Annotated in this window: 724 protein-coding genes, 6 tRNA genes, 1 pseudogene and 1 riboswitch; of the genes and pseudogenes, 300 read left to right on the top strand and 431 right to left on the bottom strand. The window is 69.6% G+C overall.

What is annotated here, in order from left to right; genetic code table 11:
* The 3 genes from H284_RS21215 to pdhA form a co-directional block, all read right to left on the bottom strand.
* Positions 1-552, bottom strand: a 552-nt coding sequence (locus H284_RS21215; protein WP_020077071.1) for a biotin/lipoyl-containing protein, incomplete at its 3' end; no start/stop codon positions are given.
* Positions 549-1,601 carry an alpha-ketoacid dehydrogenase subunit beta gene (locus tag H284_RS0116290; RefSeq protein WP_020077070.1) on the bottom strand — a complete coding sequence of 351 codons (1,053 nt, stop codon included), beginning with the start codon at positions 1,599-1,601 and terminating at the stop codon, positions 549-551. The genes H284_RS21215 and H284_RS0116290, both read right to left, overlap by 4 nt.
* Complete coding sequence (gene pdhA, locus H284_RS0116285) at positions 1,598-2,752, bottom strand: pyruvate dehydrogenase (acetyl-transferring) E1 component subunit alpha (RefSeq protein ID WP_020077069.1); 1,155 nt, start codon at positions 2,750-2,752, stop codon at positions 1,598-1,600. The genes H284_RS0116290 and pdhA overlap by 4 nt, the downstream gene beginning before the upstream one ends.
* 127 nt (positions 2,753-2,879) lie before the next feature.
* On the opposite strand from pdhA, the gene H284_RS0116280 reads away from it, so the two are divergent.
* The 4 genes from H284_RS0116280 to H284_RS0116265 all read left to right on the top strand — a co-directional run bounded on the left by H284_RS0116280 (position 2,880) and on the right by H284_RS0116265 (position 6,285).
* Positions 2,880-3,308 (top strand): Lrp/AsnC family transcriptional regulator, encoded by a 429-nt coding sequence (locus H284_RS0116280; protein WP_018191768.1) that lies wholly within the window; start codon positions 2,880-2,882, stop codon positions 3,306-3,308.
* Positions 3,309-3,473: 165 nt separating this feature from the next.
* The gene (locus tag H284_RS0116275; RefSeq protein WP_020077068.1) at positions 3,474-4,658 is read left to right on the top strand and encodes a thiolase family protein; all 1,185 of its coding nucleotides are present in this window, start codon (positions 3,474-3,476) and stop codon (positions 4,656-4,658) included.
* Positions 4,655-5,401, top strand: coding sequence for an enoyl-CoA hydratase/isomerase family protein (locus tag H284_RS0116270; RefSeq protein WP_018191770.1), 747 nt, complete (start codon positions 4,655-4,657; stop codon positions 5,399-5,401). The genes H284_RS0116275 and H284_RS0116270 overlap by 4 nt, the downstream gene beginning before the upstream one ends.
* Positions 5,398-6,285, top strand: coding sequence for a 3-hydroxyacyl-CoA dehydrogenase family protein (locus tag H284_RS0116265; RefSeq protein WP_020077067.1), 888 nt, complete (start codon positions 5,398-5,400; stop codon positions 6,283-6,285). The genes H284_RS0116270 and H284_RS0116265 overlap by 4 nt, the downstream gene beginning before the upstream one ends.
* Here H284_RS0116265 and H284_RS0116260 read toward each other — a convergent pair.
* A complete protein-coding gene (locus H284_RS0116260; protein WP_018191772.1) occupies positions 6,260-6,661 on the bottom strand; it encodes a PaaI family thioesterase in 402 nt (133 codons plus the stop codon). The genes H284_RS0116265 and H284_RS0116260 overlap by 26 nt on opposite strands.
* 36 nt (positions 6,662-6,697) lie before the next feature.
* Between H284_RS0116260 and paaZ the strand changes: the two genes are divergently transcribed.
* Positions 6,698-8,785, top strand: a complete 2,088-nt coding sequence (gene paaZ, locus H284_RS0116255; protein WP_020077066.1) for a phenylacetic acid degradation bifunctional protein PaaZ — start codon at positions 6,698-6,700, stop codon at positions 8,783-8,785.
* A gap of 89 nt (positions 8,786-8,874) precedes the next feature.
* Here paaZ and H284_RS0116250 read toward each other — a convergent pair whose 3' ends face one another.
* Positions 8,875-9,468, bottom strand: coding sequence for a TetR/AcrR family transcriptional regulator (locus H284_RS0116250; RefSeq protein WP_018191774.1), 594 nt, complete (start codon positions 9,466-9,468; stop codon positions 8,875-8,877).
* An 85-nt stretch (positions 9,469-9,553) separates the two neighbouring features.
* On the opposite strand from H284_RS0116250, the gene paaA reads away from it, so the two are divergent.
* Genes paaA through H284_RS0116220 form a run of 6 tightly spaced genes read left to right on the top strand, consistent with a single transcriptional unit; the run spans position 9,554 to position 14,041 of the window.
* Entirely contained in the window at positions 9,554-10,528 is a 975-nt protein-coding gene (gene paaA / locus H284_RS0116245) for a 1,2-phenylacetyl-CoA epoxidase subunit PaaA (protein ID WP_020077065.1), read from the top strand.
* The gene (gene paaB / locus H284_RS0116240) at positions 10,525-10,812 is read left to right on the top strand and encodes a 1,2-phenylacetyl-CoA epoxidase subunit PaaB (RefSeq protein ID WP_018191776.1); all 288 of its coding nucleotides are present in this window, start codon (positions 10,525-10,527) and stop codon (positions 10,810-10,812) included. The genes paaA and paaB overlap by 4 nt, the downstream gene beginning before the upstream one ends.
* Positions 10,809-11,663: a 1,2-phenylacetyl-CoA epoxidase subunit PaaC gene (gene paaC, locus H284_RS0116235; RefSeq protein ID WP_020077064.1), complete on the top strand. Its 855-nt coding sequence runs from the start codon at positions 10,809-10,811 to the stop codon at positions 11,661-11,663. The genes paaB and paaC overlap by 4 nt, the downstream gene beginning before the upstream one ends.
* Positions 11,657-12,139: a 1,2-phenylacetyl-CoA epoxidase subunit PaaD gene (paaD, locus tag H284_RS0116230; RefSeq protein ID WP_018191778.1), complete on the top strand. Its 483-nt coding sequence runs from the start codon at positions 11,657-11,659 to the stop codon at positions 12,137-12,139. Before paaC ends, paaD begins: the two co-directional genes overlap by 7 nt.
* A gap of 10 nt (positions 12,140-12,149) precedes the next feature.
* On the top strand, positions 12,150-13,256 hold the full coding sequence (gene paaE, locus H284_RS0116225; protein WP_018191779.1) for a 1,2-phenylacetyl-CoA epoxidase subunit PaaE: 1,107 nt from the start codon (positions 12,150-12,152) through the stop codon (positions 13,254-13,256).
* A 14-nt stretch (positions 13,257-13,270) separates the two neighbouring features.
* Positions 13,271-14,041, top strand: a complete 771-nt coding sequence (locus tag H284_RS0116220) for an enoyl-CoA hydratase/isomerase family protein (RefSeq protein WP_020077063.1) — start codon at positions 13,271-13,273, stop codon at positions 14,039-14,041.
* Between the two features lie 43 nt (positions 14,042-14,084).
* On the opposite strand, the gene H284_RS0116215 is transcribed toward H284_RS0116220, so the two are convergent.
* On the bottom strand, positions 14,085-14,453 hold the full coding sequence (locus tag H284_RS0116215) for a VOC family protein (RefSeq protein WP_020077062.1): 369 nt from the start codon (positions 14,451-14,453) through the stop codon (positions 14,085-14,087).
* 61 nt (positions 14,454-14,514) lie between these two features.
* On the opposite strand from H284_RS0116215, the gene H284_RS0116210 reads away from it, so the two are divergent.
* Complete coding sequence (locus tag H284_RS0116210) at positions 14,515-15,000, top strand: MarR family winged helix-turn-helix transcriptional regulator (protein ID WP_020077061.1); 486 nt, start codon at positions 14,515-14,517, stop codon at positions 14,998-15,000.
* On the opposite strand, the gene H284_RS0116205 is transcribed toward H284_RS0116210, so the two are convergent.
* Entirely contained in the window at positions 14,993-16,330 is a 1,338-nt protein-coding gene (locus tag H284_RS0116205) for a maltokinase N-terminal cap-like domain-containing protein (RefSeq protein ID WP_020077060.1), read from the bottom strand. The two genes, H284_RS0116210 and H284_RS0116205, sit on opposite strands and share 8 nt — an antisense overlap.
* 57 nt (positions 16,331-16,387) lie before the next feature.
* A complete protein-coding gene (locus tag H284_RS0116200) occupies positions 16,388-17,809 on the bottom strand; it encodes a M23 family metallopeptidase (protein WP_231371263.1) in 1,422 nt (473 codons plus the stop codon).
* A 130-nt stretch (positions 17,810-17,939) separates the two neighbouring features.
* On the opposite strand from H284_RS0116200, the gene lepB reads away from it, so the two are divergent.
* Positions 17,940-18,674, top strand: coding sequence for a signal peptidase I (gene lepB / locus H284_RS0116190; RefSeq protein WP_026307261.1), 735 nt, complete (start codon positions 17,940-17,942; stop codon positions 18,672-18,674).
* A 120-nt stretch (positions 18,675-18,794) separates the two neighbouring features.
* Here lepB and H284_RS0116185 read toward each other — a convergent pair whose 3' ends face one another.
* Positions 18,795-19,742 carry a siderophore-interacting protein gene (locus H284_RS0116185; RefSeq protein WP_020077056.1) on the bottom strand — a complete coding sequence of 316 codons (948 nt, stop codon included), beginning with the start codon at positions 19,740-19,742 and terminating at the stop codon, positions 18,795-18,797.
* 203 nt (positions 19,743-19,945) lie between these two features.
* On the opposite strand from H284_RS0116185, the gene H284_RS0116180 reads away from it, so the two are divergent.
* The 4 genes from H284_RS0116180 (at position 19,946) to H284_RS0116165 (ending at position 22,808) form a co-directional block, all read left to right on the top strand.
* Positions 19,946-20,290: a YciI family protein gene (locus H284_RS0116180; RefSeq protein ID WP_020077055.1), complete on the top strand. Its 345-nt coding sequence runs from the start codon at positions 19,946-19,948 to the stop codon at positions 20,288-20,290.
* Complete coding sequence (locus H284_RS0116175; RefSeq protein ID WP_051092482.1) at positions 20,266-21,822, top strand: carboxylesterase/lipase family protein; 1,557 nt, start codon at positions 20,266-20,268, stop codon at positions 21,820-21,822. Before H284_RS0116180 ends, H284_RS0116175 begins: the two co-directional genes overlap by 25 nt.
* Before the next feature lie 23 nt (positions 21,823-21,845).
* On the top strand, positions 21,846-22,229 hold the full coding sequence (locus tag H284_RS0116170) for a PLD nuclease N-terminal domain-containing protein (RefSeq protein ID WP_020077053.1): 384 nt from the start codon (positions 21,846-21,848) through the stop codon (positions 22,227-22,229).
* Between the two features lie 135 nt (positions 22,230-22,364).
* On the top strand, positions 22,365-22,808 hold the full coding sequence (locus tag H284_RS0116165) for a hypothetical protein (RefSeq protein ID WP_020077052.1): 444 nt from the start codon (positions 22,365-22,367) through the stop codon (positions 22,806-22,808).
* 48 nt (positions 22,809-22,856) lie between these two features.
* Here H284_RS0116165 and H284_RS0116160 read toward each other — a convergent pair whose 3' ends face one another.
* From H284_RS0116160 to H284_RS0116150, 3 genes are all read right to left on the bottom strand, one after another.
* On the bottom strand, positions 22,857-23,156 hold the full coding sequence (locus tag H284_RS0116160; RefSeq protein ID WP_020077051.1) for a hypothetical protein: 300 nt from the start codon (positions 23,154-23,156) through the stop codon (positions 22,857-22,859).
* Positions 23,157-23,199: 43 nt separating this feature from the next.
* Positions 23,200-23,272: transfer RNA gene (locus H284_RS0116155), tRNA-Thr, on the bottom strand.
* 52 nt (positions 23,273-23,324) lie between these two features.
* On the bottom strand, positions 23,325-24,221 hold the full coding sequence (locus H284_RS0116150) for a DsbA family protein (RefSeq protein WP_020077050.1): 897 nt from the start codon (positions 24,219-24,221) through the stop codon (positions 23,325-23,327).
* Positions 24,222-24,559: 338 nt separating this feature from the next.
* On the opposite strand from H284_RS0116150, the gene H284_RS0116145 reads away from it, so the two are divergent.
* Positions 24,560-25,654 carry an ABC transporter ATP-binding protein gene (locus tag H284_RS0116145; protein ID WP_020077049.1) on the top strand — a complete coding sequence of 365 codons (1,095 nt, stop codon included), beginning with the start codon at positions 24,560-24,562 and terminating at the stop codon, positions 25,652-25,654.
* Positions 25,655-25,755: 101 nt separating this feature from the next.
* Positions 25,756-27,063, top strand: coding sequence for a DUF4032 domain-containing protein (locus tag H284_RS0116140; protein ID WP_018191795.1), 1,308 nt, complete (start codon positions 25,756-25,758; stop codon positions 27,061-27,063).
* 42 nt (positions 27,064-27,105) lie between these two features.
* On the opposite strand, the gene rlmB is transcribed toward H284_RS0116140, so the two are convergent.
* The 4 genes from rlmB to H284_RS0116120 all read right to left on the bottom strand — a co-directional run bounded on the left by rlmB (position 27,106) and on the right by H284_RS0116120 (position 31,368).
* Positions 27,106-28,122 (bottom strand): 23S rRNA (guanosine(2251)-2'-O)-methyltransferase RlmB, encoded by a 1,017-nt coding sequence (gene rlmB, locus H284_RS0116135; RefSeq protein WP_020077048.1) that lies wholly within the window; start codon positions 28,120-28,122, stop codon positions 27,106-27,108.
* Positions 28,119-29,552, bottom strand: a complete 1,434-nt coding sequence (gene cysS, locus H284_RS0116130) for a cysteine--tRNA ligase (protein WP_020077047.1) — start codon at positions 29,550-29,552, stop codon at positions 28,119-28,121. The genes rlmB and cysS overlap by 4 nt, the downstream gene beginning before the upstream one ends.
* 88 nt (positions 29,553-29,640) lie before the next feature.
* A complete protein-coding gene (locus H284_RS0116125; protein ID WP_020077046.1) occupies positions 29,641-30,798 on the bottom strand; it encodes a bifunctional 2-C-methyl-D-erythritol 4-phosphate cytidylyltransferase/2-C-methyl-D-erythritol 2,4-cyclodiphosphate synthase in 1,158 nt (385 codons plus the stop codon).
* 87 nt (positions 30,799-30,885) lie between these two features.
* Entirely contained in the window at positions 30,886-31,368 is a 483-nt protein-coding gene (locus tag H284_RS0116120; protein WP_018191799.1) for a CarD family transcriptional regulator, read from the bottom strand.
* Between the two features lie 139 nt (positions 31,369-31,507).
* On the opposite strand from H284_RS0116120, the gene H284_RS0116115 reads away from it, so the two are divergent.
* Positions 31,508-32,014 carry a hypothetical protein gene (locus H284_RS0116115; protein WP_018191800.1) on the top strand — a complete coding sequence of 169 codons (507 nt, stop codon included), beginning with the start codon at positions 31,508-31,510 and terminating at the stop codon, positions 32,012-32,014.
* A 90-nt stretch (positions 32,015-32,104) separates the two neighbouring features.
* Here the strand turns inward: H284_RS0116115 and H284_RS0116110 are convergent, their stop codons facing one another.
* Positions 32,105-32,788, bottom strand: coding sequence for a response regulator (locus H284_RS0116110; RefSeq protein WP_018191801.1), 684 nt, complete (start codon positions 32,786-32,788; stop codon positions 32,105-32,107).
* Positions 32,785-33,936, bottom strand: a complete 1,152-nt coding sequence (locus H284_RS0116105; protein WP_020077045.1) for a sensor histidine kinase — start codon at positions 33,934-33,936, stop codon at positions 32,785-32,787. Before H284_RS0116105 ends, H284_RS0116110 begins: the two co-directional genes overlap by 4 nt.
* A 193-nt stretch (positions 33,937-34,129) precedes the next feature.
* On the opposite strand from H284_RS0116105, the gene phoU reads away from it, so the two are divergent.
* A complete protein-coding gene (gene phoU / locus H284_RS0116100) occupies positions 34,130-34,786 on the top strand; it encodes a phosphate signaling complex protein PhoU (RefSeq protein ID WP_020077044.1) in 657 nt (218 codons plus the stop codon).
* Positions 34,787-34,878: 92 nt separating this feature from the next.
* Here phoU and H284_RS0116095 read toward each other — a convergent pair whose 3' ends face one another.
* Both H284_RS0116095 and H284_RS0116090 read right to left on the bottom strand, forming a co-directional pair.
* Positions 34,879-35,319 (bottom strand): 2'-5' RNA ligase family protein, encoded by a 441-nt coding sequence (locus H284_RS0116095; protein ID WP_020077043.1) that lies wholly within the window; start codon positions 35,317-35,319, stop codon positions 34,879-34,881.
* A gap of 53 nt (positions 35,320-35,372) precedes the next feature.
* Positions 35,373-36,122, bottom strand: coding sequence for a phosphoglyceromutase (locus H284_RS0116090; protein ID WP_018191805.1), 750 nt, complete (start codon positions 36,120-36,122; stop codon positions 35,373-35,375).
* Positions 36,123-36,191: 69 nt separating this feature from the next.
* Between H284_RS0116090 and H284_RS0116085 the strand changes: the two genes are divergently transcribed.
* Positions 36,192-37,013, top strand: a complete 822-nt coding sequence (locus tag H284_RS0116085) for a class I SAM-dependent methyltransferase (RefSeq protein ID WP_020077042.1) — start codon at positions 36,192-36,194, stop codon at positions 37,011-37,013.
* A 27-nt stretch (positions 37,014-37,040) separates the two neighbouring features.
* Here H284_RS0116085 and H284_RS0116080 read toward each other — a convergent pair whose 3' ends face one another.
* From H284_RS0116080 to H284_RS0116050, 6 genes are all read right to left on the bottom strand, one after another.
* Positions 37,041-39,116, bottom strand: coding sequence for an iron ABC transporter permease (locus tag H284_RS0116080; protein WP_020077041.1), 2,076 nt, complete (start codon positions 39,114-39,116; stop codon positions 37,041-37,043).
* The gene (locus tag H284_RS0116075) at positions 39,113-40,090 is read right to left on the bottom strand and encodes an ABC transporter substrate-binding protein (protein ID WP_020077040.1); all 978 of its coding nucleotides are present in this window, start codon (positions 40,088-40,090) and stop codon (positions 39,113-39,115) included. The genes H284_RS0116080 and H284_RS0116075 overlap by 4 nt, the downstream gene beginning before the upstream one ends.
* Entirely contained in the window at positions 40,087-40,929 is an 843-nt protein-coding gene (locus H284_RS0116070) for an ABC transporter ATP-binding protein (protein ID WP_020077039.1), read from the bottom strand. The genes H284_RS0116075 and H284_RS0116070 overlap by 4 nt, the downstream gene beginning before the upstream one ends.
* 79 nt (positions 40,930-41,008) lie before the next feature.
* Positions 41,009-42,142 carry a CAF17-like 4Fe-4S cluster assembly/insertion protein YgfZ gene (gene ygfZ / locus H284_RS0116065; RefSeq protein WP_020077038.1) on the bottom strand — a complete coding sequence of 378 codons (1,134 nt, stop codon included), beginning with the start codon at positions 42,140-42,142 and terminating at the stop codon, positions 41,009-41,011.
* A 12-nt stretch (positions 42,143-42,154) separates the two neighbouring features.
* Entirely contained in the window at positions 42,155-42,751 is a 597-nt protein-coding gene (locus H284_RS0116060) for a heme-binding beta-barrel domain-containing protein (protein ID WP_018191811.1), read from the bottom strand.
* 137 nt (positions 42,752-42,888) lie between these two features.
* Entirely contained in the window at positions 42,889-43,242 is a 354-nt protein-coding gene (locus H284_RS0116050; protein ID WP_020077037.1) for a hypothetical protein, read from the bottom strand.
* A gap of 105 nt (positions 43,243-43,347) precedes the next feature.
* Between H284_RS0116050 and H284_RS0116045 the strand changes: the two genes are divergently transcribed.
* From H284_RS0116045 to pstB, 10 genes are all read left to right on the top strand, one after another.
* Positions 43,348-44,100: a response regulator transcription factor gene (locus tag H284_RS0116045; RefSeq protein WP_018191814.1), complete on the top strand. Its 753-nt coding sequence runs from the start codon at positions 43,348-43,350 to the stop codon at positions 44,098-44,100.
* Positions 44,069-44,968 (top strand): mycothiol synthase, encoded by a 900-nt coding sequence (mshD, locus tag H284_RS0116040; RefSeq protein WP_020077036.1) that lies wholly within the window; start codon positions 44,069-44,071, stop codon positions 44,966-44,968. Before H284_RS0116045 ends, mshD begins: the two co-directional genes overlap by 32 nt.
* A gap of 92 nt (positions 44,969-45,060) precedes the next feature.
* Positions 45,061-47,271 (top strand): RNA degradosome polyphosphate kinase, encoded by a 2,211-nt coding sequence (locus tag H284_RS0116035; protein WP_018191816.1) that lies wholly within the window; start codon positions 45,061-45,063, stop codon positions 47,269-47,271.
* Complete coding sequence (locus H284_RS0116030) at positions 47,268-48,206, top strand: NUDIX hydrolase (protein ID WP_020077035.1); 939 nt, start codon at positions 47,268-47,270, stop codon at positions 48,204-48,206. Before H284_RS0116035 ends, H284_RS0116030 begins: the two co-directional genes overlap by 4 nt.
* Before the next feature lie 99 nt (positions 48,207-48,305).
* Positions 48,306-49,094 (top strand): hypothetical protein, encoded by a 789-nt coding sequence (locus tag H284_RS0116025; protein WP_020077034.1) that lies wholly within the window; start codon positions 48,306-48,308, stop codon positions 49,092-49,094.
* 125 nt (positions 49,095-49,219) lie between these two features.
* Positions 49,220-50,086, top strand: a complete 867-nt coding sequence (locus H284_RS0116020; RefSeq protein WP_020077033.1) for a L,D-transpeptidase — start codon at positions 49,220-49,222, stop codon at positions 50,084-50,086.
* A 153-nt stretch (positions 50,087-50,239) separates the two neighbouring features.
* Positions 50,240-51,334: a phosphate ABC transporter substrate-binding protein PstS gene (gene pstS / locus H284_RS0116015; RefSeq protein ID WP_018191820.1), complete on the top strand. Its 1,095-nt coding sequence runs from the start codon at positions 50,240-50,242 to the stop codon at positions 51,332-51,334.
* Between the two features lie 99 nt (positions 51,335-51,433).
* Complete coding sequence (gene pstC, locus H284_RS0116010; RefSeq protein WP_018191821.1) at positions 51,434-52,381, top strand: phosphate ABC transporter permease subunit PstC; 948 nt, start codon at positions 51,434-51,436, stop codon at positions 52,379-52,381.
* The gene (gene pstA, locus H284_RS0116005; protein ID WP_020077032.1) at positions 52,381-53,472 is read left to right on the top strand and encodes a phosphate ABC transporter permease PstA; all 1,092 of its coding nucleotides are present in this window, start codon (positions 52,381-52,383) and stop codon (positions 53,470-53,472) included. Before pstC ends, pstA begins: the two co-directional genes overlap by 1 nt.
* Before the next feature lie 35 nt (positions 53,473-53,507).
* Complete coding sequence (gene pstB, locus H284_RS0116000; protein WP_018191823.1) at positions 53,508-54,287, top strand: phosphate ABC transporter ATP-binding protein PstB; 780 nt, start codon at positions 53,508-53,510, stop codon at positions 54,285-54,287.
* A 105-nt stretch (positions 54,288-54,392) separates the two neighbouring features.
* Here the strand turns inward: pstB and H284_RS0115995 are convergent, their stop codons facing one another.
* From H284_RS0115995 to H284_RS0115985, 3 genes are all read right to left on the bottom strand, one after another.
* A complete protein-coding gene (locus H284_RS0115995; RefSeq protein WP_020077031.1) occupies positions 54,393-55,169 on the bottom strand; it encodes an anti-sigma factor in 777 nt (258 codons plus the stop codon).
* The gene (gene sigK, locus H284_RS0115990; RefSeq protein ID WP_020077030.1) at positions 55,166-55,726 is read right to left on the bottom strand and encodes an ECF RNA polymerase sigma factor SigK; all 561 of its coding nucleotides are present in this window, start codon (positions 55,724-55,726) and stop codon (positions 55,166-55,168) included. The genes H284_RS0115995 and sigK overlap by 4 nt, the downstream gene beginning before the upstream one ends.
* 244 nt (positions 55,727-55,970) lie before the next feature.
* Complete coding sequence (locus H284_RS0115985) at positions 55,971-56,600, bottom strand: hypothetical protein (RefSeq protein WP_018191826.1); 630 nt, start codon at positions 56,598-56,600, stop codon at positions 55,971-55,973.
* 56 nt (positions 56,601-56,656) lie between these two features.
* Here H284_RS0115985 and H284_RS0115980 point away from each other — a divergent pair.
* The 5 genes from H284_RS0115980 (at position 56,657) to H284_RS0115960 (ending at position 60,438) form a co-directional block, all read left to right on the top strand.
* Positions 56,657-56,729, top strand: a tRNA-Lys gene (locus H284_RS0115980).
* Positions 56,730-56,781: 52 nt separating this feature from the next.
* Positions 56,782-56,928, top strand: coding sequence for a type II toxin-antitoxin system Phd/YefM family antitoxin (locus H284_RS21100; RefSeq protein ID WP_018191827.1), 147 nt, complete (start codon positions 56,782-56,784; stop codon positions 56,926-56,928).
* Between the two features lie 204 nt (positions 56,929-57,132).
* Positions 57,133-59,373 (top strand): CBM35 domain-containing protein, encoded by a 2,241-nt coding sequence (locus H284_RS0115970; RefSeq protein WP_231371262.1) that lies wholly within the window; start codon positions 57,133-57,135, stop codon positions 59,371-59,373.
* 130 nt (positions 59,374-59,503) lie between these two features.
* On the top strand, positions 59,504-60,040 hold the full coding sequence (locus H284_RS0115965) for a barstar family protein (protein WP_231371261.1): 537 nt from the start codon (positions 59,504-59,506) through the stop codon (positions 60,038-60,040).
* The gene (locus H284_RS0115960) at positions 60,037-60,438 is read left to right on the top strand and encodes a hypothetical protein (RefSeq protein ID WP_020077027.1); all 402 of its coding nucleotides are present in this window, start codon (positions 60,037-60,039) and stop codon (positions 60,436-60,438) included. The genes H284_RS0115965 and H284_RS0115960 overlap by 4 nt, the downstream gene beginning before the upstream one ends.
* 12 nt (positions 60,439-60,450) lie before the next feature.
* On the opposite strand, the gene H284_RS0115955 is transcribed toward H284_RS0115960, so the two are convergent.
* The 4 genes from H284_RS0115955 to H284_RS0115940 all read right to left on the bottom strand — a co-directional run bounded on the left by H284_RS0115955 (position 60,451) and on the right by H284_RS0115940 (position 63,466).
* Entirely contained in the window at positions 60,451-60,870 is a 420-nt protein-coding gene (locus H284_RS0115955) for a hypothetical protein (protein ID WP_020077026.1), read from the bottom strand.
* A gap of 47 nt (positions 60,871-60,917) precedes the next feature.
* Positions 60,918-61,217, bottom strand: coding sequence for a hypothetical protein (locus H284_RS0115950; RefSeq protein ID WP_231371260.1), 300 nt, complete (start codon positions 61,215-61,217; stop codon positions 60,918-60,920).
* Positions 61,218-61,311: 94 nt separating this feature from the next.
* On the bottom strand, positions 61,312-62,514 hold the full coding sequence (locus H284_RS0115945; protein ID WP_020077024.1) for an AAA family ATPase: 1,203 nt from the start codon (positions 62,512-62,514) through the stop codon (positions 61,312-61,314).
* 52 nt (positions 62,515-62,566) lie between these two features.
* Positions 62,567-63,466, bottom strand: coding sequence for a DUF6578 domain-containing protein (locus tag H284_RS0115940; RefSeq protein WP_020077023.1), 900 nt, complete (start codon positions 63,464-63,466; stop codon positions 62,567-62,569).
* 69 nt (positions 63,467-63,535) lie between these two features.
* Between H284_RS0115940 and H284_RS0115935 the strand changes: the two genes are divergently transcribed.
* Entirely contained in the window at positions 63,536-64,090 is a 555-nt protein-coding gene (locus H284_RS0115935) for a hypothetical protein (RefSeq protein ID WP_020077022.1), read from the top strand.
* Positions 64,091-64,103: 13 nt separating this feature from the next.
* On the opposite strand, the gene H284_RS0115930 is transcribed toward H284_RS0115935, so the two are convergent.
* The gene (locus tag H284_RS0115930; protein WP_020077021.1) at positions 64,104-64,709 is read right to left on the bottom strand and encodes a DUF4232 domain-containing protein; all 606 of its coding nucleotides are present in this window, start codon (positions 64,707-64,709) and stop codon (positions 64,104-64,106) included.
* A gap of 105 nt (positions 64,710-64,814) precedes the next feature.
* Between H284_RS0115930 and H284_RS0115925 the strand changes: the two genes are divergently transcribed.
* A complete protein-coding gene (locus H284_RS0115925) occupies positions 64,815-65,909 on the top strand; it encodes a calcium:cation antiporter (protein ID WP_020077020.1) in 1,095 nt (364 codons plus the stop codon).
* Between the two features lie 70 nt (positions 65,910-65,979).
* On the opposite strand, the gene H284_RS0115920 is transcribed toward H284_RS0115925, so the two are convergent.
* Entirely contained in the window at positions 65,980-66,552 is a 573-nt protein-coding gene (locus tag H284_RS0115920) for a TetR/AcrR family transcriptional regulator (protein ID WP_020077019.1), read from the bottom strand.
* Positions 66,553-66,643: 91 nt separating this feature from the next.
* On the opposite strand from H284_RS0115920, the gene H284_RS0115915 reads away from it, so the two are divergent.
* Positions 66,644-67,348 carry an SDR family oxidoreductase gene (locus H284_RS0115915; RefSeq protein WP_020077018.1) on the top strand — a complete coding sequence of 235 codons (705 nt, stop codon included), beginning with the start codon at positions 66,644-66,646 and terminating at the stop codon, positions 67,346-67,348.
* Here the strand turns inward: H284_RS0115915 and H284_RS0115910 are convergent.
* On the bottom strand, positions 67,327-68,262 hold the full coding sequence (locus H284_RS0115910) for an aldose 1-epimerase family protein (protein WP_020077017.1): 936 nt from the start codon (positions 68,260-68,262) through the stop codon (positions 67,327-67,329). The genes H284_RS0115915 and H284_RS0115910 overlap by 22 nt on opposite strands.
* A gap of 16 nt (positions 68,263-68,278) precedes the next feature.
* Positions 68,279-69,064: a DeoR/GlpR family DNA-binding transcription regulator gene (locus H284_RS0115905; protein WP_020077016.1), complete on the bottom strand. Its 786-nt coding sequence runs from the start codon at positions 69,062-69,064 to the stop codon at positions 68,279-68,281.
* Between the two features lie 82 nt (positions 69,065-69,146).
* Here H284_RS0115905 and galT point away from each other — a divergent pair, with 82 nt between their 5' ends.
* From galT to H284_RS0115890, 3 genes are all read left to right on the top strand, one after another.
* Complete coding sequence (gene galT, locus H284_RS0115900) at positions 69,147-70,361, top strand: galactose-1-phosphate uridylyltransferase (RefSeq protein WP_020077015.1); 1,215 nt, start codon at positions 69,147-69,149, stop codon at positions 70,359-70,361.
* On the top strand, positions 70,358-71,518 hold the full coding sequence (gene galK, locus H284_RS0115895) for a galactokinase (protein ID WP_020077014.1): 1,161 nt from the start codon (positions 70,358-70,360) through the stop codon (positions 71,516-71,518). The genes galT and galK overlap by 4 nt, the downstream gene beginning before the upstream one ends.
* Positions 71,519-71,587: 69 nt before the next feature.
* The gene (locus tag H284_RS0115890) at positions 71,588-72,394 is read left to right on the top strand and encodes an MBL fold metallo-hydrolase (protein WP_231371259.1); all 807 of its coding nucleotides are present in this window, start codon (positions 71,588-71,590) and stop codon (positions 72,392-72,394) included.
* Between the two features lie 104 nt (positions 72,395-72,498).
* On the opposite strand, the gene H284_RS0115885 is transcribed toward H284_RS0115890, so the two are convergent.
* The 4 genes from H284_RS0115885 to glyA form a co-directional block, all read right to left on the bottom strand.
* Positions 72,499-72,849 carry a hypothetical protein gene (locus tag H284_RS0115885; protein ID WP_155885507.1) on the bottom strand — a complete coding sequence of 117 codons (351 nt, stop codon included), beginning with the start codon at positions 72,847-72,849 and terminating at the stop codon, positions 72,499-72,501.
* Between the two features lie 58 nt (positions 72,850-72,907).
* A complete protein-coding gene (locus H284_RS0115880) occupies positions 72,908-73,426 on the bottom strand; it encodes a YbaK/EbsC family protein (RefSeq protein ID WP_020077011.1) in 519 nt (172 codons plus the stop codon).
* Positions 73,423-74,304 carry a bifunctional methylenetetrahydrofolate dehydrogenase/methenyltetrahydrofolate cyclohydrolase gene (locus H284_RS0115875; protein WP_020077010.1) on the bottom strand — a complete coding sequence of 294 codons (882 nt, stop codon included), beginning with the start codon at positions 74,302-74,304 and terminating at the stop codon, positions 73,423-73,425. The genes H284_RS0115880 and H284_RS0115875 overlap by 4 nt, the downstream gene beginning before the upstream one ends.
* A gap of 94 nt (positions 74,305-74,398) precedes the next feature.
* On the bottom strand, positions 74,399-75,724 hold the full coding sequence (glyA, locus tag H284_RS20345) for a serine hydroxymethyltransferase (RefSeq protein WP_020077009.1): 1,326 nt from the start codon (positions 75,722-75,724) through the stop codon (positions 74,399-74,401).
* Positions 75,725-75,756: 32 nt separating this feature from the next.
* Positions 75,757-75,854: riboswitch (ZMP/ZTP riboswitch) on the bottom strand.
* A 134-nt stretch (positions 75,855-75,988) separates the two neighbouring features.
* Here glyA and H284_RS0115865 point away from each other — a divergent pair.
* Entirely contained in the window at positions 75,989-77,512 is a 1,524-nt protein-coding gene (locus tag H284_RS0115865) for a beta-N-acetylhexosaminidase (RefSeq protein WP_020077008.1), read from the top strand.
* On the opposite strand, the gene H284_RS0115860 is transcribed toward H284_RS0115865, so the two are convergent.
* The 4 genes from H284_RS0115860 to H284_RS0115845 form a co-directional block, all read right to left on the bottom strand.
* Positions 77,496-78,758: a glycosyltransferase family protein gene (locus tag H284_RS0115860; RefSeq protein ID WP_231371258.1), complete on the bottom strand. Its 1,263-nt coding sequence runs from the start codon at positions 78,756-78,758 to the stop codon at positions 77,496-77,498. The genes H284_RS0115865 and H284_RS0115860 overlap by 17 nt on opposite strands.
* Positions 78,759-78,911: 153 nt before the next feature.
* Entirely contained in the window at positions 78,912-79,808 is an 897-nt protein-coding gene (locus H284_RS0115855) for a carbohydrate ABC transporter permease (protein WP_018191852.1), read from the bottom strand.
* Entirely contained in the window at positions 79,805-80,761 is a 957-nt protein-coding gene (locus H284_RS0115850; protein WP_018191853.1) for a carbohydrate ABC transporter permease, read from the bottom strand. Before H284_RS0115850 ends, H284_RS0115855 begins: the two co-directional genes overlap by 4 nt.
* 5 nt (positions 80,762-80,766) lie before the next feature.
* A complete protein-coding gene (locus H284_RS0115845) occupies positions 80,767-82,008 on the bottom strand; it encodes an extracellular solute-binding protein (protein ID WP_018191854.1) in 1,242 nt (413 codons plus the stop codon).
* Positions 82,009-82,370: 362 nt separating this feature from the next.
* On the opposite strand from H284_RS0115845, the gene H284_RS0115840 reads away from it, so the two are divergent.
* From H284_RS0115840 to nagA (H284_RS0115815), 6 genes are all read left to right on the top strand, one after another.
* The gene (locus H284_RS0115840; protein ID WP_039731513.1) at positions 82,371-83,249 is read left to right on the top strand and encodes an SIS domain-containing protein; all 879 of its coding nucleotides are present in this window, start codon (positions 82,371-82,373) and stop codon (positions 83,247-83,249) included.
* On the top strand, positions 83,246-84,256 hold the full coding sequence (locus H284_RS0115835; protein WP_020077005.1) for an ROK family protein: 1,011 nt from the start codon (positions 83,246-83,248) through the stop codon (positions 84,254-84,256). The genes H284_RS0115840 and H284_RS0115835 overlap by 4 nt, the downstream gene beginning before the upstream one ends.
* Positions 84,253-85,164: a 1-phosphofructokinase family hexose kinase gene (locus tag H284_RS0115830; RefSeq protein WP_020077004.1), complete on the top strand. Its 912-nt coding sequence runs from the start codon at positions 84,253-84,255 to the stop codon at positions 85,162-85,164. The genes H284_RS0115835 and H284_RS0115830 overlap by 4 nt, the downstream gene beginning before the upstream one ends.
* Before the next feature lie 63 nt (positions 85,165-85,227).
* Positions 85,228-86,088, top strand: a complete 861-nt coding sequence (locus H284_RS0115825) for a class II fructose-bisphosphate aldolase (protein WP_020077003.1) — start codon at positions 85,228-85,230, stop codon at positions 86,086-86,088.
* Positions 86,085-86,870, top strand: a complete 786-nt coding sequence (locus H284_RS0115820; protein WP_018191859.1) for a DeoR/GlpR family DNA-binding transcription regulator — start codon at positions 86,085-86,087, stop codon at positions 86,868-86,870. Before H284_RS0115825 ends, H284_RS0115820 begins: the two co-directional genes overlap by 4 nt.
* Positions 86,867-88,042 (top strand): N-acetylglucosamine-6-phosphate deacetylase, encoded by a 1,176-nt coding sequence (gene nagA, locus H284_RS0115815; protein WP_020077002.1) that lies wholly within the window; start codon positions 86,867-86,869, stop codon positions 88,040-88,042. Before H284_RS0115820 ends, nagA (H284_RS0115815) begins: the two co-directional genes overlap by 4 nt.
* 64 nt (positions 88,043-88,106) lie before the next feature.
* Here the strand turns inward: nagA (H284_RS0115815) and H284_RS0115810 are convergent, their stop codons facing one another.
* The 5 genes from H284_RS0115810 to H284_RS0115790 all read right to left on the bottom strand — a co-directional run bounded on the left by H284_RS0115810 (position 88,107) and on the right by H284_RS0115790 (position 92,177).
* Positions 88,107-89,330: an MFS transporter gene (locus tag H284_RS0115810; protein WP_020077001.1), complete on the bottom strand. Its 1,224-nt coding sequence runs from the start codon at positions 89,328-89,330 to the stop codon at positions 88,107-88,109.
* Positions 89,331-89,495: 165 nt separating this feature from the next.
* Entirely contained in the window at positions 89,496-90,041 is a 546-nt protein-coding gene (locus H284_RS0115805) for a cysteine hydrolase family protein (RefSeq protein ID WP_020077000.1), read from the bottom strand.
* Positions 90,038-91,504 (bottom strand): purine-cytosine permease family protein, encoded by a 1,467-nt coding sequence (locus H284_RS0115800; RefSeq protein ID WP_020076999.1) that lies wholly within the window; start codon positions 91,502-91,504, stop codon positions 90,038-90,040. Before H284_RS0115800 ends, H284_RS0115805 begins: the two co-directional genes overlap by 4 nt.
* A 47-nt stretch (positions 91,505-91,551) precedes the next feature.
* On the bottom strand, positions 91,552-91,968 hold the full coding sequence (locus tag H284_RS0115795; RefSeq protein ID WP_020076998.1) for a PIN domain-containing protein: 417 nt from the start codon (positions 91,966-91,968) through the stop codon (positions 91,552-91,554).
* Positions 91,965-92,177, bottom strand: a complete 213-nt coding sequence (locus tag H284_RS0115790) for a hypothetical protein (protein WP_020076997.1) — start codon at positions 92,175-92,177, stop codon at positions 91,965-91,967. Before H284_RS0115790 ends, H284_RS0115795 begins: the two co-directional genes overlap by 4 nt.
* Before the next feature lie 73 nt (positions 92,178-92,250).
* Here H284_RS0115790 and purU point away from each other — a divergent pair, with 73 nt between their 5' ends.
* From purU to nagA (H284_RS0115775), 3 genes are read left to right on the top strand one after another with little or no spacing between them, the layout of a single operon-like run.
* Positions 92,251-93,114 (top strand): formyltetrahydrofolate deformylase, encoded by an 864-nt coding sequence (gene purU / locus H284_RS0115785; protein WP_020076996.1) that lies wholly within the window; start codon positions 92,251-92,253, stop codon positions 93,112-93,114.
* Between the two features lie 43 nt (positions 93,115-93,157).
* A complete protein-coding gene (locus H284_RS0115780; RefSeq protein ID WP_231371257.1) occupies positions 93,158-93,520 on the top strand; it encodes a YrdB family protein in 363 nt (120 codons plus the stop codon).
* Complete coding sequence (gene nagA, locus H284_RS0115775; protein WP_020076994.1) at positions 93,517-94,695, top strand: N-acetylglucosamine-6-phosphate deacetylase; 1,179 nt, start codon at positions 93,517-93,519, stop codon at positions 94,693-94,695. The genes H284_RS0115780 and nagA (H284_RS0115775) overlap by 4 nt, the downstream gene beginning before the upstream one ends.
* 127 nt (positions 94,696-94,822) lie before the next feature.
* On the opposite strand, the gene nagB is transcribed toward nagA (H284_RS0115775), so the two are convergent.
* From nagB to H284_RS20940, 8 genes are all read right to left on the bottom strand, one after another.
* Positions 94,823-95,608: a glucosamine-6-phosphate deaminase gene (nagB, locus tag H284_RS0115770; RefSeq protein WP_018191869.1), complete on the bottom strand. Its 786-nt coding sequence runs from the start codon at positions 95,606-95,608 to the stop codon at positions 94,823-94,825.
* A 10-nt stretch (positions 95,609-95,618) separates the two neighbouring features.
* Positions 95,619-96,503: an ROK family protein gene (locus tag H284_RS20340; RefSeq protein ID WP_353597590.1), complete on the bottom strand. Its 885-nt coding sequence runs from the start codon at positions 96,501-96,503 to the stop codon at positions 95,619-95,621.
* Positions 96,500-98,083, bottom strand: coding sequence for a glycoside hydrolase family 3 protein (locus tag H284_RS0115760; protein ID WP_020076993.1), 1,584 nt, complete (start codon positions 98,081-98,083; stop codon positions 96,500-96,502). The genes H284_RS20340 and H284_RS0115760 overlap by 4 nt, the downstream gene beginning before the upstream one ends.
* A complete protein-coding gene (locus H284_RS0115755) occupies positions 98,080-98,973 on the bottom strand; it encodes a carbohydrate ABC transporter permease (protein ID WP_018191872.1) in 894 nt (297 codons plus the stop codon). The genes H284_RS0115760 and H284_RS0115755 overlap by 4 nt, the downstream gene beginning before the upstream one ends.
* The gene (locus H284_RS0115750) at positions 98,970-99,926 is read right to left on the bottom strand and encodes a carbohydrate ABC transporter permease (protein ID WP_020076992.1); all 957 of its coding nucleotides are present in this window, start codon (positions 99,924-99,926) and stop codon (positions 98,970-98,972) included. Before H284_RS0115750 ends, H284_RS0115755 begins: the two co-directional genes overlap by 4 nt.
* A gap of 92 nt (positions 99,927-100,018) precedes the next feature.
* Positions 100,019-101,368 carry an extracellular solute-binding protein gene (locus tag H284_RS0115745; RefSeq protein WP_020076991.1) on the bottom strand — a complete coding sequence of 450 codons (1,350 nt, stop codon included), beginning with the start codon at positions 101,366-101,368 and terminating at the stop codon, positions 100,019-100,021.
* A gap of 81 nt (positions 101,369-101,449) precedes the next feature.
* The gene (locus tag H284_RS0115740; protein ID WP_020076990.1) at positions 101,450-102,634 is read right to left on the bottom strand and encodes an ROK family transcriptional regulator; all 1,185 of its coding nucleotides are present in this window, start codon (positions 102,632-102,634) and stop codon (positions 101,450-101,452) included.
* Positions 102,635-102,970: 336 nt separating this feature from the next.
* Entirely contained in the window at positions 102,971-103,774 is an 804-nt protein-coding gene (locus H284_RS20940; RefSeq protein WP_155885506.1) for a hypothetical protein, read from the bottom strand.
* 190 nt (positions 103,775-103,964) lie between these two features.
* Between H284_RS20940 and H284_RS0115735 the strand changes: the two genes are divergently transcribed.
* Complete coding sequence (locus tag H284_RS0115735; RefSeq protein WP_020076988.1) at positions 103,965-104,756, top strand: SDR family NAD(P)-dependent oxidoreductase; 792 nt, start codon at positions 103,965-103,967, stop codon at positions 104,754-104,756.
* 85 nt (positions 104,757-104,841) lie between these two features.
* Here H284_RS0115735 and H284_RS0115730 read toward each other — a convergent pair whose 3' ends face one another.
* On the bottom strand, positions 104,842-106,056 hold the full coding sequence (locus H284_RS0115730) for an NADP-dependent isocitrate dehydrogenase (protein WP_020076987.1): 1,215 nt from the start codon (positions 106,054-106,056) through the stop codon (positions 104,842-104,844).
* Positions 106,057-106,202: 146 nt separating this feature from the next.
* Between H284_RS0115730 and H284_RS0115725 the strand changes: the two genes are divergently transcribed.
* The 3 genes from H284_RS0115725 (at position 106,203) to H284_RS0115715 (ending at position 107,494) form a co-directional block, all read left to right on the top strand.
* Positions 106,203-106,655 (top strand): GNAT family N-acetyltransferase, encoded by a 453-nt coding sequence (locus H284_RS0115725; protein ID WP_026307266.1) that lies wholly within the window; start codon positions 106,203-106,205, stop codon positions 106,653-106,655.
* A complete protein-coding gene (locus tag H284_RS0115720) occupies positions 106,639-107,007 on the top strand; it encodes an MGMT family protein (protein WP_018191881.1) in 369 nt (122 codons plus the stop codon). Before H284_RS0115725 ends, H284_RS0115720 begins: the two co-directional genes overlap by 17 nt.
* A gap of 61 nt (positions 107,008-107,068) precedes the next feature.
* A complete protein-coding gene (locus tag H284_RS0115715; protein WP_020076986.1) occupies positions 107,069-107,494 on the top strand; it encodes a hypothetical protein in 426 nt (141 codons plus the stop codon).
* 21 nt (positions 107,495-107,515) lie between these two features.
* Here H284_RS0115715 and H284_RS0115710 read toward each other — a convergent pair whose 3' ends face one another.
* The 6 genes from H284_RS0115710 to H284_RS0115685 form a co-directional block, all read right to left on the bottom strand.
* On the bottom strand, positions 107,516-107,815 hold the full coding sequence (locus tag H284_RS0115710; RefSeq protein WP_020076985.1) for a hypothetical protein: 300 nt from the start codon (positions 107,813-107,815) through the stop codon (positions 107,516-107,518).
* 2 nt (positions 107,816-107,817) lie between these two features.
* Positions 107,818-108,993: an inorganic phosphate transporter gene (locus H284_RS0115705; RefSeq protein ID WP_020076984.1), complete on the bottom strand. Its 1,176-nt coding sequence runs from the start codon at positions 108,991-108,993 to the stop codon at positions 107,818-107,820.
* Between the two features lie 96 nt (positions 108,994-109,089).
* On the bottom strand, positions 109,090-109,719 hold the full coding sequence (locus H284_RS0115700; RefSeq protein WP_029042977.1) for a class I SAM-dependent methyltransferase: 630 nt from the start codon (positions 109,717-109,719) through the stop codon (positions 109,090-109,092).
* 42 nt (positions 109,720-109,761) lie between these two features.
* Positions 109,762-111,600: a sensor histidine kinase gene (locus H284_RS0115695; protein ID WP_020076982.1), complete on the bottom strand. Its 1,839-nt coding sequence runs from the start codon at positions 111,598-111,600 to the stop codon at positions 109,762-109,764.
* 4 nt (positions 111,601-111,604) lie between these two features.
* A complete protein-coding gene (locus H284_RS0115690) occupies positions 111,605-112,249 on the bottom strand; it encodes a LuxR C-terminal-related transcriptional regulator (protein WP_018191888.1) in 645 nt (214 codons plus the stop codon).
* Between the two features lie 43 nt (positions 112,250-112,292).
* On the bottom strand, positions 112,293-112,640 hold the full coding sequence (locus H284_RS0115685; protein WP_018191889.1) for a response regulator: 348 nt from the start codon (positions 112,638-112,640) through the stop codon (positions 112,293-112,295).
* A 178-nt stretch (positions 112,641-112,818) separates the two neighbouring features.
* Here H284_RS0115685 and H284_RS0115680 point away from each other — a divergent pair, with 178 nt between their 5' ends.
* A complete protein-coding gene (locus tag H284_RS0115680) occupies positions 112,819-113,874 on the top strand; it encodes a type III PLP-dependent enzyme domain-containing protein (RefSeq protein ID WP_029042976.1) in 1,056 nt (351 codons plus the stop codon).
* A gap of 264 nt (positions 113,875-114,138) precedes the next feature.
* Here H284_RS0115680 and H284_RS0115675 read toward each other — a convergent pair whose 3' ends face one another.
* Positions 114,139-115,953, bottom strand: a complete 1,815-nt coding sequence (locus tag H284_RS0115675; protein WP_020076980.1) for an ABC transporter ATP-binding protein — start codon at positions 115,951-115,953, stop codon at positions 114,139-114,141.
* Positions 115,950-117,794 (bottom strand): ABC transporter ATP-binding protein, encoded by a 1,845-nt coding sequence (locus H284_RS0115670; RefSeq protein ID WP_020076979.1) that lies wholly within the window; start codon positions 117,792-117,794, stop codon positions 115,950-115,952. The genes H284_RS0115675 and H284_RS0115670 overlap by 4 nt, the downstream gene beginning before the upstream one ends.
* A 401-nt stretch (positions 117,795-118,195) precedes the next feature.
* Between H284_RS0115670 and H284_RS0115660 the strand changes: the two genes are divergently transcribed.
* Positions 118,196-119,572, top strand: coding sequence for an MFS transporter (locus H284_RS0115660; RefSeq protein WP_020076978.1), 1,377 nt, complete (start codon positions 118,196-118,198; stop codon positions 119,570-119,572).
* Here H284_RS0115660 and ddaH read toward each other — a convergent pair.
* The 8 genes from ddaH to sucC all read right to left on the bottom strand — a co-directional run bounded on the left by ddaH (position 119,544) and on the right by sucC (position 129,114).
* Positions 119,544-120,767 carry a dimethylargininase gene (gene ddaH, locus H284_RS0115655; protein WP_020076977.1) on the bottom strand — a complete coding sequence of 408 codons (1,224 nt, stop codon included), beginning with the start codon at positions 120,765-120,767 and terminating at the stop codon, positions 119,544-119,546. The genes H284_RS0115660 and ddaH overlap by 29 nt on opposite strands.
* Before the next feature lie 24 nt (positions 120,768-120,791).
* Complete coding sequence (locus H284_RS0115650) at positions 120,792-121,847, bottom strand: Glu/Leu/Phe/Val dehydrogenase family protein (protein WP_020076976.1); 1,056 nt, start codon at positions 121,845-121,847, stop codon at positions 120,792-120,794.
* Between the two features lie 104 nt (positions 121,848-121,951).
* The gene (gene purH, locus H284_RS0115645; protein ID WP_020076975.1) at positions 121,952-123,532 is read right to left on the bottom strand and encodes a bifunctional phosphoribosylaminoimidazolecarboxamide formyltransferase/IMP cyclohydrolase; all 1,581 of its coding nucleotides are present in this window, start codon (positions 123,530-123,532) and stop codon (positions 121,952-121,954) included.
* A complete protein-coding gene (gene purN, locus H284_RS0115640; RefSeq protein WP_018191897.1) occupies positions 123,529-124,122 on the bottom strand; it encodes a phosphoribosylglycinamide formyltransferase in 594 nt (197 codons plus the stop codon). Before purN ends, purH begins: the two co-directional genes overlap by 4 nt.
* Positions 124,123-124,157: 35 nt before the next feature.
* Positions 124,158-125,462, bottom strand: a complete 1,305-nt coding sequence (locus H284_RS0115635) for a cell division protein PerM (RefSeq protein WP_020076974.1) — start codon at positions 125,460-125,462, stop codon at positions 124,158-124,160.
* Positions 125,463-125,517: 55 nt separating this feature from the next.
* Positions 125,518-126,900 carry a hypothetical protein gene (locus H284_RS0115630; protein WP_020076973.1) on the bottom strand — a complete coding sequence of 461 codons (1,383 nt, stop codon included), beginning with the start codon at positions 126,898-126,900 and terminating at the stop codon, positions 125,518-125,520.
* Positions 126,901-127,045: 145 nt separating this feature from the next.
* Positions 127,046-127,933, bottom strand: coding sequence for a succinate--CoA ligase subunit alpha (gene sucD, locus H284_RS0115625; RefSeq protein WP_018191900.1), 888 nt, complete (start codon positions 127,931-127,933; stop codon positions 127,046-127,048).
* Between the two features lie 17 nt (positions 127,934-127,950).
* Positions 127,951-129,114: an ADP-forming succinate--CoA ligase subunit beta gene (sucC, locus tag H284_RS0115620; RefSeq protein WP_020076972.1), complete on the bottom strand. Its 1,164-nt coding sequence runs from the start codon at positions 129,112-129,114 to the stop codon at positions 127,951-127,953.
* 234 nt (positions 129,115-129,348) lie between these two features.
* Here sucC and H284_RS0115615 point away from each other — a divergent pair, with 234 nt between their 5' ends.
* Together H284_RS0115615 and H284_RS0115610 are read left to right on the top strand one after the other, a co-directional pair.
* Positions 129,349-130,953 (top strand): hypothetical protein, encoded by a 1,605-nt coding sequence (locus H284_RS0115615; protein WP_020076971.1) that lies wholly within the window; start codon positions 129,349-129,351, stop codon positions 130,951-130,953.
* Between the two features lie 57 nt (positions 130,954-131,010).
* Positions 131,011-131,868 carry an oxygenase MpaB family protein gene (locus H284_RS0115610; RefSeq protein ID WP_020076970.1) on the top strand — a complete coding sequence of 286 codons (858 nt, stop codon included), beginning with the start codon at positions 131,011-131,013 and terminating at the stop codon, positions 131,866-131,868.
* On the opposite strand, the gene H284_RS0115605 is transcribed toward H284_RS0115610, so the two are convergent.
* From H284_RS0115605 to H284_RS0115595, 3 genes are read right to left on the bottom strand one after another with little or no spacing between them, the layout of a single operon-like run.
* Positions 131,865-132,929 carry an FUSC family protein gene (locus H284_RS0115605; RefSeq protein ID WP_020076969.1) on the bottom strand — a complete coding sequence of 355 codons (1,065 nt, stop codon included), beginning with the start codon at positions 132,927-132,929 and terminating at the stop codon, positions 131,865-131,867. The genes H284_RS0115610 and H284_RS0115605 overlap by 4 nt on opposite strands.
* Positions 132,926-135,481 (bottom strand): ATP-dependent helicase, encoded by a 2,556-nt coding sequence (locus H284_RS0115600; RefSeq protein ID WP_020076968.1) that lies wholly within the window; start codon positions 135,479-135,481, stop codon positions 132,926-132,928. Before H284_RS0115600 ends, H284_RS0115605 begins: the two co-directional genes overlap by 4 nt.
* A 50-nt stretch (positions 135,482-135,531) precedes the next feature.
* Positions 135,532-136,599 (bottom strand): glycerophosphodiester phosphodiesterase family protein, encoded by a 1,068-nt coding sequence (locus tag H284_RS0115595; RefSeq protein ID WP_020076967.1) that lies wholly within the window; start codon positions 136,597-136,599, stop codon positions 135,532-135,534.
* Positions 136,600-136,685: 86 nt separating this feature from the next.
* Between H284_RS0115595 and H284_RS0115590 the strand changes: the two genes are divergently transcribed.
* Both H284_RS0115590 and H284_RS0115585 read left to right on the top strand, forming a co-directional pair.
* The gene (locus tag H284_RS0115590; protein ID WP_020076966.1) at positions 136,686-137,282 is read left to right on the top strand and encodes a hypothetical protein; all 597 of its coding nucleotides are present in this window, start codon (positions 136,686-136,688) and stop codon (positions 137,280-137,282) included.
* 40 nt (positions 137,283-137,322) lie between these two features.
* The gene (locus H284_RS0115585) at positions 137,323-138,114 is read left to right on the top strand and encodes a Bax inhibitor-1/YccA family protein (protein WP_018191909.1); all 792 of its coding nucleotides are present in this window, start codon (positions 137,323-137,325) and stop codon (positions 138,112-138,114) included.
* 69 nt (positions 138,115-138,183) lie between these two features.
* On the opposite strand, the gene guaA is transcribed toward H284_RS0115585, so the two are convergent.
* The 7 genes from guaA to H284_RS0115550 all read right to left on the bottom strand — a co-directional run bounded on the left by guaA (position 138,184) and on the right by H284_RS0115550 (position 146,248).
* Positions 138,184-139,797 (bottom strand): glutamine-hydrolyzing GMP synthase, encoded by a 1,614-nt coding sequence (gene guaA, locus H284_RS0115580; RefSeq protein WP_018191910.1) that lies wholly within the window; start codon positions 139,795-139,797, stop codon positions 138,184-138,186.
* 25 nt (positions 139,798-139,822) lie between these two features.
* Positions 139,823-140,272, bottom strand: coding sequence for a DUF3817 domain-containing protein (locus H284_RS0115575; protein WP_018191911.1), 450 nt, complete (start codon positions 140,270-140,272; stop codon positions 139,823-139,825).
* A gap of 4 nt (positions 140,273-140,276) precedes the next feature.
* Positions 140,277-141,104 (bottom strand): SURF1 family protein, encoded by an 828-nt coding sequence (locus H284_RS0115570; protein WP_020076965.1) that lies wholly within the window; start codon positions 141,102-141,104, stop codon positions 140,277-140,279.
* 56 nt (positions 141,105-141,160) lie between these two features.
* On the bottom strand, positions 141,161-142,531 hold the full coding sequence (locus H284_RS0115565) for a cation:proton antiporter (RefSeq protein WP_020076964.1): 1,371 nt from the start codon (positions 142,529-142,531) through the stop codon (positions 141,161-141,163).
* Positions 142,532-142,537: 6 nt separating this feature from the next.
* A complete protein-coding gene (locus H284_RS0115560) occupies positions 142,538-143,068 on the bottom strand; it encodes a cation:proton antiporter regulatory subunit (protein WP_026307269.1) in 531 nt (176 codons plus the stop codon).
* Positions 143,069-143,203: 135 nt separating this feature from the next.
* Complete coding sequence (locus H284_RS0115555; RefSeq protein WP_442911227.1) at positions 143,204-145,090, bottom strand: glycerol-3-phosphate dehydrogenase/oxidase; 1,887 nt, start codon at positions 145,088-145,090, stop codon at positions 143,204-143,206.
* Positions 145,091-145,129: 39 nt separating this feature from the next.
* On the bottom strand, positions 145,130-146,248 hold the full coding sequence (locus H284_RS0115550) for a GuaB3 family IMP dehydrogenase-related protein (protein WP_018191916.1): 1,119 nt from the start codon (positions 146,246-146,248) through the stop codon (positions 145,130-145,132).
* Positions 146,249-146,313: 65 nt separating this feature from the next.
* Between H284_RS0115550 and H284_RS0115545 the strand changes: the two genes are divergently transcribed.
* Positions 146,314-147,474 (top strand): MalY/PatB family protein, encoded by a 1,161-nt coding sequence (locus H284_RS0115545; RefSeq protein WP_020076963.1) that lies wholly within the window; start codon positions 146,314-146,316, stop codon positions 147,472-147,474.
* Here the strand turns inward: H284_RS0115545 and H284_RS0115540 are convergent.
* From H284_RS0115540 to groES, 4 genes are all read right to left on the bottom strand, one after another.
* Positions 147,458-149,146 (bottom strand): ABC-F family ATP-binding cassette domain-containing protein, encoded by a 1,689-nt coding sequence (locus tag H284_RS0115540; protein WP_020076962.1) that lies wholly within the window; start codon positions 149,144-149,146, stop codon positions 147,458-147,460. The genes H284_RS0115545 and H284_RS0115540 overlap by 17 nt on opposite strands.
* A 99-nt stretch (positions 149,147-149,245) precedes the next feature.
* Positions 149,246-150,748, bottom strand: a complete 1,503-nt coding sequence (gene guaB, locus H284_RS0115535) for an IMP dehydrogenase (protein ID WP_018191919.1) — start codon at positions 150,746-150,748, stop codon at positions 149,246-149,248.
* A 97-nt stretch (positions 150,749-150,845) separates the two neighbouring features.
* Positions 150,846-151,787 carry an EamA family transporter RarD gene (gene rarD, locus H284_RS0115530; RefSeq protein ID WP_020076961.1) on the bottom strand — a complete coding sequence of 314 codons (942 nt, stop codon included), beginning with the start codon at positions 151,785-151,787 and terminating at the stop codon, positions 150,846-150,848.
* An 82-nt stretch (positions 151,788-151,869) separates the two neighbouring features.
* Complete coding sequence (gene groES, locus H284_RS0115525; RefSeq protein ID WP_018191921.1) at positions 151,870-152,166, bottom strand: co-chaperone GroES; 297 nt, start codon at positions 152,164-152,166, stop codon at positions 151,870-151,872.
* Between the two features lie 155 nt (positions 152,167-152,321).
* Between groES and H284_RS0115520 the strand changes: the two genes are divergently transcribed.
* Positions 152,322-153,509 (top strand): class I SAM-dependent methyltransferase, encoded by a 1,188-nt coding sequence (locus tag H284_RS0115520; protein WP_020076960.1) that lies wholly within the window; start codon positions 152,322-152,324, stop codon positions 153,507-153,509.
* A 32-nt stretch (positions 153,510-153,541) separates the two neighbouring features.
* Here H284_RS0115520 and H284_RS0115515 read toward each other — a convergent pair whose 3' ends face one another.
* The 8 genes from H284_RS0115515 to glmS form a co-directional block, all read right to left on the bottom strand.
* A complete protein-coding gene (locus H284_RS0115515; RefSeq protein WP_020076959.1) occupies positions 153,542-154,156 on the bottom strand; it encodes a DUF4190 domain-containing protein in 615 nt (204 codons plus the stop codon).
* A gap of 122 nt (positions 154,157-154,278) precedes the next feature.
* Positions 154,279-155,382 carry a tRNA (adenosine(37)-N6)-threonylcarbamoyltransferase complex transferase subunit TsaD gene (tsaD, locus tag H284_RS0115510; RefSeq protein WP_020076958.1) on the bottom strand — a complete coding sequence of 368 codons (1,104 nt, stop codon included), beginning with the start codon at positions 155,380-155,382 and terminating at the stop codon, positions 154,279-154,281.
* Positions 155,379-155,879 (bottom strand): ribosomal protein S18-alanine N-acetyltransferase, encoded by a 501-nt coding sequence (rimI, locus tag H284_RS0115505; protein ID WP_020076957.1) that lies wholly within the window; start codon positions 155,877-155,879, stop codon positions 155,379-155,381. Before rimI ends, tsaD begins: the two co-directional genes overlap by 4 nt.
* Positions 155,876-156,496, bottom strand: a complete 621-nt coding sequence (gene tsaB / locus H284_RS0115500) for a tRNA (adenosine(37)-N6)-threonylcarbamoyltransferase complex dimerization subunit type 1 TsaB (RefSeq protein WP_020076956.1) — start codon at positions 156,494-156,496, stop codon at positions 155,876-155,878. The genes rimI and tsaB overlap by 4 nt, the downstream gene beginning before the upstream one ends.
* A 9-nt stretch (positions 156,497-156,505) precedes the next feature.
* Positions 156,506-157,039, bottom strand: a complete 534-nt coding sequence (gene tsaE, locus H284_RS0115495; protein WP_018191927.1) for a tRNA (adenosine(37)-N6)-threonylcarbamoyltransferase complex ATPase subunit type 1 TsaE — start codon at positions 157,037-157,039, stop codon at positions 156,506-156,508.
* Positions 157,036-158,166 carry an alanine racemase gene (alr, locus tag H284_RS0115490; protein WP_020076955.1) on the bottom strand — a complete coding sequence of 377 codons (1,131 nt, stop codon included), beginning with the start codon at positions 158,164-158,166 and terminating at the stop codon, positions 157,036-157,038. The genes tsaE and alr overlap by 4 nt, the downstream gene beginning before the upstream one ends.
* Entirely contained in the window at positions 158,154-158,510 is a 357-nt protein-coding gene (locus H284_RS0115485; protein WP_018191929.1) for a holo-ACP synthase, read from the bottom strand. Before H284_RS0115485 ends, alr begins: the two co-directional genes overlap by 13 nt.
* Positions 158,511-158,514: 4 nt before the next feature.
* On the bottom strand, positions 158,515-160,365 hold the full coding sequence (gene glmS / locus H284_RS0115480; RefSeq protein WP_029042974.1) for a glutamine--fructose-6-phosphate transaminase (isomerizing): 1,851 nt from the start codon (positions 160,363-160,365) through the stop codon (positions 158,515-158,517).
* A 65-nt stretch (positions 160,366-160,430) separates the two neighbouring features.
* On the opposite strand from glmS, the gene coaA reads away from it, so the two are divergent.
* Positions 160,431-161,369, top strand: coding sequence for a type I pantothenate kinase (coaA, locus tag H284_RS0115475; RefSeq protein ID WP_020076953.1), 939 nt, complete (start codon positions 160,431-160,433; stop codon positions 161,367-161,369).
* Positions 161,370-161,450: 81 nt separating this feature from the next.
* Positions 161,451-161,759, top strand: a complete 309-nt coding sequence (locus H284_RS0115470) for a helix-turn-helix domain-containing protein (protein WP_029042973.1) — start codon at positions 161,451-161,453, stop codon at positions 161,757-161,759.
* Positions 161,760-161,795: 36 nt separating this feature from the next.
* On the opposite strand, the gene glmM is transcribed toward H284_RS0115470, so the two are convergent.
* From glmM to H284_RS0115450, 4 genes are all read right to left on the bottom strand, one after another.
* On the bottom strand, positions 161,796-163,157 hold the full coding sequence (gene glmM, locus H284_RS0115465) for a phosphoglucosamine mutase (RefSeq protein WP_018191933.1): 1,362 nt from the start codon (positions 163,155-163,157) through the stop codon (positions 161,796-161,798).
* A 27-nt stretch (positions 163,158-163,184) separates the two neighbouring features.
* Entirely contained in the window at positions 163,185-163,682 is a 498-nt protein-coding gene (rpsI, locus tag H284_RS0115460) for a 30S ribosomal protein S9 (protein WP_018191934.1), read from the bottom strand.
* Between the two features lie 52 nt (positions 163,683-163,734).
* Positions 163,735-164,181: a 50S ribosomal protein L13 gene (gene rplM, locus H284_RS0115455; RefSeq protein WP_018191935.1), complete on the bottom strand. Its 447-nt coding sequence runs from the start codon at positions 164,179-164,181 to the stop codon at positions 163,735-163,737.
* 167 nt (positions 164,182-164,348) lie between these two features.
* Entirely contained in the window at positions 164,349-165,287 is a 939-nt protein-coding gene (locus tag H284_RS0115450) for an SDR family oxidoreductase (RefSeq protein WP_020076951.1), read from the bottom strand.
* A gap of 105 nt (positions 165,288-165,392) precedes the next feature.
* Here H284_RS0115450 and H284_RS0115445 point away from each other — a divergent pair, with 105 nt between their 5' ends.
* The 3 genes from H284_RS0115445 to H284_RS0115435 are packed head-to-tail and all read left to right on the top strand — an operon-like array spanning position 165,393 to position 168,158.
* The gene (locus tag H284_RS0115445) at positions 165,393-166,262 is read left to right on the top strand and encodes a helix-turn-helix transcriptional regulator (RefSeq protein ID WP_020076950.1); all 870 of its coding nucleotides are present in this window, start codon (positions 165,393-165,395) and stop codon (positions 166,260-166,262) included.
* A gap of 52 nt (positions 166,263-166,314) precedes the next feature.
* Complete coding sequence (locus tag H284_RS0115440) at positions 166,315-167,526, top strand: sensor histidine kinase (RefSeq protein ID WP_020076949.1); 1,212 nt, start codon at positions 166,315-166,317, stop codon at positions 167,524-167,526.
* Positions 167,523-168,158, top strand: coding sequence for a response regulator transcription factor (locus tag H284_RS0115435; RefSeq protein WP_020076948.1), 636 nt, complete (start codon positions 167,523-167,525; stop codon positions 168,156-168,158). Before H284_RS0115440 ends, H284_RS0115435 begins: the two co-directional genes overlap by 4 nt.
* A 7-nt stretch (positions 168,159-168,165) precedes the next feature.
* Here H284_RS0115435 and truA read toward each other — a convergent pair whose 3' ends face one another.
* The 31 genes from truA to rpsJ all read right to left on the bottom strand — a co-directional run bounded on the left by truA (position 168,166) and on the right by rpsJ (position 186,012).
* Positions 168,166-169,035 carry a tRNA pseudouridine(38-40) synthase TruA gene (gene truA, locus H284_RS0115430; RefSeq protein ID WP_020076947.1) on the bottom strand — a complete coding sequence of 290 codons (870 nt, stop codon included), beginning with the start codon at positions 169,033-169,035 and terminating at the stop codon, positions 168,166-168,168.
* 4 nt (positions 169,036-169,039) lie between these two features.
* Positions 169,040-170,065, bottom strand: a complete 1,026-nt coding sequence (locus H284_RS0115425; RefSeq protein WP_020076946.1) for a GNAT family N-acetyltransferase — start codon at positions 170,063-170,065, stop codon at positions 169,040-169,042.
* A 163-nt stretch (positions 170,066-170,228) separates the two neighbouring features.
* Complete coding sequence (gene rplQ, locus H284_RS0115420) at positions 170,229-170,801, bottom strand: 50S ribosomal protein L17 (protein ID WP_029042972.1); 573 nt, start codon at positions 170,799-170,801, stop codon at positions 170,229-170,231.
* Between the two features lie 54 nt (positions 170,802-170,855).
* Positions 170,856-171,854, bottom strand: a complete 999-nt coding sequence (locus H284_RS0115415; protein WP_018191943.1) for a DNA-directed RNA polymerase subunit alpha — start codon at positions 171,852-171,854, stop codon at positions 170,856-170,858.
* A 120-nt stretch (positions 171,855-171,974) separates the two neighbouring features.
* Positions 171,975-172,373, bottom strand: coding sequence for a 30S ribosomal protein S11 (gene rpsK / locus H284_RS0115410; protein ID WP_018191944.1), 399 nt, complete (start codon positions 172,371-172,373; stop codon positions 171,975-171,977).
* Between the two features lie 38 nt (positions 172,374-172,411).
* Entirely contained in the window at positions 172,412-172,786 is a 375-nt protein-coding gene (rpsM, locus tag H284_RS0115405; RefSeq protein WP_018191945.1) for a 30S ribosomal protein S13, read from the bottom strand.
* A gap of 135 nt (positions 172,787-172,921) precedes the next feature.
* Positions 172,922-173,035: a 50S ribosomal protein L36 gene (rpmJ, locus tag H284_RS0115400; protein ID WP_018191946.1), complete on the bottom strand. Its 114-nt coding sequence runs from the start codon at positions 173,033-173,035 to the stop codon at positions 172,922-172,924.
* Positions 173,036-173,117: 82 nt separating this feature from the next.
* Positions 173,118-173,339 (bottom strand): translation initiation factor IF-1, encoded by a 222-nt coding sequence (infA, locus tag H284_RS0115395; RefSeq protein ID WP_011186713.1) that lies wholly within the window; start codon positions 173,337-173,339, stop codon positions 173,118-173,120.
* Between the two features lie 173 nt (positions 173,340-173,512).
* Positions 173,513-174,343: a type I methionyl aminopeptidase gene (gene map / locus H284_RS0115390; RefSeq protein ID WP_029042971.1), complete on the bottom strand. Its 831-nt coding sequence runs from the start codon at positions 174,341-174,343 to the stop codon at positions 173,513-173,515.
* Between the two features lie 2 nt (positions 174,344-174,345).
* The gene (locus H284_RS0115385; protein WP_029042970.1) at positions 174,346-174,966 is read right to left on the bottom strand and encodes an adenylate kinase; all 621 of its coding nucleotides are present in this window, start codon (positions 174,964-174,966) and stop codon (positions 174,346-174,348) included.
* Positions 174,963-176,285, bottom strand: coding sequence for a preprotein translocase subunit SecY (gene secY / locus H284_RS0115380; protein ID WP_018191949.1), 1,323 nt, complete (start codon positions 176,283-176,285; stop codon positions 174,963-174,965). Before secY ends, H284_RS0115385 begins: the two co-directional genes overlap by 4 nt.
* 76 nt (positions 176,286-176,361) lie before the next feature.
* A complete protein-coding gene (gene rplO, locus H284_RS21210) occupies positions 176,362-177,054 on the bottom strand; it encodes a 50S ribosomal protein L15 (RefSeq protein ID WP_020076942.1) in 693 nt (230 codons plus the stop codon).
* Positions 177,054-177,239 carry a 50S ribosomal protein L30 gene (rpmD, locus tag H284_RS0115370; RefSeq protein WP_018191951.1) on the bottom strand — a complete coding sequence of 62 codons (186 nt, stop codon included), beginning with the start codon at positions 177,237-177,239 and terminating at the stop codon, positions 177,054-177,056. The genes rplO and rpmD overlap by 1 nt, the downstream gene beginning before the upstream one ends.
* Entirely contained in the window at positions 177,239-177,952 is a 714-nt protein-coding gene (gene rpsE, locus H284_RS0115365) for a 30S ribosomal protein S5 (protein ID WP_018191952.1), read from the bottom strand. The genes rpmD and rpsE overlap by 1 nt, the downstream gene beginning before the upstream one ends.
* The gene (gene rplR / locus H284_RS0115360) at positions 177,949-178,320 is read right to left on the bottom strand and encodes a 50S ribosomal protein L18 (protein WP_018191953.1); all 372 of its coding nucleotides are present in this window, start codon (positions 178,318-178,320) and stop codon (positions 177,949-177,951) included. Before rplR ends, rpsE begins: the two co-directional genes overlap by 4 nt.
* A 2-nt stretch (positions 178,321-178,322) precedes the next feature.
* Positions 178,323-178,859, bottom strand: coding sequence for a 50S ribosomal protein L6 (gene rplF / locus H284_RS0115355; RefSeq protein ID WP_018191954.1), 537 nt, complete (start codon positions 178,857-178,859; stop codon positions 178,323-178,325).
* A 6-nt stretch (positions 178,860-178,865) separates the two neighbouring features.
* Positions 178,866-179,264 (bottom strand): 30S ribosomal protein S8, encoded by a 399-nt coding sequence (gene rpsH, locus H284_RS0115350; RefSeq protein ID WP_018191955.1) that lies wholly within the window; start codon positions 179,262-179,264, stop codon positions 178,866-178,868.
* A 99-nt stretch (positions 179,265-179,363) separates the two neighbouring features.
* The gene (rplE, locus tag H284_RS0115345; protein ID WP_020076941.1) at positions 179,364-179,951 is read right to left on the bottom strand and encodes a 50S ribosomal protein L5; all 588 of its coding nucleotides are present in this window, start codon (positions 179,949-179,951) and stop codon (positions 179,364-179,366) included.
* Positions 179,951-180,310 carry a 50S ribosomal protein L24 gene (rplX, locus tag H284_RS0115340; RefSeq protein WP_018191957.1) on the bottom strand — a complete coding sequence of 120 codons (360 nt, stop codon included), beginning with the start codon at positions 180,308-180,310 and terminating at the stop codon, positions 179,951-179,953. The genes rplE and rplX overlap by 1 nt, the downstream gene beginning before the upstream one ends.
* Positions 180,311-180,313: 3 nt before the next feature.
* The gene (gene rplN, locus H284_RS0115335) at positions 180,314-180,682 is read right to left on the bottom strand and encodes a 50S ribosomal protein L14 (RefSeq protein ID WP_018191958.1); all 369 of its coding nucleotides are present in this window, start codon (positions 180,680-180,682) and stop codon (positions 180,314-180,316) included.
* Positions 180,679-180,984: a 30S ribosomal protein S17 gene (gene rpsQ, locus H284_RS0115330; RefSeq protein ID WP_018191959.1), complete on the bottom strand. Its 306-nt coding sequence runs from the start codon at positions 180,982-180,984 to the stop codon at positions 180,679-180,681. Before rpsQ ends, rplN begins: the two co-directional genes overlap by 4 nt.
* Complete coding sequence (gene rpmC, locus H284_RS0115325) at positions 180,984-181,313, bottom strand: 50S ribosomal protein L29 (RefSeq protein ID WP_018191960.1); 330 nt, start codon at positions 181,311-181,313, stop codon at positions 180,984-180,986. Before rpmC ends, rpsQ begins: the two co-directional genes overlap by 1 nt.
* Positions 181,313-181,732: a 50S ribosomal protein L16 gene (rplP, locus tag H284_RS0115320; protein ID WP_018191961.1), complete on the bottom strand. Its 420-nt coding sequence runs from the start codon at positions 181,730-181,732 to the stop codon at positions 181,313-181,315. The genes rpmC and rplP overlap by 1 nt, the downstream gene beginning before the upstream one ends.
* Positions 181,733-181,734: 2 nt before the next feature.
* On the bottom strand, positions 181,735-182,502 hold the full coding sequence (rpsC, locus tag H284_RS0115315; RefSeq protein WP_020076940.1) for a 30S ribosomal protein S3: 768 nt from the start codon (positions 182,500-182,502) through the stop codon (positions 181,735-181,737).
* Positions 182,502-182,894: a 50S ribosomal protein L22 gene (rplV, locus tag H284_RS0115310; protein WP_018191963.1), complete on the bottom strand. Its 393-nt coding sequence runs from the start codon at positions 182,892-182,894 to the stop codon at positions 182,502-182,504. The genes rpsC and rplV overlap by 1 nt, the downstream gene beginning before the upstream one ends.
* Before the next feature lie 25 nt (positions 182,895-182,919).
* Positions 182,920-183,201 (bottom strand): 30S ribosomal protein S19, encoded by a 282-nt coding sequence (rpsS, locus tag H284_RS0115305; protein ID WP_018191964.1) that lies wholly within the window; start codon positions 183,199-183,201, stop codon positions 182,920-182,922.
* Positions 183,202-183,213: 12 nt separating this feature from the next.
* Entirely contained in the window at positions 183,214-184,053 is an 840-nt protein-coding gene (gene rplB / locus H284_RS0115300) for a 50S ribosomal protein L2 (RefSeq protein WP_018191965.1), read from the bottom strand.
* A 24-nt stretch (positions 184,054-184,077) separates the two neighbouring features.
* The gene (gene rplW / locus H284_RS0115295) at positions 184,078-184,374 is read right to left on the bottom strand and encodes a 50S ribosomal protein L23 (protein WP_018191966.1); all 297 of its coding nucleotides are present in this window, start codon (positions 184,372-184,374) and stop codon (positions 184,078-184,080) included.
* Positions 184,374-185,024 (bottom strand): 50S ribosomal protein L4, encoded by a 651-nt coding sequence (gene rplD, locus H284_RS0115290; protein WP_018191967.1) that lies wholly within the window; start codon positions 185,022-185,024, stop codon positions 184,374-184,376. The genes rplW and rplD overlap by 1 nt, the downstream gene beginning before the upstream one ends.
* Before the next feature lie 5 nt (positions 185,025-185,029).
* The gene (gene rplC / locus H284_RS0115285; RefSeq protein WP_020076939.1) at positions 185,030-185,689 is read right to left on the bottom strand and encodes a 50S ribosomal protein L3; all 660 of its coding nucleotides are present in this window, start codon (positions 185,687-185,689) and stop codon (positions 185,030-185,032) included.
* Between the two features lie 14 nt (positions 185,690-185,703).
* Positions 185,704-186,012 carry a 30S ribosomal protein S10 gene (gene rpsJ / locus H284_RS0115280; RefSeq protein ID WP_018191969.1) on the bottom strand — a complete coding sequence of 103 codons (309 nt, stop codon included), beginning with the start codon at positions 186,010-186,012 and terminating at the stop codon, positions 185,704-185,706.
* A 453-nt stretch (positions 186,013-186,465) separates the two neighbouring features.
* On the opposite strand from rpsJ, the gene H284_RS21090 reads away from it, so the two are divergent.
* Complete coding sequence (locus H284_RS21090) at positions 186,466-186,618, top strand: hypothetical protein (protein ID WP_020076938.1); 153 nt, start codon at positions 186,466-186,468, stop codon at positions 186,616-186,618.
* Positions 186,619-186,955: 337 nt separating this feature from the next.
* On the opposite strand, the gene tuf is transcribed toward H284_RS21090, so the two are convergent.
* From tuf to H284_RS0115240, 7 genes are all read right to left on the bottom strand, one after another.
* Positions 186,956-188,149, bottom strand: coding sequence for an elongation factor Tu (gene tuf / locus H284_RS0115270; protein WP_018191971.1), 1,194 nt, complete (start codon positions 188,147-188,149; stop codon positions 186,956-186,958).
* A gap of 116 nt (positions 188,150-188,265) precedes the next feature.
* Entirely contained in the window at positions 188,266-190,380 is a 2,115-nt protein-coding gene (fusA, locus tag H284_RS0115265; protein WP_018191972.1) for an elongation factor G, read from the bottom strand.
* Positions 190,381-190,479: 99 nt separating this feature from the next.
* Positions 190,480-190,950 carry a 30S ribosomal protein S7 gene (gene rpsG, locus H284_RS0115260; RefSeq protein ID WP_018191973.1) on the bottom strand — a complete coding sequence of 157 codons (471 nt, stop codon included), beginning with the start codon at positions 190,948-190,950 and terminating at the stop codon, positions 190,480-190,482.
* Positions 190,950-191,324, bottom strand: coding sequence for a 30S ribosomal protein S12 (gene rpsL, locus H284_RS0115255; RefSeq protein ID WP_011186743.1), 375 nt, complete (start codon positions 191,322-191,324; stop codon positions 190,950-190,952). Before rpsL ends, rpsG begins: the two co-directional genes overlap by 1 nt.
* A gap of 359 nt (positions 191,325-191,683) precedes the next feature.
* The gene (locus tag H284_RS0115250; RefSeq protein ID WP_020076937.1) at positions 191,684-192,706 is read right to left on the bottom strand and encodes a hypothetical protein; all 1,023 of its coding nucleotides are present in this window, start codon (positions 192,704-192,706) and stop codon (positions 191,684-191,686) included.
* A 2-nt stretch (positions 192,707-192,708) separates the two neighbouring features.
* Positions 192,709-193,755, bottom strand: a complete 1,047-nt coding sequence (locus H284_RS0115245; RefSeq protein WP_020076936.1) for a hypothetical protein — start codon at positions 193,753-193,755, stop codon at positions 192,709-192,711.
* A gap of 118 nt (positions 193,756-193,873) precedes the next feature.
* Positions 193,874-194,170 (bottom strand): WXG100 family type VII secretion target, encoded by a 297-nt coding sequence (locus H284_RS0115240; RefSeq protein WP_018191976.1) that lies wholly within the window; start codon positions 194,168-194,170, stop codon positions 193,874-193,876.
* 153 nt (positions 194,171-194,323) lie between these two features.
* On the opposite strand from H284_RS0115240, the gene H284_RS0115235 reads away from it, so the two are divergent.
* Positions 194,324-195,112, top strand: coding sequence for a hypothetical protein (locus tag H284_RS0115235; protein WP_020076935.1), 789 nt, complete (start codon positions 194,324-194,326; stop codon positions 195,110-195,112).
* Here H284_RS0115235 and H284_RS0115230 read toward each other — a convergent pair.
* Genes H284_RS0115230 through H284_RS0115215 form a run of 4 tightly spaced genes read right to left on the bottom strand, consistent with a single transcriptional unit; the run spans position 195,069 to position 197,973 of the window.
* Positions 195,069-195,680 carry a hypothetical protein gene (locus tag H284_RS0115230; protein WP_020076934.1) on the bottom strand — a complete coding sequence of 204 codons (612 nt, stop codon included), beginning with the start codon at positions 195,678-195,680 and terminating at the stop codon, positions 195,069-195,071. The genes H284_RS0115235 and H284_RS0115230 overlap by 44 nt on opposite strands.
* Positions 195,677-196,300 carry a hypothetical protein gene (locus H284_RS0115225; RefSeq protein WP_020076933.1) on the bottom strand — a complete coding sequence of 208 codons (624 nt, stop codon included), beginning with the start codon at positions 196,298-196,300 and terminating at the stop codon, positions 195,677-195,679. Before H284_RS0115225 ends, H284_RS0115230 begins: the two co-directional genes overlap by 4 nt.
* A gap of 15 nt (positions 196,301-196,315) precedes the next feature.
* Entirely contained in the window at positions 196,316-197,674 is a 1,359-nt protein-coding gene (locus tag H284_RS0115220; RefSeq protein ID WP_020076932.1) for a putative T7SS-secreted protein, read from the bottom strand.
* Entirely contained in the window at positions 197,671-197,973 is a 303-nt protein-coding gene (locus H284_RS0115215) for a hypothetical protein (RefSeq protein ID WP_018191980.1), read from the bottom strand. Before H284_RS0115215 ends, H284_RS0115220 begins: the two co-directional genes overlap by 4 nt.
* 137 nt (positions 197,974-198,110) lie before the next feature.
* Here H284_RS0115215 and H284_RS0115210 point away from each other — a divergent pair, with 137 nt between their 5' ends.
* On the top strand, positions 198,111-202,625 hold the full coding sequence (locus H284_RS0115210; RefSeq protein WP_020076931.1) for a type VII secretion EssC family protein: 4,515 nt from the start codon (positions 198,111-198,113) through the stop codon (positions 202,623-202,625).
* 15 nt (positions 202,626-202,640) lie between these two features.
* On the opposite strand, the gene H284_RS0115205 is transcribed toward H284_RS0115210, so the two are convergent.
* The 20 genes from H284_RS0115205 to H284_RS0115110 form a co-directional block, all read right to left on the bottom strand.
* Positions 202,641-203,135 (bottom strand): DUF6121 family protein, encoded by a 495-nt coding sequence (locus tag H284_RS0115205; RefSeq protein ID WP_020076930.1) that lies wholly within the window; start codon positions 203,133-203,135, stop codon positions 202,641-202,643.
* Positions 203,136-203,157: 22 nt separating this feature from the next.
* Complete coding sequence (locus H284_RS20570; protein ID WP_051092481.1) at positions 203,158-204,273, bottom strand: hypothetical protein; 1,116 nt, start codon at positions 204,271-204,273, stop codon at positions 203,158-203,160.
* Positions 204,274-204,353: 80 nt separating this feature from the next.
* On the bottom strand, positions 204,354-205,064 hold the full coding sequence (locus tag H284_RS0115195; RefSeq protein ID WP_018191983.1) for a hypothetical protein: 711 nt from the start codon (positions 205,062-205,064) through the stop codon (positions 204,354-204,356).
* Between the two features lies 1 nt (position 205,065).
* Entirely contained in the window at positions 205,066-205,599 is a 534-nt protein-coding gene (locus tag H284_RS0115190; protein WP_231371256.1) for a hypothetical protein, read from the bottom strand.
* A 137-nt stretch (positions 205,600-205,736) separates the two neighbouring features.
* Entirely contained in the window at positions 205,737-206,786 is a 1,050-nt protein-coding gene (gene pilM / locus H284_RS0115185) for a type IV pilus assembly protein PilM (protein WP_020076928.1), read from the bottom strand.
* 11 nt (positions 206,787-206,797) lie between these two features.
* Positions 206,798-207,649, bottom strand: a complete 852-nt coding sequence (locus H284_RS0115180; protein ID WP_020076927.1) for a prepilin peptidase — start codon at positions 207,647-207,649, stop codon at positions 206,798-206,800.
* Positions 207,646-209,475 carry a hypothetical protein gene (locus H284_RS0115175; RefSeq protein ID WP_020076926.1) on the bottom strand — a complete coding sequence of 610 codons (1,830 nt, stop codon included), beginning with the start codon at positions 209,473-209,475 and terminating at the stop codon, positions 207,646-207,648. The genes H284_RS0115180 and H284_RS0115175 overlap by 4 nt, the downstream gene beginning before the upstream one ends.
* Positions 209,472-210,179 carry a type IV pilus modification PilV family protein gene (locus H284_RS0115170; RefSeq protein ID WP_018191988.1) on the bottom strand — a complete coding sequence of 236 codons (708 nt, stop codon included), beginning with the start codon at positions 210,177-210,179 and terminating at the stop codon, positions 209,472-209,474. The genes H284_RS0115175 and H284_RS0115170 overlap by 4 nt, the downstream gene beginning before the upstream one ends.
* 2 nt (positions 210,180-210,181) lie before the next feature.
* Positions 210,182-211,507 (bottom strand): type IV pilus modification PilV family protein, encoded by a 1,326-nt coding sequence (locus tag H284_RS0115165; protein WP_018191989.1) that lies wholly within the window; start codon positions 211,505-211,507, stop codon positions 210,182-210,184.
* A 102-nt stretch (positions 211,508-211,609) separates the two neighbouring features.
* Positions 211,610-212,059 (bottom strand): type II secretion system protein, encoded by a 450-nt coding sequence (locus H284_RS0115160; RefSeq protein WP_018191990.1) that lies wholly within the window; start codon positions 212,057-212,059, stop codon positions 211,610-211,612.
* A gap of 175 nt (positions 212,060-212,234) precedes the next feature.
* Positions 212,235-213,461, bottom strand: coding sequence for a type II secretion system F family protein (locus H284_RS0115155; protein ID WP_026307275.1), 1,227 nt, complete (start codon positions 213,459-213,461; stop codon positions 212,235-212,237).
* Entirely contained in the window at positions 213,461-215,005 is a 1,545-nt protein-coding gene (locus H284_RS0115150; protein WP_286132286.1) for a type IV pilus twitching motility protein PilT, read from the bottom strand. Before H284_RS0115150 ends, H284_RS0115155 begins: the two co-directional genes overlap by 1 nt.
* Before the next feature lie 8 nt (positions 215,006-215,013).
* Positions 215,014-216,678, bottom strand: a complete 1,665-nt coding sequence (locus tag H284_RS0115145) for a GspE/PulE family protein (protein WP_020076924.1) — start codon at positions 216,676-216,678, stop codon at positions 215,014-215,016.
* A 250-nt stretch (positions 216,679-216,928) separates the two neighbouring features.
* Complete coding sequence (locus tag H284_RS0115140; protein WP_020076923.1) at positions 216,929-217,153, bottom strand: hypothetical protein; 225 nt, start codon at positions 217,151-217,153, stop codon at positions 216,929-216,931.
* Between the two features lie 167 nt (positions 217,154-217,320).
* Entirely contained in the window at positions 217,321-221,196 is a 3,876-nt protein-coding gene (rpoC, locus tag H284_RS0115135; RefSeq protein WP_018191995.1) for a DNA-directed RNA polymerase subunit beta', read from the bottom strand.
* A 47-nt stretch (positions 221,197-221,243) separates the two neighbouring features.
* Complete coding sequence (gene rpoB / locus H284_RS0115130) at positions 221,244-224,741, bottom strand: DNA-directed RNA polymerase subunit beta (RefSeq protein ID WP_018191996.1); 3,498 nt, start codon at positions 224,739-224,741, stop codon at positions 221,244-221,246.
* A 301-nt stretch (positions 224,742-225,042) separates the two neighbouring features.
* On the bottom strand, positions 225,043-226,122 hold the full coding sequence (locus H284_RS0115125; protein ID WP_020076922.1) for an SDR family oxidoreductase: 1,080 nt from the start codon (positions 226,120-226,122) through the stop codon (positions 225,043-225,045).
* Positions 226,123-226,174: 52 nt separating this feature from the next.
* Positions 226,175-226,843 (bottom strand): response regulator, encoded by a 669-nt coding sequence (locus H284_RS0115120; protein ID WP_020076921.1) that lies wholly within the window; start codon positions 226,841-226,843, stop codon positions 226,175-226,177.
* Positions 226,840-228,006: a sensor histidine kinase gene (locus H284_RS0115115; RefSeq protein ID WP_020076920.1), complete on the bottom strand. Its 1,167-nt coding sequence runs from the start codon at positions 228,004-228,006 to the stop codon at positions 226,840-226,842. Before H284_RS0115115 ends, H284_RS0115120 begins: the two co-directional genes overlap by 4 nt.
* 40 nt (positions 228,007-228,046) lie before the next feature.
* Positions 228,047-228,562 carry a hypothetical protein gene (locus H284_RS0115110; RefSeq protein WP_018192000.1) on the bottom strand — a complete coding sequence of 172 codons (516 nt, stop codon included), beginning with the start codon at positions 228,560-228,562 and terminating at the stop codon, positions 228,047-228,049.
* A 186-nt stretch (positions 228,563-228,748) separates the two neighbouring features.
* On the opposite strand from H284_RS0115110, the gene H284_RS0115105 reads away from it, so the two are divergent.
* Positions 228,749-229,630, top strand: coding sequence for a spermidine synthase (locus tag H284_RS0115105; RefSeq protein WP_020076918.1), 882 nt, complete (start codon positions 228,749-228,751; stop codon positions 229,628-229,630).
* Between the two features lie 20 nt (positions 229,631-229,650).
* Here the strand turns inward: H284_RS0115105 and H284_RS0115100 are convergent, their stop codons facing one another.
* The 4 genes from H284_RS0115100 to H284_RS0115085 are packed head-to-tail and all read right to left on the bottom strand — an operon-like array spanning position 229,651 to position 232,593.
* The gene (locus H284_RS0115100) at positions 229,651-230,556 is read right to left on the bottom strand and encodes a 5-oxoprolinase subunit C family protein (RefSeq protein ID WP_020076917.1); all 906 of its coding nucleotides are present in this window, start codon (positions 230,554-230,556) and stop codon (positions 229,651-229,653) included.
* The gene (locus tag H284_RS0115095; protein WP_020076916.1) at positions 230,553-231,182 is read right to left on the bottom strand and encodes a 5-oxoprolinase subunit B family protein; all 630 of its coding nucleotides are present in this window, start codon (positions 231,180-231,182) and stop codon (positions 230,553-230,555) included. The genes H284_RS0115100 and H284_RS0115095 overlap by 4 nt, the downstream gene beginning before the upstream one ends.
* Positions 231,179-231,940: a LamB/YcsF family protein gene (locus H284_RS0115090; protein ID WP_020076915.1), complete on the bottom strand. Its 762-nt coding sequence runs from the start codon at positions 231,938-231,940 to the stop codon at positions 231,179-231,181. Before H284_RS0115090 ends, H284_RS0115095 begins: the two co-directional genes overlap by 4 nt.
* A complete protein-coding gene (locus H284_RS0115085; protein ID WP_029042968.1) occupies positions 231,937-232,593 on the bottom strand; it encodes a CGNR zinc finger domain-containing protein in 657 nt (218 codons plus the stop codon). Before H284_RS0115085 ends, H284_RS0115090 begins: the two co-directional genes overlap by 4 nt.
* Positions 232,594-232,782: 189 nt before the next feature.
* Here H284_RS0115085 and H284_RS0115080 point away from each other — a divergent pair, with 189 nt between their 5' ends.
* The gene (locus H284_RS0115080) at positions 232,783-233,391 is read left to right on the top strand and encodes a GNAT family N-acetyltransferase (protein WP_018192006.1); all 609 of its coding nucleotides are present in this window, start codon (positions 232,783-232,785) and stop codon (positions 233,389-233,391) included.
* A gap of 30 nt (positions 233,392-233,421) precedes the next feature.
* On the opposite strand, the gene H284_RS0115075 is transcribed toward H284_RS0115080, so the two are convergent.
* The 6 genes from H284_RS0115075 to H284_RS0115050 form a co-directional block, all read right to left on the bottom strand.
* Positions 233,422-233,919, bottom strand: coding sequence for a SprT-like domain-containing protein (locus H284_RS0115075; protein ID WP_018192007.1), 498 nt, complete (start codon positions 233,917-233,919; stop codon positions 233,422-233,424).
* Between the two features lie 48 nt (positions 233,920-233,967).
* Positions 233,968-234,441, bottom strand: coding sequence for a hypothetical protein (locus tag H284_RS0115070; protein WP_018192008.1), 474 nt, complete (start codon positions 234,439-234,441; stop codon positions 233,968-233,970).
* A 156-nt stretch (positions 234,442-234,597) separates the two neighbouring features.
* Positions 234,598-235,764: a PQQ-dependent sugar dehydrogenase gene (locus tag H284_RS0115065; protein WP_020076913.1), complete on the bottom strand. Its 1,167-nt coding sequence runs from the start codon at positions 235,762-235,764 to the stop codon at positions 234,598-234,600.
* A gap of 15 nt (positions 235,765-235,779) precedes the next feature.
* Positions 235,780-236,082: a DUF427 domain-containing protein gene (locus tag H284_RS0115060; protein ID WP_018192010.1), complete on the bottom strand. Its 303-nt coding sequence runs from the start codon at positions 236,080-236,082 to the stop codon at positions 235,780-235,782.
* Between the two features lie 43 nt (positions 236,083-236,125).
* Positions 236,126-236,731, bottom strand: coding sequence for a 2-phosphosulfolactate phosphatase (locus H284_RS0115055; protein WP_020076912.1), 606 nt, complete (start codon positions 236,729-236,731; stop codon positions 236,126-236,128).
* Positions 236,728-237,225, bottom strand: a complete 498-nt coding sequence (locus tag H284_RS0115050) for an EVE domain-containing protein (RefSeq protein ID WP_231371255.1) — start codon at positions 237,223-237,225, stop codon at positions 236,728-236,730. The genes H284_RS0115055 and H284_RS0115050 overlap by 4 nt, the downstream gene beginning before the upstream one ends.
* 100 nt (positions 237,226-237,325) lie before the next feature.
* On the opposite strand from H284_RS0115050, the gene H284_RS0115045 reads away from it, so the two are divergent.
* The 4 genes from H284_RS0115045 (at position 237,326) to H284_RS0115030 (ending at position 240,278) form a co-directional block, all read left to right on the top strand.
* Positions 237,326-237,664, top strand: a complete 339-nt coding sequence (locus H284_RS0115045; RefSeq protein ID WP_020076910.1) for a YciI family protein — start codon at positions 237,326-237,328, stop codon at positions 237,662-237,664.
* Entirely contained in the window at positions 237,661-238,944 is a 1,284-nt protein-coding gene (locus H284_RS0115040; RefSeq protein WP_020076909.1) for an RNA polymerase sigma factor, read from the top strand. Before H284_RS0115045 ends, H284_RS0115040 begins: the two co-directional genes overlap by 4 nt.
* 69 nt (positions 238,945-239,013) lie before the next feature.
* Positions 239,014-239,580, top strand: coding sequence for a hypothetical protein (locus H284_RS0115035; RefSeq protein WP_020076908.1), 567 nt, complete (start codon positions 239,014-239,016; stop codon positions 239,578-239,580).
* Entirely contained in the window at positions 239,577-240,278 is a 702-nt protein-coding gene (locus tag H284_RS0115030) for a DUF1684 domain-containing protein (RefSeq protein WP_020076907.1), read from the top strand. Before H284_RS0115035 ends, H284_RS0115030 begins: the two co-directional genes overlap by 4 nt.
* Before the next feature lie 96 nt (positions 240,279-240,374).
* On the opposite strand, the gene H284_RS0115025 is transcribed toward H284_RS0115030, so the two are convergent.
* Positions 240,375-242,618 (bottom strand): HelD family protein, encoded by a 2,244-nt coding sequence (locus H284_RS0115025; protein WP_020076906.1) that lies wholly within the window; start codon positions 242,616-242,618, stop codon positions 240,375-240,377.
* 258 nt (positions 242,619-242,876) lie between these two features.
* On the opposite strand from H284_RS0115025, the gene H284_RS0115020 reads away from it, so the two are divergent.
* The gene (locus tag H284_RS0115020; protein ID WP_020076905.1) at positions 242,877-244,496 is read left to right on the top strand and encodes a DEAD/DEAH box helicase; all 1,620 of its coding nucleotides are present in this window, start codon (positions 242,877-242,879) and stop codon (positions 244,494-244,496) included.
* 81 nt (positions 244,497-244,577) lie between these two features.
* Here H284_RS0115020 and H284_RS0115015 read toward each other — a convergent pair whose 3' ends face one another.
* From H284_RS0115015 to H284_RS0115005, 3 genes are all read right to left on the bottom strand, one after another.
* Complete coding sequence (locus tag H284_RS0115015; RefSeq protein WP_018192019.1) at positions 244,578-245,072, bottom strand: TetR-like C-terminal domain-containing protein; 495 nt, start codon at positions 245,070-245,072, stop codon at positions 244,578-244,580.
* A gap of 79 nt (positions 245,073-245,151) precedes the next feature.
* Positions 245,152-246,012 (bottom strand): alpha/beta fold hydrolase, encoded by an 861-nt coding sequence (locus H284_RS0115010; protein WP_029042964.1) that lies wholly within the window; start codon positions 246,010-246,012, stop codon positions 245,152-245,154.
* Between the two features lie 66 nt (positions 246,013-246,078).
* The gene (locus tag H284_RS0115005) at positions 246,079-246,660 is read right to left on the bottom strand and encodes an NUDIX hydrolase family protein (RefSeq protein ID WP_018192021.1); all 582 of its coding nucleotides are present in this window, start codon (positions 246,658-246,660) and stop codon (positions 246,079-246,081) included.
* Between the two features lie 114 nt (positions 246,661-246,774).
* On the opposite strand from H284_RS0115005, the gene H284_RS0115000 reads away from it, so the two are divergent.
* The 3 genes from H284_RS0115000 to H284_RS0114990 all read left to right on the top strand — a co-directional run bounded on the left by H284_RS0115000 (position 246,775) and on the right by H284_RS0114990 (position 253,068).
* Positions 246,775-247,425, top strand: a complete 651-nt coding sequence (locus H284_RS0115000) for an alpha/beta hydrolase (RefSeq protein WP_020076903.1) — start codon at positions 246,775-246,777, stop codon at positions 247,423-247,425.
* A gap of 63 nt (positions 247,426-247,488) precedes the next feature.
* A complete protein-coding gene (locus H284_RS0114995; RefSeq protein ID WP_020076902.1) occupies positions 247,489-252,255 on the top strand; it encodes an Lhr family ATP-dependent helicase in 4,767 nt (1,588 codons plus the stop codon).
* 36 nt (positions 252,256-252,291) lie between these two features.
* The gene (locus H284_RS0114990) at positions 252,292-253,068 is read left to right on the top strand and encodes a DNA-formamidopyrimidine glycosylase family protein (protein WP_020076901.1); all 777 of its coding nucleotides are present in this window, start codon (positions 252,292-252,294) and stop codon (positions 253,066-253,068) included.
* Positions 253,069-253,123: 55 nt separating this feature from the next.
* Here the strand turns inward: H284_RS0114990 and H284_RS0114985 are convergent, their stop codons facing one another.
* Positions 253,124-253,717 (bottom strand): NADPH-dependent FMN reductase, encoded by a 594-nt coding sequence (locus tag H284_RS0114985; RefSeq protein WP_020076900.1) that lies wholly within the window; start codon positions 253,715-253,717, stop codon positions 253,124-253,126.
* 80 nt (positions 253,718-253,797) lie between these two features.
* Between H284_RS0114985 and H284_RS0114980 the strand changes: the two genes are divergently transcribed.
* The 4 genes from H284_RS0114980 to H284_RS0114965 all read left to right on the top strand — a co-directional run bounded on the left by H284_RS0114980 (position 253,798) and on the right by H284_RS0114965 (position 263,096).
* Complete coding sequence (locus tag H284_RS0114980) at positions 253,798-254,343, top strand: hypothetical protein (protein WP_020076899.1); 546 nt, start codon at positions 253,798-253,800, stop codon at positions 254,341-254,343.
* Positions 254,344-254,368: 25 nt separating this feature from the next.
* Positions 254,369-254,875, top strand: a complete 507-nt coding sequence (locus tag H284_RS0114975; protein ID WP_018192027.1) for a MarR family winged helix-turn-helix transcriptional regulator — start codon at positions 254,369-254,371, stop codon at positions 254,873-254,875.
* A gap of 130 nt (positions 254,876-255,005) precedes the next feature.
* Positions 255,006-256,799 (top strand): LCP family protein, encoded by a 1,794-nt coding sequence (locus tag H284_RS0114970; protein ID WP_020076898.1) that lies wholly within the window; start codon positions 255,006-255,008, stop codon positions 256,797-256,799.
* Between the two features lie 105 nt (positions 256,800-256,904).
* On the top strand, positions 256,905-263,096 hold the full coding sequence (locus H284_RS0114965) for a CLIPPER-2 domain-containing protein (protein ID WP_020076897.1): 6,192 nt from the start codon (positions 256,905-256,907) through the stop codon (positions 263,094-263,096).
* 26 nt (positions 263,097-263,122) lie between these two features.
* On the opposite strand, the gene poxB is transcribed toward H284_RS0114965, so the two are convergent.
* On the bottom strand, positions 263,123-264,856 hold the full coding sequence (poxB, locus tag H284_RS0114960; RefSeq protein ID WP_029042963.1) for a ubiquinone-dependent pyruvate dehydrogenase: 1,734 nt from the start codon (positions 264,854-264,856) through the stop codon (positions 263,123-263,125).
* Between the two features lie 130 nt (positions 264,857-264,986).
* Here poxB and H284_RS0114955 point away from each other — a divergent pair, with 130 nt between their 5' ends.
* Together H284_RS0114955 and H284_RS0114950 are read left to right on the top strand one after the other, a co-directional pair.
* Positions 264,987-265,616, top strand: a complete 630-nt coding sequence (locus tag H284_RS0114955) for a ScbR family autoregulator-binding transcription factor (RefSeq protein WP_020076895.1) — start codon at positions 264,987-264,989, stop codon at positions 265,614-265,616.
* A 276-nt stretch (positions 265,617-265,892) separates the two neighbouring features.
* Positions 265,893-266,273, top strand: coding sequence for a DUF3566 domain-containing protein (locus H284_RS0114950; RefSeq protein ID WP_018192033.1), 381 nt, complete (start codon positions 265,893-265,895; stop codon positions 266,271-266,273).
* On the opposite strand, the gene H284_RS0114945 is transcribed toward H284_RS0114950, so the two are convergent.
* Positions 266,254-266,817 carry a TetR/AcrR family transcriptional regulator C-terminal domain-containing protein gene (locus tag H284_RS0114945; protein WP_020076894.1) on the bottom strand — a complete coding sequence of 188 codons (564 nt, stop codon included), beginning with the start codon at positions 266,815-266,817 and terminating at the stop codon, positions 266,254-266,256. The two genes, H284_RS0114950 and H284_RS0114945, sit on opposite strands and share 20 nt — an antisense overlap.
* Positions 266,818-266,918: 101 nt before the next feature.
* Here H284_RS0114945 and H284_RS0114940 point away from each other — a divergent pair, with 101 nt between their 5' ends.
* From H284_RS0114940 to H284_RS0114925, 4 genes are read left to right on the top strand one after another with little or no spacing between them, the layout of a single operon-like run.
* Positions 266,919-267,563, top strand: coding sequence for a biotin transporter BioY (locus H284_RS0114940; RefSeq protein WP_020076893.1), 645 nt, complete (start codon positions 266,919-266,921; stop codon positions 267,561-267,563).
* Complete coding sequence (locus H284_RS0114935) at positions 267,560-268,282, top strand: energy-coupling factor ABC transporter ATP-binding protein (protein ID WP_020076892.1); 723 nt, start codon at positions 267,560-267,562, stop codon at positions 268,280-268,282. Before H284_RS0114940 ends, H284_RS0114935 begins: the two co-directional genes overlap by 4 nt.
* The gene (locus H284_RS0114930; RefSeq protein WP_020076891.1) at positions 268,276-268,887 is read left to right on the top strand and encodes an energy-coupling factor transporter transmembrane component T; all 612 of its coding nucleotides are present in this window, start codon (positions 268,276-268,278) and stop codon (positions 268,885-268,887) included. Before H284_RS0114935 ends, H284_RS0114930 begins: the two co-directional genes overlap by 7 nt.
* Entirely contained in the window at positions 268,884-269,207 is a 324-nt protein-coding gene (locus H284_RS0114925) for a CHY zinc finger protein (RefSeq protein ID WP_020076890.1), read from the top strand. The genes H284_RS0114930 and H284_RS0114925 overlap by 4 nt, the downstream gene beginning before the upstream one ends.
* Before the next feature lie 63 nt (positions 269,208-269,270).
* Here H284_RS0114925 and H284_RS0114920 read toward each other — a convergent pair whose 3' ends face one another.
* Positions 269,271-274,034, bottom strand: coding sequence for an ExeM/NucH family extracellular endonuclease (locus H284_RS0114920; protein ID WP_020076889.1), 4,764 nt, complete (start codon positions 274,032-274,034; stop codon positions 269,271-269,273).
* Positions 274,035-274,199: 165 nt separating this feature from the next.
* Here H284_RS0114920 and H284_RS0114915 point away from each other — a divergent pair, with 165 nt between their 5' ends.
* Positions 274,200-275,075 carry a LysR family transcriptional regulator gene (locus H284_RS0114915; RefSeq protein ID WP_020076888.1) on the top strand — a complete coding sequence of 292 codons (876 nt, stop codon included), beginning with the start codon at positions 274,200-274,202 and terminating at the stop codon, positions 275,073-275,075.
* A gap of 18 nt (positions 275,076-275,093) precedes the next feature.
* Here H284_RS0114915 and H284_RS0114910 read toward each other — a convergent pair whose 3' ends face one another.
* The 5 genes from H284_RS0114910 to H284_RS20330 all read right to left on the bottom strand — a co-directional run bounded on the left by H284_RS0114910 (position 275,094) and on the right by H284_RS20330 (position 277,809).
* Positions 275,094-275,438 (bottom strand): hypothetical protein, encoded by a 345-nt coding sequence (locus H284_RS0114910; RefSeq protein WP_020076887.1) that lies wholly within the window; start codon positions 275,436-275,438, stop codon positions 275,094-275,096.
* Positions 275,435-275,776: a hypothetical protein gene (locus H284_RS0114905; RefSeq protein WP_020076886.1), complete on the bottom strand. Its 342-nt coding sequence runs from the start codon at positions 275,774-275,776 to the stop codon at positions 275,435-275,437. The genes H284_RS0114910 and H284_RS0114905 overlap by 4 nt, the downstream gene beginning before the upstream one ends.
* Positions 275,777-275,810: 34 nt before the next feature.
* Positions 275,811-277,001 carry a Tle-like phospholipase domain-containing protein gene (locus H284_RS0114900; RefSeq protein WP_231371254.1) on the bottom strand — a complete coding sequence of 397 codons (1,191 nt, stop codon included), beginning with the start codon at positions 276,999-277,001 and terminating at the stop codon, positions 275,811-275,813.
* Positions 276,998-277,291, bottom strand: coding sequence for a hypothetical protein (locus tag H284_RS0114895; RefSeq protein WP_020076884.1), 294 nt, complete (start codon positions 277,289-277,291; stop codon positions 276,998-277,000). Before H284_RS0114895 ends, H284_RS0114900 begins: the two co-directional genes overlap by 4 nt.
* Positions 277,292-277,425: 134 nt before the next feature.
* The gene (locus H284_RS20330) at positions 277,426-277,809 is read right to left on the bottom strand and encodes a hypothetical protein (protein ID WP_029042961.1); all 384 of its coding nucleotides are present in this window, start codon (positions 277,807-277,809) and stop codon (positions 277,426-277,428) included.
* Between the two features lie 223 nt (positions 277,810-278,032).
* On the opposite strand from H284_RS20330, the gene H284_RS0114885 reads away from it, so the two are divergent.
* On the top strand, positions 278,033-278,515 hold the full coding sequence (locus H284_RS0114885) for a DUF805 domain-containing protein (RefSeq protein ID WP_020076882.1): 483 nt from the start codon (positions 278,033-278,035) through the stop codon (positions 278,513-278,515).
* A gap of 46 nt (positions 278,516-278,561) precedes the next feature.
* Here the strand turns inward: H284_RS0114885 and H284_RS0114880 are convergent, their stop codons facing one another.
* Positions 278,562-279,044 carry a nucleoside/nucleotide kinase family protein gene (locus tag H284_RS0114880; RefSeq protein ID WP_020076881.1) on the bottom strand — a complete coding sequence of 161 codons (483 nt, stop codon included), beginning with the start codon at positions 279,042-279,044 and terminating at the stop codon, positions 278,562-278,564.
* 88 nt (positions 279,045-279,132) lie between these two features.
* On the bottom strand, positions 279,133-279,495 hold the full coding sequence (locus H284_RS0114875; protein WP_020076880.1) for an META domain-containing protein: 363 nt from the start codon (positions 279,493-279,495) through the stop codon (positions 279,133-279,135).
* 273 nt (positions 279,496-279,768) lie between these two features.
* On the opposite strand from H284_RS0114875, the gene H284_RS0114870 reads away from it, so the two are divergent.
* The 3 genes from H284_RS0114870 to H284_RS20935 all read left to right on the top strand — a co-directional run bounded on the left by H284_RS0114870 (position 279,769) and on the right by H284_RS20935 (position 281,621).
* Entirely contained in the window at positions 279,769-280,938 is a 1,170-nt protein-coding gene (locus H284_RS0114870; protein ID WP_020076879.1) for a toxic anion resistance protein, read from the top strand.
* 49 nt (positions 280,939-280,987) lie between these two features.
* Positions 280,988-281,356 carry a DUF2200 domain-containing protein gene (locus H284_RS0114865; protein WP_018192050.1) on the top strand — a complete coding sequence of 123 codons (369 nt, stop codon included), beginning with the start codon at positions 280,988-280,990 and terminating at the stop codon, positions 281,354-281,356.
* Positions 281,357-281,447: 91 nt separating this feature from the next.
* The gene (locus tag H284_RS20935) at positions 281,448-281,621 is read left to right on the top strand and encodes a hypothetical protein (RefSeq protein WP_020076878.1); all 174 of its coding nucleotides are present in this window, start codon (positions 281,448-281,450) and stop codon (positions 281,619-281,621) included.
* A 6-nt stretch (positions 281,622-281,627) separates the two neighbouring features.
* Here H284_RS20935 and H284_RS0114855 read toward each other — a convergent pair whose 3' ends face one another.
* The 4 genes from H284_RS0114855 to H284_RS0114840 form a co-directional block, all read right to left on the bottom strand.
* Positions 281,628-282,296, bottom strand: coding sequence for a class I SAM-dependent methyltransferase (locus tag H284_RS0114855; RefSeq protein ID WP_018192052.1), 669 nt, complete (start codon positions 282,294-282,296; stop codon positions 281,628-281,630).
* A gap of 87 nt (positions 282,297-282,383) precedes the next feature.
* The gene (locus H284_RS0114850) at positions 282,384-283,421 is read right to left on the bottom strand and encodes an alpha/beta fold hydrolase (RefSeq protein ID WP_020076877.1); all 1,038 of its coding nucleotides are present in this window, start codon (positions 283,419-283,421) and stop codon (positions 282,384-282,386) included.
* Between the two features lie 10 nt (positions 283,422-283,431).
* Positions 283,432-283,857: a hypothetical protein gene (locus H284_RS0114845; RefSeq protein ID WP_231371253.1), complete on the bottom strand. Its 426-nt coding sequence runs from the start codon at positions 283,855-283,857 to the stop codon at positions 283,432-283,434.
* Positions 283,854-284,924, bottom strand: a complete 1,071-nt coding sequence (locus H284_RS0114840) for an NAD(P)H-dependent flavin oxidoreductase (RefSeq protein WP_020076875.1) — start codon at positions 284,922-284,924, stop codon at positions 283,854-283,856. The genes H284_RS0114845 and H284_RS0114840 overlap by 4 nt, the downstream gene beginning before the upstream one ends.
* Positions 284,925-285,084: 160 nt before the next feature.
* On the opposite strand from H284_RS0114840, the gene H284_RS0114835 reads away from it, so the two are divergent.
* Together H284_RS0114835 and H284_RS0114830 are read left to right on the top strand one after the other, a co-directional pair.
* On the top strand, positions 285,085-285,783 hold the full coding sequence (locus H284_RS0114835) for a GAF and ANTAR domain-containing protein (protein ID WP_020076874.1): 699 nt from the start codon (positions 285,085-285,087) through the stop codon (positions 285,781-285,783).
* Positions 285,780-286,490, top strand: coding sequence for a GAF and ANTAR domain-containing protein (locus H284_RS0114830; RefSeq protein WP_020076873.1), 711 nt, complete (start codon positions 285,780-285,782; stop codon positions 286,488-286,490). The genes H284_RS0114835 and H284_RS0114830 overlap by 4 nt, the downstream gene beginning before the upstream one ends.
* A gap of 10 nt (positions 286,491-286,500) precedes the next feature.
* On the opposite strand, the gene H284_RS0114825 is transcribed toward H284_RS0114830, so the two are convergent.
* From H284_RS0114825 to H284_RS0114760, 14 genes are all read right to left on the bottom strand, one after another.
* On the bottom strand, positions 286,501-286,851 hold the full coding sequence (locus tag H284_RS0114825; RefSeq protein WP_020076872.1) for an ArsR/SmtB family transcription factor: 351 nt from the start codon (positions 286,849-286,851) through the stop codon (positions 286,501-286,503).
* A 259-nt stretch (positions 286,852-287,110) separates the two neighbouring features.
* Complete coding sequence (locus H284_RS0114820; protein WP_020076871.1) at positions 287,111-287,497, bottom strand: SHOCT domain-containing protein; 387 nt, start codon at positions 287,495-287,497, stop codon at positions 287,111-287,113.
* A 98-nt stretch (positions 287,498-287,595) separates the two neighbouring features.
* Positions 287,596-288,108: a GNAT family N-acetyltransferase gene (locus tag H284_RS0114815; RefSeq protein ID WP_020076870.1), complete on the bottom strand. Its 513-nt coding sequence runs from the start codon at positions 288,106-288,108 to the stop codon at positions 287,596-287,598.
* A 64-nt stretch (positions 288,109-288,172) separates the two neighbouring features.
* Positions 288,173-289,507, bottom strand: a complete 1,335-nt coding sequence (locus tag H284_RS0114810; RefSeq protein WP_020076869.1) for a NosD domain-containing protein — start codon at positions 289,505-289,507, stop codon at positions 288,173-288,175.
* Positions 289,508-289,548: 41 nt separating this feature from the next.
* Positions 289,549-290,751, bottom strand: coding sequence for a NosD domain-containing protein (locus H284_RS0114805; RefSeq protein ID WP_020076868.1), 1,203 nt, complete (start codon positions 290,749-290,751; stop codon positions 289,549-289,551).
* A gap of 55 nt (positions 290,752-290,806) precedes the next feature.
* Positions 290,807-291,004 carry a hypothetical protein gene (locus H284_RS0114800; RefSeq protein WP_020076867.1) on the bottom strand — a complete coding sequence of 66 codons (198 nt, stop codon included), beginning with the start codon at positions 291,002-291,004 and terminating at the stop codon, positions 290,807-290,809.
* Positions 291,005-291,046: 42 nt separating this feature from the next.
* Positions 291,047-291,982: a carbohydrate kinase family protein gene (locus H284_RS0114795; protein WP_020076866.1), complete on the bottom strand. Its 936-nt coding sequence runs from the start codon at positions 291,980-291,982 to the stop codon at positions 291,047-291,049.
* Positions 291,979-292,953, bottom strand: a complete 975-nt coding sequence (locus H284_RS0114790) for a glycoside hydrolase family protein (RefSeq protein WP_020076865.1) — start codon at positions 292,951-292,953, stop codon at positions 291,979-291,981. The genes H284_RS0114795 and H284_RS0114790 overlap by 4 nt, the downstream gene beginning before the upstream one ends.
* An 11-nt stretch (positions 292,954-292,964) precedes the next feature.
* Positions 292,965-294,005, bottom strand: a complete 1,041-nt coding sequence (locus H284_RS0114785; protein WP_020076864.1) for a LacI family DNA-binding transcriptional regulator — start codon at positions 294,003-294,005, stop codon at positions 292,965-292,967.
* Between the two features lie 62 nt (positions 294,006-294,067).
* Positions 294,068-294,907 (bottom strand): carbohydrate ABC transporter permease, encoded by an 840-nt coding sequence (locus tag H284_RS0114780; RefSeq protein WP_020076863.1) that lies wholly within the window; start codon positions 294,905-294,907, stop codon positions 294,068-294,070.
* The gene (locus tag H284_RS0114775; protein ID WP_029042959.1) at positions 294,904-295,797 is read right to left on the bottom strand and encodes a carbohydrate ABC transporter permease; all 894 of its coding nucleotides are present in this window, start codon (positions 295,795-295,797) and stop codon (positions 294,904-294,906) included. The genes H284_RS0114780 and H284_RS0114775 overlap by 4 nt, the downstream gene beginning before the upstream one ends.
* 62 nt (positions 295,798-295,859) lie before the next feature.
* On the bottom strand, positions 295,860-297,137 hold the full coding sequence (locus H284_RS0114770; RefSeq protein ID WP_020076861.1) for an extracellular solute-binding protein: 1,278 nt from the start codon (positions 297,135-297,137) through the stop codon (positions 295,860-295,862).
* 192 nt (positions 297,138-297,329) lie between these two features.
* Positions 297,330-297,620: a hypothetical protein gene (locus H284_RS0114765; protein ID WP_020076860.1), complete on the bottom strand. Its 291-nt coding sequence runs from the start codon at positions 297,618-297,620 to the stop codon at positions 297,330-297,332.
* A gap of 311 nt (positions 297,621-297,931) precedes the next feature.
* Complete coding sequence (locus tag H284_RS0114760; RefSeq protein WP_231371252.1) at positions 297,932-298,525, bottom strand: GNAT family protein; 594 nt, start codon at positions 298,523-298,525, stop codon at positions 297,932-297,934.
* Between the two features lie 145 nt (positions 298,526-298,670).
* Here H284_RS0114760 and H284_RS0114755 point away from each other — a divergent pair, with 145 nt between their 5' ends.
* A complete protein-coding gene (locus tag H284_RS0114755) occupies positions 298,671-299,342 on the top strand; it encodes a Type 1 glutamine amidotransferase-like domain-containing protein (protein WP_020076858.1) in 672 nt (223 codons plus the stop codon).
* Positions 299,343-299,357: 15 nt separating this feature from the next.
* On the opposite strand, the gene H284_RS0114750 is transcribed toward H284_RS0114755, so the two are convergent.
* The 13 genes from H284_RS0114750 to H284_RS0114690 form a co-directional block, all read right to left on the bottom strand.
* Positions 299,358-301,076 (bottom strand): SulP family inorganic anion transporter, encoded by a 1,719-nt coding sequence (locus tag H284_RS0114750; protein WP_020076857.1) that lies wholly within the window; start codon positions 301,074-301,076, stop codon positions 299,358-299,360.
* 102 nt (positions 301,077-301,178) lie between these two features.
* Positions 301,179-301,772 (bottom strand): TetR/AcrR family transcriptional regulator, encoded by a 594-nt coding sequence (locus tag H284_RS0114745; protein ID WP_020076856.1) that lies wholly within the window; start codon positions 301,770-301,772, stop codon positions 301,179-301,181.
* 62 nt (positions 301,773-301,834) lie between these two features.
* Positions 301,835-302,845 (bottom strand): NADP-dependent oxidoreductase, encoded by a 1,011-nt coding sequence (locus tag H284_RS0114740; RefSeq protein ID WP_018192075.1) that lies wholly within the window; start codon positions 302,843-302,845, stop codon positions 301,835-301,837.
* A gap of 415 nt (positions 302,846-303,260) precedes the next feature.
* Positions 303,261-304,244 (bottom strand): LacI family DNA-binding transcriptional regulator, encoded by a 984-nt coding sequence (locus H284_RS0114735; RefSeq protein ID WP_018192076.1) that lies wholly within the window; start codon positions 304,242-304,244, stop codon positions 303,261-303,263.
* Positions 304,245-304,352: 108 nt separating this feature from the next.
* On the bottom strand, positions 304,353-305,069 hold the full coding sequence (locus tag H284_RS0114730) for a gluconate 2-dehydrogenase subunit 3 family protein (RefSeq protein ID WP_018192077.1): 717 nt from the start codon (positions 305,067-305,069) through the stop codon (positions 304,353-304,355).
* 29 nt (positions 305,070-305,098) lie between these two features.
* The gene (locus H284_RS0114725; RefSeq protein ID WP_020076855.1) at positions 305,099-306,748 is read right to left on the bottom strand and encodes a GMC family oxidoreductase; all 1,650 of its coding nucleotides are present in this window, start codon (positions 306,746-306,748) and stop codon (positions 305,099-305,101) included.
* 43 nt (positions 306,749-306,791) lie between these two features.
* Positions 306,792-307,733 (bottom strand): aldo/keto reductase, encoded by a 942-nt coding sequence (locus tag H284_RS0114720; protein ID WP_020076854.1) that lies wholly within the window; start codon positions 307,731-307,733, stop codon positions 306,792-306,794.
* A 45-nt stretch (positions 307,734-307,778) separates the two neighbouring features.
* Entirely contained in the window at positions 307,779-308,759 is a 981-nt protein-coding gene (locus H284_RS0114715; protein WP_020076853.1) for a LacI family DNA-binding transcriptional regulator, read from the bottom strand.
* A gap of 55 nt (positions 308,760-308,814) precedes the next feature.
* Positions 308,815-309,897 (bottom strand): ABC transporter permease, encoded by a 1,083-nt coding sequence (locus H284_RS0114710; protein ID WP_231371250.1) that lies wholly within the window; start codon positions 309,895-309,897, stop codon positions 308,815-308,817.
* Between the two features lie 41 nt (positions 309,898-309,938).
* On the bottom strand, positions 309,939-311,447 hold the full coding sequence (locus tag H284_RS0114705) for a sugar ABC transporter ATP-binding protein (RefSeq protein ID WP_020076852.1): 1,509 nt from the start codon (positions 311,445-311,447) through the stop codon (positions 309,939-309,941).
* A 104-nt stretch (positions 311,448-311,551) separates the two neighbouring features.
* Positions 311,552-312,628 (bottom strand): sugar ABC transporter substrate-binding protein, encoded by a 1,077-nt coding sequence (locus H284_RS0114700; RefSeq protein ID WP_020076851.1) that lies wholly within the window; start codon positions 312,626-312,628, stop codon positions 311,552-311,554.
* Between the two features lie 173 nt (positions 312,629-312,801).
* Positions 312,802-313,887, bottom strand: coding sequence for a nitrilase-related carbon-nitrogen hydrolase (locus H284_RS0114695; RefSeq protein ID WP_018192084.1), 1,086 nt, complete (start codon positions 313,885-313,887; stop codon positions 312,802-312,804).
* A gap of 251 nt (positions 313,888-314,138) precedes the next feature.
* Positions 314,139-314,456, bottom strand: coding sequence for a hypothetical protein (locus H284_RS0114690; protein WP_020076850.1), 318 nt, complete (start codon positions 314,454-314,456; stop codon positions 314,139-314,141).
* 278 nt (positions 314,457-314,734) lie between these two features.
* Here H284_RS0114690 and H284_RS0114685 point away from each other — a divergent pair, with 278 nt between their 5' ends.
* The 3 genes and pseudogenes from H284_RS0114685 to H284_RS0114675 all read left to right on the top strand — a co-directional run.
* Positions 314,735-315,739, top strand: a complete 1,005-nt coding sequence (locus H284_RS0114685) for an AraC family transcriptional regulator (protein WP_020076849.1) — start codon at positions 314,735-314,737, stop codon at positions 315,737-315,739.
* Between the two features lie 44 nt (positions 315,740-315,783).
* Complete coding sequence (locus H284_RS0114680) at positions 315,784-316,386, top strand: TetR/AcrR family transcriptional regulator (protein WP_020076848.1); 603 nt, start codon at positions 315,784-315,786, stop codon at positions 316,384-316,386.
* A gap of 13 nt (positions 316,387-316,399) precedes the next feature.
* A pseudogene (locus H284_RS0114675) lies at positions 316,400-318,049 on the top strand (MDR family MFS transporter); the annotation flags it as partial.
* A gap of 25 nt (positions 318,050-318,074) precedes the next feature.
* Here the strand turns inward: H284_RS0114675 and H284_RS0114670 are convergent.
* Complete coding sequence (locus H284_RS0114670) at positions 318,075-318,380, bottom strand: EthD family reductase (RefSeq protein WP_018192089.1); 306 nt, start codon at positions 318,378-318,380, stop codon at positions 318,075-318,077.
* 15 nt (positions 318,381-318,395) lie between these two features.
* The gene (locus tag H284_RS0114665; RefSeq protein WP_020076847.1) at positions 318,396-318,992 is read right to left on the bottom strand and encodes a hypothetical protein; all 597 of its coding nucleotides are present in this window, start codon (positions 318,990-318,992) and stop codon (positions 318,396-318,398) included.
* Positions 318,993-319,099: 107 nt separating this feature from the next.
* Here H284_RS0114665 and H284_RS0114660 point away from each other — a divergent pair, with 107 nt between their 5' ends.
* Positions 319,100-319,669 carry a TetR/AcrR family transcriptional regulator gene (locus H284_RS0114660; protein ID WP_020076846.1) on the top strand — a complete coding sequence of 190 codons (570 nt, stop codon included), beginning with the start codon at positions 319,100-319,102 and terminating at the stop codon, positions 319,667-319,669.
* A gap of 43 nt (positions 319,670-319,712) precedes the next feature.
* Here H284_RS0114660 and H284_RS0114655 read toward each other — a convergent pair whose 3' ends face one another.
* Genes H284_RS0114655 through dnaK (H284_RS0114620) form a run of 8 tightly spaced genes read right to left on the bottom strand, consistent with a single transcriptional unit; the run spans position 319,713 to position 328,455 of the window.
* Positions 319,713-321,380 (bottom strand): FAD-dependent oxidoreductase, encoded by a 1,668-nt coding sequence (locus H284_RS0114655; protein WP_020076845.1) that lies wholly within the window; start codon positions 321,378-321,380, stop codon positions 319,713-319,715.
* Positions 321,374-321,640, bottom strand: a complete 267-nt coding sequence (locus H284_RS0114650; protein WP_018192093.1) for a UBP-type zinc finger domain-containing protein — start codon at positions 321,638-321,640, stop codon at positions 321,374-321,376. Before H284_RS0114650 ends, H284_RS0114655 begins: the two co-directional genes overlap by 7 nt.
* Positions 321,637-322,128: a thioredoxin gene (trxA, locus tag H284_RS0114645; protein ID WP_020076844.1), complete on the bottom strand. Its 492-nt coding sequence runs from the start codon at positions 322,126-322,128 to the stop codon at positions 321,637-321,639. The genes H284_RS0114650 and trxA overlap by 4 nt, the downstream gene beginning before the upstream one ends.
* Entirely contained in the window at positions 322,125-324,776 is a 2,652-nt protein-coding gene (gene clpB / locus H284_RS0114640) for an ATP-dependent chaperone ClpB (RefSeq protein ID WP_020076843.1), read from the bottom strand. Before clpB ends, trxA begins: the two co-directional genes overlap by 4 nt.
* Positions 324,767-325,084, bottom strand: coding sequence for a chaperone modulator CbpM (locus H284_RS0114635; protein ID WP_020076842.1), 318 nt, complete (start codon positions 325,082-325,084; stop codon positions 324,767-324,769). Before H284_RS0114635 ends, clpB begins: the two co-directional genes overlap by 10 nt.
* Positions 325,081-326,019: a DnaJ C-terminal domain-containing protein gene (locus tag H284_RS0114630; RefSeq protein ID WP_020076841.1), complete on the bottom strand. Its 939-nt coding sequence runs from the start codon at positions 326,017-326,019 to the stop codon at positions 325,081-325,083. The genes H284_RS0114635 and H284_RS0114630 overlap by 4 nt, the downstream gene beginning before the upstream one ends.
* A 4-nt stretch (positions 326,020-326,023) precedes the next feature.
* Entirely contained in the window at positions 326,024-326,560 is a 537-nt protein-coding gene (locus H284_RS0114625; protein ID WP_020076840.1) for a nucleotide exchange factor GrpE, read from the bottom strand.
* Between the two features lie 14 nt (positions 326,561-326,574).
* A complete protein-coding gene (gene dnaK, locus H284_RS0114620; RefSeq protein ID WP_020076839.1) occupies positions 326,575-328,455 on the bottom strand; it encodes a molecular chaperone DnaK in 1,881 nt (626 codons plus the stop codon).
* A gap of 177 nt (positions 328,456-328,632) precedes the next feature.
* Here dnaK (H284_RS0114620) and H284_RS0114615 point away from each other — a divergent pair, with 177 nt between their 5' ends.
* A complete protein-coding gene (locus H284_RS0114615; RefSeq protein WP_020076838.1) occupies positions 328,633-330,312 on the top strand; it encodes a PucR family transcriptional regulator in 1,680 nt (559 codons plus the stop codon).
* A 1-nt stretch (position 330,313) separates the two neighbouring features.
* Here H284_RS0114615 and H284_RS0114610 read toward each other — a convergent pair whose 3' ends face one another.
* The gene (locus H284_RS0114610; RefSeq protein ID WP_020076837.1) at positions 330,314-332,977 is read right to left on the bottom strand and encodes a hypothetical protein; all 2,664 of its coding nucleotides are present in this window, start codon (positions 332,975-332,977) and stop codon (positions 330,314-330,316) included.
* Between the two features lie 81 nt (positions 332,978-333,058).
* On the opposite strand from H284_RS0114610, the gene H284_RS0114605 reads away from it, so the two are divergent.
* Entirely contained in the window at positions 333,059-333,280 is a 222-nt protein-coding gene (locus H284_RS0114605; protein ID WP_020076836.1) for a CsbD family protein, read from the top strand.
* A gap of 24 nt (positions 333,281-333,304) precedes the next feature.
* Here the strand turns inward: H284_RS0114605 and H284_RS0114600 are convergent, their stop codons facing one another.
* Both H284_RS0114600 and H284_RS0114595 read right to left on the bottom strand, forming a co-directional pair.
* Positions 333,305-333,646, bottom strand: a complete 342-nt coding sequence (locus H284_RS0114600) for a hypothetical protein (RefSeq protein WP_018192103.1) — start codon at positions 333,644-333,646, stop codon at positions 333,305-333,307.
* 72 nt (positions 333,647-333,718) lie between these two features.
* The gene (locus H284_RS0114595; RefSeq protein WP_020076835.1) at positions 333,719-334,117 is read right to left on the bottom strand and encodes a hypothetical protein; all 399 of its coding nucleotides are present in this window, start codon (positions 334,115-334,117) and stop codon (positions 333,719-333,721) included.
* Positions 334,118-334,427: 310 nt separating this feature from the next.
* Between H284_RS0114595 and H284_RS20780 the strand changes: the two genes are divergently transcribed.
* Positions 334,428-334,898 carry a hemerythrin domain-containing protein gene (locus H284_RS20780; protein WP_029042956.1) on the top strand — a complete coding sequence of 157 codons (471 nt, stop codon included), beginning with the start codon at positions 334,428-334,430 and terminating at the stop codon, positions 334,896-334,898.
* Between the two features lie 57 nt (positions 334,899-334,955).
* Here the strand turns inward: H284_RS20780 and H284_RS0114585 are convergent.
* Positions 334,956-335,045, bottom strand: a tRNA-Ser gene (locus H284_RS0114585).
* 88 nt (positions 335,046-335,133) lie between these two features.
* On the opposite strand from H284_RS0114585, the gene H284_RS0114580 reads away from it, so the two are divergent.
* A complete protein-coding gene (locus tag H284_RS0114580; RefSeq protein WP_020076832.1) occupies positions 335,134-335,925 on the top strand; it encodes an SGNH/GDSL hydrolase family protein in 792 nt (263 codons plus the stop codon).
* A gap of 36 nt (positions 335,926-335,961) precedes the next feature.
* On the opposite strand, the gene H284_RS0114575 is transcribed toward H284_RS0114580, so the two are convergent.
* Positions 335,962-336,888, bottom strand: a complete 927-nt coding sequence (locus tag H284_RS0114575) for an alpha/beta hydrolase (RefSeq protein ID WP_020076831.1) — start codon at positions 336,886-336,888, stop codon at positions 335,962-335,964.
* 171 nt (positions 336,889-337,059) lie between these two features.
* Here H284_RS0114575 and radA point away from each other — a divergent pair, with 171 nt between their 5' ends.
* Positions 337,060-338,424 (top strand): DNA repair protein RadA, encoded by a 1,365-nt coding sequence (radA, locus tag H284_RS0114570; RefSeq protein ID WP_020076830.1) that lies wholly within the window; start codon positions 337,060-337,062, stop codon positions 338,422-338,424.
* Between the two features lie 70 nt (positions 338,425-338,494).
* A complete protein-coding gene (locus H284_RS0114565) occupies positions 338,495-338,845 on the top strand; it encodes a YciI family protein (protein WP_020076829.1) in 351 nt (116 codons plus the stop codon).
* A gap of 10 nt (positions 338,846-338,855) precedes the next feature.
* Here H284_RS0114565 and H284_RS0114560 read toward each other — a convergent pair whose 3' ends face one another.
* The 4 genes from H284_RS0114560 to H284_RS0114545 all read right to left on the bottom strand — a co-directional run bounded on the left by H284_RS0114560 (position 338,856) and on the right by H284_RS0114545 (position 343,289).
* On the bottom strand, positions 338,856-339,491 hold the full coding sequence (locus H284_RS0114560) for a hypothetical protein (protein ID WP_020076828.1): 636 nt from the start codon (positions 339,489-339,491) through the stop codon (positions 338,856-338,858).
* 96 nt (positions 339,492-339,587) lie between these two features.
* On the bottom strand, positions 339,588-340,106 hold the full coding sequence (locus H284_RS0114555) for an amino-acid N-acetyltransferase (RefSeq protein WP_020076827.1): 519 nt from the start codon (positions 340,104-340,106) through the stop codon (positions 339,588-339,590).
* A 106-nt stretch (positions 340,107-340,212) separates the two neighbouring features.
* Complete coding sequence (locus H284_RS0114550; protein ID WP_018192113.1) at positions 340,213-342,735, bottom strand: ATP-dependent Clp protease ATP-binding subunit; 2,523 nt, start codon at positions 342,733-342,735, stop codon at positions 340,213-340,215.
* 131 nt (positions 342,736-342,866) lie between these two features.
* The gene (locus H284_RS0114545) at positions 342,867-343,289 is read right to left on the bottom strand and encodes a hypothetical protein (RefSeq protein ID WP_020076826.1); all 423 of its coding nucleotides are present in this window, start codon (positions 343,287-343,289) and stop codon (positions 342,867-342,869) included.
* 57 nt (positions 343,290-343,346) lie between these two features.
* Between H284_RS0114545 and H284_RS0114540 the strand changes: the two genes are divergently transcribed.
* From H284_RS0114540 to H284_RS0114530, 3 genes are all read left to right on the top strand, one after another.
* Complete coding sequence (locus H284_RS0114540) at positions 343,347-344,321, top strand: pirin family protein (protein WP_020076825.1); 975 nt, start codon at positions 343,347-343,349, stop codon at positions 344,319-344,321.
* Between the two features lie 144 nt (positions 344,322-344,465).
* The gene (locus H284_RS0114535; protein WP_018192116.1) at positions 344,466-344,744 is read left to right on the top strand and encodes a FitA-like ribbon-helix-helix domain-containing protein; all 279 of its coding nucleotides are present in this window, start codon (positions 344,466-344,468) and stop codon (positions 344,742-344,744) included.
* 11 nt (positions 344,745-344,755) lie between these two features.
* A complete protein-coding gene (locus H284_RS0114530) occupies positions 344,756-345,154 on the top strand; it encodes a type II toxin-antitoxin system VapC family toxin (protein WP_231371299.1) in 399 nt (132 codons plus the stop codon).
* Between the two features lie 33 nt (positions 345,155-345,187).
* On the opposite strand, the gene cls is transcribed toward H284_RS0114530, so the two are convergent.
* The 15 genes from cls to tilS form a co-directional block, all read right to left on the bottom strand.
* Positions 345,188-346,651: a cardiolipin synthase gene (cls, locus tag H284_RS0114525; protein ID WP_020076823.1), complete on the bottom strand. Its 1,464-nt coding sequence runs from the start codon at positions 346,649-346,651 to the stop codon at positions 345,188-345,190.
* Positions 346,652-346,792: 141 nt separating this feature from the next.
* Complete coding sequence (locus tag H284_RS21085; RefSeq protein ID WP_018192119.1) at positions 346,793-346,966, bottom strand: hypothetical protein; 174 nt, start codon at positions 346,964-346,966, stop codon at positions 346,793-346,795.
* A gap of 33 nt (positions 346,967-346,999) precedes the next feature.
* Positions 347,000-348,529, bottom strand: a complete 1,530-nt coding sequence (gene lysS / locus H284_RS0114515; RefSeq protein ID WP_020076822.1) for a lysine--tRNA ligase — start codon at positions 348,527-348,529, stop codon at positions 347,000-347,002.
* Positions 348,530-348,570: 41 nt separating this feature from the next.
* Positions 348,571-349,449 carry a pantoate--beta-alanine ligase gene (gene panC, locus H284_RS0114510; RefSeq protein WP_020076821.1) on the bottom strand — a complete coding sequence of 293 codons (879 nt, stop codon included), beginning with the start codon at positions 349,447-349,449 and terminating at the stop codon, positions 348,571-348,573.
* Positions 349,450-349,483: 34 nt separating this feature from the next.
* Positions 349,484-350,317, bottom strand: a complete 834-nt coding sequence (locus H284_RS0114505; protein WP_020076820.1) for a Rossmann-like and DUF2520 domain-containing protein — start codon at positions 350,315-350,317, stop codon at positions 349,484-349,486.
* Entirely contained in the window at positions 350,317-351,996 is a 1,680-nt protein-coding gene (locus tag H284_RS0114500) for a PH domain-containing protein (RefSeq protein WP_020076819.1), read from the bottom strand. Before H284_RS0114500 ends, H284_RS0114505 begins: the two co-directional genes overlap by 1 nt.
* Positions 351,993-352,478, bottom strand: a complete 486-nt coding sequence (locus H284_RS0114495; protein ID WP_018192124.1) for a PH domain-containing protein — start codon at positions 352,476-352,478, stop codon at positions 351,993-351,995. The genes H284_RS0114500 and H284_RS0114495 overlap by 4 nt, the downstream gene beginning before the upstream one ends.
* Positions 352,462-352,941, bottom strand: coding sequence for a DUF3180 domain-containing protein (locus tag H284_RS0114490; protein WP_020076818.1), 480 nt, complete (start codon positions 352,939-352,941; stop codon positions 352,462-352,464). Before H284_RS0114490 ends, H284_RS0114495 begins: the two co-directional genes overlap by 17 nt.
* On the bottom strand, positions 352,938-353,447 hold the full coding sequence (gene folK, locus H284_RS0114485) for a 2-amino-4-hydroxy-6-hydroxymethyldihydropteridine diphosphokinase (protein ID WP_231371249.1): 510 nt from the start codon (positions 353,445-353,447) through the stop codon (positions 352,938-352,940). The genes H284_RS0114490 and folK overlap by 4 nt, the downstream gene beginning before the upstream one ends.
* Positions 353,448-353,476: 29 nt before the next feature.
* Complete coding sequence (gene folB, locus H284_RS0114480) at positions 353,477-353,860, bottom strand: dihydroneopterin aldolase (RefSeq protein ID WP_020076816.1); 384 nt, start codon at positions 353,858-353,860, stop codon at positions 353,477-353,479.
* Complete coding sequence (gene folP / locus H284_RS0114475; RefSeq protein WP_020076815.1) at positions 353,853-354,656, bottom strand: dihydropteroate synthase; 804 nt, start codon at positions 354,654-354,656, stop codon at positions 353,853-353,855. The genes folB and folP overlap by 8 nt, the downstream gene beginning before the upstream one ends.
* On the bottom strand, positions 354,653-355,231 hold the full coding sequence (gene folE / locus H284_RS0114470) for a GTP cyclohydrolase I (protein ID WP_020076814.1): 579 nt from the start codon (positions 355,229-355,231) through the stop codon (positions 354,653-354,655). The genes folP and folE overlap by 4 nt, the downstream gene beginning before the upstream one ends.
* A 13-nt stretch (positions 355,232-355,244) precedes the next feature.
* Positions 355,245-357,248 carry an ATP-dependent zinc metalloprotease FtsH gene (gene ftsH, locus H284_RS0114465; protein ID WP_020076813.1) on the bottom strand — a complete coding sequence of 668 codons (2,004 nt, stop codon included), beginning with the start codon at positions 357,246-357,248 and terminating at the stop codon, positions 355,245-355,247.
* 79 nt (positions 357,249-357,327) lie between these two features.
* A complete protein-coding gene (gene hpt / locus H284_RS0114460) occupies positions 357,328-357,879 on the bottom strand; it encodes a hypoxanthine phosphoribosyltransferase (protein WP_020076812.1) in 552 nt (183 codons plus the stop codon).
* A 16-nt stretch (positions 357,880-357,895) separates the two neighbouring features.
* Complete coding sequence (gene tilS / locus H284_RS0114455; RefSeq protein WP_020076811.1) at positions 357,896-358,987, bottom strand: tRNA lysidine(34) synthetase TilS; 1,092 nt, start codon at positions 358,985-358,987, stop codon at positions 357,896-357,898.
* A 45-nt stretch (positions 358,988-359,032) separates the two neighbouring features.
* Here tilS and H284_RS0114450 point away from each other — a divergent pair, with 45 nt between their 5' ends.
* The gene (locus H284_RS0114450) at positions 359,033-359,524 is read left to right on the top strand and encodes an inorganic diphosphatase (RefSeq protein WP_020076810.1); all 492 of its coding nucleotides are present in this window, start codon (positions 359,033-359,035) and stop codon (positions 359,522-359,524) included.
* 90 nt (positions 359,525-359,614) lie between these two features.
* Here H284_RS0114450 and H284_RS0114445 read toward each other — a convergent pair whose 3' ends face one another.
* Complete coding sequence (locus tag H284_RS0114445; protein ID WP_020076809.1) at positions 359,615-360,901, bottom strand: C40 family peptidase; 1,287 nt, start codon at positions 360,899-360,901, stop codon at positions 359,615-359,617.
* Positions 360,894-362,180: a peptidoglycan DD-metalloendopeptidase family protein gene (locus H284_RS0114440; protein WP_018192135.1), complete on the bottom strand. Its 1,287-nt coding sequence runs from the start codon at positions 362,178-362,180 to the stop codon at positions 360,894-360,896. Before H284_RS0114440 ends, H284_RS0114445 begins: the two co-directional genes overlap by 8 nt.
* A 351-nt stretch (positions 362,181-362,531) precedes the next feature.
* On the opposite strand from H284_RS0114440, the gene H284_RS0114435 reads away from it, so the two are divergent.
* The 3 genes from H284_RS0114435 to H284_RS0114425 all read left to right on the top strand — a co-directional run bounded on the left by H284_RS0114435 (position 362,532) and on the right by H284_RS0114425 (position 362,877).
* Positions 362,532-362,604 (top strand) — tRNA-Glu (locus tag H284_RS0114435).
* Between the two features lie 60 nt (positions 362,605-362,664).
* Positions 362,665-362,741, top strand: a tRNA-Asp gene (locus tag H284_RS0114430).
* A gap of 60 nt (positions 362,742-362,801) precedes the next feature.
* A tRNA-Phe gene (locus H284_RS0114425) sits at positions 362,802-362,877 on the top strand.
* Positions 362,878-362,969: 92 nt separating this feature from the next.
* On the opposite strand, the gene H284_RS0114420 is transcribed toward H284_RS0114425, so the two are convergent.
* Positions 362,970-363,818: a ribokinase gene (locus H284_RS0114420; protein WP_020076808.1), complete on the bottom strand. Its 849-nt coding sequence runs from the start codon at positions 363,816-363,818 to the stop codon at positions 362,970-362,972.
* A 185-nt stretch (positions 363,819-364,003) separates the two neighbouring features.
* On the opposite strand from H284_RS0114420, the gene H284_RS0114415 reads away from it, so the two are divergent.
* The gene (locus tag H284_RS0114415) at positions 364,004-365,314 is read left to right on the top strand and encodes an MFS transporter (RefSeq protein ID WP_018192137.1); all 1,311 of its coding nucleotides are present in this window, start codon (positions 364,004-364,006) and stop codon (positions 365,312-365,314) included.
* On the opposite strand, the gene H284_RS0114410 is transcribed toward H284_RS0114415, so the two are convergent.
* Both H284_RS0114410 and H284_RS0114405 read right to left on the bottom strand, forming a co-directional pair.
* The gene (locus H284_RS0114410; protein ID WP_231371248.1) at positions 365,239-366,081 is read right to left on the bottom strand and encodes a CPBP family intramembrane glutamic endopeptidase; all 843 of its coding nucleotides are present in this window, start codon (positions 366,079-366,081) and stop codon (positions 365,239-365,241) included. The genes H284_RS0114415 and H284_RS0114410 overlap by 76 nt on opposite strands.
* Before the next feature lie 175 nt (positions 366,082-366,256).
* Positions 366,257-367,402, bottom strand: a complete 1,146-nt coding sequence (locus H284_RS0114405; RefSeq protein ID WP_020076806.1) for a peptidoglycan-binding domain-containing protein — start codon at positions 367,400-367,402, stop codon at positions 366,257-366,259.
* Between the two features lie 173 nt (positions 367,403-367,575).
* Here H284_RS0114405 and H284_RS0114400 point away from each other — a divergent pair, with 173 nt between their 5' ends.
* The 4 genes from H284_RS0114400 (at position 367,576) to H284_RS0114385 (ending at position 370,789) form a co-directional block, all read left to right on the top strand.
* Positions 367,576-367,923: an antibiotic biosynthesis monooxygenase family protein gene (locus H284_RS0114400; RefSeq protein WP_020076805.1), complete on the top strand. Its 348-nt coding sequence runs from the start codon at positions 367,576-367,578 to the stop codon at positions 367,921-367,923.
* The gene (locus tag H284_RS0114395; protein WP_020076804.1) at positions 367,920-369,074 is read left to right on the top strand and encodes a cation:proton antiporter; all 1,155 of its coding nucleotides are present in this window, start codon (positions 367,920-367,922) and stop codon (positions 369,072-369,074) included. Before H284_RS0114400 ends, H284_RS0114395 begins: the two co-directional genes overlap by 4 nt.
* 83 nt (positions 369,075-369,157) lie before the next feature.
* Positions 369,158-369,952 (top strand): oxidoreductase, encoded by a 795-nt coding sequence (locus H284_RS0114390; protein ID WP_020076803.1) that lies wholly within the window; start codon positions 369,158-369,160, stop codon positions 369,950-369,952.
* A gap of 42 nt (positions 369,953-369,994) precedes the next feature.
* Positions 369,995-370,789, top strand: a complete 795-nt coding sequence (locus H284_RS0114385) for an alpha/beta hydrolase (protein WP_029042954.1) — start codon at positions 369,995-369,997, stop codon at positions 370,787-370,789.
* On the opposite strand, the gene H284_RS20315 is transcribed toward H284_RS0114385, so the two are convergent.
* Genes H284_RS20315 through H284_RS0114370 form a run of 3 tightly spaced genes read right to left on the bottom strand, consistent with a single transcriptional unit; the run spans position 370,786 to position 374,605 of the window.
* Positions 370,786-371,613, bottom strand: a complete 828-nt coding sequence (locus H284_RS20315) for a helix-turn-helix transcriptional regulator (protein ID WP_020076801.1) — start codon at positions 371,611-371,613, stop codon at positions 370,786-370,788. The two genes, H284_RS0114385 and H284_RS20315, sit on opposite strands and share 4 nt — an antisense overlap.
* A gap of 29 nt (positions 371,614-371,642) precedes the next feature.
* Positions 371,643-373,538: a heavy metal translocating P-type ATPase gene (locus H284_RS0114375; protein WP_020076800.1), complete on the bottom strand. Its 1,896-nt coding sequence runs from the start codon at positions 373,536-373,538 to the stop codon at positions 371,643-371,645.
* Positions 373,535-374,605 carry an alcohol dehydrogenase catalytic domain-containing protein gene (locus tag H284_RS0114370; protein ID WP_020076799.1) on the bottom strand — a complete coding sequence of 357 codons (1,071 nt, stop codon included), beginning with the start codon at positions 374,603-374,605 and terminating at the stop codon, positions 373,535-373,537. Before H284_RS0114370 ends, H284_RS0114375 begins: the two co-directional genes overlap by 4 nt.
* Before the next feature lie 147 nt (positions 374,606-374,752).
* On the opposite strand from H284_RS0114370, the gene H284_RS0114365 reads away from it, so the two are divergent.
* Together H284_RS0114365 and H284_RS0114360 are read left to right on the top strand one after the other, a co-directional pair.
* Complete coding sequence (locus H284_RS0114365; protein ID WP_020076798.1) at positions 374,753-375,178, top strand: hypothetical protein; 426 nt, start codon at positions 374,753-374,755, stop codon at positions 375,176-375,178.
* Entirely contained in the window at positions 375,175-376,551 is a 1,377-nt protein-coding gene (locus tag H284_RS0114360; RefSeq protein WP_020076797.1) for an MBL fold metallo-hydrolase RNA specificity domain-containing protein, read from the top strand. The genes H284_RS0114365 and H284_RS0114360 overlap by 4 nt, the downstream gene beginning before the upstream one ends.
* Here H284_RS0114360 and mgtA read toward each other — a convergent pair.
* Both mgtA and H284_RS0114350 read right to left on the bottom strand, forming a co-directional pair.
* Positions 376,523-379,174 (bottom strand): magnesium-translocating P-type ATPase, encoded by a 2,652-nt coding sequence (gene mgtA / locus H284_RS0114355; protein ID WP_020076796.1) that lies wholly within the window; start codon positions 379,172-379,174, stop codon positions 376,523-376,525. The genes H284_RS0114360 and mgtA overlap by 29 nt on opposite strands.
* Positions 379,171-380,100, bottom strand: coding sequence for a universal stress protein (locus H284_RS0114350; protein WP_020076795.1), 930 nt, complete (start codon positions 380,098-380,100; stop codon positions 379,171-379,173). The genes mgtA and H284_RS0114350 overlap by 4 nt, the downstream gene beginning before the upstream one ends.
* Before the next feature lie 154 nt (positions 380,101-380,254).
* Between H284_RS0114350 and H284_RS0114345 the strand changes: the two genes are divergently transcribed.
* Positions 380,255-380,809 (top strand): flavodoxin family protein, encoded by a 555-nt coding sequence (locus tag H284_RS0114345; protein ID WP_020076794.1) that lies wholly within the window; start codon positions 380,255-380,257, stop codon positions 380,807-380,809.
* A 97-nt stretch (positions 380,810-380,906) separates the two neighbouring features.
* Here H284_RS0114345 and H284_RS0114340 read toward each other — a convergent pair whose 3' ends face one another.
* The 3 genes from H284_RS0114340 to H284_RS0114330 are packed head-to-tail and all read right to left on the bottom strand — an operon-like array spanning position 380,907 to position 382,721.
* Positions 380,907-381,392: a universal stress protein gene (locus H284_RS0114340; RefSeq protein WP_231371247.1), complete on the bottom strand. Its 486-nt coding sequence runs from the start codon at positions 381,390-381,392 to the stop codon at positions 380,907-380,909.
* A 23-nt stretch (positions 381,393-381,415) separates the two neighbouring features.
* On the bottom strand, positions 381,416-381,835 hold the full coding sequence (locus tag H284_RS0114335) for a pyridoxamine 5'-phosphate oxidase family protein (protein WP_018192147.1): 420 nt from the start codon (positions 381,833-381,835) through the stop codon (positions 381,416-381,418).
* Positions 381,822-382,721 (bottom strand): universal stress protein, encoded by a 900-nt coding sequence (locus H284_RS0114330; protein ID WP_020076792.1) that lies wholly within the window; start codon positions 382,719-382,721, stop codon positions 381,822-381,824. The genes H284_RS0114335 and H284_RS0114330 overlap by 14 nt, the downstream gene beginning before the upstream one ends.
* Before the next feature lie 124 nt (positions 382,722-382,845).
* Between H284_RS0114330 and H284_RS0114325 the strand changes: the two genes are divergently transcribed.
* The 5 genes from H284_RS0114325 to H284_RS20310 all read left to right on the top strand — a co-directional run bounded on the left by H284_RS0114325 (position 382,846) and on the right by H284_RS20310 (position 387,990).
* Entirely contained in the window at positions 382,846-383,862 is a 1,017-nt protein-coding gene (locus H284_RS0114325) for a zinc-dependent alcohol dehydrogenase family protein (RefSeq protein ID WP_231371246.1), read from the top strand.
* A gap of 25 nt (positions 383,863-383,887) precedes the next feature.
* A complete protein-coding gene (locus H284_RS0114320; RefSeq protein ID WP_020076790.1) occupies positions 383,888-384,757 on the top strand; it encodes a universal stress protein in 870 nt (289 codons plus the stop codon).
* A gap of 119 nt (positions 384,758-384,876) precedes the next feature.
* Complete coding sequence (locus H284_RS0114315) at positions 384,877-386,556, top strand: GAF domain-containing sensor histidine kinase (RefSeq protein ID WP_020076789.1); 1,680 nt, start codon at positions 384,877-384,879, stop codon at positions 386,554-386,556.
* Positions 386,553-387,200 (top strand): response regulator, encoded by a 648-nt coding sequence (locus H284_RS0114310; RefSeq protein WP_020076788.1) that lies wholly within the window; start codon positions 386,553-386,555, stop codon positions 387,198-387,200. The genes H284_RS0114315 and H284_RS0114310 overlap by 4 nt, the downstream gene beginning before the upstream one ends.
* Positions 387,201-387,270: 70 nt before the next feature.
* Positions 387,271-387,990: a BON domain-containing protein gene (locus tag H284_RS20310; protein ID WP_020076787.1), complete on the top strand. Its 720-nt coding sequence runs from the start codon at positions 387,271-387,273 to the stop codon at positions 387,988-387,990.
* A gap of 35 nt (positions 387,991-388,025) precedes the next feature.
* Here H284_RS20310 and H284_RS0114300 read toward each other — a convergent pair whose 3' ends face one another.
* Complete coding sequence (locus H284_RS0114300) at positions 388,026-388,883, bottom strand: universal stress protein (protein WP_020076786.1); 858 nt, start codon at positions 388,881-388,883, stop codon at positions 388,026-388,028.
* 200 nt (positions 388,884-389,083) lie between these two features.
* Between H284_RS0114300 and H284_RS20305 the strand changes: the two genes are divergently transcribed.
* Positions 389,084-389,488 (top strand): universal stress protein, encoded by a 405-nt coding sequence (locus H284_RS20305; protein WP_020076785.1) that lies wholly within the window; start codon positions 389,084-389,086, stop codon positions 389,486-389,488.
* Positions 389,485-390,471 (top strand): glycosyltransferase family 2 protein, encoded by a 987-nt coding sequence (locus H284_RS0114290; protein WP_020076784.1) that lies wholly within the window; start codon positions 389,485-389,487, stop codon positions 390,469-390,471. The genes H284_RS20305 and H284_RS0114290 overlap by 4 nt, the downstream gene beginning before the upstream one ends.
* Before the next feature lie 25 nt (positions 390,472-390,496).
* Here H284_RS0114290 and H284_RS0114285 read toward each other — a convergent pair whose 3' ends face one another.
* Genes H284_RS0114285 through H284_RS0114275 form a run of 3 tightly spaced genes read right to left on the bottom strand, consistent with a single transcriptional unit; the run spans position 390,497 to position 392,369 of the window.
* On the bottom strand, positions 390,497-390,958 hold the full coding sequence (locus tag H284_RS0114285) for a universal stress protein (RefSeq protein ID WP_020076783.1): 462 nt from the start codon (positions 390,956-390,958) through the stop codon (positions 390,497-390,499).
* A gap of 23 nt (positions 390,959-390,981) precedes the next feature.
* On the bottom strand, positions 390,982-391,881 hold the full coding sequence (locus H284_RS0114280) for a universal stress protein (RefSeq protein ID WP_020076782.1): 900 nt from the start codon (positions 391,879-391,881) through the stop codon (positions 390,982-390,984).
* Entirely contained in the window at positions 391,878-392,369 is a 492-nt protein-coding gene (locus H284_RS0114275) for a pyridoxamine 5'-phosphate oxidase family protein (protein ID WP_020076781.1), read from the bottom strand. The genes H284_RS0114280 and H284_RS0114275 overlap by 4 nt, the downstream gene beginning before the upstream one ends.
* Before the next feature lie 106 nt (positions 392,370-392,475).
* Between H284_RS0114275 and H284_RS0114270 the strand changes: the two genes are divergently transcribed.
* From H284_RS0114270 to H284_RS0114255, 4 genes are read left to right on the top strand one after another with little or no spacing between them, the layout of a single operon-like run.
* The gene (locus H284_RS0114270; RefSeq protein ID WP_018192154.1) at positions 392,476-392,781 is read left to right on the top strand and encodes a DUF5652 family protein; all 306 of its coding nucleotides are present in this window, start codon (positions 392,476-392,478) and stop codon (positions 392,779-392,781) included.
* 19 nt (positions 392,782-392,800) lie between these two features.
* Positions 392,801-393,964, top strand: a complete 1,164-nt coding sequence (locus H284_RS0114265; RefSeq protein ID WP_020076780.1) for a DUF8173 domain-containing protein — start codon at positions 392,801-392,803, stop codon at positions 393,962-393,964.
* A complete protein-coding gene (locus H284_RS0114260) occupies positions 393,961-394,638 on the top strand; it encodes a hypothetical protein (protein WP_020076779.1) in 678 nt (225 codons plus the stop codon). Before H284_RS0114265 ends, H284_RS0114260 begins: the two co-directional genes overlap by 4 nt.
* A gap of 15 nt (positions 394,639-394,653) precedes the next feature.
* Positions 394,654-395,031 (top strand): DUF805 domain-containing protein, encoded by a 378-nt coding sequence (locus H284_RS0114255; RefSeq protein ID WP_018192157.1) that lies wholly within the window; start codon positions 394,654-394,656, stop codon positions 395,029-395,031.
* 37 nt (positions 395,032-395,068) lie between these two features.
* Here H284_RS0114255 and H284_RS0114250 read toward each other — a convergent pair whose 3' ends face one another.
* Positions 395,069-395,269, bottom strand: coding sequence for a hypothetical protein (locus H284_RS0114250; RefSeq protein ID WP_020076778.1), 201 nt, complete (start codon positions 395,267-395,269; stop codon positions 395,069-395,071).
* 175 nt (positions 395,270-395,444) lie between these two features.
* On the opposite strand from H284_RS0114250, the gene H284_RS0114245 reads away from it, so the two are divergent.
* On the top strand, positions 395,445-397,073 hold the full coding sequence (locus tag H284_RS0114245; protein ID WP_020076777.1) for an MFS transporter: 1,629 nt from the start codon (positions 395,445-395,447) through the stop codon (positions 397,071-397,073).
* Between the two features lie 14 nt (positions 397,074-397,087).
* On the opposite strand, the gene H284_RS0114240 is transcribed toward H284_RS0114245, so the two are convergent.
* Together H284_RS0114240 and H284_RS0114235 are read right to left on the bottom strand one after the other, a co-directional pair.
* Positions 397,088-398,959 (bottom strand): alkyl/aryl-sulfatase, encoded by a 1,872-nt coding sequence (locus tag H284_RS0114240; protein ID WP_020076776.1) that lies wholly within the window; start codon positions 398,957-398,959, stop codon positions 397,088-397,090.
* Positions 398,960-399,019: 60 nt separating this feature from the next.
* Complete coding sequence (locus H284_RS0114235) at positions 399,020-401,323, bottom strand: FUSC family protein (protein ID WP_020076775.1); 2,304 nt, start codon at positions 401,321-401,323, stop codon at positions 399,020-399,022.
* Between the two features lie 189 nt (positions 401,324-401,512).
* Between H284_RS0114235 and H284_RS0114230 the strand changes: the two genes are divergently transcribed.
* Positions 401,513-401,971, top strand: a complete 459-nt coding sequence (locus tag H284_RS0114230; protein WP_020076774.1) for an SRPBCC domain-containing protein — start codon at positions 401,513-401,515, stop codon at positions 401,969-401,971.
* The gene (locus tag H284_RS0114225) at positions 401,968-402,291 is read left to right on the top strand and encodes an ArsR/SmtB family transcription factor (protein ID WP_020076773.1); all 324 of its coding nucleotides are present in this window, start codon (positions 401,968-401,970) and stop codon (positions 402,289-402,291) included. The genes H284_RS0114230 and H284_RS0114225 overlap by 4 nt, the downstream gene beginning before the upstream one ends.
* 10 nt (positions 402,292-402,301) lie before the next feature.
* Here H284_RS0114225 and H284_RS0114220 read toward each other — a convergent pair whose 3' ends face one another.
* The 3 genes from H284_RS0114220 to H284_RS0114210 form a co-directional block, all read right to left on the bottom strand.
* Positions 402,302-402,706, bottom strand: a complete 405-nt coding sequence (locus tag H284_RS0114220) for an META domain-containing protein (protein WP_020076772.1) — start codon at positions 402,704-402,706, stop codon at positions 402,302-402,304.
* Positions 402,707-402,760: 54 nt separating this feature from the next.
* Complete coding sequence (locus tag H284_RS0114215; RefSeq protein ID WP_231371245.1) at positions 402,761-403,183, bottom strand: hypothetical protein; 423 nt, start codon at positions 403,181-403,183, stop codon at positions 402,761-402,763.
* A 125-nt stretch (positions 403,184-403,308) separates the two neighbouring features.
* A complete protein-coding gene (locus tag H284_RS0114210) occupies positions 403,309-404,799 on the bottom strand; it encodes an MFS transporter (RefSeq protein WP_231371244.1) in 1,491 nt (496 codons plus the stop codon).
* Between the two features lie 61 nt (positions 404,800-404,860).
* On the opposite strand from H284_RS0114210, the gene H284_RS0114205 reads away from it, so the two are divergent.
* The 9 genes from H284_RS0114205 to H284_RS21080 all read left to right on the top strand — a co-directional run bounded on the left by H284_RS0114205 (position 404,861) and on the right by H284_RS21080 (position 412,996).
* Positions 404,861-405,475 (top strand): TetR/AcrR family transcriptional regulator, encoded by a 615-nt coding sequence (locus tag H284_RS0114205; RefSeq protein ID WP_020076770.1) that lies wholly within the window; start codon positions 404,861-404,863, stop codon positions 405,473-405,475.
* A gap of 109 nt (positions 405,476-405,584) precedes the next feature.
* Positions 405,585-406,052, top strand: coding sequence for a hypothetical protein (locus H284_RS0114200; protein WP_020076769.1), 468 nt, complete (start codon positions 405,585-405,587; stop codon positions 406,050-406,052).
* A 120-nt stretch (positions 406,053-406,172) separates the two neighbouring features.
* On the top strand, positions 406,173-407,408 hold the full coding sequence (locus tag H284_RS0114195) for an ROK family transcriptional regulator (RefSeq protein ID WP_020076768.1): 1,236 nt from the start codon (positions 406,173-406,175) through the stop codon (positions 407,406-407,408).
* A 208-nt stretch (positions 407,409-407,616) separates the two neighbouring features.
* Positions 407,617-408,555, top strand: a complete 939-nt coding sequence (locus tag H284_RS0114190; protein ID WP_020076767.1) for an N-acetylglucosamine kinase — start codon at positions 407,617-407,619, stop codon at positions 408,553-408,555.
* Complete coding sequence (locus H284_RS0114185) at positions 408,552-409,853, top strand: extracellular solute-binding protein (protein WP_020076766.1); 1,302 nt, start codon at positions 408,552-408,554, stop codon at positions 409,851-409,853. Before H284_RS0114190 ends, H284_RS0114185 begins: the two co-directional genes overlap by 4 nt.
* On the top strand, positions 409,850-410,809 hold the full coding sequence (locus H284_RS0114180) for a carbohydrate ABC transporter permease (protein WP_018192172.1): 960 nt from the start codon (positions 409,850-409,852) through the stop codon (positions 410,807-410,809). The genes H284_RS0114185 and H284_RS0114180 overlap by 4 nt, the downstream gene beginning before the upstream one ends.
* Positions 410,806-411,654, top strand: coding sequence for a carbohydrate ABC transporter permease (locus H284_RS0114175; protein ID WP_018192173.1), 849 nt, complete (start codon positions 410,806-410,808; stop codon positions 411,652-411,654). Before H284_RS0114180 ends, H284_RS0114175 begins: the two co-directional genes overlap by 4 nt.
* Before the next feature lie 55 nt (positions 411,655-411,709).
* Entirely contained in the window at positions 411,710-412,741 is a 1,032-nt protein-coding gene (locus tag H284_RS0114170; protein WP_020076765.1) for an SIS domain-containing protein, read from the top strand.
* 96 nt (positions 412,742-412,837) lie between these two features.
* Complete coding sequence (locus H284_RS21080) at positions 412,838-412,996, top strand: hypothetical protein (RefSeq protein WP_020076764.1); 159 nt, start codon at positions 412,838-412,840, stop codon at positions 412,994-412,996.
* A 78-nt stretch (positions 412,997-413,074) separates the two neighbouring features.
* Here H284_RS21080 and H284_RS0114160 read toward each other — a convergent pair whose 3' ends face one another.
* Complete coding sequence (locus H284_RS0114160; RefSeq protein ID WP_231371243.1) at positions 413,075-413,302, bottom strand: hypothetical protein; 228 nt, start codon at positions 413,300-413,302, stop codon at positions 413,075-413,077.
* Positions 413,303-413,433: 131 nt separating this feature from the next.
* On the opposite strand from H284_RS0114160, the gene mgrA reads away from it, so the two are divergent.
* The 9 genes from mgrA to H284_RS0114115 all read left to right on the top strand — a co-directional run bounded on the left by mgrA (position 413,434) and on the right by H284_RS0114115 (position 420,330).
* Positions 413,434-414,471, top strand: coding sequence for an L-glyceraldehyde 3-phosphate reductase (gene mgrA, locus H284_RS0114155; protein WP_020076762.1), 1,038 nt, complete (start codon positions 413,434-413,436; stop codon positions 414,469-414,471).
* Between the two features lie 72 nt (positions 414,472-414,543).
* Positions 414,544-415,029, top strand: coding sequence for a hypothetical protein (locus tag H284_RS21205; RefSeq protein WP_231371242.1), 486 nt, complete (start codon positions 414,544-414,546; stop codon positions 415,027-415,029).
* The gene (locus tag H284_RS0114145; RefSeq protein WP_133638918.1) at positions 415,026-415,472 is read left to right on the top strand and encodes a hypothetical protein; all 447 of its coding nucleotides are present in this window, start codon (positions 415,026-415,028) and stop codon (positions 415,470-415,472) included. The genes H284_RS21205 and H284_RS0114145 overlap by 4 nt, the downstream gene beginning before the upstream one ends.
* Before the next feature lie 228 nt (positions 415,473-415,700).
* Positions 415,701-415,994: a hypothetical protein gene (locus H284_RS0114140; protein WP_018192180.1), complete on the top strand. Its 294-nt coding sequence runs from the start codon at positions 415,701-415,703 to the stop codon at positions 415,992-415,994.
* 188 nt (positions 415,995-416,182) lie between these two features.
* Positions 416,183-416,476, top strand: coding sequence for a hypothetical protein (locus tag H284_RS0114135; protein ID WP_018192181.1), 294 nt, complete (start codon positions 416,183-416,185; stop codon positions 416,474-416,476).
* Positions 416,473-417,714 (top strand): hypothetical protein, encoded by a 1,242-nt coding sequence (locus H284_RS0114130; RefSeq protein ID WP_231371241.1) that lies wholly within the window; start codon positions 416,473-416,475, stop codon positions 417,712-417,714. The genes H284_RS0114135 and H284_RS0114130 overlap by 4 nt, the downstream gene beginning before the upstream one ends.
* A gap of 21 nt (positions 417,715-417,735) precedes the next feature.
* Complete coding sequence (locus H284_RS0114125; protein ID WP_020076759.1) at positions 417,736-418,107, top strand: hypothetical protein; 372 nt, start codon at positions 417,736-417,738, stop codon at positions 418,105-418,107.
* Positions 418,104-418,457 (top strand): hypothetical protein, encoded by a 354-nt coding sequence (locus tag H284_RS0114120; protein ID WP_020076758.1) that lies wholly within the window; start codon positions 418,104-418,106, stop codon positions 418,455-418,457. The genes H284_RS0114125 and H284_RS0114120 overlap by 4 nt, the downstream gene beginning before the upstream one ends.
* Before the next feature lie 301 nt (positions 418,458-418,758).
* Positions 418,759-420,330 (top strand): glycosyltransferase family protein, encoded by a 1,572-nt coding sequence (locus H284_RS0114115; RefSeq protein ID WP_020076757.1) that lies wholly within the window; start codon positions 418,759-418,761, stop codon positions 420,328-420,330.
* On the opposite strand, the gene H284_RS0114110 is transcribed toward H284_RS0114115, so the two are convergent.
* Both H284_RS0114110 and H284_RS0114105 read right to left on the bottom strand, forming a co-directional pair.
* Positions 420,311-420,871, bottom strand: a complete 561-nt coding sequence (locus H284_RS0114110; RefSeq protein ID WP_020076756.1) for a hypothetical protein — start codon at positions 420,869-420,871, stop codon at positions 420,311-420,313. The genes H284_RS0114115 and H284_RS0114110 overlap by 20 nt on opposite strands.
* Positions 420,872-420,882: 11 nt before the next feature.
* A complete protein-coding gene (locus tag H284_RS0114105; RefSeq protein ID WP_081630419.1) occupies positions 420,883-421,602 on the bottom strand; it encodes an SOS response-associated peptidase in 720 nt (239 codons plus the stop codon).
* A gap of 405 nt (positions 421,603-422,007) precedes the next feature.
* Between H284_RS0114105 and H284_RS0114100 the strand changes: the two genes are divergently transcribed.
* From H284_RS0114100 to H284_RS0114090, 3 genes are read left to right on the top strand one after another with little or no spacing between them, the layout of a single operon-like run.
* Positions 422,008-423,525 carry a sugar transferase gene (locus tag H284_RS0114100; protein WP_020076754.1) on the top strand — a complete coding sequence of 506 codons (1,518 nt, stop codon included), beginning with the start codon at positions 422,008-422,010 and terminating at the stop codon, positions 423,523-423,525.
* A 59-nt stretch (positions 423,526-423,584) separates the two neighbouring features.
* A complete protein-coding gene (locus H284_RS0114095; protein ID WP_020076753.1) occupies positions 423,585-428,306 on the top strand; it encodes a PKD domain-containing protein in 4,722 nt (1,573 codons plus the stop codon).
* On the top strand, positions 428,303-429,460 hold the full coding sequence (locus tag H284_RS0114090; RefSeq protein WP_020076752.1) for a glycosyltransferase: 1,158 nt from the start codon (positions 428,303-428,305) through the stop codon (positions 429,458-429,460). Before H284_RS0114095 ends, H284_RS0114090 begins: the two co-directional genes overlap by 4 nt.
* A 32-nt stretch (positions 429,461-429,492) precedes the next feature.
* Here H284_RS0114090 and H284_RS0114085 read toward each other — a convergent pair whose 3' ends face one another.
* From H284_RS0114085 to H284_RS0114060, 6 genes are all read right to left on the bottom strand, one after another.
* Complete coding sequence (locus H284_RS0114085; protein ID WP_020076751.1) at positions 429,493-430,815, bottom strand: hypothetical protein; 1,323 nt, start codon at positions 430,813-430,815, stop codon at positions 429,493-429,495.
* Between the two features lie 3 nt (positions 430,816-430,818).
* Positions 430,819-432,342 (bottom strand): tyrosine-protein kinase domain-containing protein, encoded by a 1,524-nt coding sequence (locus H284_RS0114080; protein WP_020076750.1) that lies wholly within the window; start codon positions 432,340-432,342, stop codon positions 430,819-430,821.
* A gap of 37 nt (positions 432,343-432,379) precedes the next feature.
* Complete coding sequence (locus tag H284_RS0114075; RefSeq protein WP_020076749.1) at positions 432,380-433,126, bottom strand: hypothetical protein; 747 nt, start codon at positions 433,124-433,126, stop codon at positions 432,380-432,382.
* A complete protein-coding gene (locus H284_RS0114070) occupies positions 433,123-433,887 on the bottom strand; it encodes a CDP-alcohol phosphatidyltransferase family protein (protein ID WP_020076748.1) in 765 nt (254 codons plus the stop codon). The genes H284_RS0114075 and H284_RS0114070 overlap by 4 nt, the downstream gene beginning before the upstream one ends.
* Positions 433,884-435,083, bottom strand: coding sequence for a DUF1972 domain-containing protein (locus H284_RS0114065; protein ID WP_020076747.1), 1,200 nt, complete (start codon positions 435,081-435,083; stop codon positions 433,884-433,886). Before H284_RS0114065 ends, H284_RS0114070 begins: the two co-directional genes overlap by 4 nt.
* A gap of 179 nt (positions 435,084-435,262) precedes the next feature.
* The gene (locus H284_RS0114060; RefSeq protein ID WP_020076746.1) at positions 435,263-436,180 is read right to left on the bottom strand and encodes a glycosyltransferase family protein; all 918 of its coding nucleotides are present in this window, start codon (positions 436,178-436,180) and stop codon (positions 435,263-435,265) included.
* Between the two features lie 102 nt (positions 436,181-436,282).
* Here H284_RS0114060 and H284_RS0114055 point away from each other — a divergent pair, with 102 nt between their 5' ends.
* Both H284_RS0114055 and H284_RS0114050 read left to right on the top strand, forming a co-directional pair.
* Positions 436,283-437,233 carry a glycosyltransferase family 2 protein gene (locus tag H284_RS0114055; RefSeq protein ID WP_020076745.1) on the top strand — a complete coding sequence of 317 codons (951 nt, stop codon included), beginning with the start codon at positions 436,283-436,285 and terminating at the stop codon, positions 437,231-437,233.
* Complete coding sequence (locus tag H284_RS0114050; protein WP_020076744.1) at positions 437,230-437,943, top strand: polysaccharide deacetylase family protein; 714 nt, start codon at positions 437,230-437,232, stop codon at positions 437,941-437,943. The genes H284_RS0114055 and H284_RS0114050 overlap by 4 nt, the downstream gene beginning before the upstream one ends.
* Here H284_RS0114050 and H284_RS0114045 read toward each other — a convergent pair.
* Positions 437,933-438,982: a glycosyltransferase gene (locus H284_RS0114045; RefSeq protein ID WP_020076743.1), complete on the bottom strand. Its 1,050-nt coding sequence runs from the start codon at positions 438,980-438,982 to the stop codon at positions 437,933-437,935. The two genes, H284_RS0114050 and H284_RS0114045, sit on opposite strands and share 11 nt — an antisense overlap.
* A 166-nt stretch (positions 438,983-439,148) precedes the next feature.
* On the opposite strand from H284_RS0114045, the gene H284_RS0114035 reads away from it, so the two are divergent.
* On the top strand, positions 439,149-440,255 hold the full coding sequence (locus tag H284_RS0114035; protein ID WP_231371240.1) for a glycosyltransferase family 4 protein: 1,107 nt from the start codon (positions 439,149-439,151) through the stop codon (positions 440,253-440,255).
* A complete protein-coding gene (locus H284_RS0114030; protein ID WP_018192202.1) occupies positions 440,252-441,607 on the top strand; it encodes a lipopolysaccharide biosynthesis protein in 1,356 nt (451 codons plus the stop codon). The genes H284_RS0114035 and H284_RS0114030 overlap by 4 nt, the downstream gene beginning before the upstream one ends.
* Before the next feature lie 28 nt (positions 441,608-441,635).
* Here H284_RS0114030 and H284_RS0114025 read toward each other — a convergent pair whose 3' ends face one another.
* Positions 441,636-444,287, bottom strand: a complete 2,652-nt coding sequence (locus H284_RS0114025; RefSeq protein WP_020076740.1) for a right-handed parallel beta-helix repeat-containing protein — start codon at positions 444,285-444,287, stop codon at positions 441,636-441,638.
* A gap of 238 nt (positions 444,288-444,525) precedes the next feature.
* Between H284_RS0114025 and H284_RS0114020 the strand changes: the two genes are divergently transcribed.
* Both H284_RS0114020 and H284_RS0114015 read left to right on the top strand, forming a co-directional pair.
* Positions 444,526-445,113 (top strand): arsenate reductase/protein-tyrosine-phosphatase family protein, encoded by a 588-nt coding sequence (locus H284_RS0114020; protein WP_020076739.1) that lies wholly within the window; start codon positions 444,526-444,528, stop codon positions 445,111-445,113.
* Between the two features lie 104 nt (positions 445,114-445,217).
* The gene (locus H284_RS0114015) at positions 445,218-445,640 is read left to right on the top strand and encodes an FAD synthase family protein (protein ID WP_018192205.1); all 423 of its coding nucleotides are present in this window, start codon (positions 445,218-445,220) and stop codon (positions 445,638-445,640) included.
* Here the strand turns inward: H284_RS0114015 and pip are convergent.
* Positions 445,629-446,606, bottom strand: coding sequence for a prolyl aminopeptidase (gene pip, locus H284_RS0114010; RefSeq protein WP_020076738.1), 978 nt, complete (start codon positions 446,604-446,606; stop codon positions 445,629-445,631). The genes H284_RS0114015 and pip overlap by 12 nt on opposite strands.
* Before the next feature lie 17 nt (positions 446,607-446,623).
* Positions 446,624-447,511, bottom strand: coding sequence for a KPN_02809 family neutral zinc metallopeptidase (ypfJ, locus tag H284_RS0114005; protein ID WP_020076737.1), 888 nt, complete (start codon positions 447,509-447,511; stop codon positions 446,624-446,626).
* A gap of 65 nt (positions 447,512-447,576) precedes the next feature.
* On the opposite strand from ypfJ, the gene H284_RS0114000 reads away from it, so the two are divergent.
* Positions 447,577-448,566, top strand: coding sequence for a malate dehydrogenase (locus H284_RS0114000; protein ID WP_196802443.1), 990 nt, complete (start codon positions 447,577-447,579; stop codon positions 448,564-448,566).
* 91 nt (positions 448,567-448,657) lie between these two features.
* On the opposite strand, the gene H284_RS0113995 is transcribed toward H284_RS0114000, so the two are convergent.
* The 3 genes from H284_RS0113995 to recQ all read right to left on the bottom strand — a co-directional run bounded on the left by H284_RS0113995 (position 448,658) and on the right by recQ (position 453,607).
* Positions 448,658-450,763 (bottom strand): acyl-CoA dehydrogenase family protein, encoded by a 2,106-nt coding sequence (locus H284_RS0113995; RefSeq protein WP_020076736.1) that lies wholly within the window; start codon positions 450,761-450,763, stop codon positions 448,658-448,660.
* Positions 450,764-450,987: 224 nt separating this feature from the next.
* Complete coding sequence (locus H284_RS0113990; protein WP_231371239.1) at positions 450,988-451,479, bottom strand: DapH/DapD/GlmU-related protein; 492 nt, start codon at positions 451,477-451,479, stop codon at positions 450,988-450,990.
* A 133-nt stretch (positions 451,480-451,612) separates the two neighbouring features.
* The gene (recQ, locus tag H284_RS0113985) at positions 451,613-453,607 is read right to left on the bottom strand and encodes a DNA helicase RecQ (RefSeq protein ID WP_020076734.1); all 1,995 of its coding nucleotides are present in this window, start codon (positions 453,605-453,607) and stop codon (positions 451,613-451,615) included.
* 98 nt (positions 453,608-453,705) lie between these two features.
* Between recQ and H284_RS0113980 the strand changes: the two genes are divergently transcribed.
* Together H284_RS0113980 and H284_RS0113975 are read left to right on the top strand one after the other, a co-directional pair.
* Entirely contained in the window at positions 453,706-454,269 is a 564-nt protein-coding gene (locus tag H284_RS0113980) for a dihydrofolate reductase family protein (protein ID WP_029042950.1), read from the top strand.
* Positions 454,269-455,132 (top strand): EamA family transporter, encoded by an 864-nt coding sequence (locus tag H284_RS0113975; RefSeq protein ID WP_020076732.1) that lies wholly within the window; start codon positions 454,269-454,271, stop codon positions 455,130-455,132. The genes H284_RS0113980 and H284_RS0113975 overlap by 1 nt, the downstream gene beginning before the upstream one ends.
* 85 nt (positions 455,133-455,217) lie before the next feature.
* Here H284_RS0113975 and H284_RS0113970 read toward each other — a convergent pair whose 3' ends face one another.
* From H284_RS0113970 to H284_RS0113960, 3 genes are all read right to left on the bottom strand, one after another.
* Positions 455,218-455,703, bottom strand: coding sequence for a MarR family winged helix-turn-helix transcriptional regulator (locus H284_RS0113970; RefSeq protein ID WP_020076731.1), 486 nt, complete (start codon positions 455,701-455,703; stop codon positions 455,218-455,220).
* Positions 455,687-457,429: an MFS transporter gene (locus H284_RS0113965; RefSeq protein ID WP_018192215.1), complete on the bottom strand. Its 1,743-nt coding sequence runs from the start codon at positions 457,427-457,429 to the stop codon at positions 455,687-455,689. The genes H284_RS0113970 and H284_RS0113965 overlap by 17 nt, the downstream gene beginning before the upstream one ends.
* A 409-nt stretch (positions 457,430-457,838) precedes the next feature.
* Positions 457,839-458,342, bottom strand: a complete 504-nt coding sequence (locus H284_RS0113960; protein ID WP_051092479.1) for an NUDIX hydrolase — start codon at positions 458,340-458,342, stop codon at positions 457,839-457,841.
* 605 nt (positions 458,343-458,947) lie between these two features.
* On the opposite strand from H284_RS0113960, the gene H284_RS0113955 reads away from it, so the two are divergent.
* Complete coding sequence (locus H284_RS0113955; protein WP_081630418.1) at positions 458,948-459,316, top strand: DUF2510 domain-containing protein; 369 nt, start codon at positions 458,948-458,950, stop codon at positions 459,314-459,316.
* A gap of 190 nt (positions 459,317-459,506) precedes the next feature.
* Here H284_RS0113955 and H284_RS0113950 read toward each other — a convergent pair whose 3' ends face one another.
* Together H284_RS0113950 and H284_RS0113945 are read right to left on the bottom strand one after the other, a co-directional pair.
* Positions 459,507-459,908 carry a hypothetical protein gene (locus tag H284_RS0113950; protein WP_231371238.1) on the bottom strand — a complete coding sequence of 134 codons (402 nt, stop codon included), beginning with the start codon at positions 459,906-459,908 and terminating at the stop codon, positions 459,507-459,509.
* Positions 459,909-460,202: 294 nt separating this feature from the next.
* Complete coding sequence (locus H284_RS0113945; protein ID WP_231371237.1) at positions 460,203-462,398, bottom strand: M57 family metalloprotease; 2,196 nt, start codon at positions 462,396-462,398, stop codon at positions 460,203-460,205.
* Positions 462,399-463,016: 618 nt separating this feature from the next.
* Here H284_RS0113945 and H284_RS0113940 point away from each other — a divergent pair.
* Entirely contained in the window at positions 463,017-463,589 is a 573-nt protein-coding gene (locus H284_RS0113940; RefSeq protein WP_020076727.1) for a hypothetical protein, read from the top strand.
* Positions 463,590-463,622: 33 nt separating this feature from the next.
* Here H284_RS0113940 and H284_RS0113935 read toward each other — a convergent pair whose 3' ends face one another.
* From H284_RS0113935 to H284_RS0113920, 4 genes are all read right to left on the bottom strand, one after another.
* On the bottom strand, positions 463,623-464,045 hold the full coding sequence (locus H284_RS0113935) for a hypothetical protein (protein ID WP_155885503.1): 423 nt from the start codon (positions 464,043-464,045) through the stop codon (positions 463,623-463,625).
* A 120-nt stretch (positions 464,046-464,165) separates the two neighbouring features.
* Positions 464,166-465,092, bottom strand: a complete 927-nt coding sequence (locus H284_RS0113930; RefSeq protein WP_155885502.1) for a hypothetical protein — start codon at positions 465,090-465,092, stop codon at positions 464,166-464,168.
* The gene (locus H284_RS20300; protein WP_020076724.1) at positions 465,082-465,399 is read right to left on the bottom strand and encodes a hypothetical protein; all 318 of its coding nucleotides are present in this window, start codon (positions 465,397-465,399) and stop codon (positions 465,082-465,084) included. The genes H284_RS0113930 and H284_RS20300 overlap by 11 nt, the downstream gene beginning before the upstream one ends.
* A 331-nt stretch (positions 465,400-465,730) precedes the next feature.
* Positions 465,731-466,327, bottom strand: coding sequence for a TMEM175 family protein (locus H284_RS0113920; RefSeq protein WP_231371236.1), 597 nt, complete (start codon positions 466,325-466,327; stop codon positions 465,731-465,733).
* Positions 466,328-466,485: 158 nt separating this feature from the next.
* On the opposite strand from H284_RS0113920, the gene H284_RS20565 reads away from it, so the two are divergent.
* The 4 genes from H284_RS20565 (at position 466,486) to phoA (ending at position 473,081) form a co-directional block, all read left to right on the top strand.
* A complete protein-coding gene (locus H284_RS20565) occupies positions 466,486-469,122 on the top strand; it encodes a lamin tail domain-containing protein (protein WP_020076722.1) in 2,637 nt (878 codons plus the stop codon).
* Between the two features lie 204 nt (positions 469,123-469,326).
* On the top strand, positions 469,327-470,445 hold the full coding sequence (locus tag H284_RS0113910; protein ID WP_020076721.1) for an N-acetyltransferase DgcN family protein: 1,119 nt from the start codon (positions 469,327-469,329) through the stop codon (positions 470,443-470,445).
* A gap of 44 nt (positions 470,446-470,489) precedes the next feature.
* Positions 470,490-471,059, top strand: a complete 570-nt coding sequence (locus tag H284_RS0113905; protein WP_020076720.1) for a GNAT family N-acetyltransferase — start codon at positions 470,490-470,492, stop codon at positions 471,057-471,059.
* Between the two features lie 117 nt (positions 471,060-471,176).
* Positions 471,177-473,081 carry an alkaline phosphatase gene (gene phoA / locus H284_RS0113900; RefSeq protein WP_020076719.1) on the top strand — a complete coding sequence of 635 codons (1,905 nt, stop codon included), beginning with the start codon at positions 471,177-471,179 and terminating at the stop codon, positions 473,079-473,081.
* Positions 473,082-473,765: 684 nt separating this feature from the next.
* Here the strand turns inward: phoA and H284_RS0113890 are convergent.
* Both H284_RS0113890 and H284_RS0113885 read right to left on the bottom strand, forming a co-directional pair.
* Positions 473,766-474,395: a LysE family translocator gene (locus H284_RS0113890; RefSeq protein WP_020076717.1), complete on the bottom strand. Its 630-nt coding sequence runs from the start codon at positions 474,393-474,395 to the stop codon at positions 473,766-473,768.
* 20 nt (positions 474,396-474,415) lie between these two features.
* Complete coding sequence (locus H284_RS0113885; RefSeq protein ID WP_020076716.1) at positions 474,416-475,063, bottom strand: C40 family peptidase; 648 nt, start codon at positions 475,061-475,063, stop codon at positions 474,416-474,418.
* A 371-nt stretch (positions 475,064-475,434) separates the two neighbouring features.
* Between H284_RS0113885 and H284_RS0113880 the strand changes: the two genes are divergently transcribed.
* The 4 genes from H284_RS0113880 (at position 475,435) to H284_RS0113865 (ending at position 478,723) form a co-directional block, all read left to right on the top strand.
* On the top strand, positions 475,435-476,232 hold the full coding sequence (locus H284_RS0113880) for a cytochrome c oxidase assembly protein (RefSeq protein ID WP_020076715.1): 798 nt from the start codon (positions 475,435-475,437) through the stop codon (positions 476,230-476,232).
* A 66-nt stretch (positions 476,233-476,298) separates the two neighbouring features.
* Positions 476,299-477,681, top strand: coding sequence for an LLM class flavin-dependent oxidoreductase (locus H284_RS0113875; RefSeq protein WP_020076714.1), 1,383 nt, complete (start codon positions 476,299-476,301; stop codon positions 477,679-477,681).
* A 96-nt stretch (positions 477,682-477,777) separates the two neighbouring features.
* Positions 477,778-478,296: a hypothetical protein gene (locus H284_RS0113870; protein ID WP_018192236.1), complete on the top strand. Its 519-nt coding sequence runs from the start codon at positions 477,778-477,780 to the stop codon at positions 478,294-478,296.
* A 25-nt stretch (positions 478,297-478,321) separates the two neighbouring features.
* Complete coding sequence (locus H284_RS0113865) at positions 478,322-478,723, top strand: VOC family protein (RefSeq protein WP_018192237.1); 402 nt, start codon at positions 478,322-478,324, stop codon at positions 478,721-478,723.
* Between the two features lie 7 nt (positions 478,724-478,730).
* Here H284_RS0113865 and H284_RS0113860 read toward each other — a convergent pair whose 3' ends face one another.
* A complete protein-coding gene (locus H284_RS0113860) occupies positions 478,731-480,506 on the bottom strand; it encodes a DHA2 family efflux MFS transporter permease subunit (RefSeq protein ID WP_018192238.1) in 1,776 nt (591 codons plus the stop codon).
* Positions 480,507-480,564: 58 nt separating this feature from the next.
* Here H284_RS0113860 and H284_RS0113855 point away from each other — a divergent pair, with 58 nt between their 5' ends.
* On the top strand, positions 480,565-481,311 hold the full coding sequence (locus tag H284_RS0113855) for an alpha/beta hydrolase (protein ID WP_018192239.1): 747 nt from the start codon (positions 480,565-480,567) through the stop codon (positions 481,309-481,311).
* Between the two features lie 86 nt (positions 481,312-481,397).
* Here H284_RS0113855 and H284_RS0113850 read toward each other — a convergent pair whose 3' ends face one another.
* Positions 481,398-482,054 (bottom strand): fasciclin domain-containing protein, encoded by a 657-nt coding sequence (locus tag H284_RS0113850; RefSeq protein ID WP_018192240.1) that lies wholly within the window; start codon positions 482,052-482,054, stop codon positions 481,398-481,400.
* A 127-nt stretch (positions 482,055-482,181) separates the two neighbouring features.
* Between H284_RS0113850 and H284_RS0113845 the strand changes: the two genes are divergently transcribed.
* Complete coding sequence (locus H284_RS0113845) at positions 482,182-483,729, top strand: molybdopterin-dependent oxidoreductase (protein ID WP_020076713.1); 1,548 nt, start codon at positions 482,182-482,184, stop codon at positions 483,727-483,729.
* Positions 483,730-483,884: 155 nt separating this feature from the next.
* Here the strand turns inward: H284_RS0113845 and H284_RS0113840 are convergent, their stop codons facing one another.
* On the bottom strand, positions 483,885-488,966 hold the full coding sequence (locus H284_RS0113840) for a beta strand repeat-containing protein (protein WP_020076712.1): 5,082 nt from the start codon (positions 488,964-488,966) through the stop codon (positions 483,885-483,887).
* A gap of 266 nt (positions 488,967-489,232) precedes the next feature.
* Between H284_RS0113840 and H284_RS0113835 the strand changes: the two genes are divergently transcribed.
* The gene (locus tag H284_RS0113835) at positions 489,233-490,804 is read left to right on the top strand and encodes a helix-turn-helix transcriptional regulator (protein WP_018192243.1); all 1,572 of its coding nucleotides are present in this window, start codon (positions 489,233-489,235) and stop codon (positions 490,802-490,804) included.
* 4 nt (positions 490,805-490,808) lie between these two features.
* Here H284_RS0113835 and H284_RS0113830 read toward each other — a convergent pair whose 3' ends face one another.
* Positions 490,809-491,363 carry a GNAT family N-acetyltransferase gene (locus H284_RS0113830; RefSeq protein ID WP_018192244.1) on the bottom strand — a complete coding sequence of 185 codons (555 nt, stop codon included), beginning with the start codon at positions 491,361-491,363 and terminating at the stop codon, positions 490,809-490,811.
* Positions 491,364-491,425: 62 nt separating this feature from the next.
* Here H284_RS0113830 and H284_RS0113825 point away from each other — a divergent pair, with 62 nt between their 5' ends.
* The 5 genes from H284_RS0113825 (at position 491,426) to H284_RS0113805 (ending at position 494,689) form a co-directional block, all read left to right on the top strand.
* Positions 491,426-491,806: an ArsR/SmtB family transcription factor gene (locus H284_RS0113825; RefSeq protein WP_026307298.1), complete on the top strand. Its 381-nt coding sequence runs from the start codon at positions 491,426-491,428 to the stop codon at positions 491,804-491,806.
* Complete coding sequence (locus tag H284_RS0113820; RefSeq protein ID WP_018192246.1) at positions 491,803-492,882, top strand: cation diffusion facilitator family transporter; 1,080 nt, start codon at positions 491,803-491,805, stop codon at positions 492,880-492,882. The genes H284_RS0113825 and H284_RS0113820 overlap by 4 nt, the downstream gene beginning before the upstream one ends.
* Entirely contained in the window at positions 492,879-493,475 is a 597-nt protein-coding gene (locus H284_RS0113815) for a cation efflux transmembrane domain-containing protein (RefSeq protein WP_020076711.1), read from the top strand. The genes H284_RS0113820 and H284_RS0113815 overlap by 4 nt, the downstream gene beginning before the upstream one ends.
* A 2-nt stretch (positions 493,476-493,477) precedes the next feature.
* Positions 493,478-493,918, top strand: a complete 441-nt coding sequence (locus tag H284_RS0113810; RefSeq protein ID WP_026307299.1) for a YkvA family protein — start codon at positions 493,478-493,480, stop codon at positions 493,916-493,918.
* 69 nt (positions 493,919-493,987) lie between these two features.
* Positions 493,988-494,689, top strand: a complete 702-nt coding sequence (locus H284_RS0113805) for a DedA family protein (protein WP_018192249.1) — start codon at positions 493,988-493,990, stop codon at positions 494,687-494,689.
* 143 nt (positions 494,690-494,832) lie between these two features.
* Here H284_RS0113805 and H284_RS0113800 read toward each other — a convergent pair whose 3' ends face one another.
* The 5 genes from H284_RS0113800 to H284_RS0113780 form a co-directional block, all read right to left on the bottom strand.
* The gene (locus H284_RS0113800; RefSeq protein WP_018192250.1) at positions 494,833-495,411 is read right to left on the bottom strand and encodes a TetR family transcriptional regulator; all 579 of its coding nucleotides are present in this window, start codon (positions 495,409-495,411) and stop codon (positions 494,833-494,835) included.
* Positions 495,412-495,536: 125 nt separating this feature from the next.
* On the bottom strand, positions 495,537-496,394 hold the full coding sequence (locus H284_RS0113795; RefSeq protein WP_020076710.1) for a transglutaminase family protein: 858 nt from the start codon (positions 496,392-496,394) through the stop codon (positions 495,537-495,539).
* The gene (locus tag H284_RS0113790; RefSeq protein ID WP_018192252.1) at positions 496,391-497,317 is read right to left on the bottom strand and encodes an alpha-E domain-containing protein; all 927 of its coding nucleotides are present in this window, start codon (positions 497,315-497,317) and stop codon (positions 496,391-496,393) included. Before H284_RS0113790 ends, H284_RS0113795 begins: the two co-directional genes overlap by 4 nt.
* A complete protein-coding gene (locus H284_RS0113785) occupies positions 497,311-499,002 on the bottom strand; it encodes a circularly permuted type 2 ATP-grasp protein (protein WP_018192253.1) in 1,692 nt (563 codons plus the stop codon). The genes H284_RS0113790 and H284_RS0113785 overlap by 7 nt, the downstream gene beginning before the upstream one ends.
* A gap of 76 nt (positions 499,003-499,078) precedes the next feature.
* Entirely contained in the window at positions 499,079-499,450 is a 372-nt protein-coding gene (locus tag H284_RS0113780) for a cupin domain-containing protein (protein ID WP_018192254.1), read from the bottom strand.
* A 60-nt stretch (positions 499,451-499,510) separates the two neighbouring features.
* On the opposite strand from H284_RS0113780, the gene H284_RS0113775 reads away from it, so the two are divergent.
* On the top strand, positions 499,511-501,034 hold the full coding sequence (locus tag H284_RS0113775; RefSeq protein ID WP_018192255.1) for an ATP-dependent DNA ligase: 1,524 nt from the start codon (positions 499,511-499,513) through the stop codon (positions 501,032-501,034).
* A 290-nt stretch (positions 501,035-501,324) separates the two neighbouring features.
* Here H284_RS0113775 and H284_RS0113770 read toward each other — a convergent pair whose 3' ends face one another.
* The 7 genes from H284_RS0113770 to H284_RS0113740 are packed head-to-tail and all read right to left on the bottom strand — an operon-like array spanning position 501,325 to position 509,217.
* On the bottom strand, positions 501,325-502,437 hold the full coding sequence (locus H284_RS0113770; RefSeq protein WP_231371233.1) for an Lrp/AsnC family transcriptional regulator: 1,113 nt from the start codon (positions 502,435-502,437) through the stop codon (positions 501,325-501,327).
* Complete coding sequence (locus H284_RS0113765) at positions 502,368-503,276, bottom strand: alpha/beta fold hydrolase (protein ID WP_018192257.1); 909 nt, start codon at positions 503,274-503,276, stop codon at positions 502,368-502,370. The genes H284_RS0113770 and H284_RS0113765 overlap by 70 nt, the downstream gene beginning before the upstream one ends.
* A gap of 52 nt (positions 503,277-503,328) precedes the next feature.
* Entirely contained in the window at positions 503,329-504,501 is a 1,173-nt protein-coding gene (locus H284_RS0113760; protein WP_018192258.1) for a M24 family metallopeptidase, read from the bottom strand.
* 14 nt (positions 504,502-504,515) lie between these two features.
* Positions 504,516-505,412 carry an ABC transporter permease gene (locus tag H284_RS0113755; RefSeq protein ID WP_018192259.1) on the bottom strand — a complete coding sequence of 299 codons (897 nt, stop codon included), beginning with the start codon at positions 505,410-505,412 and terminating at the stop codon, positions 504,516-504,518.
* Positions 505,409-506,371 carry an ABC transporter permease gene (locus H284_RS0113750; protein WP_018192260.1) on the bottom strand — a complete coding sequence of 321 codons (963 nt, stop codon included), beginning with the start codon at positions 506,369-506,371 and terminating at the stop codon, positions 505,409-505,411. The genes H284_RS0113755 and H284_RS0113750 overlap by 4 nt, the downstream gene beginning before the upstream one ends.
* A gap of 21 nt (positions 506,372-506,392) precedes the next feature.
* Entirely contained in the window at positions 506,393-508,009 is a 1,617-nt protein-coding gene (locus tag H284_RS0113745) for an ABC transporter substrate-binding protein (protein ID WP_018192261.1), read from the bottom strand.
* On the bottom strand, positions 508,009-509,217 hold the full coding sequence (locus H284_RS0113740) for a dipeptidase (protein WP_018192262.1): 1,209 nt from the start codon (positions 509,215-509,217) through the stop codon (positions 508,009-508,011). The genes H284_RS0113745 and H284_RS0113740 overlap by 1 nt, the downstream gene beginning before the upstream one ends.
* Positions 509,218-509,382: 165 nt before the next feature.
* On the opposite strand from H284_RS0113740, the gene H284_RS0113735 reads away from it, so the two are divergent.
* From H284_RS0113735 to H284_RS0113705, 6 genes are all read left to right on the top strand, one after another.
* On the top strand, positions 509,383-510,390 hold the full coding sequence (locus H284_RS0113735; RefSeq protein ID WP_020076709.1) for an ABC transporter ATP-binding protein: 1,008 nt from the start codon (positions 509,383-509,385) through the stop codon (positions 510,388-510,390).
* Positions 510,374-511,441, top strand: coding sequence for an ABC transporter ATP-binding protein (locus H284_RS0113730; protein WP_020076708.1), 1,068 nt, complete (start codon positions 510,374-510,376; stop codon positions 511,439-511,441). Before H284_RS0113735 ends, H284_RS0113730 begins: the two co-directional genes overlap by 17 nt.
* A 300-nt stretch (positions 511,442-511,741) precedes the next feature.
* On the top strand, positions 511,742-512,722 hold the full coding sequence (locus tag H284_RS0113720; protein WP_018192265.1) for a Gfo/Idh/MocA family protein: 981 nt from the start codon (positions 511,742-511,744) through the stop codon (positions 512,720-512,722).
* A gap of 120 nt (positions 512,723-512,842) precedes the next feature.
* Entirely contained in the window at positions 512,843-513,601 is a 759-nt protein-coding gene (locus H284_RS0113715) for a 3-hydroxybutyrate dehydrogenase (RefSeq protein ID WP_020076707.1), read from the top strand.
* Positions 513,601-514,485: an alpha/beta hydrolase gene (locus H284_RS0113710; RefSeq protein WP_231371297.1), complete on the top strand. Its 885-nt coding sequence runs from the start codon at positions 513,601-513,603 to the stop codon at positions 514,483-514,485. Before H284_RS0113715 ends, H284_RS0113710 begins: the two co-directional genes overlap by 1 nt.
* On the top strand, positions 514,482-515,534 hold the full coding sequence (locus H284_RS0113705) for an alpha/beta hydrolase (protein WP_020076705.1): 1,053 nt from the start codon (positions 514,482-514,484) through the stop codon (positions 515,532-515,534). The genes H284_RS0113710 and H284_RS0113705 overlap by 4 nt, the downstream gene beginning before the upstream one ends.
* A gap of 4 nt (positions 515,535-515,538) precedes the next feature.
* Here H284_RS0113705 and H284_RS20290 read toward each other — a convergent pair whose 3' ends face one another.
* On the bottom strand, positions 515,539-516,177 hold the full coding sequence (locus tag H284_RS20290) for a TetR/AcrR family transcriptional regulator (protein WP_020076704.1): 639 nt from the start codon (positions 516,175-516,177) through the stop codon (positions 515,539-515,541).
* A 78-nt stretch (positions 516,178-516,255) separates the two neighbouring features.
* Between H284_RS20290 and H284_RS0113695 the strand changes: the two genes are divergently transcribed.
* The 3 genes from H284_RS0113695 to H284_RS0113685 all read left to right on the top strand — a co-directional run bounded on the left by H284_RS0113695 (position 516,256) and on the right by H284_RS0113685 (position 519,714).
* Positions 516,256-517,308 carry an agmatine deiminase family protein gene (locus H284_RS0113695; RefSeq protein ID WP_020076703.1) on the top strand — a complete coding sequence of 351 codons (1,053 nt, stop codon included), beginning with the start codon at positions 516,256-516,258 and terminating at the stop codon, positions 517,306-517,308.
* Positions 517,305-519,020 carry an amidase gene (locus tag H284_RS0113690; RefSeq protein ID WP_020076702.1) on the top strand — a complete coding sequence of 572 codons (1,716 nt, stop codon included), beginning with the start codon at positions 517,305-517,307 and terminating at the stop codon, positions 519,018-519,020. The genes H284_RS0113695 and H284_RS0113690 overlap by 4 nt, the downstream gene beginning before the upstream one ends.
* Before the next feature lie 94 nt (positions 519,021-519,114).
* Entirely contained in the window at positions 519,115-519,714 is a 600-nt protein-coding gene (locus H284_RS0113685; protein WP_020076701.1) for a M15 family metallopeptidase, read from the top strand.
* A gap of 29 nt (positions 519,715-519,743) precedes the next feature.
* On the opposite strand, the gene H284_RS0113680 is transcribed toward H284_RS0113685, so the two are convergent.
* Positions 519,744-520,361: an NAD(P)-dependent oxidoreductase gene (locus H284_RS0113680; protein ID WP_020076700.1), complete on the bottom strand. Its 618-nt coding sequence runs from the start codon at positions 520,359-520,361 to the stop codon at positions 519,744-519,746.
* A gap of 59 nt (positions 520,362-520,420) precedes the next feature.
* Between H284_RS0113680 and H284_RS0113675 the strand changes: the two genes are divergently transcribed.
* From H284_RS0113675 to gap, 5 genes are all read left to right on the top strand, one after another.
* The gene (locus H284_RS0113675; RefSeq protein WP_020076699.1) at positions 520,421-520,915 is read left to right on the top strand and encodes a MarR family winged helix-turn-helix transcriptional regulator; all 495 of its coding nucleotides are present in this window, start codon (positions 520,421-520,423) and stop codon (positions 520,913-520,915) included.
* A gap of 111 nt (positions 520,916-521,026) precedes the next feature.
* A complete protein-coding gene (argG, locus tag H284_RS0113670; RefSeq protein ID WP_018192275.1) occupies positions 521,027-522,460 on the top strand; it encodes an argininosuccinate synthase in 1,434 nt (477 codons plus the stop codon).
* Positions 522,461-522,531: 71 nt separating this feature from the next.
* Complete coding sequence (locus H284_RS0113665; RefSeq protein WP_018192276.1) at positions 522,532-522,963, top strand: MarR family winged helix-turn-helix transcriptional regulator; 432 nt, start codon at positions 522,532-522,534, stop codon at positions 522,961-522,963.
* Positions 522,960-523,904 carry a GlxA family transcriptional regulator gene (locus tag H284_RS0113660; protein ID WP_020076698.1) on the top strand — a complete coding sequence of 315 codons (945 nt, stop codon included), beginning with the start codon at positions 522,960-522,962 and terminating at the stop codon, positions 523,902-523,904. Before H284_RS0113665 ends, H284_RS0113660 begins: the two co-directional genes overlap by 4 nt.
* Positions 523,905-524,050: 146 nt before the next feature.
* Entirely contained in the window at positions 524,051-525,046 is a 996-nt protein-coding gene (gap, locus tag H284_RS0113655) for a type I glyceraldehyde-3-phosphate dehydrogenase (protein WP_018192278.1), read from the top strand.
* A 59-nt stretch (positions 525,047-525,105) separates the two neighbouring features.
* On the opposite strand, the gene H284_RS0113650 is transcribed toward gap, so the two are convergent.
* Positions 525,106-526,095 (bottom strand): diacylglycerol kinase family protein, encoded by a 990-nt coding sequence (locus H284_RS0113650; RefSeq protein WP_029042948.1) that lies wholly within the window; start codon positions 526,093-526,095, stop codon positions 525,106-525,108.
* A 48-nt stretch (positions 526,096-526,143) separates the two neighbouring features.
* On the bottom strand, positions 526,144-527,481 hold the full coding sequence (locus tag H284_RS0113645) for a serine/threonine-protein kinase (protein ID WP_020076696.1): 1,338 nt from the start codon (positions 527,479-527,481) through the stop codon (positions 526,144-526,146).
* 97 nt (positions 527,482-527,578) lie between these two features.
* On the opposite strand from H284_RS0113645, the gene H284_RS0113640 reads away from it, so the two are divergent.
* The 3 genes from H284_RS0113640 to H284_RS0113630 all read left to right on the top strand — a co-directional run bounded on the left by H284_RS0113640 (position 527,579) and on the right by H284_RS0113630 (position 528,578).
* The gene (locus H284_RS0113640; protein WP_018192281.1) at positions 527,579-528,073 is read left to right on the top strand and encodes a MarR family winged helix-turn-helix transcriptional regulator; all 495 of its coding nucleotides are present in this window, start codon (positions 527,579-527,581) and stop codon (positions 528,071-528,073) included.
* A 69-nt stretch (positions 528,074-528,142) separates the two neighbouring features.
* The gene (locus tag H284_RS21075; RefSeq protein WP_018192282.1) at positions 528,143-528,307 is read left to right on the top strand and encodes a hypothetical protein; all 165 of its coding nucleotides are present in this window, start codon (positions 528,143-528,145) and stop codon (positions 528,305-528,307) included.
* Positions 528,308-528,323: 16 nt separating this feature from the next.
* On the top strand, positions 528,324-528,578 hold the full coding sequence (locus H284_RS0113630; protein WP_018192283.1) for a DUF6458 family protein: 255 nt from the start codon (positions 528,324-528,326) through the stop codon (positions 528,576-528,578).
* A 244-nt stretch (positions 528,579-528,822) separates the two neighbouring features.
* On the opposite strand, the gene H284_RS21300 is transcribed toward H284_RS0113630, so the two are convergent.
* The 6 genes from H284_RS21300 to H284_RS0113595 form a co-directional block, all read right to left on the bottom strand.
* Positions 528,823-530,049: an MFS transporter gene (locus tag H284_RS21300; protein WP_081630417.1), complete on the bottom strand. Its 1,227-nt coding sequence runs from the start codon at positions 530,047-530,049 to the stop codon at positions 528,823-528,825.
* A gap of 407 nt (positions 530,050-530,456) precedes the next feature.
* Positions 530,457-531,632: a cytochrome P450 gene (locus tag H284_RS20560; protein WP_081630416.1), complete on the bottom strand. Its 1,176-nt coding sequence runs from the start codon at positions 531,630-531,632 to the stop codon at positions 530,457-530,459.
* Between the two features lie 109 nt (positions 531,633-531,741).
* The gene (locus H284_RS20925; RefSeq protein ID WP_155885501.1) at positions 531,742-532,953 is read right to left on the bottom strand and encodes an ATP-grasp domain-containing protein; all 1,212 of its coding nucleotides are present in this window, start codon (positions 532,951-532,953) and stop codon (positions 531,742-531,744) included.
* Complete coding sequence (locus tag H284_RS20920; protein ID WP_196802843.1) at positions 532,950-534,239, bottom strand: preATP grasp domain-containing protein; 1,290 nt, start codon at positions 534,237-534,239, stop codon at positions 532,950-532,952. The genes H284_RS20925 and H284_RS20920 overlap by 4 nt, the downstream gene beginning before the upstream one ends.
* 4 nt (positions 534,240-534,243) lie before the next feature.
* Positions 534,244-535,677, bottom strand: a complete 1,434-nt coding sequence (locus H284_RS20770) for an NAD(P)/FAD-dependent oxidoreductase (RefSeq protein WP_081630415.1) — start codon at positions 535,675-535,677, stop codon at positions 534,244-534,246.
* Between the two features lie 550 nt (positions 535,678-536,227).
* Positions 536,228-537,625: a pyridoxal-dependent decarboxylase gene (locus H284_RS0113595; protein ID WP_020076689.1), complete on the bottom strand. Its 1,398-nt coding sequence runs from the start codon at positions 537,623-537,625 to the stop codon at positions 536,228-536,230.
* 123 nt (positions 537,626-537,748) lie between these two features.
* Here H284_RS0113595 and H284_RS0113590 point away from each other — a divergent pair, with 123 nt between their 5' ends.
* Entirely contained in the window at positions 537,749-538,624 is an 876-nt protein-coding gene (locus tag H284_RS0113590; RefSeq protein ID WP_020076688.1) for an aminoglycoside phosphotransferase family protein, read from the top strand.
* Positions 538,625-538,652: 28 nt separating this feature from the next.
* Here the strand turns inward: H284_RS0113590 and H284_RS0113585 are convergent, their stop codons facing one another.
* The 4 genes from H284_RS0113585 to H284_RS0113570 all read right to left on the bottom strand — a co-directional run bounded on the left by H284_RS0113585 (position 538,653) and on the right by H284_RS0113570 (position 541,408).
* On the bottom strand, positions 538,653-539,432 hold the full coding sequence (locus H284_RS0113585) for a TRIC cation channel family protein (protein ID WP_020076687.1): 780 nt from the start codon (positions 539,430-539,432) through the stop codon (positions 538,653-538,655).
* A gap of 99 nt (positions 539,433-539,531) precedes the next feature.
* Positions 539,532-539,864, bottom strand: a complete 333-nt coding sequence (locus tag H284_RS0113580; protein WP_018192287.1) for a DUF7882 family protein — start codon at positions 539,862-539,864, stop codon at positions 539,532-539,534.
* 81 nt (positions 539,865-539,945) lie between these two features.
* Positions 539,946-541,037, bottom strand: coding sequence for a fatty acid desaturase family protein (locus H284_RS0113575; RefSeq protein ID WP_018192288.1), 1,092 nt, complete (start codon positions 541,035-541,037; stop codon positions 539,946-539,948).
* 164 nt (positions 541,038-541,201) lie between these two features.
* Entirely contained in the window at positions 541,202-541,408 is a 207-nt protein-coding gene (locus H284_RS0113570) for a cold-shock protein (protein ID WP_018192289.1), read from the bottom strand.
* Positions 541,409-541,846: 438 nt separating this feature from the next.
* On the opposite strand from H284_RS0113570, the gene H284_RS0113565 reads away from it, so the two are divergent.
* Entirely contained in the window at positions 541,847-543,076 is a 1,230-nt protein-coding gene (locus H284_RS0113565; RefSeq protein WP_020076686.1) for a nuclear transport factor 2 family protein, read from the top strand.
* Positions 543,077-543,132: 56 nt separating this feature from the next.
* Here H284_RS0113565 and H284_RS0113560 read toward each other — a convergent pair whose 3' ends face one another.
* Positions 543,133-544,506, bottom strand: coding sequence for an NAD-dependent succinate-semialdehyde dehydrogenase (locus H284_RS0113560; RefSeq protein ID WP_018192291.1), 1,374 nt, complete (start codon positions 544,504-544,506; stop codon positions 543,133-543,135).
* A gap of 237 nt (positions 544,507-544,743) precedes the next feature.
* Here H284_RS0113560 and H284_RS0113555 point away from each other — a divergent pair, with 237 nt between their 5' ends.
* From H284_RS0113555 to H284_RS0113545, 3 genes are all read left to right on the top strand, one after another.
* The gene (locus H284_RS0113555) at positions 544,744-545,511 is read left to right on the top strand and encodes a glucose 1-dehydrogenase (RefSeq protein ID WP_029042943.1); all 768 of its coding nucleotides are present in this window, start codon (positions 544,744-544,746) and stop codon (positions 545,509-545,511) included.
* Positions 545,512-545,555: 44 nt separating this feature from the next.
* The gene (locus tag H284_RS0113550; RefSeq protein ID WP_020076684.1) at positions 545,556-546,887 is read left to right on the top strand and encodes an NAD(P)/FAD-dependent oxidoreductase; all 1,332 of its coding nucleotides are present in this window, start codon (positions 545,556-545,558) and stop codon (positions 546,885-546,887) included.
* Positions 546,888-546,980: 93 nt separating this feature from the next.
* On the top strand, positions 546,981-548,810 hold the full coding sequence (locus H284_RS0113545) for a thiamine pyrophosphate-requiring protein (protein ID WP_020076683.1): 1,830 nt from the start codon (positions 546,981-546,983) through the stop codon (positions 548,808-548,810).
* A gap of 84 nt (positions 548,811-548,894) precedes the next feature.
* Here the strand turns inward: H284_RS0113545 and H284_RS0113540 are convergent, their stop codons facing one another.
* From H284_RS0113540 to essB, 10 genes are all read right to left on the bottom strand, one after another.
* Positions 548,895-549,368, bottom strand: coding sequence for a DUF5085 family protein (locus H284_RS0113540; RefSeq protein ID WP_029042942.1), 474 nt, complete (start codon positions 549,366-549,368; stop codon positions 548,895-548,897).
* On the bottom strand, positions 549,368-549,784 hold the full coding sequence (locus H284_RS0113535; protein ID WP_020076681.1) for a hypothetical protein: 417 nt from the start codon (positions 549,782-549,784) through the stop codon (positions 549,368-549,370). Before H284_RS0113535 ends, H284_RS0113540 begins: the two co-directional genes overlap by 1 nt.
* A gap of 114 nt (positions 549,785-549,898) precedes the next feature.
* Entirely contained in the window at positions 549,899-550,744 is an 846-nt protein-coding gene (locus H284_RS0113530) for a hypothetical protein (RefSeq protein ID WP_039731402.1), read from the bottom strand.
* 62 nt (positions 550,745-550,806) lie between these two features.
* Positions 550,807-551,649, bottom strand: a complete 843-nt coding sequence (locus H284_RS0113525; protein WP_020076679.1) for a hypothetical protein — start codon at positions 551,647-551,649, stop codon at positions 550,807-550,809.
* A gap of 4 nt (positions 551,650-551,653) precedes the next feature.
* Positions 551,654-552,892, bottom strand: coding sequence for a hypothetical protein (locus tag H284_RS0113520; RefSeq protein ID WP_020076678.1), 1,239 nt, complete (start codon positions 552,890-552,892; stop codon positions 551,654-551,656).
* Positions 552,892-553,236, bottom strand: coding sequence for a hypothetical protein (locus H284_RS0113515; protein WP_020076677.1), 345 nt, complete (start codon positions 553,234-553,236; stop codon positions 552,892-552,894). The genes H284_RS0113520 and H284_RS0113515 overlap by 1 nt, the downstream gene beginning before the upstream one ends.
* The gene (locus H284_RS0113510; protein ID WP_020076676.1) at positions 553,233-553,502 is read right to left on the bottom strand and encodes a hypothetical protein; all 270 of its coding nucleotides are present in this window, start codon (positions 553,500-553,502) and stop codon (positions 553,233-553,235) included. Before H284_RS0113510 ends, H284_RS0113515 begins: the two co-directional genes overlap by 4 nt.
* Positions 553,499-553,954, bottom strand: a complete 456-nt coding sequence (locus tag H284_RS0113505; RefSeq protein WP_231371231.1) for a DUF4176 domain-containing protein — start codon at positions 553,952-553,954, stop codon at positions 553,499-553,501. Before H284_RS0113505 ends, H284_RS0113510 begins: the two co-directional genes overlap by 4 nt.
* Before the next feature lie 2 nt (positions 553,955-553,956).
* Complete coding sequence (gene essC / locus H284_RS0113500) at positions 553,957-558,432, bottom strand: type VII secretion protein EssC (protein ID WP_020076674.1); 4,476 nt, start codon at positions 558,430-558,432, stop codon at positions 553,957-553,959.
* Complete coding sequence (gene essB, locus H284_RS0113495; RefSeq protein ID WP_020076673.1) at positions 558,429-559,562, bottom strand: type VII secretion protein EssB; 1,134 nt, start codon at positions 559,560-559,562, stop codon at positions 558,429-558,431. The genes essC and essB overlap by 4 nt, the downstream gene beginning before the upstream one ends.
* 137 nt (positions 559,563-559,699) lie before the next feature.
* Here essB and esaA point away from each other — a divergent pair, with 137 nt between their 5' ends.
* Both esaA and H284_RS0113485 read left to right on the top strand, forming a co-directional pair.
* Entirely contained in the window at positions 559,700-562,507 is a 2,808-nt protein-coding gene (gene esaA / locus H284_RS0113490; protein WP_020076672.1) for a type VII secretion protein EsaA, read from the top strand.
* A gap of 79 nt (positions 562,508-562,586) precedes the next feature.
* Entirely contained in the window at positions 562,587-563,228 is a 642-nt protein-coding gene (locus tag H284_RS0113485) for a hypothetical protein (protein WP_231371229.1), read from the top strand.
* A 46-nt stretch (positions 563,229-563,274) separates the two neighbouring features.
* Here the strand turns inward: H284_RS0113485 and H284_RS0113480 are convergent, their stop codons facing one another.
* The 4 genes from H284_RS0113480 to H284_RS0113465 form a co-directional block, all read right to left on the bottom strand.
* Positions 563,275-563,547: an EsaB/YukD family protein gene (locus H284_RS0113480; protein WP_020076670.1), complete on the bottom strand. Its 273-nt coding sequence runs from the start codon at positions 563,545-563,547 to the stop codon at positions 563,275-563,277.
* On the bottom strand, positions 563,528-564,088 hold the full coding sequence (locus H284_RS0113475) for a hypothetical protein (RefSeq protein ID WP_231371228.1): 561 nt from the start codon (positions 564,086-564,088) through the stop codon (positions 563,528-563,530). Before H284_RS0113475 ends, H284_RS0113480 begins: the two co-directional genes overlap by 20 nt.
* On the bottom strand, positions 564,066-564,356 hold the full coding sequence (locus tag H284_RS0113470; RefSeq protein WP_026307305.1) for a WXG100 family type VII secretion target: 291 nt from the start codon (positions 564,354-564,356) through the stop codon (positions 564,066-564,068). The genes H284_RS0113475 and H284_RS0113470 overlap by 23 nt, the downstream gene beginning before the upstream one ends.
* A gap of 180 nt (positions 564,357-564,536) precedes the next feature.
* Complete coding sequence (locus H284_RS0113465; RefSeq protein ID WP_020076669.1) at positions 564,537-566,540, bottom strand: DEAD/DEAH box helicase; 2,004 nt, start codon at positions 566,538-566,540, stop codon at positions 564,537-564,539.
* 266 nt (positions 566,541-566,806) lie between these two features.
* On the opposite strand from H284_RS0113465, the gene H284_RS0113460 reads away from it, so the two are divergent.
* Both H284_RS0113460 and H284_RS0113455 read left to right on the top strand, forming a co-directional pair.
* Positions 566,807-568,375: a phytoene desaturase family protein gene (locus tag H284_RS0113460; RefSeq protein WP_020076668.1), complete on the top strand. Its 1,569-nt coding sequence runs from the start codon at positions 566,807-566,809 to the stop codon at positions 568,373-568,375.
* Complete coding sequence (locus H284_RS0113455) at positions 568,372-568,818, top strand: SRPBCC family protein (RefSeq protein ID WP_020076667.1); 447 nt, start codon at positions 568,372-568,374, stop codon at positions 568,816-568,818. Before H284_RS0113460 ends, H284_RS0113455 begins: the two co-directional genes overlap by 4 nt.
* 37 nt (positions 568,819-568,855) lie before the next feature.
* On the opposite strand, the gene H284_RS0113450 is transcribed toward H284_RS0113455, so the two are convergent.
* A complete protein-coding gene (locus tag H284_RS0113450) occupies positions 568,856-569,287 on the bottom strand; it encodes an Hsp20/alpha crystallin family protein (protein ID WP_018192313.1) in 432 nt (143 codons plus the stop codon).
* Positions 569,288-569,468: 181 nt separating this feature from the next.
* On the opposite strand from H284_RS0113450, the gene H284_RS0113445 reads away from it, so the two are divergent.
* Complete coding sequence (locus H284_RS0113445) at positions 569,469-570,056, top strand: Dps family protein (protein WP_018192314.1); 588 nt, start codon at positions 569,469-569,471, stop codon at positions 570,054-570,056.
* Between the two features lie 117 nt (positions 570,057-570,173).
* Positions 570,174-570,677 carry a GNAT family N-acetyltransferase gene (locus H284_RS0113440; RefSeq protein WP_018192315.1) on the top strand — a complete coding sequence of 168 codons (504 nt, stop codon included), beginning with the start codon at positions 570,174-570,176 and terminating at the stop codon, positions 570,675-570,677.
* Between the two features lie 18 nt (positions 570,678-570,695).
* Here the strand turns inward: H284_RS0113440 and H284_RS0113435 are convergent, their stop codons facing one another.
* Positions 570,696-571,454, bottom strand: a complete 759-nt coding sequence (locus H284_RS0113435; protein ID WP_018192316.1) for an IclR family transcriptional regulator — start codon at positions 571,452-571,454, stop codon at positions 570,696-570,698.
* Positions 571,455-571,558: 104 nt separating this feature from the next.
* Here H284_RS0113435 and hutH point away from each other — a divergent pair, with 104 nt between their 5' ends.
* The 3 genes from hutH to hutI all read left to right on the top strand — a co-directional run bounded on the left by hutH (position 571,559) and on the right by hutI (position 575,997).
* A complete protein-coding gene (gene hutH / locus H284_RS0113430; protein ID WP_020076666.1) occupies positions 571,559-573,091 on the top strand; it encodes a histidine ammonia-lyase in 1,533 nt (510 codons plus the stop codon).
* Positions 573,092-573,184: 93 nt separating this feature from the next.
* Positions 573,185-574,843: a urocanate hydratase gene (hutU, locus tag H284_RS0113425; RefSeq protein WP_020076665.1), complete on the top strand. Its 1,659-nt coding sequence runs from the start codon at positions 573,185-573,187 to the stop codon at positions 574,841-574,843.
* Positions 574,840-575,997 carry an imidazolonepropionase gene (gene hutI, locus H284_RS0113420; RefSeq protein ID WP_020076664.1) on the top strand — a complete coding sequence of 386 codons (1,158 nt, stop codon included), beginning with the start codon at positions 574,840-574,842 and terminating at the stop codon, positions 575,995-575,997. Before hutU ends, hutI begins: the two co-directional genes overlap by 4 nt.
* A gap of 107 nt (positions 575,998-576,104) precedes the next feature.
* On the opposite strand, the gene H284_RS0113415 is transcribed toward hutI, so the two are convergent.
* The 3 genes from H284_RS0113415 to yczR all read right to left on the bottom strand — a co-directional run bounded on the left by H284_RS0113415 (position 576,105) and on the right by yczR (position 582,117).
* Positions 576,105-577,001 carry an arginase family protein gene (locus H284_RS0113415; RefSeq protein WP_020076663.1) on the bottom strand — a complete coding sequence of 299 codons (897 nt, stop codon included), beginning with the start codon at positions 576,999-577,001 and terminating at the stop codon, positions 576,105-576,107.
* Positions 577,002-577,084: 83 nt separating this feature from the next.
* Positions 577,085-580,483, bottom strand: a complete 3,399-nt coding sequence (locus H284_RS0113410) for an efflux RND transporter permease subunit (RefSeq protein WP_020076662.1) — start codon at positions 580,481-580,483, stop codon at positions 577,085-577,087.
* Positions 580,484-580,638: 155 nt separating this feature from the next.
* On the bottom strand, positions 580,639-582,117 hold the full coding sequence (gene yczR / locus H284_RS0113405) for a MocR-like transcription factor YczR (RefSeq protein ID WP_020076661.1): 1,479 nt from the start codon (positions 582,115-582,117) through the stop codon (positions 580,639-580,641).
* Between the two features lie 64 nt (positions 582,118-582,181).
* Here yczR and yczE point away from each other — a divergent pair, with 64 nt between their 5' ends.
* Positions 582,182-583,075, top strand: a complete 894-nt coding sequence (gene yczE, locus H284_RS0113400; protein ID WP_020076660.1) for a membrane protein YczE — start codon at positions 582,182-582,184, stop codon at positions 583,073-583,075.
* Between the two features lie 116 nt (positions 583,076-583,191).
* Here the strand turns inward: yczE and H284_RS0113395 are convergent, their stop codons facing one another.
* Positions 583,192-583,950, bottom strand: coding sequence for a MerR family transcriptional regulator (locus tag H284_RS0113395; RefSeq protein ID WP_020076659.1), 759 nt, complete (start codon positions 583,948-583,950; stop codon positions 583,192-583,194).
* An 83-nt stretch (positions 583,951-584,033) separates the two neighbouring features.
* Here H284_RS0113395 and H284_RS0113390 point away from each other — a divergent pair, with 83 nt between their 5' ends.
* The gene (locus H284_RS0113390; RefSeq protein ID WP_020076658.1) at positions 584,034-584,768 is read left to right on the top strand and encodes an MBL fold metallo-hydrolase; all 735 of its coding nucleotides are present in this window, start codon (positions 584,034-584,036) and stop codon (positions 584,766-584,768) included.
* Positions 584,769-584,780: 12 nt separating this feature from the next.
* Here the strand turns inward: H284_RS0113390 and H284_RS0113385 are convergent, their stop codons facing one another.
* From H284_RS0113385 to H284_RS0113365, 5 genes are all read right to left on the bottom strand, one after another.
* Positions 584,781-586,952 carry an APC family permease gene (locus H284_RS0113385; RefSeq protein ID WP_020076657.1) on the bottom strand — a complete coding sequence of 724 codons (2,172 nt, stop codon included), beginning with the start codon at positions 586,950-586,952 and terminating at the stop codon, positions 584,781-584,783.
* Positions 586,953-587,185: 233 nt separating this feature from the next.
* On the bottom strand, positions 587,186-587,815 hold the full coding sequence (locus tag H284_RS0113380; protein WP_018192327.1) for a PadR family transcriptional regulator: 630 nt from the start codon (positions 587,813-587,815) through the stop codon (positions 587,186-587,188).
* The gene (locus H284_RS0113375) at positions 587,812-588,645 is read right to left on the bottom strand and encodes a DUF4097 family beta strand repeat-containing protein (RefSeq protein ID WP_020076656.1); all 834 of its coding nucleotides are present in this window, start codon (positions 588,643-588,645) and stop codon (positions 587,812-587,814) included. Before H284_RS0113375 ends, H284_RS0113380 begins: the two co-directional genes overlap by 4 nt.
* A 190-nt stretch (positions 588,646-588,835) precedes the next feature.
* A complete protein-coding gene (locus H284_RS0113370; protein ID WP_018192329.1) occupies positions 588,836-589,417 on the bottom strand; it encodes an antibiotic biosynthesis monooxygenase in 582 nt (193 codons plus the stop codon).
* A gap of 57 nt (positions 589,418-589,474) precedes the next feature.
* The gene (locus H284_RS0113365; RefSeq protein ID WP_020076655.1) at positions 589,475-590,521 is read right to left on the bottom strand and encodes a LacI family DNA-binding transcriptional regulator; all 1,047 of its coding nucleotides are present in this window, start codon (positions 590,519-590,521) and stop codon (positions 589,475-589,477) included.
* 327 nt (positions 590,522-590,848) lie between these two features.
* Here H284_RS0113365 and H284_RS0113360 point away from each other — a divergent pair, with 327 nt between their 5' ends.
* Genes H284_RS0113360 through H284_RS0113340 form a run of 5 tightly spaced genes read left to right on the top strand, consistent with a single transcriptional unit; the run spans position 590,849 to position 597,075 of the window.
* Positions 590,849-592,102 (top strand): sugar ABC transporter substrate-binding protein, encoded by a 1,254-nt coding sequence (locus H284_RS0113360; RefSeq protein WP_018192331.1) that lies wholly within the window; start codon positions 590,849-590,851, stop codon positions 592,100-592,102.
* A 14-nt stretch (positions 592,103-592,116) separates the two neighbouring features.
* Complete coding sequence (locus H284_RS0113355; protein WP_020076654.1) at positions 592,117-593,280, top strand: carbohydrate ABC transporter permease; 1,164 nt, start codon at positions 592,117-592,119, stop codon at positions 593,278-593,280.
* A complete protein-coding gene (locus H284_RS0113350; RefSeq protein WP_020076653.1) occupies positions 593,277-594,185 on the top strand; it encodes a carbohydrate ABC transporter permease in 909 nt (302 codons plus the stop codon). The genes H284_RS0113355 and H284_RS0113350 overlap by 4 nt, the downstream gene beginning before the upstream one ends.
* Positions 594,182-594,925 (top strand): Type 1 glutamine amidotransferase-like domain-containing protein, encoded by a 744-nt coding sequence (locus tag H284_RS0113345; protein WP_020076652.1) that lies wholly within the window; start codon positions 594,182-594,184, stop codon positions 594,923-594,925. Before H284_RS0113350 ends, H284_RS0113345 begins: the two co-directional genes overlap by 4 nt.
* Entirely contained in the window at positions 594,922-597,075 is a 2,154-nt protein-coding gene (locus H284_RS0113340; RefSeq protein WP_020076651.1) for a glycogen debranching N-terminal domain-containing protein, read from the top strand. Before H284_RS0113345 ends, H284_RS0113340 begins: the two co-directional genes overlap by 4 nt.
* Positions 597,076-597,123: 48 nt before the next feature.
* Here H284_RS0113340 and H284_RS0113335 read toward each other — a convergent pair whose 3' ends face one another.
* A complete protein-coding gene (locus H284_RS0113335; RefSeq protein WP_020076650.1) occupies positions 597,124-598,197 on the bottom strand; it encodes an NAD(P)-binding domain-containing protein in 1,074 nt (357 codons plus the stop codon).
* Positions 598,198-598,340: 143 nt separating this feature from the next.
* Here H284_RS0113335 and H284_RS0113330 point away from each other — a divergent pair, with 143 nt between their 5' ends.
* Positions 598,341-598,574 (top strand): DUF3073 domain-containing protein, encoded by a 234-nt coding sequence (locus H284_RS0113330; RefSeq protein ID WP_018192337.1) that lies wholly within the window; start codon positions 598,341-598,343, stop codon positions 598,572-598,574.
* A gap of 37 nt (positions 598,575-598,611) precedes the next feature.
* On the opposite strand, the gene H284_RS0113325 is transcribed toward H284_RS0113330, so the two are convergent.
* The 8 genes from H284_RS0113325 to H284_RS20555 form a co-directional block, all read right to left on the bottom strand.
* Positions 598,612-599,226 carry a response regulator transcription factor gene (locus H284_RS0113325; RefSeq protein WP_020076649.1) on the bottom strand — a complete coding sequence of 205 codons (615 nt, stop codon included), beginning with the start codon at positions 599,224-599,226 and terminating at the stop codon, positions 598,612-598,614.
* Positions 599,223-600,389, bottom strand: coding sequence for a sensor histidine kinase (locus H284_RS0113320; protein WP_020076648.1), 1,167 nt, complete (start codon positions 600,387-600,389; stop codon positions 599,223-599,225). The genes H284_RS0113325 and H284_RS0113320 overlap by 4 nt, the downstream gene beginning before the upstream one ends.
* A 31-nt stretch (positions 600,390-600,420) precedes the next feature.
* A complete protein-coding gene (locus H284_RS0113315) occupies positions 600,421-601,164 on the bottom strand; it encodes an ABC transporter permease (RefSeq protein ID WP_020076647.1) in 744 nt (247 codons plus the stop codon).
* Positions 601,164-602,084 carry an ABC transporter ATP-binding protein gene (locus H284_RS0113310; protein WP_020076646.1) on the bottom strand — a complete coding sequence of 307 codons (921 nt, stop codon included), beginning with the start codon at positions 602,082-602,084 and terminating at the stop codon, positions 601,164-601,166. The genes H284_RS0113315 and H284_RS0113310 overlap by 1 nt, the downstream gene beginning before the upstream one ends.
* A 68-nt stretch (positions 602,085-602,152) precedes the next feature.
* Positions 602,153-603,424 (bottom strand): Calx-beta domain-containing protein, encoded by a 1,272-nt coding sequence (locus H284_RS0113305; protein WP_020665333.1) that lies wholly within the window; start codon positions 603,422-603,424, stop codon positions 602,153-602,155.
* A 60-nt stretch (positions 603,425-603,484) separates the two neighbouring features.
* The gene (purM, locus tag H284_RS0113300; RefSeq protein WP_020076645.1) at positions 603,485-604,606 is read right to left on the bottom strand and encodes a phosphoribosylformylglycinamidine cyclo-ligase; all 1,122 of its coding nucleotides are present in this window, start codon (positions 604,604-604,606) and stop codon (positions 603,485-603,487) included.
* A gap of 43 nt (positions 604,607-604,649) precedes the next feature.
* Complete coding sequence (gene purF / locus H284_RS0113295; protein WP_018192343.1) at positions 604,650-606,221, bottom strand: amidophosphoribosyltransferase; 1,572 nt, start codon at positions 606,219-606,221, stop codon at positions 604,650-604,652.
* Positions 606,222-606,250: 29 nt separating this feature from the next.
* Complete coding sequence (locus tag H284_RS20555) at positions 606,251-606,679, bottom strand: hypothetical protein (RefSeq protein ID WP_018192344.1); 429 nt, start codon at positions 606,677-606,679, stop codon at positions 606,251-606,253.
* Between the two features lie 74 nt (positions 606,680-606,753).
* Between H284_RS20555 and H284_RS21260 the strand changes: the two genes are divergently transcribed.
* Positions 606,754-606,882 carry a hypothetical protein gene (locus tag H284_RS21260; protein WP_020076643.1) on the top strand — a complete coding sequence of 43 codons (129 nt, stop codon included), beginning with the start codon at positions 606,754-606,756 and terminating at the stop codon, positions 606,880-606,882.
* A gap of 24 nt (positions 606,883-606,906) precedes the next feature.
* Here the strand turns inward: H284_RS21260 and H284_RS0113280 are convergent, their stop codons facing one another.
* A complete protein-coding gene (locus H284_RS0113280; protein ID WP_018192345.1) occupies positions 606,907-607,263 on the bottom strand; it encodes a sterol carrier family protein in 357 nt (118 codons plus the stop codon).
* Positions 607,264-607,331: 68 nt separating this feature from the next.
* On the opposite strand from H284_RS0113280, the gene purD reads away from it, so the two are divergent.
* Positions 607,332-608,588, top strand: coding sequence for a phosphoribosylamine--glycine ligase (gene purD, locus H284_RS0113275; protein ID WP_020076642.1), 1,257 nt, complete (start codon positions 607,332-607,334; stop codon positions 608,586-608,588).
* Between the two features lie 114 nt (positions 608,589-608,702).
* On the opposite strand, the gene H284_RS0113270 is transcribed toward purD, so the two are convergent.
* On the bottom strand, positions 608,703-609,947 hold the full coding sequence (locus H284_RS0113270) for an FAD-binding protein (RefSeq protein WP_020076641.1): 1,245 nt from the start codon (positions 609,945-609,947) through the stop codon (positions 608,703-608,705).
* A 180-nt stretch (positions 609,948-610,127) separates the two neighbouring features.
* Here H284_RS0113270 and H284_RS0113265 point away from each other — a divergent pair, with 180 nt between their 5' ends.
* From H284_RS0113265 to H284_RS0113245, 5 genes are all read left to right on the top strand, one after another.
* Positions 610,128-610,574, top strand: coding sequence for a DUF6325 family protein (locus H284_RS0113265; RefSeq protein ID WP_018192348.1), 447 nt, complete (start codon positions 610,128-610,130; stop codon positions 610,572-610,574).
* A 25-nt stretch (positions 610,575-610,599) separates the two neighbouring features.
* The gene (locus H284_RS0113260) at positions 610,600-610,959 is read left to right on the top strand and encodes an SHOCT domain-containing protein (protein WP_020076640.1); all 360 of its coding nucleotides are present in this window, start codon (positions 610,600-610,602) and stop codon (positions 610,957-610,959) included.
* 51 nt (positions 610,960-611,010) lie between these two features.
* Positions 611,011-611,913, top strand: coding sequence for a phosphoribosylaminoimidazolesuccinocarboxamide synthase (locus tag H284_RS0113255; RefSeq protein ID WP_020076639.1), 903 nt, complete (start codon positions 611,011-611,013; stop codon positions 611,911-611,913).
* 73 nt (positions 611,914-611,986) lie between these two features.
* A complete protein-coding gene (locus H284_RS0113250) occupies positions 611,987-612,685 on the top strand; it encodes an RraA family protein (RefSeq protein ID WP_020076638.1) in 699 nt (232 codons plus the stop codon).
* A gap of 63 nt (positions 612,686-612,748) precedes the next feature.
* Positions 612,749-613,654 carry a VOC family protein gene (locus H284_RS0113245; RefSeq protein WP_196802852.1) on the top strand — a complete coding sequence of 302 codons (906 nt, stop codon included), beginning with the start codon at positions 612,749-612,751 and terminating at the stop codon, positions 613,652-613,654.
* An 86-nt stretch (positions 613,655-613,740) separates the two neighbouring features.
* Here the strand turns inward: H284_RS0113245 and H284_RS0113240 are convergent, their stop codons facing one another.
* Positions 613,741-615,462 carry a DHA2 family efflux MFS transporter permease subunit gene (locus H284_RS0113240; protein WP_020076636.1) on the bottom strand — a complete coding sequence of 574 codons (1,722 nt, stop codon included), beginning with the start codon at positions 615,460-615,462 and terminating at the stop codon, positions 613,741-613,743.
* Positions 615,463-615,472: 10 nt separating this feature from the next.
* Positions 615,473-616,051: a PadR family transcriptional regulator gene (locus H284_RS0113235; protein ID WP_018192354.1), complete on the bottom strand. Its 579-nt coding sequence runs from the start codon at positions 616,049-616,051 to the stop codon at positions 615,473-615,475.
* Between the two features lie 97 nt (positions 616,052-616,148).
* Between H284_RS0113235 and H284_RS0113230 the strand changes: the two genes are divergently transcribed.
* On the top strand, positions 616,149-616,670 hold the full coding sequence (locus tag H284_RS0113230) for a gamma carbonic anhydrase family protein (RefSeq protein WP_020076635.1): 522 nt from the start codon (positions 616,149-616,151) through the stop codon (positions 616,668-616,670).
* Between the two features lie 23 nt (positions 616,671-616,693).
* Here the strand turns inward: H284_RS0113230 and H284_RS0113225 are convergent, their stop codons facing one another.
* Genes H284_RS0113225 through H284_RS0113210 form a run of 4 tightly spaced genes read right to left on the bottom strand, consistent with a single transcriptional unit; the run spans position 616,694 to position 620,543 of the window.
* A complete protein-coding gene (locus H284_RS0113225) occupies positions 616,694-617,299 on the bottom strand; it encodes a uracil-DNA glycosylase (RefSeq protein ID WP_231371224.1) in 606 nt (201 codons plus the stop codon).
* A 9-nt stretch (positions 617,300-617,308) separates the two neighbouring features.
* Entirely contained in the window at positions 617,309-618,472 is a 1,164-nt protein-coding gene (locus tag H284_RS0113220) for an alcohol dehydrogenase catalytic domain-containing protein (protein WP_020076633.1), read from the bottom strand.
* On the bottom strand, positions 618,469-619,356 hold the full coding sequence (locus tag H284_RS0113215; RefSeq protein WP_020076632.1) for a phosphonatase-like hydrolase: 888 nt from the start codon (positions 619,354-619,356) through the stop codon (positions 618,469-618,471). Before H284_RS0113215 ends, H284_RS0113220 begins: the two co-directional genes overlap by 4 nt.
* Positions 619,357-619,385: 29 nt before the next feature.
* Positions 619,386-620,543 carry a TIGR03364 family FAD-dependent oxidoreductase gene (locus H284_RS0113210; RefSeq protein WP_020076631.1) on the bottom strand — a complete coding sequence of 386 codons (1,158 nt, stop codon included), beginning with the start codon at positions 620,541-620,543 and terminating at the stop codon, positions 619,386-619,388.
* 191 nt (positions 620,544-620,734) lie between these two features.
* Between H284_RS0113210 and kynA the strand changes: the two genes are divergently transcribed.
* The 6 genes from kynA to purQ are packed head-to-tail and all read left to right on the top strand — an operon-like array spanning position 620,735 to position 625,903.
* Entirely contained in the window at positions 620,735-621,595 is an 861-nt protein-coding gene (gene kynA, locus H284_RS0113205) for a tryptophan 2,3-dioxygenase (protein WP_018192360.1), read from the top strand.
* Entirely contained in the window at positions 621,592-622,761 is a 1,170-nt protein-coding gene (locus H284_RS20275; RefSeq protein ID WP_020076630.1) for an amidohydrolase family protein, read from the top strand. The genes kynA and H284_RS20275 overlap by 4 nt, the downstream gene beginning before the upstream one ends.
* Positions 622,758-624,032, top strand: coding sequence for a kynureninase (locus tag H284_RS0113195; protein WP_020076629.1), 1,275 nt, complete (start codon positions 622,758-622,760; stop codon positions 624,030-624,032). Before H284_RS20275 ends, H284_RS0113195 begins: the two co-directional genes overlap by 4 nt.
* Entirely contained in the window at positions 624,025-624,894 is an 870-nt protein-coding gene (locus H284_RS0113190) for a PaaX family transcriptional regulator (RefSeq protein ID WP_020076628.1), read from the top strand. The genes H284_RS0113195 and H284_RS0113190 overlap by 8 nt, the downstream gene beginning before the upstream one ends.
* A 50-nt stretch (positions 624,895-624,944) precedes the next feature.
* The gene (gene purS, locus H284_RS0113185) at positions 624,945-625,205 is read left to right on the top strand and encodes a phosphoribosylformylglycinamidine synthase subunit PurS (protein ID WP_029042938.1); all 261 of its coding nucleotides are present in this window, start codon (positions 624,945-624,947) and stop codon (positions 625,203-625,205) included.
* Positions 625,205-625,903 carry a phosphoribosylformylglycinamidine synthase subunit PurQ gene (gene purQ / locus H284_RS0113180; protein ID WP_020076626.1) on the top strand — a complete coding sequence of 233 codons (699 nt, stop codon included), beginning with the start codon at positions 625,205-625,207 and terminating at the stop codon, positions 625,901-625,903. Before purS ends, purQ begins: the two co-directional genes overlap by 1 nt.
* 4 nt (positions 625,904-625,907) lie before the next feature.
* On the opposite strand, the gene H284_RS0113175 is transcribed toward purQ, so the two are convergent.
* The 8 genes from H284_RS0113175 to H284_RS0113140 all read right to left on the bottom strand — a co-directional run bounded on the left by H284_RS0113175 (position 625,908) and on the right by H284_RS0113140 (position 632,267).
* On the bottom strand, positions 625,908-626,273 hold the full coding sequence (locus H284_RS0113175) for a TfoX/Sxy family protein (RefSeq protein WP_020076625.1): 366 nt from the start codon (positions 626,271-626,273) through the stop codon (positions 625,908-625,910).
* 93 nt (positions 626,274-626,366) lie between these two features.
* Positions 626,367-626,684: a hypothetical protein gene (locus H284_RS0113170; RefSeq protein WP_020076624.1), complete on the bottom strand. Its 318-nt coding sequence runs from the start codon at positions 626,682-626,684 to the stop codon at positions 626,367-626,369.
* A 36-nt stretch (positions 626,685-626,720) separates the two neighbouring features.
* Positions 626,721-627,086: a hypothetical protein gene (locus H284_RS0113165; protein ID WP_020076623.1), complete on the bottom strand. Its 366-nt coding sequence runs from the start codon at positions 627,084-627,086 to the stop codon at positions 626,721-626,723.
* Complete coding sequence (locus H284_RS0113160) at positions 627,087-627,332, bottom strand: hypothetical protein (RefSeq protein WP_020076622.1); 246 nt, start codon at positions 627,330-627,332, stop codon at positions 627,087-627,089. It abuts the gene before it with no gap.
* 49 nt (positions 627,333-627,381) lie between these two features.
* Positions 627,382-627,771 (bottom strand): hypothetical protein, encoded by a 390-nt coding sequence (locus tag H284_RS0113155; protein WP_020076621.1) that lies wholly within the window; start codon positions 627,769-627,771, stop codon positions 627,382-627,384.
* The gene (locus H284_RS0113150; RefSeq protein WP_020076620.1) at positions 627,768-628,070 is read right to left on the bottom strand and encodes a hypothetical protein; all 303 of its coding nucleotides are present in this window, start codon (positions 628,068-628,070) and stop codon (positions 627,768-627,770) included. The genes H284_RS0113155 and H284_RS0113150 overlap by 4 nt, the downstream gene beginning before the upstream one ends.
* A 109-nt stretch (positions 628,071-628,179) precedes the next feature.
* Positions 628,180-630,033 carry a glycoside hydrolase family 3 protein gene (locus H284_RS0113145; RefSeq protein ID WP_020076619.1) on the bottom strand — a complete coding sequence of 618 codons (1,854 nt, stop codon included), beginning with the start codon at positions 630,031-630,033 and terminating at the stop codon, positions 628,180-628,182.
* Complete coding sequence (locus H284_RS0113140; protein WP_020076618.1) at positions 630,030-632,267, bottom strand: beta-galactosidase; 2,238 nt, start codon at positions 632,265-632,267, stop codon at positions 630,030-630,032. Before H284_RS0113140 ends, H284_RS0113145 begins: the two co-directional genes overlap by 4 nt.
* A gap of 163 nt (positions 632,268-632,430) precedes the next feature.
* Between H284_RS0113140 and H284_RS0113135 the strand changes: the two genes are divergently transcribed.
* From H284_RS0113135 to H284_RS0113090, 11 genes are all read left to right on the top strand, one after another.
* Positions 632,431-633,456: a LacI family DNA-binding transcriptional regulator gene (locus H284_RS0113135; RefSeq protein WP_231371223.1), complete on the top strand. Its 1,026-nt coding sequence runs from the start codon at positions 632,431-632,433 to the stop codon at positions 633,454-633,456.
* Between the two features lie 75 nt (positions 633,457-633,531).
* On the top strand, positions 633,532-635,208 hold the full coding sequence (locus tag H284_RS0113130) for an ABC transporter substrate-binding protein (protein WP_020076616.1): 1,677 nt from the start codon (positions 633,532-633,534) through the stop codon (positions 635,206-635,208).
* A gap of 10 nt (positions 635,209-635,218) precedes the next feature.
* Positions 635,219-636,211: an ABC transporter permease gene (locus H284_RS0113125; RefSeq protein ID WP_020076615.1), complete on the top strand. Its 993-nt coding sequence runs from the start codon at positions 635,219-635,221 to the stop codon at positions 636,209-636,211.
* Positions 636,208-637,116, top strand: a complete 909-nt coding sequence (locus tag H284_RS0113120; protein WP_020076614.1) for an ABC transporter permease — start codon at positions 636,208-636,210, stop codon at positions 637,114-637,116. The genes H284_RS0113125 and H284_RS0113120 overlap by 4 nt, the downstream gene beginning before the upstream one ends.
* Positions 637,117-637,118: 2 nt before the next feature.
* On the top strand, positions 637,119-638,735 hold the full coding sequence (locus H284_RS0113115; RefSeq protein WP_231371221.1) for an ABC transporter ATP-binding protein: 1,617 nt from the start codon (positions 637,119-637,121) through the stop codon (positions 638,733-638,735).
* Between the two features lie 92 nt (positions 638,736-638,827).
* Positions 638,828-639,664 carry an ATP-binding protein gene (locus H284_RS20270; protein ID WP_020076612.1) on the top strand — a complete coding sequence of 279 codons (837 nt, stop codon included), beginning with the start codon at positions 638,828-638,830 and terminating at the stop codon, positions 639,662-639,664.
* The gene (locus H284_RS21315; protein WP_502685489.1) at positions 639,661-639,771 is read left to right on the top strand and encodes a DUF8462 domain-containing protein; all 111 of its coding nucleotides are present in this window, start codon (positions 639,661-639,663) and stop codon (positions 639,769-639,771) included. Before H284_RS20270 ends, H284_RS21315 begins: the two co-directional genes overlap by 4 nt.
* 117 nt (positions 639,772-639,888) lie before the next feature.
* The gene (locus H284_RS0113105) at positions 639,889-640,422 is read left to right on the top strand and encodes an RNA polymerase sigma factor (protein WP_020076611.1); all 534 of its coding nucleotides are present in this window, start codon (positions 639,889-639,891) and stop codon (positions 640,420-640,422) included.
* Positions 640,419-641,189, top strand: a complete 771-nt coding sequence (locus H284_RS21070; RefSeq protein ID WP_029042937.1) for a hypothetical protein — start codon at positions 640,419-640,421, stop codon at positions 641,187-641,189. Before H284_RS0113105 ends, H284_RS21070 begins: the two co-directional genes overlap by 4 nt.
* 56 nt (positions 641,190-641,245) lie before the next feature.
* On the top strand, positions 641,246-643,564 hold the full coding sequence (purL, locus tag H284_RS0113095) for a phosphoribosylformylglycinamidine synthase subunit PurL (protein WP_018192376.1): 2,319 nt from the start codon (positions 641,246-641,248) through the stop codon (positions 643,562-643,564).
* 117 nt (positions 643,565-643,681) lie between these two features.
* The gene (locus H284_RS0113090) at positions 643,682-644,728 is read left to right on the top strand and encodes an alpha/beta hydrolase (RefSeq protein WP_020076610.1); all 1,047 of its coding nucleotides are present in this window, start codon (positions 643,682-643,684) and stop codon (positions 644,726-644,728) included.
* 12 nt (positions 644,729-644,740) lie between these two features.
* Here H284_RS0113090 and H284_RS20265 read toward each other — a convergent pair whose 3' ends face one another.
* The 3 genes from H284_RS20265 to H284_RS0113075 form a co-directional block, all read right to left on the bottom strand.
* Positions 644,741-646,504 (bottom strand): DUF4434 domain-containing protein, encoded by a 1,764-nt coding sequence (locus H284_RS20265; RefSeq protein WP_020076609.1) that lies wholly within the window; start codon positions 646,502-646,504, stop codon positions 644,741-644,743.
* Between the two features lie 127 nt (positions 646,505-646,631).
* Positions 646,632-648,134 (bottom strand): DUF4127 family protein, encoded by a 1,503-nt coding sequence (locus H284_RS20260; RefSeq protein ID WP_020076608.1) that lies wholly within the window; start codon positions 648,132-648,134, stop codon positions 646,632-646,634.
* 13 nt (positions 648,135-648,147) lie between these two features.
* Positions 648,148-648,861 (bottom strand): GntR family transcriptional regulator, encoded by a 714-nt coding sequence (locus tag H284_RS0113075; protein WP_020076607.1) that lies wholly within the window; start codon positions 648,859-648,861, stop codon positions 648,148-648,150.
* Between the two features lie 181 nt (positions 648,862-649,042).
* On the opposite strand from H284_RS0113075, the gene H284_RS0113070 reads away from it, so the two are divergent.
* From H284_RS0113070 to H284_RS0113050, 5 genes are read left to right on the top strand one after another with little or no spacing between them, the layout of a single operon-like run.
* Complete coding sequence (locus H284_RS0113070; RefSeq protein WP_020076606.1) at positions 649,043-650,329, top strand: ABC transporter substrate-binding protein; 1,287 nt, start codon at positions 649,043-649,045, stop codon at positions 650,327-650,329.
* Between the two features lie 8 nt (positions 650,330-650,337).
* A complete protein-coding gene (locus H284_RS0113065; protein ID WP_231371219.1) occupies positions 650,338-651,252 on the top strand; it encodes a carbohydrate ABC transporter permease in 915 nt (304 codons plus the stop codon).
* Positions 651,233-652,135, top strand: coding sequence for a carbohydrate ABC transporter permease (locus H284_RS0113060; protein WP_020076604.1), 903 nt, complete (start codon positions 651,233-651,235; stop codon positions 652,133-652,135). Before H284_RS0113065 ends, H284_RS0113060 begins: the two co-directional genes overlap by 20 nt.
* A complete protein-coding gene (locus H284_RS0113055) occupies positions 652,116-652,841 on the top strand; it encodes an N-acetylmannosamine-6-phosphate 2-epimerase (protein WP_020076603.1) in 726 nt (241 codons plus the stop codon). The genes H284_RS0113060 and H284_RS0113055 overlap by 20 nt, the downstream gene beginning before the upstream one ends.
* Positions 652,841-653,758 carry an ROK family protein gene (locus H284_RS0113050; RefSeq protein WP_020076602.1) on the top strand — a complete coding sequence of 306 codons (918 nt, stop codon included), beginning with the start codon at positions 652,841-652,843 and terminating at the stop codon, positions 653,756-653,758. The genes H284_RS0113055 and H284_RS0113050 overlap by 1 nt, the downstream gene beginning before the upstream one ends.
* A 20-nt stretch (positions 653,759-653,778) precedes the next feature.
* Here the strand turns inward: H284_RS0113050 and H284_RS0113045 are convergent, their stop codons facing one another.
* A complete protein-coding gene (locus tag H284_RS0113045) occupies positions 653,779-654,702 on the bottom strand; it encodes a DMT family transporter (protein ID WP_020076601.1) in 924 nt (307 codons plus the stop codon).
* Between the two features lie 106 nt (positions 654,703-654,808).
* Between H284_RS0113045 and H284_RS0113040 the strand changes: the two genes are divergently transcribed.
* The 3 genes from H284_RS0113040 (at position 654,809) to H284_RS0113030 (ending at position 657,738) form a co-directional block, all read left to right on the top strand.
* Positions 654,809-655,690 (top strand): LysM peptidoglycan-binding domain-containing protein, encoded by an 882-nt coding sequence (locus H284_RS0113040; RefSeq protein WP_231371218.1) that lies wholly within the window; start codon positions 654,809-654,811, stop codon positions 655,688-655,690.
* A gap of 125 nt (positions 655,691-655,815) precedes the next feature.
* The gene (locus H284_RS0113035) at positions 655,816-657,003 is read left to right on the top strand and encodes an LLM class flavin-dependent oxidoreductase (protein ID WP_018192380.1); all 1,188 of its coding nucleotides are present in this window, start codon (positions 655,816-655,818) and stop codon (positions 657,001-657,003) included.
* 45 nt (positions 657,004-657,048) lie between these two features.
* The gene (locus tag H284_RS0113030; protein WP_020076599.1) at positions 657,049-657,738 is read left to right on the top strand and encodes a CE1759 family FMN reductase; all 690 of its coding nucleotides are present in this window, start codon (positions 657,049-657,051) and stop codon (positions 657,736-657,738) included.
* A gap of 636 nt (positions 657,739-658,374) precedes the next feature.
* On the opposite strand, the gene H284_RS0113025 is transcribed toward H284_RS0113030, so the two are convergent.
* Entirely contained in the window at positions 658,375-659,358 is a 984-nt protein-coding gene (locus H284_RS0113025; protein WP_231371217.1) for a hypothetical protein, read from the bottom strand.
* A gap of 136 nt (positions 659,359-659,494) precedes the next feature.
* Here H284_RS0113025 and H284_RS20255 point away from each other — a divergent pair, with 136 nt between their 5' ends.
* Positions 659,495-659,809 carry a hypothetical protein gene (locus H284_RS20255; RefSeq protein WP_020076598.1) on the top strand — a complete coding sequence of 105 codons (315 nt, stop codon included), beginning with the start codon at positions 659,495-659,497 and terminating at the stop codon, positions 659,807-659,809.
* 66 nt (positions 659,810-659,875) lie between these two features.
* On the opposite strand, the gene H284_RS0113015 is transcribed toward H284_RS20255, so the two are convergent.
* Positions 659,876-660,592 carry a hypothetical protein gene (locus tag H284_RS0113015; RefSeq protein ID WP_020076597.1) on the bottom strand — a complete coding sequence of 239 codons (717 nt, stop codon included), beginning with the start codon at positions 660,590-660,592 and terminating at the stop codon, positions 659,876-659,878.
* Positions 660,593-660,818: 226 nt separating this feature from the next.
* On the opposite strand from H284_RS0113015, the gene H284_RS0113010 reads away from it, so the two are divergent.
* From H284_RS0113010 to H284_RS0112990, 5 genes are all read left to right on the top strand, one after another.
* A complete protein-coding gene (locus H284_RS0113010; protein ID WP_020076596.1) occupies positions 660,819-662,297 on the top strand; it encodes a glycosyltransferase in 1,479 nt (492 codons plus the stop codon).
* A gap of 98 nt (positions 662,298-662,395) precedes the next feature.
* The gene (locus H284_RS0113005; RefSeq protein WP_020076595.1) at positions 662,396-663,106 is read left to right on the top strand and encodes an ABC transporter ATP-binding protein; all 711 of its coding nucleotides are present in this window, start codon (positions 662,396-662,398) and stop codon (positions 663,104-663,106) included.
* Positions 663,103-664,434, top strand: coding sequence for an FtsX-like permease family protein (locus H284_RS0113000; protein WP_020076594.1), 1,332 nt, complete (start codon positions 663,103-663,105; stop codon positions 664,432-664,434). Before H284_RS0113005 ends, H284_RS0113000 begins: the two co-directional genes overlap by 4 nt.
* Before the next feature lie 17 nt (positions 664,435-664,451).
* On the top strand, positions 664,452-664,766 hold the full coding sequence (locus H284_RS0112995) for a chorismate mutase (protein WP_018192386.1): 315 nt from the start codon (positions 664,452-664,454) through the stop codon (positions 664,764-664,766).
* 3 nt (positions 664,767-664,769) lie between these two features.
* Positions 664,770-665,690 carry an SDR family NAD(P)-dependent oxidoreductase gene (locus H284_RS0112990; RefSeq protein WP_020076593.1) on the top strand — a complete coding sequence of 307 codons (921 nt, stop codon included), beginning with the start codon at positions 664,770-664,772 and terminating at the stop codon, positions 665,688-665,690.
* Between the two features lie 92 nt (positions 665,691-665,782).
* On the opposite strand, the gene H284_RS0112985 is transcribed toward H284_RS0112990, so the two are convergent.
* The gene (locus H284_RS0112985; protein ID WP_018192388.1) at positions 665,783-666,076 is read right to left on the bottom strand and encodes a hypothetical protein; all 294 of its coding nucleotides are present in this window, start codon (positions 666,074-666,076) and stop codon (positions 665,783-665,785) included.
* 61 nt (positions 666,077-666,137) lie between these two features.
* Here H284_RS0112985 and H284_RS0112980 point away from each other — a divergent pair, with 61 nt between their 5' ends.
* Entirely contained in the window at positions 666,138-667,418 is a 1,281-nt protein-coding gene (locus H284_RS0112980; RefSeq protein ID WP_020076592.1) for a GNAT family N-acetyltransferase, read from the top strand.
* Positions 667,419-667,442: 24 nt separating this feature from the next.
* Here the strand turns inward: H284_RS0112980 and H284_RS0112975 are convergent, their stop codons facing one another.
* Positions 667,443-668,729: an adenylosuccinate synthase gene (locus tag H284_RS0112975; protein WP_018192391.1), complete on the bottom strand. Its 1,287-nt coding sequence runs from the start codon at positions 668,727-668,729 to the stop codon at positions 667,443-667,445.
* 119 nt (positions 668,730-668,848) lie between these two features.
* Here H284_RS0112975 and H284_RS0112970 point away from each other — a divergent pair, with 119 nt between their 5' ends.
* From H284_RS0112970 to H284_RS0112945, 6 genes are all read left to right on the top strand, one after another.
* Positions 668,849-669,508, top strand: a complete 660-nt coding sequence (locus tag H284_RS0112970; RefSeq protein WP_020076591.1) for a TetR/AcrR family transcriptional regulator — start codon at positions 668,849-668,851, stop codon at positions 669,506-669,508.
* Positions 669,505-670,203, top strand: coding sequence for a hypothetical protein (locus H284_RS0112965; protein ID WP_020076590.1), 699 nt, complete (start codon positions 669,505-669,507; stop codon positions 670,201-670,203). Before H284_RS0112970 ends, H284_RS0112965 begins: the two co-directional genes overlap by 4 nt.
* Positions 670,200-672,053 carry a YhgE/Pip domain-containing protein gene (locus tag H284_RS0112960; RefSeq protein ID WP_020076589.1) on the top strand — a complete coding sequence of 618 codons (1,854 nt, stop codon included), beginning with the start codon at positions 670,200-670,202 and terminating at the stop codon, positions 672,051-672,053. The genes H284_RS0112965 and H284_RS0112960 overlap by 4 nt, the downstream gene beginning before the upstream one ends.
* Positions 672,054-672,145: 92 nt before the next feature.
* Positions 672,146-672,310: a hypothetical protein gene (locus H284_RS21065; RefSeq protein WP_018192395.1), complete on the top strand. Its 165-nt coding sequence runs from the start codon at positions 672,146-672,148 to the stop codon at positions 672,308-672,310.
* A gap of 69 nt (positions 672,311-672,379) precedes the next feature.
* On the top strand, positions 672,380-673,219 hold the full coding sequence (locus H284_RS0112950) for a metallophosphoesterase family protein (protein ID WP_020076588.1): 840 nt from the start codon (positions 672,380-672,382) through the stop codon (positions 673,217-673,219).
* Positions 673,207-673,617 carry a DUF3052 family protein gene (locus tag H284_RS0112945; protein ID WP_020076587.1) on the top strand — a complete coding sequence of 137 codons (411 nt, stop codon included), beginning with the start codon at positions 673,207-673,209 and terminating at the stop codon, positions 673,615-673,617. The genes H284_RS0112950 and H284_RS0112945 overlap by 13 nt, the downstream gene beginning before the upstream one ends.
* Here the strand turns inward: H284_RS0112945 and H284_RS0112940 are convergent.
* A complete protein-coding gene (locus H284_RS0112940) occupies positions 673,614-674,249 on the bottom strand; it encodes a TrmH family RNA methyltransferase (protein WP_020076586.1) in 636 nt (211 codons plus the stop codon). The genes H284_RS0112945 and H284_RS0112940 overlap by 4 nt on opposite strands.
* A 95-nt stretch (positions 674,250-674,344) precedes the next feature.
* Between H284_RS0112940 and H284_RS0112935 the strand changes: the two genes are divergently transcribed.
* The gene (locus H284_RS0112935) at positions 674,345-675,142 is read left to right on the top strand and encodes an HAD-IIA family hydrolase (protein ID WP_018192399.1); all 798 of its coding nucleotides are present in this window, start codon (positions 674,345-674,347) and stop codon (positions 675,140-675,142) included.
* Positions 675,143-675,171: 29 nt separating this feature from the next.
* The gene (locus H284_RS0112930; protein ID WP_020076585.1) at positions 675,172-675,726 is read left to right on the top strand and encodes a DUF4303 domain-containing protein; all 555 of its coding nucleotides are present in this window, start codon (positions 675,172-675,174) and stop codon (positions 675,724-675,726) included.
* Between the two features lie 10 nt (positions 675,727-675,736).
* On the opposite strand, the gene H284_RS20550 is transcribed toward H284_RS0112930, so the two are convergent.
* Together H284_RS20550 and pyrE are read right to left on the bottom strand one after the other, a co-directional pair.
* Complete coding sequence (locus H284_RS20550; RefSeq protein WP_029042933.1) at positions 675,737-678,433, bottom strand: hypothetical protein; 2,697 nt, start codon at positions 678,431-678,433, stop codon at positions 675,737-675,739.
* Positions 678,433-678,987: an orotate phosphoribosyltransferase gene (gene pyrE / locus H284_RS0112920; RefSeq protein WP_018192401.1), complete on the bottom strand. Its 555-nt coding sequence runs from the start codon at positions 678,985-678,987 to the stop codon at positions 678,433-678,435. The genes H284_RS20550 and pyrE overlap by 1 nt, the downstream gene beginning before the upstream one ends.
* 109 nt (positions 678,988-679,096) lie before the next feature.
* Between pyrE and H284_RS0112915 the strand changes: the two genes are divergently transcribed.
* The 6 genes from H284_RS0112915 (at position 679,097) to H284_RS0112890 (ending at position 683,990) form a co-directional block, all read left to right on the top strand.
* Positions 679,097-679,945 (top strand): exodeoxyribonuclease III, encoded by an 849-nt coding sequence (locus tag H284_RS0112915; protein WP_020076584.1) that lies wholly within the window; start codon positions 679,097-679,099, stop codon positions 679,943-679,945.
* 10 nt (positions 679,946-679,955) lie between these two features.
* Positions 679,956-680,372, top strand: coding sequence for a hypothetical protein (locus H284_RS0112910; protein ID WP_231371214.1), 417 nt, complete (start codon positions 679,956-679,958; stop codon positions 680,370-680,372).
* Between the two features lie 237 nt (positions 680,373-680,609).
* Positions 680,610-681,491 carry an ABC transporter ATP-binding protein gene (locus tag H284_RS0112905; RefSeq protein WP_020076582.1) on the top strand — a complete coding sequence of 294 codons (882 nt, stop codon included), beginning with the start codon at positions 680,610-680,612 and terminating at the stop codon, positions 681,489-681,491.
* A 71-nt stretch (positions 681,492-681,562) separates the two neighbouring features.
* Positions 681,563-682,600 (top strand): aliphatic sulfonate ABC transporter substrate-binding protein, encoded by a 1,038-nt coding sequence (locus H284_RS0112900; RefSeq protein WP_020076581.1) that lies wholly within the window; start codon positions 681,563-681,565, stop codon positions 682,598-682,600.
* An 8-nt stretch (positions 682,601-682,608) separates the two neighbouring features.
* Complete coding sequence (locus tag H284_RS0112895; RefSeq protein ID WP_020076580.1) at positions 682,609-683,421, top strand: ABC transporter permease; 813 nt, start codon at positions 682,609-682,611, stop codon at positions 683,419-683,421.
* A gap of 101 nt (positions 683,422-683,522) precedes the next feature.
* Positions 683,523-683,990, top strand: coding sequence for an SRPBCC family protein (locus H284_RS0112890; protein ID WP_020076579.1), 468 nt, complete (start codon positions 683,523-683,525; stop codon positions 683,988-683,990).
* Positions 683,991-684,067: 77 nt separating this feature from the next.
* Here H284_RS0112890 and H284_RS0112885 read toward each other — a convergent pair whose 3' ends face one another.
* Positions 684,068-684,907 carry an SDR family oxidoreductase gene (locus H284_RS0112885; protein ID WP_029042932.1) on the bottom strand — a complete coding sequence of 280 codons (840 nt, stop codon included), beginning with the start codon at positions 684,905-684,907 and terminating at the stop codon, positions 684,068-684,070.
* A 95-nt stretch (positions 684,908-685,002) separates the two neighbouring features.
* On the opposite strand from H284_RS0112885, the gene H284_RS0112880 reads away from it, so the two are divergent.
* The gene (locus H284_RS0112880; RefSeq protein WP_020076577.1) at positions 685,003-685,254 is read left to right on the top strand and encodes a hypothetical protein; all 252 of its coding nucleotides are present in this window, start codon (positions 685,003-685,005) and stop codon (positions 685,252-685,254) included.
* Between the two features lie 30 nt (positions 685,255-685,284).
* Here H284_RS0112880 and H284_RS0112875 read toward each other — a convergent pair whose 3' ends face one another.
* The 4 genes from H284_RS0112875 to H284_RS0112860 all read right to left on the bottom strand — a co-directional run bounded on the left by H284_RS0112875 (position 685,285) and on the right by H284_RS0112860 (position 689,856).
* Positions 685,285-686,712 (bottom strand): APC family permease, encoded by a 1,428-nt coding sequence (locus H284_RS0112875; RefSeq protein WP_020076576.1) that lies wholly within the window; start codon positions 686,710-686,712, stop codon positions 685,285-685,287.
* 130 nt (positions 686,713-686,842) lie between these two features.
* A complete protein-coding gene (locus tag H284_RS0112870; protein WP_020076575.1) occupies positions 686,843-688,120 on the bottom strand; it encodes an MFS transporter in 1,278 nt (425 codons plus the stop codon).
* A 223-nt stretch (positions 688,121-688,343) separates the two neighbouring features.
* Positions 688,344-689,240 (bottom strand): SDR family NAD(P)-dependent oxidoreductase, encoded by an 897-nt coding sequence (locus tag H284_RS0112865; protein WP_018192410.1) that lies wholly within the window; start codon positions 689,238-689,240, stop codon positions 688,344-688,346.
* Between the two features lie 154 nt (positions 689,241-689,394).
* On the bottom strand, positions 689,395-689,856 hold the full coding sequence (locus H284_RS0112860) for a GNAT family N-acetyltransferase (RefSeq protein WP_051092478.1): 462 nt from the start codon (positions 689,854-689,856) through the stop codon (positions 689,395-689,397).
* A 164-nt stretch (positions 689,857-690,020) separates the two neighbouring features.
* Here H284_RS0112860 and H284_RS0112855 point away from each other — a divergent pair, with 164 nt between their 5' ends.
* Genes H284_RS0112855 through H284_RS0112845 form a run of 3 tightly spaced genes read left to right on the top strand, consistent with a single transcriptional unit; the run spans position 690,021 to position 693,261 of the window.
* A complete protein-coding gene (locus tag H284_RS0112855; RefSeq protein WP_020076573.1) occupies positions 690,021-691,466 on the top strand; it encodes a DUF6421 family protein in 1,446 nt (481 codons plus the stop codon).
* Positions 691,463-692,194, top strand: coding sequence for an SDR family oxidoreductase (locus H284_RS0112850; protein WP_020076572.1), 732 nt, complete (start codon positions 691,463-691,465; stop codon positions 692,192-692,194). Before H284_RS0112855 ends, H284_RS0112850 begins: the two co-directional genes overlap by 4 nt.
* Positions 692,191-693,261, top strand: coding sequence for a threonine aldolase family protein (locus H284_RS0112845; RefSeq protein WP_018192413.1), 1,071 nt, complete (start codon positions 692,191-692,193; stop codon positions 693,259-693,261). Before H284_RS0112850 ends, H284_RS0112845 begins: the two co-directional genes overlap by 4 nt.
* Before the next feature lie 162 nt (positions 693,262-693,423).
* On the opposite strand, the gene H284_RS0112840 is transcribed toward H284_RS0112845, so the two are convergent.
* Genes H284_RS0112840 through H284_RS0112820 form a run of 5 tightly spaced genes read right to left on the bottom strand, consistent with a single transcriptional unit; the run spans position 693,424 to position 698,521 of the window.
* Complete coding sequence (locus tag H284_RS0112840; RefSeq protein WP_020076571.1) at positions 693,424-694,377, bottom strand: glycoside hydrolase family 43 protein; 954 nt, start codon at positions 694,375-694,377, stop codon at positions 693,424-693,426.
* Positions 694,374-695,342 carry a glycoside hydrolase family 43 protein gene (locus tag H284_RS0112835; protein ID WP_020076570.1) on the bottom strand — a complete coding sequence of 323 codons (969 nt, stop codon included), beginning with the start codon at positions 695,340-695,342 and terminating at the stop codon, positions 694,374-694,376. Before H284_RS0112835 ends, H284_RS0112840 begins: the two co-directional genes overlap by 4 nt.
* A gap of 2 nt (positions 695,343-695,344) precedes the next feature.
* Positions 695,345-696,235, bottom strand: a complete 891-nt coding sequence (locus H284_RS0112830; protein ID WP_018192416.1) for a carbohydrate ABC transporter permease — start codon at positions 696,233-696,235, stop codon at positions 695,345-695,347.
* Positions 696,232-697,215, bottom strand: coding sequence for a carbohydrate ABC transporter permease (locus H284_RS0112825; RefSeq protein ID WP_020076569.1), 984 nt, complete (start codon positions 697,213-697,215; stop codon positions 696,232-696,234). Before H284_RS0112825 ends, H284_RS0112830 begins: the two co-directional genes overlap by 4 nt.
* On the bottom strand, positions 697,208-698,521 hold the full coding sequence (locus H284_RS0112820) for an ABC transporter substrate-binding protein (RefSeq protein ID WP_018192418.1): 1,314 nt from the start codon (positions 698,519-698,521) through the stop codon (positions 697,208-697,210). The genes H284_RS0112825 and H284_RS0112820 overlap by 8 nt, the downstream gene beginning before the upstream one ends.
* 205 nt (positions 698,522-698,726) lie before the next feature.
* On the opposite strand from H284_RS0112820, the gene H284_RS0112815 reads away from it, so the two are divergent.
* The 3 genes from H284_RS0112815 to H284_RS0112805 all read left to right on the top strand — a co-directional run bounded on the left by H284_RS0112815 (position 698,727) and on the right by H284_RS0112805 (position 702,079).
* Positions 698,727-699,737, top strand: a complete 1,011-nt coding sequence (locus H284_RS0112815) for a LacI family DNA-binding transcriptional regulator (protein WP_020076568.1) — start codon at positions 698,727-698,729, stop codon at positions 699,735-699,737.
* Between the two features lie 52 nt (positions 699,738-699,789).
* On the top strand, positions 699,790-701,577 hold the full coding sequence (locus H284_RS0112810; RefSeq protein ID WP_020076567.1) for a glycoside hydrolase family 2 protein: 1,788 nt from the start codon (positions 699,790-699,792) through the stop codon (positions 701,575-701,577).
* A gap of 76 nt (positions 701,578-701,653) precedes the next feature.
* Entirely contained in the window at positions 701,654-702,079 is a 426-nt protein-coding gene (locus H284_RS0112805) for a hypothetical protein (RefSeq protein WP_018192421.1), read from the top strand.
* 79 nt (positions 702,080-702,158) lie between these two features.
* Here the strand turns inward: H284_RS0112805 and H284_RS0112800 are convergent, their stop codons facing one another.
* On the bottom strand, positions 702,159-702,893 hold the full coding sequence (locus H284_RS0112800; protein ID WP_020076566.1) for a GNAT family N-acetyltransferase: 735 nt from the start codon (positions 702,891-702,893) through the stop codon (positions 702,159-702,161).
* 37 nt (positions 702,894-702,930) lie between these two features.
* Here H284_RS0112800 and H284_RS0112795 point away from each other — a divergent pair, with 37 nt between their 5' ends.
* Entirely contained in the window at positions 702,931-703,263 is a 333-nt protein-coding gene (locus tag H284_RS0112795; RefSeq protein WP_020076565.1) for a hypothetical protein, read from the top strand.
* A gap of 84 nt (positions 703,264-703,347) precedes the next feature.
* Here the strand turns inward: H284_RS0112795 and galU are convergent, their stop codons facing one another.
* The 5 genes from galU to H284_RS0112770 form a co-directional block, all read right to left on the bottom strand.
* Entirely contained in the window at positions 703,348-704,397 is a 1,050-nt protein-coding gene (gene galU, locus H284_RS0112790; protein WP_029042931.1) for a UTP--glucose-1-phosphate uridylyltransferase GalU, read from the bottom strand.
* A gap of 107 nt (positions 704,398-704,504) precedes the next feature.
* Positions 704,505-705,905: a UDP-glucose dehydrogenase family protein gene (locus H284_RS0112785; protein WP_020076563.1), complete on the bottom strand. Its 1,401-nt coding sequence runs from the start codon at positions 705,903-705,905 to the stop codon at positions 704,505-704,507.
* 21 nt (positions 705,906-705,926) lie between these two features.
* Positions 705,927-707,414: a glycoside hydrolase family 26 protein gene (locus H284_RS0112780; RefSeq protein ID WP_020076562.1), complete on the bottom strand. Its 1,488-nt coding sequence runs from the start codon at positions 707,412-707,414 to the stop codon at positions 705,927-705,929.
* Positions 707,407-708,939 carry a glycosyltransferase family 2 protein gene (locus tag H284_RS0112775; RefSeq protein WP_020076561.1) on the bottom strand — a complete coding sequence of 511 codons (1,533 nt, stop codon included), beginning with the start codon at positions 708,937-708,939 and terminating at the stop codon, positions 707,407-707,409. Before H284_RS0112775 ends, H284_RS0112780 begins: the two co-directional genes overlap by 8 nt.
* A gap of 441 nt (positions 708,940-709,380) precedes the next feature.
* Complete coding sequence (locus H284_RS0112770) at positions 709,381-709,782, bottom strand: DUF7144 family membrane protein (protein WP_018192428.1); 402 nt, start codon at positions 709,780-709,782, stop codon at positions 709,381-709,383.
* Positions 709,783-709,951: 169 nt separating this feature from the next.
* Between H284_RS0112770 and H284_RS0112765 the strand changes: the two genes are divergently transcribed.
* Positions 709,952-710,542: a nitroreductase family protein gene (locus tag H284_RS0112765; protein ID WP_020076560.1), complete on the top strand. Its 591-nt coding sequence runs from the start codon at positions 709,952-709,954 to the stop codon at positions 710,540-710,542.
* Positions 710,543-710,623: 81 nt separating this feature from the next.
* Here the strand turns inward: H284_RS0112765 and H284_RS0112760 are convergent, their stop codons facing one another.
* From H284_RS0112760 to H284_RS0112750, 3 genes are all read right to left on the bottom strand, one after another.
* The gene (locus tag H284_RS0112760; protein ID WP_020076559.1) at positions 710,624-711,688 is read right to left on the bottom strand and encodes a zinc-dependent alcohol dehydrogenase family protein; all 1,065 of its coding nucleotides are present in this window, start codon (positions 711,686-711,688) and stop codon (positions 710,624-710,626) included.
* A 67-nt stretch (positions 711,689-711,755) separates the two neighbouring features.
* Positions 711,756-713,909: an ATP-dependent Clp protease ATP-binding subunit gene (locus tag H284_RS20245; protein ID WP_020076558.1), complete on the bottom strand. Its 2,154-nt coding sequence runs from the start codon at positions 713,907-713,909 to the stop codon at positions 711,756-711,758.
* A gap of 78 nt (positions 713,910-713,987) precedes the next feature.
* Positions 713,988-714,401, bottom strand: a complete 414-nt coding sequence (locus H284_RS0112750; protein ID WP_020076557.1) for an ester cyclase — start codon at positions 714,399-714,401, stop codon at positions 713,988-713,990.
* An 88-nt stretch (positions 714,402-714,489) separates the two neighbouring features.
* On the opposite strand from H284_RS0112750, the gene H284_RS0112745 reads away from it, so the two are divergent.
* Together H284_RS0112745 and H284_RS0112740 are read left to right on the top strand one after the other, a co-directional pair.
* Positions 714,490-715,263 carry an HNH endonuclease family protein gene (locus H284_RS0112745; RefSeq protein ID WP_231371213.1) on the top strand — a complete coding sequence of 258 codons (774 nt, stop codon included), beginning with the start codon at positions 714,490-714,492 and terminating at the stop codon, positions 715,261-715,263.
* A 9-nt stretch (positions 715,264-715,272) separates the two neighbouring features.
* Positions 715,273-715,617: a hypothetical protein gene (locus tag H284_RS0112740; protein WP_020076555.1), complete on the top strand. Its 345-nt coding sequence runs from the start codon at positions 715,273-715,275 to the stop codon at positions 715,615-715,617.
* 30 nt (positions 715,618-715,647) lie between these two features.
* Here H284_RS0112740 and H284_RS0112735 read toward each other — a convergent pair whose 3' ends face one another.
* The gene (locus H284_RS0112735) at positions 715,648-716,229 is read right to left on the bottom strand and encodes a dihydrofolate reductase family protein (protein ID WP_020076554.1); all 582 of its coding nucleotides are present in this window, start codon (positions 716,227-716,229) and stop codon (positions 715,648-715,650) included.
* 89 nt (positions 716,230-716,318) lie between these two features.
* Between H284_RS0112735 and H284_RS0112730 the strand changes: the two genes are divergently transcribed.
* Positions 716,319-716,948: a MerR family transcriptional regulator gene (locus H284_RS0112730; protein ID WP_020076553.1), complete on the top strand. Its 630-nt coding sequence runs from the start codon at positions 716,319-716,321 to the stop codon at positions 716,946-716,948.
* Positions 716,945-717,886 (top strand): hypothetical protein, encoded by a 942-nt coding sequence (locus H284_RS0112725; RefSeq protein WP_020076552.1) that lies wholly within the window; start codon positions 716,945-716,947, stop codon positions 717,884-717,886. Before H284_RS0112730 ends, H284_RS0112725 begins: the two co-directional genes overlap by 4 nt.
* A gap of 86 nt (positions 717,887-717,972) precedes the next feature.
* Here H284_RS0112725 and H284_RS0112720 read toward each other — a convergent pair whose 3' ends face one another.
* Complete coding sequence (locus H284_RS0112720; protein WP_020076551.1) at positions 717,973-719,496, bottom strand: APC family permease; 1,524 nt, start codon at positions 719,494-719,496, stop codon at positions 717,973-717,975.
* Positions 719,497-719,754: 258 nt separating this feature from the next.
* Between H284_RS0112720 and H284_RS0112715 the strand changes: the two genes are divergently transcribed.
* Complete coding sequence (locus H284_RS0112715; RefSeq protein ID WP_020076550.1) at positions 719,755-720,654, top strand: glycerophosphodiester phosphodiesterase; 900 nt, start codon at positions 719,755-719,757, stop codon at positions 720,652-720,654.
* 9 nt (positions 720,655-720,663) lie between these two features.
* Here the strand turns inward: H284_RS0112715 and H284_RS0112710 are convergent, their stop codons facing one another.
* The 3 genes from H284_RS0112710 to H284_RS0112700 form a co-directional block, all read right to left on the bottom strand.
* Positions 720,664-721,800, bottom strand: coding sequence for a class I SAM-dependent methyltransferase (locus H284_RS0112710; RefSeq protein ID WP_020076549.1), 1,137 nt, complete (start codon positions 721,798-721,800; stop codon positions 720,664-720,666).
* Between the two features lie 62 nt (positions 721,801-721,862).
* Complete coding sequence (locus H284_RS0112705; RefSeq protein WP_020076548.1) at positions 721,863-723,254, bottom strand: APC family permease; 1,392 nt, start codon at positions 723,252-723,254, stop codon at positions 721,863-721,865.
* Between the two features lie 46 nt (positions 723,255-723,300).
* Positions 723,301-724,923 (bottom strand): amidohydrolase, encoded by a 1,623-nt coding sequence (locus H284_RS0112700; RefSeq protein WP_020076547.1) that lies wholly within the window; start codon positions 724,921-724,923, stop codon positions 723,301-723,303.
* An 83-nt stretch (positions 724,924-725,006) separates the two neighbouring features.
* Between H284_RS0112700 and H284_RS0112695 the strand changes: the two genes are divergently transcribed.
* A complete protein-coding gene (locus H284_RS0112695; RefSeq protein ID WP_020076546.1) occupies positions 725,007-725,687 on the top strand; it encodes a TetR/AcrR family transcriptional regulator C-terminal domain-containing protein in 681 nt (226 codons plus the stop codon).
* Between the two features lie 7 nt (positions 725,688-725,694).
* Here the strand turns inward: H284_RS0112695 and corA are convergent, their stop codons facing one another.
* A complete protein-coding gene (gene corA, locus H284_RS0112690; protein ID WP_020076545.1) occupies positions 725,695-726,663 on the bottom strand; it encodes a magnesium/cobalt transporter CorA in 969 nt (322 codons plus the stop codon).
* 81 nt (positions 726,664-726,744) lie between these two features.
* Here corA and H284_RS0112685 point away from each other — a divergent pair, with 81 nt between their 5' ends.
* Positions 726,745-728,127 (top strand): alpha/beta hydrolase, encoded by a 1,383-nt coding sequence (locus H284_RS0112685; protein WP_020076544.1) that lies wholly within the window; start codon positions 726,745-726,747, stop codon positions 728,125-728,127.
* A gap of 530 nt (positions 728,128-728,657) precedes the next feature.
* Here the strand turns inward: H284_RS0112685 and H284_RS0112680 are convergent.
* The 3 genes from H284_RS0112680 to H284_RS0112670 form a co-directional block, all read right to left on the bottom strand.
* Entirely contained in the window at positions 728,658-729,845 is a 1,188-nt protein-coding gene (locus H284_RS0112680) for a glycine C-acetyltransferase (protein WP_020076543.1), read from the bottom strand.
* A gap of 2 nt (positions 729,846-729,847) precedes the next feature.
* A complete protein-coding gene (gene tdh, locus H284_RS0112675) occupies positions 729,848-730,891 on the bottom strand; it encodes an L-threonine 3-dehydrogenase (protein ID WP_029042930.1) in 1,044 nt (347 codons plus the stop codon).
* A 143-nt stretch (positions 730,892-731,034) separates the two neighbouring features.
* Positions 731,035-731,931, bottom strand: a complete 897-nt coding sequence (locus H284_RS0112670; protein WP_020076541.1) for a fascin domain-containing protein — start codon at positions 731,929-731,931, stop codon at positions 731,035-731,037.
* A gap of 117 nt (positions 731,932-732,048) precedes the next feature.
* On the opposite strand from H284_RS0112670, the gene H284_RS0112665 reads away from it, so the two are divergent.
* A complete protein-coding gene (locus H284_RS0112665; protein ID WP_020076540.1) occupies positions 732,049-732,786 on the top strand; it encodes a cysteine hydrolase family protein in 738 nt (245 codons plus the stop codon).
* Between the two features lie 104 nt (positions 732,787-732,890).
* On the opposite strand, the gene H284_RS0112660 is transcribed toward H284_RS0112665, so the two are convergent.
* The 7 genes from H284_RS0112660 to H284_RS0112630 form a co-directional block, all read right to left on the bottom strand.
* On the bottom strand, positions 732,891-733,304 hold the full coding sequence (locus tag H284_RS0112660) for a heat shock protein transcriptional repressor HspR (protein ID WP_020076539.1): 414 nt from the start codon (positions 733,302-733,304) through the stop codon (positions 732,891-732,893).
* 2 nt (positions 733,305-733,306) lie between these two features.
* The gene (locus H284_RS0112655; RefSeq protein ID WP_020076538.1) at positions 733,307-734,317 is read right to left on the bottom strand and encodes a DnaJ C-terminal domain-containing protein; all 1,011 of its coding nucleotides are present in this window, start codon (positions 734,315-734,317) and stop codon (positions 733,307-733,309) included.
* Between the two features lie 132 nt (positions 734,318-734,449).
* The gene (locus tag H284_RS0112650) at positions 734,450-735,115 is read right to left on the bottom strand and encodes a nucleotide exchange factor GrpE (RefSeq protein WP_020076537.1); all 666 of its coding nucleotides are present in this window, start codon (positions 735,113-735,115) and stop codon (positions 734,450-734,452) included.
* Between the two features lie 2 nt (positions 735,116-735,117).
* Positions 735,118-736,980, bottom strand: coding sequence for a molecular chaperone DnaK (gene dnaK / locus H284_RS0112645; protein WP_020076536.1), 1,863 nt, complete (start codon positions 736,978-736,980; stop codon positions 735,118-735,120).
* A gap of 165 nt (positions 736,981-737,145) precedes the next feature.
* Positions 737,146-737,991, bottom strand: a complete 846-nt coding sequence (locus H284_RS0112640; protein WP_029042929.1) for a siderophore-interacting protein — start codon at positions 737,989-737,991, stop codon at positions 737,146-737,148.
* A gap of 51 nt (positions 737,992-738,042) precedes the next feature.
* Positions 738,043-738,615, bottom strand: a complete 573-nt coding sequence (locus H284_RS0112635; RefSeq protein WP_020076534.1) for a P-loop nucleotide/nucleoside kinase family protein — start codon at positions 738,613-738,615, stop codon at positions 738,043-738,045.
* Positions 738,616-738,632: 17 nt separating this feature from the next.
* On the bottom strand, positions 738,633-739,262 hold the full coding sequence (locus H284_RS0112630; protein ID WP_020076533.1) for a pyridoxal 5'-phosphate synthase: 630 nt from the start codon (positions 739,260-739,262) through the stop codon (positions 738,633-738,635).
* Positions 739,263-739,342: 80 nt separating this feature from the next.
* Between H284_RS0112630 and H284_RS0112625 the strand changes: the two genes are divergently transcribed.
* Positions 739,343-740,074: a GTP pyrophosphokinase gene (locus H284_RS0112625; protein WP_018192455.1), complete on the top strand. Its 732-nt coding sequence runs from the start codon at positions 739,343-739,345 to the stop codon at positions 740,072-740,074.
* A 4-nt stretch (positions 740,075-740,078) separates the two neighbouring features.
* Here H284_RS0112625 and H284_RS0112620 read toward each other — a convergent pair whose 3' ends face one another.
* Positions 740,079-741,044, bottom strand: coding sequence for a hypothetical protein (locus tag H284_RS0112620; RefSeq protein ID WP_029042927.1), 966 nt, complete (start codon positions 741,042-741,044; stop codon positions 740,079-740,081).
* Positions 741,045-741,050: the final 6 nt, after the last annotated feature.

Raw genomic sequence — 741,050 nt, 5'->3', positions numbered from 1 at the left:
CGCGGTGGATGCGCCCGCCGGCACCTGCGCGCGCGCCGACAGGGCCGCCTCCACGTCGTGCCGCGTGACGACGCCGTCCGGGCGGCCCGGGCGGAGGGTCGAGAGGTCGATGCCGTGGCTGCGGGCGAGCGCGCGGACGACCGGCGAGACGACGGGCACGACGTGCGGGCGGGGCGGTGTGACGGCGGTTGCACGGGGCGGCTCGAGCGTCGTCGCATGGGAGGCGCGGGGCCGGCGACCGGCGTGCGCCGTCGTGCCGTACCCCACCAGTACCGCGCCCGAACCGCTGGAGGTCGCCGGCGCTTCCGCCGTCTCCTCCTCGACCTCGATCAGCGGGGCGCCGACCAGGATGTTCTCGCCCTCCGCGCCATGAAGAGCGGCGATCCGCCCGGCGTACGGCGACGGCACCTCGACGACGGACTTCGCCGTCTCGACCTCGGCGATCGGCTGGTCGGTGACGACGGTGTCGCCGACCGCGACCAGCCAGCGCACCAGCTCCGCGTCGGTCAAGCCCTCGCCGAGATCCGGGAGGGTGAACACCCGCGCGGTCATGCGTCCTCCCACTGCAGCGCATCCACCGCATCCAGCACACGGTCGATGTCGGGCAGGTAGAACCGCTCCAGCTTGGGCGGGGCGAAGGGGGTGTCGAACCCGGTCACGCGGTGCACCGGCGCGAGCAGGTGGTGGAAGCAGCGCTCCGACACCCGCGCCACGATCTCGGCCGCCATGCTGGCGAAACCGGGCGCCTCCGCCACGACGACCGCGCGGCCGGTGCGGCGGACCGCCGCGCACACCGTCTCGTCGTCGAACGGGACCAGCGACCGCAGGTCGATGACCCCGACGCTGCGGCCGTCCTCCGCCGCGGCCTCGGCAGCGGCGAGCGCGACCGGCACGGACGGGCCGTACGCGATCAGCGTCACGTCGTCGCCCTCGCGGGCGACTCGCGCGCGGCCGATCTCGGGAAGGGGCGCCTCCACATCCACCTCGCCGGTCGACCAGTACAGCTTCTTCGGCTCGAGGAAGATGACCGGGTCGGGATGCGCGATGGCGGCGCGCAGCAGCCCGTACGCGTCCTGCGGGGTCGCGGGCGACACCACGGTCAACCCGGGCGTGTGCACGTAGTACGCCTCCGACGAGTCGGAGTGGTGCTCCACCCCGCCGATGCCGCCGGCGTACGGGATGCGCACCACCATCGGAAGGCGCACGCGGCCCTGCGTCCGGTTGCCCATCTTGGCGACGTGGTCGACGATCTGCTCGAAAGCCGGATACGCAAAGGCGTCGAACTGCATCTCGACGACCGGGCGCATCCCGTTCATGGCCATGCCGACCGCCGTGCCGACGATGCCGGACTCGGCGAGCGGAGTGTCGAAGCAGCGGCTCTCGCCGAAGCGGGCGGTCAGCCCGTCGGTGATGCGGAAGACGCCGCCGAGGGCGCCGACGTCCTCGCCGAACACGACGACGGAGGGGTCGGCGGCGAGCGCGTCGGCGAGGGCCCGGTTGAGTGCCTGCGCCATCGTCATCGTGGCGGGTGCGGTGGATGCTGCCTGCTCCGGTTCCGCGCCGGCCGGGCGTTCGGCGGGAGCGTCGTGCATGAGCGTCATCGTGCGGCCTCCTGGCTGGTCGGCTGGCCCGCGTGGCCCGCGTCGGCGGCGCGGAGCTCTGCGGCGAGCTGCTCGGCCTGCTCGCGCAGCTGCGGGGTCGGGGTGGCGTAGACGTGGGCGAACAGGTCTTCGGGATGCGGTTCGGCGTCGGCCATGATCGCCGCGCGGAGGTCTGCGGCGACCCGCTCGGCGTGCGCGTGCGCCTCGGCGTCGTCGCCCTCGGTGAGGGCATCCTGAGCGGTCAGCCAAGCGCGCAGGCGGAGCAGCGGGTCGCGCGCGAGCCACGGCTCCACCTCGTCGGAGGTGCGGTAGCGGGTGGCGTCGTCGGCGTTCGTGTGCGACTTGACCCGGTAGGTGACCGCCTCGACGAGCGTCGGGCCTCCGCCCTCGCGCGCCTCCTCGACGGCCTCCCCGAGCACCGCGAGCAGAGCGGCGAGGTCGTTGCCGTCGACGAGGCGCCCGCGCATCCCGTAGCCGACGCCCTTGTGCGCCAGACTCGGCGCGGCGGTCTGCCGGCTGAGCGGCACCGAGATCGCGTAGCCGTTGTTCTGCACCAGGAAGACCACGGGCAGGTGGAAGACGGCGGCGAAGTTGAGCGCCTCGTGGAAGTCGCCCTCGCTGGTCGCGCCGTCGCCGCACATCGCGAGCACCACCGTGTCCTCGCCGCGCAGGCGGGCCGCGTGGGCGAAGCCGACCGCGTGGAGCAGTTGGGTCGCCAGCGGCGTCGCCTGCGGTGCGACACGGTGCCGGTTGGGGTCGTAGCCGGAGTGCCAATCGCCGCGGAGGAGCACGAACGCCTCGAACGGGTCGACGCCACGCGCGATCACGGCGACGGTGTCACGGTAGGTCGGGAACAGCCAGTCCTGCTCGCCGAGCACCATCGCCGCGGCGATCTCGCAGGCCTCCTGACCGTGTGACGACGGGTACACCGCGAGGCGGCCCTGACGGACAAGGGCGTCGGCCTGGTCGTTGAGGCGGCGGGCGAGGACGAGGCGGCGGTAACCGTCCCGCAGGGTGTCCTGGCCGGGGACGCGGTGGGGCGCGAGGGCCGCGTGGCCGCTCGGGTCCGCGGACCCGTCCTGGTCGATGAGCCGCAGCGGGGTGTCGCCCGGCAGCAGGTCGTCCGCGCGCAGCGGTGCGTCGGCGTGCATCCGTTCTCCTTTGAAAGACGTCGCTCATCATCAGGATGACTTCGCTGGACCCCGGACGCTACGGGTGCGCCGGAGTCGAGACGAATGGATGCGCTGGGCGCGTTCGAGTGCCAGACTGTCCAGCACCATGGACGACATCGACGTACGCATCCTGGACGCTCTGCGCGCCGACGGCCGCGCCTCCATCACGGCGGTCGCGGAGGCGGCGCACGTGTCGCGCGCCAACGCGTATGCGCGGCTCTCCCGGCTCGTGTCGGACGGCGTCATCACCGGCTTCACCGCGAAGGTCGACCCGCGGCTGTCCGGACGCCGGTCATCGGCGTACGTGACCATGCGCGTGGAGCAGGCGGCCTGGCACGACCTGCGCGACCGGCTGCGGCAGATCCCCGAGGTGGAGCATTTCGCCCTCGTCGGCGGCGACTTCGACGTCATCCTGCTGGTCCGGGCTCGCGACAACGAAGACCTGCGGCGGGTGGTGCTGGAGGAGCTGACGAGCATCCCGTCGGTGCGGGACACCAAGACGTCGCTGGTGTTCGAGGACCACGACCAGCGCTGAGGGCCACTCCTGTGGGTCGCAACACGCCGTTATGCGCGCCGGATAACGGCGTGTTGCGACCCCTCGCCGGCGGGACCCGACGGACGGGTTGCCCAGGGGCGGCGATTCTGCGACGATGCAATTGCTGAACGCTCGTTCGGTAATTCGGGTTCGAGGGAGAGCGCGATGGCGGAGGCCTACCTCGTGGGCGGAGTACGCACGCCCGTCGGTCGCTATGGCGGCGCGCTGGCCGGCGTCCGGCCCGACGACCTCGCCGCGCTCGTCGTCGCCGAGGCGGTGCGCCGAGCGGCCGCTCCCCCGGACGCCCTCGACGAGGTGATCCTGGGCGCCGCGAACCAGGCCGGCGAAGACAACCGCAACGTCGCCCGGATGGCCGTCCTGCTCGCCGGGCTGCCCGACGCGGTGCCGGCCATGACCGTCAACCGGCTGTGCGCATCCGGCTTGACCGCCGTGATCCAAGCCGCGCAGGCGATCCGCGCCGGGGATGCGGACCTGGTGATCGCGGGCGGCGTCGAGTCGATGACGCGTGCGCCCTGGGTGCAGGCGAAGCCGGAACGCCCCTGGGCGAAGCCGGGGCCGCAGTACGACACGTCGATCGGCTGGCGGTTCACCAACCCGCGCCTGCTCGAACGCGACAAGGCGACCTACACGATGCCCGAGACGGCCGAAGAGGTCGCCCGGATCGACGGCATCGCGCGCGAAGAGGCCGACGCCTTCGCCCTGGAGAGCCACCGGCGAGCGGCGGCCGCGGCCGACGGCGGACGATTCGACGCCGAACTGCTGCCGGTCGAGACACCGGGCGGCACGGTCACCGCCGACGAGGGCATCCGCCGCGACACCGGGATGGATGCGCTGGCGCGTCTGAGGCCGGTCGTCGCGGGCGGCAGTGTCGTCACCGCAGGCAACGCGTCGCCGCTGAACGACGGAGCATCGGCGATCGTGGTGGCGAGCGCGGCGGCCGTCGAGCGATACGGACTGCAACCCCGCGCGCGGATCGTCGCTGCGGCGAGCGCCGGGGTCGCCCCGGAGGTCATGGGGCTCGGTCCGGTGCCCGCGACACAGAAGGCCCTCGCCCGGGCCGGGCTCGACGTCTCCGACCTCGGCGCCGTCGAACTCAACGAGGCGTTCGCCAGCCAGGCCATCGCGTGCATCCGCCGTCTCGGGCTCGACCCCGCGGTCGTCAATGCGGACGGCGGCGCCATCGCCCTCGGCCACGCGCTCGGCTCGAGCGGGTCGCGCATCCTCGTCACCCTGCTGGGCCGGATGGAGCGGGAGGGGGCACGACGCGGGCTCGCGACCATGTGCGTGGGCGTCGGCCAGGGCACCTCGCTGATCGTGGAGGCGGCATGACCGGGTACAGCACCCTCGCGGTCGAGGAGCGCGGCGACCGGGTCGTGGTCACGCTCGACCGGCCGGAGCGCCGCAACGCGATCGACCAGCAGATGGTGGACGAGCTGCACCGCGTCTGCGCGACGCTGGAGGTGCAGCCGCGCATCCTCATCCTCACCGGGTCGGGCGGAATCTTCGCCTCCGGTGCCGACATCGCCGAGCTGCGCGAGCGGACCGCCGCCGACGCCGCGAGCGGCATCAACGACACGATCTTCACCCGCATCGCGATGCTCCCGATGCCCGTGATCGCCGCCCTCGACGGGTACGCGCTGGGCGGCGGAGCGGAGCTCGCCTACGCGGCCGACCTGCGGATCGGCACCCCGCGTCTGCGCATCGGCAACCCGGAGACCGGCCTCGGGATCATCGCCGCCGCCGGCGCGCTGTGGAGGCTGCCGGAGCTCGTCGGCCTGCCGCTCGCGACCGAGCTGGTGCTGACGGGGCGCATCCTGACGGGCGAGGAGGCGCTGGCCGCAGGACTCGTCGGCGACCTGTTCGAGCCGGGTGAGCTGCTTGCAGGGGCCCACGCCCTGGCCGACCGCATCGCCGCGAACGACCCGCAGGCGACCCGGCTCACCAAACGCGTGCTGCGCGAGCCCGCCGAGCGGCATCCCGCCGCCGAGCGTGAGGCGCAGGCGGTGCTCTTCGAGTCGCCGGAGAAGCGGCGGAGGATGACCGAGTTCCTGGAGCGGAGGAGCAGGAGATGAGCACGACGGGGCTGCCCGAGCGGGTCGCCGTGATCGGCGGTGGACGGATGGGCGCGGGCATCGCGCACGCGTTCCTCATGGCGGGTGCGGAGGTGGCCGTGGTCGAGCAGAACGCGACCGCCGCGTCGGAGGCGCGGGACCGCATCCTCACCGCCGTCGAGGGCAGCGTCCGCCGCGGCTCCCCCGCCCCCGACCCCGCGCGCCTGCTCGTCACCGTGACCTGGGAGGCGCTGAACGGCGCGGGCCTCGCGATCGAAGCGGTGCCCGAGCTGCTCGACCTGAAGCGCGAGTCGCTCGCCCGCGCCGAGGAGCTGCTGCCGGTGGATGCGGTGCTCGCGACGAACACATCGTCTCTGTCGATCGACACCCTGGCGGAGGGGCTGACCCGGCCGGGCGCGTTCTTGGGGCTGCATTTCTTCAACCCGGTCCCCGCATCCACTCTCGTGGAGGTCGTGCTGGGTACCGCCACCGCCGCCACCGCCGGAGAGGCCGCCGAACGGTGGGTGCGCGCGCTCGGCAAGACGGCGATCACCGTGCGCGACTCCCCCGGCTTCGCCTCCTCCCGCCTCGGGGTGCTGCTCGGGCTGGAGGCGATCCGGATGGTCGAGGAGGGCGTCGCCACCCCCGACGACATCGACACCGCCATGGAACTCGGCTACAAGCATCCCGTCGGTCCGCTGCGGCTCACCGACATGGTTGGGCTGGATGTCCGGCTCGACATCGCCGAATACCTCGCCCGCGAGCTGGGGCCGCGTTTCGAGCCGCCGGAGCTGCTCCGGCGCATGGTCGCCGAGGGGATGCTGGGCCGGAAGACCGGCCAAGGGTTCTTCGCCTGGGGTGAGGACGGGTCGCCGATCGCTACCGCTGGGGAGCGTCCACGATGAGGTTCGTGATGCGCGCCGTGCAGAGCCGGTTGCCGTCCTCGTCGGTGATGACGATCTCGTGCGACGCGATGGTGCGGCCCAGCCGGATCGCGGTCGCGACCCCGGTCACGAGGCCCGACCGCGCCGCCCGGTGGTGGGTCGCGTTGATGTCGACGCCGACCGCGCTGCGTCCAGGACCGGCGTGGATGACCGCCGCCCACGACCCGAGGGCCTCCGCGAACGCGACCGACGCGCCGCCGTGCAGCAGCCCGAACGACTGGCGGTTGCCCTCGACCGGCATCGTCGCCACGACGCGCTCCGCGGACTGCTCCAGGATGCGCACCCCCATCTTCACGTCGAGCTCACCCAGTTCGATCGTCCAGTCGCCGTCGGCCATGCCGCCAGCATACGCATCCACTCGAGGAGGCCTTCGATGATCCTGCCCAGCTACATCCGCGATGAATGGTGGACGCCCGAATCCGCGGTCGGTGCTGCCGGCGGCGGCACGGAGGACGGTACCGAGGGCGGCGCCGCCGAGGTGCTCGACGCCTCCACCGGCGCCGTCATCGCGCGGGTCAGCACCGCCGGCCTCGACCTCGCGGGCGCGCTCGACCACGCCCGGACCGTCGGACAGCGCTCCCTCGGCGGGTTGACGTTCCACCAGCGCGCCCTGCTGCTCAAGCAGCTCGCGCAGGCGCTCACCGAGCGCAAGGACGAGCTGTACGAGCTGTCCGCCCAGGCCGGCGCGACCCGGGCCGACGCCTGGATCGACGTCGACGGCGGCATCGGCGCGATGTTCACGTACGGCTCGAAGGGACGGCGCGAGCTGCCCAACGCGCAGGTCGTGCTCGACGGCCCCGCCGAGCAGCTGTCGAAGGACGGCAGCTTCCTCGGCCGCCACGTCTACACCCGGCTGCCGGGCGTCGCCGTGCAGATCAACGCGTTCAACTTCCCGGTCTGGGGGATGCTCGAGAAGCTCGCTCCCTCCTTCCTCGCCGGGATGCCGACGCTCGTCAAGCCGGCCACCCCGACCGCGTTCGTGGCCGAGGCCGCCGTGCGGATCATGGTCGAGTCCGGGCTCCTGCCCGCGGGCTCCCTGCAGCTGGTGAGCGGATCGGTCCCCAACCTGTTCGACCACCTGCGGCTCGGTGACCTGGTCGCGTTCACGGGGTCCGCATCCACAGCCGAACGTTTGAAGGCGCACGACTCGGTGCAGACCGGCGGGGTGCGGTTCACCAGCGAGACCGACTCGATCAACGCGTCGGTGCTCGGGCCGGATGCCGTCACCGGGACGCCGGAGTTCGACGCGTACGTGAAGGGACTGGTCGTCGAGATGACGGCCAAGTCCGGGCAGAAGTGCACGGCCATCCGCCGGGCGATCGTCCCGGCGCCGCTCGCGGACTCCGTGATCGCGGCGGTGCGCGACCGGATCGCTGCGCGCGTCGTGATCGGCGATCCGCGCGCCGAGGGCGTGACGATGGGGCCGCTCGCCTCGCGCACGCAGCGCGAGGAGGTGCTGCGCCAGGTGGGGCGGCTCGTCGCGGCGGGCGGAGAGCTGGTGCTCGGCGGACTCGACCAGCCGACCGTTGTGCGGGCCGACGGCACGACCGGCGCGGCCCCGGAGGGCGCCTTCGTCGCCCCGGTGCTGCTGCGGTTCGCCGACGCGTGGACGCCCGAGGCGCACACCGTCGAGGCATTCGGGCCGGTCGCGAGCGTCCTCTCGTACGACACGGCGGAAGAGGCAGTCGCGCTGGTCGCGCGCGGCGGCGGGTCGCTCGTGACCAGCGTGGCGACGCACGACCCGGAGTTCGCGCGCATGTTCGTGCTGGGCTCTGCGGCCTACAACGGGCGCATCCTGGTGCTCGACCGCGACGACGCCCGCACCTCCACCGGCCACGGCTCGCCCATGCCGCACCTGGTGCACGGTGGGCCGGGGCGAGCCGGAGGCGGTGAGGAGCTGGGCGGGATCCGCGCGGTGCTGCACCACATGCAGCGGACGGCGCTGCAGGGGTCTCCCGATCTGCTCACCGCGATCACCGGGGTGTGGCATCCCGGTGCCGCTGCGTCGGCCGAGCCGCCGCATCCCTTCCGCAAGTCGCTGGCGACACTGCGGATCGGCGACCAGGTGCAGTCCGGCTCGCGGCGGATCACGCTCGACGACATCGAGACGTTCGCGACGTTCACGGGCGACACGTTCTACGCGCACATGGATGAGGAGGCCGCGGCCGCGAACCCGTTCTTCCCCGGGCGGGTGGCGCACGGGTACCTGCTGGTGTCGTGGGCGGCCGGACTGTTCGTCGACCCGGCGCCGGGGCCGGTGCTCGCCAACTACGGGCTGGAGGACCTGCGGTTCCTGACGCCCGTCGTGCCCGGCGACAGCATCCGCGTCGCCCTGACGGCGAAGCAGATCACGCCGCGGGAGACCGACGACTACGGCGAGGTGCGCTGGGACGCCCGCATCCTGAACCAGCACGACGAGCTCGTGGCCACCTACGACGTCCTGACTCTCGTAGCCAAATAGCCCCACCGTCGAGTCCGCAAACTTTGCACGCCGCGCGCCCCAAAAAGGTACAAAGTTTGCGGACTCGACGGGGGGCGGAATCGCGGGCGTCAGCGGAGGGCGAGGGCGAGGATGGTGTCGGCGAGGTCGTCGGGGGTCAGGGGGCCCGCCGGGGTGTACCACTCGGTGAGGGAGTTGATCATGCCGAAGAGGAGACGCGCGACGACCGCGGGATCCGCGTCGGTGCGCAAGGAGCCCTCGGCCCGCGCCTCGGCCACCAGTTCGGCGACCGCGTGGTCGAACGCGCGGCGACGGGCGAGCGCCGCCCGCTCCACGTCGGTGTTGCCGCGGACGCGCAGCAGCAGCGTCACGTACGGCAGCCGGTCGGCGAGCACCCGCACAGCGCCCCGCAGCACGTAGGCGAGCCGGTCGGCTGCCGGCCCGGTCGTCGCCTCGGGCGCCCGCAGCACGCCCTCCAGCCCGTCGAGGGCTTCGTCGAGCGCGAGGGCGAGCAGCTCGTCCTTGGATGAGACGTGATGGTAGATCGCCGACTTCGACAGTCCGAGGCGGTCGGCGAGCATCCCGATGGACGTCGCGTCGTAGCCGTGCTCGTTGAACGCGGCGACCGCGACCTCGAGGATGCCCCGCTGGTCGTAGCCGGGCCGCCCTCGGCGCAGGGCGTCGGAGCGGAGCGTCTCGGTCACGCGCCCAGTCTGGCACGCGCGCCCGTCCCGTGGATATACTGAACGAACGATCAGTAAGTAGTGATCTGCGAGGAGAGGGTCGACGATGACCACCACCACAGAGGCGCCGACCGACACCGACGGCCGGGCACGCTTCGACGAGCTGATCGCCTCCGACTCCCGCGTGGAGCCGCGCGACTGGATGCCCGACGACTACCGCCGCACGCTCATCCGGCAGATGTCGCAGCACGCCCACTCCGAGATCATCGGGATGCAGCCGGAGGCCAACTGGATCACGCGCGCTCCGAGCCTGAAGCGCAAAGCGATCCTCATGGCCAAGGTGCAGGACGAAGCGGGCCACGGGCTCTACCTCTACTCGGCGACCGAGACCCTCGGCATCACGCGCGACGAACTCACCGAGCAGCTGCTCTCCGGCCGCGCCAAGTACTCCTCGATCTTCAACTACCCGACGCTCAGCTGGGCCGACATCGGTGCGATCGGCTGGCTGGTCGACGGCGCCGCGATCTGCAACCAGGTGCCGCTCTGCCGCTGCTCCTACGCGCCGTACGGCCGAGCGATGGTCCGCATCTGCAAAGAGGAGTCCTTCCACCAGCGGCAGGGCTTCGAGATCCTGCTGACGCTCATGCGCGGCACCCCCGAACAGCAGCGGATGGCTCAGGATGCGGTGAACCGCTGGTACTGGCCGTCGCTGATGATGTTCGGGCCGCCCGACGGCGATTCCCCCAACTCGGCCCGCTCGATGGCGTGGAAGATCAAGCGCTTCTCGAATGACGACCTGCGTCAGCGCTTCGTCGCGATGCTCGTCCCGCAGGCGGAGGCGCTCGGCGTCACGCTGCCCGACCCGGAGCTGCGCTGGAACGAGGAGCGCCAGGCGTATGACCTCGGCCCCATCGACTGGAGCGAGCTCCAAGAGGTCATCGCGGGCCGCGGCGTCTGCAACGCGCAGCGCCTGCAGCGTCGGCGCGAGGCGCACGAGGACGGCCGCTGGGTGCGGGAGGCGGCGGCCGCGTACGCCGAGAAGCAGCGTTCGGCCCGCGAGACCGCGGAGGCCGTCGCGTGACCGCCGAGGCGTGGCCGCTGTGGGAGGTGTTCGTCCGGGCCTCGCGCGGCCTCAGCCACGTGCACGTCGGCTCACTGCACGCCCCCGACGAGGAGCTCGCGGTGCGGAACGCCCGCGACCTGTACACCCGGCGGGGTGAAGGCGTCTCGATCTGGGTGGTGCGCTCCGACCTGATCACCGCGAGCGACCCGGATGCGAAGGACGCCTTCTTCACCGCGCCGGAGGGCAAGAACTTCCGCCACGCCACCTACTACACCGCCGCCGAGGGGGTGAAGCACCTGTGACCGACACCGACCACGGCCTCGCCGACACCGACCACGGCCACGTCGAGCTCAGCGCCGTCGTCCTCTCCGAGGAGTTCGTCTCCACCGACGCCCCGGCCTCGCCCGAGGTCGCCGAGTACGCGATGTGGCTGGGCGACGACGCGCTCATCCTGGCGCAGCGCCTGGGCGGCTGGATCACCCGCGCGCCGGAGCTGGAAGAGGATGTCGCCCTCGCGAACATCGCTCTCGACCTGCTCGGCCACGCCCGCTCCTTGCTGCGCTACGCCGGCTCGGCGACGGGACGAACCGAGGACGACCTGGCCTACTGGCGCGACGAGACCGGGTTCCGCTCCGCGCACCTGTTCGAGCAGCCGAACGGCGACTTCGCGCACACGATCGTCCGCCAGTTCGCCGCCGCGCACTATCTGCACCCGCTGTACGAGCGGCTGCGCGCATCCACCGATCCGGTGCTCGCCGGCGTCGCCGCCAAGGCGGTGAAGGAGGTCGACTACCACCGCGACCACGCGGACCAGTGGATGCTGCGCCTCGCGCTGGGGACGGACGAGTCGCGCCGCCGCACCCTGCGCGCGATGGAGGACGTCTGGCCGTACGTCGACGAGCTGTTCTCGGACGACGCGGCCGGAGACGACGACCTGTTCGCCGCGCTCGACGGCGTCGCCGTGCGGCCGTCGTCGCTGCGGGAGCCGTTCGAGGCGGAGGTCGCCCCGGTCCTCGCGGAGGCGCAGCTGGAGCCGCCGACCGCCTTCCATGCGGCCGGCGGTGGCCGCCTGGGCCGCCACTCCGAGTATCTCGCGCCGCTGCTCGCCGAACTGCAAGTGCTCGCCCGCCAGCATCCGGGGGCGTCGTGGTGACGCATCACGCGGACGCCGCGCGGGCGTGGTCGGCGGTCGCAGCCGTGGTGGACCCCGAGGTGCCGGTGCTCAGCATCGACGACCTGGGCGTGCTGCGCGAGGTGACCGTCTCGGACACCGGCGTGGAGGTCGTCATCACGCCGACGTACTCGGGATGTCCGGCGATGGATGCGATCCGCGAGGATGTCGTGCGCGCCCTGGCCGCGGAGGGGTTCGGCGACGTGCGGGTCCGGCTCGTGCTGTCGCCCGCGTGGACCACCGACTGGATCAGCGCGAAAGGCCGCAGCGCGCTCAAGGAGTACGGCATCGCTCCCCCGTCGGCCGCGGGCCCGGTCCGTCTGAGCATGTCGGTCAAGTGCCCGCACTGCGACTCGCTCGATACGCGCGAGGTGGCGCACTTCGGGTCGACCTCCTGCAAGGCACTGTTCGTCTGCCGGTCGTGCGGCGAGCCGTTCGACCACTTCAAGGCCCTGTGAGGGCGGCCTGATGGCGCGGGCACGGTTCCACACGCTCGCGGTCGCCGAGGTGCGGCCGCTGACGGCGGCGAGCGTCGAGGTCACCTTCGCGGTGCCCGAGGAGCTCCGGGGCGAGTACGACTACCTGCCCGGGCAGCACGTCGCACTCCGCGCCCACGTCGACGGCCGGGAGCTGCGGCGCAGCTACTCGCTCTGCCGGCCGCCGCTGCCGCCGACCGCCGAACACGCCGGCCGCATCAGCGTGGCGATCAAGCGTGACCTGGGCGGCGCGTTCTCGACCTGGGCCACGAGCGAACTGCGACCGGGCGACCGGATCGACGTCATGAGCCCGCAGGGCACGTTCACCGTCGACCCGTCCCGCGTCGACGGCCGGCACGTCGTCGGCATCGCGGCGGGATCCGGCATCACCCCGTTGATGGCGCTCGCGAGCAGCATCCTCGCGGGCTCCCCCACCGCGCAGTTCACGCTCGTGTACACGAACCGCACGGCCATCGACGTCATGTTCCTGGAGGAGCTCGCCGATCTGAAGGACCGCTACCCGTCGCGGCTCGCGTTGCACCACGTCCTCTCCCGCGAGCAGCGGTCGGCTCCCCTTCTCTCGGGCCGCATCGACGAGGACCGGCTGCGCAGGATGCTCGACACGCTCATCCCGCCGGCGACCGTCGACGAGTGGTTCCTCTGCGGACCGTTCGAGCTCGTCCAGTTGTGCCGCGATGTGCTCGAGACGTACGGGGTGGAGCGGGAGCGCATCCACTTCGAGCTGTTCACGACCGGCGACCCGGTCGAGCCGCGCGGCGACGCCGGCCGTCCGGTGGTCGTGCACGACGGCGAGCGCACGGCCGAGATCGAGTTCACGCTCGACGGGCTCAGCTCGACGGTCACGACACCGGTGGATGCGAACGAGTCGGTGCTGAACGCCGCCCTGCGGGTGCGCCCCGACGTGCCCTTCGCGTGCACCGGCGGTGTCTGCGGGACCTGCCGTGCGCGCCTGGTCAGCGGCGACGTCCGGATGACGGAGAACTACGCGCTGGAGCCCGAGGAGCTCGAGCGCGGCTACGTGCTGACCTGCCAGTCCCATCCCCTCACCGACCGCGTCGTTGTCGACTACGACGTCTGAACAGCGGAGGCCCCGTGATCGACCTGGACATCACCGACGGGATCGCCCGCATCACGCTGGACGCGCCCGAGCGGCTCAACGCGCTCGGCCCGGACGACCTCCGGGCGCTGAATGCGGCCTACGCCGACGCGGAAGCCGCCGGCGTGCGCGCCCTGGTGCTGCGCGGGGAAGGCCGCGCGTTCTGCGCCGGACGCGACATCGCGGGCGTCGACCCCGCGACTGACGACGTGAGCGGCTATCTGGACGGACTGGTGACGCCGCTGCTTCGGCGCATCGCGGACTTCCCCGCGCCGACCTTCGCCGCCGCCCAGGGCGCCTGCCTGGGTGTCGGCCTCGGACTCCTGATCGCCACGGATGTCGTCTACGTCGCAGACGACGCGAAGGTCGGCTCCCCGTTCGCCGCCCTGGGGGCCGCCCTCGACTCCGGCGGCCACTGGCTGCTGGTGTCGCGGCTCGGTCCGCATCGCGCGCTCGACCTCATCTACTCCGGACGGCTGATCTCGGGCGCCGAAGCCGTCGCGGGCGGCCTGTTCTCACGGGCGCTTCCCGCCGACGCCCTGCGCGAGGAGGTGGATGCGGCGGCCGCGGCGGCCGCATCCGGCGCCACCCAGGCCTTCCTCGCGAGCAAGCGGATCGTTTCGGGTCTGCGCGACGGCTCTCTGGACCTCTGGGGTTCTGTCGCTGCCGAGAACGCCGCTCAGGCGGCCCTGCGCGACACCGACGACTACCGCGAGGGCTTCCGCGCCTTCCAGGAGAAGCGGAAGCCGGGCTTCACCGGCCACTGAGGCGCTCCCGGTTTCGGCGCGCGCGGTCGCTGCCGACCGGCCGTCAGACGCGGTCGTGCAGCGTGATGTGGTAGCCGTCGAGGTCGGCGAACGTGAACGTGCGGCCGAACGGGCCGTCGATGGGCGCGGCGACGATCGTGCGGCCGTCGGCGACGAGCGCGTCGTGGATGTCCTCGACGTCGGTCGCGTGGAGCCAGATCGCTGCGCCGATCCCGGGCTGCGCTGCTGCGTCGAGGTCGGTGCCGGGCACCAGGTCGCGGAGCGCGAACGCGATCGGCTTCGTGTCGAAGACCACGGCGTGCGGGGGGCCTGCCGGCGAGCGGACGAGCCCGAGGTAGCGCTCGTAGAAGGCCTGGGATGCGTCGAGGTCACGCACCTGCAGGGAGAGGAAGTCGGGTCCGGTGGCGGGCATGGGTGCTCCTTCTTTTCGTGTCAGTTATCTGACACGGCTCAATCTATGTCAGAATACTGACATGAGTCAAGACGGAGTCGGCGTGGACCTCGAGACGTCGCTGGGCTACCTGCTCAAAGAGGCGTCGAGCACGCTGCGCGCGGCCATGGAGGATGTCCTCCGCCCCCTCGGAATGACCATCACGCACTACTCGTGTCTGGAGCTGCTGTCGCAGCGGCCCGGCCTCTCGAACTCCGAACTCGCCCGCGGAACCTTCGTCACCCGCCAATCGATGAACGTGCTCCTTCAGGCCCTGGAGCGGGAGGGGGACGTGACGCGCCCGTCGGAGGCACCCGTCGGGAAGGTCCTGCCCACCCGGCTCACCGCGCGCGGCCGTCGACGCCTCGAGCAGGCGAGCGCGGCCGTGCGATCCGTGGAGGTCCGGATGCTCTCAGGACTCACGGAGACGGAGCAGGCGGCCGCCCGCCGCATCCTGCGGAGCATGATCGCGTCGCTCCGCGGCGAGCCCAGCCGCGACGGCCGCGGCGACGCCAGCGGCGTCAGCTGACGCGGGTCGCCAGCAGCCGCTGCACCGCCGACAGCGGGATCGGGATCCACGCCGGCCGGTGCCGCGCCTCGTACGCGATCTCGTACACCGCTTTGTCGAGCTCGAACGCGTCGAGGAGCAGGCGGAAGTCCTCGACCTCGGAGCCGGCGACCGACGCGTACCCGTCGAGGTACGCCTGGCGGCCGTTCGCGGCCCAGGCCGCCGCATCCACCGGCGTCTCCCTCCGCGCGAGCGAGCCGGCGACGTAGTCGAACGAGCGCAGCATCCCGGCGACATCCCGCATGGTCGCATCGGGCAGGGCGCGCTCGGCGAGCGGGCGCAGCGGCTCCCCCTCGAAGTCGATGAACTGCCAGCCGCGGTCGGGCGCGTACAGCACCTGGCCCAGGTGGAGGTCGCCGTGGATGCGCTGCAGCAGCGGGAGCGGCGCGGCGGCCGCGTCCTCGTAGACGGCCGCGATCCCGGCCCGGAGGTCCTCGACCTCCGGCACCTCGGTCGTCGTGACCGTGAGGCGCCGGAACATGCCGTCGAGGGCGAGTGCGACATCCTCCTTCGTCGCCGGCTTCGTCGGCAGCGACCGCGCCATGAGGCGGTGCAGCTCCGCGGTGCCCGCTCCCAGCTGGTACGCGCGGTCGGTGAAGTCCTCGCCGCGCTCGGCGGCGCTGACCGCCAGCTCCCAGCCGTCCTCCGCGCCTGGCACGAAGTCCTGCATGAGGGCGAGCTCGCCGGATGCGGTCCCGCCCGACGGCGTGGGCCAGCTGCCGGTGAGCCAGCCGAGCAAGGAGGGTGTCCGTCTGGATCCGCCGGCGGTGAGCGCGGCGAGCGTCGACACGTCGGGGTTCTCGCCGTCCTGCACCACGCGGAACACCTTGATGAGGGCGAGACGGCCGTCCTCGAGCTCGCCGACAATGGAGGTGTTCGACTGCTCCCCGGTCAGCCGCCGCGACGAGCGCACCGCGATCCGCTCGCCGAGCGTGTGCCCCTGCGCGTGCGCATCCCGACCCTCGGCGTGCTCCTGGCCGGTCATCAGCTGGACGAGGGACGCGACATACGCCTCCTCCGTCGGACCGTCGTAGAGGTACCGTCCTCCGGCCTCGCCGATCAGCGCGGCCTCATCGCCGTCGCGGCTCGCGCGCGCCACGACGGGCACCTGATAGACGCGCGGTGTACGGGGTGCCTCATCGCAGAAGAAGTGGGTGACGACGCGGACATCGGCGTCCACGGGTTCGGCGTCGAATGACGCGAGAAGCCGCAGGCGCGGCTCGACGTTCTTCGTCGAGTACCAGCGCTGACGTCGCATCCACGTCCCGACCAGCTCGGTGAGTTCGGTCATGCCTGAACCGTACGCCCGCTCCGCCGTTTGCGCGCCGCGTCCAGCGAATCCTGAGGATCAGTGCCGGCCGAGCACGACACCGCGGGCGGCCAGGAAGGGCTGCGGGTCGATCTGCAGGCCGTTGACGCGCACTTCGAAGTGCAGGTGGCAGCCGGTCGACAGCCCCGTCGACCCGACCTGGGCGATCGGCTGGCCCGCCGCGACCTGCTGTCCGGCGGTCACCCCGATTCCCCCGTCGCGGATGTGGCCGTAGGCGGTCTGCACGCCCCCGCCGTGGTCGATGAGGATGAAGTTGCCGTATCCGCTGTACGGCCCTGCGCGCACGACCGTACCGGCTGCCGCCGCGTAGATGGTGGTTCCGCAAGCGGCGCCGAGGTCGTCACCGGGATGGAACGGGTCGGTGCCGAGGGGACGCGACGGCCGCGGGCCGAACACGTCGGTGAGCGACCCCTGCACGGGAAGCGCCCACCCGCTCGCGACGAGTGTCGGGTCGGAGGTGAGCACCTGCCAGCCCGAGCCGGCCTCGATCACCGTCGGCGCGGCGGCGAGAGCGGCGGAGGCCGCGTTGACCTGGGCCTGCGCGTCGGCCACGGCCTGCTGGCTGCTGTCGACATCCACCGCTGCGACCGCGTCCGCCGCGCTCTGCGCCTTCTCGGCCCAGCTCTTCGCGAGCTTCTTCTCGGCGGAGGCCTCTCGGATGGCGGCGTCGCGATCCTTCGAGAGGGCGGCGAGCCGGTCGGCGGCGCCCAGCTTGGTCAGCAGATCGCCGGAGCCCTGCAGGGCGGCGCTGAGCGGATCCTGAGTCAGGAAGTGGGTGCCGGACGAACGGATCAGCGCGGTCGCGAACGCGGCGCTCTTGCGCGCCTGCTCGGCTGCGGCGTCGGCCTGCTTCTGCACTGCATCCGCCGCGGCCTGAGCCTGGTCGTGCTCGCGCTGGGCGGCCTCCGACTCGTTCATCGCGTCGGCCAGCTGCGCCTGCGCCGAGGCGAGGTCGCTGGCCAGCTGCACGGCCCGCTCGAGGTCGGCCGGGTCGACCGTGGGGAACTGCGGGAGGTCGGGAACGCTGAGAGTGATCTCATCCGACGGCGCCGGATCCGGGGCTGCGGGCGGGTTCGGGGCGGAAGGTACAGGGGAAGCCGGAGGAGTCGACGGGCTGGGCGTGGGAGTGGGGGTCGGTGTCGGCGTCGGGTCCGGGGTCGGGGTCGGATCGGGCGTGGGTGTCGGATCCGGTGTCGGGTCGGGATCGCCCGACGGCGTCGGATCCGGCGTCGCGGGCGTGTCGCCGGTCGAATCCGCCCCAGGTACGCCCGATCCGTCCGTCGCCGCGGGCGCGCACTCGGTGGTGCACTCGTCGGCCACGGCGGGCGAGGAGACGCCCAGCAGGCTGCCGGCGACCAGAACCAGCGCCGCCCACGCGGGAGTCAGGCGCGGCCCCCCGGGTCGCGTCGCTCTCCTGTGTCGTCCGAGCGATGCGTGCATGATCAGAACGGGCCGGCGGCATACGCCGTTCGGCCTGTAGTGAGATGCTCTCACCGCTCGGGGTGGGGAACAAGACACCCGTTCGAGGTCGGATGCGGCTCACAGCATCCGCACGTTACGGTGAGAGATTGTGACCGACAGTACTGCCACCGCGCGCCCGCGACGATCCGCCCGGCGCACGTCCAGCTGGAAGACGTTGCTGCGCGATGTGGTGATCATCTTCGTGGTGGCGGTGCTGGTGTCGTTCCTGATCAAGACGTTCGTCGCCCGCTCGTTCTACATCCCGTCCGGGTCGATGGAGAACACCCTCCAGATCAACGACCGCATCATCGTCAACGAGCTCCAGCCGAAGGTGTTCGGCCTGCAGCGCGGCGATGTCGTCGTGTTCAAGGATCCGGGTGGATGGCTCCCGCCGGCCCCGCCGGAGACCGGCAACGCTTTCCAGCAGGGCGTCGGCGCGGTGCTCGACTTCGTGGGTCTGGGCGCTTCGGACTCCGACCAGCACCTGGTCAAGCGCCTCATCGGCCTTCCGGGCGACCACATCAGCTGCTGCAACGCGCTCGGCCAGATGAGCGTGAACGGCGTCCCGCTCAAGGAGCCCTACGTGCTGCTGCCCGCCGGAGTTCAGGCGGTGTCCGAGAAGTCGTTCGACGTGACGGTGCCGGAAGGCTCGGTCTGGGTGATGGGCGACAACCGCTACAACTCGGCCGACTCGCGCTACCACATGGACGACCCGGGCAAGGGCTTCGTGCCGCTCTCCGACGTGGTCGGCAAGGCGTTCGTGATCAGCTGGCCGGCCAGCCACTGGTCGTGGCTCGACGACTACCCCGACGTCTTCCGCGGCGTCGAGCGCGAGGACAAGTAGCCCTCGCCGCTTCCGCCCTCTCCGATTCCCCCACCGTCGAGTCCGCAAACTTTGCACGCGGCGGAGGTGCGCGGCGTGCAGTTTGTGCGGAGTCGACGGGGGGCGGAAAGGGCGCGAGGGTCAGTTCTCGGAGCGGCCGAGGCGCCAGTAGCCCATGAAGGCGACGCGGGAGCGGTCGATGCCGTTGTCCCGGACGAGCAGGCGGCGCAGCGTCTTGACGGCCGCCGACTCCCCCGCGATCCAGGCGTAGAAGCCAGGATGCGTGTCCTCCGGGGTCTCCCAGAGGATGTCGCGGTCCACATCCACCTCGTCGAGGTTCTGCGACGCGGTCGCCGACGCCGCCGCGACGACGTGCGGGTTCTCGGCGATCCAGCCCTGGACGGCCGGCACGAGTTCGGTTCCCGTCACCGCGTCGCCGCGCGGCAGCCAGGCGACGGAGGCGTGAGCCGGCAACCGGAGCTCGAGAGCGTCCTCCGCCGACGGCACCTCGATGAACGCCCGCGCGCGGCACCCGCCGGGCAGCGCTTCGAGGATGGATGCGATGGCCGGCGCAGCGGTCTCGTCACCGACGAGCAGCAGCTCGCGCGCCTCGCCCGGGCGCCAGTCGATGCCGACGCCGCGGTGCTCGCTGCGCGCATCCGGTCCGATCACGACGATCTCGTCGCCGGGGGCCGCGCCGAGCAGCCAGCGGGACGCGGGGCCGCCGTCCGCGTGGACGACGAAGTCGACGTCGAGCCGGCAGCCATCGGTGTCGATCGCCCGCACGGTGTAGGTGCGGAACGGGTTGCGGAGGTGGTCCGGGAGCGCGCGCCAGCGCTCGTACCAGTCGCCCGCGAAGTGGGCCTCCTCGTCGTCGATGCCGAGGTCGGAGTACGAGCCGTCCGCGAGCGGGAAGAGGAGCTTGATCCGCTGGTCGAGGCACTCGGTCCCGAAGTGCGTGAAGTCGTCGCACCGGAAGGTGACGCGCGTGAAGTGCGGGCTGAGCCGCTGGATCCGCTCGACGGCCGCGCGGTAGGGCCGGTACGCGGGGCGGGGGCGCTCGGTGCGGGTGGGGGCGAGGATGGTCACGGCGGCCTTCCGAAGCAGGGGGCGGGACTAAGGTAAGGCTACACTAACTTCCTCTCGTGCCTCCTGGCGATCCGCTGAGACCGCCGCGCCCGATCCCCCGCCCCGATTCCTTCGCGATCGGGAAGTCCCGGGCCAGAATGTCGAGCAGGGGCCGTCTCGTTCGACGTCCGGTATGAAAGCGTTCGCGATCGAGAGGAAGAACGATGAAGTACGTGATGTTCGTGGTCACCGACTCCCAGCGGGACACCGTGTCGGACGAGTCCGATGTCGACATCTGGGTGAACGAACTGGATGCCAGCGGCAAGCGCGTCATCGGCGAGGTGCTGCAGGCTCCGACCGAATCGCGGGTCGTCCGCGTCCGCGACGGGAAGCGCTACGTCACCGACGGCCCCTTCGCCGAGACCAAGGAGTGGATCTGCGGATTCGACATCCTCGAGGTCGAGGACCTGGACGAGGCCATCGAGATCGCCTCGCGGCATCCGATGGCACGCAACGGCCAGCTCGAGCTGCGCCCGTTCATGCAATGGGACGAGACCGCCCCGGCGTGAACGGTCGGCCGGTCGTCGTCACGTCCGTGGGCGCGGTCCGCGGACGCGACGACGGCCGTGTGTCCACGTGGCGCGGCATCCGCTACGGCGAGCCGCCGACCGGCCGGCTCCGCTGGCGCGCGCCCGCGCCCGCTGCCCCATGGAGCGGCGTCGTGGATGCTGTCGCCTTCGGGCCGGCGGCGCCGCAGCGCCCCAACCCGGCGGTGCCCCTCGGGCCGCCCGGCGAAACGTGGATGGATGAGGACTGCCTGTTCCTCAACGTCATCCGGCCGTCCCACGAGCCGCTGTCCGGCGGTCTCCGCCCGGTGATGGTCTGGCTGCAGGGCGGGGCGTACGCGCTGGGCGCATCCAGTCAGCGCATCTACCGCGGCGACCGGTTCGTGCCGGACGGCGATGTCGTGCTCGTCACCCTGAACCACCGCCTCGGCGCGCTCGGCTTCCTCGACGTCCGCAGCGTCGGGGTGGACGACGCGGAGACGAATGTCGCGTTGCGGGATGTGCTGCTCGCGCTCCGCTGGGTGCGCGACAACATCCATGCGTTCGGCGGCGACCCGGACTCGGTGACCGTGTTCGGCCAGAGCGCGGGCGCCGGCCTTGTCACCGCATTGCTCGCTTCTCCGGCGGCGGCCGGCCTGTTCCACCGGGCCATCGCGCAGAGCCCGCCCGCCGGGTCGATGTACGGGCCGGAGCGCGCTGCGACTGTGGCCAGGGCGTTCGTCGAACGGCTCGGCCCCGGCGCGCGGACGCCCGGCGCCCTCCGCGGGGTCCCGGTCGAGGCGATCGTGGATGCGGGCGCAGCGGTGTACACGGAGATTCCGCGCGAACATCCCGGGATGCTCGCCTTCGCCCCGGTCGTCGGCGACGATCTGCTGCCCGAGGCGCCGATCCGTGTGCTCAGCGATGGACGCGGAATGCCCGTCCCGCTCCTCATCGGAAGTACCCACGACGAGGCGACACTGTTCCGCCTGATGCGGTCACCGCTGCTCCCGATCCGTCGGACCGCGCTGCGCCGGATGTTCGACGCCATGCGCTCCGAGCAGCAGCGCGGCGGCGCATCCCTCCCCGAGCGCGAGCGGGTGCTCTCGGTCTACGGCCGCCGGCGTCCCGCACGCGGCGTCCGCGTCGCCACCGACATCGCGTTCCGGATGCCCGCCCTCTGGGTCGCCGCAGGGCACAGCGCCGTCGCCCCCACCCACCTCTACCGGTTCGACTTCGCGCCTCCCCTGCTCCGGATCACCGGCGTCGGGGCGTCACATGCGACGGACCTGCCGTACGTCTGGGGCGAGTTCGACGCGCTTCCCCGCGACCCGTCCTTCCTGCTCGGTGGCCGACGGACCGCCGAAGCGGTCTCCGAGCGGATGCGCCGGCGCTGGGCGGACTTCGCCCGTACGGGGCTGCCGGGCCCAGACTGGCCTGCGTACGAGCCGCACTACCGTGCGACGCTCGTCATCGGCGCGACCGACCGGGTGGTGCCCGACCTCGACGCCCGCCTGCGTGCCGGCTGGGGCGAGCAGGTCCTGACTTTCGGCTGAGCGTTCCCTCTAGACTCGGCGGCATGCTCGTCATCCCGCTGCTCGTCATGACGCTGTTCGTGTTCGCCCTGGTGGATATCATCCTGCGACCGAGCGACCAGGTGCGGCACCTGCCGAAGCTGGCGTGGGTGTTCATCGTGATCCTGCTGCCCCTGGTCGGCAGCATCCTGTGGTTCGCGGTCGGCCGCGAGTACGCGGCGTCCTCCCGTCCCCGGCGGACGCTCCGGATGCCGGCGGTCCACGTCGAGCCGACAGGATCGGCCCCGGGGCGAGACCTCGCACCGAGCAGCACGGAGGCGCAGCTCGCCGCACTCGAGCGCGAGATCGCGGAGGCCGAACGCGACCAGCGCATCCGGCGGCTCGAGGAAGAGCTGCGGCGGCGGACGGACGCGGGCGAGACGGCCTGACGCACGTCTGCAGAGCCCCGGCTGCGCGACCGGACCTGAACGGGTCCTGTGCGCCGCGTCATGCGGACGCGGCACACCTCGTCCCTTATGGGTAGGACGGCATCGTCGATACGCCCAAGGATCGGGGGAAACAGAATGGCCGACATCACAACGACGGAGCGCACCTCCGGCAGCGTCGAGCAGCGGAGGGCCGCGTGGATGCAGCTCCGCGGCGCCATCGCGCAGGAGTACGCGGCGAAGCTCCCCGACCTGCTGACGGTCGACGAGTTCGCCCGGTTCGCGGGGATGACCATCGCCCAGGTGCGGCACGCGACGACCATCGGCGACCTCGTCATGTCGATCCGCGACGGCCAGCGCGGCATCGCGCCCGCCGACAACATCGCGTTCCTGCTCCGGGAGCGGCTGCTGCGCCTCCCGGTTCGTGAGCCGTCGTGGGAGCGCAGCGACCCGCGGTCGCTCGCCGTCAGCGAGGCCGCCTACGAGCGGGTGTGGGATGTGGCGATCCGCTACGCCACGACGCCGACGGACGCCCTCGACCGGCTGCTGCTCGCTGCGACGGGCACCGCGCGCGCCGACTGAACCCGCCGGCTGGGCGCGCGGCGGCTCGTCTTGCTACCCGCGGACGACTCACACGCCGTGGCCGCGCCGATCGGTGAACCAGGCCCAGACGCCGCCCGCGAGGAGGGTCGTCGCGACCGCGCCGGCCGCCACGGACGACAGAACGACAGCGCCCGCCCCGAGCGGGGCGACGAACAGCGCGATCACACCGACGGCGGACGCCAGCACGCACACAACGCCGACCACGGCTGCCGCGATTGCGGCCACGGTGTCGGCCTCCAGGCGCTGCGCGCGCTCGGGCACGCCCAGAACGTAGTGCTCACGGGAGGAGAGGGCGGTCGGGAGCTCGGTGCGGATGTCATCGGTCACACCTGCAAGAGACGTCCGATGGCCCCGGAATATGACGCGACGGAGCCGGCTGCGGGACTCGAACCCGCGACCGCTCGCTTACAAGGCGAGTGCTCTACCAACTGAGCTAAGCCGGCGGTGGCGGTCTCCCGCCGACCCCATCCTAGGGCAGCGGGCGGACGCGCCGGATCAGGGAGACGGGGTGGGCGTCGGCGTCGCCGTCGACGAGTACTCGTCGCCCTGCGCCTGCAGCACGAAGGCCTTGAAGTCGTCCGCGCTCGTCAGCGACCCGGTGTACGGCTTGCCGTTCACCAGCACCAGCAGGGCGTTCGTCATCTTCTTGACGTCCGAGTTCGGGATGGGGCCACTGAGCGCCCGATCACTCGCCGTGGTCACCCACGTCTTGAAGCGTCCTTCGTCGATGCAGGAGTCGATCTCGCTCGTGCGGGTCGCGCCCGCCGCATCCACGCGCTTCTTCAGGGTGTCGTCGCTGAGGCCGGGGCCGCCCTCCGCCGGCTGCTTCTCGAACAGCGATGCGTTGAACTTCCAGAAGGCGTTGGGGTCGTAATTGGCCACGCAGGCGGCGGCGTTGGCCGCGCGCAGCGAGTACTTCGTGCCCGCGGAGTGGCTGGTGTAGATCGCGACCGGGTGCATCTCGACGGTCACCGCGCCGTTCTTCACCAGCGGCTCGAGCTGCTCGAGGTTCGTGCGCTGGAAGTCGCCGCACAGCTTGCAGAGGTAGTCGGCGTAGATGCGGATGTCGACCGTGCTGCCCGCCGGGTCCGGCGTGCTCGCGACCGGCTTCGCGTCGGCGGCGAGAGCGGTCGTCGTCTTGACCTTGAGTCCGGAGCCGACGACGACGCCGTCGCTGGCCATGTTCTTGGGACCGGGGACGGTCGGACGGATGGCGCCGACGATCACGACGGCGACGATGGCCACGACCGCGAGGACTCCGAGGACGATGCCGCCGGACAGCAGCAGCCGGTTCCGGCGGTCCCTGCGCTGCTGCGTGGTGCGGAGCTGTCGTGCTTTCTCCCGCGCAGCCGCGCGGACGTCGCTGTTGCGACTGTCGTCGGGATCGGTCATAGGGCTCATATCTTCCGAATACTGCTCTCGGGTCGAACGGGCCGCGCGGGGGACGCGGCGGGTGGCGCACCTCCGGCGCACACAACCGGGAAAGCGTAAACCGGCTGTCTGGGAATCGACCAGACGGTGGCTGGACGCGCGGGTACAGCGGAAACGCGCGGGTTACTGCGCTTGCGGCGAGCATCCGCACGTCCGGGTGGGGCTCCGGTCATGAGCATGTCCGCCGATGCCATATTATGGCCACGTGGCATCGGCGCCCATCGGACGTAGACGCCACGTTCATCCATTCACAACGGATCGTCCGGCACGTACCTGCCGGTGAAGGAGAAAAGAAGAAAATGGCGACAGTCACCTACGACAAGGCGACCCGGCTCTACCCGGGATCGACCCGCCCCGCCGTGGACGCACTGGACCTGGAGATCGCAGACGGGGAGTTCCTCGTGCTCGTCGGTCCCTCCGGTTGCGGCAAGTCCACGTCCCTCCGCATGCTCGCGGGCCTCGAAGAGGTCAACGACGGCAACATCTTCATCGGCGAGCGCAACGTCACCGACGTCCCGCCGAAGGACCGCGACATCGCGATGGTGTTCCAGAACTACGCGCTGTACCCGCACATGACCGTCGCCGAGAACATGGGCTTCGCGCTCAAGATCGCCGGTGTCGGCAAGGAGGAGCGCGCCCAGCGCGTCCTCGAGGCCGCCAAGCTGCTCGACCTGGAGCCGTACCTCGGCCGCAAGCCGAAGGCGCTCTCCGGTGGTCAGCGTCAGCGCGTCGCCATGGGCCGCGCGATCGTGCGTTCGCCCCAGGTGTTCCTCATGGACGAGCCGCTGTCGAACCTCGACGCCAAGCTCCGCGTCCAGACCCGCACGCAGATCGCGTCGCTGACCCGCCGTCTCGGCGTCACCACCGTCTACGTCACGCACGACCAGACCGAGGCGCTGACTATGGGCGACCGCATCGCGGTGCTCAAGGACGGCGTCCTGCAGCAGGTCGGCACCCCGCGCGACCTGTACGCGCAGCCGAACAACGTGTTCGTCGCCGGCTTCATCGGCAGCCCGGCCATGAACCTGTTCACGGCCGATGTCACCGACGGCGGCGTCAGGTTCGGCTCGGCCGTCGTGCCGGTCGAGCGCGACACCATCGCCAACGCCGGTTCGGCTGTCACCATCGGTGTCCGCCCGGAGGACGTCGTCGTGTCGAACACCGAGGGCACCGGCCTCAAGGTCACGGTCGACCTCGTCGAGGAGCTCGGCGCGGACGGCTACCTGTACGGTCACTCCGAGGTCGACGGCAAGCGCACCGACATCGTCGGCCGCGTCGACGGCCGTATCCACCCCAACGCGGGCGACACGGTCTACATCACCCCGAAGCCGGGCCACGTCCACGTCTTCCACGCGGAGTCGGGCGAGCGCCTCGGCGGAGCTGTCGTCGACTAAGGTCCAAGAAGCGATTCCTCACTCTGCCGCAGTCCGGATCGGGCTGCGGCAGAGTGCTTTGCGCCAGCCAGCACCGCCCCACCACCGACCGGAGGACCATCGTGGCCGGATCCGTCAACATCACCGCAGCGACCGTCGACCCGGCGCTTCTCGACCTCCCCTGGAACATTCCGCTGGAGGAGTGGTCGAACGAGCACATCGCCCTCCTGCCGAAGGGCATCAGCCGCCACCTGGTGCGGTTCGCCAACCTGTCCGGCTACGTCATCGCCATCAAGGAGACGACGGCGGAGATGGCGCAGCGCGAGTACGACATGCTGCGGACGCTGCAGCGCCTCGACGTGCCGTGCGTCGATCCCGTCGCCGTGATCAAGAACCGGACCGATGACAACGGCACCCCGCTGAACGCGGCCCTCGTCACCCGGCACCTCAAGTTCTCGCTCCCCTACCGCGCCCTGTTCTCGCAGACCCTCCGGCCGGACACCGCCACCCGCCTGGTCGACGCCCTCGCGGTGCTGCTGGTGCGTCTGCACATCGTCGGCTTCTTCTGGGGAGACGTGTCGCTCTCCAACACCCTGTTCCGTCGTGACGCCGGCGCGTTCGCCGCCTACCTGGTGGATGCGGAGACCGGCCAGCTGTACGAGGGCGGCCTCTCCAACGGGCAGCGCGAGAACGACCTCGAGATCGCGCGGGTCAACATCGCCGGCGAGCTGATGGACCTGGAGGCCGGCGGCCGAGTGGATGAGGAGCTCGACCCGATCAGCCTCTCCGACGGGATCGTGGCAGCGTACCGGAAGCTCTGGAAGGAGCTGACCGGCAGCGAGTCGTTCTCGTCGTCGGAGCGTTGGCGCATCAGCGAGCGCGTGGAGCGGCTGAACGAGCTGGGCTTCGACATCGAGGAGCTGGCGATCAAGACGTCGGACGAGGGCACGAAGGTGCGCATCCAGCCGAAGGTCGTGGATGCCGGCCACCACCAGCGCCGCCTGCTTCGCCTGACGGGCCTCGACACGGGCGAGAACCAGGCCCGGCGCCTGCTCAACGACCTGGACTCGTACGCGGCCACCCTGGGCAAGGAGGGGCTCGACGAGGAGGCCATGGCGCACGAGTGGCTCATGCGCGTGTTCGAGCCGGTCGTGCGCTCGATCCCCGCGGACCTCAAGGGCAAGCTCGAGCCGGCGGAGGTGTTCCATCAGCTGCTGGAGCACCGCTGGTTCATGTCGCAGAAGGAGGGACGCGATGTCCCTCTGGCGGAGGCCCTGACCTCGTACATCAACGACATCCTGCGCCACCGGCGCGACGAGGCGACCGTCATCGCCCCGCCGACCGAGACCATCAGCCTCCCGGTCCTGAGCAGCGGGGCCGCGGCGGACGACGAGGACGAGGACGACGACGACTGGCGGTCGAAGGTCTGACGCCGTCGAAGGTCTGACGCCGTCAAGGTCTGACGCCGCGCGTTACTTCGCGGCGCGGGCCTCGGCGCGCAGCTTCGCGATCTCGTAGAGCGTGACGCTCGCCGCGATGCCGGCGTTCAGCGACTCGGTCGCTGCGGAGATCGGGATCGACACGACGGCGTCGCACGTCTCGGTCACCAAGCGGGACAGGCCCTTGCCTTCACTGCCGACGACGATCACCACGGGCCGGTCGGCGAACGAGAGGCCCGGGAGGCTGACGTCGCCGCCGCCATCGAGGCCGAGCACGAACACTCCGGCCTTCTTGAACTCCTTGAGCGTCTGCGTCAGGTTCGGAGCCATCGCGACGGGTGTGCCTGCTGCCGCCCCGGCCGACGTCTTCCAGGCCGCGGCGGTCATGCCGACCGACCGGCGCTGCGGCACAATCACGCCCTGGCCGCCGAAGGCCGCCGTCGAGCGGATGATCGCCCCGAGGTTGCGCGGGTCGGTGATGCCGTCGAGCGCGACGAACAGCGGGGTCTCCGACGAACGGAGGGTGCGGTCGAGCAGCTCACCGGGGTGCGCGTACTCGTACGGCGGCACCTTCAGGGCGACGCCCTGGTGCACCGCGTCGCGGCCCGCGAGGCGGTCGAGCTCGGGCCGCATGACCTCGAGGATGGGGATGGCCCGGCCCGTCGCGATGGAGAGGATCTCCTTCATGCGGTCGTCGAACTCCACGCGCGCGGCGACATAGAGGGTCGACGCCGGGATGTCGGCCCGCAGGGCCTCGAGCACCGAGTTGCGGCCGGTGACGATCTCGCTCTCGTCTCCGCTCTTCGCCCGACGCGAGGCTCCCGAGGCGCCACGGGGGGCGGTGTCGCGCCCGCTCCGTGCGGCCTTCGCCGCCGCGCGCTCTCGCAGCGCCTTGGCCTTGCCCGCGGGGTGGTAGTCGCGGTCCTCCGCCTTCGGCGTCGGGCCGCGGCCCTCCAGCGCCTTGCGGCCGTGGCCGCCGGTGCCGACCTGGGCGCCCTTCTTGCTCTTGCGCACCGCTCCGGCGCGGGGCTTTCCACCCGAGTTCTTCATGATCCGATGCTCCAATGCGACCCCGTCGGGGTGTCTTCGATGGTGATTCCTGCCGCCGCCAGCTCGTCGCGGATGCGATCGGCTGCGGCGAAGTCGCGTGCGGCCCTGGCCGCCTGCCTGTCGGCGAGAAGCCGACCGATGAGCTCGCCGAGCGCGGAGTCCGCGGCGGTCGAGCCCCCGCTCCGCCACTGGGGCGAGAGCGGGTTGATGCCGAGCACCTCCGTCATCGCGAGAACATGCCCGCGCGCGGTGGCCGCTGCCTCCAAGTCTTCCGCATCCAGCGCCGCGTTGCCTGAACGCACGGTGTCATGGAGCACGGCGAGCGCCTGCGGCACCGCGAGGTCGTCGTCCATCGCCTCGGCGAAGGCGTCGGGGACGACCTCGACGCCGTGCCCGGCGAACCTGGTTCCGGACAGCCGCCGCTCCACGCGCTCGAAGAACCCGGCGATGCGGTCGAGCGCGGCCTCGGCCTCGCTCAGCGAGCCGTCGTGGTAGTCGATGGTCGACCGGTAGTGCGCCGATCCGAGGTAGTAACGCACGACCAGCGGACGCGCGGCACCAAGCAGATCGGCCGCGTAGACCGAGTTGCCGAGCGACTTGCTCATCTTCTGACCGTTCACGTTGACGAGGCCGTTGTGCACCCAGTAGTTCGCGAAGGCATCCCCCGCCGCCGTCGACTGCGCCAGCTCATTCTCATGGTGCGGGAAGCGGAGATCGAGCCCGCCGCCGTGGATGTCGAACTGCGGGCCGAGGTAGCGGCGCGACATGGCCGAGCACTCGATGTGCCAGCCGGGGCGCCCGTCGCCCCAGGGCGAGGGGAACGCCGCCGAGGCGGGCTCGTCGTCCTTCCGGCCTTTCCACAGAGCGAAATCGCGGGGGTCGCGCTTGTCGCGCGGATCTGCGTCGGCCGCGGCCTCCATGTTGTCGATGCTCTGCCGGGTGAGTTCGCCGTAGGACGGCCAGCTCTTCACATCGAAGTAGACGTCTCCTGAGCCGTCCGCCGCGGCATACGCGTGACCGGCGTCGATGAGGCGTTGGATGATCTCCTGCATCTGAGGGATGCTGGCCGTCGCCCGGGGCTCGTAGGTGGGCGGCTGGACACCGATCGCGCGGTACGAGTCGCTGAACTCCAGTTCGAAGCGGTAGGCGAGCGCCCACCACTCCTCGCTGCCCCCTGCAGCCTGCGCGGCCGCCGCGTTGACCAGGATCTTGTCGTCGATGTCCGTGACGTTGCGCACCAGCGTGACGTCGAGCCCGCGATAGCTGAGCCACCGCCGCAGCTGGTCGTAGACGAGGGCCGAGCGCAGGTGCCCGATATGCGGCGACGACTGCACGGTGGGCCCGCACACGTACATTCCGACCTCGCCGTCGCGCAACGGGACGAAGTCGCGCAAAGCGCCCGCCTTGGTGTCGTAGAGCCGAAGAGTCACGGCATAAGCCTACGGGCCACGCCCCGGCCGTCGCTCCGTCAGGACCGAGTTGGGGAAAACCTCGCGCTGTGGCGGCTTGTGGACGGATTCAGCCCAGGAGCAGCGCCGTCGCCTGCGCGGTGATCCCCTCGCCGCGTCCGGTGAAGCCGAGCCCGTCCGTCGTGGTCGCCCCGACCGACACCGGAGCCCCGAGGATCGCCGAGAGGCGCTCCTGCGCCTCCTGCCTGCGTGGCGCGAACTTCGGCCGGTTGCCGACCACCTGGACCGCGACGTTCCCGATCCGGAATCCCGCCTCCTCCACGAGGCGCCGGGCCTCGGCCAGGAACACATCCCCGTGGGCGCCCGAGAACCGCGGATCGCCCGTCCCGAACACCCCGCCGATGTCGCCCAGCCCGGCCGCGGACAGCAGCGCGTCGACGATCGCGTGCGCCACGGCGTCGCCGTCGCTGTGCCCGGCGAGCCCCGGCTCCCCCGGCCAGTACAGCCCGGCGAGCCACAGTTCCGCACCTTCGTCGAAGGCGTGCGTGTCGCTCCCGCTGCCGATCCTCGGCGTCGTGGATCCCGCGAGCAGCTCCTCGGCCCGCCGCAGATCCCACGGCGTGGTCACCTTGAAAGCGTGCGCGTCGCCGGGCACCACGTCCACCCGGAAGCCTGCGGCGGCGACGAGCCCGGCGTCGTCCGTCTCGTCGCTCTCGGCCAGCGCGTACGCCGTCAGCAGCTGCTCTCGCGGGAACCCCTGCGGCGTCTGCACGGCCGATAGCGCGGACCGGTCGACGGTCTCGTGCACCTGGCCGTCGTCACCGACGCGCTTTACCGTGTCGCTGACCGGCAGGCCGGGGATCACGCCGTATCCGCGCTCGACCACCGCATCCACCACCGCATCGAACAGTTCGGTCGGCGCGAGCGCCCGGGCGGCGTCGTGAACGAGGACGATGTCGGCGCGCGCATCCACCACGGCGAGCCCCTCGGCGACGGACGACTGCCGGGTCGCACCGCCGGCCACGACGGTCACCGGGCCACCGATCGCGCGCCGCGCCAGGGCTTCGGCCTCGTCGAGACGGTCGGACGGCGCGACGACGATCGGGTCGACCGCGTGCTGCATGCCGCGGACGGCATGGAGCGACCGCTCGAGCAACGTCAGGCCGTGCAATGGCACGAAAGCCTTCGGGAGCTCGGCGCCCAGGCGCGTGCCCGATCCTGCTGCCACGACGACGACCGCGACGCGCGGTCCGGGGATGCTGTCCACGCGTCGAGCGTACCCGGCGGCCCGCTCCGCGCACGACGAAGGCCCCGCCGCACGGAGCGACGGGGCCTTCGAATTCGTCGGGAGCGCCTAGGAGGCCAGCACCTCGTCGAGCAGGCTGGAGGCCTTCTCGTCGTCGGTCTTCTCTGCGAGCGCGAGCTCGGAGATCAGGATCTGGCGGGCCTTGGCGAGCATGCGCTTCTCACCGGCGGAGAGACCGCGGTCCTGGTCGCGACGCCACAGGTCGCGGACGACCTCGGAGACCTTGATGACATCGCCGGAAGCGAGCTTCTCCAGGTTGGCCTTGTAGCGGCGGGACCAGTTGGTCGGCTCCTCGGTGAACGGAGCGCGCAGCACCTCGAAGACGCGGTCGAGACCCTCGCGGCCGATGACATCGCGCACACCGACCAGATCGACGTTCTCGGCGGGGACCTCGATGGTCAGGTCGCCCTGCGTCACGTTGAGCTTGAGGTACAGCTTCTCTTCACCCTTGATGATTCTCTTCTTGACTTCGGTGATCGTTGCGGCACCGTGGTGCGGATAGACGACGGTCTCGCCAACCTCGAAAAGCATAGATTTGTTGTCCCTTCAGCAATGAATAGGATACCACATGAGGCACGTGCTAAGGTTCGCCCTGACGCCTCCCGACGCCCCGGACGACCCCTCCGGATGGGATAGAGTTGCAGGGGAAAATCACCGGGAGGGTCATTCAGTGAAAGCTCGAGTCGCGGCGTCCGTCGCCCTCGCCCTGGCCGTCGCGTTCGGCACCGCGGGATGCGGTTTCATCGCCCCACAGGCCACCACGAAGCACTACGACGCGAGCGACGGCGTGAGCGGGAATGTCGGCTCGATCGACGTCCGCAACGCGATCATCGTCACCGACGCGAAAGACGGAACGGTCGGCAACCTCGTCGTGACCCTCGTGAACACCGACACCAAGAGCCACCGCGTCGCCATCAGCGCCGGCGACCAGAGCTCCAGTGCTGCGTACGTCACCGTCCAGCCCGGTCAGGTCAAGCAGCTCGGCCAGGACCCGGAGAACGGCGGCACCGGCAACGTCCTCATCCCGGAGTTCACCACCAAGCCCGGCGCCCTGTTCCCCGTCTACTTCCAGTACGGCGACCAGACCGGCGTCAACCTCAAGGTCCCCGTGCTCGACGGCCAGCTGCCCGAGTACGCGAGCCTCGTGCCGCCGACCATCCTCCCTGCCGCGGGCTGATCACCGGCCGGCACCCAGACAGCAGAAGCCGCCCCGCGCATCGCGTGGGGCGGCTTCTTCGTGTTCGGGACGAGCAGGCCGGGAGACGCCTCAGGCGTTGAAGCGGTAGCCCAGCCCGCGCACGGTCACCAGCATCCGCGGCTCCGAGGGGCTCTCCTCGATGCGCGAGCGGATGCGCTTGATGTGCACGTCGAGTGTCTTGGTGTCGCCGAAGTAGTCGCTCCCCCACACCCGGTCGATCAGCTGGCCCCGGGTCAGCACGCGTCCGGCGTTCCGCAGCAGCAGCTCGAGCAGTTCGAATTCCTTCAGCGGCATGGAGATCTCCGCGCCGTTCACGGCGACCGTGTGGCGGTCCACATCCATCCGCACCGTTCCGGCCTCGAGCACGCCGTCATCCTGCTGCTCCTCCTCGTCGACGCGGCGGCGGAGCACGGCACGGATGCGCGCCAGCAGCTCTCGCGACGAGTACGGCTTCGTGACGTAGTCGTCGGCGCCGAGCTCCAGCCCGACCACGATGTCCACCTCGGAGTCCTTGGCGGTCAGCATGATGATCGGCACGTTCGAGCGGGTGCGGATCTCGCGGCACACCTCGGTGCCGGGGATGCCCGGGAGCATGAGGTCGAGCAGGATGAGGTCGGCGCCGTCGCGGTCGAACGCGGCCAGCGCGGACGGGCCGTCCTCCGCGACCTCCACCTCGTAGCCCTCCCGCTTGAGCAGGTACGCGAGCGGCTCGCTGAGCGAGGCCTCGTCCTCGACGAGCAGGATGGATGTCACTGGTTGTCTCCTAACGGGGGTCGGACACTGGATGCCTCGGGCAACCGGATCGTGAACGTGGAACCGCGGCCGGGCTGCGACCAGACGCGCACCTCGCCGCCGTGGTTCTGCACGGCGTGCTTGACGATGGAGAGGCCGAGACCGGTACCGCCGGTGTTGCGCGAGCGGGCCTGGTCGACGCGGAAGAAGCGCTCGAACACCCGGTCGAGGTCCTCCTCGGGGATGCCCTCGCCCTGGTCGGTCACCGCGATCTCCACCACGCCCCCGGTGCTGCGCACGCCGATCCCGATGCGGGAGTCGTCCGGCGAGTACTGGATGGCGTTCGAGATCAGGTTGTGGACGGCCGTGACCAGCAGGTTCTCGTTGCCGATGACCTGGGCGTCCTTGTCGCCGCGCATCGCGATCTCGATGTTGCGGGTCTCCGCGGCCACACGGTTCTGGTCGATGGCGGCCTTGACGACCTTGCTGGCGGACAGCTCGGTCGCGTTGCCCAGCGCATCCGTCGCCTGGAGCCGGCTCAGCTCGATGATGTCCTGCGTGATGCGGGCGAGGCGCTGCGCCTCCTCCGACAGCCGCAGGGCGAAGCGGCGCACCTGCTCCGGGTCGTCGGAGGCGCCGTCGAGCGCCTCGGCGAGCAGGCTGACGGCTCCGATCGGCGTCTTGAGCTCGTGGCTGATGTTCGCGACGAAATCGCGGCGCACCGCATCCAGCCGGAACGACTCGGTGCGGTCTTCCGCGAGAAGCAGGATGTAGCGCGAGCCGAGCCGCGCGACGCGCACGCTCAGGTGGATGCCGGCGTCGCCGAACGGTCCGCGCGACAGCTCGCACTCCTCGGTGAGCGACTCTCCGCTCCGTCGCACCCGGTTCACCAGCTCGACGAGGTGCGGGTGCACGAGGGCGCCGTTCCAGACCAGGCCGATGGCGTGGGCACCGGGCGACGCCTTGATGACGTTGTTGGACGGGTCGAGCACGACGCCGGCGGACTCGAGCGCGTCCAGCACCTGGTCGACGCCGTCCGGCACCGCCGGGTTGACCACCTCGGCGGCGTGATGGCCGCGTCGCGCGGCGATGTGCAGGATCCACACGAAACCGGCGCCGACGGCGAGCCCCAGGCCCAGCGACAGCAGCACCAACCAGGTGGAGTCCATGGCCCCAAGCGTAGGTGATCACGATGCACGCGCATGGACGCATCCCGCCACCGGCCGCGTGTTTTCGCGGGTACGTTAGACAGTGTTCAGCCAGGGGGCACCGTTTGTTAACCTGCCACGGCGAACATGCAATACGGGGTCAGAAGGCCCCGACATCCCGCGTGCGCGCGCACGCCAGGAAGGACCACACCCCATGCGCGAAGTCTTCCAGCAGGAGCTGGCGGAAGTTCAGGACCGCCTCGTCGAGATCGCCGAGCTGGTCGTCCGCTCCATCCAGAACGCCACGCAGGCGTTCAACGACTCGGATGTGACGCTCGCCGAGGACGTCATCGCGAATGACCACCGCATCGACGAGCTGACGGTGCTGCTCGACGAGCTGTCCATCCAGATCCTCGCCCGGCAGCAGCCGGTCGCCCGCGACCTGCGCATCGTCGTGAGCGCGCTCCGCATCAGCGCGTCGCTCGAGCGGATGGGCGACATGGCCGAGCACATCGCGCAGCTGGCCCGGTACCGGTTCCCGGACAAGGTCGTGCCGAAGAGCCTCCGGTCGACGTTCGCCGAAATGGGTCGTCTCGACGTGCAGATCGCGCAGAAGCTGGCCGAGCTTCTCCGCTCGCAGGACATCCGTCTCGCGGACGAGATCCGCAACGACGACGACGACATCGACGAGCTGCACATCAGCGTCTTCGACAAGGTGCTCGGCGAGACGTGGAAGGGTCAGGCCGTCGACACGGTCGACGCGACCCTCGCCTCCCGTTACCACGAGCGCTTCGCCGACCACGCGGTCTCGATCGCCAAGAAGGTGCAGTACCTCGCCACCGGCGACTGGGCACCCGAGCTCGCCTCCTAACCGCTTCCGTACCCCCGTCGAGTACGCAAAAACTGCACGCGACGCGCCGCGTCGACGTGCAGTTTTTGCGTACTCGACGGGGGGCTTTTGAGTCAGGGGCGGAGGGGCGCGAGGGGGATGCGCGCGGCGACGGTTCGGGTGGAGTGCGGAGCGCGGGCCACGACGGAGAGCTCCGCGAGGAGGGCGTGCTCGCCGGGGTGCAGACGGCCGGCTGACTGGTCGGTGACGTGCGGACGGTAGCCGTCTCGCAGGTGGCGCTGGTCGCGGATGACGGCGCCGGCGGTCTCCAGCGCATCCACCACCGCGAGGTGCAGCGCATGCAGCGGCTCGGAGGCGTGCAGCACCGTCACCGGAACCGTCCGGTGGGCGCCGAACCGCTCGCGGGCTGCCGCGACGACCGGGATGGGCGGAACACGCGGGATGAGCGCGGCGACCGCATCCGCTTCGAGTTCGGTGTCGAACGGCGGCACGATGGTGACATGCAGCGGCCAGTCGCCGGCCGGAAACGTGGCCGGAAACGAGCCCGGAAACACGTCGTCGCCGCGTCCCCGGAGGAACGCGACGACGACGAAGGTGCTGGTCGTGGCTACTTCTTGCCCTGCGCGGCGACCGCGGCGGCACCGGCGGCCGCTGCCTCCGGGTCGAGGTAGTACGACGGCTCGAGCGGCGTGAAGTCCTCGCCGAGCTTGTAGACGAGCGGGATGCCGGTCGGGATGTTAAGGCCGGCGATGTCCTCGTCGGAGATGCCGTCGAGGTGCTTCACCAGGGCGCGAAGCGAGTTGCCGTGCGCGGTGACGAGCACCGTCTTGCCCTCGGCGAGGTCGCGCGTGATGTCCGACTCCCAGTAGGGCAGCATCCGGGCGATGACGTCCTTCAGGCACTCGGTGCGCGGAAGGTCGTCGCCCAGGCCCGCGTAGCGCGGGTCGCCGACCTGCGAGAATTCGCTGTCGTCGGCGAGGGGCGGCGGCGGCACGTCGAACGAGCGGCGCCACAGCTGGAACTGCTCCGGACCGTACTTCTCGAGCGTCTCGGCCTTGTCGAGGCCCTGCAGCGCGCCGTAGTGACGCTCGTTGAGCCGCCAGGAGCGCTCGACGGGGATCCACAGACGGTCGGCGACGTCGAGCGCGTAGTTCGCGGTCTGGATCGCGCGCGTCAGGACGGACGTGTGCAGCACATCGGGCTCGAGCCCGGAGTCGCGGAGCAGTTCGCCCGCCCGCTTCGCCTCGGCGACGCCGGTCTCGCTGAGTCGCACGTCGACCCAGCCGGTGAACAGGTTCTTCTCGTTCCACTCGCTGCTGCCGTGGCGCAGGAGGATCAGGGTGTAGGGAGCGGCCATGCCCCCAATCTATCGCGTCGCCGGTGCCGGCGAGCGCGGCCGAGACCGGCCCGCTGCCAGGATGGAGGCATGGCTTCCGGTGCGGTCGGCACGGTCACCCGTGGCACGACGAACACGAACCGGCTGCGCCGTGTCGACCGCTGGATCGCCGCGCAGCCGGTGCTCCGCCGCACCTCCGACCCCGTCGTCGTCGACCTCGGCTACGGCGCCAGCGGGGTCACCGCGCTGGAGCTGCACCAGCGTCTTGCCCGGGTGCGGCCGGATGTGGAGGTCGTCGGCCTCGAGATCGAACCGGGACGGGTGCGCACGGCGAACGAGCAGCTGGCCGCGGTGCGCGAGGGCCGGACGGGCTTCGCAGCGGACGCGCGCATCCGGTTCGCGCTGGGCGGCTTCGAGGTGCCGCTTCCCGACGGCCGGCGTGCCGCGGTGATCCGCGCGTTCAACGTGCTGCGGCAGTACCGGGAGGCGGATGTCGCCGAGGCCTGGGAGCGGATGCGCGCGCGACTGCAGCCGGGCGGCATCCTGGTCGAGGGCACCTGCGACGAGATCGGGCGCATCTCCAGCTGGGTGGAACTCGACACCGCCGGCCCGCGCACGCTGACCGTCTCGCTGCGGCTCCGTGGTCTGGACGCCCCGTCGATCGTCGCCGAGCGGCTCCCGAAGGCACTCATCCACCGGAACGTTCCGGGCGAGCGCGTGCACGACTTCCTGGCCGAGCTCGACCGGCTGTGGCGCATCCACTCGCCCCTCGCCGCCTACGGCCCGAGCCAGCGGTGGATCGCCGTGGCACAGGGGATGCGGGACGCGGGCTGGCCGGTCGCCGGCGGCCGGACGCGCTGGCGGCTGGGCGAGCTGACCGTGGCGTGGGATGCGGTAGCGCCGAACCCCTGAAGCATGCGGCTGTTCGCGCAGCGGCGCTCACGCCTCCGCCCGCGACCTCCACAGAAGCCACAGGAAGTACGGCGCCCCGATCACGGCGGTGACCAGACCGACCGGGATCTGCGCGGGCGCGATCAGCGTCCGGCCCACCGTGTCGGCGACGCTGACGAGGATCGCTCCGAGCAGCGCGGCGACCGGCAGCACGCGCGCGTGCCGCTGTCCGACCAGCGATCGGGCGGCGTGCGGAGCGACCAGCCCGACGAAAGCGATCACGCCGACCGCCGCCACGGCCGCGGCGGTGAGGGCGACCGCGATCGCCAGCAGGCCAAGCCGGGCGCGGCCGAGCCGGACGCCGAGCACCCGCGGGGTGTCCGGGTCGAGTCCGACGATGTCGAGCTCCCGCGTGGCCGCGGCCAGCAGCGGCACCGCGACCAGCAGCACCACCAGCACCGGCAGCACCTGCGGGAACGTGCGGCCGTACGTCGAGCCGGACAGCCACACCAGGGCTTTCGCTCCGTTGAACGGGTCGGTCAGCACGATCAACAGGCTGGTCAGGGCGGTCGCGCCGGAGGAGACGCCGATACCGATCAGGATGAGACGGTTCTGCTCCAGCCCACGCCGTGCGGCGAGGCCGAAGACCAGCAGGGCGGCGGCCGCCGCACCGGCGAGCGCTGCTCCTCCGACCAGCCAGAAGCTCGCCAGCGGGACGGCCGTGATGACGGCGATCGCTCCAACGCCCGCTCCCCCGACGACGCCGAGGATGGCGGGTTCGGCGAGCGGGTTGCGCGACACCGCCTGCACGATCGTGCCCGCCAGGGCGAGTGCCGCACCCGCGAGGAGTGCCGCGGCGACCCGCGGGAGGCGCGTGTCGAGCACGAAGGACACCACGCGTCCGGCGCGGCCGGTGATGCCGTTCCAGACGTCGCCGAGAAGCAGGCGCGCATCCCCCAGGAGGACGGCAGCGACCAGCGCGGCGACGAGAGCGACGCAGCAGACCACCAGCGTGATCACGAAGGCGCGCCTGCTGCGCAGTTTCACCGCCGCGTTCGTCGCGGTGTTCGACGACGTGTCGCGCGACCGGTAGGCCAGGTACACGAGCACGCCGGCGCCGAAGACCGTTGTCACGATCCCGGTCGGCACCGCGACGCCCGCCTGCCCGCCGAACACCGCGCGGAGCAGCACGTCGGCGATCAGGACGACGAGCATCCCGGCCACCGCGGAGGCCGGCAGGAACGCCCGATGGCGCGCCAGCCCGGGCACCCGCGACGCCAGCAGCCGCACGATCGCGGGCGCGCACAGCCCGACGAACGCGATCGGCCCCGCGATGGTCACCGCCACCGCCGAGAGGAGCACCGCGAGAACCACGACCACCGCGCGGGTGGTGCGCGGGTTCACCCCGACCGAGACGGCGCCGTCATCACCCAGGGCGAGGATGTCGAGCCGCCGGCAGAGCACCAGCAGACCCGCGAATGCGACGACGGCGAGCGGCAGGAGCTGCAGCACCCCGTCCATCCCGGTCTGCACGAGCGACCCGTTGCCCCACGCGAACAGGCCGGTCGTCTCCTGCGAGTAGAAGAGCAGCAGCATCCCGCTGACCCCACTGAGCGCGAGCGTCAGCGCGGAACCCGCCAGAACCAGCCGGACCGGGCCGGCTCCCCCACGCGACAGCCCGAGCACGACGACGGCCGCGATCAGGCCGCCGCAGAAGGCGATCGCTCCGGCCGGGAGCACCGGAAGGGAGATGCCGAAGGCGGCGACGGCGACGACCGCCAGATAGGCACCGGCGTTCACCGCGAGCGTGTCGGGAGCGGCCAGGGGATTCCGGGAGACGGACTGCAGGGCCGCCCCCGCCGCACCCAGGGTCGCGCCGACCACGAGCCCGGCCGCGAGTCGGGGCAGCCGGGAGGCGGCGAGCACGGCATCCGCCTGCGCTGCACCCGACTCCCCCGCCCCCGCTCCCCCGGTCAGAGCACGCCAGAGGGCGTCCGGCCCGAGCACGGCGGTCCCCTGCGAGAGGTGGATGAGGGAGAGCGCCACCACCGCGACCGCGGCCGCGCAGGCCAGAACGGCGAGCCGTCCGCCGGCTCCCCGGCGGACGGCGACGGCCTGTGTCACTTCGTGAGGGCGTCGACCAACGCCGCGACGTACTGCTTCATCGACGCGGGGCCTCCGAACATCCAGATGCCGTCGGGCAGGCGGTGCACGTCGCCGGCCGTGACGAACGGGAGGGAGGCCCACACGGCGTTGTCCTTCAGGGCACCCTGGAACGGGTCGCTGCCGTCGACGTCGTTCGCGATGTAGGCGAACTGCACGTCTCCGAGGGAGGTCAGACCTTCCACATCGGTCGCGGCGAGGCCGTACGCCTCGTCGCCCTTCAGCGTCCACGGGTTGGCGAGCCCGAGCTTCTCGTTCACGTCCGAGATCAGCGACCCGGCCGCGTACGGACGCACGGAGACGCTGTTGCCCTGCACCCATCCGTCGGCGAACGCGACCTTCGCACCGGACAGGCCCGCATCGGCGAGCTTCTTCTTGCCGTCGGCGACCGCCGTCTCGAACGACGCCAGCTCGGTCTTCGCGCGGTCCTCCGTCCCGGTCGCCTTCGCGATCAGGTTCACGTTGTCGGTCATCTGCTCCAGCTGGCGGGAGGCGTCGGCCGACCGGACCACCAGCACCGGCGCCACGCGCTCCAGCTGGTCGATGGCGGAGTCCGAGAGGTCGGTCGTCGCGACCACCAGGTCCGGCTTGAGCGCGGCGACGGTGTCGACGCTCGGCTCCCCGCGCGTCCCGATGTCCTTCACGCCCTTCGGCAGCTTCTCCGCGGTGTCCCAGGCGCTGTAGCCCTTCACATCCGCGGCGCCCACCGGTTCGACGCCGAGGGTCAGCAGCATCTCGACCACGTTCCACTCGGTGCCGACGACCTTCTTCGCCGGACCGTCGAGGCGGACCTTCTCGCCACGGGCGTCGGTGACCGTCAGGGCGGCCCCGCCGTTCGTCTCGCCGCTGGCGGGTTCGGTCGTGCCGCAGCCGCTCAGCGCGATCGCGGCGGCGACCGCCAGGGCTGCCACGGGCAGGTGTCGTCGGATGTTCATCGGGTCCTTTCGGTTCGGAGGTGGTGGGCGCCGACGGCCCGCGTGCGCGGGACGCCGGAGATCGGATCGGTCTCGACGTCGATGCGGATGCCGTAGACGTCGGTCAGGAGCTCGGGGTCGTACACCTCGGCGGCGGAACCGGCGGCGACGACGCGGCCGGAGCGCAGGAGCACGACGCGGTCGGAGACGGCGGCGGCCTGGTCGAGGTCGTGGAGTACGAGGCCGACGGTGACGCCGTGCAGGTCCGCCAGCTCGCGGACGAGGTCGAGGATCTCCACCTGGTAGCGCAGGTCGAGGTACGTCGTCGGCTCGTCCAGCAGCAGTACATCCGTCTCCTGTGCGAGGCAGCACGCGAGCCACACGCGCTGCAACTGGCCGCCGGAGAGCGACTCGACACCGCGGTCGGCGAACGCCGCGACACCGGTCAGCTCGAGCGCGCGGTCGATGGCGGCGCGGCCCTCCGGGTCGGTCGAGCGGAAGCGACGGCGGTACGGGTGACGGCCGAAACCGACGACCTCGCGGACGCTCAAGCCCGCGGGCGTCGGACGGCTCTGGGCGAGCAGAGTGACGCGGCGGGCGAACTCCGGGCGGGAGAGGGCGAGGGCGTCGACCATCTCCGTCGCGTCAGTGTCTGCCGCGCCGGGCAGCAGCACCGAGCCGCCGCGCGCATCCTTCAGCCGCGCGATCGCGCGGAGGAGTGTCGACTTGCCGCTGCCGTTCGGGCCGATGAGGGCGGTCACGCGCCCGCGCGGGAGGAGGAGTTCGGCGCCGTGGACGACGTCGACGCCGTCGTAGGCGATGGTCACGTCGGAGGCGAGAAGGCCGGCGGTCGCAGTCACGAAAGTTAGGTTAGCTTAACCTAACTCGGTCGCCAAGCGGCAGCCGAACACAGCGGCCCAGCGGCGTCGCGTCAGCCGTTCAGGAACGCGGAGTGCGGGTGACGGCGCCCAGACGCGGGATCCGCGGAACCTGCGCAGCCGAGCCGGCCTCCGGCGGCACCACGATCTCCTGCCCGGCGGCGACCTGCACGCCGTCCGCCTCGACGGTGAGCGTGGCGTCGGGATCGGTCGACCGCTTCACCACGGCGAGCGCGATCGGACCCAGCTCGTAATGCACCGCCGACGAGGTCACGGCACCCACCTCGCGGTCGGCGGCGGAGACGACGGCTCCGGATGCGGGGAGCACACCCTCCGACCCGTCCAGGTGAAGCATGACCAGGCGCCGCGGCGGGTGGCCGAGGTTGTGCACCTTGGCGACGGTCTCCTGCCCGCGGTAGCAGCCCTTGCTCAGGTGCACCGCCGTGCGCAGCCAGTCGAGCTCGTGCGGGATGGTCCGCTCGTCGACCTCCGTCGAGAAACGCGGTCGCCAGGCCGCGATGCGCAGGGCGTCGGCGGCCAGCGTTCCGGCGACCGACAGCTCGCCCGAGCGGACGCGGGCGACGATCGAGGGGAGCGCGTCGCGCGGGACGAGGCGCTCGCTCCATGACCATCCCGCTCCGGGACGCTCGCCGTGCGCGTACTGGTGGCCGCCCGGCGTCACGGCGCGCCAGGGATCGTGCCAGACCAGGGGGACGGCGTTGGGCGCCGCCAGCGGCAGCGGCGGGTCGCCCAGCGTGCCGATCGTGGCGAGGTCGGCCGTGCGGTCGGCGAGCTCGACGCGCAGCATGAAACGCATGGAGTCGAGCCAGCCGAGCAGACCCTCCGCCTCCGGTCGGTCCACCAGCAGCCACAGGGTCTCGCCGTCGTCGACCAGCCGGACGGCGTGCTCGACACGACCCGTCACATCCAGCAGCAGGGTCTCCGACGACTCCCCCGGCCGCAGCCCGGTGAGCGCCTGGCTCGTGAGCGAGTTCAGCCAGCTGAGACGATCCGGACCCTGGATGGTCAGAACGGCCCGGTCGGACAGGTCGACGATCGCGCCGCGCTCCGCGAGGGCGCGCTGCTCGGCGAGGGGGCTGCCGTAGTGCGTGGGAACGCCCGTGCCGTCGGTGTCGACGGCGCCCGGCAGATCGAGGAACGGGGAGCGCTGATCGGGCTCCAGCTGGTCGGACATCGGCGGCGCCTCTCAGTCGACCTTGGCGAGCCGGGCGGAGGCGTGCGTGCGCAGCTCCTGGCCCAGGGCGGCGATGTCCCACGCCCACAGCAGGTGGCCGTCCACCAGACCGTAGAGGCGGGTCGCCGCGGTGTACTCCTTCGCCCCGGCCGTCCGCAGCACCGCGTCGGTCGCCAGGTCGATGCGCGGACCGGCCACCTGGCCGACGTAGATCTCGCTCACGCCGTCGGGATGGATGATCGAGACGTCGATGTCGAAGGCGCCGTGCGAATTGCGCAGGGTCTCGACGGACTGCGCCGTGTTGAACGGGCGGGAGCCGACACCGGGGAGCATCGCCGGACCGGCGTCGCCCTCGACCAGCTTGCGGCGCAGCCGCCAGTAGCCGGTCTCGGCGGCGAGCGGCGTGTTCTGCTCGTCGAGCACCCACGAGGTCGCCGAGTAGTTGAGGTAACCGAGCCCGTCGTGGCTGAAGCTGACACGCTGGCCGAACTCCAGCTGGGTGTGCTCCTCGTCGACCGTGTAGTCGAGCACACCTGTGCCCTCCCAGACGCCGATCAGCCAGGAGAGAGGGACGAGCTCGGCGGGGAGATCGGTGGGGATCTCGATCATGGCTTCGGCCTCAGGGCTCAGCGCTGACCGCGGAAGAGGTTGTACACGACCACGCCCGAGACGCCGAGGATGGCGAGAGTGGCCAGGCCCAGAAGGCCGATGAAGAAGAGTTCGAGAGCGACCAGCATGCTGCCAGTCTACCCAGCAGCCGCCGACACCAGGGCAAGAACGCCCCCGAACAGGCCCAGGATGATGAAGCTGCCGACGAAGGTCACCGCGAGCCGGTCGATGAAGCCGTCCTTCTGCTGCGTCGCCAGCTGCGCGACGAATCCCAGGAGCACCGAGACGCCCAGCGCGAGGGACAGCCAGGAAGCGTACTCGGCCGATCGCGCCACCGTGGCGATGAGGATGCCGAGCAGCAACGAGACCGCCCATACGGCGCCGATGCTGGTGAGCGTGGCCCATCGCGGCAGCGGCGGCTGCACGGGGCCGGCCGCGGCAGCCGGACCCATCACGTGCATCGGCGGGGTGTCCGGGGTGTCGTCGCTCACCCTCCCATTGTGCCCCGGCGCGGGCCCGCGGCGGCTGCCGGACAGGGCAGGCGGCTGTTTCCGGTAGCATTACGGCACGGTTTCCCGGCGGGTGAGGAGGAATGTGTGGCGCAGCTTCTGATCCTGACCTCTGCGCCGAACCCCACCGCGCCCCGCACTCCAGGGGCGACCTCCTCGGTCTCCGACGCCGCCGGTCCGGGCGCGGAGGTGCTGCCGTCCCTCGCGCTGCTGAGCCACCGGGTGCGCCAGATCCCGGCCGAACCGGCCTCCTTGGTCAACGCCCCGAGCTGCGACCTGATCTTCGTGGATGCGCGGCGCGACCTGGCGAGTGCGAAGTCGCTCTGCAAGATCCTCACGACGACCGGCGTCACGGTCCCGCTCGTCCTGGTGCTCACCGAGGGCGGTCTCACCGCGGTCAGCGCGGACTGGGGCGTCAGCGACGTCGTGCTCGACTCCGCGGGCCCCGCCGAGCTGGATGCGCGCATCCGTCTCGCCATCGGGCGCCAGACGCAGGAGCATTCTCAGTCGAAGATCCAGGCCTCCGGCATCACGATCGACGAGGCCAGCTACTCCGCCAAGGCCCACGGCCGCCAGCTCGACCTCACGTTCAAGGAGTTCGAGCTGCTCCGCTTCTTCGCGACGCATCCTTCGCGCGTCTTCACCCGCGAGCAGCTGCTCAGCGAGGTGTGGGGGTACGACTACTTCGGCGGCACCCGGACGGTCGACGTCCACGTGCGACGCCTGCGGGCCAAGCTCGGCGACCTGGAGTCGCTGATCGGCACCGTGCGCAACGTCGGATACCGGTTCAACGTGTACGAGGAGGAGAATGACCGCCTCCCTACGTCTCTCCGTCCCTGACCTCGGCGATCCCGCACAACGGCAGGCGTTCTTCGAGGTCGCCGCGGCCGCCGCGGAAGAGGACGGCGCCGACGCCTTCAACGAGCAGGCTCGCCTCGATCTCGACGCCGGCCGGCGCTCTCCCGTCGTCGCCACCGCGACCGGCGACGCGGCGGACGGACGGGTGGTCGCGGCCGGGGCGGTCGGACGCGGCGAACTCGACCTGGTCGTCGACCCGCTGTTCCGCGGCCTCGGCTTCGGAGAGGCCGTGCTCGAGGGGATGCTCGCGAGCGCGGCCGGGTCGCTGACCGCGTGGTCGCACGGGGCGCATCCCGCGGCCGCACGGCTGGCCGAGCGCTTCGGATTCGTGCCGGTGCGGCGGCTCCTCCACCTGACCGCCCCCGTGCCTCCGGCGTCGTCAGCGCCGGGCCCTTGGCCTATTTCCGCGCCGTATTCGATCGAGGCGTTCCGCCCGGGCGCCGACGACGAGGAGTGGGTGGCGCTCAACGCGCGCATCTTCTCGTCGCATCCCGAGCAGGGCTCGCTCACCGTCGACGATCTCCGCGACCGGATCGACGAGCCGTGGTTCGACGCGGACGACCTGCTCGTGCTGCGCGACGGCGACGGCCGGATGGTCGGCTACGACTGGCTGAAGGTGGAGGACGACGCCGGCGAGATCTACGTGCTGGGCGTCGACCCGGAGCTCGCCGGGCAGGGGCTCGGCCGGAGCCTCCTGCGCGCCGGGTTCGCGCGGCTGGCCGACCGCGGTGTCAGCACGGCCGACCTCTACGTGGAGGGCGACAACGAGTCGGCGCTCGCGCTCTACCGCTCTGCGGGGTTCGTCGACCACACGGTCGACATCCAGTACCGCAGGGACCGCACGGCGTAGCTCATCTACGCGGATTCCCTCCACAGGCAGCGTTTATCCACCGTTTACGCAGCGCCGTCACCACGGCCCGCTCCCGGTGCCATGATGGGGGGATGGACGAGCGCACGACTCTGGAGAACGGCCTTCTCGACACGGGGCTGGGCGGCAGCCTGGGCAGCGACTTCGACGACGACTTCGCTCCCTTCATCTACGAGCCCGACCCGACCCTGCCGGACGACCGCTACCTCGACCGCGAGCTGAGCTGGCTCGCGTTCAACCAGCGCGTGCTGGAGCTGGCGGAGGACCCGCTGCTCCCCGTGCTCGAGCGCGCGAACTTCCTCGCCATCTTCGCGAGCAACCTGGACGAGTTCTTCATGGTCCGCGTCGCCGGCCTGAAGCGCCGCATCGCCACAGGACTCGCAGTGCCCACGAACGTCGGGCGCGCCCCGCAGGACGTGCTCGCCGACATCTCCGAGAAGGCGCACGAGCTGCAGCTGCGCCACGCACGGGCGTACCACGACCTGGTCCTCCCCGCCCTGCGCGATGCGGGCATCACGGTCGTGACATACGACCAGCTCGACGACGCCGACAAGGTGCAGCTGCGCGAGATCTTCTCGCAGCAGATCTTCCCGGTGCTGATGCCGCTCGCCGTCGACCCGGCGCACCCGTTCCCCTACATCTCGGGGCTCTCGCTCAACCTCGCCGTGCGCGTCCGCAACTCGCGCACGGGCAAGGAGCAGTTCGCCCGCCTCAAGGTGCCGCAGATGCTGCCGCGGTTCGTCCGCATCGACCAGCGCGAGACCGTCGGCCAGGTGCGCTTCATCACCCTCGAGGAGCTCATCGCCAACCACCTCGGCGACCTCTTCCCCGGCATGGAGATCCTCGACCACCACGTCTTCCGCGTCACCCGCAACGAAGACGTCGAGATCGACGAGGACGAGACCGAGAACCTCATCCAGGCGCTCGAGCGCGAGCTGCTGCGGCGACGCTTCGGTCCGCCGATCCGCCTGGAGGTCACCGACGACGTCGACCCGGTCACCCTCGGGCTTCTCGTGCGCGAGCTCGATGTGACCGACCAGGAGGTGTACCGCCTCCCGGCTCCGCTCGACCTCGGCGGCCTCTTCGACCTCGCCAAGATCGACCGCCCCGACCTCCACTACCCGAACCACGTGCCGACAACGCCGGCGCAGCTGATGCCGAGCGAGCCGAACGCCAAGCCCGACATCTTCGCGGCGATCGCCCGGCAGGATGTGCTCGTCCACCACCCGTACGAGTCGTTCGCGACCAGCGTCCAGGCCTTCCTGGAGCAGGCGGCGGCCGACCCGCACGTGCTCGCCATCAAGCAGACGCTGTACCGCACCTCGGGCGACAGCCCGATCGTCGAGGCGCTGATCGACGCGGCAGAGGCCGGCAAGCAGGTGCTCGCCCTGGTCGAGATCAAGGCCCGCTTCGACGAGCAGAACAACATCTCCTGGGCGCGGAAGCTCGAGAAGGCCGGCGTCCACGTCGTCTACGGCCTGGTGGGTCTCAAGACGCACTGCAAGCTCGCCCTCGTCATCCGCGAGGAGAAGGGCGTGCTCAAGAGCTACAGCCACATCGGCACGGGCAACTACAACCCCAAGACCTCCCGCATCTACGAAGACCTCGGGCTCTTCACCGACGACGACCAGGTCGGAAAAGACCTGACCCGCCTGTTCAACGAGCTCTCCGGCTACGCGATCGAGAAGAAGTTCAAGCGGCTGCTCGTCGCCCCGCTGCACCTGCGGAAGGGGCTCCTCAAGCGGATCGACACCGAGCGGGCCAACGCCGAAGCCGGCCGGCCGTCCGGCATCCGGATCAAGCTCAACTCGATCGTCGACGAGGCCATCATCGATGCGCTCTACCGGGCGAGCCAGGCCGGCGTTCCGGTCGACCTGTGGGTGCGCGGCATCTGCGGAGTCGTGCCGGGCCGCGAAGGCCTGTCGGAGAACATCCGCGTCCGCTCCGTCCTCGGCCGGTACCTCGAGCACTCCCGCGTCTTCTCGTTCGTCAACGGCGGCGACCCCCAGGTGTACATCGGCAGCGCCGACATGATGCACCGCAACCTCGACCGCCGTGTCGAGGCGCTCGTCCGCCTCACCGAGCCAGAGCACCTGCGCGAGCTGAGCGACCTCTTCGACCTCGCGTTCGATGAGCGCACCGCCACGTGGAAGCTCGACCAGGACGGCGTGTGGACGCGGCACCACCTCGACGAGAACGGCAAGCCGCTGGTCGACCTGCAGAACAAGCTCATCCAGCAGTACAGTCACCGCCCACGCAGCACCCGTACGGGAACGAGGCGGTGAGCCCGGCCATCTACGCCGCGGGCGCCCTCTGCTGGCGCGTCGTGGACGATCGGATCGTCGTGCTCGTCGTGCACCGCACCAAGTACGGCGACGTGACGATCCCCAAGGGCAAAGTCGACCCCGGCGAGACGCTGCCGCAGACGGCCGTGCGCGAGATCGAGGAGGAGACCGGGCTGAAGATCGGCCTCGGAGTCCCGCTCGGCGTCTCGACCTATCCCCTCAGCAGCGGCCGCGAGAAGATCGTGCACTACTGGGCGGCGGAGGTCGGCGAGAAGGCCATCCTGCGCTCCACCTTCGTGCCGAACAGCGAGATCGCCGCGATCGAGTGGGTCACGATCAAGAAGGCGCGCGGCTACCTCACCTACGAGCGGGACGTCGAGATCCTCGACGCGTTCGACGCGCTCGTCCACCAGGGCATCACCTCAACCTTCGCGCTGATCGCGCTGCGCCACGGCAAGGCGGCGCCCCGCGACCGCTGGGACGGCTCCGACGCCTCCCGGCCCCTCACGGAGCGCGGCGTCAAGCAGGCCGCGGCCGACGTGGCGACCCTCGAGACGTGGCGTCCGAAGCGGATCGTCACGAGCGACGCGGTGCGCTGCGTCACCACGGTGGCTCCCCTCGCGGCGGCGACCGGCATCAAGCCCCACCGCGATCACGACATCAGCCAGGACGCATACGAGGAGGGCCGCGGGGATGTGCGGGGTGTCGTCGGCAAACGCGTCCGCTCCCGCAAGACGGCCGTGCTGTGCAGCCACGGCCCCGTGCTGCCCGAGATCATGCGCGAGATCGCCCTGGCGACCGGCACGATGCCGGGCGCCTACCTCGACGACGCGGCCGATCTCGACACCGGCGGCTTCTCGGTCGTGCATCTCTCGGCGACGAACCCGGCGTCCGGGATCGTCTCCATCGAGACCTACGCGCCCGTGGAGGGTTAGCACACCGCACATCCATCTCCCATAGTTGCAGCTGAGATATCACCCTGTTAGTGTCGGTGAGTGCCATTCGGCACGTCTCCGTTCCACCAGAGGAAATGAATGACCAGCTCAACGCGCATCCGCTTCGGCGCGCTCACGGCAGCCGCTGCCGTGGTCGCCGGCGGATTCTTCGCCGCCGCTCCGGCCACTGCCGCGACCGGCACCCTGACGCTCGCCAACACCACGTTCACCGCGGGCGACTGGGGTGCGGGCCTCAACGTCGCGGGCTCCGGTTTCACCGCCGACGCGGTCGTGACCATCACCGTGGAGACCTCCGACCACACCGCCATCGACCTGCACGATGTGACGGCCGACGCATCCGGCTCCTTCCAGGAGACCTACACCCCGTTCGTCACGCTGCCCCTCCCGGCCGCGGGCGACACCCTCTCGGTGACCGCGACGAGCAACCTCGGTGACACCTCCAACACGGTGCCGCTCACGGTGAACCCCGCGACGCTGCCGAAGAGCATCGTCTCGAGCGTCTCCACCATCACGACGGCGCAGCTGGCCGACAAGAACAGCGGCATCTCCATCCTCGCCTCGGGCTACACCCCCGGCGAGCAGGTGAAGGTGACGGTCGACTACGCGGGTGACGCCCTCGACCTCGGCCCGTACACGGTCGAGGCGGACGGCTCCGTCGTCTTCGGCTTCTACCTCGCCGGCGGCGTCGCGACCGCCGGCCCGCTCACCGTGACGGTGGCCGGTCAGCAGTCCGGCGTCAGCCAGAGCGTGACCATCCAGGTCACCGGTGAGGACGTCGCCGTCGGCGGCGGCACCGCGCCGTCGCTCGGTGGCGCTGCGACCGCGGCGGCCTCCGGCCCGTCGCGCCTCCCCGTCGTCAGCGGCTGATCGGCGCCTGACGATTCGTGGCGGCGCGGACCCGATCGGTCCGCGCCGCCACTCGCGGTTCACGGCGCCCTCCATCACACACACCCTCCGACCCCGCCCAGACCTGACCCGACGACAGAGACACCATGACGAACCGCCGCATCCTCCCCGCCCTGCTCTGCACCGCCGCCCTGCTCGCGTCCCTCTCCGCCTGTGCCCCCGGCGACGCGAAGCCCACCAACAGCGCCTCACCGCGGCCCACGGCAACCGCCGAAGCCGGCCCCGCGCTGCCGCCCGGCCTCTCCCCGTCCGAGCTGAAGGCGCTCCCCACCGCCTCCTTCGACGCGGTCATCCCCGGCCTCATCGCGGCACCCGAGAAGGCCGAGATCCGCACCGCGTTCCGTCTGGCCTTCGACACCGCCGCGTACGCCGGCGACTTCCGGACGCCGGTCGCGCTCATCCCCGCCAACAACTTCCTCGGCGAGCCGACCGTGGTGGTCCGTGTGAAGACGCGCGGCGACTGGTCACTCATCCTCACGCCGGCACGGAAGCAGCTCCCCTCGAAGGCGACCGCGGACGACCCCGCACCCGCCCAGAGCGCAGCCTGGGTGCCGACGAGGCTGCTGCGCGTCTCGGCGACCCTCACCAAGCGGGTCATGATCTCGACGGAGGAGCAGAAGCTCAGCATCCTGGATGGCGCGGGCCGCACCCTGCAGGAGTTCGCGGTCGGCGTCGGCACCGACACGACGCCCACTCCGACCGGCACCGGCTACCTGCAGGCCCGCTACCTGGACCCCGCGCAGGGCCAGGAGGAGCACCGCATCCAACTCACTTCGCTGCATGCGACCGCGGCCGACGAGCCCTACGACGGTTCCGACGGCGGCCTCATCGGCATCCACTACCAGTCGACGGCGTCCGGCGCCGTCTCGCACGGCTGCGTGCGGCTGTCGGCCGAGGCGATCGCCGCCGTCGACGCCCTCCCCCTCGGGACACCGGTGCAGATCACCGGCTGACCCGCGGATTCACAGGAGCACGAGGACAAGAGGACGCCCGGCGTTAACCTCCCGTTTACCACCGCGGGGGACTCTGGACAGACACCGGGAATAGCGTCTCACGCGGGTCGCACCGACCCCGTCCTGTTGTTACTGATCCCCGAAGGGACAACTGTGAAACTCAAGCGCATCGGCGCTCCCGTGGCACTCCTCGCCGCAGCCGCCATCTCTCTCACCGCCTGTGCGGCGAACGAGGGCAGCACGCCGTCGACCACGACGGCCAAGGCCTCGAACCTGTCCGGCACGCTGAACGGCATCGGCTCGTCCGCCCAGGGCGCGGCGCAGACGGTGTGGGCCGCCGGCTTCCAGGAGGCCAACCCGAAGGCCACCATCAACTACGACCCGCAGGGCTCCGGCGCCGGCCGCAAGAGCTTCATCTCGGGTGCTGCCGACTTCGCCGGCTCCGACGCCGCGCTGAAGACCGAGGAGCTCGGCTCCACGTTCGCCGGCTGCGCCGCGGACAGCAAGGGCATCGACCTCCCCGTCTACATCTCCCCGATCGCGATCGCGTACAACGTCGACGGCGTGAAGGACCTCAAGCTCGACGCCGCGACCATCGCCGGCATCTTCTCGGGCAAGATCACCACGTGGGACGACGCCAAGATCAAGGACCAGAACTCGGGCGCCTCGCTCCCGTCGGCCCCGATCACGGTCGTTCACCGCTCCGACGACTCGGGCACCACCCAGAACTTCACCGAGTACCTCGCCGCGAACGCCCCCGACGTCTGGACGGCCCCGGCCTCCCAGACCTTCCCGTTCCAGGTCGGTGACGCAGCCAAGGGCACCTCGGGTGTCGCGGACGCCACCAAGAACGCGAAGAACTCGATCACGTACATCGACGAGTCGGGCTCGGCGGGCCTCAGCATCGCCCAGCTCAAGGTCGGCGACAACTACGAGAAGATCAGCGCCGACGGTGCTGCCGCCGTGGTCGCCGCCTCCCCCATCGCCGACGGCCGCGAGGCCAACGACCTGGCCATCCAGATCGACCGCAAGGACACCAAGAAGGGCGCCTGGCCGCTCGTCCTGGTCTCCTACATCATCGCGTGCCAGGAGTACAAGGACGCCGCCAAGGCGGACCTGGTGAAGGGCTACGTCGACTACATCATCTCGAGCGACGCCCAGAAGGCCGCTGCGGAGCAGGCCGGCTCGGCCCCGCTCGCGAGCGACCTGGCCGACAAGGTCTCCAAGGCCGTCGCCAGCATCAAGTAACACCACGCCGCTCGGCCTGGGCTGCCCCGCAGCCCGGGCCGAGCGGTGCTCCCGTCCTCAGCCGTCCCCCACGGCGCACCCGATGAGAGAAAGCAACGAATGACCGCCGGAACAGTAGGAGCCATCAGGCCGAAGGCGAAGGTCCGCCTCGGCGACCGGGTCTTCTCGACCAGCACCATCGTGGCCGGATCCCTGATCCTCGCCACCCTCGCCGCCGTTGCGATCTTCCTGGTCGTGCAGAGCATCCCGGCTCTGTTCGCCCACGCAGGCGAGCTGCCCAACAACGCGACGAACTTCTGGTCGTGGGTCTGGCCGCTCGTCTTCGGCACCATCTGGGCGGCGCTGATCGCGCTGCTGATCGCGACCCCGCTGTCCATCGGCATCGCGCTGTTCATCTCGCACTACGCACCGCGCCGCGTCGCCTCGGTGCTCGGCTACATCATCGACCTCCTCGCCGCGGTCCCCTCCGTCGTCTTCGGCCTCTGGGGCATCGCGACGCTCTCCTCGTTCGTCCAGCCCTTCTACGTCTGGCTCGGCGACAACCTCGGCTGGATCCCGTTCTTCGCGCCGCCGGTCTCCGGCACCGGCCGCACCATCCTCACCGCCGGCCTGGTGCTCGCCGTCATGGTCATCCCGATCATGACCGCCATCTGCCGCGAGATCTTCCTGCAGACCCCGCGCCTCCACGAGGAGGCCGCCCTCGCCCTCGGCGCGACGCGCTGGGAGATGGTCAAGATGGCCGTCCTCCCCTTCGCCCGCAGCGGCATCATCTCCGCCATCATGCTCGGCCTCGGCCGCGCCCTCGGCGAGACCCTGGCCATCGCGATGGTGCTCTCGCCCGCCCTGATCGTGAAGTTCGCGGTGCTGCAGGCACAGAGCCCGAACACGATCGCGGCGAATATCGCCCTGCAGTTCCCCGAGGCGACCGGCCTCGGCGTGAACGCGCTCATCGCCTCCGGTCTCGTGCTGTTCGTGGTGACCCTGCTCATCAACATGCTCGCCCGCTACATCGTCAGCCGCCGCAAGGCCTTCTCTGGAGCGAACTGATGGCCACGACCACCGCTACCGCCCCGCGCCCCCTCGCCAACTCCTACACCGCCGGCAAGCTGCCCCGCTGGGCGCCGTGGACGATGCTCGTCGTCTCGTGGGTCGTCTTCGCCGCGATCTTCGCGATGCTTGCCGCGAGCGGCGCGACGAAGGACTTCAACATCGTCGGCGCGATCTTCTTCGGCACCGTGCTGTTCGACATCGCGATCTACACCACATCCCTGCTGGTCGAGGGCTCCCGCAAGGCCGTGGACCGGCTGGTCACCTCGCTCGTCGCGACCGCGTTCATCATCGCCCTCCTCCCGCTGATCTCCCTCGGCTGGACGGTCGTCTCGCAGGGCCTCGCCCGCTTCGACATCGCCTTCTTCTCGGAGTCGATGCGCAACGTCATCGGCGACGGCGGCGGCGCGCTCCACGCGATCGTCGGAACGCTCGAGATCACCCTCATGGCGGCGGTCATCTCCGTGCCCATCGGCCTCCTGACCTCCATCTACCTGGTGGAGTACGGGCGCGGTATGCTCTCGCGCGGCATCACCTTCTTCGTCGACGTGATGACCGGCATCCCCTCGATCGTCGCCGGCCTGTTCGCGTACGCCCTGTTCGCGCTGTTCTTCGGTCCCGGCATCCGCAACGGCTTCATGGGGGCCGTCGCCCTGTCGGTGCTGATGATCCCCGTCGTCGTGCGGTCCAGCGAGGAGATCCTGCGGATCGTCCCCAACGAGCTGCGTGAGGCATCCCTCGCCCTCGGCGTCCCCAAGTGGCTGACCGTGCTCAAGGTGGTGCTGCCGACCTCGCTCGCCGGCCTCGTGACCGGCGTCATGCTCGCCATCGCCCGAGTCATCGGCGAGACCGCGCCGCTGCTCATCGTCGCGGGCTTCACGACGAGCATGAACTACGACCTCTTCAACGACCGGATGATGACCCTGCCGGTGTTCGTGTACACCCAGTACACGCAGGCCGCCGGGCTCCACGCGCAGGCCCAGATCGACCGCGCCTGGACGGGCGCCCTCGCGCTGATCATCATCGTGATGCTGCTCAACCTGGCCGGCCGCATCATCGCCAAGGCCTTCGCTCCCAAGTACGGCCGCTGAACCCGCACCCCAACACCCGACAGCCAAGGAATCAAGTGTCCAAGCGCATCGAAGTCAACGACCTCAACGTCTACTACGGCAAGTTCCGTGCCGTCGAGGGCGTTTCGCTCACCATCGAGCCCCGCTCCGTGACGGCCTTCATCGGCCCGTCGGGATGCGGCAAGTCGACGTTCCTCCGCACCCTCAACCGCATGCATGAGGTCATCCCCGGCGCGTACGTCGAGGGCGAGGTGCTCATCGACGGCAACAACCTGTACGGCCCGGGCGTCGACCCCGTCCTCGTGCGCCGCCAGGTGGGCATGGTGTTCCAGCGCCCGAACCCGTTCCCGACCATGAGCATCCGCGACAACGTGCTCGCCGGCGTGAAGCTCAACAACCGCCGGATGTCGAAGAGCGAGGCCGACGACCTGGTCGAGAGCTCGCTGCAGGGCGCCAACCTGTGGAACGAGGTCAAGGACCGCCTCAACCTCCCCGGCTCCGGCCTCTCCGGCGGCCAGCAGCAGCGTCTGTGCATCGCCCGCGCGATCGCCGTCTCCCCCGACGTCCTGCTGATGGACGAGCCGTGCTCGGCCCTCGACCCGATCTCCACGCTCGCGATCGAGGACCTCATCGAGGAGCTGAAGAACGACTACACGATCGTGATCGTGACCCACAACATGCAGCAGGCGTCGCGCGTCTCGGACCGCACCGCGTTCTTCAACATCGCGGGCACCGGCAAGCCGGGCAAGCTCATCGAGTACAACGACACCAACCAGATCTTCTCCAACCCGACCGTGCAGGCCACCGAGGACTACGTCTCCGGCCGCTTCGGTTGATCCGGGCGCGACCCCGCGGTCGCAGCAAACACGAGAACGCCGCCGATCAGTGCGATCGGCGGCGTTCTGCGTACGCGCTCGTCGTGTCCTGCCGGACGATCCCGGTCAGGACGCGATGGCGACGATGGGCGGGCTCGTCGGCTTGTCGGACCCACCGCTCGGCTCCACCGTGACGCCGACCGTGTCCCCCGCCGCCATGTCGCCGGTGAGCACGCGCCAGGTCGATCCCGAGTTCGCCGGGTTCATCGTCCCGGCGGGGATCGCCTGCCCGTCGCGCAGGTACCAGAGCTCGTAGGTCTTGTCGCCGGGAAGCGCCGGGAGGTCGTTGGCGACGAGCGCGGAACGTCCCAGTTCGCCCGACCACACGAGGGTCGCCGTTCCGCCGCCCTCGACCTGCGCGGTCGCCCGCTGCACGTCAGGAGCGGCGTTGATCTCTGCCAGGGCGGACGCCTGCTGCGATTGGTACGAGTTGCCGCCGGAGAGTGTCGAGCCGACGAACGCTCCGCCGACGAACAGCACGATCGCGGCTGCGGCGGCGCCCAGGAGAAGGGCAGGGCGCTGGAACCAGCGGCGCTGTGCGGCGCGCTCGGCGCGGCCCGGGGTGGCCTCGGGCGTCGCTACAGGGGTCGGAGAGGCGTCGGCTGCTTCGGCCGGGGCCGCGACGGGCCCTGCCGTCGGCTGGGCGACATCCTGAGCCGGCAGCTGCGGGGTGTTCTGCAGCTGCGCGAACAGCGCCGCCTTGAGTTCCGGGCGGGGCTGGACGGGCTCGGCGGAGAGCGCCAGTTCGGCGGCGACGTCCTCGAAGGCACGGGCCTCCTGCTCGTCGTCCGCCCCCAGGTGGTAGCCGAGGCGCCCGGCGTCTCGGTCGTCTTCGCGGGTCATGTCGTCACCCCCAGTTCCTCGCGCAGCCGTATCATCGCATCGCGCAGCCGAGTCTTCGCTGTGCCGAGCGGGATTCCGAGCTCGGCTGCGACCTCGGACTGGCTGAGTCCCCCGTAGTAGGCGAGGGTGACGGCCTGCCGCTGCGGCTCGCTCAGTTTCGCCATGGCCACCTCCACCCTCTCGTGCTCGACCCGGACCTCCACCGTCTCGGCCACCTGGTCGTAGGCGGTCGGGAGGTCGCGGATGCCCACCACCGTGTCCCGGTCGCGCGACGCCTGCGATGCGCGGATCCGGTCGACAGCGCGCCGGTGGGCCATGGTCATGATCCACGTCTGCGCTCGACCTTTATTCGGATCGAACCGCGGAGCGGATTGCCACGCCTCGAGGAAGACCTCCTGGGCGACCTCCTCCGACTGCGCGCCGTCGATGAGGAGGCGGCGGATGAGTCCGAGGACGCGCGCCGCAGTCAGGTCGTAGAAGCGCGAGAACGCTTCCTGATCGCCGGCGGCGGTGCGGACGAGGAGGGCGTCGAGGTCGACCGCAGGGGCGTCGTCCACGTCGTCTCCGCTCTCATCCGGCCTGCCGGGAGTCGTCCCGCCGATGCTCGAACGGGCTTCTCCTGAACAGAAGAGTGCCGGGCCGCAGAACGCCTCTCGGCGCGAGGCCGCTCGAAGCGGCTAGTTTTGGAGCCCGGGGTTACTGCGGCCCGGCGACACCCAGTGTACAGGAGCGGTTCGCGGCGCCTATCGGCGTGGCGTTCGCAGCGGGAGAACGCGGATGCCGCCGCGGGGGTTGACCTGCTCAGTCGAGCGATCCCGACCGCCACAGCCGTGCGCACGCCGTCAGTTCTTCTGCGGTGCGGGTGAAGCGCAGAGCCCGCGTGGTCAGCTCACTCGCCCGCTCCGGGTCGAGCACGTCGCGGTCGTCGGCGACGGAGGCGGCCCCGGCTGCTGCGACCCGGCAGAACGCGGCCGCCCGGTCGAGCGCGACCGCGAAGTCGCCCTCGAACAGGCCGCGGAGGATGCGGTCGGCGAGCTCGGTGATCTCCGCCGGTCCCGCCGGGTTCGGGGCGCCCGCCACGACCGCGTCGATGGACCCGAGCACCTCGGTGCCGCGTTGGAACAGGTACGCGGTGCCCTCCGCATCCTGGCGAATGAGAAGCCGGATGAGGTAGATGCGCCACAGCGCGCCGGGCAGGCTCTTTGCGTTGGACCGAGACCACAGTTCGGCGAGCGCATCGATGCCGTGCTGGTCGGTGAACGCGACCAGCCGGTCCACGACCTCCGCGTCCGGGTTCTCGCGCACCCGCGCGAGCAGGGCACGGGCGGTCTCGTGCGCGACCCGGCTGATCTGCGCGGGATCCTCCCCGCCCATGAAAGCCTCGAACATCCCACTCGTGAACAGCGCGGGCTTGTGGAACCGGTCAGACATCCCCCTATTCTGCCCCCGCCACGGGACAGGGTGAATCCACGCTAGATTGGAGGTGAGGGCCTGTAGCTCAGTTGGCAGAGCATCGGACTTTTAATCCGCGGGTCGTGGGTTCGAGCCCCACCGGGCCCACCCTTATCAGCACACTGCAGTGGTTCGGGATCGTGAACTACCCGGAGGAACCATGGCCATCACCGCGCCGGAACACGAGCGCGACTGCTGCCAAACCGCCTACCTGCTGCGCTCACCAAGGAACGCACGGCGCCTGATGGATGCGATCGAGAGCGCGCATAGAGGCGACGCCATCGAGCGCCCCCTAGTCGAGGAGTGATCGGAAGCACCTGGCTCGAACCGGTTCGACGCTGGGTGACATAACGGTGCGTTCAAGCTCGGAATGGGGCGGACGGCACCCAAATGTTGCGCGAAACAACATCTATTGGCGGCGCAAAGCCTTTGCGCTAGGGTGTGTGTCGAACCGGTTCGACAATGCGGTGCCGAAGTCCGTCACCGTTTTGATGCGAAGGAGCATCCGACCATGTCACTCACCCACTCGACCGTCGCGAGCAGGCGATCTCGCCGCCGGTCCCCCCTGTTGCGCATCTCTGTCGCGGGCGCTGCAGCCGCTTCTCTGGTCGCTGCCGGAGCAGCGCTTCCTGCCGTCGCGGCAATCGGAGGAAACACCCTCTCCATCGACGCGGCGTCGGTCGTGCGTCCCGTCACGCATGTCGCCGCCGGCGGCCTGTACGGTCTCGCGACCGCGAGCACGCCCGATCCCGCCTCATTGCTGCCGCTGCACGTCAATCAGTTCACCCAGCCGGCACCAGGCGTCCAGCAGTTGGGGAACGGCGCGACCACTCCATCCGGCGACGCGCTCAAGGTCGCGCCGTCGCTGATCTCGGCGGGCGGCCAGGAGACCGTCCGCATGCCGGATATCTACCCGGACTGGCCGTACAAGTGGGTCAGTTGGAGCGACTACCTGTCGAAGGTCGACACGATGGTCCAGGCGCGCGTCTCGGCCACCTCCACAACCAACATCAACGGGTGGGAGCTGTGGAACGAGCCGGACGGCACCTGGAACACCTCGGCGGCCGGTCCGTTCAACGACGGCTGGTCGCGCATCTACAACGAGGTCAAGAAGTACGACACCGTCACCCCGATCGTGGGCCCGAGCATCTCCAGCTACAACCACGACTGGATGACCAGCTTCCTCACCGCCGCGAAGAACGCCGGCACCGTGCCGGATGTCATCAGCTGGCACCTGTGGAGCTCCGACGCCCTGCCCGGCGAACTGGCCGACCTGCGCGGGATCGAGAGCTCACTCGGCATCTCGCCGCGCCCGGTGTCGATCAACGAGTACGCCTGGCCCGACCAGGTGGATGTCCCCGCATCATCACTGCGCTACCTCGCGACCTTCGAGCGCGCCACCGATGTCCGTGACGCCGAACGCGCCTACTGGTACGAGTCCGGCACGATGAACGGCCTGTTCGTCAACGGGCAGCCGACCGGCACTTACTGGCTCTACAAGTGGTACGGCGACATGACCGGCAACATGGTGTCCGTGGCCCAGAACGGCCTGCAGGACGGCATCGCATCACTCGACACGACCCGCAAGATCCTCACGGCCGTCGTGGGGGGCGCAACCGGCGACAACACCGTGTCGGTGAAGAACCTCAGCGGCTTCGGCTCGTCGGTAGCCGTCACCGTGCTCTCCACGCCGGACTCCGGCCGTCTGCACGCCGTGTCCGCTCCGACGACCATCTGGTCGGGATCCCTCACGGTCACCAACGGAGCCATCAGCATCCCGCTCACCGGGCAGGACCCGGGCGCCGCGTACGAGATCGTCGTCACGCCGACCAGCGGACCGGTCACCTCGTACCAGCAGACGTACGAGGCAGAGAACGCCTCCGTGGTCAACGGCATCCGCTACTCCTCCTCCGCCGCGTCCAACGGCGGATACGTCGGCGGCCTGGACAACAGCGGCGACATGCGGAACGACAGCTTCGTCGACTTCCTGGTCAACGTCCCGGTCGCGGCCGACTACAGTCTGTCGATCCGCTACGCCAACGGCACGGGTGCCACCTCCACCCAGGGCATCGCCTACGACGGCGGCGCCTGGAGCACGGTCAGCTATCCCGCGACCGGCGGATGGGGCGCCCAAGGGAAGTTCGCGACGGTCTCCGGACCGACCCTCCACCTCACCGCCGGATACAACATGATCCGGCTCGCGAAGGGGTCGCCGTACTTCGCCGGCGGCACCGGTTACGCCGAGCTCGACTCCATCTCCCTGTCCACGACCGCTGCCGTTCCCGGTTGGTCGCAGCCGTCGAATCCGCCCGCGGCGACCTTCGTGCAGCGGCTGGAGGCGGAGTCCGGAACCGTCTCCGGCGGCAACGTCACCGCCTCGTCGAACGCGTCCGGCGGAAGCTTCGTCGGCGGACTCGACTCCTCCACCAGCTCGGTCACCTTCCATCCCAACGTCCCCACCGCCGGCACCTATCGGCTCCAGCTGGGCTACGCCAACGACGGGGGTTACACGCAGAACGGGACGCTGGATGCGGTGGTCGGGCTCACCGTCAACGGCGGGGCCGCGACGAACGTGACCCTTCCCGTCACGGGGCCGTGGGGTGCGAACGGCGGATCCTTCCCGGTGGCGACCACGACGGTGCAGCTCAACGCAGGCACGAACTCGGTCACGATCGCCCACCAGGCGAACCAGAACTACGCGGAGCTCGACTACGCGCAGTTCTCCTCCCCGGCGGGTGCGGTCGTCCGGTAAGGGACACCGCTTCTCGAGTGGCGCCTGTCGCCCCCAGCATGACAGGCGCCGCCCGGAAGGGCCGGACCCGGGAGATCGGGTCCGGCCCTTCGCTTGCTTCTCGACGCCTCATGCGAGATAGGTTTCTCTCGTGGCTGTGTGGGAAGCGGACGACCAGGATCCCGGATTCCAACTGGCCAGGAACGGATTCGTGACGAAGTTCCACTCGGCAGCCGTCGTCGATGAGTCGCTCGCCTCCTTCCGGTCGACCGGCTACCGCGTCGTCCGGCTGGATACCGCATCCTGGACCAACGAAGCCGACCTTCACGACGCGCTGAGTACCGCCCTCGACTTCCCCGCCTACTACGGCCGCAACTTCGCCGCGCTGTCCGACTGCCTCCAGGACGTCGCCGAGCAGGCGTACGGATGGACGGAAGCTGACACGGGACTCATCATCGAACTCGACCACCTCGATCGGTTCCGCGCGACGATGCCGGCCGCCTGCGGCATGCTGCTCGACATCCTCATCGACACGGCTCGTCTCGGAGCACTCCTCGGCAACCGGATTCTGTGCGTGATCCGGTCGGACGACCCGCTGCTGGATGTCGGACCGGTCGGTGGCGCGGAGCCCCCGTGGAACCCACGCGAGTGGCTCCTCTCCGACCGTGTGGATGGGGTCGCGCCGTGAGCGTGACCCCCGCGCACAGCGCAGCGATCGACGAGCTGCGGGCTCTCCCCGAGCTGTCGTGGGGTCAGACCGCTCTGCTGAGCTGTCTCGAGCGTCTCCGTTCGGGCGGCCCGACTTCCGCGAAAGAGGTCACCGTCGTCGACGCGTGGGCGTTCGACGACGGCTTCTGCGCCATCTTCGGATCACCCTGGGGTCCCACCGTGGGGCTGCGTGTCACGGCAACCGGCGAGCAATACTCCGGTGCGTACACCGATCACCCGACGGCGGAGGAGTTCGGGACGGACATCGCCGACTTCAGTATCGCCGAGCCGCTAGGGCGCGTCGCCGATGAACTCGTCTTCGATGCCGTCGGTATCGGCTGGTGGGGTGATCCCCCGTTTTCCAGACGGGTCAGTTGACCGCCATGCCACTCAGTACCACGTGCCGCCCCCGTCTTCGGCGGGTTCAGCTCGGTAGTCGAAGAGTGTCCGCATCTCGTCGTTGAACCTGCGCCCAGCGCGTAGCGGCAGGTGCGTGGTCCACCAGCTCTTGCCGGGCGCAACCGGTGTCGGAGTGAGCAGCCGCCGGAATTGCTCATCCAAGTCATCGACCTGGCGAGCGAACTCTTCGAACTCCGGGAACCGTTGAGCGGTGGGATCGCGGAGGACCTGTTCGATGAAGTCTCGGGGCGCGAGATCGTTGAAGTACTCGGCAACGTAGTCGTTATAGCCCCCTGCGACGTTGGTGATGATCGCGTAATAGCCGTGGAGCAAGCTAGCGGGGTCGCGCTTCTTGCCCGTCCCCGGATACGGCCGCACGATGTTCTGCACGTGGGTCGCGAATTCAGACACGCGTGAAGGATACCGGCGGCGGCCGTAGCCTGCGGCGTGAGCGGCGTTCACCCTCGGCGCGTCGCTCGCGGAGCCCGCACTAGCACCACAGTGAGGACGACGGTCACCAGGACGCTGTAGAGCCAGCTACCGACGACCGCGAGCAGCACGAGCCAGTGTTGGGACGACGGCGTCGCCGCGACGGACCAGATGGCGGCGGCGAGGAAGGCGGACATGACCACCGTGGCCGTCCACCGCGCGGTCAGCCGCCAGGCCATCCCCCACGTGCTCACCGGCCGCGGGGGCGTCGTGACACCCGCCAGCCATCCGCCGGGCTGCGCGAGTCCCGGCGCTCGGCTCTCTTTCATGGGCGTCAGCGGGCGCGAGACCGCGCGGTCCCATCGGTGCCGCCGGCCGGGGTCACTCACACGCCAGAATCTACACCGGAGCGGGGACGAGCATTCAGCGGGTGGGCCAGTGCCAGGTGGGGCGGTCGAGGAGACCCTCCTGGCCGCGCACGTGGGTCTCCCCCAGCTGCTTCTCCAGGTGGATGCGGCTCACGTCGTCGACGAGGTCGCGGTCGGCCGCGGAACGCTGGATCGCGTCCTGCAGCTCGTGGGAGTGCGTGACGACCACGAGCTGCGCGTTGGCCGACGCGGCGACGATGAGGGAGCCGAGGGCGGGCAGCAGATCGGGGTGGAGGCTGGTCTCCGGCTCGTTGACGACCAGCAGCTGCGGCGGCCGCGGTGACAGCAGCGCGGCCGCCCAGAGCAGAAAGCGCAGGGTGCCGTCCGACAGCTCCGCGCCCGCGAGCGGACGGAGCAGCCCGGCCTGCCGGACGGCCACCGAGAACTGCGCGCCGTCGACCACGATCTCGACCCGGCTGCCGGGGAACGCCGCATCAACGGCCGCGTCGAAGGGGTCGCCGCCGCCCGACTCGCGGATGGTCTGGATGGCCGCCGCGACATCCGTCCCGTCGGCGGCGAGCACCGGCGTGCGCGTTCCGAGCTGCGGAAGCCGCGCCGGGGCCGCCGTGTCGGTGCGGAAGTGGTCGTAGAAGCGCCACGCGCGCAGGTTCTCGCGCACCCGCAGCACCTCCGGGGCACGGACAGGATCGACGACCTCTGTGAGGATGCTCTCGAACGTGCGCAGGGTCTTGCCGAGCTCCGTCCAGCCGCCGTCGTCGCCGCGCACGCGGACGTGGCCGCCGCGCCGCTCGGCCGCCAGGCTCGACGGTCGAGGGGCCGGCCCCGTCCACACGGTCTCCAGCTTCAGCTCAGGATCGCGGCCGAACGCGGTGTCCTTGCTCGGCTGCGGCAGTCCGAGGTCGAGGGCGTAGCCGAGGCCAACGGCGTCGTCGTCGAGTTGCACGCCAAGCCGGAGTGCGACCGGATCACGACGGACGGTGCCCTGGACGGGCGCGTCGCCCTGGAGCATCGCCCGGCCGAGCCGCTCCGGACCGGCCCACAGGGTGGAATCGAGTCCGCCCTCGCGCGCGATCGCGACGACCACCTCATCCCGCCCGCACCCGGCCAGCAGCCGCAGCGCCCGGTAGAGCGACGACTTGCCCGCCCCGTTCGCACCGGTCACCACGGTCAGCCGCCCCAGCGGGATGACGAGGTCGCGCAGCGAGCGATAGCCGGAGACGGCGACGGTGGAGATCACTCCGGGATCGTATCGGGGGCCGCCGACGCGAGTGGATGCGCGCGACCTGCCATCAGACTTCGTCGCTCCACGGAAGGAAAGGATTTCCGGACCGCGCGCGCTCGATCCGCTCGTGGTCGGAACCTCCCAGCATCACGACGTCGCCGCCGAGGGGAAACCGCGAGACGGTCGTCGTCGCCTCGTACGCGCGCCCATCTGCCGTCGTCGCGATGGAGACGATCGTCCAGTCATCCACCGTCTCGGAGAAGCGCCCCGCCGCGGCTGCGGCGACGAGGTCGCGGAGGACGGCGACGCCAGCTTCGTCGTCGGTCAGCGTCCACTCCGCATGCTCGATCTCCGCCGTGAGCTGATCGAGGTAGGCGTTCCACCGCACAGCGGCCGCCCCTTCCCGACGCGGCTGCAGCGTGACGGAGGCGTCCTCGCGGCCGCGGAGCACATCCACCGCGTCTCCGAACTCTGAGGCGACTTCCGCGACCAGCGTCGTCAGCAGAGGCAGTATCCGCGGCGGCAGAGGGACGTCGAAGTCGGGGGCAGGCGACAGCTCGACCTCGGGAGCGGGATCGGGCAGGCGCGTTCCCGACGGGATGCGGAGGCGCACCCGGTAGTCCGGGCCGCCATAACCCGCCGGGTGGCCCTCGGTCGGCACCCGGTCGACATCGCGTTCGATCCGATCCTCCGGGTCGTTGGTGCGGTAGTGAGCACCGGGGACCGGAACCAACCGCTCGTACGACGCGACGATCCGCTCGACGCGCCCGGTGACATCGGCGACAGGCACACGGTCGTCATACGGATGGAGTTCGTGGAGATACGTGGGAACGCCATCCTGGGCCGACGAGTCCTGGGTGGGAGCGCGGAGCGTCAACGTCACATCCTCGCCGGCCGCGAAAGGCGTGCCGCAGCAGGCGAACTCCGCGGAGAACACGAATACATCGATGGCGGAGGCGGCGTCCATGTCGCAACGCTACCGGGCACCGGAAATCATGCAACGAACTGTTCACCGAGCGGCCCTAGCGTTGCGACCGTGACCATCTCGCGCCCGAGCGTGCCGGATGTCGATGCAGGCACTCCGCGCTCGACGCCGGCCGTGGATGCGGCGACCCGCACCGCGTCCGGGATGCTGGCGCGTGCGGTCCGGCTCTGGCCGGGAGCTGCGGCGCTGATGCTGGGCTGCGTTGCGGCCGTCGCGATGCTCGGCGTCGCGGCCGCCTCGGAATTCCCGCTGTTCTCCGAGGCGTCGGCCGAGCGCGGGCGGGACTGCACGACGATCCGGAGCGCGCGCCACGCCCTCGACGCCGCGCTGGATGCGCACCTCGCGGCGCTCGGGGCGCATCCCGTCGAGGCGGGGTCGGCGATCCAAGAGGCCGTTACGACGTTCCGCGCGGACACGAGCGACATCGCGACGGACGCCGTGGAGCGCGCCCTCGACCCCGTCGACCGGACGCTGGACGACCTGCAGGGCGCCGTCGACGGGCAGGGCTTCGCTCGCGACCCCGCCGCGGCACTCGCCGATGCGAACAGGGCCGCGGCAGATCTGCGGGAGTCGTGGGACGGACCGCTCGCCCGCGTCTGCCAATGACTCGGACGCCGGATCAGCTGCCGGCGACCAGCGCGCCGACGGTGAGCAGCGATACTGAATCCTTCGTGCACGCCGTCACGCCCGCATTCTTCACGAACAGCGACTCGGTCGACCCGGGCGGGTAGACCCGGAAGCCGTCGGCCTGCTTCGGAGCGCAGTCCGCCTCGGGGTAGTTCAGTGCCTGGGTGATGCGCAGCGGCGCCTGGGCGGTCCCGCCTGCCTTGAGCATGACGGTCGGATGCGGTGTACTGCGGTCGAACTCGGCCGCGGCACCCAGCTGCGTGCCGTTTCCATCGCCGACGAACGACACCCCCGGCCAGCCCTGCAGAGAGCATTCGCTGGAACCATTGTTCGTGAGCACGAGGGTCACCTCCACGCTGCCGGCCGCGCCGCCGCCACCCTGTGCGATGGTCCCGGAGAGGTCTCCCGTGTCGCACTGGCCGTCGATCGGCGTCGAGGTCGCCGTGGAAGTGGGGGTCGGCCTCGGCGTGGACGTCGTCGATGCGGAGGGCGATCCGGTCGGCGACGGACTCGGCGAGACGCATCCCGCCAGGAGGACGGCGAACGTGAAGGCGACGGCGCTCGCGGAGAGCGCGCGGAGGGTCGGAGTCCCGGTCATGGGCCCATCCAACCGGTCCTCGGCGGCCGAACCCGCGGGACCCGCCGGACGACGGCGACGGAACCTGCCCGAAGCCCTCGGAGGGCGGCCTGGCAGGATGGATGCATGAAAGCGCTCGGCACCTGGCTCGCACGATGGTGGACGATCGGGGTGCCGGTGATCGGCGTCGTGGTCCTGGTGGCGTTCTGGGCGGTGGAGCTGAACACGATCGCCGTCATCGTGATCGCCGTCGTCCTGGCCGGGACGGTGCTGGCGGCCGTCCAGCACGCGGAGGTGGTGGCCCACCGGGTCGGGGAGCCGTTCGGTTCGCTCGTCCTCGCCGTCGCGGTCACCATCATCGAGGTGGCCTTGATCGTGACGCTCATGACCACGGGCAAGGACTCCCCCGAGCTCGCGCGCGACACCGTCTTCTCGGCCGTGATGATCACGATGAACGGCATCGTCGGCCTCTCGCTGCTGCTCAGCGCATCCCGCCGCGAGTCCACCGCCTTCAACGCGCAGGGCAGTGGAGCGGCACTCGCGACGGTCACCGCGCTCGCCACCCTGACGATGGTGCTGCCGAGCTTCACGTCGGCGCCCGGCCCGGTGTTCTCCGGACCGCAGCTGGTGTTCGCGGCGATCGCCTCCCTCGCCCTGTACGGGATGTTCGTCTTCACCCAGACGGTGGCGCATCGCGACTTCTTCCTCCCGGTGGGCAGAAAGGGCAAGCCCCTGACCGAGGACGACCACGCCGAAGCGCCGACCAAGCGCGCGGCCCTGACCAGCCTCGGGCTTCTGCTCGTGTCCCTGGTCGCGGTCGTCGGATTGGCCAAGCTGGAGTCGACACCGATCGAGCGGGCGGTGACCGGGATCGGGCTGCCGCAGTCGTTCGTGGGCGTCGTCATCGCGCTGCTCGTGCTGCTGCCGGAGGGAATCGCAGCAGCCAAGGCGGCATCGCGCAACCGCACGCAGACGAGCCTCAATCTGGCGCTCGGCTCGGCGATGGCGAGCATCGGGCTCACCATCCCGGCGATCGCGGTCGCGTCGATCTGGCTGCCGGGCGCACTGCACCTCGGACTCGGGTCGAGTCAGATCGTGCTGCTGGTGCTGACGGTGCTCGTCAGCATCCTCACCATCGTGCAGGGACGCGCGGTGCGGCTGCAGGGCGGCATCCACCTGGTGCTGTTCGCGGCGTTCATCTTCCTGTCGATCGCGCCCTAGCTCGCGACATTCGTGCCGAATGTGCGTTTTGGCGGCGCCAGAACGCACATTCGGCACGAATGTGCGCAGGTCAGGCAGTCGCGGCGTCGAAGAGCTGGGCGGCGGCGAGGCGGGCCGCGTCGGGCGTGCCGCCGCGCATGGCGGCACTCGCCGAAGCTCCGTCGAACAGCAGGGTCAGCTGGATGGCGAGGGTGCGGGGGTCAGCTGCTCCGGCGGCCGCGGCCTGGCGCTCGAAGTAGGCGGTCAGCTCGTCCTTGAACCCGCGGGCGACCACGGCGGCGGGATGCTCGCGGTCGCGCAGCTCGGTCGCAACGTTGACGAAGGGGCAGCCGTAGAAGTCGCTGGCCTCTGCGGCGGCGTGCAGGGCGTCGAAGACGTGGAGCACGCGGTCCCGTGGGGCGGCACCCTCGTCGGCGTCGAAGTATCCCGTGACGACACGCGGCCCGTACTCCTGGAGCATGGTCGCGACGATCGCATCCTTGCCGTCGAAGTGCTGGTAGATCGAGCGCTTCGAGACCTCGGCCTCCTGGGCGAGCCGGTCGACGCCGACCGCGTTGACACCCTCGCGCACGAACAGACGTGCGGCGGCCGCGAGCACGCGATCCCGCGGCTTCGGCCGGGCGGGGGCGGTGGCTGTGGACATGCCTCGATCCTAGTCAGGCGCTTGCAAAAAGTAAACCGATCTGTGTACATTGCGAGTACACAGATCGGTTTACCTTCGGAAGGACCCCCTCATGACCGACATCACCGGCCGCGTCGCCCTCGTCACCGGCGCCAATCGCGGCCTCGGTGCCGCCTTCGTCGCAGCGCTCCTCGAGCGCGGCGCGACGAAGGTCTACGCCGCCGCCCGCCGCCCCGAGACCGTCACGAGCGACGACCCGCGCGTCGTCCCCCTCGCCCTCGATGTGACCGATGCGGACAGCATCCGCCGGGCGGCCGAGGTCGCGAGCGACGTCACGATCCTCGTCAACAACGCGGGCATCGCCGTCAACGAGTCGCTCGTCACCGGCGACCTCGACGAAATCCACCGCGAGTTCGACACCAACTTCTGGGGACCGGTGCTCGTCACGCGCGCCTTCGCCCCCGTCCTCGAGGCCAACGGCGGCGGCGCCATCGTGAACATGCACTCCGCCCTCAGCTGGCTCGCCTTCGGCTCCTACAGCGCGACGAAGGCCGCCCTGTGGTCGGCAAGCAACTCGAGCCGCGTGGAGCTCGCGCCGGCGGGCATCCAGGTCGTCGGCGTCCACGTCGGTTACGTCGACACCGAGATGGCGGCGGACGCGACCGGCGTGAAGGTCCCGCCGCGTCAGGTCGCCGACGAGGCCCTCGACACCGTGCAGGAGGGTGGAGCGGAGGCGATCGTCGGAGAGGTCGCGCAGCAGGTCAAGTCGCACCTCCACGAGGACGTGCGCGTGCTCTACCCCCAGCTGGCCAGGTAGGCCTCGCCGCCGAATCCTTCCGGGCGGACGCCCCAGCTCACCGACCAGGTCTCGCCCGGCTCCAGCCAGCGCAGACCGCGGCCCGAGTTGAGGGCGTTCGCCGGGGCGGTCATCGGCTCGATCGCGAGCGCCACTCCCCCGGGCTTCGTCGCGAACGACCGGTGCGTGAACACCTGCACGTAACGGAACGCCTCATCGGCCCAGAGCACGACTTGACGGCCGTCATCGGCGGCGAGGATGTGCTCCACCGGCCCGTCGGGCAGGTCGGCGAAGCCGGTGTCGAGCTGCAGCTCGCTGACCCGGCGACCCGCCGAGAGGTCGAACGACGTTCCCGCGACCGGCGACTCGCCGGTGACGTTGCTTCGGTCGTCCGTCTCGAACCGGGTGCGCGCCGCCACGGTGACGGTCAACTGCTCCGGCGGAACGTCCGCGATGCGGAGGTAGGGGTGCGCGCCGACGGCCACCGGCGCCGCCGTCTCGCCGGCATTGCTGATGGTGTGGGTGACCTGCAACCCCTCGGTGTGCAGTTCGTGGGTCACCGTGGTGTCGAGAAGGAACGGGTACCCGGGCTCGGGATAGACGGTCGCGGCCTGCGTGACCATCGAGTCGGACTGCTCGACCAGCTCGTACGGGCGGCGCCGCAGCAGGCCGTGGATGGCGTTCCGCTTCGCCGGTTCGGTCAGGTCGAGCTGCCGCGGCTCCCCGTCGAACTCCCACCGGCCGTCCGCGACCCGGTTGGGCCAGGGGACGAGCACGATCCCGCACGCCGAGGGCGGCTGCTCCCCCGAAGGGTAAGGCTCGGTCAGGTCGGATTCGGCGAAGCGCAGCGAGCGGATGCCGGCTCCCACCTGCACGATGGTGGCGCTCAGGTCGCCGAAATCGAGTTCGTACTGTTCACCGGTGGCGGGTCGCATGGCAACAGATTAGGCCTCAGGCGACGACCACCGGCAGCCCCGCGTCCCGCAGGGCCGCCACCGCCTCCGGTGCAGCCGACTCGCCGGTGACCAGCTCAGCCACCTCATCCACCGCGGCGATCCGGCCGAGATGCGTGCGGCCGAGCTTGCTGCCGTCGGCCACCACGATCGCACGCTCGGCGGAACCGACCATGACGCGCTTGAGGTCGGCCTCGGGCAGGTTCACGTTGGTGATGCCGCCGGTGGGATGCACGCCCGTGCAGCCGATGAAGGCGATGTCGGCGTGCACACGGCCCAGGAGCACGGCGGCGAGCGGTTCGACGAGGGAGTGCTGCAGCGGCCGCAGGGTGCCGCCGGTGACGACGACCTCGAACCGCGGGATGGCGCGTTCCAGCTCGAGCGCGATGGTCAGGCCGTTCGTGATGACCGTCACGTTCTCCAGGTCGTCCCGCTCGACGAGGGCGCGGGCGATGGCGGCGGGGGTCGTTCCGACGTCGAGCAGCACGCTGCTGCCGGAGGAGACCATCGCCGCCGCAGCCAGCCCGATCCGGCGCTTCTCCTCTGCCGACGACTCCAGGGCCTCCTCGAAGCTCGGCTCCCGCATCCCTGCTGTTCGGAGCACAGCCCCGCCGTGGACGCGCCGGATGCTCTGCTCGCGGTCGAGCGCATCCAGGTCGCTGCGGACGGTGACGTCGGAGACCTGGAACGCCTCGCTCAGGTCGGACACCCGGGCGAAGCCGGCGCGCCCGATCAGCTCGAGCATCCGTTCGCGCCGCAGCGCCGCGGGGAGGGCTTCGCTCATACGCCCATGCTGGAGCGCTTGCGATTGCTTGTCAATACGAAAGCAGAAGCGGTATCCTCGCTTTCGCAATCGAAAGGATGGCATGGCCTCGATCACGAAGCGTCCCACCCGTCTCTCCGACGGACGTGACCTCATCTATTACGACGACGCCGACACGACGCTCGGCCCGGAGCGCAAGCCCGATCTGCGGGAGCCGGCACCCCGACCGGCCACCGCGACGATGCGGCAGGACCCGCTCACCGGGGAATGGGTCTCCATCGCCGCAGCGCGCCAGAACCGGGTGATGCTCCCACCCGCCGAGCTCGATCCGCTCGCTCCCGCGACACCGACGAACCCGTCCGAGATCCCCGACCTCTACGACGTCGCCGTGTTCGAGAACAAGTCGCCCTCCTTCGGGCCGCTGCTCGTCGACGACAACGCCCCCGAGGGGATCGACGACCTGGCCCAGGTCGGTCTGGGGCGCACCCGAACGTCCGTCGGCCGGTGCGAGGTCGTCTGCTTCAGCCCGGCCACCACCGGATCCTTCGGAAGCCTCAGCCCGTCGCGCGCACGCACCGTCATCGAGGCGTGGGCGGACCGCACCACCGAACTCTCCGCCCTGCCCGGCGTCCGTCAGGTGTTCCCGTTCGAGAACCGCGGCGAGGCGATCGGCGTCACGCTGCACCACCCGCACGGACAAATCTACGCCTACCCGTACATCACGCCGCGCACCTCCGCGCTCATCCGCTCGCTCGACGCGTACGGACCGACGCTGTTCGCCGACATCCTGGAGCGGGAGCGCACCAGCGAGCGCGTCGTCCTCGCCGGAGAGCACTGGACGGCATACGTGCCGTTCGCCGCGCGCTGGCCGATCGAGATCCACGTCCTCCCGCACCGCCACGTCGCCGACATCTCCGAGACCAACGCCGCCGAGCGGGACGAGCTGGCCACGCTCTACCTTCGAGTGCTGCGCGGGGTGGATGCGCTCTACGACTCCCCCACGCCGTACATCGCCGCGTGGCACCAGGCTCCCGTCGGCGTTCGCCGGGACGAGATCCGCCTCATGCTGCAGCTGACCTCGCCCCGCCGCGGCGCGGATAAGCTGAAGTTCCTGGCCGGCTCGGAGTCGGCCATGGGCGCCTGGGTGGGCGACATCCCGCCCGAGCAGGCGGCCGCTGCGCTCCGCGAGGCCGTCGCCCGCGCCGACCGCGACAACCCGGTCGGCGAACTGCCGGTCTCCGTGACCGGGCTCGTCACCGAGCCCGTCGCGGCTCCGGCGGGCACCGCATCCACTTCCGACCGAGAGGCTGACCGATGACCGACCTGCGCACGGGCGTCCGCGACGACTTCGCCGAGGTGTTCGGCCGCGAACCCGACGGCGTCTGGTCGGCGCCCGGCCGGGTCAACCTGATCGGCGAGCACACCGACTACAACCTGGGATTCGTCCTGCCGTTCGCGATCAACCGGCGCACCGTCGCCGCGGTCGGGGCGCGTGACGACCGCGTCATCCGCGTCGGGAGCACCTTCGCGGACGAGGTGGTCGAGATCTCGCTCGACGAGCTGGCGCCCGAGGTGCTCTCCGGCTGGTCGGCGTACCCGCTGGGCGTCGCCTGGGCGCTCGGCCAGTTCGGCGCCGACCTCGCCGCCGTGCCGGGCGTCGACATCCTGCTCGACTCGAATGTGCCCGTCGGCGCCGGCCTGTCGTCCTCCGCGGCGATCGAGGGCGCCGTTGCCGTGGCGCTCAACGACCTGTGGCGTCTCGGATTCGACCGCCGCACCCTCGCCCGGGTCGGCCAGCGCGCCGAGAACGTCGCGGTCGGCGCGCCGACGGGCATCATGGACCAGTCCGCGTCCCTCCTCGGCGAGCGCGACGCGGCCGTCTTCCTCGACTGCCGGTCGCTCGACTCCGAGGTCGTGCCGCTGGGGCTCGAGGCTGCCGGGCTCGAGATCCTCATCATCGACACGGGTGTGACGCACTCCCACGCCACCGGCGGGTACGCCGAGCGCCGCGCCTCGTGCGAAGAGGGCGCGCGCATCCTGGGCGTCGAAGCGCTGCGGGATGTGTCGGTCGGCGACCTCGACCGCGCGCGCGAGCTCATGGACGACGTGACTTTCCGCCGCGTCCGTCACGTCGTCACGGAGGACCAGCGGGTCCTCGACACCGTGCGCACCCTCCGCGAGCAGGGGCCGGCCGCGATCGGCGAGCTGCTCGACGCGTCCCACGTATCGATGCGCGACGACTTCGAGATCTCGGTGCCCGAGCTCGACCTCGCCGTGGAGACGGCGCAGGCGAACGGCGCGATCGGCGCGCGGATGACCGGCGGCGGCTTCGGCGGCTCGGCCATCGCCCTCGTGCCGACGGACGCGCTCAGCCGCGTGCTCGTCGCGCTGGACGGCGCGTTCGCCGAGCACGGGTTCGGCCAGCCGGACCTCTTCACGGTGCAGGCGTCGGAGGGTGCTCGGCGCGAGAGCTGAGCGGGCGGCCTGTTCGGCCGGTTCGAGCGGTTCACCTCCCGGTCACCCTGCGGTGTCACACTGTGACGCGTGAGTGGACAGGGAGTGAACGATCCGGTCGTCGTGTGGCTCGACGCGGACACCGTCCAGGTGCGGCAGCCCAAGACGTCGCACTGGGAGGCGCCGTTCCTCTACCTGCTGTTCGGGCGTGAGCGGGCCCTCCTGATCGACACCGGCGCGACCTCCGATGAGGCGGTGTTCCCACTGCGAGCGACGGTCGAAGGCCTGATCGCCGACTGGCTGCGGCGCAACCCGGTCGTGTTCGTGCGGCCCTATCCCCTCGTCGTCGCGCACTCGCACGCGCACGGCGACCACATCGCGGGTGACGCGCTGCTGCGGGATCGGCCGGGCACGACGGTCGTCGGCACCAGCCCGGCCGAGGTGATCGGCTTCTTCGGTTTCCCGACCTGGCCGGACGCGGCCGTCACGTACGATCTGGGCCGCCGGGTGATCGACGTCATCGGCGGGCCGGGGCACGAACCCTCCGCCGTGGTGTTCTTCGACCGACAGACGGGCATCCTGTTCACCGGCGACACCGTCCTCCCCGCCCGGCTGTATGTGCGCGACCTCGGCCAGTACCGGGCGACAATCGAGCGGCTGATCCGCTTCCGCGACGACCCGCCCGCGCCCGTGCGCGAGCTGCGCGGCGCGCACATCGAGATGTCCACGGAGCCGGGCGTGGACTATCCGGCGGGGACGGTGGACCAGCCGAACGAGGCACCGCTGCCGCTGCGCCCGCGCATCCTCGACCGCGTGCTCGCGGCCCTCGGCGAACTCCGTGGCACGCCCGGCGAGCGCGTCGTCACGAAGCGCTTCATCGTCGTCGTCGACTGCTGACCCGCTCCCCCGCCTCCTCCGCCCACCGTCGAGTCCGCAATCTTTGCACGCTCCGGCGGCGCGTCGTGTGCAAAGTTTGTGGACTCGACGGTGGGGCCGGGGGTTTAGGAGGGGCGGCGTGCGGCGGTGGCGAGGAGGGCGACGCCGGTGGCGGCGAGGGCGTAGGTAAGCGCGGACAGGGGGATGCTGCCGTTGTCGCTGCGGATCGTGCCGCGGCCGTCGGCCCGTTGCCAGTCGCAGACGCTGCCGATCGGCCAGAACGAGCGATGCTCGGTGACGACGTCGCTCCGCTCGGAGATCAGCGCGCCTTCCGGAGCGGGTCCATAGCGGGAGCACGGATTCTTCCAAGCCCCACCGACCGCCATCACGGCGAGATAAGCCGCGAGCAGGAGGGCGAGCACTCCACCCGCGACAAGCAGGCGCGTGATCCGTCGGTGACGCCGAGGATGAGGCATGCGGCCGACGCTATCCCCGCAACGCCCGCCCACGCGTCTGCCGTCGGACGGACGCGGGTCAGTCTGCGGACGGAGTCGGCTCGACGCTGGTCGGCTCGACGGGGTGCGGCTCGCCGCCCGTGAGGCGCACCAGCTCGTCAAACGTGGTGGGGAACACGGTGTGGGCGTGACCTGCGGCCGCCCAGACCTCCGGGTAGCCGGCGAGCGCCACATCCACCACGGTTCGCAGGCGCTGCGGGTGACCGACGGGTGCGACGCCGCCGATCGTCTGCCCGGTCGCCGCCTTGACGGTGTCGGCGTCGGCGCGGCGGATGCGGCCGCCGAGCCGCTCGCCGAGGAACGCGGTGTCGACGCGGTGGGCGCCGGAGGTCATCACGAGAAGGGGCTCGCCGTCGATGGTGAAGACGAGCGAGTTCGCGATCGCCCCCACCTCGACCCCGAGCTCGGCGGCGGCAGACGCCGCGGTCGGCGTCGCCGACTCGAACCAGCGGACCCGCGGCTCGACCCCCGCCGCGAGCAGCGCCGCCTCGACGCGCTCGACAGCAGGATGCGTCCGCTCGCGCGACGCGTCGGTCACAGCAGCTCCCGCTCCGCCGACTCGACGACGTTCTGCAGCAGCAGCGCGCGCGTCATCGGGCCGACTCCGCCCGGGTTCGGGGAGACCCAGGAGGCGACCTCGGCCACATCCGGAGCCACATCGCCCGCGACGACGCTCTTGCCGGTCACCGGGTCCTCCACGCGGCTCACGCCCACGTCGAGCACGATCGCGCCGGGCTTGACGTTCGCGGCGGTGACCAGCCCGGCGACACCGGCGGCGGCCACGATGATGTCGGCGCGTCGGAGGTGAGCGTCGAGATCGTGGGTGCCGGTGTGGGTGAGCGTGACGGTCGCGTTGTACTCGCGGCGGGTCAGCAGGGCGCCGATCGAGCGCCCGACCGTGACTCCGCGACCGACGACCACGACATCCTTGCCGCGGATGTCGATGCCGTGCCGCAGCATCAGCTCGATCACGCCCCGCGGCGTGCACGGCAGAGGCGACGTGATCGGCCGGTTGACGTTGAGGACCAGGCGGCCGAGGTTCGTCGGGTGCAGGCCGTCCGCATCCTTCGCCGGGTCGACGAGCTCGAGGATGGCGTCGGTGTCGAGGTGGCCCGGCAGCGGCAGCTGCACGATGAAGCCGGTGCAGTCGGGGTCGCCGTTGAGCTCCTCGACCACGGCCTCGAGCTCGGCCTGCGAGATGTCGGCGGGCAGGTCGCGGCGGATGGAGGCGATGCCGACCTCGGCGCAGTCGCGGTGCTTGCCCGCGACGTACCACTGCGACCCCGGGTCGTCACCGACGAGGATGGTGCCGAGCCCCGGGACGATGCCCTCCTCACGCAGCGCGCTGACGCGCTCCTTCAGCTCCGCCTTGATCGCGGCGGCGGTCGCCTTCCCGTCCAGAATCTGTGCGGTCACGTTGTCTCCTTGCGTTTCCACCGTCGAGTACACGAAAACTGCACGGCGAACGCCTCGCGAACGTGCAAAGTTCGTGTACTCGACGGGGGGTGGGTCAGATGGAGGAGGGGAGCTCGACCTGAACGGCCTCGGCGCCGGACGGCGTCAGGCCCGGGTAGAGCGGGAAGGCCGCGGTCAGCGCGTCGACGCGGGCACGCAGCGCGCGGGTGTCCGCACCCGGACGCAGGGCGAGCGCGATGATGTCGGCCACCTCGGTGAACTCGGTGTCGCCGAAGCCGCGGGTCGCGAGCGCCGGGGTGCCGATCCGGAGACCGGAGGTCACCATCGGCGGGCGCGGGTCGAACGGCACGGCGTTGCGGTTCACGGTGATGCCGACCTCGTGCAGCACGTCCTCTGCCTGCTGGCCGTCGAGCTCCGACGTGCGCAAGTCGGCGAGCACGAGGTGCACGTCGGTTCCGCCCGTGAGCACGTCCACACCGGCAGCGCGGGAGTCGTCGGCGGTCAGGCGCTCGGCGAGCAGCTTCGCGCCGCGGATGGTCCGCTCCTGGCGGTCCGTGAACTCCTCCGTCGCCGCGAGCTTGAACGCGGTCGCCTTGGCGGCGATCACGTGCATGAGCGGTCCGCCTTGCTGGCCCGGGAACACGTTGGAGTTGAGCTTCTTGGCGAGCTCGGTGTCACGGCTCACGATGAAGCCGGAGCGGGGGCCGCCGATGGTCTTGTGGACGGTCGAGCTGACCACGTCGGCGAAGGGCACGGGCGAGGGATGCAGCCCAGCGGCCACGAGACCGGCGAAGTGCGCCATGTCCACCCACAGCTTCGCTCCGACCTCGTCGGCGATCTCACGGAACGCCGCGAAGTCGAGCTGACGCGGGTAGGCCGACCAGCCGGCGATGATGACCTGCGGCTTGTGCTCGAGCGCCTTGTCGCGCACGACGTTCATGTCGACGAGGAACGTCTCGGGGTCGACGCCGTACGACACGGCGTTGTAGAGCTTGCCCGAGAAGTTGAGCTTCATCCCGTGGGTCAGGTGACCGCCGTGGGCGAGCTCCAGGCCCAGGATGGTGTCGCCGGGCGTCGCGATGGCGGAGAGTACGGCCGCGTTGGCCGACGCGCCGGAGTGCGGCTGGACGTTGGCGTACTCGGCGCCGAACAGGGCCTTCGCCCGGTCGATCGCGAGCTGCTCGGCGATGTCGACGTACTCGCAGCCGCCGTAGTAGCGGCGACCCGGGTAGCCCTCCGCGTACTTGTTCGTGAGGACGGAGCCGACCGCTTCGAGCACCGCGCGCGGCACGAAGTTCTCGGAGGCGATCATCTCGAGGTAGTCGCGCTGGCGGCCGAGCTCCAGCTGCAGCACCTCCGCGATCTCGGGGTCGACCTCCGCCAGAGGGGCGGTGAACGTCGAGGGGAGGGTATCGGTCATTGCCGGCTCCTTCGTACAGGGATGGACCATTGCGTAGCGACCCAGGCGCGCGGCCGCATCCATCCGTGTTCTCGAGGTTCCGTGTCGCTCCCCGATGGTGACCATCTGAGCGCCAGTCGCGACGGGCCAAGCATAGCAAAGCGGGGGCCGGGCGGAACCCTTGCCCATCGCCGAAGGCCCTGCGATACTCGCTGATGGCCGACGCATGCGGGGCGGGCGGAGTCGGTCCCATCCGCTCTGCCCCGACCCGCAAGGGAGCTCACCGTGGTCGTGCCCCGCCCTGTCTCCGCCGAGCCGTCGGAGGGTTCGCCCTTCGTGCTCGCGCCGACCGCCCGCATCAGCGTCGCCGGGCCCGGAGCGGACGCCGTCGCACGGCTCCTCCGCGACGCCCTGGCCGCCGACTGCGCCCGCGATCTCGCGATCGTGGACGAGCCGCCCGCGTTCGGCGACATCGCCGTGGTGATCGCGCCGGGCGAGGGTCCGCACGAGGACGGTTCGGACAGCGCGGAGGGCTACACACTGGAGGTCGCCGCGGAGGGCGTGCGCATCGGCGCCGCCACCCCGGCCGGTGCGTTCTGGGGCGTGCAGACGCTGCGCCAGCTGGTTCCGGCGGTCTGCGACGGCGACCCGCTGACGATCGAGCCCGTGCGCGTCCACGACCATCCCCGGTACGCGTACCGCGGAGCGATGCTGGATGTGGCGCGCCACTTCTTCACGCCGGCCGAGGTGAAGCGGTTCATCGACGCGATCGTCCTGCTCAAGGTCAACCACCTGCACCTGCACCTGACCGACGACCAGGGCTGGCGCATCCACATCGAGTCGTGGCCGGAGCTGACCCGCGTCGGCGGCTCGACCGGCAGCGACGGCAGCCGCGGCGGGTTCTACACGCAGGAGGAGTTCCGCGATCTCGTCGCCTATGCAGCCGAGCGGCACATCACCGTGGTCCCGGAGCTGGACATGCCGGGCCACACGAACGCGGCGCTCGCGTCGTATCCCGAACTGAATCCGGACGGGGTCGCGCGTCCGCTCTACACCGGGTCCGACGTGGGCTTCAGCACGCTTCAGACGGGGGATGCGGTGACCCGCCGCTTCGTGCGCGACGTCGTCCGCGAGGTGGCCGCGCTCACGCCGGGACCTCTGCTGCACCTCGGCGGCGACGAGTGCCTGAGCACGTCGCCGGCCGACTTCGTCGCGTTCGTGGAGGAGGCCGCCCGGGTGGTCGCCGAGAACGGAAAGACGGCCGTCGGCTGGCACGAGATGGGCAAGGCGGGCGACCTGCCGGCCGGGACCGTCGGGCAGTACTGGGACTTCACCACGCCGCGCGAGCGCTCGGCCGAGTACGCGGTCACCTTCGTCCGCGGCGGCGGGTCCCTCATCCTCTCGCCGTCGGACGCCGCCTACCTCGACATCGTCTACGCGGAGGGCGACCCGATCGGCCAGGACTGGACCGGCAAGCCGACCACTCTGCGCGACGCGTTCGTGTGGGACCCGGCTCGCGTCATCCCGGGCGTCGGGGATGCGCACATCCTGGGCGTCGAGGCCGCCCTGTGGACCGAGACGGTCACCTCCATCGAGGAGGTGGAGGAGATGGTCCTCCCCCGACTCGCGGCAGTCGCCGAGGTGGGCTGGTCACGCGCGCCCGCCGACACCGAGCCCGTCGAGGCGACACGCGACCTCGACGACTTCACCGGGCGCGTGGCCGAGCTCGCCGAGCACTGGGATGCCGCGGGCACCCGCTACCGGCGTGTGCCCGAGGTGCCGTGGCGAGAGGTCACGGGTATCCGATGAACCACAGCAGCACGATCGCCACCGGCTGCAGGGCGATGCCCGCGATGAGTACCGCCTTCCGCGCCTTCCGATGACGCGTGAGGCCGCGCGCTCCCGCGAGGGGTGCGAGCGGCAGCAGCAACCGGAACGTGCTCTGCTGCGGCAGGAACACCGCGAACAGGTACAGCCCGTAACTGACCGCGTACGCGACGGTCTCCGTCCCGAGCGCCCGGACCGACGGCCGCGTCACCACCCACGCGAACCCGGCGACGATCGCGAGCACGATCAGCGCGCCTAGGATGCTGAGGTACTTCCAGCTGAGCAGGAACCACGGGGTCAGCGGGATGAACGCCACCTTGCCGATGAAGCCGGTCCACCACGAGAGCTCGGTGCTGACGTACGCGTCGCCCGTCCCCGTCACGGCGGCCGCGATGATCGGCCACGCGAGACCGGCCAGCGCCATCAGCCCGCCGGTCAGCAGCATCGTGAAGCGCTCCCGCGGCAGGAACGCGTCCGTGCCGCGCCGGGCCCGCACCATCCGGACGACGAGCACGATCGCGAGGGCGAGCGGCAGGGCGAGCGCCCCCGGGCGGGTGAACGCCGCGGCGACCGCGAACGGCAGCATCAGCCAGTACCGCCGCTGGATCATGGTCAGCAGCGCCGCGAACATCAGGAAGAAGAACATGCTCTCGGCGTACGCGATCTGCAGAACGAAGGAGAGCGGGCCGAAGCAGAAGAACGCGGTCGCCCAGAACGCGCTCGAGACTCCTGCCCGCGCCGCGACCAGCCGGAACAGCACGACGCTGGCGGCGGCCCCGAAAACGATCGCGACGGCGAACCCGGCGGGATAGAAGCTCAGCCCGGTGAGGAGCATCACGACGCGCACGACCATCGGGAACAGGGGCAGGAACGCCCACGGGTTCTGCTGCACGGAGCCGTCGCTGTCGAGCGGAAGGCGTGTGGGGTATCCCTGCTCCACGATCTGGCTGTAGTACGAGCCGTCCCACGAGCCCGAGAACGTGAAGAAGGTCGGGTTCATCCGCGGGCTGGCGTAGTCCCAGTGCGCGACGTTGGCGGTGACGAACAGCGCCAGCATGAGCGTAGTCGTGAGCAGCCGCGAGACGGCGTAGAGCACCAGCACCGCCGCCCACCAGGGCACCTCGCGGCCGGCGAAGCGCAGCCGCCGCGGTACCGCCATCGGGCGGCCGGGCAGCTCCGGTCGCCTGGTGCTCGTGGTGCCCGCTGTCATCGTCCCGTCCGTCGCCATCCGATCCCCGTCGGGGAATCGCCCTTTGGGATGGTACCCGCCGGAAACGGTCCTCCGGCAGCCGGTTGAGGCGGCCTGAGAGAGTCCTCATACGACGGGAGGCCACCGCATCGCGCCACGCGCGCGGCGCCTCCCGCCGGGTCGGGGTGAGCCCTACTTCACGCTGCCCGCGGTGAGTCCGCCGACGAGGCGCTTCTCGATGAGCATGAACAGGATGACCACCGGGATCACGGCCACCACCGACACCGCGAACACGTACTGCCACGCGGCGTCGTACTGGCCGACGAACTTGGTGAGCGCGACCGAGAGCGGCTGGTTCGCATCCGTCGACAGGATGACGAGGCTCGCCGCGAACTCGTTCCACGACGCGACGAAGGTGTAGATGATCGCCGTGACGATACCGGGCCAGACGAGCGGAAGCTGGACGCGGAACAGCACGGTCCACTTTCCCGCACCGTCCAGCTGGGCGGCCTCGTCGACCTCCTTCGGCACTCCCGCGAAGAAGCTGTGCATGATCCAGATCGCGAACGCGAGGTTGAACGCCGCGTTGACGAGGATCATCGCCAGCCAGGTGTCGTTGATCCCGAGCGCCACCATCTCTTTGAAGAGACCCGTCGCCAGCACCGTCGGCTGGAGCATCTGCGTCACGATGACGAGGAACAGGAAGATCCCGCGCCCCGGGAACCGGAACCGCGCCGTGTAATAGGCGGCGGGGACGCACACCACCAGCACCAGCACCGTCGCGAACACGGAGATCACGATCGTGGAGATGAGGTTGTACGGCAGCGGCGTCTCCGGCGTCGACCACATCGTGAGGTAGTTCTCGGGATGCCACTGCTCGGGCAGATAGGTCGGAGGGACGGCGAGGATGTTGTTCCGGCTCTTGAACGAGCCGATCAGCATGATCAGGTACGGGGCGATGAAGACCAGGGCGATCACGATGCCGGCGACGGTCTTCCCGGCGACGCGCCAGGAGGATCCGGCGGACCGGGAGCGACGGCGGCGCGGCGTTGGCGCTCCGGCGAGCGCGACGGGGGCTGGCGCGGTCACGAGACCTCCTTCATCGGCTTGACGACCCAGAGGTAGATACCGACGACGACGAGCACGATCAGGAAGTTGATCACGCTGAGAGCGCTGGACAGGTCGATGCGCTGCTCGTTCTGGAGCAGCTTGAACACGTAGGTGGTCGTCGTGTCCGCCTTGTAACCGGGGATGGACCCGGTCATCAGCTTCAGGATGGGCAGCGAGTTGAACACGTTGATGATGTTGATCAGCGCGGCCAGTGCGATGGCGTTCCGCAGGTTCGGGAGGGTCACGCTGAAGTACGAGCGGAACGCTCCGGCGCCGTCCATCTTCGCCGCCTCGAGCATGTCGCCCGGGATGCCGGCGAGCCCGGCGAGGATCGTGTAGGTCGTGAACGGCAGCGAGACGAACACCGCGATGCCGATCGACGAGATGAATGCGGGGATCGGCTCCTTGGTGAAGCCGAACGGCTCGGCGAGCACATGGATGTCGACCAGGAACTTGTTGATGATCCCGTAGAAGGGGTCGAGGCCGTAGACGAACACGGTCGTGGTCATCACGACGCTGGCCGCCCAGGGGACGATGATCGCCATCCGCACCCAGCGCCGGCCGGGGAAGTTCTTGTCGAGGAACTGGGCGAGGGCGAGCGAGATCACCACGGTGATGACGACGACCGAGACCACCCAGACCAGGGTATTGAGCAGGATGCCGGGGAGCTCCGGCCGCGACAGCACCGTGACGTAGTTCTTCAGGCCGACCGATCCGTGGTCCACGCCGGCGATGGAGATCTTCCGGGTGGAGTTGTAGATCATGTAGCCGGCCGGGAACAGCACGACGCCGAAGATCAGGATGAGGGCGGGCAGCGTCCACGGCACGGCGTGCCACAGGTCGGACGCCCCGCCGGTGGGCTTGGGGGACGCCCCGCGGCGGGGACGGCCGGTGGCCGCCCCCGCGCGGGTCGCTTCAGCGGTGCTGGTCATCCGGGTTACTGGCCGTCGGCCTTCGCCTGGATGGACTTCAGCAGGTCTTCGGGCTTGGCGCCCTGACCGAGCTGACCGATCTGGCTCTGGATCGCGCCCTGCGCGGCCGACCAGTTCGGGTTGGTGGACGGGTAGAACTTCGCGTTCGGCAGCAGGTCGAGGAACGGCTTGATGGTCTCGTCGGAGCCCATCGCGTCGGCGCCGGACTTGGTCGTCGGCAGGAAGCCTTCGGCCGAGACCCACTTCGTGTAGACGTCCTTCGAGTAGAAGTAGTCGAGGAACTTCTTGATCGACGCCGTCTTGTCCGTCTTGTTCTTGAACGCCATCAGGTGGTCCGCGACGCCCAGGGTGAACGGCGAGCCGTCCTTGGTCGGGATCGGCGCGATGCCGTACTGCAGCGACGGGTTCTTGTCCTTGATCTGCCCGACTGTCGGCGGCAGGCCGACCTGCATGCCGAGCTGGCCCTGGATGAAGACGTTCAGGAGCGGGGTGCGGTTGGTCGAACCGGGGTTCGCCTCCGTGTAGCCCTGCGTGATGATCTTCTGCATCTCGGTGGCGCCTTCGACGTTCTCCGAGCTGTCGATGGTCAGCTTCTTGGCGTCGCCGTATCCGCCGCCGGCTCCGTAGAACCAGATGGCGGTCTCCGCCTGCGCCTCCTCGCTGCCGAGCGGCATGCCGTACGGGGTGATCCCGGCGGCCTTCAGCTTGGCGGCGGCGTCCTCGAACTCGGCCCAGGTCTTCGGCGGGGCCGAGATGCCGGCCTTGGAGAAGTCGTCCTTGTTGTAGAACAGCGCGCGGGCGGATGCGATGAACGGGAGACCGTACTGCGTGCCGTCGATGCTCGCGTTCTTCTTGAAGGCGTCCTGGAAGTCGTCGAGCGTGGCGGAGGAGACGATGTCCTTCGCCGGGTAGAGCAGGTCGTCGGCCGCGAAGCCGGCGAACGCGTCGATGTTCAGGATGTCGGGCTGCTTCTGCGCCTGGATCCGCGTCTTGATGACGTTGTTGATGTCGGTCCAGGATTCGACGTCGAGGTTGACCTTGATGTCGCTGTTCTTCGCCTCGAAGTCCTTGATGATCTGCTGCCACTCGGTCTTGGTGTTGTCCGAGTAGCTGGCGACCATCAGGTCGAGCGTCTGCGCGCCGCCGGACGAGCCTCCGGACCCGCCGCTGAAGCCGCAGGAGGCGAGCGTCATGGTGGCGACCGCCGCTGTTGCGACCGCCGCTCCCCACCGCAGTGACTTCTTCATTGACTTCCTCACTTCTTGAAGGGAAAACGCGAACCGTCACTGCCGATGGAACCTGCGCGACGATGCGTAGCTGTTGATGCTTAGTGATTTGTTTCTGCTTGAAACAAGCACTTGCACTCAATGGATGATCGAAATCATGGCGCGTTCGGTTCTCCGCGTCAAGGACAATGCGCAAGATCGTTACACGGCGTTTACAGGACGACTCGACACGACCAAGGGATCCGGGAGAAACGATTGAACATGATCACTAGACATAGTGTTCGATCATCAGTGATCATTGTGACGAGACATCCACGCACTCAGCCGCGAGAAGCGCAGAACAGGAGCGATCAGTGACGCACGCACCCACCGCCGGAGCCCACATGGAGGCCGAGCTGCGGTCGCAGCCGGAGACCTGGGCGACCGCGGCCGGTCTGCGCGAGGAGCAGTCGCTGCTCCCCGCCGCCGGTGAGCGCATCGCCGTCGTCGGCTGCGGGACCTCCTGGTTCATGGCGCAGTCGTACGCGGTGCTGCGCGAGAGCGCCGGGCACGGTGTCACCGACGCGTTCGCCGCCTCCGAGGCGTTCGTCGACCGCGACTACGACGCGGTCGTCGCCATCACGCGCTCCGGGACGACGACCGAGGTGCTCGAGTTGCTCGACGGCCTCCGATCTTCGGGCAACCGCGCGCGCACCGTGGGGATCGTCGGCGACCCGGACACCCCGCTCGTGAGCCTCGTGGACGTCGCCATCCGGCTCCCGTTCGCCGACGAGCAGTCCGTCGTGCAGACGCGGTTCGCGACCACTGCGCTCGCCCTCGTCCGTGCCTCCCTCGGCCACGACCTCTCCCCCGCGATCGACCAGGCCGCCGCAGCCATCGAGGAGGAGCTGGACGACGAGCTCATCACCGCCGACCAGTACTCGTTCCTCGGCGCCGGGTGGACGGTCGGGCTCGCGCACGAGGCCGCGCTCAAGATGCGCGAGGCGTCGCAGTCGTGGACGGAGTCGTATCCCGCCAAGGAGTACCGCCACGGTCCGATCGCGATCGCCGCTCCCGGCCGGGTCACCTGGATGCTGGGCGAGGTGCCCGCAGGGCTCTCCGGCGACCTCGCCGTCACCGGGGCGCGCTTCGAAGACCGCCCGATCGACGGGATGGCCGACCTGGTGCGCGCACAGCGGGTCGCTCTCGCGCGCGCCCGCCGCGCCGGCCTCGACCCCGACAGCCCCCGCAACCTCAGCCGATCGGTCATCCTCCCCTCGTGACCGGAGACCCCCTGACCCCGCCACCGGCCGCCGCTCCGCTGGGAGACGGCGCACCGGTGCTGGCGTTCGACGTCGGAGGGACCGACACCAAGGCCGCGCTCGTGGACGACCGCGGCCGGCTGGTGCAGGTGGTGCGCATCCCGACCCCGCATGCGGGCGACGCGACCGGCGACGCCGTGGTGACCGCGATCGCCGGTCTCGCCGAGCGGTTCCGGGAGGAGCACCCCGGCATCGCGCCGCGCGCGGCCGGGCTGCTGGTGCCCGGGCACGTGGACGACGACGCCGGGATCGGTGTCTTCGCCGAGAACCTGGGCTGGCGCGACTTCCCCTTCCGCGACCGGGCGGAGGCCGCACTCGGCGTCCCGGTGGCGTTCAGTCACGACGTGCGCGGGGCGGGAGAGGCCGAGCACCGCCTCGGTGCCGCCGCACCCTACCGCGACGTCGTCGTCATGGCGATCGGCACGGGGATCGCCGGGGCGATCTTCCTCGACGGCCGCCTGCACACGGGTGGCGGCATGGCCGGCGAGATGGGGCACTCCCGGGTCGCCGACGGGCCCCTGTGCGCCTGCGGCGGCATCGGCTGCCTGGAGGCGGTCGCCTCGGCCGCAGCCATCGCGCGCCGGTACAACGCGCTCACCGGGGCGGGCGTCCCGGGAGCGCGGGAGGTGCTCGCGCTGGCGCAGGCGGGAGACGAGACCGCTCGGGGCGTGTGGGATTCGGCGGTGGATGCGCTCGCGCTCGACCTCTCACACACCGTCGCGCTGCTGGCGCCCGAGGCCGTGGTGATCGGCGGCGGACTGGCGCAGGCCGGCCCCGCGCTGTTCGAGCCGCTCGCGGAGAAGCTGGACGCCATCCTCACCTTCCACCGGCGTCCGGTACTGCTGCCGGCGAGCATCGGCGAGAACGCGGGGTTGATCGGGGCGGCCCTGCGGGCACGCGACCGGCTGGCCGGGTCCGCCTCGACGTCGGTGGCGTCGGCCGCGTCCACCGCCGAGGTGGCGTCGTGATCCTCACCGTCACGCCGAACCCGGCCCTGGATCTCACCTACCGCGTGCCCCGGCTGCAACCGGGCGAGACGCATCGCGCGGCAGCCCCCGCCGTGCGGGCGGGCGGCAAGGGTCTCAACGTCGCTCGGGTGCTCGCCCAGACCGGGACCGCGGCCTTCATCCTCACCACCGCCGGCGGTCCGCCCGGGCTGCGGCTCGCGGACGACCTCGAGGCCTCCCACCTGCCCTCGGAGCTGGTGCCGGTCGAGGCGCCGACCCGCAGCAGCGTCGCCGTCGTCGACGAGTCCACCGGCGAGACGACGGTCATCAACGAGACGGGCAGCACCCTCAGCGCGGCCGAGTGGACGGCCCTGCACGACGCCGTCGACCGGCTCGTCGTGCCAGCGACCTGCGTCGTCGGCTCGGGCAGCCTGCCGCCCGACGCTCCGGACGACGTCTACGCGCGCGTCGTCGCTGCGGCCGCTTCCCGCGGTCTGCCGAGTGTGATCGACGCCGTCGGTACGCCGCTGGTGCTCGCGGCCGAAGCCGGGGTCTCCGTCGTGAAGCCCAACCGCCGTGAGCTGACGGAGACGACCGGCCACGACGACCCCGTGGCCGGCGCTCGCGTGCTCCTCGACGCCGGCGCAGGCCTGGTGGTGGTGTCGCTCGGCGCCGAGGGGATGCTCGCGGTGCCGCGCGACGGCGCACCCGTCCACGCGCGGCTCGGCTCGCCGCTGACCGGCAACGCCACCGGTGCGGGGGATGCGGCCGTCGCCGCGATCGCGAGCCTGCTCGCCGTCGGCGTCACCGACCCGTCGACGCTCGTCCGGCGCGCCACCGCCTGGTCGGCCGCCGCAGTGCTCGCGCCCCTCGCCGGCGAGCTCGCCCCCGGCTTCCGGGAGTTCGAGGAGCGGATCGAGACCGGCTGAGCCGGCCGATCCATCCCATCCCATCCGCCCTTCGCCCATCCACCCTCGCCCGGAGCCGCCGCCATGCCCCTCGTCCCCACCGCCGACCTGCTGCACGCGGCCGTCGGCCGCCGCACGGGCCTGGCCGCGTTCAACGTCATCCAGCTGGAGACCGCTGAGGCCCTCGTCGACGCGGCCGAGCAGACCGGGCTCCCCGTCATCCTGCAGATCTCGCAGAACTGTGTCGCGTACCACGGCTCGCTCGACCCCATCGCGTCGGCGACCCTCGCACTGGCCCGGGAGTCGACGGCGCACGTCGCCGTGCACCTCGACCACGCCGAGGACGAGCAGCTCGCGCGGCAGGCGGTCGAACTGGGCTTCGGCTCGGTCATGTACGACGGCGCCGCGCTCGACTACGACCGCAACGTCGCTGCCACCGTGCGCGTCGTCGAGCACGCCCACGCCAACGACGTGCTGGTGGAGGCGGAGCTGGGCGAGATCGGCGGGAAGGACGGCGCGCATGCACCCGGCGTCCGGACCGACCCGGACGAGGCCCGCCGTTTCGTCGAGGAGACCGGCGTCGACGCCCTCGCCGTCGCGGTCGGCAGCTCGCACGCCATGACCGAGCGGACCGCCTCCCTCGACCTCGACCTGATCGCCCGGCTGCGACACGCCGTGCCGGTTCCGTTGGTCCTGCACGGCTCCAGCGGCGTCGCGGATGAGACGATCGAGACGGCGATCCGCGCAGGGATCACCAAGGTCAACGTCTCCACCCACCTCAACCGGTTCTTCACGGACGCGATCCGGGCGTACCTCAGCGCGCATCCCGATGTGGTGGACCCGAGGAAGTACGTGCGGGAGGGACGCGCCGCGGTGACCAGGGAGGCGGCACGGCTGATGACCCTGTTCGATGTGGCAGGCGGAACGGAGAGCGCACAGCGATGAACAGAGCCGAACGGCTGAACGCCGTGCTGGACCTGCTGGCCGAGGCCGGCCAGATCGAGGTCGACGACATCGTGGCCAAGCTGGATGTGTCGGCGGCCACCGCACGCCGCGACCTCGACGCCCTGGCGTCGCAGCAGCTGCTCACCCGCACCCGCGGCGGAGCGATCGGCCAGTCGGTCGCCTACGACCTGCCCATCCGGTACAAGCGCGAGCAGCACGCGCCTGAGAAGCTGCGGATCGCGCAGGCGGCGAGCGCCCTCGTGCCTCGCGGCGCCGTGGTCGGCCTGTGCGGCGGAACGACCAGCACCGCCGTCGCGACCGTGCTCGGGTCGCGCCCGGACCTCATGGAACCCTCGCCGCATCCCAGCCTCACCGTTGTGACCAACGCCATCAACATCGCCGCACAGCTGGTGATGCGACCCCAGATCAAGACCGTGATGACCGGCGGCGTCGTGCACGCGCGCTCGTACGAGCTCGTCGGGCCGTACAGCGATGTCGTGCTGGAGAAGATCACGATGGACATCGCGTTCATCGGCGTCAACGGCATCGACCCGGTGGTCGGCGCCACCGTGCACGACGAAGGCGAGGCGAGCGTCAACTCACTGATGGCGCGCCGGGCGACCCGCGCCGTCGTGGTGGCCGACTCGTCCAAGATCGGCCGCAAGGCGTTCGCGACCCTCGGCGGTCCGAAGGTGTTGACGACCCTCATCACCGACGAGGGCATCACCGCCGAGCAGCGTGCCGCGTTCGTCGAGCAGGGCATCGAGGTGATCGTCGCGTGAGCGACGGCCATCTCATCCACTCGGCGCGGCTGGTGGACGGCGGCACGGTCGTCGAGGACGGCTGGGTACGGTTCGACGGCGACATGATCGCCGCGGTCGGCAGCGGCGCGACATGGCGCGATGAGCCGGGCGTAGTGGATGTGGCCGGCACCGATCGCGTGACTGTGACGGATGCGGGCGGGGCGTGGCTCACGGCCGGCTTCGTCGACATCCACGTCCACGGCGGCGGGGGCGCGAGCTTCGACGACGGGCCCGACGCGATCGACCGGGCCCTGGAGCTGCACCGGCGGCACGGCACCACCCGCTCGGTGCTGTCGCTCGTCACGGCGCCGGTACCGGAGCTGGCCCGGCGGGTGCGGGAGGTGGCCGCGCTCACTGCGGCCGACCCGCGCATCCTCGGGTCGCACCTGGAGGGGCCGTTCCTCGACGTCGGGCACAAGGGCGCCCACGACCCGGCACTGCTGCGCTCGGCGACCCCGGCCGACATCGAGCTGCTGGTGGATGCCGCCGCCGGCACCCTGCGACAGGTCACCATCGCGCCCGAACGTCCCGGCGGGATGGACGCGGTGCGCGCCTTCTCCGCCGCCGGCGCGGCCGTCGCCGTCGGTCACACCGCCGCCGACTACGACCAGGCGCTGGCCGCCTTCGACGCGGGCGCGAGCATCCTCACGCACGCGTTCAACGCCATGCCGGGACTTCACCACCGCGCGCCCGGACCGGTCGCCGCGGCCGCCCGCACCCCGGGGGTGACGCTCGAGATCGTCAACGACGGCGTGCACGTCCATCCCGAGATGGTCCGGATCGCCTTCGCCGCCGCCCCCGGCCGGATGGCCCTGGTGACCGACGCGATGGCCGCCGCCGGTTCCGCCGACGGCGACTACGTGCTCGGGTCGCTGGACGTCGAGGTGCGCGACGGTGTCGCCCGGCTCGCCGGCGGAGGGTCGATCGCCGGGTCGACGCTCACCCTCGACGACGCTCTGCGGCGCGCGGTGCTCGAGGTCGGCATCCCGGTCGCCGAGGCGGTGCGCGCGCTCACCGAGACGCCGGCCGCAGCCGTCGGGCGCACTCACGACCTCGGCCGTCTGGCCCCGGGCTACGCGGCCGACGCCGTGTTGCTGGACGCGGACTTCCGTGTCCGCCAGGTGTGGGCGGCGGGCGCTCCCGTCGCCTGATCCATGGGTCGCAACCCGCCGTTATGGGCGGCCCAGAACGGCGCGTTGCGTCCCACAGCCGCGGTTAGTGCGTCGCGACGACCGTCCGCGACATCCGGCCGACCACCAGCACGAGCGCCACCGACACCACCAGCAGACCCACGTACGCCCACGGCAGCACCATCAGGCCGCCCGCGTCGTAGATGACCGCCCCGACGAGCGCTCCCCCGCCGATCCCGACGTTGAAGGACGTCGTGTACAGCGCGCTCGCGGTGTCGCGGAACGCCGGGGACGACGTGTGCAGCATCCGCGTCTGGAGCAGCGGCGGGAGCGCGCCGAAGGCGAGCCCCCACAGGATGAACGCGATCAATGCCAGCACGATCTGGCCGGCGAGCACGGCGAGCGCCGCCACGGCGATCCCGGTCACGACGAGCGCGAGGATGAGCCCCAGCTGCGGCCGCGGACCGAACACCGAACCGGCGAGGATCAGGCCGCCCGCACCGGCGATCCCATAGAGGAACAGCAGCGCACCGACGTCGCCCGACGGAACGCCCATCGGCCCGGTCAGGAACGGCACCACGAACGTGTAGAACGCGTAGTGCCCGACCATCGTGACGGCCGCGATCACGCAGACCATGATGACCAGCGGGATGGTGCGGTCGCGCGGTCGGGGAACCGTGCGATCGCGCTCGCGCCGCCGCTTGCCGTCCGCCTCCCGCTCGACCGCCGGCAGGAACTTCCAGATGACCAGGGCGCCGACCATCATGAGGGCGGCGAGCAGCCCGAACGACAGCCGCCAGCCGAAGACGTGCCCGGCGAACGTGCCGAGCGGCACACCGAGCACGAACGCCAGCGTCCCGCCACCGAGGGTGATGGAGACGGCCCGGCCGATCTGCTCCTTGGGCACCAGGTGGCCGGCGTATGCGCCGACGATCGACCAGAACATCCCGTGCGCCACACCGCCGAGCACGCGCGAGCCGACCACGAACGCGTAGTCGGGCGCGATGGCGGTGAGCGCGTTCGAGATGCCGAGCACGACCAGGATGCCGATCAGCAGGCCGTGCCGCGGCCAGCGCCGGGTCAGCGCCGTCAACGGGGCGCTGGTGACCACCACGGTGAACGCGAACACCGTCACGAGCAACCCGATCTGGGCCTCGCTCACTCCGAGGGAGGCGCTCATGTCCGGCAGCAGGCCGGTCGGGATCATCTCGCTGGTCACCGAGAGGAAGGTGGCGGTGGCCAGGGCGATCAGCCCGGTCCACGGGAATTTCGGCGCAATGCGCGCCGGAGTCGTCGAAGTGGCAGTCATACGGATCTGTCCAACGGACGGCGTTCCCCGGCCATTCCGCCGCTACTGCGGGCCTCGGCGCCGGTGCCAGTGGCTGGCTGCGGCTTTCCGGGAGGGGATGGCGGGTCGACTACGCGCCCATGTGCGCGCCCAGGGCCGTGCGGGAACCGCCGACCACGGACGATTCTACCGGAGGCCGTCGAGAATGGCAGCGCTGTCCGAGATCTCGATCAGCGGCGCGTACAGCGCCATCGCATCCAGGGCGCGCTGGTGGTCGGCGTCGCTCAGGCCGGCACACGCGTCGGCCGCGACCCGGATGCGCACGCCCGCGTCCGCGGCTCCCAGTGCCGTGCTCAACACACAGCAGTCGGTGGAGACTCCGGCGAGCACCACATCCTGCGACCCGTCGAGCGCATCCCGCAGAGCAGGACCCCACTTGCCGAACGTCGTCTCGGTGACCACCGGATGCCCGGTGTCGCGAAAGGCGAGCACCAGGTCGTAGATCGGGTCGTCGGCGGGGACGAGCGCGAACGGCCACTGCTCGTAATACGGCACCCAGGCGCCCTCCGGCCGCTCCGGTGCGATGAAGCGCGTGAACACGACGCGCTCGAAGGCGGGCACCATCCCCGCGATCACGGCCTCCGCGTCCGCGAAGCGCGGCGTGAACCACGGGCTCGCCGGGTCGCCGAACACCTGCTGCATGTCGACGACGACGAGGGTCGGGCCGGTCATCGCTCCTCCTGCCGGCGCACCGCACCGCGGGAGAACAGCAGCGTGCCCAGGTATCCGATCACCAGTGCGACGAGGACGCCGAGGTTCGCGAACGCCCAGTCGCCCTGCTTGCCGCCGATCGGGCCCAGCAGGTAGCCCTGCCAGGCCAGCCACGAGGCCGAACCGTTGGTGACGAGGCCCCAGCCGATCGCGGTTCCGATCACGATCAGGGCGATCGGCAGCCAGCGGATGGCGCCGTAGCGACCGCGCCGGTCGTACAGCTCGGCCTCCGCATAGTCGCGCCGACGCAGCTGGATGTCGGCGACGAAGATGCCGCACCAGGCGGCGATCGGCACGCCCAACGTGATGAGGAAGCCCTGGAACGGGCCGAGGAAGTCGGTGGCGAAGAACACGACGTAGATCGCGCCGGCGGTCATGATGACGCCGTCGATGCCCGCCGCGACGTACCGCGGGACGCGGACGCCGACGCTGAGCAGCGCCAGCCCGGACGAGTAGATATCGAGCACCGCACCGCCGACCAGCCCGAGCACGGCGACGATGACGAACGGCACCAGGAACCAGGTGGGCAGCAGCGACGCGAGCGCGCCGATCGGGTCGGCGGCGATGGCCTCGCTCAGCTTCGACGAGGACCCCGCCAGCAGGATGCCGAAGATCAGCAGAATGACCGGGGCCAGCGATGAGCCGAAGGTCGTCCATCCCACCACTCCCCCGCTGCGAGCGCTGCGCGGCAGGTAGCGGGAGTAGTCGGCGGCGGCGTTCACCCAGCCGAGCCCGAAGCCGGTGAGCATGAACACGAACCCGCCGATCACATGCGGCGCGTCTCCCGCCGGGAGTGCAGCGACGGCGCCGAGGTCGATGTGGTTCAGGACCAGCAGGATGTAGACCACGGTCAGCACGCCGGTCACGATCGTGATGACCATCTGCATGCGCATGATCAGGTTGAAGCCGATCACGCCGCCGACGATGACGAGCGCGACGACGACGATGAGGGCCACCAGCTTGGTGACGACCCCGCCCTCCCAGCCGAGCTGCTGGAACACCGTCGCGGTGGCGAGCGCGGCGAGCGAGACCAGCACGGTCTCCCATCCGACCGTGAGGAGCCACGACAGCGCCGAGGGCACGCGGTTGCCCTCCACCCCGAACACGGCGCGGCTGAGCACCATCGTCGGCGCGGACCCGCGCTTGCCGGCGAGCGCGATCACGCCGCACAGCAGGAACGAGGCGACGATCCCGATGACGCCGACGATGGTCGCCTGCCAGAACGAGATGCCGAACCCGAGCAGGAACGAGCCGTAGCTGAGACCGAACACGGAGACGTTGGCGCCGAACCACGGCCAGAACAGGTCGCGCGGCCGCCCCTTCCGCTCACTCTCGTGAATGGTGTTGAGCCCGTTCAGCTCCACGTCGAAAGCGGACGCCGCGCCCGAACGGGTATCGGGCGCATCCTCACCGGTGCTGGTCATGCACCGATCGTGGTGCACCCCGCCCCGGCGCGTCAACCGGAGCGGGCTCAGGCGGCCCAAGGATCGATGACGGGGACGCCGACGTCGGCGAAATCCTTGTCGCGAGTCGCCACAGCGTCGGCTTCGGCGGCGACCGCGGTGGCAGCGATCATCGCATCCGCCAGCGCGATCGGGCGGCCTGCCGCGAAACGGAGAGACGTGATGTTCGCGCATTCGGTCGCCGCGAGCACACCGAACGGGAGAGTGCGCGGACGGAAGTGGTCGAGCACGCCGAGAATGAGGTTGGCTCTGTCTTCTGCCCGGAAGCCGTCACCCATTCGGTTCGCACCGGTGAGCATCTCTGCCACGGTCACCGTGGTGATGAACAATTCGCTGTCGAGACGTGAGTCGATCCACGAGATCACCCGCGGGTTCGGCCACGGTTGGATCAACTCGGAGACCACGTTCGTGTCGAGCACGATCATTGGTCGAGCGCTTCGACTCGGTTCCGGATGTACCGCACCATTCCGAGCTTCCGAACGCCCGGTCGGGGGTCGACGGGCTGGCCGACAGCCGCCTGGGCGATGATGTACGCGAGCTCGTCGATCACCGTGCGACGGGAGTGGTCGGCCAGACGCTCGATCACCTGGTACATGTCTTCATCGATGCCGACAGTGACGCTTACCTGTTTCATCGCGGTTGCCTCCTAATGCAGACATATTTTGGATATCAACCAAGGCTATCACCCCGACCGCTACCCTGATCTGGTGACCGACTCCTCCGCCTCCAACCACTGGGTGCTCACCTTCAGCTGCTCCGACCGCCCCGGGATCGTGCACGCGGTCAGCGGCGCGATCGTCGCCGCGCGCGGCAACATCACCGAGAGCCAGCAGTTCGCGAGCACCGACACCGGCCGCTTCTTCATGCGGCTGCAGGTGGAGTCGGCGGCGGGACGCGACGAGTTCGAGCGTGCGCTCGCCCCGGTCGTCGAGGAGTTCGGGATGACGCACCGGGTCGACAACGTCGGCCGTCCGCTCCGGACGCTGGTACTCGTGTCCAAGGCCGCGCACTGCCTCAACGACCTGCTCTTCCGCCAGCGCGCCGGCCAGCTGCCGGTGGAGATCCCGCTCGTGCTCTCCAACCACGACACCCTGAGCGACCTGGCCGGGTTCTACGGCGTCCCCTTCGAGTCGCGGGTCGTCACCGACCCGGATTCTAAGGCGGCGTTCGAGCAGCGCATCGTCGACGCGGTCGACGAGCACGACATCGAGCTGGTGGTGCTCGCCCGGTACATGCAGATCCTCTCGCCGGAGCTGTGCGAGCGCCTCGCCGGGCGCGCGATCAACATCCACCACTCGTTCCTCCCCGGCTTCAAAGGCGCCAACCCGTACCGCCAGGCGCACGCGCGCGGCGTGAAGCTGATCGGAGCGACCGCCCACTTCGTCACCAGCGACCTCGACGAAGGGCCGATCATCGAGCAGAACGTCGTCCGGGTCGACCACAGCAACACCGTGCAGGAGCTGGTGGCGATCGGACAGGACGAGGAGAGCCGGACGCTGACGCAAGCCGTGAAGTGGTTCGCCGAAGACCGCGTGCTGCTCGACGGCGCGCGCACCATCATCTTCCGTTGAGCCGCGCTGTCTCAGCCCCACGGCGCGTCGGTAGACTGCCGTGGTGACCTCAGCACCCGACCAGCACGCCCGGCTCACGGTGGGGCCGAACGACATCCTGCGCTTCGTCCTGGAGCTGTTCGCCATCGTCTCGCTCGGCATCTGGGGGTTCCTGGCCTGGCCGCTGCCGTGGAACATCCTCGTCGGTATCGGCGCTCCGGTCGTGGCCATCCTGCTGTGGGCGCTGTTCCGCTCGCCGCGCGCGGTGCTGCGCGTCGACCCGTTCGTGAAGGCGATCGTCGAGATCGTCGTGATGGGCTCCGCGGCGTTCGCCTGGTGGGATCTCGGCCAGCCGGTCGTCGCCATCGTCTTCGCGGTGATCGCGACCATCAGCGGCGTGATCAACGGACGGCGCGAGTTCTCATGAGCGGCCTCGTCATCCACAGCGCCCGCAAGGTGGATGCGGATGGGCTGGTCGACGACTTCTGGCTCGCCATCGATGGAGCGCACATCACCGCGACCGGCACCGGATCGGGTTGGCGCGAGGCGCTGCGCGGCACGGACGACGACGCCTCATCGACCGCCGAGCCGCACGTCATCGACGCGCACGGTCACTGGCTGACCCCGGGCTTCATCGACCTGCACTGCCACGGCGGTGGAGGCCACCCCTACGACGACGGCATCGACCAGATGCGTGCCGCCCTCGCGACGCACCGCGCGCACGGCACGACCCGCTCCCTGATCTCGCACGTCGCGAACCCACTGGCCTCGCTGCGCGAGAGCCTCGCCGTCGTCGCCGAGCTGACGGCAAGCGACCCGCTCGTGCTCGGGTCGCACCTGGAGGGCCCGTTCCTCGCGCCGGAGCGACGCGGAGCGCACGACGCCCGTTTCCTCCGCGACCCCGAGCCGGAGGCCGTCGAGGAGCTCATCGCCGCCGCCCACGGAACCCTCCGGACCGCGACCATCGCGCCGGAACTGCCCAACGCCCTGGAGGCGATCGGCGTGCTGATCGAGGCCGGTGCGGTCGTCGGCGTCGGCCACACGACCGCCGGGTACGCCGAAGCGGCCCGCGCCTTCGAGGTCGGCGCGCGGTTGCTGACGCACGCGTTCAACGCGATGCCGGGCATCCACCACCGGGCGCCCGGTCCCGTCCTGGCCGCGATCGACAACCCCGAGGTCACGCTCGAGCTCATCCTCGACGGGCTGCACGTCGACCCGACCGTCGGGGCGATGCTGTTCCGCGAGGCGCCGGGGCGCGTCGCGCTCGTGACCGACGCGATGGCTGCGGCCGGCGCCACTGACGGTGACTACCGACTCGGCGGCCTCAACGTGACCGTCCACAACGGATTGGCCGTGCTCTCCGGCACCGACACGATCGCCGGCTCGACACTGACGCAGGATGTCGCGCTGCGGAACGCCGTCACGCTCGCCGGGCTCGATCCGGTCACCGCGGTCGCCGCCCTGACGCGGACCCCCGCGCACGTGCTCGGCGAGGGTCACCGCCTCGGACGGCTGCACGCCGGTTACGTGGCCGACGCAGTCCTCCTCGACCACGACTGGCGTGTCACGGCCGTCGTTGCCGACGGCGCCCCGCTCGCCTGACCGCGCCCGATCCCCCAACGTCCGCGCGCGCCCAACTCCCCCGCCGTCGAGTACGCGAACTTTGCACGCCCCGGCGGCGTTTCGCGTACAGTTTGTGCGGACTCGACGGTGGGGCGGGCCGGGAGGGTCAGAGGGTCTGCCAGGAGGGCTTGTTCGCGTAGGCGTAGCGGTAGTAGTCGAGGTTGCGCAGGCGGGAGGCCGCCGGCTCGTCCACGAGGACCGTCACGTGCGGGTGCAGCTGGATGGCGGAGCCTGGGTTCGAGGCCGATACCGGACCCTCCACCGCACCCGCCAGGGCCTCCGCCTTGCCCTCGCCGAACGCCAGCAGCATCAGATGCCGCGCGCGCAGGATGGTCGACAGCCCCTGCGTGATGCAGTGCATCGGCACGTCGTCCTCCGACGCGAAGAAGCGGGCGTTGTCCTTGCGGGTCTGCTCGGTCAGCGTCTTCACGCGAGTCACCGACGCGAACGACGAGCCGGGCTCGTTGAACCCGATGTGGCCGTCGGTCCCGATGCCGAGGAGCTGCACATCCACTCCCCCTGACTCGGCGATCGCTTTCTCGTAATCGGCTCCGGCGTGCTCGATGCCGTCGAGCGACCCGTTGGGCACGTGGATGAGCGACGGCGTCAGCCCGAGCGGCTCGACGACCTCGCGCGTGATCACCGCACGGTACGACTCGGGATGCCCGGCCGGCAGGCCCACGTACTCGTCGAGCGCGTAGCCGCGCACGTGGGACACATCCACACCGCGCTCGTGGATGCCGCGCTCGAGCGCCCGGTAGACCGCCAGCGGGGTGGACCCGGTCGCGAGGCCCAGCACCGCGTCGGGCTTGGCGGCGATCAGATCGAGGATGCTGCGCGCGGCGAGCTCGCCCGCAGCGTCCTGGTCGCGGACGACGACGATTTCGGCCATCAGTTCTCTCCTACGAGTGCCGCGCCCAGCGCGGCGACGGGGGTGCCTTCGGGAACGAGGCGCACCCTCCGGGCAGGTCGAGCGACGCCAGGAACGGCGACGTGCGCTCCCAGTCGTGCAGCACCTCGTGGACGTCGTCGAGCAGGCGCGTCCCCAGGTGGCTCAGACCGCCGCCGATGACGACGGTGCCGACATCGACGGTGAGCACGAGGACGCGCACCGCTGAGGCGATGCCCGCAGCCAGCCTAGCCGTGATCGCGCGGGCGACGGGGTCGCCGTCGTCCGCCGCGGCGAACACCGCGCGCACCGGCAGCGGGTCGTCGGTCGGCCACTGGCGGGCGACGCCCGATCCGCTCGCGACGGTCTCCAGACAGCCGCGCTGGCCGCAGGCGCAGAGGGCTCCCTGCGGGTCGACGGGCAGGTGGCCGATCTCGCCGGCGATACCGGTGCTCCCGCGCCAGAGCCGTCCGTCGACGACGATGCCGGCGGCCATCCCGGTCCCGAGGTTGAGGAACGCCATGGTGCCGGTCAGGCCGAGCAGGTGGTACGCACCCAGAGCGGCGGCCTTCACGTCGTTCTCGACACGGACGCCGACGCCGAGGCGGCCGGCGAGCATCCCGCCGAGTTCCAGCTGCTCGAGCCCCAGGTTGACCGCGTGCGCGACCTGTCCGGAGACGGTGTCGACCATCCCGGGCACGCCGATCCCGATCGACTGGAAGCCGCCCGGTGCGAGGCCGGTCAGCTCGCCGATGCGCGACACAGCGGCCACGGCAGTCTCGACGACGGCGTCATGCCCGAATCCGGTCGCCAGACGCACCCGCTGGGTGAGCGCGCCGAGCTCATCGACGGCGACCGCGTCGGTCTTGGTGCCGCCGATGTCGATCCCGAGCCTCACGTCCGGCGTCCGAGCAGTTCGAGGAGGGCGCGACCGACCAGGCGGGAGGCGCCGAAGGTGGCGATGTCGGCATACGCGCGGTCGTCACTGGGCCAGCCCATATCGACGACCAGCACGCGCTCACGTTCGGCGCGCAGCCGGTCGATGGCGGCTCGGGCGAACGCGTGCCGGTGGTTGTCCTTGCCGATGACGAGCACCGGGGACTGCGCGGCGAGCACCAGGTCGGGGTGGTCGTTCTCGGTGAACACGACCGCCGGGTTGGCGGTGAATGCTGCGGCCCACGCGGTTCGGGGGTCAGCCTCGACCTCGGAGAACGGCCCCCAGGGCGCCGTCCCGACCGCGATGTTGGCGACTGTGTCGATACGGACGACCGAGTACCGTCCGCCGCCGTTCTCCCGCAGCCACTCGCGCGCGTGCTCGCTCACGTCGAACGCGCGCTCCGCCGCCGCGACATCCGCCTCCCGCACCTGGCTCTGTCCCACCGTCGAGTCCGCAAACTTTGCACGCTCATCCGGCGCGTCGTGTGCAGAATTCGCGGACTCGACGGTGGGCGGAGCGGGCAGGAGGGAACGGGCGAGGGTGCGGACGCGGGCGGCCGCAGCGGAGATGCGGGCTGCGGGAAGGCGGCCCGCCGCAACGGCGTCGGCGATCGCCTGCTCGATCGTGGCGAGTTCCTCGTCGGTGTTCTCGGTGCCGATGCACAGCAGGTCGCAGCCGGCGGCGAGCGCCAGCACCGCCGCCTCCGGGATGCCGCGCTCACCGCTGGCGCCCTGCATGTCGAGCGCGTCGCTGACGACGACGCCGTCGAAGCCGAGCTCGCCGCGCAGCATCCCCTCGATGATCGCGGGGCTGAGCGTGGCCGGGTGCACCGCATCCAGCTGCGGGAGCAGGATGTGCGACGTCATGACCGCCCGGGCGCCCGCGTCGATCACGGCGCGGAACGGGACGAGCTCCCGCTCGCGCAGCTGCCGCGGCGACAGGTCGACGACGGGCAGCTCGAGGTGGGAATCGGTTCCGGTGTCACCGTGCCCGGGGAAGTGCTTGGCGGCGACCGCGACGCCGGCGGACTGCAGCCCACGGGTCCACGCGGCGCCGTGCTCGGCGACCACCTCGGGCGTCGAGCCGAAGCTCCGCACGCCGATCACCGGGTTGTCCGGGTTGGAGTTGATGTCGATGTCCGGGGCGAAGTCGAGGTTCACGCCCGCACGCCGCAGCTCCTGGCCGACCCGGTGCGCCACGCGCTCGGTGTAGCCGGCATCGCCGAGGCGGCCCAGGATGGCGTTGCCCGGGTAGGGCGAACCGCTCCCGTAGTACAGCCGGGTGACGTCGCCTCCCTCTTCGTCGATCGCGACCACCGCATCCGGGTTGGCCGCGTAGATCGCGTCGGTCAGCGCGCGCAGCTGCTCCGCGGTGGCGATGTTCTGCCCGAACAGGCACACGCCGCCGAGGCCGCCGCGCAGGCGCTCCTCGAGCCATGCGGGCAGCGTCGTCCCGACGAACCCGGGCAGCAGCGTCGCCGCGATGCTGCGGCGGAGGTCCGGATCGGCGACGGCGGTGTGGGCGACGGACGCGCCGCTCACCCCTTCACCGCCCCGCTGACCAGGCCGCTGGTCATCCGGCCCTGCACGATGAGGAAGAAGATGATGACCGGCACCGCCACGAGCGTGGAGGCGGCCATGACCTGTCCCCAGTCGGTCGCCCGCGACGCGGACTGCTGCACGAACCCGCGCAGCCACAGCGGGAGGGTCGCGCTGCTCGACTGCGGGAGGATGACGAGCGCCACCGTGAACTCGTTCCAGGCCTGCAGGAAGGCGTAGACGCCGGAGGCGACCAGCCCCGGGGCGAGCAATGGGAAGGTGATCCGGAGGAACGCCTGCGTCCGGCTGAGGCCGTCCACCATGGCGGCCTCTTCGAGGTCGGCGGGGATGCCGGCGACGAAGCCGCGCAGCATCCAGATCGTGAAGGGCACGACGGCGGCGATGTAGAGGATGCTGACCCCGACGACCGTGTTGAGCAGGCCCAGGGTGCCCATCAGCTTGTACTGGGCGATGAACAGTCCCTCGGCCGGGAGCATCTGGATCAGCAGCACGGCGAGCACGAACGAGCGACGCCCGCGGAACTTGAACCGGCTGATCGCGAGCGCGGCCAGGAACGCGAACGCCAGGCAGCACACCACGGTGATGAGGGCGACGGCGACGCTCATCCCGAGGGCCGGGAAGAACGTCCCGCCCTCGACGACCGCGGAGAAGTTGTCGAAGGATCCGCCGAACGGCAGCCACGTCGGCGTGGTGTTCTGCAGGATGACGTTCGGCAGCAGCGACGAGTTCACCATCCAGTACACCGGGAACACCCACACCAGGGCGAGCACGATGCCGAGCGCGCCGAGCAGCACGCGGGAGGCGCGGATGCGCCGGCGGGTCCGGGGCCGCGCCGTGACGGCGGCGGGCCGGGTCGAGGTCGCGGTGGTCACGATTCGTCCTCCTTGAGCAGGGAGCGCACGTAGAACCAGCTGAGCGCGACGGTGAGCACGAGCACGAAGACGCTGACGGCGCTCGCCATCGCGAAGTCGCTCGATCCGACGCCGAGCTGGTAGATGTAGGTGCCGAGCAGGTTGGTCTCGCTGGCGATGGAGCCCTTGTCCTGCAGCAGCTTGATCTGCGCGAAGACGCGCAGGTCCCAGATGATCTGCAGCAGCAGGACGATGCCGAGCACGGGCCGGATGATCGGCAGGATGATGTAGCGCAGCCGCTGCCATCCCCGCGCGCCGTCCATCTGCGCGGCCTCGACGACCTCCGTGGAGACCTGGGTCAGTCCGGCGTAGACGGAGAACGCGACGAAGGGCACGCTCATCCACGTCACGATCACCATCGCGACGAAGAAGAAGGAGAGCGGGTTCTGCAGCCAGTTGTGGTCCTGGAAGTCGAGCCCCCACGAGGTGAGCACGTAGTTGACGACGCCACGGCGCCAGTCGAACAGCCAGTTCCAGACGGTCATGGCCGCGACGACCGGCATCGCCCAGGCGAGCAGCAGGGAGACCTGCAGGATGATGCGCACGACCTTGTTGACCGCGTTCATCAGCAGCGCCATCCCGACGCCGATGACGACCGTGACGAAGGCGGTGACCAGGCAGAAGGCGATCGAACGGCCGACGACGACCCAGGTGTAACCGTCGGAGAAGAGCGTGATGTAGTTCTCGAACCAGACGAACTCGGCCGGTTTGCCGAACTGCTGGGCGAGTCCGAAGTGCTGCATCGACGTGATCAGCTGCCACACGATCGGGTAGCCGAGCGCGACGAGCAGGATGAGGATGGCCGGGAGCAGCAGGGAGTACGGCGTGAGCTTCCCTCGGCGGCGGCGCGGTGCGTCCCGCGCCGGTGCCGGTGGTGTCGCGAGGGCGAGGCGGGTGTCCTCGGTGGCGGTCACGGGCGTCCTCCTTTCTGTGTTGCGGAGTCAGTCTGAGGGCAGCGACGAGGGCGCGGAAGGGGTGCCTCCGCGCCCTCGCCGATCGCTGAGCGCTAGCTCTTGACGTTGAGCAGCGCGTCGATCTTCTTGTCGTACTCCTGCGCGAGCGCCTTCAGGTCGGACGCGTCACGGATCTTGGAGAAGAACTCCTCCATCACGTTGCCCGCCTCGACCGAGGCCCAGCCGGGTGCGGCCGGAGTCAGCTTCGAGTTGGATGCCGACTCGATGAGCGCCTTCGCGAACTGGTCGTCGCCGAGCGAGGAGGTGTACTTCTCGTTCGCCGGGCCCAGGCCGTTCTTGCCGAGCATCTCCTGGTACTCCTTGGAGAAGATGATCTTCAGGAGGGTCTTCGACAGCCCCGGCTCCTTGGTCTTCGCCGAGATGCCGATGTTGGAGCCGCCCGCGAACACGGGGGCCGGCTTGCCGTCGTTGCCCGGGAGCACGAAGGTGCCGAATGTGGCGTCGTTCCAGGTGCGCGTCGGCTTGCCGTCGTCGCCCTTCCCGAGGTCGCCGATCGACCAGTGCGCCCATCCCGGAGCCATGATGGTGGCCGCCGCGAGGGAGGTGTCACCGGTCTTGTTGCCGTCGGCGTCGAGCGTCTGGTCGGTGTCGTTGAGGTAGATGTACTGGTTCGAGTCCTTGGCGTCGTTGGGCGCCTTGGATGCGTTCTTGTACAGGTCCTGGAGCTGCTGGAGGCCCTTCAGCGACTCCTCCGACTCGAGGGTGGCCTTCCACTTGTCGCCGTCCTTCTTGGCGATGTCCCCGCCGTTGGCGAAGACCCAGGAGATGCCGTCGCGCCAGTCCTGGCCGCCGAGGAAGAAGCCGGAGAAGTTGTTGATCCCCTTCGGGTTCTTCGCCGTGATGTCGGCCACGTTCGTGTTGAACTGGTCCAGCGTCGTGGGGACGCTGACCCCGGCGGCCTGGTAGATGTCCTTGCGGTAGAACATGTAGCGCGACCCGAAGTAGTAGGGCAGCGTGTAGTTCTTGCCGTCGACCTTTCCGGCCTCGACGAAGGACTGCAGCAGGTCGCTCCCGCCGAGGTCCTTGTACATGTCGGAGATGTCGAGGAAGGCGCCTACGTTGGTGAAGGTGGGCGACTGGGTGTTGCCCATCTCGGTCACATCGGGCGTGTTGTTGGCGTCCGGGAGGGCCGTGGTGAGCTTGGTGACGATGTCTCCCCAGTCCTGCTGCTCGATCTTGAGGGTCGCTCCGGTCTCCTTGTTGAACTCCGTCTTGAGGTAGTCGCGGAGCTTGTCCGGGGTGTCGGAGCCGACGAGCCACAGAGTGACCGTCTTGCCCTTGCCGTCGGTGCTCGCGGCGGTCGAGCCTCCCGAGGCGCATCCGGCGAGCACGAGAGCGGAAGCTGTTGCCACAGCGGCGAGGCCGACGAGCTTTCTCTTCATTGCTGGTTCCTTTCGTAGTGGTCAGTGGCTGCAGGTGCAGCACACCGTCGGTGCAGGGGTCGTGGTTCGGGTGGTGCTGTGTTAAGAGACCCCGAGTTGTCCGGAGAGGACGAGTACGGCCGCGCCGCGGAGGACGATGTCCTGCCCCTGCGTGGTCATCCGGAGGGACAGGTCGGCATGGTTCTGGGCCATGGTCCGGTTCCGGAGCGTGTGGACGGTCGCCTCGGCGAGGGGGCCGTCGAGCAGTTCGGTCGGGCCGCTGAGCACGATCTCCGACAGGTTGAGCGCGCCGACGACGGGCGCGAGGGCGATGCCGAGCCGCTGCCCCGCCTCGCGGAGGATCGGCGTCGCGTCGACGCCGGCGGCCTCTGCCTCGCGGATGCCGCGCTGCAGTTGCGGGACGCTGAGCCAGTGCTCGAGCACCTGGTCGCGGTTGTACGTGGTCTCGAGGCCCAGGTCGGTCCCGACCATGACCTGCCCGATCTCGCCCGCCGCGAAGTGGCTGCCGTAGACGAGCGCGCCGGCGACGAGGAGGCCCGCGCCGATACCGTGGCCGACGCGGATGAGCATCATGTCGCCCGGGGCTCCGCCGTACGTGTGCTCGGCGAGCGCTGCGGCGTTGGCGTCGTTGGCGACGACGACGGGCAGACCGGTGCGTGCCGCGAGGCGTTGCTGCAGCGGGAGGTCGTCCCAGCCGAGGTTCGGCGCCGTCAGGATGGTGCCGGTCAGGTCGACGACACCGGGTGAGCCCACGCCCATCCCGAGGACGGGTGCGGTGGTGGCGGCGACCAGCCGGTCGACCAGCGCGTCGACCTTGGCGGCTGCGGACTCGCCGGTGGCGGATTCGCCGCCCTCGCCGTCCGCGAGCATGACCTCTGCCCTGGCCAGGATGCGCCCGTCCAGGTCCATGACCGCGCCGCGGAAACGGTCGTGGTCGCTGAGGTCCACTCCGATGATCTGGTGCGCGGCGCGGTCGATGTCGAGGAGGACGGCAGGCTTGCCGGGTCGCGCCGACTCCCGCTGGCCCAGCTCGATGACGAGCCCTTCGGCGAGCAGCTCGGCGACCAGGTCGGAGACCGTCACCCGGGTGAGCCCCGTCTCCCGGGCGAGGTCTGCGCGACTGCGCTGGCCATCCCGATACAGGGTCTGGAGCACGAGCGACCGGTTGTGGCTGCGAGCGTGCTCGGGGAGCACCTTGGCGCGCGGCCGGAGTGCCCGCCCCGGGGCCAGTCCCCCGGCGCTTCCCTGCACCTCGGTCGTCGTCATGTTTGTTAGTAAAGCTTACGAACAAATGAATTGCAAGAGACGAAACGAAGTTGTTACACCGGCGATGCGAGGCGGCGAACAGCGCGTCCATCCCTCCAGCGTCGGACCTTTCGAGCAGCCAGAGGCCTCTGTTGCACCGACGCGTCTGAGCGACCGCCCACACAGCAACGCTCGCCGCGACCTGGACCTTGCACGCGTGAATCCCAATGGCTAACGGCCGCAGCCCGTCTCATCAGCCTTCCCGACGAGCCACGGATGTCCTTTGAAGACTGGGGCACGACGCCTCGCCGTTTGAGCATGCGCGCTGTGGGCGGGCGGAAAGGCGATTGTGCTAACTCAGGATGCGAACTCCGTCGGCACGACGCTTCCACCGCCTTCATGTGTGCGATGTACAACGACTCGCTCATACTCAACGTGACCGAGCTCGATTCGAGCACGCCTGATGCGACTCACCACGTCGGCGTACTCCTCATTCATTTCAATGACGGCCTTCGTTAGGGCCTCAGTCTGACGCCTTCTCCAAAATTGAATGCGTAGGAACGAAAAGCGAAACTGGTCTCGCCGCGCGCGCCAGAGCGACGGCATCTCCGGCGGCGAAAGCCAATCTGCCAGCGGCACATCCCACCAAGTAGGGTCGCCTACGAACGCCGGGGCACCTATCCGGTCTCGCTCCACAAGGATGTGGGTGATCAGCTCTGCTCCGGTGTCATTCGCCCAACGCCCGTGGTGATATATCGCTAACAGAGACGATAAACAGTCGAGGGTCACCGTCAACTGCTCGACTCGGCGCCACTCTTGTTCCTCAGTGGTCGGATGATCTTGGCCGATGGAGATCATTCGCTCAACGAACCAGGTCGACACTAATATCAGGTCGCCAGCGTGAAGGCTCGGAGTCAGGTTCAAGGAAAACGTAGCTTTCGCCGTAGTGAGGCGCGCGCGTTCGTCCAGGAGGCTGGAACTGGGATCCGTCACCCCTGCCTCCACGTACGCGACACTTGCGCGAAGTAGAGACTCAAACTCGATCCGACGCAGTTCTCTTCGACGGGATCGCCAGTTGAAAATGCGCTCCGCAATAAACACCCCAATTGCTACCGTCGCCGCGATGAGCGCGGTGGTCAAAGCAGCCGCCGAAGAATCCATCTCAAGACCGTATCAGCGCGCCCAATACTGTCTGCTGGGCCACCGGATCCGTGCCCGTCCTCTTGGCAGCGCTATACGGAGCCACCGGACGGCGTCCGAGCGCCTTGTAATTCCGGACAACCCGAAATGTCGAGAGGTGTCCTGCGCTGCTTGCGTTCCCAATTCGGCGTCACCTGGTGAGAATTACAGGATGACGCACACTCCTCCCACCGCATCCACCCGCGCCCCGTTCGCGCTTACCGGTTCACGCGCCCTCGTCACCGCCGCCAGCCGCGGCCTCGGCCGTGAGATCGCGCTCGAACTGGCCGGCCAGGGCGCCGACGTCGTGCTCGGCGTCCGCGACCCCGGCGGCTCGGCCGGGCTGGTCGACGAGCTGCGCGCTTTCGGCGTCGACGCGGTGGCGATCCGGATGGATGTGCTCGATCTGGACGCCTGCCGCGCGGCCATCGACGCGGTGACGGAGGAGGGCGGTCCGATCGGCATCCTCGTCAACAACGCCGGTGGCGGGATCGACTCCCCCGCCTTCGAGGTCACCGAGGACGACTTCGACCACGTCTGGCGGCTCAACACGCGCTCGACGTTCTTCCTGTCGCAGCACGTCGCGAAGAGCATGCGGGAGAACGGAGGCGGCGCGATCGTGAACGTCGCGTCGCAGGCCGGGCTCGTGGCGCTGCCCGGCGAGGCGTCCTATTGCGCGGCGAAGGCCGCCGTCGTCCACCTGACGCGCTGCCTGGCCGTCGAGTGGGGACAGTACGGCATCCGCGTCAACGCCGTCGCGCCGACCTTCATCGAGACCGACGGCACCGCCTCCGCACTCTCGGACGACGCCTTCCGTGCCGACACCGTCGAGCGCATCGCCGCGCTCCACCGCATCGGCGAGCCGCGCGAGGTCTCCGGCGCGGTCGCGTTCCTGGCGTCCCCGTCCGCCTCCCTCATCACCGGCCAGACCCTCGCGATCGACGGCGGCTGGACCGCCCGCTGACCCGTGACCGCCTTAACGATTCGTGCCGAATGTGCGTTCTCGCGTCGCGATAGCGCACATTCGGCACGAATGTGTCCGAGAGGGATCAGCCCAGGCGCGCCTTCAGGTTCTCGCTGATGGCGTCCAGGAACTCCTCCGTGGTGAGGAACTTCTGCTCCGGGCCGACGAGGAGCGCGAGGTCCTTCGTCATCTTGCCCTCCTCGACCGTCTTCACGACGACGCCCTCGAGGGTGTGCGTGAAGTCGATGAGGTCCTGGTTGCCGTCGAGCTTGCCGCGGTGCGCGAGGCCGCGCGTCCAGGCGAAGATCGAGGCGATCGGGTTCGTCGAGGTCGGCTTGCCCTGCTGGTACTGGCGGTAGTGGCGCGTCACCGTGCCGTGTGCGGCCTCCGCCTCGACGACCGAGCCATCCGGCGTGGTCAGCACCGAGGTCATCAGGCCGAGCGACCCGAAGCCCTGCGCGACGGTGTCGGACTGCACGTCGCCGTCGTAGTTCTTGCAGGCCCAGACGTAGCCGCCCTCCCACTTGAGGCTGGAGGCGACCATGTCGTCGATGAGGCGGTGCTCGTAGGTGAGGCCGGCCGCGTCGAACTTCTCCTTGTACTCGGTGTCGAAGACCTCCTGGAACAGGTCCTTGAAGCGGCCGTCGTAGGCCTTCAGGATCGTGTTCTTGGTCGACAGGTACACCGGGTACTGACGGTCGAGGCCGTAGTTGAACGACGCGCGCGCGAAGTCGCGGATGGACGCGTCCTGGTTGTACATGCCCATCGCGACACCGGCGCCGGGCGCCTGGTAGATCTCGAAGGACTGTGCCTCGCCGCCGTCGGCCGGCTGGAAGCTCATCGTGAGGGTGCCCGGGCCGTCGAACGTGAAGTCGGTGGCGCGGTACTGGTCGCCGAAGGCGTGACGGCCGATGACGATCGGCTTGTTCCAGCCGGGGACGAGCCGCGGGATGTTGGAGATGATGATCGGCTCACGGAAGACGACGCCGCCGAGGATGTTGCGGATCGTGCCGTTCGGGCTCTTCCACATCTTCTTCAGGCCGAACTCCTCGACGCGCGCCTCGTCGGGCGTGATGGTCGCGCACTTCACGCCGACGCCGTGCTTCTGGATGGCGTGGGCCGCGTCGATCGTGATCTGGTCGTCGGTCTCGTCGCGCTTCTGGATGCCGAGGTCGTAGTACTCGAGGTTCACATCGAGGTACGGGTGGATGAGAGAGTCTTTGATGGCCTTCCAGATGATGCGTGTCATCTCGTCGCCGTCGAGTTCGACGACCGTTCCGTCAACCTTGATCTTGTCCATGGTTCTCCTGGGGTGTCTGCCGTTTTACGCCGACGACAGCTTACCCGAGCGCGACAACTATCTTGACATCGAGACATTTTCTCTCGGCGGATCGTCGGGTGCCGCGCGACTATGCCCCGGTCACCCGCGCACGTTACCCTTTCGTCATGGCTGAGTTGAGACTGGAAGAGTTGAGCGCGCGGACCGTTGTGGCGGCGAACGCGCTCACGCTGAAGCCGGGCCAGGAGCAGTTCATCGCTCCGGTCTCCTACTCGGCCGCGGCCGCGGTCGCCGACCCGAACACCTCGTGGCAGCGCGTCGTGCTCGACGGCGACGAGGTGGTCGGCTTCATCATGGGCAACTTCGACCCGAACGCCGAGCACGAGGAGTTCAAGGCGATCCTCTGGCGCATCAACGTCGACGCCGACGACCAGGGACGCGGCATCGGGACGTTCGCCGTGCGGGCCCTCGCCGACGAGGCGCGCGCTCGTGGACACCAGCGCCTCTACGTGATCTGGGAGTCGGGCGAGCTCGGACCGGAGCAGTTCTTCCTGCGCAGCGGCTTCCAGCCGGTCGGCGAGACCCAGTACGGCGAGACGATCGGTGCCCTCGATCTCTGACCGGGAACCCGACCAGGAGGACGCGGCGAGCGCATCCTTCGTCGAGCGGGTGCTCGAGGTCGTGGATGCGATCCCACCCGGGCTCGTCATGACCTACGGGGATGTGGCGGCGACACTGGGGTCGCGTGCGGCCCGGATGGTCGGCCAGGTCATGGCGTACTACGGCTCGGACGTGCCGTGGTGGCGGGTCGTGCGGGCCAGCGGGCACCCCGCCGCGGGCCACGAGCACATCGCGCTGCAGCACTACCGCGCGGAGGGCACTCCCCTGCTGGGCGGCGGAAAGACGCCGTACCGGGTAGATTTACGGGCGGCCCGCCTCGACGACGCGCGGAATCATCCCTCCGACCGATGAACCACTCAGTTCCGTAGTGTTCACTCGTAGGAGATCCTTGTCCCTTTCCCCTGGAGCTGCCGTGCCCCGCACCCGAACCGCCGGAGTCATCGCGACGACGTCCGCCCTCGCCCTGGCTCTGTCCGGATGCTCGGTGCTGACCGCGTTCGAGCCTCACGTCGACTCGGCGATCTGGGATACGGCGAAGGAGATGAAGGCCTCGAACACGGCCCTCATCGGTTCGCCGACCTTCGTGCCGGACGACGCCACGGTCATCCGCGTCGACTACGACACCCAGAACGGGTCGGCGATCATGACCTACACGTCGAAGACCCTCCTCGCGCCGAACGTGTGCTCCGGCTCCGTCGCGACGCCGAAGCCCCCTATCGAGGACAGCTGGTGGCCTGTTCAGGGCATCCCGCCCGAGTCCTCCAAGTGCCCGAACGGATGGGCCGCCTTCGGGATCGGTCAGCAGGTGTGGGCGGTCAAATCACCGACCAAGAAGTAGCGCCGGGCCGCCCGTGCATCGTCAGTGGAACTGCGGGATGATCAGCCAGATCCCGTAGACCACAGCGGCGACGCCGATGGCGAAGCACACGACCGCTCCGACCGTCGCGGCGAGCGGACGTCGCCCTGTCCGGACGCTCGCCGCTCCCCCGTCGGCGTCGAGCGGAGCCCCGACGGCCAGCAGACGCAGGGCCGTCGCGTAGCTGATGACGACGACCGTCGTCGCCGCGAAGGCGACCAGCAGCACCACGACGAACGACCCCCAGTCCACACCGAGGAACGATCCATCGGGTGCCGCCGTGTGCGCGATGAGCTGTCGCATCCTCATCCCTCCTGTCCGGCGCCGACGGACGCCGTCGCGCGCGAGCCGGACGCGTCGTCCTCGGCCTCGTCGCCCTCGTTGACGTTGTGCCAGGTGACCGGATTGCGGCGCGAGAGCGCCCACAGTCCGAGACCGGCGAGGAGGCCGACCACCGCGACGCCGATGAGCCCTACCAGGCTGGCCGAGGCGATCCAGGCCGCCAGCCCTCCGACGAAGGCCGCGGCGGGCAGCGTCACCACCCAGGCCGTCGCGATCCGTCCGACGACGCCCCAGCGCACCGATGCGAGCTTCTTGCCCAGGCCGCTGCCGACCACGGCGCCCGAGGTGACCTGCGTGGTGGAGAGGGCGAAGCCGAGGTGCGACGAGACCAGGATGGTGGCCGCGGACGACGTCTCGGCCGCGAAGCCTTGCGGCGCTTTGACGTCGGTGATCCGCTTGCCGACCGTGCGCATGATGCGCCAGCCGCCGAGGTAGGTGCCGAGCGCGATCGCCAGGCCGCACGAGACGATCACCCAGAACGGCGGCGCACTCCCGGAGCTCAGGTAGCCGGCGGCGATCAGCGTGAGGGTGATGACGCCCATGGTCTTCTGGGCGTCGTTCGTGCCGTGCGCGAGCGAGACCAGCGAGGCGGACACCGTCTGGCCGTGCCGGAACCCGGCCTCCGCGCCGTGGACCTGCGCGTTCCGGGTGATGCGGTAGGCCGCGAAGGTGGCCACCAGGGCGACGCCTCCCGCGACCAGGGGCGACAGCAGGGCGGGGACGATGACCTTGCTCAGCAGCACGCCCCAGTCGACGGCTCCGAAGCCCGCTCCGATCACCGCGGCGCCGATCAGGCCGCCGAACAGCGCATGGGTCGAGCTCGACGGCAGACCGAAGTACCAGGTGACCAGGTTCCACAGCACCGCGCCGACCAGCCCGGCGAAGATCATCGTCGGGGTGATGTCGACACCCGACGACCCTTCCTTGATGACGCCGCCGGAGATCGTCTGGGCGACCGCGGTCGAGAGAAACGCCCCGACCAGGTTGAGGACGGCCGAGATGAGGACGGCCGTCCGGGGCTTGAGTGCGCCGGTGGCGACGGAGGTCGCCATCGCGTTGGCGGTGTCGTGGAAGCCGTTCGTGAAGTCGAAGACGAGGGCGACGACGATCACGGCGACGACCGTGACGAGGATGTCCATCGGCGGTCCTTCCGGAAAGGGGACGGACGCTCGCTGCGCCCACCCCCTGAGTACGCCGATCCCCGCCCGCCTTCGTGAACGGCGGATGAATTCTGGTCAGGGACCCTGCACCGGTTCGCCGGGTGGGCGCCGGGCGACGATCGCCCCCTGCGGGCGAGCACCCGTCTGCACGCGCTCATACGTTTCGACGATCTCGAATCCGGCAGCCTCCACCTCGGAGGCGAGCCGGGACACCGGCCAACGGTATGCATCGATCACGGCATGGGGAAACGGCTCCAGGGCGGCCCAACTGAAGAACCCGACCACGAGGCCACCCCCAGGGCGCAAGACACGGGCGAACTCCCGCAGCGGCGTCTGAATGTCGTTCGGTTCCCAATGGATCAGCGAGTACCAGGAGAGCACCCCGGCTGCTGAAGCCGACCCGGCGTCCAGCTGGTGGAGGTGCCCGACATCGAATCGGATTCCGGGATACTCTTCACGCGCCCGCGCGATGAACGCGGGAACCAGGTCCACACCGCGTGCATCATTTCCGCGTGAGGCAAGGTAGTTCGTCCACTGTCCCGGCCCACAGCCCGCGTCGATCACGGGACCGGAGAGCCCGTCGGCCCAGGCCGACACGAGATGGAGGTCTGCGTGGTGCACCGGCGTCATCGAGCCGAACAGGTCGATGTACTCCGCCGACCGACGCGAGTATGCATCCGCCACTCCACTGGACATGTCGGTCATCGTATGGACTCGCGGAAAGGGACGGACGAAGGCACGCGGCTGTCAGGTCCCCTGCACCGGGATGGTGAGCTCGATGATCGTGCCGAGGCCCTCGACCGAGCGCACCTCCGCCCGGCCGGACACCGCCTCCACCCGGTCGCGAAGGCCCTCGAGGCCACCGCCCGGCTCGATCCGCGCGCCGCCCTGGCCGTCATCCTTCACGACGACCGTGACCGTCGCGTCCGCTCGCGAGACCATGACGGTGCACGTGCGTGCCCGCGCGTGTTTGGCGGCGTTGGCGAGGGCTTCCGAGACGCAGTAGTAGATGGTCTCCTCGATGACCTCGGGCAGCCGTTCGGCGATGTCGACGCGGACCTCGACGGGCACGTGGCTCCGCAGTCCCAGCTCCTCGATCGCCGAACGGAGGTCGCCGTCCGTCAGCACGGTGGGGTGGATGCCGCGGGCGAGCTCCCGGAGCTCGCGGAGGGCGTCCGCGAGCTGCTCGGAGGCGCGCTGCAGGTCGCCCGCGAGCTCCTCGTCACCGTGCGCCTCGGCCTTGGACGTCGCGATGCGGAGGCTGATGGCCAACGACACGAGTTGCTGCTGGCTGCCGTCGTGCAGGTCGCGTTCCAGCTTCCGGCGGGCGAGGTAGCCCTCCTCGACGATGCGCAGCCGCGACTCCCGCAGCTCCTGGATGGTGCGCTCCAGCCTCCCGCGCAGCCGGTCGTTGTCGACCGAGAGCAGGAGGGCCGAGGAGACGGCGTCGAGCAGGCGGTCATCCTGGCTGAGCGCCACATCGTGCTCGATCAGGGCGATCGGTCCCTGGTCGGAGTCGATCGCGAGCACCGAGCGTCCCGGCCGGTCGGTCAGGCCGGCGTCCGGCACCGGCTTGCCGTCGCTGGTCTGGTAGCTCTGCAGCGGCTCATCCCACCAGAACACGCGCAGGGATCCGTCGTGCAGCATCCGCGCGAGGCTCGACTCCCAGAGACCGCGGTCGACCTTGTCGCGCGCGACGATGACGAGGTCGGCCATCCGCGAGCGCAGTCCCCGCGCGTAGAGCACGCCGCCGACGAACGCCGGAGGGATGAGCGCGATCGCGACCGGCGGGATGAACTGCAACCAGCCGCTGTCCCAGCCGAACGCGAAGCTCAGCGAGTCCTGCACCGTGCCGTAGCACCAGAGCAGGATGGCGAGCGGCATCACGAAGGCCACCCGGCGGGCCGGGAGGGAGCTGGTGAACCAGCGGGCGATCAGGCGGGCCGCCACGGTCAGCATGAGGGCGAGGCCGACGAACCGCCACGCCAGCCCCAGCCAGTAGTCGGCCGTGTCGCTGGGGAGCACGGCGTACGGGTTCATCACGCAGCCGCACTCGGACGGCTCCGGCGACGAGAACAGCAGGGTGCCGCCGAGACGCACCGCGAAGGCGATGGAGATGGCCAGCAGGATGGCGCGGTCGAAACGCGCGACCAGCCTCCCCGTGGGGTAGCAGAGCACGAGGAGCCCGACCAGCACCGCCCACAAGTCCGTCACGCCCTGCACCCATGGCCACACCCAGCCCCACTGACGGACCAACGGGTACCAGGCGCCCGCCGACCAGAAGAAGGCGGCTCCGACCATGAGCCAGCCGGGGATGGGGCTCCGCACGATCCGCCAGGCGATCACCGCGCAGACGACGTAGACGACCGCGACGGAGATGAAGACGATGGCCCAGCCGACGCCGGAGGGACGCGGCCCGTAGTCGCCGGTGATCGCGCTGAGCACCTGGGCCGTGACGTTCGACGCGATGGTGACGGTCACGGCGAGCGCGCGGAGGATCAGCCGGCCCGGGCCCGGTCGTGCCGGGGCGACGCCCACATCGCCGGTGCGCGCGACCTCCGGATGCGCCGGGAGCGCGGCATCCATGGGGTCAGGCGTCCCGGCCGAGGAAGCGCAGCACCGCGAGCACCCGCCGGTGCCCCTCGGCGGAGTCCTCCACGCCCAGCTTCGCCATGATGTGCCCGATGTGGGATTCGACGGTGCGGAGGCTCAGGTGCAGCTCAGTGGCGATGCCCACGTTCGACTTGCCCTCCGCCATCAGCCGCAGAACGTCGCGCTCCCGCGACGAGAGCGACTCGACCGTCGCCTCCGACGACCGTGCGGTGACGAGCAACTGTACGACTTCGGGGTCGACCACCGAGCCGCCGCGTGCCACGGTGCGGACGGCGGTGACCAGGGTGTCGGCGTCGGCGACGCGGTCCTTGAGCAGGTATCCGGTGCCGCTGCCGGCGCTCATCGCCCGGATCGCGTACGACGCGGTGGTGTACATGGAGAGAAGCAGTATGCCGGCGCGCGAACCGCTCGCACGAAGACGCTCCAGAGCGCGCAGCCCCTCGTCGGTGTGGGTGGGCGGCATCTTGATGTCGAGCACGATCGCGTCCACATCCCCGTCGGCCGCGACGGCGCGCAGAAGTTCCTCGGCGGTGTCCACCGAGGCGACGACCTCCATACCGCCCGCGCGCAGGATCTGTCCGATCCCCTCGCGCAGCAGCACTGCATCGTCGGCGACGGCCACTCTGAGCGCGCGAGACTCTACAGTCTGTCCCCCGCTCACGCGCTTACCTTAGCAGGGTGCGGATCGCCTCACCGGTCAGCTCGTCTTTGTTGATGAAACCCTCCGCGCCGCTGTCGGCGACGCGTCTTCCATAGTCGGTCGCCGACCGGCTCGACGTGAGCACGACGGCGGCGCCCGTCGCCCGCATCGCGGGCACGATGTCGAAGCCGCTGGCGTCGGGAAGACCGACGTCGAGCAGCACGACGTCGGGGGCCAGGCGGCGGCTCAACTCGATGCCGCCGGCGGCGGTCGCACTGTCGCCGACCACCATGAAGCTCTCCAGGCGGAGCAGCTCCGCCGCCTGTTCGCGGAACCGCTCGTGGTCGTCGACGATCACAACGCGGAGGTACATGGCACCATCATCTCCGCACGCACCCCGAGGGTCATCCGTGCCTCCACGCAAACGGAATGAGGTGACCCCCCGGATGTGGGCCATCTGGGCCGGGGCCAGGATGTGAGACAACCTCAACGACCCGAACGTCGAGGTTCCCGCCGCTGGGCGGGACGAAGGTCCACCCGAGGAGATGGCGATGTCCACCGCGACCCGAACCGCCGACCCGACCGGCGCCGCAGCCGTCCGAACGGACGCGGCGACCGGGGCGGGCGCGGTGGACGGCCGTCACTCCGGGCGGGGCCGACGCGGTGAAGACGAGCTGCCCGTCGTCGTGATGGACCTTTCCCGCGCCGCTCGCCGCTTCCGCGACCTGCGCGCCGCCTTTCCCTGGGTGGACGTGCACTTCGACGTGAGCGCTCTCGCGCATCCGGCTCTGCTCGCCACCATCTCCGCCGAGGGCGCCGGCTTCACCGTGACCCACGACGCCGTACTTCCGGCCCTCCGCCGAGTGGATGCGGACCTCGGCCGGGTGCTGCACGCCGCGCCCGGTGCGCGCTGGCTGCAGCGGCGTTCCGCCTGGGAGGCGGGCGTGCGCCGGTTCGTCGTCGACGACCCGGACGATCTCGACACCTTCGTCTCCGCACCGGCCGGTACGGCCGTGCTGCTCCGGGTCGACCCGGCCATCGCCGTTGCGGTCGCCCGGTACGCAGCGGCTCTCGGCGTCCGTGTCGCCGGCCTCTCCCTCCCCGTCGCACCGGACACGGCCGCCTCCGACCTGGTCACGTTGCTGCAGCGCGCCGTGCACGCGAGCACGGAGGTGTCCGCAGCGACCGGCCGCCGTCTCGAGCTGATCGACCTGGGCGATACGTTCTCCGACGGCACGGCGATCCGTCCGGCGGAGTGGCCGGCGCTCGCCCGCACCATCCGCTCGCTCGTCGCCCCGGCGACCTCCCGCACCACCGTGCTGGCGACGGCCGGCCGCGCGCTCGTCGCCGATTGCATCACCGTCTCCGCCGGCGCGGCAGCACGCTTCGCCGACGGCCCGACGGCGAGCGCCTACATCGACGCGGGCTGCGAGGTGGTCGTGCTCCGCGACGGGATGCGCGACAGCCTGCTGTCTCGCCTGCCCCTCTTCCGCACGGCGCTGGCGCGCGAGGCACCCTCCGTGCGCCGCACCCCGCACGCTCGCGCGGGCGGACACCGCACGCTGCGCCCGTCTCGCGCGCGCTCGACCTGGTCCCCGGCCGGCTGACTCAACCCCTGACCGCCCGGCGACCGGCGGTGGGGATCACGGGAGGTTTCCTGTGGTCCCCGCCGGAATCGCGGTTGAAAGACGGGGTTCCCCGGCTCGACCCTCTCGACGCCGACATCATGAGGAACGTTAGCGGCGACCGGACCCGGCGCGCTGATAGCGGTCAATCGCCGTATCCCCGGGGCACCGAGACGGCGGCGGGGACCACGGGAGGTCTCCCCGTGGTCCCCGCCGGACGAGCGGCCGCACGCGCGGCCGCGACCGCTACACCAGCGAGTCGCGCCAGGCCGCGTGCAGCTGGGCGAACCGGCCGGTGCCCGCGATGAGGTCGTCGGGCGTGCCGTCCTCGACCACGCGGCCGTGCTCCATGACGAGCACCCGGTCAGCGATCGCGACGGTGGACAGGCGGTGCGCGATGATCACAGCCGTGCGATCGGCGAGCAGCGTCTGCAGCGCCTCCTGCACCAGGCGCTCGCTCGGGATGTCGAGCGAGCTCGTCGCCTCGTCCAGGATGAGCACGGCCGGGTCCGCGAGGAACGCCCGCGCGAACGAGATCAGCTGCCGCTGTCCCGCGGAGACGCGGCCGCCGCGCTTGTTCACGTCGGTGTCGTAGCCGTTCGGCAGACCCTCGATGAACTCGTGCGCGCCGACGGCCTCTGCCGCCCGCACGATCTCGTCGCGCGTCGCATCCGGCTTGCCCAGGGCGATGTTGTCGGCGACCGAGCCGCTGAACAGGTAGGCCTCCTGGGTGACCATCACGATCGCCCGGCGCAGATCCTTCGGGTGCAGGTCCCGCAGGTCGACGCCGTCCAGCTTCACCGAACCCGCGGTGGGGTCGTAGAAGCGCGAGATCAGCTTCGCCAGCGTCGACTTGCCCGCACCGGTCGAACCGACCAGCGCGACCGTCTGCCCGGCCGGGATGTCGAGCGTGAACTCCGGCAGGATGACGCGGTCCTTCTTGTAGGCGAACGAGACCTCGTCGAAGCTCACATGCCCCTGCGCCGACCACAGGTCGACCGGCCGCACCGGATCCGGAACGCTGGGCTCCTCCTCCAGGACGCCGGAGATCTTCTCCAGCGCCGCGGCGGCCGACTGGTAGGAGTTGTAGAACATCGCCATCTCCTCCATCGGGTCGAAGAAGCGACGCGTGTACAGCAGCACCGCGAGCAGCACGCCGATCGCCAGCTGCCCGTCGGCGACGCGGAAGCCGCCGACCAGCAGCACAACGCCGACGGTGACGTTGCCGATCATCACGAGGCCCGGGTCGAAGATCCCGAACAGCTGGATGACGCGGGCGTTCACATCCCGGTACTCCTCCACCAGGCCGCCGAAGTCCTTCTCGTTGCGCTTCTCCTTGCGGAAAGCCTTGACCGCGCGGATGCCGGTCATGGTCTCCACGAAGTGCACGATCAGCTTCGCCGACGCGACCCGCGAGATGCGGAACAGCACCTGCGAGCGCTTCTGGAACCACCGCGTCAGCAGGTACAGCGGCACGAGCGACACCAGCAGCACGACACCGCTGATCCAGTCGATCGAGAACAGCGCGATCGCGATGAACAGCATGTACAGGAAGCCCTGGACCAGCTGGTTGATGCCCGAGTCGAGCAGCTCCCGGATGGAGTCCAGGTCGCTCGTCTGACGCGAGATGATCCGGCCGGACGTGTACGACTCGTGGAACTCGAGCGACAGCTTCTGCGTGTGAAGGAACACCCGCTTGCGGAGGTCGAGCAGGATGGCCTGGCTGATCCGCGCGCTCAGCACCGTGTACCAGGCGATGAGCACCGCGCCGATCACACCGGTGATCAGGTAGGCGAGACCGGCGGCCGCCAGCGGGAACCAGTCCTGCTTCAGCAGGGCCGGCAGGCCGTTGTCGATGCCGAACGCGATGATCGCTGGGCCCGCCACCTGGGCGGCCGTGCTCACGACGACCACGACGGCCGTCAGCGCCAGCCGCATCCGCAGCGGGTGCAGCAGCGAACCCAGCAGGTGCAGCGAACGGCGCCGCACCTGCCGGCTCTCCTCCTTGCTGAGGTCGTTGCGCTCTTCGCCTTCGACGCCCAGGACGGTCGTGGTGCTCACAGGTTCACCTCCTCGAGGATCTCTTCGTTCTGTTCGTCCTCCAGGCTGGAGATGACGAAGCGGTAGTGCTCGCTGCTGGCGAGCAGGTCGTGGTGGGTACCCACCGCGGTGACGCGGCCGTCCTCCAGCAGGGCCACCCGGTCGGCGAGCATCACGGTGGACGGGCGGTGCGCGACGATCAGGGCCGTGGTCGAGGCGAGCACCCGGCGCAGCGCGGCCTCGACGAGCGCCTCGGTGTCGACGTCGAGCGCCGACAGCGGATCGTCGAGCACCAGGATGCTGGGGTTCGCGGCGACGGCGCGCGCGAGCGCGAGCCGCTGTCGCTGACCGCCGGACAGGCTGAGCCCCTCCTCGCCGACCTTCGTCTCGACGCCCTCGGGGAGGTCGTAGACGAAGCCCGCCTGCGCCACCTCGAGAGCCTCGGTGAGCACGCGCTCGGCCTCCGGCGAGGCTGGGTCGAGGTCGTCACGGCCGAGCAGGACGTTGTCGCGCACGGACGCCGAGAACAGGGTCGCATCCTCGAACGCCATGGCGATCGCCTTGCGCAGGTCGTAGCGGGTGAGGTCGCGCACATCCACGCTGTCCACCTTCACCGCGCCGCCCGTCACGTCGTACAGCCGTGTCGTCAGGGCGGTCAGGGTCGACTTGCCGGAGCCGGTCAGGCCGACCAGGGCCATCGTCTCCCCCGGGCGGACCGTCAGGCGGATGCCGTCGAGCAGGTCCGGGAAGCGTTCCGGCGAGTCCTGGTACCGGAAGTGCACGTCGTCGAAGACGAGCTCTCCCCGCGGCTCGGCGATGCGCTTGGGCTGGGCGGGGTCGGTGATCGTGTTGACCTCGTCCATCACCTCGAAGTAGCGGTCCGCCGCTGTGCGGGTGTCGAAGGTCATCGACAGCAGGAAGCCGATCGACTCCACGGGGAACCGCAGGACGGTCGCCGTGGCGAAGAACGCGACGAGCTCGCCGACCGACAGCTGGCCCTGCGCCGACAGCCAGACGCCGACGACGAGGCAGATGCCGAACGCGACGTCCGGGACCAGCAGCAGCCAGAGCCAGATGCCGGCGATGGCCTTCGCCTTCTCGATCTCGGTGCCGCGCAGCTCCTCCGCGCGCGACTCGAAGGTCTTCAGCGCGTGCTTTCCGCGCCCGAACGCCTTCAGCACACGGATGCCGTGCACCGACTCCTCGACCGCCGTAGCCAGGTCGCCCGCCTGGTCCTGGCTGCGCCGCGCGATGACCGAGTACTTGTTCTCGAACACGAACCCGTAGATCCACAGCGGGATGGAGCACACCAGGAAGATGAGCCCCAGGATCCAGTTCCACCCGATCAGGATCGCGAACCCGACCACGATCGTGACGACGTTGACCACCAGCAGCACGATGCCGAACGACAGCCACCGACGGATCATGCTGAGGTCGCTGACCGCGCGCGACAGCAACTGACCGCTCGGCCAGCGGTCGTGGAACGCGACCGGGAGATCCTGCAGCTGCGCGTACAGCGCGTTGCGCATCTTCGCCTCGACGTGAGTTCCAGGGGTCAGCACGAACCAGCGCCGCAGCGAGATGAACACCGCTTCGGCAGCGCCCAGCCCGACCACGAGCAGCGCGGCGGGCCACACGGCCGACGGGTCACCCGTCGACAGCGGGCCGTCGACCAGCCAGCGCAGCACCTGCGGGATGCTCAGCGCGACGAGGCTGGCCAGCAGCGCCGCCACCATGCCGAGGATGATGCGGGGCGCGGCGGACTTGGCGAACGGGAGGATGCGCAGCAGGATGCGCGCGGTGCTCTTCCGCTTCGCGGTGGTCTTCGGAGTCTGAGTGTTCGGAGTCTGGGCGACAGACATGGATGATCCGTTTTCTGTGAGTGTCCGACGTCATGGAGCCGGCGGCGAGCACGCGGAGGAGTCGCCGAAGACACGCCGACGATGGCGGGTCTTGTGGTGGGGATGCGAGGAGCGTCCGCGGACGCTCCCGGTGTCGTGCGCGGCGGCGCGCGGCGAGGGGCGGGGAGCTACCGCCCGGACGGTCGGGCGTCGGCCGCGAGGGCGGCGACGAACCCGGGCACGGTGGTCTTTCGTGCGGTCTCGATCGTCGTCATGGCGTCCTCCCAGCCTCGATGTACACGTCCGTTTTGCCGCGACAAGGCAGCCCTACAGCATATTGCCAGGTTCTCGACGAACGCAAGAGTTTTTCTCACATCCCAGTGGAGGGTCGGCCTGTCGGAGGCGCCGGGTACGGTGGCCGCATGCGCAGAGGGGCCGTTTTCGTGCTGTGCCTGGTGCAGTTCGTCGACGTCCTCGGCGTGACCAGTGCGACCACGGCGATTCCTGCCATCCTGAGCGGTCTGGGCGCGCCGGAATCCGCGGCCGGACCCCTGGCGACGGTCTACGCCATGTTCTTCGGCGGGCTCCTCATCCTGGGCGCGCGGCTGGGCGATCGTTTCGGACATCGACGCATTCTGCTTGTGGGCATCGGCATGTTCGGCGTTGTCTCCGTGTTGGGCGGTACAGCTGCGGTCTGGCATCAGGGAGCCCTGGCCGTCGTCCTCGTCGCCCGGGCGCTGCAGGGTGCCGCGGCCGCGCTGTCCGTCCCTTCGGCGCTGCGGCTGCTGCTCTCGGCGACGCCAGAGACGCCGCGGCGCAGGGGCGCCCTCGCGGCGTGGAGCGCAACAGGAGCGGCGGCGGGCGCATCCGGCTTCCTGGTCGGCGGCCTGCTGGTGCAAGCGTTCGGGTGGCCGGCCGTCTTCTGGGTCAACCTTCCGCTCGCCGTCGCCCTGACGATCGGCACCCTCGCCACGGTGACGGGAGTGCGCGAGCCCACCGAGGAGGAGCCGGTCGATGCCCTGGGCGCCGCCCTGCTCATCCTCACGGTCATGGCCGTCATCGCCGGCGCGGCCTGGATCGAGCAACCCGCGACCCGGATGATCGGCGTCGCGGCGGTCGGCGCCGGCGTCGTCCTCGCCGTGCTCCTCGGCATCCGGCTGCGCACCGCCCGCGCACCCCTCATCCCCGCAGCCGCCTTCCGGTCGCGCCCGCTGCGGCAGGGCACCCTGCTGTCGTTCGTCAACACCGCGACCACCAGCTCGACGGCCGTTCTGGCCACGTTGTTCTTGCAGGAACGGCTCGGAATCGACCCGATCGCCGCCGGACTGACACTGATGGCGCTGAGTGTCGCCGTCATCCTCACATCGACGAGCACGCGCTCGTTGCTGAAACGGCTGAGTGCTTACGCCGTATGCGGGATGGGCATCGCGGCGATCGCCCTCGGCTGCCTGCTGATGGCGCTGACCGTCGGCACGTGGTGGGGCGTCTTCGTCGGCGTGGCGCTGGCAGGCGCAGGGCTGGGCCTGTCGTCGGTCGCCGCGACGACGATCGGCACCACGGTGCCCGACGATCTCGCCGGCAGCGCAAGCGGCATCCTCAACACCGGAGCCCAACTCGGAACCGCACTCGGCACCTCCGCGCTGGTGCTCGTGGCCTCGGTTGCGGGCGTCGGTGCGGGATGGGCGGCCGCGGCCCTCCTCGCTGCGGCGACCGCGGCGTGGTGCGCCCTGCCGGCTCCACTCGGAGCGCGCCGGGAGTCGCTGGAGGGAGTCAGCGGATCCGGATCGACAGGCAGGTGACGCATCCCTCGAGCTTCTCGAACTCGGAGATGTCGACCTGGATGACGGTGTAGCCGAGGTCCTCGACGAGCGCCACCGACTGCGGGGCGGACGACGACATCAGCACGGTGTCGTCCGAGAGCACGACGACCGCCGTGCCGTGGGCCTCGGGAACCGGGAGGAAACGCTCGAAGACGCGCGGTTCGTCCACGATCGGCTCGTAGCCGATGACCGTGCCGTCGGGCAGGGCGGTCACGGCCGTCTTCAGGTGCAGTGCCTTGGTGATCGGGACGGCGACGACGGTGTATCCGAGCGGCGCCACGAGAGCGCGGAGCTGACGGATGCCCTCGGCGTTGGTCCGCCCTCCGCGGCCGACGTAGACCGTCGAGCCGACCTTGAGGACGTCGCCGCCGTCGAGCGTCCCCGGCGCCTCGATGCGCTCGAGGCGCAGCCCCTGCGCACGGAGCGCGGCCTCGGTGCCGACGACCTCCGCGCGGCGCGACTCGGCGCCGGGCAGCGTGATCACGGCGGTGTCGCCGAAGACGACGGCGGTGTCCTCCACGAAGACCGAGTCGGCCAGGGTGTCAGCACTCGTGACCTCGACGGTCTGCCACCCGGCCTCGGAGAGAGCTGCGACGTAGGCGTCCCACTGAGCGTCCGCGAGCTCCGCATCCACCGGCTCACGGTCGATGTGGGTCACCAGGCCCTCGGCCAGGTTCCCTGCGGGGATGCGGACCAGCGCCACCTTGCGGTCCGTCTCGAACCGGCTGCGGGTGCCCTCGACGACGCGGAACAGCCAGCGGCCGAACGTCGGGGTGAGCGCGGTGACGGCGACGGCGTAGAGCAGGTTGATCCCCAGCAGGGTGCCGAGCACGGCGGCGATCAGGTCGCCGCTGAACGGCGAGCCGCCCGAAGTCGCGGTCAGGATGGTGCCGACCGCGGGCGCCAGCACAGCGGCCAGCACGCCCGCGATCAGCGCCGTCCACCACCGGTCGAACGCGCCGACGAAGCCGGCGACCCAGAGCAGGACGAAGGCGATGACGCTGGTCAGCGAGAAGTAGTTGCTGACGGCGACGATCAACGCCCCCGACGGGGCCGACGACCCGGCGAGGCTCCCCACGTAGAACGCGGCGATCATCGCCGCGTGAACGACGAGGACCACCACGAGGGCAGCGACAAGGGATGCGATGAGCCGGCGGCCCCAGGAAGACGTCATGGGTTCCAACCTAGCGGAGCGCTGCTATGCGTTCGCTGGCTCCCGGAGACGGTCGAGCGCGAGCTCCTCCGCGGCCTGCAGCGTGGTGACACCGCGCTGGTCGGCGGCCCGGAAGATCTCCGCTACCGTATCGCCGATCCGCTCGACCCGCTCCTGCGTGGCCTCGGCGGTCACACCGGGCTCGCCCGCCATCGACAGGAAGATCACCCCGCCCGCGTTGACGACGAAGTCCGGCGCCCAGAGGATGCCGCGTGCGGCCAGACGCTCGGCTCCGGAGCGGTGCGCGAGCTGGTTGTTCGCGGGGCCGACGACCGCGGCGACCCGGAGCTCGTCGATCACCCGGTCGGTCAGCACTCCGCCGACGCCGGCGGGGACGAAGACATCGCCCTCGACGCGGTGGGCGTCATCCGGCTCCACCCAGGTGGCGCCGAGCGCGTCGGCGAGGGCGCGCTTCGCGGGGTTCACGTCCGTGACGGTCAGCACGGCGCCCTCGCTGGCGAGGCGCATCGCGATGAGCGATCCCACGTGGCCGAGGCCGAGCACGATCACGTGGCGGCCGCTGACATCCCGGCTGCCGAACGCCCGCTCCATGGTGGCCTGCAGACCGGCGTACACACCGGCGGCGGTCGCGTCGCTGGGCTCGCCGACGCCGCCCTCCGACGGCGGGAGGCCGCAGACGTGGGCGGTGCGCGACGCGACGACGGACATGTCCTCGGCGCTCGTGCCGACATCCTCCGCGGTCATGTAGCTGCCGCCGAGCGTCTCGACGGCGTCGCCGAGATCGAGCATGGCCTCGTAGCGCTCAGTCGGTGTGAGCACCGTCCCGCGCGGCACGTAGACGACGGCCTTGCCACCGCCGCGGTGAAGACCTGCCGCGGCGTTCTTGAGGGTCATCCCCTCGGCCAGCCGCAGCGAGTCGGCGACCGCCTCCTGCCAGGAGTCGTACGTCCAGACCCGGCATCCGCCGAGGGCCGGCCCGAGAACGGTGGAGTGGACCGCGATGCTGATGGTGAGGCCGCTCCGCCTCCCCCTCACCACGTGCAGTGTTTCGTGCGGCAGGTCTGCGGGCAGGACGGACATCGGTGTCTCCTCGTGGGATCGCGGTGAAAATGTGTGACGGTCTTGTGGACCGCCGTCCATTCTCCCGCGACCGGGCCCCGGAGGCAACGTCGCCGCGCGTTCTCCTAGTGGAAGAAGTGCCGCTCGCCGGTGAAGTACATGGTGACTCCTGCTGCCTTCGCCGCCGCGATCACATCCTCGTCGCGGATGCTGCCGCCCGGCTGCACGATCGCACGGACGCCCGCGTCGATGAGGATCTGCGGGCCGTCGGCGAACGGGAAGAACGCGTCCGATGCGGCCACGGATCCGGCCGCCCGCTCCCCCGCACGGCTGACCGCCAGGGTGCACGAGTCGACGCGGTTGACCTGACCCATCCCGACCCCGACGGATGCGCCGTCGTGGGCAAGCAGGATGGCGTTCGACTTCACGGCGCGGCACGCCTTCCAGGCGAACTCGAGGTCCGCGCGGGTCGCCGCGTCGGCCTCCTCGCCGGCGACCAGGGTCCATCCGTCGGAAGAGAACTCATCGAAGCGGTCGGAGTCCTGCACGAGCACGCCACCCGAGATCTGGCGGAACTCGGTCAGTGCGCGGGCGTACCCCTCGGGCAGCTGCAGGATGCGGAGGTTCTTCTTCGTCTGCAGGAGTTCCAGAGCCTCCGGCTCGTAGTCCGGGGCGATCAGCACCTCGGTGAAGATGCCCTTCACCGTCTCCGCCATGGCGAGGGTGACCGTGCGGTTGGCCGCGATCACCCCGCCGTACGCCGACACCGGGTCGCACTCGTGCGCCTTGCGGTGCGCCTCGGCGATGTCGTCCGCGACGGCGATTCCGCAGGGGTTCGCGTGCTTGATGATGGCGACGGCCGGCTCGCGGAAGTCGTAGGCGCTGCGCAGGGCGGCATCCGCATCCACGTAGTTGTTGTACGACATCTCCTTGCCGCCGAGCTGGGTCGCCTGGGCGATGCCGGTGCCCTTCGGGTCGGCGTAGAGGGCGGCTGACTGGTGCGAGTTCTCGCCGTAGCGGAGGGTCTGCTTGAGCTCAGCCCGCGCCTCCCAGCGCTCGGGGAAGTCGTCGGTCGACGGCGCCTCCCCCGCGAACCAGGCGGCGACGGCGCCGTCGTAGGCGGCCGTGTGCGCGAACGCCTTCGATGCGAGCTCCCGTCGCTGGTCGAAGGTCGTACCACCGGCGGCGACGGCCTCCACGATGCCGTCATAGTCGGAGGGCGACACCACGATCGCCACGTTCGCGTGGTTCTTCGCGGCGGCGCGCACCATGGCCGGGCCGCCGATGTCGATCTGCTCGACGACGTCGTTGCCGACCGCGCCGGAGGCCACCGTCTCGACGAACGGGTAGAGGTTGACGACGACGAGCTCGAACGGCTCGATGCCGAGGTCCTTGAGCTGCTCCTCGTGCGACGCCAGCCGGAGGTCGGCGAGGAGTCCCGAGTGGATGGCCGGGTGCAGCGTCTTCACACGCCCGTCGAGCGACTCCGGGAACCCGGTGACGCTGGCGACATCGGTCACTGCGTGACCGGCGTCGCGGATCGTCTGCGCCGTCGAGCCGGTCGAGACGATCTCCACATCGGCCGCGGCGAGCGCGGACGCGAGGTCGAGCAGTCCGGTCTTGTCGCTGACCGAGATCAGGGCGCGGCGGATCGGGACGAGATCCCGCTCGCGGTACAGGCTGGCGTCGTGACGGGGTCCGCTCATGCTCGGGCAAGCTCCTCGAGGTCGATGTGTCCGTTGGCGATGTCGAGCACGGCGTCGATGAGCAGCCGTCGCTCCACAGGTTTGATGCGCTCGTGGAGGGCGGCCTCGGTGTCGCCCGGCTCCACCTCCACGCGCTCCTGGCTGATGATGGGGCCGGCGTCCACACCGTTGTCGACGACGATCAGGCTCGCCCCGGTCTGCGTCACGCCGGCGGCGAGAGCGTCGCGGACCGCATGCGCGCCGGGGAACTCGGGCAGGTACGCGGGGTGCGTGTTGATGAGCCGCGGCGACAGCGCCTCGACCACCCGTGGCGGCACCAGGCGCATGAAGCCGGACAGGATGGTCAGGTCGGGCTCCCACTGCCGGATCTGCTCGAGCAGCGCGTCGCCCCACTCCTCCCGGCTCGGATACGACGTGAAGGGCACCGTGAAGGTCGGGATGCCGAAGCGCTCCGCGTGCTCGAAGCCGTCCGCATCGCGGTCGGCGCCGACGGCGACCACACGCGCCGGGAACTCGGCGTCCTCCGAGGCCTCCAGCAGGGCACGCAGGTTGGAGCCGCCACCGGAGATCAGCACCACGATCGAGAGCACGCCACCAGCCTAGCGGCGTGAGACGACCGGCTCCGTCACCGGCGGCCGCGCCCGGCTGCGGCCAGCCCGATCCCCGCGGCGACGGCGACCTCCGCGGCCGCCAGCGCGCCCACCAGCCACGGGTTCGGCCCCACATCGTGCAAGCGTCCGGGTCCGAGGGCGCCGGACGACCACCACGCGAGGAGCCCGAGCTCGATCCCGGCGACCGCACCGATCCCGAGCGCGGTCAGCAGCAGTGCCTGCAGGCCGTCGAGCCCGCGAACCGCCGTCCGCGAGCGGACGAGGACACCGGAGACGAAACCCGCGAGGATCGGGACGACGACGCCGACCAGCCCGAAGCTCCAGCCGCCGGCCGGGATGATGCCGAAGAGCGGCAACCCCGGCAACGGCCCCAGCGCGGTACTGATCGGGCTCACCGACGACCCCTTGCCGAGGGCAAAGCCTGGGCCTACCAGCCACGACGCCATCCACACCACGACGTTCGGGATGACGGCGAGCTGCCCGATGGTCAGGGCCGCTCCCCCGGCGACACCCGTCTGCAGCTGCTCGTAGAGACTGATGATCGTCCCGTAATTGCCGAAGATCAGCAGCGCCACCACCAGAGCGGCCACGCCGATCACGATCGCGGTCGCCGCCGTTCCGGCGCGCAATGCGGCGCCCGCGCCGGTGCGCAGGGCGCCGGGGATCGGCACGGTCGCGGTCCGAAGAACGGAGAGGACGGCCGGCGCGGCTGCCCGTCCCGTCGAGGTGCCGCCGATGTCGCCGTCGAGCGCGCCCGTCGCATCCCGATCCGGCGACGCGGTCGCGGCAGCCGTCTCGGCGGGCGCCCCGCCGCGCAGCGCGGCGAAGCCGAATCCGGCGGCGATCCCCACCCCGTAGACGAAGGGCGGCAGGATGACCCCCTGCCAGATGGACGGCTGCGCGACCGGCGAACCAGCGGTCAGGACCACCAGTGTCGAGATGACCGCGAAGGTCGCCAAGGCGGTCAGCGCGCCGACGAGACGCTGATCCGTCTCCGCTGCGCGCATCCCGGTCCGAACGCCCAGTCCAGCGGTCAGAGCGGCGAACCCGAGCAGCGCGATCGTCACCTGGAACGGCACGGCCGCACCCGGCAAGCCGAGCTGCGCGACCGTCTGCGGGTCGAGCGCGATGGTCAGGTTGACGCCGTGGCCGACCAGCCAGATGTCGGCGGCGGACCGCCACACCACCGTGAAGTCGGCGCCGAGCTGGTACTGCGCCGCCCAGAGGATCGTGATCGGGACGAGGCAGATCCCGATGCCGATGGCGGCGACGATGAGCGCCTCCAGCGCGGCGAGCAGGGCGACGGTTGTGCGACTCATGACCGAACGGAGCCTACCGGCGCGCACGCGGCGCGGAGGGCCGACACTTCGGCGCTCAGGAGACCGTGACCACCGGCGTCTCGTCGTCGGCCTGCTCCGGCACGGTGATGACCGGCCGCTGCACCAGTTCGAGGATCGCGACGACCAGCGCCGCGAGCACCAGCGTCCAGATGATCAGAGCCGGTGTGAGCGGGCGGACGAACAGCACGACGGCGGCGGCGATCACCGCCACGGCCGCGCGGAGCAGCGTGCGCTGGGCGTACATCCACTCGCCCGCCCGGCCGGTCGTGATGCCGTGACGCTCCGCCGACTGGCGCACCCAGGCGACACCGTCGCCGAAGAAACCGCGCAGCCTCCGGGGAACGGCGAACGGGCCGGAGAACCACCCGACCACGGCGACGGCGATCGCGAGGACGAGGACGGCGACCGCAGTCGCGATCATCGCGTCCGTCACCGTCGAGAACAGCGTCTGCGCCAATCCCGAGGGCACCAACGACGGAGAGACCGAGGAGACGAAGACGAGCCGGCCGATGCCGATCGCGGCCAGCGTGATGCCCATGGCGAGACCCAGCGCGACCGCAGCCCAGATCAGAGCGAGGGCACGACGGCGGGCGACGACGACACCGAGCGCCAGCAGTCCGATCGCGACCCACGGCAGCCACGCCCCGGCAGCCACCGCCAGGCCGTAGAAGAGCTGCAGCGTCGGGATGGAGGAGTTCTGAGCGACGGTGATGGTGCGATCCACCGAGGGGATCTGCCCCGCGAACGTGACCCCCTGATCCAGCAGGAGCTGTTTCACCCGGTCGATGATCGGGGCGAGCTGGATGCCGACGGAGCCGTCGGACCCCACGGTGACGGCCGCCTTCGGGTCGTTCTGCATCGTCGCGATCAACTGGTCGTGACTCGTCCGGAGCGCCTGCTGCCAAACCTGCGCGAACGCGTCGGAGGCGACGAAGCGCTGGACGGTCGAGCGCAGCAGCGACTCGACGCCTTGCGCGAGCGGACCTTTCAGCGACTCCAGTGCCTTGGTGGCGACCGGACCGGTGCCCAGGTCGGTGATGCCGTCGATCACCTGAGACGTGAGCTGATCGATGTCCACGTTGTCCTGCACGGCCGTCACGGCCTCGTCGGTCACGAACGCCTGGACGCCCGGGTCGTGCGCGAGTGGCGCATACGTCGCGACGAACGAGTCGGTGTCGGTCAGCTGGACCTTCGCCCAGGACGCGACCACCGCGACGGGCGCGAGGATGGCACCGAGGACGATCAGCACGGTCGCCAGCAGGGTCCAGGCCCAGCTGCGCGGGCGCTTCGTCGGCGGCAACGGTGCGATCGGCACCGTGTCGATCGAGGGGTCGCCGCTCTGCATCCGGAGCGCGGCGTTCTCCTCCTCCAGAGCTGCGATGCGCTGCAGCAGCTCGGTGTTCGTCGGACGAGCCATCAGCGTCTCCTTCCGGCACGGTGCGCTCACTGTAGCGCCGCGGTCACCGTGTGCGGCAGGGAGTACCTGAACGGGATGACGCAGGCCGGAAACAGCGAAGGCCGGGACCTCCCGGTCCCGGCCTTCGCGGTGGTGCGTCTCGCGATTACAGCGCGGCGTAGACCTCGCGCAGCAGCTCCGCCGTCTCGGACGGCGTCTTGCCGACCTTGACGCCCGCAGCCTCCAGCGCCTCCTTCTTGGCCTGGGCGGTGCCCGCCGAGCCCGACACGATGGCGCCGGCGTGGCCCATGGTCTTGCCCTCGGGAGCCGTGAAGCCCGCGACGTAGCCGACGACCGGCTTGGTCACGTTCGCCTTGATGAAGTCCGCGGCGCGCTCCTCGGCGTCGCCGCCGATCTCGCCGATCATCACGATGGCCTTCGTCTCAGGGTCGGCCTCGAACGCGGCGAGCGCGTCGATGTGCGTGGTGCCGATGACGGGGTCTCCGCCGATGCCGATGGCGGTCGAGAAGCCGAGGTCGCGCAGCTCGTACATCATCTGGTAGGTCAGCGTGCCCGACTTCGAGACGAGGCCGATCGGGCCCTTGCCGGTGATGGTCGCCGGGGTGATCCCCACCAGCGACTCGCCGGGGGTGATGATTCCGGGGCAGTTCGGGCCGATGATCCGGGTCTTGTTGCCCTTCTCCTTGGCGTAGGCCCACGCCTCTGCGGAGTCCTGCACAGGGATGCCCTCGGTGATCACGACGAGCAGCGGGATCTCGGCGTCGATGGCCTCCACCATCGCGTCCTTCGCGAACGCCGGCGGTACGAAGATGATCGACACATCAGCGCCGGTCTTCTCGATGGCCTCGACGACCGTGCCGAACACGGGGAGCTCGACATCGCCGTGGGTGACGGTCGTGCCGGCCTTACGGGCGTTGACACCGCCGACCACCTGGGTGCCGGCCTTCAGCATGAGGGCGGTGTGCTTGGTGCCCTCACCGCCGGTGATGCCCTGGACGATGACCTTGGAGTCCTTGTTGAGGAAGATAGACATTCTCGTTCGTCCTTCGCTTACTTCGCGGCCAGCTCGGCGGCCTTGTCGGCGCCCTCGTCCATGGTGAGTGCGAGGGTGACCAGCGGGTGGTTCGCCTCGGTCAGGATGCGGCGCCCCTCGTCGACGTTGTTGCCGTCGAGGCGCACGACCAGCGGCTTGTTCGCCTCGTCGCCGAGGATCTCCAGCGCCTTCACGATGCCGTTGGCGACCGCGTCGCACGCGGTGATCCCGCCGAAGACGTTCACGAACACGCTCTTCACCTGCGGGTCGTTGAGGATGACGTCGAGACCCGCCGCCATGACCTCGGCGGATGCGCCGCCGCCGATGTCGAGGAAGTTGGCCGGCTTGACGCCCTGGTGCTTCTCGCCGGCGTAGGCGACGACGTCCAGGGTCGACATGACGAGTCCAGCGCCGTTGCCGATGATGCCCACCTGGCCGTCGAGCTTGACGTAGTTGAGGTTCGCCGCCTTGGCCTTGGCCTCCAGCGGGTCGGCCGCGTCCTTGTCCTCGAGGGCCTCGTGGTCGGGGTGACGGAAGTCGGCGTTCTCATCGAGGGAGACTTTGCCGTCGAGCGCGATGATGTCGCCCTCCTCGGTGAGGACGAGCGGGTTCACCTCGACGAGGGTCGCGTCCTCGCCGGTGTAGACCTCGTAGAGCTTCACGAAGACATCGGCGACCTTCTCGACGAGGTCCTCCGGGAATCCGGCGGCCTGTGCGATCTCGACGGCCTTCGCGTGGTCGATGCCGCCGCGCGGGTCGACCTCGACGCGGGCGAGCGCCTCCGGCTTCTCCACGGCGAGCTGCTCGATCTCCATACCGCCCTCGACGCTGGTCAGCGAGAGGTAGGAGCGGTTGGCGCGGTCGAGGAGCACCGAGAAGTAGAACTCGCGGGCGATGCGGGCACCGCCGGCGACCATGACACGACGGACGACGTGGCCCTTGATGTCGAGTCCGAGGATGGCCCGGGCCGCTGCCTCCGCCTCATCGGCGTTCTTCGCGACCTTGACACCGCCGGCCTTTCCGCGACCACCGGTCTTGACCTGCGCCTTGACGACGGTCACGCCGCCCAGCTTCTCGGCAGCCGCACGCACCTCCTCGGGGGTGTCGGCGACGATGCCCGGAAGCACCGGGACCCCGTACTTCTCAAACAGGTCTCTGGCCTGGTACTCGTATAGATCCACGGTTATCCAATCCGCTGGTGTTCCGGTGCGCTCGTGGCTGCCGGCTGATTTCTCCTGACGGTCCGGCGCGAGAATAGCTCGACGCCGAGATAAATTCGCCAGGAAGAACTTTAGACCCTTCCCCTGAACGGGCCGAAACCGGCCGAGGTGTTCACAGGTCCTCGGCGAACGCCGTTGTCCACCGATCCGCCGACGGCGGCCCCGCGGAGCCGACGTCGCCGCGACGGTGGAGGCATGACTCATCGACCTTTCACCCTGATCTCCGCTGTATGCCTCGCGGGGCTGGCCGTCTTCCTCGGCGTCCTCCATGGAGCGCTCACCTCCGCTGCCGGGCCGGCCCGCGCCCTCGTGGGCGACGGCCACGGTCCCGGCTACCAGTCCCCCGACGGCTGGTGGCTGGGCGCCTACCATTTCGACGACGGCGCACTCGGCTTCTGCCTGAATCCCGGCAAGGTGGCACCGGTCGGCCTCCAGTACAGCTACGCGGACCCCGCCGGAATGGGCTGGTGGACGCCGGAGCAGTCGGCGATGTTCGCCTACTTCGCCCGCACCTGGGCGGGAAGCAGCGACCGCCTCACCGCTGCCTCAGGGCAGCTGGCGACATGGATGTACGCCGGGATGTCCGAACCAGAGGCCCGAGAGCACGCGGCACGGGCGGGCGCCGACAGCGACCGCGTCTACGCGCGGGCGGTCGAGATGCTGGCCGAGGCCCGAAGCCGCGCCTCGACCGGAGTGCGCGCCGCCGTGGTCGTCGAACTCGCCGAGTCGGGAGCCGGCCGCGTACGCGTCGAACTGACCGTGGACCGCATCGCCGGCCCGGAGCTGCTCCCCAGCGGCGCTCATCCCGTCTCAGTGGCCCTCACGGGTGCCACCTTCGACGACGGCGGGAGCACCGGCACCATTCGGTCGGGGACCGATGTCGCCATCCGGCCGACCGGATCGGAGGCCAGCGTCGCCGTGAGCGCCACGGCGAAGACGGGCGAACTCCCTTACGGCAACCGGATCACCGTCGCTCTGCCGACGACGGACGCACAGGCCGTGCTGATCGCGGAACCGTCCACGGCGAATGCGCAGGCCGAGGCGCACGCGACGGGCCCCTCGCCGCTGCCGTTCCAGCCGCAGGTGGGTACACGCACGTCCCTGGCCGAGGCGCATCCGGGTGCCGCGATCGCCGACCACCTCACCGTGAGCGTCGCCGAGGGCGATGGCCTGCTTCCGACCTGGGGCGTTCGCGCCAGCGATGACGGCTTCACCGCCATCACAGCGGTCGTCGAGAGCACGCTGCACGGGCCGTTCGCCGAACCGATCTCCCACGCTCCCGCGCCGCCGCCGGACTCGCCCACGGTCTGCACGGTCGAGACGGTGATCGACGGCGTCGGCGAGTACACCACGCCGAGCTGCACGCTCCCGGCCGACGGCTACTACGTCTGGACCGAACGTATCGACCCGGCGCGCACCGATCCCGATGCGGGCGGAGCACGGGTGCACCCGTGGACGTCCGAGTTCGGCATCGCCACCGAGATCACCCGGGCGCAGACTCCCGTCGTCCCCGTGCCGGACATCGAGCCCGCCCTGACTCAGACGAGATTGGCCGACACGGGCACGGACACGCTGGTGCCGGCACTCTGGGGCTCTGGGACCGGCATCGCAGGTGTGCTTCTGCTGATCGCCGGGCGACTGCGTACCCGCGGAGTTCGCCGGCCACGAGGGAGACTCGCGGCTCTCGAGGGAGCGGTCCTCGACCCCGAGTCGGTCGCCCGCCCCGGTCGGCCGCCGCGCGTCACCGGCCGACGGAACCTGCGCCCGCGGCGTGCCCGCTCCACCTGGGTGGCACCGTGAGCAGCACGCAACTCTCACTCTCCGGTCACTCGCAGGAGCCGACGACAGGATGTCCGGGTGCGCAGAAATCCCCGCGATCGGCCCGTCGAGGTCGAGGACATCGTCTCCGAGGCGCTGACCTTGGCGGGCGGGGGCCGCGCTCTTCTGTTGCAGATCGCGCATCCCTCGGTCGGCCGCGGCGTCGTCGAGCACAGCGACTTCGCCGAGCGGCTCATGGACCGGTTCGACGGCACGATGCTCTATCTCACGGCGACGATGTTCGGCTCGGAGGCGGAGCTCGCGGCCATGCGGAGGATCGTGAACCGAGCGCATGCGGCCGTCCGCGGGGAGAACTCGGCAGATGGATCGGCCTACAACGCCTTCGATCCGGAGCTCCAGCTCTGGGTGGCCGCCACGCTCTACCAGACGGTGATGGACCTGCACCGGCGGGTCTTCGGCCCGCTCACTCCGGCGCAGGCGGACCGAGCGTACGACGAGCTCTCGCGAGCACTGTCCAATCTGCAGCTCACCCACGACCGGTGGCCGGCCCGGCGCGCAGACTTCGACGCCTACTGGGACGGGATGATCCTGGCGCTCCGGGTGGACGACGACGTACGAGCGGTCTCACGGCAGATCCTGTACCCGCGTCGGATGCCGTGGTGGCTCCGCCCGATACTGCCTCTGGTGCGGCTCGTCACGGCCGGCCTTCTGCCCGACGCGGTGCGACGTCAGTTCGATCTCGCCTGGAACGAGCAGCGCCAGCGCCGGTTCGACCGCGCGATCCGGTGGACGGCGGCGGTCTACCCCCGCCTGCCGCTCCCCCTGCGCCATCTCCCGCGCGAGCGCTACCGGGCGAAGCTCCGACGTGCGGTGCGCAGAGCGCGTCCAGCCGCCGCCGGCGACCGTGCCGCGATGAAGCCGACCGCGCCGCGCTAGGCGGCGAGACCGCGCCGACGCTCGACGACGCGGGCGAGAAGCACCAATGCGATACCGACGCCCGCACCGAGAACCGTCTCCAGGACGCGGTCGACGACCAGGACGTTCAACGGTGTCGGACTCGCCAGGTGCGAGACCGACAGAGCCAGCGGAGTGATGAACACCAGAGCCGCGCCGTAGTGCCTCGCGACGAGGATCTCTGCGAAGAACTGGCACACCACGATCACGCAAATCACCACGATCGCGGGAGGCGACCAGACCAGGAGCACGGCCGTGACGGCGACGCCGACGATCGTGCCCACGATCCGGTGCAGGGAACGCGAGATGGAGTGGGCCGCCCGCGCAGGAGGGATCACGGCCACGACGCTCACCACGGCCCAATAGGCGTGACCCAGTCCGAACGCGAGGGCGACGCCGCCGGCGATCAGCACACCGGCGACGTTCTGCGCGACGGTGAGCCAGACCCGCGGATCCCGCACGGCCGCGAGGTCGATGCCGGGCCGCCGACGCAGGTCGGGCACGAACCCGGAGCGCCCCAACGCACTGCGCGAGACGCCCGGGATGCGACGCACGGCCCAGCCGGACATGGTCAGCAGCCATGCGAACGCCGCCGCCGCCGCGGCGAGGCCGATGCGCGGGAGCGCGTCCGCCGCCGGAGTCGGCACGGCGGCACAGACCAGCAGAGCGAAGACGAAGAACAGCGCCTGCGGCGGCATCATCTGGAAGACCGTGACGAACACGGTTCCACCGCCGACGACCAGCACCAGTGCGACGGCCACGAGCGCGAGCGGTTCACCGAGCACGGCGAGACCCACGCCGGCGGAGATGCTGAGAAGCAGCGCAAGGGCGGCGACGGTGAGGGTCCGCACCCGCACCCGATACGGCTCGTTCCTTCCATAGAGCGCCGTGAAGGCGCCGAAGGTGGCGTACGCCGTCAGATCGAGACGGTCGACCGCGAAGAGGATGAACAACGGCACCGCGACAGCGACGGCCGCCCGCAGACCCACCTCGAGGTTGCGCGGCGCTCCGCCCTTCCGCTCTGCCGGGGCAGCCGCCGTCACAGCTTGTCGATCGGGGCGATCTTGATGAGGAGCTTCTTCGCGCCCACCTTGTCGAACTGGACATGCGCGACGCGCTTGGCGCCCTGCCCGGTCACCTGGGTGACCCGGCCCTCGCCGAAGTCGGCGTGGCGGATGCGGTCGCCGGGCGCCAACTCCAGGTCGCCGTTGTCGCGGACCTTGCCCGTGACGCGGTTCGGCCACTCCGCCTTCGGGCGCTCCTGGCGGAACGTCGACGACGAGAGCGGGTCGTTCCACCCGGTCCCGCCGGAACCGGCTCCCAGACCCGGACGCCTGGCGTTGAGCGCGCGGGACTGCGTGCCGCCGCGGCCGTTCGCCGAACCCGGCGACTGGCGCCAATCGATCAGATCGGCGGGGATCTCTTGCAGATAGCGACTCGGCATCGCGACCGCGGTCTCGCCGAACTGCGCCCGCGTCATCGCCAGCGACAGGAACAGGCGCTTCTTCGCTCGCGTGATGCCCACGTAGAACAGGCGACGCTCCTCCGCCGGGCCGCCGGGCTCGTTCGCCGACATCCGGTGCGGGAGGAGGTCCTCCTCGATGCCGGTCAGGAACACGGCGTCGTACTCCAAGCCCTTCGCCGTGTGCAGCGTCATCAGCGACACCGAGCCGCTCGAGTCGTCGATCTCATCCGCGGCAGCGACCAGCGATACCTCGGTGAGGAAGTCGACCAGCGTCCCGTCCGGGTTGTTGCGCGCGAACTCGCGGGTCACAGCCACGAGCTCGTCCACGTTCTCGGCGCGCGCCTCATCCTGCGGGTCGCGGCTGTTGCGCAGCACGTCCAGGTAGCCGCTGCCGTCCAGCAGGAAGGTCAGGATGTCTGCGACCGGCGAGACCCCGGCCGGATTCGACGGGTCGATCTTGGCGGCCGCCTCGTCCAGAAGATTCGACAGCTGCAGGATCGCGTTCGTCACCTTCGGGCCGAGACCCAAGGAGCCGGCGTCGCGCATGGCCGCACGGAACGTGAGTCCGTTGTCCTCCGCGTAGCTCGCCAGCTGCGTCTCCGTCGCCGGTCCGATGCCGCGCTTCGGCGTGTTCAGGATGCGGCGGAGCGCCAGCATGTCGCTCGGGTTCGCGACCGTGATCAGATACGCCATGGCGTCCTTGATCTCGGCCCGCTCGTAGAACTTCGTGCCGCCCATCACCTTGTACGGCAACGCCGAACGGATGAAGATCTCCTCCAGCGCACGCGTCTGGGCGTTGGTGCGGTAGAAGACGGCGATGTCCTTGTAGTCCATCCCCGCGCTGTGCAGCTTCTCGATCTCGTCGGCCACGAACTGGGCCTCGTCGTGGCCCGAGTACCCGGTGTACCCGACGATCTTCTCGCCGTCTCCGACGGCGGTCCACAGCTTCTTGTCCTTGCGGTCGAAGTTGTTGGAGATGACCGCGTTGGCAGCGCTGAGGATGTTCTGCGTCGAGCGGTAGTTCTGCTCCAGCAGCACCACCTTCGCGCCGGGGAAGTCGCGCTCGAACTCGACGATGTTGCGGATGTCTGCACCACGGAACGCGTAGATCGACTGGTCCGAGTCGCCGACCACCGTGAGAGAGGCGCTCGGGATGACGCCCGCAGCATCGCGCAGCGGGCCGACATTGCGGCCGTGGGCCTCCAGGTCGTCGGCGATGTCCGGAGCTACCGGCATGGTGAGCTCGCGGATCAGCGAGTACTGCGCGTGGTTGGTGTCCTGGTACTCGTCGACCAGGATGTGCCGGAACCGGCTCTGGTACAACGCCGCCACCCGCGGGAAGGCGCGGAAGAGGAACACCGTCTCGGCGATCAGGTCGTCGAAGTCGAAAGCGTTCGCGCGTCGGAGCTCCCGCGTGTACTGGCGGAAGATCTCGAGGAACATGACCTCCTGCGGGTCACTGAGGTTGGCCGAGCGTGCGTGGGTCTCCAGATCGGTCAGCTCGTTCTTGAGCTTCGAGATGCGGTTCGCCGCGCTGCCGACGGTGAATCCGAGAGTGTCGGCGTCGAGCTCCTTGATGATGCGCTTCAGCAGGGCACGAGAGTCGCCCGAGTCGTAGATGGTGAAGCTCGGAGTCTTGCCGATCGTCTCGGCCTCGCGCCGGAGGATGCGCACGCAGGCCGAGTGGAACGTCGAGATCCACATTCCCTGCGCCTTGCCGCCGAGCAGCTGCTCGACGCGCTCGCGCATCTCGTTGGCCGCCTTGTTGGTGAAGGTGATGGCCAGGATCTCGCTCGGCCAGGCCTCCCGGCTCTCGATCAGCCCGGCGATGCGCCGGGTCAGGACGCTGGTCTTGCCGGAGCCGGCGCCCGCCACAATCAGCAGCGCCTGGCCGCGATACTCGGCCGCTTCACGCTGCTGCGGGTTGAGGCCCTCGAACAGGCGCTCGCTCGGCCCGCGCCAGTGGCCGGAACCGCCGGGCCCTCCCGTTCCGCGCGAGCCCCGCCCGCCGCCCGTTCCCGGGCCGGAGCCCGGGGTCGCGTCGACGTCGGTGCCGTCGCCCTGCCACCCGTCCAGGATGATCGGGACGGAGGAAGGGGTGGTCTGCGGGGCGTCGGGAAGGCTCGTCATGTCTGCAGTCGATTTTAGTCGCTGCCACCGTCATTCGGCCGCGAGCGTGGTCAGCGACCGTCGCGCACGGCCACCGCCAGGTCAGGATGGTCGGCGAACACGCCGTCCACTCCCGAGTGCAGCAGGATCGAGAAGTGGCGTCGCCAATCCCCCCAGGCCGCCTCCGCGCCCTCGGTCCGGAACTCGGCGGGGAGCATCCCGTTCTCCGGACGCAGCGTCCAGCAGAACACGGCGAGGCCCGCGGAATGCGCGAGATCGACCAGATCGGACGTGACCGCGCCGACGTCCGCCCCGTCGTCCTCCCCGAACAGCGCCATCGACACCGAGCCGGAGGACAGCACCAGCGACGTCTCGACGCTGATTCCGTCAACCCGATCGGCTGCCGAGCGGGCCGCCGAGCCCAGCGCGTACAGACCGCGCAGGCTGAGATCGGCGTCGTACCCGGGTGCCGACGATCCGAGAGCGGCGACACGGTCCGCCGGAGCGCCCGCATCCTCCAGCAGATACACGCGACGACCTCGGAAGCCGCGCTCGTGCAGCTTCACCAGGACGGTGCGCTCGAAGCTCTCGACCACCACACCGGCTCGGTCCGTCCAGCCCGCGTCCGCGAGATCCCGCAACAGCAGTTCGTCCAGCGGGTACCCCGCCGCCTCGAAGTACGTCGCGTGCTTCAGCTCGGCCACGAGACCCGGCGGCCGCCCAGAGCCCTCGCCCGTGCGATCGATCAGCTCGAGCAGGTCACGCAGGCGGAGGATCGGGTAGTGCCCGTCGAAGGTCGAACTGTGCTGCCGCAGAGCCGGGATGCGCTCCCGCGCCCGCAGCGTCGACAGTTCGTCCCAGGTGAAGTCCTCGGTGAACCAGCCGGTCAGCGCGACCCCGTCGACCTCCTTGGTCGTCCGGCGATCGGCGAACTCCGTGTGGTCCGCGACATCCGTCGTTCCCGAGATCTCGTTCTCATGCCGGAGGACGAGCACTCCGTCCTTCGTCGCCACGATGTCGGGCTCGACGGCGTCGGCACCGAGCTGGAACGCCAGCTCGTACGAGCCCTGCGTGTGCTCCGGCCGATACCCCGGAGCCCCGCGGTGGCCGATGACCACCGGAGCCGTTCGCGCGCGCATGGCCCGATCCTAGCTCGGAGCACGCACGCCGCCCCCGGCACCGACATGCCGGGTCGTGGACGCGCGAGGAGTGCCAGAATCGACGGGTGTCCGCCGACCCCAACACGGCCCCCGCGCCCCGCGACCCCGCCCGGCCGGACACCGGCACGCCTGCACACGGCGGCTGGAGGGAGCCCGCGTCCCTGCTCCCGCTCCGCTGGGGCGTCTACCGCCCCCGACTGATCGTCGGACTCGCGATGCTCGTCGTCGGAACCGCGTGCGTGCTCGGGACCACGACGTACAGCCTCACGCTCCTCCTCATCGGATCGCTCATGCAGCCGGCCGGCTGGGCTGTGCTCCCGTCGACGATCGGCCGGCGCGTCGCCGTCCCCCTTCCCGTCCTGGGTTTCACCTGGCTCATGCTGGGCGGCTCCGGCTTCGCCTGGTGCTACGCGGTCGTCCTCGCGGCCTGGCTGCTCGTCCGGCTCCGCCCGCTCCCCTCGTTCGCCGTGCTCGTCCTCCCGGTCGCGTGGAGCGTCCTCCTCCCGCTGTTCGTGCACGACTACGAGCACGGCTGGATCACCATCGCCACGAGCACGGCGGTCATCGTCGGGGGCGCGTGGCTCGCGAAATGGATCGCCATCCGATTCGATTCATGGCAATCTGTCAGAACTCTCAGAAAAGAACCCCGTAGATTTGACTGAAGACGACCGTCAACCGGTCCACCCATAGAACGAGGAGCTCATGGCACTCAACAACCCGGCCTTCTCTACGAACCCGGCGTTCTCCACCAACGGTCAGGCGGCGACCGTCTCCGCCGAGAAACTGGAGCAGATGTACCAGTCGCCGTCGGCGACCGCCGTGGACACCGACCGGATGACGGTCGAAGACACCATCACCAAGACGGCGATCTGCTTCGTTCTCCTGCTCGCGGGCGCCGGCGTCGGCTGGTTCGTCCCTGTTCTCGCCATCCCCGCCGCGATCGTCGGCTTCGTGCTGGCGCTCGTCAACATCTTCAAGCGCAAGCCGTCCCCCGGCCTGATCCTCGGATACTCGGCCGCGCAGGGCATCTTCCTCGGCGCGATCTCGATGTTCTTCGAGTCGCAGTGGTCAGGCATCGTCATCCAGGCGGTCATCGCGACGTTCGCCGTCGTGGGCGTGACTCTGGCGCTCTTCGCCTCAGGCAAGATCCGCGCCTCGGCGAAGGCGACGAAGATCTTCCTCATCGCGATGTTCGGCTACCTCGCCTACTCGCTGGTCAACCTGGTCCTGATGTGGACGGGCGTGACCGGCGGCAGCTTCGGCCTGAACAGCGTCGAGCTCGGCAACACCGGCATCAAGCTGGGCCTGATCATCGGCCTCCTGGTCGTCCTGCTCGGCGCCTACTCGCTGGTGCTCGACTTCGACGCGATCAAGCAGGGTGTCGCGAACCGCGCCCCGCGCATCTACGGCTGGTCGGGTGCCTTCGGCATCATGGTCACGGTCATCTGGCTGTACCTCGAGATCCTCCGCATGCTGGCGATCTCGCGCGACTGACACCCACGTTTCACGACGAAGGCCCGGGATGCTGGTTCAGCATCCCGGGCCTTTGTCGTCAGTGCGGGATCACTCCCACTCGATGGTCCCCGGCGGCTTCGACGTCACGTCGAGCACGACACGGTTCACGCCATCCACCTCGTTGGTGATGCGGTTCGAGATCTTCGCCAGCAGGTCGTACGGCAGGCGGGTCCAGTCGGCCGTCATGGCGTCCTCGCTGGAGACCGGGCGCAGCACGATGGGATGCCCGTAGGTCCGGCCGTCGCCCTGCACGCCGACCGAGCGCACGTCCGCGAGCAGCACAACGGGGCACTGCCAGATCTCTGCGTCGAGGCCCGCGGCCGTGAGCTCCGCGCGCACGATGGCGTCGGCGTCGCGCAGCAGATCGAGACGCTCCTGGGTGACCTCTCCGACGATGCGGATGCCGAGGCCCGGTCCGGGGAACGGCTGGCGGGAGACGATCTCCTCCGGCAGTCCGAGCTCGCGTCCGATGGCGCGCACCTCGTCCTTGAACAGCGTGCGGAGGGGCTCGACCAGCTCGAACTGGAGGTCCTCCGGCAGGCCGCCGACGTTGTGGTGGCTCTTGATGTTGGCCGTGCCCGTTCCGCCGCCCGACTCGACGACGTCCGGGTACAGAGTGCCCTGGACGAGGAAGCGGATGGGGTCGCCCTCGCTGGCCGCCTCGGCGATCAGGTCGGCCTGAGCCTTCTCGAAGACGCGGATGAACTCGCGGCCGATGATCTTGCGCTTCGTCTCCGGGTCGCTGACGCCGGAGAGCGCGTCGAGGAACTGCTTCTGCGCATCGACGGTCACGAGCCGGACGCCCGTCGCCTTGACGTAGTCCTCTTCGACCTGGCGCGCCTCATCCTTGCGGAGAAGGCCGTGGTCGACGAACACGCAGACCAGCTGGTCGCCGACGGCCTCGTGGACCAGCGCGGCGGCGACGGCGGAGTCGACCCCGCCGGAGAGCGCGCAGATCACGCGGCCCGAACCGACCTGGGCGCGGATGGCCGCCACCTGGTCGGCGATCACGTTGCCGCTGTTCCAGTCGGCCGGGATGCCGGCCGCCCGGTGGAGGAAGTTCTCGAGAACGGCCTGGCCGTAGGTGGAGTGCTTGACCTCGGGATGCCACTGGACGCCGTACAGCTTGCGCTCGTCGTTCGCGAAGGCGGCGACGGGCGTTCCGTCGGTCGACGCGAGGACGTCGAACCCTTCTGGCGCGCGGGCGACCGAGTCGCCGTGGCTCATCCAGGCCGTCTGCTCCTCCGGCTGGCCGTCGAGCAGGATGCCGGAGTCGCTGATCCGCACGGCGGTCGAGCCGTACTCGCGCTGGCCGGTCTTCGCGACCTCGCCGCCGAGCGCGGTCGCCATGACCTGGAAGCCGTAGCAGATGCCGAGCACGGGGACGCCGAGGTCGAGGATGGCCTCGTCGAGCCGCGGTGCGCCCTCCTCGTACACCGAGGACGGTCCGCCGGAGAGGACGATCCCGGAGGGGCGCTTGGCGGCCACCTCGGACGCGGTCACCGTGTGCGGCACGATCTCCGAGTAGACATTCGCCTCGCGCACGCGCCGGGCGATCAGCTGCGCGTACTGCGCGCCGAAGTCGACGACCAGGACGGGCCCGGACGGGTTGGCGGAGTCGGCTCCGCCCAGAAGATCGGTGAACGCCGCATCCGTGCTCATCGGGTCAGGGCTCCTTGTCTCGCCGCTAATGTGTCGCCTCCACGAGGTCGGCTGCCTCGGCCTCGCGGCCGGCCAGGTAGGACTTCACCTGCTTGGTGATGCGCGCCTCCACGAAGAACGAGAGGAACGGGACGACGCCGCCGAGGGCGATCATCACGAACTTCGTGAACGGCCAGCGCATCAGGCTCCACAGGCGGAAGTCGGAGATCAGGTACACGACGTACAGCCAGCCGTGTGCGATGAGGATGCCCGTGCTCAGGTCCACCCCGGTCGGAGCGACGGCGGTCTCGACCGGGACGAAGGTCAGCGCGCCATAGTTGCTGAATGCGAAAAGCTCGTAGCCGAGCCCGTACTTGACGACCATCTCGGCGCACAGGAGCAGCAGCATGATGCCCGTGACGTACGCGAACACCTGGTAGAACCGGAGCGCCCCGCGGATCTTCGGGAAGTCTTCGAGCTTGGGAGCGAGGGGCATGGGCCTATTCTAAAGGCTCGGACTGCGGGTTCTTCCCGGCCATCGCATCCTGCTTCTCACGCTTCTCACGTTCGAGCAGCTGCTCCTCGCGCAGCTCGTCCTCCCGCTGCTTCGCGTCCTTCACCAGGCGGTACCAGAGGAACACCGCGAACCCGGCGAAGATGATCCACTCGGCCGCGTAGAAGATGTTGAGCCAGTTCAGCTCGGTCTGAGCGATCGGCGGGGGCGAGTAGATCTGGACCAACCCCGCCGGCGCTCCGCGCTCGACGACGTAGGCCGCGTAGACCGGCATGCCGTCGACCCCGGTCCAGAGGTTGTAGAGGGCGCCGACGCCGAGCGTGCGCATCGCGGTCGGATCCTTCTTGTCGGTCGGCGCCTCGGGCTGCTCGTCGGGCAGGATGCGACCGACGATGCGCTGCGGATCCGTGTCCGCCTGCCGCGACAGCCGCTCGACCGCCGCCTGCGCGGCCGCCTTGTCGGGAGCCCACCCACGCGCAACGGCGAGCGCGACCGGTCGGCCGTCGCGCTCGAGGTTCACGTGACCGACGACCCACCAGCCGCTGCGTCCCTTATTGAGCCGGTCGTGAAGCAGCTGGTAGTCCTCCGGCACGAACGTCCCGGTGAACTCGACCAGCTGCCCGACGGCCACATCGCGGAGGGGCGACGACGGACCGGCGACGTCCGCGAGCGGGAGCACGGTCTCGCTGGGAGCCTCGACCGCCTTGCCCGATTCGACGGCCCGCTCGAGCTGCCACTGACCGAGCCAGGCGAACCCGGCGGCGAGGAGCAGCGCGAACACCAGCGCGCCGATCCACCGCGGGCGCCGCATCATCTGGAAGAGGGTGGTTTCGCCGGCGATCGGCTCGGCACCCGTGGTCGTCTCGATGGTCAGTCCCGTTCCCGTTCGCCGCTCGTGTCATCCTGCATGGCCCGCTCGACCATCCTGTCGACGGCCCGCTGTGTCTCATCGACGCTCTCCGTCGCGCGCCGGGCGTCGGACTCGAGGTCGGCGGTCGCGGCCTCGACCAGGGCGATCTCCTCGTCCAGCATCGGCTCGCGCTTCTTCGTCTTCTTCCGCTCCCGTCGGCGTGACGGGCCGGACCGTAGGATCATCGCACCGATCTTCTCGGAGTTCGCTGCGAGGATCGGGCCGATGATCGCCATGATGAGCACATAGAGACCGGCGAACGGCTGGATGCGCTCATCCAGTCCGGCGGCGAGCGACAGCGTGGCGAGGATGAGGGCGAACTCTCCACGGTTCTGCAGGATCACGGTGGTGTTGATGCCGGCCTGCACGCCCATCCCGTTGATCCAGGCCACGAACTGGCCGGCGCCGATGTTGAGCACGATCGTCATGACGACGGCGATCCCGACGGGCAGGAGCACGGACGGGAACTTCGCCGGGTCGAGCGCGAGGCCGAAGTTGAGGAAGAAGAAGGCGGCGAACACATCCCGGAGCGGGATGGCGATCTGCTCGATCTTGCGGCGGTACTTCGTCGCCCCGAGGACGAGGCCGATGAGGAAGGCCCCGATCGCGTCGGTGACGCCGAGCAGCTCTCCGATGCCGGCGAACAGCACCGCGAAACCGAAGAAGAGGATGGTGAAGAGCTCGTCGTCCTTCGTGCGGAACAGCCGCGAGACGAACCGGCCGCCCCAGCGCGCGATCGTGAACATCACGACGAGGAAGGCGAACGCGATGGCGAGCTTGCCGACCACGGGCCAGAAGTCGGTCTCGCCGCTGAGCACCACGGAGACGATCGCCAGGTAGATGGCGATGAAGATGTCCTCGACGACGGTGACACCGAGGATCATCGGCGTCTCGGTGTTCGCCAGCCGCCGCAGTTCGATGAGCAGTTTGGTGACGATCGCCGACGATGAGGTGGCCGTCATGCCGGCGATGATGAGCGCCTCGCGGGTGCCCCACCCGACCATGAACCCGAAGATCAGGCCGACGCCCATGTTGATGACGATGTATGAGCCGCCGGAGACGATCAGCTTGCCGAAGTTGCCGAAGAACTCGTCCTGGTCGAACTCCAGACCCAGGTTGAACAACAGCAGGATGAGCCCGAAGATCGCGATGAGCTCGATGTAGTCGCTCTCGAAGTTGAGCGGGAACCAGCCGGTGTGCGGGCTGGCCAGCAACCCGACCAGCATGTAGATGGGGATCGCGGGGAGACTCACCAACCTGCCGAGGCGCCCGAGCACGTACGCGACGAGCAGGAGGATGCCGAGAACGATGAGGTCTTCGCCGAGATGCATCGTCGATCAGCCTCCGGGCGGAGCGTCGGCGGTGACACGGTGGGCGACCTCGCCGGTGCGGAAGAACGAGAACGCCTTCGCGACCTTCTCCGGCGTGCCGGCCACCACGAGCGTGTCCCCGGGGAACACCTTGAAGTCGGGAGCGGGCGCCGGGTTGGCGGAGTCCCCGCGCACGACCGCGACGACCGTGAGGCCGACGAAGCCGCGGTCGCCGGGCGCGCCGAGCTGCTGACCGGCGATGTAGTCGTCGTAGTCGACGGTGAACCAGTCGATGCTGAGACCGGGGATCTGGTCGAGCGCGGTCAGAGCCTCGGTGATCTGCGTGCCGCCGAGCAGCTCCGCGAGCGTGTGGGCCTCATCCTCGTTGAGCCGGAGCGACACCTTGGTGACGTCGCTGCCGTCTTCGTGGTCCGAGAACGTGATCAGGTCGCTGTGGCCGGACCGGTGCGCGATGACGCCGACTTTGCCGCCATCGTCGGTCACGAAGGTGTGAAGCACCCCGACCCCGGGCAGCTTCACCCGTCGAACGTCTACCATCATCCGTCTCCATCCGCCGGGCCGGCCGGCATAAGGGGGGTATGCATCCAGCCTACCGGAGGCGTGCGAAGGCCCTCCCGGAGAGCGAGCTCCGGGAGGGCCTTCTGCGGTGCTTCTCAGCCTGCGCTGTCGCGCCTACCCGTCGGTCCCGGGCGCGTCCTCCGCACCGGCGCCCTCGACGTGCTTCGGCGCCTGGTCGGCGCTCGTCGGGGTGCCGGCCTTCGATGCGGCCGCCTTCGCGGCTTCGGCGTCGGCCTCCACGATGTCGGGCGCTTCGAGCCGGATGCGGTCTGCGGACTCGTCGTCGGGCTGCAACTGACTGGCGCGCTCCGCCTCGACCCGGCGCAGGTAGGTCCGCACCTCGCGCTCCTCCCGCTCCGAATCCCAGCCGAGCACCCGCGCCATCAGCGACGCGGCGACCGGGGCGGCGGAGGCGCCGCGGTCCCACGCCTCGATCGAGATGCGGGTGCGGCGGGCGAGCACGTCCTCCAGGTGGAGGGCGCCCTCGTGCGTCGCCGCATAGACGACCTCGGCGCCGACGTAGTCGTCCGCTCCGGGCAGCGGGTCGGCCAGCGACGGGTCCTCGCGGATGAGCGCGAGGATGTCCTCCGCGAACGTGCCGTAGCGGTTCAGCAGGTGCTCGATGCGGGCGACGTGGAGGCCGGACTCCTGGGCGATCCGGTGGCGGCGGTTCCACGCGGCCTGGTATCCCTCGGCTCCGACCAGGGCGATGTCCATCGTCGTGGAGGGAGGAGTCCTGCCGTCGATCGCGCTGACGGCGGCATCCACCGCATCCTTCGCCATGACCCGGTACGTCGTCCACTTGCCGCCCGCGATCACGACGAGGCCCGGCACCGAGTGGGCGACCAGATGCTCGCGCGACAGCTTCGACGTCTGCTCGGACTCACCGGCGAGGAGCGGCCGGAGGCCCGCGTAGACGCCCTCGACGTCCTCCCGGGTCAACGGGATGTTGAGGATCTCGTTGACGTGCGCGAGCAGGTAGTCGATGTCGGCGGCGGTCGCCGCGGGGTGCGCCTTGTCGAGGTGCCAGTCGGTGTCCGTGGTGCCGATCAGCCAGTGCCGGCCCCACGGGATGACGAAGAGCACGCTCTTCTCGGTGCGCAGCAGCAGGCCCATCTTCGACTGGAAGCGGTCCCGCGGCACCACGAGGTGGATGCCCTTGGATGCGCGCACCTTGAACTGGCCGCGCTCCCCCACCATCGACTGCGTGTCGTCCGTCCACACGCCGGTCGCGTTCACGACCTGCTTGGCGCGGATGTCGAACCGCTCGTCGGTCTCGAGGTCGTGGGCGCGCACGCCGACCACCCGCTCGCCGACCTTGATGAAGCCCTCCACCCTGACGCGGGAGGCGACGTGGGCGCCGTAGTGCGCGGCCGTGCGCACCAGGTTGGCGACGTAGCGGGCGTCGTCGACCTGCGCGTCGTAGTACGTGATGCCGCCGATCAGGGCGTCCTTGTTCATCGACGGGATGGCGTTCAGCACCTGCCGCTTGCTGAGGTGCCGGTGGTGCGGAACACCGGGAGGCCGTCCGCCGGTGTACGAGAAGATGTCGTACAGCATCATGCCGGCGCCGATGTAGAAGCGCTCCCACACCCGCTTGTGCAGCGGGTACAGGAAGCGCACGGGCTTCACGAGGTGCGGGGCGATGCGCTGCAGCAGCAGCCCGCGCTCGATGAGCGCCTCGCGGACCAGGCGGAAGTCGAGCTGCTCGAGGTACCGGATGCCGCCGTGGACCAACTTGGAGGAGCGGCTGGAGGTACCGGAGGCGAAGTCGCGTGCCTCCACGAGTCCGGTGGTCAGACCGCGGGTCGCCGCATCCACCGCGGATCCGGCTCCGACGATGCCGCCGCCGACCACGAGGATGTCGAGCTCCGTGTCTTTGAGCGCCGCGATCGCCGCGGCGCGCTCCGCCGGACCGAGCCGTGACGGGTAGGTCACGGCCGGGTTCGACGCGGGCGTCGCGTGCCTGTCGCCGCCTGGGGCAGATTGGGACTTCACCATCGTTCTCTCCCTCTCCGGCCGCCATCGGCCGGCGCTGCTCTACTGCGTACGATACGGCGCGACGACGACCTCGACGCGCTGGAACTCCTTCAAGTCCGAGTATCCCGTCGTGGCCATGCTCCGGCGCAAGGCTCCCACGAGATTCGCAGAGCCCTCGGCCACCGGAGCCGGCCCGTAGAGGACCTCCTCGAGCGGCGCGACCTGACCGACGGCGACGCGATTGCCGCGCGGCAGCTGCGAGTGGTGCGCCTCGGCGCCCCAGTGCCATCCGCCGCCGGGCGCATCGGTGGCGCGGGCGAGCGTGGTGCCGAGCATGACGGCGTCGGCGCCGCAGGCGATGGCCTTGACGATGTCACCCGAGCTGCCGAGGCCGCCGTCGGCGATGACGTGCACGTACCGGCCGCCCGACTCGTCCATGTAGTCGCGGCGCGCACCGGCGACGTCGGCCACGGCGGTCGCCATGGGCGCGTGGATGCCGAGGGTGGATCGCGTGGTCGACGCGGCCCCGCCGCCGAAGCCGACGAGCACTCCGGCCGCGCCGGTGCGCATCAGGTGCAGCGCCGCGGTGTAGGTGGCGGCGCCGCCCACGATGACCGGCACATCCAGCTCGTAGATGAACTTCTTGAGGTTGAGCGGCTCGACGTTCTTCGACACGTGCTCGGCCGAGACCGTGGTCCCGCGGATCACGAAAAGGTCGACGCCCGCGTCGACGACCGTCTCGTAGAGCTCCTGCGTGCGCTGCGGCGAGAGTGCGCCCGCGACCGTGACGCCTCCCTCGCGGATCTCGGCGAGGCGACGGGTGACGAGCTCCGGCTTGATCGGCTCGGAGTAGATCTCCTGCATCCGGCTCGTCGCGCGCTCAGCCGGGAGCTCGCGGATCTCGGCGAGCAGGGGCTCCGGGTCTTCGTAGCGGGTCCACAGACCCTCGAGGTCGAGAACGCCGAGGCCGCCGAGCTGGCCCATCATGATGGCCGTGGTCGGCGAGACCACCGAGTCCATCGGGGCCGCGATGAACGGGATGGAGAACTGGTAGGCGTCGATCGTCCACGAGACCGAGACGTCCTCCGGGTCGCGGGTGCGCCGGCTGGGAACCACGGCGACGTCGTCGAAGGCGTACACACGGCGGGCGCGCTTGGCGCGGCCGATCTCGATCTCCATACTCACGCGCTTCAGTCTAGGCCGCGCGCCTGTTCGGCGTCGGGGGCCTGTGGAAAGGTGGTCTCGTGACCGTCGAAGCCGAACCCCTCAGCCGTCTCCGCCAGCGCACCAGTGAGAAATGGCGCGCGTACCCCGACGACGTCCTCCCGCTGTTCGTCGCCGAGATGGACTACCCGCTCGCCCCGCCGATCGCCGCGGCCCTGCACGCGGCCGTCGACCGCAGCGACACCGGCTATATCGGGCCGGACGACCGCACGCAGCGGGCGTTCGTCGACTTCGCGCGCGACCGGTGGGGCTGGGAGGTCGACCCCGCGCAGACGCGGACCACCACCGACGTGAGCGTGGTGATCGTCGAGGCCCTGCAGATGCTGATCGAGCCGGGCGACCGCGTGGTCATCACCCCGCCGGTCTATCCGCCGTTCTTCGAGCTGATCCCCGAGGCCGGGGGTGTGGTCGAGGAGGTGCCGCTCCTCGAAGGCGGGACCGACGGCCGCGGGTGGGCGCTCGATCTCGCCGGTCTGGAGCGGGCGTTCGCGGGTGGGGCGAAGGCGTTCCTGCTCTGCAACCCGCACAATCCGCTCGGTCTGGTCCACCCGCGCGCCGAGCTGGAGGCGGTCGCCGCGCTGGCGGCCCACCACGGTGTGTTCGTCGTGAGCGACGAGGTGCACGCACCGCTCACGCACACCGACGCGACGTTCACGCCGTTCCTCTCCGTGTCGGAGGAGGCGCGGCGGATCGGCGTGGCCGCTCACTCCGCCAGCAAGGCCTGGAACCTGGCCGGCCTGAAGTGCGCACTGTTCGTGACGGCGTCGCCGGAGCAGGCCGAGCGCATCCACGCCCTGCCCATCGAGGTGGAGGTGCGCACCAGCCACTTCGGCCGGATCGCCACCGAAGCGGCCTTCCGGGATGGGCGACCCTGGCTCGACGACGTGCTGCGGGCAATCGAGACCAACCGCGAACTGCTGTCCGTCCTGCTGACCGACCGTCTGCCGCGCGCCCGCTACCGGGAGCCGCTCGCCAGTTACCTGGCCTGGATCGATCTGCGCGCCCTCGGCTGGGGCGACGACCCTGCCACGCGCATCCTCGAGGAGGCCCGCGTCGCCGTCAATCCCGGCATCGAGTTCGGTGCGCCCGGCGCCGGTTTCATCCGCCTCAACCTGGCGTGCTCTCCGGAGGTCCTCACCGAGGCGATCGACCGGATCGCCGAGCTCAGCGCGCGCGGCTGACCCGCCGCTCGTCCCACACCGGCTCGTCGGTCTCGTAGACCGCCCCGTCGGAACCGAACACCAGGAAGCGGTCGAACCCGCGAGCGAACCAGCGGTCGTGCGTGACCGCGATCACCGTGCCCTCGAAGCCGGCGAGGCCCTCCTCGAGCGCCTCGGCCGAGACCAGGTCGAGGTTGTCGGTCGGCTCGTCGAGCAGCAGCAGCGTCGCACCGGAGAGTTCGAGCAGCAGGATCTGCAGCCGCGCCTGCTGGCCGCCCGACAGCGAGTCGAACGTCTGCTCGGCGGCACCGGCGAGACCATACCGATCGAGGACCCGGCTCGCGGCCTCCCGGGGCATCCCATCGCGGCGTTCGTCTCCGCGATGCAGGATCTCCAGCAGCGTCCGTCCGACCAGTTCGGGATGCTCGTGAGCCTGCGCGAACAGACCGGGAGCGACGCGGGCGCCGAGTTTGGCGTTGCCCGTATGCGGGACGGGAGCGCCTGCGTTCTCCGCCGCGGCGAGATGCCCGGCCGACGGGTCCGGATCCGTGCCGCCGGCCGCGAGCAGCCGGAGGAAGTGCGACTTCCCAGACCCGTTCGAGCCGAGCACCGCGACGCGCTCACCGAACCAGACCTCGGCGTCGAACGGCCGCATGAGCCCGGTCAGTTCGAGATCTGTGCATTCGAGCACGCGACGGCCGGTGCGTGCGCCGGTCAAGCGCATCCGGACGTTCTGTTCGCGCGGCACCGCCTGCGGCGGACCGGCCGTCTCGAAGCGGGCGAGCCGGGTCTGTGCGGCCTGGTAGGCGTTCGCGAGGTCGCTGTTGTACTTGGCTTTCTCCTTGAAGCGCAGCACGAGCGCCTTCAGCTTCGCGTGCTCCTCATCCCACCGGCGGCGAAGCTCCTCGAGCCGCTCCATGCGCTCGCGCCGGGCGTCGTGGTAGCCGGCGAAACCTCCCCCGTGCGTCCACGTCGTGTTGCCGGCGGCCCCCAGCTCCAGCGTGATGATGCGGTCGGCCGCATTGGCGAGCAGCTCGCGGTCGTGCGAGACGACCAGCACCGTCTTGTGCGTCGCCCGGAGCTGCTCCTCCAGCCAGCGCTTGGCCGGCACGTCGAGGTAGTTGTCCGGCTCGTCGAGCAGCAGCACCTGTTCCGGACCGCGCAGCAGCGCCTCCAGCACCAACCTCTTCTGCTCTCCGCCCGACAGGGTCCGGACCGCGCGGTATCGGGCACGCTCGAACGGGACCCCGAGCGCGGCGACCGTGCACTGGTCCCAGACGACCTCCTGCTCGTATCCGCCCGCGTCGGCGTACTCGGCAAGCGCGTTCGCATATCGCAGCTGTGTGTCGGTCTCGTCGCGCTCGATGATGGCGTTCTCGGCCGCCTCCAGCGCTTCGGCCGCGGCCTTCACCGCCTTCGGAGCCACTCCCACCAGCAGGTCGTTCACCGTCCGGTCGTCGCGGACGTGTCCGACGAACTGGTCCATCACCGCGAGGCCGCCGTCGATGACGACGCCGCCCGCGTCGGGCCGGAGTTCACCCCGGATGATGCGCAGCAGGGTCGACTTGCCCGCGCCGTTCGCGCCGATCAGAGCGCCGACGCGCCCATCCCCGACCCGGAACGAGACGTCGTCGAGCAGCGGCCGGCCGTCGGCGAGCGTGTAGGAGACGCCGGAGACGTCGATGTGGCTCATGGAGTGATCCTGATCTGGGAGGCGGGCAAAGCCTTCCAGACTAAACGAAACCGCCGCCCGAGGGAACGGGCGGCGGTTTCTCAGACCGGGATCTGCGCGTCAGCGACGGTAGTTCGGAGCCTCCACGACCATCTGCACGTCGTGCGGGTGCGACTCCTTGAGCCCCGCCGCGGTGATGCGCACGAACTTGCCGTTCTGCTTGAGCTCCGGGATGGTGCGGGCGCCGACGTAGAACATCGACTGCCGCAGTCCGCCGACGAGCTGGTAGGCGACGGCGGAGAGCGGGCCGCGGAACGGCACCTGACCCTCGATGCCCTCGGCGATCAGCTGCTCGTCGCTCGGCACATCCGCCTGGAAGTAGCGGTCACGCGAGTAGGAGGTCTTCTTGCCGCGCGTCTGCAGAGCGCCGAGCGACCCCATCCCGCGGTAGTTCTTGAACTGCTTGCCGTTGACGAACACGAGCTCGCCCGGCGACTCGGAGGTGCCGGCCAGCAGCGATCCGAGCATGACGCTGTCCGCACCGGCGACGAGCGCCTTCGCGATGTCGCCCGAATACTGGAGGCCGCCGTCGGCGATGAGCGGGACGTTGGCCTCGCGCGCCGCGAGCGACGCCTCGTAGACCGCGGTCACCTGGGGCACACCCACACCGGCGACGACGCGCGTGGTGCAGATGGAGCCAGGGCCGACACCGACCTTGATGGCGTCGGCGCCCGCGTCGATGAGCGCCTGCGCGCCCGAACGGGTGGCGACGTTGCCGCCGATGACGTCGACGTGCGACGCGCGGGGCTCGGCCTTGAGGCGGCGGATGATGTCGAGAACGCCGGCGCTGTCGCCGTTGGCGGTGTCGACGACGATCACGTCGACGCCCGCGTCGACCAGGGTCATCGCGCGCTGCCAGGCGTCGCCGAAGAAGCCGATCGCGGCGCCGACACGGAGCCGGCCCTCGTCGTCCTTCGTGGCGTCGGGGTACTTCTCGCTCTTGTCGAAGTCCTTCACCGTGATGAGGCCGCCGAGCTTGCCGTCGGCGTCCACCAGGGGGAGCTTCTCGATCTTGTGCTCGGCGAAGATGGCGACGGCCGCGTCCGGGTCGATGCCGATCGGAGCCGTGATCAGTGGCTGACGGGTCATGACGTCGCGGACCTTGGTGGTCGACCGCTCGAACGGCGACACGAAACGCATGTCGCGGTTGGTGATGATGCCGACGAGGGTGCCGTCCGGCTCGACGACGGGGAGACCGCTGACGCGGAACTGGCCGCACAGTGCGTCGACCTCTTCGACGGTCGCGTCCGGGGTCGTGGTCACCGGGTTGGTGATCATGCCCGACTCGGACCGCTTGACCTTGTCGACGTGCGCCGCCTGGTCCTCGATCGAGAGGTTGCGGTGGATGATGCCGATGCCGCCCTGGCGCGCCATGGCGACGGCCATGCGCGACTCGGTGACGGTGTCCATGGCGCTCGAGAGCAGCGGAGTCGCCATCGAGATGCGCTTGGTCAAGCGGGTGGACGTGTCCGCCTCACTCGGGATGACGTCGGTATGCCCGGGGAGGAGCATGACGTCGTCGTAGGTCAAACCGATGAAACCGAACGGATCCGCCTGATCCATCTCACCCCTTCAAAGATGCATCCCGTGTGAGGACGCGCGACTGTGGATGCTCAATGGTAACGGCAGAATCTGGACGGATATTCCGGCCGCTTCGCGGTCAGTCCACCGGGGCCAGGTCGAGCTCCGCCGCCCGCTTGCCCTGTCGCGCGGCGACGATCATGTCGATGCTCAGGATGAGCAGCGCGAGCCAGACGATCGCGAAGCCGACCCAGCGCTCCGGCGGCATCGCCTCGTGCAGCACGGCGACGCCGACGATGAACTGGATGAACGGAGCGAAGTACTGGATGAAGCCCATGTAGACGAGCGGGAGGCGACGGGATGCCGCGGCGAAGAACAGCAGCGGGACGGCCGTGATGACGCCGGCGCCGACGAGCAGAACGGTGTGCCACACGCCCGCGGTGCCGATGGTGAGCCCGGCGGTGACGCCGACGACGACGAGCTGGATGATGGCCACCGGGGTCAGCCACATCGTCTCGAGGGTGAGACCGGAGAGCGCATCCACCCGGTTGCCCACGCGCTTCTTGATCAGCCCGTACAGGCCGAACGAGAAGGCGAGGATGAGGGCGATCCACGGCATCGAGCCGTAGCCGACGGCGAGGACGATGACGGCGACGACGCTCACGCCGACGGCGACCCACTGGGCGACGCGCAGCTTCTCGCGCTGGACGACGACGCCGAGGAACACCGTGACGATCGGGTTGATGAAGTAACCGAGGGCCGCCTCGACGACGTGGCCGTTCACCGTCGCCAGCACATACGTCTGCCAGTTGACGTAGATGAGAGCGCCGGCGAGGCCCATCGTGAACAGGACGCGCTTGTCGGTGAGCAGCGCCGTGAACGCGCGCCAGGAGCGGGTCACCGTGAGGGCGATCGCGCAGAACCCGAGAGAGAAGATCACGCGCCAGCCGACGATCTCCCAGGCCGAGGCGGGCGCGAGCGCCAGGAAGTAGATCGGGAGGATGCCCCACAGGACGTACGCGGAGACCGCGTAGACGAGTCCGGATGTGCGGTGGGAGCTGAGGTCGTCGGAGGATGCCACTCGTCCGACTCTACCTGCGACCGCAGACACCACGACGGCCCGGATGCTCAGAGCATCCGGGCCGTCGAGAAGAGGGGGTGCGTCAGCGGACGACGACCGCGAGCACGTCGCGGGCCGACAGGACGAGGTAGTCCTCGCCGCCGAACTTCACCTCGGTGCCGCCGTACTTCGAGTAGATGACCTTGTCGCCGACGGCGACATCGAGCGGGATGCGGTTGCCGTTGTCGTCGATGCGACCAGGGCCCACCGCGACGACCTCGCCCTCCTGCGGCTTCTCCTTGGCGGTGTCGGGGATGACCAGACCGGAAGCAGTGGTCTGCTCAGCCTCGACCTGCTTGATGACGATGCGATCCTCGAGCGGCTTGATGGAGACCGACACGTTGACCCCTTTCCTGTGAAGAACAGTGTCTCTACTAAGACTGATTAGCAAACTCGCACTGAGAGTGCTAACACGAGTCTAGGGGGTGCGTTAGCAGTCACGCAACGTGAGTGCCAGACCGGGCGGGGCGGCACGTCCAGGGTAGCGTTGAGCGCATGGAACGCTCCGAGCTGGTCGCCCTCCTGAGCCCGGAGGGACTGCGGCTGCTCGACTCCCTTCCGCCCTACGACAGCGAGCGGGACGTGCTCGCGATCGTCAGCGACCTCCGCAAGCAGGGCCACTCCCCCGCGCTGGTCGCGGCCGTTCTCACGCAGTCGAAACTGCGCCGTAAGGCCGTGGCCAAGTTCGGCGACTTCGCGTCGCAGATGCTCTTCACCGAGGCCGGCCTGGAGCAGGCCACCCGGCTGCCGGTCGCCGCGCGGCATGCCGGACGGTTCCGCGCGGCGGGGATCCGCCGTGTCGCCGACCTCGGCTGCGGGATCGGCGGCGACGCTCTCGCCCTCGCCGCCCTCGAGCTGGACGTCCTGGCGATCGAGGCCGACGAGGTCACCGCGGCCATCGCCTCCTTCAACCTGGCCCCGTTCCCCAGCGCTCGGGTCGAGCAGCGGCGGGCGGAAGACGTCGACCTGCGCGAGATCGACGGCGTCTTCCTCGACCCGGCACGACGGACCGCCGGGCACACGCAGACGGAGCGCCTCACCGACCCCGACGACTACACGCCGTCGCTCGGCTTCGCGTACGAGCTCGCCACCGGCCGATCGGTCGGCCTGAAGCTCGGTCCGGGATTCGACCGCGACCTCATCCCCTCGACGGCGGAGGCGCAGTGGGTCTCCGCCGACGGACAGGTCGTCGAGCTGGGCCTCTGGTTCGGAGCGCTGGCCCGGCCCGGCATCCACCGCGCCGCACTCGTGCTCCGCGGCGATCGGGCGGACGAACTGACCGCCGATGCCGACAGTCCCGACGAGGAGGCCGGTCCGCTCGGGGAGTACCTCTACGAGCCGGATGGCGCGGTCATCCGAGCGCGCCTCATCGGCGATCTCACACGCAGGCTGGGCGGCAGGATGCTCTCGGAGCAGATCGCCTACATCACGACCGACCGGCCCGCCGAGACCCCGTTCGCGGCCGGCTTCCGCGTTCTCGAAACGCTCCCGTACGCCGAGAAGGACCTGAAGAAGGCTCTCCGTCAGCGCGGCATCGGCACCCTCGAGATCAAGAAGCGGGGGGTGGATGTGGACCCCGCCGCACTGCGCCGCCGGCTGAGCCTCAACGGCGACCGCCCGGCGACCCTGATCCTCACCAGGGTCGCCGGGCGGCACACGGCGCTGCTCGCCGAACGGCTCTGAGGCCGTCGGCGAACCGCTTCACAGGGCTTTGCTCAGTACGTGCCCTGGTAGTTCGCGATGCTCGCGAAGATGATCGCGAGGAAGATCCAGTAGATGATCGCGATCGCGATGCTCACGAAGCCGAGGATGATGCCGGTGAGCCAGAAGCCCTTGGCCTGCGGCTCCTTGTTGCGGCCGATGAAGCCGAGCACGACCGCCGCGATACCGAACAGGAAGCCGATGCCCCAGGCGATGTTGAGCACGATGCCGAGGATGCCGCCGACGAGCGACAGGATGCTCAGGATCGGCGACTTGGCGGCGGGCTGCCCGTAGGGCTGGGTGTAGCCGGGGGCGGGCTGCCCGTATGCCGGCTGGCCGTACGGCTGCTGGGGCTGGCCCGGCTGCTGGCCGTAGGGCTGCTGGTACTGCTGGCCGTATCCCGGGGCCGGTGGCTGCTGGCCGTATCCCGGCGCGGGCGGCTGCTGACCGTATCCGGGAGCGGGCGGCTGCTGACCGTAGTCCGGAGCCGGCGGCTGCTGACCGTAACCCGGCGCGGGCGGCGGCACGGCCCCCGTGTCGGACGCGGGCGGGGCGGGCGGCGGCGGCGGGACCGATCCGTTCTGCGAGTTCGGGTCCGTCGGTTCGACGGGGGCGTTCGGGTCGGTCATGAGACCCATCTCCTTCGGTGCGGGAAGCTGGTGGTCGGCGCCTCAGCGGAAACGGATTTCCTGAGAGAACGCTGTATCACACCCATCGTGGCAGGGGGTCCGGGAGGGTGTCAACGCACCACTCAGGCGGTGACCTGAATCTCCGTCACCGGGAGCGTGGAGTCCGCCGAGAAGGTGAGCTCGCTCGGGCCGTGACCCGCCATGATCAGCTGCGCCCCCAGCGCCGCGATCATCGCGCCGTTGTCCGTGCACAGCGAAAGAGCCGGGATGCGCAGCGCGACACCGGCTTCGGCCGCCCGCGCGATGGCGAGCTGGCGCACCCGGGCGTTCGCCACGACACCGCCGCCGAGCAGCAGCCGGGGCACGTCGTGATCGCGGCATGCGGCGAGCGCCTTCGTGATCAGCACGTCCGCCACCGCCTCCCGGAACGACGCAGCGACATCGGCGACCGGCACCTCTTCCCCGGCATCCTGACGCTGTTCGACCCAGCGCGCGACCGCGGTCTTGAGTCCGGAGAAGGAGAAGTCGTACCGGTGCTTCTCCAGGTCCTTCGGCCGGGTCAGCCCCCGCGGGAAGCGGATCGCCTTCTGGTCGCCATCCGTGGCGACGCGGTCGATCTGCGGGCCGCCGGGATACGGCAGGCCGAGCACGCGGGCGACCTTGTCGAACGCCTCACCGGCTGCGTCGTCGATGGTCTCGCCGAGCAGCTCGACGTCCGAGACGAGGTCGCGGACGAGCAGCAGGGAGGTGTGGCCGCCCGAGACGAGCAGGGCGATCGTCGGCAGCTCGACGGGATGACCCGGGCCCCCCTGTGCGTCGAGCAGATCGGCGCCGACGTGGCCGACGAGGTGGTTGACGGCATACAGCGGCTTGCCGAGGGAGACGGCGAGCGCCTTCGCCGCGCCGACGCCGACCATGAGCGCACCCGAGAGTCCGGGGCCGCTGGTCACAGCGATGGCGTCGACGTCGGCCAGCTCGATCCCCGCGTCCGCTACGGCGGTGCGCAGCGTCGGTTCCAGGGCCTCCAGATGTGCGCGGGCGGCGACCTCCGGGACGACGCCGCCGTAGCGGGCGTGCTCCTCCATCGACGACGCGATCGTGTTGGCGAGCAGCGTCGTGCCGCGGACGATCCCCACACCGGTCTCGTCGCATGACGTCTCGATGCCGAGCACGAGCGGCTCCTTCACGGACGCCGGATCGAGGCGAGTGGATGCTGCACTGGTCATGCGAGGGTGGTCTCCGGACTGGGGACGGCGAGACGCATCACGATCGCATCCACACCGTCCGGCTGGTAGTACTTCGGGCGCACGCCGATCTCCTCGAAACCGAGGTCGCGGTAGAGGGTCTGGGCGCCCGGGTTGTCGGCGCGCACTTCGAGGAACACCTCGCGGGCGCCGCGTTTCCGCGCCTCGGCGATCAGGGCGAGCATGAGCTGACGTCCCAGCCCGCGGCGGCGAGCGTGCGGGGCGACCGCGATGGTCTGGATGTCGCCCTCCCCTCCCCCGCGCGGGGCGAGGAGTCCGGCATATCCGGCGAGGCGGTCGGGCGACTCCGGTGCGAACGCGACGAGGTAGTAGCCGTGCTCGCCGGCGACTTCCGAGCGCATGGAGCGCTCCGACCACGCGTCGTTCTCGAAGACGCTGCGCTCCAGCTCCATGATCGCCGGCACGTCGGCGGGCTCGGCGCGGCGCAGCTGGTGCACGGTGCGGGCGGGATCGGTCACGCCGTCACCCGCTTCGGCCCGGCGGACGGCGTCACATCCGGCGAGCGCAGGTAGAGCGCGACGTCGGGATCCATGGGCAGCCGGTTCGCGTAGCGCAGCTCGGCGATCAGGCCGAGCCGGCCGGCGGGGACGACGTCGGCGTCGACTCGAGCGACGTCGGGATGCGGCAGCTCGTCCGGCCGGGCGAGGCCCGGCCCGCCGAGGCGGATCGGGAGACCGAAACCGTCGACGCCCGAGTAGGCGGTCCAATACCGTTCCCGGCGCCGGGCATCGGTGACGATCAGCAGCGGACCCTCGTGTCCGGACGCGTACCGGTCGTAGGCGACGGCGTCATGGCTGACGACGGGGACGAGCGGCTTCCCCGCGCCGATCGCGAACGCCTTCGCCGCGGCGATGCCGACCCGGAGTCCCGTGAACGGGCCCGGCCCCATCCCGGCGACGACGCCCGACAGAGCGCGCACCTCGATGCCCGCAACCGTCAGCGCCTCGTCGATCAGGGTGCCGATCACCTCGGCATGGCGCATGGTGTCGGTCTCGATGATCTCCGAGAGCACCCCGCCCTCCCGGTCGACCACGGCGACGCTGGTCCCGGCGGACGTGTCGATGGCGAGCAGCATGCATCCAGCCTAAGCGGGATCGGCGGACGAGGAGCCCGCGGGCGGCGCCCAGCGCGGACCGAACCCGGTCAGCGTGACGGTACGCGGTTCGTCCGTCTCGTCGACCGCATCGGCGTCTACGGCCGCGCCCTCCGCCGCTCCGGTCGGCCGCTCGATCGCGACCTCGAGCCACGACTCGGCGACGCCGTCGAGCATCCCGGCGCCCCACTCCACCACCACGACCGAGCGCGCGAAGTCGATGTCGAGGTCGTCGAGCTCCAGCGCGCTCGACAGGCGGTACGCGTCGACGTGGACGAGCGGCGCGCCGCCGGAGAGACTGGGATGCGTCCGGGCGAGCACGAACGTGGGGCTGGTCACCGGGCCGCGCACGTCCAGCGCTTCGCCGATCCCGCGCGTCAGCGTCGTCTTGCCCGCCCCGAGCGGACCGGACAGGATGACGAGGTCGCCCGCTCGGAGGACGCCAGCGAGATCCCGGCCGAGTTCGTGCATCTCGTCCGCCGTTGCGACCCGCCGGACGGCGGGCACCTGCAGCGCGTCCGTCATCGGCCGCCTCCGGTGTAGCTCCGTCTCAGCCGCCCGCCGAGACGCGTGACGATCTCGTAGTTGATGGTGTCGGCGGCCTCGGCCCAGTCGTCCGCCCCCGGCACGCCGATTGCGGGGTCGCCGAACAGGACGACCTCGTCGCCGACCGCCACGTCCAGGTCGCCGACGTCGACCACGAACTGGTCCATGGCGACGCGCCCGCTGATCCGGAACGTGCGGCCGCCGATCGCGACCGGACCGCGGTTGGACGCGTGACGCGGGATGCCCTCCGCATAGCCGAGGGGGACGAGGACGAGCGTCGTCTCCTTCTCGGTGCGGTACGTGTAGTCGTAGGAGACGCCTGTGCCCGCGGGCACGCGCCGGACGGCGGCCACCCGCCCGCGCAGCGTCATCGCGGGACGCAGCCCGAGCTCGACGGCCGACTCCCGGCCGAAGGGCGACAGCCCGTACACGGCGATGCCGAGGCGGACGAGGTCGAACCGGGACTCCGGCAGCGAGAGGGCGGCCGCACTGGCCGCGATGTGCCGCAGCTCGGGATCGAGTCCGGCGGCGGATGCGCGATCGAGCGCACGTTCGAACGCGGCGATCGCGGCGCGGTCGTCCTCCGGCGACGCGTTGGAGAGGTGCGAGAAGATGCCGCGGACGCGGACGAGACCGGCGACCTCGAGCTCGCGTGCGCGCGTGACCACCGCATCCCACTCGGATTCCGGGACGCCGTTGCGGCTCAGACCGGTCTCGATCTTGAGCTGGACGAAGGCCGGCCGGTCACCGGTGGCTGCGGCCGCTGCGGCCTCCAGCTGGACGCGGGACGAGATACCGAGGTCGAGGTCGGCGCGGACGGCGTCGGCGAAGTCGTCGTCGGGGTCGTGCAGCCACGCCAGCACGGGCGCGGTAATGCCGGCCTCCCGCAGCGCGAGGCCCTCGGAGATCTCGGCGACGCCGAGCCAGTCCGCCCCGCCGACGAGCGCTGCACGGGCGCACTCCACGGCTCCATGTCCGTACGCGTCCGCCTTGACGACCGCCATGACGTGCGGCGTGCCGACGAGCTCGCGCAGGCGTGCGACGTTCGCCGTCACTGCATCCAGGTCGACGACCCGCTCCCGGAACACCGCGCTCACGGCGCGCACTCCGTCACGACGAACGCCGTCGCGACGCCGGCGTCATGCGTCATCGACACGTGGATGCGCACGATGCCACGCTCGCGGACCTGCGCCTCGACGACGTTGTGCAGCACGAAACCGGGGTTCCTCTCCTCGTCGGGGACGATCTCCATGTCGTGCCAGCGCACGCCCTCGGAGCCGCCGAGCGCCTTGATCAGCGCCTCTTTCGCGGCGAACCGAGCTGCGAGCGAGTGCACGGGAAGCAGGCGCTCCGCCTCAGTGAACAGCCGGTCGCGCAGCTTCGGCGTGCGGGCGATCGACCGCTCGAAGCGAGCCAGATCGACCACGTCGACCCCGATGCCGGCGATCACGGCGTCACTCGACGGTGACGGACTTGGCCAGGTTGCGCGGCTGGTCGACGTCGAGGCCCTTCGCCGCCGAGAGCTCCATGGCGAAGATCTGCAGCGGGACGACCGCGAGAAGCGGCTCGAAGAGCGGCGCGGCCAGCGGGATGCGGATGACCTCGTCGGCGAACGGCAGCACGGCAGCATCTCCGGCCTCGGCGATCGCGATGACGCGGGCGCCGCGGGCGCGGATCTCCTGGATGTTCGAGACGACCTTCTTGTGCAGCTCGTCCGACCAACGCGGGCTGGGCACGACGACGAACACCGGCTGACCCGGCTCGATCAGGGCGATCGGTCCGTGCTTCAGCTCGCCGGCCGCGAAGCCCTCGGCGTGGATGTACGCGAGCTCCTTGAGCTTCAGCGCGCCTTCCAGCGCGATCGGGTACCCGACGTGACGACCGAGGAACAGCACCGCGCGGGTGTCCGACATCCACTTGGCCAGCTGCGCGATCTCGGCGTGCGACTCGAGCACCGTGGCGATCTTGGCGGGCACCTCCTGCAGCTCCTCGATCGCGTCGCGCTGTTGGGCGGCGCTCAGGGTGCCGCGGACGCGCGCCAGGTGAAGGCCGAACAGGTACAGAGCGGTGATCTGGGCGACGAAGGCCTTCGTCGACGCGACGGCGACCTCCGGGCCGGCGTGCGTGTACAGCGCGGCGTCGGACTCGCGCGGGATGGTCGCGCCCTGCGTGTTGCAGACCGAGATGGCCTTGGCGCCGCCCTCGCGGGCGTACTTGACGGCCATCAGCGTGTCCATCGTCTCGCCCGACTGGCTGATCGAGATCACCAGGGTGCCATCGGTCAGCACGGGCTCGCGGTAGCGGAACTCGTGGCTCAGCTCGACCGTGACGGGCACGCGGGCCCACTTCTCGATCGCGTAACTGCCCACCAGGCCCGCGTACGCGGCAGTGCCGCACGCGATGATCGTGATGCGGTCGATGCCGGCGAAGTACTCGTCGCCGAGCGCGTCGAGCTCGGGGATGTGGACGGCGCCCTCGACGAGGCGGCCGCGGAGGGTGTTGGCCACCGCATCCGGCTCTTCGGCGATCTCCTTCGCCATGAACGACGACCAGCCGCCCTTCTCGGCGGCGGAGGCGTCCCACGCGACCTCGAACGGCTCGACCTCGACGGGCGCGCCGGCGAAGTCGGTGACCGTGACGCTGTCCGGCGTGATGGTGACGATCTGGTCCTGACCGATCGCCATCGCCTTGCGGGTGTGCTCGACGAACGCGGCGACGTCCGAGCCGAGGAAGTTCTCGCCCTCGCCGAGCCCGATGACGAGCGGCGAGTTGCGGCGCGCGCCGACGACGACGTGCGGCTGGTCCTGGTGCATCGCGAGAAGGGTGAATGCGCCCTCCAGCCGGGAGACGACGCTCTGGAACGCCTCGGGCAGGTCGCCCGTCCGGCGGTACTCGCGGCCCAGCAGCACGGCCGCGACCTCGGTGTCGGTCTCGGACTCGAAGGCGAAGCCGTCGGCGAGCAACTCGTCCTTCAGCGTCGCGAAGTTCTCGATGATGCCGTTGTGGATGACGGCCAGGCGACCGTCGTCGCCCAGGTGCGGGTGCGCATTCACGTCGGTCGGGCCGCCGTGCGTCGCCCAGCGGGTGTGACCGATGCCGGTCTGCCCGTTCGGGATGGGGTGCTCTTGCAGGTCTTCAGTCAGCACCGAGAGCTTCCCGGCCTTCTTAGCGGTGCCGAGGGCGCCGTCCGGGCCGATCACGGCGATGCCCGCGGAGTCGTATCCGCGGTACTCCAGGCGCTTCAGGCCGCCGAGAAGCACCTCGAGGCTCTTGTCGGTACCGACGTACCCCACGATTCCACACATGCACCCGAGTCTATCGTGGGCGTAAGTGGGAGCCGGCTCGGAGCGCCCCCTAGAATTGGTGCCCTATGCTTCCGAACGGCGACTCCTCCACCCCCTTCGTCGAGCTGAGCAGGGCCGACTGGGCGGAGCTGGCGGAGAACACCAGACTGCCGCTGCAGGAGACGGAGATCGTCCAGCTCCGCGGCCTCGGCGATCCGCTCGACATGCGCGAGGTGTCGGAGGTCTACCTCCCGCTCAGCCGTCTCCTCAATCTGTACGTGGGCGGCGCGAAGCAGCTCCATCGGGTGACGAGCGACTTCCTCGGCGAGCGGGCGGCCAGCACGCCGTTCGTCATCGGCGTCGCGGGCTCTGTCGCCGTCGGCAAGTCGACCATCGCGCGCCTGCTGCGCGAGCTGCTGTCGCGCTGGGACGACACCCCGCGCGTCGAACTGGTGACCACGGACGGCTTCCTGCTGCCCAACGCCGAACTCGAGCGTCGCGGCCTGATGGAGCGCAAGGGCTTCCCGGAGTCGTACGACCGGCGGGCGCTGTTGCGTTTCGTCACGGCTATCAAGAGCGGCGCCCCGGAGGTCCGGGCTCCCTTCTACTCGCACCTCAGCTACGACATCGTCCCGGATGCGGAGATCGTCGTCCGGCGTCCGGACGTCCTCATCGTCGAGGGCCTCAACGTGCTGCAGCCGGCGGGCGGCGGCAACCGGCTCGCCGTGAGCGACCTGTTCGACTTCAGCGTCTACGTGGATGCGCGCACCCGCGACATCGCGCACTGGTACGAGGAGCGCTTCCTGAAGCTGCAGCGCGGTGCGTTCGCCAATCCGAAGTCGTACTTCCACCGTTATGCGCAGCTGACGGAGGATGAGGCGCGAGCGCGGGCCGCATCCATCTGGACGGCGATCAACGAGCCGAACCTGCTCCAGAACATCCGGCCGACACGCTCGCGCGCCAAGCTGGTGCTGCGGAAGGATGCCGATCACGCGGTGAGCTCCGTCCTGCTGCGCAAGCTCTGATCTGGCTTCTAAACCTCAGGCATGCATAAATGAGGTCGTGGTGCTCTGGCCATGCATGCATACGACCCGTAAGCATGAGGCATGCCAGCACCACGTTCTCGCGCCGCCGAGCTCTTCGGGCAGCGGGTTCGTGAGGCACGCATCGCGCTCGGGATGAGCCAGGAGGACATCGCCAACCTGGCCGACATGCACGTGACGAACTACGGGCGGGTGGAGCGCGGCGAGGCGAACTCCGAGCTGCACACCATCGTCCGCATCGCCACAGCGCTCGACGTCGACCCGGGCACCCTGATGGCGGGACTGTACGGCACCGAGATGCTGCCCGACCGTTCGCGCGCCTACTCCGTGGCGGACTTCCTCGCGGCGCGCCGCGCTCACGAGACGCGCTGACGCGCGAAAGAGCTGACGCGCGAGAGCGCTGACCGGCTAGAGAGCCAGCCGCTCCCGCACGACATCCGCGAGCTCGTTCGCCAGACGCTCTGCCGTGACCTGATCCGCGGCCTCGACCATGACGCGGACGAGCGGCTCGGTGCCGGACGGGCGCAGCAGCACGCGGCCGGTGTCGCCGAGTGCGCTCTCCGCCGTCTGAACGGCCGTGCGGAGTCCCTCGTCGGTGTGGACGGCGTGGTGGTCGACGTTCTTCACGTTCACCATCACCTGCGGGTACACGGTCATCACGCGGGCGAGCTCCGCCAGCGTCTTGCCCTGGCGTGCCATCTCGCTGAGGAGGTGGAGCCCGGTCAGGATGCCGTCACCCGTCGTCGCGAACTCGCGCATGATGACGTGGCCGGACTGCTCTCCGCCGAGGGAGTAGTCGTGCTCGTTCATCTCCTCGAGCACATACCGGTCGCCGACCGCAGTCTCGACCATCCGGATGCCGTGGTCGCGCATGGCGAGCTTCAGTCCCAGGTTGCTCATCACCGTGGCGACGAGGGTGTCGTCGCGCAGCTTGCCGCGCTCCTTCATGCCGACCGCGAGGATCGCCATGATCTGGTCGCCGTCGACGACGTTGCCGTCGGCGTCGATCGCGAGGCAGCGGTCCGCGTCGCCGTCGTGGGCGATGCCGACGTCGGCGCCGGCCGCGAGCACGGCCTTCGCGAGGTTGTCGAGGTGCGTGGAGCCGACACCGTCGTTGATGTTCATGCCGTCCGGCGCGTCGCCGATGACGGTCACTCGCGCCCCCGCGTCGGTGAACACCTCGGGCGAGATCCCCGCCGCCGCGCCGTGGGCGCAGTCGAGGACGACGTGGATGCCGTCGAGGCGGTGCGGGAGGCTGCCGAGGAGGTGGAGGACGTAGCGGTCCTCCGCGTCGGCGAAGCGTCGGATGCGGCCGACGTCGGCGCCGGTCGGGGTCAGCTTCTCGAGGTCGAGGTGCTGCTCGATGCGGTCCTCGACGACGTCGGGGAGCTTGGTGCCCCCGCGGGCGAAGATCTTGATCCCATTGTCCGGGGCCGGGTTGTGCGAGGCCGAGACCATCACACCGAAGTCTGCATCGAAGTCGGCGATGAGGAAGGCCGCTGCCGGCGTGGGGATGACTCCCGCGTCGTACACGTCGATGCCCGAGCTGGCGAGCCCGGCCGCGACGGCGGCGGAGAGGAACTCACCCGAGACACGGGGGTCGCGGGCGACGATGGCCGTTGGGCGCTTGCCGGCGGCGCGGCGCGCCTCGGCGCTTCGGCCTTGCGTCAGTACAGCAGCAGCTGACTGCGCAAGGCCGAGCGCCAGGTCGGCGGTGAGACTGCCGTTCGCGAGACCGCGAACGCCGTCGGTTCCGAAGAGGCGTGGCATGGACCGAAGCCTAAACGCTGGCGAGCGTTAGCGCTTGGAGAACTGCGACGCCTTGCGGGCCTTCTTGAGACCGGCCTTCTTGCGCTCGGTGACGCGGGCGTCACGGGTGAGGAAGCCGGCCTTCTTCAGGGTCGGGCGGTTGTTGTCGCGGTCGATCTCGTTGAGAGCGCGCGCGATGGCGAGGCGCAGGGCGCCAGCCTGACCCGAGGGGCCACCGCCGGTGATGCGGGCGACGACGTCGTAGGAGCCGATGAGGTCGAGCACCTTGAACGGGTCGTTGATGAGCTGCTGGTGCAGCTTGTTCGGGAAGTAGTCGGCGAACTCACGGCCGTTGACCGTGATGGTGCCGGAACCCGGGACCAGGCGCACGCGCGCGATGGCCTCCTTGCGGCGGCCGACGGCCGCGCCGGGAACGGAGAGGACGGCGCGCGGGGCGGCCGGGGCCTCGGAGGCCGGGGTCTCGGTCGAGTAGGACTCGACGTTCTCGGCCTGGGCCGAGTCGATGCTGTCTGCGATCTTCGCCACGGTGGTGATAATCCTTTGTCTCTTTAAGTCGTGAAGGTCTGCGTCGTCGCGCTTACTGGGCGACCTGGCCGAGCGTGTACGGCTTCGGCTGCTGGGCGGCGTGCGGGTGCTCGCTTCCGGTGTAGACCTTCAGCTTGCGGAGCTGGGCGCGGCCGATGGAGTTCTTCGGCAGCATTCCGCGGACGGCCTTCTCGACGGCGCGCACCGGGTTCTTCTCGAGGAGCTCCGAGTACGTGGTCGCCTTCAGTCCGCCCGGGTAGCCCGAGTGGCGGTAGGCCTTCTTCTGCAGAGCCTTCTGACCGGTCAGCGCGACCTTGTCGGCGTTGACGATGATGACGAAGTCACCACTGTCCATGTGCGGGGCGAAGGTCGGCTTGTGCTTGCCGCGGAGGAGGGCGGCGGTGTGGCTGGCGAGACGGCCGAGCACGACATCGGTCGCGTCGATGACGACCCAGTCGCGCTGGATCTCGTCTGCCTTCGGGGAATAGGTGCGCGTCACAGTAGTGGCTGCTTTCTGTCTCGAACGGAGGTGTTCGTGAATCCCACTCCGTTGGTGGTTCGCTCGCGATGGCGTCGAACCGGACCGGTGGAGGGCTCACGTTCGTGTGTCCGGCCGCAGGGGCCCGGACACCAAAGGTCAATACTACGGGAGCCGGACACGCCCGGTCAAACCGGGAGGGAGATGCCCGCCTGCTGCTCGGAGACCTCCCACACCCGGGCGGCCTCCGCGGCATCGCGGAGCGGCGGATACGGTGTCTGCTCCGCCGGAGCACCCCCGAGGTGCCCGGGTCCGCTCGGGCCGTACATCCTGCCTCCTTCCGCATGTGGCCCCGTCGCCGCGAGCAGCGCGGGAAGCGCGGCCGTCTCCGGGGTGCCGACCAAGAGGCCGCGGGCGGACAGCCAGCGGATCATGCGGACCGCCCCGGTGTCCGCCGCGCGCCCGTACCCCGGCTGCGCTGCGAGCAGGTTGGTGGGAGCGACGCCTGGATGCGCGAGGTTGCTGCTGACGCCCCATCCGGCCGCCGCGCTCCGCCGATCGAGCTCCAGCCCGAACAGGCCGAGCGCGATCTTCGAGGAACGGTATGCCGCTTGGGCGCGATACGGCCGCTCGGCGCCGAGGTCGTCCCAGTCGATCGCGCCGCTCCTCGCCACGACGCTCACCTGCGATGTGACCCGCGCCCGCCCCTCCTGGAGCAGCGGGAAGAGGGCTCCCACGAGCGCGACGTGGCCGAGGTGGTTGGTGCCCCACTGCAGCTCGAAGCCGTCGACGGTGGTGCGGCGCTCCGGAGGCGTCATCAGCCCGGCGTTGTTGATGAGGATGTGGACCGGCTGCCCGTCCGCTCGCATCCCCTCGCCGAACGCGGCGACCGAGTCGAGCGAGGCCAGGTCGAGGTCACGAAGCACCAGCCGCGCATCCGGGACGGTGGAGCGGATCCGATCCGTAACCGCAGCTCCCTTGGCTCGGTCGCGCACCGGCATGACGACCTCCGCACCCGCCTGCGCAAGCCGTGCCGCGATGACCGTCCCCATGCCGTCGCTGGCCCCGGTGACGACGGCCCGTCTGCCGGTGAGCGGGGGGATGTCGATGTCGATCGTGCGTGCCACGGTGTTCTCCTTCGTTCGGTGACTCCACCCTGAACGCTCGGGCCATCCGTAGCCACGGCCCGGCGATCCGTGGTTACGGAGAGCGCCACACGGTAGACATGAGGGGTGATCGACCGTATCGGACTCGCCGAATTCCTCCGGACCCGGCGCGACCTGCTCCAGCCGGAGGACGTGGGCCTCCCGCGCGGCAGCCGCCGCCGCACGTCCGGGCTGCGGCGCGAGGAGGTGGCCGCCCTGGCGCACATGTCGGTCGACTACTACGCCCGGCTGGAGCGGGAGCGAGGTCCCCAGCCGTCCGAGCAGATGCTCGCCTCGATCGCTCAGGGGCTGCATCTCTCCCACGCGGAGCGCGATCACCTGTTCCGTCTCGCCGGCCACACCCCGCCCGCGCAGGGCTCGGAGAGCGAGCACGTGAGCCCCGGCCTGCTGCGCGTGCTCGATCGGCTCGACGACACCCCGGCCGAGATCGTGACCGAAGTAGGAGAGACGCTGCGGCAGAGCAGGATGGGCGTGGCCTTGACCGGCGATACGGCGTCGCTCCGCGGGCCGGAGCGCAGCCTCGGGGTGCGATGGTTCACCGACCCGGGTTCGCGCAGCCTGTACGCCCCTCGCGACCACGACTTCCTGAGCCGGATGTTCGCCTCCGGCCTGCGCGAGATCGTGACAGCGCGCGGTCCCGGGTCGCGGGCGGCCGCTCTGGCGGACTACGTCCTCGACCGCAGTGCCGAGTTCCGGACGCTCTGGGCGGCGCACGAGGTCGGGCTCCGGCCGAAGGAGGTCAAGCATTTCACTCACCCGGAGGTCGGGGAACTCGAACTGCACTGCCAGCAGCTCGTCGACCCGGGTCACGCGCACTCGCTGCTCGTCTACACCGCGATACCGGGCAGCGAGTCCGCGGAGAAGCTGCGCCTGCTGTCGGTGATCGGAGCCCAGACCCTCCAGGGCGGGCTGACCCGCACTCAGCCCCAGGGCTGAAACCTCGCCCGATCACGCGCACAATCGGCGGCCTCACCCTAGCGTTGCCCGTATGAGTCCGATCCTGACGCGCAGCCGGTGGCTGTTGGAGCCCGCCCTCGCCGTGACGTTCTTCGTGTTCTGGGCGCTGACGGAAGCGGGCCGCAACCAGCTCCTGCCGTCCGCCCTCCGCGCCACCGTTCCGTTCTGGGCCGCACTGCTGGTGCTTGCGTGCGCCATCGGGCTCTCGCGGCTCAGTCCTGTCGTGGCCATGGCGGCCGGGACCGCGGTGCTCATCGGGCAACTCCTCTTCCCGTCGGGGATCTTCCAGAACGCGGCCATCTACCTCGGTTATGCAGTCATCATCGTCGTCGTGGCCGCCACAGTGCACGGTCGCATACGGGTCGTCGCCCTCGCCTTCGCCGTCGGGGCGGGAGTGTCCGTTGCGGGACTCCTGTCCTGGGCCCAGGGGATCGGGCACACCGATGCTGCGATCCGAGTGACATTCTTCGTCGTCTGCGCCGGAGCGGCGGCCTTCGCCTGGGTCATCGGCACCCTCGTCGGCGTGTGGATGCGCACGCGGCGAAGCGAGGAGGAGCTCGCGCGCACGACGGCCGAACTCCGCAGCGCGGAGGTCGAGACGATGGTCGCCGGCGAGAGGGAGCGCATCGCCCAGGACGTGCACGACATCATGGCGCACTCCCTGTCGGTCATCCTCGCCCAGGCGGACGGCGCTCGCCTACTCGTGGACGAGCGCCCTGCATCCGTCGCACCCTCGCTCGCGACCATTGCAGACACCGCGCGGGCGTCCTTGACCGAGGTCCGAGTGCTGATCGAGACGCTCGTCGGCAGCCCCGACGGGCCCGTGCATCCCGGCGTGGCCGATCTCGACGACCTGGTGGAGCGGATGTCCGACGCCGGCCTCGTGATCTCCGTCGAGCGGTTCGGCGGCGCCGTGGAGCTCAGCGCGGCACAGGAACTCGCCGTCTACCGGATCGTCCAGGAGGGCCTCACCAACGCGCTCAAGCACGCTGGCGCCGGTGCACGCGCGCGGCTGGCGTTGGACGAGCGAGAAGACGGCATCGCCCTGTCCCTGGCATCCCAGCCCTCGGCTCCACGGGATGCGCCTCCGCCCAATCCGGCGGGCCGCGGCCTCATCGGGATGCGCGAGCGCGCCCGATTCGCCGGAGGCTGGCTCGACGCCGGCGAGGACGAGGACCAGCCGGGCGGGTATCTCGTGACCGCCTACATCCCGGCGACCGGCCGGAATGCGGTGACCGCGTGATCCGGGTCGCGATCGCCGACGACCAGCCGCTGTTCTGCACGGGGCTGCAGATGATGATCGAGTCGCAACCCGATCTCGAGTTCGCCGGCAGCGCCCCGGACGGCCTGCAGGCGATGCAACTGGCCCGCTCGGCACGACCGGATGTGCTGCTCATGGACATCCGGATGCCGGTGCTGGATGGCATCGCCGCGACAGAGGGCATCCGGCGGGAAAACGCGGAACCACTCCCCCGCATCGTCGTCCTCACGACCTTCGAACGCGACGAGGCGGTCGCCGCGGCGCTTCGAGCGGGAGCGGACGGCTTCGTGCTGAAAGATGCGACGCCGGAGTTCATCCTGGCGGCGATCCGCACCGTGCACGATGGTCATTCGGTCATCGCACCGAAGGCGACCACGGACCTGTTCCGTACGCTGGCCCGCCGTCGCCCGGAGGCGATCGACGCCCTGTCGGTCCGCGAGAAGGAGGTGTTCCTCCTTGCCGCCCGAGGCCTCAGCAACGGCGAGATCGGCCGGACGGCGTTCATCTCCGAGGCGACCGTCAAGTCGCACGTCCGCAGCATCCTCGCCAAGCTCGGGCTCGCGTCGCGCGTGCAACTGGTGGCGTTCGCCTACGAGAACGGGCTCGTGCGGTGAGCGAATCTCACAGCTCGCGCATCGCGCGCGTTCGCTCCGCACGGAGGGCGAGTTCCGCGCCCTCGGGGTAGCCGACCTCCATCAGCGTGAGGCCGCGGGCGGGCATCACCTTGAAGGCGCTGGTGCGCTGCTTCTCGTCGCGCAGCACCACGAGGTCGCCTGCGCCGAGCTTGCCCTCACCGACCTCCACGCATGCGCCGACCAGCGCGCGCACCATGCTGTGGCAGAAGGCGTCGGCCGTGAGCTCGGCGACGAGCACGCCATCCTCGTCGCGACGCCAGCTGAACGCCTGGAGAGTGCGGATGGTCGTGGCGCCCTCGCGAGCCTTGCAGTAGCTGGCGAAGTCGTGGAGCCCGAGGAGTCCGTGAGCAGCCATGTCCATCGCATCCACGTCGAGGTCGGCTGACACCCAGGCGGTCCGGTGGCGCTGCAGCGGGTCACGGAGGGCCGCGCGGTCGGCGACGCGGTACTCGTAGCGTCGCCAGAGGGCCGAGAAACGCGCGTCGAACCCGTCGGGCGCGACGGTCGCGAACAGCACGACGACGTCGGACACCGGGCCCAGGATGCCGTTCAGCCGCCGGCCGAGCGCCTCTTCGGCGGATAGCGGCGGACGTTTCCCGTGTGGCTTCCGGAGGACCGCCTCCTGTGCCGGGGACAGATCGACGTGGGCGACCTGCCCGACGGCGTGCACCCCGGCATCCGTTCGACCCGCGACGGTCAGGAGCGGCGGCTCCCCCGCCCGCCGGAAGATCGTCGCGAGGGCGTCCTCCAGCGTCCCCTGCACCGTCCGCAGCCCGGGCTGACGTCCCCAGCCGTTGAAGTCCGTGCCCTGGTAGGCGATGTCGAGGCGGTACCGCCGCGCGTGGTCGGCGGCCACAGGATCAGTAGGCACGCACGAGCCCCGTCTCGGCCTGCGTCGTCACGAACCCCATCCCCGTGTAGAGCCCCAGCGCACCGGTGGGATTCTCGGCGTCGACGTCGAGGACCACCTTGTCCCAGCCGCGCTGAGCGCACGCCTCGAGCACCGCTCGCAGCAGCGACGGCGCGATGCGTCTCCCCCGGTACGGCCGCGGCACGGCGACGGTGGACACGTACGCGCCCGTGAAGCCCTGCCCGGGCCAGTCGTCCTCGTTCACATCCGTGAGCAGGACGCCGGCGACCTCGTCGCCCGCGAGCGCGACGAACGAGAGCTCGGCGACGAACACTCCCGACACCAGACCGTCGAACTGCTCGTCACTCAGCGGCTGGCTGCCCCAGTGGTCCCGGAACGCGTCATCGCGCGCCGCATGGACGGCGTCGGCCAGCTCGCTCGTGTACGGGACGATCCGCACATCGATCGTCGGCGCCACCTCGGGGATGGGGTCGCGCAGGTCGCGTTCCATCGTCCGGAAGTACCGGGCCACCTCGAACCCGCCGGCGAGGAGCAGCCGCTCGCGATCCGGCGCGCGCCGGTCGGCGTAACCCACCAGCCAGCCCGGCAGCGTCTTGTCCGACGCGGCGAGCTTCTGCTCGCCCCGGGCACGCTGCCACGCCAGCAGCTCACGTCCGATCCCCTGGCCGCGGAACTCGGGATGCACGCCGCCGTTCATGAACTCGCGCACCAGCGTCTCCTGCCGCGGCGGTTCCATCACGATGCCGACGGCGACGACCCGTCCGTCGGCGGTGACGGCCAACAGCGAGTCGGCATCCAGGTCGATGAAGCTGTAGCCCAGCTCCTCCTCGACCTCTTCGCGTGTCGTGACGTAATTGGGGTGGTCCTGGACGGCGATCGCGCGGTACACCTCGTGCACCGCATCCACATCGGCCGCCGTCGCGGGGCGCCACTCGGCGATGAGGGGATGCTGCGGGCGGTAGGTCGGCGGCGCGGCGACCCGCTCGCGGAGCGGGCTCAGAGTGTCGTCGGTCATCCCTTCACCCTAGAGCCTCGCCTCGCGCCCCCGCCCGGCATCCGTGGGTCGCAACACGCCGTTTCGCGGTCGCCATAACGGCGTGTTGCGACCCACAGACGGCGGGAACGACGAAGGCCCCGCATCCACGGATGCAGGGCCTTCGTGTGGAAAGGGGAGGGCGTTACGCCTTCTCCGCCTCGCTCTCGGCGTCGGTCTCACCGGCGGCGTCGGCGTCGGCGGTCGCGTCCTCGACGACCTCCGCCTCGGCGGCGGCGGTCTCGGTGCTGGTCTCCTCGGCCGGGGTCTCCTCGGTCGCGGTCTCCTCGGCGGGGGTCTCCTCGACCGGCGCAGCCTTGGGGGCGGCGGCGGTCTTGGACGACTTCACCTTCGGGGTGACGGGCTCGAGCACGAGCTCGATCTGCGCCATCGGCGCGTTGTCACCCTTGCGGAAGCCGAGCTTCGTGATGCGGGTGTAGCCGCCCTCACGCTCGGCGACCAGCGGCGCGATCTCGGTGAAGAGCTCGTGCACGACGGACTTGTCGCTGATCACGGCGAGCACGCGACGGCGGGCGTGCAGGTCGCCGCGCTTCGCGAACGTGATCAGGCGCTCGGCCACGGGACGAAGGCGCTTGGCCTTCGTCTCGGTGGTCTTGATGCTCTTGTGCGTGAAGAGCGCAGCGGCCAGGTTGGCGAGCATGAGGCGCTCGTGCGCCGGGCCGCCCCCGAGGCGGGGGCCCTTGGTGGGCTTAGGCATGATCGGTTATCTCCAGTGTTGAAAAGGTCTGATGGCTGAGTCGGGCGACGAGCCTCAGATGGTGGTGGACTCGTCCTCGTCGTAGCCGCTGTAGAAGTGGGCGCCGTCGAACCCGGGGACCGAGTCCTTCAGCGACAGACCCATCTCCGTCAGCTTGTCCTTGACCTCATCCACCGACTTCTGACCGAAGTTGCGGATGTTCATGAGCTGCGTCTCCGACAGCGAGACGAGCTCGCTCACGGTGTTGATGCCCTCGCGCTTGAGGCAGTTGTACGAGCGGACCGAGAGGTCGAGGTCCTCGATCGGCATCGACAGCTCGGAGCTGAGGACGGCGTCGACCGGGGCCGGGCCGATCTCGATGCCCTCTGCGGCGCTGTTGAGCTCGCGAGCGAGACCGAACAGCTCGACCAGCGTGCGGCCGGCCGAGGCGATGGCGTCGCGCGGGCTGATCGCGGGCTTGGTCTCGACGTCGACCACGAGGCGGTCGAAGTCGGTGCGCTCACCGGCACGGGTGGCCTCGACGCGGTAGGTGACCTTCAGGACGGGCGAGTAGATCGAGTCGATCGGGATCTGGCCCGCCTCGCTGTACTCGTTGCGGTTCTGCTGGGCCGACACGTAGCCGCGGCCGCGCTCGATGGTCAGCTCGACCTCGAACTTCGCCTTGTCGTTGAGGGTCGCGATGACCAGCTCGGGGTTGTGGATCTCCACACCGGCCGGAGCCGAGATGTCGGCGGCGGTGACCTGACCGGCGCCGGTCTTGCGGAGGTACGCGGTGATGGGCTCGTCGTGCTCGCTGGAGACCACCAGACCCTTGATGTTCAGGATGATCTCGGTCACGTCCTCCTTGACGCCCGGAACGGTGCTGAACTCGTGCAGCACGCCGTCGATGCGGATGCTGGTGACAGCCGCGCCGGGGATGGAGGAGAGGAGGGTGCGGCGCAGGGAGTTGCCGAGGGTGTATCCGAAGCCGGGCTCCAGGGGCTCGATGACGAACCGCGAGCGGAACTCGGAGATGTTCTCTTCGGTGAGCGTAGGACGCTGTGCAATGAGCACTATTGATTCCTTTCGGCTGAATGTCCGCTATATGACATTCGCTTCTACTGGGGTGGGTTTCGTCACGCCGTCAGGCGGCGGCCCGAATGGACCGCCGCCTGCGGCGGACGAGAAGAGAACTCAGACGCGACGGCGCTTGGGCGGGCGGCAACCGTTGTGCGCCTGCGGGGTGACGTCGTTGATCGAGCCGACCTCGAGGCCGGCGGCCTGGAGGGAGCGGATCGCCGTCTCGCGACCCGAACCCGGGCCCTTGACGAAGACGTCGACCTTCTTCATGCCGTGCTCCTGCGCCTGACGCGCGGCCGACTCGGCGGCGAGCTGCGCCGCGAACGGGGTCGACTTGCGGGAGCCCTTGAATCCGACGCCGCCGGACGAGGCCCAGCTGATCACGGCACCGGTGGTGTCGGTGATCGAGACGATCGTGTTGTTGAACGTGCTCTTGATGTGGGCCTGGCCCACAGCAATGTTCTTCTTTTCCTTCTTGCGCGGCTTGCGAGCGGCCGACTTGGGTGCTGCCATTTCTTCTCCTGAATCCTAAGAGCGTGGGGCCGCGGGCCTTAGCGCGCCTTCTTCTTGCCGGCCACGGTGCGCTTCGGACCCTTGCGGGTACGAGCGTTGGTCTTGGTGCGCTGGCCTCGGACCGGGAGGCCCTTACGGTGGCGGATACCCTCGTAGCTGCCGATCTCGACCTTGCGGCGGATGTCGGCGGCGACCTCGCGGCGCAGGTCACCCTCCACCTTGAAGTTGCCCTCGATGTAGTCGCGGAGAGCGACGAGCTGCTCGTCGGTCAGGTCCTTGACGCGGATGTCGCCCGAGATCTCGGTCTCGCGCAGAGTCTGGAGGGCGCGGGTGCGGCCGACTCCATAGATGTAGGTGAGTGCGACCTCGACGCGCTTCTCGCGCGGGATGTCGACGCCTGCTAGACGTGCCATGTGTTGGCTTCTCCTATGATGAGTGGAGGTCTGCAGCGATCCCGGTGCCCCGGCCTCCTCCGAGGGTGTCCCCCGTGTCCGTCTCCGGACGCGGGTTCTGGCATCGCCTGTTCTTCTATTCGGTTATGACTGCGTTCAGCCCTGGCGCTGCTTGTGGCGCGGGTTCTCGCAGATGACCATGACCCGGCCGTTGCGGCGGATGACCTTGCACTTGTCGCAGATCCTCTTGACCGAGGGGTTGACCTTCATGAGTGTTTCTTACCTTTGTTCGCTGTCCTCGTACCTCACCCGGGGCTACCCGTTGGGTGGGGCCGTTACTTACAGCAGACCTTTACTTGTAGCGGTAGACGATCCGGCCGCGGGTCAGATCGTAAGGGCTCAGCTCCACGATCACGCGGTCCTCGGGGAGGATGCGGATGTAGTGCTGGCGCATCTTGCCGGAGATGTGGGCAAGAACCTTGTGACCGTTCGTCAACTCCACGCGGAACATCGCGTTGGGAAGAGCCTCGATCACGGATCCTTCGATCTCGATGACACCGTCTTTTTTGGCCATAGCCTCACTGTCGCTAAAAGTCGTGGTTTGCTGGTCGTGCGTTGATCGGCGGAAGGCACGTGAGAACGCGCCTAAGACACCAAGGATCTATCTTATGGGAAAGGGCGCGAATCCGCCAATCCGAGTGTATGATCCTCCGCCGCCCTGGGCGAACACCGTGATCCGGGCGCCCATCAGGCGATCGGAACCGGCGTCACACCGAACGGGGCGAGGCCGGCGGCGCCTCCGTCGCTCGCGGTGAGCACCCAGATTCCGTCCGCGTGCACGGCGACGCTGTGCTCCCAGTGGGCGGCCGCCGAGCCGTCCTCCGTCGCGACGGTCCAGCCGTCGTCCTTGACGTAGGTCTCCTGCGATCCGAGGACCACCATCGGCTCGATCGCGACGACGAGCCCAGGGCGCACCTCCGGCCCCTTGGCGCGAACGCGGTAGTTGAACACCGGCGGCTCCTCGTGCATGCGGCGCCCGATGCCGTGGCCGATGTAGTCGGTCAGGATGCCGTAGTCGCCCTGCGCCGAGATGTAGTCCTCGATCGCCTCACCCACGTCGTTGAGGTAGCGGGCGGACGCCAGGGTCGCGATACCGCGCCACAGCGACTGCTCCGTCACCTCTGAGAGGCGGGTGCGCTCGGCCACGAGTTCGGGATGCGCGGGATCGGGCAGCACGAAGGTGCGCGCCGCATCCCCGTTCCAGCCCCCCAGGATCGCGCCGCTGTCGACCGACAGGATGTCGCCGGGCTCGAGAATGCGCTGACCGGGGATCCCGTGCACCACTTCGTCGTTGACCGACGCGCAGATCGTGTGATGGTAGCCGGGCTCCAACTGGAAGTTCGACGCACCGCCCGCATCCATGATGGCGCGGTCGGCGATCGCGTCGAGCTCGAGAGTCGACACGCCGGGAGCAACCGCTGCTGCCACCGCTTCGAGGGATGCGGCCGTCGCGCGCCCGGGCGCGACCATGTCGCGGAGTTGAGCGGGCGTCTTGTAGATCGACCTCTTGAAGACCACTTCTAGGCCACGGACTCGCCGGTGGACGCGCCTGCGCCCGCGACCGGGACGATGCCGCGCTCGGCGAGGGCGGAGGTGATCCGCTCCGCGACCTCGTCCATCGCACCCAAGCCGTCGACCGGCACGAGGAGACCGCGCTCGCGGTACACGTCTATCAGCGGCGAGGTCTCGCGCACGTACACCTGCTGGCGGTGGCGGATGGCCTCTTCCGAGTCGTCCGCTCGACCCTGTTCGTGAGCCCGCTTGGTCAGGCGCTGCACGATCTCGTCCTGGTCGGCCGTCAACTGGATGACCGCATCCAGCTTCTGCCCCTTGCCGGCGAGGAGCTCGTCGAGGTAGTCGACCTGCGCGAGCGTCCGCGGGTACCCGTCGAGCAGGAAGCCGTTCTTGGCGTCCTCCTCGTCGAGCCGGTCCGCGACCAGCTGGTTGGTGAGCGTGTCCGGGACATAGTCGCCCGCGTCGACGATGGCCTTGACCTGCTTGCCGAGCGGCGTCTCGTTCTTGATGTTGGCCCGGAAGATGTCGCCCGTGGAGATGTCGGGGATCCCGTAGGCGGTGGTGATGCGGGAGGCCTGAGTGCCCTTGCCCGCTCCGGGGGGTCCGACGATCAGCATTCGGGTCAACGCAGAAGCCCTTCGTAATGCCGCTGCTGGAGCTGTGAGTCGATCTGCTTGACCGTCTCCAGCCCGACACCGACGATGATCAGGATGGACGTGCCGCCGAACATGAAGTTCTGGCTTGCGCCGATCAACGCGAAGGCGACCAATGGGATCAGCGCGATGATGCCCAGATAGAAGGATCCGGGCAGGGTCACCCGCGTGAGCACGTAATCGAGGTACTCGGCCGTCGGACGGCCCGCGCGGATGCCGGGGATGAAGCCGCCGTACTTCTTCATGTTGTCCGCGACCTCCTCCGGGTTGAAGGTGATCGCCACGTAGAAGTAGGTGAACCCGACGATCAGGAGGAAGTACAGCAGCATGTACAGCGGGTGGTCGCCCTTGGTCAGGTAGTTCGTGATCCACGTGACCCAGGGCGCAGGTGCCTTGCCTGCGGCCGGCTGGTTGAACTGGGCGATGAGCGCCGGCAGATACAGCAGCGACGACGCGAAGATGACGGGCACGACGCCGGCCATGTTGACCTTGATCGGGATGTACGTGTTGTTGCCGCCGTAGGTCCGTCGCCCGACCATGCGTTTCGCGTACTGCACGGGGATGCGCCGCTGCGACTGCTCGACGAAGACGACGCCCATGACGATGAGCAACCCGATCGCGATCACGACCAGCAGGATCTCGATGCCCTGCGACTGACCGACCGCCCACAGGGAGGACGGGAACTGCGCGGCGATCGAGGTGAAGATGAGGAGCGACATGCCGTTGCCGATGCCGCGCTCGGTGACGAGCTCGCCCATCCACATGATGAGGCCCGTGCCGGCGGTCATGGTGACGACCATGAGCATGATCGCGTACCAGGAGTCGTCCGTGATCAGCTGCGTGCACTGGGAGACGGCGGTGGTGCCGAACAGCGCGCCGCTGCGGGCGACCGTGATGAGGGTCGTCGACTGGAGGACGCCCAGCGCGATGGTGAGGTAGCGCGTGTACTGCGTGAGCTTGGCCTGGCCGGCCTGGCCCTCCTTGTAGAGGGTCTCGAAGCGCGGGATGACCACGCGCAGCAGCTGCACGATGATCGACGCGGTGATGTACGGCATGATGCCGAGCGCGAAGATCGAGAGTTTGAGGAGGGCACCGCCGGAGAACAGATTCACCAGCGAATACAGGCCGGAAGTGTCCTGATTAGCGTTCAGACAGGTCTGGACGTTGCCGAAATCGACGAATGGCGCAGGGATGAAGGATCCCAGCCGGAACAGGGCGATGATGCCCAGCGTGAAGAAGATCTTCCGGCGAAGATCCGGGGTGCGGAAGATCCGCCCAACGGCGCTAAACAATCCTGCGTCCTGCTTTCCTAAGAGTCAGTCGGGTGGCCGGTTCCCCGGCCACCCGACTCAGCTGCTCTGCGGATGACTACTTGACGGAGCCACCTGCGGCGACGATCTTCTGCTCAGCAGAGCCGGAGACCTTGTCGACCGCAACGTTCAGCTTAACCGCAATGTCCCCGTTGCCGAGAACCTTGACCTTCTCGTTCTTGCGAACGGCACCCTTGGCGACCAGGTCGGCGACGGTGACGTCACCGCCCGACGGGTACAGCTCGGCGAGCTTCTCCAGGTTCACGACCTGGTACTCGACGCGGAACGGGTTCTTGAAGCCGCGCAGCTTCGGCGCACGCATGTGCAGCGGAAGCTGGCCGCCCTGGAAGCCCGGACGCACCTGGTAGCGCGCCTTGGTTCCCTTGGTACCGCGACCGGCCGTCTTACCCTTGGAGCCCTCACCGCGTCCGACGCGGGTCTTCTCCTTCTTGGCGCCGGCGGCGGGGCGGAGGTGGTGCACCTTCAGGACCTGCTCGCGCGGGGCGGCGACGTCCTTCTTGGCGGAGGACTTCGCGGCCGGCTTTGCGGCCACGGTGTCGTCCGTGCTGGAGGCGGCGGCCTTGTCGGCAGCGGTCGAAGCCGACGCCTTCTTGGACGGAGCCTTCTTCGCGGTGCTGGTCTTCTCGGCGGCCGGCTTGTCGGCGGCAGCCTTCGTGCTCGCGGCCTTGGTCGCGGGCTTCTTGGCGGCCGGCTTCTCAGCGGCCTCTGTGGTGGCCTTCTCTTCAGCCATTAGTCAATCTCCTCGACCTTCACCAGGTGAGCGACGGTGTTGACGTACCCACGGTTCTGCGGGTTGTCCTCGCGGACGACGACGTCACCGATGCGCTTCAGTCCCAGACTGCGCAGCGTGTCGCGCTGGTACTGCTTCTCGCTCACTTTCGACTTGATCTGCGTGATCTTCAGACGCGCAGCCATCAGGCACCTGCCTTCGCGGTCGCGGCGGCCTCGGCCAGCGCTGCCTCGGTGCGAAGCAGGCGCGCCGGGGCGACCTGGTCGTAGTCGAGACCACGGCGAGCTGCGACGGCGCGGGGCTCCTCGAGCTGCTTCAGCGCCTCGACGGTCGCGTGCACGATGTTGATCGTGTTGGACGAACCGAGCGACTTGCTCAGCACGTCGTGGATGCCGGCGCACTCCAGGACGGCGCGCACCGGGCCACCGGCGATAACACCGGTACCGGCGGCGGCCGGACGCAGGAGGACGACACCGGCGGCGGCCTCACCCTGCACCGGGTGCGGGATGGTGTTGCCGACGCGCGGGACGCGGAAGAAGTTCTTCTTCGCCTCCTCGACGCCCTTCGAGATCGCCAGCGGCACCTCACGGGCCTTGCCGTAGCCGACGCCCACCAGGCCGTTGCCGTCGCCGACGACCACGAGAGCGGTGAAGCTGAAGCGACGACCACCCTTCACGACCTTCGAGACGCGGTTGATGGTGACGACGCGCTCCAGGAACTGGCTCTTGTCGGCGTCACGGCTGCCACGGTCGCGGTTGGGGTTGCGCTCGCGGCCACCACGGCGCGGCTCGCGCTCGCTCCGGGTGTTGTTGTCGGTGCCCGCAGCGGTCTCCACCGGCTGCGCGCTGTCCGTTACCTGATCGGCCACGGTCTGCTCCTTGTTGTTCTCGTCGCTCACAGGTTCAGTCCACCCTCTCGAGCTCCCTCGGCGACAGCGGCGACGCGGCCCGCGTACTTGCTGCCTCCACGGTCGAACACGACGGCGTCGACACCGGCGCTCTTCGCGCGCTCGGCGACGAGCTCTCCGACCTTGCGGGCCTTGGCGGTCTTGTCACCGTCGAAGGTGCGCAGGTCCGCTTCCATGGTCGACGCGGACGCCAGCGTGTGGCCCTGCGCGTCGTCGACGACCTGCACGAAGACGTGGCGGGCCGAACGGGTCACGACCAGGCGCGGACGGACCGCGGTGCCCTCGATCTTCTTGCGAAGGCGGGTGTGACGGCGGTCGCGAGCGGCCGCCTTGCTCTTTCCTCTGGTACCCAGAGCCATGATTACTTACCAGCCTTTCCGGCCTTGCGACGAACGACCTCGCCGGCGTAGCGCACGCCCTTGCCCTTGTACGGCTCGGGCTTGCGGATCTTGCGGATGTTCGCGGCGACCTCACCGACGGCCTGCTTGTCGATCCCGGCCACGGTCAGGCGGTTGTTGCCCTCGACCGTGAACGTGATGCCAGCCGGCGGCTCGACGGTCACCGGGTGCGAGAAGCCGAGCGCGAACTCGACAGCCGAGCCCTTCTGGACGACGCGGTAACCGGTGCCGACGATCTCCAGGCCCTTGGAGTAGCCCTGGGTGACGCCGATGATCTGGTTGTTGATGAGGGTGCGGGTCAGGCCGTGCAGCGAACGCGAAGCGCGCTCGTCGTCCGGACGGGTAACCAGGACCTGGTTCTCCTCCAGCTTGACCTCGATGGGCTCGGCGACGGTGAGGCTGAGCTCACCCTTCGGGCCCTTGACGGTGACGGCCTGGCCGTCGATCTTCACATCGACCCCGGTCGGGATGTCGATGGGCAGTCTTCCAATACGCGACATGGCGGATTACCACACGTAGGCGAGGACTTCCCCACCCACGCCCTTCTTCTCAGCCTGGCGGTCCGTGAGCAGACCGGAGGAGGTGGACAGGATGGCGACGCCGAGCCCGCCGAGCACCTTGGGGAGCTCCGTGGACTTCGCGTAGACGCGAAGGCCGGGCTTCGACACGCGCTTGATACCGGCGATGGAACGCTCGCGGTTCGGTCCGAACTTGAGCTGCAGGGTCAGCGTCTTGCCGACGCGGGCGTCGGTGACGTCCCAGCCGGAGATGTAGCCCTCCTTGGTGAGGATCTCGGCGATGTGGGCCTTGAGCTTCGAGTGCGGCATCGACACGGTGTCGTGGTGAGCCGAGTTCGCGTTGCGCAGTCTGGTCAGCATGTCTGCGACCGGATCTGTCATGGTCATTTCGGTTTTCCTTACGGTCACCAGGTTTCGTTCAGCCGGTACACGACTGACGACCTGTGGTGGAAGCGGGCCGGCCGGACGGCCGGCCCGCAGGTGGGCCTAGTTGGCCGCGTCGTTGGAACGGAACGGGAAGCCGAGCTGCTTGAGCAGCGCGCGGCCCTCGTCGTCGTTCTTGGCGGTGGTCACCACAGTGATGTCCATGCCGCGGACGCGGTCGATGCGGTCCTGGTTGATCTCGTGGAACATCGACTGCTCCGTGAGACCGAACGTGTAGTTGCCGTTCCCGTCGAACTGCTTGTCGCTGAGGCCGCGGAAGTCGCGGATTCGCGGAAGCGCGAGCGTGAGGAGACGGTCGAGGAACTCCCACATGCGGTCGCCGCGCAGCGTGACGTGCGCGCCGATCGGCTGACCCTCGCGCAGCTTGAACTGCGCGATGGACTTGCGGGCCTTCGTGACCTGGGGCTTCTGACCGGTGATCAGGGTGAGGTCGTTGACCGCACCGTCGATCACCTTGCCGTCACGAGCCGCCTCGCCGACACCCATGTTGACGACGATCTTCACCAGACCGGGCACCTGGTGCACGTTGGTGAAGCCGAAGTCGCCCTGGAGCTGCCGGGAGATCTCGTTCTTGTACTTCTGCTTCAGGCGCGGCTGGATTTTGCCAGCAGCGGTTGCAGTGTCGGTCATTACAGGTCCTTACCAGACTTCTTGGCGTAACGAACGCGGACCGTCTTGGTGACGCCGTCCTTCGTGACACTCTCTTCGCGGAAGCCGACACGGGTCGGCTTCTTGGTCTCGGGGTCGACCAGCGCCACGTTCGAGACGTGGATCGGGGCCTCGTGGGTCTCGATTCCGCCGGTCTTCGTGCCACGCTGCGTCTGGCCGACGCGCACGTGCTTCGTCACGAAGTTGACGCCCTCGACGATGACACGGTTCTGCTCGACGAGAACCTCGATGACGCGACCCTGCTTGCCACGGTCACCACCGCGGGCCTGCGAACGGCCCGAGATGACCTGGACCAGGTCGCCCTTCTTGATGTTCGCCATGGGTTACAGCACCTCCGGTGCGAGCGAGATGATCTTCATGAACTTCTTGTCGCGGAGCTCGCGGCCGACCGGTCCGAAGATGCGCGTGCCGCGGGGGTCACCGTCGTTCTTCAGGATGACAGCGGCGTTCTCGTCGAACTTGATGTAGGAGCCGTCCGGGCGGCGGGTGTTCTTGCGAACACGCACGACGACCGCCTTGACGACGTCGCCCTTCTTGACGTTCCCACCCGGGATCGCGTCCTTGACCGTGGCGACGATGACGTCGCCGAGGCCGGCGTACCGCCGGCTGGAGCCGCCGAGCACGCGGATCGCGAGGAGCTCCTTGGCGCCGGTGTTGTCGGCGACCTTGAGTCGGGATTCCTGCTGGATCACTTGGCCTTCTCCAGAATCTCAACCAGGCGCCAGCGCTTGCTGGCGCTCAGGGGACGGGTCTCGTTGATGAGAACGAGGTCGCCGATGCCGGCGGTGTTGTTCTCGTCGTGCGCCTTCACCTTGGAGGTGCGGCGGATGACCTTGCCGTACAGGGGGTGCTTCACGCGGTCCTCGACCTCGACGACGATGGTCTTGTCCATCTTGTCGCTGACGACGTAACCGCGACGGGCCTTGCGGTACCCGCGGACGAGGGCCTCGTCGGCCGCCGACTCCGCGGCCGCGGCCTTGGTGGTCTCAGCCATTACTTGGCCTCCTCATTCGTGGTGTCGACCTCGGCCTCGGCGGCCGGGGCCGCCTTCTTGGCGCGGGTCTTCTTCTTCTCGGCCGGCGCTGCCTCGGTCGGGGCCGGGGTAGCCCGGATCCCGAGCTCGCGCTCGCGGATCACGGTGTAGATACGAGCGATGTCACGCTTCACGGCGCGCAGGCGGCCGTGGCTCTCGAGCTGGCCGGTGGCCGACTGGAAGCGGAGGTTGAACAGCTCTTCCTTGGCCTTCTTCAGCTCGTCGACGAGACGCTCGTCTTCGAAAGTGTCGAGCTCGCTCGAGGCAAGCTCCTTGGATCCGATCGCCATTACGCGTCGCCCTCCTCGCGCTTGATGATGCGTGCCTTGAGGGGCAGCTTGTGGATTGCACGGGTCATGGCCTCGCGAGCGAGCTGCTCGGAGACTCCGGAGACCTCGAAGAGGACGCGACCCGGCTTGACGTTGGCGACCCACCACTCCGGCGAACCCTTACCGGAACCCATTCGGGTCTCGGCCGGCTTCTTCGTGAGCGGACGGTCGGGGTAGATGTTGATCCACACCTTGCCGCCACGCTTGATGTGACGCGTCATGGCGATACGAGCGGACTCGATCTGACGGTTGGTCACGTAAGCGGGCGTCAGGGCCTGGATGCCGAACTCGCCGAAGGAGACCTTCGTGCCACCGGTCGCCTGGCCGCTACGGCCGGGGTGGTGCTGCTTGCGGTGCTTGACTCTGCGTGGGATCAACATGGTTATGCCTCAACTCCTGCTGCGGCCGGCGCGCCAGCGGTCTCGGGGGCGTTGCCCCGGCCACCGCGACGCGGACGGTCGTTGCGCTCGCGCGACGGCTTCTGGTTGGCCTGCTCGCGAGCCAGTTCCTTGTTCGTGATGTCGCCCTTGTAGATCCACACCTTCACACCGATGCGACCGAAGGTGGTCTTGGCCTCGTAGAAGCCGTAATCGATGTTGGCGCGGAGCGTGTGCAGCGGCACACGACCCTCGCGGTAGAACTCGGAGCGGCTCATCTCGGCGCCGCCGAGACGGCCGGACACCTGGATGCGGACACCCTTGGCGCCGGCGCGCTGCGCGCCCTGCAGACCCTTGCGCATCGCGCGGCGGAAGGCCACGCGGGCGGAGAGCTGCTCGGCGATGCCCTGCGCGACGAGCTGGGCGTCGGCCTCGGGGTTCTTCACCTCGAGGATGTTCAGCTGGATCTGCTTGCCCGTGAGCTTCTCGAGGTCGGCGCGGATGCGCTCGGCCTCGGCGCCACGACGACCGATCACGATGCCCGGGCGGGCGGTGTGGATGTCGACGCGGACGCGGTCACGGGTGCGCTCGATCTCGATACGGGACACGCCCGCGCGGTCGAGCGACGTCTGAAGCAGACGGCGGATCTTGACGTCCTCGGCGAGGTAGTCGCTGTAACGCTGACCCGGCTTGGTGCTGTCGGAGAACCACCGCGACACGTGGTCGGTGGTGATCCCCAGACGGAAGCCGTACGGATTGACTTTCTGACCCATTACTTGCTCGCCTTCTTGCTGACGGGGGCGGCCTCGGCCTCGTCCGGCGTCGCGAGGACGACCGTGATGTGGCTGGTGCGCTTGTTGATGCGGAAGGCCCGGCCCTGTGCACGCGGCTGGAACCGCTTGAGGGTGGTCCCCTCGTCCACGAAGGCGCGGCTCACGTACAGGTCCTGCTCGTCCAGGTAGGTGTTGCTCTGGTCGGCCTTGACACGCGCGTTGGCGATGGCCGAGGCGACGAGCTTGTAAACAGGCTCGCTCGCGCTCTGGGGGGCGAACTTCAGGATGGCCAGGGCCTCCTGAGCCTGCTTGCCGCGGATCATGTTGACGACGCGGCGGGCCTTCATGGGGGTAACGCGGATGTGTCGCACGCGGGCGATCGACTCCACCATTTCTCTCCTCCTTACGCCACCGCGGTCAGCGGCGGCGACCCTTCTTGTCGTCCTTCACGTGTCCACGGAAGGTGCGGGTCGGCGCGAACTCGCCGAGCTTGTGACCGACCATGGTCTCGGTGACGAACACCGGGATGTGCTTGCGACCGTCGTGCACCGCGATGGTGTGACCCAGCATGGCCGGGACGATCATCGAGCGGCGCGACCAGGTCTTGATCACGTTCTTGCTGTTGGCCTCGTTCGCGGCGACCACCTTGCGAAACAGGTGCTCGTCGACGAAGGGGCCCTTCTTGAGACTGCGTGGCATCTTCTCGAACTCCTACTTGCGCTTCTTGCCGGCGTTGCGACGGCGGACGATGAGCTTGTCGCTTTCCTTGTTGGGGTGGCGCGTACGGCCTTCCTTCTGACCCCACGGGCTGACCGGGTGGCGACCACCGGAGGTCTTGCCCTCACCACCACCGTGCGGGTGGTCGATCGGGTTCATCGCGACACCACGCACGGTCGGGCGGACGCCCTTCCAGCGCATGCGGCCGGCCTTGCCCCAGTTGATGTTCGACTGCTCGGCGTTGCCGACCTCGCCGACGGTGGCGCGGCAGCGCGCGTCGACGTTGCGGACCTCACCCGAGGGGAGGCGCAGCTGGGCGTAGGGGCCGTCCTTCGCGACGAGGCGGACCGAGGCACCGGCCGAACGGGCGAGCTTGGCGCCACCGCCCGGCTTCAGCTCGATCGCGTGCACGACGGTACCGGTCGGGATGTTGCGCAGCGGCAGGTTGTTGCCCGGCTTGATGTCCGCGCCGGCACCCGACTCGACGACGTCGCCCTGCTTCAGGCCGGCGGGCGCCAGGATGTAGCGCTTGGTGCCGTCCACGAAGTGCAGCAGCGCGATGCGCGCCGTGCGGTTGGGGTCGTACTCGATGTGGGCGACCTTGGCGTTGACGCCGTCCTTGTCGTTGCGACGGAAGTCGATCACGCGGTACTGGCGCTTGTGGCCACCACCGATGTGACGGGTCGTGATGCGGCCCTGGTTGTTGCGGCCACCGGTCTTCGACAGCGGACGGAGAAGGGACTTCTCCGGCGTCGAGCGGGTGATCTCGGCGAAGTCGGCGACCGAGGAGCCGCGACGACCGGGGGTCGTGGGCTTGTAGTTACGAATTGCCATGTCTGTTTTCCTCTAGTCCTTCGCTCAGCCGACGGCCGTGAAGATGTCGATGGAACCGGACTTCAGCGTGACGATGGCGCGCTTGGTGTCCTTGCGCTTGCCGGTGCCGAAGCGGGTGCGGCGGGTCTTGCCCTGACGGTTCAGGGTGTTCACCGACGCGACCTCGACCTTGAAGATCGACTCGATGGCGAGCTTGATCTCGGTCTTGTTCGAACGCGTGTCGACGAGGAAGGTGTACTTGCCCTCGTCGATCAGGCCGTAGCTCTTCTCAGAGACGACCGGGGCGATGATGACGTCGCGCGGGTCCTTGTTGACGGCCATTACGCGTTCACCTCTTCCTTGTTGCTCTTGGCGGCGATGAAGCCCTCGAGCGCCGCCTGCGAGAAGACGATGTCGTCGCTCACCAGGACGTCGTAGGCGTTCAGCTGGTCGTACGTCAGCACGTGCACGGTCGGCACGTTGCGGACGCTCTTGAAGGCGAGCTCGTCGTCACGCTCGAGCACGACGAGGACGTGCTTCGAGGTCGCGATGCCGCTCAGCAGGTCGACGACGGCCTTGGTGGACGGGGCGTCACCGGTGGTGAAGGCCTGGACGGCGTGGAGGCGGCTGCCGCGGGCGCGGTCCGAGAGAGCACCGAGCAGAGCAGCGGCGATCATCTTCTTCGGGGTGCGCTGAGCGTAGCTACGCGGCGTCGGTCCGTGGACGATGCCACCACCGGTCATCTGCGGGGCGCGGATGGAACCCTGGCGGGCGCGACCGGTGCCCTTCTGCTTGAACGGCTTGCGGCCGGCGCCGGAGACCTCGCCACGACCCTTGGTCTTGTGCGTGCCCTGGCGCGCCGCGGCGAGCTGGGCGGTGACGACCTGGTGGATCAGCGGGATGTTGGTCTGAACGTCGAACAGGGCGTCGGGAAGCTCGATGGAGCCGGCCTTCTTGCCCTTGAGGTCGACGACGTCAATCGAGGTAGCCATGTACCTTAGGCCCCCTTCACTGCGTTGCGGACGAAAACGATGCGGCCACGAGCGCCGGGAACGGCGCCCTTGACCAGCAGCAGGCCCTTCTCGGCGTCGATGCCCTGCACCTTGAGGTTCAGGACGGTGACGCGCTCGCCACCCATGCGACCGGCCATGCGCATGCCCTTGAAGACACGGCTCGGGGTCGAGGAGGCGCCGATGGAGCCCGGCTTGCGGTGGTTGCGGTGCGCACCGTGCGAAGCGGAGACGCCCTGGAAGTTGTGGCGCTTCATCACACCGGCGAAGCCCTTACCCTTCGAGGTCCCGACGACGTCGACCAGCTGGCCGACCTCGAAGGTCCCGTCGACGGTGAGCTCCTGGCCGGCCGCGTACTCGGCGGCGTCGGCGGTGCGGACCTCGGTGAGGTGACGACGCGGGGTGACGCCCGCCTTGTCGAAGTGGCCGGCGGACGGCTTGTTGACCTTGCGCGGGTCGATCTGGCCGTACGCGATCTGGACGGCGTTGTAGCCGTCGGCCTCGGGGGTGCGGACCTGGGTCACGACGTTCGGCGTGATCTCGATGACGGTCACGGGGATGAGCTTGTTGTTCTCGTCCCAGACCTGGGTCATTCCGAGCTTCTTGCCGAGGAGGCCCTTGGAAGTCTTCGTGTCAGCGTTGGACATGGTGGCACTCCCCCTTAGAGCTTGATCTCGATGTTGACGTCGGCGGGCAGGTCGAGACGCATGAGCGAGTCGACGGCCTTCGGCGTCGGGTCGATGATGTCGATCAGCCGCTTGTGCGTGCGCATCTCGAAGTGCTCGCGGCTGTCCTTGTACTTGTGGGGCGAACGGATGACGACCACCACGTTCTTCTCGGTGGGAAGCGGCACCGGGCCGACGACGGTCGCGCCGGCACGGGTCACCGTGTCGACGATCTTGCGCGCCGAGGTGTCGATGACCTCGTGGTCATACGACTTAAGCCGAATGCGGATCTTCTGTCCCGCCATGTCTGACTCTCTCTCTTGTTATGGCGTCGTACGAGACGGCTCTCTCGAGCCGTTCTTCGCATTGGACGCGGGCGACGTACGCGGTGGAACGCCACTATTCTTCTGTCAACTCGTGATCGAACCGGTCACAGGCACAGAGTTAGCCCCTGGTCTCGTGGGTGTTCGAATTGAGCGTGTCCTGCTGCCTGCGGCCTAACCTCACGTCGCCAAAACCGCGAATGAACACGGTGCAACGGGCTATGCACTGCCTGGCAGTGATCCGGTCGAAGCGCGCGTAGACGCACTCGTTCCGGAATGTTGAACTAGACAAGTTTGCCAGATCGCGGCCCAACCTGCAACCCGGGCGTGTCGCGGCGTCGGGAAACCATCCGTAGCCAGAGCGGGCCGCTGTGATGCACCATGTGCTTGCACGCTCGTCACCAGCCGCGAATGCGCAGCGGAAGGAGCAGGGGGATGCGAGATGACGATGAGGAAGGCCGATCGGCTCACGCTCAGTCGCGGCCCGATCGCGGCGAGCAGGTGGACTCATGCACGCTCATCGTGCGGCTGAATTCCGGGATCGAGCTGGAGTACGACCTGGATCCCCGCCGGTTCACGCTGCCGTGACGGCATTGCGCTAGCGGCCGCCCCACACAGCGGAGCGGGGCCGACCCTAGCCGACCCCGCTCGAGTAGCGCCTCGCGCCGCTACTCAGGTGATTGTCCACGACCGCTATGCGGCCCCCGAACTTCCGTTACGAGAACCTGTCAGCGATGTGGGCTGGTTTGCGAGGCTGTGGGAATCCATAGGCGCTCCTCTCGTCGAACGGAACCGTCCGGTTGAAACGGTGCGTCCATTCTGCGACTCCATCGCCCTCAGGTAAAGCGGTCGGAGCGGATAGCCAGGAACGCGAAAGAGGGCCGGGCCCGAAGGCCCGACCCTCTCACGAGTGAAGTCGAAGGACTTACTTGATGATCTTCGTCACCGTACCGGCGCCCACGGTGCGGCCACCCTCACGGATGGCGAAGCCGAGGCCCTCCTCCATGGCGATCGGCTGGATCAGCTCGACCGACATGTCGGTGGTGTCGCCGGGCATGACCATCTCGGTGCCCTCGGGCAGCGAGATGACGCCGGTGACGTCGGTGGTACGGAAGTAGAACTGCGGACGGTAGTTCGTGTAGAAGGGGTTGTGACGGCCACCCTCGTCCTTCGAGAGGATGTAGGCAGTGCCCTCGAAGTTGGTGTGCGGGGTCACAGAACCCGGCTTCGCCACGACCTGGCCGCGCTCCACGTCCTCGCGCTTGGTACCGCGGAGGAGCAGACCACAGTTCTCGCCGGCCCAGGCCTCGTCGAGCTGCTTGTGGAACATCTCGATACCCGTGACCGTGGTCTTCTGCGTCGGGCGGATGCCGACGATCTCGACCTCGGAGTTGATGGCCAGGGTGCCACGCTCGGCGCGGCCCGTGACGACCGTGCCACGACCGGTGATGGTGAAGACGTCCTCGATCGGCATGAGGAACGGCTTGTCCTTGTCACGCACCGGGTCGGGGATGGAGTTGTCGACGGCGTCCATGAGGTCGAGGACCGACTGGACCCACTTCTCGTCGCCCTCGAGAGCCTTGAGGCCCGAGACGCGCACGACGGGGGCGTTGTCGCCATCGAAGTCCTGGCTGGAGAGCAGCTCGCGAACCTCGAGCTCGACGAGCTCCAGGATCTCCTCGTCGTCCACCATGTCGGACTTGTTCAGCGCGACGAGCAGGTAGGGGACGCCGACCTGCTTGGCGAGCAGAACGTGCTCACGGGTCTGAGCCATCGGGCCGTCGGTGGCGGCGACCACGAGGATCGCGCCGTCCATCTGAGCAGCACCGGTGATCATGTTCTTGATGTAGTCGGCGTGACCCGGGGCGTCAACGTGCGCGTAGTGGCGCTTCGGCGTCTCGTACTCGACGTGCGAGATGTTGATCGTGATACCACGCTGACGCTCTTCCGGAGCCGAGTCGATCGACGCGAAGTCGCGCTGAACGTTGGTCGCCGACGGGTACTTGTCAGCAAGCACCTTGGAGATCGCCGCGGTGAGCGTCGTCTTGCCGTGGTCGACGTGACCGATGGTTCCGATGTTGACGTGCGGCTTAGTCCGCTCGAACTTGGCCTTAGCCACTGTGGGTCCTCCTCAGGACTCTCGTGTAGAGGCGCCGGTCGATGGATTTCGACCGGAAGCTCTACGGGATTGGTTTCTTATGTTACGGGATGTTGCCGAAGGCTTGAGACCCGAGGTCACTCGCCCTTGCTCTTCTGGACGATCTCGTCGGCCACAGCCTTCGGGACCTCCGCGTAGCTGTCGAACTGCATCGAGTACACCGCGCGGCCCGAGGTCTTCGACCGCAGGTCACCGATGTAACCGAACATCTCCGACAGCGGGACGTTGGCACGCACCACCTTGACACCGCTGGCGTCCTCCATGGACTGGATCTGCCCGCGACGGGAGTTCAGGTCGCCGATGACGTCGCCCATGTACTCCTCCGGCGTACGCACCTCGACCGCCATGAGCGGCTCGAGGAGCACCGGGTTCGCCTTCCGAGCGGCCTCCTTGTAGGCCATCGAGCCGGCGATCTTAAACGCCATCTCCGAGGAGTCGACGTCGTGCGCTGCACCGTCGAGGAGCGTCGCCTTGACGCCCACCGTCGGGAAGCCGGCGAGAACGCCGACCTGCATCGCGTCCTGGATTCCCGCGTCCACCGAGGGGATGTACTCGCGCGGGACGCGACCGCCGGTGACGGCGTTCACGAACTCGTACGAGGTCTCCGGGGTGACCTCCATGGGCTCCAGGCTGATCTGCACCTTAGCGAACTGACCGGAACCACCGGTCTGCTTCTTGTGGGTGTAGTCGTACTTCTCCACCGTGCGGCGGATGGTCTCGCGGTAGGCCACCTGGGGCTTGCCGACGTTCGCCTCGACGTTGAACTCGCGCTTCATGCGGTCGACGAGGATGTCGAGGTGGAGCTCGCCCATGCCCTTGATGACGGTCTGGCCGGTCTCCTGGTTCTGCTCGGTGCGGAACGTCGGGTCCTCTTCGGCCAGCTTCTGGATCGCGGTGCCCAGCTTCTCCTGGTCGGCCTTGGTCTTCGGCTCGATGGCGACCTCGATCACCGGCTCCGGGAAGGTCATCGACTCGAGCACGACCTGGTTGTCCGGGTCGCTCAGGGTGTCACCGGTGGTGGTGTCCTTGAGGCCGATCACCGCGTAGATGTTGCCGGCGGTGACGAAGTCGACCGGGTTCTCCTTGTTGGCGTGCATCTGGAAGATCTTGCCGATGCGCTCCTTCTTGCCCTTGGTCGAGTTGATGACCTGGGCGCCGGAGTCGATGCGGCCCGAGTAGACGCGCACGTAGGTGAGGCGACCGAAGAACGGGTGCACCGCGACCTTGAAGGCCAGGGCGGAGAACGGCTCGGTGGCGTCGGCGTGGCGCAGGATGACCTGCTCCTCGTCGCGCGGGTTGTGCGCCTCGATGGCGGGCACGTCGAGCGGCGACGGGAGGTAGTCGATCACGGCGTCGAGCATCGGCTGCACACCGCGGTTCTTGAACGCCGAACCGCAGAGGACCGGGTAGATCTCGTTGTTCACGGTGAGCTTGCGGATGGCCGCCTTGATCTCCGGAACGGTGATCTCCTCGCCGCCGAAGAACTTCTCGAGCAGCACGTCGTCGCTCTCGGCGACGGTCTCGATGAGCTTCGCGCGGTACTCCTCGGCCTTGGCCTGGAGGTCGGCGGGGATCTCCTGGACCTCGTACTTGGCGCCCATGGTGACATCACCCTTGGCGTCGCCGGGCCAGACCAGCGCGCGCATCTCGATGAGGTCGACGACGCCGACGAAGTCGGACTCGGAACCGATCGGGAGCTGCATCACCAGCGGCTTGGCGCCGAGGCGCGAGATGATGGTGTCGACGGTGAAGTAGAAGTCAGCGCCGAGCTTGTCCATCTTGTTGACGAAGCAGATGCGCGGGACGACGTACTTGTCGGCCTGACGCCACACGGTCTCCGACTGGGGCTCGACGCCCTCCTTCGCGTCGAACACGGCGACGGCGCCGTCGAGGACGCGGAGCGAGCGCTCCACCTCGACGGTGAAGTCAACGTGACCGGGCGTGTCGATGATGTTGATCTGGTTCTTGTTCCAGAAACAGGTCACGGCCGCGGACGTGATGGTGATGCCGCGCTCCTTCTCCTGCTCCATCCAGTCGGTGGTCGAGGCGCCATCGTGCGTCTCGCCGATCTTGTGGTTGACGCCCGTGTAGAACAGGATGCGCTCGGTCGTAGTGGTCTTGCCGGCATCGATGTGGGCCATGATGCCGATGTTGCGGACCTTGTTCAGGTCGGTGAGCACGTCCTGTGCCACAGGGTTCCTCCGAATTGTTGAAAGTGAGGGGTGCCGTCCGGGCGCGGCACTATGAGGTATAACGCCCGGACGGCCAGATTTATTACCGCGGTGCGGTGCTTACCAGCGGTAGTGGGCGAAGGCCTTGTTCGACTCGGCCATCTTGTGCGTGTCCTCGCGACGCTTGACAGCGGCGCCGAGACCGTTGGACGCGTCCAGGATCTCGTTCTGGAGACGCTCGGTCATCGTCTTCTCGCGACGACCCTTGGCGTAGCTGGTGAGCCAGCGGAGCGCGAGGGTGTTCGCGCGGTGCGGCTTGACCTCGACCGGCACCTGGTAGGTCGAGCCACCGACACGGCGGGAGCGGACCTCAAGGGTCGGACGGATGTTGTCGAGAGCCTTCTTCAGCGTGGTGACCGCGTCCTGGCCGGACTTGGTGGCGACACCCTCGAGCGCGTCGTAGACGATGCGCTCGGCGAGGCCCTTCTTGCCGTCGAGGAGGATCTTGTTGACGAGCTGGCTGACGACCGGCGCGCCGTACACGGGGTCGGCGACGACGGGGCGCTTCGGAGCGGGACCCTTGCGAGGCATTACTTCTTCTCCATCTTCGCGCCGTAACGGCTGCGAGCCTGCTTGCGGTTCTTCACGGCCTGGGTGTCCAGGGCGCCACGAACGATCTTGTAGCGGACACCCGGGAGGTCCTTCACACGACCGCCGCGGACGAGCACCATCGAGTGCTCCTGCAGGTTGTGGCCCTCACCGGGGATGTAAGCGGTGACCTCGGTCCCGTTCGACAGCTTCACACGGGCGACCTTGCGGAGCGCCGAGTTCGGCTTCTTGGGGGTGGTGGTGTACACACGCGTGCACACGCCGCGCTGCTGCGGGTTGGCCTTCAGGGCGGGAGCCTTGGTCTTGGTGACCTTCGGCGTCCGGCCCTTACGGACCAACTGCTGAATGGTTGGCACTGAACTTCTCCTTTTATGGACTGCACGGTGACAGTTGTTGCTTCTTCCCCATGAGCCACCCACCGGCTTCGCGCCCGTCATCGGAACGATGGAGGCTGTCGTCGGGTGGAACGGCACTTGGGGGAATCGGACGGCAGAACCGGCCGATATGCCGTGGGGGCGGGGGTCCCGTGCGGTCTCCCTGCCCATCGGATGAGTACGTGCCAACCCGCTCGCTCCTGGCCCGGAAACCGGGCACGAAGCAAGCGCGCGACAGAGCGCACACCCGATAAATACTATCCGCCGGGGGCCGGTCGGTCAAATGAGCACGGGTGCGGGCGGCCGGTGTCCGCGCAGGGCGAAACCCACTGCGGCGCGTGTCAGCCCCGAGTCGTCCCGTCCTCGTACTGGGGCGTGAACACGGGGGCGCCGTCCGGGCCGAACGTCACGGATCCGAAGTACTGGAACGAGAACGGATCCGTCGACGCCGGGCCGGTCGAGCCGTCCGTGGGGCTCGTCACCGTTCCGGATGCCTCGACGGTCCCCTCGTCGCTCGACACCATCCATCCGCCGTGCGTCCACGAGGAGTCGACCGCGACGAGGGGGCGTTGATCCAGCTTCCACTGGACGCCGCTCACCGTGTAGCCGTCGTCGGTCGTGTCGTCCACGACGAACGGGCATCCTGCGGGATCGGGAACGGTCGTCGCGAGGCACGCGTCCAGCCACGCGTCGACCGCGGCGCGCGCGGCCGTATCGCCATCGGACGACAGCTGGGCCGGGAAGCGGGTGGTCTTCGCCCGGTCGGACGGGCTGGATGCCACGTCCGCATCCCAGATCCGGTAGGCGGCGTTGGGCGACGTGAAGCTCATGGGGTAGCTGCCCGGGAGAGCGCGGAATGTGACGATCGTGCGCAGCGCCTGCTTCACGGGCCTGATGCCGGCGATGGAGTAGGCCATCCCGTCCGGCGCCTGCACCTCGAACGAGACCGTGTCCGGTGCGACCTTCGCCATGCGCCAGAGCGGGACGCCGGGGAGCCCGCCGGTCCGCTCGAACGCGAACGTACGGCGCTGCTCCTGGTCGCCCTGCGTGAGGACGGCCTCAACGGTCGTGCGGCCCGACCGGGTCACCGGGTGGCCGACGGTGAACGACGTGATGCGATGCGTGGCCTTGGCATACGCCGTGTCGGTCAGCAGGATGTCCCCGGCCGACCGGTGGATCCCGGCGATGCGCATCGCCTGCTCCGCCTTGCCGTGCTCGAGCGCGGTCAGGTACCGCGCGACCAGCGTGCGCGGCAGCTCCTGCGCCATGCCGATCGTCGCGACCGACATCACGGCGCCCGCCAGCGTGGCGAGTACCACCGCCGTGGCGCCCAGCCACAGCGCCGTCCGTGTCGACTTCTCCACGGTCAGCCCTGGGACCCGTCGGCGCGCGCCGGCGTGAAGACCGCACCGTCGCCGGTGAAGGTGACCGTGCCCGAGTACGCGAACGGGATGTCGCCGGTCGAGACCTGCCCGGTGGCGCCGTCGGCGAGCCTGGTCACCTTCGCCGTCGCCGTGACCGAGCCGCCGGAGCCGCGGACGTCCCATCCTCCGTCGTGCCAGTCTCCGTACATGTCGACCTCGGGGCGCGTCACCAGCGCCCACCGCAGGTCGCTCAGCCGGACGCCGTTCGCCGTCTCGTCCTTTACCAGGAACGGGCAGTTCGCCGGAGCGGCGTCCTGCGTGGCGAGGCAGGCGTCCAGCCAGTCCTCGACGGCCTTCTTCGCATCCGCGTATCCCGTTTCGGAGAGCTCGGCGGCGAACAGCGTCGGAGTGACGACGCTGCCGACCGGGTGCGAGATGGCGACACCGCTCTTCGCGGAGTAGTCGGCGCTCGACGAACTGACCTTCACCGGGTAGCTGCCGGGGAGGGCACGCAGCTTCGCAAAACCGTCATCGCTCGACGGCTTGTTGCCGGCGATGGTGAAGCTCAGGCCGCTGGGACCGGGGGTCTCGACCTCGACGGTGTCCGGCGTCACGGGCGCCAGCTTCCACAGCGGAAGGAACGGCAGGCCACCCGCGCGCACGACGCGGAAGGAGCGGTGGTAGGGGCGATCGCCCTGCTCGACCGTCGCATCCACTGTCGTCACGCCTTTGCGGGTGACCGGGGCGCCGAGCGTGAACGAGGTGATGCGGTCGGTCGCGGTCGCGTAGGCCTTCTGGGTCAACAGGATGTCGCCGGATCGCGGAGTGATCCCGCCCAGCGTCATCGCCTCCCGGGCATGGCCGTGGACGAGGGCGTCGAGATAACGCGCGACCACGGTGCGCGGCATGCTCTGCGCTGCCGCGATGGTGGTGACGGAGAAGAAGGCGCCGACGGCCGTGCACAGCACAGCGGCGGCGGCGAGGACCCACCAGAACCAGCGGACGCGGACGGTGCGCTTCGCGGGCGCGGCTTCGGACTCGGTGCTCACGTGGACTCCCCCATACCGGCCGGATACCGATCGGCCGACAGTCAGCTTAGGGGCGGGACGCAGAAGAGCGCGGGCACCCTTTCGGGGTACCCGCGCTCCGCTGTCGTGTGGGTTCGGCTCAGCCGCCGATGCCCTTGGCGAGCTCGCTGTCGACGTTCTGCAGGGCGTCGGCCGCCTTGGTGAGGAACTGCGACATCCCGTCGAGTCCGTTCACCGCCTCGGTGGTGCCCTTGGTGAACTGCTCGTACGAGGTGTGGAAGGCGCCGGACGCCTGGTCGGTGACGAAGCCCCCGTTCACGAGCCCGTTCACCAGGTTCTGCAGCTCGTGGAGCTTCGCGGTGATGTCGTCCTTGCCCGCGATGAGGCGGTTGGCGGCATCGGTCATCTCGCCGTACGTGACGTTCATGTTGGCCATGACGGTCCTTATCCCTTCGGTTCGAAAGAGGCCGTACCCCCGGGGCCGACCAGCTACGTCCACCTAACCAGGCCTGCGGAGAGGACGGAATGGGGAGCACTCCCCATCCGTCGGAGTTCACGCTCGCCGGGCCAGCGGGATAGCGTGGCTGCCATGCCGTCGTACAGCCCGATGAAGCCGAACCCGAACTCCGCCGCTGCACGCGGAACCAGCTCGCGTTCGGACCGCTCCTCGACACCGCCGTCGCAGGCCGAGCGCGCGCTGCGCCCTCTCGGATACCTGCTGGTGGCCCTGGTGTGGACGGTGCTCGGGGCGGTCACGGTGGCTCTCCCCGCCGCCCTGCCCTTCGGTCTCTGGAGCACGAACCCCGACTTCAGCTCCCGCGAGTTCGTGACGGGCGGTGACACCGTGATCATCGTGCTGTTCCTCGTGTTCGCCCTCGTCGTGCTCGTCCCGCTTCTCGGGTACGCGTTCGTCGCGCTCGCGCTCGGATCGGTCTCGCTCGCCGTGCTCTCGTGGACGTACGTGGTCCGCAGCCTTCGGCCGTCGTATGCGGGCGAGCGGCTGTCGAGCACGGGATGGTCGCGCAACGTCATCGGGCCGGTCACGGTCGGTAAGACGGCACTGTCGCTGCTCCCCGTCCGGATGACGCGCTGGACGGCGTTCTGGACCGAGATCATGTTCCTCGGCTGGCGACCAGGACGCGCCGTGCTGGTCGCCGGCATCCCCTACGGTCTCGCGTCGTTCCTCGTCGCCGGCTGGCTGTTCTGGCCGGTCGGCCCGATCGGCGCGGTCGTCTGGACCGTTGTGACGGCGGCGCTCGTGGTGACAACCGTCGTGCTGATCGTCCGCGAGTACCGCCGCCGGGTCAGCGGGCGGAAGGTGAGCGGACGGAAGGTCAGCGGGCGGAGGCCGGCTGCGCGAGAGGCGCGCGGAAGCTGATCGAGTCGATCATCGCGTCGAACAACTCCAGGTAGAGCTCCGGAGCCGTCGCCATCGGCGCGTTGATGCGCGCGTGGATGAGACGCGAGCCGTCCGGAACCGCGAACCGGTAGTCGGCCACCAGTTCGGGAGCGGACTGCTCGTCGTAGGTCGTCTGCCGGACCTGCGATCGACGTCGCACCGGCCCGATGGAGAACTCGAGCGCGTCGTCGTCCGGGAAGCAGCGCTGCAGGTGCGTGGCGGTGTCGTCGTCCGGTCCGGGTGTCGTCGGCCACTCCTCGCGCGACAGCACGATGGAGGCGGGGAACGGCACCCCCGGGAGGATCTCCATCGAGAGCGCGAGGGCGAAAGCCGAGGTCGCGTCCGCCAGGGCGACCAGGTGCTCCAGCTCGGTCTTCGCCGTGCGCCGGACGCGCGCCAGCCGGTCGGCGCGACCGACCCGCTCGGTCACGAGGCGCGCGATGCGCCGGGAGGCCGCCTCCTCGTCGTGCAGCGGGATCATCACCCACGTGCCGGGGAAGACGATGGTGAGCTCATCGTCGAGTGAGGTCAGACGTGCGTCGGTCATGCGAACTCCCCCAGAGTGACGCGCAGCGAGTCGGCGATGGCCTGCGTGTCAGTGACCATGTCGTCGAAGCCGCCGATGAATCCCGATCGGAACTCGGTGTGGAACGCCTGCGCGGAGCCGACCGGGAAGATCGCGAAGACCACCCGCTGCTCCAGGAGGGCGTCGCCCGCGTCGTCGTCGGCGAGGGCCGTCAGGTGCGTGAAGCCGACGAGCTCGCCGACCGCGTGGGCCGTGCGCCAGGAGCGGTAGCCGAGGGTCTCGTAGCCGGGGCGGCGTTCGGCCGCATCCGCGTCGGTCGCCGCCAGGTAGCTCTCCGGGCTGTCGTCGACCTCGAGCTGCAGCAGCTCGAACGTCTGGTAGGCGTTGAGGACGCCCGCGGACGGGATCGGGATGTACACCCGCGCGCGGGTGGCGCCGGTCGGGTCCTCGGCGTGCAGCACCTGCTGCAGGGCGCGGAGCTGGGCCGTCAGGCCGGCCGCCTGCTCACCCGCGTCCAGGGTGGTGGCCGCGAATCGCTCCGGCCAGTCCCCTCGAGGGTCCTCGCTCAGGAGTTCGACGTCGTACCAGCCCTCCGGGGCCTCGAACGTGAAGTCGACGATGTCGCGCGGGCGCAGCGTCATACCGGGTCAGCCTCCTCAGCCGTTGTTGCTCTTGTAGGTCGGAACATACTTGTCCGCCTGGCCGAGCGCGAACTTCTGCAGGTCGATGCTGGGGATCTTGGGCAGATCGGTGTGGTTGCCGCCGTCGAACTTGTTGGCGATCTCGTCCACCTTGCCCGGAGCGTTGACCAGCTCGATGCCCTTGTTGATCAGCGCCGACCCCTGGTGGTACGCGGCGACGACGGTGAGCGGGTTCACCTCGCGGGCGCCGACGTCATGCGAGACGGCCCGCACGACGTTCTGGTCGATGCCGAGCAGCGTCCGCATCGCCTTCGCCTTGTCGGCGCCATCCGTCACCAGGGCCTTGTACGCGGCGCGCTGGCCGGCGGCCGACTCGCCGGCGGCCTGCCAGATCTTGACCGGGTTGACGTCGTTGAGCGGCTTCTCGAAGAGCTTCTTCGTCGCCGACTTCATCAAGCGCTTGCCGATCTGCATCTTGAGCATGGCGTTCGGGCTGGTGCGCACGCCGCCGACCAGTCGCGGAGCACGGGCCAGCGCCTTGATGCGCGCGGCCTTTCCGAGGAACGCGAAGATGCGTCCGCCGAAGAGGCTCAGCGCGACGCCGACGGCGGCTCCGATGATGTCGAGGAACGTGCCCTCGCCGTTCGCGAACTTCACGACGGCATCGACCAGCTTGATGATGGATGCGACCAGCGCGATCACGACCAGCACCTGGCCGAGGATCGGAACCCAGGAGAGGAAGATCGCCAGGACCCCGGCGATGTCCCCGATGGTCTCGATGACATCCATCACCTTGTCCCAGAAGCCCGGGTTCTTGAGGCCGTTGTTGTGGTGGTCGACGACGTCGACGATCGCGTCGACAGCCTTCTCGGCCGCGCGGTTCTTCTTGTCGCGGGCGTCGTACCAGGCCTGGTGCGCCGCCTGCAGGGCTGCGTTCGCGTCGCGGGCGGCATCGTCGGCTTTGTCGGCCGACTTGCCTGCGGTCGCGGCGTCCTCCGGCTTCGCCTTCTGCGCGTCTGTGTGGGCGGTCGTCGCCGCCTTGTGCGCCGCATCCGCCGCGCTCTGCTTCTGCTCGATCAGCGCGATGGCCTTGTCGGCGTCGTCCTGCGCCTCGCGCAGCTGGGCGGCGTACGTGATCAGCGCGTTCGCCGTCTTCGAGTAGCGGTCCTTGGCCTTGTTGATGTCTTCCGCGGTGTCCTTCGACATCTCCTGCAGCTTCGACACGGCCTGGGACTTGTAGCCGTCGAGGTCGTGGATCTTGTTGAGCTCCTTCACGGAGCGCTGGATCGCCTCGCCGATCGACTCGTAGTGGCGGGCCTTCGCCTCCAGGACGTCGGGGTCGCCGGTCAGCGGCTGGAACTCCTTGTCGCTCACTTGTGGTCCGCACCCTTCTTCTCGTCCAGCGCCTTGGCGAGGTCGCCGTCCACCTTCACGAAGTTGTCCGCCACCGCGGCGATGACCTGCTGCACGTTCTTCACGTTCTCGGTCATCTCCTTGCGCTTCTCGTTCCACTTGTGGGCGAAGTCGCGGACGTGGCTGTGCAGGTCGTCGTGCCCGGTCGCCTCGGCGACGGAGTCGCTGAAGTCGTCGGCGTTCTGGAACTCGCGCACGACGGCGTCGAGGTCATCGCGCAGCTGCACCAGCTCGTCCAGCTTGAGTACGAGATCGGACACTGTTCCTCCCCTTCCGGTGGCGACCGCCGGAGTCCTCCGGTCATCCTGCCTTCAGCAACGTACCGGTGGACCAGCGGGGAAGCGATGGGGAGCGGTCCCCATCCACGTGCGGGCGAGGAGATGGGTATGGTGCTGAAGTGCGACTGAAACTGACTCTCGCCCGCCCGTCCGGCAGCAGCGATGACATCGTCGTCACCGCCGACGCCGCCGCCAGCATCGCCGAGGTTGCCTCGACCGTGGCGCGGATCGATCCGCGGCGCACCGGACCGGTCGCCGCGCCAGGCGCGCTGACGCTCCGCGCCCAGCTTCCCGGACAGGCCGATCCGCTCGTCCTGCCGCCGGACGCCCCGGTCGGGGAGGCGTGGATCGGCAGTGGTGCGACGGTCGCGCTGGCCGACGCCGGCCTCCACTACGTCTCCCCCGAACTCGGCGACGTGCCGATCGTCGCGACGCTGCGGGTGCTCAGCGGTCCGCAGGAGGGCACGGAGTTCCCTCTGCGTGCCGGGACCACTGTGCTCGGTCGCGACGAGTCGTGCGACATCGTGCTGCAGGATCCCCTCGTCTCGAAGCGCCACGTGCGGTTCGAGGCGGGCGACGGCGTCGAGGTCGTCGACCTGGGCTCGGCGAACGGTGTCGTCGTCGACGGCGGGCTGGTGACCCGGTTCACCGTGCGGCGGTCGGAGACGCTGCTGCTCGGCGACACCGAGGTGGAGCTCGAGGTGAAGTCGGGCTCCGAGCTGCCGGCGGCTCCGCCCACCGCGGGCCCGGTGTTCTTCAACCGGTCGCCACGCGTTGAGCGGCGGTACTCCGGGCAGGTGTTCCAGGCGCCCGAGGTGCCCGGCGAGAAGGACGACCCGCCCTTCCCCCTGCTCGCCATGATCACGCCGCTGCTGCTCGGCGGAGCGATGTTCTTCCTGACGCACAACCCGACCAGCCTGCTCTTCGTGCTGCTGTCGCCGGTGATGCTCGTCGGCAACTACATCAGCGGCCGCACCCGCGGCAAGCGGAAGCTCAAGAAGCAGATCGCGCTGTTCGAGCAGCGGCTCGAGGCGCTCTCCAGCAAGCTGGAGCAGGAGCGCACCACGGAGGTCGAGCTGCGCCAGGCGGAGACGCCGACCACCGCGGACGCCCTCGCCGAGGCGGTCCGTCGCGGCCCACTGCTCTGGACGCGGCGCCCGGAGCACTGGTCGTTCCTCAACCTGCAGCTGGGCCGCGGCACCATGCGCTCGCGGAACACCGTGCAGGCCGTCGACCGGGGCGAGCTGATCGTCGAGTTCCAGGAGCGCCTCGACGCGGTCATCGCCGACAACGCCCTGGTCGAGGACGTCCCGGTGCTCGACAACCTGTACGAGTCCGGGGCGCTCGGCATCGCCGGACCGGCGGACCTCGTCGCAGGATCGGTGAACTCGGTGCTCGTCCAGCTCACCGCCCTGCACTCCCCCTCCGAGCTGGCGGTCGCCGCCCTCGTCTCACCGCGGTGGTCGCGCGAGCTCGGCTGGCTGAAGTGGATGCCGCACACCTCGTCCCCGCACAGCCCGCTGGCCGGCGCTCACCTCGCCGACAGCGCATCCTCGGCCGCCGGCGTGCTGAGCTCGCTCGAGGGCCTCGTCGAGGAACGTCTCGCGGCGGCGAAGGCCGGCCCGCAGCGGCGCGGTGCCATGGAGCAGGAGAGTGCCGCCCTCGAGCGCGGCGCGGAGGTCGGCCGCTCGCAGACCAGCAACGGGACGCCGTCGCCGGTCCCCGCCGTGATCGTCGTCATCTCCGACGACGTCGCCGTCGACCGCGCCCGCCTCGTGCAGCTCGCGGAGGCGGCGGCCGACGCCGGCGTCTTCCCGGTGTGGATCTCGGACGACGTCGACCGGCTCCCGGCCGTCTGCCGCACGTTCCTTCAGCACACCGACCAGCCGCACCGCGCGCGGGCCGGTTTCGTCCGCATCGGCGAGACGGTGGAGGACGTCGTCACCGAGCCGGTCAGCGCCGCGACCGCGCTCGACTACGCCAAGCGGATGGCCCCCGTCATCGACGCCGGAGCCCTCGTCGCCGACGCCAGCGACCTGCCGCGCTCCGTGTCGCTGGTGACGCTGCTCGGACACGAGCTGGCCGAGTCGTCGAGTGCGGTGGTCGACCGCTGGCGGCAGAACGCCTCCATCCACGACCGCACCGCCGGCGCGAAGCCCACACGACGCCGCCCCGGCACGCTGCGCGCGACCATCGGGTCGGCCGGCGTCGATGCCATGCACCTCGACCTTCGCACGCAGGGACCGCACGCCCTCGTCGGAGGCACCACCGGCGCCGGCAAGAGCGAGTTCCTGCAGGCGTGGGTGCTCGGGATGGCCGCCGAGTACAGCCCCGACCGGGTCACCTTCCTGTTCGTGGACTACAAGGGCGGGTCCGCGTTCGCCGACTGCGTCAGCCTCCCGCACTGCGTGGGCCTCGTCACCGACCTGAGCCCGCACCTGGTGCGCCGTGCGCTCACCAGCCTCCGCGCCGAGCTGCACTACCGCGAGCACCTGCTCAACCGGAAGAAGGCGAAGGACCTGCTGGAGCTGGAGAAGCGCGGCGATCCGGATAGCCCGCCCGCGCTCGTGCTCGTCATCGACGAGTTCGCCGCACTGGTCGGCGAGGTGCCGGAGTTCGTCGACGGCGTCGTCGACATCGCCCAGCGCGGACGCTCACTCGGCATCCACCTCATCATGGCGACGCAGCGGCCGGCGGGTGTCATCAAGGACAACCTGCGCGCCAACACCAACCTCCGCATCGCGCTGCGCATGGCCGACGAGTCGGACAGCCAGGACGTCGTGGGCGTCGCCGACGCCGCACATTTCGACCCGAGCATCCCCGGCCGCGGAATGGCGAAGACCGGGCCGGGCCGTCTCGTGCGGTTCCAGTCGGCCTACGCCGGCGGCTGGACCACCCGCGAGCCGGAGCGGGCGGGCGTCGAGGTCGCCGAGCTCCGCTTCGGCGGCGAGGTGCGCTGGGAGGAAGAGCGGCCCGCCGAGGAGCCGGAGCGCGACCTCGGCCCCACCGACCAGCAGCGGATGGTTGCCGCGATCGTGCGCGCGCAGTCCGCGGCGCACATCCCGGCTCCCCGCCGTCCGTGGCTCGACGAGCTCGCCGCCGCTTACGACCTCGGGCTGCTGCGGCAGCGCACCGACGCGGAACTGCTGCTCGGTGTCGCCGACATCCCGGACCGCCAGGAGCAACGCCCGGTCTACTTCCAGCCCGACGTCGACGGCAACCTCGCCGTCTACGGCACCGGCGGGTCCGGCAAGTCCACGGTGCTCCGCACCCTCGCCTCCGCCGCCGCGATCACTCCGCGCGGCGGCCCCGTGCACGTCTACGGCCTGGATTTCGGCGCGGGAAGCCTGCGGATGCTGGAGAAGCTCCCGCATGTCGGCTCGATCATCCCCGGCGACGACCCGGAGCGCATCATCCGGCTGTTCCGGATGCTGAAGGAGACGCTCGAGAACCGCGGCCCGCGCTTCGCCGAAGCGAACGCGTCCAACATCACCGAGTACCGGTCGCTGACCGGCCGCCAGGAGGAGCCGCGCATCCTGCTTCTCGTCGACGGCTTCCCCAGCTTCCGCGAGGACTTCGAGATCCCGGCCGGGCGGTCGCAATGGTACGACGTGTTCCGCGACCTGCTGGCCGACGGCCGGCGGCTCGGGATGCACGTGGCGCTGACCGGCGACCGTGCCGGCGCCGTCCCCACCGCGATCGGCTCGCTCGTACAGCGCCGCGTGGTGCTGCGGCTGGCGGACGACGGGTACGGGATGCTCGACGTGCCCAGCGACATCCTCTCGGCCGCCTCCCCTCCCGGCCGCGCGATCGTCGACGGGTACGAGACGCAGATCGCCGTGCTCGGCGGTTCGCGTGCCGTCGCGGACCAGTCGGAGGCCGTCCGCCGTCTCGCGGAGGCGATGGAGCGCGCCGGCATCCCCGAGGCGCCCGTGGTCGGCTCGATGCCGAAGGAGCTGGCCCCCGCATCCCTTCCGGACAGCGTCGGCGGACAGCCCGTGCTCGGCATCGGCGATATCGACCTCGGCCCGCTCGGCTTCGAGCCATCGGGGACGCTGCTCGTCGCCGGTCCCCCGGCCAGCGGTCGCACGACCGCCCTCGCGGCGGTGGCGGATGCGGTGGCGCGCTTCGACGCCGAGACGCGGCTGTACTACGTGGGAAGCGCCCGGTCTCCGCTCTCCGGGTCGAGCCTATGGACGGACCGTGCCCTCACGCCGGCGGACGCCGCCGAGCTCGCGAAGGACCTCGCCGTCGCCATCGCCGACCCGGACACCGAGGGGCGGATCGCGGTGTTCGTCGAGAGCATCGGCGACTTCCTCCAGACGCCCGCCGACTCCCCCATCGTGGAGCTGATCCGCGCCATCCGACGCAGCGATCACCTGCTCGTCGCGGAGGCGGAGTCGAGCGCGTGGGGCACGTCGTGGCCGCTGCTCGGCGAGGTGAAGAACGGCCGGCGCGGGCTGCTGCTGCAGCCGGACTCGGTCGAGGGCGACATCCTGCTGAAGACGCCGCTGCCGCGCCTGAACCGGTCCGAGTTCCCTCCGGGACGCGGTGTGTTCATCCAGAAGGGCGGCTTCACGCGGGTGCAGGTGCCGCTGGTGGATGCGTCCCTCCCCGCGCGCGTCCGTGTCTGACTCGGTCGGGCGGGCCTACTCCTCGTCGTCGCCCTCCCAGGGCCAGCGCGGTCGCCCGCGCTGCCGGAAGCGTCCGACGAGCACCAGCTGGTAGAGCAGCGTCACCGCGAACGCCAGGACCGCGATCGTGAGGGAGGGCCAGCGCAGGAGCTGGGCGAACGCGAACAGGAAGTAATGGAACGGGTCGTTCGGGTCGCCTGCCGCACCGGCGATACCGCCTGCGGCGATGAACACGGCATAGCAGGCGACCCCGACGCCGAACGCGACACCGGGCGAGACCCGCTGGCGTTCGGCCGGGACGCGCGTCCCGAGCACGATGAGGAACACCAGCAGCATGACCGCCGACGCCACCACCATGACGGGGCCGACCAGCGGCCCGACGTCCGGGTCGGCGACGACATCGCTGTCGGTCGCGAGGGAGACCAGGCCGAACGTGGCGACGACCAGAGCAAGGTACAGCCCCGTCGCGAAGAAGGCGACGACGGTTGCGTAGACGCGCTCGTCACGCATGGTCGGCTGCGAGCCCTCCCGGTCAGTACCCCTGCTGCGCGTAGGCGGCGACGGCCTGGTTCTGGGCGTCGGCGACCTGCTGGTCGTAGTCGGCCTGCGCCTCGGCGTTGCGCGCCTTCAGCTTGCGACCGCGGGCGGCGAGCCACGCGCCCGTCCAGATCGACACCTCGCGGGCGATCACGCCGGCGAGCACAGCGAGGGGGCTCACCCAGGCGCTGCGCATGAGGATCGCGAACTCGTCGGAGTTACGGAGCCAGTACTGGGCATCGATCAGGCCGGCGCCGATGTAGACGAAGTACACGAACACCGCGACGAACAGGCCGCCGAGGATGTAGGCCCACCAGCGCGCGCGGTTCAGGATCTGGATGAGCACGACCATCCCGATGAAGAACGCCACGACGGGCGCCCAACCGCGGATGCCGAACGCGCGACCACCGGTGAAGAACTCGAGCAGCGCCGGGCCGAACTCGTTGCTCGGCGTCAGCAGCGACCCGACGATGAGCACGGCGCCGGCCCACAGGATGGCGAATGCGACGGTGCCGACGAGGGCGATGAGGATGCCGACGCCGCGGTTGCTCTTCTTCTTCGGCGGCTCGGGGCGCGTGAGGTAGATCGGGGCGACCGGCTGCGGGCCGGGGGCGGTGGTTGCGGCCGCGGCCGGTGCGCCCGGCGGGACGCTGCCATACGCGGTCGTTGCGGTGCCGCCCTGGCTCAGAGTGGCGGCTTCGGCTGCGACGATCACCGGAGTGGCCGACTCGACAGGTGAGGCGGTGTCGACCGTCGCGTCGCCCGCGGCGGTCGCTCCCGGCTGCGGGCTGTTATGGGCGATGGCGGCCGCGACATCGTCATCGCTCGCGACGACAGGCTCCGGCTCGGCGATCGCGGCGGGACGCTGCGGCTCGGCCGGCGCGGCGGCCACGGGGGCTGCCTCCTGCTCGGCGTCGTCTGCGGGACGGTTGAGGTGACCACGGGCCGAAACGGGATTCGACGGCGGCTCGACGACCTGTGCACCCGTGTCCGTGGCGGGCTCTGCGGCGGCGGACGCGGCGGGTGCGGTCGCGGGCGCGCCGGCCTGCTCGTCGGCCGGCGCGGGCTCGTAGCTCGCGCGCTTGGGCGCAGACTCCGGCGTGTCGGTCATCGTGGCTCCTCTATCGGCCCGGCGGGCCCGTCGTCGCCCACTGTAGCAACGGCGCGGCGCGAATCCAGGGAGGCGTACCGCTACCCGGCGCCCTGCACAGCGTGATCGGGCCGAACGACATAGATGAACCCGGAGACCTGTGCCTGAACTTCTGGCATGGTCGCTCCCGGCGGCGCGACCGAAGTGGTGAGCCCGTTGATCAGAAACAGACGCTTACCCTTCTGTATCCCGTCCACGACCTGGAGGATGCCACTGGTGTCACCGGTAAGCGTGAAGCTGACCGGGACCGCGTAGAAGTTCTTCGAAGTGATAAGCGGATTCGTGACGACCGGCGCGCCGGTCGGAGCCGACGATGACGGTGAGGGGCTCGCAGTGGGGGCAGGAGTCGCGGTTGGGGACGCAGTCCCGGAAGAACCGGGCGACTTCCCGGCAGCCGGGATGACCGGCTCGTAAGCGACGTTCGAGGACGTCGTTGCGTTCGAGACGACGACGTTGTTGCTGGTGGCGATCTGGTTGACCTCGTCCAGGAAAGCAGGGAACTGCGGGAGAGCGGGCACCGAGGCGGACAACTGCGCGAACTCGTCGAGCAACTCGCCCTTCTTGGCATCTTCGGCCTGCAATGCCCGAAGTGTTGCCTCGTTCACCGTGTTGAGCCGCTGAATGTTTGCGCGTTGCGTTTGGGCGGCGGTCGCAGCGTCGAGCTGAGGTTGAACCCCGAGGAACCACCCCCCGACGACGATCGCGACCATTGCCACGACGGCACCGATGTACCAGATCCGATTAGAGTCCATGTCACTTGTCCTTCGAGGAGAATCGACCGTCGTAAACGTCACCATTCACGTGCATGGTGATCGAAACCGTGTAGGACCCCGTGCCTTCGTCTCGGGTGAGGTTGTTCGGGGTGGCGTCCACATAACCGGGGAGTCCCTCGAGCGCCTTCAGCCATTCCGGGGTCGAAGGGAACGAATCCGTCCTTGCGGAAAAGGTGATGGTGGCGACCCGCGGTCCCTCGAACGGTGTGCTTCCTTGCTGGAACGCGGCCAGCGGTGATGCGGATTCCACCTCCACGGTCTGGACCGACACGCCGGCCGGAAGTGTCGCCTGGACCTTCTCCAGGTATGCCTTCCATTGGATCTCCGTAGAAGCGCCCACCTCCTGTGCAGCGTGGAGGAGCTTGATGTCGTCCTGCATGCTGCGTATGTCTGCATACTTCGACTGCTGTCCCAACAGGCTTGTCGTCCGCGTCTGCTCCATTGCAAGGGCCACGTTCGCCTGGATGTTGTAGGCGAACGAGCCGGCAGTGGCCAGCGCAACGGCGGCTGCCACCCCGACGACAGCAAGAACGAGAGAGCGTCGGAGCGCTCGCGCCCTCCGCCGGGCACGCACCTCGGGCGGGAGGAGATCGACGCGCGGCACCCCACCAATGACGGGGCCGTCTTCGCTCCGCGACCGCCCGCGCGCACTCATGCCACCCTCCCGAGAGCCAGCCCCAGGGACACAGTGAGTGCCGCGCGGCGATACCGGAGGTCGGACGCATCGAGGCGTCGCGACAAACCGATCGCAGTGAACGGGTCGGCCTCCTCCACGGGAACCCGGGTCATCTCGGACAGCGCGTCGCCGAGGCCGACGAGCTGACTCCCGCCACCAGTGATGACGATCCGATCGACCGAGGAGCCTGGACGGGTGTTCACGAAATAGTTGATGGTGTTCCGGATGCTGCCCAGCAGCTCGCCTGCGACCTGGTAGATGATCTCGACAGCCTTCTGCTCCTGCTGGGACGACACGGCCGGAGCCAAGCCCAGCGTCCTCTTCAGCATTTCAGCCTGCTGGGGCTCGATATCCAGACCATCCACCAGCGCAGCGGTCAGATCGCCACCGCCGGACGGGATGATCCGGACAAAATGCGGGATATTCTCCGCAGCGATCACGACGCTCGTGGTTGCCGCGCCGATCTCGACGAGAGCTACCGTCCCGGTGGTCCGGCCCCGGTTCACTATCGCGCGGCACAGCGCGAACGGGATGAGATCCACGTCGACCGGGTTGAGGCCGGCCAGATGGACCGCGTTGACATTGCCGAGAACCGCCTCCTTGACGGCAGCGACCAGCAAGCCGTTGATGACCGGCCCGGCTTCGCTCTCTCCTTCGGACACCGGATAGAAATCGAGGAGGGCGTCCGCCACGGGCACGGGCAGCATCTCTTGGACCTGGAACGGCAGCGACTCTCTGATACGGGTCAAAGACATGCGCGGGACTGTGAGGTCCCGGGCCAGCACGCGCTGATTGCCCATGCCGAGTACGGCATCCTTCGTACCGAATCCGCCACGAGACCAGAGTTGCTTGAGCAGTGCAGCCACCGTGTTCGGCTCCAGCACCTCGCCTCGGCTGGCCGCCCCCTCCGGCAGCGGGAGCTCGTGATAGCGCAGGAGGATGGGCTGTGATCTGCGCAATCCACCCACCTCGACGGCGCGAATGGATGTGCTGCCGATGTCGACACCGACGATGCTGTCTTTCATGTGGCCCTCCTTCAGCCCCGGCCGAGAATCGCTAGGTAAGCGGAGACGATCGAGGGACCGGCGACAGCGCCGATCCACGCACCGCCGAGCATCCACGGGCCGAACGGGATGCCCGTGCGGCGCCCTGCCCGGCGCACTGTCATCAGGATGATGCCGAAAACACCACCGAGCACGAACGCCGCGAAGACACCCACCAACAGTTGCGGCCAGCCGAGGAAGCCGAGGAACATCCCCAGCACGCCGGCCAGCTTCACATCGCCGAAGCCCATCCCGCCAGGGACGGCCAGCGCAAGAACGAGGTACAGGAGGAAAGCGCCCGCGCCTCCGATGACGGCCGATACCAGCGCCTCCGGCCTCCCGATGAACGCTGCTCCCGCGCAGAGCAGTAGACCACCGACGATATAGGCGGGGAGAACGATGACATTCGGGAGGGTGCGAGTCTCCAGATCGATGAGCGCGAGGGCTGCGGTGATCGCACTGAGGTAGAGGAAAGCGGCGAGCACGAGCGCCTGTCCGATGAGCGGCGCCAAGCCTGCCTGTGCCGCATCGGCGAGAGCCGGCCACCGCCACCATGCGACCAGGCCGAACCCCACACCCACCGCCCCTTCGACCAGGGGGTACCTCGCAGCGATGGGCTGTCGACAGTCTCGACAACGCCCGCCGAGCACGAGCCATGACAGGACGGGAATGTTGTCGAACGGACGGACAGCGCTGCCGCATTTCGGGCAGGCGCTTCCGGGCCGCACCACGGAGATTCCAGCGGGTACGCGGTAGACCACGACGTTGACGAAGGAGCCGATGAGCAGTCCGATGACGGCGGCGAAGGCAGTCCAGGCGAACACGTAGCTGGTTGTCTGGCTCATCGCGCCGTTCCATCCGAGGTGAACGCCGGTGAGACATCCGAGTACTGCGTCACTCCATAGGTCGTCGAGGTCGGGGCGAGGAACTTGGGTGGAGCGGCCGACCGGAGCCGCTGGTCGTACCAATAGCTCTTCACATACCCGGAGGACGTTCCTCCGGAGCCGTCACCTTGCGCCACCGGTCCGCGGAAGTACTGGGCGATCGCACCGAACACCGTTAGAGTGCCGCGTTTCCCGGCCGCTTCGTAGTTCTGGACCATGAACGTGTGCTGGACGCACAGGATCGCTGCATCGATCTCGACGTCCGCATTCGCGACCAGCGGCGTGCAGGCGGAACGGGTCGAGGTCGTGCACGCCATCTGATTGAGCAGCCAGACCGCATTCTGCCCCACGAGGCCGAGCATGTCGGCCGCGCGGTCCGTGTATGTGATGCTGCCGGTGACGTAGATGTAGTTCTGGCTCGCGATCGTGAGAGCGCCTTTCATGACGCCTTTCACGTAGGCGTCGCCGTTCCGACATCCGTACGCGGGCGCCGACGCCTTGGCCGTCGGAGGGATCGTCTCCGTGGCCGCAGGATATTGGGTCCCGCCGAAACTCCACCCTTCGTTCTTCGCTCCGACATTGGTGCAGGTCACTCCGCTCGGCGGGGTCGCGCTGTAGTTGGGATCGGCGGCGGCTCCGCCTGCTGGAGCCCCCGGGACGTTCTGCACGTAGATGAGATTGCTGTCGAGCACCGGGATGACCGCACCGTTGGTGTCACCGAGGTTGCCCGTTCCTGCCCCGGGGGTGCCGCACATCGTCGGATTGTTGGAAGCGATTCCTGACGTGAAGGACGGCTGAGTCACCTTCGTCCACGGAGACACCACCCGCATCTTGCCGTCGCTCGTGAAGGTTATGGTCGTCGGACCGGTGTACAGGCAACCGGGCCTCGGAACATCGCTGAGGTCCACACGAGCCTCGTTCGCCATCGCCAGATTGGTCGGTGGGATGTCGAGCGCATCCTTGTGCGAGGGCCCTGTGGCGCCGTTGTACCACTTCGGAAGCGCCCCCGTCGGGCAGGTGTTCACCCAGCTCGGCGTGAGGGAGCTGCTCGTCGAGACATCGCCCAGGAAGGTGGTGCCGCAGATCCGGAGTTCGTCGTTCGAGTGGAGAGGACCGTTGATCACGTCTTTGGAGGCGAACTCGATCTCCTGACAGTTCGTCTTGTGAGTGATGGTGCCGCCAGACTTGAACGCGTAGCTCGGCACGCAAGCCGTGGCTCCCGATCCGAGATTCTGGATCGCCGGGTCGATGATCTCGTAATTGGTGAAGTACAGGAACTGCAAGAAACCCTGCTGCTTCAGGTTGGCGATGACCGAGCGCGTCTGCGAGCCGACTTTCCCCGTCGAACGTACGCGGATGACGCCATTGCGGGTGTACTGCGAATTGTCGACCTCATAGCGGAACGCGGCCGCGCCGCTCGTTCCAGGGACGCTCGCCCAACCGGCCCCAGCCCCCACTGCGAAAGCCGGATTCGGAGACGCCGTCGGGAGGGTCACGGTGTCCTTGCTGCCGGTCCGGATCGTGAAGGTGGACGCGGGGTTGCCGTACTTGGTGTATGTGCTGTCGTTGGCCAGCCGGCTGGCGTACTCGTCGACTCCTGCATACGCAGCCGCGAGCGCGGCGTTCCAGTCCGCATCGTTCGTGGCGCGCTTCATCCCGCCGACGGACACCGTCAACGCAGTGGCGATGACGATCAACATGACGGACGCGAGACCGACGACGGCCAGCACGGCGACACCGCTCTGGTCCCGGCGCAGCCGCAGCCGGGAGGCGCGCAGGCCGTTCATGATGTCACCTTCGTCACGGAAACGTTCGGAAGCAGGATGGTGTTCACGACGGTGACCGCCTTCCCGGCACGGGAATTCGTCGCCTTGATCCGCAAGGTCACCTTGACCGACGTGACCTGCGCCAGCTGAGTCGCGCTCAACCCGCCCGTCGCCGGTACCGACAGCACCGTGTTTGTCTGGTCGTAATAGGTGAAGAAGACGTCTTGACCAGCGGGAGCAGCGAGCACGGTCCCACCGAGCGATCGGCTGCTGTCCGGAGTGCCCATCGCGGCCGGGAACACCCAGTAGATGCCCGACGACGTTGGGCTCTGCCGGTCTTCCCACAGCTGCCGCACGCCGTCGAGTCGGAACCGCACCATCGTCGGCTTGGGGGGAAGGGTCGTGACGGAGGCGTAAGGGTCCACGTCGATGTTCGAGAACACCACCAGCTGCTCACGGTCGGCGTAGACGAAGGCTGCTCGCGGAGTCGCGGACCCCGTGACAGCGACGGTCGTACCGACGCGAAGCACCCGACCGATCTCATCCATCGCATTGGTCGCGACCCGGGTGTTGGCGTCCATCCCCTGCGCGAGTCCGGTGGAGGTCGTCGTGCTGACGAACAGCGCTGTCGCCATCGTCAGAATGAGGGCGAGAAGACCCATGGCGGTGACCAGCTCGACGAGTGAATAGCCCTCGTCGTTCTTCAGTGCCCGGTGGATTCTCATGGTCAGGCCCTCGGATCCAGAGTCAGCTGACCGGAAGAGGAGACGTAGCTGCCGTTGCTGGTGATCGTCACGCGCCCGCCGGTGAGAGCCGTCTGAGTCCCGGTCGCCGTGGATGCGGAGAACAGCTGCCAGGTGCCGAACGGGAGGGCGATCTTCACGCCGCTCCCACCAGAGGACGGAATCACGCTGCCGAAGGTGTATTTCATCGCTCCGTCCGCGCACGGAGGCTCTCCGGGCACCGGCGCGGCGCTCTGCGAGACCGCGAACAGGAATGGGCCCGACCCTGAGCTGATCGTCGCTGTTCCCATGGGTACTGTGATGGACGTGGCCGCACCCGCGGCTGCGGTCTGAGGTGCAGGGAGCGCGCCGACCTTATTCGGCGTCGTGCGCGTGTCAGGCGACCATTCGGTGGGATTCGGAGCCGGGCAGGTGTTGTCATCGTACGCGCCGGCGACCGCCTGGTAGCCGTCCTTGTACGGGTGCAGGCTGGCCTGCTTCGTCGTAGTGGACACCTTCATCGGAGGGAAGGCTCCGCCGTAGGTCGCGTTGATGAACGTCGTGTCGAGATTGTTCGGGAGGGTAGGAGAGCCCGTCCCGTACGCGAGGGTGAACGTGGCCGCTTTGTCATACTGGAACGAGTAGACCGTGGAGCTGCCGGCTGCGACGTCGGCGGTTTTCGACGGCGACGTCTTCTGCTGATAGTCGATGTAGCCGGACTGGTTCATCGTGACCGTATAGCTGCCTGGTGGCACCTTCAGCACGTAACCGCACCCATCGGAATCGGTGGGGCTCGTGGCAAGCGTGCCTGCGGTGAAGCCGACTCCGCCGGCGCCGCGGCCGAGTGCGTTCTTCACCACCACGAGGATGGTGCCCATCGTCGGGTCGTTGATCCGACCACTGGGTGCGATCAGCGTGTTGGAAACGACGTCCGAACGAGCGCCGTTCCACGAGACCGTCACTTTCACCAGCTTGAACTGCAGAGGGCCGCCGCTGGTCCCGCAGGTGGAGTCGGACCCGCTCGGCGTCTTCCAGGTCGCGTCTGTCGTGACGGTGAAGGCGTTGTCGGGGCCAGTGGCGACTCCCGGGTCGACACTGCTCACCTTGAAGGGGTCGCCGATCGCTCGAACCCGATCGATCTCGGCCGCCGCGAGGCTAGCAGCGGTGATGCGCTTCTGATTATCCAGAGCCGCCGTCATGCTCGAAGTGAGCCCGAGTGCGATGCCCGTGGCGACGAAGCCGAAGATCGTCATGGCGACGAGCACTTCGATCAGAGTCAGCCCGGCATCGGGCGCGGTGTCCCGTCGCAGTCGACGACGAAGAGCGATCACGTCTTCACCTCCCTCGGTATCGGGTGGGAGTCGGGCGGGGGACGAACGGCGCTCGGCGGGGCATCCGTCGGGATGCCCCGCCGAGCGTGGTGCTAGAGGGACCTAGCAGCCGGCGGGCTTGGAGTCGGTGACGTTGCCCGAGTCGGTGACCCAGTAGGACTTCGTGGCGTCGCTGACCTTCTTGACCGTCAGGCAGAACTTGTCGCCCGCCTTCGTAGGGGAAGTCCCCGAGAAGGCCACGAGGTCCACATCCTTGCTCTGGTTGTACCCGAGGGAGGACAGGTCGTTCTGCGACGCCGAGATGGTCGGCGTGCCTGTGGTGTTCTGCGTGTAGTAGGCGACCACCGCGGTCTTGGCGTTGTTGAGGTCGGACTGGGCGGCCGAGTCCTTCGCGTTGTTCTGGAGCCCGATATAGACCGGGATGGCGATCGCGGCGAGGATGCCGATGATGATGACCACCACGAGGAGCTCGATCAGGGTGAAGCCCTTCTCGCCCTCTTCGAGCAAGCCCTTGCGGCGAGCGTTCAGCTTGCCCATGAGTCGGAAGTACATTGCAGTGTCCAATCGGTCGGGAGATTGCGGGGCGCCGTTCGAGCGAGTCCCGTCCGGCTCGTTGATGGTATTTCCGAGCAAATTCACGGCAGAATCCCACAAACGGGGGCAATTACATTGATATGCCACCCCAGTACAGGGGCTCCCCGTTCGAGTGACGCCAAGCTCCGGCAGGTCATTTGACGAGGCTGGAGATCTGGAAGATCGGCAGGTAGAGCGCCACCACCATGCCGCCGATGATCACGCCAAGGAAGGCGATCATCAGCGGTTCGATCATGGCCGTGAGCTGCTCGGTTGCAGCCGCCACCTCCTGGTCGTAGAAGTCGGCGATCTTGTTCAGCATCGTCTCCAGCGACCCCGAGTCCTCGCCGACGGCGATCATCTGGGTCACCATGGCGGGAAAGACCGGTTGATCCGCCAGCGGCCCGGCGATCGATTCACCCTGCCTGACCGAATCGGCGACCTTGACCAACGCATTCTCGATCACCCAGTTGCCCGAGGTCTCCCCCACGATCTTCAGCGCCTGCAGGATGGGCACGCCCGCCGAAACCATGTTGGCGAAGTTCCGGCTGAACCGGGCTACGGCGATCTTCCGGAGCAGGGACCCGAAGATCGGGATTCGGAGCTTGATGGGGTCGACACGCATCCTCACCCGCTCGGCGTTCTTGTTGCGCGACCACCAGATCGACCCGACAACGATCGCCACGACCAGGACAGGCGCGATGTAGACCATCGCGTGCGACAGCTGCACCAGAATCATCGTCGGCAGGGGAAGCTGGCCCCCGAGCCCCTCGAACATGTGCTCGAACACCGGAACGATGAAGAGGAGCATGGCCACGACAGAGACGATCGACATACAGAGCACGATGACCGGATAGGTCAGCGCCGATTTGATCGTTCCGCGGAGTTTCACCTCTTTCTCGAAGTTCTCAGCGATGGCTTCTAGGGACGAGTCGAGGAATCCGCCCATCTCGCCGGCGCGCACCATGTTGATCATCAGAGGGGGGAAGACCGTCCCATGCTTCCGCATGGCGTCCGATATCGCGATCCCGGACTCCACTTCATCACAGACCTGTCGCATGATCGCAGCGAGCTTCTTGTTCTCCGTCTGCTCGGCGATGATGTTCAGGGTTCGAAGAATCGATAGCCCTGAACCGATCATCGTGGCCATCTGCCGGCTCATGATCGCGAGGTCCTTGAGCTTGACCCCGCTTCCGAAGCCGATGTTGATCTCGCGATTGAGGCCCGTGCTCTCAGGAGCCGCTTCGATGGAGATCGGAGACAGCCCCATGCCTCGGAGCCGTGCTGCGACGGCGGATTCCCCTGGCGCGTCAAGACGTCCCTTGACTACCTTCCCCTCAGCGTTCCTCCCGCGATATGCGAACGTCGCCGAGCCGGCCATCAGCGCACCTGTCCGGAGAAGTTGTCGCCGAAGTTCGGCTCGCTGGCCGCGAAGGCCTTGGCTGACGCGTCGGTCGACGAGTCGGCGCGCTGGATGAGCCGGCCGATGCTCTCGAGGTCGTGCGCCTTCTCGAGGGCGGCGGTGCGCGTGATGAGGCCACTGTCCACGAGGTCCGCCAGGTGCTGATCCATCGTGTGCATCCCGTCGCCTCTGCCTGCCTGCATCGCTGAAGCGATCTGATAGGTCTTGCCTTCCCGGATGAGGTTCGCGATTGCCGGGGTCATCATCAGTACCTCCGTCGCCACGACGCGGCCGCGGCCGGAGGCGCGCTTCACGAGCGTCTGGCAGACGACCCCCTGGAGGGTGCCGGCGAGCTGGGCGCGCACCTGTCCCTGCTGATGAGGAGGGAAGACGTCGATGACACGGTCGATGGTCTGCGGGGCGTCCTGCGTGTGAAGGGTAGCGAAGACGAGGTGGCCGGTCTCCGCGGCGGTCAGAGCGACCGAAATGGTCTCGAGGTCACGGAGCTCGCCGATGAGGATCACGTCGGGGTCCTGCCGCAGCACATGCTTGAGGGCGTTGTTGAAGCTGTGGGTGTCGTGGCCGACCTCACGCTGATTGACGATCGACTTCTTATGGGTGTGCATGAACTCGATCGGGTCCTCGACCGTCACGATGTGGTCGGCGCGTGTGGAGTTGACGAGGTCGATGAGGGCGGCGAGCGTTGTGGACTTTCCCGAACCCGTCGGCCCGGTCACCAGGACCAGGCCACGCGGCAGAGATGCGAAGCGGCCGATCTGCTCGGGGACGCCGAGCTCGCGCAGCTGCTTGATCTCCGTCGGGATGAGGCGGAAGGCGGCTCCTATCGACCCGCGCTGCTGATAGAGGTTCACGCGGAAACGCGAATTGGCCGAGATGGTGAAGGCGAAGTCGAGTTCGAGTTCACGCTTGAACATCTCTTTCTGCCGCTCTGTCAGCAGGCTCATCAACGCGCTCATCGTGCGCTCGGTGCCCCATGGCGCAGCCGGCCCGGCAGGGGTCAAGGCGCCGTCGATCCGGACCATCGGTGGCGCTCCGACAGTGACGTGAAGGTCGGAAGCGCGTTGAAGCACTACCTCGCGAAGCGCGGCGACAAGCTCCGGGTCGGCTTTCTCCAGAGCCTCGCGCTCGGCCGGTGTGAGGGTGGAGGTGTCCTCGTCGAAGGTCCGAGTCTCGCGGCGGTCCGCCTCGCTGCTCGTTGCTTCAGCCTGCTGTGCGGCGCGTCGCCCTCCCGGGACGAGACGCGTCACCGGGGTGTGATCGGCAAGATCCCATACCGGGGCGGCCGGGCCGGCCGGTGCAGACGGCGCGGCTGGGGCCGGTGGCGCGGCGGGTGACGCCGGCTCCGTAGCTGCCGCCGGCGTCCAGGTCGGTGGCGGACTCAGCGGCGAACCGGGACCCGGTGTCCACCCTGCGGCGGTCGCGCCGGGCGGGGTCACCGGGATCTCGTAGACCGGCTTGGCCGTCGGCGGCGGGAAGCCGCCCCAGCTGTCGTCGTTCGTCATGTGCCCTCCTAGGCGACCACTCGCAGGATCTCTTCGATGGATGTGAGGCCGAGCTTGACCTTCTCCCAGCCGTCCTCACGCAGGGTGAGCATCCCCTGCTCGCGCGCGGCACGGCCGATCTCGGCGCTCGACGCTCGCTCGACGGCGAGGCGTTCGATGTCCTCGGTCACCGCCATGACCTCGTGCACCGCGATGCGCCCGCGGTAGCCCGTGTTCGAGCACGCAGGACACCCGACAGGGACGAACATGGTCGGCGGTGCGCCGTCCGACTCGAGCGGGAACCGCATCCGCCGCAGGTCATCCGGTACGTACGACCCCGGCTGCTTGCACCGGTCGCAGAGGCGGCGCGCGAGGCGCTGGGCGACGACGCAGTCCAGCGCGGAGCCGACGAGGAACGGCTCGATGTCCATCTCGGTGAGTCGCGTGACCGCGCTCGGCGCGTCGTTCGTGTGCAGGGTCGACAGGACCAGGTGGCCGGTGAGGGACGCCTCAATCGCGATCTGCGCCGTCTCGTGGTCGCGGATCTCGCCCAGAAGCACCACATCCGGGTCCGAACGCAGGATGCTGCGCAGGGCACTGGCGAAGGTGAGCCCCGCCTTCGGATTCACCTGCACCTGGTTGATTCCCGGCATCCGGTACTCGACCGGGTCCTCGACGGTGATCACGTTGATCTCCGGCCGAGCAACGGCGTTGAGCGTCGTATAGAGAGTTGTCGACTTTCCGGAGCCGGTCGGGCCGGTGACCAGGATCATCCCGTACGGCTTCGAATACGAGGCGCGGTAGGTCTCGAAGTTGCGTTCCAGCAGGTTGAGGTCGGTCAGCGTCATGCCGGTGTTCGTGTTGTCCAGGATCCGCATGACGACCTTCTCGCCCCAGACCGTCGGCAAGGTGGCGACCCGGAGGTCGATCTGGCGGCCGCCGTGCACCACCGACATGCGACCGTCCTGCGGCTTGCGGCGCTCGGCGATGTCGATGTCCGACATGATCTTCAACCGCGAGATCACCCCGTTCTGGATGCTCTTGGGCGCCGACTGCATGGCATGGAGCACACCGTCGATGCGGTAGCGGACCCGGACATCGTGCTCGGCCGGCTCGATGTGGATGTCGGAAGCGTGGTCCTGGATCGCCTGGCTCACCAGCAGATTCACGAACCGCACGATCGGGGCGTCGTCGTCCGACGACTCGGAGACGGCGGTGTCCTCCGACGGCGCGGTCTCCTCCTCCAGGGTGGAGGTCAGGTCGCTCAGTTCGTCGTCCGCCCGGATGTACCGGTCGATCGCCGCGCGGAGGTCGGCCTCCTCGGCGACGGCGGCCGCGACGTTCAGCCGTGACGCGGCGCGCACGTCGTCGATGGCGAAGACGTTGCCCGGGTCAGCCATGGCGACCACGATCATCCCGTCGGCCGTCCCGATGGGGAGGACCGTATGGCGGCGGCAGATCGCGCCCTGGATGAGAGCGACGGCCGCGCGATCGACGGGATAGTCCGCGAGTTCGACGAACGGAAGACCGGCCTGGGCGGCGCGGGCCCGCGCCAGCTGGGAGGAGGAGATGGCGCCGCGCGCCATGAGCTCGCGCACGACGGCCTCATCCGCCGTCGGCTCGGTCGCCACGCGGTCGAGGTATTCGATCGGCAGGTGGCCGTGGAGGATGAGGATCTCGGTCATGGACGCCACACGGACCTCCTTCGGGCGCTGCCGACGCGGGTCGGGGGAACGGCAGACCCCACCGCTCAGGGGCGAGAACTCCCTGGTCGGATGGGCGTAGTCACCCTATTCAGCAGGGAGAACAGGACAACAGACCCGCGTGAGGGTGCCACACCGGTGGGGGGCACCCGCTCGCGGGGCGTGCATCCATCGTCACCGGACGCTCTCACCGCACGCCAGAGTGCCGACACCCGATAATGCGGGTGAAGCCGGCGCCCTCTCAGCCCAGCTTTCCGCGGCGGCTCGCCAGGTAGACGAGGATGCCGGCGACGACCGCGCAGCCCATCGTCGTCAGCCAGTACGGGAGGGTCGCGGCGGCGTGGCCGGAGACGGCCTGCACGATGCCCACGACGAAGCTCACCACGGCGACCACCAGGAGCACGGCTCCGAAGCCGAGCATGGCCCGCCCCGCGGTGTCCGTGTACTGCAAGAGCTGGCGCCACATGCTCCCATTCTCCCAGGTCGACCCCGCGAGATTTGCGCCAAATCGTCGTTATGGCGGCCGCATAACAGAGATTTGGCGCAGATCTCGCGGCGGCGGGGGCGAACGGGCCGGGAACGACGAAGGCCCCCGGCGCAGTGCGCCGGGGGCCTCGTCGTACGGGTACCTGCTTAGTTGTAGGTGCCCGGGGTGTAGTCGTCAGAGCTGAAGCTGTCGAAGTCGACGAAGCTCAGGTCGCTCTCGCTGAACGCGGAGTCGTCGGCGAAGATGCGGTTGGGGTACCGCTCCGCCTTGGCCTCCTCGGTCGCCTCCACAGAGACGTTCCGGTAGCGCGACAGACCCGTTCCGGCCGGGATGAGCTTACCGATGATGACGTTCTCCTTGAGACCGATCAGCGGGTCGGACTTGCCCTCCATGGCCGCCTGCGTCAGGACGCGGGTGGTCTCCTGGAAGGACGCGGCCGACAGCCACGACTCGGTCGCCAGCGAGGCCTTGGTGATACCCATGACCTCCTGACGGGCGGACGCCGTCTTCTTGCCCTCCTGCAGCGCAGCACGGTTGATCTCGTTGTACCGCGAACGGTCGACGAGCTCACCCGGCAGCAGGTCGGTGTCGCCGTGGTCGACGACGGTGACCTTGCGGAGCATCTGGCGGACGATGACCTCGATGTGCTTGTCGTGGATCGGCACACCCTGCGAGCGGTAGACGCCCTGCACGCCGCCCACCAGGTGCTTCTGCACCTCGCGGACGCCCTTGACCCGGAGGACCTCCTTCGGGTCGACGGTGCCGACGATCAGCTGCTGGCCGAGCTCGACGTGCTGTCCGTCCTCCACCAGGAGGGTCGAGCGCTTCAGCACCGGGTAGACGTGCGGCTCGTCGCCGTTGTCCGGGGTCAGGATGACCTTACGGGACTTGTCCGTCTCCTCGATGACGATGCGGCCGGCGGCCTCGGCGATCGGGGACGCACCCTTCGGGGTACGAGCCTCGAACAGCTCCTGGACGCGCGGCAGACCCTGGGTGATGTCGTCCGCGGAGGCCGAACCACCCGTGTGGAACGTACGCATGGTGAGCTGCGTTCCGGGCTCGCCGATCGACTGGGCGGCGATGATGCCGACCGCCTCGCCGATGTCCACCAGCTTGCCGGTCGCGAGCGAACGGCCGTAGCAGGCGGCGCAGACGCCGACCGCCGACTCACAGGTCAGCACGGAGCGGACCTTGATGTCGGTGACGCCGGCGGCGACCAGCTTGTCGATGAGCACGTCGCCCACGTCGTCGCCCGCCTTCGCGACCACGGTGCCGTCCGTGCCGACCGCGTCAGCGGCCAGCGTGCGGGCGAACACCGAGTTCTCGACGTTCGGGTCACGGGTGAGGGCGCCGTCCGCACCGACCGTTGCGATCGGCAGGTCGAGACCCTTGGTCGTGCCGCAGTCGTCCTCACGGATGATGACATCCTGCGAGACGTCCACCAGACGACGGGTCAGGTAGCCCGAGTCCGCCGTACGGAGAGCCGTGTCGGCCAGACCCTTACGGGCACCGTGCGTCGCGATGAAGTACTCCGCCACCGACAGCCCCTCGCGGTACGAGGAGATGATCGGACGAGGGATGATCTCACCCTTCGGGTTGTTCACCAGACCACGCATACCGGCGATGTTGCGGACCTGCAGCCAGTTACCACGGGCACCGGACGTCACCATGCGGTTGATGGTGTTGTCCGCCGGGAAGTTGGCGCGCATGGCCTCGGCCACCTCGTTGGTCGCCTCGGTCCAGATCTTCACCAGCTCCTGGCGACGCTCGAGGTCGGTCGTCAGACCCTTCTCGAACTCGGAGGTGATCTTGGCGGCCTTCTTCTCGTAGCCGGCCACGATCTGCGCCTTGTTCGGCGGGGTCAGGATGTCGCTCAGCGACACCGTGACGCCCGAGCGGGTGCCCCAGTAGAAGCCGGCGTCCTTGATCCGGTCGAGCGCCGCGGCGACCTCCACCTTCGGGTACCGCTCCGCGAGGGCGTTCACGATCGACGAGATCGTGCCCTTGTCGGCGACCTCCTCCACGTAGGGGTAGTCCGCCGGGAGCGTCTCGTTGAAGAGAGCGCGGCCCAGGGTCGTCTCCACGATGGCGGTGATCGGGGTGGCACCGGTGTCGGCCGCGTCGGACGGAACGTAGTTGTCCAGACGGATCTTCACCTTGGCGTTGAGGTGCAGCGTGCCCTGGTCCTTCGCGAGGATCGCCTCGGAGACCGAGGAGAACGCGCGACCCTCGCCCACAGCGCCCTCGCGGACGGTGGTGAGGTGGTGCAGACCGATGATCATGTCCTGCGAGGGCAGGGTGACCGGGCGGCCGTCCGACGGCTTCAGGATGTTGTTCGAGGCGAGCATCAGGATGCGGGCCTCGGCCTGAGCCTCCACCGACAGCGGCAGGTGCACCGCCATCTGGTCGCCGTCGAAGTCCGCGTTGAACGCGGCGCAGACGAGCGGGTGGAGCTGGATGGCCTTGCCCTCGACGAGCTGCGGCTCGAACGCCTGGATGCCCAGACGGTGCAAGGTGGGTGCACGGTTCAGCAGCACGGGGCGCTCGCGGATGATCTCCTCGAGCACGTCCCACACCTGCGGGCGCGAACGCTCCACCATCCGCTTCGCGGCCTTGATGTTCTGAGCGTGGCTCAGGTCGATCAGGCGCTTGATGACGAACGGCTTGAACAGCTCCAGAGCCATCTGCTTGGGCAGACCGCACTGGTGCAGCTTGAGCTGCGGACCCACGATGATGACCGAACGGCCCGAGTAGTCCACGCGCTTACCGAGCAGGTTCTGGCGGAAGCGACCCTGCTTGCCCTTCAGCATGTCGCTGAGGGACTTGAGGGCGCGGTTGCCGGTACCGGTGACGGGACGACCACGGCGGCCGTTGTCGAACAGGGCGTCGACGGCCTCCTGCAGCATGCGCTTCTCGTTGTTCACGATGATCTCGGGAGCACCGAGGTCGAGCAGACGACGCAGCCGGTTGTTGCGGTTGATCACGCGGCGGTACAGGTCGTTCAGGTCGCTGGTGGCGAAACGGCCACCGTCGAGCTGGACCATCGGGCGCAGCTCCGGCGGGATCACCGGGACGACGTCGAGGACCATCGCAGCCGGCGAGTTGCCGGTCGCCAGGAACGACGAGACAACGCGCAGTCGCTTGATCGCGCGGATCTTCTTCTGGCCCTTGCCGTTGGCGATCTGCTCGCGGAGCAGCTCGGCCTCGGCGGTCAGGTCGAACGCCTGCAGGCGACGCTTGATCGCCTCGGCGCCCATGTAGGCCTCGAAGTACAGGCCGTAGCGGTCGACGAGCTCGTTGAAGTCCGCGTCCTCGGGCTTGAGGTCGCCGACCTTGAGGGTGCGGAACGACTCCCACACGCGCTCCAGGCGGGCGATGTCCTCGTCGAAGGACTTGCGGATCTGGCCCATCTCCTTCTCCGCGGTGTCCTTGACACGACGCTTCTGGTCGGCCTTCGCGCCTTCCTCCTCGAGCGCGGCGAGGTCGGTCTCGAGGCGCTGCAGACGCTCGGCGACGCGGGCGTCGCGCTGGTCGGACAGCGTCTTGATCTCGAGGCGCAGCTCGTTCTCGAGGCCGGGGAGGTCGGCGTGACGGCCGTCCTCATCCACCTCGATGACCATGTACGCGGCGAAGTAGATGACCTTCTCGAGGTCCTTCGGCGCCATGTCGAGCAGGTAGCCGAGACGGCTGGGCACACCCTTGAAGTACCAGATGTGCGTCACCGGGGCGGCGAGCTCGATGTGGCCCATGCGCTCACGACGGACGGAGGACTTGGTGACCTCCACGCCGCAGCGCTCACAGACGATGCCCTTGAACCGGACGCGCTTGTACTTGCCGCACGAGCACTCCCAGTCGCGGGACGGTCCGAAGATCTGCTCGCCGAAGAGTCCGTCCTTCTCCGGCTTCAGGGTCCGGTAGTTGATGGTCTCCGGCTTCTTGACCTCGCCATAGCTCCAACGACGGATGTCGTCAGCGGTGGCCAGGCCGATACGCAGCTCGTCAAAAGTTGTTGCGTCGAGCAATGTTCCTTCTCTCCTATGGAAGATTCGTCAGTAGGTCTGGCTGCCGCTTAGATCTCGTCGATCGACGACGACTCGAAGCGGGAGGAGATGTTGATGCCGAGCTCCTCCGCGGCGCGGAAGGCCTCGTCGTCCGAGTCGCGCAGGCTGACCGCCTGGCCGTCGGCCGACAGGACCTCCACGTTCAGGCAGAGGGACTGCATCTCCTTGATGAGCACCTTGAAGGACTCCGGGATGCCCGGCTCCTGGATGTTCTCACCCTTGACGATGGCCTCGTAGACCTTGACGCGGCCGAGGATGTCATCCGACTTGATGGTCAGGAGCTCCTGCAGCGCGTACGCGGCACCGTAGGCCTCGAGGGCCCACACCTCCATCTCACCGAAGCGCTGACCACCGAACTGCGCCTTACCACCGAGCGGCTGCTGGGTGATCATCGAGTACGGACCGGTCGAACGGGCGTGGATCTTGTCGTCGACCAGGTGGTGCAGCTTCAGGATGTACATGTAGCCGACCGACACAGGGTCCGGGTACGGCTCGCCGGAGCGGCCGTCGAACAGCTGCGTCTTACCGGAGGAACCGATCAGGCGGTCGCCGTCGCGGGTCGGGAGGGTCGAGTCGAGCAGACCTGCGATCTCCTCCTCCTTCGCGCCGTCGAACACCGGGGTCGCGACCTTGGTGTTCGGCTCGGCCGAGAAGGCGGCCTCGGGGAGCTCAGCGGCCCACTTCGGCTTGCCCTTGATCTCCCAGCCGTTCTTGGCGATCCACCCGAGGTGGATCTCCAGGACCTGACCGAAGTTCATTCGACCGGGGACACCCAGCGGGTTGAGGATGACGTCGACCGGGGTCCCGTCGGCGAGGAACGGCATGTCCTCGACCGGAAGGATCTTGGAGATGACGCCCTTGTTGCCGTGACGGCCGGCGAGCTTGTCGCCCGCGGTGATCTTGCGCTTCTGAGCGATGTAGACCACCACGCGCTGGTTCACGCCGGAGCCGAGCTCGTCGTCGCCGTCCTGCGAGTCGAAGACCTTGACACCGATGACGGTGCCCTCCTCGCCGTGCGGGACCTTGAGGGAGGTGTCGCGCACCTCGCGGCTCTTCTCGTTGAAGATCGCGCGGAGCAGGCGCTCCTCGGCCGACAGCTCGGTCTCGCCCTTCGGCGTGACCTTGCCGACGAGGATGTCGCCGGGGCGCACCTCGGCGCCGATGCGGATGATGCCGCGCTCGTCGAGGTCGGCCAGGAGGTCCGGGCTGACGTTCGGGAGGTCGCGGGTGATCTCCTCCTTGCCGAGCTTGGTGTCGCGGGCGTCGACCTCGTACTCCTCGATGTGGATCGAGGAGAGGGTGTCGTCCTTCACCAGGTTCTGGCTGAGGATGATCGCATCCTCGAAGTTGTGACCCTCCCACGGCATGAACGCGACGAGCAGGTTCTTGCCGAGCGCGAGCTCGCCGTTCTCGGTCGCGGGACCGTCGGCGACGACCTCGCCCTGCTCGATGCGGTCGCCCTCGTCCACGATCACGCGGTGGTTGTAGGACGTGCCCTGGTTCGAGCGGTCGAACTTGCGCAGGTAGTAGGTCTGGTACGTGCCGTCGTCCGCCTGGACGGTGACCGCGTCGGCCGAGACCTCGGTGACGACACCGGACTTCTCGGCGGTGATCACGTCACCGGCGTCGATGGCCGCGTAGCCCTCCATACCGGTTCCGACGACCGGGCTCTCCGAGCGGAGCAGCGGCACCGCCTGGCGCTGCATGTTCGCACCCATGAGGGCTCGGTTGGCGTCGTCGTGCTCGAGGAAGGGGATCAGCGACGTACCGACCGACACCATCTGGCGCGGCGAGACGTCCATGTAGCCGATCTCCTCGGCGGGGATCAGGTCGACCTCGCCGCCCTTCTGACGGGCGAGGACGCGCTCCTCCACGAAGTGGCCGTTCGCGTCGAGCGGGGCGTTCGCCTGCGCGACGACGAAGTCGTCCTCTTCGGAGGCCGTGAGGTAGTCGATCTGGTCGGTGACCCGGCCGTCGACGACCTTGCGGTACGGCGTCTCGATGAAGCCGAAGGAGTTGATCCGCGCGAACGACGCGAGCGAGCCGATCAGACCGATGTTCGGGCCTTCCGGCGTCTCGATCGGGCACATGCGGCCGTAGTGCGACGGGTGGACGTCACGGACCTCGACGCCGGCACGCTCACGGCTCAGACCACCGGGGCCGAGCGCGGAGAGGCGACGCTTGTGGGTCAGACCCGCGAGCGGGTTGTTCTGGTCCATGAACTGCGACAGCTGCGACGTTCCGAAGAACTCCTTGATCGCCGCGACGACGGGTCGCACGTTGATCAGGGTCTGCGGCGTGATCGCCTCGATGTCCTGCGTGGTCATGCGCTCGCGGACGACGCGCTCCATGCGGGAGAGACCGGTGCGGACCTGGTTCTGGATGAGCTCGCCGACGGCGCGGATACGACGGTTGCCGAAGTGGTCGATGTCGTCGATGTCGAGGCGGATGTCCGTCTCGACGCCGTTGCGGAGACCCTTGATCGTGGTCTGGCCGTCGTGCAGGGCGACCAGGTACTTGATCGTGGCGATGATGTCCTGGACGGTCAGCACCGACTCCGACAGCGGGGCCTCGAGGCCGAGCTTGCGGTTGATCTTGTAACGGCCGACCTTGGCGAGGTCGTAGCGCTTCGGGTTGAAGTAGAAGTTGTCGAGCAGCGCACGCGCGGCCTCGGCGGCGACCTGCTCGCCCGGACGCAGCTTGCGGTAGATGTCCTTGAGCGCCTCCTCCTTGGTGAGGATGGCGTCCTTCTCGAGGGTCAGCTCGATGGACTGGTACCCGGCGAACTCGGAGAGGATCTCCTCGCTGGTGAGGCCGAGGGCCTTCAGGAACACCGTGACCGACTGCTTGCGCTTGCGGTCGATGCGGACACCGACCTGGTCGCGCTTGTCGATCTCGAACTCGAGCCACGCACCGCGGCTCGGGATCACGCGTGCCGAGAAGATGTCCTTGTCGGACGTCTTGTCGGGAGTGGCCTCGAAGTACACGCCCGGGGAGCGGACGAGCTGCGAGACGACGACACGCTCGGTGCCGTTGATGATGAAGGTGCCCTTCTCGGTCATGAGCGGGAAGTCGCCCATGAAGACCGTCTGGGTCTTGATCTCACCGGTGAGGTGGTTCATGAACTCGGCCTCGACGTAGAGCGGGGCAGCGTAGGTCTTGCCCTTCTCCTTGCACTCGTCGATCGAGTACTTCTTCTCCTCGAGGAACGGGTTCGTGAACGAGAGCTGCATGGTCTCGCCGAGGTCCTCGATGGGAGAGATCTCCTCGAAGATCTCCTCGAGGCCCGTGTTGGCGGGAAGATCCTGACGGCCCTGGGCCTCGGCTTCTGCGACGCGAGCCTTCCACGCGTCGTTGCCGACCAGCCAGTCGAAGCTCTCGGTCTGCAGTGCGAGCAGATCGGGAACGGTCAGGGTGTCCGTGATCTTGGCGAAGGAGAGTCGGGATGCGGCTCGTCCGTTCTTGGGTGTCTTGTCGGTGTTGGTTGCGTTGCGCGCAGCAGCCAAGGAAATAACCTCCGGGGCCCCGTCGGGCCAGTTACTGTCGGTCGTGTATCTATCAGGACGAGAACTCCCAGTCACGTCGCGCTGCCGTATCTGACCCGAAAGAACGGGCCCAGGCACACGCGGAGAAAGTCAGAGCCGACCGCAATATGAAGGCAGAAGTTTGACTGGGAGCGCAAAGAACAACTATATGTCAATCGGACGCGCCGTGTCCAGTCTTTTCTTGACCGGAGACACGTCCTGATGTATAACGCGACGTCCGCGGTGCTATTCCCGGGGCTCCCGGCCGGAGATCCGGCCGTATTCAGCGCCGGCGCGGGTGGTACGTCGGGAGGGTGTCGACGGTCGCGATTACAGCTTCTTCGCGGGATCGCGGTGCCCAGCCGAGCACGGTGATCGCCTTCTGCGCAGTGCCGCGCCGCGCCGTCCCGATGTCGGGGAGGGAGTCGCGGACGCGGCGGCTGAACGGGGCGACCGCTCGCAGCATCCATTCGGGCATGAGCTTGGTGCTGACCCGTCGGCCTGCCGCCTCGCCGAGATGACCGCGGATGAGCAGCGCGACCTCCTGCGCCGACATGACCTCGCCGGCGATGGCGAGGAAACGCTGCCCGGCGGCCTCCGGCCGCGTCATAGCGAGGAGGTGGAGTGCGGCGACGTCGCGCACGTCGACGATGCCGAAGTGCACGTCGGGGAGGCGCGGGAGGCGTCCCTCCTTCACCAGGCGCACCAGTTCGACAGAGGTGGAGATGTCCGGGCCGAGCACCGGGCCGAGGATCCCGACCGGGTTCACGGTGGCGAGCTCGAGGCCTCCGCCCTCCGCCGCGACGAAGGCCCACGCCGCGCGCTCGGCGATGGTCTTCGACTGCACGTACGGGCTCAGCCGGCGGTCGCTGTCGAGGTCGGTCCAGTCCTCTTCGGTGAAGGGCCGGTCGGTCGGCGGATGCCCGTAGCCGATCGCCGCGAAGGATGAGGTGAGCACGACGCGCTCGACGCCGCCGTCCCGGGCGGCACGTAGCACGCGCAGGGCGCCGTCGCGCGCGGGGACGATCAGGTCGTCCGCGTCCTTCGGCTGGGAGGAGGGGAACGGCGAGGCGACGTGCAGGACGAACCGGCAGCCTGCGACGGCGTCGGCCCATCCGTCGTCGGAGGTCAGGTCGGCGATGGCGAACTCGAGCCGGTCGCCCGGGTCGTCGACACCGCCCGCCGCGAGCTGCTGCCGGACGTCCGCGGCCCGCGCGGGAGTGCGGATCGTGGTGCGCACCCGGTAGCCGGCGTCGAGCAGCGCGAGGATGCAGTGCGCGCCGAGGAATCCGGAGCCGCCGGTCACGAGCACCAGGTCGGCCGGCGGGGTGGAGGGCGGCGTTGCCGCGTTCGGGTCGCTCACTCCCCCATCCTTCCCCGCGGGCGTGCCCTTGGGAAGCAGCGCGGACGACCCGTCAGGAGCGGACGAGCGCGATCGCCTGCGCGCGGTCGCGCACGGCGAGCTTGGCGAAGATCGCGTTGATGTGCGTCTTGACCGTCGCGACGCTGACGAAGAGGGAGCGCGCGATCTCGGCGTTGCTCAGTCCGTCGCCGATCAAGGCGAGCACCTCGGCCTCGCGCCGCGTCAGGGAGGGGAAGCGGGCGAGCAGGGCGCCCGCCGCATCCACCTCGGCGACGGGAGCGGGCGCAGCGCCGGTGAGCGCGCCGATGACGCGGGCGCCGACCTCCGGAGCAAGCGTCGTCTGCCCGCTGGCGACGGCACGCACGGCCGCGGCAAGCTCGGCTCGGCCGGCGTCCTTCGTCAGATAGCCGCGCGCCCCCGCCCGCAGCGCACCGACGATCGACTCGTCGTCGGCGTACGTGGTGAGGATGAGCACCGCGGTCTCCGGTGCGACCTCGCGCACGCGGGCGGTCGCCCCCGCGCCGTCGAGCACCGGCATCCGGAGGTCCATGAGCAGGACATCGGGATGCGCGGCCACGGCGAGCGCGACCGCCTCCTCGCCGTCGGCGGCTTCGCCGACCACCTCGATGTCGGGCAGCAGGCCGAGCACGGTGACCAGGCCGTCGCGGATGATCGCCTGGTCGTCGGCGACCGCGACCCGGATGCGCGCCTCGCCAGTCACCGCAGCATCGCCTCCGCCGTCAGGACGAACCGGCCGCCGACCGCTGCGGCCTGAACCGAGCCACCGGACGGCAGCGCAGCGAAGCGCTCGCCCATCCCCTCGAGCCCGTAGTGGCCGCCGGATGCGGCGAGCGCCGACACCGGGGATCCGACCGCGCCGGCGGGGGTCGCCGGGAGCGGATTGGAGACGATGACGCGCACGCGGTCATCCTGCCAGACCAGCTCGGCCGCGACGGGTTGGCCGGGCGCATGCTTTCGGGCGTTGCTCAAGGCCTCCTGAAGGGCGCGCTGCAACGCCTCGGCCTGCTGCGCGGTGAGGTCCGTGCCGTCGCCCGTCACCCGGAGCTCCGCCCGCCCGCCGAGCGAGCGGTGCGCCGCGATCAGGTCGTCCAGGGCCGCCCGGAGCGCGGCGGCCGGCACCGGTTCCGCGCCGGCGGGCTCCGGGTCGCGCAGGGCGGCGACGGCGCGACGGGCCTCACCGAGCCCGTCGGCGGCCAGGCCGCGGGCGGCGACCACCCGCGAGCGGGCGCCGTCGGCGTCGCCGGACTCGAGGAGCGCATCCACCGCATCCAGCTGGATGACGAGCCCGCCGAGGCTGTGCGCCAGGACGTCGTGGAGGTCGCGTGCGATGGCGATGCGCGATGCCTCCTCCTTCATCGCGACCGCGCGCTCGCGGAGGAGAACCGCCTGCTCCTCCGCCACCCGGAACTGCCGCCGGCTGAGACCGGCGAAGACGCCGAGCAGCATCCCGCCCATCATGCCGAGGAGGTTCGGGATGTCGGTCCCGCTGGGGACGGCGCCGACCGCGACCAGGGCGATGCCGACGCCGCCGACGAGCAGTCCGAGCCACAGCGGATCCCGTGGGTCGCCCAGTACGACGAGCACGCCGATCGCGGCGGGGACGACCGTGAGACCGTCCGTGGGCGCCGCGACCAGCGCGCCGACGACAACGACGACCACCGCGCAGGCGAAAGCGGTGCGGCGGAGTCCGGCCTTCGCCAGCGCGCTGCGCACCACCCACAGCACGACGGAGATCAGCCCGAGGACGAGCACCCACACCGGGCGATGCTCGGTGTGGGTGCGGATCAGCGCGTAGCCGATGGCCCCGGCGCCCACGGCGGTCAGGGCCAGGGCGAGCCAGCTGGGGCGGACGGAGACGTTCACTCGACCATCATGCTGCCCGAGGCCTCCGTGCGCCGCCGGTTCACGCGGCGAGGGCGGCGTGACGGTCGAGGCGCGCGGCGAACACCGCGGTGCGGGCGAGCCGGTTCGCCGCGAAGACCAGCAGGATGATGCCGGTCGCGGCCACCAGGTGCGACCCGGCCTGGGCTGCGAGCACGTCCACCCCGACGCGGACCGCGATGACGGCCACCCACAGCACCAGACCGAACACGCCGGTGCGCGACTCGTAGACGGCCACCTCGGACGGGTTCTTGCCGACGACCGGCTCGGGCAGGCGGCGGAAGTGGGCGATCCCGCCGATCCACGCACCGATGGCGAGGGAGAGCACGACCTCACCGGCGACCACCGCGATGTCGAGCGGGGTGATGGTCGTCGGCTTCACCTGCTGCACGAGCTGCACCGCGCCGACGACGGCGAGGATGACGGGCATCCGCCACATCTTCGCGACCACCACGGGCCGCCAGGTCAGCTGCCGATAGCCGACCCATCCGATGAGCAGCAGGATGAGGAGAGCGTTGCCGAGGGTCTGGACGGTCATGATCGCCTTTCGGAAGAGCGGATGCTGGGCGGAGCCCGCCGGAATCTCCGGCACCACTTCAGCGTCGCGTCCCGCCGTTCCGGGCGGCACCGCCTGCGGGTGGAGGCCGGGTGGAGATCGCGGGTGGAGGTCACGCGTGGAGATCGCGGCGCTTCCGCGCGCATCCACCGCGACTAGGCTGCCGGTGTGTCTCCGAACCCGACCCCCCAGAACCCCTCGGTCGTCCTCTCGGAGAGCGGCTACCTGGCGACCGTTGAGCCCGACCGGTTCGTGCCCGGCGCCTACCAGCTCGTCGTCGACGGCACCCCGCAGTCGCACGTCAACCTCGACGACCCGTCCCAGCTCTTCTTCGAGTACATCCAGCGGATGGGCAACGTCATCGACCTGATCGGCGAGCCCGGCCAACCCATCACGGCCGTGCACCTCGGGGCGGGTGCGCTGACACTCCCCCGGTACATCGCCTACACGCGCCCCGGTTCACGGCAGCAGGTCGTGGAGCTGGAGAGCCGCCTGGTGGACCTGGTGCGCGAGCAGCTCCCGCTCCCCCGCTACGCGCAGATCCGCATCCGCCACGGCGACGCGCGCGAGGTCGTCGGCAAGCTGCCGAACGGCTTGCGCGGCGAGGTCGATCTGCTGGTGGTGGACATCTTCAGCGGGTCGCGCACGCCCGCCCACGTCACGAGCGCCGAGTTCTACCGCTCGGCGGTCTCGCTGCTCAAGCCGGACGGCATCGTGCTCGTGAACGTGGCGGACGGTCCGCCGCTCAGCTTCGCCCGCAGCCAGGTGTCGACGCTCGGCTCCGTCGTCGAGAACGTCGCGGCGCTCGCCGAGACGCAGGTGCTGAAGGGCCGTCGCTTCGGGAACGTCGTGCTCGTCGGATCGAACTCGCCGCTCCCCCTGGAGTGGCTGCCGCGCCTGCTGGCGAGCGGGCCCCATCCCGCAAAGGCCGTGGCGGGCGAGGAGCTGCGGACGTTCGCCGCGGGCGCGCCGATCGTGACCGACGCGACCAGCGTGCCGTCGCCGCCTCCCGCGCGCAGCATCTTCCAGACGGGCACGCGCCGGGACTAACGCCGCGACGAGCGCCGTGGTCAGGCGTGCCGGAAGGACACCGGCTGACCGGGACGCAGCTGTGCGAACGCATCGAGCGAGCCGTCGGCCACCACGGCGATCACCGGGTAGCCGCCGGTGACCGGATGGTCGGCGAGCAGCACGGTCGGGCGGCCATCGGGCGAGACCTGCACGGCGCCGGCGACCATCGGCTCGCTCGGGAGCTCGCGACGGATCGCCCGCTCCAGCAGCGGATCGGGATGCGGCGTGACGCCCGCCGCGTGCGCGGGCGCCCGCACGGGGTCGAGCCGCGCGCCGATGCGGTCGCTCTCCGCCGCGACGCGCCACTCGACGGAGAAGAAGGACTCCAGTGCCCGGCGGGTGAACCAGTCGGCCCGCGGGCCCGGGTGAGCGCGCACCTCGACGGCCTCGGGCGTCGGGTCGGCGACCGGGACGAAGTCAAGCAGCGGAAGATCGGAGCCGGGATGCTCACCGATCGGCACCAGCTCGCCCGTCTGCAGGGGTGCGGGCCCGAGACCGGCGAGCGTGTCGCGGGAGCGTGACCCGAGCACCGGCATCACAGCCACCCCGCCGCGCACGGCCAGGTACCAGCGCAGTCCCGCCGTCGCGGGTCCGATCCGCAGGAGCTGTCCAGGCCGCGCCCGCACAGCCTGGTGCGCATCCACCGGGCGATCGTCGAGGAGCAGCGGGCCGGTCGCTCCGGTCACGGCGAACCAGGTGTCGCGCTCGAAGCGCGCCTCGAACCCGCCGAGGAGCACCTCGAGCCCGGCGTCGCCCTCGTCGTTACCCAGCAGCCGGTTGCCCAGCCGCAGCGCGGCGCGGTCGAGGGCACCCGACCGGCCGACGCCGAGGGCGGCGAAGCCGGGGCGCCCGAGATCCTGGACGAGCGTGAGGGCACCAGGGCTCAGGATGCGCAGGTCGCTCATCGCACCTCCCGGAAGCGCACGACCGTCCCCGGCCGGAGCAGCGCGGGAGGATCGGCCGTCTCATCCCAGAGCGTCGCGTCGGTGCGGCCGATGAGTTGCCAGCCGCCCGGGCTCGACCGTGGATAGACACCGCTGAACGTCCCTGCGAGGCCGACCGACCCCGGCGGCACCGCCGTGCGCGGCGTCGCCCGGCGCGGGACCTCCAGCGCGTCCGCGGCCGCCGAGCCGTCGCTCACGAGGTAGGCGAAGCCGGGCGCGAAGCCGCCGAATGCGACGCGCCACGGGGTGCCGGTGTGGAACGCGACGACCTCCGCCTCGGTCCGCCCGGTGAGCCGGGCGACCTCCGCGAGGTCGTCGCCGTCGTAGCGGACGTCGAGCTCGACGACCCGCTCCTCGACCGCCCCGGCGGGAAGCGGCGCGGTGCGCTCGACCCAGCCGCGGGCGGCGCTGAGCGAGAGGATGCGCGGCTCGACCACGACCGCGATCGTGCGGGCGGCGGGCACCAACTCCACGACGCCGTCCGGCCGGGATGCCTCGAGCCCGCGGAACAGCGCGAGCACGGCATCCAGCCCGTCCAGCTCCACGAGCAGGGCGTGGTCGCCGTAGGGCAGGATGCGCGCGGTCACGCGAACGGCTCCACACTCACGCCCGCTTCGGCGAGCGCGTCGCGCACGGCCAGCGCCATCGCGACCGCGCCCGGGGTGTCGCCGTGGACGCACAGCGAGTCGACTCGGACGGGGATGTCGGTGCCATCGGCGGCGACGACGCGGCCCTCGGTGACCATGCGCACGGCCCGCGCGGCGATCTCCTCGTCGTCGGAGAGCAGCGCGCCCGGTTCGGTGCGCGGCACCAGCGTGCCGTCGGGTCGGTAGCCCCGGTCGACGAACGCTTCGCGGACGAACCGGACCCCCGCCTCCCCGGCCGCCTGCTCGACGGCGGAGCCGGCCAGTCCGAGCAGGGCGAGTGGCGGGTCGAAGGCGACCACCGCATCCACCACGGCCCGCGCCTGACCCGCGTCGTGCACGATGCGGTTGTAGAGGGCGCCGTGGGGCTTGACGTAGCGAATGGCTGTTCCCGCGACCCGGGCGAGGCCCGCGAGCGCGGCGAGCTGGTACAGCACCTCGTCGCGGAGCTCGCCGGCGGGCACGTCCATCGCGCGCCGCCCGAATCCCGCGAGGTCACGATAGGAGACATGGGCGCCGACGGTCACGCCGTTCGCGGCGGCCTCGCGGCAGGTCGCGAGCATCGTCGACGGGTCGCCGGCGTGGAACCCGCAGGCCACGTTGGCACTGGAGACCACCCGCAGCAGTGCGGCGTCGTCGCCCATCGACCAGGCGCCGAACGACTCCCCGAGGTCGCTGTTGAGGTCGACGGAACGGCTCATGCCCCTATTGTGGCGTGCACCCCGGGCCCGCGGGCCGCACGAGCACGGTGCGCACGTACCTTCGCGCGGTTGCCGCAGCGCTGCATCGAACACCAGCGCCGGGTGCCGCTGCGCGAGGTGTCGAGGTAGACGAGCTCGCAGTCGTCGGCCGAGCATTCGCGGATGCGTCCGTCGACGTCCGGGCCGAAGAGGCGCACCGCATCCCGTGCGATGGTGCCGAGAGCCTGGTGCGGACGCGCGTTCGTGCGCCCCGCCTGGCGGCCGCCACCGGCGAGGACCGGCGGGATGTCGGGAGTCGCCGCGAAGAGGTTGACGACGTCGATGTCGTCGGGCGACAACTCGTCGCCGCGGCTGGCCTGCCGGGCGAGGCGACCGATCGCGGTCCGGAGGGTGCGGGCGTCGCGGAACTCGCGCTCCCCTGCCGTCGGCGCGACCTCGGGGAACCGCTCGACCAGCCACGCGTTGAGGCCGTGGGCGTCGCGGACGGCGTGCCGGTCGGCGTCGGCATCGCCGTCGGTGTCGGCCGCGTGCGCGAACTCGCCGGTGTAGGCGAAGTCGAGCGCGAGCGACCCGGAGTCGAACCACCAGCGCTGACCGTCGCTCGGTTCCATCCACTGACCGGTGCCTCGGGTGAGAATCGCTTCCGTCGCCATGTAACCAACATAGTCGGTTACCGCGGGCCTCCCGGCGCGGGCGTTACCTCCACCAGCCTAGCCGCCGGCAGGCCACCGTCCGTGGGTCGCAACACGCCGTTATGCGCGCGCCATAACGCCGTGTTGCGACCCACGGATGGCTGGGCAACGGACCGGAAGCGGCCAGCGGCGCCCTGGCATACTGGGCGGATGACCGCCACCCGCCCGGACCCGACCGCTCCGCTCGAGGGCGTGACCGTCCGCCTGCGCGCCCTCACCCTCGACGACCTGCCGGACCTGTTCGACGCGATCGGGCATCCCGAGGTGTTCGCCGGAGGCTGGGGAGGCGGTCCAGCGGCCTATCGCGACACCTACGAGGAGTGGCGGGAATTCATCCTCCGCTACCTCGCCTGGGACACCGCGAACGTGACCGCCGTCGTGCTCCGCGACGGCGACCGGTTGGTCGGCACGACCACGCTGGGCGACTTCGACCTGGCCAACCGCTCCGCCCACATCGGCTGGACGGCGTACGCGCCCGAGACCTGGGGCACGCTGGTGAACGCCGAGACCAAGCGACTGCTGCTCGGGACGGCGTTCCATCACGGCTTCGAGCGCGTCAAGCTGCAGGCGGATGTGCTCAACGCGCGGTCGCGCGCCGCCATCCTCCGCCTCGGCGCGCAGTTCGAGGGCGTCCTGCGGCACACCCAGCTGCGCGCGGACGGGACCTGGCGCGACACGGCCGTGTACTCCATCCTCAGCGAGGAATGGCCGAGCGTGCGGGACGGCCTGGACGCTCGCCTCGGCGTCGCGCACGCCTGACGGCATCGCCGCGTACGGCCGACAGGGCCGTTACTCGGTCGCTGCCGCCGCGGCCGTACGCCGCTGTGCCGGCGACACCTCGCGGTGCTGCCACGAGATGAGGTTCGCGGCATCGAAACGGCGGCTGCACGCACCGCAGGCGAGCGCGCGCGCCGGCTTCCGGTAGCGATAGTGCGTGTGCCCGTTCGGGCAGGTGCCCACCCAAGGCGCCAGGTCGTCGGCGATCGCCCCGCCGTGCAGGCGCTTGCCCTCGTATCCGAGGTCGAGCGCGATGGCGCGCCAGCGCGGCCCGTGCCCGGCGCGGGAACCGGCGAGCGCGTGGGCCACCTCGTGGAGGAGGATCTGGTGGATCTCGTCGTCCTCGTACCGCGCCGCCAGGTACCGCGAGACCGTGATCCGCTTCGACGTGTAGTTGCAGAGGCCGGCGCGCGTCTTGGCGTTGTCGAAACCGAAGCTCCACACGGCCGGGTCGAGGTGCAGGGCGATCAGCGCCTCCGCCCACCGGCGCACACGGTCGAGTTCGGCCATCAGCGACGGGTCCCGTCCGGAGCGCTCCCTACCTCCATGACGTGCATCCTACGCGTGATCGGGGTCGCCCTCGCCGCGCTCCCCACGTGCGGCTCCGCGCTGCGCGTCGAGCGCCGACTGCACGACGGCGACCGCGGTCAGCGCCGCCTGGATCTCGGCCGGCGACGCGCCCAGCTTCTCGCGCAGGAACACGGCCGCGGTCATGTCGGCGAGCGCGTTCTCGTAGTCGCCGGTGTCGAAGTACACCTTGCCCCGGCTCTGGATGGCGAATGCCTCCAGCGCCGTCCACTCGCGACCGCGCGCCTCGTCGACGCATCCGGTCAGCTCCACGACGGCCTCATCGGACTTGCCCTGGTACTGCAGCACCTGGGCACGGCGGATGCGCGCTCCGAGCAGCTGCTCGCGGTCGCCGGTGAAGCGCGCCTGACGGACCGCTTCGTTGCCGATCTCGATCGCCTCGTCGAGCCGGCCGAGCAGCCGCAGCAGAACGGTCTTCTCGTTGAGCGCGCTGAGACTGCGCAAGCTGCCCAGCTCCTCCAGACGCTCGCCGGCAGCGCGCAGATCGACGCGTTCGCGCAGGGTGGTCGGATCGTATCCGAGGATGATGCTCAGGGTTCTGCTCCCGATCGGTGGTTCCCCCCAAGACTACCCGCAGGAGCGGCCGCACCCGGGTGAAGGTCAGCCGGGGCGTTTGACCGCCTGCGCGGGAACGAGCGGCGCCTCGACGAGCCGGTCGTCGCCGGAACGGGGCGAACCGCGCCCGTCGGTGTTGTTCGTGAGCAGCCACAAGCGGTCACCGACGGCGACCACGTCGCGCAGCCGGCCGAGCTCGCCCTCGAAGAACGGTGCCGCTGTCACCGGGGCGGCGCCATCGGTCGGCCAGGCGGTCCACAGCCGCTCGCCGCGCAGAGCGGCCAGGAAGATCGTGTCGCCGACGACCGCGAGGCCGCTGGGGCTCGCCGCGTCCGTCGGCCACTGGTACACCGGGTCCGTGTAGTTCGGGTCGCCCCCGACACCCTCGACGGTGGGCCATCCGTAGTTCGAGCCCGGACGGATGATGTTGAGCTCGTCCCAGGTGTTCTGGCCGAACTCGCTCGCCCACATCGTGCCGCGCGAATCCCAGCCGATCCCCTGCGGGTTGCGGTGCCCGTACGACCAGACCGGCGAGCCGGGGAACGGGTTGTCGCCCGGCACCTGACCCTCCGGCGTGATCCGCAGGATCTTGCCGCCGAGTGACGCGACGTCCTGAGCGTTGCCCGGGTTCGAGGCGTCCCCTGCGGTCACGTAGAGCATCCCGTCGGGGCCGAATGCGAGCCGACCGCCGTCGTGGTTCGACGCCTTCGGGATGCCGGTGAGCACGGGCTCCGGCGCCCCGATCGCGTAGCTGCCCGGCACCCCGGACAGGGACAGCCGCACGACCCGGTTGTCGTCGGCGGTGGTGAGGTACGCGTAGAGGTACTTCGGTGCGGACTCGGCCTGCACCGCGAGCCCGAGCAGGCCGCTCTCGCCGGTGTGGACGACGCCGGGGACGCTGCCGACCGTGCGGAGTCCGCCCTGCGGCAGCCGCTCCCGGATGGTGCCCGAGTCGCGTTCGCTGATCAGCGCCGACCCGCTCGGCAGCGGGACGACCGACCAGGGCGACTCCAGCCCTGTCTCGAGCACGGTCGTCTGCCCGCTCGGCCGCCAGGGGATCGCGGCGACCGCAGCCGAGGTGCCGGTCGGCCGCGGCGTCGCTGTGGGCGTGCGCGTGACCGTCGGCGTCGGAGTCGGGGTCGAGCATCCCGCCAGAACGAGCACGGCCGCCGTCAGAGCCAGGAGGCTCAGGCGGCGGCCGTGACGGAACATCGCGACTCCCGGTCGTCAGTCGACGACGCGGACGTCCTTCCAGAACGCGACGTAATTGCTGTAGTCCTTGCCCACCCGGTCGAAGGAGCTCGGGTACGGAGTGGGATAGCTCCACGCGCGATCCTGCAGCAGACCGTCATCCGACTTCACGGAGAAGTACTGGCACTCGCCCTTCCACGGACACGTGTAAGGGGTGGCGCTCTCTACGAGGTACTCGGAATTGACGCTCGCCGGAGGGAAGTACCAGTTGCCCTCGATGCGGATGAGGTCCTCCTGCGGGGCCTCGGCGATCACGGTGTCGTTCAGCACGGCTTTCATCGATTAAAACCTCCTTTGCACGGCAACGTACGCCGACGGGCGATCATTCCGCCGGGAGCGCACCGTTCTGCCGGGGAGCTCGGAGCACCGTCACAGCGTCGGACGAGTCGAGCCGTCCGGCGGGGGCGATGTCGGCCGGGCCGGCGCCCGCGGCCACCCGCTCCTGGCCTGACACGGACGCCGTCAGCAGGTGCGCGACCGCGCCCCGCAAGCCGGTGAACGCCGCGCAGGCCGCCGCAGCCTCCGGCGAGGAGTAGTCGATGCCGACGGAGGCGAGCGCATCCACCAGGGCACCCGCGGCCAGCAGGTCCTCCACGGCGAAGCGGGTCGAGCCGGACGGGGTCGCACCTCCCGCGGCCACGAGGGCGATCATCGCGCGCCGGCCGAGACGGACCTGCTCGGCGAGGATCCAGCGGGCGACGGCGGTGGCGTCGGTCAGTCCGGCGGCCAGCACCGCGCCGTCGCCGGGAAGTTCGGGCGCAGGAGTGTCGGCCAGCGCATCCACCCACACCACCACGTCGGCGTCGGCCGCGACGGCGGCGGCACCGTCGGCCGCCCAGTCGAACCGCACCTGGTACTTGGCCTGGCGGTGCGCGGCCGGGATCTCGGCGGAGATCGTGTCGGAGTCGAGAGAGGTCGGCTGAGTCACCGGGCCATCGTAATGCGGTGGTCGCCGCGCCGCGGCCGTGTTTCGCCCGGTGACGGACGCATCTGCCGGCGGATCAGCTCGAAGTCGTGCCGGGACAGCTCGATGAGCCCGCGGCGCAGCTGGTAGCCCCAGTCCGGCTTGTCGCGCGTGAAGTCGAGAGCGCCGAGCAGCGGGCGGATGGGCGTCGCCACGGCGTCGTGATCCCACTCGACCCGTCGCCGCCACGGCTTGAAGTCCGACGCCGGACCCTGCATCGCCGGCCCCTGCGTCACCTGGAACACCTCGTCGTCGGCCAGACGGCCCACCGCCGTGAACTGCTTGAGCGGCTCGCCATCCGGATACGTCGCCCGCGGCGAGTAATACACGAAACCGTCGGCCGGACCCATCCGCTCCAGGGGAGCCCGGGCGCCGTGGTTGACCTGGGCGAAGCCGCCGGCGACGCCACGCAGCACGTGATCGAGCTGCACAACGCCCAGCCAGTAACGGATCGCCATGCTCCCGTTGTAGCGCACACCACCGTCACTCGTGTCGAAAGCGCCGCATCCCATTCGACGCACGGATGACTCCAGACGTGTTCGACGAGAGGATGGGACCATGCGTTTCGTGCTGATGGCACAGGCCGAGGAGGGCGACGGCGTCGAGCCGGCCGCCCAGGACCGTGCCGCCCTCGACCGCTACGAGCAGGATCTGGTGCGCGCCGGAGTGCTGCTCGCGGCCGAGGCCCTCGAGCCGACGGGTGGCTGCGCGCGCATCCACTTCGACGGCGAGGACCGCACCCTCGACCGCTCGCCGGGCCCGTCGGCCGCCCGGGTGACCGGACTGTGGATGCTGCAGACCGCCGGCGAGCAGGAGGCGCTCGAGTGGGCCCGACGGCTGCCGCTGACGCACGGGAGCGTCGAGGTGCGCCGGGTGGCGGGCGACGTGGGCCGATGACCGACGAGGGCGAACGACTGGACGAGACCCGCCGCACGGTCGAATCGGTCTGGCGCATCGAGTCCGGACGCCTGATCGCCGGGCTCGCGCGGACCACCGGCGATGTCGGGCTGGCCGAGGAGCTTGCTCAGGATGCGCTCGTCGCCGCCCTCGAGCAGTGGCCGGAGACGGGCATCCCGCGCAATCCCGGGGCGTGGCTGACGACGGTCGCGAAGCGCCGCGCGGTCGACGGCTGGCGGCGGCGCGAACGCCTCGACGACCGGTACGCCGCCATCGCGCACGACCTCGAACAGGAGCTCGGCTCGGACGATCCGGCACGCGTCGCGCAGGAGCCGATCGGCGACGACCTGCTCCGGCTCGTCTTCGTCGCCTGCCACCCGGTCCTCCCCCAGGCGTCGCGGGTCGCGCTGACCCTGAAGCTGCTCGGCGGCCTCTCGACCGAGGAGATCGCCCGGGCCTTCCTCGTCCCGCCGGCGACCATGGCCCAGAGGATCGTCCGCGCCAAGCGCACCCTGAGCGCTGCGGGGGTGCCGTTCGAGGTGCCCGAGCGGGCGGAGTTCCCCGAGCGGCTGGCCTCCGTTCTCGAGGTCGTCTATCTGATCTTCAACGAGGGCTACTCGGCCACGGCCGGCGACGACTGGATGCGGCCGGACCTGTGCCGGGAGGCACTGCGGCTCGGCCGTGTGCTCGCCGAACTGACACCCCGCGAGCCCGAGGTGCACGGGCTGGTCGCACTGATGGAGTTCCAGGCGTCGCGGCTCGGAGCCCGCACGGCCGAGGACGGCAGCCCCATCCTGCTGCAGGACCAGGACCGCGCCCGCTGGGACCGCCTCCTCATCGGCCGCGGCGTCGCGGCCCTGGAGCGCTCCGACGCCCTGCGCCTCAGCAGGCGGCCGCCCGCCAGCCGCGGGCCGTACGCGCTGCAGGCGGCCATCGCGGCCTGCCACGCCACCGCACCGACCCCGGAGGCGACCGACTGGGAGGAGATCGTCGCGCTGTACGGCGCGCTCGGTGAACTGCACCCGTCCGCCGTGGTCGAGCTCAACCGCGCGGTCGCCCTCTCGATGGCGTACGGACCGGAGGCCGGGCTCGAAGTCGTCGACCGGCTGACGATCGAAGGCGCCCTGGAGTCGTACCATCTGCTCCCGTCGGTGCGCGCCGACCTGCTGCTCCGCCTCGGGCGACGCGACGAGGCGAGGCAGGAGTTCCAGCGCGCCGCCGCGATGACCGGCAACGCCCGCGAACGGGAGCTGCTGCTGGCGCGCGCCGAGGAAGCCTGAGCCCGAAGAACACTGAGGAACCGCCCATCCCCTGGCCTCCTCACCGCTTCCCGGGGTGAGACTGAGTTCATGCGCGTGCTCCTCAAGCTGACCCTCGACTGCGATCCGGATGCCGCCTGGCGTGCCCTCCAGAGTCCGACGGCGTTCCGCGAGGTCGCCCTGCCGTGGCTCGACTTCCGGTCGGAGGAGCCCGGCGGCTTCCCGACGCGCTGGGGTTCGGAGCACCGCGTCCGCGTGAAAGCGCTCGGAGCGTTCACCGTCGGGACGCAGGCGATCCGGCTCGACACCCTGCGGTCGACCGATCCGCGCGAACGGGCGACGCGCATCCTGCACGACAGCGGCGGGGGAACCGGCGGGATGCTGTCCGCGATCCCGCGGCTCGACCACCGGATGGCGATCGCCCCCGACCCGGCCGGTCCGGACGAGAACGGGCGGCTGCGGACCCTCTACCGCGACCAGCTGATCGTGCGCGCCGGGGCGCTCACGCCGGTCGCCTGGTACGCCCTCTGGCTGTTCTGGCAGTGGCGCGGCGTGCGCCTCCGGCAGCTGGCGCCCACCTGGGCCTACGATCCCGAAGTGCGGACCCCGGCAGACGGAGAGGCCGCAAGCGACACCACGACACCGGAGGACAGATGACGAACGCCGAACCCGCGACAGGCACCGGCGGAACGGAAGACGGGAGCGCGGCAGAGCGGCCGGCCCGTGCGGTCACCGCCGTGCAGACCGCGGACTGGAGACGGCGCGTGTTCGCGTTGTACGCCTCCGTCCGCCGGCTCGCCGCCCACGACCCCGCGGAAGCCCACGCGCACTGGACGTCGTGCCGCAACGACCTGTTCTCTTCGCATCCCGCGTCGCCGCTGCTGCCGGAGGACCTGGAGGGCTTCACCGGACTCCCCGTGACCCGCTACGACCCCGACTGGCGGTTCGAGCTGCCCATCCACCCGGCCGCCGAGGCGGTGCGGATGGATGTGGAGACCGGCACCGACGGCGTCGTGCCCTTCGAGCTGCTCGGAACGGTCCGGGTCCCCCTGGCGGGAACGCTCGACGTCTGGCGGCTCTCGTCGTACGGCGGCGGGCTGTTCGTGCCGGTGAAGGATGCGCTGGCCGGGCGGCCCGGCGGAACCTACGGCGGTGGACGCTACCTGATCGACACTATCAAGGGCGCCGACCTCGGGCTCGACACGGACGACGGAGAGGCCTCGCTCGTGCTCGACTTCAACTTCGCCTACAACCCGTCGTGCGCGTACGACCCCGCGTGGGCGTGCCCGCTCGCGCAGGCCGGCAACACCCTCCCCGTCGAGATCCCCGTCGGCGAGCGCTACGCCGGCGCCTGACCCGCACCCGCTCCCCACCGCCCGCCGTCGAGTCCGCACATTTTGCACGTTTTCGCGTGGCTGCGCGTGCAGTTTTTGCGGACTCGACGGTGGGGGTCAGCGGGAGACGAGGGTGAGGCGCTGGGTCGGGCGGGTCATCGCGACGTAGAGGGATGCGGCGCCGCGCGGCGATTCGGCGGCCAGCGCGTCCGGGTCGGCCAGCACCACGGCGTCGAACTCGAGGCCCTTCGCTTCGTAGCCCGTCAGCACGGCGATCGGGCGTCCGAGGCCGGTCGCGCCCCGGCCCGCGGCGTCGCCGAAGCGCTCCTCCACCGTGGCGGCGACCGCCGGGAGGGCCGACTCGGTCGTGATCACCGCGAGCGTGCCGCCCGCGTCGATGCCACGATCATGCGCTACGGCGTCGGCGACGGCTGCGGCGAGCGCTGCATCCCGGTCAGCCGCATCCCCGCCGTCCGCCCGAACCCGCCGGATGGGCCAGTCGCCCTCGCGGACGGCGCGGGTCGGCGTAATCGGCAGGCCTGCGGAGGAGGCGATGCGCTCGGCCTCCCGCGTGATCTGCGCGGGCGTCCGGTAGTTGACCGTCAGCTCCTCCAGCCGCCACGCGTCCTTGAAGATCGGGTCCAGCGCATCCGGCCAGCTCGTCGCGCCGGAGGCGGACGCCACCTGGGCGATGTCGCCGACGATGGTGAACGACTTCATCGGGCAGCGGCGCACGAGCACCCGCCACTGCATCGGCGACAGCTCCTGCGCCTCGTCCACCACGACGTGGCCGTAGGTCCAGCTGCGGTCGGCGGCGGCGCGCTCCGCCGTCGTGCCGCGATCGGCCTGCTCGGCGAAGCCGTCGGCAAGCTGCTCAGCGCTGACCAGCCCCTGGACGCCCATGTTGCGGATGGCCGCGCGCGCGTTCTCCAGGTCGCGCTTGCGCTGACGGTCGCGCTCGCGGTCGGCGGGGTCCGGCCGGCCCGGGAAGTCGCCGAGCAGCTCGGCCGCTTCGTCCAGCAAGGGGACGTCCGAGACGGTGAACGGCTCGGTGCGGTCCCGGCGCAGCGCATCCCGTTGCTGCTGCGACCAGCGCGGCGTCAGCTCCGCCAGCCACGCTGGGCGCGCGTAGAGGTCCTGCAGCAGCTTCTGCGGGGTCAGCGGCAGCCACGCTGTGTTGAGGAGGACGCGCACGTCGTACGAGGTGCGCAGGTCTTCGCGGAGCACCTTCAGGTCGGCGTCGTCGATGGTCGACCCCGAAGCGCGCAGTTGCGTCGCCAACTGATCGGTGAGCTCCGAGAGGGCGTTCTTGACGAACGTCACGCGCGCGACGTTGTGCGGCTTGCCGGTGCGCTGGGCCTTGGCGATGGCGCGCTGGATGAGGTCCGGCGCGACCACCAGGCGCTCGTTGTCGACGACGATCGTCTGCTCCTCGACGGGCGCCTTCTGCCGCGACTTGACAGCCCGTGAGAGCAGGCGGGCCATCTGGGCGGAGCCCTTCAGGATGGCGGCCTCCGGCACATCCTCGGCGGTCGCTTCGACGCCCGGGAACAGCTCGCCGAGCGTCGACATCACCACGCCCGTCTCGCCGAGCGACGGCAGCACCGCCTCGATGTAGCGCAGGAACGCCGTCGACGGGCCGACGACCAGGACGCCGGACGTGCTCAGCCGCTGCCGGTTCGCGTACAGCAGATAGGCGGCGCGGTGCAGGGCCACCGCCGTCTTGCCCGTGCCCGGGCCGCCCTGCACGACCAGCGCGCCACGGAGGTCGGAGCGGATGATGCGGTCCTGCTCGGCCTGGATGGTCGCGACGATGTCGTGCATCCGGCCGGTGCGCTGCGCCGTCAGCGCGGCGAGCAGGGCGCCCTCGCCCTGCACCTGCTCCCCGGCGCGGTCGCCGTCGAGCAGCGCCTCGTCGAACACTTCGTCGTCGATGCGGGTGACCTGGCGGCCAGACATGTTCAGGTGACGCCGGGCGCGGACGCCCATCGGCTCGCTCGCCGTCGCCTGGTAGAAGGCGCCGGCCTGCTGGGCACGCCAGTCGACGAGGAGGGAGCGCTGGTCATCGTCGCGCAGGCCGACGCGCCCGATGTAGCGGTGGTCGGAGCCGTCGACCGGCTCCTCCAGCAGCAGGCGGCCGAACACGAGACGCGCATCCACATCCCGCAGCTGGGTCAGTTGGTCCTCGTAGAGACGCGCGAAGGCGTCGCGCTCGCTGCGCGCCTGATGGTTGCTCCCGACGCTGTCGCGGCGCACGCGTGCCAGCCGTTCCTCCGTCTCGGCACGCAGCTCGTCGAGCCGCTGATACAGCCCAGCGACCACGGCGCGCTCGCGTTCGAGCTCCGATTCCAGCACGCCCATGGCCACCTCTCGTTTCCGGGCCGACAGTCTACGACCTCCGGATGCGAGTGCGCTCTCAGCACTCGTACGGCCGGATGCTCTAGGGTGGAGCAAGCGGGCGACGATTCTGCCCGCGGCGTCGTAGAACGCTTCGCGTCGCGCCGGGCCATGTCCCCGCCACGCTTCTCTTCATACGGCGAACGATCGCGCCGCTCGGTGCGCTCGCCATTCACCCCGGTCCGCCACTGCCGACCGGGTCGATGCCTGAAAGGCACATCCTTGACTCTCTCCTTCGCCGAACTCGGCGTACCCGCTCCGCTCGTCGCCGTCCTGACGGCCGACGGCAAGACCACCCCGTTCCCGATCCAGGCCGACACGCTGCCCGACGCCCTCGCGGGCAAGGACGTGCTGGGCCGCGGCAAGACCGGCTCGGGCAAGACCATCGCGTTCGCCCTGCCGCTCGTCGCGCGCCTCGGCACCGTCCTCGCCGGCGGCCGCCGTCGCCCCGGACGTCCGCTGGCCCTCGTGCTCGCACCGACCCGCGAGCTGGCGACCCAGATCGCGACCACCTTCCGTCCGCTCGCCGACGCCTACGGGCTGCGCGTCTCCACCGTCTTCGGCGGCGTCTCGCAGAACAAGCAGGTCGCCGAACTCAAGGCCGGCGTCGACATCCTCGTCGCCTGCCCCGGACGCCTCGAAGACCTCATGAAGCAGGGATTCGTGAACCTCGACGCCGTCGAGATCACCGTGCTCGACGAGGCCGACCACATGGCCGACCTCGGCTTCCTGCCGGTGGTCACGCGCATCCTCACGGCCACGCCCACCGACGGCCAGCGACTGCTGTTCTCGGCCACGCTGGACAACGGTGTGGACAAGCTCGTCAAGCGCTTCCTGCACTCCCCCGTCCTGCACTCCGTCGACGACGCGAACAGCCCCGTCGAGGCGATGACCCACCACGTGCTCCAGGTCGAGACGCCCGACGAGAAGAAGGACCTGGTGGAGGCGCTCGCCTCGGGCACCGGTCGCCGCATCCTCTTCACCCGCACCAAGCACCAGGCGAAGAAGCTCGCCAAGCAGCTCACCGCGTCCGGAATCCCCGCCGTCGACCTGCACGGCAACCTCGCCCAGGGCGCCCGCGACCGCAACCTTGCCGCCTTCGGCGAGGGCGACGTGAAGGTGCTCGTCGCCACCGACGTCGCCGCCCGCGGCGTGCACGTCGACAACGTCGAGCTGGTCGTCCACGTCGACCCGCCGGCGGAGCACAAGGCGTACCTCCACCGCTCCGGCCGCACGGCCCGCGCGGGCAGCGCCGGTGACGTCGTCACCGTCATGCTCTCGAACCAGGCCGCTGACGTGAAGACGCTGCTCCGCAAGGCGGCCATCGCTGCGACCCCGCAGCGCGTCACCGCGACCTCGCAGGCCGTCATCACGCTCGTCGGCGATGTCGCGCCCCGCGTCGCCCCGTCGCTCCGCGAGGAGCGCACCGGCGGCGGTGTCTCTCAGGGTGCCAACGCCCAGCGCAAGCGCGCCCGGCGCGCCGGCGGCCAGGGCGGCGGCTCGGCCTCCGGTTCCGGTCGTGGCGGGCAGGCTGCCGGCAACGGCTCCGGTCGTGGCGGCCAGGGCGCAGGCAACGGCTCGGGTCGCAGCGCAGGCTCCGGCCGTGGCGGCCAGGGTGCCGGCAACGGCTCGGGTCGCGGCGCAGGCAACGGCTCCGGCTCGCACGGCGCCACCGCGGGCGGCGGGACCGCCGGCGGCTCGCGCCGTCGCGGCGGCTCGCAGCGTCCCGCGGGCGCTCAGTCGGCCGGCACCTCGCGCTCCGGCGGAGCACCGCGGGCGACCGCGGGCCACGGCGACACCTCGGTGCGTCGCGGCAACGGCTCCCGCCGCGCGCAGGGCTGACGCCCCGCTCCACACTCGCTCAGACGCGGGCGTTTCCGACGGAACGCCCGCGTTTGTCGTCTCCACCTCCCCAGGTGCCGGCTAGGCCGCCAGGCGCTCCACTCCCGCGATCACGCCGTCGATCAGCACGGCGTAGCTGCGGTCGAGGTCGTCAGGCAGGCCGAAACCTCCGCCCAGTTCCAGGGTGATGAACCCGTGAACCGCACTGCGCAGCATCCGGATCGCGTCCACCAGTTCGTCGTCGGGCAACCCGAAACCGCGCATCACCCCGGCGAGGACCGTCAGCGTCTCGTCGGCACGAGCGACGAGCTGCGCGTCGGCGGGGTCGGAGCTCGGCGCGACCTGCGTCGCCGCATACCGTCCCGGGTGGCGGTGGGCGAATGCGCGGATGGCGTCCGCTGCGGCACGCACCGCATCCGGTCCGGCCCGGCCGATCGTGGCGGCGGCGAGCACCCGGGTCAGCTCCGCCACCGAGGCCGTCGCGACCAGGCGGCGGAGGTCGTCCAGCGACGACACGTGCTTGTACAGGCTCGGGACGGCGACGCCCGCCCGGCCGGCGACGGCGGCCAGCGTCAAGCGGTCGAATCCGGCGGTCCCACCATCGTCAACGAGGTCGATGGCGACAGACGTAACCGCTTCGCGCGTCAGTCCGGCCCTAGGCACGCGCGGCCCACGCGGTGTCCGCCGCGCGGCGTGCCGCGAGGAAGTCGAGCGTGCCGGGAACCGTGACGTCCGGACGCTGGGCGTGCGGGTAGTGTCCCGCCTCGGGAACGCGGACCACCACGGCGCCGATCGACTCCATCCAGGAGCACTCGGCGGCGACATCGCGGAAGTCGGGATCGAGATCGCCGACGAACGCCAGCATCGGCGCACGGACGTCACCCAGCCGCGGCTCCACCACCGAGTGGGTGAGCTGCAGGGTGAGACGGCGGAAGCTGCGCAGCCGGCCGGGTTCGGAGAGGGAGGCACGGATCGCCGCGACGTGCTCGCCCAGCCACGGCGCGGTGCGGCCGCGGTTCAGCGTCCGGCGGTAGTACCCGGCCCACAGGGCGGCTCCCCATGGCTTCGCGAACATCCCGCGGTACAGCAGGTGCAGCAGGCCCGTGGCGAACCGGCCCATCGCCGGATCGCGGAGGAGCGGACCGTACAGGACGAGACCGGAGACCAGGTCCGGACGCTCTGCCGCAGCCCACGCGGCGGCTGCCGCACCCATCGAGTTGCCGAGGACGACGGCGGGACCGCCCAGTTCCTCGATCAGGGCGATGAGGTCTCGGGCAGTGGCGACGTCGCCGAACTCGGTGAAGGTGGTGTCCGAGTCGCCGTGCGCCCGGAGATCGGTCACAGCCACGCGGTACCCGGCGGCGACCAGCGGCGCGACCAGCTCGCGGTAGCTGGAGCGGAGGTCGCCCATGCCCGGCACGGCGACCACGAGAGGGCCAGCACCCTCGACGGTGAAGCTGACGCGCCCCTGCGGACGCTCGAGGTAGCGCACCTGCGCCTCGATGGAAGTATTCATAGCCATAAAGCTAATGCCATTAGCTAAATGACGCAAGAGGCAATTCGAACCGGCGGCCGCCGCCGATCAGGCGATGCGGCCGAGCGACGCCATGGCCGCCTTCACGAGCGCACCGCGGCCGCCTTCGAGCTCCTCGGACACCGTCAGCGAGACGGCCTCCTCCGGTGTCATCCACGTCAGCTCAAGGGCATCCTGTCGCGGATCGCACGTGCCGGTGACCGGCACGACGTAGGCGAGCGACACGGCGTGCTGTCGCTCGTCCGTGTACGGCGACACCCCCGGCATCGGGAAGTACTCGGCCACCTGGAACGGCACCGGGCTCGCCGGCAGCTGCGGGAAGGCCATCGGCCCGAGATCCTTCTCGAGGTGACGGAACAGCGCCTCACGCAGCGTCTCGCCGTACATGACGCGGCCGGAGACGAGCGTGCGGGTGATCTGCCCGACGGCGTTGGCACGCAGCAGGATGCCGACTTCCGTCACCTGCCCGAGGCCGTCGACCCGCACGGGCACGGCCTCCACATACAGCAGCGGGAGCCTGCGCCGGATCTGCTCCAGCTCGATGTCCGACAGCCAGGCCGGACCCGGCTGCGGGCCGTCGCCGGGCAGGGGGTCGGGCGTGGGGTCCGGATCCGGGGTGCGAACGCTCATGCATGAATCCTACGGACGAGATCGGCGACCACCTACGGCAACCAGGACGATCTGTGGATGACGGCACTCCGACGGGGGCTGTGGACGACTCCGCTTCCCAGCGCACAATGGAGGGTGCCGTTTCCCGCTCCCGACCTGCGCATCGACCGTGACGCCGTCCTGTGGTCCGCCTCGGAACGCGATCGCGCCGGGCGACCGCTGCTCATCCTCCTGCACGGGTACGCCTCCGACGAGGCCGACCTGTTCGGCATCGCGGCCTACCTGCCGCTGGAGCCGGTGATCGCGTCGCTGCGCGCACCGATCCCCGAGGGCGCCGGCTTCGCCTGGTTCTCGCGCTTCACGAACGTCCCGGGCGATCCGCTCGCGGGCAACGCGGACGCCGCCGCGCGCGCCGTGCTCGACTGGCTGGACGAGCAGCCGCGCGTGCCCACCGGCCTCCTCGGCTTCTCGCAGGGTGGCGCGATGGCCCTCCAGCTGCTGCGCCTCGCTCCCGAACGTTTCGACTACGCGGTCCAGCTCTCCGGGTTCGTCGTGAAGGGCGACCAGCCGCGGGACGCGGAGCTCGCCGAAGCGCAGGTGCCCGTCTTCTGGGGCCGCGGCACGCTGGACGACGCGATCCCGACGGCGTCGCTCGACCGGACGTCGGACTGGCTTCCGGAGCACTCCGCACTCGATGCCCGCATCTACGAGGGGATGGGGCACGCCATCTCGCCGCTCGAACTCGGCGACATCTCGTCGTTCATCCGCACGAATCTGCCTCGCTGAGCGTTATCCACAGGTCTTGCCGGAGCCCCTGACAGTGTCGGTGGCCGGGTGCAGGATGGAGGGATGGCCGATGTGCTGGATCGATTCTCCCCCGCGACCCGGGAGTGGTTCCGGGGGGCCTTCGCCGCGCCCACGGCCGCGCAGGAGGGTGCCTGGGAGGCCATCTCGCACGGCAAGCACGCGCTGGTCATCGCGCCGACCGGTTCGGGCAAGACGCTCGCCTCCTTCCTCTGGGCGATCGACCGCCTCGCGAACCACCCGCGTCCCGCCGACGCGAAGCCCGGTACGCGCGTCCTCTACATCTCTCCGCTGAAGGCTTTGGGCGTGGATGTGGAGCGCAACCTGCGCGCTCCGCTCGTCGGCGTGACGCAGACGGCCAAGCGATTGGGGGCCGAGCCACCGCACGTCAGCGTCGGGGTGCGTTCGGGCGACACACCGGCCTCGGATCGGCGGGCTCTGCTGAGCAATCCGCCCGACATCCTCATCACGACTCCCGAGTCGCTGTTCCTGATGCTCACCTCGCAGGCGCGTGAGACGCTGACCTCGGTCGAGACGGTCATCGTCGACGAGGTGCACGCGGTGGCGTCGACCAAGCGCGGAGCGCACCTGGCCCTGTCGCTCGAGCGGCTCGACCAGCTGCTGGAGCGTCCGGCGCAGCGCATCGGGCTGTCGGCGACCGTCCGACCGCCGGAAGAAGTCGCGCGGTTCCTGGCAGGGAGCGCACCCGTGGAGGTCGTCGCGCCGCCGGCCGGTAAACGCTTCGATCTGCGCGTGGTGGTCCCGGTCGAGGACATGAGCGAGCTCGGCACCTCCACGTACGCCAGCGAGAACCCGGGTGACGGCTCTCCGCCTCAGGCCGGTTCGATCTGGCCGCACGTCGAAGAAGCGATCGTCGACCGCGTGCTCGAGAACCGCTCCACGATCGTCTTCACCAACTCGCGCCGGCTCGCCGAACGCCTGACCGCCCGGCTGAACGAGATCTACGAGGAGAGGATCCTCGGCGGCACGACCGGCGAGGCGCCCAGCCGCGCGCCTGCGGAACTGATGGGAGGCTCGGGTCAGACCCGCGGGTCGCAGGCCGTCGCCGATGCGGAGGCGCTCGTGCTGGCACGCGCCCACCACGGCTCGGTCAGCAAGGAGCAGCGGGCGCTCATCGAAGACGACCTGAAGTCCGGTCGCCTCCGCTGCGTCGTCGCCACGTCGAGCCTCGAACTCGGCATCGACATGGGAGCCGTCGACCTGGTCGTCCAGGTGGAGGCTCCCCCGTCGGTCGCCAGCGGGCTGCAGCGCGTCGGCCGAGCCGGACACCAGGTCGGCGAGATCTCGCGCGGCGTCGTCTTCCCGAAGCATCGCGCCGACCTCATCCACTCGGCAGTCGCCACGGAGCGGATGACCGCCGGGCTGATCGAGTCCCTGTCCGTGCCGGCGAACCCGCTCGACATCCTCGCCCAGCAGACGGTCGCCGCAGCGGCCCTCGAATCGATCGATGCCGACGACTGGTTCGACACCGTCCGGAGGAGCGCTCCGTTCTCGACGCTGCCCCGCAGCGCCTACGACGCGACCCTCGACCTGCTCGCCGGCCGGTATCCGTCGGACGAGTTCGCCGAGCTCCGGCCCCGCATCGTCTGGGACCGCGACACCGGCGCCATCACCGGGCGCCCGGGCGCCCAGCGTCTGGCGGTGACGAGCGGTGGGACCATCCCCGACCGCGGCATGTTCGGCGTCTACATGGTGGGCGAGAAGGCCAGCCGGGTCGGCGAGCTCGACGAGGAGATGGTCTACGAGTCACGGGTGGGCGACGTGTTCGCGCTCGGCTCGACGAGCTGGCGCATCCAGGAGATCACGCACGACCGCGTCCTCGTCACCCCCGCATTCGGCGAACCCGGCCGTCTGCCGTTCTGGAAGGGCGACGGGATCGGCCGTCCCGCCGAGCTGGGCCGCGCGGTCGGCGCCTTCATGCGCGAGGTGAGCACGGCGTCGCCGGCGGATGCGGAACTGCGCTGCGTCGAAGCCGGCCTCGACGCCTGGGCGACGAACAACCTGCTGTCGTTCCTGCGCGAGCAGAAGGAGGCGACCGGCCACGTCCCGACCGACAAGACACTCGTCGTCGAGCGCTTCCGCGATGAGCTCGGCGACTGGCGGGTGGTGCTGCATTCCCCATTCGGCATGCAAGTGCATTCGCCGTGGGCACTGGCGGTGCAGGCCCGGGTGCGTGAACGGTACGGGGTCGACGCGGGGGCGATGGCGGCCGACGACGGCATCGTCGTTCGCATCCCGGATACCGAGGCGCAGCCGCCCGGAGGCGAACTCTTCGTGTTCGAGCCGCAGGAGCTGGACGAACTGGTGACAGCGGAGGTCGGCGGCTCGGCGCTGTTCGCCTCGCGGTTCCGCGAGTCCGCTGCCCGCGCACTGCTGCTGCCCAAGTACAACCCGGGCAAACGTTCGCCGCTCTGGCAGCAACGGCAGAAGGCGGCGCAGCTGCTGGACGTGGCGCGCAAGTACCCCCGCTTCCCGATCATCCTCGAGACCATCCGCGAGGTGCTGCAGGACGTCTACGATCTCGCCGCGTTGACGGATGTCGCGAAGCAGATCGAGCAGCGCAGCATCCGGCTGGTCGAGGCGTCGACCGAGACCGCCTCTCCCTTCGCGCGGTCGCTGCTCTTCGGATATGTCGCTGCGTTCATGTACGAGGGCGACAGCCCGCTGGCGGAGCGCCGGGCTGCGGCGCTCTCTCTCGACGCCGGGCTGCTCGCCGAGCTGCTCGGCCGGGCTGAGCTCCGCGAACTGCTCGATCCGACGGTCATCGAGCGCGTCGAGCTCCAACTGCAGCGGCTTGCACCCGAACGCCGAGTACGCGGGGTCGAGGGCGTCGCCGACCTGCTGCGGCTGCTGGGTCCCCTGTCGGTGGAGGAAGTGGCCGAGCGTCTCGAAGCCGAAGGCGAGAGGGCTGCCTCCGCCCGTTCGGCGGAGTCCGACGAGGCCGGCCGGCCCGGCGAGGGCGGCGAGCCCGGCGAGGGCGAGCTCACGGCACCGCACGCAGACCGGGAGACCGCGGCCGGACACCTTGCGACCCTGGTCGACACGCACCGGGCGCTCGCGGTCACCATCGCGGGAGTGGAGCGCTTCGCCGCGATCGAAGACGCGAGTCGCCTCCGCGACGCGCTGGGAGTCCCGCTCCCGATCGGTGTCCCGGTGGCCTTCATCGAACCCGTCGACGACCCGCTCGGCGACCTGGTGAGCCGCTTCGCGCGCACTCACGGGCCGTTCGAGACGGTCGACATGGCGAGCCGGCTCGGTCTCGGCCCGGCGATCGTTCACGACGCCCTCCGACGGCTCGCCCGCGACGGGCGCGTGGTCGAGGGCGAGTTCCGTCCGCACGCGCACGGCACCGAGTGGAGCGACGCCGAAGTCCTCCGGAGGCTGCGTCGCATGTCGCTCGCGGCGCTGCGGCACGAGGTCGAGCCGGTCGACACGGCCACGTTCGGCCGGTTCCTTCCCGAGTGGCAGCACGTCGGCTCCACGCTGCGTGGGGTGGATGCGGTCGCGTCGGTCATCGAGCAGTTGTCCGGTGCGCGCATCCCGGCATCGGCGTGGGAGTCGCTCGTCCTTCCGAGCCGGGTGGCCGACTACAGCCCGGCGATGCTGGACGAGCTGACAGCCACGGGCGAGGTGATCTGGTCGGGCGACGGCAGCCTTCCCGGCGACGACGGCTGGATCAGCCTCCACCTGGCCGATTCCGCTCCGCTCACGCTCGCGCCGCCCTCGGATCACGAGCCGGATGAGCTGCAGCGCGGCATCCTGGATGCGCTCGGCCGCGGAGGCGGGTACTTCTTCCGCCAGCTGTCCGACACGCTCGGGGTCGAGCGCGGCTCGGCGATCGACGACTCCGAACTCGTGACGGCGCTGTGGGATCTGGTGTGGGCCGGGCGCATCACCAACGACACCCTGGCGCCATTGCGGACGCTTACCGCGGGCGGGTCCGGGGCGCACAAGCGGCCGCGCCAGCCGACGCGAGCGCGCATGTACCGCGGCCGCGTTCCAACGCGGAGCGCGATGGTCACGCGGATGGGGCCGCCGACCGCGGCGGGGCGATGGTCGCTGCTCCCCGAGCGCGACCTCGACTCGACCGTGCGCGCACACGGCCAGGCCGAGACGCTGCTCGACCGCTACGGGGTCGTCACCCGCGGATCCGTCATGAACGAGGGGACGCCCGGCGGATTCGCGCTCGCGTACAAGGTGCTCAGCGGATTCGAGGAGACCGGGCGGGCGCGCCGCGGCTACTTCATCGAGACGCTGGGCGGCGCTCAGTTCGCCAACGGTGCGACGGTCGACCGGTTGCGGTCCTACGCGCGCGACCACACGCAGCAGCGCCCGTACGAAGCCATCGCGTTGGCGGCGACCGACCCCGCGAACCCGTACGGCGCGGCGCTGCCGTGGCCGGCGGTGCCGAGCGAGAGCGGCACGGGCCACCGCCCGGGCCGGAAGGCCGGAGCGCTGGTCGTGCTCGTCGACGGCGAGCTGACGCTCTACGTCGAGCGCGGCGGGAAGAGCCTGCTCTGCTTCGTGGCCGGAGCGGCGGGCACGGCCGCAGCGGCCCCCGCAGCCGCCGGAGGCTCGGGCACCGCCGTGCCCGAGCAACCGACGGAGGAGTCCGGACTCGTGCTGGCCGCGGCGGCCCGCGCCCTCGCGGCGCTCGTTACCTCGCGCCGCGTGGACAAGCTCGCGGTGGAGACCGTCAACGGCGGGTTCATCCTCGGCTCGCCCGTCGGCGATGCGTTGTCCGAGGCGGGCTTCCTCGCCACTCCGCGCGGATTACGGCTGCGCGCATGACGGCCGACACGGTCGACACCGGCCTGGAAGCCGAGCATGCCTGAGGGCGACACCGTCTACCAGTCGGCTCAGCGCCTCCACCGTGCCCTCGCGGGTCAGATCCTCACGGAGTCCGACTTCCGCGTCCCCGCCTACGCGACCGTCGACCTCTCCGGCGAGCGCATGGACGAGGTCGTCAGCCGCGGCAAGCATCTGCTGATGCACGTGGGTGACCACACCATCCACAGCCACCTCAAGATGGAGGGGTCATGGGAGGTGTACCCGCCCGACGGCCGCTGGCGGCATCCCGGCTACCAGGCACGGGCGGTGCTCCGCACCGCCGACGCGCAGGCCGTGGGGTTCCAGCTCGGCGTGCTGGAGGTCCTCCCCCGCGACCGGGAGGACGAGGTGGTCGGGCACCTCGGCCCGGACCTCCTCGGCTCTGACTGGGACGCCGACGAGGCCGTCCGTCGGATCACGGAGAATCCGGACGTGCCGGTGGCGGTCGCGCTCCTCGACCAGCGCAACCTCGCCGGCCTCGGCAACGTGTACGCCAACGAGCTGTGCTTCCTGCGGGGGATGCTTCCCACCCGGCCGGTTCGGGATGCCGACATCCCCGCGGCCGTCGACCTCGGTCTCCGGCTCATCACGGCGAACCGCGACCGGCCGCTCCGGGTCACCACCGGCGACACCCGCCGCGGACGCAACACGTGGGTCTACGGCCGCCGCGGCCAGCCCTGCCGTCGCTGCGGCACCCGCATCCAGTCGTCGTCGCTGGGCCGGACGGACCTCGAAGAGCGGGTCACATACTTCTGCCCGGTCTGCCAGACGTAGCAGACCGGGCAGAAGCCGGACCGGGCAGAAGCCGGAGAAGGAACGGAGACGAGCGTCAGGCCGCGGCCTCGTCCTCATCCTGCTCGGCGGCGGCACCCGTGCGCACGGTCTCGAGCGCGGCGGACCAGGCCTCGAGCTGGTCGAACAGCGGGGTCAGAGCGGCGGTCTGCTGGTCGGTCGGCTTCAGCTGCCAGTTCTCGAAGTCGTGAGCGAGGCTGAGGCCCACGTGCGCGCTGACCGTGGCGACCTGGAGCTGCGACAGCACCAGACGCAGGTGCTCGACGGCGCGAGCGCCACCGAAGACGCCGTAGCTGACGAACCCGGCGGCCTTGTTGTACCACTCGGCCCCGACGTAGTCGATCGCGTTCTTGAGGGCGCCGGAGGTGCTGTGGTTGTACTCGGGGGTGACGAACACGAAGCCGTCGAACTCGGCGATCTTCGCCGCCCACGCCTTGGTGTGCTCACCGGCGTACTGCCCCATGGCGGCGGGCATGGCCTCGTCGAGGTGCGGGAGGTCCCAGTCCTTCAGGTCGACGAGCTCGTACTCGACGCCGGAGCGCTTCGCGGCGTTCTCGTAGACCCAGCGGGCGACGGCCTCGCCGTTGCGCCCTGGACGCGTGCTTCCGATGATGATGGCGATCTTCGTCATGTCAGCCTTTCGTTTTTGATGACGTGTCATCCAACGCGAACCAGCCGCGTTCGCGATTCATTCCCGGCTAGGCTCGCCGCATGTCCGACCAGCGCGAACACCGCAACGACGACATCCATCTGCCCGAGGATGCGTCCGAGAACGAACGACGCCAGGCGGGCGACCGGCTGCGCGAGCGGATCTACGTCACCTTCACGGCCCTCGCGATCCTCATGGCGATGAACTCGCACGGAGAGGCGCTCGACTCGCCCACCGTGCTCTGGACGCTGGTCATCTCCGTCATCGGAGTGCTGCTGGCCGGCCTCGTCTCGGACCTCGTGTCGCACATGATCGTGCACAACACCCTCCCGTCGGTGGCAGAATTCCGGCACATGCTGGCGGTGTCGTCGCGCGCGCTCGGCGTGCTGGTGGTACCGCTCATCGCCGTGGGACTGGCGGTGTTCGACGTCATCGAGGACCGTACCGGCCTCACCGTCGCGATCGTCGCGCTCATCGCCTCGCTCGCCGTCATCACCCGGATCGCCGTGTCGCGCACCGGACTCTCCGGCTGGCGGCAGCTCGCGGTGCTGGTCGTCGTGGTCGCGCTCGGCGTGCTCGTCGTCTTCCTGGAGGCGCTCGCCCACTGACCCTCGGCGCGTGTCAGGATGGCGTATGGCCACCGTGCGCACCCGTCCCGACCCGAGGAAGCTGTCGGACGACGAGCTGGAGCTGTTCCGCGCCTTCCACCTGATGCGGCGCGGCTTCGACCGGACGCTGGATGCGCAGCTGCAGCAGGACGACGGCATCTCGATCTCCGAGCTCGAGGTGCTGATGGCTCTCGTCCGCTCGCCCGGGCGGCGGCTGCGGGTCCGGGATCTGGTGGATGCGACGGGCTGGGAGAAGAGCCGCGTCTCGCACCAGGTGACCCGCATGGTCGCCCGCGGGTTCGTCGAACGCCAGGAGTGCGAGGAGGACCGCCGCGCGATGTGGATCCACCTCACCGGCGAGGGCCGGCGCGTGGTGGTGCGCGCGCTGCCGAAGCACTCGGCGACCATCCGCCGCATCCTGTTCGACGCCCTGACGCCCGAGCAGCAGGATGCCCTGCTCGGCATCGCACGCACGATGAACGCGGCGATCGACGACGAGGAGTGCGAGCCGCCCGCCGACTGCGACGACTGAGCGTTCTCGCAGGCGACCCGCCGTCCCATCCGGGTCTGGGCTGGGAGGCTGGGGCGGAAAAGCTGGTGATTCCTCGGGAACACCGCGCGAAACCAGGCGGTTCCAAGGCGCCGCCCCCTAGCGTTTCGGTGTGCGACGCCCGAACTTCCCCGCCTCAGATCCCGGTGCGGACGGCAGCGACCAGCAGCTGCCGCCCACCCAGGTGTTCGGACGCGCGCCGTCCGCCGACCCGCGCCGCCCCGTGCGCGCGACGCGTCCGGCCTCCGGCGTGCCCACCGGGAGCGGCGGCGCTGCGAGCGGTGGCACAGCGGGTGGCGCCCCGTTCGACCCGTTCGGGATGGGCGGCGACGCCCCGGGCCTCGGCGGTGACGGCGCCGGGCGCCGCGGTGGCAACGGCCGCGGCAACGGAGGCGGCGGCCGCAACGGAGGCGGCGGCCGCAACGGAGGCGGCGGCCGCAACGGAGGCGGCGACAACGGCGACGGACCCGGCGGCGACGACGGCGGCACCCCCACTCCGCCCCCGGGCGGCCGCCGGGACAAGGCTCCGCGCAAGCGCCGCCGCACCAAGCGCATCATCGGCTGGACCGCCGCGGCCCTCGCGGTGATCCTCGTCGTGGTGGGCGGGTACGCCGCCTACAGCTACTTCCGGTTCGTCGGCGGCGTCAAGCATGTGGATGTGATCTCCAAGCCCGCGAACGATGTCGACGGCCAGGACCAGAACATCCTGCTGGTCGGCGACGATCATCGACCCGACGGAGCCTCGCAGGCGGAGCTCGACCAGCTGAGCACCACGGACGACGGCGGCGGGACCAACACGGACACGATGATGATCCTGCACATCCCCGCGAACGGGAAGTCGGCGACGTTGATCTCGCTCCCGCGCGACTCCTGGGTGGAGGTGCCCGGCCACGGCATGAACAAGCTCAACGCGGCCTTCTCCCTGGGCGGCGGCGCGACCGATGCGGCGAGCGGTGCGAAGCTGCTCATCCAGACCGTGCAGAACCTCACGGGCCTCAGCATCGACCACTACGTGCGCGTCTCGCTGCTCGGCTTCTACACGATCGCGCAGGCGCTGGGCCCGGTGCAGGTGTGCCTGAACAACGCGGTCGACGACCCGTACTCCGGCGCCAACTTCCCGGCGGGCGTCTCGACGCTGGACGCGAAGCAGGCGCTGTCCTTCGTGCGTCAGCGCCACGGACTCCCCCGCGGCGACCTCGACCGCGTCGTGCGGCAGCAGTACTTCCTGTCGGTGGAGGCCCACAAGTTCCTGTCGGCCGGCACGCTGCTGAACCCGGGCAAGCTGACCAAGGTGCTGGATGCGGTGAGCGGCTCCCTCGAGACCGATCCCGGCCTGAACTTCCTGCAGCTCGCCGCCCAGCTGCAGGGGCTGACCGGCGGGAAGATCCAGTCGGCGACGATCCCGATCTCGGGGACCCCGACGATCACGGTCGACGGCGACGACATCTCGATCGTCGAGGTCGACACGGCCGCGATGCCGGCGTTCATCCAGAGCCTGATGGGCACCCCGAGCGCCTACGAGAAGGCGACCGCGGCGAAGCCGGCGGACACCTCGGTGACCGTGCTCAACGGCGGCAGCCAGAACGGCGCTGCGACGACCGCCAGCCAGACCCTCGCGGGTGCCGGTTTCAAGACCGGCACTCCGGGCGACGCCGATACCCGCGCGACGACGGTGATCCAGTACCCCTCCGGACAGGAGGCGCAGGCCAAGGCCGTCGCCGCCTACCTGCCGGGCGCGAGCGTGCAGGAGACCTCGTCCGTGAGCACCGTCACGGTCGTCCTCGGCGACGACGGCATCATGCCGACGGCGCCCGCTGCGGGTGGTGGCACCGCTCCTGTCCCGGCCCCGACTCCCGCTCCGACCGGGCCCGCCACGAACTACAGCGACACCGTCTGCATCAACTGATCGCGGACGCCTCCCGACGCAGCCTTCTTTCGGACCGGTCCGGGCCGGAGTTACGGTGACCCCCACGAGCCCAGCCTGACCAGCGCTCGTCCGGGGGGATGCACCATGTTCACGCTTCCGTTCGCTTCCTCGAACAGCGAATCGAATCCAGGAGGGGCGCGGCGGAAGCCTCGCGCGACGACCGTCTGGGCCACCGTGGTGGCGCTGATCGCGGGGATCGCCATCCCCGTCACGGGCGGGTCCACCGCGACGGCGGCGCCCGGGAGCCTCGTCTCCGGCGTCGTCTGGGCGGACGTCAACCGGGATGGCGTGCACCAGAGCACCGAGCCCGTGAAAGCCGGGATCCCCATCCAGCTGTTGACCTCTCCGGGCGGTGTGGTCGTCGCGACGACCACGACCAGCGCGGCCGGGGTGTACCGGTTCCCGGACGTGGCGGACGGCACCTTCGTCGTCCGCGCGGACGCGAGCGCCGCGTTCCATTTCCCCGCGACCGCCTCCGGCGAGAACGACTTCGTCACCACCGGGCCGCCTCCGGTCGGCCAGCCGGAGCGCGGCGTGACGGCGCCGCTGACCATCGCCGGGACGACGCAGGCGGTGGGGATCGACGCGGGGATGCAGCCGATCGCCGACCTCAGCGTCGCCCGGCTGCCGGTCGCGGAGGGATGCGACGGGTTCGCCGTCACGGGAACGCCGCCGTTCGACGCGACCGACGCCCCGGGGAAGGACTCGGGCCCGGGCAACTGCATCGTGCGCGTCATGGACACCGTGTCGCAGAACTACTCCGTCGCCCTGACCGGACTCCCGACCGGGGCCTCGGTGCCGAACGTGGTCGCCCAGTTCACCGTCTCCTCGCCCGACGGCGCGAAGCTCGAACTCGTCGGGCCGGGCACGAACGGGCTCCCGGCAGGATGCCTGGGGGCGGCGAACGGCGCCAATCCGCCGTCGTCACGCACCGTCAATGCCGACGGTTCGATCACCGTCATCTGCAACATCGGAAGCCTGTCGTCGAATGTCGCCGCGCTGCAGCTCGCCTACCGCTTCGCGTCGAACACGCCCATCCCGTCACACGCCGGGATCACGATGTCGGCATTCGCGCCCGCGGGCGATGCCGGGACGTCGGCCACCGTCGACGGCCCGCAGGTCGAGGTCACCGGCACGGCGCAGTGGGACCTGGAGAAGATCCCGTACCCGCCGTCCGGCGTCGGCAATGCGGGGCCGGACTTCACCATCCGCACGTACAACGGCGTCGCCGTCTCGGGGTACCTCGTCCGCTACAAGTTCAATGTCGTCGACACGCTCCACGGAGCCGGTGCCAGCGATCTGGTCTGGCCGGCCACCTTCACCGACGTGATGCCCGAGTTCCCGAACGCGCGGATCACCCAGTGCCGCTCGGCCGAACCCGCGGACAACTCGCTGTCGTCGCCGTGGACGCTGACCTGCCCGCTGGAGGAGGTCCAGGGAACCGACGGCTGGCAGCTGAGCATCCGGCCCAACAGCGGCCGCGGGAGCGACACCGGCGAGGGCCACATGATCATGACGATCTTCGTCCCGCTCGACGACATGAACAGAGCCATCGACCCCTCCTGGCAGCCGGGTCAGCCCAACCCGACCGGCACGTTCGACTTCCAGAACCGCGCTCAGGACACCGACCGCTGGGTGATCAACGGCGGCGCGCCGAACTACGGCCCGGATCACGAACCCGGCTCGAACGGCACCGGCAACAACCTCGTGACGATCGTCAGAAACGCGGCCGCACCCACGTGGGACCTGCAGAAGAGCTTCTTCGGAGGACCGTTCTTCACCACGCAGACGGTCAACGGCGTCCCGGTCAACGGCTACCGGGTCGACTACCTCCTCAACATCGTCGATCTGGCCGGCCCCGACAATGTCGGACCGTGGCTGGACCTGCCCGTCACGTTCAAGGACAGGCTGGTCAGCCATCCCGGCGCACTTCTGACGAGCTGCGATGCTCTGCAGCCCGACCCCAACGCGGCGACCGTCACGTGCGACATGGGTGCCCAGCCGGCGGCCGGGTGGACGATCAGACCGACGCCGAACCAGCGCGGGTTCAACGATCGCCGCATGAACATCGTCGTCCGCTTCTTCATCCCGATGAGCACGCTGCCGGCCGACCCCTGCCAGTCGAACGTCACCCTCGACCTCCGCAACGAGGCGATCGACTCCGACCCGTGGACGGCGGGCGGGGACCTCAACAACGGCACGGGCTTCGAGCCGGGATGGAACGGCACGACCGCGACCGGCAACAACCTCGACGTGCGCAGCGTGCGCCCCTCCGCCGGGGAGTGCGGCTCCCTCACCGGCAACAAGCAGTACATCCGCAACGGCGCCACCTACAACGGTCCGACCTTCGGCGGCGACGTCGTGCAATCGTTCGTCAGCCTCTCGGCGAACAACAACCGGGTGTCCGTGCCCGACCTCAAGCTGTGCGACGTGTTCGACGTCTCCGTGCTGAAACTCGTCGCGGGCACGCCACGAATGGGGACCTTCCCGTCCGGCACCAACGTGAACCCGGCGAACTACGTCATCGAGTATGCGGTCGGGCCCAATCAGGTGAACACCCAGAACGGGCCGCCGACCGGTGGCCTCTACCCCATCGACGCGTCGTCGATCACGGGCGCGGCGACGGACTGCCGCAACGCGCCGGGTCCGTGGACGACCGACCCGGAGGCGGCCTTCGGCGCGAACTGGCAGGACGCGGTCAACATGGTGCGCATCCGCCCGGTCGACCCGACCCGGGTCGAGACAGGGCCGTTCGCCGCGCACCTGATCTTCGAGCTCGAGACCCGGACCTTCTACAACGGCGGCCCCAACGCCTCGGAGGCGATCCCGTCCGGCGTGCGGGTGACCAATGTCGGCGGGTGGCCGACCGGCGCCACCGGCAACGGGTGGGGCACCGTGTCGCGCCAGATCCCGTTCTCGGGGATGCTGCTCGGCGTCGCCAAGGCGATCGTCCCTACCCAGTACTTCCCAGGCGACACCGCAATCTGGGATCTGACGGCATCGATCAGCCGCACCACGGTCGGGGCGACGCTGCAGAACCTGCGGCTCGTGGATACGATCCCCGCCGATCTGCACTTCGACTCCGTCTGCACGCAGAACCTGCTGCCGCCCGGAGTGACCGTGAGCTACGACCAGCAGACGCGACGCGTCACCTTCGTCGCCGGAGACATCCCGATCGTGACCGCGCCGAGCCAGACCGTCTTCAGCCCCACCCCCGGAGCGACCCGCGGACGCCTGCGGATCTGCACGACGGTCGACAGCCTCGCGCAACCCGGAGACACGCACGTCAACACCGTGCAGGCGCTGGCGGACAACGCGGAGAACGCGCCGACGGCGCAGGCGACGATCCAGATCGTCGGATCGGGCCAGCTCGGCATCACGAAGAGCGTCGACAAGCCGTTCGTGGCGAGCGGCGAGACGTACACCTGGTCGTTGGAGTGGGGGAACACCTCCACGCAGATCGCCTTCCAGCCGCCGGACGTGATCGACGTGCTGCCGTGGAACGGCGACGGCGACCCCGCGTCCGGTTCGGCACGATCGCAGTACGCTTCCGACTACACCGGAACCGCGCGGCTGTCGGGGCCGCTCGCGGCGCCGACCTACCTCCGCGGCGCCACCGGGGCCGTGCCGGGCACCTGGTACTACTCGAGCGCACCTCCCGCCACGCTGATCCACGATCCGCGCGACCCGTCCAATGCGAACCCCGCGGCACCAGGAGGGCTCTGGCAGACAGCGGGCGAGGTCACCGACTTCGGCGCGGTGACCGCCGTCCGCTTCGTCTCCAGCGGGTTCCTCGGTGTGCAGACCCGGGTGCGCGCATCCATCCCCGCGGTGTCGACCAGCAACGACCTCGACAACGTGTACGTGAACCGGGCCATGATCTTCTCGGCCACGTTCGCGAACCAGCCGCTGCTGTCGAACGAGCCCTACGTGCTGATGCCGGGCTTCTCCCTGGGCGACCTGGTCTGGCTCGACAGCAACGGGGACGGGAAGTTCGACGGCGGGGAGCACGGCATCCCCGGCGTCGCCGTGCAGGTGCGGACCGAGAACGGGGATGTCATCGGCACCGCGACGACGGATGCGAACGGGCGCTGGTCGGTGACGTCGCTTCCGGCCGGCCGGTACGTCGTGCACCTTCCCGCCGCGATGTTCGCGCCGGGCGGCCCGCTGGCCGGGACGGTGGTCCGCACCACCGCATCCAGCCCGGCGCTGACGCCGAACGAGGATGCCGACAACAACAACACCGCCTCCCCCGACCCCGCCGCGACAGGGCTGACGAGCACTCCGGTCACGCTGGCGAACCAGTATGCGGCCGGCGCCCTCGTCGGCGGCAACGGCCCCTCCGGTGACGACGTCGCCGGACTCGCCGGGGAGCTCATCCCCGACTCGTTCACCGCCTTCACCGTCGACCTCGCCGTGCTGCCGGCGCCCGGCATCCACATCGAGAAGGCCACCAACACGGAGGACGCCGACGACGCACCCGGACCGCTCGTCCCGGTCGGCGGCGCCGTGCAGTGGACGTACGTGGTCACGAACTCGGGCGCTGTCGACCTGACCGACGTCACGGTCACGGACGACCAGGTCGCGGCCGCCGACATCGACTGCGACGCCACAGGAGGCAACGTCATCGCGGGGCCGCTCGCACCTGGCGCGTCCTTCACCTGCGTCGCGACCGGGACGGCCACCGCCGGGCAGTACGCCAACACAGGCACCGTCACGGGTCTCGACCCGGCGGCAGTGCGGGTCGACGACGACGATCCGTCGCACTACTTCGGGATCGTCTCCGGTATCGAGGTGGTCAAATCGTCGACCACCACCGACGTGGTGCAGGTCGGGCAGCAGATCCCGTACACCTTCCTGGTCACGAACACCGGCAACAGCCCGCTCACCGGCATCACCGTCGAGGATGTGGTCGCCGCGCCGTCGGATCCGGCCGGCCTCTCGGCGGTGGACTGTCCCGCGAGCGCCCTCGCCGGCGGGGCCAGCATGACCTGCACGGCGACCTACACCACCACGCAGGCCGACCTCGACAACGGCTCCGTCACGGACACCGCGACCGCCACGGGCACGCCACCCGCCACGCCGGATGAGCCCAACCCGCCGCGGGTCGCCTCGCCGCCGGTCACCGTAACGCTCCCCGTCACCCACACGAGCTCGATCACCGTGCTGAAGTCCATGGCGCAGCCGAGCACAGTCCCGTTCACGGCGGGCCTGCGCATCCCCTACGACTTCCTGGTGACGAACACCGGAAACACCGTGCTCACGAACATCGTCGTGACCGATGTCCAGGTGGCCCCGGCCGTCCAAGCCGCCCTCTCGCCGGTGGACTGCCCGGCGACCACGCTCGCGCCGCAGCAGGACATGATCTGCACCGCCACGTACGAGGTCAGCCAGGCGGACGTCGACAACGGGTCGCTCACCGACACGGCCGTGGCCACCGCCGTCCCGGCGCCGAGACCCGATGCTCCGAACCCGCCGGCGATCGCCTCCCCGCCGTCCAGTGTGACCATCACGGCAGACGACCTCCCGGGGATCCGCGTCGAGAAGTCCTCCACGACGACGAGCGTGGTCCGAGCGGGACAACAGATCCCGTACACGTTCCTGGTCACCAACACCGGCAACGTCCCGCTGACCGGGATCGCCGTGGACGACCAGGTGGCCGCGCCGTCGTCACCGGGCGGCCTGTCCCCGATCGACTGCCCCGCCGATCCCCTGCCCGTCGGAGGGCAGCTCACGTGCACCGCGACGTACACCACCACCCAGGCCGACGTGGACAACGGCTCCGTCACCGACACCGCCACCGCCTCCGGCACCCCGCCGACCCCGCCGGGCGGTTCGACGCCGGACCCGATCCGTTCCGCCGCGTCGACCGTCACCATCGCGGCGGCCGACGATCCAGGGCTCAGCGTGGTCAAAACCTCGGACACCGCGGCCGTGACGATGGTGGGTCAGCAGGTCCGCTTCGCGTTCCTGGTCACGAACACCGGGAACGTCACGCTCGCCGACGTCACGGTCTCCGACACCGTCGCTGCGCCGTCCGACCAGGCGAGTCTGTCCGCCGTCGACTGCCCGGCGAGCATCCTGGCGCCCGGCGAGCGGATGACGTGCTCCGCCACCTACACGACCACCGCCTCCGATCTCCTGCTCGCCGCGGCGATCTCCGACCGCGCCACCGCGGCAGGGACCGCCCCCGACGGCACGCGCATCGGTTCGCCCGAGGCGGTGCTCACGCTGCCCGTGCGTGCGATCCAGAACCTGCCGGTCGTCAGCGGCTGAGGGCGTCGCGGCCGCTGCGACGCGCGTCAGTCGAACAGGCGACGGAACACGTTCGTGTCCGCCAGGTCGATCAGCTCGTCGCCGCGGCCGTTCATGATCGTCCGCAGCGCGTACAGCGTGAAGCCGCCGACCTGCTTCGCGGTGATCGCCGGCGGGATGCTGAGCTCCTGCCGGGCGGTCACCACATCCACCAGGGCCGGGCCGTCGTGGGCGAACGCCGTCCGCAGGGCGCTCTCCAGCTCATCCGGCTTCTCCACGCGCTGACCGTGGAGGCCCGCGGCCTGGGCGATCTGCGCGAAGTCGGGGTTCTCGAGGCTGGTGCCGAAGTTGACGAACCCGGCGGCCTTCATCTCGACTTCGACGAAGTTGAGCGAGGAGTTGTTGAAGACCACGATCTTCACCGGCAGCTTGTTCTGCCGCAGCGTGAGCAGTTCGCCGAGCAGCATCGCGAGGCCGCCGTCCCCGGCGAGCGCGACCACCTGCCGCCCCGGGAACGCCGTCTGGGCGCCGATCGCCTGCGGCAGCGCGTTCGCCATGCTGCCGTGGGTGAACGAGCCGATCAGCCTCCGGCGCCCGTTCATCCGCAGGTAGCGCGCGGCCCAGACCACCGGCGAGCCGACATCCGGCAGGAACACGGCGTCGTCCGCGGCGAGCTCGCTGATCAGCCGCGCGACGTACTGCGGATGGATGGGCGTGCGGTTGCGGTCGTTCACCGCCAAGTCGTCGAGGCTCTTGCGCGTCTTGGCGTAATGGCTGAGCGAGGAGTCGAGGTGCTTGCGGTCCTTGCGGTCCTTCAGCAGCGGGAGCAGCGCATCCACCGTGTCCTTCACGCTTCCGACGAGGCCCAGGTCGAGCGGGACGCGCCTGCCGAGGTTCTCGCCGCGGATGTCGACCTGCACGATCTTCGCCTTCGACGGGAAGAACTGCTGGTACGGGAAGTCGGTGCCGAGCATCAGGAGCGCGTCGCACGACTCCATCGCGCGGTAGCCGGAGGAGAACCCGAGGAGGCCGGTCATGCCGACGTCGTAAGGGTTGTCGTACTCGACGAACTCCTTGCCGCGCATGGCGTGGACGATCGGCGCCTGCAGCTTCTGGGCGATCGCGAGCAGCTGGTCGTGCCCGCCCTCCGCCCCTGCGCCGGCGAGGATGGTGACCCGCTTGGCGTCGTTGAGGATCTCGGCGGCAGCCTGCAGCTCGGGATCGGTGGGGCGGGTCACGCGCGGCGAGAAGGTGATCGGCGCGGACTTGCGGCGGCCCGCGCTGTCGGCGAGGAAGATCTCGCCGGGCACGACGATCACCGCGACGCCGCGGCGCTCAACGGCGGTGCGCATGGCGATCTCGAGGATGCGCGGCATCTGGTCCGCCTGGCTGACGAGCTCGGTGTAGACGCTCGCCTCGCGGAACAGCTCCTGCGGGTGCGTCTCCTGGAAGTACCCGCTGCCGATCTCGGCGCCCGGGATCTGCGCGGCGATCGCGAGCACGGGGACACGGCTGCGGTTGGCGTCGTACAGGCCGTTGATGAGGTGCGTGTTGCCCGGACCGCAGCTTCCGGCGCAGACGGCCAGCTCGCCGGTCAGCGCTGCCTCGGCGGAGGCTGCGAACGCCGCAGCCTCCTCGTGCCGCACGTGCTCCCACGTCACACCGTCGTTCCGGCGGATGGCGTCGGTGAAGCCGTTGAGCGAGTCCCCGGGGATGCCGTAGACGCGCGTCACCCCCGCATCCCTCAGAATCTCGACGGCGGTATCGGCGACAGTGGGCACGGCGGTCTCCCCTCGACTCGGATGCGGTGCTTCCGGCCCGCGGCGGGCGGCCCGGCACAGCCAACGCTACGCCGCGCACGTGAATCGCCGCATCCTCCTCAAAGCAACTGTGCGTTAACGTGAGCCCATCATGGTGAAGCAGGAGCGGGCGCAGGTGACGCGCGGGACGATCGTCTCCGGAGCCGCCGCGGTGTTCGGCCGCCGAGGATACGGCCTCGCCTCCATCGCCGACATCGCCGAAGAGTCGGGCGTCACCAAGGGCGCGCTGTACTTCCACTTCCCGTCGAAGGACGAGCTGGCCCGCGCGGTCATCACCGAGCAGCACCGACGCACGATGGCCGCCGCAGCCGAGGTCGTCGAGCAGGGACTTCCGGGGCTGGAGACGATGGTCCGGCTGAGCGCGGTGCTCGCGCACCAGCTGCTGACCGATCCCGTCGTGCAGGCCGGCATCCGGCTCACGACCGACGTGTCGATGTTCGATCCGCCGGTGACCGAACCGTACGAGGACTGGCTGCGCACGACGGAAGCGCTGTTCCGCCAGGCCGTCGACGAGGGCGACCTGCGCCCGGACCTCGACCCGGGGATGCTGGCGAGCGTTGTCGTCCCGGCGTACACAGGCGTTCAACTGGTGTCGGAGACGGTCGCGCGACGGAAGGACCTGCTCGAGCGGGTCCGCGACCTGTGGACGGTTCTGCTGCCGGGCATCGTGCCCGCCGCCGAACTCGAGCGGCTCCGCCGCCTGCCGGACCTCATCCGCTAGCCCCGGTTCGCTGACTCATCGGGTTGACGCAACACGCCGTCCGGCCGCGGCCGTCGACGGCGTGTTGCGTCAACTCCGCGCTGAAGCCGTACCGACCCGGCCGCAGCGCCCCCAATCCGCTACGGCCGCGCCGGAATACATGCTTATTCTACGGCAGAACCGGACGATCGGTATGGACTCTCGGATGACGCCCCGCGCGGGGCGCGAGAGCGCGTCCCCTAGACTTGGCCGACGGGGAACGCCGGAGACGGCGGAAGCATCATGGGGAGGGGCCGCATGCCGTCTCGGGGCAGCAAACAGAAGAAGCGCGCGACGATGCGGCTCGTCTACATCGACTTCTGGTCGGCACTGAAGATGTCCTTCCTGGTCAGCATCATCGTCGCGGCCATCACCGTCGTCATCGGCCTGCTCATCTGGAGCGCGCTCGAACGGTTCGGTCTGGTCGCCGCTGCCAGCAACTTCCTCGAGGACATCGCGGGGGCGCAGGGCGCCAACCTCGTCGCCGGACTGACCTTCCCCAACGTGATGACGTTCACGCTCGTCGTCGCGCTGCTCGAGGTGATCGTGGTGTCCGCGCTCGGAGCGATCTTCGCCGCCCTGTTCAACCTCGCCGTCCACGTCGTGGGCGGCTGGAAGGTCACCTTCGGGAGCGACTGAGCTCCAGGCCGCCGACCAGCAGGTCGACGCCGAAGGCGAAGGCCGCCGCGGGGTCGTCCTCGTCGAGCGGTGAGCTGTCGCCGGCGGCCAGAACGCCGAGCGAGTCGTACTGCAGGCGCTGCTGCTCGTGCGAGACGTGGCCGAGCACGAAGTGCAGCAGCGCGGTCGCGGCACGCCGGGAGGTCTCGGCGTCGAAGCCGCCGCGGGCGACCGCACGGCCCAGGCGGTCGACGGTCTCGGGTGAGCCCAGGCCGAGCGCGAGGGTGCTGGAGACGACCTCGGCGCCGTCGCGGTACGCGAGGAGCGCATCGCGCAGGGCGGCCGCCTCCGCGCGCACCGAATCGGCCCAGTCGGCATCGTCTGCGGTCGCGTCGACGGAGGGCCGCGTCGCGACGATGCGGTCGGCGAGTTCGGCCAGCAGCGTCTGCTTGTTCGGGAAGTGCCAGTACAGCGCGCTGGGCTGCACGTCGAGGGATGCCGCCAGCCGTCGCATGGTCAGGTCCGGCAGCCCGAGGTCGTCGAGGATGCGCAGCGCCGCCTCCACCACATCGTCGCGCGAGTGTCGTCGTCCGGTTTCGTTCCCTGCCACGTTCTCACTATAGTGAACACCGTTCAGGTGAACAGTGTTCAGGTTAGGAATCCCGCATGACCCTCACGACCCCCGTCGCCCCCCGCCGCCGCCTCGACGCGACCGATCTCGCCCGCGTCGCCGTCTTCGCCGCGCTCGTCGCCGTGCTCGGTCTGCCGTCCGGCGTCACCGTCTTCGGCTCCGTGCCGATCACGGCTCAGACCCTCGGCGTCATGCTGGCGGGCGCCATCCTCGGCCCGTGGCTCGGCGCGCTGAGCATGACCGTCCTGCTCGCCCTCGTCGCGGTCGGACTCCCCCTCCTCGCGGGCGGACACGGCGGCATCGGAGCCTTCGTCGGGCCGTCGGCGGGCTACCTCTTCGGCTGGATCGCCGGCGCGTTCGTCATCGGCCTGATCGTGCACGCCGGTCGCCGGGCTCCCGTCTGGTGGCGCACGCTGCTCGGGATGATCGTGGGCGGCATCCTCGTCGTCTACCTGTTCGGTGTGCCGGTACAGAGTCTTGTGACCCGTCTGCCCCTCGATGCCACGGCCCTCATGAGCCTCGTCTTCGTCCCCGGCGATCTGGTCAAGGCGGTCATCGCGACGGCTGTGGTGACGACGCTCGTGCGTGCCTACCCCCGCGCGTTCCGCCGCACCAGGGTCAGCGACCAGCGCGCCGTCGCCGCAGATCCGGCCGCGCCCGCGGAGTCGCGCGTCCCGTGACCGGCGCCACCCCCGCTCCCCTGCCCGCCGCCGTCCCCGCCCTGCGGCTGGACGGCGTGGGCGTGCGCCTCGGACAGGTGGATGCGCTCCGCGACGTCAGCCTGGCGCTCGACGCCCGTACCATCGCGGTGGTCGGCGAGAACGGCTCCGGCAAGTCGACCTTCGCCCGGCTGCTCGCCGGACTCGTCGCTCCCGCGACGGGCGTCACGCGCATCCTGGGCCTCGACCCCGTGCGCCAGGCGACCGAGCTCCGGCGCCGCGTCGCCGTCGTGTTCAGCAACCCCGACGCACAGATCGTGATGCCGACCGTCGCCGAGGACGTCGCGTTCTCCCTCCGGCCTGAGCGCCTCAGCCGCGAGGAGCTGCGACGTCGAGTGGATGCGGCAATCGAGCGGTTCGGGCTCTCCGACCTGCGCGAGCGCTCCTCGCACGACCTGTCGGGCGGCCAGAAGCAGTTGCTCGCCCTCGCCGGCGCGTTCGTCCGCGAGCCCGAGCTCGTGGTGGCCGACGAGCCGACGACGTACCTCGACGCCCGCAACGCCCGGCGGGTGTCCGACCACCTGCTCGCCGACGCCGGGCACCGCCTGGTGCTCGTCACCCACGATCTCGCCCTCGCCGAACGCTGCGAGACCGCCGTGCTCTTCGCGGGTGGTCGGGTCGAGGCGGTCGGTCGTCCGGCGGAGGTCATCGCCGAGTACGAGGCGGCGCTGGCGTGCTGAGCCTCTACCGTCCGGGTGACGGCCTCCTGCACCGCCTTCCCGCCGGGCCGAAGCTGCTCCTGCTTCTCGCGGTCGTGCTCGCCGTTTCACTGCTCCCCTCCACGTGGTGGGCGGCCGCGATCGCCGCCGGCGCCGCGATCGTCGCGTACGCGGTAGCAGGGCTAAGCGACGGGATGCTCGGGATGCGCGAGCTGGGCCGCCAGGTCGTGGCGCTCCGCTGGCTCATCGTCGTGACCATCGCCGCGCAGCTGATCTTCCTCGGACCGGAGCAGGCGGTGTCGAACACCGCACGCGTGACCGCCGCCGTCGTGCTGGCCGGCCTGCTGGTGCTCACCACGCGCGTCAGCGACCTGCTCGACGCCGTCGAGCGCGGGCTGCGGCCGCTCGACCGCCTGCGGTTCGACTCCGAGCGCGCCGCGGTGCTGCTGACCGTCGCCCTGACGACGGTGCCGGTGCTCGGACGTCTCGCGGGCGAGGTCCATGAGGCGCAACGCGCCCGAGGCGCGCGGCCGGGCCTCCGCTTCTTCGCGGTGCCGTTCCTCATCCTGTCGCTCAAGCACGCCGACCAGCTCGGCGAGGCGCTGTCCGCGAGGGGCGTGCGATGAACGGCCGCCCCCGGGTGCTGGGACCCGTCGTCGACGACGAGACCCGCTGCATCCACTACCACTCGCCGCTCGATGTGATCGCGATCCGGTTCGCGTGCTGCGGCGAGTACTACCCGTGCCACCTGTGCCACGCAGAGACGGCCGACCATCCCGCCCGGCAGTGGCCGGCCGACCGCCGCGACGAGCGCGCGGTGCTGTGCGGGGTCTGCGGCCACGAGCTGACCATCGCCGACTACCTCGCCACCGACGACTGCCCGGAGTGCGGCGCCGCCTTCAACCCGGGCTGCCGGCTGCACACGCACCTCTACTTCGAGAGCTGAAGCCGCCCGGAACGCGCGGACGCCGGACACGCTCTCGCGTGCCCGGCGTCCGTCAGGGTAGTGCTAGAACCAGCCGAACAGGCGGTCCAGCAGGTCGAGCAGCCAGTCGAGGACCGGGATGCCCGTGTGCGGCTTGTCGGCCTTCACCTTGAGGGTGGTCCAGCCGATCACACTGTTGGACGCGTCCTGCACGGACAGCTTGTGCTGGCCGTTGTCCGCGTCCTTCGGCAGGGTGAGCGTCAGCACGCCGTCCGCCGGGACCTGCACCCATCCACCGCTCAGGTTCTGCGGCTTCGAGTACAGCCAGACCGACACCCACTCGCCGGCATGCTGCGTGCCGACGGTCACGCGCACGGTGTCACCCGCGCGGTAGGTGTCCTTGTCGACGGTGACCTTGTCCTCGAGCGCCTTCTTGAGCGCCGACTCCTTGGCCGCCTTCGGGTCGGTACCCGGCTTCGGGTTCGTCGGGGCGTCCGCGACGGTGAGCGGGACGCGGACCGTCGTGCCCGAGTCGGGGGCCGTCAGCACCAGCGCGCTGGCGCCGGCCGCATCCGCGGGGACGGTGAAGGTGACGGTCGCGTTGCCCGCTGCATCCACCGGCACGGAGCCGATCGCGGTCGAGCCGTTCCAGGAGAGGTCGAGCTTCGTGTTCGCCGGGCTGCCGAGCGAGGTGAGGTTCAGCTTGGACACCTGGAGGGTGACCTGCTGACCGCGCTGCAGCGTCCCGGTCGGCACGCCGCTGACGCCGACGCCGCGCTTGGCGAAGCTGGGCGACAGCGGGCTGTTCTTCTGGATGTAGCTGATCCACGCGTCGCGGTCGATCAGTCCGGAGTCCTTCGTGTTCGACCCGGCAGCGAAGGCGCGGAAGTTGTCGCCGCCCTGCAGGAGGAACGAGAAGGACCCGATGCGGTACGACTTGGCGGGGTCGATGGGCTGCCCGTTCACGATGATGCTCGTGATGCGGTCGCCCTCCGGCCGGGTGGCGTCGTACGTGTAGCTGACGTTCTTCGACAGTCCCAGGTTGAGGAACGGACGGCTCGGAACGGTGCCGTCGGCGTTGCGCTGCCACTGCTGCTCGAGCGCCTGCTTGAACTGCGCCCCGGTGAGGGACGTGGTCCACAGGTTGTTCACGAACGGCAGCACCGCGTTGGCCTGGGCGTAGGTGACCGTCCCGTCGGCGCCATAGAGGAGCTCCGCCCGCAGACCGCCCGGGTTGACCACGCCGATCTCGGCGCCGCCGAGCTCCTGCGAGGAGAGGCTGGACAGCAGCGAGTCGGCGACCAGGTTGCCGAGCGTGGACTCGCTCATGCGGTCGTCACGAGCTCCGTTGAGGTAGGCGGTGGTGATGTCCTTCGTCACCGAGCCGACCTTCTGGTTGCCGATCACGGCCGCGTCGGCGAGCGCCTTGTCGACGATCGTCTTGACGGCGGCGACCCGCGGGTAGGCGGCGACGAGCGCGTCATCCGCGTCCGTGGTGCGGGCGACGTTGCGGGCGGTGTACGAGGTGACCATCTCGGTCTCCGGGTCCACCGTCAGCTTCACCTGGCCGATGTTCTCACCGTAGCTGCCGGTCTGGAGGATCGGGCGGGTCTTGCCGTCCACTCCCGGAACCGGAGCATCCCACGCGTACTGCTTGTGGGTGTGGCCGGTGAAGATCGCCGCGACCTTCGCGCTCGTCTTGGTGACGATGTCGGCGAACGCTCCGCCTGCCGCGACTTCCTGTTCGAGCGTCGCACCCTCCGGCGTGCCGAAGCCGGCGCCCTCGTGGTACTCCGCGACCAGCACGTCGGCCTCGCCGTTGGCGGGGTCGCCGTCGGTCAGCTCACCGGCGACGCGGTTGACCGCCTCCACCGGGTCGCCGAAGTCGAGCGACGAGACGCCGGCCGGGGAGACCAGGGTCGGGGTCTCCTGCGTGACGGCTCCGATGACGCCGACGGTCAGACCGTCGACGGCGAAGGTGGCGTACTCGGGGAGGGCCGGAGTCTTCGTGCCCTTCTCGTACACGTTGGCGCCGAGGTAGGAGAAGTCGGCCGCATCCTTCACGCGTCCGGTCAGGTCGGCGTAGCCCTTGTCGAACTCGTGATTGCCCACGGCGCTCGCCTTCAGCTGCAGCGTGTTGAGCACGTCGATCGTCGGGATGTCGCCAGCGGTCGCCGAGGCGAAGAGCGAGGCGCCGATGTTGTCGCCGCTGGAGAGGAAGAGCGAGTTCGCGTCGCCCGCCTCCGCCTTGAGCTTCTCGATCGTTCCCGCGAACTTCACGGTGTTGGCGTCGATCCTGCCGTGGAAGTCGTTGATGTTCAGCAGGTTCAGCGTGACCGGCTTCGGCGTGAGGCCGAGGCCCACGACGATCGGGTCGTGGTCGCTCGACCGGTACGGGTCGGCCGCGTAGAAGTTCGTGACGTTGTAGTTGTAGCGGCTGTACTCCAGCGCCACGGACTCGCCCGAGTTGATGTTCCACACATCCGCGCCGGTGATGGCCGTGTTCGCCGCGGGCGACGCGAGGACGTGGTCGAGCGAACCGACCGTTCCGCCGAAGGAGTAGGTCGCCTTCGTCGTGCGGGTGCTGACCTGGTCGACGTAGCCGGCGTCGGTGAGGACCTTGATCGGGTCCTCCTTCAGGTACGCGTTGAAGTCGCCGATGAGGAGCACCTTGTCGGTCTTCAGTGCGGTCTTGCGCTCGTTCGCGAACGCGACGAGGGCGTTGGCCTGCTTGACGCGGGAGGCGTTGGATGCGCCCTGGCCGTCTCCCTGGTCGGCGTCCTCACCGGTGCCGGACCCCTTCGACTTGAAGTGGTTCACGATGGCGAGGAACGCGGAGGAGTCCTTCGCTCCGACCTTCTTGAAGGCCTGGGCCAGCGGCTGCCGCGCGTTCGAGAACGCCGGGTCGTCGAGGATCTTCGAGTCGCCGACCGGGGCCGCGTTCGCCTTCTTGTAGATGAACGCGGTGCGGATGACGTCCTCCGTCGCCGGCAGGGTCGCCGGCGACTTCACGTACGCCCAGACCTCGGAGCCGGCCGCCGCGTTCAGGGCGGTGACCAGGCTGGCGAGGGCGGAGTCGCGGTTCTCGCCGAAGCGGGCCGAGTTCTCGATCTCCTCGAGCGACACGACGTCGGCGCTCAGGCCGTTGATCGCCGCGACGATCTTGTCCTGCTGGCGCTTCAGGTTGGTCGCGTCGGCGGCGCCGCGGGCGTCGCATCCACTGTTGACCGTGATGGGGTTGCCGTCGCGGTCGGTGTAGAACGTGCAGCCGCTGAGCTGGTCGCCCGTCGTGGTGAAGTAGTTCAGCACGTTGAACGTCGCGAGCCGCAGGTCGCCACCGACGTTCTCGGGGGCGGCGGTGCGGGTGTTCGCGAACGTGACCGGCTGCACGGCGTCGGCGTTCGCCGGCGTGAGTTCGCTGGTCGGCTGGAACTTCCAGGCGTTGTTGCGGTAGTCGAGCACGACCGGCTTCGTGAACGCGACCGGCTCGCCGACGCGGACCGGGTTGCTCAGCGAGAGGTACGGCAGGGGCTTCGACTTGTTCGCCGCGCTCAGGAAGTTGGTGGATGCGCCGTCGTCGAGCGTGACCGCGCGGGCCGCGTTGTCGGCGACGACCGCGGCGTACTCGGGCGAACCCGGACGCGCAGCCTCGGTCGGCTGCACCAGCGGCTTGTCACCGGCGGCGAGGCCGATCTCGCCGTACTGGTTGGCGGCGTACACGTCGGTGACTGTGAACGCGCCCTGCGGCGCGAGCAGCATCCCCTCGAGGCTCTCACGCTGGGCTGCCGTGCCGGGCAGGCCGACCGTCGCCGGCACCGGTGCGGTGACCGTCGACGCGTCGAGCTTCGTCACGCCGGTCGCGGTGATCTCCGTGAGGCCGTTGAACTCGCTGACGGCGCCCGTGACCTTCACGTAGTCGCCCGCGGCGACCGTTCCGGCGAAGGACGAGCCGTAGACGAAGACGGCGTCGGAGGCCGTGTGCGTGGCGAGGTCGACCGCGCCGCCCGTCCCGGGGGTCTGGATGTAGAACCCGTTGAATCCGCCGGTCGCGTACTGGGCCGTGACGACGCCCACGGTGGTGACCGTCGTGCCCGCCTTCGGGCTGGTGTCGCCGGTGCCCTGGATCTCCGCGATCGGGACGGTGGTGCCGTCACCGGGCGTGCCCGGGTCGCCGGGGTCGCCCGGGTCGCCGGGCGCGCTCGCGGCGTTCTGCGGCGTGATCGTGGCGCTGAGGGTGAAGTCCGCGCTGTTGTCGTCGGTGTCGGCGAAGTTTGTGCGGACCAGCGACTTGACGTCGGTGTTGCCCGACGGCGCCGTGGCCTTCGCCTTCTCGAACGTGTTCGAGGTGCCGTAGCCGAGGAGGTCGGCGACGTCCGCGTTGCCGGTCACCGAGCCGGTCGGAAGGCTCAGCGCCGAGGCCGTCTTGGCGAGGACCAGGGTGCCGGTGGTGCCGCTCGGGTTGAGGGCGCCGCTCGCGACATCCGGCGTCGGCAAGGCCTGGCCGTTGGTGCCGTTCGACCCGCCGGCGACGAGGTAGTACCCCTTGGCGCCGATGGAGCCGGTCAGCGGCACGACGCCGGTGGATGCGCTGGTGCCGGTGGCCGGGCGGTACTGGATGCTCCATCCCGCCAGGCTGACGGCGCTGTCCCCTGGGTTGTAGAGCTCGACGAACTTGTTCGTGAAGGCGGCGCCGGCGCTCCCGCCGGACAGATACGCCTCGTTGATGACGACACCGGTGCCTTCGGTGCTGGCGAACGCCGGGCTCGCGACGAGCGAACCGGCGGCGAGGCCGGCCCCCGCGAGCGCGGCGGCGGCGACACGCGCCAGCCTGCCGAATCTGGTTGACATTGTTCTCCTCGGTCGGTGAGGTGTGGGATGAGTCCGCGCCCACCGTAGGGACGGCGTGAAACGGGACTGTTTCTCGTGTGTGAACGTACAGAAAACTCGTTCAGGGGTAGACCGCTCATTTGAGCACCGCACGGGGGAACGCGCCGATACGCCATGATGAGAGGCATGCGGATCGACGAGATCGCCCACTTCCGGGCGCTGGCCGCGGAGGGCCATCCGGCTCTCGCCGCCGAGACCCTCGGGGTGTCCCAGTCGACCCTCACGCGCTCGCTCGCACGGCTCGAGCAGGAGATGGGCGTCGAGCTGTTCGACCGCCGCCGCGGCCACCTTGAGCTCAACCAGTACGGCGAGATCCTGCTCGCGCACGCGGTGCGGGCCGAATCGGAGCTCGAGAACGCGCGAGCGCGCATCGAGGCGCTCCGCGACCCGTCCGGCGGCACCGTCTCGGTCGCGTACGTCTCGTCATTCGGCGGATGGCTCATCCCGAAGGTCATCAGCGAGTACCGCGGGCTGTTCCCCGACATCCGCTTCGTGCTGAGCGGCGGCACCGCCGACACGGTGCTGGATGCCCTGCGCGACGGCGCGGCCGACGTCGCGTTCCTCAGCCCCGACCCGCGCGACCCGGAGATCGAATGGGAGCCGTTGACCGCCGAACGGCTGGTGCTCGGCGTGCCGGAGGGGCATCCCCTCTCCGGGGCGACGGCCGTCAGCGTTCCGGACCTCGAGCCCTACGACCTGGTGGCCCTGCGCACCGGCTCCGGTCTCCGCCACATCGCGGACGCGTACTTCGCCGCGCACGGGGTCGTGATGAACCCCGTCATCGAGGTCACGGAGCTCTCGACCCTGCGCGGACTGGTGCGCGACGGCGTCGGTGCCGCCCTCATCCCGGACACTCCGGCCGAGCCGGGGATCGTGGCGGTGCCGCTGCGGGACGAAGCGACGCGCATCATCGGCCTGGCGCGCAACCGCACCCGATCGCAGTCGGCGGCCGCGGCGCAGTTCGCGCGCTTCGTCCGTGAGGAGCTCGACTCGCTCGGGTGAGTCCTCTTTCGCCTGGGCTCAGCGAGCGGTGGGGTCCTGGCGCCGGGCGAAGAATTCCTCACGCTCATCGAGGTGCCGGGCACTCATCCGGTGGAAGTCCTCCTCCAGTTCGGAGACGACCTGCAGGCCAGCGCGAAAACTCTCGTCAGTGTCTTGGACCACGCCGTGGAATCGGGACCGGAAGTCTGGGTGGTCGGTGACGCCCTGGCGCTCCGCGACGGCGTAGAACGCTTCCAGCAACGTCGTGATCTGCGAGGGATAGAAGCCGAGGTGCTCGTCCGCCTCGTCGATCCGGCGCCGCGCGGCGAACGCCGTTCTGTCCTGGTCGGCTTCGAGGTCGGCGAGCGAGGTATAACCCGTCATGCGATGCTCTCGATTCCCCGCGCATAGTCTTTCTGCCCAGCGATCTCGGCGATGCCATCCTTCACCTTCTGAGCGACGGCCCCCGAGAGGAGGTCACCGTCGACGCCCTCGGCCAGCGCCGAGGAGATGTGCCTGGCAGCCTCAGCCACAGGCGCGAGTTGCTCGGCTCTGATTCTCGCGTAGCGCCGGACGACGTCCGGCGGGAACACGGAATCGAGAAGGTCGACCCGAGCGCGGCGGATCTCAGCGTCCAGCGCGCTGCGCGTGGCATCCGGCCCCGCGTTCTGGGACAGGATGTCGGCGATCGGATTACGATCGCCGGGGCGATGGTCAGTCACGCTGCCGTCCTTCCTGAGGTAGTAGCGACATCGGCTATGGGGATGTGAACGCCGCCGCAGCGTGGACGTCCTGTGCCAGCGTGTTGACGATTGCATTGTGGATACCGTCCTCCAGCGCCGTGACCATCCTGATCTGACGATTCACGAGCGAATCCACGGCTCCGATCGCGTCTCGGTCGAGATTGTCGTGGACAGCCAGCCGATTGACGGCCACGCTGTTTTCGATGTCCGTGATGGTCATCGTCGGATGAAGCGATACGTAGAGGTTCTTGGCGTCGCGCAGGGCATCCTCCATGTCGGACTCGACGCTGCCGTTGGCGTTCTTGATCGCCTTCAGATGCTCCGTGAGCCCGCCGATCTTCTTCGCAAGCGCCAGCGCCGGCTCCATCGCCACGAGCACCTTGGGATACGGGGAGTCCTTCTGCATCTTCCACACGGCCTGGGCCGCAGCGGTCTGATCCAGGTTGTAGAGGATCACGCCGAGGTCGACCGCCGTGCATCCCGCGCCGATGATCTCGCCCGTGGGTCCGAAGCGAAAGGCCTGCGGCTCACCTTTGTCGTCCTTCCCGATGTTGTGATAGCCGAGAAGGGAGCCGTCGGGTTCGTCGTAGACGAAGATGCCGGCACCGGTCAGGTTCCCGAGCGCGTTCCCGACCGTATCGAAACGGTTGACGTAATTCTTCAACGGGTTCGTTCCCGCTGCGTTCTGCGACGTCAGCCAGTCCTTCGTCTTCGGCGTCAAGACCCGCCACGGATCCGGGCCGTTGAACGACGTCGCGGGCCAGCGATTCTCGGCAGCGACCAGCAGGGCGAGAAAGCCGCCCAGGGAATGTCCGACGGTCGCGAACGTCGCCTCCGGATGGTCCGTCTGCACGAGCTCTTTCACCTTTGCGGCGAACGCCTTCGCATCGTCCGCCTGAGCGGTCTGAGTCGCCAGCATCACACCGGCGTCCGCGGCGATGTCATGCGGATCGTCGAAGTTCGTCCCCGCGAAAGCGATGGAGACCTGCGAATAGTCCTCGACACCATTCACGATCGGGACGACGGCCATGCCCTGGAACCCGTCGTTCACATTGTCCGAGACGACGATGACCTTCCACTTCTGCTTTGCCACATCGTTGTCGGTGTAGAACGTACTTCCGGCTCTAAGGGGAGGCTTTTGCGCCAGAGAATCAACCTTGTACGCGCGCTTCGCAATCGATTCGTCATCTTCTGCGGTGTTCACTCCAGAACCTCCGACGTACCGTCGCTGTACTTCACGGTCACGGGCTGCGGTGACAACCGCTCAGGCGGTTTTGGCAGGTCATCCCCCGCCGTTTCCCACGGACCGATGATCTCTTCGTATTTTCTTCCTTCGATGGTGACAATGGCATTGGTCGACCACTCGCCCGACCCGTCTACGCTGCCCTCGCGCGTGAACTCGATGGCCTCCACGTTCGGCCAATTGCTGATGAACCTTTGAGCCGAGACCCTCTGGTTCTCTAGGTTCTCTCGCAAGGTCGTCTTCTGCTTCACGGCGTCTCCTATCGATGAACATCCCGTAAGCCCAACGAGGAGTACGGCAAAGATGGCGACGGTCAACGCAAGACCTCCGCCGGTCGTGCGTCTGCGAGGAAAAGCACACCGGCCTGCCACTGCTTCGCTTGGCGTCACTCGAACACCTCCGATGTCCCGTCGCTGTAGTGCACGGTCAGCGGGCCGCCTACGAACCCCGGGGAAGGAACCGGTATGTCGTCACCGATCCCGGAGTATGGGCCGATGATTCGGTCGTAGTCCTTACCGTCGATGGTCACGATCGCATTGGCTGCCCAGCTGCCGGAACCGTCGATACTGCCTTCCTGCGTGAAGGTGATCTCGTCCATATTCGGCCACCGGCTGTGTTGGTTCTGCGCTGTGATGAGCTGATACTCCCGGTTCTCGGCCGGTGTCGCCTTCTGTTTCAGCGCGTCTCCTATCAACGAACACCCGCTGAGGGCGGCGATGAGTGCGGCGATGACGGCCACACGGGCCACAACCCCACGCCCACGCTTCATGGAACCATCCTCATATGCAAGCATTCCGCGTACCAATACCACGGCTTTCGGCGATGCTAGCTCATCCGCACTCCGCGACGCCGATTGCGGCCATAGTGGTCGGCGTCGACGGACTCCCACCCCCAGCGGACACGCCGCGTCACACGAGAAGCACAGCGCGCTCCCATGCGCTTGACTATGCCCGCTCCACCTCACACAACACGTGTCTTGGAAAGGACTCCTCGTGACGTCTCCGCAGTACCCGACCACCTCCGCCGCTCCGACCGGCGAGACCCCGCTCTGGGCGCCGCTCTACGGGGCGACGATCGGACAGGCCATCAAGCGCTTCTTCACGAAGTACGCGGACTTCACCGGACGCGCCAGCCGCAGCGAGTACTGGTGGTGGATCCTCTTCTCGGTCATCGTCGCCATCGTGCTCGAAGTGCTGGCCCTCGGCCTCGGCTTCGCGGGCGCGACCGTGAACGACGACGGCACCTCGACGCCCGGCCCGCTGTTCTGGATCCCCGGGCTCCTGATCGCGGTGTGGTCGCTCGGGACGATCGTCCCCCACCTGGCCCTCATCTGGCGTCGGCTGCACGACGCCGACCTGGCCGGTCCGTTCTTCTTCCTCGGTTTCGTCCCGATCGTCGGCGGCATCACCGTGCTCGTCCTGACGATCCTGCCCTCGAAGCCTGAGGGCGCGCGCTTCGACCGCCCCCGCGCCTAGCGGAGGTAGGGCCGGCTCAGCTGCAGCGCTCGTCCAGCAGGAGTGCTCAGCAGGAGTCGGCCCACAGCCGGCGCGGCCGCTCGGGGTCGGTGTCGTCCAGCAGGACGGATGCCACCTCGCGCGGCGCGCCGAGCGGATCCTTCTGCCCGGTGGTCACGAACGACCAGTCCGGGCTCCGCTCCGGGTCGTGCTCGACCCACAGCGAGAAGTTCCAGAATCCGCGGAAATCCGGGTTCAGCAGACCGCGACCGTCGACGACCAGCACCCCGTCGCGCGCGCGGAACGGGGCCACGACGCCCTCGCGGAACGCATCCGCTCCGCTCTCCGCGTCGGCGCCGGCGCGCTCGACCTCCTGGCCCGCATCACGCAGCGCCGCCGCGAACGCGTCCGCCACGCGGGCCTCATCCGCGGCAGGGCCCCCGGTCACCGCGACGAATCGCGGCCCCCGGGCGTAGTGCTGCAGGAACTCGGCGGCCACACCCGCGTAGAACTCCGCAGCCTCCGTCGCCGTCTTCTCCGTGTCGGTCATCGTCCGCTCCTTCCGACGCATCCACTCGGTCGAACGCTACGCGGGAAGCGGTCATTCCGGGAGCACCGGGAGCTCGCCGGGACGGCGATCAGTCGTCGCGGTCGATCGTGCCGATGCGCGCGCCGGACGAGTCGTAGACCGTCATGACGTTGCCGTCGACCTTCCCGCTCGCGGCCGTCGACATCCACGTGTCCACTCCGTTGCAGACCTTCTGCGTCGCGGCGACGGTGCCGAGATCGATCGTGTTGCCCGAGATCGTGCCGGTCCCCTTCATGGTGTTGCAGCCGTCGGACCCCGAGTACGAGCCGTTCGCGTTGATGATGAGGTTCGGTTCCCCGGGGTCGGTGCTCCCCCACTTCCCCGGGACGCCGCCTCCCTGCGGGGTGCACGCCGTGAGGGCGAGACCGAGGGCGAGGATGGCCGTGAGCGCGGCCGAGCGTGTCCTGTTCATGGCCCCGGAGGATACGCGCGGTGCCGACGGGCCGAATAGACAGTGGAGCGCGGCCGCGCGGGGCAGGGAGGACTTCGTCGGGCCGCGGGCTCGCCCCGTCCTCCGTTTCCTGCTCCGGGCGGCGCGCCACGAGCCGCTCACCTTCGTTTCTGGTCCCGCGGTCGAGGACTCGAGCGCACGCCGAAGCGCACCTGGGGGTTCGCTGCAACCCCTCCACGCGGCGCGCCGGGCGATCTATCCTCGTCGCAACGACAGCGGCGGAGGGAGCGGCTCATGGACGAGGCACCCGAGGACACACTGCGCCCACCGGACGCCGTACCGGAACTACAGGAGGAGCAGGCCGTGGAGATGGTGGCCGTCTCGGCCGAACGCGAGGCGGAGCTCGAGCAGCGGGCCCGCGACTTCATCCGGGAACTGGCCGCTGCCGAACCGGGTTCGGAGGCGTTCACGCGCAAGATCATCGGGTTCTCGCACCTGGGCGAGGCCGAGATGCGCGCATCCAGCGACGCCTCCCGCCAGTTGCTCAGCCGCCCGGCCAGTTCGCTCGCCGCAGCCCGCGGCAAGGCGGTGCGCACCGACCCGCAGTACGGGGTCATCCGGACGCTGCAGGACCTCCGCGCGACCGTCAGCGACTTCGACCCCCAGCACCTGACCGGCCGCAACCGGATGCTCTCCCGGGTGCCGGGCGGACGGAGACTGCGCCAGTACGTCCAGCGTTTCGAGTCGGCGCAGAAGCAGCTCGACGGCATCGTCGCCGCGCTCGATCACGGGCAGGAGTGGCTCGCCCGCGACAACGCCGAGATCGAGAAGGAACGGGCGTCCCTCTGGAAGACGACCGAGCGGCTCAACGAGTACGTGGTGCTGACCGCGGCCCTCGACAAGGCGACGGTGGATGCGGCGGCCGACCTGCGCATGACCGATCCGGCGCGCGCGACGCTGCTGGAGAAGGAGGCGCTGTTCCCCATCCGCCAGCGCCGGCAGGATCTCACGACCCAGATCGCGGTCTCGGTGCAGGCGTACCTGGCACTCGACGTCATCAAGAAGAACAACGTCGAGTTGATCAAGGGCGTCGAGCGCGCGAAGACGACGACGGTCTCGGCCCTCCGCACCGCCGTCGTCGTCGCCCAGGCGCTGGAGAACCAGAAGCTGGTCATCGACCAGCTGGGCGCCCTGCACGACAGCACCAACGCGCTCATCGGCCGGACGGGCGAGGTGCTCCGCACGCAGACCGAACAGGTGCAGAAGGAGCAGACCTCGTCGGCGGTCGATGTGGAGGTGCTGCAGCGCGCCTTCGACAACGTGTTCGCGACGATGGACAGCATCGACACCTACCGCACGGAGGCGGTGGCGCGGATGGCGACAACGGTCGACGCTCTCGACCAGCAGGTCGCCCGCTCGCGCGAGTATCTCAAGCGATCGCGGCCGATGGAGCAGCCGCGCTAGCCCGGATCGACCGGTCACACTTCCCCTCCCGCGCGCTACCGTTGACGCCATGAGCCACCGCATCTTCGCCATGCCGTTCGCCGACATCTACCCGCTCTATGTGACCAAGGTGGAGCGCAAGGGGCACACCAAGGACGAGGTGGATGAGGTCACGCGCTGGCTCACCGGCTACGACGACGCGGGCATCGAGGCGGCCATCGCCGACCGGGTCGACCTGGAGACGTTCCTCACCACCGCTCCGCACTGGAACCCGAACGCGTCGCTCATCACCGGCGTCATCTGCGGCGTCCGCGTCGAGGAGATTGACGACCCGGTGATGCAGAAGGTGCGGTATCTCGACAAGCTCGTCGATGAGGTGGCGCGCGGCAAGAAGATGTCGTCGATCCTGCGCGGCGAGACGGCGGCATCCCGCAGCTGAGCAGCACGGCGCGCATGGCCATCGGAACACGGCGGTACTAGCCTCATCGAAGGCGGTCCCATCCGGGCCCGTGCAAGGGTGGGAGGACATCATGGACGACCTTCACGGCTCAGCGTCCGAGCGGCTGCGGCAGCTCGACGACATCGTCTCCGGCGGCGAGCCGTCGAACGAGTGGCTGACCCGGCACCTGCGCCAGACGCTGAGCGAGCTGGCCGAGGCCGAGCCGGTCGTCGACGCCGAACAGGATCGCCGCGAGGACTACTGAGCGAGGTCAGGCGCGAGCCACACCCGCGATCTGCGGATTGAACGGCAGGAACGGCGTGTGGAGACGGTAGTGCTCCACCTCGACCTCGGCGAAACCGGCCGATCGGAGCGAGCGCTCGAGATCGCGCTCGCACGAGCATCCTTCGAACGTCCACGCCCACGGCCGGCGGAACAGCCGCTGTGAGGCGCGGGTCGGCGTCCCGCTCGGGGCGACCACGTGCTCGACGAACCGGAACGAACCACCGGGGCGCAGGATGCGGCGGATCTCGGCGAGCACCGCATCCGGATCCTTCACGGAGCAGAGCACGAGCGACGAGATGACGGTGTCGACGCTGGCGTCGGGCAGGCCGGTCTGCTCGGCGGTCCGCTCCCGCAGGTCGAGCGCGACGCCCGAACGGAGGGCCGCCGTGCGGAGACCGTCGTGCATGTACCGGTTGGGCTCGATGGCGATGAGTGACGCCCCGGCGGGCAGGTAGGGGAGGTTGGCGCCGACCCCCGGTCCGATCTCGGCGACGTCTCCGGCCACCCCGGCGAAGACGCGTCGCTTGCGCGGACGCAGCGACCGCTCCAGGTACGGGCCCATCAGCCGGAAGAAGGCGGCGTTGAAGCGTCCGCGTCCGGGATGCTGGGCGAACCCCGTCGCCTGTCGGTCACCTGTCGTGGTCGTCCTGCTCATGCCTGCTCCTCGGTCGTGGATGCCGTCGGGACGACTCTGCCGCGCATCCACTCGCCGATCAGGCGGGGAACTACCCCACTTCGCCGGTCACGGTCGCGATGACTCCGGCGCTCGCTCCCCCTGCGCGGTCCACCACGCCGCGATCTGCGCGCGCGACCGGAGGCCGAGCCGCAGCCGGATGCGTTCGACATGCCCCTCCGCCGACCGCTCCTCGATTCCGAGCCGCTCGCCGATCTCGCGGTTGGTCCTCCCCTCGCTGACCAGGGCCGCGACCTCCCGCTGCCGCGGCGTCAATGTCCCCGCGGGGGTCCGGATCGCGCGCAGGCCGAGGAACCGCCGGATCGTCGCGGCGAGCGCCTCTGCATCGCCGGCCCAGGGAAGGTGCGACCTCCCGGGGAGGAGGACGAACTCGGCGCTCGGGATGCCGTGCGCCAGGGCCTCCGCCTGCGCAAGCGGAGCCGCCCGGTCGCGTTCCCGGTGAATGACGAGCGTGGGAGTGCGCACCTGCGGCAGCAGCCCGCGCACGTCGAGCGTGTAGCTCAGCGCGAGGAGCGACTGCGCCGTGGCGGCATCCGATGCGGCTCGCTGATACCGGCCGAACTCCGTCCGCGCCGCGGCGGACGCATCCGGGGCGAACAGGTCGGTGAGCACGTCCGAGCCGAGGCCCCAGTGCGATCCGACCAGGGCCAGCACGTGCTCGCGCGCGCTCGGCGGTGAGACCTCTGCGCCTGACGCCCAGCCCCCGTAGAGCACGAGCCGCCGGACGGTCTCGGGATGCGCGGCCGCCCAGGCGACGGCGACCAGCGCCCCGAGTGAGACGCCGATGAGGTCGAACGGTTCCGGGCCGAGCGGCGCGACCACCGCCGCGAGCTGCTCGAGCTCTGACGACAGCGACGGAGGCTGCCGGGCCGGCCCCGACATCCCGCATCCGGCCCGGTCGTAGCGGACCAGCCGGCACCCGTGCGCGAGATCCTCGTAGAACGCGCGCTCCTCGGCGAGCTGCCATCCCCGTTCGAGGTGGCTCAGCCAGCCGGAGACGTACACGACCGGCCGGCCCGTGCCGATCGAGCCGACGGCGATGTCCGTGCCGTCGGCGGTGGTGACCCGGGTGAGGTGCTGCTGCACGGGATGCGCGCTATCGCGTCCGGCGAGACCACAGCCTCAGGGCCGAGACGGTGATCATCACGGCTCCGAGCATCGTCGGGTAGGCGCTCCGGGCACCGTAGGCGACAGCATTGAACGGATTCGCCCAGTCCGAGGGCGACCATCCCAGCCCGGTCAGCGCGAAGGCCACGAGCACGAGGACGACGATGCCCGCCGTCAGTCCGACCACCGGCCAGCGCCATCCGACGGCGACCGCGAGGCCGGCGACCGCCGCCGTCAGCAGCAACGACACCGGATGGATGACGAAAGCTCCCGGGAGGATCGGTGCCGTCACGGCCACGACGACGAGGTAGGAGGCCAGCATTCCCACCACGGCACCGAGCACCAGCGATCCCACGACCCGAAACGCGTGGGGCCGCGTCGGGCTCACCTGATCTCGAGCGTCTGTTGCGATCATGAGTCCCCCTCGGTCCGCCCCGGCACCCCGGCGGCCAGCTCGGCGAAGACGTCCGCCGCGTCGTCGTGACGCGACAAGCCGGCGCTCTGTCCCATCCACAGGCTGAGCAGTTCGGCATCGCCGGTTTCGGCCGCCCGCCGGCGGAAGACGCCCGTGACGATGTTCTGGAGCGGGAACGGGGCGATCGCGCCGCTCTGCTCGATGGTCCGCACCGCGCGGTTCGGCAGCCCGCGCGCCGGCCGGCCGCTCATCGCCCGGGTCAGCACGGTCTCGTGGGCGAGTGCGCTCCGGATGCGGTCACGGTGGACCGGCGGCGCCGCCGACTGCCGCGTCGCCAGGAACGCCGAACCGACCTGCACACCCGACGCTCCGAGGGCGAACGCGGCCGCGACGCCACGGCGGTCGGCGATGCCGCCCGCGGCGATCACGGGGATGCCCACCGCGTCGACGACCTGCGGGATCAGGGCGAGACCGCCCACCAGGCTGTCCTCCGGGTCTGCGAGGAAGGAGGGCCGGTGCCCGGCCGCCTCGGAACCGGACGCGACCACCGCATCCACCCCGCCGCCCTCGAGTGCCCGCGCCTCGGGGACCGTCGTCGCCGTGCCGATGATACGGATCCCGCGCCGATGCGCCTCCTCGACGACCTCGGTCGGTGGAACCCCGAAGACGAAGCTCAGCGCCGCCGGCCGGGCGTCGAGCGCGGCCGCGAATTGTGCATCGAAGTCGGGCAACGGCGCGACCGGCCACTCCGGAACAGACGCCCCCGCCTCGTCGAACAACGGCCGCAGGGCCGCGATCGCGCGCTCGACATCGTCGCGACCGAAGCCGTCGCCGGCATCCGGCTCGCCGGGAGCCCGGAACGGAAGCCACAGGTTGAGGGCGAACGGACGGGAAGTCCGCAACCGCAGCTCGTCGCCGACGGCCCGGATGCGCTCGGCGCTCAGCCCGTAGAGGCCGAAAGACCCGAGACCGCCTGCCTCGCTCACCGCCGCCGTCAGCTCAACGGACGACATGCCCCCGAACGGCCCCAGCACGACAGGGGCCTCGATGCCCAACAGCTCACGCACTCCCACGGGTCTTGTCTACACCCGGAGAGCCGGTCGAGTGGCGGCGTTCGACCGGCCTCCCGCCCCGAGCCCGACCTGGACTTCCCCGCGCGATGAGAGCACGCTTGAACAGACCGATGGTACCGACCGGTAGCGTGGGTGGAATGGACGGCGGCCGCGGATGAACGAGAGCACCACCGATGCGCCTCCGGGCGACGCACCGCAGGCGGAGTACTGGCGCCCCTTCATGGAGGCGCTCCCGGTCGAGGGGACGGCCGTCTCGACCATCGGCGACCTGCTGGGGACGGAGACGGTCTCGGCCAGCGACACCATCGCCGCCCGTCTCGACGAGCTGCAGTTCGACCTCGGCGAGGGTCCCTGCTGGGACGCCCTGCGATTGCGCCGCCCCGTGCTCGAACCCGATCTGCGCCGACGGCCGCAACAGCAGTGGACCTCGTTCACGCCGGCCGCGATCGAGGCGGGGGTCGGCGCCCTGTTCGCCTTTCCGATGCTCGTCGGGCCGCTGCGGATCGGCGCGGTCGACATGTACGCACGCGAACCCGTCGCACTGGACGAAGCGCACACACAGGCGGCCACCAAGCTCGCCGAGGCCGCCGGACGCACGCTGCTGAAGCGCGCTCTCGACACCATGGGCCGCGAGGAACCGGCCGAGGATGCGAACCCGTTCTCCCGCCGCGTCGTGCATCAGGCCACCGGGATGGTGCTCGCACAGCTGGATGTCAGCGCTGACGACGCCCGCATGGTCATCCAAGCGCACGCCTACGCGACGGATCGCTCGATGATGGAGGTCTCGCGGGACGTCCTCGACGGTCGCCTCGACTTCTCGGCGCTCGACGGAGGGGACGGTCGATCGCGATGACCCTCACTCGCGAACAAGGAATCCTGCGGGCGTTCGCTCAGCTGGCCGACACGCTCGTGGCCGACTACGACGTCGTCGACCTCCTGCAGAACCTGGTGGACCTCTCCAGCCGTTTCCTCGGCGCCACGGCTTCCGGCGTAATGCTGGCCGACGAGCACGGAGAACTGGATGTGATCGCCTCCACGAGCGAGGCCAGCCGCCTGGTCGAGGTGATGCAGCTGAGCGCATACGCCGGTCCGTGCATCGAGAGCTTCGAGACCGGCGCGGTCGTCTCGGTCGCCGACATCGAGCAGGTGCCCGACCGCTGGCAGGCCTTCCGCGACCGAGCCCTGGAGCAGGGCTTCGCCGCCATCGACGCCATCCCGCTCCGCCTCCGCGCGCAGACGATCGGCACGTTGAACCTGTTCCGCGCCGCCGCGGGCGACCTGCCGGAGGACGACCTGGTGGCCGCCCAGGCGTTCGCGGATGTGGCGACCATCGGCATCCTGCACCAGCGGAGCTTGGCCGAGAGCGACGCGATCCGCCAGCAACTGCAGTTCGCGTTGAACAGCAGGATCATCATCGAGCAGGCCAAGGGCGTGGTCGCGCAGACCCGCGCGGTGCCGATCGACCAGGCGTTCGCGCTCATCCGCGACTACGCGCGGCGCAATCAGAAGGGCATCTCGCAGGTCGCCTCCGACATCGTGGAGCGCCGGCTGAGGCTGTGACCCGCCGGCGTCAGACCGACGCGAGGAACGAGGAGACCGTGTCGAGGGATCCGGGAACCAGGCGGTAGTACGCCCATGTCCCCCGCTTCGACCGGCTGAGGAAGCCTGCGTCGACCAGGATCTTCAGGTGGTGGGACACCGTGGGCTGCGAGAGTCCGAGCGGTTCCGTCAGGTCGCACACGCAGGCCTCGCCGCCGTCGTGCGCCGCGACCATCGAGATCAACCGGAGTCGAGCGGGATCGGCGAGGGCCTTCATCGCTCGCGCGACCGAGTGCGCGTTCTCCTCGCTCATCACTTCTGTCGTGAGCGGCGCGCAGCAGGCCTGCAGGTCGCGCAGCGGGAGGAGCTCGGTGATCGCCATACATCGATTCTCGTCGATACATTGACAAACGTCAATGTATGCGTCCATCGTGGTTCATCGACAACCATCGATGAAGAAGGGAGGGCCACCATGGGATGCTGCGACACCGACGAGTGCCAAACGCTACCTGACGGCTCCTGCGCGCCGGATTGCTGCTGACAAGCAGGATGCTGCTGACAAGCAGGATGCTGCTGACAAGCCGAGGCCGTCGTCGTCGCGGGTGCGACGGCGACGGCCCCGGGTCAGCGTTCGCGCGCGCTCACGCCACCCCCGCGAGCGCCTTCCCCTTGAGCGTCTCGAACTCGGCCGGAGTGATCGCGCCGCTGTCGAGCAGGCGCTTGGCCGACTCGATCTCGGCGGACGGCGAGCTGGTGCCCGCCACCGTACGGATGTGCTCCGTCGCCGCCGCCTGCGCCTCCATCGCCCCGGCCGCGCTGCGCTGGGCCATACGGCCGCCGCGTGCGATCAGGTAGATGAAGGCCGCGAGGAACGGCACGATGACGAGGAACAGCACCCACAGCGCCTTCGCCCATCCGTTGAGCTCGGGGTCGCGGAAGACGTCGATGATCACGCGGATGAAGATCGAAATGCAGACGACGACCAGATAGAACCAGAACGTCCAGACGATGAAATCCCAGAAAGTCATAGCAACTCCTTCTCGTTGGGCGGAGCGGCCAGCACTTCGCGTGGCCTGAAGCTACGACGCCGGGATCATCCTCGGCTAGTAGGCATAATCGCCGTGTTTCAGGCGGCGACCTCGCGCACGAACGTCAGCAGCTGGAACGTCCGGCCGTCCGGGAGTTCGACGATGCCCTCGCGCTCGGCCTCGCGGCGGAACCCGAGCTTGCGGTAGAGCGCGTGCGCGCCGAGCATGTCCGGGCCGCTGTTCATCACGACCACGCGCTGACCGCGCTGCGCGGCCTGATCGAGCGCGAACTCCGTGAGCGCGATCCCGATCCCCCGCCCGCGGGCCGCCGGGTGTGTGGCGAGCAGCCGGAAGTACAGCTCGTCCGGCGCGATCCGGCCCTCCTGGTCGTGGCCGGGCCGCAGCAGCGCGATGGTGCCGAGCAGCTGTCCGGTCTCCGGGTCCTCGGCGACGAAGAACTCGAAGTCGTCGAGCAGAGCTTCGGGATGCTTCAGCTCGTCGCGGTAGTGCGCAGGAAGGTCGGTGTAGTCGTTGGTGTACGCCGCGTGGGTCAGCTCGCCGATCGCCGCGTACTCGTCGGGCCGGGCCGGCCGGATGGGGATGCTCGTCACTCCCCCAGTATCTCCCGGAGCCGTTGCGCGAAGTCCCGGGTTCGCCCAGGCCGAACGGCAACGGTCAGCCTCCGATGGCCGGAGTCGCCCGGAACGCGTTGACCGCACGGTCGAGGACGACCTGATCGTCGGTCCCGGAGTCGAGCACGGTGTTCCGCGCGGACTCCGCATCGACCTGGACGGCCGTCACGGCGAGCGCCTCCGCCGAGCGGGTCGCGAGGAGCGCATCCACCTGGCCTTCGAAGGCGGAGTCGTTCGACACGGCATGGGCGTCGATCGCGACCACGTGGTTCGTCGCGACGTAGTTGCCCGTCCCGGAGACGACGCGGATGATCACCGGCCGAGCGCCTTCGGGCCGGACGGTCGACGCGTCGATCACCTCTGAGAAGTGGTTGCCGATCACCGAGTTGTCGTTGCCGCTGACGCGCAGCAGCCCGAACAGATCGTCGAGCCCGTTGTCGACGCCGTGGAACGGCGTCCACGGCTCGTGATCGCGGAGGAAGTGGTTGGTCGCGACCAGGTTCTCTGAACTGTTCTCCTCCAGCAGCACCATGCCGGGGTAGAAGGCGTGCAGGCGGTTGCCGGTCACGCTCGACCGCGTCACCCCGCGCAGCCGGATGCTGCTGGCTCCGCGCGGGAACACGTTGTTCGCCGTGATGAGCAGACCGCCGTGGTTCTCCGCATAAATCGAGTGCCCGCGGAATCCGGCTCCGATCAGGTTGTCGGTGATCTTCGACGCCTGCCCCCAACCACGGAGCTCGATGCAGTTGCCGCATTCGGCGATGAAGTTGTCGTGGATGGACAGCGCATCCGCATTGTGGATGGTCACGGCATGCTCGAGGTAGACGAATCCCATTCCGTTGATCCGGAAGGAGTCGTTGGCGCTCGCGACGAGGATGCCCGTCTTCCCGTTGACGTAGGTGTTCTCGGGGTGCAGCTCCGAGCCGTCTGCGGAGAAGTGCATCCCGTCGATGCAGAAGTTCGAGAACTCCACCGAGCTGATCCGGGGGCTCCCGGCGCGCTCGACGACGAACGCGGCGCGGTCCCCGTCGTCGTCGCCGGCCGGAAGATCGACGAGGATCCTGCTGCCTCCCGGCCACAGTTCGTGCAGACCGGGCCACTCGTCCTCCGGGACGTTGAACCGGATGCTGGAGGAGGTGAAGCCGTGACCGGACCCCTCGATCCGGAGGAAGCTGACGTCGATCCGCACCGGTGTCCGCAGCCGGTAGTCACCGGGCGGGAGGACGATGACCGCGCCAGGCCTCCCGCCGTCGTTCTCGTCAGTGATGTTCTGCCGGCTCTTGATGTCGGCGACGATGCTGTTGATCACCTCGCCGATGTCTTCGGCCGGATCGCCCACCGGCCAGGCGGTCACGTCGTAGCGGTTCGAGGAAGGCATGGGTACTCCGGTCGTGGTCGTCGCGGTGCGATATCGGTCGTTCAGGGGGTCGGACGGAAGCCGTAGCTGGCGGATTGGGCCAGCAGCTGGGCCTCGGTCCCGCTGTCGTAGACGTGGGAGTTGGTGGTCCCGGCGTCGAGGACGACCGTGTGAACGGTCAGGTTGGTGATCGTGTGGTTGCCGCCGACGACGTTCTGATCTCCGGACCGGATGCGGAACACCGCGGGCGTGGCGCCCACCGGGGTGACCTGGTCGGGGGCGATGACATAGGTGACATGGTTGGCGGTGATGGTGTTGCCGTCGCCGTTGATCTGCACGACACCGAAATCGTCGCCGAGGCCGTTCGAGACGCCGAGGAACGGCCCGTAACTCTCGGCAACCCGCTCGAACATGTTCGAGCTGATCAGGTTCTCCTTGCAGTTGCCTTCGAGGGTGATGCTGCCGGGGTAGAAGGACTGCAGCCGGTTGGCGGAGACGTTGGACCGGAAGCAGTTCTTCAGATGCACCGAGTCGATCCCGCGCGGGAACACGTTGTTCCCGGTGATCAGGAGGCCGTTGCTGTTCTCTGCGAAGATCGAGAAGCCGACCGGTCCGGCGCCCAGGTGATTATCCGCGACCCGTGACGCCTGACTGCCGCCCACGATCATCACGCACGTGCCGCACTCGGCGATGAAGTTGCCGGACACATCCAAGGCGTCCGGCCCCTGGATCACGAGCGCCTGCTCCAGGTAGACCATGCCCATGCCCCGCACGCGGACGGAGTCGTTGTCGCTGCCGAACCGGATGCCCACCTTGCCGTTGCGGTAGGAGTTCTGGTTCGCGCCGAAGGAGACCCCGTCGAGGGCGAAGTTCTCGAAGGCGATGGCGCTCAGCCGAGGGCTGCCATCGCGGGCGACCAGGAACGCCTCCGCATGCCCGTCGGTGTTCTCCACGCGGATGTGGCTCCCACCCGGATTCAGTTCGTGCCACCCGGTGGTGTCGGAGTTGTAGCGGATGGAGAGGGAGGTGAAGCCGTGTCCCGATCCGCGGATGGTGAGGAAACTGATGTCGACGACCACCCGGGTCTTGAGCGAGTAGGTGCCCGGCGGGATGTAGATGACCGCGCCCGGCTTGTCGGCCGGATCGGTCTGGCGGCGTTTGATGTCGGCGATGATGCTGTTGATCACGGCGCCGATGTCGTTGCGGGGGTCGATCGGCCTGCCGGGGACCTTCCAGTCCGTCACGTCGTAGACGTTCGTTTCCATGCGTGGGTTCTCCGTCGTCGTGGTGGGTGTCGTCGCGGTGGATGTCATGGCGGATTCAGAGCAGTCCGACCGGCACCCGTCGGGGCGGTGCCGCTGACGGCTTCTGTTGTTCGGGGGCCGGCGCCGCCGTGGCGGGCTGGGCGCCCAGGTACGCGAACGCGGCAAGCGTCGTCGCGGAGGCGAGCCCCTGGACGACGGCGCGGCGGGTGGGCTGAAACGTCTGTGCGGACCTCTCCGCCGGCTTCTCTGCCATGGGGCTCCTTGTCGACTGCTGTGGGTTCAGGACTGGTGGGGTTCAGGGCTGCGGCAGCGAGGCCAGCACCTCGTCGCGCGTCGGGAGGTCAGCGCCCGCCCGGGACACGGTGATCGCGGCGGCGCGTGCGGCTGCCCGACCGGCGGCGGCCAGCCGGTCCCCGGTGACGGTCTCGGCGAACTGAGTGCCGTCCGGCGGCGCGATGCCCTCGAAGCACAGCGCCCAGATCAGCGCCGCCATGAAGGTGTCACCCGCACCGACCGTGTCCGCCACGCGGGTCGGAACGGGGTCGACGGCGATCCGGTGCCGTCCGCTCGCCAGCAGCGCGCCGTCGGCTCCCCGGGTGACGGCCGCGACGCGGACGCCGGAACTCACGAGCTCGTCGAGCACGGCCGCGAGCGGCGTACCGGGGAAGAGGAATTCGGCATCCTCGTCGCTGAGTTTGACGATGTCGGACTGCGCGGCCAGGGCGGCGAAGATCCGGCGCGACTCGGGCGCGTCCGGAAGCAGAGCCGGCCGGATGTTCGGGTCGAAGGTCGTGACGGCTCCGACCTCCCGTGCCCGCGTCAGGGCCGCAGGCACGACCTCGGCTCCGGGGCTCAGGAAGGCGGCGATGGATCCCGTGTGGACCAGCTCCGCCGGCCCCGTCGATGGCGGCTCGCTCGGTGCCCACGACACACGGAAGACGTACTCCGCCGAGCCGTCCGCACCGATGCGCGCCGTCGCCACGGAGGTGGGGTCGTCCGTCCACGAGCCGGGAGTCAGGCGGACGCCGGCAGCCGCCAGGTGCTCGGCGACCACTGCACCGTCGGAGTCGCGCCCGAGGGCCGTGTGGAAGTCGGTCGGGACACCAAGCCGGGCCAGGCCGACCGCGACGTTGGCGGGCGAGCCGCCGGGGTGACGCTCCACGCCGTCGGCCGCCACGACCTCGTCGATCAGCGCCTCGCCGATCACCAGCGCGCGGGTGGGCCGGCTCATTCGCGACTCCACGCTGCGGAGAACTCCGCGGTCGTGGCGGAGGCGACGACCAGGCGATCGTCCTCGAAGTGCACGGGCACGGGGTCGGCGATCTCGCCCTGCCATCCGGTCTCGGGGTCGACGTTGCGGAAGGCGAGGAACTGCGCCTGCCCGGCCCGATCGTGGACGATCCGCCCGACATAGAATCGCTCGTCCGTCAGCCGGTACGCGCTCGCGGTGTCGAACGGGCCGGTCGCGGACGAGATCGGGAACGCCCACACTCCCCCGTCGCCCGGCCGTCCCGGCTCGGCGAGCTCGGTGCCGAGGCACGAGAACAGACCGACCGCGCGCCCGTCGACGACGGCCGTCTGGATGACCTCGAGGTGACCGAACCCCGCACCCGGCGACGAGAGCGGCGGCTGCACCGTCCACGCGCGCAGATCGGGCGACGTGGCGTGACCGATCACACCGCGATCGTCGGGGGAGCCCTGGATGCTGCGAGCCGTGATCAGCATGTGCCACATCCCGCCGTCATGGAACACCCAGGGGTCGCGCCACGCCTGGTCCGGCCACTGCCGGGTCGCCGCCGTCTCGTACCAGCGCGGGTCCGGCTCCAGCACCTGCCGGCCGGGCTCGCGCCTCCAGGTGAAGAGGTCGTCGGACACCACGGAACTGATCCGCTGCGCGACGCCGCCGTCCTCCCGGCTCACCGCCGTGTAGAACATCCGCCAGAGGCCGTCGTCCTGCCGGACGACCGAGCCGGTCCACGTCGCGAGGTCGTCGAAGGCGGGTGCGTCGTCGGGGAGGAGGGCGTCGGCGTGCTCGGTCCAGTTCTTCAGATCCGTGGAGGTGGCGTGGCCGACGGTGGCCCTCCAGTGCCGGCGATCGGGGTCGAGCAGGGCACGGGACGCCTTGAGGAAGAACAGGTGGAAGCGGTCGCCGTCGTCGGCGATCCAGAAGTCCCACACCCAGGAGGCGGCGAGGCGGAGCATGTGCGTACCTTTCAGTCGGCTCGGGGTCCGGCGACGGATTCGCGGACAACGAGCGGGCAGTCGAGCAGGGTCGGACGGTCGGCGAGGAGGCGGTGCTCCGCCTCTCCGTGGAGCAGGTGCACGAGGGTCTCGACCGCCCACGCACCCATCTCGTAGTGCGGGAGGGCGACGGTCGTGAGCCCGGGGAAGAGGTTGGCCGCGATGAGTTCCTGGTTGTCGAAACCGACGATGGAGAGGTCCCGTGGAATCTCGAGGCCCAGCTCGCTGGCGGCGCGGTAGGCGCCCATCGCCATCCGGTCGTTGTAACAGAACAGAGCCGTCGGCCGGTCGCTCCTGGCAAGGATCTCCTTCGCCAGACCGTATCCGGGCAGCGTCTCGGACGGCGCCGAGGCCACCAGGGTCTCGTCGAACGGGATGCCGTTCTCCTCCAGCACCTGCCGGTAGCCCGCGAAGCGGAGGTGGGTCGCCGGGACGTCGTCGTTGTTGTTCAGGAATCCGATGCGACGGTGGCCGGCCTCGACCAGGTGACGGACGGCGGCGACCGCTCCCCCGACCTCGTCCGGGACGACCGCCGGGACGATGCCCGCGCGGTCGGTCGAGTCGATCAGCACGGCGGGCATCCGCTGCAGGTTCGGGGGAAGCGAGACCGTGCGGTGGTACATCGTCGCGTACAGCACGGCGTCGACCTGCCGGTCGATCAGGGCCTGGACGTCCTCGCGATGGGACGTGCCGTCGGCTTCGCGCTCCGTGTTGATGATGACGAGCGTGAGGTCGTGCTCGCGCGCGGCGTTCTGGGCGCCGAGGATGATCCGTCCGGCGTGCGGCGTGGTCGCGATCTCCTCGCTCAGGAGTCCGATCAGGCCGGACCGGTTGGTCCGCAGCGCCTGCGCCATCCGGTTGGGCCCGTAGCCCAACGTCTTGGCCGCCTCCCTGACCCGCGCACGCGTCTCCTTCGACACCCGCGTGTGCGGAGTGTCATTGAGAACGTGCGAGACCGTCGTCACCGAGACGCCGGCCAGCTCGGCGACATCCCGGATCCCTGTGCTCTTCACTGCCACGAACTTCTCCCCTCCATCGGGCTCCCCCGCCGCCGTCCGCTGCTCCGCATGGCCCGTCACCCCTTGACCGCGCCGAGCGTGAGGCCGGCGACGATGTGCCGCTGGAGCAGCAGGGTGAGCAGGATCACCGGGATCGAGTAGAGCACGGCGAGGGCGGTCATCGATCCCCAGTCCAGCCCGAACTGCGTCTGGAAGTTGGCGATGACGATCGGCGTGGTCTGCGACCGGACGGCGGTGAGCAGCAGGGCGAACAGGAACTCGTTCCAGCTGGCGAGGAAGGCGAAGATCGCGGTGACGGCGACGCCTCCCGCCGTCACGGGGATGACGACCCGCCACAGGGCGCCGAGTCGGCTGTTCCCGTCGATCTTCGCCGCCTCCTCGAGCTCCGTCGGCACCGCCTCGAAGAAGCTCGACATCAGCCAGATCGAGAGCGGCAGCGAGATCGTCGTGTGGGCGATGGCCAGCGCGAGCGAGGTGTCCGAGATGCCGAGGTTGCGGAAGATCGTGATCATCGGCACGCCGATCACGATCGGCGGCACCATGCGGGCGACCAGGGCGAGGACGATGAAGATCCGCCCGGTCCTGGTGCGGAAACGGGTGACCGCGTAGGCCGCCGGGATCGCCAGCACCAGCGAGATGAGTGTGCTGAGGACCGCCGTGATGATGCTGTTGATGAACGACGCGAGCACGCCGTCGCGCGTTAACGCCGAGACGTAGTTATCGACCGTCCACGCCGTGGGCAGCAGCTTCGGCGGCACCGAGATCGTCTCGAGCGGCGTCTTGAACGAGGTCAGCAGCATGTAGACGAACGGGAATCCGTACAGCACGACCACGGCGACGAGGATGAACCACAGCAGTGCGCGCGAGCTGAGGCGCCGTGTCTCGAGTCCGTTCATCGCTCCGTCTCGCTTCCGGGTCGCCAGATGGTGAGGATCGCGACGAGGGCGACGGCGAGCATCGCGATCAGGTAGACCGTCCCCATGGCACTGGCGAGACCGGGGTCCCCGAAGCGGACCATCGTCCGGTAGATCAGCAGCGACAGCGTCTCGGTGCTCTGCTGAGGTCCGCCGTTGGTCTGGATGACGATGACGTCGAAGGCCCGCGCCGCGTCGATCCCGCGGACGATCAGGGCGACGGCGATGACCGGCCGGAGCAGAGGGAGCACGATGCGGAACAGGATGGTCGGGTAGCGCGCGCCGTCGAGCCGTGCCGCCTCGATCACGTCGCCGGGGACGTTCTGGAGGCCGGCGAAGAGCACCAGCGTGATGAACGACGTCGTCAACCAGATGTCCGGGATGGCCACGGAGAACAGGGCGATATTCGGGTCGCTGAGCCACTGGATCTGGTCGTTCGAGTGGATGAGGCCCACCGACTTCAGGATCTCGTTGACGATTCCGAAGTTGTCGATGAGGAGGAACCGCCAGAGCAGACCGGCGACGATCGGCGCGATCATCAGCGGGTAGAGGAAGATCGTGCGGAACACCCGCGACGAGTTGCCGAGGGAGGTGAAGAGCAGCGCGACGAGCAACCCGAGGACGAATTCGAACGCGACGACGATCACCGTGTAGACGAGGGTGCGCCAGGCGGCGTTCCCGAAGTCGGAGCTGGTGAACGCCGTCACGTAGTTCGCGAACCCGACGAACTCGCGCGGCCCGCCGGCGATGGGGCTGATCTTGAAGAAGCTGTCGCCGACGAACTGGAGCAGTGGCCAGCCGATGAACACGGCCAGGAACAGGGCGGCCGGGAGCATCAGGAGGGCCGCGAAGCGCCGGTCGGCGCTGCGGATGGAACGCTTGCGGGGAGCCTGGGGCGGGCGACCGGCGATCCGGTCGCCCGCCCGCTGCTCCACTACTTGACTAGTGATTGCACCTGCTCCTTCGCGGCGTTCAGCAGGGCCTGGTTGTCAGCTCCCGGCTGCAGGGACTTCTGGATCATCGGGACGAGCACGGTGTCGACGATCTGCTGCCACTTCGGCGTCGCGGGCCGCGGGATGGTGGCCTGGGCATCCAATGTCTCCACCAGTGGCTTGTAGTTCTCGTATCCGGGCTGGTCCTGGTACTTCTCGAACGCGGACTTGCGGGCGACGAGGCCGAGCGAGGTCTTGGCGCTCAGGTCGTTGTGCTCGTAGGCGAACTTGACGAAGTCCAGTCCCTGCTGCTGCTTCTTGCTGGCCTTCGCGACCGACAGGTACCAGGCGCCGGGGACTCCGGCCACTCCGCCGGGGCCGGCGATCATCGGCGCGACGCCGACCTTGCCGTACACCGACGCGTCCTTCGGGATCTGCCGGTACGCGTGCGCCCAGAACCGCATCATCGCCGTCTTGCCCTGGTTGAACAGGTTCTGGGCTCCGGCCCAGTCGAGCTGCGCACCGCCGGCGGGGGCGTACTTCTGCAGGCTCGTGTAGAAGTCGAGGGCCTTCAGGCTGTCGGCGTCTCCGAGCGATACGTCTCCGTTCGACGGATCGACGACCATCGTCTTCTCCCCGGTCTGCGAGAGCGTGGCGAGGTACTCGGTCTCGACCGCGCCCTTGACGTCGGTGCCGTAGAGGCCCTTGTCGGGCTGCGTGAAGAACGCAGCGGCGTCGGTGTACTGCTGCCAGGTCGTCGGGGGCACGAGGTCGTAGCCGTACTTGGCCTTGAAGGCGGTCTTGTTTGCGGGATCCTCGAACAGATCCTTGCGGTAGTACAGGATCTCGGAGTTCGTCCAGACCGGCATGCCGACGTACGTGCCGTCGACGTTGGCCTCCTTCACCAGCGCGGGGAACAGGTCGTCCTTCACGCTGGAGGTGAACTGGCTGTTCAGCGGCGTGACCGCATCCTTGAACGCCGGCAGCCAGATGGCGTCGAGCGCGGCGACGTCGAAGGAGACGGTGCCGGAGGTGAACTCGCTGTTGAGACGGTTGTAGAGCCCGTCGTAGGGCAGTTCGACGAAGGTCACCGAGGTGCCGGTGTCCTTCTTGTAGAGGTCGGCGATGGGCTGCAGCTCGGCATGACCGCCGGCCTCGACGAGCACGGTGATGGATGAGGCGGACGAGGACGAGTCTCCTCCGCCGACGCCGCAGCCGGCGAGGGCCAGTGCGACAGCGGCGCCGACTGCTGTGGCCGCCGCGATTTTCTTGCGAAGCATCGTTACTCCGGATCTTGTGAGCAGCTCGGGCTGCCATGGGGGACATTCTAGGGCCAAGACGTTTTGGCAAAACGTCTTGGCACGACGATAAGTCGGCCCCGGAGCGGTTCGCAAGCGCCAAAACGCGCCAAAATGCCAAAACTTGCCAAACAGCGGGAGTCCGCACGTGTCAGGTGAAGACTCGCACGTCCCCTACATGACGCCCGCTATCAGAAGGGCCGTGTAGAGAATCCAGCATCCCGCGGCGATGTAGCCCCCCACGCTTTGTGTGGGTTTGCCCTTCCTTCCGGAATACACACCGAAGACCAGGAAGAACCCCGACAGCATGGCGAAGGTGAAGGGGTTCACCACACGCGCCAGCTCTGCGTGGCCGGTGAGCCCGAGAACGATCTGGACCACGATGCTCGCAATGACAACGACGATGAGAACTGTCATTGCGATGTAGAGGGCGGACCGCTTGCGAGCTGGCGTTGCTGTAGTCATGGCTTTCCTAGGCGATGCACGATTTCAGGCCGTAGATGGAGGCGGCGGTTGCCCAGACACCATCACCTGGCCAGCCAGAACGGTCGTTGTCCCCTACTCGCTAGAGCAAAGCGCCCCTCTACCCACTCAGACACAGCGGCCACGGGATCATGACGCGGCACCGTGAACCTCGTGTTCGAGCGGTCGGTCCATTCAAGGCAGGGGAAGCCGACCATCCAGAAGCGAACTCTGCCAGATGCCCGTGTTCGCGGTCCGATTGCTGGCGGCCGGCGCACGTCCGCGTCCCGGGCCGGAGTCCTCTCGTCCGCCCCTTACCCGAACGCCAGGTACGCTGCGGGCTTGCCGGGTTCGACCAGTTCGAACCGCGGCTCCAGCCCCGCCGTGCGGAACAGGTCCACCTGCTGCGTAAACGGTTCGCTGGTGACGAAGACGACCCGGCCGACGGCCCATTCGTGTGCGAACCAGGTTCGGAGGGAGGAGAGCAGGCGCGCATCCATGCCGCTCTCCATCTGGGCGCGGCGGGTCCAGAAGTAGGCGACGATGTCGAGATCCTCCCAGCGGTCCGCGCCGAGCGCGGTCACCGCCGCCCGCGCGAGGAACGTCGCTCCCGGAGGAAAGAGGTACACGCACCCCAGGCACTGTTCCCCGTCCGTGCTGAGCACCGTGAACGTGAACGCCCTCCCGCCGGCATGTCGGGCCGCGAGACCGGTCAGGTCGTCCCGGTCAGCGTCGACCGTGAAGTCATCCTCGGGCCAGGCCGACTGCTCCCACAGCCGCAGGTAGGCGCGCGACTCCATGACGGCGGCGTGGTCCTTCTCAGCGTCGGCGGCGGCGATGGGACGAAGCACGAACTCCGCGTTCTCCAGCCCGGCCGGAACAGGGTCTTTCGTGTACACGTCAGCCATGCGAGCCTCCTTCGGCATCCGTCACGCCATCCAACCACCGCAGCCCTGCAGGGCTCCATCCCGCGCTCGACTCCCGTCGATGCTTGCCGCCGCGCGCCGATCGCGTCTACGGTGGGCGGCGGCCCAGCGCGTTCGGGAGGAATCGATGAAGCTGCTTCTCACGTCCGGCGGTGTCACCAACGCCAGCATCCGCGAGGCGCTGGTCGGGATGCTCGGCAAACCGATCGCCGAGAGCAGGGCACTCTTCATCCCGACCGCGCAGTGGGGGCAGCCCGCGTGCAGCCCGGAGAGCGTGTGGCGGTCGACCGCGGACGCCTGGGATGGCGGCCCGGGTCTCGTCGGCCTCGGCTGGAAATCTGTCGGCGTACTCGAGTTGACGGCGCTGCCAAGCCTCGCGGAAGACCGATGGACGCCGTGGGTGCGCGAGACGGACGTCCTGCTGGTGGACGGCGGCGAGGCCAGGTACCTCTTCGAGTGGATGCAGCGGTCGGGCCTGGCCGCGCTGCTGCCCGAGCTCAGCGACACCGTCTGGGTGGGCGTGAGTGCCGGAAGCATGGTGATGACGCCGCGCGTTGGACGGGAGTTCCTCGACTGGCAGCCGGACGGCCCGGACGACACCCTCGGCGTCGTCGACTTCTCGATCTTCCCCCACCTCGACTACCCCGGCTGGACGGAGAACACGACGGAATCCGCCCGGCGCTGGGCCGAGCGCATCCCGGGCCGCTCCTACGCGATCGACGACCAGACGGCGATCTCCGTCGTCGACGGACATGTCGAGGTGATCAGCGAGGGGCACTGGGAGCGGTTCGATCGCTGAGGCCTTGACTGCGGACTAGCCCGCGTCGTCCCGGCCGCGCTCGGCCGCATCCCGTTCCGCCTGCACGGCGCGGTGGATGTTGCCGTGGATGTGGTCGGCGCCGACCAACGCGATCACACCATCCCGTTCCAGAACGGCCCGTGGGCCCGGCTTCAGACGGGTGATGCGGAGGTTGAGGTCGGCGTCGCGAGCGAGCGTGACGAGGTCGGCCATCGTGGCCGCGCCCTGCGAGTCGATGAAGTTGATTCCCTCGCAGTCGATCACGACCCCGGTGAGTGCGGGCTCGCTCTGAATGACATCGCGGAGCCTGTCCTCGAGCGCGTCAGCAGTGGCGAAGAAGAGGCCGCCGTCGAACCGGAGCACCGCCACGCTGGGCAGCACTTCGTCCTCGGGGTGCTCATCCACTTCGCGGAACACCTGCGTTCCGCGCTCCCGGCCGAGGAGCGGCATCTCCGGATGGGTCGCCACGGCGATCAGCCACACCAGCGAGAGTCCGATGCCGATAACGACGCCCGCGAGCACGCCGAAGACCAGCGTTCCGAGGAGGGCGACGACGGCGATCCAGAAGTCGACCTTCTTCACCCGGAAGAGCCGGCGCATCTCCGGCAGATCCATCATCCCCATGACCACCGCCTCGATGATCAGCGCACCGAGTACCGCCTTGGGCAGGTTCGAGAACAGCGGCGCCAGGAACAGCAGCGTCAGCAGGACGGTGACCCCGGAGGTGAGGGAGGCCACCCCCGTCTTCGCCCCGGAGCGGTCGTTCAGCGAGCTCGCCGACAGGCTCGTCGAGACCGGCATTCCCCGGAACAGCCCCGCCGTGATGTTCGCCAACGACTGGGCGACAGACTCCTGGTTGATGTCGATCTGGTAGCGGTGCTTGGCGGCGAAGGTGCGCGCGTCCCCCGCCGTCTGCGAGAACCCGATCAGCACGAGAGCGACCGCGGCGACCGCGACGGTGCCGGCGTGCTCCCAGAGCTGCGGCAGGTCCGGAACCTCGGGCGCGGGCAGTCCTCGCGGAACGTCCCCGACCAGCGCGACGCCCTTGGCGCCGAGATCGAGGACAGCCGCAGCCACCAACCCGCCCACCACGAGGACCAGTGCCCCGGGCACGCGCGGCGCGATCGCCCGCAGCCCGAAGACGACGACCAGCGAGATCACTCCGACGAGGACCGTCGTCCGGTGCGCGTCGCCGAGCGACCCGATCCACGACCACAGCTCCTGGATGGGATTGGACCCCGTGACCTCGGTTCCGGTCAGCTTCGGCAGCTCCCCGATGACGACGTCGATCGCCGCGCCGAACAGGAACCCGGTGACTACGGCACGCGAGAGGAACTGGGCGATCCAGCCCATCTTGAGCACGGCGAGGAGCAGGAACAGGATGCCCGACGCGAGGGTGATGCCGGCGACGAAGGATGCGACATCCTGCTCTCCCGTGATGCCCGCGGCGAGCACGGCGCTGGCGGCGACGGCAGCCAGCCCGGAACTCGGACCCATCGAGATCTGCCGACTGGTGCCGAAGATCGCGTACACGATCGCTCCGGCGGCGGCGGCGTAGAGCCCGTTCTGCAGCGGGATGCCCGCAATGCCCGCATACCCCAGGTTCTTGGGGACGATGAGCGCGGCGACGGTCACGCCGGCGATCAGATCGCCGCGCAGCCACGAACGCTTGTAGGTGCGAAGCTGGCCGGCGATCGGAACGACGTTCGAGCCCCGGCCTCGGGTCCTGGGCATACGCACGTCATACCGCAGGCCGCGTGCGCGCGGGCAGGGGCCACCTGCCGGGGAAGCGGGCCCTCATCGCGGTTGTATGGACCGACCCCTGAAACCCGACCGCTACCCGAGCAGCGCCCCGAGCTGGCGCCGCACATCCTCCCGGATCGCCTCCATGCTGGTGCCGGCGGGACTGGCGGACATCGCGATGAAGAGGATGGCGGAGACGATGTGCGCCAGGACGGCCGGGTCGCCGGCACTGCCGGCCGTCCGCGCGATCGTCTCGGCCATCGCCTGCTCGGTCTGCGCCACGATCTCGAGCGCCTTCGCGTGGTGCGGTTCCGCCGGGTCGCCGAAGACCATCTCGCGGAGGTAGGTGCGCCCGTTGTCGACCTGCGCGCGGTTGCAGTGGATGATCGGGTCGGCGATGGCGAGCACCGCATCCACCGGATCATCGAGCGCCTGGGCGGCTTCGCGCCCCGCGTCGAGCGCGTCGGCGTAGAGGGCGTTCTGCACCATCAGCAGGAGCTCGCCCTTGGTGCGCGCGTAGAAGAACAGGGTGCCCGCGCCGATGTCCGCGGCCGCGGCCACCTCCTGGGTGGTGACCTCGTCGACGCCGCGCTCGGCGAAGAGGGCGCCGGCCGCCGCGATGATCCGGTCGAGTTTCTCCTGCTTGTTGCGTTCTCGCCGGCCGGGGGCTGCGGGGGTGGCGGTCATCTCATCCCTTCACGGTTCGGCTGGTGATCACCCTAACGCGCCCCAGGGCGCCCCCCGGTCGGTCAGTCCCCTCCAGCGCCCGCGATCGCGGCGACGGTCTTTCCGCGGCCGCCGCCCTTCCCCAGGCGTGCGACCGCCTCCGGGATCTCCTCGAACGGGATGACCCGGTCGACGATCGGACGGAGCGCGCCGGACTCGACCAGCGCGGAGATCTGGCGCAGCTGCTCGCCGCTGGCCGACATCCACAGGAAGGAGTACTCCACGCCGAGCCGTCGGGCGGTGCGGCGCACACTGCTGCTGAGCGCGGCTATGCCCGCGCGCAGGACGGGATTGAGTCCGAGCCGACGTGCGAAAGCCGGATCCGGCGGCCCGGCGATCCCGACGGCGACGCCACCCGGGCGCAGGATGCGCAGCGACTTCATGAGGTTCTCGCCGCCCACGCTGTCGAGCACCACATCGTAGCCGCTGAGCTGCTGCTCGAAATCGTCCGCTCGATAGTCGATCACGGTGTCGGCGCCGAGCGAGCTCACGAACTCGGCGTTCGCCGCACTCGCCGTCGTGGCGACCGTGGCCCCGAGGTGCGTGGCCAGCTGGATCGCGATCGAGCCGACTCCCCCGGCGCCGGCGTGGATGAGGACCTTCTGTCCCGGCTGCACCCGGGCCCGCCCCACGAGCGCCTGCCACGCGGTCAGCGCAACCAGGGGAAGGGATGCGGCTTCGTGCATCGTGAGGCCGGCCGGAACGGGGGCCAGGTCGTTCTCGTCGGCGGCGATGCGCTGAGCGAAGGTGCCGATCCGCCCGTCCCGCACCCTCCCGTACACCCGGTCGCCCGGCGCGAACGCCCGCACCTCCGACCCGACCGCGGCGACGGTGCCGGCGACATCGTGCCCCAGGATCGTGGGGAGCTCGAGCGGGACGATCTGCTTGAAGTCGCCCGCGCGGAGCTTCTCGTCGAGCTGATTCAGACCGGCGGCGTGCACGTCGATCAGCACGTCGCGAGGTCCGGGCACCGGCTCCGGCACATCCTCCACGAGGAGGGAGGACGCGTACGAGGGGAGAACGACGGCTTTCATCTCTGCACCTTTCTTGAGTGGACTCAATTTTGAGTGTACTCAAGAATACATCGTGTCGTGCACCCCTTGCACAGACGAGGACTCGGGGGGAGCATCCAGCGTGTTGATGCACTCACGTGTGCGATGGGAAATGGGATGAGTCCCGCTGTGCAGAGCGATCGGGGACACCCGAGCCCGACGTCGGCGATCACCATGATCGGGGCTGCCTCTGATGATTCCGGACGGCCCTCGACCGCTCCCTCAGAGCCGTAGCCGCTGAGGCCTGCGCCACCCCGTCCTGGATCGTCAGCCACGAGCTGTCCCTCGACGAGGCGCCCGACGCCTACGAGCACTTCGACAACCGCGACGACGGCTGGACCAAGGTCGTGCTGCACCCGGACGGTGCACTGGTGGGGTGAGCGCGAAAGCAGAGGAGTCAGCGCACCGGCCCCGTGCTGTCCCGTACCTTGAGTTCGGGCTGGATCAGCGGGATGGTGGCGGGCGTCTCGCCTCGAAGCGCACCCAGGACGCTTTCGACGGCGCGACGTCCGACCTCGGTGAAATCCAGCCGGACGGTCGTCAGCGCGGGCTGGAAGTACGCGGACTCGTCCCGGTCGTCGAAACCGACGACGCTCACGTCGCCGGGAACGCTGACTCCCTGGTCGGCGAGCGCCTTGATGACGCCGAGCGCCATCACGTCGTTGATCGCCAGCACCGCGGTGATGGATCTGTCGGCGGCGATCCTCAGCCCGGCCCGGTACCCGGATTCGGCGGACCAATCGTCCGACTCGAACACCTCGGGGACCGTTCGGCCCGCGAGGGCGAGCTCCGTCCGCCACCCGTGCCGACGCGCCTCGGATGCCATCCACCCTGCGGGGCCGCCCACGAAGTGGACGGTCCGGTGTCCGAGATCGAGAAGATGGCGGGTCGCCAGCTGGGCGCCCAGCGTCTCGTCGATGGAGATCGTGGCAGGTCCCGCGGGCGACCCCTGCTCGAAGCGCACGACGGGCACGTCGGAGTCGAGTCGCTGCAGGACCTCCGCCGCCGCGGTCATCGGCGCGAGCACGACGATCGCGTCCACGCCGCTGTCGACGAGCGAGTCGAGGCCAGCCCGGATGCTGGCCTGGTCGATCTCCGCGATGCTGACGAGGCTCGTCGAGTAGCCGTTGCGCCGCGCCTCCTCCGCGATACCGAACAGCGCCAGCGCCGGGCCGTGGACGGAGAGCGCATAGCTGAGCACCCCGAGGTTCATCGACCGGCTGGTCGCCAGCGCCCGCGCGGCGGAATTCCGGCGGTAGCGCAGCTGCACCATCGCGGCCTCCACCCGGTCCCGGATGTCGGGAGAGACGTTGCTGTGGCCGTTGACCACCCGCGAGACCGTCTGCTGCGACACTCCGGCGAGGCGGGCCACATCGACCATGCGCGCCGCACGCGGCACGCCGGTTCTCGTCTCCGTCATCCCCCAATTATGGCCGTCACCGGCCGGGCGCCTGCGAGCGCCCGGCCGGTGACGGGTGGAGCCGACGGCTCAGCGGTTGCCGTAACGCAGCACCGCTGGGTGCTGCTCGTACGGCCACTCCGCTTCGGGGATCATGTACTCCAGCGTGGTGTAGCTGCCGTCCATGGTCGACGCCAGCGACGGCGGCCCCGGGAACCCGATGACCCTCCACCCGACGCGGTTGTCGTTCCCGCCGTAGACCGGATCGCCGTAGAAGCCCTGCCGGGTGTTCAGTACGAGGAGCGGGAAGAACTCGAGGAAGTCCTCGTTGACCGGCTGGTTGCCGGCCGGCGCTCCCCCGCTGCCCTGACCGTCGGATTCGGTGAAGACGAACCTCGCCGGCTTCTCCTTCTTCGAGATGGTCTCGAGCACGGCATCCTGCTGTTCATCGTCGAGCGCGATGAACTCGGAGCCGAACTTCTCGGCCGAGATCGCGTCCAGCTCGACGATGCCCTCGCGGTAGAACCGCTGGCGGCTCTCGATGCGCTCCTGCCAGGCCTTCTCCTCGAGCCCCTCCATGCGGAGGAACCCCTTGCCGTCAGCGGCGGGGAAGACGAACTGCGTCCCCGCCAGCATCCGGTCGATGAAGCGGACCACGCCCGCCTCCTTCGCCCCCGGGTGGTGGTCCGTCGGAATGATGCGCGCAGTGGCGGCCTCGACAGTCGCCCATTCGTGCTCCGTGAAGAAGAGCGGACCATCCGTGTCTCGCGTGGAGATCGGTACGGTCACCCATTCTGCCTGTCCCATGTTTCGTCGTCTCCTCTGAAGTCGCGGTGTCAGTCGGTCCAGCCGTGGCGGTCCACAGCGATGATGCGGTCGGCGCAGCGCCAGGCGTTGGCCATGATCGTCAGCGCGGGGTTGATGCCGGTGGCCGTGGGGAAGAAGCTCGCGTCGAACACGTAGAGGTTGGGCACCTCATGCGACCGGCACCACTTGTCGACGACCGAGGTCGCCGGGTCGTTGCCCATGCGGGCGGTGCCGAGCTCGTGCGAGGTGTTGCCCGTGATCCGCTCCATGTTGACCGGCACGACCTTGGATGCTCCCGCGGCCTCGAGGATCTCGCCGTTCTTCTTCACCTGCCACTTCTCCTGCGCGAAGTCGTTCGCGTGCGGCGTGTGGGTGATGCGGGCGACCGGGAGGCCCCACGCGTCCTTCACCGTCGGATCCAGGTCGACGCGGTTCGACTCGACCGGCAGATCGTGGAGCAGGATGCCGATCTTCATGCTGTAGTTGAACAGGTCGCGGTCGGCGTCCTTCGCGGCCTGGCCCCACGTGGGCCGGCCCGGGAAGCTCCAGTTGACGGGGTGCCCGAGCATCGACGGGAAGATCAGCGAGCCGAGGATGTGCCCGCGCGACTCGTCGGTCTCGTAGAAGTCGAACGAGCACAGGTTCATGTAGTGGCCGGACCATCCGTAGAGCGGATCGTGCAGCTCCTTGTCGAACAGGCCGACGGAGAACGAGTACTGGTGGAACGTCGCGTTCTTGCCGACCTGGCCGCTCCCGTTGCCGAGGCCGTCGGGGAAGAGCGCCGACTTCGACATGAGGAGCAGGCGCGGCGTCTCGATGCCGCCGCCGCAGACGATGACGGCCTTGGCGTTCTGGACGAACTCGTTGCCGTTCTCGTCCTGGTAGCGCACCCCGGTCGCCTTGCCCGTCTTGTCCACGAGGATCTCGCTGACGTAGCAGTCGGAGCGCAGGTCGTACAGGCCGGTGTTGATGGCATCCGGGATGAAGCTGATCAGCGTCGACGACTTGCCGTTGCCCGGGTCGGGGTACTGCTGCCAGAACCCGTTCTCGCTGAACGGCTTGCGGCCCCGGTACGGCTCGGTCACCATGCCCTGCGGCATCGGGAAGGTGCTGTGCCCCATCTTGTTCATCGCCGTGGCGAACTTGCGGCCGATCTGGCTGAGCGGCGCCGGCTTTGTGGGGTAGTCGCGGCTGCGGCGTCCCTCCCACCGGTTGGCCCCGCCGAGGCCCGAGGTGCCGAACTCCCACTCCACGCGGGTGTAGTACGGCTCGAGGTCGTCGTAGGTGATGGGCCAGTCGACGAGGCTCGCGCCCTCGACGACGCCGTGGATCGAGCGGAGGCGGAAGTCGTTCTCCGTCATCCGCGGGACCATGCCGCCCCAGTGGGTGGTGCCGCCGCCGACGACCTGGGGGGTCGCCGAGAAGTTGGTGATGACGGCTTCCTCGCTGTCGTTCTGGCGATAGGTGCGGGGCTTGAGCTTCGGGTCCTGCCAGATGAAGTTGCGGTTGAGGAACTTCAGCTCGTCGCCGGATGCGTGCTCGGGCTTCAGCCACGGGCCCCGCTCGAGACCGACGACGCGGAGGCCGGCCTCGGTCAGCACCTTGGCGGCGGTCGCACCGCCGGCGCCGGCGCCGACGATCACGACGTCGACGGGCTCGGGGTTCTTGAGGGTGGTCATTGTCTGTCCTTCCGTGTGAACGTTCTGGTCCGGGATGCTTCGCTCAGGCGAGCACGCCGGCGCGACCCAGTCGCGCGATCGGCAGCAGCGCATCCCAGAGGGCGTCGGGGATCTCGAACTCGGCGAGCTCGACCGTCTGGGCGACCCGCTTGGGCTCGGACATCCCGACGATGGTGGAGGTGACCCGCGGGTCACGCAGCGAGAACTGCAGGGCGGCGGCGGCGAGCGGGACTCCGTGCTCGGCGCAGAGGGCCTCCATCCGGCGCACGCGCTCCAGCACCTCGTCGGCGACGGGGGCGTAGCAGTAGGTGGGGACGGCGTCAGGGCCCTTCACGAGCATCCCGCCGCCGAACGGTGCCGCGTTCACGAAGGCCACCCCGCGCGCCTGGGCGTCGTCGAGCAGCGGCTCGGCCGACTGGTCGACGAGCGTGAACCGGTTATGGCTGATGACCGCGTCGAAGGCCTCGGTCGCGAGGTACTGCAGTTCGAGGTCGATCGGTCCGCCGGCGACACCGAGGTAGTCGATGACCCCCTGGTCGCGCAGGGCGATCAGGGCGTCGAGCGGGCCGCCGGGAGCGACGCCCTCCTCGAAGCTGATCTTCTCGGGGTCGTGCAGGTAGACCAGCGGGAGGGTGTCGAGGCCGAGCCGTTCGAGGCTCTCCTCGACCGATCGACGGACGCGGTCGCCGGAGAAGTCGGTGGTCCCCGGAATCGGGTCGACCTTGGTGGCGACGACGACGCCTTCCGGGACTCCCCCGTTCTCACGGATGGCCTGCCCGATGCGCTTTTCGCTCTCGCCGCCGCCATACTCGTTGGACGTGTCGATGAAGGTGAACGGTCCCTCGAAGACGCGCCGGATCGTCGCGACCGCCGTCTCGGTGTCCACTTCGTATCCGTACTGGGCGGGGAAGCTGCCGAGGGCGCTGGTTCCGACGCAGACGTCGGAGACGGTGAGGCTGGTGCGCCCGAATTGTTTGGTGGTCATGAGCTTCGCTTTCTCTCTCAAGGGGTGTGGGTGGTTCGTGTTCGTTCAGGAGGGCGGCGCGGTGCTCTGTCGGACGACGAGCGTCGGGTCGACCCGGGGAAGCGGGCCGGCCTGGCCACCCCGCATCAGGTGCAGGATGCGGTCGACCGCCAGGCGCCCGACCTCCTCGAAGTCCAGGCGAACGGTGGTGAGCGCCGGCTGGTAGTACTGCGACTCGGGGACATCGTCGAAGCCGACGACGCTGACGTCCTCCGGCACGCGGAGGCCCGCGTCGGCGAGAGCCTTGACGACGCCGAGCGCCATCTGGTCGTTGGCGACGAAGACCGCCGTGATCTTCGGGTTGCGCGCGATCTCGCACCCCGCGTCATACCCGGAGCGGGTCGACCAGTCGCCGAAGATGACCCGGTTGGTGACGCGCCCCGCCGAGGCGAGGGTGCGCGCCCAGCCCCGGATCCGCGCCTCGCTGCCCAGCCATCCGGCCGGACCCGCCACCTGCCAGACCGTCTCGTGGCCGAGGTCGAGGAGGTACTGCGTCGCGAGTTCCGCTCCGGCGACCTCGTCCGTCGCGACGCTCCGCGTCCCCTCCGGGGCACCGGGCTCGAAGACCACGAGCGGCACTCCCGCATCCAGCCCGGAGATCGCCTCGAGTGCCGCCTGCACGGGTGCCAGGACGACGATCCCGTCGACGGAGTCCTCCACCAGGTGGTCGAGGGCGGCTTTCATGGCGGCCCGGTCCACGTCGCCGAGGGTGACGAGGTTGGTCGCGTAGCCGGCCTTCCTGGCCTCGTCGGCGATGCCGCTCAGGGCGACGGACGGGCCGTACTGGGCCAGGCCGAAGCTGACGATCCCGATGTTCATCGTCCGGCCGTTCGCCAGGGCGCGTGCCGCGGGGTTGCGGCGGTAGCGGAGCTGGCGGATGGCCACCTCCACGCGATCCCGGATCTCCGGGGCCACGTTGGGGCTTCCGTTGACCACTCGCGAGACGGTCTGCTGGGAGACCCCGGCGAGACGCGCGACATCGATCATCCTGGCACCGCGAGTCGTCGACGGGTTCTCGTTGCTCGATGGTGCCGACACGTCATCAGCTCGCAGCCCGGACGGTGCGGCGGCCGAAGTGCTTGCGGAAGAATCCGGAGATCCTCTGAACGCCTCCCGCGCTGGACAGGAAGACCGCGACCACGATCACCGCGCCCTTGATGACGAGCTGGGGCTCCGAGGAGATGCCCACCAGGTTCATCACGTTGATGATCGTCGCGAGGACGAACACACCGATGACCGCGCTGATCGGGTCGCCCTTGCCGCCCATCAGGGAGGCGCCGCCGACCACGACGGCCGCGATCGCATCCAGCTCGTACCCGACACCGATGAGGGAGCTCCCCTGACGCAGCTGGGCAGCGGCGATGAGGCCGGCCAGGCCGGCCAGCAGTCCGGACATCGTGTACGTGATGATCAGGTTGCGCGCCACCGGGAGACCCGACAGGCGTGCGGCCTCCGGGTTGCCGCCGATCGCGTAGAGCGAGCGGCCGAAGGTGGTGAACTTCGCCACGAGTGCGGCGACGATCATCACGACCAGGAAGATCATGACGGGGTTCTGCAGGCCGAGGCTCGTGCCGCGGGCGAACAGGTCGATGAAGGTCTGATCCGTGATCTGGATGAGGCTGGTCGACTGGATGATGTAACTGAAGCCTTTGACGGCGCTCATCATGGCGAGCGTCGCGATGAACGGCGGGATGCGCAGCCACACGACGAGCAGGCCGTTGATCAACCCGGCGATCCCGCAGCAGAACAGGGTGAAGGCCACCGAGAGCCCGGTCGCCATCCCGGCCTGCAGGGTCAGCGCGACGATGACGGTGGACATGGCCAGGATGGAGCCGACCGACAGGTCGATGCCGCCGGTGAGGATCACGAAGAACTGGCCGACCGCGAGCACCGCCACGATGGACGCCGCCGCGATCACGTTCTCCGCGTTCCTCAGCGTGAGGAAGTCGCCGGAGACGTAGTAGCCGATCACGATGATCACGACGAGCACCAGCAGGAGGTAGGTCTTCGGCAGGAGGCGCTTGAGGACGCTGCTCCACGCCGAGCGGGAGCGCGTGTCCGAGGACTCGCCGGTGGACTTCACCGGCTCTTGGAGGGTGTTGTTCGACATTGTCTTTCCCGTCATTGGGTTTCTCGTCAGGGGTCTTTTTCTGGATTCGGTGCCGCTCAGGCGAGCAGCTGGAGGATCCGCTGGCCCTGCGGATCGATCTCGTCGTGATCGAACTCGGCCACGACGCGGCCGCGCGCCATCACGAGGACGCGGTCGCACATCATCGCCTCCGAGATCTCGGAGCTCGCGATGATCACGGTTCCGCCCGACCGGGCGAAGTCGCGGATCAGCTCGTACATGTCCTCCTTGGCGCCGACATCGACACCGCGGGTCGGCTCGTCGCAGATGAGGAGACGGGAGGAGCGCACGAGCCACCGGGCGAGGATGCCCTTCTGCTGCGTCCCGCCGCTCAGGGTCTTCATCGGCTGGTTGACGCCGGAGACCTTCATCCCGAGCTTCGTCACCATGTCCTGCGCTGCGCGCTTCTCGCGCTTGCCGTCGATGACGGACAGCCGGCTGAACATCGGCATGCTCGCGAGCGTGATGTTGCCGGCGACGCCCATCTCCGGGATGAAGCCCTGCGCCTTTCGATCCTGCGGCAGCAAGCCGATGCCGCGACGGATGGCGTCTCGCGGCGAAGCGAAGTCGACCGGCTTGTCGTCCATCAGGAGCGCGCCGTCCGTCTTCCTGCGGGCGCCGGCGAGCAGGCTCGCGAGCTCCGACTGGCCCGAGCCGATGAGACCGGCGATGCCGAGCACCTCGCCCTGGTACAGGTCGAAGTCGATGTCCGAGACCCGTTCGTCCTCACCGAGGCCGCGTGCGGACATCAGGACGGTGTCGGTGCGGCCGGCGCCGAGCCGGGGGCTGCGCTCGCCACGCAGGGCGGCGTCGGCGATCGATCCTTCGAGGCTCTTTCCGACCATGGCCGTCACGACATCCGCGGGCTTGGTCTCCGCCGTGCTCAGGTTCGCGGCCGTGACGCCGTCTCGTAGGACGGTGACCGCATCGCACAGGTTGTAGAGCTCATCCATGCGGTGAGAGATGTACAGGAGGGTGACGCCCTCGGCGGCGAGGCGTCGCAGCACCGTGAACAGGCGCTCGACGTCGGGCAGCGGGAGGGTCGAGGTCGGCTCGTCGAGGAGCAGCACCCGCGCATCCTTGTGGAGCGCTTTGGCCAGCTCGACGGCCTGCTGCTCCGCGACGGAGAAGCTCGAGACGGGCTGACGGACATCGAGGTCGAAGCCGACCCGCGCCAGCGCCTCGCGCGCCTTCGCCTGCATCGTGTTCCAGTCGACGACCGCGCCCTTGGTGGGCAGCGTGCCGAGGAAGATGTTCTCCGCCACCGAGAGCGACGGCACGAGGCTCAGCTCCTGGTAGATGGTGTGGATGCCGGCGGCCTGCGCATCCGTCGGCTCCCGGAACCGCATGACCTCGCCGCCGAGGCGGATGGTTCCGCCGTCGGGCGTCTCGGCACCGGAGAGGATCTTGACGAGCGTCGACTTGCCGGCGCCGTTCTGACCCGCCAGGGCGTGGATGCTTCCCCGCTTGACCGAGAAGCTGACCCCCTTGAGGGCCTGGACTCCGAGGTATCCCTTGGTGATGCCCTCGAGCTGGAGCTCGTCCATGTTTCCTCTGCACTTCCTTGTGACGTGTGTTCTTCGAAGACCTGGTCGCTGCGCCCGAACCGATGACATCGGGCGCAGCGACTCCTGGAGGCGCTGCTTCGCGCCTAGTCGTTCGCCCGCACGTAGGTGTCGGCGGGCTTGTAGTACTGCTTGGCGGTCTCCGGCGTGACCACGGTGGTCTTGATGAAGACCTCCTTCTTGGGGCACGCCGACTTGTCGTTGTTGTAGGCGGCGACGGCCATCTTCACCGCGGCGACCCCCTGGTCCCAGGGCTGGTTGGAGGCGGTGGCCTGCAGCGGACCGGTCGGGTTGTCGACCATCTCCTTGACGACGTTCATTCCGCCGTCGTAACCGGCGACGATGACGCCGTCGCCCCAGATGCCTGCCTGCTGGAGACCCTGCTCGATGCCGCCCTCCATCACGTCGCTCATGCTGTAGACGATCTTGAGGTCGGGGTTCGCCGTCGCGACATCGCGGATGGGCGCGAGAGCCTTGTCCGGCTTCCACTCGCCGTACTTCGTCTCGAGCTTCTTCGTCGTGATTCCGGGGTGGTCCTTCATGACCTTCTCGTAACCCTTCATGAACCCGTTGAAGCGCAGATCGCTGAGGACATCGCCCGGGAAGCCGCCGATGCCGACGATCTTGATCTCGCCGGTCTCGCCGAACTTCTCAAGCGCCTTCTTCGCAGCGACCTCGCCGGCAAGGGAGCCGGTGTAGCCCTGGTCCTCGGCGACGTAGCAGTACATGTCCTTGACCAGCGAGGGGTCGAGGTTGGAGTTGACGGTCACCAGGGGGACGTCCGCGTTCTGCAGCGCGGCAACGGACGCGCCGACGCCGATCGGGTCGTTCGGGTTCATGATCACCACGTCGACGTTCTTCGTGATGAGGGTCTGCACGTCGGCGTTCTGGCGGACCGTGTCGCCGTTCGCGTCGAGGAGCTGGATGGTCGCACCCAGCTTCTTCGCCTCGGCCTGGCCGCCCTCGACGAGGGTCTTCCACCAGTCGCTGCCGCTGATGCCGCGCTGGCTCCAGCCGATGACGAGGCCTTTGCCCGTCTTCTTGTCGGTGTCGCTCGCGGCGGCTCCGTCGGTTCCGCCGCGTGCGCATCCGGTGAAGAGGAGCGCTGTGGCCGCGGCGATTCCTGCGACTTTGAGGATGGACCGGGTTCGGGTGCTGATCATTTTTCCACTTCCTTGTGAGGTGATCGGTGCGAGGTAGAGCTGGGGGTGTTCGTGCGCCGGGCGGCGCCACGTGGGGGGGCGTGGAGCGGATGGTGCGTGGTGCAGGTGGTGCGGGCGGCAGCATCCCGGACCAAGGGGATGGACTCGTCCGGGATGCCGCCGCCGTCGGTCGCTCAGTCGAGCGGGGTGAAGACCCCGCGCTCCTCGAGCAGCTTGATGTTGCGGGCGCGCGTCTCGCGCTCGCGGGCCAGCCAGCCTTCCGACGGAGGAGCGTCGAGGTACTGGTTCTTGGGGTAGATCGGCTTCTCGTAGATCGCCGCGTACTGCTCGGTGCGCAGATCCTTGAAGCCGTTGAACACGCCGTTCGACTGACGGTCGCGTCGCAGGGCGTCGATGTCGATCGTCGTGCTGACGAAGGTGTCGCCGGCGGTCACGCCCGGCGTCTCGGTGATGATCTTGCCGCGCTGGTTGACGATCATCGACCGGCCGCCGAAGAGGTCGTTGATGACGCCGTCCGGACCGAGCTCCGGGCCGAGGTTCGGTGCGACGACGATCGCGTTGTTGAACAGCGCGTGCGCCTTGTTCTGCACCTCCCACATGCCCTGCGAGGTCTGCGGCTCGATCAGGGTGGCGCGGATGATGATCTCGGCGCCGTTCATGGCGAGCCCCCGGGCGATCTCGGGGTACGCGCCCTCGTGGCAGATCACGTAGCCGATGTTGCCGATGTCGGGCGTCTTCGCGACGGGGTAGATGGCGTCCATCACGTTGCCATCACCCTTCTTCTGAATCCACTCGTCCCACAGGTCGTGCGGGTTGGTGGTTCCGAGGGTGCCGCCCTCGAAGCCATCACTGGTCGCCTTCGCGCGGCGGTAGATGACGTCGCCATTCGGGTCGATCATGAACGCGCAGTTGAAGTAGCGGTCCGGGAAGTCGTCGTCGGCGACGAGGTACAGCTCGCCGGCGATGTAGGTGTTCAGTTCGCGCGCGGCCTTGCCGAGCTCGTCGGTCTCCGGACCGGGGATGGTGCGGGCGAACTTCTTCTCCGCCTCGCGGTTGCCTGCGGTGAATGCCATGTGCATTCCCTGGATCGCCATCTCGGGGATGACGACGAGCTTCACCGGGTAGCCCTCGGTCGCAGCAACGCCGACCGCCGTCTTCATGAACGAGATGATGCGCTTGGTGTTCTTCAGCGCGTCTTCCGGCTCGACGATCGGGATCTGCAGCGGCGAGAGCGCTACGACTGTGTACGGCTCAGTCACGTCCAACTCCTTTGTTGATTGGGGTTCGTGTCGGCCATGTTAGCGCACTATCGAACGCTGTCAAATGCGACTTTTGCGCCCCGGTGCACTCCGATTGCGCTGGGCGCCCACTCATGCAGAACCGGTCTCATGCAGTAAAAATGCAGTTCAAAGTCGCTTTACAGACAGCTCGTTTGAGTCGCCATCCACCCCCGAGTCGGACACGCCTCACCCAGCGCTTGAAAGTGAGCGCACTCACAAGTGCTGGTGGATCAGCGGACAAGGGCGGCGATCGCCATCGCGATCGAGAGCGCTCCGAGAATGACCGCGATGCTCAGAGCGACACGATGGGCCGCCGCCCAGGTCAGCACCGCCCGCCGAGGAGGTGCGGACGGAACGTCGCTCAGCTCCGCGGCCTTCGGCTCGACGCGCTTGGTCTTCACGAACTCGACGAGTCCGCAGCGTTTGCAGGTCGAGATGTACTGGTGGACGGCGAGTCCGACGCCGTAGTACGGGTTGACGACGATCCGGGTGCGGGCGCCGCAGCGGGAGCACCACCTCGGCCGTCCGCGAAGGTCGGACTCATCCATGGAGCACGACCGTCGCGGTTCGGCGCGCGCCACTTATCCGCACGGGTACCGCCTTCGGGGTCATCGGTCGCCGGGAGGGACCGGGACTGTTTCGAGGACACGGTGGCCCTCCCCACCCGAAGGGGAGGGCCACCGTGCGTCGTCGGGCCGGGGGCGCCGCGACGGTTTTGACGCTATGCGCACGTGCGGCGAACCCGATATCCGGCGAACGCGGGCGAGCATCCGATCTGCGCACGCAGCGCGCTCCGACCCTCAGAACCGACACATAGAATCCCGGCATGCGATCGGAGGTGGTGGAGATGTTCGCGACCCGTCGTATCGCGTCGTCCCGAGGGGTCGAGGAGGCTCGGGAGGCGCTGAGCGACGTCTTCCTGCCCATCGACTTCCCGTCGGCGCGGGCCTCGGACCCGATGGCGATGGACCTCAACGCATTGCAGGTCGGCGAGGTCACGTGCGGGTACATGCGATTCCGAGATGCGGTCCGCATCCAGACGGCGGAGGCGCAGAACTTCCACGTCGACATCCCGACGGTGGGTCGCGCGATGATGCGCGCGGGTCTGGGGACACCGGTCTACGGGACACAGCAGGCGGCGGGTGTCTTCATGCCCGGCCGACCGGTCGAGCTGGACTGCGACGACCACTTCGCCCAGCTCTCCCTGATGTTCCCCCGCGAGTCCCTGCAACTCGAACTGGCCGCCCTGCTCGGCGAGCAGCTCCCGCGTCCCCTCGAGTTCAGCGCCGAACTCGACCTCGCGACCCCGGGAGGGCAGATGGTGCTCCACTCCCTCCAGCTCATCGACGACGCTTCGCAACGGGATGACGGCGGCCCATTGGCGTATCCGCTGGTCACGCAGCGGTTGGAGCAGGTCTTGATGCACAGCCTGCTGTTCTCCCAGCCGCACAACTATTCCTCCGCTCTCGCCGGCCCCGCTCCCGCGAGCGGAACGACTCCCGTGTCCCGGGCGGTGGAGGCGATGCGCAGTAGCCCCGCGCATCCCTGGACCGTCGGCGAGCTCGCCGCGGAGGTGTCCGTCAGCGTGCGCAGCCTGCAGGAGGGATTCCGCCGGTCGCTCGACACCACACCGATGGCGTACCTCCGGCGGCTCCGGCTCCAGCGGGTTCACGACGACCTGGAGTCAGCGGAGCCGGGCAGCACGCGGGTCACGGAGGTGGCGGCCCGCTGGGGGTTCATCCACCTCGGCAGGTTCGCGGCCGCCTACCAGCGGGAGTTCGGCGAACGCCCCTCCGACACCGTGCGTTCGCAGGGCAGGCGAGCCGGCTGACGCTCTCATTGCACTCTCAGTAAAAGAGTGCAAACTTGCACCTCGTGACCGAGAGTGCACTTTCAACCCGAGACCGCCGCAAGGCCGAGACCGCGCGCGGCCTCAAGGATGCCGCGCGTCGACTCACCATCGAGCGCGGCCTCCACGGCTACACGATCGAGGAGCTGTGCGACGAGGTCGGCGTCTCGCGCCGCACCTTCTTCAACTACTTCGCCTCGAAGGAGAACGCCGTGATCGGCGTCCCGGTCGATGCCGACGAGTCCGGCGCCGCCGAACGGTTCGCCGCCTCCGGCGCACGCGGGATCCCGGCCCTGGTCGACGATCTCGTCGCCCTGCACCTCGACCGCTGGTCGTTCGGGGGCATCACCGCGGACGAGGTCGCCCAGCTCATCCAGGCCTTCGAACGGGAGCCGCGTCTGGTCGGCCACATGCTCGCCGTCGCCGGCGCCGCCGAGCGAGACGACATCGAACTCGTCGAGCGCCGCGAGGGCCTCCCCGCCGGCGACCTTCGCGCCGCCGCCGCGGTGCAGCTCGTCGGCGGTGTGCTCCGCGCCGGCATCGAGGAGTTCTTCCGTCCGGACACGACGGACGATCTCCCCACCATCGTCCGCCGCCGCATCCGCGTGGTGCGCGAACTCTTCGTCTGACCCCTTCACCCACACCCGAACGGACACCATGACCACGGCCATCGCCCCCGCGCCGATGCTGCTCACCAAGCGCCGCATCTGGATCATCTTCAGCGCCCTCATCGCCGGGATGCTGCTCTCCAGCCTCGATCAGACCATCGTCTCGACCGCCATGCCGACCATCGTCGGCGACCTCGGCGGCGTCTCGCACCAGGTCTGGATCACCACCGCCTACCTGCTCGCCACGACGATCGTGATGCCGGTCTACGGCAAGCTCGGCGACGTATTCGGCCGGCGGTGGCTGTTCATCATCGCGATCGCCGTCTTCACCGCGGCATCCATCGGCTGCGCATTCGCGGGCGACTTCTGGACCTTCGTGGTGTTCCGCGCGATGCAGGGCCTCGGCGGTGGCGGCCTCATGATCCTGTCGCAGGCGATCATCGCCGACATCGTGCCGGCCAACGAGCGCGGCAAATACCTCGGACCGCTCGGCGGCATCTTCGGCCTCTCCGCCGTCGGCGGTCCGCTGCTCGGCGGCTTCTTCGTCGACCACCTGACCTGGCAGTGGGCGTTCTACATCAACATCCCGGTCGGCATCGCGGCCCTGGTGATCGCCCTCTTCGCCCTGCGCCTGCCGAACAAGAAGGCGACCCAGCCGGTCGACCTCCTCGGCATCCTGCTCCTCTCCATCGCCACCACCTGCCTGATCTTCTTCACCGACTTCGGCGGCGACAAGGACCACGGCTGGAGCTCGCTGGGCACCTGGGCCTGGGGTGTCGGCCTGCTCGCCGCCGCGGTGCTCTTCGTGGTGGTCGAAGCGCGGGCGAAAGACCCGATCATCCCGCTGTCCCTCTTCCGCAACCCGATCTTCCTGAACGCGACCGCGATCGGCCTCGCCCTCGGGATCGGGATGTTCGCAGCCATCGGCTTCGTCCCGACGTTCCTGCAGATGTCGTCGGGCACGTCCGCCGCGGCTTCCGGTCTCCTGCTGCTGCCGATGATGGTCGGGCTGATCGGCACGTCCATCCTGTCGGGCATCGCGATCACCCGGACGGGGAAGTACAAGCTGTTCCCCATCCTCGGGACGATCCTCACCGGCATCGCGATGGTCTGCATGACGACGCTGTCGGCGTCGACGCCGATCTGGCTGATCTGCGTCTTCCTGTTCGTCTTCGGCGCCGGCCTGGGTCTGATCATGCAGGTCGTCGTGCTCGTCGTGCAGAACGCGGTCCCCGCGGCGCAGATCGGGGTGGCGACCTCGACGAACAACTACTTCCGGGAGGTCGGTGCGGCACTCGGCACTGCGGTGTTCGGAACCCTGTTCACCACGCGACTGACCGAGAACCTCACGAGCGTCTTCACGAAGGCCGGCGCCTCCCCCGCCGACGCCGCGGGTGCCACCGCGACGCTGAGCCCGGAGGCCCTCAACAAGCTCCCGGACGCACTGCACACCGGCGTGGTGAACGCCTACGCGGACGCCCTGGCACCGGTGTTCTGGTACCTCCTGCCCTTCATCGTGGTGGCGTTCCTGCTCGCCCTCTTCCTCAAGCAGATCCCACTCTCGGACCAGGCCGGCCTCGTCGCGCGGGGCGAAGCGATCGGCGGAGAGGAAGCGGAGCGGCTGGAGGCGGAACAGCGGGCAGCCGCCGAGGGCGCCGCCTCGGGGGCGGCGCCCAGGCCGTAGCTCCTACCGAGGGAAGGCGAGCCGGTCAGCCCTGCTCGATGTCCGAGAAGAGTCCGGTGAACGGCGTCCCCGTTGCGACCAGGCGCTGGAAGAACTCGCCCGCGATCGGTGTGGAGACCGCAGCGGACGCGTCCTCGTAGCTGTCGAAGTACAGATCGAGCGTGCGGTGCGCGGGGGTGGGCGTGCCGTCCTCCTTGGGCCAGACCTTTGCGGCCTCCACTCTGAGAAGGCCAGGGAGGCGGCGGGCGAGCGCCTCGACCTCGGTGTAGTCGCGCTCGAACGCGGCTGCGTCGGCGGGGTTGTCGATGATGAGGGTGATCTTGGTGGGCATGGTGTCCTTCTTTCGTTATCGGTTGCTCGTGACGAGCTGTTCGGTGGATCGGTCGTTCGCCTTGGCGGTCCGGCTGAGGCGGATGGCCGACACCAGGAAGAAGATGCCACCCAGCGTCGCGTAGCCGGCCAGGCCCACCAGGGAGGCCGAAGCTCCGGAGGACTGCAGCGCGAAGGCCGCCCCTGCCAGCACCGAGATGCCGCCACTGAGGATCATCGGCCACTGGCCTCCGAGAGAGCGCCGCGAGATCCCGACGATGAGCTGCACCAGGCCGGCCGTGATCGCCCACAGACCCCAGACCAGCAGCACGGCGGCACGGCCGGACGTCACTGCGAAGGCCAGACCGATGGCCGCGAGGAGGCTCAACCCCATGTTCACGTACAGGAGGGCAGCCGATCGGGTCCCCCGCGAGGCGCGGTGATCGATGACCGCGGCAACAGCGTCGAACACCGGGTAGAGCACGAGGAGCGTGGCGCTCAGCGGCGTGATGGTCGCCGCCGTCACGCCGACGATGATGGCCCAGACGATCGCGAAGCCGAATCGGACGAAGTAGAGGCTGCGCAGGGACGAGGCGATGGCCGCTGGACGCGCCTCGGATGTGGTGGTTGTCATGCCGTTCCGTTCTCTCATAAGTCAATGTAGAATGACTAGTAACTCTACATGCGTCACCCCAGTCACAAACGAGCGGTGTTCGCAAGCGACCCGGAAAAGAGCCACCTATGATCGAGAACGTGAAGACGTCGATGCGCGAGCTGTTGGTCGGCGCCGCGACGGAGCTGTTCTACGCCGAAGGCCTGCGCGCGGTCAGCGTGGACAAGGTCATCGAACGCGCCGGCACCACCAAGGTGACCTTCTACCGCCACTTCAAGAGCAAGGACGACCTGGTCGTCGCACACCTCGAACTGCGCGCACAGCAGGAGCGCGACGGGATCCTGGGGGCGATCGCCGCTGCGGACGGCGACCCCGACCGGGTGTTCCAGCTCATCGCCGCCCAGCTCGGGGAGTTCTCCTGCCTGCAGGGATTCCGCGGCTGTCCCTTCATCAACGCCGCTGCCGAGTACCCCGACCCGGAGAGCTCCGTCCGCCAGACGGTCGACGCTCACCGCGCGTGGTGCAAAAACACGTTCCGCGAGATCGTCGAGCCTCTCGGGCTCGCGGATCCCCGCAGTGTCGCCGACGACCTGATGCTCATCCGCGACGGCGCGATGGTCGCCGGCTACCTCGACCCGGCCGAGGAGCTCGAGGCGTCCTTCCTGCGGAGCGCGCGGGCGTTGACGCGCTCCCACTGAGCGACGGGCGGGCGTCCCCGCGGCCCCTGGAACCTCGGCAGCGTCAGTGCCGCGAGCCTCCCGTTGCGAGGTAGTCGTGCACCATCTTCACGACGCTCGCGCCTTCGCCGACCGCCGCGGACATCCGCTTGACCGAGCCGCTGCGCACGTCGCCCACGGCGAAGACGCCCGGCACCGAGGTCTCGAAGCGCTGAGTCCGAGAATCGATGGCACCCGACCGCGCTCCGGTGAGGAGGAACCCGCGCTCATCGCGGTCGATGTCGGGACCGAGCCACGCGGTGGCGGGGATCGCCCCGATGAAGACGAACAGGTGCGTCGTGGCCAGTTCTTCGCGTGCGCCGGACCGCCTGTTCTCCACGGTGACGGATTCGAGACGGTTCCCTCCGGCGGCTTCCACGACTTCGGATTGCAGGTGCACGGTGATCCTCGGGTGATCCTCGACCTGGACGACCAGGTACCGTGACATGTCGTGGCGGAGGTCCGCTCCGCGCACGACGAGGTGGACGCGAGAGGCGCTTCGAGCGAGGAAGACGGCCGCCTGCCCGGCCGAGTTGCCGCCGCCCACCACGACGACCGGATCGGTTCCGCATTCGCGCGCCTCATTGATCGTCGCCGCATAGTAGACGCTCGTGTATTCGAAGCGATCCAGGTTCTTCGCCCCCAGACGGCGATACTCCATCCCGGACGAGACGACGACGGCGCGAGGGGAGATCGTCGTCCCGTCGGAGAACCGGATCGTGAGCGCGCCGCCGGCGGAGTCGAGGCCCCGTGCGTCGGCCGGCGCAAAGACGGTCGCTCCGAATTTCACCGCCTGAAGACGAGCGAGCTCGGCGAGTTCCGCCCCCGAGATCCCCGCGGGGAATCCGAGATAGTTCTCGATCCGCGCGGATCGAGCGGCCTGCCCGCCCGTGGCGATGGCATCGGAGAGAACGACCGACAGCCCGTCCGAGGCGGCGTACACCGCCGCGGCCAGACCCGCCGGCCCGGCGCCCACGATGAGCAGGTCGCAGGTCGGCCGGGGTCGGGTGCTTCCGATGCCGAGCGCCTTCGAGACCTCCACGATGGACGGGTTGCGCAGGATCCGCGAGCCGGCGACGATGACGACGGGCAGATCCGCGATGTCGAGGCGAAGCCTCTGCACGATGATCTCCGCCGTCTGGTCGGCGTCCAGGTCGACCAGACGATGCGGTATCCGGTTGAGAGCGGCGAAGTCGAGCAACCGACGCGTCTCCGGCGAGAAACGCGAACCGACGATGCGAAGCCCCGCGCCGGACCCGATCGCCATCGACCGCCGGATGAGGTACGCGCGGAGAATGAGGTCGCCGAGCACAGGGTCGCTGGTGACGATCCGCTCCAGCGCCGGAATCGGCACGGCGAGCACCGTGCCGTCCTCGAGTGCGGTGATCGTGGCGAACGAGGGCTGCCCCTCCAGCAGCCCGATGTCGCCGACGAAGCGCCCCGGTCCGTGGACCTCGGCCCGCACATCCTCCCCGTCCAGGGCCACATCGTCGACGATGACCCGCCCCTCGACCACAGCGAAGAACGAGCCGGGCGGCTCACCCGCCCGCGCGAGCACCTGCCCCGCCGAGACATGCTCTCTCACGCCATGCTCGCTCAGCGCCTGCAGTTGCGGCCCGGTGAGCCGGGGGTACGCTCCGAAAGCGTCCGGGGTCTCCTCCTCCGACACGTCGGGATGAGGGCCGCTCACCACACGTAGTCCTCGTCGAAGTAGCACCATCGCCAGCTCTCGCCCGGTTCGAGCGAGCGGACGATCGGATGCGTGTCGTGCAGCGCGTGAGCGCGCGCATGCCTCATCGGCGAGGAGTCGCAGCAGCCGACCTTGCCGCACGTCAGGCACAGCCGGAGGTGCACCCAGGGCGTGCCCAGCGCCAGGCAGTCCTCGCACGCTCCCGGTGTTCGCGGAGCCACAGGACGGATGTAGGCGATGTGGGGATCCCGGCGATCGCTCATGGCTCACCTCCTCCCTCGCCGGCGCGGGCACTCTTCCGTGCCCGGCGGCGCTGCGTCATCGCATCGTCGAACCACCGGCGGAGGACGGCGACAGGTGCCGCCCCGGCCTGCCGGGCGATGACCTCCCCGTGATCCAGGATCATGAGGGTCGGCACGGCCTGCACCGAGAAGCGCGACGACAGACGTGGCGCCCGGTCGACATCCACCTTGACGAGCTTCACCTCGCCTGCCCGTTCGGCGGCGAGCTCCTCGAGCACCGGACTGACCATCCGGCAGGGGCCGCACCACGTCGCCCACATGTCGACGATCACCGGCAGGTCGGCGTCTTCGGCGACGCCTGCGAACGTGTCGTCGAGGGCATCGGCGATCCACGGGAGCGGCTTGTGGCAGTTCCCGCACCGAGAGCTCCCGCTCGCGACGGCGGGGACGCGGTTCTTGCGCCCGCAGTTCGGGCAGCGGATGACTCTGGTCGCGTCGGCGGTGGTCATACCGCAGCCTCGGCTTCCGCTTCGGACTCCGTCGACGACCCGACAGCGTCGACGACGATGTCACCGTCACGGACGTCGATACGCACCGTCGAGCCGTCCTGGACCGCACCCGAGAGCAGTGCGCGCCCCAAGCGCGTCTCGATGTCGTGCGAGATGTATCGGCGCAGCGGTCTGGCGCCGTACAGCGGATCGTAGCCGCGCTCCGCGATCAGCCGTCGCGCCTCCGGCGTGACCTCGAGCGTGATCTGGCGTTCCGCCAGCCGGCGCGACAGGTCGCCCATCAGCAGATCGACGATCGACTCGATCTGGTCCAGGCCGAGCGGCGCGAAGATGACGATGTCGTCGACCCGGTTGAGGAACTCCGGCCGGAAGCGGCCGCGCAACTCGGCGAGCACCAGGTCTTTGACGTCCTGGGGGATGCCGCCCTCGCTGTCCCGGGAGCCCGTCAGCAGGTGCTCGGCCCCGATGTTGGAGGTCATGATCACGATGGTGTTGCGGAAATCCACCGTCCGGCCCTGGCTGTCGGTGATGCGCCCGTCGTCGAGCACCTGCAGCAAGGTGTTGAACACATCCGGATGCGCCTTCTCGATCTCGTCGAAGAGGACGACGCAATACGGCCGGCGACGCACGGCTTCCGTGAGCTGGCCGCCCTCGTCATAGCCGACATATCCCGGAGGGGCGCCCACCAGCCTGCTGACCGTGTGCCGCTCCTGGTACTCGCTCATATCGAGCCGGATCATGGCGGACTCACTGTCGAACAGAGAGCTGGCCAGCGCTTTAGCGAGTTCCGTCTTGCCGACGCCGGTAGGCCCCAGGAAGATGAACGAGCCGATGGGACGCCGGGGGTCGCGGATGCCGGACCGTGCGCGGATGATGGCGTCCGAGACCAGTCTCACGGCCTCCTCCTGGCCGACGACACGCTCATGGAGCACCTCGTCGAGCTTCAGCACTTTCGCGCGCTCCCCTTCCTGGAGTCGCGCGACGGGGATGCCCGTCCAGGCGGCGACGATCTCGGCGATCTCCTCCTCGGTCACCACTTCGCGCAGCAGCCGCTGCCGGCCCTGCTTCGCCTGAAGCCGCTGCTCTTCGGCGGAGAGCTGCCGCTCGAGTTCGGCGAGCCGGCCGTAGCGCAGCTCGGCCGCACGGTTCAGGTCGTACCGGCGCTCGGCGTCTTCGGCCTCACGGCGCATCTGTTCCAGTTCGCTGCGAAGCTCCTGCACCTTGCGGATGGCCTGACGCTCCGCCTCCCACTGGGCACGCTTTGCGTTCGCCTCCGCCTGCAGGTCGGCGAGTTCGCGTCGCAGCTCATCCAGGCGGATCCGGCTGGGCGTGTCCTTCTCCTTCTCCAGCGCGGCCTCCTCGATCTCGAGCCGGGTCACACGCCGAGTGAGCTCATCGAGGTCGGCCGGCATCGAGTCGATCTCCGTTCGCAGCCGGGCGCAGGCCTCGTCGACGAGGTCGATGGCCTTGTCGGGCAGGAACCGGTCGGTGATGTACCGGTGCGAGAGGGTCGCTGCGGCGACGAGCGCGTTGTCCTGGATCCGCACTCCGTGGAAGACCTCGAGGCGTTCACGCAGCCCGCGGAGAATCGAGATGGCGTCTTCGACACTCGGCTCATCGACCAGAACGGTCTGGAACCGTCTTTCGAGAGCGGCATCCTTCTCGATGTGCTGCCGGTACTCGTCCAGGGTGGTCGCGCCGATGAGGTGGAGCTCGCCGCGGGCGAGCATGGGCTTCAGCATGTTTCCCGCGTCCATCGCGCCTTCGGTGGCTCCGGCACCGACGAGGGTGTGCAGCTCGTCGATGAACAGGAGGATGCGCCCCTCGGCGGCCACGACCTCGGCCAGGACGGCTTTCATCCGCTCTTCGAACTCACCGCGGTATTTCGCGCCGGCGACGAGCGCCGCGAGGTCGAGCTGGAAGACCGTCTTGTCGCGGAGTCCTTCTGGGACGTCGGTGTTGACGATCCGCTGAGCCAGTCCCTCCACGATCGCCGTCTTGCCGACGCCCGGCTCGCCGATCAGTACCGGGTTGTTCTTCGATTTGCGCGACAGGATCTGGATGACCCGGCGGATCTCGGTGTCCCGTCCGATGACCGGGTCGAGCCGGCCGGCGCGCGCGTCGGCCACCAGGTCGCGCCCGTACTTCTCCAGCGCTTCGTAGGTCTGCTCGGGAGTGGCAGAATTCACGTGCTGGTTGCCGCGAACGGCGGTCAGCGCGCTGAGGAAGCTCTCCCGGGTCACGCCATTGCTCTGCAGCAGGCGTGCGGCCGCACTGCCGCTGGGGTCATCGGCGAGCGCCAGCAGCAGATGCTCGACCGAGACGTAGGAGTCCTTCAACCGGTTGGCCTCCCGTTCCGCCCGGTCGAGGGTCGACGCGAGGGACTTGGAGAGGAACACCTGGCCGGGCGTCGCACCGGGGCCGGTGGTGCTGGGCTTGCGCTCGATCGAACGCTGCACCTCGGTGAGGAGGACGCTCAGGTCGACACCGGCTGCTTCGAGCAGGCGTGGGATCAGACCGCCTTCCTGCGTGAGCAGCGCGAGCAGGAGATGCTCGTTCTCGGTCTCCGTCTGCCCGTTGCGGCTCGCGATGCTCTGCGCCTCCTGCAGGGCCTCCTGCGACTTCTGGGTGAGCTTGTTCATCTCCATGGCGGAGTCTCCTTTCCGGAGCGGATCACCGATCGCCGTCCCTCGAGCACGTCGATCCGACCGAGGAGGTCGACGACGAGGGCGATGGCGGCGTAGTTGAGCGACAGGTCGGCGTGCAGCCGGACGACGCGTCGTACCTGTTCCGGCGCGTCGGGCGCGAACCACAGCCGACCCGACCCGTCGGCTCGGGCGGGGACCAGCCCGAGTTCGTAGAACCGCCTCACCAGGTCGGGATGGACGCCGGCGGCGATCGCAACCATCCCGAGGTCCAGACGGGGTGGGATCACCGGAAGGAACGGGGAACTCATGATGACGACCTCGGATCGAAGGAGGATTCGCGCTTCAACTGCTCGAACAGTTCGCGTTCGCGGTCGTTGAGCCGTGGCGGCACCATGATCTTGACCCTCGCGAACAGGTCGCCCGGCTTCCCTCCGGGCTGAGGCATGCCTTGGCCCTTCAGCCGCAGCCGTCGGCCGCTCGACGAACCGGCCGGAACACGGACGGTGATGGGGCCCCCCGGGGCGCGGGTGGAGACGTTGGCCCCGAGCGCGGCCTCCCAGGGGGAGATCGGCAGGTCCATCTCGATGTTCTTGCCGTCGAGGCGGAGGCGCTTGTCGGATCTGACCCTCACCGTGATGACCAGGTCTCCGGCCCCGCCGTCCTGCCTTCCGGCACGTCCTCCACCGGAGACCCGGATGCGCTGCCCGTCGAGGGTGCCCGGCGGGATCTGGATCTCGAACGTCTGGCGATCGCCGTCCGGCCCGGACAGGATGATCGTCCGCGGGCCGCCGCGGAAGGCCTCGTCGACGCTCAGTTCGAGCTCGGCCTCGGAGTCCATCCCGCGCATCGACCCGAAGACGTCGCCGAACAGGTCGTCCCAGTCCACTGACGCGCCACCCGGGCCGGCTCCCGCCTGCGCGCTCGACCAGCTGAACCCCGATGCCCCCGGCCGGGCCCTGGTGCGGCCTCCGCCGCGTGCACCACCGGCGCCCTGCGAGGCGTACTCGCGCTCCGCCCCCGCGTAGTGGCGGAAGTCCGGCCCGAACCGGTCGTACTGCGCTCGCGACTCGGGGTCGCTGAGCACGTGATACGCCTCGCTGATCTGCTTGAACCTGTCCTCGGCGCCCGGCTGCTTGTTGACGTCCGGATGGTACGTTCGCGCCAGCTTGCGGTAGGCCCGCTGGATCTCCTTGGCGTCGGCCGATCGCGGGACGCCGAGGAGCTGGTAGTAGTCGTCGGCCACGGCGTCACTCCCGCGCTGCGGTGACGACCACGCCGGCGGGCCGCAGCAGTCGTTCGGGAGCGCCGAATCCGAGTCGGGTGACGGCCACCACTGTCCGCGGCGGGAGGTCTTCGCTGTCGATGACCGACACGACCTCGTGGATGCGCGGGTCGAACGGCACGTCGACCGCATCGATGCGCGGGTAGCCGAGACGCTCGAGGGCGACGACCGCCTGTTCGCGGATCGACTCGATGCCTTCGGCGAGCGGATCGCTCACCTGCTTCGCGTAGCTGACCGCATCCGACAGCCCGTCCACGACGGGGAGGAAGACGGACGCGGCGCGAGCGCGCTCGGCGTCGCGGGCCACGGCGAGTTCGCGGGCGGCTCGCTTACGGGTGTTGTCCAGATCCGCGGCCGCGCGGCGCCACCGATCGTCGAGCTCCGCGAGGCGAGCATCCCGTTCGTCCTTGGGCTCCAGGGGCGGACTGTCCGCCTCGTCGGGCCGGCCGGCAGCCGCGAATTCCGCGTCGCCCTCTGCGCTGCGCGCATCCGAGGTCTCCATCTCCGCGGGGCCCTTCAGTTCCGATCGAAGTCGGCGTCGACGACGTCGTCGTCGCTGTCGTCGGTTTCGGCTGCGCCGCCGGACGAGGACGTTCCCTGGGGCGGTCGGGCGACGGACAGGGCGGCGTCCATCTGCTGCAGTTCGCTCGTCAACTCTCGCGCTTCGGACGCGCGGACCTCGCGCCCGACGGCGTCCCTCGCCTGCCCGATCAGCATCTCGGCGCGCGACCGCTCGTGCGCCGGAACCGCCTCGCCGTGCTCCGCGAGGGCCCGTTCGACCCGGTATGCGGCAGCATCCAACTCATTCCGGGCGTCAATGTCTTCGCGCAACTGCTGATCCTCCGCACGGTGCTCCTCAGCTTCGCGGACCATCCGCTCGATCTCGGCCTGGTCGAGCGTCGTGGTGCCGCTGATCGTGATGCCCTGCTCCGCTCCAGTGTCCTTGTCACGGGCGGTGACGTTGAGGATGCCGTTCGCATCGATGTCGAACGTGACCTCGATCTGGGGCTCGCCGCGGGGAGCGGGCCGGATGCCGGTGAGCTGGAACCGACCGAGGACGCGGTTGTCCGCTGCGCGCTCGCGCTCGCCCTGGAGCACCACGATCTCGACCGAGTCCTGGTCGTCTTGGGCGGTGGAGAACACCTCGCTCCGGCGGGCGGGGATCGTGGTGTTGCGTTCGATGATCGTCGTCATCACCCCACCACGCGTTTCGACCCCGAGCGAGAGCGGCGTCACGTCGAGCAGGAGGACGTCGCTGACCTCCCCCTTCAAGACTCCCGCCTGGATGGCCGCGCCGATGGCGACGACCTCGTCCGGGTTCACGGTCATGTTGGGGTCCTTGCCCCCGGTGAGCCGCTTGACCAGGTTCTGCACCGCGGGAATCCTCGTCGAACCGCCGACGAGGATGACTTCGTCGATGTCGTTCTCGGTGACCTTCGCGTCCTCCATCGCCTGACGCACGGGGCCGAGGCAGCGCTCGACCAGATCGGCGGTGATGTTGTCGAACGTGGCGCGCTTGAGCGTGGTCGTCAGATGCTTCGGACCTGCGGCGTCCGCCGTGATGAACGGCAGGCTGACCTGTGTCTGGCTCACCGTGCTGAGTTCGACCTTCGCCTTCTCGGCCGCCTCGAACAGTCGCTGGAGCGCCTGGGGGTCCTGCCGGAGATCGATGCCGTTCTCCTTCTGGAACTCGTCCGCGAGGTAGTCGACGATGCGGCGGTCGAAGTCGTCTCCGCCGAGGTGCGTGTCACCCGCCGTCGACCGCACCTCCACGACGCCGTCCCCGACATCGAGCAGGCTCACGTCGAAGGTGCCGCCGCCGAGGTCGAAGACCAGAACGGTCTCGTGCTCCTTCTTATCCAGCCCGTACGCGAGCGCCGCCGCCGTCGGCTCGTTGATGATGCGGAGCACATCCAGACCGGCGATGCGCCCGGCATCCTTCGTCGCCGTGCGCTGGGCATCGTTGAAGTACGCCGGGACCGTGATGACAGCCTCCGTCACCTTCTCGCCGAGGAACTTCCCGGCATCGTCGGCCAGCTTGCGCAGGACGAGCGCGCTGATCTCCTCCGGCGCATACAGTTTGCCCCGCACGTTGAACCTGGCTTCGCCGTTCGGACCGGCCGCGATGTCGAATCCGACCGCTTTGGCTTCTTCTTGGATCTCGTCGAAGGAGCGCCCGATGAAGCGTTTGGCCGAGGAGATCGTGCCTTTGGGGTTCAGGATCGCCTGCCGCCGGGCGAGCTGCCCGACGAGTCGCTCACCGGTGTCGGTGAACGCGACGACAGACGGAGTCGTACGGGCTCCTTCCGCGTTCGGGATGACTTTCGCCTCGCCTCCCTCCCATACCGCGATCACCGAGTTGGTGGTGCCGAGGTCGATGCCGACTGCTTTGGCCATGGAACGCTCCTTGTTCGTGGTGCCGGCGGGTCACGCGCCCGCGCACGCCGCACCCGATCGCGAGTATGGGCCGCCGGGTGCCCGTTCTCTTCGGCCCGCGAGGGCGAAAGAAACCCGGGCGACTGCACTGCCGGGTCGAACCGATGAGGGTACCGTTAGGGCCGCGGAGTTCACACCATGAACGCATCCAACGATCCGGACCACCTCGCACACCTCGATCCCGACCCCGAGGTGCGGCCCGGGCTGTACGACATCTTCAGGACGGGCTCCCGGATGTTCGAGCATCCGTCCACTCGCGAGACGCTTCGCCTCGCCGAGGCATCGGCGAGGGGCATCGCCGGGTGCACCGTTCCCGCGGTGTTCGTCGCGCCGCAGGGGCATCTCGTCCGATACTCGGGCAAGGAGGACCGCCGGCTCGACCTGCTCGTGGAGGCGCGAGCAGGAGTCAACGGCGTTCTCACTCCCGCGGACGATGACGCGTGGCGCTATGCGCTCTTCTTCCGCGGGACAGGGAAGGTGAAGGGAGCCTTCGTGCTCCAGGCGACGGCGGAGCCGTCGAGTGCGGAGATGTTCCTCCTCCTCGCGTTGGCGGAGCCGACCGGAGCCGCGTTGGCGGCGGCGGAGCTGATCGCCCGTGAGCGCCGCCAGGCCCGCGAGCTGCGCCGGCTCGGCAAGGCGCAAGTGGCCTTCAACCGCACGATGGCCGCCACGATCGTCCAGTTGAACGCACAGCAGCAGATCCGCGACGCGATCGTCTCGGCCGCGGGGTCGGGGAAGGGCGAGGCGCAGATCGTCGAGACGGTGAGCGACATCACGCAGCGATCGACCGTCTTGCAGGACTCATTCGGCAACGAACTGGCGCTCGCCGACATCACCGACTCGTCTGACTCCTCCGCGATGTTCGTGAGCGCCGGAAATCTCTCAGCAGGCGGGCGCTCGGACACCGGCTGGCGATCGACGCCGATCCGCTCGCGCGGGGAGACCCTCGGTTTCATGGGCATCTACGACCCGGAGAACAGCCGGAGCGACGACGACCGATTCGCCGTCGAGTACGCGAGTGCGACCATCGCGGTCGAACTCGCTCATCGCCGGAACCTCGCCGAGGTCGAGCTGGGGCTCGGCCGGGACCTGGCGGACGACCTCGTCGCCGGCGCCAGGGTCGGGGACGCCCTCGCGCGAGCCGAAGCGCTCCACTACGACCTCGGCGGCTTCCAGCGGGTGGTGCTTGTCGCCTGGGAGACTCCCACGCCCAACGGGGTCGAGGTCAGCGCCGCGGTCCGCTACGCGCTCGCCTCCATGCACGCGCCCGCCCTGATCTCACGGCGGCCGGAGGCGACGCTCGCAGTGGTCGCAGACGGCCACGACCTCTCGAGTCTCTACGAGAGGGTCTCCGCCGCCCTCACCAGCGTGCGGGGCACGATCGGCATCGGCGGACGGTGCGCCGCTCACGACCTCCCTCGCTCGTTCGCCGAGGCGGCTCGCGCCATGCGCATCCGGACGGAATCGCGGCAACCGCTCGGCCTCTCCAATCACGATGACCTCGGTCTGCTCCGCATTCTCGACACCTCGGACGACGGGGCCAGGCTGGAGCGCTACGTCGACGAATGGCTCGGACCCCTCATCACGCACGATCGGCAGCATCACTCCGACCTCGTCCGCACCCTCGCCGTCTACCTCGACTCCGGTGGCAACTACGATCGGGCCTCGTCGGCCCTCATCATCCACCGGAGCACGCTCCGCTATCGCCTCAGCCGGATCCGCCAAGTGAGCGGCCGTGATATCAACGACCCCGAATCCCGGCTGAATCTGCACATCGCCATCCGCGCACGGACGGCACTGCGCGACAACCTCCGCTGACTCAGCGACCGCGCTCGAGACGGAAGACGCGCGGAGCCTCCCCGGGCCATACCGAGAAACGCTCACCGAGCTCCACGCGGACCTGGGACCCGTCGAGGTCGCGAACGTCGTCGTGCACGCCGAGCGCCAGCGACGTCCCCTCTACAGGCGAAAGCCCGTCTCTCTGCTCGGGCCCGCGGTGGCAGCGAAGCGTCGTCCGCCGATCGAAGAGGATCGCCCCCTCCTCGATGGCGCCTGTCTCGATGAGGCGGACGCGATCCAGCTCCTCCGTGAAGGCCGCCGGATATCCGCGAACCGCTTCTCCGAGTCCGTCATGGGCGGTGAGCAGGACGAAATGCTCGGCCTCTGCTCGAAGGATCTCCACCACCGCGGGCAGCGAGGACGCTGAGGGATCGAGCCGGGTGCCCTCCGCCGCCGCGAGCGCGGTGACGAGTTGCCGATCTTCCGCTTCCGTGAATGCACTGGCGATCATCCTTGCCAGCGATTCGATGTCGTCGACGCTGTGGGAGACGCCGGCATCGACGAAATAGTGACGGGCGACGCGGAAGTTCATACCGAGGATCTGCTCGGACTCGTCGGCAGCTCCCTGCGCCTCCGGCCGATCGGAGAGGGCGTCCAAGAGGCGCTCCCGTTCGTCGAGGACCCGGCGGAGGCCCACGGCGAGCGCCTCGATCCGCGCCGACGACAACGGTTGGCGAGCGAGGCGCTCAGGCTCCCCCGCATCCCATTCGCCGATCTCCTCCTCGAGCCTCTGTTTGAGGTGGCCTTCCTCCGCCCCGGTCGCGTGAGTGGCGTCCGGGATCAAGCGGAGCAGACGCTCGTACTCGGAAGCCGTCTCGTCGTCCGCTGCGTCCGGCAGGGCTCCGGACGCGCCGAGGAGCGCCGACAGCTGAGCGCGATCGAGGAAGCCAGGCAGTCGCGAAACCTCCGTGGAACCCGTCACCCTGCTCTCGGTCTCCCAGCTGTCCCATCGGCTGAAGGGCGTGCCCCTGTCGATCACATCTCGCGCCGCGAAGATATCGCGCCAGGAGCCGTCGGGAAGCAATGTCGTCTCGAGACCGGGGTCGGCCGGATAGCGGTGGTCCTTCGTGTCGGCGAGGTACCGGAGCCACGCAGATAGGACGAGGAGCCCCGCCCGGACCTCGGTGCGGGCGGAGCCCTCCTCATCCACCGCGAACAGTCGCCGGAGCTCATCCGCCGCGACCGTGGCGTCCTCCGGCCGCTCGGCGTCGAGCGCGAGCTTGACCAGCTCGACCATCGCCCAGACCCCGTGCGACCGCAGGAGATCGGGCTCGTCCGCCGCAGGGGACTTCACCGCGAGGTCGCGGATGCGGGTGACGATGCGACGCGGCATCCCGTCGAATTCCGGTCCACCTTGGCGGAGGATGTCGGACCACTGCCTCGTGAAACTGCGGAGGCATTCGTCGACGTACTCGGACGATCCCGTGGCCGGCGCTTCCAGAGCCCGAACCGTCGCCGCGTCTATGAGGACATGGGCCACCTGCGGCGACAGCACGACGTCCTGTTCGACCTCTCGCAGACTCCTGCTGAGCCCACTTCCCCGGATCGACGATTCCTTTCGAGACAGCTCGATGTGATCGGATTGCGCCACCCACACTCCTCGAACCACATGTCCGAGAACGTCCAGGGCGCGCTCTGCTGTGGCCAGCGCCCCAGAGCGCAGGTTGGTCCCGATCGCGTCCTTCAGCGTGGCGATCTCGTGTTCGGTCTCCTCATACGGTGTGACCGCGCCCGGTGGCTCCAGCTCGATGCTCGACTGCAGCAGTCGGACGATCCGACCCGCTGTTGCCGCCTCGACGGGCGATGCGGTGATCACCCGGAACGCCGTGTCCCCGAGCCGCGTGCGCTCCCCCGGGTAGACGTCGAGCACGATTCGGGGCGGGACGTACTCCTCAGCATTACTGCGAACGTCCGATCGGCGGTGACGGGCCGGGATGCCGAGCGACGCGATCGCCTGCCGGACGACCTTGGCTCTGATGCCTTTGACAACGCGCCCGGCGTCGGGCACCGGCACCTCGAGCGTCGAGACAGATTCTGGAGATGTGCGCACGATCGAATCCGGTGACAGGAGTTCGTCCAGCCCCTTCGTCGCGCCCGCATACCGGTGCGCCATCAGGTCGAGGCGATCGGAGAGCGTCTCGACCAGCGACGACCGCACCACCTCATCGAGCCGGGAAGGCTGGCCGAAGAGCCGGGTGAGCCTCGACGTCGACACCAGAAGCAGGACGGCGGTGGCGACGAACCACGCGAACGCGACCACAACGCCTGTCGCGCTGGGCAGCCAAATGGCCTCGAGCGCCATGACGATGTTCGCCGCCAGGCCCACGCCGACGAACCATCCCGCCCCGATATACGCCAGAACTCGTCCTCGAGACGCCCCGATCGCAAGGGGAGCCTCCGCGAAGAGTTGCGCCGCGATCGCCAGCCCCGCGAATCCGACCGACAGGAACGTCGTCTGCACCTGCCAGATCGCCACATCCGATCCCGCCGTGGGGCGAAGGTGCTGGCGAACCCACAACGGGTCACCGGCATAGTGCGCGACGCCGATGAGCACGGCAGCGACCAGGACGCCACCCACCGAGATGATGACCTCGCGCCGCCTGACCTCGGCGGGTGCCGGCGGAGCGCGATGCTTTTCGGACATGACGCGACACTACTCACTCGCCCGAATCCGCGTACGGTGACCGGCAATCACAGAGCAGAACGGATCGACGAGGAGGACATCATGGGCATCGACGACAAGGTCGACGCGAAGGGCGACAAGCTGAAGGGCAAGGTCGACGAGGTCATCGGCAAGGTCACCGACGACGAGTCTCGCGTGGTGAAAGGCAAGATGGAGCAGGCGGAGGGGAGCGTGAAGGACACGGTCGCCGACGTGAAAGCCCACCTGAAGGACAGCGTCGAGAAGTCGGACGACGATCGTCGGGACGACGCGGACACGCTCTAGGGCGGTGATTCGATCCCGCCCGGATCAGCTGGACCGCAGCAGCCGCGCCAGCGCCAGCCCGGCCGCTGACACCAGCGGAGCCGAGGCGATCACCAGCGCGACCGGATTCGGGCGGAACGTCGGCCCGTGGGGCCCGCCGATGTAGGCGCCGATCGGTATCGCGTAGCCGCCTCCACCGCCGCCGCTTCCCTCGCCTCGCATGGCGCTGTTCGGATCGTCACCAGACCCCTCCCCGCCTCCGAATCCGAAGACGACGATCGCGACGGGGAGGATGTCGTGTCCGTCGAGCGTGGTCTTCTCGCCGTACGCGAGCCGCGCGCCCCAGGAGGGCACGTAGTCAGCCAATCTCTCGATGAGGTTCGTCATGGCTTGACGGTACGCGCGTCGGTTGCTCGCGACCAGAGGTAGTCCCTCAGACGCCGGCGGGACGCCCTCATCTCACGCGTCGCGCCCCCGCTTGAACTTCTCCGCCAGTCGCTTGGCCATGCCCGTGGTCTCGTCCTCCACGCGTTGTGCCAGCTGTTGAAGCCTGCGCAGCGAACGGATGGCCGGCGCCTTCCGGTGGCTCGACTCTTCACTCGTCTCCTCCAGCGGCACGACGAACTCCTCGTCGGCCACCGTGACGACGTAGGCGGAGTCGTCCCCGTTCAGGGTGATGGCCACGGGCACAGCCGCCCCTGTGTCCGGGTCGACGGAGACCGCATTGATCGAGATGTCGACGTGCGGTCCGTCGTCCGTCGCGACGATGTCGACTTCGGCGAGCGGGCCCCCCTCGATCGCAAGGACGAAGTCGTCTTGCGCGGGTGTCCTGTCCTCTTCGTCCGTCTCTGTGGGCATGATGACTCCTTCGTTGCGTCGGTTGATATCGCTGCACGCTATGCGGCGCCCTGAGGAGGAACTACGTCCTGTCCGGCCCAAAGACGTGCCGCGACTTCACCTGCGAGGACGGGCAGGCACCCTCGCAGCTGCTTCTGCCCGTCCCGAGGGTCGCTGTCGACAACGCGGCGGTTAGGCTTCGTCATCCCGGGCACTCCCGGCGCCCCCCCTACAATCGTTGTAGCGTCGCGTGCCGGTGGCAGTCTGTGCCAGGCATGGAGGCGTCGGACCCAAGGACTGTCGATGATTTCATCACTCCTTTCCCTCTCGCGTGACTGACCGCGAGACGACCAGGCTCATCGTCTGGAGCAGCCAACTACGACGCGTTCACCGACGCCTCCGCGACGCCGTGCGCGTCACGCAGGAGGCACTCAGAAGTGGCGGCGACGTGCAGCACGTCGGCCGCGACCTGCTCCTGTACTGCCACGGGTTCTGCGCTGCGCTCGACGGCCACCACCGAGGCGAAGACCGGGCCCTCTTCCCGGCGATCGAGGAAGCCCACCCGGATCTGGCTCCCGTGCTTCGCGCGCTCGAACAGGACCACTCGATGATCTCGCATCTCCTCACAGAGCTACGGGCAGCGCTCGATGGCGCGGCCTCCACCGATGAGCTTGACCGCCACCTTGGTGGCATCACCGCGATCATGGAAAGCCACTTCCGTTACGAGGAACAGCAACTCCTCACGGTCCTCGAACGCCTCGAACTGGACGCCGCGGTGACCGACGTGCTCGGCCCATTATGACCGGCACGAGAAAACCCCCGGATCCCTTGTAAACACCGGGATCGCGGGGGTTTTCTATGGCGGTACCGGTGGGATTTGAACCCACGGTGGGCTTTCACCCACACAACTTTTCGAGAGTTGCACCTTCGGCCGCTCGGACACGGTACCGCGGACTATCGTACGCGATTCCCGCGGTCGTCTCCAATCGGGCGGAGTGGGCATCGCGGGGTCGGCGGTCCGGGGTACTGTTCCGTCCATGAAAGCTCTCCGCCGCATCCTCGCGGCCGCGGCCGGACTTGTGGCCGGGGCCGTTCTCACCGCCGTGGGGTGGCAGCGCGTCCAGGCGAAGCGTGCCGCCGTCGCCGAGGGGCGGGTGCGGCTCAACGAGATGCTGCCCATCCACTCGAAGTGGTGGCGGGATGCCGCGAAAGACCCGGGCGAGCTGCTCTACGTGGCCATCGGCGACAGTGCCGCCCAGGGGATCGGCGCCTCCGCACCGAAGAACAGCTACGTCGGTGTGATCGCCGACCACCTGCGTGCCGTCACGGGTCGGTCCGTGCGGATCGTCAATCTCTCGGTCTCCGGCGCGACGGTCGCCCTGGCCGTTGCCGACCAGCTGCCGCGTTTCGCGAGCCTCGAGCCCGACATCGTCACGGTGTCGATCGGCGCCAACGACATCGCGGCATTCGATCCGGATCAGTTCCGCGAGGGGATGCGCGCAGTGTTCGCCGCGCTGCCGCCGCACGCGATCGTGGCCGACCTGCCCTACTTCTACCTGCCCTGGAACGAGCGGCTTGTCGCCGAGGGCAACCGCATCCTCCGTGAGGAGGCCTCCGCCCGCGGACTCACGGTGGTCCCTCTCCACGCGACCATGCGGCGGCAGGGGTTGCGTGGAGCGTTCACCCAGTTCGCCGAAGACCTCTTCCATCCCAACGACCACGGCTACCGCGTGTGGGCGTCCGCGTTCCTCCCGGCGGTCACCGCCCGCGCCCGCGAGCTGTACCCGCGCCACGGCGAGACCGAGCAGCAGGAAGCCCTCAGCGCCTGACCCCCGGCACGCCGCCGACGCCCGGCACGCCGCAGCTCAGTGCGTCACGTGTGCAGGGGCGACGTGCGAGAGGATGCGTCCCCATGTCGGGACGATGGCCAGATGCCCCGCTCCCGGCACCATCTCCATCCGCGCATCCGGCAGCGACCGCTGGTACCAGGCCGCATGCGCGTGTCCGGTCAGCGCATCGGCCTGGCCGGCGATCACGAGCGTCTTCGCGGCGACGTCCGCGAGGTCGAAGCCCCAGGGACGGGCGGTGTAGCTCAGGATGTCGCCGGCGACGCCGCGCGGACCCTGGCGGTACGCGTCGATCAGCATCCGGCCCAGTCGGTCGCGGACTCCCGGGCGCGCCAGCGCCTGCTCGTCCACGGCGCCGATGCCGAGCGCGTCCAGCGGCACCTCCGCCGGCTCGGCGGCCGTTGCGACGGCGTCGGCCTGAGGCTGGAGCATGGCGGACAGGCGGCTCATCGCCTCGTCGGGCGTGAGTGTGGCGAGCTGGTCGGACATCTGCTGCAGCTTCGGGTCGATCCAGGGAACTGCTTCATTCGGAGCGGGCGTCCCGACGATCGCGACCCGGTCGACGAGCTGGGGATGACGCGCCGCGAACGCGAGCGCGACCCGCCCGCCGGCCGACCAGCCCACCACGCCGACCGTGCGCGGGCGGGTGACGCCGATCACCGACTCGGCGACGACGACGGAGCGCACGTACTCGGCGATGTCGTCGGCGGCCTGGACGATGCTGGGCCAGCTCCCGAACGGCCACGGATCGCTGGAGCCGTAACCGGGCCTGTCGAGCGCGACGATGTGCGCGCGGCGCTCGGCCGACGCGTCCGGATCCGGATCGAACACCGACGACCCCGGAGCGGGGTGGCAGAAGATCACGAGCCGCTCGGCGTCGGAGTCGCCGAAGCCGGTCAGCCCGAGCACGCGGCCGGAGCGGAGGGAGAACGTACGATCAGCCATGCGGCCCATTGTGCACGCGAGCACCGACACGCAGAAGGGGCAGTGGACGGTCGGCTCGCATCGACGGATGTGCTCACACCCGCCCCGACCTCCGACTTGTCCACGGCCTCCGCGATCCTCCCTCCGATGACGGTGGCTCACCGTAGTGTTGACCCCGATCGAGGAGGTGCCGTGCCGAAGGCGTCTGTCAACTACCGCTGCTCCGACTGCGGGTGGACCACAGCCAAGTGGGTGGGCCGCTGCCCGGAGTGCCAGGCGTGGGGCACGGTGGCCGAGACGGCCCAGGCGACCGGGGTACTCCGCGCCGTGAAGCCCGTGACCATCGCCGCCGGCCGCGAAGCGCGGGCGATCACCGACATCGCGCCCGTCGACGGCGCGAACCGCCGGCCGAGCGGTATCGGGGAGTTCGATCGCGTGCTCGGCGGCGGCATCGTCCCCGGGGCGGCCATCCTGCTCAGCGGCGAGCCCGGCGTCGGCAAGTCCACCCTGCTGCTCGAGGTCGCCTCCCGCGCCGCACGAGCCCGCAACCGTGTGCTGTACGTCAGCGCCGAGGAGTCGGTGAGCCAGGTGCGGATGCGCGCCGAGCGCACCGGGGCCGTCCACGATGAGCTCTACCTCGCGTCCGAGACCGATCTGTCCACGATCGTGGCGCAGATCGACGCCGTCGACCCCACACTCGTCATCGTCGACTCGGTCCAGACCGTGTCGAGCAGCTCGGCCGAAGGCATCGCGGGTGGGCCCAGCCAGGTGCGCGAGGTCGCCAGCGCGCTGATCCGCATCGCGAAAGAGCGAGATCTCCCCATCCTCATCGTCGGTCACGTGACGAAAGACGGCTCGATCGCCGGTCCGCGCCTGCTCGAGCACCTGGTAGATGTGGTCTGCCAGTTCGAGGGCGACCGTCAGACGGCGCTCCGCTTCATCCGCGCGCTCAAGAACCGGTTCGGGCCCACCGACGAGGTCGGCTGCTTCGAGATGGCCGGCGACGGCATCGCAGAGGTCACCGATCCCAGCGGCCTCTTCCTCAGCCGGAACACGACCCCGGTCTCCGGCACCTGCGTCACCGTCGCGATGGAAGGGCGCAGACCGCTCCCCGTCGAGGTCCAGGCGCTCGTCGTCGGCACCACGGCGCCCAACCCGCGCCGGGTCACCAATGGGGTGGATGCGTCCCGCGTCGCCATGCTCCTGGCCGTCCTCGAGCGCCGCGCCGGCATCCGGCTGGGCGACAAAGACGTCTACGTGTCCACGGTCGGAGGGGTCCGCCTGACCGAGCCGGGCGCCGACCTGGCCATCGCGCTCGCCATCGCCTCGGCGGCGACCGAACGCGCGATCCCCCACACGCTCGCAGCCTTCGGCGAGATCAGCCTGGCCGGCGAGATCCGACCGGTCGTGAGCGGCAAACAGCGTACGGCCGAGGCCGCACGCCTCGGCTTCACGACGCGTGTGGACGACCGCAGCGCCACCGTCCGCGAGGCGCTCCGCCTCGCGTTCATGGCCGCCAGCACCGATCGGGAGCGCGAACTCGACGCGGCGTTCTGAACGCCGGTCGAAAACACGCGCCGCCGAACGACGTCCTGGTGACGACATCCGTCATACGGAAGGAACGACCATGCCGCAGTACGCCATCCTCATCTACTCCGACCCGACCGCCGAGCACGACGCCGCCGAACTCGCCGAGCACGACGCCCACTCCGCCGACCTCATCCAGTCCGGTGCTCTCAAGGCTGCCTACGCCCTCGCCCCGCACACGGCGGCACGCGCCGTCCGAGGCGACGGCATCACCGACGGTCCCTACACTGAGAGCAAGGAACTGATCGCCGGCATCGGCATCATCGACGCTCACGACCTCGACGCCGCACTCGCCATCGCCCGCCGCAACCCGGCCACGCGACACGGATCAGGCGTCGAAGTGCGCGAGATCGAAGGCTCCTACGTGCGCGGGGCCGACTCCACCGACTGAACGCCCCGACCTACTGCAGGATGAACTGCTTGGTCTCCGAGCTCTTGACGCCCGAGACGGTCGTCTCCAGGTGGTACGAGGCTCCGCCGGCAGGCACCTGCTCGCGGTTCGCCTGACAGGTCGACGGGTCAGAACGCGTGCGATCCCAGGTGATCGGTGCCTTCGATGAGATCGTCTTCGCCGGCTCCAGCAGCACCTCGGCATCCACCTTGTCGGTCTGGCAGTCCGTCGACTTCCAGTACACCTCCGAGCCGCTGGTGATCGTGAACACCTGCTGCGCCGTGCCGGCGTCGATCGTGCACGCCTTCGAACCTGTGTTGGTCAGCGCGACCGACAACTGCGGGAGCTCGCCCGCGGCATAGACGTCCTTGTCGGTCACGGCCTCCACCTTCACGTCGCCCGGCTTGCACGGCTGGCCGTCGGCCGTCGCACTGGAGGTCGGGATGCTCGTCGCCACCGCGGCCGGAGTCCCGGTGCTCCCCGGCGCCGGCTTCTTGTCCGCGGGCTCCCCGTTGGACGCGCCCGGGCGCACGACGATCAGGACGATGATGACGACGACGGCGATCACGCCGAGGAGGACGATGAGCCTGCGGCGCCAGTAGACGCCGCTGGGCTGGGGGCCGACCGGGTTCTTGAACGTCGACATGCCGGCACTATAGCCAGCGCCCGACGGGGCGACCGGCAGGCGCGCCCGAGGTTCCGTGAGCGTTCAGCGAGCCCCAGCGAAGCCGAATGCGGCGGCTCAGAGCCGCTTCAGCATCCGCGTGTTGCCGAGGGTGTTCGGCTTCACCCGCGCCAGGTCCAGGAACTCGGCGACGCCCTCGTCGTTGGAGCGCACCAACTCGGCGTACAGCTGCGGGTCGACCGTCGACTCCCCCATGTCCTCGAACCCGTTGCGCCCGAAGAAGTCGACCTCGAACGTCAGGCAGAACAGCCGGTCGAGGCCCAGCTCGCGCGCATCCGACTCCAGCCGCCTGAGCAGCGCCCTGCCGACGCCGCGGCCGAGCCACTCGTCGGCGACCGCGAGAGTGCGCACCTCCCCGAGGTCGCTCCACATCACGTGCAGTGCACCACAGCCGATCAGGCGGCCGTCGGCGTCCTCCGCCACCCGGAACTCCTGCACCGACTCGTAGAACGTGACGGTCTCCTTGCCGAGCAGGATGCGTCGCTGCACCAGCGGTTCCACCAGTTGCTGGATGCGCTTGACGTCGCCCGTCCGCGCCCGCCGGATGCTGAAACCTGGACCGTTCTCACCGCTCACCGTTCCACCCTACCGAGCCCCGAGATGTCACACGGGCAGAGACGCCACAAGGGCCGGCCTCCGAAGAGGCCGGCCCTTGCCGCGGGTCACGCAGTCGCGACCACGATCACTCGTTCGCTGCGAGGTCCGGGGTCGCCGGGCCGGTGCCGATCGCGGCGGTGGCGTTGATGCCGGCCCCGATGGGCTCCTTACGGGCGGTCGTCGTGAAGACGAACTCCCCGTCGGCGAAGTCGACGTGGACGTGGTCGCCCGCGTTCAGCTCGCCGTGCAGGATCCGCTCGCTCAGCCGGTCCTCGATCTCGTGCTGCACCGCGCGGCGGAGCGGACGGGCGCCGAGCGTCGGGTCGAACCCGACCTCGATCAGCCGCTCCTTCGCCGGGACGGTCAGTTCGATGGTCATGTCGCGGTCGAGCAGACGGGTCGACAGCCGCTTGATGAACAGGTCGACGATCTGCAGGAGCTCGCTCTTGTCCAGCTGCGGGAAGACGATGATCTCGTCGACACGGTTGAGGAACTCGGGCTTGAAGTTCTTCTTCAGCTCCTCGTAGACCTTCCCGCGCATCCGGTCGTAGCCGGTCTGCGGGTCGCCCTCGATCTGGAACCCGACGGGGCCGCCGGAGATGTCCTTCGTGCCGAGGTTCGTGGTCATGATGATGACGGTGTTCTTGAAGTCGACCACGCGTCCCTGACCATCTGTCAGACGTCCCTCCTCCAGAATCTGGAGCAGCGAGTTGAAGATGTCGGGGTGCGCCTTCTCGATCTCGTCGAACAGCACGACGCTGAACGGCTTGCGGCGGACCTTCTCGGTGAGCTGTCCGCCCTCCTCAAATCCGACGAACCCGGGAGGGGCACCGAACAGACGGGAGACGGTGTGCTTCTCGCCGTACTCCGACATGTCGAGGGAGATCATGGCCGACTCGTCGTCGAACAGGAACTCGGCGAGCGCCTTGGCCAGCTCGGTCTTACCGACACCGGTGGGACCGGCGAAGATGAACGAGCCGGACGGACGCTTCGGGTCCTTGAGGCCGGCGCGGGTGCGGCGGATCGTCTTCGAAAGGGCCGCGATGGCCTCCTCCTGGCCGATGACGCGCTCGTGCAGCGCCTTCTCCATGTAGACGAGCCGGGCCGACTCCTCCTCGGTGAGCTTGAACACCGGGATGCCGGTCGCCTGGGCCAGCACCTCGGCGATGAGGCCCTCGTCGACCTCGGCCGTGGTCTTGACCTCGCCCGAACGCCACTGCTTCTCGAGGCGCAGCCGCTCGCCGAGGAGGTTCTTCTCCTCGTCGCGGAGGCTGGCGGCCTTCTCGAAGTCCTGGTCCTCGATCGCGCCCTCCTTCTGGGAGCGGACGGCGGCGATCTTGTCGTCGAACTCGCGCAGCTCCGGCGGAGCCGACAGGATCGACAGACGCAGGCGGGCGCCTGCCTCGTCGATCAGGTCGATGGCCTTGTCCGGGAGGAAGCGGTCCTGGATGTAGCGGTCGGCGAGGTTCGCCGCGGCCACGATCGCGCCGTCGGTGATGGACACCTTGTGGTGCGCCTCGTAGCGGTCGCGCAGACCCTTCAGGATGTTGATCGCGTGGGGCAGCGACGGCTCGGCCACCTGGATGGGCTGGAAGCGGCGCTCGAGCGCGGCATCCTTCTCGAAGTGCTTGCGGTACTCGTCGAGTGTGGTCGCACCGATGGTCTGCAGCTCACCGCGGGCCAGCAGCGGCTTGAGGATGCTGGCGGCGTCGATCGCGCCCTCCGCGGCACCTGCGCCGACGAGGGTGTGGATCTCGTCGATGAAGGTGATGATGTCGCCGCGGGTGCGGATCTCCTTCGTGACCTTCTTCAGGCGCTCCTCGAAGTCACCGCGGTAGCGGGAACCGGCGATGAGCGAGCCGAGGTCGAGCGTGTAGAGCTGCTTGTCCTTCAGCGTCTCCGGCACGTCGCCGCGGACGATGGCCTGCGCGAGACCCTCGACGACGGCGGTCTTGCCGACGCCGGGCTCACCGATCAGCACCGGGTTGTTCTTCGAGCGGCGCGACAGGATCTGCATCACGCGCTCGATCTCCTTCTCGCGCCCGATCACCGGGTCGAGCTTGTTGTCGCGCGCGGCCTGCGTGAGGTTGCGGCCGAACTGGTCGAGGATCTGGCTACCGGCCTGCGCGGTGTTCTGATCGTTGCCCCCGACCTGGACCTGCTCCTTGCCCTGGTAGCCGGAGAGGAGCTGGATGACCTGCTGACGCACTCGGTTGAGGTCGGCGCCGAGCTTCACGAGGACCTGGGCGGCGACGCCCTCTCCCTCGCGGATCAGGCCGAGCAGGATGTGCTCCGTGCCGATGTAGTTGTGGCCGAGCTGCAGCGCCTCGCGGAGGCTGAGCTCCAGCACCTTCTTGGCGCGCGGCGTGAACGGGATGTGCCCGGTCGGCTGCTGCTGGCCCTGGCCGATGATGTCCTGGACCTGCTCGCGGACTGCGTCCAGCGAGATGCCGAGCGACTCGAGCGCCTTGGCGGCGACGCCCTCACCCTCGTGGATCAGGCCGAGCAGGATGTGCTCCGTCCCGATGTAATTGTGGTTCAGCATCTTGGCCTCTTCCTGGGCCAAGACGACGACACGGCGGGCGCGGTCGGTGAATCTCTCGAACATGTCTACTCCTCGTACGACGCCGTTGCAGGTTCGGCGTCGATACAAAGAGAGTAACCACCGCTCGCCCTGTCCCGTGGCCCTGTTCGCCGTGGGCGTGACGTGCCGTCGGCGACCGAGCGGATTGCGGCGGATCAGCCCCGATCGGCGGGCAGCGTGAGCGTCGAGTCGGGCAGGACGACACTCACCTCGCCGCTTTTCGCAATGCGGTCGGGCGTGGTGAAGACCGTGGTGTGGGGCACGAAGTCGTGGGTGCAGACCCCGCCGGGGGCGGGCGCGAGGGTGGCGGTGATCGAGTCGTTCGCGGTGGCGGACACGGTGGCGACCTTCGGTGGGCAGGTCGAGCTCCCGTAGAGGACGATCGCGAACCGCTCGCCGCCGTCGAGCCAGGCGGCCCAGGATGCTCCGCCCGCGCTGCTCGCCGGCGCTTCGACCCCCTTCGGCTCGCCCGCGTAATCGTCGACTGGTTTGCCCGGCGCTGTGCTGCATCCGGCGAGCACGGCGACCACCAGGATCGCCGCGACGGCGGGGAGGAGTCTGGTCGTGGTCCGGAGCACGTGACCATTCTAGGAACCCGGGCTCCGGCCGTCATGCCCGACGCCTAGGATGCCGCTATGAGCAACTTGGAGCGCGATCCGGCCGAGCTCGTCGCGACGTCGGCCGTGCTCACGGATGCCGGCGTGGAGATCCTCGAACCGCGGGATGTTCCGCTCGGCGGCCCGCGCGCGATGACCGTCCGCCGGACCCTCCCGCAGCGTCGCCGTTCGCTGATCGGCGGCTGGTGCTTCATCGACCACTACGGTCCCGACGATGTCTCGGCGACCGGCGGGATGCGCGTCCCGCCGCATCCGCACACGGGACTGCAGACGGTCAGTTGGCTCTTCGAGGGCGAGATCGACCATCGCGACAGCGTGGGCAGTCACGCTCTCGTCCGACCGGGAGAGCTCAATCTGATGACCGCAGGTCGCGGGATCAGCCATTCGGAGGTGTCCACGCCGGGGACGCGGCGACTGCACGGCGTCCAGCTCTGGGTGGCCCTGCCGAACGCCTCGCGCGATGTCGAACCGTTCTTCGAGCACCACACTCCCGTGGCGGGCAGCATCGGCCCGGCCTCCGTGCGGACCTTCGTCGGATCGCTCGCCGGAAGCGGCACGTCCGCAACGGTGTTCTCCCCGCTGGTCGGCGCCGAGATCGTCATGCCGGCCGACACCACGATCGAGGTCCCCCTCGAGGAGGGATTCGAGCACGGCGTGCTCGTCGATGCGGGCGACGTCACCATCGACGGCACACCTGTTCCGGTCTCTCATCTGGCCTACCTGAATCCCGGTCGCACGAGCCTTTCGGTGAGCTCGGGAGCAGACGCCCGGATCGTGCTCCTCGGCGGAGAGCCGCTGGGCGAGCAGATCGTGATGTGGTGGAACTTCATCGGCCGGAGCCATGAGGACGCGGTCGCCTACCGGGCGCAGTGGCAGGGCGAGGTCATCGCCGGAGCCGATCCGCAGGGACGTTTCGGGACCGTCGAGGGCTACGACGGAACCCCGTTGCCTGCGCCGGAATTACCGACGGTCCGCCTGCGGCCGCGCGGCTGACTCATATCCGTCCACATCTCCGCGACCGCGGCACTCCTCCACATTTCGAGCTCCCTCGGCCCCTCCCGCCCTCTGGCACGTCAGGATGGTCTCACTGCATGCAAATTGATTGCATCTGCATGCACCCCACCCTAAACTGAACCCATGGGAGTCACCGTGCAAGTGCGAGATCTGGATCCGGCCGTCAACGATCGCCTGAAGGCGGCAGCAGCAGCGAAAGGGCTGTCCTACTCGGAGTACCTCCGCAGACAACTCACCCGCATCGCCGAGAGGCTGCGTATCGAGGAGCGTTGGGCGGAGGTGACGGTCGAGCAGCGTGTGCTGGCGCAGCGTCAGCCTCCGAGCGCCAGCGGTCGACGACCGTTGAATATCACCACGGAGGAGATCGTCCAGGGCATCCGCGACGACCGGGGAAGCCGATGATCGCGGCGGTGATGGACTGCAGCGCTCTCGTCGAACTGCTCTCGCGCGAGGGACTCGCTGCGTTCGAAGAGAACGACGAGCTGGCCGAGTGCATCCTGGTGGCGCCCCACCTGATCGACCCGGAGTTCGTGAGCGCGATGCGCAAGCATGCCCTCCGGCACCCGGACGACGCCCAGCTCGCCGAGCAGGTGATCCTCGAGTTCTACCGACTCGAGATCATGCGTGTGGAGCACGAGCCGCTCTGGCCCGACGCCTGGCGCTGGCGAGAGAACCTGAGCGCCTACGACGCCATGTACGTCGCGCTCGCCCGTCTCATGGAGCTGCCCCTCGTGACGGCGGACGACCGCCTCGCCGCGGCGGCCGAGCGGTGGTGCGAGGTCAGGCGATTGAGTGAGCTTCAGCCGGCCTGACCGTCGCGCACACGGCTCCGCAGGTCCGGCGGGTCACTGCAGTGCGGAGGTCAGCCGGGCCAGGTTGTCCAGAACGGTGGAGCGGAGCGGCTGCTTCATCCACTCGTCCAGCGTGAGCTCGCGGCTGTCCTGGCGATAGCCGTCCTCGACCTTCCGCATCTCATCCACGAACGAACGCCCGCGCACCATGAGGGAGACCTCCATGTTGAGCTGGAAGGAACGCATGTCCATGTTGCTCGAACCGATGACGGCGACGTCGTCGTCGATGGTGAAGTGCTTCGCATGAAGGATGTAGGGCGCCTTGTACATCCAGATCCGGACTCCTGCGCGCAGGAGCGCCTCATAGTAGGAGCGCTGAGCGTGATAGACGAGGGCCTGGTCACCGATCTCGGAGACGAACAGGTCGACGCGGATCCCACGCTGCACGGCGGAGGTGACGGCCATGAGCATCGACTCGTCCGGCACGAAGTACGGGGACGTGATGACGATGCGTTCCTGGGCGTAGTAGAGGAGGGCGAGGAAGAGGCGGAGGTTGTTCTCACCGGCGAATCCCGGTCCGGAGGGCACCACTTGGGCGTCGAGCTCGTTGGCCTCGATCTCGTCGGTGATGGGCTCGGTCTCGCGGCGGAGCAGTTCGTCCGTCTCGCTGTACCAGTCGGTGATGAAGATGGCGTTCAGACCGGCGACGATGGGGCCCTCGAGCCGGACGATGAGCTCCTTCCACTTGAGCCCGCGCCGGATGTTCGACTTCTTGTTGTAGCTCCGGTCGATGACGTTCTGGGAACCCATGAACGCCACGCGACCATCGACCACGAGCAGCTTGCGGTGGTTCCGGAGGTCGGGGCGCTGGTACTTCCCCTTGAAGGGCTGGACCGGAAGCATGAGCTGCCACCGGGCGCCCATCGCCGTGAGCCTCTCGAGAGTGCGCTTGTAGTCGGGCGTCCGCAGCGAGGCGATGTGGTCGAGGAGCACGCGTACGGTCACGCCGCGCTCCACGGCGGCCTCCAGGGCATCGAAGAACGGGGCGGTCGTCTTGTCGAGCGTCAAGATGTAGAACTCGACGTGGACGTATCGCTTCGCCTTGCCGATCTCCGCGGCCATCGCGTCGAGCGACCCCTGGTAGTCGCCGTTGAGTGTCGCCCGGTTGCCGCCGACGAGCGGCATGGCGCCGAGCTTGCGGTTCAGCTCGACGACCCCTTCGAGCCACGGCGGCCACGGGTGGTCACGGCGCACCCGCTCGATGCCCTCGGTGCTGTCGATGATGAAGCGGTTGATTTCGTCCTGCTTCTGGCGGCGGCTCTTGGGCAGCTTGTAACTGCCAATGAGGAGGAAGAAGAGGATGCCGATGTAGGGGATCAAGAAGATCGCGAGCAACCACGCGGTAGCCGACGTCGGCTTGCGATTGCGCGGGACGATGATGATGGCGAGGACGCGGATGACGAAGTCGATCAGAAGCGCCAGGACGATGAAGAACGAGACCCAGAACCCCGTCTCCATGCACGCATCCCTCGGTCGATCCCAGAAAGACGCCCATGCGCCCCCAGACATACCGTAGCGGGAACGCGAACGTCGAGCGGCGAGGCCCTCCGCACGCGGGCGGCGAAGGTCACGTGGCCGACGGCGCTCGGTGGGAAGGAGTCAGGCCTTGGGGGCGAGGCCGCGGCGAGCCCGCTCCTCGGCTTCCAAACGCGAGTAGGCCTTCCGCTCGTTGCGGTCGGCGCGCACGATCGCGCGCATGATCGCCCAGAACAGCAGACCGACCAGGACGGTCGGCGCGAGGGCCCAGACGATACCGCTGATGACGTCGTTCATAGCTTCTCCATCGTACCGCCGGGTCCTGGGAGCCTACTTGACCAGCGGGAAGAGGATCGTCTCGCGGATGCCCAGGCCGGTGAGGGCCATCAGCAGCCGGTCGATGCCCATGCCCATGCCACCGGTCGGCGGCATGCCGAACTCGAGAGCCCGGAGGAACTCCTCGTCGAGACGCATCGCCTCGTTGTCGCCCGCGGCTGCCAGCTTCGCCTGCTCGACGAAGCGCTCCCGCTGCACGACCGGATCGACGAGCTCGGAGTAGCCGGTCGCGAGTTCGAAGCCCCGCGTGTACAGATCCCACTTCTCGACGACGCCATCCCGCGAACGGTGCGCGCGCACCAGAGGGCTGGTGTCGACGGGGAAGTCCATGACGAAGGTCGGACGCACGAGGTCGGTCTTGACGTAGTGCTCCCACAGCTCCTCGACGTACTTGCCCGGCAGCGGGTGCTCGATCTCGATCCCGGCGAGAGCGGCGAGCTCGCGGAGGCGCTCGATGGGAGTCTCCGGCGTGATCTCCTCGCCGATCGCGTCGGACAGGCTGTCGTACATGCGGATGCGGTCCCACTCGCCGCCGAGGTCGTACTCGGTGCCGTCCGCCCACGTGACGACGTGCGATCCGGAGACCGCGACGGCGGCGTCCTGGATGAGCGTCTGGGTGAGGTCGGCGATCGAGTTGTAGTCGCCGTAGGCCTGGTAGGCCTCCAGCATCGCGAACTCCGGAGAGTGCGTCGAGTCCGCGCCCTCATTGCGGAAGTTGCGGTTGATCTCGAACACGTGGTCGATGCCGCCGACCACGGCGCGCTTCAGGTAGAGCTCGGGCGCGATGCGGAGGTACAGCTCCGTGTCGAAGGCGTTCGAGTGCGTGACGAACGGGCGAGCGGACGCGCCACCGTGGATGACCTGCAGCATCGGCGTCTCGACCTCGACGAAGCCGCGGTCCGCGAACGTGCGGCGCAGGCTCGCGACGGCCGCCGCGCGATCGAGGACCGTCTTCCGCGCCTGGTCGCGCGCGATCAGGTCCAGGTAGCGGGCGCGGACGCGGGTCTCCTCGCTCAGCTCGCTGTGCAGATTCGGCAGGGGAAGCAGCGCCTTGGCGGCGATCCGCCACTCGCGCGCCATGACCGAGAGCTCGCCGCGGCGGCTCGACACGACCTCGCCGGAGACGAACACGTGGTCGCCGAGGTCGACGAGCTCCTTCCACGCGCCCAGCGACTCCTCGCCCACCTCGGCGAGCGACACCATCACCTGGATGCGCGAGCCATCGCCGGCCTGCAGCACCGCGAAGCACAGCTTGCCGGTGTTGCGCAGGTGCACGACCCGGCCGGCGATGCCGACGATCTCGCCGGAGCCCTCGTCCGGCTGCAGGTGATCCCACTTCGCGCGGACGGCCGGGATGGTCGTGGTGACCGGAACCTGCACCGGGTACGCGCCGCCGCCGGGGCCCTCCGCCTCGGCGAGCAGACGGTCGCGCTTGCCGAGCCGGACCGCCTTCTGCTCGCTGATCTCGTCTTCGCCGAGCTGGTCGTCGCCGAGGTCGGCCGCGGTGGTCTGCGCGTCGGTCATCGCTGTCTTTCCGTTCGAGGGGGCGGGCGGTGGTGCGGTGGTCACGTCGTGAGGCGCTGGTTGTCGATCAGCCGGGTCGTTCCGACGCGAGCGGCGATCAGCATCAGGGCGGGACCGTGGTGGTCAGGCGACGCTTCGCGGAAGGTATCCGGGTCGACGATCGCGAGATAGTCAAGCTTAACGGCTGGGTCCGCCTCGACGTGCGCGCGGGCGGCTCCGAGGGCGGCCTCCACGCCATCGCGAGCGGCATCCGAGCCGGCGGACAGGGCGCGGGACAGGGTGACCGCGGCGAGGCGCTGGTCCTCATCCAGGTAGCGGTTGCGGCTGGAAAGGGCGAGGCCGTCCGACTCGCGGACGGTGTCCACGACGGCGATCGAGACCGGCAGGTTGAGGTCATCGACCATGCGGCCGATGACATGCACCTGCTGGGCGTCCTTCTGACCGAAGACGGCGACGTCCGGCTGCACGATGTTGAAGAGCTTGCTGACGACGGTCAGGACACCGTCGAAGTGTCCGGGGCGGGAGGCTCCCTCGAACACGGTTCCGGACTCCCCCGCGGTCACCCGGGTCTCCGAGGGGCCGTTCGGATACATCTCCGAGGCGGAGGGAGCGAACACGACGTCGGCGAGCCCCTCGAGGGCGGTGACGTCCGCGTCCAGGGTGCGCGGGTAGCGGTCCAAGTCCTCTCCTGGGCCGAACTGCAGCGGGTTCACGAAGATCGACACCACGACGAAACCACCGAGGTCGCGCGCCTGCGACACCAGGCGGAGGTGTCCCTCGTGCAGCGCCCCCATGGTCGGCACGAGTACCACGCGGCCGGTGGGCGCGTCCGCCGGGCCGTCCTGGCCGGCGACACGGCGCGCGTCCGCGACCCGGGCCCGCAGCTCGGCGATGGTGGTGATGATCTCTGGCATGCGCATCCCTTCGGCCGGCTCGAAACCGGCCGCAACCAGGCTACTCGCCGCGCAGGAACCAGCCGCGCCCGTCGTCACCGGGATCGCCCTCGGGGCCGGTACCTCCCGCGACACCGCCTGCCGCGTCGTCCTGCAGAGCGCCGATCACGTCGAGGTCCAGCCGCGTCGGAGCCCCGGCCCGGGTGAGCGCGTTGTCCACAGCGGAGCGGATGAGCGAACTGAGGAAGGAGCCGGGCTTCTCGACACCGATGCTCCGCAGCAGGCCCGTCGACTGCTCCACGATCGACCGGGAGAACGCCGTCGCCGTCGCGATCGCCTCGGCGTAGGCCGGCCGATCAGCCTCATCGACGACCACCGGCTCGCCGCCCATCTCCACCACCAGCGCCTGCGCGATCGGAAGGACCGGGGCCGGAGCCGTCACGGCGAAGTAGCTCTCGCCGAGCCGGGCGAGGTCCAGACTCGTGCCGGTGAACTCCAGGGCCGGGTGGACGGCCAGCGGGATGGCGCCAGCGGTCGCTGCGGGCTGCAGCACGTCGATCCCGAACCCTGGAGCCGTGTGCAGCACGATCTGGCCGGGCTGCCACGTCCCCGTCGCTGCGAGACCCGCGACCAGGCTCGGGAGCTCGGGCGCGGGCACGGCCAGGATCACCAGCTCGCTGCGCTCCACCACGGTCGGGATGTCGAGCACCGGAACTCCGGGCAGCATCGCCTCCGCGCGCTCGCGGCTCTGCTCCGACACGGCCGAGACCCCGACGATCGCGTGTCCGGCGCCGGCCAGGGCGAGGCCGAGCACCGGCCCGACGCGACCGGCGCCGATGATGCCCAGCCCCAGCCGGCCGGAACGCTGCGAAGGCGGACGGGCGGACGGCAACATCAGTGCTCCTTCTCGCTATGGTTCGTGGCCTGCCCCCACCGGTGGCTCCGGTCCGCGGCCGCCGCGGCGACGGCCCGCGTCGAGACCTCCTCGAACAGCCGGACACCGTTCGGTGCGTCGATCGCCGCCAGCCGCGGGTGGACCGGGCCGGACACGGTGTGGAACCTCGCTTCGGCCAGCCCGAGGGCCGCATCCAGAGGACCCTGCTGGAGCTCCAGGCTCTGCAGACGCGCGAGCGGCACGATCGCGAGACTCCGCCAGACGAACCCACGGCGCAGCAGGATCGCGTCATCCACCACGCGGTATCCGGTGCGCTGCCAGGAGAACGGACGGATCCACACCGCACGACGCGGACTGCCGACGAACGCGTCCCGCCCGGCCGAGGTCATCCCGGATTCGATCAGCTCCCGGTGCTCGTCCGTTGCGAAGCCCGGCAGCACCAGCGACAGCACACGGAAGACATCAGCCGCGTCGCCGACAGGAAGCATCGTCGTGTTCGGTTGCCCGGCGGCACCCTTCTCGCGCGAATGGCCCGCGGTGTCGATGCGGATCTGCCACCACCCGAACGGCCGCCACAACAGCGGTTGCAGCACCTCCACGGCATGGATGCGACCGGGCGGCAGGGTCTCGTTGCTCGTGCTCAGCAGACCGAAGCCGACGCGCACTCCGTCCGGGGTCCCGGCGATCGAGTACCGCAACGACTTCGTGAAGCGGTTGATGTAGAAGCTGGCGGACCCGATCAGACCGGGCAGCACGACGATGAGGAGCCACAGCTCGCCGCTCGACGCGCCCCAGATCAGGAAGGCGATCACGACCAGCACGAACACCGTGAAGCCGCTCAGCAGGAGCGAGCCCAATAGCCGCAGCGGCGGAATCTTGACGACCGACTCCGGCGGCGCGGCGTTCGGATCCAGCTCGGGGGCGAGGAACTCATTCACGCGACGGCCGACGAGGTCCCCGACTGCGGCCGCACGGGAAGGAGCACCGCCGGCCGTCGGTGCGCCTGCCGGTGCACCCGAGCCGCTCTCGTCGACGGCAACCGCGTCCGCACCGCCCGCCGCTGCCGCCTCCGCCTCCGCTGCCTCCGCGGCCCGCACGCCGGACGCCAGCCGCAGCACGTCCGCTCGCAGGCCGTCTGCCAGAGACGAGCCCAGGTAGGCCAGCTGCACGTTCGCGTCGTGTCCGGCGACCGACACATCCAGCTTGGCCGCTCCGAAGATGCGCGCCAGCACCGGCCGCACGACGTTGATGCCCTGAATGCGGTCGAGTCGCGCCTTGCGCTGCGTGCGGAACAGGATGCCGCTGCGCACCTCGACCGCATCGCCCGTGATCCGGAAGCTGTGCATGCGCCACGAGAGGTAGAAGGCCCCGAAGCAGAGCAGCAGCACGACCGCCACCCCGAGCAGAGCCCAGCCCTCCCAGCCGTGGTTGTAGATCGCGTCCAGCGGGTCTCCGCCGTACTCGGGCGCGCCGACGAAGAAGCCGATCAGGCGCTCACGCAGGTTCGAGAGAACGAATCCGAACAGGGCGATGAACACGATGCCGCCGCGAAGCAGAGGCGTCGCGGGATGCAGCCGGTGCCACTCGCCGTCGGTGTACCGCTCGGCGGCGCGCTCCGCACGCGTCAGGGGCCGGCCGACGGGCGGACCCGCCGGCGCGCCGCCATCCGGGGCGCTCACAGTCCCGCCCGTCTACTCTCCGCCAGCTCTACGAGCCGGTCGCGAAGCTCGGCAGCCTCCGGCTCCGGGAGGCCAGGGACCATCACGCCGGTGGATGCGGCGGCCGTGACGAACTTGAGGTCGGCCAGTCCGAGCATCCGGCTGACCGGTCCCCTGTTGATGTCGATGAGCTGCATGCGCCCGTACGGGACCGAGACGAAGCGCTGGAACATGATGCCGCGGCGAAACAGCAGGTCGTCGTCGCGCAGCCGGTACCCGATCGAGCGGGCGCGGCGCGGCGCGATGATCAGCGCGATCACCGAGATCACGACCACGACGACGAGCGCCACCCAGCCGAACGGCCAGCCGCCCACCAGCCAGAGGAACAGCGAAGCCGCCGCGAGCACGAGCCCGGTGATCACCGTGCTCGCGATGACGACGAGGACGTATTTGGGCGAGACGCGGCGCCACTCGCCGACGTTGAGGTCAATCCGATCGGGCATTCGCGGTCTCCGTGCGGTCGTCGTCGTCGCCCGGGGGCAGGGTGCAGAACAGCTCGGCGACGAGACCGGCGACGAGCAGGATCACCGCTCCGGCCGTCGTGAGCGCGGTAAGCAGGATGGCGTTGCCGCCCGGCAGGACGTCGCGGCTGAGCAGGTAGGCGCCGATCCCGATGCCGATGCCCGTGAGCAGCGCGCCGCTCAGCCCGCACGCCTTGGCGAGCACGACGATCCGGGTGGCCTGGAACGGGTCGATGCGGCGAACGCTCCGCCCGCGCACGGCACGGCGGATCGGCAGAGCGAACGCGATGACGATGATCGCCACCGCCACCAGTGTGATCGGCAGCGTCAGCGGCGGGATGAACACGGGCTGGCCCATGCCGGCGGCGGCCAGCTCGGCGAGGAAGCCGACGACGAGCCCGGCGACGCCGAGGCCGATCAGCGAGCTCGGACGGGTGCGCTTCACGAGCGGCCCTCCCAGAGACGGACGGGATCGGTGGCGCGAGCGGCGAGCTCGGCGACCGATCCGAAGCCGGTAAGCCGGGCATCCGGGTCGACGTCGAGCCACGGCACGAGGACGAAGGCACGCTCGTGCGACCGCGGATGCGGCAGCACGATGCGCGGGTCGTCGTCGGACACCATCCCGTCGTAGTCGACGATGTCGATGTCGATGGTGCGGTCGCCCCAATGCTCTTCGCGGACGCGGCCCAGCCGGTCCTCGACCCTGTTGACGACGCCGAGCAGCGCGAGCGGATCGAGCAGAGTGCGGACGAGCGCTACCGCGTTGAGGTAGGCGGGCGCCTCCACGTCGATCCCGTCGGGCTTCAGCGCGGGCGTCTCGTACAGCCGCGAGACCGCCTGCACATCGACCCCGGCCTCCTCGCGCAGCGCATCAACGGCCGCATTGATGGTGCCGGCGCGGTCGCCGAGGTTGCTCCCGAACGCGAGCACGGCCGGAACGCCGACCCGCATGCGGACCGGCTTCCCCGGCGGAGCGGCGTTCACGCGCGCCCCCGCATGATGCGCACGGCGACATCCCCAAACGGCACGCTGATTGGCGCCTGCGGCTTGTGGACGGTCACCTCGACGACATCCACCGGCTCGTGCGCGAGCACGGTCGCGGCGACCCGCTCGGCGACGGTCTCGATGAGGTCGACGGGGTCCCGCTCGACGGCCGCCACCACTTCTTCGGCGAGCTCGCCGTAGTGGACGGTCGATGCGAGGTCGTCACCGGCCGCCGCGACCGAGAGGTCGAGCCAGGCCGTGACGTCGACGACGAAGTCCTGCCCGTCGGCGCGCTCGAAGTCGAACACTCCGTGGTTGGCGCGGACGCGCAGACCGGTCAGGATGATCGAGTCGGCGGGCCGCGGCTGGATGCTACTCATCGCGTCCAGCTTGCCATGCCCGCACCACGTCGAGGGCGATCCGTGTCGACGGAACATCGTGGACCCGGACGGCCCACGCGCCCGCCTGTGCGGCCAGCGCCGAGATGACGGCCGTCGGGGCGTCGCGCGCCTCCGCCGGCGCCCCCTCCGGCAGCAGCGCTCCCAGGAACCGTTTACGGGATGCGCCGATCAGCACCGGGTACCCCAGCGTCTCGATCTCGTGCAGCCCGGCGAGGACCTGCCAGTTGTGCCGTGCGTTCTTCGAGAAGCCGAGGCCGGGGTCGAGGATGAGCTTGGCCGGGTCGATGCCGCGCCGCACCAGGTCGGTGACGCGCGCGGAGAGCTCCGCCCGGACCTCCGCCACCGTGTGCTCGTAGACGGCCCGCGAGTCGGTCGCGTCGAGCCGGCCGCGCCAATGCATCGCGACGTACTGGGCGCCCGTCTCGAGCACGACGTCCGGCATCCGCTCGTCGGCGAGGCCGCCCGAGACGTCGTTGATGATCGCCGCGCCCGCCTCGACCGCGGCCCGTGCGGTGGACGCGTTGAGGGTGTCGACGCTGACCGTCACCCCGCGGGAGGCCAGCTCGCGGATCACGGGGACGACGCGGGCCTGCTCGTCGACCGGGTCGACGCTCGCGGCTCCGGGCCGGGTCGACTCGCCGCCGACGTCGACCATGTCGGCGCCCTGGGCGACCAGGTCGAGGCCGTGCGCGATGGCGGCGTCGGGCTCCAGCCAGAGTCCGCCGTCGCTGAACGAGTCCGGCGTCACGTTGAGGACGCCCATGATGAGGGTCACTTGACGCCGCGTCCGATCAACGCGATGAGTTCGGCCCGCACCACGGGGTCGGAGTACGCCCCACGGGCGGCGACGGTCACGGTCGTGCTGCCTGACTGCCGGGCGCCACGGGTCGTGACGCAGGAGTGCGCGGCATCGAGCACGACGAGCACGCCGCGTGCGGAAGCGCCCTGCTCGATCGTGTCGGCGATCTGCTCGGTCAGGCGCTCCTGGATCTGCGGACGCGACGCGAGGATCTCGATCGCGCGCGGGATGCGTCCCAGTCCGATGACGCTGTCGCCGGGCAGGTACGCGACGTGGGCGACGCCGAGGAAGGGCAGCAGGTGGTGCTCGCAGACGGAGCGGAACTCGATGTCGCGAAGCAGGACGGTATCGGCCTGGTGACCCTGTTCGAGCGGCACCGGCTCCCCCAGCTCGGCGGCGGCATCCCGGCCGATCCCGGCGAAGAACTCGGCGTACGAATCCGCCACGCGCGACGGCGTGCTCTCGAGGCCCGGACGCGACGGATCCTCGCCGATGGCGGCGAGGATCTCGGCGACGGCCGCTTCGATGCGCGGACGATCGATGCCGCTCATGCGCGCGACGGCCCTAGGCGGTCGCCGGGCGCGGCTTGATCGCGGGCGAACGCTTCGGCTTCGTCGCCGGCGGCTCGGAGTCGACGCCGCCGTCCACCGCGCCCGCGTCGATCGGGGCCTTGGGGAACGGGATGGGCGGGACGTCCGAGATCGGGCGCTTGTCGCTGGAGAGCCACTGCGGGCGCTCGGGCAGCTTCTTCACGTCGGCGAAGATCTCGGCGATCTGGTTGTGGTCGAGGGTCTCGTGCTCGAGGAGCGCGGCGGCCAGCCGGTCGAGGACCGCGCGGTTGTCGTTGAGCACCTCCCACGCCTCGTCGTGCGCCTTCTCGATGAGGGCGCGCACCTCGGCGTCGACACGCTCGGCGATCCGCTCGGAGTAGTCGCGCTGGTGGCCCATGTCGCGGCCGAGGAACATCTCGCCGTTCGCCTGGCCCAGCTTGACCGATCCGATGTCAGCGCTCATGCCGTACTCGGTGACCATCTTGCGGGCGATGGAGGTCGCCTTCTCGATGTCGTTCGAGGCGCCGGTGGTCGGGTCGTGGAACACGATCTCCTCGGCGACGCGGCCGCCCATGGCGTATGCGAGCTGGTCGAGGAGCTCGTTGCGAGTGACCGAGTACTTGTCCTCCAGGGGGAGCACCATCGTGTAGCCGAGGGCGCGGCCGCGCGGCAGGATGGTGATCTTCGTCACGGGGTCGGTGTGGCGCATCGCCGCGGCGGCGAGCGCGTGTCCGCCCTCGTGGTACGCCGTGATGAGCTTCTCCTGGTCCTTCATGACCCGGGTGCGCTTCTGCGGACCGGCGATGACGCGATCCACGGCCTCGTCGAGCGCGCGGTTGTCGATCAGCTGCGCGTTCGAGCGTGCGGTGAGCAGTGCGGCCTCGTTGAGGACGTTCGCCAGGTCGGCTCCGGTGAAGCCCGGCGTCTTGCGGGCGAGCACCTCGAGGTCGACCGACGCCGCCAGCGGCTTGCCGCGACCGTGCACCTCGAGGATCTTCTTCCGGCCGAGCATGTCGGGCGCATCCACGCCGATCTGGCGGTCGAAGCGGCCCGGACGCAGGAGTGCGGGGTCGAGAATGTCGGGACGGTTGGTCGCCGCGATCAGGATGACGTTGGTCTTCGGGTCGAAGCCGTCCATCTCCACCAGGAGCTGGTTCAGCGTCTGCTCGCGCTCGTCGTGCCCACCGCCGAGGCCGGCGCCGCGGTGACGGCCGACCGCGTCGATCTCGTCGATGAAGATGATGGCGGGCGAGTTCTCCTTCGCCTGCTGGAACAGGTCGCGGACACGGCTGGCGCCGACACCGACGAACATCTCGACGAAGTCCGAACCGGAGATCGAGTAGAAGGGCACACCGGCCTCACCTGCGACGGCGCGGGCGAGCAGGGTCTTGCCCGTACCGGGAGGGCCGTACAGCAGCACGCCCTTCGGGATGCGGGCGCCGACGGCCTGGAACTTGGCCGGCTCCTTCAGGAAGTCCTTGATCTCCTGCAGCTCCTCGATGGCCTCGTCCGACCCGGCGACGTCGTCGAAGGTGACCTTCGGCGTCTCTTTGGTCACGAGCTTCGCCCGCGACTTGCCGAACTGCATGACCTTGTTCCCGCCGCCCTGCATGCCGGAGATCATGATCCAGAAGAACACGCCGATGAGGAGGGCCGGGATGAGGAAGCCGAGGATGTTGACGAACCAGTTCGGCTGCGGGACCTCGTCGTCGTAGCCCTTGGGGAGGTTCGCGTCGTCGACCGCCTTCACGACGTCTGCGCCGCGAGGGGTGACGTAGTAGAACTGCACCTGGTTGCCCAGGTTGCCGTCCGGCTCCTTGAGCGTCAGGTCGACACGGTTCTCACCGTCGACGATCTTCGCGCTGGACACCTTGTCCTGGGAGAGGTACTCCAGGCCCTTCTGCGTCGACACGCTCTTGAAGCCCGACATCGTGATCAGGCTCGAGCCGATCCAGACGATGATGATCGCCAGCACGACGTACAGGATCGGGCCGCGGAAGATCTTCTTGACGTTCATGGTGCGACCACAGTACCGCCTGGGCGCTGTGGGTCGGCTGCGTGTTCGCTCTGGGCGGTCTGCGCGCGGGCCGCTGGCGTCAGCTGTAGACGGCGGGCGCCAGGATGCCGACGCCGCGCAGGGTGCGGTAGCGCTCGTCGAAGTCGAGGCCGTAGCCGACCACGAACTGGTTCGGGATGTCGAATCCGACGTACTTGACGTCGATCTCGACGCGCGCCGCCTCCGGCTTGCGCAGCAGCGTGAAGATCTCGATGGACTCGGGCCCGCGGCTGCGCAGGTTCGACAGCAGCCACGAGAGCGTGAGGCCCGAGTCGATGATGTCCTCGACGATCAGGACGGTCTTGCCGCTCAGGTCGGTGTCGAGGTCTTTGAGGATGCGGACGACGCCGCTGGACTGCGTGCCGCTGCCGTAGGAGCTGACGGCCATCCAGTCCATCGTCACGGGCATGCGGAGCTCACGGGACAGGTCGGCCATCACCATGACCGCGCCCTTCAGGACGCCGATCAGCAGGACGTCCTTGCCGGCGTAGTCCCGCTCCACCTCCCGTGCCAGCTCGGCGATGCGGGAGCGGATCTGCTCCTCGGTGATCAGAATCTCGGTCAGGTCGTTCTGAACGTCCGTGAGTTCCATGGGGGAGGCGCTGTCCTTACGTGGTGGGGTGAAACGTGAGCAGCCCGTTCTGCCTGACCACTCTAACGCCTGGCAGGTCGACCGGCCCCTGCCCGTGCCAGTCGGTGATGAGGGCCGCGACCGCCAGGGTGTGAGCACGTGTGAGGGACACCCCGAACTCCGCGGAGACGACCAGCCGGATGATCCGCTGGCGGAGCGCCGCCGGGTCCGCCGCCAGCCCGCGGACGTCGAGCGCGACCGCGCCGTCATCGGTCTGGCTGACCAGCTCGAGCGCCCACTCCAGCGCCAGGCCGTCGAGGGCCTCGTCGTCCTCGCGCAGCTGCTCAGCGGTTCGCGCGAGGGCTTCGGCCACGCCGGGGCCGAGCTCCCGCTCCATCACCGGGAGGACCTCCGCGCGTACGCGCACTCGCGTGTAGGAGGGGTCGTCGTTGTGCGGGTCGTCCCAGGGCTCCAGGCGGCTGTCGGCGCAGAACGCACGCGTCTCGCTGCGGCGGAGACCGAGGAACGGGCGCAGCAGGCGGCCGGTGTCGGGCAGCATCCCCTGCAGGCTCGACGGACCAGAACCGCGCGCGAGACCGAGCAGGACCGTCTCGGCCTGGTCATCGAGAGTGTGGGCGAGCAGGATGCGCTCAGCGCCGGTCGCGGCCATCGCCCGGTCGAACGCGGCGTGGCGGGCAGCGCGTGCCGCCCCCTCCGGGCCGCCCTCCCGCTCCACGGCGACCCGTTCGACCAGCACCGGCTCGAGGCCGAGGGCCGTCGCCTGCTCCGCTGCCCGCGCGGCCACCGCATCCGAACCCGGCTGGAGGCCGTGGTCGACGATCACGGCGCCGGCGCGGAAGCCGTTCCTCGGCGCCTCGAAGGCGGTCGCGGCGGCGAGCGCGAGCGAGTCCGCTCCCCCGCTCAGACCCACGAGCACGAGGGCTCCCGATCGCAGGGGCGCCGGCCGCTCGGGGCCGTGGTCGTCGTGCGGGTCGACCTCCGGCAGGGCCGCCGCCGCGGCGAGCGCAGTGCGGACGGCGCGGCGCGCGTCGGCGATCGGCGGGGTCAGGCGCGGGCGGCGCTGCGGGTCGGGCGAGGCCTGCCCGGCCTCCGATCCGTCGAGGTGCATCCAGTAACGTTAGTGGAGGTTTTGCCGAGAGCTAAGGAGTACGGAATGGCCGAATACGACGTCGTCATCGAGATCCCGAAGGGGAGCCGCAACAAGTACGAGGTGGATCACGAGACGGGTCGCGTGTACCTCGACCGCGTGCTGTTCACCAGCTTCGTCTACCCGACCGACTACGGCTTCTTCGAGAACACGCTGGGCGACGACGGCGACCCGCTGGATGCCCTGGTGCTGCTCGAGTACCCGCTGTTCCCGGGCGTCGGCGTCAAGGTCCGCCCGGTGGGCGTCCTCAACATGAGCGACGAGGCGGGCGGCGACGCGAAGGTCATCGCGGTGCCGTACAAGGACCCGCGCTGGCAGCACATCCAGGACGTCGCCGACATCCCGGAGCAGACCCGCAAGGAGATCGAGCACTTCTTCGCCCGCTACAAGGACCTCGAGCCGGGCAAGTTCGTGAACATCGACGGCTGGGGCAACGCCGCGGAGGCCGACGGCCTCATCCAGAAGGCCATCGCGAAGCTCGCCGCCGAGGGTCACTGACCTCCGGCCCCCGTCGAGTACACAAAAACTGCACGCCGTCCGGCCGGATGGCGTGCAGTTTTTGTGTACTCGACGGTGGGGGTTCGGGAGTTAGGCGCTGGGACGGGCCACGAGGCGCCAGGGGGAACCCCAGACGGACTGGACCTTGACGACGTCGCCCTCGGTCGGAGCCGCGATCATCATGCCGCCGCCGATGTAGATGCCGACGTGGTAGAAGTCGCCGGGACCGTCGCCCCAGAAGATCAGGTCGCCCGCCTGCTTGGCGCTGTACGAGACCAGCTGGCCCCTGTCGGCGGCCGTGTAGTACTGGTTGTTCACGGAGTGGGAGCCGATGTAGACGCCGGCGTAGGCATATGCCTTCATCGTCAGTCCGGAGCAGTCGTATCCGGTGGGGCCCTCGCCGCCGAAGATGTACGGCTTGCCGAGCTGGGCGCGGGCGTACGCGATCGCGGTGTCGACGACGTTGCCGTTGGGTGCCGCAGGGGCCGCTCCCCCACCGCCGCCCGCCGGCGCTGCACCACCCGATGAGGGCTGGTTCGCTGCTGCCGCTGCTGCCGCCGCGGCAGCAGCGGCAGCAGCCCGCCGTGCGGCCTCCTGCTGAGCCTTGATCTGCTCGCCCTGCAGGTAGGCCGCCTCGGTCTGCGCCGAGGTGTTCTTCAGCGTCGCGAGCTGGGCGACGAGCTCGGTCGACTTCTGCTGCTGGGTGGCGAGGGCCGCCTGCGCCTTGGCCTGCGCATCCTGAGCCGCAGCCAGAGCCTTGTCGGCTTCGTCGGCCAGCGACTCGCGCTCGGTCTTGGCCGACTTCGCCTGCGCGGTCAGCGCGTCGGCGGTGTTCTTGTCCTTCGTCGCCTGCTCGTAGACGGCCTTCGACTGCTCGGTGAGCTTGCTCATCGTCCCGAGCTGGAACAGGAGCTTGTCGGCGGCGTCGCCGGACCCGCCGCCCTTGAGCATGAGGTCCGTGGTGACGTCGCCGCCGCCGGACTTCGCCAGGTGCGACGCCAGAAGACCGGCGCGCATCTTGGAGGTCTTGGCCTTCTCGGCCGCGGCTCCCGCCTGCTTCTCCAGGTCGGCGGCCTTGGCGGTCGCCGCGTCGAGGGCGTCCTTGGCTTGGAAGTAGGCCTCCGCCGCCTTCTCCGAGGCGATGCGGGCCGCATCCACACTCGACTGGAGGTTGCCGATCAGCGACGTGATGTTGTCGATCATCGCCTGCTGGTTGGCCACATTGTTCTTCGCCTGCTGGACGTCGTTCCACGACGGGTAGTCGACCGCCTGCGCTGGGGCGACGATGCCGATGGATGCCGTGACCGCGCCCATGACCCCCGCGCCGATGGCGAGGCCGGGGCGGACGCGGCTGCTCTTCTCGTTCTCGTTAGCCAAGGGGTGCCTGCCGATCTCTCATGAACGGGATCCCATCGATCTTCTCGCCGCCGACGCGGACCTCGTAGTGGAGGTGGCAGCCGGTGGAGGCGCCGGTGGTGCCGACGCGGGCGATGGGCTGGCCGGCGCCGACCTGCTGGCCGATGCCGACGAGGATGCCGCCGTTGCGGATGTGGGCGTAGCCCGTCTGGATGCCCCCGCCGTTGTCGATGAGGACGAAGTTGCCGTACGAGCCGTTCGGTCCGGCGTAGACGACGGTGCCGTCGTGGGCCGCGTAGATGGGCGCGTTGCACGAGGCGCCGATGTCGATGCCCAGGTGGTAGGTGCTGCCGACCCCGCCGGGCGAGGGGCGTGCGCCGAAGCCGTCGGTGATCGGGCCGGCGGCGGGCACCGCCCAGCCCTGCGGTCCGACGTAACCGCCCGGGAGGCCACCCGAGCCGCGAGCTGCGGCAGCAGCGGCGGCCGCCGCGACACCGGCTTCGTAACCGGCGACGGTCTTTGCGGTCGCGTCCTTCAGCGCCGCGAGCTGCGCCTGCATGACGACGATCTGCTTCTGTTGCTCGGCGAGCTTGTCCTGCGCTGCCTTCGCCGCCTCGATCGCCGCCTGCATCGCCGCCTCGGCGACGACGCGGAGGCGCTCGCGGTCGGCCTTGGCGACGACCGCCTGGTCGGACAGCGACTTCGCCGTGTTCTGCGCGGCCTTGGCGTCGGCGTAGACCTTGTTGGACTGCTCCACCAGCTTCGACATGCTGCCGAGGTCGGAGAGGAGCTGCTCCGGGCTCTTGGAGGTCGCGTTGTTGCCGGAGAGGAACAGGTTGGCGGTCAGATTCCGGCCACCGGTGCGGTAGAGCTGGGCGGCGAGCTTGCCCGCCTGGGCGCTCGCGTCATCCGCCTTCTTCTGGCTGGCAGCGGCCTGCGACTCGAGGTCGAGGGCCTTCATGGCCGCCTGATCGAAGTTCGCCTGAGCGACCTCGAGCTCCTCGCCGCGCTTCACCGCGGCCGCCTGAGTGTCGGCCACCTCCTGCTTGAGCTGGGCGATGAGGCCGTTGATGCGGTTGACCTGCGCGGAAGCGGCGGACTCGTTGGCCTTCGCGGCCTGGACGTCCTGCCAGCTGGGGTAGTTGTCCGCGTACGCAGGGGCGGAGACGGCGCCGACCGAGGCCACCACGCCGACGATCAGGGCCGCGATGGCGCGCGTCGCGCGGGCGCCGATGACCGCCCGGCGGCGTGAACCGCGGGTGGTCGGGGGAACCGTTCGGCTGGTCGTTTCGCGTCTCATGGTGTTTCTCGGCCCGCTCACTTCTGCGTCGACGTCCGTCACGCGAGTCACACGTGCCCCACTGTCAACATGCGTCACTCTATCAACATGGCGATTTTCCGGCCTGGTCGGAGGCCGGAACGATGGGGGTCGGCGTGCGTCCGCACGAGCGGCCGGGGGGACCGCCTGGGTCGCAGACTATGTCGCGGTTCCGCCCCATCCCCGGATTTCGGAGTGGCGTTGCGCGAACCGGCAACGGGCCGCCGGGCGCCGACCCGCCCGGGATCCGAACCCGATTCGCATTCTCTGTCGCACTTCCGTATGCTTATGCGTCGGTGGTCATCGGAAAGCGGAAGCAATTCGAGACAATCCGGCCCCATCGTTTAGCGGCCTAGGACGCCGCCCTTTCACGGCGGTAGCACGGGTTCGAATCCCGTTGGGGTCACGCCGAACGGTGTCCACTAGTATTGATCAGCACCAGATAACTCAAGAAGCAACACACTAAGGCCCTGTAGCGCAGTTGGTTAGCGTGCCGCCCTGTCACGGCGGAGGTCGCGGGTTCAAGTCCCGTCAGGGTCGCCACGGCGACAAGCCCTTCCACTAGGAAGGGCTTCCGTCTAGGTGGATGCGCGAGCATCCCCTGGCTCTGTAGCTCAGTTGGTAGAGCGTTCGACTGAAAATCGAAAGGTCACCGGATCGATGCCGGTCGGAGCCACCAGAGAAAACCCCCGGATCCTTGAGGATGCCGGGGTTTTTCACTAGATAGGACGGAGTCGCGTCCGCGACCGCATCACGCGCGTGCGTCGTCGGTCACCGCGCCAGGTCGCCCGCATAGTCGGCCAGGTTGGCGAAAGCCGGCTGGCTTCTCTCGTCCTCGACCGCTGCCGCTCCCACCGCGCACGCTATCCCCAGGGCGTGTTCCGGGTCGACACCGGCTGTCAACGAGAGCGCAAGGGCGGCGCAGAAGGCATCACCGGCCCCGACTGTATTCACAGGCTCGGCGCGCACGGCCGGTACGCGAACCACCAGCGATCCCTTCTCGTAGAGCGCGGCGCCGTCCCCGCCGTAGGTGACGGCCACGCGTTGCGCGTCGGCCAGCTCAGGCATGAGCGCGAATTCGGACTCGTTGACGATGAACAGATCTGCGCGACGGACCAGCTCAGCGGGAAGCGCTTGCGCAGGAGCCGCATTGACCACCAAGAAGGCAGCGGTCGACCCTGCCAGTTCGCACACCAGCCCGGTGTCGACCTCGAGCTGGGTCAGGACGACCTCGTCATCCGCGATGTGGAGACCGTTGAGAGACACCTCACTGTTCGCCCCCGGGCAGACGACGATCTGGTTCTCCCCGTGCCGATCGACAGCGATCAGCGCCGTGCCCGTCGGCTCGTCGACGATGCGTACGGCGGACACATCGACCCCGGCAGATCGCAGCTCATCCAGCATCCACCGCCCGTCCGCGTCATCCCCGATGGCACCGACCATCCGAACGCGCGCGCCGAGGCGGCTTGCCGCGGCAGCCTGGTTCGCCCCTTTTCCTCCCGCGTCTCGATGCAGGGCAGCGTTTCCGATGGTCTCCCCCGCGGTGGGGAGGCGGTCGGCGATGGCGGTGAGGTCGACGTTGATACTGCCGACGACGACAACATCACGGAGGTCGTGCACAGAGGTGGCCTTTCGTCCTGCACGCCACGGGGGCGCTGGATTGGATGCTAGTGAGTATCTCGCCTCCCACTGTCTCGAGCCACGTCGCTTCGGTCGGAGACCGCAGGTGGCGAGTAGCCAGGCCCACCCGATCGGGTCCATGATGCCGGGGTGACGAGGCGGGATGAACCGATCGGTCGCGGGTCATGAATCCGGCGGCTCGCCGCGTGCAGCGTGTCTACCTGACCTTGATGCTCGGGAACACGTTGGCGGCGTCGTTCATCTGGGGGATCAACACCCTCTTCCTGCTCGACGCCGGGCTCACGAACTTCGAGGCGTTCGCCGCGAACGCGTTCTTCACCGCCGGGATGGTGATCTTCGAGATCCCGACGGGCGTCGTCGCCGACACGGTCGGGCGCAAGGCGTCCTACCTGCTGGGCACGATCACCCTGTCGGTGACCACCGGCCTGTACTGGTTGCTGTGGCTCTGGCACGCGCCGTTCGTCTGGTGGGCGATCGTGTCGGCGCTGCTCGGTCTCGGCTTCACGTTCTTCTCCGGCGCGGTGGACGCTTGGCTCGTCGACGCCCTGGCGTTCGCCAAGTACACCGGGAGCCTGGAGGCCGTGTTCGGCCGCGGCCTGGTCGTCACGGGGATCTCGATGTTCGCCGGGTCGGTTCTCGGCGGGATCATCGCCCAGGCGACGAATCTCGGCGTGCCGTTCCTGCTGCGAGCCGGCGTGCTGGTCGTCATGCTGGTGTTCGCCGCCATCGTGATGAAAGACCTCGGCTTCACACCCGACCACTCGATGGGCCCGGTCGCGGCGACCAGGAACGTGCTGAGGCAGTCGATCGATCACGGGCTGCGCAAACGGTCGGTGCGCTGGGTGATCCTGTCGGCGCCGTTCGCCTCCGGCGTCGGCATCTACGCCTTCTACGCGCTGCAGCCGTATCTGCTGGAACTCTACGGCGACAAGACCGCGTACTCGATCGCCGGGCTCGCCGCCGCCATCCTGTCGCTGGCGCAGGTCGCGGGCGGTGTGCTCGCCTCGCGCATCCGCCGTCTGTTCGCGAAGCGCACGACGACGGTGATCGGGGCATCTCTGACGAGCATCGTGATCCTCGTGGCGCTGGGGGTGACCAGCCTCTTCTGGCTCGCCGTCGCCCTGCTGGTGATCTGGGGTTTCGTATTCGCGGTGGCCGGCCCGGTTCGCCAGGCCTACCTGAACGACATGATCCCCTCGAAGCAGCGCGCGACCGTGCTGTCGTTCGACTCGCTGTTCGGCAGCCTCGGCGGGGTGTTCATCCAACCGGCGCTCGGACGCGCGGCCGACCTCTGGGGCTACGGCACGTCGCTCGTCATCGGCGGAGCGGTCGAGCTGATCGGAATCCCGTTCCTGTTCGCCAGCCGGCGCCAGAACGACCCGGCGGACACCAAGACGGTTCAGACGGACCCGGAACCGGTCGAGCCGGGGACTGCGGCACCCGATCCTGGCACCTCCGGCCCGCGGCCATCCTGAGCTCTGCGTGCGGCCAGCTCGCGATCCTGCTTCTCGTCCGCTCCCGTGATGACCCAGTACACGACGGCGAGCGACAGGATACCGATGACCGGCGTCAGGAAGGTCGCGAACGGCACGCCGAGCGGCGCGTGCCCGACCGCGAACACCGACACATCCCAGAGCCCGTGCAGCAGCATGGCCCAGATCAGGGATCCCGTCACCCGCCGCACGATGTAGAACGCCGTCCCGGAGGCGAAGGCGAGCCCGACCTGCGCGAGCGTGCCGCCGAGCGGGGCTCCCAGCGCCGCGTTGACGAGGTGCATCACCCCGAACAGGACGCTGGACAGGAACCAGGCCCACCCCTCGCGCAGCCGCGAGCGGAACGCTGTGAGCACGAGGCCGCGTGTCATCAGCTCCTCGTTGAAGCCCACCAGGACACCGAGTGCGACGAGAGCGAGGAGGAAGGAGGCGTCGAACTTCGACCAGTCCGTCGTGAGGATGTTCACCAGCGCCACGACCGCCATCAGGATCGGGACGAAGACGGGCCAGACATGACGGGAGCGCGTGCGTTCGAACAGCGCCGGCCGCCACCAGCCCAGCAGAGACGTGGTGACCGCGAGCAAGAGCGCGGCGACGGCCAGGTCTACGACCGCGCCCCTCCAGGTCTCCCCGGCGGAGGCACCGATCCTGGTGTATGGGACGCCCATCAGAGCGCTGACGACGAAGACCACGACGACGTAGCCGGCCCAGATCAGGAACCCCATCCACAGCCGAGGCTGAATTCGCATGCGTCCTTACCTTTCCCCAGGGGATGAGAACAGCCGAAAGTGGTGCGAAGAGCCCCCGCGCGGATCCGGATGTCCGGCCCGGGTGTTAGACATCTTTCTTGGCTAGCAATCGCCTGTCAACGCCATCCTCGGGATTCCTGCGGGTCTCGTCGACCCGGGAGGCGACTGGACTGCGTCAGGGTGACGGCGTCGGAGTCGCGCTCGGAGCCTGTTGCGCCTGCTGCGCCTCCGCGAGCGCCTTGTCGAAGGCGCTGATCGTTGCGGCATCCACCGTTCCGGTCGCCTCGACTCCGAGCTTCGCCTGGAACGCCTGCAGGGACTCCGTGAGCGCCGGAGTCCAGACGCCGTCGACCGGGCCGCTCCAGAAGCCTGCGAGCTTCAGCGTCTGCTGGAGGGCGGCGGTGGTGGCCGTGTTCGTCTGCGCGGCGGCGCCACCGAGGGCGAGGAGCGTGGCATCCAGCGCTGCGGCAGTCGCCTTGTCGACCGTGCCCGTCACCGGCAGGCCGCTCACGGTCTGGAGCTCTTCGACGGCCGCGACGGTCTGCGGACCGTATACGCCGTCGATCGCGCCCGAGTAGTAGCCGGCGGCGGCGAGACTCTGCTGCAGTTCGGTCACGTAGCGGCTGACGGCCGCGGAGGCCTCCTGGGCCTGAGCGTCGGGAATGCAGCCGGCCTGCGCGAACAGGTGCAGCCAGGAGAACTCGAGAGCGACCGCCGCACTGTTGAACTGCTCCGAAGCGGCCGCGACGGTGGTCTGGTCCGTGATGGCGGACTGAGCGGAGGCGAACTCCGCGTCAGCCTGCTTCACACGATCGACGGTCGCGCTGGGGACGAGCGGGGTGGCTGTCGGCTGCGGAGTCGCATCGCCCTCCGGGGTGCCGGAGGGCTCCCCTCGCGCCTGGTCGAGGGCGGCTCGGGCGGCGACGAGCTCCTGTTCGGCCGTCGCGAGTTCCTGGTGAGCCTCGACGGCCGCTTCCGCGCCATCGAACGCGGAGGATCTCGGCTTGGCCAGATCGGAGCCCGCATCCTTCACGTCGCCCACAGTCGGAGCGGTCTGCGTGAGGATGTCGCCGTACCGGTCGAGAGCTTCGATGTACGTCTTACTCGCCTGGCAGAACTCCTGCGAAGCCGCATCCGCCGCCGACCGCGCTTCCTTGACCGCCTTCTCTTTCGCGGTGACCTGCGCCTGAGCACGATCGACGGGGCTCACTTCGCCCGAACATCCCGAAAATGCGAACGCCGCGACGACGACGAGCGCACCCACCGCCACTCGCACCCGCAGGGGACGCCGGTCGCTGTGCTGCCTCGGCTCGTTCAGCATCGCGCGATCCTCTGCTCCCTGTTCGCGGCGGCCCGCCCACGTTGGCGTGGGCGGCCAGCCACACGGTAGCTGCGGCCGAGGACGCGTGGATATACAGCGGGCTGGAGAGGCGTTCCTGGTTCGAGCCACGGGCCGATCGTGATTGCTAGCATCGTCGCGACGAGGGAGCTGCCATGTACACGTCGACGTTCATCTTCGAGGCGAAGCCCTACGACGAGGACTTCCATCGGCTGAACGACGAGATCGCAGAGCGCGCCCGCGCCATCCCCGGCTTCCTCGGCGAGGAGGCGTGGAGCAACCAGGAGACCGGCCTGCACGCGGAGGTCTACTACTGGGAGACGCGCGAGGCGCTGCAGCAGCTGATCGGCATGGACACGCACCGCGAGGCCAAGCGGCTGCACGATCGGTGGATCGGCGCCTATCGCATCGTCATCGCCGAGGTCGTCGGCAGCTACGGTCAGCCCGGCCTGGGACTGGAGCACGTCCCGGCCGAGAGCTCCGGCAGCACGTCCGCACGATGACGCCGGCGTCGCTGGCCCTCATCGTCGCGGTCGGACTCCTCGGGCCGCTGCTCTCGGCGCGGAATGTGTGGCACGTGCCCGTGGTCGTCGGTGAGCTGGCGGGCGGCATCCTCATCGGCGACACCGGGCTTCGGCTCATCGACCCTCGGGCCCCCGACCTCCAGCTGCTCGCGAACATCGGATTCGGGCTCACGATGGTCGTCGTCGGCTCGCAGATTCCGGTGCGGGACCCGCGTCTGCGGTCACGGACCGGGGTGCTCGGGGTGGCGGGCGCGGCCGTCGCCGGGGTCGCCTCCGCGGTGATCGGCGTCGCCCTCGCCGCCGCGTTCGGCACCGGACACGCCGCGGTATACGGGATCGTGCTGGCGTCGTCCTCGGCGGCGGTCGTGCTGCCGATGCTCACGTCGCTGGGGCTCAGTCTGGGCGGACTCGGCCAGCTGGTCACCCAGATCGCGGTCGCCGATGTGGTGTGCGTGATCGCCCTTCCCTTCGCGGTATCGCCGGCGCACGCGGGCAGCGCGGCGGTCGGAGCGCTCGTCATCGCCGTGGCCTCCGTCGCGCTGGTCGCGGCGCTCACCTGGCTGGGGCGCTCCGGACTACGACGGCGGGCACATGCATACTCGGAACGCCGCCGGTTCGCGCTGGAGCTCCGGCTGAGCCTCCTGGTGCTGTTCGTGTTCGCGGCCATCGCCCAGCTGGCTCAGCTGTCGATCATGCTGGCCGGCTTCGCGCTGGGGCTCGTCCTCGCGGCGGTCGGAGAGCCGCACCGCCTCGCCCGGCAGCTGTTCGGCATGACGGAGGGCTTCTTCGGACCGCTGTTCTTCGTCTGGTTGGGCGCGTCGCTCGACATCCGCGGGCTGGGCGGCCATCCCGCCATGGTCCTGCTCGGGCTGGCTCTCGGCGCGGGCGCGGTGATCGCGCACAGCACCTCACGCGCTGTCCGGCTCCCGTGGATGCAGGCCGCCGCCTCGGCGGGGCAGCTCGGCGTCCCGGTGGCGGCCGTGACGCTGGGAGTGCAGACCAGCACCCTGCTTCCCGGAGAGGGACCGGCCATCCTGGTCGGCGCGCTGCTGACCGTGACCGTCGCCGCGCTGGCGCTCGGGCGGATCGCCGCGCGGGCGCGTCCCGCACTCGGGGATGCGTCGCGCTGATCAACGGCTCCCGACTGGGTGCAGGACTACCAGGAGAACGGCGACCAGGCGCGACGGTCGGCCGCGCCCCTAGCGTCGCACCCATGGACCTGCGACTGACGGACAAGCTCGCCATCGTCACCGGCGCGAGCTCCGGCATCGGATTGGCGATCACGCGCGCGTTCCTCGACGAAGGCGCGCGAGTGGTCACCGGGTCGCGCACCGTCTCTCCCGAGCTGTCTGCGCTGGTCGACACGGGACGCGTCGACGCCGTCGTCGTGGATCTGTCCACCCCCGACGGACCCGGCGAGCTGGTGAGCCGCGCCGAAGCCCTCGGCGGCGCGGACATCCTCGTCAACAATGTGGGTGCCCTGACGCCACGGACGGAGGGATTCCTGGCGGTCGGCGATGACGACTGGATGCGTACCTTCCAGCTCGGCTTCTTCGCCGCGGTGCGCGCGATCCGGGCGGTGATCCCGGGGATGCAGGCGCGCGGCGGCGGCAAAGTGGTGACCATCGGGTCGGTCAACGCCTTCCTGCCGGACCCCTTCGTCGTCGACTACTCGGCGGCGAAGGCCGCCGTCTGGAACCTCTCGAAGGCGCTGTCGAAAGAGTACGGTCCCGACGGCATCCGCTTCAACACCATCAGCCCTGGGCCCGTCGCCACACCGCTCTGGCTCGGCGAGCACGGAGTTGCTGCGACGGTCGCCGCTGCCCAGGGCACCGACTTCGAGACCGCGAAACGCGACGTGGTCGCCGCCCAGGGCGGCTTCAGCACCGGGCGGTTCACCGAGCCGTCCGAGGTCGCCGACCTCGTCCTGCTCCTCTCCAGCGACCGCGCCGGCAACACGACCGGCGCCGACTTCCTCATCGACGGCGGCCTGGTCAAGACCCTCTGACCCGGCCTCGGTCTCCCTCGCGACGAAACCAAGGAGCCCCGTATGCCCGCTCACCCCGTGATGTTCATCCACGGCCTCTGGATCCACTCCTCCGCGTGGAAGCCCTGGCAGGACCTGTTCGCCGATGCGGGATACGACACCGCCGCTCCCGGTTGGCCCGGAGATCTGGCGACCGTGGAGGAGACCCGGGCAGACCCGTCCGGGCTCGACGAGGTCGGGATCGAAGCGATCTGTCGCCACTACGCGGATCTTATCGAAGGGATGGCGGAGAAGCCCATCCTGATCGGTCACTCCTTCGGCGGCCTCATCGCCCAGGAGCTGCTCGCCAACGGATACGGCGTCGCCGCCGTCGCCATCGATCCCGCGCCGATCAAGGGAGTGAACATCCTGCCGTTCTCGCAGCTGCGTTCGGCTCTGCCTGTGCTCGGAAATCCGGCGAACCGGAAACGGACCGTCGCCCTCACGGCCAAGCAGTTCCGGTACGCGTTCGGCAACGCGATCCCCGAGGCGGAGTCGGACGCACTCCACGAAGCGTGGACCATCCCGGGACCGGGTCGTCCGCTGTTCGAGGACGCGACCGCGAACTTCACGAAAGGATCGCCCGCAACCGTCGACACCCACGTCGCCGACCGCGGGCCGCTCCTGCTCGTCACCGGGACGGAGGACCACACGGTGCCGCGATCGGTGACCGCGGCGGTGGCAAAGCTCTACGCGGGCGGTCCTGGAGTCACGGACTATCAGGAGTTCGAGGGCCGCGGCCACTCCCTGACCCTGGACTCCGGGTGGCGCGATGTCGCCGATGCGGCACTCGCGTGGATGAAGGAGAAAGCGCTCTAACCGGTCACCGCGGAAGCGACGCCGGTCAGACGGGCGAGCGCTGCCTCCGACACGCTGCCGGGCTCCGCGTGGTAGACGACGATGACGGGATGATCGCTCCCGGCGAAGCACAGGCGCTCGAAGTTCAGCTCGATGGGGCCGACCTCGGGATGCGAGAGCAGGTTGACGCCGCTCGCGGTCGCGCCGACGTCGTGCCGTCCCCAGAGCTCGGCGAATCGGCTGCTCCTATCGATCAGCCCGGCGACCAGGTCGGGAAGACGGGGGTCGAGCGGCGGGGTGGCCGCCTGCGCCCGCAGGTACGAGACCAGACGGGCCGTCATCTCCTCCCAATTGACGTAGAGGGAGCGCAGCCGCGGGTCGAGGAACGCGGCCTCGACGAGGTTCACCCCCGCGTGGAACGACGGCGACAGGGCACCGGCCAGCGGGTTGGCGACGATCACGTCGAGGATCCGATCGTGGACGAGAGCGGGAGTCGACAGCGCGGAGATGAAGGCGGCCAGGCGCTGAGCCCCCTCCCGCGTCTGCTGCGGCTCGTACCCACGATCTGGGAGCGGCCTCACCAGGCGGTGGAGGAACTCCTCGGAAGCCGGGGCGAGCAGCAGCGCCCGGGCGATGGCGGCGACCACCTGCTCGGAGGGATGGCGCTCACGCCCCTGCTCGAGACGCACGTAGTACTCGGAACTGATCCCGGCGAGCGCCGCGACCTCCTCGCGGCGGAGTCCGCTGACCAGTCGGCGGCGGCCGTCCTCCGTGAGCCCGACGTCGTCAGGACGCAGCGATTCGCGCCGCGCACGCAGGTAGTCGCCGAGGGCGTTGTCCGCCATGAGGGGATGCTAGCCGTTCGTCTCCCGGATCACACCTGCGCAGGCGCGCCGCCGGTGACGACGGGCACCCGCACACCCCGCGGCACCCGCGCCGCACGAAGCGCGGCCAGGATCGTCGCGAGGTCGACGGCCTCCTGCAGCAAAGCACCGACGATGGCCGGGATGACGCCGAAAGCCGCGATCAGCATCAGCACAACGGAGGCGGCGATGCCGAGCCAGATGCTCTGCAGCGCGATGCGGACGGTTCGACGCGAGATGGCGAGCGCATCCACGACGCCGCCGATGTCGTCGACCAGCAGGACGACGTCCGCCGACTCGCTCGCCGCCGTCGCCCCCTTCGCACCCATGGCGACGCCGACGTCCGCGCGGGCGAGCACGGGGGCGTCGTTCACCCCGTCGCCCACCATCACGACCGGGCGCTCGGTGATCTCGGCGACCCTGCGCACCTTGTCGGCGGGCAGGCACTCGGCGCGATACCGGCTGATCCCGAGCGCCGCAGCGGTGTGGGCGGCGGTCTCCTCCGCGTCACCGGTCAGCAGTTCGATGTCCGTGACGCCGAGCTCCCGCAGTCCACGCAGAGTGGCCGACGCATTCGGTCGCGGCGGATCGGCTTCGAGGAGGACCCCGGCGTAAGCGTCGTCGATCGTGACATAGACGGCCAGCTCGCCCGGGCCGATCTCCGCACGCGGAGTGTCCGGTGCGAAGGAGCGCGCGAAGGCGAGCTTGCCCACCGCCACTCGGCGCCCGTCCACCTCGGCCAGGACACCGTTGGTGGCGTGCTCCTCGGCCGACGCGACCTCCCGCAGGGCGATCGAGCGCTGCTCGGCCGCCTGGACCACGGATGCCGCGAGCACGTGGGAGGAGTACTGCTCCGCACTCGCGGTCAGGGCGAGCAGCTCGGTCGCATCGACGCCGGGCGCCGGGCGCACCTCGCGCAGCACCGGGCGGCCCGTCGTCAGCGTCCCCGTCTTGTCGAACACCACCGTGCGGGCGCGGGCCAGCGTCTCGAACACCGACCCGGCGCGGACCAGGATGCCGGAGTGCGCCGCCCGGCTCATCCCGCCGATGAACGCGACCGGGGCCGCGATGAGGAGCGGGCACGGCGTCGCGAGGACGAGCACCTCTGCGAACCGCACCGGGTCACCGCTGACCGCCCAGGCGACCCCCGCCAGGAGCAGCGAGAACACCGTGAACGGGACGGCGAACCGGTCGGCGAGGCGGACCACGCGGGGTCTGCTCCCGGACGCCTGTGCGACGAGCGCCACGATCTGCTGGTACTGGCTGTCGCCGGCGACGGCCGTTGCGCGCATCCGGACCGCCTCGGCGCCGTTGACGCTGCCGCTGAGGACCTCGTCGCCGGGCGACCGGTCCACGGGAAGGCTCTCGCCGGTGAGCGACGAGAGGTCGAACGCGGCCGCATCCAGCAGCACCCCATCCACCGGCACCACCTCGGCCGGGCGGACCAGCAGGATGTCACCGACGCGCACATCCCCGACCGGCACGTCCTCTATGCGGTCGCCCGCGAAGCGGTGCGCCGACCGGGGCTCCCGGCGCAGCAGCGCATCCAACTCGTGCCTCGCCCGCCGGTTCGCGTAGTCCTCGAGCGCCTCGCCCCCGCTGAGCATGAGGACGACGACGAGCCCCGCCGCCACCTCCCCCACCGCCACCGTCGCGACGATCGCGACGACCGCGAGGAGGTCGACGCCCAGCCCGCCGGAAGCCAGGGTCCGGAGCATCCGGACGGTGTAGCCCACGGCGACCGCGATGGCGTACAGGCCGGCGGTCCACTGTGCGGCTATCACCGCCCCTGCCAGGAACAGCGCGAGCGAGATCACACCGACCAGGAGCGTGAGCGTGATCACGCGGTAGCGGAGCGCGGCCCGGATCAGCCTCCCGCTGCCGGGCCGAGGCTCAGCGATGCTCACTCCCGCGCGATCGCCGCAGCGGAGTCGTCTGCGGGCGACTCGACCGGGAGTCCGGAGTCGTAGACGAAGACGAGCCGCGCGGGCACCTCACCGGAGAGCACCTCGGCCACCGCCTCGTTGACATCGGAGATGTCCCGTCGTGCGGCGACGACGTGGGTGCGCCCGGCCGCGTGGAGGGCGAACACCTCGACGAGGTCCTGCCGGGTGCCGACGATCGAGCCGATGATCGAGATGCCCTTGAGCACGGTGTCGAAGACGGGGATGGTCAGGGTGCCGTCGGCCGGAAGGGAGACGAGCACCAGCCGTCCGCCGCGATTGAGCGACTGGAAAGCCTGGTCGAACACGCTGGGCGCGACCGCGAGGACGATGGCGACGTCCACGCCGCCGAGGTGCCGGATGACCTCCACCGGGTCGACTTCGGCCGCGTTGATGGCGTGGTCGGCGCCCAACTGGACTGCCAGATCCAGCTTCTCCTCGGTGACGTCCACGGCGACGACCTGGGCGCCGACCAGGCGCGCGTACTGCACGGCGAGGTGACCGAGACCGCCGATCCCGAAGACGGCGACGCGCTCGCCCGGAACCACGCGCGCGGCCTTCACCGCGGCGTAGGTCGTGACGCCCGCGCAGGTCAGCGGGGCGGCATCCAGCGGGGACACATCGTCCGGCACCGGCACAGCGAACCGCGCCTCGGCGACGGCGTACTCGGCGTATCCTCCGTCGACGGAGTAGCCGGTGTTGTGCTGTGCCTCGCACAGGTTCTCGCGGCCGTCGACACAGTAGCGGCACTCGCCGCACGCGTAGCCGAGCCACGGGAGCGCGACCCGCTGCCCCACCTCGCGGGTGGTGACGCCGTCGCCGAGGCGCTCGACGATCCCGACGCCCTCGTGGCCGGGAACGAAGGGGAGGGCAGGCTTGACCGGCCAGTCGCCGTCGATGGCGTGGATGTCGGTGTGACACAGTCCGCACGCCTCCAGGCGGACCAGGACCTGGCCGGGACCGGGGGTCGGGATCGGACGGTCTTCGAGGGTGAGCGACTCGCGGTACTGGCTCACGACGGCTGCGCGCATGGGCGGCTCCTTTCGGTATGCCGCCAGTGTGCTGCGCCCCCACCACCGGGCGTCGGGCCGAAGGTCCCGCGATGCCGCCATGGGCCTTTGGACCCTGAACGCCCGGCTCGGTCGCGCTCATCCTGGGGAGGAGAGTTCGGAGGAGTCATGAAACGCTGGATCCGCATCGTCCTGACCGTCCTGACGGCCGCCGTCGGTCTGAGCGCCGTCGCCGGGGGCCTCGCCCTCATCATCGGCGGGGCGGCCACGACGACGGGAGCGGGGGTCGTACCCGACCGCGCCTTCCTCGGCGGGAGCCCGTTCACCTCGTACGTGGCGCCGGGCGTCATCCTCGCGGTCATCGTGGGAGGCACGCACCTGCTCGCCTCCGTGATGATCGGCCGGCAGTCCGACGCCGGGGCGTTCGCGGCCACGGTCGCCGCGTTCGGCCTGCTCATCTGGATCTTCGTGCAGATGATGTTCATCCCCTTCAGCCCACTGCAGGCGGTGTACTTCGCGGCAGGTCTCGCCGAGCTCGGGCTCGTCCTCCTCGGACTCGGCCTGTTCGGGCGGCGCCCGGCGGTCACCTCGTGAGCGCATCGCTGCGGTTCCTCGGCGCCACGGACACGGTCACCGGCTCCCGGTATCTCATCGAGCACGACGGCAGGCGCGTCCTCATCGACTGCGGGCTGTTCCAGGGCTACAAGCAGCTGCGGGAGCGCAACTGGCGGCCGTTCCCCGTCGAACCGGCGAGTGTGGATGCGGTCGTGGTCACGCACGCGCACCTGGACCACACGGGCTACCTTCCCGCGCTGGTGCGGGACGGCTTCCGGGGTCGCATCCACTCGACGATGGGGACGGCGGAGCTGAGCCGGCTCATCCTCCCGGACAGCGGGCGGCTGCTCCAGGAGCAGGCGGCGTACGCCGACCGGCACCACACCTCCCGGCACACCCCGCCGCGCGCGCTCTACACCGAGCAGGACGCCCTGGCCGCGCTGGAGCGGTTCGACCCGCACCCGTTCGCGCAGCCCTTCGCCCTCAACGGGATGACGATCCGGTTCGTGCCCGCCGGGCACATCCTCGGCGCCGCCCAGGTGCTGGTGACCACCGACGCCGGGCGCCTGCACTTCACCGGCGACCTCGGGCGCGTGGACGATCCGCTGATGCGGCCGCCTGCACCGCTGGAGGAGACGGATGTGCTCGTGTCCGAGTCGACGTACGGCGACCGCATCCACTCGCGGGTGGACGCGGAGGACGCGCTCGGCCGGATCGTCACGGACGTCTGCCGCGGTGGCGGGGTCGTGCTGCTGCCGGCGTTCGCCGTGGGCCGCGCCGAGACCCTGCTGCTGCACCTGAGCCGCCTGCGCGCCCACGGCCGCATCCCCGAGGTGCCGATCTTCCTGAACAGCCCGATGGCGGTCGACGCCTCCGAGATCTACGCGCGCCACCCCGAGGAGCACCGGATCCCCCGCGACGAGTTCGCCGCTATGTACCGTCTGGCGACCCTCGTGCGCACGGTGGACGACTCGAAGCTCCTCAATCTGCGCGGCGGTCCGGCGATCATCATCTCCGCCAGCGGGATGCTCGAGGGCGGCCGCATCCTCCACCACGTCGAGGCGTACGGCGGCGATCCGCGCAACGCCATCGTGCTGACCGGCTTCCAGGCCGGGGGAACCCGCGGCGCGGCCCTGCAGCGCGGTGAGCGCACGCTCCGCATCCACGGGCGCGACATCCCGATCCGGGCGCGCGTGCACACGCTCGACATGCTCTCGGCCCACGCCGACGCCCAGCAGATCGTCGAGTGGATGTCGTCTGCGCCGACCGCGCCCGCCGCGGTGTACCTGACCCACGGCGAGCCGGATGCCGCCGACCAGCTGCGCCTCCGCCTCCGACGCTCGCTCGGCTGGGAGGCCCGCGTTCCCGAGTTCGGGGAGACCGTCAGCGCGACTGCGGCGACCGCGCCGTGAACCGCGCCGCCCGCCGGGCGACCCGGTGGCGGTACGCGCGGGCCCGCACCGGCGCCTCCGGCGAACGGGACAGGCGCGCGTAGTACCAGACCTTCGCCAGCTCGACCAGGACGAGGTAGGCGACGACCATCCCGGCCAGCGCCAGCACGAACACCGCCGGCAACGGGGTGAAGCCGAGCACTCCGGCGAGTGGCGAGTACGGCAGCCAGGTGCCGATCGCAACGACCGCCAGCACCGAGAGCACGAGCGGACGCGAGGGCCGGCTGCGCAGGAACGGGACGCGCCGCGTGCGCACGGCGAACACGATCAGGGTCTGCGTCGCGATCGACTCGATGAACCAGCCGGACCGGAACTCCGGCGGGGCCGCGTTCAGGGCGAACAGCATCAGCGCGAAAGTGGCGAAGTCGAACAGCGAGCTGATCGGCCCGAACAGCAGCATGAAGCGACGGATCGCGGGGATGTCCCAGTGCGCCGGCGCACGCAGCTGCTCGGCATCCACGTGGTCGGTCGGGATGGCGAGCTGGCTGGAGTCGTAGAGCAGGTTGTTCAGAAGGATCTGCCCGGGCAGCATCGGCAGGAACGGCAGCGCGATGGACGCGACGGAGGCGCTGAACATGTTGCCGAAGTTGCTGGAGGTGCCCATGAGCACGTACTTGATCGTGTTCGCGAAGATGCGGCGGCCCTCGGTCACCCCGTCGGCGAGGACGTCGAGGTCTTTCTCCAGGAGGAGCACGTCCGCAGCGTCCTTCGCGACGTCGACCGCCGAGTCGACGGAGATGCCAACGTCGGCGCGGTGCAGGGCGAGCGCGTCGTTGACCCCATCCCCGAGGAACCCGACGGCGCGGCCCTTGCGGCGGAGGGCGAGCACGATCCGCGCCTTCTGCTCGGGCGACACGCGCGCGAAGATCGTGGTCGCGCGGGCCGCGTCGATCAGGGCACGGTCGTCGAGCGCATCCACTTCGTCGCCGGTGAGTGTGCCGCGCCGAACCATGCCGAGCCGGTCGCAGACCCGCTCGGCCACGGTCGCGCTGTCGCCGGTAGCGATCTTCACCTCGACCCCCAGCGCGGTCAGGCGCGCGAGGGAGGCCGCGGCATCGGGACGCACGGCGTCCGCGAACACCAGGAAGCCGCGGACCGCGAGGCCGTGCTCCGCAGAGTCGTCGAGCCCGGTCAGCCCGGGGGCCGGGCGGGAGGCGACGACCACGACGCGCGCCCCTGTCGCGTAGAGCTCCGCGAGCTCCGCTGCCACGGCGTCCCCCGATCCGGTGCACAACGGGAGCACCGACTCCGGCGCACCCTTCACGACGACGATCGGATCGGAGCCCGCCGCGGCGACCAGGGTCGTGCACCGGCGGCGCTCGTGGTCGAACGGGCGCACGGCGAGGCGACGGTACGCGCCGACCGGCGCATCCGCCGCTCCGGGAGCGTCGAGCAGTGCCGCGTCGAGCGGGGTCAGGCCGACGGCGTCCGCCCCCGCCGCCCGGTTCGCGAGCGGATCGGCGTCGACCGCGAGCAGGGCGAGAAGGAGGAGCTCGTCCGCCGAGACGCCGTCGACCGGCACGGCCCGGTCGAAGGCGATCCTCCCGGTCGTCAGCGTTCCCGTCTTGTCGGTGACGAGGAGGTCGAGGTCGCCGAGATCCTCGATGCACACCATCCGCTTCACCAGCACACGACGTCGAGCGAGGGCGCGCGACCCGGCCGCCAGGCTGGTGCTCACCACGGCGGGAAGCAGCTGCGGGGTGATCCCGACAGCGATGGCGAGCGAGAACAGCAGGGACTCGATGATCGGCCGGCCGAGGAGCAGCGCCGCGATGAAGATCACCGACGAGAGGATGAGCGCGACGGCGAGCAGGAACATCGAGAACCGGCCGAGCCCGCGCTGGAACTCGGTCTGCGGATTCTGGACGCCCAGGCCGACCGCGATCCGGCCGAACTCGGTCTCCCCCGCGGTCGCGACGACCACGCCGACGCCGCTGCCCGCGTGCACGATCGTCCCCATCAGGGCGGAGGACGAGAGGTCGCCGATGCCGGCGCCGCGGGCGACGGGTTCGACGGACTTCGCGACGGAAGCCGCCTCACCCGTGACGATGCTCTCGTCGCATTCGAGCCCGGACGTCTCGATCAGCCGCAGGTCGGCCGGCACGACCGTGCCCACTGACAGCACGACGACGTCGCCGCGCACGAGCTCCGTCACATCCACGGCCCGGCGGACGCCGTCGCGCACGGCCACGACCGTATGCCGCAGCCGGTCGTGCAGGGCGTCGGCGGCCCGCTCAGCGCGGAACTCGTTCACGAAACCCAGGCCGATGCTGATCAGCAGGATGACGGCGATGATCGCCGCTTCCGCCCGCTCCCCGACCACAGCGGACACCGCAGCCGTGGCGAAGAGGAGAAGCAGGATGGGGCTGCGCACCTGACGCCAGAGCACCAGCCACGGGCGGGCACGGTGGCCGCGCACCGCGTTCGGGCCGAAGCGCTCCAGGCGCGCGGCCGCCTCGGCGTCGCTCAGCCCGGTGGCGGAGGATTCGACCGCCGCCAGCACCGCCTCGACGGACTCAGCGGCGCTCTCGCGCACAGTGCTCAGGGCCGGCGGCTCGGAGACCGTCGCTGCCGGGTGGCTCACCGGCGTCCGGCGTCTTCCGCGGAGGCGCGCGCACGGCGCACGACGACGACGGGGGTCCGGACGTTGAGCAGGATGTCGTGCCCGACCGAGCCCAGCATCAACCGCTGCATCCCGTGCCGGTCGTGCGTGCCGATGACCAGCATGCGCGCCCCGTCGGCCTCGGCGACGAGTCCGCGCGACGGCGCCGTGTCGAGGACGTCGGTGAAGACGGTGACTCCGGGATGCCGCTCCTTCGCGAGGGCGGCGGCGTCGGCCGCGACGCGCTCGCGGCGGTCGCCCAGAGAGATCTCCGGCACGAGGCCGGCGAGCAGGGGATTCGCGATGTAGCCGGCGCAGGCGACCGTCAGGGGCTCGTCGAGCACCTCCGCCTCGGCCGCCGCGAACTCCACCGCGGACTCCGTCTGCAGTTCGCCGTCGACCCCGACCACGACACCGTGTCCGGAGTCGACCCAGCCGTGGGGAATGGCAGCAACGGGACACTCGGCCACGGCCGCCACGCGCACCGCCAGCGAGCCGGCGAAGGCGCGACGGCGGTCCTCCTCGGCCGGCGTACCGATCACGAGGAGGTCCGCTTCCCGCGAGACCGACGCGAGCTCCGGACCGATGTGGCCGTAGCGGTAACGCGTGCCCACCTCGATGTCGCCGGCGACCTCGGCGGACGTGCCGGCACCTCCCGCGGCGACCGTTCGACGTTCCCGCACGTCGCGCGCCCGATGCAGGGCGATCTGCTTCTCGGCCTCCAGCAGCGACCCGACGGCCAGGACGAGCAGTCGGCTCGGCTCCTCCGTGCTGTCGCCCCAGGCGCGCTCGACCACGTGGACCAGTTCGAGACGGGCTCCGTCGCGCGCGGCCCTCGCCGCCGCCCAGTCGAGGGCGGCCCGGTGATCCGGCTCCCCGTCGACAGCGACCATGATCGTGTACGGCATCGCGACCTCTTCTCTCGACCCGGACCTATCCCCGGGATGACGACACCTCCGACGATGCCCGTGCGGAACCCCGTGGCGTAGAGCCGAAGGTCCCGCCCGCTCCACGTGACTTTCGACCCTGCACGACCCCGCAGCGGCGCACGAGACTGCCGGTATGAACCAGACACCTCCCGTCGCCCGGGCGACCATCATCTACGAGTCCATGTTCGGCAGCACCCGCGCGGTGGCCGACGCGATCGCCGATGGGCTGCGCTCTGCGGCGACCGTCACCGTCATCCCCGTGAAAGATGCGCCGGAGTCGTTCCCCGATGTCGACCTGGTGGTCGTCGGGGCGCCGACCCACGTCCACGGTCTGAGCAGGCCGGCCACCCGCACGGAGGCGGGAGCCTGGGCGGACGATCCCGCACGTCACCTGACCCTCGAGCCGGACGCCGAGGGGATCGGTGTACGCGAGTGGCTGGACAGCTGCGGCGACGCCCCAGCCCGTTTCGCCGCCTTCGACACCCGCGCGGACATGACGGAGCTGTTCTCCGGCTCGGCCGCACACAGCATCGAGAAGCGGCTCCAGAAGCTCGGATCGCGGCGTTTCGTGGAACGGCAGAGCTTCCTCGTCGACAAGGACAGTGTGCTCGAGCCGGGTCAGCTGGAGCTCGCCCGCGACTGGGGGCGGACGCTGGCGACCGAGCTCCAGGCCCCGGCGCTCCGCTGAGTGCAGCGCAACCGGGAACACGGAACCCCTGCGGCCGTTCGGGTCGGCCGCAGGGGTTCCGCACATCGAGGTGGCTGCGCGTCAGTACCGCCGGGCGTCAGTGCCGGCCGGCTCCCTCGGCCCCGTGGATGACCAGCACCGGACAGTCGGCGTGCTCCACGCACGAGCGCGAGACGGAACCGAGGAGCAGCCCGGTGAAGCCGCCCAGACCGCGGCTGCCGACGATCAGCATCTCCGCGTCCTCGGACTCGGCGATCAGCTGCCGCGCGGGCGAGCCGTTGCGGATCACCTTCGAGTACCAGGATGGCGGCGTCGACCCGAAGACCTCCTCCGCCGCCTGGTCGGCGATCGAGTGCGCATCCGCCTCCGGTGACCATCCGTCCATCACATACCCGGGCCACGACTGCGGGAACTCCCACACCGTCACTCCGACCAGCGTGCATCCGAGCCGCTCGGCCATCCGCGACCCGCGCCGCAGCGCGGAGAGCGAGGACGCCGACCCGTCGACCCCGACGACGATGCGACCACCGGGGCGGATGAAATCCTCCGACTCCGTGGCGACGGATTCGTTCCGATCGGACATGTGCGCGTTCCCTTCCGTGTTCGTCACCAGCGCTCGGGCTCCGCCGAACGGCGGAAACGCCGACCGCTCAGTGCGGTGATGTCGATGTGGATGTAGCGGTACTTGAGCGTGGGCACCCACGGCTGCAGGGGTGCACGGTCGGCCTCGTCGATCTCGGCCTGGTGCTCGAGTTGCCGGGCGCGGCCGTGGGCGACGACGCTCCACGCCTCCTCGTCGGTGTAGCCATCGGTCTCGAACGCGACGGCGCTGTGCACGGTGAGCTCGAGGAGCTTGGTGCCCGGCGCGGTGCGGATGAGGATGCTGTCCCCATCCGAGTAGTAGTTGACGGGGAAGATGTCGACCTCCCCTCCGACCGCTGTGGCGAGACGTCCGAGCACGCCCTGCTTCAGCAGCTCGCGGCACTCGGCCCTGTCCAGTTCCTGGACGGGTTCATCGGACGACATGGGCTTCCCCTTCCGGTTCCTGCGCCGTCGAGACCGCCGGCGGCGCGTGGACGACGATGGTGGGCGACGACACGTTGAGCAGCACGTCGTAGGCGACCGACCCGAGTCCTCCGGGCTGGGCCTGCTCTCGCCGGGAGTCGCCGACGACGAGCACCTCGGCGCTGCGGGCGATGTCGTTGAGGGCGGCGCCGGGCGGCCGCCGCACCACCCGGCTGCGGATCGTGATGCCCGGCTGACGACGACGGATGCGCTCGACGGCCCCCGCAAGAAGTGTGCGCGCCTCGTCGTCGTGGTGGGTGATCACCTCGGCTTCCGCATCCCGTCGATCGGCGCCGGCGGACGGCCCGGAGGACCGCACCGCGGTCAGCTCGCAGTTGTGATCGCAGGCCAAGTCCGCTGCCACATCGAGCGCGGCGATGCCGGCCGTGCTGTCATCGACGCCGACCACGACGCCACGACGCAGGCGCGACTCGGTGTCGGGGACGATCGCGACAGGGCCGACGGCCAGGTTCGCCAGCTGCAGGCTGCGGGAGCCGAACGCGCGGCCGTAATGGAATCCGGTCTTGTGCGTGCCGACGACCAGCATCGTCTCGGCGTCGCCGAGGGCGGCGAGGACGGCCATCGGGCTGCCCCTCACCAATTCGGCCTTCAGGCCCGCGGTCCCTTGCAGCGATCGCGCGTACGCGACCTCCTCGTCGAGCAGTCGGCGAGCGCCGGCGTCGACCTCGTCGATGAGTTCGACGCCGACGGCCCCCCATTCGTCGTCGGCGACGTGCGCCAGAGTGACCTCGGCGCCATCCTGCCGGGCGTGGCCGATGGCCCAGCGGATCGCCGCTCTCGACGGCAATGAACCGTCGACGCCGACGATGTATCTGCGGATCTCCATTCGGGTACCTCCGCTCCCACTGTCGCGCAGCGCGAACACCGGCGAAGGGTCCTTGGTCCCGCGGGACCTTCGACCCGGGAGGACCGGCGGCGGGCCACTTGACTCGATAGCAAGGAGGCGACCCATGGCATCCATGCGAGCATGGCGGACGACAGGCGAGCCGGGTGGCCTGGAGACGGTCCGAATACCGGTGCCGGAGCCGGCGGTCGGCGAGGTGCTCGTGCGCGTCGAGGTCTGCGGCATCTGCCGCACCGATCTCCATGTGGTCGACCACGAGATCCCCGTGCACCGCATGCAGGTCGTGCCCGGTCACCAGGTCGTCGGACGCGTCGAAGCGCTCGGCGACGGCCTGCGCGGCCTGAGACCGGGAGACCCGGTCGGTGTCGCGTGGCTGCGCCGCACCTGCGGCGAATGCCGGTTCTGCCGAGAGGGCGCCGAGAATCTCTGCCCCCGGTCGGAGTACACCGGTTGGGATGCGGACGGCGGCTTCGCCGACTATCTGACGGCTCCCGCGGCCTACGTCTATCCACTTGCGCCTGACGCGGACCCCGTCCTCACCGCACCGCTCCTCTGCGCGGGGATCATCGGCTTCCGTGCGCTCGAACGGGCGAACCTGACGCCTGGCGGCGTCCTCGGCGTCTACGGGTTCGGGTCGAGCGCCCATCTCACCGCACAGCTCGCCATGGCGTCCGGGGCCCGCGTGTTCGCCCTCACCCGCGGCGAGCAGAACCGCGAGCTCGCGCGCGACCTCGGCGCCACCTTCGTCGGCACGGAGAGGGAGGACCCGCCCGAGGCCCTCGACGCCGCGATCGTGTTCGCGCCGGCCGGTGAACTGGTGCCGGTCGCGTTGCGGGCGACGCGGAGCGGTGGGACGGTCGTGCTGGCCGGGATCGAGATGTCCGACATCCCCGCCCTCTCTTACACGGATGCGCTCTTCCGCGAGCGCGACCTGCGGACGGTCACGGCGAACACCCGCGCCGACGGGATGCGCTTCCTCGACATCGCCCGCAACCTCCGCCTCCGCCCGCGGGTGACCGAGATCCCATTCGACCACCTCGACGATGCGATCGCCCGGCTCCGCGACGGGCGCGCACACGGGTCGATGGTGCTCCGCGTCGCGGCGGCCCCGTCCGGTACGTGACACGAACGAGAGAGAAGGACAACGCATGCTGAAACGGATCGTCGTCTGCTGGAACGGCTCGGCGGGATCGGAGGCCGCCCTCGCGTGGGCGTTGCGGCTGTCCCACGGCACCGGGCTTCCCATCGAGATCTTCGACGTCGTCGAACGTTCGCTCTTCGTCGGAGACGAGGGAGCACTGGAACGTGCCACGACTCAGGAGGAGCAGCGTCTCGCGTTGCGGCTGGAGGAGCTCGCGGCGGACCATCCCGGCGCCGTGACCGCGAGCGCCCTGCTGGTCGGCGATCCACTCGAGGTCCTGTCCGAGCAGACGACCATAGCCGCGCTCGTCGTGGTGGGCACGGCGCATCGCGTCGGGCCGCGCCTCCGTTACGGCAGGTCGCTCGGCGCCCGGCTCGCAACCGCGGCAACAGGTCCGGTCGCGATCGTTCCGGTCGAGGACCCCGCGGCGGCCCGGCAGCGATCCGGCATCGTCGTGGGTGTGGACGGCTCGGCCGTCGCGTCGCGGGCTCTGGAGTTCGCAGCGGCCCAGGCCGTCACTCTCCGTCAGACCCTCCGGGTCGTGCACTGCTGGCAGGAGCCCCTCGCGCAGGAGCCGCTGATCGTGCCCGACGATGACTTCGCCGACTCGCTGGAGGCGGCGCATCGCCAGTTGCTCGACACCCTCGTCCGTCAGGCCCGGGAGGAGCATCCCGCTCTCACCGCGGAGCCGGTGCTCCTGCGCCGCTCTCCCGTCGCCGGCCTCCGGCTGGAGTCGGAGCACGCGTTCCTGCTCGTCGTCGGAAGCCGTCGCCTCACCGGGTGGTCGCGGGCCTGGCTGGGATCGGTGTCCCACGGGCTCGTGCTCGACCTGGCGGCGCCGACCCTCCTGATCGGCGCGGAGAGCGGAGACGACTGAGCCGCCGGCGTTCCCGCATGCACGCAGGGGATGTGCCGCCCGCCGGCCCTGGCTAGAATCACGGCGAGGCGCGTCACTCGGCGCCCCTCGCCGTGGCGCCTCGAAAGCGGGTGAGAGACATGTCGGGCGACGACCCGATCACCTTCCCCGACGCGCCGCGCGCCGAACTCGACAGTGCGCTGGCGCAGCTGGTCGACCAGGCGGGCAAGGTGCTGCAGACCCAGGGCCGTCTGCGCGCGCTGGTCCGCGCCAACCGGGCGGTCGTCTCCCATCTCGAGCTGCCGACCGTGCTGCGGACGATCGCCGAGGCGGCGGTCGACCTGGTCGGCGCCCGTTACGGCGCGCTCGGCGTGATCGCCGAGGGCGGAGGACTCGAGCAGTTCATCCACGTCGGGATGACGCCGGAGGACGTCCACCGCATCGGCCACCTCCCCGAGGGGCACGGGCTGCTCGGGGCGCTGATCGACGATCCTCGGCCCATCCGGCTCGACTCCATCGCCGACGATTCCCGTTCGGCCGGCTTCCCCGATGGCCACCCGCCGATGACGGCCTTCCTCGGTGTCCCGATCACCGTGCGTGACACCGTCTACGGCAACCTGTACCTCACGGACCCGGAGTCAGGCGAGTTCACGGAGGATGACGAGCAGCTGGTCAAGGCGCTCGCGGCGAACGCCGGGTTCGCCATCGACAACGCGCGCCTGTACGCGGAGTCGCGCTCGCGCCAGACCTGGGCCGCGGCGACCGCGGAGCTGACGGCGTCGATCCTGGGCGGCGAGTCCGCGGACGCGCTCAGCGAGCTGGTTGATCGCGCCGAGACGCTGCTCGGCGCAGGTGCGACATTCGTGCTCCAGCAGGAGCCCGGTGCCCTTCCCCGGATCAGAGCGGCACGCGATGCCGAGAGAGCCCTCGCCGAGGTCGTGGCGGGAGCGGAGCAGGTGCGCAGCGCCTTGGAGGGCATGCAGCCGACGCGGCTGGGAGGCCTCCCCGACGCCGTCGCCGACCACCCCGACGCCGGGCCGATCCTCGTCGCGCCCTTCTCCCTCCTGGACGGCCGCACGGCTGCTTTGGTGGCGGTGCGGAAGGCCGGCGCCGTCGGCTTCAGTGCGTTCGACCTCGAACGCGCCACCGCATTCGCCCACCAGGCCGGGTTGGCGCTCGAGCTGGCCGCCGGCCGTGCCGATCGTCAGCGGGCGCTCCTGCTGGAGGAGCGGGCACGCATCGCGCGGGACCTCCACGACCACGTCATCCAGCAACTCTTCGGAGCGGGCATCGAACTGCAGAGCGTCGAATCGGTTGTCGGTCCGGGAGCCATCGCCGACCGGATCGAGGGAGCGGTCACGTCCATCGATCAGGCCATCGCCGAGATCCGGACCGCGATCTTCGCACTCTCCCACAACCAGGGTTCGACCGGGAGCCTGCGTCATCGGCTGCTCGACATCGTCCACGAGGTGGGCGGCGGTCTCCCGGTCCCGGCCACCGTCTCCTTCAGTGGGCCTGTGGATGTCGTGTCCGAGCCGCAGCTGGCCGACGACCTCGCCGCGTTCGTCCGTGAAGGGCTGACCAATGTGGTGCGTCATGCCGGCGCCCGGACCGCGTCGGTCGCCGTGACGGCTTCGGCCGAGGAGATCACGGCGATCGTCGCCGACGACGGATCCGGGATGGGCGAGACGACCCGGAGGAGCGGCCTCGGCAACCTGGCCGAACGCGCGCGGTTGCGGGGCGGGGATTTCGACGTCGAGTCCGGCGAACGGGGCACGAGGCTCCTGCTCCGGCTCCCGGTTCTGGAGGGTACCCGATGACGGCTCCGCCCATCCGCGTCTTCCTGGTGGACGACCATGAGATCGTGCGCCGCGGCCTCGCCGCGCTGATCGACGCGCAGGAGGACCTGGAGGTGGTCGGCGAGGCGGCGACGGCTGGGCAGGCCCGCTCGCGCATCCTCGCCGTCCGGCCCGACGTCGCGGTGCTGGACGTGAGACTCCCCGACGGGAGCGGCATCGACGTCTGCAGGCGGGTCAAGCAGGACGACCCGGGTATCCGCTGCCTCATGCTCACGGCGTACGACGACGAGGACGCCCTGCGCGCCGCGCTGATCGCTGGAGCCGACGGATACGTCATCAAGGACATCCGCGGCAGCTCGCTGCTCGATGACATCCGCGCAGCCGCCCGGGGCAAGAAGCTCATCGACCCGCGGATCGCCTCCCGTATGGCCTCCCAGCTGCGCGAGCCCGCCGACGACCCGCGCTTCGCCTCCCTCGGCCTCCGCGAGCGCCAGGTGCTCGCGCTCATCGCCGACGGGTTCACCAACCGGCAGATCGGCGAACGACTGGGCCTGGCAGAGAAGACGGTGAAGAACTACGTCAGCTCCCTGCTGGCGAAGCTGGGCCTCGAACGGCGGACGCAGGCCGCCGTCCTGCAGCTCGAGCACCGCCGCTCGGTCCACTGACCGGGTGCGGACGACGCTCGCGGGACCTTCGACTCAGCCGTAGCCGTCGCGCGGGGGCACGCTGGATGGCATGGACACCGCATCCGCATCCCCTGCCCGGCCGACGAAGGACCACGCCCACCGCTTCGACGACCTCACGGTCCGCGAAGCGGTCGAGGCGGAGCTCGCCTGGGCTCCGGATGTGGACGGCGCGAGCATCGGCGTCGCCGTCGACGGCGGCCTGGTCACGCTCACCGGCGACGTGGGTTCGCTGCACGAGCGGATCGCCGCCGTCGAGGCTGCTGAGCGCGTCGCCGGGGTGCGTACCGTCGCCGACGAGTTGCGTCTGCCCCCGGGGGACGGAGAGCCCCAGGGGCACCGGCTCGCCCGCGCCGTCGATGCCATCCTCGCCTGGACGTCCGGTGTACCGCACGACGGGATCCGGGCGGAGGTGCATGGCCATCGGGTGGTCCTCCTCGGCACCGTCGACTGGGACCACGAGCGCGTCGCCGCCAAGAAGGCCGTGCAGCGCATCTCCGGAGTGCATGAGGTCGAGAGCAGGATCGAGCTGACCCGCCGGCCGGACGGCGACGATGTCGAGGAGCAGATCCGCAACGCCATCACCCGCAACGCCGTCATCGAAGCCCGGCGCATCCACGTCGCCGTGGATGGTTCGGAGGTCACTCTGACGGGCCACGTCGGATCGTGGGCCGAACGGACGCAGGCCGTCCGCACCGCGTGGTCGTCGCCGCACGTATCGGCCGTGCACGACCAGCTGGTGGTCGACACCTCGTCGAAGCCGATCGACTAGAGCCGGCCCGGTCCGTTCCGGTCCGGTCCTGACGATCAGATCAGGCATTCCGGGGCGACCACGATCGTGGGCGTCTCGATGTGGAGGATCATCGTGTGACTCACGGATCCGAGAAGGAACCGGTCGATCCCGCGCGCCTGCTGAGTGCCGAGCACCAGCAGCGATGCCGAACGGGCAGGCTCCGCGAGTGCGTAATACGCCTGGTCCCGGACCAGGGACGACGAGATCGTCAGGTCGGGATTCGCCCGGCGGAGGCTGTCCACGACGGAGTCCAGCACCTTCCGGTGCTCCTCCTCCAGCTCACCGAGCAGGGGGCCCTCCATCCGCATGTCGGAGACGGCGATGAGCGGGTCGAGCCAGCCGTGCACGACGACGAGTTCGTCTCCGAGACGGCGCGCCTCATGAGCGGCGTATCGGGCCGCCTTCAACGACACCTCGGAGCCGTCGACTCCGACGACCACCGTCGACCGGGCGTCGTCCGGCAGATCCGGGATGATCGCCACGGCTCCGCGCGCCGTCGCCGCCAGACGTGCGCCGAGCGACCAGTGATAGCGCGACCGGGGGCCGCGGCGCACGCCGGTCCCGACGACGAGGAGATTGTCCGGCCGGGAGAACCGGCGCAGCTCCTCCAGGCGGTCGCCGGCCAGGATGTGCGTGTTCACCCGCAATCCGGAGTGCTGGTCGCTGAGGCGCTGCGCCTGCTCGTCCGCGGACTCGTGCCGAGCCGCGACCATCTGGGGCGTGATCACCTGTCCGGGAACGGGGAGGCTGGTGTCCTCCACATCGACGAGGATGATGCCGTCCTTCTCCTGTTCGGCCCGGCGGACGGCCCACTCGAGGGCGATGTCCGCCTCCAGGGAGCCATCCCAGCCGACGATCGTGCGGTTGCTCATCGTCTTCTCCTCCGCTCGTCATCCGGGAACCGTCGTGCGCGTCCTCGGCCCCACCAGCAGATCGCATCGCGCAGCCCGGGCCGAGGGCACAAGGTCCCGCCGTGCGCGGGACCTTGTGCCCTGACCTGCCGGGACATCGCCGGCATAGCCTCGCCTCATCGCCCGGACCGCCCTTCGCAGCGACCAGGGAGGAGAACCCTATGAACACGCGCCTGGCCCCCATCGTCGTCGGGGTGGACGGATCGGCGTCCTCCGTCGATGCGCTCCGGTGGGCCTGCGGCATCGCCGCGAATCGCCGGCGGCCGATCCTTGCGGTGACGGCCGGAGCGACCGAAGCCGAGGCGCGGACGATCTCGCGGCACGCGCTCCTCCAAGCGTTCCACGGTGCCCCGCCGCCGAACCTCCGGGTGGCCACGCGGGTCGGGGAGCCGGCAGACGCCCTCACGGAGTGCAGCCGGGACGCCCACCTGCTCGTCGTGGGCAGTCGTGGATCAGGAGGCACCGCCCTGGGCGTCCGTGCATCCTGCCCGATGGTCATCATGCACCACACCCGCACCCCGGCCCACTCCGACACCGGTCGCGAGACCGTGGACCGTGCACCATGACCGGCACGACGTCTGCGGCCGTCCGCCGGCGGGAACGGGCCCGCCGAACCGGCGGCGTCGGAGCGCTCCTGGGCATGGCCGGCATCAGCGCCCTCTGGGGGGTCGTGCTGTTCGTGCTGGTCATGGTCATGATCGGGGCCGTGACGACGGTGTTCGCCGCGCCGATCGCTCAAATCCTGGGCGTCCTGGGGTCCTTCGTGGCTGACCCTGGTGGCACCCGTCCCCGGCCCGCGCCGGCATCCCCCTCGACCCGCATCTCCGTCGTGATCCCTTGCCGCGACGACGCGGCGATGCTCGCCGTCTGCCTGGCGGCCCTCGCCGCTCAGACACTGCTGCCGTTCGAGGTCATCGTCGTGGACAACGGGAGCATCGACGAGAGTCGCTCCGTCGCCCTCGCGGCCGGGGCCCGCGTCGTCGCCGCTCATGCGGGAGGCATCCCGAACGCGACGGCTCTGGGGCTGGACGCCTCGCGCGGGGAGATCCTCGCGCGCCTGGACGCCGATTCGCGCCCGGCCCCGGACTGGCTGGAACGCGTCGCGGCAGACCTCTGCGATCCCGACGGCTGGAGCGCAGTGACAGGAACCGGCGAGTTCTACGGAACCCGTCGCCTGCTGGCGTGGGCCGGGCGCGTCCTCTACCTCGGCGGCTACTTCCGCGCGGTCGGCGCGATGCTCGGACATCCGCCGTTGTTCGGTTCCAACCTCGCACTGCAATGCACCACCTGGCGACGGATGAGCCCCCTCGTCCACCGCGAGCGGACCGACATCCACGACGACCTGGACCTCAGCATCCAGCTCGAACCGGACATGAGCGTCCTCTACGACCCGCGGCTCCGTGTCGGCGTCTCCGGCCGTCAGCTGGCGTCCTGGCCGTCCCTCCGGCGTCACCTCGCCTGGTCGGTGAACACGTTCGCTCTCGATCGGGAGCAGATGACGCTGGCCGCGCGTCGACGCAGCCGCAACCGCTGCCGGCGTCGCCGGTGAGCATGCGGGCGACGGAGGCCGGCGCTCACCGCCGGTGCGCATCCCCGCCCTGCGGACGGACCACGAGCACCGGGCAGGGCGCCTGGGTCGCGCAATAGAGGCTCACCGATCCGAGGAACGGCGACGCGAGTCCGCTCAAACCGCGGCTTCCGACGACGAGCATCGCGGCATCGCGGGCGGCATCCACGAGCACGCTGCCTGCGTGACCGGATTCGGCGCGCAGCCGGACCCAATCCGGGATCGTCTGCCCGAACTCCGCTGTCACCAGTTCCTGCAGCGTCGAGTACGCCACCACCTTCGGCGACTGCTCGGGCGACGGGAAGTAGGCGTCGTACATGGAAGTGGAATGCTGCCAGGCCATGACGACGTCGAGCCGGGTGTCGAGCGCCCGGGCGAGGGTCGCCGCCTCGTGGAGGGCGCGGCGTGACTCGTCCGATCCGTCCACGCCGCACACGATGGGCGGCGAAACGATCTTGCCTGTCTGCATGATGCTCCTCCGCTGTCGCCGGTTCAGATCACGTCGTCGGTGCCGGGCACCACGTACGTGTATTCGATGGGTGTGACGATGACCGGGCAGGGCAGGTTCAGCAGCACGTCGTGACTGACCGAGCCGAGCATCGCTGCCGCGACCGCCCCGCGGCCGCGGGTGCCGACGACCAGAAGCGCCGCATCCCGCGCCTGCTCGATCAGGGCGGCGGCCGGGTTCCGACGCACCAGGACGGGGCGGATCCGAGCTGCGTGGGCGATCGGGACATCGGCGACGGCGTCGGGGACGACGCGCGACTCCGCCTCGACGAACCCGGGATCGACCTCCCGGCCCTCGTCGAGTGCGCGCTCGAACGACTCGGGCACATCCCAGGCGTGGACCGCGACGACCTCGGCGTCCAGCCAGCTCGCCTCGGCGACCGCCAGGGCGAGCGCCGAGCGGGCGAACGGTGACCGGTCGACGCCGACCACCACGGCGTTCCGCTTCAATGGGGCGGCGCCGAGAGGACCGGGGTCCGGGATGACCGCGACCGCGCAGTCCGCCTTGGCCGCCAGGCGCAGCGGGAGCGAGCCGATCCTCGCGCCGGAACCGTCCGTGTGCCGGTCGGTTCCGACGACGAGCAATGCGGCGTCGCGCGCTGCACGGATCAGAGCGCCGGACGGCGGCCCGTCCACCCAGCGGGCGCGCACCGGCACGCCGGGTGCGAGGGCGGTCGCGTGGGCCTCCGCCTCTCGGAGCCCGACTTCGACGGTCTCCGAGAGATCGGTGTGCGGGCCGAAGACCGCGGCGCCCAGGCGCGTGTCGAGGGCGGTCACGATCTCCAGCGCACCGCCACGTCGCTCGACCCGATCGAGCGCCCAGTCCAGCGCGCGCCAGGATGCCGACGTGCCGTCGAATCCGACGACGGTCCTGCCGTCGCTCATCGTCGGGACTCCGCGCGACCCGTGAGCGTGTGCAGACGGATCCGGAAGACGGCGGCGGCGGCGTTCGGACGGCCGAGGTCCGCGTGCGCCTCCTCCATGCGCGGGATGTCGAGGGTACGGACCATCCCCACTTGCGCTCCCGGATGATCGCTCGCCCCACCCGCGGCCGCCGGGCGCAGCCGGTCGAGGAGCACGTCCAGGCCCTCGCGGGCATCGGCGCCCAGCAACTGCTCGAAGGTGCCCCAGGCGATGACGCTGCGCCACTCGTCCACGCTGACCACGTCATCCACCTCGAAACAGACCTCGGGATGGCTCCTCAGAGCGTCGAGCTTCTTGCCCTGCGCACTGTGGGCGTAGATGTCGCCGTCGCGGTACGCGTACGAGATCGGCACCACGTACGGCGCGTCGCCGTCGATCAGGCCCAGGCGGCCGACCAGTTGATTCGCCAGCAGATCGTCGATCTCATCGCGGCTCAGTTCGACAGGCATCGGTGCTCCTCACATCGTTGATGTTCCGAGCCTCCCGCGGGCGGAGGTCCACGCGCCAGGACCTTCGACCCTTCTCGCGCGCCGGAGAAACGACTTGAGTCGGCACATGAAGACCACGCAGCAGAACACGGCATGGATGCACGGCCGCGACCTCCCGCCCGCACGCGCAGCGGCATTCGGCGCGATCGTGGCGTGGAGCCTCGCCTGGAAGGGCGTGTCGCTCTGGCGCGCCGCCCGAAACCAGAGCAAACCCTGGTTCGTCACCCTCCTCCTCACCAACACCCTCGGCGTCCTGGACGCGGTGTACCTGTTCGGGGTCGACCGTCGGCACCGCGTCGAGGACCGCGTGGAGCAGGCCATCCTGACCGCCACCGGCGAGCCGCCGCAGGGCGGCCACACCCAAGAGACGTGACGCGAGGGAAGGCCCTGACATGAACGTTCGATCGCACACGGGCAGACTCGTCACCGCGACGGTCATAGCCGGGTTCCTGATGCTCGGCCTCGGCGGCGCTGCCGCGTACCCGGCGGCTACGGGCGCCGACGCCGGACCGCACTTCTACACCGGCACGGCCGTCGACGTCTCAGGCCCCGTCGACGGTGACGTGTATGCCGCCGGGCAGACCGTGAGCATCAGCGGCGACATCACCGGGGACGTCATCGCCGCGGCGCAGACGATCACGATCAGCGGCACCGTCGACGGAAGCGTCCGGCTGGCTGCCCAGGATGTCACCATCTCCGGCGATGTCGCACGCAGCGCCACGATCTTCGCCTCCAGCCTCGTCGTCGCCGACGGCGGATCCGTCCGCAAGGACATCGTCGCGGGGGCCGGCTCCATCGTCATCGCGGGGGACGTCGGCAGAGACCTGCAGGCGAGCGTCACGAAACTCACCATCGACGGAACCGTCGGCGGGGATGTGACCTACTCCAGCGACAGGACGGCCGAGATCGCGAGCGGAGCAGTCGGCGGCACGGTGCAGCACGTTCAGCCCCAACGGTCGCCGGCGGTCGAGATCTCGCCGTGGGCTGTGGTCATCGGCTGGCTGCTCGGCCTCCTCTATGCGCTCGTCGCCCTCAGCCTCATCACGGTGGCAGCGGCACTTCTCATCCCGCGCTGGCTGGACAGGGTGACCGACCAGCTCTTCCCCTCCCCCTGGCGTGCCCTCCTCGTGGGATTCGTGGCGGCGATCGTCGTTCCCTTCGCGCTGCTCTTCCTGCTCGTGACCATCGTGGGCGCACCGCTCGCGCTGGCGGGGATCCTCGTCTGGACCGTGCTCACGCTCGCGACGTTCCTGTTCAGCGCCCACTATCTCGGGCGGCTCGTACTCCGAGGCCGGCACCACCCGGTTCTCACGTCGTTCCTCGGCGGTCTGATCCTGATCGTCGGGCTGCAGATCCCGTGGCTCAACATCCTGGTCTGGGTCGGGATGGTGTCCTTCGGGCTCGGCGCGCAGCTCCTGGAGTTCCGTCGGCAGCGACCGTGGGACTCGACGCGGCCGGTGGCAGCGGAACCGTCCCACCCGACGGCACCCGTGGAGTCGGCGGTCGTGGATGCGACGGACGCGCGGGTGCAGAGCACTCGCACCCCGAACACGTGAGCGGCACGCCGAGGCGGGCGTTCGTCGTCCGCTGGATCGCCGCGGTCACGGTCGGCGAGACCCTGGGGTTCGCCGTTGCCGCGACGGTCGCCGTCGCCGTGACCGCGGCCGGACCGGCGATCGACGTCTGGACCGCATACGCCATGATCGTGGCCGGCGGGGCGGTCGAGGGGGCGCTCCTCGGGCTCGCGCAGCAGTGGGCGGCGGGCAGGGCGCAGCTCGGGCCGGCCTGGGTCGTGGCGACGAGCGGCGGAGCCGCCCTGGCGTGGTCGCTCGGGATGCTCCCGAGCACCCTCGGGGTCGACCTGCGGAATCCCGTGGGAATCGCGGCGCTGGTCGTCGGTGCTCTCCTGCTGCTCGCATCCATCCCTACGGCGCAATGGCTGGCGCTCCGCCGTCGGCGCACCGCGCGGTGGATCCCGGTCACGATGGGGGCATGGGCGGCCGCGGTCCTCTGGACCGCCGCGCCGTCGCCGATCATCGATGAGCACACGCCGGCGCTCCTCGTCGTCGTGGCCTACCTCGGCGCCGGCGTGCTCATGGCCGTCACGATCGCCGCGCTCACCGCCCCGACGGCCGCGTCGCTGTTCACGACGACCGCCGTCTCGCGGCGGGACTTTGGACCCGCCCGGGAGCCGGCCGGCACCATACGCTCGCAGCCACAGGGGAAATGAGAAGGGGTGGGGACCATGTCGTTCTTCGAAGCGATCGCTGTCGCGTTCAAGAAGTACGCGACGTTCACCGGCACGGCGGCGCGGCCCGAGTTCTGGTGGTTCGCGCTGTTCGTGTACCTCGGCGGGGCGGCGCTCAACGCGCTGAACCTCATCACGCCCCAGGGGACCATCTACCTGGGCAGCAGCCTGTCGGCCGCGTTCGGCCTGGCCGTGCTGCTGCCGTACCTGGCGGTCACCGTCCGCCGGCTGCGCGACAGCGGGAGGTCGTGGACGAACCTGTTCTGGCTGCTGCTCCCGATCGCCGGACTGATCGTCCTGATCGTCTTCCTGGCCCAGCCGGGAACGACGGAGCAGACGCAGGGGCGGCTCCCCGACAACACCGTCCGCGCCTGATTCGGGGTCCGCTCACCTCGCCTGAGCTCGTTCGGGCTCAGGCGCCAAGCAGCACCAAGAGGTGGTAGACCACGTAGGCCGGCCACACGATCGCCTGCAGCAGCCCGAGGACGACGCCCCCGAAGGAGCCGTCGGAGACCGAGATGAAGTAGATCGCCGCGCCGATGTACGCGAGCAGGAAGAAGAACCCCCACGGCCCGTCCCGCACGATCGTCCTCGCGTTCGCCCCGTCAGCCATGTCGATCTCCCGTCTGCGTCGTCGTGGCCAAATCCTGAGGGGCGAGCGGGGGCTCGGGAAGGGTCTTTCGGCCTTCGGCGCCTGATACGCCCATGCGGTCGCCGGAAACCGTGGGTGTCCGGAGACGGGCGCGCGGGGCTAGCATGCGGCCACCGGGAGCACGGGAGGTGCAGCCATGGCGGGACGCTGGGGTGCGGTGACGGTGCTGGGGGCGGCGCAGTTCGTCATGGTGCTCGACAGCACCGTCATGAACGTGTCCATCTCGACGGTCGTGGCTGACCTTGATACGACGATCGCCGCCATGCAGTCGGCGATCACCTTCTACACACTGACGATGGCGGCGTTCATGCTGCTCGGAGCAAAGCTCGGTGATGTCTGGGGCCGCAAGCGCGCCCTCATCATCGGATCGATCGTGTACGCCATCGGGTCGCTGACGACAGCTCTCAGCCCCAACATCGTCGTGCTGTTCCTCGGCTGGTCGATCGTCGAAGGGCTGGGCGCCGTGCTGGTCATCCCGGCGATCGCGGCGCTGATCGCGGACAACTACCAGGGCCACGCCCGGGTCACCGCCTTCGCCGTGATCGGGGCGTCGTCGGGAGCTGCCGTCGCCGCCGGTCCGCTCATCGGCGGCTTCCTGACCACCTACGCGAGCTGGCGGTACGTCTTCGCCGGCGAGGTCGTCATCATGGCCGTCGTCCTGCTGTTCAGCTTCCTCGTCGGCGATCACGGGACGCGATCGCGCATCCGCATCGACATCCTCTCCGTCCTGCTCTCCGCCGCCGGCCTGGTGTTGATCGTCTACGCCCTGCTGCAGACCAAGAGCTGGGGCTGGATCCTCGCCGGGGCGGGAGCGCCGTACACGCTGCTCGGGCTGTCGCCGGTGCCGTATCTTGTGGCGGCCGGCTGCGTCCTGCTGTGGCTGTTCTTCGTACGGCAGCGCCGGCTCGTGGCCAGCGGCCGGCCCCCGCTGCTCGATGTGTCCCTGTTGCGGATCTCCCAGCTTCGCGCGGGTGTCGGCAGTCTCGCGATCCAGTACACCGTGACGGCCGGACTCTTCTTCATCGTCCCGATCTACCTGCAGCTGACCCTGGGGCTGGATGCGCTCGAGACCGGGATCCGCGTGTTCCCGCTCTCGATCTCCCTCGTCCTCTTCTCGGTCCTCGGCACGATGTTCTCGAAACGGTTCTCGCCGCGCCTGATCGCGCGCATCGGCCAGCTGACGCTGGTGGTGGCCAGCCTCATCCTGCTCGGCTCGGTGGATGTGGAGCTCAACAACTGGCTGTTCGCCACCGGGATGTTCATCGCCGGGGCCGCGCTCGGCCTGCTCGCCTCCCAGCTCGGCAACGTCACGATGTCGGCGGTCGGGCCCACCCAGCTGAGCGAGGCCGGCGGCATCCAGGGGGTCTTCCAGAACCTGGGCTCGTCGCTCGGAACTGCGCTGATCGGCTCGGTGATGATCGCGTCGCTCTCGAGCGTGTTCGCCGGGGCGGTGGCCGAGAGCACACTGCCCGACGACGTCAAGAGCACGGTGCAGGAGCGCACCCAGGAGGGCATCACTCCGGTCGCCGTCGCCGACGTGCCGAAGATCGCGACCGACGCCGGACTCGGCGACGACGACGCGAAAGCCCTGGCCGGGCTGTACGAGACGTCGCAGTTGCGGTCGCTCGAGCTGTCGTTCGCGGCGCTCGCCCTGGTGTCGTGCGGCGCGCTGTTCTTCTCACGCAACCTGCCCCGCGAGATCGTCGGCGGATCGGCAGAGCCCACGCCGTCGCGGCCCGAACGGCGGTCGGCCCGCCGCACCTGAGACACGGGCTGGTTCTAGGGCAGGACGATGTGGAAGTCGGGGTCCCCGGGCTGCAACACGGCCGTCAGCTGCTGCAGCACCCCGGCAGCACCCTCCAGCGACATGCTCGACGGCGACGGATTCCCGCCCAGCAGCGCCAAAAAGTCCGGCTTGGTGATCGTCAGACGCAGCGGCACGTCTCCCGGTGCAGGGCGTTCGACATGGATGAGCACGCCGTTCGTCAGGGTCAGGTGGAAGGTGCGGCCGAGGTCACTGAAGACGACCTCCAGTGACAGGTCCAGATCCCACGCTTTCGGCCCGTCGACGGTGACGGCGATCGAGTCGAAGATCTGCTCGGGGGTCAGCTCGGCGAGCACGGCCGGGGCGTTGGCGGCGGTCGGGGTTCCGAAGTTGCCCTCCCGCAGTTCGGTCGCTCCTGAGAGGAAGAAGTTGCGCCAGGTGGCGTTCTCCGAGCCGTAGGCGAGCTGCTCCAGGGTGTCGGCATAGAGGGACTTCGCGGCCGTGCTGTCCGGATCGGCGAACACGGCGTGGTCGAGCAAAGTGGCCGCCCAGCGGAAGTCGCCATCGTCGTAGGCCGCCTGTGCCAGCTCGACGACGCGGTCGACGCCGCCGAGTGCCGTCACGTACCGCTCGGCGAGCGCCTGTGGTGGATGCGGCCAGAGCCGCGCCGGATTGCCGTCGAACCAGCCGAGGTAGCGCTGCGCGATCGCCTTGACGTTGTGCGAGACGGACCCGTAGTAGCCGCGCGTGCTCCACTCGCGCTCCAGCGTCGGCGGCAGCGTCAGCTCCTCCGCGATCTCCGTGCCGGTCAGCCCCCTGTTCAGCAGCCGCAACGTCTGGTCATGCAGGTACCCGTACAGATCGCGCTGGACGCGCAGGAAGGCGACCAGCTCATCCCGCCCCCAGGTGGGCCAGTGGTGGGAGGTGAAGAGCACGTCGGCGCTGTCGCCGTAGCGTTCGATCGCTTCGGTGAGGTACTCCGACCACACGTGGGGGTCGCGCACGAGGGCACCGCGGAGGGTCAGCAGGTTGTGGAGGTTGTGGGTCGCGTTCTCGGCCATGCACAGCGCGTTGTAGCGCGGGATGAAGAAGTGCATCTCCGCCGGAGCCTCGGTGTTCGGGGCCAGCTGGAACTCGAACTCCACCCCGTCGAAGGTGAGCTTCTCGCCAGTCTCGGCGACGTCGATCGTCGGGACGAGCAGGGTCGTCTCACCCGTCGACAGGGTCAGGCCGAGGCCCGCCCCCACCTGACCGGAGGAGCCGCGGTCGAGCGCGGCGCCGTACATGTAGCCGGCCCTCCGCGCCATCGCGGTCCCCGCGTAGACGTTCTCCGAGATGGAGTGCTCGATGAACCCGGCCGGGGCGACGATCTCGACGCGGCCGTCATCCACCTCCTCCGCGCTGACGATGCCGAGCACGCCGCCGAAGTGGTCCAGGTGGCTGTGCGTGAAGATCACCGCGACGATCGGGCGGTCGCCGCGGTGCCGCCGGTAGAGTCCGAGGGCGGCGGCTCCCGTCTCCTTCGTGAGAAGCGGATCGACGACGATGACGCCGGAGTCCCCCTCGATGAACGACATCACCGACAGGTCCAGCCCGCGCACCTGGTAGAGGCCCTCCGTCACCTCGAACAGCCCGTTCTTCAGCACGAGCTTCCCCTGGCGCCAGAGGCTCGGGTGAACCGTGAGCGGCGCATCCCCCTCCAAGAAGCCGAAGGTGGAGGTGTCCCAGACGACCGCGCCGGACGCGTCGCGGATGGCCGGGTCGTCCAGGGTGCCGAGGAAGCCGCGCTCGGCCGCCGCGAAGTCCGCGTCGTCGGAGAACGGGAGCGCTGCGCTCGCTGCCCGGTGGGCCTCTCGGATGGACGGAGCCGGATCGTTCTGCTGCATGCTGCATCCCCTCGTCGCGGTGGTGTCGCGCAGATGATGTAACGGCGCACCGGTCCGTGGCTAGACCCGACCTCGTTCGCCCGTCGATGCAATCGGCGGAGCGCCGGGCTCGACGATGGCGCGCTCCAGGCGGCGGACGACCTCCAGGTAGTCGGCCGTCCAGATGATGCGGACGGCCGTCGCGGCCCCGGCGGTCGAATGGTCGAGCTCGCCGAGCACCGCGGAGGCGAGGGAGCGGTCGGCGGCGGGATCCGGAGGCGCCGGCGTCGGCAGATCGACGCGGGCCGTGAGGGCGGAGGCCAGGGCGCGGTACCACTCCTCCAGGCGGTCGACCTGCCCGTCGAGGGTCGTGTGAGCGGCGGCCGCGCTAGGAGCGGCCGCCACGTCGGACTCTTGACCGCGCCACAGCTCCAGGATCGCGTCGGCGGCGAGGCGGATGCCGGCGACACCCGTGACCGTCGCCGACACCTCCGCGAGCGGACGCTGCTTGGCACCGCGCTCCGTCAGGTAGGTGCGGAAGGCATCGTCCAGCCGACGGGATGCCGCAGCGGCGCGCAATGACTGCTGGCGCGGCTCGGCGCCGCGCGGTGTCGCCGGGTCGCACCGCGCCAGCCCGAACTCGACGGCGGCACGGAGGTAGTCGATGCCGGCCAGATACGCATCCCCGACGGCCGTGCGCAGCGACGCGGAGGCGCCGCGCGGCCAGAACAGTGCGCCGACGACGAGGCTGACGGCACAGCCGAGGGCGATGTCCTCGATCCGGATGAGACCGACCGTCCATCCCGTCGGCGCGATGACGTTGAACAGCAGGACGAGGACGACCGTGAACGCGGCCTGACCGGCGGCGAACGAGATCGCCGCAGGGGCGACGCCCGCGACGAGAATCGCGACCGGGAGCACCAGCCAGAGCGCGACGGGGTTGTCGCCGATGACGAACAGGGCGGCCGCACCGATGATGACGCCGACGACCGTGCCGAGCACGCCGCGGAGGGCGGTCTGCCCGGTGTTCAGGGCGCTGGAGCGCAGCACGGACATCGTTCCGAGCACCACCCAGAACGAGTGCTGCACGCCCGTCGCCTTGGCGAGCAGCACGGCGAGGCCCAGCCCGATCGCACCGCGGATACTGTTGCGCAGCCACACCGAGTTCCAGCCGACGAACCCGGTCGCCCGCTCCGTCGCTGCGGCCAGCGGACCGTTCAGATCACCCGGCTGGCGCCCCAGCATCCGCTGCCACCAGGTGCGTCGCTCCGCCCGTGCTGTCAGGGCGATGTTGCCCGCGACGGTCTCGACGGCGTAGGCGAGCTCCTGCGCGCGGAACCCGGGGTCGAGGGCTGCCACGAACCGTTCGGCCTGCTCGTCGGAGGCGGCGGTCCGCCCCACCGGGGAGACGGCGAGCGTCGTCTGCTCCACGGCCGCCCGCTCGACCGCGAGGCGGTCGAGCGCCGACTCCAGTGCTGCGGGATCCGCGGCGTGCTGGGCGAGGACGAGGGCGCCCTCTTCGAGCACGTCGGCTGCGGCCGCCCCCAGTCGCGCTGCCGCGGCCGTCGCCGAGCGCGGGCCGACAGCATCCACCCCGTCGCTCGGTGCGGCCCGGTGGCGGACCATCTGGCCGATCACCGCATTCAGCCAGTTCAGCTCGTCGACCAGGCGGACGACCGTCCGCGCCGGCGCGCTCAGCCCGGTCGGGCGGTACGGGGTGGCCAGGAAGACGCTCTGCAGCGTACTGACCGCGGCCTCTCCCGCCGCAGCGGTCCGCTCGCGCAGGGCGGCGATCTCGGCGGCATCCCCCATCGCGGGGAGTTCGGCCCGGATGCGTGCGGCGAGCGCGCGGGACGCCTCGACGGCGGGGAGGCGCAGCGGCTCGCGTGCGGGCGCCGGCCAGAGGAGGGTGATCGCGACGAGGCCGACGGCCGCGGCGATGCCCCAGCCGAGCAGCCGCGGGCCGATGTCGGCCACCGTCCCCGGCAGGGTAACGGGCAGCACGAACGAGAGGAGAAGGGAGGTGCCGGCCGACGCGATGACGGAGCTCACCGAGCCGGCGAAGAGCACGACGAGGGCGACCGCGGCCATCGCGAGCGCGGACAGCCAGATCGGCGAGGAGGCGAGCGTTCCCAGGCAGACGAGCACCGCTCCCGTGACGGCGAGCGCTGCGTGCGCCTGCACCCGCTCGCGCAGCGGACCGCCGAAGTCGACGAAGAGCAGCATGGCGAACGCGCCGAACGCGCCGAACAGTGCGACCTCGGGGTTGCCGATGACCCGGCTGCCGAGCAGGAACAGCAGGGGTACCGCGATGGCCGCGCGCGCCGCGCGACGCAGCGCGCTGAAGCCCGGATCGTGGCGTCGGAGCCAGGACGTCACCCGCACGCGGTCTCCTCCCTCGGCCACACCCTACTCGGCACCTCTCTCCGTCGCCCACCCCCTCCCCCCACCGTCGAGTCCGCAAACTTTGCACGCGCCGCGCCGGGCGAGCGTGCAAAGTTCGCGGACTCGACGGTGGGGGGTATGGGCGCGCGGGGGTGGTGTGGTAGAAAGGCAACCGGGAGGTTGCTTATTATGGTGGATGTGGAGCGCAGCATCGTGGTGCGGGCGACGCAGGAGCGGGTGTGGGCGGCCATCGTCGACTCCAGGGAGTTCGGGGCGTGGTTCGGCGCGGAGTTCGACGGGCCGTTCGAGGTCGGCCGGACGACGACCGGGCGGATCGTCCCCACGACGGTCGACGCACAGGTCGCCGCCGCGCAGGAGCCGCACCGCGGATCCCCGATCACGGCCGAGGTCATCGCCATCGAGCCGCCGACGCGGTTCGCGTTCCGCTGGCAGCCGGCGCCGGGCTCCGACGTGCTGACGACCGTCGAATTCCGCCTGGCGACCGAGGGCGACGGCGTCCGCGTCACCATCACGGAGGACGGATTCGGGGCACTGCCCGAGGACGTCCGCGATCAGACGCGCGAGAGCAACGACGGCGGCTGGGAGGCGCAGACCCGGCTTCTCAGTACGTATCTGGGACGCGCGTGATCGCGACGTTCGACGCCGCCGCGCCGGTGTTCGCCGCGCTCGGCGACCCCACCCGGCTGGGGCTGGTGCTCACCCTCGGCGAGACGGGCCCGAGGACGGCGGCGCGGCTCGCGGCCGAACGCCCGGTGACACGGCAGGCGGTCGAGAAGCATCTCGCGGTGCTGGACGCCGCAGGCCTGGTGCACAGTGAGCGCCGCGGACGGGAACGGCTCTGGCGGGTCGACCCGGTCGCGCTCGCGTCGGCCGGCGAGTTGCTGCAGCAGGCATCGGCGCGGTGGGATGCGGCGCTGCATCGGCTGCGCATCCACGTCGAGGGATGACTCCGGAGGATCACGTGCGGTCGAGCACGCCGATCTGCGTCCCGGCCTCGTCGTAGACGTTCAGGGTGTCGCCGTCGGAGCGCGCGCTCGCGGCCTTCGACAGCCACGGATCCACGTCGGCGCACGCCTTCTTGGTCGTGGCCAGCGCGCCGAAGGTGATCGATCCTTTCGACTCGCTCCAGGTGCCGGTCAGCGAATTGCAGCCGTCGTTGCCGCTGAGCTGGCCGCCGTCCTTCAGGTCGAGACTGGTGCCGGCCGGATGGTCGGAGGTCCAGGTTCCGGTGTAGTCGGAGGCGCTCGACGGGGCGCAGCCGGCCAGAGCGGCGAGCGCCAGCAGGAGCGCCGAGGCGCCTGCGATGGCGCGTGCGCTTATGGCGCGTCCGGTGGCGGGGCGAAGTCGGTGCGCTGGAGTCACGGCGCCAGTATGAGCGCGGCGGGCGCCGATCGGCTAGGCAGTATCGCCCGGACGTCAGGAGGCGAGAGCGACCTGACGGAAGCGGATGACAGACGAGTCGGATCCGTGGTCGGCGCGGTCGTAGGCGGCGCGGATGGGGTTCACCGTTCGCCCGTTCGGGAGCACCACTGCGAGCCCGGCGTCCTCCGGCACTCCGCGCCGCGGCGCAGCGCTGCTCCATCGGCCGCCGTCGGTCCGCACCAGGATCTCGCCGATCAGGCAGCCCAGGCTCTGCAAGGTGAACTCGTCGCCGACGAAGCCGTCGTCGGTGCGCAGGTCGGTGAACAGCCGCTCGACGTAGACCAGGTCCTCCGGGACGTACGTGACGGTGTGACCGTAGATGTCACGGATGCCGCCCGCCATCGCGCCCGCGAGCAACGAGCCGACGGCGGGGTCTGGCCGCCGCCGGCGCGTCGCTTCACGAGGGAACCGGAACATGCCGCCCACGGTAGACCTCCCCTGCGCCGTGTTGCGCGCCCCAATACGAGTGGCCCGTATTCGCGGGGCGCAGCGCGGCACCGCGGCGGTGGTCAGGATTCGGCGGTGTCAGGATGCGGCGGGGGTCAGGATGCGGTGGGCGCCTCGGGCGCTTCGGCGCCACCCCGCGCGCGCAGGAAGCCCCAGAGCACGAGCGCACCCGCCACCACCGTGAGCGCCAGCCCCGCGACCGTGACGGCCTCGCGGAACTCCGCCGTCTGCTGCGCCGTCCATCCCGCCGTCGCGATGCTCCCTGCGAAGAGTCCCGCGAGCACCGTCCCCGCGACGGCGAGCCCGACGCCCGAGGCGACTTCGGACGCGGTGTCGGTGAGCGCCGCGCCGATGGTGGTCCGGCTCTCGGGGAGGCCGCGGAGGACGTTCGTGCCTGCGACCACGCCGACGACCCGGATGCCCGCCGCGACCAGCACGAGGGCCACGGCGATCCAGCCGTACCCGAAGCGGCCGAGAACGGCGTACACGGCGAGGCCCGCGACGACGGCGCTCGCGCTCATCCAGGCCGCCCGCTCCATCCCCACTCGGCGTACGAACGGGGTGATGACCGCCCCTCCCGCGAGCAGGACGACGACCTGCGGCAGCATCCCGAGCGCCGCGAGCGCGGGAGGCCACCCCCAGTCGAGCTGCAGCTGCAGCGTGACGAGGTATCCCAGTCCCGCCGTGGCGATCGCGGCAGCGGCCTTGAACGCCAGACCGCTGGAGACGAGGGGATGCGCGATGAGTGACAGCTCGAGGAGCGGATGGCGGGCGGTCCGCTGCCGTACGACGAAGAAGACCCCTGCGGCGACGGCCGCGGCCGTCACCAGCCAGGGCATCCAGGCCTCGATTCCCTGCTCCACGAACAGTGTCGGGGCGATCAGCGCGAGCACGATGGCGGCGGTGCCCAGCGCCGCACCCGCCAGGTCGATGGGGTCCCGATGCAGCCCAGCGGGGTCGTCGGCGGGGACGCCGAGCCGCACGCCCACGATCGCCAGCGCCGCGATGGGGACGTTCACCAGTAGGAGCACCTGCCAGGGGGCGATGGCGAGCACGAAGCCGCCGGCCATCGGTCCGATCGCGAGTCCGACGAGCCCGACCGTCGAGATGACGGTCATCGCCTTGACGCGCAGGTCGTCCGCCGCGAACAGCCGGAACGCGAGCGCCATCGAGCCGGGTGTCGTCATCGCGGCGGCGATTCCCATGCCGACGCGCACGGCGATCAGCTCTTCCGTCGACGAGACGAACGCGGTCGCGAGACTGGCGAGGCCGAGCAGGACGGGGCCGATGAGCATGACCCGGCGGCGGCCGTACCGGTCGGCGATGGCGCCGAAGGCGAGCATGGAGCCGCCGAACACGACCGCGTACGCGCCTGTCACCCACTGGAGACCGGCGGTCGAGGCGTGGAGATCGCGGCCGATGGTGGGCAGCGCGACGTTGAGGATCGAGTTGTCGAGCATCTCGAACAGGAACACGGCGGAGAGGCCGGTGAGAGCCATCCACGCATCGCGGAGGGAGCGCGGAGCGTGGCGGCCGACACGGACGGGCGGCTCGGGGACAATGGGAGCGGTCTGCTCAGAGGACATGTCACTAGGTTATGCGACTAAACTTAGTGACACAAGCTAATCGTGAAAGGACGACGCCCGCATGCCCAGAACCAGCGAGCGCGGCGGCCCGCAGACGCGTGCCCGCATCGCCGGAATCGCCTCCGGGCTCTTCGCTGAACGCGGCTTCGACGCCGTGACCGTGGCCGACGTCGCCCGCGAGGCCGGCGTGTCCAGCGTGACCGTGTTCAAGCACTTCCCCCGCAAGGAGGACCTCTACCTCGACCGCTCGGCCGACGCCGAAGACCTCCTGCGCACCGCCGTCCGGGACCGCGCGGAGGGCACCGGCGTGCTGGCCTCGCTGAGGGGGGCGACACTGCGGCTGCTCGACGAGCGTCATCCCCTCTCCGGCCTCGACGCGCGCTCCGTTCCGTTCTTCCGCACTGTCGGCGGCTCCCCCGCACTGGTCGCCCGCGCCCGCGAGCTCGCCGGCGAATTGCAGCAGGGGCTCGCAACCGAACTCGAGGCGGATCCCGCTTTCGACGGCGACGCAGCCCTGTTCGCCGCGATGTTCGTCGGAGGCTATGCGGTGCTCCTCGTGGATGCGGCTCGGCGGCTGATCGCGGGCGAGCCGGCCGACGACGTCGCCGCGGCCCAGCGGGCGCGGGTAGGCGCGCTGTTCGATGTCCTCGCGCGCGGATTCGGCGCCGACGCCTGAGGCCGAAGAGCGAGCGGCCCAGCGCTATGCTGACCCGCGGGGAACGGCCCGACGGGCCCGAAGGGGGAGACGGATGTACCGACGACAGCGGGGATGTGCGGCGATAGCCGTGACGATCGCAACCACACTCGGGATCGCGACAGCGCTCGCCGGATGCGCCGATCTCGACCAGCGGTCCGTCGCCGCCACCTCGATCGCTCCACCGACGCCGAGCCCGACCCGAAGCGCACCGGCGGTCACGTACGACCTCGACGTGCACCGCACGTTCCTGCTCAGCGACGGCAGCACCGCGCCCGGCTGCGTGCAGGTCGCGGTCGAGCGCGACGAGGCGACCGCGGACGCTCAGACGGACGAGCGCATCGCGGCGGCCCGGAAACTCCTTCTCTCCACGAACTGGGAGGCAGAGCCCGTCTCGCTGGACGAGCTGGGAGTCGAGGAGCGTCAGGTCGAGAAGGACCGCGGCGAGAGCGAAGCCGAGATGCTCTCGGGCGTGCTGTCGGACCATATCTCGAAAGCACTCCAGGACGCGGGCCTGATGGGCGGCGGCATTTCGCTCCGCGGCCACGTCGGATGCTGACCGCGAGCGGGACGCGCCCGATGCGGTCATCGCGCTAGCCAGATCCATCCACTGCGATAGTAAAGTTTGCTCTGGCCGCGCTGGGCGGCCGCGACTCGGACTGGGGATGAGGAGGCGCCGGTGGCCAAACGGACGCGCGCGACAGCGACCACCAGCACGCTGGCCCGCGTCAACCAGACGGCCATCATCGAGGCCCTCCGCGAATCCGGCGCGCTGTCCCGGCAGCAGCTCGGCGCCAAGACGGGCCTGAGCCCGGCGACCATCAACCGGCTGACGGCGTCCCTCATCGAGGACGGGCTCGTCGTCGCCGCCGGCCAGGAGCCGTCGACCGGCGGCCGGCCGTCCGTGCTCCTGCGATACGCCGGCAGTTCCCGCCTAGTCGCCGCGATCCAGCTCCGCGCCGAGACGGTGACCGGCATCCTTGTGGACTTCGACGGCAAGATCGTGTTCCGGCGCTCGGTTCCGCTCGGCGCGCGGCAGGCGGGCGACCCGGCGGGGGCCGACGCGGAATCGCCCGAACGCGCGACCGACCAGGAGCGCCAGCTGCGCAAGGTGTTCCGGCTGTTCGACGACCTGATCGCGACGGCCGACTCGATGGGCACGCCCTGCCTCGCCGTCGGGATCGCCGTGCCGGGGGTCGTGCAACAGCCGGATGGCGTCGTCGGCACGATGCCGGAGTTCGGCTGGACGGGCGTTCCGTTCGGCACGCTCCTCCGACAGAGGACGAACCTGCCGGTCGTAGTGGAGAACGACGCGAACGCGCTGGCCTTCGGCGAACTCCACACCGGTGCGGGTCGCGGCCTTTCGAGCCTGGTCGCGCTGTTCCTCGAGAACGGCCTCGGCGCCGGGATCGTGGCGAACGGCGAACTGCACCGCGGTGCCCGCGCGGAGGCGGGCGAGATCGGCTACCTGCTGATGGAGCGGTCCTCGCTCGGGCGTTCGTACGACGCGCGCGGCGACCTGGAGGATCGCATCGGATCGCTCGCGCTCACCCAGCGGGCACGCGAGCGCGGCATCCCCATCCCGGACGGCGGGTCGCTGACGGCCGAGGACGTGTTCGAGCTGGCCCGGGACGGCAACGCCGACGCGCAGGAGCTCGCGGACGAGATCCTCGACATGGTGGCCATCGCGGTGGCGGCCCTCGTGATCGTGCTCGACCCGGAGCTGGTGGTGGTGGGGAGCAGTTTCGTCGGCAGCTCCGACACGGTCATCCCGGGCATCCAGGAGCGGCTGCGCGGCCGCATCATCCGGGTGCCGCGCATCGAGCCGGCCACCCACCGAGAGGATGCGGTGCTGCTGGGCGCGGCCGAGCTCGCCGCCGCCGAGGTCAACGGCTTCGCCTACCTCGCCTTCTGACCCTCCCGACCGTCGCCGAGATTTGCGCCAAATCTCCGTTATGCGGCCCTCATAACCACGATTTGCGCCAAATCTCGAACCTGACCTGGGCACGCGGGGGGTGCGGGTATTGACGGGGGCGCGCAGCGTCGCTTAGGTTTGGCGTCAACTTCTTCTCACTCCGATAGGAAAGAAGAAGTGATCCCTACAGCGACGCAGAGGAGCAGACGTGATCGTCGGAATCGACATCGGCGGCACCAAGACGCACGTGTGCGTCGAGGACGACGCCGGCGCCGTGCTCCTCGACCGGTCGGTGCAGACCGCCGACTGGCAGCACGGCGGCGACCTCCACTCGGAGCAGAACGTGCGTGGACTCCTCGCACTCCTCGACGATGTCGACGGCGCCGCCTCCGCTCCCCTGGTGGTCGGCGCGCACGGGCTCGACAGCGAGGGCCAGACCCTGGCCTTCTCCGAGACGCTCGCCGAACTCCACGACGGCCCCGCTCTCGCGGTCAACGACGTCGAGCTGGTCGGCCCCGCCGCCGGATACGACGAGGCCATCGCCGTCATCGCGGGCACCGGCAGCAAGGTCGTCGGCCGCCGAGCCGACGGGACGCTGGTGAGCGCGGGAGGCTACGGCTACATCCTCAACGACCCGGGCAGCGCGCCCGCGCTGGTGCGCGACGCCGTCCGCTCCCTGTTCGAGGCCGTCGACGAGGGCGAGCCGCGCGACGCCCTGGCCGACGCGCTCTACGCACACTTCGGCGTGGAGGAGATCGTCGGCCTCTCCAACGCGCTGACCGTCCACCCACGCGTCACCGTCTGGGGTGCGGCCGCTCCCCTCGTCTTCGCCGCGGCCGACGCCGGCAGCATCCGGGCGGCGCGTGTCATCGACGCGGCCGCCGACGAGCTCGCCCGCAGCGTCGAGCTGGTCCACCGCCGCGGCGCCGCCGGCACCGATGTCGTCTGCGCGGGCGGCGTTGTCAGCCATCAGCCCCGGCTCTTCGACGCCCTCGGCGAGCGCCTGCGCGCCCGCGGGCTCACCCACTCCATCCACCTGCTGGATGTCCCTCCGGTGCGCGGCGCGCTCGCGCTCGCCCGGCGGCTCACGGAGGCGGCCCCCGTCGCCCCCTTGGCACCACCCACACCATCACGGAGGAAGTCATGAGAATCACATCCACCGGGCGTCACCGCACGCTCGCGGGCCTCGCGCTCGCGGCGACGGCGGCGCTCGCCCTGAGCGCGTGCAGCGTGACGGGCGCTGGGACCTCGTCGGGAGGCGAAGGCGACGGCACCGGCACGATCAATGCGCTGTTCATGAAGCAGGCCGGCTACTCGGAGTCCGACGTCAACGCGATGATCAAGGCGTTCGAGGAGAAGAACCCCAAGATCACGGTCAAGCCGACCTTCGTGGCGTACGAGGCGCTCCATGACAAGATCGTCACCTCTGCGCCCGCCGGCACCTACGACGTCGTGCACCTGGACGTGATCTGGCCGGCCGAGTTCGCCTCCAAGAACATCATCACCGACGTCACGAAGCGGTTCCCCGACTCGTGGAAGAGCGACATGCTCGGCGGCGCGCTCTCCAGCGCCGAGTACAAGGGCAAGTATTACGGCGTCCCGTGGGGTCCGTCGACCAAGCTGTTCTTCTACAACAAGGACATGCTCGCGAAGGTCGGCGCCACCGCGGACGACGTGAAGACGTGGGACGGCGTCCTCGCCGTGGCGAAGAAGCTGAAGGATGCGGGCGTCGTCCAGTACCCGATCGCTTGGAGCTGGTCGCAGGCCGAGGCGCTCGTCTGCGACTACGCCGAACTGCTCGGCGCCTACGGCGGCCAGTTCACCGACTCCAGCGGCAAGCTCTCCATCAACAAGGGCGCGGGCGTGCAGGCGCTCGAATTCATGAAGAAGTCGCTGGATGAGGGGCTCACCGACCCGGCGTCGACCACGTTCCTCGAGGACGACACCGACAAGTCCATGGCCGCGGGCAAGACCGCCATGGAACTCAACTGGGAGTCCACCTTCCGCGACCAGAACGACCCGTCGATCTCGAAGGTCGTCGGCCAGATCGCCGTCACCCCACCGCCCGCGGGCCCGAACGGCGAGAACCCGGGCGTGAACGGATCCATGGCGCTGGCGATCGGTGCGAAGTCGAAGCACCAGCTCGCCGCGTGGAAGTTCATCGAGTACATGACCAGCGAGGCAGTGCAGGACAAGTACGTCAAGAGCTCGATGACGAACTGGAAGTCGAGCTACACCAAGCCGGACATCACCAAGACCAACCCGGAGGTCTTCGCGGCGGCCGGAAAGGCCTACGACTCGATGATCCTGCGCCCGCCGGTGCCGAACTACAACACCGTCTCCCAGGCGATCCAGGTCGAGCTGCAGAACGCGCTGCTCGGCAAGAAGTCGCCGCAGCAGGCCCTCGACGACGCGGTGAAGTCCGCGAACGAGACCCTCGGATGAGCGGCGTGTCGGTCGCCGGAGTCGAGACGGAACGGCGCGCGCCCACCACGCGCGGGCGCCGCGACCGCCGCAGGCGCGACAACCAGGGGCGGCTCGCCTTCTGGCTGCTGCTGCCGGCCGCGGTCGCGGTGTTCGGGGTGATCGTCTACCCGATCCTCCGCACGCTCCTCATCTCGTTCTTCGAGGTGAACTCGGCCCTGGCGACCGACACCCCGTTCGTCGGTCTGCAGAACTACATCGACGTCCTCACCGCTCCCGGCTTCTGGGCGGCGATGGGGCGGACGCTGTACTTCACCCTCGTCTCCACGGCGCTGGAGCTCGTCCTCGGACTCATCGTCGCCGGCCTCCTCAACGCCAAGCTGCGGGCGCGGTGGCTGTTCCGGGCCGTGGTGATCATCCCCTGGGCGATCCCCACCATCGTCAACGCGGCGATGTGGAAGGGCATCTTCAACGCGCAGTACGGCGCGCTCAACGCGGCCCTCACCCAGCTCGGGATCATCGACCAGTACCAGGCCTGGCTCGGCGACCCGACCCTCGCCCTCAACATGGTGATCGTCGCGGACGTCTGGAAGACGACCCCGCTGGTGGCGTTCTTCCTGCTCGCCGGGCTGACGTCCATCCCGAACGAGCTGTACGAGGCGGCGAAGATGGACCGCGCCAGCTGGCCGCGCATCTTCCGCACGATCGTGCTCCCGATGCTCGTGCCGTCCATCTCGATCGTGCTGGTGCTGCGCACAGTGGAGGCGTTCAAGGTGTTCGACATCATCTACGCGATGACGCGCGGCGGCCCGGTGAACGGTACGCAGACCGTCGCCTACTACGCCTACACGACCGCGTTCTCGGACCAGAACTTCGGCGTCGGAGCGGCGCTCTCGTACATCATCGTGCTGGTCATCCTGGTGCTGACCTTCGTCTACCTGCGCATGCTGCGCCGATCCGAGATGAGCCTGCTGTGAAACGCGCGACCCGCAACTCGATCCTCATCCACCTGGCCGCACTGGTCGTCGCCGTGGTGATCCTGCTGCCCTTCGGGTGGATGGTGATCGCCAGCGTCACGCCGCAGCGCATCCTCATCTCCACCCCGCTGCAGTGGATCCCGGACACGCTCGACTGGAGCCGGTACGAGCTGATCTTCCGCGGCGGCGCCGAGAGCGTCGGCGCGACGTTCCGGGCGGCGCTGGCGAACACGACGATCGTCGCCGTCGGCACGGTCGCCGTGTCGATGATCGTCGGGATCCTGGGCGCGTACGCGTTCGCCCGGCTGCGGTTCCGCTTCCGGCAGGCGGTGCTCATCCTGTTCCTGGCGACGTACATGCTGCCGCAGATCGCGCTGCTGATCCCGCTGTACCTCATCCTGAACTCGCTCGGGCTGCTGGACTCGGTGATCGGGCTCATCATCGTGGACTGCTCGCTGGTGGTGCCGTTCGTGCTCTGGATCCTCAGCAACTACTTCCTGACCATTCCGGAGGAGCTGGAGGAGGCGGCGCGCATCGACGGTGCCTCCCGGTTGGGCGCCCTGTTCCGCGTGGTGCTTCCGGCCGCCCGACCGGGCATCTTCGCGGCCATCATGTTCGCGTTCCTGCTGGCCTGGGACGAGTTCATGTACGCGCTGATCTTCACCTCGTCGAACGCGGCGAAGACCCTGCCGGTGGCCATCAGCGAGTTCGCCGGCCGATACACGACCGACTTCGGGCTGGTGGCGGCGGGCGGCATCCTCGCGGCCCTGCCGCCCATCGTCGTCGCCCTCATCTTCCAGCGGTACGTCGTCAGCGGCATGGCCGCCGGCGCCGTCAAGGGCTGAACCGCCTCGCGACCCCAGCGACCCCATTCCTCCGACCACCGACAGAAGGACTTCCATGGAACCCACAGCCTCGTTCGTCGACGCCATGCGCGCTCAGCCCGAGAACCTCGCCCGCGCGCGGGAGACCGTCCTGCGCGACCTCGCGAGCGCCGGCCTCCCCCGCTGGGAGGCGGGCGACAGCGCCGCCGTCGTCGCCATGGGCGCGTCGCTCAATTCATCGCACGCGCTCGTCGCCGCCCTCGCGGGCGCCGGGCACCCGGCGTCCGGCGTCGTCGCCTCCGACCTCGCCGACGGGCTCGCCGTGGTGCGCGCCGACCACAACATCGTCGTCTCCGAGTCGGGCCGCAGCCCCGAGCCCCTGGCGGCCGCCCGTAAGCTCGCCGCCGGGACGCGGATCGGCATCAGCAACTTCCCCGATCAGCCGATCAGAGACGAGGTGGATGCGGTTCTCGGCCTGGGCGGGTTCCCCGACTCGCCGGTGTACACCAGCGGCTTCACGGCGACCATCCTGGCCTACGCCCTGCTCCTCGACCATGTCGGGGTGTACGAGGGTGCGGCCGAGGCTGACCGCATCCCGGGCCGGGTGGCCGACGTGTTGCGTGACTACGCCGAGGCGTCCGCGACCGTCGGGCGCGTGCTCGCCGCAGCGAAGACCATCGACGTCGTGGGGCGCGGTGCGTCGCTGACCGCCGCCGCCGAGCTGTCGCTGATGGTCCGCGAGGGGCTCCGCACGCCGAGCGCCGCCTTCGAGACGTTCCAGTACCTGCACGGGCCGATGGAGGTGCTGTCGGACGACGACGCCCTCGTGGTCTTCGGCGACGGCCGGGAGGTGAGCATCCCATCGTCGGTTCTCGATGCGGGCGTGCCCGTCGTGTTGGTGACGGCGGCCGATCCCGCGACGATCCCGGCCGCCGGGCACGCGAACCTCACCGTCGTCCCGCTGCCCGCGGGCCTCGGGGTGTTCGAGCGCGCGATCGTCGAGACGGTGGTCGCTCAGCTGGCGATCGCGGCCGCGATCGAGCACAAGCCGTACCCGCTGGAGGAGTTCCTGTACCACCAGGACGACACCAAGCTGCCGGTACGGTGACGGCCGATCCTCGCGCGTCTTGCCACGAACCCGGCCGCGCCGCAAGGCCCGCCCGGCAACGTTGACGAGACGCCCGGACCGGAGTCAGATGAAGGCATGATAGCTCTCATCATTATTCTGCTGGTGATCTGGGCGGTGCTCGCCATCCTCGGGTTCGCCATCAAGGGCCTGCTCTGGCTGGCGATCCTCGGACTGGTGTTCTTCGTCATCACCGCGATCGTCGGGTGGCTCAGACGAGGTGCGAGCCGGACCTGATCCCGTCTCCCGACCGCGAAGCGGCGGCCGCGCCCTCCGGCGCGGTCGCCGCTTCCGTTTGTGGGCGCGCGGGCCGGGTCAGGGCTGTTCTTCGTCGAGGAGGGCGTCGTTCTGGAGGGTGTCGGCGGTCTCGTCGTCGGCGGGGAGCTCGTTCTCGCCGTCCAGTGCGCCGCCGGCAGGTGCCTGGCCTGCCGCCGTGGGCTGGTCGTGCACCGGGGTGTCGGTGGGCGCCGGAGCGCCCTGCGGCTGGCCGGGGGCGGTCGCGTCGGCGGTCGCGTCATCGCTGGGGGTCAGTTCATCGGTCATGCCACCAGCCAGCGCCGCGCTCATCGCGGGCGGCAAGGGGTTGACACCCTCCCGATCGAGCAGCGCGGCCGATGGATCCGATCTGCAGGGGATGTTGGACAGCGACGGTCCGCGTCCGCGAATCTGGATGCATGGCCTACGTTGCGAACCCCTCCCGCTATGACGACATGATCTTCCGCCGCACCGGACGCAGCGGACTCGACCTGCCCGCCCTGTCGCTCGGGCTGTGGCACAACTTCGGCGACGACCGCCCCTTCGAGACCCAGCGCGCCATCGTCCGCCGCGCCTTCGACCTGGGCATCACCCACTTCGACCTGGCCAACAACTACGGCCCGCCATACGGCGCGGCCGAGATCAACTTCGGCCGCATCCTCTCGGAGGACCTCCGGCCGTACCGCGACGAGATCGTGGTGTCGAGCAAGGCCGGGTGGGACATGTGGCCCGGCCCGTACGGCCAGGGCGGCGGAAGCCGCAAGTACATGCTGGCCAGCCTCGACCAGTCGCTGCAGCGTCTCGGCCTCGACTACGTCGACATCTTCTACTCGCACCGGCCCGACCCGTCCACGCCGCTGGAGGAGACGATGCAGGCGCTGGACACCGCCGTCCGGTCCGGCAAGGCCCTCTACGTCGGCATCTCGTCGTACGGACCGGAGGAGACCCGCCGCGCCGCCGAGATCCTGCGCGACCTCGGCACTCCCCTGCTCATCCACCAGCCGTCGTACTCGATGCTGAACCGCTGGATCGAGACCGAGGGGCTGCTCGACACCGTCGGCGAGCTGGGTGTCGGCGTCATCGGCTTCACCGCGCTTGCGCAAGGCATGCTGACCGGTAAGTACCTGAACGGCATCCCGGAGGGTTCGCGGGCGAGTGCGGGCACCTCCTTCGACTCCGACTGGCTCACCGACGACGCCGTCGCACGCCTGCGCGCGCTCAACGGGATCGCGGAGCGGCGCGGGCAGACCCTCGCGCAGCTGGCGCTCGCCTGGGCTCTGCGCGACGACCGCGTGACCTCTCTCGTCATCGGCGCCAGCAGCGTCGACCAGCTGGAGCAGAACGTCGCGGCCCTGGGCAACCTGGAGTTCTCGCCGGAGGAGCTCGCGGAGATCGACGAGCACGCCACCGACGCCGGCGTCGACCTGTGGGCGGGAGCGCGGCGCGGGGAGGTGTGATGCACTAATTGCGGCCATCCATGAGCGGCGAAATTTCGCCTGAGATATCGTGACAAGGAACACGAGTCACTCATGGAAGGCGGCAGAATGCTTGCCGTACACAGCCGCACTGGATCGAAGAGCGGCCGCGAGCGGAGGCGCCCGGCCGCGGGCGGTCGGCTTGCGCTGCTCAGAGTGTCGCGCGCGCGGCTGCCGGGCGCTCTCAGTCTTGTTGCCGTCGGGCTCCTCCTGACGGCTTGCTCGTTGTCCTACGAGGGCGCGAAAGGGCAGGCAAACGGGCGAGCGAATCAGAAGCAGGCGGCTCTCACCTTCCTGAGCGACTATCCCAACCCCGCCGTCGAGTCGATCACGTTCACCCAAGAGGGCAGTGTCGGCGGTGCTGGATTTTGGGCGGCCAACGCGATCGTGACAATCGACGGCAGAACCTACGACGCCATCCTCGGCCCCGACCGTCGCGCATCCTCGTCGAATCCACTGCCGCGGTTCGATCCGGATGCTCCCGCTCCGACAGACGTGACCGTCAACTACAGCGATGACACATCCGAGGTCGTTCTGTGACCAGTTACCAGGCGACGACTATGGCCGTGGGGGCGCGACGTTCACCCCGCAACAGTCAACGCCCCCGACTCTTGATGAGCCGGGGTCTCACTGCGGCGATCGTTCTTGCGTTGACGTCGTGCTCGATATTCGGAGAAAGCGCAACGACTCGAGAGGCGACAAGAGCGACGAATCTCGCGAACCAGGGGACGGTCGCCCTGGCACTGCTCGCCACTCACCCGGGGGTGGAAGCGATCACGTTCACCCAGGACGGTGCGGTCGGCGGCGGCGGTTCGTGGGCGGTCAACGCGGTCGTGACGATCGACTGCCTGGAATACCAGGAAATCCTCGGGCTCGAGAAGTGGTCGTACGGCGGCGAACCAATGCCGACGGTGAAGCGATCAGGCACGTCGGCCTCCGTTGCCATCACATATAGCGACGGAAGCGCGGAGGTATTGCGGTGACCGCCGATGAAGTCACAAGCGGAGTGCTGACATACGACAAGGGAGCGGGGGCCCGGTGACTCAGCTACGAAGACAAGCGCTTTTCGAGAAGGTGTGACCTTGAGAACTCATATCCGAAGGAAGAATCCACCTCGAAACGATCAACGCAGGCGCCTACTCACGAGCGTGAGTGTGGCCGTAGCAGTCGTTTTCGCATTGACGTCGTGCTCGTTATTTGGAGGAAGTGCAATGAACCAGCAGGCTTCGACAGCGACGAACCTTGCGAATCAGAAGGAGGCGGCGCTCAAATTCATCAGTCACCGACCCGAGACGCAACGGATTGAATTCACCGAAGAGGGCGGCTTTTCTGGTGCGGGCTACTGGTCGGCCTATGCGATCGTCACCATAGCGGGCAACAACTATCAAGAAGACCTCGGGCTACAGATGGTAGGAGGCGACCCGCTCCCCGCTCCGGACCCCGAGTCGACGCCCTCGCCGGTCCCTGTCACCTACAGCGACGGCTCTTCGGAGGTCTTGGGATGACAACGCCGGAAAGGTCAGCTGCCATCGCGGACGCGGCATACAACGCGGATCTCCTATGGACCAACCCGCCATTCGCTTCAGGGCAAACGAGTACCAAGAGTCGGCGCTCGCGCCTGTTCTTGAGCGTGAGTGTGGCCGTAGCAGTCGTTTTCGCATTGACGTCATGCTCGATATTCGGAGGAAGTGTAATGAACCAGCAGGCTTCGACCGCGACCAACCTCGCGAATCAGAAGAAGGCAGCGCTCCTGTTCATCAGTGGCCGACCCGAAACGGAACGCATCAGGTACACCCAAGAAGGCAGCTTCAACGGAGCGGGTTCATGGTCGGCGTACGCGACCGTCACAATCGCGGGCAAAGATTACCGAGAGGATCTGGGACTGACTCTGGTGGGAGGGGATCCGCTGCCACCCCCGGACCCGCACGCAACACCCTCTCCAGTCCCCATCACCTACAGCGACGGCACATCGGAGGTGCTCGAGTGACGACGGCGGAAGATTCGGCTGCGATCGCGGAGGCGGCTTACCGCGCAGACCCCTTGTGGACAGACTCGCCCTATGCCACAGGTAAGCGCTTCAGCCCTCCGGCCAGACCTGAGAGGGAATTCGAGGTTGTCCCGCCGCCGCCGGTGAGCGACCCGGTCACCGGGTTTCAGGCGATGACCGTGGTTCCCGTGGTGAACGGCAAGCCGGACTACTCGCAGGTGTACATCTCCTACGCCGGGACCAACCCGGGTCATCGCGCCGACATCGGCGCGGATGCTCAGCTGGTGATCGGTGGTCAGATCGCGTCGGGTACGCAGGCCACGCAGGCGATCGAATATGCCCAGAAGGTACGCGCACAGCTCGGCAAAGCGCATCCCGAAGCCACCTTCGAGACCGTGGGACATTCGCTCGGCGGGTATCTGGCGCTGTTTGTGGCGGCCGAGCTGCACTTGTCGTCCACGACGTTCAACGGCCCGGACCCCTGGGACCATCTGTCGCCGCAGGCGAAGGCCTGGGTTCTGAAGAAGATCGCCGAAGGCAAGAACCCTCTCCGTAATTTCATCAACGAATGGGACGTGGTCGGGAACTCCATCGCCAACGGCACGGGCTCCGCAATCTACGTCAAGAGCATCAAAGGGCTCGGGTTCCCCGACTACCACAACATCTCCACCGGGTTCTCCTTCGACGCGACGTCCGGTGAGGTGATCGGCGCCGGTGTTTCGGGACGAGACTTCGTCGAGATCAGCGAGAACGTGCTGTTCGCCTTACCCGTGGATCTCCGTCACCCCCTAGCGCTGGCGATGGCCGGAACCATGAGCCTGCTCCGAGATCCGTACATCGGTGGGGTCCATGGCATGGCGGTCTCCGGAGTGATGGTGCTCGTCGACACGCTCGCCGCCACAGCCCTCGCCTCCGAGTTCATCCACATGCAGGCTCCGCTCAACAACATCAAAGCGCTGAACCTCGGCCTCGCCGCTCAGATGGAGGTCGGTCTGCGCGAGGCGAAGGACGCCGTGGCGATGATCCCGTTCCTCCGAGAGAGCGACATCGAGAACTGTGTCGCCACCCACCGGCTGCAGGTGCAGAACAACATCGACGAGCACGCCGTCGACACCGCGAACCAGCGAGTGGACGACCACCTCACCCTGCTGGACCAACTGGCGGCCGGCATCGGGTCTGCCGTCGAGAACGCGTACGCACAAGACGCCCAGTGGGCACGGAGCTACTTCGGGCACTAGGCCCCCGGAAAGGAAGACGTGATGTACCAAACGGATTGGAACAGCGCCGATCTCGCCGGCGCGAACCTCGGCGACCTGATCGGAGGGCTGGCGAGCGGCATCCAGGACGTCGTGGAAGGCATCCAGGGCGGCATCGACGCGCTCGTCAACGATGCTGCTGTGCGACTGCTGAACGCGGTCCTGCCGCTCATGGTGCACGGGAGGTACACCGCCATCCGGGCTGCCGGCTGGGTCGCGGTCGAGGCGGGCACGGTGGAGCTCGCCGGGCGCGCCGCGGGCGTGACGGTCAGCAACGCCGCGCTGGCAGGACTCGTCGCCAAGAAGGTCGAAGAGGGTGTCGGCCGGATCACCTCCGAGCTCGACTACGCCCACGGGGTGAACAGCATCACATGACCGACCACAGGACGCTCGGCGAGCTCGAGCAGGCACACGACGACGCCATGCGCACGGCCCGCGAGCGGGTGCAACAGGCCGAGGAGTACGTGACGACCTACCGCACGCAGATGAACCGTATGCAGGAGGACTTCTACAACCTCGCCACCCAGCAGGGCGTCGTCCACGATCCGGGGTTCCGTGAGGAGTTCCAACGGGTCTCCGACGGATTCGAAGAGAACGTGCGAGAAGCCGCGCGCGTGATCGCCGGCTTCGAAGAAGAACTCGACGAGTTGTCGGCACAGCACACCCGCGAGCGCGAAGACTTCCTCCAGAACCGGCGGGACGACGTCGACAACGGTCGGCGCTGAACAGAGCGATTACCACCGCATCCCACCCCCGTCATCCCCTGCCCGCCTGCGCCCGAAGGGCCTAGCGTCGGCAGCGAGCACGCTGGATGTGCTGGCGGCGCCCCCGAGGCGTCCGACGTTTCCCGGCGTGTGTGGGGCGGACCCCGGGCGCCCGGCGTGAGCTGCTGGAACGCCCGGGGTCCGGTACTCCACGTATCCAGGCGGGGCCGGCTATGAGTTTCCGAAGTGCTCGCCCGGGGTTCGCCCAGCGTTGTCTGCTTATCTGGGCGGGGTACTCGTCCGGCGATTAGAAGCTGTAGATATGACCGTCCTCGTCGAACCGGATCTCCGCGCCGGCCAGCCGCTGCGCGCGGTCCGGCCGTGGACGATCGCGGTCGCCGCAGGGCTCGTCGCGACCATCCTGTGCGCCGCGTTCAGCTGGGTGCCGTCGCTGTGGGGCGACGAGGCGGCCACGCTGCTCTCGGCGAAGCGCCCGCTCGGGAGCCTGTTCGGGATGCTGCTGCACGTGGATGCGGTGCACGGCGTCTACTACCTCTTCATGCACGGCTGGATCCGGTTGGCCGGCGAGAGCGCGTTCGCCCTGCGGTTGCCGAGCGCGCTCGCGGTCGGCGCCGCGGTTGCGGCGGTGACGCTGCTCGCCGGGCGCCGGGGCGGAGCACGGGCCGCGGTGGTCGCCGGCGTCGTCGCCTGCGTGCTCCCGCGGCTCACCTACGCCGGCGAAGAGGCGCGTTCGTACGCGTTCACGGCCGCGGCAGCCGCCTGGCTCACCCTCCTGCTGGTGTGGCTGGTCGACGGCGGCGGCCGACGGCTCGCGCCCGGCGCGCGACGGCTCGCGTGGCTGCTGTACGCGGTCGCAACGGCGGCCGCGGCGTACCTCTTCCTCTATTCGGTGACACTCCTCGTGGCGCACGCCGCCATCCTGCTGTTCGCCCGCGCCCCCCGGGCCACGCTGCGGAGGTGGGCCGTCTCCGCCGGCGCGGCCCTGCTCTCCGTCGCACCGCTGGCGGTCGTCGCGTACCTCGAGCGCGGGCAGATCGCCTACCTCAGCGGTGCGCCGGAGGAGGCGTCCACCTGGTACTTCTTCCTCTGGTTCGGGATGCCGTGGGTCGCGGTGGCCGCGTGGCCGCTCATCGGGCTCGCCCTGTGGCCCGCCTGGCGCGCGTGGCGGTTACGCACCTCCGGCGCCGCGCTCCCACCCCCGGCCGGACCCCGCGCCGTGTCGACCCGGCTCGTCGGCGCTGCGTGGCTCTTCCTGCCGACCGGCACGATGCTGCTCGTGAACCTGGCGTTCCCGATGTACACCGGGCGCTACTCCACCTTCGCCGCACCCGCGGCCGCGCTCCTGGTGGCCGAGGGCATCCTCGTGCTCGGCCGCATGCTCGGGCGGGATGCGCGGCGGACGGTCGCGATGACGGCGGCCGCCACGATCGCCTTTGCGGTGCTGTGCGCGCCGGTCTACGCCCTCCAGCGCGGGCCGTACGCCAAGAACGACAGCGACTGGGCGGAGGTCAGTGCGGCGATGGCCGCGAACGCGGGGCCGGGCGACGCCGTCGTGTTCGACGAGTCGGCCAAGCCGTCCCAGCGGCCCCGCCTGGCGATGCGCACCTACCCCGACGGCTTCCGCGGCCTCAAGGATCTGACGCTCCACGTGCCGTACGACCGCAACACCTGGTGGGCGGACCGCGCCTACTCGGTCGACCAGGCGGCGAAGCGCGGCCGGTTCGACGGCGTCGAACGGGTGTGGCTGATCGAGGTGGACATCGAAGGCGTCGAAGACACCTGGGGGCTGGGCGAATTGGAGTCGCTCGGCTTCGAAGAGACCGGGCGCCGGATCGAGACGCACCGGAGCGCGATCATCGAGCTGACCCGGTAGCGCCCGCTCCGCCGTCCTCCTCCGCGGCAGCGCGAACGCGCGCGTGCCACTCCTCCCAGAACAGCCTCCACCCGGCGGCATCCGCGGCGTCCGAAGGCGCGGCCCGGGGCACGGAGCGGGAGTACACCGCCTCCACCTGCCCCACGAACGCGAGGACCGCCTCACGCCAGCGCAAACGGGTCAGTGCGGCCGTGCGGCCCTCGCGGGCGAGGGTGACCGTCTCGCCGTCCGTCGTCACCGACACGTCCACACCGGAGGGGCAGCCGAGGACGACGCAGCGGCCGGCGCACTCGAACACGGTGTGTCCACAGCAGGGGAAGAGGAAGTTCCCGTCGGTGAGAGCATCTCCGGCACGGTGATCGTCGCCGAGGGTGCGCAGCAGATACAGCCCCGCGGCCGACAGCGTGAACTCGCCATCGGACGGGTCCACGAGCGTCTGGTCCCCGACCGTCAACGACACCGTGCCGTGGGCGCACTGGTCGGAGCCGTCGTCCGGCCGGCCCGGGAGCCAGCCCGCCTCCACTGCGCGCAACTCCACCATCGCGAGCCGCGTCAGGCCGCGTCGACCGGCTGGACGAGCTGCGGCCCGTCGTCGGACGTCTTGAACGGAGCCACCTGGTCGAACCGCAGGGTCTCCGCCTCGGCGACCCCCGCACGGACCGCTTCGTCGACGAGAGCCTGGTCGCCGACGATCGACGGGTCGATCCAGTGCTGCCACATCTCCTCGGGGAGGATGACGGGGTTGCGGTCGTGGATGTCGGCGAGCGTCTGCACGGCGTCCGACGTCAAGATCGTGGCCGTCAGCACCCAGCGGTCGGGGTCGTCGTCGGCCTTGCTGTGGTCGCGCCACCACGAGTACAGCCCGGCGAAGCCCATCAGACGGCCTTCCGGGTAGCGGATGAAGAACGGGGTCTTGCTGCCCTTCGGCCCCTGCCACTCGTAGTAGCCGCGCGCCAGGACGATCGCGCGGTGCGACTGCACCGGCTTCTTCCACGTCGACTTCTCGGCGATCTCCTCCGCCCGGGCGTTGAACGTCGGGAACTTGAGCTTCAGGGTGTCGGACCAGGACGGCACGAGCGACCAGTGCGCGCGCTCGAACCGCAGCTCTCGAGTCTTCGGGGAGTCGATGAGGACGGGGATGTCGTCGGTCGGCGCGATGTTGTAGTCGGCCTCCCAGTTCGCCGTCCACTCCTCGGGCCGGCGACCGGTCGCCTCCACGAATTCCGTGATCTCGGCGTTGACCTTGTCGTCCATCGCGAACCTGCCGCACATGCCGCCAGCTTAGGCGCGACGACCGACATGTGACCCGAAAGGATGTTCGCCGACCGAAGTTGAGGAATTTTCACCCCCAAAAGCGGGTGACGCGAAGCTGAGAAAACGATGTATTCTCACTTTTGTGGATAGGTGAGGAACAGTCACTTAACGGTACCCGAACTCCGATCGTCCACACCACCCGAAGATGCACCAACCCGACCCGCAGGTGACAAACGTGTACCCGATTTCGCCACGCCGAGCGCTTCCCGCACTCAACCCCATCCGAACGGGGAGCGCTCGGCGCGCGCGATTCCACGACCGTCACCCCCTGAGCGGAGTCGGCGGCGGTGAAGCCGTTCGAGACCACGGTTTCCCCCCAGCCGCCGTCGGCTCCCCGGTGGGCCGTCTCGTGGAGGTCCTGGCATGACTGTCATCCGCCCGCGCCTCCACGCGCCGGTCGCCCCCAGCGCGCTGCGCGGACTGAGCTCCGAGCGCAACTGGGCCCGCCTCTACCGCTACCGTCTGCTCGCCACCGACACGGCCATCATCCTGGTCGCCACGATCGGCGCGGTCTTCGTGCGCTTCGGCTTCGACGACGCGGCGGCGCCGACGTCGGTGTTCCACATCGACTACCTCTACCTGTCGCTGATCATCGCCGCGACCTGGCTCTTCACGCTCTCCGTCTACCACACGCGCGACGCGCGGGTCGTCGGGCTCGGCGTCGCCGAATACCGCCGCGTCGTCTCCGCGACCGCGACGACCTTCGGCCTGCTGGCCATCCTCTTCCTCGTCGCCAAGGTCGACATCGCGCGCGGCTACTTCATCGTCGCGCTGCCCGCCGGCCTCGCCGGCGTCCTGTTCTCGCGCTGGCTGTGGCGCCACTGGCTCATCCGCCAGCGCATCTTCGACCACTACCTCTCGCGTGCGCTCGTGGTCGGGCGCTTCGACGACGTCGACTACGTCGTCCGCCAGATCCACCAGAAGTCGGGAGCGGCCTACAACGTCGTGGGTGCCGCTCTCGACACAGGAAAGCGCAAGGGGGCGAAGAAGGACGCCGAGATGCGGCGCCGGATCGCCGGCCCCGAGCGTGAGGTACCGATCGTCTCCGACCTGTCGGGGGTCGCAGACGCTGCGGCGCGGCTGGGCGCGGACACGGTGATCGTGGCCGGCCGCGCCCTCAGTGGCGGGGACTTCGTCCGCAAGCTGGCGTGGAAGCTGGAGGGCACGGCGACCGAGCTGGTGCTCGCCTCGCCGCTCACCGATGTCGCGGGTCCGCGCATCCACTTCCGTCCTGTCGAGGGCCTTCCGCTCATCCACGTGGAGATCCCGCAGTTCGAGGGCGGCAAGCACGTGCTGAAGCGCGCCTTCGACTTCTTCGCCTCCGGCCTCGCACTGCTGCTGCTCTCGCCGCTCTTCCTGGCGATCGCCCTGCTGGTGAAGCTCGACGACAACGGGCCGGTCATCTTCGCGCAGGAGCGCGTCGGCCGCAACGGCGAGCGCTTCACGATGTACAAGTTCCGCTCCATGGTCATCGACGCCGAGGCCCGCCTCGCCGCCCTGCAGGAGAAGAACGACGGCCAGGGACTGCTCTTCAAGATGAAGAACGACCCCCGCGTGACCCGCGTCGGCCACTACCTGCGCAAGTTCTCTCTCGACGAGCTTCCGCAGCTGGTCAACGTGTTCCTCGGCGACATGAGCCTGGTGGGCCCGCGCCCGCCGCTGCCCGCCGAAGTCGAGGGCTACGAGAACCACGTCCACCGCCGCCTCTACATCAAGCCGGGACTCACCGGGATGTGGCAGGTGAACGGTCGATCCGATCTCTCCTGGGAGGAGAGCGTCCGCCTGGACCTCTACTACGTGGAGAACTGGTCGCTGACCGGCGACCTCGTCATCATGTGGCGCACCGTGAAGGTGCTGACACATCCCGTGGGGGCGTACTGATGCGCCCTCACGCCCAACCTCCTCGCTCCCTCCCCCGACCGAAAGACACCGAGGTTGTCATGAGCACAACACAACGCCCACGCTCTCGCTCACTGGGCATCCTGACCGCCGTCCTCACGGCCATCGGCCTGGTCTTCGGCGGACTCGCCATCGCGCAGCCCGCCGCAGCGGACACGGCCCCACCCGACCCGACGAACCCGGCGACGCCGATCACCGTCAGCGACGACGTGCTCCCGACGCCGCAGATCAACGGCGTCGCATGGGCGCAGACGGTCGTGGGCAACACGGTCTATGTTGCGGGCAAGTTCACCTCCGCCCGTCCGGCAGGGTCGCCGGCCGGGACGAACGAGGTTCCCCGCAACAACCTCCTCGCGTACGACATCACGACAGGCGCGCTCCTCCCGTTCGCGCCGAACCTGAACGCGCAGGCGCTGGGCATCACCGCATCGCCCGACGGCAGCCGGATCTACGTGGTGGGCGACTTCACCTCGATCGACGGCAAGGGCTACTACCGCCTGGCCGCCTTCTCCACCGCGACGAACACGATCATCAGCGCGTTCAAGCCGATCATGGAGTCGCAGACGCGCGCTGTCGCGGCATCCAACACGGTGGTCTACACCGGCGGCGACGCATCCACCATCAACGGCGTCGCCCGTGCGTACGTCGGAGCGGTGAGCGCCACCGACGGATCGACCCTCAACTGGCAGGCCAACGCGGACGCCCCGGTGGATGCGCTGACGCTGACCAAGGACGGCTCCAAGCTGATCGTCGGCGGCCGCTTCCAGAACATCGGCGGCGTCGCCAACTACGGCCTTGCCGCGGTGGACGCCAGCACCGCCGCCATCCTCCCGTTCGCTGCGAACCAGACGGTGCGCAACGCGGGAACCCAGGCGAGCATCACCGCCCTCTACGCCACAAGCGACCGGATCTACGGCTCCGGTTACGTCTTCGGCCAGGGCGGCAACCTCGAGGGCAGCTTCTCGGCCGACCCGAACACCGGGTCGATCAACTGGGTCGAGGACTGCCACGGTGACACGTACTCCATCTACCCGCAGGGCGACAACGGTCCGCTCTACGTCGCCGGCCACCCGCACTACTGCGGCAACATCGGCGGCTTCCCGCAGACCAGCCCCCAGTGGACGTTCTACAACTCGATCGCGTTCAGCAAGGCCGCGACCGGCACCATCACCGCTGACCCGTACGGCTACTACAACTGGGCCGGCACGCCGTCCCCGTCGCTGCTCGACTGGTTCCCGAAGTGGACCGTCGGCACCTTCACCGGTCAGAGCCAGGCCACCTGGAGCGTCTCGGGCAACAGCAAGTACGTCGTCTACGGCGGCGAGTTCCCGACCGTGAACGGCATCGCACAGCAGGGCCTCGCCCGCTTCGCCGTCCCGTCGTCCGCACCGAACAAGGTCGGCCCGCAGGGCATCCCGCTGACACCGACGGCAGCTTCGTTCAACGCCGGAGAGGTGCGCGTCAGCTTCGCCGCCACCTACGACATGGACAACGGCTACCTGACGTACAAGGTCTACCGTGACGCGGGCACCACGCCCGTCTACCAGACGACCGTGCGCTCGAACTTCTACACGCGGCCGATGATCGGATTCACCGACAAGGGCCTCACGCCCGGCAGTCACCCGATCTACCACGTCAAGGTCTACGACCCGTTCAACAACACCACATCGCGTGACACGAACGCGGTCACGGTCGCGGCCACCAGCAGTGGCGGACCCTACTCCGACTCGGTGAAGCAGGCGGGCGCATCCGCCTACTGGCCGCTGGATGAGGCGAGCGGCACCACCGCGTTCGACCACATCGGCTTCAACGACCTGCAGGAGACCGCGATCACCCAGGGCGCCGCGGGACCGATCTCCGGAGTCACGGCGAGCACGTTCAACGGCAGCACCAGCCTGGCCGTGACGCCCACCGCGATCACCGGACCGGACACGTTCACCGTCTCGGCCTGGTTCAACACCACATCCACCAGCGGCGGCAAGATCATCGGGTTCGGCAACGCCAACACGGGCACCTCCGGCAGCTACGACCGTCACGTCTACATGGACAACAGCGGACGCATCTACTTCGGTGTCTACCCGGGATCGGTCCAGACACTGAACAGTGCCGCCGGCCTCAACGACGGGCAGTGGCACCAGGTGACCGCCTCCCTCGGCGCCAACGGCATGCGGCTGTACATCGACGGCAAGCTGGCCGGCTCCCGCACCGACGTGACCAGCGGCCAGGGCTACACCGGCTACTGGCGGGTCGGCGGAGACAACATCGGAGGCTGGCCCAGCCAGCCGGCGAGCAACTTCTTCGCCGGCAGCATCGGGCAGGTCGCGATCTACCCGACCGTGCTGGACCGCACCACCGTGGTGAACCAGTACGTCGCCTCCGGACGCCCGTCGCCCCTGGCGCCGGCCCCGGCGGACGCCTACGGCGCCGCGGTGTACAACGGCAACCCCGACATCTTCTGGCGTCTCGACGAGACCAGCGGATCGACGGCCAACAGTGCCGACGCCTACACGAACAACGGCACGTACTCCGGTACGGCCACCACGAAGAACCAGTCCGGTGTCCTCCCGGGCACCGCGGACAAGGCGGTGAAGTTCAACACGAACATCAACGGTTCGAACGGCGGCATCGTCACCAGCAACCAGCAGTTCGCGAACCCCACCACCTACACCGAGGAGGTCTGGTTCAAGACCAGCACCACCAAGGGCGGGAAGCTGATCGGCTTCGGCGATGCCAAGACCGGACTGTCGAGCAACTACGACCGTCACGTCTACATGCAGGATGACGGCCGGATCGTGTTCGGCACCTGGACCGGCCAGGCGAACACCATCACCACCCCGAATCCGCTGAACAACAACCAGTGGCACCAGGTGGTCGCCTCGCAGGGCGCCGACGGCATGAAGCTGTACATCGACGGCCAGCTCGTGGGCACCAACCCGCAGACGGGCGCGCAGGCCTACAACGGATACTGGCGCATCGGCGGCGACAACACCTGGGGTTCCACCGGCCCGTACTTCAACGGAACGCTCGATGAGGCCGCGGTGTACTCCACGGTCGTGTCGGCTCAGGATGTGGCCAACCACTACAGCCTGGCCACGACCGGCACCCTGCCGAACCAGACCCCGGTGGCCTCGTTCACCCAGAGCACCTCGGTGCTGACGGTGAACGTGGATGCGTCGGCGTCGTCCGACCCGGACGGCACCATCGCCTCGTACGCCTGGGACTTCGGTGACGGCTCGACCGGCACGGGAGCGACCGCGTCGCACACCTACAGCGGAACCGGCGTCTACGCCGTGACGCTCACGGTGACCGACAACCAGGGCGCGACCAACGCGACGACGCAGAACGTCGGCGTCACCGCGCCGCCGCCGAACCAGCCCCCGGTGGCCGCCTTCACCTCGAACGCGACCTTCCTGAACGCTTCGTTCGACGCATCCGGCTCGTCCGACCCGGACGGCACCATCGCCTCCTACGCCTGGGACTTCGGAGACGGAGCGACGGGGACCGGCGCGACCGCGACCCACAGCTACGCCGCCGCGGGCACCTTCACGGTGAAGCTGACGGTGACGGACGACAAGGGAACGCCGACGAGCGTCCAGCACGACATCACCGTGCAGGCTCCGCCGCCGAACCAGCCGCCCGCGGCCGCGTTCACCTCGTCGGTGACCAACCTGTCGGCATCGTTCGACGGCTCGGGCTCGACCGACGCTGACGGCACCATCGCCTCCTACGCCTGGGACTTCGGAGACGGAGCGACGGGAACCGGTGCGACGACGACCCACGCCTACGCAGCGGCCGGCACGTTCACCGTGACCCTGACGGTGACGGACGACAAGGGTGCGACCAACCAGGTCCAGCACCAGGTCACCACCACCGTCCCGCCGAACCAGCTGCCGACCGCCTCCTTCACGGCGACGGCCAGCAACCTGCAGGTGTCGGTGAACGGCAGCGCATCGGCCGACCCGGACGGCACCATCGCCTCGTACGCCTGGGCGTACGGTGACGGCGCCACCGGCACCGGAGCCACCGACAGCCACACCTACGCGGCGGCCGGCACCTACACGATCACGCTGACGGTGACGGACAACCGCGGAGGGACCGCCACGGCCACCAAGACCGTGACGGCCACCGCGCCGGCGCCCAACGCGATCGCTCAGGACGGCTTCGAGCGGACGACGGCCGGCGGATGGGGCACCGCCGACATCGGCGGGGCGTGGACGCTCTCGGGCGGCGCGGCCAACTTCAACACCACCAACGGCCTCGGCCAGCAGGTGGCGGCAGCGGGAACCACCAAGACGGCACTTCTCAACTCGGTCACCTCGACCCGGTCGGATGTCACGGTCACCATCTCCGCCGACAAGGCGGCGACCGGCGGCGGCATCTACTACTCGGCGATCGGCCGCATGGTCGGATCGACGGACTACGAGGGCCGCGTCTGGGTGAAGGCGGGAGGCGCCGTGCAGCTCCAGCTGCTGCAGGGCTCCACCACCCTCCAGGCCGCGAACATCACCGGGCTGACCGCTCTCGCGGGCGACCAGCTCAAGGTGCGGGTCCAGGTGTTCGGCACCTCGCCGACCACCGTCCGCGCCAAGGTGTGGGCGGCAGGCGGCACCGAGCCCGCGAACTGGATGCTCAGCGCCACCGACAGCACCGCCGCCCTCCAGGTGGCCGGTTCGACCGGGCTGCGCACCTACCTCTCGGGCACCGCGACCGACATCCCCGTCACCACCCGGTTCGACAACTTCGCGGTGGTTCCGGTCCCGTGAGCGCAGCGAGCAGAGCTCGCCGCACCATCCTCGTGGCGCACCCCGGTTCGGAGCTTTACGGCTCCGACCGGGTGCTCCTCGAGTCCGTGAGCGGGCTGGTCGACGACGGCTGGGACGTCGTGGTGGCGGTCCCCGGTGACGGCCCCCTCGTCTCCGAACTGCGGCGGAGGGGCGCACGGGTGGAGCTGTGCGCCTCGCCCGTCCTCCGCAAGAGCGTCCTGCGGCCGCGGGGCTTCCTCCGCTTCGCCGCAACGACGGTGCGCGGCATCCGGTCCGGCTCCGCGCTGCTGCGCCGTGAGCGGCCGGCGGCGGTGTACGTGAACACGGTCACCATCCCGTTGTGGATCGGGCTCGCCCGGCTGGCCCGCGTGCCGGTCGTCGCGCACGTCCACGAGGGCGAGGCCACCGCATCCCGCCTGGTCAAGCGCGTCCTGTCGGCGCCGCTGCTGCTGGCGGAGAGCGTCATCGCGAACAGCCGCTTCAGCGTCGGCGTGCTCGAGAGCGCCTTCCCGGCTCTCGGTCGCCGTACCCATATCGTCTACAACGCCGTGCCGGGCCCCGAGACCCGTAGCCCGGCCCGCCCGGAGCTCGACGGCGACCTCCGGGTCACGTACATCGGGCGTCTCTCGCCCCGCAAGGGCGTCGACGTCGCCATCGACGCGATCGCCGAGCTCGACGCCCGCGGGATCCCCGCCCGCCTCGACCTCGTCGGCGCGGTCTTCCCCGGTTACGAGTGGTACGAGCGCGACCTGCGCGACAAGGTGGAGGCCAAGCGCCTCCAGTCGCGCGTCTCCTTCCGCGGCTTCCAGCCGTCCGTCTGGGACTTCCTGAGCACGGGTGACGTCGTCCTCGTGCCGTCGGTCGCCGACGAGCCGTTCGGCAACACCGCGGTCGAGGGCATCCTGAGCGGACGTCCGGTGATCGCCAGCGCGACCAGCGGGCTCCTGGAGGCGACCGACGGCTACCGCACCACGGTCACCGTCGAGCCGGGCGACGCGACGTCGCTGGCCGACGCGCTCGAGCGCACCATCGTCGAGTGGGAGGCGTCGGCGCCGCTCCTCGACGACGACGCCGAGACCGCTCGGCGCAAGCACAGCCCCGAGTCGTACCGCCGGCGCATCGCGGAGCTCGTCCGGGCCGTCGCCCGGCACTGATCACGCGTCGCGCCGATCACGCGTAGCGCCGATCAGCCGCGACCTGCAGGGAGCGCATCCGGCTCCGACTGCGGCACACGCGTCGGCCGGCCGAGCACGAGCGGCCTGCTGGCATCCGGCGCGAGCTGCGTCGTGGCCGCGAGGCCCGCGACGAACCAGACGAAGATCGAGTACTGCGTGATCAGAGCGACCGTCGCGAACGCGGGGATCTGCGCCACGAGGGCGATCGTCGCCGGCGACGCCTTCCCCCGCAGGACGAGCAGGATGCCGAAGGCGAGTGCGACGGCGATCGCGATCAGCACGATGATCCCGTTCGTCAGCCCGGTCAGGATGAGCTGGCTGTCGATCGAGCGGAAGTTGCCGAAGTAGAGAGAGCCGGCCGAGTTCTTCTGCGCCGAGCCCGCGACGCCCACCAGGTTCATCGTTCCGAACAGGGAGACGAGGTCGCCGCGGTAGTCCGCGCTGTCGGAGGCCTCGGCGCCGGCGTCGTCGAACACGGCCGAGACCAGCGGGAACACCACGGCGGAGGCCACGACCACGATCGTGGTGATGGCGATGCGCGCGCGACGCGAGATCGCATCCCGCATGAAGAGCACCGAGAGGGCGACGCCGAGGAGCGAGCAGATCATCCCGATCCGGCTGAACGTGTACACGGTCGCGACGAGCATCGTCAGCACCATCAGGCCGCGCACCCAGAGGCGGAACGGGGCGGCCAGGGCGATCGGGACGGCCATCGCGAGGCTCGCTCCCAGCGCGATGCTGTGCCCGAAGGCCCCCTCCGCCCGCGGTACGCCGCCGCGCTCCTGGATGGTGCCCCAGATCGAGTACAGCGAGTTGCCGGACTTGATCAGCACGAACGGGTTCCAGTGCGTCAACCCTTCGATGATGGCGAGGACCGCGACGATCGTGAAGCAGACGGCGATGGCGCCGTGGACCCAGGCCGGGTCGACGCGCAGCGGGGCGACGCGGCCCACGATGTAGCCTGCGACGAAGTACGTGACCACGATGATCGCGGCGCCGAGGGCGATGCCCGCATTCCCGGCGAGGATGGAGGCGAGCGCCGCCACGACCACGAGCGTCATCAGCGCATCCATCCAGCTCAGCCGGAAGCGGCGGACAGGGAGAAGCGCGGCGACCACCAGCAGGGCGGCCGCGGTCGCAGGCGGCAGGTAGTAGTTGCCGTTGAAGCCGATGCCGAACCCGAGCCAGATCGGCACGAAGCACAGCACGACGATCCAGGTGGCGACCGCCAGGCGCGGCGCGCGGCGCAGCACGAGGAAGCCGAGCACGGCGACGCCCAGCGCGACGGCCAGCAGGAGCAGCCGGTCGACGAGCGCGCCGCTGAGGAAGCTCATGGGTCAGGAGGCGCTGTGACTGCGCGCCGCGTCCGAGGGGGAATCGGGCGCGGCGGCGTTCTCGGCCGGCTCGCCCTCCGCCGCCTTGCCCTTCGCGGAGCGCTTCGCCGTGCCGCCGGCCTCCGCCGTGTCGGCAGACTCCGCTGCAGCTCCGCCACGACGACCCGGCAGGCCGAGACGGCGCGGCGGCTGCTCCGCCATGTAGTACGCGTTGCGCTCCTTGCCCGCCGCGACGCGGTTCAGCACGATGCCGAGCACGGCCGCACCCGACTTCTGCAGCGAGTCGACGGTCTGCGCGAGCTGCTGCTTGCGCACCCGCGTGCGGTCGACGACCACGAGGGCGCCGTCCACCTGGCGGGCGAGGATGGATGCGTCGGCGACCGATCCGAGGGGCGCGGTGTCGATGACGATCACGTCGTAGCGGGCGCGCAGGCGCTCCAGGAGATCGCTCATGGCCCGCGACGAGAGCAGCTCGCTCGGGTTCGGCGGGATGGGACCGGCGGCGAGCACATCCAGGTCGCCCGCGCCCCAGCGCTGCACCACGTCCTCGAAGTCGGCGCGGCCGGCGAGAACGGACGTCAGCCCGGCGTTGCCCGACAGGGACGTGTACCCGGCGATGGCGGGGCGACGCAGGTCGGCGTCGATCAGCAGGACGCGCTGGCCCGTCTCGGAGAGCGCGAGCGCCAGGTTGGACGAGATCAGCGACTTGCCCTCGGACGGGATCGACGACGTGATCACGAACGATCGGGTCGGCGAGCCGAGCGTGACGAACTCGAGGTTCGAGCGCAGCTGCCGATAGGCCTCCGCCGCATTGGAGAGCGGCGCCGAGACGAGCACGGGGACGCCGTCCTTGTTCCGTTCGCGCTGGATCGACCCGACGAGCGGAGCCTTCGCGACCTCCGTCGCGGTCTCGGCGTTGTGGACGCCCGTATCGAAGGTCGCGCGCAGCACGACGATGAGGGCACCGACGATGAGCCCGAGCAGCAGGCCGGAGAGCACGTTCAGCCGCGTGTTCGGCGACGACGCGAACTTGGGGACGGCGGCGTGCTCGATCACGCGGACGGAGACCGTCGCCGCGCCCTGCGCGGTCTTCGGTGCGATCTGCTCGACCGTGCTCGACAGGCTGGCCGCCACCGCGTTCGCGATGTCCGCCGCCTGGCGCGGGTTGGTGTCGGTCACGGCGAGCTCGAGGATGACCGTGTTCTGCGGCGTGCTCACCGAGATCGAATCGGCCAACTGGCTCGGCGTGATGGAGAGGTCGAGCTGGTCGACCACCGGCGTGAGCACGACCGGTGACTCGGCCAGCTGGGCGAACGACAGCATCTGGTTCTGCGTGTACGTGGACCCCTGGCTCAGGTCGTTCGCGGACCCGCCGAAGTTGAGCGAGAAGTACAGTCCGGAGGTCGCGGTGTAGCTCTTGACCGCCAGTTGCGACAGGCCGAAGCCCAGCAGCGCTCCCGCGATCGTCGCGATGACGACGACGTACCAGAAACGCCGGAACGCCTGCGCGTACTGCTTGGAGCTCATCGATTCTCCCCCTCGGTCACCCGGTCCTGCGCCGCCCTCACTGGAACACCACGAGCTGGGCGCCCGCCTGGTCGCTCAGGGTCACGGTGACCGCTCCGTCGTCGTCGGCCGGCACCGTGAAGACGTACACCGCCGTCGCGGATGCTCCGGGCTGGAGGGATCCGGTGAAGGGCTTGGCGGCGGAGTCGCCGGCGACCGGTGCTGCGGGCGTCGCACTCGAACCGTAGTAGGCGTTGACCGTCGCCGTCGAGAGGGGGAATGCGCCGCCCGTCCCGTTGGTCAGGCGCAGGGTCACCTTCACGGCCGGTCCGCTGACCTCGCCGGGGCGCGTGGCGGTCGCTGTGTAGGACTCGACGGAGACGACGTTCGCGGTCAGACCGGAGGGGGTCTTCACATCCTGCTTGACCTCGGCGGTCTGGGCGACGACGCCGCCGAAGCGCGCATCCATCTCGCCCTTCTTCGCCGGGGAGGGCGTCGACGGCGACCCCGTCGGTGCATCGGACGGAGTGGAGGTCGACGGCGCGGAGCCCGCGCTGTCGGTCGGCCGCGGCAGCTGCGTCGCCGCCGGCTTGAGTGCGTCCGGCACCGGTCCGCCCGCGGGCCGCGAGAACGAGTACACGGAGGCGATGACGATCGCGGCCACGATGGCGAGGCCGCCGACAGCGGCGAGCGCGACGAGCCCGATGCGCTTGCGCGTCCAGCGGCCCTTCTGCTCCGGCGACTGGTTCTCCGGGGTCTGGTCGTCCGGCGTGGGCAGCGGGGTGGTGTTGTCGTCCGACGTCATGGCCGGCCTCCTTCGGAACGGAGCTCGCGGAACCAGGTGACGGCTGCGGCGAACAGGAAGAGCGTCGTCGCGAGGACGATGAGGGTGTAGAGCACGAGGAAGCCGGGAAGCCAGCCGAGCAGGACGAACGAGAGGCAGAGCACCCCGTAGTCCATGGGAAGGACGAGCACCGCACGCATCCAGGACGGACGGCCGGGCGCATCGGCGGCCAGGGAGACCCGGCCGTGCTGGCGCCGCAGCTGCTCGGTGAGGATCATCCCGAAGAACAGAACGGAGGAGATCACCGCGGAGAAGAGGGGGACGAGGAGCCAGGCGACCGGGACCGCGTCGTGCAGGTAGAGGCCGAGGCCGAGCGCCAGCGGCATGCTGACCACCTTGGTGGCGTCGACCATGTGGTCGAGCCACTCGCCCGCAGGGCTGCTGCGCCCGGTCAGCCGCGAGAGCTGGCCGTCCGCGCTGTCGAAGGCGTAGCCGATGAGGAGCATGAGCGCGACGCCGATGCCCAGCAGCCAGGACGGCGGGAACACGACGAGCAGGATGAGGGCCGCGAACGTCCACGCGGCGCTGATCGCGGTGACGCCGTTCGGGGTGAGGCCGGCCCGGTACGCCCAGGCCGTCAGGTACCGGCCGAGCCGGCGGTTGACGAACCGGGAGTAGGCGGGAGCGCTGCGGGCGGCCGGCTTCTGCGCGGCGGCGAGCCGGCGGAGGACGGAGCCGTAGGTCTCGCGGGTCGTCGCGCCGTCGAGCGTTCCGCCGGTCACGACTCCACCGCCTCGCCGGTGAGGCGCGGGGCGGAGCCGACGCGCTGGATGGTGAGCGGTCGCCTCGCGCGCACCTGCACGCGGTCGGCGAGGTCGCGGCAGAGGAGTTCGTACTTGTCGGCCACGTCGTCCCAGTCGTATCCGGCGGCGCGGGCGCGGGTTGCAGCTCGGCGGCCGGGGTGCCCATCGGGGTCGGCTTCCGCCGCCTCGACGACGCGGGCGACATCCCCCTCGGTGGTGAAGTACGCGCCGCTGTCGCCGAGCACCTCGCGGTTGAAGACGACGTCGTAGGCGAGCGTCGGCGCTCCGGCGCCGATCGCGCGGAGCAGCGACGGGTTCGTCCCGCCGACCGAGTGTCCGTGCAGGTAGCTGAAGGCGTTGGCGTAGAGCTGGTCGAGGAGGCGCTGGTCCCAGACCCCGCCGAGGAAGCGCACGCGGTCGTCCGCGAGCTCGTGGACCCGGGCCGTGTAGGCGTCCGCGTAGGGGGCGGATCCGACGACGATCAGCGGGAGCCGGGCGCCGCTGCGGCGATACCCGTCGACGATGGTGTGGACGTGATTCTCCGGCTCGAAGCGGGCCACCAGCAGGTGGTAACCCTGCGGCTCCAGTCCGAGGCTTGCCAGCAGGTCGGACTCGTCGGCCACGCGGGGAGCGCCGTAGGCGATCAGCCGGGTCGGCGTGTGGAACTCGTCGCGGTAGTAGTCCGCGATGCCCTGCGCGTCGGCGATGAGCCCGTCGGACCAGCGGACGGCCGCGGATTCGGCGAGCCGGTAGTAGCGGCGGCCCGTCCCCTTCCACTTGTCGCGCTTCCACTCGAGACCGTCGACATGGGTGGCGACCGGGATGCGCGCGGCGCGGATCAGCGGGAGGTATGGCGAGTTGGCCGCGTTGAAGACCAGGGCGACGTCCGTGCGGTGGCGGAGGAGGTGGGCGACCGAGAGGCCGGTGTGGCTCAGCGTCTCGAGCGAGCGGCGGTGCATCGCGCCTTTGTGGACGAGCTCCATCCCGCGGTACTCGGCGGGGCGCTCTCCGTCGGCCGGGCGGCAGTAGACGACGACGCGGTGACCGCGCTCCGCCAGCCGGGAGCCGACCTCCTCGACGGCGGTCTCGAAGCCGCCGTATCGGGCGGGCACGCCACGCGTTCCGACCATGGCGATGCTGAGCGGTTCCCCTGATCGCCTCGCCTTGCTCTGCATCGGCTTCTCTCGTTCTCGTCGGTCGGTACGGAGAAACCCGACGACGGAAGCGTCGACCGTGACGGGCGGGCGAGAATCCGCATATCTCGGTCTTCGGTGTGCACCAGGGTCGGGTCTCTGTTGCCCTCACAGTCTATGACGAGAAATCCTCAACTGTTGCTCCCCTGTTCGGGGGACTTTCACCGGGAGCGTGTACGCCGGGAGGCCCGCAGACCGTCCCGCACCCCCCGGAACGCCGCCGCGAGCGGGGCCGCCGACCGCAGGAACTGGCGCCGCCCGCCCTGCAACAGCACTTCGTACGCGATAGGGATACTGGCCCGCCGCCACCGCTTCACCGACGCCTCGTCGAGGTTGCGTGCCGCGAAGACCAGCCGGTTCCGGATGTTGAAGTAGTAGTACGTCGTGGACTTCGCCTCGCCGCTCGTCGCGTGGCCGTCGCCCTGCGTCCCGCCCTCGGCGTGCACCGCCGTCGCGGTCTCCACGACCTCCACGCGGCCTCCCGCCCGTCGCGCACGGTACGACAGCTCGACGTCCTCCCAATACAGGAAGTAGCCGTCGCCGAACCCGCCGATCCGCGTCCACAGCTCCGCGCTCACCAGCAGGCACGCGCCGCTCAGCCACTGCTCGGCGTCGCGGACGCCGAGGCGCTCGCGGTTGCGGGTCGCCGTGATCCGCCCGTCGCCGAGGTGCAGGTCGGAGCCGTCGAACCACACCGACCCGTCCGGCCGGAGCACCCGCGGCGCGAGCAGGACGAGCGGGTCGTCACCGGCCGCGCCGAGCAGAGCCGAGACGTCCGCCGGCTCGATCGTCGCATCCGGGTTCAGGAGCAGCAGGTGGGCGGCACCGGCGGCGATGGCGCGCTCCGCTGCCGCGTTCATCCCGAGCCCGAAGCCCAGGTTCTCCGCCGGCTCGAGCAGGTCCCATCCCTCCGCCGCGGAGAGCCGGCGCATGGCCTCGCGCTCCGCGTCGGAGGTGCGGTTGTCGACGACGAACGTGCGCGCGCCCTCCAGCCGACGGGTCAGCGGGGCGAGGTTCTCGGCGAGCAGTCCGGAGGAGCCGTAGCCGACGACGATCACGGCCAACCCCTCGAACGCCATCCTGCTCCCCTCCTGCCGACCGCCCCCGTCCGGGCGCTGGCGTGAAGCCTATACCTGTGTGAGCATGGTGACTCCGCCACCCGATGCGAGGACCAGAACTCGATGACCGACCAGCGCCTGCCCGTGACGATCGCCGTTCCGACGTTCCATCGGCCCGAGGAACTGCGGGTGCTGCTGCCCCTGCTGAAGGCGCAGGCCGACGATCTGGACGCCGCCGGCACCACGACCACGGACGTCCTGGTGGTCGACAACGACCCCGGCGCGAGCGGACGCACGGCGGCCGAGGAGGCCGGTGTCCGCTACGTCGTCGAGCCGCAGCCCGGCATCGCGGCCGCGCGCAACCGCGCCCTCGACGAGAGCGCAGGGTCGCGGCTGCTCGCCTTCATCGACGACGACGAGCACCCCCACGCCGGCTGGTTGCGCGAGCTCGTCCGGGTGTGGCGCATCTCGGAGCCGGCTCTGGTCTCCGGCCGGGTCGTCGCGGAGTTCGAGCGACCGCCCGGACGGTGGATCGAGGAGGGGCGGTTCTTCGTGCGGCGCTCCCTGCCGACGGGCACGCCGCTCCACGTCGCCGCGGCCGGCAACCTCCTGCTCGACCTCGACCAGGTGCGCGAGAGCGGCGTGCGGTTCGCGCTCGACCTCGGTCTGAGCGGCGGGGAGGACACCCTGTTCAGCCGTCAGCTCGCCCATGCCGGCTACCGGATGGTGTGGTGCAACGAATCGGTGATCACCGATCTGGTGCCGTCCGCGCGGATCAGCCGCCGCTGGGTGCTCCGACGGGCGTGGAGTCACGGCAACTCGACCGCTGTCGTCAGCGTGCGCCTGGCGAGCGGTCCGGCCGGTCGCGCCGTCGCGCGGGTCCGCGCTGCGGTCGGCGGGGCCGCGCGTGTGGTCCTCGGCGTGGCCAGGACGGCACTCGGCCTGCTCCTCCGCTCCCCCGGCCACCAGGCGCGCGGATCCCGCGCCGCCTACCGCGGTGCCGGGATGGTGTGGGCGGCGTTCGGCGGCGTCTACCAGGAGTACGCGCGGACGACGCAGGGCACTCCGCAGTGAGCGTTCGCGACCGGGCGATCGCCCTCGTTCGCCGCGCCGGCGCTCCGGTGGGGTCCGTCATGCGGGTCCGCACCGAGGAGCCTGTGGTCGTCGCGACGTTCGACGACGGCCCGTCGTTCCGGACCGCCACGGTGCTGTCGGCCCTCGCGGACGCGGGCGCAACGGCGACATTCTTCGTGCTGCTGAGCCGCACCCGTCGCGATCCGGGCCTGCTCGACGACATCCTCGGCGGCGGCCACGAGCTCGCCCTGCACGGCCCCGACCACCGCCGCCTCACCACGCTGCCGCCCGACTCACTGGCCGGACGGATGCGCGACGCGCGCGCCGAGCTGGAGGACCTCGCCGGGCGCCCGATCCACTGGTTCCGGCCGCCGTACGGCGCGCAGAGTCTGCGCTCCTGGCGTGCCGTGAAGGCCGCGGGCATGGAGCCGGTGCTGTGGGGACCGACGCTGGCCGACTGGCGCGACGCCCCGCACGACGAGCGGCTCCGTCTGGCCCTGTCGGCGGAACGCGGCGCCATCATCCTCGGCCACGACGGGCACGCGGATGCGGTCGACGGCGTCGACGACGGGCCCGCCCCCACGGTCGACCACGCCACGCTGCTCCCCGAAGTCGTGGCCGGCTACGCCGCGCGCGGGCTGCGACTCACCTCGCTCGGCACAGCGGCCGCGAACGGCCGCCTGGTGCGAGAGGCCCGGTTCAGGAGCTGACCGTCTGCTCCCGGCTGCGGCGCCGACTCCGGCCGCCGCGCACGAGGTCGATCGCCCGGCGGTACGCGGTCGCGTGCTGCGGCCCCGCGTCCGCCCACGAACGCGCGCTCAGGTCGGGTCGGCCCTCGACGCCGCGGGCGTGCTCGGCGGCGTCGCGGATCACCTCCGGCGTGAGCTCGGCGTACCGGCTCACCCACGCGGGTCCGACCTCCTCGGCGAGCGCCGCCGTCGTCTCGTTGTCGGGCACGAGCACCGGACGATCGAGCGACAGCGCGGTGAGCACCCCTCCCGAGTTGTGCATGTCACGATAGGGCAGCACGATCAGCTCGCTGCGTCCGACCAGGTCCGCCAGCTCGGAGTCCTGCAGGAAGCTCAGCTGCACCCGGACACGCTCGTCGCGGTCGGCGAGCGCGCGGATCGTCTCGGCGAGCTCCTCGGTGGACGGCTTGCCCGCGACGGTCAGCCGCAGGTCGTCTCCTGGAACCCGGGCGAAGACCTCCAGCAGCTGCTCGACCCCCTTGTAGCGGCGGATGAGCCCGAAGTAGCCCAGCCGGCCGTGCTCGCGCGCCGGACGCGGATAGCGGCCGAACCACTCCCGGTAGTCGCCGTGCAGGATCGTCTCGTAAGCCGTGCCGTCCGGGAACGGTGTGGTGGGGTTGAGTCGGATGCGCAGCGTCGTCCGCCGGTCGAACCAGCGGAGGATGGCGCGCTCGCGCCGCGAGATGCCGTCCGGCAGGTGCAGGTTGTGGACCGTCCGCACGATCGGCGTCCGCGTCACTCGGAGCTTGAGGATGAGCACGACCGTCAGCGCCTGGCGGACGAGCGCCTTCATCCGGCTCTGCCCCGAAACCAGGATCTCGGGCCAGTGCGCGTGGAACACGTCGTACCGGCCGAGCAGCGCGCGCCGCCACGAGAACGTGCGCACCTCAAGACCCGGCGTCGACGTGAGCGCGTCGCGCAGCATCACGATGTACGGGTTGGTGGTGGGCCGCGGATCCGGGAAGGACTGCTGGACGACGATTCGCTCGGGCTCGGTCATGGTGCGATCCACCCTAGGGGCCGTTCCGCGGTCAGAGCCAGCGCCGACCCCCAAGACTGGGTGCATTTTTGAGAATATCTCGTTATTTGGCCTCCGCCTGTCTAGACTCGCTCAGCAGAGGCCCGACACCCGACTCGAGGGCCCCGACCAGACCCCGGAGCTGCCCGTGGCCAGCGAAGCGCCAACTCTTCACCACCAGCACGTCCGCCTGTACGACCAGGTGCGCAGCGTGCATCTCGAGCGCGCCCACGAACTCGACCCTGCGGCGATCGTGTACCGCGTGAAGCGCTACGACTTCGATCCTGAGCTGGCGTCCGGTATCGAGCTCGCGCAGGCCGGCAGCCTCGCGGCGGCACGGATGGCCCTCCGCAGCAGGATCACCCGGGTCGAGGTCGACGAGCCGCTCTACCTCGACTCCCTCCCCCGGACCGCCGCCGTGCTCGCCGCGCTCGGGCTCAAGCGCCTGTTCGGTGCACCACGCGCCGAAGTCGCTACGTACGCGATCGAGAACCTCGACCCCTTCGCCGCCCGCCCGCCTCGCCTCCGCAGCCGCCTGCGTCGCGCCGTCGAGCGGATGCTGAGCGCCTACGTCTGGCACCGTCTCGACACCGTCGTCTACGGGACGCCCGGCGCCCGCGACCTCTACGGCGAGACCTTCGCCCGCCGCCCCCGCCGCCAGCTGACGGTCGAAGCGCTCCCGAGCCCGTGCCGCTGCGACGCCGAGCGGACGGTCCAGCGCGACCCCGACGGCGTCGTCTTCCTCGGCGCCTTCTCGCCTCGCAAGGGATTCGGCGACGTGCTCGCCGCGTGGCCGGCCATCCGTTCCCGGCGCCCGCTGGCGACGCTGACGCTGATCGGGTCGGGCGGGATGCTCGACGAGGCACGGGCCGCGGCCGACGCCGACCCCTCGATCCGGCTCCTCGTCGATCCGCCCAGGGACGTCATCCACACCGAACTGCTGCGCGCGCACGTCCTCGTGCTGCCGTCACGACGGGTCGGCGACTGGCGCGAGCAGATCGGTCTTCCCCTGGTGGAGGCGCTCGCCCACGGCTGCGAGGTCGTCACCACGTCGGAGACCGGCATCGCCGAGTTCCTCATCGACGCCGGCCACCTCGTCCTTCCGGGGGACGCCGACGCCGCACGCATCGCCGACGGGGTGGATGCGGCGCTCGCCCGCCACCGCACCGCCGCCGACATCCGCTCCGCCCTCCCCGCCGTCGACGGCCGCATCGCCGCCGGTCGCGCCCTGTTCGAAGAGCAGGTACCGGCATGACGACCCTGAAGCCGCAGCGGACCGGGATGGTGCGCGCCGTCGGGTCGACGGCGGTCATCAAGGTCGTCGTGATGGGCATCTCCGGTCTCATCGGCATCGTCAACAGCCGGCTCATCATCCAGAACTTCGGCACCGACGCCTACGCCCAATACGGCCTGCTCGCGGCACTTCCCGCCCTGCTGCCCTTCGCGGACCTCGGGATCGCGGCCGTCGTCATCAACGCGGTGGCCGGCTCCGACAAACCGGCATCCGACCGCCTGGTCCGCAGCACGATCGTGACGGCCTTCCGCATACTGCTGTGCTCCGCCGCCGCCATCGTCGGCGTGGGCCTCGTGATCTCGCTGCTCGGCTGGTGGCCGGCCATCCTCGGCGGTGCGCTGCTGCCGGACGGCGGGAGCCTCGCCGCGTTCCTGTGCCTCGGCACGTTCGCGCTGGTGCTGCCGCTCACGGTCGGTTCGCGCGTGCTCGTCGGGCTCGGCCGGACCAGCACCCAGACCGCCAGCCAGGCCGTCGTCGCCCCGGCGATGTTCCTCGGGCTCGCGACCCTGGTGGCCCTGTCGGCTCCGGCGGGCAGCTTCCTCGCGGTTCTCTCGTACATCGCCAACGGCCTCGCATCGCTGATCTGCCTCCTGGTCGCAGCGCGCCTCATCCGTCCGCAGATCGGGAAGGCCCTCCGCGAGGTGCCGTTCCCCCGGCGCTACCCGGGCGTTCCCGCCATGGGCGTCGCGTGGCCGATGCTCGTGCAGATGGTCGCCCTCCCGATCGCCATGCAGACGGACCGCCTCCTGCTCAGCCACCTGACCACCGGCACCGAGCTCGCGCAGTACAACCTCGCCTCCCAGCTGTTCGGCCTGGTCGTGCAGACCATCGCCGCCGCGGGCGTCGCGCTCTGGCCGATCTACGCGAGGGCCCGGTCGGAGTCGCGCATCGAGTCGCCGATGAAGCCGACGATGTGGTTCCTCGCCGGCGGCCTCGGACTGGGGCTCCTGCTCGCCGCGCTCTCGCCGCTGCTCACCCATTTCATCGCGGGCGACAGGTTCACCCTCGACCCGTGGCTGGTCGGCGGGTTCGTGGTGTTCGTCGCGCTGCAGGCCGCCAAGTACCCGGCGGGGATGTACATGACGGACAAGCGCGGCCTCACCTTCCAGGTATGGCCGATCCTCGCCAGCGTGCCCCTGAACCTCGTGCTGTCCTGGTGGCTGATCGGCGTCATCGGTGCGGGCGGCCCGATCATCGGCTCCGCGATCAGCGTCCTGGTCTGCCAGGTGCTGCCCAACCTCTGGTACGTCACACACGACCTCGGCCGCCGTCGGGCGGAAGTGCCCGACGACGGCCGAGAGGACGTGCTCTAGAGGAACCCGTGTTGCGGGCGCCCCGCTGTTACCAGGCGCCGACGTGGACGGTGCCGGCCGGCTTCCCGATGAGCGACGCGATGTCGCCGGGGAGGGCCGTGGCCGCGCCGACCACCGAGGCGATCAGCTGCGAGGGCGCGAGCGACGGTGCGTTCTCCGCCATCGTGCTGTGCGCCTCCTGCCCGGTCGCCGACGTGAACGCCGAGAACGTGGAGTACACGGCCGGGTCACCGGCGCCGCGGGACCAGATCACGGCCCACGACGGGGACGAAGCCGAGGCCCTGCGGTACAGGTTGTAATCGCTGCTGATCTGCATCCGCTCGGCGGACAGCTGGTGCGAGTAGTCCTCGACGCACAGCAGGCAGTTGCCCGTCCCGCCGGAGATGACGTTGTTCCGGATGGTGACCGGCCCGGTGACCCAGGTCATGGTCGGGTCCGGGAACGCCTGGCGCGGGTCGTGACCGGCGTCCGACGAGTTGTTGCCCCGACGCGAGTCCTGCGTGATGTCGAGGTTGCGCGCGTTGTCGCTGAGCGTGTTGTTCCACACCTTGGCCGAGCTGATGTTGTTCAGCTTGATGCCGGCCGAGATGTTCCGCGACGCGACGTTGTCCACCAGGGTCGCGGTCGACGAGATCTCCAGCGAGATGCCGTTGCCCGCGTTGCCGATGGCGTCGTTGTGCGCGATCGTCATGCCGTAAACCGACTCGTCGAGCCACAGCCCGGCCGCCTGGTTGCGCAGGAACGCGCTGTCACGGATGTCGATGATCCGCGATCGCGTGATCTTCACGCCTCCCGAGACCGGCGAGGTGTTGAAGTGCTCGGCGTTGTTGTCCGCGGCCAGCACGCCGTCGAGCGTCAGGTGGTCGGAGTAGTTCGCGTGGACGCCGAGGAGGCCGTTCCGGGCCGCCGTGACGGAGCGCAGCGTGTTGCCGTCGCCGCCCAGCGAGACACCGGTCGTGGCGTTGTCGGTGAAGGAGACGTTCTCGAAGAGCGCTCCGCCCTTCCACGCGGTGACCGCACCCATGTCGGGGACCGAAGGCGCGTAGCGGCGCACCCCGACGCCCTTCAGGACGAAGCCGGCGGACTGGACGCTGATCGCCTTCTGCAGGTCGCTTGCGCGCACCTCCTGGCTGCCCGGGTTGGTTCCGAGCACGAGCGTCTTGCCCGCTGTGTCGTAGTAGAAGGTGCCCGGGCGGACCTGTGACCGGCTCGCGACCTGCTGCTGGGCGGCATTGCCGATCCAGACCTGGTCGGGGTGCGCGGCCATCGGGTACGACGGGTTCAGCCACTGCCAGCCCGGCGTGGAGCCGTCGCCGGCGCCACGGGTGTAGGTCGGGCTGGAGTCGAAGACGTGGTTCCAGCCTCCGGCGACCCAGGTGCTGCCGCTCTGCGTCCAGCCCTTCACGACGGAGCTGCCGTCGAGGTAGGCGGCCTCCTTCGGGTACGACTGGATGGTCAGCTTCTTCGTCGCGGGCACGGTCAGCGACTCGTGGTAGCTGCCGGCTCGCAGGACGATCGTCGCGCCGTTCCCGGCGACGTCGATGGCGTGCTGCACGGTGCGGAACGGGCTGGATGCCGTCCCCGCTCCGGTGTCGGAGCCGTTCGGGGCCACGAGCAGGGCGCCGGCGGGAACCGCGTACGCGGTGCTGCCGATGGCGGCCGCGCCCGTCGGGAAGCGGGTGCCGGACGTGTCGATCGACGGGTCGCCGGTCGGAGCGGGCTGCGGCTGCGTCGGCGGGGTGACCGGCGGCGCGGGGTCGACCGGTGCGGTCGGCTCGCTCGGCTGGGGGGTCGGCGTCTGCGTCGGGGTCGGCGTCTGCGTCGGAGTGTTGGTCGGCGTCGGAGTCGGCGTCGGAGTCTCCTCCACCGGCTTCAGCGTCGACGCCGCGAGCGTGTCGAACGCGACAGGCTGAGCGGCGGTCGAGCCGGAGACGTACGACCAGGCGGCGAGGCTGCCCGCGGAGGTCAGCCGCTTTGCGCTGGAGTCGTCGGCGACGGACTGCCAGTCCGGCTTCGCCTGGCCCTCGGGCCAGGCGCGAGCCTGCAGGTGGACGGGGTTCGACCCGGTCGCCTGGAACTCGAGGTGCACCGATGCCCCGGCCTTGAGGCCGGTCGCGACCCGGATCTCCTTGCCGACCGTCGTCTGGTCGGCCGTGGAGCCGTTGATGCGGAGGATCGTGAGGGTGAGGGCGCCTGTGGCGTTCACCCGGATGTTGGCCTGATAGTACGAGCCGGCGGCGACGCGGGTCTGCACACCGGCGAAGATGCCGTTACCCCCGGAGGGGATGCGCGGGACGTCGATCGTCGCCGACGTCGTGACGTCACCGGCGGTGACCGACGGCAGGGTCGCCGTGAGCGACGAGCCGGGACGCGGCAGTGTCATGCTGCCGGCGTCGCCGGTCGCCGAGAAGGGCGTCGTGCCGGTGGTCCGGTAGGCGCCGCCGACCGGCGCGCTGCCCCATCCACCCGCTGTGACGCGGGAGAAGTCGTCGGAGACCAGCTGGCTGCCGACGACGTAGTTGGAGGGTGCAGCCGACGCCGTGATCGCCGGCAGGCCGAAGACGGCGATACCGGCGGTGGCGACCGTCGCCACAGCGGTGACGACGATGTTGCGGGTGAAGATGCGGGGAGCGGGGGACTTTTGGGTGTTGGTGAGGCGGTGTCTGGCCTTGCGGACCATGGACTGTCTTCCAATACTGATAGTTCGCGAACAGAAAAACACAGAGGTGAGACCAGGCCTTCTGCGCGGAGCTGAGAAGAAGCTAGCACGTGCCCCTGCGAGTCCGCGAACCAAAACCGTTAAATCTATCGCGCGTCCTGTCGACACGCTATGGCGATACACCCCCCCTTTCGGGTGGCCCAGCCAGGCGCTTCGCAGCCGTCGGCCCCTTCCCGGGCGTTTCCGGAAGAATGGCTGTATGCCCGGCTCCGACACCTTCCGCATCCTCACCGTCTGCACGGGGAACATCTGCCGCTCCCCCGCGATGGAGTTCCTGCTGGCTCAGGCGCTCGAGTCCGATCCGCGCTTCCACGTGCACTCCGCTGGGACGCACGCGGAGCGCGGCTGGCCGGTGAACCCGCCCATGGACCGCCTGCTGGAGGACCGCGGGATCGACGTCTCCGAGTTCGTCGCCCGGCAGGCGGATCGACAGCTGCTCGCCGGGTCCGACCTGGTGCTCACCGCGACGCAGCAGCATCTCGCCTGGGTGACCGAGCACGAGCCGCGGATCGTGCGCCGCGCCTTCACCCTCACGGAGTTCGCCGACGCGATCGTCGGGGCGCCAGAGGGCTCGGACCTGCGCGAGCTCGTCGCGTGGGCGGCGGCACACCGTCCGGCGCTCCGCATCCGCTCGCTCGGCGCTCCCACCCGCCGGGGATACGACGAGGGCGACATCCTCGATCCGTACGGCCGGGGTGAGGCCGCGTATCAGGCGGCACTCGGCCAGATCGAGCCGCTGGTACAGCGCATCGCACCTGCGCTCCTGGAGGCCGCACAGCCCGCCTGACACCCGCACAGGGCACATTCAGCACTCCCCGAGATCACTTGGTGACAAATCCTCACTAATCCGCCAGAATAGGTGAGGAAATCTCAAACCAAGGGGGGAAGCCCGTGACCCGACGCGTCGGCTACGCCGCAGGGGCGTTCGATCTGTTCCACATCGGACACCTGAACATCCTGAAACACGCCAAGAGCCAGTGCGACTACCTGATCGCGGGCGTCGTCTCCGACGAGATGCTGGAGCTCACCAAGGGCATCACCCCGGTCATCCCCCTCGCCGAGCGGCTGGAGATCGTCCAGAGCATCGACTACGTCGACGAGGCGGTCGCCGAGACCGTCCCCGACAAGCTCGACACCTGGCGCGAACTGCGGTTCGACGTGTTCTTCAAGGGCGACGACTGGCGCGGCACCGAGAAGGGGATGCGGCTCGAGCGCGAGTTCGCGGCCGTCGGCGTCGAGGTCGTGTACTTCCCGTACACGATGACCACGTCATCCACCCAGCTGCGGAAGGCGCTCGCGGTCCTAGCCGGCTGAGTCCCCATCCTCGTCGGCGAAGCGGTCGGTCGCCTCGATCAGCGCATCCAGGATGCCCGGCTCGTCGAACGCGTGCCCGGCATCCGGGATCATCCGCAGGTCCGACTCCGGAAGCGCACGATGCAGGTCCCACGCGGTCATCGGCGGAGTGCACACGTCGTAGCGGCCCTGCACGATCACGGTCGGGATCCCGGCGAGCTTCTCCGCATCCCGGATCAACTGCCCCTCCTCGAACCAACCGCCGTTGACGAAGAAGTGGTTCTCGATGCGCGCGAACGCGACGGCATGCGTCGGCTCGGTGAACGCCTCGACGAGCTCCGGCCGCGGCAACAGGGTGATCGTGGACGACTCCCAGCGCGACCAGGCGACGGCGGCGGGCAGGTGCACGGCCGGGTCGGTGTCGAACAGCAGGCGGTTGTACGCACGCATCAGACGTGACCGCTCGCTCTCGGGAACCGGCTCCAGGAACCCCTCCCAGAGATCCGGGAACAGCGCGGACGCGCCACCCTCGTAGAACCAGTCCAGTTCGTGCGCTCGCAGCGTGAAGATGCCGCGCAGCACGAGTTCGGTGACCCGCTCGGGATGCGTCTCCGCGTACGCCAGCGCCAGGGTGCTGCCCCACGAACCGCCGAACACCTGCCAACGGTCGACGCCGAGGTGCTCGCGCAGACGCTCGATGTCGTCCACCAGGTGCCAGGTCGTGTTGACGCTGAGGTCGGCCTCCGGCTCGCTGGCATGCGGGAGGCTGCGGCCGCACATTCGCTGATCGAACAGCACGATGCGGTAGCGCTCCGGATCGAACAGCCGGCGGTGGGCCGGCGTCGTCCCGCCGCCCGGGCCGCCGTGCAGGAACACGACCGGTTTCCCCTCCGGATTGCCGCTGACCTCCCAGTACAGCTGCTGGCCGTCGCCGACGTCCAGCATTCCGCTGTCGTACGGCTCGATCTCGGGGTACAGGCTCCGCATGGCTTGAGGGTAGCGGTTCAGAGCCGCGACGCCGGGACGGAGAACGTGTCGCACGCCGCCGCGCCCTGCCGGAAACCGGTGGTGAACCAGCGCTGCCGCTGCTCGGCCGAGCCGTGGGTCCATCCCTCCGGGTCGACGCGCCCGGTCGAGGCCTGCTGGATGCGGTCGTCGCCCACCGCCGCCGCCGCGCTCAGGGCGTCGGCGATCTGCTCGTCCGTGATCGGCTCCAGGAACGGTCGGCCGCTCGGGTCGTCGGTGGTGGATGCGGCGCCCGCCCAGCTGCCCGCGAAGCAGTCGGCCTGCAGCTCGGTGCGGACGCTGTCCGACGCCGGACCGGTCTGCCTGCTGCTGTGCTGCTCCATGATGCCGCCGATGTTCTGGATGTGGTGCCCCCACTCGTGCGCCACCACGTACATCTCGGCCAACGGGCCGCCGCTCGCGCCGAAGCGCGAGCGCAGCTCGTCGAAGAAGCCGGTGTCGACGTACAGCGTGCGGTCGGGCGGGCAGTAGAACGGGCCGACCGCGCTGGTCGCGGAGCCGCATCCCGTTCCCGTCTGGCCGTCGAACAGGATGAACTCGGGCGACGAGTACGTGGCGCCCAGCTCCGGAAGCTCGCTCGACCAGTACGCCTCGAGCGACGCCGCGGCCCCCTTCATGCGGCAGTCGACGCTGGCGTTCGCCTCGGCGCCCGTCGAGCAGTCGACCGCCTGGTCGCCCGTGGCGATCTGCTGGGTGCTGCCGCCCGCATCCCCGCCGACGATCCCGGTCAGGTCGACGCCGAACAGCTGCGAGACGAGCAGGATGACCACCGCTCCGAGGCCGACACCTCCCGCCGCGATCCCGGCGGTGCGCCCGCGTCGGCGCACCTTGCCACCACTGATGTCGGCATTCGGATCGAACGTCATGGCGCACACGGTACGCCGCGATCGACGACTCCCGGGCGCGTCGGCCGCGGTCTAGGCTCGGCAGCGTGAGCGCATCCACACCCCCAGTGAACGTGACCGTGACCGGGGCGGGCGGGCAGATCGGCTACGCCCTGCTGTTCCGCATCGCCTCCGGGCAGCTCCTCGGGCGGGAGACGCCCGTGCAGCTGCGGCTGCTCGAGATCCCGGCAGGTCTGCGGGCCGCCGAGGGCACCGCACTCGAACTGGAGGACGGCGCCTACCCGCTGCTGCACGGCATCGACGTGACCGACGACGCGCGCGCGGCCTTCGACGGCGTGAACGTCGCGCTGCTCGTCGGCGCGCGCCCGCGGGGGCCGGGGATGGAGCGCAGCGACCTGCTCGAAGCCAACGGAGCCATCTTCGGCCCGCAGGGCGAGGCGATCAACGCCGGGGCGGCGGACGATGTTCGCGTGCTCGTCGTGGGCAACCCGGCCAACACCAACGCGCTCATCGCGAGCGCGCACGCTCCCGATGTGCCGGCGGAGCGCTTCACCGCGATGACGCGGCTCGACCACAACCGTGCCGTCGCGCAACTCGCGCGGCACCTGCACGTGCCCGTCCGCTCGATCGACGGCGTGATCGTGTGGGGCAACCACTCGGCCAGCCAGTACCCGGACGTCACGCACGCGACCGTCGACGGCCGGCCAGCCACCGAGCTCGTCGACGAGCGCTGGCTCACCGACGAGTACATCCCCCGGGTCGCCAAGCGCGGCGCCGAGATCATCGACGTGCGCGGTTCGTCATCGGCGGCGTCGGCCGCGAGCGCGGCGATCGACCACATCCACGACTGGGTCAACGGCACCGGAGACCGCTGGACCAGCGCTGCCATCGTCTCCGACGGCTCCTACGGGGTGCCCGAGGGGCTGGTGTCGTCCTTCCCGGTGCGGTCGGTCGACGGGGAGTGGCGGATCGTGCCCGACCTCGCGGTCGACGCGTTCTCGCGCGAGCGGATCGACGCCTCCGTCGCCGAGCTCGTCGCCGAGCGCGACGCCGTCACCGCCCTCGGCCTCCTCTGACCCCGGTCTCGCCGCTCCATCTGCGAGATTTGCGCCAAATCGCGGTTATGACGGGCTCATACCGGAGATTTGGCGCAAATCTCGAGAGGGGTCAGCGCTTCTTCTGCGACTTCTCGGGGGTCGGGAGGGTGCCCGCGGCGCGGCGCTCGGCGTAGTAGGCGCGGGCCTCCGCCTGACGCTCCGCCTCGGCGCCGGACGCGATCTTCGCGCGCACGAGCTCCGGGCCGTAGCCGAACGCATCCACCAGGTCGACGGCATGCGGACGGATGCGCGTGAGCAGCCGGTCGATGTACGCCGAGACCGCCTGCGCCCGCTGGGGCGAGAGGCGTCCGTTCATCAGGTACCAGGAGAGGTGCTTCTCGATCAGACCGAAGCCGAACAGGTCGCGCAGCCAGGTGAGCACCTGCTTCGTGCCCGCGTCGGGAGCCTGCTCCAGCGCATCCGTGAACGCCTCCCACTGCAGCAGCTCGCCGTGCGCGCGAGCCGCCTCGATGAGCTCGTTCTGCTGCGAGTTGAACAGCTCGGCCGCGGCCTTCTTGCCCAGCTTGGACGCGGGGCGCAGCCGCCCGGCGATCTGCGCGATCATGGTCTCCACGCGACCGGTCAGCAGCTCGCGCTGGGTGGCCGGCTCCTGCAGCCAGTTGACCGACCGCGCCGTCGAGCCGAAGTCGCGGACCGTCTGGGCGACCGTCCGCAGCCCCGAGCCGTGGTAGGCCTTCCCCGCGGCCTGCGTGACGACGTAGCGGGCGAGCGCTCCCGCATCCGCCTTCGCGAACTTGCGGCTGTAGTCGGTGAGCAGACGCTTCGCGACGAGCTGCAGCAGGACGTTGTTGTCGCCCTCGAAGGTCACCCAGATGTCGAGGTCCTGGCGAAGCGAGGTCAGCCGGTTCTCGGTCAGGAAGCCGGAGCCGCCGCACGCCTCGCGCGCCTCCTGCAGGGTGTCGAGCGCGTGCCACGTGCTCAGCGGCTTGAGCGCCGCGGCCATCGTCTCGAGGTCCTGCCGATCGGTGTCGGAGTCGGCCTTCCCGCTGAAGACGTCGTCGAACTTGTGCAGGAAGACCTCGTGGGCGAAGCTCGCCGCGTACGTGGTGGCGAGCAGCGGGAGCAGACGGCGCTGATGCCGCTGGTAGTCGAGCAGCACCTCCTCGTCGGTGTCGCTCCCCGCGGTGAACTGGCGGCGCTGGTCGGCGTACGTCAACGCGATCTTCAGGCCGATCTTGGCGCCGATCGTCGCGGACCCGTCGAGCGAGACGCGTCCCTGCACCAGCGTTCCGAGCATGGTGAAGAAGCGGCGGCCGGGGCTCTGGATGGGCGATGTGTACGTGCCGTCCTCGGCCACATCCCCGTACTTGTTGAGCAGGTCGGTGCGCGGGATGCGGACGCCGCTGAAGTGCAGACGGCCGTTGTCGATACCGTTCAGACCGCCCTTCTGGCCGTCGTCCTCGCCGCCGATGCCCGGGAGGAAGTCGCCGTTCGCGTCGCGGATCGGCACGTAGAAGGCGTGGACGCCGTGGTTCACGTCCTTCGTGATCAACTGGGCGAACACGACGGCCGCCGTCGCATCCACCGCCGCGTTGCCCAGGTAGTCCTTCCAGGCGCCGCGGAACGGGGTGTCGATGACGAACTCCTGCGTCTCCGGGTCGTACGTCGCGGTGGTCGCGATGCTGGCGACGTCGGAGCCGTGGCCGGTCTCGGTCATCGCGAAGGCGCCGGGGACCTCCAGCGACATGATCGCCGGCAGGTACTTCTGGTGGTGCGACTCGGTGCCGAGGTGCAGGACGGCCGCCCCGAACAGCCCCCACTGCACGCCGGACTTGATCTGGAGGGACGGGTCGGCCGCGACGAGCTCCTCGAAGGCGGCGATGTTGCCGCCGTTGTCCTCGCTGCCGCCCAGCGACTTCGGGAAGGCGCGGTGCACCTGCCCGTTCTCGACCAGGAGCTTCAGCTGGCCGAACACGCGCGTGCGGTGGTCGGCGACCGAGAGGCCTTCCTGCTTCTGCATCTCCGGGCGCTTGGCCAGCTCGCGCGACGCCAGACGGGCCTCCGCCCAGTCGCCCAGCAGCTGACGGCCGAGCGCTTCGACCTCGACGCGTGGCGTGACGCCGGGTGCGGTGGCCGGAGCGGGCGCCTTCGCGGCGGCGGGCGTGGCGGGGGATGCGGGGGTCGCGCTGGGGACGCGTTCGGCAGTGTCGACCATGACCTCTCCTAACGAAAATCGTGGATTCCGCCACGCTACGACCGGTCGAGCGCAACCGGAAAACGACCGTGCGCCGCCTACAAACCGCGTGTCCGACGCCCCTCCGCCCGATTGTGGAAACCTCCAAATCGGACCCCCTGCGGCGTGACACCCCGCACAAGGGGCCGGGAGCGCGAAAACGCCGCCCCGGGCAACCGGGGCGGCGTCTTCTGAGAGCTCGCGGGTCAGGCCGCGCGACGCGGGGTGCGCGGCGTGCGCACGGAGCGCAGGTCGCGCTGCTGCGGACGCGGCGACCGGAGCGGCGTGGTGAGCGCCGCCCGCGCGGCAGCCGCACCCTTCAACTCGATGACGGAACCGGCCGCCACCTGGGTGTCGCGCTCGATGCGCGCACCGTTGCCCACCATCGCGTTCTCGCCGAGCTTCGCTCCGCTGCCGATCTTCACTCCGCTGCCGACGATGCAGCCCGCGCCGATGTGGACGTTGGCGCCCACGAAGGTGCGGTCGCCCACCGTCGCGCCCTTGTCGATCCAGCTGCCGGCTCCGACGTACGCCTCCATGCCGACGCGCGCGTCGGCCTCCACGTAGGCGGTCGGCTCGATGTAGGCCGACTCGGCCACCCGCGCGGACGGCGAGACCAGGCCTCGGCCGTTCACGTGACGCTTGTACTTGATGACGGCGCCGGTCTCGTCCTCGAGCTCTTCGATCATTCGTGCCATCTACTACTTCCTCCTCCGAGATCGCCGCAGTAATCGTTCAATGTCATAACGCAGGCGGGCAGGAAAAGATTCCCTGATGGCCGCCCGGAACGACGGACGATACCCCGCCTTTCGCCGGCCGCAAAGGGGTCGGTCAGGCGGAGGCGACGACGGCGAGGAGCGCCTCGCCGTAGGCCTCGCGCTTCTTGGCTCCGATGCCAGTGATCCCGTCGAGGTCTGCGAGGGAGGCCGGGCGCGCGGACGCGACAGCGCGCAGCGTGGCGTCACCGAAGACGATGTACGCGGGCACGCCCTGCTCGCGGGCCTGGCCGGCGCGCCAGCTGCGGAGCGCCTCGAACAGCGGCTGGTCGGCGGCAGCGAGGTCGGCGGACGCCGTGCTGCGGGATGCGCGCGGCGCGCGCTCGGGACGGTCCGGCTCCCGACGCAGCACCACCGGGCGAGTGCCGGCAAGCACCTCGGCGCTCGCCGGCGTGATGGTGAGCACGCCGTACTCGCCCTCGGGCTTCAGCAGCTCCTTGGCGATCAGCTGGCGGATGACACCGCGCCACTGGCTTTCGGACAGGTCGTCGCCGATCGCCCACGTCGACAGGCGGTCGTGCCCGTATTGCTCCACGCGCGGGGTGCGCTTGCCGCGGAGGATGTCGATCAGGTGCCCGGCGCCGAAACGCTGGTTGCGCTCGCGCTGCAGGCGCACGACGGTCGAGAGCAGCTTCTGCGCCGGCACCGTGCCGTCCCAGCTCTCCGGCGGCGTCAGGCAGGTGTCGCAGTTGCCGCACGGGCCGGACGGTTGCCCGAAGTAGCCGAGCAGGTCGATGCGGCGGCACTGGACGGTCTCGCAGAGGGCGAGCATCGCATCCAGGTGCTGCGTCATCCTCCTCCGATGCGCGAGGTCGCCCGGGGAGTCGTCGATCATGCGGCGCTGCTGCACGACGTCTTGCAGGCCGTAGGCGAGCCACGCCGTCGAGGGGAGGCCGTCGCGCCCGGCACGACCGGTCTCCTGGTAGTAGCCCTCGACCGACTTGGGCAGGTCGATGTGGGCGACGAACCGCACATCCGGCTTGTCGATCCCCATGCCGAAGGCGATGGTGGCGACGACGATCACGCCCTCTTCGCGCAGGAACCGCGACTGGGTCTGCGCGCGACGGGACGCCTCGAGCCCGGCGTGATACGGCAGCGCCGTGAGCCCGTGCGAAGACAGGAACTCGGCCGTCTTCTCGACGGACGCCCGCGACAGGGCGTAGACGATGCCCGCGTCGCCGGGGTGCTCGCTGGTGATGAAGTCGAGCAGCTGCTTACGCGGCTCGACCTTCGGCACGATGCGGTATTGGATGTTGGGCCGGTCGAAATCGGAGACGAAGTGCTCAGCGCCCTCCAGCTTCAGGCGGGACGTGAGCTCTTTGTGCGTCGCCTCCGTCGCCGTCGCGGTCAGGGCGATGCGCGGGACGTCCGGCCAGCGGTCGGCGAGCTCGGAGAGCGCGAGGTAGTCCGGGCGGAAGTCGTGCCCCCACTGGGACACACAGTGAGCCTCGTCGATGGCGAACAGCGCGATGCTGCCGCGCTCGAGGAACCGCTTCGTCGACTCCGACGACAGCCGCTCCGGCGCGACGTAGAGCACGTCGAGCTCGCCCGACAGGTACGCGCGCTCGACGGCGGACCGCGCTGCGGCGTCCTGCGTCGAGTTGAGGAAAGCCGCACGCACGCCGACCGCGGTGAGCGCATCCACCTGGTCCTGCATCAGCGCGATGAGCGGCGAGACGACCACGCCCGTGCCCTCGCGCAGCAGCGACGGGATCTGGTAGCAGAGACTCTTGCCGCCACCGGTCGGCATCAGCACGACGGCGTCGCCGCCGGCCGCCACGCGCTCGATGATCGCCTGTTGCTGCCCGCGGAACTCCTCGTACCCGAACACCGTGCGCAAGGCCTCGGCGGCGGAGGCGAACCGCGGCGGCGTCGAGCGGACGACGGCTGCGGTGCGCACAGCAACACCCGAGGCGGCGCCACCCCCGGCAGGCTCCTCTCCCGGCCACGGTGCACCCCTGTACGGGTCGCCGAACTCGGGCATCGGCGGCTCCTCGTCGAGGGGAGGGGCATCCCTGTCGTCGGGGATCCAGCCGTCGGTGAAGCTCATCCCTCGATCGTATCCGGGGCCGCCGACGATCGGCCGGGCTGTGCCGATCTGTGGAGAACTTCCGCATCCACAGGCCGGCCTCCGGTACCATCGCGGACATGCGGCGGCTCATCGTGACCGAGTTCATGACGCTCGACGGAGTGGTCGAGGCTCCCGGCGGCGAGCCCACCCACCGCCATTCGGGATGGACGATCCCGTTCAGCTCCGACGACCTCCGCGCGTTCAAGCTGCAGGAGGTGCTGGAGGCCGAATCCCTGCTCCTCGGCCGACGCACGTACGAGCAGTTCGCGGAGGCCTGGCCCCCGCGCGACGGTGAGTTCGCCGACAAGATGAACAGCATGCCCAAGGCCGTCGCCACTTCGCGCCCGGCCGAGCTGGCCTGGAACGCGACCGCCCTCGAGGCGCCCGTCCGCGCCCCCGTCCAGTCGCTGAAGGACAGCGACGGCGGCCCGCTTCTGGTGGCCGGCAGCGCATCCCTCGTCCGCTCCCTGCTCGTCTGGGGGCTCGTCGACGAGCTGCGGCTGCTCGTCTATCCGGTGATGGTGGGCGGCGGCATCCGGATCTTCCCCGACGACCGCGAGAAGTGGACGTTCGAGCTCACCGAGCTACGTCGGTTCGAGTCCGGGGCTGTACTCCACACGTACCGGCTGGCCGGGAGCTGATGCCGGCCGCAGTCCTCGGGCTGCTGAGCGCCGTCGTCTACGGTTCCGCCGACTTCCTCGGCGGCGTGGCCGCCCGGCGCATCGGCCCGGTGCGCACGACCGCCGTCGGCGCCGTCAGCGGCCTCCTGCTGCTCCTGCTCGCCCTGCCGTTCGTCGGCGGGGAGTGGTCGGCGGCCGCTCTCGGCTGGGGCGCGCTGTCCGGATTGGCGGGCTCGGTCGCCGTCGGTCTGCTGTATGCGTGCCTCGCGATCGGGCCGATGAGCATCCTGTCGCCGCTGACCGCTCTGATGTCGGCGGTCGTGCCGATGGCGTGGGGGCTGCTCGGCGGCGACCGATTCGGGGCCATCGGCTATGTCGCGATCGGGATGGCGCTGATCGCGGTGGTCCTCGTCGGCTTCGTCCCGGAGAAGGGCGCCGTGAGGCCGACCGCCCGCGCCCTGCTGATGGCGGTCGGGGCCGGCGCGATGATCGGCGTCTTCCTCATCCTGCTCGACCAGACGCCAGAGGATTCGGGGGTCGTGCCGCTGATCGCCAACCGCGCGGTGAACGGAGCCGTGATGTGGACGCTCGTCGGAGTCCTCGTGCTCCGCGCGCGACGCCGGGTGGACGGGCATCCGCCTCACCTCGGGCCGCGCGGAACCGGCATCGCCGCGGCGGGAGGCGCGCTCGATGTCTCGGCCAACGTCCTCATCCTGCTCGGCCTGCGGCTCGGCGACCTGACCACCATGTCGGTGCTGGTGGCGCTCTACCCGGCGGGCACCATCCTGCTGGCCGCCATCGTGCTGCGCGAGCGGGTCGCGCCCGTCCAGTGGGTCGGCCTCGTGCTGGCCGTCGCCGCCGCCGCGCTCCTCTCCCTCACCTGACCCGCCCCTCGACCGGACCCCGAGGTGCACGTCGTTGCGGCCGCGGCCGGCGTGTCGCGCGCATCTACGTGCACCTCACGGGATGTCAGGACGCGGGAGGCGTGGGAGGCGCGGGCGGAGTGACCTGCGCGGCCCGTTCGAGGGCGGGGAGGGCGGCGCGGATGGCGTCCACCTGCTCGGGGGTGAGTTCGGCGAGGATGTCGGCGACGGCCCGGGCGCGGTCCGACCGCGCTTCGAGCAGCAGCGCCGTTCCCGCGTCGGTGCCGGAGACGAACAGGGATCGGCGGTCCTGCGGGTCCGGCGTGCGCTCCACCAGGCCTCGCGCTTCGAGCTCGGCGACGATGCGGGTGATCGTGGGCGCCGCCGCCACCTCGATGGCGGCGAGCTCGCTCGGGCGCAGCGGTCCGTTGCGGACGATGGTCGACAGGGCGGAGAGCTGCCCGTGGCTGAGCCCTCCGGTGGATGAGCGGATGCGGCGGTTCAGCCGCCCAGCGGCCAGGGCCAGGCGGCCGGGGACATCGTCGTCGCGTCCGGCCGCCGGCCGCTCGTCAGCTTCATGCGCGGTGGGCACCGACTTCCTCGCCTTCCTCGGTGGCCTGCCGCTGGGGTGCGACGGCCTCCTCATGAACATACTTGGCTCCGCCCAGGAACGAGGCGACGGCGCCGATGACGCTCATGACGGCGGCGGCGATGAAGACGACCACCAGACCGTCGTGGAAGGGCCCGGAGATCAGCTGCGGGAAGAACTCCTTGCCCGTCAGGGTGGCGCCGTCGACGTGCGGCGCGGTGAGGATCCCGGTCGGTCCGAGCAGGCTCTGGATGGGGTTGTAGCCGAGGAAGGCGGCGAACAGGCTGCCCACGGGCGGGGTGTTCCCGACCTGCGCCGCGATGTGCGATGGCACGCCGTGCGAGGTCAACCCGTTGGTGAGGGCCGACGGCAGCGCGACCGACAGCCCCGCGATCATCAGCGAGAAGAAGATGCCGATCGACAGCGAGCTCCCGGCGTTGAGCGCGACACCGGCCATCCCGGATGCGGCGCCGCGTTCGTTCGCCGGGACGCTGTTCATGATCGCCGTGCGGTTGGGCGACGAGAACAGGCCGGAGCCGATGCCGTTGAGACCGGTGAGCACCGCGAACTGCCAGTACTCGAAGTTCACGGGGATGAGCAGCAGGCCCACGAAGGTCGCCGCCACCAGGAGCAGGCCGACCGTCGCGAACGCGCGCGACCCGAACCGGTCGGAGAGCGCACCGGAGATCGGTCCGGCGATGAGGAAGCCGATCGTGATCGGGAGCATGTAGATGCCCGCCCAGAGCGGCGTCGACTCGTAGCTGTAGCCGTGCAGCGGCAGCCAGATGCCCTGCAACCAGATGATCAGCATGAACTGCAGGCCGCCGCGCCCGATGGCGGCGAGGAATCCGGCGAAGATGCCCGAAGAGAAGGCGCGGATGCGGAACAGCCTCATGTCGAACATCGGCGCGGGCACCTTCAGCTCGATGACGACGAACAGCGCGAGCAGCACGATGCCGCCGATGATCGATCCGAGCACCCACGGGTTGCCCCATCCCTGGCTGGAGTCGCCGTAGGGCTGGATGCCGTAGGTGATGCCGGTGAGGAGGGCGATGAGCCCGATGCCGAACGTGGCGTTGCCGAGCCAGTCGATGCGGCCGGGGTTCTTCTGACCGACCTCGTGCAGCGACTTGATGGACCAGATGGTGCCGATCACGCCGAACGGCACCGAGACGAAGAAGACCGCACGCCAGTCGATCTCGGCGAGCACGCCGCCGAGGATGAGGCCGATGAAGCTTCCGGCGATGGCCGCGACCTGGTTGAGGCCGAGGGCGAACCCGCGCTTGTTGGCCGGGAAGGCGTCGGTGAGGATCGCGGTCGAGTTGGCGAACAGCATCGCGCCGCCGACGCCCTGGACGAACCGCCAGACGATCAGCCACATCGCGCCAGGGCCCCCGCTGAACGGGTCGAGGCAGAGCGCGATCGCGGCGAGCGTGAAGATGACGAACCCGAGGTTGTAGATGCGCACGCGCCCGAACTGGTCGCCCATCCGCCCGAACATGACGACGAGCACGGCGGTGACGAGCATGTAGCCCATCAGCATCCACAGCAGGTAGGAGACGTTGCCCGGCTCGAGCGGGTTGAGCTTGACGCCGGTGAAGATGGCGGGCAGCGAGATGATGACGATCGACGAGTTGATCGTCGCCATGAGCATGCCGAGGGTGGTGTTCGAGAGTGCCACCCAGCGGTAGTGCGGGTGGTCTTTGGTGAAGATGCCGGTGCGGGCCACGGGAGTCCTTGTCAGAGTGCGCGCGAGTACGTGGGAGTTCGGTTGTTTATATGCGTCAACTATATAACTGCGTTGCCGCGACCGCGCTGGTCGCCTGGGCGTTGACGATTCGCGAATTAGTCAGGACAGCACCAACTTGAGTTGGCACTCAACCCCATGGAGATTTCCGCAGCGGTTGACATTCCCGTCATCGACGCCGAGCGACTGCAGAGACATTGCCCTGCGAACTGAGACTTGAGCATCGGTGAATAGGCACAGCATGGTCCGAACTGGAGCGCTTGAGGTACCACCACCGGGCATATTGCGGGCGGGCCTTATGGGAATCGCCCTGCTCTTCGAAATACGCGATCCGGCGGGTTAGGGCGAGGCCGGCGCGGGTGTCCCGTTTGTCGACCAGCTACCGGGCGGTTCAGAAGCCAAAGCTTGTGAACGGCGCTAGCTCGCCGGAAGCAAGGCAGTCGAGCACGAACCGCTCGTATTCGGGCATCGAGTCGGGCAGCGCGAGTAACGGGAACCAGGCGACTTCCGCGCACTTGTGTGACTCCATGACTGAAGGTTCTCCGAACCATTTGGTAGCCGTGAAGAACCAATCTGCGCGCTGTTCATTGGGAGTCGAGGTGCCGTCAGTGCGCTGCATGACCGTTGCGGCTAGGAGGCTCCCAACACTGATCTCTATGCCGAGTTCCTCGCGAGCTTCGTGGACTGCCGTGTTGGCGGCAGTCTCACCGAGCTCGATGTGGCCAGCCGCACCGGCCACCCACATGCCATCCATGTACCCCGTGTTCTGGCGACGTTGCAGCAGCACCTGATCGCCGCGCCTCAAATACACGTACGCCGCGGGAACGACCGAAAAACGGGGGATCGCATAAGGCCAACCTAGGCGACGGCCGGCGCTTGGAGGGATCGTCACCATGTGTGCGGTTGGCGATCGGCTTGCGCACCTGCGTCTGGAGACGAGACCGTGAGCGGAAACAGACGGCTACGGGGCTTTCGGATCAGGCTCGCTCTGCGACCAATCCTTGTCCTCTGGGTTCACTGTCTCATCCGAGTGCGGGACGGCGTTCCAGAAAACCCGCAGATCCTTGCCACCATTCGGGCCTAGTGGCTTGGCCGCCCAATCCAGGAATTTCTCGCCTCATTCGCCCACAAGGACAGTATGGCGCGGCCGGCGGCCGCCGATATGTCCGCTTCGAAAAATCCCGTGGAGCGTCCGCAAGCCGATCCGCTGACGGGACGGAGGCTTTGGCGTTGTGTCACGCGCCGAGCAAGGACAATCAATGTGGCGGAGATCACGGACAATTCGCTGGCGAAAAGCACTTGAGAACAGCTGATTGGGACAGTCTGCTGAAGTCGCTGACAGCTGAGCATTCTTAGGGAGTACTTGGCTTCAGTCTGCGCACATACCCGCAGGTCAATGGGCCAGCGGCTGTCGCCGTGCGCTGCGCACCATGTCCCTAAAGTGAGACAGACGGCACCGGATTTCCTGGCGTCCCCGACACAGCCTCCTAGTATTCAACTATGAGCGACAAGCCACCTTCGGCACCGCCGATCCCGGCCGGCTGGCATGCCGACGGCAGGGGTCGCGTTCGTTGGTGGGACGGCACGTCATGGACGAATAAACGCGCGCCGTTGGCGCACACCGTCCCGCAGGCACCGAGCAACAGTGTCGGTCTGACCGGGTTCGTCCTCGCGTGTGTTGCGTTTGCCGCAGCCCTTCTCCTCGGAGCGCTCGGCGTACTCTTCGGCCTCGTCGGCGTGGTTGTCTCCCTCTTCGGAATCGCCGAACGGAATCGCGGAGCGCGGCGGTTCGCCGTTGCAGGCGCGATCATCTCCGCGGTGTCGGTCTGCGTCGGCATTTTCACGTTTTGGTTGGCCTGGACGTCTTGAACCGCAATATCGGATGTGAAGGCTTCGTGGCGTCGCGCTGAGGTGGGGAAGCGGCGTACCGAGTTCGTCCGGGACGCACGCGGTAGCGGCCGGCGGCGCGGTCTTGCAGAGCGGCGTGCGTAGCACGCGCAGTAGCCGATCCGCTGCGGGCCGTGGATCTCCGCAAGCTCTGTAGAGGTTTGCTGCGAGGCTAGCTCGGGGAAAGTCGGGCGCGCCTCGACCGAATGCACATCAGCACGAAAGCCGCGATCAGGCCTGCTGCGTAAATGTCTATCAGTGGCACAGTGTGGCCAACGAGCGAAAACGCGGTCACCACAAGGGCTACCGCGAAGAGCGCGTAGCCGAGAACCACCCACCTCGGCCACACGTGTCGGGCAAGCGTCGGCACTCCGAAAGCAAGCGGGCCGAGGGCGAAGATAGTTGTGAGTACTACGGCAACCACATCGGCGCCTATGTTCTGGTCCGAGGGAAGCACATCCGCGATGACGCTATTGATGAGATACGCGATCCCGGCGACGGCGAGACACGCAAGCGCGGCCCACACCGTCCAGGCGGCACCTCGCGGGCTACTGCGGTAGGTCTTCGAAGTCACGGTCCGGAGCATACGCACCGAGCTTCCAATCTCGACCTAAGTTGCCCTGCCAAGTTTGACCACCATCAATATATTTTATTTCAGTTAGAGCTAGTCTAGGTCGGCTTCATCGGCGCTCAGCGGTGCTCTGACATCCTTCATAGCTCCAATGGCCGTTCTTCCGCGCAGCTTATGACGCTCACCGTCTCGCTTCTCCGAGAATCGACGAAGCTGAGTGCCCGGCGCTGGTCGTAGGCACGCCTCACACCATTCAGGGCGGCCACGGCTGCAAATTGCTGCGTCCGCGGGCCCGATTCACGTTTCGCGATGCGGGGTGATCGTGACCTCCGCGAGAGAGAGCGGGTATGCCCAGTCGTTTGCGATTCTGACGTAGCGGTAGTTGCCGTTCAGCTGGATGGGGGTGACAGGTTCCCAGGGGCGGAAGATGTGCACGGTCTTGATGGTCCCCCCGCTGAGACTTGAGGGGTTGCCGTCGGGGATCGGGTCGTTGGACGCTATCACCCAAAAGTCGGTCGATCTGAGCCAGTGGGAGCCGTCTGTCGGCAGGTGGACCGTGACGGTATCGATCTGTGTGGTCTGCCCGAAATCCAGTTGCCACCACGGATAGGCATCGTTGATGGTGCGGGCGACAGAGTTGTTCCCCATGTCACCGTCGTTGGCCTTGTCGGCCGGCGAGTCGATCGCGTCGCGAGTGGATGACTGGGTGGCGGTGCCGAAGACGGCGATGTTTGGGAGATCGGTCGTGTCGGTGCCGGCGGGCCAGACGGGGTTGTTCGGTATCGCCCTCCAGGTCTGGTTGGAGGCACCATTGCACGCGTAGGTTCCGATCGTGTTGTTCTCGGCGTCGGTCGCCCCGAACAGGTCCAGACATTCGCCGGTGTATTGGCTCTGCAGCTTCCAGACTCCCGCCCCCACCGTCGTCGGTCCCCACCGATATGACGAGTCGCTCCCGTCGCATGCGTGATCCAGGACGGCCTGCGCTCCGTTGCCCTTCCACCGCAGACACGAGCCGGTGTCCGCGTTTCGGATGAGGCCTCCCCCGGTGCTTCCGACCTGCTCGTACTGGAATCGTGCAGTGTTCGATCCGGCATCCTTCTTCAGCACCGTCCGGATCCGCGGATCGGCATCGCCGGTCGCAGCCGGCGTTGTCGAGAGCACGCCGCCGGCGGAGGACACCGGCGCCAGCGATACCGGCCCGCTGGTCAGCGAATCGGGGGAGCTCCAGACCATGTTGGACGCCGTCGAGCAGGGATACAGCATCAGCCGGGAGCCGTCACCGGTCGCTGCGCCTCGAACGTTCAGGCAGGTTCCCGAGCCCTGATTGCGCAGCGTGCCGTCAGCAGCGACCGTCCAGGTCATGGCCGACGTTCGCTCGCACGCGGCAGTGCCGACCGACTCCCCCGACCCGGACAGGCACATCGCCGGGTCCTCCCCTTCGGGTTGCGCCTGCTCCTCGTCCTCGAAGTCCGCCGTCGTGTTGAAAACACTGATCCGATACCCGTTCTCCACGGGGTCGAACCGCCACTTCTGCGCGGCAGCACCAGCACAGCTGGAGATCGTCACGTCCGTCCCAAGTGTGTACGGACCGCCCTGAGCTGTCAGGCATCGACCCGAGCCTGCGCCGATGACTGGACCGCCCGTGGTTTCAGCATCCGGCAGGGAACGCTTCGTCCGTGCTGTCGTCATCTTCACGATCTGGAGATCGGATCGGTAGTCCGAACAGGGCATCGAATCGCCCCAGTTGCGACGGAACAGGTTCTGTCCCAGCATGATTCCCAGGCAGGTTCTCGTCCCCTTGCCGAGCAGCTTCATGCCGTTCGCACCCTGCCACACGGCCCAGCGGGCCCCGTCGCCGGAGCACCACCCCATGTGCGGCTGGTCGGCGCCCGCGTTCCTGGTGAGGCATAACCCCGACGCGGAGTTGACCAGCCAGCCCCACCCGTCGTTCGCATTGTCCTTCACGTAGGTCCAATCCCAGTAGCCGTCAGGCAACCCGGTGGTGAAGGTCACCCCGTTGGCCCATCCGGACCACCGGGCAGTGGACGACTCAAGATGCCAGCTGGGGTCCCTGTTGAAGGTGATCCGCGACCCGGCCGGAAAGCCGGGCGTCGCGTTGGGCCGCCACAGCGCCAGCACACCAGCCACGTCGTCTATGTAGGGCGCTTTGTTGTCTCCACAGATCGAGCCCTCACTGGACGTCGGCTCCATCACCGTTCCACACGCCAGCTGATCGGTGTTGTGGTTCAGGCCGAGGATGTGCCCGATCTCATGGGTGAAGATGTGCTGCCGCAGCGTCTCCGAATACGAACCCATGTAGTTCGTGGCGATGCTGATGTTCCCACCGGCAGGCTGACCGGAGTGGAAGTCGCAGTACGTCGCTGCGACCGCTTGCGCCCGGGGTTGACCCGGAATGTTCGGCATCGAGGCCACACCGACCACCCGCGCCCCCGCCGGGGTGGGGTCCGCCAGATCGCCAAACGCGATGGTCACCCCCGTGACGTACCGCCAGGCGGACCACGCCTCTGCAGCCTTACGCAGCGACGCCCGGTAGGTAGCCGGCACCGTGGGCGGATACTTGATGTACAACGTCGCCGTCGTGGGGTACGTGCGGCACGCATACCCGGAGCGAGCCCACGCCGCGGCCGGTTCCGCGCCTCCTCCGACAGGTACGAGCACTACCGCCGCTGCCACCGCCGCCGTCAACACGCCGATCAACCGGCGCCATTTCCACCCTCGCACCACAACCACGTCCCTCGTTCACCCATGAACGCGTCAACCCGTCTCTCACCCGGCAGCACCGGAAGAGACCGTCGACGACCGCGACGAGCACATGCACTCGTCACTGACTACGACGTGAGCTCACGAGCAGAATGACGACGGAGTGCATATATGCGCCCGAACCACGACGGCTGAAGTCGCGGGTGGAGTTTGCGTGCCACGGCGATCGTGGGCAGCTTCGCGCTGCTGGTTCTCGATCGGTTACACATCCTGTGAAGGGTGGGTGGCCGGTCTCTTTGAGGCCGGCCACCGTGCAGCGTTCCGCCTCGCCGTACCGGTCACGACACCGGGACTCAGGGTCGATCCGCGTCCTCGTCATACCCTGTGCGGATGAATACTCCTCTGCCGGACACCGCCAATCTGCCTCGGTTCCTCGACCATCTGCAGGCCAGAGACACGGATGCAGCGCTGCTCGCTCGCCAACTGCTGGACGCGGGCGCCGCGGTCATCGTGTTCTGGGGGCCCCAGCAGATGGACGTGTGGGAGCTCCGGGTGCAGGTGGGCGACACGATGGTCCGGTTCGGGGTGGAACGCGGGTACTCCGACGGGGTGCTGATAGCCCCCGCGAGCGACTCTTCCGACTGGTCGCGGCTCGTGCCGCTGCGTCTCGCTGTGATCGCCTGGGCGCGCGCGAACAATGTCCCGCTCCCACTCGACGATCCCGACGAGTTCGATCCAGGGCTCACGGTGCATGGGCGGGCCGTACTGGATTGGGTTGACGGGGGTCACTTCCCGCAGGTAGAGCGCGTGCGCCTCGCCTGGGCGGAGTACCGTCGACAACTCAGAGAACTTCGAAGCGGGACCCTTGGGCGGCCCGATGAGTCCGACCTGCGCGCGGTCAAGGCAGCCGGTGTAGCAGCTATCGAAGCCGCCGCCGCTCCGTTGGCAGGAACAGAACGCTGAGCTCAGCCCGGCGCTGATCCGCTGCTCTTACGCCTACGCCAGCGGTCTCGGTCCCACGCACAGACGGACATCCGCTACTTGGAGCTCCAGTCCCAGGTCCGTGTTCACCACCGATGTGACCTTCCCGTTCCTCAACGCGTCGAGCGAGGGCCCGAAGCGCTCGTCCCTGACTGTGAGCACGTCCGTGGGCCTGACGATCGCCAGGGTGCAGACCAGGTCTAGGCAGATCTGCGATGCGTCGTTCATCAGCCTGAGCGTCAACGTGCCGTGCTCGCATATCGCCCAGTCGATTACTCGGCTGCCACGGATGACGCGTGAGATCTCGTGACGGCCACCTCTCCCCTGAACCACGGCGGTCCTGTCACGGCGGCGCTGCCAGCCAAGCAGCGCCGCGCGACCCGTTACCGCGGCGGCCAGAGCGATGAGGGCGAGGACGAGCATCTGTTCAGCATTCATGGTTCGCCTCCTGACCTGCATCCGTCCCCGTATTGCGCCCTACCGTAGACGGCGCGACCAGCTACGAGACAGACAGGTATCGTGCCGCATACTCGGAGGATTGCCGGGCGCCCGAGTGTGTCAGCGCGGTGGCGTCAGGAGGGCGACGAGTTCTTCGATGCTGCGCCCGATCGCGAGTCGGAAGTAGTCGACTGCGCGCTCTCCGGTGAGTTGGGCCACTAGCTCAGGTGTGGTTGTGGTCCAGCATCGCGTCCCGGGCGGGCTGCTCATCGGTTCCAGGTCGGGGGCAGGGTTCTGCGTGTATGCGGGCAGGTGCGGGAGCCCGCGTGTTGCGCGTGCCTCGCCGGCGGCCGCGGCGACCAGCCAGCACTCGGCGAAGGCTGTTGGGCATATTGCCGCGTCGAATCCCTCATCAGCGGGGGTGCGGATGATCGTCATCGAGTCGTCCCGCTCGACGATCCATCGTCGATCATCGAGGTCGAATCGGAACAGGCCATCGTTGTGCAAGTCGATCACGGCGCCGAGTTCAGCCAGGGCCCTCACGCATGGCTCAGAGAGCAGGCGCTCGGGGATTTCCTGTTCGCGGCGGCGATGCTCGCGCTCGCATGCGGCTTCCGCCAGCGGGCGATACTCCTCCTCGAGGTGGCGCCGGTGCGGCGGGGCACCATCGCGGAGACGTTGAAACAACCATTCCGGGTCGATTTGCCCGAAGTAGTGGAAGTACACCTTGTAGAACCTCTGCCCCATCGGAGCGTCCCGGACCAAGAGCTGTAAGCCGTGTTGCTGGGACCAGATCGCGGTGGTGCGGCCGTCGACGTCGACGACCCACGAAGCGCCTCCATGGACATGCACATATGGTTGAGCCTCCTCCAGCACGATGCTGAGGGCGACCCGTCGAGGGACGTCGAAAACCAGCTCGTGAGATTCCATGTCATCGCCCATATGGACGCTGTCCCGGTCCACGTACACAGTCACCGCGTGGCCAAATCCAAACCAGAAACGCTTCCGGCGGTTCGCCCACACAGATCGGTCGTGTTCAGTCTTCATACGCGTCGCCAATGTCGTAGTGGTCGTAGGTGGCCTTGTCGACGGTGATCGTGTTCGCCTGCCGGCCGGAGAGGATGTCGAGCTGCCAGCTGGCCGGAACGGTCGAGCACTCGCTTCCCCGGCAGTCGGTCGACGCCGGCGTGTGGTGTTTGCCGGTGACCGTTGTGCTCGGGTAGCCGGAATCGTAGGCGAGCGAAAGCTGGAAGAACAGGATGCCGCCGATGATCGATGCCGCCACAAGGGCCGCGATGCGCCACCGACGTCGACGCTCCCGAGCGCGGCCGAAAGTGGGCACGTCGTGGTTCATGCTGCCCCTCCCCCGGGTTGGTCGTCGAGCATCGTCCTCTATTAGAGACGCTCTCACCGGGGCGAGCATGACGAACCTCCTGCGCCCCGGAGCGCGGTCCCACGTTGTTCTCGCGCTGTACTGAGTGCGGGATCAGGCTGGTGACGTGGTCCGGGTTGATCCACCGGGAGGAGGGCAATGGCGTCCGCGCGGCCGCGACGTGACGGGTCAGCGCGTCGTGGATCCGTGCAACCAGAGCCTTCAGGGGCTTCCGGTGTCCGGCGACCAAGCCCTCCGCCGGCGCGTCGATACCCGCAATCTCAGCGTCACGCGAGCACGAGCACGAGCGCCGTCACTCCTTCGCGCCCGTCTGGTTGAACAGGTAGTACACGCTCAGGGCAGCGAATCCGACGAGCATGGCCGGCGCGTAGACGATGCCGATCACGGTCAGCAGCGGGTAGAACAGCGTCCCCGCACCGAACCGGAGGAGTGCGCTCCGCCGCGTCCCCGCATCCATCGATCCCGTCCGGACGAGGACGAGCGTGATGCGCCCGTAGACCAGGGTGAAGGCGATCGCGAAGCCGGTCGCGACCCCGCCGTACAGCACGGCGGCGACCCGGGTGTCCGCGGCGCTGCCCTCGGCGATGGCGCCCGCGAGCGTCGCGGTGGTGAAGGGGACGGCCGACACGAACATCAGGAGGATGAGGTTCCAGAACAGCAGCACCCGGTCGACCGTGGTCGCGAGACGGAAGATCGAATGGTGGTTGACCCAGATCACGCCGATGACGAAGAAGCTCACGACGTAGGCGGCGAACGACGGCCCGGACGCGAGGACCTGATCCAGGAGACTCTCGCCGTTGCCCGGCTCGAGGTGAAGATCCAGGACCAGGAGGGTGATGGCCACCGCGAGGACCCCGTCGGTGAACGCTTCCAGTCGCACCTTGGTCATCGTTGCCTCCTGGTCGTCGCCGTTCGAGGTGGGCATACCTTAGCCGGGCGGACACGGTCCGTTCAACGACGACGGGTCCTCCGTTCACCTCCCCGTTCCCCCGCATACCGCCGACGTGGGTAGCTTCCGTCCCTGTGCGACTTCTCAGAACCCGAACCGTGGCGGTCCTCGCCGCCACCGCGACCGCCGGCACACTGGCGCTCGCCCTCCCCACCGCGGCGCAGGCCGCGGCAACGCCCGACGTGCGGATCACCGAGTGGATGTACAGCCCCGGCACCACCGGCGGCGAGTTCATCGAGCTCACCAACCTCGGCACGACGCCGGTCAGCCTCGCCGGCTGGTCCTTCGACGACGACAGCCAGACGCCCGGCACGGTTCCGCTGGACGGGCTCGGGACGCTGGCGTCCGGCGAATCGGCCATCATCACCGAGTCGGCGGATGCCGCCTTCCGGACCGAATGGTCGCTCGGCGCCGACGTGAAAGTGCTCGCCGGCAACACGACCGGCCTCGGCCGCGCCGACGAGATCAACCTCTTCGACGGCCCGGATGCGGTCGCGAACCTCGTCGACCGGCTCACCTACAACGACCAGGGCACCGGCACGGCGAAGGGCCCGCGCACGCAGGGGAAGTCGGGCGTTCCCACTACGGCCGCGGCGCTCGGGGCCAACGATGCCTCGCAGTGGCAGCTCTCCGCCGTCGGCGACGCGGAGGGCTCGTGGGCGTCGGCCAGCGGTGACATCGGTTCACCGGGAAAGAGCCGGTTCGCCCCGGCGCAGCCTGCGTGGAAGAGCATCCACATCAACGAGGTGTCGTCCGACAACACCGCCACCCCGGTCGGGGACGCGATCGAGCTCTTCAATAGCGGGTCGATGGATGTGGACATCACCGGCTGGCTTCAGATCGACAGCGGGGCAGCGACGGCTGCAACGACCTTCTCGGCCAGCCTCGCCGACGGGACCCCGACGACGGTCGTGCCCGCCCACGGCTACGCGTACTTCTCCTCCACCAAGGGCCTGAGCAGCGGCGGGGACGGCGTCAAGCTCTACCTGCCGGACGGCGCCGGAGGCACCGCCGGCACCCTGGTCGACTCCGTCGACTACACGGCAGGCGAAGCCGGCACCGACGAGGGCAACGAGTTCGGAGCGGGCGCCTACGCGCGCTGCCCCGACGGCACGGGATCCTTCGCCTCGGTGGCGAGCAAGAGCTTCGGCGGTTCCAACGCCACCGCGTGCCAGAACGTGCTCACCAACCCTGCCGACGGCGGCAACGGCGGCGGAAACACGCTGACCTGCCAGCCGGAGGCGCCGTCCGGCACGGGCACCCTCCCCGCCGGCGCGGGCACTCCGGTCGCCTGGCCGGGAAGCGCCACCGTCTCGGTCGCCGACTCGCTGTGCGCGTGGGAGACCACGACCGGTCCGGAGGGCCGCGACGTCAGCGGCCTGGTCTTCGACCCGACCAACGCGAACGTGCTCTACAGCGTCAAGAACAAGGGCTGGGTGTTCCGCATGGTGAAGGAGAACGGCCTCTGGGTGGCCGACACCGCCAACGGTTGGGGCGCGGGCAAGCAGATCTTCTTCCCGGGCAGCAGCGACACCGCGACGAACCAGCCGGACTCCGAGGGGCTCACGGTCGGACCGGACGGCGCGCTCTACGTCACGACCGAGCGCAACAACGCCGCCAACACCATCCCGCTCAACTCCATCCTGCGCATCGACCCGACCTCGTCGGCCACGTCACTGGTCGCCACCGACCAGTGGAACCTGACCGCGGAGTTCCCGGAGCTGCACGCCGGGAACAAGACGGAGGCGAACCTGGGCTTCGAGGGCGTGACCTTCGTGCCGGACAGCTACCTCGTCGGCAACGGCTTCGTCGACCAGTCGACCGGCACGACGTACAAGCCCGCCGACTACCCGCTACATGGAACCGGCCTCTACTTCGCCGCGCTGGAGAACGACGGAAAGCTGTACGCCTACGCGCTCAACAGCGACCACACCTTCCACCGGGTCGCGGTCGTGGACACGAAGATGGGCCACGTGATGGACGTGCAGTTCGACGCCGCCACCCAGCGCATCTGGGCGCTCTGCGACAACACCTGCGGCGTCTCCTCCACCGTGCTGAAGGTCGACGGGATGGGAACGATCGTCCCGCAGGTCGTCTACAGCCGCCCCGCCGGTCTGCCGAACGACAACCTGGAGGGCTTCGCTCTCGCCCCGGCGTCGACCTGCACCGGAGGGACTCGCGAGGCCCTGTGGTCGGACGACGGCGTGTACGGCACCGGCCCGGGGAGCCCGACGGAGGGACACGCCCTCTACAGCGGACGCATCGCGTGCGACCTGCAGCTCGGCGGCCAGGGCGTCTCCGGCCCGGCGACGGACCCGGTGGCGGCGGTCAGCCTGTCCGCCGGTTCGGGCGCCGTCGGCGACCGCATCACGGTCACCGGCACGCACTTCGCGCCGGGCACGCAGGTCACGTTCGTGTTCAACTCCACACCGGTCACCCTCGGCACGGCGACCGCGGCATCCGACGGGACGCTGACCTTCGCCTTCTCGGTGCCGGCAGTCCCGGCGGGTGCGCACACCGTGACCGCGTCGATCGGCGGGTCGGTCGTCGCCTCGGCGGCCTTCAGCGTGACGTCCGCCGGCGCAACGGTGTCTGGCGGCGATCCGGCCGCCCTCGCCTCGACGGGCTCCGACGTGAGTCCGGCGGCCGGGCTGATCGCCCTGGCGCTGCTGATCGGCGGCGGTCTGCTCATCCTGCTGCGCCGACGCGCTCGGACGCACACGAGCGGAGAGTGAGCGCAGAGTGATAGCCCCGGGGGCGGGCCGGCTCGGCCGTGCCCTCCCCCGGCGGTTGTCACGACGAGCACCGCGCCCAGGTTGCGCTGCTATGGTTCCCGAGCCGGCAGTGCGCCGGCTTCAGGGAAGACGCCTCGTTGACAGATGGATCCGCCGGATCCGGCCACGACTCGTCGCCTCCTCTGTGCAAACAAGAGGAGCGCCATGCCCGCGTCCGTGAAAGCCGTCGTCTACTGCGAAGGACTGTTCGGGAGGCTCGACGGCAAGACCGCCAACGGTCTCGTCCGCCATTCCGAGAAGTACGAGATCCTCAGCGTGATCGACAGCACCCGTGCGGGCGGCGACGCAGGCGAGGTCCTGGACGGCCCACCGAACGGGATCCCGGTGCTCGCAAGCCTGGACGCATCCCTCGAGCGCGCGGGCTTCATCCCCGACACCCTGATCTTCGGGATGGCGCCGACCGACGGCCTGCTGACCGCCGACCACCGCGCCGTGCTCCTCGACGGCATCGACCGCGGGATGAACCTGGTCAACGGACTGCACGAGTACCTCAACGACGACGCCGAGTTCGTCGCAGCAGCCCTCGTGGCCGGTGTGACGATCGAGGACGTCCGGCGGCCGAAGGAGATCGCGGAGCTGAAGCTGTTCAGCGGCCGGATCTTCGACGTCACGTGCCCGCGCATCGCGGTGCTCGGCACGGACGGATCGGTCGGCAAGCGCACGACGGCCACGCTTCTTACTCAGGCGCTGAACGCGCAGGGCATCCGCGCGGTGATGGTCGGGACCGGGCAGACGTCGCTGATCCAGGGAGCCCGGTACGCGGTGGCACTCGACGCGACCATCCCCCAGTTCTGCTCCGGTGAGGTGGAGGCGCAGGTCGTCGCCGCGTTCGAGGAGGAGGACCCGGACGTCATCATCGTCGAAGGCCAGGGTGCGCTGAGCCACCCCGCCTACCTCAGCTCGGGCGCCATCCTGCGCGGCGGCCGACCGGAGGGCGTCATCCTCCAGCACGCCCCCGGGCGCGTGATGCTGGGCGACTTCCCGATGATGCCGATGCCGACGGCCGCGAGTGAGATCGCCTTGATCCAGGCGTTCAGCGACACCAGCGTCATCGGCGTCACCATCAACCACGAGGGTCTGACGGCGGCCGGGATCGACGACACGATCGCCGAGCACGAAGCCCGGCTCGGCCTCCCCGTCACCGACCCGCTGACCCGTCCGCTGGAGGAGCTCGTCGACATGGTCCTGCTGGCCTTCCCGAACCTGGGCCTCCGTGGCGAGGCGCTCGCCGGTATCGCGAGCACGGAGTCCAGCCTGGCGTAGTCGGTGGCCCTGGCGTCGTCGGTGGCCCGGAATACACTTCCGGCATGGCCATCGACGTCCTCCCCGCCACGGGCCGCTTCGACGACTTCGCGACCTTCATGGTGCCCCGGAAGCCCGGCGCGGGCGGCTGCGTCTGCATGTCCTACCGGGATGCCCGGCTCAACACGGCGGGCCGGGTCGACCACATGCGCGCCGAGTGCTCCTCGGAGCCCGGCCCCGGCGTTCTCGCGTACCTCGACGGCGAGGTGGCGGGCTGGTGCTCGGTCGCCCCGAAGTCGACGTACCGCCGCTTGATGCACTCCCGCACCATCCCGCACCTCGACGAGGAGCGCGACCCGTGGTCGATCGTCTGCTTCGTCGTCCGCGGCGGTTTCCGCAAGCGCGGCCTGATGCACGACCTGCTCGACGGCGCGGTCGAGCACGCCCGCGCCTCCGGTGCCGCGCTGGTCGAGGGCTACCCGGTCGACACCGGCGGCGAGCGCGTGGATGTGATCAGCGGCTACGTCGGAACGGTCGAGCTCTTCGAGAAGCACGGCTTCTCGCGCGTGCTGGCCACCGACGCCCACTCGGGCGGCCAGGTGCGCTGGCTGATGCGGCGCGAACTCGGCACCTGAACGAGCGGCGCTCCTGCTCCCCTGTGAGAGTTCACATGTACGCTCTCTCAGGTTAATCCGCGCGTCACCGCAACCCGCTCGGATGGTCCGGTCACTCGACCGAAAGGACCCGTCCGAATGTTCCGTTCCGCTTCGCGCTGGAAGGGCGGCGCCGTGCTCGTCGCCGCCTCCGGCGTGCTCGCCGCCGCGCTGCTCCCCGCGCCCGCGCTGGCCGCCACCTCCGACAACGGGGGCGCCGCCCGCAACCCCGACGACTCCACGACCGCGCTCCGCCAGTCGATCGTCAACGGGCCCGCCAAGAACGTCATCCTGCTCATCGGCGACGGGATGGGCGACAGCGAGATCACGGTCGCCCGCAACTACCAGTACGGCGCGGGCGGCATGCTTCCCGGCATCGACGCACTGCCGCTCACCGGCCAGTACACGACCTACTCCGTGTACAAGGACGGCGCGAACAAGGGCAAGCCGGACTACGTGCCGGACTCCGCCGCCACTGGATCCGCGTGGGCGACCGGCACGAAGACCTACGACAACGCGATCTCCGTCGACATCGACGGCAAGCCGCAGGCGACCCTGCTGGAGCTGGCACGCGCCAACGGCCTCCGCACCGGCAATGTCAGCACCGCCGAGATCCAGGACGCGACCCCGGCCGTCGAGGTCGCGCACGTGGGCGCCCGCTCCTGCTACGGGCCGGACAGCGCATCGTGCGGCTCCGACGCCCTCGAGAACGGCGGACTCGGCTCCATCAGCGAGCAGCTGCTCGACGCTCGCGCCGACGTGACCCTGGGCGGAGGGTCGACCTCCTTCACGCAGACCGCGAAGGCCGGCCAGTGGAAGGACGAGACGCTGTTCGACCAGGCCGCCGAGCGCGGATACCAGGTCGTCGGCGACGCCGCGGGCCTCGCGGGTGTGACGGAGGCGAACCAGCAGAAGCCGCTGCTCGGCCTGTTCACCCCCGGCAACTTCCCGACGCGCTACGCCTCGACGACGGCGACCGTCGGCGGCGCGGACCAGGCGCCGGTCACCTGCACGCCGAACCCGGCCCGGCTGGCGACCGACCTCTCCCTCTCGTCGCTGACCAACAAGGCGATCTCCCTCCTGGACAAGCCGGGCGGTGACGGCTTCTTCCTCCAGGTCGAGGGCGCCAGCATCGACAAGCGCGACCACTCGGCCGACGCGTGCGGCCAGATCGGCGAGACCGTCGACCTCGACGAGGCCGTGCAAGCAGCGCTCGCGTTCGCGAAGAAGGACGGCAACACCCTCGTCATCGTGACCGCCGACCACGCCCACACCAGCCAGATCGTCGACAGCACCCCGCCGGCGACCCTCTCGACCGCGCTGACAACCGCCGACGGCACCGTGATGAAGGTCGCCTACGGCACGGCGGCCGCCGGGGGCTCGCAGCAGCACACCGGCGCCCAGCTGCGCATCGCCGGCTACGGGCCCGGCGCGGCCGACGTCGTCGGCCTGACCGACCAGTCCGACACGTTCTTCACCATCGCCCGCGCTCTGGAGCTGAACCGCGACTACGCGGCCCTCAGCGCCGGCGCGTCGGTGACGCTGAACGCAACGACGGTGAAGCCGGGCGACCCGATCACCGCGACGCTGGCCGGCTTCCGCGGCGACCGCCAGATCACCGGAGTCATGCAGTCCGACCCGGTCGCGCTGCCGCGCACCGACGTGCTGGGCGGATCGGCCGCCATCACGGCGACCGCGCCGACCGACCTCGGCGCCCACACCATCACCATCACCGGTTCGCAGAGCGGGAAGGCGGTGACGGTGAACTTCGAGGTCACCGCCGACGGCCAGCCGTCCGGCGCCCTGCCCGGCGGATCGGCCGGTGGATCGACCGGTGGCGGCAACGGCGCGGTGACCGCCGGATCCACCTCCGCCGGCTCGCTCGCCTCGACCGGCTCGATCGTCGCGCCGCTCATCGTGGTGATCGCGCTGGCCCTGCTGATCGCGGGCTACCTGTTCGTCACCCGCGGGCGTCGCCGCGCGGGCGGTGCCCCGCAGGTCTGACCGGCAGCACATCATGAGGGGGAGGAGTCCACCCGGACTCCTCCCCCTTCCACGTCGCGCGATCCATCGGATCGCAATACGTCCGCAAAGACCGAGGTGTTCTGAAGGAAGGCGTCACGACCCTGTGGTTGCTGCGTCTGAGTAGGTAGAAGGGCGCTTTGCCCTTGCGAGTGGTGGACAAGGACTGTTCCGGCTTGCCGGGTGTGAAGAAGTCTCGTGTACTGATGTCAGCCGCGGCGGCGGGAATCGCCGGAAGTTGTAAAGGGTTCTGATGGCAGCGCGGCCCCGACGCCTGGCGTACTTCGCCAGCATGGCTCTCGTCGTGGGGGGCACATTGCTGGGTGCCTCGCTCCTCCCACAGCCGTGGGGCGGGATGGCGCTGACGGTGGGAGCGCTTCTGTGCGCGACCTTTGATCGAGTGTGGAGTCGTGTCAGGGGTCCCGTCTTCCCGCCACCCCTGACCGCCGCCGTTCGCGTATATCTTGCCGTCGTGGTGGTCGTCTTGCTCTCCACGCTGATTATGGTCGTGTTCGCGCCCGGGAGCGGTCTGCCGACGTGGGTGATGTCCGTAGTCACAATGCTGGCTCTCTTGGCCGGGAGCTGGGTCCCGGCAACAAACACCTGGTCGCCTACTCCTCACCCGAGGGGCGACGAGTAGATAAACCCACGGGGTGTGTCTCGGGCTTACGATTCCGCGCTGAGCGCGATCGTCCCGATCCCGAGCGCCGCCAGGATCCCGGCCGAGATGCGCTCGAGCCAGGTCGTGACAGCCGGACGCTTCAGCCAGGCGACCGCGCGGCCGGCCAGCAGCGCGACCACCACGAGGTAGAGCGAGCCGACCACGGCGACGATCGCTCCGAGCAGCAGTGTGCTGGCGATGGTCGAGCCGTCGTGGGGGACGAACTGCGGCGCGATGGCCAGGAAGAACAGGCCGACCTTCGGGTTCATCATCGTGGACAGCATCCCCGCGGTGAATCCCGACCGCAGCCCGGTGCGACGGGAGGTCGGCTCGACGCCGTGCGCCTTGCCTTTCCGGCTCGCGATGAACGCGGCCACGCCGAGGTAGATCAGGTACAGACCGCCGACGATCTTGAGGATGCGGAAGACCTCGGCCGACTGCTCGAGCACGGCGGCGAGCCCCAGGGCCACCGCCACCGCCCAGACCAGCGACCCGAGCGCGGTGCCCGCGGCTGCCGCGATGCCCGCGCCCTGCCGCGCCAGGCTGAAGCGGAGGACGAGGAACGTGTCCGGCCCCGGCGTGAGGGCGAGCACGAGGCAGAGGCCGGCGAAGGCGAGCAGGCTGGCGACGGTCATGCGACCAGTATGCAGGCCGCTCAGGGCAGCAGGCGCGTGAAGTGGTGGGGAACGCCCTGCCAGACGGTGGTGATCTCGACCGGGCGGCCCTCCTCGGGCGCTTGGATGAGCATCCCGTCGCCCAGGTAGATCGCGATGTGCTCCTCGTCGTCGAACACCACCAGGTCGCCGGGCTGGGCGTCGCTCTCGCTGATCGGTCGCCCGGCGTCGTCCTGCAGGTGGACGAGGTGCCCGAGCGGGATGCCGACTGCCGCGTACGAGACCATGACCAGTCCCGAGCAATCGATGCCCGAGTGATCCGAGCCGTCGAGCACGTACGGGTCGCCGAGGTAGCTGAGCGCGGTGGCGACGATCTGTTCGCGCGCGCCGCCGAGGGCGAGGGCGGAGACGATCGCCCCAGCGGCCCGCTCGCCCGCAGCGCCGCCCTGGCCGGCGATGATGCCCGCGACCGCCGAGGCGACGGGGTCGTCGCGGTCGATACGGGCGGAGGCCACGATGGCCGAGACGGTCATGGCCTGGTGGCCCGCGTGCCCGCTCGCGGCGGCCGTCACGATGTCGATGGGCTCCGCGACGGCCGGCGGCGCCATGGCGATGCCGGCGAGGAGAGCGATGGTGGCGCCGGAGGCGCCCAGTGCGATCCCGCGGCGGGAGGCTCGGGGCGCGGACACTCGTCGTGCGCCACGCCTCCGCGAGGTGCCGCCGCCGCGCTCAGCCCGTTCCTGCTCCAGAGCCCGCCGTCGTTCGCCGCCCGTCATCCAGACCTCGTCCGTCTCACGACCCGCACCCCATCGCCCGAAGTCCGCGCGACCGGGATCGAGCCTAAGGGGCCGCATCCCTGCCCCACCGGGAGTCCTCTGAGTCGGGCTGATGTTCCTCTCAGACGGAGGCCGCCGGCCGGATCACGCGCCCGGCCGGGGAAGACAATGGGGAGGCCCGCCACCGATCGGAGCCGCCCACGCCCCCCGTCGCCGTCTTCCTCACCACCTGGTCGTTCGACCCGGCCGCCGCCGCGCTGCTCGCCGTCGCGGCCCTGCTCTACGTGGGCGGCGTTCTCCGGCTCCGCCGCACGGGCCGCCACTGGCCGCTCCGGCTGACGGCCTCGTTCCTGCTTCTCGGCCTCGGGTCGTACGCCGTCATCTCGTTCGGGTTCCTCGGCGCCGAGAGCACCGACCTCCGCTGGGCGTTCACGACCCGGATCGCGCTCCTGCTCTTCGTCGTCCCCGCGTTCCTCGCCCTCGGCCGGCCCGTCGCCCTCGCCCGCGTGGCACTCGGCCCCGCCGGCCGCCGTCGCACGGACCGGGTGATGCGCTCCCGTCCGGTGCGCGCGTTCGGCAACGCGATCGCCGCCCCCGCCTTCGCGTGCGCGGTGTTCCTCGTCTTCCTCACGCCGCTCGCCGCCGTGCTGCGCGACTCGGTGTGGTCCGAGTGGACCATCTCCGTCCTCACCCCGCTCGTCGGCCTCCTGCTGGTGCTGCCGATCGTCGCGCACTCGGTCGTCCGCACCGGGTTCTTCATCACGGTGGAGTTCCTGCTCGCGTTCGTCGAACTGGTGCTGGATGCGATCCCCGGCCTCCTTCTGCGCCTCAACGACGGCATCCTCGACCACGCCCCGGCGATCGTCGGACGGATGCCGTTCTGGTTCCCCACTCCCCTCCACGACCAGCACCTCTCCGGCGACCTGTTGTGGTTCATCGCCGAGGTCGCCGATGTGCCCGTGCTCGTCCTGCTGTTCGTCCGATGGATGCGCCTGGAGCGCACGGAGGGCAAGCGTTACGACGACCTGAGCGACGAGGAACTGGCAGAACTGACGCGGCAGCATCTCCGCCAGCGCAGCTGAGGCGCGCGCGTTACGCACCATGACGGTGCGCGTGCGGACGGGGCCGGGTTCGCTCATCCTGGACCCATGACCAGGCAGATCCGCTTCAACGCGTTCGACATGAACTGCGTCGCCCACCAGTCGTCCGGCATGTGGCGGCACCCCGAGGACCAGGCGTGGCGCTACAAGGACCTCACCTATTGGACCGAGCTGGCGAAGCTGCTGGAGCACGGGAACTTCGACGGCATCTTCATCGCCGACGTGCTCGGCACGTACGACGTGTACGGCGGCAGCAATGAGGCCGCCATCCGTCACGGCGCGCAGGTGCCGGTGAACGACCCCATCCTTCTCGTCTCCGCGATGGCGCTGGTGACCGAGAACCTGGGCTTCGGCATCACCGCGGGCACCGCCTACGAGCACCCGTACCCGTTCGCACGCCGCATGTCGACGCTCGACCACCTGACCAACGGCCGTGTCGGCTGGAACGTCGTCACCGGATACCTGCCCTCCGCCGCCCGCAACATGGGCCACGACGACCAGCTGCAGCATGACGACCGCTACGACCACGCCGACGAGTACCTCGAGGTGCTCTACAAGCTGTGGGAGGGGTCGTGGGAGGACGACGCCGTCATCCGCGACCGCGAGTCCGGCGTCTTCACCGACCCGTCGAAGGTGCACGAGATCGGCCACCGCGGCAAGCACTTCACGGTGCCGGGCATCCACCTCTCCGAGCCGAGCCCGCAGCGCACGCCGGTCATCTACCAGGCCGGCGCCTCCAAGCGCGGCATCGCGTTCGCGGCAGAGAACGCGGAGGCGATCTTCGTCGCCGCCTCCACCAAGGAGGGTCTGAAGGCGACCGTCGGCAAGCTCCGCGACGCCCTCGAGGCGGCGGGCCGCGACCGGTACTCGGCACGCATCTACACGCTGCTGACGATCATCACCGACGAGACCAGCGAGAAGGCGCAGGCCAAGTTCCAGGACTTCCTGCAGTACACCAGCGACGAGGGCGCGCTCGTCTTCATGTCCGGGTGGATGGGCGTGGATCTCTCGCAGTACGACCTGGACGAGCCGATCGGCAACGTCGACAGCAACGCCATCCAGTCGGCGGTCGCGAACTTCCAGCGGCCGAACGAGGACGGCGGCGAGTGGACGGTGCGCGACATCGGCCGCAACGGCGCCATCGGCGGGCTCGGGCCGTTCATCGTCGGCTCGGCCTCCGAGATCGCCGACCAGCTGCAGGAGTGGGTCGAGGAGACCGACGTCGATGGGTTCAACCTGGCCTACGCCATCACGCCCGGGACGTTCGAGGACGTCGTCGAGTACGTCATCCCGGAGCTGCGCAAGCGTGGCGCATACCCCGAGGAGTACGCGCCGGGGACCCTGCGGAACAAGCTGCACGGCGCGGGCGACCGGCTGCCGGAGACGCACCGCGGAGCCCGCTACAAGGTGGCCGCATCCCGGACCGTCTGAGAATCCGTAGACCATCGCTCCTCTAGCCTGGCTAGCGATAGGCTGAGCGGGAGACGCGGCTCCCGCCGCGCCTCTGTGGCGACCGAAGGGCAGGCCATGACGGACACGGCGGCGATCCAGGACCAGCTGCGCGAGCTCCTCGACGGAGAGCGCGGGCTGAAGGAGCTGCTCGGCGCCAACCCGGAGTGGTACCCCGTGCTGATCCGCCAGCTGGAGCTCGCCGTCGGCGACGCCCGCATCATCTACCTGGGCGCCGCCATCGCTTCCGGGCTCTCCACCGTCACGCTGCGCATCGGCATCTTCACGGAGCACACGGTCGTCGCCGCCGAGGTCATCGACGACAGCACGCCGGGAGCACAGGTGGTGACGCGTGTGGAGAGCCGCGCGGGTCTGCTGCGCTTCGAACTCTCCGGCGGCACGGAGAGCGACAACAGCAGCGAGTCGTCGTGGCAGGGCGGCTTCCGCGTGCGGGCGTTCTACCGCTCCGGCCTGGTCGTCACCGTGCCCGCCAACGTCGTCGACACCGAGGCCAAGCGCGTCTCGGTGCACGCCGTTCTCGAAGGCATCCGCGCCGACCTGCAGGCACGACCGCCATCGTCCGTCCTGGACGACTGAGCACCCCGACGGGCCGGGAGGAACCATGATCTCGTCAGCGGTCACCCTCAGCTATCGCGACGCCCCGGCCGCGATCGCCTGGCTCGAAGCGCTCGGGTTCGACGTGCTCCAGCTGCAGTCCGGGCAGGACGGCTCGGTGCTGCACAGCGAACTGCGCTGGGCCGACACCGTCGTGATGCTGGCCTCGAACGACGCGGCCTACGACGTCCCGCCCCTGGTCGGCGCCTCCACCGGAGTCGGCCTGTACCTGGTGACCCAGGACGTCGACGGGATGTTCGCACGCGCCGTGGACGCCGGCGCGACGGTGGTCTTCCCGCCGGAGGAGACGGAGTGGGGCAGCCGCCGGGCACGTGTGCTCGACCCGGGCGGCCGGGAGTGGAGCTTCGGCTCCTATCGGCCCGGCGAGCAGTGGAGCGCCTCCGCCTGAACGGGGTTCACCCCTGCGCGAGGTCGCGGAAGAACCGGGTCAGCAGCGCACGCGACCGGTGGTCGAGCCGGGATGCGGCGGCGCGGGCGCGGTCGAGATCCGGGTCGGCCTCGAGCGCGTCGGCGAGGTGCTGCACCATGCGGGCGATGTCGTCGGCGGTGTACTCGGCTTCCGGGCCGGACCCGTCGGACTCGGCCGTCTCCTCCGCCGCGTTCGGCCGACGGCCTCCACTGCCGAGCGACACCGTCGCCAGCAGGCCGACGACCAGGAAACCGGCCGCGGCGAACGCCGCCCATCGCGTCCCGTCGCTGAACGCCTCCTTCGCGTCGGCGGCGACGGGAGCCGTCTGCGGGTTCTTCTCCAGCCCGGCGATCGCCGCTCCGGAGCTGTCGACCACCGCGGACACCAGCTGGTCGCGCTGAGGAGCCGGCACGCCCCGGTCGTCGAGCTTGGCGTCGAACACCGCGGTGGCAGAGGCGAACAGGACCGTGCCGAGCACGGCGATGCCCAGAGCGGAGCCGATCTGGCGCGCCGTGCTCGTGGTGCCGGAGCCCTGCCCGCTCTGCTCGACCGGCACATCCCGCAACACCACCCCGGTGAGCTGCGCGGTCGCGAGCCCGACACCGAAGCCGTAGACGAAGAGGAACGGGATCAGCGCTCCCCACGGCGTGGTGGAGGAGATCACGAGGCCCAGCCCGGCCACACCGACGATCTCCGCGACCAGCCCCACGCGGACGATCGTGACGGGCGCTATGCGGTTGCCGAAGGCGCCGGCGAAGCCGCTCGCGAGGAACGACCCGATCGCCAGGGCGAGAAGGATGAGGCCGGTGTCGAGAGCGCTGTAGCCCAGGACGTTCTGCAGCCAGATCGGCAGCGCCAGGATGATGCCGAACTCTCCAAGCGACACGATGGTCGCGGCGACGTTGCCGTTGCGGAACGACGGGATGCGGAAGAGGTCGAGCGCGAGCATGGTGCTCCGGCCTGCCCGGGTGCGCGCGCGGCCCCGCAGCACGAACAGCACTCCTCCGAGCACCGCGACCGCGAAGGCGATCGGCACGGGTGAGAGGTCGAACGGCCACGTCCATTCGCCGATCGACGGTCGGGTGTCGACGAGCCACCAGCCGTAGGTGCGGCCCTCGATCAGCCCGAAGACGAGGCTCGCGGAGGTGACGACCGAGAGCAGGGCGCCCACCCAGTCCACGCTCCGTGCGGCTCGGGTGTCGCGCGACTCGGGCACCGTCGCGAGCACGCCGACGATGATGAGGATGCCGAGGGGAATGTTGATGCCGAATGCCCAGCGCCACGAGAACGCGGTCGTCAGCCACCCGCCGAGCAGTGGACCCAGCGCGGTCATCCCACCGATGGTCGAGCCCCAGACGGCGAACGCGATCGCGCGCTCCTTCCCGCGGAAGTTCGCGTTGATCAGGGAGAGCGTGGTCGGCAGGACCATGGCGCCGCCGACACCCTGCAGGAGTCGCGCCCCGATCAGGAAGGCGCCGGTCGGCGACAGGGCCGCGGCGACGGAGGCGAGCGTGAAGATCGCCACGCCGATCAGGAGCATCCGGCGTCGTCCGAACCGGTCGGCCAACGTCCCGAACACGAGCAGGAGGGCTGCGAACACGAGAGTGTACGACTCCTGCACCCACTGGACTCCGGTGGACCCGATATGGAGTTCGTCGACGATGGACGGGATCGCGACGTTGACGATCGTCGAGTCGACGATGATGAGCGCGACACCGATGCTGATGAAGACCAGGCCGGCCCAGCGGGAACGTGAAGACATCGAAACTCCCTTGCTAGGAGATTAGTCAGCAAGCTTATGGTCAGGCTACGCTGGATTCGTGAGCCGGTCCAGCAGAACCCGACGCCGCATCCTCATCGCGGGTGGCGCTGTCCTCGGCGTCCTCGTCCTGACCGTGGTCGGATTCCTGGCCTGGGCGTCCACCCCGATGATGGGCGACCGGTCCGCGGCGCTCGAGGCCTGGCGCGACCCGGCCGTCCAGATCCACGACGCCGGCGACTCCGTCGTCATGGAGCCGACCGGAACGCCCTCCGGCGACGGCCTGGTGTTCGTCCCAGGCGCGCTGGTCGACCCGTACGCCTACCTGAACAAGCTCTCGGGCGTCGTCGCCGAGACGGGCCTCACCGTGGTGATCACGAAGCCGACGCTCAACCTGGCGTTCTTCGACCAGCGGCCGCTGTCCACGTTCACCGCCCACGCTCCGGAGGTGACGGACTGGTACGTCGGCGGCCACTCCCTCGGCGGCGTCCGCGCCTGCCAGCTGGCCGAGGATCCGAAGGTGACCGGACTCATCCTGTTCGGCTCGTATTGCGCAAACGACCTCAGCGGTGCCGATCTGCGCGTGCTGTCGATCGGCGGCAGCCGCGACGGCCTGAGCACGCCCGCCAAGCTCGCGGCGAACCGGCACCTGCTGCCGGAGGACGCGCGGATGGTGCAGATCGACGGCATGGACCACGCGCAGTTCGGCGACTACGGCGCCCAGCCGGGCGACCGACCGGCCACCATCGACGACGAGACGGCCCGCGAAGAGCTGACCCAGGCGCTCAGCGGCTTCCTCTCGGAGTGAGTGCGACGACTTCCGCACACACAGACGGCGCGGCCGTGCAGCGGGGAGGCTGCACGGCCGCGCCGGGGGCGGGCTGACGCCGGGAGTTACTTGGCCGGGGGCATCAGGACCGAGTCGATCAGGTACACGGTCGCGTTGGCCGTCTTGACGCCGCCGCAGATGACGTTGGCGTCGTTGACCTTCATGGAGTCGCCGGAGCCGGTGACGGTGACGTCGCCGCCCTCGACGGTCTTGTGGGTGCCGTCGATGTCAGACGGCGCAAGCTGTCCGGGCACCACGTGGTAGGTGAGGATCGAGGTCAGCGTGGCCGTGCCCGCCTCGGTCTTCAGCGACTCGATGGTCGCCGGGTCGATCTTCTTGAAGGCGTCGTCGACCGGGGCGAAGACGGTGAAGTCGCCGCCGTTCAGGGTGTCGACCAGGTTCACCTGCGGGTTCAGCTTGCCCGAGACGGCCGCGACGAGCGTCGTCAGCAGCGGGTTGTTGCTGGCCGCGGTGGCCACCGGGTCCTCGGCCATGCCGGAGACGGAACCCGCACCCGACGGGACCTGCTTGGCGTATGCCGCGCAGCCGGGACCGACGAGGTCGGCGGCCGGGTCCATCTTCGAGGCGGACGGGGTGGACTTGCTCATCGAGGAGCCGGAGTCGCTGGAGGTGGCGCTGCCCGCACCGGACGAACAGGCGGTGAGGGTGAGGGCGGCTGCGGCCAGGATGGCTGCCGCTGCGAGACGAGCTGTGGATCGCATGGTTCTTCTCCTTCGAGGGATGGTGACGATCGTTACGGCCGCTGCGGGGCGGTCATCAGGGGTTCGGCCCCGGCGGCGAATCGGATTGGAACCAATCCGCGGGGCCTCTCCGCCACGAACTCCAGGCATGTCAGCGAAGAAGAGAATCGGCACCATCGCCCTGGCCGCACTCGCCGGGGCGGTGAGCGGTGGCGTGTTCCTCGGAGCGGCCGAACTGGTGGCCCTGCTGACCGTGCGCGACGCGAGTCCGATCGTCGCGGTCGGCTCGTTCGTGATCGACATCGTCCCCCGCTGGGCGAAGGAACTGGCGATCGACCTGTTCGGGTCGAACGACAAGCTGTTCCTCCTGGCGAGCCTGGGCCTCGCGGTCTTCGTCGCCGCCGCCGTCGCGGGGGTGCTGGAGTGGTGGCGTCGGTGGGTCGGCGTCGCGCTGTTCGTTCTCGCGGGTGTCGCGGCCGTGGTGGCGACGCTGACCCGCACGGGGGCCAGCCCGTTCGGCTTCCTTCCGGCCGCGGTCGGCGCCCTGCTCGGCGCGCTGGTGCTGCGACTGCTGATCGGGCGGCTTCACGCCTGGCGCGACGGGACCGCTGGAGCGGAAAGGGTCGGCGTCGACCGCCGCCGGTTCCTGGTGCTCACGTCGGTCGCAGCGGCGGGAGCCCTGGTCGCCGGGGTCGGGTCGCGCCTGGGGTCCGCTGCCACGTCATCCATCGCCGCGGTCCGCTCGGCGCTCAAGCTCCCGACGCCGGCCTCCCGCCTGAAAGTGCCTGCCGGCGCCGAACTCGACGTTCCCGGCATCAGCCCGCTCTTCACGCCGAACACGGACTTCTACCGGGTGGATACGGCCCTCACCGTGCCGTCGGTCGACCCGGCGAACTGGCGCCTCACCATCGACGGGATGGTCGAGAAGCGCGTCGAGCTCAGCTTCCAGGACCTCGTCGACATGCGCCCAGCCGAGTACGGCGTCACCCTCACGTGCGTGTCGAACGAGGTCGGCGGCAACCTGGTCGGGAACGCGCGGTGGCTCGGCGTGCCGGTCCGCGACATCCTTGCCCTCGCCCGTCCACGAAGGGGCGCCGACATGGTGCTGTCGCGCAGTGTCGATGGCTTCACCGCCAGCACCCCACTGGATGCGCTCACCGACGACGGCCGCGACGCCATCCTCGCGATCGGGATGAACGGCGAGCCGCTCCCCCTCGAGCACGGTTTCCCGGTGCGGATGGTGGTGCCGGGCCTGTACGGCTACGTGTCGGCGACGAAATGGCTGACCGAGCTGAAGGTGACGACCTTCGCCGCCGATCAGGCGTACTGGACTCCCCGCGGCTACAGCGCGAAGGCTCCGATCAAGCTCTCCAGCCGCATCGACACCCCGCGCGTGGACAAGCCGCTCTCCGCCGGCCCGACGAAGATCGCCGGTGTCGCGTGGGCGCAGACGGTCGGCATCCGCACCGTCGAGGTGCGGATCGACGGCGGCCAGTGGCAGCAGGCGAAGCTCTCCACTCCGATCAACGCCGACACCTGGGTGCAGTGGTCGCTCGACTGGGACGCCACAGCGGGCAGCCACACCCTCGCGGTGCGCGCCACCGATCGCGCGGGCCGCGTGCAGGAGCAGAAGCGCACGCCGATCGCGCCGAACGGATCGACCGGGTGGCAGCAGACGCTGGTGCGGGTGGGCTGACGACGTCGAGGTCGTCAGATGGGCACTCCGTGACCCGAGGTGCCGGCGCCCGAGCCGGCACCCCGGTGGGCTGACGCTCCCCCCGGACGCGTCAGCGGGAACCCGCGACAGTGGGCCGGCACCTTGGGGAAATGCCGGCCCACTGTCACGGGGTCTTACTCGGTCGCGCGGCGTCGGCGGATCAGCATGAACGCTGCTCCGGCGCCCAGCAGGAGCAGGGCGATGATTCCGGGTGCGACCAGATCGCTACCGGTGAACGCCAGGCCGGGGCCCGGGTCGATCGGCGTGCGGGTGTCGCAGGCGCCCGACGGGTCGCACGATCCGCCGTCCACGGCAGGGTCGACGGTGTTGACCAGGCGGTGGTTGCCCGCCGCCGGGTTGTTGACCGTCACCGAGTACGTGACGTCGATCGTCTCGCCGACAGCCAGCGGGCCGGACCACGACAGCACTGTGCCGCTGAGGGTCGCCCCGTGGGTCGCGTCGCCGTTGTAGTGGGCGTCGTCGAGCACGTCGCTCATGTTGTCGGTGAACTTCGCGGGAGTGCTCGCGGTGTAGGCGAACTCACCCGTGTTCGTGACGGTGACGGTGTAGCTGACCACGGCTCCCGGCTTCACGGTGTTGGTCGTTGAGACCGTCTTGTGCACCGTGTATGAGGCGACCGGGGTGTTGGTCAGGCAGTCGCCGGCGGTGTCACAGCCGCCGCCGGGGCCGGTCGGGACGACCGCGTTGACCAGGTGGTGGTTGCCGGTGTCTGGCTTGTTGACCGTCACCGAGTACGTCACCTTGACCGTCTGCCCGGCTGCGACCGCGCCCGACCAGGTGAGCGTGTTCCCGGCAACCGTGGCCCCGTTGCTGGCGTCGCCGTTGTAGGTGGCGTCATCCAGCACGTTGGTCAGGTCATCGCGGAACGACGCCGGCTTCGCAGCGGTGTAGTCCGTCTTGCCCGTGTTGGTCACGGTCACCGTGTAGGTGATGGTGGCGCCAGGGGCGACCTCGGACTTGTCTGCAGTCTTGGTCACCGTGTACGAACCCGACGGGATCGTCACTGTGCACTCGGCGTTGTCCGTGCCGGCCGGGCAGTCCCCGCCGCCACCGGTGGGGGTGACCACCGTGTTCGGCATCACCTTGTCACCGGTGTCCGGATCGTTCACCGTCACCGAGTAGGTCACCGTCACCGTCGCACCGACCGCCAGTGCGCCGGACCACGACAGGGTCGGCGCCGCGTAGGTGGCACCGTTGGTGGCGTCGTTGTTGTAGGTGGCGTCATCCAGCAGCCCGGACAGGTCGTCGGTGAAGGAGGCCGGAGCGGTAGCGATGTAGTCGACTGTGCCGGTGTTGGTCACCGTCACCGTGTAGGTGACCTTCTGACCGGGGGTGACCTCGGTCTGGTCCGCCGTCTTGGTCACGCTGAATGCCTGCACCGGCGTGTCCGTCGTGCAGCCGCCGGGGGTGACGCACGAGCCGCCCTTGTCCGGGTCGCCCGTGACCGTGTTGGTCAGGGTGCCGTCCCCGGTCCCGGCGGGGCCGACGAGTACCTGGTAGGTGATCGTCTGGACCGCACCGACAGCGAGCGGACCGGACCAGGTCAGCGTGTTCCCGGTGACCTGCGCGCCGTTGGTAGCAGACCCGGCCACATAGGTGGCGTCGTCCAGAACCTTGGACAGGTCATCGGTGATCGACGCCGGATCCGCTGCCGTGTAGTCGGCCGTACCCGTGTTCGTCACGGTCACCGTGTAGGTGACGGCGTCGCCCGGGTGCGCCGGGCCGGCGGACGCGGTCTTCGCGACCGTGTACGACTGGACCGGGTTGGTCGTGGCGCACTGACCGGGCACGCAGGTGCCGCCACCGCTCGGTACGACCGCGTTGGTCAGGGTGTGGTCGCCGGTGTCCGGCGAGTTCACGGTCACCGTGTAGGTGACGGTCACGCTCGTGCCTGCAGCAACGGCGCCGGACCAGGACAGTGTCGGAGCGGCATATGTCGCGCCGTTGGTGGCGTCGTTGTTGTAGGTGGCGTCATCCAGCACCGCCGTCAGGTCGTCGGTGAAGGAGGCAGGGGTGCCCGCGGTGAAGTCGGCCGTTCCGGTGTTCGTCACGGTGACCGTGTAAGTGACCTTGTCACCCGGATTCACTGCGCCCGCAGGAGACGAGGACTTCGACACGGTGAAGGCCCGCACATCGGTTGTGGTGGTGCAGCTGCCTGCGGGGTCGCAGGATCCGCCGGGCGAGTTCGGTCGCACCGTGTTGGTGATGACGTTGTCGCCGGTGTCCGGGCTGTTGACCGTGACCGCATAGGTGATCACGACCGTCTGCCCGACCGCCAGGGCGCCAGACCACTTCAGAGAGGTGCCGGTGACCGTGGCTCCGTTGTCCGGGCCGCTGACGATCGTCGCGTCATCGAGCACACGGGCCAGGTCGTCCGTCAGAGTCGCCGGTGCGGTGGCCGTGTAGTCGATCGCGCCGGTGTTCGTGACCGTGATCGTGTACGTCACCGTGTCACCGGCGGTCACCGAGGTGGTCGAGGCGGACTTGGCCACCGTGTACGAGCCGGAGGGGATGTTGACCGTACAGGCGGGGTTGCCCGCGGTCGGATCGCAGTCTCCGCCGATGCCGGGCGGGGTGACGACGGTGTTATTGAGGTGCTGGTCGCCGGTGTCCGGGTCGTTCACGGTCACCGAGTAGGTGATCGTCACGGTGTCACCGGCGGCCACGGCGCCCGACCAGGAGAGAGTCGGAGCGGCATAGGTCGCGCCGCCGGTGGCGTCGTTGTTGTAGGTGGCGTCATCCAGCACGGCCGTCAGGTCGTCGCTGAACGACGCCGGTGCCGTGACGGTGTAGTCCACGGTGCCCGTGTTCTTCACCGTGATCGTGTACGTGACCTTCTGGCCCGGGACCACATCGGTCCGGTCGGCTGTCTTCGTCACGGAGAACGACTGCACCGGCGTGGTCGTGGTGCAGTCCGCCGCGGTCGCACAGCCTCCGCCGTTCGTGCCCGGGGTGACCGCGTTGGTCAGTTTGTGGTCGCCGCCGTCCGGGGAGTCGACCTTCACCGAGTAGGTGATGGTCGCGGTCTCTCCGACCGCCAGCGGTCCCGACCAGGACAACGTGGATCCCGTAACCGTCGGAGCGGCCGAGGTGGAGCCGCCGGAGTACGACACCGCGGCATCGCCGTTGTACACGGCGTCATCCAGCACACCCGACAGGTTGTCGGAGATGGTCGCCGGGTTCGCCGCCGTGTAGGCGACGTTGCCGGTGTTCTTCACCGTGACCGTGTAGGTCAGGTTGCCGCCCGGCTGGACGGTCGCTGCCGACGCCGTCTTGGTGACCGCGTAGGCAGGGTTCGGGCAGAGCACAGTGGACTGGACTTGCGCGTCGAAGCCCTCGGCGGTGTAGAAGCTCTTGACCTGCACCAGGATCGTGTTCAACCCCGTCTTCCACCCGGTCGTCAACGACGTCTGGGCGGCATTCGCCAGGGTGAAGCCCTGGTAGACGTACGGAGCAGCGGTGTCCTGCGGGAGGTTCGTTCCCGACTGCGCGATGTCGTTCACCCACACCCCGGCGACCGAGTTATCGGCCAGCCACTTCATATCCAGCGCGAAGCTCCCCGGATCGACAGCCGGATCGAGGTTGAACTGGTAGCGGTAGTACCAGTCACCACTACCGTCGGACTGGTTCTGAACGTTCGGACCCGCGTAGTTCGCCGAGATCCACTGCGCGTTCCCCGCGGGACTGTCCGCCCAGACGTTGGCGATCTTGCCAACCTGCGCTGGCGCATAGGTCGTGCCGGCGGGCGGAAGAACAGGAGTCGCATTCGTCGACGGCGCCGTGGTGCTCGGGTTGTGGTAGAAACCGTCTACCCCACCGGCAACCGTCCAGCCCGCATCGTTAGATCCGTCGGCGGCCTGTCCACCAGTGGCTGCGTTGTAACCGGTGTTGAAGATCGCCGGGTCGGTGGTGCAGCCGACCGTGGGGATCGTCAGGTCGGTGAAGGTGACCGTGGTGTCACCCGGCGGGTTCAGGCCGGTCTCCGTCACGTTGCCCGGTCCGTTGGTGAAGCTGCCAGCGACCGGGGAGGTCACCTGCACCGTGATGGTGCACGAGGCCTGGCCGGCGGCGAGGGTGCCGTTGGTCACGGCCACGGACGTGCCGCCGGCGACAGCGGTGGTCGTCGCGTTACAGGTGCCGCCCACAGTGCCGTTCGCCAGCGTCAGGCCCGCCGGAAGGGTGTCGGTGAAGCCCCAGCCCGCCTTGGAGGCGAGCTCGCTGGTGTTCGTGACGGTGAAGGTGAGGGTCGAGGTTCCGCCGGTCTGAACTGCTGTGGGAGTAAACGCCTTATCGAGCTGCGGGGTCACATCCAGGATGCGGATGTTGTCGAAGGCGGCGTCGTTGCCGGCGCCGGACCCGTTCGCGTTCTGCATCCGGATGCCGAGGGTCGAACCGGTGAAGAGCACCGAACCGTTGGAGGTATACGTGCCGACGTTCACCGCCGCCGCGCCGAGAGAGCCGTTAGCCGGGACGTTCACGGTCTGGCCGGAGGAGCACGCGTTGAGCTGCCCTCCGACGTTGGTGGCGGTGCCAGCCTGGTTCAGGAAGGCGAACTGGTAAAGCGGTGCCGAGGCGTTGCAGTTGACGGCCGCGGTGTCGACGCTGAAGGTCAGGAACCGACCCGAGGACGAGGCGAGCGGGATGTTGGTCGCCGTCTGGAACTCCGTCGCATTCACGCCCGGGTTGTTCTCCGTGTAAGCCGTCACCGCGTGGTTGGCGCCGGGGGTCGCGGAACCCGCGTGCGCACCGAGGGCATAGGCCAACTGGTTCAGGTGCGCCGCGTCACTCTCGATCTGACAGTTGCCGATCGTCGTTGACGGCGTGTTGAAGTTACGAACCTGCCCGTTGCAGTTGCTCAGCCACGCAGCGTCTGCGGTGTACTTCTGCCCGGACGCGCCGGTATACGCCGTCAAACCGACGGGCGTGTTCCCAACCCCGTTCTCGAAGTTCTCCTGGAACGCCACGGTCGGCGCCGACGGGGTGCCCGGGTTGCCGGGAGCAGCCGCGGCCGGAGCGGCCGACGTGCCCAGCAGCGCCCACGTGCTCAGCCCGCTCGCGAGCAGTCCGACGCTGAGAACGGCTGCCGCGAATCTGCTGCGGCGGTTGCTCAGCGAGAAGACCAGCCGTCTTCCCGACGACGAGTCCGTTGAGTGCTGAGCGTTGCGCCGTCTCCGGTGCCGAGCTGCCAGGTGCATTGGTGTCCTCCCCCGTCCGCCGGTCAGTGAGACAGACGGCTGACGATCCTGTGAATCAGGCTCAGTCTTCTGAGGGGGCGTGAAGGATTTCCACACGACGAACAAAAATTCACCCCGGATTTAACCCTCACGAATACCGAATGTCCCCCAGGTGAAGGACCACAATCGGCTCCGGGGACGTGTTCAATCGAATCGAGGTGATCGTCCCCGCCGACGCGCCTCGGCATCCGCTCCGCCCCTCCCCCGACCCTGTAGGAACTCCGTCCGTGCCCTCCCCGTCAGACTCGCTCCCCGCCGATGGCGACCACCGTGGGACCGAGGAGGGCGTACCCGCAGACAGCCTTGCCGCGGTCGTCGCCGAGACGGCGCGCCGGGCCGGTTCGGCCGCCGCGGCCGCGGTGATCGCGGAACACTGGGACCGGTACGCGCACACCGACCCCGCAGCCCTGCTCGCCGCCCTCCGGGCGCTCCCCGGAGAGGCATTCGTCGACAATGTCGCCCTGGTGTCCGCAGTGAACTACCTCAAGCACGTCGTCTCGGGAGGCGGTCCCGACCGCTTCGAGCAGCATCCCGCTGCGACGACGGTCCCCGGTCGACGCTCAGGCGATCTCGTGGAGTACCTGATCGGGCTCACCGGCACATCGGCCACGGCACGCACCAAGGGACAGCACGCGGCGGCGGTCGAGGCCGCGACCGAGGCACGCCGGGCGCTGACGGCAGCGGAGCCGGGCGAGGTCGGGCACCGTCTCGCCAACCTCCCGCATCTGTTCGTGCAGTGGGGCCGGGCGCTCGAGCTCTCCGGGGACCACACCCTCCCCGTCGCCTACGAGTACGAAGAAGCGCACCGCGTCGCCGTGATGACCGAGCAGCCCCAGGTCGCCCGCCGCGCCGCCGGCCACCTCGCCTGGCATCTCGCGGCCCGAGGCCGGCTGAGCGCGGCACTCGACTGGGCGCACCGCGCCAGGAACACCGGCGAATCGAACCCGCGCTACGACGCCGCCCACCATCTCGCCGCCGCCCTCGTCCACGCCGACCGCCTGCAGGAGGATGCGTCCGCGCACGAACTCGCGCTCGTCGCGGCCCACCCGGTCGGCGAGTACTGGGCGGCCGCCAGCTGGGTGCGGTCCTTCCTCGCTCACACGAAGGCCGAGCAGGTGCTCCTCGAGGAGGAGCTCGCCCGCGAGCTCGGGAGGCACCCGCCGGCGGTCTCCAATCGCGGGATGAACGGGCAGTACGTGCGCGCCACGTGGATGCGGCTGGGGCGCTCCGTAGCCGGGCACCGCCCCGTGACGCCCGACGACCACCTGCTCCGGGCGATCGGCGAGTACCGGCGCGGCCGCTTCATCGAGGCGATCGACGACGCCGCGCAGGCCGCCGAACCCCTCAGCCCGCCCCGCGTGCGCGCCGGGGCCTTCCTCATCACGGCCGCATCGTCCCTCGCGCTGCAACGCTCCCGCTCCGCCGCCCACAACTTCCGGCTCGCGCACTCCATCATCGAGCAGGAGGACATGCGCGCCAGCTACCACCTCATCAGTGACGCGCACCTGCAGACCCTGGCCCCCGGTGCCCACAGCCTCCTCGCGCCGCGACGACGGGAGGCGGCAACGGAGGTCGGATCGCTGACCAAGCGGGAACGCGACGTGCTGCAGCAGCTCACAACCACCCGTTCCATGAGCGAGATCGCGACGGAGCTCTTCATCAGCCCGAACACGCTGAAGGCCACCGCCTCCCGGCTCTACCGCAAGCTCGGCGTCAACTCGCGGGCCGCCGCGGCGGACATCGCACAGAGGGCCGGGATATCGGTCCAGCCCCCGCCCGGGCGGGGAGGCTCGGTCTGACGCCCTACCGAGGACGCGGTTCGTCCTCCCAGGGCACGGGCGTCGTCGTGCCGTCTCTCCAGTCGCGCCGGAGTATCGCATACGCGACGGACGCGACGGGCTCCCGCCCCGGCACGGGCCAGGCCTCGCGGTAATGGGCCTCCTTGACCCACCCGCAGCGCGCGAACACCCGCCGCATCGCGGTGTTGTCCTCGCGCGTCTGCCCCTCGAAGCGGTTGACGGCGGCCATGCTGTCGAACACGAAATCCGTCGCCGCGCGCAGGGCCTTCGTGCCCAGCCCGCGACCACGCATGCCACCGTCGAGCCTCAGGTCGATCAACGGCGTGGGGTCGCCCAGATCGTCCAACCGAACCGTGCCGATCCGCTCTCCGCTCGGCACCTGGAGCCAGAACGCAGCGTGGTCGTCGTCGCCATACGCACCCGCGTCGATCGCGGCGAGTGCTGCAGCGCGATCAAGCCTTGGCACGACATGGAACGGGAACTCGTTGCCCGTCAGGAAGTCGATGAGGGCGTCCCGATCCGCCCCATACGGATCGAGCGGATGGAGAGAGACGGCCATTCACGCACCCTATCGGCCGCCCCCGGGTTGCTCGATCGGATGCGACGCGATTTAATCTGCGTATGCATGCAGATAAGCCGATATGCGGGCGTCTTCCCGACAGCCAGTACGTGGAACTCGCCGTCGAGGTCTTCGCGATGCTGGCGGATGCCACCCGCGTGCGCATCGTCCTGGCGCTCCGGGATGCGGGCGAGCTGTCGGTGAATCATCTCGCGGACATCCTCGACAAGCAGCCCGCAGCGGTGTCGCAGCACCTGGCGAAACTCCGGCTGGCGCGGATCGTCGCGACCCGGCAGGACGGCCAGCGGGTGTTCTACCGGCTGGAGAACGAGCACGCGAGCCGGCTCGTGAGCGACGCGATCTTCCAGGCCGAGCACTCGCTCGGCGGCACGCCGCGCCACCACCACCAGGCGCCGACGGCAGAGGACGAGGCGACCCCGTGACCCACGAGACGCACACGCACGACCACGGGCACCCGCACGACCACGGGCACCCGCACGACCACGAGCATCCACACGACCACGGGCACCACCACCCGACCGGGTTCCGCGGCTTCCTGTACGGGATGTTCGTCCCGCACTCGCACGACGCGGCCGACTCGATCGACGACGCGATGGAGGCGAGCACCGAGGGCGTCCGTGCCCTGAAGATCAGTCTGTTCGTCCTGCTCGCGACCACACTGCTGCAGGCGGTGATCGTCGCGTTCAGCGGCTCCGTCGCCCTGCTGGCGGACACGGTCCACAACTTCTCGGACGCCCTCACGGCCGTCCCCCTCTGGGTCGCCTTCGTGCTCGGACGCCGGGTCGCCACCCGCCGCTACACCTACGGGTACGGGCGCGCCGAGGATCTGGCCGGCTTGTTCATCATCGCCGTCGTCGCGCTGTCGGCGATCGTGGCGGCCTGGCAGTCGATCGACCGACTGTTCCACCCGCACCCGCTGGAGAACCTGGGCTGGGTGATCGTGGCCGGCCTGATCGGGTTCGCCGGCAACGAGGCGGTCGCGATCTACCGCATCCGGGTCGGCCGGCGCATCGGCTCGGCCGCGCTGGTCGCCGACGGCGTCCACGCCCGCATCGACGGCTTCACCTCCCTCGCGGTGGTCCTCGGCGCCCTGGGCGTGATGCTGGGGTTCCCTCTCGCCGATCCCATCGTGGGTGTGCTCATCTCGGCCGCGATCGTCGTGCTGCTCTGGGGCACCGTCCGGAGCATCGGCCGCCGGCTGCTCGACGGCATCGAGCCGGATCTGGTGGAGCAGCTCGAGCACGCCCTGATCGAGACGCCCGGAGTCGTCGCGGCACCGCGCGTGCAACTGCGCTGGGTGGGCCACCGGCTGCACGGGAGTGCCGAGCTCGCCGTCGACGCGGTCGTCCTCGGCGACGCCCACCGGATAGCGGCCGCCGCCCGCGCGCACGCGCAGGAGCACCTGCGCACGCTCGACGAACTGCATCTCGAAGTGACTCCGCCGGACACGGTCACCGTGCCCGACCATCATGAAGCGGCGAATCCGCCGAGCCGATGAGCACATCCGCGGAGCTCGCACGCGGGACCAGGCTCGTCCGGGCCGGCATCGGCCTGGAAGCGATCACCCTCGGCTGGAACGTCGTCGGCGTCGTCGTCCTCGCGATCGCGTTCTCCGCCAGTGCCTCGGTCGCCCTGCTCGGGTTCGGACTCGACAGCCTGATCGAGATCGGCGCCAGCACGGTGGTGATCTGGGAACTCACCGGATCGGACGAAAGGCGGCAGCGACTCGCCCTCCGGTTGATCGGCATCGCGTTCGTCCTCCTCGGCGGCTACCTGCTCGTCCAAGGGGTCGTCACGCTGGCGACCGGCCACCGCGCGGCGCCGAGCCCGTTGGGGGCGGGATGGACGGGCGCTACCGCCGCCGTCATGTTCCTGCTGGCCTTCGGGAAGGCATGCGTCGGCCGCCTCCTCGCCAACCCGGTGCTGGCCGCCGAGGGGCGCGTCACCCTGGTGGACGGCATCCTCGCGACGAGCGTGCTGCTCGGGATCGGCCTCGACGGGCTCCTCGGCTGGTGGTGGGCGGACCCGGTGGCCGCCCTGGTCATCGTCGCCTACGCCGCGCGCGAGGCCGTCCACATCTTCCGGGAGTGACGATGCCGGGATGGATCTGGACCGTCATCGGTGTGCTCGTCGCCCTGGTCGTGATGTGGATCGCCCTCGTGGTGGTCCTCGTCGTGCAGCAGCGCCGGGCCGGACGCGATGTGGACTGGCGGGCGATCCTGCGCCTGGTGCCCGACGTCGTCCGCCTGATCCGGCGGCTCGCCACCGATCCGGCCGTACCGCGCGCCACCCGCTGGTGGCTCTACGGGCTGCTCGTGTACCTGATCCTCCCGATCGACCTCATCCCCGACTTCCTTCCCGGTATCGGCTACGCCGACGATGCGATCCTCACGATCGTCGCGGTGCGCTTCGCCGTGAAGCACGCGGGCTACGACGCGCTCGAACGCAACTGGCCGGGGACGGCGGACGGCCTCGACAGCCTTCTGGCGCTCGCGCGCGTGGAACGGCCGCCCGGCCGGCGACCAGGGATGTAACGCTTCGGGTGCTGGGAGGCCCCCGCACATCCACGCGTTTCCCATCGAGTCGCGGGTACCGTCGTCGCCATGACAGGACAGCTTCTCGCCCTGCCCCTGGCCGCGTCCCCGCTGCGGACGCAGGCCGACCCGTCCGAGCTCGGCGGCATCGCCGGTCTCGCCGCGCGCGTCATGACCGCCCTCGGCGAGATCGGGGTGGGACTGTGCTCGTTGGCGGAGGTGGTGTTCCCGCCGATCCCGAGCGAGGTGATCCTGCCGTTCGCCGGATTCCTCGCGTACCAGGGGTCGCTCAACGTGGTGCTCGTGCTGCTCGCGGCGACGCTCGGCAGCTTCGCCGGGGCGGCCATCCTGTACGTCCTCGGCCGCACGCTGGGCGAGGAGCGTGCCGTCCGGCTGCTGTCACGGCTGCCCCTGGTCGAGGAGGACGACTTCACCAAGGCCGCGGACTGGCTGAAGCGCCACGGCCGCGGCGCCGTCTTCTTCGGGAGGCTCGTGCCCCTGGTGCGGAGCCTGATCTCGCTCCCCGCGGGCGCGACACGGATGCCGTTCGGCCGGTTCGCGGCGTTCACCCTGGCCGGGACACTGCTCTGGAACGCGATCCTCGTGGGTGCCGGGTTCGCCCTCGGCACGCAGTACCACCTCGTCGAGCGGTACACCGAGTACATCGACATCGTCGTCTACGCGGCCGTCGGTCTCGTGCTCGGATGGCTCGTGCTCCGCCGCATCCTGCGTCATCGCGCAACGCGACGGGATGCGGACCCGTCGTCATGACCGAGGCGCGCGGGTGCGCTCGGGTCGAGGGTACGCCCCGACTCGCGAAGAGACGGGGCGTACTCCCCCGGTGACGACGCCGAGTGTCGTCGGTGTCCCCGCGCCAAAACATACGGACTCACCGGTTTGAGTGCAAATCGGGTTCAGCGGCCGAAGGGCACGGCGAGGACGTCCCAGATCCTCTCGATGTCCGACGCGAGCGCATCGAGCGTCCCGCGCTCGTCCGCGATCATGTACGCCCCGAAGATGCCGTGCACCGCGACCGTCGCGACGGCTCGCGCATCCACCTCCGGGCCGCCGCGGTCCTCGGTCTCCTGCTCCAGAAGCTGTGAGAGAACGGCGACCCAGCGCGCGTAGGGGTTCTCGTCGGCGGACGGCGGCAGCACGGTCTGCGACAGCTTCATGGCGGCACGGACGCGCACGTCCGAGGCCAGCAGCGCACCGACGCGGCGCGTCAGCTCCCGCGCGGCAGGGAGTCCCCGCAACCCGGACTCCTCGACCTCCCCGATGATGACCGGCCAATTCGCGTACTTCTCGGCGACCAGGGCCCGGGCGATATCGAGCTTCGAACGGAAGTGGAAGTACACCGCGCCCTTTGTCGCGCCCGTCCGCTCGACGATCCGCTCCAGGCGAGCGCCCTCGTACCCGTGCTCGTCGAACTCCGCGGCGGCGGCGTCGAGGATGGCGAGGCGCGTTCTCTCCGCGCGCTCCTGTCTCGGCATGCGAAGGCCCGTCTCCCGAAGTGGCGTGTGAGACGACGATATCGTGGGCGCCCCTCCACCAGAGGAAAAGCGGTCACGGGAGGGTGGGGAAACGAACACGGCGCGAAGGGATCCTGGGCGCCGACTCACGCCTCCCGGGTGATGGAGACCGAGACGAACAGTTCTGACCCGCTGCCGCCCGCGTAGACGCCTCGGAGGGGTGTGACGTCGGTGTAGTCCCGGCCGTGGCCGACGCGCACGTGACGATCGCCGATGGGGATGCTGTTCGTCGGATCGTAACCGTGCCACCCGCCGCAGAACCACTCCACCCACGCGTGCGACTCCCCCACGACGGTCTCCCCGACGGCGGCGTCCGCTTGGGGATGCAGATAGCCGGAGACGTAGCGCGCGGGAATCCCCACGGACCGGAGTGCCCCGACCGCGACGTGGGCGATGTCCTGGCAGACCCCGCTCCGCGCATCCCACGCTTCGGCGGCAGCGGTTCGAACGCCGGTCACTCCGCTCACGTACTCCATCTCGGACGACACGGCGGCGACGATCGCCTGGGCGGCGGCGCAGGGTCCGTCGACGTCGGGTCCGAGGTCGGTCACGACGGATCCGGCGAGCTCGGCCAGCGAGGGCGGCGGAGCGGTGAGCGCCGTCTGACGGAGCTGCTCGACGCACGCGGCGGACCTCGGGACGACGGCGGCGAGCTCCTCCCAGCCGACAGTCGAGGTGGGGTGCTCCGCCTCGAGCACCTCCACGAGACTGCTCGCCGTGATCGTCAGTTCGCTGTGCGGGGCCAGCACGTCGAACGCCAGGACCCTGGTGCCCCAGTAGTCCGTGTACTGGTGGTGGGAGGAGACCGGCTGCACATCGAGAGACGAGTGGAGCACGAGTTGCCGAGAGCCGGAGACGGGAAGCATGCGCGCCTCGTTGTACGAGGCGGTCACGTCGCCGTCATAGCGGTAGCCCGTCGAATGCACGATCCTGAGCCGTTTCACGCCCTGTCCCCCGTCCAGCTCGGCGCGACGCTCTCGGGGAAGTACCGCATGGCGACCGCCGTCGTCGCCGCACTCGTCGCGTCCTGGATGGCGGACATGAAGGCCGGGAGGTCGTCGAGCACGTCGGCCACCGGCCGGAACTCGAGTTCGCTGCGCACCTGCCCGAGCATCCGTGCCGCCTGATCGGAGACCCCGACCCGCTCCAGTCTCGGCTCGATCTCGCGCAGACTGTCCACCGCGCGCGCCACCGAGTAGAGGATCGATCGCGGGAAAAGCCTGTCGTGGAGGAGGAACTCCGCAGCGTTCCTCGCGGACGGCACTCCGCGGTACGTCCGCAGGTAGGCCTCGTAGGCACCGCAGGAGCGCAGGAGGGTCGTCCAGCTCGGCCCGCTCGCCTCGGTCAGCGACCGCGTCGCGAGCAGGCGTGCCGTCATGTCGGCCCGCTCCAGGCTGCGGCCGAGGGTGAAGAAGTGCCAGGCCTCGTCGCGGCTCGCCCCGGACTCCATCAGCCCGACGGCGAGCGCCGCCCGCTCGCGCACCCAGCTGAAGAACTCGTGCACCTTGTCGCTGGTCACCCGTCGCGGCATCCGCGCGGTCGTGGTGTTGAGGCACTCCCAGAGTTCGGTCGAGATGATCTCGCGGGCGCGCCGGGCGTTCTCCCGCGCAGACGCCAGCGAATAGACGATGGATGCGGGCGCCGCGCGGTCGACCGCCAGGATGCGGAGCACGTCCTCCCGAACGATCGCGGACTCCGGTGCCGGGCTGCCCATCACGCTGAGGAGCGATCGGCACGCGGTGTCCTCGTCGATCCACGGGTCTTCGAGGAGGAGTTGCAGGTGAACGTCGAGGATGCGGGCGGTGCCGTCGCTCCGCTCGATGTAGCGGCCGATCCAGAAGAGCGAGGAGGCGATGCGACTCAGCATGAGGTGACCTCCGCCGGGACGCCCTGCTGCTGCTGTTGCTGTTGCTGCTGCTGATCGGAGCGCGGCGCATCCTCCGCAGAGTGGTCGGGCACGTGGTGGGCGGAGACACCCGGCCCCGCCGCCTGCTCGGCGACGATTCCCGCCACCCGAGAGGCGCCCTCCGCTGCATCGCCGGGGCGCCGCTGACCCGAACGGTCGGCCGGCACGTCGGTCGCCGGGGCGCCGACCACCCAGGTGTCCTTCGATCCGCCGCCCTGGCTGCTGTTGACGACCAGCTGGCCCTCGGCGAGGGCGACCCGGGTGAGACCTCCGGGGAGGACCCAGATGTCTCGGCCGTCGTTGACGGCGAACGGGCGGAGGTCGACATGCCGCGGGCGCATCCCGTCGTCGACCAGTGTGGGGATGGTCGACAACTGCACGACCGGCTGAGCGATCCACCCGCGCGGGTCGGCGGCGAGACGTGCGCGAAGGTCGGCGAGCTCCGCGCGGGAGGCGTCCGGCCCGATCACGAGACCCTTGCCGCCGGAGCCGTCGACCGGCTTGACGACGAGCTCGTCGAGCCGGTCGAGCACCTCGGCGAGCGACTCCGGTTCCTCCAAGCGCCAGGTGTCGACGTTGGGGAGCACCGGCTCCTCGGCCAGGTAATAGCGGATGAGGTCGGGAAGGTACGTGTAGACGAGCTTGTCGTCGGCGACGCCGTTGCCGACGGCGTTGGCGATCGTCACATTCCCGAGCCGCGCGGCCAGCATCAGGCCCGGCGTGCCGAGGACGGAGTCGACGCGGAACTGAAGCGGATCGATGAAGTCGTCGTCGATCCTCCGGTAGATCACGTCGACCTTCTGCGGTCCCGACGTGGTGCGCATCCACACGTGACCCCCCGAGCAGAACAGGTCGCGCCCCTCGACCAGCTCGACCCCCATCAGCCGGGCGAGGAGGGTGTGCTCGAAGTAGGCGGAGTTGTAGACCCCGGGGGTCAGCACGACGACGTTCGGGTTCTCCATGCCGTCCGGGGCGCTCGCCCGGAGCGCCTGGAGCAGGCGATACGGATAGTCGCCGACCGGGCGCACCCGCATCGACGTGAACAGCTCGGGAAGCGTCTGGGCCATCACGCGCCGGTTCGAGATGACGTAGCTGACGCCGCTCGGGACGCGGACGTTGTCCTCGAGAACGCGCCACGCTCCGACCTCGTCACGGATCAGGTCGATGCCCGACACCTGGATCCGGACGCCGTTGGCCGTCGCGATCCCGGCCGCCGCCCGGTGGAAATGCGCCGACGAGGTGATCAGCCCCGCCGGGATGACACCGTCGCGGACAGCGTTCTGGTCGCCGTACACGTCGCTGAGGAACGCTTCGAGCGCCCTGACGCGTTGCCTGACCCCCGCCTCGACGTGGGCCCACTCGTCCTGCTCGATCACCCGCGGGACGGCATCCAGCGGGAACGGGCGCTCCTCGCCGGCGAAGTCGAAGGTCACGCCCTGCGCGAGGTACGACCTGGCCAGCGCCTCCGTCCGCCCCCGCAGCTCCTCCTGGGTGAGCGAGGCGAGGGCCGCGAACAGCTCGCGATAGGCCGGGCGGATGCCGCCCTCCGCTGCTGTCACGTCCGCGAACATCTCATCGAAGGGGGTGCTGCCGCCCTGACGCCTGCCGGACGCCGCGGTCGCGTATCCACCGAACAGCTCGCCCATGGCCAGACGCTATCGGCGACGCGTTTCGCCCGCGTTTCGGTGGTGTTGCGAGTGTTTCGATGCCGCCCGCGGCCGGTCAGACCTCGTCGGCGAGTTCGCGCAGCTCGGCGGTTCGCTCGCCCGGACGGTCGCCGGTGTTGACGGTCCCCTTCGGCTCCACCATCACGACGAGCGCGTCCTCGTCGGCCTTCGGGCAGTGCTCGACGCCGCGCGGGACGACGAACACGTCGTGCGGACCGAGCTCCACATCCCCGTCGCTCAGCTGGATGGTGAGCCGCCCCTCGATGACGAGGAAGAGCTCGTCGGTCTCGGGATGCGCGTGCCAGACGAACTCGCCGCGCAGGCGCGCCACCTTCACGTCGTAGTCGTTGACGCTCGCGAGCCGGTGCGGCTGCCAGGGCTCCGGGATGAGGGCGAAGGCGGCGTCGAGGTTGTGGACCGTGTTCATGTGGCCAGCCTAGAACCGGCCCGGCCGTGCGACGTCGGAGGCCGGTGGTTGTATGGGGACGTGCTCCTCGACACGCTCGTGACGACGGCCGAGACCGTCGCATCCACTCGCTCCCGGCTGGCGAAGGTGGATGCGCTCGCGACGCTCCTCGCCGACCTCGACCCGGAGGAGATCGCTCCGGCCGTCGGTTTCCTCGTCGGCAAGGCGCGGCAGGGTCGCGTCGGCGTCGGCTGGCGCGGGCTCAACGGCGCGATGGGCGAGCCCGCGTCGGAGGCCTCTCTGACCGTCGACGATCTGGATGCGCTGCTCGACCGCCTCGCGGCGCTGTCGGGATCCGGCTCGGCCGGCGAGCGCAACCGCGCCCTCCGCGACTTCACGGCGCGGGCCACCGCACGCGAGCAGGACTTCATCGCGCGCGTGCTCCTCGGCGAGATGCGCACCGGGGCACTCGAGGGTGTGCTGATGGATGCGATCGCCCGGGCCGCGGACCGCCCCGGCGACAGCGTGCGCCGCGCGGCGATGCTGTCCGGAAACCTCGGCGAGACGGCACGCCTCGCGCTGACCGGCACCGCGGAGGAGCTCGATGCGGTCGGCCTGGTCGTGGGCCGACCGGTTCTGCCGATGCTGGCGGCGTCCGCCCCGAGCGCGGCGGAGGCCCTGGCAACGACCGGCGAGGCGTCGGTCGAGTACAAGCTCGACGGCGCGCGCATCCAGGTGCATCGCCACGGCGACGAGGTGCGCGTCTTCACCCGCAACCTCGCGGACATCACCCACCGCGTGCCGGAGGTGGTCGAGGTGGCGCGGCGACTGCCGGTGCGCGACGTGATCCTCGACGGAGAGACCCTGTCGCTGGATGAGGACGGCGCTCCCCGGCCCTTCCAGGAGACAATGTCGAGATTCGGCGCGGATGCCGTGCGCGAGACGGTGTTGCATCCCTGGTTCTTCGACATCCTGCACGTCGACGGCCGCGATCTGCTCGACGAGCCGCTGTCCACCCGGCTGGCGGAGCTGGAGCGCGTGGCCGGCGACCATCGCATCCCCGGCGAGGTCACGGCCGACCCCGAGGTTGCCGAGCGCGTCGCGCGCGACGCCCTTTCCGCCGGGCAGGAGGGCGTGGTCGTCAAGGCGATCGACTCGCCCTACGCTGCGGGTCGGCGGGGCTCCAGCTGGGTGAAGGTGAAGCCGGTGCACACCTACGACCTGGTCGTCCTCGCCGTGGAGTGGGGGTCGGGGCGGCGGCAGGGGCTGCTGTCGAACATCCACCTCGGCGCCCGCGATCCGGAGGGCGCGTTCGGCGAGCCGGGCGGGTTCGTGATGGTCGGCAAGACCTTCAAGGGCCTCACCGACAAGCTCCTCGCCTGGCAGACGGAGCACTTCCAGGAGATCGAGGTGCGGCGAACCGCCGGGACGGTCTGGGTCGCGCCGACGACCGTGGTGGAGATCGCGATCGACGGCGTGCAGCGATCCAGCCGCTACCCCGGCGGCATCGCCCTGCGCTTCGCCCGCGTCAAGCGCTACCGCGACGACAAGGACGCCGGCGAGGCCGACACGATCGAAACGCTGCGCGGCCTCCTCCGGGAGTGACCGCCCACACCCGCCTCGCCCTCGCACCGAAACGGAGGAGAACCCGGACGCCCGGCTCCCCGCATCCTCCGTTCCGCGCATTCCGCCGGAGTGTCGGACCGAAACTCCTCCGTTTCCCGCCGCCTCGCGGACGCGGGAAAGGTGCCCCGGCGGCCGTGGAAAGGGAGGAATTCCCACGGCGACGCGCGGCGTTTCGCCACGAACGGAGGATGCGCGGAGCCGGACGTGCGGGATGTCCTCCGTTTCCGCAGCACCGACGGAGCCGACCGCCCTGGGCGCGGAGGCGAGTGTCACGCCCGCAGGCGCGCCGCCTCCCGCCGCTCCGCCTCGTCGGCGTAGCCGACCTGCGCCCGCCACCACGGCGTCTCGATGAAGCCGCGCTTGAGGTACAGCAGCTCCATCGCGCCGGTCCAGCCCTCGACGCCCTCGAGCACCGAGAGGGTGTGCGAGATGAACTGGTTCAGTTCCCCCACGGACGGCGTGATCAGCTCGCAGAACAGGGAATTGTCATCCAGCAGCGAAGCGAGGTAGCGCACAGCCGGATACCCGGAGAGCTCCTGCGCGACCGCCTCCAGCCGGGACGGCGCGACCTTGACCAGCAGCAGCGTCTCCGCACCCATCCCGAGCGCCGCCGCGGGGACGAGCGTGAGGATGTCGAGGCAGTGGTTCGCGCGCATCCGGTCGAAGCGGCGCCGCACGCTGGACTCGTTCATGCCCGTCCGGTCGCCGATGGCCTGGAAGGTGACGCGGCCGTCGTCGCGGAGGGCGGCGAGGATGCGGCGGTCGGCCTCGTCGAGGTGGTCCGGTTCGCACATCTCGGCGTCGACCAGCGACGCCTTCTCGTCCTCCTGCGGGAGCTTCATCGTCTCGGCGAACAGCTGTCGGCTCCAGTCGTGCCGCACCTTGTGCACGTGCATGATGAGGTCGCTGCGCCAGCGCTTGATGCCGGCGATGGACTGCAGCTGCTGGATGAGTTGCGGGTAGTGCGCCGCTCCTCCCGTCACCACGACCTCCGCCATGATGTCGTACTGCCCGGTCACCAGCGTGAGGAAGCGGACGTCGGCGTGCTCCACGAGCGCTGCCGCGACCTCGAGCTGTGTGCCCGGACGGCAGTTCAGCCGCACCAGGAAGGTGTCGACCTGCCCGGAGCTGCCGAGCGCCGGCACGACGGCGATCCGCACGACGCCGTCCTGCACCAGCTGCTGGCCGCGGCGGGCGACGGTGGCGGAGGAGCTGCCGACCATGTCCGCGATCGCGGTCCAGCTCGCTCGTCCGTCGTGCTGGAGCGCGACGATGATGCGGCGGTCGAGGTCGTCGAGGGTGTCGAGCGCCTTCACTCGGACGCCGCGCTCCGCACCGGCGGCACCACTTCGTGCAGGAATCCCCGCACCGTGTCCGTCCATGCCTCCGCCTCCTCGATCTGGGGGGAGTGACCCGATTTCTCGAAGATCGCCAGCCGCGCATCCGGGATGAGCGACACGATCGTCTCCGAGCACGAGACCGGCGTGATCCAGTCGGTCCGCCCGACGGTCACCAGCGTGGGTGCGGTGATCCCCGGGAGCGCCCCCTTCAGATCATAGGTCGGAAGGTTCTTCGAGAAGGCGTAGTTGTGCGCTTCGTAGCGGTACGGGGTGGCCTCGACCTTCCGTTCGACCGTCTCCGGGTCGTAGACGTAGTCGTACAGCGGGAGGATCTCGCGCCAGCAGTCACGCAGGTCGTCGTTGTCGCGCACGCGGCCCTCGTCGATGCGGTCGAACTTGTCCATGTCGACGGTCACCCGGTCGGAGGCGAGCGCGTTCTTCCGGGACAGCTCCGAGTGGGAGTTGTCGGCGGCCGTGTCGCGCAACACAAGGGCGAGCACCCGGTCCGGGTACCGCGTCGCGTACTCCAGCGACATGAAGCCGCCGTACGAGCCGCCGGCCATGACGATCCGCTCGGCGCCGATCCACTCCCGCAACGCGTCGATGTCGGCCGCCCACTGCTCGTGGCTGAACTCGCCGTTGCCCTCGCTCTCGCCCGAGCCGCGCGCATCGAACACGACGACGCGGTACTCGTCCGCCAGGCGCCCGAAGCTGGCGCGCGGCTCGGCACGCGAACCAAGACCGGGTGCGCCGTGGTGGGTGATGATCACCGGCGCCCCCTCCGGTCCGAGCACCTCGACGGCGAGGCGATTGCCGTTGATCTCGACGAACTGCGCGGTGGTGGTCGCGGCGGCGAACTCGGGGGAGACGTCTGTTGTCACGGTGTTCCTTTCGATGGCGGTGCTGTGGTGCGGTGGTTCGGAGTTCGGTGGTTCAGAGGTCGATGGTGCAGTGTTCCAGGTCGCGGGGGCACGCGGTCAGCGGCTTCGCGCCGTCCTCCGTGACCAGCATGGAGTCGGAGATGCGGTAACCGGCATGCCCGGGAATGTAGACGCCCGGCTCGTTGGAGACGATCATCCCCGCTTCGAGCAGAGTCGGGTCGCCGTCCTCCAGCCACGGCGGCTCGTGCATCCCGAGCCCGATGCCGTGCCCCTGCCGATGGCGGAGGTACTCGCCGAGGCCCGCCTCCCGGATGACGTCGAGGCAGTCGGCGTTCGCCTGGCGGCACTCGCGGCCGGGCCGGATGGCGGAGGCGCCTGTGGCCTGCGCGAGCCGGACGGCGTCGTGGTAGCGCCGCTGGTCGGCGGTCGGCGTGCCGAGCACGAAGGTGCGCTCCCCCTCGACGAAGCGGCCGCCGACGGCGCAGCCGAGCGAGAGCATGAAGGTGTCGCCGGGCCGCAGTCGGTACCCGGACGGCAGCCCGTGCGGGTAGGCGGAGTTCGCGCCCGCGTAAACGAGACCGCCCGCGAGCGGCGACACGACGACGACATCGTCGTGCTCGGCGTACATCGTCGAGACGCCGACGCCGCCGACGTGCGAGGCGAGCTCCGCCTCGCTCGGCAGCTCGCCGCCGGCCGACACGCGCTCGCGGATCAGGGCGACGCCGGATTCGAGCATCAGGTCGGTGATGCGCGCCGCCTCGGCGTGCAGGGCGACCTCCTCGGGCAGCTTCACGTAGCGCGCCACGGTGACCAGCGGCGTCGCAACGGCCTCGCCTGCCTCGAGTTCCGCGAATGCAGCCGCCTGCCGCTCCCACGTCATCCCGGTCGAGAACCCCACGCGGCCGGCCCGCCCCACCCGGTCTGCGAGCGCGCGGAACGGCGGGAGGACCCCGGGGAACTCGGGATAGGACACCAGCTCTGCCCGGGCGGACTGGCGTTCCGCGTTCTCCCGCTCGAGCTCGGGGACGAGGAGGACCGTTCGGCCGTCCGCATCCATCCACACCGCCACCGGCCGTTCGCTCGGATGATGGAAGAAGCCGGTCAGGTAGGCGACGTCCTCCGGCGCGTCGGTCAGCAGGGCGTCGAGCCCCTCGGTGGCGAGCCGGGAGCGGACGCGGTTCTGGATGCGGTCGAGCGCGTCGGCGGTCAGCCGGGTGCGGAACACGGGTCTCCTTCGGATCAGCGGCGACGCGACTTGGGGTTGCGCGCGTCGTTGTAGGCGATGGACAGCAGTGTCGCCGAGAGCACGAGCAGCAGGATCGCGATGGACGGGAACAGGGTCAGCCACCAGGCGCTCGACATCGCGCCCGACTGCTGCGCCTCGTAGAGGATGCGCCCCCACGACCAGACATTCGGATCGCCCAGCCCGAGGAAGGCCAGGCCGGCGGCGGAGAGCACGGCGCGCGAGGCGGTGACGACGACCGAGACGACGATCACGGGAGTGACCGCCGGGACCACGTGCCGCACGATGATCCACAGCGGGGAGGAGGTCATCAGCCGGGCGGCGTCGACGTACGGGAGGCGCACGACGGTCAGCGCCTGCGACCGCACCAGACGCGTGACCTCCGGCCAGGAGAAGGCGGCGACGACGAGGATGATCGTGGTGGTGCTCGGTCCGACCAGCGCGGCGATGAGGATCATCAGCGGCAGCACCGGGAGCGACAGGGTCAGGTCGACGACGACGCTGATGAAGCCGTCGAGCCGGCGGAAGTACGCGCCGGCGACGGCGACGATGGTCCCGACGACGATGGCGATGGCGGAGGCCGCCACCGCGACCAGGATGCTCTGCTGCGACCCCCAGACCACCTCGCCGAACACATCCCGGCCGAGGCTGTCGGTGCCGAACCAATGGGCGCCGCTCGGCGGCGCGAGGACGGGGTCGCCGTAGCTCGGCGGATAGGGCGCGATCAGCGGGGCCGCGATCGCGACGATGGTGAGCAGGATGAGGACGGCGAGCGCCAGCATCCCGAGCGGCTCCCGGCGGAACGCCCGCCAGGTCTGCGCGGCCGCGCGGCCGTTCTCCAGGGCGACCGGCTCGATGCCGACCGCGGCCTCGGTGACTGCTGCCTGGGTCATGCCTTCTTCACTCTCGGGTCGAGGAATCCGTAGACGGTGTCGGTGATCATGTTCGCCACCACGACCGTGATGGCGAGCATCAGGAACGCGCCCTGCAGCACCGGGAAGTCGAGCTGCGTGACCGCCTCGTAGATCCCGCGGCCGATGCCCGGGTAGGCGAACACGGTCTCGGTGAGGACGGCGCCGCCGACGAGGAAGCCCAGCTGAAGCCCGATCAGCGTCGTGGTCGGGAGCAGCGCGTTCCGCAGGGCGTGCTTCCACAGCACACGGCGGTACGGGAGGCCGTTGGCCCGGGCCAGGGTCGTGTAGTCCTCCCCCAGCGCGTCGATCAACGTCGAGCGCATGGTGAGCACGTACGAGCCGAGCTGCACCAGCATGAGCGACACCGCCGGCAGGATGAGATGGCTGGCCACCGAGCCGTACCAGGCCATGCCGTAGGCGTCCTGGTCGTACGCTCCGCCGATCGGCAGCCAGTGCAGCATCAGCCCGAACACGAACAGCAGCAGCACGCCGATGCTCGGGACGAAGATGGACTGGCCGGTGACGCCGACGATCTGCACGACCTTGTCGAGGAAGCGGCCGCGGTGGGAGGCCGCCAGCACCCCGAGCGGGATGCCGACGGCCACCGTGAGCACCAGAGCGGTGCCGGTGAGCAGCAGTGTCCACGGGAGTCGCTGCATCAGCACGTCGAGCACAGGAATCGACTGCGTGAACGAGACCCCCAGGTTTCCCTGGACGAGCTGCCACAGATAGATGCCGTACTGCACGATCAGCGGCTGATCGAGCCCGTACTGCTGGAGCAGGGCCGCCCGCGTGTCCTCGGTCATGTTCGGGCTGGCGACCGCCAGCGCCGGGTCTCCGGGCAGCAGGCGCAGCAGGAGGAACGTCACGGTCACGGCGAACCAGATCGTGAGCACACCCCTCCCGAGCCTCGGGAGCAGGAACAGGAACCGGGACACGCGGGTCGGCCTCGCTTTCGGTTACTTGCCGGTCGGGTGCGCGCTGGCGACCGAGATCGGGTTGACGATGGACAGCAGCTCGCTGGGCTTCGAGACGAACCCGGTCCACTTCGAGCTGGACGCGAAGTACAGGTTCTGCGTGTACATGATGTTGTCGTACACGTTGTCCCGCACGATCTTCGCGGCCTCCCGCATCAGCTTCACCTTCTCCTTCTTGTCGGTGGTCGCGGCGCCCTGGGCGATCAGGTCGTTGAGCTTCGCGTCGTCGACGTAGCTGTAGTTGATGGCGCCTCCGGGGAGGTAGGCGAGCGTCATGTTCGTCACCGGGTCGTCCATGATGGCGAAGTTGCCGGCGTAGATGTCGAAGTCGCCCTTGTTGGTCATCGCGAGGTAGGTGTTCCGCTCGGTGCCCTGGAGCTCGATCGGGATGCCCGCCTTCGCCGCGCTGTCCTTGACGAGGGTCGCCCACTGCGAGGTGACGCTGTCCTGGAGCGAGTAGATCAGCCGGAACTTGACCGGGAACATCCCGTCGGAGCCGGCCGTGTATCCCGCCTCCTCCATCAGCGACCGCGCCTCGTCCGTGTCGAACGAGTACTCCTTGATGGACTTGTCGTAGTAGTCCTTCAGCACCGGCATCAGCGGGCTCGACCCGGTCGACACGGCCTGACCCTGCAGCACGACCTTGCGGATCGCGTCGTAGTCGACCGCGTGGGCGAGCGCCTGACGCACCTCGAGCTTCGCGAGAACCGGGTTCTTCATGTTGTAGGTCATGTGGGCGTAGCCCAGCCCGACCGCCTCGGTGACCGTGATGCCGCTCGTCGACTTCAGCTTCGCGACCTGCGCCGGGGGCAGCGCGTTGGCGATCGCATCCACTTCACCGCTCTGCAGCGCGAGGATCTCCGTGTTGACGTCCGGGAAGACCCGGTACACGACCTTGGCGGAGAGCGGCGTGCCGCCCTCGACCAGCGGGTAGTCGTCGACGCGGTCGAGCGTGTAGCTCTGCCCCACCTGCACCGCCGACAGCTTGTACGGTCCGGCGCTGACCCAGCCGCCGTCCTTGCCGTCGTTCGGGAACGTGGCGACCGAGTCGGCCTTCTCGAACACGTGCTTCGGGACGATGTTGCCCCAGAAGCCGATCTCGTCGACGATCGACGAATCCGGCTTGGTCAGGGTGAACTCGACCCGCGTCTTCGACACCGCCTTCGCCGTGTCGAGGTTGGCGAGCTGGCCGTAGAAGGTGCCGGAGGGCTTGTCCTTCTTCACCGCGTTCATCGTCCACGCGACGTCCTCCGCGGTGAGCGGCTGGCCGTCGCTCCACTTCATGTCGTCGCGGATCTCGTAGTACCCGGTGGTGTCGTTCACGTAACCCCACTTGGTGGCGAGCTGCGGCTTCTTCGAACCGTCGTTCGCGATCTCCAGCAGGTGCGGATACATGAGGTTGGTGATCCAGTAGTCGCTGCGGCTGTTGCCGACGAGCGGGTTGTAGTTGACGACATCGGTCGTCGTGGCGATTGTGAGCGTCGCCGAGCCGGCCGTGGCGGAGCTCGCCGCGGGCGGTGCGCTCGGCGCACACGCGCTCAGCGCCAGGGCCGCGACGGCGAGAGTGGCCGCCGCGACCGCGATCTTCCGTGGGCGCATCAGACCCACACCTCCTTCAGGACCCGAAGAGTGTTTCCACCCACGACGGCGCGGATCTCGTCGTCGGAGTAGTCGTGCTTCACCAGCCAGCCGATGATGTTGTAGAACTCCTCGGCCGGGTTCTCGAGGCCGTCGACGTACTCGACCTTCTCGTAGTCGACCTTCCCGTGCGCCTGCCCGAGGGACAGGTTGGACGCGAACGCGTCGTGCAGTCCGACGTGGTCGCCGAAGAGGGTGTCCGGTCCGAAGCTGACGTGCTCCAGGCCGACCAGGTCGACGCAGTACTGGAAGTGGTCCATGACCGATTCCAGCGAGTGACGCGGGTGCTGGGGCGACAGCGTCGTGTGCGGTGCGGCCTCGATGCCGATGACACCGCCGCGCTTGGCGCACTCGATGATCGTCTCGTCCGTCTTCATGCGGTTCGTCGGCCACAGGCCGCGGGCTCCCGCATGGGTGATGAAGACCGGCTTCGTGGAGGCCTTGATCGCATCCACCGCCGTGCGGTCGCCCGAGTGCGAGACGTCGATCGCGATGCCCAGCTTGTTCATCCGCTCGACGGCGCGTTCGCCGAAGTACGTCAGCCCGCCGTCACCGCGCTCCTTGAGCCCGGAGCCCAGGTAGTTCGCCTCCGAGTACGCGATGCCCATCTGGCGCACGCCGAAGCCGTACAGCACGTCGAGCCGGTCGACCTCGTTCTCGATCGGGGTCGCCGCCTCGAGGGCGAAGATGTGGGCGATGCGCCCGGTCTCGGCGGCGTACTCGATGTCCTTGATCGTCTCGCCCTTGATGACGAAGTCCTGGTGGGCCAGGTCGGCCATGCGGACGCCGAGGTCGAAGAGCACGTCCTGGTACTTCCAGCCGGCGTCGCTCGAGATGCAGCAGGTGCCGTCCATCCCGTTGTCGAAGACCGCCGTGATCCCCGAGCGCGAGAGGCCCTGGTAGCCGGTTGGTTCGCGGCCCTGGCGGATGTGGTCGCGGAGCTGGGTCATGTCTTCGGGGAAGACCTGCACGTGGTCGTGCAGGGAGATGACCGTCGACTCGGAGAGGAGGCGCGTCGTGCGCTCCGCCTGGTCGTCGCTGAGGTCGAGGCCGGCGTACTCGGGCACCCGGTTGATCTGCTTGGCGTAGCGGAACTCGCGGTAGTCCTTGCCGGCCTCCAGGTAGTCGTATGCGGTGTAGCCCGTGTAGCGCGGGGCGGGGTCGAGCACGCTGTCTCCTTCGTCCTGGTGAGGTTGAGGCCGCTGCGCAATCAGGCGCAACAGCAGCAAATCTCGCGGATATCCGGCGGCTGTGTCAACATTGATTTGAAAATTCGGCACGGATGTTTCCTGATTGAAACATTCCGGAAACGACTCACATGCGAGGATGTCGACGTGGACACATCGAACGCGCACAGCACCGACGTGCTGCAGGTACGCAATCTCTCCGTGGCCTTCACCGGCGGCGGCCCGGACATCCCCGCGGTTCGCGAGGTCGACCTCCGCGTCGGCCGGGGCGAGTTCGTGGCGCTCCTGGGCGAGTCCGGCTCAGGCAAGTCGGTCACCGCGCGGGCCATCATGGGCCTCGGCGAGGAGAACACCCGGGTCACGGCCGACGTGCTGCGCCTGGGCGACGTCGACCTGCTGTCCGTGAGCGAGGAGGCGCGCAGGCGACTCCGCGGCGAGCGCATCTCGCTCGTCCTGCAGGACGCCCTCTCGGCACTCAACCCGGTGATGACGATCGGCGACCAGATCGGCGAGCTCTTCCGCGTGCACCGCGGCGCCGGCCGGAAGGAGGCGCGCGCCCGGGCCTCGGAACTGCTCGCGCTCGTCGGCATCCCCGCCCCGGAGCGCCGGGTCGACGACTACCCGCACCAGTTCTCCGGTGGCATGCGTCAGCGCATCCTGATCGCCATGGCCATCGCCCTGGAGCCGGAACTCCTCATCGCGGACGAGCCGACGACCGCGCTCGACGTCACCGTGCAGGCGCAGATCCTCGACCTGCTGGGCTCGCTGCGCGACCGGCTCGGGATGGGCGTGCTCCTGATCACGCACGACCTGGGCGTCGTCATGGAGGTCGCCGACCGGGTGGCCGTCATGTACGCCGGCCGGATCGTGGAGTCCGGCGACGCCGACACGGTGTTCGCTCGCCCGGCGCACCCGTACACAGAGGCTCTCCTGCGGTCGGTTCCGCAGGCGGCGCAGCGCGGGTCGGATCTGCTCACCATCCCCGGGTCGCCGCCGAGTCCGGCGCGCGTCCCGTCCGGCTGCTCGTTCCATCCCTGCTGCCACCTGGCCGTCGAGGCCTGCCGCAGCATCCGTCCCCCGCTCGAAGAGGTCGCCCCCGGTCGGCGGGCGGCCTGCATCCGATCCGAGGAGCTCATCGGTGAACTCGTCCCCTGATACCCGCACCGTCATCGACTCCCGCGCCGGCGACCCGACCGCCCCGGAAGCCGAGGTCGTCCTCAGCGCGCACGGCCTCGTCCGCCGTTTCGCGACCGGCTCCGCGTTGCGGTCGGCGACCGTCTCGGCGGTCGACGGCATCTCGCTCGACCTGCACGCCGGCGAGATCCTCGGCATCGTCGGGGAGTCGGGATGCGGCAAGTCGACTCTCGCGCGCATGCTCGTCGGCCTCGAACGTCCCGATGAGGGCACGCTCGCGTACCGCGGCACCGACGTGGGACGCGGCCGCCGGCGCGACCGCAAGCACCTCCGCGAGGGGGTGCAGATGATCTTCCAGGACCCGTACGCCTCCCTCGACCCGCGCATGACGGTGCTCGACATCGTCACCGAGCCGATCGCCGCGGCCCACGCGATGAACCGCTCCGCTCGGCGCGCACGGGCCGTCGAGCTGCTTGAGCTGGTCGGACTCGGCGAGGACATGCTCACGCGCTTCCCGCACCAGTTCTCCGGCGGGCAGCGGCAGCGCATCGGCATCGCCCGCGCCCTGGCGCTCGACCCGGACGTCCTGGTCTGCGACGAACCGGTCTCCGCGCTCGACGTGTCGGTGCAGGCGCAGGTGATCAACCTGCTGGGCGACATCCGTCGCCGCCTCGGGGTGTCGATCGTGTTCATCGCTCACGATCTGTCCGTGGTCCGGCACATCGCCGACCGCGTGGCCGTCATGTACCTGGGCCGGATCGCAGAGCTCGGCGACACCGACGTGCTCTACGAGAGCCCGTCGCATCCCTACACCCAGGCGCTGCTGTCGGCGACGCCGACCGCCACCCGCGAGGGCCGTGGCCGCCTGGCGCAGCGGCGCATCCTCGCCGGGGAGCCGCCGTCGCCGGTGGACCCGCCGTCGGGCTGCCGTTTCAACCCGCGCTGCTGGATGGCGACCGACGAGTGCCGCACGGTAATCCCGCCGCTCCGCCCGCTCGACGGACCCGGCATTCCGCTGCGCGAGGTGGCCTGCCACCACGCCGAGGAGGCCGTCGGCCTCCCGGTCGCGTGACGCCCAGTCACCTTCGCCGCCTCTCCCTCCCGCGTCCCCTTCCCCACGCGCGAAACGGAGGATCCCACGCCCGCCGCGGCCAGAATCTCCTCCGATTCCGGCCTCGCGGCGGCGAGTCGCGCCGTTTCTCCTCCCTTCCTCCCAATCCCGTCGGCACGCCGGAATCGGAGGAGAATCCCTCCGCTGCGCCGATGTATCACCGGAAACGGAGGACGTCTTGACGCCGGCGGCCCGATCCACCTCCGTTCCGGACGACCGACCGCCGAACGTCCACCCGCCCGCCGTCGGTACGATGACCGCATGACGACCTCCTCCCCCGCGTGGGGCATCCTCGGAACGGGCGGCATCGCGGCCGCCATGACCCGCGACCTGCAGCTCGACGGCCACACCGTCGCCGCGGTCGGCTCCCGCACCCCGGAGGCGGCCGCGCAGTTCGCCGCCGCGCACGCCGTGCCCCGGTCGCACGGCAGCTATGAGGAGCTCGTCGCCGATCCGGATGTCGACATCGTCTACGTCGCGACGCCGCATCCGCAGCACGCCCCCAACGCCCTGCTCGCGCTCGCGGCCGGGAAGCACGTCCTCGTCGAGAAGCCGTTCACGATGAACGAGGCCGAAGCGCAGCAGATCGCCGACGCCGCCCGCGCGGGCGGACTGGTCGCGCTCGAGGCGATGTGGACGCGGTGGCTGCCCCACATGGAGCGCCTGCAGGAGATCATCAGCGACGGCACCCTCGGCGAGCTGCGCTCGGTCGTCGCCCACCACGTCCAGCTCACGAACCCCGACCCGGCCGCCCGGATGCTGAACCCGGCGCTCGGCGGCGGCGCGCTGCTCGATCTCGGCATCTACCCGGTGTCGTTCGCGTGGGATGTGCTGGGCGCACCGAACCAGGTGCTCGCCCTGTCGACACCGACCGCGACCGGCGTCGACCGCCAGACGTCCATCCTGCTCGGTTACGAGAGCGGCGCTCAGGCGGCGCTCACCACCGAGCTGGACGCCGCGGGCGACAACAGCGCCACCGTCATCGGGACGGACGCGCGGGTCGAGCTCGCCGCGACCTTCTACGCGCCCACCTCCTTCCGGGTCGTCGACCCGAAGGGCCACGTCATCGAGACGTACGAGTCGCGCATCGACGGGCGCGGGATGCAGTACCAGGCGCGCGCGATCGAGCGGCTGATCGCGGCAGGAGGGGGAGAGGATGTTCGCCTGCCTCTCTCGCAGTCGGTCGCCATCATGGGCACGCTCGACACCATCCGGGAGCGCATCGGCCTCGTCTACGGCTGAGGCGCGACCCGGCCGCCCACCGCTCTTCCCCGTTCCCGTCGCCCGGCGTTAGAGTGCGCGTGGAGCGCACGGCGATCCGCGGCCCGCGGGCCGCTGGCCCGGCGGGAAGGAGCGTCATCGATGACCGATCTCACGGGGAGGCGCGCGCTGGTCACCGGCGGCGCCAGCGGCATCGGGCTCGCCTGCGCCCAGGCGTTCGCGGCCGCGGGCGCACGGGTGACGATCGCCGACCTGAACGGCGACGCGGCGCGCGAGGTCGCGGCGCGGCTCGGCGGCGACGCCTGGGAGGTGGACCTGTCGATGACCGGCGAGCTGGCCGACGCGGCTGCCGACGCGTCAGCGGACGTCGACATCCTCGTGAACAACGCCGGCATCCAGCACGTCCGCCCGATCCCCGAGTTCGAGCCGGAGACGTTCGCCCTGATGCTGCGGATCATGGTGGAGGCTCCGTTCCTCCTCATCCGCGCGGCGCTGCCCGGGATGTACGAGCGGGGCTTCGGCCGGATCGTCAACATCTCCAGCGTCCACGGCCTGCGGGCGTCCGAGTTCAAGTCGGCGTACGTCACCGCCAAGCACGCCCTGGAGGGGCTCTCGAAGACGACCGCGCTCGAGGGCGGAGCGCACGGCGTCACCTCCAACTGCATCAATCCCGGCTACGTCCGCACCCCGCTCGTCGAGAAGCAGATCGCCGACCAGGCGCGTCTGCACGGCATCCCGGAGGACGAGGTGGTCGAGAAGGTGATGCTGACCGAGGCGTCGATCAAGCGCCTGGTGGAGCCGACCGAAGTGGCGAGTCTGGCGCTCTGGCTCGCCGGTGACGACGCGGGCATGGTCACCGGTGCGAGCTACACGATGGACGGCGGGTGGAGCGCCCGGTGATGACCGCGACGGAGTACACGCCGTTCGCGGTCCCGGTCGACGGCGGCGACCTCGCCGGCGGTGTGTGGCATCCGGACGCCGAGGGGATGCCGATCCTCGCCATCCACGGCATCACGGCCAGTCACCGCGCCTGGCTGCTCGCCGCCGACGCGCTTCCGCACCGGCTGATCGCGCCGGACCTGCGCGGGCGCGGCCGCAGCTCCGGGCTCCCGGCCCCGTTCGGGCTCACGCAGCACGCCGACGATCTGGCCAGGGCACTGGATGCGCTCGCGGTCGACCGGGTGGTGGCCGCGGGTCACTCCATGGGCGGCTTCGTCGCGGTCCGCTTCGCCGAACGCCACCCGGACCGGGTCGAGAGGCTGGTGCTGATCGACGGCGGCCTGCCCGTCCCCGCTCCCGAGGGTGTTCCGCCCGAGGACCTCCCGGCCGTGATCCTTGGCCCGGCTCTCGAGCGTCTGCGGATGCGGTTCGCGTCGCCGGAGGAGTACGAGGCGTTCTGGCGGCGGCATCCCGCGATCGGTCCGTGGTGGAACGCCGCCATCGCCGACTACGTCGCGTACGACCTCGTCGGCGACGCGCCGGAGCTGCGGTCGAGCGCCGACCCCGACGCCGTGTCCGTGAACGCGCTCGAGCTCGACGGGTCGGCCGGGTACGCCGAGGCGCTGGCCGCCCTCCGCCTCCCGATCGACTTCGTGCGCGCACCGCGCGGCCTCCTCGACGGACCGCCGCTCTACGACCCCGCCGTCATCGACGAGTGGCGGGAGCGCCTGCCCGGGATGCGCATCCACGAGGCCCACGACGTGAACCACTACACGATCCTCATGACCGATGCCGGCCTGCGGCAGGTCCTCCCCGTCCTCGACCCGAAGGAGACACCCCGATGAGTGGAACGCTGCTGCCCGGCATCGACGCCCGCGCCGTCCGCACCTCCCGTTACACCGCCAACGTGCTGGAGCGCCCGGCCGCGGGCGACCCGCTCCGTACCGTGCTGTTCGTGCACGGAAACGTCTCGTCGTCCTTGTTCTGGCAGCCGCTCATGCTGTCGCTGCCGGAGGGCGTGCGCGCGCTCGCGGTCGACCTCCGCGGGTTCGGCGACAGCGAGACCCTCCCGGTGGATGCGACCCGCGGCGTCCGCGACTTCTCCGACGACGTCGCGGCGGTGGCGGACGAGCTCGATCTCGGCGCGGTGCACGTGGTCGGCTGGAGCCTCGGCGGCGGCGTGGTCATGCAGCTGCTGCTCGATCGGCCGGACCTCGTCGCGAGCCTCACCCTGGTCTCCCCCGTCTCCCCCTACGGCTTCGGCGGGACGGCCGCCGACGGCAGCCTGCTCAACCCGGACGCGTCGGGCACGGGAGGCGGCGGCGCCAACCCGGACTTCGTGGCGCGCTTGGCGGCCGGGGACACCGGCGAGGAATCGCCGACGTCGCCGCGCGCCGTGTACCGCTCCTCCTACGTCGCACCCGGGTTCGTCTCCGAGTACGAGGACCTCTGGGTGGAGTCGATGCTCTCCACGGCGACCGGCCCCGACAACTACCCCGGCGATGCGAGCGCGTCGGAGCACTGGCCGGGATTCGCGCCGGGCACGCGCGGCATCCTCAACACCCTGGCCCCGATGTACTTCGACACCTCGGGCATCGTGGATGCGCAGGCCAAGCCGCCCATCCTGTGGATCCACGGCGCGGTCGACGCGATCGTCGGCGACGCCTCCTTCTTCGACCTCAACCAGCTGGGCGCCGCGGGCATCATCCCGGGGTGGCCGGGCGATCAGGTCGCTCCGCCGCAGCCGATGCTCGTCCAGACGCGCGCTGTGCTCGACCGCTACGCCGCGGCCGGAGGCACCACGCGCGAGGTCGTGTTCGAGGACTGCGGGCACTCCGCCCACATCGAGAAGCCGGACGAGTTCCGCGCCGAGCTGCTCGCTTGGATCGGCTGAGTACTCACGACTCGGCCGCGGCACCCGGGGCCGGCGCGGCGTCGAGCGTGCCGCGGCGGAGTCCGAGGAGCCCCTCGACCGCGTGGGCGAGGACGGGCCCGCGGTCGCCGCCCGCGCCCCAGCGGACCAGGGCCTGCGCGTTGAGGCCGTCGATCATGCCGAGCAGCTGCCACGCGGCCTGCGCCGGGTCGTCGGCGTGGAAGACCCCGGCTGCGACACCGCGCTCGACGACGTCGAGGATGAGCGCCTGCCAGGCGTCCATCTGGTCGCGCACGGCGGCGGCGAGCGCGTCGTTCCGCCGGCCGAGCGCCCAGGCCTCGACCCAGACGAGGGTGACATCGTCGCGGGTGCCGTCGAGCAGCGTCCGCAGCAGCGCGGCGAGGCGCGCCGTCGGGTCGACTTCCCGATCGAGGAGGGCACGCACCTCCTCCAATTCGGCGGCGACGACCGCGGCGAAGGCGGAGGCGACCAGCTCATCCATCACCGGGTGGTAGTGCGCGACCAGGGCGGGAGCGACCCCGGCGCGACCGGCGACGCCGCGCATGGTCACCGCGGTGAGCCCGTCGGTGAGCGCGAGGTCGCGGGCGGCCGCCGAGAGTTCGGCACGACGTTCCGCGGGCGGGCGGCGGGGTGCTCTTGACATGGTCCGCCCAGTATAGGTACGGTCGCCTCAGATATTGATCATTCGATCAACACTCGTCGCCGACCGCGGAGGACACCGATGACCTGGCGCATGCCCGCAGAGACCGCACCGCACGAGCGCACCTGGATGGCGTTCCCCCGCGCCGGCCTGACTCTCGGCGACGACGCCGCATCAGCCGAGGAGGCTTACGCGTCGTGGACCGCCGTCGCCCACGCGGTCGCCGAGTACGAGCCGATCACGATGGTCGTCGACCCCACCGAGCGCGACCGCGCCCGCCGCATGCTCGGCAGCCACGTCGAACAGGTCGAAGCCCCGCTCGACGAGTTCTGGATGCGCGACTTCGGCCCCACCTTCGTGGTCGACGACGAGCGGCCGGGTGTGCTCGGGGCCGTCGACTGGACGTTCAACGGCTGGGGCGACCCCGAGTGGGCGGAGTGGCACAAGTCGGCCGAGATCGCCCGCTTCGTCGCCGAGCGCACCGGCGCCGAGCTGATCAGCTCGCTCCTGGTCAACGAGGGCGGCGGCATCCACGTCGACGGCGAAGGCACCGTGCTGTTGACCGAGACCGTCCAGCTCGACCCGCGGCGCAATCGCTACGCCGACAAGGAGCGGGTGGAGGCCGAGCTCGCCCGCACGATCGGCGCGACGCACGCCGTCTGGCTTCCGCGCGGCCTCACCCGCGACTACGACGACTTCGGGACGAACGGCCACGTCGACATCGTCGCCACCATCCCCTCCCCCGGCCGGCTGCTGCTGCACGACCAGCGCGACCCCGAGCATCCCGACCACCTGGTGTCACGCGAGCTGCGCGCCCTGCTCTCCGGCACGACGGATGCAGCCGGACGCAGCTGGGACATCATCGACCTGCCCGCCCCCGCCACGCTTCGGGACGAGGAGGGCTTCGTCGACTGGAGCTACGTCAACCACCTCGTCGTCAACGACGGCATCGTGGCGTGCGGTTTCGGCGAGGAGCGCGCGGACGCGGAAGCCACCGAGATCCTCGAGGCCGCGTACCCCGGCCGGCGGGTGACGATGGTCGACTCGCGCCCGATCTTCCAGCGCGGCGGCGGCATCCACTGCATCACACAGCAGCAGCCAGCCGTGGCCCCGGCAGCGCAGGACGCCCGATGACCTTCGACGTCGTCGAGACGCCCATCGCCGAGCTGCGGCGAGCACTGGAGGCCGGCGAGACCACGAGCGAGGAGCTGGTCACCGCCTACCTCGCCCGGATCGACGCGTACGACGCGGCCGGCCCGCGCCTCAACGCGGTGGTGGTCCGCAACCCGGACGCGCTCGCGGAGGCGCGCGCCTCCGACGCCCGGCGGTCGCGCGGCGAGACGCTCGGACCGCTCGACGGCATCCCGTACACCGCGAAGGACAGCTACCTGGCGCGCGGGCTCACCGCGGCGGCCGGTTCCCCGGCGTTCGAGCACCTGGTCGCCCAGCGCGACGCGTTCACGATCGAGCGCCTGCGCGCCGGGGGCGCCATCCTCCTCGGCCTCACCAACATGCCGCCGATGGCGAACGGCGGGATGCAGCGCGGCGTCTACGGGCGCGCCGAGTCCCCCTACAACGGCGACTACCTCACCGCCGCGTTCGGCTCCGGTTCGTCGAACGGCTCCGGCACGGCCACCGCAGCAAGCTTCGCGGCGTTCGGCCTCGGCGAGGAGACGTGGTCGTCAGGGCGCGCCCCCGCATCCAATAACGCACTGTGCGCCTACACGCCGTCGCGCGGCATCATCTCGGTGCGCGGCAACTGGCCCCTGGTGCCGACGATGGATGTGGTGGTGCCGCACACGCGCACCGTCGCCGATCTGCTCGAGGTGCTCGACGTGATCGTGGCCGACGACCCGGAGACCCGCGGGGACTTCTGGCGCGCGCAGCCGTGGGTGCCGATCCCGCGGGCGTCGGAGCTGCGGCCCGCGTCGTATCCCGCCCTCGCCGGGAGCGCCTCGCTCGCCGGACGGCGGTTCGGCGTGCCGCGGATGTACATCAACGCCGACCCGGAGGCGGGCACAGGCGACGGCGGACCGAGCGGCCGCGGTGGCATCGGGGGCGCGACCGGTCAGCGGATCGAGACGCGCCCGTCCGTCATCGCGCTGTGGGAGCGCGCCCGCCGCGACCTGGAGGCGGCCGGCGCGACGGTCGTCGAGGTCGACTTCCCGGCGGTCAGCAACTACGAGGGCGACCGGGCCGGCGCACCCTCCATCGCGACGCGCGGCCTGGTCAGCCCCGAGTTCCTGCGGCGAGAGATCGTCGACCTGTCGGCGTGGGCGTGGGACGACTTCCTCGCCGCCAACGGCGACCCGGCGCTCCGGACTCTCGCCGACGTCGACGGCGAGCGCATCTTCCCTCACCCGGAGGGCGCCCTGCCGGACCGCTACGACGGCTTCGAGGACGACATCGCCGACTACCCCGCCTGGGTGCGCGCGCATCCCGGCACGGCCCTCGCCGACATCCCCGAGCTGGCCGACGGCCTGCGCGGCCTCGAGGAGACCCGGCGCGTCGACCTGGAGGAGTGGATGGACGGGCTCGGTCTCGACGCCGTCGTCTTCCCCGCCGTCGCCGACGTGGGGCCGGCCGACATGGACGTCAACCCGGACTCGGCCGACCTCGGCTGGCGCAACGGCGTCTGGGTCGCGAACGGCAACCTCGTGCCGCGGCACCTCGGCATCCCGACCGTGACCGTGCCGATGGGCACGATGGACGACATCGGGATGCCGGTCGGACTCACCTTCGCCGGCCGCGCCTACGACGATGCCCGGCTTCTCGCCCTCGCCGCGGCGTTCGAGGCGACCGGCGAGCGGCGCACCGAGCCGTCGCGCACACCGCGCCTCGGGTAGCACCGGCCAGCCTCCTCGGGGTCCGTCGCGCGGTGGATGCGGATGGGCCTCGCGGGGGACGCGGCCACCCGCGCCGCCCGGCGAGGCTGAAGGCATGCATTCCTCGAAGTCCCGACTGTTCGGCGCCGCCCTGTCGGTGGCCGCCGCATCCGTCGCCCTCAGCGCCGTCCTCGCCGGCTGCACCTCTGCGCCCACCGGTTCCCTCGCGCAGCCGGCGAGTGCGGGCGGGTCAGTGGTCGAAAGCGGCGGCCTCACCGATGACGACGGATACATCGCGGACGGCACGTCCCTTCCCCTCGACAGCGACCTGCCCGCGGTCACCCGGCTCGACCCGGACCTCCGCTCCGCACTGGAGGACGCGCAGTCCGCGATGGAGGCCGAGGGCAGCGGGTCCGCCATCACCATCGCCGACGGCTGGCGTTCCGAGCGGTACCAGGAGCACTTGTTCGCGCAGGCGGTGAAGCAATACGGCAGCGAGGAGGAGGCCGAGAAGTGGGTGAAGCGCGGCAGCGACTCCGCCCACGTCCGCGGCGAGGCGGTCGACATCGCCGACGCCGGCGCGATGGATTACCTCAACCGCTTCGGCTCCGAGTGGGGGCTCTGCCAGGTCTACGCGAACGAGGCCTGGCACTTCGAGCTGCGCACGGCGCCGGGCGGCACCTGCCCGCCGCAGTCGCCCGACGGTCGCGGCTGAGGCCCCCGACCGCGGCTGAGCGCGGTGCCTCAGCGTGCGATGCCGACGGCGGCGCGCTCGGTGTCCGCCCGGCCCAGGCTCGCCAGCATCGCCGCCGCGAGATCCGCCCGGGACACCGTCATGCCGCGAGGGACGGAACCGCCGATGCGCGTTCGATACCGACCCGTCGCGGGCCCGTTCGTGAGCATCGGCGGCCGGAATGCCGTCCACACGCTGTCCGAGGCAGCGAGCTCGGCCTCCATCTCGCGCAGGTCGTCGTACACCGGCCGCAGCACGCGACCGATGAGGGGCAGGGCAACGCGTCGGCTGATGAAGCTGTCGTCCGCGGGCGGAGGTCCGACCGGCGCTGCGCTGATGACGACGATGCGGCCGGGGCGGGCGGCGAGGATCGCCCGCGTGGCAGGCGCCGCGACGGGCGCATCCGCGCGGGATCGCGGGCCGATCGCGGAGAGCACGGCGTCCGACCCGGCGATCGCGTCCCGGACGGCGGCCGTATCGGAGAGGTCGGGGACGATGACCGGGGTGACTCGCGGGTCGGTCTCGGCCGGGCGGCGGAGGACGACCGCGACCTCGTCGCCTCGATCCAGCGCTTGCCGGACGAGCTGGCTGCCGGTGCGCCCGCTGGCGCCGAAGACGGTGAGCTTCATGTAGGCATGCTAGATGATAATCACACTGCCGTGCAATCACTCGTTGGTACGATCGAGGGATGTCGTCCTCCGAGACCCCGCGGCCCGAGGCTGTGCCCGCGCTCGAGACCCGGGCCAGCTTCCTCGTGTCGCAACTCGGCCTGCAGAGCGCCCAGCGGTTCACCGCGGCTCTCGCCCCACTCGGCATCACCCCGAACCGGTTCGGGGTGCTCGTGCATCTCGCCCGTCAGGAGGGCCGCACGCAGCAAGAGCTCGCGACGGCTCTCGGCCTGCACCGCAATTCCATGGTCGGGATGATCGACGACCTGGAGGAGCGCGGCCTGGTCGAGCGTCGCCGCCACCCGGACGACCGCCGTGCGTACGCCATCCACCTCACTCCCGCGGCGCGCGCCGTGCTCGAGGCCGGCGATCGCCTGGCCGACGAGCAGGAGGAGGCGATGCTCGCGCCTCTCGACGCGGGAGAACGCGCTGCGCTCGTCGAGACTCTCACCCGCCTCGTCGCCGCAGCCGGCTACCGGGCCGGTGTGCACCCGGGTCTCGACGGCCGCCACTGACGTTCCCCACCCCACGATTTGCGCCAAATCGCGGTTATGGGAGCCGCATTACCGCGATTTGGCGCAAATCTCGGTCCCGGGCCCGGGTGAGGCGGCCGATAAGCTGGGTGCGTGTCCAAGGTTCTGAGCAGTCTGCCCGTCGGTGAACGAGTCGGCATCGCGTTCTCGGGAGGTCTCGACACCTCCTGCGCGGTCGCCTGGATGCGCGAGAAAGGCGCCGTGCCCTGCACGTACACCGCCGACATCGGCCAGTACGACGAGCCCGACATCGACGCGGTCCCCGGCCGCGCGAAGGAGTACGGCGCCGAGATCGCCCGGCTCGTCGACGCCAAGCGTGCGCTCGTCGAGGAGGGCCTGATCGCCCTCCAGTGCGGCGCCTTCCACATCCGCTCTGCGGGCAAGACCTACTTCAACACCACCCCCCTCGGTCGCGCGGTGACCGGCGTCATGCTGGTGCGCGCGATGATGGACGACGGGGTCGAGATCTGGGGCGACGGCTCCACCTACAAGGGCAACGACATCGAGCGGTTCTACCGCTACGGCCTCATCGCCAACCCGCGCCTGCGCATCTACAAGCCGTGGCTCGACTCCGCCTTCGTGGAGGAGCTCGGCGGCCGCACCGAGATGAGCGAGTGGCTCGTCGCCCGCGGGTTCCCGTACCGCGACCCGAGCGAGAAGGCCTACTCGACCGACGCGAACATCTGGGGCGCCACCCACGAGGCGAAGCGCCTGGAGGAGCTGGATGCCGGGCTCGACATCGTCGACCCGATCATGGGCGTCGCCGCCTGGCGCGACGACGTCGATGTCACCCCCGAGACGGTGTCCGTCCGTTTCGAGGCCGGTCGCCCTGTCGCCATCAACGGCGTCGAGTTCGACGACCCGGTGGCCCTGGTGCTCGAGGCGAACGCGATCGGCGGCCGCCACGGCCTCGGCGCATCCGACCAGATCGAGAACCGCATCATCGAGGCCAAGAGCCGCGGAATCTACGAGGCGCCGGGCATGGCCCTGCTCCACATCGCCTACGAGCGGCTGCTCAACGCCATCCACAACGAGGACACGGTGGCGAACTACCATAACGAGGGGCGCCGCCTCGGCCGCCTGATGTACGAGGGCCGCTGGCTCGACCCGCAGTCGCTGATGCTGCGCGAGTCGCTGCAGCGCTGGGTCGGCTCCGCCATCACCGGCGAGGTCACCGTGCGCCTGCGTCGCGGCGACGACTACACGATCCTCGACACGACCGGCCCCAACCTCAGCTACCACCCGGAGAAGCTGTCGATGGAGCGCGTCGGCAACTCGGCGTTCGGCCCGGGCGACCGCATCGGCCAGCTGACCATGCGCAACCTCGACATCGCCGATTCCCGTTCGCGGCTCGAGCAGTACGCCGCAGCCGGGCTCATCGGCGGTCCGACCGGCGCTCTGGTCGGCGAGCTGGAGGAGGGTCGCGCGCGTTCGATCCTCGAAGGCGTCGAGCCCGTGGATGAGGAGCTTTCGCGCGAGATCGACCTCAGCTCCGAGGGCGCGGCGTTCGACTCCGGCACCGACTGAGGCGAACACCCGCGCGCATCGGGCCGGGCCGCGCTTGCCTGACCGGCCCGAGACATCCGTACGATGAGGGTATGGATGCGCACGCGGCGGAAGCGGAGGAGCACCGCCCCGAGAACTGGCCGCTCGGCCGGCTGCTCGGCGCCGCCTCCCGAGCCGTGGAGCGCGCCTGGGCCGATGCCCTGGAGGAGCGCGGCCTCACCCACGCGGGACTGATCGTGCTGCATCTGCTCGAGCTCGGCTTCGACTCCCAGTCGGATCTCGCCCGGATGGCGCACGTCGAGCCGCAGACCATGTCGCGCACGGTCGACCGCCTGGAGCGCGAGGGCCTGGTCACCCGCGCCCCAGACCCGGGCGACCGGCGCCGCCACGTCCTCGCCATCACCGAGGCCGGGCGATCGGCGTTCGCGGGTGTTCGCGGGCTCGAAGACGAGGTGTTCCCGGCGGTGGACGACCCGGCGGCGTTCCGCGCGGCCCTGCTGCAGATCGTCACCGCCCGCCCGTGAGCGGCAACCATGTCGTCGCGGTGCTCGTGCTGGAGGGCGCGAAGCCGCTCGACGTCGGAATCCCGGCGCAGGTGTTCTCGAACCGGCCCAGCATGCCGTACGAGGTGCGCGTGTGCGGCCCGTCCCCTGGCCTCATCACCGGCGGCGACGGGCTCTCGTATCACGTGGCGGAGGGCCTCGAGGCGCTGGAGCAGGCCGACACCGTGTTCGTTCCCGGCTACCGAACACCGGCGACGACCGATCCGCCGGCCGCCGTGGTGGATGCGCTGCTCGCCGCCCACCAGCGCGGCGCGCGCCTGGCGGCGATCTCCACCGGCGCCTTCGCCCTGGCGGCGACGGGCCTGCTCGACGGGAAGCGCGCGACGACGCACTGGCACTACACGCGCCAGCTGGCGAAGCGGTATCCGCTGGTGCGGGTGGATGAGAACGTGCTGTTCGTCGACGAGGGCGACATCCTCACCTCCGCCGGCGCGGCCTCCGGCATCGACCTGTGTCTCCATCTGGTGCGGCGCGACCATGGCGTCGGTCTCTCCAACCGGGTCGCCCGCCGCCTCGTCGCCGCGCCGTACCGCAGCGGGGGGCAGGCGCAGTTCGTCCCGCGCAGCGTTCCCGAGCCGCTGGGCGACCTGTTCGCCGAGACCCGGGAGTGGGCGCTCGCGCACCTCGCCGAGCCGCTGACGCTCGAGAGCCTGGCGCGCAACGCCCGTGTCTCCGCCCGCACCTTCTCGCGGCGGTTCGTGGAGGACACCGGCTACACGCCGATGCAGTGGGTCCTCCGGGCCCGCGTCGACCTGGCGCGGGAGCTGCTGGAGCGCTCCGACCTGGGCGTCGACCAGATCGCCGCGCAGGTCGGGCTCGGCACGGCGGCGAACCTCCGGATGCATTTCCACCGCATCCTCGGGACCTCGCCGACGGAGTACCGCCGCACGTTCTCGGCCTGAGCTCGCGCCGCTCCCCCCGGGGTGGCGGGATCCTTGCGCATGGTGGCGATCACTCTGGCGGAATGCTTGCGTGCACTGTCGTCCCAGCCACTTTCGACGGGATCGCCGACACCGGAGCATGGATGCGGTCCCACGAAAGGAACAGCATGACCCGCATCGCCATCAACGGTTTCGGCCGCATCGGCCGCAACACCCTCCGCGCCCTCCTGGAGCGCGACTCCGACCTCGAGGTCGTCGCCATCAACGATCTGACGGCGCCCGACACCCTCGCCCACCTCCTGAAGTACGACAGCTCCCTCGGCCGCCTGGGCCGCACCGTCGAGGTCGACGGCGACGCGCTCGTCGTCGACGGCCGCCGCATCCGCGTGCTGGCCGAGCGCGAGCCCGCCGACCTGCCGTGGGGCGAGCTCGGCGTGGATGTCGTGCTCGAGTCCACCGGACGCTTCACCTCCGCCGAGGCCGCCCGGGCACACCTCACTGCCGGTGCGAAGCGGGTGCTGGTCAGCGCGCCGTCCGACGGCGCCGACGTGACACTGGCCTACGGCGTCAACACCGACGCCTTCGACCCCGCCCAGCACGTCATCGTGTCCAACGCCTCCTGCACCACGAACGCGCTCGCCCCGCTCGCGGCCGTCCTGGACGACCTCGCCGGAATCGAGCACGGCTTCATGACCACCGTCCACGCGTACACGCAGGAGCAGAACCTGCAGGACGGCCCGCACCGCGACCTCCGCCGCGCCCGTGCCGCCGCGGTCAACATCGTGCCGACCACGACCGGCGCCGCGAAGGCGATCGGCCTGGTGCTCCCGCAGCTCGACGGCAAGCTGTCGGGCGACTCCATCCGCGTCCCCGTTCCCGTCGGCTCCATCGTCGAGCTGAACACCACCGTCGAGCGCGACGTCACGCGCGACGAGGTGCTGGCCGCCTACCGTGCGGCTGCCGACGGACCGCTGCGCGGCATCCTCGACTACGCCGACGAGCCCCTCGTCTCCAGCGACATCACCGGCCAGCCGGCGTCGTCGATCTTCGACGCGGCGCTGACCCGCGTCGACGGACGACACGTCAAGGTCGTCGCCTGGTACGACAACGAGTGGGGCTTCTCCAACCGCGTGGTCGACACGCTGGAGCTGCTCGCTCGCTAGTTCACGGGGAGCCTGTTACCTCGGTCGCAGGCTCCCTCGGCGCTGGGGTCGCGGCATCGCTACGCGCTGCCCTCAGCTCCACCGCGCGGCACCTTCACCATCAGGCTCGACGGGTCGACCCAGGTGCGGAGAGCGGACGCGCGGCCGAACAGGTCGCCGTCGAGATCCACCTCCTGGGGACGGCTGAGCCGCATCACGAACTCGCGGCCCTTGAGGTAGTTCATCGCGCGCACCTCCTTGTCGGCGCCCATCAGCCGTCGGCCGACGGTGGTGCGCCGGAGGACGCCGTTCTCCCAGAAGATCTTGACGGCGATCTGCACCCAGCCGACGAACCCCTCCGGGCGCAGCACGACGATGTCGAACTCCCCGTCGTCCACGGCCGCCTCGGGAAGCAGCAGGATGTTCGCGGGCAGCGACCCGCAGTTGCCGATCAGCACCGTGTGGGCCCGCACGGTGCGCACGCCCTTGTCGTCGAGCCGGTAGCGCAGGCGGAGCTCGTTCTTGTCGCGCAGCACCTTCCCGATCGCCTTCACATAGGCGAGCCAGCCGTGCCGGGCCTTGAGGTCGTCGTCGGTGGCGGCGATCATCTGGGCGTCGATCCCGACGCCGGCCATCACGAGGTAGGAGTGCTTGCGCGTCGGGCCGCTCCCGTCGCGCAGCTCGATCACGCCGACATCGATGGACCGGTTCTCTCCGTCGAACGCCGAGTCGAGGGCATGGCCCACGTCGTCGAGCGTGAGGTTCAGGTTCCGCGCGAGCAGGTTGCCCGTGCCGGAGGGAAGCAGCGCCAGCGGCACACCGGTGCCCTGAAGCTTCTCGGCGACCGTGCGGACGGTTCCGTCACCGCCGGCAGCGATGACGACATCCACGTTGCGCTCGAGCGCCTGCTCGGTCTGCCCGGAGCCCGGGTCGTCCTCGGTGGTCTCGATCCAGAGCGTCTCCGCCCAGCCGTGCCGTTCTTCGGCGGCTCGGAGCGCCTCGCGCAGGGCAGGCGCATCCACCTTCACCGGGTTCACGACGATCGCGGCGGTCCTCGTTTGCTCGGGCATTCCCCGACAGTACCGGCGGATGGTCGATGGCGGAAGCGGCCGGAGCCCTCAGCCTTTGCCCTTGCCGCCGTTCTTGCCCGGGCCGCCGCCGGGCGCGTCCTTGCCTGGTCCTTTGTCCTTCCCGGGACCCTTCTTGTCGTCCGAGGGGCTCGTCGCCGGCCCCGGATCCTCACTGGGCGTCGTCGTCTCCGGCTCCGTCGTCTCCGTCGTCGTAGCAGGAGCGACCGTGGTGGGCGGGGCCGTCACACTGGGAGTCGGGCGTGGCGTCGTGACCGTCTCGGGCTGCGCAGCGGGCGCCATCATCGAACCGAGCGCCAGTGCGGATGCGGTCACGAGGACAGCGGCCGCCGCCACACCGCCGACCAGCAACCCCCGGCGACGAGGACGCGACGGTGTCTCGCCTCTGCGATCCGGATCCCTGCGCACGGAGGTCGGGAGGACGCGCGTCGGCGCGGCATCGTCTCCCGCCGGGTCGCCGGTCGCTGCCGCCGCGCCCCCGGCAGCCCCGCCGCCGATCGCAGCCGCCACGGTCGCCGCATCCGCCGGCTCATCCGGCCGCCACCCGGCCAGCTGTGGCGCCAGCTCGCGCGCCATCACCACCACCTCCCAGGCGGTCGGCCGGATCGACGGTTCGCGGGCGGTCATGGCGCCGAGGAAGCCCCGCCAGTCCTCCGGCAGCGACGAGGGGATGCGCGGGTCGCGCGCCGAGCGGGCGGCCACCGCCTCCACGGGCGTGCCGGGGAACTCCCGGACGCCGGTCAGCGCCTCCAGCACGACGAGGCCGAGCGAGTAGATGTCCGCAGACGGCCCCGGCTCGCCGCCGAAGATCTGCTCCGGGCTCAGGTAGCCCGCGGTGCCGATGACCGTTCCGACGGTCGTGATCCGCTCCGAGCCGATCAGGTGCGCGATGCCGAAGTCGGCGAGCTTCACAACCGGCCGGCCGCCGGGCACGCTCGCGTCGGCGAGCAGGATGTTGCCGGGCTTGAGGTCGCGATGGACCATTCCCGCCTCGTGGACCACCACGAGCGCCTCCGCGATCCCGACGGCGATCTCGACCGCATCCTCCGGAGGAAGCGGTCCCCGTTCGAGCCGGGAGCGGAGGTCCTCCCCGTCGACCAGCTCCATCACCAAGAAGCTCGGCGTCGTATCCCCGTCCGCTGCCAGGTGCGCGTCGTGCAGCGCCACCAGGTGCGGGTGGCTCAGCCGCGCGAGCATCGTCGCCTCGGTGCGCCGCCGCGCATCGTCGACGGCGGCGCCGGAAGTGAAGACCTTCACGGCGACCTCGCGATCCAGGCGCCTGTCGTGGGCGCGGAAGACCGTCGCCATGCCGCCGCGGCCCAGTCGGTCCTTCAGTTCGTAGCGGTCGAGAAGCACTCTGTCGTCCACTGCGCGAGCATACGCGCAGGATCCGTGGCCGTGAATCCGCCGACAGTCGGGTCCACCCCCGTTGCGCGGATCGGCGTTGCGGGCATGACTGGAGAAGGTGAAGCACGAACCGGAGACGCCGCGGCCGGACACGGCCGTGCTCGAGGCGTTGCAGGTCTACCGTGCGGCCGAGGCGGCGATGCGTCGCCGCACGGGGGCGGCCATGGGGATCGGCGAGAACGATCTGCTCGCCCTCCGGCTCATCCTCGACAACACGTCGGCCGGCCGACCGACCTTCGCCAAAGACATCAGTGCATACCTCGGCGTCTCGAGCGCATCCACCACCCTGCTCATCGACCGGCTCGTGCGCGACGGATTCGTCGAACGACGGCAGAGCACCGTCGACAAGCGCTCCGTCGAGCTCGTCCCGACGCTGGCCGCGCAGGGCGACACCGGCCCGCTGCTGGCCGCGGCGCAGGAGCAGATCGCCGCCGCGACCGCCGAGCTCAGCCCGGATGAAGCCGAGACCGTCACGCGTTTCCTCACCAAGATGCGCCAGACCGTCGACCGCATTGCCGCGGAACGAGCCGCCGCTAGGCCGAAACGAACGTGAAGTCAAGGGGATTGCTAGGCAATTGAAGCAGTTGTTGTGTGGAGCGCGTCAAGGAAAGGACACTTCTCCATGAACATCCTGCTCATCGTCATCGCCATCATCGCGATCATCCTGCTGCTCACCGGAGGGTTCGTGCAGTCGCTGAACTTCCTCCTCTGGGTGGGAATCATCCTGCTCGTCCTGGCCGTGATCGTCTGGCTGGTGCGACTGCTCACCGGGAGCCGACGGGTCTAGGCCCGGGGGTCACCGGATGAGCCTCGGCGCTGGCATCTTCCTGGTCGTGGTGGGCGCGATCCTCGCGTTCGCCATCAACGTCCAGGTGGCCTGGATCGATCTCCACCTGGTGGGCTACATCCTGATGTTCGCCGGCGTCATCGGCATCATCATCGGGATCGTGCTGCTCACTCGGCGTCGCACCTCCGTCGCCACCACCCGCACGGCCGTCGATCCTGCGACGGGCGAGCGCGTGACGCGCCGGACGGGCGAGTCGGACGACATCGTCTGACACCCTCCCTTCTGGAAACGTGGAAGACCCCGTGCCTCTCGGCACGGGGTCTTCTTCGTCGATCGCGTCGGTCTTGGTGCATCCGGCTATGTGTGACGCGACTTGGCGAGGCCATGGTTGCGCTGGCCGACATTCTGCTCGGAAGCATCCGTCGCGGACCGGCCGCGGGTGCCCAAGCAGCTAAGCCGTTGTGCTTGCGCGTCGGGTAGGCGTACCAGCCAGCATTTGACGCCTCCAACAATCGTCACCCTCGGGTGGAGGCGCCAACGCGACGACTCATTGCGCGCAGGCTGGGGATCGCAAGCGGAACTGCTGTGGCAGCCAGGAGCAAGATGCCACACCAAATTGTGAGTGTCTGGTTTCCCAGTTGTGTTGCAATAGGACCGATCAGCAGTTGTGCTACCGGGATAGCGGCGAATGCGAATAGGTCATCCCATGCTGACACGCTCGAGAGTCGGGCCAGGGGAACACTCGAGTGAAGTGTGGTGTCGTATGTCACTGCAAGGACGCTAAAACCGACACCGCTCAAAACGGAGAGCGCGAGAAGCAATGGAAAGTTCTGCGTGAGGGCAAATCCCAAGAAGGGGAGGGCACCTAGAAGGCCGAAAAGCCGACCGGTTATCAGAGGTGATTTGAGTTGCCACTTCAGGAGAGCGGCCCCCGCCACGAGCATTCCCAGGATTCGCCCTGACAGCAGTGCGCCCCAGGCCACCGCGCCTAGAGCGGGCGCGACGATTGCCGCACCGACGATCTGTAGGGGTGCGACATTGGCGGCGTTGATAACCGCGAAACTGATACTCGAAACCCAGATCCACGGAGTGGACGAGAACGCGCGCCAGCCTGCGGCCAGCGCACCGAGCAGGCGCGGGGTGACGGCTGGATGGCCAGCCGTCGGAAGAAGGAGGTACCCGACAGCGGCGCTGAGCGATGTAAGTGCGTCCGCCAGTAGCGCCCACCCGCCTCCCACCGTGGCAACCAGCAGACCGGCTAGAAGGGGACCTCCCAAACGAACGGCGCTTCCGGCGGACGCCAGCAGGGCGTTGGCGCGCTGAAGTTCGGTAGTGGGAACAAGCTCGGGCACTATCCCGCGGAGCGCAGGGCCGCTAAATGCCGACACAACTCCAGACCCAACGCTCAATGTCATTACTGTCCAAAGTTCGTAGTGGTCGGTAACGAGTAGCGCGCCGATGCAAGCTTGCATGACGGCTGCCGCTACTCCGGTAACGCACAGTAGTGTTCGCCGCGGGAAGCGATCCGCAACTGCTCCACCTAGAACCATGAAGGCGATGGTAGGAATCATGCTCGACGCGGCGACGAGCCCCGCGTCGGTGACGGAGCCAGTTGCACCCAGGATCGCAAGTGGGAGCACGACAGGAGTCATAGCACTGCCGGTTAGGTCCACAGTTCTGGCGGCGAGGAAGATAAGGAATTTACCGCGCACCAATGATCGTTGGCGTGGCGCTCTTCTCATCCGAGAAGACCCTTCGGTTTGAGTGCCAAGCCCGCAAGGGCAGGGCAGGGATCCATTGCGCTTTGGACGAGGAGCAAAGCGGAGCGACCGTCGCTGATTGGCCGTTCTTACGCCTCTAGTGGGCGGCGCGGTGAGAGCACGCCGCCCACCTAAGTGCTTAGAAGATGTGGTCGTACTTCATCGTGTTCCTCCTTTCGTCTCGAATTCTTCAGTCCGGTTCCTGGTCGAATCGGACTGGCCGTCGTCGACGCTTGTGTCTGACGGTGCGTCGAAACTGTTGACCGGCGCCTGCGCGTACCAATCAGCAATCTGGCAGGGCACGAAGTTACGTGGTGATTGCATGGGCGGTTCCTTGTACATGTGTGACGGCAAATAAGGTCGGTTGGTGTGTGCGGTCGCTGAACTGATCAGGTTCGAGAGGTGGGCAGGGAGATGATCGATCGAACGGTAGCGCTATCGAGGAACGTCGGAGCGCCCACCTGGAACGATTCGAGAAGACCGGGCTTGGCCAATCTGAGGATCAACTCCTGACCCCATGCTTCGGCCAACTTCTTACCCAGACACATGTGTGGGCCGGCCGCGAAGGATAAGTGCCGGTTGCCTGATCGCTGAAGATCAAGCGAGTCCGGGTTGGCGAACACGCGTGGATCCCTGTTTGCAGAGGCCATGAGCGTCACGACCGTGTCTCCTGGCTTCAGCTGAACGCCCTCAAGCTCGCACGATTGAACGACTGCCCGGTTGGTTGCCTGGGCGGGGGCCAGAAATCGAAGAAACTCGCTAACGGCCTGAGTTCCGTTCTCGTTCTGCAGAGCGATCCGCGCTTGGCTAACCAGGCCGGCATCCATGGCCATCAACTGGAATATTCCAGTAGTGAAGGCGCTCGTGGTACTGAAGCTGGCGTTCACCATGCCGGCCAGAGTGTTTATGGCATAGGCGGGCGGGTATTTCTTGGCGAACTTTCGAGCCGGCGCCAATAGGGCCTCGACGCCGTCGCTTTCGAGCCATTCCGCCGCGTACTGGTGAAGCCGAGCTCCGGCTGCTCGGCCCTCCTCTAAGCGCGCAGGATCCAGGCCCCCGTCTGTTGCTCGTTGCAAGGCGCGGTGTGTGGTCATATAGTCCGCGGCCTGCTCTGGATTGAGTCCGACGACGGTTGCAGTGAGATCGAGGGCCGTGGGGTAGGCGATCTCCGTCGCAAAGTCGAAGTCGTCGCCTGCGGCAAGCAGCCTGTCGCCCAAGCGGTCAGCGACAGATCGGCAGAGCCCCTCCAGGTCCGTCTTGTGAAGCTCGTGCCGAAACTCTTGACGAAGGCCTAGGCGATGGGGCGGGTCTTCCGTCTGGACGCTGCGCTTGTTCTCCGGAATGTCGTGACCCACGCGGCTAAGGTCCTTAGCGAAATAGGCGTTGGCGCTCAGTACGTGCTTGCAGGCGTCGTATCGCGATGCTACATAACTCTTCATTCCCTCGTGCCAGTAAAGGCCGGGAGTATCCCGCAGGGCGGCAAACGCGACGTATGGGTCGGCAAGCGTTGTCGGGTCGAGTGGTTTGTATTCGAAGGTCGGGGTCTCAACTGTCGTCGGCGTCATGGCTGACGTGTTCGCCTCTCAGTTGGCAATGCAAAAACGGACACAAACCGGCCTTTCTATGTATGTATTTCTGACGCACCGGAACCACTGATCGGGACAATGGGGTGCTTCACGACTGATGGAGAGCTCGCCGTGTCTCGTCGAGAAGGCCCTCGATGGCGGTGAGAAGTTCATCATGGTGCTGCGCTTCGACGAGCACATATGCGAGGCAGGAGCCAGAGGAATCGGTCATCGATGGCATGACATCTCCCAGCCGGGACACCACGTGTACGCCCTTGACGAACTCGTGGCGCTCTAGCTGAGCGGCGTCAAACGGATTAGGAATTCCAGGGACGGTGGGAAGGTGGACAAATCCGAAGCTCTTTTCGGTTCGCTTGGGCTCAGTGGCGCTGTGCAGGCCTGAGATGATGCGCCAATGCTCGTCCCATAGGTCGACGCCATACGCGCGTTTCACGACTTCCGGGATGAACCCGCCGCCCGGCCGACACGCCAGCTCGCCCGCGATCAGCCCGCTTGGACCTTCGAAGGCCTCAAGGTGGAATACCCCGTTCGACAGTCCAAGCGAAGAGAGCGCTGAAGCGGTGAGCTTTCGTGCCTCGCCGTAGAGAAGTGGTTCCTCGTCCGGAGAGACCATTGTGGAGATGATAGGGATGCCGTGCTTAGCTCTCCACAGCGGCGAGGCGTAGCGGGAGGCGGAGATGAATTCGAGGCTTCCGCCGCGGACGGAGCCGTCAATGTGGAGCTCGTCAAAATCGAGGAATTCCTCAACGATCATTGGCCACATGGCCGATTCGAGTGCGCTTGATACCTCGAGGTGGCTGGCAAGGACGGAAACTCCTGCCGCACCTGCTTGGAGAGCAGGTTTGAGAACGACAGGGTAGGAGAAGCCCTTTGCGTCCATCAGCTCGCCGAATCGACCGGCATCAATGGTCTGCTCCAGCCGTTGCCATTTCGCACACGGGACGCCGTGGCGGAGCCACAACGCTTTCTGGAGTGCTTTGTCGCGGCAGGCGAGCGCCGCCGTTACGGACTGACCACTGGCGCGCACATGCGCTGCGGCCAGTGCTGCAGCCACCACGGACGCTTCGTTGCCGGGCACCACGGATCTGATGGGTTCTGGGATGGTGGCGAGCGCCGCGAGAGTGGACTCGACTTCGCGGTAGGAAGCAATGACTCGAGTGCTCACGCCTTTTGCACGATGCGGCTCCAACCAGTCGTAGTGCTGAGGCTCATGCAAGACGTAGATCTCAAAGTCGGACTGTTGCAGTGAGCTGATCAACCCCGACGAGGGACCAACGACAACGATGCACTCTGCGCTCATTTGCATGCCAATCGGGCCAGACGAGAATGCAACGCGTCGAGCAAATCGTCCTCAACACCAACGGACGCGTACAGGAAGCCACGCATCCGCGAGTCCGGGGCTGCCGGAATAGTCAGCAGAACTCCTCGACCGGTCGCACGGTCGAATGCGAGGCCGAGATCCTGAATGGTGCTCAAAATATCCGCAGTCGAGATCCAGGGCCAATGTAGTTCCGCGGAGTGCTGTATCAACGGATCGCCACTTGTCACGGAGGCGAGACGGTAAAGATGCGAACCAGTAGTTGTGCGCGCGTTGCACTCGGTGAACGCGAATCCGCCCTCGCGGGTCTCGACAAAGTCGAAGCATGCATTTCCTCGGTATCCGAACCGGAAGAGAGCTTCTGCGAGACGCCCGGAATCGCTGAAGAGCGATGACGCATCGGTGAGGCCGCCAGGCAGGCGTCCGACAATCTCTTGGCTGATCCTCGAGTTGCTATAAATCAAGGTTCCGTAGCCGGCCATCGACGGACCGGCGTCGCGTATATCAAATTCGACGTATCCGCAGCCGGATGCGTGGACGAACTCTTCGATGACTACCGGGTAGTGACCTGCGTTAGAGGCCCACTCCCAACGTTCATCGAAGTATTGCTGCACACCTTCTGGTTCATCGAGAACGCGCTGCGCCGGCACACCGAGATGGCTAGTGTCCTCGACCCTGAGTGAAAGGAGCTCGTTTCCTGCTCCCGCGCCCGCGTGTGCTCGTTTGACGACCGCGGCCCCTACTTCGTTCAACAAGGCCTGCGAATGGGCGACGGCCTCGTCTTTGCTGTAGGCGACGACCGCGCGGGGAGTCGAGGCGCCCGCCATGCGGGCAAGTAGATGGAAGTAGGCCTTGCTATTGGCTAGGTTTGCGCCGCCCAGCCGCAGGAAGTCTGAGTCCCGATGGGCCAGCTCGCCTGATACCGCTTCATAAAATGGAAGCAGCTGCGCTGACGGGAAGAGAGGGCAGTAGTCAACTTCATGGCTCGCAGTCAGGTTGCGAACCGTTTGCAGAAACGTGGGCTGCGTCAGCGCCAATGGATCCAGGACGCGGTCGCCATACCGACCGGCGGGAGCCCGCAGAATCCGGGGGCTGGCGTACCGCCCCGTAACGGCATCGACATGCTTCACAAAAAGTTCGTCGACGTCGCACGGAAGGATTACCACATCACTCTCCGCCGCGAACCAAAGAGCCCGATGGGACCACGCCCTCGTCTCTCCCCGCCGCCAGAGGCTCTCGTCAATGTCGTTCCCGATAACGATCTTCACAAGATCACCACGCTCCGTAGTACTCGACAAGGTCCGCGCGCATACCGGCGTCTAGTTTGGCCAGCACATCCGGCGGAGGAGTGAATCTGTCGTGCAGGGCATCGGCCCTCTCGGCATACAGACGGCGACCGTAGTCCTCCACGACGTCCGGCCACTCCGGTCGCACTGTCCAGTGCGTTTCCCTACCGACCGCGACCAGTTCTTCCGTCGCGAGTTCGACGATCACATCGCGACTGCCAATCTGCAATGGAGGTCGAACCGGTTGGAACCGATCAAACGCCTCGGGCAGCTGTGCGCCGGCTTCTATGGCATCCGCAATTGCTGATGCAATCAACGGGGATTGCTGGACGCCGTCACGATACGTGCCCGTTGCAAGCCACAAGCCACCTACCCCGACCTCGCCGATGAGGGGGAACCCGTCCGCCGTGACGGGTCGATTACCCACCTGCGTTACAGCAACCTCGGCGAGCGCAAGTCGAGTATCAATCTGGTACACGGCGCAATTAAGCAGAAACTCCAGATCGCGAATCGTTGCATTCCGACGGGCAGCATGTCGAACCACGTTCGTGCCGCCGACGTACAACAGCGAGTTCCCCCGCGGGACTGTGTGGAGGCCGCACGCGAACGCCCTGTTCGGTGTTCGGATCACGTGATCGGGCACTGGGTGATCGCTCGGCCGTAGAAGGACAGAGACTCCATAGCCGTTGAACAGTGGCGGAATCTTTCGGCGAATCTCTGGAATGGAGTCGAGCAATCGGAGAGAAGATGATCCGCTAGCAACCACGACAACCGGCGCATTCAGCATGCGTCCGTCTTCCAGCTGGATGCCCCGGCACGAGTTTCCTTGGACGATTACTTCACGAGCGACGGCATTGATCACCTGGCCGCCTTCCGCCCGGAGGCCAGCATCAAGACGGCTGAGGAACGACGGGAGGTTGAGGGAATTCTCGCCTGGGATATGGAAAGCCTTCAGCGGGCGCGAAAGATCGTCGGGCTTGATTCCGGAGATTTCACCGACATCTACGTGTTCGAACGGTTCGTCGAGCTCCAATAGTGCCGACTCTATGGCTTTGAAGTTTCCGTCATCCACGGCGGCGCCGCCGATCGTGTTCAAGATAACCGTCGTACCGCCCGATTGAACACTCGGCCTCTGGTCCTCGCCATATGAGGCCAAGCGGGCATCCCACGCGGGCCACAGACTCCGGGCATGGAGATCCGCTTCAAGCTTGAGCCTGCCGTTCGGTTCGTTCACGGTCATCCGAGTCACTTCGCCGAAACATCCCAGCATGGCCCCCGCGGCTGTTGATGCGGCGCGCGGTCGGCCTTGGGGACCCACCCGTGCCACCCGTAGCCGCCGTCGAGCCAACTCGAATGCGATCGTGGAACCGATCGCCCCGTTGCCGACGACGATGACGTCGAACGTGAGGGGTTGTGACATGAATCTCCCATTGACGGCGTAACGGCGTGCTTCGTATCTGAAGAACCGGGCTCCGCGGCGCGCGTCAAATGAGTCCTGTTGCTAACCCGCAGCCCTGAGCGAACGTAGTTCACAGACCGTTCTGCAGACAAAGCTCATGCGTCCGCAATGGCCGCAATGGGCTGGCTGGCACCCATCGATTTGAATGCTGGGCGCGACTGCCGTTGTCGGCACGTCCGCGGCATCGGCGAGGATTGGCATCGGTGAGGTCACGCGGCGCCTGAACTCCGCATTCGGCGCGAATCAAGTGCGCACGCGCCGACGGCCGGCGCAAAAGCCCAATGCGGTGCGCACGTCGACGCAGGCCACGGATCGGCCAAAAACTCCACCTCGACCGGCGGCGCTAGACGCGGCACATTCTCAACGAACGCCAGCGTATCGGCAGGCATGGAGTATCGCTGCGAGCGTTGACCCTTCAGATGACATCTTGAATGACAACCGCGACCGCGCGCGGCCTACCTCTGACCGACACCGGCCACGAAGCGGTCACCCCTCGCGAGCTCTGCGGGCGTCACTCCATCGAGTCGAGGATCCCCACCAGGTTGTCGAACGTGGTCAGTGGGTTCAGGATGGCGAAACGCGTGTTCGGCCGGCCCGCGTGCGAACTCGGCGTGACGAACGCGCGCTGCTCCTCCAGCAGCCGGGCGGACCACAGGGCGTAGTCCTCCTTGGCCCAGCCGTCGCGCTCGAAGACCACGACCGAGAGCTGGGGCCGTCGCACGAGGCGGAAGCCGTCCCGCTGCTCGATCTCCTCGGCCACTCGCTCGGCCAGCCGGATGGATGCGGTCACCGCATCGCGGTAGGCCGCGGCTCCATGTGACGCCAGCGAGAACCAGAACGGCAGCCCGCGGGCCCGGCGGGTCAGGTGCGCGGCGTAGTCGGAGGGGCTCCACTCCGCGGTCTCGGTCAGCGTGTCGAGGTACTCGGCGTGCTGGGTGTGCGCCCGCCGGCCGGCCTCCGGGTCGCGATAGATCAGGGCGCAGGCGTCGAACGGCGCGAACAGCCACTTGTGCGGGTCGACGATCACCGAGTCCGCGCTCTCCACCCCGGCGAAACGGTGGCGGGCCAGCGGCGAGAGCATCCCCGCGAGTCCATACGCGCCGTCGACGTGCAGCCAGAACGAGAAGTCCGACTTCAGGGCGGCGATCGACGCGATGTCGTCGACGATGCCGAAGTTCGTGGATCCGCCTGTGGCGACGACCGCGAACACTGCGTCGCCGTACTCCTCCAGCGCCGGACGAACCGCATCTCCGCTCAGCACACCGCTCTCCCCCGGTGAGACGGCGACGACGTCGACATCCATCACCCGTGCGGCGGACGAGACCGACGAGTGCGCCTCGGAGCTGCAGACGATCACCCAGCGACCGGCCGGATTGCCGCGCTCGGTCCGGGCCGCATCCCGCGCCGCCACCAGGGCGGAGAGGTTGCCGAGCGTCCCGCCCTGCACGAAGACACCACCGGCCGTCGCCGGCAGCCCGAACTCGGCCGCCAGCCACGCCAGCACCTGGTTCTCGGCGTACACGGCGCCGGATCCCTCCAGCCAGGAGCCCCCGTAGACGGCGCTGGCCGAGACGACGAGGTCGAACGCGGTGGCCGCTTTCGTCGGGGCCGTCGGGATGAACGACAGGTAGCTCGGGTGGTCGGTGGTGATGCACGCGGGCGCGAGGACGTGCTCGAAGAGAGCGAGCGCGCGCTCGGCGCCGATGCCGTTCTCGGAGACGGTCTGTCCCGCCAGGCGGCGCAGCTCGTACTCCGGCAGCGGCTTGTCGAGCGGGGTGTCCTCACTGAGGATGCGCCGGCGCGAGTAGTCGAGCACCAGGTCGACCAGTTCACGGGTCTCCGGCGTCACCGCGTGCATGCGGTCGTGCGGCTGAGCGGGCTGCTGAGTCATGGAACCTCCGATCGCCATGCTTTCACAAAGAACCCGCATGAGTTTGGCGCTGAACGCAACTCTCTTGCTCGTTCAGCGCAGCATTCGGATATTTCGAGCGCCCAGCACCAGCCGATTGGGCGGCCTGCTACGGTCGAGCGGGTGAGTGACACTCCCGCCGCCGACATCACCACCGACGCCGCGCTGGTCGCCCGGCTGCTCGCGGAGCAGCATCCCGACCTCGACGGAGAACTCCGGCTGGTGAGCGACGGCTGGGACAACCAGCTGTACCGGCTCGGTGACCGTCTCGCGGTCCGCGTCCCGCGCCGGGAGGCCGCCGCGCACCTCATCGAGCACGAGCAGCGCATGCTCCCCGGGATCGCGGAGCGCGTGAGCGTCCGCGTGCCCGTCCCTGTTCGCGTCGGTGTCCCGTCTGCGACATTCCCTTGGCCATGGAGCGTCGTGGAGTGGTTCGACGGCATCGACGGCGCATCCGTCGGCGCCGCGGGCCGTGTCGGTCTGGCCGAGCCGCTGGCACTCTTCCTCGGCGAGCTCGCCGTGCCCGCCCCCGAAGCGCCGCACAACCTGGTGCGCGGGATCCCGCTCGCGGCACGCAGAGAAGCAGTCGCTACCCGGCTCCGCTCGCTGTCCGGCCGCATGGAGGTCGCCGACCTCGAACAGGCCTGGCGCGAGGCCCTCGACGCTCCCGCCTGGGACGGGCCTCCCCTGCTGCTCCACGGCGACCTGCATCCCGGCAACCTGCTGCTCGGCCCGGACGGCGATCTGACAGGGGTCGTCGACTTCGGCGACGTCACATCCGGCGACCCGGCCACGGATCTCGCCACCGCGTGGCTCACCTTCGACCGGGACGCGCGGGAGCGGTTCCGCCGTGCACTTCCCGTCACGCCCGACACGGCGACGTGGGCGCGAGCGCGCGGCTGGGCGGTGACGATGGCGTCCGCCCTGGCCATGGCGTCGGACGACAACCCTCGGATGGCGGCGCTGGCCCGGCACGCACTCGCGCAGATCCCGGAGTAACGCCCGAGTTCCGGCCAGCAACGCCCGCTCAGGCGGCAGGCTCCTCGTCGACGGCGAGACCCAGCATCCGCAACTCCTCCTGTGAGCGCCCCGAGAGCTTGCGACCGAGCAGCGGGCGCCGGTCGGCATGCACCTTGAGGCCCTTCGGCCCGCGGGCGAGCGGCTCCTCCCATCCGCGGTACAGCGCAACAACGCGGAAGGTGAACCCGAGCAGGAAGGCGGCCCCGACGCTCAGCCAGTACGGCACGCCCGCCTCCGAGAGCACGATCCAGACGAATCCGGTGCCGACGGCCGTCGCGACGAACCACTCGCCGCGCACGAACTGCTTGGGCGTGACACCGCTGGTCACGTCGATCAGATAGCGGCCCGCGGTCGGTGCGATCACGGCGATCGCGAGTGCGCCCACGATGGGATAGCCGGCTTCCGTCGCCTTCTGCGCTCCGATGATGGCGTACCAGGGTAGCGAGAACGACGTCATGAACTGGAAGAGGCCCTCGCGGAACAGCTGGCCGTGCGCATAGGCGATGAGGTAGCCGACGACACCGGCCGCGACGCTGAAGACCAGGTAGGCCGGGTTGACGAAGGCGGACGGTGTCTCCTGCAGGATCACGTCCCGGATGACCCCGCCCGCGATTCCGCCGATGACGGCCATCAAGATGATGCCGACGAAGGTGTAGTTGCGGTAGTGGTCCGGCCGCCGCGCGAGCAGCGCACCGTTCAGAGCGTTCGTCGTCGCCGCGATCAGGTCGATGAGGGTGCCGCCACCGGAGAGCGACCACGTGCCGAAGGTGAGCTCGGTCGGATGCATCGAAAGTCCCCTGCCCGCGACGCAGTGCCGCCGCAGACCCACGCTAACGAGGCAGGGCGGCGAGCGAGAGACAGCGCAGTCCGCGATCCCGACCGCGCCCTAGATACCCCGCTCGTGGGTGGACCCGACGACCGGCTGGCCGTCCTCATCCACGGCGATCAGGCCGGAGGAGCTGGCCGCCGCTGCCGCGAGGCGCTCGATCCAGTCGCGGTCGAGTGTCGGCGGTCGTGAGCCGCTGAACCGGAAACGCAGGGGGATGGAGGGGTCGATCCAGACGGTCGAGCGACCGTCGCCGTTCTCCGCGGTCTCGCGCCAGCTCAGAGCGAACGACTCCTTGCGGCGCAGCTTCGACACGATCACCACTTCGAGGTGCGCGAGGACGCGATCCTCGAACGTGATCATCGTGCTGCTGTCGTAGACCATGTATCCCATCGGGCACCTCCAGCCAACACCGTACGCCAAGACGCACGTTCGTTGGCTCGACGATGTCCGGCGGGATGCGCGGAGGGAAGGTCAGGCCCGGCGGTAGGCCCCGGCGGCCGGGCAATCGAACGGGTCGCGGGCCGCGAGGCCCACGCGGTTCAGGTACTGGATGACGATGGTGTACGACCGGACGAGCGACGTCTCGGTGTACGGCACCTCGTTCGCCGCACAGTGCGCGATTGTCAGTTCACGAGCGCGCGCCAGGTGCGGCCGCGGCATGCTCGGGAAGAGGTGGTGCTCGACCTGGTGGTTGAGACCGCCCATGAGGATGTTCATCCACCATCCGCCGCGGATGTTGCGAGAGGTGCGCACCTGCTTGTCGAGGAAGCTGACGCGCGAGCCCTCGGGCAGTTGCGGCATGCCCTTGTGGTTGGGGGCGAAGGACGCCCCCATGTACAGGCCGAACACGGCGAGCTGCACTCCGAGGAATGCGAAGGCGACGCCGACCGGCATCAGCAGGAAGACGGCGCTGAGGTAGATGCCGAAGCGGATGAAGATGGCGGAGAGCTCACGGCCGCGGCCGGGGACCGGCGCCTTGCCGAAGAGGGTCCGCAGCGACGTGAAGTGGAGGTTGACGCCCTCGAGCAGCAGCAGCGGGAAGAAGAGGTAGCCCTGGCGACGCGTCAGTGCGCGCAGGATGCCCGTGGACCGGGCGGCGTCCGCCTCGGTGAACGAGATCGTGTCGCGGGCGATGTCGGGGTCTTTCCCGATGGTGTTCGGGTTGGCGTGGTGACGGGTGTGCTTCGTCATCCACCAGTGGTAGCTCATGCCGACCATCCAGGTGGCGAGGAAGCGCCCGGCGCGGTCGTTGGCGGGGCCGGAATCGAACACCTGGCGGTGCGAGGCCTCGTGCGCCACGAAGGCGAGCTGGGTGAAGATGATGCCGAGCGCTCCGGCGATCAGGAGGACGAACCACGAGTCGCCCAAGAGGACGATCCCGGCGAAGGCGCCGACGAGCGCGAGGATGAGGACCGCGAACGTGGTGATGTAGAAGCCCCGGCGGCGCTCGAGGAGACCCTCGCTGCGAACCTCCGAGAGGAGTTCGCTGTACGTGCTCGTGACGGACGGCCGGCCGGAGCGGGGCTTGGTGGTCCGGATCGGACCGAGAAGGGTAGCGGTCACTCTTGACCTCCGCTGTGTCAGACGACTTCCCAGCCGAGGTGTTGGACGTTTCGCCCTAGATTCTCGAAGCATATGCGCCGTTCCTGGGCGCCAGCACCGAGATATGCCCGAAGGGGCTTGGGATCGATGCGGGACCGGCGAACCGGCCCCGCATCGAGGACCGGTCAGACCGGTCGGATGTTGGATGCCTGGAGGCCCTTGGGGCCGCGGGTCACCTCGTACTCGACCTTCTGATTCTCGGCCAGGTTGCGGAACTCGCCCTGCGACGCGATCTCGCTGAAGTGGGCGAAGACGTCGGCCGTGCCGTCATCCGGGGCGATGAACCCGTAGCCCTTCTCCGTGCTGAACCATTTGACGGTACCTGTGGCCATCGTTTCTTCCTTCTTATTTGGTGTTGGGGACCATGACGGTCCCGTTCGCCGCGCAGAGAGCGCGGACGGCTGAGCGCCACGACGGAATGGAGCGGTCGTGACGATTCGTCGGGGAGGGAGTGGCCCTCGCCGGAGAGCTGAACGGCTGATGGAGCCGGACGGAGGGTGAGATACTTTTCCTTTTTCGCGGCCGTGGCCGCGGGTACACATGCGCACACGTCACGAGGAAGGTGCGCTCAATCGACCCGGTGCGAGACGTCGTCGGCTGACCGGGTTCCCGCAAGACTACAGGACATCGGCCTCCAGCGCGCGAATCCCTCGTTTTCACCCTCCAGAGGACTGGATTGTGGACCGAGGACTGATATTCTTGAAAAGTTTCTGATCGACGCCCATGTCTCGGGCGGTATCCGATCGTCATCACATCATCGAGGGGGAATATTGAGCGACCCGACCGTGCCCGCAGACGACCACGACAAGGCTCCGGAGGGCACACCGGCCGCATCCGAGCCGACCACACCCGAACAGCCGGCCGCACCCGAGCAGCACGCCGCACCCGGGCAGCCCGCCGCACCCGAGCAGCCGGCGCCGCCGACCCAGCCGGTCGCTCCCGAGCAGCAGGCCGCCTACGCGACCGCGCCCGGCCAGCAGCCCTACCCGGGCGCCCAGCCGAACCCGTACGCGCCGCCGGTCGGCGAGAAGAAGAAGCCGGCCGTCCCGCGGTGGGTCTGGTGGGTCATCGGCGGGGCCGTCGCGTTCGCCGCCGTCGTGATCGTGGCGATCGTCCTCATCGCGAACCTGCTGGGCGGGAGCGGCGCCAAGTCGGTCGCGCAGGACTACCTGAACGACATCGCCAAGGGCAACGCCTCGGCCGCCAACAAGCTGGCGCGGGTCGACTCCTCGGAGGACGAGAACTTCCTGCTCACCAACGCCGTCCTCGGCAAGGCGCAGCACATCACGGCGCCGGTCGTGAGCCGGACACTGACCAGCCGGAGCTCCGACCTCACCCAGGTGAGCGTCACGTACAAGCTCGCGGGCAAGACCTACCGCGGGACCATCGAGCTGGATAAGGACGACAAGGGCTGGTACGTCAGCCGTGGGCTGACCTACCAGCTCCCGTTCGTGTCGTCGAGCATCCCGGGTTACTCGGTGCCGGGCGCGGACCACTCGCTGACGTCGAAGGACTCCGAGGTCGTCGCCTACCCGGGCGTCTACAGCATCGAGGCGCCGAACAAGTACTACGAGCTGGCCGGCTCCCCCAAGCTGACGGTGGCCGCCGACTCGTACCAGGTGAAGGACCTCAAGCTCACCCCGTCGCAGGCCTACCTCGACGAGGTGCAGAAGCAGGTCGACGCCCACTACGCGGAGTGCGCCACCAAGACGTCGTACTACGACGTGGAGGACTGCGGCATCGACCTCAGCTACCCGAGCAACATGGCCGTCTCGAAGTCGACGGTCGCCGTGAAGGTCGACGAGTCGCCGAAGGTCGAGATCAGCGACGACTCCGACTCCTACTACCAGTTCAAGATCGGCCCGGGGAAGTTCTCGGCCGTGATGACCGGCTCGGACTTCAGCGGCAACCCGGCGAGCGAGAACCTCACGGGCGAGGCCGGCTACATCAGTGCCGACATCAAGATCGACGACGACAAGGTCGTGGTCACCTTCAACTGACCGCGAAACGATGAAGGGCCGGGCGTCTCGGACGCCCGGCCCTTTCTCGTTGGTGACTACCAGTCGTTCCCCACGCGGATCAGCTTCTTGTTGACGAACTCGTCCGCACCGAACCGGCCCAGCTCGCGACCCGAACCGGAACGCTTGACGCCGCCGAAGGGCAGCTCGGCGCCGTCGGCCAGGACGACGTTGACGAACACCATTCCGGCCTCGATGCGGTCAGCGACGCGCGACGCCTGCTCCTTGTCCGTCGTGTACAGGTAGGAGCCGAGCCCGAACGGCGTGTCGTTGGCGATGCGCACGGCGTCGTCCTCGTCCTTCGCGCGGTACACCTGCGCGACCGGGCCGAAGAACTCCTCCTTGGAGGCGGGGTTGTCGGGCGTCACGTCGGTGAGCACCGTCGTCTCGAAGAAGGCGCCGTTGCGGCCTCCGCCGCGCACCAGCTTCGCGCCGTTGTCGACGGCGCGCTTCACCTGCTCGTCGAGGTTCTCCGCCGCCTTCAGCGACGAGAGCGGGCCGAGGGCCGAGTCCTCGCTCGTCGGGTCGCTCGCCTCGACCTCGGAGAGCTTCGCGGTGAACTTGTCGAGGAACGGCTCGTAGAGCTCGTCGATGACGACGAACCGCTTGGCGGCGTTACAGGACTGACCGCTGTTGTCGAGGCGCGCATCCACCGCGTTCTGCACAGCGGCATCCAGGTCGTCGGTCGAGAGCAGGATGAACGGGTCGGACCCGCCCAGCTCCAGCACGACCTTCTTCAGGTTGCGGCCGGCGATCTCGGCGACCTTCGCGCCGGCCCGCTCGGAGCCGGTGAGCGAGACGCCCTGGACGCGCGGGTCGGCGATGACGGTCTCGATCTGCGGGTGGCTGGCGTAGATGTTGACGTAGGCGCCCTCGGGGAAGCCGGCGTCGAGGAAGATCTGCTGGATGGCGGCGGCCGACTCGGGGCACTGCTCCGCGTGCTTCAGCAGGATGGTGTTGCCGATCACGAGGTTCGGTCCGGCGAACCGGGCCACCTGGTAGTACGGGAAGTTCCACGGCATGATCCCGAGGAGCACACCGAGCGCCGATCGGCGGACGACGGCCGACCCGTCACCGTCGAGCAGCTGGATGGGCTCATCCTTCAGGAACTCGTCCGCGTGGTCGGCGTAGTACTCGTAGATCGCACCGGCGAAGTCGACCTCGGCGAGCGCCTGCTCGACGGGCTTGCCCATCTCCTGCACGATGATCTCGGCGAGCTGCTGCCGGCGCTCCACGTGGAGTTCGCCGACACGGCGGATCAGCGCGGCCCGCTCCTGCGTGGTCGTCGACCGCGACCAGGTACGGAAGGCGTGGTCTGCGGACGCGATCGCCGCCTCCAGGTCGGCGTCGCTGATGGTGTCGAAGGTCTTGACCGTCTCGCCGGTGGCGGGATTGGTCACGGCGTAGCTCATGGCGCTCCTCTTCTTCGCTGAAACGGTTCTCTTCTTCGCTGAAACGGGTGTGGCCCATCATGACAATACGGCTTCCGAAGCACCTGTGACCCGCCACATCGTCCACGCATGCGGGCATGCGTCGACATGGCGTACAGCGCGTCGGCATCATCGGCCATCTCCCCTGCGGACCCTCGCAGGAACCGTTGCAATCGGGCGACCGGAGCGTTCAATGGTGGCTGATCGAGGGAGGTGCTCGTGGACCTGCACGGGAAGAGCGTCGTCGTCACCGGCGGAAACAGCGGGATCGGGGCGGCGATCGTCCGTTCGCTGGCCGCCGCGGGAGCGGCGGTCGTCATCGACTACGTCTCGCAGCCGGAGGACGCCGCCGACCTGGTCAAGGACATCGTCGCGGCGGGCGGTCGCGCCATCGGAGTGGAGGCGGACGTCACCACGACCGCGGGCATCGACAAGCTGATCGGAACGGCGGTGGACGAGTTCGGGCAGTTGGACGCGTTCGTCAACAACGCGGGCATGGAGCTGCGGCACAGCCTGCTCGAGGTGGACGAGGAGACCTTCGCGAAGGTGATGGCCGTGAACCTCACGAGCGCGGTGTTCGGGACGCAGCGCGCGGCGAAGCGGTTCATCCAGCAGGGAACCGGCGGGGTGGTCGTGAATGTGTCCTCGGTCCACGAGGACTGGCCGATGCCCGGAAACCTCAGCTACTGCGTGTCGAAAGGCGGGATGCGGATGCTCACGCGCACCGCCGGTGTCGAGCTCGGACCTCAGGGCGTCCGTGTGGGCAGCGTCGCGCCCGGCGCGGTCGACACGCCCATCAACGCGGCCACGATGAAGGATGACGCGCTGCGCCAGAAGCTGGAGAACTCCATCCCCCTCCGCACGGTCGCCGAACCCTCCGAGATCGGGGATGTCGTCGCGTTCGTGGTCTCGGATGCCGCGAAGTACATGACCGCGACGACGGTCTTCGTCGACGGCGGCATCATGCACGGCAGCGTGGGGCTCTGACGGAGCGCGAGGGCACGCCACCGGAGAAGGAAGGAGCGAGAGCGATGACTGAACCGCACATACTCATCCTCGGCGCAGGGTTCGCCGGGTTCACGCTCGCGCGGGACTTGCGTCGCGACGCCGCGGCACACCGCCTGCGCCTGACCGTCGTGGAGCCCGAGCCGTACCTGACCTACAAGCCCTTGCTGCCCGAGGTGGCGGGCGGCGAGACCCAGGCGCGCGACTCGGTCGTGCCCTTGCGCCGCCCGCTCAAGAACGCCGACATCGTCGCCGGGGCGCTCCAGTCGGTGGACACCGGCGCCCGGGTCGCCGTCGTGCGGACCCTCGACGGCACCGAGCGGGCGATCGCCTACGACCACGTCGTGTTCGCCCTGGGCGCCGTCACCAAGACGCTGCCCATCCCTGGGCTCGCCGAGACCGCGATCGGCTTCTCCAGCGTCGAAGAGGCGGCCTATCTGCGCGACCACGTGCTGGAGCGCATCCGCTTCGCCGCCGCCACCGGCGACGCCGCCGAGCGGAAGCGGGCGCTGACGTTCGTGTTCGTCGGCGGCGGGTACACCGGCGTCGAGGCGATCGCGGAGCTGCAGCGTGTCGCGGCTGCCGAACTCGACCGCTACAGGGAGCTCGACGGCGAACGGATGAGCTGGCTGCTGATCGAGGTCGCCGGCCGGATCGCCGCCGAGCTCCCCGAGCAGCTCTCCGCCTGGACCCTGAGGCTGTTGCGCAAGCGCGGCATCCACGTGCTGCTCCACACCGAGGTGAAGAGCTGCGAGCACGGCGACGTCGTGCTCAGCAACGGTGAGACGCATCCCACCGACACGCTCGTATGGGTGGCCGGCGTCACTCCCAACCCGGTGCTCGACCGAGCGGATGTGCCGCGCGGCCCGAAGGGGCACGTGCAGTGCAACGCCAGCCTGCAGGCGGTCCGCGACGACGGCACGCCCCTCGACGGCGTGTGGGCTCTCGGGGACGACGCCCAGGTGCCCGATCTGCTGGCCGAGAAGCAGCCCGCCTACTACCCGCCGAACGCGCAGAACGCGATCCGGCAGGCACGGGTGCTCGCGGACAACCTGCGGCGGTCGATCGCCGGCGAGAGCCTGACCGAGTACCGTCACCGTTCGCTGGGGACGCTCGCCAGCTACAGCGGGATGCGCGGGGCCGCCGTCGTCCGCGGCATCCCCCTGCGCGGCGTCGCGGCGTGGGCCGTCGACAAGGTCTATCACGCGATCGCCCTGCCCAGCCTCTCGCGTCGGTTCCGCCTCGTGCTGGGGTGGGTCGGCAATGGACTCACCCCACGCGATGCGGCGCCGGTCGGGACGGTGCAGGAGCCGCGGGAACGGTTCCGTGAGGCGGCCGCCGCGCAGGAGAAGAACTGATCGACGCCGTCCGACCCCGTTGACCCGGGAGTCTCGGGGCGTTGGATGGCCATGTGCGCGCGAACGACAGGACGCGCGAGAAGGAGAGACAGCATGACGACGGTGAGCGAGTTCGTGATCGAGCGGATCCGGGAGTGGGGCGTGCGGCGCGTGTTCGGATTCCCCGGCGACGGCATCGGGGAGTTCGACGGCGCCCTCGGCAAGGCGGAGCGGGCCGGGGAGGGCGTGGAGTACATCCGTCCGACGCACGAGGAGATCGCCGCGTTGATGGCGACCGCGCACGCGAAGTTCACCGGTGAGGTCGGCGTGTGCGTCGCCACGTCGAGCCCGGGCGGGTTCCACCTGATCAACGGCCTGTACGACGCGAAGATGGACAACCAGCCCGTCGTCGCGATCGTCGGCCAGCAGGGCCTCGACTCGCTGGGGACGTTCAACCAGCAGGAGAGCCACCTCGAGCGGACCTTCTCGGATGTCGCCGCGTACGTGCAGACGATCGTGTCGCCCGCGCAGGCGCAGGCCGCCGTCGACACCGCGTTCCGGACCGCGATCACCCGGCTGCAGCCGTGCGTGATCATCATTCCGCACGACGTGCAGGGGCAGAAGATGGTGGAGCCGGGGCCCGAGATGTGGCAGTCGCGTTCGAGTGCTGTGGCGCCATCCACCGCCATCGCTCCCCCGCTGGAGCAACTGCAGGCCGCCGCCGATCTGATCAACGCCGGCGAGCGCGTCACGTTCCTGGTCGGCGCCGGGGCGAACGGCGCGACGGCGGAGGTGCTGGAGGCGGCGGAGCTCGCCGGAGCCGGGGTCATCACCTCCCTCCGTGGCAAGCAGGTCGTGCCGTCGGACGTGCCGTTCCACACCCAGCAGCTGGGGCTCCTCGGCTCCCGGCCGAGCTACCACCAGATGAAGGAGTGCGACACGCTCGTGCTGCTCGGCACGAACTATCCGTACGGGCAGTTCCTCCCCGCGACCGGGCAGGCGCGGGCCGTGCAGATCGACCTGCGACCCGAGCAGCTCGGCCTGCGGTACCCGACCGAGGTGAGCATCTGGGCGGACGTCAAGACCGCCCTCACCGGACTCCTCCCCCTGCTCACCCAGAAGGAGGACCTCTCCTGGCAGGAGAAGGTCGCCGACGATATGCGGACGTGGGACGACGAGCTCGCTGCCCAGGCCGACCAGACTTACGACGACGGAGTGAACCCGCGCCGGGTGTACGCGGAGCTGAACAAGCGGCTGCCCGCCGGCGCGATCGTCACCGCCGACGCGGGCACCACCGCCGACTGGTACGGCCACTACATCCGGCTTCACGACGGGATGCTCGGCGACCTCTCGGGCCGCCTCGCCACGATGATCGCAGCGATGCCCTACGCGGAGGCGGCGAAGTTCGCGTATCCCGACCGGACGGTCGTCTGCACCATCGGCGACGGCGCGTTCCAGATGCTCGGTATGAACGAGCTCATCACCATCAAGAAGTACCTGTCACGCTGGTCCGACCCGACCTTCATCGTCCTGGTGCTGCACAACGACGACCTCACGCAGGTCTCGTGGGAGATGCGCACCGAGGACGCGAACCCCGTCTGGGAGACCGCACAGGCCGTCGAGTCCGTCGACTACGCCGGGTGGGCGCGCCTCCTCGGCTTCAACGGAATCACCGTGACCGACGACGACGATGTCGCCGCCGCGTGGGATGCCGCATTCGCCCACCGCGGCGTCACGCTGATCGACGCGCACACCAGCAAGAACGTGCCTCCCCTCCCACCGCACATCACGGCGGAGTTCGCCAAGAACATGGCGTTCGCGCTGCTGAAGGGCGACCCGGACGGGCTCGGCGCCATCAAGGACTCGGCCACCTCGCTGGTCACCGAGGGCGTGGAGCGCGTGAAGGGGGTGCTGCACCGGGACCGCGGCAACGAGGAGGGGTGAAGCGGCCGCCCGCACGAGCCCGACCTACTGCATCGGGGTGTACGAGGGTGTGCTTGTTCCGTACTGCCTTGGTGCGCAAGCTCATCATGGGGCGCTCTGGTCCGGGTCGACGTACCCGACATAGACCAGGACGAATGGCGACGGATCCTTTTGGAACACGTGGTAGAAGGGCGAATTGATCTCCAGATCGTTCGCTTCCAACGTCGCCAGAAGCTGTGTGTAAACCGCTTCTGTCTGCTCCTCGAATTCACCCTTGACGATCCCTCTCAGGAGAGGGGAGACGTCGACGTACGAATGAAACAGAAAATCCTCGTGACGCGGGAAGGTGCCTTGCCGAATCGGGAGGAACGTCTCGATATCGACCATCTCGTCCATTGGCACGTTGTTGAGACTGTAGAAGAGCGGCCCCACGGGTTCGGAGCCGGTCGCCTTGACCTGGGACACGAACTCGTCGAATTGCGCCGCCATCTCCGTGTAGTGACACTTTGTGCGATGGCTCACCACGTTCTGAAAGGACAGTCTTTCGCCGAGCGCCACGTCATGAAACGGCGTTGCCATCACCGCTTCTCCACGTGCGCGTATAGGTCGAGCACGGACTCGCCGTAGAAGTCGAGGATCACGTGATAGACGCTCTGAAGATTCAATCCTTCTTCTGCCACCGCCTCCTCGATCGCGTCGTACGGCAGTGGCTCCTCGACATCCCAGTGACGATAGAAGTAGTCAGTCTCCAGCTCTACGCGCTCATGGAATTCGAATCCGGAGTGGCGATCACCGACCATATTCACACGATTACCCAGAGTGGTCATGAGGGTGAAGGTCTCCGATCCAGGAAGTCCCCGAAAGACCATCGGGCCCGTGGTGTAGTAACCGTTGTGCACCAGCACCTGGCGGAAGTAGTCGGCAGTGCCGTCGACGATTTCCAGGAGCTCGTCGCCCTCGTGAAGGTCGAGTGTGTAGCTCACGACGTTGTTCATGCTCAGCGTTCGCGGTTGGAGTTTCACGGTGAGTCCTCTTTCTCGTTGTCTCGTTGTCTCGTTGTCTCGTTCAGAACCGTTCAGGATGTGCGGCGGATAAGCCGGGAACCGCGGTCACAGGACGTACTTGGCCAGTACCCAGAACAGAGCGAGAGCCCCCGTCACCCCCACGACCCAGACGACGATCTTCCTGGCAAGCCTCAGACGTACTTCCTTCGCCACAGGGCGAGGAGGACGCTCCCAGTAGTCACGATCCTTCGACTTCAGATAGGCGAGGTACGCAAACTCGACCGGAAGACTGGTCGTGAAGCAAGCGAAGACGATCAGCATGATGATCCCTATGCAGTTCACGAGATATTGGCCTTGTGTCAATACGTTGGGAATGATCATCACAAGCCCGAAGGTGGCCCAGTAGATTTTCGACGTATTGGACCGTGAAACAGCCAGGTAATTTCCGACGGTGCGGTTCTCCGAGTGGCCGAGCCTCAGACGACGCCGCAACAACAAAGCGTGGAACCCGGATGCACCGCCCGTCAGCACCAACGCCGCCGCGCCGATTACGTAGAACATCGCGGGAGACAGACGGCTGGTGGCACTGTCGAATGATGAAATGACGACCGACATGATGCTGATGCTGTACACCAATAGCGCCGACATGCTCGCCATCACAACCGAAAAGAGTGTCTGGAATCGGAAGACCGCGCGCTTGGAGACTGTAAGAATCAGCACGAAGCCGCACATGCCCAGAACGATCGAGTGAATCGTAAAGAGTGGCAAGAACAAACCAGCGCCCTCATGGAACACGAGCGCTTGAATGCCGGCGAACGTATCGAGGCTGAGGAGCAGAATGACCAGGATCGTTACACCTGGAAGACTCGCCAGCGACGCTCGGGAATTGGCTAACGCTGTGAAATAGGCACGATTCGCCTCCGCAGCTCTTGGCGTCTTGTTCTTATTCACCGCAAATCACCGATAGGTCTTCTTGATCGCATCTTTGGCCACGTCCGTCGTGGAAGCGCCATTCACAAGACGTACTTGGCCAGGACCCAGAACGCAGCGAGAGCGACCGATACCCCCAGCACCCAGAGGATGATCTTCCTGGCAAGCCTCCGGCGCACGTCCTTCGCAACCGGACGGGGCGGACGCTCCCAGTAGTCACGATCTTTCGACTTCAGATAGGCGAGGTAAGCAAACTCGACCGGAAGGCTCGTGGTGAGACAGCCGAAAAGGATCAGACCACAAATCCCGATGAGGTTCGGGACGTATTGGCCTTGTGTCACCACGTTCGGCACTACGGCGATGACTCCGAAGATGATCCAGAACACCTTCGATCTGTTAGACGCGGACACCGCCAAATAGTTGCCTGCCGTGCGTTTTTCCGAGTGCCCCACCTTGAGCCTGCGCCGCAGCAGCACTGCATGCACCGCCGTTGCACTGGCAAGCAGCAATACAGCGACTAGAGCGAAGGTGCCAAACAGCGTGACAAACAGCTGCTTGTCGCGCACATATGCCGCCATGGGAAGTGTGAGCAAACACAGGCCGTAAATCATGATCGCGGCCATGGTCGCCATAACCCACGACGTCAGAACCTGAAACCTGTAGGTCAACCTCTTCAACACGGTCAAGATGAGGTAGACCGCCGAACACGCCCCGATGAGCGCCTGGTTCGCGATAGAAATAGACCTGAAAATCTCGTAGCCGCCGAGGTACGAGGGGTTCAAAGGACCGACGTTCGAGATGAAAAGGATCAGGATTGTCGGCAGAGCTAGGGCGGAAAGCATACTCACGGATCCGCGACTGTTCGCTAGGGCTATGAAGTATGCGCGGTTCGCCTCGGCGGCGGTTAGCTTCTTCGTGTTCGTCATAACCTCAGCGATACGCTTTCTTGATTTCCTCTTTGGCCAGATCTGTCGCTGAGGGACCAAACAAGTTGTTGTCGAGGGCGAAGCCGATGACAAACCCGGCGATCGCGCCGACGATCGTGCCGGCAGGTGGCAGAATCAGTGAGCCGATTGCAGCGCCTGCGCCCGCCGATACGGCCGCGCTAGCGAGATCGACGGTGGTATCGACTGCAAAATCTGCGTAGTCATGGCCGGTGGCCTCGCCGTCGCCGAAGTATTTATCGATATTGCTGCCGACCGTGAGAACGTTGCCCGCCGCGCCGAGGCCCTTGCCGTATTTGGCAAGCTTCGAGGCACCCTTCCAGCCGGTAAAATCGTCAACCGGAGATTTGAGCGCCCCAATTGCGCCTGCTTTGACAGGCTGCTTGTAGTGGTCGATCTTGAGCCCGGTGGACTCGTTGAAGCCCTTGCCCCCGCCATAAAGGAACTGTCCGCTCTGGTTGTAGAGGAATTTCCCGCCGACCTTCAGGCGACCCTTGTCGTCCGCCTTGATCTTCCCGCCCTTGAGGTAGTCGAGGATGTCCTTCCTCGTCGCCGCGGCCCCCAGCCCGCTTCCGGTGGCTCCGAAGACGTCGAGCTTCACGCCGGGCATCACAGCCGGCTCGCTCAAGCTCTTCAGCAGGGCGATGACGTCGCCGGTGGCACCCGCCAGGTTCTCGAGCCGCCCCATGAAGAGACCCTTGGTCGCCGCAGCGAAGTCGCGCAGCGCTTTGAGCTTGTCTTCCAGTTCGTGGATGTCCTTCTCGAGCTGGTTCAGTACCAACTCCAATTGAGCGTTCTTCGCCTCCAACGCTTCACTAAGGCCAGGCACTGCCGTCGATGAGTTCGCGGCACGTTCGTGGACCTCGATCTGGTGTTCGGTCGCGTCGCGCTGCTTCTTGGTCGCCGTGAGTTGCGTGTTCAGCTCATCCTCTTTGAGCACCCCGAACCTGCTCACCTTGGAGTCTTCGCTCGTGTAGGTTTCGAGCTCGCCAGAGATCGAGTCGATCTCGTCCTTCGCCTCTTTGACGCACGGCGCGATGATCTGTGCAAACAACGAATCGACTGCCGTGTAGCCCTTCCCGGACAGCTCTCCCGTGCCCAGGGCGGTGGTGAGTCGTGTGGATGCGCTACTCAGCTTCGTCAGGACGGCAGACGCAGCTGTGAGGTTTGCCGAGAGCGCGGTTTTCAGGGCTCCCGAGTCGCCCGAGTCATAAATCAAGCCCATCACGCGCCTGCTTTCTCTTGCCGCATTCGGTCCAGATGCTCTTCAGATGACGAGCGGATGCTGCTCGCTGTCTCCGCGAAGAGCTCGGCCTGTTCATTCGCCAGTTGGCCGACGTAACCGTCGACCTCTCGTCTCGCCACTAGGCCCTTCTTCACGAAGTAGTTATCCCCGCCCATAGCGATGCCGGCTTGTTCGAACAGGTCCGTGTTCTCCCGCATCACTCGCCGGTAGTCGTCCCACTGCTCTTCAAGCACGCGAATCGTCGCCAGCTGTTCAGCCGTCTCGTCCTCGTGAGCCCGGATCTTCTGCTCAAGCTCGATCTGCTGTGCACTCAGATGCCTCATCGCGCTTCGCACCAGCCGCTCGCGTCCTGCTTGTCCCGATCCTCGATCTCGGCCGCAAGGGCGGTTACGTTGCTCGCCTGACCTTTCACGCCGGACGCGAGTTCAGAGATGCAGTCAAGGAGCTTGTTCGCGACGCTTGATCCGTCTTGCATGCACGAAACGTTGCTCACGCTCAGGGTCACCTGCTGCCCTCCCCCGCTCGTATCAAGCTCCGCGAACCCCGAGACGGCCTCCTGTGCGGCACCGACGTTTGATGCGACCTTCACGACTCACCTTTCCTGTCTTGCTGCTGGACCAACCCACGAAGTTCGAAGAACGGGTCCGCGCGAACCCGCGCCATGTTCTCGATCTCCTCGCTTTGGACGGCATCGGGGATGTCCGTGAGGGCACCCGCGAACTGCTTTGCCTGCGTCGTCTTGCGACGCCCGTTCTCCATCTGGTCGAGAAGATCCGTGAGAAATTCCGTATCAGCGGCATCAGTGTAGCCATGATGAACAACAGTATGGATTTCAGTGGCCACAATAGGGAACGTCTCCCTGTCCGGCGCCTCACCATAGGGATGCGGGCCCACCAGGTAGCGCGGGACAACCTCGTTCCGCGTGTTATCCGGCCGGAACGCTCCTCTCGCCAGAACGACGAACAAGCCCGAAGCGCTCTCGGTCTCCAGCCGAACGATGGACCCCAAGCCCAGGAGGTCGCCCGTCATTTCGAGGGTCATCGTCATCCTTCGTTCTGCTGGATGGTGGGGATGACGATCTCGGAGAGTTCGTCATCCTTGAGCGAATGGAGGACGTTCTTGCCGGCCGCCTGCCTCCGGGCCGCGAGCGGCAGGTTGTCGACGAACCGCTGCGTTCCCAGATCGCCACCGAAGAGGATCTGGTCCACGTTCTCTTTGAGTGTCGCGATCAAGCCGAAATTGCTGTTCACCTTGGAGACGTGGTCCAACAGGATCACCTGGACGTGATCGCCGCTCGCGCCGAGAAGCTCGGCGAGCTGATCGGTCGGCAGCATGAGCTTCTCCAACACATCGGTCATGCCGTTGATCAGGATGCAGCTCGGCGTCCGTGTTCCGAACTCGGTCAGATCCGCCAGCGCCTTCTTGACCGCCTCGGCATGACTCTTCAGCGCCGCCTTTCCGATGTAGAGGCATTCGGTAGCTCCGAGAAGCGGCCTGAGCGTGTCATGAGCGTCGATGACGACAAGGTGTTCGCCGGCGATCGCATCCAGCAGACCTTCGATCACGAACGGATACGTTGACGCCGCTTGCTTCCCTGTCGCAGGGAAGATGGCCAACGCTTGACCGACAAACAGGTCGAAGCTCTCCGGCAGGGCACTGCTCTTGTTCAACCCGAGGAAGAGCTTGTTCTGGGACGCCCCGCGGGATACCCGACTTCCGAACGCCTCCACCGTCAGCTCCTGCGGCACCATTGGGATCCGCTCCGGGCGCACGCCCGTCCACGCTTCGCCGATGGCGGCGACCTCCTTCTCCAGGGCGTCAAGAACGGCCGCATCGTCCGCTCCGTCGCAGGGCAGGAAGATCTGGATCGCGGTCGGAGACTCGAGCTGGAGCTGGCCGCGGCCGAGTATCTCGGCCTGCATGACCCGATCACGGCCGAAGAGGGCCGCGACGTCCGCCTCATCGTTCAGATAGAGGGCGATCGAGGTCGGGATGTTGCTGGTCATGTTCATGCGCATCGAGTTCGCGCGGTTCGCCGTGAGCACCAGGTACACGCCGAGTGCCGCACCCTCTCGCAGGACCTGGATGAGCTGGGCGTCGATCGCCTCCTTCCGCTTGTCCTGGGCGAGGCCGTCGTAGCCGTCGAGGACGTTCAGCAGGGTCGGGAGCGACTGGCCGGTCTTGACCGTGTACTGAGCGAGGGTTGCCACGCCGACGCTGCGGAGGAGGCTCTTCCGGTCGGCCAGCACGCCGGCGATGCGCTCCATGGCCTTCTGGAACTTCTCGTCTTCCTCCAACGTCACGATGTCTGCGACATGCGGAAGGGGCGCCAACGGGAGCAGTCCGTTGTTTCCGAGGTCCAGCAGCATGAACTGCATCTGCTCGGGAGTGTTCTGCCGAGCCAGGTTCATCACGAGCGTCTGGAGCAGCGTCGAGGCGCCGTAGCCCGGGCTGCCGAAGACGGCCGTGTGGCCGGCCTCAGCGAGGCTGAAGCGGTACACCTCCTGCGCCTGCTTGCTGGGGATGTCGAGCAGACCGAGCGGGACGCCCGGCTCCGCGTCGACGGGAGGCGACGGGATCCGGCTCCCCAGGGGCGGCAGCCACGGCTTCTCCGGGAGGACCGCCCCCGACTCCGCGGCGAGCGCCGCCAGATGCTCGACGACCGCGTCGAGCTCGCTCACCTTCTCCTTCCGGGCCTCCTGTGCCGCCTCGTCGCCGGACAGGTCGCGGGTCCAGAGCTCGTACTGCCCGAAGTCGTTGATCAGGTAGATGCGCTCATCGACCGTCTTCTTCTCGGTCTTGCCCGGGTCGTAGTCGGCCCCCGACCAGGCCGACTGGAACAGCTCGTAGATCTCGTTGTTGCCGACCTGGAGATAGGCGCGTCCCGGCTCGACGATGCCGGCCGCGTCGGGGGTCTTGATGATCTCCTGCGAGTCGGAGACGTCGGCCACCTTGAGCGCGAGCTTGAAGCGGCTGTTCGACCAGATCTGGTCGTTCACGACTCCGCTGGGCTTCTGAGTCGCGAGAATCAGGTGGACGCCGAGGGATCGGCCGATACGGGCCGTCGACACCAGCTCTTCCATGAACTCCGGCTGGTTGGCCTTGAGCTCGGCGAACTCGTCGGAGATCAGGAAGAGGTGCGGCATCGGCAGAGCCGGATACTTCGCCCCGATCTCACGGTCGTCGGAGTTCTTTCCGAGCTTGTAGAGCCGGGTGTAGCCGTTGATGTGGTTCACGTCGTACTGCGCGAACAGGCGCTGACGCTTCTGGAGCTCGGCGCGGATGGAGGCGAGCGCGCGAGCGGAGGCCGCGCCATCGAGGTTGGTGATCGACCCGAGAAGGTGGGGCAGCCGCGCGAAGAGGTTGGCCATCCCGCCGCCCTTGAAGTCAATGGGGAGGAAGCCGACGTCCTCCGGCGCGAAGTTCACGGCGAGAGACAGGATGTAAGACTGGACGATCTCGGACTTGCCGGAGCCGGTCGTACCCGCCACGAGTCCATGCGGCCCGTGCGCGCGCTCGTGGAGATTCAGCTCGACGAGGTCGTCCTTCCCGCGCAGACCGAGCGGGACGGCGAGCGTCTTGGAGGTGTCCGCACCGGCCCACCGCTGGGCGACGCCCAGGTCGTCGACGTGCTTGACGTCGTACATCTCCAAGAAGGTGACGGCCTTCGGGATGGCGTTCTTCTCGACCTCCACGTGAGTGAGGTTCGCGAGCCTGCGCAGCGCCAGGTCGCGGTCGGGCGGAGTCGGATACGGCACGAAATCGCGGGCGACGTAGACGCGGTCGTCGTTCACGAGCACGCCGGCGCTCCGGTTGCGGTACTCGACGAGCGCGGACACCGTCTCGGGAAGCTGCTTGCGGTCCTCCCGGCACCAGATGACCGTGACGCCCAGCTCCGTCATGTCCTCGGCGAGGAACTCGTTGATGCCATGCCCGGCGAGGTAGGAGTCGTCGAGGATCGACAGCACGTAATGCGGGGAGAAGACCGGCTTCTCCCGGCCCGCCTGTGTCAGCGCCTGCCGTCGCTTGCTGAGGATCTGCGTGAAGCTGTTCAGGATCATGTCCCGTGTCTTCGCGTTGTGGACGATCCCGCGGACATTGAGGCCCTGCATCGTGAAGTGCGGGAGAAAGCGCCACGGGTGCCAGTTCTCGCGGTACGACTTGCCCGGAACCAGGGCGATGAAGTTGACGTCGCGATAGGACTGGAAGACGGCGAGCTGCAGCAGAAGGTTCGCCGCGGCGGTACGCACGGCGTCATCCGCGCCGACCAGCCCGAGCGTCTGCGTTCGGAGGCTTAGCGTGATCGGGACGTTCTGCTGCGTCGAGAACCGGTCGACCAGCTCGGCCACCCGTCGAGTGTCCGCGTCGTCATCTCTCTCGTTGGCGTCCGAAGTGACCGTCAGGGACGACGGAGCGTCTCCTGTCCCCAGCGAGACGTCGAGGAAGTCCTTGTTGTTGGGAAGCCGTTCATAGATCCGCGGGCCGTAGGCGGTCACCATGCGCACCAGCGCCTCGGGACCGGGCGCGTTGTAGTCACGGACGCTCTTCTCCTGCTCGCAGAGACGCGTCAGCGACGCCGTGATGTTGACGAGGTAACGCTCGTAATCGTCCCGGCGTGCGTCGTCCTCCTTCCGGCGCTCACGCCGATCTGCCACGAACTGGGAGACGGTGAACGCGGCGGTCAGCAGGCTCAGAATGGCCATGCCGAGCATCATCAGCGGATTGCGCCCGGAGAGCACGGTGGTGGCCACGCCGACGGCGACCATTCCCAGCGGGGGGAGAAGGGCCTTCAGGATGCTGTTCTTGTCGGGCTTCTGAGCCGGCGCGATCTTGTGCACCTGCACTTTGTCGCTCGGGACCTCCAGGGTGATCCTGGGGCTCCGACGATAGTCGGGGAAGTCGGGCGGGAACTCGTCGTGCTGCTCCTGTTCGAGGAACGTGCTCCGGTCCAGCTCCGTGCCGTCGGCGAAGGTGGTCACCCTCCACTGCGCCGCACGCCTCTCGACGAGGTAGTCCGCAGTCAGGACGCGGTCGCCCACGGCGGCCGCGTGGATGATCTCACGCTCGTCCGCCCGCCGCTCGTTCACGTAGAGGAAGTCACTGCCCGTGCGAGCGATGACGGTATCGCCGTGGATGGCGACCATGGTGTCACCCGGGGTCCTGATGCTCGCGCTGTCGGAGCCGCCGATGAGGAAATGGTCGTCGGGATCGAACACCAGGTGTGTCGATTCCGCTCGACGAGCATCCACGACGAGGAGCACGTGGTCGTTGCACTCAGTCACGCCCGCGGGCACGGCGGCGCCATTGATGAACAGGCGATCGTTGACGACCCCGAGGGTGAGATCGTCGAAGACGGCGGACGGTCGCTCCTCGGTGAGGGGGATCGTCACGAGTTCCGCGTCGAGCACATACACGGAGAACAACACGGATCCGGCGATCAACCGGTCGTCGCGGAGCCCTCCGCCGGAGGGTCCAGTCGCCGAGAGCGCGAAGAAGTCGGTGCCGGGACCCGCGCTCATCGGGTCGCTCCGAGCCGTGCGGTCAGCTCTTCGATCTTCTTGGCGTACTCGTCGAGCAGCTTCTGCTTGCGCGCGCCCTCCATCGACGTGTCGAGCTTGGTCGCCTCGTAGAGGTCGGTGTACGCGAGCAGGGTCAGCTGGTCGTCACCGAGGTTCTGGGCGAGGTTGAGCGCCGTATCCAAGTCTCCTCGTGCGAGGTGGATCCAGTAGTCGAGCGTGTTGTCGTCCGTCTTGGTGGAGATGTTGTTGAGCACGGTCTGCTTCTGAACGGCCGTCAGTTTCGTCAGCTTGATCGAGCTCACGGCCAGGACGTAGCGCGCCGACTTCGGCAGATCGCTCGGGCCGTACTCCTGAAGGTCCTTCAGCGTCTGCGCATAGTCGCTGGTCAGGAAGTCGGACTGGGCCGTGATGATCGCTTCCTGCCGCGGCTGAGCCACCACGACGGATTCGTACGCCCACCATCCCGACACCGAGGCGGCCACGACGGCGACTGCTGCGAGCACCGTCGTGAGCCGGTAGCGGAGCTTCCGAACCGACACGGTCTCGCGCGACGCTCTCGAGGCCTCCTCCGCCACTTCCCGGTCGACGAACGCAGCGATGTCGTCCACGGTCGGGAAGGAGGCGATCCGCTTGCCGAAGTCGTCCTTCAGAGTCGCCGTGCCATCGATGAGCTTCTCGAACGGCAGACGCGGATGCAGGATGCTCAGCACGAGCGCCTTGTATCCCTTCAGGAACAGCGCGTCGTCGAAGGCCATCGGCGCGAGGATCCCGACGAGGCCGCTGTGCGTCACGGAGACGCCTGCCCCCGTGATCACGATGTTCTCGGGGTGGAGGAAGGGAATTCGGAACTTGCCGGCCAGTGGCCGCAAAGCGGCCAGCTTCTGAGCTGTCTGCAGCTTCTCGAGCCGGGTGCGAGCCCCCGAAGCCGCTTGGCGGAGGGTGCGCGCGGCCGCCGGAACGCGATAGGTCAAGACGGCTTGGAACTGCTCGGGAACGTCCTCCGCGAGCGTGACATGGTGACGAACGATGTCGATGGAATCCATGCGTATCTGCGCACCGGCCAGCAGTACCCGGACCGTCTCTCCGGTGCGTTCGAACTCCAACGTCTCGCGCCCATCGAAAACCCTCATACCTACCCACTTCGTCGCGGTGCCCGTGCACCTGATCTGCCGTACGCTCAGAAGTAACAGTACCGACATATAACAGGTCATAACCTGATAAGGTCACATCCTGCTCGTCTTCGAGACCGAATTCATGGGGGATCGACATGCTCAAGAAGGTTCTGATCAGCATCGGCACCGTGGCCTCGGCGCTCCTCCTCGCCGCGTCGACGAACGTGCTCAGCGCAGCCACGGCGGCCGCCCCTGCGGACCGGCAGACGATCGCACTGGTGAACGAGGACGAACCCGCGACCTTCAACGGCACCACTTACCTGTTCGGCAAAGAGTTCGTCAGCCTCGTCTCGAACGCCGATCAGAACAACTGGCAGGTCGTCTCACGAAGCGTCGCGGAGAGAGCATTCGCCGATGAGACGGTGAGCGCTGTCGTCGTGCTTCCGAGGACCTTCTCGCATGATCTGCTGACCCTGCAGGACCTGAATCCGGTGAAGGCGACCATCGACTACCGCGTCGTCGGCGACGACGAGCTCTCCCGGGAGCGCCTCGAAAGCCGGATGTTCACCATCATCCGCGACTTCAACTCCCGAATCGTGCAGATGTACTTCGCGAGCGTCGCCTCGAACATCTCCGGGGCCCAGGTCAACATGGAGTCGGTCGTCTCCAGCCAGACCGCGCTCCTGGACAGTGTCTCCAACACGCTGCGCCCCGACCTCGAGAAGACTGCGAAGAGCTACGACGGCAGCATCGACATGGCGACGGTGCTGCGCGGACTCAACAGCGCGTGGGTGTCAGCGCAGAACGGCTTCACCACGAACACGACGAACACGCTGACGTCCGTCAGCGACTCCCTGGGTCGGCAGCAGCCGTCGCTCTCCGAGTACTTCCGCCAGCAGGAACAGATCGCGAAGACGAACGTGGCGAACGGCAACACCGCCCTCAGCGATCAGAGCGCATCCGACAAGAGCTACTACGACCAGGCGTTCGCGGACCACATCGACGGGTTGTTCTCCGGCGCGGACGGCTGGAGCGGATTGGACGGCTTCTCGTCGACGGACGCTTCGGGCACGCACACCGGGCTGCTCGCATCGCTCAAGGAGACGGTGCAGAAGTATGACGGGATAGCCAACTCTGTCAACGGGCGCGTGGAAGTAGTCAAAGAGTCGCTCAAACATCAGGAGGACGCACTCGCCAGGTCCCGCGACGACCTCACGAGCTTGGAGACCCGCCTCCTTTCCGAGTACTTCGGCATCACGATGCCGATCACAGACAGCAACTACGACGTCAGTCCCGAGACCTTGACGCCCGAGATGGCGAGAAGTGCGCTCGCGCGGAAGCTGTCCAACACGTTCAGCGGAAGTGGCGCCGCTGCAGCGACCGTGGAACGCTACAAGGAGAAGATCGACCAGCTCGTCGCCCTCATTCCGACGGATCCCACCCAGTACACCGAGCTGTTCAGCGCACTCAAGGCCGCACACAACGAGTTCGAGCCCCAGCCGTACATCAGCCAGCTGGGCCTCATCCAGCATTACGCGAGGGAGAATCCGACCGGTGCGGCCGCGCCGCAGCTGAATGTGGTCTCCACGCCAGCAGAGCCCGCGGAGCAGTCGGTCACCAAGACGCTGCCCGTCACGGTTCCCGCCGGATCGCGTTACGCGGTGATGGTCGACCTCCCCGAGACGCTCGAGGCCTCCCGCATGACGGTCGGCCTCGGAACCGTCGCCCCCGCCTGCGCGGACGCGACGCCGAACTGCGCGACGGTCGATCAGGCCACCGGCACGGCGACCCTCGACAACAGCGAGGGAACTGCCCCGCTCACCGCGAGTCTGACCTACACGATCGACCTGGAGGATGTCGCCGGCAGCGCCACCCTGTCGTACACGGCGCAGGGCACCACGGCAGCAGAGCCCGTGCCACCCATCAGCCTCGGGACGGATGTCTACGTCCTCGTCCCCGCCGATGCCGCCAAGAACCGGATCGCGGGCGACGAATTCGTCGCCATCACCGACTACCTGGGCAACATCCGGACCGCGGCGAACCTCCTCCAGTTCCTCTACGGTGCCCCTGACGACACCCTCGAGAGCTTCACGAGCGCGGTGGGAGCCACCGGGATCGTCGCCGCTCACAGCGAGGAATCCGTCTCCAAGCGGTACGGCACCATCGACGCCGTCGACATCGAGAAGTACCTCAGCGACGTGGACGTGGACAACTTCCAGGCACTCGGCCAGGACAACATTGGTGCGATCATCAAGCAGATCGGCGCCGTCAAAGGGCAACTGGCCTCCACCTCCGACAACGTCGCGACTCTGAACGGGCTCAGCGTGCCCGAGGGCTACTTCTCGGGATCCGTGCAGGCGCTCGAGCAGTGGTTCGCCGCAGCGATCACCAGCGTCAACGCTGCTCCGGCTCTCTGGGAAGCGAAGTCCAACACGGTGATCCAGCTGAAGACGACCGCCTGGAACGACCAGGATCCGGGCCTCTCCGAGCTGTATCTCGACGAGAAGACGGGGCCGGCGCTCTACGAGACCCTCTCGCAACTGGTGACCACGACGAGTGCGAATGCCAAGAACGTCGCGGCCAGCGCGCGGATCATCACAGACAACTCCGCGGATTTCGATGAGCTCGTCTCCAGCGTTCAGAAAACGCAGACCGAGACTCAGGCGGTCCTCGATGCGATGAGCGGAACCATCTCCACCGGCAGCTCCACCCTGGCGACGAGCAGCGACTACAGCGAGCGGTTCTCGACCGTGCTCGCCAACACGCGCGCAAACGGCGCCGATCCCGCGAAGATCTACGACTCGTTCGCGAATCCCATCACGACCACGAACAGCACCCCCAAGGCGGCGGCATCCGCACCGGCACTCGATTACACATGGATCCCCATCTTCCTCGCGGGCTCGTTGATCGGGGGCCTGCTGACGGTGCTGAATTCGTGGCGCCGCAAGCGAGCGCGCGGCTGATCGTCGGCTCGCACTCCCACCGATTGTCGGTTCCCGTGCCCGAAGGCAGGATGGGAACGACGAGTCGAGGGGGAGTCCGTTGTTCTCCATTGAGCCGATGCCTGGCAATCCGTGGCCGCACGACATGGTGATCCGGGTCGACGATGATCTGCAGTCACTGCTGGAACTACTGTGGGTACGCGAGGCGTGGCAGCTTCATCCGATCGGTGACGATCTCCCGCCCGCGCTCGTCGACACACCCATCGCCGTCGCTCCCGCCATGAGGAGGTCTGCACCGACCTCGGAATGGGAGGCTGTCTGGCCGCGCGTCTGGGAGGAGGTGCTGGAGCACGCGGGGACCACTCCCAGGCCCGATATCTTCGAGCGCCTGCAGGCGACTCCGAATGGCTCGCCTGATCGCGCGCGCCTGTTGCGCGAACTCGTCGGCCCCTCGTGGCGCGAGGAGGTCGGCGGCGAAGCGTTCACCGATGAAGCCGAGCAGTGGATGCAGGCTCAGTTCGAGCAGCGAGTACGTCCGTCGTCGGCAGGACTAGAGGCACAGCCGGAACGCCTCTCGCTCGAGGCGCTGATCCAAGCCTGGAAGTGCGGCTTGACCACGGTGGTGCAGATTCCCTGTCGGGGCACGTTCACCCGGCGCATCGGCCCGCACGCGATCCTCGTGACCGTCGGAACTCGTGCCGATCCCGAGCGCTACACAGAGGCGCTGCGGATCTTCTGCTGAGGGTGAGCCCTGACGATGTCCGCGTGCTCCGCTACCGGGATTCGCGCTACGAGCTCGGGAAGGTCGCCGGCGAACGCGTGACCACCGCCAGAACGTCCCCGTCGCCGATCGGGAAGTCGCCGACGACGTCGTAGGGGCCGAGGCGCAGCGGTTTGTCCTTCACCGCGAGATGCCAATCGCTCGGCATGACGATGCCGTGCTCGTCGAGCACGGTGCTGATCAGTTGCGTCAGCCGCGCCAACGTGACGGCGGCAGGGACCCGGAGGTCGAGCTGTTGAGAATTGAAGTCGATGCTGACGTCAATGTGCCGATCGGCCATGAGTCCTCCGTCGTCTCGACGCGGTCTTCCAGCCGATGAACGCCACCAGCAGGGTCAGGGGAAGGGCCGCGACGATCATCAGCGTGTACCAGAGGTCCGCGCTCTGAGAGGAACCGTCGATCGTCGTCGCGGGGAGGTCGTGTGGGGCGTAGCTCTCGAACAGCTGCGCTCGAGCGCCCGAGTAGTCCCGCAGGAAGAGCGGGTTCGCGTGCGGGGCGAAGTCCGTCGACTCGATCACGTGGGGGATGGACGCCTCTGTGAGTTCTCGGGAGGCGGCGCGCTCGTTCATCGGCGCCAGGAAGAGCTCAGCGCGCACCGGGAAGTCGATCGATCCCCCGGCACTCACGCCGTCGTTGGTGATGACCTCGGGAAGCAACTGCAGGCTGCCGTCGCCACCCGGGCCGACGCCGGGGTCGGATCCCGTGTCGGCCCAGGCCGCCGCGCCCGCAGGGGAAGCCAGGCTGAGACCCATCACGAGGGCTAGCCCGGCCACCCCGGCGCGACGGGCGACGCCGGCGTCAGAAGCCGAAGCTCTGCGCATCCTGAGCATCGCGCTCGGCAACGGTGTCCGCGTACTTGACCAGCTGCTTGTTGATGTCCTCGAGGAGCAGCTCGAACTGCTGCACGCTCTTGGCGAGCTGGTCGTACTGGTTCAGGTACGCCTCGAACGCAGCACCCTTCCACTCTTCGGCGATGGTGCCGTTCATGCTGTTGACCTTCTGAACCGCAGCCTCGATCTCGCTCTTCGCGGTCAAGTAGACCTGCGCCTGAGTCTTGAGCTCTTCGGGGGTGACACTGATAACGGCCACGAGGACCACCTTTCATTGAAATACACGTTCCAACGCAACATATCACACGCGGGATGAAGGTAGCCCGGATCGATGCCCGCGACTGTCCGCAATGGTCGTCCGGCTCGTTAACGGACTGCGCCCACCGCCGGCTCCACGAATCCGTGAAGCCAGCGGTGGGCGGAGGAAGGCCCGCGCGGGTTACTGCGCGAGGGTGAGGAGCACGTCGTCGCCGGGGGCGGCAGGCACGAAGTCGGCCTCGATCTCGGCGCGGCCGAGGAGGTCGTTCATGCGGCGCTGGCGGTGCTTCGGGATGAGGGTGACGACCGTGCCCTGCTTGCCGGCGCGGCCCGTGCGGCCCGAACGGTGCAGGTACGTCTTGTACTCGTCCGGAGCGTCGGCCTGGATGACCAGGTCGATGTCGTCGACGTGGATGCCGCGGGCGGCCACGTCCGTCGCCACCAGCACGTTCACGCGGCCGCTGGTGAGCTGGGCGAGGTTGCGGGTGCGGCGGGACTGGTTCAGGTCGCCGTGGAGGCTGACGGCGGGGATGCCGGCGTCCTCCAGCTGCTCGGCCAGCATCTCGGCGAACGCACGGGTCCGGGCGAAGACCAGCGTCTTGCCGTCGCGGTCGGCGAGCTGCTCGATGATGGCGCCCTTGTCGCGGTGCTCGATCACGAGCACGCGGTGGTCGATGGTCGAGGACGCCTGGTCCTCGCCCGCCACCTCGTGCACGGCCGGGTTCACGAGGAACTCGTCCACGAGCTGCGCCACACCCGAGTCGAGCGTTGCGGAGAAGAGCAGCTTCTGGCCGCCCTCGGCCGTGTGACGCAGGATGCGCTGGACCGGCTCGAGGAAGCCGAGGTCGCACATGTGGTCGGCCTCGTCGAGGACGGTGATCTGCACCTCGCTGAGGTCCAGACGGCCCTGCTCGACCAGGTCCTCGATGCGGCCCGGTGTGCCGATGACGATGTCGACACCGCGCTGGAGCGCGCCCACCTGACGACCCTGCGGCACGCCGCCGTAGATCTGGGTGGTGAAGAGGCCGACGCTGCGCGCGATGGGCTGCACGGTGCGGTCGATCTGCAGCGCCAGCTCACGCGTGGGCGCCAGGATGAGGGCGCGCGGGGCGCGGCCGAGCTGACGCTTGCCGCCGGCCTTGCCGGAGTCGGCCCACAGCTGCATGAGGCGCTCGGCGAGCGGTGCGCCGAAGGCGATGGTCTTGCCGGAGCCGGTGCGGCCTCGGCCCAGCACGTCCTTGCCGGCGAGGACGTCGGGCAGCGTCGCAGCCTGGATGGGGAACGGCTTGTCGGCTCCCAGCTCGGCGAGGGCGCGGACGATGTTGCCGCCGAGGCCCAGGTCGGCGAAGGTCACGCCGTCGACGTCCTCGGCCTGGATGGCCTCCGCCTCGAGACGCTCGAGCACGACGTCGTCGGTCGGTGTGAAGGCCGGCTTCTCGTCGCGCGACGGGTAGAAGTCCGAGTCGCGGCGCGGGCGCTCGGTGCGGTCGTCGAACTGACGACGCGGACGCTCGTTGCGGTCGCTGAAGTCCCGACGCGGACGGTCGTCGTACTCGCGACGCGGACGCTCGGCACGGTCACCGAAATCGCGACGCGGACGCTCGGTCCGGTCCCCGAAGTCCCGACGCGGACGGTCGTCGTACTCACGACGCGGACGCTCGGCACGGTCACCGAAATCGCGACGCGGACGGTCGTCGTACTCACGACGCGGACGCTCAGCGCGGTCACCGAAGTCACGACGCGGACGCTCAGCGCGGTCACCGAAGTCCCGACGCGGACGGTCGTCGTACTCACGACGCGGACGCTCGGTCCGGTCACCGAAGTCACGACGTGGACGGTCCGCGCGGTCGTCGAAGCTGCGGCGGGGACGGTCGTCGCCGTCGCGGCGGGGGCGGTCCTGGCGCGGCGCGCGCTCCTCCCACACCCGCTCGGTGCGGCGGGCGTCCTTGCCGCGAGGCTCCCAGTTGGGGCGCCCGGTGCGGCCGCGGCCGGTGCTGTCGTCGCGGGTTCCGTACGTCGAGCGGCCGCGCGCGGCACGCTCGTCGGCGCTCCAGCGGGCCTTCTTGCCGGATGCCGGCTCCTCCGCGCGGTAGCCGCGGTGCTTGGGGCTCGGGTTGCTGCTACTCTTGGGCGCTCCGCCGCGGGACGGCTTCTGCGATCGTCGGTCGTTGTTGTATCCGGGCATGGATGTTCTTCCTGGGTTCATGTCGAGTGCTCGGCGGCACGCCGCAGCGCACCGAATGATTCCCGGGCGAACTGTGTCCGGGGCCGTTCACGATTGTGTGATCCATACCGCCGATCGGGTACGGAACCGGCCCACTTGACTGACAAACCCATCCGCGCAGATCGCGCAGTGTCAAGAGCCGACCTCCCCACGATAGTGCATGGATGCTGGGAACGGACTGCTGATCCCTCTCCGTGTGCGCCGAGGTGCGGGGTATACAGGGAGGTATGAGCGCTCCCTCCGCGAACACGCCCCCGGGGAACCGGCCTGCAGCGGGCAAGCTCGACGCCGTCGTGATCGGGTCGGGCCCGAACGGTCTCTCCGCCGCCGTCACGCTCGCGCGCGCCGGTCTGTCGGTGCGGGTGTACGAGCGCAACGCGACGGTGGGCGGCGGCCTGCGGACCGAGGAGCTCACCCTCCCCGGCTTCCGGCACGACGTCTGCTCGGCCGTCCATCCGCTGGCTTTCGCATCCGGCTTCTTCCGCAGATTCGGTCTGGAGAAGCGCGTGCCGTTCGTCGTGCCGACCGCGTCATACGGCAATCCGCTTCCTGGGGGCCGGGTAGCGATGGCGTACCTCGACCTCGACCGCACGGTGGATGCGCTGGGCGTCGACGGCCCCGCCTGGCGCGCCCTGCTCGGCCCGCTGGTCGAACACGCGGACGCCGTGGCCCAGTTCACCGGTTCGCAGCTGCTGCAGGTGCCACGGCATCCCCTCGTCGCCGCACGGTTCGGGCTGACCGCCATCGCTCAGGGCGGCCCGTGGTGGGACCTGCCGTTCCGGACCGAGGCGCCGGGCGCTCTGCTCTCCGGCGTCTTCGCCCACACGACCGTCCCCCTGCCGAGCGTCGCAGGAGCAGCCGCCGGAATGACGCTGGCGACCTACGCGCACGCACGCGGCTGGCCCATCCCGGTCGGCGGCAGCCAGGCGATCGCGGATGCGATGGTCGCCGACATCGTCGCTCACGGCGGCGAGGTCGTCACCGACACGCCCGTCGAGTCTCTCGCCGAGCTCCCCGACTCGCGGATCGTCGTCTTCGATACGCACGTGAAGCACGCCGCGCAGCTGGCCGAGGACCGGTTGCCCAGCGGTTACCTGCGGCGCATCTCCCGGTTCCGCGACGGCAACGGCGTGTTCAAGGCCGACTTCGCGCTCTCCGGCCCGGTGCCGTGGACGAATCCGGACCTGTACGAGACCGCAACCGTGCACCTGGGTGGATCGCGCGCCGAGGCGGCTCGCGCCGAGAACGCGGTCGCCGCCGGGCGGCACAGCGACGCACCGTACGTCCTGGTCTCGCAGCCCTCCCTGTTCGACGGGACGCGGGCGCCGGCGGGCAAGCACGTCCTGTGGACGTACACGCACGTCCCGCGCGGTTCGACGGAGGATCAGACAGAGGCGATCATCCGGCGCATCGAGGAGTTCGCCCCCGGCTTCCGCGACCTCATCATCGGGACGGCGACCAAGAACGCGGTGCAGATGGAGCAGCACGATCCGAACTACATCGGCGGGGACATTTCGGCGGGCGCGCCGGACTTCGGTCAGCTGGTGGCCCGCCCCGTCCTCTCCACCGACCCGTGGCGCATGCCCGGCCACGGACTCTACCTGGCGTCGTCGTCCGCGGCGCCCGGGCCGGGCGTGCACGGACTCGGCGGGTACTACGCCGCACGCAGCGCCCTCCGCCACGAGTTCGGCTTCACCCGGATGCCGGACCTGGCGCCGGGTCCCGACCAGACGATCGCCCGGCCCGTCGCCGCGCTGCCCGACCCCGTCCATCCTCACGAGCTTCCGGAGCAGTGAACATGTCTGTCAACGTCCGCCGTATGGCCTGCACGCCCGAGCAGGTCTTCGCCGTCCTCGCCGACCCCTGGGTCTATCCGACCTGGGTCGTCGGCGCCTCGCGACTGCGCGCCGCCGACAGCCGGTACCCGGCCGTCGGATCCCGTCTCCATCACTCCATCGGCGTCTGGCCGCTCGTCCTGAACGACGAGACGCGCATCGACGAGTGGGACCCGCCGCGCCGGATGGTGCTCGAGGCGAAGACACGGCCGTTCGGCTCCGAGCGGGTGATCATCGACGTGAAGCCCCGCGCAGGCGGCTGCGTCGTGCGGATGGAGGAGTTTCCGTACTCCGGTCCGGTGACCCGCATCCCGGACGTGCTGGCGGACAGCATGCTGCACGTGCGCAACGCGGAGACGCTGCGTCGCTTGGAGTGGGTGGCGCGAGGGCGCGCCGCCCAGTGACGACGCGCCCTCGGCTCGTGCGCTGAGACCGGCTCGATCAGCCGGCCGACACCGCCTTCGTCTCGCTGGAGCCCGACGACTCCACCGCGATCTTCCGCGGCTTCGCCCGCTCGGCCACCGGGATGATGACGCTGAGCACACCGTTGTCGTACGACGCGGTGATGCCGTCGGGATCGACGTCGTCGCCGATCGTGAACTGACGCATGTACGCGCCGTACGGGCGCTCCTGGGCGAGCCAGCGGGCGCCGTCGCGGTCGGCCGCACTGCGGACCGCCCGGATGGTGAGCAGGTGCCCGTCGACGTCGACGTCGACCGACGCGGGATCGGCGCCGGGGAGGTCGGCGTTCAGGATGTAGCGCTCACCCTCTCGGAACAGGTCCACCGGCATGATGCGCGGCTGGCGGCTGGTGTCGAAGATGCTCTGCGCGATCCGGTCCAGCTGGGAGAAAGGATCGAACGACATGGCCATTGGATGTACCCCTTTCTTCTGGATCACCTGATGAGAGGCCCTTTGCACTCTCTTTTCGACCACAGATTTTAGCACTCGCACCCGGAGAGTGCCAAGGGGATTGCGACCACGTCAACCCGCTTCCCGAACCGTCGGCGACGGCCTACCGTCAGCGTCGTCCATCGAACGGAAGGGACCCATCGTGGCCGCAAGCCAGACCAAGACGAGCACCAAGAGCACCGCCAAGAAGACCGCGCCGAAGACCGCCTCCGTACGTCGTACGGCCGCCGTCGGCGTCGCCCCGACCCGCCGCGAGCACGCCGAGCACGGCTTCGTCGCCTCCGCCGAACTGGCGCAGAACCTCCAGCGCGTGCACGTCGACCTGATCGAGCTGCACCTGCAGGGCAAGCAGGCGCACTGGAACGTCGTCGGACGCAACTTCCGCGACCTCCACCTCCAGCTCGACGAGATCGTCGAGGCCGCCCGCGAGTTCAGCGACGACGTCGCAGAGCGCCTCCGCGCCCTCCACGCGACCCCCGACGGCCGCAGCGCGACCGTCGCCGAGCAGACCAGCCTGCCCGAGTTCCCCAACGGCGAGGTCGACACCACCGAGACGGTCGACCTGATCACCGAGCGCCTCGAGGCGGTCGTCCGCACCATGCGCGACGTGCACGACGACGTGGATGAGGAGGACCCGACCTCTGCGGACCTGCTGCACGCGATCATCGAGCGGCTCGAGCAGTACGCCTGGATGGTCAGCGCCGAGAACCGGACCCCGAGCCGGGCCTGACGCCCGGGTTCACGCGGTGGGGCGGGCCGGCGGCGGGAAGCCGTCGGCCCGCTTCCGTGTGCGCCTCGAGGAGGTCCCGGAAACACCGGCGACACACGCCGCGGCTAGCATCGACGCATGCCGATCGAGATCCGCCCCGAACCGGCCCGGCAGCCGGAGGTCGAGGAGCTGCTGCGCTTGAGCGACGAGTTCGCTTTCGCGCTGTACCCGGCCGAGAGCTGCTACCTGCTGGATGTGTCCGAACTCGAGCGCCCGGGCGTCACCGTGTTCGTCGCACGGGTCGACGGGCGTGCGCTGGGCATCGCCGCCCTGGTGGCCGACGGTTCCGAGGGCGCGGACGGCTCGCGGAGCGACGCCCTCCCCCGCGCCGAGCTCAAGCGCATGTTCGTGCACGAGGACGCCCGCGGTCAGGGCCTCGCCCGCCGTCTGCTCGGCGCGATCGAGTCCGCCGCTGAAGGAGCAGGCATCGTCGAGGTGCGACTGGAGACAGGTCCGCTGCAGCACGCGGCGATCGCACTGTACGAGCGCTCGGGCTACGTGCGCATCCCGAACTTCGGGGCGTACGCCGACGATCCGTGGTCGGTCTGCTACGCCAAGTCGCTCGCCGTTCCCACACGCTAGCCGCCGCGCCGGCCGGCGTCAGCTCCCGCGGATGCGCCGGGACAGCTCGGCCGCGGCTTCGCGCACCCGGGCGGCGAGCGCATCCCACCCCTCCGGCGCAACGTTATCGCGCGGGAAGGTGACCGCGATGCCCGCGGCGGGCCAGCCCGCATGGTCGCGCACCGACACCGCGACGGAGGCGAAGCCCGGGGTGACGTCGCCGTCCTCGGTGGCGTAGCCGCGCTCGCGGGCCTCCGTCACGACTCGGCGCAGCTCGGCGTAGGAGTGCGGGCCGGAGCCCGTGCGGTCCTCGAACGCGCCGGAATCCGGATAGAGCGCGCGGAGCTGCTCGCGCGGCAGGGTCGCGAGAAGCGCGCGTCCGCTCGCCGTCAGGTGAGCCGGAAGACGCACCCCCACATCCGTTACCAGTCGCGGCCGCCGGGGCGCGCGCTCCTCCACGATGTAGACGACATCACGACCATGGAGTACGGCGACGTGCCCGGACTCGCCGATCGCATCCACCAGCGCCGCCACGATCGGCCGGCCGAGCCGGCTCAGCGGCTGCTGACGCGAGAAGGCGCTCGACAGCTCGTAGGCGGCGACGCCCAAGCCGTATCGGCGCGCCTCGGGGAAGTGCAGCACGAAACCGTGCTCGGTGAGCACGGCGAGCAGGTGGTAGACGGTCGAGCGGGGCAAGCCGAGGGCAGAGGCGATGGCGGCAGCCGGGGCCGGGCCGCGCTGGGCTCCGAGGTAGGCGAGGACGCGGAGGGTGTTCTCCGCCGCGGGGACCTTGCTCACCGCATCCACCTCCCTCGCCGGTAGCCGCGCCCGTGTCTGGGATCCCGGACACCGAGCAGCCTACAGCCGGAGCGCTCACGACCGCGCGGCGCGAGGATCGGACCATGCTCCAGACCCAGACCGCCGTCACCGTCGGTGCCGGACCGCTCACCATCGACGACGTGGTCGCCGTCGCGCGCCACGACGCCCGCGTCGAACTCGACCCCGACGCCCTCGCCGGAGTCGCCGCCTCCCGCGCGATCGTCGACGCCCTCGCCGACGACACCGAGCCGCACTACGGCATCTCGACCGGCTTCGGCGCACTCGCCACGACATTCATCCCCGCCGATCGCCGAGCGCAGCTGCAGGCGAGCCTCGTGCGCTCGCACGCGGCCGGATCCGGTCCCGAGGTCGAGCGCGAGGTCGTCCGTGCCCTCATGCTGCTGCGCCTGTCCACGCTGATGACCGCGCGCACGGGTGCGCGACCCCATACCGTCGAGACCTACGCCGCCCTCCTCAATGCGGGGATCACGCCGGTCGTCCACGAGTACGGCTCGCTCGGGTGCTCCGGCGACCTCGCGCCGCTCGCCCACTGCGCCCTGGCGGCGATGGGCGAGGGCCGCGTGCGGGTCGACGGCGAACCGGTCGACGCGGCCGACGCCCTCGCCGCTGCGGGAATCGAGCCCGTGGTCCTCGCCGAGAAGGAGGGACTCGCGCTCATCAACGGCACCGACGGGATGCTCGGGATGCTCGCGCTCGCCATCCACGACCTCCACGGCTTGCTGACCGACGCCGACATCGCCGCCGCGATGAGCGTCGAGGCGCTGCTCGGCACCGACGCGGTGTTCGCCGACGACCTGCAGCGGCTGCGGCCGCAGGCCGGCCAGGCGGTCTCGGCGACGAACCTGCGCGCCCTGCTCGCCGGCTCGCCGATCGTCGCGAGTCACAAGGGACCGGAGTGCACCCGGGTGCAGGACGCCTACTCGCTCCGGTGCTCTCCGCAGGTGCACGGCGCCGCACGCGACACCGTCGCGCACGCGGAGCTGGTGGCCGAGCGCGAGTTGGCCTCGGCCGTGGACAACCCGGTGCTCACCCTCGACGGGCGGGTGGAGTCGAACGGCAACTTCCACGGAGCGCCGGTCGCGTACGTGCTCGACTTCCTCGCGATCGCCGTCGCCGACGTCGCCAGCATGTCGGAGCGCCGCACCGACCGCTTCCTCGACCCTGCGCGCAACCAGGGGCTGCCGCCATTCCTCGCCCATGAAGTCGGCGTCGACTCCGGTCTGATGATCGCCCAGTACACGGCCGCCGGGATCGTCTCCGAGCTGAAGCGGCTGGCCGCGCCGGCGTCGGTGGACAGCATCCCCTCGTCGGCCATGCAGGAGGACCACGTGTCGATGGGATGGGCGGCCGCCCGCAAGCTACGCCGCGCCATCGACGGGCTCGCCCGCGTGATCGCGATCGAGGTCATGACCGCCGCCCGGGGAGCCGACCTGCGCGCCCCGCTGCAGCCGGGCCCCGCCACGGGAGCCGTCATCGCGACACTGCGGAGGGTCGTCCCGGGCCCGGGCCCCGACCGCCACCTCTCCCCCGAGATCGAGGCCGCCTACGTCCTCGTGACCTCCGGCGCCCTCCGCGCCGCCGCCCACCTCCCCTGACCCCCACCGTCGAGTACGCACAAACTGCACGAAATCAGCGTCGAAACCGTCAGCCTTCGCGGACTCGACGGGGTAACGAAAGGAACGAGAACCATGGATGGAGCCCGACCGGTGCGCGCGGCGCGAGGCACCGAGCTCAGCGCCAAGAGCTGGCAGACCGAGGCCCCGCTGCGGATGCTGATGAACAACCTCGACCCGGAGGTCGCCGAACGCCCGGACGACCTGGTCGTCTACGGCGGCACCGGCCGCGCGGCCCGCAGCTGGGAGGCGTTCGACGCGATCGTCCGCACCCTCCGCGACCTCGAGGCCGACGAGACGCTGCTCGTGCAGTCCGGCAAGCCGGTCGGCGTCTTCCGAACGCACGAGTGGGCTCCCCGGGTGCTGATCGCCAACTCCAATCTCGTCGGCGACTGGGCGACGTGGCCCGAGTTCCGCCGGCTGGAGGCGCTTGGTCTCACCATGTACGGCCAGATGACCGCCGGTTCGTGGATCTACATCGGCTCGCAGGGCATCCTCCAGGGCACGTACGAGACGTTCGGCGCGGTCGCGCGGAAGAGGTTCGACGGAACTCTCGCCGGCACCCTCACGCTGACCGGTGGATGCGGCGGCATGGGCGGAGCGCAGCCGCTCGCGGTCACCATGAACGGCGGGGCGGTGCTCATCGTGGATGTTGACCGCACCCGCGTGCAGCGCCGCGTCGACCACGGCTACCTCGACGTGCTGGCGGACGACCTCGACGACGCGGTCGCGCAGGCGCTGGCGGCCAAGGACGAGCGCCGCGCCCTTTCCGTCGGCGTGGTGGGGAACGCGGCGGAGGTCTTCCCCGAACTGCTCCGCCGCGGCGTCCCGATCGACATCGTCACCGACCAGACCAGCGCGCACGACCCGCTGAGCTACCTGCCCGCCGGCTACACCGTCGAGGAGTGGCACGACCGCGCAGCCGCAGACCCCGAGCGCTTCACCGACGACGCCCGACGGTCGATGGCCGCCCAGGTGGAGGCGATGGTCGGCTTCCAGGACGCCGGCTCCGAGGTCTTCGACTACGGCAACTCGATCCGCACGGAGGCCCAGCTGGGCGGCTACGACCGCGCGTTCGGCTTCCCCGGGTTCGTGCCCGCGTACATCCGTCCGCTCTTCGCCGAGGGCAAGGGACCGTTCCGGTGGGCCGCGCTCTCGGGCGACCCGGCCGACATCGCCGCGACGGACCGCGCCGTGCTCGACCTGTTCCCCCACGACGAACACCTGCGCCGCTGGATCACCCAGGCGGGCGAAAAGGTGCACTTCGAGGGACTACCCGCCCGGATCTGCTGGCTGGGATACAAGGAGCGGCACCTGGCCGGCCTCCGTTTCAACGAGATGGTCGCCTCGGGCGAGCTGTCCGCACCGGTCGTGATCGGGCGCGACCACCTCGACTCCGGCTCGGTCGCCTCGCCGTATCGGGAGACGGAGTCGATGGCGGACGGCTCCGATGCGATCGCCGACTGGCCCCTCCTCAACGCGCTGCTCAACACGGCGTCCGGCGCGACCTGGGTGTCGCTCCACCACGGTGGCGGCGTCGGGATCGGCCGCAGCATCCACGCCGGGCAGGTCGTCGTCGCCGACGGCACGCCACTCGCCGCGGAGAAGATCGAGCGCGTGCTGACGAACGATCCGGGCACGGGCGTGATGCGGCATGTGGATGCGGGATACGAGCGCGCTGTCGAGGTCGCGGAGGAGCGCGGGCTGCGCATCCCGATGCGCGAAGGCCGATGACCGCCACCCTCGTCACCGGCATCGGCGAGCTGACGACGTTCGACCCGGCGCATCCCGGACCCCTCGGGCTGGTTCGCGATGCGGCCGTTCTCGCCGTCGACGGCCGGGTGGCCTGGACCGGACCCTCGGCCGCAGCCCCCCGATCGGATGCGGACAGCGTCGTCGACGTCGCCGGCGCGGCCGTGATCCCGGGGTTCGTGGACTCGCACACCCACCTCGTTTTCGCCGGAGATCGCGCGCAGGAGTTCGAGGCGCGCATGGCCGGGCGACCGTATACCGCTGGCGGCATACGGTCCACGGTCGCAGCGACACGCGCCGCGACGGACGGCGAACTGCGCGCGCGGCTCGCCGGGCTGGTGGCCGAACTGCACGCGCAGGGCACGACGACGTTCGAGATCAAGAGCGGCTACGGACTGACCGTCGCCGACGAGGAGCGCCTGCTCCGACTGGCGCGCGAGGTGACCGACGAGACCACGTTCCTGGGTGCGCACGTCGTCCCGGCCGAGTACGCCGACGACCCAGACACCTATGTGGATCTCGTCACCGGCCCGATGCTCGACGCCTGCGCGCCGCACGCGCGCTGGATCGACGTCTTTTGCGAGACGGGCGCGTTCAGCGTCGAGCAGTCGGAGCGGATCCTCCGGGCGGGAGCCGAGCGCGGGCTGGGCGTGCGCATCCACGCCGCCCAGCTCGGCCCCGGAGACGGCGTCGCCCTCGCTGTGGAACTGGATGCGGCGAGCGTCGACCACTGCACCTACCTGACCGACGACGACGTGGAGCGGCTGGCCGCCTCCCGGACCGTCGCGACGCTGCTGCCCGGCGTCGAGTTCTCGACGCGGCATCCCTACCCGTCCGGGCGTCGCCTCCTCGACGCCGGCGCGACCGTTGCGCTCGCGAGCGACTGCAACCCGGGGTCGTCGTTTACGTCGTCGATGCCGTTCTGCATCGCCCTCGCCGTGCGTGAGCTCGGGCTGACGCCGGCCGAGGCCCTGCAGGCGGCGACGCTCGGCGGCGCCGCCGCGCTCCGTCGCAACGACGTCGGGCACCTGCGACCCGGAGCGCGGGCCGACCTGGCGGTCCTCCGCGCCCCGAGCCACATCCACCTCGCCTACCGGCCCGGCGTCCCCCTCATCGAGCGCACCCTCCGCCTCTAGTCCCTTTCGCCCCGCCGTCGAGTCCGCAAACTTTGCACACGAATCGCCCCGCGAGCGTGCAAAGTTTGCGGACTCGACGATGGGCGACGGGGACGGGACGGGATGGGTCAGCGGGAGGCGAGGCCGGCGGCGGCGTCGAGGACGAGGAGCGCCGCGAGGCGGACCGTGCGCTGGTCGGGAGCGTCGGCGGTCGCATCCACCTCGGCGATGTCGAGGGAGCGGACCAACGAGGATGCGCCGGCGAGCCGCGCGAAGCGGCGCAGCTCCCAGGCAGCGAGGCCGCCCGGGACGGATGCCGGGCACCCCGGAGCCACCGAGCGATCGCAGACGTCCACGTCCAGATCGACGTGCATCGGACCGCCGCCCGCCCCGGCGATCTCCAGCGCCTCCGCCATCACGTCGTCCAGTGGACGCGTATGCAGCTCGTCGCGGCGGATCACCGTGATGCCATAGTCCGCCGCGCGGCGGGCGTAGGCGGCCGAGTTCGCGAAGTCGGCGATGCCGATCTGCACGATCCGCCGACCGTCGAGCCCGGCCTCGATGAGCTCGCGCACCGGAGAGCCGTTGGACGATCCGTCGCGCAGATCGTGATGAGCGTCGAGCGTGATCAGCCCCGCCGCGCCGAGGTCCCCGCCGAACGACCCGAGCGCCGCCGGGACCGTGAGCGAGTTGTCGCCGCCGACCGCGACCGTCAGTCGCGACCGGGACGAGGCCTCTGCCATTGCCGCACGCGCACGTTCCCGCCCCTCCGGGCCGTCGGGTGACGGCACGTCCCCGGCGTCCGCGAAGCGCAGTGACTCGACGTCCTCTCCCGGTGCGAACGCCGAGTAGCGACGCAGCGCATCCCGCACAGCCGCAGGGGTGGCACCCGCACCGGTCGGCGAGAGCGAGGTATCCTGCGTCGGGATGCCGATCAGCGTCAGGTCCGCGCCATCCGCTCCGAGTGGCGGCCAGTCGCCCGCGCGCGGCCACAGCGGGTCGAGCGAGAGTCCGTGTGCACTCATACCCGCGACCCTAGCGATGGGCGGCGCAAACGCAGCGGCCGCGTCCGGCATGCCCGTCTGGGATACCGGACGCGGCCGTCGGATCAGACCTGCGTCCCCCCGGCCGGCCGGGTGAAGACGGGCGGCTGAGGAGCGGTCGGTGTACCCGTACCGTCCGAACCCACCGGCCCGGTCGGTCCACCGGTCACCGGCGTCCCGCCATCGCCCGCACGGCCGTCCCCTGTCCCGTCGTCGCCCGAACCACTGCCGGCCGCGGCCTTCGCCGCCTTCCGCGCCTCTTTCCGCTCCCGTCGCCCCTCGACCAGGTTGTACAGGGTCGGCAGCACGACGAGCGTCAGCACGGTCGAGGAGATGAGTCCGCCGATGACGACGATCGCGAGCGGCTGCGAGATGAAGCCGCCGTGCCCGGTCAGGCCGATCGCCATCGGGGTCAGCGCCGCGATCGTGGCCAGCGCCGTCATCAGGATGGGGCGCAGTCGTCGGGATGCACCGTGTGCCACGGCGTCCGCCACCGCGAGACCGCGCCGTCGGTACTGGTTCACCAGGTCGATGAGCACGATCGCATTGGTCACCACGATGCCGATCAGCATCAGCAGACCGATCAGCGACGCGACGCCGAGCGGGATGCCCGAGGCGAGCTGGAGCAGGATGGCGCCGGTCGCCGCGAACGGCACCGACACGAGCAGCAGCAGTGGCTGCCGCAGCGAGCGGAACGTCGCCACCATGACGATGTACACGATGAGGATGGCCGCGAGGAGCGCCAGGCCCAGCTGCTGGAACGCATCCGACTGGCTGGAGGAGACGCCGCCGATCTTGGCCGTCGCGCCCGAGGGCAGGTCCGCCGCCTTGAGCGCCGCGTTGACGTCGGCGTTCGCTGTCGTCAGGTTGTCCGTCGCCGGGGTGGCGGTCACGGACGCCGTCCGGAGCCCGCGCTGGGTGGTCACCGTCGCCGGGCCCTTGACCTCCTTCACGCTGGCGAGCGTGTCGAGCGGCACGATCCCCGTCGCCGTCGGGATGGACAGCTGCGCGAGCCCCGCGACGGTCGTCGGCGGGTTGTCGCTCTGCAGGTAGATCTTCAGCGTGGTGTCGTCGATGGCGACGGAACCCGCCTGCGTGGGCTGGACCGCCTGCGAGACGATCGTGCCGACGGCCACCTCGCTGAGTCCGGCCGCTGCGGCCTTGGATCGATCGACGTCCACCGAGACGTAGGGCAGCGATGCGCTCAGGTTGTCGGTCACCTGCTTCAGCGACGACTTCTTCCGCAGCTCGGCGACCACCGAGTCCGTCGCCTTCTGCAGGTCGGCGTTGCTGCTGGCGGAGATGTCGACCTGGATGTCGGTCGAGCCGCCGAAGCCGCTGGACGCTGAGAGGGTGATCTCTCCCTGGTCCTTGATGTCGGCCAGTTCGTCCTCGATGGTGTTCTGCAGCTTCTCCTGGTCGGCGTTCGGGTCGGTCGTGATGGAGAAGGTCGTCCCACCGCCGCCCCCGCCGGTGAACGCGTCCCGCAGCGACGAGCCGCTGGAGCCGATGGAGACCTGGACGGTCTTGACGCCGTCAGTGTCGAGCAGCTTCTTCTCGACCACCTTCGCCGCGTCGTCCTTCGACTGGAGGCTCGCGCCGGGATCGAGGGTCTGCGTGACGGTGAGGGAGTTCTGCCCGCTCGACCCGAGGAAGTTCGTCTTCAGGAACGGCACCGTGAGGAGCGTGAGGACGAGCACCAGGACGGCCGCGGTGATGGTCAGCCCCGAGCGCTTGAGCGTCCAGCGGATGATCGGCAGGTAGCCGGCCTGGAGCCGCGAGGGATGCTCGAGCTCGTCGATGCCGGATGCCGCAGCCTCCTCCACCGACAGAGCAGCGGCCTCGACCTCGGGGCCGCCCTCGTGCTTGTGCGCCTTCGGCGCCCGGAGGAACCAATAGGCGAGCACCGGCACGATCGTCAGGGCGACGAGCAGCGACGACAGCAGGGCGATCGTGACGGTCAGGGCGAAGGGCCGGAACAGCTCGCCGGTCACATCCCCCACGAATGCGAGCGGGAGGAACACCGCAACGGTCGTGATCGTGGATGCGGTGATCGCGCCCGCGACCTCACGGACCGCCCGCACGATGGTCACCGCTCGGTCTGCGCCGGGCACCAGCTGCCGTTTGATGTTCTCGATCACGACGATGGAGTCGTCCACCACACGCCCGATCGCGATCGTCAGAGCGCCCAGCGTGATGATGTTGAGCGTGTAGCCGGTCGCCCACATGACGATGAACGTGATCAGCACGCTGGTCGGGATGGAGATCGCCGTCACCAGCGTCGACCGCACGGACAGCAGGAACACCAGGATGACGATGACCGCCATCGCGAGACCGAGCAGCCCCTCCTCGGTGAGCGAGTTGATCGACTGCGTGATGAACGGCGCCTGGTCGAAGACGACGGTGATCTTCGTGCCGGAGCCGAGCTTCTTCTCCAGGCTCGGGATGAGGTCGTTGACCGCGTGAGAGACCTCGACCGTGTTGGCGGAGGGCAGCTTGGTGACAGCGATCGTCAGGGCGGGCTTGCCGTCGACGCGGGAGAGCGAGGTGGTCGGGTCGTCCGTCTCGGCGACAGTCGCGACGTCGCCGATCGTCGGCGGGGTGCTCGGGTAGGCGACGTCGGCGGTCGCCCCAGCGCCACCGGCCGCACCAGCGGCTCCCGCGGCGCCGGCCGCTCCGCCCGCGGCTGCGCCCTTGGCGCCCGCACCGTCAGCCGCGGTCACCGAACGGATCAGCGGCAGGCCGGCGATGTCCTCGACCGACGACAGCTGCGTCCCCGACTGCACGGACAGCGTCTGCCCGTTCTCGGTGATGTCTCCGCCCGGGATGAGCACGCCGTTCTGCTGCAGCGCATCCTTGATCGCCGAGGACGAGACGCCTGCGGCGGCGAGCTTCGCCGGGTCCGGTGTGATCGCGATGCGGCGGCCGATCTCGCCGACCAGCTGCGCGTCGTTGACGCCCGTCACATCCTTGACGTCCGGGAGCACGAGCTTCGTGATGTCGTCGCCGAGGGCGCGCTGGTCGTCACCGCCGGTGACCGCGAGCTGGATGACGGGCAGGTCGTCGATGCTGCCCGAGAGCACCTGCGGCTCGACGCCCGACGGCAGGGTCGACTTGATGCGATTGACCGCCTGGTCGATCTTCTGCTCGGCGGTGGCGAGGTCGGTCCCGTACGTGAACTTCGCCGTGATGATGGACTGGTTGGTGCTGCTGACCGCGCTCGTACTGTCGAGGTCGGGAACGCCCTGGATGGCGGCCTCGACCGGAGTGCTGACGTCGTTGTTCACGACCTCCGGCGATGCACCCGGGTAGCTGGAGAGCACCACCAGCTGCGGGAACGAGATCGACGGCGCGAGCTCCTGCTTGAGGTTGGTCAGGGCGAGTCCGCCGAAGACCGCGGCGACGATCGTGACAAGCGCGATCAGGGCACGGTTCTTCATGCTCAGGACGGCGAGGAAGTGCACAGGTTTCCCCTCGGGGACGACGGTTTCAGGACCGCGCCGACACTGGCGCAGGGGAAGTATGACATCGCAGGGTGGGCGGTATCTTCATGCCTGGGTACGACATCCCGCTACTCCGCTGGGAGTGCCCGTCGGCCCGGCCCGCCGGGTCGCGCGAGTCACACCACGCTGGGCAGCGCGCCGGAGTCGAAATACGGCACCGGCTCGTTCGCGGCGACGGCCCACGCCCGGGTGAGAGCGGCGAACGCGCGGTCGTACTCGTCCGGGGTGTAGGTGATCGGGATGCGCAGGAAGCGCTCGAAGGCGCCGTCGATGCCGAACCGCGGTCCGGCGGCGATCAGCAGGCCGTGGCTGCGCGCGGCCAGCGCTAGTGCCGAACTGACCGGGGCGCCGATCCCCACCCAGGCCGTCAGTCCGCCGTGCTGAACCGGCATCGTCCAGTCGGGGAACGTCTCGGCGACCAGGCGTCGGACGTTCTCGCGCCCCAGACGGAGCTGCTCGCGCCGCTCCTCCATGATCTCGGGAAGCTGCGGGATCATCCGCGCGACGACGAGCTGCTCGATCATCGGCGTGCCGAGGTCGGTGGCCGGCTTCGCGGCGATCAGGCGCTGGATGTGCGAGCGCTCGGCGCGGATCCAGCCGATGCGGAGGCCGCCCCAGAGCGTCTTGCTGGCCGAGCCGATCATGATCACCGGCGCGCCGGCCGACGCGGAGTCCGCGTAGGCCGGCAGGGGCAGGAACTCGCCGACCCGGTCGATGTCGAGCTCCGCCGTGGTCTCGTCGGCGACAACGATCGCGCCGTGACCGGCGGCGGCCGCGAGCACCCGCTCCCGCGTCTCGGGCGACATGGTGGCCCCGGTCGGATTGTGGAAGTCGGGGATGAGGTACGCGAGCGCGGGATTGGCGCGGCGGAACGTCTGCTCGATCGCCTCCACATCCCAGCCGTCGGACTCGTCGCCGATGCGGTGCGGCCCGGATTCCGGCGCGGTGACCGTGATGGGCACCAACCGTGCGCCGGCCAAGCGGATCGCCTCGATGGCGTGCGGGTAGGTCGGCACCTCGATGACGACGCGGTCGCCCCGGCCGAGGAACGTGCGGGCGATCAACGCGATCGCCTGCTGCGCGCCGACGGTCACCAGGATCTGGTCCGGTGTCGTCGGCAGGCCGCGGCTGGCATAGCGGGCGGCGATCTCGGCGCGCAGGTGCGGCAGTCCGACGGGGTCGTAGCCCGGGTCGGGGAGGAAGCGCGGCAGTTCCTCCGCGGCGGCACGCGCGGCGGCGGGAAGGGACGACGCGGCGGGGAGCGACGCCTTGGTGAAGTCGAGCATCCCCTCGCCGGCCACCGCGGGCAGGGAGAGGGCCGGGCCGGGGAGACGCGCGACGCTGCCGGAGCCTCGGACGCTGTCGATGAAGCCGGCCTCGCGGAGCTGGCGGTAGGCGGCGGCGACCGTGGTCCGGCTCAGCTCCAGCTTGGCCGCCAGATCGCGCTCGGCGGGCAGGCGTGTGTCGATCGGGATACGGCCGTCGAGCACGAGAAGCCGGATGCGGTCGGCGAGCGCCTGGTAGCTGGCGCCGGCGGTCCGCCAGGCTCCGAGCAGGTGCTCCAGCGAGCGGGCGGTGAGTTGCGCATCCGACATGCAGGCCACTTTAGTTGAATTGGCATCTTGTTGCGAGTCCAATCGTTGCGATTGGATTGTGCCCATGGCCGCCCGACTTCTTCTCACCCGCCGCCTCGTGCAGCTGCTGATCGGACTCTTCCTCTACGGGATCGCGATCGCGCTCATGGTGCGCGCCGGGATCGGCCTGTCGCCGTGGGATGTTCTGGCACAGGGTCTGTCGCTGAAGACCGGCATCCCCTTCGGGTTCGTCACCAACCTGGTCGGACTCGTCGTGCTGGCGTTCTGGATCCCGCTGCGGCAGCGTCCGGGCCTCGGAACCGTGCTCAACGTGCTGCTGGTCGGCCCGAGCGCGCAACTCGGCCTCGACCTGCTGCCGCAGCAGACGGAGCTGTGGGCGCAGGTGCTGTTCTTCGCGGCCGGCCTCGCGCTGCTCGCCGTCGCGACCGGCCTGTACATCGGTCCGCGCCTCGGCCCGGGCCCGCGCGACGGGCTGATGACCGGCCTGCACTCCCGCACCGGCCGGCCGATCTGGATGGTGCGGACCGCCATCGAGGTGACCGTACTGATCATCGGGTGGGTGCTCGGCGGGAACGTCGGGGTGGGGACGCTCGCGTTCGCGCTCCTGGTCGGCCCGCTGTGCAGCATCACCCTCCCCTTCTTCGCGATCCGCCTGCCGCAGTACGCTGCAACGACTGCGGCACGGCTGGAGAGCGAGCTCGAGGGAACGGCCGAGCAGTCGGCCGGCCTCGAGGAGGAGCAGGGTGCCGTCCGTTTCGACGTGCGCGACGGCATCCTGCTCGAATCCGACCGGGCGGCGCACGAGCGCGCATCCCGGGCGGACTCCCCCTTCGTCCGAGGTCCGCAGCCCGACCGCGCGCCGCGCGCTCCGCGCCTTGAGCGCGCAGACCGCCCGTCGCGCGTGATCGCCGCGCACTGGCTGGACGACCGCATCACGCGTCGCCCGCGCCACCCCTGACCCCTGACCCCGCGCCTCCCTCTCGCCGCCGCATCTCCCACCGTCGAGTCCGCAAAAACTGCACGCCGAAGGGGCGTAAAGCGGTAAGTCTTCGCGGACTCGACGATGGGGTGAGGTTAGGCGAGGTGGGCGGCGTAGACGCGGAGGGCGTCGCGCACGAAGGCGGCGTTCTCGGCGCCGCCGTAGTTCGCGGCGAACCGCTCGTCGGCGACGTACATCTCGCCGAGACCGGTCAGGTACGCGGCCGTCGGCGCGCCCGTGCCGTACCCCGGCGTCCCCGGGATGCCGGCCAGCCACTCGGCGTGACGCTTCGCGAGCGCCTGCGCCTCGTCCGACTCCGGCGCGACGCCGGCCGCCGCCGCGGACTTCCAGTCGGCCGCGAGCCGCTCCTGCCGGGCCTGCCAGTCGGCACGCTCCTCCGCGGTCTTGCTGCGCCACCAGCGGTCCGACGCCGCGTAGGCGTCCTTCCCCCAGCGCTGCTCGACCTCGTCCTTGTACTGGGTGTGATCGAATCCGTCGAACATCTGCTCGGCCACGATCTCCTCTCCTTCCTCCACTGCGTGGATCGTCGACTCGACCGACGCGATCTGCCGCGCCAGCCGTTCCCGCTCCGCCTGCAACCACGCAAGGTGGTCACGCAGGGCGGGCACCGCATCCGTGCGGTCGTCGAGCACCCGGCCGACGGCGTCGAGGCCGAGACCGAGCTCCCGGAGAAGCAGGATGCGCTGAAGCCGCACGAGGGAGTCGCGGTCGTAGTACCGGTAGCCGTTGCCGCCGACGCGGCTCGGCTTCAGCAGCCCGATGGCGTCGTAGTGGCGCAGCGTCCGGCTGGTGGTGCCGGCGATCCGCGCGATGTCCTGGATGGACCAGTCCATGTCTTCCTCCTTCCGTGCGGTGCGTCATCCACGCTAGGAGTTGACGTTACGTCAAGGTCAAGCGACCCGGCTACAGTGTTCGCGTGCGCAGTATCCGTTCGACCACCCGCGTCGCCCCCGGCACCCTGTTCGTCGAGGGTCCGCTCTCGAACTGGACCGTGTTCTACGGCGATGGAGCGGTCGAGCTCGTCGACTGCGGCTACCCGGCCGATCGCCCGCTCGTCGAGGAGTCGATCCGTCTCGCGGGTGCCGACCCGGCCGACCTGAAGCGCATCCTGATCACGCACGGCCACTCGGATCACCTCGGCGCGAGCGCGCAGTTCGCCGCCGAGCTCGGCGTGGTCGTCGCGGCGGCACCGGCCGAGCTCCCGAACGTCCGGCGCGACATCACCGAGCAGGTCACGGTCGCCGACCTGCTGCCGTCCGCGCTGAAGCGCGGCACCGTCCGCTGGGCGATCGCCGCCGTGCGGGCGGGAGGTCTGGGCGATGTCGGGGTCCGGGATGCGGTCGCGCTGGAGGGGGACGAAGTCACCCTGAGCACGGGGCACACCCTCGAGCTCGTCCCCGCCCCCGGCCACACGACCGGCAGCGTCTGCTTCTTCGAGCCGACGTCGCGCGCGCTGCTGACCGGCGACGCCATCGTGACGGGTCATCCGCTGCTGCGCGAGAGCGGTGAGCTGCAGCAGCTGCCCGCGTTCTTCCAGCACGACCCCGATGAGGCCGCGCTCAGCGCGCGCAGGCTGGTGCTGTGCGACGCCGAGGTGGTGCTGCCGGGGCACGGACCGCTGGTCGCGTTCCCGGCGAGCGCGCGCCCCTGAGCCGCGGCCGGATCAGCGCTTCGCGCGCGCCGGCACCTTCTTCTGAGGCGTGCCGGTGCCCGCAGCTCCGGCAGCCGCCGAAGCCGGCCGCGCACCTTCGGGCTGTGGCTCCGGGATCGTCCCGGCGACCGCCTCCGCACTGTCCTGCGGTTCCCCGATCGTGATCGGCACCGGGTGGATGTGGATGCGCGTGTGCGCCTTCGACGCCGGCACGAGCGGTCGGCGTGCGACCGGGCGCACGGGCTCGCCGCGACGGTCTTGGCCGGGGAGCGGGCGCGAGCGCCGGCCGTAGATGAGCGACGAGGAGTCGAGCAGCCACGGGACGAGCGCGACGGTGACGCCGTGGCAGAGCATGAGCTGCTTGCTGATGCGGCGTGCGCGGTGGTTGTGCAGCAGCGCCTCCCACCAGTGGCCGACGATGTACTGCGGCAGGTAGACCGTCACGACCTCGGAGCCGTGCTCCTCGCGCCGGTGCTTCATGTACTTGATGAGCGGAACGCCGAACTCGCGATACGGCGACTCGATGATCGTGAGCGGAACGTGGATGTTCTGCTCGACCCACTGCCGCTGCAGCTTCTGCGTCGACTCCTCGTCGATCGAGACGTGCACGGCCTCGATCGAGTCGTGCCGCGCGGCGATCGCGTAGTCGAGCGCCTTCAGCGCCGGCTTCTGCATCTTGCCGATGAGGACGATGGCATGGTCGCCGACGCTGCCGAACGTCGTCACCGGGTCGACTTCGACCTCTTTCTCGACGTCGCGGTAGTAGCGGTTCACGCCGAGCATGAGGAACCACAGGATCGGCATGAAGATGAAGACGAGGTACGCGCCGTGCGTGAACTTTGTGATCGTGACGACGATGAGCACGATCGCGGTCAGACAGGCGCCGAAGGCGTTGATGCAAAGCGAGCGGATGATGCCGGTGCGTTCTCGGCCGGTCTGGCCTCCCGAGCGCAGCAGCGTGATCCAGTGCTTCACCATCCCGGACTGGCCGAGGGTGAACGAGACGAAGACGCCGATGATGTACAGCTGGATGAGCTGGGTCAGGTTGGCCTGGTAGACGACCAGCAGGACCGTGGCGGCAAGCGCCAGGATGATCATGCCGTTCGAGTAGACGAGGCGGTCGCCGCGCGTGTTGAGTGCTTTCGGGGCGTACGAGTCGCGGGCGAGCACGGAGCCGAGCAGCGGGAATCCGTTGAAGGCGGTGTTGGCCGCGAGCAGCAGCACCACCGCCGTCGCGGCCTGCACCAGGAAGAAGAAGAACGTGTTGTTTCCGAAGGTCGCCGCGGCGATCTGAGCGATGAGGCTGCGCTGCGGCTGGGTTGCGCACTGCGCCCATCCCTGCAGGTCGCACGGGTTCTCGGCGTAGTGGACGCCGCTGATCAGCGCGGTGGCGGTCAGGCCGGCGAACAGCGTGATCGCGATGCCGCCCATGAGGCCGAGGGTGATGCGGGCGTTGCGGATCTTCGGGGTGCGGAACGCGGGGACGCCGTTGGCGACGGCCTCCACACCGGTCAGAGCCGAACATCCACTCGAGAAGGCGCGCAGCAGGAGCAGGACGACCGCCGCTTGCGTGAGCGAGTCAGCGTGCACCTGGTAGCCGGCGGACTCGGCGACCGGGGCGTCTCCGAACACCGTGCGGACGAGGGCCGTCACGATCATCAGGGCGATGCTGCCGATGAAGATGTAGGTCGGCAGCGCGAACGCCTTCGACGACTCCCGTACGCCGCGCAGGTTGATGGCGGCGATGATGATGACGCAGAGGATGGCCAGTTCGACGCGCCACGGGGCAAGGAACGGCAACGCCGAGATGACGTTGTCGACGCCGGATGCGACGGACACGGCGACGGTGAGGACGTAGTCCACGAGCAGCGCCGAGGCGACGATCAGGCCGGCCTTCTCGCCGAGGTTCTTGTGAGCGACCTCGTAGTCGCCACCGCCCGAGGGGTAGGCCTTCACCAGCTGGCGGTAGCTGAGCACGACGGTGATGAGCAGCACGACGACGGCCGCGGCGACCCACGGCGCGAACGTCAGGAAGGCGAGACCGCCGAGCAGCAGGATCATCAGGAGTTCCTGCGGAGCGTACGCGACGCTCGACAGCGCGTCGGAGGCGAAGATGGGTAGCGCGAGGTGCTTCGGGAGCAGCTGCCCTTCGAGCTTTTCGCTCGGAAGCGGGTCGCCGATCAACCAGCGCTTCGGGGATCTCCCCTCATTTGTCACGAGTGGCGAGCATACTCGCTGGCAATCCACTGTCAAGTCGGCGCGTCGGGCCTTGCGAACCCTGTCGTTCTGCAAAGACTGGGGGCTGCTCCTCCACGGGGTGTTCCCCCGCGGATTGCCGCGGCGGAACGACCCGAAGAGGTCTCACTGGGAGCCGGATGAGCATTTCCTGACTCTTTCCCAAAGCCAATGACCGGCGCTCAGCGGCGGCCGATCGCCTCGACGAGCACACGCCGGACGCGGTCCAGCTCATCCTTGAGAAGCGGGACGATGTCTGCTGGGAGCGCGCCGCGAGCGGCCTGGTAGCGGAGGTCCGTGCGGAGCTGCTGACGGAAGTCGTTCAGCGCCGCCTCGGCCTCGCGCGCGGCGGCGTTGCCCGCCGCGCGCGCATCCCGCCCGGCGTCGCGCGCCTCCTGACGCGGGTCCACCCGGGAGCCGTTCCGCTTGGCCTCGCGAGCCGCGGAGGCGAGCTCCGCGCGCAACGTGCGCATCGCGTCGTTCACGCCGGCGCGCACTTCGTCCGCCAGACGGCGAACGGAGTCGGTGACCTCCTCCTCGATCGCGTCGAGCTCCGGTCGGCGAGCCTCGAGCTCGGCCCGGCCGGCGTCGGTGATCTGGTACACCGTCTTCCGGCCCTCGGTCGCCTTGGTGACCAGGCCCTCCTCCTCCAGCTTGGCCAGCCGCGGGTAGATGGTGCCGGCACTCGGACTGTAGGTGCCACCGAAGCGCTCGGTCAGCGCCTGGATGAGCTCGTAACCGTGTCGCGGCGCCTCATCCAGCAGGCTCAACAGGTACAGCCGGAGGCTCCCGTGCGAGAAGACGGGAGTCACGCCGACGCCTCCGCGCCCTGCTCGGCGGCAGCGCTGCGGAGCACCGCGGCGTCGCCGGAGACCGAATTGATGCTGATCTCGACCCACGTGCCATCCAGCGTGCCGGCCGTTCCGGTGTAGCCCTTGCCCATCCCGCCGACCACGGTCATGTTGTCGAGCTGCACCTTTCCGGACACCGTGTTGACGCGGTAGCGCGCGCCGACGGCCTCCGGGATGCGGATGGTCGTGTCGCCGGACACCGTGTTGACGGCGATGTCGTCCGGAGTGCCGGTGACGTCGAGCATGACGTCGCCGGAGACGCCGTCGGACGAGAAGCGCCGGATGGCTCCGGTCGCTGTCACGTCACCGGAGACGGTGTGGGCGCTGATGCGGCCGGTGTGGTCGCGGACGGACAGCTCGCCGCTGACGGAGTTGAGCTCGACGTCGCCGGTGAGGCCATCGGCGACGACATCGCCGGAGACAGTGCTCAGGCGGGCGTCCGTGGTGAGGCCCGAGACCAGAGCTGCCGCCGAGACGACGCCGAACTTGAGCTCGACATCGCGCGGCACGAGCACGCTGACGTCGGCGCGGGCGCTGGAGCGCATCGACTTGAAGACCTCGATGAAGTTGTCCCACCGCAGCTGCGGGTGATCGATCTCGAGACGGTCGCCGTCGACCACGATCTTCAGGTCGCGGCCCGTGACCGAGTGCACCTCGATGCGCGCTCCGGGCTCGTCGTGTCCGACGATGTCGATCTGACCGCCGATGAACCCGACCTTGAGGGCGCGGACGACCTCGATGTCGATCGTGCGGCTCTCGCCCGGCTGGATCAGCCACTTCTCCTGTGCCATGCTTCCTGCTCCTTCTCTCCGGCCCATGCCGGGGCCGTCGGTGACTCGCGTTATATCGCGACTGTTGACGGATTCACGATATATCGCGAGTGGGGTGGATGCAAGCCCTCGATGGTCCGAATCCCCTGGATTCAGGGTGCGGTCAGGGAGAACCCTGAGCGGGCGCGAAGTGACGTGGCGCGGCGGGCCGCTAGCGCCGCAGCCAGGGCTGGAGCAGCCGGGTGACGAACGGCAGAAGGAAGTACGTCATCGTCGGCGTCAAGCACAGCGTGGTGATGAGCACGGTCGCGATCGGCCACAGCTCGTGCCAGCCAGGGACGAAGGAGGTGACGAGAGTCGTGAACAGGAGCGACAACGGGAAGAAGCCCAGCCAGATCGTCACGGCCTGCTTCCAGCGCGGAGGAGCGGCGGGGACGCCCGGCTGCGGCGCGTCGAACCAGCCCTCGATGCCCGTGCGGCGCTCCACCCGAGCCACTTCCACCAGTTCGCGTCCCTCATAGAGCCACTCCGCGCGGTCGTCGGACGCCTCCCACGCCTCCAGCGTGTCGGCGTCCGCGAAGCGGTACAGCATGTGCCATTCGTCCGAGTCGGCGTGCGCACGCACCCAGCCGGAGCCGAGGAACCCGTCGTACGTGTTCGCGAGGTTGACACCGGACTGGACCCAGTGGGTCACCTCGGCGAGACGGTTGCCGTCGACGCGGCGGGTGATGGAGACGGTGACGGGAAGGCGGCGCGCTCGTGACGCATCCAGAAGCGGCTCTTGTGGAGACATGCCTCCATTGTCTCCGCGGCGCGTTACACGCGGATTTCGGGCGGCGTCAGCGCGGCGTCAGCGCGGGCCGATGAGGGGCGGGCCGTCGCGGACGACGAGGCGAGGTGCGACGAGCCGGTGCCGCGGATCGGCGACCTCCTCGCCGGGGCGGACCCGGCCGCCGTGCGCGCCCGTCAGGAGTTCCAGCACCCCCGCGGCGACCTCGTCGAGCGGCTGGGCCACGCTGGAGAAGCCGAGCGACGCAGCAACCGGGGTGTCGTCGTACCCGACGACCGGGATGCGGCCGCCCGCGGCGGTGAGGACTCCGAGCGCGAGGGAGTCGGACGTGCACACCACGCCGTCGACCGTTCCGGCCTGGGCTTCGAGCCGGCGGATCGCCTCGGCGCCGAACGGCACGCGGTCCTCGGCCGACACCTCCAGCAGCCGCAGCTCGTCGTCCGTCAGGCCGCTGCCCTCGCGCATCGCCTCGAGCCAGCCTTCGCGGCGGTCGTCGCCGGTGCCGGATCCCGCGGGCCAGCCGATGAACCCGATGCGCCTGCGGCCCTGGGAGAGCAGGTGCGCTGTGGCGTCGCGGAGGCCCGAGCGCCCATCCACGTCGACCCAGAGGTGCTCGGGATCGGTCATGTCGTCGATCCCCCACGGCCGGCCGAATGTCACGAACGACTGACCATGCTCGATCAGCCACTCCGTCCGCGGATCACCGTGGAAGGTCGAGGTGAGGACGAACGCGTCCACGTCCGCGGCATCCGAGAGACGGCGGAACTGCTCGATCTCGTCGTCCGGGCCGGCGGCGGTGAACAGCAGCATCCGCAGGCCCTGCCGGTCGGCGCGCTCGGTGAGCGCGTGCAGGAAGCGGTCGAGGATGCTCCCGGAGATGCCGTCCTGCGTGATCGGATCGAGCCGGATGCCGATGGTCGAGCTCTTCTGGGTGCGGAGGCGGCGGGCGGAGGCGTGCGGCCGGTAACCGAGCGAATGGATCGCGGCCTGAACCCGTTCCCGCGTCTCCGGACGGACGAGTTCGGGGGCGTTCAGGACGTTCGACACCGTCTGGCGGGACACCCCAGCGACCCCGGCGACGTCGCTGACGGTCGGCTGCGCACCCATCGCGACTCCCTCCTCCGGCGGCTGGATATGACCCTACTGGTCTGCTTGACACCCCGTGAACCTCGTGATTAGTGTGACAAGCATCCCGCTTTGATCGTTCAAAGTCACCGTAGCAGGTGAAAATTTGATCGATCAAACGCCGGGAGTGACGGACGGGCTGTGACGAGGAGGTCGAAAATGCACGCATTGCTGCGTCGCACCAGCGCCTCCACGCCGCACGCCGAGTTGTTCACAACCAGCACCATCCACCGGGTTGTCCACGACCTCCCCCACCCTGCACGCGTGCGCCCCCTCCACCGGGCACACTCACATCAAGGAGAGACACGAATGCGCAAGATCACCCATCGCTGGCTCGCGGGCGGCGCCGTCGCCGCCGCGGCAGCGCTCACGCTCACGGCCTGCGGGTCCGGCTTCAGCGGCGGCAGCAGCGGCGACGACACCGGAAAGCTGACGTCGTCCGACAAGGCCCTCACGGTCATGATCGGATCGTCCGGCGACGCCGAGACCGCGGCGGTCAAGTCGGCGGTCTCGGACTGGTCGAAGAGCTCCGGCACGAAGGCATCCGTCGTCGCCGCCAGCGACCTCAACCAGCAGCTCTCGCAGGGCTTCGCCGCGAAGAAGCCGGCCGACGTCTTCTACCTCTCCACCGACGCACTGGCGGGCTACGCCTCCAACGGCTCGCTCCTCGCCTACGGCGACCAGCTCAGCAACAAGAGCGACTTCTACCCGAGCCTCGTGAAGTCGTTCACGTACGACGGCAAGTTCTACTGCGCCCCGAAGGACTTCTCGACGCTGCAGCTCATCATCAACACCGACGCGTGGAGCGCCGCGGGCCTCACCGACGCCGACATCCCGAAAACGTGGGACCAGCTGGAGTCGGTGGCGAAGAAGCTCACCACCGGCAGCCAGGTCGGCCTCGGCATCTCCGGTGAGTACGCCCGGGTCGGGTCGTTCATGGTCCAGGCCGGCGGCAACTTGATGAACGACGACAGCACCAAGGCCACCGCCAACAGCGACGCCAACGTCCAGGCGCTCGACTTCGTGAAGAAGATGCTCAACGGCGGTGAGCTGAAGTACGCGAAGGACCTCGGCGCCGGCTGGGGTGGCGAGGCGTTCGGCAAGGGTCTCGCGGCGATGACGATCGAGGGCAACTGGATCACCGGCGCCCTGAAGTCCGACTTCCCGAACATCAAGTACAAGGTCGCGGAGCTGCCCGAGGGCCCGGCCGGACAGGGCACCCTGCAGTTCACGAACTGCTGGGGGATCGCCGCCGACAGCCCCAACCAGGCCGCCGCGCTGAAGCTCGTCGAGAAGCTCACCAGCAAGGGCGACCAGCTCGCCTTCTCGAAGGCCTTCGGCCCGATGCCGTCGATCAAGTCGGCCGCAGACGAGTGGAAGTCCGCCAACCCCGACCTCGTGCCCTTCCTGGACGCCGCCGACTACGCCAAGGGCGTTCCGACCGCGAAGGGATCGGCCGATGTCGTCACCGACCTGAACAGCAAGCTCGAGTCGCTGGCCACCGGTGACCCGAAGGCGATCCTCGACGCCACGCAGAAGAACCTCGAAGCTCTGCTGAAGTAAGGAAGCCTCCCGTCATGTCCACAACCACGAGTCGGTCTCGTCGCACCGGTCTGCGGCGCGGCGAGACCGCCTCGGGGTGGTTGTTCACCGCCCCGGTCATCCTGCTGCTCGGCGTCTTCCTGGTGATCCCGGTGCTCATGGCGCTGTGGGTCAGCTTCTCCGACTGGGGCGGCCGGGGCAGCCCCTTCTCCTCCGACGTGAACTTCGTCGGCTTCGACAACTACACGAAGCTCCTCGCCGGCGGCGGTCTCGCCGAGCAGGACTTCGGAATGTCGCTCAAGAACAACGCCTGGTACGTCGTGCTCGTCGTGCCGATCCAGACCGCGGTGTCGCTCGGCCTCGCCGTGCTCGTGAACCGTGCGATCCTGCGCGGTCGCGGGTTCTTCCGCACGGCGTTCTACTTCCCCTCCGTGACCAGCTCCGTCGCCATCACCGTGCTGTGGCTCTTCCTGTTCAGCACCAGCGGCGCCGTCAACAAGGTGCTGTCGTGGGTCGGCATCCACGGGCCGAACTGGTTCAACGACCCCTCGGGCATCATCCATGACCTGCTCGCCGTGTTCGGCGTGACGCAGGGCCCCGCCGCGCTCACCCAGAACACCGCGCTCGGCGTCTCGTGGTGGGACTGGCTGGGCGGCCCGTCCGTCGCCATGACGGCGTACATCATCATGGCCGTCTTCACCACGAGCGGCACGTTCATGCTGCTCTTCCTCGCGGCGCTGCAGAACCTCGGCGGCGACATCACGGAAGCGGCGATGATGGACGGCGCGAACGGCTGGCAGCGCTTCTGGAGGATCACCCTCCCGCAACTGCGACCGACACTGTTCACGGTCCTCACGCTCGGGCTCATCGGCTGCTGGCAGGTGTTCGACCAGATCTACACCGGAACCCGAGGAGCACCCGGCAAGACGACGCTGACGCCCGCGTACCTCTCCTATCAGACGTCGTTCGTCAACCAGGAATGGGGACAGGGCGCCGCGATCGCCTTCATCCTCTTCGTCATCATCGTCGTGTTCACCCTGCTGCAGCGGTGGATCCTGCGCGAGCGCACGGTCTCCAAAAGGCGGATGCGGCTGTACCAGCCCGCGTTGGCGGCCGGCACGGCAGCCGGAGGCGCTCCGAGCAGCGTCCTCCCCTCCTCCCGCAGCGACGACTCCGAGCGGAAGGGAGCGATCCGATGAGCTCCAGCACCATCCAGGCGGAGCGTGCGACCGCGCCCGCACCGATGCCGCCGGCTCGTCCGCGTCGGCGACGCTCGACCGCGACCATCGTCGCCACGTCCGTCACGTACGCGATCCTGATCGCGCTGGCGGTCGTGTACATCATGCCGTTCCTGATCCAGCTGGCCACATCGTTCAAGACGGACGCCGAGGCGACGGCGAACCCGGTGTCCCTCATCCCGCAGACGTTCACCACGGCCGCGTATACGAAGCTGTTCGTCAACTCCGACTTCCCGGTCTGGTTCGCCAACTCGGCCGTGGTGACCGTGTTCGTCACACTGGGCCGGGTGTTCTTCGACTCGCTCGCGGGCTACGCCCTCGCGCGCTTGCACTTCCGCGGGCGCACGGTCGTGTTCGCGGCGCTGGTCGCCGTGATGTCCGTGCCGATGGTCGTGCTCCTCATCCCCAAGTTCCTCGTCATCAACCAGCTCGGCATCTACGACTCGTATACGGGCATGATCCTGCCGCTGCTGACGGACGCCGCCGGCGTCTTCATCATGAAGAACTTCTTCGAGTCCATCCCGGCGAGCGTCGAGGAGCAGGCGAGGATCGACGGAGCGGGCACCTTCCGGGTGTTCTGGTCGATCGTGCTCCCGATGGCCCGGCCGGCCCTCATCACGATCGTCATCCTGTCGTTCCAGGGGTCGTGGAACGAGCTGGCGCACTTCATCGTCTCGACGCAGAGCCCCTCGCTGACGACCCTGACGAAGGGCGTCGCCGGGCTCGCCAGCGGTCAGCTGAGCCAGGGCAGTCAGTACCCGCTCAAACTGGCGGCAGCGGCCATCATGACCATCCCCGTCGCGGTGCTGTTCTTCATCTTCCAGAGGCGGATCATGAACTCCAGCGAGGGGGCGGTGAAGGAATGACGGCAGCGGAACCGACCATCCTCGCCACCTGCGGCGGGCTGAACGGCGGCGAGTGGACCGACTCGGTGTACGGGCCGCTGCTGCACCACGCAATCGAGCTGGCCGACGTGCACGGCCGCGTCCCGCGCGTCACGCACGTCAACACCGCGGGCGGCGACCAGCGCCACATCGAGGGGGCCGAGCTCGAAGCGGCCCGGGCTGCCGGGGTCGAGGCGACGCACCTCCGGCTCTTCCCGCATCCCAACATCGACGACATCCGGGCGCACCTGCTGTCGCAGGATGTCGTCTGGGTGAGCGGCGGAAGCCTTGTCAACCTCCTGGCCGTCTGGCGGGCGCACGGCCTCGACCGGATCCTGACCGAGGCGTGGCATCGCGGCGTGGTGCTCGCCGGAGGATCCGCGGGCGCGCTCTGCTGGCACGAGGGCGGGACGACATCGTCCTTCGGCCCCGACATCTCCGCCGTCCGCGACGGGATCGGCCTCGTTCCCGGGTCCCTGGCCGTCCACTACGACTCCGACCCGCGACGACGCCCGGCGCACCAGCGCGCCGTGGCCGACGGAACACTTCCCGACGGCTACGCCCTCGACGAAGGGGTCGGCCTTGTCTACCGGGGCCGCGCCGTGATGGACGTCGTGGCCGAGCGCCCCGGCGTCTCCGCCTGGCGGCTCACCCGGACCGACGAGGGCGTGCGCGAGGAACGCCTCGCTCCCCGCCTCCTCGCCGACGAGGTCGCCGCATGAGCTCCGGCACCGGGACCCACCGCCACTCCCTGGTCTCCCGCGATTCCGCCCCATCCACGCCCACCGACGACCGCACGACCGAACACCCCGCTGACGCCCCGCGCGCGCTCGGCGACGACCACGAAGGCACGATCACCACGATGACCCAGCCCCTCCAGCCGCTCCTCCACGACAGCGTCGTGGTGCTGACCGCACCGTCCCAGGCCTGGTCGGCCGCTGACGGGCGCATCGACGGGCACGGCATCCACGGCTTCTACCATTCCGACCTCCGGGTGCTGGATCACGTCCGTCTCAGCGTGGGAGGCGCCGTGCCGGAACACATCGCAACCGCCTCACCGGATGCCGCCACGACCGTCTTCACCGCCCTGGCTCGGGGGATCGACGATGCGACGGCGGATCCGCGGGTGCGGATCGACCAGCGACGGACGGTCGCTGCCGGCTCGCTCGGCGAGCGCATCGTCGTGCGCAACGCCCTGGGCGAAGGCCTGCGAACCACCGTCGAAGTCGAACTGCGGGCCGACTTCAGCCCCATGCAGAAGATCAAAGCGGGACTGTCCGGGAGCGAGTACCCCGTGACCGTCGACCGGGGCGAGGGCAACGCTGGGAGCGAGGCCGTCGTGCTCGGCAGCGGTCCCGTCACCGCCCGGGTGTCGGCTCGCGGCGCGATTGCGACCGTCGACGGCCGGAACGTCACCCTCCGCTGGGACGTGGACGTGCCCGCGCACGGAGAGGCCGTCGTGGAGTGGAGCACCGGCGTCGACGATCCGACGGCGGTCGTGGCCGGTGCCGCGCCGTCGCCGGAGTGGTCCGCCTTCCGCGCCACCACCGGCGACTCCCGATTGGCGGCCTGGCTCGACCGCGCGGTCGCCGACCTCCAGGCGCTCCGCATGTCGACGGTCGAGCACCCGAACGACGTCTTCCTCGCGGCGGGCGCGCCGTGGTTCTTCACTCTGTTCGGACGTGACTCGCTCTGGGCGGCTCGGATGCTGCTGCCGCTCGGCCACGAGATCGCGGCGTCGACGCTGCGGGTGCTCGCCGAGTACCAGGGAACGGAGTCGGTCGCGGAGACGGCGGAGCAGCCCGGCAAGATCATGCACGAGCTGCGGCCCGGAGCGCTGGTGATCCCCGGCGAAGGCGTCGTCCTCCCGCCGCTGTACTACGGCACCGTCGACGCGACGGCGCTCTGGATCTGTCTGCTGCACGACGCCTGGCGCTGGGGCATGCCCCGAGACGAGGTCGAAGCGCTCCTCCCCCACCTGGAGGCTGCCCTGGCGTGGATGCGCGACTACGGCGACAGCGACGGAGACGGCTTCCTCGAGTACATCGACACCACGGGTCACGGCCTCGCCAACCAGGGCTGGAAGGACTCGGGCGACTCGATCCAGTGGCGCGACGGCACGCTGGCCGACGGTCCGATCGCCTTGTGCGAGGTGCAGGGGTACGCCTACGAAGCCGCCATCGGCGGCGCGGCACTCTTGGATGCCTTCGACCGGCCGGGAGGCGACGCCTGGCGCGGCTGGGCGGCCGATCTCAAGCAGCGCTTCGCCGACGCCTTCTGGATCGCCGACCCGGCCGGCGCGTATCCCGCGGTGGCGCTCGACGCCGCCAAACGCAAGGTCGACACCGTCACGAGCAACATCGGCCACCTCCTCGGCACGGGAATCCTGGATGCCGATCAGGCGGCGCTGGTCGCACGACGCCTCGTCTCGCCGGAGCTGTCGTCCGGCTACGGCCTGCGCACGATGTCGACGGACTCGGCGGGCTACTGGCCGCTCAGCTACCACGGCGGGTCCGTGTGGGCGCACGACACGGCCATCGCGATCACCGGGCTCGCGCGCGACGGCTTCCGCGCCGAAGCCGCGCAGCTGTCGGATGGGCTCCTCGCCGCGGCGGCGGGATTCGGCTACCGGATGCCGGAGCTGCACTCGGGTGACAGCGCCTCGGAGACCAGCGCACCCATCCCCTACCCCGCAGCGTGCCGACCACAGGCGTGGTCGGCGGCGGCCGCGGTCGCCGTGCTCAGCGCCCGGCTCGGCCTGCGCGCGGACGCCCCGCAAGGCCGCTTCGAGGTCGACCCGGACGAGACGGCAGGCGGCATCGAGGTGGAAGCTCTCCGCTTCGCGGGCCGGCCCCGCTCCGTCACTGCGTGACCCGAGGGGCCTGAGCAAACGACGCGCGTGCCAGGGCGCAGGTGCCGTTTACAGCTGCGCCATGATCTGGCGCGCGATGATCCGGCCGGCGCGGTTCGCGCCGATCGTCGACGCCTGCGGACCATACCCGGCGAGGAATATGCGCGAGTCCTGCCAGGAGGCACCGGAGGCGACGGTCAGACCGCCCGTCTTCTCCCGCAGGTGCAGCGGGGCCAGATGGCGCAGCTCCGGCCGGAACCCGGTCGCCCAGATGATCGCGTCGGCACGGGTGAACGAGCCGTCAGGCCAGCGCACGCCGTCCTTCTCGATGCGGGTGAACATCGGGCGCTCGATGAGCACGCCGCGTTCGATCCCGGCGGCGATCCGTCGCGTGCGAGGGACACCCGTGCCGCTCACGATCGACGGGAGGGCCTCCCCGGCGCGCGCCGCCGCATCCTGCATCGCCACCGCAGCGACGCCGCCCTCGATGGTGAGCTCCGACTCGTCGCGGAAGTCCACCGGCCGCCTGGTCGCCCAGGTCAGGGACTCCGCCACCCCCTCCAGCTCGAGCAGGAACCCGATCGCGCTCGTGCCCCCGCCCACGACGACCACCGACTGACCGGCGAACTCGTCGGCCGAGCGGTACGTCGAGGTATGGATATGACGCCCGGCGAAGTCGTTCATTCCCGGGTAGTAGGGCACGAAGGGCGAGCCCCAGGTTCCCGAGGCGTTGACGACGATGCGCGTCGCCGTCTCACCCGCACTGTGCTCGACGACGAGATCCGCGCCCCGGTCGGAGACGCTGTGCACGGCCACCGGGCGCTGAACCTGAAGGCCGAAATGGTCTTCGTAGCGGCGGTAGTAGCCGGCGACGATGTCACGTGCCGGGAGCGACCGGTCGGCCGTGTCGAAGCTGAGACCCAGCTCCGACATCCCCGGCAGATCGTTCACGTGATGGGCGCTGCCGAGCTTGAGCGCATCCCACCGGTGCTGCCAGGCTCCGCCGGTCACAGGACCGCGGTCATAGACGATGAAATCCTCGCCCGGGGTCAGCTCGAACCGCCGCAGATAGTAGGCGACGGCGAGCCCTGCCTGGCCCGCGCCGATGACCACCACCTGGGTCTCGGTCCTGGTCGTGCTCACCCGCTTATCCCATCACTTCTCGCTGTGCGGGATCTCGGGGGTCCGTGATGTCCGCATGCTAAACTCCATGCTAGTTTTCACTGTTTCTATTCGATCCCCGGGGAGCCTCTCTCGCCCGGGCTGGGACCAAAAGGGGGTCACGCATGGGGCGCGGCCGTCAGAAGGCAAAACACACCAAGATCGCGCGGCAGTTGAAGTCGTTCAGTCCCAATGTGAACTACGACGCCCTGGAGCGTGAGCTGACCGGCCACTCCCATGGCGACGACGAGCAATACGCGAAGTGGGCCGAGTACGAGGCGGAGGACGAGACCGAGTCCGAGGACGCCTATGCGTACGAAGACGAGGACGAGGAGACGGGCACTCCGAAGCGCGCCTAGCGCCGGCCGCCCGTACTGAGCTGCGATCCTTCGCGGCTCACAGCCAGCCCTGTCGTGTCGCGATGGACACGGCCTCGGAACGGTTGCGCGCGCCCGTCTTCCCGATCGCGCTCGAGAGGTGGTTCCGGACCGTCCCGTCGCTGAGGTGCAGCCGGCGGGCGATGTCCGAGATCGTCCCGCCCTCGGCTGCGACCTCCAGCACCTCGGCCTCCCGCACGGTCAGCGGTGACGCCCCGGACGCGAGCGACTCAGCCGCGAGCGCGGGGTCGACCACCCGCAGCCCGGCGGCCACCCGGCGCACAGCATCCGCCAGCTGTCCCGACGGGGTGTCTTTGACGACGAACCCCGAAGCGCCTGCCTCCATCGCGCGGCGTAGGTAGCCCGGCCGCCCGAACGTCGTCACGATCAGCGACCGGCACCCGGGCACGGCGGCCCGCAGCTGTGCCGCCGCCTGGATGCCGTCCGCGCCGGGCATCTCCACGTCGAGCAGCGCGACATCGGCCCGGGATGCGCGGGCCGCATCCACGACGTCGTCGCCCCTCCCGACCTGCGCGACCACCTCGAGGTCCGGTTCGAGGTCGAGCAGGGCGGCGAGCGCGCCACGGACCAGCGCCTGATCGTCGGCCAGCAACAGCCGGATGGTGTCGGTCACACAGCCCTCCTCACGCTCAGCAGAGTGCCTCCGCGGGGTCCGGATCCGACGGCGATCCTGGCGCCGACCTGCGCGGCGCGGACGCTCAGCCCGGCGAGGCCGGACCCGCTGCGCGCGGAGGGCGAGACCTCTGCCCCCACCGGCGCCGGCTCCAGCCCGCTCCCCTGCGGGCCGCGGCCATCGTCCTCGATGTCGAGGCTCTCCGGCCCGACGGTCACCCAGCAGTTGCGCGAGCCGGAGTGGCGGATCACGTTGGTGACGCCCTCGCGCAGCACCCAGCCGAAGAGCTCGCGCAGCTCCGGGTCGACCTCCTCACCGTTGCGGGGGAGGTGCGCGTGGATGTCGGCGGCCGCCAGTCCCGCCTGCGCGGCGGCGAGCTCGGTCGACAGGCTCATCTCGCGGTACCCGGCGACAGCGGCGCGCAGGTCGGCCAGCGCCGACCGGCTGAGACGCTCGATGTCGGCGATCTCCTCCGCCGCCCGATCCGGGTCGACGGGGATGAGCCTCCGGGCGAGCTCCGACTTGACCGTGACGACGGTGAGCGAGTGCCCCAGCACGTCGTGCATGTCTCGGGAGAACCGGGCGCGTTCCTCGATGACGGCCAGCCGGGCGATCTCGCCCTGCGCGTTGCGCAGTCGTCGGAGGGCGTCGATCTGTCGAGCGAATGCGCTCATCATCACGCCGATGGACACGGTGACCAGCGCGATGAACCAGTCATCCTCCACGGTTCCGGCGACTGTCAGCACGATGAGCTGGAGGCCGCCGAGCGTCCCGATGATGGTCAACGCGATCGGGGTGCGCGACACGACCATCCCGGCGACGCACGCCACGTAGACCCAGGTCCAGCAGGCGACGACCCCGATCAGCGGGAAGAGCGTCAGCGTCAGCGCGAAGTAGAGACCGATCCCGACCAGTCGCCGGCGCTCCGTCTCCCACCAGAGCAGCGGCGGGAGCACGAGGAATCCGAGGTAGACCACGGCGAGCAGGGCGGTGATACCCAGCTTCTCGGTGACCGTGCCCTGCGCCGTCCACAGTCCGACGAGCACCGAGGCCTGGTACAGCAGGCCGATCGTCGCGCCCGGGTACCAGCGGTACGCGGCCGGGTGGAGGAGGCGGGCGCGCCATCCGACCGGACGGACCTCCGGCACCTCACGCGAGAACACGTTGCTACCTTAGCCAGCGGCCCGGCGCCGCTCAGCCCCGCGCCGCATCGCGCCGGTAGCGCCAGACGATGAGCGCCCCCAGCGCCAGCGCCCACGCGGTGAGCACGATCGCGGGCGTCAGCGCGTCGCCGCTCTGCAGGGCGCCGAGCTGACCGACGCGGTTGAGCCAGTACGACGGAACGGCCCGCGCCACGTCCGCCACCCAGGCGGGGAACACCTGCAGCGGGATCCACAGGCCGCCGAGCACGGCCATGCCCATGAAGACGGCCATGAACAGCGGCTGGGCGAACTCCGGCTTGGCGAACTGCCCGATCAGGATGCCGAGCAGCGCGAACGGGATCACACCGCACCAGATCGCCAGCCCGGCGAGAAGCCAGCTGCCGACGGACAGGTCGGGATGATACAGCGCGATGGAGACGCCGATGATGACGACGATGCTGAGCAGTGCGAGCGCCAGGGCGGCGACGAGCTTCGACACGAGGTAGCCCGTGCCGCTCAACGGCGTGATCCGCAGCTGCCGGTTCCAGCCGATGGAGCGCTCGGTGACGATCTGGAATGCCTGCGACAGAGCCGACATCATCCCGCCGTAGGCGGCGACCTGGATGGTCGTGACCACGATCCACGGCAGGTGCGTCGTCGAATCGACCTGCCCGGCGCCTCCGAACGTGCCCCCGAAGGCGAACAGCATGACGAGAGGGACGGCGAGGGTGAAGATCATCGCGCGCATGTTCTTCAGCTGGCGGAGGGACTCGCGCCCCAGGTAGGCGATGCTCATCAGAGTGCTCCTTCCGTGTCGCGCGCCTCGGTGAGGGCGAGGAAGGCCTCGTCCATCGTGTGCGCGGTCACTTCGATGTCGTGGATGTCGTCGTGCGTCGCGAGCAGTGCGCGCAGGGTGGCGTCGGAGTCGTCGCTGACGAGGGTGAGGACGTCGCCGCGGCGCTCGGCGCTGCGCACTCCGGGGAGCGCGTTCAGCGCTGCGGTGCTGGCACCGGTCTCCGGGAACACAGCGGTGGCGCGGATGCGGCGACCGGACACGACCGCCTTGACCTCGGCGGGCGTGCCGTCGGCCACGATCCGTCCGCGCGCCATCATCACGATGCGGTCGGCGTACTCGTCCGCTTCGTCGAGGTAGTGGGTCGCGAACACGACCGTCCGTCCGGCGTCGGTGAACTCGCGCATCGACTGCCAGAAGGTGCGGCGCGCCTCCACATCCATCGCGGCCGTCGGCTCGTCGAGGAACAGGAGGTCCGGGTCGGAGACGACGGCGACGGCGAACCGTGCGCGCTGGAGCTGACCGCCGGACAGCTTGGAGACGCGCTGACGCGCGATCTCCGTGCACCGCGCGCGTTCGAGGGCCTCGGCGACGCTGAGGGGGTGCCGGTGGGCCGCGGCGACCAGCGCCACCGACTCGGCGACCGTCAGCGTGGGCAGCAGCGCGCCGCCCTGCAGCATCGCGCCGACCCGGCCGGCGGCGACCGCCTGCCGCGGTGGCGCGCCGAACAGCTCAGCCCGGCCCGCGGTCGGACGCGCGAGCCCGAGTGCAAGGTCGATGGTGGTGGACTTGCCGGCGCCGTTCGGGCCGAGCAGGGCGACGACCTCGCCCGGGCGGATGCTCAGGTCGACGCCGTCGACGGCGGTGAGCGCACCGAAGGTCTTGCGGAGGCCGGACAGGTGGATGGCGGGTGTCTCGTTCACCTCTCCAGAGTGCCGATCGGCGTCCGGCGCAGAGCAGAGCGGGTGTCAGGATCTGCGGGTGACGTTTGTCATGCCCGTGCTTCGCGCATCCCCGCCGCACGCACGAGCCCGAGGACGCCGAGGATGCCGCCCGCGGTGAGCAGGATGCCCCCGAACAGCAGGGCGAGGTCCTGTCCGGCGGCCGTCGTCGCGCCCGGGCCGGCGGCCGTCGGGTCGTCCGGCGGGAGCACGGACGAGACTGCCGCCGGTGCAGCATTACCGCCATGCGTGCCTGCGGCCGCTGCCGTCGCGGGCGCCGCGGCGGCGACGGCAGGCAGCGCGACGGTCGCCGACGCCGTCGTCACCGAGGTGGATGCGCGCTGCAGCAGCACGAAGAAGGTGGCGGCGGGCGACCCCGCAGGCCGGGAGGCGAGCGGCACCCGTACCGTGGCCGTCGTCTGACCGTCGGCCAGCGCGACCGTGGTGGCCAGCGCCGTGTAGTCGGCGCCTGCGCGGGCGGTGCCGTCGGCGGTCATGACGTCGACCGTCGCATCGCCTGCGCCGGACGAGCGGGCAACAGTGACGAGGACGCTGGTGCTCCCGGCGACGACCGAGTCGGTCGCGACGGTCAGCGGGGCGCTCGGAGCGGTTACGGTGAAGGTCGCGGTTCCGACCGCGCTGAGGAGCCCGGACGCCTGCTCGGGCTGGAACGTCGCTGTGACGGTGTGCGTGCCCGCGGCGGTCACCGGAAGGTCGGCGCGCGCGACGCCGGATGCGGAGACGGGCGCTCCGACCGGTGCCCCTCCGTCGAGGGAGAAGGCGACCGTGCCGGACCCGGGAGCCGCGAGCAGCATCCGAGTCACCGTCGCCGAGACGGCAGCCGTGCCGCCGGCCGCGACCTTCGCCGGCATGCTGAGAGTGACAGCGGTCGCCGCCGTGCAGGCAGGTGCGGCGGCGAAGTCGGTGGTGGTCGGGCCCAGGCGCCAGCCGAGCGTGGGCTCGGCAGCGGCATCCACGGTCAGGAGCCAGACACCGTGATGCTCGCCCGGCTCGAAGACGGACGGCTGGCCGCGGTCGGCGGCACCGGTCGTGAGGTCGTTCGACCCGCCTCCCGCGGGGACGGAGACGGGAACGGACGCCGTCGAACGATAGCCGAGCACGACCGTGCGGGCCGCGACGGTGCCGAGCCGCGCCTCTTGAATGCAGTCGACGAGCGGGGTGAGCGCATCGGCCGGCGCCGGCTGCGCGGAGACGGGCGGATCCGCCAGCGCCGGAGAGGCAGCGGCGACGACCCCGAGGCCGGAAAGAGCGAGAAGGGTGAGCGCCGACGCCAGACGGAAGCGGGCGGTCGGTCGGCTCACACGCGTCACTCTAGCGGGAGGACGCCCGACCGCGCTCCGACCAAAATGGGTGACGTGAGATCAGCCGGCGTAGGAGCCGACGAGGCGCACGGCGCCGCCGTCGACGCCCTTGGCGCCCTGCTCGAACCCGGTCAGGTCGCGCGCGGACGTCGAGACGACGCCGGCTCGCCAGGTGGGGATGCCGTCGGCCGTGATCGCCGCCGCGACCGCATCCGCGGCCTCCGGCGCGACGACCGCGAACATCCCGATGCCGAGGTTCCAGGTGCCCTCGCTCGACTCGAGCGAACTGCCCGCGAGATCGCTCAGGATGCGGAAGACCGGCGTCGGCGACCAGGTGGACCGGTCGACCTCGACCCACGAGCCGACCGGGAGGACGCGGGCGAGGTTCGCGGCGATGCCCCCGCCGGTGACGTGGCTGAGCGAGTGGATGGCGCCGTCGAGCGCCGGGTCCTGCAGCACACGCAGCAGCGGCCCCGTGTACAGGCGGGTCGGCTCGAGCAGGGCCTCGCCGACGACACCGCCGAACTCGGCGGACTGGTCGGTGAACCCGATGCCGCGCGCGGCGAGGATGTGGCGGACCAGCGAGTAGCCGTTGGAGTGCAGACCGGACGACGCCATCGCCAGCACGACGTCACCGTCCCGCACGCGATCGGCGCCGAGCACGGCATCCGCCTCGACCGCTCCCACCGCGGCGCCCGCGACGTCGTAGTCGTCCGGCCCGAGCAGACCGGGGTGCTCGGCGGTCTCGCCGCCGACGAGGGCGGTGCCGGTCTCCGCGCACGCGGTCGCGATGCCCGCGACGATCGCGGCGATCCGCTCCGGGACGACCTTGCCGCACGCGATGTAGTCGGTCATGAACAGCGGACGAGCTCCGACCACGACGATGTCGTCGACGACCATCCCGACCAGGTCCTGACCGATGGTGTCGTGCTTGTCGAGCGCCTGCGCGATGGCGACCTTGGTGCCGACACCGTCGGTGGAGGTGGCCAGCAGCGGGCGGTCGAAGTCCTTCAGGAACGAGACGTCGAACAGGCCGGCGAACCCTCCGACCCCGCCCAGCACCTCGGGACCGTGGGTGCGGCCGACGGCCGCCTTCATCAGCTCGACGGCCCGGTCGCCCGCAGCGGTGTCGACGCCGGCGGCGGCGTAGGAAGCGGACGAGGAGGCTGCGGAGTCGGTCACCGGTCCATCGTATCCGGGGGCCGTTGGCAGCGGAAAAGCGCCCCTACTCCTGGCGGCCGGGGTCGCCGAAGCTGAGCAGCGGCTCGAGCTCCGAGTCCGGGCCGGGCTCGCATCCATCGGACGTCGCGTCGGAGCCGTCGTCCGTCGGGCTGACCTCCGGACGCTCGAGCAGGTTCTTGCCCAGGTGGTGCGCGTCCGGGAGCTCGATCGGGTACTTGCCCGTGAAGCACGCCGTGCACAGCAGTTCGCGCGGCTGCTCGGTCGCGTCGATCATGCCGTCTTCGGAGAGGTAGCCGAGGCTGTCGGCGCCGATCGACTGGCGCACCTCCTCCACCCCCAGGCCCGTGGCGATGAGCTCGGCGCGCGAGGCGAAGTCGATGCCGTAGAAGCACGGCCAGGTGATGGGCGGGCTCGAGATGCGGACGTGCACCTCGGCCGCACCGGCCTCGCGGAGCATCGACACCAGTGCGCGCTGCGTGTTGCCGCGAACGATGGAGTCGTCGACCACGATCAGGCGCTTGCCCTTGATGACCTCCTTCAGCGGGTTCAGCTTCAGCTTGATACCGCGCTGGCGGATGGTCTGCGACGGCTGGATGAACGTGCGGCCGACGTACGAGTTCTTGACGAGGCCCTGACCGAACGGGATGCCGGACGCCTGCGCGTAGCCGATGGCCGCCGGGGTGCCGGACTCGGGCGTCGGGATGACCAAATCGGCTTCGACCGCGTGCTCGCGAGCGAGCTGGCGGCCCATCTCGACGCGGGCCTCGTAGACGCCGCGGCCGGAGATGGTGGTGTCGGGACGTGCCAGATAGACGTACTCGAAGACGCATCCCGCGCGCTTCTCGGAGGCGAAGCGCTGGCTGCGGAGGCCGTTCTCGTCGATGGCGATCAGCTCGCCCGGCTCGACCTCGCGCACGAAGCTGGCGCCGACGATGTCGAGTGCTGCGGTCTCGGAGGCGACGACCCACCCGCGCTCCAGGCGGCCGAGCACCAGCGGGCGGACGCCCTGCGGGTCGCGGGCGGCGTACAGCGTGTGCTCGTCCATGAAGACCAGGCAGTAGGCGCCGCGCAGACGCGGCAGCACCTCCAGGGCGGTCGCCTCGAGCGTGTGGTCCAGGTCGCCGGTGAGGAGCGCCGTGACGACCGCGGTGTCGGTCGTGTTGCCCCGGCTGAGCTCGCCGTCGTGCTGCGGGTAGCGCTCGTGGACGAGCTGCATCAGCTCGGCGGTGTTGGTCAGGTTGCCGTTGTGGCCGAGGGCGACGGTGCCGCTCGCCGTGGAGCCGAGGGTCGGCTGCGCGTTCTGCCAGCTGGATGCGCCGGTGGTGGAATAACGCGTGTGGCCGACGGCGATGTGGCCGGGCAGCGAGTTCAGCGCGTTCTCGTTGAAGACCTGGGAGACCAGACCCATGTCCTTGTAGATCAGGATCTTGTCGCCGTCGCTCGTCGCGATGCCTGCCGACTCCTGGCCGCGGTGCTGGAGCGCGTAGAGCCCGAAGTAGCTGAGCTTGGCGACCTCCTCACCGGGAGCCCAGACGCCGAAGACACCACAGGCGTCCTGCGGCCCCTTCTCGCCGGGTAGCAGATCGTGACTGAGAAGACCGTCGCCTCCGGCCACAGCGGACCCCTTTCAGGAAGTCGGGATGTTCAGCTCTGGGTGTCGCTCGTGCTGCTGTCGTTCGTGCCGGGCTCCGGCTGCGAGCCCTCGTGCCGCACGGGCGACGACCCGGGCTCGGGGACGCGCACGTCGATTCTATCCGCCTGGACGCTGCGCGCTCGACGGGCGGTCACCCGGTCGAGCACCAGAGCGACGACGGCGCCGACCGCGACGCCCACCGTCACGCCGATCGCGAGCAGGAAGCCGAACACGGAACCGCGGTCGTACGTCGGGTTCTCCGGGAAGGAGAAGGTGAGGATGAGAGCGACGATGGCGAAGAGGATCGCGCCGGTGATCATGAAGCGGAAGTAGCGCGGGGAGCGGCGCACGCGGACCTCGGCGGGTGTGACGGTCTCCTCGACCTGCGGGTCGGTGACCTGCGGGTCGGTGACCTGCCTGTCCTCGGGGGTGTCGCTCATGCCTTCATTCTCCCAGATCGAACCTGAGCGGCCGTCGGCCGTCATGACCCGTCGTCCCGGCCGTCTGAATGGGTATGAGCACCTCGAAGAGCCCGGCAGCCGCATCCCGGATCGCCGCTGCACTCGGCCCGGCGGTGGCGGGCGGGTTCGCGCTGCTGCTGGTCGTCGCCGCGATCGTGGGCGTGCTGGGCGGCATGCACTGACGGCACGCCGGCCGCGCCCCCGGCTCAGTAGCGCAGCGGGAGGAGCCCTTGGAGGGACGCCCGCTGGCCGGATGCGTGCACCGCGCCGGACGCGATCCCCTCGTCCCACGTCATCGAACCGGAGGCGAGCGCAAGCCATGTGGCGGCATCCGTCTCGATGACGTTCGGCGGCGTCCCACGCGTGTGACGCGGACCGGGGATGCATTGCACCGCCCCGAACGGCGGCACGCGCACCTCGACGGTGTTGCCCGGCGCACGCTCCGCCAGCAGCTGCAGCAGATAGCGCACCGCCGTCGCCGTGGTGTTCCGGTCGGCGCCGCCCGCGACGGCCGCCCGGACGGCCGGGCCGCCGACCTCGTCCGCGATCTTCGCTCTCGCCATGGCATCCATCCTTCCACCGCGCCCGCCTGGAGCCGGAGCGCCGCATCCACTCCCTCTAGCATGGTGGCGTGAAGATTCTCGTCCTCGGTTCCGGTGCCCGTGAGCACGCCATCATCACCGCGCTGCTCGCCGAGGAGGTGCGCCACGACATCGTGGCGGCGCCCGGGAACGCCGGGATCGCACAGGACGTCCGGGTCGAGACGTCGCTCGATCCGCTCGACGGCGTCGCAGTCACCGAGTACGCGCTCGAGAACGACATCGAACTGGTCGTCATCGGCCCCGAGGCGCCGCTCGTCGCCGGCGTCGCCGACCCGCTGCGCACCCGCGGCATCCCCGTGTTCGGACCGGGCAAGGCGGCCGCTCAGCTGGAAGGCTCAAAGGCGTACGCGAAGCGCATCATGGATGCGGCCGGCGTGCCGACCGGGCGGGCTGTGCGGGCCGAGACTTTGGCCGAGGCGGAGCGCGCGCTCGACGAGTTCGGCGCGCCCTACGTCGTCAAGGCCGACGGGCTGGCCGCCGGCAAGGGCGTGCTCGTGACCGAGGAGCGGGATGCCGCTGTCGAGCACGCGACGCACTGGCTGCGGCACGGCGGTGTGCTGGTCGAGGAGTTCCTCGACGGGCAGGAGGTCTCGCTGTTCCTCTTCAGCGACGGGCACGACGTGCTGCCACTCTCGCCCGCGCAGGATTACAAGCGGCTGCTCGACGGCGACGCCGGCCCGAACACCGGCGGGATGGGCGCCTACTCGCCGCTGCCGTGGCTGCCGGAGGGCTTCGTGGACGAGGTCATCGACACGATCGCGCTGCCGACCGTCCGCACGATGGCGCGGGAGCAGACGCCGTTCATCGGCCTGCTCTACTGCGGGCTCATCCTGACCGACCGCGGCATCCGCGTTATCGAGTTCAACGCCCGGTTCGGCGACCCGGAGACGCAGGTCGTTCTCCCGCGGCTCGTGACCCCGCTGTCGACGCTGCTGCTCGCATCGGCGACCGGCGGCCTCGGCGGACTGCCCCGCCCGGAGTTCGCGCTCGACACGGCCGTGACCGTGGTGCTCGCCAGCGAGGGGTACCCGGAGGCGCCGCAGACCGGCCGGCCGATCACGGGCCTCGGCGAAGCGGCCGCCGTGCCCGAGGTGACCATCGCGCACGCGGCGACCGCGCGCCACGAGGCGACCGGCGAGCTGATCGCGACCGGCGGACGCGTGCTGTCGGTCGTCGCGCGCGGCACCGGCTTCGCCGAGGCGCGCTCCCGTGCCTACGCGGCGCTCGACCGCATCCACCTCGAGGGTGCCCAGTACCGCACCGACATCGCCGCCCGCGTCTCCTGACCCCTCCCCTCCACCGCTCCCGCCCACCGTCGAGTACGCAAAAACTGCACGCCTCAACGGCGATTCGTGTGCAATTTGTGCGGACTCGACGGTGGGGGGGTCCAGCGGTGGGGGTTAGGGGAGGAGGCGCGTGAGGAACGGGTTGCGGAAGCGCGCGGCGGGATCGAAACGCTGCGCGAGCGCCGCGAAGTCGGCCAGGCGCGGGTAGAGGGACGGGACGACGTGGTCGCGGTCGACGTACAGCTTGCCCCAGTGCGGACGCGCGCCGAGCGGCAGCAGCGCGGCCTCCAGCTGCGGGAGCACCGCCTCCACGCCCGCCTGGTCGCGGAACCACGTGAAGTGCAGGCCGACCGCGTCCGTCTGGTAGGCGCTCGACAGCCACAGGTCGTCGGCGGCGACCGTGCGGATCTCCGAGATCTGCAGCAGCGGAGCCACCACCGGAGCCAGCGCACGCACGGCCTCGATCGCCTCGACGGCGCGGGCGCGCGGCACCAGGTACTCCGACTGGATCTCCGCTCCGTTCGACGGCGTGAACTCGAACCGGAAATGCGCCAGCCGCTCGCTCCACGGCCCGACCACACCGAGCTGCTCGGTCGTGTTGCGCACATCCATCGTCTGGATCATGTGCCGCGGCTCGGTCAGCGCCGGCGCCCCGAAGAAGTCGTCCTCGATCAGCGTCTCGACCCCGTCGAGCTCCTTCAGCCAGGCGAGCGAGACCGCCTCCTCATCCCACGTCGTGAACAGGCTCACGCTGTAGGCCGCTGAGGTGACCTCGTCGAACCGGTCGATCACGGCCTCCCACGGCACACCGCCGAAGAGTCGCTGACGTGCATCGTAGGTCGGCCGGATGTCGAGGGTCACATCCGTCACGACGCCCAGCGCGCCGAGACCGACGACGGCTCCTTCGAACCCCTCGTCGCCCCGCCGCAGCTCGACCAGGTCGCCGGACCCGGTGAGGATGCGCAGGGCCGCCACGGCCGTGGACAGGTTGCCGTTGCGGTCTCCCGAACCGTGCGTCGCCGTCGCGATGGCGCCCGCGACCGAGATGTGCGGGAGGGACGCGAGGTTGTGCAGCGCCCATCCCGCCTCCTGCAGCTCGCGCGCGAGGTCGCCGTAGCGGACGCCGCCGCCGACGGTGACCGTGCGGGCAGCCTCGTCGATGCGGATGTCGCCGGGCAGGCCGGCCGTGCTGATGAGCAGACCGGGGGTGTCGGCGAGGTCGTTGAAGGAGTGCCTGCTGCCGAGGGCGCGCACCGCGGGGGCGCTCAGCACCAGGTCGCGCAGTTCGTCGATCGTGTCCGGCCGGGCGATGCGCTCGGCCTGGTACTCGTAGTTGCCCGCCCAGTTCTTCTCGGCCATCGAGGTCCTCCCGGTTGGTCGTCGGGCGGCCATCCGCTCCGATCGACATCCCCATTCTAGGAAATGTGACCGGGCACATTACGCCACTCCCCGATCCGCGGAAGTGGTGCATTGCCGGGCCTCTCCGCGCCGCAGTATGGTGCGCGTGACAGCGGGGTGGGCCGCGGAGAAGAGGATGAAATGGCCGAATTCGAGTACGGTCCGGCGGAGTTCATGGTCGCCCAGTTCGACACCGATCGACCGTCTGCGGGCGTCGTCGAAGCGATCCTCGACCTGGTCGAGAACGGCACGGTGCGACTGCTCGACCTGGTCTTCGTCGAACGCCACGACGACGGCAGCGTCGACATCATCGAGCTGGAGGAGATCGGCGACGAGATCGGGATGACCGACATCACGCTCGACGCCACCGGGCTCGCCGGGGACGAGGACGTTCAGCAGATCGCCGAACTCCTGGAGCCCGGATCCACGGGGGCGATCCTCGTGATCGAGCACCTCTGGGCGAAGGACCTGGCGAGCCGGTTCTTCCAGTCGGGCGGTGTCGTGCTGCACAGCGAGCGCATCCCCGCGCCGGTGCTCAACGCGGTCGCGGCGGACGCCTACGACGAGCTCGAGACCACGGAAGGCTGAGGAGAACACCATGCCATTGAGACGAATGGGACGCCCGGGACTGATCGGGATGGCGGCGCGCACGGCGGTCGTCGCCGGCACCGCGACGGCGGTGGCCGGCGGTGTCCAGCACCACCAGCAGCAGAAGTACCAGAACCAGTACGAGCAGGAGCAGTACGAGCAGCAGCAGGCGGCGCAGCAGGCCCAGGAGGCGCAGGCGCAGCAGGAGGCCGCCGCCCAGCAGGCGGCCGCGCAGCAGGCGGCCGCGCAGCAGGCGGCGGCGCAGCAGCAGGCGGCTCCGGCCGACGACCTGATGACGCGGCTGCAGCAGCTGGCCACGCTCCACACGCAGGGCGTGCTCACCGACGAGGAGTTCTCGGCCGCCAAGGCCAAGCTGCTGACGTAGCGGCCTGACGACCCCGCCCGGGAGGTTCGCCGCTCGCTCTACGATGGAGGGGTGAGCGAACTTCCGGGATGGGTCCACGTCTACTCAGGCAAGGTGCGCGACCTGTACGTGCCGGAGGGCGCCTCCAGCCTCGCCGACACGGACAGTGTGCTCGTCGTCGCGAGCGACCGCGTGAGCGCGTTCGACCACGTGCTGGAGCCCGGCATCCCGGCCAAGGGCGAGCTGTTGACGACGCTGAGCCTGTGGTGGTTCGACCAGCTGGATGACGTGCCGAACCACCTCATCCCCGATCACACGCTCGTCGGCGACACCGTCGTCGAGCGCATCCCGGCCCAGGTCGCCGGACGCTCGATGCTGGTGAAGCCGCTCGACATGTTCCCGATCGAGTGCGTCGTCCGCGGCTACCTCACCGGGAGCGGCTGGGCGGAGTACCGCGCGTCGCAGAGCGTGTGCGGCATCCCGCTGCCATCGGGCCTGCAGAACGGCGATCGGCTGCCCGAGCCGCTCTACACGCCCGCCTGGAAGGCGCCGATCGGGCAGCACGACGAGAACATCAGCTTCGAGCGTACGGTCGAGCTGGTCGGGCCGGAGGTCGCGGAGGAGCTTCGGCGCCTCTCCCTGCACGTGTACGCGCGCGGAGCCGCGATCGCGGAGGCGCGCGGCATCATCATCGCCGACACCAAGTTCGAGTTCGGCGCCGACCGCACGACAGGCGAGATCACGCTCGCCGACGAGGTGCTGACCAGCGACTCCAGCCGGTACTGGGATGCCGCCGCATATGCGACCGGGACCACGGCGGAGGAGCGGATGGCCAGCTTCGACAAGCAGATCGTGCGCGACTGGCTGGCCGCGAACTGGGACAAGACGGGCACGCCGCCGGAGCTCCCTGCCGACATCGTCGAGCGGACGGCCGCGCGCTACCGCGAGCTGTTGGAGCGGCTCACCGGCGAATAGGACTCACGCGCCGCCCGACGGCTCGGACGCTCGCATGCCCGACCTCGCATGCCCCGCGGTATAGCGTCGCGACATGGATGCTGCAGCCCCCTCCTCCGCGCCTCCCGCGACCGCAGCGATCGCCGACGCCGCCGTGCGTCTCGGCATCGCCGTCGGGACGGCTCCCGTCGACCTCGTCGCCCTGCTCCCCGGCCGGCCCTTCGCCGGTCCCGCCGCTCCCGTGACGCATCTGGGAAGCGTCGACGTGCTGCTGGAGACGATCGACGACGCTCCCCCGGGCGCCGTGCTCGTCGTGGACAACGGCGGCCGAGACGACGAGGCGTGCGTCGGCGACCTGATGCTGCTGGAGGCGGCGACCGCCGGGATGTCCGGCGCGGTCATCTGGGGACGTCACCGCGACACCGCCCAGCTGCGCGAGATCGGACTGCCCGTGTTCAGCCGTGGTGCGCATCCCTTCGGTCCTCGCCGCGTGCCGCCGGCCGGTTCCGCGATGCGGTCGGCGTTCCTCGACGGGGTGGCGGTCACGCCGGAGCACTGGATCGTGGCCGACGACGACGGAGTGCTCGTGATCGGCGCCGCGGACCGCGATGTGCTCTTCGCCGAGGCGGCGCGCATCCAATCGGTCGAGGGGGCGCAGGCCGAGCGGATGCGTTCGGGCGCCTCCCTGCGCGACCAGCTCGACTTCGCCCGCTACCGCCGGATGCAGGCCGCCGACCCGGGTCTGACCCTGCGCCGCTACCTCGCCGAGACGGGCGGAGCGATCGAGACCTGACGCCCAGAACCGCTCTCGGCGAACGCGAGAAATACCTCGGTGACCTGGGGCGTTGTCCTCACCATGACCGAACTCCTCCCCGCCGACTCCGCGATGGGCGCGGTGACCCTCCGCGTCGCCGACCTCGACCGGATGACCGCGTACTACCGCGACGCCGTCACCCTGAGCGTCCTCGCCGCCGAGGGCGGCCGCGTGGTCCTCGGGCGCGGAGCGACCCCCGCGGTCGTGCTCGAGCACGCACCCGAGCTGAAGCACGCCGGCCCCGGCGAGGCCGGGCTGTTCCACACCGCGATCGTGTTCGACACCCCCGAGACGCTGGCCGCCGCCGTGTACTCGGTCGCCCGCCGCGCACCGGGCACCTTCACCGGCAGCGCCGACCACCTGGTCAGCACCGCGTTCTACTTCACCGACCCGGAGGGGAACGGCGTCGAGCTGTACTGGGACCGCGACCGCTCGCTGTGGAGCTGGACGCACGGCCAGGTCGAGATGGACACGCTGTACCTCGACCCGAACGCCTTCCTCACCGAGCACCTGACGGAGCGAGGCGTCGCGCTCGCGGAGGCGGCCGCCGCCTCGAACGGGACGCCGGTGTTCGGCGACGCCTCCGTCGGTCATGTGCACCTCTCGGTCGGAGACGTCGCGACGGCCCGCGAGTTCTACGTCGACCGGCTCGGGTTCGAGGCCACCGCATCCCTCGGCGGTTCGGCCCTGTTCGTCAGCGCCGGGGGCTACCACCACCACATGGCCATGAACACGTGGAACAGCCGCGGCGCCGGGCGCCGCCGGCTCGCCCTGGGCCTCGGCGAGGTGCAGCTGAAGCTGCCGTCGTCCGACGATGTCGGCGCCCTGGCCGAGCGGATGCGGCACTACGGCGTGCAGACCCGCGACGACGGCCGGTCGCTCGGCTTCGACGATCCGTGGTCGAACGCGGTCCGTGTGGTGACGGAAACGGAGGAGATCTCGGCCTGAGCGGCCGAAAAGAACGCGAAGGGGAGGAGGTCGCAGCCGGAGTGGCTGCGACCTCCGCCCTTTTCCGTGTCGGTCCTTGGTCGGCGTCAGTCGGTGACGGGCGCCGCGTGGAGGCCGTGCGGCGGCTCGTCGCCGGGGGCGAGGTCCGTCGCGGGCGGCACCGGAGCGGCGTGTGCGCCGTGTGGGGTCGCATCCACCGGGACCGGGGCGGCGTGGGCGCCGTGCGTGGCGGCATCGGCGGACTCGGCCGTCGCACCCGCGGCGACCGGTGCACCCTCGGCGGCCGGGGCGCCGGCAGCTGCGGCACCCGCACCGGCACCGGCACCGGCGCCGCCGGCCTGACGCGCCCACGCGGGCGGCTTCGGCCGCTCCCACCAGACGACGACCAGCGCGCCGAGGAAGGCGACGGCCGCCGGAAGCAGCAGGGCCTCCGACATCGCCTGAGTGAAGCCGGCGTGTAGCGCTTGCGGCAGCTCCGTCCCCGCGGCCGCCTCGCTGGCGTTCGCGCCGCCGGGGATCTTCGGCAGGTCGACGGCGAGGCGTCCCTCGATCAGGGCGGCGATGGATGCGCTTCCCAGCACCGCGCCGATCTGGCGGGTCGTGTTGAACACGCCGGAGCCGGCGCCCGCCTGGTTCATCGGCAGGTTGCGCGTCGCCGTGGTGGAGATCGGTCCCCAGACACCGGACATCGCGATGCCCATCAGGGCGCTCGGGATCAGGAGCAGGAAGATGTTGACGTCCGGCGACAGCATCCGCGAGTAGAGGAACAGCGCGAACGCGAACAGCACGAGCGCCGGGGTGGCGATGTTGCGCGGGTTCACCTTGTCGATGAGCCGGCCGACGAACGGCGCCAGCACACCGGAGAAGATGGCCGTCGGCGCCAGCATCAGAGCCGACTCGGTCGGCGTCAGGCCGCGCACGGTCTGGAAGTAGAACACCAGCGGCAGCGCCATACAGGTCACGGCGAAGCCGACGGTGGTGATGGCGCCGTTCGACAGCGAGAAGTTGCGGTCGCGGAACAGCGGCAGCGGCAGCAGCGGCTCCTTCTTGTTGAAGGCCTGCCAGACGACGAAGGCGGCGAGCACGACGATGCCGGCGATGATCAGGCCCCACACCGAGATCGGGCCCCAGATGACGCCCCAGTCGTAGGTGCTGCCCTCCTGGATGCCGAAGACGAGCAGGAACATGCCGACGCCCGAGAGGATGACGCCGAGCACGTCGAAGCTGTGCGAGTGCGTCGGGAGCTTCGGGACGAGACGCATCGCGAGGATGAACGCCACGATGCCGACGGGGACGTTGATGAAGAAGATCCACTCCCATCCCAGGCTGTCGACGAGCACGCCGCCGAGCAGCGGGCCGATCAGGGTGGCGACGCCGGCGACGGCGCCCCAGAGACCCATGGCGGCACCGCGGCGCTCGGGCGGGAAGATGCGGGTGATGACGGCCATCGTCTGCGGCGTCATCAGCGCGGCGCCCAGGCCCTGGACCACGCGCGCGGCGATCAGGAAGCCGATGGATCCGGCGAAACCGCACCAGGCGGAGGCCAGGGTGAACACCACCAAGCCGATGAGGTAGAGGTTCTTCGGGCCGAACCGGTCGCCGAGACGGCCGGTGATGAGCAGCGGCACCGCATAGGCGAGCAGGTACGCGCTCGTCACCCAGATGACGGCGTTGTAGTCGGTGCCGAGGTTCAGGCCCTCCATGATCGACGGGTTCGCGACCGACACGATGGTGGTGTCGATCAGGATCATGAAGAACCCGATGACGAGCGCCCAGAGGGCGGGCCACGGCTTCAGTTGACGTTCCATGAGTCTTCTCTCAATGCTTTTCTTCGGACCACGAGACGGTGCCCGATTGGAGGTCTGCGATCAGGGTTTCGAGCACGTCCGCCTCGGTGGCGGTGATCGCCCGCTGGTAGCGGACGTCCAGCCAGTACTTGGCCGGCACCCCGCGCTGCGTCAGATCGGCGATAGCGCCATCCAGCACCCCGGTGTCGGCTCGGATCAAGGCCACGCGCTTGCGGAGCAACGCGATCACGGTCTCGACGGGGAGGTTGTGCGCCTCGCCGAGGCCGAGCGGGAACTCCGGGTACTCGTTGGTGGGCGTTCCGATGATCTCGGTGATGCGCTCCCCCAGCGCACGGGTGCCCGCGTCGGTGATCTCGTAGGTGGTGCGCTCCGGCCGGTTGCCTTCGCGCTCGGTGCCGGTGGCGCGCACGAACCCGTGCGCCTCCATCCGGTCGACGGTGTGGTACAGCGAGCCGGGCCGCACCTTGACCAGCCGGTCCTCCGAACGCTGCATGAGCGTCTGGTACATCTCGTACGGATGCGACGGGCCCTCGGCCAGCAGCGCGAGCGCGGCGACGGCGAGGGGGGTGAGGGTGCGAGGTTCGGACATGCTCTCGATGTTGTTCGGTTGATTATTCCACTTGGAATATACGGCATGGGTGAATAAGCGTCAAGTACCGTGGTCACGACGGACGGAAGGAGATCCCATGCTCTTCGCCCTCCCCGACGGAGGCTCGCCCCAGGTCGCCGAGGACGCTTGGGTGGCGCCCGGCGCGACGGTCGTCGGCGACGTCACGCTGCATCCCGGAGCGAGCGTCTGGTACGGCGCTGTCGTGCGTGCCGACAACGCGCCGATCGTCATCGGACGGGACTCGAACCTCCAGGACAACGTCTCGGCCCATGTCGACCCGGCCTTCCCGCTCACCGTCGGCGAGCGCGTCTCCGTCGGCCACAACGCCGTGCTCCATGGCTGCACGATCGAGGACGACGTGCTCATCGGCATGAGCGCGACCATCCTCAACGGCGCCCGCATCGGGACCGGATCCCTCGTCGCCGCCGGAGCCGTCGTCACGCAGGGCGCCGACATCCCGCCGCGGTCGCTCGTCGCGGGAGTTCCTGCGAAGGTCCGCCGCGAGCTGACCGACGACGAACTGCAGGGCATCGCGCAGAACGCCGCGGTGTACCTCGAGAAGACGCGGCAGCACCGCGAGGCCGTCGCGCTCGACTGACCGACCGACCCCGCGGGATGCGCTCAGCCGGCGTCGAGCATCGCCCGGTTGAGCGCGATCAGCTGCTCGGAGAACATCCGCGCTCCGCCCTGCGCGGGATGCCGCACAGCGGGCGCCTCGATGCCCGCCTCCGCGAGCGCCCCCTGCGCCTTGCGCCCGACCGCGACGATCGTCTCGACGCCCAGCTCCCGGATCAGCTCCAGCGCGACCGGCGCCCCGTCGCGCACCTCCGACGAGCGCGGGGTGCGGTTCGTCTGGGGTTTGCCGGCGACGAACGGGTGGTGCGGGTAGATCGGCCATGACAACGGCAGCGGCCCGCGCCAGTCGCGCATCGTCTCCCAGACGACCCGGCTGGACGCCTCCCACGGCGCCTGCGGATCCGGCGGGAGCTCCAGACCGGGCAGCACGCCCGCATCCACTTCGCGGACCGAGGTGAACGGCACTCCGGTCACCGTCATCCCGCGCCAGCCGGGAGCCTCGCCGAGAAGCAGGATGGGCGCGTGCGGCACCGCGAGGTAGCGGCGCAGATTGCGCTCCCGCAGGCGGCCGAGCTCGTCGTCGCCGTACAGCAGCTCGGCGTCGTCCGGCACCGGGACGGCCCGGATCATGTCGAAGAATCGGTCGAACACCACCCCAGGCTACGGCCGGACCGCGACGCGCGGATGCGTGCGGGCGGCGAGCGCCGCGTCCACGTCGGCGAGCGCGAACGTCTCGCCGACCTGCTCGGCGAAGGGGTAGCGCTGCCACGCGTCGGCCAGGAACCGCACGGCCTGCTCCAGATGGCGGGAGGCGTAGTTGTGGACGCCGCGGATGGTGATCAGCCGCCGGATCAGGGCGTCCGGCGCGATGCCGAGGTCGGGCCCGGGCACCGACTGGCCGACGAGCACCAGGACGCCGCCGACGTCGAGCGCGTCGAGCAGGGAGCGCGCCGCGGCCGGACTGCCGGAGAGTTCGAGCGACACGGTCGGGGCCGGCGTGCGGCCGCCCGTCTTGGCGAGCACGGCGGCCAGTCCCGTCGGAGACCCCGCGGGCGCGGCCGGGTCGGCGGCGCCCGACGCGCCGAAAGCCAGGGCGGACTCGCGGCGCTCGGGGATCGGCTCGCTCACGACCACGCGCGCACCGGCCTCGACGGCCATCGCCGTGGCGGTCAGCCCGAGCATCCCGGCGCCGGCGATCAGCACCAGGGCGCCCTCCAGCGGGACGAGCTCGGCGGCCGCCTCGATCGCCGCCGCCACCGACGCGGTCGCGCACGACGCCGGGGCGAGGACCTCGGCCGGGATGTCCTCCGGGACGCGAACGAGCGGAGTGCCGTCGAGGATGTGCGTGTGCGTGGCGAAGCCGCCGGACAGCTCCCAGCCGCGGCGCATCCGCTCGTGACCGTACTTCTGCAGGCTCAGGCACTGCTGCTGCAGGCCTCGACGGCAGCGCACGCAGCGTCCGCACGGGACGGCGGCGGACCAGACGATCCGCTCCCCCAGCGAGACGCGGTGTCCGTCCGTCGTCTTCGCGCCACCGCGGCCGAGCGCGACCACGCGGCCGACCTGTTCATGACCGAGCACGAGCGGCGCCTGCGTCCGGCGATGACCGAGCACGGCTTCCACATCGGTGCCGCAGACCGTCGCCAGCTCGACCTCGACCAGGACGTCACCCGGCGCCAGGCGCACGCCGGGCACGGCCACCGCCTCGTGCGTATGCGCGTCGCCCGGCCACACCATGGCCGTGGCCGACGGATACACGCTGACCCCCATCCCCAGGCGCGCCGGCGGCTCGACGACGCGCGGGGTCACCGCCTTGATCGTCACCGGATGCCGTGTCCCGATGCCGTGTCGCGCTCGACCTCGTAGCCCAGCAGCTCCGGCAGGTCGGCGACGCTCGGGAGCACCGCGTCGGCGCCGGCGTCCAGCAGGGTCTGCTCGTCGTGCGCGCCCGTCAGCACGCCGACGACGAGGCCCGCGCCCGCGGCGATCCCCGAGGCGATGTCGCTCGCGGTGTCGCCGACGACGACCATCCCCTCGACGCTGGATGCGCCGGTGCGCAGCAGGGCCGTCAGCGGTAGATCGGGGTACGGGCGACCACGGCCTGCCTCGGCCGGCGTCAGCGTCACATCGGCCAGGTCACGCCAGCCGAGGGCGTCGAGGACGACATCGCGGGTGCGCCGCGAGAAGCCTGTGGTCAGCGCCACCTTGACGCCCGTCGCGCGCAACCGGCGGATGAGGTCCTCCGCGCCCGGGACGGGCTGCAGCCCCTCCGCGGCGATCAGCTCGGCGTACGTCGACTCGAAGACGGCGTCCGCGTGCTGCGCCTGGTCCTCGTCCGCGCTCAACGAGCGGAAGACCGCGAGCTTCGACTGCCCCATCGTCTCGCGGACGACCTCGAGGGCGGCGGCCCGCTGGTCCGGGGTCTCCGCGAGGCCCGCGGCGTCGACGGCGCGCTCGAACGCGCGCTGCACGAGGCCGTCGTCGAGGACGGTCGTGCCCGCGAGACCAAGCACCACCAGCTCCAGGTCGGCGAGGTCGTCCTCATCGCGATCGTCGGCGTCGCCCTCGTCCAGGCCGTCCTCCCGGTCGTCCAGGTCGTCCCACTCCTCGTCGGAGAGCCCGGCCGCCGCAGGAATCCCGCCGCGGACCGGCTCGACGTCGACCGTCACGTCGTCGAACTCGCTGGTGATGCGTCCGTCTGGGGTCACGATGGTGCCTTTCGTTGCGGTGATGCGGTCTAGCGGACGCGGGCGGCGCCCGCGGGGATCAGCGCGCCAGGGGCGTCGGAGAAGAGCTCGTCGACGACGCGGTCGGCGAGGCCGAGACCGGTGGTCATCCCGATGCCGGTCGTGACGGACACGACGCGGACGCCGGGTGCCGGGGCGGCCACCAGGAACTCGTCCGGTGCGGCGGCGTAGACGCCCTGCCAGCGCTCCCGCACCCTGAGGTCGGCGACGCCGAACAGCTCGCGCGTCTGCTCCAGCAGGAGGGCGAACGCCTCCTCATGCTGGAACGGCGACGCATCCGCCCCGCGCGCGTGCGTGTCGCCGACGATCAGGGTGCCGTCGGGCCGCTGCGTGAACATGAGGTTGACGTCCATCGCCGCCAGCGCCGGCTGCTCGACGGCGAGCCGCTCGCGCACAGCCTCGGCACTGGGCGTCCGGGCGAAGCCGGAGTAGCGGACCAGGGACCATCCGGTGAGCACCGGCGCGGCCAGGGGAAGGTCGAGCGCGGCCTCGACGAGCATCATGTCCAGGCCGCAGCGCTCGATGCCGTGCGCCTCCGCGATGCCCGGGAACAGGTGATCGACGTCATGCCCGACGGCGACGACGACAGCGTCGGCGGCCACGCGTCCGCGGGGCGTGCGGACCAGTCCCGGCTCCACGCCGGCCGCCGCGGTCTGCCAGAAGAAGTCGACGCCGTGGGCATCCAGCCAGCGGACGATCGCCGCCGCGGCCTCCCGCGGGTCGATCTGCAGGTCGGAGGGGAGCAGCGCGCCGCCCACCGCGACGCCGTCGGCGACCGGGACGCGCTCCCGCACCTCGGCGGGAGTGAGAAGCCGGACATCGTGGCCGCCCCGCCGCTCGCGGAACTCCTCCAGCACGGCGAGCTCGTCGTCTGCACGCGCCACCACGACGCTGCCGGACTCGCGCAGCCAGAACCCGGCCTCCGGAGCGAGGGTCAGCCACAGTTCGCGGGCGAGCTCGGCGTAGGCGCGGGCCTCGCCCTCCTGCCCGGTGATGCCGAGATGGCCGAAGTTGCGGACGGACGCGCCCTGCACGCCGGACGCCCGGTCGATCACGGCGACGGTCAGTCCTCGCCGGAGCGCGGCGACGGCATGTCCGAGGCCGACGATCCCGGCGCCGACCACCGCGAGGTCGTAGTGCCTGCCCATCCGGAGCCTCCCTGCGTCCCCGCTCACCGCGTGCCTTGTTCGTGGGTCAGTGCGCAACGCTAGGAGCCCGGTGCGACGGTGGTCGCAACTGGAGGTAACGCGGGGGTGAACGGGGTGCGGACGGCGGGTGCGGCGACAAGCGTTCGGACCAGGCTGTTGCACTTCCGCGACGGTCGGCGCAGAATTGCAGCATGGCCGACGGCGACAACACCCGAGAGTTCGATCCCGACATCGTCACCGACTTCCGGGAGCGGATGTCGTACGGCTCCTACCTGGAGCTCGACACACTGCTCAGCGCCCAGCGACCGGTGAGCCGCCCGGAACATCACGACGAGCTGCTGTTCATCATCCAGCACCAGACGACGGAGCTGTGGCTGAAGCTCGTGCTCCACGAACTCGAGTCGGCGCGCGACCTTCTGCGCGCCGACGACCTCTCGCCCGCACTCAAGCGCATCGCCCGCGTGAAGCACATCCAGCGCACGCTCACCGAGCAGTGGTCGGTGCTCGCGACGCTCACCCCGACCGAGTACGCGGAGTTTCGCGGCTTCCTCGGCAACTCGTCCGGCTTCCAGTCGTACCAGTACCGCGCCGTCGAGTTCGTGCTCGGCAACAAGAACCGCCGCATGCTGAGCGTCTTCGAGAGCGACCCGGTCGCCCACGCCCTCCTCGCGCAGCTGCTGGATGCGCCCAGCATCTACGACGAGTTCCTGCGCTACCTGGCGCGGGCCGGTTTCGCCGTGCCGACCTCGCTGCTGGAGCGGGACGTCACACAGGCGCACGTCTTCACCCCGGAGCTGGTGCCGGTGTTCCGCGAGATCTACGAGCACGCCAACGACCATTGGCCCGAGTACGAGGCCTGCGAGGAGTTCGTCGACCTGGAGGACAACTTCCAGCTCTGGCGCTTCCGTCATCTGAAGACCGTGCAGCGCACCATCGGCATGAAGACCGGGACCGGCGGGTCGACGGGAGCGGCGTTCCTGCAGAAGGCGCTCGAACTCACCTTCTTTCCCGAGCTCTACGCCGTCCGCACCGAGATCGGAGCACCCGCATGAGCGAGCAGTCCGCAGACACCCACCCCACACGCGCCCAACCCACAGGCCCCGACCCCATAGGCGCCGACGCCTACCTCACGGTCGACGCCGCCTGGAACGGCCACCGGTTCCTCGGCCCCACCACCTTCCGCAGCGACGGCGAGCGCCTCCACCCAGTCGACGACATCCCGTCGCGCGCACCGCACCACCACCTCGGCGGCACGCTCTTCCCTCGGCTCACCGACCATCACACGCACGTCGGGCTGACCGATCAGCACGCCGTCTTCGCCGGAGGCATCACCCACGCGATCGACCTCGGCTGGGTTCCGGCTGTCGCGGCCGGCTGGCTCGCGGACGACCTCACGCGTCCGGCCGTCGCGATCGTCGGATCGCTGATCACCTGCGAGGGCGGCTACCCGGTCAACGCCGGGTGGGGACCGCCGGGCTCCTCGACGGAGGTGGGCGGCGAGCGCGAGGCACGGCTTGCGGTTCGGGCGAACATCATGATGGGAGCCTCCCGCATCAAGGTCACGCTCAACACCGAGGCCGGTGAAACTGTGGACGATCACGTTCTCCACAGCATCGTCGCGGAATCCCACGCGCAGGGCGTTCCCGTCACGGTCCACGTGCAGGGCGAAGGTCAGACCGTGCGGGCGGTCCGGGCGGGCGCCGACCAGCTCGCCCACACGCCGTTCACCGAGCGCATCAACGACGAGCTCATCGCCGAATGCGTCCGCCGGGGCATCGGCTGGGTCAGCACCCTCGACATCCACGGCTGGGGAGATCCCACCGAGCAGCACGGCATCGCGTCGGAGAACCTGGGCCGGTTCGCGCGCGCGGGCGGCCTCGTGCTCTACGGGACCGATCTCGGCAACGGTCCACTCGCCGTCGGCGTGAACGAGCGGGAGCTGCGCGGGATGCTCGAGGCGGGCGTCGAGCCCCACGCCCTGATCCGGTCCATCGCCGGCCTGCGCCGGCCCGACGACCATCTCGTGCCGGCGATCGGCCCGCGCCTGGCCTGGGTCCCCACCCCGCCGCCTGCTGAGCCGGACGCCCTGCCCGCCTGGCTCGCCAGTGCCCGCGGGCTGACGGCCCGCGCGCTCACCCGAGCGGCGGCCGACGGCACCCTGAGCACCGACGCTCCCACCGCATCCCCTCTTCCCTCCACCCCCGAGGACCCCGCATGACCGACTTCGACATCGCCCCTCCCGCCGCCCTGTCGCCCGATCCGCTGACCGCCGCTCGCGCCCTCGATGCGGCCGACCCGCTTGCGGCCTTCCGTACGCGCTTCGCCGGCATCGACGACGGCACGAGCACGGTGACCGCCTACTTCGACGGCAACTCGCTCGGCCGCCCGACGCGGGCGAGCATCGAGCGCATCCAGCGCTTCCTCGTCGAGGGGTGGGGCGACCGGCTCATCCGCGGGTGGGACGAGGAGTGGATGGAGCTGCCGTTCGCCATCGGCGACGACCTGGGCCGTGCCGCTCTCGGCGCAGCGCCCGGCCAGACCTTCATCGGCGACTCGACCACCGTCCTCCTCTACAAGCTGGCCCGGGCGGCCGTCGACAGCGTCCCGGAGCGCAGCGAGATCGTGCTCGACACGGACAACTTCCCGACCGACCGCTACCTGCTCGACGGCATCGCGCGCGAGCGCGGGCTGCGCCTGGTGTGGATCGAGGCGGACACCGAGGCGGGGGTGACGCCGGAGCAGGTCGCTGCGGTCGTCGGACCGCAGACCGCCCTCGTCGTGCTCAGCCACGTCGCCTACCGATCCGGCTTCCTGGCCGAGCTGCACACGATCACGCGCATCGTCCACGACGCGGGCGCGCTGGTGCTGTGGGACCTCTGCCACTCCGCCGGGTCGGTGCCGATCGAGCTCGACGAGGCGGGAGTCGACCTCGCCGTCGGCTGCACGTACAAGTACCTCAACGGCGGCCCCGGCTCGCCCGCCTTCGGCTACGTGAACGCGCGGCTCATCCCGCGCCTCACCCAGCCGATCCAGGGGTGGATGGGCGCCGGCGACGTCTTCCTGATGGGCCCGGAATACGTGCCGGCCGATAGCATCCGGCGCTTCCTCAGCGGAACACCTCCCATCGTCGGGATGCTCGCGATGCGCGACACCGTCGCGATGATCGAGGAGGCCGGGATCGCCGCGGTTCGGGCCAAGTCGGTCGCGCTGACGGGGTTCGCGGTCGCCCTGACCGACGAGTGGCTGACCCCGCTCGGAGTGACCCTCGCGTCGCCGCGCGACCCGGAGCGCCGCGGCGGTCACATCACGCTCAGCCACCCGGCCATGCGCGAGGTCACGGCACTGCTGTGGCAGCGCGACGTCATCCCCGACTACCGCGATCCGGACGGCCTGCGCGTCGGCCTCTCGCCGCTCAGCACCAGCTTCGAGGAGGTCTGCGCCGGGATGGCCGCGGTGCGCGACGCCCTCGGCGAGCTGACCCATGACTGAGCTCGCCACTCGCGTCGTCCGCGACGACCCCGAGGCCGCCAGCGGCAGCGCGACGGCGCTGCTGCGCACCGTGGTGGGCAGCGTCCTGCGCCCGATCGGCGGCTGGATGAGCGCGGCGGGAGCCGTCCGGCTCATGGATGCGCTCGGCGTGCCCGCGGCGACCGCCCGGTCGAGCCTGGCGCGGCTGTGCGCGCGGGGCGTCCTGCGGCGAGAGCCCCAGGACGGCGTCGCCGGGTACGCCCTCGATCCCGCCGCCGTTCCGATGCTGGAGCGCGGGGACGCCCGCATCTTCGGCGAGCGCGTGGAGGCATCCCGCTGGCTGCTGCTCTCGCTGTCCTTCCCTGAGCGCGCCCGCGGTTCGCGTGACCGGTTGCGCCGCCGCCTCGCCGCACTCGGCTGCGGCACCGTCGCCGACGGCCTGTGGATCGCGCCAGCGGCGCTGGAGGCGGAACTGACCTCCGCCGTGTCAACGACGTCGGCCGACGTGCACCCGTCCGGCTCGCCGGTCGTGGCGATGTTCGCGGATGCCGCCCCGCGCGGAGATCTCGCCGCGGGACTCGCCCGCTGGTACGACCTCCCGGCCATCCGCGCCGCGCACGAGTCGTTCCTCGCGCGGTTCGGCGATCTGCCGCATCCACTCGACGACGCCCAGGCGTTCGCCACGTGGATGCGCGCCCTCGACGAGTGGCGCGTGATCCCGTACCGCGATCCCGGGCTCCCCGCGGCAGCACTCGGGCCGGACTGGCCGGGCGCCGCCTCCGCGAAACTGTTCCGTCGGCTGCGCGCGGACCTGGAGGAGCGCGCCGTCTCCCACGCCGCAGCCGTCGCGGCACCGGACCGCATCCCCGTCTCCGCACGGTAGAATCGACGCGAAACCCCCACCCTTTGCGCCCGAGTGAGCGGAGTGTCCCCGTGCCGACGATCGTTGTTGAAGTGATGCCCAAGGCTGAGCTGCTCGACCCGCAGGGGAAGGCGGTCGCCGGAGCGCTCGCCCGCACCGGTCGCGGCGTCGTCAGCGGGGTGCGTGTCGGCAAGCGTTTCGAGCTGACCGTCGACGGCCCCATCGACGACGCGGTCCGCGCGACGGTGCAGGAGATCGCGGACGAGATCCTGTCCAACTCCGTGATCGAAGACGTGGTGGGCATCCACTACCCAGCCGAGGTGGACGCCTGATGCGCATCGGCGTCATCACCTTCCCCGGCTCGCTCGACGACCGCGACGCACTGCGCGCGGTCCGTCTCGCCGGTGCCGAGCCGGTCGCGCTGTGGCACGGCGAGCACGACCTGCAGGGCGTCGACGCCCTCGTGCTGCCGGGCGGCTTCAGCTACGGCGACTACCTGCGCTGCGGTGCCATCGCCTCCCTCTCGCCGATCATGACCGAGGTCGTGGATGCGGCCGAGAAGGGGATGCCCGTGCTGGGCATCTGCAACGGCTTCCAGATGCTGGCGGAGGCGCACCTCGTCGCCGGCGGGCTGATCCGCAACGACCACGGCACCTTCATCCGGCGCGACCAGCACCTCACGGTCGAGAACACGCAGACGCCGTGGACGAGCGGCTTCGAGCAGGGCCAGGAGATCGTCATCCCGCTGAAGAACGGCGAGGGCGGCTTCATCGCGTCGGCCGAGGAGCTGGCGCGACTCGAGGGCGAAGGCCTCGTCGTCTTCCGCTACAAGGACGTCAACCCGAACGGCTCGCTCGACGACATCGCCGGTGTCCGCAACGAGCGCGGCAATGTGGTCGGCCTCATGCCGCACCCCGAGCACGCGGTCGAGCCCGGCTTCGGCCCGGACACCCCCGACGCGATGCGCTCGGGCACGGACGGCCTCACCTTCTTCACGTCCGTCATCCGCTCGGCGCTCGTCGAGGCGTAACGCCTCACTTCGCCGCGGCCCCCCGCGGAGCCTTGGGCGGCATCGCCCGGACCTGATCCAGCGCCACGCCGATCCACTCGCGCAGCCGGTCGGGCTCCGACTTCCACGCCTCCGGCATCGAGACGTACCCGCCCATGGGTCGCTCCGGCGGTCCGTACGGGCCGGCGCCGTCGATCGCCAGCAGCTCGTCGCGCACCGCCTGGTCGGGAAGGCGCACCCCGACCTGGTCGCCGAACAGCCCGGCGAACATGTTGCCGTTCACGAACGCGGCCAGGTTGGCGAACATCGGCCGGATGCGCACATCGGGCGCCTCAGGCACCACCGAGCGGAACAGCTCCTCGGTCTCCTTCGACGGGCGCGGAACGTGCATGGCGGCCTCCTCGCGGGACACGATAGCGCCGGGCGCTGCGGCGCGGCCATCCGGCTTACCTCTGCGGAACCGCCGCGCTGCTGCACGGCAAGGTCAGACGCTATCTGACCAGCGGGCGAAATAGGCGTCCACTTGTTCCTGCGACCGGGTGTCGAGTGTCTGCCATTCTCGTGCCGCCTGTGTTGCGACGGACAGCGCCTCCTCCTCGGACAGCGGGCCCCGATCGTCGTCGACGAGGTCGCTGATGTTCATCCAGATTCGGTAGGCCGCGGGACCGTGGCGGGTCGCCATGAGGTCGCCGAAGCGATAACCGGCAGCCATGAGCACCGAATAGATCCGGTCGGCGCCAGACGCGAGAATCGCGGCGGTCGCGTTCGCCATTGCGTTGTCGAAGTCCAGTTCATCCGACACTGCCACCCTCCGATGCGTCTTCATCTTCGCTCCCGCCTACGGGTCGAACCGGTGCGCCGAGGCATCCTCCGCTGTGCGGTACAGCTCGCCCCAGCCGACGATATCGACATCGGCGGCACGGAGAGGAGTTTCGAGCTCCTGCCATCCTGTCTTTGGCAGACAGATGTAGGCGAAGAACGGAAAGTGGTCGATGGCCGCAACGTCGTCCCCCTGGAACCGGGATGTCAGGATGAAGCGGCGCAGATCTTCGCCCACGTTGAAGTTCTGCCCGACGACCGCGGGATCCAGGTCGACCACGAGCGCCGATCTGCCGGTGTCGAAGGCGAGCGTCGTGATCACGGTGCATCGTCGCACGGGCTCGAACAGCGAGGAATCGAGGGAGCTGAGGTAGTAGACGCTCATTCAGATCGTCTCGACCGCGAACGCGGCCCACGTGAGTGCATCGACGGCGAACTGGCACACTCCAGCTGAGCCGGCTGGAGCGTCGGGCGCCACTGAGTTCCGATACAGCACGATGCTCATCGGCAGTGCGAGCATCTCCGAGTCGATCGTGTATGTGTCGCCACCCAGCGTCACGCGCAGACCGGTTCTGCCGAGGATGTGAACGGTCGATCCGGACAGTTCCTCGATGGTGTCGGCCGACAGCATCCGAAGCGTCGTCAATGTCCCCCCAAAGCTTCGAGATGTGGTCCAAGCATCACAGGCGCAACGCGTCGGCGTCGAGCTGGTCGGATGCCCAGAGCACGTCATCTCCATCGAGTACCCACAGATCGGTCGAACTCTGCCGCGCAAGCCGCTGGACCCAGGATACGAACACCGTCTCCCAACGACACTCCACCGTGCAGGCGGTGAGTGACGAGCGCGGCGACACAGGCGGACGCCCCACAGTGCGTTCCGGCGTTTCCGGAGGTAGCTGCAACTCCGCCAGCCACTCGTCGGACGTCATGGCGAACACGGTGAGCATGCGGCCCTCGGCATCGACGAGTTGGGCCATATCCGGAGTGCGGTGACCGCCGTTCTCGGCGAGCAGTGACGCGAACTTCTCGAACAGATCTCTGTCCTCAGAGACGACGAATGCGCTTTTCATCTCGGCTCCTGTCGCCCGGACACCATGTCCGCGTACCATTCCGCCGTCAGCGAGGCTGCTTCAGCGTCTCCATCCGGTTCGAGCACGCACAGGAGCGCTCTGGCGAGCCGGCCGTCCTCGTGTTTCACGTCCTCTCCCGTCGGATAGCGTCCGAGGTAGTTCCAGACCAGTTCCTTGGCCGTCGACAGCGGGGACACGTCGTCGTCTTCGCCGTTCCAGTGCGTCTGGGCAGCCGCGAAAGCGGGCAAGACATCCGCAGGCAGCGGAAATCGTTCCAGCTGGTCCGTCAGAACCCGCATCAGACCAACCCACGAGGACGTCCCGCTCTCTCGTGCGACAGATCGAGCTTCGGCAAGGATGTCTTGCGAACTCACCGCCCCGAGTGCCATTGGACGATTCTCCCCGCTTCTACGCCCCGCGCACACCCTCCAGCACCAGCCCGTGGCCGAGCGGAAACAGCGGGTCGGCCGAACCGCCCGGCTCGTCCGGTGCGTGCGCCTCGACGGCCGCCATGGAGGACGGCAGTTCGAACGGGAGCCGGCCCCGCGGGGGGATGCGGCCGCTGAGGGCGTCGAGGACGGCGGCATCGCTGGCCCCGTAGACGCCGGCCAGCGCAACGATCCCGGGCATGCCGACGAACGGTGTGAGGATCGCCGCCCGGTCGAGGGTGACGACCAGGATCACCGGAACCTGCTCGGCGATCGACCGGATACGCGACACCTCCGCCGCCGGGAAGTCCAGCGAGCCCTGATGGAACCAGGCCTCCAGGAACAGGTCGTCGCGGTGCTCCCACGGTGCGTTGACCCGGACGATCGCGACATCGGCAGCCGACGGCGCCTCCACGACGGCGCCGTAGCGCGACGCCACCGCCGTATCCATCCCGTCGACGTAGAGCCGGATCCCCTCCGGCAGCGGCAGGGCGTCGTCGGCCACGCTCAGGAGCGTCAGCGACTCGGCCTGCGCGCGATGTCCCGCCTCCTGGAAGTCGGCGCGGCCGACGATCCGGGTGGCGGCATCCTCGTCGACATAAGGATCGTCGAACAGCCCGAGCTGGAACTTGACGGCCAGCAGGCGGCGGGCGGACTCGTCGATCCGTTCCTCCGAAACCCGCCCCGAGCGGACAAGACCGAGCAGCAGATCCACGCACTCCTCGCCGCCGAACTGGTCGGCGCCGGCCTCGATGATGCGCAGCATGCGCTCCTCCGGCCCGAGATCCTCGACGCCCCAGGCGCGTGCGGGCAGCACCTGGTCGCCGACGTGGTTGTCGTTGACGAGCTCCCAGTCGGTGACGACGACGCCGTCGTATCCCAGCTTCTCGCGGAGCAGACCGGTCACGATCTGCTTGTTGTAGCCGAACCCGACCGACTCGACCGGCTCGCCATCGAGTTCGAGGCCGATGGGCATGCCGTAGTAGGGCATGATCGCGCTCGTCCGCCGGGCGATGGCCAGGCGGAACGGCTCCAGGTGGTCCTCGAAGCGGCCCGCAGTGTACGTCTGCTCCCGGCCGTAGGGGAAGTGCGCGTCCTCGCCGTCCTTCTGCGGGCCGCCGCCCGGGAAGTGCTTGGTGGTGCACGCCACCGACTGTGGCCCCAGCTCCGGACCCTGCAGCCCGTCGAGGTAGGCGCCGGCCAGACGCGTGACCAGCTCCGGGTCGGCGCCGAGCGTGCCGGGCAGTCGTGCCCAGCGGGGCTCGGTAGCGAGGTCGACCGTCGGATGCAGCGCCGCGCGGATGCCGATCGCCGTGTACTCCTGTCGGACGATGTCCGCGAAGCGGCGGATGCCCTCCTCGTCGCCGATCGCCCCCAGACCCAGCGGCTCCGGCCACTGCGACAGGTGCCCGGCCGAGAACGAGACACCCGAGTTCTCCACGAACGCGTGGCGTGGATCGGTCGACACGGTCACCGGGATGCCGTGCGGCGTCTGCTCCGCCAGTTTCTGCAGTGCGTTGCTCCATCGGGCCGAGAGCCGGGCGTCGGGCAGCTGATGCACGTTGAAGTGGTTCATGCGCTTGTCCACGACGACCGCGGAGGTCGGCGACTTGGAGATCGCGCCGGCCGTCTCGATGAGGGTGCCGTCCTGGCCCGCCTCGATGACCGTCTGGAACATGAGACCGACCTTCTCCTCGAGGCTCAGCCTCCCGAGGAGGTCGGCGACGCGGTCTTCCACGCTCCGGCGGGGATCCTCGTACGGGTCCATCCGCCCGTTGCCGTTGAGGTCGCGGTAGAGCATGCCGTCGTCGAATGTGCGGTAGTCGGGGGTCACGCGAAGGTCTCCGTTCGATCGGTGGTCGGAACTGTCAGGCGTTGGACGGGGAGGGGGAGGATGCGATGACCGCGCGACGCGAGGAGCACGGGCCCGTCGGGGAGGGGCGTTCCGTCGAACTCGGGCGCGAACGTGACCGGGTAGGGCGCGACGTTGATCGCGACGAGGGCTGCTTCTCCCTCGGTGGCGACCGGGACGGCCACCACCCCCGGGCGGTCCGCGTTCAGCTCCAGACGCGGCCGCGCGCCGGCCAGCGCGAGGAGATCGCGCCAGAATCCCGGGTGGACGGGGTAGTCGGCGCCGAGCAGCACCGCGACTCCGCCGCCGTCCAGCTCGATCCGGACCGCCGCGGGGAGTCCGCTGGCTCGTTCGCGCAAGAGTTCCTCCCCCGCGCCCGCGAAGAGCTGGGCACCGCCGACGCGGACCTCGCGGGCGCCATGCTCGGCAAGGGGGCCGACCGCTCGTACGGTCGGGTGGTACTCGCCGTCCGCATCCACCCGCTCCTCGACGCGGCCGGCACTCGTCACGCCGAGCGCGTCGGCGAGCGCCGTGCATGGCCTCCCGTCGACGTCTCTCGCAGACAGGTCGCCGACGAGCAGCAACCGGCCGCCGGTCCGCACGTGCCGGACGAGGAACTCCTGCACCCCGCGACCCAGCTCCTCGCCGGTCGCGAGGACGATGACTTCCCTGTCGCGCCCATCGCGGTCGTCGGCAGCGGCGCCGGCGCTCCACTCGGAGTCGCCTCCCGCGGCCGCCTGCAGGTCGAGTGCCCCGAAGCTCCATCCGCCCAGCACGAGCGCGCGGGCGAGGGTCTGGCGCGCGCCGAAGCCGCGGTGCCGTTCGAGGTCGCGTACTTGCTCGGCCCGGTGGCGGGCGGCCGGATGCGCGTACTCGGTCAGGTAGTGGTCGGCGACGAAGCCCAGCACCACGTCGTCGGTGACCTGCGCCCCTTCGGCGAAGAGCTTCTCGTGCGCACGGACCGCGGCCGCGGCCTCCGCCACACCCTCGAGGGCCGGCGACCGCTCCCCCTCCGGCCCGATCGGTGCTGCGAAGCCGTGCCGCTCGCCGGTGAAGCCGATACGGTCGTCGCCGTCGCCGACGGGTGCATCGAGCAGCGGGTTGATGCCGCCCGCGAAGAGGTAATAGTTGATGCCCCTCACCCCCTGGGCCGCGTCGAGCAGCGTCTTGAGCACGGTCGCCTCCGGCGACGTCAGGGCGGCGAGGTCCTCCCCGTAATCGCCGTCGCCCGCGTCGAACTCGAGCGCGGTCAGCGGCTGGTCCTCGCCCTGAATGGACGCGGTGAACGCGTTGCCGAGGTACAGGTCGGCGACGTTGCCGACGGTCAGCTCCCCGAGGTACATGTCCGTTCCGCCGGTGACGCCGGCGCGGCCGCGGTAGGCGGGCGCCAGCTGACTCACGCCGATGGGATACGTCAGCCCCCGGCCGCCGCCGGTTCCGTGGATGTTGACGAGCAGTGGCGCGGTGATGCCCCGCTCCCGAGCCCAGCGCTCCAGCGTCTGGAGGTAGCGCGCGAAGCGGGTGCGCGTGAAGCGGCCGAGCGCGGCGTGCAGTGCCAGCTCGTCGTCCGTGCCGGCCGCGCCGTCGCGCGGGTCGACCTCGACGCCTGTGGCCGCCGCGAACTCACGGACGGCCTGGTCGGTGAGCGTCGGGGTGTTCGAGACCCAGTCCAGCATCCCGACCTCGTTGTCCAGCTGCACGGCGATCACCGGTCCGCCGTGCCCGCGCTGACGCTCCGCGAGCGGGGGCAGCACCGCGTCGTACCAGCGCTCCGCCTCGGAGAGGAAGGCGGGGGCCAGGTAGTCGACCGTGCGGGTCGGCGCCGGGACGCCGTCCCAGCCGACCGGGTGGATCTCGGGATGCTCGCGGCGCAGCCGGTGCGGCAGCCCCTCGTTCTTCAGCTCGGCCATCTGGAACGGGCCGGGGCGGGCGATGAACCAGAGTCCGTGCTCCGCGCACAGGTCGATGAACGCTCCGAGGTCGCGCTCCGGTCGGGTCTCGCCGGTCACGTCGATCGTCCCGTCGGGGAGTTCGTGCCAGATCCAGGGGATGTAGCTGGCGACCGCATTCAGTCCGCTATCGACGGCTGCCCGGATGCGGTCCTCCCAATCCTCTCTGGCCAGCCGGAAGTAGTGGATCTCGCCGGCAAGCACCATGCGCGGCTCTCCGTCGATCAGGATGCGCGCGCGCTCGAGTCTGGTGGGAATGGACATCATCGGCCTTTTCGGTGGGGTTGTGATCTGACGACCTGGGGCTTATGGTCTCTGTAACCGATTACTGCAACCGGTTACTGGCGAGCGTATCAAATCGTCCGCGGAGGACAACCCCTCCCGTTCGAGAAGTCGCCCGGCAGTCTCCGGCACCGACGAAGGAGTGGATGTGGGCAGCGGCAAACGCGAAGGCGACCGTCTCAACGTGCGCCAGATCGCCGAGCTGGCCGGCGTGTCGACGGCGACGGTCTCCCGCGTCTACCGCGGGATCGGCCAGGTCTCGCCGGAGATGCGCGAGCGTGTCTCCCGCGCCATCGCCGAGCACGGCTACCGCCCTAGCCACTTCGGCACCGCCCTCGCCAACCGCCGCAACGGCACCCTCGGCATCGTCTTCCCGGGCCTCAGCGGGCCGTACTTCGGCGAGCTGATCGAGGGCTTCGACCGCGCCGCCATCACGGCGGGCGTGAGCGTCAACATCCTCGGCACCCACGCCCTCCGTGACACCGCGGCCGACCTGGAAGCCATGACCGAGCGGGTCGACGGGCTGGCGGTTCACGCCGGCGTCGTCGACGAGGAGACCATCCGCCGCCTGGCCGAACTCGTCCCGGTCGTCGTCATCGGCGGCGACCCCGACGGAGCCGGCATCCCGGAGGGCGCGCTCCAGGTGCGCAGCGACCACTCCCACATGCGGGACCTGGTCGCCCACCTCATCCACGACCACGGACGGACCCGACTCGCGTTCCTCGGCCGCCCGAGCGACTCGCCGGACATCCAGTCCCGCTACGACCACTACGCCGCGGCCCTCCGCGACGCCGGACTACAGCCGGCCACGCCCATCAACGCGTGGCTGGCCCAGGCCGACGGCGTGCTCGCGGCGCCGCGCATCCTCGACCTTCTGCGTGCCGGCGAGATCGACGGCGTCGTCGCCGCCAACGACGAGCTCGCCCTCGGTCTCATGTTCGCACTTCTCAGCGAGGGCCTCATCGCCGGACGCGATCTCGCCCTCACCGGTGTGGACGACGTGCCGATGTCGTCGCTCGTCAGCCCGGGCCTCACCACCCTCGCCCGGCCGCTCCGCGATCTCTCCGGCATCGCCGCCGGCCTCCTCCTCGATCTCATCGCCGGCCGGCCCGCCCAGAGCGCGGTCGTGCCGTCCCAGGTGATCCGCCGCGGCAGTTGCGGCTGCCCCTCGTAGCGCGGATCACGCTCCGTCCCCCCATCCACCTCTCGCACAGAACCACCCATCCCCCGACACAAGGAGGTGTCCACCATGGACCGACCACGCCCGATCTCGAAGACGCGCAGAAGGCTCACGGCCGTCCTCGCGGCGACCACTGTCGCCGCACTCGCCCTCACCGGCTGCTCCGGCAGCGGCGATTCGAGTGCCGCAGGCTCCGACGGCCGCATCCCCGTCCTCAACTTCGGCGGCTTCGGCGGCGGCTCCAACCCCAAGGAGAACTACAACCCGTACCTGGCCACGGCGCTCAGCGTGGGCAACTACCTCTACGAGCCGCTGATGATGCTCAATGAGTACTCCTGCGTGTACGAGCCCTGGCTCGCGACGAAGATGGAGTGGGCCGACCCATCGACTCTGAAGTACACGTTGCGCGACGGCGTGACGTTCTCCGACGGGAAGCCGTTCACGGCCGACGACGTGGTCTTCACCTTCGACATGCTCAAGAAGTACCCGGCCCTCGACACACGCGGCGCCTGGGCCTCGCTGAAGTCGGTGGAGAAGACCGCAGACGACGCAGTCACGTTCCACTTCGACGGACCGGGATCGAGCAGCCTGGTCGCGGTCAACAGTGTGCTGATCGTCCCGAAGCACCTCTGGTCGAAGGTCGACGACCCGACCACGTACACCAACACCAAGCCGGTGGGCACCGGCCCGATGATGACCGAGAGCTTCACGCCGACGAAGCTCGTGCTGAAGCGCAACCCGGACTACTGGCAGGCGAAGAGCATCCGCGTCGACAAGATCCAGTTCAACAACTCGGATCAGGGCCAGGTCGAGCAGCTGAAGCTCGCCCGCGGCGACTACGACTCGAACGCGATGTACATCCCCGACATCGACAAGTCGTACGTGGCCAAGGACCCGAAGCACAACAAGTACTGGTTCCCGGCCGGGTCGCCGATCAGCCTGTACATGAATCTCGACAAGAAGCCGTTCGACGACGAGGCGTTCCGCGACGCCGTCGCCCAGGCGATGGACAAGGACTCGATCGTCGAGGACGCCCAGCAGGGCTACGTGAAGGCGGCCAGCCAGACCAGCCTGGTGCTGCCCAACGCGAAGGACTGGCTGCCGGCCGGCATCCCGGACGACGGATACATCTCCTACGACGTGAAGGCGGCGAAGGCGACCCTCGACAAGGCCGGTTACACGCTCGACTCCGACGGCAAGCGCCTCGGCAAGGACGGCAAGCCGCTGAGCTTCTCCATCCAGATCCCCGGCGGGTGGAACGACTGGATCCAGGCGGCGAAGATCGTGCAGAAGGACTTCGCGGCGCTCGGCATCACGGTCGACATGCAGAACCCGACCCCCGAGGTGCACGGCCAGAACCGCCTCACCGGACAGTACGACCTGACGTTCGGCGTGCGCGGCGGCAGCTGCGACATGTACCGCAACTTCCTCGAGCCGCTCGCCAGCAGCGAGACCGCGCCGATCGGCGAGGCCGCGAAGACCAACGAGGTGCGCTGGCGCGACGGCACCACCGACTCCCTCATCGACCAGTTGCGGCAGGAGTCCGACCCTGCGGCCCAGAAGAAGACCGTCGGCGAGCTCGCGACGATCATGTACGACAAGAAGCCGTACATCCCCCTCTGGTACGGCGCGAGCTGGTTCGAGTACTCGACCAAGCGCGCTGTCGGCTGGCCGAGCGCGAGCGACCCGTACGCGAAGCCGAGCAACATGCCGATCATCCTCACCCACCTGAAGCCGGCGAAGTAGGAGCCCGGCCATGCGGTACTTCCTCCGGAGAGCGGGGTTCTTCGTCGCCACCCTGTGGGCGGCGATCACCCTCAACTTCCTGATCCCCCGGCTCCAGCCGGGGGATCCGGCGGAGGCCATCGTGCGCAAGCTGGTCGGCCGGAACGCCTCCATCGACCCGGCGCAGCTGCAATCGGTGCGTCTCATGCTCGGCGTGAGCGACAAGAACCTGTTCCAGCAGTACCTCGACTACCTGGGGGCGATCGTCCGCGGCGACTTCGGCGTCTCGTTCACCTACTTCCCCTACAAGGTGACGGATGTGATCGCCCAGGCCATGCCCTGGACGATCGTGCTGGTCGGCGTGACGACCATCGCGTCCTTCGTCGTCGGAACACTGCTCGGGTCCTGGGCCGCCTATCGGCGCGGGTCGCGGGTCGACTCGGTCCTCACGCTCGGCTCGACGTTCCTCGGCACGCTGCCGTTCTTCTGGATCGCCCTGATGCTGATCTTCCTGTTCTGCTTCACCTGGCAGGTCTTCCCGGAGTCGGGCGGCTACGGCGACACCGTCCCGGGATGGAACTGGCCGTTCATCGGCGACGCGATCTCCCATGCGGCGCTGCCGATGATCGCGCTGCTCATCACCGGCCCGCTCGGCTGGATCCTCGCGATGCGCAACAACATGGTCCAGACGCTGGGCGAGGACTACTCGCGATTGGCGAAGGCGAAAGGACTCGGCGAGCGCAAGATCGCTCTGAACTACGGAGCGCGGATCGCCATCCTGCCCTCGGTGACCGGCTTCGCACTGGCGCTGGGCGGCCTGCTCGGCGGCACCATCCTGGTCGAGACGATCTTCAACTATCCGGGCCTCGGACGCCTGCTGTTCGAAGCGGTCGGCAACAGCGACTACCCGCTGCTGCAGGCGATCTTCCTCCTGACGACCGTCGGCGTACTCGTCGCGAACCTCGCGGCGGACGTGCTGTACGGCGTCCTCGACCCCCGAGTCCGAAAGGCGGCAACCGCATGAGCGCGGCGACGAGCCTCCCGGCCGCGACGACGGCCACACGACCCGCCGGGACGGAGCGCGGGCGAGGTCCGCGCTGGTACGTCCTCCTCTGGCGCGACCCGAAGTGCCGGATCGGCCTGATCCTGCTCACCCTGTTCCTCCTGACGGCGATCCTGGCCCCGTGGATCGCACCCTACGACCCGCGTGCGGCCGTCGGCGGCCCGAGCGAAGGACCGAGCGCACAGCACTGGCTGGGCACGACGGACAGCGGAGAGGATGTGTTCAGCCAGCTGATCTGGGGCGCACGGACCTCACTGCTCGTCGGACTCGTCGCCGGACTGATCTCCACGGTGATCGGGCTCATCATCGGACTGGTCTCCGGCTACAGCCAGGGCGTCGTCGACGAGATCCTCTCGTTCCTCACCAACCTGGCCCTGGTCGTGCCGGTGCTCCCGCTCATCGTGACCCTCGCGTCCTACTCGCCGGTCCGCGGCATCGGGATGATCATCTTCGTCATCAGCATCACCGGCTGGGCGTATGGAGCGAGGATCAAGCGCTCGCAGGTCATCTCCCTCCGCACCCGCGACTATGTGGCGGCCGCCAAACTGGCCGGCGACAGCACGCCCCGCATCATCGTGCGGGAGATCATGCCCAATATGACCTCGCTCATCGTGGTCGGCTTCATGGGCGCGGCCCTCGGCGCGATCGGCGGGGAGGCGGGGCTCTCGTTCCTCGGCCTCGGCGACCCGCAGACCGTCAGCTGGGGCGGGATGCTCAACCAGGCCAACATCGGCGGCGCCCTGCTGACCGGACAGTTCGCCTGGCTCGTGGCACCCGGTCTCGCCCTCGCTCTGCTCATCACGAGCTTCACCCTGATCAATTTCGGCATCGACACGCTCAGCAATCCGCAGCTGAGGGAGGGATGACCATGGCGCTCCTCGAAGTCACCGACCTGTCCGTCGTCTACCGTCCGCGCGACCATGCAGCGCACCAGGCGGTCAAGAACGTCGGGTTCACCATCGACGACGGCGAATTCGTCGGGCTGGTCGGCGAGTCCGGTTCGGGCAAGTCCACGCTCGGAAACGCGGTGCTTCAGCTGCTGAGCCGGCCGGCGTACCAGGAGGGCGGATCCATCGTCTTCGACGGCCGCCGCCTCGACGGCCTGAGCGACGACAAGCTGCGCGGGATTCGCTGGGTCTCGCTCTCGACCGTGTTCCAGTCGTCGATGAACTCCCTCAACCCCGTGCTGACCGTCGCCGCGCAGTTCAAGGACACGTTCACGGCGCATCGGGTGCCGGCATCGCGGGAGCGGGCCGCCGAGCTGCTGCGCATGGTCGACCTCGACGCCGATGTGCTGAACGCGTACCCGCACGAGCTCTCCGGCGGCATGAAGCAGCGCGTGGCTCTCGCGCTCGCTCTGGCGCTCGACCCGAAGCTGGTCGTGCTCGACGAGCCGACGACCGGGTTGGATGTGCTGGTGCAGCGCCGCATCCTGGACCGGTTGCGCGAACTGCAGTCGCGGCTCGGGTTCGCCGTCCTCTTCATCAGCCACGACATCGGGACCGTCCTGGAGCTGAGCGACCGCGTCATGGTGATGCTCGACGGCGAGTTGGTGGAGCAGGGAACCCCTCGCGATCTGCTCGCCGGAGCACGGCATCCCTATACCGAGCTGCTGCTCGACGCGTACCGCGTCAGCTCGGGCAGCGTCGCCAAGGCGGAGTCCGAGCGGCTGGAGGAGCCCATCCTGACGATGGAGGGGGTGGGCAAGAGCTACCGCGTCGGACGCGGCAAGACCCGCCGCACGGTCACCGCCCTGCAGGACGTCTCGCTGACGCTGCGCCGCCGGAGCGTCTCGGCGCTCGTCGGGCAGTCCGGTTCGGGCAAGTCGACGATCGCGCGCCTCCTGCTCGGGATGGAGCGACCGGACACCGGTTCGGTCACCCTCACCGCACCGGGGGCCGCGCCGGTCTCGGTCGGAGAACTCCACGGCGCACGTCTCCGGGCGTACCGCGCGACGGCCCAGCTGGTATTCCAGGACCCGTTCTCCTCCCTCAACCCCGCCAACACGGTCGCCTACACTCTGTCGCGGCCACTGCGGAACTACGGCGGCGTCGCCCGGTCGGAGGTGCGCGCGCGGACGCTGGAGCTGCTCGAGCAGGTGGGTCTGACCCCGGCCGAGCGGTTCGTCGACAAGCTGCCGCACCAGCTGTCCGGCGGTCAGCGCCAGCGCGTGGTCATCGCGCGCGCCCTCGCCGCCGACCCGATCGTCCTCATCGCGGACGAGCCGGTCTCGATGCTCGACGTGTCCATCCGTGCCGAGATCCTCGAACTCCTCAAGCACCTGGTGGCCGAACGCGGCATCGCGATGCTCTACATCACCCACGACCTGCTCTCCGCACGCGCCCTCGCCGACGACGTCACGGTGCTCGAAGGCGGGCGGGTGATGGAGCAGGGAACGGCCTCTCAGGTGATCGACCGGGCAACGCATCCCTACACGAAGGAGCTGCTGGCGGCGATCCCGGACCCGTTCACGCGCGTCGGCTGACGGGATTCGGGAGGGGTTGCTACCGCTTTCTAAGGTTTTCTAACCGAAATACGTTAGAAAACCTTAGACTGTCGTAGATTCCGAGGAGAGCCGTGAGCGACCCGATCTACGACCCGTATCGACCTGGCGCCGGCCGGGTCCCACCCCTGCTCGCCGGACGAGAGGACCTCCTCAACTCCTTCGATTCCACAGTGCACCAAACCACCGGCACCGGCGAAGGCCCCCGGCCGTTGATCCTCTTCGGTTTGCGCGGTGTGGGCAAGACAGCGCTTCTCAACGAGTTCGTCCTGCGCGCACGCGATGCCCGCTGGCTCACCGTCAAGATCGAAGCAACCCCCGATCGGAGCCTCGGAAAAGCCATCACCCAAGCCCTCTACCGCCCTTTGCGCGATCTGCGGACCCTTGGGGATCGAGGGCAGGAGTTCCTGCAACGCGCCGTGAGCGTGTTCACCAGCTTCCAGATCCGCTTCGACCCTCAGGGCAACGCGACATTCGGATTCGATGTCGAGCCGGAACGTGGGGTGGCTGACACCGGAGAACTCGCAACGGACCTCGTCGACCTCCTCGCCGCCATCGGGACGGCAGCCCGCGAGAACGACGTCGGGCTTCTCATCGCCATCGACGAGCTTCAGGATGCGCCGCTCGAGGATCTCAGGGCCCTCAACCTCGCATTGCACGAGCTCGGTCAAGATCCGTTCCCTGTGCCCGTGGTCTTCATCGGCGCGGGGCTTCCCTCCCTCCCGGCCGTCTTGGCCGACGCCACCAGCTACGCCGAACGCCTCTACGACTACCGTTCGATCGGGCTTCTCGACGAGCAGGCCGCCCGGGAGGCGTTCTCCGTGCCCGCACGCGCGCAAGGGGTGGACTGGCAGCCGGACGCACTCGCTGCGGTCGTGGATCACGCCGCCGGGTACCCCTCTCGCCCGTGAGACGCAGTCTCATCGATGCCGGGCACATCTTCGTCCCGGAACGCGGGTTGGTCGCTTTCACCGTCCCGGGTATGGACCGGTACATCCGTCGCCATCACGAGGGATGAACTGCGGGGGGCCATCCCGGACCCCTTCAGGCGCGTCGGCTGACGCGATTCGGGAACCGCGACCTCCGTCGTGGACACTTCATAGATGTGAGGGGTATCCGAATCGACGAGCCGGACGTGCTCGAACGCGTGAACGCCGGTGATCCGGATGCGTTCGGGGCACTGTTCGACCTGCATCACGACCGCGTGTTCCGTCAGGCCGTTCGGCTGACCGCGTCCATCCACGACGCGGAGGACGTGACCGCTGTCGTGTTCCTCGAGGCGTGGCGCCGGCGGGATTCGATGCGGGTGGTGAACGGCTCCGTCATCGGCTGGCTGTTGGTGATGACGAACTTCGTCTTCCGCAACTACGCTCGCGCCTCACGCCGCTACCGGGACGGCCTGCAACAGCTGCCACCCCCGGAGCACTCGCCCGATCATGCGGCCGCCGTGGACGACCGCATCGACCGGGATGCGCGCCGAGCCGCTTTGCGTACGGCGCTCGCGACGCTGCCGAGACGCGACCAGGACATCCTGACGCTCTGCGTGCTCGAAGAACTCACCACGGCCGAAGCGGCAGAGGCGCTGGGGATCGCGCCCGGAACAGTGAAGTCCCGCCTGTCCCGTGCCAAGTCCCGACTCGCAGAACTGATGAACGGAGGCGAGCGATGAGCGACGAGCCCACCTTCGACCCGCGACGCAAGGCGGCGATCCGCGAACTGGTGGTCGACAACGCGGCCGCCCACCCCGGACGCGCCGGCGGCCGCAAGCGCACTGCGCTGGTGGCGACGCTGGTTGTGCTCGCCCTGACCATCTCCGGCGGCTCGGTCGCCTACGCGCTCGGCACCGGCCTCATCGACCTGACGCCCGCGGCCGCGCCCAGCCCGACGCCGACCGTGACGCCGACCCCGACATCGACACCCACGCCGACATCGACACCCACCCCGGCCGTCCCGGCGCAGGACCCGGCCGACCCGTCCACGTGGATCATCAGCTTCGTCGGGATCGGGCCGGCGACCCTCGGCACAGAACTCTCCAGTATTCAGCCCCTGCTCCCTGGATGGAGCGACCAGACGGATGACGTCTGTCGTGACGCCCAGCGCGACCTCATTGCTCCCGATGGTCTCGCGCTCATCGCGTCGGGTGCGGATCGAACGACGCAGACGCTGTATCTCGGATACAACTTCACCGCGAACGGGGATCGGCAGCTCGCGACCCCGCGAACCGCGGAGCACGTCGGAGTCGGCTCGACACTCGATGAACTGCTGGCGGCGTATCCGGATATCACCAAGACCGGTGAATACGGCGGTGTCACGAGTTACTACGGGATCCCGGACGGGTCCGGCAGATGGATCGTGTTCGCGGTGCTCGACGGGCGCATCGGCGGAGTCCAAGTGGGCCCCTCTCCGACGATTCCCCACGAGTTCTGCCCCGCCTGACGCCCGGTAGACTGGAGCACATCCCCGCCCAGCCCCGCCCAGCCTGGAGTGCCCGCGTGACCGACACCGCCACCGCCCACGTCGTCGACACTGTCGCGAACGCGATCGAGACCCCGGAGCGGGAGCAGCCGTTCGCGGCGCTCGGGCTCAAGGAGGACGAGTACGCGCGCATCCGCGAGATCCTCGGCCGCCGCCCCACCAGCGGCGAGCTGGCGATGTACTCGGTGATGTGGTCGGAGCACTGCTCCTACAAGTCGTCGAAGATCTACCTGCGGCAGTTCGGGCAGAAGGTCAGCCCGGCGATGAAGAAGAACCTCATGGTCGGCATGGGCGAGAACGCCGGAGTCGTGGACGTCGGCGAGGGCTGGGCGGTCACCTTCAAGGTGGAATCGCACAACCACCCCTCCTACATCGAGCCGTTCCAGGGCGCCGCGACCGGCGTCGGCGGCATCGTGCGCGACATCATCTCGATGGGCGCCCGCCCCGTCGCCGTGATGGACCAGCTGCGCTTCGGCGCCATCGACAACCCGGACACCGCGCGCGTCGTGCACGGGGTCGTCTCCGGCATCTCCTTCTACGGCAACTGCCTCGGCCTGCCGAACATCGGCGGCGAGACCTACTTCGACCCGGTGTACCAGGGCAACCCGCTGGTCAACGCCCTCTCGGTCGGCGTGCTCCGCCACGAGGACCTGCACCTGGCGAACGCGTCCGGCGCGGGCAACAAGGTCGTGCTATTCGGTGCGCGCACCGGCGGCGACGGGATCGGCGGGGCCAGCATCCTCGCGTCCGACACGTTCTCCGCGGGCGGCCCGACCAAGCGCCCGGCCGTGCAGGTCGGCGACCCGTTCGCCGAGAAGGTGCTCATCGAGTGCTGCCTGGAGCTGTTCCGCGACAAGCTGGTCGAGGGCATCCAGGATCTGGGCGCCGCCGGCATCTCCTGCGCCACCAGCGAGCTCGCCTCCAACGGCGACGGCGGGATGTTCATCGAGCTCGACAAGGTGCTCCTGCGCGACCCGAGCCTCACCGCTGAGGAGATCCTCATGTCGGAGAGCCAGGAGCGCATGATGGCCGTCGTCAAGCCGGAGCTGCTCGACGCCTTCCTCGCCGTCACCGCCAAGTGGGATGTCGAGACCAGCGTGCTGGGCGAGGTCACCGAGACCGGCCGCCTCGTCATCAACTGGAACGGCGAGGAGATCGTCAACGTCGACCCGCGAACCGTCGCGGTCGACGGCCCGGTGTACGAGCGTCCGGTCGCCTACCCGACCTGGATCGACGCCCTGCAGGACGACTCGGCCTCCGTGCTCGCGCGCCCGACGACCGGCGACGAGCTGCGCGAGCAGACGCTCGCCCTCCTCGGCAGCGCCAACCTCGCCGACAAGGGCTGGGTCACCGACCAGTACGACTACTTCGTCGGCGGCAACACCGCGCTGGCCTTCCCGGACGACGCGGGCATGATCCGTGTCGACGAGGAGTCGGGGCTCGGCTTCGCCATCGCGACCGACGCCAACGGGCGCTACTGCCAGCTCGACCCGAAGCAGGGCGCCAAGCTGGCGCTTGCCGAGGCGTACCGCAACGTCGCCGCCTCCGGCGCGGTCCCGGTCGCGGTGACCGACTGCCTCAACTTCGGCAGCCCGGAGAACCCCGAGGTCATGTGGCAGTTCTCGCAGGCCGTCGAAGGACTCTCGGACGCCTGTCTGGAGCTCGAGATCCCGGTCACCGGCGGCAACGTCTCCTTCTACAACCAGACCGGCGACACCCCGATCTTCCCGACCCCCGTGGTCGGAGTGCTCGGCGTGATCGACGACGTCGCCCGCCGCATCCCGAGCGGCTGGCAGGACGAGGGCGAGAACATCTACCTCCTCGGCGTCACCCGCGAGGAGCTGGACGGCTCGGCCTGGGCCGGCACCATCCACGGCCACCTCGGCGGGCACCCGCCGGCGGTCGACCTCGACGCCGAGCGCTCGCTCGCCGAGGCGCTGCACGCGGCCTCGCTCGAGGGTCTGGTCTCGTCCGCGCACGACCTGGCCGACGGCGGCCTGGCGCAGGCCCTCGCCGAGAGCGTCATCCGCTTCGGCGTCGGCGCCCGCGTCTGGCTCACCGAGATCGAGGAGCGCGACGGGGTGGATGCGGCGACCGCGCTCTTCTCGGAGTCGACCGCGCGCGTCCTGGTCACCGTCCCGCGCGAGGACGACGTGAAGTTCCGCGGCCTGTGCGCCGGCCGCGGCATCCCCGCACTCCGCATCGGCGTGACGGACGCCGAGGTCGGCGCCCAGCCCGTGCTCGAGGTGCAGGACCTCTTCACGATCGGACTGGAGGAGCTCCGCGGCGTCCACCGCTCCACGCTCCCCGAGCACTTCGGCCCGACGGTCGCGTAACTCCCCCGCCTCCCGCGGCACCTCCCCAGCCATCCGCTCCGGAGTTTTTCGCCCCCGACACGCGGTCGGAGGCCGAAAAACTCAGGAGCCGGCGGTGGGGGTCGCTACGGTGAGGGCATGACCCGTGCCCGCGCCGACGAGCTGCCGACGCCTCCACTGCTCTCGCGGCGCGCCCGCCGCGTCGTGTCCGTCACCGCCATCGTGCTGCTGTGCCTGCTCATCCTCGCCAGCCTCGCGTCGTCGTCCCCGTGGCCGTCCGCCCTGGTGATCCGCAGCGTCTTCGAGAAGGGCGCCGCCGAGACGGTCGCCGAGATGAAGCCGTTCGTGCCGACCACCAGTGTGACGGCGCAGACCGGGCTCCGCTACGCGCCGGGATCGCCCGACACGACGTTCGACGTCTTCCGCCCCGACAGCGCGACCGACCCGCTCCCGACCGTCGTGTGGATCCATGGCGGCGCCTGGATCTCGGGCGTCAGCTCCGACGTCGACCCCTACCTGCGCATCCTGGCCGACCAGGGGTTCACGACCGTCGGCCTCAACTACACCGTCGGACCCGAGGCGACCTACCCGACCGCCGTGCGCCAGCTCAACGACGCGCTCGCGTACCTGGACGCGCACGCTGAGACGCTCGGCATCGACCCCAGCCGCATCATCCTCGCCGGCGACTCCGCCGGGTCGCAGCTCGCCAGCCAGCTGGCCGTCCTGACCACCAGCCCCGAGTACGCGAACCTGATGGGGATCGCCCCCGCGCTGCGGCCGGACCAGCTGTCGGCCGTCGTCCTCAACTGCGGCGTCTACGACCTCGACGCGCTCGCCAGCCTCACCGGGATCGACGGCTGGGGCTTCAAGACCGCCCTGTGGTCGTACAGCGGCACGAAGGACTGGTCGCAGACCTACGTCGGGTCGACCATGTCGACCATCCAGCACGTCACCGCCGCCTTCCCGCCCACCTACATCTCCGGCGGGAACGGCGACGGACTCACCTGGACGCAGTCCGTGCCGATGGCCGCCGCCCTCCGCGCGAAGGGTGTGGACGTGACCGAGCTGTTCTGGCCCGCCGACCACGAGCCCGCGCTGCCGCACGAGTACCAGTTCCACCTGAAGTTCGCGGAGGCGCACACGGCGCTGGATGCGACGATCGCCTTCCTCCGCGCCCACAGCTAGCGCGCCGCGGCCTCACAGCCCCCGGACGGTCGCTTCGTCCACGAACGACCAGGCGCTGCTTGCGGGGGTGACGGTGAATCGGACGTAACGCCCCGAGCCGGAGAGCCCGTATGCCGCGTAGGTGTACCGCTGGTCGGCATCGCTCACATTCGGCGCGGGCATGGTCACCAGAGGCGTGAAGGTCGAGCCGGTGGTCGACACCGAGACCTGGATGCTGGACGGAAGGAAGATGTACACGGACTTCGTCTGCAGCCACGACGTTCCCACCTGGGTGATGGTCTTGGTCGAGCCGAGGTCGATCGTGAAGCTGTAGGCGCTCCCCGTGTTCCGACCCTGCCACGCAGCGTCGGAGTAGCTCGTCGTGCCCGTGACGCCGTTCGTCAGTTCCGCCGCGCCCGTGTCAGGGTAGCCCGGGTCTGCGCCCACGGACGTCGTGTACGGGCGGCCCGAGGAGATCAGCGGATTGGCTGCGGGCGCCGAGGATGTCGTCGCCGTCGCCGTGGCGCTCTGGGCGGAGGCGTTGCCGGCGGCATCGAAAGCGGCCAGCTTGTAGCTGTAGGTGGTCGCGGGGCTGAGGCCCGCATCCGTAAAGCTGGTCACTGCGCCCTGGATCACCTTGACCAGTGCCCCTCCGCGGTAGACGCGGTATCCGGCGATGCCGATGTTGTCGGTGGATGCCGTCCAGGCCAGATTCACCGAAGTGATGCCGCCCGACGTCGCGGTGAGACCGGTCGGCGTGGTCGGGGCCGACGACTCCACCGCACCGGAGGACAGGTAGTTCCGGTAGGTGGTGTCGTACACGGCGGGGACCGTCAGCGGGCTGTCGTAGTGGTCGTACGAGAACGACAGCGTCTTGGTCACATACGGGGCGACGGCATTGAGGTCGGCGATCAGCTGAGAGATCGACATCGGCGTGAAGTCCGGGTTGAACGTCTCGCTGTCGGCCCAGAGCTGCGTGGCGGGCCGGGAGCTGGTGATCGCGCTCTTGGTCGCCGAGAACCAGGTGGCCAACTGCGCGGTCGTCGCATGACCGGCGCCGACCCCGTCCTGCAGGGCGATCACATCGATCGGAGCGGAAGCCAGGATGCTCGACCACATGCTCGTCCACTGGGTGCTGGTCTGGCCCCCGGACGTGTTGTAGAACGGGCTGATGATCACGGGCTTGCCCGGGGTGAGCGCATGCAGGTGGTTCGCGATCGTCGTGTAGAACGTCGCCATGGCGCTCCAGGACGAGGTCGAGGTGAAGTTCCAGTTGTCGACCTCGAACGGAAGGTACCAGCCGGCGAAGGACGCGTGCGTCCCGTACCGGGCGTAGAGATCGTCGGCCAGGGCGTTCGCTGCGGTCGCCTGACCGTTCAGCCACGTGGCGTCGTTGGCATAGGTGTTCCACCAGTCATCGTTCGTCTGCAACCCCAGGTACTCGGCGACCCCGGCGCTGTCCGCCGCGGTCAGAACACGGGAGATCACATCCGTCGACGTGCTCTGCGCGTACCCGCTGAGCCCACTCGGGTAGACGGTGGTCGACGCCTTGGTGTCGGCCGTCCACTGGATCACCTGGCTGGTGATGCACGCATCGGTCAGGGTGCTGAGCTCGGAGGAGAGCTGGGTTGCGGTCCAGCCGTCGACGAGTGCCGGCTGGATGAAGCTGCCGTCGATGCGCGGGGTGGTGGTGCAGGTCGGCGTGGCGGCGGCCGGCGTCGCTGGAACGACCAGGGCCGCGGCGATGGCCGCCCCGACGATCAGGGCCGCGAGACGAGACCCGGTGCGGTGACTCATACCTACTCCTTCGAGTGAGCGGTCCCGACGACGGTGCCGAGACTCGTAAATGGTATAGCCCATTTAAGACGGGTGCGGCAACAGATTTGTTTAATTATCAGCTGTCACTGGCTAATGGATGACACCATTACGCGCGTCGAAGGGCGATTTCGATCTCGAAGCTCCTCGCCCACGGCAGGGTCACCCCGTCGATCCGCCACGCCTCACCCTCCGGGAGGAGGCCGCTCAAGTACTCACCCAGCTCGCGGGTGATCCTGGCCACGGCGGCCCGCTGCCGAGCGGCGTCGACCGGGCCGATGCTGCCCCCGAACTCGGCCGCATGCATCGCGAGACGTGTCCCGCTCTGGTAGGCCCGGTCGTCCAGGACACGGGTGAGCAGCGCCTCCCCCACGGCGGTCTCATCCGCATGGCCGGTCGCACGTCCGGCCCACAGTGCGGTCGCCTGCGCGACGGCTCCGCCGATCGAGTTGCCCGCCGTGTTCCAGCCCCCGTACGACGCGAGCTGGAGCAGCAGGCCTTCCGCCGCCAGCCGATCGACCAGGTCGGGGTCGCCTCCGTTGCTGAACCGCACATCGGCGAGCGCGACGATCGAGCCGCCCGCCAGCGCCGTTCGCACGGCGGCCACGGTGGCCTCGGTGGCAGCCGGATCGGAGGCAGGCCGTGTTCCGAAGAAGTCCCCCCGCGAGGGATCCGGCGCATGCGCCACCACGACCAGGTCGGCGGACTCCTCCGGCGCGGCGACGCGTCCTCCTGCGGCGACGATCTGCCGGGCCAGGCTCTCGCGCAGCGGCGCGTTCTCGAAGTTCGGAACCCGGTCGAGGCCGTCCGGCTCACCGCAGACGATCCGCCAGGACGGGACGCCCACGCCGGATGCGAGGGCACGAGCAACCAGAACCGCTCCGACCTCGTCGGCACCCGGATACATCAGTACGTCCCCGCCGCCGGGCAACGCGCGGGCCCAGTGCCGGAGCCACACCTGTTCGGCCGAGCCGGCCGAGTACGGAGCGGTGTCGTCTGCCGTCAGGGTCAGCGTGTCGACCGTCCCCTCCTCGTGGAGTGCGAGCGCCGCCAGATTGATCGTGTGGTTTCGGAGGCGGCGTCGCTCGAAATCGCTGCGGACGTCGTCGGGGACAGTCGTCGCGAGCGGCTGGACGGCGCCTTCGCCGCGCGCGACGTCCACTTCGAACGCTCGATGGAGGTCTCCGCCCAGCGCGTGCAGCTCGCGGCCCCAGTCCGCCCAGTACTCGGGCTCCTCAACCGGCGAGTAGGAGTCGCTCGCCCGCATGATCAGGGAGGCCGCCGTGATGCGCAATGTCGGGGCGACGGCTTTGAGTTCCCGGAGCAGGTCGAGGCGCGCCAACGCCGTGGTCGTGGTGTCGGACGTGATGCGCGCCGGGATGATGCCGCCGTGCACGAGTGTGTCGACGCACACCACGAGGCGGTCGACCCCGTCCGACCGCACGAGCTCACGTAGCCACCCGTGCAGGGCCGCGATATCGGCCGGCCTGCGGAAGTCGGGCATCGCCTCCGCGGGCGGCAGGATCAGTTCGGCTCCGGCGATCGCCGCGACCTGGCGGGGCAGCTGGACGTTCACAGGGCGTTCGTCCAACGGGACGAGTGCGATGCGCATGGGTCTCCTCGGTTCAGCGCGTGCGGTGGATCTGGAGCTCGTAGTGATAGCGGTCGCCCCGATACGTCGACTCGGCGTACTCGACCGGTCGGTCCTGGGCATCGAAACTGGTGCGGGTCACGTAGAAGGCCGGGGAGAAGGGCGGAGCGCTCAGCAGCTGCGCCTCCTCCGGCTCGAGCACACTGGCATGGATGCTCTGCTCGGCCCATTCGATCTTCATCCCGTACTCGGTCTCGAGGATCTGGTAGAGCGATTCGCTGCCGATGTTGTCGATCAGGCCGGGAAACAGCCGCGGATTGAGGTACGTGTCCTCGAGGGCCATCGGCTCACCGTCCGCGGTGCGCGCCCGCCGGATGTGGAACACGTCGTCCGACGGGCTGACCCGCAGCTTGGCGCCGAGCCGGGCGCCGGCGGAGATGGTCTCGGTGACCAGCACCGAGGAGCCGGGGACGAGACCGCGGGCGCGCATGTCCTCGCTGAACGAGGTCAGCTCGACGGACTTGGTGATCCGCGGGGCGGCGACGAACGTGCCGGCGCCTTGCACCCGGTAGACGAGACCCTCGTGCTCGAGACGGTCCAGCGCCCGTCGTACGGTCAGCCGGCTGACGTCGAACTCCGAGGCGAGATCCCGCTCGGTCGGCAGCTTGGAGTGCGGTTCGAGCCCCTGGTCGATGACGTCGACGAGGTGCTGACGCAGTCGCTCGGACTTCGTGTGCTGCTCCGCCATGATCTCCTCCGCGATGCATCCGGCCCGGTGTCGGATTGGTGAGAACCATTTTAGGGAGACTGGGACCATCCACCGCAACTATTCCGCAATTTCCCCGAATCTGTTGACACCGTTCGAACGAATGGAGTACACCAATTGACAAGCACTCCCATTCCGAACCCTGACACCCGTAAGGAAGCCCATGGAAACCAGGATCACCAGACGGCGGCCCCTACTGCGCACCGTCGCGCTCACCGGCGTCGCCGCCGTCGCCGTCGCCTTGAGCGGATGCTCCGGGGCCGCGTCCTCCGGCCCCACCACCATCACCTTCTCCTACCTCTGGGGAGGCGAAGAGGCGAAGGCGCTCGAGAAGGTCATCGCCGACTTCAACAAGAGCCAGTCCGAGATCAAGGTGGTCGGCGTCTCCAGCCCGGACGCGCAGAAGCAGCTCACCTCGATGTCGTCCAGCAACGGCAGCTTCGACATCTCCGACAACTTCGGGAACACCGTCGGCTCGTGGGCGTCGAAGGGAATCCTGGCGCCGCTCGACGACTATCTGAAGACCGAGAAGGTCGACCTCGACGGGTTCGCCCCCGCCGCGCTGGACCAGATGAAGTACGAGGGCAAGACGTACGCCCTGCCGATCGCCGTGCACACGCAGCAGCTCATGTACAACAAGGACCTGCTCGACAAGGCGGGCGTGCAGCCGCCGACGACCATGGACGAGCTGGCGGACGCGGTCAAGAAGCTCACCGTCACCGACGCGAACGGCGCGATCACACAGATCGGCCTCGGCAACCCCTCGGCGTCGACGCTCTTCACCACCCTCGGCTACGCGTTCGGCGGCACCTGGGACGGCAAGAACGGGAAGACCCCGACGCCGGACGACCCCAAGAACGTCGAGGCGCTCGACTGGTACGCCAAGACCCTCACCGACACGTACGGCGCGGACAAGATCGCGACCTTCACCTCGGGTCTCGGCCAGTACATGTCGGCGCAGGACCCGTTCTACACCGGCAAGGAGGCCATGGTGATCGACGGCGAGTGGCAGGCCGTCAACATCCCGAAGGTGGCGCCGAACCTCAACTGGGGCGTCGTGGACATCCCCGCGGCGAGCCCGGAGCTGGCCGGCACGACCCAGGTGACGACGAGCACGCTGTTCATCCCCAGTAACTCGAAGCACAAGGCCGAAGCGGCGAAGTTCCTCGCCTACATCGTCGGGGACAAGCCGATGACGGACTTCACGCTGGCTCTGGGCAACCTGCCGTCCAAGACGTCCCTGCTGACGGCTTCCGCGTACGGCGACATTCCGCACTTCGACTCCTGGCTGAAGGCTCTGACGAGCAAGAACGCGAAGTCGCTGGCGTCCCAGCCCTACAGCGCGCAGTACTCGACCGACCTCGCCACCGCCTTCGACGACGTCGTGCGCGGGGTCGCCTCGCCCGAGAAGGCGCTCTCCTCGGTCGCGGACAAGGCGCGCTCGTACTGATGTCCCTGATGACTGCCAAGCGCGGTGCGCGACGCCAGACCCTGCTGGGTCTGGCGTTCGCGTCGCCGTTCATCATCGGGGCGGCGGTGTTCATCGTCTGGCCGGTGATCGCATCGGCCGGTTACAGCTTCACCGACTTCAACCTCTTCCAGGCGCCGTCCTGGGTCGGGCTCGACAACTATGCCCATATGCTCCAGGACTCGACATTCTGGAAGGCGTTGGCGAACACGCTGTTCCTCACGGTCACCGGGGTGCCTCTGACGATCGCCATCTCGATCCTCGGAGCGCACTTCCTCAATCTGCCGGTCCGCGGTCAGCCGCTCTACCGGGCCCTGGTGTACCTCCCGACCATCGTCCCGATCGTCGTCGGCGGCTACCTCTGGCGGTGGCTGCTGAACACCCAGTACGGGTTCGTGAACTACTTCCTCGGCCTCCTCCACCTCCCTCAGCCGGAGTGGCTCGAGCAGCCCGCGTGGGGCAAGCCGGCCATCCTGCTGATGTGCCTCTGGACCATCGGCGGCACCATGATCATCTATCTCGCCGCGATCAAGGACGTCCCGGCGGAGCTCTACGAGGCGGCCGAGCTCGACGGCGCCGGCTGGTGGGGCCGCTTCCGCTTCATCACCTGGCCGACGATCTCGCCCGTGACCCTGTTCCAGGTGATCGTGACGGTGATCGCCTACCTGCAGATCTTCACCCAGCCCTACCTGCTCACCCAGACGCGGCTCAATGAGGCGAGCGGAGGGCCGGGGCAATCGATGATCAGCTACGCGATGTACCTGTACCAGAACGCGTTCGTCTTCCTGAAGATGGGCTACGCCTCGGCGATGGCCTGGGTGCTCTTCCTGATCACCCTCGTGATCACGCTGCTGCTGCTCTGGTCGTCCAAGAAATGGGTTCACTATGGTTCTGAACGCAGTTGAGAAGCCGCAGGCGCCGACCCGTGCGCCATGGACGGACGGCGAGGACGAACCACGCCGACGCCGGCGCCGCCCGGCGCGCACCGCGGGCCGTTACGCGCTCGTGTGGGGGCTGACCCTGCTCTTCGTCTTCCCCTTCCTCGCGATGCTCAGCACCGCGTTCAAGCTCCCGGCGGACATCTTCAGCTCGCCCCCGGCGCTCTGGCCGAAGGAGTGGACGCTCGACAACTTCGTGGCGGTGTTCGAGGAGATCCCGTTCTGGCAGTACCTGTGGAACACGGTCGTCATCGCAGCCCTCTCGGTGCTCGGGATGCTGATCGCGTCGCCGCTCGTCGCGTACTCCCTCTCGAAGATCGGGTGGCGCGGGCAGCGTCCCCTCCTCGTTATCGTGATGGCGACGATGATGCTGCCGCCGCAGGTGACGATGATCCCGCTCTTCCTGATGTGGAACGGGCTGCAAGCGACGAACACGATCATCCCGCTCGTCGCCCCGGCGTTCTTCGGAACCCCGTTCCTGATCTTCATGCTGCGCCAGTTCCTGATGTCGGTGCCCGATGAGCTGCTCCAGGCCGCTCGGATCGACGGCGCCTCCGAGTTCCGCATCTACTGGTCGATCGTGCTCCCGCAGGCGCGGCCCGCCCTAATCACCGCGGTGATCTTCCAGTTCGTGTGGGCGTGGACCGACTTCCTGAATCCGTTGATCTATCTCAACGACGCCTCCAAATACACGCTGTCGATCGGCCTGTACTCCTTCTTCGGCGAGCACAACGTCGAATGGGGTCCGCTGATGGCGGCATCCGTCTTGTTCACCATTCCGGCGCTGGCGCTCTTCGTCGTCTTCCAGCGTTACTTCGTAGGGGGTATCAGTGCAGGCGCACTCAAGTAGCAGTGAGGGATCGCTCGCCGGCACCGCGGACGGTCGGCTCGGCGCACTCGCGGCGATCGAAGGAGGGCTCGTCGTCTCGTGCCAGGCCCAGCAGGGCTCGCCGATGCGCGATACGGCGACCATCGCGAGACTCGCTGCGAGCGCGCTGCAGGGCGGTGCGGTCGCCCTGCGCGTCAACGGACCGGACGACGTGTCGGCCGTGCGACCTCTCTCGGATGTCCCGGTCATCGGCCTCGACAAGCGGATGGGCCCCCGGCGCAACATCATCACCCCCACCGACGAGCAGGTCCTCGCGCTCGCCGCGGCAGGAGCAGACGTCGTCGCGGTCGACGCCACCGCCGAGGTCGCCGGGGATGTCGCCTCCCGGGTCCGCTCTGCCGTCCTTGCCGTTCCGCTGCCGATCATGGCCGACGCCTCGACCCTCGACGAGGGATTGGCCGCCTGGGACGCGGGAGCGACGTTCGTGGGGACCACCCTCTCCGGTTACACGCCGTACTCGCGGATGGACCCCGGTCCGGACATCGAGCTCGTGGCCGAGCTCGCCTCACGCGGAGTTCGCGTGCTGGCGGAAGGGCGCTTCCAGACCCCGGAGCAGGTCTCGCGGGCCTTCGACGCGGGCGCGTTCGCGGTCGTCGTCGGCGGGGCCATCACCGACCCCATCGCCATCACCCGGCGATTCGCGGCCGCGACGCCGCGCAGCACCTGATGTCGCTACGTGAACCCGCCGTCGTCGGCATCGACATCGGCGGGACGAAGACGGCCGCCGCTGTGGTGCGGCCGGATGGGAGGCTGGCGCACCGCGCTGAGACGCCGACGCCGGCGCAGAGGGGCCCGCACCACGTGCTGGACGCCGCCGCGGCTCTGGCAGCGGCCGTCGCCGAACGAGCGGGGATCACCCCGGACGCGTTCGGCGTCGGCAGCGCGGGCGCCTTCGACGAGCACGGTGTCGTCGTCCATGCCACCGACCATCTGGCCGGCTGGAGCGGCACTGACGTGGCCGGCGGCCTCCGCTCGCGGCTCCGCGCACCCGTGGTGGTCGTGAACGATGTCCACGCGGCGGCGATCGGCGAGCAGACGATGGCCGGCCTGGAGCGCTTCCTGTTCGTCGCGGTCGGAACGGGCATCGGCGGCGCTGTCGTCGCCGACGGCCGGGTGCTGCTCGGAGCGTCGGGGATGGCGGGCTCGGTGGGGCACGTCCGCATCCCCTCGGCACGGCACCGCGTGTGCTCCTGCGGCGGTGCCGATCATGTCGAGGCGTTCGCCAGCGGTCCGGGCATCGAGCTCACCTACGCGGAGTTCACCGGGCGCGCGCGCGACCTGCGTTCCATCGGACGGCTGGCAGAGGACGGCGACGTCATCGCAGCGCAGGTGATCCGGGTCGCGGCCGAGGATCTGGGCGAATCGCTCGCCTCCTCGGTCGTAACGGTCGACCCGGGCACCGTGCTGCTCGGAGGAGGAGTGTCGGGGCTGGGTGCGCTGTTCATCGATCCGCTCACTGAGCGGCTCCGCGCGTCGTTGCGGCCGCCCTTCGCGGGTGTGCGCGTCGAGGCGGCCCGATCGGGGGCCGACGCCGCTCTCATCGGCGCCGGCCGACTCGCATTCCAGTCCCTTGCTGCCACATAGGCGGCGTGGGTGGCCGGGACTCAGCTCCGCGCCGCGGCCTCCTGGGCGGCAAGCTCGGCCTGACGCCGGGTGAACAGCCGGACGCGCTGCTGGGTGAGCAGGATGCCCGCGAACACGATCACGGCGCCCACCGGTTCGTTCCAGGTCAGATGCTCGCCGAGGACGAGGATGCCGAGGGCCACCCCGACCACCGGCGTCACGTAGGTGACACCCGACGTCGCGGTCGGACCCCACGCGCGCAGCACGTTCATGTTCCAGATGTAGACGACGCCCGTCCCGAGGGCGCCGAGCGCCAGCAGGGAGAGCAGCACCGGCCAGCTGAACGTGATCGGGTGCCACGCCACCACGGGCGTCAGCAGGATCATGATGACCGCCGCCAACCCGATATTCATGAACGCGCTCGTCGTCGCGGACACCGCCCGCGGGCTGATGAACTTGCGGATGTAGCCGAAGCTGAACCCGTAGCACGTGACCGCCCCGAGGCAGGCGAGCTGGCCCCAGAGGCTGCCGGCCAGCGCATCCACCGCCCAGGGCCCGACCACCACGACGACACCGACGACACCGATCAGCACGCCGAGCACCTGGTCGCGGTTGAGCTTCTCGACCCGGAACGCGGCGGTGACGAGGATCGCCGTCGTGATCGGCGTGACGGCGTTGTAGATGCTCGCGAGGCTGGACGAGACGTACTGCTCGGCCCACGCGAACAGGAGGAACGGGATGACGCAGTAGGTGACTGCGACGACCGCGAAGTGAACCCAGACGATCGGCTCGCGCGGCAACCGCACGCGCATGATCAGCGCGATGACGCCCAGCGTCAGCGCCCCGAACACGAGCCGCGCCCACGCGACCTGCCCGAAGCTCACGCCCTCGAGCGCCACCTTCATGAAGAGGAAGCTGGCGCCCCACACGAGACCCATGGCGACGAACTGCAGAGCGACCTTCACCCTGTCGACGCTAGCGGGTGCCGCCGACCCGGCGCGCGCGGGAATCGGACACGGATGGATGAGATCCGGCCAGCCGGTATTTGGTAGCGTTCCCCGAGGGGGAACCATGTACAGAACGAACAGGCGCGTCCGCACCGCTGCGGCCGCGGGGATGCTCGTCGCGCTCGCTGTCGCACTGTCCGGCTGCGCGCTCTTCGACGGAGGCGCGCAGGCGAAGCCGGTGGCGCGGCACACTACGGCTCAGCCGAAGCCGACGCACTCCGCGTCGCCGACGCCGACGCCCAGCGCGACGCCGACGCCGACGACACCGCCGCCTCCGCCACCGACACTCACTCCGGTCCCGTCGGGCACCACCGTCGCCGAGGCGAGTGTCGCGTCGCCCAAGGGCAGCATCCACTTCCACTATCGGATCGTGTCGAACGGCGACAACACGTATTCGATCCAATACAGCGGCTTCACCTCGAGCGTCCCGGTACCTGTCTCTGTCACGTTGATCGACGTTCCGCCGCAGGTCGGGGACGGCCTCACCTGGCATGGCGTCGCCGACCACGCCCTCGGCGGACCTACGGCCGGCGCGGCCGCCGCCTCGTCGGTCCCGCTGGGCTACATCGGCAACCCGTCGTACCTCGGCGCCCTGGTGACCTACTCGTCCGTCGCGTCGCCCGACGGCGTGCCCGTCGAGCTCGGCCCGGACAAGGTGCTCGCGGTGAACACGGTCCGCTGGTCGATCCCCGAGCGGGCGACCAACGTCCATCCCGTCGACGGCGGTGCGCGTGCGGGTGCGGCAGGCAGTGTCCCGGAGACGACCCCCTCCGGCGCTCCCGCGCGCTATGTCGTTGCGGCCGGGGACACGTTCGACGGCGTCGCGCAGCGGTTCGGCATCACGTCGCAGGACCTGCTCTGGCTGAACCCGAGCGGTCGCGCGTACGACGGCAGCCTCAACCTGCTCGAGAATCAGTCGCTCAACCTCGATCCGCAAGCCCTCTGACCTGCGGTTTCACACCGCCGGCCTACCCCCATGCGACCGCGCGCGCCAGGATGGGAATACCTCGCCCCCTGTCGCGTTGTATGCGTTTGCATAGAAACGGCGAGAACAAACCTGAGGAGCCAGTCATGCAGTACGGAATCTTCTCCGTCAGCGACATCACCCGCGACCCCGTGTCCGGTGAGACGCCGAGCGAGGCGGAGCGCATCGACGCGATCGTGAAGATCGCGAAGCACGCGGAGGAGGTCGGGCTGGACGTCTTCGCCATCGGCGAGCACCACAACCCGCCGTTCTTCTCCTCGTCGCCCACCACCCTGCTGGCCCACATCGCCGCTCTCACCGAGCGGCTCACGGTCACCACATCCACCACCCTGATCACCACGAACGACCCGGTGCGCATCGCCGAGGAGTACGCGATGCTCCAGCACCTGTCGAAGGGCCGCATGGACCTCATGGTCGGGCGCGGGAACACCGGCCCGGTGTACCCGTGGTTCGGCCAGGACATCCGCCAGAGCCTGCCGCTCGCGCTCGAGAACTACAACCTCCTGCACCGCCTGTGGCGCGAGGACGTCGTCGACTGGGAGGGACGCTTCCGCACGCCGCTGCAGGGCTTCACCTCCACGCCGCGCCCCCTCGACGACGTGCCGCCGTTCGTCTGGCACGCCAGCATCCGCACCCCCGAGATCGCCGAGCAGGCCGCGTTCTACGGCAACGGGTTCTTCGCCAACAACATCTTCTGGCCGAAGGAGCACTTCCAGCGTCTGATCGCGTTCTACCGTGAGCGCTTCGAGCACTACGGCCACGGAACCGCGAAGGAGGCGATCGTCGGACTCGGCGGCCAGGCCTTCATCGCGAAAAACTCGCAGGACGCGAAGAACCAGTTCCGCCCCTACTTCAACGAGGCCCCGGTCTACGGCAACGGGCCGACGATGGAGGAGTTCACGGATGCGACCCCGCTGACCGTCGGCAGCCCGCAGGAGGTCATCGACAAGACGCTGACGTTCCGCGAGTGGGCGGGCGACTACCAGCGCCAGCTGTTCCTGATGGACCACGCCGGCCTGCCGCTCAAGACGGTCCTCGAGCAGCTGGACCTGCTCGGCGAGCACGTCATCCCCGTCCTCCGCAAGGAGACCGAGGCGCGCAAGGATCCGGAGACGCCGGACGCCCCCACCCACGCGTCCCTCGTGAAGGCGAAGTACGGCGACGCGGACCCGCGCCAGCCGCGCCCGAACGCGAACCGCGGCGACAACGTCACCGGCGCGTCCCCCTACCAGGACACCGACGAGCAGGTCGAGGTGAGCTACCCGGCGCTCTGACGCCCGGCGGCATCCACCGACCATCGATCGAGACAAGGACAGACCATGAACACATCAGACCTGCGGCCGTTCCGCGTCGTCGTGGTGAACGCGGGCGTCAGCGACCCGTCGTCCACCAAGATGCTCGCCGACCGCCTCGCCCTGCGCGTGGAGGCGGCCGCCCAGCGCGACGGCCGCACGGTTGAGACGCTCAACCTCGACCTGCGCGAGCTCCTGCCGGAGCTGGGCGCGGCCCTGGCGTCCGGGCACCTGGGGCCGAAGTTCACCAAGGCGATCGAGGCGCTGAAGTCGGCCGACGGCATCATCGCGACCGCCCCGGTGTACAAGGCGGGACCGAGCGGGCTGTTCACCTCGTTCTTCCAGGTGCTCGACAACGACCTGCTGATCGCCAAGCCGGTCGTGCTCGGCGCGACCGCGGGCACCGCCCGCCACGCGCTCGTCGTCGACGGCGAGATGCGGTCGCTGTTCGCGTTCCTCCGGACCATGACGACGCCGACCTCGGTGTCCGCATCGACCGAGGACTGGCAGGACAAGGCCCTCGGCAAGCGCATCGACCGCGCCGCCCGCGAACTGGTCGTGCTCATGGAGTCCGAGGTCGAGTCCAAGATCACGGACACGTCGTGGGACAGCTACCAGCACGAGTTCGGCTCGGCCGGCGGAAACGAGCTGGGCATCGACCTCGGCTCCGACCTCATGCGCCTCGCCGCGGGCGGGACGCTGCCCACCACCCGCTGACCGGCGACCGGCAGGCGCTCGCCCTCGCGGGCGGGCGCCTGTTCGCGTTCCAGCGCCGGGCGAGCCAGTAGGCGAGGTAGGCGCACGGCCATCCTGCGCACCGAGTTTCGGCTGCTGTGCCAAGCCGCCCGCTGCTGGCCGTGCGGAGGAACTATCGACTACCTGCTGCGCGACGGCTACGGCGCCTTCGAGCCGGACCACTACTTCCCCGTCAGCATCCACCCGCAGTACGGGGAATCTCCCGCGAACTTCCGCCCGTGCCACCGCAGCTGCAATCGCAGCCGGGGAGATGCGCACCACAGGCCGGCCTCGGCACCAGCTCGCGCGCATGCTAGTAGAAACAGCACAGCCCCCCGGACAACGTGTCCAGGGGACTGGCTGCGCGGTGACGGGCGGTCAGTCGAGACGCCGGTATCGCCCAACCCTGTACTTCTTATCGTGAGTGGCGATGACGATAAAGATCACACCAAACAGGCAGGCCAACCCCCCGAAAACATACGAAGCGGTGTTGTTGGCCGTGATGCCAAAGACGGTCACGCATGCTGCAAGACCAAGCCAAGCGAATCCGGTCCAGAGCCGTGGCAAACCAAACGACCACCTCATCCAACGGGGAAGGTCATGCGACTTACTCATTTTTCATCCTCGACAAGCAGTGATATTGGGCAGTCCCTGGGTAGCAACGTATCCGATCGCACCGGAAAGGAAGCGGACCAACCAGCCGGGACCATAGAGCGTTCCCAGCCCAACACCGATCGCAATGTAACAGTCGGGGGTGCCGAACGCTTTGGGGTTCGCGGGGGTCCCGTAGCCGGTAAGCGCGATGGTCTGGACCTTTGCGCCGTTGATGTACTTCTGCAGATACGAACCTTTGCATGTGTTGAGCGCGGTCCCCGGCTTAAGGAAGTAGCTGCTGCCGTTCTGAAGCACGCAGTTGTACGAGTACACACCGGTCGACGGGTCAGCGATGACGGGGAACGCTGTGTGCTCGCTGAACTCGATGACCTGGGTGAGGGTACTTCCGTGCACCTCGTAGCGGGTCGGCACCGGGCTGCCGTTGGCGTCCTTCGCCCACGCTTCACCGAAAACCCGCAGCGGCGACCCGTCCGCTGCGACAACCGCAACAGTACCGTTCGCATCCTGCGTGAGGGTCGCCCCCTGGGGAGCGCCGATCGGGTAGTCGTACCGTCTCGGAGCGTTGGCATTGTCGATCACCGTATTGATCTGCAGGGTTCCGTCGGCCTTGATGAGCGGGACGGTGGTCGAGCCGTTCTTGTTGTCGTACGCCACGACGCCGGGAAGCTGCGAGTCCGTCGCGTCGGACGCGTGCTGGGCAAACGGCAACCCGATCTGAACCGAGTCCCCGAGGGAGAGGCCGTCGGTCGGGTCAGCCGGGACCACAACCCTGCCGCCCTCGACGGTGGCAGCCGCGGCGGTGACGCTGTCCCTACTCGTCGCGGCAAGGCCGGAAAGCGACTCAGGCGCGACACCTTGGATCGCGGCCACCGCATCCACTGCGTTGACCTCCTCAGCGTCCAGCGCGGCGAACCCGGTCAGGCTTGCCGCGATAACGCAGACCCCGGCCAGCGTTGCGGCTGGCATCAGTACACGAAACTTCTTCATTGAGTCTTTCTCTTCGTTCAACACCGAACGAAATGAACTGGGGTTGTCCGTCACCCGGCAAACAGGAACGGTCGGCAGTTCACTACTCCTGGTCGGTTAGGCCTGTTACTCCTTTAGACGCAGCCAGCCTCAGTTCATGACGCCGAGCCGTGGACTTTTTTCAGCAACGCTCGACGCTGCGCGTGCTCAGCAGGGACTCACCGGTCGAAGGGGTGTTCAGATCGCGACCGAGGACTGGCAGGACAAGGCCCTCGGCAAGCGCATCGACCGCGCCGCCCGCGAACTGGTCGTGCTCATGGAGTCCGAGGTCGAGTCCAAGATCACGGACACGTCGTGGGACAGCTACCAGCACGAGTTCGGCTCGGCCGGCGGAAACGAGCTGGGCATCGACCTCGGCTCCGACCTCATGCGCCTCGCCGCGGGCGGGACGTTGCCGGGCACGCGCAAGTAGCGCAGCATGACGGAACGACGGGCCCCGGGCGACCGGGGCCCGTCGTCGTGTGCGGCCAGGCAAGGCTCAGATCGCGACAGCCGACCAGTCGATGACGGCGACGGGTACGCCGGTGCGTTCCAGGTCGTCCTTCAGCGACGTCCGGAACTGCTCGTGCCGACCCCACCAATTTCCGCCCCACACCAGCGATAGCGCACCGCCGACGCGCCCGGAGGTCGCCAGCGGGAGAAATCGACCGTCCACCGCCATCACCATCACGGCTCCGGACATGCGGAAATCCAGCCCGACCACCGAGATGTCGCTCCACGGGAGTTGGGAGATGCGACCGTCTTCCGAGATCAGGAAGAGGCAACGCCGACCGAGCACGAGCCGGCGGCGGGAGTAGGGCGAACCGCCCGCGAAGTAGACCGGACGCGCGATGCTCGGCCCCCGCATCCGTGCCCGCTTGTTGCGGTAGCCCGGATACTCGAGGCGGACTAGTTCAATACCCGCCGCCAGCACGAAAACGGCGACGATGATCGGCCGTTTCGCTGGGTTCGGAACGGCCGAAATGCCGACGATAATGCAGGCGGCCAACGCCATGAGAATGACCGCCGCGTCGCCGAGGCGCACGGCAATCGATGCGCGACGCAACGGCGAGCGCGCCCGCTCGACGGCGACGTCGAGCTCGTCGACCAACTTCCAGTCGTCCGTCAGAAGACGCACTGGGCGGTCGCTCTCGTCGAGCGTCGTGACGCGGAGCAGGGCTTCGTCCGTCGGCCGAAGCGTCGTCGCACCGCTCATGACTGGATGACGCCCCCCTGAGGCCGGCCCTCTGCACCCGAAACCCGCACCGACTCGACCTCACCCTAACGAGCGACCGGAGCCCGATCAACGTCCCGCACGGCCGCGTGCCTTTCCCCTCGCGAACACGCCGCCACGCCACCCGCCCTGCGGCTCGCGGCCGCGCGAGGCAGGGGCGATAGGGTCTGGGTAGAACAGGGAGGTCTTGGGGTTGGACATTCTCAGCGTGCTGCACACGATCGGCGTCGTCGTGTGCCTCGTCCTCGCGCTCACCGGGCTCATCCCGGTCGTCGCCGCGGCCGCGACCTTCGTCGTCATCCCCTTCCACGCCTGGATCAACCACTACAAGAAGGCCGCCCCCTACCTTCCGCGGGTCGCGATCGTCGTTCCGGCATGGAACGAGGGAGCGGTGATCGGCGCATCCATCGACCGGCTGATGAAACTGGACTACCCGCGCGACGCCCTGCGCATCTACGTGGTCGACGACGCGAGCACCGACGACACCCCCGAGGTCGTCCGGGGGCGCGCAGAGCTGTACCCGGGCAACGTCCACCTGCTCCGCCGGGAGCAGGGCGGCCAGGGCAAGGCGCACACGCTCAACCACGGCATCGCGAAGGTGCTGGAGGACGACTGGATGGAGGCGCTCCTCATCATGGACGCCGACGTCATCTACACCCCCGAGTCGCTGCGGCGCATGACCCGGCACCTGGCCGACCCCGACGTGGGCGCCGTGTCGGCGTACATCAGCGAGGGAAGCAGCGACCGCAACTACCTCACCAAGTTCATCAGCGTCGAGTACGTGCTCTCGCAGCCCGCCGCCCGCCGGGCGCAGAACGTGCTGGGCGCACAGGCGTGCCTCGCCGGCGGCGCGCAGCTGCACACCCGCGAGAACCTGCTCGCGATCGGCGGCCGCATCGACACGTCGTCGCTGGCGGAGGACACGATCACGACGTTCGAGACGCAGCTGCTCGGCAAGAAGGTCGTCTTCGAACCGCACGCGCACGTGCTCGCCGAGGAGCCCCGCGCTGTCGACGCCCTGTGGAAGCAGCGTCTCCGCTGGGCACGGGGCAACGTCACCGTCACCGCGCGGTACTCCAAGGTGTGGTTCCGCCCGTCCCGCCTCCACCACCTGGGCGGCATCAGCTTCGGCATCGTCTGGTTCAGCCTCTGGCTGCTCCCCCTCATCATGATCCTGTCGTCGATCGGGCTCGCCGGGCTTCTGTTCCTCCAGGACGGGGTCGCGACGACGGTGTTCCGCATCCTGTGGATCTCGGCCGCGCTCGCCTACCTCTTCGTCCTCATCCTCGGATCGCAGACCGACGGGAGGTCGACCAGACACGAGCTGGGTCACGTCCTGCTGTTCCCCGGCATCATCAACATGCTCGTGATGATCACCGCGCTCTTCCCGCCGGTCATGCTCGTGTGGCTGCCCGGGCTGTTCGGCGTGACGCTCAGCGAGCCGGCCCTGTTCACCATCACGCTCGCGATCTACATCTGGATCCCGTTCTCCATGGTCGTCGCCTGGCTCGCTCGCAAGGCGGAGAAGGTCCGCGCCGGCCGCTGGCTGTCGCCCGCGCTGATCTACCTGGCCGGATATGGCTCCCTGCTGTGCGCGATCACCTTCGACTCGTACCTCAAGGAGCTCGCGGGCGCGGAGGCACGCTGGGACAAGACGGAGAAGGTCGGCCGGGTCGCCGCAGGCTGACGTGGTACCGCGGGATGACATCCTCCGGATGACACGCCCGTGCAGCGATGGGCCTCCCGGCCGATGCCTGCTTTCCGTCCCGCGGCCAGGCTGGAGGCATGACCTCGGTTCCCGCTGCAGCGCCCCCGGCCATCGTCGCCACCGCGCTCACCAAGTCCTACGGCCCCTCCGTCGCGCTCGCCGGCGTCGACTTCCGGGTCACTCCCGGCGAGTCGGTCGCCATCATGGGCGCGTCCGGCTCGGGTAAGACCACCCTGCTTCACTGCCTGGCCGGCATCATCACGCCCGACAGCGGATCAGTGTCGCTGGCGACCGCGACCGGCCCGCTCGAGATCACGACGCTGGATGAGGCCGGTCGTTCGCGACTCCGGCGCGAAGCATTCGGGTTCGTGTTCCAGCAGGGGCTGCTCCTGCCCGAGCTCACGGCGATCGAGAACGTCGCCCTTCCCCTGATGCTGACCGGGACGGATCGCCGCGCCGCAGAGCAGACGGCCGCGATGTGGCTCGCCGCCCTCGGCCTCGCCGGGTACGAGACGCGCCGCATCGGCCAGCTCTCGGGCGGTCAGGCGCAGCGCGTGGCGATCGCCCGCGCACAGACCACCGGAGCCGCCGTCGTGTTCGCCGACGAGCCGACCGGCGCCCTCGACTCGCAGACGTCCGCCGAGGTGATGGATGCGCTCATCCGCTCGACGACGGACCGCGGCCGGTCGCTCGTCGTCGTCACGCACGACGAGACCGTCGCCGCACGGTGCTCGCGCGTCCTCCGCCTCGCCGACGGGCGCATCGTGGACGAGGTGAACGCCCGATGACGACCCTGCGGCTCGCGTGGCTCTTCGGCCGGCGCAGTGTCTCCGCCCGCTCCACCGTGATCCTGCCGGTCGTGGCCTTCGCCGTCGTGACGGCGCTGCTGCTGATCGTCGCGGGTGGAGCGCAAGCCTTCTTCTCGTGGACGGACGACATCGCGGGCCTCTACCAGGTGCTCGCGGTCATCGCCCTCTCCCTGCTCGTGGTGCCGCTCGTCGCGCTCGGCGGCTCCGCTGCGCGGCTCTCGGCGCGACGGAGGGACGACCGGCTGGCCAGCCTTCGGCTGCTCGGCGCGACGCCCGCGCTGGTGACCGCACTGACGGTCATCGAGTCGACCGTGCTCGCGCTCGTGGGGGCGATCACGGGTGCCCTGGTGGCGCTGCTCGTGTCGCCCCTGGTGGCGCTCATCCCGTTCCGCGGCGAGCCGCTCGGGATGTCCATCCTGCTGTCCCCGCTGTGGGTGGCGGTGGCCGTTGCCGGTATCGGGGCACTGGCCGCGGTGAGCGCCGTCGTCGGACTGCGCGGCGTCATCCTGTCTCCCCTCGGCGTGCGCACGCGGCAGCAGGCGCCACGGGTGCACTGGGTGCGCGTCCTGATCACGGTCGGAGTGGTGGCCGTCGTCGCCGTCGCCATGACCGCGCTGCGGGCGGTGGCCGACGTTGGGATCGTGATGGTCGTCCTCGCCATCGGGTTCGGTGGGAGCATCGCCGTTCTGAACCTCATCGGCCCGTGGGTCCTGCGGCTGGTCGCCTCCGGGCAGGCCCGCCGGGCGCGGACCGCTCGGCGCCTGCTGGCTGCTCGCGCGGTGCTCGAATCGCCGAAGGCCGCCTGGCGGCAGGTGTCCGGCGTCGCGATGACCAGCTTCATGGCCGTGGTCGCCGGCGTCGGCGTCGCCCTGATGGATGCGGCGGGCGACTCGGGCGACCCGCAGTCGCGACTGCTGGTCGCGGACATCCGCACCGGCGTGCTCATCACCGTCATCGCGTCGTTCCTGATGGTCGCGTGCTCGGCCGGCGTGAACCAGGCGGCCGCCATCCTCGACCGCCGCGACCTCTACGTGAGCCTCGACCGGATCGGGATGCCCGTCGCCGAGATGAACGCCGCGCGCAGCCGCGCCATCCTGTCGCCCCTGCGGGTGACCGCGATCGGGTCGGCCGTCACGGCGGCCGTCGTGGTGCTGCCGCTCACCGGGATGAGCCTCCTGCTGTCCCCGCTCACGCTGGTGACGGTGGCGGCGTGCCTCGCCGCCGGTGTGCTGCTCGTGTGGGCGGCCCTGCGGGCCACGCGGCCGGTTCTCACGCGGGTGCTCGCGGAGCCATCCCCCAGTCTGTGACCCAGTAGGGTCGAAGCATGCCCGAAAACAGCGACGTGGCGGCTGCGCTTGAGCAGCTGCACAGCATCCGGCAGAGCATCGACAACATCGACGCCGCGGTCATCCACATGCTCGCGGAGCGATTCAAGTTCACGCAGCAGGTGGGTGCGCTGAAGGCCGAGCACGGGCTCCCGGCGGCCGACCCGGAGCGCGAGAAGGAGCAGATCCAGCGTCTCCGCGCACTGGCCGAGGAGAGTCACCTCGACCCCGCGTTCGCGGAGAAGTTCCTCACATTCATCATCGCGGAGGTCATCCACCACCACGAGCGCATCGCCGGCGAGAACGGCAGATAGCGCATGGGCTGGGACGCATCCGCCCTGCCGGACGCCCACGGACGCACGGTCGTCATCACCGGTGCGAACGCGGGCGTCGGCTACTTCACCGGGGAGCAGCTGGCGGCGGCCGGCGCCCGGGTGGTGCTCGGCTGCCGCGACCCGGAGCGCGCGGAGGCGGCGGTGTCGGCCATCCGCCGCCGCGTGCCCGGTGCCCGCGTCGAGGCGGCGCCGCTGGATGTGACGGACCGGCGGTCGATCGACGCGGCGGCGGACGCCCTCCTCGCCTACGAGCGGGTGGATGCGCTGGTGCTGAACGCGGGGATCGTCCACCCGCCGCGTACCCGGCAGACCGACGAGTACGGCAACGAGCTGGTGCTGGCCACGAATGTGCTCGGACACTTCCGTCTGGTCGCCCGCAGCATCCCGGCTCTGCAGCGGACCCCCGGATCGCGCATCGTCACGCTGGGTTCGCTGGCGTCGCGGCTCGGCCGCGTGCGTGTCGACGACCTCCAGCTGGAGCGCTCGTACACCGCGTGGTGGGCCTACGCGGGCTCGAAGATCGCGGCGCAGGTGTTCGGGTTCGAGCTCGATCGTCGGCTGCGCGCGGCAGGGTCGGACGTGCAGAGCATCGTGGTGCATCCCGGCTACTCGACCTCGGGGCGGACACCCGGAATCCGCGGCGTCAACCAGCCGTCACGGCTGAAGCGGTTCGCCGACAACCTGCAGGCGGCGTGGACGCAGGGCAAAGACGAGGGCGCGCACGCGCCGGTCCGCGCGGTGCTCGACCCGTCGATCGCCGGCGGCGACTACCTCGGGCCCGCGCTGTGGACGAAGGGCGCACCGGTGCACGCGCCGGCGACCAGAGCATCCCGTTCGCCGCGCCTCGGCGCTGCCCTCTGGCCGCTCTTCGAGCGAGCCGCCGAGCAGCCCTTCCCCCTCTGAGCCGCTTCCGCCCCCGTCGAGTCCGCGAACTTTGCACACTTCGGAGCCCCCGAGCGTGCAAAATTTGTGGACTCGACGGTGGGGGTTGGGCGTCAGTCGAAGGGGACGATCGAGAGGAGGCGGTGCGTGGACGGCACTCGGGCGCGTAGCGCATCCCGAGCGGCGGCGTAGTCAGCGCCCTCCGCCTCGATCTCCTCGATGGCGGCCTCGCGGATGATCGCCTTCGCGATCACACGACCGCCGCGGGGCATGGCGTTGTGCACCTGCAGCAGGTCGAACCCCTCGGGGACCTGCTCCTCGATGAGCGCACGGGCCGACTGCGCGTCGTCCGCCTCCGCCGTCAGCTCCTGCGTCTCGCTGCTCTGGATGAGACCGCGCACCTTCATGCCTCAACGCTAGCCGACCGCGGACCTGCCGCTGTCACGGCCCGCCCGATACGGTGAAGGGATGGACTACCTCACCCAGCCCATCGATCCGACCTCCGAGAACGACCTCGCGGCGGGCGGACTCCGCCTGACCCTCGTCGACACCTCCGACCCTGCCGCGTTCGACGGCTGGATCCGCGCCGACTTCCGCGGTTTCCACAGCGAACGTCCGAAGGACGAGGTGCTGGAGGAGGCGCGCGGCTACCTGGGCCGCCGCCGCACCACCGGCGTCTACGACGACGCCATCCCCTCCCGGGAGCCGGTCGGCACCGTGAACTCCTGGGTCGCACCGCTCACCGTCCCGGGCGGCCAGCGCGTCGGCGCCTGGGCGATCAGCTCGGTCACCGTCGCGCCCACCCACCGCCGGCGCGGCATCGCCCGTGCACTGCTGGGCGGGGAGCTGCGCGCGGCACATGCTCTCGGCGTGCCGCTTGCCATCCTCACCGTTTCCGAGTCGGTCATCTACGGGCGATGGGGATTCGGCCCCGCGACGTTCGCTACCGCCTGGAACGTGGACACCAAGCGCGTGCGCTGGGCGGGCGGCGAGACGCCGGGCCGCCTGTCGTTCACCGACCCGGAGGAGTATCGCGAGACCGGCGAGCGCGTGCTCGACGCCGTGATGGCCGGCCGACCCGGCGAGATCGGGCTGGAGCCGTACCTGGCCCACCGCCTGATCGGTCCGCTCAAGGGCAGCCCCGACGCCGACAAGTACCGCCTCGTGCGCTACGACTCCCCGTCGGGCGAGCCCGAGGGCTTCGTCTCGTACGTGGTCAAGGGCGACGACGACTTCACGCGCCACACCGTCGAGGTGAACCACCTGGCGGCCGCGACGGATGAGGCACTCACCGCCCTCTGGCGCTACCTGCTCGACCTCGACCTGGTCGCCACGGTGAAGGTGTGGACCCGCGGGGTCGACGAGCCCCTTCCCGCCCTGGTCTCCGACATCCGCGGCGCGCGGGTCACCGACCTCGAGGACCACCTCTGGGTGCGCATCCTTGACGTCCCCGCAGCACTGCAGGCGCGGACGTACGAACGCGACGGCTCCCTCGTCCTCGACGTGACGGACGACCTGGGCCTCGCCGCCGGCCGCTTCCGGCTCACCGTGACGGACGGACGCGCCGAGGTCGCCCCCACCGACGACGCGGCCGATGTCACCCTGCCGGTCGCGTCCCTCGGCAGCGTCTACCTCGGGCACGGCCTGGCACGCGGGCTCGGTCTGGCGGGTCGCATCCAGGGCGACGTGGATGCGCTGGACCGCCTCTTCCGCACGGCCGTCCCGCCGCGGTTGAGCACCTGGTTCTGACGGGCGTCGCCGCCCGCGCCTGACTCAGTCGATCAGGTCGTGGCGCACCACGATCTGGTCGCGGGCCGGGCCGACGCCGATCGCGGAGATGCGGGCGCCCGAGAGGCGCTCCAGGGCGAGCACGTAGTCCTGCGCGTTCTTCGGGAGGTCCTCGAACGTGCGGGCGCCGCTGATGTCCTCGGTCCAGCCGGGGAACTCCTCGTAGATCGGCTTCGCGTGGTGGAAGTCGCTCTGCGAGGCGGGCACCTCGTCGTGGCGCACGCCGTCGACGTCGTAGGCGACGGCGACCGGGATGCGGTCGATGCCGGTGAGCGTGTCCAGCTTGGTGAGCACGAAGTCGGTCACCCCGTTGACGCGCGCGGTGTAGCGGGCGACGGGGGCGTCGTACCAGCCGGTGCGGCGCGGACGGCCCGTGGTGGTGCCGAACTCGAAGCCGCGCTCGCGCAGGAACTCGCCCCACTCGTCGAACAGCTCGGTCGGGAACGGACCGGCGCCGACGCGCGTGGTGTACGCCTTGACGATGCCGATGACGCGGTCGATCCGGTTGGGGCCGATGCCCGAGCCGGTCGCAGCGCCGCCGGCGGTGGAGTTGGAGGAGGTGACGAACGGGTAGGTGCCGTGATCGACATCCAGCATCGTCGCCTGGCCGCCCTCGAAGAGCACGTACTTGCCCTCCTCCAGCGCCTGGTTGAGCAGGAGGGAGCTGTCGACGACCATCGGGCGCAGGCGCTCGGCGTACTCGAGCAGCTGCTCGACGACCTCGTCGACCGTGATCGCGCGGCGGTTGTAGACCTTCACCAGCAGGTGATTCTTCTGGTCGAGGGCGCCCTCGACCTTCTGCCGCAGGATGTTCTCGTCGAAGATGTCCTGGATGCGGATGCCGACGCGGTTGATCTTGTCCGCGTACGTCGGGCCGATGCCGCGACCGGTGGTGCCGATCTGCCGCTTGCCGAGGAAGCGCTCCGTCACCTTGTCGATGGTGCGGTGGTACGAGGTGATCACGTGCGCGTTCGAGCTGACCTTGAGGCGGGAGACGTCGACGCCGCGGGCGATCAGGGCGTCGAGCTCCTCGAACAGCACCTCGATGTCGACGACGACACCGTTCGCGATGACGGGCGTGACACCCTCGGTCAGGATGCCGGAGGGGAGGAGGTGCAGGGCGTACTTCTCGTCGCCGACGACGACGGTGTGCCCGGCGTTGTTGCCGCCGTTGAACTTGACGACGTAGTCGATCCGGCTGCCGAGGACGTCGGTCGCCTTGCCTTTGCCTTCGTCACCCCACTGGGCGCCGATGATCACGATCGCGGGCACGTTTCACGTCCTCTCGGTGGTTGGAACACGTCGGCGCCACGCGGACGACCGTCGCACTCGATCCTATCGCGACCCGTAAAGTTGCACACAACTGTGCAAGAAGGGCGTACACTGGATGCATGCCCACCCCTTCCACCCGCGCACCGCGACGCGACGCCACGGCGAACCGCGAGGCCATCCTCGGAGCCGCCGCCATCGCCCTCAATGAGGACATCGACGCGTCGCTCGAGAACATCGCCGCACGCGCCGGCCTCAGCCGCCGCGCCGTCTACGGGCACTTCGCCACCCGCGACGAACTGCTGGTCGAGGTGTTCACCCGCGGCGCACGTCGGCTCGCCGCCCTGCTCGACCCGGTGTCGCATCCCGACCCCCTCGTCGAGATCGCGCTGTTCGGCGCGACCCTCTGGGCCGAGGTCGAGCATGTCCGCGTCAGCGCGGCGCTGGCCGTTCGCGGCCCGCACCGCGAGATGGTCGGCACGGCCCTCGACCCCGCGCGCGAGCGCCTCCGCGACACCGTCCGGCGCGGGATGGAGTCGGGCCGCATCCGCACCGACCTCGACCGCGAGACCACAACGCGCCTGATCGAGAACGCCGCCGTTTCGGTGCTCGACGAGGCCACCCGCGCCCGCCTCAGCCCCGAAGCCGGCCACCGCCTGGTCATGCTGGCGGGGCTCGGCGCCGCCGGGATGGGCTGGCGCGAGGCGGGCGAGCTGATCGCGTCCACCCCTGAGCTGGCCTTCACGCCCGCTGAGACGAACGACGGAGGTGCGCAGCGATGAAGGTCGTGCTCGATCAGGTCACCAAGGGAGCGGCCCTCCCGCCGACGTCCGCGACGTTCGAGACCGGCCGCGCGTTCCTCGCCCGCGCCGAGACCGAACAGCGGCCGACCGTCCTGGGGCTGATCGCCTCCGGGCGGATGCGGCCGGACGCCGGCAGCGTCACGATCGACGGCAGCACCGATTACGCCGCGATGCGCCGGCGGATCGCGCTCATCGACGCCCCCGACGTCTCCGAGCCGGCCTCCGACGTGACCGTCGCCGGCATCGTCGCCGAGGAGCTGATGTTCGCCGGGCGGGCGTCGCATCCCGTCGCGGTGTCCCGCTGCCTGAAGGAGCTCGGCGCCTCCGAGTGGGCGCGCTCCTCGATCGGCACCGTGCCGCCGACCGTGCGCATCCGGCTGATGGCCGAGCTCGCGCTGCTCCGGAAGGGTGTGGATGCGCTGGTCATCGTCTCCCCCGACCGGCACGGAGGCGACCCGGTCGAATGGTGGCGGTTCGCCCGCGAGCTGGCCGGCCGCGACATCGCCGTGCTCATCGTCGCCGGCGACGCCTCCGCCGCGGCCATCGCCGCCGCCTCGTTGGTCTCCCGAATAGACGAGACCGGCCCCGACACCTTTGACGAAGACCCCGGCCAGGATGACACCGACGATCTCCCGGACCTGATCGTGACCCAGCCGAATGAAGAAGGCGCATGAAGATCCCGCAGATGATCGCGGCGGAGTTCCGCCGTCTCACCGCCAGCCCGATGTCGATCGTGGCGCTCATCGCACTGATGTGCGTTCCCGTCCTCTACGGGGGCCTCTACCTGTGGGCCAACCAGAACCCGTACGCGAACCTGGACCGCATCCCGGCGGCCATCGTTGTGGATGACGCGGGCACGACCGTCGACGGCAAGACCGTCAACTACGGCGACGACGTGGCCGACCAGCTCATCGAGGACGGCTCGTTCCAGTGGCACCGCGTCGAGAAGAACTCCGCCGCGAGCGGGGTCGACGACTCGAAGTACGACTTCAGCATCACCTTCCCGAAGGACTTCTCGTCTGCACTGGCCTCCGCCTCCGGCACCAGCCCGCATCGCGCGGTCGTCACGCTGACGACCAACGACACCAACAGCTACCTCGCCTCCACGATCGGCACGCAGGCGGCGGAGAAGATCCGCACGTCGATCGTCAAGCAGGTGAACGAGCAGGCGGCCAAGCAGTTCCTCGTCGGGCTCGCCGACATCCGCTCCAACCTGGTCACGGCCGTCGACGGCGCGAACCAGCTGGTCGACGGCAGCGCTACGGCGCAGTCGGGAGCCTCGCAGCTGGCGGACGGCACGTCACAGCTCGCCTCCGGCTCTCAGGAGCTGGCGAGCAAGCTCGGAGAGCTGGCGTCCGGCGCCCAGCAGGTGAGCGACGGCGCGGCCCAGGTGGCCGCAGGCAACCAGCAGCTCGCCGCGAAGGCGAACGAGGCGGGCGCCGCGGCAGCCCAGATCGCCGCGGAAGCGCCCGCCGCCCAGCAGGACCTCCTGAACCGGCTGACCGCAGCAGGGGCCACGGAGGCGCAGCTCGCCGAGGTGAAGGCAGTGCTCGGCGACCTCGACACGAAGGTGCAATCCGGCAACGCGCAGATCCAGGGCGCCGTCGGTCAGATCAACCAGCTCTCCGCGGGCGCCGACCAGGTGGCCGGCGGGGCGTCGCAGGTCGCGTCCGGCTCGCAGCAGGCCGCGTCCGGCGCCTCCCAGCTGGCCTCCGGCGCTTCGACCGCCGCGAGTGGGGCCGCTCAGCTGCGCGACGGGCTGACGACCCTCCACGACGGCACAACGCAGTTGCGCGACGGGCTGAAGCAGGGCGTCGACCGCATCCCGGACAACTCCCCGAGCCTGCAGAAGAAGCAGGCATCCACCATCGCCGACCCGGTGAACCTGAAGAACGACTCGATCACCTCCGCGGGCACGTACGGTGCCGGCCTCGCGCCGTTCTTCGTCGCCCTGGCCGCGTGGATCGGCATCTACGCGCTGTTCCTCATCGTCAAGCCCGTGTCGCGCCGCGCGATCACCGCGCTGCACTCGCCCGTCAAGATCACCCTCGCGGGCTGGCTCACCCCTGGCCTCCTCGGGGCGATCCAGATGATCGGGCTGTTCGCGATCGTCTCCGGCGCGCTCGGGTTCCGCATCGACAACCCGGTCGGGATGTACGGGCTGATGGGTCTGGCATCCGTCACGTTCGCGGCGATCATCCTCGCGCTCAATGTCTGGCTCGGCAGCGTCGGGCAGTTCCTCGGACTCGTGCTGATGGTGCTCCAGCTCGTCACCGCGGGCGGCACGTTCCCCTGGCAGACCCTCCCCGGCCCGCTGGCGTCGCTGCACCACGTGCTGCCGATGTCGTACGCGGTCGACGGCATCCGGCAGCTGATGTACGGCGGCAACCCGGCGACGGCCTGGGCGGACGCGGGAGTGCTCGCGCTGTGGATGCTGATCGCGCTGCTCATCGCGGCGATCGGCGTGACGCGGATGACGCACTTCCGGACGCTGCGCGACCTGCGCCCGTCGCTCATCGGGTAGGCGGCTCGGAGCGGGCTCGCGTACCTCTGGTGGTCGGGCCGCCGCCCGCACTAGGGTGGCGGCAGACAGCACCCGCAACCGAGGAGGACGACATGGCCGATCTCGAAGTCCAGGCAGCCATCGCGCAAGCCCGGCAGGCGGCGAGCGCCGCCAGCTACGACATCCAGAAGCTGCCGGAGGACTCGATCGAGCGCCAGGCGCTGCACAACCTGGTGACGGCGGTCGACTCCATCATCGAAGCGCTCGACACCGAGTGACGTGACGGTGCCCGCGCGGCGGCGCAGGCGACGGCGTCCGGCGACGGTGGCCGGCGCTAGGGTGGCGGCGTGACCGATACGCTGCGCATCCTCCACCTCTCCGACACGCATCTGTACGGCGACGGCCGGCTGCACTACGGCATCGTGGACACGCTGGCCGCGCTCGATCGCGTGCTGGCGCGTGCGTCGTCGCTCGAGGCGGTCGACCTCATCGTCGCGTCGGGAGACCTGTCCGACGACGGCTCGGCCGCGTCGTACCGGAAGCTGAAGGCGACGCTCGAGCCGTGGGCGGCCGAGCGCGGTGCGGCCGTCGTCTACGCGATGGGCAACCACGACCTCCCCGAGGGGTTCGAGGAGGTGCTCGGCGCGCGCGAGACGGAGACGACGGTGCGCGGCTTCCGTGTGGTGACCGTCGACACCAGCGTGCCGCTCGCCGGGTACGGCCGCGTCGAGGAGGCACAGCTCGACCGCCTCCGCGACCTGCTCGCCACGCCGTCCGAGAGCGGGACCATCGTCGTCCTCCATCACCCGCCCGTGACGCCGACGACCGTGCTGTTCGAGTCGCTGCGGCTCGTCGACTCCCAGCCCCTGCTCGACACGCTCAGCGAAGGGGATGTGCGGCTCATCCTGGCGGGGCACTACCACCACGGCCTCCTCACGGAGGCGGGGCCGGCGGGCATCCCCGTCGTCGTCGCGCCGGCGGTCGCGAACACGACCGATGTGCTCTGGCCGGCGCCGCGGGAGCGTGCCGTGCGGGGCGCGGGCTTCGCGTGGGTGCAGCTGCCCGACGACGGCCCGATCCGGGCGCATCTCGTGTCCGCGCCCGCGCCGGACGACGGCGAGACGGTGTACGACCTGGATGCGGCCGCAATCAGGCGCATCGCTGACGACGCCGGATGGCGCCGGTGACGCCCGCCGGCTACTCGGGCACACCGCTCTGGAAGAAGCTCGGGCTGAAAGCCGGGATGCGCGTGAGCGTTCTCCACGCCGATCCGGGCTGGAGCATCCCGCTCGACGGTGCACCCGAGGTCGACTGGACCGACGAGGCGCCGAGCGGACTCATCCTCGCGTTCTACCGGGAGGCGGCGGTGTTCCTCAGCGAACTCGACGAGCTGGGGGAACGCATCCGCCCCGACGGGATGGTGTGGGCGGCCTGGCCGCGCAAAGCCGCCGGGCATGTCAGCGACATCACGGAGAACCTCATCCGCGACGCCGCGCTCGAGCGCGGGCTCGTCGATGTGAAAGTGGCGGCGGTGGACGAGGACTGGTCGGGGCTCAAGCTCGTCTGGCGGCGGATCAACCGCTAGTCGAAAGCGACGTGCTGGCGGATCCACCCGTGCATGGCGACGGCCGCGGCCGCCGACGCGTTGATGGAGCGCGTCGAGCCGAACTGAGAGATCTCGACCACCGCGTCCGCCGCGGCCAGGGCGTCCGGCGACAGACCCGGACCCTCCTGACCGAACAGCAGGACGCACTCCCGCGGAAACGCGAACGTCTCGATCCGGACCGACCCCGGAACGTTGTCGATCGCGATCACGGGAAGGCCCTCGCCGCGCGCCCACTCCACGAAAGCGGCGACATCGTCGTGGTGCACGACGTGCTGGTAGCGGTCGGTGACCATGGCGCCGCGCTTGTTCCAGCGGCGGCGGCCGATGATGTGGACGGTGTCCGCGGCGAAGGCGTTGGCGCTCCGCACGATCGAGCCGATGTTCATGTCGTGCTGCCAGTTCTCGATGGCCACATGGAACGGGTGGCGGTGCTCGTCGAGGTCGGCGACGATCGCCTCCATCGTCCAGTACCGGTAGCGGTCGATCACGTTACGGGTGTCGCCGTGGCGAAGCAGTTCGGCGTCGTAACGCGGGTCGTCGGGCCATTCGCCCTGCCACGGACCGACACCGTTGGTCGTCAGCTCGTGCGTCGGGTTCGCCGTCTCATCCACAGGTTCAGCGTATCCACCGCGGCCGCCCGCCTCACCGAGAGAGAGGCGCGGCCCCTAAGCTGGACGCATCCGCTTCCCGGTGAAAGGGGTCCCACGTGACGCGTCGCGACGAGATCGAATGCTGGCTCACCGACATGGACGGCGTCCTCGTCCACGAGAACCAGGCCCTGCCCGGAGCGTCCGACCTCATCCAGCAGTGGCGCGACCAGGGCACCCCGTTCCTCGTGCTCACCAACAACTCCATCTTCACGCCGCGCGACCTGGCGGCACGGCTGCGCACCTCCGGCCTCGACGTGCCCGAGGAGTCGATCTGGACGTCGGCGCTGGCGACGGCCGACTTCCTCAAGTCGCAGATGCCCGGCGGCACGGCGTACGTGATCGGCGAGGCCGGGCTCACCACGGCCCTGCACGAGGCCGGCTTCATCATGACCGATACGAACCCGGACTACGTCGTCGTCGGCGAGACGCGCAGCTACTCCTTCGACGCGATCACCAAGGCGATCCGCCTCATCGGCAAGGGCGCGCGGTTCATCTCCACGAACCCCGACGCGACCGGACCCAGCGCGGAGGGTCCGCTGCCCGCCACAGGCGCGGTGACGGCGATGATCACCAAGGCGACCGGCCGCGACCCGTACGTGGTCGGCAAGCCGAACCCGATGATGTTCCGGTCAGCGATGAACCGTATCGGCGCGCACTCCGAGAACACGGCCATGATCGGCGACCGGATGGACACGGATGTCGTGGCCGGCATCGAGGCCGGGCTGCACACCATCCTCGTGCTCACCGGCATCAGCGACCGCAGCGAGATCGAGCGGTACCCCTTCCGGCCGGACGAGGTGCTCCGGGGCGTCGACGAGCTCGTCGTGCGGGAACCCATCGAGACCGAGCTCTGAGCCGCCGCGCACGGACTCTGAGCTCCACCGTGGACGACGTCGCGCACATCCGCTCCGCCCTCCGCGCGGCGGCCCGCTCGGCGTGGACCGCGCTCCGTGCCGAACGCCCTTCGGAGACCTTCTACTACTTCGGTCTCTGGACGACGCCGCTCGCCCACAGACCGGCTCCCAGCGCGTGCTCGCTCGAGGGTCTGGAGCGCGCGGTCGAACGGTGTCGCGCCGAGGGCGTGGAGGTGAATGCGGACGAGCTGCGCTGGGCGGTCAACGACTCCCCCTACGACCTGTTCGGCGACCGGCTGTTCGCCGAGGTGGAGCCGCTCTTCGACGCACTCGGGGGCCCCTACGAGCGTTCTTCCGAACTCAACGCGGACCTGCTGGATGCCATGGTCGGAGCGCTCGCAGATCTCGACGCCGAGGGGTTCTTCGGTGTGGGAGCCTCTCGTGACGCGGTGGTGCTGAACGTGACGACCCCCGGACACGACACGGAGGCGGAGCTGCTCGCGTCAGCGCGACGGATCAACCCGCCGGGCGCGCTCGTGCGGTATGAGGCCGACCTGGCGGCGCCCGGAGGCGCGGAGGGCTGACCGGTGCTGGTCAGGCGGCGGGGCCGGGACCGGCGACCGACGAGGTGAGCGGCTCGCCGCTCGACCGGGTGGCGAAGCAGTAGTACGAGCGCTGGCCGTCCTTCCACTGCTGCTCCGTGGCCGGGAACGAGCCCGTGACCTGGAGGTCCGGGTAGGCGCCTGCGGCACCCAGATCGACAACGCCACCCGCCGTGCAGAGGCCGGGGATCTGCTGCGCGAGGGCGTCTGCGCCGGGATATGGCGCAGCGGGGTCGGCGGAGAGCAGGTTGGTGTAGACGAGCTGCGCGGTGTGCGGTGCGGCGCAGTCGACGACGGTGAACTCCTCCGCCCACACGGTCGTGAACGGCTGGATGCACTCGCCGCCGCCCAGCGCATCCCACGGGTGCGTGCCGGCGCCGACGGCGGAGGCGGGCTTGGGCGTCACGGTGGGCACCGGGGTGGGCGTCGGGGTCGGGGTCGCGCTGGGCTTCGCGGAGGCCGACGCAGTGGCCGCCACCGGCGCGGGTTTGGCGGCACCGAGCCACGACGGGATGCGCGTCCCGATCGCGAAGAGACCGATGAGCACCAGCACGACGGCCAGGGCGCCCCCGACCATGAGCAGGATGCGGTTGTTGCGCGAGTTCCAGAAGTCGCCACCGGTCGGAGAGGCGGGTGCGGCGGTGGCGCCTGCTGCGCCGTCGGCCGTGGACGCGGAAACGGTAGCGGCACTGCCGGTGCCGACCGTCGCAGCGGAGGCGGCTGCGGCCGAGGCGCCTGCCGCGGCGGGAAGCTCCCACGCCGGGGCAGCTGGCGGTTCAGGTGCAGTGGGCGGGGCTGCGGTGGTGTCCACGGGGACGGTCTGCGTGAACGCGAAGGGTGTCGTCGCAGTGAGCTGCGGACCCTCGACTCCGGCTGCGGGTTCCGGCGCTTCGTCGATCGATTCGTCCGTGCTCTCGTCGCCCGGCTCCGCGAGCGGTTCGGCAACGATCGGCGATGCGGGGCCTGTCTCGGGTTCCTCGTCCACCTCGCCGAACAGCTCGGCCAGTCCGTCGGACTCCTCCGCCTCGACGTCGTCGGCTGCAGTTTCGTCAGCGGCTTCAGGGGCCGACGGCTCCGTGGCGAACGGGTCCGTGGCGAACGGGTCCGTGGCGAACGGCTCCGGCTCTGAGGCGCTCGCGATGCTCTCGGCGTCGATCGGACTGGTGGCCGGCGACGGCAGGCCACCCATCGCCAGTTCGGCCTCCGCAGCGGGGAAGGCCGGAGCCGGCGGAAGGGATTCGACGGGCTCGTCGCGCAGCAGCGCGGCGATCGCGGATGTGTCGAGCTGCTGCGTCGGGGTGTCGACGACGTCCGGGGCGTCGAACGCTGCGGGCGGCTCGTATGCCGACGGCGACGCGGGCGGTGCGGCGAGTTCCGGCTCCTCGTGAGACGCGCGCAGGAGGTCGGCGATCTCCGCCGCATCCTCCTGCTGCTCCGGCGTCTCGACCGGCGGCTCGAAGAGCGCTGCCGCGTCGATCGGGGGAAGGACCGGCTGGTGCAACGACGACGAGGCCGTGAGCGGCTCCTCGGCCGGGGGGAGGATTGCATCGGCGATGGGCGTGGCGGGCGGCTCGGTCGGCGCGGGCGGCCGGGTGAACGCGGACGGGTCGATCGGGATGACGCTCGTCGTGTCACCGATGACGGATCGGCCGGACGGAACGTCGGACTCAGGCGCCCCGAAGCCGAGCAGCGCGGCGAGGCCGTGGCCCTCCTGCTCGTCCGACTCATCCTCGTCGTCGGCGGGGATCTCGGGCGCGTCGAAGATGGTCCGCGGCTTCTCCGGCTCGGGCGCGGGCGTCGGCAGCGCCGGTTCGATCACCCAGGAGCGGACGGCGGCAGGCGGCTCCTCGTCGTCTGACGGCTCGGTCGCCGACGGCTCGGCCGGCGACGGCTCCTCGGGCGCGGCGAACGGGGCGAAGATGCCGGCCGAGCTGGGTGCCTTCGGCTCCACGAACGTCGAACGGAAGACGGGCGGTACGAGTGGAGGCGCGGCATCGGCTTCCGGCTCGGGCTCGGGCTCGGCGGCCGCAGCCGACTCCGCAGACGCAACCGGCTCCGCAGGTGCGGCCGGCTCGTCGGACGGCGTCTCGACTCCGAGCGGTTCGAAGAGCGCGGTCGGCGTCGGGTCGGTCGGCGCCGGCTCGCTCGCCGTCGCTACCGGCTCGCTCGGCGCCGCAGCGAACGGAGCCGTCTCTTCCTCCGCCGGACGGGACGCCTCCTCCTGCTCGACCAGGGGGTCGCCGCCGACTCCCGGAGTCAGGTTCCAGTTGAATGCGACCGGGAACTCCGTCGACTGCTCTTCGACGACCTCGGGCTCCTCGATGGCGCTGCCCAGCAGTTCGTCGAACGGCGACGGCTCGTCCGACGTCGGCACCTCCGCCTCCCTCGAGGACGTCGGAGTCGCGGGCACGGCATCCACCTCGATCGGAGGAGTGGGGGCGGCCGGTGCCGGCCCCGCGTCCGCTTCTGCTTCCGCGTCGCCTGCCGGGCCTTCGGGCACCTCGTCCGCCGCAGGCGCCTCGGCGGGACGATCGACATGACGCCCGCCGGTCAGCTGCTGCAGCAGCCAGTCGGCGCTGCCGAACTCGGGCTCCTCCGCCTCCGGCTGTTCGGCCGGGACCTCGGGCGCATCCCGTCGTTCGTACGGACGTTCGTCGTCCGCAGCGCCCCGCCCGCGCTCGTCGGACACTATGCCAGCCCCAGGTCCTTCAGGCCGATGGCGGCGTAGTAGGGGTAGCCCGCGGCCTCGATGGCCTCACGGGCGCCGGTGTCGCGGTCGACCACGACGGCGACGGCGGCGATCTCGGCGCCGACCTTGCGCAGCGCCTCCGCGGCCTTGAGCGGGGAACCGCCGGTCGTGGAGGTGTCTTCGAGCACGATCACGCGCTTGCCCTCGAGGTCGGGGCCCTCGACCTGCTTGCCGCGGCCGTGGTCCTTCGGCTCCTTGCGCACGACGAACGCGTCGTAGGTGAGGCCCTGAGCGGCGCCCTGGTGGAGGATCGCCGCGGCGACGGGGTCGGCGCCCATGGTCATGCCGCCGACGGCGAAGACGTCGGGGATGTCGCGGACGAGGTCGATCATGACGCGGCCGATGAGCGGTGCGACGCGGTGGTCGAGGCTGACCTTGCGCAGGTCGACGTAGTAGCTCGCCTTCTTGCCGCTGGTGAGCGTGAAGTCGCCGTGGAACACGGCCTCGGCGGCGATGTAGTCGATGAGCTGCTGTCGTGCGTCGGTCACATCCATGATTCTAGAGGGGAACCCGCCGGACCCCGGGAGTTCTCCACAGGGCGTCCCAGTTCCACGGACGCCTCCCGGCTCGGGCGACGTCGGCGGCGGCCGATACGATCGGAGCATGCGCGTCGCGACCTGGAATGTGAACTCGATCCGCACCCGCGTGGGGCGCGTCGTCGACTGGATGGTCCGCGAAGACGTGGATGTGCTCGCCATGCAGGAGATCAAATGCAAGCCCGAGCAGTTCCCGTACCAGCCGTTCGAAGACGCGGGTTACGAGGTCGTGCTGCACGGCCTGAACCAGTGGAACGGCGTCGCCATCGCCAGCCGCCTGCCGCTGGAGGACGTGACCATCGGGTTCCCCGACATGCCGGGGTTCCTCAAAGACCATGACGGGCCCGACCTCCCGAAGGAGGCGCGCGCGATCGGCGCGACGGTCGAGGGCATTCGCCTCTGGAGCCTGTACGTGCCCAACGGCCGATCGCTCGCCGACCCGCACTACGTCTACAAGCTCGACTGGCTGGCCGCGCTGGCCGCCGACACGCAGCGCTGGCTCGCCGACGATCCCACCCTCCAGCTGGCGCTCATGGGCGACTGGAACGTCGCGCCGCTCGATTCCGACGTCGGCGACCCGAGCCTGGTGCCCGGCCTGTCGACGCACATCTCGCCGCCGGAGCGCACCGCCTTCGCGGCGTTCGAGAAGGCCGGGCTGACGGATGTCGTCCGGCCGATCGTGCCGGACGGCTACACGTACTGGGACTACAAGCAGCTGCGGTTCCCACGCAATGAGGGACTCCGCATCGACTTCATCCTCGGCTCCCGCGCCTTCGCCGACCGGGTGGTGGATGCGAGCATCCACCGCAACGAGCGCAAGGGCGACGCCCCCAGCGACCACGTGCCCGTCCTCGTCGAGCTCGCGCCCATCGCCGCGGCCGACGATGACGACGACCGACCGATGATCTTCGGCTGACGAACGCACGATGAGCACGCCGCCCCCGCCCGGTTTTTCCGGATACCCCGTTCAGCCGGGTTTCCCGCCGCCCGCTCCTGCACGCCGGCCGGTGGTCGTCTGGGATCTGGTGACCTCGATCATCCTGTTGGTGTTCGCCGTCGTCGTCGCGGCCATCCTGACGTTCGCCGCGTTCTTCCTCGCGTTCGCGAGCGACCCCTGCGGGGCGTCGACGGTGTGCGACACCGATCGCATGGGCATCGGCTTCGTCATCGCGCTCTTCGGGCCCGGCGTCGTCACCCTGATCACGGTGGTCGTTACGGTGGTGCTGCTGATCGTGCGGCGCATCAGCTTCTGGGTTCCGATCGCCGGCATCCTGCTCGCCGTCGGCGTGTGGGTCGGCGGCGCGGCGCTCGTCATCTCCGGCGTGCCGGGCGCCTCCGTCTAGCGGGCTCTTCGCGCGGTTGTGCTCGCCGGGCGTTGCGTAGGAGAGAAGGCTCCAATTCTCCGACCTACCGCGGTGCGGACGGAGTTCCGGCGCACTTCCGCCCGCGTCTCCGAGCGAAGGCTGGGGATCTCCGACGCAACGGGCAAACGTTGGCGCGGTTCGCCGCGCCAACTTTCATTACGAAGCGTTGCGGCGGCCCAGCGGGCGCCGGGCCCGCGTCGGTAGTTTCAGAGCACCATGACCGCCTCGTCCTCCGCCTACCCCGTCGAGTTCTCCGGCGTCGCGCGCTCGTTCCCGGCGCCGAACCGGCGCTCCGGGAAGCGCACCCAGGGCGATCGCGGGCGCGAGACGTCGGCCCCCACCACGCGCACGGTGCTTCGGGATGTGTCACTCCGGATCCGCGCGGGCGAGGTCGTCGCGATCCTCGGCCCGAGTGGATGCGGCAAGTCGACCCTCCTGCGCATCGCCGGCGGCCTCGACGCGCCCACCGGCGGAGCCGCCCTCATCAACGGAACCGCGGTCGCCGGGTTCGACGCCCGCTGCGCCGTCGGATTCCAGGAGCCGCGGCTGCTCCCGTGGCGCTCGCTCGCCGACAACGTCGCACTCGGGCTGCCGCGCGGCCTCGACCGCGCCGCCGGGCAGCAGCGGGTCGCGCAGCTGCTCGAACTCGTCGGACTGACCGGTTCCGCGACGCTCCGTCCCCGTGAGGTCTCCGGCGGCATGGCGCAGCGTGCCTCGCTCGCCCGTGCTCTGGCCCGCAACCCCGGCGTCCTCCTGCTCGACGAGCCGTTCGGCGCTCTCGACGCCCTCACCCGCCTGAAGATGCAGGACCTCCTGCTCGACATCCACGCCGCGGCGCCCGCCACCATCCTGCTGGTCACGCACGACGTCGACGAAGCTCTGCAGCTCGCGGACCGCGTCGTGCTGCTCGGCGCAGAGGACGGCCGGCCAGGCTCGACGATCCGCAGCGTCACGACCGTGCCCGGCACCCGACCGCGCGACCGCGGCTCCGCCGAGCTGGCCCAGCTGCGGGCCGAGCTGCTCGACGGGCTCGGCATCGACCGCCACGGCCGCGCCCGCGACGAGCAGCGGGCGACCGTCCCCGTCTTCCCGTACTGAACCGCACCATCGCACCACCCGCACCACCACAGCCGCACCACCCGCTCCCCCACACCCCCGAGAGAGGCACCATGCGCCGCAGACCCACCATCCTGACCGCCGCCGCCGGCATCGTCGCGGCCGCCAGCCTGCTGCTGACCGGCTGCGTCGCCGGCGAGGGCTCCGCCTCCGGCGCCACCAACTCCGCCGGAGTGACGAAGGGCGGAACGCTCAACATCGACTTCGCCACCTACAACCCGCTCAGCCTGGTCATCAAGAAGGAGGGCTGGCTGGAGAAGGCCCTGAAGAAGCAGGACATCACGGTCAACTGGGTGCAGTCCGCCGGCTCCAACAAGGCGAACGAGGCGCTCCGCTCCGGTGCGATCGACGTCGGCTCGACCGCCGGCTCGGCCGCGCTGCTGGCCCGCTCGAACGGATCGCAGATCAAGACCATCGACATCTTCTCGCAGCCCGAGTGGTCGGCCATCGTCGTCGGCCCGAACTCGACCATCACGTCGGTGAAGGACCTCAAGGGCAAGCAGGTCGCGGCCACGAAGGGCACCGACCCGTACTTCTTCCTGCTGCAGGCGCTCGAGGCGAACGGTCTCTCGGCGAAGGATGTCACCATCCAGAACCTCCAGCACGCCGACGGCTGGGCGGCCCTGCAGAACGGCTCCGTCGACGCGTGGAGCGGCCTCGACCCGATCATGGCCAACGCCGAGAAGTCGGGGGCGAAGCTCATCTACCGCAACGTGAAGTTCAACACCTACGGCTTCCTCAACGCCACGGAGTCGTTCCTCGACTCCAAGCCGGATGTCGCGCAGACCGTCGTGAACACGTACGAGTACGCCCGGGCCTGGGCCGAGAAGCACCCTGATGAGACCGCGAAGATCCTCTCGGATGTCGCCGGCATCGACCCCGCCGTCGCCACCACGGTGATCACCGAGCGCACCAACCTGGACGTCTCGAACATCCCCGGCAACGCACAACTGGCCGTGCTGAAGAAGGTCGGCCCGATCTTCGTCGAGTCCGGCGACGTGAAGTCCCAGACCGACATCGACAAGGCGCTCGACTCGCTGCTCGACCCGACCTTCGCGAAGAAGGCCGACCCGAGCGCCATCGGAGGCTGACGCATCCCATGACCGTCCAGAACGCACCGGAGGTCGTCACGACGGCGGCCGCCCGCACGTCCGTGCTGTCGCGCCGCGGGGTGAGGATCGCCGCGGGGTTCGTCATCCCCGTCGTGCTGCTCGCCGTGTGGCAGGTGGCGTCGACCTCTGGTGCGTTCACGTCGTCGCAGCTGCCGTCGCCGGCGATGGTGTGGGAGGCCGCGGTCGACCTCGCCCAGCGTGGATTGCTGGGGCAGTTCGTGGCGATCTCGACCCAGCGGGTACTCATCGGGTTCGCTTTCGGCGCGGGTCTCGGCCTCCTGCTCGGGGCTCTGGTGGGTCTGTCGCGCTGGTCGGATGCGCTGTTCAGCCCGACGCTCGCCGCCATCCGGGCGGTTCCGTCGCTCGCCTGGGTGCCCCTGCTGATCCTGTGGTTCAAGATCGGCGAGGACTCGAAGATCATCCTGATCGCGATCGGCGCGTTCTTCCCCGTCTACACGACCGTCGCTGCCGCGCTGAAGCACGTCGACCGGCACCTGGTGGAGGCGGGACGCGCGTTCGGGCTGAACGGTGTCCGGCTGTTGACGACGGTCCAGCTCCCTGCCGTGCTGCCGTCGGTGATCTCGGGTCTCCGGCTCGCGATGGCGCAGGCGTGGCTGTTCCTGGTCGCCGCTGAACTGATCGCGTCGTCGATGGGACTCGGCTTCCTGCTCATCGACTCGCAGAACAACGGCCGGACCGACCGCCTCTTCCTGGCGATCATCCTGCTGGCGATCCTGGGCATCATCACCGACTCGCTGCTCGGTCTGTTCGAACGGTGGACGGCCCGCCGCTGGGGCTGAGCGCTCGTCGCACGATCCACCTGTGAAGTCCAGGGCCTATATCCATTCGCTGCCGGGCCTACCGTCGTCCCGGAACCCAGATGACAGCGAAAGGAGCCGTAATGGCTGCAGTGACCAAGTCCATCGACGTCAACGTGCCGGTCTCGACGGCGTACAACCAGTGGACCCAATTCGAGTCCTTCCCGCACTTCCTCGACGAGGTCGAGGAGATCCGCCAGGTCGACGACACCACCAACCATTGGCGCGTGAAGATCGGCGGCGCGGAGCGGCAGTTCGACACGGTCATCACCGAGCAGCTCCCGGACGAGCGGGTGGCGTGGAAGTCTGTCGCGGGTGACACGGAGCACGCGGGCGTCGTGACCTTCCACCGGCTCTCCGACACCGAGACCAAGGTGACGGTGCAGCTGGAGTGGGCGCCGTCCGACGCGCTCGAGAAGATCGGGGCGGTGTTCGGCCTCGACGACCACGCCGTGAAGAAGGACCTCGAGAACTTCAAGAAGTTCATCGAGTCGCAGGGCGCCGAGACGGGCGCCTGGCGCGGCGAGGTGGACCGCGGCGACACGGTCTGATCCGTCCGCTCCTCCCCCGGAGCGACGAGAACGGCGCCGGTGCGATCTGCACCGGCGCCGTTCTCCGTATCCGCCGACTACAGGATGGGACGCCCGCCGGTGACGGCGATCCGCGCGCCCGAGATGTACGAGCCCTCGTCGGACGCCAGCAGCACGTAGACCGACGCCAGCTCGGCCGGCTGGCCCGCCCGCCCGAGCGGGGTGTCGCTCCCGAACTGGCTCACCTTCTCCACCGGCATGGTGGAGGGGATGAGCGGCGTCCAGATGGGACCCGGCGCGACGCTGTTGGCCCGGATGCCCTTCTCACCGAGCAGCTGCGCGAGCGATGCCGTCATGTTGGCGATGGCCGCCTTCGTCGCCGCGTACGGAAGCAGTGTCGGAGAGGGCATGTCGGAGTTCACCGACGACGAACCGATGATGCTCGCGCCCGGCTTCATGTGCGGCACGGATGCCTTCGCCAGGTGGAAGAAGGCGGAGACGTTCGTCGCTATGGTGTGATCCCACTCCTCGTCCGGGATCTCCTCCAGCGACTCGTGCGTCATCTGGTACGCCGCGTTGCTAACGAGCACGTCGATGCCGCCGAGCTCCTCCACGGTCTTCGCGACGATGTCCCGGCAGTGCTGCGGGTCGGAGACGTCGCCGGGCAGCAGCAGGGCCTTCCGTCCGGCCTCGCGAACCCACTTCGCGGTGTCCTCGGCGTCGTCGTCCTCGCTCAGGTACGAGATGGCGACATCGGCTCCCTCGCGGGCGTAGGCGATGGCGACCGCCTTGCCGATGCCGCTGTCCGCGCCGGTGATGAGCGCGACCTTACCGGCCAGTTTGCCGCTGCCGCGGTAGCTCTGCTCTCCGTGGTCGGGGCGCGGGTCCATCGCGTCGGTGGTACCGGGCGGCTGTTGCTGCTGTTCGGGGAAAGACATCCATCGACCTCCATTCGTGTACCTCCACGGAACACCCGCTTCCCCACAACGTCAGGGGCTTGGGCGGCTCGGGATGTGCGCGTACCGTCCCTCCAATGAACGCGACACCGGATGCCCCCGACGAGCACCAGAGCGACGCCGACCAGACCGCGAAGGACCGCTTGTACAGCCCAGCGAGCGAGCGCGAGACGGAGGTCAAGCAGGAGGAGTCGGACGGCGCCGCCGTGCGCCCGGGCACCGGCGGCCCCGACGACGTGGGTGACATCCCCGTGCCGCCGGAGGACGACCTCGACCCCGCCGCGATCGTCGAGCGCGGCGACCCGGGTCGCCGCGCCGGCGACGCCTGACCGCGCGGGCGATCAGGCGTCGCACGCGGGTCAGCGGGTCGAGTCGACCTTCTCCTGTGTTGAGCGCCTGCGGGCGACCGCGGAGTAGATCCGCTCGACGATCCACAGCAGGATGCCGATGCCGAGGAGCCCGAGCGCGATCGTGTACTGGCCGACCGGGCGGCCGGAGGTCCACGGGAACACCAGATACAGGCAGGTGATCGCGCCGATGATCGGCAGCACCGTCGGCGACCGGAAGTGCTTGTGGTCCACCGGCTGCTTGCGCAGCACGAGCACGGCCACGTTGACGACCGCGAACACCGCGAGCAGAAGCAGGGATGTCGTGCCTCCGAGCAGCGCGACGATCGAGCCCTTCGGGTCGAGCGACACGTAGATGATCAGGGCGACGGCGAGCGCCGTGGTGAACAGGATGGCCGTCCACGGCGTCCGGCGTTTCGGCGACACCTTCGCCAGGAACGGCGGAAGCACGTTCTGGCGGCTCATGCCGTAGAGCAGGCGGCTCGCCATCATCATGTTGATGAGAGCGGTGTTTGCCACGGCGAACATCGAGATGAACGGCAGCAGGTCGTTGATCGGGAAGCCCGGCGCCGCCGCCTCGACGGCCAGCACCAGCGGCGTCTCGCTGCCGGCCAGCTGGCCGATCGGGACCAGCGCGACGACGGTGATCGACACCAGCACGTAGATGACCGCCGCGATGCCGAGTCCGCTCAGCATCATCTTCGGGAAGATCCGGCTCGGTTCCTTCGTCTCCTCGGCCATGTTGACCGAATCCTCGAAGCCGACCATGGCGAAGAACGCCAGCGAGGTCGCCGTGCTCACGGCCAGCAGAACCCCCTTGTCCTCCGGCGTCTCGAATGCGACCACCTGCGACCAGTCCGCGTTGCCGCCGCCGATCGCCCAGAGCCCGATGAAGATCACCAGCAGCAGACCGGAGAGCTCCACGAGGGTGAGCACGACGTTGAGCCACACGCTCTCGGAGACGCCGCGAAGGTTCACCAGCATGATGAGCACGATGAAGGCGAGGGCGATGAGCAGCGTCGTCACGTTGTCATCCGGGATGCCGAATCCGACGGTGAGGTTCACCGCGAACGCGCGCGACGCCGTCGACGCCGACGTGATGCCGGACGTCATGACGATGAAGCACACGATGAACGTGAAGAAGTGGATGCCGAACGCTTTATGCGTGTACAGAGCGGCGCCCGCGGCTTGCGGGTACTTGGTAACCAGCTCCAGGTAGGAGAAGGCGGTCACTGTCGCCACCGCGAACGCCAGCAGGAACGGCAGCCACGCCGCGCCGCCCACCTCCGCGGCGACCTGACCGGTCAGGGCGTACACGCCCGTGCCGAGGATGTCGCCGACGATGAACAGCAGCAGCAGTCCCGGCCCGAGGGCTCGTTTCAGCTCCGGCTGTTCCGGCTCGACGGTCTTGACCACCTGGGTCCACGACGGATCGCTCACGGTCGGCTCCCTTCGACGTTCGCTCGGGGAGCCACTGTATGTGAGTTCTCACAGAAATGGGAGTACCGACGCGGGCTATTGGCGGCCCGATGCCCCTAAGTGCAAAGCCTCATCGCGGCCCTCGCGCCGGTCACCCTGCCGCGTCAGACGCCGAAATGCTGGCCAGGCGAGGCAAACGGCGAACGGCTCGCGAGGCGAGCACCCATGCTGCGGAGGTGAAGATCCCCAGACTGGCCAGAGCGAGGACAACGCCGGTCGGAAACACCAGAGTGAGGACCGCCGCAAGAGCGGCCCCCAGCGGGTCGATCCCCCAGGTGACGATGCGGCTAGCCGCGGAAAAAGAGCCCAACGCACGCTCCGGCACCAGTACCTGTTTCAGTGTCTCCGTGCCGGTCATGTTCGTCATGACGCTCGCTGCCCACATACCCAGCGAGAGTGCAAGAAGGGCCACGTTGAGGACGGTGCGACCTGGAACGAGCGCGAGCATCCCGATACCCGCCAGAGCGGGAAGAGCGAAGGTCAGCGCCAGCGCAGTGATCGGTCGCAGGCGATCCCAGATACGCGGAGCGGCCGTCATCGAAAGGAGACCGAGCACCCCGCCCAAAGCACCTGCAACTCCGACCTCCGCCGGGCTCATCGATCCCGACCGAAGTGCATGAGTGATGTAGATCGCCTGAATCGCCGCGGTGAAGAGATTGAAGTGCGCGATGGCCAGGGTCACCGGCCAGAGCACCGTGCTCCGATGGAGCATCCGAAACCCAGCGACGATGGACGATGCGTAGCGCCTCACCGTGAGGCGTTCCTCCGGCTCCGGCTCCGCCTCGCTAACGCGACGCACCGAGAAAGCGGAGATGACGTACGTGACAGCGTCCGCCAGGAACAACGCCAGTGGCGAGAATATCTGCAGGAGAATGCCGGCGGTCGCGCCTGCGCCGATGTCTCCGGCGGAGCGGATGCCCGCGACCCAGGTATTCGCCGCCGGCAACCTGGACCGGTGCACGATTCCCGGCACAAGAGCCGAGAATGCGCTGTCATACAAACCTGTGAGACCGGAGATCAGGCCGGCCGCGAGGGCGAGCACGAGAAGCGAAAGGTGGTCAGCAAAGAACAGGAGCCCGATGACTCCCAGCACGGCGGCCCGGAGCACGGACATCAGGAACAGGAACCGCGTTCTTCGACCCCTGTCGGTCCAGGGTGCTAGAAATCCGAGAAACACGAGCGTCCCGATGCCTGCCGCGGTGGTGATCCATGCGACCTCGGAGGCGGACGCGTGCAGGTACTCGAGCGCAACGATCGGAATCGCGAACAGCGTGAGCTGGCTTCCAAAAAACGAGATCGCTTCGCTCCACCAGAGGCGCTTGAAATCTCGGTTCCATAGCCCCGGAGGAACCGGGGTTACGTCGGTCACAACCTGTTGCCCCTCCCCTGCGAAAGCGCGCGATGCGCGCGCTCGAAAACTAGCCAGCGGCCCGTCCGGGGACAAGTCGACCGACCCCGAAGATCGATGCGAGCTGCGGCCGATTCCGGGGACTCTCGGCTCCAACGGGCAGATTCACACTGCTTCACACTGCGCCGATTGCGGCCACCATCACGCCAGTCACACGAGTGTGAACGGACCGTCGCGACGCGGGCTATTGGCGGCCCGTGAACCCCTCCATCGAGTCGTAGACGCCGAAGACGCGGCCGGCGACGGCGTCCCACGCACGGGTAGGGAGCACGCCGCGGAGGGTCCGGGCCAGCCCGACCGTCCAGGGGAGCATCAGCATCGGACGGCCCGCGAGCATCGCCCGCCAGACGCGGTCGACCACGTACTCGGGGCTCATCACCGGGGTCAGGAGCGGCCCGCGGGCGCCCTCGAACATCCCCGTGTCGATGTAACTCGGCGCGACCGTCGTGACCTTCACGTGGCCGTAGCCCTGCTGCTGCAGTTCGAGCCGGACGCTGTCGCTCCAGCCGATCACCGCCCATTTGCTGGCGGCATAGACGCTCATGCGCGGGTTGGAGATCGTGCCGGCAGCCGAGGCGATGTTGACGATGCGGGCCTCGCGGGGGCTCTGCTGCATCCCGGGCAGGAACTCCCGCGTCACGTACATCGGGGCGAGGGCGTTGACCTGCATGGTCGGGCGGGTGTCGTCGCCGTTGTCGTGCTCCCAGAAGTACTTGCCCCGCACGATGCCCGCGTTGTTGATGAGCACGTCGATCCCGCCGAGCTCCTTGCGCACCGCCTGCGCACTCTGCGCGATCGCGCCGAGCTCCGCGAGGTCGACGACGTAGGGCAGCACACTGGTGGATGCCTTCCCGGCCGCCGAGCTCGGTGACCGTGGCGGCGCTCCCCAGGCAGCGGCGGTGCGTCCGGCGAGCACCTCGCGCCGCAGCCGGTGCGTGAGCTCGGTGAGCGCGGCCTCGTCCCGGTCCCAGAGCACGACCGCTCGCGCGCCTTCGAGCACGGCGCGCTCGGCGTACAGCCGCCCCATGCCCGAGGCCGCGCCGGTGATGAGTACACGCGCCCCGCGAACCGTTCTCGCCATCCCCCCATCATCGCAGCGTCCGTCCCTCCCGTCGCCTCCAGCCTCCGCCCACCGTCGAGTCCGCAAACTTTGCACGCCCGTGCGGCGTTTCGTGTGCAATTTGTGCGGACTCGACGGTGGGGCGGACTCGACGGTGAGGGCAGGAGCGAGGGGGTCAGCGGCGCGGGGGGAGTCGGCGGGAGAAGAAGACGCGCGGGAAGCCGTTGTCGGTCCGGCGGTGCGTCTCGACGAAGCCGTGGCGAGGGTAGTAGGCCACGTTCTCGGTCATCAGCTCGTGCGTGTAGAGGCGGATCTCGTCGAGCCCCTCGGCGCGGGCCTGCTTCTCGGCGATCCCGAGCAGCCGCGCACCTAGACCCGTGCCGCGGACGCTGTCGGCTACGGCGACGTTCTCCACGAGCAGATGGTCCGGGCGAACGGAGGTGATGAGCAGCCCGACGATCCTCCCTCGGTCCCGAGCGACGAGCGCTCGGCCCTGTCCGACGATCGTGGCGTAGTCATCCAGAAGCGGCCCCGGCTTCCGGCCGATGCGCTCGACGTACGGCTCGTACGCCTCGCGGACCAGTTGTTCCACTGCGGGCACGTCCTCCGCGCGCGCCGCTGACACCTCGATTTCCATGGCGTCACGCTAGCCGTCGTGACGGAAGGGTTTGTTGCGCATCGCAGCGGGACGGCGCAGTTTTCCGCCGGAAGAGACAACAAAACGCTCGCGATCCCCGGATAGGCTCGTGACATCCACACCCTGCCGCGTGCGAGCGGCCGACCAACGACGGGAGGTTCGTCATGTCTCAATTCGTCCAGCACTTCACCGCAGACGCCATTGTCGGGGAGCCCGAGGTCGTCGAGGACGGCCGCCCGGTCCGCGAGGTCGCGAACGACCCCGCCTGGCTGCGCCTCAAGGACGCCGCCGTCGCGCTGCAGGCCCTCCAGGTGAAGGACGGCTCGGTCGAGCAGGAGCCCGACCGCCCGGCCGCCGCAGAGCACGTCCGCACCATCGTCGACTCGATCGCCGCACTCGCACCGGCGTTCCCGCACGACGCGTCCTACCTGGCCGCGCTGCAGCGCGACTTCACGCGCTGGGCGGACGAGGGCTTCGGCGTCCCCGACTTCCTCGACGCGCTGAACGAGTTCCAGCCGCAGCAGCACCGCGTGGATGGGCTCGGCCACCTGGTCGTGTTCCCCATGTACACGCAGAACGGCAGCCCCGACCGTCACGTCGAGGCGCTGCTGGTCGAGGTGATCTGGCCGGAGTTCGTGGCGGAGCTGGAGGCCGGCGACTACGGCAACAAGCTGTTCGTCGCGCTGCGGTTCGTGGACTTCACGCCCGGCTACGACACCAACTCGGCGGTGCTGTTCCCCGAGACCGTGGCCATGCGCGAGATCCCCGCGTTCACCTGGGGTGCCATCTTCCAGGACCGCGAGGCCGCCCGGTACCGCCGGGTGGTGCGCGCCGCCGCCGAGATCACCAAGCTGGAGCTGCCGGACGACGCGGCTGCGATGCTGGACGACCAGCACCTCACGGAGGAGACCTTCGTGATGTGGGACATCATCCACGACCGCAGCCACATGCGCGGCGACCTGCCGTTCGACCCGTTCATGATCAAGCAGCGGATGCCGTTCTTCCTCTACTCGCTGGAGGAGCTGCGGTGCGACCTGACCGCCTTCCGCGAGTCGGTGAAGCTGGAGCGCGAGCTCAGCGCCCTGCCCGACGCCGAGCTCTCGGAGGCGCAGCGCGCCATCCGCGACCACGCGCACCTGGTGCAGTACGCGGTGATCTTCGACCGCATCTTCCGGTTCGCGATCACCGGCAGCCGCGTGCGCAACTACGACGGACTCGGCGGCCAACTGCTGTTCGCGTGGATGCACCAGCACAACGTGCTGCACTGGACGGACACCCAGCTCACCATCGACTGGGAGAACGTCTCCGACGTGGTCATCGCCCTCAGCGACCGGATCAACGACCTGTACTGGCGTTCGATCGACCGGCCGAAGGTGGCGCACTGGCTGGCCGCATACGAGATGCTCACCGAGACCCTCACCCCGCACCCCGCCTCCAACTGGGCGCGCGGGCTGTCGGACGAGGTCCTGGCCGGACCGCCGAAGGGCTACACCGACCAGGTGCTGGACGACGAGTTCCCGCTCTCGATGTTCTACGAGGCACTGAACAAGAAGATGGCGACCGTCATCGAGTCGACGGCCGGCATCACCGGGACGACGGACGCGGCATGACGGACGCCCCCTCGGCGGACCAGGCGGCCCGGCCCTCCTCGGAGGCCGGGCCGCTCGGCGCGGACACCGTCCGCGGCCGGCTCGTCCTGATCGCCGGCGCCACCAGCGCGTCGGGCGAAGCGGTCGCCCGCGCGCTGGTCGCGGCCGGCGCGACCGTCCTGGCGGTCGGAACCCGGCCGGAGGCGCTGGATGCGCTGGCCGCGGCGGTCCCGGGCGTCGAGACGCGTCCGTGCGATCTGTCCGACCGGGATGCAGTGGCCGAGCTGGCCATGCGCATCCACCTGAAGTTCGGCCACATCGACGGCCTCATCCATCTCGTGGGCGGCTGGCGCGGCGGCGGCGGGATCGCGGGCCAGAGCGACGAGGACTGGGAGTTCCTGGAGCGGGCCTTCCGCACCCTCCGCAACACCACCCGCGTCTTCTTCGACGACCTCGTCGCCTCGCCCGCCGGCCGGCTGGCAATCGTCTCGTCGACCGCGGTCGAGAAACCGTACCCGGGCGGCGCGAACTACGCTGCAGCGAAGGCGGCAGCCGACGCCTGGGTGCGCGCCATCGCGCAGGGCTTCGCCAAGCAGGCGCCCCAGTCGGCGGCGACCGTCTTCGTCGTGAAGACCCTGGAGGGCCTCGAGCCGCAGCTCGGAGACGAGGTCGTGCGCCTGTGGGAGCAGGACGCGGCGGCGGTCAACGGCCGACGCATCCCCCTCGAGCCTGGGAAGATGGAGTCGTGACGCTTCAACTCCACGACCTCACCCTCCGCGGCTTCGCCTCCGACAACTATGCGGGTGTGCACCCCGAGATCCTCGACGCCATCGCGGCCGCGAACAACGGCCACCAGATCGCGTACGGCGAGGACGTCTACACGGCCCGCCTGCACGAGGTGTTCGCCGAGCACTTCGGCGAGGGCGTCGAGGTGTATCCGGTGTTCAACGGGACCGGGGCGAACGTGGTCGGCCTGCAGTCGATGCTGCCGCGCTGGGGCGCCGTCGTGTGCGCGAAGACCGCGCACATCAACACCGATGAGGCCGGTGCGCCCGAGAAGGTGGCCGGCATCAAGCTGCTCCCGGTCGAGACGCCCGACGGCAAGCTGACGCCGGAGCTCATCGACCGCGAGGCGTGGGGCTGGGGCGACGAGCACCGCGCTCAGCCGCTGGTCGTGTCGATCACGCAGACGACCGAGCTCGGTACCGCGTACACGGTGGAGGAGGTCCGCGCGATCGCCGACCACGTCCACGCGCTCGGCATGAAGCTGCACATGGACGGCTCGCGCATCGCCAATGCGGCGGCCACCCTCGGCGTCCCCCTGCGGGCCTTCACGACGGATGCCGGCGTGGATGTGCTCAGCTTCGGCGGGACCAAGAACGGCATGCTCTACGGCGAGGCCGTCGTCGTGCTCAACCCGCAGGCGTCTGAGGGGATGATCTATCTCCGCAAGCTGAACATGCAGCTGGCGTCGAAGATGCGGTTCATCTCGGCACAGCTCATCGCGCTTCTCACGGACGACCTGTACCTGCGCTCCGCCTCGCACGCCAACGCGATGGCGACTCGGCTGCGCACGGCGCTGGAGGCGGGCATCGCCGACGGCAGCATCCAGGGCGTCGGCTTCAGCCAGAAGACACAGGCGAACGGAGTCTTCGCGACCCTCCCGAGTGGCGTCGCCGACCGGCTGCGGCAGCACTTCCGGTTCTACGACTGGGATGCGGCCAACAACGAGGTGCGCTGGATGTGCGCATTCGACACCACGGAAGAGGACATCGACGCTTTCGTGGCCGCGCTCGCGCAGGAGCTGAAGGCCTGAGCGACGCTTACCCCTCGCACTGGGGCCAGACCGGGGTACAAAATTGTCCTCCATTCAACCTACACAATGGGGACTTTTCCTGTAGTCTCAAAGAGCGGCGGAGGAACCCGAATATCCATCCGGCGTAACCCCGAAACGTATGCCGGGCCGTGTGAAGAAACCCTAGTCTTCCCACAGCCCGGCATCGTGGTTTAACGGCGGAGGCACAGCACGGCGGATGCGCAGGGCGCCCAGGTGCAGCTGACGTGCGGTCGCGTCCGCGTTCCAGGAGTGGAACGCGATCACGTCCGTGCCGTCCGGCGCGACGGTGAGCGAGTTGTGGCCGGGACCGCGCAGGTCGCCTCCGCTCTTCAGCAGCGCCGGCTGGTCCACATGGCTCCATGGTCCGAGTGGATGCTCGGCAGCGGCGACGCCGACGGCGTACCCGGGCCCCGTCCAGGCGCCGCCGGAGTACGTCAGCCAGTACTGCCCGCCGCGGTGCAGCACGGCGGGCCCTTCGAGCGTGTGCCAGTCGAACCGTTGACCGTGGATGAGCCGGTCGCGTTCATACAGCTGCCAGTCGGCGTCGGGGGCGAGCACCGGGACCGGCGGTCCGTCCAGGGCCGTCATCCCCTCGTCGAGCGGGGCGACGGCGAGGTGGGTGCCCGGGCGCTCGTGGTCGAGTACGTCGTGCGCGAAGTAGAGGTACCAGCGGCCATCGACGTCCTGGAACGGGTGCGCGTCGATGGCGAAGACCTCGCCCGGGGTCAGGTCGACGCCGAGGTCGCGGAAGGGTCCGACCGGGGAGTCGGAGCGCGCCACCCGCAGATGGTGGCCCTCGATGCCGCGGCCGACCGAGTAGTACATCCAGTAGGCGCCGTGCGCGTAGGCGACCTCGGGCGCCCAGTAGTCCGCCCCGAGAGTATCGTCGACGCGTTCCAGGACGGCCCCGGCAGTCTCCCACTCCACCAGGTCGGGCGAGCGCAGCGCCTCGAACACGCGGTCGCCCGCGCTGCCCGGGTGGGTGCCGTAGGCGACGTACCCGCCGTCGGGCAGACGCAGCACGAACGGGTCGGCGAAGTACCCCTCCCAGACCGGACCCCAATGCCGGTCCACGCGGAGGAGGGCACCGGTCACGGCGCGAGCTCCGGCAGGCCGCCCTTCCACGTCACGTGGACGGCGTGCATGCCACGGTAGGCGAACGCCTCGTCCCAGGAGTGGAAGAGCATCCAATCCTTGCCATGGAAGGTCACGAGGTCCTCGCCGCCGGGCCCGAGGTACCGTCCCTTCGAGCCGGGGGTCGAGAGCAGCGGCTCCTTCTCCTTGGTGTACGGCCCGAGCAGGCTCTTCGCCGTCGCGACACCGGTCACGTAGGAGGAGTTGGCGTAGTCGTTGGCCGAATAGAGCAGCACGTACTCGTCGTCGTGGCGCACGATCACCGGCGCCTCGACGAGCGTGCCCTCCCACGACTCGGTCTGCTTGATCAGCCGGGTCGGCGGCCCGGTCAGCGAGGCGCCGTCGGCCGACAGCGGCTGAGCGGAGATCCAGGTGTCATAGCCGCAGCAGTTGCCATCGTTCTTCCAGACCAGGTAACGCTGGCCGCTCTCGTCGGCGGTCACGCTGGCGTCGATCGCACCGCCTTCGTCTTCCGGGCAGACCAGGGGCTTGTCCGCCATCGAGGTGAACGGCCCCTCCGGCCGGTCGGCGAACGCGACGCCGATGCACTGGAACTTACTGGCGGCGTCCGACGCGGTGAAGTACAGGGCGAACCGGCCGTCGGCGAGCTCCGCCGGGCCGGGAGCCCAGGTCTTGCCCTTCACGGCCCACGACGGCAACTCGGGCATCGCATCCTCGTCGCTCAGCGTCCACGTCTTCATGTCGTCGGAGGTGGCGACCTGGACGTTCACGGCGGCGGTGTTGGTCGCGTACGCGTACACCCGGTCGCCGACCACCAGCGCGCCGGGATCGGGGAAGTCGCTGTCGATCTGGAAGGGCGCGACCTCGCTCGACGGCGACGCGCCGGGCTCCGAGCCGGCCGAGCATCCCGCGAGCGCCGCCGCCAGAGCGATGGCCGTCGCCGTGACAGCGGCCGTGCGGCGCATCCTCACCCCTTGACCCCGCTGGTGGCGACGCTCTCGACGATCTGCTTCTGGGCGAAGAAGAACAGGATGAGCACCGGCACCGACGCGATCACGGCGCCCGCCATCACGATGGCGTAATGCGTGGAGTATGCGCCCTGCAGCTGCGACAGACCGGGCTGGAGCGTCAGGTTCTCCGGGCTGAGCAGCACGTAGACCGGCCACAGGAAGTCGTTCCAGTTGGCGAGGAAGCTCAGCACCGCGAGCGTCGCGAGCGCCGGGCGGGCCAGCGGCAGCACGATCTGGAGGAAGATCCGGAAGTCGCCGGCGCCGTCGATCCGCGCCGCCTCCTCGATCTCCGCCGGAAGGCCCACGAAGAACTGCCGGAGGAAGAACACGCCGAACGCACTCGCCGCACCCGGGATGGTGATCGCCCAGATCGTGTCGAGCCAGCCGAGGTTCTGCACGATCAGGTAGTTCGGGATGAGGAAGATGACCGGCGGGACGAGCAGGGTGGAGATGATCAGGCCGAAGACGATCCGCTTGCCCCAGAACTCCAGGCGGGCGAGCGCATAGGCGGCCATGCTCGCCGTGACCAGGATGAGCACCGTCTGCAGCGCGGCGGCCGCGAGACTGTTCAGGAACCAGCGGAACACCGGCTGCTGACCGCTCGACAGCGTCGTGTACGCCTCGGTCGAGAACGGGTTCGGGAACGCCGAGTACGGGTTGCGGATGGCGTCGCCGTCGGTCTTGAACGAGGTCAGCAGGATCCACGCCAGCGGCAGGATGACCACCAGCGCCAGCACGATCAGCACGGCGTAGAGCAGGGTCTTGCGGGCTGCCGCCTGCGGCGTCTGCTTGCGCCGCGCGCGGATGGTCCGGGGCGTCTCGGTCTTCTCGGGGGCCGTCGTCGTCATGAGGCGCTCTTCTCTGCCCGCTCCCGCTGGAGGCGGAAGTTGATGATGCTGATGATCGCGAGGAAGGCGAACAGCACGTAGCTCATCGCCGCCGCGGCGGCCAGGTTGTTCTGCGACAGGCCCTGGTCGGCGATGTACATGATCGCCGTGCGTGTCGTGTTGCCCGGACCGCCCTTCGTGATGAGGAACGCCTGCCCGAACATGTTCGCGCTCGCGAGGATGGTGATCGTGATGACGAAGGTCATGACCTGGCGGAGACCCGGCAGCGTCACGCTGATGAACTGGCGCCAGGCGCCCGCTCCGTCGAGCGCGGCGGCTTCGTAGAGGTCCGGGCTGATGCCCTTCAAGCCGGCCAGGATGATGACGGTGTTGAATCCCATGGTCCACCACACGGTGACGCCGGCCAGCGTGACCCACACCCACGGCACGTCGACCGTCCAGGGCAGGTTGTCGGGCAGGCCGATCATCCCCAGCAGGTGGTTGATGATGCCGGACTGGGTGTCGAGGAGGTACTTCCAGATGACGCTGATGACGGCGACACCGAGCACGTAGGGGGCGAAGAAGACACCGCGGAAGAACGAGCCGGCGCGGATCCTCTGGTTGAGCAGCACCGCGATCAGCAGCGGGATGATCAGGAGGAAGGGGACGCTCGCGAGCGTGAAGATGCCGGTGGCGGCCATCGACTGCCAGAAGTCGCCCGACGTCGCGCTGCCGGGGGTGAACAGGTCGATGTAGTTCTGGAGCCCGATGAACTTCTGGGTGGCCCGGAACGGGCTCCAGTTCGTGAGGCTGATCCACAGGCCGAACACGGCGGGCGCCAGCACGAACACGATGAAGAGGATGAGGAACGGCGCCAGGAAGATGTAGGCGACGCCGGTGCGCCGGGGTGCGCCGGGCCGTCGGCCGGCCTTCCTGCCGGAGCGGGACGGGCGTGGCGCCCCGGTCTCCCGGGGCGCCACGATCGAAGCGGTGTCAGTCACCGTACTTCTCTTTGTTCTGCTTCAGCAGGGTGTCGGCCTTGGCGGCCGCGTCATCCAGAGCCTGCTTCGGGTCCTTCTTGCCGGTGATGGCCTCGTTCACCGCGACGGTGATCGTCGCCTCCACCGTGGTGATGCCCGGTGCGATGGGCTCGTAGTGCGCGTAGGGCAGCTCGTCGAGGAACGGCTTCAGGTTCGGGTAGGTCTGCACTAGCTTCGGGTCGTCGCGAACCGAGTTCTTGGCGGGCAGCTCACCGGTCTTCGGCCAGTCGGCCGAGTTGTCGTTCATCCACTTGACGAACGTCGCCGCGGCGGCGGTCTTGTTCTTGTCCTGCCCCTTGTTGTTCATGAACATCCAGTGGGTGGAGCTCGACCAGACGGCCTTCTCGTCACCGATCTGCGGCACGGCGACCGCCTGCCACTTCAGCTTGTCGAACGCGGTGTTGGTGGTCTGCCAGACACCGTTCCAGTTGAAGGCGGTCTTGCCCGCGATGAGGGCGTTGATGTTGCCGTCCTGCGCCACGTCGGCCGGGCTGTAGCCCTTCTTGATGAGGTCGGTCATCCAGGTGAGCGCCTTGACGCCTGCGTCCGAGTTGAAGGTCGCCTTCGAGACGTCCTTGTTGAAGAGGTCTCCGCCGTACTGCCAGAGGAGGCTCTCGAACTCGAAGGTCCCGGTGAAGACGTAACCGTCGACCCACTCGCCCTGGACGCCCGCGGCCTTCAGCTTCTCGAGCGCCGCCAGGTAGGAGTCCTTGTCCTGCGGGATGCTGTTCGGGTCGACCCCGGCCGCCTGCAGCACGTCCTTGTTGACGTACAGGCCGAGCGGAGTGATGCTCCACGGCACGGCGTACTGGCTGCCGTTGTACTTGCCGGCGTCGAGCAGCCCCTCCGGGAAGTCGTCGGCCTTGTAGCCGAGGGACTTCACGATGCTGTCCGCCTTGAGCACGAGACCCTGCGCTGCGTAGGTGGCGATGTCGTCGCCGTGGCCGACCGCGACGTCCGGCCCCTTGCCCGCCTTCACGGCCAGGGGCATCTTGCGGGCGATGTCCGCCCACTCCATCGGAACATCCTTGACGACGATGTTCTTGTGCTCGGAGTTGAACTTGTCGATCAGCTTCGGCACGAGCACGGGAGCGGCGCCGCCGGTCCAGCCGTTCCAGAAGCTGATGGTGACCTTCGGTCCGGTGTAGTCGGCGGAGGAGACGTCTCCGCCGCCTCCGGAGCTGCTGCTTCCGCAGGCCGTCAGCGCGAGCCCGAGGCCCGCGGTGACCGCCACTGCGATCGCACGTGCGGCGAATCGCTTCTTCATGTGATCTCTCCCTTGAGTGAGCCTTTCACGCAGCCCTTCCATCGGGCCGGCGGCGTGATCGGTGGTGCTGGAGCCGGATACACTCGGCATGCTTGGCGAATTTACAGCGCTGAACAGAGCGTGTCAACCTCACAATGTTTGCATTGGTTGGCTCCCTGTAGAGTGACCCCGCAGGCACCCGATCGATGACGCGGAAGGAGGCGCCATGGCCGTCAGGCTTCAGGACGTGGCGGAGCACGCGGGCGTGTCCATGAAGACCGTCTCGAACGTGGTCCGCAACTACGCGCACGTCAGCCCGGCGATGCGGGAGCGTGTGCAGCGCGCGATCGACGAGCTCGGCTACCGCCCCAACATCATGGGACGCCGCCTCGCGACCGGGCGGACCGGGCTTCTGGCCCTGGCGTTCGCCGACGTGACGCTGCCCTACTTCGCCGAGCTCGCGCGTGTGGTCGCCGACGAGGCGGAGCGCCGCGGCTACCGCGTGCTGCTGGAGCAGACCGAGGGGACGATCGAGGGCGAGCGCGCGGTCGTCTCCGCGGGCGAGTCCGGCCTCGTCGACGGAATGATCTTCCAGCCGAGCGTCATGAACTCCGCCGAGCTGGCGCAGTCGCGCACCGACATCCCCCTGGTCGTCCTGGGCGAGAACGCCGCCCCGCTGACCGTCGACCGCATCATGATCGACAACGTGGAGGCCGCCAGGACGGCGACGGAACACCTGCTGTCGCTCGGCCGGAAGCGGATCGCGTTCGCCGGCCACGAGAGCGCGCGCCCGACGCGGACGTCGAAGCTCCGCATCGCCGGCTACCAGCAGGCGCTCGAGGATGCGGGCATCACGCCGGAGCCGGAGCTGCTGATCTCGAGCATCGCCGTCTCGGCGGGCAACGCGGTGCGCGCGGTCGGCGCCGCCTTCGACGCCGGACTGCGGTTCGACGGCCTGGTCTGCCGCGACGACCTCGCCGCGATCGGCGCCCTGCGTGCCCTGCAGGAGCGCGGCATCCACGTGCCAGACGACGTCGCGGTGACGGGATGGGACAACACGCCGATGACGGCGGTCACCTACCCGTCGATCACCTCGGTCGCGCCGGACATGCGCGGGCTCGCGTCGCGGGCGGTGGAGATGCTCCTGGAGCGCGTCGGCGGCTTCGACGGCATGGGTCGCCACGAGCTGGCGCCCTTTTCGCTGGTCACCCGGGAGAGCGCGCCCGCCCTCCCCTGAGGCAGCGGATTTTCGACTTTACAGCGCTGCACGAATCGTGCATGCTAATGGGATGCTCACCGAGGAACGCCGCACGGATGCGGCCACCGCCCAGGACGGCCGCTACCCGCGGCCGCAGCTCGTCCGGGCCGACTGGCTCGACCTCTCCGGTCCGTGGACGTTCGCGTTCGACGACGACGACCGCGGGCTGCGCGAGCACTGGGAGTCGTCCCGGTCGCTGGCCGGTGTCATCCAGGTGCCGTTCCCGTTCGAGTCGGACGCTTCGGGCGTCGGCGACACCGGCTTCCACCCGGTCGTCTGGTACCAGCGCACCGTCCTGCGCGACGAGGTCCCGGCCGGCGAGCGCCTGCTGCTGAACTTCGGCGCGGTCGACCACGCCTGCGAAGTCTGGATCGACGGACACTCGGCCGGACGGCACGAAGGCGGCTCGACCCCCTTCGCCCTCGACATCACCGACCTCATCGGCGACGGCGACTTCTCCATCACCGTCCGCGCGCAGGACGACCCCGCCGACGTGGCGCAGCCGCGCGGCAAGCAGGATTGGCGGCATCACCCGCACTCCATCTGGTACCACCGCACCACCGGGATCTGGCAGCCGGTGTGGCTGGAAGCCGCGCCCGCGCTACGGGTCGAGCAGCTGCACTGGCTGACCGACGTGCCGGCCGGCGAGGTCACGGCGCAGCTCCGCCTGAGCCGCTCGGCGCCTGCGGGCACGACCGCGCGGATCACCGTGCAGCTCGGCGGCGAACCGCTCGCGAGCGTCGAGACCGCGATCGCGGGGCGGGAGGTGGAGATCCCGTTCCGCATCCACCGCCAGACCAACGGGCAGGCCTACGAGGAGCTGCTGTGGTCACCAGCGCATCCCACGCTGCTGGATGCGACCGTCACGCTGAACGGCGCGGAGGGCGCGGGCGACGTCGTCGCGTCGTACTTCGGTCTGCGTTCGACCGCCGTCGAGGGCGGCCGATTCCTGCTCAACGACCGTCCCCTCTATCTGCGCTCCGTACTGAACCAGGGCTACTGGCCGGAGTCGCACTCGGCCGCGCCGAGCGCGGACGCCCTGCGGGCAGAGGCCCAGCTCATCCTCGACCTCGGCTTCAATGCGACGCGCCTGCACCAGAAGTACGAGGACCCCCGCTTCCTGTTCTGGGCCGACAAGCTCGGTCTGCTCGTCTGGGGCGAGGCGCCGGCGGCGTACGCGTTCAGCCCGGAGGCCGTGCGGCGCAGTGTCGCCGAATGGTCGGCGATCCTCGACCGCGACCGGTCGCATCCCTCGATCGTCACCTGGGTGCCGCTCAACGAGAGCTGGGGCGTGCAGCACCTCGCCCACGACCCCCGGATGGTGTCGTACGCGAAGGCGCTCGTGCACCTCACGAAGACGGTCGACCCGAGCCGGCCGGTCATCTCCAACGACGGGTGGGAGCACGCGGCGTCCGACATCCTGTCCATCCACGACTACGACCACGATCCGGAGCGGGTCCGCGAGCGGTATGCGACACGCGAGGGCATCCTCGGCGCGCCGTTCACCCTCCCGGGCCGTCGCCTGGTGGTCGACGCTGAGCAGCGGCTCGGCGCCCCCATCATGCTGACGGAGTTCGGCGGCATCTCGTACACCGAGAACGGGCCGGAGGACGCCTGGGGCTACTCGACGGCGACCAGCGCGGCCGATCTGGTGGAGCGGTTGCGCGCCCTCGTCGGGGCCGTGCGATCGTCCGCTCCCCTCGCGGGATACTGCTACACGCAGCTGGCCGACACCGGTCAGGAGACGAACGGACTGCTCTTCGAGGACCGCCGGCCGAAGGCGTCGATCGAGGAGCTGCGGGCGATCTTCGGCGCGTGACCGCCCCTGGTGCCGCGGGGCCGGGGAAGAGCAGAATGACGCCGACGCCGTAACCGTCTCTCCTCGAGGAGCGCTCATGTCCGAATCCGCCGCAGCGGTGACTCCCGCCGCGCACCTCCGCCGCCGCTCCCGCGAGGCACTGACGGCCCTCGCCGTTCAGTACCTGCTCGGCATGGCGGCCAACCTGATCGGCGAGCCGGACAGCACCTTCGTCCGTGTGGTCGACACGATCATCGTCATCCTGCACATCCTGATCGCGATCGGGCTCGTCGTCGTGAGCATCCGCGTCCTGCTCGCGGCCCGGGCGGCCGGCGTCGGCGAACGTCTCGCGCTGTGGGGCTTGATCGTGATGGTGATCACGTTCCTCGCCGGTGTCCTCACGATGGCGATCGGCAGCGACTGGGCTTCGTACGTGATGGCCGTCGGCTTCCTCGTCGCGGCCGCGCTGTACGCCGGGACCTTCCTGGCCTCCTACCGCCCGGAGCGCGCGGCGGAGGTGTAGCGCCTCCCTGCCCCTGCGGATTCGTGCCGAATGTGCGGTTAGCCGCGGCCATACCGCACATTCGTGCCGAATCTTCGGGTCAGGAGCAGTAGGAGTAGTGCGATGCCGGCCGGAAGCCCAGCGACGCGTAGAGGGCGTGGGCCGCGGCGTTGTCCGCGAGCACCTGCAGCCACAGGCCGCTGACGCCGTGCTCGGCGGATGCGCCGGCGAGCGTCTGGACGAGCGCGCGGGCGAGCCCGCGGCGCCGGGCCTCCGGGCGCGTCGCGACGGCGTAGAGCCCTCCCCACTCGCCCACGAGCGCGAGCCGGGCCACGGCGTCCGGCGCGGCCGGGTCGCCGTGGGCGGCGTACAGCGCCGGTCCGCCGCGGAGGATGCGCGCGGCGACATCCCGCTCGTCGGCTCCGCCCCGACCGTCGACGGACCACCAGGTGTCGAGCCACGCGTCGTCCGGACGGTCGGTGATCCGCACCGCGGGATCGACCGCGGCCACCGCGGCTGCCGCACGGTCGGCGACGAGGATGTCGGTCGGCGAGTGGTCGCGATACCCGCGTCGACCGAGTGCATCGGTCAGCGAAGGATGCGAGGCCGGGCTCACCTGGAACACCGGAGGGAGAGCGCGCGCCGCGTACCAGCGCTCGGCAGCATCCACCGCGGAGTCGAGGTCGTCGACGAGACCGGAGGTCAGCACCGAGTTCGCTCGGTTGGTGACGCGGGAGGAGGCGCGCAGCGTCCAGCCGTCCAGTTGCTCGCGCTCGAGTGCCGGCCAGCCTTGGTCGGCAAGGCGGTCGAGGGAGGCGGCGTCAGGCAGGAGCACCTGTCGACGCTAGCGCAGGCGGCGTACCGTGCGTGGCATGACCGACACCCGAACCGAGACCCCGGCCGACAGCCCGGCCGTGGAAGCACTGACCGAGAGCGAGATCGCCGGGCTGAGCGCGAAGACCGTCGCCCACGTCATCCACTACCGGCGGAAGACCTACGTGACCAAGCCGTCCGAAGGCTATGCGCTGCTCAAGCGCGTCCGCACCCTGCTTCGCGACGGGACGACGGATCTCGTCCCGCTGGTGCACCGCGACGGGTTCGTCTGGCTGGCCGTCGGGCCCAGCATCCCGATCGCGATCGACGAGATCGAGACCGACCCGGGGCACAGCGAGAAGCACACGCTCAAGCGGCTCGGCCTCGACTAGCCGACGTGCGACACCCTGTCGCGACTCGGCCCGAGTCGTGACAGCTGGTCACGACTCGGGCCGGTACGAAGGCGCCACCGGCCGTCAGGCGACGGGAGCGGGGACCAGTTCGCGCGTCGGCGCGACCTTGGCGGCCGCGGTCTTCACCCGCGGCTTGGGCGTCGCGGCCGCGGCGGCCGCGGCGGGTGCCGGGACGGCGACCGGGAGCGCTGGGAACGTCGGGATCGGCGCGGTCTCGGCCGGCCCTGCGTTCGTGGCGAACTCCTTGAGCCACGGCAGCAGCTCGGGTCCGAGATCCTCGCGGGCGACGGCCATCTGCACGATCGCCTTCAGGTAGTCGAGCCGGTCGCCGGTGTCGTAACGGCGGCCGCGGAAGATGACGCCGTGCACCCCGCCCGTCCAGGCGGGAGCGGTCGCGAGCCCTTCGAGCGCATCCGTCAGCTGGATCTCGCCGCCCTTGCCCGGCTCCGTCTTCTCCAGGATGTCGAAGATCTCGGGCCGCAGGACGTACCGCCCGATGACCGCGTAGTTCGACGGCGCGTTCTCGCGACTGGGCTTCTCGACGAGCCCGGTGATCCGCACCACATCGTCATCGTCCGTCTCGACCACCGCGGCGGCGCCGTAGAGGTGGATGGACTCCGGCGGCACCTCCATCAGGGCGACGACGGTCGTGTTGAGCGCGTGCTGCACTTCGAGCATCCGCGCGAGCAGAGGGTCGCGCGCGTCGATGATGTCGTCGCCGAGGAGCACGGCGAACGGCTCGTGCCCGATGTGCATCTTGGCGCGGAGCACCGCGTGACCCAGGCCCTTCGGGTCGCCCTGCCGCACGTAGTGCATGTCGGCGAGGGAGGTCGAGTAGCTGACTTTGAGGAGCTTGTCGCGGTCGCCCTTCTTCTCGAGGGCGTCCTCCAGCTCCGCGTTGCGGTCGAAGTGGTTCTCGAGCGCGTTCTTGTTGCGGCCGGTGATGAGGAGCACGTCGTTGAGGCCCGAGGTGACGGCCTCCTCGACGACGTACTGGATGGCCGGCTTGTCGACCACCGGGAGCATCTCCTTCGGCATGGCCTTGGTCGCGGGCAGGAAGCGCGTTCCCAATCCCGCCGCCGGAATAACCGCCTTCGTCACGTAACTGGTCATTGGTCGTTCTCCTTGTCTTCCTCGCCGAGGTGCACGTTGTTGTGGCCGACACGCCGTGCGACTGCGCAACAACGTGCACCTCGACGAAAGGTGGGGGCGAGGTCGGGTCAGCGGACGGGGGCGAGGGCGGCGAGGTCGTCGGCCAGCGGGGCGAGCTCGGGCACGGTGCCCATCGCGAGCACGCTCCAGCCGGCGCGGTTCCAGGCGGCGGCGTCGAGGCAGTTGCGGCCGTCGATGACCGTCCGGCCCCGGACCAGCTCGCGCAGGGCGGCCGGGTCGGCGGTCGTGAACTCGTCCCACTCGGTCAGCACGACCGTCAGGTCCGCTCCGGTGAGCGCCTCCTCCATCGAGTCGGCATACCCGAGGGTGGGATAGAGCCGCTGGGCGGTCTCGCGGGCCTGCGGGTCGTAGACGACGACCTGCGCACCGCGGAGGTGCAGTGCCGCCGCCACGTTGAGCGCCGGCGAATCGCGCACGTCGTCCGTGTGCGGCTTGAAGGCCGCACCCAGCACGCCGATGCGACGGTTGAGCACCGAACCGCCGAGCGCCTTCAGCGCCAGGTCGATGACCCGCTGACGGCGACCCATGTTGATCTCGTCCACCTGCTGCAGCAGGCCGACCGCGGCGTGCGCTCCCAGCTCGTTGGAGCGGTACATGAGAGCGCGGATGTCCTTCGGAAGGCACCCGCCTCCGAAACCGAGGCCGGCGTTGAGGAACTGGCGGCCGATCCGCACATCGTGGCCGAGGGCGTCCGCGAGCAGCGAGACGTCCGCCCCGGCTGCGTCGCACACCTCGGCGATCGCGTTGATGAACGAGATCTTCGTGGCCAGGAACGCGTTGGCGCTGACCTTCACCAGCTCGGCCGTCGGCAGGTCGGCCACGAGGACCGGGCAGCCCTCGGAGATCGGCTTCTCGTAGATGCGGCGGAGGGTGGCCTCGGCCTTCGCGGAGGTTCCTCCGAACACGAGACGGTCGGGCGAGAGGGTGTCGTCCACCGCCTTGCCTTCGCGCAGGAACTCGGGATTCCAGACGAGCTCGACGTCGATCCCTGCGGGCACGGCGTCCGCGATGATCGCGCGGAGCCGCGCGCCCGTCCCGACTGGCACCGTCGACTTGCCCACGATGAGCCCATCGTGCGTGAGGTTCTCGGCGATGCCGCGGGCCGCAGCCTCCACGTAGGAGAGGTTGGCCGCGAACGAGCCCGACTGCTGGGGCGTTCCGACGCAGATGAAGTGCACATCGGAGACGGCGACGGCCTCGGCGAGGTCGGTCGTGAACGTGAGGCGCCCTGCGGCGACGTTCCGGCGGATGAGCTCCGGCAGGCCGGGCTCGAAGAACGGAGCGCGTCCCTCCTTCAGCTCCTCGACCTTGCGGGGGTCGGTGTCGACGCCGACGACGTCGAAGCCGAGCTCGGCCATGGCGGCCGCGTGGGTGGCGCCGAGGTAGCCGGTGCCGATCACGCTGATGCGGGGAGCGGGCTGGTCCTTGGACTTCTTGGGAGCGGTCATGGCGATCGTCCTTTCTGGTGGTCAGGGAGCGGGAGTGAGGGCGAAGTCGTCCTCAGGTCTGGTCAGGCCGGTGATGAAGGCGGAGAGCGAGTCCGCCCGGGAGTCGATGCGCCAGTCGTTGGTGGCGCGGACGCCTTCGACGTAACTGGTCACAGCGAGGTTGAACCAGGAGAAGCCGATGATGTCGTCGTTCTCCGGTTTCGCGAGCGCCTGGAAGAAGGACGTGATCCAGGCGGCCTTGTGGCCTTCCGTCTCCGACGCCCCGACCTCTGCGAGGATGATCGGCTTGCTCGTGATGGAGCGCAGCTCGTTCAGGCTCGCTTTGAACGTGTAGTCGAAGCTGAAGTCGTTGTCGGGCTTGTACGGCGGGCGCAGGTAGCCGGAGAGTCCGACCCAGTCGACGTACGCGTCGCCCGGGTACAGCGACTCGAGGTAGCCGGGCGCCTTGTGCGTGGCGGGCAGATTGTTGACGATGTTCGGCGCCCAGACCCAGACGACCAGGTTGTTGGCGCCCTCCTGCTGGAAGACGTCGTGGACGTGACGCCACATCTTCACGTAGTCGCCTGCGCTGTTGCCGTTGATCGAGTTGCCCTGGCCGTCGGTCTCGGACCACGGGTACCAGACGCCGTTCATCTCATGGTCGAGGCGGATCGCCAGCGGCAGTCCGGTGGCCACGATGTCCTTGGCGTACTGGTGCAGGTACGAGTCGAAGTCGCCGCGGATGATGTTCGGCAGCGAGTACGCCGGAGCATTGACGGTGTCGTTGCCCGCGTCGATGGGACGCGACTCCCACGTCATCATCGGCATCCGGCCCTGCTGCCAGGAACGGGTGACCGCGTTGGCCCGGAAGGTCTCATCCCAGCCGCTGAAGTAGCCGACCATGTTGGGCGAGACGCCGACCTTCGAGCTGGTGGCGTCGAAGGTGGCCCAGTTGAACGGAGCCTGCTCGGTGTACATGCCGTAGTAGCGCTTGGCGGGATTGAGCAGGTCGGCGCGGGCGGGCGCGGTGATCGGCGCGGCGGCGTCCCCGCCGGACGACCCGGACGACCCGGAGCCGCTGTGGCCGGAGGCGGTGGAGCCCGACGCGGTCGAGCCGGAGGTGCCCTTCGCCTGGGCGGCGGACAGCTGCGCCTTCACGCTGGCGAGCTGGCTCTCCGCCGCGGCGGCCTTCTGCTGGGCGGTGGCGAGCTGCTTGGCCGCAGCGGCCTGGGCCGCCAGCGTCGCCTTCTGCAGCGCGGTCAGCTTGCCCTTCTGCGAGGCGATCGTCTCGGTGGCCTTGTCGAGGTTGCGCTTGAGTTCGGCGTTCTGGGCCGCGAAGGGTGTCACGGCCGTTGCCGCCTGGTCGACGGCCTTGCGGAGCGGAGCACCGGTCGGCGAGACCCAGACGTAGGCGGAGATCCCGACGAGGACGGCCGTGAGCACGAGGGCGGCCACGGCGGTCGCCTGCGAGCGGGACTTGGACTGGGACCACCAGGCGGCGGCCCGTGCGGGGGCGGTCTGGTCAGACAAGGAAGAGAGCCTCCAGGGTCAGGATCGCGATACCGATCAGATACGGGATGGCGGCGAGCGGGTTGAGCTTGCGGCGGCTGGCCTTCTTGGGCTTGGCGGCGGGAGCGGTGGCCGCCGCCTTGACCTCGGCCCGCGTCGCGAGCTGCGTGCGGGTGGCCAGCGCGGTCGCGGTGGTCATGCCGCCGACGGAGTCCGGCAGCACGGCGGGCGTGTGACCCGACGGAGCGCCCGCGGTGGCGTGCGCCGCGATCTCCTCCTCGGAGCTGATCTCGCCCGGGCCGCCGGCGTAGGCGCCGGCGCGGGTGCCCCATCCACTGGCGTGCGCCATCCGGAAGAACCCGATCAGGCGGATCGGCATGAGGAAGAACGTCGACACGATGATGAACACCGGCAGGCGGAAGAAGTCGCTGGGCTTCTCGGAGAGGTGGCGGATCTGCCGGATGGACATGCTGATCACCGAGGACGCGACCATCAGGGCCACGACGGTGAGGATGCCGCCCTCGATCCCGTAGGACTTCAGGAAGCCCTCGTAGAAGTTGTAGCCGCCACCGGTGATCGAGCGGTAGATCCAGCCGCCGATGACGCCGGCCAGCATGAACGGAAGGATGATGTCCATCACGAAGAAGAACGCCAGCACCGGGGCGTGCCCGAGCATCCACGGGAGCATGCGGAGGGTGTTGTACTGGCTGCCTCGCGCCCAGCGGAGCTGCTGCTTGAAGAGCTTCTTCACCTTCAGCGGGGCGTCCGTGTAGACGAGGCTGGTGTGCTGGTAGACGGTGCGGTAGCCCTCCTTCAGCGTGAGGTTCGTCAGCGTCCGGTCGTCGGAGACCTCGAGGAAGACGCCGAGGAACTTCTCGGTCATGAACTTGGCCATGACCCGCATCAGGATCGAGCGGCGGAAGGCGATGGTCCGGCCGGGGAGGCAGCCGATCTGGCCCACGACGCTCTGCGCGGGCATCGAGTAGAGCGCCCGCGAGTTCTCCAGCCAGTCCGCCCAGCGGGTGATCCAGCTGCGGGTGGGCTCCAGGATGCGCTGCTTCGTGGTCACGCCGCCGACGCGGTCGTCCGCGAACGGCTTGACCAGCTCCGCCAGCGTTCCCTCGGTCCAGATCGTGTCGGAGTCGACGAGGACCGTGATCTCGCCGGTCGACATCTTGGTGCCGATCATGACGGCGTTGCGCTTGCCCGGGATGGGCGTGTGGACCCAGCGCACCAGCGGCGCGAACTCCTCGCACACCTCCGCCAGCTCGGGGTTGGGGGCGCCGTTGATGACGACGATGATCTCGCCGGGCTTCTGCTCGACCATGCGGCCGAGGACGTCGCGGAACAGGTCGAGCGGTTCGTCCACGACCGGGACGACCACGCTGGTCGTGCCGTGGAACTCGCCGGTGTAGGCGCGGTAGCGGCGGGACATGAGCACTTTGACGATCCAGATGACCCAGATCAGTGCCGAGTAGATCGCGAAGAGGTAGAACTCGGGATGCCCGCCCAGCATGTGGCGGAGCTGCAACAGGAAGATGAACACGGACGGGACCTCTCACGGTGGGGTGGGGGTGGCATCCACAGCACTGGGGATCTGGTCGGGTTCGGGTGAGGTCAGTTCTACGGGGCGCGGGAGCGCCCCCGCAAGTGGGGGTGGAACGGGCATCCTCAGCGTGTCGCACCGTCCCCCTCGGGGTGGTGTCCGCAGACACGCGGACAGCCGGAATGGCATGCAGGATGAGCGCGTCTCGACGGGAGGCGCGAGGCAGAGAGGCCGATCAGCGGACAGAAACGCATGCAACTCGACTTCACCCCAGGGTGAGGCGCGGCACGCCCGGGATGCTCGAATCTTGTACCCCGGAGGAGGGGCGTCGGGGGGCACTCTGAATGTTACGAACTTTTACACGTGCGACATGTGCCGTTCACACGGAACGCCCGTCGGCACCTGTGTGCCGACGGGCGTTCGCCCCCTGTCTCCCCCGGGTCAGTCGCGCCGAAGCTCCCTGCCGTGGACCGTCACCGCGTAGATGATGAGGAGGTCGACGGTCACCATCGCGATCGACCACCACGGCTGGGCCGGGAACGCGATCAGCTGCCCGATGGCGTGCAGCGCCGCGACGAACACCGCGAAGATGCGGGCCCACAGGGCACCGCGCATCAGGGACAGGCCGGCGATCAGCATCAGCAGACCGAGCACGATCGACCACCAGCCCCACGCCGTGAGACTGAACGTCTGGATGCCCGACGACGACACGAAATAGCCGGTCGAGGGGCCGAGCAGCGCGACGATCCCGTAGAACACATCGAGGATCGCGGCGATGAGCAGGAGCACCGCTGCGAACAGCGCCCATCCCACCCATCCGGAACGGACTTGCACCTCGGACATCGCATCCACCTCTCGATCTGGACCACCCAACCTGCGGTCGAGCACAGCATCGCGTGCGCTGCGTCGTCGCGGATAGACAGCGGGAATTTCCTCGAATCCGATGCGTTTACATGCGTATAGCCAGGCAATGGAGCCGGTAGACCCCGTACGAACACCCCGGAGGAGTTCCATGTCCATCGCCGAAGCCACTGCGCGCGTCGCCGAGACGTCCGCCCCGCTGCTGCCCGCGCTCGCCGAGCGCTGGAGCCCTCGTGCCTTCGACCCCTCGATCGGGATCGACGACATCACGCTGCGCTCCGCCCTCGAGGCGGCGCGCTGGTCGCCGTCGGCCGCGAACACGCAGCCGTGGCGCTTCATCGTCGCCCGGCGCGGCACCGAGGCCTTCGACACGATCGTCGCCAACCTGGCCGGCTTCAACACCGTGTGGGCCGGATCCGCTTCCGTCCTGATCGTCGCGGCCGCCGAGATCGTCGACGAGGAGGGCACGGAGCGCCGGTGGGCGACCTACGACCTCGGTCAGGCCGTCGCGCACCTGACGATCCAGGCGCACCACGACGGCCTCCACGCGCACCAGATGGGTGGATTCGACGCCGACGCACTGCGTGAGGCCTTCCAGCTCGGCGAGCGCTTCGTGCCGGTCTCCGTCACCGCACTGGGAGTGCTCGGCGACGCCGAGACGCTGCCTGAGCCGCTGCGGACGCGCGAGGCCGCGCCGCGCACCCGCCGCCCGCTCGACGAGATCGCCGAAGTGCACGGCTGATCCGCTCCGGACCGCGAACGACACGGCGCCCGCCGGGATGTGTTCATCCCCCGGCGGGCGCCGTTCTGTCTTCGTCGACGCTTACGGCCGCACGAGCGTCTTGATGGCGCGGCGCTCGTCCATCGCCGCATACGCCTCGGCGATGTCGGTCAGCGGCACCTCGAGGTCGAACACGCGACCCGGCTCGATGGCGCCCGACCAGACGTCCTGCAGCAGGTCCTCCACGTAGTTCCGCACGGGCGCGACTCCGCCGTTGACGCCGATGTTGCTCTGGAACAGCGGGCGGACCGGCAGCTCCGGGCCGCCGTTCGGCACGCCCACGTAGCCGACCGTGCCGCCGGGGCGGGCCGAGCGGATGGCCTGGTCCATCGACTCCTTGGTTCCGACGGCCTCGAGCACGCAGTCCGCTCCGATCCCGTCGAACAGCTCCTTCACGGCGGCGACACCCGCGTCGCCGCGCTCGGCGACGATGTCCGTCGCGCCGAACTCGCGGGCGAGCGCCTGGCGCGTCTCGTGCCGCGACATGGCCACGATCCGCGACGCCCCCAGCCGGGCGGAGGCCAGCACAGCGCACAGTCCGACAGCGCCGTCGCCGACGACGACGACCGTGCTCCCCTCGGTGACCCCGGCGGAGACCGCGGCGTGGTGGCCGGTGCCCATCACATCCGACAGCGTCAGCAGGCTCGGGATGAGCTCGGCGCGCGGGTACTCCGGGGTGGCGACGAGGGAGCCGTCGGCGTGCGGAACGCGCACGTACTCGCCCTGGCCGCCGTCGGCGAAGCCGCCGATGCGGTCCTGCGAACCCCACCAGCCGCCGTGCAGGCACGACGTGCTGACGCCGTTGCGGCAGTTCACGCACGTCATGTCGCAGTCGTAGAACGGGGCGATGACGAAGTCGCCGGGCCGGATGGTGCGGACGTTCTCGCCCACCTGCTCCACCACACCGACGAACTCGTGGCCGATCCGCCGCGGCTCGTCGGTCGGGGTCACGCCCCGGTACGGCCACAGGTCGCTGCCGCAGACGCACGCGGCGACGACGCGGACCACGGCGTCGAGGCCGTCGGATCCGGAGCCGGTGTAGAGGGTGGGAGTGGGGACGTCTTCGAGGCGCACATCGCGCTCTCCGTGGATGACAGCAGCACGCATGCTTCGAGCCTACGCGAAGGGCCCCCACCCGATCGTCGGATCGGCTGAGGGCCCTTCGTCGTCCGGACTACTCGCGGACGGCGGCGACCGTCAGGTGGTCGGCCTCGCGGTCCAGGTCGACCCGGACCAGGTCGCCGTCACGAATCTCGCCGGCGAGCAGAGCGGTGGCGAGACGGTCCTCGATCTCGCGCTGCATCAGCCGGCGGAGCGGGCGCGCACCGTAGATCGGGTCGTACCCGCGCTCGGCCAGCCACGCCCGGGCGTCCGGGGTGACCGCCAGCTCCAGCCGTCGCTCCGTGAGGCGCTGCATCAGATGGTCGATGCCCAGCTCGACGATCTCGCCCAGCTCCTCCTGCGTGAGCGCGGAGAACACGACGATGTCGTCGAGACGGTTGACGAACTCCGGCTTGAACGCCTGCCGCACCATCTGCAGCACCGCCTCCTCGCGCTCGGTCGGGGTCAACGGCGGGTCGACGAGGAACTGGCTTCCGAGGTTCGAGGTGAGCACCAGGATGGTGTTGCGGAAGTCGACCGTTCGGCCCTGGCCGTCGGTCAGCCGGCCGTCGTCGAGCACCTGCAGCAGCACATCGAAGACCTCCGGGTGCGCCTTCTCGACCTCGTCGAGCAGGATCACCGAGTACGGACGGCGACGAACGGCCTCGGTCAGCTGACCGCCCTGCTCGTAGCCGACGTACCCGGGAGGCGCACCGACGAGGCGCGAGACGGAGAACTTCTCGCCGTACTCGCTCATGTCGATGCGGACCATGGCCTTCTCGTCGTCGAACAGGAACGCCGCGAGGGCCTTCGCGAGCTCCGTCTTGCCGACGCCGGTCGGCCCGAGGAACAGGAAGGAGCCGGTCGGGCGGCCCGGGTCGGAGATGCCGGCCCGGGTGCGGCGGACCGCATCCGCCACCGCCTGCACGGCCTTCTTCTGGCCGATGATGCGGCGACCCAGCTCGTGCTCGAGGTTGAGCAGCTTCTCGGTCTCGCCCTGGGTGAGGCGGTCGACGGGGATGCCGGTCCACGCCGCCACCACGGCGGCGATGTCGTCGGCCGTGACCTGCTCGTTCACCATGCGCGGGTGCTCGTGCTCGGCCTGCTCGGCCTCCGCCAGCTCCCGCTCGATGCCCGGGATGGTCTCGTACTCGATCCGCGACGCCTCCTGGTACCGGCCGTCGCGCAGCGCGACGTCACGCCGGGTCTTGGCCTCCTCCAGCTGCGACCGTAGTTCGCCGACGCGGTTGAGCGACGCCTTCTCGGCACGCCACCGGGCCTGCAGCTCCTCCAGCTGGTCCTCCTGCTGGTGGAGGCGCTCACGGAGCTGCGCGAGGCGCTCCTTGCTGGCGTCGTCCTTCTCCTTCTTGAGGGCGAACTCCTCCAGCTTCATGCGCTCGACCTGGCGCTGCAGGGTGTCGATCTCGACCGGGGCCGAGTCGATCTCCATCTTCAGCCGAGAGGCGGCCTCGTCGATCAGGTCGATCGCCTTGTCCGGCAGTTGCCGGGCGGTGATGTACCTGTTCGAAAGGGATGCGGCGGCGACGAGGGCGGAGTCCTCGATGGTCACCCCGTGGTGGGCCTCGTAGCGGCCCTTCAGACCGCGGAGGATCGCGACGGTGTCCTCCACGGACGGCTCGCCGACGTAGACCTGCTGGAAACGGCGCTCGAGGGCCGCATCCTTCTCGATGAACTCGCGGTACTCGTTGAGAGTGGTCGCGCCGATCAGGCGCAGCTCACCGCGAGCGAGCATCGGCTTCAGCATGTTGGAGGCCGCGACCGACCCCTCGCCACCGCCGGCACCCATCAGGATGTGCAGCTCGTCGACGAAGGTGATGATCTGGCCCTCGGCGTCGTTGATCTCCTTGAGGACGGCCTTCAGCCGCTCCTCGAACTGGCCGCGGTACATCGCGCCGGCGACGAGCGCGGACAGGTCGAGCGCGACCAGCTGCTTCCCCTTCAGGGAGTCGGCCACGTCCCCCGCGACGATGCGCTGGGCGAGGCCTTCGACGACCGCGGTCTTTCCGACGCCGGGCTCGCCGATGAGCACGGGGTTGTTCTTGGTGCGCCGGGTCAGCACCTGGCTGACGCGACGGATCTCGGCATCCCGCCCGATGACCGGGTCGAGCTTGCCGCTCTTGGCGATCTCCGTGAGGTTCACGCCGTACTGTTCGAGAGCACTCTTCGCCTCCTCCTGCGTGGAGGGCGCACCCTGCATGTTCGCCATCTGGTTCCTTTCCCATTTCTCTGTGGGCAAACTTGAGTCTACTAGGCTCAACTTTGATTGGCGAGGGGATATTCCGGTTCAGGAGGCTGTTTTCGCCGGTTCACCGGCATCCGGGGCCGCGTCCAGGCGCCACCGGTCGAGGTCTCCCCAGGCCTCCGCGATGAGTCCGCCGGCCAGCCGGTACTGGGCGAACTCCTGGATGCGGATGCGGCGCTCGCCATCGGCCGACGTGGCGGTGTCGGTGAGACGGGCGGCGATGCGGTCCCCGTCGACCACGAGCTCCTCGAGCGTCCACCGGAAGTCGGGGAACAGCTCGACGACCCCGGCCAGCCCCGCGCCGTACTCGTGGATGCCGACGCGCACGCCCTTGACGTGAACGTCCGGCGCGACGAACGCATCCAGCTCGTCGAAGCGGTGCTCGTTGCAGCGGTCGAGATACCGCCGGTAGCGCTCCTCGACGGCCGCGCGGTCGTCTGCTGGTTCGGCATCCATGCCGCGCATCCTGGCACGGCAAAGGCTTCGCGTCCGCCCCTGGCGTGCCTCCGTCCGGTGTCGGAGGCGGCGCATAGGATCGCATCTCGTGCGCCAGACGGATCAGGAACGGACGAGGCGGAGGCTGTCCGCCGCCGCGCTTGTGGCCGCCGCGTTGCTCCTGGCCGGATGCTCGGTCGTCGTGAGCGCCGCGGAGCCGGCGAGCACGGTCGCGACTCCGCCTGCGTCTTCGCCGGCGACCGTGCCAGCGTCGGCGGCACCGGCCGGCTCGATCGACGCCCGAACCCTGCTGGCCACGCTCCCGGTCAAGGGAAAGGCGCCGAAGACGGGCTACGACCGGGTCGGCGACTTCGGCCCGGCGTGGGATCTGCCCGGGCAGGCCTGCTCGACGCGGGACCTCATCCTCGCCCGCGACCTGACCGACATCGTCCGGGACGGCCCCTGCAAGGTCACCTCCGGCACCCTCCACGACCCGTACACCGGGAAGACGATCAGCTTCCGCCGCGGCGTCGCGACCTCGGCCGAGGTGCAGATCGACCACCGCGTCCCGCTCGCGAACGCCTGGCAGACCGGCGCGCAGCAGCTCACGTTCGAGCAACGCCGGCAGTTCGCGAACGACCCGCTGAACCTCGTCGCCGTCGACGGCCCGACGAACGCGAAGAAATCCGACGGGGATGCCGCCACCTGGCTGCCGCCGGTGAAGCCGTACCGATGCGAGTACGTGGCGGCGCAGGTCGCCGTCAAGGCGCGGTACCACCTGTGGGTCGCGCCCGCCGAGCACGACGCGATCGACCGCATCCTGACGGGATGCGCGCCCGTGATGGTGCCTCAGCCCGGCGCCGCGACGCCCACGGAGCGGTAGCCTGTCGCCATGGTGGATCCGGCCGACCTGCGCGTGGTGCTGATGGACAGCCAGACGGCCGCGACCTTGGCCCAGGTGCTGCCGCTCCTGCTGCTGACCCTGATGGTGGAACTGCGGCGCGTGGAGGTGCACCGCCGCGGCCACAACGTCCGGACGACCCGCGTGCTGCTCGGCCTGTTCTTCGTCGCGTTCGGCGTCGTCGAGACGGTGTTCGTCCTCTCGATCGACGGGGCGCTCATCCCCTTCACCTGGAGCGACCTCATCTCCGCGCTCAGCATCTTCGCCCTGCTGGCGCTGCTCTTCGTCCTCTCCCTGCTCGACTCGCCGTCGCGCCGCAAGCACGACGAGGCGTGACGGGGCGTCCGGCTCCGGGTCAGCGCAGCGTCACCGACGCACGCGGTAGCGCAGGTGGAGCACGCCGTCCCCCTGGACGATCTCTTCCGGTCCCTCGAGGAGATGCTGCGCTGCGACGGACCCGAAGAAGCGCTTCCCGGCGCCGAGCACGACAGGTGCCACATCCATCCGGACCTCGTCGATCAGACCCGCGGCGAGCGCCTGGCCGCCGACATCTCCCGCTGCGACCTCGACCACGCGGTCGCCCGCGAGCTCCTGAGCAGTGCGCATCGCGGCCTCGATGCCGTCGACGAACGTGAACGGAGCGTCGGGGAACCAGCCCTCCGGCCTGCCCCGGTGGGTCACGACGACGACGTGCTCGACGCCGCCCGGGGGCGTCCCGTCCCACCCGTCGGTCATGTCGAAGACGTGGCGGCCGACGATCGTCACCCCGATCTCATCCCAGTAGGGCCGGACGTAGTCGTAAGAGGCCTGCGACACCTTCAGCACGCCGCTGTCGTCCAGCGGCACGTCGCCGCCGAGCAGCCAGTCGAACAGCGGACCGGGCTGGTCGCCGTCGTCGGCGATGAAGCCGTCCACCGACACGGATGCGTACAGCACGGTCTTGCCCACGATGCCCCTCCTCTTTCGCTGCCCTCACGCTAGCGGTCGAGCAGACAAAGCACTGGTAGTGACGCTACCGGTAGTGTTACTATCAGCGCGTGCTGATCACCGAACTCGCCGAACGCTCCTCGACTCCCGCCGCCACGATCAAGTACTACGTGCGGGAAGGGCTGCTGCCCGCGGGCGAACGCGTGGGCGGCAACCGCACCATCTACAGCGAGGAGCACGAGCGTCGGCTGCGGCTGATCCGCGCCATGCTCGAGGTGGGCAAGCTGTCCATCGCCTCCGTCAAGACCATCCTGAACGCACTGGATGAGCCGGGCGCCCCCATCTCCCACACGTTCGACGTCGCGCAGCATGCGCTCTCGCGCTCCGCCGTCTCGGACGTCGCCGAACCGACACCCGAGTCACTGGCGCGAGTGGATGCCGTGGCCGCCCGCGCCGGATGGACCGACTGCGACGACAACATCGGCCGCGAGATCGCCGCGCGCGTGATCGACGCGTTCGCCGGTTCGGGGTTCCCCCTCCCGGACGACTATCTCGACCGCTACGCCGCCGCCGCGCGCATCCACGCCGAAGCCGACCTGGGCGCGGTCGCCACCCTGCCCGACCCGTCGCGCATGACCGAGCTCATGGTGATCGGCACCGTGCTCGGCGACACCCTCTCGCTCGGACTGCGACGCATGGCTCAGGCCGTCGTCACCGAAGAAAGAAGAAGAAGCTCATGAAGACCGTCTTCGCCTGGCACCGTCCGTTGATGACGGTCGCCGCCCTGATGATCGTCAGCACGATCGTCTGCCTGGTCGGGCTGCTGGTCGACCCCCGTCAGATCACCGGGATGGAGGCGTGGGCCAAGCCGCTCAAGTTCTCCCTGTCCATCCTGCTGTACAGCGTGACCTGGGCGTGGCTCATCGCCCACCTGCCGAGATGGCGCCGGATCGCCCACGCCGCGGGGACCGTCGTCGCCGTCGCCCTCATCGTCGAGCAGGTGCTGATCATCGGTGCCGCGGCTGCGGGGACGACCAGCCACTTCAACGTCTCGTCCCCGGTCGCGAGCGCGGTCTGGGGCGTCATGGCGATCTCGATCACCACGCTCTACGTGTGCACCTTCCTCACGACGATCGCCGTGTTCTTCCTGCGGCTGAGCACGCGGTCGACGACCCTCGCCGTGCGCGCGGGCGCCGTGATCGCGCTGGCCGGGATGGGGCTCGCCTACCTGATGACCGGGCCGACGGCGGCGCAGCTGGCCGACTTCCGCGGCATCGCCGGCGCCCACACGGTCGGTCTCGCCGACGGCGGACCGGGTCTCCCGGTGCTGGGGTGGAGCACCGTCGGCGGCGACCTCCGCATCCCGCACTTCATCGGGATGCACGCCCTGCAGCTGCTGCCGCTGCTCGCGGTGCTGCTCGGCTGGCTGGGCCGGCGCTGGCGCCCGCTGGCCGACGACCGGGTGCGCACGCGCCTCGTCGTCGTGGCGACCGCGGCCTACGGGGCCGTGCTCGCGCTCGTCACCGTGCAAGCGCTCGCGGGCCAGTCGATCGTCCGCCCGGACGGCGTCTTCCTCGCCGGCGGCTGGACGATCGCCCTCACAGCACTCCTGGCCGCCGCCGCCATCCTCACCTTCCGCCCGCGTCCCCTCCCGTCCCCCACCGTCGCCCCCGCCTGACCCCCCACCGTCGAGTACGCACAAATTGCACGCTCGCGGCTCCGGGGACGTGCAATTTGTGCGTACTCGACGGGGGGCGGGACGGGTCAGCGAGCGGCGGGGTCGCGGTCGTCGACGTTCGCGGGGGCGGCGGCGTCGAGCTCGTCGGGGAGCTCGAGCGGGCGGCGCGTGTAGTACCCGCGCGCCTTGCGGTAGAAGAGCGCGATCGGCACGACACCGAGGACGATCAGCCCGAGCCCGAGGATGTTGACGACGATCGCGTCGTCCTGGAAGTTCTGCATGATCCCCATCACGAACATCACGCCCATGAAGACCGCACCGGCCGCCGGCCAGAGCCCGATGAGGAGGAAGTTCTTGACCGACTTCAGCAGCACCTTCCGGTAGGCGACCACCACGGCCACTCCGGCGAGCGTGTAGTAGAACGCGATCTGGATGCCGATGGACAGGATGGCGTTGTTCATGATCTCGCCGACGTTGCCGACGAAGTTCGATCCGACGAACAGCACGATCGAGACCCCGACGACGACGAGCGTCGCGAAGGCCGGCGTGCGCCACTTCGGGTGTATGCGGCCGAACGCCTTCGGGATGGTGTTGTCGCGTCCCATCGAGAACAGCGTCCGGGTGACCTGGATGAGCGTGGTCTCCAGCGTCGCGATGGTCGACAGCGCGACGGCGATCACCAGCACCTTTCCGCCGATGCCCGGCCACACGGCGTCGCCGAGCACGGACAGCACGTTGGCGCTGTGCTCCTCGATCGTCTTCTGCGGCAGGATCACCAGGGTCGCGATCGTGAAGATCTCGAACAGCAGGAAGACGATGATGACGCCGATGATGCCCGCCGAACCGGCATTCTTGTGGCCGTCCTTCGTCTCCTCGTTGAGGTTGGCGGACACATCCCAGCCCCAGAAGTAGAACGCCGCGACCAGCGCGGCCGACACGAAGACGCCCTGACCGGTGAGGTGCTGGAAGCCCAGCCAATCCCACGAGAACGACGGCCCGGCGTGGGCGGACGTCGCCGCCCGCACGATCATCAGCACGGCGAAGAGCACGAGGATGCCGACCTCGATGACCGACATGATCCACTGCGCCCGCGCGGTGACGTGCACGCCGAACAGCACGCACGCCGCCATGACGAGGAACCAGAGCGCGCCGACACCGGTGATGAGCGGAACGTTCTCGGCCTGCTCCGGAGCGAACAGCGTGACCGTCATGGCCCCGGCGGGCAGGGCGCCCGCGACCATGAAGATCGTCGCCGAGATGACCAGCGCCCAGCCGGAGAGGAAGCCGAGGATGGGGTGGAGCGCCCGCGCGACCCACGAGTAGGCGGCGCCCGCGTTCACGTCGAGCCGTCCGAGGTACAGGAACGCCCAGGCGATGCCGAGCATCGGGATGCCGCACCACAGCAGCGCGGCGGGCGCGCCGAGCGCGGCTGCTCCCACGAGCGTCGCGGTGGTGGCCGCGATCGAGTAGGCCGGCGCACTGCCTGCGACGGCCATCACGATGGACCCGGCGGCGCTCACGCCATCGGCCGCTAGGCCGTGGTGGTCTCCCCGGTGCTGGTCGGCGCCGCCTTCGTGCGAGGCATCCGGCCGGGAACTGGTCTGCGTCATTGCTCTCCCTGGCTTCGAGGGTCGCTGGTCGACGGGCGGGGGCGCGACGTCGGTGTGCGACAGGGGGACGTTAGCAACATCCGGCCTGAAGGACAAGCGAATGACGACGGATTCGGTTGTCGATTTACTGATTGCACCCTGAAAACGTTGTGAATATCCATATCCGCAACGGAACGGGTTGCCGTGCATGCCGGACGCCACGCTCCACCCCCGAGCGGGTCGCTTGATCGGCGACGACCGGGATGCCTAGGGTTGCGCATGCCCGACGACGAGGAGACCGCCGCCCCGCCTGCCCGACGCATCTCGCGGCGAGCCCTCATCGGCGGGATCGCCGGCGGCATTCTCGGTGCGGCGGCCGTCGCGGGCGGTGCGTATGTCGTGCCGCGGATCTTCCGCGGAGCGGAGGACGGGCTCCTGGTCGACCGTCTCACCGACCGGAAGGGCTTCACCGTCGCCCACCGCGGCGGCTCCCTCGACTGGCCGGAGATGTCGATGGAGGCGTACCGCAACTCGGTGGCGGCCGGGGCCAACGCCCTGGAGATCTCGCTGGCCCGCACGTTGGACGGCGTCTGGTTCGGGCTGCACGACGAGACGCTCGACCGCACCTCCGGCACCTCGGGATTCGTCGCGGCGGAGCACACCTGGAAGGAAGTCCGGCAGCACCGCATCTCGGCCGCCGAGACGAACGATCCACGCCAGCCTGCCCAGCCGTATCTCCGCTTCGAGGAGCTCATCGCCGCGTACGCCGCGACGCACACGATCTTCGTCGACCCGAAGGTAGTCCCCGTCGAGCACTTCGGCGAGCTGTTCGCGCTCATGGCGACGGTCGACCACCCGACCAACACATTCGTCGCCAAGGGCTACTGCACCGCCCGCGAGTGGCCCGTGGATGCGCGCGGCCGCGGTTTCCGCACCTGGGGGTACTACTACGGGGCGGAACTCGCCTCCGACCCGCAGCTGTTCGCCTCCACCGCCGAGCGCTGGAGCTGGCTCGGGCTCGACTACAACGGCGGCGAGGATGCCTGGCGGACCTTCACCGGGAGCGGCAAGCCGGTGCTCGCGCACATCGTCCCGTCGCGTGCGGCCGCCGACAGGGCCCTCGGATTGGGCGCCGGGGGGATGGTCGTCTCCGGCGTCCGCGAGGTCCTGCGCAGCTGAGACGTCCCGTCAGGCCGGCTTGCGCGACGCGGTTACCGTGAACTTCGGGTTGCGGGCGATCTGCCGCGTCGGGCCGACCGCACGCTCGAGCGCCGCGCGGTAGCCGAGGTGCGAGTTCCACACCGTCCACAGCTCCCCGCCCGGAGCCAGCACCCGGCCGGCGTCGGCGAAGAGCCGCTGCGCGATCCCCGTATGGACGGCTCCCCCGATGTGGAACGGCGGATTCAGCACCACGAGGTCCGCGGACGCGTCGGGCTGCGACGACAGCCCGTCATCCCGGACCACCGTGACGCGCTCCGCGACGCCGTTGGCCGTCGCCGTCGCAGCGGCCGACGCGACCGCGGCCGCCGACTGGTCGGTGGCGATGACGCGGAGGCCGGGACGCGCGACGGCGAGCGCCGACGCGATCACCCCCGTCCCGCAGCCGAGGTCGATCGCCGTGCGCGCCTCCGGGACGGCCGCATCGAGAACGCCGAGCAGGAAGCGCGTTCCGATGTCGATGGACGTCCCCGCGAACGCCGCGCCGTGCGCGCACACCCACAGCCCGGTGGCGGCATCACGAGCGCGCTCCGGCCAGCGGTCGAGCACGGTGGCGGCGGCGGGATGCGGGTCGCGCACGGTCAGCACGCGCGCCTTCTGCCGTGCGAGCGACGCCTCTACCGAGCCGAAGACCTCGCCGAGCACGTCGTTCATCGCCGTCGTCATGTGCTTCAGCATCCCGCCCGCGTACACGACGACATCGGCCCGGGCATGCTCGGCGATGAGAGTCGCGATCTCCTGCAGGGCGTCCAGGCTGCGGGGCAGCCGGAGCAGCACGGTGCGCGCACCGCGCACGAGCGTCTCGTCGAGCGGCCGGTGCTCGTACGTGCCGGTGAGTCCCAGCTCGGCGGCGTTCGCGTCGAGGGCACGCTCGCCGGTCAGGGCGTCCTGGTGCACGCGGATGTCGCGCGCACCACGGGCAGCGGCCGCGAGGGTCAGCGCTCCGTAGCCGTCGCCGATCACCACGAGACCCGGTTGCTGCAGCGCATCGCCGGCGATGTCGGCCAGCAGGCGGTCGGCGGCGTCCGCGGCGAATAGGTTCGGCGCCTCGACGTCCGGACGCCGCCGGAGGCGGTCGTACGGAAAGTCGGAGGCTGCGGAGGTCACGCCCTCCAGTCAATCAGAGGCGACCGGAGGGCGTGACCCGCGAGCGTGCGGTTGCCCGGAGCTCAGGAGGCCCGCGCGGCCTCCTCCTCCAGCTCCTCCTTCTCCGAGAAGTCCATCATCGGAGGCTTACGACGGAACCCGCGCGTCAGGACGGCGAGATAGACGACGCCGACGAGCATCCACGAGAGCCCGACGATGAACGTGGTGGCCGTGAGCGACGTCCACAGCCACACGGTGAGGACGAACCCGATCGCGGGCAGCACGCCGTAGCGCACCCACTCCCCGGCCGAGGGCGCGGTGCGGCCGCCCTTCGGGAAGAGGTGGTGCTTGATCACCGAGAGGTTGACCATCGAGAAGGCCGCCAGTGCGCCGAACGAGATCATCGTCGCGGCTTGATCCAGCGTCAGCACGAGGGCCAGCAGCGACACGACGGAGACCGCGAGCGCCGCCACCCACGGGGTGCGGAACCCCGAATGGAGCGTGCCGAAGATGCGCGGGAGCACGCCATCCCGGCCCATCGAGTAGATGATGCGCGAGACGCTGACCTGGGTCGTCATCCCCGATCCGAACGCGCCGACCACATAGACGGCGACGAAGAACGACGTCAGGAACGTGCCGCCCACCTTGGCCATCAGGTCGACGCCGGCCGAGTCGACCTGGGCGAAGTCGCGCCAGTCCGGGTACACCAGGGCGCCGAGCCAGGAGACAAGGATGAAGATCGCGCCGCCGATGAGAGTGGTCAGAAGGATGGCGCGCGGGATGTCGCGCTTCGGGTTCTTCGCCTCCTCCGACAGGGTCGAGACCGCGTCGAAGCCGAGGAACGACAGGGCGAGCACGGCGGCGCCCGCGAAGATCGGCCCCAGGCCGCCCTTCCCGGGCAGGAACGGCTCGATCAGGCTCGGCGTCTCGGACGACGGGTTGGTGAGCAGCTCCTTGATGGCGAGCACCGCGAACACGACGACGAGAAGCACCGACAGTGCCACGATCGCCACGTTGAGCCGGTTGACCAGGGTGATTCCGAGCACGTTGAAGAGCAGCACGAGCAGCAGCGACGCCAGCGCGAACACCCAGCCCGGGATGTCCGGGAACTGGGTGTTGAGGTACAGCCCGATCAACAGGAAGTTGATCATCGGCAGGAAGAGGTAGTCGAGCATCAGCGTCCACCCGGTCAGGAAGCCGATGTGGCCGCCGAATGTCTGCTGGGTGTACGTGTACGCCGAACCGGACACCGGGAACGCACGCGCCATCGCGCCGTAGCTGAGTGCCGTGAACAGCATCGCGACCAGCGCGACGACGTAGGCGGACGGCAGGTGGTTGTCGGTCGACTGGGTCACGATGCCGTAGGTCGTGAAGACGGTGACAGGGGCGAGGTAGGTGAGGCCGAACAGCACGAGGGCTGTCGGGCCGAGCGCCCTCTTGAGCCGCGGCTGGGGCGGCAGGTCGGTCGTGGTCATGTGGTGCTGCCTCTCTGGGATGGAGTGGTGCAATCGGGGGTGGGTATCAGCTCCGTACGGTGGTCGCGCGGCGGACGCCGGCGACCCAGGTTCCGAGCACGCGGACGGATCGCAGGTCGTGCGGGTCCACGTGGCGCGGGTCGGTGTCGAGCCAGACCAGGTCCGGGGAGGACCCCGGACGCAGCTCGCTGCGCGCACGCTGCGCGAAGGCCTGGCGGGCGACGCCGGAGGAGTAGGCCTCCAGCGCGTCGGTGAGCGGGATGCGCTCGGCGGGGGTCCATCCGGCCTCCGGAACCCGCTGCTCGGTCTGGCGGGTCACCGCCGTCGCGACGCCGGGGCGCCAGTCGGCGCTGCTGACCGGCCAGTCGCTCCCGAAGGAGACGCTCGCCGACTCGAGCAGGGTGCGGATGGGGTACTGCAGTCGTTCGCGCTCGGGGCCGAGGCGCGGGATGGTCAGGTCGAGCATCATCGGATCGAGCTGCGCCCAGAGCGGCTCGAAGTTGGCGATGACGCCGAGACGCTCGAAGCGGGGCAGGTCGACCGGGTCGACGACCTGGACGTGCGCGATCACCGGACGGCGGTCGCGCGCGCCGTTGGTGCTCTCGACCGCCTCGAAGACGTCGAGGGCGGTGCGCGTCGCGGCGTCGCCGATCGCGTGCAGGTGCAGCTGGAAGCCCAGTTTGTCGAAGGTGACCGCCGCCGCGGTGAGCTCGGCCGCATCCCAGTTGGGGAGTCCGCGGTCGCCCGGGGTGTCGGTGTAGTCGGCGAGCATGGCCGCCGTGTGGTTCTCGATGACGCCGTCCACGAACACTTTCACGGTGGCGGCGGTCAGCAGCGGATCGCCGAGCTCCTCGACGCGGCGGCGCGACTCGACGAACTCGGGCACCTGGTCGCGCCAGCGCACGGGGTCGGCGCGGAGGGCCAGATTCACCCGCGTCGACAGCAGACCTCGCGTGGACGCCTCGAGGTACGCCTCCACCTCGGCCGGTTCGACCCAGGCATCCTGCACCCACGCGATCCCGAGCTCCGCGTACTCGGCGGTCGCCAGTCGCAGGGCCTCGACACGCTCGTCGTGCGTCCGACCGGGCTCGGCGGGGATCAGGAGATCGACCGCTCCGGGCTCCTGCAGGATGCCGAGCGGAGATCCATCGGACCGGCGCGGGATGCGGCCCAGCGCGGGCTCGGGCGTGCTCGCGTCGATCCCGGCCCGCCGAAGCGCCTCCGAGTTCACCCACACCGTGTGGTAGTCCCACGCCCGCAGCACGACCGGGCGGTCCGGGATGGCGGCGTCCAGCCAGCGCGCGTCGAACATCCCGTCAGGCGCCAGCGTCGCGTCGTAGCTTCCGCCGTAGATCCACTCCTGCTCGGGATGCGCGTCCGCCCACGCCGTGACGCACGCGACGATCTCCTCGACCGATGTGCAGCTCCGCACCTGGGGGCCGAGCTTCTCCAGCCCACCTTGCAGGGGATGCGCGTGACCGTCGCCGAAGGCGGGAGCGAGCACACCGCCGAGCAGGTCGACCGTCTCGCCGGCCGTGGCACTCAGGGCGCGGGCCTCGGCGTCGATGGCGATGATCCGACCGTCCTCCACCGCGACCGCGGTGTGCTCGACGGCGTCGGAGCGATAGCTGCTCAGGATGGTGCCACCGGTGAAGACGGTCGTGCTCATACAGCCTCCGTGTTACAGAAAAATGAACGGCGTTCTTTTATTTCGTCAGATACTAGGGTGTGATCGAGCCGGAGGGGAAGAGCATGGCCGAGATCGATCGCCCGGCGCGTCGGGTGGGGCGCCCGAAGACGACGGTGCTGACCCGCGATCTCATCGCCGAGGCCGCCCTCCGCCTGCTCGACGAATCGGGCGCCGAGGGCTTCACGATGGCGCGGCTCGCGCAGGCCCTCCGCGTGCGGCCCAGCGCCCTGTACAACCACGTCGACGGCAAGGAGGACGTCATCGCCGGCGTCCGGGAGCTGATCTCGGACCGCATCGACGTCAGCGCGTTCGCGACCCTGCCGTGGGATGCCGCGATGCTCGACTGGGCGCACTCGTATCGCCTCGCCTTCGCGACGCATCCCCCGACGATCGCCCTCCTCGCCACCCTGCCGCTGACCGGCGCGCTGCGCACGATGCACATGTACGACACGGTCGTCCAGGCGATGGTGCGCGCCGGCTGGCCGGAACCCGAGGTGCTGCCGACGATCGTCGCGGTCGAGTCGTTCATACTCGGCTCGGCGCTCGACGCGATCGCGCCCGCCAACATGTTCGACCCGTCCGGAGCGGAGGACCAGGTTCCGTCGTTCGCCTCGGCCTACGCGGCGCGCGACCGGGCGCTCGGCGCGACGACGCCCGCGGATGCGGCGTTCGAGATCGGGCTCACCGCCCTGCTCGACGGCCTGCGTGTGCGCTACGAGCGCGTGCGCGTAGCGGCGGGATGACGCGGGGCTAAATCCAGCCCTTCCGTTTGAAGACGACGTACAGGCCGACGCCCATCCCGAGCATCAGCAGGAGCGCGAACGGGTAACCGAAGGCCCAGTGCAGTTCCGGCATGACGCGGAAGTTCATGCCGTAGATCGTGCCGACGAGGGTCGGGGCGAACAGGATCGCCGCCCAGCCGGAGATCTTCTTCACCTCGTCGTTCTGCTGCCGGCCCACGAGCGCCGTGTGCACGGTGAGCGCGTTCTGCAGGATCTGACGGAAGCCGTCCGCGCGTTCGGTGACGCGGATCACGTGATCCTCGACGTCGCGGAACCTGTCCCGCAGGCCCTCGTCCGCTTCGCGGGCGATCAGGCCCTCGCGCAGGCTGCGCAGCACATCCTTCAGGGGGTCCACGGCGCGCTGGAAGTGCATCACCTCGGTCGACAGCTCGTAGATGCGCCGCGTCACCCCGCGATCGCCGGAGAACAGCTGGTCCTCGATCTCGTCGATGTCGTCCTCGAGGCCCGCGACGACAGGCGCGTACTCGTCCACGATCTCGTCGAGGATGCCGTACAGCGCCGCGATCGGACCGTGCGCCAGCAGCGCGGCGTCCCCCTCGAGCCGTTTGCGGACCCGCGCCAGATCGGGCGTCTCGAAGTGCCGGACGGTGATGACGAAGTCATCGCCGAGGAAGACGTGCACCTCGCCGAACTCGACCTTCTCCGTCTCGTCCACGTAGCTCGCCGGCCGCAGTACGACGAAGAGCATGTCGCCGTACTTCTCGATCTTGGCGCGCTGGTGACCGGAGAGGGCGTCCTCGACGGCGAGCGCCGGAAGGTCGAACTCTTTCGCCACGGCGGACAGCTCGCTCTCGCTCGGCCGGTACAGCCCGATCCAGGCGAAGCCTCCGCGGTCGCGCACCGTCTCGCTGGTCTCCTCGAGCGACGGCGGTTCGGTGCGGACGCCGTCCACGTACACGGCGTTGTCGACGATCATCGCGCCTCCTTCTTGAGCAACCGTACGCCCGACGCAGGCTCCTCCCGGACCACGGACACGGGCGCACCTAGACTGACAACGATGTCCGCGCTCGCCTGGCTCGCCGCCGCCCTCGTCGTGGTGGGCGCGTACCCGGCGTACCGGTTCGCCCGCCGGGCCTGGCGGTTCCGTGCGACCGCGACGGTCATCGCGGTGATCGCCGGGCAGCTCGTCGGACTCGCCCTCGTCGTGCTCGGCGTGGTGCTGCTCCCCCGCCCTGATTTGACCGGGGCCGGCTGGTTCGCCATGCTGCTCGCCGCGACCGTGCTGCCGCTGGCGATCGGGGATGTGCTGCAGTCGGCCGGGCAGCGGGGTGCGCGCATCGCTGTCGCCGCGGTCGCAGCCGCGCTGACGGTCGGAGTGGTCGGTGTCACCGTGCAGCCGGCGTTGGCCCGGCCCATCGTCGCCGGCCGCAGCATCCCCGTCACGGCGAAGACCCTCGCCGAGGGCTACCAGCTGGCGGTGCGCATCCCGGCCACCCGATCCGGCTTCGAGGCGCGGGCCGCGCACCTGTTCGTGCCGCCCGGGTGGCTGCGCGACCCGTCGGGCACGCGTCCGGTCGTCGAGATGATGATGGGGCAGCCCGGCAACCCGACGCTCGGGGCCACTCTCGACGCCCTGCACAGCCTCGGGCAGCAGCGGCTCGACCAGGCGCCGTTCGTGCTCGTCGTCGACCAGCTCGGCGCCGTCGACAAGAACCCGCCGTGCGCCGACACCTCCGCGGGCAAGCTCGACACGTACCTGTCGCAGGATGTCCCCGCCTGGATCGACGCGAACCTCCCGGCGTCGTCGGACCGCGCCGACCGCGTGATCGCCGGCTTCTCGCACGGCGGCGAGTGCGCTGCGTACCTGGGCGCGAAGTACCCGGACACCTGGGGAGCGGTCATCGACATCTCCGGGCCGGACAAGCCGGGCGAGTACCGGCCGACCGTGACCCGCGACCACTACTTCGGCGGCGACCAGGTGGCGTACGAGAAGACCTGGCCGGCCAACGTCCTCGCCGCCAACGACTACCCCCGGCCGACGGTCGGGATCTTCGTCGCCGGCGCGGAGGACCCGCACTTCCGCCAGCAGGTCGAAGACACCGCGACCGCCGCCGAGAACGCCGGCTGGAAGGTCACGTACTGGGCCGTCCCCGGCGAAGGCCACTCTGGTCCGACCCTGGTGAAAGGCCTGGCCACCGGCTACAACCAGCTGATCGGATCGTGGGTGAAGACGGGCGCGACAGGCCAGGGAGACCGGTTCCTGTGTGCCGCGGACCAGACCGGCCGGGCGTGCGGTCTGACGCAGGCGGCGGCGGTCGGCGGGACGATCGCGATGGTCGACCTGTCGGTGCTCGCGGTGTTCCTGATCATCACGCTCGGCCTGTTCTTCGCCCGCCGCGGTGTGACGATGCGCCGGCCGCGCGCGTCGCTCGACGACTGAGCCCACCCCCTCACGATTTGCGCCAAATCTCGGTTATCCGTCGCTCATAACGGAGATTTGGCGCAAATCTCGTCCTACGCGGCGACGGCCTCCCGCGACGCGACGAACGCATCCACGCACGCAACGGAGGAGGATGGGCGCCCTCCCACCCCGCGACTCCTCCCATTCGCGCGCCTCAGCGGCGGGGCCGGGCGTTTCTCCTTCGTTTCCGCCACGGCACGCGGCGTGACCGGAAACGCGGCCCTGTTCGTCGGCCGGTCGGAAACGGAGGCGATCCCAGCCGACGCGCCGGGCGGCTGCGGCAAACGGAGGACATCGCGGGCGGTCCCACCGCCAGGACCTCCGTTCACCACGGGAGCGGACCGCCGCGACCGCAGGCAGCACGCGGGATGCGGACCGCACAGCCGCAGACAACACACGGCATGCGGATGCGCGACCAAAAACCACACGCGGGATGCGGACGGCGCGACCGCAGCGCACCCGGGAGGCGGACCGCCCGAGCCTCGACGGAACGCGTGCGGCAGGGCCCGCTACGCGGCGACGGCCTCCCACGACGCGACGAACGCATCCACGCAGCGGCGGATCTCCTCCTCCGTGTGCGCTGCCGACAGCTGCACGCGGATGCGCGCGCGGCCCTTCGGCACCACGGGGTAGGAGAACGCCGTCACGTAGACGCCCTGGCGCTGCATCTCGTCGGCCATGCGCGCGGTGAGCGCGGCATCCCCGAACATGACAGGGACGATGGGATGCGCACCGGGCAGCAGTTCGAATCCCGCCTCGGTCATCAGCCGCCGGAACAGTTCCGCGTTGGTGACGAGCTGCGCCCGCAGATGGTCGGACTGCTCCAGCAGGTCGAGCGCAGCGAGGGTTCCGGCGACGATGGACGGCGCGAGGGTGTTCGAGAACAGGTACGGCCGCGAGCGCTGCCGCAGCAGGTCGACGATCTCGCGACGGCTCGAGACATAGCCGCCGGAGGCGCCGCCGAGCGCCTTGCCGAAGGTGCCGGTGTAGATGTCGACGCGGTCGGCCACCCCGCAGAACTCGGGCGTGCCGCGGCCGTGCTCCCCGACGAAACCGACCGCGTGCGAGTCGTCGACGAAGACCAGCGCTCCGAACTCGTCCGCCAGATCGCAGATCTTCGCGAGCGGGGCGATGTATCCGTCCATCGAGAAGACGCCGTCGGTGACGATGACGGTGAAGCGCGCTCCCGCATCCCGCGCCGCCTCCAGTTGCGCCCGCAGGTCGGCCAGGTCGCGGTTCTTGTAGCGGTACCGCTGGGCCTTCGACAGGCGGATGCCGTCGATGATGGATGCGTGGTTCAGCTCGTCGGAGACGATGGCGTCCTCCGGGCCGAACAGCGTCTCGAATACGCCGCCGTTGGCGTCGAAGCAGGAGGAGAACAGGATGGTCGCCTCCGTGCCGAGGAACCGCGACACCCGCCGCTCCAGCTCGAGGTGCTGCTCCTGGGTGCCGCAGATGAAGCGCACGCTCGCCATCCCGTAGCCCCAGTCGTCGAGCGCCGCCTTGGCGGCGTCCCGGAGGGCCGGATGATCGGCGAGCCCGAGGTAGTTGTTGGCGCAGAAGTTGAGCACCTCCTGGCCGTCGGCGGTGATCAGCGCCGACTGCGGGCCGTGGATGCTGCGCTCACGCTTGGTGAGGCCGGCCTCCTCGATCTCCTGCAGCTGCGTCGCGATGTGCTCCCGGAATCCTCCGTACACGTTCAGACCTCCGTCCAGTCGAGGATGACCTTGCCCCCACCTGCGGACGCGGCGGCGGCGAACCCCTTCTCCCAGTCGCGGGCGGGGAAGCGGTCGGAGACGATCGACGCGATCGCGTCGTGCAGTTCGACAGAGGTCTGCAGCATCGCGCCCATGGCGTTCCACGTCTCGAACATCTCGCGGCCGTAGATGCCTTTGAGAGTCAGCATGTGGGTGACCACGATGCCCCAGTCGACGGCGATCTGTTTCGACGGCAGCCCGAGCATGGCGATACGGCCGCCGTGGTTCATGTTCTCGATCATCGAGGGCAGCGCAGTGGGGGCGCCGCTCATCTCGAAGCCGACGTCGAAGCCCTCGCGCATCCCGAGCGCCGTCTGCGCCTCATGGATGTCGTGCTTCGACACGTCCACGGTGAAGTCGGCGCCCATCCCGCGCGCGAGTTCGAGCCGCTGTGCGCTGATGTCGGTGCCGACGATGAAGCGGGCGCCGACGTGGCGGGCGACCGCGATGGCCATCAGGCCGATGGGACCGCATCCCGCGACCAGGACGTCCTCGCCGACGACCGGGAAGGCGAGCGCGGTGTGGACGGCGTTGCCGAGCGGGTCGAACAGCGCGCCGACCTCCGGCTCGATGGCGCTGTGGTGCACCCAGACGTTCGTTGCGGGGAGGACGAGCTGTTCGGCGAAGGCGCCGTCGCGCTGCACCCCGACACCCTGGGTACGGATGCACATCTGGCGGCGGCCGGCTCGGCAGTTGCGGCAGGTGCCGCAGACGATGTGCCCTTCGCCGGACACCAGGTCGCCGACCTCGACATCGCGGACCAGCGGTCCGACCTCGACGACCTCGCCGAAGAACTCGTGGCCGGGGATGAGCGGGGCCTTCACGGCCGACGCCGCCCAGTCGTCCCAGCGCTGGATGTGCAGGTCGGTGCCGCAGATGCCGGTGCGCAGAACGCGGATCCGGACATCCTCCGGACCCATCTCGGGCTCGGGGACATCCACCAGTTCGAGGCCGGGCCCGGCCTCGCTCTTGAACAGGGCTCTCATCGTCGCTTCCTCGTGGGAGTCGGTGTGCTTCATCGCTCGGCCGCCGGTGCGCCTTGTGGGCGCGGGCGGCCGAGCAAAAGCCTAGTCCTCGCAGCATCGGGTGAGTCGTCGATGACGACGATGGCGCCGACCACCTCGGGTTGTCACTGCATCAGGAACTTCTCCGCCGCGCCGATGGTCGTCCGGTTGGCGATGAGCGCACCCGTACCCGCGTTGTCGGCACTCACGTACTTTCCGTTGGCGACCGCCAGCAGGCTGATCGTGCCGTCCCTGTTGGGGACGACCGTGAACTTCTCCCAGGGGCCGATCGCGGTGCGATTCGCGATGAGCGCGCTGGCGCCCTCGTCTTCTGCGACGACGTACTTGCCGTTGGCGCCGGCGCGGAGGCTGATGGTTCCGTCGCCGTTGTTGAGCACGGTGAACTGCTCCCACAGCCCGGCCTGCGACCGGTTCGCCATCAGCGGCCGCTCGCCCTCGTCTTCCGCCGTCACGTACAGTCCGTTGACCTGCGCGACCAGCTGGACATCGCCGACCACCGCCGCGGGCAGCACTGTCACGGCCTGCGAGCGGGCCGACAGCACCCGGTAGCCGCCCTGGGACGCCTCCCAATAGGCGCTCACTTCCACGGTGTAGTCGATGTAGCCGACTCGGAGATCGAGGGGCGTGACGACGTGCTTCAGCGTCGCGACGAACTGCTCCCCGGGCTGAAGCGGGTCTTCTCGGACGCCCCACGGAGAGCCGGGGTCGTCGGCTCTGTTCCAGCGCGTGCCGTCGAGCGCGACACTTCCGGTGTTGGCGATCGTCGTGCGGATGGCGACGGCGTCGCCCACGCGCGCCGGGTTCGAGGTCGTCCATCCGGGATCCACCAGCTCTGCTCGTGCGGTCACATGCCCGACCTCCTGCGCCTGCGCGCTGACCCGGCTGGACGGGTCGACGGCTGATGCTGCTGCCGGCTCGGCCGGCATGACCAAGCCGGCCCCGGTGATGGCCATGATCGCCGCCGCCGCGATCGTTCGGTACTGACGAGAGACATTTCGCACTCTGGGCTCCAATGTGAGGTGGTAGAGCCCAGCCTGTCATGGACCTCCGACGTTCGACCAGGAGCATATTGTCGAGATCCGCTGTCGACACGACGGCGAGACCTTTAGAGTTCAGCCATGAAGCGCGCGCTGATCGTGATCGACCTGCAGAACGAGTACGTGACCGGGAACCTGAAGATCTGCTACCCGGATCTGATGGAGTCCATCCCCAACATCGAGGTCGCGTGGGACGCAGCCGACGACCACGGCGTGCCGGTCGTCGTGGTGCAGCACATCGAGGACGAGGGGTCGCCGGTCTTCGCGCGCGGCTCGGACGGCGCCGCCCTGCACGAGACGATCATCGACCGCACGCCCGCGCACGTGGTGACCAAGGGGAGCGTCTCCGCGTTCCCCGGCACCGATCTCGAGACCTGGCTGCGCGCGAACGACGTCGACACGGTCACCATCGCCGGTTACATGACGCAGCACTGCTGCGCGGGGACGGCTCGGGATGCGTCCGAGCTCGGGTTCACCGTCGAGTTCCTGTCGGATGCCACGGGCACGCTCGACCTCGTCAACGAGGCAGGCGCGATCTCGGCGGACGCCCTCCACCGCAGCGTGCTGGTGACGATGCAGTCGGAGTTCGCCGCCGTCGCGACGACGGAGGAGTGGACGCTCGCGGTCGAGGCCGGTGACACGCTGCCGGTGTCGAACCTGTGGGACAGCACCGGCCACGCACGGCTCCCGGAGAAGCACGCCGAACTGCACAAGCTCATGCGCGAGGTGCGGGCCGGGATCGACGACGACATCGCCGCGACCGAGGCGCACAACATCCAGAACACCCTCTACGTCGGCCAGGGCGTCTCGTCGCTCTGACCCGGCGCCGAAGCGCACGTTGTGGCGGCTATTTCGGGGATTTAGCAGCCACGACGTGCACCTTGACGGAAGATGGGACTCGGGGGACGCGAGCGGTCGAGCGGTCAGCGCTCGAGGGGGCGCCAGACGACGAGCTGGTTGCTGCGGCGCACGCGGGTGCCTGCGCGCATCGAGACGACCTCGCCCTCGGAGCCGGCCGCGAACACGCGGCGGCCCGGACGGTTCAGGAGCTCGTCCGCGAGGGCGGTCTCCAGCTCCCGGACGCGGCCGCGGAGTTCGCCCACCTGATCCTCCAGTTCGAGGATCCGGCGGATGCCCTCCAGGCTCACGCCCTCCGAGCCGAGGCGGGCGATCTCCTGCAGCTTCTCGATGTCGCGCATGGAATAGCGGCGCGACTTGCCGGCCGTCCGGCTGGGGCTGACGAGTCCGAGCCGGTCGTACTGGCGGAGCGTCTGCGGGTGCATGCCCGCGAGCTCTGCCGCGATCGAGATCACGAAGACCTGGCTGTGCTCGTCCATCGTCAGCTCCGGGCCTTGGCCAGGATGTCGTCGCGCGGGTTCTCGTCGGGAAGCTTCGCGGCGAACGCCTCGAGCGCCTCCTTGGCGTCGGCGGACAGGTGCGACGGGACGGCGACCTGGACCACGGCGAGCAGGTCGCCGGTGCCCTTGCTGGTCTCGACGCCGCGGCCCTTCACGCGCAGCACGCGGCCGCTCGGTGTTCCGGGGGCGACGCGCAGCTTGACGGGGTCGCCGCCGAGCGTCGGCACCTCGATGGTCGCGCCGAGCGCGGCCTCCGCGAAGGTGACCGGGACGTTGACGCGGAGGTTCAGGCCGTCGCGCTCGAAGACGGGGTGCTTGCGCACAGAGACGGTGAGCACGATGTCGCCCGCCTCACCGCCGTCCGGGCTCGGCTGGCCCTTGCCGCGCAGCTTGATCTTCTGCCCGTCGGCGACGCCGGCGGGGATCTTGACCTTGATCGGCTTGCCGTCGGACGCCTGCAGCGTGATGGTCTCGCCGCGCGTCGCGGTCACGAAGTCGATGGTGGTGTGTGCGGTCACGTCACGGCCGCGCGTCGGGCCGCCGTAGCCGCGGAACCCGCCCGTCGTCGTGCCGAATCGGCCGTTGCCGAAGAGCCCGCCGAAGACGTCGTCGAAATCGCCGCCGCCCTGCTGGAAGCCCCCTCCTCCTGGAAAATACTGGCGCTGGCCGCCCGCTCCGCCCTGGCCGAACATCCCGCCGAAGACGTCGTCGAAGCCGCCCTGGGCGCCGGACCCCGGCGCCGTGAACCGGGCACCGGTCCCCATGGCGCGGATCTGGTCGTACTCCTTGCGCTCCTCCGGATCGCTGAGCACCGAGTAGGCCTCGCTGATCTCCTTGAACTTCGCCTCCGCGGCGGCATCGCCGGGGTTGGAGTCGGGATGGTACTTGCGGGCGAGCTTGCGGTAGGTCTTCTTGAGGTCCGCCTCGCTGACGTCCTTGGAGACGCCAAGGACCTTGTAGAAGTCCTTGTCGAACCAGTCTTGGCTAGCCACGGGCGCCTCCTCTCAAGTCGTTGTCGGTGTTCGTGGATGAAGTCTGCATGAAAAATCGAGCGCGCACGGGCCGAGCGGAGCGGCGGGAACCGTTCCCCGCCGCTCCGCCATGCCGTGCGCCGTGTCGCCGGGTCAGGCCGGCACCGCGACGACGACCTTCGCCACCCGGACGGTGGTGGAGCCCAGCCGGTAGCCGGTCTCGACCACCTCGGCGACGGTGTCCGCCGTCACGCCGGGGGTGGGCTGCTGGAAGATCGCCTCGTGGATCTGCGGGTCGAAGGGCTCGCCCTTCTCGCCGTACGGGGTGAGGCCGAGACGCTCGACCGCGGTCCGGAGCTTGGCGGCGATGGTGAAGAACGCGCTGCCCTCCCCCAGATCGCCGTGCTTCTCCGCGCGCTCGAGGTCGTCGAGCACGGGGATGAGCCCCTTCACCGCATCGCCGACCGCACGCTCGCGCTCGATCTCACGGTTGGCCTCGGTGCGCTTGCGGTAGTTCGCGTACTCCGCGGTCACCCGCTGGAGGTCGGCGAGACGCTCGGCCGCGAGCTGCTCGGCGGTCGTCTGGCCGGACAGGATGTCGAGGTCGTCATCGCTCAGGATGGGACCCTCCTCCTGGTTCTCGGCCGGTCCGACGTCGACGAGCTCCTCGTGCGCGAGGTCGTGCTCGCCGGCGTCGTCCGCCTTCTGCTCACCCTCGGGCTGCCGGACCTTCCCGGTCTCGGGGTCGATCCTCCGCTTGTCGCGGATGATCGGCTCCTCGTGTTCTGGCTCCGAGGAGCCGCCGTTCTGGTCCGACATGATTACTTCTTCTCCTCGTCCTCGACGACCTCGGCGTCGATGACGTCCTCATCGTCGGAGGAGGACTCGCCGGCCTGCTGGCCGTCGCCCGCCTCACCGGCCGGGGTCTCGGTCGGCTGCGCCGAGGAGTAGATCGCCTCGCCGAGCTTCTGCTGGCTGGAGCTGAGCTTCTCGTACGCGGTCTTCACCGCCTCGTCGTCGTCGCCGGCGAGGGCGGTCTTGAGGCCGTCCACGTCGCCCTGGACCTCGTTCTTGACGTCCTCGGGGAGCTTGTCCTCGTTGTCCTTGATCAGCTTCTCGATCGAGTAGACGAGCTGCTCGGCCTGGTTGCGCGTCTCGGCGGACTCGCGGCGCTTCTTGTCCTCCGCCGCGTGCTCCTCGGCCTCGCGCACCATGCGGTCGATGTCCTCCTTCGGCAGGCTGGACCCGCCGGTGATGGTCATCGACTGCTCCTTGCCGGTGCCCTTGTCCTTGGCGGACACGTGCACGATGCCGTTGGCGTCGATGTCGAAGGTGACCTCGATCTGCGGGATGCCGCGGGGGGCCGGGGCGATGCCGGTCAGCTCGAAGGTGCCGAGCGGCTTGTTGTCGCGGGTGAACTCGCGCTCGCCCTGGAAGACCTGGATCGCGACGGACGGCTGGTTGTCGTCGGCCGTGGTGAAGGTCTCGCTGCGCTTGGTCGGGATGGCCGTGTTGCGCTCGATGAGCTTGGTCATGATCCCGCCCTTGGTCTCGATGCCGAGGGACAGCGGGGTGACGTCGATGAGGAGGACGTCCTTGCGCTCGCCCTTCAGGACACCGGCCTGCAGCGCGGCGCCGACGGCGACGACCTCGTCCGGGTTCACACCCTTGTTGGGCTCCTTGCCGGTCTCCTGCTTCACGAGCTCGGAGACGGCGGGCATACGGGTCGATCCACCGACGAGCACGACGTGCGCGATGTCGGAGACCTTGATGCCGGCCTCACGGATGACGTCCTGGAACGGCTTCTTGGTGCGGTCGAGGAGGTCGCTGGTCATCTGCTCGAACTGGGCGCGGGTGAGCGTCTCGTCGAGGTTGGCCGGGCCGTTCTCGGTGAGCGACAGGTAGGGCAGCTGGATGCTGGTCGACATGCTCGACGACAGCTCCTTCTTGGCCTGCTCCGCCGCCTCCTTCAGGCGCTGCAGCGCGATCTTGTCCTTGGAGACGTCGACGCCGGTGGAGTCCTTGAAGCGCTTGATCAGCCACTCCACGATCCGCTGGTCCCAGTCGTCGCCGCCGAGGCGGTTGTCACCCGCGGTCGCACGCACCTGGATGGTCGAGAAGTCGTCGTCCTTGCCCACCTCGAGCAGGGAGACGTCGAAGGTGCCGCCACCGAGGTCGAAGACGAGGATGAGCTCGTCCTCCTTGCCCTTGTCGAGGCCGTACGCGAGCGCGGCAGCGGTGGGCTCGTTGATGATGCGGAGCACGTTGAGGCCCGCGATCTCACCGGCCTCCTTGGTGGCCTGGCGCTCGGCGTCGTTGAAGTACGCCGGGACGGTGATGACCGCGTCGGTCACCGTGTCGCCGAGGTACTGCTCAGCGTCGCGCTTCAGCTTCTGCAGGATGCGGGCCGAGATCTCCTGCGGCGTGTACTTCTTGCCGTCGATCTCCTGGGTCCAGTCCGTGCCCATGTGGCGCTTGACGGACGAGATGGTGCGGTCGACGTTGGTCACCGCCTGGCGCTTGGCGGTCTCGCCGACGAGGACCTCGCCGTCCTTGGTGAAGGCGACCACCGACGGGGTGGTGCGGAAACCTTCCGCGTTCGCGATGACCGTGGGCTCGCCGCCCTCGAGCACCGCGACGACGGAGTTGGTGGTTCCGAGGTCGATTCCTACTGCACGTGACATGTGTGCTTCTCTCCTTTGTTGCTGGCTTGTGGCCGTGAAAGTCTGTGGTCAAGACTTGAGCCTCGACGGCTCAAGACTGTCATCCGCGAGGGATGGTGTCAAGACGTCAAGCCCAAAACTTGAGTACATCTGACTCAACTTTGGAGAGGGGATGGGTATTCCCCGTCAGTGTCGCGATTTCCAGTATCCGCAGAACACGATGTCGGCCTTCGCCGTGCCGGTGGAGAGCCAGTGCCTGCGCATCCCGACCGCCAGCTCCGACTCGCCCACAGCCCAGCCGTACGAGCGCACCGCGGGGACGGCGAGCGACCGCGCGGCATCGGCGGCGAGCGCGCCCGGCACACCACCGCGCTCGCCCCGGACAGCCCAGCGCACGTCCATCCCGGCGGGCGCGATGAGCTCCTGCACGTCGTCCGGGTTCGGCACCTCGATGACGGCGGCGCCCTCGACGCCGGGCGACGCGCTCGAGCGCTCGGCGAGAGAGGCCAGGATTCCGGCCACAGCGGGAAGCCCGGTCTCGTCGGCGACGATCCGCAGGTGCGCGATCTCCGCGGCCGGAGCGAACGTGCGCCCCTCATCGATGATGGCGACCGCGTCGCCGCGCGCGCATCCCTCCGCCCAGGATGCGGCCGGACCACTGGAGCCGTCGGCTGCCCGGTGCAGGACGAAGTCCACGTCGAGCTCCGGGCCTTCTGGACCGTCCGGCCGGAAGGCGCGGACGGTGTAGTTGCGCAGCACCGGGCGCACGGCCTTCGAAATGGCGAGGTAGCGGGCGTACGCCAGGGTGTCGAGCTTCGTGGGCAGCCGGTCGAGGGTCGAGTCGTCGCCAACGGGGATGAACAGCCGGAACCACTGGTCGTATCCCAGTGGCACGAACCGCTCGATGTCTCCGCCGCCGAGCGTCACACGGACGAACCGGGACGAGATCTGTTCGCGGCGCAGTACGTGCAGGACGAGCAACTCGGAGCGCTCCGGCTTCACGCGCGTCGCCTGCATGTTGGTTCGTGCCATCGGAGCTCCCGTCGCCAGATTAGGTAAGGCTTACCTTATCTGGCGCGATGATCACGATCCACCTGTGTGCACGATCCAACGGTCGAACAGCGCGAGTTCCGCGGCATCGGGGGGCTCGAACCTCTGGAGCGACTCGTCGAGCAGCTCTCGCGTGATCGGAACCTCTCCGCGACCCGGACGCTCGTTGCGCCCTTCGAGTCGTCGCCACAGCTCCTCGACGGGGATGTCGAAGACGTGCAGCTCGGTGGTGGCACCGAAACCCCGCGCGACCCGCCGGAGCTCGTCACGCTCGGCCCGCGTCCACGATCCGTCTTCGAGGATCACGCTCTGCCCGTGTTCGAGCAGCTCCCGCCACAGCCGGTCGAGCCGCGCCTGCACGCGGTCGCGCAGCGGATCGAAGTAGTCGAGTCCCAGGTCGGCCATCCACTCGTCGGTGCTGAAACGGATGGGGCTGAAACGGATGGGGCTGAAACGGATGGGGCTGAAACGGATGGGGCTGAACCCGATGGCGCCGATCTCGCGCGCCCGCTCGCGCGCCGCCGTCGTCTTGCCCGCGCCCGGCAGCGCGCAGTACACGATGAGGACCGGCCGGGCCGTCGCATCCACGGTCTCCTCCCCGTCCACCGCTTCGTCCCCTACCACTACGGCTGGACGCGCGAGACCGTCCACGCGCCGCCGTCGACCCGCACGTAGCGGAGGCGACGGTGCAGGCGGTCCGGACTGCCGTGCCAGAACTCGATGAGGTCCGGCACCACGCGGTACGCGTACCAGTGCTCCGGCCGACCGATCGGACCCTCCGCGGCCAGGATGTCGCGGGCGGCGGCGCGCAGCAGGTCGAGGTCGTCGAGGGGCGCATCCTGCTCGCTCACCATCGTCGCGGCCTGCGCCTCACGCGTCCTGCGCGCGAACAGGTCGTCGGACTCGTCGTCGCCGAGCCGCTCCACCCGGCCGGTCACCCGCACCTGCTGCAGGAGCTCTCGCCAGTAGAGCACGACGGCGGCGCGCGGATCGGCCGCGAGCTGTCGCCCCTTCCGGCTGTACGACGACGTGCCGAACTCGGCACCGTCGGCCGTGAGGCGCCTCAGAGCGACGGTGCGCGCATCCGGCGCGCCGTCCTCGTCGGTGGTCGCGAGCGTCGCCGCGAGCGCCTCGCGCACTCCGCGCTCCTTCGCCCGGCGGACCCACTCCTCGAGAAGTCCGCCCGGCCGCGCAGGCGGGTCGTCGAACTCCGGCAGGAACAGATCGGCGTCTCCGGTGAGCGTGTGGGCCATAGCGTCACCATAGGCCCGGCATCGCGCGGCCCGCTGCGATTCACACCGGCCGCACAAGCACCGTGGATAGCGTCGGCATCATGGAAACGGATCCCGCCGCAGCCCCGCTCCTCTCCACGCGCGCCATCGAGGCGCTGCAGAACATCGACCCCGCGACGCTCAGCGAGGTGCAGGCGTTCCGGGACGATTTCGCGCGGTTCATCATGCCGTACAAGTTCGGCATCGACGAGATCTCGACCAAGGTGAGCATCCTCCGCGAGGAGTTCGCCGAGCTCCACGACTACAACCCGATCGAGCACCTCTCGAGCCGCCTCAAGTCGCCCGAGAGCATCGAACAGAAGGTCATCCGCAAGAACTGCGAGCCGAGCTTCGATGCGATCCGCGAGGCGATCACCGACATCGCCGGCATCCGGATCGTGTGTAGCTTCGTCTCCGACGTGTACCGGGTGTTCGACCTGCTGACTGCGCAGGACGACGTCCGGGTGCTGCGCGTGAAGGACTACATCGCGCATCCGAAGTCGAACGGGTACAAGAGCCTGCACGTGATCGTCGAGGTTCCCGTCTTCCTCAGTGACGGGCCGGTGCTGGTGCCGGTCGAGATCCAGCTGCGGACGGTCGCGATGGACTTCTGGGCCAGCCTCGAGCACAAGATCTATTACAAGTACGACGGCGAGGTGCCGGCCGGTCTGCTGCGCGATCTGACCGCAGCGGCAGGCACGGCCAGCCAGCTCGACCTCACGATGGAGGACCTGCACCGGCAAGTGCGCGGCGACGACCGGGGAACGGTCTACAGCCTCCCCGCGTCGCGCTGAGCGGTCAGTAGCCGACCACCCCGGTGAAGTCCGGCGTGCCGTCGGGACGCGCGGGGAGCGGCTGGCCGTTGATGTAGCGCGGCCATTCGAGCCGGAGTCCCGCGGCTGCGTCGAGGCGCGGGTAGGCGGAGGCGGGCGCGGGGGCGGAGGCGGGCGCCGAGGCGGCGGGCGCGCCGGCGGCGGGTACCGGAGGTGCGGTCGGCGTCCAGCCGGGAGCAGCGGCCGGCGCGGCGGGCGGCGCGAACGTGGGGCCCTGGGCGGGAGCCTGCATCGGCGGCGGCGCGTACGGCATAGCGCCCGGACCGGCATAGGGCGCCGGCGCGGGGCGCACCGCCTTCGGCCCGAACAGCGAGTACGTGAGCGGGATGAGCACCGTGCCGAGCGCATCCAGAATGGCCACCACGGCCACCCCACGCCAGTACGTCTCGCCGAAGTCGACGTGCGTCCAGATCAGCGGCAGCGACAGCCCGGCGGTCAGCAGCCCGACGAGCACGAGGGTCGCGACCGTCACCTTGCTCATGATCGGCCCGGTGAACCGGCGCTGCGTGTTCAGCACCAGGTGGATGTGGAGCAGGCCGATCCGCGTCACCAGCACGAGCAGGAACCACGAGAACGGCTGCCACCACGGGTCGTAGCCGTCGGACCCGTACAGGCCGTCGACCGGCTGCACGTCCGGGACCCATACCTTCCACAGCCCGATCCCGAACAGGTACACCGACGTGACGACGCTGACCGCGCCGAACCACGGCGCCCGGCGCGCCGAGACGTCGGCGTCGTACCAGGAGATCAGGGCGAAGAAGACGAACAGGGCGATGGTGCCGATCAGCCGCCAGCAGGTGTCGTCGAACCGACCGAGGATGACGGCGTAGACGCCGACGAGGGCGGCGGCGATCAGCGCGCCGATCACCACGCGGGGCAGCAGGTGCCGCACCCAGGCGTACGGGTTCGGGGCGGACGAGGCGGTGCTCACGATGGA

Source organism: Cryocola sp. 340MFSha3.1 (assembly GCF_000383315.1).
In the GTDB taxonomy this organism is placed as follows: domain Bacteria; phylum Actinomycetota; class Actinomycetes; order Actinomycetales; family Microbacteriaceae; genus Leifsonia.
Note: the sequence above shows the minus strand (reverse complement) of the source record. Positions and strands in the feature narration are given on the sequence as shown.

Excerpts from the sequence above, each read along its gene's own strand:
- H284_RS0116290 (WP_020077070.1), bottom strand. The coding sequence starts at position 1,601 with ATGACGCTCATGCACGACGCTCCCGCCGAACGCCCGGCCGGCGCGGAA.
- pdhA (WP_020077069.1), bottom strand. The coding sequence starts at position 2,752 with ATGCACGCCGACGCACCGCTGCGCGCGGACGACCTGCTGCCGGGCGAC.
- H284_RS0116280 (WP_018191768.1), top strand. The coding sequence starts at position 2,880 with ATGGACGACATCGACGTACGCATCCTGGACGCTCTGCGCGCCGACGGC.
- H284_RS0116275 (WP_020077068.1), top strand. The coding sequence starts at position 3,474 with ATGGCGGAGGCCTACCTCGTGGGCGGAGTACGCACGCCCGTCGGTCGC.
- H284_RS0116270 (WP_018191770.1), top strand. The coding sequence starts at position 4,655 with ATGACCGGGTACAGCACCCTCGCGGTCGAGGAGCGCGGCGACCGGGTC.
- H284_RS0116265 (WP_020077067.1), top strand. The coding sequence starts at position 5,398 with ATGAGCACGACGGGGCTGCCCGAGCGGGTCGCCGTGATCGGCGGTGGA.
- H284_RS0116260 (WP_018191772.1), bottom strand. The coding sequence starts at position 6,661 with ATGGCCGACGGCGACTGGACGATCGAACTGGGTGAGCTCGACGTGAAG.
- paaZ (WP_020077066.1), top strand. The coding sequence starts at position 6,698 with ATGATCCTGCCCAGCTACATCCGCGATGAATGGTGGACGCCCGAATCC.
- paaA (WP_020077065.1), top strand. The coding sequence starts at position 9,554 with ATGACCACCACCACAGAGGCGCCGACCGACACCGACGGCCGGGCACGC.
- paaE (WP_018191779.1), top strand. The coding sequence starts at position 12,150 with ATGGCGCGGGCACGGTTCCACACGCTCGCGGTCGCCGAGGTGCGGCCG.
- H284_RS0116215 (WP_020077062.1), bottom strand. The coding sequence starts at position 14,453 with ATGCCCGCCACCGGACCCGACTTCCTCTCCCTGCAGGTGCGTGACCTC.
- H284_RS0116210 (WP_020077061.1), top strand. The coding sequence starts at position 14,515 with ATGAGTCAAGACGGAGTCGGCGTGGACCTCGAGACGTCGCTGGGCTAC.
- H284_RS0116205 (WP_020077060.1), bottom strand. The coding sequence starts at position 16,330 with ATGACCGAACTCACCGAGCTGGTCGGGACGTGGATGCGACGTCAGCGC.
- H284_RS0116200 (WP_231371263.1), bottom strand. The coding sequence starts at position 17,809 with ATGCACGCATCGCTCGGACGACACAGGAGAGCGACGCGACCCGGGGGG.
- H284_RS0116180 (WP_020077055.1), top strand. The coding sequence starts at position 19,946 with ATGAAGTACGTGATGTTCGTGGTCACCGACTCCCAGCGGGACACCGTG.
- H284_RS0116175 (WP_051092482.1), top strand. The coding sequence starts at position 20,266 with ATGGGACGAGACCGCCCCGGCGTGAACGGTCGGCCGGTCGTCGTCACG.
- H284_RS0116170 (WP_020077053.1), top strand. The coding sequence starts at position 21,846 with ATGCTCGTCATCCCGCTGCTCGTCATGACGCTGTTCGTGTTCGCCCTG.
- H284_RS0116165 (WP_020077052.1), top strand. The coding sequence starts at position 22,365 with ATGGCCGACATCACAACGACGGAGCGCACCTCCGGCAGCGTCGAGCAG.
- H284_RS0116150 (WP_020077050.1), bottom strand. The coding sequence starts at position 24,221 with ATGACCGATCCCGACGACAGTCGCAACAGCGACGTCCGCGCGGCTGCG.
- H284_RS0116145 (WP_020077049.1), top strand. The coding sequence starts at position 24,560 with ATGGCGACAGTCACCTACGACAAGGCGACCCGGCTCTACCCGGGATCG.
- rlmB (WP_020077048.1), bottom strand. The coding sequence starts at position 28,122 with ATGAAGAACTCGGGTGGAAAGCCCCGCGCCGGAGCGGTGCGCAAGAGC.
- H284_RS0116120 (WP_018191799.1), bottom strand. The coding sequence starts at position 31,368 with ATGCTTTTCGAGGTTGGCGAGACCGTCGTCTATCCGCACCACGGTGCC.
- H284_RS0116105 (WP_020077045.1), bottom strand. The coding sequence starts at position 33,936 with ATGGACTCCACCTGGTTGGTGCTGCTGTCGCTGGGCCTGGGGCTCGCC.
- phoU (WP_020077044.1), top strand. The coding sequence starts at position 34,130 with ATGCGCGAAGTCTTCCAGCAGGAGCTGGCGGAAGTTCAGGACCGCCTC.
- H284_RS0116090 (WP_018191805.1), bottom strand. The coding sequence starts at position 36,122 with ATGGCCGCTCCCTACACCCTGATCCTCCTGCGCCACGGCAGCAGCGAG.
- H284_RS0116085 (WP_020077042.1), top strand. The coding sequence starts at position 36,192 with ATGGCTTCCGGTGCGGTCGGCACGGTCACCCGTGGCACGACGAACACG.
- H284_RS0116075 (WP_020077040.1), bottom strand. The coding sequence starts at position 40,090 with ATGAACATCCGACGACACCTGCCCGTGGCAGCCCTGGCGGTCGCCGCC.
- ygfZ (WP_020077038.1), bottom strand. The coding sequence starts at position 42,142 with ATGTCCGACCAGCTGGAGCCCGATCAGCGCTCCCCGTTCCTCGATCTG.
- H284_RS0116060 (WP_018191811.1), bottom strand. The coding sequence starts at position 42,751 with ATGATCGAGATCCCCACCGATCTCCCCGCCGAGCTCGTCCCTCTCTCC.
- mshD (WP_020077036.1), top strand. The coding sequence starts at position 44,069 with ATGACCGCCTCCCTACGTCTCTCCGTCCCTGACCTCGGCGATCCCGCA.
- H284_RS0116035 (WP_018191816.1), top strand. The coding sequence starts at position 45,061 with ATGGACGAGCGCACGACTCTGGAGAACGGCCTTCTCGACACGGGGCTG.
- H284_RS0116025 (WP_020077034.1), top strand. The coding sequence starts at position 48,306 with ATGACCAGCTCAACGCGCATCCGCTTCGGCGCGCTCACGGCAGCCGCT.
- H284_RS0116020 (WP_020077033.1), top strand. The coding sequence starts at position 49,220 with ATGACGAACCGCCGCATCCTCCCCGCCCTGCTCTGCACCGCCGCCCTG.
- pstC (WP_018191821.1), top strand. The coding sequence starts at position 51,434 with ATGACCGCCGGAACAGTAGGAGCCATCAGGCCGAAGGCGAAGGTCCGC.
- pstA (WP_020077032.1), top strand. The coding sequence starts at position 52,381 with ATGGCCACGACCACCGCTACCGCCCCGCGCCCCCTCGCCAACTCCTAC.
- H284_RS0115995 (WP_020077031.1), bottom strand. The coding sequence starts at position 55,169 with ATGACCCGCGAAGACGACCGAGACGCCGGGCGCCTCGGCTACCACCTG.
- H284_RS0115985 (WP_018191826.1), bottom strand. The coding sequence starts at position 56,600 with ATGTCTGACCGGTTCCACAAGCCCGCGCTGTTCACGAGTGGGATGTTC.
- H284_RS21100 (WP_018191827.1), top strand. The coding sequence starts at position 56,782 with ATGGCCATCACCGCGCCGGAACACGAGCGCGACTGCTGCCAAACCGCC.
- H284_RS0115970 (WP_231371262.1), top strand. The coding sequence starts at position 57,133 with ATGTCACTCACCCACTCGACCGTCGCGAGCAGGCGATCTCGCCGCCGG.
- H284_RS0115950 (WP_231371260.1), bottom strand. The coding sequence starts at position 61,217 with ATGAAAGAGAGCCGAGCGCCGGGACTCGCGCAGCCCGGCGGATGGCTG.
- H284_RS0115940 (WP_020077023.1), bottom strand. The coding sequence starts at position 63,466 with ATGGACGCCGCCTCCGCCATCGATGTATTCGTGTTCTCCGCGGAGTTC.
- H284_RS0115930 (WP_020077021.1), bottom strand. The coding sequence starts at position 64,709 with ATGACCGGGACTCCGACCCTCCGCGCGCTCTCCGCGAGCGCCGTCGCC.
- H284_RS0115925 (WP_020077020.1), top strand. The coding sequence starts at position 64,815 with ATGAAAGCGCTCGGCACCTGGCTCGCACGATGGTGGACGATCGGGGTG.
- H284_RS0115920 (WP_020077019.1), bottom strand. The coding sequence starts at position 66,552 with ATGTCCACAGCCACCGCCCCCGCCCGGCCGAAGCCGCGGGATCGCGTG.
- H284_RS0115915 (WP_020077018.1), top strand. The coding sequence starts at position 66,644 with ATGACCGACATCACCGGCCGCGTCGCCCTCGTCACCGGCGCCAATCGC.
- H284_RS0115910 (WP_020077017.1), bottom strand. The coding sequence starts at position 68,262 with ATGCGACCCGCCACCGGTGAACAGTACGAACTCGATTTCGGCGACCTG.
- H284_RS0115905 (WP_020077016.1), bottom strand. The coding sequence starts at position 69,064 with ATGAGCGAAGCCCTCCCCGCGGCGCTGCGGCGCGAACGGATGCTCGAG.
- galT (WP_020077015.1), top strand. The coding sequence starts at position 69,147 with ATGGCCTCGATCACGAAGCGTCCCACCCGTCTCTCCGACGGACGTGAC.
- galK (WP_020077014.1), top strand. The coding sequence starts at position 70,358 with ATGACCGACCTGCGCACGGGCGTCCGCGACGACTTCGCCGAGGTGTTC.
- H284_RS0115885 (WP_155885507.1), bottom strand. The coding sequence starts at position 72,849 with ATGCCTCATCCTCGGCGTCACCGACGGATCACGCGCCTGCTTGTCGCG.
- glyA (WP_020077009.1), bottom strand. The coding sequence starts at position 75,724 with ATGACCGATACCCTCCCCTCGACGTTCACCGCCCCTCTGGCGGAGGTC.
- H284_RS0115860 (WP_231371258.1), bottom strand. The coding sequence starts at position 78,758 with ATGGCGACGGACGGGACGATGACAGCGGGCACCACGAGCACCAGGCGA.
- H284_RS0115850 (WP_018191853.1), bottom strand. The coding sequence starts at position 80,761 with ATGACCAGCACCGCTGAAGCGACCCGCGCGGGGGCGGCCACCGGCCGT.
- H284_RS0115845 (WP_018191854.1), bottom strand. The coding sequence starts at position 82,008 with ATGAAGAAGTCACTGCGGTGGGGAGCGGCGGTCGCAACAGCGGCGGTC.
- H284_RS0115840 (WP_039731513.1), top strand. The coding sequence starts at position 82,371 with ATGGAGGCCGAGCTGCGGTCGCAGCCGGAGACCTGGGCGACCGCGGCC.
- H284_RS0115825 (WP_020077003.1), top strand. The coding sequence starts at position 85,228 with ATGCCCCTCGTCCCCACCGCCGACCTGCTGCACGCGGCCGTCGGCCGC.
- H284_RS0115820 (WP_018191859.1), top strand. The coding sequence starts at position 86,085 with ATGAACAGAGCCGAACGGCTGAACGCCGTGCTGGACCTGCTGGCCGAG.
- H284_RS0115810 (WP_020077001.1), bottom strand. The coding sequence starts at position 89,330 with ATGACTGCCACTTCGACGACTCCGGCGCGCATTGCGCCGAAATTCCCG.
- H284_RS0115805 (WP_020077000.1), bottom strand. The coding sequence starts at position 90,041 with ATGACCGGCCCGACCCTCGTCGTCGTCGACATGCAGCAGGTGTTCGGC.
- H284_RS0115800 (WP_020076999.1), bottom strand. The coding sequence starts at position 91,504 with ATGACCAGCACCGGTGAGGATGCGCCCGATACCCGTTCGGGCGCGGCG.
- H284_RS0115795 (WP_020076998.1), bottom strand. The coding sequence starts at position 91,968 with ATGATCGTGCTCGACACGAACGTGGTCTCCGAGTTGATCCAACCGTGG.
- H284_RS0115790 (WP_020076997.1), bottom strand. The coding sequence starts at position 92,177 with ATGAAACAGGTAAGCGTCACTGTCGGCATCGATGAAGACATGTACCAG.
- nagA (WP_020076994.1), top strand. The coding sequence starts at position 93,517 with ATGAGCGGCCTCGTCATCCACAGCGCCCGCAAGGTGGATGCGGATGGG.
- nagB (WP_018191869.1), bottom strand. The coding sequence starts at position 95,608 with ATGGCCGAAATCGTCGTCGTCCGCGACCAGGACGCTGCGGGCGAGCTC.
- H284_RS0115745 (WP_020076991.1), bottom strand. The coding sequence starts at position 101,368 with ATGAAGAGAAAGCTCGTCGGCCTCGCCGCTGTGGCAACAGCTTCCGCT.
- H284_RS0115740 (WP_020076990.1), bottom strand. The coding sequence starts at position 102,634 with ATGACGACGACCGAGGTGCAGGGAAGCGCCGGGGGACTGGCCCCGGGG.
- H284_RS20940 (WP_155885506.1), bottom strand. The coding sequence starts at position 103,774 with ATGGATTCTTCGGCGGCTGCTTTGACCACCGCGCTCATCGCGGCGACG.
- H284_RS0115735 (WP_020076988.1), top strand. The coding sequence starts at position 103,965 with ATGACGCACACTCCTCCCACCGCATCCACCCGCGCCCCGTTCGCGCTT.
- H284_RS0115730 (WP_020076987.1), bottom strand. The coding sequence starts at position 106,056 with ATGGACAAGATCAAGGTTGACGGAACGGTCGTCGAACTCGACGGCGAC.
- H284_RS0115725 (WP_026307266.1), top strand. The coding sequence starts at position 106,203 with ATGGCTGAGTTGAGACTGGAAGAGTTGAGCGCGCGGACCGTTGTGGCG.
- H284_RS0115710 (WP_020076985.1), bottom strand. The coding sequence starts at position 107,815 with ATGCGACAGCTCATCGCGCACACGGCGGCACCCGATGGATCGTTCCTC.
- H284_RS0115705 (WP_020076984.1), bottom strand. The coding sequence starts at position 108,993 with ATGGACATCCTCGTCACGGTCGTCGCCGTGATCGTCGTCGCCCTCGTC.
- H284_RS0115700 (WP_029042977.1), bottom strand. The coding sequence starts at position 109,719 with ATGACCGACATGTCCAGTGGAGTGGCGGATGCATACTCGCGTCGGTCG.
- H284_RS0115695 (WP_020076982.1), bottom strand. The coding sequence starts at position 111,600 with ATGGATGCCGCGCTCCCGGCGCATCCGGAGGTCGCGCGCACCGGCGAT.
- H284_RS0115685 (WP_018191889.1), bottom strand. The coding sequence starts at position 112,640 with ATGTACCTCCGCGTTGTGATCGTCGACGACCACGAGCGGTTCCGCGAA.
- H284_RS0115680 (WP_029042976.1), top strand. The coding sequence starts at position 112,819 with ATGTCCACCGCGACCCGAACCGCCGACCCGACCGGCGCCGCAGCCGTC.
- H284_RS0115670 (WP_020076979.1), bottom strand. The coding sequence starts at position 117,794 with ATGTCTGTCGCCCAGACTCCGAACACTCAGACTCCGAAGACCACCGCG.
- H284_RS0115660 (WP_020076978.1), top strand. The coding sequence starts at position 118,196 with ATGCGCAGAGGGGCCGTTTTCGTGCTGTGCCTGGTGCAGTTCGTCGAC.
- ddaH (WP_020076977.1), bottom strand. The coding sequence starts at position 120,767 with ATGACGTCTTCCTGGGGCCGCCGGCTCATCGCATCCCTTGTCGCTGCC.
- H284_RS0115650 (WP_020076976.1), bottom strand. The coding sequence starts at position 121,847 with ATGTCCGTCCTGCCCGCAGACCTGCCGCACGAAACACTGCACGTGGTG.
- purH (WP_020076975.1), bottom strand. The coding sequence starts at position 123,532 with ATGAGCGGACCCCGTCACGACGCCAGCCTGTACCGCGAGCGGGATCTC.
- H284_RS0115635 (WP_020076974.1), bottom strand. The coding sequence starts at position 125,462 with ATGAGTCGCACAACCGTCGCCCTGCTCGCCGCGCTGGAGGCGCTCATC.
- H284_RS0115630 (WP_020076973.1), bottom strand. The coding sequence starts at position 126,900 with ATGGCTCGTCCGACGAACACCGAGCTGCTGCAGCGCATCGCAGCTCTG.
- sucD (WP_018191900.1), bottom strand. The coding sequence starts at position 127,933 with ATGTCTATCTTCCTCAACAAGGACTCCAAGGTCATCGTCCAGGGCATC.
- H284_RS0115615 (WP_020076971.1), top strand. The coding sequence starts at position 129,349 with ATGACTCATCGACCTTTCACCCTGATCTCCGCTGTATGCCTCGCGGGG.
- H284_RS0115600 (WP_020076968.1), bottom strand. The coding sequence starts at position 135,481 with ATGACGAGCCTTCCCGACGCCCCGCAGACCACCCCTTCCTCCGTCCCG.
- H284_RS0115595 (WP_020076967.1), bottom strand. The coding sequence starts at position 136,599 with ATGCGCGCGCGAACGGCTCCGGTGGTCATCGGCCACCGCGGGGCTCCG.
- H284_RS0115585 (WP_018191909.1), top strand. The coding sequence starts at position 137,323 with ATGGCACTCAACAACCCGGCCTTCTCTACGAACCCGGCGTTCTCCACC.
- guaA (WP_018191910.1), bottom strand. The coding sequence starts at position 139,797 with ATGAGCACGGATGCGGCGTTCACCGATCTTCTGGGCGGAGCCGACTCC.
- H284_RS0115575 (WP_018191911.1), bottom strand. The coding sequence starts at position 140,272 with ATGCCCCTCGCTCCCAAGCTCGAAGACTTCCCGAAGATCCGCGGGGCG.
- H284_RS0115570 (WP_020076965.1), bottom strand. The coding sequence starts at position 141,104 with ATGATGCGGCGCCCGCGGTGGATCGGCGCGCTGGTGTTCGCGCTGCTC.
- H284_RS0115565 (WP_020076964.1), bottom strand. The coding sequence starts at position 142,531 with ATGCATCTCGGCGAAGACCTCATCGTTCTCGGCATCCTCCTGCTCGTC.
- H284_RS0115560 (WP_026307269.1), bottom strand. The coding sequence starts at position 143,068 with ATGGTAGACGTTCGACGGGTGAAGCTGCCCGGGGTCGGGGTGCTTCAC.
- H284_RS0115555 (WP_442911227.1), bottom strand. The coding sequence starts at position 145,090 with ATGGTGAAGTCCCAATCTGCCCCAGGCGGCGACAGGCACGCGACGCCC.
- H284_RS0115550 (WP_018191916.1), bottom strand. The coding sequence starts at position 146,248 with ATGGAGATCGAGATCGGCCGCGCCAAGCGCGCCCGCCGTGTGTACGCC.
- H284_RS0115540 (WP_020076962.1), bottom strand. The coding sequence starts at position 149,146 with ATGAGCCACATCGACGTCTCCGGCGTCTCCTACACGCTCGCCGACGGC.
- guaB (WP_018191919.1), bottom strand. The coding sequence starts at position 150,748 with ATGGATCAGGCGGATCCGTTCGGTTTCATCGGTTTGACCTACGACGAC.
- H284_RS0115520 (WP_020076960.1), top strand. The coding sequence starts at position 152,322 with ATGGAACGCTCCGAGCTGGTCGCCCTCCTGAGCCCGGAGGGACTGCGG.
- H284_RS0115515 (WP_020076959.1), bottom strand. The coding sequence starts at position 154,156 with ATGACCGACCCGAACGCCCCCGTCGAACCGACGGACCCGAACTCGCAG.
- tsaD (WP_020076958.1), bottom strand. The coding sequence starts at position 155,382 with ATGACCAGTGCAGCATCCACTCGCCTCGATCCGGCGTCCGTGAAGGAG.
- tsaB (WP_020076956.1), bottom strand. The coding sequence starts at position 156,496 with ATGCTGCTCGCCATCGACACGTCCGCCGGGACCAGCGTCGCCGTGGTC.
- tsaE (WP_018191927.1), bottom strand. The coding sequence starts at position 157,039 with ATGACGGACGCGCTGCAGGTGCCCGCCGTCCGGCGGGTCGCAACGGCG.
- glmS (WP_029042974.1), bottom strand. The coding sequence starts at position 160,365 with ATGTGTGGAATCGTGGGGTACGTCGGTACCGACAAGAGCCTCGAGGTG.
- coaA (WP_020076953.1), top strand. The coding sequence starts at position 160,431 with ATGCTTCCGAACGGCGACTCCTCCACCCCCTTCGTCGAGCTGAGCAGG.
- H284_RS0115470 (WP_029042973.1), top strand. The coding sequence starts at position 161,451 with ATGCCAGCACCACGTTCTCGCGCCGCCGAGCTCTTCGGGCAGCGGGTT.
- glmM (WP_018191933.1), bottom strand. The coding sequence starts at position 163,157 with ATGCCACGCCTCTTCGGAACCGACGGCGTTCGCGGTCTCGCGAACGGC.
- H284_RS0115440 (WP_020076949.1), top strand. The coding sequence starts at position 166,315 with ATGAGTCCGATCCTGACGCGCAGCCGGTGGCTGTTGGAGCCCGCCCTC.
- H284_RS0115425 (WP_020076946.1), bottom strand. The coding sequence starts at position 170,065 with ATGACCGACGACACTCTGAGCCCGCTCCGCGAGCGGGTCGCCGCGCCG.
- rplQ (WP_029042972.1), bottom strand. The coding sequence starts at position 170,801 with ATGCCTAAGCCCACCAAGGGCCCCCGCCTCGGGGGCGGCCCGGCGCAC.
- rpsK (WP_018191944.1), bottom strand. The coding sequence starts at position 172,373 with ATGGCAGCACCCAAGTCGGCCGCTCGCAAGCCGCGCAAGAAGGAAAAG.
- rpsM (WP_018191945.1), bottom strand. The coding sequence starts at position 172,786 with ATGGCACGTCTAGCAGGCGTCGACATCCCGCGCGAGAAGCGCGTCGAG.
- rpmJ (WP_018191946.1), bottom strand. The coding sequence starts at position 173,035 with ATGAAGGTCAACCCCTCGGTCAAGAGGATCTGCGACAAGTGCAAGGTC.
- infA (WP_011186713.1), bottom strand. The coding sequence starts at position 173,339 with ATGGCCAAAAAAGACGGTGTCATCGAGATCGAAGGATCCGTGATCGAG.
- rplO (WP_020076942.1), bottom strand. The coding sequence starts at position 177,054 with ATGGCTGAAGAGAAGGCCACCACAGAGGCCGCTGAGAAGCCGGCCGCC.
- rpmD (WP_018191951.1), bottom strand. The coding sequence starts at position 177,239 with ATGGCTGCGCGTCTGAAGATCACGCAGATCAAGTCGAAAGTGAGCGAG.
- rplR (WP_018191953.1), bottom strand. The coding sequence starts at position 178,320 with ATGGCTCTGGGTACCAGAGGAAAGAGCAAGGCGGCCGCTCGCGACCGC.
- rplF (WP_018191954.1), bottom strand. The coding sequence starts at position 178,859 with ATGTCGCGTATTGGAAGACTGCCCATCGACATCCCGACCGGGGTCGAT.
- rpsH (WP_018191955.1), bottom strand. The coding sequence starts at position 179,264 with ATGACCATGACAGATCCGGTCGCAGACATGCTGACCAGACTGCGCAAC.
- rplE (WP_020076941.1), bottom strand. The coding sequence starts at position 179,951 with ATGACCGACACTGCAACCGCTGCTGGCAAAATCCAGCCGCGCCTGAAG.
- rplX (WP_018191957.1), bottom strand. The coding sequence starts at position 180,310 with ATGGCGAACATCAAGAAGGGCGACCTGGTCCAGGTCATCTCGGGCCGT.
- rpsQ (WP_018191959.1), bottom strand. The coding sequence starts at position 180,984 with ATGGCTGAGACCACCAAGGCCGCGGCCGCGGAGTCGGCGGCCGACGAG.
- rpmC (WP_018191960.1), bottom strand. The coding sequence starts at position 181,313 with ATGGCGATCGGATCCAAGGAGCTTGCCTCGAGCGAGCTCGACACTTTC.
- rplP (WP_018191961.1), bottom strand. The coding sequence starts at position 181,732 with ATGTTGATCCCACGCAGAGTCAAGCACCGCAAGCAGCACCACCCCGGC.
- rpsC (WP_020076940.1), bottom strand. The coding sequence starts at position 182,502 with ATGGGTCAGAAAGTCAATCCGTACGGCTTCCGTCTGGGGATCACCACC.
- rplV (WP_018191963.1), bottom strand. The coding sequence starts at position 182,894 with ATGGTGGAGTCGATCGCCCGCGTGCGACACATCCGCGTTACCCCCATG.
- rpsS (WP_018191964.1), bottom strand. The coding sequence starts at position 183,201 with ATGCCACGCAGTCTCAAGAAGGGCCCCTTCGTCGACGAGCACCTGTTT.
- rplB (WP_018191965.1), bottom strand. The coding sequence starts at position 184,053 with ATGGCAATTCGTAACTACAAGCCCACGACCCCCGGTCGTCGCGGCTCC.
- rplW (WP_018191966.1), bottom strand. The coding sequence starts at position 184,374 with ATGGCCGTCAACAAGGACCCGCGCGACGTCATCATCGCCCCGGTCGTC.
- rplD (WP_018191967.1), bottom strand. The coding sequence starts at position 185,024 with ATGGCTACCTCGATTGACGTCGTCGACCTCAAGGGCAAGAAGGCCGGC.
- rplC (WP_020076939.1), bottom strand. The coding sequence starts at position 185,689 with ATGTCCAACGCTGACACGAAGACTTCCAAGGGCCTCCTCGGCAAGAAG.
- rpsJ (WP_018191969.1), bottom strand. The coding sequence starts at position 186,012 with ATGGCGGGACAGAAGATCCGCATTCGGCTTAAGTCGTATGACCACGAG.
- H284_RS21090 (WP_020076938.1), top strand. The coding sequence starts at position 186,466 with ATGCGAGATGACGATGAGGAAGGCCGATCGGCTCACGCTCAGTCGCGG.
- rpsG (WP_018191973.1), bottom strand. The coding sequence starts at position 190,950 with ATGCCTCGCAAGGGTCCCGCTCCGAAGCGCCCCGTCGTCGCCGACCCC.
- H284_RS0115240 (WP_018191976.1), bottom strand. The coding sequence starts at position 194,170 with ATGGCCAACATGAACGTCACGTACGGCGAGATGACCGATGCCGCCAAC.
- H284_RS0115235 (WP_020076935.1), top strand. The coding sequence starts at position 194,324 with ATGCCGTCGTACAGCCCGATGAAGCCGAACCCGAACTCCGCCGCTGCA.
- H284_RS0115230 (WP_020076934.1), bottom strand. The coding sequence starts at position 195,680 with ATGACCGACGCACGTCTGACCTCACTCGACGATGAGCTCACCATCGTC.
- H284_RS0115225 (WP_020076933.1), bottom strand. The coding sequence starts at position 196,300 with ATGACGCTGCGCCCGCGCGACATCGTCGACTTCACGTTCGAGGCCCCG.
- H284_RS0115205 (WP_020076930.1), bottom strand. The coding sequence starts at position 203,135 with ATGCGTGACGAGCGCGTCTACGCAACCGTCGTCGCCTTCTTCGCGACG.
- H284_RS20570 (WP_051092481.1), bottom strand. The coding sequence starts at position 204,273 with ATGACCGACACGCCGGAGTCTGCGCCCAAGCGCGCGAGCTACGAGCCC.
- H284_RS0115195 (WP_018191983.1), bottom strand. The coding sequence starts at position 205,064 with ATGGACTCTAATCGGATCTGGTACATCGGTGCCGTCGTGGCAATGGTC.
- pilM (WP_020076928.1), bottom strand. The coding sequence starts at position 206,786 with ATGAAAGACAGCATCGTCGGTGTCGACATCGGCAGCACATCCATTCGC.
- H284_RS0115180 (WP_020076927.1), bottom strand. The coding sequence starts at position 207,649 with ATGAGCCAGACAACCAGCTACGTGTTCGCCTGGACTGCCTTCGCCGCC.
- H284_RS0115175 (WP_020076926.1), bottom strand. The coding sequence starts at position 209,475 with ATGAACGGCCTGCGCGCCTCCCGGCTGCGGCTGCGCCGGGACCAGAGC.
- H284_RS0115170 (WP_018191988.1), bottom strand. The coding sequence starts at position 210,179 with ATGAGAATCCACCGGGCACTGAAGAACGACGAGGGCTATTCACTCGTC.
- H284_RS0115160 (WP_018191990.1), bottom strand. The coding sequence starts at position 212,059 with ATGTACTTCCGACTCATGGGCAAGCTGAACGCTCGCCGCAAGGGCTTG.
- H284_RS0115155 (WP_026307275.1), bottom strand. The coding sequence starts at position 213,461 with ATGGCCGGCTCGGCGACGTTCGCATATCGCGGGAGGAACGCTGAGGGG.
- H284_RS0115150 (WP_286132286.1), bottom strand. The coding sequence starts at position 215,005 with ATGACGAACGACGACAGCTGGGGCGGCTTCCCGCCGCCGACGGCCAAG.
- H284_RS0115140 (WP_020076923.1), bottom strand. The coding sequence starts at position 217,153 with ATGTGGCGCCAGCTCTTGCAGTACACGGACACCGCGGGGCGGGCCATG.
- H284_RS0115110 (WP_018192000.1), bottom strand. The coding sequence starts at position 228,562 with ATGACCGTCCAGACCCTCGGCAACGCTCTCCTCATCCTGCTGCTCATC.
- H284_RS0115100 (WP_020076917.1), bottom strand. The coding sequence starts at position 230,556 with ATGAGCGACCTGCGCATCCTGAGCCCTGGTGCCCTCACGCTCGTCCAG.
- H284_RS0115090 (WP_020076915.1), bottom strand. The coding sequence starts at position 231,940 with ATGAGCCGTTCCGTCGACCTCAACAGCGACCTCGGGGAGTCGTTCGGC.
- H284_RS0115085 (WP_029042968.1), bottom strand. The coding sequence starts at position 232,593 with ATGGCGACGGAAGCGATTCTCACCCGAGGCACCGGTCAGTGGATGGAA.
- H284_RS0115080 (WP_018192006.1), top strand. The coding sequence starts at position 232,783 with ATGACCGCCACCCGCCCGGACCCGACCGCTCCGCTCGAGGGCGTGACC.
- H284_RS0115075 (WP_018192007.1), bottom strand. The coding sequence starts at position 233,919 with ATGGCCGAACTCGACCGTGTGCGCCGGTGGGCGGAGGCGCTGATCGCC.
- H284_RS0115065 (WP_020076913.1), bottom strand. The coding sequence starts at position 235,764 with ATGTTCCGTCACGGCCGCCGCCTGAGCCTCCTGGCTCTGACGGCGGCC.
- H284_RS0115060 (WP_018192010.1), bottom strand. The coding sequence starts at position 236,082 with ATGAAAGCCGTGCTGAACGACACCGTGATCGCCGAGGCCCCGCAGGAG.
- H284_RS0115050 (WP_231371255.1), bottom strand. The coding sequence starts at position 237,225 with ATGGCGATCCGTTACTGGCTGGGCGTTGTGCAGCTCGATCACGTGCTG.
- H284_RS0115045 (WP_020076910.1), top strand. The coding sequence starts at position 237,326 with ATGCGTTTCGTGCTGATGGCACAGGCCGAGGAGGGCGACGGCGTCGAG.
- H284_RS0115040 (WP_020076909.1), top strand. The coding sequence starts at position 237,661 with ATGACCGACGAGGGCGAACGACTGGACGAGACCCGCCGCACGGTCGAA.
- H284_RS0115035 (WP_020076908.1), top strand. The coding sequence starts at position 239,014 with ATGCGCGTGCTCCTCAAGCTGACCCTCGACTGCGATCCGGATGCCGCC.
- H284_RS0115030 (WP_020076907.1), top strand. The coding sequence starts at position 239,577 with ATGACGAACGCCGAACCCGCGACAGGCACCGGCGGAACGGAAGACGGG.
- H284_RS0115025 (WP_020076906.1), bottom strand. The coding sequence starts at position 242,618 with ATGGGCGTGCTGGAATCGGAGCTCGAACGCGAGCGCGCCGTGGTCGCT.
- H284_RS0115010 (WP_029042964.1), bottom strand. The coding sequence starts at position 246,012 with ATGAATACTTCCATCGAGGCGCAGGTGCGCTACCTCGAGCGTCCGCAG.
- H284_RS0115005 (WP_018192021.1), bottom strand. The coding sequence starts at position 246,660 with ATGAGCGTTCGCACCCCGGATCCGGACCCCACGCCCGACCCCCTGCCC.
- H284_RS0114995 (WP_020076902.1), top strand. The coding sequence starts at position 247,489 with ATGGCCGATGTGCTGGATCGATTCTCCCCCGCGACCCGGGAGTGGTTC.
- H284_RS0114990 (WP_020076901.1), top strand. The coding sequence starts at position 252,292 with ATGCCTGAGGGCGACACCGTCTACCAGTCGGCTCAGCGCCTCCACCGT.
- H284_RS0114985 (WP_020076900.1), bottom strand. The coding sequence starts at position 253,717 with ATGACGAAGATCGCCATCATCATCGGAAGCACGCGTCCAGGGCGCAAC.
- H284_RS0114980 (WP_020076899.1), top strand. The coding sequence starts at position 253,798 with ATGTCCGACCAGCGCGAACACCGCAACGACGACATCCATCTGCCCGAG.
- H284_RS0114975 (WP_018192027.1), top strand. The coding sequence starts at position 254,369 with ATGGCCACCGTGCGCACCCGTCCCGACCCGAGGAAGCTGTCGGACGAC.
- H284_RS0114965 (WP_020076897.1), top strand. The coding sequence starts at position 256,905 with ATGTTCACGCTTCCGTTCGCTTCCTCGAACAGCGAATCGAATCCAGGA.
- H284_RS0114955 (WP_020076895.1), top strand. The coding sequence starts at position 264,987 with ATGGTGAAGCAGGAGCGGGCGCAGGTGACGCGCGGGACGATCGTCTCC.
- H284_RS0114950 (WP_018192033.1), top strand. The coding sequence starts at position 265,893 with ATGCCGTCTCGGGGCAGCAAACAGAAGAAGCGCGCGACGATGCGGCTC.
- H284_RS0114940 (WP_020076893.1), top strand. The coding sequence starts at position 266,919 with ATGACCCTCACGACCCCCGTCGCCCCCCGCCGCCGCCTCGACGCGACC.
- H284_RS0114925 (WP_020076890.1), top strand. The coding sequence starts at position 268,884 with ATGAACGGCCGCCCCCGGGTGCTGGGACCCGTCGTCGACGACGAGACC.
- H284_RS0114920 (WP_020076889.1), bottom strand. The coding sequence starts at position 274,034 with ATGTCAACCAGATTCGGCAGGCTGGCGCGTGTCGCCGCCGCCGCGCTC.
- H284_RS0114915 (WP_020076888.1), top strand. The coding sequence starts at position 274,200 with ATGCGGATCGACGAGATCGCCCACTTCCGGGCGCTGGCCGCGGAGGGC.
- H284_RS0114910 (WP_020076887.1), bottom strand. The coding sequence starts at position 275,438 with ATGACGGGTTATACCTCGCTCGCCGACCTCGAAGCCGACCAGGACAGA.
- H284_RS20330 (WP_029042961.1), bottom strand. The coding sequence starts at position 277,809 with ATGAAGCGTGGGCGTGGGGTTGTGGCCCGTGTGGCCGTCATCGCCGCA.
- H284_RS0114880 (WP_020076881.1), bottom strand. The coding sequence starts at position 279,044 with ATGACCGACACGGAGAAGACGGCGACGGAGGCTGCGGAGTTCTACGCG.
- H284_RS0114875 (WP_020076880.1), bottom strand. The coding sequence starts at position 279,495 with ATGAACAGGACACGCTCGGCCGCGCTCACGGCCATCCTCGCCCTCGGT.
- H284_RS0114870 (WP_020076879.1), top strand. The coding sequence starts at position 279,769 with ATGGACGAGGCACCCGAGGACACACTGCGCCCACCGGACGCCGTACCG.
- H284_RS0114865 (WP_018192050.1), top strand. The coding sequence starts at position 280,988 with ATGAGCCACCGCATCTTCGCCATGCCGTTCGCCGACATCTACCCGCTC.
- H284_RS20935 (WP_020076878.1), top strand. The coding sequence starts at position 281,448 with ATGGACGACCTTCACGGCTCAGCGTCCGAGCGGCTGCGGCAGCTCGAC.
- H284_RS0114855 (WP_018192052.1), bottom strand. The coding sequence starts at position 282,296 with ATGAGCAGGACGACCACGACAGGTGACCGACAGGCGACGGGGTTCGCC.
- H284_RS0114845 (WP_231371253.1), bottom strand. The coding sequence starts at position 283,857 with ATGATCGCAACAGACGCTCGAGATCAGGTGAGCCCGACGCGGCCCCAC.
- H284_RS0114835 (WP_020076874.1), top strand. The coding sequence starts at position 285,085 with ATGAACGAGAGCACCACCGATGCGCCTCCGGGCGACGCACCGCAGGCG.
- H284_RS0114830 (WP_020076873.1), top strand. The coding sequence starts at position 285,780 with ATGACCCTCACTCGCGAACAAGGAATCCTGCGGGCGTTCGCTCAGCTG.
- H284_RS0114825 (WP_020076872.1), bottom strand. The coding sequence starts at position 286,851 with ATGGCGATCACCGAGCTCCTCCCGCTGCGCGACCTGCAGGCCTGCTGC.
- H284_RS0114820 (WP_020076871.1), bottom strand. The coding sequence starts at position 287,497 with ATGACTTTCTGGGATTTCATCGTCTGGACGTTCTGGTTCTATCTGGTC.
- H284_RS0114810 (WP_020076869.1), bottom strand. The coding sequence starts at position 289,507 with ATGCCTTCCTCGAACCGCTACGACGTGACCGCCTGGCCGGTGGGCGAT.
- H284_RS0114805 (WP_020076868.1), bottom strand. The coding sequence starts at position 290,751 with ATGGAAACGAACGTCTACGACGTGACGGACTGGAAGGTCCCCGGCAGG.
- H284_RS0114800 (WP_020076867.1), bottom strand. The coding sequence starts at position 291,004 with ATGGCAGAGAAGCCGGCGGAGAGGTCCGCACAGACGTTTCAGCCCACC.
- H284_RS0114795 (WP_020076866.1), bottom strand. The coding sequence starts at position 291,982 with ATGAGCCGGCCCACCCGCGCGCTGGTGATCGGCGAGGCGCTGATCGAC.
- H284_RS0114790 (WP_020076865.1), bottom strand. The coding sequence starts at position 292,953 with ATGCTCCGCCTCGCCGCCTCCTGGGTGTGGGACTTCTGGATCGCCGAC.
- H284_RS0114780 (WP_020076863.1), bottom strand. The coding sequence starts at position 294,907 with ATGAACGGACTCGAGACACGGCGCCTCAGCTCGCGCGCACTGCTGTGG.
- H284_RS0114770 (WP_020076861.1), bottom strand. The coding sequence starts at position 297,137 with ATGCTTCGCAAGAAAATCGCGGCGGCCACAGCAGTCGGCGCCGCTGTC.
- H284_RS0114765 (WP_020076860.1), bottom strand. The coding sequence starts at position 297,620 with ATGACTACAGCAACGCCAGCTCGCAAGCGGTCCGCCCTCTACATCGCA.
- H284_RS0114760 (WP_231371252.1), bottom strand. The coding sequence starts at position 298,525 with ATGGCTGACGTGTACACGAAAGACCCTGTTCCGGCCGGGCTGGAGAAC.
- H284_RS0114755 (WP_020076858.1), top strand. The coding sequence starts at position 298,671 with ATGAAGCTGCTTCTCACGTCCGGCGGTGTCACCAACGCCAGCATCCGC.
- H284_RS0114750 (WP_020076857.1), bottom strand. The coding sequence starts at position 301,076 with ATGCCCAGGACCCGAGGCCGGGGCTCGAACGTCGTTCCGATCGCCGGC.
- H284_RS0114745 (WP_020076856.1), bottom strand. The coding sequence starts at position 301,772 with ATGACCGCCACCCCCGCAGCCCCCGGCCGGCGAGAACGCAACAAGCAG.
- H284_RS0114740 (WP_018192075.1), bottom strand. The coding sequence starts at position 302,845 with ATGAAAGCCGTCGTTCTCCCCTCGTACGCGTCCTCCCTCCTCGTGGAG.
- H284_RS0114735 (WP_018192076.1), bottom strand. The coding sequence starts at position 304,244 with ATGGTCGATGTGGCCCGCCTCGCCGGAGTGTCGCAGCAGACGGTCTCG.
- H284_RS0114730 (WP_018192077.1), bottom strand. The coding sequence starts at position 305,069 with ATGGGACAGGCAGAATGGGTGACCGTACCGATCTCCACGCGAGACACG.
- H284_RS0114725 (WP_020076855.1), bottom strand. The coding sequence starts at position 306,748 with ATGACCACCCTCAAGAACCCCGAGCCCGTCGACGTCGTGATCGTCGGC.
- H284_RS0114720 (WP_020076854.1), bottom strand. The coding sequence starts at position 307,733 with ATGACCACCAAACAATTCGGGCGCACCAGCCTCACCGTCTCCGACGTC.
- H284_RS0114715 (WP_020076853.1), bottom strand. The coding sequence starts at position 308,759 with ATGATCGATGTCGCGCGTCTCGCCGGGGTCTCCCAGCAGACCGTCTCG.
- H284_RS0114710 (WP_231371250.1), bottom strand. The coding sequence starts at position 309,897 with ATGACGGGAAAGACAATGTCGAACAACACCCTCCAAGAGCCGGTGAAG.
- H284_RS0114705 (WP_020076852.1), bottom strand. The coding sequence starts at position 311,447 with ATGGACGAGCTCCAGCTCGAGGGCATCACCAAGGGATACCTCGGAGTC.
- H284_RS0114700 (WP_020076851.1), bottom strand. The coding sequence starts at position 312,628 with ATGATCAGCACCCGAACCCGGTCCATCCTCAAAGTCGCAGGAATCGCC.
- H284_RS0114690 (WP_020076850.1), bottom strand. The coding sequence starts at position 314,456 with ATGGATGAGTCCGACCTTCGCGGACGGCCGAGGTGGTGCTCCCGCTGC.
- H284_RS0114685 (WP_020076849.1), top strand. The coding sequence starts at position 314,735 with ATGCGATCGGAGGTGGTGGAGATGTTCGCGACCCGTCGTATCGCGTCG.
- H284_RS0114670 (WP_018192089.1), bottom strand. The coding sequence starts at position 318,380 with ATGCCCACCAAGATCACCCTCATCATCGACAACCCCGCCGACGCAGCC.
- H284_RS0114665 (WP_020076847.1), bottom strand. The coding sequence starts at position 318,992 with ATGACAACCACCACATCCGAGGCGCGTCCAGCGGCCATCGCCTCGTCC.
- H284_RS0114660 (WP_020076846.1), top strand. The coding sequence starts at position 319,100 with ATGATCGAGAACGTGAAGACGTCGATGCGCGAGCTGTTGGTCGGCGCC.
- H284_RS0114650 (WP_018192093.1), bottom strand. The coding sequence starts at position 321,640 with ATGAGCGATCGCCGGGATCCCCACATCGCCTACATCCGTCCTGTGGCT.
- trxA (WP_020076844.1), bottom strand. The coding sequence starts at position 322,128 with ATGACCACCGCCGACGCGACCAGAGTCATCCGCTGCCCGAACTGCGGG.
- clpB (WP_020076843.1), bottom strand. The coding sequence starts at position 324,776 with ATGGAGATGAACAAGCTCACCCAGAAGTCGCAGGAGGCCCTGCAGGAG.
- H284_RS0114635 (WP_020076842.1), bottom strand. The coding sequence starts at position 325,084 with ATGAGTTCCCCGTTCCTTCCGGTGATCCCACCCCGTCTGGACCTCGGG.
- H284_RS0114625 (WP_020076840.1), bottom strand. The coding sequence starts at position 326,560 with ATGGAGACCTCGGATGCGCGCAGCGCAGAGGGCGACGCGGAATTCGCG.
- dnaK (WP_020076839.1), bottom strand. The coding sequence starts at position 328,455 with ATGGCCAAAGCAGTCGGCATCGACCTCGGCACCACCAACTCGGTGATC.
- H284_RS0114615 (WP_020076838.1), top strand. The coding sequence starts at position 328,633 with ATGAACGCATCCAACGATCCGGACCACCTCGCACACCTCGATCCCGAC.
- H284_RS0114610 (WP_020076837.1), bottom strand. The coding sequence starts at position 332,977 with ATGTCCGAAAAGCATCGCGCTCCGCCGGCACCCGCCGAGGTCAGGCGG.
- H284_RS0114605 (WP_020076836.1), top strand. The coding sequence starts at position 333,059 with ATGGGCATCGACGACAAGGTCGACGCGAAGGGCGACAAGCTGAAGGGC.
- H284_RS0114600 (WP_018192103.1), bottom strand. The coding sequence starts at position 333,646 with ATGACGAACCTCATCGAGAGATTGGCTGACTACGTGCCCTCCTGGGGC.
- H284_RS0114595 (WP_020076835.1), bottom strand. The coding sequence starts at position 334,117 with ATGCCCACAGAGACGGACGAAGAGGACAGGACACCCGCGCAAGACGAC.
- H284_RS0114580 (WP_020076832.1), top strand. The coding sequence starts at position 335,134 with ATGAAAGCTCTCCGCCGCATCCTCGCGGCCGCGGCCGGACTTGTGGCC.
- H284_RS0114575 (WP_020076831.1), bottom strand. The coding sequence starts at position 336,888 with ATGGCTGATCGTACGTTCTCCCTCCGCTCCGGCCGCGTGCTCGGGCTG.
- H284_RS0114565 (WP_020076829.1), top strand. The coding sequence starts at position 338,495 with ATGCCGCAGTACGCCATCCTCATCTACTCCGACCCGACCGCCGAGCAC.
- H284_RS0114560 (WP_020076828.1), bottom strand. The coding sequence starts at position 339,491 with ATGTCGACGTTCAAGAACCCGGTCGGCCCCCAGCCCAGCGGCGTCTAC.
- H284_RS0114550 (WP_018192113.1), bottom strand. The coding sequence starts at position 342,735 with ATGTTCGAGAGATTCACCGACCGCGCCCGCCGTGTCGTCGTCTTGGCC.
- H284_RS0114540 (WP_020076825.1), top strand. The coding sequence starts at position 343,347 with ATGAGCAACTTGGAGCGCGATCCGGCCGAGCTCGTCGCGACGTCGGCC.
- H284_RS0114535 (WP_018192116.1), top strand. The coding sequence starts at position 344,466 with ATGGGAGTCACCGTGCAAGTGCGAGATCTGGATCCGGCCGTCAACGAT.
- H284_RS0114530 (WP_231371299.1), top strand. The coding sequence starts at position 344,756 with ATGGACTGCAGCGCTCTCGTCGAACTGCTCTCGCGCGAGGGACTCGCT.
- cls (WP_020076823.1), bottom strand. The coding sequence starts at position 346,651 with ATGGAGACGGGGTTCTGGGTCTCGTTCTTCATCGTCCTGGCGCTTCTG.
- H284_RS21085 (WP_018192119.1), bottom strand. The coding sequence starts at position 346,966 with ATGAACGACGTCATCAGCGGTATCGTCTGGGCCCTCGCGCCGACCGTC.
- lysS (WP_020076822.1), bottom strand. The coding sequence starts at position 348,529 with ATGACCGACGCGCAGACCACCGCGGCCGACCTCGGCGACGACCAGCTC.
- panC (WP_020076821.1), bottom strand. The coding sequence starts at position 349,449 with ATGCGCATGCCAGAGATCATCACCACCATCGCCGAGCTGCGGGCCCGG.
- H284_RS0114505 (WP_020076820.1), bottom strand. The coding sequence starts at position 350,317 with ATGTTGCCGTCCGCCCGTCCGCCTTCGCAGCGTTCCGGCCGGCTGGGG.
- H284_RS0114495 (WP_018192124.1), bottom strand. The coding sequence starts at position 352,478 with ATGCCCGATCGGATTGACCTCAACGTCGGCGAGTGGCGCCGCGTCTCG.
- folK (WP_231371249.1), bottom strand. The coding sequence starts at position 353,447 with ATGCGGGTCGGCGTTCCGGCCGTGCTCGCGTTCGGGAGCAACCTCGGC.
- folB (WP_020076816.1), bottom strand. The coding sequence starts at position 353,860 with ATGAGTAGCATCCAGCCGCGGCCCGCCGACTCGATCATCCTGACCGGT.
- folE (WP_020076814.1), bottom strand. The coding sequence starts at position 355,231 with ATGAGCGGCATCGATCGTCCGCGCATCGAAGCGGCCGTCGCCGAGATC.
- ftsH (WP_020076813.1), bottom strand. The coding sequence starts at position 357,248 with ATGAACGTCAAGAAGATCTTCCGCGGCCCGATCCTGTACGTCGTGCTG.
- hpt (WP_020076812.1), bottom strand. The coding sequence starts at position 357,879 with ATGGAACTCACGGACGTTCAGAACGACCTGACCGAGATTCTGATCACC.
- tilS (WP_020076811.1), bottom strand. The coding sequence starts at position 358,987 with ATGCACCTCGACGGATCGGAGGCCGGGCAGGCCTCGCCCGACCCGCAG.
- H284_RS0114450 (WP_020076810.1), top strand. The coding sequence starts at position 359,033 with ATGGCCGAATACGACGTCGTCATCGAGATCCCGAAGGGGAGCCGCAAC.
- H284_RS0114440 (WP_018192135.1), bottom strand. The coding sequence starts at position 362,180 with ATGAGACGCGAAACGACCAGCCGAACGGTTCCCCCGACCACCCGCGGT.
- H284_RS0114415 (WP_018192137.1), top strand. The coding sequence starts at position 364,004 with ATGAATCCGGCGGCTCGCCGCGTGCAGCGTGTCTACCTGACCTTGATG.
- H284_RS0114410 (WP_231371248.1), bottom strand. The coding sequence starts at position 366,081 with ATGCGAATTCAGCCTCGGCTGTGGATGGGGTTCCTGATCTGGGCCGGC.
- H284_RS0114405 (WP_020076806.1), bottom strand. The coding sequence starts at position 367,402 with ATGCTGAACGAGCCGAGGCAGCACAGCGACCGGCGTCCCCTGCGGGTG.
- H284_RS0114400 (WP_020076805.1), top strand. The coding sequence starts at position 367,576 with ATGTACACGTCGACGTTCATCTTCGAGGCGAAGCCCTACGACGAGGAC.
- H284_RS0114395 (WP_020076804.1), top strand. The coding sequence starts at position 367,920 with ATGACGCCGGCGTCGCTGGCCCTCATCGTCGCGGTCGGACTCCTCGGG.
- H284_RS0114390 (WP_020076803.1), top strand. The coding sequence starts at position 369,158 with ATGGACCTGCGACTGACGGACAAGCTCGCCATCGTCACCGGCGCGAGC.
- H284_RS0114385 (WP_029042954.1), top strand. The coding sequence starts at position 369,995 with ATGCCCGCTCACCCCGTGATGTTCATCCACGGCCTCTGGATCCACTCC.
- H284_RS20315 (WP_020076801.1), bottom strand. The coding sequence starts at position 371,613 with ATGGCGGACAACGCCCTCGGCGACTACCTGCGTGCGCGGCGCGAATCG.
- H284_RS0114370 (WP_020076799.1), bottom strand. The coding sequence starts at position 374,605 with ATGCGCGCAGCCGTCGTGAGCCAGTACCGCGAGTCGCTCACCCTCGAA.
- H284_RS0114365 (WP_020076798.1), top strand. The coding sequence starts at position 374,753 with ATGAAACGCTGGATCCGCATCGTCCTGACCGTCCTGACGGCCGCCGTC.
- H284_RS0114350 (WP_020076795.1), bottom strand. The coding sequence starts at position 380,100 with ATGCCGTACACGATCATGGTCGCTGTCGACGGGGAGCCGGATCACCGG.
- H284_RS0114345 (WP_020076794.1), top strand. The coding sequence starts at position 380,255 with ATGAACCAGACACCTCCCGTCGCCCGGGCGACCATCATCTACGAGTCC.
- H284_RS0114340 (WP_231371247.1), bottom strand. The coding sequence starts at position 381,392 with ATGTCCGATCGGAACGAATCCGTCGCCACGGAGTCGGAGGATTTCATC.
- H284_RS0114335 (WP_018192147.1), bottom strand. The coding sequence starts at position 381,835 with ATGTCGTCCGATGAACCCGTCCAGGAACTGGACAGGGCCGAGTGCCGC.
- H284_RS0114330 (WP_020076792.1), bottom strand. The coding sequence starts at position 382,721 with ATGGAGATCCGCAGATACATCGTCGGCGTCGACGGTTCATTGCCGTCG.
- H284_RS0114325 (WP_231371246.1), top strand. The coding sequence starts at position 382,846 with ATGGCATCCATGCGAGCATGGCGGACGACAGGCGAGCCGGGTGGCCTG.
- H284_RS0114320 (WP_020076790.1), top strand. The coding sequence starts at position 383,888 with ATGCTGAAACGGATCGTCGTCTGCTGGAACGGCTCGGCGGGATCGGAG.
- H284_RS0114315 (WP_020076789.1), top strand. The coding sequence starts at position 384,877 with ATGTCGGGCGACGACCCGATCACCTTCCCCGACGCGCCGCGCGCCGAA.
- H284_RS0114310 (WP_020076788.1), top strand. The coding sequence starts at position 386,553 with ATGACGGCTCCGCCCATCCGCGTCTTCCTGGTGGACGACCATGAGATC.
- H284_RS20310 (WP_020076787.1), top strand. The coding sequence starts at position 387,271 with ATGGACACCGCATCCGCATCCCCTGCCCGGCCGACGAAGGACCACGCC.
- H284_RS0114300 (WP_020076786.1), bottom strand. The coding sequence starts at position 388,883 with ATGAGCAACCGCACGATCGTCGGCTGGGATGGCTCCCTGGAGGCGGAC.
- H284_RS20305 (WP_020076785.1), top strand. The coding sequence starts at position 389,084 with ATGAACACGCGCCTGGCCCCCATCGTCGTCGGGGTGGACGGATCGGCG.
- H284_RS0114290 (WP_020076784.1), top strand. The coding sequence starts at position 389,485 with ATGACCGGCACGACGTCTGCGGCCGTCCGCCGGCGGGAACGGGCCCGC.
- H284_RS0114285 (WP_020076783.1), bottom strand. The coding sequence starts at position 390,958 with ATGCAGACAGGCAAGATCGTTTCGCCGCCCATCGTGTGCGGCGTGGAC.
- H284_RS0114280 (WP_020076782.1), bottom strand. The coding sequence starts at position 391,881 with ATGAGCGACGGCAGGACCGTCGTCGGATTCGACGGCACGTCGGCATCC.
- H284_RS0114275 (WP_020076781.1), bottom strand. The coding sequence starts at position 392,369 with ATGCCTGTCGAACTGAGCCGCGATGAGATCGACGATCTGCTGGCGAAT.
- H284_RS0114270 (WP_018192154.1), top strand. The coding sequence starts at position 392,476 with ATGAAGACCACGCAGCAGAACACGGCATGGATGCACGGCCGCGACCTC.
- H284_RS0114265 (WP_020076780.1), top strand. The coding sequence starts at position 392,801 with ATGAACGTTCGATCGCACACGGGCAGACTCGTCACCGCGACGGTCATA.
- H284_RS0114255 (WP_018192157.1), top strand. The coding sequence starts at position 394,654 with ATGTCGTTCTTCGAAGCGATCGCTGTCGCGTTCAAGAAGTACGCGACG.
- H284_RS0114250 (WP_020076778.1), bottom strand. The coding sequence starts at position 395,269 with ATGGCTGACGGGGCGAACGCGAGGACGATCGTGCGGGACGGGCCGTGG.
- H284_RS0114245 (WP_020076777.1), top strand. The coding sequence starts at position 395,445 with ATGGCGGGACGCTGGGGTGCGGTGACGGTGCTGGGGGCGGCGCAGTTC.
- H284_RS0114240 (WP_020076776.1), bottom strand. The coding sequence starts at position 398,959 with ATGCAGCAGAACGATCCGGCTCCGTCCATCCGAGAGGCCCACCGGGCA.
- H284_RS0114230 (WP_020076774.1), top strand. The coding sequence starts at position 401,513 with ATGGTGGATGTGGAGCGCAGCATCGTGGTGCGGGCGACGCAGGAGCGG.
- H284_RS0114215 (WP_231371245.1), bottom strand. The coding sequence starts at position 403,183 with ATGTTCCGGTTCCCTCGTGAAGCGACGCGCCGGCGGCGGCCAGACCCC.
- H284_RS0114210 (WP_231371244.1), bottom strand. The coding sequence starts at position 404,799 with ATGTCCTCTGAGCAGACCGCTCCCATTGTCCCCGAGCCGCCCGTCCGT.
- H284_RS0114205 (WP_020076770.1), top strand. The coding sequence starts at position 404,861 with ATGCCCAGAACCAGCGAGCGCGGCGGCCCGCAGACGCGTGCCCGCATC.
- H284_RS0114185 (WP_020076766.1), top strand. The coding sequence starts at position 408,552 with ATGAGAATCACATCCACCGGGCGTCACCGCACGCTCGCGGGCCTCGCG.
- H284_RS0114180 (WP_018192172.1), top strand. The coding sequence starts at position 409,850 with ATGAGCGGCGTGTCGGTCGCCGGAGTCGAGACGGAACGGCGCGCGCCC.
- H284_RS0114170 (WP_020076765.1), top strand. The coding sequence starts at position 411,710 with ATGGAACCCACAGCCTCGTTCGTCGACGCCATGCGCGCTCAGCCCGAG.
- H284_RS21080 (WP_020076764.1), top strand. The coding sequence starts at position 412,838 with ATGATAGCTCTCATCATTATTCTGCTGGTGATCTGGGCGGTGCTCGCC.
- H284_RS0114160 (WP_231371243.1), bottom strand. The coding sequence starts at position 413,302 with ATGACCGATGAACTGACCCCCAGCGATGACGCGACCGCCGACGCGACC.
- mgrA (WP_020076762.1), top strand. The coding sequence starts at position 413,434 with ATGGCCTACGTTGCGAACCCCTCCCGCTATGACGACATGATCTTCCGC.
- H284_RS21205 (WP_231371242.1), top strand. The coding sequence starts at position 414,544 with ATGGAAGGCGGCAGAATGCTTGCCGTACACAGCCGCACTGGATCGAAG.
- H284_RS0114140 (WP_018192180.1), top strand. The coding sequence starts at position 415,701 with ATGAACCAGCAGGCTTCGACAGCGACGAACCTTGCGAATCAGAAGGAG.
- H284_RS0114135 (WP_018192181.1), top strand. The coding sequence starts at position 416,183 with ATGAACCAGCAGGCTTCGACCGCGACCAACCTCGCGAATCAGAAGAAG.
- H284_RS0114125 (WP_020076759.1), top strand. The coding sequence starts at position 417,736 with ATGTACCAAACGGATTGGAACAGCGCCGATCTCGCCGGCGCGAACCTC.
- H284_RS0114120 (WP_020076758.1), top strand. The coding sequence starts at position 418,104 with ATGACCGACCACAGGACGCTCGGCGAGCTCGAGCAGGCACACGACGAC.
- H284_RS0114115 (WP_020076757.1), top strand. The coding sequence starts at position 418,759 with ATGACCGTCCTCGTCGAACCGGATCTCCGCGCCGGCCAGCCGCTGCGC.
- H284_RS0114110 (WP_020076756.1), bottom strand. The coding sequence starts at position 420,871 with ATGGTGGAGTTGCGCGCAGTGGAGGCGGGCTGGCTCCCGGGCCGGCCG.
- H284_RS0114105 (WP_081630419.1), bottom strand. The coding sequence starts at position 421,602 with ATGTGCGGCAGGTTCGCGATGGACGACAAGGTCAACGCCGAGATCACG.
- H284_RS0114100 (WP_020076754.1), top strand. The coding sequence starts at position 422,008 with ATGACTGTCATCCGCCCGCGCCTCCACGCGCCGGTCGCCCCCAGCGCG.
- H284_RS0114095 (WP_020076753.1), top strand. The coding sequence starts at position 423,585 with ATGAGCACAACACAACGCCCACGCTCTCGCTCACTGGGCATCCTGACC.
- H284_RS0114085 (WP_020076751.1), bottom strand. The coding sequence starts at position 430,815 with ATGAGCTTCCTCAGCGGCGCGCTCGTCGACCGGCTGCTCCTGCTGGCC.
- H284_RS0114080 (WP_020076750.1), bottom strand. The coding sequence starts at position 432,342 with ATGAGCTCCAAGCAGTACGCGCAGGCGTTCCGGCGTTTCTGGTACGTC.
- H284_RS0114075 (WP_020076749.1), bottom strand. The coding sequence starts at position 433,126 with ATGACGTCGGACGACAACACCACCCCGCTGCCCACGCCGGACGACCAG.
- H284_RS0114065 (WP_020076747.1), bottom strand. The coding sequence starts at position 435,083 with ATGCAGAGCAAGGCGAGGCGATCAGGGGAACCGCTCAGCATCGCCATG.
- H284_RS0114060 (WP_020076746.1), bottom strand. The coding sequence starts at position 436,180 with ATGGCGTTCGAGGGGTTGGCCGTGATCGTCGTCGGCTACGGCTCCTCC.
- H284_RS0114055 (WP_020076745.1), top strand. The coding sequence starts at position 436,283 with ATGACCGACCAGCGCCTGCCCGTGACGATCGCCGTTCCGACGTTCCAT.
- H284_RS0114045 (WP_020076743.1), bottom strand. The coding sequence starts at position 438,982 with ATGACCGAGCCCGAGCGAATCGTCGTCCAGCAGTCCTTCCCGGATCCG.
- H284_RS0114030 (WP_018192202.1), top strand. The coding sequence starts at position 440,252 with ATGACGACCCTGAAGCCGCAGCGGACCGGGATGGTGCGCGCCGTCGGG.
- H284_RS0114025 (WP_020076740.1), bottom strand. The coding sequence starts at position 444,287 with ATGGTCCGCAAGGCCAGACACCGCCTCACCAACACCCAAAAGTCCCCC.
- H284_RS0114020 (WP_020076739.1), top strand. The coding sequence starts at position 444,526 with ATGCCCGGCTCCGACACCTTCCGCATCCTCACCGTCTGCACGGGGAAC.
- pip (WP_020076738.1), bottom strand. The coding sequence starts at position 446,606 with ATGCGGAGCCTGTACCCCGAGATCGAGCCGTACGACAGCGGAATGCTG.
- ypfJ (WP_020076737.1), bottom strand. The coding sequence starts at position 447,511 with ATGACGTTCGATCCGAATGCCGACATCAGTGGTGGCAAGGTGCGCCGA.
- H284_RS0113995 (WP_020076736.1), bottom strand. The coding sequence starts at position 450,763 with ATGGTCGACACTGCCGAACGCGTCCCCAGCGCGACCCCCGCATCCCCC.
- H284_RS0113990 (WP_231371239.1), bottom strand. The coding sequence starts at position 451,479 with ATGGCACGAATGATCGAAGAGCTCGAGGACGAGACCGGCGCCGTCATC.
- recQ (WP_020076734.1), bottom strand. The coding sequence starts at position 453,607 with ATGAGCTTCACCGACGGCTGGATCCCCGACGACAGGGATGCCCCTCCC.
- H284_RS0113980 (WP_029042950.1), top strand. The coding sequence starts at position 453,706 with ATGCGGCGGCTCATCGTGACCGAGTTCATGACGCTCGACGGAGTGGTC.
- H284_RS0113975 (WP_020076732.1), top strand. The coding sequence starts at position 454,269 with ATGCCGGCCGCAGTCCTCGGGCTGCTGAGCGCCGTCGTCTACGGTTCC.
- H284_RS0113960 (WP_051092479.1), bottom strand. The coding sequence starts at position 458,342 with ATGGTGACGATCCCTCCAAGCGCCGGCCGTCGCCTAGGTTGGCCTTAT.
- H284_RS0113955 (WP_081630418.1), top strand. The coding sequence starts at position 458,948 with ATGAGCGACAAGCCACCTTCGGCACCGCCGATCCCGGCCGGCTGGCAT.
- H284_RS0113940 (WP_020076727.1), top strand. The coding sequence starts at position 463,017 with ATGAATACTCCTCTGCCGGACACCGCCAATCTGCCTCGGTTCCTCGAC.
- H284_RS0113935 (WP_155885503.1), bottom strand. The coding sequence starts at position 464,045 with ATGAATGCTGAACAGATGCTCGTCCTCGCCCTCATCGCTCTGGCCGCC.
- H284_RS0113930 (WP_155885502.1), bottom strand. The coding sequence starts at position 465,092 with ATGAAGACTGAACACGACCGATCTGTGTGGGCGAACCGCCGGAAGCGT.
- H284_RS20300 (WP_020076724.1), bottom strand. The coding sequence starts at position 465,399 with ATGAACCACGACGTGCCCACTTTCGGCCGCGCTCGGGAGCGTCGACGT.
- H284_RS0113920 (WP_231371236.1), bottom strand. The coding sequence starts at position 466,327 with ATGACCAAGGTGCGACTGGAAGCGTTCACCGACGGGGTCCTCGCGGTG.
- H284_RS0113910 (WP_020076721.1), top strand. The coding sequence starts at position 469,327 with ATGCCCGCGTCCGTGAAAGCCGTCGTCTACTGCGAAGGACTGTTCGGG.
- H284_RS0113905 (WP_020076720.1), top strand. The coding sequence starts at position 470,490 with ATGGCCATCGACGTCCTCCCCGCCACGGGCCGCTTCGACGACTTCGCG.
- phoA (WP_020076719.1), top strand. The coding sequence starts at position 471,177 with ATGTTCCGTTCCGCTTCGCGCTGGAAGGGCGGCGCCGTGCTCGTCGCC.
- H284_RS0113890 (WP_020076717.1), bottom strand. The coding sequence starts at position 474,395 with ATGACCGTCGCCAGCCTGCTCGCCTTCGCCGGCCTCTGCCTCGTGCTC.
- H284_RS0113875 (WP_020076714.1), top strand. The coding sequence starts at position 476,299 with ATGACCAGGCAGATCCGCTTCAACGCGTTCGACATGAACTGCGTCGCC.
- H284_RS0113870 (WP_018192236.1), top strand. The coding sequence starts at position 477,778 with ATGACGGACACGGCGGCGATCCAGGACCAGCTGCGCGAGCTCCTCGAC.
- H284_RS0113865 (WP_018192237.1), top strand. The coding sequence starts at position 478,322 with ATGATCTCGTCAGCGGTCACCCTCAGCTATCGCGACGCCCCGGCCGCG.
- H284_RS0113860 (WP_018192238.1), bottom strand. The coding sequence starts at position 480,506 with ATGTCTTCACGTTCCCGCTGGGCCGGCCTGGTCTTCATCAGCATCGGT.
- H284_RS0113850 (WP_018192240.1), bottom strand. The coding sequence starts at position 482,054 with ATGCGATCCACAGCTCGTCTCGCAGCGGCAGCCATCCTGGCCGCAGCC.
- H284_RS0113845 (WP_020076713.1), top strand. The coding sequence starts at position 482,182 with ATGTCAGCGAAGAAGAGAATCGGCACCATCGCCCTGGCCGCACTCGCC.
- H284_RS0113840 (WP_020076712.1), bottom strand. The coding sequence starts at position 488,966 with ATGCACCTGGCAGCTCGGCACCGGAGACGGCGCAACGCTCAGCACTCA.
- H284_RS0113830 (WP_018192244.1), bottom strand. The coding sequence starts at position 491,363 with ATGGCCGTCTCTCTCCATCCGCTCGATCCGTATGGGGCGGATCGGGAC.
- H284_RS0113825 (WP_026307298.1), top strand. The coding sequence starts at position 491,426 with ATGCATGCAGATAAGCCGATATGCGGGCGTCTTCCCGACAGCCAGTAC.
- H284_RS0113815 (WP_020076711.1), top strand. The coding sequence starts at position 492,879 with ATGAGCACATCCGCGGAGCTCGCACGCGGGACCAGGCTCGTCCGGGCC.
- H284_RS0113810 (WP_026307299.1), top strand. The coding sequence starts at position 493,478 with ATGCCGGGATGGATCTGGACCGTCATCGGTGTGCTCGTCGCCCTGGTC.
- H284_RS0113805 (WP_018192249.1), top strand. The coding sequence starts at position 493,988 with ATGACAGGACAGCTTCTCGCCCTGCCCCTGGCCGCGTCCCCGCTGCGG.
- H284_RS0113800 (WP_018192250.1), bottom strand. The coding sequence starts at position 495,411 with ATGCCGAGACAGGAGCGCGCGGAGAGAACGCGCCTCGCCATCCTCGAC.
- H284_RS0113790 (WP_018192252.1), bottom strand. The coding sequence starts at position 497,317 with ATGCTGAGTCGCATCGCCTCCTCGCTCTTCTGGATCGGCCGCTACATC.
- H284_RS0113785 (WP_018192253.1), bottom strand. The coding sequence starts at position 499,002 with ATGGGCGAGCTGTTCGGTGGATACGCGACCGCGGCGTCCGGCAGGCGT.
- H284_RS0113780 (WP_018192254.1), bottom strand. The coding sequence starts at position 499,450 with ATGAACACGGTCCACAACCTCGACGCCGCCTTCGCCCTCATCCCGGAG.
- H284_RS0113770 (WP_231371233.1), bottom strand. The coding sequence starts at position 502,437 with ATGGACGGACACGGTGCGGGGATTCCTGCACGAAGTGGTGCCGCCGGT.
- H284_RS0113755 (WP_018192259.1), bottom strand. The coding sequence starts at position 505,412 with ATGACCCAGGCAGCAGTCACCGAGGCCGCGGTCGGCATCGAGCCGGTC.
- H284_RS0113745 (WP_018192261.1), bottom strand. The coding sequence starts at position 508,009 with ATGCGCCCACGGAAGATCGCGGTCGCGGCGGCCACTCTCGCCGTCGCG.
- H284_RS0113720 (WP_018192265.1), top strand. The coding sequence starts at position 511,742 with ATGACGACCTCCTCCCCCGCGTGGGGCATCCTCGGAACGGGCGGCATC.
- H284_RS0113715 (WP_020076707.1), top strand. The coding sequence starts at position 512,843 with ATGACCGATCTCACGGGGAGGCGCGCGCTGGTCACCGGCGGCGCCAGC.
- H284_RS0113710 (WP_231371297.1), top strand. The coding sequence starts at position 513,601 with ATGACCGCGACGGAGTACACGCCGTTCGCGGTCCCGGTCGACGGCGGC.
- H284_RS0113705 (WP_020076705.1), top strand. The coding sequence starts at position 514,482 with ATGAGTGGAACGCTGCTGCCCGGCATCGACGCCCGCGCCGTCCGCACC.
- H284_RS20290 (WP_020076704.1), bottom strand. The coding sequence starts at position 516,177 with ATGTCAAGAGCACCCCGCCGCCCGCCCGCGGAACGTCGTGCCGAACTC.
- H284_RS0113695 (WP_020076703.1), top strand. The coding sequence starts at position 516,256 with ATGACCTGGCGCATGCCCGCAGAGACCGCACCGCACGAGCGCACCTGG.
- H284_RS0113690 (WP_020076702.1), top strand. The coding sequence starts at position 517,305 with ATGACCTTCGACGTCGTCGAGACGCCCATCGCCGAGCTGCGGCGAGCA.
- H284_RS0113685 (WP_020076701.1), top strand. The coding sequence starts at position 519,115 with ATGCATTCCTCGAAGTCCCGACTGTTCGGCGCCGCCCTGTCGGTGGCC.
- H284_RS0113680 (WP_020076700.1), bottom strand. The coding sequence starts at position 520,361 with ATGAAGCTCACCGTCTTCGGCGCCAGCGGGCGCACCGGCAGCCAGCTC.
- H284_RS0113675 (WP_020076699.1), top strand. The coding sequence starts at position 520,421 with ATGTCGTCCTCCGAGACCCCGCGGCCCGAGGCTGTGCCCGCGCTCGAG.
- H284_RS0113665 (WP_018192276.1), top strand. The coding sequence starts at position 522,532 with ATGGATGCGCACGCGGCGGAAGCGGAGGAGCACCGCCCCGAGAACTGG.
- gap (WP_018192278.1), top strand. The coding sequence starts at position 524,051 with ATGACCCGCATCGCCATCAACGGTTTCGGCCGCATCGGCCGCAACACC.
- H284_RS0113650 (WP_029042948.1), bottom strand. The coding sequence starts at position 526,095 with ATGCCCGAGCAAACGAGGACCGCCGCGATCGTCGTGAACCCGGTGAAG.
- H284_RS21075 (WP_018192282.1), top strand. The coding sequence starts at position 528,143 with ATGAACATCCTGCTCATCGTCATCGCCATCATCGCGATCATCCTGCTG.
- H284_RS0113630 (WP_018192283.1), top strand. The coding sequence starts at position 528,324 with ATGAGCCTCGGCGCTGGCATCTTCCTGGTCGTGGTGGGCGCGATCCTC.
- H284_RS21300 (WP_081630417.1), bottom strand. The coding sequence starts at position 530,049 with ATGAGAAGAGCGCCACGCCAACGATCATTGGTGCGCGGTAAATTCCTT.
- H284_RS20560 (WP_081630416.1), bottom strand. The coding sequence starts at position 531,632 with ATGACGCCGACGACAGTTGAGACCCCGACCTTCGAATACAAACCACTC.
- H284_RS20925 (WP_155885501.1), bottom strand. The coding sequence starts at position 532,953 with ATGAGCGCAGAGTGCATCGTTGTCGTTGGTCCCTCGTCGGGGTTGATC.
- H284_RS20770 (WP_081630415.1), bottom strand. The coding sequence starts at position 535,677 with ATGTCACAACCCCTCACGTTCGACGTCATCGTCGTCGGCAACGGGGCG.
- H284_RS0113595 (WP_020076689.1), bottom strand. The coding sequence starts at position 537,625 with ATGGCGATCGGAGGTTCCATGACTCAGCAGCCCGCTCAGCCGCACGAC.
- H284_RS0113585 (WP_020076687.1), bottom strand. The coding sequence starts at position 539,432 with ATGCATCCGACCGAGCTCACCTTCGGCACGTGGTCGCTCTCCGGTGGC.
- H284_RS0113580 (WP_018192287.1), bottom strand. The coding sequence starts at position 539,864 with ATGGGATACATGGTCTACGACAGCAGCACGATGATCACGTTCGAGGAT.
- H284_RS0113570 (WP_018192289.1), bottom strand. The coding sequence starts at position 541,408 with ATGGCCACAGGTACCGTCAAATGGTTCAGCACGGAGAAGGGCTACGGG.
- H284_RS0113560 (WP_018192291.1), bottom strand. The coding sequence starts at position 544,506 with ATGAGCTACGCCGTGACCAATCCCGCCACCGGCGAGACGGTCAAGACC.
- H284_RS0113550 (WP_020076684.1), top strand. The coding sequence starts at position 545,556 with ATGACTGAACCGCACATACTCATCCTCGGCGCAGGGTTCGCCGGGTTC.
- H284_RS0113545 (WP_020076683.1), top strand. The coding sequence starts at position 546,981 with ATGACGACGGTGAGCGAGTTCGTGATCGAGCGGATCCGGGAGTGGGGC.
- H284_RS0113540 (WP_029042942.1), bottom strand. The coding sequence starts at position 549,368 with ATGGCAACGCCGTTTCATGACGTGGCGCTCGGCGAAAGACTGTCCTTT.
- H284_RS0113535 (WP_020076681.1), bottom strand. The coding sequence starts at position 549,784 with ATGAACAACGTCGTGAGCTACACACTCGACCTTCACGAGGGCGACGAG.
- H284_RS0113525 (WP_020076679.1), bottom strand. The coding sequence starts at position 551,649 with ATGACGAACACGAAGAAGCTAACCGCCGCCGAGGCGAACCGCGCATAC.
- H284_RS0113520 (WP_020076678.1), bottom strand. The coding sequence starts at position 552,892 with ATGGGCTTGATTTATGACTCGGGCGACTCGGGAGCCCTGAAAACCGCG.
- H284_RS0113515 (WP_020076677.1), bottom strand. The coding sequence starts at position 553,236 with ATGAGGCATCTGAGTGCACAGCAGATCGAGCTTGAGCAGAAGATCCGG.
- H284_RS0113505 (WP_231371231.1), bottom strand. The coding sequence starts at position 553,954 with ATGACCCTCGAAATGACGGGCGACCTCCTGGGCTTGGGGTCCATCGTT.
- essC (WP_020076674.1), bottom strand. The coding sequence starts at position 558,432 with ATGAGCGCGGGTCCCGGCACCGACTTCTTCGCGCTCTCGGCGACTGGA.
- essB (WP_020076673.1), bottom strand. The coding sequence starts at position 559,562 with ATGAGGGTTTTCGATGGGCGCGAGACGTTGGAGTTCGAACGCACCGGA.
- esaA (WP_020076672.1), top strand. The coding sequence starts at position 559,700 with ATGCTCAAGAAGGTTCTGATCAGCATCGGCACCGTGGCCTCGGCGCTC.
- H284_RS0113480 (WP_020076670.1), bottom strand. The coding sequence starts at position 563,547 with ATGGCCGATCGGCACATTGACGTCAGCATCGACTTCAATTCTCAACAG.
- H284_RS0113475 (WP_231371228.1), bottom strand. The coding sequence starts at position 564,088 with ATGCGCAGAGCTTCGGCTTCTGACGCCGGCGTCGCCCGTCGCGCCGGG.
- H284_RS0113465 (WP_020076669.1), bottom strand. The coding sequence starts at position 566,540 with ATGCCCGGATACAACAACGACCGACGATCGCAGAAGCCGTCCCGCGGC.
- H284_RS0113460 (WP_020076668.1), top strand. The coding sequence starts at position 566,807 with ATGAGCGCTCCCTCCGCGAACACGCCCCCGGGGAACCGGCCTGCAGCG.
- H284_RS0113450 (WP_018192313.1), bottom strand. The coding sequence starts at position 569,287 with ATGGCCATGTCGTTCGATCCTTTCTCCCAGCTGGACCGGATCGCGCAG.
- H284_RS0113440 (WP_018192315.1), top strand. The coding sequence starts at position 570,174 with ATGCCGATCGAGATCCGCCCCGAACCGGCCCGGCAGCCGGAGGTCGAG.
- hutH (WP_020076666.1), top strand. The coding sequence starts at position 571,559 with ATGCTCCAGACCCAGACCGCCGTCACCGTCGGTGCCGGACCGCTCACC.
- hutU (WP_020076665.1), top strand. The coding sequence starts at position 573,185 with ATGGATGGAGCCCGACCGGTGCGCGCGGCGCGAGGCACCGAGCTCAGC.
- hutI (WP_020076664.1), top strand. The coding sequence starts at position 574,840 with ATGACCGCCACCCTCGTCACCGGCATCGGCGAGCTGACGACGTTCGAC.
- H284_RS0113415 (WP_020076663.1), bottom strand. The coding sequence starts at position 577,001 with ATGAGTGCACACGGACTCTCGCTCGACCCGCTGTGGCCGCGCGCGGGC.
- yczR (WP_020076661.1), bottom strand. The coding sequence starts at position 582,117 with ATGTCGGATGCGCAACTCACCGCCCGCTCGCTGGAGCACCTGCTCGGA.
- yczE (WP_020076660.1), top strand. The coding sequence starts at position 582,182 with ATGGCCGCCCGACTTCTTCTCACCCGCCGCCTCGTGCAGCTGCTGATC.
- H284_RS0113395 (WP_020076659.1), bottom strand. The coding sequence starts at position 583,950 with ATGGACTGGTCCATCCAGGACATCGCGCGGATCGCCGGCACCACCAGC.
- H284_RS0113375 (WP_020076656.1), bottom strand. The coding sequence starts at position 588,645 with ATGGCACAGGAGAAGTGGCTGATCCAGCCGGGCGAGAGCCGCACGATC.
- H284_RS0113370 (WP_018192329.1), bottom strand. The coding sequence starts at position 589,417 with ATGTCTCCACAAGAGCCGCTTCTGGATGCGTCACGAGCGCGCCGCCTT.
- H284_RS0113365 (WP_020076655.1), bottom strand. The coding sequence starts at position 590,521 with ATGGGTGCGCAGCCGACCGTCAGCGACGTCGCCGGGGTCGCTGGGGTG.
- H284_RS0113360 (WP_018192331.1), top strand. The coding sequence starts at position 590,849 with ATGCGCAAGATCACCCATCGCTGGCTCGCGGGCGGCGCCGTCGCCGCC.
- H284_RS0113355 (WP_020076654.1), top strand. The coding sequence starts at position 592,117 with ATGTCCACAACCACGAGTCGGTCTCGTCGCACCGGTCTGCGGCGCGGC.
- H284_RS0113350 (WP_020076653.1), top strand. The coding sequence starts at position 593,277 with ATGAGCTCCAGCACCATCCAGGCGGAGCGTGCGACCGCGCCCGCACCG.
- H284_RS0113345 (WP_020076652.1), top strand. The coding sequence starts at position 594,182 with ATGACGGCAGCGGAACCGACCATCCTCGCCACCTGCGGCGGGCTGAAC.
- H284_RS0113340 (WP_020076651.1), top strand. The coding sequence starts at position 594,922 with ATGAGCTCCGGCACCGGGACCCACCGCCACTCCCTGGTCTCCCGCGAT.
- H284_RS0113330 (WP_018192337.1), top strand. The coding sequence starts at position 598,341 with ATGGGGCGCGGCCGTCAGAAGGCAAAACACACCAAGATCGCGCGGCAG.
- H284_RS0113315 (WP_020076647.1), bottom strand. The coding sequence starts at position 601,164 with ATGAGCATCGCCTACCTGGGGCGCGAGTCCCTCCGCCAGCTGAAGAAC.
- H284_RS20555 (WP_018192344.1), bottom strand. The coding sequence starts at position 606,679 with ATGAGCGACACCCCCGAGGACAGGCAGGTCACCGACCCGCAGGTCACC.
- H284_RS21260 (WP_020076643.1), top strand. The coding sequence starts at position 606,754 with ATGAGCACCTCGAAGAGCCCGGCAGCCGCATCCCGGATCGCCGCTGCA.
- H284_RS0113280 (WP_018192345.1), bottom strand. The coding sequence starts at position 607,263 with ATGGCGAGAGCGAAGATCGCGGACGAGGTCGGCGGCCCGGCCGTCCGG.
- H284_RS0113270 (WP_020076641.1), bottom strand. The coding sequence starts at position 609,947 with ATGGCCGAGAAGAACTGGGCGGGCAACTACGAGTACCAGGCCGAGCGC.
- H284_RS0113265 (WP_018192348.1), top strand. The coding sequence starts at position 610,128 with ATGGCCGAATTCGAGTACGGTCCGGCGGAGTTCATGGTCGCCCAGTTC.
- H284_RS0113260 (WP_020076640.1), top strand. The coding sequence starts at position 610,600 with ATGGGACGCCCGGGACTGATCGGGATGGCGGCGCGCACGGCGGTCGTC.
- H284_RS0113250 (WP_020076638.1), top strand. The coding sequence starts at position 611,987 with ATGGATGCTGCAGCCCCCTCCTCCGCGCCTCCCGCGACCGCAGCGATC.
- H284_RS0113245 (WP_196802852.1), top strand. The coding sequence starts at position 612,749 with ATGACCGAACTCCTCCCCGCCGACTCCGCGATGGGCGCGGTGACCCTC.
- H284_RS0113240 (WP_020076636.1), bottom strand. The coding sequence starts at position 615,462 with ATGGAACGTCAACTGAAGCCGTGGCCCGCCCTCTGGGCGCTCGTCATC.
- H284_RS0113235 (WP_018192354.1), bottom strand. The coding sequence starts at position 616,051 with ATGTCCGAACCTCGCACCCTCACCCCCCTCGCCGTCGCCGCGCTCGCG.
- H284_RS0113230 (WP_020076635.1), top strand. The coding sequence starts at position 616,149 with ATGCTCTTCGCCCTCCCCGACGGAGGCTCGCCCCAGGTCGCCGAGGAC.
- H284_RS0113210 (WP_020076631.1), bottom strand. The coding sequence starts at position 620,543 with ATGGGCAGGCACTACGACCTCGCGGTGGTCGGCGCCGGGATCGTCGGC.
- kynA (WP_018192360.1), top strand. The coding sequence starts at position 620,735 with ATGGCCGACGGCGACAACACCCGAGAGTTCGATCCCGACATCGTCACC.
- H284_RS20275 (WP_020076630.1), top strand. The coding sequence starts at position 621,592 with ATGAGCGAGCAGTCCGCAGACACCCACCCCACACGCGCCCAACCCACA.
- H284_RS0113195 (WP_020076629.1), top strand. The coding sequence starts at position 622,758 with ATGACCGACTTCGACATCGCCCCTCCCGCCGCCCTGTCGCCCGATCCG.
- H284_RS0113190 (WP_020076628.1), top strand. The coding sequence starts at position 624,025 with ATGACTGAGCTCGCCACTCGCGTCGTCCGCGACGACCCCGAGGCCGCC.
- purQ (WP_020076626.1), top strand. The coding sequence starts at position 625,205 with ATGCGCATCGGCGTCATCACCTTCCCCGGCTCGCTCGACGACCGCGAC.
- H284_RS0113175 (WP_020076625.1), bottom strand. The coding sequence starts at position 626,273 with ATGCACGTTCCGCGCCCGTCGAAGGAGACCGAGGAGCTGTTCCGCTCG.
- H284_RS0113165 (WP_020076623.1), bottom strand. The coding sequence starts at position 627,086 with ATGAGCGTCTACTACCTCAGCTCCCTCGATTCCTCGCTGTTCGAGCCC.
- H284_RS0113160 (WP_020076622.1), bottom strand. The coding sequence starts at position 627,332 with ATGCTGTCGGCCGACACCATCGAGGAACTGTCCGGATCGACCGTTCAC.
- H284_RS0113155 (WP_020076621.1), bottom strand. The coding sequence starts at position 627,771 with ATGAAAAGCGCATTCGTCGTCTCTGAGGACAGAGATCTGTTCGAGAAG.
- H284_RS0113150 (WP_020076620.1), bottom strand. The coding sequence starts at position 628,070 with ATGCGGGTTCTGACGGACCAGCTGGAACGATTTCCGCTGCCTGCGGAT.
- H284_RS0113140 (WP_020076618.1), bottom strand. The coding sequence starts at position 632,267 with ATGATGTCCATTCCCACCAGACTCGAGCGCGCGCGCATCCTGATCGAC.
- H284_RS0113130 (WP_020076616.1), top strand. The coding sequence starts at position 633,532 with ATGGACCGACCACGCCCGATCTCGAAGACGCGCAGAAGGCTCACGGCC.
- H284_RS0113125 (WP_020076615.1), top strand. The coding sequence starts at position 635,219 with ATGCGGTACTTCCTCCGGAGAGCGGGGTTCTTCGTCGCCACCCTGTGG.
- H284_RS0113120 (WP_020076614.1), top strand. The coding sequence starts at position 636,208 with ATGAGCGCGGCGACGAGCCTCCCGGCCGCGACGACGGCCACACGACCC.
- H284_RS0113115 (WP_231371221.1), top strand. The coding sequence starts at position 637,119 with ATGGCGCTCCTCGAAGTCACCGACCTGTCCGTCGTCTACCGTCCGCGC.
- H284_RS21070 (WP_029042937.1), top strand. The coding sequence starts at position 640,419 with ATGAGCGACGAGCCCACCTTCGACCCGCGACGCAAGGCGGCGATCCGC.
- H284_RS0113090 (WP_020076610.1), top strand. The coding sequence starts at position 643,682 with ATGACCCGTGCCCGCGCCGACGAGCTGCCGACGCCTCCACTGCTCTCG.
- H284_RS20265 (WP_020076609.1), bottom strand. The coding sequence starts at position 646,504 with ATGAGTCACCGCACCGGGTCTCGTCTCGCGGCCCTGATCGTCGGGGCG.
- H284_RS20260 (WP_020076608.1), bottom strand. The coding sequence starts at position 648,134 with ATGCGCATCGCACTCGTCCCGTTGGACGAACGCCCTGTGAACGTCCAG.
- H284_RS0113075 (WP_020076607.1), bottom strand. The coding sequence starts at position 648,861 with ATGGCGGAGCAGCACACGAAGTCCGAGCGACTGCGTCAGCACCTCGTC.
- H284_RS0113070 (WP_020076606.1), top strand. The coding sequence starts at position 649,043 with ATGGAAACCAGGATCACCAGACGGCGGCCCCTACTGCGCACCGTCGCG.
- H284_RS0113065 (WP_231371219.1), top strand. The coding sequence starts at position 650,338 with ATGACTGCCAAGCGCGGTGCGCGACGCCAGACCCTGCTGGGTCTGGCG.
- H284_RS0113060 (WP_020076604.1), top strand. The coding sequence starts at position 651,233 with ATGGTTCTGAACGCAGTTGAGAAGCCGCAGGCGCCGACCCGTGCGCCA.
- H284_RS0113050 (WP_020076602.1), top strand. The coding sequence starts at position 652,841 with ATGTCGCTACGTGAACCCGCCGTCGTCGGCATCGACATCGGCGGGACG.
- H284_RS0113040 (WP_231371218.1), top strand. The coding sequence starts at position 654,809 with ATGTACAGAACGAACAGGCGCGTCCGCACCGCTGCGGCCGCGGGGATG.
- H284_RS0113035 (WP_018192380.1), top strand. The coding sequence starts at position 655,816 with ATGCAGTACGGAATCTTCTCCGTCAGCGACATCACCCGCGACCCCGTG.
- H284_RS0113030 (WP_020076599.1), top strand. The coding sequence starts at position 657,049 with ATGAACACATCAGACCTGCGGCCGTTCCGCGTCGTCGTGGTGAACGCG.
- H284_RS0113025 (WP_231371217.1), bottom strand. The coding sequence starts at position 659,358 with ATGAAGAAGTTTCGTGTACTGATGCCAGCCGCAACGCTGGCCGGGGTC.
- H284_RS20255 (WP_020076598.1), top strand. The coding sequence starts at position 659,495 with ATGACGCCGAGCCGTGGACTTTTTTCAGCAACGCTCGACGCTGCGCGT.
- H284_RS0113015 (WP_020076597.1), bottom strand. The coding sequence starts at position 660,592 with ATGAGCGGTGCGACGACGCTTCGGCCGACGGACGAAGCCCTGCTCCGC.
- H284_RS0113005 (WP_020076595.1), top strand. The coding sequence starts at position 662,396 with ATGACCTCGGTTCCCGCTGCAGCGCCCCCGGCCATCGTCGCCACCGCG.
- H284_RS0113000 (WP_020076594.1), top strand. The coding sequence starts at position 663,103 with ATGACGACCCTGCGGCTCGCGTGGCTCTTCGGCCGGCGCAGTGTCTCC.
- H284_RS0112995 (WP_018192386.1), top strand. The coding sequence starts at position 664,452 with ATGCCCGAAAACAGCGACGTGGCGGCTGCGCTTGAGCAGCTGCACAGC.
- H284_RS0112990 (WP_020076593.1), top strand. The coding sequence starts at position 664,770 with ATGGGCTGGGACGCATCCGCCCTGCCGGACGCCCACGGACGCACGGTC.
- H284_RS0112985 (WP_018192388.1), bottom strand. The coding sequence starts at position 666,076 with ATGAAGGTGCGCGGTCTCATCCAGAGCAGCGAGACGCAGGAGCTGACG.
- H284_RS0112980 (WP_020076592.1), top strand. The coding sequence starts at position 666,138 with ATGGACTACCTCACCCAGCCCATCGATCCGACCTCCGAGAACGACCTC.
- H284_RS0112970 (WP_020076591.1), top strand. The coding sequence starts at position 668,849 with ATGCCCACCCCTTCCACCCGCGCACCGCGACGCGACGCCACGGCGAAC.
- H284_RS0112965 (WP_020076590.1), top strand. The coding sequence starts at position 669,505 with ATGAAGGTCGTGCTCGATCAGGTCACCAAGGGAGCGGCCCTCCCGCCG.
- H284_RS0112960 (WP_020076589.1), top strand. The coding sequence starts at position 670,200 with ATGAAGATCCCGCAGATGATCGCGGCGGAGTTCCGCCGTCTCACCGCC.
- H284_RS21065 (WP_018192395.1), top strand. The coding sequence starts at position 672,146 with ATGGCCGATCTCGAAGTCCAGGCAGCCATCGCGCAAGCCCGGCAGGCG.
- H284_RS0112945 (WP_020076587.1), top strand. The coding sequence starts at position 673,207 with ATGGCGCCGGTGACGCCCGCCGGCTACTCGGGCACACCGCTCTGGAAG.
- pyrE (WP_018192401.1), bottom strand. The coding sequence starts at position 678,987 with ATGGATGTGACCGACGCACGACAGCAGCTCATCGACTACATCGCCGCC.
- H284_RS0112915 (WP_020076584.1), top strand. The coding sequence starts at position 679,097 with ATGCGCGTCGCGACCTGGAATGTGAACTCGATCCGCACCCGCGTGGGG.
- H284_RS0112910 (WP_231371214.1), top strand. The coding sequence starts at position 679,956 with ATGAGCACGCCGCCCCCGCCCGGTTTTTCCGGATACCCCGTTCAGCCG.
- H284_RS0112905 (WP_020076582.1), top strand. The coding sequence starts at position 680,610 with ATGACCGCCTCGTCCTCCGCCTACCCCGTCGAGTTCTCCGGCGTCGCG.
- H284_RS0112900 (WP_020076581.1), top strand. The coding sequence starts at position 681,563 with ATGCGCCGCAGACCCACCATCCTGACCGCCGCCGCCGGCATCGTCGCG.
- H284_RS0112895 (WP_020076580.1), top strand. The coding sequence starts at position 682,609 with ATGACCGTCCAGAACGCACCGGAGGTCGTCACGACGGCGGCCGCCCGC.
- H284_RS0112890 (WP_020076579.1), top strand. The coding sequence starts at position 683,523 with ATGGCTGCAGTGACCAAGTCCATCGACGTCAACGTGCCGGTCTCGACG.
- H284_RS0112885 (WP_029042932.1), bottom strand. The coding sequence starts at position 684,907 with ATGTCTTTCCCCGAACAGCAGCAACAGCCGCCCGGTACCACCGACGCG.
- H284_RS0112880 (WP_020076577.1), top strand. The coding sequence starts at position 685,003 with ATGAACGCGACACCGGATGCCCCCGACGAGCACCAGAGCGACGCCGAC.
- H284_RS0112865 (WP_018192410.1), bottom strand. The coding sequence starts at position 689,240 with ATGGCGAGAACGGTTCGCGGGGCGCGTGTACTCATCACCGGCGCGGCC.
- H284_RS0112860 (WP_051092478.1), bottom strand. The coding sequence starts at position 689,856 with ATGGAAATCGAGGTGTCAGCGGCGCGCGCGGAGGACGTGCCCGCAGTG.
- H284_RS0112855 (WP_020076573.1), top strand. The coding sequence starts at position 690,021 with ATGTCTCAATTCGTCCAGCACTTCACCGCAGACGCCATTGTCGGGGAG.
- H284_RS0112850 (WP_020076572.1), top strand. The coding sequence starts at position 691,463 with ATGACGGACGCCCCCTCGGCGGACCAGGCGGCCCGGCCCTCCTCGGAG.
- H284_RS0112835 (WP_020076570.1), bottom strand. The coding sequence starts at position 695,342 with ATGCGCCGCACGGCCGCTGTCACGGCGACGGCCATCGCTCTGGCGGCG.
- H284_RS0112830 (WP_018192416.1), bottom strand. The coding sequence starts at position 696,235 with ATGACGACGACGGCCCCCGAGAAGACCGAGACGCCCCGGACCATCCGC.
- H284_RS0112820 (WP_018192418.1), bottom strand. The coding sequence starts at position 698,521 with ATGAAGAAGCGATTCGCCGCACGTGCGATCGCAGTGGCGGTCACCGCG.
- H284_RS0112815 (WP_020076568.1), top strand. The coding sequence starts at position 698,727 with ATGGCCGTCAGGCTTCAGGACGTGGCGGAGCACGCGGGCGTGTCCATG.
- H284_RS0112810 (WP_020076567.1), top strand. The coding sequence starts at position 699,790 with ATGCTCACCGAGGAACGCCGCACGGATGCGGCCACCGCCCAGGACGGC.
- H284_RS0112805 (WP_018192421.1), top strand. The coding sequence starts at position 701,654 with ATGTCCGAATCCGCCGCAGCGGTGACTCCCGCCGCGCACCTCCGCCGC.
- H284_RS0112795 (WP_020076565.1), top strand. The coding sequence starts at position 702,931 with ATGACCGACACCCGAACCGAGACCCCGGCCGACAGCCCGGCCGTGGAA.
- galU (WP_029042931.1), bottom strand. The coding sequence starts at position 704,397 with ATGACCAGTTACGTGACGAAGGCGGTTATTCCGGCGGCGGGATTGGGA.
- H284_RS0112785 (WP_020076563.1), bottom strand. The coding sequence starts at position 705,905 with ATGACCGCTCCCAAGAAGTCCAAGGACCAGCCCGCTCCCCGCATCAGC.
- H284_RS0112770 (WP_018192428.1), bottom strand. The coding sequence starts at position 709,782 with ATGTCCGAGGTGCAAGTCCGTTCCGGATGGGTGGGATGGGCGCTGTTC.
- H284_RS0112765 (WP_020076560.1), top strand. The coding sequence starts at position 709,952 with ATGTCCATCGCCGAAGCCACTGCGCGCGTCGCCGAGACGTCCGCCCCG.
- H284_RS0112760 (WP_020076559.1), bottom strand. The coding sequence starts at position 711,688 with ATGCGTGCTGCTGTCATCCACGGAGAGCGCGATGTGCGCCTCGAAGAC.
- H284_RS20245 (WP_020076558.1), bottom strand. The coding sequence starts at position 713,909 with ATGGCGAACATGCAGGGTGCGCCCTCCACGCAGGAGGAGGCGAAGAGT.
- H284_RS0112750 (WP_020076557.1), bottom strand. The coding sequence starts at position 714,401 with ATGGATGCCGAACCAGCAGACGACCGCGCGGCCGTCGAGGAGCGCTAC.
- H284_RS0112740 (WP_020076555.1), top strand. The coding sequence starts at position 715,273 with ATGGTGGATCCGGCCGACCTGCGCGTGGTGCTGATGGACAGCCAGACG.
- H284_RS0112725 (WP_020076552.1), top strand. The coding sequence starts at position 716,945 with ATGAAGACCGTCTTCGCCTGGCACCGTCCGTTGATGACGGTCGCCGCC.
- H284_RS0112720 (WP_020076551.1), bottom strand. The coding sequence starts at position 719,496 with ATGACGCAGACCAGTTCCCGGCCGGATGCCTCGCACGAAGGCGGCGCC.
- H284_RS0112715 (WP_020076550.1), top strand. The coding sequence starts at position 719,755 with ATGCCCGACGACGAGGAGACCGCCGCCCCGCCTGCCCGACGCATCTCG.
- H284_RS0112705 (WP_020076548.1), bottom strand. The coding sequence starts at position 723,254 with ATGACCACGACCGACCTGCCGCCCCAGCCGCGGCTCAAGAGGGCGCTC.
- H284_RS0112700 (WP_020076547.1), bottom strand. The coding sequence starts at position 724,923 with ATGAGCACGACCGTCTTCACCGGTGGCACCATCCTGAGCAGCTATCGC.
- H284_RS0112695 (WP_020076546.1), top strand. The coding sequence starts at position 725,007 with ATGGCCGAGATCGATCGCCCGGCGCGTCGGGTGGGGCGCCCGAAGACG.
- corA (WP_020076545.1), bottom strand. The coding sequence starts at position 726,663 with ATGATCGTCGACAACGCCGTGTACGTGGACGGCGTCCGCACCGAACCG.
- H284_RS0112685 (WP_020076544.1), top strand. The coding sequence starts at position 726,745 with ATGTCCGCGCTCGCCTGGCTCGCCGCCGCCCTCGTCGTGGTGGGCGCG.
- tdh (WP_029042930.1), bottom strand. The coding sequence starts at position 730,891 with ATGAGAGCCCTGTTCAAGAGCGAGGCCGGGCCCGGCCTCGAACTGGTG.
- H284_RS0112665 (WP_020076540.1), top strand. The coding sequence starts at position 732,049 with ATGAAGCGCGCGCTGATCGTGATCGACCTGCAGAACGAGTACGTGACC.
- H284_RS0112660 (WP_020076539.1), bottom strand. The coding sequence starts at position 733,304 with ATGGACGAGCACAGCCAGGTCTTCGTGATCTCGATCGCGGCAGAGCTC.
- H284_RS0112650 (WP_020076537.1), bottom strand. The coding sequence starts at position 735,115 with ATGTCGGACCAGAACGGCGGCTCCTCGGAGCCAGAACACGAGGAGCCG.
- dnaK (WP_020076536.1), bottom strand. The coding sequence starts at position 736,980 with ATGTCACGTGCAGTAGGAATCGACCTCGGAACCACCAACTCCGTCGTC.
- H284_RS0112640 (WP_029042929.1), bottom strand. The coding sequence starts at position 737,991 with ATGGCACGAACCAACATGCAGGCGACGCGCGTGAAGCCGGAGCGCTCC.
- H284_RS0112630 (WP_020076533.1), bottom strand. The coding sequence starts at position 739,262 with ATGGCCCACACGCTCACCGGAGACGCCGATCTGTTCCTGCCGGAGTTC.
- H284_RS0112625 (WP_018192455.1), top strand. The coding sequence starts at position 739,343 with ATGGAAACGGATCCCGCCGCAGCCCCGCTCCTCTCCACGCGCGCCATC.